The following is an 875,183-nucleotide window of genomic DNA, read 5'->3' as shown; positions in this document are numbered from 1 at the left end:
ACTGCTGCGCTTTACCCCGAAAAAAAGCCAGACAGCCGTCATGGCCCTGCCCAGACCGGAGTCGAGGACGCTTTTGTGGTTATTTTTTGTGTCAGGAGAAGGGGCGCCTTGGGGAAAGGAATAAGAATCAGAAGTTACTGAGGAGTTGTGCAACAGCTACCCTTGTTAGGGGTTAGGTATTCTTCTGTCACTACTGCTGATGATTTCTTCATTAATTTATAGTCAGCTTTCCTGTTGAGGTAGCTTGTGGTACAGAATAAAATAAGTGACACGGCCAGAACAAAAAGTATAAAGTCAGTAAGTGTAAGTGAATTCAGCACCTTAATAAAGAACAGTGCGAGAACCAACAAAATAGCAATCACTAAACTGGCTAGCGCTCCTAAGCTGATAAACAGTATCGGATTCACAAGCTCTTTTATGAAAGTTAGCTCAATTATCAGCCAAAAGGCCCCTACAAAGATTAGCATAACAGAGAGAGTCTTGAGTATACTCTTTTTCTTCTTTCTATCTCTATCATCGACTGATGAGAGAAAAATCGGCAACTCTGATAAGAGGTCTAGAATCCCCATTAATGTTTTTTAGTTTTTCTATTAATTACTACTTACCCCTAACTACTGTATAGCAGGAGTACCTACTCCTACTATCTGCACTATGTGTAGAGTTAATAACTTCCAATCAAATATGTCTCAGTGCACCTGATAATGGCTTTTCAACGACTTTGAGCAGAAATCACCCCATTAACTAAATATAGTAGAATATTTTGAAACTGCCATATTGCCAAGTTGAATCATGAATAATTAATTTTTAACAGAGGGTTCGATTCATTTTAAATGTGGGTTATAGATAGGAAGCCTAATTTATGATTATAATTGTACAATCATAGCTAATGACAGCCTTCAAAAGCTTTCGATTATTCTTGTGAAGGCTGTCATTTTAAAATATTATTATCCGGGTATAGCCGGGTTACCCGGCTATACCCGGATAATAATATCAGAAATCAGCAACTTGTATATTTGAAGTCTGGAAACTAATATGGCTATATATTGGTTTATGAAGGAATTGTATCAGATCATAATATCGTTATGTCGCATTCAAAAATTAAAGCCGCTCCTTTTTGGAGCGGCTTTACTGATGCTATACCTGTTGGCAATACCTTACGGAATCCACTTGATATCCGAAAAGTCCGGCTTGCGCTTCTCCAGGAAGGCGTTGCGGCCTTCTTTGGCTTCTTCCGTCATATAGGCGAGGCGGGTGGCTTCGCCGGCAAATACCTGCTGGCCCACCATACCGTCGTCGGTCAGGTTAAAAGCGAACTTCAGCATTTTGATAGAGGTAGGGGACTTGGCCAGAATTTCCTGCGCCCACTCGTAGGCGGTGTCTTCCAACTCTTCGTGCGGAATGACCGCATTCACCATACCCATATCGTAAGCGTCCTGCGCGGAGTAGTTTCTTCCCAGGAAGAAAATTTCGCGGGCACGCTTCTGGCCCACCATTTTGGCCAGGTAAGCAGAGCCGTAACCACCGTCAAAACTGGTTACGTCGGCATCGGTCTGCTTAAAGATCGCGTGTTCCTTGCTAGCCAGTGTGAGGTCGCATACCACGTGCAGGGAGTGTCCGCCCCCAACGGCCCAGCCTGGCACCACGGCGATTACCACTTTGGGCATAAAGCGGATCAGACGCTGCACTTCCAGTATGTTGAGGCGCGGCATACCTGCCTCGTCCACATAGCCCTGGTGGCCACGCGCGTTCTGGTCGCCACCGCTGCAAAAAGAGTAAACCCCGTCTTTAGTGGACGGGCCTTCTGCTGAGAACAGCACCACACCAATTGAGGTGTCTTCGCGGGCGTCCAGGAACGCTTCGAAAAGCTCCGCCACCGTTTTCGGGCGGAAAGCGTTGCGTACGTTTGGCCTGTTGAAGGCTATACGGGCCACGCCGTTTGATTTTTTGTAGGTAATGTCTTCGTATTCTTTAACTGTTACCCAGTTTGCTTTGCTCATATCTGTATGCTTTTAATGCTGATTGTAATATTGCAGCAAAGATAATAAAACGAAGCAGGATTTGGCAGACCTCTGTGGCCGGCATTTACCCTACGGGGTTGGCTATACCTGATCTTCCCGACAATTTGTCGGGCGCTATACCTTTGGCTTTTTGTTTGCGATTGCCGTAGCTTTAACAGACAGAATTAAAACCACCATAAAATGGCGAAGATAAGATCAACTACTGTAGTAGGAATTTACCACAACGGAGAAGTATGCGTAGGCGCTGACGGGCAGGCCACCATGGACAAGCACGTAGCCAAAAGCAATGTCAAAAAGATCCGGAAACTGCTCGACGGCAAGATCGTGACCGGATTTGCGGGTTCCACTGCCGATGCCTTTACCCTGTTGGAGCGATTTGAGGAGAAACTGAACGCTTATCAGAGCAACATGAAGCGTGCCGCCATTGAATTGGCCAAAGACTGGCGCAAAGACCAGTACCTGCGCAAGCTCGAAGCCATGATGGTGGTAGCCAACAAGGAGGAACTGCTGATCATCTCTGGCACCGGCGATGTGCTGGAACCCGACAACCAGATCGCCGCCATCGGTTCGGGCAGTATGTTCGCCCACGCAGCTGCCCTTGCCCTTAAAAAGCACGCCCCGCATCTGACAGCAGAAGAAATGGTTCGCGAAAGCCTCAACATAGCAGCCGACATCTGCATCTATACCAACCACAATCTGGTGATCGAAAAGCCAAAACAGTAAACAGTTAACAGGAAGCAGTTATCATTAATCAGTTTCTCGAAGGGACAGGTCTCGACCTGTCCGAATCGTGCAAAGGTTTGTTAACAGGTATACCGGGTCTGCCCCCTTCCAAGGGGGACTTTCTGACGCTGCCAATTGATTGGTTTAAGCATTGTTGAATCGTTGATAGTCTGTACCCTTAAAATTTCAATTTAGAGAAGGTGCCCCTTGGAAGGGGGTGAGAGGATGATAATGGTGCACCGATTTATACCTGTTGAAATTCAAAACGAGTCGATTATAAACTTTATAGCACCGATCAACGAATAACGATAAACGATTAACGAAATATGTCTTAACTTGCCACCACCCAGCTAAATGGGATCATTTGCTGGCTTTATGCAACAACTATGAACGTATCAGAATTTCTTAAAAAACACTACAAGCACTTCAATGCGGCCTCTGTGATAGACGCTGCCGAAGGATATAAGACACACCTCAACAACGGAGGCAAAATGCTCGTGACGCTGGCTGGCGCTATGTCAACCGCCGAGATGGGCATCATCCTGGCAGAGATGATCCGCCAGGATAAGATCCATGCTATTTCGTGCACGGGTGCCAATCTGGAAGAGGACATCTTCAACCTGGTGGCGCACGATTTTTATGAGCGTGTACCGCATTACCGCGAGCTTTCTGCCGCTGACGAAGAAGAACTGCTGAGCCGTCACCTGAACCGTGTAACCGATACCTGCATACCGGAAGAAGAGGCCATGCGTCGTTTGGAGCACACGGTACTCAAGTATTGGGAGAAAGCAGACAAAGCGGGCGAAGCTTACTTCCCGCACGAGTTCTTCTACCAGATCCTGTTGTCCGGCGACCTGGAGCAGTACTACCAGATCGACCCGAAGAACAGCTGGATGCTGGAGGCTGCCAAAAAGAATTTGCCAATCATCTGCCCGGGCTGGGAAGACTCTACCTTGGGCAACATCTATGCGGGCCACGTGATCAGCGGCGACATCAAAAATGTGCATACCGTGAAAACAGGTATACAGTACATGATGGAGCTGGCTGAGTGGTATACCAACACAGCTAAGGATGACTCTACCATTGGTTTCTTCCAGATTGGTGGGGGTATAGCCGGTGACTTCCCAATCTGTGTGGTGCCCATGCTGCACCAGGATTTGCAGCGCGACGGTGTTCCGCTTTGGGGTTACTTCGCCCAGATCTCTGACTCTACGACCAGCTACGGTTCTTACTCCGGCGCAGTGCCAAACGAGAAGATCACCTGGGGCAAGCTCGGCAAAGACACACCGAAGTACATGATCGAGTCAGACGCCACCATCGTAGCGCCGCTTATTTTCGCGCTGGTACTGGATATGTAGTTTTAGATGCTAGATATTAGATGTTAGACACAAGATTTTTCTTGTGATGTGATAAACAAGAAGCCCGCTGCGAAAGTAGCGGGCTTCTTCGTTAATCGTTGTTCGTTGTTCGGAGGTATAGAGGTTATGATCCCTGAGCTGCTCCGGATTTGCAATCCGCATCTCTGTCCGTAGCTGCTGCCTTCACTGCTGCGGATTGCAAATCCGCTGGTAAGATACTTTCGGATTGCAAATCCGAAAGAGCAGAGCAAATGGGAGTTGCAAATCCGCAGCAGCAGATGGAGCAGATGAATCGGACATTGCTCCATCTGCTATTCCTATTCAGTTATGGTAGAGCCGTTGCATGGACAGGTCGCGACCTGTCCCTACGAACACCAATATCTGTTTACTGATAACTGCTTACTGCTTACTGTTAAAGCTGTTTACTGATAATGGCATTCGCCCTGAACACCCCATCGGCAGCCTGCTCTATCTTGCCTTTCAGCTTCGGGTTGTAATTAGGGTGAGCGGATAGAAAAGTGCGTATGGTTTCAGCAGCGGTCGGTGTCTGGTAGTAACCGAAAGTGGACTGCAGCCAGTTGGTCGGGAAGAAGATGTCGCCGGTCAGTTGAATCTCCTCTACCAGTTCAAGACTTTCCCGCAGGTATTTCTCTGACGTAGCGGCACGTATCGGATGGTGCAGATACGTCAAAGCGGCTGCTACCCAGGCTTCTTTATCCCGGTTGTTTTGATCTTTGAGCGAAGCAAAAAAGGCGTCGCGTACCTGCTCGTCGCCTGACAAAGCCGGCATCATAAATTGCAGTCGTTTCCGGCGGTCCGGGTTTTTGATCCGGCTCAGTTGCTGCTTCAGTATACCTTCGGAGTCCTTGTAGTCGCGCACGGCCAGTGACAGGGCCAGCGAGGTATAGTCGTCTTCGTTGAGGGTCACGCCGGCAGGGGCCTTCTGTGTTTGCCATACCTGGTACAAACGGTTTTGCGCATCCGGCGTCATCGCAATACTTTGGTAGGTCTTGAACAACAGCTTTTTGGCATTGCCAGACTTCTGCTTTTCCATGGCTTCCCAAAGATTCTTCTCCAGGGCTGGAGCTGTCTCAGCTCTACGGGCCGGTGTGCTGAACTTCCAGAAAGTGTCGCTCAGATAACCTGTCAGCAGTTTCAAATTCAGCTCATCCTGTTCGTTGCCTGATTCAAGCAGCGCAAATGGCAGCAGCAACTCAGGAGTTACCTCCTTCCCGTTGAGCATGTTTTCGTACAGGTTGATATAAGCGGAGGCTCGCCTCACAGGATCTTCCATTTTGCTTATGTGGTCTAAGCTGCGCATGTCGATCGGGAACACGCCGTAGCCCTGACCGGAGGAGTTGAACAGCACATACAGCGGCGCTCTTTTCCCAATGGCATCCGTCAGCTCTACCGATCCTTTATCCATGTTCACGGTCATTTCCTCTGTGCGGTCGGCATAGCCCAGCGTCACCTCAAACAGTTGCGGCCAAAGGCGATGAGATCCGTCTTCGCCTTTCTGTGAAATGGTGAAAGCGCTGATTTTTCCGTCTTCGATCGTTTGTTTGTATTCAAAAACGGGCCTGCCCGGTTCATTCACCCATACCTGGTTCCAGGCTTGTAGGTCGGCCGGTGTGCGGGCATCCAGAATCTCGATGAGCTCAGGCCAGGTGGCGTTGCCGTAAGCGTACTTTTTCAAGTATACCTGCAGCCCTTCCTGAAAGGCTTTTTCGCCCATCAGGCGTTCCAACTGCCGCATCATAATCGGGGCTTTATGGTAAATGATGTGCCCATAAAGTGTTCCGGCATCCTGCAGATTGTCCAGGTTCTGGCGTATCGGATTGGCCCCTGCCGTCCGGTCTACGCTGTAAGCCGCCGGAAAGTGGTCGATCAGGAACTTGAGGTCATAGTTGCTGTCTTTCACGGTGGTTTTTGAGATCTTGTCAGCCATAAAGTTGGCAAAGACCTCTTTCATCCAGACGTCGTTGAACCAACGCATGGTCACCAGGTCGCCGAACCACATATGCGCCGTCTCGTGGGCGATCAGGTTAGAGCGGGCCACCAGCTGGTCTTTGGTAGCGCCTTCGTCCAGGAAGAGGGTAGAGGCTTTATAATCGATCGCGCCCACATGTTCCATGCCACCGTACTGGAAGTCAGGTATAGCCACAAAATCAAATTTCTTAAAAGGGTAGGGGATGCGGGTATAGTCCTCCATAAAGGCGAGGGCATCGCGGTGGATACTGAAAATCGGCTCGATACTCTTCAGTTTGTCCTGGTCTGTTTCGCGGTGGTAAAAGTGCATGGTCCGGCCCCCATCCGTGTTAGTTACCTGGCTGAAATCTCCAGCCATAAAGGAGAAAAGGTAAGTAGGAATGGTATCTGAGGGTTGGTAATGATAGGTCTTGGTATTACCGGCCCATACTGAGTCCTGCAAAGGGGCATTGGCCAGTGCTTTCCAGTGCTGTGGCAGCGTTAGGGACAGTTTGTAGACCGCTTTAATATCAGGCTGGTCGAAACACGGGAACACGGTACGGGCACGATCGGGCACCAGCAAGGTATAGAGGAAATCCTCGTTTCGGTTAAGGGACAGATTACCGGCCGTGAAGTCGATTTGCACCTGGTCCTGTCCTGTGGTGAGGTGCTCCGGCGCAATGACGATATGTTCGTTTTCAAACACCACCGGTATGACTTTGCCATTTACCTTCACCCCTTTGATAGACTCCCGCTGCTCTTTGAAATCAATCTGGAGCGGCTGTGATTTGTCGAGCAACTCAAAAGAGATAACCTCAGATGCAGGTATAGGAGCGTCTTTTCCAGCAGGTAGTTCCAATTTTATATCATACTGCACCTGGCGCAGGGTTTGGTTTCTGTATTCCGCCAGCTGTCGCGATACGCCTGTTTCAATAGGTAAGGTATAAGAAGCGCTAGTCGCAGGTCCTTTGCCACAAGCGCCCAGCAGGGTTAGTGATAAAGCCAGGGCAGCGGCTTTTAGGATATGGTTGTGTTTGTGCATGATCGTGTGTAGGGTGTGTATGTAAAGATAAGATGAATGGGGGAAATACGGTAATTTACCCTGTGACAGTTATTCGATTTTAAAGAGGGACCTTATACCTGGAGTTGCCTAATTTCCCCTGCTCACTTCAGCTTGTCTGAATCTTCTCGAGAGCCCCTACCCCCAGGATTTACAGGATTAAAGGATTAACAGGATTTCCGTATACGAATAACTACCCTTGCCCCTCCGAGGAGGGGAGTTCTCATAAACGATTGTCATCCCCCTGCCCCCTTCTAAGGGGGACTTTTCGGCCATTGTCGGTTCTAATGTAAAAACCCTGTAGCACATAAACTGCCACGCATTGCAAGAGTAACTTGCACGCCTGCTAGGAAACAAAACGCACTTGCCATGTGCACTTAACGACGCTCCACTGTTGGGGGTAGGGGCCCTCGACAAAGAGCGGTCAGCGAGTAGGGTAGGGGTCCTCTATTTGGAGCGTCTTGATTTTTTTGCCTACTGGGGGTAGGGCCCCTCGATTTTTTTATCAAGAAAAAATGTAGGGCCTGCCCGGCTAGGGCAAGCTATGAAACAGCTCAGGTTGCTGTAACTTCAAAGTCTCCTCTACGCCAGGTATAGAGTATAGGTATAGGTATAGGTATAGGTATAGGTATAGCCAAACCTGCTACAAAAAAACCAAGAGCCGCGAAACTCGTGGCTCTTGGTCTAAACAAACAAGCAATCATAAACATTAAAGCCTATGCCGGGGTCATTGACTTTTCCCGATCCCAGTGGCGGTGTTTTTTAATAGCGGCAATAAACTTATTGGCAAAATCGCTGGCGTCCGCATCGCTGCCAGCCGTCACAATTCCGCTGTGTGACACCACGTTTCCGGAGTTTTGGTCAGCGAAATTAATGCCTAGTACAAATGCCCGTTCAAGCAGGTTAATACCATAACCGGAGGTGGCAATCGCCTTCGCGTGTTTAAAGGCCTCACTTATAAAGTGAAGTGCGTCACCTAGCTGCATCATCGTGCGGATACTCTTTTCACCGTCAGGTATATACACGGCGTCATACATGATCGAGGCGGTTGTCACATGGCTGCTATCCACTTCCAGTTCCTGTCCGGTGCTGGACATACGCTTGCCCAGGAATTTGGAGATGATCTTGACGTGTGCGCCTTCTGCCTCCAGGGCTTCCTTCACTTGCATTACTTCGTTGTACTCAAACCCTTCTTCGATCAGGATCGCCACTTTTCTCGATTTAGCCGTTTCGATCTTGTTCTTCTCCATGCTCACAGCAGGAGATTCCTTAACCGATTTGCCTTTCTTCATTTGTTGGGAAGCTGCATTTGCTTCGTAGTTGCCGGTAGATTCTGAATCTGCGCCAATCGGCACCTCAACGCCGATGCCTACAGCCACCAGCGCAGCAAACTGTGGATCTACCCGATGAAAATTGGCCAGCTGTCGTCTGCGCACTTCTTTAGAAGCTACTTTTCCCAACTCAAACTGGGCCGCAGCCACCAAGTGGTCTTTCTCCGTTTCGGTCAGTGAGTTCCAGAACAGGGTAGCCTGGCTGTAGTGGTCGTTGAAGCTTTCGCTTCGGGCACGTATCTTGTGGCCTTCCACTTTCTCCATGTGATGCACATAGCCGCCCATATGTTCTGGCGCCATCATCGGGCAGCCGTTCCCCAGCGAGTTAGGCCAGTAATTTGTCTTGCCTTTGTTGATGGTCTGCCGCATAAAGCCGTCCCGCTGATGGTTGTGTACCGGGCAAACAGGCCGGTTGACCGGTATTTCGGAGAAGTTAGTGCTGTTGAAGCGGTTCAGTTGCGTATCCAAGTAAGAAAACAGGCGGCCCTGCAACAGTGGGTCGTTTGTTACATCTATACCTGGCACCAGGTTGCCCGGGTGAAAAGCCACCTGCTCTGTCTCTGCAAAAAAGTTGTCCGGGTTTCGGTTGAGCACCATCTTTCCCACTGGTGTCAGCGGAACGAGTTCTTCCGGAATGAGTTTAGTAGCGTCCAGGAGGTCAAAATCGAACATGAATTCATCTTCTTCCTCTACCAGTTGCACGGCAAGCTCAAACTCAGGATATTCTCCCATCTCTATTGCTTCCCATAAGTCGCGTCGTAGCCAATCAGGGTCTTTGCCGGCCATTTTCTGCGCTTCGTCCCATACCATAGAGTGGGTGCCCAGCATCGGACGCCAATGGAATTTAACAAAACGAGACTTCCCTGCTTCGTTTATAAACCGGAAGGTATGCACGCCAAAGCCCTGCATCATACGGAAACTGCGTGGAATGGCCCTGTCGGAAAGTACCCACATCAGCATATGGGTGGTTTCTGGCATTAAGGAGGCAAAATCCCAGAAAGTGTCGTGTGCAGCAGAGGCCTGCGGCATTTCATTGTCAGGGTCCGGTTTAATGGCGTGCACCAGGTCAGGGAACTTGATGCCATCCTGAATAAAGAACGGAGGCATGTTATTGCCTACCAGGTCGTAGTTGCCTTCTTCGGTATAGAATTTAGTGGCAAACCCGCGAACGTCGCGCACCGTGTCAGCCGAACCACGCGAACCAACCACGGTAGAGAAGCGCACAAAGACCGGCGTCTTAATGCTGGGGTCACTCAGGAATTTGGCTTTGGTATACTTTGCCATGGACTCATACGGCTGAAAATAACCATGTGCCCCGGCCCCACGTGCATGCACGGCACGTTCTGGCATACGCTCATGGTCGAAGTGTGTCATTTTCTCCCGGAAGTGGAAATCTTCCAGCAGCGTAGGCCCCCGCGAACCGGCTTTGAGGGAGTCGTCGGTGTGGTTGATGCGTATTCCCTGATCAGTCGTCATATATTGCCCGTGGCCGTTTTCTCGAAAGTCTTCTAACTGTTGGTTTTTACTGTTTTCATCCACTTTAATGGGCATACCCTGCTTGTTGTCTTTTTCTTCCATGTTTCTATTGGTTATAGCTTGTTAGAGGTAAGTAATGTTATGGCTCATGGCGGTGAAGCATCGGGGACTGATCAGATGCCTGCCTTTATAGGGTAAATAATTATACCTCAACCAATACGGGTTATAAAAATGCGGGGTTGGAAAAATTTGACTTTACGTAATTAAAATTATGTTTTGCTTAGAGGCTATTTTAAAGTTAGAAGGTATAAGTGCCATGCCCAGGTCTTGAGAATAATCTCCTTTGCAGCCTAATGAAGAAATCAAAAAGCCTCTTAGAGAATAGTTTTGTAAGCGTGGCATTTGTCTGTCAGGAAATATGACAAGCGAAAAGTTTCGACACAAAGCTTTAACCCCGTTTTGGAGGAAGGCAAAATTCAAGCACCTATCAGGGAAGCTTGTTTAAGAAAATAACTGGTGAGCGTAGCAGGCAAACCGTGATGTCGGCAGATCTGGCACTGGTTTATTTTGCCTTTGTTGACCCGGCTGTGCCAGTACATCAGACAGTGAGTTCTTTGCGCCCAAACCTGTACTCGTCTTCTTTGAGATAGAAATCGCCGCACTTCTGCAGGATGGTCAGGTTGTCCAGATTGATCTCCCAGTTAAAGTTGTAGCTGAACAGAAACGTGAGCACCGGGCCGAGCACATCCGGACTGGTATCGCCAAGCGCCAGCGAAATGTGAGGCAGCCACATGTTGGGGTTGTAGTACACGCCCATTTCGCTGCTCATTTCGGAAATGTCGCGATGCAGGCGGGTATGAAGTTGGTTAAGGGGAGGCGTGCGCAGCACAGGTATGTAGATCACCGGTTTCTCGCCCGGAAAAATGCCTAGGCCAGTAGTGCGGATCGTAAAAGGCTCAGTTTCGCGGCTGGTCTGCTCCAGGTATTCCTGCAGTTCCTCCATATCCGGAATCTCGGCTGTCAGGAGCGTCAGATGCGGGTAGGGGGTGAGCTTGACCTCGCTGAGGCCAAATTTCCTGTCCAGGTGCTCGGTCAGCTCAGTCACACGATCAGAATGGGATTGGTCTAGCAGGGAGGTAACCGCGATCATAAAAAGAATAGTTTTAGTGCCGCTTTCAATTCATACATATACGACTTCTTAACAAGCATAGCACTATACAACGAAGCGCTGCGCATAATGTTAACCTTCAGGATCGTCGTTTGTCACAGATAGGATTGGTCTTCGCCATTCAGGGTTCAATTATCTATCTGTTTACGTATGGCGTCTGCTTTTGTCTGTAACGGAACGGGCTGTTTGGGGTGCCTGAATATTTTAAAATAAGTACCTTTGTGCATCAGCTTTTCGATTCGCCATGATTTCTATCAATAACCTCAGTTTCCACTTCGGCAGCCGCCCCATGTACGAGGATGCCAACCTGCACATCAAGCCAAAGGACAAGATCGGCCTCATTGGCCTGAACGGTACCGGTAAGTCTACGCTGCTGCGCATTATCGTGGGCGAGTATAAGCCGGACGGTGGCAGCATTCAGATGAGCAAGGAAACCACCATCGGTTTCCTGAATCAGGATCTGCTCAGTTACGAAACGCACGAGAGTATTCTGTCGGTGGCCATGCAGGCCTTTGGCGAGGCGATCAGTCTGCAGAAGGAGATTGACAGGGTGCTGGTGGAGTTTGAGAACAACTTCCATGACAACCTGGTCGATCAACTGGCCGCCTTGCAGGAACGCTTCGAAGCGTTGGGAGGCTATACCATGCAGGCCGAAGCCGAGGCCATACTCGAGGGCCTGGGCTTCACGACGGAGGAGCTGCAAAAGCCGCTGGCTTCTTTCTCGGGAGGCTGGCGCATGCGGGTCATGCTGGCCAAGATCCTGTTGCAGAAGCCCTCGTTGCTGCTGCTGGACGAACCAACCAACCACCTGGACCTGCCTTCCATCAAGTGGCTCGAGACGTACCTGGAGCGCTTTGAAGGTGCGGTTGTCATCGTATCGCACGACAGGGAGTTTCTGGATAAAACCACCAACATCACCGTGGAGGTATCGGGTGCCAAGCTGAACCTATACCCAGGCAACTACAGCTTTTATATAGAAGAGAAAGCGATGCGCAACGAGATACAGAAAGGCGCATTTGAAAACCAGCAGGCCCAGATCCGGCAGACAGAGCGCTTTATTGAGCGCTTCAAGGCCAAGGCAACAAAGGCCAAACAGGCACAGAGCCGCATGAAGCAGCTCGAGCGCATGGACCGCATCGAAGACGTGGCTCCGGATGCCGCCAAGGTAAATTTCAGTTTCCGGTTTAACGTGCAGCCAGGCCGCCATATTCTGCGCCTCGAGCACATGAGCAAGAGCTTCGGCGACAAGATCATCTTCCGGGATACCAATGTGCACGTAGAGCGTGGCGATAAGATCGCCCTGATCGGTGCCAACGGCAAAGGTAAATCTACCTTATTGCGCATCATTGCCGGTACAGAGCCGATTCAGGGCAAGCGGGAACTGGGCCACAACGTGATCATGTCGTTTTATGCCCAGCACCAGTTGGAAGCCCTGAACGTGGAAAACGAGATGCTGCAGGAACTGCAACAGGCCGGCTCGGGTAAATCGGAAGTCGAACTGCGTACCTTGCTGGGCTCTTTCCTGTTCACGGGCGATGCTGTGTTCAAGAAAATCAAAGTGTTGTCGGGAGGGGAGAAGAGCCGTGTGGCCCTGGCCAAAACGCTGATCTCGGAGGCGAACTTCCTGATGCTCGACGAACCGACCAACCACCTCGACATGCAGTCGGTCAACATCCTGATCCAGGCGTTGGAGCAGTACGAAGGTACCTTCATCATCATCTCGCACGACCGCTACTTTGTGGAAAATGTGGCCACCAAGATCTGGTACATTGAAGACTTCCAGCTGAAAGAGTACCCGGGCACTTACCATGAGTATGAGGCTTTCCAGGAGAAGCGTGAGAAGGAAATGAAAAAAGACGCTGCCGCGCCGGTAGCCAAAAAAGAGGAGCCGAAACCGAAACGCGACAACAGCGAATACAACGCCCTGAACAATCAACTGAAGCAGGTAAAACGCCAACTGGGCGAGGTGGAGAAGAAAGTGCAGCAACTGGAGCAGGAGCTAGGCCAATACGAGACCCAACTGGCCGACCCCAAGGTATACGGCAATCCCAACCTGCTGCAGGAGACTTCCCAGAAATTCGAAGCTGTGCAGAAAGAACTCGATGCCACCAACCTGAAATGGGAGAGCCTGATGCTGGAAGTGGAAGAACTGGAAGAAAAGCTGGGGAGTTAGGGAAGTTAGAAAGTTTGGAAGTTTGGAAGTTGGGGAGTTTGAGAGTTTTAGTTTTAAGGGCTTGCAATTCCCACCATTTAACGAAGTTATGGATAAGTAATATTCTACAAAACCGCGATTGAACTTCGTGTTTGCCTGGCCGTAATGAGGATAGCATTATGCCAATGGAAACTATTTCTATTACAAGCAAACGACATGGAGACAGACAAGTGGATCGAACAGATAGGGCAACAGAGCAAGAAAGCGTTTTTTAAATACAACCTGTCCCATCAGCATTTTGAGGTGTTGACAGACGCTGTAGCCGCTATCTGGGAAACTGCTTTAGACCAAATCCGGCAACACCCCGAAATATTGCTCGACCCGCTCGCAGCCGAGGAGCGGGATGCACTGGACCGGCACGCGAAGCAAGTGTTGGCCGGCACCCCGGTGGAAACAACCTTCCGGATGGAAATAGGCGGAAAAACGAAGTTTGTCTGTTGCGATGTCTACCCGATCAGAAACGAAGGAGGAGCCGTGGTGGCGGTCGCTGGCGTAATAGAGGACATTACCCAGCAAAGGCGCTATCAGGACTACCTCACCGAGTTTGCCCAACGCAAAGACAGCATGCTGGAGATGGTGTCGCATGACCTGAGTGGTCCGCTGGCCATCGTCCGGAGCGTGGCCGGGCTGTTGCGGGAGGAGGTACAGAACAGCACAAAGCAAGAAGTGGCGAAGTTTACCGGCATCATAGAAGATGCCTGCAGCAACTGCACCAACCTGATCAATGACCTGCTGAGCGAAGAGCACCTGCGTTCGCCGCAGGTATACGTCAATAAAACACGGGTTGATCTGGTGGAGGCGGTCCGCAAGATCACAGAGCCCTACCAGCAAGGCCTGCTCGTCAGTCAGCAAATTGAACTGGATCTGCCACCCGAACCACTGGTGATGGAACTGGACCAGGTCAAGTTTTCACAGATACTCATCAACCTGATTTCCAATTCCATCAAGTTCACTCACTCGGATGGGCGTATTCAAATCTCGGTCCGGAGGGAAGGCGACGAAATGCTGCTGGAGCACCGCGATAACGGCATTGGGATACCGGAACACTTGCTGCCCCATGTGTTCGACAGGTATACGGCGGCAGGCAGACAAGGCCTGAAAGGGGAACAGTCGCGTGGGTTGGGACTTTCGATCGTGCGCAACCTGGTAGAGCTGCAGGGCGGCACCATCCGGGTGGAAAGTCGCGAGCAGGGCGGTACAGTTTTCTTCCTGCGCCTTCCCCTGCATGGTTAAGCCCCGACTGCCCTAATCCCGATCCCGGGGGCAGGTCCTGGCAATAAGGTCCAGGCTGTCTTCATCCAAAGGTTTGTGCAGAAAGCCGTTTACCAGAGGGTATGTTTCGGATTTGCTTTTGTCACACTCCGCTATAGAGGAAGTCAGGATGTAGATGCAGGTTTTGTTTTGTAACTTCTCTTCGTACATGCTCAGCATATCCAGAAAATCCCAACCACTCTTCGTTGGCATGTTCAGGTCCAGCAGGATCACCTCGGGCATGTTGGAATAGTGGAGTTGCAGCAAGCTGGCAAACGCATCGTCAGCAGTCATAAAAGTATGGATCTCTTGCGCATAATCAACTGACTCAAGTATAAGGGAAGTGAGGTATAAGCTGATCTCATCGTCATCAATTATGAATACTTTTCTTATCATGGAGCGCGCTCTCAAAATGTATGGTAAAGGTGGTGCCCGTCCCTAACTTGCTTTCCACTTCTATTTTTCCACCTATTGCTTCCACCTGCATCTTCACCAGGTATAGGCCAATGCCTTTTCCATCCTGCCCCTGATGGAAGCGCTGGTAGAGCTGGAATAGTTTAGATCCCACAGACTCCAGGTCCATCCCGCTGCCATTGTCCCTTATTTGCAGGGTGATGCCATTATCTGTTCTTACGCTTATGATCTCTAAGAGTAGGCTATGCTTTGAAGATTTATATTTGATGGCGTTGGAAACCAGGTTATGCAGGATACTGTAGACGTAGGCTTTGTTTGCCCACAGCCTGGCCGTCGGTTGTAAGTCGACGCTTACCTGCGCCCCGGACTCCTCGAGCAGATGCTGCATGCTTTGCAATACTTCTGCCGTCACATCGGCCAGTGCCACCTGCTCGCGTACGTCGTCTTCATTCGAAGTCCTGACTGCCAGTATCTTGTTCAGGTCGCCTATCACGTCGTCGAGTCTGCGGGCTGACTTTTCGAGGTTTTGCAGGCCCATATCAAAGCGGTTGCTGTGGCGGTCGAGCTTTTGCAGCATGGTAGACAGGCCCACCAGGTTTGCCACCGGCGCCCGCAGGTTGTGCGACACAATGTAGTTGAACTGCTGCAGGTCCTGGTTTTGCAGGTATAGGTGCTTGGTTGCCTTTAGGAGGTGCTCCTGGTCCAGCTTGCGTTTGGTGATGTCAGTATGGATGTAGACATGCTTGATGATCTCGCCACTGTCGTTGCGGACCGGCGTGATGGAGAGATCGGCCCAGAGGCGTTCGCCGCATTTGCGGAGGCTCAGGAACTCGCGCTGCACTGGTATGCCCTGTGCTAACTGCTCTCTGATGGCCCGGATTACTTCGGGGTTGGTGCCAGGCGCTGTCAGGATCTCGCTCGGTTTGCGCCCTTTGATCTCCTGCAGGGTATACCCCGTTACGGTTGTAAAAGCTTCGTTCACCCATTCGATGTGGCTGTCGCGGTCGGTGATGATCACCCCGTTGTTGGTTTTGCTGGCCACCAGCGAGAGCTTGCGCAACTCTTCCTGTGCCGCTACCTGCGCCGTGATATTGGAGAACGAAACAGTGACGCCGCCGTCGAATGGGGAGACCGTAAACCGGAGAATAACTTCCATTTCGCAAATCTCCTCTTCAAACACGGTTGATTTTCCGGTTGCGGCTACTTCGTGGCACTTCTGGTAAAAAAGACTGCCTACCAGCCAGGGATACTCTTCCCAGATGCAGCGCTGCATCAGATCATCTATCTCGCGGTTGAGGAAACGGGCGAAAACGGAGTTGCCGAAGCTGTAGCGCCACTGACTGTCCAGGGCAAAGAAGGCTTCTGTTATGCTTTCCAGGATGTTGTGCAGCTGCTGGGCTTGCGCCTTCACCAGGTTGTTGGCGGCTTTTTCGCTGGTGGTGTCTTTGGCAATGCACTGCACCGCACGCACTTTGCCATCGAGGATAACGGGCACCACCGTCACCTGCAGGTCGCGCTCTTCGCCCTGCTTTTTCAGAATCCGGGTGTGGAATGTGCTGGACTTGCCTTGCAGGGCTTCAGAGAACACCTGCAGGCACTCCTGCCGGTAGGGAGGCAGCACATAGTCTACAAACAGGCGGTTCCCATTCTCTTCGGGTGTGTAGCCTGTCATTTCAAACAAGGCATTGTTGCAGGACTCCACTTCTCCGGTGGTGCTCAGGGTTACCACCAGGTCAGGATTATCAAAATAGAGGGCTTTGTAATAAGCCCGGCTCTCCCGCTGCAGCCGGATAACCTCCATCTTTGCCGTGATGTCGCGGGAATTGGTGACAATACCCCGCACCGCCGGATTGTCGAGCATGTTGGTGGCAACGCAGCTAAGCCAGTGCCAGGAGCCGTTGTGTGCCTTGTAACGGAAAGGAGGGAGGGAAATTTGCTTCTCGCCGCCGCCCACGAGCTGCCGCAGCGCCCCAACCGTGATGCCCAGGTCTTCTTCGTGGACCAGTGCCATCACGTTAGTGCCCAACAAGGCACCCTGCGGATGCCCCAGCAACGTTGTAATCGAATCGCTCGCATATAAATAGGTACCCTCCTGGTCAATTACCGTAATCATCTCGGACCCATGGCGGACAATGGAACTGTAAAATGCCGGCGTCAACTCCAGGACAGGCAAACGCTGTAAACTTTCACTCATACAAAAGCAAATGCTAAAACCACTCTGAATGTAATTGGAAAAAATCAATATCAGTTCATTCGTTATAAATTTTGCGCAACATTATTGTTATTCTATAAAATTGGCTGTTTTATATCCTAAAAGATATTCGGAGCCTGAAAAGTAGGTGGCGTAACACGGAAAAAAGAGCTTCTTTAAAATTTGTTGTAAATAGGACTAATCAAATTATTTTTGGTGTATACCTGTTTCGGTAACTAGCAGGCTGCTTCGGCCGGGCACTGCGTCGGCCAGGAGCAGCCTCTGCCCCCGAAAAGGCTACAGGGCAGCCAGGCAGTTGGGCAGGCAGTGTGCGGAGGAGGGTTGTTTCCAAAATATTCAAGTTCCGTGTTATTGTTTTGCTATTCGTTTGTGTAACTTGTTTCTGAAAACAAATTTGCGGCATGCCCTATACCCTTTTGCGCCCCCGTCAGGCCCTGAACAAGGCCTACCTCCGACTGAAAACATCCCGCTCCGACATGGAGCAGTTCAAGGCCGCCTTGCGCACCCTGCTCGACAGCCTGAACCCCAACGAGACCGAGGAACACGCCAAGAACCATTTGCGCGATTTTCTGAAGGCGGCTTTTTATGGCAACCACGGCATCAACACCAAAGGCAAGACCGACCTGGTGATCCATACCGGCAACAGCACCAAGAGCAACGCCGGCGTGCTGCTGGAGGTGAAGCGGCCCACCAACAAGGCCGACATGCCCACCCCCGACAACCTCAACCACAAGGCCATGCACGAGCTGCTGCTCTACTACCTGCGCGAGCGGGTGCAGCACCACAATCACGACCTGCGCCACCTCATCGTGACGAGCGTGCACGAGTGGTTTGTGTTCGACGCCCTGGAGTTCGATCGCCTGTTTTACCGCAACACCCAGCTCCGCAAAGACTTCACCGACTGGAGCGAGGGCCGCAAGGCGAGCAGCAGCACCGACTTTTTCTACAAGGAGATTGCCTCACCAGCCATCGCCAGCCTGGCGGAAGGGATCAGCTATACCTATTTTAACCTGAAGGAGTACGAGAAGCCGCTGCGCAACCGCGACCTGAAGGACGACGTGAAGCTGCTGCAACTCTACAAGCTGTTCTCGCCGCCCCACTTGCTCAAGGAAAGCTTCGCCAACGACGCCAACTCCCTCGACCGCAACTTTTACCTGGAGCTGCTGCACATCATCGGCCTGGAGGAAGTGAAGGAGGGAGGCCGCAAGCTGATACAGCGCAAGGCCAAACCCAGCGCCGGTTCGCTGCTGGAGGCGGCCTACCAGAAGCTGCGCTCCGAAGACCTGGTAGCGGGGCTCGACAATCCCTATGCCTTTGGCAACACCCGCGACGAGCAGCTCTTTAACGTGGCGCTGGAGCTCTGCATCACCTGGATAAACCGCGTGCTCTTCCTTAAACTGCTGGAGGCACAACTCATCAGCTACCACCAGGGCGACAGAAGGTATGCCTTTATGAGCACGGAGCACCTGCGCGAGTTCGACGACCTGAATGAGCTGTTCTTTGATGTGCTGGCCGAGCGGCCCCAGCACCGCACCGCCAACGTGCGTCACAAGTTCGCCCACATCCCATACCTGAACTCGTCGCTGTTCGAGACCACGGCGCTGGAGAAACGCACGCTGCGCATCTCCAACCTCAAAGACCGCAGCATGCTCACGGTATACCCGCAAACCGTGCTGCGCAACCAGCAGGGACAATCGCTGGGCAAGGGACAGGCCGAACTGCCCACACTGGAGTATTTGCTGCGCTTTCTGGGCAGCTACGACTTCGGGGCCGAGGGCAAGGAGGCGATTCAGGAAGAGAACAAAACCCTGATCACGGCATCGGTGCTGGGCCTGATCTTCGAGAAAATAAATGGCTATCGCGATGGCTCTTTCTATACCCCCGGCTTTATCACGATGTACATGAGCCGCGAGGCCATACGCCGTGCCGTGGTGCAGCGTTTTGCGGACAGGTATAGCGAGGTATTTGGTTCGAATCCAAATGGAATCACATTTGAAGCGCTCCAACTTTTCACTTCCAGGGCAACCAGTTTGGAGCAGATAAAAGCATATAACGACCTCATCAACAGCCTGCGCATCTGCGACCCGGCGGTGGGCTCGGGGCACTACCTGGTGAGTGCGCTAAACGAACTCATCGTGATAAAAGCGGAACTGCGCATTTTGCTGAACCGGCAAGGCAAGCCGCTGCACTTTGGCAGCATCGAGGTGCAGAACGACGAACTGATCGTGACCGACACGCACGGCGAACTCTTCAGCTATACGGTGCACCAACAGCCCGACGGCAGCCGCACCATCAACCCGCAGGTGCAGGAACTCCAGGAAACCCTATTCCACGAAAAGCAGACCATCATCGAGAACTGCCTGTTCGGGGTGGACATCAACTCAAACTCCGTCAAGATCTGCCGCCTGCGCCTCTGGATCGAACTGCTCAAGAATGCGTACTATTGTCAGAATCTTCTCGAGGGCCCCTACCCCCAGGATTTACAGGATTCTAAGATTAACAGGATTTCCGCAGAGAGTAATTCTAAAAAATTCTCTAATCCAGATTTGTCCAGCCCGGTGTGCTACGCAGATGTGCCAGGTATGCGCGACGGTTTTGGGGGCGGGAACGGGCAGGGCAGGTATAGCGAGCTCCAGACGCTGCCCAACATCGACATCAACATCAAGCAGGGCAACTCGCTGCTGAGCCGTTACCCGCTGTCGGCGGATTTGCACGAGGCTTTTGGTCGCAAGGGGCACAGCCTGCCTGCTTACCGACAGGCGGTGGCCGAGTACAAGCACACCAACTCCAAGGAAATCAAAAAGCAACTGGTGCATTTCCTGGAGGAGATCAAGCAGGGCTTCCGGACCACGCTGGCCAACAACGACCCGCTGCGGGAACGCATGGCCCGGCTGCGCGGACAGATCAGCGTGATGCAGGACCCGGACCTGTTCGGGGCGGCCAAGGTGGACAAGGCCAAACTCGCCAAACTGAAAAAGGAGCTGCAGAAACTCGAAACGGAGCGCGAGCAGATCGAGACGAACAAGGTATACGAGGGCGCTTTTGAGTGGCGTTTCGAGTTTCCGGAAGTGCTCGACGAGGAGGGCAATTACCTGGGCTTCGATGTGGTGATCGGGAACCCGCCGTATATTTCAAGTAAAGGATTTGACAAATCTTTTATTAAGTATCTCAATTTAAATTATGAGACAGCAGAATATCAATTAGATCTATATGTTGCCTTTTTTGAAACTGCAATTAATCTGCTAAAAGACTTTGGTAATATTTCATTTATTACCCCAAATTCATGGCTTAAAAACTTAATGTTTTCAAAATGCAGAAACTTTATTCTTAAGAAAATTCAGATCAATACTCTAATTCCGAACTTAGACAATATTTTTGAAGAGGCTTCAGTTGATACTTTGGTAATAGTTGGTACTAGAAATAAGGACTGTGGTAATATAAGTATAGGGGAGTTCAAAAGTGAAAAATATACCTCTAAACACACTGTCAATCAATGCCGATTTGTTGAAAGTGACTCTCAAATTATGAATGTAGAAGTATCTGATGCTTTAGATTCAACTTTCCAAAAAATCAGGAAATCATCTATCCCGCTTGAAAAAATTGCTGAAATAACTAGAGGTGTAAATTCATACGATAAGTATGCAGGTCATACTCAAGAGCAGATAAAGAATAAGGTTTTTCATGCTGATTTTAAAAAAGATGACTCATTTGTTCCAGAGTTAAAAGGCAAACATGTTTTTCCATACATTTATAAGTGGGATAGGAAAACTTATATCAGTTACGGTAATTGGTTAGCAGCACCTCGTGATATTAAGTTCTTTCAAGGCGAAAGGTTATTAATGCGGCAAGTGTTAGGGAAAACACTTTTTACAACAGTTATAGAAGAAGATTTTATAATTGATCAAAGTGTCTTCATCGCTAAAATTAAAGATGATTATGCTGATGAGTTTGAAGCAAAATATCTACAAGGTCTACTTGGTTCAAAATTTATGTTCTTCTACTTTACTCATTCTAGTAATGAGTTTGATGCTTTATTCCCTAAAATTAAAATTGGTGAATTCAGACTACTCCCCATCGCCCAAGCCGACGAAGAAACGAAAGCAGGTATACGGGATTTGGTAGAGCGGGTGTTGGCGGCGAAGCAGGCCGATGCGGGGGCGGATACGTCGGCGCTGGAAGCCGAGATCGATCTGCAGGTATACCGCCTTTACGACCTCACCTTCGACGAAGTGCTGCTCGTGGAGCCGGGGTTTGCCCTGTCGCGCGAAGCCTACGAAATGCCGGAAGCCGCCAAGGTATAGCAAGCCCTCGTAGGGGCAGGTCGCGACCTCTCCCTACGAGGAAAAGGGGGACAGTAAAAACATCAGATTTAGATATGAGAAACTTAGCGCTATTGCCAATCGAAAAGTCAGTCCAGGACGAAATCAGGACTTCGCGGGACAAACTGCTGGCCTACGCAGGTATAAAAGTCGATATACTGGCGCTGGAAAACGACATCCTGCGTGTGCGGGTAGCACAGACCTCCCTCATAAACAACTATCTGCTCAGCCAGTCGCAGCTGGTCAGCAGGGCAGGATCTTTATTGGCGCCGCTAAATGGCAGGTATAGAATCCATTATGTTACCCTCTCTTACAAACCCAATTTCGGGGAGATCGACCACCAGTGGATAGCGGAGCGCAAAAAGGCATACAAGCTTTCCCGCAACGACCTGAGTAAGCAGCTAGGTATAGCCGACGAGGCAATAAGAGGTTTGCTTACCGGCGTCACTCCCCTCACGCAACAGCAGCAAGCAGCCTTCTTTTATTATTTCATGACCTACGAGCTAAACCGCGATTTTCGGGAGCTTGAAATTTTAGAAAGCAGTCTCTAAAAACCCGCTCTCCCGGATTTGTAACATCGCACGCTCTCGCTCTTTCGGACATCCCGCTCCCTCGCTCTTTCGGATTTGCAATCCGAAAGCATTGTCCCACTTTTCCTGCTCTTTCGGATTTGCAATCCGAAAGCATCCCCACTCTTCCCGCTCTTTCGGATTTGCAATCCGAAAGCATGCTATCAGCGGATTTGCAATCCGCCAAGCTACATGTAGCAGCTGCCTTTGAAAGTGCGGATTACAAATCCGCCAGTAAGCAATTTTCGGATTGCAAATCCGAAAGAGCGAGTTGGTACTTTCGGATTGCAAATCCGAAAGAGCATGGAGGGCATGGAGGCAAGTGAGCAAAAGCACGGAGTCGGGACAAGTTTTCTGATTGCAGAGCCGGAAGAGCTACTGGAAGTGCAGGAAGGTATAACAGCCGCTGAAAGGCAGCAGCAAACCACGCGGCGTCTACCAGACCCTCGAGCATCTAACCGATAAGCCAATGCTATACCTGCTGCAACCAACGGGAGAAACTACGCAGGTTATATGCCTGCAGAGCGGGCTTTTTCAGCCTGTTCGTTGGCCTTCTGGCGTGTTTTCTGTGCCTTTTTTTCCATGTTAAGCGATTTTTTGGCCTGTTTCACGGCATTGGCTGCATCCCGGTCGCGGCGTTTGGCTTCGTTGTAGCGGTCCTGCGCCACTTTCAGCTCCTGTTTGGCGGCCTTCAGTTCGCTTTTGGTGATCTCTCTTTGCGCACTGTGATACTGGTATACCGAGTCGCCATACTGGATTCGGCGCTCGTTCTGGAATTGTCGGGTGGCCTCTTCCTGCTGGGTCAGGACCTGTGCGTTTCCCTGCTCTGCGTATAGCACTACTACAAGCGCTATACCTGCATATGTGTATATAGTTTTCATACTCCCATATACGTAGCGCCCTGTGTTATGGGTGTGTAAGTAAAAGTATTTCAGTGACTTACGAATGATCTGGGAGATTTGCGCAGTCCTGCAGCAAGTGGGTTGATCCGGGGCCTGGCCGCCATCCTGGTCTAGGCTGCGCTGCGCGAAGACCAGGGCATACAAAACCTTGAAAAGCAAAGCCCGGCAGGCAACTCAAAAAAGGGGATTTGTGGCCCGCTGCCGCAGCAAAAGGGTGACGAAAACAGGAGGGGAGCACTGCTGTAAAAATAGCCCGAAAATATTTGAACCTTCTATATAACTGCCCGTATATATAGCCAAATTCACATAGCTCATTTTGTGAAACTCAAAGCAGTCCCGAAGGTGAACGGTCGGGGCTGCTTTTTTTATGCCGTGGGTTTACTCCTCCAGCCAGGCCAGCGCCTCCCGGTGATTGGTGAACGAGCGCAGTTCGTAAGAGATCAGGCCCGAACGCTGCAGTACCTCGATGTTTTCCTGGGCTTTGACCTCCCGGTCTTTGGAGGCAGGCTGAATGCGGGCCAGTTTGATCAGCCTGGTTTTAGAAAGCTGCGCTGCCAGTTCCATGCTCATCGCTCTGTTTTCCTCATCATTTATCTCAATATTCGTATGGCTGGCGTCCAGTAACAGTTTGCGCACATCATAGTTTCTGATCGTATCCACCATGATGTTGAGGTTGTGTTTTATTTCAGAGAGGTGCATGCTTTGCAAATCCGGATACCTTACCTGCAGAATATCGGTAGCAGGGTTATACTCAAGTTTGAGGACACTGTTTTGCAAAAGAATCATGTCTGGTAATGCTATGGGTAATGTAATTGAAATGAAGCCCAATTTATAAACCTTTTTAGAAGGTGGCAATAGCTGGCAGCAGTAATTTAAATCTAAAAACGATTTTTTTAGTGATTTTATATCTTGATTTTGTGCAATTTTAACATTTAAGTTTTGTTTATATCCTCGGAAACAGTGATTTATGTAACAAGGCCTGATAAACAGAGTACTTAACTTATAAGAGGTATAGGCGGAAACGACGCTTACCAGTCACGAAGGCTTGACACTGTTTTATTAATAATGCACAAATGGTAATATACAATACTGATTATATCAAAATCTTATACCACGAGCAGCATAAAATGGTGGAGACAGTTTGGCTGGGATTTGCAGGCAGCAAAGACTACCGGGCTGCGCTGGACCAGTATATTGACGTGCTGCAAACCCACGAGGTGCGGCGCTGGCTCGGAGACCAAAGGCAGGCGCGGGTGGTGCGCCCGGTAGACCAGCAGTGGACGGTGCGCACCTGGGCACCGGTGTTTGTGACGCTGATCGGCGGCATAAAGAAGATGGCCCGCGTGAAGTCAAAGGACGTAGCAGCCCTGATCAGCTCGGACAACATGCGCCACGACATAGACTTTTCCAAGCTGCCACTCGAGTTCAGAGATTTTGAAGATTATGACAAAGCCAAAGCCTGGCTGTTGGAATGATCCGGTTTTCATGCGTAGCTTTACGCCGCACGCCCACCCTAAACTTTCTAACTTCCAAACTTTCTAACTCAAATGCGTCCTTACATACTAGCCGAATCAAACTGGAAAGCCTTGAAATTGCAGCGTGTCGAGGTGGCCATACTGCCCTGGGGCGCTACCGAGGCGCACAACTACCACCTGCCCTACGGCACCGACAACTACGAAGCCGAGTCAGTGGCCGCCGAGGCTGCCCGACTGGCCTGGGAGGGAGGCGCAAAAGTGACGGTGCTGCCCGTCATCCCTTTTGGCGTGAACACGGGCCAGGCCGACATCACCCTCGACATCAACCTGAACCCCAGCACGCAGCTGGCCATTCTGCGCGACATTGTGGAGGTGCTCAACCGCCAGGGGATCCACAAGCTGCTGGTGCTCAACAGCCACGGCGGCAACGATTTCAAGCCCATGCTGCGGGAGCTTGGCCTGAAATTCCCGGATATGTTCCTGCTCACCTGCAACTGGTTTCTGGCCGCTGACCGCAAACTGTTTTTCGACAGCCCCGGCGACCATGCCGACGAAATGGAGACCAGCATCATGCAACACCTGCGGCCGGACCTGGTGCTGCCGCTCAGTGAGGCAGGGGAGGGCCAGGAGCGTAAGTCGCGCCTGACAGGTATACGCGAAGGCTGGGCCTGGTCTGAGCGCCTCTGGTCGCAAGTAACCGACGACACCGGCATCGGCAACCCGGCCGCCGCCACGCCCGCCAAAGGCAAAGCCTTCTTCGAAGCCACCACCCGCAACATCGCCCAACTACTCACAGAACTGGCAGCTGTAGACCCCAAGGACAGGTATGGAAGTTTTAGAAGTTAGAAAGTTAGAAAGTTGTGAGTGCGGATTTGTAATCCTTTTTGCAAAGGCGGTTGTTACTGGCAGGCAGGCGGATTGCAAATCCGCATAATAGATGGTTCCGGATTGCAAATCCGCAACAGCAACATAAGATCTATACCAATAGTAGTAGCAGAAACAGGAGCAGAAACAGCAACAGAACCGCAGCAGAACTGTGTGAGTGCGAATTTGTAATCTTTTAGCAAAGGCGGTTGTTACTGGCAGGCAGGCGGATTGCAAATCCGCATAGTAGATAGTTCCGGGTTGCAAATCCGAAACAGCTGAAGAACAGCAACGACAATAACTACTGCTCTTTCGAATTTGCAACCTATAGCTTGTAGCTCTTTCGGATTTGCAATCCGAAAGTTACTTACCAGCGGATTTGCAATCCGCAATAGCAAAGGCCGCAGCGTCACACAGTGCACACCATTCCCCAACTCCCAAACTCCCAAACTTTCTAACTCTCTAACTCCCCAACTTTCTAACTTCCAAACTTTCTAACTTTCTAACTTCCCAACTTTCTCTACTTCGCTGCTATTTGCTGGAGGGCGTCGCGCATTTCGGTGAGGAGCACTTCTTGTTTTGTCGGGGCGGGTGGCGTGGTCGGGGCGGCGGCTTTTTTGCGCATCATCCGGTTCATGCCTTTCACGATCAGGAAGATAATAAAGGCCAGGATAATGAAGTTGATGAGGACCGTGATGAAGTTACCCCAGGCAAATACCGCCCCCAATTTACGGGCCTCCTCCAGCGCCAGGCCCTCCGGCACGGCTTCCGAGAGCGGCACGTAAAGGTTCGAAAAGTCCATGTCGCCAATGGCCTTGCCCACCAGCGGCATGATCAGGTCGTTCACCACTGAGTTAACCAGGCCGCTGAATGCCGCTCCGATGATAATACCAATGGCCAGGTCCATCACATTGCCGCGCATGGCGAACTCCTTGAATTCTTTGATCATACCCATAGTTTCGTGTTTATGTATTTGAAATTGATTGAGATAGCTCGAAAGCGTTCTGCCTGACAAGGCAGGCTAAAACCAACCCACAAATTGCGGGGCTGCATCAGTTAGATATGTAAATATATTCATTTGTTGGTATTGTGCAAAATTTACAGGGGGCAACCAGGTATAGCCGGCCAAAAAAAAGCCTGCCTCTCACCCGGTGGAAGGGAACAGAGGCAGGCCTATGGTGATGTGAAGGGTGTAGCTTCGCTTAATTTCGCAAGGCGTAGAACTTATCCAGGTCAATGGTCTCGATCCGGATGTTCTTGTAAGCAGCCGTAGACTTAAACTCTTCGATGATCTCGAGCACGTCATCATCAATGTTGACAGATCGAGAGGCGTCTATCACCACCGTGGAGTTGGGCGCTACGTGGTCCAGGGTCAGCATGATGCTGGCCTTGTTCAGGAAGGTCACCTCCTCCGACAGCGTGAGCTCGACCTTCTCGCCTTCGTAGTGCGCCTCCTCGGCAACAAAGAACGGCGTTTTGTAATTGTCGCGCAGAATCACGAAAACAGACACGGCACCCCCGATCATGATACCCGTGATGAGGTCGGTGAGCATAACGGCCACAATGGTAACAAAGAAAGGCACGAACTGGCGCTTGCCGGCCTTCCACATGCGGCGGAAAAGCGAGATAGAGGTAAGCTTGTAACCCACCACAAACAGCACTGCCGAAAGCGAAGCCAGCGGGATCATGTTCAGGATTCTAGGTATAGCCATCACACAGATCAGCATCACCACACCGTGCGTGATAGTGGACAGCGGCGTGCGGCCACCAGACGACACGTTAGCCGAGGTGCGCACGATCACCGCCGTTACCGGCAAGCCGCCAATAAAGCCCGACACGATGTTGCCTATACCTTGCGCCTTTAGCTCGCGGTTGGTAGACGACTTGCGTTTGTAAGGGTCCAGCTTGTCGCCCGCCTCGGTGCTCAGCAGCGATTCCAGTGAGGCAATGAATGCGATACTCAGAGCCACGGTATACAGCTCCGGATTGGTGATCTGCGAGAAATCCGGGAAGGTGAAGAACGAGAAGAACTCGCCCAGGCTACCGGCGGCAGGAAGCTGCACCAGTCGGCCACCCGATAGCGCCAACTCCGGAAAATAGGCAATGAAAAGCTGGTTGATGCCGATACTGGCCACCACGGCGATCAGGGCCGATGGGACAAATCGGAAGAAGGTATAACGCTTGAGAGCGGGCTGGTCCCATGCGAAAATGATGATCAGCGACAGCACCGTGATGATCGTGGCGCCCAGGCTGATATAGTCGAATATGCCCAGTATGTCCTGGAACAGGTTGGTGCCGAAGCCGTCTTCCATGCTGCCGAACAGCGCCTTGCCCGAGTAACCGAATGCATGCGGAATCTGGTTGATGATCAGGATCAGGCCGATGGATGCCAGTATACCTTTGATCATGGACGATGGGAAGAAGTAGGCGATGGTACCCGCCCGCAGGAAGCCCAGTATGATCTGGAATATACCTGCTATAATGGTGGCAACCATCACCGCCTGGAACGAACCCAGCGACTCGATGGCCATCAGCACCACCAATGCCACGCTCGCAGCAGGGCCACTCACATTCACTTTTGCGCCACTCAGCATACCGACCACAATGCCGCCCACTATACCGGCAATGATGCCGGAGAAAAGCGGAGCACCCGAGGCCAGCGATATGCCCAGGCAAAGCGGCAGGGCAATCAGGAATACGACCAGGCCAGCCGGCAGGTCTGTCTTGACATGCGAAAAGAAGCCGTCGTTAATTTTTTGATGATGGGGTAAATTGTCTTGATCCATAAATCGGTTAAATCAATAAAACTGTTTTTTGTCGAAAGTTCTGGTTAAGCCATTGCCCAAAAGCCATGGGGGACTTCCCTAATAGCCCGGGTTCTGCTTGACAGCGTCAAACTTGAAATCGGAGGTAAAGTGGAAGTTGATGGTCGGGTAAGACTCCTGCGCCGAGCGCAGCACCCACGACGTATCCGCGAAGAACACCGGGTTATCGTCTTTGTCATAGGCGATGTGGCTTCCTTTGATGGCGATGAATCGAGCCAGCAGCGGCTTGTCGTCGGAGGTGATCCAGCAGGCCTTGTGGTAGTTAAGGTGGTACAGGTCGCAGGTGGCGCCATACTCCTGCAGCAAACGGAACTTGATCACGTCGAACTGCAGCTCGCCTACCGTCCCGATGATTTTGCGGCTACCCGGCTGCTGCACAAAAAGCTGTGCCACGCCTTCGTCCGTAAGCTGCCGTATACCTTTTTCGAGCTGCTTCGTCTTGAAAGGGTCTTTGTTCACCACTTCCTTGAAGATCTCCGGGGAGAAGCTCGGAATGCCTTTGTACTGCAGCACTTCGCCCTCCGTGAGGGTATCACCGATCTTGAACGAGCCTGTGTCGTACAGACCCACCACATCACCCGGCCAGGCCTCTTCCAGCAGGCTCTTTTCGTTGGCCATAAAACTGGTCGGGCTGGAGAAGCGGATGCGCTTGTCGAGTCGGGTATGGTAGTAGAGCTTGTTGCGCTCAAACTTACCGGAGCAGATGCGGCAAAAAGCGATGCGGTCGCGGTGGTTCGGGTCGAGGTTGGCGTGTATCTTAAAGATGAAGCCGGTGAAGGCATTCTCCTCTGGTCGTACGACCCGCTGCGATGCAGCCACTGCCTGCGGCGATGGGGCGATTTTCACAAAGGTGTCGAGTAGTTCGCCTACCCCGAAATTGTAAATCGCGCTGCCGAAGAACACAGGGGCCAGGTAGCCTTCCTTATACAGGTCGAGGTCAAAGTTTTCGTAGAACTCATCCAGGAAGCCGGCATCTGAGCGGAGCGTGTCGGCAGACTTTTCTCCGATGATCTCGTCCAGTTCCGGTCCGTTGATGTCCTCAATGGCGATCACATCTTTGGATATCTGCTGCTTGTTGGCCGTGAAAAGGCGGAGCTGCTTGTCGTAGAGGTTGTACACGCCTTTGAAGGAACTGCCCATGCCAATCGGCCAGCTGAGCGGGCGCACATGGATGTTGAGTTCGCGCTCCAGTTCGTCCAGCAGCTCGTAAGGGTCGCGCCCTTCGCGGTCCATCTTGTTGATGTAGATGATCACTGGCGTGTTGCGCATGCGGCATACCTGCATCAGGTTGCGGGTTTGCTCCTCGACACCTTTCACGCAGTCCACCACCAGGATCACGCTGTCCACAGCCGAGAGGGTGCGGTAGGTATCCTCGGCAAAGTCCTTGTGGCCGGGTGTGTCCAGGATGTTGATCTTGTGACCGGCATAATCGAAGCCCATCACCGAGGTAGCCACGGAGATGCCACGCTGCTTCTCTATTTCGAGGAAGTCGGAGGTGGCGGATTTGGTGATTTTGTTGCTCTTGACGGCTCCGGCCGTATTGATAGCTCCGCCGAACAGCAGCAGTTTCTCGGTGAGGGTTGTCTTGCCGGCATCGGGGTGACTGATAATAGCAAAGGTCCGTCTGCGCAGGATTTCTTCTGAAACCATGAATGTTGATTATACCTGATCCAAAACAGCCAGGTGATTGAATGAATAAATATAGCAGCTAAAGGTACTTGCCCTTGGGTATAAGGGTGGTAACTCAGGGGGGAGTAGGCGTACTTTGGGTAAGTAAGTGACTCATAACAGGGTGCAAAAGTACGAAACCACGTTTCTAATTCCAAATAGGTATAGCGTCAACGGGGCTATTAGCGCGAGACGGCCCGTCCCGTTGCCCGACTGCGAAGCATAGGTTCCCGTATGTAGCTAAAGTTACAATCAATAGTTACAATCAACAATCAGAGAAGCATGGACGAATTTATGGAAGCAGCGCTGGCAGAAGCCAGAAAGGGATATGCCGAAGGAGGCATTCCGATAGGCTCGGTACTGGTGCACCAGGGCAAGATCATTGGCAGAGGCCACAACCGAAGGGTGCAGGAGGGCAGTGTGATCCTGCACGGGGAAATGAGTGCCCTGGAGAACGCTGGCCGACAACTGGCCTCAGTCTACAGGGAATGCACGATCTATACCACCCTCTCACCCTGTTCCATGTGCTCCGGCACGATACTGCTTTACGGTATACCCAGGGTCGTCATCGGGGAAAACAAGACGTTTATGGGGGAAGAAGCCTGGCTCCGGTCCAAAGGGGTAGCGGTGGAGGTCGTAGACAGTGCTGCCTGCCACCAGCTGATGCAGGAGTTCATCCAACGCAAGCCCGACTTGTGGAACGAGGATATTGGCGTTTAACAAACAGGGCTCTCGCATACACAGAGAGACATCCCTTAAAAGGTAGGTCTCTGTCGTGGTTACTCAAGGTCTAAACTTTATTTTTATTGGCCTTTAAACAACACAAACGATAATCGCACGTTATATGAAAATATTGGTAAAAAATTGATTTAATGTAAGTTCATAACGCGTGGGTATCATCTCAATTCAACACGACCCCAGTACCAGGCTGCTGCTCACCAAATGGTTGCGGGCTGTGGGGAGTCACGAGTACAGAGAATCTATCCTAAGCTTTTACAAATCCCTGTCTGAAAATAAAATTCTTTTCTGGGTAGTCGATATAACCCGCCTGAGTTGTCCGAATATGCTCGACCAAAAGTGGACAACTGAGCTGTTGGGGCCCGGTATCTGCAAAACGCAGCTTCAGAAGATCGCCTTTGTATTACCCGACGATCTATTTCTGGAACTGGTAACTGAGAAAATGGTGGAAGAAGTGCTGAGGCTGTGCGAGGGGCAAGTAGAGATTGGTTATTTCAGGGATTATGAGCAAGCTTTTAACTGGCTGCATGTCTACCTCAATACCGACCACATGTCTCAGGAAACCATTTGTTTTGATGAAGGCGAAAAGCAAATAACACCGTGACCTTAAAATAAATGGCTTATAAAAAGGAGCATTTATTTTAGCGAACGTAGCCATTTTATCTGTATAATGCTATTCCTTATGGGTAAGTGAAATTTATACTGATTGATAATTGTATAATTTTAAAATAAGTTTGAACTTTTGGGTTTGAGGGAATGTATGGACTTTAGACATAAAATGCGCCCATTACCTTAATCAAATTCCTATGAAAGATTTCGAGCGAATTAAAAATGCTTTGAACCACAGCAACATCCTTGTTTTAAAGAACGAAGAAAAGAAAGTTGAATGCTCCTTTATCAAGGAAGGACTGGTCTACGACAATTTTGAGATTGAAAACCGGGCACTCGCGTCAGCGCTTCAGGAGAAGAGCACCAATGGCATAGTGGAAGGATTCAATTTTGAGCGCCTTAAAAATACATACGATTGGTTTACCCTCCATGTAAAGTCAAGAATGGTGCTGGAGGCATTGAAATAAGGTATACAGCGCAAAGGTACAAAGCCCCCTTTGTCAGGCAGTCCGCTGTCGGCAAAGGGGGTTTTTGTTTTCTGTCCCAACTAGAAGGGTGTAGTGCTGGCTTGTGCCATTTACACCGCTGTGCCCACAACGGCCAGGGTGAGCTATCGGATAGCTCCTATTGCTTAAAATGGCAGGTATACGTGCCTGCCATTCCGTTGAGCTTAAACGAAAAGGGCTCCCACCGTAGTAGAAGCCCTTTGAATTTTAATAGCTGATGAGTTTAGTTGATCACCTCCTCGTTGCTGCCGCACTTTAGCATGCTGCTGCCATAGTAAGGGTTACGGATCTCAGGCTTGGTGCTTACCCAGTAGGCGCCCTGGTTGTTATTCACCATCGGGCAGTGCTGGTAGTATACTTTCTGGTCTGTTGCGCCAAACGCTTTGGTGAGGGCGAAAACGGCCTCTGACAAATCTTCTAGATTGTTACGCTGCTCCGCCAGGTCATTGGTACCTGCAATTTTGGCGGCGCTGTTTCTTATTCTGTCCACCTGCTGCTCGGCAAATGTCTTCTGCTCTGCTTCGAGGGTGGCAACCGGCATGGCATTGGCTGAGGTAAGCACAACATCGGCAGCCTCTTTAGCAGCGGTCGCGTCAGATTCTACCAATGCGTCTTTCAGGGTGATGTACTCCTCCAGTAGCTGGGACAGATTGCGTTTCATGGGTTCTGCCACAGCGTCGAACCTTGGAGTTTCTACCACAGTGGTGCCGGTAGTGGGCATATTGTCGCCATGTGCCATACCATCGTGGTGCTCGTGGTCATGCGCTTCAGTCGTTTCGGTCGTCTTCTGGCTCTCAGAGCATGACGCAAAAACGAACATCGCCATAAAGGCTGCTAATACGGTTGTTTTTTTCATGAATTTTAAATTGTTAATTCTAATTGCTTGTCATTCTATTCTCCTGCATGCGGCTGGCCTAAGCTTCGCCAGCGGACAATTACCAGACCAATACGTCAAAGTTAAGCATTTTGGCAAAATAGCTCCAGTCTGGACGGAAACGATGCAAAGATAAGGTATGCCGTTCGATGATCTTTTATAGGATTACGCATTTGATTTACATATTTTCAAGCACCAAACAGGTATACGGCAAGGTATAGCTGATCTCTTAAAAGCGAACTTAAATGGACTTGCACGAGCATTACGGCAACTTGTTTAAACGATCTGCCAATGAAATACTGGCAGGTAATTACCTACTCGACGATCAGCTGGATTCGGATGCAGACGACAGGAGGGGCCTCACATTGCTGTTCAGGCCGGACGAAGCAGTGAGGAGTAACATGCAGGATTTCCTGACAGAGCTGCGGGCCAATGAACCCGCACAGTATTACTACCCGGACTCCGATATGCATGTCACTGTGCTGTCGCTTGTTTCGTGCTACAGCGGTTTTGGCTTGGGGCAGATCGCGGTGCAGGACTATGTGGAGATCATTGAGGAATGCTTGCTGGAAGCAGGAGGTATAGAAATGCATTTCCGGGGTATAACCGCTTCTCCTGCAGCGGTCATGGTGCAGGGTTTTCCTGCAAATGGGACATTGCATCAACTGCGGGACCGGCTTCGGAAAAGCTTTCGGGACTCGGTTTTACAGCACAGCATGGACAGCCGCTATACCTTGTGTACGGCCCACGCCACCGTGGCGCGCTTCCGGAAACCTTTGCGGCAGCCAACAGAGTTTGTCGACATACTGGAAAAGTATCGGCAGCACGATTTTGGCAAGTGCAGGGTGGGAGACCTGGAGCTAGTCTACAATGATTGGTACCAGCGTGCTAACTTTGTGCAGAAATTACATACCTTCCGTTTGGGTTGAAGCAGCCACCAGGAGCCTGTATACCTTACGAAGTGCGGGACTAAAAAAGAAAGTAAAGCTTGAAATATGGTGAAGATCTATCATAACAAAATGTGCAGCAAAAGCCGCCAGACGCTGGAATTGCTGCAGCAAAAAGGAGTGGAGGTAGAGGTGGTGGAGTACCTCAAAGACACGCCCACCGAAGAGGAACTGCGCGATGTGCTCACGAAACTGAACATGAAGCCAGATCAGTTGCTTCGCAAAGGGGAGAAGGTATACAAAGAAAATTTCGCCGGGCAAACGCACACCGATCCGGAGTGGATCAGGATTATGGTGGCGCATCCGATCCTGATTGAGCGCCCCATCGTCGTGCATGGCAACAAAGCCGCCATCGGCCGTCCTCCCGAGCAGGTGCTCTCGATTCTTTAAGGTATAGGTATAGGTATAGGTATAGGTATAGGGGCTGTTCCTATACCTGTGCCATTAGAATGGATAGCCAATGGCGATGTTCAGGACCATGCTATTCTCCCCGGTGAAACCGAACTTAAAGTCGCTCAGCACGTTCCGTTCGCCTTCCGGCAGATAAGGTACCCGCACAGGTATGCCAAAGTCGAAGCGGATCACGAAGAACTCCACGTCCACACGCAGGCCGAAACCGGTTCCCACAGCCAGTTCCTGGAGCAGATTGCCCGCCTCAAACTTAGGCTTTTCCAGTTCTCCTGTGTCTGTATAGGTTTCTTCCAGCAGCCAGATGTTACCTGCGTCCAGAAAAAGCGCCCCTCTGAAAAACCCGAATATTGGAAAACGGTACTCAACATTGGCTTCCAGCTTGATATCCCCGGTCTGGTCGAAGAAGGCAAAGGCCTGGTTGGACACATTGTAAGTGCCCGGCCCTATGCTGCGTGCCCGGAAGGCCCGTATGCTGTTGGGGCCGCCAATAGAGAACTGTTTCACATAAGGCAAGGTGGTTGAGTTTCCGTACGGGAAGCCAACCCCGGCAATCAGGCGTGTGGCCAGCTGGCTCTTCTCCGAGAAGTTAAGGTAGTACCTGAAATCATTATCAATGCGGGTGTACTGCGAGTAGGGCTGCCCGATAATGGTCCGTGCCGGTACGGGTGGTTCCGCGTCATCATCCCTTTTATCCGAACCCAGCAGCGACTGCAGGGCGTTCACTGTGTTCCCGGATACATCAAGGGTTGCCTGACTGAAAAACTGGTGTTTCTTCCTTTCCAGCGACAGCATGCTGTAGGTGAACTGGTAGATGGAACCGATGATAAACTGCTCTTCGAAGCTTCGGCGCAGGAACGTGTTTTCGCGCAACAGTTCCTCAAAAGCCTCTGTCTGGCTCCCAAGCCGAACATACTGCAAGTTGATCGGGGTAAGGTCGTGGGTGACGGTCTGCTTCGGGCGCCAGTTGTAGGCATAGGAAGCATTCATTGAGTTCATCTGGAAAAACTGCACCCGGTTCAGGTAATTGTATCCCAGGCTGATGCGGGTTTTAGGCACAAAGGCCGAGCGCAGGTTGGGCAGGTTAAAAGGGGAGACCAGGCGCGGGAAAGTCAATGTAGCTTGCGCCCCCAGTTCGTAGGAGTTCAGGCCAGCGGGATTCTCTTCCTCGCTTTCGCCCTCAGTTGTCGAGCGCCTGCCCCCCACCTGGTTTTCGAAGCGGCCCGTCAGGTCGAGTGTCAGCATTTCGGAGCCTTTGAAGGCGTTGCGGTTGCGGAAAGAGACCGTGACCCCCGGACCGGCCAGGTTATTGGACTTGCTCACCATTTGCGCCTCTGCCCGTAGTGATTTCTTAAGTGCCGGCGTCATATAAATAAACGCATCAAGCGTCTGGGGCCGCAGCGTGTCCTGCTCGTACTGCAGGTTCACAAACTTGTAGGCGCTCAGGCCCGAGAGCCGGTTCACGGTGAGCAGGTGGTTGCGACGACTGTAGAGGCTGTCCCGCATAATGAACATGCCTTTCACGACATGCCGCGCACGCACATAATTTTCGTTCGGTATGTAATTATACGCCTCAAAGCGTAGCGTGTCGCTCACCGATAAGCTGTCGTTCAGTGTGAAGTTGGCATTGATGAAGATGTCATCGATCTTGTAGGGTTTGAGAGCGTGGATTGGTATGTCCTGCTTGAGCCGCAGCAGCACATCCACTTGTCGGTTGCCGATGGTGGAATCGGCGCTGAAGATGAGCATGTCCGGACTGAAATAATAATAGCCCCTGTTTTTAAGCACCTGGTCAATTCGGGCACGCTCCGCGATCATCTTCTCCAGGTCGTAAGGGTCGCCGGCTTTGATGACAGAGTTGGGCTGCGTGGCCCGGAGCTCGGCATGCACGGGCAGCGAATCGTTTAAGGTATACTCGATCTTGCGGATACGGTAAGGCTCTGTTACGGTGGCAGTCCATTGGATGGTAGCCATCTTTTTTTTGATGGTGGTGTCGCTCTGCACGTTGTTTTTGTAATAGCCCCGGTTATGGAGTCGGGCATGCATCACCTCGTTTATGCTGCTGGTGTCCACTTCCGATAACAGCACAGGCGGTTCCCCCAGCTTGTTCTGGATCCAGTTTTTCAGGCCTTTTTCTTTTTCTGTGTAGAAGGCGTTGTAAATCCAGAGCTTTGGTCGCATGCCCAGGATCGAGGCGTTGGGCTGTGGCTGCACTGTGGCGCTGAGCTCCGTTTGCAGCAACTTTCCTCTTTTGCTGCTATCGTTTTTGTCGTCTACTTTCACGCTGTAGCCCGCAAATAACGCATCCCCGTCCGGGACGGTTTTTGTGCTGCTGCAGGCCTGCAGCAGGCAGCAGAACAAAGCGATGGGCACATACAAGGTATAGCGTAGAACTGATGTCATGGTATTGCTTTTAATCTTGTTGTTTGATTTCCTGTACTTCTTCCGCTGCCTCAATTTCCTGTTTGCGTTTCTCCTTCTCGCTGAGTTTGGCAGCCTGCACCAATCGGCGCTCTGCCTTACGGGCCTCGCGGCGCTCCAGGTTACGGAACAGGTCAGAGAAGTTGTCGTAGTCGCGCACAAAGATCAGGGCCAGGCCGGTAGCACGCACATCCCCTTCCAGAAAGCCCTCATATTGGTTACGCTGGAAGCCACGAACACGCAGTCGGCCATCGGTGGTGATGGAGTACTCTACCGAAACATCGCCACCAAAACCGCTCATGTTCTGCTGCGACTCCCGCTGGCCTTCCAGCCCAATGTCGGTGCCCACGCGCACGGTCAGCCGGTCGTTAAGAAATTGCTGGCGCATGGCTACGTTCAGGTCGGTGCGGCCCTCGGCGGAACCTGAAGAATAGTCTTCGTAAGAGCTCACGCCCAATTCAAGGCCCAGGCCACCGGCATAGCGGTTGGTGAGCTGGTTCAGCTGGTCCGACATCACCTGGCTCAATGAATTTCGGGCGGTTGCCCCCAGGCCACCGCCTGTGCTGGCCAGTGGGTCAGGGGCCAGGAAGCGGTTCAGTACCAGCAGGGCAAAAACCTGCTTGCTGAGTTCATTTTCGTCCTGGCGCAGGGCAACCAGTCGGCTCTCGACATCGCCGTCCAGTGCGCCGCGTCGCTGCTCTTCCAACTGTATGTCAAAGCCGATCGCGGGCTTGAGCATCTCGCCGGAGATGTTCACAAATACCTCAAAAGGTAGCTGGGTGCGGTAGCGGCTCATGGCCGCCTGTTCCATGTTTCCGGTCTGGGATTCCACCAGTTCCAAAGGAGCCGCCTGCACATTGTAAATTGCCGCTATCTGGATGTCGGCCATCATCGGGTCACCTGTCCAGGCAATGTAGCTTCCCTTGCCAATAGACAGTTCACGAGAAACCAGGTCGTAAAAATCCATGCTATACCTGCCCTCTGTTATTTCGTAACGACCGCTCATGTTCATTTGTCCGCTTGGTGTGATGCCGATGTAAAGGGGTGAGGCATTGCCACGCACCACCAGGTTGTCGCCGGTGGTGGGGTCGATAACGATGGTGATCGTGGTGGCGTCGGTTACGGTGATCTGGGCTTCCACGTTGGCACCTACAAAACCCGTGGTGGTTTCTACTACCTCGTTGTCGGCCAATACAGCATCCAGAGAATCAGAAAGCGATACAAACTCCACCACGCCCTCCCGCTCCGCTGCAGCCACCTCATCAGCCGGTATCACGGTCGTGAACGTGGAATTGTCCAGCACCCTGACCCGTACGTCTATGGTAGGCTCCATCATGCTTCCGGTGATGTCGGCATCGGCGGCTATCAATACGGTGCCATAAAACAGGTCATTGTCGAGCGCTGTGGAGTTCATGGCCAGGAAGCGGTCTGTGTTCGCTTTTAGTGCAAAGGTGTAGTCGATATAGTTTTGCGTCAGGATGTCGCCGTTCAACTCGAGGTTGTTGCCCAAGGAGTCGGTCAGCGTGAAGTTTTGCATGCTAATGCCTCGCTCAGTGAACTCGAGCCGCTCGTCCTGGAGCGTAAATACCGAGTTCAGCATGGTGAGGTTGAACTGTGCCTGGTTGAAGGCAAGGCTTCCGCGGACGTTGGGTTGCTCCAGTGTGCCCGTAATGCGAAGTTTGCCATTGGCATTGCCGGCCAGGTCGTCCACCATACCTTGAGTGAAGCCACCCAGCGATGCCATGTTGAGGTTGGAAATGTTGGCGTCCAGGTTGAGCAGGCTGGCATTGGGTTGCGCTTCGTAAAAGCCGTTGACGAGCACCTGGTTGCCATTTCCGGTAAGGCTCAGGTCGAGGTTGTATCGGTTGCCTCCAGCACTGTTAGCCTTTAGGGCGATGTTTCCAACCGAGATACCGGTATAGGCCAGGTTGGTTACGGTGAGGTCGGAGGTAAAGGCCGGGGAACCAGCCATCAGGTTGGTCAGGGTGGCCGTACCGTCGATGACGCCTGTGAGCACGCTGTCCTGCTGTTGGAACGACTCCATGATATACCCGATCTCGAAATTTCCGAACTCGACCTGCAGGGGTGCTGTGGCTCGCACCGGTCCGGTACTGTTGAGCAACAGGTAACTTCCGTTGCGCTCCAACCGGATGTTGTTGGCATAGAGTAAATTGCTGTCGAATTGGAGGTAGTTGTCCTGTGGTACGGTCCACGGCTGACCGTTGATGACAAGCTGCTCAGGATTGAACGAGAAGCGGTAACCTTTGCCCAGGCTGTTGAGCAGACCACCGACCACAAAGCGTTCTGTGCTGTCGTTTTCGAGCATGGCTAGCCGCATGGTCATATCGTTGTCGCGGGCGGCACCATCCAGGCTCACGTTTCTGAGTTGCAAAGAGGATGACTTGATCTCGCGAACGGCCAGTTTATAGCCCAACTGCTGCCTGTCACCGCGCACACGCAGCCCGAGGTCGCTCAGGTTGTAACCCGTATAGGTCAGCTGGCTCAGTTTAGCGTCCATATTAAAGGCCTGAGTCTGTTGGTTATAGGAAGCCGTGATAGGACCTTGCACCTGCATGCGCTCCAGGCCGGGCACAAAGGAAGCGATGATGTCGGGGCGGCGGACCTGCAGTTTTACATTAAAGTCCCCCAGGTTAAGATTGGCCGGGTAAGGCGGATCAGGGTGCAGGTCGAAATAGTTGGAGAAGTGCTTTTGAAGAGCGGTGGGGAGTGTCGCCAGATCGTTGGCAAAGCGCATGTTAGCGGCCAGTACACCCGAGTTCAGTATCACCTCTGTCCCTTTGACCTGCTGGTTGAGCGTCAGCTGCAAAGAATCGACAGGGTAGGAGACCTGCTGATGACGCACAAACACTTTCTCTCCTTCCAGCGTGCCGCTCATATCGCTCATGTCCTTGCCGGTAAATTTTCCTCGCAGGTGCCCGCGCAGGCCCAGCTCATCCTCATATAGGTTCAGGGCTTTCAGGTCAACCCCTTTCAGGTCCATATCGAAGGTATAGACGCCCCGGTTGGAGTCACGCAGGTTAAAGTCACCTTTCAGGTCAAAGTTCAGGTTTTCGTCGCGGGACTGTGCCGCCACCCGGTATAGGTTTCGGTCAATGTTGGCGTCCACCACCACATTGTTGTAGGTATAGTTGTTGTAACTGGCTTCCCGGATGCGGGCCTTTACATTGGCTCGCATGGTCTCCGGCGTGAGGCCGGTTCCATTGGCGGTGGCTTCAAATGCTACTTTGCCTATGCCATAGTCTTCTGTAAAGAGTTGCCCCAAGTCAAACCCGTTGGTTTTGACCGTGGCCTTGAAAGGCTCGGCACCTGCCGGCGCTTGCCCCATGTCCACCACGGCGTTGATGTTGCCGAAGGAGCTGCTAATGTCGGCGCGGGCATCAAAATTGGTCAGGCTGCCCTTGTAATTTCCCGTCATGCGCAGCTTGTTGGGAATGCGGATTTCGGGAGGCAGCGTGCCGGGAGGGGAGAGCGCCAGAATATCGGTTCGGGTGGTAACCAGTTGGTTGATGTCCAGGTCCAGGTATAGCCGGTCAGGATCCTGGGCGTTGCGCACCGTGCCGCTCACATCCACCGCCGTGCCCTGCAATCCTGCTACCTGCAGTCGCGGTATATTCAGGTTGTCCATTCTGCCCCGTGCCCGTCCATCGAGGCGCAGGGTGGACGAGGCTATCTTCTTGAACGATGGGTTTTTGGCCAGATCCGGAGCGAAATAAAGCACGTCCTGCATACCAATGCGGCTGTTGTCGATGTCAAGCTCCAGACGCACGGCGTCCAGGTTATCGGTCAGGTCGCTCCAAGAGGTATAGCGCATGGCCAAGTCCTTGCGGATGTGGCTGTGGCCGGTCTTCAGGTCGAGGTCTGCGAGGCGGGCGTGGGTGGAGTCGAGGGTGATGGCTGCCTGGAAATTGTTTACCCGGAAACCGCTCTGTTCTTCCAGTTTGAGCTGATTGAGTTGCATGCCCATGCGGTTCAGGCTATACCTTATATCCTCAGCATCTATTTCAATATTACTAAACTTGAGGTGGTTATAGTCCATGCCGCTGGCAAGGCGAGGGGCGTCCGCATTGTCCATGCCAGCTTGCAAACCACTCACATTGAGCTTCCCAAGAGTGAGGACCCACTTCACTTCCTGGCCCTGTGTTTTCTCTACCGACTCATCGAGCTTGCGAACTGTTTCGGCCGGATTCACGGCCAGCGAGTCGGTCGGTTTGTATTTCTCCTGCACGTACAAAACTTTGGAGTTGTGCAGGTCGAAGCTCTTCAAATCTATCCGGGCATTGGGCAAATCAATATCCTCCGCCTCCAGTTCCGATTTGCCGAGTTGCAGCTCAATCCGCTGGTTGGCCGGTATGCTTTTAAAGCTCAGGTTAAAATTCTCCAGCGCGACTCCGTTCAAGCCAAAGTCAAACGTGATGGGTTCAGATTCCGATTCGGGTGGCAGCTTGGTCTGTACGTACTGGATGCCGGTGTTTTGCAGCTCAATTCGGTCGAGCCGGTAAATCTCCTTCTCCAGGTTGAGCTCTTCCATGGTAGTGAGCAGCTTGCCGACGCGCCCCCGGATGAGGTTGCCGCCGAGTTCATCCCGAAAGTTGACATACACATTCTCCAGATTGATCACCCCCAGGCTGATGTTCATAGCCGCCGTATCAGCCGGTTGGGCAGTGATGGTGTCAGTGGCAAAAGCCTCGGCCAGGAAATCGAAATTGGAAGAGCTGTCGGGCCGGATGTGCAGGTTGAGCGTGGCCTGTTGCAGATCGATCTTGCTGATGTTTACCTCACCGCTTATCAAGGACCAGATCCGGATGTCCAAACCTAAGCGGTCGCTGTACCAGAGCGTGTCTTGCTGTTGGTCCTCCAGGTATACCTGCTTTAAAACGACGGTATTGCGCCAGTCTGTCGTAAAGCCCCCTATTTCCACTTTCGTGTCCAGCATGCCGGATAGGTAGGATGCACCCTTTTGGGCGGCAAAGTGCTGCACTTTAGGGAATTGCAGGGCTACAATGACAATCAACAGGATTCCCACTACAATGGCCAGGAACCATAGCACTATTTTGGCAGTGACTTTTCCGATATGTTTGGCTGATGCGATATGAGTACGGATAAGAGTACGGTTTTAACTGTAAAGGCTCTACGGAAGATTACGGACAAGGATAGGATTTGTTGAATTTAGATTGGAACATCCGGGTAGCTGCCTTTAGCCAAGTGGCGATACAAAGGTCAGGTTTCTGAAGGTATGAATAGTTTGGTTCCCGGTTTTCTGGTTGAACGGTTGTTGTAATTAGCTAAAGGCCAAACAACTACTCGTTACAGGAGTATGAATAAGGTATAGCTTCTTATGATAGTGTATGGCTGCAACCCCTATACCTCCCGGTTTTCAGGATATGCTCCAATTTGGCCTGGTGGAGGCCTTGCTCGGACGTAGGTCACGTCGTTTCTTTATGGGTGCCGAGATACCGGATGGTGTTTTCGCCTACAAATCACGACACGAGCCGATGCCGCTTTCCGAACTGGAGAAAATGCTGGTGGTCACGGCCTGTGCCGGCAATACCGGCTGGCACAACATGATCCACAGGGCGCAGCGCTATGCCCCACACTTGTCTAACTACGCCGCAGCCGCTGGCGGACGAACCTTTCCCTCTGCCGCCGGCTTCCATACCTCCATGACTTTCTTTACGGATGATGAAGGCGTGTATGTGCTGGATAACCGGGATGCGCCAGCCGCCGCTGACAGGGCAGCCGATGGCTCACTTGATTTGGACGCGGTAGTGCAGGCCATGCAGCGCCACGTCCGTAAACTGCAGGAGGGGCGGCTGAAACTGCCTGCCGAAGTGCCATACGTGGAGGCGCACAACACCTGGGTGACCAACCAGCCGGGCACGCTGCTGGTGATACCGGTGGCCGATTTGGCGCAGCATGTGCTGCTTGCGCTGTGCTACATGCTGCAGAATGGCCTGGTGCTGACTGATGACATCAATCGGCGGGCCATACCTGGCATAGAGCGTTTCCAGGGTATAGTGGATGTTACCAATACCTGGCCGATCACATTTGTGGAACAACTATCGCTGGCGGAAGTGTCCGTGGAGCTTTCTACTTCCTGTTTTGCGGGTGCCTTAATGTTGCAGGCCATGGGGCTCGGCGGCTGGATGTACGATGGCATCGACCCCTTCAGTGTGCTGGGGGCGAGTGACGCAGCTGGCGTGGAGGGACTGGGTTTTCGCTATGACAAAGATGACCGCTGGCCATACCCTAACCCAACCGGATTAGAAGGCGTGATGGAGGCCTATTGCCCACCGCACTACCCGAACATGCGGGCTGCAGTGGACGCCGTGTGTGATCGTAAGTTTGGGCAAGGAGGACCGTTCCATCCAGAGACTCCGGGCCCCTGGCAGGACTCGGCGAAAGTGAGGGGAGCAGCACAGGTGCACGATGAAGCGTTTCGGGAGTGTGTGGCCTTGCAGGCGCAGTATGTGTTGGATACCTTCGGTAAGTTCCCCGGCACGGTACCCTCTATCTTTATCATTACCTACCTGCAGGCCCATCACCTGGACCTTGATTTCTACGATAAGTTTTACAAGCCCGGCGCCTACCTGCACACCCATGCCGCGCATATGGCGCAATGGCACCCCAACTCAAATAAGAGGCAAGTAAAATAACACGGATCAGGCTGTCATGGCATTATACCTGTTGTACACGCCCATCAACTCGCCGGAGGCCAACACATGCGGACCCATAACCCGGAGGAGTCCCTGTTTGCCAGTACCTTCTTTTATCCCAAGCATGACATCCAGTGCATATACCTTAAAGAAGTAGTGGTGCGTGCCCTCTGGCGGGCAAGGGCCGCCATAATGCAGCTTGCCGAAATCATTGGTGCCCTGCACGCCCGGCACAGCGCCTTCTTCCACCATATTGGTAGGAGTAACGTTCCAAACCAGCCAGTGCGTCCAGATGCCACGCGGGGCGTCAGGGTCTTCTACAATGATGACAAGGCTTTCTGTATACTTGGGCAGGTTTCTGATTTCCATCGGTGGACTGATGTTTTCCCCGTCGCAGGTATAGCGAGTGGGAATGCGCTCTCCCTGTTGAAAGGCGGGGCTGGTCAGGTATAGTTTTCCGTGTGTTCTAGCGTCCATATCACTGAGTTTTTATGTAATTATGGCTGGAAATCAGGAGCCATCAGTTGTAAGAAGAAAGGCCTTAAATTATGCCCAGAGAGGGAGAATTTACACCAATGAATTTAATTTTAATTGGTTAAAGGATATTTTAACTATAATAACTGCAATTATTGACTTAAGGTTAACTGCTTTAGTTAAAAAAAAAGGGCGTTCACTAATTAAATATTTCCTTTAAGTGCAGTGGAGGCTTCCTCTGCAAGGTATGGAGTGCGAAAGCATGAGTACCGCAAACAAAAGCGCCTGCAGGTTAATGGGCTGCAGGCGCTTGAGACAAAAAAATAAATAAAATAAAACCAGGGCTTAACTGATGCTTATACCTGTCGGGCCGTGCTTAGCTGCAGGTAGCTCACCAAATCATCTATTGAATAAACAGGTATTTCATCGGGAATCACCACATTATACCTTTTCTCAACGGCCAGTATGATGTCCACGACATCCACGATATCCATTCCATTTTCCCAAAGACCTTTGGGACCGGAAAGTTTGTGGGGGGCGATTGCTTTTAACCTGCTTATAAGATGGATTACCTCTTTGTACAGGGTAGTTCTATGGTCTGCCATATGCTTAAAAAATAAAGGATAGTATTGAATCGTGCGTCCTCCCAGTGCTCCTCCTCCTGCACTGAGCGGCAGGAGGAGCGGGGGACTATAGCAAATGTTTAGTGCGCAAACTCATGCGCCATCTTTTTCTCTTCGAGCACCTTGGTTTCGTGCTCCAACTCTTCCAGCGACTTCTCTTCCAGTTCGATGACTGTCTTCTTGTCCATGCCCAGCTTGGCCAGGATGCGGTCGAAGCCGTAGTAGATGATCGGCACCACGATAAGGGTCAGAAACATGGAAGAACTCAGACCACCGATCAGGGCCCAGGCCAGGCCGTTCTTGGTGGCGGCCACAGAGCCCCCCGCCAAGGCGATCGGCAACATACCAATCACCATCGCCAGGGTCGTCATCAGGATCGGACGGAAACGGATCCGTACTGCTTCGGTCAGGGCCTCTTTCACTTCCACGCCTTCGTCTTTGAGTTTGTTCGTGAAGTCCACCACCATAATAGCGTTTTTGGCTACCAGGCCGATCATCATGATGATACCCAGGATCGAGAAGATGCTCAGGGACTGCGAAGCCAGCGCGAGGGCCAGCAAGGCACCGATGATCGCCAGCGGTATAGAGAACAGCACCACCAGCGGATACACGTAGGAGTCGTAGAGGGCCACCATGATCAGGTATACGAAGATGATGGAGGCCAGCAAGGCGATCCCCAGCGTTCCGAAGCCTTCACTCTGGTTTTTCATGTCGCCCCCAAACTCGTAGCTAACCCCCTTTGGAGCCGAAACTGCTGCCAGTTTTTCCTGTATCTCGGCACCAATGGAGCCGGAAGGACGACCGATGACCTGCGAGTTCACGTTCACGGAAGTCACGCGGTTATAGCGCTCCAGCTGCGACGGGCCCGTGGACTGCCGGATGTCGGCGAACTGCCCCAGTCGCACCAGCTGCCCTTTGTTGTTCACGAAAGAAAGGTTGGCGATGTCGGTCACGCTGCGGCGGTCGAATTCGTCGAGGCGGATGTTGATGTCGTAGTCTTCGGTGCCGGAGCGGAAGGTCACATCGGAGTTGCCGCTGAAGGCCAACTGCATGCTGGCACCCACGTTCTCCAACGACAGGCCAACATTGGCCATCTTGTCGCGGTCCACCACGACCTCAATCTCCGGGTTACCGCCTTCTACCGACATAACCACGTCAGCAGTACCTGGCACATCTTCCACCACCCGCATTACCTGCTGCGAAAAAGCCATTACGCTGTCCAGGTTTGAGCCTGAAATAATGAGCTGGATAGGGGCCTGTGAGCTGCCCACCAGGCCTACCGGCACCGGTGTTACCTCCACGTTCGGCAGCTTGCTTTCAATGTCGGCCTTGGCCTGACGGCTGAACTGCTCGGTGCTGAACATACGCTGCTTCACATCGACCAGCGACACCGACACATCAGCTTTGTAGGCCGTGTTCTGGCCCTGCTGCGACGAAGAAGTAGTGCCTACTGTCGTGAACACTTTCTTCACTTCCGGGAAAGACTCCAGGTAAGCTTCTACCTGGCGCGTGGCAAAGTTGGTTTGCTCCACGGTGGAGTTTTTGGGCAACTCCAGCTGCAGGCTCACCTCGCCGCGGTCGCCGGTAGGTATGAAGGCCGACCCGATAAAGCCGAGCGGCACCAGGGCAAACGAAGCAACCAGCAAGACAAAGGTCACACCCAAGGTGATGAACTTATGGTTAAAGGCCCATTTCAGCGTAGCGGTGAAGCCCTCGATGATACGGTCCAGGAAGCGTTCGAATGCCAGGATAAAGCGTCCGAAAATATTCTGATCAGATAGGTGTTCCAAGCGGGAGAAACGGCTGGCTAACAGCGGAATCAGTGTAAAGGCAACAAACAGCGAGATCATGGTGGAGACAGCCACCACCACGGCAAACTGGCGCAGGATGTCGGATACCAGACCCGAAGAAAGCGCAATAGGTATAAACACGACCACAATCACGAGCGTGATCGAGGTTACCGTCGACATGATCTCCCGGATACCGTCGTAGGCGGCCTGAGCAGGCTTTTTGCCCATCTCCATGTGGCGGTGAATGTTCTCGATCACCACAATGGCATCGTCCACCAAAATACCCACCACAAGCGAGAGTGCCAGCAGCGACATCAGGTTAAGGGAGTAGCCAAACAGGTACATGAAAATGAAAGTCGCCACCAAAGATGCAGGTATAGAGATCATCACGATCACGGCGTTTCGGAACGAGTGCAGGAAAAGCAACATCACCACGGCCACAAGTATCACCGCGATCATCAGGTCGTGGAGTACCGAATCGGCTGCCTCCAAGGTAAAGTCAGAGGAGTCGTTGGCGATATTGAAGTTCAAGCCTACATCGGCATAGCTCTTCTCCAGGTCAGCCAAAGCTTCCTTCGTCAGGCGGCTTACCTCCACGGCGTTGGCGTCCGACTGTTTCTGGATGGTGATACCCACCGATGGGTTGCTATTCACGCGGGTCAGTACCTCGATATCTTTCTGGGTGTCCTGTACTTCGGCCACATCAGCCAGGCGCACAATGCCGTTCACATCTTCCCGGATGATCAGGCCACGGAGCTGGTCCAGTGACTGGAACTTTCCGGCCAGGCGAATTTGTGTCTGTCCGCTTTCCTGCTTGATCTTTCCGGTAGGGAAGTCGAGGTTGGAGTTGCGGATTTTCTGCTGAATCTGAAGTATGGAAAGGTTATAGGCCTCCAGTTTGTTGGCATCAATGTTCACTTTGATCTCCCTTTCCTGGCCACCCAGAATCTTGATGGCAGCCATACCAGGTATGCGGGACAATTCCGGCTTGATCTTCTTGTCGATCAGGTCATAAAACTCGGTCGGCGACATGTTGGCCGTGGCCCCCATCTTGATGATCGGCAGGTCGTCGAAGTCAAACTTGTTGAGCGTCGGTGCCTGGGCATCGTCCGGAAGTCTGGCCAGAATGGTGTTGATTTTTCGCTGCGCGTCCTGCAAGCTTAAGTCAACGTTTGTGCCCTGGTTGAGCTCCACCACGATGATCGAAAAGCTTTCCAGGGAGGTGCTGCGCATCGTTTTCACGTTCTCGAGTGCCGACAGGGATTCTTCGATCTCCTTCGTCACCGAGTTCTCTACCTCGTTAGGGGAGGCGCCCGGATAGATGGTGGAGATGGTCAGCACCGGCGGGTTGAACTTCGGGAGAAGCTCGTAGTTAAGTGCCTGATAGCTCACAACACCCAGCAAAGTGAGGACCGTGAAGACCACCACCACCAGGGTGGAGCGCTGTATGGATATTTTGGTTATGTTCATTTCTAAATGTTCTTGAGAAAGAAGTAAATGCTATGTGAGAGCTCTTCTAAATATTGCTTAATGCTGCTTCGGATTTGCAATCCGCCTGCTTGTAGTTGTAGCCTTTGCACTTTCGGATTGCAAATCCGCGGATACAAACTTTCGGATTGCAAATCCGCGGATACAAACTTTCGGATTGCAAATCCGCGGATACAAACTTTCGGATTGCAAATCCGAAAGAGCACATTTCAATCAGCTTACAGTTTACTTCAGCACCGTCACTTTCATGCCTTCGCGCAGGTTGATCTGGCCGCTGCGAACCACCTGTTCGCCTGGTTGCACACCCTCCAGAATCTCTACCTTGTCCTGCGTTACCACGCCTACACGTACCTGGCGCTGGTTTGCAACACCGTTTTTCACCACGTACACAAGCGGGTTCTGGATGCTGCCCACGAGTGCCTCGCGCGGAAGCAGCATGGCATCCCGCTGATCGGCAATGTCGAAGGATGCCGTGCCGTACATACCGGCGCGCAAGTTGTTGTTGGCGGCGTTTTTCACTTCCACTTCCACATCAAATTTTAGCGTTGGGTCGGCCTGCGCGGCGATGGCCGTCACGGTGCCCTCGTATTCCTGCCCTGCGCCGGCGTCGGCTTTCACCTTTACCTTGTCTCCTTTGCTGATCAGGAGCACTTCGCTTTCAGAGGCTTTAACTTGCAGCTTCAGCTTGTCCACATTCACGATGTCGTACAGCTTCGTGCCAGGGTTCAGGAAAGAGCCCACTTCTACAAAGATCTCGTTTATCTCGCCACTGATAGGGGCGGTGATGCGTGTTTTGGCCAGGCGCTGACGGGCCGCTACTAATTGGCCTTCCGTGGCTTTGGCGTTCAGGCGGGCATCCTCCAGTTGGCGCTTGGTGATGGCATCGCCTGCAGCCAGATTCTCGAAACGCTCCAGGTCACGCTTGGCTTTCTGGGCATTGGTCTGGGCGGTAGCCAGGTCAGCGGCCATGGTGTTGCTCTCCACTTGCGCCAGCAGCTCGCCTGCTCTCACTTTGTCGCCTTTGCGCTTCAGCACACTCTTGATTTGGCCCTGTGTTTCAGAAAGAAGGGTCAGGCGCTGGATCGGGGCAAAGTTTCCCTGAGCCGTGAAGGACTTGTCGAGTTTGGCCGAAGCCACTTCCGTAATAGTCACAGGTATAGCCTCGCTTCTGATGGAAGCCACGGCGGCATTGGCGGCCATTTGCTCCTTGTTGCTCATCAGTTTAAAGCCTATAGCGCCCAGAATTGCAAGAACGGCGATGATATAAATCAGCTTTTTCATTTTGTGTTTTTTGGTGCTTATTTAGTTAATGTGTTTAGGTCGCCGGTAGCTTTCAGGTAGCCAAGTTGGGCCAGCTGATACTTCAGCATTTCTTTGTTCAGATTGGTTTTGGCTTCCCGCAGGCTTACCTCTGCCTCCAGCAGGTCGGTGAGCGGCGAGATGCCTTCCTTATAGAGGTCGTTGGTGGTGTCGTATACCTCCTGGGCCAAGGCCACATTGCCTTGTTGTGCCGCAATGGATGCCGAACTGTTCTGTAGCTGACTGATCGAATTCTCAAGCGCCACTTCCAGATTCTTGGTCAGTTTCTGGCGATCCGCCTCCAGCGATTTCAAGGTATATTCGGTCTGCTTGATCTGCGAGTGCTTGCGCATGCCGTCGAAAATCGGGACGTTGAGTTGCAGACCAATGATTCCTGTGCTGAACCATGGCTGACTGGTATCGAAGAAGTTGAACTCCTTGCGCATGGCATTGTACTGGTAGGTGCCTGTGGCGGCCAGGGTAGGGTAGTAGCCTGCCTTGATGTTTTGCATTTGAAGATCTGTGAGCTCGGCCTGTTTGTTCAGAAGCTCCAGTTGGGTCTGTCCCTGTATCAGGTCTTTGCTGCTGTTGAATGCCGCTGCGCCGGTGTCCAGGGTGATGCTTGCATCTGTCAAGGCGATGCCTTCCTCCAGTGGCATGCCCATGAAGAACTTCAGGACATTCATCTGCTGATCAAGTGCGCTGGTTAGGGTTTGCAGCTGGGTCTCCAGGTTGGTCTTGTTCACCTTGATGCGGTTCACATCCACTTTGCGGGCCAGGTCGTTGTCGTACTGCAACTGCAGGATCTTAGCCAACTGATTCAATCGGGTCAGGTTGGCGTTGATGATCTCGAACTGCTCTTTCGTCTGCAGGATCTGGAAATAAGAAGAACTCACGTTATAAATTACCTCTTCCTCCGTCATGGTTTTGCGCAGACGGTAAAGGTCCTCGCTGCTCCTGGCTGCTTTCAAGCCAACGAAGTACGACTGGTTGAAAAGCAATTGTGACAGCTGTATACCTGCCGAAGCATTGTATTTGGTGCCGAACTGCACCGGGATCATCTCATCCGGCTTTCCCTCGAACACGTTGGGGATCACCTGTACCGGTATGGCCGGAAACATATTGAGATTAGCAAAGCCATTTACCTGCGGCAGGCCGTTGCTCTTAGCCTCTTTTACCATGTATTTGGCGCTCAACTGATCATAAGAAGCCTTTTGCATGTCTTCATTATGCTCCAGGGCATACGTGATGGCCTGCTGCATACTCAGCGTCCGTACATCAGGCTTTTGCTGCGCAACGGTTGGCTTCACAAAAAGCAAGGCCATCCCTACGATTAAATATTTGATTCTCACGTTAGTTGTTTATTATGTTTTGATGTAAATAGTTAGTTCTGAAAATAGAGAACTATTGGCATAAAAAATTTTAGGATCTGGTTTTCTCCCATTCCTCTATCATGCGGGGCAACTCGCCTTTCATGTAATCCAGGAAACTGATGAAATCATTGAGTTTTTGGTCGTACATCGGGTTTTCACGCTTCCGCACTTCAAGCACTTTCTTGAGCAGACAATTCAGCACGCTCAAGTCTTCCATCTTTTTGGCGAAATGGTCGCGCCAGTTAGACGATCGGATTCGGAAATAGCGCTTGCGGTCACCCGAAAAAGTGGTGTACTCAATATGGCCTGTGTTCAGGAGCATGTTCAGGGCATTGCTGGTGGCACTCTTGCTGATGTTCAGGGTTTCGCTGATTTCGTCAAACGAGAGTTCAGGAGTGTTAGACACCAGTAAAAGGCCCATCACCCGGGCCACGGCTGGCTGAAAGCCATTGTTCTCGTGATAAATGCCAATTTCCTCAATCAGTTGTCGCTGTTTTTCGCTAAGAGCCATGTTGATCTGCCTTGTTTAAGTAGCTAACGATACAAAGGTAAGAGTTAGTTTCATTGGTTCATAATTTACAGAACTAATTTTTTGCTATGCAGTCTATTCTTTCCCCATAATTTATTCCAGTACCCGGCGCAGGTAGTTAATTTGGCCCAGATGGTAGTTGAGGTGGCCATGCAGGTGCATCAGGAAGAAGCCGGTGCTCATGTCGTGGCCAAGGATCGGCTGCGGATAAAGTTCCTGCAACCCCTCTTCTGGCAGCTGCTGCAAGGTATGGGAAACTACTGCCTGCACTTCCCTGATGCGTTTCAGAAGTTCTGTTACGGGAATACCTTTCTGGCTGAATTCTGCTTCCCGGTCTCGTCTGTATCCTGTATTTCCGAGGATGGCGCCGATGTAGGTGTTCAGGTTACCGACCAGGTGCAGGCACAGGTTACCCGCGGAGTTACTGATCTGGCCGGTTGTTTTCCAAAGATTTTCTTCGTGCTGAAACGCACGGATCTCCTCGGTAAGTTTGTTTAAATCCCGTTCAAATAGCGAGGTAAGTTCTTTAGTCATAGGCATTCCATTTAAGGTATAAAATTTAGTGCAAAGCCAAAGGTATAAGCTTGCCTGATACCTGAGAAACCAATACGTGAAAAAAGCACTGTGGGGGAATAGCTCCCATTTGCATGGCCTTCCATCGAAATAAATTGGCCTTAGAAACCAACGTGCAAAACGTAATATCGGGTATACGCCGGAACCCACCGCAAAATGAACTGGAACCAAGGGGTTAAAAGCCTTGCTATGTCGAAAAGACTAAGGTGACAGGTATAGCTTGGACCGGTTGTCTGGCAACTTGGCTGGAGACCCTTTTTAACTGGATAAGATCCCTGAAATATTTATGAAGATTGGACTAACGGTGCTGTTATTCAGTCGTTTATATAATGTGATGCTGTGGCTGCATTGGCCATCGGTGAGGTATAGACAACAATTTAAGCGTTTAAAAAATGGCAGAATTAAGAAGTTTGGAAGACCTGCTGAAGCATGAGATCAACGAGCTCTGCAAAGTGGAGGATGAACTGATAGAGGCAATGCCTAACATGGTGGAGATGGCGGGTGACCAGATACTCAAAATGGCATTGGAAAATCACCTCGAGCAGACCAAGGTGCAGCGGCTCAGACTGGACCAGGTATGCCAACTGTTGCCCAATGAGGTGAAGGAGGATAGGAGCATGTCGCCGATCAAAGGTATGCTAAAGCTCACGCAGGAGTTGTTGGCCGTCGACGCGACGCAGGAGGCCATTGACGCTGGACTGATTGCTGCTTCCCAGAAAATTGAACATTACGAAATCTCAGCCTATGGCACAGCTGCCCACTATGCCGAGCGCCTTGGCCACCTGGAAGTGGCGAACCTGCTCCGGCAAACATTGGACGAGGAAAAAATGGCTGATATCAAGCTCAATGAGATCGCCAAAAATTCAGTTAACCTGAAAGCCATGCAACCCGATGTGGAGCAGATGCAAGGTTAATACCTACTATAAAGGGCAAATTTGAACCCGCTGCCCCTCCTGAACTTAATTCGGGAGGGGCAGCGGGTTGATGTAACTTTCTTAATCCATACGGCCCGTTAACCGGATGATCATCCCTTCATCGCCGCTCAGGCTGACCTGGTCGTGTACGGTAACGCCTTCCCGCTCAGGCAAAGTGTCTACCTCGATGGTGCCTTCGAAGGGCAAATGTTCCGGAGAGAAGTGACAGGCTTTGTGACTCAGGTTGAGGAGTATCAAAAAGCGCTGGTCGGAGGTATAGCGCATGTAGGCCAGCACAGCTCCCGACGACAACACCGGACGGTAGTCGCCGACATGCAGCGCCGGTTCCTGTTGCCGCAGTTTGATCAGCTTTTTGTGGAGCGCCAGCATGGAATAAGGGTCATCCTGCTGTGCCTCTACATTTACACGTCGGTAATTTTCAGGGAGCCGCAGCCAGGGCTTGGCGTTGCTGAATCCGGCATTTTCGCTATTGTCCCATTGCATGGGGGTACGTTGCGGGTCTCGGCTCAGGTTCAGACCGGGCATGTTGAGTCCCTGAGGGTCTTGAATCTCTTCTTCCGGTATGGGTACATCGCGCATTCCGATCTCATCGCCGTAGTAAATGGTTGGGGTGCCGCGCAGTGTGAGCAGCAACATGGCCGCGACTTTGGCCTGATCGTGGCCCACACGCCCGGTAATGCGCGGCTGGTCGTGGTTGCCCAGCACCCAGTTGGGCCAACCTCCTTCGGGCAAGGCCCCTTCATACTGGTCGATGTTGGAGGAGATCTCACGGGCATCCCAGCCAATCGATAACAGCAGGAAATTAAAGGGAAGGTGCGCCCCGTTCTTGTCGGTGCCATAGTAGGTCATGAGCTTGTGGATGGGCAGGTATATCTCCCCGATCATCATGCGTTCCTCATATTCGTCGAGCACTTTGCGCATCATGTGCACAATGTCGTGCACTTCAGGCTGATCTGTGGAGTAGGCGGGTATCAGTTTCTCGAAAGTGGACTGATGCTCCTGGTAGTCGGGGTTGATGGGGTTGTCGCGGAATTGGTCATCCTTAATCATATGCCACATCACGTCTACCCGGAAACCATCCACGCCTTTATCCAGCCAGAAGCGCATCACATCCATCATGGCCTGCTGCACCTCCGGGTTGCGCCAGTTCAGGTCGGGTTGTTCTTTCAGGAAGGCATGGTAATAGTATTGCTGCGTGGTTTCATCCCATTCCCAGGCACTACCACCAAACACGCTGAGCCAGTTGTTGGGCACCGAGCCGTCCTCCTTTCCATCCTTCCATATATACCAGTCACGTTTGGGGTTGTCGCGCGACGACCTGGATTCTTTGAACCAGGGATGCTCGTTGGAGGTATGGTTGGGCACGAGGTCCAGGATCAGCTTCATGCCCCGATCATGCACGGCGCTGAGCAGTTCGTCAAAATCGTCCATAGTGCCAAAAAGCGGATGGATGTCGCAGTAGTCAGAGATGTCATACCCGAAGTCAGCCATAGGGGAGGAGAAGATAGGCGAAACCCAGATAGCGGTGATGCCGAGCGATTGGATGTGGTCGAGCCGCTGGATGATGCCTTGCAGGTCGCCTACGCCGTCTCCATTACTGTCCTGGTATGAACGTGGGTAAATCTGGTAAATAATGCCTTCCTGCCACCATAGGTATTTGTTCTGTCCTTCTTTCATTGTTTTCGCTTAAGCTGGTTTGTTCATAAGCTGCCAGGCGCAGCCGGTGCTAAATCTGAATGGCTTAATGTACGGGATAAAACCGGTGTGGATATAGAAAGCGACTAACTACTACACCCGGCGTGCGTTATAAATATTTGATAGTAAGTTGATTAAAATGGACCAAACCGTCGTTTCCTATTTCTCCGAATTTGGCATCATTCTGATGATCGTGTGCCTGATGGCCCTGGTGTTTTATATCTGGAGTGTTGTGTGGGCCTATCAGGATGCCCGGCGCCGGGGAAAATCCGGTCTGCTGGTCGCCCTGATGGTGCTGTTGATGGTATGGCCGGTGGGCCTGCTGCTCTGGCTGGCTTTGCGGCCTCAGGTTGCACAAGAGCAGGCTTAACCCGCTTTCAGATCCAACAGACGATATCCTCGTATTCCTTGTGGCGTTTCACATATGTCTCCACGACAGGGCAGGAAGGTATGATACGGCAACTGATAGAGCGTGCGTGTTCCAGACCGGTTTTCACCAGTTTATCGGCCACTCCTTTTCCACGGTGGCTTTTTGGCACAAAGGTGTGGTCAAAGTCCATGTGACCTTCCTCGGTAAAGGTATAGGTGAGCTCGGCCTCCTCCTCGCCTATAATGGCGTAGAATCGAAGTTCCTTTTCGTCGTGTAGTATTTTCATAGGGATTAGGTATAGCAACTGAGCTAGGTATACGAGAGTCGGGTAGCGGTGATTGTGTCTCAATTACCTCAAAATCAGGTATAGAGGAGCGCTTATCAGCAACAGTTACATACAAAATGCAATATTTAACGTAATTTGCCAATTCGAATCAACTGTGCAGCCTGCTGTTTCCTTTAGGCTGAAAATGTCTTTTCTTAATTAAACCATAACTAAACTATGCCGCAACCAACACCAATGCTGCAGACTCGCCGCCGGACCATGCGCGGGTTCTCGCTTTTCATTCTCCTGTTCCTGGTTTCCTTCCTGGTCAATGCACAGACAATCACGTCGCCGGACAAAAACCTGTCGATGAAGTTTGAGCTGGCCGCCGATGGTGTGCCAACCTACCAGCTGACCTACAAAAAGAAGCCAGTGATCAAGCCAAGCAAAATGGGCTTTGAGATGAAAAACGTGCCGTCGATGATGAACGGCTTTACCGTAGCCAAAACGGAACAGAACACCGTGAACGATACCTGGGAGCCGGTTTGGGGTGAGCAGAAAACCATCCGCAACAATTACAATGAGTTGCTGGTGACGCTTAACCAGAAGGAGCACAAGGATCGCCACATCCGTATCCGTTTCCGTTTGTTCAACGACGGGCTTGGCTTCCGCTACGAGTTCCCGCAGCAGGAGGAGCTCAAATATTTTATCATCAAAGAGGAGCACACCGAGTTCAACCTGACCGGTGATCACAAGATCTTCTGGATCCCAGGTGACTACGATACCAATGAGTATGCCTATACCACTTCGCAAATCTCCCAGATCCCGGGCCTGATGGAGAAGGCCACCATCGACGTGCATGCCCAGCACCCGATCAAGGCGCTTTCTGTGCAGACGCCTTCCATGATGAAATCAGCTGATGGACTTTACATCAACATTCACGAGGCGGCCTTGCTCAACTACCCGGCCATGCACCTGAACGTGGATCCAAAGACCTTCAGGTTCAGCTCGCACCTGACGCCAGATGCCATAGGCAACAAAGGCTACTTGCAGACTAATGCGCACACTCCCTGGAGAACCATCGTAGTGAGCGATAAAGCGACAGACATCCTAGCCTCCAGGCTGATCCTGAACCTGAATGAGCCAACAGCTTATGAAGACGTGTCCTGGATCAAGCCGGTGAAGTATATCGGCATCTGGTGGGAGTACTTCGTGGCTGGCAAAAGCTCCTGGGCTTACGGCAAGGAGACGAATGTGAAACTTACCGATGACCATACGAAACTGACACCGAACGGCCGCCATGGTGCCACCACCGAGAACGCCAAAAAGCACATTGATTTCGCTGCCGAGCATGGTTTTGACGCTGTGCTGATTGAAGGCTGGAATGTGGGATGGGAAGACTGGTTCGGAAACTGGAAAGAGGAAGTGTTCGACTTCGTGACTCCGTACCCTGATTTTAATGTGAAGGAGCTGCAGCAGTATGCGGCGTCGAAAGGCGTGCGCGTGATGATGCACCACGAAACTTCCGGTGCGGCCACAAACTACGAGCGCAGACTGCAGGACGCATTTCAGTTTATGCAGGATAACGGATACAACTCTGTGAAGACCGGTTATGTAGGCAAGATCATCCCGCGCGGTGAGCACCACGACGGGCAGTGGATGGTGAACCACTACAATCACGTAGCCAGAACAGCGGCCAAGTATAAGATCACGATCAACAGCCACGAGGCAGTACGCCCGACTGGTTTGCACCGCACCTTCCCGAACTGGCTGGCGCAGGAGTCGGCCCGCGGAACTGAGTTTGAGGCAATGGGTGGCCTTGCCCCGGAGCATGCGACTATTCTGCCGTTTACCCGCCTGATGGGTGGTCCGATGGACTATACCCCGGGCATTTTTCAGACGGACCTGTCGTACTACCATGGGGGTGAGCAGCGCGTGAACACTACTTTGGTAAAACAGCTTGCCTACTACGTGACTATGTACAGTCCACTGCAGATGGCTGCTGACATACCTGATAACTATACCCGTTTTCCAGACGCCTTCCAATTCATAAAAGACGTAGCCGTAGACTGGGATGATACCTGGGTACTGGAAGCAGAGCCAGGCGATTTTGTAACGATTGCCCGCAAAGCGAAAGGCAAGAACGAATGGTATGTAGGCGGTATCACGGATGAGAACACACGATCGGCTACCATCCGTTTCGATTACCTGCCAAAGGGCAAAGACTATATTGCCACGATCTATGCCGATGCAAAAGACGCCAGCTGGAACAAAAACCCACAGAAGTATACTGTGAGCAAAGTACGCGTGAACTCGAAAAGCGTGCTCAAGCAGCACCTGGCCTCAGGCGGCGGTGTGGCTGTCAGCGTGAAGGAGGGAAGCAAGCAGGAGCTGAAAGATTTGAAAAAGCTCTAAATCAAGCTAGTTGGATAAAGATAAAAAGCGCTGTACACCTTTGTACGGCGCTTTTTTTATGCCTCACGATTTGTAACAGTATCGCGACAAGTTAGCGGGCTACTCAACCGCTGCCAATGATCAGGGAGCGGCGGTCGTGAAAAAACAAAGCCATTCAGTGAAGATCCTGAATGGCTTTAATGTGATACACTTATTTTGAATACTTATCAGAGCAAGGTCAGTTTTTTGATAACGGTGCCTCGATCAGTTTGGACCTGCAGCAGGTATAGGCCTGCAGTTGCATTTGGCAGAGCTATTTCCACAACTTCAGGCCGCGGACTGCCTAGTGTTGCTTTGTGCTGCAGCCTGCCTAGTGCGTCAAACACCTCGATGGCCTGCACCTCAAAATCGGTGTGGCGCAGGCTCACGGTGAAGCGGCCGGTGGTTGGGTTGGGGTATACAGTGATGGCCTCGTCTAGGCTAAGCTCTTCCACCACGAAGTCGGTTGTACTGATGGCCATGCCCCCATAGCCCGTGATTTTCACCTTGCCGGTGGCGGCACTTCGTGGTACGCGCACTTTATACCTGTCTGCTGATGTCTCAAGCACCAGTGCCGGCTGTCCGTTAAATTCTATTCTGTCCTGCTGGCCCATCACGCCGAAATTAACCCCGCTGATTTCCACCACGGTACCTACCGCCCCTTTGGCAGGCTGCATAGCGCTGAACTTGGGCCCCGGAATAACCTGGAACGCTGTAGCGCTACTTGCCTTGCCGCCGGGCGTCTCTAGTGTGAGAAACGCTGTTTCGGCCTGTTCAGGTACTTTGACCAGCAGCTGGGTTGGGCTTGCCTCCAGCACCTGCGCCTGGGATAATCCGAAGTATACCTTGTTCCGGCTTTTGTCCGGGGCGAAGTGCTCTCCGATGATGCCGATCGTGGCACCTACGATGTCAGTGTACTTGCTAAGGTTGCTAATGGTGGGCTGGTTCCAAACCACATAGGAGGAGGTGCTCACAGTTTCGCCCCCCTTCGTGCTGATGGTAAAAGCGCCCGTCACAGCTCCGGCAGGTACCTCAATGGTCAGGGAACTGGCTGACATGCTGATGATCCTGCATGCTGCAGCGCCAAGTTTTATACTCTGGAACATCTCAGGTTGCAGGTGATCACCTGTAATCGTTACAGTCTGGCCCACTTTGCCTTCCACCGGACTAAAACTCGAGATGACAGGTGGCTGGTATACCTGGAATGACGCTGTGGAGGTGGCAGCTCCGTCTGGGGTGACTACCTTCAGCTTGCCGCTCGAGGCACCCACCGGTACCAACACTTTCAGCTCTGTGGCGGTGGCGTTCACAACAGTAACCAGCCTACCGTCGAGGTATACCTTGTTCCGGGAGGCATCAGCTGCAAACCGCTCACCCGTGATCGTGATCTCTGCGCCATACCTGCCGGCGTTTGGTGCAAAGCTTTCAATACCCGGCGTTGCCAGCACATCCTCCAAATGTAAGCGCACGACCTCGTTGATCACCGGAGGCATATTGTAAATGCGGTTGATGGTGATGTTGGTGCGGATAGGGGAGTTGAAGTCGAAGAAGATGTCGGCAAAGTTTTCCACGGCGGTCTTCTCCGGAAGGTCGGCCTTGGGCTTAATGCTGAACTGGATGTAGCCGTGGCTGCCCGGTTCGTTTGTGGTGGAGTAGGGCAGCATGATGTTATCAAAAGTCCAGGTGAGGACCGGACGGCCTTTGCCGCTTACTTCAAATCTGGCCTTATGCGAGGACGAGCCCACTTGCAGCGTGGAGAGGTCGAGGTGCTCAGAAAGAGTATCGACCACCACCACACGATAGGCCACATCGGTGCCCGTGTTCTGGAAGCGGATCTTGTACTTGAGCGCCGTGTTTGTCGGCGTATAGTGTTGGTCAGTCCTCCCTACCGGGGTCACCAGTTTGTCGTTGGGGTCGTAGGAGTCGATAATGGGCAGACACTCTTCCGCTACCTCGGCCTCTTCATCGTCGGTCGGCATCAGGGTCACCTTGCCCGTGCTCGGGGCAGAGTTGGCCGTCGTGCCAGGGCAGCCTTCGATCGTCACGCTCACCAAGGTGTTGTCGCCGTTGCCCTCAGGCTGGCCTGCTTCTATTCGCCAGGTATAGCCCATGGAGGGTACCCAAAAGACCATGCTGTCGCCGGCGGCAAGCCGGAATTGCTCTACAGAGGCGAGCTCGCCGTTGGCGTACTTGCGGTACAGCTCGGAGGTCTCCATGTCTGCGGTGCCGGTGTTGCGCAGCACAAAGCGGATCATGCCTGTCTCAGGGTGGCAACGGCCGGTGATGGAGACGGTGGGAGTGGGCTTGACAGGCATATTGTTGGAGGGCGTAATCCAAGCGCGTGTGCAGACTGTTCGGCCACGCACCGACTCGTCGCCACAAGTAACGATGTCCTGAACGGTAATGGTACCGGATTGACCTCCTGCCAGATCACCAACTGCGAATTCATAGGTGCCGTCAGCAAGGCGGGTATAGGGTTTATCAGCCGAGAGCAGTTCTACCTCTTTAGGCAGCTTCAGGTACACTTTGGCATTTGGGGCAGTGGCGAAACCAGTATTGCTATACCTTACTTTTGTCGTGCTATCGAAACAGCGGCGCCGGCGCGTGGAAGAGACGCTGACCTGAAGGTGAGGGGAGAGGGTGACGCGGTTGCCAAAGTCAGCCACTACTTTTTGATTGCTATTTGTATCAAATTTGACAGTTGGTACAATACCATTAGGTGGACAAAGCTGTTTGATATCCCTGCCTAAACCTTGTTCAGGTAAAAGTTGTTTTACAGTGTAATCGCCTGCCCCAATTATGAGGTTATAATTGCCAGATTGATCGGTTTTAGTGTAATATGGACCCGGTGTCACCATCACCACAATTCCTTCCAAACCTTGCTCATCAATTTCTTTTTTACAATTACTATTTGTGTCATAGAAAACAGTTCCAGTGATACGATTAGTTGGCGTAAGGGAAGTGCTATGATAGAAGCGAATAGTATTGAAAAAATGATAGTCATCTTTTAAAGTGGCTCTGATAGTTGCCCCATCCGGGGTAACACTTAATTCTGTCCGAACGGTTGTGCCTGTATAAGCACGACTACCTTGCACGGTACTTAAGATCTTACCACTTTTATCATACTTTCTTATGGTAAGTCTATCAGCGACATAAATAGCGCCCATAGCATCTACAGCTAAGGACGAAGGTGCTTCCCAAGGTAAAGGGTCAGTGTCACGTGCATTGAATTGTAAAAGCAATCTTCCTGTTTGGTCGTATTTTTTTACACTGTGCCCTTGTATAAGATAGAAATTGCCGTCATAGCCCAACGTTATATCTATAATATAATTTGATGCATCAACTAGTTCTACATTGAGTAAAACATCTGAAATGAGGGTGCCTTGTTTATTAAACTTCAAGAATCGTTTGCCATCCGTGAGGAACATGTGATCTGACTGATCAAAAAATAGCCTTTTAGGAGAAAAGTTGTGCTCTACATTTGATGGTAAGGTTGTTATACTTGAGATATACTTGCCGATAGAGGAATACTTGTGAACAATCCCACGTTCAAGATTAGCCAAGACATGAACAAAACCTTGGTTATCAATCGTGATGTCTTCAATGATTGTTGAATTCTTTAGATCGCTCGGGACTTCGAAGCTTTCTCTCCAAATCCCATGATAGTTAAATAACTGCACCCAGTGTAATGTAGTATCATTTTGCGTCGTTGTTTGATTTGCAGTATAAAAGTTACCACTGGCGTCGAATGTAACCCTGGATTTGTTTAAGTCTAGATAAGTCGCATTGTCTGCATAATGCTTTCCGTATGAGAGGAGCCAGAAAAATGATGAATCAAATTTCTGTAATCTATTATTTCGGGTGCTACTATCTATTTCCAAGAGGTAAAAGTATCCTTCTTGATCAATGTTTAGGCGAATCTTTGAAGTATTGATGTCCCATACTCCTCTGCTAAACAAAGTCTCAAGTAGTTGACCATCACTTGCATACTTGTTTGTATACAATGGCCCAAACGAAATAAAAATGTTGCCCTCAGGATCGATTGCTACATCATTTAAGTCATTTAGATCAATAGATAGATCGGTAGTGCCATTAGGCAACAATCGCTGAAAGCGATGCTTTTCAATTATATTGATCTTGTTATCGGAATCGATTTTAATTTGAGTGGGCAAATTAAGAGTGCCGTGCCCGTCTCCTGATCCTCCTATTATCTGTAGAAATTTGCCATCTTTATTGAACTTCTGTATCCGGTAATTGTATGTATCAGCAACGTAAACGTTTCCTTGTGAGTCTAGGGCAATATCTCGAGGTGAATCAAAGTTTCCTGGCTGTTGACCTTTCCCACCGAAAGACAATACTAACTCACCTTGGAGGGTATATTTATAGACTTTATGATCATCTCTCACAAGGTAAAAGTGACCTTCGTTATCTAGCGCAATTGAATGACCAGCAAATTCATGGTCTATGAAAATTTCGCGAACATGCAGTTCCGAAAGATTGGCTATATCTTTAAAATAAATTTTGATACTGAATTTGTCAACCACATAAATATCCCCATTATCTGCCACGCTGAAATCATGTGGATTGCTAAGCGTTTGTCCCATAATATTACTAAGGGCATAGGAGTGTTCTTGCGCAACTACTTTTGAGAAGAGAAAGAAAATAAAGCAAATAAGTAAAATTGTTCTCATAGGCTGAAATTGACGGAATAATGGAAGGGTAAATATAATATTATAGTATAATTATTTTCCTATATGCCAGCCAATTAACCCAGTTTTTACTTAAAAACAGCCTGTGTTATACCTGGGTGAATTAACTTTGCAGTTTGCCAGACGTTATAACACCCAATCATCTAGAACTTTAAATGTCCCATACCTATACCGGCAAAGTGATGTGGTCGCACCTGGATGCGAACATGCACATGCGCCACTCTGCCTATGCCGACTTCGCGGCGCAGGCCCGAATTGAAGCCCTGGAAGAACTTGGGTTGGATCTGAAGACGTTTCAGCGGCTACACATTGGCCCGATCTTATTCAGAGAGGAAACCATGTACCTGCGGGAGGTAGGTATAAATGAGGAGATCACCATTAAAACAATGCTGACCGCCAGCCGGAAGGATGGTTCCCGGTGGGCATTGCAACACGAACTTTACAAGGCTAATGGCGTGAAAGCCGCAGTCATCAAAGTAGAGGGTGCCTGGATCGACACCCTGAAACGAAAACTGGCCACGCTGCCCGAAGAGCTGGCACAGCATTTTATGGAACTGCCACGCAGCGCCGATTTTGCAGAACTCTAGGGTAAAAAGCTATATCCATACCTGTGTGACCTCAAGTAAAGGTATAGCTTGTGTCAGGATTTGTCAGCTGATTCATCCATTTTAGCCTTTGCCTCCATACACCACAGCAGTTCCTGTATAAAGTGATCGGCCCGTTTGTCGGTCGCCTCTTTGTCAGCAGGATCGCCTTCTTCGTCGTAGTTGTCCTGCACCTTCGGTAACGGAAACATGGCGGGCACTGTCCAGGCGCGAATTTTCCAAAGCGAGAACTGAAGCGAGGTAATTACCTGTGAACCGCCAAAGGCACCCCCGGACACTGTAGAAATGGCAACGGGTTTGCGATGCCACTCCTCGTACAAAAAGTCCACTACATTCTTCAAGCTGGCCGGGTAGCCGCCGTTGTATTCCGGTGTCACAATGATAACACCATCAGCCTGAATGATTCTGTCTCTGAAATCCTTCATTTTGTCGGTTGGCTCGTGCTGTCGGCTAAAGCGTTCGTTAAAAACCGGAAAGTCGTATTCCTTCAGGTCCAGTATTTCGACTGAGGCCAGCTGATGCGACTCAATGTACTTTTGGAGGTAAAGCACCACCCGGTGACTTTTACGCCCGGTGCGGACGCTGGAGGAAATGATGGCAATGTGGGGCATGGCGTTTGTTGACAGTTGAATAAGTAGCTTATACCTGATTTTATACCCAATGGGTTTACGATTTCAATTCTTCCAGCAAGTCCTGCAGGTCCAGCCGGTGGGTATACAGCTCGATGGAGCCGTCTGCTTTCTGTGGCCATTCGGACCGGGGCTTGTCCCAATACAGCTCCACGCCGTTTCCATCCGGGTCAGACAGGTATAGCGCCTCCGAAACCCCATGGTCAGACGCCCCGTCGAGGCGGTACTCCGCATCCATAAGACGTTTCAGGATAGCAGCCAGGTCTTTGCGGGTCGGATAGAGGATGGCCGTATGAAACAGGCCCGTGCTGTGTGGCGGTGGCGGTGAGCCGCCTTTGCTGTACCAGGTATTCAGCCCGATATGATGGTGATAACCACCTGCCGAAATAAAAGCGGCGTCTTCCCCATACATCGTGATCAGCTCAAAGCCCAGCAGGTCACAATAGAACTTCATGGCCCGGTCGAGGTTGGCCACTTTTAGGTGCACGTGCCCAATGCGGGTTTGGGCAGGTATGGTATAGTTGCTTTGTGTCATATAGCCTTGTACGTGTTTTTAAAGTTAGTCAATCCTGTTTCAAAGAGCCATCGCTCCTGGCCAGCTCCAGCAACACCTGGTAATAGGGCTTACGCAGCATTTTTGCTTTCAGCCAGGCATAAAAACTCATGGCCTGTATGTCGGTTTGCTCAAACGTCTCAAATTCCAGCGTGCTTTCTACCTGGTTAAAAAAGGCAGGACTCTCTACGGCAAAAGGTTGATCGACCATGTGCTTGATCAACTGCAGGTATTGCCGTACATTTCGGTAGGCAGGTTCCTGCAGCAGGTCCCGGAAGGTACGCTCGAAGGCGCGTATCTTGTTCAGCACCAGGTCTTCATTTCCCAGTTCATACTGTAAGATCAGCTCGCCCATGTTTTTCTTCAGTACCCATTCCCGCCCCATTTTGGACTCCAGCCACTTATCCGATCGCTTTATGCTAAGCAACACGCGGTTCGCCTTGGAGAAGGAACCCTGTGCGAAGTAGTTGAAGCTCAACCCCAGCTGCGCCGTCAGTTGGTCTTTGGTGCTAAGGGTTATGCTGGTTTTATAAAGCAGTTTCTCCATCAGGGCGATGGCCTCATCGTTGCAGCGAAGGAACACCAGGTTGGCCACCATCAGAAATATATAGCGCGGGTAAAAGGTGGCGTAGTGACTTTTGCCTTCTTTACTCAAATCATCGTGCAACTGAGCCAGGTACCGGATAGACTCCCCGAATTTCTTGTTCCGGTAAAACACGTGCGCAATCATGTAGAGCAGACTCAGTTTGTAGTACTGATGTGCTTTTATGAAACCGTATTTCTGCTCTGTTTCGTGGTACTGACTGAGCACGTAGGGCTCGAAAGTGAGGAAGTCTTTGCGTGCCAGCACAGCACTGCGGGCAATGGACATGAGTTTATACAGCAGGGAAGGTCGCTTGCTCACGGCCTCGGTCAGGTTGTAGGTTTGCAGCACCTCCTGTATGATCTTGTCAAAGTTCAGGTCGCGGCCCTGCCGGCGCACAGCCCGTAGGCGCTGGTTAATCAGGCTGTTGGCGATGTTGGCCCGCTCGTCTTCATCGGCTGCCTGCTTGTTCTGGTTGCGCTTGCGGATAATCTCTTCCAGGTCATCGGCAAATTCGTTGTCAGCTTTTTCAATCTGCAAATTGTAGATCGTGTTCAGCAGGTCAAACTGCTCATTGGCCACAGCCAGTTTTTCAGCTTTAAGCAGGTAGGTCCAGGCCAGCCGGTCCACCCGTGCGTCGAACAGGTAGCGGGCCAGAGAGAACAAACCCATGATGGACGCCGCGGCCGTACTGTCCTCTTCCATGCGTTTGAGCAGGATGAAATCGGTCAGGTGCCGAGCCAGCCGTTTGCGCAGCGCATAATAGGCGACCGGATTTGGGGCTTCGGGGTACAGGCGCTTGATCAGCTGCTCGGGGGAATGGTGCCTGGGTTGTTGCAGCAACTGAAAAAGCTCCAGGTCTTTGCGATGTTTCTTCTTTTTCTGGCGCTGGATAAAAGCGGCTAACTCCTTGCGGTCATCCTCCGAGAGCGTCTCCAAAATGGTTTTTAAATCGTCCATACCTGCTTTTAGGCTTTTCTACTATTTATCTCTGGAGGATGACACATTTGTAAGGTCTGATATTTAATATGTAAATATCTTTAAATCAAATATATAAACAAAAAACCGATGGTTTTAAAAAGTCCTTAAATTTGATTTGCTGGCTTTCTTTCAGCTGCATGTGCTGCTACCTTTACCTCATCCTTATCAAAGGTTTATAAACATTTACAATTTAAAAGAAAAAGCCATGAAAAAGATTTTAATCACCTTAATCGCCTGCACATTTTGTCTGATTAGCCAGGCACAAGACATGCTCATCAAAAGAAACGGCGACGAGCTGGAAGTGAAGGTACTCGAGATCAACCTGGACGAGATTCGGTACAAGCTGTTCAACAACCTGGAGGGGCCTACTATTTCGGTTGCCAAAAGCGATGTGTTTATGATCAAGTATGAGAATGGTACCAAGGTAACCCTGAACGATGTGGTGCGACCAGCCACCCAGCAGCCGGCCCAACCAACCAGAACGGGATATCCGCAGGAGAATCTGAAACTTGGCGGTCCACGTCTGGGCTTCACGGTGCTTAGCCAAAAATACCGTGACCATATCAAAAGCGATTACGATACCGACATCAGTGCCTTTATGACGCAGTTTGGCTGGCAGTTTGAAACGCGGGTTTTCACCTTGGACAATGGTACCTCAGGTTTGTTTGAGTTTGTGCCCTTGATTGGCGGTTTGGAGCAGGGTAAGTTTTTGCCAAGCCTGAGTGCGCTTGTAGGTATAAGAGGGGCTAAGGGGCTTGAGTTTGGCATTGGCCCGAACGTCTCGCTTGGGGGGGCTGGATTGGTAATGGCCGTTGGTACCAATTTCCAAAGCCAGGGCGTGAACTTTCCGGTCAATTTTGCCGTGGCTCCCTCCAAAGACGGCGCACGCTTTAGTTTGCTCTTCGGCTTCAACTCGCGCAAGTACTAAGCTGATTCGACCAGTTGTTTAGCAGTTTTTACTATCTAAAAGTTACCGACTATGCCTAAATATTGCACCATCTTATTACTGGTTCTGGTACACTACCATGTGCTTGCCCAAGACCGCATCATTAAAATCTCTGGAGAGGAATTGAGAGCACGTGTGCTGGAAATAGGCTTGTCAGATATTCAGTACCGACACCCGGACTCATTACAGGGTGTGATCCGGCGGATACCGAAAACAGAAGTGTTTATGGTGCAGTTCGAAAACGGGACAAAGGAGGTTTTTGAATCGCACTTGCCCAGCATTCAGGTCTATGATCAGCGCAGCCTTAAACCTGACTATCTGTATAACCTCGGAAAAGAAGATGCGCTCAAATATTATAGCGGAAACGGGGCTATGTGGGGCTCTGCTGCGAGTTCAATGGTTATGTTTCCGTTGGGGCTTGCCGGAAGTGTTGCGATTGCGGCCACACCACCCAAGGTAGATGCCAGATGGGTGTCAGATGTAAATCTTATCGGCAATCCGGATTATGAGAAAGGGTATCGGGAGCAGGCGCATCGCAGAAAGAAAGGAAAAGCCCTGGCAGGGGTGGGCATAGGTGTAGGGATACAGCTTTCATTGATCATGTTACTTGTTGCATCGGCCTATTAGCCACAATCCTACCAGGACTGGGCCATGCAGTTAATCTGGACGATCAGATGAGTTGCATGGCCCAGGTGTTACGGGTAGCCATATACATCGTCCCAATTCCAGCCGTCCTCTTCCAGCAAATGTGCCAGAATTCTTCTTCTTTTGTGGAGGTGGGCATTGGTATTGAATTCTTCTATGGATTCCTGGCTCAGGGGTATGCCTTCCTGTTCAAGCAGAGTCCAATCAGGTTGTGCTGGCATGTCACTTGTGTTTATTTTTTTATCCTGTTTCAGTACCTCCAGGTAAAAATCCATGGATTTCTGTAGTAACGCTATGTCTTTTTTATCGGGCATGGCGGACTTATCCACAGCAACACTCAGCATACTGATGGCCTCGTCCAGTATGGCCAGGCTAACGATGATTGATTTCTTTAGTTCGCTGTTATGGAAGTAGTGAATAATGGGGTATACCTTGTGATTTTCGCAATGCTCGATTAGCATGTCTGCAATGTCAGCATCGTTTTTGAGCAGTCTGTCAAAGTTCTGTCCATTCCACCCGTTAGCCAGTATCTGCTGGGGAGTGTTGCCCAGGCAGTTGATAAACACGCTCAGTTTTACCTGCAGAATGACAGCAGAGAGTACGGGCATGATATAGGTGATGGAGATAGTGATGAAGGCAAGTCCGCTGAAAGCGAGCAGGTTGGTCGTGATATCCCAGAATGTACTGCCAGCCTTAAAGTCTCCATTACCCAGCGTAGACAAGGTATAGCCCGAAAAATACAACTTCTCCCAAGCGGTTGCCGGTACATTGGTGGTACTGTCGAGCACGGATCGCGGGTCGGTCAGCAACAGCAAAAATGCCCCGATCCACATACCCATCACCCAGGTCAGAATGATGGTCACCATGTTGATGTAGCCCGCATGGTCAAGCAATGGAGAACTGCCTTTATTCTTTGCGACCTTCAGCACAAGGTGCCAAATCTTTTCAGAGATAAAATGGGTAATCCTGCCAGCCCCCTGATATGACAGGGTGGTGGTAATCAAATCCTTTAGTATCACCAAAATTAGGAGAACGCCTGCTATACCGTAGAGTATGTTCATAAATCAGTTGGCTGTTTTCATCAATCCAGCACAAAGTAGCTAAGCGCCATCTGCCCGGACTGAATTTTTAGTCATTTTTATGAAGTATACCTTTCATCTGGGCGATTTCCTCCTTCTGGGTTTTGATGATTTCCTCAGCCAGCTTTTTCAATTCCGGGTCTTTGATGTCGGCTTCCTGACTGGTTAATATGGCAGAGGAATGATGCGGGATCATCGCTTTTATATACTCATCGTCTCCAATAAATGTCTGCGTTCTCAGCAACAACAGCACGATGACAAATACAGCTGCACTCAATGCTCCGATCAAGGCATTCAGCTTCTTGTTTTTATACATGTGCGACATCAAGAAAAGCATCAGCAAAGCCATGGGAGAGACCATCAGCAGCGTCATGTACACCCGTGTCAGGCTTAGGTATACGTGGTCAAGCCGATCAACATTCAGGAACATGACTGTGTACATAATGACAAAGGAGGCACCAAGCATAAGGGCGAATTTCTTGTAGTTGTTTTCTTTCATCTGAACTGTTTTATTGGTTTATATCGATTACTGTTTAGGCTCCAGCTGCCTCATCATCTGCTGCAGACAGCCTTGTTCCATGCCGCCTTTTCTCATCTGTTGCATCATGTTTCCCATGAGCGCCCGGTTTGCCAGCATCATCCGGGTCATGTTGCTGCAGGCAGCTGAATCCGTTTCGCATAGCTGCATCATTTGTTTCATCTGGGCCTGCATTTGTTGGTGCATACCAGCCATACCGCTTGTGTCGCCTACCATGCCGCCGCCTTGCATCATACCGCGTTGGCCCATCATCCCTTCACCCATGTTACGCTCCCGCATCACGGCCATCAGTTCGTTGCGCATCTCTTCATTTTCCAGGATGGTGTTGTAGACTTTTTGCCGTTCATTTTCGTTTTGCAGCATACCCTGCGCGTCGTCAGATTGTTGGCATCCTAACAAAGCCAGCGGAAGGAAAAAAGTGAGTAAATAGAATTGCTTTTTCATAGGAGTGGGTTTATTATGAATAAATACTGTTTAGACCTACATAATCCATTACCTGAGCTGCCGACGTAACAACTGTGCATTTATAGCCACGATCACCGTGCTCAGGCTCATCAATTCCACATTAACTGCCGGTGACAGTTAACCGTACTGTTTCGAGGTTAATTCTGGTATTAGGGCACTATTTTTTCAAGTTTGGCTTAACCATCGTCATTCATAGTTTCATATGCTAAGGTTAAACTTTATAGCTGTTTTAGAGCCATTGATTCGAACACTGTATTGGTTACTCGCTTCTGAATAAGTTAGTTTTACAGATATCTTATTCTGTTTTACATATTTATTAGAAAGGTTGTCATCTATTGTAAGCTTGAGTGCTTGGTGCTGTGTATCCAGTGCCCTATCTTTATACCTGAAATGTTGTTAAATTAATCTATCTCTTTATGAATCATAATATTACCAAACTGGCCTCGGTACTTTTCCTTTGCGCCACCCTCACCTACTGTAATCAGCCAGAACAAGAGCAGGAGCAGGAAACGCCCGTGGCGCAGGACGCCCACGAAGGCCATAGCATGAAAACTAGCGAAGGCGCGACCATTATCGGTGCCCAGGCAGAGGCCGACACTTTGAAAGGCAGCCTGAAGGCGGAGGCCCATGGCATGATCGGCGACGCACACCTCACCATCGCTTACCATTCGCCTGCGGTGCGCGGACGCATGATCTGGGGCGGCTTGGTGGCTTATAACCAGGTATGGGTAACGGGTGCGCACTCGGCTACCAGCCTGACTACAGATAAGGACATCACTGTTGGGGGTAAGGAGCTGCCTGCCGGTAAGTACGCGCTATTCACTATACCTGGCGAGAAGGAGTGGACCATCATCCTCAACAAGAACTGGGAGCAGCACCTGGCCGATGACTACGCAGAGGCTGATGACGTGCTGCGTTTTACGGTGCAGCCTGAGATTGCCCCTGTAAAGCAGGAAAGACTGCGCTACGAGATCGTTTCGGGTGATGGCGCTACCGGTAACATTCAGATTACCTGGGATATGCTGAAAGTGTCTCTGCCGGTTGCGCAGTAATAACGGCTATACCTACACGGTATATATGCAAAAAAGGACAGGCTTATACCTGTCCTTTTTTGTTTTTAGAAAAGCCGCACTTATCAGTGTCTTTTGGCTAGCGTGGCGAAATTTTCCAGAGCTCCCCGTTCGAGGCATCGGTAACCAGGTATAGCGCCCCGTCGGGTCCCTGCCGTACATCGCGTATGCGCTCTTTGCGGTCGCCGAGCAAGTGCTCTTCGCCGGTTACACGGTTGTTCTCAATTCTGAGACGCACCAGTACCTGCGAGCGCAGCCCTCCCACAAACAGGTTGCCTTTCCACTCCGGAAAAGCGCTGCCTGTGTAGAACTGAGCGCCCGAAGGGGCTATCACCGGATCCCAATAGTAAACCGGGTCCACGTATCCTTCTTTGGTTGTGACTGAGTTCGGTACGGGTTCGCCGGAGTATTCCTCACCGAACGTTACCAGCGGCCAGCCATAGTTTTTTCCATTTTCGATCAGGTTGAGTTCGTCGCCGCCCTGCGGTCCCATCTCCACGATCCATAGCCTGCCATTGCTGTCGAATGCGGCTGATTGTACGTTGCGATGACCGACTGTCCAGATCTCTGGTAGTGCTTTGCTATCATTTACAAATGGGTTGTCTTTCGGAACAGAACCATCCGGGGCGATGCGGATGATCTTGCCCATGTGGCTGTCCATGTGCTGGGCCTGCGGACGGATCTGCTTGTCGGAGCGCTCTCCCAAGGTAATGTATAGCAAGCCATCCGGGCCGAAAGCCAGGCGTGATCCGTAGTGCATGGTGCCGTTGAAAGCCGGTTTGGCCTGAAAAATGACCTGCACATTCTCGACCCGCGTGCGGTCTTCCGACAATACGCCGCGTGCCACACTGGTCGCGTTACCTCCCTGGCGAGGCTCAGAGTAGCTCCAGTAAATCATGCGGTCTGAACTGAAATTTGGGCCAAGGGCTACGTCCAGCAAGCCACCCTGCCCACGGGCGTCTACTTTCGGTATACCTGAAATCGGGTTGCCGATTTGTCCGGTGGCGGAGACAATGCGCATGTTGCCAGGCTTTTCGGTGATCAGCAAGTCGCCGTTTGGTAATGGCTCTACGGCCCAGGGCTTGTTGAGGCCTTTGGTGAGCACCTGCACATTAAATTGTGTTTCAGAAGTGATGGCACAGGCGCGTGTCTGGCCTTCGAAAGTAGGTTGCTGCTCCGGGGAGTTTGCTGGTCCCATGTCTATGGGTTTACAGTCCTCCTGTGTGGCCACAGGCTTTTGCGTGTCATCCTCTTCCCTGGTGACTGCCTCGTTGTTGCAGGACGCAGCTATGGTGGTAAAGAAGACAGCTGATAAAGTAAATAGTCTGGAGATCTTCATGCTTTATTTTGTTTTGGATGGAACTCACTGTCAAGGTATAATCCTGATTTTACTGTATTGTATTGGATAAAGTTCAAAACGGTGACTATGGCCGGCGAGTCTGTCAGGTTGCAGACGTGGTAATTAAACTGACTCGGTAATAACTTTAAAAAAAGCTTGTTGTGCTAAAAATTAAAAAGCCGTCCCAATGAGTAGACGGCTTTCAGGTATAAAATGAAGGAGCAGACGGTGCAAAGTTCTCACGACTCAAGGGCTCTTTTCTTGAGCAGGATAAACTCCTCTTCCGTAATTGAGCCTCTGTCGCGCAGGTCCTCAAGACGCTCTATCGTGTTGATAGAGTCTTCCACTGATTTTGGCCTGTTTTCATGGATTGAGTGATCCGTGTCAGTAGAGTCCGCGGCAGTTAGGTCCGTAATGTTTCTGGCGGAGGTGGCATCTGCGGCGTTAGAGGTATAAAACCTTTCCTCGCTGTAGGTATCGTCATGGTAGAAGTCCTCGGTGATAGGGTGTGCGGCATTGTCTGGTTGATGCTTTAAAGCGTCCTCGAATTCCGACTTGTAATCCGATGCGTCGTGTGTGCTGTCGTAACGTGCGCTTCTGAAGTTCTCGCGCACAGCGTATTCGTAGTCGGCAGGTATAGCCCCACCGCCATACACCGGATAGTGCTTGATGGAGGCGGCATCGATCGTGGACACAAACACATTCTTGCCTTCGCGATCCAGGGCAGCAGCCCCAATGGGAATCAGTATGAAGGTATCCTCGTCACCGTCAAAATAGCGGCGCTCGGCCACGATCGAAAGATAGCGTACCTTTAGGGCATCCAGGTCCACGATCAGGTCTTTCACATCTCCCAGTTTCTCGCCATCGGCACCCACTACGCGCCAGCCGGTCACGTTGGTGTTGTCTTTGGATACCTGGTAGTCTTTCAACTCGCTCAGCGGGGCCAGGCGTTCGAATCGTTGTTCATCTGTGTTCATAGCTTTTTTAATTAGGTATGATAATTCCTGTTCGGGTGGCAGGTGTCGTAGCAGTTCCTATCGATTGCTCTTTCGGCGTCAGGGGCAAATAGGCCTGTTCATTTTTAAGGGCAAACTCATAGACTACCCAACCCAGCAGCGCCACAATTACCAATAGGAGTAACCAGGGCCACACCGGTTTCTTTTTTCGTTCAATATTGATCTCAGCCATTTTTTCTGATCGTTGAATCTGGTTTTATTTTTTGCTCACCACGACCGGATAAAAGGCCGCGTGGTGTTGGTAATACGCTCATAATGAGATGAATGTTGATAGGAGAGAGGAGATCGGAAAAAGGACTGTTTCTTATCTGCGGGTGCATCGTATACAGATGTAAAACGTGTCACAGCTTGCTTATGGAAACAATACGACTCTCGCACTTAAACTCCTCTTTCAGGATAGAAGGAAAGCCAGCCAGGAAAAGCTTAGAGCTGGATAAGGCGCTGGTTCTGAAGCCAACGCAGCCAAATGCTGACGTCAAGCTAAAGATCGTGGTGTATGATGAGAAAGACATACCCATCTACAGCAACCGACTGGTGCCTGACCAGCAACATGCCGACACGTGGGTGCGCATCAACGAACGGTTTGTTTTCTATGACCACCTGACGGTGCGTGTAAAAGCAGAGCCTGCTGACAGCGCCTTTGAAGCGGAAGTGATATTCCGGTGACTAGCATGTAAGGAAGTATAATATTTATACGGGCGGTAAGTGTTGCAATATACCGGCTTCTTATACCTTTGTCAGGTGAATAAACTTACAAGATACCTGTTGCTGCTATTCGCCAGTGTGCTTGCTCTCCCAGGCTGGCAGGCGGATGATCGTGCGGCGGTATTTTGCGCCGTAGAGCAGGCGGTGGCAGAGGAGCATACACAGGCTAGTCTTTCGGCTGGTGAGTCGATAAAGTCCCCGAGCCTGACCCGAGCCGAGGAGCAGATCAGTTTATTCCAACATTTACCGGGACCTTCGTCGAAAAACGACTCGAAGGGGGCTGGTTTTCTGTCGTTCACGGCAGAACTGCAGTTGCAGCGCGCTATTACGCAGTATATCGCCAGCGCTGTCAATCTGAACCGAAGCCTCTCAGGCAGCGACATTATTTTCCCTTTCCATTATTTCTGGTAATCCATCTTCCTTTCAGGTATAGGCGGGCTGTCCCGCACACTTAAAAAAACATGCAGGTATACCGACGGGCTGTAGCGCGTTGCGGTATGCACTGGTGTTTTATGTTTCTGGTATTTAAAAAAGATTTAAGAAGATGGATTTACAGACAATCATCATTGGTGTACTGGCACTGGCTGTGTTTATCGTGCCGGTTTATTTAATTCAGAGAAAACAGAAAAAGCAAAGTAACATGGTGCTGGATAGGATGCTCTCGTTTTGCGAGGAAAGGCAGATGCAGCTGACCAAACTAGATTTCTGGAATGAGGTTTTTGCGATCGGTATAGACGAAGCCGTTGGAAAGGTGGTGTACTTCAACATGCAGGATGTTGTTGCGCGACAGGTTATCGTAGACCTGGCTGATGTTAAATGCTGCGAGTTGGTAAAGGACAGCCGAAAGGTGAACGGTGACCTGATCATCGACCAGATTGTGTTGCGCTTTCATTTTACAGGACCAAAAAGACAGTCGCAGGAACTGGAATTTTATAACCGGGAGCAGAATATGATGCTGAGCAACGAACTTCATTTTGCAAACAAATGGATGGGAATCGTTAACAGTGCCCTTGCCACCCTGCCACAAATAGCCAAGGTATAAAGTGGCATAAATGATAAAAGCCCGTCGTTATTGACGGGCTTTTTTTGTGTAAGTATTTCAGGTCCACCCACAAAATCGGGTTTTGCTAATGAAGTTACTGCTTTAAATGTGAACTTACCCGTGGTATCAACAGCAGTTCTTTTTGCCGTCCGTCTATGTATCGCACGCCACTTGGTGTCAATACAGCCTGTTCTTCCAGCATGACCCGAATTTCTTTATTGTTCCACTCCGGTAGGGTTACTTTTGCGTTTAGCTCGATGGCGTAGGCCGTGTTGTGGCGCAGTTGGTAATCGCCAGTGCCAGGCACGCCCTGCTGCATATCCCACATACCGATGGCAGGACCTGCACCGTGGCCGTGGTACCCAATGGGGTGCGAGTAAATACTTGCTGTTATCTTCTCTTTCTGTGCCTGTGCCAATGCCTCTTTTAACACCTGGTTGCCGGTTTTGCCTTCTTTAAATTTCGAGGTCAGGATGTCCTGCAGTCGGTTACCTGTGGCTAGTGCATTTTTGAGGTGTGCAGGTGCTGCTGACTCACCGGGCTTCAGCACGTAGGCCAGCTGCTGCACATCGGTGTTCAGGCCCAAATAGGTAATGCCCAGATCGACATGCACCAAATCGCCTGGTAAGATCACTTCCACTCCGGGTTTCTGCGAAAAGGAGCGTTGCGAATCACCGGTTCCGGGGTTGGCACGCTGCACATCTACTGTGGGATGAAACCAAGCATCCAGCTTCAGGTCAGCAATGCGCTCACGATACCACCACATCACATCTTCGGTGGTGGTGACACCGGGTTGAATCACTGCCTCTGAAAAGCCCTCTGCTATAATGCTGTGCCCCATACGGCTGATCTGCTCATATACCTCTAACTCTCTGTTGGTTCTGGTCTGCAGCCAATCCACGGCAAGGCGCTCTGCCGATACTATAGCTTTCCTATGCGCTGCGGGCAGGTAGTGCATCAGGCTGTCGTATTCGGCTTTTGTGAGTCCATCGGCATGGGCGAAGGTGGGTGAGTAGTTTAAGCCAATTTTCTTAGGGTTTCGTTCTGCTATTAATTGCACCAGGCGTTTCCACTGGTTGGGCTCCTGCTCTGGCGTCCAGGCACCCTTCATTAGGTTGCCAATACCGTAGCGAGCTACAGCCAGTTTTTCAATTCCTTTATCCGCTCCTTTGTCATGAAAAAGCATGATCGTACGACGCCGTGCTGCCAGCCAGGTAGCAGGTAACATGGTTTTAGCAACGGGATCTTCGTTATACTCGCGGGCAACAATCACCCACATATCAATCCCTTCACGGCGCATCAGCGAGGGGAGGAGATTTTCCAGCCTATCCTGTAACAGGGCGTCTTCCACAGCGGCTCTTTCGCGGAGGGGTAGGATAGCAGGTATTTGTTGTGAGAAAGCATACTCAGTTGTGAGCAGAGGCAGCAATAGCAGGAGTATAAGCTTTTTCATGCGTTTTGGTCAGGTGCTTATCTTCATAAAGATAGAAATATAGCAAAAATGCGCCGGTGATAGAATGTATCAGTAAAGCTAATTACAATGCCTGCGCCAACCAGCAATGCAGTTAGCAAAACAACCATAGTTTCAAATGTATCTTATTTCACATACTGCTCCTGCTCGGTTTTCCTTAATAAGCCCAAACCATGAAGCGTTTGCAGCAGGCTGTCGATTTGCTGGAGGCGCTGGGTTTGCTGGGTTTTGGCGGTGGGCTTGAACTGGTGTAGCAGTTCGTGGGCTGTGGCGGGGCGCTCGTGCTATTGCAGGGCGCGTTGCACAGCCTGCGCCTGTTCTGACAGTAATGAAGTCTGTAACAGCAGGGGTAGGGGTGTGGGGCATGTTTGTTTTCTCTGGTAATTATGGTTTTGCAGATGCAGTTTAGGAAAAATTGGGGAGAAAATATAGAGAAAAGGCTATTTAATGTGACCCCTCGTAGGGACAGGTCGCGACCTGTCCGAATCGTTCCCAAACAATCACCCAAATCTCCTGACCGAATCGTGCACAGAAATCACCTGTACCGTGTCCTGTCTATTCAAGTATTAGGGGTGTATGCCTTCATTTTGTATCCATCTCAACAATTTAAGCTTGAAGTGGTATTAGTTAACTAGAACAAATTTAAACTGCTATGAAAAAAACTGTCAAAAATTGCTTGTTTGGGCTTTTGTGCCTTAACCTGGCAACAATTATAACCGGGTGCAACGACAACGATGATCTTCTCGAGGAGGACAAACCAACTGCCATCGGGCTTGCTTATACCCAGGCTGCCAACCGAAACCTGGATACTGTTTACAACGACTTAGTAAATGCACTAAGCGGTAATAGTGCCATCGGGATTGTGGCGGAGGTAAACCATCAGCAAAATGCAGCGAATGCTGGCCTTGAGCTGAACCCCACGCGTGTGGTCCTCTTCGGAAACCCTGCCTTGGGCACGCCGCTTATGCAAGCTAACCAGCAAGCAGGTCTCGACCTGCCTCAGAACATACTGCTCTATCAAAACGTACGGGGCGATGTGTATGCTACCTTTAACACAGTGCAGTACTTAGCATCTCGCCATGGGGTAGACACCGTGTCTACATTACCCAAAATAAGCACAGCCCTCACCAACCTGACTGAAACAGCTACCGGAAGCAGCATACAAATGCCCGAGAATGAAACAGTAGCACTAAATGAAGGCGTGATAAGTATAGAGAGCGTAAACTCGTTTGCAGATAGCTATAGCAAACTGCGAGCTTCCATAGAGGCCAATTCCAATCTAAAGCTTGTTGCAGAACTCGATCATCAACAAAATGCGCAGTCTGTTGGTATGGCACTCAGGCCTACTAAACTTATAGTGTTTGGCAACCCTAATTTGGGCACACCCTTAATGAAAGCCGAGCAGACCATTGGCATTGATCTCCCACAGAAGATGCTGGTTTATGAGGACAAAGACGGGAAGGTGTATATTGCCTACAACGACCCGCAGTATCTGGCAGAGCGGCACGGCATTTCAGGGGAAACCGAAACTCTGGTTAAAATAAGCACTGCCCTGAGCAAACTGGCTACAGAAGCTGCTCAATAAGGTTATACTGGCTAAGGTTTAGGCAGTGTGTATGCTTTAGACAGTATAAGCATATTATTCTAAGTTTTTTCAGCGATATTTTTTTTAAATCTTTTACCTGATTTAAGTTCGATAAGTCGAGGGAAATGAAAATAATCAGGCTTCCTGTAAAAAGAGGAGAGGAGAAGTTTCGCTGAAATTGAAGTTAAGTTAACGCCGCTTACCTCTTCTGAAATAGTCATGTCGCATTTAATCAGCCATATGACTTTTACATTAGTGAAATAGCAGATCTACCTAAACACACGTTCCAGCACATCGCCTACAAAATAAGCCAGGGAAGCAGCCAGTCCACCCAATAGCAGTGTTTCGGCTATACCTGCCAGAATGTTACGCTCCGTCACAATGCTTTTGAGACTGCCCACAATGGTCAAAGCTATACCTGTGAGTATGCTAGAGTAGAGAAATAGATCGGCACCGGCTATACCTGAATCGAGACCGGCGAAAATGTAGGCCAACAAAGGGATAGAACCCACCAGGATAAAACTGATGAAGGTAACAGAAGCCGTTTTGATAGGGGTTTTGTCGTCCTTGGTCATTTGCAGCTCCTCCTTCATCATGGTATCCACCCATACGTCCTTATCGGCTGTGATCACCTCGACCACCTGGTTCAGCAAATCACCCTGAAAGCCTTTTGCTGCGTAGATCTCGCGTATTTCGTCTTTCTCTATTTCACCCAAGTTCTCGACCTCCCAGTATTCGCGGGCCCTGTGGCGATCGAAATTGTCGCGCTGCGCTTTAGTAGAAAAAAAGTTGCCCACCGACATCGAGAAGCCATCGGCGATAAGATTAGCCAGACCAAGTATGATGACCACGGCTATACCCAGACTGGCGCCCTCAGCCCCTGCCACCACCGCAAAAGTGGTAATCGCACCGTCTATACCTCCATACACGAACTCGGAAATGTACTCTTTCTTAAAGAAAAGGATTTTGTCTTCCGATTGAACTTCGTGGTGCTGCATCGTACGAGGAGTTTAGGTATAAACTGTACTCAAGTTACAGGAAAAAAAGAAAGATTAGAAAGTTTGGGAGTTTAAGTGTTTAGGAGTTAGAAAGTTGACATGTACCGACGTTACACCATAACGTCGTAGGGGCCGAAGCATTTTTGTTTCATTGTAGGGACAGGTCGCGATCTGCCCGAATCGTGCATTCGCGGCATGTATGCTTTTATGTCACTATTTCACTATATCGCTCGAACGTTAGTATTATTTAACCTATTCCGTTGATCTAGCTAATCTATAGATATAGTCTCCTTTGCCAGTTTGGACTCTAAGCGCTGTTCATGTTTATTTGCCCCCTTTTTAAAAGGGTAAAACTGCTGATCCAGAAATGACTTCGGATAAGTTTCCACTTCCTTAAATCCCAATTCGATATCACGTCCGTCTTCGGGTACATAGGCGGTGCCAAACAGGTAATCCCAAAGGCTCAGGCTAATGCCGTAGTTTGCGCCATAGCGGTGCGGCATGTCTTTAGCATGGTGCCATATGTGCATTTGCGGGTTATTGAACAGGAAGCGAAACGGCCCTAGTGGGAGGTGCAGGTTGGAGTGATTGAAATGGCCAATAGCCGTTGCAAAGATATGCACCAAAAAGAAGTCCTGAATGCCGAAGCCGATCATGGCTAATGGAATATACTCCAGGGTGCGGTAAACCACTGTTTCGCCCCAATGGAAGCGCAAATGCGCGGCAAAACCCATCTGCTGCACGGAGTGGTGCACTTTGTGGAAGCGCCATAAAAATTCGAAACGGTGCAACAAACGGTGTACATTCCACTGAATGAAATCACGCAAAACGAATAGCGTGAGCAATTGCGCCCATACAGGCCATTGCTGCACCTCGAAAGCGACCAGGTTCTGCACGCCGAATAATTGCAGGAAATCGTTGAAAGCCTCTACGCCAATGTTGGAAATTGCGTTGAAACCAACCAAGGAAAACAGGAAAAAATTAAAGAACATGTAAAAGCCGTCAAGCCAGAAATCCTGCCTGATCCTGTCCTGGTCTTTACGCCACGGCAGTAGCATCTCCAATAGCCAGAAAAACAGCGACAAGCCAAGCAGCCAGTAAAAATAATTACCCCAGTTGGGGTGCAGCATTTCCTGCGACAGGTAATTCCAGTAGTCCGAAAAGGAATTCGTGAATATGTTCCAGTATTTTTCCATTGATAATATCTGGCTGCTTAAAACTTAATGTAGCCCCAGCCTTCGTCTTGTTTCATGATGATTTCACCGATAGCCATTGGCACTGTAGTTACGCCGGGCAGCAGTTGATTTTTCTCGACTTTTTGCATGCGCATGGTATTCTCGCAGGCTACGAAAACCACGCCTTTCTCTTGCAAAGCTTTGATAGACGCACGCTGCGTGGTCTTGTCTGTTACTAACAGATTTAGCGATTTGCCGTGCACCACTACTTCGATCTGCGCATCGGGCCAACCCCTTTTGATATTGTTGAGCTGACGCATCAGGCCGCTATGCCGTGCCGTATCACCTTCTGCCATATCGTACACAATGCGTCGTGGCGTACTTTGTTCAGCCTGGTTAGCCCCTTTTGGTTTAGACTGCTTTTGGGCAAAGGCAGTCGGAAAGACCATTACCACTAATAGGAGAGCAAATAACAGTTTCAGTTTCATAGCAAATAAGTTAAATAGATTTTAAATCATAATTAAGGTATACGTCTGAGCTCTTTGGCCCAAGTCTATCAAACTTTTCATCAACTTGCAGACATCAGCATGATAAGAATAAGCTGGCCTATGGGATATAGGCCAGCTTATTCAATTGGGTTACTTCACCATGCCCTGCAGGAAATCGCGCACTTCTTTGGTATCGTATTCAGCCATACCTTCCTGTTTGGCCACTATTTTCCCTTCCGGTGAAATAATGAAAGTAGTAGGGATGGCAGTGCTGTAGAACTCCTGTGGAAATTGGCTGGCCGGCATATATACCGGGAAGGTATAGCCTTTCTTGTCGATAAACTTCTTTACCTTATCCATACCGCCTTCGTCCACTGATAACATAACAAAGGCTATTTTATCAGAGCCAACTTTGTCGTAAAGTTTCTGGATGTTGGGCATTTCGGCAATACACGGCGGACACCAGGTAGCCCAGATGTTCAGAAAGATCACTTTGCCTTTCAGACTTTCAAAGGCAACAGTCTTGCCTTTGAGGTCCACCATTTTGAATCCGGCTCCTACCATGGACGCAGAGGAGGCAACTCCTTCAGATTCTACCGTTTCAGTGTAATTGGCTTCAGAGATAGTGGTAGGCACATCCGCCTTTTTTAATCCTGTTGCCAGCAGTATGCGCTGTACTTGCCCGATGGCTTCAGTGTGTAAGCCGGTCAGGTATAGGATACCGAAGATGGCCAGCATAACCGCCCAGCCAGGGATGCTCTTGATCGAAAACTTATTTTTTTCCATGATGTAATTTCTAATATTAATTGATTACTCCGAGTAATTTTAAATGAATGATGACTGAGGTTGGCTCTTATTCCACACAAGCTTAAAGCTCAACAGTGGAATAGCCTTGGTCCTGCAGATCGAACATGTAGGTCAAACCATTCGGGACTACTTCTACACCAGCTACCAACGAACTGGCGTTTATGTTAAACTGCTTCAGCGACATACCGCAAACTTTGTAAGTTATACCTGCAACATTGCCTTTTTCAATCTGCTGGGCCATGTCGCTTTCTTTCACAAAAGCCTCCACAGATTTTCCGCAAGCCATTACGACAAAGCTAGCACGGTTATAATGACTTTCCTTCGTAATGGTCTCGGCTGTATGCACAGCGGCTTTCAAGTGATTTGGCTGACTGATCAGCACGGCGTATTTTTTCCCGTTAGTGTCTGCTACAGTTCCTGTTGTGGCAGTGCTGTTTGCAACCGTCGTGCCGCCAGCACAGGAGCCAAGGAAGGCCAACAACCCAAATGCCAATACGGTAACATAGGTTCCTTTTGATGTATTCTTGATACTTGGTTTCATTTGATTTTTAAGTGAAAGTAACTGGTCTAATCCGTAGTAGATCGCACCGTTTACGATGAAAAATAATAGCAGGCCAATCAACGCTATGTTCTTGAACAAAGGCCCGTTTCCGGCAGCATTGCCTACCTGTACCGTCAGGGTAATCGGAATCAGGATAGCGAGCAACAGAGCGGCCGCCACCCTGGTTTTTATTCCGGCAAGCAGCATGAAGCCACCAACCAATAAACCCACACCCGACAGGATAATCAAGGCTTCCGCTGGAGCGATCCAGGTGGCCAGTTGTGCGAAAGGAGCCTCTTGAAGGCGAGCTGCGGCACCAGCCGTTTGAAACAGGTGGTTGAAGCCTGCCATGATGAAGATCAGGCTACCCAAAACGCGCAGCAAAAGGAATGATAGTTTATTCAAAGAGTCATGTTCCATGATTGAGATTATCTTCTTAAAATAATAGACGCAGCAGCATGGTATCTACCGCATGCTTTGACATAATGAATAAGACACAGCAGTAAGACAGGTATAGCTTGTGCTTATACCTGGTATTAATTGGCTGTGCGTGTGCTGTATTCAGTACTTTAAGATAATCTCGGTGGATCGGGGTCAGCTCCCAGGTGAGGGTCCTGGTGCTTGTCTTGAACAGAAGTGATCAACGGCTGACCGGCACCAGATTTGAAAAGTGTTTTAGACTGTATGTCGGCTATAACAGCGTAGAGCTGCTGGCCGCAGTCAATTGTGACATTGGCAGCACTCTTCTGCTCAGAATGTGTCTGGTGTTTCAGACATTTTTTGGCACAGGGACTTTTACGTTTCTGATAATTGTCAGCCACTTTCAGCTCATTCTTTATGGCACAGGCTAACCCGCTCACAGACTTACTCGGTTGAGTCAGCGTGAAAAGGAATAGCAATGTGCTTAAAAAAAGGAGCAGATAGTGCTTCATATACTTATTTTGCCAGCTGGTTTAGTCAACCAGCTCTCACGTAAATTTACCTATTTAAGATCTTGATGCCAAGTTTGTTCCGCATTCCTGACTGTGCCACAGGAGCTTTTTAGTACAGCACATGCGTATTTCCGATAAAACGCCGGCACCAATTGTCAGGATAGCCGTTCCCAACAGTACAAATTCCACGCCAAAGAAGTCACTAAACACCCCAGCTGCCACAGCACCGGCCACATAACCAAAGTCGCGCCAAAATCTGAAAATGCCCAGACTTTGAGGCCTTTGCGTTGGGTGCGTGTTTTCAGCTACAACCGATATAAAATTAGGATATACCAAAGCTGTGCCCGCACCAAGTAGGGCGAGGGCAGAGACAATAATAGGGGAGGAGTCTGCAAAGAACAAAAGCCCGATAGCCATACCCTGAACGATCATACCTAAACTTAGTAATTGCTTCTTACAAAGCACATCGCCTAACTTACCTGTAACCAATTGCCCCAGTCCCCATACCGCAGGGTAAACACCTGCCAGTAAACCTGTTTCTGAAAGCGAATAACCCTTCGATAATAAGAGCACAGGCAATAAACCCCAAAAAATGCCATCGTTCAGGTTATTTACAAAACCGTTCAACGTGACAGAGCCTAAGTTGCCATGACGCCAGGTTGTGTCTTTCCAGATATTTTGAAGTAACGGAATGTTGGTTTTGGCAGCTTCTGCTTTCACATGAGAATGCGTGTCCCGGATAAAGAACACAGTAAGCATCAAGCCAATAATTGAGAATGCAATACCAGGAGTAAACGCATAGGCTACTACGCCAGTTGTAGAGGCAATATAACCAGCCAAAAAAGACATGAGGCCAACGGCCAGATATCCGGCAAACTCATTGATGCCCATAGCCAGGCCTCGGTTCTTCTCACCTACCAGGTCAATTTTCATGACCACCGTAGCAGACCAGGCAAGTCCTTGGTTAAGGCCAAGCAAAAGGTTCGCAAAGATCACCCACCACCAGTTGTTGGCATACAACAACAGCCAAGGTACCGGTAAGGCAAAAAGCCAACCAAGCGTTAAAAGTTGCTTGCGGGTATACTTTGTGGCCAGCCTGCCCATCATGAGGTTGGCAAATGACTTTGCCAGTCCGAAAGCCACAATAAATGTTAGCATGGCTGTGTTACCTTTGATGCTAAAAACAGTTTCAGCAAATTCCGGTATCACAGAACGCTCCAGTCCAACCATGGCGCCCACAAAACCATTGATCAGTACCAACAGCCAGAATTGTGTGGCGTTTTCTCTTAATCCTAGCTGAGTTGTATTGGTGTCAGTCATCACTGTTTGGTTTTACCTTTCGAGTAGCTAAATCTAACCCGTTACTATAAAAACAGAACCGATGGTCAATTTAATGGCCATCGGTTCCAGGTGTGTTTTACTATAGATTAATGAGGCAGTTTGTCTTTGATCGCTCCATAAAGGTAAGTACCTGCTAAGGCTCCTCCGATGGCTACCGCTATGGCCCAATACCCATATCCTAAGTTTACGGCCATTGGTCCCGGACAAGCTCCAGTCAGTGCCCAGCCTAAACCGAAAATCGTACCGCCAATGATGTAACGCGGAACAGACATTTCTTTTGGCGTGAAGATAATCGGGTTACCCTGATAATCTTTCATGTTATACTTCTTGATCAGGTAAGTAGCAATAGCACCAAGTACAACAGCTGTTCCGATGATGCCATACATATGGAAGGCCTGGAAGCGGAACATCTCCTGAATTCGGTACCAGGAAATGGCCTCCGACTTACTCATCACGATGCCAAACAAGATGCCAGCTAATATAAATTTTAATCCTTTCACGTTATAATTGCTATGTGGTGATAGTTAGTTTTAGTTATTCCGACCCATCAAAGAATAAATGGAAGCAGCAGGTGCGTCATGATCAGTCCTCCGATAAAGAAGCCGATTACAGCAATAAGGGAAGGTAACTGTAGGTTTGAAAGTCCACTAATAGCATGACCGGAAGTACAGCCACCAGCATAGCGGGATCCAAAACCAATCATTAAGCCACCGATCAGCATAATCAAAAACCCTTTTGCACTAAACAGAGCCCCCATACTGAATATCTCGTCAGGCTGCAGGCCACCAGGAGCAGACACGCCGATCTGCTGCAGATCCTGAATGGTTGCCTGTGATATTTGCACAGCCTCACCGTTGGTCAGAAACTCAGATGAGATCCATCCACCTAAAATTGCACCCACTACAAAAAGCAGGTTCCAGGTTTGTGAGCGCCAGTCGAAATCGAAGAACTTTACGTTTTTTCCGGCACCACAGGCTGCGCATATCACACGCAGGTTAGATGAAAATCCGAACGATTTTCCGAAGAACAGGAGGATCACCATTACAACTGCAATCAAAATTCCTGATGTGTACCAAGGCCATGGTTGGCTAAGTAATTCTAACATTTTCCTTAATCTAAATTATGTGTTTCTTATTGAGCGAAGGATAAACTGTGCTGATAGCGTTCTGTTTATAATTGGATTATTATTGTCCTTAATTATCTAGGCCAGGCACCTACACCACCTGCCAGGTTATGGCATTTAATGCCATTATCAGAAAGTAGCTGACAAGCAGAACCGCTGCGGTTGCCACTTCGGCAAAACACGAAATATTCTTTGTCTTTATCAAGATTTCCTAACGCTGCCTGAAACTGACCAGATAGGTAATCCAGGTTTTTAGCTCCTGGTATTGAGCCTGAATCAAACTCGCCTGCAGTTCTTACATCCAGTAACGCAGCATTAGTTGCTTTCTCGAATTCTGCTTTAAATGTCTTTCCGTCCAGATCATTATAGTTCTTCGGAGCGGATTTAAAAATATTGAACATGGCTTTCTATTTCTTTAAGTTTCAAACCGATTATAATACAAAGGTACAGGTATAGCACCTTCGGTTCAGTGACTTTGGTCACGTAACACAACTTTATAAAAATTGAGGCCAGCTTTTTATTGGCTGGCCCCGATTAATCTGATCAAAAGACCGGTTTATTTCAAAGTGGATGGGCACACAAAGGCTGTTCTCGGCACATCGGTTTCTGTAATAGCCTTGAAGCCGCCTTCTACATTGATCACGTTGTCAAAACCTCGTGCCTTCAGAATAGAGGCTGCGATCATGGAGCGATAACCGCCCGCGCAGTGGATATACATGTCCTCTTCTTTGGGCAACTCAGCCAGGTGGTCATTCAGGTAGTCAAGAGAGGCGTGCTGTGCCGTCTCCACATGTTCAGCCTGGAACTCACCGTCCTTGCGCACATCTACCACTTTTATGCTGTTGTCTTTCGCGTAATCGGCTGCAAATTCAGCGGCTGAGATCGACTTGATAGTGTCAACTTCTTTGCCAGCTGCTTTCCATGCTTCCAGGCCACCCTGCAGGTACCCAAGCGCATAGTCATAGCCAACACGTGCCAGGCGGGTAACCACTTCTTCTTCGCGTCCCTGGTCTGCAATAAACAGGATTGGCTGCTGAATATCCGGTATAAGGGCACCGATCCAGGGGGCAAAATTGCCATCTATCCCAATATTGATGGAGTTCGGTATAAAACCTGCGGCAAAGGTCTCTGGTTTGCGCGTGTCCAGTACCAAAGCACCTGTTTCGTTCACGGCTGCCTCAAAGGCCTCCGGCGATAGCGCCTGTTGTCCTTGTGTCAGCACGTCTTCTATGCTGGAGTAGCCTTCCTTGTTCATCTTCACGTTAAGCGGGAAGTAGCTTGGAGGCGGTGCTAGACCATCGGTCACCTCTTTGATAAACTCCTCTACTGTCATGTCGGCACGCAGGGCATAGTTTGTTGCCTTCTGGTTGCCAAGTGTGTCGGATGTTTCTTTGCTCATGTTCTTGCCACAAGCCGATCCTGCACCGTGCGCCGGGTAAACGATCACATCGTCAGCCAAAGGCATGATCTTGTTGCGTAGCGAGTTGTAAAGGTTCTCGGCCAGCTGCTCCTGTGTCAGTTCAGACTTAGCTGCCAGGTCAGGACGACCAACATCACCAATAAACAGAGTATCGCCTGAAAAGATCGCGTAATCCTTGCCTTGCTCGTCTTTCAGCAGGTAAGTAGTTGACTCCATGGTATGGCCCGGAGTGTGTAGCACCTTAATTGTCAGGTCGCCCACTTTCAGTTCGTCACCATCTTTTGCTACGTAAGCTTCAAATGTGGTTTGGGCGTTTGGCCCAAAAACGATCTTAGCACCTGTTGCTTTCGCCAGGTCCACGTGGCCCGATACGAAGTCTGCGTGGAAGTGCGTCTCCAGCACATACTTTATTTTAGCATTGTCTTTGTTCGCCTTGTCCAGGTATGGCTTGATTTCACGGAGTGGATCTATGATAGCCACTTCGCCCTTGCTTTCGATGTAGTAAGCGCCCTGTGCCAGACAACCGGTATAGATTTGTTCTACTTTCATGATTTTAGATTATCAGTGTGCATTGTCAGGATCAACTGGTGATCCATGACAGTGCAAATATCAAAATATTATTGGCTCCAATCAGTGACTTAGGTCACCCATTGCAGATTAAGAGAAGAAAATCTCCTTAACGATTATATAAATACCCATCACAAGCACGAACCAGCCAAAAGAAGTCTTTAGTTTATCAGCATGTATTTTTGTTGACAGGAAAGAGCCTATAAAAATACCAGCAATAGAGATGGAGGAGAAAATTGCCAGGAACATCCAATCGATTTCATAATTGTAGATATCACCAATAAAACCGAGTAGCGATTTAGCTGCGATGATTAGTAGCGATGTACCCACTGCCATTTTCATATCGAGCTTACTGAACAGCACCAAGGCCGGAATAATCAGGAAGCCACCGCCGGCACCTACCAAGCCTGTCAGCGTGCCCACGACCAAACCTTCGGCCAAAATGCCACCATAGTTGAACTTTGGTTTCGGGTGTTTTTCGGCTGGATCTGTGTGTTCTACATCTATAGCCGTATCGATGTTCTCGTCTACCGGATCAACTGCTTCAACAGGTGTTTTCTTTTTTCTGATCATGCTGATGGAAGCGAACACCATCAGGCCGGCAAATAGCAGCATCAGCATAACGCCTTTCGTTACCAGTAAGTCTCCTACCGTGAAGAGGTTATCAGGTATAGCCGGTACGATATAGCGTCGGGTGGCATACACTGCTATAATCGAGGGGATACCGAAAACAATGGCTGTTTTCATGCTTACCAGCCCTTTGGTGTAAAACTTATAGCTACCAAATAGACTGGTAAGCCCCACAATAAACAAAGAATAGGCGGTAGAGATAACAGGGCTAAGGCCCAACAGGTATACCAGAACGGGTACCGTCAGGATAGAACCGCCACCACCTATCAGGCCAAGCGAGAGCCCTATAACGAGAGCAGCAATATAACCGAATATTTCTATCATATAGTTTATGTTTTATTTAACACAAAGGTATAGTACGACGCACTGTGCTACAGTGACAATTATCACAGAAGTTAGAAAGTTAGAAAGTTAGAAAGTTAGAAAGTTGGGAAGTTTGGAAGTTAGAAAGTTGAGGGGGTTAAAAGTAGGGATGGGGCTTTGAATTGATAAAACCATCCACTTTAAGAGGTGGTTGATCTGTTCAAAACTTCTAAACTTTCCAACTTCCAAACTTCTAAACTAAATCAAGGTCATGCACTTCGATGTAATTTCGATGCAGTGTAATGGCACCAGTTTGTTCGAGCTTTTTGAGGAGGCGGGAGATCACTTCGCGGGAGCTGTTAAGCTCGTCGGCGATATGTTGATGCGATAACCGGACTTCTTTTCCGCTCACCTGCACATGGCGCTTCAGATAAAAAAGCAGGCGGTCGTCCAGTCCTTTGAAGGCAACGCTGTCCAGGGTCTGCAATAACTCCTCGAAGCGTTGACGGTAAGATGCGATTACAAAGTTGTGCCAGCTTTTGTACTTTGCCAGCCATTGCTCTGATAAATGCGAAGGGATGAGTATGACTTCGGAAGGCACCACGGCTTTGGCCATGATTTGGCTTTGTTCGTCGCGGGCGGTGCACATCATGGAAAGGGCACAGGCATGGCCCGGCTCCAGGTAATACATCAGAAACTCATTGCCCTCCTCGTCTTCACGGTATACCTTCAGCAGGCCATTGAGCAGGAGCACAGAGGAGCGAATGTACTGCCCGGTGCGCATCACCTCATCTCCTTCTTCCACCAATTTGATGGTACTGTTCGCCAGTATCTCGTCGAGTAGGGTCTGCTCAAACTGGGGGAATTTTTTCAGGATATCATCTTTCTGCGGTATTTCCATGGTTTAGTATACGTGTCGTAAGGGTTTGAATAGGTCTTTTAGGTATAGCAAGTATAAAGCAAAAAACCAGTGCAGGCACCATAAGAACCTGCACTGGTAATGAATTAAATTAGAAGTAGCTTATTTAAAGTCGTTGACGGCTTCGCTTAAGTCAAGTACTTTAGTGTCTGGCAAGGCTGCCTCCACAATGCTGCTACCTGCTGCAGAACGATATCCGCCAGCACAATGCACCACCACTGGTTTATCTGTAGGAATCTCCTTGGCACGCTCACGCAGTTCCGGAAGCGGGATGTTAATAGCACTTTCGAAGAATTTACCACCCTTTACCTCTGAAGCATTGCGGATGTCTACGATGGTGTACTGTTCCTGATTTTCCTTGAATTCGGCTACGTCTATCACAGGAGACTTTTCTTCAGCAGCCTCTGTCTGCACAAACGCACCTTCAATCAGTAGCTCATAGCCAATTTTAGAGGCTTTTCTGATCAATTCATCCAGTTCTTCTTCCGATTCAGCAATTAGATAATAGCGTTCGTTAGGCCCTACAATACTTCCGAGCCACGTTTCGAATTTGCCACCGTTCTGGATATTGATCGCGCCTTCCAGGTGTCCTTTTTTGAAGACCTTCTCGCTTCGGGCATCCACAATCACGGCACCACTACCCGGCTTATAGTTCTTTTCCAGTTTTTTCACACCCTCCAAACTTGGCTGATAGGAGGGAGCGCCTTGTTTGTTCAGTCCCACATCGTAGCCGAAGTATTTAGGTATAAATGGTTGGTCTTCCGTCAGTACTTTCACGAACTGATCCTCGCTCATTTCCTGCAGGGCGTAATTGCTTTTCTTTTCAGCGCCGATGGTACTGCTGCTCGCTTCGCTCAAGCCTTTGCCGCAAAGTGTACCGGCTCCGTGCGCAGGGTATACCAGCACATCATCATCCAGCTTCATCAATTTCTCACGGGTGCTGTGGTACATCTGGCGGGCCAGCTCTTCGCGTTTGGCCGTTACATTGCCGGCACTTTCGCGCAGGTCAGGGCGACCAACGTCACCAATAAACAGGGTATCTCCGGTAAATACGGCTTTGTCTTTGCCTTCATGCTCCAACACAATGCTGATGCCGTCAGGCGAGTGACCTGGGGTATGAATAGATTTCAGTTTCACATCACCAATCTGTAGCACAGCCCCTTCGTCGAAAGACTCATGCGGATACTCAGCCCCCACCATGCTATGCGCATAAATAGTGGCCCCGGTTTTTTTATGGATCTCGAGATGTGAGCTCACAAAGTCAGCGTGCGGGTGTGTTTCGATGACCCCCACAATTTTGGCCTTATTCTTCTCTGCGAAATCATAATAAGGTTGTAGGTCGCGAGCAGGATCTACCAGTACCATTTCGCCAGTGTTTTCACTTAAAATGGCATAAGCATAATGTGCCAATCCTTTGTCTTCAAACTGTTCTATCTTCATGGGTTATGGTTTTTAATTTTTCGGAATTACTGATTTTACTACAAAGTTAAGGTATACGTAAGCCCCGTACAGTGATGTAAGTCACATAGCGTTCATTGCGGTTAATTTGTTCTTCATTATACCTTAAAAAGTAATCTGTGTCACAAAATTCAGGTGATGAAAATTGGTATTGTAGTACCTATCCTTCAGCGGAATGCCCGTACCTGGAGACTCCCTGCCGATGTAGAGCAAGCGAAAGCTGAGTCCATCCAGAACAGGCTTTGCAGGACTGTATTTCAAGTCAGCGACCCAGCCCCAGTATGAAACGGCTCCATACTTGTTATACCTGTAATCGGTTGGCTCTGGCAACCAGGACCTGGCCAAAGCAAGTTCAGACGAAAAATTGCCAGACCAGTGCTTGTGGGCTTTGGCTACCAGCAGGTCAGCTTTGCCCACGCCTTCCATTCGGCCTCTCGATAAAGTAGCGAAAAACTGCTCACGTCCCCATTCCCTCGGGAACAGGAAACGCCCGTCTCCGTCAATGTGCAGATAGTTAAGCGAGAGGTTCAGATTGTTTAGCTCATAGGCCAGCATACCGCCAGCCAGCCATTGCCGCTGTTCTGGAAAATATACGTGTTGGGTTTTGGGGTTTCCGCCATCACCCACCTGGAACTGGTACAGACCCTCCACACCTAACTTAACCTGAGGGGCTACTGCCACTACCGCCTTGCCATAGCTGTTATTGGAGACATTTTCAATCCAGTAGTTCCATGCCTCAGCCTTGAGGCGCTTATTTGGATGCAGCTCCAAGCCAGCCACAGCCACACCTTTGGTACTCGTATGGTGTGGGTAATCGGATGGGTTGCCAAATTCATCCACACCTGGTGAGAAAATGCCGATCGTCTCATCAGCCTTAAACCATTCCACAGTACTTCTTGGGGAGAAATGGTCGAACCATGCGAACGTGATCTGGCCTTTTTCCTGGAAAGGTATCTGCACCTTTATACCTTGAAATGAATAAGGCTTCATACGCGTGTCTTGGGGGTTCATCAGCGGAGAGGTAAAACTAAAACGTCCTACCTTCGCCCGAAGATGTTTAGCGTTATAGGCCAGGTATATCTCATCCAGACGATCCAGATCAGCCTTATTGTGCGGGTCTTCGATATCAAAAAGCTCAAGTTCAAATTTAGGGTGCTTTTCGGCGATAAAGTCCCGTTCCCAAATATCCGATGAAAACAGGTTGTAAGTGAACAAGCCCGCGAACCCAAAGCGGAACCCATACAAGGAAGCCGTCTTATACCCGATTTCCGCCCCAATGGCATTGGCATAATTGTCTGATAGGGTACGGTGATTGAAAGTGGCCATAAAATGGTTCCGGATATGACCATTCACTTCCCCTTTGGTGAAAAGCTCTTTTACACTGTTAATTTGAATTGTATCGGCTTCTTGTTCGGTCCCATGCCCTTGATCAGTGGTATGATGGTCCTGACCGGCAGCACTGTTCCACCCTAACGTACACAGCAAAGCGATTGGCAGCACAAGTTTCATTTGCATAATGTCGGAATTTTAAAATCTGTTAGCAGGATAGATATCCTAAAGAGTATTCTTGATTATGCAAAGGTGGAGGAATCGAAAGGCGTATTCAGTGACAATGGTTACATAAGCCTGAATCTGTAGGTCAGATCAGCAGAATGCTATAAGCATGATAATTATAGGCAGGTAATGGGAGGAATGGGGTTTAAACTTTTTGCAATAATTTTATTGTCGCGAGAGACAATGGATGTCAACAATTCCGTTACATTTGCACTTGACTTCTTAATTTCGATACCGCTGCTGTGAAACGATTCCTGTTGCTTTTGCTAATCTGCCTTACCTGCTTTAACCTGGCGGGCGGGTATGCTATTGCGGCAACTATCATGTCCGAATCACCAGTATCGACAGACGTGCTGCCAGAGCATTCGCGCCAGCATATACTTAAAAAAGCCTCTTTTGAACTACAGGCCTTCCAGGTAAACAAAGAAACGGAGGAAGAGGAAGACACCGTTCAGTCAATTTTGTTTACTGCCGCCAACAAAGGTCTGTTTTATGACTTTGTGCCTGAATTTGAGATCGTTAATAAGCATTTTCTGGTGCATTATGGTGCTGCCATCAAAGGCAGGTTCCCGGCCATATACCTGCTCAAAGACTCCTTCTTACTATAATACCACGCCTTACTGGTTGGCTGCACTCCCACTTATGCAGCAACCACTCTATACCCTATACTTGGGTCTATAGAGCAGCACCATCCAATTATTTTATTTTTAACTAGTACCCTTTGCATTTGCCTTGGGGCTGGTTCTGTGTTTTTCCTAAAACACCGTGATCGCTATTTCGCAAAAAATCTTATCCACCAATTAATTAGTTACATCATGAAAATCATGAAGACACTCCTCATGTTTATGGGGTTGTGTGCCCTATTGTGGCATTCAAGCTGTACTTCCTCAAAAGGAGAAGAAAATGAGGAAGCCAATATTAAGTTCCTGGTGACCAGCCCTGTGAAGATGGACACGACCATTTCAGTAGATTACGTCAGCCAGATACACGCCATTCGCCACATCGAGCTAAGAACCCAGGAAAGAGGTTATCTGCAAAAGATTTTTGTGGACGAGGGGCAGTTTGTGAAAGCCGGCCAGCTGTTGTTTCAAATTATGCCCAAGCTGTATGAGGCTGAGCGCCAAAGGGCGCAGGCAGAAGCCAATTTCGCACAAATTGAGTATCTCAATACAAAAAAACTAGCCGACGGCAATATCGTGTCCCCCAATGAGTTGGCAATGGCCAAGGCCAAGTGGGATAAAGCCAAGGCTGAAGTGACACTGGCACAGGTTCACCTGCAGTTTACCGAGATCAGAGCCCCTTTTGATGGCATCATAGACCGCTTCCATGTAAGGCAGGGAAGCCTGGTAGAAGAGGGAGAATTGCTGTCACATCTTTCGGATAACAGTAAAATGTGGGTTTACTACAATGTTCCGGAAGCGGAATACCTGGATTATCAAAGCAAGGCCAAAACCCAGGACGCAGTAAAAGTTAGCCTGCTAATGGCGAACAACAAGCTGTTTGGCTACCCGGGGGTAGTCGAGACCATTCAGGCAGATTTCAATAACGAGACGGGCAACATCGCTTTCAGGGCGACCTTCCCTAACCCGGATGGATTGCTGCGACATGGGTCCACGGGTAACATCCGGATGGAAATTCCCCTTCAGAACGCACTGCTTATACCTCAGAAGGCCACTTTTGAGGTTCTGGACAAAAAGTTTGTCTATGTGGTGGATAAAGACAATGTGCTGCGCTCGAGAGAAATAACAGTAGCTGCTGAAATCCCTCACATTTATGTGGTGCAAAAGGGGCTGGCTGAAAACGACAAGATTCTGCTGGAGGGGCTGCGGCTGGTTCGCGAAAACGAAAAAATACAATACCAATTCTTAGCGCCTAACTCTGTTATAGCGCATCTAGACTTGTATGCAGAATAATTAGGCGTCCTTAAAAGCACAACACATGTTCAGTAAATTCATACATAGACCTGTATTTGCAATCGTCCTGTCGGTCATGATTGTTTTTGTGGGTACGCTCGCCATCAAGAAACTCCCCATCTCCCAGTTCCCGGATATTGCACCTACTACGGTTAACATTTTCATCGCTTATCCGGGGGCCAGCGCAGATGTGTTGGTGAACTCTACTCTCATTACCCTTGAGCAGGCCATTAATGGAGTGGAAGGGATGCGGTACATAGCATCTGATGCTACCAGTGCCGGAGAGGCCACCCTTCGAATCATTTTCGAACCGGGTACCGACCCCAACGATGCTGTTGTTCGGGTAAAAACCAGGGTAGACCAGGTGATGCCCCTTCTGCCGGAACTGGTACAGCGGGAGGGAGTGGTGATCACGCCGGTCCAGCCCAGTATGTTGATGTACGTCAACCTCTACTCCAAGCATGAAAGCATGGACGAGAAGTTTCTTTTCAATTATGCCACCGTGAAGATGATTCCGGAAATCCAGCGGATCAATGGGGTGGCACGGGCACAGATATTAGGCAGCCGAAGGTATGCCATGCGGATCTGGCTGAACCCTGACCGCATGCGGGCTTACAGCATCTCGGTAGAGGAAGTTATGAAGGCACTAGACGAGCAGAGCATTATCGGCCGCCCCGGCAGGCTGGGTCAAAGCTCCGGTATAGCGGCCCAGTCGCTGGAGTATGTGCTTACTTACAAAGGCAGGTATAACAAACCGGAAGAGTACGAGGGTGTAATTGTACGGGCCAATGCCGAAGGGGAGAGTATTCACCTCAAAGACATTGCCACGGTTGAGTTAGGAAGCGAATTCTTTGACATTTATTCCAACCTGGATGGTCATCCATCGGCAGCGATCGTGCTGAAGCAGAACTATGGCAGCAACGCCAGCGATGTGATAGCTGAAGTGAAAGCCCAGCTTGAGGAGATGAAACCTTATTTCCCGCCTGGAATGGACTACAAGATCAGCTATGACGTGTCCCAGTTCCTGGATGCCTCTATTGAGCAGGTGATCCATACCTTGCGCGATGCCTTTATATTGGTAGCCATCGTGGTGTTCATCTTCCTGGGCGATTGGCGCTCTACGCTTATTCCAATCCTGGCTGTGCCGGTGTCCTTGATCGGGGCATTTTTCGTGATTCAGTTCTTTGGGCTTTCCATCAACTTAGTCACGCTTTTTGCCCTTGTGCTGGCTATTGGGATTGTGGTGGACGATGCCATTGTAGTGGTGGAGGCTGTCCATGCCAAATTGGAGGAAGAGCCCCATCTGTCGCCTTACCATGCTGTCAAAAAGGTGCTTGGGGAAATCAGCGGTGCTATTATCGCCATCACAGCCGTTATGGTGTCAGTATTCCTCCCCATTTCGTTCATGTCTGGCCCTGTGGGTACGTTTTACCGGCAGTTCTCCATCACAATGGCCAGTTCAATTGTCATTTCGGCCTTGGTGGCCCTTACGCTGACACCGGTACTCTGCGCCATGCTCTTGAAAAACCAACATGGGGCTGAAAAAAAGAAAAATCTGCTCACAAGGGCACTAGATCGCTTTAACCGTGGATTTGAGAAATTGACCGGCCAATACGTTGGATTGCTGAAGTCGATCGTCAGCAGAAAGTGGTTAACATTCGGAATCCTGTTGGCCTTTGGTGCCGGTATATTTTATGAGAATCAAATCCTTCCTTCCGGATTTATACCGAACGAAGACCAGGGGACTATCTACGCCATCATCCAGACACCGCCCGGATCTACGCTGGAGAAAACCAATCAGGTATCGCAGCATCTCCAGAAGATCTGTGAGGAGATAGACGGGGTAGAGTCGGTGTCCTCTTTGGCAGGATACGAGATCATGACTGAAGGGCGGGGCTCCAATGCGGGTACCTGCCTAATCAACCTGAAGCCATGGTCAGAGCGCCACCATACCGTAAAGGAGATCATGGAAGAGCTGGAGGAGAAATCGAAAGGCCTAGGAGCCGTAGTAGAGTTCTTCGAGCCCCCAGCCATACCCGGCTTTGGTTCTTCGGGTGGTTTTTCGATGCGTTTGCTGGACAAGAACTCTGAAACGGACTACCATGCGTTTGACAAGGCAAACCAGGAATTCATAGATAATCTGAGCAAACGAAAAGAGCTCACTGGCCTGTTTACGTTTTTCGCAGCCAATTATCCGCAGTACGAGTTGGAGATTGACAACAAATTGGCCATGCAAAAAGGAGTATCCATCGGAAGCGCTATGGAAAACCTCAACATTCTGATTGGCAGTACCTACGAGCAGGGCTTCATTAAATTTAATCAGTTTTTCAAAGTCTATGTACAGGCTGACCCACAGTTCAGACGCCTCCCATCTGATTTGCTGAAGCTTTACGCAAGAAATGACCATGGCGAGATGGTGCCTTATTCTGCCTTTATGAAGCTGAAGAAGACACAAGGGCCAAACGAAGTGATGCGCTTTAACCTCTACAATTCAGCCGCTATCCAGGGGCTTCCGGCTAAGGGGTACACTACGGCTGATGCCATTCAGGCGGTGCAGGAAGTTGCCAGTCAGACTTTGCCGAAGGGGTATACTATTGCCTGGGAAGGCCTCTCGTATGACGAGGCCGGCAGAGGAAACGAGGCACTTTATGTCTTTCTGATCGTGGTGGTGTTTGTATATTTTGTGTTGGCGGCACAGTACGAGAGTTTTATTATTCCGCTGGCGGTGGTGCTTTCGCTTCCGGTCGGGGTGTTTGGCTCGTTCATGGTGCTTCAGCTGATGGGGCTGGAAAACAACATCTACGCGCAGATCGGGCTTATCATGCTCATCGGACTGCTCGGCAAGAATGCAGTGCTTATTGTGGAGTTCGCCGTGCAGAAGCGGCAGGAAGGAGCCTCTATATTTGATGCCGCCATAGAGGGTGCGCGGGTACGTTTCCGCCCGATTTTGATGACCTCTTTTGCCTTCATTGCCGGCCTGGTCCCTTTGATTGCTGCAACCGGTGCAGGAGCTATCGGCAACCGGACTATCGGTGCTTCTGCGTTGGGCGGCATGCTGTTCGGTACTGTGTTCGGGGTTATCATCGTTCCCGGGCTCTACTACATATTCGCCCACCTGGCCGATGGCCGTCACCTGATTCAAAATGAAGAGGAAGTTCCTTTAACCGAAGACTATGTTCATCATGCTTAGAAGTATAATATACAAAGGTATAGGTATAGCCTGCCTGTCGTTAACCCTGACGGGCTGCGTCACACCGTCGTTGGTTGAAAAAACTGAGAATAAAGCGGTGCCAGCGAGTTACAATAACTCACTCGATGCCACCAATTCCGGAACGATCAAGTGGAAGGCCTATTTTGCAGATCCACAACTAGCCGCCCTGATTGATACTGCGCTGCAGCATAACCAGGAGCTGCATATTACTTTGCAGGAAATCGATATTTCCAGAAACGAGGTAAGAGCCAGAAAAGGGGAGTACCTGCCATCTGTTGCCCTGCGGGCAGGTACCGGAGTTGACAAGGTAGCCAGGTATACCAACATAGGCGCAATGGAGGCGACCACTGAGATCAGACCGGAGAAAGCAATGCCGGAGCCGCTTTCGGATTTCTTGGTTGGGGCCTTTGCCACCTGGGAGGTGGATGTGTGGCATAAGCTGCGCCATGCGAAACAGGCTGCGGTTTACAGATACCTGGCTTCTGTGGAAGGCCGAAATTTTATGGTCACCAATCTAATCGCAGAAATAGCCGACGCCTACTATGAGTTGCTGGCACTCGACAGCCAACTGGCTATCCTAAAGCAGAACATAGAGCTGCAGCACAATGCATTAAAGATTGTAAAAATACAGAAGGAGGCTACCCGGGTGACCGAGCTGGCTGTTCGCCGGTTTGAAGCGCAATTACTCCACACGCAGGGCCTTCAATTCGACATTCAGCAGAAGATCACGGAGACCGAGAACAGGATCAACTTCCTGGTGGGGCAGTACCCGCAGCCAATTCAGCGGAGCACAGAACCCTTTGAGGCGATGGTGCCAGAAACTATACAGGCAGGCATACCAGCGCAACTTTTGGCTAACCGCCCGGATATAAAGCAGGCTGAACTGGCGTTGGCCGCCGCCAAACTTGATACAAAGGTAGCTAAAGCCATGTTCTACCCCTCTTTGGGTATTTCCGCAGGTATAGGGTACCAGGCTTTCAATCCAAGCTTTTTACTCAAGCCTGAGTCCATGCTGTACACGCTGGCCGGTGATCTGGCGGCCCCCTTAATTAATAAAAATGCGATAAAAGCCAACTACAACAGTGCCAACGCAAAACAGATACAAGCTATTTACCACTACGAACGTACTGTTTTAAGTGCTTACATAGAAGTTTTGAATCAGTTGGCGAGAATAGATAATCTGGATAAAAGCTATGACTTGAAATCCAGGGAGGTAGAGGCGCTCACCCACTCCATTGCTATATCGAAAGACCTATTTGCGTCGGCTCGGGCCGATTACATGGAAGTCCTTTTAACTCAACGTGAGGCCCTGGAAACTAAGTTTGAGCTTATCGAAACTAAAAAAAATCAAATGAGTGCGCTGGTGAAAGTATACCGGGCGTTAGGCGGCGGATGGAATTAAGAACATGCCGGTTTAAGCGACCATATATAAAGTGCCCTTTTTTAAATGGAGCCCTGTATGAAAACTTTGTCATACAGGGCTCTTCATAACCTACAATTGAATTTTACGCTTCGTGCGTGTTAACTGTAAATCGAAAAGCGGTTTGTAAACCCTGGATTTGAAAAGGATATGATCAGTTACAACAGCAAACGTTTCAATTGCGTTATAACACTCAAAACACCAGGCAGTTGTGGCGGAAAGGATAATGCCTTTATTTTTAACTTCCTGTCTTGAAGCTAGCCTTTTGGGGAATTTTACAATTTAAACTCTGTATTAATGAATATGAACTGTGTTTTATGCTGTAGCTACTCTTTTCGCCACAGTGAGCGTCAGTTTATTTCACGTATACCTGATGTGTAACAGGGGTGTTAATGGCGTGGTGCAAGTAGCTGGCGCCACATCGTACTCAAGGCATTCCTCATCCGTTCAGGTTTGAATTTCACATTGCCTTACGGAAAGTAAGGCAATTGCATAATAGTGTATTCTTTATCCCACAAACGTTGCGCAGTATGCTTCCGCTTCTGTTTTCAGTGATTCGCAAACGAATGGATTTACTCTTGCTGGTGATGGCATCAGTAACCACACAGGTTGTTTATGCACAGCTTATACCTGCCCCGCGTGTTCAATCAGTTGAAACACACTCTCTTCAAAGCGAGCCGATTATTACCGGCAGAGCAACAGGGGTCGATACCATCAGGCTGAAATTATCGCCTGTGGCCAAAGGAGCAGCTGTATTGGTGGCGGGCGCGGGTGTCTGGACGGCCACCTTTGCCCTGGCGGATGAGCCGCTGCAGCAGTTTACCCAAAGCCATCGCACTACTTTTGCTGATCAGATTGCCTACGTGGTGCAACCGCTCGGGCGACAGGGCTATCTAATGCCTGCCGCTGGCCTCGCTTTTGCGGGAGGTTTGGCATGGCAAGATACAAAACTTCAGAAAGCAGGTCTCGTCGCTATGGCGAGCATCCTGATCAGTTCGGGAGTGACGAGCACGTTAAAAAAGCAGTTTCACCGATATAGGCCAAATATCACCACCGAAAACCACATATTTAATGGGGCAGCCCAAACATCCAGCAATACCTCCCTGCCTTCTGCCCATACCACCACTGCTTTCGCTGTGGCGACTACAGTGGCCTCGGTGTATGGAGACGAGAACAAATACGTGCCGCCCATCGCCTATGGGGTTGCCACTCTGGTTGGCTTGTCCCGCATAAACGATAACGCCCATTGGGCCACAGATGTGATGGCCGGTGCATTGGTAGGCTACCTATCAGCTAAAGGAACCCTATACCTGTATGAGGTGGCGAATCAGAAACTCAATATCAGGAAACATCGGCTACAGGTGAACCCACAGCTGGGTCTGAGATCTGGGGGCGTTAATGCCACACTGGTCTTTTAATGCTAACAATCTGAGTTTAGTCTGGACTTGAGGGCTTCGTGCTTGCAGGTATAGCTAGACCAGTTTAGGTAACGGTGATGAGGGAGATAACTTTTGGGGCGAAAGCAGAAGGGGGCTTTTTTAGCTGAAGGCAGGACAATTCCAGTTAAAGCCAACGAGTAAAATTCGGATTGCCTTCCAAAGTGGCCGTCATGGCTATAGCTTGATTGCAGCTTATTGCTCCTTTGCTGACTTTATCAACCCATACAACACCGGACTGAAAAATCGTAGGTTCTCCAGAACACAGGTCAGGCTGTAAAATTTCTCCGGATCAATTTCAGGGCTTTCAGCCAGGGCGGTGACGATGCGGTGCAGTGCCGCTTCGTATTTACTGTCAAATTCTTCTTCTGTCATGGTCAGGCAATATAGGAAATTATTTAGTTTATGAGTTTTGTTCTTAAAATTAAAGCTCATACGTGCATCATGGCTATATTTCAGTTTCACATCACCTATCATAAGCACAGCTCCATCGTCATAAGGCTCGTGCGGATATTCACCGCCGATTATACTATACGCATAAATAGTTAGTCTACTAATAAACTTACTTTCATTGGTTCTGGAGATTATTTTATAATTCTAAGGAAGCGCTTTAAAAGGTTCAATTCATAAATGATGCAAAGATGAAGTATGTGTAAAGCTACCACAGTGGTGTTTGACACATAGGGAGGTAAGTCGTTATTGATTGATTTTTTTCCGGATTGGCACACGATGGTTAAAAAGAATACGTTGCTCCCGCTTTGATGAAGAATGGGGTGCCGGGGGTAAAGTGTATCTCTGTTACAGGATTTGCCTCTGTTTTTAGTCTAGATTCAGTCTCAAACTGTGCCTCCTTCCAATCGCTGTTGAGTAGGTTCTCGGCAGTTATTTTCAACTCCAGTTTTTTCAGCTGGTAGCTCACCACGGCATCTACAAGAAAGTACCCATCTGCGGTGAGGCTATAGTCTTCATTTGCAGGGCGGTTTTGTAGGAAACGATAACGAGTGCTTGCATTAAACCCTGTTTTATTGCGGAAGGTCAGCCCTCCGGAACTGGTAAGCAGTGGTGCCAGTGGTATATAGTTTTTCCCATCTATTTCTTCCCTCGCCCTCGGCCGCGCCAAACTGACATCTGCATCTGCAAACAGATAATGGCACACCTGGTAACGGGCCGAGGCGTCAAGACCAAAACGTCTCGTTTTCCCGGAAGGCTCTACAATGCCTTCATCTCCTACGTACACTAATTCCTGATCCAGGTCGAGCGCCCACAGTGCCATGTGAAGGATCAGGCCGGGACTTGGTTTCATGATAAACCCTAAATCTGTCCCGTAGGCCGCCGGTAAAATCCGATCTTTGTCAGCCATTACCGAAACCCTGGTGTCGTTGGAGTGAAAACCCATGCCGGCACTGGCATAAAAGCGTAGGGTCGGAGAGTAGGTATAATATAAATTGAGTTTGGGGCTAAGTCTGTTCTTTGCCGCAACCTGTCTTTTAAAGACAGAGTCTGTTGGTAGCTGATTCACATAATCGAAAAGAAACTGGTCAAAACGAAGCGCGGTGTTGACAATCAAACGCGAGGTTAACTCCAGTGTTTCGCTGATATAGGCGGAGGCGTTTGTTTCTGCTATGAGACCTTTATGTACCTCACGGAGGGTGACCCTTCTGCCGCGGGTTCGGGAAAGCTCCGAGCCCTGCACCAGATCGTGTCGTAGGGCCAGACCCAGTTCACTTCGGAGTGGAAATCTGAAAAACTGGCTTTCTTTGCTATAGGAGCCTTTGTAACCAAGAACGTGTCTGTTTTCACGCTGCCTGATTTGATCACCGTTCAGGCTATCATTCAGGAAAAATGTGAAGTTGGAGTAGAGTTCAAAGTCATAGTTAAGGACGTATACCTGGTTATACAGTACTGCATTGTTTGGAAGTACGCTCATTAGGCTGGTGTTCACACTTTGGCGCGATGTGTTTCCCCCTTCCGTATCATCGATGGCACCAAAACGGCTGATGAGACCGTCAGCAATGGCGCGTTCGGGTATCTGGCCGGACGCATCCCAGCCGCTGCGGAAGGCTGCCAGTGAAACCGACAAAACTTTGTTTGCGCCCACTTTGCCATTGTAGCTCCCAAATAAGTTGATGCGGTTAAAATTTTGAGGGGATTCAAAGTAGCCGTTCGAGAACATGTACTCCGTTGCCAAGTAGGCATTCTGTTGTTTTTGGCGTGCAGTGTCGCTCAGTAAATTGAACATGCCCACAGCCCTGTAAGTGTCAAAGCGGCCTGCTTCAAGTTTCAAAACGCTTTTCCTCAGGACCGAACGGGTAGTAAAATCGGCATAGCCGGCAGTCGTAAAGTTTCCTTGTTTTGCCTCATAGGGGCCTTTGCCAAAATCGACCTGTTCAATTGTCTCCGGTATGAGGAAATGCAAGTCGGAGTACCCCTGCCCATGTGCATGAGAAACCATGTTCACGGGCACACCATCTACCGACAAACCGACGTCGGTGCCATGGTCAATATCGAATCCTCTCAAAAAAATCTGCTCGGCTTTGCCGCCGCCGGCATGTTGTGCAATGAATAGACCCGGTATAATGCGCAAGACTTCTTGTGAGTTTTGCGTTGGCCTAAGGCTTATATCCAAGGAGCTGATGATATTGAGAGCGGTCTCCTTTTTGCTGGTTACGCTAACCTCAGAAAGACTGAACTCACCCGACTCTAAGTAGGTGCTTACCGAGCTGGTCTCAGTGTTCTTTACCATCACAGTTTGTATAGTTGATTTGAAGCCTAGGTAAGAAACCTGCATCGTATACTGCCCCTCTACCAGATCTTTGAAGGAGTACATGCCAAAGACATCAGTGGTAGTGCCTATGTCCACATTGGTAAGTATGACAGTGGCGCCGGCTAGCGGAGCGCTGTCCTCCTTACTGAACACCCCTCCGTTTATGCTGCCATTGTGGGCCATTGAATAAGTCGCCGAGAAGGCGAGAAGCAAGAATGTGAGCAAACATTTTATTGTCCCAGTGCTAAAGGCATCGCTACCTCCCAGTTGCGTTATAAAGATGAAATTATCAGGTTTCATAGTTTTAGACAAACAAGCATACAGAAGTACCTGACACTGTGAGGCCAGTCAAATTAAACACATAGTAGTCCTTTTAAACAGGAATTGTAGGAGTATTCAAAGTTTTTAGCAGTCGAAATCTCAAGCGTTTGGTTTTAATAAAACACAGACAGGCTGTGGAACTGGAACGGACACCTAGCTTACTGAACCTGCTTTACAAACCTGCTATAGTAGCTGCTAACATTTTACGGCCTTCCTCACCGACTTCGTTATTCTGAAAAGGATCAATTGTAAAAGACCTTTGCAGCAGTTTCTGACCAGTTACACGATCTCCCAATTTGTAAGACACTAAACCGGTTAAACAAAGTAGGCTGGCATCCTGGCGATCTGTATGACTGGCTTTCTTTAGAAATTTATCTGCCTGCCTGTAGTCTCGCTTTTTATAGTAGATGGTGGCTAATGTTTTGCACACGTCAATATTGTTTGGTCGCCTCTTATACTCTTTCCAGGCATACTTCATCGCCTGATCAAGGTCTCCATCCAACTCTAAGTAAATGTTTGCCAACTCCAAGTCTACGATGTGCCCTGCTTCCTCGTCTTCCTTCAAGCCGTCGAGCAATTCCTTTCTGCTGTTAGCTGCTTTTTTTGGTTGCCCCGTCAGCTTATACAGCCCCGCAAGTTCTTGGTGAAAAGTAAACTCGGGGATAACTTTGGCAGCTCTGTCAAACAGCTTGATCGCATCCTGATGGTTTTTCTTTTTTGCTTCCAATCTGGCTAAACCCCCCAATGCGAAGGCATAGTCCGGGTATTCATACAAAACTTGTCGGTATTCCATTTCGGCCTGTTGCAGGTCTCCGTTTTGCTCATGCAGCTTTCCCAAAGTTACCCGTGTCCAAGCTGTTTGCTCAAGGCCAGGATAACCGGCATCTGCCGCCATTCGCATGGCTACAATGGCACCCGGCGTATCTCCATATATTTCACGGAGGTAGGAAACCCGTGCGTAAGATTGCAGGTCCGGACGAATACTCACCATCTTATCAGCCAGTTCTACAGCCTTTTCATAATGACCGAGTTCTACATTGGCATCACACAACACCCCATAAACGGCTGCTCTGCGACTGTTCATCTCCAAGGCCCTTTCACCTGTTCTGAGGGCCTCTTCAAATTGGTGCAAAGAAAGTTGTATGATCGATTTGGCGACAGTTGCCTCGTAGCGCAATGCTTCGTCCGTGTTTTTCTTAGACAAAACTTCATTTACCAGTTTAAGCGCTGCCGGATAGTAATAGGGGTGCTCGCCAGTTACGCGTGCCTCCTGCATGTAGGCCAAAGCTAAGAACAGCTTACTTTGCATATCGCCCGGGTTTTGTCGCAGTTTGTACTGTAAACCCTCTATGGCCATTTTGGTGTTAACCCATTCGCTCGTGGTAGAGATGGGGCCAGTTCTTTCCAACAGTGGCGGAATGGGGTCTTGCTTCTCGCGGTTATAAAAGAAAGTGGTAACGGCAGCAGCAAGGAGAACAAGGAAAGCGATCGTGTAAATGTTTTCTCTTTTCATATAGTTTGCTTTTATCCTTAATAGAAAAAAGCAGGCCAAGCGCACAGCTTGGCCTGACTTCATTATTTAGACACTACAATTTTTACTGTTTGCTTTTTGCCATCACTATCCTGCATGGTAGCGAAGTAAACCCCTTTGTCGAGTTTGCTTACATCTACCTTTACTTCATGCACACCAGCCTGTTGCCGTTTGTTCTCGATTACAGCGCCAACCTGCCGGCCGGCCATGTCAAAAATCCGCATTGATACAGTGGCGTCGTTTATAAGGTGATAGCGGATAGTCGTAGATTTCGAGGCGGGATTAGGGTAGGTGTCGATTTCCTTCATTAGGATGGAGGGAGGCGCCATGTTGAGTCCCATATTCATGCCTTGGATATTTTGGGATTCAGGCATGCCGTTTTCACCGCAGTCACACTGGGCACCGTCTTCAAACCCATTCCAAGGCTGTGCTATATAAGGGAAGCCTTCCAGAAATGGTTTGTCATTCTTTTCAACTCCGGTGGTAAAGGTGAGGGTATTTACAAGCTGAGGGGTTACCGGATTAGGCGAGCCTACAGTATAGTCGTCATACCAGAGGCCTATGGCTGCCAGTACTGCACCACCTACTGCCTGCAGCTCAATGCGTGTTACATCATCTTCCAACCGTCGTCCGTTCGGAAAGCCATCCATATTAGGTATGAACTGCCATTCGGTGCTTGTGTTGTAGCGTGGATCCGTGAGACCCAGCACCGCAGCTTGAATAAGCCCCAGACTGCTGAAGTCAGGTGAGTCACGCGGGGTAGTCGGGGTGGACACATTAACGCGAAGCATGTCGCCAAAAGTCGGGAGGAAGTTATTCACAAAAGGTTTGCCCTTAGCCAGCGGATTTCCATTTTTTCCTGTGGCTAATTGGTAAGGAGGGAGGTTAGGCACTCCAGTCATGAAGATGGGCAAAATGTCCACAGAGCGCGGGGCATTGGCTCTTAACAGGTAATTTCCGAACAGTTTCGAGTCCAAGGCTGTGTTTTTCACAGCTGCACTTCCTCGGAGGGGGAAGAGTCCGTTTTTGCCGTTGCGGAAGTCAAACTTTTGAAGGGAGTTGGTTTGTATTCGAAGTTGTGATAAGCCCGGCACTGCACCTCCAAATTGGGAGTCATCCATGTATAGGGCCAGTTCCGGGTTAGTGAAGTATTTTTCAAACTCCTTATCTTCATCATAAGGTGTTTTAGAGTTCCATTCATCTTTACGGCCAATCGGAATGATTACCTCGTTTGTTAATGGCATACCGAGCCGCGACACCTGTACCATGGGGCCCATGTGTTTTACCAGACCATTTGATTCTCTTACGCTAATTTTAGGACGACTCGCCGAAGCCCATATGCCGAGCACAAAATCGGAATCTAGTATACTCTTTGCCATGTCCGGATGCTTCCCATCTTTCTGCAGAAGGGAGATAGGAATGTTCAGGGCCAAGGTATGTACGTTTTTACATTTTAGCCCATCCACGGCGTTGCCTGGACGCAGATTGCCCAAATCAAAGATGGCACCCAAGTCTGCAAAGAACGGATCATCCACTGCGCCAACAAAGGCTATTTCGCCCGTGGGGGCTCTTTCTATGCCCTTAAGCAGCAATTCCTGATGGTAATTTGTGTTTAGGCCAACACCACTTTGAATAATTCGGGGACCAGCATTGTAGGCAGGTACGGCTCCTTTTGCAATCACCGTACTGAATGACTTGCCCCCATTGGTACTCTTGGAAAGTGTGTAGGTCTGTTTGAGGTTTTGTTTACCCAGCCTGGCGTAGAAAAAAGTACTAGGGTCTTCATTTACAGTCTTAAACTTGAAGCGGTACATAATGTCGTCCCCTTGGGTAGCCGCATTATTCTTGATGTGAATGTCGTAGGCAATATCGTCGCTAAAAAAATAGTAGTTTGGTCCCCCATGAGGCAACTGAAAAGGAATATAATTGGCAATGATCACCAATTTGCTTGGGTCATGGGGATTCCTGAAAGCATATAGATCAGTGTTGTCTGCTTGGGGGTCATTGGCGATAATGGGGGCCTCGCGGTGACTGGAGGATTCGAGATAATTTGTTTGTGAACCTACCGCTGCCAGTGCGGCAACAGTGAGTACAGTTAGCCATAATTTATGGCTATTCCACGTAAAAACCTTCATAATTGAATTTTGAATTTAAGATGAAAAAAAATTAAAAAAATTTCACAGAAGGGTTGCTGCGGATTTATAAGTTGCTTAAGATTAACTTATTAGTTGTTTTGGGTTATACTTTGATATACGAGCCAGCTTTACCATTGGACTTCTATGATTTTAAAAAAAACAAAAATTAATTCAATTTTAGTTTGGCTTTCAAAATCACCAGATTTTGCCTTATATAATTGTTATTAGTAGCATTCACCAAGTGCAGTGAAAAGTAACGAGCTTAGGAGGAGTAAGACAGCATTGAGTAGGCGCACAACGACCTAGCTATCCAGGGAGCGTAGACCGTCTAAACTTAAAGCAACATAATGCAGGCGACATTTACCATATTTTAAAAAATTAGCACTATATATTCAGTGCAAAATACTCAACCCATCTGCTCTAATTTCGTTTAGCTCTGTGAACCTTCGTGACAATGATTTGGAAAGGTTTATTACTTCGACTCTTTATATTTATATGAATAAAATCTACTCGCTCGTCTGTTTGGGGCAAACGAGACTTATACCATTTATAATACTTTTTTTTGTAGCGGCATTTTCAGGGCCTAGCATTTCAGCCTCCCCAAGTACTCCTGCCATATTAGCTTCTGCACCCACCGGAATGCAAGCACGTCCATCGTTAGTAGGGGCCGTTACAGTGGAGTGGAACGCGGTATCGGGGGCTACCCAATACATTGTGGAGCACTCATTGTTGCCAGACAAAAACTTTACCCAGCTGGCGACCGTGCCGGTTACAGCAGGCAAAACCATTTACAGCTACCGCGCCACGGGTCTGGGCTATGCCGAAACCTACTATTACCGCGTAAAGGCAAAATCAAGTTCGGGTGACTCGCCCTACAGCACGACCGTTAGCGCAACAACGCATACACAGAGCAAAGTATTCAGCATCATGCCGCTCGGCGACTCCAACACACATGGCACAAAATCTGGCGATAGCAGACCCGATTCTGAGCGGATCGCTTATCGCAAGCAACTCTATGACCTGCTAACTGGCATTAAGGCAAAATTCAGCTTTGTAGGCAGCGAAAAGTCAGGCGGTGCATTTTTGGCAAACGACCAGAATGCCGGCTTCCCGGCCGCACGTACAATGGATATACTTAGCTTGCTCAAAACGAGCAGTTACCGCAATCAGTCCAACGAACTGGTGTCTCGTGGCTCAGGCACCTACCTGGACAAATTCAATCCGGATGTCGTGCTGCTGCACCTGGGTACCAATGGCGGCTTGTATGGCGTGACTGATGATGCCCAGGCCATTGCCGAGATGGAAGGTATACTGGATGAAGTGGACGCTTATGAAGAGAGAGCAAATAAAGAAGTAACCGTTATCCTTGGCCTGATCATTAATCGCATCCCACAAAACGCGGGTGATGACTCTCCGGGCTATACAAGTCGCTTTAATGACAAAGTCAAAGCGATGGCCGAAAACAGAATCAAGTCGAAAAGCGACCGGGTCGTGGTGGTGGACATGGAAAACGCTGCCGGGATTATCTATAAGTTTGCCAGCAACGGAGGCGACATGGACGATTACCTGCACCCGGCGGTCTCTGGTTACCAAAAGATGGCCAATACTTGGTTCAATGCCTTGAAACCACTGTTGGAACCCATTGCAGCCGATACAAAAGCCCCGGAAACGACCATCACCTCCAAACCGGCAGCTATCTCTAACAGCAAGTCCGCCACATTCGAGTTTGCCAGCAACGAGGCAAAAGTGTATTTTGAGATGAGTCTGAACGGTGCCCCTTACGCCACCACCTCGACCCCGGTAACGCTGAGTAATTTGGCTGATGGGACCTATACCGTATCTGTGCGGGCATTGGACGCCGCCGGAAACAAGGACGCTACTCCGGCCACCTATACCTGGACCATCATCACCACGCCGCCAACTGCACCCGTTTTCAGTGCTGTCACCGAAGACCGTGGCCCCGAAGACGATGACCAGATCACCTCTGACAATACCATTAGACTGCTAGGAAAGGCGCAAGCCGGTATGGACGTAACTGTAAGCGAAGCCTCCAAGGGTATACTGGGCACGACCAAAGCCAATAGCACAGGCGACTGGGTATACAATTATGAAGGCACTGCCCTGGCTTCGGGTACCTATCGTTTCACAGCCACCGCTAAAGACATAGCCGGCAATGTGAGCGAGGTGAGCAAAACATTTACAGTCACCATTGACCTAACCAAACCGGATGTGGCTCTGACCACCCAGGCTAAAACTCCGGTAAGGGATGCCTTCCAGGTGCAGTTAATGTTCACCGAGGAAGTATACGGTTTGGCTGCGGCAGACTTAAGCGTGACCAATGCCTCGCTGAGTAACTTCACAGCCGTTGACAAAAGCACCTATACCCTTACCCTGACCCCTCCGAACGGGGTGCAAGGAACGGCCAGTATTTTACTGGCCGCCGGCAAAGTGACTGACTTGGCAGGGAATGCCAACACAGCCTCTACCAAACTGGAAATAGCCTATGACCTGAAACGCCCGAAAGTGGCCATCAGCTCTGAAGCTCCCCAACTTGTGAAAGCGCCATTTACGGTGCAGTTTGATTTTGATGAGGACGTGTCCGGTTTTTCAGCTGCTGACATCACCCTCACAAATGCCAATGTGAGTAATTTTAGTACGGTGAGCGGTTCGGTCTATACCGTCCGGATCAACCCAACTGCAGACGGAGAAGTAAGCGTGAGCCTGGCGGCGGATAAGGCCCTGGATGCCGCCGGCAACGGAAACGAAGCATCGGCTGTGCTGAAACGCATCTACGATGTGCAGCCGCCAACAGCCACCTTGAGTACCTCATCCGGAAACCTGGGTAATTCAGCTTTCACAGTAACGGTCGAGTTCAGCGAGCCAATCACAGGACTTGCAGTGCCGTCTTTTACGGTTTCCAACGGACGTGCTACCGATCTGAAAAAGACAGGTAACACCAGTTATACCGTGCTGATATCACCGGATAAGGACGGAGAAGTGACTGTATTGCTTAAAGCAGATCAGGTGCAGGATTTGGCAGAAAACGGCAATTTGGCATCCAATGTGCTCAAACGTGATTTCGATGCCACTCCGCCAACGGTGACCCTCAGCACAGAGGCTCCCGATCTGACAAATGCGCCATTCAACGTTAACTTCCGGTTCAGTGAGGATGTAGAAGGGTTTGAGTTAGCCGACGTCAGCCTGACGAACGCAACGGCCGGTAATTTCAAGCAAATCAGCAAGGCGGAGTACACCGCTTTAATCACCCCCGCCAAAGACGGCGAGGTGACCGTTAAGGTAGCCGCCGGCAAAGCGCAGGACGCAGCCACCAACCCGAACACGGCCTCCAACACCATCAATCTAACCTACGACGCGACTGCCCCGACCGGGTATGCAGTCCGTTTCGACACGGAACAAGTGGATTTTATTAACCAGAAAGATATCGCCGTTTCAGTCACAGATGCGGAGGTTGGAGCCACTTATTTCTATTCTATATCCAGCGACAAAGGGGGGAATAAGGTAACGGGCACTGCCACTGCCAAGGCCGTATCGTTTAAGCTTTCTGGTATAGATGTCTCCGGATTGAATGATGGAATGCTGACGGTCACTTTCTACCAGGTGGATGCAGCCGGTAACCAAGGTGATGAGGTGAAGGCGAAAGTAGAAAAAATCACCAAGAACATCATGGCTGTGCGTACGCCTGAGCAGATCAGCGTTCCTTTCAAAACGCCTTACGAAAATTTGCCGCTACCCAAGCAGGTGGAGGTGACATACACCAACGGGGAAAAAGAGAACATCGCGGTTAACTGGCAACAGGGCAATTACAAAGGAGCAGTAGCCGGAAGCTATACCTTGACCGGAACACTTGTGCTCCAGCCTAACACGACGAACCAGGATAATCGCAAGGCTACCATCACGGTAGTGGTAGAGCCTAACCGAGCGCCTACTGCCCTACAACTAAGCACTACATCCTTTAAGCCGGATGCCAAGCCCGATGAAACGATCGGTATGTTCAGTACCACCGACCCGGATGACGATACCCATACCTATACCTTGGCAAACGGACAGGGCGACCAGCACAACAGCCTATTCCTGATCGAGGGTGACAAGCTATACCTGAAATCGAACAAAGGGCTATCCGGCATCCGCAGTTTTAACATCCGGGTGCGCAGTACAGACCCTTATCAGAATAGCATCGAGCAGACTTTCGTGCTGACCAAAAAACCATACCAGCCGGAAACTAAGATCAAACTCGTGAACGCATTCTCACCCGACAACGATGGCATCAACGATACCTGGGTGGTGCCGGAACTCAAGTTTTATGATGAGATCAGCATTCAGGTGTTCGACCGGGCAGGCGTGAGGCTGTTCCATACCACCAACCCCGAGGAAGGCTGGGATGGCAGAGGGCAGAACGGTGAGGTGAAGCCGGGAAATTATTTCTACATCATTGAGGTGAAGGATATTAACCTGGTGCAGAAGGGTGTATTAACCGTACTTAAGTAAGATTACATGAACAAGCTTATATTAATAGCATTTTTATTTCTGTTGGCATTCGGAGGGCAGGCGCAGAGCAGGAAATACGTGAGCAACTTTTCAGCATACCAGCACTTCTACAACCCTTCGCTGACAGGCCACGAAGGTTCCATACTGAAAACATTCTACCGAAACCAATGGACGGGCTTTGAAGATGCGCCCAAAACGCTTTTCTTCTCCGGTGAGATCGATGCGGCTGACCTGAGCAAGACCACTGACCGGACGAGCCATTACCACTTCCGGAACTCGGCAAAAGGCTATCAGGGTGCCCGCCACGCTTTTGGCTTTGTTGCTTTGCAAGACCGCTTCGGGCCTACCCATGAAACGCAGCTTGCATTCAACTATGGCACTGGCATCCGACTTTCGGAATCGCTCAGTCTGCGATGGGGCGCTGCCATTACGTACAACAACTTCCGTTTGGATGGCAACAGTCTGGTGGTAGACAACACGAGCGACCCACGCTACCAGCATGTCATGGGGCAGTATAACAGCATGAGCAAACTCGACCTGAACCTGGGCTTTGCACTCACTGGCGGTAACTATTTTTTGGGATATGCCATGCAGGATATCACCAAAGGTCACTTTATGACGACGGGCGATGCTTACATGAAAGATGTCTATACCCGTAAGCATCTGGTGCAGGCAGGTTTCCGGACAGACCTATCCGATCAGTTCGGGCTTGTGACCAGTGCGCTCTACCAGTACGATGAGCAGATAGAGAGTACCCTGGAAGGGCAGGCCAAAGTCGTATACCAGGATATGCTTTGGGCAGGAGGTGGCTACCGCAACAACCAGGCGTTTCATCTGGCAGCTGGCCTGAATTACAAAAAACTGCGCTTAAGCTACGCCTATGAAAGCCCAATACAGGAAGCCCGCTCCATCAACAGGCCGACCAATGAAATCGGATTGGCCTATACCTTGAAAGCTGTAAATCCGGAACGCAGCGATAGGAGTACGGTTACGTTTTGGTAAGCTATTGGGATAAAATTAGCTTAAGTGCGCGATCATCCCTATCGGGATTCTAATCTCAAACTGGGCTCCCTGGTTTGGCGCAGCCTCAACTTGCATGCTACCCTGTAGGTTGTCAACGAGATGCTTTACCAATTGAAGTCCCATGCCATACCCTAGTTCGCCTTTCGTTCCGGTTGTGCTCGAGGCTCTCCCTCCTGTAATAGCCGCAATCTGGTGTTCCGTTAAACCAATGCCCGTATCTTTTACCCGGATATATAAAATCCGGTGATTTTGAGACAAGGTGAGATCCAGGTAAACGGACACATCACCCAAAGGAGGTGTGAATTTAAGTGCGTTCGAGATGAGGTTACCCGTAATCTGCATGAGCTTGTTCTTGGAAAAGCTGATGAAACAAAGCTCCTCGTTGACGCTCACGTCAAAACAAATGCCTTTTTCGGTCGCCTGGGGCTGATAGAGTTGCTCCAGCTTTTCCTTGAGCGTACCCAATGTAAGGCACTCGTTCAAGGCAGTGGATTGCGAACTTACTTCGCCAGTTCCCATGATCTCATCAGCCAAAGCAAGTAGTGAGGAACCGCTTTTGGAAATGAGCTGGCTTAAACGAAGCACCTCGTCCAGGGAATTTTTGCCGTTTTTTCTGATAAGCATATCCGCCAGCCCGACAATGCCACCAATAGGTCCCCGGATGTCGTGGGCCACTCTTTGGTTGATGGCTTTTACCTCAGACAGTTCACGGCGAAGCGCCTGAAGGTGTTTTTGGGTAGTCAAACGCTTTATGATTTCGCCGGCAATGGTCTTCAGTACTGCAATTTTCTCGGATGTGAGGTCTTTTTCGATCGTATCCAGCACACAAAGCGTTCCGATGCTGTTGCCTTTTGGAGTTTTCAGGGGGATACCGAAATAGTACCGGAAATGGGGCGCGTCTTTTATTCCTCCAAAATCCTTGAAGCGTTCGTCGGCTGCCAGGTTCTTCACCTCAAAGTGCTCCGGCTCCAAAATCGTGTACTGGCACACCGTGTTCTCGCGAGGCACCTGTCCTGTTGCAAAGCCGTGGCCCGATACGATCCACTCCGTATACATGTCAATCAGGTTGAGGAGGCAAACCTCGGTCCCAGCCACTGTGGCAGCCAATCGCACCAGGTCTTCAAAATCATCCTCGAGGCTGCTGTAGTCTAAATCAAACTCAAGCAGCTCCATGACACGCGCTTCCTCATTTCTGTGAAATTGGAGATGGGAAGGCCTCGGGTTATCTATCAGATCAGTATGCATGCAACCTTAAATTAACAGGGATGGAAGAATCGTGCGCTATTGGTAAATTAATCTTTTAGGCAAATATCACTTTTCTTCCGTTACATGCAAATGACCTTTCTCGTTTTTTTATGATTTTATTTAGATTATGAACTTCTCACCATGTCTAAAACCTCGGTGGGCGAACTTTTAGAAGATACTTCGTCAAAATCTCCCCGCAAAGCCTTGAGGGCATAACGTTCATCGTCAATCTCACGGCGGCTGCGGATGCCGAGCGCCCGCATGAGGGGCAGAGGAGGGCACCAGCCCTGTATACCTTGCTGCAACAGGAATGACGTCGCAAGGCCAGGCAGAATGAACCAACGCTTGTTCACGAAAGCTCCCAACAATGTGCCGGACAAGGCCAAGGTGGACGCGTTTACCTCCAATGTCCGTTCGAAACTCCATTCCTGGTCCAACTCCCGCAGTCGTTCCGAGATCTCTTCCTTGCTTCTGCCTTTGTAACGGCCTATACTCTGTTTGATGGCATCGTCAGCCCGCTGTGCCAGGTTACAGGGAGTGCTTTCACCTGCCGGTCCCTGTGCTTCCTGTTCTTTGTTGTTCATATTCCTGTCAAATTACATCCGTATAACCCTATACGCATCAGACCGAATATTTAGTTAAGGTATTTGCATAGAGCATCGCCTCAAAGATTTGAAGGACATCGGGCAGGGGAGAATTAACACGATCATGGTAGCTTGCTAAGCCTGATTTGGCTTTGCATCCCATTCTACAGCTTTGCCTGCAGTTCCGGTCATACAGAAAGTATCGAGCAGTAACACCCGGCAATGTCGCAATTCTATAAACCATGATCCGAAAAATGTAAACCTTGCCTATCGATTCTTTGTTACCTTTGCAAAAGAAACCGTATCTTCGGCTGTAAGTACATACCTGAATTTGAAACTGATTCGCACCATATTGTCCCTGGCGCTTGCATGGCTGGTTGTTTTCTCCTCGCTGGGGATGACGATCACGCAGCACCTTTGTGCGGGCGAGGTGATGTCGACGGCTTTTTTCTCACACAGCGCTGCCTGCGAAATGGAGAAACAGCGGGAGAGTCTGCCGGACTGCCACAAACCAGCCATGGCCGATGACTGCTGTCAGGACCAGACTATTGTGCTCGAACTGGAGGATGAGCAGCAACTGATTCCCACTTTCAAGCTGTCCGTTCCGGATATGACTTTTATTGCTGTTTTCGCAGCGGTATGGACTTCCCTTTTTGAACTTTACCAGCCGGCCTATACCCATGTGCCGGACTATGCACCGCCCTCGCTGGCGCAGGATATCCCTGTACTGGTGCAATCCTTCCTGCTATAAACCAGCTTTTTCGATGATGCCCGACCCCTGAGGTCAGGTATAGCTATTGGCTTTCCCAGACAGGAAACGCCATTTCTTCTTGCATTCAATCGAACAAAGCATGTTAAATAACATTATAAAATTCTTTTTGGAACAGAAGCTGGTGACAACCCTGCTGCTGCTCCTGATCGTGGCCTGGGGTGTGATGGTAGCGCCTTTCAACTGGAACGTGACTTTCCTTCCCCGCGATCCTGTTCCGGTAGACGCCATACCTGACATTGGCGAAAACCAGCAGATCATCTTTACCGAGTGGATGGGCCGCTCTCCGCAGGACGTGGAGGACCAGATTACCTATCCGCTTACCACTTCGCTTCTGGGTATGCCGGGCGTGAAGACCATTCGCTCTACCTCTATGTTCGGCTTCTCGAGTATCTATGTCATTTTTGAGGATGACGTGGAGTACTACTGGAGCCGCTCGCGCATACTCGAGAAACTAAACTCGCTGCCAGCGGACCTGCTACCTGCCGAGACCACTCCAAAACTGGGACCCGACGCCACTGCATTGGGGCAGGTATACTGGTATACCCTGGAGGGACGCGACGAAGAAGGCAAACCCGCCGGGGGCTGGGACGTGCACGAGTTGCGCAGTATTCAGGATTTCTATGTGAAATATGCCTTGGCCGGTGCGCAGGGTGTAGCCGAAGTGGCATCCGTCGGTGGATATATCAAGGAGTATCAGGTAGACCTGGACCCGGTGGCCATGAAAGCCAACAACGTCTCGATGATGGAGGTGATGAATGCGCTCAAAAACAGCAACCAGGATGTAGGGGCCAGCACCGTCGAGATAAACCAAATCGAGTACCTGGTGCGCGGTCTGGGCTATGTGAAGGATATCAGCGACATTGAGGACGCTACCGTGCGGGTAGCCAACAACGTGCCGATCCGCATCCGTGACATCGGGCGGGTGAACATCGGTCCGGCTGACCGGTCCATGCTAGGCATACTCGACAAGAGCGGCGCCGAGGCTGTAGGCGGTGTGGTAATTGCACGCTATGGCGATAATCCGCTGGCCGTCATCAACAATGTAAAAGCCAAACTGGACGACATCGCTGCCGGTTTGCCTTCCAAGAAACTGGCTGATGGGCGTATTTCCAAAGTTACCGTGGTGCCCTTCTATGACCGCACGCAGCTCATCAACGAGACGCTGGGTACGCTCAACACTGCCATTATCCTCCAGATCCTGATCACCATCATCGTGATCATCGTGATGGTATACAACCTGCGGGCTTCGTTACTCATTTCAGCGCTGCTGCCACTGGCTGTGCTGATGACATTTATCCTGATGAAATACTTTGGGGTGGACGCAAACATTGTGGCCCTTTCAGGTATAGCTATCGCCATTGGTACCATGGTCGATCTGGGCATTATCCTCAATGAGAACATTCTGCGACACATGGACGAGGCACCTCCAGGCCAATCGCTGGTGAAAACTGTCTATAATGCCACCACGGAAGTAGCCACCGCCATCCTGACGGCCGTTTCCACGACCATCGTTTCGTTCCTTCCGGTATTCACGCTGGAAGCGGCGGAAGGGAAGCTATTTGGTCCGTTAGCCTATACCAAGACCTTTGCACTGGTGGCCTCACTGATCTTCACTATCCTGATCATGCCAGCATTTGCGCATACTATTTTCGGATTGAGGTCGCGCAATGTGGCGTGGAGTAAGATCCTGAACTGGGCGTTGGTTGGCTTGGGTATCGTGGCCTTGTTCATTGTGCCGCTGGCAGGTATAACCTTAATCCTGATCGCGGCGAACAACCTGCTCAGCTATTACCAACCGGAACGCTTCGGGCGCCATCACAGCCTGATCATGGTAGGTATAGCCGTACTTGCCGTGTCGTGGCTGCTGGCGACCGAGTGGGTGCCGTTGGGTGTGTCCGTCAGTTATTTTGTCAACTTCCTTTTCATCCTGCTGATCATCGGATTGGTCTTGGGCGCTTTCTCGTTCTTCATTCATGTATACCCGCGTGTGTTGGGCTGGTGTCTGGCTAACAAAGGGACTTTCCTACTCATCCCTGCTTTCATTATGCTGTTGGGCCTAAATATTTGGATTGGCTTTAACGGCGTGTTCGGCTGGGTGGCCAACGGTTTCGATAAAGTAGGGATCAATGTGCGTACCTCATCTCCGTGGAGTGGACTGGTGCATACCTTTCCGGGTATGGGCAAGGAGTTCATGCCCTCGCTGGACGAAGGGGCATTCCTGCTGATGCCAACCTCTATGCCGCACACGGGGGTAGAGGCAAACAAGCGCTACTTGCAACAACTCGATATGCTGATCACGGCCATACCTGAGGTGGAAATGGTAGTAGGCAAAGCAGGCCGTGCCGAAACAGCGCTGGACCCGGCCCCAATGTCGATGTACGAGAATGTGATTCAATATAAATCAGAGTACATCACAGATGAGAACGGGTACAAGGTGCGCTTTAAAGTAGATGACGATGGCAATTTTGTCCGCGACGGAAAGGGCAATCTGATCGAAGACAAGCGTGGTGAGTACTTTCGCCAATGGCGAGACCACATCCGCACACCGGACGATATCTGGAATGAGATCGTGGCAGTGGCCGATCTGCCTGGAGTAACATCCGCTCCGAAGCTGCAACCAATCGAAACCCGACTCGTGATGCTGCAAACCGGTATGCGCGCGCCCATGGGCGTGAAGGTATACGGACCGGATTTGCAGACGATCGAGAACTTCAGCATGCAGCTGGAGCGTCTGCTCAAAGAGGTGCCTTCGGTTAAACCAGAGGCTGTATACGCAGACCGTTCGTTGGGTAAGCCTTATATGGAGATTGACCTGGACCGCCAGGCGATGGGCCGTTACGGTCTTAACGTGGCCAATGTGCAGGAGTATATCGAAGTGGCGATGGGAGGGATGGCGCTGACCACCACGGTAGAGGGACGTGAGCGCTACTCCATCCGTGCCCGCTATGCCCGCGAGTACCGCAACGATCCGGAATCGGTTAACCGTATTATGATCGCTACGTCCAGCGGCGCTCAGATTCCACTGGCGTCCATTGCAAACGTTGAGTTCCGCCCGGGGCCGATGATGATTCGAGGAGAGGACTCTTTCCTGACCGGCTATGTGCTGCTCGACAAGCAGGAGGGATTTGCCGAAGTATCGGTGGTGGAGGATGCACAGCGTTACCTGCAGGAGATGATCGCTTCCGGCGAACTGGTGGTGCCGGCAGGGGTGAGCTACAAGTTTTCCGGTAACTACGAGAATCAGGTTCGTGCTGAGGAGCGACTGGCGTTCATTGTGCCGCTCAGCTTACTGATCATCTTCCTGATTCTGTATTTCCAGTTCAGGTCGGTGAGTACGTCCCTTTTCATTTTCACATCCATCGCCATGGCTTTTGCCGGAGGCTTTATGATGCTGTGGCTGTACAGTCAGGGCTGGTTCATGAACTTCTCTTTCGGGGAGACGAACATGCGGGAGCTTTTTCAGATGCGCAGCTTCAACCTGAGTGTGGCGGTATGGGTGGGCTTTATCGCCCTGTTCGGTATCGCCACCGATGATGGCGTTGTCATGGGCACGTATCTGAAACAAAGCTTTGAGCAAAACAACCCGAAGTCCAGGGCGGAAGTGCGGGCAGCTGTGATGGAGGCAGGTATACGCCGCGTGCGCCCCTGCCTGATGACCACCGCCACCACCTTGCTGGCACTGTTGCCGGTGCTCACCTCTTCTGGTCGTGGCTCCGACATCATGATCCCGATGGCTATACCTTCGTTTGGGGGTATGTTTGTTGCCCTGATCACCTTGCTGATCGTGCCGGTGCTGTATAGTTGGCGCGAAGAACTCAAATTCAAAAAAGAATCCGTATGAAAAAGATACTGGTCATCATAATATTCGTGCTGGGGGCGATGCCCCTGGCGCAGGCACAAACGCTGGAAGCACATCTGGTGGAGGCCGGGGAGAACAGCCCGGTATTGAAGGCGCGCTATGCGGAATACCAGGCGGCATTGCAGCGTGCACCGCAGGTAGGGGCACTGCCAGATCCGGAGGCTTCCTTCAATTTTTTCCTGCGTCCAATGGAGCGTTTCATGGGCAACCAGGTAGGCGAAGTGTCGGTTATGCAGATGTTCCCCTGGTTCGGTTCGCAGCAGGCGGCCCGGGACGAGGCAAACTACATGGCGCAAATGAAATTCGCTGCCTTTATAGAAGCGAAGATCAACCTATACCATCAGGTACGCACCATCTGGTATCAGCTATACCTGAACGACCAGGAGTCGATTCTGATGGAGAAGGAGCTGGAGATCATGAAAACACTCGAACGACTGGCGCTGGCAAAGTATAAGACGGCTCCCGTGGGTGGTACATCTGGTGCAGCCACTACAAGCCGCGGTACGACAGGCGGTGCCACTAGCGCTGCAGGCACTGCCGGAAGCGGTAGTTCAGGTATGGCCGGCATGGGTGGATCAGGTGGAGGCACGACAAGCAGCGCTGGCGGTGTGCCATCAGGTGGTGGCGGTATGTCAAGCATGGGGAGCACCGGCGGCACTACCATGGTCGATGTGATGCTCATTCGTTTGCAGGTAAAGGAGCTTGAAAACCAGGTACAGATTCACCACGAGGCTCGCCGGCCGCTTCAGTTTGCTTTTAACCAGTTGCTGCGCCGTCGACCAACTATAACGGTCATCTCAGCAGACACCCTTTTGCCCGCACCGCTACCGGCCACCCTGTCCCTGATCGAGGATTCGATACGCAGCAACCACCCGATGCTCAAAATGTACGAGTGGGATGAGAAGGCCCGGGAGTCGCAAATACGGATGGCGCAGCTGATGGGGAGGCCGATGTTCGGTGTCGGGTTGAATTACATGGTGTTTAAACCACGCACCGACGAAGCGACCCAGATGACGATGGGGGGTGAAAACATGGTGATGCCAATGGTAACCCTGACACTGCCGATCTACCGGAAAAAATACAGTGCAGCCAGGAAAGAAGCGGAGTTACTGCAACAGGCAGCGACCTATCAGAAGGAAGCAACAGAGCGGGAATTGTTCACGGAGCTGGAAACCCTGCTTTATGACTATCAAAGTGCGGTTAGTAGGATCAATCTGCTCAAGGATCAGGTTACCCTGACAGAACAGACCATTCGCCTGCTCACGACAAACTATTCAGTGACGGGCACAGGTATAGAAGAGATTATCCGTCAGCGACAGGCACTGCTTAGCTACAGGCAACAGCAATTGCAGGCCATCACGAACCAGCATATTGCGGTGTCCGCCATCAACAGAATGATGCAGGGCGATAACTAGAGACGCAAGTACCAAGATGTTAGGCACTGGGCGCAGGAGAGTAACCTGGCAAGTCTGAACTAACTCAGCACACAAATAGACTCAGAATTCAAAAAATATGAACGCTAGAAATAAAAAAATCGGAACCTATCTACTCGTGGCCTTGGGCGGTTTGCTGCTGGGCTGGCTGCTGTTTGGCGGACGGAGTTCGGAACCGGAGCATGAGCATACCGAGGAAGTAGCGGGCGCTACAGAGTATACCTGTTCCATGCACCCGCAGATCAGGCAGGACGGACCCGGTAAATGCCCGCTTTGTGGTATGGACCTGATTCCGGTGCGCAATGGTGGGAGCAATGACAAAACGAACCCCTATGTGCTGGAAATGACGCCGGAGGCCATCGCACTATCCAACATCCAGACCACAAAGATGGAGACGGTGAACCCCGAAAATGAATTATCGTTGTCAGGGCGGGTGGCATTGAATGAACAGCAGGTATCTTCTATCACAGCCAAGTTTCCGGGTCGTATTGAGCGGCTCTATGTGAACTTCACGGGTCAGGAAGTGCGCCGGGGGGAGCGACTGGCGTCGCTCTACTCACCGGAACTGATCACGGCGCAACGCGAACTGCAGGAGGCTGCCCGCGCAAAAAGTCTGATGCCGGAACTGTATGAGGCTGCCCGCTCCAAACTGAAGCTTTGGAAGCTGACTGACGCGCAGATCCGGCGAATTGAGAATGCCAAGGACATCATCACGCAGTTCGACATTTATGCCGATGCCGCCGGTGTGGTGACAGAGCGTCTGGTCAATACCGGCGACTATGTGGCGACAGGCACCGCGCTGTTTGAAGTGGCTAATTTATCTTCTGTGTGGGTGGTGCTGGACGCGTATGAGGCTGACCTGGCCTGGATCAAGCAAGGCGGCAATATCACCTTCACGGTACCCGGCATACCAGGCAAGGAGTTCACCGCCAAGGTAGCCTTTATTACCCCGGTGCTCGATCCTACGACACGTGCCATTGAGGTGCGGGCGGAAGTACAGAATCCGGGCAACCAGTTGAAGCCGGGCATGTTTGCGGACGCACGCATCAGGACATCGACAGGTGCAAAAGAAAAGTCGCTGTCGGTGCCAAGTAGTGCTGTACTCTGGACTGGCAAGCGCTCGGTCGTTTATGTGAAAGTGGATGGGCAGGATATGCCGGCTTTTGAGATGCGCGAGGTGACACTGGGGCCCCGCATGGGCGATCGGTATGTGATAGCGTCCGGTTTGCAGGATGGCGAGGAAGTGGTAACCAACGGCGTTTTTGCCGTGGATGGCGCCGCTCAGTTACGGGGTAATTACAGTATGATGTCCATGCCGCCGGCAGGAGGTCCAAAAGCCCCGGAAACTTTCCAGAAACAACTCACCGAGGTCATTAACCAATACTATGCCTTAAAGAATGCATTGGTGGCATCGGATGTGCCGAAAGCCCGTCAGGCGGCAGGAACCTTTGCTCTGAAACTGGGCGAAGTTGACATGGGCGCTCTCGATGGAAAGCTGCATGACCAATGGATGGCGCTGCTGCCAACACTGAAGTCCAATGCCGAGGCTATTCAGAAAAGCCGTGATCTGGAAAAACAAAGGGCTGCTTTCTCACCTTTGTCTGACCATGTGATCGAGGCTGTGAAGGTATTCGGGATTCAGCAGGAGGTAGCCTACATACAGTCGTGCCCTATGGCATTGGGCGATAAAGGGGCATACTGGTTGAGTGAGTTGGAGGATATCCAAAATCCTTATTTCGGGCAGGCCATGCTAACATGCGGCGAAACCGAGGAGACCTATAGAAGGGGGCAGCGCACTGGTGCCGCTGATGCTGCAACCCCAGCAAGAGCGCCTCAAGGACATCAGCATTGATCTGATCTCGTTAAGAAGTTTGGTCATACCTGATTTCCTGTACCTCCACTTCGTCTTCTAAGCGGCCTAATTTGAGGAGCAGTTTTTCTCCGACTTTGGCACCCGTCACGGCCTGGGCAATAGGAGCTACAAATGCAATCAGGCCTTGCGTGACGTCGGCTTCGTCTACGCCCACGATGGTAAACTGCCGGATGGTGCCAGGTTGGCTGCCACGAATGGTGCGTAGCCTGACTGTTGCCCCAAAACGGACTTCGTCGGTGGTTTGCTCTTGTGGGTCAATGACTTTTGCGCTGGCTATTCTTCCGTTTAATGCGTTTAGCTTACCGTTAAGGATAGTGAGTTGGCGGGTGCGGTCCGCATCGTTTTCGCGGTTGGCTTCTACGGCGCTGCGTTCTGTCTCCAGTGCTTCCAGCTCGGCCCGAAGCTTTTCTAGGCCCTGCGGACGTACATAGTTGGGAACGCCAGCAGGCAGGGCGGCCCGGGGCGGAATGATGGGCGCTTCGCCTGCGTCGTCTTCTTTAACAAATGCTCTGCTCATGCCCCGTTATACAGCAAGGGAGCGACGGATGTTTCCGTCGCTCCCTTTTTGCTTGGTGCAGGTATAAGCCTGTTGCTATACCTGATGGCGGTACTTTATCTACATTTGCCTCATTGGAAGTCTTGCGTCTTTATCGTTGAACCTAAACCTACATCGGCATTTGCAGAACATAGGTTTTACCATCCGGTACTGTCAACTTATATCCTCTAATCCAGGGGTTGTAGAGGCGGAGGGTTTTGTAATTTATACCTTGCTCCAATGCGAAAGCCGGCAGATCCGTGATTGTTTTGTTCACGGTGAGAGGTTTGCTGGTGAGCGGCTTATACCCATGTTCTTCGGGCAGATCGAAGCCGTATTTTTTTGGATTGCCCAGTATTTCTTTCAAAGCCAGAATGCGGAACATGTAGCGCGAGGTCTCATCGTTCAGGTATAGGTCGTAGTAATCAGAAACGCCCTGCTGTTTCATGGCACGGTCTATACCGCCCATTCCGCGATTATAGGACGCGGCGGCGTTAGTCCAGGTTCCGAACTTGGATTTAGCGGTTTTCAGGTACCGGCAGGCTGCCAGGGTCGATTTTTGAATATGGTAGCGTTCGTCTACTTCGCTGTTTACAATCATGCCGTAGCCGCGGGCTGTGTCGGGCATCAACTGCCAGAAACCGGACGCGCCGGCAGGCGAAGTAACATGACTTAACAGACTTTCGGCCAGCGCCAGGTATACAAAATCTTCCGGAATGTTGTTCTCCTGGAGCATTTGCTTGATTTCTGGAACGTAGCGCTGCATGCGTTTGAGGGCCATCAGGGTGCTGGTGTGCAGGTAGGCATTCGCCAGCAATTCACGGTCTAGGCGCTCTGCTACATCGGGCACATGCAAGGGCACAGGCTCACCAGCAAAGGTAATGGCATCGGGCAGGGCAGGGGAGCTGAACATTTGCCTGTTTGACTCAAACACTTTGCCGTTGCGCTCATTCGGTGTCGCGCTTAGTTTCAGGGTGTTCTCACTGCTTAACTGTAAAATCAGTAGCGGTGCTACCAGTATCCATCCGTACTTCAAAAATTGCTGTCCCATAACGTGCTCCTTTCTTTTACCTGTCTTTATAACCGGAAAGTTGTAAGATAATTGTTCTTCAAGATAAGGAAAAATGCCATAAGGTTCCAGAGCGCCATGGTGTTGTATAGCGCAGGCAGTGAAATAAATGACTGAAAGCAGGTTGAGAGCAGAAAATGTAAAATATATGTTTTTTACTATTCAGAGGCCATCTTAGGTATAAACGTCCGCTACTTCCCCAATAGAAAGATCAGTGCCTGTGGCAGGCGTTTTGCCCAGGCGGCTTCGTTATGCTGTGCCTGCTTGTCGTGTACCCAAAGGTAGTCTTTGCCTTCGCGGTAGCCCTTCTGCTGCAAGGCTGTCAGCATATCGTCTATACCTGGTTGCAGACGGGCTTCTAGGTCAATGCCTCCATTATCAATGTACAACTTAAGCTTCTTCTTGCTGCCGCTATAGGCCTGTACATCCTTAACATAATCGATGTGCATGATCTTGAAAGCCGGGGACATGCAGATCGCCTTGCTGAATACGCCCGGGTATTCCCAAGCCAGCATAAACGCCATGATGCCGCCTGCTGATGACCCGCCGGTAAGGGTATGCTTAGGGCCGGTTTTCGTACGGTAATGCTGGTCTATCAGCGGCTTGACGGTATGCACTACAAACTCCATGTAAGCACTGCCCTTTTCTCCAGGCACATACTCTTGCATGCGATCCGCTGTGTTATTTATACCTACTATAATAGTAGGTTCCATTTTACCGTTTCTGATGAGGCTGTCTGCTGTTTCGTCAATGCGCCAGTCCACACCGAAAGAGCTGGTGGCCGGGTCGAACACGTTTTGGCCGTCGTGCATGTACAACACCGGATAGCGCCTGTTGCCCTTCTCATAACCCGGCGGAAGCCAGACCACTACATCGCGGCTTTTCAAACTGTCAGCAGTCAGGTTGTGGTGGTAAACAACCTGACCGGTTATGCCTCCTGTTATTTGCTTCTTTGAATCTCTAGAGAGCCAGTATTTTAACTCATGACGTACCAGGGTATCCCGGCTTACTTGCAGGTTGAAATTCGGTAAAGGCTGGCCCTGTTCGTTGGCTGCCTCTCTTTCCCAGGAACCCAGCGTGAATTTATAGGCGATTGACTTTTCTTTCAGGTACAGCTGCTTGCGCCAGGTGTGTTCACCGGTATACTCCATTGCCACTTTGGACGGGTTCCAGTTGCCGAGTTCCGGCGTGCTGCCGGTCAGGTATACGCTGGCGTCCTGCGGGAGAGTAGGCGCATAAACGGAGAATATGACTTTAGTACTGTCAGGTTGATGCACCGCAAGAGACAGGTATGGCTGCGACAGGAGGCAAAGGAAAATCAACAAAAAGAATCTCATAGGTATAGGATATGCTGCAGGTAAAGATACAGGATTTGTCAGAGACACCGGACATCAACAGTGATGCGTTTGTGCGCGTCGAATTCCTGGGTGCTTACCAGGTAGTAGCTGAACGCATTGATGGCGCTTTTGTGCAGCGCCCTGTAGACAGGGTCACTTGGCTGACAGCAGATCTGGATGTAATTTATTCCTTCCTTGTAAAGCTGAAGCGATACCTCCGGCAAAGTGTTGACGTTGCTGGAGGTCAGGTTGAAAACAGTCACTGTTTTGAGGATTGAGCCGACCACTGGAACATATTTGTTGATGCGGATGAGCCGACTGCCAAGCAACATGCCGCCACTTAAAACCGGGTTGACTGATTTCACCCTAAGTTGGTAGAACTTGTGCGTTTTCCAAAGCCCGAGTCCGCTTTCGGTGGTTTCGTAATAATCTGTAAGCTTGTCATGGCTGGAGAGGAGGTCTACTTTAAACCGCGTGTCATCAATGTTATTCGAATCGACCCTAATCGTTTTGGCAGTAGGAAAAGAAAGGTATAGGAACTCGTAAAGATGGGTATTCCTGTAGGACCTGGACAGCAGTTGGAGCGTGGGCAGGTTGTTTATCTTCGTAGTGGTGAACTGCGGGGCGAGTTTCTGAGGGTTGAAGAATTGATTGGTAACATGTTGTGTGATAGTCTTGCCTATTCCCAGGTTCCGGAACGCAGGGTTTACAAGCACATCGAATCCAAAACCGGCACGATGCAGGTTTCCTTCCAGGCAAAGGGGCACTTCCGCCCCAATTCCGCAGGCTACTGGTTTTGTGCCCTCCTGCAGTACCACGTAGGCCGCATGCTTTTCAAAGGTTTCAGCCCGGCTGAGAAAGTGCGGTCGCGACATTTCCATCTTTATCAGAAACCCCTGTGCTGTCATCCGCTCCAATTCCAGTAAGTCTCTTTCGTAGGCGGGACTAAAAGGAACTATCTGGAAGGTATCTTTCTTTTTGGTGACCATGCTCTCTGGCTATCCCTTTATATTTCGATGTATTTTTTTGGTTTCTACCTGCATTTTTCAATTCAGATGTTCCGTCGTTTGGTTCAATTGTCTGTAAGAAAATTAAATGTCGTGAAGAATTGCTAAGTGCTTTTATCATACTGGCAGGACCCTCCACCTGCTCTGCCCAATGCTTTCTCGCTCACATGTTTTCTGTTTGTTGAGAAAGAGGGTGGCTCTAGTTCGTTGCTATTGTTGGTAATTTATGAACTGAGGGAATCGTACAACCGACTATAGAATTTTAAGGCTACCTGCTACCCAAAATCGGTCACTGATATTTTCTTTTCATCCTGATACAGGAATACAGGCTGGCAATTTGAATGTTCTTCTTGTCAAGAGTCAGTCTTCCCCACAATAAAAGCTATGCCAATAACCCAACGCTTGACATTTCCCGAGATTACATCCTATTCCAAACGGCAGTAAACAGATACTAAGATGTACGAAATATTATGTGATTAAGGCAATAAATACTTTGGTTTTATTGAGTTATTAATTTGGGTATTAGTTGCATGTGATCATGCTGGACAGGTTGTGTTACCTCCCGTTATCTGAAGGAAACCTGTGAATTGTCGAAGTCTAAAAGAAAAAAGGCTCTTTCCATGGAAAGAGCCTTCGAATTGAACTGTATGTAAAATCTTATGGTACTGTCGATACAATCAATCCTTGGATTACCTGCAACAAACCTGACGGGTATACACCAATATAAACCAGCAGCAGCGCCAGAATAGTTAATGTCCCGACACTGGCTAAATAGATGGATGGCCGTAGTTTGCCACGCGGCTGCACTTCGGTGTCGGCTTCCGGCTGCTGGAACATGATGGCTACCAGCCGGATGTAGTAAAACAGGCCTACGACACTATTGAGCGCCAACATAACTACTAAAAGCCAGAGCTGCGTATTCACCCCTGCCGCCAGGATGTAGAACTTACCGACAAAGCCGGCCGTGAGCGGTATACCTGCCAGCGAAAGCAGCATTGCCGTGAAGACCGCCGCCGTCCAGGGTCTGCGCCAAAGCAGGGCGCGGTAATCCTCCAATTGCTCGGCGTCTCGCTCCTTGTCCGACAGCATGGCCACGACGCCAAAGGCCCCGACGGTGGTAATGAAATAGGCCACCAGGTAAAAGGTCACCGCTTCTACGCCCATCTGGTTGCCCGCCAAAAAAGCCACCAGTAAGTAACCTAAGTGGGCAATGGAAGAATAGGCGAGTATGCGTTTCACATTGCGCTGCAACAATGCCAGCAGGTTTCCGGCGAGCATGGATGCAATGGCCACGATGGTGAAAATGAGCACAAGTGTCGGGTAGCGGAAACCATCGACTTCCATGAAAAAGCGAATTAGTACACCCAGTACACCGCCTTTCGAAACGGTGGCAATAAAAGCCGTGACCGGAGCCGGAGCGCCTTCATACACATCCGGTGCCCACATATGAAAGGGCACCACACTTAGCTTAAAGCCAATGCCGACAATCATCAGACCGAAGCCTGTGAGCATAAGCAGCGGTAGTTCCGTAAAGCCCGACATGGCCGCGGCTATACCTGCAAATTCCATGGTGCCGGTGCTGGCGTATACTAGGGCCATCCCGAAGAGCAAAAAAGCAGAGGAAAAGGCGGCCAGAATCAAGTACTTTATACCTGCTTCGTCAGAGCGCTCCCGTGTGCGCAGGTAGGCGATAAGGGCATAAAGCGACACGGTGAGTATTTCCAGGCCCAGGAATAGGGAAGCGAAATGCTTGCTGATGACCAATACGCATGCCCCGATGGTGGCTAACAGGAGCAGGATGTAATACTCTTCCTTGCGTTCTTCCCTTTGCTCGAAGTAGGCATAGGACAACATACTGATGAGTAAAGCAGTGAGCAAAATCATGCCGATGTAAAACACGCCAAAACCATCTATGACCAGCAGCGGCTCGATGGTATAGCGGCCAACATCGCGAAGATCGAACAGCGAGGCAAAAGCAGCCAGAAATGAGACAGCCGTAATCACATACATAATTTTATGGTTGCGTCCCACCGCTATCACCAGCATAGACACCAGCACCGCAACGGTGAGGATGAGCAGCGGCATGAGGTGTTGGAAATCAGTCAGGGTCATGGCGTATCAATTTGAAGATTTAGTGATTTGGAGATTTGAAGATGGCTTGGTTTCTTCCGGGTTTTTCGTGCCAGTTCTCTTTATATAGATGGTTTTCTTTGCAGGTACATCAACGCGAGCAACGGGCACCTGTTCTTGGGCAGGCTTAGTGTAAGCCTGTAATTGCTCCTGTATACTCGGGCGTGCCGTGTCGAGAATGGGTTGCGGGTACAGGCCGAGCCACAAAATCATTGCCACCATAGGTATAGCAATAAGCATTTCGCGGGCGTTCAGGTCAGGTAGTGCTTGCTCCATGCGGTTGGCTTCGAAGAAGATTTTCTGCATGATGCGCAGCGAATAGATGGTCGCCATGACTAATCCGATGGTCGCAAAAACCGTCAGCCAGTTATTGGCCTGCCACGAGCCAACCAAAGTCAGGAACTCTGCGATGAAATTGCCAAGTCCGGGCAGGCCAAGCGAGGCCATGACGAAGATGAGTGCGATAACGCCCATCTTGGGAGCCGTGGACCAGAAGCCGCCCATTAGCCGGATGTCGCGGGTATGCAGGCGCTCGTACAAAAATCCGGCGATGATGAAGAGAGCGCCCGTGCTCAACCCGTGCGTGATCATCTGCATGACAACGCCCTGCAATGCCCACTCATTAAAGGAAAAAACACCCAGTATCACAAATCCCATGTGGCTCACACTGGTATAGGCCACCAGTCGCTTCAGGTCGGTTTGCGAGAAGGCCAGAATCGCTCCATAGATAATGCCGATAACACCGAGCAGCATGGCCCAAGGCGCGAACTCTACGGTGGCCGTCGGGAAGAGTGGCAGCACGAAACGAAGCAAGCCATACGCCCCAGTCTTGAGCAGCAGTCCCGCCAGGATCACGCTGCCTGCGGTCGGTGCTTCGGAGTGGGCGTCGGGTAGCCACGAGTGGAACGGCACGACGGGTAATTTTACCAAGAAAGCCACCAGGAAACCGAACATGAGCAAGCGTGCCGCCTCAGGTGCCAAGGTTGTGTTGAGCAGTTCGAAATAGCTGAAGGTATAAACGCCTGTTTGGTTGCCATGGATGAAGTAAAGCCCGAGGATGGCCAGCAGCATGAGCAGGCCAGAAGCCTGTGTGAATAGGAAGAATTTATAGGCGGCGTAACGGCGGTTTTCGTGTCCCCAAATGCCGATGAGAAAGTACATTGGAATGAGCATGATTTCCCAAAAAAAATAAAAAAGGAAGAGGTCCATGGTCAGGAACACACCCGTAATGCCAGCCAGCACCCATAGCAAATTAAAGTGGAAGAAAGCGACTTTGGTGTGAATCTCCCGCCACGAGATAAGCACCGCCAGCAAACCCAGAAAAAAGGTGAGCAGTAGCATGAGCAGACTCAATCCGTCCAGCGCCAGACTGAAGCGGATTCCCCATTGCGGCACCCATGGCTGGGAGAACTGTATCAGCCACGCCGAACCTAAAACAGGTATAGGGTTGCTCAGCCACAGGTATAGCGTCATCCCAAAAACGGCCATTACCGAACCCAGCGCCACCCAGCGGGGAAGGGCACGATTCACTTTTCCGGAAATCCAGGCCAGCACGCCGCCAGCCATCAGTATCACAATCAGCCAGACCAGTATCATAGCAGTAGACTTATGGTTAGAATCATAATCGCCCCGACGACCACGCCCATCACATAGTTGCGCATCACGCCGGTCTGGGTAGTGGAAAATAACCGGTGCAGCCCTTGCGTCACATTGGCAAGGAAGGTATAGAAGCCGTCGATAAAGTCGTTTTTATTTACCTTGGACAGGTAGACATAAGGACGCACAAAAAGCACGTCATACAGTTGGTCGAAGCCCCAACCCGAGTGCCAGAAACGGTGTATCGCCATGGCCAGTTCGGAACGGTGAATGCTCTCGATGAGCTCCGGTTTTTTGTAGTAGAAGAGATAAGCGATGAAAATACCGACCAGCGAAACCACTGCCGCCAGCAACTGTAACATCCATTCGTACTGATTGAAGTCCGGCACGACACTTACAGCCGGCAGGATAGGGGTGAGGAAGTCCGAGAACAGCACCACATGACCGAAATTGTGCGGCAATTCAATGAAACCACCTGCAAAGGAGAGAATGCCCAGGATTATCAGCGGCACTGTGATCGCCCAGGTCGGTTTGTGGCCCACGTGGGTTTTCTCTTTGCCATAAAAGGTGAGGAAGACCATCCGGAAGGTATAGATGGAAGTGATAAAAGCGCCGAGCAAACCAGCCAGGTATAGCCAGATGTTTCCGTTCTCACCTGCCAGCTGCAGCCACAGAATCTGGTCCTTACTATAGAAGCCAGCCGATACCAGCGGGAAGGCCGCGAGTGAGGCTGCGCCAATCAGGAAGGTATAGAACACGATGGGTAGTTTTTTACTCAGACCACCCATATTGCGCATGTCCTGTTCGTGGTGCAGTGCCAGAATAATCGCCCCGGCGCAAAGGAAGAGCAGCGCCTTGAAGAAGCCATGAATCATGAAGTGGAACACTCCCGCCGACCAGGCCCCCACACCCAAAGCCAGGAACATATAGCCCACCTGACTGATGGTGGAGTAGGCGAGCACCCGTTTGATATCGTATTGTGTGAGCGCCGCAAAACCTGCGACGAGCAAGGTAACAGCGCCAATCACCGCCACTGCCGTCATGGCCGCAGGAGCCAGTTCAAACACCACGTGCATGCGGGCAATCAGGTATACGCCGGCCGTTACCATGGTGGCCGCGTGTATCAGCGCACTCACCGGCGTCGGACCTGCCATCGCGTCGGGTAGCCAGGTCTGCAGTGGCAACTGACCGGACTTGCCAACCGCACCGCCTAATAGTAAGAAAGCAATAATAACAGCCGTTTCAGAACCTATTGTCCACGTCTGTACCGCTTCCGTGGAAATACTTTGGATATGGAGTGTGCCGAATTGCTGGAATAGCATGAACAAACCGATGGCCATGGCCGTGTCGCCGACGCGGGTGATGATAAAGGCCTTTCGGGCGGCATACCCGTTGGCGGGTTCCTTGTACCAGAAACCGATGAGGAGGTAGGAGCAGAGGCCCACGCCCTCCCAACCAAGGTATAGCAACAGCAGATTATCGGCCATCACGAGCATGAGCATAGAGCCAACAAAGAGGTTCATGCAAGCGAAGAAGCGGGCGTAGTCTTTGTCTTCAGCCATGTACTCGGTGGAGTAAATGTGAATCAGAAAACCCACGAAAGTGATGACGAAAATGAAGACCATCGAGAGCGCATCGAGGTGAAAAGCGATGGAGGGACTGAAGCCCGCCACATCAAACCACTGCCAGACTTCCTGCCGAATAAAGGCCGGCCTGGAAGAAAGATACTCTATACCTAAAACTAGCGTGATAGCAGCTGAAATGCCGACACTTCCGACCCCGATGGTTGAGACCAGCCCACGCGCAATGCGGTTGCCGAAGATCACCAGCAAGAGGGCACCGGCAAAGGGCAGGGCGGGGATTAACCAAAGTAATTCTCCCATAGTCTTATCCTTTCATAAAGTTTGCTGCGTCGCTGTTGAGCGTCTTCAGCTGGTGATAAATCTGCAGTATCAGGGCCAGACCAACCGACACCTCGGCGGCGGCCATTGTGAGGATGAAGATGAACATGATCTGTCCGTCCGGCTGTGCCCAGTGACTGCCCGCCACAATAAAGGCCAGTCCGGCGGCATTCAGCATAATCTCCACTGAAATGAGCATGAAAATGATGTTGCGGCGAATCAGCACACTGATGAGTCCCAGCATGAACAACATGCCAGCCAGCAGCAAGCCATATTCCATTGGTATAGTCGTCATAGCACGGCGCTCCTTTCTTTTTGCGGTTCCTTTTCCTGCAGGAAGCGGTGGATGACTTTTTTCTTCTGTCTACCCAAGTGATAGGCACCTACTATACCTGCCATCAGGAGGATACCAGACAGTTGCACACCCAACACATAGGGTCCGTACAGCGCCAGCCCGACAGCCCGTGCGTCGACGTAGCCACCAGTCGCTGGAGTAGCAGGCATTTCGGCGATGACCAACAGGTATACCAGTTCAGCCAGCAAGACAAAAGAGAGCAGGGCAGGACCGACCCAAAGTTTCGGTTGAAGCCAGGCCTTTTCCTGTTCCACATCTTCGCGGGTGAGGCTCAGCATCATGATGACAAATATGATGAGCACCACGATGGCCCCGGCGTAGACAATAACTTCGAGGGCAGCCATAAAGGGAGCGCCCATGGTCAGAAACACCACCGCGACGGCCAGAAAAGAGACCACCAAATAGAGCAGGGCATGAATCATGTTGTAGCGCGTGATGACCATGATGGTGGCCAACACAGCGACGGCTGCAGCTATATAAAATGTAAGTTCCATAGGCTAGGGGAGTAAACTTTTGATGTCAACTGGAGGGGATTCGTTCTCGGCTTCGCCCTTGCCTTTTCCGCCGATGGCCAAGCCTGCTACCTTGTAGTAGTTGTAGCCATGGTACTTGCCTTGTCCGTTGATAAGCAGGTCCTCTTTCTCATACACGAGGTTCTGTCGGTTGTACTCGCCCATCTCAAAATCAGGTATGAGTTGGATGGCGTAAGTCGGGCAGGCGTCTTCGCAAAATCCACAAAAAATGCAGCGCGAAAAATTGATGCGGAAGAACTCAGGATAACGACGGCCAGTCGGGTCTTCGGTGGCCTGCAGCGCAATGCAATCCACGGGGCAGGCGGCGGCACAGAGGTTACAGGCCACACAGCGCTCGCCCCCGTCAAGGTCTCGCGACAACACAATGCGGCCCCGCCAACGCGTCGGGAGAATGGCCTTTTGCTCTGGATATTGAATGGTTTCCCGCTTGTGAAACGCATGCAGAAACGTAAGCCACATACTGCGCAATAAACTAAACATAAGTGCTCCTTTCGTTTATCGTTGTTATTGTCATCATCATTCGCTGTTTCGGATTTGCAATCCGGAACCTATGTATTTGCGGATTTGTAATCCGCTTTTGTGTTAGTATCTAAAGCTGTTGCATGGCGGAATTACCCCATCCCAACCTTCCCCTAAAAACAGGGGAAGGAGCTTGTTCACGATTGTCATCCTCCTGCCCCTCCCAGATCTAGTCCGGGATCTTCGACTTCAAAGGGGGACTTCTCTGCACGAGTATTCCCCTCTTGGGAGGGGCAAGGGTGGGTTAATCATTCCCGAAATTCCCCTCCTGTTTTTAGGAGGGGGTTAGGGGGAGGTATAACCATCATTCAGCCACAACAAAACCCCTGCCGTCACAACCAGATTCAACAGGGTCAGCGGCAGCAGATACTTCCAGCCGTACTCCATCAATTGATCATACCTAGGCCTTGGCATGGAGGCACGCAGGAGAATAAAAATCATCAGGAAGAAAGCTGTTTTGAGAATGAACCACACGATGGGCGGCAGGAAATCCGGGCCGAGCCAGCCACCGAAAAACAGGACTACCATCATACAAGAAATCAGAGTGATGCCCATGTATTCGCCAATGAAGAACATGCCGAATTTCATGCCGGAGTACTCCGAGTGGAAACCGGCTACCAGTTCACTTTCCGCTTCCGGCACGTCAAAAGGCAGGCGGTGCGTTTCGGCTATACCTGCAATGAAGAAGATGATAAAGCCGATGAATTGCGGAATGAAGAACCACAAGCCTCGTTGTGCTTCCACTATCTCACTCAAGCTAAAAGAGCCTGACATCAGTACCACACCCATCAGCGAGAGTCCCATAAAAACTTCGTAGGAAATCATCTGCGCAGCGCCCCGCATGGCACCCAGCAAACTGTACTTGTTATTGGAAGCCCAGCCACCCAAAATAATGCTGTAAGCACCCATCGAAGACATGGCCAGAAAGAACAATAAACCGATGTTGAGGTCGGCCACCACAATCCCAGGCGCAAAGGGAATTACAACAAAGGACATGAGCACTGTAACTACCACAATGGCTGGTGCCAGGATGAAGACCGGCTTATCTGCGAAAGGCGGAATCCAGTCCTGCTTGAAGAACAGTTTGATGGAGTCGGCGGCCACAATCAGCAAGCCGAAAGGGCCAGCGCGGTTCGGCCCATACCTGTCCTGAAAAAGGGCCAGACCGCGTCGCTCGACCCAGATAAGCAGGGCAGCCACATTGAGCATGACGAAGAGCACGCCACCGATAATCAGTAAGTAGTTTGGGGTTGCTGTTTCCATTTTAGTTCTCGGTTTAGTGTGGCCCATGCAGGCAATTCGGCATAAGGTTTACCCGGCAATCCGGCGGGCATACCTGCGGTGCCGCTACGGATAATCGGACTTATTTTCACGGGCAGTTGGTATACCTGCCCTTCAATGGTAAAGCTCAGGCTTTGGCCTTCCTGCAGTTTCATCTGGATGGCATCTTCTTCGTTGAGCAGCACATAAGGCTCCGGTGCCCGCTCCACGATGGGCGGGGAGTGCATACTCAGTTCTTCTGAACCGAAGATGTGATGAAGCGGCAGCATGTAAAGGTGGCCTTCCAGCGGCTGGAATTTCTGCGGCACCGTCTGGGTATAGGGTGCGGTATGGCTGGTGTTCGGTTTGATCAATCGTAAACCCGGGTCGCCGCCTTTGAGGTTTCCGCCTATTTCCTGTTGGTACTTGTTGGTGGCCTGCGCCGAGTTCCAGCCCGGAGCCCAGAAAAACGGGATCATGGAGGAAGGCGGCTGGCCGCGGTAGCCTTCCATGGTATAGGAGAGCGGTGCGTCGGGGTCAACGGGCGGTTTAGGCTCGCTTACATTGATGTTGGCCAGCATAGCGGTGCGGCCACTGAAACGGTGCGGTGCCCGCGGAATCTTCTGTCCGGCAATACGGAAATCAGTGCCTGGCGCTACGGCGTCAACACCTTTAAACTCCGGCATTTCTTTCACCATGGCCTGAAGCACGTCGTCAAACCCATGCCAGTGGCTGATACTGTCGTGTGCCAGTAAGGTACCCAACTCACCCAGCCAGCGCCAGCTCTCCTGCAGGTCTTCGCCAGTCGGGTATACCTGAAAGAAGCGTTGCGCCCGGCCTTCGTTGTTTATAAGCGTGCCATCGGCTTCAGCGAAGGTACCAGCGGCGAGTAAGATGTCGGCTTCTTCGGTGGTGGCGTTGTGCAGGTGGTCCAGCACCATAATGTTTTTGGCGGTCTTCAGGAAATTGGTCACCATACCTGCTCTAGCCCGACGGTAGAGGTCGTTCTCCAGGATAATGACTGTATCGGCATAGCCATTGAGCACCGCTTCGAACGCTGACTCCAGTTTGTGGCCACCCAGCATGGCAAGTCCCATGCTGTTGCATTCCGGCAGGGTGAGCACTATACCCGCTTCTTTCTTTTTAGCTACCAGTGCATTGGCAATATTGGCAGAGGCCATCAACACCCGTTCGTTACCGCAATGTGTTCCGGAAATCACCAATGGTTTTTTCGCAGCCATCAGTGCGTCTGCAATCAGTTGTGCTAGCTGAATTTCATCTTCGTTCAGCCCCTGCACTTCCGGGAAATCAGCATGGATAAAATTAGCTACTGCAAATCCCAGACGGGCAATGGCGTCCGATGAATCATGGTAGGTATGGGTGGCGATTTCATCAAGTTTAGTGTCGTGGATGGTGGCGATGAAAAGCGGACCCATTTCGTCCTGCAGTAACTCCCGCACCGCAGCGTCCTGCCAAACCGGTATGTTGGCTTTCGAGATATGTTCCAGGGCGGGTTGCTTGCGTACGGATTGCCGCACGGCCAAAGCCAGCATGGGGGCGGTGTTGATCAGGTCTTCACCCAAGATAAATATGGCATCGGCCTGCTCCACTTCTCTTAGTGATGGTGTTCGGGCTGCGCCTTCTTTCAGAATTTTCAGTGCCAGGTCCACCAAGTCGTGCTCGGTGTCGGATACGCCGTGATGGAAGTTGTCATCGCCGACCAAAGTTTTCAGCATGAAATTCGACTCCAGCGAAGCTCGAGGCGAACCTATTCCTATCACGCTGCCGGTTCGGAAAGCCGCGGCGGCGGCCTGTAGCGCGGTAAGTTTGTCAGTTGCTTCAGGCAGTTGCGCACGCACCAGCGGCTTGCGGATGCGGCCGACGTGGTTCACGTGCTCGTAGCCGAAGCGGCCGCGGTCGCAGAGGAAGTAGCCGTTCACTTCGCCGTTATACCTGTTGGTGATGTTGCGCAAAGTGCCATAGCGTTCGCCTGCCGAAATGTTGCAACCTAAGCTGCAGTGGTGGCAAACGGAAGGGGCCATGGTCAGGTCCCATTTGCGTGTATAGTGCTGTTTCAGGGTTTTATCGGTGAACACACCGGTCGGGCACACTTCCACTAGGTTGCCACTGAACTCGCTCTCCAGCACGCCGTCCTCGTGGCGACCAAAATACAGGTGGTTGTGGGCGGCGAACACGTCGAGGTCTTTCCCGCCGGCATAGTCTTTATAGTAACGCACGCAGCGGTAGCACTGTATGCAGCGGTTCATTTCGTGGTTGATGAACGGCCCGAGGTACTGGTTGATATAGGTGCGTTTGTCGAAGCGGTAGTTGCGGTAGTTGTGGCCCGTCATAACGGTCATGTCCTGCAGGTGACAGGAGCCACCTTCGTCGCACACGGCGCAGTCGTGGGGGTGATTGGTCATGAGCCAGCCAATCACATGCGCCCGAAACTCCTTGGCTTCCATGTCGGCGATGGAAAGGCGCATGCCGTCGCGCACCTGTTCCATACAGGACATGAAAAGCTTGCCCTTGGTGTCGTTTTCGTCCTTGTATACCTTCACGGCGCACTGCCGACATGCACCGATGGAGCCCATGGCAGGGTGCCAGCAAAAGTAGGGGAGGTCCTTGCCGAGGGTGAGGCAGGCTTCCAGCAGGTTTTTGCCAGCCGGTACTTCGTAAGATTTGTCGTCTATATAGATGGTTGCCATACTTTTGCTTTGCTCCAGGGACAGTGGTGTTCGTGAATGTGTCGTTCAAAATCCTCTCTGAAGTATTTCAGAGCGCTCTGCAAGGGTTCCATGGCGCCGGGGGCAAGGGCACAGAATGTGTTACCGGGGCCGAGGTATTTGGTATGAAAGTCGAGTGTGAGGAGGTGTTCAGGTTTGCCTTCACCCCGGTCTAAGGCCAGCAGGATTTTCTCCACCCAAGGCAGGCCTTCGCGGCAAGGTGTACAGAAGCCGCAGGACTCCTGCGCAAAAAAGTGCTGCAGGTTGTGCACGAAACCCACCGGGCAAGTCTGGTCGTCGAGAATAATCATCGTGCCCGTACCCATTCGACTGCCAGCCGCCTGAATGGAGGTATAATCCATAGGCACATCCATATGCTCTTCTACCAGAAAATCCGTGGAAGCACCACCCGGCAAAAGTCCTTTGAAGAGGTAGCCGTCCTGCATGCCGCCGCCGTGCTCTTCAATCAGTTCGCGGATAGTCGTGCCCATCGGCAATTCCCAGCAACCAGGCATTTTTACACGACCGCTGATGCCGTAGAGCTTGGTGCCTGCGTCCTGGGTTTTGCTCAGGCCTTTGAACCACTCCGCTCCGTTGTTGATGATGTGCGGCAGACAGCAAAGCGTTTCCACGTTGTTTACGATAGTTGGTTTGCCAAACAGTCCGCTTACCTGCGGGAAAGGCGGTTTGGCGCGTGGGTTCGCCCGCTTGCCTTCGAGGGCATTGAGCAGAGCCGTTTCTTCGCCACACATATACCGTCCCACGCCGGTATGCAGGTGCATGTCCAGACTGAAGCCTGAACCCAGAATATTCTCACCCAGATATCCCGCTTCGTAAGCTTCGTCGAGTGCCTTGATGATTTCCCGTGCCGCCACCTTGTAAGCCCAGCGCATGAAGATGTAGGAAATACTCGCGTCGATGGCATAGGCCGCCACAATCATTCCTTCTATTAACTGGTGCGGATTGCCTTCCAGCAGCACGCGGTCCTTGAAGGTGCCGGGCTCCATCTCGTCGGCGTTTGCCACGAGGTATTTCGGCTTGGCCGCTTCAGGTCCCATCGGCACGAAGCTCCATTTCAGGCCGGTATTGAAGCCCGCTCCGCCACGGCCCCGCAGGTCGGAGGCTTTGACCAGATTCTGCACGTCGGCAGGGGGCATCTCTTTCAGGATTTTGCGCACGGACTGGTAGCCGCCCACTTTCTCGTATTCTTTGAGGGAGAGCGGTGCGCGTCCGGGGACAATGTGTTGGGTCAGGGGCTTCTCCATGGGTATGCCCGCTTGGGTTTTAGGTATACTTTTCCAGAATCTCGTCCAGTTGTTCCACCGTCAAGTCACGGTACAGGTCGTTGTCAATCATAAGGGCCGGGGCACGGTCGCAGGTGCCGAGGCAGCAATTTGGGAGCAAGGTAAAGCGGCCATCTTCGGAGGTCTGGCCGTATTGGATGTTGAGTTTTTCGTAAAGTCGGTCGCGTATACTCTCGTAGCCCATCACCCAGCAACTGATGCTGTCGCACACCAGAATCACATGCCGCCCCACGGGTCTGCGGAAGATCAGGTTGTAGAAAGTGGCCACACTATCCAACTCCGCCGGCGACATGCCCACATAGTCCGCCACATCTTTCAGGCTTTCATCCGATACCCAACCATGGCTGTTCTGCACGATTTTCAGCGCTTCGATGCACGCATTCTTCGGCGATGGCACCAAGCTGATTTCATGGTCGATCTTGTGTTTTTCTTCGGTAGTGAGCATTTTGCTTGAATGGTTTAATTGTTTATTGTCTGAATCAGGATTTACAGGATTTTAAGATTTTCAGGATTTACTCATACCCCATAATTAATATTAAGAATCCTGTTAATCCCTTAATCCTGTAAATCCTGATTGAGACAAATATTTCTTTCACGATTCGGACAGGTCGCGGCCTGTCCCTATAGGTATAAATTTTTAACTCCTAAACTCTCAAACTCCACAACTCCTAAACTCCAATCACCTATCAATATCCGCCAGTACATAATCCATGGCGCCCAGTATGGAAAGCAAATCCGCTACAGTATAGCCGCGGGTGATGTAGGGGAGCATTTGCATGTGCGGGAACGAAGGAGTGCGGATGCGTACCCGGTAAGGGGAAGTGTTCCCATCACAGGTCAAATAGTAGCCGTTGGCTCCTTTGGTCGCTTCGATGCAGCTCATGGCCTCACCCGGCGGTATGACCGGTCCCCAGGTTACGCCCAGAAAGTGCGTTATCAAGGTCTCGATATCGTGCATGGTGTTTTGCTTGATGGGCGGCGTAGTGATAGGGTGATCGGACTTGTAAGGACCGGACGGCATGTTCTTCACGCATTGCTCGATGATGCGCAGACTTTGGCGCATTTCAGCTACCCGCACCACGGCCCGGTCGTAGCAGTCGCCGTTGGAGGCGGTAGGCACTTCAAAGTCAAACATTTCGTATCCGGAATAGGGGCGCATTTTGCGGAAGTCCCACTCGAAGCCACAGGCACGCAGGTTGGGTCCGGTGACGCCCCATTCAATGGCTTCGTCTTTGGTGAAAATGCCGATGCCGACAGTGCGGGCTTTGAAGAGACTGTTCTTCATCACCATCCCATCGTATTCTTTCAGACGTTTCGGGAAGTAATCGATGAAGCGCTGCACCAGTTGCTCCCAGCCTTTGGGGAGGTCCTGCGCCACGCCACCAATGCGGAACCAATTTGGGTGCATACGGCCCCCGCAGATACCTTCGATGATGTCGAATATCTTTTCGCGGTCGGTGAACATGTAGAACACTGGCGAGAGCTGGCCCACATCCTGCGCAAAAGTACCGTACCATACCAGGTGACTGGCAATGCGGAATAACTCGCACAACATCACCCGGATATACTTGACCCGCTCCGGCACCTCAATACCAGCCAGTTTCTCCACGGCCTGCAGATAGGCAAGGTTATTCATTACGCCGCCCAGGTAATCTACGCGGTCGGTATAGGGGATGTAGGTATGCCACGACTGCCGCTCGCCCATTTTCTCGGCCCCGCGGTGGTGGAAGCCTATGTCAGGTATAGCGTCTACGATGTCTTCGCCGTCGAGCTGCAGGATAATGCGCAGCACGCCGTGCGTACCGGGGTGCTGCGGACCGATGTTGAGAAACATGAAGTCACTGTCGTCGCTTTGTCGTGCCAATCCCCATTCTTCGGGCTTGAACTGCAGAGCCGATTGCTCAAGGTCCATCTTATCGTCATAGAGTTGGAAAGGTCCCATCTCTGTGGCGCGCGCCGGGTGCTCTTTGCGAAGCGGGTGGCCTACCCAGGTGCGCGGCATGAGGATGCGGGATAGATGCGGGTGGCCTTCGAAGCGGATACCGAACATGTCGTATACTTCGCGTTCGTACCAATTGGCGTTCTGCCAGAGCCCGCTAATGCTGGGAGCTTTCGGGAAATCTTCCCGGAGGCCGGCTTTCAGTCTGATAAAGGAATTGCGCTCAAAAGAGAAGAGGTGGTAGATGAGCGTGAAGCTGTAAGGTATATGGCCGTTCTCAGGCTTGCGGGTGCGTTCATCAATGGCTGTCAGGTCAAAGAGGAGAGGGAAGGGCTGCGGCAGGTCGTGCTTCAGGAATTTCAGCACTTCCGGCACATGGTCCACCGGGAGCCAGAGGGTGAGGATATCATCCTTGGTGGTCTGGGGCTTGAACGTGTCATCGCCATACCGCGACCGGAGTTGCTCCAGTATGCCGCTGTTGTTATTCATGGTAGGAGGCCATTTGAATGTTGTTGAAATATGTTAACTCATGTACTCTCTTTCTTTTTATGCTAAGTTGATTTGTCTATACCTATACCTATACCTATACCTCTAGCTATACCTTACTGGCGTAGCAACAGCAATCGCGAATTGCTACTTAACTTCTTTCATAGTTTCGCCTGTGCGGCGGGCACTCACTTTTTTCCTTGATGAAAAAAGTAAGCAAAAAAATCAAGACGCTTTTAAACTCGCTGAACGCTCAAACACAAAACCGTCGGCTGTGCACCGGGCTGACGTCGTCTGCTTCGTTGCCACCTTGTGAGTTACTCTTTCATTGCGTGCCAGTAGTGTGTAACTTTCACTACAGGGCTTATACTTTAACCCTTAGCAGTCCCAGATTCCCCGCCTTAGACAAGTCGAAGATCCCGGACTTGTGTCGGGAGAGGGGTTAGGGGTAGTTGGACCCGGCATCTGTGAAAATCCTGTTAATCCTAAAATCCTGTAAATCCTGATTCAGACTAATTCACAATCCTTAACTCTCAAACTCCTAAACTCCCCAACTCCTAAACTCCATCATATTTCATCCGGCGACCTGAACTCATTCATTTGACTCCAGCGCTCTCTTTTACGTTCTTTCACTTCTATTTTTTCTGGTCGGATCACACCTTGTTCGCCGATTGTCCAGCTTAATGGCCTGCGTTCCTGGCCTACCCGTTCTGCCAGCAACATCAAGCCTTCCATGAAAGCGTCGGGTCGGGGCGGGCAACCGGGAACGTACACGTCTACGGGCAGGAATTTGTCGACACCCTGCACTACGCTGTAGATGTCATACATGCCGCCGGAATTGGCGCAGGATCCCATCGAGATCACCCATTTGGGCTCCATCATCTGCTCATGCAGGCGCTTAATAATGGGGGCCATTTTGATGAAAACCGTGCCCGCGATGATCATGACATCGGCCTCACGGGGAGTGCCCCGGATCACTTCCGCCCCGAAACGTGCCACGTCATACTTGGGGGTCATGCTGGTGGCCATTTCCACAAAGCAGCAGCTTAAACCGAAGTGAAAAGGCCACATAGAGTTCTTGCGGCCCCAGGCAATCAGATCCTGCAGTGTGGTGAGCATGATGCTCTGCTGCACAGTCTCTTCGTAGGAACTGGTACCTGTAACGGCATTGGCCGGCTCATCCGGTTTGCTTAACCACCATTTCATGGGCGTAGATCGTTATTTGTCATACTTTATGAAGCTTCCTCTGACACCTAATTTCAGTTCAAGCTTGGCTGCTGTATTAAGCGTTTATAGGCCGCCAGTATTTTTTTGCCATCCGGTCCAAAGTCCAGTGCGCCGTTTCGCCACTCGTAAATCAGCACCACGACGAGCATGGCGATGAAGATCAACACACCGAAATAGCCGTACCAGCCTAACTCAGGAAAAGCGATGGCCCAGGAAAAAATAAAGATGGTCTCTACGTCGAAAATCACAAACATCATAGCCACCATATAGAACTGAGAAGAGAAACGAATACGGGCACCGCCTGCGCTTACTATACCGCCTTCATAAGGCTCACCAACAGCACGGCCATGGCCACGTTGCCCTAACACATAGGAAAGGCCTAGGATAAGTAGCACAAGGCTAAGCACAATGGCTCCGTACACGACCAAGGGCCATAGTAAAGTTGTTGTTTCGGCTGTTTCCTGCATTGTTTCTCCTAATTGAATGATATCCGGGCTGCCTATTCGTGGTGCCCAGTTATATAGTGTTCGAGGTCTTCAATGATGCATTTCTGCTCCTCGATCATGTACTTTACAATGTCCCCGATGGAAACCAATCCAACCAGTTGCTGATTCTCAAAGACAGGTAAATGGCGGATATACTTTTGTGTCATCAGGGCCATGCATTGCTCCATCGTTGTGTCTGGTGAAACGACAAGCGGATGCTCACTCATGATTTCCTGTACCAGCGTGTCGCGCGAGGCTTTTCCCTTCAAAATCACCTTGCGGGCATAATCCCGCTCTGTGAACATACCGGCAAACTTACCCTGATCCATTACAATCAGCGCTCCCACGTTTTGCTCCACCATGGTTTCCAAAGCCTTGAAAACGGTACTGGTGGGTTCGATGGCAATAACTTTATTGCCCTTCTTTTGGAGAATATGCCTGACTGTTCCCATAAAACCTCCTGTAATGATTGAAATATATACTTGAATGTTAGGATGTTATACGGAAGTAGTTGAAAATGGTCAATGTATTGTTAAAAAATTACTTTAAAATATTACAAATTTATAAAATCACAAGAGCGATGGAGATAATAAGGACGATGTTACGGGTCATATTAAGAACTACCATAGAATGTATACCTGACTATTTGTATCTATTTATAAACCAAGGGTATACGCCAACGTTTAAATTTGTAAGCTCGGCATTACGACTTCGGTGGCGCAGTGCTTTGCCTTAATGCGATTAGCTATGGAACCGTTTATCAAATTGTTCAAAGACATCAGCTACAAAGACCTGAGTATAGTCGGAGGCAAGAATGCCTCGCTCGGAGAAATGTACAACCAGCTGAACCCGGAAGGTATACTGGTACCTGATGGCTATGCCACCACTTCTGCCGCCTACTGGCATTTACTGGAACAGAATAATCTGAAAGATCAATTAACCAACGTTCTGGGAGGTTTGGATACCCACGATTTCCATAACCTCGCTGAGGTAGGCCGGCAGGCGCGTGAGTTAATTTTGAATGCGCGTTTCCCGGAAGACGTTCGTCAGGAAATAGAGAAGGGCTATACCTATCTGAGGTCAAAGTACGGAGAAGAAATTTCGCTGGCTGTGCGCAGTAGTGCCACCGCCGAGGATCTGCCTACAGCCAGCTTTGCCGGACAACTGGAAACCTATCTGAATGTAAGTGGGCTCCAAAACCTCTACAAGGCTTGCCACCATAGCTATGCCTCGCTGTTCACGGACCGAGCCATCAAGTACCGGGTTGACAATGCGTTTGAGCACATGCAGGTGGCGCTTTCGGTGGGGGTACAAACAATGGTGCGTGCCGATAAAGCCTGCTCCGGTGTGATGTTCACACTCGACCCTGATACCGGTTTTGAAAATGCCATCGTGATCTCTGCTTCCTGGGGCTTGGGTGAGAATATAGTGCAGGGTGCCGTTAACACCGATGAGTTTGTGGTCTTTAAACCCATGCTGGACAAAGCAAAGCAACCCATTATTTCGCGCAAGCTCGGCAGCAAGGCCAAAACCATGGTATACGCCGAGCCTTCTGAAGGTGAACTTCAAAGCCCAACGGACGCCATCCTGAATTTGGACACTCCCCTGGAACAGCAGGAGCAATTTGTGCTGATGGACGGGGAGGTGGTGCAGCTGGCCAGGTGGGGCAAACGCATTGAGGAACACTACAAACAGTCCATGGACATCGAGTGGGCCAAAGATGGTATTTCGGGCGACCTTTTTATTGTGCAGGCCCGACCCGAAACGGTGCAAAGCCAACATAAGCATGCAGCCTGCTTTACGGAGTATACCTTGAAGGAGAGTGGCAAAGTGCTTTGCTCAGGTATAGGGTTGAGTAATCGGATAGTATCAGGTATAGCACGGATTCTGCACTCCCCCCAAGAGATCGATAAACTGCAGGAAGGTGAGGTGCTGGTCACCCGCAAAACCGACCCCGACTGGGATCCCATCCTTAAAAAGGCGAGTGCCATTATTACCGAGCAGGGCGGACGTACCAGCCATGCTGCTATTGTGGCGCGTGAAGTGGGCGCTGTGGCCGTGCTGGGTACCGACAATGCCACCAAAACAATACAGGACGGCCAGGAGGTTACCGTATCGACGGCGGGAGGGGAAACAGGTTATGTATATGAAGGCAAGCTCGAGTGGGAAGAAAAAAAGACGGATATGAGCAAGCTCGGCAAACCAAAGACAAAGGCCATGCTCATACTAGGTGACCCGGAACAGGCGTTCAAATATTCCTTTCTGCCAAACGATGGCGTAGGATTGATGCGCATGGAGTTCATTATCAACAATTCCATCCAGATCCATCCAATGGCGCTCAAGCATTTTGAAAAGGTAGAGAATGAGGAAGCGCGTGAGAAGATCGATCAACTGACGCACCACTATCCCAACAAGGAAGACTACTTCGTAGATAAACTGGCCGAAGCGACAGCCATTGTCGCAGCGGCTTTTTACCCAAAGGATGTGATCGTGCGCATGAGTGATTTCAAGTCTAACGAATATGCCAATTTGGTGGGGGGACATCAGTTTGAGCCAGAGGAGGCTAACCCGATGATCGGGCTGCGGGGCGCGTCGCGTTACTATCACGAGCTATACCAACAAGGCTTCGAACTGGAGTGCCGGGCTATGAAAAAGGTGCGGGAGGAAATGGGGCTTTCCAATGTGAAGCTCATGATTCCGTTTTGCCGCACGGTAGCAGAAGGCGAAAAAGTGATCGGCCTGATGGCAGACTATGGCTTAAAACGTGGTGATAATGGCTTGGAGGTTTATATGATGGTAGAAATACCAAGCAATGCCTTGCTGGCCGAAGAGTTCGCCGCGCATTTCGACGGCTTTTCCATCGGCTCTAACGACCTCACCCAGCTCACGCTAGGCGCCGACCGCGACTCTGGTCTGCTAAGCGACATCTTCTCGCCCTTCGACCATGCCGTGCAGCAACTGATCGTGATGACGTTGGAGAAAGCCAAAAAGACCGGCACTAAAGTAGGACTTTGTGGCCAGGCGCCGAGCGACTATCCGGAGTTCGCCGCTTTTTTGGTGAAACACGGCATTGACAGTATTTCCTTTAACCCGGATGCTTTTTTTAAGGGACTGGAGAATATGCTAGAAGCAGAAAAGTCTTCTTCAGTAACCACATGACCAAAGGCCATAAGGCAAAAGATCAACGATGGAATGCAGGTATAGCAAAGCAACAGGCACTCGATAAAACGCCTGAATAGGTTTATCCATAGCGTGAGCAAATTCATTTTTCAAAAGGCATTATTTCGATACACCCACAGGTATAGCAGACGCTCTCAGGTTTGTGTTCGAAATGCTTCAGCCAAAAGCGCTTCTACCTGAATGCCGTTCGATGCATGCGGTATGGTGTTGCAGGTAACGACCTGCGCGGCACCTGCCTCTAGCAATGCTTTGTAAGCACCCTCGGCAAACACGGCGTGCACGCCTATGCATACCGGCGCGACTGGTGTGAGTTGTTTCAGGTGCAGCACAGTCTCGATCATGGTGCGGGCCGTGGAGATGATGTCATCAATGAGCACGGGGGTATGCGCTTGGTAGTTGGCCAATTCCGGTAAGGATACCTGCACTTCTCGGTCGCCAAGGCGTTTTTTGGCAAGTACCAGATAAGGTGCATTTGCCAGTCCGGCCACCTCCGATACCCATTGCAGGCTCTCTTCGTCCGGACCAATCAGTATAGGTTTGGGAATGTTCGCCTTTACCCAACTAGCCACAGTGGGGGCGGCATGCAGGGCAAGGGCGGGAATAGGGTATAGCTCGTGCATATGGTGATAGCGGTGCAGGTGCGGGTCGATGGTATAAAGGCTGTCTACGGTGTCGGAAAGTAACCCGGCAAAATAACGGGATGTCACGCCCTCTCCGGGCTGGAATTGTTTGTCCTGACGCATATACGCGAGGTAGGGCGCTACCAGGCTCACCGCGTTGGCTCCCAAATCTTTCACGGTTTTGGCCATAAAATAGAGCGGTAACAGTTTTTGGTCCGGCTGGTGCAGCGTGCAGACCAGCACGACACTTTTAACCTGCACATCCGATAAAATACGCACATAACTCTCGCCATCCGGAAATCTTCTGATCACCGCTTCGCCTGTCTCGGCGTGTAGCTGGGCCGTAAGCGATTGGGCAAACGCCTCATTTCCAGGAAGGGCAAATACGATGGTTTTCATGGAGCGACTAATTCTACAATGTGACCGGCGCTATGGAGGTATGTCAAAGAGTAGCTCAATTCACCCTGCGACTCGGAGTAAATGGTGAAGAGAGAATCTCCTTTTTTAACCTGTTTCCCAACGGGTGCTTTGAAATAAATACCCGCCCCGGGAGACTTCGGAGCACCCGCAAGTTTGGCAACTTTGGCGAGCTTACGGTTGTCTACTGCCCTAACCACGCCGTTTGATAAAGCGATAACATCGTGCTGCAATTTAGCAGGTGATGGCTCCCGGAAACCGCCCTGGGCTGCGCAGATACGGTAAAATTTTTCCAGTGCCTGTCCACTTTCCAGGATCTGCAACGCCCGCTCCACGCCTGTACCTTTGGTCAGCATATCAGCTTTCTCGAGCATGAGCCCTGCCAGTTGCACCGACCTGATTTTCAGGTCTGCCGGTGCGTTCTGCTCGTTCCGCAGTACGGCCAGTACATCCATGGCTTCCAATGCCGGACCTATACCTCGCCCGACTGGCTGCGTGCCATCCGTTATCAGCACCTCCACTTCCATACCTATGGCCAGCCCAACTGCCCTGAAGTAGTATTCCAGCAGAAAGGCTTCTTCCTTGGATCGAACTTTGGCCGTTTGGCCCACCGGGATGTCAATGACTGTATGAGTAGAACCGGCTGCTGCTTTTTTAGAAAGAACTGATGCGATCATCTGGCCCGCACTGTCCACGTCGAGCGCCTTTTCAACCGAGATGATGATGTCGTCCACCGGGCTCAACTTCACAGCACCGCCCCAAGCCATACACCCCCCTTCTTTTTTCACTACTTCCTTTATCTGGTCCAATGTGAGGTCTACGGGCGTCATGGTCTCGATCACGTCGGCGGTGCCGGCGGGGGAAGTGATGGCTCTGGAGGAGGTCTTGGGTATGATCAGGCCGGCTGCTGACACAATGGGCACCACAATAGGAGTCGTGCGGTTGCCCGGCAAGCCGCCCACACAGTGCTTGTCCATGATGAGGGGCTCTTCCCATGTCAGCGTGGAGCCCGATTCGATCATGGCCTTTGTGAGGTAGATCACTTCGTCCAGTCCGAGGTTATCCCCGGAGCAGACCGTTACAAACGCGGCAATCTCGATCTTAGAGTATAAATTTTGGGTGATGTCGGAGATAATGCGCTGGATGGCCGCCTCATTGAATTTCCGGCCAAACATTTTGGCGCGTACCTCGCTGAAAGATAGGATATGCTGGACATGCGAGACGGTGATCATGTCGCCTTCCCTGGCCTGAAGGTTTTTGAAACCCTCTTCAGAGAGCACTGCTTCTCCGTCCTCGATCAGCTCAGATGTAATGACGTTCAGGGTGGCGATGATGCTATGTGCCCCGTGCTGGACTGAAACTCTGGTGTTGGCCGTAAAACCCTCGGAGCGGCAGACCGGTGAGTCGGACCTCATGAAAATGATATTCTCTGTATGGGTATCAATTCCCAATCTTCTTAGGCGCAATATGTTGCTGTTCGCCTCTTCCATTTCAAAGTCCGCATAAACTATCCACTTCAGTCAGTGCGCTGAGCAATCTGCTGTCGCGTACACCGGCTTTGCGAAGTATGCTCTCATTATCCAGCAACTCTTTGCACATCACTATTTTCTGATCGAGCAGTCTTTGTTTTTCAGACTGGGTGAGCGACGTCAGGCAGGTAATCGGGTATAGGTGAAAGGAGTCGACCATATCCTTCAGGCCGCTTTTAGAAGGGAAATCCCAACCTATCAAGCGCATGTTCATGCAGGCGGCGTAGCGTTTGGCGTCGTCCGTGAAACGGGTATTCGTTACCAGCCATACCTCATGGAAGCGGATTTCAAATTCTTTTTCCGATGGCCATACCTTCTCTACATCCTTGAAGCGGGATTGTATATACATCGGGATTTTTACATCGGACTTGTTGCGGTGCAGGTTGTGGTATTTGCATTCGATCATGGAGCGATGCCCGTCTTTGGCCGCAATGACGTCAATTTCGTGACGTACGCAGTGGCCATCCACCATCACGCCGATTTCGGTGGCATAGCCTTGGGCTTTAAGCAATTCGGCAACAAACTTCTCGAACGGGAAACCGGAAGGGCCCAGCTGCATAATCCCCTGTTTCAGGCTATACTTGGCTGCGGTTTTTTTAGAGAGTTTCTTGAGGATGCTGAAAGCTTTTTTGTAAATTTTTTTGGTTGAGATGCCCTCGTACAGCAGCGGCTCGAGTTGGCGTAATACATCCTGAACCAGCTGATCATCAGCTCCCGACTTGAGCAGGGACATTCGCAGTTTGCCGACCGAGAAACGCACTTTCTCACCGGAAGCCTTTGTCACGATCAGGTCGTCGATGGGTTGAGCCATAGTAGGTATAGCGGTTTTGTGCGATGAGATCTTTGTATGTACGGCTTCATCACCTACAGGTATGGCAAACAGCTGCCAAACATCAACCCGCTATACCTGGCCGGGTTTACAGTTCAGAAATACGGGACCAGATCTCGTAGATCTTGTTGCCTGTGCTGCTCTGACCGCGATGGTGCCAATTCCCGTCTTTCACTTCGTACTGGAAAGAAAGCGACTGGCCCACCCGATTTTTGTCACGGGAGAAGAACTCGATGTTTTCAGTGTACTTGCCGTCCTGCGAGGTATAGGTACCGCCGCCTGTGCCGGAGAACTCCCCTGTTTCAGAGTTGAAGGCGATCCACTGGAAGCGGGAGCCGGACAGCACTTTCAGGGTTTTGCGCGGGCCAGGCCGCATGCTGCTCATCTGACCGTCACGCTCACGTCCGGTTATGCGCCAGGTGCCTGCCAGAGGGGAGGAGCTGTTGCGTTCGTCTATCCGTTGCCAGGTGTCCGTTATGCCGTTCTTGTCCATCGTCCATTGGTCGTTTTGCAGCTTGAAATCGGCTGACGATGTTTTGCCTACCTGTGTGGAGTCCAGGGTGTTGAATTCATATTTGGCCTCAAATTTTCCGTTGGACGCGGTAAAGGTGCCGCCAGTCGTGCCCAAAAACTCCTTATTTTGCTGATTGAACCGGGCAATGGTGAAAAATCCGTCCTGCACCAACATGATCACCTCATTTCCTTGCCCGTCTGTGGTGCGCCAGGCACCCTCCAGTTCAGTGGCCTGTTGTGCTTTGTTTTGAGCGGCAGGGGTGATCTGCGTCGAAGCAGTTGCATTGGCACCAGCGGTTTCCGGCCGTTCAGATTGTGCTATGGGTGCAGGCCCGGCACAGCCGATTAGAAAAAGGAGTGCCACCGAAGCGGTCGATTTGTTTTTCAGTAGTTTTATCATTTGTCAAGAGGTATAGTGTTGGCATAAAAAAGCCGCTCCTACAAGGTATAAGCGGCTTAGGTCACAATGTTATTTTATCTTAACGGGAATTTCCAGGTGCTCCCAGCGCAGCAGAATGCCGTTTCGCGCCACGGAGTAAGTCAATCGCTCCTGCTTGGTGGCTGATTTGCGAGGCTTTACCTGCACACGCAAGGCATCGCGGCGCTCGTCATACTCGGTTCCCCACTGGCCCACTGCTTTGTTAAAGATCACTGTCCAATGGTCTTCACCCGGTATGGTATAAATGCTGTACTTGCCTTTGGCCAGGTGGTGGCCCTCTATGGTCACGTCTTTGCTAAACTCGATGATAGTAGCTTCGTTGGCACCTGCCCGCCATACCTTGCCATAAGGCACCAGCTCACCCCAGACTTTCCTGTTTTTGACGGCCGGACTGCTGTAGTCTATTGTTACAGTCGTTTCACCAATTTTGCCAGTGGCAACAGCAGGTGGACTAGGACGGTTTGATTTGTTGTTGTTTTGGGCCCAGCTGATGGCCGGCATAAGCAGAAAGGCCACTAACAAGGTGTATGTGAAATAGTTAGCTATTTTCATAAAAGCTGGATTTGTAAAGTAAGTAAACAGGGTTTGGTCAGGCTAAGATATAGAATAATCAGCAATTATACGTATCAATTCAACCACAGTACAATTTCTATAATGCTTAGCGTTTGTCTTCAGTATAGACTGGTATTTCTTTATAAGGTTTAACGAGTGGAGTTGATAAATTATGATAAACAGCTCGATTTAAAAGCCTATTATACGAACTGAAAAGCAAGCCTACCTGTTTTTGTATTACTTTTTAACATTAGCTTGACCAAGCAGCTATGAGTTACAACCTCCTCTTAACACCCCAGTGGCAGACTAACAACGCCCTAGTGGGAAAAGCCATTGGGTTGGCTATTTCTATTACCATAGTGCTTTTGTTGAGCGCATTTGCTATACCTGTCGAGAAAGAGGAAGAGTTGGTGCTGCGAACTGAAAAATTGGCTTTTACGCCTAAGGAGTTTTACATAGCGGATATAATAGACGAGCGTGCTGATAAGAAGGCGGTGGCTTATCTGTTGCCAGTTGGGGTAGTGGGCTCCAAATCTACACCGGTTGATTTTGCAGGCGGTGGACTTTCCGCTATCCAAAAGTTTACGCGACATAGCTTGGCTTACAATACGGCGCTCAGACCAGTGGTTATCCGCTTGAAAGAATTTCATGTAAAAGAGAAGGCCGGTGCAGCGGGGCGTGTCACAGGCGAAGTGTCCGTGGTGATGGCGTTTGAACTCCAGCGCGACGACGAACCGGTGCCGTTGTTGCAATACAAGGGCGGTGCCCGGTACGACCGGCCCGCCGGTAAAAATGAAGTGACAGAACCGGCCATCCGTAAGTCACTTGTCGAGGCGTTGCGCTACTTTAATACCTGGATGGACCGTGAGGCCGCGACCAATGAAAAACTGGCCCAAGGTATAAAAGTAACCTTCACGGACTATATTGGTAGCGCTGATCAGGACACAGTTTTTTATACTTTACGGCGGCCGTTAAACTGGAGGGATTTCAAAGCACCTCCCTCCAAAACCAGCCGTTTCGCTGCCACGGTTTTCCCGAGTTTCGCTTATGCCGGGGAGAGCAAAGTGGAGGACGGGATCATACACCTGAACCTAACGATGAAGGTGTATATTCTCAAAAGCTCGTCCTGGGTAAAGGAGGATTTCAAAGATGCCTACGGCCTGAACCACGAGCAGCGACATTTTGATATCGTGAAGCTGGTAGCCGAGCGTTTCAAGCAGAAGATCAAGCCAGAGATGTTGTCGGTGGAGGATTACAACAGCATTATCCAATACCAGTTTATTGAGTCCTACCGCGAAATGAACCGACTGCAGGATCAGTATGACACCGAAACCCGCCACGGCCTGGACAAAGCAGCGCAAGAACGCTGGAACCAGCAGCTCGACAAAGAACTGAAATCATTCGATTTAAAGTAAGCCAGAGCCGGCACCGAATTATAAGTCCGATTAACTCCCAAACTCTCAAACTTTCTAACTCCTAAACTCCTCTACTTTCTAACTCCCAAACTTTCTAACTTTCTAACTTTTTTGCTTCCTGCACATAAAAGTTAGAGTCAATTTTGAGGGTAGTGCCCGCCTTCACTTTTTTGAGCACTTTCCAGTCCGTGCCCGGCTCCAGCCAGGTTGCTTTGCCGTTCAGGTATACCTTAACCGGCATTTCAAAATCAGCCACCACATTCGTCCAGCGATAGGATAGGTTTTTCTTGTCCTGCCGGTACTCCAACACCGGAATGCGGGTGTCGCGTAGGTACTGGTCAAAGAAGCGGGTCAGGTCCCTGCCAGTGTGCTCGGCTAGGTAGCCCTCGATCTGCTGTGTAGTCACGGTCTGGTGATAGAAGTCCTTGTTGAGGCCACGCAGTATGCCGCGGAATTTCTCGTCATCGTTCACGATCTGGCGCAAGGTATGGAGCATGTTGGCACCTTTGTTATACATGTCGCCTGAGCCGCTGTGGTTCACATCATAATAGCCGATAATCGGGCGGTCGTTGCGGATGGTCTTGCGCTTGCCGATGGTGTATTCATTGCCTGCCAGTGTGCCATAGTGGTAGTCCAGAAACAAGGATTCTGAATAGGCGGTGAAACTTTCATGGATCCACATGTCGGCCACATCCTTGTAGGTGATGTTATTGGCAAACCACTCATGTCCTGTTTCGTGGATGATGATGAAGTCAAATTTAAGGCCCCAGCCAGTGCCGCTCAGGTCACGTCCACGGTAGCCATTCTGGTAACCGTTGCCATAGGTGACAGAGCTCTGGTGCTCCATGCCCAAGTAGGGTACCTCTACGAGCTTATAACTGTCTTCATAGAAAGGGTAGGGGCCGAACCAATGTTCCAGCGCCTGCATGGTGCGGGGCACGTCCTTAAAATGCGCTTTGGCTTTCTCCAGCTTATCGCGTAGCACCCAATAGTCACAGTCCAGCATACCTTTCTCGCCCTGGTACTTCTCCCCGAAGTGCACATAGTCGCCTATGTTGATGTTCACGCCGTAGTTGTTGATCGGGTTGGACACAAACCAGTGAAAAGTGCTTGTGCCATCCTTGTTCTCCTCTACTTTGCGCTGGCGCCCGTTCGAGACATTGGTCAGGCCTTTGGGCACGGCCACGCTGATGAGCATGCTGTCCGGCTCGTCGTACATGTGATCTTTGCAGGGCCACCACAGACTGGCGCCGTCACCCTGGTTCGAACTCGCCACAAAAGGATTGCCACGCTCGTCACGCTTCCAGGTGATGCCCCCGCTCCAGGGCGGATTTACGCTGATCTGCGGTTTGCCGCCATAGTATACCTCCAGTTTGTTCAACGCTCCTGTTTTCTGCGGTACTTCCAGTTTTACGAAGTAAGCGTTGCCATCTTGGGTAACTTGTAGTTGCTTGCCGTTCTGCACGACTTTTTTCATTTGCATAGGAGGCTGCAAATCAAGCTGCATGACCTGGTAAGGCTCCAATACTTTGTACTGAATGGTGTTCATGCCCTTGATGGTGCTGTCTGCCGGATTTACCTGGATGTTAAGGTGGTAATAGCTCAGGTCCCACCAGGCCCGCTCCGGAGTTATGGAGCCACGTAGCGTGTCCTGCCGGGTGAAGGTGGGAGCTTGCTGGGCCTGCGTTTCGAATGCGCCCAGCATAAGCAAGGCGAGGGCTGCCGTCAGGATCGTGTTTTTATTTCGAGAGGATGGTTTCATGATGGAGTGGTGTGCTGTTACGTATCAAAATGAAAGGTAGGGGAAGCAAAACATAAAGACAAGGTATAACCTTCTCCAATTCAAGATAGAAGGCAAATCGGATAATGCCATAAGTCAGCTATTACCTATACCTATCCGGAGAAAAAGCGTCCGTCATCACAGATTCTTTCCTGTTCAGTAACTGCTCCGTCAGCACCTTGCCAGTAGCCGGCGCCAGACTGATCCCCATCATGCTGTGGCCTGTTCCAAAGAGTACGTTTTCCCAGCGCTGGGTATACCCAATGTAAGGGAGACCATCGGGGGAGCAGGGGCGAAGGCCGCTCCACACATCTTCCTGTTTCGGGAAAGGACAATCGAAGTTGGTATAGTAACGGGAAATGGCGGCGTGTATACCTTTGACTCTGTTCATGTTGATGGATGAATTGGCCGGCGTGATTTCCATTGTACCGCCGAAGCGCACTTTGTCGCCGTATGGTGTCACGGCCACCCGTTCTTCGGTGAGAATGGTCGGGCGTTGGATGGCGGGGAGATTGTCTGCCACAAAACTATAGCCTTTTCCGCCCAGCATGGGCAGGTTGATTTTCAGCTTTCGTGCCACCTCGCCTGACCAGGACCCGGCACACACCATCACATGATCAGCAGCAAAATCACCTTGGTCCGTTATGACAGTCGTTATCTTTTTGCCTGAAGCAGCGAAGTCGAGTATCTGGACATGGGACTTCATCTGAACGCCTTTATCTATGAGGTGGCGCAGCAGAAAACCGGAAAGCGCCGCCGGGTTCAGGTGCGCATCTCCCGGGAATAGCACGCCACCCAGCACATCCAGTTCCAGGTTTGGCTCCAGCGCCTGTACCTCTTTCAGGGAAAGAATCTCCGCTTCCAGGCCATGTTGTCTGGCTACGTGCACAAACTCCTTTTCTTCCAGTTCACCTGCCGCTGTTTTATAAAGCATGAGCAGTCCCTTTTCCTCCAAACCAATTTCAGGGTGCTGTTCGGCTATGCCCAGGTATAGGCTTTTGCTAAGCAGGTTCAGGTTTTTGAGGTAAGGGATGCTGTGTGCCACGTGTTTGGGGGTAGCAGCTTTGTAAAACAACATACACCATTGCAGCAACCTTCGGTCTAGCCTGGGGTGGATGTAGAAAGGGCTTGTGGAGGACATCATCCACCGCAAACCTTTGCCGATGATACCAGGGGATGCCAGCGGAATGATGTGGCTGGGCACCAGCATACCTGCATTGCCCAGGGTACAGTTGTCCTTCAGGTCGCCCTTGTCCAGTATGGTAACTTCAAAACCCGCTTCGGTGAGGTAGTAGGCGGTAAACAAACCGATGATGCCGCCTCCTATGATGGTAACGCTACTCATATCAGATCACTTGAAATCCATGTACGTAAGGGTCCTCGTCATCCAGGAAAATAGTATTCAGGCCCGTGACCATTGCCCAGCCTTCTATACCGGGCAGTATAGCCGGTTTGCCTGCCACGGTGGTCTCTCCCTCGATCGTTCCTTTGAAAACAGACCCTATATAACTCTCATGTATAAATTCCTGCCCTGGTTTGAGTTGTCCCTTCGCATACCACTGCGCCATTCGGGCGGAGGTGCCAGTGCCGCAGGGAGAGCGGTCGATCGCCTTGTCGCCATAGAAGACGGCATTGCGGGCCGTGGATGTTTGGTGCAATGTGTCGCCTGCCCATAGGATGTGGGAAAGGCCTGTGATCGTCGGATTTTCCGGATGCACGAAGGTATAGCGCTCGTTCATCTGCTGGCGAATCTCACGGCTCCACGCTATGAGTTTGTCAGTTGTGTAGGCCTGCAAACCCGGAAAGTGTTCCTGCGGATCGATGATGGCGTAGAAGTTGCCGCCGTAGGCTACATCCACTCTCAGCTCACCCAGTTCCGGGCACATTATATGGAGGTTCTCCGCTTCCAGGTAGGAGGCAACATTGGTCAGTTTCACGGTCTTTATTTTTTTGCCTTCCTGGGTATAGCGCACCTTCACCAATCCGGCTGGTGTTTCCAGGCGCAGTTGGCCGGGTGTTTTGGGAGTTATCAGGCCTTCTTCCAGGGCAATGGTCACGGTGCCGATGGTGCCGTGTCCGCACATGGGCAGGCAGCCGCTGGTTTCGATGTAGAGGATTGCCATGTCGTTTTCCGGGTCATGAGGCGGATACAGGATGCTGCCGGACATCATATCGTGGCCACGGGGCTCGAACATGAGGCCACGCCTGATCCAGTCGTACTCACGCAGGAAATGCTGCCTTTTTTCGCTCATGTTACGGCCTTGCAAAATAGGCCCCCCACCGGCTACCAACCGGACCGGGTTGCCGCAGGTATGGGCGTCGATGCAAAAGAATGTTTTTCGTGCCATGTGTCAGAGGCTATCCTTTGATAATTGTCCGTTGATGGTGCGCCACATACCCAGCGGGTTTTCATCCTTGAGTTCCTCCGGTAACAGTTCCTGCGGGGCCGACTGAAAGGTGACAGGCCTGGCGAAGCGCTTGATGGCGTAGGTGCCCACGGAGGTGGAGCGGCTGTCAGTGGTAGCCGGGAAAGGGCCGCCGTGCGTCATGGCGTGCGACACCTCCACCCCGGTCGGAACACCCGAGAATAGCAGTCTCCCGCATTTTTCCCTGATGAGATCGACCAGTTCCGAGGAGGCCTGCAGTTCGTGGCTGGTGCCCCAGAGGGTGCAGGTTAGTTGCCCTTGCAGTTTTTTGGCCACCTGCTGCAGTTCGGTTACCTCCTCGTAGGTTACCACCAGGGCATATGGCCCGAAGATCTCCTCCTGCAGCGCCGGGTTTTGCAGCCATTGCTGTAACGTGGTTTTGGCCAGCGCAGCACCGCCGGAAAGGATGTCTTCAGCGGGAGACAAGATCAGATCCACTCCTTCCTGAGCGTGCAGCCCTTTCAGGTGGTGGTAGTAATTGCGACAGATCGTTTCATGGAGCATTTTCTCGGCTGGCGTGTCCCGCAGTTTTTGAGCGAATGTCTCCAGGAAAGCCGGAGTCGCTTCGGCGGCAGGGTAGAAGATAAGCCCGGGACAAGTGCAGAACTGGCCCACGCCCAGTAACACTGATTGCGCTGCCTGTGCTGCCAGTTGCTCCCCATTACCCACGGCCTTCTCCGGAAGCACAAAGATCGGGTTCACACTGCCCATTTCGGCATAGACAGGTATAGGCGCCACACGTCGGCAGGCCAGGTCGAAGAGCGCTTTGCCGCCTTGGTAGGATCCCGTAAAAGCCACTGCGCGGGCCTGCGGATGCTCCACTAACTGCTTCCCGACTTCCTTGCCGCCACGCACATGCTGGAATATTCCTTCCGGCAGTTCACATTCCTGCAAGGCGCTTTTAATGGCAGCGTACACCAATTGCGAAGTCTGCGGATGCGCCGGATGTTCTTTGTAGACCACCGGACAGCCAGCCGCCAGGGCCGAAGCCGTGTCGCCGCCAGCCGTTGAGAAAGCCAACGGGAAGTTGCTCGCCCCGAAAACGACCACCGGACCCAAAGGTATAAGCATGCGGCGAAGGTCTGGACGAGGTATAGGTGTGCGGTCTGGCAGGGCCGTGTCGATCGTCGCTTCCAACCAGGTGCCTTCTTCTACGAGCGATGCAAAGAGCCGAAGTTGGTTCACGGTTCTGCCCCGTTCGCCTGTGAGGCGTGTCAGGGGCAGGTGCGATTCGCGGTGCGCTGTCTGCAGCAATTCATCGCCCAGGTTGTCTATTTCATCGGCGATGGTGCGCAGCAAATGGGCTCTGGCGGTAGCGGGGAGTTTCTTATACCTGGCAAAGGCCTGTTCGGCCTTCGCGAAAATATCATCGTAGGGCATGTTCGTTTTCGTTTAAAGTGGGTAATGTAGGCCTGTTGCGTATACCTTCGTCCAAAATAGCCAGTATGCGTTCTCTCTCTTCGCCGATCAGCGGTAACCGCGGCGGACGCATGTGCTCTGTGCCCAGACCCACTTGCTGTTCTGCCAACTTGATATACTGCACCAGCTTCGGGTGAATGTCCAGTTCCAGCAGGGGCAGAAACCAACGGTAGATCTCCAAGGCTTCTTGTATACGTCCCGCCTGCACAAGTTTGTAAATGGCCACCGTCTCTTTCGGGAAGGCGCACACCAACCCGGCCACCCAGCCATGTGCCCCCATCAGCAAGCTCTCCATCGCCAGCGTATCCACGCCACAAAGCACCTTGATCCGGTCGCTGTAGCGACTGATCATGCGGGTAACGTTAGAGACGTCCCGGGTCGATTCTTTCACGGCCTGTATGTTTTCATGCACGAGCAGTTCGTCGAACATGGCCAGCGTCACCTGTGTCTTGTAGTCTACGGGGTTGTTGTAGATCATGATGGGCAGTGACGTGCTGTCGGCTACGGCCCGGAAGTAAGCCACTACCTCGCGGTGGTCGGCAGCGTAGCGCATAGGAGGGAGCAACATGAGGCCCTTCGCACCCATGGCCTCGGCTTCGCGGGCACGGTTGATAGCTTCGTGCGTGGCGCCTTCTGCAATGTTGAGGATGACCGGCACTTTGCCAGCCACATGGGCAATGGTACGCTCCGTCAGTTCCTGTTTTTCCGCAGTTGTCAGCACACTGGATTCGCCCAGTGTTCCACCCAGGATAATGCCTTCCACTTCGGCTTCCAGTTGCGCATCCACGTTGCGCATAAAAGTCCTGTAATCAATTGCCCCATCCGCCTGAAACTTGGTCGTGAGGGCTGGGTATACGCCATGCCAGTTCATAAGCTTTTTTTATCAAATGTAGCTTATCAGTAGCTGCCCTTCTTCCACAGGATTAATGAATAGTGATACAATATTGATCTAAATGCAGAGTATTTGTTAAAAAATCATTAATATGGTATTACAATGAAGGTTATTCCATTCAAGATACCCAAATCCAGTCGCGAGTTTGTCCGCTTTCAGGAGGACAAGCAGGCATATTTTTATGACAAGCTGCACCAGCACCCCGAGATCCAGCTAAGCTGCCTGTTGGAAGGCGAGGGCAAACTGATCGTGGGCGACTACCTGGGACGTTTCCAACCCGGCGAGCTATACCTGCTGGGCCGTAATGTGCCCCATGTTTTCCGGAGCGACCAGGTATACTATGCGCCGGAAAACCAGTTAAACAGCCATTCCATGCTCGTATTTTTCGATACCGAGGCGGTAGGCCATGCGTTCTGGGAAACAGAGGAAATGCAGGAAGCCAGGCGGTTTCTTGACACACTTAATGGCTGCTATCGCTTGAAGGGAATCGCTAAGGAGTCGCTCATACGGGAGGTGCAGCAGCTGAAGGGTAGGAATGGATTGGACAAAGTGCTGGGAGGCCTCCAGATTCTGAACATGCTGATGCAGGAGGCAACGTTGGAAAGGCTGAACCTGGACGACCGCGTGCAGGACCTTTCGGAGCGCGAGGGAAGACGGATGGACAGGGTGCTGCAGTTTTTGGTGCAGCAAAGTCAACGGGCTATACCTTTGGAGGAAGCTGCCGCTGTGGCGAGTCTGAGCAAGGAGGCCTTTTGCCGATTCTTCAAAGAGAGGACCCGCAAGACTTTCACCGCTTTTCTGAATGAGATGCGCATCAGTAATGCCTGCCAGTTGCTGTTAAAAGAGGAGACCTCGGTTGCGAGTGTGGCCTATGAAGTGGGCTTCTCCAATTTGTCGCACTTCAACCGCGTGTTCAAAAATGTGACAGGCGTTTCGCCCAGGGCGTACCGCAAGGGTGGGTAGTGTCAGGTGTTGTACAGGTATAGGCAGAAAGACAAAGCGCCTCCCATAATTGGGAGGCGCTTTGCTTGATGTTGCGTTATATATGACCAGACTAAGCTAGCTTTACATTTACCGCATTTAGTCCTTTTTTGCCTTCTTTTACTTCGAATGTTACTTCGTCGTTCTCTCTGATCTCATCGATCAAACCAGTTACGTGTACGAAATACTCTTCGTTTGTTTCGTTGTCTTTGATAAAACCGAAACCTTTGGTTTCATTAAAGAATTTTACTTTTCCGTTACTCATGATATGTTGTTGTTATTTCCTTTAGACACATCAGAACGTAAGAACGTTCCTAATTGGTTACAACTTTTTGCAGAAATTTTAAAATAGTTGTCTCACACGCAAATATTCCCACAAATGGTGTTACCCATAAATCTGGTTTAGCAGGCCAGCCAGACGGACACCTGCCTGCAGGATGCGCTGTTCTACGGTGCTGAAGTTGTCATAGCTGTAGCGGTAACCCAGCTTGCCATCTTGCGGAATGTTGTATACCTGCTCGCGGTAGGTTATCGACTCATAGGCCCAGTCGCGCACCTTGGTTGACTGCCACTGTTTTACCTGGTTTTTATCTGGCGTACCAACAAACTGCGCCAGTTCCGTAAAGCTGATGTTCTTGCCGTCGATCATGTCGCTGTCCCAAACGCGGTGCAGGTTCGAGTTCTGGCCAAACCACTGCAGTTTCACAGCGTTACCGCCCATGTCGCCTTCTTTGCCCACGTGCAATGGCTGGTGCAGGTCACCTACCAGGTGTACCAGATATTTCAGGTATTCCTGATGCTGCTTGTCGCTGAGGTTGTTGCTTTTCAGCATGTTTACCAGTTCCTCAATCTTCATAATGATGTCGCCATTCGGATTTTTCTCGGTCTGCTCGTAGGTCTTACCACCAGGTATAGTCACCCAATGCCAGTCGTGCGTGTGGTTATAGGCCGTGTCAGATTTGATGTCGTCCATCCAAACCGATACCTCCGCCAGGGAGTTGTCCTTGAGGACTTTCTCAATTTTCTTCTTGGCTTTTCTGCTCAGGTGTTGTTCGGCGATCAGGCCCACGGCGCGGTGGCCGTTCTGTCCCCAGGCAAAGGCTTGTCCTATCATAAAAGGGAGAAACAGCAGGACGCAAATTATTTTTTTCATGGAAAATAAGTATTGGAAGATTTGATGCTGCAAAACAAACTGTTTTTTGCTTAATTGTATTACCAAAAAGTAAATTCTTTCAGAGAATGCCTTTTGAAGAAATTTAGTTCAGCCTCAACCCGGCATGCAGTAGCTGCGCTGCTGTGCATGCTTTGCGCTTACCCCATGCTTTTAGAGCTTATCATGAGAATAATTTTAACAGGCTTATTGATGATGGCAGTGCTGTTGAAGGCGGAAGGGCAGGAGCGCAAACGTGCGCGGGAGTACGGCATACACATCGGTGTGCTGCAGCCAGGAGCAAACAATGCCATAACCGATGTGCAAGGAGTACGGATAGGCCATACGACCTTGGTACAGGGCAAGCAGATCCGTACAGGCGTGACCGCCATCCTGCCGCATGAGGGCAATGTTTTCCAGCAGAAAGTGCCGGCTGCGGTGTACGTGGGCAATGGCTTCGGTAAACTGGCGGGCAGCACGCAGGTCCAGGAACTCGGTCACCTCGAAACTCCCATCATACTTACCAATACCCTGGGGGTGGGCACAGCCATGAACGCCGTGGTAGGCTATACCTTGCAGTTACCCGGCAACGAGCAGGTGCAGTCCGTCAACGCGGTGGTGGGTGAGACAAACGACGGTTACCTGAATGACATACGGGGGCGCTATGTTACGGAATCGCATGTGCTGGAGGCCATTCGACAGGCGAAGACCGGCCCGGTGGCAGAGGGCAACGTTGGAGCAGGCACTGGCACAGTCTGTTTTGGTTTTAAGGGAGGTATAGGCACCGCATCCCGAAAACTCCCAGCCAGTTTGGGTGGCTATACCATCGGCGTGTTGGTGCAGAGCAATTTTGGTGGTGTCCTGCAGGTTAATGGTGTACCGGTTGGTGAGGAGCTCAGGCAATTCTCTTTTAGCAAGCATGTACTGGAAAGTGCCGACGGCTCCTGCATGATGGTGGTGGCAACGGACGCGCCTGTGGATGCCCGCAACCTGGAGCGTATAGCCAAACGGGCCTTGATGGGACTGGCCAAAACAGGCGGGATCGCATCCAACGGCAGTGGCGATTATGTCATTGCTTTCTCCACGCACGAGGGTTTGCGTATACCTTATACATCTGCAGAGAAAACACAGACGGTTACGCTGCTGCGCAACGATGAACTATCACCGCTTTTTATGGCCACCATCGAGGCGACGGAGGAGGCGATCATCAATTCCCTATTTAAAGCGGAAACCATGGAGGGCAGGGAGCAGCATGTTACAGAAGCCCTTCCCCTGAACAGTGTCCTTAAGATTATGAAGAAACACCATGCAATCAAACGATAAACTTTTTGCCTACAACCTCGGAGAAATTGTGCCTTTGGATCAGGCCTTCCTCCATATCAGTGACCTGTCCGTGCAGCGTGGCTATGGGATTTTCGACTTTGTGAAGGTGCATGGCAACACCCTGCTCTTCCTGGAGGATTACCTGGACCGGCTTTTTGAGTCAGGTCGGCTGATGGAACTGGAAGTGCCCCTTTCAAGAGAAGAACTTAAGTCCATCATTTTCAAACTCACCGAGAAGAATGCCCTTGAGGTATCTGGCATGAAAATCATTATGACGGGCGGTTACTCCGAAGACAGTTTTACTCCGGCTATACCTAATCTGCTTATCACGCAACAAGCCCTCCATTTGCCTGGGCAGCAGAAAGTCGAAAAAGGCATCAAGATCATCACCCATGACTATGTGCGGGAGTTCCCTGCCGCCAAAACCATTAACTACTCCATGGGCATCCGGCTGATCGGCAAGATTAAATCCAATGGGGCAGAGGAGGTACTGTATTACCGCAACGGGGTGGTGTCGGAGTTCCCGCGCTGCAATTTCTTCATCGTCCGGCAAGACAACACCGTGGTTACCCCCGCTGAAAATGTACTGAAAGGCATCACCCGGAAAAATGTGCTGGAACTGGCCGGGCGCAGGTATAACGTAGAGCAGGCCGCAATCACCTTAGAGGATATCGCCCAGGCCAAAGAAGCCTTCCTGACCAGCACCACCAAACGCATATTGCCCATTGTACAAGTAGATGACCAGGTGATTGGAACAGGCAAACCCGGAGAGGTGACACTTCAACTGCTACAGGATCTGGTGGCGCTGGAAGAGCAGTACGTGGCTAGCCAAGTACAGTAGCGATACCCTAGGCGCTATATCTTTACCACCACTACAGGGCAAGACCTGCTGTTTTTATCGGCAGTAAAATTGGAATAGCAATAAGCTTCATAAAGTTTGGTTTAGGGCAGACTGTCATTATCTGCCATATACCCTAGTTGGACGTGATTTAGTTAAACCAGCGCCCTTTTTTCTTCGCTTTTTCCTGCTGTCGCTTTCGTTTCTCAGCATTTTTTTGCTGCCGACCCCGTTTGCTTTGGTTTTTCCAATCTTTGTAGCTTTTGGTCACACCCTGAAACAGGCGATCGAATAGGTTTTCCGGCTTCGGTGGCTCCTCCCGGAATGATTCACAGTCAAGTACATTAAGCAAATTCGGTGATAAGGGGGCAAACCGACTGCTACGGAAACCGGCGTACTCCCTGTCTTTGGCCACGCGGCTCATAAACTCTCCCCAAACAGGCAGTGCCGTCCGGGAGCCCTGGCCTTCCGTCAGTGTGCGGAATCGGACCTTCGGACTTTCGGCACCTACCCAAACGCCTGTCACGAGGTGCGGGGTAATGCCGATAAACCAACCGTCTGCATGATCCTGCGTGGTGCCCGTTTTGCCTGCTATGTCCATGCGCAGGCCATACTCAGAACGCAGCTTAGCGGCGCTGCCTTCTTCTACCACGCCCTGCAGCAGATGCAGCATGATAGCCGCATTTTCACGCGAAAGCACCCGACGGGCGTAATTCCCCTCACGGTGCTGACGGATGACAAGGCCGTTCCGGTCTTCGATGCGGGCCACATACACGGGAGCTGCCCTGAGACCACCATTCGCAAAGGTCGCATAGGCGCTCACCATTTCAAAAAGGGAAAGATCGGCGGTGCCGAGAGCCAAGGAAGGCACTTTTGGCAGGTCCTGCTCTATACCTATGCGCTTGGCCAAAGCCACGGTACGGTCCACGCCAGCCTCCATGATCATATGGGCCGAGATCGTATTGACAGAGTGCGCCAATGCACCGCGCATGGTATACTCGCCACCATACTGCTCGTTGGCGTTCCGGGGCGACCAATTGTCGTATTCCGGATAAACGGCCTGTTCGTTTGCAAAGTAGGAGCAAGGGGCTAGTCCCTTTTCGAGTGCAGCCGCATATACAAACGGTTTAAAAGTGGAGCCCACCTGTCGTCGGGAACGCACATGGTCATATTTGAAGGCATGATGGTCAATGCCGCCCACCCAGGCCCGCACGTACCCGGTGGCTGGCTCCATGGCCAGCAGTCCGGTGTTGAGGAAGCGCTGATAATAGGCCAGCGAGTCCAATGGGCTCATGGTTCGGTTGGTGTTGCCGCTCCAGCTGAATACACTCATCTGAATTGGTTTTCGAAACGACTCTGCCGCCTCGGCGTCGGTGGCACCGGCAGCCTTTAACTTTTTGAAGCGGTCTGAACGGTGCATGGCGTGCTCGATGACGGTGGCGTCTCTTCCCCAGGGTGTACGGCCTCTCCAATGCGTGTCAAACTGTTTTTGCAGCAGCGCCATCTTCTTCCTGACGGCCTGCTCGGCATGGCGCTGCATGCGGGAGTCGATGGTGGTGTAAATTTTCAGCCCGTCGGTATAGAGGTTGTAGGGTTGCCCGTTCTTTTTGCGCTGACTGGCAGCCCAGGTGACCAGTTCCTGGCGCAGCTGCTCCCGAAAGTAGGGCGCCATGCCATCGTTATGCGTCGTATACCTGTAGTTGAGCACCAGCGGTGTCTGCCGGAGGGAATCAGCCTGGTTGGGCGTGAGGTAATTGTACTTGGCCATCTGTGCCAGCACCACGTTACGGCGCTGCAGTGCCCGTTCCGGGTTCAGACGCGGATTGTAGGTCGTGGTGGCTTTCAGCATACCGATCAGCACGGCGGCCTCTTGGGTCTTGAGTGAATCGGCTGTCGTGTTAAAGAAGCGGCGAGAGGCACGCTCTATGCCATAGAGGTTTCCGCCCATCGGAACTGTGTTCAGGTATAGCTCCAGCAGTTCCTGTTTGGAATAGAGTCCTTCGAGTTTTCGCGCAATGATGATCTCACGCATTTTGTTGACGGGCATGTCCCATAGCCTCCTGCCTTTGCGCGGAAAGAGGTTTTTGGCTAGCTGCTGACTCAAAGTACTTCCCCCACCCGAGCTTTCCTGCTGCAGCAGCAGCGACTTGAAAAACACGCGGAGCATACTGCGCATGTCAATGCCGGCGTGGTCGTAGAAGCGGGCGTCTTCTGTCGCGATCAGGGCCTGGATGGCAACAGGTGCTATCTCATCGTAGCCAATATTGGTGCGGTCCTGAATGTAATAGCGCCCCAGCAGCACCTGGTCGGCAGAGTATACCTCGGAAGCGGTATTGTTCTGGATGGCTTTCAGTTCATTCCGGGAGGGCATGTCGCCTCCCACCAAGCCGGTGTATACCACCAGATAAAAAAAAGTGAAAGCCAGGAGCAGTAGCAGCATCCCTTTGAGGGCGAATCTGAAGATGCCCCGAAAATCTGATAACTGGGGGTTTTTCCAGTTTATCCGGCGGAAACGCTGCCATTTCTGCTGCCAGTAGGAGGCAGAAAACTTGGGTTTCTGGCTTAGGTAAAAAAGATGGAACTGCGTACCTAAAAATCTTAGGATGGGTAGTACAATGCCGTAAAAGATAAACTTGATGAACTTCAAAAGCATTCGCTTCATAAGGGTGATACTATTTTTTTGCTGCCTGGCGCATCGCGACCGCAAAAGCGATCAATAACCAAGCCATATCAGGGGGACTATACGAAATCAGTCTTATTGCGGCGAAATCCGGGGAAAAAACCTTTTGCCACACCGCAGCAGGTATAACGCATGGTAGCGCAAGATCATTTCAGCAGCCTTATTATTCCAGTTTATTCTGCCTTGAATACCGCAGATCAGAATACTTTCCTTCTGAATTCCTTTTGAAGTTTATTTCGTTGCCTGGCTTGCCTCAACTTGCTTGGCAGGTATGGAAGCCATGAAACGTAAAAACGGGAAGGCCCTTTGTCGGTCAACGACAAAGGGCCTTCCTATTCATTGCCCGAAAAGGATTCCAGTTAAGCAGATTCTTCCATCAGCCATTCTGTAGCCTCTTCCTCCGATAAAAAGTACCGGGTATCATAGGGCAGATTCGCTTCTCTCAACTTACAGCCGATCACCTCACTGCTCATCTGCTGCAGCGAGTCTGCAGAAGTCACGACGGCCAGTTTTCTGAGCTTTGTTCTTGGTAAGAGTTGCAGAGACTTTGACACGAGCCAGCCCTGATCCTCGAGTGTGAGTATACCCAGGCGCTGGTTGTTCAGGAGCACCCGCTCCAGCTTGTGCTCAATAAGTGCACGGGCGGCCTTCAGCATGCCAAACCTGTATTGCCTGCTAATCGGGGGCTTCTTCCAAATGATGCGCATGAGGTTTTCGGCTTGGCTGAGCGAGATGAAAACAAAGTCGGTGCCTAAGTGAAAGTTGTCAGGCAAAGCAGAAGCGGCGTAGATGACCTGTGGATTTTCGTCCAAGTGCTGAGCGCGCTGTTGAGCCCTTTTGTTGAGGATATCCTGATTGAGCAATTTCAGGTTGAAGTTGAGCGGAATCGTGATTCTGCCTTCATCAAACAGCCTGGCTGGATACCCATCCAACAGCCACGCTTTGGCTTTCTCCGTGTCGTGAAAGAGGCCGATGTCATAGGGTAACGTAGAGGTTTTGTTCATCACCTGCTGCATGGTTTCAGGTTGGGAGCCGGAAGCCGAGAAAACCCTGGCGCTTTTTCTGATGGAGGATTTTGAGAGGGCATTCTTCAAGAAGTTTGCCGTCCATTCCTGGTCTATCTCTGAGATGGACACCAAGGCCGTTAGGTCTATCAGCACGAGCTTGGCCCGGAGAAAGGCTATGCTTCGCGCAATCATTCGTACCGCTTGCCGGTATTCTTCGCTACGCATGGGTTGATGCCATTGAGCACAGAGGAGCTTAACCGCCGGGCTGAAGCAAATAGACAACGTGTCCGAATCTGCAGTGTTTAATAAAGTTGGTTGGTTGGTTTTAAGTTTGTCAGTTAGTGGTGCTTCTAAAGTTTTGTTGTTCATACATTTAATTGAGTAGAAAACTTGTTTTCACAGGTGTTGCCGGTAAAATGTATCAATGCCAGGACATGTAACCTCTTCCTGTATAGTATAAATTACCGGCGCCCTTATAGTCAATCGGGTAAATGCGTATGTATAATTTTAAGCTTAATTATAAATGCTTTGGTACTTTAACTAAATTGTAAGTGTATGAGTTCATGTGATTTATGATGTGATTCCGGCTGCAACGCGCCATTTGCTTAAGAATTTTCATTCACCCATCGTGTACCTCCATTCGTCCTGTAAAATGATCTATTCGTCCTAAAACGCAAAATTGAATTTGCATGCAAATATTTTTGGTAGGCTATACCTGCACGAGCTTTTACCCTTGGCGTCACCTACAGGACTTGGGGACTATAAGCGAAAAATCAAAACCGACATATAACGAAACGGGTAATTCGGTGGTGATCGGGGCTGGTCTAGTGAGCGCGACCCGTTGGAAGTGCGCAGTGAATTCAAATGCCGGGTAACAGTCGGCGCATTAAGGAAAAACAGGGCAGGTAGTGACAGGTATAGGTATAAAAAAAACGCCTCTCAAGCAGTAGCTTGGGAGGCGTTTCCTTTGATAAAACTCAGATTACCAAATTCTGATTCTGTCCTCTGGCTTCTTGTAAAGCTTGTCACCTGGCTTCACATTAAAAGCTTTGTACCAGGCATCCATGTTCACCGGGGCACCGATGGTGCGGTACATTCCAGGGGAGTGCGTGTCTGTCAGGATCAACTGTGCGGCTGTCTCAGGCAGAATGTTTGTTCTCCATACCTGTGCCCAAGCCAGGAAGAATCGCTGATCCGGGGTGAAGCCGTCAATCTTCTTGTTGGACTTGCCTTGCTTGGTCATCTTGAAGGCCTCATAAGCGGCGCTCAAGCCACCCAGGTCACCGATGTTCTCGCCAAGCGTCAGCTTGCCGTTTACATGGATGGTATCCAGCACGGTGTAATCGTTGTACTGTGCTACCAGCTGGTCAGCTTTTGCCTGGAAACGGGTACGGTCTTCTGTTGTCCACCAGTTGCGCAGGTTACCGTCTTTGTCGTACTGGCTGCCTGAGTCATCAAAACCGTGGGAGATCTCATGACCGATCACAGCGCCAATACCACCGTAGTTTACTGCATCATCCGCGTTCGGGTCGAAGAACGGGAACTGCAGGATACCTGCCGGGAATACGATCTCGTTCATTACCGGGCTATAGTAGGCGTTCACAGTCGGAGGCGTCATACCCCACTTGGTTCTGTCAACCGGCTTGCCCAACTGGCTCACCATGTCGTTGTAGCCCCACTGCCCGGCATTGCGCACGTTCTGGAAGAAAGAATCACGGCTGATCGCCAGCCCTTCGTAGGTCTTCCATTTCTCCGGGTAACCTACCTTTGGACGGAAAGTATGGAGTTTGGCCAGGGCTTTCTCCTTTGTTTCGGCGCTCATCCAGTCCAGTCCTTTGATGCGGATTTCGTAGGCTTTGATCAGGTTGGCGATCATCTCGTCCATTTTGGCCTTCGCTTCCGGCTTAAAGTGTTTCTCCACATAAAGCTGTCCAAGTAGTTCACCTATAGTGCCATCTGTTAGTTGTGACATGCGCTGCCAGCGTGGCGTCTGTACCTTCTGGCCAGACAGTGTTTGCGTGAAGGCAAAGTTAGCGTTCACAAAGTCACTGCTCAGGTATGGCGCTGCTGATTTCAGCACGTTGAACTGCAGGTAGGTCTGCCAGTCAGCCACCGGGGTAACATTTAGCAGGCCATTAAGCTCCGTGAAGAATTTCGGGTTGTTAACCAGGATGGTGTCCTGGCCGGAGACTTTCATTTTTGTCATCAGCGACTTCCAATCCATGTTCGGAGTGGTCTTACTGAATTCAGCTACCGCAAATTTGTTGTACGTTTTGTGCGGATCACGCATTTCCACGCGGGCCATCTGGGCCTCGGCCATTTTCTTTTCCAGGTTGAAAATGGTTTCAGCGTTTTTCTGGGCGGTGGCCTGGTCAACACCGGTCAGGGTGAAGAGGGTCGTGATGTAGCTTTTGTACGCCTCCTGAATCTTGGTGCTGCGTGCGTCGTTTTTCAGGTAATAGTCGCGGTCAGGCAGGGTAGTACCACCCTGGCTCAGTTGTGGCACCATGTTCTCCACGTTTTTGCGATCCTGCCCTACATAGAAACCAAACATCGGGGAGCCTATGCCGGAAGTACGCATATAGGCCACTTCATTCAGCACGCCACTAGCATCCTTAATAGCTTTGATACGCTCCAGATCAGCCTTGATCGGCGTGTAACCTGCTTTTTCGATCGCGGCACTGTCCATGGCGGCGGCGTAGAAATCGCCCACACGTTTCTCAATGGAGCCTGCTGCCGCGTTTGACTTGGCAGCCGTTTCGTTCAGGATGGTTCTTACGGCGATAATGTTAAAGTCGCGCAGCTCATTAAAGCTTCCCCAACGGGTTTCTTTGGCCGGAACCGGGTTGTTACGCAGCCATACCCCGTTGGCATAGGTATAGAAGTCGTTGCCTGGCTTCACGTTCATGTCCATGTTGGACTTGTCAATGAATTTGGACTGCTTGGTCGCTTTGCCGCCATACTGGGCCGATGCCTCGACTGCGTAGAAAGTAGCCGCTCCGAAAAGCAGCAACCTCAGGCGGTTTTTCCAAACAGACTGTACTTTCACGGTCTGTGAAATCAAGGTAGTGTCTTTTGTTTTTTTCATGTTAGGTTGAATGTGTTTTAATGTTCAATAAACTTCTGTGTGAACAGCAATTTTTTGAATGCCCTAAAATAAGGCTTAATAGCGAAAACAGTACGGATTATTTTTTTGTAACAACCTTAGGACAGGTTTACGCAGCCCCTATAACACAACATGGTTGCATATAGTTTGACACCAATAAAACTATATGCAAATTCTTGCATCCATGTATGGCTGCGATGTTCTGTTTCCTGCCTGTCAACTTTGCCGGAACAGAGCGGTATAATTTAGTATGAAGCATTATCTCTTCTTTACCTTCAGTATCATCTTAATGTGTATTTTTACCGGCTTTGGGTCTTCGGGACAGGTATACCAAGACACCTTTCGGCAGGCGAAACGCGGCAGCACGATCGGCTATACCTTGGAGCATCCGCTGCATACCGTTCAAGGTATAAGCTCAGAGGTGAGCAGCCAGCTCACGCTATCGCAGGATGGCAGGAAAATATCAAAAGTCGAGGTGAGGGTGCCTGTCCGCTCTTTTGACAGCGGCAACCGTCGCCGGGATCGGGATATGCTGAAAGTAACGGAGGCAGAACGCTATCCGGAGGTGACATTCATCAGCTCACAAATCACGGAGCAGGATGGGGCCCTGGCCGTCACCGGACGTCTTACTTTCCACGGTATCACCAGGGAAATACAGCTTATTGCGCAGACACAATGGCAGGGGGAGAGTTTGCTTGTAACCGGAGAATTCGACATCAGCCTGGAGGCCTACCAAATCAAGCGACCTTCCATCCTGACCATGAAGGTGAAGGACATGCTGCAGGTCCGCTTTCGGATGGTGTACTGATTCCTTTGCAGGTATAGACCGACACTTAACGATGGACTTGCCTGCTCATGAGCAGCCTGGGGCTGTTGTCGAGGTAGTAGTCCGGGATGATTTCCTGCACACCGAAGCCTAGCCGGTTGTAAATGTTGATGCCCGCGGCATTGTCGGGGTGCACGGTCAGGTATAGTGTGGTAACCCCCTGCGACTCCATCTGCGCCAGACTGGCGGCCATTAGCTTTTCGCCAATGCGCCTGCCCCGGTGTGTGGGCAACACCCCCAACGAAAGTAACCAGCCCCGCGACTTCAGTTGGTCGAAATGCGCAAGTATGTAGCCCACCGCTACTCCCTCCGTTTCGGCTACGAGCAGGTAGTCGCCCGAGATGTCGTAGAACTGTCGCAATACAAACAGCGGATAGCTATCTGCCCCAAACAACAGCTGGTCGATTTTCTTGATAGGCCGAAGGTCGGAAAGCTCTGCTTTCCGAATGGTGATCATGGTGCAACAGGTTGGTTGTGTAGGCAGGTATACGGCTAAGACTTTCCTCGAAGCAGGTTAATGCTGATCGTGGCCATGTCGGAATCCGGGAACCTTCGAAAGGCCCCTTTGTCAGGGTATAGCCCTGCTTCGGATGCTACTTTATGAAATACTTCTACCTCTACTATATACTGGTCTGAGAATCCGTGTGTTGCGTCGTAAGCTGTGGCGGCGGTTTTACCCAAATGGCTTGCTGCCAGGGTAGGGGGGATGGTATGCAGTTCCATGGTCAGTAGACCGAACTTATCCACATAGGGTGTCCATTTTTTGAGGTGTTCCAGCAGGTTGTCTTCCACCTCGTTGTTGCTGATACGCTTGCCCCGGAAAGCGAAAGCCCCGGTCGAGTTGCTCACTCTGCCCGGTGTGCGATCTGCCGGTCGCTCCCAAATGCGGTTATGGTCAAGGAAGGTGCGCACGTTCAAGAGCTCTTTCAGGTCAATGTTGTAGTTCTCCTGCAGGTCCTGCGCCAGCAAGTCTGGCCGTCCGATATCGCCCCAGATCACTTTGGCCCAGATATCGGCTTTGATCAGGTTAGCCCGTGTAACCTTGAGGGCCGCCTGATTGTAGTCGGCGCCTACCAGGAAGAGCGGGTACTGGTCCAGCACCTTGCCACGCGCCGTCTGCCGCTCAATTACGTCGAACATATGCTGCAAGAACGCCCCATTGCCGCAACCCATGTCCAGTATACCTTTCGGCTGCTCTTCGATGGGCCGGTTGAACAGTTCGATGATGATCTCGTCGATCACGTTGAAATAGGTGGCATGCGCGCCGCCGCTCCCCCATACATTCATCTCGCGGTCTACGTGCAGCTCAGGTGCGCCTTCGGGTTTGTCCCACAGCACGTTAGGGTTTCCGAACAGCAGATCATCCAGGTGCCGGAAAGTCGGGATGTAGGATACCGTCACGCCATAGGCACTGCCCCGCTTGGCAAAAAAGACGCCTTCTTCTGTGTACTCATACTGGTCATTCACTTTGCGGAACCATCCCAGGTGCGCAAACAGGTCGAGTATTTTGCGGAAGTCCTCGTGGTTCTCATGGAATTCCTCCGGGCTGAAGCGGCTCTCCATAAAGTATTTGTGAAACATGCCGTTCATTCCCAGCAGAACAATGGCCGGCCCCATCAACAGTCCCTCTATATGCGCCAGCACCTGCTTTTGTACCTCACACTCAGTTGGCTCAGTGGACAAAGTCAGGCCGTAGCTGTTCTTATACCTGTCGGCCACTGTTGCCCATACCTGGTAGGGCTCCTTCTCAAATTTGCGTGGGTGGTATTTGCCGGAGAGTTGCATCAGCTTCACGACATCCTCATATAGCGGCACCAATGGAAATGCGATTTCGCCCCGGGGCGTCACGCTGAAGCTGATTTTGTCAGTGGCATTGTCCAGGTGCTGCTCCAACCAGCCTTGCGAGCAGAGTACACGCAGGGCAACGTTCAGGTAACCATCATTAGCCTCAAAAGCACTAACCAGCTCCAGCAGCGATACTTCTTTATTTTCAAGCAGGTAGGTGAGCACTCCTTTTTGATGCAGTGCAAAAGCAGTCGGGGCTGTCACGATGCCATCGAGGTGGCGGAAAATTGTTTCACGGAGTTCAGCTTTATTTCTCATACCATGATTATATGTTCTGGGTGACGTTTCAGTTCAATTCAAAATTTACACAAAGCGGCGGCAGCTTAGCCTGATCAGCAGGATCGCTCTGTCATATTCCAAGGTATAAAATTCCGACCAATTGCCAGCGGAAACCTTGCCCATGTGTGCTGATCGGAGGAACGCAGCAATTGAACCCGTCAGGTACAGGACCAGCATGATGTGGCTTTAAAACAGTTCGGGTTTCTCACAGGTAGGTTTGCTCAGATGGGGAGGTGGGCAGACAGTAGCCTTGGGATAGCACTTTTTTGACTTCTATCCATACTATTCTGGCATGTTCTTACCCTGCTTTAGTAGTACCTGCGTATATAGGCTTATTAATGAGTTACTTATGTGGGCTGAATTTCATTGACCAGCAACGGGAAGGCGATCAGGTTGCCCAAGTTGTTTTCTAATGTCGGGTGAGGGTTGCCTGTATAAAACACAACAATACCGTAGCCGCGTGATGATCCGAACTATTTATCCATCTTATAATTGAAGCATATGAAAAGAAATTTTTTACTCCTTCTCTGCCTGCTTTCCTTCCACGTACTCCTGGCCCAGGACCTCAACATTACCGGTACGGTGACAGATGCCGCCACCGGCGATCCGTTGATTGGCGCCAGTGTTATGGTGAAGGGAACGACAAGAGGCACGCAGACCGACGCTACGGGCAGTTTTTCCATCAGTGCACCGGCCAATGCAACGCTCGTCGTCAATTACCTGGGCTATAAACGCCAGGAGTTCCCGGTCAATAACCAGACTAGTATGAGATTACAGCTTACGGCCGGTTCTGAGCAACTGCAAGAGGTGGTGGTCACGGGTTACGGTACTCAGCAGAAGCGCGACGTAACGGGCTCTATCAGCTCGGTAAAGAGCGAGGAGTTTGAAAAACAGGCCTCCCAAAACCCAGTCAGTTCGCTGCAAGGCAAGGTGGCCGGCGTAAACATCACCAACTCCGGACAGCCAGGTGCCTCCCCATCGGTGCGTATACGCGGTGCCGGATCGGTACTGGGCAAGGTTGAGCCGATCTACGTGGTGGACGGCACGATCGTGAACGACCTGACATTCCTTAATCCGAATGACATCGAATCGATGGAGGTGCTCAAAGATGCCTCCAGTGCCTCGATTTATGGCGTTCGGGCTGCCAACGGTGTCATTTTGGTTACCACCAAAAGGGGCCAGGAAGGTAAACCCGTCATCAATTACAATGGCTTTGTCGGAGTTAAACGTGCTACCAATGTGCTCGAGATGGCCAACGCCCAGGAATATGCCACCCTGATCAACGAAAAGCTAGGTACGGAGACTGTCGATCCCAACCAGCCATCCACGGACTGGTACGACCAGATTCTCAGGACTGCCACCATACATAACCACCACGTATCGGTATCGGGTGGCAGTGAGCGTCTGAGCTACAGCTTCAGTGGAGGCTATCTCAACGAAGAGGGCATCATTCAGGATAACGTGTTCGAACGCATAACAGCCCGTTTGCAGACAGACGCCCAACTGACCGATAACATCAAGGTAGGTTACAATGCCATTTTTTCGGATTACGAATCGGATGACGTTCCGGGCAGCGTGTTGCTGAACGCTTTCGTTGCACCGCCAATCCTGCGACCTTTCCGGCCGGACGGCAGCTACGGCGATCCGGCGGATATTGGATTGGGAAACTTCTCTAATCCTCAGGCATCTCTGGACCGTTTCAACCAGATATCCAACGGGCAGCGTTTGGTTGGTAATACCTTTGGTGAAGTCAAATTCCTCAACGATCTGCTGTTCCGTACGAGTTTGAGCCTGGAGTATGGCATCAATGAGTTCCGTAATTACCAGGCGCAGGACTCGCTAACAACGGTGCAGTTTTCCCCTCGCAGCCGCCTTACAAAGTCCCGCGCCAAAGAAAACCAATGGCTCTGGGAGAATACCCTGACCTACACCAAAACGTTTGGGGATCATGACGTAACCGCCTTGCTGGGAACCTCGGCCCAGGAAATAAAGAGTGAGACACTATCGGGGTCTGCCAGTGACGTACCGTTCGATTCGGATGCCACGCTATTCCTGAACCTCGGCGACCCTGAAACTTTCGGAATCTCCAATACAGGCGATCTGGAGCGCTATAATTCTTACTTCGGCCGCATCAACTACAGTTTCAAGCAACGCTACCTGCTGACCGCTACACTCCGGCGCGATGCCTCCTCTAAATTCCCGCGTGACACCCGTTGGGATAATTTCCCGTCGATTGGCCTGGGCTGGGTGGTGACGGAAGAACCTTTTATGCAAGACCAGACATTTGTGGATTTCCTGAAACTGCGTGCCAGCTACGGCAAGTTAGGTAATGCAGGTATACCGACAGGTATAGCCGACCTCACCGCGACCATCGATCCACGCTATACAGCTTTTTTCGGTGTGCCTCCTATACCTTATGTGGGTGGTAGTATCGTGCGGGCTGTTCCCAACACCCTGCTTTGGGAGGTTGTGAACGAGACCAATATCGGCGTCGAACTGCACTTCCTGGAAAGCCGCCTGACGTTGGAAGCTGACTGGTACAATAAAGAAACCCAGGACGCTATTTTCGACGTGCCCAACCTCGGTACTGGAGGTTTGAGCAGCCCGTTTGTGCGCGGTAACTTTGCTGACTTCAGAAACAGAGGCTTAGAGATTGTAGCCAACTGGAGCGATAACATGTCCGCTGATTTCAGCTACAACATAGGGGCTAACGTTTCTTTCAATCGCAATGAAGTGACAGGGCTGTCAGCCGGCGATACAGACCAACCAGGCGGTTCGCTGCCAATAGGCGGCTATTTTACCAATGTTTCGCGCATCGGCAGTCCGATCGGTTCCTATTATGGTTTTGAGGTAGACGGTATATTCCAAAACGAGCAGGAGGTGGCCAATTCATCGCAGCCTTCCGCCAAGCCAGGCGACTTCCGCTACCGCGACATGAACGGAGATGGCGTGATAGACAACCGCGACAAGGTGATACTCGGCAATCCGAACCCAGGTATGTTCTATGGCATCAACACGAGTTTCAACTTCAGGAGCTTCGACTTTTTGCTGGACATACAGGGCGTGGCCGATGTGGACGTATACAATGCCAACAAAGGCATCCGGGTGGGTAACGAGAACTATACCAAAGAATTCTTCGACAACCGCTGGAGCGGGCCGGGTACTTCCAACTCGTATCCGTCCGCGGATGTGAGCAGGGCCAACCTCGAGCCAAACAGCTGGTTCGTGGAGGACGGAAGCTATATCCGGATCCGAAACGTGCAGTTTGGCTATACCCTGCAAAGCGATTTAGTGAACAGACTTAAAATGCAGCGGGTGCGCTTCTATGTGAATGCCCAAAACCCTGTCACGTGGTTCAGTTACAACGGTTTCACGCCAGAGATTGGTGGTGCTCCCAACGCGGCAGGTATAGACCTGAACGTGTACCCGCTGTCGGCTACTTACAACTTAGGCGTGAACGTAAACTTCTAACCCTGAAAGAACATGAAAACGATAAAGAATAATTACATCTATAAAGCCGTGTTCTCTGGATGTTTGCTGGCTGTTAGCTTTTTACCTGCCTGCAAAGAAGACTTTCTGGACGTAGACCCACAGGGACAGGCACGCAGCGAGGACTTTTTTCAGACACAGGAGCATGCCCTGCAAGCTGTGAATGCGATATACGGCAACTTGCGCGAATACAAGATAGCTGCCTTCCCGCACCTGGTGCTCACGCACGTGACCTCGGACAACGCAGAAAAAGGCAGTGATCCGGGTGATGCCGGCTTTGTGAACGACTACGATAATTTCACATTCACCTCTACGCAGTTTTTCCTGGCCGACTATTGGAATGGGCATTACCAGGGTATAAACCTGGCCAATCAGGCCCTTTTTAATATCCCCAATATCTCTATGGATCAGAACTTGCAGCAGCGTTTGCTGGCTGAGGCGAAGTTCCTCAGGGCGCATCATTACTTCACGCTGGTGCGTGCCTACGGCGATGTGCCTTTGCTGACCCAGCCTCCGCAGACGGCAGAGGAGATCAACCCGGTCAGGACGCCGAAGCAGGAGGTATACCAGCAAATCATAAAAGACCTCACCGAAGCTGCCGCTGTACTGCCACCGAGCTACAATGCGATGAATGTCGGACGGGCCACCCGGGGCGCTGCCTTGACCTTACTGGCCAAGGTGCAGCTGTACCAACGCAACTGGTCAGAGGTGTTGCGGCTCACCAACGAAGTGAGGGGACTCGGCTATAGCCTGACACCAGACTTCTACCAGGTATTCCGCATAGCTGGGGAAAATAACAGCGAGTCCATTTTTGAGGTACAGGCCGTGACTTTGCCGGGTAACTGTGGCGCCTCCAATTCGCAGTGGGCGGAGGTACAGGGCGTGCGCGGCCAGTTTGGCTGGGGCTTTGCCATACCGACCGAAGATCTGGTAAATGCCTTTGAGCCCAACGACAAGCGCATGGAGGCGACTGTGCTGTTCCGGGGGGAAGTAACGCCGGAAGGAGAGCAGATCAACCCCAATGCACCCAACCCGCGCTATAACCAGAAGGCCTATGTGCCGGGCTTTGTCAGCCGGGATTGTGGCTACGGCAAAGACCAGAACATTCGCTTGCTTCGGTTTGCAGAAGTACTATTGATGCAGGCCGAAGCAGCCAACGAACTTGGCCAGACTGACGATGCGCTTGCCGCTGTAAACCTCGTGCGAAACAGGGCAGGACTTGCCAACCTGACAGTGAGAGACCAGACGGCCCTGCGTAACGCCATCTGGAAGGAGCGTCGTTTGGAGCTTGCCCTGGAGAGCGGTGACCGCTTTTTCGACCTAGTGCGCCAGGGCAGGGCTGCCCAAGTGCTGCAGGCACAGGGCAAGCAGTTCCGCGAAGGGGTGAATGAGGTCTTCCCGATCCCACAAAACCAGATCGACCTCAGCGGCGGCACACTCACGCAAAACCCTGGCTATTAAGCAAAGTTTGATGTCCGAGTCTGGCTTACCCAATGGTGAGCCAGGCTTCGGCTTTGTTTTACCATACCTTACTTCAGATGATCCGACACGGGCTGCTATACCTATACCTGGTCTTACTTTGTGCCTCCATCGGTTGTAAAGATAAACCGGAGGAGCAGCAGGCGCCAGATCCGGACAAACCGGAGGAACCTGCTGTAGCCAGCACCACGGCCGATAAAGCTCTGTTGGACAAAGTGCAGGAAGCTACCTTCCGTTACTTTTGGGACTATGCCCACCCGGCATCCGGAATGGCGCGGGAGCGAACAGGCTCCGGCGATCTGGTAACCAGCGGGGGGAGCGGCTTCGGTATGCAGGCTTTGGTGGTGGGAGTGGAAAGGGGCTGGATCAGCCGTCAGCAAGCCTTGGAGCGCCTGCATAAGATTACAGACTACCTGGCGAAAGCCGATCGTTTTCATGGGGCCTGGCCGCATTGGATGAACGGAAACACCGGGGCGGTTATACCTTTCAGCGCCAAAGACAACGGCGGCGACCTGGTCGAGACTTCCTTTCTGATAAACGGCTTGCTGGTGGCCCGTGCCTATTTCAACGGCTCTGATGTCCAGGAGGAAGCACTTCGCAATAAGATCACCAAACTTTGGGAGGAAGTAGAATGGGACTGGTACGCCTCACGGGGCGATGGCCTTTTGTACTGGCATTGGAGTCCGAACTTTGGGTGGGAGATGAACATGCCCATTCACGGCTGGAACGAAGCCCTGATCACGTACATTTTAGCGCTTGCTTCGCCTACCCATGCCATAGCACCTCCGGTATACCAGCGCACCTGGGTAAACCGGAAGAGCGGAACCTACGAAGGCTACAGGTTGGAGATGGGGCCGGGGTATGGTGGTCCGTTGTTCTTTGCCCACTACTCTTTTCTGAGCCTCGACCCCAAACAGATGGAGGACCAGCTGACCAATTATTGGCTGCATAACCTGAAGCACACGCTCATCAACCGGGGCTGGAGCCTCTACAGTGCCCCCAAATCCTATGGCTACTCGTCAGGCAACTGGGGGCTCACCGCCTCCGACGATCCGGGTGGCTACCTGGCTCATGAGCCCCTGAATGACAACGGTACCATTGCCCCAACGGCTGCTCTGTCATCCTTTCCCTATACCCCATTTTACAGCATGCAGGCGCTGCGCAATTTCAACGGCATGCAACAACTCTGGGGAGCCTATGGCTTCAAGGATGCCTATAACAAATCGCGCAACTGGTTTGCGAGCGACCACCTGGCCATTGATCAGGGACCAATCGTGATCATGGTGGAGAACTACCGGAGTGGCCTGCTCTGGAGTCTGTTTACCGGCCTGCCCGAAGTACAGGCTGGATTAGCTAAAGCAGGTATACGCAAACCGGTGTATGAGTCGGGTTTCCCACTGGCTATACCTGACGTGCGATCGGGTGTGGTGGATTTGCTCAAGCATCCAGACAAGGACGCTTACCTGGTGGGGGTAGGTATAAAAGCGGGAGGCAGTTATACGCTTACACTGGAGACCACGGCTGGCAGCGTAGTTGAAACGATCTGGGATAATAAAAGCAAAACGGAGGGCCTGCACGAAGTGGCATTCGGAAAGGCTATACCTGTCGGGGCCTACAATTTGCGCCTCAAAGGCGGCGGCATTGATAAAGAACTCGCAGTATACCTGCGCTAGACTAAATACAGCCTATGAAACAGCATGACGCACCACTTCTGAAAATCCGGCAGATGAGTTGGGCAATCCCTTTCCTGTCGCTGCTACTCTTTAGTTGCCAGCAGACCACCGGAACTTCCGAAACCGTGGAAACCACAGCACCTCCCGACACGGTTGCTGTGCAGGCCGGCCAGCTCAGCGACGAAGCCCTATTGGATACTCTCCAGCGCCAGACCTTTCGGTATTTTTGGGAGGGTGCCGAGCCTACTTCTGGCATGGCGCGGGAGCGTTATCATGAAGACGGGGAGTACCCGCAGAAAGACAGAAACGTGGTGACCACCGGCGCGACCGGATTCGGGGTGATGGCCATTTTGGTAGGTATAGAGCGTGAGTTCATCACCCGCGAAGAAGGATTTAAAAGGTTAAAGCAAATTGCTGACTACCTCGAAAAAGCAGACCGTTTCCATGGGGCGTGGCCGCACTGGCTGCAGGGCGAGACGGGCAAAGTAAAGCCTTTCAGTCAGATGGATGATGGGGGCGATCTGGTAGAGACAGCTTTTCTGGTGCAGGGGCTTCTGACGGTGCGCCAGTACTTTGTTAATGGCAATGAACAGGAGAAGGCGCTGGCCGCACAGATAACCAAGCTCTGGGAGGGCGTGGACTGGAACTGGTACCGCAACAAGCAGAATGCTCTGTTCTGGCATTGGTCTCCGAAGTATGGCTGGAAGATGAACTTCCCGGTGCGTGGCTATAACGAGTGCCTGATTATGTATGTGCTGGCCGCTTCCTCACCCACGCATGGTGTGCCTGCCGAGGTATACCATGAGGGTTGGGCACGCAACGGTGACATCCGGGCCAATGTCGAGCTATACGGACACAAGATCGTACTCGATCACCAAGGCGAGAAGGGGAGTGTGGGGCCGCTATTCTGGGCACACTATTCCTACCTCGGCCTTGACCCGCGCGGCCTTCAGGACAGGTATGCCGACTACTGGGAGCACAACCGCAACCACACGCTCATTCACTACGACTATGCACTGGAAAACCCCAAAGGCTTTAAGGGCTATGGCGAAAACTCCTGGGGCATGACATCGAGCTACTCGCCCAAAGGCTATGCCGGCCATAGTCCTACCCGAGACTTAGGGGTGATTACGCCGACGGCGGCGCTCTCTTCTTTTCCCTATACCCCTGACGAATCCATGAAAGTAGCCCGTTACCTCTATGGCGACCTGCAGAAGAAAGTGATCGGAGAATTTGGCCCTTATGATGCTTACAGCGAAACAGAGGACTGGTTCCCGAAACGCTACCTCGGCATAGACCAGGGACCGATTGTGGTAATGGTGGAGAACCACCGCAGCGGCTTGCTCTGGGATTTGTTTATGAGTGCGCCCGAAGTTCAGAATGGCTTGAGGAAGCTTGGGTTTGAAAGTCCGCATTTGAAGTGATGTAGGGGGCTGAAGTTGTGCTCAGGGCTTTAAGTTCTGTCGAATACTATGCCCTTGAGGGGATTATAGGGGTGTGAGTTGGGTGCTAACAAGTCAACCATTGGCTAATTTGAAATACCCGCACATGAATATACACCCCTCTGCGCTCCCCTCAAAGGGAGAATTTGCCAGTAATTAATAACCCTGCCTCGGATAAGGGGCAGAGAGCTCATAAGTTGAAGTGATTTATCAATGAAATGAACACGATGTCAAACTTTTACAACGAAAGAATAAAGTATAACATGAAGTGCCGGTTGTGCACGTTTTTACTGAGTGCAGCTTTCATGTTAGCAGGTATAGGCCAGATTACCATGGCACAAACGGGGCAGTCCCCCAAGCCGAGCACCTACTGCAATCCGCTCAATGTGGACTATACCTACATGATCTACAACGCCCACAACGACCTGTCGTACCGCTCTGGCGCCGACCCGGCCGTGGTGCAGTTCCGGGGGGAGTATTACATGTTCGTAACCCGCTCCATGGGCTACTGGCACTCCACCGACCTCAACAACTGGACTTTCATTCATCCGGAGAAGTGGTACTTCCAGGGCACCAACGCCCCGGCTGCGCACAACTACAAAGACTCGGTGCTGTACGTGGCCGGCGACCCTTCGGGCTCTATGAGCGTTCTCTATACCGACAACCCCAAGAAAGGCGATTGGAAAGCCGTGCCGGGTATACTTAACAACCTGCAGGACCCGGCCCTGTTTATCGATGATGACGATAAAGCCTACCTGTACTGGGGTTCTTCCAACCTGTATCCGATTCGGGCGAAGACATTGGACCCGAGCAAGCGTTTCCGGCCTTCCGAAAAAACCTGGGAGCTTTTTAAACTCGATGGCAGCAAACACGGCTGGGAACGCTTCGGGGAGAACCACGCCGACACGGCCCGAGGCTATATGGAAGGCCCCTGGATGACCAAGCACAACGGCAAATATTACCTGCAGTATGCGGCGCCTGGCACAGAGTTCAATGTGTATGCCGATGGCGTTTATACCAGCAATAATCCGCTTGGGCCTTTTACCTATGCACCCAACAACCCGATCTCCTACAAGCCAGGTGGTTTCGCCAATGGGGCCGGGCATGGCAGCACGGTAATCGGACCGAAAGGGCGCTACTGGCACTTTGCCTCTGCCTCAGTGTCTGTCAACGTGAACTGGGAACGGCGCCTGAACATGTTCCCGACCTATTTCGACAAGGACGGGTTGATGTGGGTGGATACCTACTTCGGGGATTATCCTTATTACGCACCGGCCATACCTGGCAAAATGGGCAAGTTCACCGGCTGGATGCTGCTCTCGTACAATAAACCCGTGGAGGTGTCGTCGGCTCAGGAAAAATTCGGGGCGGAGAACATCGTCGATGAGAACATCCGAAGCTTTTGGCTAGCAGCCCGAAACGATGATCAGCAGTGGATCGAAATCGATCTGGAGAAGCCGGGTCAGGTATACGCCATTCAGGTAAACTACCACGATTACCAGTCGGACATGTACGGCAAGATTCCGGGCCTCTACCATCGCTATACCGTTGAAGGCTCTGCGGACGGTCAAAACTGGAAAATGCTGGTTGACAAAAAAGGCAACAAGCGCGATGTGCCCAACGACTATGTGGAGCTGGCTACGCCGCAGATAGTTCGGTATATCCGTTTCAGGAGTCTGCACGCGCCCACGCCGCACCTGGCCATTTCAGGCTTGCGGGTATTTGGAAAGGGCGGGGGCAAAGCGCCTTCTAACGTTCGAAACTTAAAGGTAGTCCGTCAGAAAGACCGCCGCGACGTGCAGCTCAACTGGGCTGCCCAGCCTGGTGCACAGGGTTATAACGTTCTGTGGGGGATAGCGCCTGACAAACTCTACAGCTCTTGGATGGTCTACGGCAAGAACGAACACTATATGCGCAGCCTCACCGTGGATCAAGGCTACTATTTCGCCATTGAGGCCTTCAACGAAAACGGTGTTTCGAAGCGCACCAAACCGGTAAAAGTAGACTAAATGAATCTGAAGGCCCCATACCGACTTTTATACCTCTTGCTGCTGTTAGCAGGTATAGCTTGCTCCACTACAGAGCAGCCGTCATCAGCAGCAGCGCAGAACCAGCAGACGCCCGATCAGGTTCAACGGTCTAAAACACTGCCACCGTTTTGGGACGAAATTCGGGCTTTCAAGCAACAGGACGCTGCCCAGATGCCACCCCGGCAGGCTATCCTATTTGTGGGGAGCTCGTCCATCAGAATGTGGGATAACCTGCAGGAGATGTTCCCGGATAAGCAAGTTATCAATCGCGGATTTGGCGGCTCCAATTTACTTGACCTGCAGTACTACCTGGCCGATATCGTGTTTCCCTATGACCCCAGGCAGATCGTGATCTACTCCGGCGAAAACGATATCGCCTCCGACACCGTCAGCGCCCAGGATGTGCTGCAACGCTTTGAGGAGGTGTTTACTTCTATCCGGCAAAAATTGCCTGAAGTGCCTGTCACCTTTGTGTCTATTAAACCAAGTCCAAGCCGACGAAAATACATGCCGGTCATGGAAGAAGCCAATGCGCTCATTCGAAGCTACCTGCAAGCAAAACCGAACACCAGCTACGTGGACGTATACCAGCCCATGCTCATACAAAACGGGAAACCGCGACCAGACATTTTTATAGCCGACAGCCTGCACATGAACCAGAACGGCTACCGGATCTGGCAAAAAGCAATCGAACCTTATCTCACCAACAACAAACGATAGCCATTATGAAAAAAACATCTACCATATTTTTACTGCTCCTCTGCATGGGATGTGCCCAGACGGCCTCGACCTCCCAAGAGCCAGCTGCTTCAGAATCTGCTGCCCAAACCACCATGCCGGCCACGAGTGTTCCTGCCCGTTCCTCCGATCCGGAGATGGACAGGTTTATCACGGACCTGATGGCCAAGATGTCGCTGGACGAGAAGATCGGGCAGTTAAACCTCGTGTCGGTGGGCTTTGACGTGACTGGCCCGATTGTGAGTGAGAATGTGGACGAAAATATCAAGCGAGGCAATGTGGGCGGCGTGTTCAACACCTATACCCCAATTGCGGTACGCAAACTGCAAGAGTTGGCTGTGAATAGCTCGCGGCACAAGATTCCGCTCATTTTCGGCTACGACGTCATCCACGGCCACCGTACCATTTTCCCGATACCTTTAGGACTTTCCGCCAGCTGGGACTTGCAAGCCATTGAGCGCAGCGCCCGTATTGCCGCCGAAGAGGCCACTGCCGACGGTTTGAACTGGGTATTCTCCCCGATGGTGGACATTGCCCGCGATGCGCGCTGGGGGCGTATAGCGGAAGGGGCCGGTGAAGATCCCTTTCTGGGCTCCCGCATTGCCGAGGCCATGGTACAAGGTTATCAGCTTGATAACATGAAAGACCCTAACACCGTGATGGCCTGCGTGAAGCATTTTGCCCTGTACGGAGCCGCCGAGGCCGGACGGGACTATGGCACCGTGGACATGAGTATGCAGCGCATGTTCAACGAGTTCATGCCTCCTTACAAAGCGGCACTGGACGCAGGAGCCGGTAGCGTGATGACGTCCTTCAATGAAATAAACGGCGTGCCGGCCACTGGCAACCGTTGGCTTATGACGGAGCTGCTGCGTGAGCAGTGGGGCTTCGATGGTTTTGTGGTGACTGACTACACTGCCATCAACGAAATGATCGCCCATGGCGTGGGCAATGAATCGGAAGTGGCTGCGCTGGCGCTTAAAGCCGGGGTGGACATGGACATGGTGGGTGAGCTTTTCCTGAAGGAACTCAAAGCCAATGTGGAGCGCGGCACTGTTACCGAAGAAGAGATCAACACCGCCTGCCGCCGTGTGCTGGAGGCCAAGTATAAGCTGGGTTTGTTTGAGGATCCGTTCCGCTACATCAACGAAGAGCGCGGCAAGACGGCCATGCTGACAAAAGAGCACCGCGAAGCTGCCCGCGAGATTGCCCGCAAGAGTATGGTATTACTTAAGAATGATAAAAACACGCTGCCGCTCAAGTCATCTGGTTCTATCGCGCTAATCGGTCCGTTGGCCCGCAACCAGCGCGACCTGATCGGCAACTGGAGCGGGGCAGGCGACTGGAAACAGGCCGTATCGGTAGAACAAGGTATACGCAACGTAATGGGCAATAAAGTGAAGATCAATTACGCCAAGGGAGCCAATCTGACTGATGATGCCCAGATGATTCGCCGATTGAACGCGCATGGCGGTGAACTGGAACTCGACAAGCGCTCCTCTGAAGCCATGATCAAAGAGGCCGTGCAGGCGGCCCGCAACTCCGATGTGATCGTGGCCGTGGTGGGCGAGTCGCAGGGGATGAGCGGGGAAGCGGCCAGCCGTGCCGACATCGGATTGCCGGGTCAGCAATTGGTTTTGCTCAAAGCCCTGAAGCAAACCGGAAAGCCACTGGTGATTGTGCTCATGAACGGCCGTCCGTTGACGCTGCCATGGGAGCACGAGAATGCCAACGCCATACTCGAGACCTGGTTCGCCGGAACCGAGGCGGGCAATGCCATCGCCGATGTGCTGTTCGGCAGCTACAACCCATCCGGCAAACTCACGGTTACTTTCCCGCGCCATGTAGGGCAGGTGCCTATTTTCTATAATGCCAAAAACACCGGTCGGCCCTTCAACGGCGAAGAGCTCAACAAATATACCTCCCGCTACATGGATGTACCTAACGAACCGCTATACCCTTTCGGTCATGGGCTGAGCTATACCTCCTTTACTTACTCCAAACCCAAATTAAGCAAGGCTTCCATGACAGCCGGTGAGTCTCTGGAGGTGAGCGTGGAGGTGCGCAACACAGGCAATTACGACGGAGAGGAAGTGGTACAGCTCTACGTCCAGGATGTGGTCGGCTCCATTACCCGTCCGGTAAAAGAACTCAAAGGGTTTCAGAAGATCATGCTCAAGAAAGGGGAGAGCCGAACAGTTACATTCAAGTTAACCGCAGACGACCTAAAATTCTACAACAACCAGATGGAATATGTGTATGAGCCCGGTGAGTTTAAGGTATATGTGGGCACCAGCAGCAGTGAGTTGCAGGAGGCCGGTTTTCGGTTGAACTAGCGCTACCTACTTAACCATAAAACTAATGGCGATGGAAAGGATAAGAAACAAAACTGCTTGGTATGGCACGCTGGGCCTAATGGTGTGTCTGGTGCTGGTGGCTGTGGCTGTTTTCAGCTTTCAGGCAAAACAGAAACCAAGACAGCAGCCCCTTAACGTCATCTTCATTCTGAGTGATGATCACCGGTATGACTTTATGGGTTTCATGAACAAAGTGCCGGGGCTGCAAACCCCGCACATGGACCGTATGGCCCGGGAAGGGGCGCATCTACAGAACGCCTTTGTGACCACTTCTCTCTGTTCGCCCAGCCGGGCCTCCATCCTCACGGGGCAGTACGCCCATACCCATACCATCGTCGATAACAATGCCCCCTTACCCGAAGGGCTGACTTTCTTTCCGCAGTACCTCCAAAAGCAGGGATACCAGACCGGCTTTTTCGGGAAGTGGCACATGGGCAACGTGGACGATATGCCGCAGCCCGGCTTCGACCAGTGGGTCAGTTTTAAGGGACAGGGTGTTTACTACGATCCGGTCTTCAACATCAACGGCAAATCGGTGCAGCAAGCCAAGGGCAGCTATACCACTGATCTGCTTACCGACTATACCTTGGAGTGGCTCAGCAAGCGGGATAAAAAGAAACCTTTCTTTGCCTACCTCTCCCATAAAGGCGTGCATGCCGAGTTCCAACCTGCCAGACGACACGAAGGCAAGTACAAAAACATGCCCATCATCAGTCCGCCCTCCATGTACCTGACCGCCACTGACTCCAGCAAGGTATACGGCCAGAGGCAGGAACCCACGGGGCCGGTCAATACCCGCGATATACCGGAGTGGGTACGCCGGCAGCGCTGGAGCTGGCATGGGGTAGACGGCATGTATGACGGCGACATCAAGTTCGATGACTTTTACCGGCGGTACAACGAAACGCTGATGAGCGTGGACGAAAGCATAGGCCGTGTGCTGGACTGGCTTAAAAAGGAGGGACTCGACAAAAACACCGTTGTCATTTACATGGGTGACAATGGCTTTATGTTCGGGGAGCACGGCCTCATCGACAAACGCCACATGTACGAGCCCTCTATCCGGGTGCCTCTGTTGGTGCGCGGTCCGGCGGTAATCAAACCGGGTACTAAAGTGCCGCAGATGGTCATGAACATCGACATTGCGCCTACTATTATGGAAATGGCCGGTTTGCCGACTCCCGAAAACATGCAGGGCAAATCGTTTCTGCCGATACTGAAAGGGCAGCCTATACCTGACTGGCGCGACAAGGTGTATTATGAATACTATTGGGAATGGGCCTTCCCGCAGACGCCCACCATATTCGGGGCACGCACCGATCAGTATAAGTACATTTTCAACCATGGCGTGTGGGACATCAACGAACTTTACGACATCAAGGCAGACCCCGAGGAAATGAACAACCTCATCCGGGACCCGAAATACCAGGACGTGGCGATGCAACTGAAAAAAGATATGTGGAACTGGCTGGAGGCCACCGGAGGAATGCAAATCCCGCTTAAGGGCACCGACAGCAAACGCATTGACCATCTATACAGAGGCACCTATTGAGCATGCAAAAGTACCTGATCACCCTTTTTATAGGTATGATTTTCTTTTATGCGTGTCAGCAAAAAAAGGAAGACAATGCGCATGAAACTGCCGCGGCTATACCTGACGCTTCCTGCCATGGCAATATCCCCACCCGACCATCCGGAAAAGGCCCTGCGCAAAGGTATGCTGCGGCAGCGGATGTCTCGCACAAGAACATGGTGTGGATTGAAGGAGGCGAGTTTTGGATGGGCGCAGCCGATCGCGAAGGTCGGCCGGACGAATACCCGCAGCATCAGGTAAAGGTAAACGGTTTCTGGATGGACGCTACCGAAGTAACCAATGCCCAGTTCGCCGCCTTTGTGGAAGCGACCGGCTATGTGACGACCGCGGAGCGCGCACCGGACTGGGAAGAACTGCGGAAGCAGGTGCCGCCTGGTACGCCCAAGCCCCATGATAGTTTGCTGGTGGCCGCTTCGCTGGTTTTTGTAGTCCCGGCTCAACCTGTCTCCCTGCATAACGTGTCACGGTGGTGGTCCTGGCGGAAGGGTGCCAATTGGCGTCAGCCACAGGGACCGGGAAGCAGCATTGCAGGCAAAGAAAATCATCCGGTCGTGCAGGTGTCGTGGGAGGATGCGGCCGCTTATGCCCGATGGGCAGGCAAGCGGTTGCCAACCGAAGCAGAGTGGGAATATGCCGCACGGGGTGGCCAGCAACGTGAGCCCCACCCCTGGGGCGATGAGGATGTGGAGCAAGGCAAACCCAAAGCCAATACCTGGCAGGGAGAATTTCCGGTTAACGATATCGGCTGGGACAGGTATAGCGGGCTGGCACCCGTCAGGTCTTTCGCTCCCAATGCCTTTGGCTTATATGATATGGCCGGAAACGTTTGGGAGTGGTGCGCTGACAGGTATGGGCCTTATCCCCAATCACCGCTTGCAGGCAGTAGCCAGGCACAACCCTCGATGCAGCGACAGGTAGAGGAGCGGGTGCTAAGAGGAGGGTCCTATTTGTGCCACGCTTCTTACTGCAAAGGATACCGGGTAACGGCCCGCATGCATGCCTTTCCTGATACCAGCCTGGAGCATACCGGCTTTCGCTGTGCAACTTCTGAATGAAATTCAGCTAAACTACTCACAGTGATTAGTTAGGTCTCGACCGGCTAAATCGGATAGAATGACATCCTTGTTTAGCCTAATTTATAAATACTACCTACCTGCTGAGCATCTATAGCGAAAAGCTTATTTTAAAAATTACTATAATAAATAGAATAAAAATCAGCTTACTTTCGTAAAAAGTTCTGAATCAAGGCTTAATCATACTTCAACCTAAAATTCAGCACATGATGAAATCCGTTTTTTATGAAAATCTTATAAAATATGGGGCTTGGCTGCTGTTGCTGTCCATCTGGTCTTGCAGTCAGCAAGCCACTCCGACTGCTTCGGACACCGGCACAGCAACTGCCGAGACGAGCAACCCCGCCGTGGAGAACTCTTATCAGATACCGGTGGATTACTACACCCTCGACAATGGCCTGAAAGTCGTGCTCTCACCTGACAAGACAGCCCCATTGGTGACGGTAGCCGTGTACTATAACATCGGTTTTCGAATAGAGCCAAAGGACCGCACGGGTTTTGCACACCTGTTTGAGCACATGATGTTTCAGGGCTCCGAGAATCTGGGCAAGATGGAGTTCATACAGTTGGTACAGAAGAACGGTGGCATCCTGAACGGCAGTACCCGCTTCGACTTCACCAACTATTTTGAGATCGTGCCGGCGCACAAGCTGGAGACCATGCTCTGGGCGGAGGCTGACCGCATGAAAGGACTCAATATCACGCAGGAGAACCTGACCAACCAGCAGGGGGTGGTGAAAAATGAGGTGAAGGTGAATGTGCTCAACCAGCCCTACGGTGGTTTCCCTTGGCTGGACATGCCGCAGTACGCCAACAAAAACTGGTACAACGCCCACAACTTCTATGGCGACCTGGAGGATTTGGACGCTGCCAGCCTCGAGGATGTAAAGTCTTTCTTTGACACTTTTTACTCGCCCAACAATGCGGTGGTGGTCGTGGTCGGCGACTTTGAATCGGAGCAGGCGAAGGCCTGGATGCAGCAGTACTTTGGCAGCATACCGTCCGGCAACTTGCCCGAACCCGCTAACCTGACCGAGCCGCGCCAGGAAAAGGAGCAGCGCTTCACCAAAGACGATAAGCTGGCTACCCGTCCGGCGCTGGCCTTCGCCTACCATATGCCCGAGCGCAACTCCCCCGAGTACTATGCCATGGGCCTGCTGGATCAGATTCTGCTGCAGGGCAATGACAGTCGTTTGTACCAGGCGCTGGTGCAGGAGCGGGGCTACACCGGGTCTGTGGATGGGGGGATCAACGCTTTCCTGGGGAACATGTTCAACTATAACGGCCCCATGCTCTGGATGGGCAGCCTGATCCATGATAAGGACGTGGCAGCTGATTCAATTGTAAACGTGCTGGATATGGAAATACAGAAGCTGCAGCAGGAAGGTATAAGCCAGGAGCTCATGGAACTGGCCATCGTTAAAATGCGCTCGTCACTTTACGATCAGCTGAGCCAGATGTCCGGTTTCGGGAGGGCCGACCTGCTGGCATCTTTCGCTCTTTTCGACAACGACCCGGCTCGTATCAACCAACTCGAGGCTGAGTTCAGGAAAGTGACCCCGGAATTGCTTCAAAAGACGATCAGGGAGTACCTACGCCCAACGAACCGTACTGTTTTACTTGTAAACCCACAGGCAAAAAGCTAATCTGTTATGAACAAAAAGATATTTAAACTAGCACTTGGCGTGTTGCTGACCCTACAGGCCGGTATAGCCACTGCCCAAAAGCAAGCCCCCCCATCAGGAGGAGACCCAAAGGATTTTAAATTGCCAGCCAAGCAGCAGTTCGATTTGCCAAATGGCCTGACCGCCACCATGGTGCCTTACGGGGAAGTGCCCAAAGTAACGGTGAGCATGGTTGTGGAGGTAGGCAACGTGCACGAAACCGAAAATCAGAACGGGCTGGCCGATATGGTGGGCAACCTGCTGCAGGAAGGCACCGCTACCCGCAATGCCCGCCAGTTGGCGGAGGAGGTGGCCAGACTGGGCGGGTCGCTCTATGTCAGTGTTGGCCCCAACCAAACCTGGATTTCGGGTTCCGTGCTGTCGGAGTATGGCCCGGAGCTGATCGGGATTATGGCCGACCTGGTGAAGAACCCGGCCTTTCCGGAGTCGGAGCTGGCCCGGGTGAAAAATGACTTCAAGCGTCAGATGAACCTGCAGCGGCAACAGCCTGGTGCTCAGGCGCAGGAGAAGTACAGAGCGGTGCTATACCCGAATCATCCGTATGGCCGGAAATTGCCGACCGATGCCGAGATCGATCAGTATACGCTGGAGCAGTTGCGTGACTTTTACCAGAAGCAGTTCGGGGCCGACCGCACCAACGTATACGTCGCCGGTAAGTTTGATGCTGGTGCCATGAAAGAAGCCATTTCGTCTACGTTGCGCGATTGGAACAAAGGGCCGGAACCTCAAATACCGGTAGCCAAACCTGTTACCAAAGGTGACATGATCGTGGTGGACCGACCGGGGGCACCGCAGTCTACCATTGTGTTCGGCTTGCCGGTGGTAGACCCTTCGCATCCGGATTATATGGCGCTGCGTGTCACGAACTCGCTGCTGGGTGGTTCCTTCGGTTCCCGCATTACCCGCAACATCCGCGAGGACAAAGGCTATACCTACTCCCCATACAGTTCGCTCGCTGCCCGCTATAAGGTAGGGGATTGGGCACAGGTGGCCGACGTAACCACGGAGCATACCGGTAACTCGTTGCGGGAGATCGTGCGCGAGATCAGTCGGCTGGGAAAAGAGGCGCCAACCGCCGAGGAATTGGAAGGCATCAAGAACTATGAAGCAGGTTTGTTTGTGCTGCGGAATTCTTCTCCGAATGGCATTATTTCACAGCTAAGCTTCCTGGATCTGCACGGCCTGCCCGAGAGCTTCCTCACCAATCAGGTGCAGCACATCCATGCCATCACCCCGCAGCAGGTACAGCAAACTACCCAGAAATATATCCGTCCCAAAGACATGACCTTGGTCGTTGTAGGTGACCGTAAGCAAATCGATTCACAATTAAAGAAGTTTCAGTCAGAGCTGATGAAAAACCCGCTTTAGAAATTAAAGTTTATAAGCGTTATATAATAATCAGAAACAGCCGTCCTCGTGTAGGGCGGCTGTTTCTGTGTGTGCATTGGAAAGGGCAAAAAAAAGAACAGGCCCTTCGTAAAGGACCTGTTCTTCTATTGAAAAGATTAATTCTAACAATAAACTTTTCAACTTTTAGCCATCCTTTTATACGGCGCTGGCTGGCAACAGGTTATGAATTGTTAGAAAATAATTGATTTTTTTTCATCTTCTTAAGTGCTGAGAGTTGTATAAGGAACATCGCCCATGGGATTGCGTTAAAAAAAACAGTCCTGCGAGCCCCAAAGCGGTGTTAGAGCTTAATTTATTGCATAACACTATATGCTTATATACTGTTATTCGTATCTTAATCGTTAACTTGTTCGTTAATACGGGGCAGCTGAACATTTATCCAGTTCAATGGTGAAGGCTTGAAAACCTTATACCTGTTTCCGCAGTAATGCCCAATGCTTATAATACTATAACGCATGCTCCAAAAAAAGTCGATTAGCGGTACCCTCTTCCTATGGCTAGGCCTTGTCCTCGTTCTGTCCGGCTGTTATACAAAACAAAATGCCGACGAGGCGCAAGAGCCGCAAGAAACCACTTCCCCTCCAAGCGGCCCACAGGTAAGAGGCCCTGTCAGTACAACCCAAAACAGCACTCCCTCCCTTGTCAACGTAGACGTATACCTGGAGATCTCGAACGGGATGAAGGGATTCATGCCTGCCTCGGTTGCCGGCAAAGAGGCGACTGCCTTTCAGAGTCGCCTGAACAAGCTGATTTCGGAGGTGCAGGATGGCCGCTACGTGGATCAAAAAGCCTTTTACCTGGCTAAGGAGGACGCAAAAGGAAAGCCAGTGCTCGACAGCGTTTCCTACAGCACCATGAAAAGCTACATTGTGAGTGGTATTCAGGACGACGTGCGCGGTACGCCGCTGCCGGACATGCTGCGTGCCGCCTTGCAACAATCCATCGATCACGGCTCAGTCAGCGTGATCATCTCAGACTTTATACACGGTCCCAGCGATCAGGGGCAGTTTTTGTCCCTGGATTCGGACATCCGCAGTGCGTTGCGTGAGGCGGAACGGCAGGGGCTGGTGGTTGCCGTACTAGGCGACGTCTCCGCTTTCCATGGAACCTACCACCCGGCAGTGAAAAAGCCGGAAGTGCGCAGGACACTGAAAGGGGAACAAATTCCGTTCTATACCTGGGTGATCGGCAAACAGCCGGAAGTGCAGGTGGTCATCAACAAGGTATTCCGGGATTTGCCGAAGCAGCAGGCCTATTTTGGTTTCGAATACAACGCGATACCTTATTCGGCCCTACTCAAAACCGGAAGTTTCAAGCCGGCCGGAATCGTTTACTGCAGCAGCCGCAACGCCGATCCCTGCACCGCTGTCAATCTGCAGCCACAGGCAAAAGAGCCGGTGGAATTCACGGTGGGGCTGGACCTGAGTGCATTGCCAGCCAGCCTGCAGCGCATGGACTTCCTGAAGCAGCACCTCAAAGTGCTCGGAAACGGCTGCCGGGCGTCTTTGGCAAATCTGACGTTGGCTGACGAAGGTATAAAAGCCACACCGGAGCTTTCCGGCTATACCCACTTTGTGCGGGTGCGGGTGCCACAGCTCACAGCTAACACGGGTTCTGTCTACATTCAGTTGCCGCACGTATACCCAGCCTGGATCAAGTCGTGGTCAACCGAGAACGACAACAACCCGATAGCGGAGCCTGGCAGAACCTACCAGTTGACGAAAATCATGGATGGCGTGCAGGCCCTGTACCGCGACCAGAGCGACAATATTTTTAACGTAACCGTGCAATTCAATAAAGCAGACTAACCCTTATGATCCAAAACTTCTTCTCAGGGCTGTATGAGCTCTTTCTGGGCCGTCCTATACCTGCCAACTTCACCAACGACTACCGCGAAGTGGTTTTCCCCAACACCGGACTTCAGCTTTTCATCATCACCCTGGCCATTGTGCTCATCTATTATTATGTACTGAACCGCATGTTGAGCACCGGGCTGTACAAAACACAGCACTGGGTAATGTTTCTGTTGCTGAATGCGGTGATCGCTTTTATCATCCCCATTGTGCAGGTGAGCAGCAACGGTATCGAGACTCACTCCTATACCTACATGTTTGCTTTCGTGAACACGATTTACAGTCTGATTCTTTTCTTTCTTTTCTCTATTCTACTCAAAAGGGGCTCTGTGCAGGCATGGACAACCCCGATGAAGTGGCCCAATAAAAAATAATTATGGCAAAGCTTTTTGTATTCGGAATTGGTGGCACGGGCTCCCGTGTTATCCGCTCCCTGGTGATGTTGATGGCAGCCGGTGTTAAGGTTGAGAACTGTGATAAGATAGTGCCGATCATTATCGACCCGGACACGCAGAACGGCGACATGAACCGCACCGTGGAACTGCTCAAAACCTACAAGCATCTACACGACTCGCTGGGTCGCCGCGAAGACGGCTTCTTCCATACCGATATCAGTACGCTCTCCAGCATAGCCGGAGACGGAAATGCCAAGATTCGTGATAGTTTTGTGTATGACTTCGGGGGGATCAACAAACCCTTCAAAGACCATGTGGGCTACAACCAGCTCGACGTAGACAGCCAGGCCATGATCGATCTCCTTTTTACGCCGGAGAACCTGAACAATAGCCTGGATGTGGGCTTCCGTGGTAGTCCCAACGTGGGGAGCGTGGTGCTCAACGAGATCATTGATTCCCCGGAAATGCGTTTTTTTGCCTCGAACTTCCAGGCAGGCGATCGTATCTTCTTTGTGAGTTCGATCTTCGGAGGAACAGGCGCAGCTGGTTTCCCGCTTCTGCTCAAAAACTTCAAGGATTCACGCACTAGCCTGCCTAACGCAGCCAGCCTGAACACAGCACTAACTGGTGCGATGGTGGTGCTGCCATACTTCTCGCTGGAGCAACCAGCGGCAGGAGTAGAGGCCGACTTCATCGATTCGAACACTTTTACTACCAAGGCGAAAGACGCGCTGTCCTATTACCAGCACCACCTCAACGGGGTGAATGCCGTGTACTACATGGGTGATGCGCCGGACAAACCGATGGAGAATAACCCGGGCCGCGCCAGCCAGAAGAACGATGCGCACCTGGTGGAACTTCTGAGTGCCTTGGCTATCGTAGACTTTATGGACTACTCCGACAATGAACTGGAGGGGAATGAGGTATTCCATGAGTACGGTTTGCGAGAGGATGTGAGCAACGTGCAGTTCTCGCACCTCGACAGCGAAACCCGTGACCGTATCGCTACGCAGCTCATCCGTTTCCATTATTTTGAACGCTACTATACCCAGCACCTGCCAGACGATACCCAGGCGGCATATGCCAAGAGCGTGGACCTGGGCAGCGCCGTGCGCAACGATCCGGCTTTTAAGGAGCTGAATAAGTTTCTGACGAACCCGGATTTTGGTTATCAGGCCTGGCTGCGTGAACTGGGCCGTAAGGAAAGAACATTCGCAGCGCTCGACCTGAATGAGACAGACTTCAACCGCATGGTGTCTGACAAGCAGATCGAGACAGGTTTCCTGAACAAAGGAATACACCAGGGTTCTTTTGTAAAGGAACTCAACCGTGCATCCGAATCCATCTCCGACCGAGACGCTTTCAAGGCCACCATCAAAGCCTTCGAGGCTGCCACCGACAGGCTGGTGGAGGAGAAGCTGAAATACAGTTAGGATCAGGATTTATACTGATAATAGCACTCGCTCGCGTCCCGCGAGTATGCGTTATCGGGTGGCGTTACGCCACTTGTACCAATAGGTACAAACCAAGCGGCCGGAGTCCGCAAAATTGCTCACACTCGCGGGACGCGAGCGAGGGCTGGTAGCCATACTCTACAACATTCTTTAACAAAACAAACATGCCGAAAGTACTTCGACTTCATAAAACCGGATCAAACGTGGAGGGCTGGGCCAAGACCAGCCAGATCACCAGCACCGAGATCAAAGATATCACCGATGGCTCAGGAGGGAGGGCGCTTAAGATAAACGCATCCATACCGACGCCTTTCGCCCGTATGCACCTCTTCGAAACCGCCTTCGACTTTGTAAAACGTGGCGTGGGTGGCTCAGGCACGAACACGATCTACCACAAGTTTGTGACGCATTTCTGGGATTTGTGGGAGCTGCTTTATAACCACCAGAGCTATGCCCAGGCTGGTAACAAGATCGTTATTCGCCGCTGGAACAAGCACCAGCAGTTGGGGGCCATGCAGTCCAATCCGAACACCAATCTGCTGGGCCGGACGCTGGAGCTGTTCATGAACGACAGCCGATTCCAAGGTATAGAGGATATCTTCCTGATTTTCTTTGAGTCAACCGACCCCCGTGGAGAGCGACAGTTGCAGCTGATCGGCGGAACTTCGCCTTTGACTTTTCTTTTTGTGGCGCCCAATGTGCGGCCTTTAGGCATCAACCGGGCGCAGAACATCGGCACTTACTTCGATCATAACTATGTGTCGCTGGAGGACCGGGAGCGTGATTTCAAGGAGTACGTGCACAAACTGTTCGTTTCCAACCCTGCCATGATCCAAGCTTTTCCGGCGGTGTACAATGCGCTGGACGAAAACCTGCTACGCAACATCAACATGGCGGGGGCTGTGGGACAAGGCGCCATTGCCTCAGAATACCTGCAGTTAGTAGATTTCCAGCAAAACCCAGTCCATGTGGGCCATATCAATTTCTTGGTGAAAAAGGACCAGACCGCCGTGACAAGCAGCGACCTATTCATTCGTCCGACCCATACCGGTTTTGCAGGTGAACGTCCGATCGTGCTCAAGCCGGACCTGCGACTGGCCCCGAACATCAAGTATGTCAACAACCTGGCCTGGCCGGTGAATACGGTAGTTGGTTATGCGGATGAGAAACCACTGGAGAACCGTTCGCTGCCGGGCGTTGGTTTTAACTACCCATACCTGACCATCAACGACCTGCTGCAGGAAACGCTGGTGCAGGTGCCTTACGAAGTGAACACCGATCGCTTCTACAGTGGCACGGTGGTCTACCAGCCAGGCGTGACGGAGAAATACTTCAACTACCTGCTGCCGATCACGAACCTGTATTTTGATTTCTTCACAGCGCAGGACCTGGCCAATCACCTGACTTTCCATATCGATGTGAACCATGTTAGGGTGACGCTGCGCGTGCCCACCGAGAAAGGCGATGTGGTATACGAACGCAGCTATTACGACAATCCGCTCAATTCCAAAGACGCGCACGGTAACGTGATTCCGGAGAAAGGGCACATCCTCAAATCCAGGATCGGACTGGGCGTGTTCCCGTTCTTCAAGTTCACGGACGCGGCACAGTACAACGACTTCTATAAAGTGATGCTGGTGGACGAGGACATCGACCCGCTGCTGGTGAACCGCAACCATTCGCTTAGTTTCTTTGCGGGCGGCAAACAGTTGGAGGCAGGAGCCGGCATCATTTCCGCCACGGCGCACAAACGCACCAAGAAGAGCAACAGCAGCGCGGGCAGTACTTACTATGAGGTACGCGGCACGCATTTCGACTTTGCCGAATTCACCCACGCCGGCGTTGACTTCACGGGCAAGGCGCTTATCGTACCGAAGTTCCAGGAACTGCAACAAGGTATACACAACTTTACCTTTGCCGTCGACTTCGGTACATCCAATACGCACATTGCCTATACCTCCGGTCCGAACCAGGCGCCGCGTGAGTTCAATATCACGGCTAACGACCAGCAACTGGTCATGCTCAACAAGCCGTCCGACGATCCGGCCCTGACCGACTACCAGCGCTTCCATAAGCGCGGCTTCGGCCGTTTGTTCGCTGTGGAGACTTTGCTCAAGCGTGAGTTTATACCTTTGCTCATCGGGTCAGGCGACTCCCTTTACAATTTCCCGACGCGCACGGCTACCTGCGAGTCCATCGACTTCGAAAACCAGATCACCAACCTGTTTGGGAACATCAACATTGGTTTCTCCATTAACACAGAGGGGACGCACCAGGACCAGTACAGACAGACCTATCATACCGATCTGAAGTGGAGCGAAACGCTGACTAATACTGGTAAGCGTCGCATAGAGGCTTTCTTTACCGAGATCATGCTGCTTATCCGCAACAAGGTCGCCTTGAACAACGGCAACATTGCCAGCACCAAGATCGTGTGGTTTGCGCCCTTGAGCTTCGATGAGTATTCACGCAACATGTTCCAGAATGTGTGGGACACGGTGTACAACAACGTCTTTAAGAATAACAGGACCACGGTTTGCATTACTGAGTCGGTAGCGCCGTTTTACTTCCTGTCCAGAACGGGAGCCGTGGTGCCGAGCCAGGATGAGAACCTGATCAACGTAGATATCGGAGGCGGCACGACGGACGTGCTGTTGTTCACCAACCGAAAGCCTTCGCACAGCTCATCTTTCCGCTTCGCCGGCAACGATTTGTGGGGTGATGGTTTTGCAACCGTGAAGACCAGCAAGGACAACGGCCTGCTGCAGTACGGTGTGGATCATGTGCTGCGTATACCTTTGACAGAGGAAGGCCGCGAGTACCGCAAGTTCCTGGAGACGGCCCTGGATAACCCGGATTTCAACTCTGCCGACATCAGCAGCTTGCTGTTCAATTACGACAAGGAGTTGAACTACAGCCAGCAGTTATTGCAGGCCCGCCAGTTGCGACTCATGTTCTACCTGCACTTCGGTTCGCTCATGTACCACCTGGCGCAGCTCGTGCAGCAGCTGGATGTGAAAGTGCCAAGGTATATCTCCTTCAGTGGCCGCGGTAGCTTGTACATCAAGCTCCTGAGCGCAGGGAATAATCTGTCGAATGTGGAGCGCTACGCCAAAGCCATTTTCCATAAAGTGACGGGGCAGGAGCCACCGGCTAATTTCAAACTGGTGCTGGTAGACAATCCGAAGCAGGTGACGGCCAATGGCGGTGCCATGGCGTTGGAAGGCACCGACCTCAACGACCTGACCAACATTCCGATCATGCGCCCGACGGGGTCTGCTAAAATGGACGAGGCACTCACGCCGGTAACTAAAACCCAAATCACGGGCGAGTTGCGCCAGGAGGTGATGGACAATGTAATGGCTTGCCTGGAGTTACTGCTAGACGACCCGGACGTGTCGCCGCTGATGCGCTCGATGGGAGTGGAAGTAGACCCGATGAAGGTACTGGAGTTCATGCGCATGAACCTGCAGGACAGCTATACCATGATTCTGGAGGATACCGTGCGTGGCCTGACGGACCGCGAGCAGTTGCACGAGACCATGTTCTTCATGCCACTCAAACAGTCGCTCTACCTCTTGTCGAAAGAACTCTATCGTCAGCAGTCCCAGGTGAGTGCTATTTCATAATTTTAGTGTTAACGCTATACCTGCCCCGGCCACCACGTTCAACAGGAAGTGGTGGTCAGGCTTTTTAAAAGTGAATCATCTACTTCTCAAACCAACATTGAAAATTAACAGCACTGCTATATGAATACAATTTCCATTATCATCAGCCTGATCGCCTTAGTGGGTGCCGGTTTCGCATTTCTGAGAGCCAGTACTTCTCACCGGATGCTTGGCAAACGGATCGAGCAGCTGAAAGAGAAAAATACTTTATTGGAGCAAAGGCTCAGGAGGCTGGAAGGGGGCAACAGCAGGAGCAAACGACCGACAGACGAAACCAGTGAGTCTGGTCGCAGAAACAAACCGCGTCAGGAAGAGCAGGAACAGACACGTGAACCGCGCCAAAGGCAGCGCGACCGCCAGCCCCGCGAGAATCAACCGCAGGAAAGGCAGCCACGGGAAAATCAGCCGAAAGAGCGACAGCAGGATAGAAAATCTCAGCGTGAGGATGAAACGCAACCCGGCGAGCCTCGCCGCAAGAAAGAAAACAGAAGACGCAACGAACCGATGGACAGAAAAAGAAACGATGAAACCGGCCAATCTGAGCAACAGCGGCCTGCGTCAAAACCCGTTAACCTGGAAATAGTAGGAGGTGACCTGTTGGAAGAGCTGGAACAGGCAGCCTCTGGCCAGCAAACGACCACCGCTAACCAGGTTACGCAGCCTGAGCCCGAACATTCCGGTAAAAAATACGCGATCATTCCGGAGGACGGTGTCATCCGCCAGCACCAGCTCCAACAGCAGCCTGACTCCGACAGCTACATCGAAGTGGACGCCCCAACAGAAGGCAGCAACAGAACACGCTACCGCTTCAACCTGTCCGGCAACCACGCTTTTGTGATCTCACAGGGTATAGACCGGCTGGAAAATGCCTTTGCTTTCGAAAAACCATCCAACCGCATGGTGAGCCAGGTGGTGTTGCAAGGCGACGGCGTATTGTCTCGTGTGGGCAACGGCTGGAAAATAGAAGAGAAAGCACGGATCGATTTCAGATAACACACACATTCGCTATACCTAGGAGAGCACTTTTGCCCCTTGGTAGCAACACATTCACATGGAAGGTATATTTATTTTCGAGGCGATTCTCATCCTGGGCATCCTGGGCTACCAACTGTTTGTCTACAGGGGCACCCGCAGCAGGATCAGAAACATAGCGGAGCTTTTTCCTTCCGAAGACCGGCTTTCCCTCCGGGAGCATGTGCTGGAACAGCCGGAGGCGAAAACTATACCTGGCAAAAGCCCGGAAAATCTCAGGCTGGCCCTGCTCAACGGACAGCCATTCCGGGAGTACATGCCCTCCAATCCAGTGGTGAAGCGCATTGTTGCGGTAGAGGGTGATACCCTGCAGGTAGAGGCAAAGGGCGGACCTGTGCCCAGGTATACCCTCTCTTTGGAGAAGTTTGACAGGCTACTGAGTGCCGGCAATCTGCATCCGGTTTCCGGTGATCCTGAGGCGCTCGTCACTACGGCATCGTCAGGCGGCAAAGGCACGGGTACCACCGATCTGATAGAGGTACAGCAGCCTTCCGAGACTTTCAGCAAGATCATCAAAAGCACCAACCAGTACCTGCGGTGTAATAAGGGAGCGGCCGCTGACTTTAACATTCTGAAGGACGTGGCCGAGCGCTATTCCGAGGCGATGGACAATGAAGTACAGTCGACTATTGCCACCCCTTTGTATGTGGGCTTGTTGGGGACTTTTTCGGGGGTGATCATTGGTTTGTCCAGCCTGGTTTTTACCGGACTTGTGACAGCTGAAGTTCCCGAAGAAGGTATAGCCGTGGGTTCCTCTTTTATCACAGATCAGAATATTCCGAGCTTTCTTTTCGGTGTGCTCATTGCCATGACGGGTAGCTTCTTCGGCTTGTTGCTCACCCTGCTTGGCAATCATCACCTCAAGAACGCCCGCAGCACCCGCGATAGGTATCAAAACGATTACTATACCTTCCTGCAGACCAATCTGCTGCCCAAACTAAACTCCGACATGGCCGCCAGCCTGGGTAACCTCAAGTCTGTGCTCGATTCGTTCAACAAGGATTTCCTAGACAAGGTGCTTGGCTTCCGGCCCATTGTGGAGTCACTCTCTGAGAATATCCGCACGCAGAAGGAGTTCATTCACAAACTGGATGAGATCGGCTTCACGCAAATGGCCAACGCCAACTTGCAGGTGTTTGATAAGCTGAAGGAAAGCGAACAGTTGTTTCAGAATTTTATACAATACCAGGTGGCCCTCAACGAATCGGTGCAGAAGGGTGGCGAACTGACGCATAATATTGAACAGGTGCTGAGCAGGCTCACGGGCTTGCAGGAGGGCTTCGATCAGGTACCGGGTTATTTGCAAAAGCACGACGAATCCATTCAGCGGCAGGTTGAGTTTTTTGGTCGCCATGAGCAGGACCTCAACAATATTGCCGCACGGGTGGAGCAGTATTTCGATAAGGCGGCCCTAAAGCTGACCGACCTAATGGAGGCCAGGCTGCAACACCAGGAACGTGACGCCCAAAACGCCTACGAAAAATGGCAGGAACACTTCAGAAGGCTAAACGAGGACAATGTATACGATCGCATACTCGACTACATGCGCCCGTTCGAGAACCTGCAGGAGGAACAGAAAAAACTGAACAGCAACCAGCAGCAGCTCACCGGTGAGATCAGGCAGACGAACGAGCGTCTGTTGCAAAAATTAGAGGCCGATGCCCAGGTACAGCAGCAACTGCTGCGTCAGTTGCACATCCTGAACGTCAATGTGATGAAAGCCGCTGAACCTGGTCCTCTGCGGGCCGCTTTAGGAAAGTTGTTCGGCACCAGCCAAAATAACAAGAGGTAGGCGCCATGAGCAAGGAAAGCAGAGACTTTTTCTGGCCCAGCTACGTCGACCTGATGACAGTGCTTTTTCTGGTGATGCTGGTGCTGTTTGTGCTGAGCTTCAAAATGTTCCAGGACAAGGCAATGGAAAACCAGCACACCCTGGCAAGGCTGGAGGTAGAGCTGGAAGAAAAGAAAAAGCTGGACGAGATAAAATCGGCTTTGAGTCGCTTAGATGACCGGTACTTTCAATACAACGAGCAGCACAAGCGGCACGAATTGCTGGTCGATGTACTATTTGAGCAGAGCCGCGCCGAGATACCGCAGCGGGCATTGGCACCGCTCCGCCGGGCCGGCGAGAACCTGAGCCAAGTCATTAACTCCATTGACGATAAAGAGGTGAAATACCTCATTGTGATAGACGGGCGGGCTGCCAGTTACCCCAAAGGCGATCCACGCAACATCACCGAGCGGGAATATGCCCTGGAGCTGAGCTATAAACGGGCGGTTGCGCTCATGAAATTCTGGCAACGATCCGGTATCAAATTCCCGAAAGACCAGATAGAACTGGTGGCTGCGGGCAGCGGCTTTGAGGGTGCCGGCAGAACAGGCGACATCCGGGATCGCCGCTTCGTGATCCAGATCCTCCCGAAAGTGGGCACGCTAGGCGATTAATCCCAAAAACAGGACCTGGCGGTATGGGCTATACCTTATAGGGACAGGCCTTATGGTGTACGTCGCTTTATACCTCGGGTGGGCGGTGCCGTCAGCGGATCTTCGGGCCAATGGTGCTTCGGGTATCGGCCCCTCAAGTCTTTACGCACTTCAAAATAGCCGTTGCTCCAGAAACTGCGCAGGTCTCGTGTCACCTGCACGGGGCGCGAAGCCGGGGAGAGCAGATGAATGAGCAAAGGTACTTTGCCGCCGCCAATGCGGGGAGTGTCCAGCAGTCCGAATACCTCCTGCAACCTGACGGCCAATACCGGAGACGAAGGGTCACTGTAGTCCAGGGCAATGCGGGAGCCACTCGGCACCTCCAGGTGTGTCGGGGCAAGTCGGTTCATCTCCTGCTGTTGCTCCCAGGAAAGCGTGGCGAGCAGTATCTGATTTAAATCCAAGCGGGCTACCTGCTCCATTGTGCGCAGTCCGGACAAATGAGGCAATAACCATTCCGCTATACCTTCAGCCAACACCTCATCCGACACATCCGGCCAATTCCCAGGCTGCAGTTGGTGTAAAAAGGCGAAGCGCTGCCGGGTGCGCCTGGCCTCGTCTGACCAGGGCAAGCGGTCTATCCCTTTGTCCTGCAATGCTTGCAGCAAAGCCGCTGCCATTTGTTCTGGGTCCGGATTACTGATGGCTTTTTCTTCCAGTACCAAGGCGCCGAGCCGAATGATTCGGCGAGCCACTACCCGCTCACTTGCGCTATCCCAGCGAACTTCCTTTAACTCCTCCAATTGATCATGAAAATGCTGCAGCAAATCCTCCTTTCCAAGGGGCGCTGCCAAAAGGATGCGCGGATGTGCTCCGGAGTCGAGGTGGGCGATGCCGTAATAATCTGCCTCGCCAAACAACTCGGTCGGAAGGCTGGCACGCTGGCCTGTCACCAGTCTTACCCGACCAGAAGTTTCACGCTGGGCGATTCTGTCAGGATAGGCCAATGCCGTTAACAGCCCTGCATCTTCGGGTCGGATGGATGATTTTGGTTCGCGCAGTCGCTGGCGCAAATGCTGGGCTTGGTCCTGCACGCGTCTTAGGGCATTTTCGTCTCTAGAGAAGCCAGGTGTATGGGGCCGTTTACCAGCCAGCAATTCCAGGCGCAGCATCAGGTCTGGCATAGGGGCTCCCGCCGGCACCTGCATGGATTTGATAATGTCGCGTTCTGCCAGCAGGGCCGCCAGGGCACATGCGCTGTCCGTCATTCCAAGTTCGCGGCCTCTTATAACCAGATGCCCCAGCCGTGGTGTCAAACCCATGTTTGCAATGGCTTTGCCATGTGGGGTAGCATTACCTGCTCTGTCCAGGGCATTCAGTCGAAGCAAAAGCTCACGTGCCAGCGAAATGGCTGCTGCAGGCGGGGAATCGAGCCACTGCAGGGTGTTGGTGTCTTTTATACCCCAAATGGCAAGTTCCAGGGCAAGTCCCGAAAGGTCGGCCTCGCAAATTTCAGGATCCTGCCGCACGGGCAACTGCAACTGATCCGCTGTAGACCAGAGGCGGTAACAAACACCGGGGCCCAGACGACCGGCACGACCCCGGCGCTGATCTGCCGCCGCTTTGGAGACAGGTATAGTAACGAGGGTAGTAAGGCCGGTGCGGGGAATAAAGCGTGGAACCCGGGCAAAGCCACCGTCCACCACAATTTTCACACCTTCAATGGTTAAGCTGGTTTCGGCTATGCTGGTGGCCAGCACAATTTTGCGCCTTCCGGCAGGGGCAGGTTGTATGGCGGCCATTTGTTTGGAAAGCGGCAGATCGCCGTGCAGCAGGTGCAGGTCCGTGGCAGGAGGGAGTCTGTCTTCCAGTTGTTGGGCCACCCGGCGCATTTCGCCCATTCCGGGCAAGAATACCAGTACATCGCCTTCGGTCTCTTCTAACAGTGTTTTTCGAATGGTCTTAGGAACCATAGAGGTCAGTCTTTCGGCTGGTCTATTTCCAGCCGCGGCCATTTCGGCAGGAGAGAGGTAATGCGTCTCTACAGGGTACAGCCGGCCCTCGCTGCGAATGACCGGTGCCTGCAGCCAGTTGCCTATACCTGTGGCATCCAGTGTGGCGCTCATAATGAGCAGGCGCAAATCAGGACGTAGCACGGCCTGCGCATCCAATGCCAGCGCCAGGCCCAGGTCAGCCTGGAGACTACGCTCATGAAATTCATCGAAAATGACGGCGGCTATACCTTCCAGGGCGGGATCTTCCTGCAGCATGCGGGTCAGGATACCTTCCGTCACCACTTCCACCCGGGTTTTGGAGGAAACCACATGCTCCATGCGCACCCAATACCCTACCGTTTGCCCCAATGGCTCACCTAACAGATCGGCCATGCGCTGTGCCGCTGCCCGTGTGGCCAGTCGGCGTGGCTCCAGTACCAGTATTTTGCCATCCTGCCGCCAGTCGGCCTGTAGTAATGCCAAGGGTACCAGCGTGGTTTTGCCGGCACCGGGAGGCGCTTCCAGCACAGCACGCGAATGGCAAGCAAGCGTTTCCAGCAAGTGTGGAATCACTTCTTTAACCGGCAGGTCAGGTAAGTGGGAAAGTAGGGCAGCATCAGGCATAACACTGCAATTTCAGAAATCTTTCTGAAATATCCGGTTTTGCAAGCAAGGTCAGGGGAAATCTGGCACTGCTGCTGGCCAGGGCTGCGCAGAGGCTATACCTGTTAGCAAAAGACCGGTCTAATCACTTACTTGGTCGAAGAAACGCACTTTCAGGCTACCGGGGACTAACTTCAAGCCTTTGGGTATACCTTGGTGCGACTCCTTCATGTGTTGCTTATACCACTCTTTGTAGCTGGTTTCATCTGTCCAGGTTGTCATCACCCAGAACTCGTTTCCGTTTTCCTGCGGCGTGAAAACTTTCATACCCAGAAAACCCTTCTCACTGTCGACCATGTGGGGTCGTTTCACAAATGCTTCCTTTACGTCGGCTGCCATGTCGTTGGCAACCTCAAACATGCTCATTGCTATGTACATAGTCGGTTTATTCTTTTTTGAAATACAGCCTGAAGGTTGTGCCTTGGCCTACCTTGCTGTCCACTTTGATTTCTCCGCCCGAGTTGTCGATGATGCGCTTCACGATGTAAAGTCCCATACCGGTACCGTCCACGTGGGAGTGAAAACGTTTGAAAAGCGTAAACAGCTTGCCTTGCTGCTCTTCGTTCATTCCCAGGCCATTGTCCTGAACAGTTAGCACCAGGCTTTTTCCATCCCAACTGCTTTTGATTTGCACCTCGGGTTGCTTGTCCGGTGAGCTGTATTTGATCGCATTGCTAACGAGGTTGTACAGAATGCTGTACATATTCTTCCGGGAGAAATTGATGGCCGGTGCCTCGCTGAAATCTGTCTTGATCACCGCATGTTTCTTCGTGGCCTCTTCCTTCAGACTCAGGTATACCGTTTGGTAAAGTTCCTCCAGGCTCAACGGTTCGGCATCACCGTCCACATCGCGCTGCACCTTGGCAATATCAGTCAGGTCTCTGATCACGTTCTTGAACCGGGCAATGGAGTCCTTAATCATGACAAACAGGGGCTCGGTCGGTTCGCCAGGCAATGGTCCGGCCATTGCGATCTGCTCTTCCAGCAGCAGCATCAATCCCTCAATGTTGGCGATAGGTGACTTTAGATCGTGGGAAGCGGTATACACGAAGGTATCCAGGTCCTCAATCACCCGCAACAGGTGTGCATTGGTATCCTGAAGCTCTTCCTGAGCCTGTTTCAAGTCTGTCAGGTCGATAAAAGAGCCGATTACCCGGTAGGGCATCTGGTACTCGTTGTACTGGATGTAGGCTCTGTTGGAGACATAAATGTAATCACCTCCTTTTTCCCTGATCCTGTATTCGCCCGACCACTGTTCCTTTCGCTCGTTAATCGCTTTGTTGATGCTCTTCACGATCGTGTCCCGGTCTTCGGGGTGCAGTTTATCAAACCAGCTGTTGGCGCCGCCGATCATTTCCTGCTCTTCGTAGCCGAGCACCTTGTGCAGACTGTCGCTCCACCAAATGTCGTTCGATGCCAGGTTCCAGTCCCACACCACGTCGTTGGTTGCCATCGAAACAAGCCGGAAACGCTCATCGCTCTCCGCCAGTTCTCTGGTACGGTCCGCTACGATTTTCTCCAGTTCGTTATTCAGTTTCAGCAGGTTTTCCTCTGCTATTTTCAAATCTTCAAAAGCCTGCAGAACCCGGTCCTCACTGTTTTTCTTGTCGGTGATATCTGCCATCGTGACTGTCAGACCATCGCCCATTTTGACGGCCACAATCTCATACCAGGCTTTGCTGCCATTCAGCTCCAGATAATGCTCTGCGTGTAGCGATTTGTCGGACTCCACCACCGCCACAAACTTTTTGAACAGCCCGCTTTTGTATAGAATCGGCAGGGTAGAGAGCACGCTGGTAGTGGTCAGGTTTGCGCTCGATTTGCCCAGCATGGACTCGGCTTGCTTGTTGAGCAGGGTCCAGTTGAAGTCTTTGATCTGCATATTCTCGTCGCGCACAGCCTTGAAAGCCATGATGCTGCTCAGCGAGCTGTTCAGCACCCCGTTTACGACACTACTAAGCGTCCGCAGCGTTGTGACATCCACAAAGCTGATTACAACGCCATCCTTGTTTCCATCACGCTTGAGGTAAGGGATAATGCGCATCAGGAAATAGCGTCCTTCCGTGGTTTCTACCTCGTGCTCTACCTCATTGGAGGTGTTGTTGACATACTGTATATCCTCAACCAGGCGGGAGTATTTCAGGCTGTGGGACAAATGATAAACCGGCCTGCCGATGTCGCCTCCGATAATGTTCACGATGCTTTCGATGGAAGGCGTGTACTTCCGGATATACAGGTTGTGATCCACAAACAGCTGCCCGATGTTGGAGCTTCTGAAGTAGTTGTCCAGGTCTTCGTTGAGTTCCTGCAATTCCTTTATCTTGAGTTGGTGCTCAGAATTGACCGTGTGCAGCTCTTCGTTGAGCGACTGCATTTCCTCGTTGGAGCTTTGCAACTCCTCATTACTGGACATGAGCTCTTCGTTGCTCGACTGCAGTTCTTCATTGGCCGTGCTCAGGTCCTGTACGGTCATCTGCAGGTTGTCCCGGGTTTCTTTCAACTCCATTTCCAGAGCCGTGAGCTGCTGATAATAGTCAGAGTCGGAAACCAGGGAGAGTTCCGAAATTTTTGGAGTCTGGTGCACCTCGGCCATCTCCTGCAGTAGCACCAGAATAATTTTCGGCTGTCCCTTCTCGATGGTGACAGGACGGATGGAGACATTGACCATCTTCTCTTTTTTGCCGAATTTTACGGCTACCTGCCGTGCGATTACATTGCGGTTGTTCTTCAGGGCTTTGCGAATGCCCACGCTCAGTGTCACGGCAAGCTCTTCCGGCACCATCTTGATAAGGTTGAAGTGCAGGCGCTTGTCCGGGAACTTCAGAAAACGGTTGATGTCTCCTATGCCATGCAAAAGCTGGTAAGAGGCGTCGACATAGAGGGCCGTCACCTTAAAATCCTCTGCGAGTGCATCCATGAATGCCTCGTTGTAGCGATTGAGCTGGGTGGTTTTGTACTGTGAAGCCTGGCTTGGCTGTATCTCCGTCACATATTCCTTTATACCATAGGATTGCTGCGTACCGGTCCGGTCTTTTATTTTCCGGAACAGTTTCCACTTGCGGTCTTCTTCTGCGAAATACTCTTTTAAATTGCCAATGTGCTCGCTCGGGCCCAGAAGGAGGAAGCCATCTTTGTTGAGGGCGTAAGGGAAAAGAGAAAGCACTTTGTTCTGCAGGGCCGGGTTGAGGTAGATCAGCATGTTGCGGCAGGTGATCAGGTCGATCTTGCTGAATGGCGGATCTTTCTGGAGGTCATGCTGCGCAAAGATCACCATCTTGCGAATTTGATCGCTTACCTCATATTTGTTGCCTTTCTTTTGGAAGAAGCGCTCTAAACGACTTTGCGACACATTTTTTGAGATAGATGGATTATACGTGCCTTTGGAAGCCTGCTGCAGGGCGCGCTGATCAATGTCGGTGGCAAAGAGTTTAACGTTAGGCTCAATTCCGAGTTCGTGGTATACCTCACAGAAAAGGATGGCGAGTGAATACACCTCCTCGCCGGTACTGCAGGCGGCCACCCATACCTTAACAGGTTCATTTGCCTTTTTACTCTGGATGATTTCAGGTATAACCCTGTCCTTCAGTAATTCAAATACCTCCTGATCGCGAAAAAAGCTTGTCACGTTGATGAAAAACTCCTGGCACAGCTGTTTGATTTCAGCCGGATTGTCATGCAAATAGTGCAGGTAAGCCTCCATGCTTTCCAACTTCAGGTGCTGCATGCGTTTATGCACCCGCCGGTTGATGGTGGCCATCTTGTAATTGGTGAAATCCATTTGCGTATGGCTGCACACGAGTTCCAGGATTTCCTGCAACACAGCCTCCTCATCCGTTTCAGCACTTGACCGGCCATTTTCGATGATGGACTTGAGTAGGGGCATGCGGCGAGTATGCTCTATGATCTCTTTGGACATTTTGTCGGCAGTCAGCACAAAGTCCACGTCCCCGGTATCGATTGCGCTGCGGGGCATACCGTCAAATTTCGCTGATTCCGGATCTTGTACCACCACCAGACCGCCTGCCTGCTTTATGGCTTTCACGCCTTTGCTCCCATCGGTGCCGGTACCCGACAGCACGATGCCAATGGCATATTTTCCCCTGTCGATAGCCAATGACTCAAAGAAAACATCGACGGCAAAGTTTGGCTCCCGACTGCGCGGCTTTTCTGTGAGGCGCAAGCGTCCGTGCTGCAGGGTAAGTTGCTTGCCACTAGGCAGCACATACACGCAGTTGGGCCGCGTAAACATGTTGTCCTCCGCCTCCTGCACCTGCATGCGGGTATGCTTGGACAAAAGCTCGGCCATCAGGCTTTTGTGGTCGGGTGAGAGGTGTTGTATAATGACAAAAGCGAAGCTGGAGTTGCTTGGAAAGTGGTCAAAAAGCTTATGGATAGCTTCCAGGCCACCTGCCGAAGCACCAATGCCTACCAGGTAATGATCTGCCGGCCTTGGCGTTACCTTGCTGCGGTTTGTCTTCGGAAGTTGCTGCGACATGCTGTTGATTCAGGGATAATAGGGTAGTAGACTTAGAACTTCTCGCGGATGATTTTTCCCATCACAGCGTTTTGCAGTGTTTCTGCCGCCGCCACTTCCTCTTCCAGCCACGGAATAGAGGTGAATTTCACCGTTTCCTGGTATAAGGCAAAAGAGTTTCTTGGATGGTACTTCTTTCCGTCAGGTTCTAACTGAATCGCCTGGTCAGGGTTGCCACCCCAGTTTACGGTTTGCAGCGTCTCTTCCCGGAAACCCAGTATAAACTCGCCCTGCTCCGTGTTGAGAGGGATGGCAATCAGTCCGCTGGCTTCGTTCTTATAGTCTTTACTGTTTGGGTAGAGGTGCGGCAAATGGTGGGTATAGAATATTTGTTCTGTACTGTTACGTCGAAGCCAGGATACAAGTTCTTTCACCTTCTGAATAGGGGGCGTATTGCCCATCGTTTTGATCTCCCCATCGTAGCTCACGGCCGCGCCTGTCAGCGACAGGAGTTCCTGCAAGTTTGTCTCGCCGTGAAACAAGCCATCCACAAACGAATTGCTGTTATACAACTGCTCCAACAGGGTGGCGTGTTTGGACCGGAGCGTGAGTTGCAGGCTGATCACGTTTTCTCTCTCCTTTGCCGCAAGTTGGCTGGATATAATGGAAGACAGCAGCTCCATCGCATTCCGCTCTTCGAAGTCCGGGTTCTTGGCCGTTTTATGGTGGCACGAGATGATTCCCCAAAGTTTGTTTTCGATGATTATGGGCAGCGACATAGAGGCCATGATGCCCATGTTGGCCATATACTCCAGGTGCACGCCTGCCACGCTGCGCAAATTACAGTCCGATAGGTCCGTGAACCGCTGTGTCAATGGATTAATTACAGGCAACAGGCGAACCGGTGTGTAGTCGCGTGTCGGGATCAGGCGGTAAGGACTCTTGAAGTAAAGCTCGCGGGCCTGCTTGGGGATGTCGGATGCCGGAAAGCGCAGCCCCATGAAATCACTCATGTCGTCTTCTTTGGCCTGCCCGATCACGGTGCCATTCCACTGCTTGTCAAACTGATAAATGAGCACCTTGTCGAAATCAGTGAATCGCTTGATTTCCTCCGCCGCCACCCGGGCAATTGATTCGACGGATTCGGTTTGCTTGAGTCGGGAGGTGGCGTACTTTATCTGCTGGAAAAACTCCGTGATCGTATGGCTTTGGTAATTGGCTCCTTCTTCCAGTTCTATCAGCAGGTAGGCTGGTTCAGTGTGTATGAGTGCCGTGAATTGTTTCTCTTCCCCACTTGTGTGGAAGCTGAGGGTAAAGGGTATTTTCTCCCCCTGGTTACGGAGTTCTAGTTTGGCAAGCAGCTCTTCATACTGCGCTTCGTTGACATATTCCGCCAGAGGCTTTTCAAGAAATTCCTCGGCCGGAATACCCAGGTGATCCGCCGCATTTTCGCTTATCTGCCGGATGCGCAGTTCACTGTCCAGCACGAGGAGCATGCCGTGGGGTTGGGTCAAATTGATCAGGTGAAGCGGTATGCTTCCGCAGAAATCAGAGTCATAGTTTTTATCGACCCCGATTCCGTTGTTATTCGTGAGATTATTCATAGTCATACAGCCTCAGCCCGGGCTAGATCCTTTTACATGTTACAGTTGATAGCCAATTTGATTATGCTACTCTGTACAGAAAGACGTCAGGCTGCCACGTCTAGACCCATACCGTGCACAAGAAAAATGAGGCTCCCCCATAGAAGGGGCAATTAAGCTGTAATTTAACCAAATTTGGATTAAAAACAGTCCAAAAACGAAAAGGTTACATGTTTTGATCTAAACCGCATTGCCGGCTTTCTGTTCTGGCTGAAATGCTATCAGACTACAGTAGCGCCTTACGGGCGGATTTTTGGATCGTTAGACGGCACCATTGTGACTTTGATCGGATGGTACACTTGCGCCGCCTTGATTTCCTGCGGGATGTAGCCAGTTGCGCTGATGAGAAGAGCGTGGTTTTCCGGCACCAGTTCCAATCGGAAATTGCCTGCCGCATTGGTCCTGGTGGACTGGTCAGTTCCCTTCCACTGCACCATTGCGTCGGCTATACCTGTTCCGTTGGCCGAAACGATCTGACCAAGTAAATACCGATTTGCCACAGCCTGTGCATCAGGCCTATTGCGTGTGGCAACGGGAGGGGCAGGTATATCCAGCACCAGAGCGGAATCGATGGTCCTGGCCAGCAACTCTTCAGGGGTGGGAGGGAGAATCCCGCCCGGGTAAGCGGCCCGCTTCTCCTCAGTGACAGAGCGGGTATAGTGATAGAACAACAGCAGTCCCAGTGAGACGAACATCATGAGCACAGCCGTTGCCACGCGCCAGTCCCCGAGGCCATGCAGGGCCCTTGGCCTACGCCTGTTTTTTCGGAGCCTGGTCCGGATGCGCTGTAGAATCCTGTTCTTGGCCTGCTGCGTACGGTTTCGGTCAGCCAGCGCCATGCCACTGAGTATGTCTTCACAGAGTTCGCAATCCATCAGGTGTCGCTCCAGCTCATTGCTCAGGGCGGAGGAGAGTATACCTTCCTCGTACTGCCGGAGCGTTTCGGTGGAGGGGTGCTGGTCGAGTCCCCAGTGGCTGTTTGCTATTTTATCGCTGCGCATGATGTTTCTCCATATAGTTTTTCAGGTTACGGCGGCCATTCTGAATATAGCTTTTCACTTGCGCCATGTCACAGCCTGTCAGTTCAACGATGTCTTTGTAGCTCTTCTGCTGCAGGTAAAACAGTTCCAGGCAGGTGCGCTGCTCCGGCGACAGCGCGATCAGGCCCCGCTCCAGCGCCTGGATTTCGAGTTCTTGCTGCTCGGCGCTGCTTGGTTGCAGATCGGTGCCAGGTTCTATACCTGGTGCTGCTACGTGGCGCGCCTCCAACTTGCCTCTTTGGCTTTGTGCACGCAATAGCTGGAGGCAATGGTTTTTGGTGAGCGTATGCAGCCAGGGTTTGAAGTTGGCGACCTCATGCTTTTTGAGGGCTGTTACCAACTGCTCAAAAACCTGCATGGTGGCGTCCTTGCTCTCGTCCTCGTCCTGGAGGTATTTCATGCAGACCAGGTATACCATATCGGTGTGCCGCTCAAAGAGTTTTCCGATCACGTCCAGATCGCCCGATCGCCGATACTGCTGTACCAGCTCCAGGTCATCCGGCGGGCGATCTTTGGAGAAGAACTTTAGAAACATAGGGGCTATAACTGGTGCTACGGTAAATTTTTTGCTGTCACGCTTCGTTCGAATTAAGGCGAGAATTCATCACCTGCATGGCACGAACAAAACCATGGCTGGCACTAAAGAAAATAAAAAATTTTAAATATATCAGCGATTAATTCCGGCAACCAGTTTGCGGTCTTCATCAGTAAGTTTTACCAGGGCAAATTTCCGGGTGTCGGTGATCTTGAGTTCGTCCAAGGCGTCCACCAGGTTTTTATAGCGCGAGGTTTCCATCGCTTTCATCAACACCACCATATTCCGGTTGGCCTTCACCCGATCCGATAGCAGCACCTGGCGTATACCCGTGGCGGAGAAATCAGTTTCTACCACTTCCGGCTCGTCACCCGGAAAGCCGAAGTAATAGTATATTCGGTTTTTTTCACCCAGTATTACGGTCATCGCGTTTTTACCGGCTATGGGCGTGTCCACTCCCTGGTTGGCCGGCATGTTGATTTCCATCGTTTGTGGTTTCGCAAAAGTGGTGGTCAGCATGAAAAAGGTGAGCAGCAAAAAGGCCAGGTCTACCATCGGGGTCATGTCCAGGTGGATGCCTGTTTTGGATGCGCTTCTTTTACCGCCCTTAGCGCCTGTCTGTTTTTTCTGAATCTGTGCCATGTTGTTTTTCCTTTCCGATTGTGTCGTCTTAACGCTGGGCAGTCTTTCCGCCCTTGTTATTCAGTAGATGAAAAGACGATCTGATTTCCATAAGAGACTGGTGATTTTATTTTGAAAAGATGCGCTACATTTACTGACGGTGCACTGCACCCGACTTCAACGTTAATTGTCAAACCTCATGATCCAACGCCAGGTATACCGTATGCCCAAAGCGGGTTCGATTCAGGACCTGGGCTTACAAACAGAAGAATTGGAAGCGCCCCAAGCAGATGAAATATGCGTCGAAGTGAAGGCAATCGGACTCAACTTTGCTGATATCTTTGCCATGCAGGGGCTATACAGTGCGACCCCCAAGGGCTCTTTTATACCTGGTCTGGAGTATGCCGGCGTCATTACGGCGGTAGGAGAGGGAGTTAGCAATTGGAAAGTAGGCAACCGTGTGATGGGTGTTACAAAATTTGGCGGTTATGCGTCGCATCTCAACAGCCACCACCGTTACGTGATTGCACTGCCCGAATCCTGGAGCTTTGAGGAAGGGGCGGGCTTTCTGGTACAGGGACTCACGGCCTATTACGCACTCGTCGAACTGGGAAATCTTCAACGCGGAATGACGGTACTGATTCACAGCGCCGCTGGGGGCGTAGGTATACTGGCCAACCGCATCTGCAAAAAATTCGATGCCTATACCATTGGCACAGTCGGGCAGCCAAACAAAGTGAATTTTCTGATGAAGGAAGAGGCCTACGATGAGGTGATCCTGCGTGATAAGTATTTTGCTCACAAACTGAACAGGGCTTTGGGGGACAGACCCCTCCGGCTGATCATGGAATGCATTGGGGGCAAGATTCTGGCTCAAGGCTGGAAAGCCATGGCCCCGATGGGACGCATGGTTGTATATGGCAATGCCAGTTTTACCAGTCATGGCAGCCGGCCCAATTACCTCCGGTTAGTCTGGAAATTTCTGCTTCGCCCGAAGATAGACCCGCTGCACTTGCCAACAGAGAACAAGTCGCTGATGGGCTTCAACCTGATACACCTCTACGAGCAAACCAACCTGATGCACCAGTTATTGGATGGTCTGCAAGCCCTTCAACTCAAGCCGCAGCACATCGGCCATGTGTTTGCTTTTAAACAAATGCACGAGGCCATTCACCTCTTTCAGCAGGGCAAAACCATAGGGAAGGTTGTGGTCCGGGTCAGAGAGTAAGGGGCTAAATAAAACAGGTTAAGAATTAATATTGCCGATCACGGTAAGCTGCTCCAGAGTTGGTTCTTGGCTACCGCCGATTGGCTCCAGCGTGACGGCAAAGGCCTGGGCTGCTGTGATGTTCTTCATTTGCTGCAGGGCATAGGCAGGAGATGCAGCATCGATCATGCCGGCGTCGATGGGCTTGCCGTCAGCCAGGGCCCACAACTGGTATTGTTTGCCTGTTGGCGGTTTCGGAAGTGCCACCTGGTCCACGTATACCTGCGCCTGCTGCTTGTTCCAATACACCACCATGCGGGCATCCGGACTCTCTTCCACGCCCTGCAACTGTACCGCCTGGAAATCCGGGTTTCGGAGAACGGCCAGCACCTCTTCCTGGTTTTGAAGTTGAAGTGAAGTCTTCTGGAAATTCTGGGCCAGTTGTAGCTCTGATGCGACCACACCGGCCAGCCTTTCCTCGGCGTGTTGCCATTTGTTATAGAAATGAAAACTCATGACACCGGACAAGAGAAACAGCACGATACTCGCAGCCATCATCCATTTGTAGGCAGATGTTTTTTCCGAATTTTCAGGGTATAGCGTTCGCACATTGTCCGCTGCTATACCTGCAGGCGTACCTAAATCTGTTGCCTGCTCCGGGCTTTGAAACTGTTGTAAGATGCGGTCTTTCAGTTCAGGGCGGGGTTTTACCGCATATAAGTTGGCATAGCCCTCCATGGCCTCGCACGCCTCATCCAGGGCCATGCGGATATCCGGCGAATCTGCCGCCCGGCGTTCCACATCCTCACGCTCAGTAGGGGTGAGGCCACCCGCAGCATAGAGCTCCAGGATGCCTGATGCTATGTATTCTTCGTTATGCACGACCTTTAAAAAATTTAGATAACATTTTTACAGCGCTGCGTGCCCTGGTTTTCACAGTCCCCAAGGGGATATTATAGGCATCTGCGATCTCACTTTGAGACAGCCCTTCAAAATACATTAAATCAATTACTTGTTTCTGGTCAGGAGTGAGATTATCTATCATATCACGTACGCCTATATGCTCCGGTTTAAAATCTTCTGAAGAAAGTCCGGAACGAATATTTGCCGAGAAATCCTCTGTTTTATTACTTACGCGGTGCTGTTTCGACCGGATTGCGTCGATGGCCTGATTTCTGCAAATATTTAGCATCCAGGTAAAAAGTCTGCCTTTGTCGGGGTCGTATTTGTCAAAGGAGTTCCATATTTTGACTAAGGCATCCTGTAGCACGTCTTCTGCTGTCTCTTCAATCTTCACGATCTGCAACACGATACCATAGAGGGTCGCGCTGTACATATCGTACAGCGTGGACATCGCTGAGTTGTCACGATCACGCAGTCGTGCTATCAGCTCTTCTTCACTGAGTTTTGGTCTAAGGTATTTGTCCGCCAATTATTCCGCATTTATGACCTGTACTGCCACAGATCGGCTGTTAAAGATAGTAAAAAATTAATACAACATGTTGTACGTAGCTAACAAAGAAAAAGAGCTACCAGGGGCAGCTCTTTTTCAATATAGGGTGATATGGGAATTTCTGGAAGAACAGGTAAAGGGTTAAAAGGTTTATTCAAAGAGTGAAACTATCTGTGCAACCTGCTCTTTTGTCAGCGGTTCATCAAAGGCTCCGGTGGCTATCTCGGCGGAGTAACCTGCCCCAACCGTCTTCACATCGTTGATACCTCCTTGTGCCACATTGTCCTCGCCTGCATAAACGGGCTGTGCACCTGCCGGTACATTACTGTTCGCGCCTGCGCCTACTATCCAGCCGGCGTTGTTGCGCATGCGACGGATGTGTGCCGCGTGGCGGGCCTCTACCGAGTGAATCTGCAGGGCAGCTGTCAGGACAGCATCGTTGCTGATCAGGTTACCGGCCTGGCCTTTGTAGGCACGCACGCCGGTATCTTCGAAGGCCTGCGCCAGTGTCAGGAAGGTTTGGTAGTTGGTGTTCCAGTCGGCGAAGTTCTTGCCGAAGTTGAAGGTCGGTTCGCTGATCGGCGTGCCGTTCAGGCTTTGGATGGTGGCTATCAACAGCTTCACGTGCTCTGCTTCATGCACCTGTATTTTCTGGATGGCCGTTCTGGCGGCTCCAGCCGGTATAAGGCCGTTGGCAGCTAGTCCCTGGGTATAAAAATTACGCTCCAGGTACTCCAGCTTCAGGGCAAAGTTTAGTACTTCCAGTATGGTGCTGTTGCTCTGACCGTAGGCTTTCTGAAAAACCGAGCCAAGGGCAAGCGGTATAGCAGCCAGAGCCGCTTTCTTACCTACGCTACTCATGTATTTGAAGGCATTGCGACGGGAGTCAAGCTTATTGTATACTTCCGGATCGACTTTTTCTATATCTTCTATTATTCTGAAAATGTTCATAGCGCGTCTTATTTAGGTAAGTTGTTTGCTGTAATTTTTGTCTTGATAAACGGAGCCGCCGCAGCGAGCACATCGGCTGGTGCCATAGCTGGGTCCAGGCCTTTTTCGTTGGCTGAGTCGGAGAAGGTTCCGTTTGAGATCAGGTCGCGGATGACAGCAGCATGGCGTGCCTCCACCGATACGATCTTACCGGCGAGCGTCAGGAAGCCGGCGTTTTCGAGCAGTTTGCCGGCGCCATTGTAGGCGGCAACACCCAGGTCTTCGAAGGTACGGGCTGTGGTGAGGATACTGTTTTTATCATTGAAGTTGATCGCGCTGAAATTCACTTCCAGGTTTGGAATAGCCGAAGTACCCAGCGCTGCTTTCAGGAAATCACGGTGAATGCCTTCATGGCCTTTTATATCCTGCATGATCTGTTGCTCAGCTTGGCTGAACATGCTGAGCGATTTGGCGACAACCTCAGCGTAGAAAGCCGCTTCCAACTGTTCCAGCGCATAGGCATAGTTCAAAATACCCGTGTCACCCGACCCCAGGTCAACTGCCATCGGATCTGTCGGAGAATCATCGTCATCGTCACAGGATGTGGCAAAGAGCAGGGTTGTCACAGCTGCGGTAGCACCGGCATAGCGCATGAACATACGGCGCTGCATCGGCACTGCCAGCGATTTGGTTAGGCTGTCCTCTTTCGCCGTAGGCTTATCTTGTAGGTTTTCCATAGTATTTATTTTTATTTAAAATGAAAAAGAAACTGCTACAGGAGAAGCTTTCAGCCTGTAGTGTTGCAAGACCTACGACGCGGACTATTGCACTGGATTTAGGGAACTGTAAAAAATTGTATGATTTTTTTAAAAATCGTGTTGGCCTTACTGATACAAGGGAGACTCCAAACGAAAAGCCCACTCAGAAAGTGGGCTTGCCAAGGTAACTCCATGCAGTGGTGACCTAATTAGGAGGGGTGTCTTTTTTTTCGTTCACTGAATTCTCAAAATCATTTTTGATCTCTTTTGAGGCGTCTTTAAACTCCCGTATGCCGCGTCCCAGGCCTTTTGCCAGCTCCGGTATCTTCTTGGCCCCGAAAAGCAGAATAACTGCCAATAGTATCAACACTACCTCCGTGCCGCCCAAACCTCCTATAAATAATAATATACCTGTCGTTTCCATAATTCTCGTGATTAGTTAAACATATTAACGAGCGCCAGGTCAGATCGGATTTAAGAGAGTGAATCAAATGGGTGACTATACCTTCTTAGCTGACACCTCAGTAGCCATACCTCAGAAAGTCACAAGCATCTTCATCGCAAAGCAAACCGCGTAGTTCCGGGTCCCGGAGCACCTCGCTGTAGTCCATCCATTTGCGGCCGACTCTGATCTTGCGGTATACCAGCCGGATGCCGTGGCTATAGTCGACGTACAAGTTGATGTGTCCGGTATAGAGTGGCTGTATCGGTTTGCCGCTGGGGAGGTGCCAGCCGTAAATGGCTACCCGGTTAGGTCTTGGGTCACGGGACACTTTGCTGCTAATCACCACATCTTTTTTATGACCGGCGATTAGTCCTTTACGGCCCTGACGCTGTGCCTCTACCAGCAGGTGATGCGCATAGAATGTCGGAGTGCTGTCGCGGTGGGCTGTTAAGGGTTGTGGGGCCAGCTTTACGCTAGCGTGCCTATAAATGTCGTCTATAATTTTACGGGTTGGCAAAAAACAATGCAGGCTGTCTGCTACCTGTTGGGCAGCCATAGGGGTGAGAGGTACACGGGCCCAGTCTTTCCGGTGACCCACGCTCAGGTAGTCAGGACTCACATAAATGGTGGCTTTGATTGTTTTGCCGGAAGGACTCGCCGCTGTGACAGGTATAGCCACGAATTTTTTCAGGAAGGGGGGCATGTTGCCGCGCAGCATCTCCTTCACTGCCAATGCGTCACGCTGCTGCCAGTCATAACTTACTGCTTGCCTGTAAAATTCTGAGCCGGAGAGGGCATTGGCGGGTCGCGCAGGTATAGCCAGTTGCCTGAAACCAGTACACGATGCGCAGAGCGCCAAAACAAGGTATAGCGTTGCCTGGAGAACAAGGGATCTTAAATCAGGCAGGGGGCAACTGTTTACCTTTTTCATGAACAAGAGACTATATGGGTTCATTTAGACATCAAGTTGAATAGCTTTGGCTAAATCTAATCAATTTGCTTTGTTTAAGGTAAGTTGAAATTGAACTTGAAAACAAGGGATTAAATTTACAGCCAGAATACCATATATTCGCATCTGTATTTTTAGATACTTCGCCCGTCTTCCTGCCACTATAAAACACTGAAAGAAATCCGGTACTTTATTTATCATCCTTAAAGATCTGAAATGAAACGGTTATTTTATCTGCTCTGCCTGGGAGTAAGTTTGACAAGCTGCGTAGGCACCAAGAAATATGCGACTTATGTCGATGGAAAGCTGAAGACAGTGGCTCAGACGACAGAACAGCAAGACTGGCTGCTGGTGCAGGCTCCGGCTTCCGCTCCCCAGTCTAGCAATTTCATCCAGCTGGAGTCGTCGTTCATACCGGCTATTGTATACTGGGGCTGGAACTCGACCATTGCCTGTGAGGTAAACCCGCACGCCACGGCTGAGTTTGTTAAGCGCGGCATTTACCAGGCGGCCCAAAACCTGGATGTAAAGCAAAGGCTCGGCGGCAGGCAACTGGTGATCGAGCTGGAGAAGGTGCCCGGTCAGTTCAGGTATGAGAATAAGGGAAGCACGATTTTCCTGGTTTTTGCGCATGTCACAACCGGTGAGGAGCTCATCACTCCCAGGCCAACCGATTTGCTGGTCAGGTATAAGCTTATCGAAAATGGGGAGGTAATTGCCTCAGGACAGAGCGTGAATAGCAACCAGGAGCAGCCTTTGCGGAATATGTGGAAGTCAACCAAAAAGTTTACCTGGATGCACCTGGAGCTACTCGAGCGCGAAGCCGTGCGGATGGGAGCCGAGTCGCTGATCGATATTGTAAAGCAGCTGGAAGTCTGATTTTTTTGATGGTGATATGAACCGCTAGACACCGTTTCAGCAAGTAGATTCAACAGCATAAGCGTAAATAATGGTAACCAGGGGCAGGGCATCTGGTTTCCAAAGCCTGAACAAAGGGGCTATTGCAACGTTTACTTATTATAAATCAACTACTTAAAAATATCACTTATGAAAAAATTAAGCGTTTTCTTTTTCTCGGCCTTGCTGCTGTTTGGCTGTAACACAAATGAACAAGCCACTGATACCTCAGAAATAGAGGATACCGAAATGATGGCTGCCGACGACACCATGAACACAGACGACACCACGATGGATGGACCTAAGGATATTGTAGCGCTTGCTTCAGAGACTCCTTCGCTTTCTACGCTGGTGCAGGCCTTGCAGGCAGCCGACCTGGTTGGCGCATTGCAGGGCGCAGGTCCTTATACTGTTTTTGCACCAACCAACGAAGCCTTTGCTGCGTTGCCAGCCGGTACATTAGACAACCTGCTCAAGCCTGAAAACAAACAACAGCTCGCTGATATCCTGAAGTATCATGTCGTGGAGGGCAACGTAAAATCAACTGACCTGTCGAACGGCATGTCGGCTAAAACCCTGAACGGTGCCGACCTGAAAGTAATGCTCGATGGTAGCAGCGTGAAGATAAACGATGCTAATGTGACCATGCCGGATGTGGAAGCCTCCAACGGTGTGGTGCATGTGATTGATAAAGTCATGATGCCGCCTTCAGGTAGGTAAGAACAAACTCCATAAATAAAAACGGGTAGGCGCTTTTTAAAAGTGTCTGCCCGTTTTATTGGGGGTGGTTATGAGTTTTTACTCTATCAATAAACTCAATAAGATAACAATGATTGTACGCAGTCTGTATTTCGCATATTCAATTAGATTTTAACGATCATTATAATATCAGACTGGGGTAAAAATTATTAATATTTAGACGTTAAACTTTACGCCACACTCATATCACCCCACTTGCTATACCTGGCCTCCGCTTGCTCCATCACTTCATCCAGTATCTCCTGCAGTTCCGAATTCACTTTAAAGCGCAGCACCTTTTTTACGGCTAGTTGCAGTTGGGCTTTGGTGTCGTCTTTTTTGTACCAGTCGGGTTGCTGGGCGCTTTTCTTTACTTCGACCAGTATCTTTTGCACCAGTTCCTTTATCAGGTCGAAGTCCTGCACGGCGTTGGGGTGATTGGCCAGAATTTCATAGAAGGCTTCTTCCTCGTCGGTGAGGCCGAGCTGGTTCCTGCGCTGGTCTTCTTCCTGCATCTGTTTGGCCACTTCACGCAGCTTTTCCATGGCCACCAGGCTATCAAAAAAGTGGTTGTGGTAATCGGCCAGGATTTTCTCTACTGCCTCTTTCAGCTTGCGCGACTTTGCCAGGTTTTTAAAAGAGAGCACTTTTATCTCATCGTTCAGGATTTGGCGGATTAGCTCCAGCTTCAGTTCGTTACCGGTTTTCTGGGCTTTGGCGGTGGCCAGGAAATCGTCGTTGATGATGGAGATATCGAAGCGCTCGATGCCGGCCATCTGGAACACGTCTACTACGTCTTCGCTCTCGATAGAGCGGTGGATGAGGTCCTTAACCTGCGTGGCTGCTTTCCTGATGTTGCGGTCAGGGTTTTTTAGTTTGCGAAGGGCCGCACCTACGTGCTGCAGGTAGATAATAACCGCTGCCAACTCGTTTATACTTTCGTGGCTTTTGATGATCGGGGCGAGGCTGCTGAGAATCTTCTCGTTCAGCATAAAAGCCTTGCAAAGCTCATCATCCGACACAAAGTGGTTGGTAGTCTGGCTTACCATCTTAATCTTTTCAGGTCCGGTTAAGGCAAGCCAAGGGCTATAGTTTATGCCGTCCGGCAACGAATCTTGCAGCAGCACTATTACTTCCTGTGTAAGCGAGAAAGCCTCCTCTATATCAAATGCTACTTTGCCCTGGCCTCCGGAGGTGGTGTATTTGTTGGTGGCGTCGCGGAGCCTGTCGCCTATGCCGATATAGTCCACGATCAGGCCGCTGGGCTTGTCGCGGAACACGGTGGCTACGCGGTTGACGGCTTGTATCAGGTTATGGCCGCTCATTACCTTGTCTACATACAGTGTGTGCATGGCGGGGTTGTCGAACCCAGTCAGCCACATGTCGCGCACGATCACGAGTTTTAGCGGGTCGTCGGGGTCTTTGAAGCGGCTTTTAATGGCCTCCATCTGCTCTTTGGTGCGCACGTGCGGGTTCCAGGCGATGGGGTCTTTGGCGATGTTGGTGGTCATGATCACGGCTACCTCGGGGCAGCCTTCCAGCGCGGTGAGGGCATCGTAGAGCTTCACGCAGTTGCGACGGCTCATGCACACGATCATGGCCTTGCCGCTCAGGCTGGCATTGCGGTTGGTATAGTGCTGCAGCATGTCTTTGGCGATGGCCTCCACACGCGCGGCAGAACCGGCTGCGTCTTCCATGGCAGCCCAGAGTATCTTATTCTTGTCACTGTCTTCCAGACCGCCGATTATTTCTTCGGCTTCTTCCTCTAGTTGTTCGTTGCCTAAATGCAGTTTGGCCAGGCGCGGCTCGTAGTAGATCGGCACCACGGCTTTGTCTTCGGTGGCTTGCCGGATGTCGTAGGTATGGATGATCTCTCCGAACACGGCCTCGGTGTCGGCGTCTTTGCTGTCTACGGGGGTGCCGGTGAAGCCAATGAAGCTGGCCTGCGGCAGGGCGCGGCGCAGGTTGTTGGCAAAGCCCTGTATCAGGCCGTACTGGGTGCGGTGGCACTCGTCGGCAATCACAATAATGTTGTCGCGGGTGCTCAGGACGGGGTGCTCCAGCTCGCGGCCATTGGCGTTATCCTTCAAGTTAAATTTCTGCACGGTGCTAAACACCACGCCGCCGCCTTCTCCGCTCAGCAGGCTGCGCAGCTCGTCGGTGGTGTTGGCTATGCGCACGTCGCCTACCAGGTCTTTGGCTGCCACGAAATCGTCGAAGAGCTGGCGGTTGAGGTCGAAGCGGTCTACCTGCACCACAATGGTGGGGTTCTTGAGCTCGGGCAGCTGGCGCAAAATGCCGGTGTAAATGGCCATGGTTATGCTTTTGCCCGAGCGGGTGGTGTGCCATACCACGCCAATGCGCCCGTCGCCGTAAGGGCGCACGCTCTTCAGGGTTTGCTGCAGGGCGTATTGTATCCCGAAAAACTGGTGGTACTTGGCGCCTTTCTTTATCAGTTGGCCTTTGTCTGGCTCATGGAAGATGAAGTAGCGCACGTATTGCAGGAGGCGCTCTGGCACGAGCAGGCCTTTGATTAGGGTTTCCAGCGCGAAGCCGTTGTTTACCACCTCGCGTCCGTCTGTGCTTTTCCAGGCGGCAAACCACTCCAGGCCGCTGCTGTACATGCCGTGCAGGGTGGTCTGGCCATCGCTTACCACGGTCAGGGCGTTGTACTCGAACACCTGCGGAATATCCAGGGTATAGTGCTGCACCTGGTTGTAGGCGGCCTCTACGGTGGCGTCCTGGCTGAACAGGTTTTTGAATTCGAAGAGCACCAGCGGCAGGCCGTTCACGAAAATGATGAGGTCGGGGATGCGCTTGCTTTTGCCGATGATGGTGAACTGGTTAACGACCTGGAATTCGTTCTTCGAAATGTCGTCGTAGGCGATGGGGTAGAAGTGGCCGAAGTGGGGCTTGCCGTTTTCGACTTTACAGATTAAAATCTGTGGACTTAGTTTATCATAAACCCATTCCCCAAATAGCAGGTCTCTGAAATTGTTTTAAATAATATAAAGCGCCAGAAGCTAAATCAAATGAGTCTTTAATATTTGTAAGCCCTCCCCCTATGCTATTAATCTCAGTAATACTATCTCTGATGTCTGTAAATAAATCAGTTGGGTTGATCTCAGATCCAATAGAGTTAATTACTCCTTGATCATGTGACAATTTTTCCCACCAAAACCTTAAGCTTTCCTTATTTATTGAAGATGTTTCAATTAGGTTATTTGCTGCTCCTGTAGATAATCGTAGAAGTAGGATTGCTCTACAAATTAAAGGGAAAGGATCTTTTTTATTATTATCAGAATTTAAGTTGTCTTTTTTCGCTTCAATAAAAATTAAGGCATCTTCAGGATTTGATCTTCTTAATAAGAAGTTAAATAAAGTTTGTTCAGTATCTTCACCTAATCGATTAAAAATTGACTCAACGTATTTAGCATAATTAGGTCCAACTGGTTTTGCCCCTTTACTCTTTCTGTAAATTCCTTCTAATGCAATTCTCAATAAATGTTGATCAAGATGCAAGAAACCACTTGAAGGGGAAGGCTCAAGTAATTCCCAAACTTCTGTTAACTTAGTAAGTAAATTTCCAATATCAATTTGTGCAGTTAAGTAATGAGGTCTGTAGCTCATTTCATTTCTAATAAATTGATCTCTTTTCAGATGTAAATCTACGCTCCATCTTTTTAGCCATTTATTTATAACTGAGTTGGCATATTTACTATTTGTTGAAACCCCAGATTCTCTGATCCAATTATCTAAACTTCTATTTTTTACTTTTACTAAATCGAATAAAATATTTTTTTTCGTTGATAAACCTGCCCAAGCTTCCATCCCACTATTTACTAGTGAATGAGTAGTAAATCCTCCAAATAAACTGGCACTCTTGTGCGTGTCAAACCAGATATGCTTTTTATTGAAAACACCTACTCCTTCAAATGCCATTAGTGACATTGCTGATCTTAATTCTGCATAATATGCGAAATGAATTGAGCTAGCAATATCACCGTTAATAAGGCTTTCTATACTTCTAGACAGGTAATTCCATCCATCGGTGCAATGAACTAAAACTGATGAAGCTATATATTCTTCAATCTGATTTTTCTTAAGAGAAGCAACAGTAGCACTGTCCATTCTTAGTGCTGTATCTTTTAAATAAAAGTTTCTCTGGCCTATTAGAGATTCCTTGGGTATATGCTTTTTAATTACTCGCTCAAAACCTTGTTTAATAGCTATACCAGAGCTATCTCTCATAATGTCCTCAATTGCCATATCCTAACCCCTTAATAATAAAATTAGCATTTGAAGAAACTCTTGTAATATTTGAGTCTTTTAGAAGTCTTAATAATTCTGATCTAATTTCTTTATATCCACTACTACCTTTATAAATCATTTGCTTCTGCTTTGTAATTCTATCAAGGCCTGGTGTAGAAGCTGTTCGCCAGTCAAATTTTATAAGCTCTGAAGTTAATTCTTCTAAATAGTCTAACAACTTGGTATTTTTTCTAAAAATTTTCAGAGCGCTTTTTAAGTCAACTTCATCAATGCGATCTTCTTTAATCTCATCAGGACTCTGTATGTTATTTAATTCAAGTTTGTCACTTTCAACATAAAACATATCGTTGATAATGTGTAAGAAACCTCTAACACCTTGATCTGTTGAAATGAGACTTAGCTTGCTTGCGTATGCAGGATCTAGTTTTTGAACTTCTTCCTTAAATAGTTCACCCTGCGGGGATGTATAATAAGCTCTAAGATCTTCAGCCCATTCTGCTTTACTATTTTTGATAGCTGTAATCATATACTCCCAGGCCAAGATTAAGAATGCAGCCTGTTGAGTTCTATTCCATACTAACAAACTTCCATCTTTTAATTGGGAACCAAAAAGACCACCTAATCCCTTAGATGAAGAGCTTTTGATAAAAGTTGCTATTAAACTTCTTATAAAAGCCGACTGTGTAATAGTAGGCAGTACTGACCCAGACCCCTTTTCATACTTCTCACCAAGCATGTTAATTCTATCTTTCCAAGGGCTTGTTTCAAATGACCATAAAACCTCAACTAATTCTTGAGCTCGTGTCTCTTTATAAACAAATGCACCATCAGGAGATCTCTCAAGCCAATCTTGTACTCTTAATATTGGATACAAATCAAAAGCTAAACTAGCGTTTATCTTCTTAGGCTTTATATTTATCGTATAAAATAAATATGCTTGCCAAGAAATATCTAAATCGTAGAATGCTACAACTGGTAGTTCAAAATCTCCGTTTAGTTTTTCATCTTTATTAAAAGCCCATAATCTATGCTGACCGTCAATAATTTCTATTGGTGGAACTTCAGGTATCCATTCTTTTTCACTTGTTCCCTCTGGTAGTACAAGTTTAATTTGGCCATTAGAGTCTTCAAGCTTAATAATATCTGTTTCCTTTATAGTGACACCTCCTCTAACTGTTTCTGGAGCAATAATATTAGCAATGATTGCTGTTGGCAACCAACCAGGCATTTTGAGATCAGAAAATTCATTTGAATTTCTTTTTGCATCAGATAAGTCAGACCAAGGAAATCCACCAAATACATATTGTCTAATTTTATCAGAACGTTCAGGATCATGTTTACGCTGAACTCCTATCTCTGCATTCCTTTTTTCATTGGCCTTACGGGGATAGACTTTGGACAACTTCTTTAGAGTGTTGGCACTAATACTGAATATGTAAAAATGGGGCTGTGGTTTCTTCCTAAGACTCCCAAATTGTACGTTATCCCAATCTTCTAGCCATTGCTTAACTCTGATTGCTGAAATTGATGTTGATTCTGTCATTTATAATTAGCTTAACTAAAGATAAATTATTAAAAGATTTATCTTTGAAATCATCGAATACTGTAGGTTCCTATAATTCTGTATTTGTGAACACAAATTCACTTGTGTGACCTCTCTTTGAGTTTAACCCTCCAATCAAACTTGCCCTATTTAATAGTATCTTTTTGTCCCCTTTATCAAAAATCTCTTCAATTGTTTTATGAGCAGCGTTAGTTAAGATATAAAAGGCTCCTTTAGTTTTAATTACATCAATTAGATTACTCAATCTCATTTGATCTTCTAATGAAAAGATTTTTTCATTGTATTTGATAAACCCATTATTATTATGAGAAACTGTGTAGGGTGGATCAAGAAAGACTAAATCATTCCTTTTAATATTATCTTCTATACTATAAAAGTCGCATTGCTCTAAGTGAGCTTTTTTAAGAATATATTGAGCACGGAGTAGATTTTGTTCATCAATAAAATCTTTCTTTCTAAACCCGTAAGGGACATTATATTTTCCTTTCAGATTTACACGATAAATTCCGTTATAGGAAGTTTGGTTTAAGTATATAAACTGAGCAGCTCTTTCAATTTTGGAGTCAAAAGCCGTATTTCTAATTATATAATAATCTTCCTCTGTATTATTAAAAGTTTTCAGTTTATTGATTATATCAGAAGCATGATCCCTTACCGCTTTATATGTTTCGATTAAATCTTCATTTAGATCAGATAAGTAAGATTGTTTTTTAGGTAATAGGTAAAAAAAAGTCGCACCTCCCCCTAAAAAAGACTCGTGGTAATTACCATAGTTAGATGCTTTTATTTTGCTTAAGTACTTAATTAACCAGGACTTACCACCTGCCCATCTTAAAAATGGTTTTCCTGTATCTGCATCTATATTAGTTAGCTCTCTCACGTTTATTTAATTGACCTAATACATTCATAGATCTTAAAATACTTTCTATTCATGGTATTATTAATATGAATGGGCAATATATAAAGGAATTAATTTATTTCAGTTAAATATATATGATACTCATTATGCAACGTCCTTCCAGAAGCCTTCGGTGTCGGAGTAGCTGCTACCTATGTTGCGCCAAGTATGGTAGGTGTCGGCAATGCGGGCCACGTCGGCATCTTCGAACACGCGCAGGCGGCGGCTGGCCATGGTTCCCAGTTTGCGGGCATCAATAAAAAGTATCTCGTTTTTGCGCTCGCGGTGTTCGCCGTCGCGGCCGTCGCGGTTCTTGCTCAAAATAAAGATACAGGCGGGTATGCCGGTGGTCAGGAACAGCTTGTCGGGCATCTGTACAATGCAGTCTACCATGCCTTGCTGTATCATGTGCTCGCGCACGTTCTTTTCGCCGGCGCTTCCAGTGGTCATGGCGCCGTTGGCCATCCCACGCCTGCCGTGCCACGCTCGCTCAGGTGGTGCCACAGCGTCTGGAACCACATGTAGTTGGCATTGCCGGGTGTGGTAAAGGTGTCTTTAGAACCGAATAATCTCGGGTCGTTGTCGGGAAGCAGTTCAGGGTGCCAGTTCGAGATATTGAACGGCGGGTTCATGAGGGCGTAATCAGCCTTTAGGTCCGAGAAGCGATCCTGCAGCAGCGAGTCGCCCAATTTTACGTCGAAGGAGAGGTTGCGCAACAGCAGGTTCATTTTGCAAAGGCGCAGCGTGCCTTCGTAGCGCTCCTGCCCGTAAATGGAGATGTCATTTTTGTCGCCGCCGTGCGCCTGCAAAAACTTGAGGCTCTGCACAAACATACCACCCGAACCGCAGGCCAGGTCCATGATGCGACCTTTGAGCGGTTCCAGCATTTCCACGAGCAACCGCACCACCGAGCCTGGCGTAAAGAACTGCCCCGCACCGGAGCCTTCGGCCATGGCAAACTTGCCGATGTAGTACTCATACACGCGGCCGTAAATGTCGGACTCGGGGTTGTTGATCTCGGAGAACTTCTCTTTGGAGAACAGGTTGATAAGCCCGGCCACCTGCGTAGGGGAGAGCTGGCTTTTCACGAAGATCGGCTCCAGCACGCCTTTATAGTCAGGGTTGCGCTTGGCCAGCAGCTCATCGAGCAGTACAAAGGCCTGGTCTACCTTTACTTTTATGTCGTCCTGCTCAGCGTTTTCACGCAGGTACTCCCATGTAGCCTCGCGGGGCAAGCGGTACACGTTCTTTACCTGGTACTCCAGTTCGTCTTCGAGCACCTCGGCCTGTTGGTGGGCCTCTATGTTATAGTAATCGCTTTCGGGGTTGGCAAAGTCCTGCTGTATTTCCTGCTTGCGCAGTTCGTAGCGCTCGGAGAGGTGCTTTACAAACAGCAGCGAGAGCACGTAGTCTTTGTACTGGTTCTCGGCTACAGCGCCACGCAGCTCGTTGGCGGCATTCCAGAGTTCGTTTTCAAAATCTATATCCGCCTTTGCTTTGGCGGTGGGGGTATTGGTAGTGGCCATGTATTCTTGTACTCGGTGCTGAAACAAAGGCTCAAGGTAATGAAAAACATAGAATGTTAAGACGATTATATAGTTTTTTTTAAATGTTCAAGGTGGGTGGGTAAACGCAGTCAATTATAGCTACCTGCATAAAAGAGTTCTTTATGCAATGGCACCTATTCAGTAATGCTTACCCGCCTTATACCTGAGTTAACTGCATTTCAGGTATGGTGATTATACATCCATGGTTTTGGCAACGACAATGACGCGCTACTACTGCCTATCACTGCTTATCCAGTCAACGGCTTCGCGGTAAGTCATGAAACTCTGTATTTCAATGTTGGGGCTGAGTTGCTCTATGGTTTGGCTGGCAAGCTTCATAAAGGTCGCTACACTTTGCTCGTCGGAACAGATTCGGGCTAATTTTCTCAGGGTGGTGGGAGCCAATGGCATAAATTGCTGCATGGCAGCTTTCATCTCTTCGAGCGGTACTTCGCCCAGGTGGTTTGTGTTCTGTATCCAGTAGCGGATGTGGTTTTCACGCAAGAATCCTATAAAAATTTCCGCAGCTTCCCGATACTCCTGTCTGTCCGGTGACCTTGTCCACATGGAGTACATCAGGTGCGCCCTTTCATCAACGATCAGGTATAGGTAGTCGTTGCAGAATTCAGGCATCTCTTCCGTATGTGAATTGTGGTCAATCATGTGGTTGTGAACTTGTACCTGCTATACCGAAACACCCTAAATGTAGCAGCGGGATGTAAGCAGGAGGTGGCCAATCAGGCACAAAGCAGTGCGTGTGCTTTAATGTATACGCAAAAATTAGTGTAATTATTATAAATAATTACACTTTATCCTGTGTTTTGGGCAAAGGGAATGGAAATGGGGGTTAGAAGTCAGTCTATACCTGAGCGAATACGGTGGTGTTCACGAAAGAAAGGCACTTGAAACAGCGAATATTTTCGGGCTAATCGATATCAAAATGCTCTTTCAGCAGTCCTTTCAATTTTTCGCGGGTAAGGGGTTTGTTCAGAAAGCCATGGGTGGGCAGGTCGCCAAGCCGGTTGATGTCCCGTGGGTGCATGGAGGTAGTCAGCATGATGATTTTGATGGAGTTCTTTTCGATATCCAATTCATTGAAGGCTTCCAGGAAATCAAAGCCGCTCATAACCGGCATGTTCACATCCAGCAGAATCAGGTTCGGGCAGCGGCCGGCATGGTACTGCTCCTGTAGCAGGTTAATACCTTCGTGGCCGTTCAGGGCCACCAAAACTTCTTCCAGGCAGCCTGTGTCTCTCAGCAATTTTTTATTGACGAAGTTGGTGGTCTGGTCGTCATCTATCAATAGCGCTGATGTCAAAATCTTCATTTACTACTCGGTTAAGTTATTTTGTTTTTATTAAGGCAGCGGGCTATCGCTTAAACCATACGCTGAAGGTTGACCCTTTCCCCAGGCAGCTTTCCACCTGCAGGTGCCCACCGGCGTTCTCCACCATTTTCTTAATCATATAAAGGCCAATGCCAGTGCCTTCCACGTGGTCGTGAAAGCGCCGGAACATGGTAAAGAGATACTCCTGGTTACGTTCCGAAATTCCCAGTCCGTTATCCGTTACGCTCAGCACATGGTATTCAGGTGTGAGGTAGCAAGCCACTTTTACCTGTAGCACGCGATCAGGCGAGCGGTATTTAATGGCATTGCTGAGAAGGTTCTGGATAACACTGCGCAGGTTTTTCTCAGCAAAACGGATATTATGGCAGGAGGCCACTTCGAGCTCGAGTAAGCCGCCGGCTTCTTTTAGCATAGGCTCCAGGTCCAGGCGTACTTCCTGCACCATTTCAGGCAGGCTGACCAGGGTTGTGGCGAGATCGCTCTCCTGCTGCAGTTTCACGACGTCTGTCAGGTTGGTGATCGTCTTTTTAAAGCGTTCCACCGAACTCTTCATCAGTTCCATGATCTGCTGTACTTCTGTATGGTCTGTTCGCTCTCCGGATAACTCCAGGTATAGCAACTCCAAAAGGCCTTCGATGTTTGAAATAGGAGACTTTAAATCGTGTGAAGCCGTGTAAATAAAGTTATCCAAATCGTTGTTGATCTGTGTCAACTGGTCGTTTTTGGATTTTAATTCTTCCTCTTGTTTTTTTCGGGCCGTTACATCGCGGGTCACGGCCAGTTGTGCGGTGCCATTGGAGCCAGGCAGCATAACCGCGTGGGTTTCCATGCAACGGCGCGTCCCTTTCAATCCAATAATATCAAATTCCCAGCTCAGGCGTTCTCCTTGACAAACGCGGCGGAGGTTTTCTTTCCAAACTGAGCGATGTTCAGGGGCAATAATATCTAAAATAGAGGCATTCCCAAGCAGTTCGTCATCTCCCTCAATCATGGCCAATCCGTAGGTGTTCATGAACAGGAGAGTGCCATCTTCAGAAACGATCTTGATGCTCTCTGGCGTCGTTTCGATAATGGCCTGCAGTCTAAGTTCGCTTTCCTCTACTTTTTTGCGGGCTAGTACCTGCTCCGTTACATCGTGGGCTACATAGAAAACACCGGTTGGGTATTTGCTGGTTGCTGCTTCGAAGTAGGGCTGGCATACGACATTATAGTAGCGTAGCTTTTCCTGGCCCTCCGCTAAAAACATAGTCGGAAATTCGGTGGCGGAGAAGGTCTCCCCTGTTTTGCGCACCTCGTCCAGTATTTCAGCAAAGCCTTGGCTCTTAGCCTCCGGCACTACCTCAAAATAAGGCTTGCCAATAATGTCGGCCGTTCGGCTCCAGTTCTTGAGTATCTGCTCGTTAGCAAGCTCCACGATGTTCTCTGGCCCGCTGAGTATGGTTATACCGACGGGAGCCTGCATAAGCAACTCGTAGGTCTTGTTGATTTTTTTATTTGAGCTTCTTTTCTTGGCTACAATCTGATCCGTGACTTCATGTGATGCGTGTATGATATACAGGAGATCACCATTTTTGTCTAAAACGGGCTTGCTGGATGAGGACCAGTAGCGTTCATCAAAACCGCCATGGGCGTTGGGTACATCATACCGCACGATTGGCATCTGGTCCGGGGTCTTGTGGTGGACGACATGCTGCAACGACACCATCAGGCTGGACGGACCAGTGGCTGAGTTTATCTCCGGGTTGTCGGGGTAGGCATCGAACACACTCTTGCCCACGATATCCTCCCGCTCTCTGCCTGTGTTTTCAAGCAGTTCGTCACTGATGGCAAGCACAGTGAAGAGGGGCAGGTTTGGAGAGATGAGGAGATAGCAACCAGGCATGCCGTTAAATGCTGCTTCAAAGTCAATTTCCAGTGCCGATTTCGTCTCAAACATGTCGATGTGTATTAGAAAAAGATAAAAAATTGACCAATGTGCTGATTTTAGCCCATCTGCAACAATACGGAAAAGGGTTTAGTCTGTTCCTCAAATTTGCACTGTTTAGCAGCATTAAAAATTGAAATTAGGAATTATAATGTTAATCTCACTCCCTATACCTGTAATGAACTGAAATTTACTCAAAAACCTGTCTGTTTTTGTTCGCGGCTTGTGTTAACAATTAACTAGGATTGGATGCTAATTGGCACAATTGGTAATCGCTTGCAACAAACCCGCTTGTAAACAGGTTCACCCAAATGGCAGGAAGCGCACCGGAACAGGCTGAAAATTAGGACGCAACACAACCCGGCGAGCAGCATTGCCGCTGGATTTACCTACTTAAAGGCATACATGGTAAGCTTACAGAGCGCTTTCACTAAAAAAGACGGGCTAGGGCATACCTAGTCTGATAATGAATGGCCTGATTTCGTATAAGTAAGGTATAGCAGAAAGCAAAGCGAGGCGAGGGTTAAGCCGCTCGCAGTGAGCTTTCAGGTTTTATAATCAATGAATCAATTTTGATTTACTCAAAATTCCTATCCAAACAGGATACCTGCCTTGACCGCACTTATAGCACGTCCACACCAGCGTGACGTGCTCAACTACGCATTCTCCCACCACATCAAGTTTATTACTGAAGTCATCTATGACGCCATGCCATGTCAGTTAATTTGATCTCATAGCAAATCTTGACTTGCGCATCCCTTTACTTCTTTTCGTCTAAAAACTATGTCTATGAAAAAATATTTATGGTTTCTGTTCTGCATTGCTTCTCTTTCGTTTATGTCCTGTAATGAGGACGAGGTATTTCCAGGTTCTCCCAACAATCCCGTCAAACCAAATCCGCCTGGTCCAAATAACCCTGCTGTACCTGACACGACAAAACCAGTCATTCAAATCTCCTCCCCAAATTCCAATGCTGATTTGATGGTGATTGACAGGCTGAAAGTGTATGCTAACATATCGGACAATACTGGACTGGAGAGCGTGAGGTTATTTTTGGTTGATCCAGATGGCACCCGGAAGGAGATGGAGGGGCTAGCGCATCTTCGATCCCTTAATAAAGCAGTAAATACGATCGTGCAATTTTACATGCATTTGCCTACAATTGCTGAGGTAGGCACTTATACTATAGTCATCCAAGCAGAGGACACGAAGCAGAACATCGCAAAAGACTCCATAAGATTTAACGTATATGCACCTGACTTTGCTAAACCTGAATTTGCTGAGGTCTTTTTTCGGAATAGCTTTATAAGTGCATTGGCTGATTGGGAAGAAAATTTCCTGACTCCAAACAGTTTCAGCTCAGGATTTTATTATGTGATGGATCGCGACAATGACAACAACATACTGAAAGCTGAGTGGGAAAAGTTTGTGTTGGATTTCAATCTGAAAAACCGTGACTGGACTACATGGGACACAGATGGTGATGGAAGCCTTTCGGCAGCTGAATTTAAAAACGGGCTAAGCAACTCTCGCCTGTTCCATGAACTGGATACAAACAAAAATGACCTGATCAGTGCAGAGGAATTGGCCGAAGGATTGTTTAGTCGCTGGGATAATAACAGGGACGGTAAATTAACCAGATCAGAATATCACCAAAGGCTGTCTACCTATTTTTATTTTTAGTTAAGGGTGATCATAGCCTTAAACTATACTATAAGGTGCCAAATCTTTAAAATACAATATCATAAGGTACAACCTGTCTAAACCACCTCAAATAGTAAGAGGCGGTTTTTTGTGAGGGCAAACAGTCGGGTTTTTGAAAAACTATTCATTCTATAAAAAATCAGACATTATAGATTTTGGCTATGTTGTGATAGATAATTCGAATCGATTTAATTTGTATTAAGTCATTTGATCCGGTATATTTATAAAAATTAGATAAAATATATAAATTAAATCCAAATCATTTAAACTGACTATGGAACATAAGAAAGACAGACATGTAGCCCCCAATACCCCTGTGTGGGATACCAACGAGTCCAGGAGGTGCCCATTTATGGGAGGTGCCGTTCATTTTACGGCTGGTAGCGGACGGTCCAACCGTGACTGGTGGCCAGATATGCTGAACCTGAAGATACTGCATCAGCACTCCTCCAAATCGGACCCTATGGGAGAAGGTTTTGATTACGCAGCGGAGTTCAAGAGCCTCGATCTAAATGCCGTGAAGCAGGACCTTTTTGACCTGATGACGGATTCTCAGGATTGGTGGCCGGCAGACTACGGACACTATGGCCCGCTTTTTATCCGGATGGCCTGGCACAGCGCGGGTACCTACCGTATTGCGGATGGGCGCGGGGGAGCCAACTCCGGATCTCAGCGTTTTGCCCCTCTTAACAGCTGGCCCGATAATGCCAACCTGGACAAGGCGCGTCTGCTGCTTTGGCCGATCAAACAAAAGTATGGCAGAAAGATCTCCTGGGCTGACCTGATGATTTTGGCGGGAAACTGCGCCTTGGAGTCAATGGGTCTGAAAACCTTTGGCTTTGGCGGCGGCAGAAAGGACGTATGGGAGCCGGAGGACGATATCTACTGGGGTTCGGAAGGAGAGTGGCTTGGGAATAAGGAACGCCATGCAGGCGGGGTACTGGAAAATCCGTTGGCTGCTTCGCACATGGGGCTTATCTATGTGAACCCGGAAGGTCCGAACGGTAACCCTGATCCCTTAGCAGCTGCGCACGACATCCGGGAAACTTTTGGCCGCATGGCCATGAATGATTATGAAACCGTTGCCCTAATTGCAGGTGGCCATACCTTTGGAAAAACGCATGGTGCCGGCGACCCGCGTGAGTTTGTGGGCGTAGAGCCTGCCGGAGCCGACATTGCCGAAATGGGCCTTGGCTGGAAAAACACGATGGGCAAGGGGCATTCTGAGCATACCATTACCAGTGGCCTGGAAGGTGCCTGGACGACTACCCCAACCAAGTGGAGCAATAACTTCTTCGAGAACCTGTTTGGGTTCGAATGGGAGCTTACCAAAAGCCCGGCGGGTGCACACCAGTGGAAGCCAAAAGGCGATGCAGGCGCAGGTACCGTACCAGACGCCCACGACCCGGCCAAAAGGCATGCCCCCTTTATGTTGACCACGGATATCGCCTTGCGCGAGGATCCATCCTATGGAAAGATCTCCAGACAATTTCTGGAGAACCCGGATGAATTTGCGGAGGCGTTTGCCCTGGCCTGGTATAAACTGACACACCGTGACATGGGCCCTATCACGCGCTACCTGGGGCCTGAAGTACCTGCCGAAGAACTGATCTGGCAGGACCCGATTCCGGCGGCTACCCACGAACTGATCAACGACCAGGATATTAGTGACTTGAAAAGCAAGATAGTGGAGTCCGGCCTTACTGTTTCGCAAATGGTTTCTACTGCCTGGGCCTCAGCTTCTACTTACCGCGATTCTGACAAGCGGGGAGGTGCAAATGGCGGCCGTATCCGTTTGGAGCCGCAAAGGAATTGGGAAGTGAACAACCCCGTTGAGTTGCAAAAGGTACTTCAGGTATATGAGAATATTCAGGCGGACTTCAACAAGGCGCAGCAAAACGGCAAGCAGGTATCCATGGCCGACCTGATCATATTGGGTGGCTGTGCCGGTATTGAAAAGGCAGCCAGCAAGGCGGGCCAGCAGGTAACTGTGCCGTTCGCGCCAGGCCGTACCGACGCTTCTCAGGAGCAGACAGATTGGGACGCATTCGCAGTGCTGGAGCCTAATGCGGACGGGTTCCGTAACTATCACAGAAACCGGGACAACATCTCGGCATCAGCGGAGGAAATGCTCATTGACAAGGCCCAGTTGATGTCGCTTACTGCCCCTGAGTTAACTGTGCTATTAGGCGGTATGCGTGTGCTGAACACCAACTATGATCAATCCAGCCGCGGTGTATTCACCGATCAGCCTGAAGCACTGACGAACGAATTTTTTGTGAACCTGCTCGACATGGGCACTACCTGGAAAGCGACTTCGGATGCACAGAATGAATTTGAAGGGCGTGACCGCAGAACCGGAGAAGTGAAATGGACAGGCAGCAGGGTCGACCTGATCATCGGTTCGAACTCAGAGCTTCGGGCCATTGCGGAAGTGTATGCCTGCTCAGATTCACAGGAGCGCTTCGTAAAAGACTTCATCAAAGCCTGGGATAAGGTAATGAACCTGGACCGTTTCGATTTGAAGTAAAATGCCATGCGCATGCTGCGGTTTCAGCGCCACTGCATGAGCTTGATTTTCAATTTAAGTTTACCGCTTATCCGGATATATTCAAAAGAGCTGCTCTATCTTAGATGGAGCAGCTCTTTTTTATAAACTAAAAACCGAACCTGAAACAGTTACGACCTGATAGAACGCGCCGTTTTATTGAACTGTGTGCAGTTGTTCCCTGTGAAGTCTGTCATGACACGCTGTTCCTTGTTTTATGATTTAATCATGTGATGTTCTTAAAATCAGGGAGAAGTACCAGTAAGTCTTTTACTTCCAAATTTAGTGGATAGGGTAGCGGTTGATGTAATTTTCATACAATGCAGGTATAATCAGCAGTTTATTATCTAAATTGTAATAGCAACACCGCAAAGGTTGCCTCTGGTCTTAAGGGGGTGTGCAGGTTGCAATATTTCTAACTTAGGACTACCCCATTAAATTTACGATGAAACCTACAGATTTTAAGTTTGACCTATTCTTCGAGATGTCGCCGGATCTGTTGTGCATAGCAGGGTATGACGGTTATTTCAAAAAGATCAATGCAGCTGTGTCAGACTTGTTGGGCTACACGATGGAGGAGTTGTATGCGCGACCGATCAATGAATTTATTCACCCTGATGACAAAGAAATAACATCAGCTGTAAGAAACGAATTGGTCAAAGCCAAACCGCTCAATAATTTTGAGAACCGATATATTACAAAGGCTGGAGAAACAGTGTGGCTGTCCTGGACCTCATTGCCAGTGGAAAGCGAGGGAGTCATATTTGCCATTGCCAAGAACATAACGCACAAAAAGAAGCTAGAAGCGGAGAGGAATATACTTTTGGCAAATCTCACCAAAATCAATCAGGATCTGAAGCAATTAAACTACACCACCTCTCATGATCTAAGGTCGCCTGTCAATAACCTGCTTTCTCTCTTTAAACTCATTGATGTCTCTAAAATAGAAGATCAGAAAACAATTCAACTGATCAATTACCTCAAGCAAACAGGGGATAAACTAAAGCAAACGCTCAATAATTATGTAGATATTTTAACCGAAAAGCACGATATAAACGCTAACCTAGAAGAAGTAAGCTTATCAGCGTGCTTAGATGAAGTATTGGTTTCCATCAGCGCACTGATCAAAACATCTAAAACGACGATACACACCGATTTTTCAAAAGCGCATACCCTTGCCTTTAACAAGGTAAATCTGGAAAGCGTGCTGTTAAATTTAATCACAAACTCCATCAAGTACGCACGCCCTAGTTGTCCTCCTGACATCTCTGTCAGATCAGAAGTCGATGAATGGGGTACTTCTCTTGTCTACACAGACAACGGCCAAGGATTTGATCTGGAAAAGGTAAAGGACAAGATTTTTGGTTTAAATCAAAAGTTTCATAGCCATTCGGATAGTAAAGGAATAGGCCTTTATCTGGTTCATAACCATGTTACAAGTGCTGGTGGTAAGATTCAGGTAGAAAGTAAGGTCAACGAAGGCACCACATTTACCATTACGCTTCCTAGAAAAACCAATTCAGAAAGACGGGATAGCTGATAAAGCCAGTGCCCGGTCTGGTGGGTGATTAGTAGAGAAGAAGCTGTTGTCTGATGTTGACCAGCAAATTAGGGGAGACAATATTTAATTACATAAAATCAAAAAACGGGCTCAGATCGCTATCTGAGCCCGTTTTCGTTTTTTTGTAGTCCGTAGGGGAATCGAACCCCTGTTGCCAGAATGAAAATCTGGAGTCCTAACCCCTAGACGAACGGACCATTCTGTCGTATTGTGTTGCAAATATAGCGGGTCGCTTTTATTTTGCAAAACCTGAGGTAGGTTTTTAAGCAAAAAAATGAGGTGGTAGTTGTAACTGGCTCATTTTGAATTCAAAAAAATAGCATTAGACTTGATGCGCAGATGGTCTTATCCTCAAAGTGTATATTATGGTAGCTTCCTTCCCCGGTTTAGTGCCGATTGCGTATATGCTAGCGAAACAACCCAACAAATAGATGAGTGTAGTAGTGCATGCCAGCAGCCCGTCGGGGTATGTGGCCCAGATAAAAATGGAAGAACAGTCCTTTACAATTGACGAATCAGGTATAGACGAAGGTATAAAAACGGGCCCCGACCCGGACGATTACATCCTAAGTGCATTGGGAGCCTGCACCGTGATTACGCTGCATATGTACGCCCGACGAAAAAAATGGGAGTTGGAAAGGGCTGAAGTCAGTTTGCACATGGAGTCTTTGGCCAGTGGCACAAACCCTGGTGTAAGCAGTAACAATGGAAACGGAAAGCAGATCGTGAAAACGCTCCGTTTGTCGGGTAAACTCAGTCCGGAGCAAATAAAAAGGCTGGAGGACATTTCTTCACGATGCCCGGTGCAACGCACCCTGGAGTCAGGTATAGCGATACGGACTGTATTGGAGAAAGACAGCGCAACGGATTAGTGGAGCAAGGCTGATTCCAGTTCGAAGTACTCTTCCAAACTGTGATCTCCAACAGCAGGCGCAATACAATCATCCTTAGAAACGGCCAGCATGTAGGCGATTTTATCGTACAGGCTCCTGCTCATCAGTCGGACAAATGGGAGCAGCGGCTCAACGAGTTCAAACGGAATTTCTGATATCCGGCCACTGTAGCCGACGGCCTCACAGGCTATGTGGATCAACTCGCGTCGGGAGTAAGTTAATTTTCCCCCGAGCGGCAGCGTTTGGTTTGCCTGCCCAATACAGGATACGGCAACTTTGGCGACATCCCCTTCATAGATCGGGTTTACTGTTTTGTCACCTTTCCCGAAAAAGCCCACCCGTCCTTTGCGGGCCATGTATACAAGCTCATCCAAGGCAGAAAAGAGGGCAACAGGCTGCAGTATGGTATAGGATATTCCGCTGCTGCGCAAGGCATTTTCAAAGTCGTTGTGTGCCTTGAAATAGGCTAGGCTAGCATACCTGTCAGCACCATAGACGGAGATGTAAATAAACTGCGACACGCCTGCCTTTTGGGCTTCACCAAGCAGGTTCAGGTTTGCTTTGTAATCAATATCCAGAAAGGAACCGTGACTCTGACTGCGAAGACTTGTGTTTTTGCCGATAGCCGAAATGACCACCTTCACACCGGCGCAGCAACCTGCCAAAGATTCTCGCTTTGTGGCGTCTGCCAGCACAAGTTCTTCCGGATCAGGGAACAGTGCCTGTGCTTTCTTGAGATTGCGTGCCAGCACGCGCACATCATAGCCCTGCAGTTTAAGCTCCCGGAAGATATACTTCCCCAATTGCCCGGTGGCACCGGCCAGTAGAATTTTTTTCATAGTGTAGGTTTTGTATGGTTCGGCGAGCTTGAATATACGTTGTAACTTTTTGATTTGCAATCTTTTAAGGTATAATTTAAACCCTCTATACCTGTAAAAACATGCTTTGGTTAAAAATTCCTATCTTCGTCTATCAAATTAAAACCTGTAACTGGCCATACCTTGTTTGTTTGTGCCGGTATCATAGCACATGATTATGTCTCCTAATAAAATCTATGCTGCCCTGCTTGCTACTAGTTTAGCATGGGGTATGGCTGCCTGTGTTCCGATCGAGCAACAAGGACAGACAACATCAGGTCAGCGTACACAGCAGTCGATCCGTTACGAAGATTACGTTTATGACCCTAGCATAAGGTCTGTGCAGTGCTATCGTGCTACGGGTGGCCCTGAAGCCGTGCTGGAGCCGGCTGTCATATCGCTTGGGCAGGAACAGCCCATTTTGCTCGAGTTTGACAGGCTGAACGCCGGCCCGCAGCGCCTGGTAGCCAAGCTGGTCTACTGCAATGCCGACTGGACACCCTCCGGTCTGAATGAGCAACAGTACCTCAACGATTTTAATGAGTTTTTTGTAACTGATGTCCAGAACTCCATCAGTACGCGCGTACCTTATGTGCACTATCGCTTCCGGGTACCCCGTGTAAAGCTAAGCGGCAATTATGTGTTGCAGGTAAGTGAGGAGGGGGGCGGCCTTCTGCTGACACGCCGTTTCTTGGTGTACCAGAACCTGGTGGCTGTAACCGCAAAACTGGGCGCACCCATGGGACCAAACGGGAAGGAGGCCCGTCAACCGATTGAGTTCAATGTATTCTATAAAGACTATGCGTTGGTAAACCCGTCGCAGGAAGTGCGGGCCGTCATGCGCCAAAACCATCGTTGGGACAATGCCAAGGTATACCCGAGACCTACCTTCGTGCGGGATGACCAGCGTCGCCTGGAGTATGTGTTCTTTGAGGCAAGTGAGCATTTCAAGGGGCTGAGTGAGTTCCGCCCCTTTGACACGCGCAGCATTCGTTACAAAGGTATAGGCGTAGACCAGATCAACCTGGAAGCTTCGCCCGTTCACGTTCTGCTGCAGGCTGACCGCAGCCGTGATGGCCTGGCCTATAGCCAGGACCCGGATGTGAACGGAAAACAGCTCTATGGCAACCGGGAGTATGGTAACTCCATTGTGAATGCCGATTATACCTGGGTGGATTTTGAGCTGAGAACAGGAGAGGTGCAGAACGGAAGTGTTTATATTCTGGGAGGCCTTACAGACTGGCAGCTAAATGAGGAATCACGTATGCGCTACGATCAGGAGCAGCAAGCCTATTCCGGGCGTTTGTTGCTGAAGCAAGGCTATTACAACTATTACTATGCCCTTAAACAGAACAACAGCAATACCCTTGACGTCAGTTATTTCGAGGGCAGCCATTTTGCTACCGGCAATACTTATGATATTCTCATCTACTATCGCCCACCGGGGTCGCGTGCTGACTTGCTTATTGGCTATGAGGAATTGTCCTTTAACAGAAGATAGCGACCAGTTGACAGGAAACACATAGGCAGATGGATGTAAGAAACGCTTATAACGCCTGGGCTGAGCAGTATGACACGAACAAGAACCGTACCCGTGATCTGGAAGGTATAGCTCTGCGTAAGGTGTTGGCTGGGGTAGCCTTTGATAGTTGCCTGGAAATTGGTTGTGGGACGGGTAAGAACACTATGTGGCTGCTGGATAAAGCCCGGTATGTCGCAGCGGTAGACTTATCGGAAGGTATGCTGGCGAAAGCAAAGGCCAAGGTTAATAATAATCGTGTAGACTTTATCCAGGCTGACATTACCCGGGACTGGCAATTTACGGATACACGTTTCGACTTGGTAACCTTTAGCCTGGTGCTGGAGCATATCAGTGATCTGGGCCATGTTTTTGCTCAGGCGGCCAACGTGCTAAGGCCAGGTGGTTATGTGTATGTGGGGGAGTTGCATCCGTTCAAGCAGTACGCAGGTACCAAAGCCCGTTTTGACACGTCCGAGGGGCGCCAGGAGGTGCCTTGCTATACTCATCATGTTTCCGATTTTGTGCAGGCTGCCAACCAAAGCGGGTTCTCGCTGCAAGGTATAGAAGAGTTCTTTGACGAAGCGGACCGTACAACCTTACTGCGTATTCTTAGCCTGCTTTTGCAGAAAAACTAGCACCTCAACTTGTTAATGATAATTTGTACAGTCAGGGTTAAATCAGCATCCATTCAGGTCTAATTCCTGATTATTGAGGTCAATTTGTTTGGTGCATTCCCCACAGGTATAGGCATAAAAAAAAGCGCCAGCGATAACACCGGCGCTTTTAACATATGGGAATGTATTTATACGTTAAATCGGAAGTGCATGATATCTCCGTCCTGCACCACGTAGTCTTTTCCTTCTACCGCCATTTTACCGGCTTCCTTTATCTTGGCTTCCGTTTTGTACTCCTGGTAGTCCTTCAACTTAATTACCTCGGCACGGATAAAGCCCTTCTCGAAGTCAGAGTGGATCACACCCGCAGCAGCCGGAGCTTTCCAGCCTTTTCCGATCGTCCAGGCACGCACTTCCTTCACACCCGCGGTGAAGTAAGTGATCAGGTCCAACAGCTCGTAAGACGCACGGATTAGTTTGTTCAGCCCAGACTCTTTCAGTCCATACTCAGATAGGAACATTTCCTTCTCCTCTGGGTCGGTTAGTTCTGCGATCTGTGCTTCGATGGAGGCTGAGATTAATACCACCTGCGCATTCTCGTTTTTTACGTGCTCGGCCAGTGCGTTGGAATACTCGTTGCCATCGTTCATGGAGTTTTCGTCCACGTTGGCTGCGTAGATTACCGGCTTGTCAGTGAGCAGGTTTAGTTCGCTCACAGTCTCTTTGTCATCTTCTGTAGCCTCCAGGCTGCGGGCATTGAGGCCCTGCTCCAGGTGGTTCTTATATTTTTCCAGACTAGCCAGTTCTTTCTTGGCTTTTGCGTCGCCTGCTTTAGCCGATCGCTGTACCTTGATCATCATCTTTTCGATGGACTCCAGGTCTTTCAGCTGCAGTTCCGTGTCAATTATTTCCTTGTCGGAGATAGGATCGACCTTACCGGCTACGTGTACAATGTTAGGGTCTTCGAAGCAGCGCACAACATGGATGATGGCATCTACCTCACGAATATTCGCCAGGAATTTGTTGCCAAGCCCTTCGCCTTTGCTGGCTCCTTTCACGAGTCCGGCGATGTCTACAAACTCGATCACGGTAGGCAGTACACGTTGCGGGTTCACCAGTTCTTCCAGAATCTGCAAGCGCTCATCGGGCACCGTAATCACACCCACGTTGGGCTCGATGGTGCAGAAAGGGTAGTTGGCAGATTCTGCCTTGGCATTAGAAATAGCGTTGAACAAAGTAGACTTGCCTACATTGGGCAGTCCTACGATTCCGCATCTTAGTCCCATTAATTCTTATCGTTTAATATCAGGGCGCAAAGATACAAATTTTCGGGGAGTTTCAGAGGAGGGGAGAGGCATAAAAAAAGCCCATGGTTTCCCATGAGCCTCTCTATAGCTAAACTAAAAAAAACAAGTACTTATTCCCACTTCAGTTCTTCGTCAAAAGAAACTTCAGCCTCGGCAACAGCCACAGGAAGTTCGCTGGACACTGTCGGGTTTTCGAGTGAGGCGAGGGCCTCTTCCGTCAAAAGTTCTGATTTAACGTGATCGATTGTGCCCTGCAGCGCTTCCATAAACTTCACGAAATCCTCTTTGTAAAGGAAGATCTTATGCTTCTCGTACGAGAACTCATCATCCTTGAACTTGCGCTTACTTTCTGTGATAGTCACATAAAAGTCGTTAGAGCGAGTTGACTTCACATCAAAGAAATACGTTCTCTTCCCGGCTCTTACTCTTTGGGAATAAATTTCTGCTTTTTCGTTGTTCTCTTCCACCGTTTATAAGACGTTAAATTCAACTTTCTAAGCCTAAAAGTAACATATTGTTCTGATATATAAAAATTTTTGAATTTAAAATTTAGCAATTAAATAGGCTATTGATAATAAATTATATATTTGCGATGAACCAAATATAGTATATCATGAATATCTATTCACTTATACTAGTATTTCTGCTTTCTTTTCCTGCTGGCCGCACCCTTTACTCCGCTGACGGAAAGGCTTCCTTTTATGCGGATCGGATGCATGGCAGTCGCACCGCAAGTGGTGAGCGCTACAACAAAAACCAGCTCACTGCAGCCCATGCTTCCCTGCCATTCGATACTTACGTGCAGGTCACCAACACCCGTAACGGTAAGTCGGTTGTGGTGCGCATCAACGACCGCATGGCCCATAGCCGACACCGGGTTATTGATATTTCGAAGGCGGCTGCCCAGCAGATTGACCTGATTCGGGCAGGTATAGCGCCGGTGCAGGTACAGGAGTTGCCTGGCAGCGGACAACCTGAAATGGCTACCATCGTTTCTGAGATAATGCCAACCGGAAAAAAACCGAAACTGAGTTTATGAAAAAGCCCCTCACACTTGCCGACGTTCAGAAATTCGAGAACATGGAGTTTCTGGCAAAGCAATTGGTGGAGGGCTTTATCACAGGTTTGCACCAATCACCTTACCATGGCTTCTCGGTAGAGTTTTCGGAACACCGGCTTTATAACAGTGGCGAAAGCACCCGTCACATCGACTGGAAGGTATACGCCCGCACCGATAAGCTGTTTGTGAAGCGTTTTGAAGAGGAAACCAACCTGCGCTGTCATATGCTGCTGGATGTGTCGCCTTCCATGTATTATCCGGTAGAGAACAAAGGTAAAATCACGTTCAGCATACTCTGTGCAGCGGCGCTGGCCACCTTGCTCCGGAAGCAGCGTGACGCGGTAGGGCTGGTGACCTTCGCCCAAGCCATCAGGCAGCAAACGCCTGTTCGCTCCACTGCCTCCCATCTCCATACCTTATTACTGCTACTCCAAAAGCAACTGGAAGAAACTCCTGTCCGGGAAGAAACCAATGTGCCGGAGGTGATCCACCAGATCGCACAGCAGATTCCGAAGCGCTCCCTTGTTGTGATCTTCAGCGACATGTTAGGCCGGCATGAGGACAGTGATGCCATCTTCGCGGCTTTGCAACACCTGAAACACCAGAAGCACGAGGTGCTCATCTTCCATGTGATGGATCGCAAAACTGAGGAGGAGTTTGATTTCGCAGAGCGCCCCTATGTGTTTGTGGATGTAGAAACGGGTCAGGAGCTAAAGTTGCAACCTTCACAGGTAAAGGAGCATTATCGCAGCGCTATAGCCAACTACAAACGTGAGTTGGAGCTGAAGTGCGGTCAGTACAAGATCGATTTTGTGCCGGTCGATATCAGTGAGCCATTCGACAAGGTGCTGTACAGTTACCTGGTGAAAAGGGCGAAAGTACGGTAGCTATACCTATTTTCTAGTTAAGCAGGTGCATTATTCAAAGACTGCCATAGGTACTTGCAGGCAATCGTTCGGTATGGCCGCCACTTCTCTGAAATTTCCAGCATCCTCACTCGTAAAGCTTTGCCTGTTTCCTCCAGTCCATACTGCCGCTTCATGGCATTTTGTATGCCCAGGTCATCCAATGGCATCACATCCGGTCTTTCCAGCGCAAACATGAGTAGCATTTCCACGGTCCAGCGTCCCACACCTTTAATCTGGGTCAGGTGTTGGATTAGGGCTTCATCTTCCATGGCGTCTATAATCGAGTGCTCCAGATTTCCTGCATGAGCAAATGCGGCAACATTCCGGATGTAGCCAATTTTCTGAAAGGAAAGTCCCGCCCCACGTAGCGTTTCATCGGATGAGTCTAACACGAGGTGGGGGTTCGGATACTGGTCAGGGTATAACTCCCTAAACCGCCCAAAAATAGTGGCAGCGGCCTTGGTGCTGAGTTGTTGTGAGACGATCGCACTCAAAAGTTTGAAGTACACGTCCTCCGACCTTGAGGATTCCAAAGGCTTTCCCCTGCTGATAACCTCCAAGATAACCGGATCATTGGAGAAAACAGCCATTACTTCGGGACTTGGGTAACTGGGCGAATTATTAATCGTCATCTTCAAAGCCTTCAGGTATAAGTTTAGGTATAGCCAGTGTCTATATCGCCACGTGTGTCTTATTCAGTTTGTGTAGTACTTGCAGGACATGTTGTAGCATGTCGTCGCTTACATCGAGGTGTGTGACAAAGCGCACCATTTGCGGTCCGAAACTGGAAGCACGTATACTGTTTTCTGCCAGTGCCGCTACAAAATCGACATCCTTATACCTGTCATTCAACTTAAAGATGACAATATTGGTCTGCACAGGCAGCACATACTCCACATAGTCAGCCTGGATCAGCATTGATTCTATTTCCTTGGCTTTGCGGTGGTCCTCGGCCAGGCGTTCAATGTTGTTTTCCAGGGCATAAATGCCAGCTGCGGCCAGGTAACCGCCCTGGCGTATTCCGCCTCCCAAAACCTTGCGGATGCGGCGTGATTTTTTGACAAATTCCTTTTTGCCCAGTAGCAGAGAGCCCACCGGCGCACCCAGTCCTTTGGAAAGGCAGATGGAGATGCTGTCGAAATAATTGCCATATGCCACCGCGTCTTCGCCTGAGGCTACCAGGGCGTTGAAAACCCGTGCACCATCCAGATGCAGCGCTATACCCTGGCGCTTGCAGACCTCTGAGATGGCCGCTATCTCCTCCAAGGTATAGAAGGCCCCTCCGCCTTTGTTGCAGGTGTTCTCCAGCGCTACCAGGCGGGTAGGAGGGTAGTGTATGTTATCCGGTCGTATATGGGCCTCCACCTGCGCAGGCGTCATTTTACCACGTTCCCCGTGCACCAGTGCCACCGAGGCACCGGAATTGAACATGATGCCGCCTCCCTCATACTGGTAAATGTGCGCCGTCACATCGCAGATTACCTCCGTCATCGGTTCGGTGTGGGCTTTGATGGCGATCTGGTTGGTCATGGTGCCGGAAGGGCAGAAGAGGCCGGCCTCCATGCCAAACATGGCGGCTGCTTTCTGTTCAAGGGCATTTATGGTCGGGTCTTCCTCATATACATCGTCGCCTACCTGGGCGGCAAACATGGCCTGTAGCATGCCGGGCGTAGGCTTGGTCACGGTATCTGAACGGAGATCGGTTATGTTCATATCGAATTTGATTCTAGAAATACTTTACTTTGTAAAAATAATAACTTACTTTTGCCCTTCAAATTTAAATTTTGCAACGATGGGAGTTACTAGACTTAAAAGAAAAGACCGTAAGAATAAGGCAAGAGCAAACAACAAGGTTGCCAGAATTAAGCAATTGCTTTTGACGCCTGTTATTAAGAACGTTGACATGGACGAGCTGCGTGCTCAGTTCGGTGAAGCGCCAAAGAACAAAGTAGAAGAAACTTCTGCTGAGTAGTCCTTTTACGGCAAAGTAAAACCATCTGCCTGCCAACGCTGTGTAAGCTTCGGTTGGCGGGTTTTCCAAAGATTTCAAAGTGTGCTTGCACCAGCAGGCACGCTTTTTTTATGCCCTTTTGCCTAACTCAATCACTTGCAGGTCACGCACTTGCCCTTGCTCAATGGCAAATCGGACCATGGTCCGCACCTTGTGAAAGCCGTGCTTGCCCGCTGCACCCGGGTTAATGTGCAGCAGGTTGCCCAGACTTTTGTCGGGCATGATTTTAAGAATGTGCGAATGGCCTGTTATGTAAAGCTGGGGCGGATTGGAACGTATTTCATGGCGAACATCGGGGTGGTATTTTACCGGATAGCCGCCGATGTGCGTCATCATCACATCCAGTCCTTCCACTTCAAAACGAAGCACTTTCGGGTATAGCTGCCGGATGTCCTGGCCGTCTATGTTGCCGAAGACACCCCGCAGCGGGGCCACCGCACGGAGTTGCTCTGCTACCCGGGCAGTCCCAAAATCACCTGCATGCCAGATCTCATCGCGGTCGCTGAGGTAACGCAGGATCTGTTCGTCCAGGTAATCGTGGGTATCAGAGAGGAGGCCGATCTTCATGCTATACCTTCCAGGTTTCAGGCGATTTTCGCCATTCCGCCAGTGTTGGCATGGCTGATTCAGGTATATAGCCATTTTGCATAGCAGCTTCAGTCAAAGCCTGGTAATCGCTCAGGCAGTGCAAAGGAATTTCTGCCTCCTTAAAATTCTCTTCTGCCAGCGAAAAACCATAGGTGAATATAGCAGCCATACCAATGACATTGCCACCCGCCGAACGCACAGCTTCAGCAGCCTTTAGCGAACTGCCCCCCGTCGAGATCAGATCCTCTACCATCACCACTTTCTGGCCCGCTACCAGCTTGCCCTCGATCTGGTTAGCCATCCCGTGGCTCTTAGGTTGCGGACGCACATATAAGAATGGCATCTCCAACAGGTCGGCAACCAACACGCCCTGCGCTATACCTGCCGTTGCCACACCGGCAATAGCTTCTGCTTCCGGAAAATTTTCCTTCACCAGTTCGGCCAGCTGCTGTTTGATGTAGCTGCGTATATAGGGGAAGGAAAGTGTCACGCGGTTATCGCAATAAATAGGCGAATTCCATCCGGAGCTCCACTTAAAGGGCTGTTCCGGTCTTAGTTTCACGGCCTCTGTCTCGAGCAGGAAAGAGGCTACCTGATATGCTATCGTCTGATTATCCATGGACGAATTTAATAAATATTTCCCCTTTTTATGCCCCTATGATTTCTTTGGAGTGAAATATTGATTGATTTGTGTAAATTTCAAGCCTGTTAACCATGCACCATACCCCATGAACGTTTTTATTAACGATATTCCGCTTATCCTCAAAAAGTCGAACGAGAAGATACACCGCCATCATTACGACCTGGTGCTGGACGCCGATGACCACTTCTCTTCCAAGGACCTGATAGGTGACGTATTGATCAAACGGGTGGATACCCTGCTGATAGACAGGATAGTGCGCCTGATGGAGGTGAAAAAGCTAAAGAAGCTACGCTCCCTTACACTGGTCACAAACAAAAAGAAGCAGCTGATCGAACATCTGAAAGATCAGTTCAAAATAGTGAAAGCGGCCGGTGGGTTGGTGCTGAAAGAGGGCAAGATTCTGATGATCTACCGCCTGGGTGTGTGGGACCTGCCTAAAGGAAAGCTGAACAAACGCGAAAAAACACTGGACGGTGCCCTGCGTGAAGTAGAAGAGGAGTGCAACATTAAAGTGGAGTCGCTCGAGAAACTGCCTAAAACCTGGCATTCCTATGCTTACAAAGGCAAAAAGATCCTGAAGAAAACCAGTTGGTTCCTGATGAACTGCACCGATGACAGCCTGATGAAGCCGCAAGCGGAGGAGTTTATTGAGGAGGTGCGCTGGATGACACCCGAGGAGGCGATGGAAGTGTTACCCAAAGCCTATACCTCTATTGCCTTTATTGTGCGGGAATATCTGCAATCTTTGAAATCGGGAAAGGTATAAACTCATCCACATTGCCACCGAAGCGGTGGATTTCACGGATAATGGTGGAACTGATGGCAGCCAGTGCAGGCGATGTGATCAGGAAAACCGTTTCCAGCTCCTTGTTGATGTGACGGTTTGCCTGTGCGATGGTATTTTCATACTCGAAGTCGGTGGTATTGCGCAAGCCCCTGAGCAGAAAATTGGCCCCCACCTCATGGGCAAACTCCGCTGTGAGGCCTTTGTAAGACTGCACCGAAATATTGTGCTGATCCTTGAAAATCTCCTCGATAATCTCCACCATTTTCTCCACGGGTATGTAGCGGTTCTTGACACTATTATTGCCGATTGCGATTACAATCTCATCGAACATACGAGTACCTCGAAGCACCACATCCAGGTGTCCGTTAGTGAAAGGATCAAAAGACCCCGGGAAAATGGCGATTTTCTTCATGTAACTTTTTAAAGTTTAATTGCTAAATGGTTTATTCGTTAACCAAGGAACTGCTGTTCGTGCAGCACTATTTACTGGAACAACAATTTAACAATCAACAATTTAACAATTAGTTTTATTCACAAAAATGCAGGCTGTAGAGTTCGAAGTAGCGGTGTTCAAACATGTCGTCGAACTTGTAGCTGTACCCCACATCTGCAGGGCGCTTGCCGAACCGAACCTGGCGAATATATTTTTTTAATGTGTTGAAGAGACTGGAGTCATGTGTGATGTCGCCCCAAACGGTTATTGTCTCCTGTTCCGGGTTCATTTTCTGTTCCTGCATCACAAAAATGACGAAGTAAATGAAGTCCTCGGGGCTCAGGTAATGGAACACATTGCAGAATTGCAGGCCATTTTCGTCAACAACCAATATGGTGTCGTAATTACGTTCCACGAACAGCTGCATACTACGGCCATCTTTGCGGTCATTCTGATGCAGCGCACTGCGAATAAGAGAGCTGGTATGGTGCACAAACTGAACGCTACGCTCCGGAAACAGGCTTTGTGCCATGCGGTAGACCACACCATCTACGGCAAAAATGTTGACTACTTCAGGGCCACAGGCGCGGTTGTACAGGATGACGTGCTGCTTTGGGTCCAGGTCGCTGTGCAGTTGCAGATAATCCTCCTGGTGGGCCGGATCGAAGAGCGTTTCGGGCACGAGCGTGAAATACTGGTTGCTAACACTAATGCGCACGTTTAGCCAGCGTTGCTCCTGCAAAACAGGGCTATGTGCGGCAATCAGGTTTAGCTGCTCGGCCACCTGCAGCGGGGTGAATACCGTGATGAGCTCATAATCTTCCAGCACCACAAACTTATTGCGCTCCACATCGACCACGGCAAAACGAACAGCCTTCGCGCTGATGGCTATATATAGATTGCAATTGCCTGCCTGCGAAAGTTGAAAGGCCTCATCCTTAATTTGGTGAGACAGCCGAAAATGTGTGTTGATGGTATCCAAAGTTAAGTGCGCTCAGTATGGCTAGATTATGCTATGCAAGTATAATAAAAATATGGCAATAGGGCAGCAAGGGCGGCATCAGTTAAGGAAATGATGCGGCATGCCGAAAAGGTCATCCATCGAAAAAAGATAATGCAGGATGCGATGTTTGTCGGCTAGCGGAATTTTACGGATCTCCTCCAGACTTAAAAAAGACACTTCCTCAATCAGTTGATGTTCGGCAGCGGCTTCCGGGTCTGAGCCGGTGTTCAACTCACCACTTACGACTTCCAATTCAAAAAACAGCTCCACGGCCTGCAGTGGATCTTCCCGGAACTCATTCACGAAAAGAAATCGCTTTACTTTCGTTTGAAGACCCGTCTCTTCGAGCACTTCACGGAGCAGGCAGGCTTCGATGGTCTCACCAAACTGTAGCCCGCCCCCGGGAGGAGCCCAGAAAGCCTGGTTCTTTACAGTTGCCTGATGACGGACCAGTAATAATTTATTATCCTGCAGACAAATGCCACAGACGCGCACTCTCACCTGGTGGGCATAGGCGGCAGTGTTAGGGTTTAGCATATTCATGTTTGCGATAGCGGGGTATAGGTGGTAAATTTACAAAATGATTCAGACGTTTAACCCCGATTTCCGGGCTGATATAAAAGAAAAACTGGAACGCCAGGAGTTTATGAAGCTGATGGGCTTCCAGGTAACCAAAATTGAGGTTGGTAGAGTAGAGGGGGAATTGGTGCTGGAGCAACGGCACCGACAACACAAGGGCTTTGCCCATGGCGGCGTAATCGCTACACTGGCAGACATTGTGGCTGGATTTGCAGCGGTTAGTCTAGTGCCTAAAGACCACCATGTGGTGACGGCCGAGATTAAAGTATCCTATTTTCACCCTGGGGTAGGCGATAAGCTCCTGGCCAAGGGTTTTGTGCTGAAGCAGGGCCGAAAACTGAATTTCTGCGAAGCAGAGGTATACGTGGTAACCAAAGGCAAGGAACCCCTGCTCATAGCCAAAGCCAGTACCTCCATGGCTACTATCACCCCGGAAGACCTGAAGCGAGTTTAAGATTTAGCGAGTTTATGAGTTTGAGATTGATAAAAATGATCTCTATTATAATTTAGTTTATCACTCCTAAACTCCATTTTAACTCCCTAACTCTTGAACTCTTTTAACACATTAATTCCTAAACTCAATTTATGCGTCCAGTAGAGGCACTTAGAACAAGTTTTCCGTTTGAGCCTACACAGGATCAGGCGCGGCTCTTTGCCAAACTTGACGAATTTATACAGAACAAAGGAGAGGACAAGTCGGTGTTTCTGCTGAAAGGCTACGCTGGTACCGGTAAAACAACCGTAGTGACCTCCCTGGTAAAGATTTTGAAAACATTCGGGTATAAGTATGTGCTGTTAGCCCCAACAGGCCGCGCTGCAAAGGTGATGGCTTCTTACAGTGGCAGAACAGCCTTCACGATACATAAGAAAATATACAGGCAGACCGCCAACCCTTATTCAGAAGGACTTTCCTTTACCAGACAACCTAATAAGGCAGAGAATACCTTTTTTATTGTGGATGAGGCCTCGATGATCTCTGATGACAGTGGCTTTGGACAGAACGGCCTGCTGCAGGACCTGCTCAGCTACGTGTTCGATAATAAGAGCAACAAACTGCTGCTGATTGGGGACACGGCACAGCTGCCACCGGTCAACCAGGTGATGAGTCCGTCTCTGAACGCAGACTACCTGAAACACAATTTCCGTTGCCAGGTGCAAGAGTTGGAGTTGCGGCAGGTGATGCGCCAGGCAGAGGCATCGGGCATCCTGATGAATGCGACCCAATTGCGAAACCAGTTACAGAACGCCACTCCGGAGGTCAAGCTGCACACCAAAGGCTGGCGCGATATTTACCGCATGACGGGCGAAAAACTGGAGGATGGTTTGCGCTACGCCTATGACAAGTTCGGTGTGGAGAATTCCATTGTAATCTGTCGGTCCAACAAAACCGCCAACCTGTATAACCAGCACATCAGGCGCCAGATCTTCTTTTCGGAGGATGAGATTGGTGTAGGGGATTACCTGATGATCGTGCGAAATAACTACTTCTGGTTGCCGAAAGACTCCAATATCGGTTTTATGGCAAACGGAGACTTTGTAGAGATCACCAAGATCATCCGGTACGAGGATATGTACGGATTCCGGTTTGCAGATGTGCGCGTGCGTTTCGTGGATTATCCCGATGAGGAGGAACTGGAGGTCAAGATCATGCTGGACACGCTATATACCGATGCCCCTGCGTTGCCAGCCGATCAGAACAAGAAACTTTATGAAGAGGTGCTGCAGGACCACATGGACATTAAAACCAAGAAGGACCGGGCTAAAAAGCTCAAGGAAAATCCATACCTTAATGCCCTACAAGTGAAGTTCGCCTATGCACTTACCTGCCATAAGGCACAGGGTGGCCAGTGGAAAGCGGTCTTCGTGGACCAAGGTTTCCTGAAAGATGATATGGTGAATGAGGAGTTCGCCCGCTGGCTCTATACGGCATTAACCCGATCGTCTGAAGAGCTATACCTGCTGAACTTTAGCAAGCAGCTTTTGGTTGACTGATATATCCATTTGATACCTTTGCAGATCGAAAACTTAACAGCAGATGTACCGTAACAGCATTATCTAACCCATTATACCCATGAAGCAAATAATCCTATCATTCGCAATGGCAGCCCTGGTAGCCAGTGGTGCCATCGCACAGCAAGGCCCAGCCAAACCAGCCGCTGCGCCGCAAGCGCAGGCTAAAGCAGGAGCAGCCATCACGTTTGACGCCACGGAGCATAACTTTGGAGATATCGCACAGGGCGATGTGGTGGAGCATACCTTTACGTTTACCAACACAGGTACGCAGCCGCTCATCATCGATCGGGTGGATGTGACCTGTGGCTGTACGACACGAGCCTGGACAAAGGAACCCGTGATGCCGGGCAAGACGGGTTTTGTGACTGCAAAGTATAACAGCACCGGTAGAATGGGCCAGCAGAAGAAAGCAATTACGATCCATTCGAATGCTACTAACGGTGCTTCCTATGTGTACATTGTCACGAACATAAAAGAGAAACCATCCTCAACTGCCAAGACGCAGTAAGCGGTACTACATACCTATCACAAAAAAGCCCTCTTTCAGGAGGGCTTTTTTGATGCATTAAAATATTTGCTGCTACAGCGACTTAAGTATGGCATAAAATAGCGCAGCCCATCCTACGATCAGGGAGAGGCCTCCAATCGGGGTGATGGCGCCAAGCCAGGTAATGCCGGTCATGCACAAGGTATAGAGGGAGCCTGAGAAGATGAGGATACCAATGAAAAAGGCCCAGGCCGCTACCTGAAGCGCTGGATGCTCTACCCGAAACAACAAAAGTCCGACGGCCAGCAATGCCAGGGTATGGTACATCTGGTATTTCACGGCTGTCTCAAAGGTGTCGACACGGTTAGTGGCTTGCAGCATGGGAGCCAGAGCATGGGCTCCGAATGCTCCGATCATTACGCTCAGGGCTCCAAAGGCAGTGGCTATTAGTAAGATGGTTTTTTGCGTCACGGTCAGTTACGTTATGATTCAGGCAGCAATTTACTTTATTTATTTTGCCGCCTCTAATTCCTGGTATAAGTTTGGGTAATCGGAGATCAGGCCATCCACCCCCATGTTTTTCAGCCGCTTCATCTCTTCCAGCTCGTTAATGGTCCAGGGTATAAGTTTTATACCGCGGGTATGGCATTGCGTAACTAGTTTTTTTGTCACCAATTTGTAGTAAGGGCTATAGATATTAGGTACAAAGCCCAATATTTCCAGATTTTTTTCAAACCCTTTTCTGTTTTCCACCAACAAGGAAGTTTTCACCTGCGGATATTTTTCATGCAACACTTGCAGGGTACGCACATCGAAGGACTGAATGATGACCCAATCTACAATTCCTTTCTCCTGAATCACGCCCATCAGCAATTCCACGAACTCGGTGGGATTGGGGTGCAGTTTGCCGTCTCCAGAGGGCTTTGACTTGGTTTCGATGTTGTAGTATACCTGCGGCAAACCATGCTGTTGGAGGTAAGTCTGCACAGTATCGATTAGTTCGGAGAGCAGCGGTTTGTAGGTATTGATTTTTTCCTGCTGCGGAAACTTGTCGTAATACTTTGACCCGGCATCGAATGATCGGATGGTTTCATACTCCAACTGGTATAGCGCATATTTCTTGTTGTCAGATGCTGCTATTTCCCTGCCATCAGGCAAGAGATCATGCTCCGGATTTATGTAAGGGTCGTGCGACAGCAGCACTTGCCGGTCTTTCGAAATATGCGTGTCCATCTCCAGCGTGGTCACGCCCAACTGAAGGGCTTTGAGCATACCCGGGATGGTGTTCTCGGGCATGAGGCCACGTGCGCCCCGATGCCCTTCCAGGTCGAAGGGAGGCAACTCCTGGTTGGTAGTATTAGTTTTAATGTAACCTTGATTCGACATGGAGCAGGACATGGTTAAACACAGGAGCAGTAACGATGTTGAGAATGTTAAACGTAGCATCAGGCATGTTTTGAAAGCAAATCAGGCAGGAAAAGTTAATTTCTACCTAAAATGAGGTTATGAAACTATTACACTTTTCCTGCCTGATAACACGTTCGAAGTCGTGTATGGTTTAGCCTCGCCCTTTGCGGGGGTTACTCTTCATCGCCTTCCAGTGCTTCGATCACTTGCTCTTCAAATTCCTCCTGACTGTCGTACTGGCTAAACTCAAGCGACTTACCTTTGTGCTTCAGCTCATTGATCACATCCAGTGCCACGATCAAGGGCTCCATTTCTCTACCGCTCAGGCTCGCATCCCAGTCAGGACCAAGCAGCAGTTGATCACCGTACATGCCTACGCACCAGTTCTCGAGGAACTCTACCAGTGAGATAGACTCAGGCTTATAATCTTTCCAGTCATCCTCTGCGCAAGCTTGGGCGCCCGCCGCGTCAGACCAGAACAGGATCACCTCCGCATCCTCAAACTCGGCCGAGCTGGAGGTCGCCCAGGTTTCATCGTGTGTCAGTCCCCAAACCGCGTTGGTATCCACTACCTGCTGGATAAATTTTCTATAATTGGCCTCCATGTTGCCGGTGGTGTTCTCTTCCATGTTCTTGATTCTTTTAGTGGAATAATTGCGTTAGGTTTCTAGTTGTTGTAGTTGCGTGAGCCGAATATACCGCTCCCAACCCGAATGAGCGTACTTCCTTCTGCCAGGGCCAGTTCCCAGTCGGATGTCATGCCCATGGATATTTCGCAGAAGTCTGCATTGGCAAAGAAAAAGGTTTCTTTGAGTTTATCAAAATAACCGCGCAAGGTACGGAACTCATTCCGGAGTTTTTCCTCCTCGTCGGTGTTTGTTGCAATGCCCATGACACCGGTTATCCGAATAAAGTGCATGTTGCGGTATTCTTCCGATTGCAGCAGGTTTACCGCGTCCTGGTATGTCATGCCATACTTGGTTTCTTCGTCGGCAATGTCAAATTGCAGCATGCAATTAACCGGCGTCGTACGATTAAACTGCTCGGCTCTCTTGTTGATTTCAATTAAGAGTTTCAGGCTGTCAACTGACTGAATGGTGTCGATAAACTGTGCGATCTGTTTTACTTTGTTGGTTTGCAGATGACCGATCAGGTGCCAGGCTATGTCGTGGGGCAGTTGATCGCGCTTCTCCAGCAGCTCCTGTACCTTGTTTTCCCCGAATATACGGTGACCGGCATTATAAGCCTCCATGATCATTTCGGGAGAGTGGGTCTTCGAAACCGCTACCAGTCGGCAGGGCGTGTTTCGGAGCTTCTCATCAAAATAAAGGATATTATCAGCAATAGCAGCCATGGTTTTGTATCGTGTAGTGTCAATAATTTCAAGAGTTTCAGCTGACCGAGACTAACTCGAAACGCCAAAACGCACTTACTCTTAAACTTTACTCAGTCTTCCAGCACGTTGGTGAGGAACGTGTTTTTGAGAAGCATCCAGCAGACCAGCAGCAGCAGTGCCCACTTCAGGTATACCTGGTAATAATCGCGGGCATCGCGAAAGCGTTTCTCGGTAATTTCCGTTTTCTCGTACTTGTCGATACTCTGGAAAATATCCTGTAGCCCGTCCCGGGTGTTTGCCCTGAAAAAGCGGCCCTCACCGGTTGAGGCAATGTCCCGCAGGCTTTTTTCGTCTAACTGTGTTTCTACCAACAAGGTTTTGCCGTTGGCGTCTACATCATATGGCACGAGTCCGTCTTTCCCTATACCTATGGTATACAGTTTAATTTGATGCGCAAAGGCGAGTCTTGCAGCCATAATGGGATCGAGGCTGCCAGCCGTATTCTCCCCGTCGCTTATCAGAATGGCCACTTTGCTTTTGGCGGCAGAGTCGCGCATCCGGTTGATGGCTACGGCCAAAGCACTGCCAATGGCGGTTCCGTCATTGGGGATCATGCCGTATTGGATGGAGTGGATGTTCTCGCGTAGCAACTGGTAATCTGTTGTGAGGGGGGCCAGGGAGTAAGCATCACCGGCAAACACAACGAGACCTATACGGTCAGCCACCCGCCCGTCTATAAAATTGATGGCCACCTCCTTGGCGGCCTCCAGCCGGCTCGGCTTGATATCTTGCAGCGCCATAGAGCCAGACACATCCAGCACCAGCACAATGTCTATACCTTCGGCCGTTTGTTCCACCTGCTCGTTTATTTGCTGTGGCCGAGCCAGGGCAACCAAAACCAACATGGTGAAAACGATGAAGAGCGAGTCAGGTATAAAACGCAGCAGACTGGTCCATTGCCAAGACATGCTGCCCTCGAACATGGCCATGTCCAGTTTGTTGCGCGACTTATACCTGAGCAGGCCTTTCACTATAAACAGGATCGGGATAACAGGCAGGGCATAGAGCACAAGCGGATATACCCAGTCAAAGGAACGCAGGGTACCGTAGCTGAACCACTCCAGGCTGAGCCAATCCAACATGTTATCGCTGATTCTTAGCATTTCGGGTCAGTTCGCGTTGTGTTTTATAGCGGCCTCTTGCAAAACGTCGCAGCATGCCCAGGGCCTGGTTGGTTTCCGTGTCGGGCTCCGCCACCACATTGCCGTAAATGGCTTTGTCACAGAAGCGCAGTGCGAGGTTAACCTGCTCATCGTCATCGTAGAATTCCACAATCTCTTTGGTCGTGAAAGAGTTGATGGCGCTTCTTTCCAGTTTGGTCAGATAGTTCTTCCAGAGCGCAACGGCTTTTTCCATGCTGCTGGCAGAGCCGGATTTCACGAAGCGGTCCACGTGGGAATTGTAGCGGGAGTTGAAGTACAGGTGGTCTTTGCGCAGCCGGTATAGCTGGTATTTGGTTTTGATAGCCTGTCCGAAAACGAGCCAGATCAAAGCCAGTACAAAGATCGCTGTCAGCACCCATAGCAGGATGATCGGCCAATCGAATCGCTCAGGTATAGGGATGAGCTCGGTCTGAGTCTTCAGGGACAGCGGATCCTGCACGTAGGGAACCATCTGTTGCAAAATGACCTGTTGCGGAGGAGCGAATACCTGTAAGGTATCCTGACCGTGCAGCGCTATGACCGGCAGCACCAGACGTTGCAAAGGCATAGTCTCGAAAGTGCGAAGGGTATAGACAGCACTGTCGGTACTGATGCCGGCTTTGGTGCGGGTTGGGTAGAAACTTTGGCGCACCAACTCAAACGGACTAAAATCGAAGGAGGAGTCTGGCAGGATCACTTCCTGGGTGGCCGGGTGCCGGTGCACCAAGGTATAGCGCAGCAGTTCTCCTATCCGGATGGTGTCGCTACTGAAGCGGCCAACCGGCGGCATTACCTGCTGAGCCCAGGTTGATAGGGTAAACAGGTATAGCAGTATAAGCAGAAAGACCTTACGCACTTTTCTTTGTTGTTCTGTTTCTGATCCTGAACAGGTTTACCAGCTGCGGCACATAGTCTTCGTTGGTCTGAATGGCCAGGTAATTGGCCTGGTACTTTTGGCAAATCCGGATGATCTTGTCCTGGTTCTGTTTGTATTGGGAGAAATACTGCTGCTGAAATGCGGCACCGGAGGTGTTCAGCCACACCGTCTTGCCTGTTTCCTTGTCGACCACCGGCACAATGCCCATGCCCGGTATGCTGCGTTCGCGCATATCTACCAACTGAAGCACGATGAGGTCGTGACGCTTGGCCAGCATAGCCAATTCCTTTTCGTAACTCACGTCAATAAAGTCGGAGATGAGCAGGATGATGCTGCGGCGCTTGACAATATCGAGTGTAAGCTTTATACCGGCCGACAGGCTGGTCTTCACCGACTTGGGCTTGAGCTCATGCAAGGCCTTTATGATAGTATAAGCCTGCTCTATACCTTTGGCCGGCCGTATGTATTTTTCTTTCTGATCGCTGATGCAAATGATGCCGATCTGGCTTTGCTGTCGGGCGGCGGCCAACGCCAGCACGCCGCAAATCTCTTTGCCTACCTCCAGCTTCTGCTGTTTGCCGGTACCGATTGTCTGGGAAGCACTCACATCGAGCATCAGAAATACGGATTGCTCTTTTTCCTCGCGGTAGGTTTTTACAAAGGTGCCGTGGCCTTTGGCCGAAACGTTCCAGTCGATGCTGCGCACGTCGTCCCCGTACTGGTAGGAGCGCACGTCGTCAAATTCCAGCCCCGAACCTTTAAAGACGGAATGGAAATCGCCCTGCATCTGCGTGTTGATAGCCTTCCGGATGCGTATCTCATACTTTCGTAGCTTCTGAACAAGCTCTTTCATAACCTAGTGCCGTGGCCTCAGATTTTAAAATTAGGACATATTCCCGTAAATTACATCCGTGAAAAGATATTTCTGCATACTTTCTTTGGCTTTGCTCTTCGGTTGCCAGCAACAGAACCCTCAAAAGCCTGACAACCTGATTCCTGAAGATAAGATGGTTCAGATTCTGGCGGATATACACATCCTGGAAGCCCAAATAGAAACCCGCATCGTTTACCCCGACACGGCCCTGATGGTGTTCAACAAAGAGCAATTGCGCCTGCTTGAGAAACACGGCGTCGAAGAAAAGGATTTCAGGGCAACCTACAAGTTCTACCTCGAGAACATTCAGCAAATGGATAAGCTGTATGATATAATTCTGGACACCCTGAGCGTGCGCGAAGCCAAGGTGCGAGCCACCGACACGCTTTCCACCAGTCCAGCGCCTGTTACCCCAAACTCTAGTGGGGAGGGAGAGCTAATGATGGGGCACTAGGCTGCTTTACATCAGCTTGCTGCCATTGGGTACTTTGCCGGCAGGCTGCGCCAGCACAATATCCCCGTTTTCGTCTGCAAAGCCTGTTACCAGTACTTCTGATATGTATTTTCCTATCTGCTTTTTGCCCAGGTTGGTCACACAAAGTATCTGTCTGCCTGTGAGCTCTTCTTTAGTGTAGTGTTTCGTGATCTGGGCGCTGGATTTCTTCAGACCCAAAGGCCCCAGGTCAACTACCAATTTATAAGCTGGTTTCCTGGCCTCCGGGAAGTCCGTGGCTTCTACTATGGTGCCAACCCGTATATCGGTTTGCTCAAAATGCTGCCAGGTAATGGTATCCATGGTTTCTGATGGTGCGTGCATAGTCATGTCTGATTAGGGTGCACTAAGGTAACAATTCTCTTTTAAATCCTCTCGCATGTAGGTCTCTGCTTCACCAATATACCTCCTGGTTATACCCTGCCGTGGGGTCTGGGCCTGTATCCGGTAACATTAGGTTTTCAGCAGCGTATCCAAAGCAACTGGCTTTTATCCTGTTGGTCAGGGTATAGGTACAAGCCCGCTAACCCCTTGCAAATAAAAACTATGAAAAATGAATCAGGAGTAACAATGCCCGTTTGGATTGAGGACATTGCCATGCCCACTACCAACCCCATGCACGAGAATGTAAAGTGTGATGTATGTATAGTAGGGGCAGGCCTCGCAGGTATGACCACAGCCTATTTGCTTGCTAAAGAAGGAAAAGATGTTGTGGTGGTAGAGGCCAAGGAAATTGGAGGAGGGGAGACTAGCCGCACCACCGCCCATCTGTCGAATGCCTTGGACGAAGGGTTCAATGAGCTCATTCGGTTATTTGGTGTAGACGGTGCCCGGCTCGCGGCCCAGAGCCACGGACAGGCGATCGATAAGATCGAGGAAATTATAAATCAGGAGAAAATAAACTGTGACTTCTCACGGGTGGATGGCTACCTGTTCGCCACAGACAACAAGGAGCAGGATCGGTTAATGCAAGAGTTGGAAGCCCTGCAGAAGATCGGCTGGCTGGATGTGGTGTTGCGCAAAAAAGCCCCGTTGAATACGCTGACGCACCTGCCTTGCCTCCACTTCCCAAACCAGGCGCAATTCCATGTCATGAAATACCTGCAGGGCCTCGCCAGTGCTTTTTTGAGTGCAGGCGGCAGAATTTTCACGCACACCAAAATCAACCGGTTCGAAACCGGGCCTATTGTGACGGTTGTATCCGAACCCGGACACGCGGTGATGGCTAACCACCTGGTTGTGGCAACCAACACGCCCATCAACGACATGGTGACGATGCACACCAAGCAGGCACCTTACCGCACTTACGCGATTGGCGCCACCGTGCGTCGGGGCGATGTGCCGGATGCCTTGTATTGGGATATGCAGGACCCTTACCATTATGTGCGTTTGCTCAAAGGTAAGGCAACAGACAACGAAGAAGCGGGACTGGACTTGCTGATCGTGGGGGGAGAGGACCACAAAACCGGACAAGGAGATGACCTTAGTCTGCGGTTTGACAACCTGGAGCGATGGATGAACAAGCACTTCCCGATGGCCAAGGATGTCGTTTACCGCTGGTCAGGCCAGGTGCTGGAGCCTGTGGACGGACTGGGCTTTATTGGCCGAAACCCGGGTGATTCTGATAATGTCTACATTGCCACTGGCGATTCAGGCCACGGTATGACGCACAGTACCATAGCCGGTATGCTCATCACAGACCTGATGATGGGAAGAACTAACCCTTGGGAAAAGCTGTACGACCCTGCCAGGGTTAGTTTGAAGTCGGCAGGAGAGTTTTTGAAAGAGAACCTGAATGTGGCTGCGCAATTCAAGGATTATGTGACGCCAGGAGATGTAGAAGACCCCATGCAGGTACTGCCAGGCACCGGGCGTGTTATGCGCAAAGGTATGACGAAGGTAGCGGTATACTGCGATCAGAACGGGGTGCGCCATCAGTGCTCCGCCGTGTGTTCGCACTTGGGCTGCGTGGTGCATTGGAACGATGTCGAAAGCTCCTGGGACTGCCCATGCCACGGCTCCCGTTTCGATCCGTTTGGCAAGGTGATTACAGGCCCGGCATTAAAAGACCTGGGGCCGGCGGAATAGCCTGATCATCCTGACTTACAGCAAACACCCCCTGTTATACCTAAGGTATAGCAGGGGGTGTTTGGTTATTTGTAGGCTTCCAGTGCCGCCAGCCGTTGCGTGATAGTGTCGGCCCATTCGGTCTGCACGTCGGTGTCGAGGCCGTGGCGGGAGATCTTGTCAAACTGTTCCTGCTCTGCTTTCCATTCTTTGAAGGCCGCGCCAACCAATGTGTTGAGCTGTGTTTTCATGAGCTCGCAGGAGTTTCCGATTCCCCTTAGTTTCTTCCGTAACTGGCGGGCATGTACCTCCGTCAAGTCAAAATGCAGCTGCTCATGTGCCAATAGCCTTTCAGAGTGCTTGTTTTTAGACCAGGACTCGCCCGGAAGAAAAACGCATTTTACCTCGTAGTAAAACTTGTTGTCTTTGCATCGGGCATCCACGGCCAGGTTAGCGGCTGTCAGGGCATGATGCGGGTTGCCGTCTTCGGGCGAAGCCTGAAAATCTTCCCAATTCAGTTTCCTGGTTTCTGACCACGCAATGCGATCCTTACTGTAAGCAGAAGTGGGTACAGGTATAGAAGAGGCGATAGGGGATAACCCTGCCGCAGTTGGAGCGGGCATAAGAAGCCCCAGCAACAAGCTAAGGAGTAGAGTTAGGCTAAACATCGGCTAAAAGTTTAAAAGTCTCTAACCCGGGAACACAGACCTTTTAAAATAGGTGCCCGATTTGCATTATTTTATTTGTCAAGTTGATGGCTTAGCATTTTGAAGCGCCAAAATAGTAATATAGCTGCAACAGAGAGACCCACCAAAAGACCGGTCCAAACTCCGTTCACCCCAAAACCAGCTTTAAAGCAAAGGAAATATCCTACCGGCAAACCAATTACCCAATAGGCCACCAGCGAGATCAGGCTCGGTATGCGAACATCCTCCAGGCCGCGCAAAGCGCCAAGCCCAACCACCTGCACGCCATCCGATATCTGGAATAATGCTGCAATAATCATCAGCATAGACGCCATTTCAATCACGGCCGGGTCATCAATGTAGAGGGAAGGTATAAAATTTTTGCCAGCAATCATAAGGATACCACTGGCGATCATGAAAATAACCCCCATCGCAAAGCTGCTGTTGCCGGCCATGCGCATTGCCCGGAAGTTTCGCAGGCCCTTCTGGTTGCCTACCCGAATGGTGGCGGCTGCCGCAATACCGCTGGCCATCATATACGTAACCGATGCCACATTAATGGCGATCTGGTGCGCTGCCAGCTCACGCGCTCCCAACCAGCCGATCATGATGGCCGAAAAACTGAATGCACCCATCTCAAAGACCATCTGACCGGAAATGGGAAGCCCCAGCTTAAAGATATGGTACATGTGGATAAGGGAAAGATGCCTAATAGTGAGGAATCTGTGGAAGGCTGCGAATCGTTTCGCATACAGCACATAGGCACCCATCATCAGCGCCATGATAATGCGGGAGATCAGTGTTGCCCAGCCTGCGCCCACCAGTCCCATCGGTTCGAATCCCAGTTTACCGAAGATCAGGATATAGTTGAGCAACACGTTGAGGGCATTGGCTACAATGGAGATGTACATAGCCTGCTTGGTGAGCGATAAGCCTTCGGCAAATTGCCGGAAAGCCTGGAAAACCATGAGCGGCACCATGGACAGGAAAAGAATATTGATATAAGGTATAGCCTGTCGGACAACTTCTTCCGGCTGATCCAGGAAGGTGATGTAGGGTGACAGGAAATAACCGGCAATGAAGAGGAATACCCCCAGCAGTAGATTAGAGAAAAGACCGTTGAGCAGCAGCAGCGAAATGCGGGTGTAATTCCGCCTGCCGTCTGCGGCGGCAATCAACGGGGTTATGCTGTACGATACGCCCAGACCAAACACCAGCGTAATGGTGAAAATACTGTTTCCCAGCGATGCAGCGGCCAACGGGATCGTGCCGATCTGCCCCACCATCAGACTGTCGAACACGCTCACCATGATATGGCCCAACTGGCTTAAAACAACGGGATAGGCCAATAGGAAATTCTTGCGAAAATGCTCTCTGTATTCTTCTGATCTCATGCCGGCGGTTTAGGGAAAGGCTCGCAAAATTAGCCTTTTTTACTTTAACCTATACCTCCGGTGTAAATTATACCTGATAGGCAGGTATAGCAGTTAAGATTTAATTTGAACCTTGGTTTGTCCCGTTCATCGCAAAAGTCCTACTGTTGCCAATCTTTGCGCCATAGTTTGCTCCGGATTCCTTTGGCAGGAATGGGAAGCAAGAGAAGGGCAGTGGTGATCAAAACGGTTTTTATTTTCACGGCTATGTTGGTTGGGTTACAAAGGTTTAGGAAGCATCCAGGACAATATCAGCGAAATATTCATTCTTGTCTTGATAGACCGTATCCACTTTAAAACCGCAAAGCAGGGCCATTTCTTCTACCTGATTCAAAGTGAATTTATGTGAATTCTCAGTGTGGATCGCCTCCCAAGCTTCAAACTTATAACGTTCCCCACTTGACTTCAGGTATACCTCTTGCGCTTCTTCACTTACCAAGTAGCTTTTCATAGCGCCTGCCTGAGGGTCGTAAAGTGCGAAGTGACGGAACTGATCCACTTTAAAGTCACCACCCAACTCCCGGTTGATACGGTGCAGCAGGTTAAGGTTGAAGGCAGCCGTTATACCGGCTGCGTCGTCATAGGCCTTCAAAATTGTATCAGGGTTTTTGCGAAGGTCTACGCCTAGCAGCAATTTATCGCCGGGGTCGAGGCACTGTCTGATGCGTTGCAGGAAAACAATGCCTTCCTCCGGCTCGAAATTGCCAATATTGGAGCCCAGGAACAGAACAACCTTAGGACCTGTTTTGTGATGATGCAGCCACTCCAAGGCCTGAATGTACTCACCCACGACAGCCTGCACCTGCAATCCTGGAATTTCTTCCTGTAAACTTCCGGTCAGTTGCACCATGGCGTCGCCCGAAATGTCGATCGGAATGTAATCGAAATCTTTGCTTCGCTGAGTCAGTTCCCGCAGCAGCAATTTGGTCTTGAGCGCATCGCCAGCGCCCAGGTCCACTAAATGGAAGAATCCTTCCGCTGCAAAATGGGATGCCATGGCTTGTCTGTGCGTATTGAGCACCTCAAACTCGGCACGGGTCAGGTAGTACTCCGGCAGTTCCATGATTTGCTGGAAAAGCCTGCTGCCTTTGGCATCGTAGAAATAGCGTGACGGCAATTTTTTTTGCGCGAGCGAAAGTCCGGTGGCCACATCGTGGGCAAAGGCAGCGGTGTCGCGGCTACCGTCATCTTTCCGGCTTAGGTCTATCAGGGAGTGTTGTGTCAAATCTTGAAGCATAGTTTCTTATTGGGCCAGTCGAATACCGGTGTATTGCCAGCGCTTGTCAGGGTGAAAAAAATTACGGTAGGTGGTGCGGATGTGGCTTTGCGGCGTGGCGCAGGAACCGCCACGCAGTACCATTTGATTAATCATGAATTTTCCATTGTACTCTCCCAGCGCTCCCGGGGCAGTGGAAAAGCCTGGATACGGATGATAGGCGCTGTATGTCCATTCCCAGGTGTCGCCATAAAGTTGCTGCATACCGGTAGATGAGTCGGCAGCATCAGGCTCCAGCCTGCCCGATTCCTGGAAATTGCCATTAGATGGCGGGTATACCTGCGACGCCGCTTCCCACTCAAACTCGGTAAGCAAGCGTTTGCCTGCCCAATTGGCGTAGGCCTGAGCCTCATAAAAACTTATATGGGTGACAGGTTGGTTCAGGTCGATTTTTTTGAGCCCCTGCATGGTATAGTGTAGCCATTCGCCGTCCTGTTCCATCCAATAGAGCGGCGACTTCAGTTCCGTTGATCGTACCAGGGCAAGGCCCTCATCCAGCCAGAATCTGAAATCACGGTAGCCCCCGTCCTGCACAAAATTTAAGTATTCACCATTTGTCACCAGGCGATTCATTACCTGAAAGTCAGACAGCAGCACGTCGTGCACTCCTAATTCATTATCGAAACAAAAATCATTGCCCTGGTAGCCGATCGTGTACACGCCGCCCGGAATATCCAGGAAAGTGGCTTCAGGTATAGCTGTGATGTTGTCGGCCGTTCCCTGCTGCTTCTGGTAGGCTGGTAATAAAGGATTGGTGCTGAGGATGTACTTGATGTCGGTGATCAATAGCTCCTGGTGCTGCTGTTCGTGCTGCAGGCCAAGTTCCAGCACAGGCATCAATTCAACGATCGTGGCTTCATTGGCCGTCTGGAGCAACTGTTTCAAATGCTCGTTCACGTGCTTCCGGTAGGTATAGACATCGCGAAGCGGCGGTCTGGTAAGGGTGCTTCGCTCGGCACGCTGTACCCTGTTGCCCACCGAGTTGTAATAAGAATTGAACAGGAAACTGTAACTGGGGTGAAAGACTTTATATCCTTTGAGATGGGGAAGAAGGACAAATTGCTCAAAAAACCAGGTCGTATGTGCCATATGCCACTTGGGAGGGCTCACGTCCACCATCGGCTGCACTACCGTGTCTTCAGGTTCCAAGGGAGCACAAATGGTTTCGGTCTGTGTCCGGATTTGCTCAAAACGCTTGAGGAGCTGTTGCGTGGTGGAATCGGTAAGGGTTTGCATATCGGAAGGTTTTATGGCCTAAGGTCAGGAAATAGACGCCATGACAGTCACCAATCATGTCGCCTTATGACAGGTATACAATAGCATTCATACTAGATTATACCTGCCGGAATTGTCGTATTAACTCTATTTGTACGTATTTTGTTTTCTGAAAGTCTTATATCCAAACCCTAACTATTTTCCAGTAGATGTCCCTGCAACTATCCATCACGCCGCATTTGCTTCAGTTTAAGTTTGATGCGCGCACCTCCCGAGGTGCCATGGCCACGCACCGGGTTTACTACCTCACGTTATTCGATACAGCTAATCCAGGTATAGCAGGGGTGGGAGAGTGCGCACCATTGCCGGGCCTGAGCCTGGACGCCACTCCAGACTTGGAACCTAAGCTCAAGGTTTTGCAGGAATGGATAAACCATAGCGAAGTATCAGCCGACCTGCTCCAGGACTATCTGGTAAGCGATGCCTTGCGTGAGTGGCCCGCTTTGCGGTTTGGACTCGAAACTGCGCTGCTAGATCTTAAAAATGGAGGCCGTAAGCGAATTTACGATAATGCCTTCAGTAGGGGCAAACAAGGTATACCGATCAATGGATTGGTCTGGATGGGGAATAAAGCATTTATGCAGGAGCAGATACACCAGAAGCTAACCCAAGGCTATACCTGTCTGAAGCTGAAAATTGGCAGTCTGGATTTTGCTACGGAGCTCGAAATTCTGAAGCAGATCCGGGAGGTGGCCAGTGCTGTTGATTTAACCATTCGGGTGGACGCAAACGGTGCCTTTTCGCCAGAAGAAGCTTTCCGGAAACTGGAGCGACTGGCACGCTATGACATTCACTCCATTGAGCAGCCTATTCGGCAGGGGCAGCTGGAGCAAATGCAGCAACTCTGTGCCTATACCCCAATTCCGATCGCTTTGGACGAAGAATTGATCGGTGTACAGGACGCTGAGCAGCAAGTAGCGTTACTGGACTTTGTCAAGCCACAATATATTATATTGAAGCCCACACTGGTAGGAGGTATGCAGGCTAGTGCTGCCTGGATTGATCTGGCAGAAACACGTAAGATCGGTTGGTGGATGACCTCTGCCCTGGAGTCAAACATTGGGCTAAATGCAATTAGCCAGTTTACAGCCAATTACCCGGTCAGTTTGCCGCAGGGCCTTGGAACAGGACAACTCTATCACAACAACATCGAATCGCCTTTGCAAATCCAGGCCGGTACCCTTTGGCATACCGCTGGAGAATGGGCTAGTCTGCCGCAGGGGTAATCTTGCTTGTCAGAAAACAGAAAAGGCCTGCAATGCTGCAGGCCTTTTCTGTTTTAAACCAATACTTGGTTAGTGCATTCCTCTGTAACCACCAGGGCGGCGCTCCATGTTTTCCTGCGGCGACTGGGCACCGGCAAAACTACGGATGTTATAGGAGAAGGTCAGCATAAAGAATCGCTGTAAAACGGTTGACTGCACGTCCTCTACATACGACTCAGTGATGTTCCGGCGAATACTTACATTTTGCTTCAGTAAGTCATTCACGCTCAAGCTAACCTCGCCTTGCTTGTTCTTGAACAGCTTCTTGCCAAGGCTCATGTTCCACAGCAAGTAACTGTTGTCAACACCAGAAGATAAGCCGGAGTTGTACTGGTGGTTCAGCTCGGTGCGGTATACCAGGTCTTTCCAGAGTATCCAATTATAACGCAGGTTCGTGTTCTGGTTGAAGAAGTTGTTGTTCTGGTTTGTTTGCAGCGTATTGGATACAATGTTGTAGCTGGAGAAAGTGGAAACCGTGAAATCAATCTTCTCGCTGATGTTGCTGCTGATGTTAAAGCCTGCACCCAGGTTCGTGTTGTTTGAGTAATTCACCTGCTCGTCTATCATACCCGGTATTCTCGAGTGCCCGATAGAGCCATTCAGGTTAAAATTGGAGCTGATGAAGTTTAACGGACGACCGAAATTGAAAAACGAACGCACATTCCAGTAGCCGTCCATGTTCACCGGGCGGCTCAGTCGGGCACCCGGGCGCAATTCATAGCTATTGGCCACGTCTTCTGGCACCGAAGTAGTGTATACGGCATTGGCAATATAATTCTGAGTCATGGTACCGAACATGCCGATGAAAAATACGTGGTTGTTCTCAGCATTGAAGTTACGGTAGCGGATGTTCACCCTGTTCTGATAATCCTGGTCCAGCTCATCGTTACCGATGCGCGCCTGCAGCGGGTTGGAGATGTCCAGCACTTCCTGCAACTGCTCCACAGATGGTGCATTAGTGGCGGTTCTGTAGTTAAAGGTAAGGTTCTGCGAGTTCGAAAACTTATACTCGTACTCCGCCGAAGGCAGGACATTGGAGAAGTTGCGGCGCAGCGGGTAGTTCACCGGGAATTCATTATTGCTACTCAGGGTAGCGTATTGGTAATTGGTCGTAAGCTGTAGCCTGGTTTTGTCTTTTCTGTACTGATAGCTGGGGCCAATGCTTTGAGTCAGGTAGTCACTCTTAAACGTGCTGCTCAAAGGGGTGTTCAAGCTGGAGTACGACCCGGAAGTCTCTTCATAGTCAAATGTTCTTTTGTCGGAATCGCGCAGCTGGTTGCTGATCGTGTATTCCAACTGCAGGCGTGAGTTTTCGCCCGCACGCTGCGAATAATTCGCACTTCCTGACCAGTTTACATTCGTCCTGTCTAGTCGGATATACTGGTTCCTTAAAATGCTCTTGTCTGGGTTCTCGAAGTTATCGGTGTCTTCCAACTGGTAACCATCGCCTTCCACGTTGCTTACGCGGGTACTGAAATTGGTTGTCAAGATTCTGCCGGAACTGCCGAAGCGGTGCGAATAGAGAATGTTGTTGTTAAAATTGAGTGTGGCGTTGTCTGAGGTTGATCTGTTCAGAGACTCGGACAGCGTGCCGCTTTGGTCAAAGGTCCTGGCCTGGCGCTCGGTCAAGGAGTTGTCCTGCTGAATGGTCAGGCTAGGGGTGACTAATAAGCGATTGTTCTGATTGATGTTGTATTGCAGGCGGAAGTTGAGGCGGTGCGCATCTTCCAGGTCGTTGTTTTGGCTATTCTCTATGTACTGCAGACCAGCGTCATTCGATACGAAGTCGCGGAAACGGTACTGGTTGTTCAGGATGTCGCGGTTAGAGTAGTTGTAGTTGCCGCTCACTTCTATCTTCTTTCCCCACATGTCCTGGTAGTTTATACCAAAGTTGTTGGTGTTGATGATGCCGTTTGGCTGTCCGCCGCCCCAACCGCCTCTGCGCCCACGCATGCCGCCGCCAGGCGTTTCGCCTACCGAGAAATCGAACATGTTAATGTTGTTGGTTAAGCCGGTAACCGTTATACGGCGGCTGTTGTTGAAATAATTGATCGCAGCGCCCAGCATATACCTGTCGTCGGTGCCGTAACCAGCCGATATTTTGCCGGTATAGCCCTGTCGGCGTTCTTTCTTGGTGATAAAGTTTATGGTTTTGAGGCGGTTGCCGTCTTCAAAGCCACTGAAAGCCGCCTGATCGCTTTGGGCGTCAAATATCTGCACGTTCTCGATCATGTCGGAGGAGATATTGCGCATAGCCGAACTCACGTCATCACCGGTAAAGCGTTTGCCGTCGATCATAACCTGGCGCACTTCCTCACCCTGTGCCTGAATGCGGCCATCCTGTATCTGGACGCCCGGCATTTTGGTTACGAGGTCTTCGGCGCTGGCGTCTGGGGTTGTTTTAAAAGCTTTGGCATTCAGTTGGGTGGTATCGCCCTTCTGTTCGCCCAAAGGAACTCTCCCGATCACCTGCACCTCACTGAGCCTGGTGTTTTGCTCCTGTAGTGACAGTACGCCCAGATTTACCAAGCCCTGCTGCACCTGCACCGGGCGCGTCAGCATGTCGAAACCCAGAAAGTGGACTTCCAGGGTATAGCTGCCGGGCTGCACACGCTCGAAACGGAAAGTGCCTTGGACATCTGTTGTGACGCTCAGCACGGCTTCCGAAGCGGCTCGCTTTAATACCACGCTGGCACCCGGGAGGCCGCTCTTATCGCTGGCGCTCTGTATAGTGCCGGTTACAGCCTGCGCGTATACCTGTGATACACTGATCAATAAGATCAGGAAAGAGAATAATTTTCTCATTGGAAAGTTTTTGGTAGTTTTTTTTAATCTGATAAAACAAGGCATTATGCAAGATTAGTAGCTGCGACGGCATGGGTAATGCTTTTTCGCCACAGGTATAATCCGGTGCATTTAGGCTGTTAGAATAAAGCAGGAAGGGGAAGGTTTAACACCCCCTCAAAATTATTTTTGAAGGGGGAGGGGAGGGGAAAAACTACAAGTCCTTAGGGACTCGAAAGCAGGTGGGGTATACCCGTGCTTATTGATGAATTCTGCCAGTGGAAATCGGTTTAAATGGGCTAGCGGAGATATTTCTTTCGCAACAAGGCCGCAACTTTCACAAGGCCGGTGGTCGCTTTTTCTTCAAATAAGTGCAGATTCTGTTTCGGGCGGATATAGGGCAGTTTGGGGTCTACCACTAAAACGGGGGCTTCGGCAGGCACAAGGTCCACCAGTCCGGCTGCAGGGTATACGACAAGCGAAGTGCCTGCCACCACAAAAATGTCAGCCTGAAGTGTCTCCTCCATGGCTTGCTCCATCAGGGGCACAGGCTCACCAAACCAGACGATATTGGGGCGTAGTTGGGAGCCTCGTTCGCATTTGTCACCTAGCTTTAGCTCCCAGCCTTCCAGCGGGTAAACCAGTCTCGGGTCTAGTGTGCTGCGGCTTTCAAAGAGTTTGCCATGCAAGTGTATGACATTAGAGGAGCCAGCCCGCTCGTGCAGATCGTCCACATTTTGCGTGACGATGCGCACGTCAAAATCTTCCTCCAGCTCTGCCAGTGTGAGGTGACCTGCATTGGGTTTTACGCTGAAGGCATTTTTGCGTCGCTGGTTATAGAAATCGAGTACCAGCTCCGGGTTTTTGCGCCATCCCTGCGGCGAAGCCACTTCCATGACGTCATGCCCTTCCCAAAGCCCGTCGGAATCCCGGAAGGTGGCAATGCCGCTCTCAGCACTTATACCTGCTCCTGTCAGAACGACCAATCTCTTTTTTGCCATACCTGTAATTTCGCTATACTTTGCCTGATGGCAATTTTACTGTGAAATATTGAGTTAGGTTAGCTTATACCTAAACTGGAGTAACTTATACCTTTAAATATAAAAACCGCCCCCTGATCGGGGCGGTTTTTATAGCAGATTATTTTTTCTTGGGAGCTGCGGCCTTTTTAGCGGCTGGCTTTTTGGCGGCGGGTTTCTTCGCTGCAGGTTTCTTTGCAGCTGGCTTCTTCTCAGCCGTGGCGGCCTCTGTTTTCTTTTTAAAGCCCCCTCGGCCTTTCTTTTCTGGCGTCTGTTCCGCCAGGTCCAGACACTCCTGGAGGGTTAACTCAGCAGGCTCTTTGCCTTTCGGGATCTTCACGTTCTTTTTGCCCGCCACAATGTAAGGGCCATACCTGCCGTTGAGCACCTGCACATCCGGATTCTCCGGGAAGGACTTGATGAGTTTCTCGGCGTCGGCTTTTCGTTTCGCCTCGATCAGTGCAATGGCTTCTTCGGCCGTCACGTAGAGCGGGTCCATGGTTTTAGGCAGCGAATAAAATTTGCTGCTGTGGCTGATGTATGGCCCAAAGCGACCTATGGCAGCTTTCATCTCCTTGTCTTCATATACCCCCACAATGCGTGGCAGTTTGAAGAGTTCCAAGGCATCCTCCAGCGTCAGGCTTTCCAGGAACTGTCCTTTGCGCAAGCTGGCGTATACCGGTTTTTCACCCGTTTCCGTGTTTTCTTCTCCAAGCTGCACATAAGGACCGAAACGCCCTAGTTTGGCGATAATTTTTTGACCCGATACCGGATCTATACCTATTTCACGAGCCCCTGATACGTCGGCCCGGTTAATGCTTTCGCTGTTTTCTATGCGTTGGTGGAATTTCTCGTAAAACTTCTCGAGCATTTGTTCCCATTCCTGCTGACCATGCGCGATCTCATCAAACTCAGCCTCCACGCGGGCAGTGAAGGAATAATCGATCACGTTCGGGAAGTGCTCCACCAGAAAGTCATTCACCACCATGGCGGTGTCGGTCGGGAAAAGCTTGTTCTTCTCTGCACCGGTTATCTCCGATTTGGTCTGCGTCGTGATATCGTCTTTTTTCAACGTCAGAACCTGGAATTTACGCTCTTTTCCTTCACGGCTGTCTTTTTCCACATAGCCACGCTTTTGTATCGTGGAGATGGTTGGAGCATAAGTAGATGGACGTCCTATACCCAACTCCTCTAGTTTCTTTACCAAGCTGGCCTCTGTATACCTGGGAGCCGGGCGTGAATAGCGCTGCGTAGCCTGCATTTGGCGTAAAGCCAATGTCTGTCCGATGCTGAGTGGGGGCAACATGCCTTTTACATCCTCATCCTGCGTGTCTTCGTCATCCTTCGACTCAATGTACACCTTCAGGAAACCTTCAAACTTGATCACCTCCCCGGTTGCGGTCAGTTTTTCCGGTTGGTTGGATATGTCTATGGTCGCGGTTGTTTTTTCGATTTCGGCATCAGCCATCTGTGATGCGATGGCACGCTTCCAAATCAACTCATATAATCTTTGCTCATTGCGGTCGCTGCTGGCCACCAGCTGCGAGAAGTCGGTTGGGCGAATGGCTTCGTGCGCTTCCTGTGCTCCGGATGACTTTGTTTTGAAACGGCGGGTTTTCACAAACTTTTCTCCGAATGAGTTTGTGATCGCATGGGTTGCACCCTGTATTGCCTCATCAGACAAGTTAAGGGAGTCGGTACGCATGTAGGAAATCTTTCCGGCTTCGTACAGTCTTTGTGCAACCGTCATGGTTTGTGCTACCGAGAAATAGAGCTTGCGGCTGGCTTCCTGTTGCAAGGTAGAAGTTGTGAACGGTGGCGCAGGGCTTCGCTTAAGCGGCTTGGTCTCCAGGTTGCCAATGGTATAGCTCACCCCAATGCAGCGTTGCAGAAAAGCTTGTGCCTCCTCTTCGCTCTTAAATTTTGTCGGCAGCTCGGCATCCAGGGTTTTGCCCTGAACATCAAATTGAGCCGTTATCCGAAAAGCCGCCTCCGCCTGAAAACGCTCGATCTCCCGCTCGCGCTCCACCACCAGACGCACTGCCACGGACTGAACACGTCCAGCCGAAAGACCGGTCTTTATTTTCTTCCATAGCACTGGCGATAGCTCAAACCCAACCAAACGGTCGAGCACCCGGCGAGCCTGTTGGGCGTTCACCAGGTCCATGTCGATACCACGCGGAGAGCTGATGGCATTCATGATGGCGTTCTTGGTTATCTCCCGGAACACAATGCGGCGAGTCTTGGCTTCGGTCAGATTCAGCGCCTCGGTCAAATGCCAAGAAATTGCCTCCCCCTCGCGGTCGTCGTCCGATGCGAGCCAAACGGTTTCCGCCTCCTTCGCTAGTTTCTTGAGCTGGGACACCACCTCCTTTTTGTCGCTGGAGATGACGTATGTCGGTTTAAACTTATTCTTGATGTCAATGGCATTATTGTCCTTAGGCAGGTCCCGCACATGGCCGAAACTGGATTTCACCACAAAATCTTTCCCCAGGTACCCCTCAATTGTTTTGGCCTTGGCAGGTGACTCGACTATGACTAAGTTTTTTATCATTCTATAGTTTTAGAGGCAATTCATTTCAATTTTGCCCAAAGTTCAATTTTTTTTTCAAACAAATACAACCTGAAATTGATAACATAGGTTTAACATGCCATCATCAGTTTGAATTAAAGGTTGATTTCTATACCTTAACTTACCTATACGGAGCTATTTTTTATTTATATGCAAAGATTATTAGTCATCTGCCGGCACGCTGAGTCCAATGATCCTTTTCCACTGCAGCCTGACTTTGAGCGGGAGCTTACCAAAAACGGCATTCAGCAGGCCCGCATGACAGGCCAATGGATGCGGGAGCACTACCAAAGAATAGACACGCTGTTAGCCAGCCCCGCACCCCGTGCCAGCACCACCGCGAAACTTTTGGCGTCAAAGCTATATTTCGATGAACAAAATATAATTTACGAGCCTGAACTTTATAATGCCCGAGAAAGTACCTTGGCTAATGTACTGAGCAAGCTTCCCCCTGAAGTCACCCGGATTTTGCTGGTTGGCCATAACCCAGGTATAACGGGACTCGCACGCACCCTCACAGATCAACACATTGGTTACCTGGAGCCCGCCGCAGCCATCGCCATCACAATGGACCTGCCATCCTGGCAAGACATACACCTACATTCAGGAAAACTAATGCAGCAATTTAGCGGATCGTGATTAACTAACCGTCATCTTAAATTATTTTGCTAATAAAAATTTTGATAGCTTTATCCTCCAATCAGGGTATATCATTCTTATCTATTGCTGAATCTGCATGAAAACTAAAATAGTCGCTGTCATCAATCAGAAAGGCGGCACTGGCAAAACAACCACGACTATCAACCTGGGGAGCGCGCTCAGTAAACAGGGACATAAGGTGTTACTTCTGGATCTGGACCCACAGAGTAACCTTTCCTATTCACTGGCTGTTTCATCACCCGACCAAACACTGGCGGAGGCTTTTGTTGGTGCTAAATCCCTGAAGGAAATCTTGGTTGAAAAAGATGGGCTTTGGGTGGCTCCCGGCTCCAATGAGCTCGTCGATGTAGAGATTTCTCTGGTGACGCAGCCGGAGCGAGAATCCTTCCTGAAATCCATGCTCTCGCAAGTCAAAGGGTTTGATTATGTGCTGATTGACTGTCCGCCCTCGCTTTCTGTCCTGACGTTGAATGCCCTTACCGCAGCCCATGAGGTGCTTATACCTTTGCAGATGGAAGTACTGACACTGCAGGGGCTCGACCAGATCATGAACACGATTGAAAAGGTGAAAAAGGCCTTCAACCCGAAACTAAAGATAAAAGGGATCGTAGTGGTCATGTTTGATGTGCGCCGCAAGCTAAGCCTGGAGGTACTCGATTACCTGCGGGAGAACGTGCAGGAAAAAATATTCGATAGCCACATCCGGCTGAATGTTAAACTGGCAGAGGCGCCCTCATTTGGCAAAAGCATTCTGGATTATGACAGCACCTCCAACGGTGCAAAAGACTATAAGGCGCTGGCCGCCGAATTTAGCCTGGCATGATCTGACCAGTTTAGTGATACTTTGACCTAATTTGACTAAATTGCAGTAATATTCAAGTGAAATCTTAAACCTGGAAGCCCTATTTAGAAAGCTTTAAGACTTCGCTACCGATACCAAACCCAATCTACCATAACATATGGCCTTAGGTAAAAATTTGAAGCTGAGCAAAGACAAGCTCATTAGTGACGCAGAATCCAGCCAAACAGAAAAGCCATCTTCTTCCAACGCGAAGACGAAGCCAAAGCTCGACGCGCCAGCTACTACTGTAGTGGAGGAAAAGGAGCCCAAAGCTGCCAAACGGTCTGCTGAAGCCACTGCGACGGAGGCTGTAGCTGCCAAAAGCATGGACGCTCCAAGTTCTGTGCCGATTAAAAGCGGCCCTAATGGCAAACTCAGCCGCAAACAAGTGCTGCCATCCAGTCCGGAGTATATCAGTGAACAACTCAACAAGGTGCTTTATGCCCTTGACGCCTTTAAGAAGGGGGATATCTCTGTTCGACTGACCAAACAAAACGAAGACATATTTGCCGAGATAGCGGAAGCCTACAACTCGATGGTGGAGATGATCGGCGGTGTAGGGGGCGAGGTATCCCGTATCTCGAAAGTAGCCGGAGTGGAGGGTAACCTGAAAGCACGAGCTTCAGCGGAAAACGCTTCTGGTTTCTGGAAGGATATGATCAACAATATCAACGGTCTGGTAGATTCCATTGCGGTTCCGGTATTAGAAGTAGGCAAGGTACTGAAGAACATCTCGCGTGGTAACCTAGACGAAACATTCCAGATTCCGGTATCGGGCGACTTTAAAATCATGGCCGAAACCATCAACCGCACCATCGATAACCTGAACCTGTTTGCGGGGGAGGTAACCCGTGTGGCGCTCGAGGTGGGTACCGAAGGTAAACTGGGTGGTCAGGCATCGGTGCCGAATGTGGCCGGTGTATGGAAAGACCTGACCGACAACGTGAACACGATGGCCAGCAACCTGACCTCACAGGTACGGGACATCTCGAATGTAGCGACTGCGGTGGCGAAAGGTAATCTGGCCCAGAAAGTATCAGTGGATGTGCGTGGTGAGTTTGCCCAGCTGAAGGACAACATGAACCAGATGGTGGACTCGCTCAACATCTTTGCTGATGAGGTAACACGCGTGGCACGTGAAGTAGGTACGGAAGGACGCCTCGGTGGCCAGGCCAAGGTACCGAATGTGGGTGGGGTTTGGAAGGATCTGACCGACAACGTGAACACGATGGCCAGTAACCTTACCTCGCAAATGCGTGACATCGCCAATGTATCCACGGCGGTTGCAAAAGGAGACCTGACGCAGAAGATTACAGTGAATGTGCGCGGCGAGATGGCCGAGCTGAAGGATATCATCAACCAGATGGTGGATTCGCTCAATATCTTTGCCGGAGAAGTGACTCGTGTGGCGCGTGAGGTGGGCACTGAGGGTAAACTCGGCGGACAGGCTGCTGTTCCAAATGTAGAGGGAACCTGGAAAGAACTGACCGACAATGTAAACCTGATGGCAGGCAACCTGACCCTGCAGGTACGTGACATTGCTGAAGTAGCCACTGCCGTGGCGAAAGGTGACCTGACCCAGAAAGTGTCTGTGGACGTGAAAGGCGAGCTGGGCGAGCTGAAGGATATTTTGAATGAAATGGTGGACCGACTGAATGTGTTTGGCGCGGAAGTAACCCGTGTAGCACGTGAGGTGGGAACCGAAGGTATACTGGGCGGACAGGCCAACGTGCCAAACGTGGCCGGCATCTGGAAAGAACTGACCGACAACGTGAACTACATGGCCTCCAACCTGACCTCTCAGGTACGTGACATCGCCAATGTAGCGACCGCGGTGGCTAAGGGTGACCTGAGCCAGAAGATCACGGTGAATGTGAAAGGGGAGCTCGCCGATCTGAAGGAGAACCTGAACCAGATGGTGGACTCACTCAACATCTTTGCTGACGAGGTAACCCGCGTGGCGCGTGAAGTGGGAACGGAAGGACGCCTCGGTGGCCAGGCCAAGGTACCGAATGTGGGTGGGGTTTGGAAAGACCTGACTGACAACGTGAACACGATGGCCAGCAATTTGACGCTGCAGGTACGTGACATTGCCAATGTGGCGACTGCCGTGGCTAAGGGCGACCTGGCTCAGAAAGTGTCTGTGGACGTGAAAGGGGAGCTGGGCGAATTGAAGGAAAACATCAACCGCATGGTGGACTCGCTCAACATCTTCGCCGGTGAGGTAACCCGTGTGGCGCTTGAGGTGGGTACCGAGGGTAAACTGGGCGGCCAGGCCAACGTGCCAAACGTAGCCGGTGTATGGAAGGACCTGACCGACAACGTGAACACGATGGCCTCTAACCTGACAACCCAGGTAAGAGGTATAGCCAAAGTAGCCACTGCGGTAGCAAAAGGCGACTTGAGCCAGAAAATTACGGTAGAGGCAAGAGGTGAGATATTGGATCTGAAGGAGAACCTGAACCAAATGGTGGATTCTCTTAACATATTTGGTGATGAAGTTACCCGCGTTGCGCGTGAAGTAGGTACCGAGGGTAAACTGGGCGGCCAGGCCAACGTGCCAAACGTAGGCGGCACTTGGAAGGACCTGACCGACAACGTGAACTACATGGCCTCCAACCTGACCTCTCAGGTACGCGACATCGCCAAAGTGGCGACTGCTGTGGCTAAAGGTGACCTGAGCCAGAAAATTACTGTGGAAGCTCGCGGGGAAATCCTGGACCTGAAAGAGAACCTGAACCAGATGGTGGATTCTCTTAACATCTTTGCCGACGAAGTAACCCGTGTGGCGCGTGAAGTGGGCACGGAAGGACGCCTCGGCGGCCAGGCCAATGTGCCTAAGGTACGAGGCACCTGGAAGGAACTGACTGACAATGTGAACACAATGGCTTCCAACCTGACCCTTCAGGTACGCGACATTGCCAAAGTGGCGACCGCAGTGGCCAAGGGTGACCTGACGCAGAAGGTGTCTGTGGACGTGAAAGGGGAGCTCGGCGAACTGAAGGAAAACATCAACCGCATGGTGGACTCGCTCAACATCTTCGCCGGTGAGGTAACCCGCGTGGCGCTTGAGGTGGGTACCGAGGGTAAGCTGGGCGGCCAGGCCAATGTGCCGAACGTAGGCGGAACCTGGAAAGACCTGACTGACAATGTGAACACCATGGCTTCCAACCTGACAACTCAGGTAAGAGGTATAGTAAGAGTAGTAACGGCTGTGTCGAAAGGAGACCTGACCCAGAAACTGACCCTTGAAGCTAGAGGCGAGGTGGCAGAACTTGCTGATACAATCAACACAATGGTGGTGGACCTGAACCGCCTGGCTGGTGAGGTTAGCCGCGTGGCAAGAGTAGCCGGTGTGGAAGGAAAACTAACCGAGCGTGCTACACTGCAAGGTGTAGGAGGGAGCTGGAAAGAACTGGTAGACACGCTTAATGATCTATTAGAGTCCATTGTGACGCCCGTATTGGAAGTATCACGCGTGGTGCGTGCTATCTCGGAAGGCGATTTGACCCAAAAAGTTGAGGCCCATACAGCCGGTGATATCCTGGATATGGCTAACGCCCTGAATCTTGCTGTTGACAACCTGAATGCCCTGCTGGGAGAAATCAATGACTCCTCCCTTGTAGTGGGAAGCTCTTCCGAAGAAATGGCAGGCAAAGGGCTGGAGATGAACCGCGTAACACTCGATGTGGCGCTTGCCATGCAGCAAATGGCGGAAGGTGCACAGAACCAAGCCCTCAAAACAGATCAAGCCTTTAAACTGATAGAAGAAATCATGAAAACCACGAAAGACACGGCTAACCGGGCTGAAGTGGTGAACAAATCAGCCTTGCTAGGTGAGGAAACTTCCCAGTTGGGTCTGAAAACAGTAGCGGAGGTGGTGAAAAACATGGAAGAAATTTCCAGCTCAGCATCCCTGACCTCTAAAACGATTGAAGTATTGAGCGCCCGTTCGCAAGAGATTTCCAAGTCACTTGGCGTGATTACCGACATTGCAGCACAAACCAATTTGCTTGCCCTGAATGCTGCCATTGAGGCGGCCCGTGCAGGTGAGGCAGGACGCGGCTTTGCGGTAGTAGCCGAAGAGATCCGTAAACTGGCCGAGGGCTCCCGCAAGTCGGCAAGTGAAATTGCCACCCTGGTAGAAGACGTGAAGAAAGACACGGCATCTGCAGCAACGGCGATTTCGACCATGGAAGGACGAGTATTGAAAGGGAAGAATGCGACATTCGAAGCGTCCGGCGCCTTCAAGAACATTGCAGCCTCCAGCGGTGAAACCCTACGTACCGCTCAGGACATCCTGACAGCAACGGAGGTACAGAAGTCATCAATCGGAGATGTGGTGAAATACGTGGAAGAAGTAGTAGCCATCGCAGAGCAGACTGCCTCCGGAACACAGCAGGTGGCAAGCACGGCCAAGCAACTTTCCACTTCCATGCAAGAGTTGACTTCGTCTTCTCAGAACCTGAACGATATTGCGGCAGACCTGCAAATCAGTATTTCGGCCTTCAAGCTGGTGGATGGCAACCTGGTGTTTAACCAAAGTCACAATGCACGACGCCTGACAGCTGTGCCCAGCAGAGGCAAGCAACCAAAACAAATTACAGGTAATGCACGCATGGCGACCAATACAGGAGGAAGAACCAAAAACAGTGAGGATATCACGAAATAACCGTTTCCAAACTGATGAAGGATCAAACCATAAACAAAGAACAGGTAAAATCTGAATCCGCTACTTCGACGCCACCCTCTAATCCGAAGGAGGCAAACAAGCAAGAGACCGTGGCAAAACCTGCTGCGGTCAATACAGAGACTATCCACCTGATTGTATTTAAATTGGGAACAGAGGAGTATGGCATTAAGATAGACCAGGTAAAGGAAGTAACCGTTACACCCAGTGTAACGCGGATGCCCCGCACCCCAGACTTTATTAAAGGAGTAGCCAACATTCGGGGTGATATTATCGCCATCATGGATCTGGAAAGCCGTTTCGGGATAAGTCCGGCGCCCCTGTCCAACGACTCGAATCCTGCAATCACTTATACCTTGGTGGTAGAAGCCAAGGAGTACAGCATAGGGGTTATTGTAAGGGAAGTACCGCAATCACTGAATATGCCGATGACCAAAATAGACAAGACACCCTCTTTTCTGCAGGACATCAACATTCAAGAAAATTACATTGAAGGCATTGCCAAGGTGAATAACCGCCTGATCATTGTACTGGATATGTTTAAGATCCTGACCCAGGATGAAATCAGGGAGCTTAAAAATTAATAATTGCATTCAATCAAACTGAAGTTATACCTTAAAGTATGAAGAGAATACTGATTGTAGATGACTCATTCTACATGCGCACCATGCTCAAAAACATGCTCACAGATGCAGGTTATGAGGTGGTCGGCGAAGCCCCAAATGGTCAGTCGGCACTTGAGCTGGCCAAAGAAACAAAACCTGATTTGATTACCCTGGACGTCATACTCCCGGACAACACCGGTCTGGATGTGCTGAAAGGCATTAAAGCAGAGCAACCTGACATGAAGGTGGTGATTGTGAGTGCTGTTGGCCAGGAAGTAATTGTAAACGAAGCCCTGGAGTATGGTGCCCTTTCCTATATTGTGAAACCATTTTCAGAAGAGAAGGTGCTGGAGGTTGTGAAGAAGGCGCTAGGGGAGTAAGGTCCTCTTGATCGGTTAAAGTACGGCAGAAGTTTAAGCTGGCAAGGAGGTGTACTTTGATAAAGCAGGATAAAGCGCTTCGGGTGTTGGTAGCGGAGAATTCAAGTTTTTCGAGGTTGGTGCTGGAGGACATACTCAGTAAGGAATCTGACCTGAAGGTAAACTGCCTGGCAGGGAATGGGGAGCACATGCTGCAGCAAATTTGTCAAAATGAGGTGGATGTGGTGATTGCCGCAGCAGATCTCCGGCAAAATAAGCGGCTTTATGCTTTTAAACGCATATTCAGTGAGTGTCCTACTCCTATCCTAATGCTGATAGAAAAAGAACAACTCACGCTGGAGATTCTGAAAGAGGCCATCGAACTGGGGGTATACAGCATTGTTTTGAAGCCTGGTCCAACAGCCAGACCCAATTTCAGGAGCATTTCGGAAGAGATCCTTAAAAAAGTGCGGGCGGTACGTGAATCGGAGTACTGGGATTCAGCTAAAAGACTTCAAATGCTGTCAGAGGATGTGAACCTGTTCACCCCTAATAGAGTGGCCCTGAAAAACTCCACTGCTGACACGATCATTGTAATTGGCGCCTCAACAGGGGGAGCACAAGCTGTTGAAATGATTGTCAGGCGACTTGACCCCGCATTGCAGGCCAGCGTTTTGATAGCCATCCATATGCCGCCAAAGTTTACGCACAGCTATTCCAGAAGACTGAAGGAAGTAACATCTTTGCTGGTGATCGAAGGGCGAACCGGACTCATCCCTAAACCTGGGAAGATAATTGTTGCGCCAGGCGGACGAAACATGATCGTGCATTCTGTCATGGGCAATGCCGCCAGCCTGAAGATCGGGTTTTCAGAGGAAACGCTACCGGCATACGACACGCCATCAGTAGACTTATTGATGCAAACAGTTGCCAAAAGCGGCGTCAACCGTGTAATAGGTGTTATCCTGACAGGTATGGGAAAAGATGGTTCTAAAGGTGCGGAAGCTATCATGAACCGGCCCGGAGGGCACGTGATTGCCCAGAACGAAGAGTCTTCGGTTATTTTTGGAATGGCCAAATCCGCAATTGAAAGCGGGAACACGCATAAGGTGCTGCACCTGAATCATATAGTAGACTATTTGAACAGCTATGTGGCAGCGCAACAGCAGGTCAGTGAAACTGACGATAATACATGAAATCTAGAGAGCAGGAGTATAAAGAAATATTTGTAGCAGAAGCGCTGGAGTATTATGATGCCCTAAACAGGCTCATCAGCGAACTGGAGAAGCGCCCGCAGGACGACCAAGTCCTGGCGGAGATATTCCGCATGCTACATAATCTGAAGGCCAATGCCAAGGCCATCGGTTACCTGCAAATCTCTGATGTGTCGCACAAGCTGGAAACAGCCTTTGGCCTTATACGCAACAAAGAGCTGAGTTTTAGTGATGAAGTGGTGGGGGTGCTTTTTGACGGCATAGACCTGTTGGGTGAGCTTATCAAGAGCATCGATTCAGACAAACAGGTGGAGCCGGATCCGGTCCTGCTCCGTAACCTGGATGTAATTGTTGACAGTCTGTCTGATAGCACCGTTGAGCTGGCTAAGGTTCAAAAGTTCAGCAGCTCCCGAAACCTGACGCTGTCTGACCTGATCTATATTCAGATCAAGAAACTAGATCACCTCATGAACCTTGTAGGAGAGCTGATCATTGACCGTGACCGTATCCTATCTTTAAGCAGGGAGCTCGACAATGATGAACTGAAATCGGTGAGTTCGCATCTGTATCGCATCACGGAAGACTTGCAGTACAGTGTAATGGATGCCAGACTGGTTAGTATAGGTACCTTGTTCAATAAATTTCCGCGGGTGGTGCGCGACATTACCGCAGCCGAGAAAAAAGAAGTAGACTTGGAGCTGTCCGGCCAGGATATACAGATCGACAGAAACATCCTCCAGATCATGACCGATTCGCTGCTTCACTTAGTCCGAAATGCCATTACACATGGTATAGAAAGACCGGCGGATAGAACTAAGGCAGGCAAACCGAAAACCGGGCACCTCAGGTTGTCTGCCCGCAGCGACCGTGAGAGTGTAATCATCAGCCTTGTAGACGATGGCAAAGGCATTGACCTGGAACAGGTGAGGAGAGCGGCCGTAAAGCAGCAGCTGGTGCCGGCTGATGTTGTGGAGGAGTTGCCGGAGTCAGAGGTTTTCTCCTTCCTGTTCGAGCCCGGTTTTTCCCTGGCCAAAGAGGTGACGGAGTTTTCTGGCAGGGGAGTCGGATTAGATGTGGTGAAGAATGCTATTGACTCAATTGGCGGTCGCATTCGTATAGACTCAAAAAAAGGAAAAGGCACCACATTCACGCTGCAATTACCAACCTCAATTGCCGTTAAAGGAGCATTGCTGTTTGAGATTGACAGTATTTTTTACGCCATACCGCTGATTCATACCGACTCAGTAATAGCGCTCGACAAAGATGAACTGCACGAAGTAGGTGAAGTGCTCATTGCTGATATAAAAGGGGAGACCGTGACGGTGGTATACCTGCACGAGCTTTTGAATGTGGAAGAGCCTCTGATGAGGCTTGGAGATAAGACAAGATTACAAGGCCAGGTACAGAATATCATTATCGTTTCGTACAACAACCGTAAGCTTGGCCTGATCGTGGACAAATTGTACAGGCAGCAGGACATAGTGGTGAAACCACTGAGCAAGCCGCTGGATAGTATTGACCTCTATGGCGGTGTGACGCTATTGGGTACTGGCAAAGTATGTCTGGTACTCGATGTGCCCGCTATAACCAGATATTTTGTGAACAGAAAATAGGGCAGGGGCGATGAATAACAAAACCAATAACACGACTACCATGATGGATCCTCATGTAACGGAGTTAGAAAAAGACATCATCAAAGAAATATTGAATATAGGTCTTGCACGGGCTGCTGACTCATTCGCCGCCATCGCCAAGGACAAAGTGCTGCTCAAAGTGCCGGATGTGCAATTGCTGGAGGTGAAGGATCTGCTGTCGCTCGTAGCCAAATACGAGGACACGCATATCATCATCCAGTCGGATATCAAAGGGGACTTTAATGGGTCTACTTTAATGCTATTCTCTGAAGACCATGTTGCCCTGCTGTCGGAGGTGTGTCTGAGCATGCTGGATGTGCGCAAGGGGGAGTTGAGTGTCATGCAGGAGTCGCTTCTTCTTGAAATAAGCAATATCATTACCGGAGCATTGGTTACGCAACTTGCCAACATACTTAAAAGCAATATCTACGGTTCGCCCCCTAAAGCTCCCAAAAGCCATATTGCCACTTCATTAAAAGATATTTTGGTGCAACATCCATTATTCCAGCCACTTGTCTTTACGGTTATTACCAAGTTTCAACATAACTCAAAGGATGTTGAGCTCCCTTTGCTCTTATTTTTCGATACCACTACGCTGCTGAAAATCCTGGATATCATCAGGTCCTTTAATTATGATAAAAACAATATGTTCGAAAACACTTGAAGAGCACGATGATAAGGTATAGCCTATGCAGGGCAGTACATTTAGCCTTTAGCTGCTTATCCCTAAAGTTTTATTTCAGTCCATCATTCCAATGCAGGCCTCGAGCCTGCATTATTTTTTTGGTAACACCTAAGGGATCGGAACACGCTGTTACAGTTGCTAAAAGAAACATTACGTACGCAAGTAAATAGCTTCCGACCAAGGTATACTTACCGAACATAGTTTGATTATAGCGTTAGTTTTCGTTTTTTTGCTTTTTTATTATACTGTAAACACAAATTCCATTGATGAACGCCTTAGGAAGACACATTTTAGTTGAATTTTACGATTGCTCTCCTGAATTGATGAACGATGTGATGCACATCGAAAACAGCATGGTTGCTGCTGCCGAGACAGCAGGAGCCACTGTCATCAACAGTACATTCCATCACTTTTCGCCCTACGGTGTATCTGGAGTGGTGGTGATTCAGGAAAGCCACCTGGCTATACATACCTGGCCGGAGTATGGCTATGCAGCCGTAGACCTTTTCACCTGTGGCGACTCAGTTGATCCATGGGTTTCGTACAGATACCTGAAAGAGGCGTTTGAGGCTGGACATGGTTCTGCCATGGAGTGCCGTCGCGGGCAGCTGGACCTTTTGAAACGCAAGGATTTCAACCTGGAGTCAATGCGTGATGTGTCTCCTAAGCCAGTAGAAGTGGCGGGTACCATTACACGCGATGTGTGGTTTACTGAGCGTGATGAGAATATAGCCCTGTCGTTAAAGCACTCTGGTAATCAACTATACAAGAAAGACTCTGATTATCAGCGGGTGGAAGTATATGAGACATTGGCCTATGGCAACATGCTGACCCTGGATGGCATGGTGATGTGCACACAGAAAGATGAGTATGTGTACCATGAGATGATTACCCATGTGCCGATGTTCAGTAACCGCAAGGCTAAGCGTGCACTTGTAATTGGCGGCGGCGATGGCGGTACGGTTCGCGAACTGTTGCGCCATGAGCAACTGGAGGAAGTAACATTGGTTGAAATCGACGAACTGGTAATTGAAGCCTGTAAACTGCACTTACCGGAAACAGCCGTTGCATTTGATAACCCTCGTTTGAACCTCCTGGTGGAAGACGGAATCAAGTACATTAAAGAGTGTGCTGATGCGCACTATGACTTGATTATCGTGGATTCAGCCGATCCGGTTGGTCCGGGAGAAGGCCTGTTCACGGCTGAGTTTTACAAAGAGGTATACCGTTGTCTGACAAATGATGGTGTGATGATCACGCAGAGTGAGTCGCCACGCTTCAACAGTGCGGTTTTTGTTGAAATTTACGACACCTATAAGCAAATATTCGGCAAGGAGAAAGTACATTGCTACCTGGCTGCTATCCCTACTTACCCTACAGGGACCTGGAGTTTCTCTTATTCATCCAAGGGTAATGCGCACCCATTGCAGTTTGATGCGGAAGCCGCTGCTGCGTTCTCACAGAGCCAGGGACTTAAATATTACAACGAAGGTATACATACAGCTGCGTTTGCTTTGCCAAACTTTGTGAAAGAGCTGCTCAACTCAAACCCAAACAACGTGACCGATGAATACTCCGCAGAGCCAACCAACTAACAGCAAGGAGCAAAAAATCGCCAACTTTGACCCGAATGGCGTTGGCGATATAAACGGGGGCCTGTTCGGTCTGCCGTTTACGGTAGAGGAATCGGAAGTGGTGCTTATACCTGTTCCATGGGAAGTAACGGTGTCTTATAGTGCGGGTACGGCAGCCGGACCAGAGGCAATCATGGACGCCTCTCCTCAGCTCGACCTTTTTGAACCGGCCATTAAGAATGCTTGGAAACTAGGTATAGCCATGGAGGATATATCGCAAGAATGGGCAGCTGTAAGTGACAACCTGCGTCAAAAAGCAGAGAACTACATCAATTGGCTGGAAGAGGGAAGTCCTGAGGCGGATAAGAGTGAATTTGAAAACTTACCGGCTGAGGTCACCCAAAAAGGGGAGGAGCTGCTGAACTGGTTAAAAGAGAGAGCCCTTACCCATCTGGATAAAGGTAAATTGGTAGGCGTGGTAGGAGGAGACCATAGTACACCGCTCGGGTTAATGCATGCACTTGCTGAACGTCACGAAGAATATGGAATACTGCAGGTGGATGCCCATGCCGACCTGCGTGATGCATATGAAGGCTTCAAGTACTCTCACGCTTCCATCATGTACAATGCCCTACAGTTGCCCCAAGTGAAAAAACTGGTACAGGTAGGTATACGGGACATTTGCCAGGCAGAGGCAGAGCTGGCGGACCAGTCCAATGGCCGTGTGACCATCTTCTACGACAGTGTGCTGAAGGAGAATATGTATGAAGGGGACAGCTGGAAGAAAGAGTGTAAGAAAATCATCGCCCAACTGCCGCAGAAGGTATACATCAGCTTCGATATAGATGGTCTGGATCCTAAACTGTGTCCTGCCACTGGTACACCTGTACCCGGAGGACTCGAGTTTGAGGAAGCCATATACCTGATCAAGGCACTTGTAAAATCCGGCCGCGAAATCATCGGGTTTGACTTATGCGAAGTGGCACCAGGCGATAGTGAGTGGAACGGAAACGTAGGTGCCCGTCTGCTCTATAAGCTGTGCAATTGGATGGCTGTGTCTCAAAAGCGATTGGAAATACAGTAAGTTACCTTTTTCAGTTAATACCGTATAGCGTGGTATGAATAATAAACTATCACTATATATTATCTGATTGAAATGGGACTGATCGTAAAAATTCTACTCACTGGTGTAGCAGTTTTGCTGGCCGCCTACATTTTGCCTGGTGTGCAAATCGCCGGGTTCGGTTCGGCCCTAATATTGGCTGTCGTGCTGGCCCTCTTGAATGCTGTCGTTCGGCCGATACTGGTTATTTTGACTATACCTGTCACAGTCATCACATTAGGCCTGTTTCTGCTAGTCATCAATGCACTGATTATACTGCTGGCAGATTTCCTGGTGCCGGGTTTCCAGGTGGACGGCTTTTTGTGGGCACTCATATTTAGTTTAGTTCTTTCCTTAATCGAAGCTGTGCTGGATATGATTTTCTAGTGAGATAGACTAAGAATTCAAAAGGCCCGGGAACTGCTTGTTCCCGGGCCTTTTCTTTTGATAATTTTATAGGTAAGACTTTTTGTTATCTGCCAGACATCCAGGCTTCGCAGGCGTCAGCGCATTCACGACAGGCATCGGCGCATTTCTGGCAATGCTCATGTTTGTGTTTGCGACATTCTTCTTCGCACTGACGGCAAATCTCAATGCATTCCTTCATCACATGCTTGGCATGGGCAGAGTCCCGCGCAACAAAACGGGCCGTAATCATGCAGATATCGGAACAGTCCCGGTCCAGCATGATGCAACGTGCCATCATTTTCACGTCATCTTCCTGTAAACATGCCGTTGCACAAGTCTCGCAGGCGGTAATACATTTAATCAATACGTGCTCAAGGTCGTTCGTTCTTTCAGACTTCATAGTTTGTTATCTTATAGGTTCATGATGTTGTATTGGTACGGGACTCCATGCTGTTTGTTTATGGCAGGAATAACGCAAGTCCCTCAGGAACTCAAAAGATGATATTTATGGTTAACTTTGGAATTGAACCCACCAATTTTTTCGGGCAATATTCAGGTAGTAAGACAGTATGAGTACAGGTATACGAGAAGCACGCGAGGCACTTAAACTATATTTCGGGTATGAACAGTTCAGGCCCATGCAAGAGCAGATCATCTCCAATGTTTTAGGTGGTCAGGATGTTCTGGTTCTAATGCCAACAGGAGGTGGTAAGTCTGTGTGCTACCAAGTGCCTGCCGTTGTGATGCCTGGTCTGTGTGTGGTGGTGTCGCCGCTGATTGCCCTCATGAAAGACCAGGTGGAGGCCCTGCTTGTCAATGGTATACCTGCCGCCTATCTGAATAGCTCGCAATCAGGAGAAGAACAGTACGACATTGAAAACAAATGTCTGAACGGAGCTATTAAACTGCTTTATGTATCGCCGGAAAAGCTACTTTCAGCAGGTTTCTTCTCATTCCTGAAACGACTCCAGGTTTCTCTTTTCGCCGTGGATGAGGCACACTGTATATCTGCCTGGGGACATGATTTCCGTCCGGAGTACACACAATTGCGTGCCCTAAAGCAGCAGTTCCCCGCTATACCTGTGGTGGCGCTGACCGCCACTGCGGATAAACTCACGCAGAAAGACATTCAGGAACAATTGCAACTCAATCAGCCTGAAGTCTTTGTTGCCTCCTTCGACCGTCCCAACATCAACCTGATGGTGCAGTCTGGCCAGAACCGCTTACACAAGATAACGGAGTTCCTGGGGCGCCATCATGGACAGCCCGGAATCATATACTGCCTGAGTAGGAAAGCCACCGAAAGCCTTGCTAAAAAGCTGAAGGAAAACGGGTATAACGCTACTTTTTATCACGCAGGCATGAACGCGCAGCTACGTGCCAAGGCGCAGGAGGCATTTTTGCGCGACGATGTTCAGATTGTTTGCGCCACGATCGCGTTCGGTATGGGGATTGACAAATCGAATGTGCGCTGGGTGATCCATTATAATCTTCCTAAAAACATCGAAGGTTATTACCAGGAGATAGGTCGTGCCGGGCGTGATGGCGCTAAATCAGACGCTCTGCTTTTCTATAGTTTTGCCGATGTGATCAATATGCGCAACATGCTCTCTGAAAACGACAAAGCGCAGACAGAGCTGCAATTGGTTAAATTAGAGCGCATGCAACAATTTGCAGAGGCAACGTTTTGCCGTCGGCGCATCTTGTTGCAGTACTTTGGCGAGACCATGCCTAAAGATTGCGGTAATTGTGACATCTGTCGTAATCCACCTACCAGCTTTGATGGCACGCTGCTGGTTCAAAAAGCGCTTTCTGCCATTGCACGCACACAAGAGCGGGTTAACATGAGTTTGCTGGTAGATGTATTGCGAGGATCACGCAACAGTCAGGTGCTTTCATCTGGTTACGACCGGATCAAAACCTATGGGGCAGGTCGCGATATCGGAACGCTTGACTGGCACCGTTACCTGCATCAGATGCTGAACGCAGGTTTGATTGAACTCGCTTACGATCAGAACTATACCTTGAAGCTGACAGACCAGAGCCGACAGGTTTTGTTTGAGGGCAGAAAAATTGAGTTAGTGAAGTTCGAGGAAGTGAAGCAGCAGGATGAGCCTCGCATCAAGGAAAAACCGAAACGGGAGATTATACGCGACGCTCTGTTCGAGCGCCTGAGAGCCCTGCGGAAGCGGTTGGCTGACGAATTGAATGTGCCGCCGTACGTTGTCTTTACAGACAGCACACTGCAGGAAATGGCCGCTGAAAAACCTACCAACAAGATCGCGATGTTGTCGATAAGTGGGGTGGGAGCTCAGAAATTTGAACGGTACGGGCACGACTTTATCAGTGAGATTATTGCCTTCATGACGGAGGAACAGGCCAAAGGCAGTGCCATCAAAGGAGCAACGCATTTGGTAACCTGGGAGGCCTACAAACAAGGGTATAGCCCCGAAGAGATTGCACAGCAGCGTAAACTCAACCCGATCACCATTTACTCTCATCTGGCTACGTTGTTAGAACAGGGGTATGCTATACCTGTAAAGGATTTTGTAAGCAAAAGAGAGTATGATTCGATTGTGGAAGCTATAGAGAAGCTGGGTCGGGATGCCAAACTGAAAGAACTCTTCGAGTACCTGGATGAGCGCTACGAATATTTTAAAATCAGGCTATCGCTGGCTATGTACAAAAAGCAATATGCCTGGTAGAAGCCTTTTGACTTCACAAAAGCATAAAAACAAAGAAGGCCACTAATTTTTAGTGGCCTTCTTTGTTAAGAAATTATGTGCTTACTCTACAGAGGCAATTGGGTCTGGCCAGCTGTCCTTATCACCGTTCACGATACCCTGAGCAAATACCTCACCTCGTAAAAGCAGAATACCGGCCACGTGGGGCGAAGCGTAAGATGTTCCGGCAGATCCACTGCCGATACCACCGCCGATTCTGGTTGTAGTGATGTTTACGCCGGGTGCAGTGAAATCCACAGGGGCGCCATAGTTAGAGCTAGACCAGAACTGATGGTAGCGGTCCATGGCAGATACTGTATACACGCCAGGAGCGTCCACGCGGGCCGGTGAGTTCATCGAGCAATCAACGGCACTGTTGCCAGATGCTATGGCAAAGAATATACCTTTGCTGGCTGCGGTCATAACAGCATTATCCAGAGTGCTGGACACACCGCTACCCAGGCTCATGTTCACAACGTCACCAGGCTTACCGGTATTCGTCACATAGTTCACGGCACTGATGGCCCGTGAAACAGTGCCGTAGCCTGTGTTATCGAAAACGCGCAATGCTACGATTGATGCATTGGCAGCCACACCGATCATACCGGTGCCATTGTTTTTAGCAGCAATTACACCAGCTACCTGCGTTCCATGTCCGTAGCCATCCTCAACCGATTCGTCTCCGTAAATAAGTGATCTACTGCGCGATAAATCAACATTGAGGTCCGGATGGTCCGTGTCTACTCCTGAGTCAATCACGTAAACTGTTTTGCCAGTACCGTCACCGAACCCGTTCATAGCAATGTGCCAAGGCAGGTTTTCGCCTACAAGCGGCGTTATTTTAGTGTAACTAGCCGGTAGAGGCTCTTCTGGAGCAGGTGCAGTGGGTACTTCCGGCTCTTGCGGTTGCTCTATTACCGGTTCCTCTACCGGAGCGGGTTCAATAGGGGCTGGTTCTACAGGAGCTGGTTCTGTAGGAGTTTTGCCTTTGCCATTTGGTTTACTCCCTCCCGTAGTGGATCCATCTTTTTTACCTCCGCCATTGGAACCGCTTTCAGTTGGAGTTGGCTTGGCAAGCGCAATAATTCTGTCCTGCTCAACATACGCGATTTCCGGATCTTGGCGAAGTTTATCAAGTTGCTGTTGCGTCAAGCGGGCGGCGAATCCGTTTACAGCACCTTCATAATTTTGCTCAATAGCTGAGCGTTCAATGCCCGCAGAAGTAATCATGCGCTCACGGAGTGTATTGGTGGCACCACGGCTAGCTAGATTGAGAGCATTTACACCAGTAGCCCGCAAACTGGCACTGTTCTTAAACACTACAATGTACTGACCAGGAATGGCCTGGCCATGTTGAGTGTCAATCAGTGAAACCGAATTTTGAAATTGTTCTTGCATAAAAGCTTCTTTCTGGCAACCAGTAAGCGCAAAAACTGATGAGAAGGCAATTCCCGATAATGCCTTCAATAGTGTAGAAGTTTTCATCAATAATTTAAGTTTGGTTAGAAGATAATAAAATATAAAAAATCAACTTTTTGTATAAATTATCGCAACAGCAATGTTTTTCAAAAAGTTTAAATTCTAATAAAATTGTAGTTAGGTAATTTTTATTAGATAATTAAGTGTAAAAAATGGAAAATTCAATAGCAGAAATAGTGCTAAATGAATTCAACATGTTTTCCCGGAAGGCTAGTAAAATCGTCTGTTTAGTAGAGTTTTGCCATATTTATACTTAAGTGTCCTAATTGTTTCGATAAATATAAATGGATTTAACATGCAATTGCAACAAAATATATATTTATTTTTTAATGTAAATATATTAAGATTGAAATCATAAATTAAAAATACTGAATATTGATTTTTAATTGCATTATAAAGATGCTATACAGGAAATAAGATTTATGATGAATTGCATTTAAAATAATTTACTAACTAAATTAGTAATTAGCGTATACATTTAGTAAATTTACAAGAGCAAACTGTGTAGCATGTTTGCACTGTTTATCCGGACTTAAAGTTGTTCCAATGGAAAAGGTGACATCAAATATCAGACACTTGCGCAAGAGCGCGGGTTTTACCCAAGCGCAGCTGGCTGAGAAATTAGATATTAAAAGATCGTTAGTAGGAGCTTATGAAGAGGGAAGGGCGGAGCCTAAGCTGAGTACGCTTGTGAATGTGGCCAAGCTCTTCGATGTATCACTTGATGAACTGATCACAGCGGACTTATCCAATCCGCTTTACAAACCTACTGCAAATGCTAGTGGCGGCGGGAAGTTACGTGTACTGGCTATTACAGTAGACCAGGATGAGCGGGAAAATATTGAACTTGTGCCACACAAGGCAAGCGCAGGATACCTGAATGGCTATGCGGACCCTGAGTTTATTGAAGAATTGCCTCGGTTTAAGCTGCCTACCCTTGGCACTGGCGGCACCTACAGGGCATTTGAAATAAGCGGTGACTCCATGCTGCCCATTGCTTCAGGCACTGTTATAGTCGGTAGGTTTGTGGATGATTGGAGCTCGGTTAAAGACGGAACACCTTGTATTGTAGTAAGCGAGAAAGAAGGTGTCGTCTTCAAGCGAGTCTATAATAAACTGAAAGAGGCATCAAGTCTGCGGCTTCATTCCGATAACCCTGTTTACTCCCCATATGAGGTGCATATGGAGGACGTGCTGGAAATCTGGGAAGCCAAGTCTTATATCAGCTCTACTTTCCCGATCGCTGACCTCTCGCTCGACAAGCTCTCATCTATTGTGCTAGACCTGCAGAAGGAAATGCAAAAGCTCAAAAAGGCTTAAAAGGTCTGCTTTAAAAATGTATTTTAGATCATCCTGCTCAATTTTGGGCAGGATGTTTTGTTTTATGCTATTCAGGCAGCATTTGCTAACAAGAAACATACTTCTGCGTACTTGTTAGCAGAAATATATTTGCCTTTATCATTCAATGGCAGGAACTATATAACAGCGCTTCATGATAAAACTAATTACCGCCTCCGAAAGGCATCAGGCTAACGTGGGAGATTGGCTTAAATCGCACTACCTGTTTTCTTTTGCCGATCATTACGATCCATCCAACATGGAATTTGGTCCGCTGCGCGTGTTTAACGATGACTATATATCCCCGAAAGCGGGTTTTCCAGCGCATCCCCACACGGAGATTGAGATCGTGACTATTGTATTGTCAGGTGAGCTTACGCATAAGGACAATATCGGAAACCAGGCGACTATTTCGCCGGGCCAGGTACAGCGCATGACCGCCGGAACTGGCATGACACATTCGGAAAGTAATGAGACAGATGAGGAAGTACACTTATTGCAACTTTGGTTCGTGCCCAACCAACGTAATTTGGCGCCGTCTTACGAGTTGATGCAGGTAGACTTTCTGAGTACTAAAAATAAACTAACACCCTTGGTAACGGGCCAGAAAGTGCTGGAAGATGTTGTTTTCCTGAACTCTAATTCCACAGTATACTATGGTAGTGTAGACCAGGGGGAGGAAATCAACTTCAGGACTTTTAAAATCCGGAAGACCCTGCTTTATCTTTTAAGCGGCAGCTTGTTGGTCAACAATGTAGAGGCCGACATCCACGACCAGGTAAGGCTTGATGACCAGGAATTGGTAACCATACGTGGCACTTCCTCGGCTACTTTCATATTAGTTGATGTGCCTGCCTTAGAAGTTAACTATTAAGTATCAAAAAGGGGAGCCGGTTATAGCCGTTCCCCTTTTAAGTGTTTAATTTAATGGGATAGCATCAAACTTTCTTATTGCTATACCTAATGACCAGGTCACCCTAGCTTGTTTTCATCATGACCAGGTATGGCTTGAGCCTCTTGCAGCAGGCTTTCATCTATTGTCTTGCTTGTTTTGGCCCCTAGCTCCTTCAGTATCTCCACTCGCCTTATAAGGTTGCCTTTTCCTTCCGTTAATTTGTTCATGGCTGTGTTGTAAGCTCCTTGGCTACTTTCCAGATGCCGTCCAATAGTTTTAAGGTCGTCGACAAAGCCAACGAATTTATCATACAGCTTGCCGCTCTCTTCCGCGATTCTGAGTACATTCCGCTTCTGGTCCTCCTGCCGCCATACGCCAGCTACCGTCCTAAGGGTTGCCAATAGGGTAGAGGTCGTAACCAGCACGATGTTTTTATCGAAGGCGTCTGTAAAAATATTCTGGTCATGTTGAAGTGCCAGGTTGAAGGCCGGCTCAATGGGGATATACATCAACACAAAATCCGGCGAGTTGATGCCGCTAAGCCGATGGTAGTTTTTACGGCCCAGGTCAGTGTAATGGGTGCGAATAGAGCCAATGTGACTCCGCAGGTAAGCCTCCATCTGTGTATCGTCTTCGCAGCTGCAATAAGCTTCATAAGCTACCAACGAGAGCTTGGAGTCAATTACCAGGTGTTTGCTGTCAGGTAGGCGCACAATCACATCCGGACGGTATACCTTGTTTTCGTCATTCTGCCGAACTTCTTCGCGTTCATAATGCACCCCTTTCCGCAATCCTGACTTTTCGAGCAGGCTCTCCAACAGGTACTCGCCCCAGTTACCCTGCGTTTTGCTCTCGCCTTTAAGGGCTTTGGTCAAATTCAGCGCATCCTGGCTCATTTGCTGATTCAGCGAGGCCAGCTGGGTAATTTGCTCTTTAAGGGATATACTTTCCTTGAGCGTTTTCTCGTAAGTCTGGTCTACTTTAGTCTCAAACTCTTTAATGCGCTCTTTGAGCGGTGACAGGATGCGTTCCAGATTCTCAGATGAGGCCTTGTTGAAGTGCTCGGCATTGGTCATGAGCACTTGGTTGGAGATACTCTGGAACTGCTGAAGGAATTTCTCACGGAGTTGCTCAAGTTCCTTTCCTTGCTCCTGCATTCTGCTTCGGAGATGATCGTAGTCCGTCTCTACTTTTGTCAGCGCATTTGTCAAATCCAATGTTTCAGTTTGAGCGTCACGCAACTGCCGCTTAAGGGTTTCGGCTTCTTCTGATTTGATTCTAGCCTGTCCCTCTAACACGCCCTGGGCAACAGCCGCCTGGTTAGCATTTTGCTGCAAAGTGTTGAGCTTGCCTCTGAATACCAAAAACGCGACTACCAAACCACCCAGAAAGCCCGCTATACCTATGATAATCTCCATATGGTAAAGGTAAAGTTTTTTAGCATTCTTAACTATCTGCTAACTAAATTAGTTTTATATGCCATTACTGAGACTCAATACATTACTGTGTCAATTACCTGTGACCTTCCCACTCCGCATAAAACTGGTCCAGGAACTCTTCCATATAAACGTGTCGGGCAGCCGCTATACTACGCGCTGTTTCGGTGTGTAGCCGGTCTTTGAGCAATAACAGCTTTTCATAAAAATGATTGATGGTAGGTGCTGTGCTATTTTTGTATTCTTCGAAAGAAGCATGCTGAACCGGACTTATCTGCGGGTTGTAGAGCTCCCGGTTTTTGTGCCCGCCATAGGCAAAGGTGCGCGCTATACCAATGGCTCCAATAGCGTCCAGCCGGTCGGCGTCCTGCACAATGCAACCTTCCAGCGTTGGCATAGCCGAGGAAGTGCCGGCCCCTTTAAAAGATAAATCACTGACTATTTTACAAACATGTACAATGGTCTGTTCTTCCACGTTAAGTTTTTGAAGCCACGCCCGAACCATCCGGGGCCCAACCGATTCATCTCCATTATGAAACTTATGATCGCCGATGTCGTGCAGCAAAGCGGCAAGTTCTACAACGAAACGGTCTGCTTTTACCTCTTTGTCGGCAATGTGCAAAGCATTTTTCCAGACGCGATAGATATGCCACCAGTCGTGTCCTGAGCCTTCGCCCGACATCAGCTCTTTCACATAGGTTGCTGTGGCTTGTATAATTTCATTTGGTTGTTGCATGGCCGTTTTGTTGGTTTTGTCCAAAGCTGCTAAATATATGGCAATGCCGCAACGATTCCCTTTAGCGGTTGCACACCTTTTGATGTTGGGCTGCGAGTTAATGCGCTGCGGCATTGAACGAAGCTGCTCCTATTTCAAAGGAATTAATTGTGTAAAAACGCTACACCTTATTGTAGGAGGTATGCCGTGATAAGAACCTGTTTTACAACTTGCCCGATTTTTATAGCTAACCCGGCTTGGCTACCTTTGCTTCAATACACCAAAATACACCTTCAACTTGAATAAATATTTAAGAAATTTTTTAGGCGCTATACCATTTCTGCTCTGCCTCGTGCTGCTATCTATACCTGCGCAAGGGCAAATCCTTAACATAGAGCGCTCCAGGGTAGAGCGCGACACAGGAGAGTACCTGACCGGAAAAGCCGGGCTTAATTTCTCAATGTTCAACCGTAATGCAGGTCGTAACAATCCCAACAATTTCCTGCAACTGACCTTCAACGGCGATCTGGCTTATATCTCGGACAAGCACAGCTACCTGCTGCTCAATTATTATAACTACCTCGTGGTAAATTATGATACCAAAGAACAGCGAAATACGATTGCCAGCAACGGCTATTCGCATTTCCGCGTTAATTTGATGCGGCAACGGAAGCTTTCTTATGAGGTGTTTGCGCAATTCCAGGCTGACATGGCCCGTGGGTTAGAGCGCCGTGTATTGACTGGAGGAGGGCTACGCTATAAGGTATACCATAGTGAAAAGACCAGTATTTTTGCAGGCACTGGCTTCATGCACGAGCATGAAAGCTGGAAAGATCCGGAGCAGGAAGGGGTATCCCGAATTTCGAATCTGCCCAAATCCACCAATTACATCAGCCTGCGAGCTAAATTATCCGAACAGGTGGAAACAAATAACATAGCCTATTTTCAGACTGGGTATGACCCTGACATTAGCCGCATGCGAAACAGGGTGAGCGGAGAGTTGGGAATAAATGTACGCCTGTGGAGCCGCCTTTCGATGAAGACCAATTTCAGCTGTACTTACGAAGACCGACCAATAGTGCCAGTGACCCGATTTATCTATGCTATCACCAATGGGCTTCAGGTTGAGTTTTAGCAACAATAATCATCTGCCAATCAGTGATTTCCTCAATATAAGCGCTCTGTGCCTCACCCTTAATATCAAATTTTTTTAATATTATTTTCTCATCGTCAAACAAACTCTCTCTTTTTGGCGTATGCTGCGGCATAGGCTACATGTAATTCAGGGTTGAAAAGTGTTAGATTTTCTGACTCGTTGTTTGCTCGGCCGAAAGCTCTCTTGTTTATATTTTGATGATAGCAAGTTAACCCTTTGTTAAAAGGGGCTATACCTGTACGGGTAAAGGAGTCCTATTAAACTCATTCCCCAAATCAGGCTTGTTTAACTATGCACTGAATTATTCTTGTACATTTTATTTAAATGGAAAAATCTTCTAAAATCTACATCGCCGGGCACAGGGGCATGGTTGGCTCTGCCATATATCGTAAACTGAAGGCCGATGGCTTTGAAAACATCATTACCCGCACATCGTCTGAACTCGACTTACGCAACCAACAGGCTGTTCTCGATTTTTTTGCTGAGGAGCTACCAGACTATGTATACCTGGCTGCTGCTAAAGTAGGGGGCATACAGGCCAACAATACCTATCGGGCCGAGTTCTTGTTCGATAATCTGATGATAGAGGCGAACATTATTCACGCTGCCCATCTGAACAATGTAAAAAAGCTACTCTTCCTGGGTTCTTCTTGCATTTACCCTAAAATGGCTCCGCAGCCTCTTAAAGAGGAGTATCTGCTTACAGGTGAGTTAGAACCGACAAATGAGCCTTATGCCATCGCCAAAATCACGGGCATCAAACTATGTGAATCTTACCGCGACCAGTACGGCAGCAACTTTATCAGCGTGATGCCTACTAACTTGTATGGCTACAATGATAATTACGATCTGAACAACTCGCATGTGTTGCCGGCACTTATTCGCAAAATACATGAGGCAAAAGACAACAACGCGGCCACTGTTACCGTATGGGGCACAGGGAATCCGAAACGCGAGTTCCTATTTGCTGACGACTTGGCTGCCGCTTGCGTATACCTGATGGAGCAGTACGACGGCAGGGAATTGGTGAACATTGGAACCGGCGAAGACATTTCCATTAAAGAACTGGCGTTGCTGATTAAAGACGTGATTGGGTTTGAGGGCGAACTTGAATTTGACACTTCGAAGCCGGACGGGACGCCCCGCAAGCTAATGGACGTGTCGAAATTGCATAGCCTGGGTTTCCGCCACAAAATTGAATTGCGTGAAGGTATAGCACTGGCCTATGCCGACTTCAAAGAAAAATACGTGACAGCATAACAAAATATAAATGACCCGCATAAAATCGCGAGGTCAGCCTACAGATATTCAAAACAAAAAAGATCATTATAATTTAGAGATACAAAATGAAGACAGCCCTTATCACTGGAGTTACCGGACAAGATGGTGCATATTTAGCTGAATTACTGCTAAGCAAAGGATATAAAGTGCATGGTGTGAAACGTCGTAGCTCGATGTTTAACACAGAGCGTATCGACCACCTCTACCAGGATCCGCATGAAAAGAACATCAACTTCAAGCTTCACTACGGTGACCTGACGGATTCTACTAACCTGATCCGCATTATCCAGGAAACCCAGCCTGACGAGATTTACAACCTGGCTGCGATGAGCCACGTGAAAGTTAGCTTTGACACGCCAGAATATACTGCCAACGCTGACGGACTCGGTACACTGCGTATCCTGGAAGCCATCCGCATCCTGGGGCTGACTAAAAAGACCAAAGTATACCAGGCATCCACATCAGAGCTGTACGGCCTGGTGCAGGCTGTTCCTCAAACGGAAACCACCCCATTCTATCCACGCTCTCCTTATGCGGTAGCTAAGCTATATGCTTACTGGATTACGGTGAACTACCGCGAGGCTTATGGCATGTTTGCCTGCAACGGCATTCTGTTCAACCACGAATCGCCGCTGCGTGGTGAGACTTTCGTAACCCGTAAGATTACCCGTGCCGCCGCCCGTATTGCCATGGGGCTGCAGGATAGCCTGTACCTTGGTAACATGGATGCCAAGCGTGACTGGGGACATGCCAAGGATTACGTAGAGGCGATGTGGCGCATCCTGCAGCAGGATACACCAGAAGACTTCGTGATCGCGACTGGCGTTACCACCACCGTGCGTGATTTTGTGAAGATGTCTTTTGCCGAAGTGGGCATTGAAATTGAGTTTAAAGGCGAAGGTATAGACGAGAAAGGCTATGTAGCCGCCTGCAACAACCCTGAATATCAGATCGAAATTGGAAAAGAAGTAGTATGTGTTGACCCGAATTACTTCCGTCCAACTGAAGTGGAGTTGTTGATCGGTGACGCAACCAAGTCGAAAGAGAAGCTGGGTTGGGTTCCTAAGTATGACCTGCCGGCTCTGGTGAAGGACATGATGCAAAACGATATTGAGCTGTTCAAGCGCGACACTTACCTGATGGAAGGTGGACACCGCATTCTGAACTACCACGAGTAAGATCAACAAAAGTTTTATACCTTAAAAGGTATAGCCAAAAGGCAGCTTCAAGAAATTGGAGCTGCCTTTTCAGTTAATAGCGTTACACCGCCTTACGGTAGGGACAGGCCGCGACCGGTCCGATTTGGTCACAGGTATAGGTATAGGTATAGGTATAGGTATAGGTATAGGTATAGGTATAGGTATAGGTATAGGTATAGGTATAGGTATAGGTATAGGTATAGGTATAGGTATAGGTATAGGTATAGGTATAGGTAGGAGGGGGCTGTAAACGCAAAAAGCCCTTGATTTCTCAAGAGCTTTTAAGCGGTCTGGACGGGACTCGAACCCGCGACCTCCGCCGTGACAGGGCGGCATTCTAACCAACTGAACTACCAGACCAATAATTTAAATAAGAGCCATTTGCTTCTAAGCACTAAACCGCAGTTTAATTTCTGCGGTCTGGACGGGACTCGAACCCGCGACCTCCGCCGTGACAGGGCGGCATTCTAACCAACTGAACTACCAGACCAAAATTCTTGCAATAGAAGAGCCGATTGCTCTCGGATAATAAACCGCAGGGTTTAAACTGCGGTCTGGACGGGACTCGAACCCGCGACCTCCGCCGTGACAGGGCGGCATTCTAACCAACTGAACTACCAGACCAAAAGTTTTCCTTAACGCTATCCGTTAAAGTGACACAAATGTAGAGGGTAATTTTTGATTGTGCAAGAGTAGCCTAATATTTTGACGCTATATTTTTGGTGCAAATTTGTAACTTGCTCAAAACCAAATATTCTATTTTAATAATAAAGGATAATTTTTTCAGTTTAGCTGCAGCATATCCGGAAACTGTTAAATTTGTAGCTGAATTAGCGACTAGATAATATGCTTTTGGACTTTGAACAACCTATAGCTGCCCTGGAAGGCAAACTGCTCGAAATGAAAAAACTGGCTACTGAAAGCCAGGTAGATGTTTCGGAGGCAGTTAAAGCGCTTGAAGAAAAAATCAAGACGCTCAAGAAAGAAACCTATGCCAACCTCACCCGCTGGCAGCGAGTACAGCTTTCGCGCCATCCAGACAGACCCTATACCTTAGATTATATTGCCGGCATCACCGACAAGTTTGTGGAGCTGCACGGCGACCGCACGGTGAGCGATGATAAAGCCATGGTGGGCGGTTTCGGTGAAGTAGAGGGCCGTAGCGTGATGTTCATCGGGCAGCAAAAAGGTCGAAACACCAAGCAGCGCCAAATGCGCAACTTTGGTATGGCCAATCCGGAAGGTTACCGAAAGGCGCTACGCCTGATGAAAATGGCTGAGAAGTTTAACAGGCCAATCGTTACGTTTATAGATACACCGGGCGCATTCCCTGGTCTTGAGGCGGAGGAGCGTGGACAGGGCGAGGCCATCGCCCGAAATCTGAAGGAAATGTTCATGCTGAAGGTGCCTGTCATTTGTATCATTATCGGTGAAGGTGCTTCTGGCGGAGCTTTGGGTATAGCTATTGGCGACCGCGTGATGATGCTTGAGAACACCTGGTATTCTGTTATCTCACCGGAGTCGTGCTCGTCCATTTTATGGCGTAGCTGGAATTACAAAGAGCAGGCGGCCGAAGCTCTGAAGCTTACAGCCACTGATATGTTGCAAAACAAGTTGATCGATGGCATTATCAAAGAGCCGCTTGGAGGTGCTCACACCGAACCGGAGCGTATGATGCGCATGCTCAAGAAGGAAATCATCAAAATGCTGGACGAACTGGAAGGGGTTGCATCGGAAGACCGTATTATGCAGCGCATCGAAAAGTTCTCTGCGATGGGAGTAGTGCTGGAAGATTAACGCTTTCAGAGAATATAGTCATCAATCACACCCAGGCATTAATTTTAGCGGTGTTGTGATTTAAATGAACTGCTAATATTCTATCCGGTTGTAAGCCGGTTTAGAGTTCAACTATTATACCTTCAAAATTAAAAGAGGTGGCAAGGCTGATAGGCTTTGCCACCTCTTTTTGTTTTAATATCTTTAAGCAATAGGTTGAAATAACATGATGTAATCCGGTTTGCAACTAGTTTGCGGATTACATTAGCCTCATTCTCTCATTCACAAAATAGAATCATGAAATTACACGTAATCGATACAGGCTTTTTCAAATTGGATGGGGGTGCCATGTTTGGCGTGGTGCCTAAAACGCTTTGGCAACGTACCAATCCGGCAGATGAGAACAATTTGTGTACCTGGGCCATGCGCTGTCTGCTCATCGAAGACGGTGACCGCCTGATCCTGATCGATAACGGCATAGGCGATAAGCAGGACGCCAGGTTTTTCAGCCACTATTACCTGCACGGCGAAGCCACCCTGGCAAAATCCCTGCATGCAGCAGGCTTTTCCCATGCCGATGTGACGGATGTTTTTCTGACGCACTTGCACTTTGACCATTGCGGAGGCGGTGTAAGATACAAAAACAGTGAAGGCGCTTTGGACTTGGTGTTCCCAAATGCCACTTACTGGTCCAATGCTGACCATTGGAAGTGGGCCACTGAGCCAAACGCCCGCGAGAAAGCCTCTTTTCTGAAGGAGAACATAATGCCCATGCAGCAAAGCGGACACCTGAAATTTATCGATCCGAACCAACCTTCTCCTTTTCCGCAGTTCGACATTTTCTATGCCGATGGCCATACGGATAAAATGATGGTGCCAATTATACCTTATAAGGACCGCAAAGTAGCTTTCATGGCAGACCTGCTTCCGTCTACTGGTCATATTCCATTGCCTTATGTGATGGGATACGACACCCGGCCACTGCTCACACTGGATGAAAAAGCCCGTTTCCTGCAAACCGCTGCAGATGAGAATTATGTGCTATACCTGGAGCACGACTCCGTAAGTGAATGCTGCACCGTGCAACACACAGAGAAAGGCATTCGTTTAGAAAATTCATTCTCACTAAGCGAATTGTAGCATTATGCAGGTTGGGCTGGCGTTGTCGGGGGGAGCTGCCAGAGGTATAGCCCATCTGGGGGTTCTCAAGGCATTTGATGAATTAGGCATTAAACCGAGTATCATCTCCGGGGTCAGCTCAGGAGCCATAGCCGGTGTATTTTACGCGGCAGGCTATTCTCCAGACGATATCCTGAAGCTCATCAAGGAATTGAAAATCTTCAGTATTGTCCGACTGGCTATCGGACAGATCGGTATCCTGCACCTGGAAGCCGTAGAGAAACTCTTCTGCAAATACCTGGGGGAGGCCGCTACATTTGAGGATTTACAAGTTCCGGTGGTTGTGAGCGCCACTGAAATGAACGAGGGGGTGACAGCATACTTCTCGAGTGGCGATCTAATTAAGCCTTTACTCGCCTCCTGCGCCGTACCGATTTTGTACCGACCCATTGCCTATAAAGGGATGCTTCTAAACGATGGAGGTTTGCTGAATAACATGCCGTTGGACCCACTCGAGGGAAATTGCGATTTCAAAATCGGCGTACATACCAACCCCGTTAATCACCAGGCCCGCATTACTTCCCTGCGCAGTATGATTGAGCGCACCGCCCATCTGGCCATCAATAACAACGTGATGTTGCGCATGCATAAATGCGACTTTTTCATTGAACCTCCAGAGCTGAAATATTTCCGGTTGATGAGCTTCAGTAAAGCAGATGAGATGTTTGATATTGGCTACCGCTATACCTTAAGTCTAAAAGACCAATTGCTGGGTAAATTAATGTTAGAGGACAACTAATCGCTTTTTTGTATTTAAAGTATTGGTAAATTATCTGTAGCAACCTTGTTTAGCCAGTTTTTTATTCGTAAAATTCAATCAGTTAATCTGTAATTTCGTATATATCAATATTCTTATAAATAATCTTTGTTATGCCAAAGTCTTTACTTGCCCTATTGCTATTGGTCAGCCTTACAATACATTTTTCAGCCTATTCGCAGGAAAACGAGAGTTCGCTTATACGGGCAAAGATAAAACACGGCTCCGTCATGATAGGGGGAAGCATTAATGGAAGCTATTTGCTAACCTCTAGTGAGCTCAATAGCGCCGGCAATCAGGTTGACAGCAGAGTAATCAATGCCGCTTTGAGAGGTAAGAATGGTTATTTTGTAAGGGAGGACCTGGTCGTAGGCCTCGATTTGAGTGTACTGCATCGAAGCTCAAAAGTAACTTCAATTACTGATGCTCCGAGTGAAGCCAAACGAGAGACCTTTGTGATGGCAGGACCTTTTGCCAGGTATTATTTGCTGAATGGGGTTTTTGGAGAATTGAGCATGCTGGCCGGCCTGCAGAATTTCAATGACGTGAACGCAAAATATAAAGCCATAGGCGGGTCTCTGGGCGTCGGCTATGCTTATTTTATTAACGAAAAATTTTCATTGGAGCCGGTATTGTCATTCCGTTACTTCCAAAAAGTGGATCGTAATGATCGGAGTTACCGAGAACTGGGCCCTATGCTCGGCTTTGGTTTACAGGTATACCTTTTAAGAAAGCGCTCCCACATTATAAAGCAAGGCTTGTAAGCAATTCCCATTTTAATTTTTATATAGTATATTTGACATGCTAATCCGAAAACTCTTATCGAGTTTGTGGATTAGCATTTTTTATAACCAACTATATGTTTGCAAAAGCACTCTCCAAACTTTTATTCAAAGTATCGGGCTGGAAACTCAATGGCAACCTCAGCCCTGAGCTTCGTCGCTGCGTGATGGTCGCCGCTCCGCATACCAGCAACTGGGATTTTATTTATGCCAGAGCCGCTTTCTACATTATGGATGCCCCGATCCGGTTCACTATTAAAAAAGAGTTCATGAAGTTCCCGTTCGGGGGACTGCTAAAATCCATGGGGGCATTGCCAATTGACCGGTCTAAGAACACCCGGATGGTGGATGCCATGATTCGTATTTTCAAGGAAACCCCCGGCGATATGTGCGTATTGGTCACCCCGGAAGGTACTCGCAAGTACCAACCACGCTGGCGTATGGGTTTCTACCACGTAGCCCTCGGTGCCGGAGTTCCGATCGTTCTTGGATACGTCGATTACTCTAAAAAGGAAGCAGGCATAGGGCCCGCCATTTACCCATCCGGTGACATCGAAGCTGATCTGGATAAAATAATGGCGTTCTATCGCACCAAACAAGCCAAATACCCTGAGCAAGGGGTAAGGTAGAACCTATTGCTATACCTAATCAAGAGCACAATGAACATTGAAGCACTACGGGAGATTTGCCTGGGACTGCCCGGGGTAGCCGAGGATGTAAAATGGGGAGCAGATTTATGTTTTCTGGTAGGGGCGAAAATGTTCTGTGTCACAGGACTTGAAGGAGAGCCTGGTGTCTCCTTCAAAGTGGGGGAAGACGAGTTTGAAGAACTGTCTGCTTCGCATGCTATTATACCTGCGCCTTACATGGCTCGAAATAAATGGGTACAGGTAAAAGCCTGGGACCGGTTAACAAGACACGAGTGGGAAAGTTATGTTAAGCAGTCTTATGAACTGGTGAAAGCAAAACTTCCGAAACGGATCCAGAAAGAAATAGAAGCCAGCCAGGTATAGGGATTATCTTCTTTATCTAAAACCATCCATATTAAAACAGAGACGCCGCTGAATAGTCAGCGGCGTCTCTGTTTTAGCTAATTTTATAATACTTTAGGCAATTTGACGTAGATCCACAGGTATAACCCTCGATATACCTGCTTCGATCATGGTAATGCCGTACATCACATCCGTAGACGCCATGGTGCGCTTGTTATGCGTTACCACAATGAATTGCGACTCGTTGGAGAATGTGCGGATGATGTTGTTGAACTTGTCAATGTTCGCATCATCCAATGGAGCGTCCACCTCATCGAATATACAGAACGGAGCTGGCTTGAGCAGGTAGATGGCGAATAGGAGCGAGATAGCTGTTAGCGTTTTCTCTCCACCCGACAGCTGGTTAATAGTTAACGGACGCTTGCCTTTGGGCTGTGCCATAATCTCTATACGCGAGTCAAGTGGGTTTTTCGGGTCTGTAAGCACCAGATCGCAATTATCTTCCTCGGTAAACAAACTGCGGAACACCCGGATGAAATTATGCTTTATCTCATTGAACGAAGCCAGAAACTTCTCTTTAGCTACCGTATCAATCTCATTAATGGTGTCAATCAGCGCGTTTTTGGCGTTCACTAGGTCATCCCGTTGCTCTGTGATAAACTTATTGCGCTCCTCAATTTCCACGTAAGCCTCGGCCGCCATGGCATTTACCGGTCCCATCTTGTCCAAAACAGATTTTACGTCTGCAATGCTCTTACTCAGCTCATCGTTGCTGAGTTGGAAAAGCCCCTCATGCTCCATTTCAGGTATAGGCTGCTCCAAATCATCTGTCGCAATGTTAAACTCTGCGGCAAGGCGCTCTTGTACCGACACCAGCTTAATGCGTGTGTCATTGATGGCTTGCTGCATGCGCATAAGGAGCTCATCTGAGTTTTGGCGTTTGCGTTGCAATTCACGAATGGTCTTGTCTTTTTCATCCAGATCACCACGCAGGCTAAAGTATTTCTTCTCCACCGCATCCAGCTCATAGCCAAACTCACGGCGTGCCTCCACCATTGTCTCAACCAGCGCTTCGTTTTCTTCGATGAAATCTGTCGCCTGCAGGGTTTCTTCTTCCGATTTTGCCAGTTCCTGACGCAGCCCGGTTATACGCTCCTGATTGGTTTCCACCGTTTTCTGCTTATAGCTTATTTCCTGCTGTAAGCTCCCAAAGCGGTTTTTGAGCTGATGAAACTGGATGTTTTCCTGGTTATACATACCAGATATAACCGTGATCTGTTCCTGTTGCTGATTAATCTGGGAGTTAAGCACTGATAGCCGTTCTTCCAGCACCTTCAGCTCCTGCATATCTTCTTCGGCCTGAGGCGATACCTGCTTACTTTGGATATAAAGGTCATCGAGGCGCTGCTGCAATTCCTGTTGTTTCTGGTCGAAGTTCTTGCGGTTTTGCTGATGCTGCTCATTTTTTATCCGGACAGTCAGCAGATCCTGCTGCAGCTTGGCCACTTCCTTCTCCAAAACCTTAATGGCCTCTTTCTGAGATTCACCTTTGTAGTTTAACAGGATCTGTTGCTGTGCGTTCAGGCGGCTCTGTGTCAGGTCTACCTGGTGCTGAAGCTGCTCGATTTCTTCCGCCAGTTTGTCCAGGTTCTGCTTGCGGCCCAGTCGGCTGCCATCAAACAAACCAACAGAACCCCCCGAAAGGCTGAGTGGCTTTTTGATAGCTGAACCGTCTTTTAAGATAATCGTGCGGTAATCCTCAGCAGAGAAGTCGTCTTCTGAAGCATCACTGATGTATACATTGCGCAGCATGTACTTCAGGAGGCTACTGTATTTTTTGTCGGCAGAAACCACCTCGAAAGCAGCTTTTAAAGTGCCGTCGCTGAAGGTTGCGGTTGGCTCTAGTTCCTCAATTTCGGAGAGGATAATGAAGTTAGCCCTGCCCTTATTATGTTGTTTCAGCAAGGCAATCGCATCCACCGCATCCTGCAGCTCTTCCACCACAAAGAAGTTCATGTAGGGCTCGAGGTAGCTTTCGATAAGCGACTTATAATCAGGCTCGCACATGATGATGTCGGAGAGGAGGGGCGCTGGCTTTTTCCAGTCTTCCGACTGAGCCAGGTATTTGATCGCCTCCGGAAAACCCTCCATATTTTCAACCAATGACTTGGTAAGGTTGTACTGGTTCTGGCGGGCGTCGAGCGTTCTGTTCAAATCTACCAACTGCTCTTTCAGTCCTTCCATATCAACCTCGGTTTTCTCGATGCTCTGAAGCAGCGATTCTTCCTTAGCTTGCAAGCCTACCAGCAGGGTTGTCTTTTCTTCCAGTTCGGCCTGCACTTCCTGCAGTTGCTCTTGTAGGATAGCACCATCTTCCTCGGCATTGAGTTGTTGCTGACGAAGTTGTTCGAGGTCCTGCGTTAGGTTCTGAATCTGTACCTGGCCGATTTCCAGAGACTTGTTAAGCTGAAAAACGGCATGTTGCTTGGTGCGCTGTTCCTGGCTTAGTTCCTGCAAATCTTCCTGCAGGCTCAGTTTTTGTTCGTTGGCCTCCTGCAACTGCTCCTTCAAAGCATTCACCTGCTCTTCTGCACCGGCAAAGCCATCCTGAACTTCCAGCAATTCATCGCGGAGCGACACAATGCTATCCTGGGTATGCTCCAAGTTGGCTGTGTCCTGACTGATCTGCTGGCGAAGCTGCGTCATGCGTTCTTTCAGAAAGTTGCTGCGCTCAGATTTCAGTTTGATATCGTTTTCAAATTGGCGCAACCTGGCGGTCTGCACCTGCATGGTCTTTTGCATTTCGGACAGCTGCTCCTGGGTCTGGTTCAACTCGGATTTCTGGTCAGCAATGGCATCTTCGGCTTCTGTTACAGCCAATACATAGCTTTCCTTCAGACTCGTTTCCTGCTGCACGTCCTGCTCCAGTCGTTCCAAGGTAAGCTGGTATTGGGTAATATTACGCCTAGAATACTCAAGGCTGAATTTTTTATAGTCATCCTTTAACTGAAAATACTTGATCGCCTGTTTTGCCTGGCGCTCCAGCGTCTTCATGTTTTTCCCGATCTCGAACAGCACATCTTCCACACGCTCCAGGTCGGCGTCGGTCTCCTCCAGTTTTTTCAGGGTTTGTTTTTTGCGTACCCGGAATTTGGATATACCTGCCGCTTCCTCAAACAGCAATCGGCGCGAGTTCTCCTTATCGTTCAGGATCTCATCCACCATTTTAAGCTCGATGATCGCATAACTATCCGAGCCTATACCTGTGTCCAGGAAAAGTTCATTAATGTCCTTGAGGCGGCAGGTAACGCCATTCAGCATGTACTCGCTGTCGCCGTTGCGGTAATATTTCCGGGTTACCGTTACCTGAGAGTATTCCGTGGGCAGAATGCCCTTGTTGTTGTCAAAGGTAATGGACACCTCTGCCATTTGGACAGGTTTTCGAGTTTTGGAGCCGTTGAAGATCACGTTCTCCATTTTATCGGATCGCAGATTTCGTGTTTTCTGCTCTCCTAACACCCAGCGTATGGCATCCACAATGTTGGACTTGCCGCAACCGTTGGGCCCAACTATACCGGTGATACCTTCATCAAAATTGATGACGACACGGTCGCCAAAGCTCTTGAATCCCTTAATTTCTAATCTTGATACTTGCATTCGCGTCAGCGGAATCTATTCAAACCAAACTCAAAAATAAGACTAATTTGTTTACCAAAGCGAACCTAAGCAGTATAAATATGCGGGAAGCATGAGGGCAGAATAGTTTATTTATGCTATATTTGATAAGACACTGAGCGCATGGAAGATCTAAAACTAATACTCTATATACTGGCCATCGTAGCCTATTTCATCTATACGGCTTGGCGCAAAGCGTTTAAGACGCAAGACGACGATGGCAGGCCAGCAGCACCCCAGGAGCGTCCAGAGCACGAACGTCCCATGCAAAGGCCAGTATCTAACCCCCAGCCACAGCCACGACAGCAGCAAAGGCCTACTGCGCCCGCTACTTCCTTCGAAGACATTCTGCGCGAAATGCAGACCAAAATGGAGCGGGTAAATGATCAAAACAGAGCACCTGTAGAGAACCCAAAGCCTGTGCTACAGCCTACCATGAAGCCAGTTGCAAAAGAGCGGGTACCCATGCGGGCCCTGTCGCTGGAAAACCCTGAACAAGCTAAACTGTACAAACAGGAAAGGAGGGAGCGACTCGCCGCCGCTGATGCTATTTATGAAGCCAAGAAGCTGGAAAGAAAAGTGATACCCAATGTGTATGGTGAATTGTTGCAAAATCCGCAGTCTGCCCGCCAGGCGTTTATTATGTCTGAGATTTTCAACCGAAAGCAGTACTAATTGTCTAGGCTATACCTATAGATACTGGGTTAGGGCATAAGCTAGAATGTTAGCACCCATCTGCAGGGCTTCTTGCCGCTTGTTTTCAGGGTCATTGTGTACCTCGGTGTCTTCCCAGCCGTTTCCTAAGTCTGTCTCGTAGCTGTAAAAACAAACCAATCTTCCTTTGTGAATGATCCCGAATCCCTGAGGCGGTTTATTGTCGTGCTCATGGATCTTAGGGAGTCCGTTTTTGAAGGTATACTTTTGGCGATAGATCGGATGGTCAAACGGTAACTCCACCAATTCGTATTCCGGGAAAACTTTTTTCATTTCCTTCCGGATGTATTGGTCAAGCCCATAGTTGTCATCAATATGCAGAAAGCCACCGCTGATCAGATAATTGCGCAGGTTTTGAGCTTCCGCATCCGAAAACACCACATTGCCATGGCCAGTCATATGTACGAAGGGATAACTGAAAAGCTCCGGGCTGCCAACCTCTACTACCGCTTCCTCTGGCGCAATGTTCATGTTCAGGTTCTGGTTACAAAACCGAATCAGGTTCGGAAGGGAGGTCTTGTTAGCGTACCAGTCTCCTCCGCCACTGTATTTCAGTTTTGCGATTTTAAAACTATACTTCTGCTGCGCCTGTGATGTGCCACTAATCAGAATTATAAGTGTTATTAGAAGGAGGGCTCTTTTCATATTTAATTACAGTAAGGCAATTATAGCGGGGCATAGATATCATGCAATACCTGCAGGGTATGGCAAGCGACAAGGGCTGCCGTCTCTGTTCGAAGGCGGCTCTGGCCTAGTGTCACGGGCTTTATACCTAATGCGTATGCAGCCGCAATCTCTTTTTGAGAGAAGTCACCCTCCGGACCAATCAGAATACAATGCTGTCTGTCGTGCTTATAGTATTCCCTTATCGATTTTGTTGCATCATCTTCTAAATGAGCTATGAATGTGTCTTGGGGAATACAAGTCTGGATGAATCTTTCGAATGGTGTCAGTTCATTCAGAAGCGGTAGAAAACCCTTCTGAGATTGTTTCATAGCGCTGACAGCAATTTTCTCTATGCGATCCAGCCGCAACTGCTTGCGTTCAGAATGTTCGCACTCCAAAAAGGTAATCGCACTAACACCTATCTCTACGGCTTTCTCAACAAACCACTCTATGCGATCCATGTTTTTAGTCGGGGCCACAGCAATGTGCACATAGTAGGGGAGTTTGCCATAGTCTGTCTGCTTGTCTATTACCTGCAGCTTGCATTTCTTTTGATGGGCGTCCTGTATGATGGCCGTATACCGGCATCCACGTCCATCAACCAGGTATACCGTATCCCCGAGCTGTAGCCGCAATACGCGGGTGCAATGCTTTGACTCGTCTTCTGTTAAGGTATAGAAATCTTCGCTTATGTCGGGTGTGTAGAATAAATGCACGATTAATCTATATAATGAGGTTAATTAGAAGCTTTCTTACTAGGTATACGAAACTAGGCATTTTTTACTCAAGCAAACAGGTATAGCGCAAAAAAAGCCTTCCTGTTTTGGCAGGAAGGCTTTGTGTATTTAGAATCTGAATGGCTAGTCAATGGAGACTTCTACCTGTGGCGCACCGGCAAGTATATCTTCACTGGCGAAATCAGCGTATTTGCCGAAGTTTTTCACAAACTTAGAAGCCAGGTCTGTGGCTTTGGCATCATACTCCTCTTTGTTCGCCCAAGTGTTGCGCGGATTCAGGATCTCATCTGGAACGTTCGGGCAGGAGTTTGGCATTTCTACCCCAAAGATAGGGTGCTTGGTGAACTGCACATCATCCAGGTCGCCGCTAAGAGCAGCCGTGATCATGGCACGGGTATAAGGCAACTTCATGCGAGAGCCTACACCGTAAGGACCACCTGTCCAACCAGTGTTCACCAGCCATACATTCACGTTGTTCTCGGTCATTTTCTGGCCCAGCATCTCCGCATACTTAGTTGGGTGCAGCGGTAAGAACGCAGCACCGAAGCAGGCAGAGAAGGTAGTCTGTGGCTCCGTTACCCCTACTTCAGTTCCGGCCACCTTGGCGGTATACCCTGAGATGAAGTGGTACATAGCCTGGCTCGTATTCAGACGAGAAATTGGAGGCAATACACCAAAGGCGTCAGCTGTCAGGAAGAAAATGTTCTTCGGGATGTCAGCTCTGGATGGCTCTACTGCGTTATCGATATGGTTGATCGGGTATGCTGTACGTGTATTCTCCGTTACCGATTTGTTGGAATAGTCAACTGTGCGGGTACCTTCCAGGAAACGGGTGTTCTCCACAATTGCGCCAAAGCGGATTGCATCCCAAATCTGAGGTTCTTTTTCATGGGTCAGGTCTATCACCTTGGCATAACAGCCGCCTTCAAAATTGAAAACGCCGTCTTCTGTCCAGCCGTGCTCGTCGTCGCCAATCAGGCCCCGGTTCGGGTCCGCTGACAAAGTAGTTTTACCTGTGCCCGACAAACCGAAGAAAATGGCGGTGTCACCATCCTGGCCCACATTGGCGGAGCAGTGCATGGAAAGCGTATTTTTCTCCTCAGGCAAAATGTAATTCAACACGCCGAAGATACCTTTTTTCATTTCACCGGCATAGCCTGTTCCACCGATCAGGATAATGTTGCGTGTGAAGTTGATGATGGCGAAGTTAGATTGGCGGGTGCCGTCCACTTCCGGGTCAGCTTCGAATTCGGGCGCGCAGATGATTGTGAACTCAGGGTTGTGGTCTTTAAGCTCTTCTGCGGTTAAACGCAGAAACATGTTGTTGCAGAATAGGTTATGCCATGCCTGTGTGTTGACGATACGCAGATTCAGACGATATTCAGGGTGCGCGCCAGCATAGGCATCCCGTACATAAAGTCTGCGGTCCTTCAGAAAATCGGTCATCTTGTTATACAAGTTATCGAATTTCTCAGGGTCAAAGGCAATATTGATGTCTCCCCACCAAACCGTGTTTTCGGTTTTGGCGTCCTTCACCACAAAGCGGTCTTTAGGAGAACGGCCTGTAAATTTACCTGTGTCGCACATCAGGGCACCATTGTCTGTCAGGACTCCTTCGCCATTTTTGATAGCCTCTTCCACCAGCTCGGCAGGTGTAAGGTTCCAGAGTATTTCCTTTGCTTCAGTTATGCCTAGGCTTTCCAGACCTGATGTACCTGATTTAATACCAGATTCTTTCATTTGAAAATAAAGGGTTTAAAAGTGAACTGTTTGTTTCACAACTGTGGTACAAAAATATAAAATATTAGATATTAATATATGATTAAGTTCCATTTATAAAATGAAGGCCTTTGTTAGCGCATCAGGGTCGAAAAATTTGCCTATCTGCGTATAATCAGATATATTTACCCTGTTTGTACGCTCAATTTATCTAAACAATCAACCAACTAAACCCTATGTCTTACAAAGAACACACGCTAACTGACCAGGTAAGCGAACAAAATGCTCCGATCGGAGCTGACCCTTCCGGTCCTGAAATGTTCGGGCATCCGCAAGGACTCTTTTACCTGTTCTTCGCTGAACTTTGGGAGCGCTTCAGTTTTTATGGAATGCGGGCCCTGCTGGTTCTATACATGGTCAACAACCTGTTTGAATCGTTTACAAATCGGGACGAGATAGCTTTCGGTATCTACGCAGCCTATGGCGCCTTAGTTTATGCTACTCCTGTAATTGGCGGTATGATTGCCGATAAATTTCTGGGATATCGCAAGTCCATTATGCTAGGTGCCGTTTTAATGGCGCTTGGTCACTTTGCACTGGCAGTGGAACATCCTGTTTTCTTTTACGGGTCTTTGGCTCTTTTGATTGTAGGCAATGGTTTCTTCAAGCCAAATATTTCGACGCTGGTAGGTACGCTGTACAAGCAGGGAGACAAGCGTCGTGACGCGGGTTTCACTATTTTCTATATGGGCATCAACATTGGCGCTATGCTGGCACCGCTTGTTTGTGGCTGGTTAGGCGTTAACTACGGCTGGCACTATGGTTTTGGAGCAGCTGGCGTAGGTATGTTATTAGGCCTGATCATGTTCTGGCAGGGAAGCCGTAGCGGTGTTTTCGGTGACAGAGGATTGCCTCCAAACCCAACTGCTATCAAAGAAAAAGTTGCAGGCATCACAAAAGAGTGGTGGGTAAACATCCTGTCTATTTTGTCGCTTCCATTCCTGGGTTTAATGCTTTTCAATGGTACGCTAACACTGCCTGTCTTTGGCGAAACAAACTTTGATGGCTCACTGATAGACTATGTGATGTATTATGCATTGCTTCCGATCATCGCGATCATTTTGATCATGAACCTAATCAAGGTTGACAAAATAGAGCGTGAGCGCCTGATTGTGGTAATCCTCCTCACATTCTTTATCACGGTTTTCTGGTCCTTCTTTGAGCAGGCAGGTTCTTCGCTGACGCTTTTTGCAGAGCGTAACGTTAACCTTACCTTCATGAATGCGGCGCAGACCAACTCTATCAACCCATTCTTTATTGTGCTTTTTGCCTTGCCTTTCTCAGCTATGTGGCTGTTCTTCTCCAGAATGAAGATGAACCCATTCACACCTGTGAAGTTTGCATTAGGTATAGCGCAGTTGGGTCTTGGCTTCCTTGTTTTTGCGTGGAGTGCAAACTTTGCAGACGCTGATGGCAGAGTATCTATTTGGTTCCTGATTCTGGGCTATATGCTGATCACTACGGGCGAACTATTCATCTCTCCGGTTGGCTTGTCCAAAGTGACAGAGCTTTCACCTAAGAAGATTGTGGCCTTTATCATGGGTATCTGGTTCCTTTCTTCTTCATTTGCGCACCATATTGCCGGTATCATTGCCAAGCTGACATCTGTTAGCGGCGGTGAGGGAGAAGCCGCCTCAGGTATGGATTCACTGCTTGTGTACACTGGCGTGTTTGAGCAAATTGCCTATGTAGCCTTCGGGTTCGCAGTGCTTGCCTTACTTCTGACACCACTTATGCGCAAGTGGTCTCACGGCATTCACTAGTCAACTCAATATCAATTTGTAAAAGGCCAGCGCTATCTCAGCGCTGGCCTTTTGTGTTTATAATACTATTTGTATTTTTGCTGGCAAATTAGCTAAGCCTTTATCTATTAGCATAAAATACACACCTTGTTACTGTAAGTCAAACGCCCCAACTTCGTATTATACTATTCTTATATGAAAACTAAACTTAAGCAGCCACTGGCATTTGTGTTGGCATGCTCATTCTTCTTGCTTTCCTGCGAGTCATCCACCGTAAGCCACACTGACTTACCCCCAGAGCCTGATACAAGTGTGCGTTACATCATTAAAAAAGGGGAGCAGTCAACTCAAAGTACTTTCAAGATGATCGCTACTTCTAAAATCCGTTTTGAAGCCGTATTTGATCAGTCAGCGATCTATACGTCAACGCTGCCTGCCAATCAGGCCGATATCAATAAACTATACGGTGCTTCAGACTGCGGCACAGCACACCATACTAATAGTGCCCGGTTTGGTTGGAGGTGGTATAACGGGCGGTTGGAGATACATGGCTATACCTACTTCAACAGCAAGCGTAACACAGCCTATATCACTTCTGTCAAGTTAGGGGAGCCGAGTACCTACGAGTTAACCTTTGAGGATAATCAATATAGATTTGCCGTAAACGGAGAGAGTATAGTGTTACCAAGATCCTGTGCAGGTATAACAGAGGGCTACCAGCTATACCCTTATTTTGGCGGGAACGAACTTGCCCCACACAACATCACCATTTCAATTAAAGAGTTGCCTTAAGGCTACGATCTTTTCAAAACCAGTCAGGTATGAAACACAAAGCCCCGGACCATACGGCCCGGGGCTTTGCTATTGGAATCTATGGGAGTCGATTACATCATGCCGCCCATACCACCCATGCCGCCTGGCATGCCGGCTGGAGCAGCACCTTCCTCAGATGGCTCTTCTGATACGACACACTCAGTAGTAAGCAACAGGCCTGCGATAGAAGCAGCGTTCTCCAGAGCAAGGCGCGTTACCTTGGTTGGGTCGATGATACCGGCCGCAAACATGTTCTCGTATTTGTTGTCACGAGCATTGTAGCCATAATCAGCTTTGCCTTCGCGAACTGCCTGTACCACTACAGAACCTTCGCCACCAGCGTTAGAAACGATTGTGCGAAGAGGTGCCTCCAGTGCTGTCTTAATGATGCTCACACCAGTCTGCTCATCAGCATTGTATACATCGATGTTATTAAGGGCATCCAGCGCACGGATCAGGGCAACGCCACCACCAGCTACGATACCTTCTTCAACAGCAGCTCTTGTAGCGTGCAAAGCGTCATCTACGCGGTCTTTCTTCTCTTTCATCTCCACTTCCGTAGAAGCACCGATGTAAAGGATAGCCACACCACCAGAAAGCTTCGCAAGACGCTCCTGCAGTTTTTCTTTGTCATAATCAGATGTAGTGGACTCCATCTGAGATTTGATCTGGTTCACACGCGCTACGATGTCATCTTTCTGACCAGCACCGTTCACGATCGTGGTGTTGTCTTTGTCAATGATCACTTTCTCAGCCTGACCCAGGTAGTCAAGCGTAGCATTCTCCAGTTTGTAACCGCGCTCTTCAGAGATCACAGTACCACCAGTCAGAATGGCGATGTCTTCCAGCATGGCTTTTCTACGGTCACCGAAACCAGGCGCCTTCACAGCAGCGATCTTCAAGGAACCACGCAGTTTGTTAACCACAAGCGTTGCAAGTGCTTCGCCGTCCACATCTTCAGAAACAATTACAAGGCCTTTGCCAGTCTGAACAACCTGCTCCAACACCGGAAGCAATTCCTTCATCGTAGAAACTTTCTTGTCGTAGATCAGGATGTAAGGGTTGTCAAACTCTGCTTCCATCTTCTCTGGGTTGGTCACAAAGTAAGGGGAGAGGTAACCACGGTCAAACTGCATACCTTCTACAGTCTTCACTTCAGTTTCTGTACCTTTTGCCTCTTCCACAGTGATTACACCGTCTTTACCAACTTTGTCCATCGCGTCAGCGATCATCTTACCGATTTCGGCGTCGTTGTTGGCAGAGATTGTACCTACCTGAGAGATCTCAGAAGAATTCTCGATTTTCTTAGACTGCGAACGCAGGTTTTCAACTACAGCGTGAACCGCCTTGTCGATACCACGCTTCAGGTCCATTGGGTTAGCACCGGCTGCTACGTTCTTGATACCGGCTGTGTAGATTGCCTGCGCCAATACAGTGGCAGTTGTAGTACCGTCACCTGCCTGGTCAGCAGTTTTGGAAGCTACTTCCTTTACCAATTGCGCACCCATGTTCTCGATAGGGTCTTTCAGTTCGATTTCTTTCGCTACCGAAACACCGTCTTTAGTGATAGTTGGGGCACCGAATTTTTTATCGATGATGACGTTACGACCTTTAGGGCCCAACGTTACTTTTACAGCATTTGCCAGTTTGTCAACGCCAGACTTAATTTTGTGACGAGCGTCGGCATCAAATGTGATGTTCTTAGCCATAGTTATATTGCTTTGATTTTAGTTAAATGGAAATGATTAAAGGATAGCCAGAATATCAGACTCGCGCATGATCAGGTAGTCATTGCCATCGATTGAGATTTCTGTTCCTGCGTACTTGCCATACAACACCTGGTCACCTACTGTAACCTGTGGCTTCATCAGGGCACCCTGCTCTGACACTTTGCCTTCACCTACTGCCACGACTTCGCCGCGCTGTGGTTTCTCTTTAGCAGTGTCCGGGATGATGATACCAGACTTCGTTTTTTCTTCTGCTGCAGCAGGAGCTACGATCACTCTGTCTGCTAATGGTTTAATGCTGATTGACATAGTTTGTTATGTTTTAGTTTTTGTGGTTAATGATTTAACGTTGAAACCATACTGCTTCTATCACTTCTTGTGCCAAGCCTTAAAAACTGCCAAATCAAGCCAATTTTACAGTTTTTAAATTGCTTTACTGACAAACATGTCAGGGTGTGTCAGAGAGCAACCGGCATTTCCTTAAAATGTGACAGCGCCCTGAGTATAAAATAAAAAAGCCGACCCAAAAGGCCGGCTTTCATTGTTTTAAATTATCCTTAGTTGGCAGTGTCTGTCATGACAGGAATATCACCGGCATCAGGTATAGACATATCTTCTTCGGCTTCAGCGCCTGGCAGGGCAGCAGGGGCTGCTGGCATACCTGACTGGCGAGCACGCTCTTCGTTCACGCTGCGGTTCATCATCGAGGAATCATTTGTCGTGTCGATCATCATGTGCGTACCGAGCGTCAAGACAACCAGGGCGATTGCAAAACCCCAGGTCAGTTTTTCCAATAGGTCACCAGTACGCTTCACACCCATCAACTGGCTGGCACCACCACCGCCAAACTGGCTGGATAGTCCACCTCCTTTAGGGTTTTGGGCCAGTACGACTAAGATTAGCAGTACGCAAATGAATACAATGATGCTGATTAGGGCGATGTACATATTAGGTTATGTTTTGTAATTTCTCTATCTGTTCGGCAAAGTAAGACTTTTTTTCCGGATATTTCAAAATTAGCTGTTCATAAATTTTAAGGGCTTTTTTAGGCTTGCCCTGTTTAAGGAAGATATTAGCCAGGCTCTCAGAAGCCATCCCTTTCTTAATCTTAGAACTCTTTAAGGACAAATCCTCCTGTGGCTCAGGTTTTAGTTTTAAATTAGCCATCGTTTTCAGGCGTGGATTAAGCTTCAGGAACTGATCAATAATGTCCAGTTGGTTGCTTAATACATGATCGGTTGGCTGAATGGCTTTTTCAAGCTCGTGGGTTTTGCTGTATTCTAAAATCAACTCAGGATGGAAGCTCTGGGGGCGCTGGCGGGTATAGTCATCCTTCAGCTGCAGCACTTCTCCCATTCGGCTTGAACCCATCCAATAGCCCAGTGCATCTTCGGCGTATAGCCTGTCGATTTCGTCGGTCGAGTAATTGATCACAGCATCTTCCGGGGGGGCAGCAGGTTGGGTTATCTCTTCCTCCTCCTCAAATATCTCAATCTCTTCTTTTGGAGACTCTGCTATACCTGCTGGACTTTCTTCCAAAACGTCCATTGTTAATTCTTCTTCAGGTATAGCGACTAATTCTTTCGGCTCTGCCTCATTGATCTCGGTAAGGGCTTCTGCAGCCTCCTGGAAATGATCCGGAGATTCCTGGTCAGGCTCGTCTGTAAGTTCCTCCTGTGGTTGGTTGCGGGTGCTCAGTAAGTCAGTGGAAGAAGTGCTTATGCTGTTGAATGTGAAGAGCAAAGCCAGTTCAGAGTCAAGTTGCTCTTCAACGGTTTCCTGCTCCTCTGTGGCTTCTAATTCAGGTATAGGATCTACCTCAATGGGGATTGCTGACGGGTAAACTTCATCCAGGTTTTCTGCAGTCAGGTTTTCTTCTGCCAACGGCTCTGATGTGACAGACTCAACAGCTGTGGCCTCAATTTCTGCAGCCTCCGTTGTTGCAACAATATCAACATCTGCTTCTATACCTGTGGCAACTTCCTCTTCCTCAATTTCAGGTTCAGGAATGGTATAAATCAATCTTTTGAGCAACTGTCTGTCTGTGGCGTAGGAAGACGCCCGACGCAAACGCTGGGTAGAAAGCATGCTGCCCTTGTCATAAGCTGATTTTGCCAGCAACAAGTGTGCTGTCTGGCAATACGGGAAGGTAGCCGCCACTCTTTCCAGCTCTTCGGTCTGCTGGTCAGAGATGTTGGATACCTGTTGTATCAGTTTAAGAAAGGCTGATTTGTTCATGTAATGGTTAAGTGTGACTATAATTGAAGACTACCAGTTCGCAACCGTCTTGTTGAAGACATCCGCCACCAGTCGCTCCGTCATTTGTTCGATCGAGGCCTGCGGAATGCGTGTAATGTCAACGTCCTGCGGGAACTCCTGCGTAATGGTAAACTGCTGATCAAAATCCTGTTCTGGGTCCTTCGTATTGGTAAATCGGATTTGAACACCCAATGTTAAACGGTTCAGGGTAGCCTGGTCAATGTTTCCTTCGCGCTGAACTGCATTAGGTGTTAGGGTAAAACTAATAATCTGTCCTTCTAATTGCAAATCGCCGTCGCGTTGCAGCACGGTCAGGTTGGTATTGCGCTGGTAATAGTTCTTGAAGTTGTTGGTTACCACCTGTGTCAGGTTAGAGGGGCCTTCACCGGAACTGTTCACAAAATTCTGGATGGAGATGGTTTTGATGTCCGGAGAAATGGAGGTGCCTGTGAAAGAGTAAACGCCACAGGAAGTGCAGCATACGGCTAGCATAACCACCAGGGCCAGGGCGAATGCGCGTGCATTAGTTCTCAATGTCATACTGCTTTAGTTTGCGGTAAAGAGTTCTTTCGGATATGCCCAGGTCATTAGCGGCATACTTTCTTTTGTTGTTATGCTTTTTGAGCGCCTTCAGGATCATTTCCTTCTCCTTGGTCTCAAGCGACAGACTCTCTTCCTCAGTTTCATGGGTGATGTCTTCTACTTTTTCCTCATATTCATCATGCGAGGACTGCTTAACCGGAAGATAGAAAGGCTCAGGCTGCTCTGCTTGCTTGTAGGAGCGAACATGGCTGACCTGTTGGTCTATATTTTCAAACAGATGCCCGTGCTCTTTGAGAAGCTCATGGTCATTAGGCTGATGCGTAATTAGCTCAAAAACCAGTTTCTTCAGTTCGGACACATCGCGACGCATGTCAAACAGAACCTTGTATAGTAGGTCGCGCTCTGAAAAAGACTGCTCTGCCCCAGCTTCTTTTGTCAGTACCGCCGGAAGTTGGCTGCCTGCTTGCTCCTTTGGTAGATAGTGCCGGAGTTTGGCAGAATCAATCTCCCGGTCATACTCGAGCACAGATATCTGCTCCACTATGTTCTTAAGCTGCCGAATGTTGCCGGGGAATCTGAACTTCAGCAGCTCCTGAACTGCCTCGGGTGTCAGGGTAATCGGTTTGACTCTATACTTTTCAGCAAAGTCAGAAGCGAATTTACGGAAAAGCAGGTATATATCATCCCCCCGTTCGCGAAGCGAGGGCACTGAGATGGGCACTGTGCTGAGGCGGTAGTAGAGATCCTCCCTGAAACGGCCTTTCTCAACGGCATTCATCAGGTTGACATTGGTGGCGGCAACCACCCGTACGTCAGTTTTCTGTACCTTGGACGACCCTACTTTGATAAATTCGCCGTTCTCTAGAACACGCAGGAGGCGTGCCTGCGTACCCAATGGCATCTCACCAATCTCGTCAAGGAAAATGGTGCCGCCGTCTGTTACTTCAAAATAACCTTTGCGGGTGTCGGTTGCTCCGGTAAATGATCCTTTTTCGTGTCCGAAAAGCTCAGAGTCGATGGTGCCCTCCGGTATAGCTCCACAGTTAATGGCAATAAACTGACCATGCTTGCGCGGACTCAGTTGGTGGATGATCTTGGAAAATGATTCCTTTCCGCTACCACTTTCACCAGTAATCAACACCGTCATTTCGGTAGGTGCCACCTGCGCCGCCACCTGGATGGCATAGTTCAGGAGGGGAGAGTTACCGATAATGCCGAAGCGCTGTTTTATGCTTTGTATGTCTATGTTGAGCATGTAAAAGATTTGAAGATTAGAAGATTTGGAAATTTATAAATGAGGGGATGTGAAGATTTTCATTTTCAAATCATCACATTTCCAAATCTCCAAATCTAATTAACAGCTTCTCCGAAGAGCGTTCCTACTGAGCAATCATTTACGAATACGTTCACGTAATCACCCTTTTTATAATGTTTCTTAGGGAAGATCACGACTTTGTTCTGGTCATTGCGCCCGCTCAGGAAGTCGGCGGACTTCTTAGAGAAGTTCTCTACCAGCACTCTGTGCATCCTGCCGATATCCAGCTTGTTTCTGTTCAGTGAACATTCTCGCTGCTTCTCGATTATTTCAGCCAGACGACGCTTTTTAACTTCCAATGGAATATCATCTTCCAGTTTGCGGGCCGCAAGTGTACCGGGGCGCTCAGAATAGAAGAACATATAGGAATAGTCATACTGTACATATTCCATCAACGACAGCGTATCCTGATGCTCTTCCTCGGTCTCAGAGCAGAAACCAGCGATCATATCAGAAGATATGCCGCATTCTTCACCTAATATAGCGCGAATGGCATCCACTCTGTTGAGGTACCAGGCCCGGTCATAAGTACGGTTCATCAGTTCCAGCACGCGGGAGTTACCGCTTTGGGCCGGAAGATGTATATACTTGCAGATGTTGTCATACTTCTTCATGGTATACAACACTTCGTCCGTAATATCTTTTGGATGAGAGGTAGAGAAACGCACACGCAAATCAGGACTAAGCTGGGCTACTAGCTCCAGCAACTGGGCAAAGTTTACTTTCTCCGTGCCATCTTCAGATTCCCATTTGTAGGAATCCACATTCTGACCTAGCAGCGTTACTTCTTTAAAACCTTGTGCCACCAACCCCTCTGCTTCGCGCACGATAGAGTGGGCATCCCGACTGCGTTCGCGGCCACGGGTAAATGGCACTACGCAAAAGGAACACATATTGTCGCAACCACGCATAATGGAGATAAAAGCACTTACCCCGTTGCTGTTCAAACGAATAGGGTTAATGTCGGCGTAGGTTTCTTCGCGCGACAGCAGTACGTTCACAGCTTTTTGCCCCCCGTCCACTTCGTTGATCAGGTTAGGCAGGTCACGGTAGGCGTCTGGACCAACCACCAGGTCCACGATCTTTTCCTCTTCCAGCAAAGATTTTTTAAGTCGCTCCGCCATGCAACCGAGCACACCTATTACCATCGAGGGCTTTTTGCGCTTGTAATAATTGATCTGACCTAAACGGTTGCGAACAGTAGTTTCAGCCTTCTCACGGATAGAGCAAGTGTTAAGGAATACCACATCAGCATGCTCGATGTTAGAAGTGGTATCAAAGCCCTGCTCATGCATAATAGACGAAACGATCTCACTGTCAGAGAAATTCATCTGGCAACCGTAGCTCTCGATGTAAAGCTTACGTGTTTTGCCCGTGTTGGTCTCAACTGACACTTTAGTGTCGCATGATGCAGCGGCTGTAGCCTGCTCGGGTGTGCGGTTATCTATAAAATCTAAATCTATAATCGGATCCATGCTTCAAAATCTCTTTCCTGGTGCAAATATACTATAATCCCTTTTATAAACGTGACAGAATGGCAGAGGAATTCATCAATTTTGGGATGGTCATGTATTATTACTGAGGCTATATATGTTAGAGGCGGGTTTATTATTTCAAACCAAGCACTTGCAGGATTGCGCGTGCCTTTAGCAAGCATTCTTCATATTCCTTCTCAGGTATAGCCTCATAAGTAATGGCACTCCCCACCATAAAGGAGAGGTAGCCAGTTGTTGCGTTGTACTGCAGGCTTCTGATCACAACATTCAGATCGAAGTCCTGGTTTGGTTTGATATACCCAAATGCGCCCGAGTAAAGCCCTCTTTTCGTTGCTTCGAGCTCTTCTATAATTTCCATTGACCTGATTTTGGGCGCACCGGTCATGCTACCCATCGGGAACGTTCCTTTCAGGGCGTCTACTATGTCACACTCCGGACGTAATTGCCCACTGATAGTCGAAATCATCTGGGATACTTGTCTGAAACCGTATATGCCAAACATTTCCTCCACCTGAATGGTGCCGGTCGTGCAGGAACGGCGCAGGTCGTTGCGTACCAGGTCCACGATCATCATATTCTCGGCCAGCTCCTTCTCGTCGTGCCGAAGTTGCTGCTGCAGTTGCAGGTCTTCTGCTGGTGTTGCTCCTCTTCGAATGGTCCCTTTAATTGGTTGTGAGATTAATTTACGGTCCTCCTTTTTGAGATAGCGCTCGGGTGAAGCACACAGCAGGTAACGGTCATGATACTTGAGGTAACCGGAGAAAGGAGTAGGGGAAACAGCATTTAAAGCCAAGTATAGCGGCAAGGGAGATAGAGTTACCTGCTCTGCATAGAACTCCATGCAATAATTCAGCTCATAAACATCTCCCTCCAGAATATGCTGCCGTACCCGCTCCACATGCCGGATATAGTCTTCGCGGCTGACGCGTTGCTGCAACTGGATTTCAGGTATAGCCAATGGTTCAGAGGCAGCAGTATTAAGAATTTGCTGTATGGTTTCCGCTATGTTGTCCTCCTGACTGTATACCCTGATTTCTTCCTGCTCAAAGTACAGGTATAGCTCAGGCTCAAAGAAAAACAGCGAGGGGAAGCCCACGTGGTCCGGGTTATCGCTTGTGAGTTTTTCTATCTGGTTCTTGAGGTCGTAAGCCAGGAAGCCGCACCACAGAGTCTGTTGCCTGTCAAGATTCTCCTGCAGGCTTTCGAATGCGTTGTCCTGATCTATTGGCAAGGCTGCGCCAGACGAGACGGCCAGTAGCTCATCGAAGCCATGGTATGGGTAGGGGATGTCGTTGGAGGTATAACTGGCCATGAGTGGTAACTCGTTGGCCCAGGCAAGAGCCCGCTGACGAAAATCCGTCAGGCTAACAGGTAAATTTTCTGCTTTAAGAGTTAAATTATAAGACATTGAGTTTCAAAAGTCAAAGAGTTTGAAGTGCCAGCTTGGCCTTGCCGTCTATACTGTTTTTGTAAGCATGTCCTTTGTATGAAAGGGCTTTCATAAAATAATGTCGGGCCAGCTCAATCTGATGCGCCTGCTGGTACAGATATCCTAGTTGGAGTGCGGCGTTGGGCGCGAAATACAGGGTGGAGTTCTCGCAAGCAAGTATAGCCTGTTCGTAGTGCTGCTTGGCTTGTGTAGGCTCATCTAACCCATGCCAGATACGTGCCTTTCTGTAATAATACTCCGCTATAACCTCCTGCTCCATGCGGTTGTTCAATTTCATCTGCTGCAATACTGCCAGCGCTTCCCGATAATATCCGCCATCCGATTGAAGACGGGCCAGTAGTAAATGGCGATTAGGCTCGATTTGCTGTTCAGTGTAACGTTGGGCATAGGAATCTTCTTCTACGACTGACTTACCCACTTGCCTGATCAGGTTGCGGTGATAGATCGCTTGCTGCTGTTGCTGGTTTAGCCAACTGGCCAGGTATAGCTTATAATGTGCAGCTTTGATGTAATGCGCTCCTTTATGTTGCTGCAGAAAGACTTTGTTTTCCCGGATGGAGTTCTCAAAGTCCCCTTTGTACAGGTACAGGTCGGCTGCCATGTGGTGCAGATAGGGAAAGCTTATGTAGGCGTTACCAGTGGGGCGTCGCTTATCAAGGGTATGCGCTAAATCACTCTGTTTGTTTTTTTTGAGTATATGCAAGGCCACAAAGCTGAAAAGCAAATTGTCAGGTTTTTCGGTTGCCAAGGTGTACACCATGGTGGCTGCGTCTTGTTGTCTATCTTGGTCTACCAGGTGTAGGATCAAGCCATACATGAGTTTAGCTTCTTCCTGAAATGGGTTTTCGCGGCTAGAGGCGGTATGCAGGTTGGCCATACCTGTTTTGATGTCGCCTTTCATCCCGATGATGTTCAGGAAAAACTTATAAGAATCGGGGACAGAGCCGATCAATACCTGCAGGGCACCCAGTGACTTTTTATTGGGAAGGAAATTAGGGTAGCGCCGCGCATTAGAAAGGTACTGCAGATAAGCCTGACGCAAGTCCCAGGCAGCGGCAAGTTTTTGATCTTGCAAGAGTTTGCTCAACGCAACCTGCAGCCTTATCTCAGCCAAGGCAAAATCTGACCAGGCGGAGCGCTCTTCACTGGAAGCCAGTTGTTCGAGACGGTTTTCCTGAGCTTTCAGCAATGCTCCAAACCTCTTCGGGTTTTGCTCTACGGCAAGGGTCAGGAAGTCCTGTTGATTCTCCACCAACATGGCCGCCGCATTGGTTGGGTTAGCCTGCAACTCCTGCCGGATGATAGTCCGGCCATTGGAAATCCGGAGTTTAATGGTCTCACTGTAAGCTCGGCTTACCGTCTGGTTAAATACCGAAGTAGCAGCGACTGGAGAGGAGAGAAGCAGACACAAAAAAAAAGGATGGGCTATAGCCATCCTTTTATATGTAGAAATCAAGCGAAAAACGCTGAAGATCATCTCATTTAGAATACACGCTGCTCTACACCAGCCATGATACGGCCACAGTGCTCACAAACGATTACTTTTTTCTGAGCCGCAATGTCAGCCTGGCGCTGAGGAGGAACAGTATTGAAGCAACCACCGCAGGCATCACGCTTCACGGTAACAACAGCAAGGCCGTTGCGAACGTTTTTGCGGATACGGGAATAGGCGCTTAGAAGACGGTCCTCAATCTGGCCGGCTGCCGCATCGCGCTCCTTCTCCAGCTTGTTTTCTTCTTCTTCGCTCTCAGCAACAATCTGATCCAGTTCATGCTTTTTGTTATCGAGGTCTTTACGACGCTCTTCCAGGCGGTGCTTCGTACCTTCGATCTCAGTGATCTTCTGCTCGATCTGGTAATGCGCCTCCTTTATTTTCTTTTCAGCAATCTGGATTTCCAGTTTCTGAAGTTCGATTTCCTTCGTGATTGCATCGTACTCGCGGTTGTTGCGAACGTTCCCCTGCTGGTCTTCGTATTTTCTGATCAGGCCTTCTGCGTCTTTGATGGACTGCTTGCGCTGGGCGATAGAGTCGTTCAAGGATGCAACCTCGTCATCAAACTTTCGAACCCTTACCTCATAGCCCTCAATCTCATCTTCCAGGTCCTGAACCTCCTCAGGGAGGTCGCCTCTTACGCGTCTAATTTCATCAAGCTGCGAATCGATGTTCTGAAGCTTTAGCAATGCTTCCAATTTGCTGGCTACCGTACTTTCCATGTAGTTAATTAGGTGTATCTGATAGGGTTTGTGTTTACTTCCGATAAATAGACTGCAAAATTAGCAAAGTTTTTGGAAATTGTATCATAAAAAATCCCCTTTGTGAATACCTCGCTTTCATAGTGCCCGATATCGGCAATCAAAAGGCGGTTCTCGGCGTCAAAAAACTCGTGGTATTTCACATCTGCCGTCACATAGGCATCAGCCCCATTCCTCAGTGCATCTTTGATCAAGAAACTGCCTGAGCCGCCGCAAACTGCCACACGCCGGATAGTTTTATCACCCACAGGGGTATAGCGCACTACTGACAATTCCATTTTCTCTTTCAGGTAAGCCAGAAAAGCAGCTTCATTCATTGGCTCGTGGAGCTCACCAATCATGCCGATGCCCACTTCCTGGTTTGAGTTTTCCAGCAGGGTCAGGTAATGCGCCACTTCTTCGTAAGGGTGTGCCTGAAGGAGCGCCTGCATGATCTTGTGCTGTTTAAATGCCGGGAAAATGACCTCTATCCGGTTCTCCTCTACCTGCTCAGCCTTGCCAGGCACCCCTATGGTGGGATCGGCATTTTGCGAGGGTAGGAAGCGGCCCTTGCCCTGTACCTGGAAGCTACAGTCACTGTATTCACCAATTTGCCCGGCACCCGCTTTGTGTATGGCGCTGAGTACTTCCTCCGTGTTCTGGACGGGCACAAAAAAGACAAGCTGCATTAAGGTATGAGGCTTAGAAGACAACATCTTAACGTTTGTCAGCTGAAGCTTTTCTGCAATCCTGGCATTCACCCCGTTGTGCACACTGTCGAGGTTGGTATGGCTGGCATAAATGGCGATATTGTGCCGGATGGCCTTGATGATCGTGCGTTCCACATAGCTTCGGCCCGTAAGGCTTTTGAGACCCTTGAAGATAACGGGATGGTGCGCCACCACCAGGTTGCAGCCTTTGGCGATGGCCTCGTCGATCACCGCCTCTGTACAATCCAACGTCAGGAGCACGCCGGATACTTCAGCACTGGCATCCCCTGTCTGAAGCCCTGAATTGTCGTAGCTTTCCTGGTAAGGTATAGGCGCGTAGTCTTCCAGTACTTTAATAATTTCGGCTATCGTATTTTTCTCTCTCATGCTGCTTATCCTATACTGTTACTGCCCCAAAATAGTAAGTAAAGCCCAGCCATGAAAATTTACAGCACAGTTAACTGCAGATAGCCGGTGTCCGGGTGTCGCTTCAGCTCCTTGCCATTGAAAAAGAAAGCCGTATAGGTATAGTCCGTATAGCATTTGCCTCTGCTGATGGTATAAGCGATATCGAGCGTATCGGTGTTGGAACTGTTCAGGTGGAGTAGCAAGCGCACACGGGACTTGGTGTAGATGACAGGATAGGTTTCGAACACGATATTTCCAATGGCCTCGTCCCTGCCGGTGAACAGGTAACTAAAGGGCTCGTTTTCAAGCGACAGATGAAGGGAGTCAGGGTGTAGCCCATTTTCAGCCACTGCGAAGGCATTGTTGCCGGCCGAATCAACCAGGTAGAAGGCGACCGGTGCCGGCGGCTCGGGGCGCAGGGTAGCGCAGGGACTGCAGCCCGAGGCATAGAGCAGCAGGGTGAGCAACAGCAGGTATAGTATTCTGTTTGTATTCATGCAAAGTAGTAAGGCGCGGATTAGACTGAGAACTAAATATAGAACTTTTACTCTATATAAAACAAGCACCTGCAAAGTGCTCTTCCCATAATTCCCTACCTTTGTAGGTATAAAGATTGACTATGCGTTATTTCCGACTGCTGCTTTGGCCATTATCCTTGCTTTATGGCGGTGTTATGCAGCTTCGTAATATGTTGTATGACAGAGGGGTTCTAGACTCGAAGCGGTATGCCATACCTGTAATCGCAGTTGGTAATCTTACAGTTGGAGGCACTGGTAAAACACCACATGTGGAGTACCTGCTGCGCCTGTTGCAGACACGCCAGGTCGCCGTGTTGAGCAGAGGCTATAAGCGCAAAAGCAAGGGATTCGTTTTAGCCGATCACAAAGCGTCGGCAGCGTCGCTAGGGGATGAGCCTTTTCAATATCACCGTGACTTCCCGGGGGTGACAGTGGCTGTAAGCGAGAGCAGAGTGGAAGGTATAGACAAACTGCAAAGGCTGCGGCCCGACCTGGATGCGGTTGTTTTGGATGACGCCATGCAGCACCGTCCCGTGCAGCCCTCGCTCATGATCATGCTGACAGACTTCAACCGACCATTTTATAAGGACCATGTTCTACCGGCCGGATTGCTGCGTGAACCCAGAAGCGGCGCTAAAAGAGCGGACATCATCATGGTGAGTAAGTGCCCATCCAACCTGTCTGCTAAAAACAGAAGCGACATTGAGGGGCGCATACGTCGGTATAGCCAACCAGGTATACCTGTTTTTTTCACTGGCTTTAGGTATGGCAGACCTGTAGCGATTGGAAATGCCGGCCAGATCTCTAATAAAATCATCCTTCTGACAGGTATAGCCAATGATCGTCCTTTGGTCAATTACCTGGAAGAGCAACGCTATACCATTGTCAAACACTTGTCATTTGCAGACCATTATGCTTATACAAGCGAGGATTTAAACCGGATACAGCAATTGCTGCAGGCAGAGCAGAAGGGCAATGTGAGTATAGTTACGACGCGAAAGGACGCTGTAAAACTGACTGATTCATCCTTGAGGGAGATAGCGCTCCGACTGCCATTGTTTTACATCCCCATAGAGGTGGAGTTTATGGATGGAGAGGCAGACTTTAAGAGCTTGATAGAGCAGCATCTGGCATCTTTTGACAGCAATAACACCGCCGATCATTAAAATCCCCGTATTTATACCTTATACTTTGGCCCGGCACGTATACGGGTTGCGTGAAAATCACTAATTTTGGATTGTGAAAAGTAAGCTCTTAGCAGGAATATTACTCCTTTTGATCGTATTAGCCGGCCACCAGGCTGTCGCTCAGATTATTGATGACACAACCAAGGTCTTATACAGTCCGAAGACTACGCTCCAATTGTTTGAAAACGACGTATTGGAAGGGCGCTACTTGCAGCAGCGCATCGATACCAGCGTGCAGAACATACACAACGAGCGTTTCTGGTATCACGACACGGCTTATTTCCAGCATTTAGGGAATATTGGCACAGCAGCCAAACCGATTCTGTTCCGCATGCCCGACAAAATCGGCGCCAGACTTGGCAAGCAAGCTTTCTCCCGCTATGCCTACAAACCTGACCTGATCAACTATTATGATACCCGTTCGCCTTACTCGCATATCTATTACATACAGGGACAGCGCGGTGAGCAGGTGTTTGAAGGAACCCATGCCCGCAACATTACGCCCCGTTGGAACGCAGGTATAGCTTACCAAATCCTTTCCGGCAACAGACAGATCGGTGTATCCAGCCTCCGTGGGGATGGCTACCTGAGCAGTCAGGCTGTGAAGGCCTTTACGCATTACCGTTCCGAAAATGGCAACTACCATCTTTTTGCCAACTTTACACACTTTAACCACGAACAGATTGAGTTTGGCGGCATACAAGCAAGTGTCGGAGAGACGCAGGACGATCTATTTGGGTATCAGAATGAATTGACGTTTCTGAACCAGGCGGCCACACGCGAGTTCCGGAACAATTATCACTTGCTGCATATTTATAAACTAGCTGGTGAGAACCTCAAGTTGTTTCACTCCTTCGATTGGGCGCGCCAGCGCAACTTGTTTCAGGATGATGCTATACCACGGCAGGCCGATTCCCTTAGCTCACTTATCTTCTATCCTCAAACGGTCTACCATCCCAACCTGACGGATGACCGCACCAATTACAGGGAATACCAGAACGTGGCCGGCCTGACAGGTAATAACAAACTCTCCTTTTACAAGGCTTACATCAAGCATCGAAGCTCTAAGCTGGACTACCGGGTGCTGTATTTGAATCTGCAGGATACCACAAGCAGCAACATCCTGTATTCCGAAAAAGTTAACCAACTCTTTGTTGGGGGGGAGTTGCGGCTGATGTATGGACCCGCATTGGTCTCAGTGAACGGCGAGTTCCAAATGGCAAATGATTACAATGTGAGCGCAAGGGCCAAACTGGGGCCGCTGCAGTTCAGCGTGGCCCGGGTTCTACGATCGCCTTCACTGATAGAGCAGCGCATGGAAAGCAATCATTTCCAGTGGAATAACAATTTCAATAATTCGGTGACAGACAGATTGGATGCAACCTTTGCAGGTAAGCTAGGCGAGCGCCAGTATGTTCGCCTCACGGGGCACTATAACAACATCAAGCGTCATATTTTCTTTAACGAGCAGGCCCTGCCACAGCAGCTGACAGGCAACCAAAGGCTATTCGGGGCTGAGTTGCAGCACCGTATACGTTTCGGTGTTATTAATTTCGAAAATTTCGTGGCGTATACCAATACGGATGAAGCAGAGACCCTCCGTATACCTGAGTGGCTGTTCGATTCTAAATTGTATTTCGAAGGTGCCTTGTTTAAAAGGGCGTTGATCGGGCAATTCGGAGTACAGGTATACACACCTACTGCGTACAGGGCAGATGCCTATATGCCGGTTACGCAGCAGTTTTACCTGCAGAATGGTTTCGAAATTCGTACCTACCCTGTGACGGATGTTTTCATCAATGCCGATATCAAAAGTCTGAACGTGTTCCTGAAGATGTCCAACATCGCCACTGGCCTGACAGCCCCGGGCTATTTTACAACCCCCTTCTATCCAGGCATGCGCACGAGCTTCGTGTTTGGCATCAAGTGGATGTTCTTTGATTAAGCTATAAGTAATCACTTTGATTTACCCTTGTCATAAAGGGTTTTACCTATCATCTATTGTTATGTCTTCTCAGCCGACCAAAACTATACTTCGTCTCCATCTGCCGACAGACCCCCGTTGGGTGAATATTGCCGAAAAAAATATAGAGGAGATTTTGGTGGATCATGCCTACTGCGAGCAGAAAGCAGCCACGTCCGGTATATCGTTGATCGTAAAGTACCCGGACAAGACACGCTTGGTAGAGGAGATGACAGACCTGGTGGCGGAGGAGTGGAGCCACTTTGAGCGCGTAATGGCCGAGTTGAAAAAGCGCGGCTATGGCTTGGGCCGTAACCGACCGGATGAGTATGTAGTAGAACTGACCAAACATATCCGTAAAGGCGGTCTGCGGGAACGCCAACTGATGGATCACCTGTTGGTGAATGCCCTGATCGAAGCGCGCAGTTGTGAGCGCTTTAAACTCCTTTGGAAAAACATTCAGGACGAGGATTTACAGAAATTCTATTATGAATTGATGGTATCGGAGGCCGGGCACTACGTGAGTTTCGTGAAACTGGCCAAAGAGTACATGCCGACTGAGGTGGTTGATGCCCGCCTGCAAGAACTCCTCGAAATCGAAGCGGATATCATCCGCAACTTAGAACCCCGCCCGGACAGAATGCACTAATGCAGGAAACAGTTTTCAGTTATCAGAAAACATTGTGAAAGCTATTAGGTAACTGATTATTGTAAACTGTTCACTTAAATCACGTTTTCTGTTTTTTCTTTTTGGCGGCTGGGAAGAGGATGTTGTTGAGGATGAGTCTATACCCTGGCGAATTGGGGTGGAGGGCCAGGTCAGTAGGGTCTTCGCCCACCAGGTGCTGGTAGTCTTCCGGATCGTGACCGCTGTAGAATGTCCAGGTGCCACGAGCAAAAGTGCCGTGCATATACCTAATTTCGCCCATCTCCTTGTTCTCACCCATCACCACCACTTCTGGTTTCACCAATCCTTTTCGGAATGCAGTTGTCTGCCCCATGAAGCCCTTTATGGTTTTGGCGTGGTTCTGCGTCAGCATGGTTGGAATCGGATCCCACTTGGCTGAAAAAGTGAAAAGCTGGAAGAAGTCATTGGCCTCTGTCAGACCGCGCTCTTGTGGCTGCATGTCGATGTTGGAGTACTCGTATTCCAGTGGATTGCGCACCAGCGAGAAATCCTTGAAGGCAAATGTCTTGCTGTAATCTAGTTTGCTTTGGGCATTAGGATCGGAACCGTCGCCGTCATACATCGCCTCAATAAAGTCCAGCCCCTCGGCAGCCAGCGCAATGTCGTAGGTATCGGTTGCGGAGCACATGGCAAAAAGGAAACCGCCGCCAGCGCAAAAATCGCGGATTGTCCGTACCACAGCCCCCTTCAGTTCCGATACTTTTTTAAACCCCAAAGCTTTGGCCGAAGCCTCTGCCTCGCGCTGTTGCTCCTGGTACCAGGGGTAGTGTCGGTAGCTCGAGTAAAACTTGCCATACTGGCCTGTAAAGTCCTCGTGGTGAAGGTGCAACCAATCATATTTGGGCAAGTCGCCCCGCATGATCTCCTCGTCATATACCATATCATAAGGAATTTCAGCGTAAGTCAATACCAGGGTTACGGCATCGTCCCAGGGCATTTTGGACTTGGGGGTATAGACCGCGATCTTGGGTACTTTCTCCAGCTTCATCACATCCATGTTTGCTTCCGGATTGCTGATCTGTGTGAGGATGGAATTATACTGCGCGTCGGAGATTACGGTATAGCTGATGCCCCTGACCACCAGCTCATTCTCTAGCTGTGGCGCATGCTGAAAGGCGAAACTGCCTCCCCTGTAGTTAAGCAGCCAGTCTACCGTCACTTTGTTTGTGAGTACCCAATATGCAGCGCCATAAGATTTCAAATGGTCTTTTTGAGACTCATCCATAGGTATAAGCACAGTGGACGCCAGGGCCTGACAGGCAAGCAACAGTCCGGCAATCAGTAGAGATATAGAGCGAATGAGCATTTTCACAACGTAGGTATGGTAACAAATGTATTGAAATTGGTTCTTTTTTCAGATATTGGGGTTAAATTAGTATCCAGTCGCACTCCATTATACTTAACGTAGGGTAGAGCGTTGCACATACAAAATACTTCTAAACTATGAGTCTGCTCGAAAATATACGCGAAAGCATACGCGCCATTAAAAGCAACCTGCTGCGAACAATCCTAACCGGCTTGATTATCTCTATCGGCATCATGTCACTAGTAGGTATACTAACGGCAGTCGACGGCATCAAGCATTCACTCGACCAGACTTTTTCGAGCTTAGGTGCCAACTCCTTCGATATTCGCAAAAAAAGCAATAATGGCAGGGGCAATAACCAGAGCAGAACAGACAAGGTATATCCCGACATCACTTACGAGCAGGCGATCAAGTACAAAGAGTTGATGGAGAAAAATTCGAGGGTCAGCCTCTCTGCCAATATAGCGGGAGCAACGGTTGTGAAAAGCGCCACCGACAAAACCAACCCCAACATCACCATCGCAGCCGGAGACGAATTTTATATACCCAATCAAAATCTGAACCTGGCGCGTGGCCGTGGCTTTTCCTCCTATGAACTGGAGTTCGGGACCAACGTAGCAGTGATCGGAAAAGAGATATCGGACAAACTGTTCCCTAAAACCGACCCGATAGGAGAGTATGTGTCCTTCTTGGGTCGTCGCTTTAAAATTGTGGGTGAACTCGAAAAGAGAGGCAGCAGCATGGGAGGCAGCGGGGCAGACCGCATGATCCTGATCCCGCTCGAAACAGGTCGCCAGATTCCGAGAGCAGGTAATTCCTCACTCACTTACAACATTAAAACCTCGATCTCCAAGCCTGATGAACTGACTTACGTCATGGGAGAGGCAACGGGTGTCATGCGCAATGTGCGACAGGATCAGTTGGGGCAGGAAGAGTCTTTCGAAATAAAGCGTAGCGATTCCCTGATCCAAAGTCTGAACGAGATATCGGGCTACCTGAAAGTAGGGGGTTTCGTGATTGGTTTCATCACGCTGCTTGGAGCTTCTGTCGGACTGATGAACATCATGATGGTGTCGGTGAATGAGCGTACACGCGAGATTGGGGTGCGCAAAGCCATGGGGGCCACTTCGCTTCAAATTCGACAGCAGTTTCTGATTGAGGCTATCGTGATTTGCATATTGGGTGGTATGGTCGGAATATTCCTGGGTATAATGATGGGGAATGGCATTGCCTCTCTCATCGGCGAAGGAGGCTTCATCGTTCCCTGGATTTGGGTGATGGTAGGACTGACCATATGCGTGATCGTAGGGGTCCTGTCGGGTTACTATCCGGCGCACCGCGCATCCAAACTGGACCCGATCGAAGCGCTACGATATGAGTAGCAGAAAAAACTGGCAGAAATAAAAAAGGCGGGATATCAACCCGCCTTTCTGTTTTTATACTTGATCAGTTACTTTTTCTTCGCAGCTGAATCCTTGGTTTTAGATGCTTCTTTTTCTTCACCGTAAGCAGCATTCAGGCCTTCAAGAACTTCACCGGTTATATCGAGCGTAGAATCTCCGTATAGGATGGCGCTCTGGCCTCTTGAGTAAGTCAGCACCATTTTATAGCCTCTTTCCTGACTGAGTTTCTGAAGATAGGCCTCTACGCGGTCGTAGATCTTCTTCATTTCCTCTGCCTCTTCGTTTGCCAGTTGGCTGCCCGTTGTCTGGCTTTGCTGCTGCAACTGCTGTTGGCGCTGGGCTAGCTTCTTCTCCGTGGAGGCACGTTGCTCCATGCTCATGTTACCACCTGTGCGCTGGTAGTTCTGCACCTCTTTCTCGAAAGCAGATGCTTTGGCCTGCAGATCTTTCTCAGCTTTTTCTGTCTTGGACTGGAAGCGTGTGCGTGCGTCCTTAAAGTACTCATACTTACTTAGCAAGGAGTCAGAGTTGATATACACGATATCAGCATTAGCAGCAACTGCAAGAGAATCAGAAGCGGCAGCCGATGTAGTGGCTGTACCAGTGGTCTGAGTTTTCTGATCGGTGTTGCAGGCGGTTACAAGGGCTGCTGCTGCTACTCCCAATACAATTTTAGATAATTTCACAATGGTTGGTTTTAAGCTTTATGGATTGATTCAGGTTGAAAATATAAGGCAAATTTTTTAAAAATTCAGAATTTTTAATGTTTCAAAACCTCCGCAAAGCTCTCTTCTGCCTGCATTAGTCCTTGCTCGTTGATGCCCGTTAAGCGCACATGCTTCGTCTCGTTGACCAACACCGGGTCATACTTGGCAACGACCCGCACATAATTTTCAGTGAACCCTTCCATCAACCCGTCTTTCACGTCGTCTTCAAAAAGCACGGTGAATTCACGGCCAATGTTCTGCTCATAGAAATAGCGCTTTTTCTTCTCTGAGAGGATGCGCAGCATGTCGGCACGGCGGTTGCGGTCTTTTATACTTACTTTGCCTGGCAACTCTGGGGCCGAGGTGTTTTCGCGCTCCGAATAAGGGAACACGTGCAGGTAACTCACATCCAGGTCGTTGATGAAGTTGTAAGTCTCCAGGAAATCCTCCTCAGTCTCACCCGGGAAACCCACGATCACGTCTACGCCAATGCAGCAGTGCGGCATCAACGACTTAATGGTACTTACACGGTCGGCGTACAGCTCGCGCAAGTAGCGGCGGCGCATGAGCTTGAGTATTTTGTTGGAGCCTGACTGCAGCGGCACATGGAAGTGTGGCATAAACCGCTTGCTCTGGCTTACAAACTCAATGATCTCGTCTTTGAGCAGGTTCGGCTCGATGGAGGAAATTCGGAAACGGTCTATACCTTCTACCTGATCCAATGCCTGCACCAGTTCATAAAAGGTTTCTACCCGTTCGCCGTTCTGCAGGCCAAAGTCGCCCGTATTCACACCGGTCAGCACGATCTCCTTTACGCCCGACTCCACAATCTCATGCGCTGAGCGCACCACATTGGCGATGGTATCGGAGCGACTGTTGCCACGTGCCAGGGGAATAGTGCAGAAGGTGCACGAATAGTCGCAGCCGTCCTGTACCTTGAGGAAGGTGCGGGTTCGGTCTCCGAAAGAATAGGAGTTATGGAAAGTGTTGGCCTCGCTGATGGCGCTGGCGTATACCTGTGGTTGTGCCTTCTTCTCAAAGGTTTCCAGGATATCCACCAACTGAAACTTCTCGGCAGCACCCAACACTGCGTCAACACCCGGTATATCGCTGATCTCCTTTGGCTTGAGCTGCGCATAGCAGCCTACGATGGTAATGAAAGCGTTTGGGGAGTGCTTCAGCGCCTCTTTCACGATCTTGCGACATTTTTTATCGGCGTTGTCGGTGACAGAGCAAGTATTGATGACGTATATGTCGGGTTTGTCAGTGAACTCCACTTTCTCGAAGCCACGCTCCTGGAAGATTCTTCCGATGGTGCTGGTTTCAGAGTAGTTGAGTTTACAACCTAATGTATAGAATGCTACCTTTTTCATAATCAGGGGGCAAAGATACTAATTTTAGTTGTGAATGGGAGCATGTGCGCCTGCTATGCGTATTGTAACCTCACTTATGTCCATGAAATTTACTTTCGCACAAAGTCTTCAAACGAGGATTGCATGTAGGCCTTCCCATACTCCAGTTGTTGTTTTGTAAGCCCTTTGCCTCGTAAAATAGGTTTTTGGGAAACGTTGTCGAAAGAGAACACCGTGCCGGGCGTAATAAATCCAAATCCATCATTGAACACATAAAACGCAAATGGGTAGTCTGTTGGCGCCAGTAAGTTACGGCCCCACTTAAAGTCCCGGTAAGGCAGACTTAACTGATAGAGCAGGGTAGTGGCAATATCGGTTTGGCTGGCTAGCTCCTTTACCTGCTTTCCTTTTGCCGATAAGGCACCGCCCGCCAATACGAAAGGTATGCGGAACTTCGTGCTCAGGTGGTTCGGGTCTTCATAGGGCAGAGGATGTCCGTGGTCAGCTACCAGCACGATAAGCGTAGAATCCCACCAGGGTTGCTGACGGGCTTCTTCCATAAATCGGCCTAATGCCCAGTCGGTATAATAAACCGAGTTCCTGAACTTGTCGGTCACGCTCGTTCCTGGAAATTTGGCAGGTATAGGCGTCTCAAAAGGCTCGTGGCTGCTCAAGGTATAGACCGTCGTGAAGAAAGGTTCGTTGGCTTCCTTCAGGTCTTGCAGCACCCGGTCAAACAAGACGTGATCATGCGCACCCCACTTCGAGTTGTAGCTCTCTTCAGGGAAATCATACTTATCTATCAGCCGGTCGTAGCCACCATTCTGCAAATAAGAGCGGATGTTGGCAAATTCTAACTCACCGCCATAATAAAACCCAGTACTATAGCCTGCCTGTTTGAATACCTGGCTCAGGTGCGGCAATTGCTCAGTTTTTTTTGGGTTTTTGATGATGGAAGTCGTCGTTTGCACCGGATAACCACTCAGCAAAGCCACCATACCTTTCTCGCTTCGGTCGCCGCTGGCATACATTTTCATGAAGCTCATGCCTTCCGCAGCTATGCGGTCCAGGTTGGGGGTTACGCCTTGCTCGCCACCCAGATGCCCGATAAACTTAGCCGTGTAACTTTCCAGGATGATAAAAAGCACATTAGGGCGCTCTACTTGAAGGATGCGTTCTGCGGAGTCGCCGGCGCTTTGGTAGAGTCGGCTGACCAGTGCCTCAGCCTCGTCTATCTCCATGTACTGGTATGGGTTTCGGGCTTCCTGGTTATACTTGAGCATGGTGTTCATCAGGTTCCAGGGCATATTCAGGCCAGCGTGGTTGGCATAGGGGTTCTCCGAGAAGTAAACCACGCTCTGGTTAATCGGTATCTGTTGCCAGCCTCCCCGCATTGGCAAAATCAGCACGGCGGCAAAAGTCAAGGCTATACCTGCATAAGTCACTTTAGAGAAATTGAGGTGGTAATTCTGGTAATCGAAGGTATAGCGGAATAGCAGTGCAAACACCAGACTGGTACCCAGGGCGATCACAACCAGCAAAAGCACCGGGGCGGATGCGGCGGATGCGGCCATTTCGCCGGGCGTGTTCAGGTATAGCAGAGGAGTCGAGTCCAATCGGAAGCCCCAGAAGGTGTAGAGCTCTAGGTCCACGGCCATCAGCACCGACAATAAAGCCAGCGTGGTATAGGTATAGTAACGGATAAAACGGCGCACACGCAGCCCTGGAAAAAGCGTGGTTGCCAATATCGCCAGGAATGGGATGGCACTTACATAGCCGCTGAAGGACAAATCAAGGCGAAGGCCTTTGCTGAAAATGGTATACAGGTCTTCTGTAGAAAGCTGTTGGGTGCGACTACTGTGGTATAGCAGAAAAATAGCCCGGGCAGCTAAAAAGTAGAGTACCCAAAACAAAAAGTATAAGGGCTGATATAGTAAGCTTCGTTTCACGGCTGCAAATATACTAGATAAGGTGCGCTCCTCTTAACAATGGATGATTTAAGATGATTCACCTGAATTTTATTGTTAACTCATCTTTTGATTACCCCTCTAGTTTTTAAGGGGTGTTTTAGAATTTTGATAAAATTATTTCGAAACACCCTTTAAATTTTATACCCTGTTTTGTTAAATGTATTATATTTGTCTATACCTTTGGTAAAATTTAAGACCCTAACCTTTAACCCATGGCAATTCTTCGATTTAAGGCGCTCGAACTGGTAAGTCAGCGCAAACCGGCAGAGGTAGCGCTGCCATCGCTCAAAATTTCTGAGTATTTTGGCGAGAACGTATTCGGCTTTTCAGCATTGCGAGCCACGATGTCCTCTGAAAATTTCAAGCGACTCGGTCGCACGATAGAGGCTGGCGAAAAAGTGGACCGCGATCTGGCCGATGCCGTGGCGGCGGCCATGAAGACATGGGCTATGAGCAAAGGCGCGACGCACTATACGCACTGGTTCCAGCCACTTACCGGTTCTACAGCCGAAAAGCATGACTCTTTCTTTGACCTGACCGGTGACGGCGACGCGATCGAGAGTTTCAAAGGTAGCGCCCTGGTGCAACAGGAGCCCGATGCTTCATCTTTCCCAAGCGGCGGTATTCGCAACACTTTTGAGGCCCGCGGTTATAGCGCATGGGATCCTTCTTCCCCCGCTTTCCTGATCGAGAATGCCGGTACACGTACCCTTTGTATCCCAACCATATTTGTTTCCTATACCGGCGAGGCGCTGGATTACAAGACTCCACTGTTAAAATCACTTCACTTGCTGAACCAGGCGGCTGTACCGGTATGCCAGTATTTCGACAAGGAAGTAGTAAAAGTCAACACAACATTAGGTATAGAGCAGGAATACTTCCTAGTAGACCGAGCACTTTACGAGGCCCGCCCTGACCTGATGATGACCGGCCGTACCTTGTTTGGGCATGCGCCGGCCAAAGGCCAGCAGCTCGAAGACCATTATTTCGGTTCTATCCCAAGCCGTGTGCACTCCTTTATGGTCGACTTCGAGAAGTCATCCTTAAAACTGGGTATCCCGTTGAGAACACGCCACAACGAAGTGGCCCCCAACCAGTTTGAGTGCGCCCCGACTTTTGAGGACGCCAACCTGGCCGTTGACCACAACCAATTGTTGATGGACATTATGGACCGTGTGGCAGAGCGCCATGGATTTAAAGTGTTGCTTCATGAGAAACCTTATAAAGGTGTAAACGGCAGTGGGAAGCACAACAACTGGGCGATGAGCACCAACACCGGTGTGAACCTGCTTGCCCCTGGCAAGCGGCCGAAGGAAAACCTCCAGTTCCTGACTTTCTTCATCAACACCATCATGGCAGTGCATAAGCACGCCGACCTGTTGCGCGCCAGTATCGCATCAGCCAGCAACGACCACCGTCTGGGTGCCAACGAAGCGCCGCCAGCCATCATGTCCGTATTCGTGGGCCAGCAGCTAACGGCTGTTTTGGAAGAACTGGAGCGTACGGCCAAAGTTCCGATGGAAAAAGGCGACAACATGTACCTGAAGTTAGGTATAGACAAAATCCCGGAAATCCTCCGCGACAACACCGACCGTAACAGAACTTCCCCATTTGCTTTCACGGGCAATAAGTTCGAGTTCCGGGCAGTGGGTTCGTCTGCCAACAGCTCTTCTTCCATGACAGTGCTCAACACCATCGTGGCTGACCAACTGATGGAGTTCCGCCAGTCAGTGGATGAGCTAATTGAAAAGAAGGACATGAAAAAGGAACTGGCCATCATCCAAGTGTTGCGCGAATACGTGGCCGCTTCCAAAGCGATCCGATTTGAAGGCAACGGTTACTCTAAGGAGTGGGAGGACGAGGCTGCTGAGCGAGGCTTGTCCAACATCAAGTCTACGCCACTTGCCCTAGACGTGTATGAGCGTGAAGAGGTAAAAGCCCTTTATACCCGCCATGGCATCTTCTCAGAAGTGGAGCTTTGTGCCCGCCACGAGATTTTACTGGAGGAATACATCAAGAAGATTCAGATTGAGTCACGCGTAATGGGTGACCTGGCCATGAACCACGTAATCCCGACGGCTATCGCCTACCAGAACAAGTTGATTCAGAACATCCGTGGTTTGAAGGATCTTGGGCTGGAGGATGAGTACACGCAGACAACAATAGAGTCCATCAAGCGAATCTCCAGCCATATCAAGAACATCCAGGTCAATGTGGTGGAAATGATTCAGTCGCGAAAGGTTGCCAACAAGATAGAAAATGTGCGGGAACGCGCCATTTTCTACAATGAGAAGGTATTGGGCTTCTTCGAGCCAATCCGTACAAGTGTCGACAAGCTCGAGCTGATGGTGGACGATGAAGACTGGCCGCTGGTAAAATACCGCGAGCTGATGTTCAGACGCTAATCCGGATTCAGGTATAGCAAAAGAGCACCCAAATCGGGTGCTCTTTTTATTTAATGTCGGTTCCTCACCCAGCCAATAACTTCCCCGGATACTTTCGCCAAAATGATCGGCAAAAGTACTATAACCAACCCAGCAGCGATGACCGGCCGCAGCCCCAACCTGAATATAAGCCGTCGAACGATCTTATCACGAAGTTCATGCAACATGAATCTGCTGGCCTGTGTCATGGGTTTGCCTTTAAGCACTTCCAGCACCTCGCGCCAATTGCCGCGCTCCAGCTGTCGCCTGAGGAAGCCCAACACGGTGTCTTTGGTGATCAGGATGACATCGTTTGCCTGTTCCTGGCGTAGTCGCCCCCATTTCAGTACGGCGCGCAACTTCTCGTCTGCATTTCTGGGTATAAAGGCTGGCATGTGTATCATGGCACTTGGTTTTGTTAATTATTCAGGAGGTCCGAGACAAAACGTTTCCTCTTTGTGTCTTCTACGTCAATGGTGGACGCTTCACAGTATAAGGTAGCTATAAATTCCATACCAAGGTATAGGGAAGTACGGCGGAACGGTTCTTCGAAACCCAACGGAAGCGCATCATCTGCGCCGACAGCCAACAGGAAGGTCTGTTTCCCCTTTAGTTGGCGGCCGGTGTCCTTTTGGACTGTCACAATATCGGTGAACCTGTCAAAAAACGTTTTCATCAATCCGCTCATAGCATACCAATAGACAGGCGTTGCAAATACGATCCTGTCGTGCAGGAGCATCAAGTCCACTACTTCCAGAAAATTATCCTCCGTTGGGTACAGGCCATCGTATCGGTAGGGGCTGACGCTATAATCGAGCAGATCAATCAGGGTAACCGAATCAGCATCAAACAGTGCGTTCACGAGTTTGGCTGTATCGCTTGATTTCCGGGCGCTTGCCAGTATGATCAGGGCTTTGGTTGGCATGATTACAAATTTTATTTTAAGGTATACCTGCTGCTCAACAAATTTGGCTGACTTATCACACTTTAGAATAATGGTGCTAAATTTACGGGAATTGCCTGTTGAACAAAGCAGGCCAAACATTAGTTAAGAGAACGAAGCATCAGCTTACGCCTTTATATGAACAAGAACTATTGCCCTAGCCTCACGGAGTACAAACGTAGAGAAACCATTGTGGTGAACATTGGCGATGTGCCGATGGGAGGGAACCACCCGATTCGCGTGCAGTCGATGACCACCGTGGATACCATGGACACCCTGGGTTCTGTGGAACAGTGCATCCGCATGATAGAGGCCGGTTGCGAGTATATCCGCATTACGGCGCCCAGCATGAAGGAGGCGGAAAACCTGCGCCATATTCGGGAAGAGTTGCGAAGACGGGGCTATAACACGCCATTGGTAGCCGACATCCATTTCACGCCCAACGCCGCCGAAGTGGCTGCCCGCATTGTAGAGAAGGTTCGTGTCAACCCAGGCAACTATGCTGATAAGAAAAAGTTTGAGGTAATCGAATACAATGACATAACCTACCAGGCTGAACTGGACCGTATACGCAAACGCTTTGTACCATTGGTGCACATTTGCAAGGAATACGGCACAGCTATGCGCATCGGAACCAACCACGGTTCGTTGTCAGACCGTATTTTGAGTCGATATGGCGATACACCGCTCGGGATGGTAGAAAGTGCTCTGGAGTTCCTGCGCATCTGCGAAGAGGAGCAGTATTACAATATTGTTATATCCATGAAAGCCTCCAACACGCAGGTAATGGTGCAGGCTTATCGGTTGCTGGTGCAGAAACTAGACGAAGAAGGTTTGAAGCCTTACCCCTTGCACCTGGGCGTAACAGAAGCGGGAGAGGCTGAAGACGGCCGCATAAAATCGGCGGTAGGTATAGGCACTCTGTTGGAAGACGGACTGGGAGATACCGTGCGTGTTTCGCTGACGGAAGCACCGGAGGCAGAAGCTCCGGTAGCGAAGGCCCTGATAGACCGCTACACGCACCGTGCTGCAAAAGCACAGCCCATTCAGCCGATTTGTAAGGTGCCCATAGATCCCTTCCAGTACCATCGCCGCGAAACTTTGGAAATTGAGAATGTGGGGGGAACCAATGTGCCGCGTGTGGTGGCTGACCTCAGCCGCCTGACAGACATACAGTATGCTGACCTTAAGAGCGTGGGGCACTTGTATTCAATGCTGCTCGACAAGTTCAACATGAATGACTTGGGTGCTGACTTCATTTACACCGGCGATCATCCAATTTCGTTTATGCTGCCCAATGGCCTGAAGGAGATTGTGAACTACGTGCCCTGGCAGCTGGCCGAAGACCAGGAAAATCGCCACCCGCTTTTGACATCTCGCCAATATCTGGAAGCGGTTGCGCTTCATCCGAAGCTTAACTTCATCGAGACGAGCCTAGCCGATTTAACTCCTGAGCTGATCGAGCGTCTGAAAGCGGATCATACGGCAGTGCTGATGCTGCAGACAAATAATGAGCACGCCATGCCGGAGCTGCGCAAGTGTTTCTTTCGTTTGATGAATAATGGGGTAAAAACTCCCTGCATCGTTAAACGGTCTTATGGTCAACTCACGGCAGATGAGGTACAGCTTTACGCCTCCACGGATGTAGGCGGCCTGTTAATAGATGGCTTGGGTGATGGTATCATGCTAGGTACTGAACTTTTGCCGGAACAGGAAAAAGGGGCGTGGTTGTACGCAATAGACAAACTCAACAACTTAAGCTTTGGAATACTGCAGGCGGCCCGTACCCGCATGAGCAAAACTGAGTATATCAGTTGCCCGAGCTGTGGCCGTACTTTGTTCGATTTACAGGAAACCACCGCCATGATCCGCAAACGCACGGATCATTTGAAGGGTGTGAAAATCGGTATTATGGGCTGCATTGTAAACGGTCCAGGCGAAATGGCAGATGCAGATTACGGCTATGTTGGAGTGGGAAAGGATAAGATAGCCCTATACCGCGGTCAAACAGTTGTGAAGAAATCGGTGCCGGCTGACAAAGCGGTGGATGAGTTGATTGAGTTGATCCGGGAGGATGAGAAGTGGATTGAACCAATGAGATTGGCGGAATAGGAGCCAAGTCAGCTATTCCGATGCAATCTTATGGTTTACTATGATGTTAATACAAAACAGAAACTTACTTTGTCTGTAGGTGACTGTTGCTTAGATAAAAAACATGCCCATGAAAGGATTATTTGATTTAAAAGAAGTCGCCACGTATTTCTTCCGCAAGAAAGACCCAAATCGTAAGACAAATTTTAACCTCCGTGCCATGCACACCATCAACAAGATTTCGATCCTGATGTTTTTGGCAGCCATGGTTTACTTTGTTATCAAGCATTGGTAATTCATTTGGATGAATATTGAGGACTTTCGGGCATATTGCCTGAGCAAACCTGCCACATCCGAAGCGCTGCCCTTTGATGAGGATACCTTGGTCTTTAAGGTTTGCGGAAAAATGTTCGCTCTTTGCAGCATTTCAAATTTTGCTAAAGGTATAGCCCTTAAATGTGACCCGGAAAAGGCTATTGCCCTGCGTGAACAGTACACACACGTGCTGCCCGGTTATCACATGAATAAATTACACTGGAACACAGTTTTGCCCGAAGCCGGACTGTCTGACTCGCTTCTGCAACAATGGATAGACGACTCCTATACCTTAGTGCTCGCCAAGCTGCCTAAGGCGATAAGGCTTCAAGCAGGTCTTTAAATATAATGTCCGTTGTGAGCAAATAACCTCTCCATAGCTTCACTTTTTATTTAAGTGAATCCAAGAAAATGTCGGAGCCTGAAAAATTTTTAAATAAAATTTTTCAGGCTCTACCTCATCAAAATTAGTGCAATCCTGCATATAAACGCATTCTGTTGGCAAGCATACCTGCATGTTGATGCGGTTTCATTGGAAAAAATGCAAAATGCAGCTTTAAAGTCTTGTAAAACGGGAATAGTCTAAGCTCATCATAGGAGAACGGAGCAACATATATTAAATTATATATGTATATTAAGTTTATTTTTCGCCCAAAATACTACGTCTCACTATGCAATTAGAACGCCAATTATGCATGATTGCCATTCGCAACGAATGGCAGAAAGCTAGTCTGAACATCATCCTAACAAACAGTTTATTGATTAATGGTTACGAAGAGTTTTTCAAAAAGAATGACTTGACGGCACAACAGTACAATATCCTGCGAATCCTCCGAGACCAATTCCCCAAACCTATTTCTACATCCGTGCTGCGAAACTACATGCTCGACAAAATGTCGGACACCTCCCGGCTCGTCAGTCGCTTGAAAACGAAAGGTCTGGTCGATGTAGATCGTAATTCAAGCGACAAACGACTGGTCAATATTCTTGTATCAGATAAAGGCCTTAAACTGTTGGGTCTTATTGATCTGGAGTTATACAAACTAGATAATTTAATGCAGGGACTCTCAGAGGAAGAGGCGGTTCAGTTAAGCAACCTGCTCGAGAAAGCCCGAATGTCTATTAAAACGGCCGATGCCCGATTGATCAAAGAAATTCAAGAGGTATAACAACAGAGGCGGCTCTCACGAGGCCGCCTCTTCTTTTTAGTGGAAATGAAATCAGTTTCTACTGATCAGTAGATTTCTGAATATTCAGTTTGGCAGGTATAGTTTCTGCGGCATCGGCAAAGGGCGAGAGAATAAGGTCGGCATCTGTTTCTTTTAAACGGGCCGCGTCAACTGAGCGGTGGGCGGTGACAGCGATAATGCCTTGGTAGCCGCTGGCTTTCAAATACCTGATCAGCGCAATGTTAGCCCGAACATCCCCGAGACTGCTAATAACGAACCGGGTTGTGTTCAGCGGGAGCCGGGCAGGCATTTCAGGGTCTTCCACATCACCATACAATGCTGCTATACCTTGCTGCTGCCAAAACCTAACCTGCTGCGGATCGAAATCGACGCCGATCATTTTTATGTTCTCCCTCTGCAGCGTCAATGCAATATTGCCACCGTAACGACCCAAACCAAAAAGCACGACATCCACTTGTGCCGGGATAGCCTCGTCGCCATGCTCTTCCCGGAAAGGGACACGCCGCTCGAACACATGCAAAAAGGGAGCCACCAGATCGTACAGTTGATGGGAGTAGAGGATCATATAGGTAGATAGGCCAATGGTAATGAGACCTACCAACGTAATAAGCCCTACAGAACTTTCCTGAATATGCCCCATGCTTAGCCCCATGGCTGCGAAAATCAAAGAAAACTCACTGATTTGAGCAACGGTTAGCCCAGCCAGAAAACTAGTTCGCTTGCGGTAACCCATCACCCCCATGATGGCTACTACTATCAGAGGGTTTCCTACCAGTACAAAAACTGAAAAAATGAGTGAGGGTCCAATTTGCTCTCCCAGCAGGCTCAAATTCAGCTGCGAACCCAGGTTGATGAAAAAAAAGAGCAGCAGAAAGTCACGCAGGCTCACCAGGCGACCACTAATTATCTCTCGGTAGGGGGTAGATGCTAGTGACACACCCGCCAGAAATGCGCCGACCTCACGGCTGAAATCCAGGTAATCGCATGCTGATGCCACTGCCACCGCCCAGGAGATAGAAAACAAGACCAGAAGTTCCTGAGAGTGAGCAAGAAAATTGACGAGACGAGGCAGAATGAAGCGCATCAACAAGCCAATGACGGCCACGATGGCACTGCCTGTGAGCAAAACCTGTAAGATACTCACCATAGGAAAAGAACCTGCCTTGGCATCCAGCGCAGACAAAACGATCATCAGCAACACGACCACGATGTCCTGCACAATCAGGAAGCCGATGGCGATCTGGCCATGCAAAGAATCGATTTCGTTCTTGTCGGAAAGTAGTTTGACGATGATAATGGTACTGGAGAAGGTAAGGGCAATGGCAATGTAGAGAGAGGTAACGTGGTCATACCCTAGCGCAATACCAAGGATATAACCCAGGACAGATGTGAAAACAACCTGACCCAGGCCTGTCATCAGGGCGATTGCGCCGGTGGAGCGTATGAGTTTTAGATCCAGTTTGAGCCCTACCACAAAAAGCAACAGCGCTATACCCAGGTCGGCCAGTAAATGCACCATTTGGGAGGAGGAGACCAAGTTAAGCGCAGAAGGCCCGACTAAAATACCGAGGGCAATAAACATGACAATGAGGGGCTGACGAAGCAGCAGCCCAATACCCCCTAAGATGGCAGCGATGGCCAGTATAATGGACAGCTCAAAAAAAGGATTGTTGAGAACATGATCCATCGGGGTATTATTGATTGGGAAGGATTAGTATGGGTACTTTGGGCTGGGCCGCCAGATCGTCTGCAATGTTTTGGGAAAAGAAATCCTCCCAAATGCTTCGTCGGTCGGGAAACAACACGATTAAATCGGTACGTTTCTGTGCCATATGATCTTTCAGTCCAGCCAGCGTATCCGTTTCAGCCATCGAACTGATGGAGTGAGGAAATTCCAGTAAATATTGCCAGTTGGCTGTGTCGGTGCATATTTCTGTAATATTGTGGATTTGCCTTCCGTCCTGTGTCATAATCAAGAAATGCAGCGTGGCGTTATAACTGCTAGCCAGTCGTTCCAGAACTTTGACGCCTGGCCTATAGGACTGTGCCTTATGCTGCAGCAAAATGGTAACACGTTTAAACCCATCAAAGACAAAAAAAGAAGGTATAATGAGCAGCGGCACCGTCGTCAATCTCATCAGTTCCTGTGTGCTACTGCCCAGCAGAATTTTTCGTAGGCTGGTGCTACCCCGACTACCCATCACCACCAGGTCAATTTTCTCTCTGTATATCACCTCCAGCATAGATTCGGCAAACGGAGTGGGAACCACCACTGTTTTATAGTGGATCTCCCCGTGTCGCATATTCAGAATATCGAGCAAATGTTGACATTCTTCCCGCAGCTTCTCGAGGTTTTTTTGTTCTTCTTCCCGGTATAGCGATTGGAATAAATTTTCTGGGGAGTTGGCTGGCACTGGAGGTTTGGCCATGGCATGCACAAAGATAACCTGGCTACCGAAGCGCTGCGCTAGCCGCATGGCGACCAAAGTGGCATTGTAGCCATCCATGGAAAAGTCGGTGGGAGCAAGTATACGGAGCATACAGGTATAGCTTATAATAGCTATACGGCAACAGACACGATTATTGTTGACCCATATAAACCAAAAGCCGCCAGGTTGGGGACCCGAGCGGCTTTCAGAAAAGTTAGTGGTAAGATGGAAATACTTATACCACCACGTTGATGATTTTGTTAGGGACTATAATAATTTTCTTTGGTGCTTTTCCTTCAAAAAATTTCGTTACCTGTTCATCGGCCAATACAGTCTTTTCCATGTCATCTCGTGCTGCGTCTGTAGCAAAGGTCAGCTTAGCGCGTACCTTACCGTTTACCGAGACAGGATAGTCAAATGTATTCTCCACCAGGAACTTTTCATCCCAGGCCGGAAAGGGTGCGAAGGTAATGCTTTCACTGTGACCTAGCTTTTCCCAAAGCTCTTCCGCTATATGCGGTGCATAGGGTGCCAACGCGATGGTCAATGGCTCAAGAATAGCACGCTTACTGGTTTTCAGCGCTGTTAACTCATTTACGCAGATCATAAAAGTAGACACCGAGGTATTGAACGAAAAGCGCTCGATGTCTTCCTCTACCTTTTTGATGGTCTTATGCAATGTTTTCAGTTCTGCTGCTGTTGGCGCCTCGTCGGTCACGGCAAAATGACCGTCACTGCTATGGAAGAGATTCCAGAAGCGCTTCAGGAATTTTGTCACACCGTCCATGCCGTTCGTGTTCCAGGGTTTGAACTGCTCCAAAGGGCCAAGGAACATTTCGTACATGCGCAGTGTATCCGCACCGTTACGCTCTACCAGTATATCCGGGTTCACTACGTTGTACTTAGACTTCGACATCTTTTCGATCTCTACACCGCAGGTATACTTGCCATCTTCCAGAATAAATTCCGCCTTGGCGTTCTCCGGTCTCCAGGCTTTGAAAGCTTCCAGGTCCAGTTCGTCGTTCTCCACGATGTTTACATCCACATGCAGCGGAGTAGTGTCATAATCTTTGCGCAGGCCATAGGAAACATAGGTATTAGTATCCTTCACACGGTATACAAAGTTGGATCGCCCTTGGATCATACCCTGGTTGATGAGTTTTTTGAACGGCTCTTGCTCCACCACCAACTCCAAGTCGAACATAAACTTGTTCCAGAAGCGGGAGTAGAGGAGGTGACCGGTGGCGTGCTCAGCACCTCCCATGTAGAGGTCCACATTGCGCCAGTACGCCACCTTATCTTTATCGGCGAAGGCCTGATTGTTTTGCGGATCCATGTAGCGGTACCAGTACCAGCTTGAGCCGGCCCAACCAGGCATGGTGCTCAGTTCGTACTCATATTGCCCCTGATACTTCCAATCCACTGCACGCCCTAAAGGCGGCTCACCTGTCTCAGTTGGCAGGTAGGCGTCTATCTTGGGTAACTCCAGTGGCAGCTCGCTTTCGTTGAGCAGGTGTGGTATACCGTCTTTGAAGTAAACAGGAACCGGCTCGCCCCAATAACGCTGGCGGCTGAAAACGGCGTCGCGCATACGGTACTGCGTGCGGCCTTTGCCAACCCCTAGTTCTTCGGCCTTGGCTATACCTGCTTTTATCGCGTCTTTCACTTCCAGGCCGTTCAGGAAGCCGGAGTTGATGATTTTGCCTTCTTTTCCGGCATAAGCCTCTTCTTCCAGATTACCGCCCGCCACTACTTCTTTTATAGGCAAGTTAAAGTGCTTGGCGAAAGCATAGTCACGGGAGTCATGTCCCGGAACAGCCATGACAGCGCCTGTGCCGTAACCCGCCAGCACATAGTCAGCTATCCAGATCGGCACACGCTCTTCAGAAAGCGGATTGACAGCGTAGGCCCCTGTAAAGACACCGCTTACGGTTTTCACATCAGTCATGCGCTCACGCTCCGAACGGTTTTTAGCCACGTTTACGTAAGCTTCCACCTCTGCACGTTGCTCGTCTGTTGTAATTTGTGCAACCAACTCATGTTCGGGGGCCAGTACAACAAAGGAAGCTCCGAATATGGTATCAATGCGGGTGGTGAAGACCTTAATCTTCTCAGATGCAGCACCTTCCACGGCAAAGTCAAGTTCGGCACCGACCGATTTGCCAATCCAGTTGCGCTGCATTTCCTTCACTGGCTCAGGCCAGTCAATGGTGTCGAGTCCCTGCAAAAGGCGTTCGGCATAAGCCGTGATGCGCATCATCCACTGGCGCATGAGTTTGCGCTCAACCGGGTAACCGCCACGCTCAGACTGTCCGTCTTTTACTTCGTCGTTGGCCAATACGGTACCCAGGGCAGGACACCAGTTTACCACGGCATCCGCCACATAAGTCAGTCTGTAGTGGAGGAGGACTTGGGCTTTCTCCTGCTCGTTCATGGCTTTCCAGTCTTCAGCAGTAAAAGCAGGCGTGTCTTCGTCGCAGGCAGCGTTGATTTTTGCATTGCCGTTAGTCTCAAAGGCTGCGATTAGCTTGTCAATGGGCTCGGCCTTATCGGTTGTGTAATTATAATAGCTGTTAAACAGCTGCATAAAGATCCACTGTGTCCACTTGTAATAGCCAGGGTCAGAGGTTCGCACTTCGCGCTCCCATTCGTAGGAGAAGCCAATATTCTTCAGCTGCTCGATGTAGCGGGCAATGTTCTGCTCGGTCGTGATAGCCGGATGCTGCCCCGTCTGAATGGCGTATTGCTCGGCTGGCAGACCAAATGCGTCAAAACCCATGGGGTGCAGCACATTAAACCCTTTAGAGCGTTTGTAGCGGCTCACGATATCAGAGGCGATATAGCCGAGTGGGTGTCCTACGTGCAGACCCGCACCAGAAGGGTAGGGGAACATGTCCAACACATAATACTTTGGCTTATCGGTGCTTTCGGTCGCTTTAAACGTCTGGTTTTCTTCCCAGTAACGCTGCCACTTCTTCTCAATCTGATTGAAATTATACTCTGACATGGTTTCTCGTGTATTCGCTTGCTCTAAATCAAGCTGCTAAGATACTTGATAATTGTTAAATGGTTAAATGGTTGTAGGGTTAAATTGCTACATGGTAAACGGTTGTTGGTTAGCTTTTAAATTTCAGGTGAAGGAGTATCATACGCTATACCGCTTGACATCAGTAACATGTTTTCCTTCTCACGTGTAGCTCCTGCAGCGCATAGTTCAACAATTAACAATTTAACCATTTAACAATTAGTGTCTACCTTTGTAAGCTGAAGCAACACAGAAACAAGATGGAAAAATATGACCTGCTGGATGTTCCGCACCTGATTTATGTGATGGACCCGATGTGCTCCTGGTGCTATGGCTTTGCGCCGGTATTGCACCGTCTTAAAAAAGAACAGGAAGGCAAACTCAATTTCAAACTGGTGCTGGGTGGTTTGCGTCCGGGTACAACTGAACCAATGGATGAGCAGATGAAAGCAGCTGTGCAGCAGCATTGGCAGGAAGTTGAAAAAGCGACAGGCCAGGCGTTCGATTTCGGATTCTTTGAGCGAGAAAGTTTTGTTTACGATACCGAGCCCGCTTGCCGTGCTGTTGTGACCATGCGCTACCTGCAGGCAGACAAGGAACTGGAAATGGCCGAAGAGGTACAACGCGCTTTTTATGCCCGCAACAATGACGTAACCAAAGCGGCGGTATTGGCTGAGATCGCCTTTAAACTAGGTATAGAGGAGGACGCCTTTCTGGAGAAATTCAACTCAGATGAAATGAAGGAGAAGACGAAGCAGGACTTCCAGATCGCCCGTCATCTGCAGGCCGATGCCTTTCCCAGCGTATACCTGCTTACCGGGCACCATGTTAACTTGCTTAGTCGTGGCTATCGTTTGTACGATGCACTAAAGGCCAGATTGGAAGAGGCCCTGAAAGGCAGTCAACCGTCATAAAGCCACTTTTAAAAAAACAGCCAATACAAATTGTTGGCTGTTTTTTTTATACCTGCCTGGCAGATTACGTACAAATCAAGGTCTGATCTATACCTTAATCATCAAGACTTGAAAACCGCAGTCTGCCATGTCACCAAAAGGCAACTTCCACTTAACCAGCTGGTTTTAGGTGCCGCTATCCGTCGGCCTATTTTTAAACTGATACAGGCAGATTACCCTGACTTTACAGACGAGTCTTATGTAGCGGTTGGAAACCTGAATGTATATCGCAAGAAATACTTAGAGCAACTCCTGGAAAAGGAAATGGGCGAGATCACGGTGCTGGAAAAGGAGGTGCTCGACAGTATTCAGGAAAACGAGCTGCTGTCCACCAACATAGAGTCGGACATACTGGAGAACCTGCCCCTGGGTGACCGAATGGCCGACCGGATTGCCTCATTTGGTGGCAGCTGGATCTTTATAATGGCTTTTTTTGGCTTTATCCTGCTTTGGGTGCTAGTAAACGTATACTTGCTGGCCACCCTCCCCTTCGACCCCTATCCCTTCATCCTGCTCAACCTGATTCTGTCTTGTTTAGCGGCTATACAGGCGCCCATCATCATGATGAGCCAAAACCGTAAAGAGGCAAAAGACCGGCAGCGATCCGAGTATGATTATAAAGTAAACCTAAAGGCAGAACTGGAAATCAGGTTACTGCACGAAAAGATCGACCACCTGATCGTTCACCAAAACCAGCGCCTGCTTGAAATACAACAGATACAGGTCGATTTGATGGAGGATATTCTGAATCATTCCAGAAAGTAAGTGAAGCGCGCAAGTGCTATACCTGCTTCGAAAGCAACGTAACTAAAGGATTCTTTCCATCCCAAAGTCCATTACTCTCTTTAGGTATGAAGCGGGCAAAGAGTTCTTCGCTGTACCACTTCTCGGCGCGGGTTCGTTTAATGACTTCCTGATGCAAATTTCCCCGATAGGCATAGGCTTTCATAGCATCCATAGACTCCCATACACTGAAAGTGGCCTGCCGTATCAAGGGTAATTCCCCTAACCCGATCGAGCAGATCAAGCCCTGAGCCGTATCCAATGCTTTGCTTACTTGGGGGGTAAAACGCCAAAACTGCGGCAAGGCTTTCCAGTTAATGGATGCGCGGGTGAGCACAGCCACAGGTCCAACGTAGGGCGTTTCAGATAGTTGCGGGGTGAAGGGCTGTTTGCCATCCCAAAGCCCATGTGCCTGGGTAGGGAGCAACTTAACGGTCCAGATCTCATAGGTATGCAGGCGATATTCGAGCATGAGTTCCGAACGCTCCAGAAATTCATCGGCCGCTTCTTCGCTCTCCCAGGTACACAGCAGGCCATACCTTCTAAAATTAGGCTGTATGCTAAACCCTTTGCCTTTGCCGCTACCCAGTAATTTATAAAATAGTAGACCTGGCACCTGGTCGTGTGCGGCACCTTTTGTCCCCATCTGAGCCAGTCCCCAGCGGATATGCCCTTTCCGGAAACCAAAAAGCGTCAGGGTGGTCAGTTGGTCAGTACGGGGTTTAGTAGTTTGCAAAGTATTGATATGTAAAAGGTGCTACTGCTTGGGCAATTTACGAAACGCTCCTTGCAAAAACACCTGCCAAACCCAATTGTTTGGCAGGTGTTCAGGTTTATTTTGTGATGCCGTATACCTACAAATTGATTTTCTTATTCTCGCCCGGATCGTAGCTTTCGCCAGTCAGACTGGCTTTCACGAATCCGATCAACTGTGTTACAGCACTGTTTGGAGAGTCCCAATATTCGGCTTTATCTATGTCTACTTTTATAAGCCCAATGTTCGGATCATCTTTCCCCCCCGGGAACCAAGCCTTAAGGACAGGCGACCACAATTCATCTATTTTGGCTTTGTCCTTGGAGAGGGTAGCTCTTCCGGATACCGATACATACATGTTGTCAGAAGGCTTGGAGTAGCTCAGGTTCACATGCGAATCGTGTTTGATCTCGTGGGATTTGCCCGACTCGTAACCTGTGAAGAACCAAATCACGCCATCTTCTCCTAGTTTCTGGGTGCTCATCGGGCGGCTTCTCAGACTTCCATCGTCATCAACCGTGGTCATCATCGTGAAGTCTATGTCCTCTATCAGCTCAATCAGTTTTTGCAGATTCTCTTTTCGTTCGTTATTCATAGTGATATGTTGTAAATTGGATTTGTAATTGAGTACGGGCGCTTCAGCCAAAGAGTTTGTCAGCCCATACCTGATCGAAGTTAGAACCATTCCATCAGCAAGATGTTTGGACGAATACGCAAATAACCCGAATCAATTTGAACTACCTGGCCCATACCTTTCTATCAGGCAACGACGAAGAGCTTCTGATTGGCAATTTTATAGCAGATGCCGTGAAGGGGAAACAGGCTGAACGTTACGCACCGGGTATAGCCCGTGGCATAAAGCTGCACCGCCTGATTGATACCTACACGGATACGCACCCGGTGGTGGCGGAAACGAAAGCCCGACTGCGGCCGCTCTACAGAAAATATGCGCCCGTGGTAGCTGACTTGTACTTCGACCATTTTCTGGCTAGCCGTTTTGATGAGTTTTCGAGTGAGCCGCTGGCAGAATATACCAACCGTGTCTATACCTTGATCAGCGGGCATTTTGATGTGCTGCCTGAGCGTGTGCAGTATTTCTTTCCTTACATGATGAAGCAGAATTGGCTGCTATCGTACGCCGAGGTTTCAGGTATAGGGCAGGCCCTGGGAGGACTCAGCAGAAGGACTAGCTTTGAATCGGGGATGGATACGGCAGGAGAGGAGCTACTCAACAATTACAGCATGTATAATCGCGATTTTTCCATTTTCTTCCCGGAGCTGATGGCCTATGTAGACGAAACTATTCTATTACTTGACTGACAGGTATAGCGTAATAAAACAGAAAAGGAGCCGCTATACCTGCGGCTCCTTTTCTGTTTTATAAAAATGTGATGCTTAATGGTGGTGTACGCCGCCTTCGCCGTGAACGTGGCCATGGTCAAGCTCTTCGGCCGTAGCTTCGCGCACTTTCTCTACTTTGCCTTTGAAGAAAAGCTCTTTGCCAGCCAGTGGATGATTGAAGTCCATCAGCACAGTATTCTCTCTCAGTTCTGCCACACGGCCCTGGAGTTGGTTGCCTTCGCTGTCAGACATTGGGATAAAATTGCCCACTTCCAGCATGTTCTCAGGTATACCGCCTTCTACTTCAAATACGCTCATCGGCAGTTCTACCACAGCGTTCTGGTCAAAATCGCCGTATCCAGCCTCAGATGCCAGCTTAAAGTCGAATTCGTCGCCAGCGCTCTTTCCATCCAGGTTCTCTTCAAACTGCTCCGGAAGGCCGCTCATGCCATAGATGAACACCATCGGATTTTCTTCATTCGCTATTTCTACGAGGGTTTGCTCACTGTTTTCGTTTTGGATACGAAGCTCATAAGAGAGCGTCACCACTCTGTTTTTCTCGATTTTCATGTTAATTTTTTTGTTTTGATAGCAGAAAGGTAGAAAGATAAACCGGAGAAGCATAACCCGACCGGCATTTTTTCCAGTACCCTCTGTCTGTTTAAAATTAGAAATTTATACCTATACCTACGTTAGGGCAGGCTCTCCGTTAACTCCCAGGCACTTTTATAGGCGCCGATGCTTTCCACGTAAGTCAGCAACTCTGCGAAAAATGGATTCAGGGAAAGCGTGGCACTGTCGCCAACGATGATCAGTTTGCGGCGGGCACGGGTCATGGCCACATTCATGCGCCTCACATCAGCCAGAAATCCGATTTCGCCCCGCTCATTGCTGCGCACCAGGCTCATACAGATGATATCGCGCTCCTGCCCCTGAAAACTATCTACCGTGCCGATGGAAAGTTGCCTTTTACGGAACAGTTCCTGGAGGCGCGGGGTATGCTCCACTTTGTCCTGCAGGTAGTTGATCTGTGCCCGGTAGGGGGCAATTACGCCGATCTTCAACGGAGCCACTTCATCATCTTCGTCATAGTCCTGCAGTAACCTTGACAGGTGGTTGATCAGCAGGTCGGCCTCCTCCGGGTTAGCGGAACTCAAACTGTCAGGGATTTCGGTTTCGTTGTAGCCACAGCCTGCCGTATCGATAAACTCCACGGCCATGCCCGGTGCGAACAGGCTGCTATACCCATGCAGGTCGCTGCTGTGTACGCTTTCGTGCGCCACCAGCTCGCCACCGTAGAACTGCCCGTTCGAGAACTCCATGATATGATGGTGCATACGGTACTGCGTTTTCAGCATAACCGAAACCTCCGGCTGCCGCTCAATGCACTTTTCAAACAAGGTCGTACTCAAGCCGCCTTTGTCAGCCTCCAGCGACTTGATGGTAGGAGGCAGCTGGCAATGGTCACCGGCCAGCACCACCCGATTGGCCCGGCTTATCGGAATCCAGCAGGCCGGCTCCAGTGCCTGGGCAGCTTCGTCAATGAATACGGTATCATATTTCAGGTGGCGGATGGCTTTGTTGGCGGCTCCCACCAGAGTACAGGTTATCACCTGCACATGGTCCAGCAAATCATCGGTGATGTAATGCTCCACATTATCAGCTTCTTCCAACAAACGATGGCTTTCCGATTTGTATAACTGTCGCTGCGCCCGCTCCTGATGTCCGAACTTGCGCTTGAACTGGAAGGCCATTCGCTTGTACTCCTCTGCGGTTTTCCGAAGGTTTTTCAGGTCTTTGTAAGCGCGGTGCGCCATTACCTGGGCATCAAGCGTGTGTTCCAGCAGCACATCCGAAACCCGCGAAGGGTTGCCAATCCGGATCACGTTTATACCTTCGTTAGCCAGTTTCTCGGTCAGCAGGTCAACCGCCGTGTTGGAAGGGGCCGTAACAAGCAGTCGCTTCTGGGTTTTGAGGGTATGAAGGATGGCCTGCACCAGGGTAGTGGTTTTACCGGTTCCCGGAGGGCCATGTATGATGGCGACATCGTTTGCCTGCGAGATCTTCCGAACCGCCTCGTTCTGCGACCCGTTCAGTTCCTGAATCTCCTCCATCGGTGCATTGGTAAAGGAGGCCGATTTCACGCCCAGCATAATATCGCGCAGTTCAGCCAAACGACTGCCTTGCGCTTCCTGCACCTTTTTCAGGGCAATCTCCATTTCGCGGTAGCTGATCTCATCAAAAGTAAGCTCAACACCCAAGCGGCCATTGTCTATCCAATCAGGCAGATCTTCCTTGTTGGTGGCAAACAGTACTTTGTTACGCTTTACACTGAGCACAACGCCGCTGAGGTTGGTGCGCTCACCACTGTTGGAGCCGCTGTTGGTAAAGAGGGAAGCTGTTTTGCCGGGTTGGAAAAGGTGCAGCTGGTCACGGTCTGAGGTGCGCTCCAGTTCGAGCACTACCTTGTTGCCAAAACCGATTTCCTCTTTGGAGATCACTACCGGATACCAGCACAGGCCCATAGCCTTGCGCTCGGTGATGCTGCTTTTGAGCGCCTTCAGCTTGTATTGCTGCCGGTCTTCTTCCTGTTCTATTTTAAGCAGTTCCTGTACCTGCTTCAGTTCTTTGAATATATCGATCATTCGTTGTCCAAAAAGAAAGGCTGGTTTTAAGCGCCAGCCTTTGAAATCGCTTTTGTTATAAACATCATACCTCCGTTAGAGGCATCGTTTCATAACAAAAATTGTGCTTTAATTAATTCCAGCCTATACCTAAACAAATCCGCTATTACGCTAACCCTTGTCTGGTTGGTATATAAGCAGCAGCTCTAGAGCCTTACGCTTTCTTGCGTTTTTTGGTAGCAGGTTTTCTGCTCAAGCGAATCTGCAGGAACACGGCGTAGAGGAAAAGCACAAAAGCCAATACACTCATCACGGCAATCACGCGGTCCTTTCCGTAGCGCACCTCGTCTGTTCCTTTGAGTTGCTCCTGTAAGTCCAGAATCACGCGTTCCCGTTTTTTAGCCTGACTCTGCAAAGTGCTGATCTGGCCCTGTAAGTCAGCTATCTGACTGTTGATCAGGCGCTCATCCTGCTGTATCTGTTTGCCGGCACGCTGATTCTCTACTGTGCTTTGGGCAATTTTGCGCACGCTGGCTTCCTTCACGGCCGCTATCAGTTCAGAGTCCTTTCGGATGATTTCCTTCAACGTATCGATGATGTTGAGCAGGTCTTTTTTGGACTGCTTGCCCCAGAAATTGCTGTTCTGTTGGCTGTAGTATTGGTATTCGAGTATGAGCTGCTCACGATCGCTCATCAGTCGGGTTAATTTGTCATCCTGAGGCGGAGTTTGCGATTGTTCCTGTGCCTGAGTCCCCACAAACCAAAGGCAGCAAAAGAACATTGCCAGTAGTTTCTTCTTCATCATAAAAAGAGTTGCTATACTTTTAACACGCAAATATGGGCATCCTTATTGGAATAGGCGCAATTTATTTTCGAGCCGGTTTGTAAAAAAAGAGGATGAGAACGGGCAATAGCAGCAGGTCGGCCGCTACCGCAAAGAGCAAGGTCAGGCTCACAAACACCCCTACATAAAAGGTCCCGTCAAACGAGGACAGCACAAGGGTCAGGAAGCCGGCAACCAGTATGCAGGAGGTAATAATAATGGCTTGCCCGGCTGATATGATCGTCCGTTTGATGGCATATGGCAACGACTTACCCTGTTGCAATTCCAGCTTTAGTTTACCTAGGAAATGGATGGTGTCGTCGACGGCGATGCCAAAAGCGATGGTGAAGATGATCGAGACAGAAACGGTCATGTTGATTCCCAGGAAGCCCATGATGCCCCCGATCATCAGCAACGGAATGATATTCGGAACAAGAGAAATGGCGACCATGCGCAACGAACGGAAGATGATCCCAACCAACAGGGCTACGACCAGAAAGGCGATGAGCAAGCCCTGCATCATGTTGCTAACTACATACTCATTGTTCTTGTCGAGCATGACGGCGCTGCCTGTAAGCCGGGTTTGCAAAAGCGCGGGATTGATGTATTGGTCAATGAACAACTCCAGTGAGTCATTGAGTTCGGCGGCTCTCACGCTCCCCACATCCGTCATTTTGCCCGCCAACCGTCCTTCCTGTTGGTCATTCGTCACCACCGACCGTAGTTCACTCCGTTTGTTGAACGTGTCTAACCGCCGTTTCACTTGTTGCATACCTAGCGGACTTTCCGGCAAGGTATAGTAATTGTTCAGGCCGCCGTTCAGCGCCCGGTTGATGGTGCGCACCACCGTTGCCGGGGAAGTGATGAAGTTCAGGCCATAATCCTGGTAAAGGTATGTCTCGATCTTATTGACTTCCTGTAGCACTTCCAGGTCATTCATGGTTTTACCGGGCCCGGCGATCAGGTGCAACTCAAAAGGACGGACGCCTGAGAACTTGTCTTCAAAGTACTGAAAATCCTTGATCACCGGGTCATCGTCCCCCAGGTCTTCGAGCAAAGTGGTATCTACCCGTATCAGGCTGATGCCCATCATGGATACCAGCACAATGGCCATACTGGCATAAAGAATCGGTTTGGGCTTGCGCAAGACAAACCCATAGAGGCGGCGCAACAGGAGGGGCCAGGAAATGTCAATTCGCCGGGCACGTTGTGGGTTGGGTCTCTTGATCAGAAGCAGGATAGCCGGGAGCACTGTAAAAGCCAGGATAAACGCCAGGAAAATCGATATAGCCGTGAATACTCCAAACTCCCGGATCGGCACAATGGAAGTGGTCAGGAGGGTCAGGAAACCCACGGAGGTTGTCAGGGAGGTCAGCAAGGTGGCCAGGCCTACTTCCCGTAGCGTGGTTCGCAGCGCCTGTATCTTGGTGGCGCCCTGGCCAATCTCGGTGATGTAGCGCGACATAATGTGGATGACGTCTGACATACCCACCACAAACATAATGGTCGGCAGCAGCACCGTCATGATATCGATCGGTTTATCGAACAGGCCCATCACCCCGAGACTCCAGACAACAGACAACAGCACCACCACCAAAGGTACAAGCACACCCCAGGCTGTACGGAAGGCAACCCAGAGAAACACAATGACCAGCACAATGGACGCTGACATGAACACGGCCAGTTCGATCTTCATTTTTTCGATGAAAACAGCCTGTGCCAGGGCTTTGCCAGCCACGTGGTTTCGACTCAGTTTAAGGTGCTCCAACTGTTGATACATGGCCGCAATCAGCGTATCGCTGGCTCCTTTGCTCAGGTCGTCGCTGGTTTGCACAAACAGCGAAACGGCCGTGGCGTCTTCCGAAAAGAGCGTTCCGACCAATTCTCGGCTACTGTAGATCATGGCCGAATCCAAGGTATAACGCTCGGGTTCGGACACATGCAGGTAGGGAATCTCGAAATAACCAAACTGCTCCACGATCGGGCTTTTGACCGTGGTAGGAGAGAGTACCGATTCCACGTGCGGTTGGCGTTGCATAAATCGTGTCAGGCTGTCGACCCGGGTCAGGAAATCCTGGTCAAATATGCTGGAGCCATTGTCGAGCCCGATGAGCAGGTAGTCGTTGTCGTTTCCAAACTTATCGCGGTAGCTCAGGTAGTAGGCCAGGTCCGGATCACCCTTGGGAAAGAAATTATCGAAGTTATAATCGAATCGTAGGCGAGATGCGAAAAAAATACTCAGCGCCGTGAGAATGCCGATAACGGCAAGGACAAGAAAACTGCTGGATCTGTGGCTCAAGGGTTTAATAAAATGATAACAGTCATTTCAGACTTTTGATACTTCTTGTATATTTACTCACACAACAGCATACGGACATTTTCTGTTTTAACAATATTAAAACCTACCGAATGAAAAAAATTGTATTGGCATTGGCACTGTCAGGATTTGCTGGTGCAGGTATAGCCACACCAGCCCTGGCCTGCGAAGGCGGTAAATGCACCATGGAGCACACCGACAAAAATGGAAAAACCAAGAAAGGAAAAAAAGCCGCTGCAAAGGATGAAAGCTGCCACATGACGGCTACTGCAGGCACGACTTCTGAAGCGGGTAAAACTCCCGTAAAATCTTGCTGCGCTAAACCAGAGGCTTCCAAAGCTGAATCTGGAAAAGAGACAAAAAACCAGCGCTAACCTGCTCAAGATACGAAATAGCCGGTATCGGCTGCAAATGCAGTGAGTACCGGCTTTTTGTATACCTATACCTTAAGTGATGCTTGCTACTGTTCCTATACCTTATTTCAGTAGGCTTACCCTGAATTTTCTGCCTTTGATCTTTCCGGTTGCGAGGGCCTCTACGATTTGGTTTGCCTGGCTGGCAGGGATCGCCACAAAACTGGCCTTGTCCTGCACCTCTATACGCCCGATCTGATCTGCCTTTAATCCTGCGGCTGCAATAAGCGCCCCCACAATGTCACGCGGGCTCAGTTTGTCTTTACGGCCGGCGTTGATGTGCAAGGTGGTAAAAGCTTCTGTCACCTCCGGCTTAGCCTCGCTTGCTCGTGTGGCCAGCGCATCTGCAGACAACCATTCGTCCATACGCACCAAACCCCATTCTCTGAGTACTTTCTCGTCCCGCTGCGTCGCCATGGTATATACCACGCCGCTTCGGCCGGCTCTGCCGGTTCGCCCGCTTCGGTGCAGGTATGCTGCTTCATCGTCGGGCAACTCATAATGTATAATTGTATGAAGGGCTGCGATGTCCAATCCACGTGCTGCCAGATCGGTGGCTGCTAATACCTGGGTGGTTCCGTTTCGGAACAACGTCATCACCTTATCGCGGTCCTGCTGCTCCATACCGCCATGCAAAGCCCGCGCTCCGAATCCGTGATTGGCGAGCATGGCAGCCACATCGTCGGAAGCACCCCGTGTATTGCAAAACACAACTGTACCGGCTGGGTCTATACCTTGCAGCAGGTGGATGAGGGCTTGCTGCTTTTCTGGCTGGGTTACTTTTATACCTATCAGCTTCACCTGATCAGGTATAGCGTGTGGTGACACTTGCACAAACTGCGGATTTTTTAACGAATCGCTGATCAGCTGTTTAACCGGGTCGGGCATGGTGGCCGAGAAAAGTACGGATTGCCGTTTGGCAGGCAAAGCTTGCATTATCTGATCAATCTCATCCGCAAAACCCATCTCCAGCAGTTTGTCCGCCTCATCCAGTACCAGTTGCTTTACGCCACTCAGATCCAGAGTTTGGCGGTAGAGGTGGTCTGTGAGGCGGCCCGGTGTGCCAACCAGTACCTGTGGCGGGAAAGCCAATGAAGCTCGTTCCTGCGAGAAGGAATGCCCTCCATAAAATGCGCTGATTTTTAAATTGTTGACCTGTTGTGCCAGTTGCTTTAGTTCATGCCGTACCTGCACGGCCAATTCGCGGGTCGGTACCAATATAAGCGCCTGCACATATTGCTTGTCTGTGTCAATTTGCTGCAAAAGTGGCAATCCGTAGGCCGCCGTCTTCCCGCTGCCTGTCTCTGCCTGACCGGCTACGTCCTGCCCCTTTAGCAATAGTGGTATAGCGGCCTGTTGTATAAGCGTAGGCGTATGGAAACTCATCTCATCCAGACGTTGTACCAGGGCGGGAGAGAGGTTGAAATCAGCGAAAGTTGACATAAAAAAGCGTGTGTGAATTGCAAAGGTACGGATTTTAACACCGGTTTACTTCAAATCATTCCTACTCAACCAAGCCCTTTACATTCAACCTGTAGTCTTATACCTATTGTGTCTAGTTGCCTGATACTAAAATATACCCTTTCAGTTATTTTGGAAGTAAGAAGACTATGGGCAAAGATTTAAAGTTTGTAAAGCGATTAACTTTTTGGCTTTTATTTCTGGTTTTGCTGGTTTTTGTATTGGTAGAGGCTCGGGAGTTTCTATACCCATTGGTAATTGCGCTGTTATTTTCCTATCTGCTATACCCGATCGTAAAGCGGATGGAGAACTGGGGTGTTCCCCGGATACTGGCCAATATTGTGACGATCGTCATGACGGTGGCACTTTTTGCCGGGCTGTTGATCCTCCTCTACAAACAACTCTCTGTTTTTTTAACTGATTTCCCCGACCTAAAAGATAAGGCATTATTGAATATTGATCGCTTGCAAGTCATGATCGATCAGAAGCTGGGCGATAACAATCATGCCAATGAACGTTGGTTGCGCATGCAGGTCAGTAATTTTTTTGACCTCATTGGCTCTGCCATTGCCGAGGTTTTATTGGCCACAACCAGCACTCTTACCAAATTAGCCCTGATACCGGTTTACATGTTCCTGATGCTATATTATCGCAATAAATTTGAAGCCTTCATTCTGAGGGCCGTGTCGCCTTACCGAAAAGAAAAGACGAAGGCAATTATTGATGAGTTATCGCAGGTAACCATTCGCTATATGGGAGGGGTGGTAATCGTGATACTGATACTATGCTTTATTAACTCGATAGGGCTGCTACTGATAGGCGTTGAGTACGCCATTCTTCTGGGAGTTATTTCTGCCTTTATTAACTTTATACCTTATTTTGGAACACTCATTGGAGGGGCAATCCCTCTATTTTATACCTTAATTGTGCAGGGTGATCCCCAGAAAACGCTTGCTGTTCTTTTATTCTTCCTGGTGGTGCAGTTCACAGAGAACAATATTCTGACACCCAACATTACGGGCAGTCGTGTGAACATCAATCCTATGTTTACTATATTGAGTATTATCGTGGGTGGCATGATTTGGGGTTTGCCCGGCATGTTTGTGGCCGTGCCTTTGCTGGGCATGTTCAAGATTTATTGCGACTTCAACGAGCGAATGAATTCATATTCCTACCTGTTGGGCACGGAAGGCACTGAAGAACATGCCTTGACTCTCGACAAAATCCTGCACTTTTTTAGAATAAAAAAATAGTGATGTACAGATAACGACAGCCTTCAGGTATGGCTTGTTATTTAAGAGGTAGCTACTGCAGGACTTTCGGATACTTGCCTCTTAATTGAAGTGATGATCTTGACGGTTTGAATATCCAAGTTGTGTTTATAGCTACCCCATAAAACAATGTTCTGATAGGCAGGTTACTTTACTGAATAGATTGTATCAAAGAAGGTAAAATGCATGGCATAATTTATGTTGGGCAGTTTGCAACTGTTTGGCACTTCGTGGCGTCTTCCAGTTTGAAAGAGTTTTTCATCGTTTCCTGTTTTTTCACTCATTTAGAGTTTAGTCAAGGTTTGTCTTCTACCATTTTCACCTCATTTTTCAGGCGCCGTATTGCGCAACCTGTGTTAAACCTGCTACGGCAAGGCATGACACCGCACAAACTGGCTGTTACGGTTGCGCTTGGATCTGTAGTTGGGGTGTTACCGGCTCTGGGCATCACAACGATAGTGGGCACGGCACTTGCTGCCCGCTTCCGTCTGAATATTGCCGCTACGGTATTGGTGAGCTACCTGGTGCAACCGCTCCAATTACTGCTTATTATACCTTTTGTCAAGGCAGGCATTTCTATGTTCGGACTCGATGAGCTGAAATTCTCGCTCGATGAAATGATCGCCATGTTCAAACTGGACTGGCTTGCTGCCCTCAACAAACTATGGTTGGCAAACCTGGCGGCTGTTTCGGCATGGGCTCTGCTGGCTATACCTGCAGGTATAGGTCTGTATTTCATCCTGTTGCCTTTATTCCAAAGATTTTTACCCCAACCGCAGCCACTTGTAGTTGCGACGCCACTCACAGGTATAACAGAACCTGAGGCACTGCCATAAGGTACACTTTCCGGTATTAAAAAAATAGCCAGCTCCTTTCGGGGCTGGCTATTCTGTTTTAAGGCAAAACGGGCTTAAGCATTTTCCAGTATTTGGAACAGTTCATCCAGTTTCGGCGTCAGGATGATCTCTGTACGGCGATTTTTCTGCCGCGCTTCCTTTGTCTTGGCGTTGTCCAGGGGCACGTAAAGGCTGCGTCCGGATGGCGTCACACGCTCTGACTGTACACCTGATTGCGTCAGGATTCGGGTAATTTCCGTAGCGCGAAGCACGCTCAGGTCCCAATTGTCCTGCATGCCTACCGTACCGCGAGCGATCGGCACATCGTCTGTGTGGCCTTCCACTACCACGTTCACATCCTGCTGTTCTTTCAGCACGGTGGCCAGCTTCTTCAGAGCTTCTACACCTTTCGGGTCTACTTTTGTGGAGCCTGAGTTAAACAGTAGCTGCTCTGCCAGCGACACGTATACCTTGCCATTTCGGATATTCACGGTCAGGTCTTTGTCATTGAAGCCCAGCAAGGCGTTGCTCACTTTGGCGCGAAGTGCATTTACGGCCTTGTCTTTGTCGTCCAGGATGCGCTGCAATTCAGCCAGGCGCTGCTCGCGGGCTTTCAGGTCGGCGTTGAGTTTATCAATCTGCGACTTGCTCATGTTCAGGGTTTCTCCCAGGGCTTTGCCTTCTTTCAAGGCTTGCTGCAAACTTTGCTGGTACTCGGCTTTCTGTTTTTCGAGTTCAGCGCGTTCCTGCTCTAGTTTGGCTTTTTCATTTTCCAGGGCTGCCTTCTGCTGCTCCAGCGTCGATTTCTCCTGCTCCAGGCCAGACTTGTCTATTTCAAGCGCATTTTTCCGGGCCATCAAATCATCATATTTCTTTTTGGAAACCACGCAGGAGGAAAGCGAAAGACTTCCGACAAGTAGCAGGGCGGAGACTTTGTAAATATTCTTCTTCATATCAATAAAATAAGGTTGGTAAAAGGGTGTTTGTGGGGCAATCTGCTTTTCTAATTTGACTGCTGGGTATCGTTCTTAAAGATTCCCATCGGATCAGGCATCCGGGCCATTAAATCAGCCAGAAAATTATAGTCCAAGGTTAGCATATCAATATCACGGCTCTGATGCAGATAATCCCAGGCTTCGTCGTATTTCTTTTGATGGTATTTTACCTTCGACAGGTTGAATAGGGCATAAGCATTAGTCGCGTCTGCCGCAACAGATTGCTCCAGGTAAGAGAAGGCCTGCTTCAGGTGCTTCTTCTTTTTAGAGGAATCATACAGGTTGAGGTAAGCTGATGCTGCGTCAGCCAGCAAAAGGGAGTTCTTCGGCTGGTATTTCAACGCCCGCTCATACATCCCAATCGCCTCTGTGGCGTTGCCCTTGCCTTGCTCTACCAGACCGAAAGCCCAATAAGTGTTGGCATTGTCCGGGTTCAGGAGCCAGGCCAGATTGAAGCGGTATACGGCCGTGTCGGTCTGCCCTTCGTTAAAATACTCCCAACCCCGTTCCATGAAAAAGTTGCTGGCCTCAGTTCGGCTGGTGAAGTTCTTGTCGCAGCTGGTTAGGAATTTTTCGTCGGCTTTCTGCTGCGCTTCGGTCTTTGGCTGTTTGCCAAACATCGGCAACACCTTAGGGTGAGGGGTAGGGGCCTGGGCAAACAAAGCAGAAGCGCTCAACAAAATGATGGCGGCTGCCAGTGCTAATCTATTCATGCGGTGTAGTTCAGATGATGTTATGGTTTGTATTGAAATCTAAAAATACACTACAAGGCATTAATTAACAAGTGTAGGGCCGGGCTATCGCTGGTATTTCCCGGCCGGGTCTTGTTGTTTTTTCAGTAAGGCGGCTATGAATCCAGCATCAACCAGGCTTTGGTCTTTGCTCAGGCTCTTGTGCAGGTACTCCCACGCCTTGCCATATTCCTGAAGATAATAACTGTTGATGGCGAGCTTGTAGTAAACAGCTGCCTGTTCGGGTGCGAACCTGATGGCTTTCTCGAGCAGTTTCCTGCTTTGCAACAGGTCCTCGGGGTTGCTTTCTGCATAGAAACGACCCAGGTGACTGGTGGCGACATCGGTAAGCAATCTGGGATTATGCTGATCTTTCTCAAGTGCCTTGTAAAGTATGAAAAGCGCTTTGTCAAACTCTTTCTGCTGGCCGTATACCAGGCCATAGCCCCAATACACATCGTTGTTGGTGCTGTCCATGAGCCAGGCGCGGCCAAACAGGAAATTGGCAGAGTCGAGTTTCTCTTCGTTGAAATTTCGCTTGGCTTCCATGGCGTAATAGGCCGAGGCGGCCTGCCGGCTTTTAAAGCGCTTGATATTCTTATACAAAAATTTTTTGTGCTGTTGCCTTTCCTGAACCGTATTAGGATTTTTAACCGGCACCACATCGGCCAGCGTGTATTCAGGTATGGGGTTCTGTTTGTTTTCAGTAATGGCATTCTGCGAGCTACAGGCACCAAGGCCTATGGTTGCTGCTATACCGGCTGCGATAATCCAGCGTTGCATGTATTATTTTAAATTGGTTAGGCTATTAACGCACAACTACCCCCAATAGTGCCTTACCTGTTTATTCCTTAAAACTCAAGATGGCTGCATAACCTAATTTCAGAATTTCTAAATATTCACGACAAGAGACGTATTAAAAGCGACATATTTCGTATATTTGTAAAAAGATACGTATGGGACGAGCCTTAAAGATAGACGAAAGCATCCATTATGGGTTGATTGACGACAGAGATGTGTTTATGCTGATCAGCACGGTACGCGAAGGTATAAAGTATACCTTGTTTCAGAGCATCGCCGACAAGAGCCCTTTCAGTACCAGCGAGTGGTCTTCCTACCTGCACCTGTCTGAGCGCACGTTCCAAAGGTATAGAAAAGAGCAGCGCAAGTTCGATCCCCTTCACTCTGAGAAAATCCTGGAAATTACACTGGTCTACAACAAGGGCATAGCGGTGTTTGGCGACAAGGATAATTTTGATGCCTGGCTGGAAGCAAAGAACATCGCATTGGGAGGTATACGCCCTAAGGAATTGCTGGACAGTACGTTTGGCATCGGCCTGATGCGCGACGAACTGACCCGCATCGAACACGGCGTGCTGGCATGATCGTATACCGCCTCAGCAAAGGTACATACCGGAACGACCTGTCAGGGAAAGGCGCCGAATTGGCGGGGGGACGCTGGAACAGCAAAGGCACTGCCATGCTGTACACCAGCGAATCCATTGCGCTCTGCGCCGTAGAGGTGGCCGTGCACATGCCCCTGGGTATCATACCCAAAGACTATCACCTGGTGCAGATTGAGATACCGGACGATATTCCTCGGCAGGAAATAAGGGAGGCGGACCTGCCTGATACTTGGAAGTCTTTCCCCCATGCCAATGTGACGCAAGAGATGGGAGACAAGTTCGTGACTCAAGGCGATTACCTGGTGCTGAAAGTACCCTCGGCTACCGTGCAAGGCACTTTTAACTTCCTTGTCAATCCGAGGCATCCAGATTTCAGCAAGATAAGACTGTTGGCTACTGGCCCATTTGAGTTTGACAAGCGGTTGTTCATTAAATAAGGCACAAGCACTTTTCAGTTAAGCTCATAGGAAATTCCCATTTCAGCAATCGTGCAATTCCAACCTAACGAATCGGTTATCTTAAGCCGCAATGCATCCAGTGCCTGTGCCTCCCCGTGATTCAAGAATACCTGCTGCGGGGCTTCCTTAAAATGGCCAAGCCACCACAGCAGTTCAGCCTGGTCGGCGTGCGCAGAGAGGGAGGATATCTGGCGTATATCGGCTTTTACCTGGTAGTAATCTCCTTGCATCTTAATCTCTGTAGCGCCACTTGCAAGCAGATTTCCCCGTGTTCCCGGCGCCTGATACCCTACCAGCAAAATGGTACTCGTTTCATCATCCAGCAACCGTTTCAGGTAATAGAGCACACGTCCTCCGGTCACCATGCCACTCCCGGCAATCACGATCTTTGGACCCCTGTTATCAAGCACGCGCAGGGACTGCTGAAATTCCCGGATCACATGCACGTTGTGCATCATAGTGCGGCACTCCGAATCCGTCAGGCTGTGCCAATTGCGGTGATGCAGGTATAGCTCTGTCACGTCTATCCCCATGGGAGTATCGAGGTAAACAGGTATAGCCGGTATGCTTCGATCTTCACGCAAGGTGTTGAGCAGCAGCAGTAATTCCTGGGCACGCTCCACCGCAAAGCTAGGTATTACAAGCGTGCCACCTTTCTCATAAGTATGGTTCACCACTTCCTGCAACTCGTCGTAGGGCGACATCTGCTCATGCAACCGATCCCCGTAAGTTGATTCCAGCACCAGATAGTCTGCCTCTTTTATGAATTTGGGCGGGTCCATGAGCAGGGGCTTACGCCGGCCAATATCACCTGAGAAAACAATTTTACGGCCCTTGCATTGCAGTTCAACAAAAACGGAACCCAGAATATGACCGCTCTTACGGAAGCAGAATTTAAAATCCTCATTGATGATCACCCACTGCTCGTCCTCGTGCGTTTCGAACAGCGGCATGGTCAGGTCAACATCGTCGGAGGTATAGAGTGGCTTGGCAGGGTGGTGTCGCGAGTAGCCCTGGCGGTTTGCTTCGGATGCGTCTTCCTCCTGAATCTTGGCACTGTCGCGCAATATAATCTCGGTTACGTCGCGGGTAGGGGCTGTGGCATAGATGGGCCCTGTATACCCGTCCTTGGCCAACACCGGCAGGTAGCCACAATGGTCCAGGTGTCCGTGGGTGAGTATAATGGCGTCCAGTTGCGTGACATCCAGCGGCAACTCCTGCCAGTTGAGCAAGCGCAATTGCTTGATTCCCTGGAAGAGCCCGCAGTCGATCAGGACCTGATGCTGATCGTTTTTGAGCAATATTTTAGAGCCGGTTACGGTGCCTGCTCCGCCCAGAAACGTGAGCGAGATCGGGGAAGGGTCCTGAAGCATGTCATCCTGATTTGTATGGAGCGCAAAGCATTTTGTCAGTTGTACGGATTATTGACAACGATCTCTTGATGAAGCACATACCTAGGCCTATTTACTTAGCAGAGCTATACCTGCAGCAAGGCCAAGTGTGTTAATTTGGCGGTATAATATTTTGCGGCGCTGTGCGAAAAGGAGCTTTTCGGCTATCTTAGCCCCATGAAACCATTTATTACTCTGATATGCTGCCTGTTTGTCCAAGTACAGGCTTTCGCCCAGGCAGACACGTTGCAGCGTGTTATAACAGGCAGGTATAACAGTGCTTCGCAACAGGAGAAGCCCTATGTTATCCTTATATCGGCTGACGGCTTCCGGTACGATTACGCAGATAAGTACCAGGCCAAAAAACTAATCGCGCTGCGTGAGCAAGGCGTGCAGGCCGAATCGATGCTTCCGGCGTTTCCATCCAAAACCTTCCCGAACCATTACTCGATCGTAACGGGTCTTTATCCAGCCAGCCATGGCCTGATCAATAATTATTTCTACGACCCGAAGCGTCAGGAGTATTATACCGTGCGCGATCGCAGCAAAGTGGAGGATGGCAGCTGGTATGGCGGCACACCGCTCTGGGTGCTGGCCGAGCAGCAGCAGATGTTGTCAGCCAGCTTTTTCTGGGTAGGCTCCGAGGCGCCTATTCAGGGAGTATTGCCTACCTACCATTACCAGTACAGTGAGGTAATTCCGGTAGAAAGCCGCATCAAAACAGTAGTGGACTGGCTAAACCTGCCTGAAGAGCGCCGCCCGCACCTGATCACCATTTACTTACCGGCAGTAGACCACGCCGGACACCGCTACGGGCCTGAAGCACCCGAAACCCGACAGGCTGTGCTGGAGCTGGACGAACAGATCCGGCAGCTGACAGAGGCGGTAGCAACAACAGGCCTGCCGGTGAACTATGTGTTTTTATCGGACCACGGCATGCTCCACATTGACACAGAAAACACGTTGTCACTTCCTGCGGCTATCGACACATCCAAGTTTATCGTTTCGAGCGGAGATGTAATGGTGGAGCTGCACGCAAAAGATAAAAGCGCTATCAGAAGCACTTATAAGCAGCTAAAGAAAGACGCAGAAGATTACAAGGTATACCGCAAGCGAAACATGCCCAGGTACCTGCACTATGGCCGGAAGGATGATAAGTACTGCCGCATAGGCGACATACTCTTGCTGGCGGATGCCCCCAAAGTATTTCACTTCTCTGCGCGCAAGCCATCACCGGGCACACATGGCTACGATGCGACAGAAGTAAAGGAAATGCACGCCACCTTCTATGCCTGGGGCCCGGCTTTCAGGAAAGGACGCAAAATTCCATCATTCGAAAGTGTGGACGTGTATCCGGTTATCGCCGAGATTCTGGGTCTCCGGTATGGCCACAAAATAGACGGCAGCAGAAAATTGGTGAAAGAGGTACTCTAGCAAAAATCTCCTTAACACAATTGTAGCCCGCGAGTTAAGGGTATAATTAAGATTTATACCTAGCCAGTAGATTATTTTTCAGCACTGTAATCGGAAAGCAGGCCTTCGTAAATCCAGTTAGCCAGGGCCTGCCTGTTGTCTGAGATCACAAAGCGGCGCTGGTCCTTGTCGTTGCGGATGTTGCCGAGCTCAATAAATACGGTTGGCGGATGGGTATATTTGACCACATACAAGCTGCTACGCTGCGATACATTGCCGGAATAATCGCGGTTAGGCTGATAGCGCTTGTATTTATTCGTAAAGGTCTGGTGGATATTCTTGGCCAGTTGCTCCCCGTCTTTGCTGTTTTCGTGATGGTAAAAAAACACGTCGATGTTCTGGCTTTCGCTGCGGCTGTCTACATGGATGGCTAGCATACGCTGGTAAGCCCCTTTATGCTTGAGGTATAAACCATTGACAGCGTTCGTGCGCTGGCGTAGCCGGGCGCTGTGGTTTAGTGGTATCTTCTGCTTTGGATAGGTTACTTCATCACGGTCCATTTTCAGGACACCTTCGTCGCGAATACCGTCATCTGGGTCTTGAATGATCATGTAAACCGTTGCGCCATGCTCCATCAGTACACGGGCCAGCCGGATGGTCACATCGTAAGCGTACTCATCTTCGGCCAGGTCGTTGCTGCCATACTTACCAACCGCCCCAGGGTCAGGGCCGCCGTGTCCTGAACTCAGATAATAGACCGCCCCTTTTAACTTATCATCCTTAACTTCCACACGAGAGTATTTATCGCCGAACAAGGGTATATCGAGCACTCGCGAAGTTGACTTGGCCGGTGAACTTGCAGCTGTTTCTTTCGCAATAGCAGGAGAGGGGCCAGTAGTGGCTGGCGCTGCTGAGCTGCTGGCTTTAGTTAGTTCGGGTAAGGTATATTCCTTGCCAGCAATAAGGCCGTTGTCCTTGCCAAACCGCTCTTTGTTAAGCTCCATAAATTTGCTCAGGTGCTCCGAAGGATTGAGTCCGTGACGGCGCAGCAAGGTATAGACACCATCGCCTGGCAAAGCCACTACCTGCAGATTGGCGCTTTGCCCGAAGGTATAGATTGAGATAAGTAAGAAGAGAAAAGTCAGTATGGATGTACGCAAGGCTAAAAGTTTTACCGGCATATGTTAAAACCCGATATTACGAAAAATGAGTGAAGGTTAAAAGTTAATTACCTGTTGATGATAGTATCTAAGCAAGACTATATTCAGAAATAATATTTTTTTAAAGTAATGTATGAGACCGTAGCTTTGTATCCCCGTGGCTGTCGGAAATGACGAATCTTTTCATAAACAAAATTTGGTAAAAGGTGATTTTCCTGACCAGATCAGGAAAGGGTAGGTTTGCCAGGCAAAATAGCGGAGTTTAAATGTGCGAAAGAGACGAAATCATCATATAAAATGCTCCGACCAGTGCACCAGCACCCAATACGCCTACCCCGGTTCCTTTAAGTACTGTTATTCTTTTGCGTTTTTTTGCCTCCGCGGTATAACCTGCCATGTAGCTTGGGTTTTGTGCCAGGTACTGGTCTGGTATATCCTTATCCTTGACCTTTGCAGGAAGAGCAGCCAGTGCAATGGGGACTGCAAGCGTAATACCGGCGGTTAGTATACCCAAAGTAGTACCTAAAGCCGATGCAGTGAAAACAGCCGGCCGTTTAAAATATAGCCTGGCATTCTGTTTTCCCAAGGCATGCAGGATGGAGTCAGCGTGTTGGCTATCAATAAATTCCGCTAATACTTCCACAGGGACTTCCGAATCAGAGACAGTATCTACCACAACAGCAAATTCAGTTATTGGCAGTAAAGGTTCTGCTATAGAAACTATCCGGCTAGCATAATTTGAGTGTGAAATGTAATCCTGCCCGAGCAAATTCCCGGCATGACACCACACCAGGCAAATAAGTATAAGTCTCTTCATACTTCCTTATTTATAGATTTTGTCATCTAAAGTACTAAAAATTTGATGAGCGTAGACAATTGAGTTTCATAAAAGGCAATGAATTTAGGCTTTGGGTGTGCGTATTAAACCAAGTATGAAGTTGCATACGCAATTAAATATTTACCTTAGACCCGGAAACCTCATCGATAATAAGTTTTGCTATCGCGCACAAATACCCCGATACGGACAGTATTGGCAAACCTCCAGATCTTTGGTTTTACGGAAAGGTTCCTCCGGATCCAGCAGGCGGTTCACGAATTTGGAGAACAAACCTTCGGAAACAGGTATAAAGTCATCCTCAAACGGGAAGTTAGCCGATAGCACTCCCGCATCCAGGTTTCGGAAAGATAGAATGCCTGACTTCGCTACGATGCTTTGCGGTGATACATGCCGGGCGTTGCGGAGTATGTTTTGCGGAGCCTGCTGCAAGTTGCGCTGCAGGATGTACTGATAGAGCCACAGTTGGCGGGCTTTGTCGTATTTGGGGTCGGTAGTGAAGTGCAGCGCCACATCGTCGGGCTTCACCGTTACCTGTGCCCGTTCCACTTTGCCGGTCTTGTAGTCGATCACCCGCAGCTCGTTGCCTTTCAGGTCGATGCGGTCGGCTTTTCCGGCTACTTTCACAGGTATAAGCTCGTCACCCACCCGCACCTGCAGCGTGGCTTCCAGCTGCTCTTCCAGTCGCAGCACATAGAGCGGCAGTTCGTCCTTCGACTCCAACAGGCTCTCCAGGTACTTCTCCAGCACCTGCACCGCCACTTTGTAAAGCAGGTAATTCATGCCGCGCTCGGGTGTGGCACCGCGGGTTACTTTCCTGAACTCCGACTCCACCTTGTCGCTTAGCTGCGCCAGCATTAGCCTGACGTGTTGCTGCTCAATCGGCTGCCCGTTCTGCTCAAATGGCCGGAAAAAATCCTCGAGTACCTGGTGCACAATGGTGCCAAACTGGTCGGCCCCGAGCTGCTCTTCCACTTCGTCCATTTCCCGTATTTTGGCGATCCGGCTGAAGTAATACTGCAGCGAACAATTGATATACATGTTGAGATGAGAAGGGTATAGGCCGCGTTGGAGTTCTTTCCTGAGCTGCTCCTGCGTCTGTGAGTCCTTCTGTATCACGATGTCCTCATCATATTTCCGGGTCTGCTGCTGCTCGACGGCGGCGGTCAGGTCACGGAACTTTATACCTGGGTTTCGGAAGGCGAGGTCGTTCTGCAGCTGCAGAATAAAGCGGCTCTTTTCACCGGAGCCATAGGTATCGGAAGGCAGCACATACAATAGGTTCACGCGCTTGGCCCGCTGCAACAACCGGTAGAAATTATAGGCCATGGCGCCTTCGGTTTCGGCATAGGTTGGCAGCCCAAACTGTTTCAGCACATCGTAAGGCATCAGCGACTCGTGTCGCTTGGGAGCCGGCAAGGTATTCTCGTTCACCGACAGAATGATCAGGTTCTCAAAATCGAGCGCACGGGTCTCGAGCATACCCATGATCTGCACATCCGAAATAGGCTCCCCGCTGAAAGGGAGGCGCTGCGAACCGATCAGCTCATTGAGGAACTTCCGGAAACTGCGTACCGAAATCTTCTGCTCCCGACAATCGAATATGGTGTCGAGGCGCTTGACGATGGTATAGAAAATGTAGAGGTACTCTGTCTCGATGGTATTGGGCTGGTGGCTGTATACCTCCCGCAGCAGGTCGATCAGCTTATACAGGGAGGCAATGATGTCGTCGCAATCGCGCCAGCTTGTAAACAGCGTTTCGAAGAGCGGCTGGTGGCCGCCCATTTTCAGCAGGTCGTTTGCCGTGATGAGCACCCGGTTGTCCTGCACGATCAGGTCGAGCACCCGTTGTATAAAACCGTGGTGTTTTTCCTGCTCCGGCTGCTCGCTCAGGTATAGCTCATACCTTCGGATGAAGGGGTGCGTGAGCAGTTTGGTCACGGTGAGGTGATGGTACTGGTATACCTTGTAACCGGACTCCTGCAACTGTGTCACCCCCGTCAGGTGCACATCGAATAGCAGGTCGATGAGGTTGTAAAGCGGCGTACCCTTGAAGCTCAAACCCATGGTTACGTTGTAGTTGGGCACCTCGTCGGGTATAGAATGCAGCACCGGCAGGAGCAGGGTCTCGTCAGGCAGAATGATGGCCACCTGCGCATGCTTGTCCTGCTGGCGAATCTCCTGCAGCAGTTGTCCCGCCAGTTTGCCTTGCATACTTGCATTGGCCACCCCGATCACGTTGATTTCCTTCTCATCAGTCAGCAGCAGATTCTGCTGCCACCGCCATTCTTCCAGTTTCCAGGTGCTCTTATACTTTCGCAAAAAGCTACCCGCCCGGTTCGGCGTGCCTTCGTCCATGTAAAAATCATCCGAGTCGAACAGCACTTCGGCTTTGTTGTGCTTTAGCAATGTTCTGATGATTTTTTCCTCGGAGTTGGTCAATGCATTCAGACCAATGAAAATGTACTGCGCACAGCCTGGGTCTTTGGCTATACCTTCGATGCCCTCGGCCACCTTCCGAAAGGCCATTCCGGTATAGGCCTGCTTGTTTTCCAACAGGCGTTTTTTCAGGTTATGGTAAGTTTTTTCGATGTTGTCCCACAGGCTGAAGTACTTTTTCATGGTAGGAGAGAGCTCCGTACCCAGGTGCTTCGGGTCCCAACGCTCCAACGCCTTGGCCTCGCTAAGGTACTCAAACAGCTTACTTGTGTCCACCAGGTTCTGGTCTATCCGGCTGAAGTCGTCCAGCAGGGTGCCGCCCCAGGTCACAAACTGGTCGAAGTCCAGCGTTGGGTCCTGTTCCCGCATCAGGTCATACAGTTCCAGTTGCAGGTTAATAGGCTCCAGCACATCCGTCTTGGCCAGGCGGGTAATAAAATCCTCCATACCAGATACCTCCGGCGACCAGATGGGCTCCGGGGCCGCCTGCGCCAGCGCATTCTTAAAGAAGAAACTCGCACGACGCGACGGCAGGATAATGCACAACTCGCTGATATTCTCCTTATACTTCTCGTAAACGTATTTGGCTGTTAGCTCAAGAAAGGTCTGCACAGGGGTAATGTTGAATGGGTGATTGAGTGAATAGAGGAATTGTTAATTGCTAATTGTTAAATTGTTGGGTGCATGATTCGAAAAGGTCGCGACCTGTCCCTATAGAATATCAAGTTTTAACTCTCTAACTCCTAAACTTTCTAACTTTTAAACTTTCTAACTTAAAACGTTTCCCTTCTCATCTAGCGGCAGAAAGGGGTTGTAGGCGATTTCCCACAGGTTTTCGTCCGGGTCGGCGATGTAGCTGCTGTAACCGCCCCAGAATACTTTTTCAGGTTGCTTCAGAATGGTAACGCCTTTTTCCTGGAGGCGAGCCACCAGCTCATCCACTTCTTTTTCAGAGCGAACATTATAGGCCAGCGAGAAACCACGGAAGCCTTTGCCCTCAGCATCCACACCCGCGTCATCAGCCAGCGACTCCTGCGGGAAAAGGGCCAGCTGTAACCCGTTAAGCTGAAAAAACACAATGCGCTCGTTGCTGCTCTCCAATGGGTGCCACCCAAAGATGTTCTGGTAAAAATCTTTCGAGCGCTGCAGATTTTTGACGCCTAAAGTGATCAAGGTAATGCGTTGTTCCATGCTGGTATCTATTGTGTCCCTTCTGAGGAAGTGGAGCCGATAATTAAAATTGAAATTAAAATAAACTGAACGATGACAGGAATATGCAACAAACATCACCGGGCTTGTTCATAAGCTGCTTTCAACCAGCCAATCAATTCCGGATTAACGTCTTCCAAGCTCTCCAGCCTAACCCTGTGCGAGCACATGGCATTGAAGCTCCCGGATTTTTCCAGACGACCGACAGGCTCTGTTCCTTTCAGATTTATACCTACATCCAGACGGGTCTTCGTGGAGGGCTGAAAAAGGGCGAACTGCTTTTTTACTCTGACACTGACATAGGCGTTTTTAGGCGCCAACTCGACGTCTTCGCCAAACTGCTTTAGTTCCGTCACTAATTTATCATAGAGCGGTTTCAGATTCTCTTTCCCCTGGTACTGCTTCTCAATTAACTGCTCTGGGCTTTCTGCCGAGCCGGCATCAGTTCCTTTGAACTTGAGGGCGATCAAGTTGGCAAATCCGTGTGTAAAATTGTGCTCCGTTTTCAGGAATTTAAGGATGTCGCTGTGTTTCTGAATGCCCGAATCAGCCACGATCTGTTTCCATTCCTCCATCGATTTGCCTGTGTTCTTCTGTAGGTTATCGATCATGGTCTGTGCTGCCTGGTCCATGGTGTTTTTTTTATGAGGTTAAAACAATTAACAATACGCTATCAAAACCTGATTTTTAGATAAAAAGTACTTCATCAATTCTTAAAATCCTAAACTCCCAAAATCTTAAACTCTTTAAAGCGCCAGTCCCATCTGAAGGCTTTTGCCTCCATACTGCCATTCCAGAATCTCCTCTGTATCAAAATAATAAAGCACGCATTTTACCTTTTCGTAACCCAATTGCTTGAAGCGGAGCGCATACAGATCAAGTTTGTTGCGGTGCTCGGGTTGTGGAGGCGGCAATTTGAATTCGATCAAAACAACCCCTTCTCCATCGAATACGACCCGGTCTGGTTTGTAAAGATAGGCGCGGGCGTCGAGCAGTTCCTTTTCGTGTTCCACGACCACTTCCTCCGAAAACAAATGCTGCAGCTTAGGATGTCTCACCACCTCCTGCAGGCGCTCCCGAAGAGCGGGCTTCTCCCGTTCACTAATAATACCCTGGTATACCATCTGTCGCAAAACATGGTCGAGTTGCGGTGCCGTAATGATGCGTGCGAGGGCATAATGCAGCTTTTTGTTGAGGGTACGCTGTATGGTCTGCGTCTCAAAGTCAAACACGTTATTGGCATGCTGTTTCAGTTGCAGTCGCTTTGACCAGTCAGTGGAGTCCAGGTGACGCAAGGTATAGGTATGCTCCGTGTCCACTTGCTCGTGGTGCTGCCTTTCTGTGCCTTTGTGCAGTTGGTAACAGAACTGCCCCGGCTGCCACATTTCCTTATGCACCAGGAAGCGATAGAGCAGTTGACTCACATTCTTGGCAGTGCCCTCCAGTGCCCGAAGCGACTTCTTCTCATCCTGGAGTTCCTTGCCGTTGCCGATCAGGTATAGCCGGTCAATAGGGCGGGTGAGGGCCACATAGAGCATGTTCAGGTTTTCGATAAAGGTCTTTTCAATCTCAGTGCTGTACTGCCCCGCCAAAACTGTTGTCTCCAGTTTCGAACTTATGTTAACTGCCACACTCCGCAGCTTACCCGTCACGGTGACCTCTTCCGGCAAACGGCTCCACATCAAGGCACGTGTCTGCGGCTCGGTGCTCCAGTCGGCAAACGGTATAATAACAATTGGGTAAGCGAGGCCTTTGGATTTGTGGATGCTCGTGATCGTGATGGCGTTGCGGTCTTTGGGCGTGTTAATGCTCAAGCGCTCTTTCTGCACCTCCCAGTAAGCCAGGAAATTGTTCAGGTTGTTACTATTTTTGAGGCTATACTCCAGTACCAGGTCGAGGAATCGGAACAGGTACTCGCACTCATTATTATGCCCCAGCAGGTTGAAGATTCGGATCAGCTGTTCAGTCAGTTCATAAATGGAAAGGTTGCCGGTTTCCCGCTCCTTCACATCAAATCCCATCACGCGTAACTGATCAAAAAATGCCTGTGGGTCGGGTTCCCGGGCAATCGCTGCAATGGTCTGGGTCATTTCTGTATCCGGAATCTCTTCCATCGCCACGGCACAAACCAGGTATAGCGCCTCCGATTTAGCCAGCGTATCGTTGGGGCGATTAAATACCTTGAACAAGGCAATGACCAGATTGATCACCTCAGCAAATTGCAGCGAAAGCGAGTCCTGCGAGATGATGTCATACCGACGTTCTTTCAGGAAGTTGGCGATTTGCTTACTCCTAACATTGGTACGGCAGAGTATCGCCATGTCCTTCAGGGTATAGCCATCGGCCAAGCCCTGCTGTACCAGTTGCAACACCATATTCAGCGTACTTTCCTCGTAACTGAGCACTTTTTCGTGGGCATATTCCTCATATAACTCCCCCGACCGGGCACAAGTGTTCAGATCATACTTGAAATTGGTATCGTCAGGGTGAGTGAACAGGATCTGCACGTGTCCGCCGCTTTTGTCGCCATCCGGCACCCGCTGCACAAAGTTTTCGTCGTAGATGGAAGCGAACATGCTATATGCCGCATGCTCCTTGCTGATATAAGTAAACAGTTGGTTGTTGAATCCAATGATCTCTGCGCGGCTTCGGTAGTTTGTTTGCAGATCGTCCGGTTGAAGGGCATGGTCAACTGACTCGTAGCGTTCTCGAATCAGGTGTCCATGGCGGCGGTTCTCATAGAGTAACCTGGTATTCTGTTTGTAAAGGTGAAGAATTTGTTCCATCTCACCTCCGCGCCATCGGTATATAGCCTGCTTCGCATCGCCCACCACCATGCTAAAATGACTGGAAGCCAGCGCATTGTCTACCAATGGCAATAGATTGTTCCACTGCAGCACCGAGGTATCCTGAAACTCATCGATGAGGATATGGTTGTACTTCTCGCCCAGTCGCTCATAGATAAAGGGTACCGGCTCCTGCAACACAATATCGATAATACGCTTGTTAAACTCGGAAATGTGTACCGTGTTCCTATCCAGCTTGATTTCCTGCAGGCATTTTTCCAGTTCATTCAAAACCGACACCTTATAGAGGTGCGGTACCACCGAAGCAATTAGTGTAAAAGTGCTGGCAAACTGTTCCTTTATACCTTCGATGTTATAATAAAGCTCCCGCAGCAACATGCTGACGCCATCAATCTGGCTCTTTGTATGCGAAGAAGCCTTGCCGGCATACCACTTGTCATCTTCCACGGTCTGCCGGGCATAGTTGTTACCATAAGTAAGGTCAGCTTCGCGGGCAAACTTATTGAAGTAGCCCCAGAGTCCCCGGTTGCCCTGGTAAAAATCGGAAGGGGAGAGGCCTGCGTTTTCTACAGCTACCAGGGCTTTGCTGGCTTCTTCCTGCAGTGCCGCCGCTATACCTTCCTGTAGCTCTTTTAGCTGTTTTCGTATACCTTTAAAGTCCTCCAGTGTGAGCGATTGTATATCAGTCACGGCTTCGTATACCTGTTCGTTTAGCAAATTTTTGGCAAATTCGGCCAGGTCGTCCGGCAGCGTGTTCCAGCTCCGTCCTTCCCGGGCTTTCTCCAGGGCATATTGCTCCAGTGTCTCCGAAAGGAGGTCGTCCTTGCTGTTGGTCACTTTGTCGAGCAATAACTGCACGGCGGTACTGACAAGCGTTTGCGAATCGAGGTCTACTTCGAAGTTGTAAGGAATGTTCAGCTCCCGAGTAAAGGCCTGCACGATCTTATTGACGAAGCTGTCGATGGTGCTAACCGAAAAATCGCTGTAGTTATAAAGTATCTGGGTAAACAGTCTGCCAGCCCTTTCACGAATGGCCTCTCTATCGAACGGCTCCTCCGGATATTCTCCCTGAAGTTCGGTGGTGATAAAATCCAGCAATTGCTCACTTTTGGCCCTCAATCTGTCACTCAGGTTAGGGTCATTAAAATTCCGTAGATCACCCAATATACGCTCCTTCATTTCGGCGGCCGCATCATTGGTGAAAGTAATGGCTAGGATAGAGCGGTAATAATCAGGGTTGGGGGTATGCAGGGCCAGCTTCAGATATTCCTTGGTCAGGTTGTAGGTTTTGCCAGAACCGGCAGAGGAGGAGAGTATCTTGAATGTAGACGGCATAGCTTGAATCCTGTGTTATCAGAATTTTAAAGATACATCAGCCGGTCGGCTAAAGCCAATAGCAACCAACAAAAAATAGCGACAGGAGCTATAACACCCTGGGCGGTAGCCTTAAAATTCAAAAAGCTCCTTCCGTGTCAGCCGGAAGGAGCTTTTGCCTTTCTACGATGTGGATAAAGGCTAGGCGTATGCTAACTGCCCCTTTTTGACTTCCTTTTCCTTCGTTACATGATCATTCACACACACATTGCGCATAATACGAGCCATAGAGATAGAATAATCCGTGATAATACAGTTCTGTTGCTCTGTGCTGATTAAGGCCTTTCCGCCGCCTAAAGTCAGTTTATTGAGCTCAATTACTTCATCAAAATTCTGGCGCAGCATCTTCAGGGCTTTAAACGAAGGCTCGTTGTAGAACATCGGGATGACCTGGCACACAGCGAAACTACCCTTGGCCCGTTCCTTTGCTATCATATTGCAGAGCGACGCAGCGTTCATTTTGTCCAGATCAGAAATGATGACGAAAAACACCTTTTTATGGTCATTATTGTCAGCCTTCAGTACCGCGTTACTCTGCAGGAGGTTTCTCGAAACCTTGGTCCCTTTCATGAAGGTTTCGTCCTTGAGTATCTTGTTGTGGATTTTAAATGCCAGCGCACCCGAAGCGATCAGATTGAAGTCTTTGCCTTTGGTTGAGATTTTGGAGAAGTGTAACATAGTTAGAAAGGAATTAAAGGGTTAAGAATATTTATTCAGTGTTTAATGACAACAATGTTCACAGGACACAATTGATCCTGATACTGTTTTCAAGCTAAGGTGGAGTGGTGGTGCTGGTGGCGCTAATGCAACAGAAAATTTTCTTTACCTGGTTGCTCCTATATACAGGATTTACCAAATATGTCCGTATCAATCCTATTCCTGTTCTAAACTACGGCCTTTAAATAGGATAAACCAATGATAAATTTTAAAATCAGCAAACAGCCAGAAATCAGATGTAAATGTTCTCTTCTTACGTGTGAAGAATGGCCTTGTTTCTTATTTCAATATTTATTTGAATTATTTTTCTGCAAAATAAAAATTATTTTTAAAATTATCTAACGCAGAAACACTTTCTTAAAACAATTTTATAACAGAATAATACTGAGGTATTTGTGCAATCCTGTCTGCTTAATAATAGTTTGCGATTAATCTGCAAGTCTCGAATATTCTCCGTACCTTTGCAGCCGATTTGGAATCAGTCTGATTTAGGTATAACTGGATACTCCGCTTTTGGCATAACCTGGTTGATTTTAGTTTCGTTTCGGACTTTTCTTTCGTAGAAGAAGGGTGTTAAGGACAGGCTGCCTCCAAGTGATGTAATAAAAAGTTATAATTAACAGAATGAACAAAATCAGATTTGACGAACTTCCGCTGTCTGCGGAAGTCCAGCGTGCTATCGCTGACATGGGCTTTGAAGAAGCCTCTCCCATCCAAACAGAAGCAATCCCGGTTGTATTAGAAGGACGAGACATTATAGGCCAGGCCCAGACGGGAACCGGTAAAACCGCGGCTTTTGGTATACCTACCATCGAGAGCATCGATGAAAACGATCGCAGTGTGCAGGCGCTAATTCTTTGCCCGACACGCGAACTTGCTATTCAGGTAGCCGGAGAAATCCAGAAACTTATTAAGTATAAGCCGGGCATCAGCATTGTGCCTATTTTCGGTGGACAAGCCTACGACCGTCAGCTTCGCGCCCTTAAGCAGGGTGTGCAGATCGTGATCGGTACGCCGGGCCGTGTGATGGACCACATCGAGCGCGGAACGCTGAAGCTGGACAAGATCAAGAAGATCATCCTGGACGAGGCGGACGAAATGCTCGACATGGGCTTCCGTGACGACATTGAGTTCGTGCTGAGCAAAATGCCGGAAGAGCGCCAGACCATTTTCTTCTCGGCCACTATGTCGAAGCCGATCATGGACCTGACCAAGCGTTACCAGAAGGATCCTGTGATCGTGAAAGTGGTGCACAAGGAACTGACCGTAACCAACATCGATCAGGTATACTTCGAGGTGCGTAACAGCATGAAGCAGGAAGTGCTTTCCCGTATCCTGGACATGCACAACATGAAGTCGGTTATCATCTTCTGCAATACCAAGCGTATGGTGGACGAACTGGTGACCAATCTGCAGGCACGTGGCTATTTCGCTGACGCGCTTCACGGTGACCTGAACCAGAACCAGCGTTCTAACGTGATGGGCAAGTTCCGTAACGGCACACTGGAGATACTGGTAGCTACTGACGTGGCTGCTCGTGGTCTGGACGTTGACAATGTTGAGGCAGTATTCAACTACGACCTGCCACAGGACGAAGAGTCTTATGTACACCGTATCGGTCGTACAGGCCGTGCCGGTAAGTCTGGCCGTGCTTTCTCTTTCGTGTCTGGTCGTTCGGACATGTACAAGTTGAAGGATATCATGCGCTATACCAAGGCCAATATCCAGCTGCAGCAGGTACCTACTTACGAAGACGTAAACGAACTGCGCACCAGCGCATACCTTGAGAAGGTGCGTGAAGTACTTGAAAAGGGCAACCTGAGCAAGCACATTACCAAAATCGAGAGCCTGGTAAACGAAGAGTATACCTCACTTGAGATCGCCGCTGCTCTTTTGAAAATGACTTTGAAAGAAGCCAAAACAAAAGAAGCGGGCAAAGAAGCCGAAAAAGGTCTTGGTGGACCGAAGGCTGGTTTCGACCGTCTTTTCATCACCATCGGTAAAAAAGACCGTGTACACCCGAAAGACCTGATCGACCTGCTGAGCCAGAACGCCGATATTCCTGCCTCTAAAGTAGGTGACATCGACCTGTATGACAAGTTCAGCTTCGTGGAGGTGCCTAGTGAGTACACAGCGGATATCCTGCAGAAAGTTGGCCGCATTGAGGTTGACGGACGCACGGTGATCGTGGAGAAATCGCAGAAGAAAGAAGGCGGAGCCGGTGGTGGCCGGGAAGACTTCGGTTTCAGTGATCGCGGTGCTGATCGTGGCGGCGACCGTGGTGGCAAACGCTTCGGCGGTGGCGACCGTGGCGGTTACGGCGACCGTGACCGTGGTCCACGCAAAGAAGGTGGCGGATACGGAGGCGGCGGAAGCCGTTTCGGTGGCCGTGGCGACCGCGATTCGTTCAGAGGAGGCGACCGTCGCAGCAGCGGTGGCGACCGTGGCGGTTTCCGCAAAAAAAGATTCTAAGTAACTGAACCTGCCTGCGGGCAGCACGTATAAATAGATATACAAAGCTTGAAGAATTCAAACCCTTCAACTTGTTAGAAAAGGCCGACTTGAAACGTCGGCCTTTTTGTTTTAAGAATTTTCAAAATCCTGCAACCAGCCTGTACCTATCTCCGTTAAAGAAGATATCATAAAAAGGTTGGAAGATTATTCTACTGTTTTACGCAGTTAGAACTGATAAGCCTGACATCAGACGGATGTCAGGCTTATTATTTTTTATACCTGTTATACCTAAAAACTTCATACAAAGTCACAAAAAAAGGAGCCGAAGCTCCTCTTTGTTACTATGACCTGATCGGTTCCTTAACCATTGTCACGCGCATTGTCGCGAAGCGAGCGAATGTGGTCGTGCGCATTCTTTACATCGCGGTACTGCTGCTCTACGATAGGCTTCAGGTCACCTGGCAGGTTTTTCTCCATCGCCTCCTCATACGCTTTCACGGCATAGTCTTCTCCACGCTCACACTCCTCCAGTATTCTTTTTCTATCCTTAGAAGAAAGAGCAGCCTTGATGTCGATCCAGGCACGGTGCAACGAACCCTCGATTGAACTTGACTCATCATCTGTCTTCCCCATCTTATGCAATTGGTCCTGCAACTCAGTGATCATGCTGTCGCGCTGCACGGCGTATTTTCTGAAGAGGTCTTTCAGATCCTGATCTTCTACGTCTTCGGCGGCGGTCTTGTAGCCTTTTACACCATCCTTGCAACGTTCAATCAAATGGTGCACAGTTGAATAAACTTCTTTATTAATTTCCATAGTGATATTTTTTTAGTTTTTGTATGCTGATGTACTGCAATACATTACTTTTTGTTACCATCTATGGATATATGGCTATGCTAGGATATGGAAGCAGCGATCGCTTTACCGGCCAGATAGCCCGTGGTCCAGGCTGCCTGGAAATTAAATCCACCGGTTATACCGTCAATGTCCAGCACCTCACCGGCAAAATAAAGCCCAGAGTGCAGGCGGCTCTCCATAGTTTTCATGTTCACCTGGCTCAGGTCCACTCCGCCACACGTCACAAACTCCTCCTTAAAAGTCGTCTTGCCGTCTACCTCTACAGGCATGCGCAACAAAGCTTCGACAAGCTTATTCGTGCTTTTGGCCGTCAGTTCAGACCAGATCACGTCCTGATTCACTTCGGCTATACCTGTGAGTGCTTTCCAAAGCCGCTGCGGTAAGCCAAAAAGCGGATTGGTGACCACTACTTTCTTTGGGTGTGCCTTGCGGAACTGCTGCAGCTGCTCACGCAGACTTTCCTCGGTTTGATCGGATACCCAACTGATCAGGGCCGTGAAGCGATAGTTGCGCTCATGGAAAAGCCGTGCCCCCCAAGCCGACAGCTTCAGCACTGCCGGTCCGCTGTAGCCCCAGTGCGTGATAAGCAGCGGGCCTTCATATTCCAGTTTCTGTCCTGCTATGCGCACCCGGGCACGCGGCACCGAGATTCCCTGTAACTCCTTGAGCGGGGAGGCCGGTTCATTAAAGGTAAAAAGCGAGGGCACGGGTTCCTGTATGGGATGCCCCAGCGCTCGCAGCCAGTCGTAGTTCTGGGTTTTGGGATTGCCGCCCGTGCAGACCAACAAGCGGTCCGCATGCAGTTCTTTGCCGCCAGTCAGGTATAGCATGAAGCCAGTTTCGCCCTCTTCACCTTGCTGTGGCTCGATGCGCTCCACGGCCACTCCAGTCTTGATCTGAATTCCATTACGGTTTACCTCCCGTTGCAGGCAATCGATAATAGTTTGGGAATTATCTGTTATGGGGAACATGCGACCGTCGGCTTCGGCTTTTAAGTTCACGCCTCGCGACTCAAACCAATCGATGGTTTCTTTGGCCCCAAAGGTTTTGAAAGCTTCTTTCAGTTGCTTGGCACCACGTGGGTAGTGCTGCGCAAACACACTGGGTACAAAACAGTTGTGCGTCACATTGCAACGTCCGCCGCCTGATACCCGCACCTTGGAAAGCAGCTTGTTCGTCTTCTCCAAGAGGATTACCTGAGCTCCCGCATTGGCCTGCGCACAAGCGATCGCACCAAAGAAACCAGCCGCACCGCCTCCTATAACTACTATATTCATGATTGATAATTGTTCATTGTTGATTGTTTGCTCTAAGAATGAATAACCATTAGCAATCAACAACCAGCAATTTTTCATCAAAGATACTAAAAGAAAGCCATGGGGTTGGGGTGGGAGAATACATAAGACAGGTCATCCTTCAATTTCTGGCTGCTAATAAGCTTAAACTTTGTTTCCTCCATGTCAGCAAATTCTGGCGGCTCTAGTCCAAGGGCTCGTGTTGCTTCTCGGTAAAAGTCCCTCCGGCTGGGGTGCCCGTCCGCGCAGGCGTTGTATACCTCTCCCCATTTTTCCTGCTCTACAATCCGCTGCAAAATATTAAGGCAATCATCGAGGTGAATCAGATTGACCGGGGCATCGCCGTTGGGCAGGTTCTGCTTGCCGGCCATGAAGCGGCCCGGCTGTCGGCTGCCACCCACCAGTCCGCCAAAGCGCACTACAGTGCATACCCAATCCTCGCTATCCCGAAACATGTTCTCTGCCAACAGCAGGGCATTTGTCGGATCTCGCTCCTCTGTATAGAACACATCCTCTTCGGATACCGCCCGATTGAGGTCTTGGTAAACAGAAGTGGAGGAGACAAACAAAACCCTGCTGACTGGAGATGCACGCAGGAAAGTCAGCAACAGACGCATTTGCTGTAAGTAGCTTTCACCACCATCCGAACGGAGCTTCGGAGGGATATTCAGAATCAGCACTTCAGCCAGCAGGAAATCGCGCAGCGCTTGCTGGTTCTCACTAGCGTTAGCTAGGTCAATCAGGTAAGGATCTATGCCCTCCTGGCGTAAATTATCCAGCTTTTCGGGTGTGGTTGTAGAGCCTTTTACACGGTAACCCAACTGTGCAAAACGCCTGGCGAGCGGGAGACCCAGCCAGCCGCAACCCATGACACTGATAGCTGCTTTTTCTTTCATATTATCACTTTGTTTAAGGCATAAAAACCATTAAGCCACAGGTTTGAAATCAGCGTGCTCTATAGAAGGTTAAGATTGTATCCACCAGCAGCGGCAAAGCAAAAACCAAAACGAAAACCACGATAAGGGCAACAATACGGACGTGCCGTTGTTTGCCTTGCAGGTTCCTGACCAGCAGGTATCCCAGCCCGAAACCGATTAGAGCCAATACTGCCGTTATCAGGACCATCAGCATGAGGTCATTGGCCAGGCCCCGTGCCATTAGCCAGGCACTTAGCATGGGAAGGAAGAGGATTAGCTGATCAATGCGTTTGTCTGTCATGGGAGAGGGGCTATACCTGCATGTACCTGTTTTGGGAATTTTCGTTATCATCGGCTATACCCGGGCCTAAATTTACGGGACATTTCGCATAAAAATGAAGTATAACGTCATCTTAATCGGATCGGGTTTCGGCTCGCTGACAGCCGCCGCCCTGCTAGCTAAACGGGGGATGAAGGTGTGCGTGCTGGAGCAGGCAAAGTATCCGGGTGGATGCGCCTCATCCTACAAGCGCAAAGGCTATTGGTTTGAGACAGGTGCCACCACACTGGTTGGGTTGGACGAGCACATGCCGCTGCATTATCTGCTCAAGGAAACAGGTATACAGGTGCCGTTTCGAAGGCTGGAAACGCCCATGCAGGTCCACTTGCCCGATGGCCAGCTAGTGACCCGTTTCCAAAAGCTGGACGAATGGATAGGGGAGGCGGAACGCGTCTTCGGGAAAGGCAGGCAGCGGGATTTCTGGGAGCATTGCTTTAAAATCAGCCAGGAGGTATGGCGCACATCACTAGAGCAGCGCAGTTTTCCGTTTTCAAACCCGAAGGATGTATGGCAGGGGGTGCAGCATACACGGCCACGCCAATTGCGATTGCTTCCCGGAGCCTTCAGGACCATGGAAGATTTGCTGCGCAGGTATGGCCTGCTGGAGAACAGGCTTTTCGTCGGTTTTGTAAACGAACAACTGCTCATCACCGCCCAAAACCACATGGAGGAGGTCAATGAGCTTTTTGGCGCTACGGCACTGTGCTATACCTTGTATGGCAACTATTACGTGGATGGTGGCCTTATTCGGCTGGCCCGCGCCATCGAACAATATCTGACGAGCAAGGGATCAAGCATCCGTTACCGTCATGCGGTAAAATCGGTCAATGCAACTGCCGAAGGCTACGACGTGACAACGGGGGCGGGTACCTTCCAATGCCGTTTCGTCATCAGTGGCATACCGCTGAACAATACCCATGAGCTGTTTCGGGATGAGCATCTGAAGTCAAAACTGCGTCGCTATACCTTGCCGTCCGAAAAGTTGAATGGAGCCTTTACGATGGGTTTTGTGATTAAAAACAGATTCCGGCAAAGTGTTCTCCATCACCAGGTGCATGTGCCCGAGGGACTCCCGATAATTGGAAGTAAAAGTTTTTTCGTCAGCTTCAGTCATCCAAACGATACCGAAAGAGCGCCGAGTGGTCATACCGTAGTAGCAGTCAGTACGCACGTATCGGACCCTGAACACAGTGTGATTTATGATAAGAAACCGCTGGTAGAAGCCATACTAGCCCTAATGGAAAAGGAGAAACTGCTGCAGCGGGAAGACATCCTATACCTGGATTCGGCCACGCCAGGCGCCTGGATCTTCTGGACACAAAGGGCTTTTGGCATGGTGGGCGGCTATCCGCAATACAGACACATTAAACCCTGGCAGATGAAAGACGCTCGGCTCGACCACAAGGGAGCCTATATCTGCGGCGATACCGTGTACCCCGGCCAAGGCATTGTGGGGACTTGCCTCAGTGGGATTATAGCAGTACACAAACTGCTGCAGGATCATTTCTAAATTGAAATATATCACCAAAGTTCGAAGCGGCAGACCTCAATCACGAATGCTGATTTAGCTGTTGAAACATCAGTTATATGGTTATAACGGACTTCTGTAGGCCAGTTCAAGGATAATATATTTACTTATGAAAATATAATAATCTGATAATGTAAACCTGAGGGAAGATTGCCATATTTACCGCTTCAAACAAACTAAAAAAATTATGTTCAAACAATTTCACCGCCTTCTCTCTCTGTCATTACTGGGATGGATGCTGGTATCCTGTTCGCAGGAGGATTTCACACCCAAGTCCAGTGAGCAGGATCTGGGCAGGATCGATTCTATTGCGAACGCCACCGCCACAAAGGACGACAACAGGGCGATGGGCAACCCGAGCGGGGCGAACACCAGCTATTCCAACTACCTCATCGACAAGCCGCAGTACTCAATGTCCTACAACTCCTACCGGGGCACCCCGAACTGGGTGAGCTGGCATTTGAGCAGCGCCTGGCTTGGCAGCACCCCGCGCCAGGACGACTTCAGGGCAGACAACTCACTGCCGAGCGCATTTTACAAAGTGCAGACCACGGACTATACGGGCAGTGGCTTTGACCGTGGGCACAATGCCCCATCAGCGGACCGCACCCTTACGGTGACAGATAATTCCGCCACTTTCCTGATGTCGAACATGATTCCGCAGGCACCCACCAATAACCAGCAAACCTGGGCCAATTTGGAAAATTATTGCCGCACACTGGTCAGCCAGGGCAATGAGCTTTACATCATCATGGGGCAGTATGGCAAAGGCGGTACCGGTAGCAATGGCTACAAAGAAACATTAGCAAGTGGCAAAATTACCGTGCCTAACCGTATCTGGAAAGTGATTGTAGTGCTGCCTGTAGGCACCAGCGACGTGAGCCGTGTGACGACAAGCACCCGCGTAATTGCCATCGACACGCCAAACTCTACCAGCATCAGCACCAGCTGGGGAACATACCGCACCACCGTTGACGCCATCGAAGCCAAAACCGGTTACAATATTCTCTCTAACGTGCCGGCCTCCATTCAGGACGTAATTGAGGCGCGTATAGACAACGGCCCTACTTCTTAAGGTATAGGTATAGCCTTCCTGATAAAAAAAAATCCCCGGCCAATGTGGCCGGGGATTTTTTTTATCAGGTTTCAACCAGCATCGTTTTGAGACCTGTAATCTCACCGGCTGGGGTTCGGCCTAGTATGAGTGCCAGAATCTGGGTTTCACCGATGCGGTATACCTTGACGTCCTGCAAAAGTTCCCGAAGCTTTTTCTGCAATTCCTCGAATCGTTTGGCCTGTTGCATGCCGGCTTCGCCTTGCTCGGGTCTGGCATGGGTCATGTTCCGGAAAAAATACGCCAGCTCCACAACCTCCACGGGATAGTCGGCCGGCATGGCAGCCATTTTCAGCACCGTTTCTTTGTTCAGCGCTTCGTTCTTGAAATTCTCTTCGTGAAAAAATTCAAAGGGAGCATCCGTTTCGCTCATCATAAGCAGGCCGTTGGTCGCCTCCTTCAGTTCAGTTTCAATCTGTTTCAGGTCCATAGTTTAGTTGCTTTTGCAAAAGAATGCTTCTTTTACTCCATTTGTCAGATCAGGTTCTTATATTTAGGTTAGACAGTGCGATGCTATTATACGTTAGCAAACCAAAACAAACAAGATAAAATTATGAAGGCAGAACCCATGCTGAAAGAAGGCGCTTTGAAAGGCAAAACGATCATCGTAACGGGGGGCGGCACTGGCCTTGGACGCTCCATGGTAAAATATTTTCTGGAGCTCGGAGCCAATGCTGTCATCTGCAGCCGCAAACAGGAGGTGCTGGAGCAGGCCGCACAGGAACTCATGCAGGAAACAGGCGGAGAGGTGCTTCCGGTGGTCTGCGATGTGCGCAAATACAACGAGATCGAAGCCATGCTGCAGGCCACGCTCGACAAATTCGGCAGGGTGGATGTGTTGGTCAACAACGCAGCCGGTAATTTTGTGAGTCCAACAGAGCGCCTAAGCCACAAAGCCTTCGACGTAATCACCGACATTGTGCTGAAAGGAAGCTACAACTGCACGCTGGCGTTGGGCAAGCATTGGATCGGGCAGAAGCAGGAGGGAACCATCCTCAACATCGTGACTACCTACGCCTGGACCGGATCCGGCTATGTAGTGCCATCCGCCTGCGCCAAAGCGGGCGTTCTGGCCATGACCCGCTCCCTGGCCTCAGAATGGGCGAAATACGGCATCCGTTCTAATGCCATTGCACCAGGTCCTTTCCCCACAGAAGGTGCCTGGACGAGACTCTTCCCGAAACAACTGGCAGATAAACTGGATCCGGTAAAGCGTATACCTGTCGGACGATTTGGTGAGCACCAGGAACTGGCCAACCTGGCGGCCTACCTGGTGTCAGACTACGCCGCGTTCGTGAACGGTGAAGTTGTAACGATAGATGGCGGCGAGTGGCTCTACGGTGCCGGTGAGTTCAATGCCTTCGACCAAATACCGCAGGAAATGTGGGATGCCATGGAGAAGCAAATGAGAGGGAAGCAGAGTTAGTGAGTTTAGGAGTTTGAGAGTTAAGGAGTTAGAGAGTTTGGAAATTCGTTGAACAGTAGAATTTTGCACGGAATAACTTCCTTTTATTAATAGTCTGCTTTCCGCAAAGAAAAAATCCCCGGACTGTGCACTCAGTGCTGCCCGGGGATTTTTCTTTGCAGTGCATGCCTTGTTATCGGCTCGGGCTTTTATGCAAACCGCTTTTCAATTTCACTGTCAGCATTACAATCGCTGGTCTGATAAATCTATAGGTAAGTATTCCAATAAGTGCCAGTAAGAATATGAAAACAGTGGGCAATATTGCTCCAAAGGTATAAGTCATGCCAGTTATAAATTCTAAGATAAACTCAGCGTAAAATATGGGAATAATTAAGCTGAGCACTAATATGATGTAAGGAATGTTGTCTAAAAAGGCGCTGTATCCATTTGTGAATGAAGTTGCTATCAAAACCCCTAAGCCCAAACCTGTTACAAAAAGTCTTAAAGCCTGTATTTGTAGGTTGCGCGTTTGCTGTCCCTGTGAAGATTGTTTGCCAATCCTCTTTTCCGATATACCTACAAGAAACCATGTAAGAACAGGAAGTGACAATCCGCTCCACCAATTGGAGATTGCAGGCAGGTTTTGTTGTTGCAGAATATGATGACTGGCGATACCACCATGATAATGCTCCCAAATAAGTAAGGAGAGAACTAAAACAGTTACAATACCTGTAAAAAGGACTTTGGAATTTGACCTGTTTTGTCCTCGAGCGATCTCTTTATTCATTATCATTCTCCATCCAATGATTGTCTGCTTGGCCTATAACGGCTGGGCTAAAGCACGCCTTGGTATGTTTTAGGTTGTGTTGGGCCAGGCAATTTTATTTCAACAGTGCTTCTATTTCGAGTTCAAGATTTGGGAGTTCCCGGATTACAATAGCCCATATAATATCTTCAGATACGGTATCATAGCCGTGAATTATTCTATTTCTAGTGTCTACAATTCTGCGGGCATGTGTTATCTGTATGTCAGGCTCAACTTTCAATATTCTGTGGATAGCTTCACCAATTATTTCCAGATTACGCTCAACTGCCCTTATTGTCTTTAGGTCTTTTTGGAAGAGTAGAAAATTCTTCTCGGCGGGTAAAAACTGATTTATTTCAGAAATTGCTTTTTTGATGTCAGCCAGCCAAATGCGGATTTAACTTTCCATAAACAAGTATCTTCGTCTGATCAATCTCCTGTTTGAGAAACGGATTCATGATTGCTTTCTGCTCTAGAAGGTCGATCTCCCTTTGGAATATTTGTTCTAATTGAAATTTTAATGCAAAGTAATGGTCAGAGTATTCTATGGGATCTTCAGAAGCAATGTCCACAACTAGATCAATATCACTGTCAGGCTTAAATCTATCCGTTGTTACAGAGCCAAATGCAAACAAAGAGCGAACACTATGTTCATCACACAGATTTTCGATTTGCTGTATATGATCTCTGATAGCTTTCATGGTGTCACAATTTACGCTTATTTTATTATACTGTTGATATTGATTTTTGTCTCGCCCAACGGACTGGTGTAGACGATGTGTAAGGCGTAGCCGAGCATAAAGTATACACGTGGTTGGCAGATGTTATTTTAGAAACCAATTTGAAAGTAGTAAAAGTCCTTTATGTAGTTTCCGTCAATGTTCTTGCGGAAATAAATCTTTTTTTCTTTCCTATCAATAATTGCCTCTTGAGCGATAAAGTCATTATCAATTACAGGAGTAGTTAAAAATTTTATTGTGTCTCCTTCAAGCTTGTACTTCCCTTCAAACCTTTCCTCACCAAACATCCAGTTAGAGAATATGATGTATTTTCCATTTTCATAGAGCGCTATGTCTATTCTGCTTCTGTCATCCAGGAAAGCGGCGTCCAATATTTTTCCACCTTCAAACATTCCATTTCTATTCCCAAAAGTGAGAAAGTAGCAAAATGCTACAGCGCAAGTGATTAAAATTGTAGACTTTTTTGGGAGATGCTTTGTTTTTGCTGAAGCTATAACAACTTTGAATATGTATACTATGCTTCCAACCAATGTCGCGAATAAAGCAAGGTCTACAAATATTTCATAAAGAGTGATGAAGTCAAATGCTACCACAATGTAGAGAGCATATGAAATACTTAGAATGAGCAAAAGCAACTTTGAATCCTTCTCTATACTTTGGGTATTATTCATCTTTTAATTAGAAATTGCTGCCAACGGCTTGTACATAAGGCGAGCAAGGTATAGCCGAAGCTTGGCTTATGTGCTGGGTTAGCCAAAGAGATTCTACTGTACAGCTTCCTGTTTATTTATCTGCCGAAATTTTAGAAATGTTGCTATAGTTCCAGCTGCTGCAAATGCCATGAATATTTTATTCACGATTCCTCCCGGCTCTGCATAAAGTAGCTCAAAGTAATTCGAGTTACTGCTTATGATTATTTCTACTGTTATGCTGAACAAGGCCAATGCAGAGAAATAAAACAGAGCCCCATAAAACACCTTTTCTTTTCTTCTTTCATCCTTAACTGCTACATACCTTATTGTCATGCCGACCATAAGTAGAGCGAAGGGTATTCCAATCATTTGCCCACCATGCCCATAAGCTGTCCAGATATACCCGAAGCGAAGACAGTAAAGGACTGATAATATTGTCAGTATTGATAAAGTGAGTCCTTTCATTCTATAACATTCATTTTGGCTAACGTTTAGTACAGGCTGCGAGCGAGGCGTAGCTGCGTATGGAGCCTGTGCCATGTTGTAGCAAGTTTTATTCAATTACTTTTCCAATAAATGGGAGCACCATTCCTAACAGAAGTGGCAGAACATAGACAACTTTATCAAGAAAATTAACATCTCTCATGTCCTCTGCGTCATAGCCAGATAGCCATACATAAGTAGGCTCAACTTTGTATATACTTTTATACAGCTTTCTAAGAAGTCCATATGAAAGCACATAGATGAAAGGGCCAAACAAAAAGTCAGCTGCATTCCCTCTTGCCATACCTGTACTTTCACTTCTGATTAAGAATCCAACAATGCCAATTGTCAAGGCTGCGACACCCATAACTAGTAATGTCCTATCACTTCTTAACCTTTTATCTATTCCTGCCAAAGCTATAATTACTGTTAGGGCAAGACCAACATTAGCAATTATTGAGGGGCTAATATTCATTAATTCAAATTTACTACAACGGTTTGTACATAAAACGAGCAAGGCGTAGCCGAAGCATGGTTTATGTGCTGGGTTAGCGTATGCAGTTTTACAGTTTTTTCAGTTTAATTAGAGAATACTCTCTCTTTAGAAGCTTTTTGTACTCTGTAGAATCAATCCATGCATATTTCACGTCTGATTCTCCATACTTCCATTCTTTATTCTTTGGAATGAAGTCATTATGCTCTCCAAACTCGCCACCAGAAAATTTCAAATATAGCTTTAGCTCTTCAACTAATTCACTCTCCAAATCTTCCGTTGTCCAATCAAAAGGATCAAAAGTAGAACCTAATTCAAAGGAGAGTACTTCGTAATATTTTATAAAGTCGAGGTCTCCTTTAAGAAATTCAGAAGTAATTCTCCTGAGGGTTAGAATAGATTCTTTCCTATCATCCATTTCGTGAATTCGTAATTACCTGTTGACGCTAACGTACTTGGCCATAAGGCGGCGTAGCTGGCTTATGGGTGTGGTTAGCCACAGGTTTTCTTCAAATTTTGTACACTACCTTGAGAGATGAATTGATTCTGTCTTTTAGCATTTCTATCAGTTCAGGCTCAAGGTACTCGTATTCATCTTCTATATGAAGTACTTCTAGGGGAGGTAATTCCAATTGCCTGTTGGTTCCTGCAATTCTTGCCCCCTGTCCTTGTTCCATAACATAAATGATGTCAGCCCAGAGTACGTCCTTTTCTTTTATTTGCCTTTCACTCTTTGGGCTAAGCCCGACTGACCTGATGTTAAAGCGCATGTCATTTTTAAAGATGTACTCTGCTGTTCTGCTTCTTCTCTTGTTTCGTCCACAAACTACCAGTATGTTCGGTTTTTCAGTCACAAAGGCTATTTTTCTTATGTTTTTATAAATTAACTTAGGGCTAACGGTTTGTACATAAGGTGAGCGAGGCTTAGCCAAGCTTGGCTTATGTGCTGGGTTAACTGATGTTATTCTTCGTTCTCCCAGAAATCCTTAATCTCTGGTATTTTGGCAGATGTTTTAATCATAATCCCACTTGCAACTACTCCCATTCCAAATCCACAGCTATAATTGTAATCTTCTGCTTCGTGATTGATGGTAACTTTTTGCTTGTGAAATGTGAATGTCAATCTACAATCAGATGTAGGTATTTCAGGCTCATCATAGGTATAGACGGCCTTATTGTCAACATAATCCAAAGTGTCCACAAAGGAACCAGAATTGTAGCTTGGATAGCCTTTATTGTAGTAGAAGCTAATTGCTAATCGGTTGTTGCCAATAAGTTTCACATGAACTTCACCGTAGTTAGCTCTTTCTCCATTCTTAAGCTTTTTACCTTGCAAAGTATATGAACCTGTTGGGTTAACATAGTTATTCTGGCCGTAAGACAAGACTGTCACAAGAATTAAGGCAAGGCCTAAAAAGCATTTCTTTTTATTCATAATTCTTATAACAGTTAACGGACTTGGCCATAAGGCGGCGTAGCTGGCTTATGGGTGTGGTTAGCCAATGTATTATTTCTCGATAATGCTTCTATTGATTTTGCCCAATAATGGTTGGATGTCTTTTAGGTTTTCTGGCCAATTATCTTCCCATGGGTATACCCCACTTACAGTTGGATAAACACACTGCAACACAGGGAAATCATTGCTTTCATAAAACCTGCTTGCCTGCCCAAAGTATTCATCATAGTTTTTCGCTTCTACGTCTAGCATTAGGCACTCAAAATCATCTAATATATCAGAGTAAAACTGTCCACCCTTGAATATTTTGCCTTCTTTGATGTCAAAGGCAATATTATTGATCAGTATATGGGCTAATTCTCTTTTTAGCCCAATCATTATGATTTCTGGATGCTGATAATTGTGAAACAGCCCTACTGAATAAGAAAAGCTAGGACCTTTTTCATCTTCTAAAACATGAATAACATGTAGTCCATGCTCTTTAATGTCAGAAAGTTGTTTTTCATACCCTGTCTTTTCTTTATTCATCTTTTCTATGATTACATATGCTGGCTAACTATCTGATAGCAGGACTACCTACTCCTACTATCTGCACTATGTGTGGAGTTTGGATACTACCTTTTTATGGGCTTTAAAACCAGAGGAGCCTTTCATTTCCATCACTTCCATAGCGCAACACTAATATACTTCATTTCTACAGATTGTCAAGCGGGCTCACGATTTTATCCAAGGCGTAGGTGGTAACGTGTGTGTAGATCTCGGTAGTTTTGCTGGAGCGGTGCCCCAGAAGCGTCTGGATGTAGCGCAGGTCAGTGCCCTGCTCCAGTAAATGGGTGGCAAAGGAGTGCCTGAGCGTATGGGGCGTGGCGTTGGTCTTCACCCCCGCCTTTTTGCGGCAGGCCTGGAACACATTGCGCAGGCTGTCTGCCGTGTACTGCCCGCCAAACTGCCCCTCAAAAAGCCACTCCTTCGGCCTGTGCTCCCTGTAATAGAGCCGAAGGTTCTCCAGCAGCCTCTGCGAGAGCACGGTGGTGCGGTCCTTTTTCCCCTTGCCGCCCCTGATCAGCAGCAGGTTACGGTCCGATTTCACGTCGGTGAGCCGCAGGTTGATCACCTCGCCGATCCGAAGCCCGCCCGCGTAGAGCAGCTGCAGCATGCAGCGGTGCTTGAGGTTGTCGGTGGCCTCCAGAATCCGCTTCACCTCCTCCTTGCTGAGCACGGTGGGCAGCCTATCGGGTTTCTCCGGGCGCTCCACATTGTTGAGCTGCACCTCGTGGCGCCCCAATACCCGCTGGAAGTAGAACTTGACAGCGTTAATGCTCTGGTTGATGAAAGAGCAGGAGTAGGCCCCTGCCTGCACCATCTGCCGGTGGTACTGGTTGATGTCCTCCTCGGTGAAGAGGTTGATTTGCCCCAGCCCCCTGTCTTTGTGGCTGTTGAGAAAGCGCAGCAGCAGAGAATGGTAGGTGCGGATCGTGTTCATGGAGTAGTTGAGCAGGTAGAGCTTCTCCAGGTAGTCCATCGGGCAGGGGATGTAGTCCGCCCCCTTCACGTAGGTCTGCTCCCAGAGCCTGCGCAGCAGCACAATATCGCGCACCACCAGCTCCTGGCTCAGCCATAGCCAGCCAATGCCCTCCAGTTCCTCGGCCAGGGCCTGTATGTGCTGTCCGCCTTCGGGTATGGCAAAACACTTTTGCTCCAGCTGCCAGGTGGCCAGCCTGCTGTGGCGCAGGGTCTCGTATACCTTCTGGCTGTGGCGGAAGGTGATGCCGACCACCGTCTTGTTTTCCCCCACCAGCATGGGCTGGAGCTTCACCACCGGCAAATCCGGCAGCTTTTGGAGGGGCTCGCCCTGCTGGCCACCAGCCAAAACAGCCACCAGCTTGCCAGGCTTCAGCCTTTTGGGCCGGTAGAGGTAGCGCGTGTTCACCTGAGCCAGCCCCTGAAAGTGCGCGAAGGTCATTTCCATGCTCTGCGGGCGGTGGTGCATCACAAAGCACCTATAGGTCTTGCTGTACTTGATCCAGTTGGCCTCCCTTAGCCGCTTCACTATAAAAGGGTTGGGCTTGTGCCATAGGCGGATGTATTTAGCGCCCTCATGCTCCAGAGCGTTGAGGTAGATAACTGGCTGATTGGACGGGAATTGCATGGTGCTTGAAATTAACAACCGCAATTAACCACATAAATCCAAGCCAGTCGTAAAATACCCGGGTAAGTCCGGCTATACCCGGCTTACCCGGGTATAGCCGGATAAAGGCGAATAGAACATGCAAGAGAGAACATGCAAGAGAGAACATGTGAAAACTGCAGCGTGAAGCTGACGGGCAGAATCGATAAGCGGTTCTGCGGCGACCAGTGCCGCTCGGTAGCCAAAAACAGCCGAAAGGCACAGAACGCGGGCGAGCGCCTGATGAAGGAAATCAACAACAAGCTGCGCCATAACCGCTTTGTGCTGCAGCGCCACAGCCCCGAGGGCAAGACCACCCTGCGGCGGGAAGTGCTCCAGGCGGCCGGCTTCGACTTCCGCCACTTCACCCACCTCTACCGCACCAAACAGGGCAACACCTATTACTTCTGCTATGACTACGGGTACCTGCTGCTGCCCGACGAGAAGGTGCTCATCGTCAACTGGCAACCTTACATGGAGCAGAGCTAGGTATAAGGACACCCGCACGCCAATATAGCGCCAACAAAAAGCCCCGTCTGATCGACCAGACGGGGCTTCCTGCAATAGGGGAGAAACAGTACTTAGTTTACAACCTCAGCTGCCTCCTTTTCTTTCTTTTTGGCGGCTTTTCTGGCGGCCTTCTCAGCTTTGCGCTTTTCTTTATCAGAAAGCTGCGTTGCCTCTGCCGGAATTTCGGATTTGCGACGAGCGTCAACCTGCGGCAGACCCGACGTATTGTCATTTACCAGTGTCATCTCTTTCACCAAATGACCGGCACCGGCAAATTTGTCTACAATAAACAGCATGTAGCGCACGTCCACCGAAATGTTGCGTACCTGGTCCGGGTTATAGGTCAGGTCGCTCATGGTGCCTTCCCAGTTACGGTCGAAGTTCGTGCCAATCAGTTGGCCATTGGCATTGATCACCGGAGAACCAGAGTTACCGCCAGTGGTATGGTTCGAGGCGATGAAGGCGACAGGCAGCTGTCCGTTTACGCCGTAAGGGCCGTAATCTTTGTTGTCATACAGTTCCTGCAGGCGGGCAGGTATAGCATAGTCTTCCGCAGCACCGGAGGCGGCTTTCTCTATAATGCCTTCCAGCGTGGTATAGTACTTGTATTTCACGCCGTCCACCGGCTCATAAGGCTCCACTTTGCCGTAAGCCACACGTAGCGTAGAGTTGGCATCCGGGTAGAACTTACGATCTGCCTGCATCTCACGCAAACCGGCTACATACGTTCTGTAAAGCAGGTTCAGGTTATCGTTTACCTTGGTGTAGGTAGGCAGAATATTGGTGCGGTAGTGGTCGTTGATGCTACTGGCCAGTTGGAAGCCCGCATCATTTTTCAGCGGGTTGCCTTGACCGGCCCTTGTATCTGCAATAGCCTGGCGAACGCCTTTCTCCGATGTGAACAGCGATTTGCCGTATACCTCCTCGGCATATTTACTGAAATCACCCTTGTACTTCTGGCGAACAGTTTTAAAAGCCTCCGGATGCATATTCGGGTCTATCCCTTCGTAATACATGCTCATCAGAGCGGCAAACACTTTCTTGTCGGTAGGAGCGTGGTAGTCTTTATAGAAACCAGGTATGCCGCGCTCCAGACGATCCAGCTGTGCATTGATTTCCTGTTGCGGTGCCTTGGCCTCAAGCAGTTCGTTCAGTTTGATATACTCATTGGCATACCTGACGAGCTCCACGCCCCAGGCAGCTTCCAGTATGTAATCACGGGAAATAGTGATGCCTTCCAGCGCCTTGTAGTTGTTGGCAAACTCGGTAATCAGGTTACCATAGGTCTGTTTGCGGCTGGCATCCGCATTGGCCCACTGTGTAAACTGCTGCTCGAGTTCCTGCTTGCGGGCAATCGTGTTGGCTTTGCGCAGGCCACGGTTCTCACCGATCCACTTTTTCCAGGCATTGGCCACGCTGGCATATTTGGCGGCGTACTGTATGCGCACCGCGTCGGAGGCTTTCATGTCTTTATCCAGAATCGCCAGTTTGGTATCGCGGATCTTGATCTTTGCCGGGTTCGATACTTCGTAGATTTCCTCAATTGCATGCGAGGTCAGGTACTCGTTGGTACGGCCCGGGAAACCGAACACCATGGTGAAGTCGTTCTCCTGCACACCACTCAGCGAGATGGGCAGGTGATGCTTTGGCTTGTAGGGTTTGTTGTTGGGCGAGTAGTCGGCTGGCTTGTTGTCCTCTCCTGCATAGATGCGGAAGATGGAGAAGTCACCGGTATGGCGTGGCCACATCCAGTTGTCGGTATCGCCACCGAACTTACCGATTGAGGACGGAGGTGCACCCACCATGCGGATATCGCGGAAGGTTTCCGTTACATACATGTAGTATTCGTTGCCATAGAAGAACGGGCGAATCACGGCATCATAATGCGTGCCGGCAGTAGCCTGCTGGCGCACTTTGCTGATGTTTTGCTGCACCATTTTTTCGCGCTCGGCCTCGGAGACATTTGCCGGTATACCTGCCAGAATCTGCTGTGTCACGTCTTCCATGCGAACGATGAAAGTAGCGGTCAGGCCCGGATTCGGAAGCTCCTGTTCACGGGTCATGGCCCAAAAGCCCTCTGTCAGGTAATCCTTCTCCACGGTGCTGTGGTTCTGGATCTGGCCGTAGCCGCAATGGTGGTTGGTAAGCAAAAGACCTTCCGAGGAAATCATCTCGCCGGTGCAGAAACCGCCAAACGAAACGATGGCGTCTTTGAGGCTGGACTGGTTGATGCTGTAAATGTCTTCGGCAGAGAGTCTCATGCCTTTTTTCTGCATTTCCGATTCGTTGAGCTGCTTGAGAAGCATAGGCAGCCACATACCCTCGTCAGGTCGGGCCGTGCTTATACCTAAACTCAGGCAGGCAGCAGCAAAAAATGCTACGATGCGTTTGCTGATCATGTTAGATTTATTTTGTGTTGGTTTTGAAAGCCGAAGATACAGAATAAAGAGGAATTAGGAATTGAACCGGCCTCACCAATTAATATAGAACCAGAACAGGAACCACTAAAACAAAAGGCTGTTGCAAGATTTGCAACAGCCTTTCGCTTATTTCCCCTGATAACATCAAGTACACGCACAGAGTCTTTTACAGGGAATGCCTGAGAGTCTATAGATGAAATTCTTAATTCTTAATTCTTAATTCTTAATTCTTTAAAGCGTTCCCATGGTGGGTTCAAAGTTTTTGCTGCTTTCCCAGGCCTTGAAGTTTGAGATCTCTTTCTGGAAGGAGTCGATGAACCAGGCCATCAGGCTGATATCGTCCAGGAATCCGATCACGGGTATAAAGTCAGGTATAATATCCAGCGGCGTGACCAGGTATAGCAGCACCGCCACGCCAATCAGCATGGACTTTTTGGAAACATCCCGGTAAGACCCGTTAACATAGGACCTCACCAGGCGAATGAACGTCTGCATAACCTCCTTTACCTGCTCAAACCCGCTTTTGCCGCTGTCTACATCCACCAGCTTGCCATAGGCGGTCGTCAGCAGCATGCCCAGCTTCACCGGCTTGGACATCAGTCCTCCAGCTTTCCCCAAAAATTTCTTAAAAATCGTGTGCTGCGATAACTGCAGTCCCTTATTTATCAAATCTTGAATCATGGTTTCGGATTTTCGTTTGGACCTTATACGGTGTCGGTTCTGATTAGGTATAGGGGAAAGGAACCGTCTGTAGCCATCCATCCATGTCAATAAAAATAATTATGGGCCGATGCTTGGCTGAATGATTTTTTCTACTTTAAATTGGTGTACCTTTAACAGCTAATTGTACAACATTCTTCCAGGCATTTTGCAGATTTTATGAAAGCGTCGCTCTACGTGCTGGTATCGCTGCTCATGGCGGCGACTGCTGTTTATTTTGGTTCCTACCTGCTGCCGGTGTCTTACGAAGTCAGTCGTTCGGTTACGGTGCAGGCAAAGGCAGAACAGGTATATCCGCTCATCAGCAACCCTACCGAGTGGGAGAGGTGGAATGCCTGGAACAAGTCCTATGACCCGTCCATGATCCGGTTGTATGGAGGCCCCATGGCAGGCAAAGGGGCATCGCAGGAGTGGCACGGCGATAGAGTAGGCACCGTGAGAATGCAGTTCACAGAAAGCACGCCACCTTCGCTGCTGAATTATAAGCTGTATACAAAAGGCACAGCCCACATCACCAACGGAGTCTTCAGCCTGGAACCTGTCACGGAAGGAACACGCATAGTATGGCAACAGGAGACAACCCTGGACGATTCTACGCTGGGCAGGTATAAGGGCTTCTTCAAAAAGCTTAAAACAGAGCAGGAAACCGAACAAAGTTTACTGGCCCTGAAGTCGCTGGTTGAAAACAAAAGCGGCTCCCTCACCAAAAATTAATGGTTACAAAAGCCCGATCGTAGTTTATGATAGGAAGCATTTAAAAGCAAGGCCCTGGCTATACCTTAGCCAGGGCCTTGCTTTTTTAAAACGAGATCGCTAATTATAGCAATTCATTAGCCAGGTTCGCCAGTTCGGAGCGTTCCCCTTTGAGCAAAGTGATGTGTGCGTATAAAGGGTGGTTCCGGGCCCTGTCAATCAGGTACGAAAGGCCATTACTCTGCGAGTCCAGATAGGGTGTATCGATCTGGTAGATATCACCCGTAAACACAATCTTAGTATTCTCGCCGGCCCTTGATATAATGGTCTTCACTTCGTGCGGAGTCAGGTTCTGCGCCTCATCCACGATGAAGTAGATATTGGAAAGGCTGCGCCCGCGAATGTAGGCCAGCGGTGTAATCACCAACTTCTCCAGATCTACCAATTCCCGGATCTTCTGATACTCCTTGCTGTTCTCGGCATACTGGTTTTGGATGTACTTGAGGTTATCCCATAGCGGCTCCATATAAGGGTTCAGCTTCGATTTGATATCGCCAGGCAAATAGCCAATATCTTTATTGCTGAGCGGCACAATAGGCCTTGCCAGGTATATTTGCTTGTAATCGCGGCGCTGCTCCAACGCACTGGCCAGGGCCAGCAAGGTCTTGCCAGTTCCTGCCACCCCCTGTATGCTGACTAGCTTGATCTTTGGGTTGAGCAGGGCATGCATGGCAAAGGTCTGCTCGGCATTGCGCGGCTTCACGCCAAAGGCACTCTGCTTGTCAACCCGCTCAAACTGATTCTCAGAGGGATTGTAGTAAGAGAGGATCGAGTTTTTAAAGCTTTTGAGCACATAGAAGTGATTGTCGGGCGGTGTTTCCTTGGTCACTTTGCCACTTTCGCATATGCCTTGCTCATACAAGTCGTTGATGACGTTGGGTGCCACATCCTCCAGCGTATCGCTACCGGTATAAAGGCCGGCCACGTCCTGAATCTTGCCTGTCTCGTAGTCTTCGGCCGTCAGGTTGAGAGAACGGGCTTTCAGGCGTAGGTTGATGTCCTTGGTGACCAGCACCACCTTGCTTTTGGGGAAATCCTGCTGCATGTGCAGGGCTGAGTTGAGGATATGGTGGTCGTTCTTATCCCCGAAAATCTTGGTGGCGTCGAGTTTGGCGCTGCCATTCATCATGACCTTGAACTTGCCTTTGGTCTTGCCGTTGAGCGGAATCCACTCCTGCAGCATGTGTTCTGAGGAGAGCTTGTCGATGAAACGGATAAATTCACGCGCCTCAAAGTTCTTGATGTCGTTGCCTTTCTTGAAGTTATCGAGCTCCTCAAGCACCGTGATCGGGATGGCAACATCGTGCTCCTGAAAGTTTTGCACCGCACTGTGATCGTAGAGAATGACGGAGGTATCGAGTACGAAAATCTTCTTGGTTTTGGCTTCGGCAGTTTTGGTGTTATCTGCTGCAGTGGCTCTTACTTTGCTGGCTGTGCGGGACAGTTTCTCAGACGTCGCCTCCTTGGGTTTCTGGGTTTGCTTGGGCATAAGGGTAGGGCTAAAGGGTGAACTTACTCTTATTTACGAAAAGCCCTGCGCTTTGGTCTATATCCAAAACACTATATTGGAATCCACGAACAAATCCTGTTATAGCGGCTTAGCAAAGCAAAATATAGAGGCCTGATTTAGAAAACCTTACAAACCAAATTTAGTAAAACTAAATATTTAGTTTAAAAAATAAAATTTTTATATTTGAACAGGAAGCCCACCTTAACTTCATGCTCAACCCTATGCGTAGCAGTTACGTCTTATTTTTCATCTTGCTCATTTTAATGCCTTTTATGGCAACAGCAGAGCCTGTCAGGAAGAAGCTGCAATGGCCGTTTAAGCCCAATCGTTACGACAAGGCAAACCGCCAGCATGGCATGTGGAAGCTATACCTGAGCGACAACACCACACTGTTGCGCAAAGGCAGGTATAGGCACGGGCAGGAGAGAGGAAAGTGGCGCTATTATTATTCGGACGGCACAATAAGAAAGATTGAGTACCATAAGCCAGGCAGCAAGGAATTTCTGGTTAAAATTTTCCACGACAATGGCCAACTGGAAAAACAGGGAATGGCTAAAGTAGTGGAAACGGCGCGGGACATCCACTATTTCTGGTTTGGGACCTGGCAGGTATACAACCGGCAAGGACAGTTCAGCCACTCCGAATACTATGAAAAAGGAAATGAAATAACTTTGGACTTGGTTGGCAGAAAAAACTTGCAGCCCGACTAACTCAAGGTATAGTAAGCTTCTTTTTCTTTATCGTGGAGTCGCAGGTAGCCATGTATCACCAGCTTGACCAGCAAGCGGTAGGCCCGTCGTTCAGAGAGGTTCGCTATTTTCGTGTACTGCCGCAGCGTAACACGCCGGTTCAGGGCCAGGTAATCCAACACAGCCTGTTCATGCCGATCCAAAGGTATAGGCTCAAATTCTGGCTCCTCTGCCTGCATTGCTTTATTCACCATCTTACTGGTTTGCACGCTGGTGTCTTTCACGCGCACATAGCCGCGCCAATCGCCCTCTTTTACCTTGGCAAAGTGCGGTTTGTGGCTGCTCTCCGGTACAGTCACTTTCAGGATAGTGTGCCCATCCACCTCGACTTCCTCATACGCCAGCTTTAAGGGCGGATCACAGTAAAAACCGGCGGCCAGTTCCAAAGTATGTTTCTCTTCTTCGGGGTCTATACCTACCAGCCTCCCGTCGTCCTTTACGCCAATAAGAACGGTACCACCCCGGGTGTTTGCGAAGGAAACCAGCGTGCGGGCTATTTTGTCAGGTTGGGTGACACGCTGTTTAAAATCTACCTGGTCGTTTTCACCCTGCCAGATCAGGTGCTGTAGGTCATCCATAGGTGAGGGTTTTTGCAATGGGAGGAGACGGCTATACCTTAAACGAAAGCATGGTCTCCGGTTTATGGATACTGCCACAAGTATTTAAAATGTAGAAGGCATAAAAAAAGCGAGCCACAGGGGCCCGCTTTTCTTTACGTAATATTTTATTAGAAAGGCAGGTCGTTGTCTGCGTCGCTGCTATAGAAAGACGGAGCGGCTGATTCCTGAGCCGGGGCACCAGCAGGAGCGCCAAATCCGCCGTTGGCCGCAGCACCTTCTATACGCCAGGCCTGCAGGTTCGTGAAATACATGGTCTGACCGTTCTTGGTGAAAGGCTTGCCGGTCAGGTTGAAGGTTACTTTGATCTCATCACCTTGCTTGTACTGCTCTATCAGGCTGCACTTATCCTGCGTGAGCTGGAACTTGCAGTGCTGCGTGTACTGCCCGTCAGGAATCTCCAGTACGAACTCACGCTTTCTGAACTTTTCACTTACTTGCTGCTCCTCAAACACTTCGTACAGCTTTCCTTGAATATCAAACGACATAAAATAAACTTTTGAATGAATACATTGATCTAATTACAAATATACAAAATCTTTGCCTTCATGCGGACAGAATTGCGGTCGGTCCCATATTTTTTCGCCTGATTTTGCCTCTTCCTGAACAGGGCTGCCAAAATGGGCGTAGGAGGCTAAAAAACCAACCAATACCATACCATGCCTGACTTTTCAATCGCCATACACGGAGGTGCCGGCACCATTACCCCGGCATCTATGACACCTGAACTCGAAAAAGCTTACAAGGGCGCATTGGCAAAAGCCCTGGACAAAGGCTATCGTGTGCTTGCTGACGGCGGAACAGCCCTGGACGCCGTTGAAATAGCCGTGGCAGAACTAGAGGATTCGCATTTGTTCAATGCCGGAAGAGGATCTGTGTTCACCAAAGAAGGAAAGCATGAGATGGATGCGGCCATCATGTGCGGAAAGACACTCGAGGCAGGCGCTGTCGCCGGCGTGCGCAGTATCCGGAATCCGGTTACGCTGACCCGGGCGATCATGGAGCACTCTGACCATGTGTTCATGAGCGGGTATGGCGCCGAGGAATTTGCCCGCAAGCACGGCATCGCCTTTGAGCCGGAGGAGTATTTCTATGACTCGCACCGCTATAAACAGTGGCGTGATGTGCGCGATACCGATGTGTTCATGCTCGACCACACCGAAGAAAGGAAATTTGGCACAGTGGGAGCTGTCGCCCGGGACGAAGCAGGTAATCTGGCAGCGGCTACCTCAACCGGCGGCATGACCAACAAAAACTTCAATCGAATAGGGGACACCCCGATCATTGGCTCTGGCACCTATGCCAACAACAAGACCTGCGCCATTTCCTGTACCGGACATGGGGAGTATTTCATCCGGGCGGTGGTGGCCTATGACGTATCCTGTCTGATGGAATACAAGGGCTATACCTTGCAACAGGCCTGCAACCTGGTTGTGAAGGAAAAACTGGTGAAGTTCGGCGGAGAAGGCGGCCTGATTGCTGTTGATGCGGCCGGAAACCTGGCCTTGCCATTTAACTCAGAAGGTATGTACCGTGGTAGCCGCACCAGTAACGGCGATGCGAAGGTGGCTATTTACAAAGGCTAACTGCGGTCTTCTGACTGAAGCTCTTTCTTTTCGAGCAGTTCCATGCTTTTGAAAAACACCCGTGAATTGATATTGAATACATTGCCTTTGGCCAGAACGTGCATCATCATGCCGGCTATTGCCACTGGTTTGCCCGGTTCGATGTCATTTATATTGGTATAGTCCACGCCGTGCCCATCTACTATCACAACCAGGTTTGAGCCAATGGTCTCGATCATGTGGCCTTGGGTGATGAGTACCCCGGTGTCTTCGCCCAGGCCTATACCTACGGTTTTGGGATGCGTTACCACGGCTTCCATGAGCCTCCCGAAACGCCCCCGGATCACGAAGTGCGAATCGATGATGACACCGGAAATCAACCCAAATCCCTGGCCGATTTTAACAGAGCCGCGCAGCAGGGCCTCTGTCGAACTGCCTCCTTTGATCATGATCTCAGACATGGCCATGGCACCGGCGCTTGTTCCGGCCACCACAAACTCCTCGTTCCAATAGCGGTGCTTCACGATTTCAAGAAATTCCGTATTGCCAAAAATCCTGGTCAGCCGGGACTGGTCCCCCCCGCTGAACATCACGCCGTCAGCCTTTTTGATACGCTCTAAATACTCAGGTTTCAAGGCGTCTTCCTCTTCCCGGATGTGCATCAGGTGAACGTTGTCACAACCCAAAATGGCAAATGCGCTTTCATAGCGCTCCCCGACCTCCTCAGGTATAAGCGAAGCCGTGGTGATCACTTCAATAACAGGGGCTTTGGCGGGAATCTCGCTCAGGAAACGCTTCAGAATACCCAGCTCAAAAAAATCAAGGTAATACTTTTTCTTTGTCCTTGGGTTTGGGTACGAACCCTTGTCTTCATTTCCGCCAATTGCAATAAGCTTTCCTTTAGGTATTTCCACGTTTTTGCTGCTTTACTCTGGTAATGTATTGAATGCGCAATGAAATTATTTTAGGTATACTGCTCTAACAGACTACCCAACTAAGAGTACCAAAATTTTACGAATTCGTTACGCCATCCCGGCATTTATTAATAACCTGGTTTGCCACCAGTCCGATTCAAAAGCCCGTTCTCGTAAAGTTACAGATATAATTATATAGTAATAGTCATATACACGAAGCAATCCAATTTTGCAAATATAGACTTTGCCTAATAATAATTATATTTTCTAACCTATGAAAAAACATACCGTATAGTAAGTCCACAAGCAATTGTAATTAATAATCGACGCTAAACCTTTCCAAGCTATGAAACTAAACAACCTGAACGACTTATTTATCCACGAACTCAAGGACATCTATAATGCCGAAAAGCAAATCACAAAGGCGCTGCCTAAAATGATGAAGGAGGCTTCTTCGCCGCAGCTGAAAAAAGCGTTTGAGATGCACCTGGCTGAGACTGAAACTCAGATTGAGCGACTGGAGAAAGTCTTCGAATTAATGGGCAAGAAAGCCTCTGGCGAAAAATGCAAGGCGATGGAAGGAATCATCAAGGAAGCGCAGGACATGATGTCCGAAAACGCTGACTCTGATGTGATGGACGCCGCCCTGATTGCCTCAGCACAACGCGTGGAGCACTACGAAATAGCAGGATACGGTACGCTATGTACCTATGCCAAGCAGTTGGGCCACACAGAGGTGCTGAACCTGTTGCACAAAACGCTGGAGGAAGAAAAAGCCACTGACCTAAAGCTGACCGATATTGCCGAAAGTAAAATCAATATCAAAGCTGAACACAAGCAGAAGTAACACGCTAAAACATACCGAAAAAAATCTGTCCTTTCCCCAAGCTACCCAAGCTGGCCAGAAGGAGACAGATTTTTTTCGTTTCAGCCAAAAAACAAAGCCCCGCTTGATGGCGGGGCTTTTTGTTTTTAAGGCAGGGGTAATCTATTTCAGCAGGGCATCCAGTGTGTTGGTTGACACAGCATGGTAGTTAGGTTTTGCCCTTACATAAATCTCCTGTGCCTTTTTCTTGCCCGTAGGCGTGGTGATTAGTGCTTTATAGAGGGGCACCAGGAACTTGCGACGGCCCACACTGGTCAGGAACTTGTCGAGTGCTTTGTCAGCCGCTGTATAGTTGTTGCGGATGGTATGGATAAACCACGCGGCCAAAACCTCCGAATTGCCAGAGTTGGAAAACCCAAACGCCTTATCCAGTTCCGCCATCTGCTGCTGCGACATTTGCTCCGGAAGCAAGCGGATGAAATGCAGCCATTCGTGACTGGACCAGTCTTTTGTTTGAAGCTGATTGGCTGGCTTACCGCTTTTCCAGGAATTAAATGCTGCTGCTACCTGTGCAAATCGGCTTGAAGTCGGTTTTTTGTGGTCGTCAGGCAAGCCGGGCGTATACACCCAGCCTTCAATATTGATCTGCTCGGCCAATTGCTCATCCCCCTTAATCAGCTCTGTTCTGAGGAAATCCAGGAAAAGGTCGGTATTGGTGCTCTTGAAAGCGAAGGTCTGGAAGTACTTGTTGAGGAACTGGTCAAAACGTTCCCGTCCGACGGCACGCTCTATGTTTTGCAGGAAGAAATTGCCTTTCTCGTAGGCGATATCCGTCAAACCTTCGTCCGGGTCACGGCCTTCCAGGTCCAGCTTCAGGCGAGTATCGTCGCTATTGCTTCCCAGTTCTTCCAGGGTATGCTCGAGGTCCTGATACCCGAGTACGTTGAGCATGTCTGCATAGTCTTTGCCATAAATTTCCTCCATGATGCGGCGTTCAAAGTAAACCGTGAAGCCCTCATTAAGCCAGAAATCATCCCAGGTGCCGTTGGTTACCAGGTTGCCGCTCCAGCTGTGTGCCAGCTCATGGGCAATCAGGCTGGTCAGGGAGCGGTCTTTGGCCAACACGGTAGGCGTTACGAAGGTCAGACGTGGGTTTTCCATGCCACCAAAAGGGAAGGAGGGAGGCAGTACCAGCAAATCGTACCGATCCCAACGGTATTTGCCGTAAAGCTTTTCGGCTGCCACCAGCATTTTATCCATTTCAGCAAACTCGTAAACGGCTGCGTCTATCGTGGCAGGCTCAGCGTAGATACCGGTTTGGCTGCCGATTGGCTTAAACACCATATCCCCCACAGACAAGGCCATCAGATAAGAAGGGATAGCCTGACGCATTTCGAAGGTATAGGATCCGGTGTTGTTCTTCTGCTGTGGATTTTCAGCACTCATCACGGCCATGAGCTCTTTTGGCACTTGCACTTTGGCGCTGTAGGTGATGCGTATACCTGGGCTGTCCTGTATCGGAATCCAGGTACGGGCCAAAATGGCCTGCGACTGCGTGAATAGGAAAGGGTGCTTCTTGCCGGCCGTCTGCTGCGGATTGAGCCATTGCAAAGCATCAGCGTTGGCGGTTGTGCTGTACTGAATGGTTACATAATCAGTTTCTGGCTTAATATCGACAATAAGTGGTTTACCCAGAAATTTCTTTTCGTCGCCAAGCCTAAAAGTGGTGGGTGTTTGCTCCTTCCCCAGGTATACCTGCTCAATGTTTAGTCCTCGGGTATCGAAAATGATCTGGTTTCCTTTTGCCAGGTTCTCGATCTGATAAGATGCCTTGCCACTGATGACTTTCTTATCGAAGTCGACAGCTATATCCAGATCCAGGTGGCGGGCCACGGCCTCAGCGGGTTTGGCGTAGCTGTGCACGTCGGATGGTGCCTGGGCTATACCTAGTTGTTCGGTTGTCATAGTTTCTTCGGTGCTTGTGGTTTGAGTACTGCAGGCGGCCAGTTGCAGGCATCCTGCCAATCCTAGGCCAAGTAAATAAGTACGGTATGGGTTCATAGTCTTTATATAATGGTGTTGTAAGATACATGATTTGACCTAAAGAATAAAAAACCCTTTGCCGCAACGCCTTATTCCGTATTATATATATGTCATGTTATGCAGGGCCATATCACTTATATGGGCCTCTACGTCGGAAATATATACCTGAAACTATCTTTTAAAAGAGGGCCATGCCAGGCTATCATAACATTTTGGTCGAGATTGAAGTACATAAAGCAAATTCAAAGACTAACGGCAACCTGCTGCATTAAAATAGCACAATTTTAAGTAAGGCAAGAATTTATCCTGCACCAAAGACAGGAGACTTCCCCTGACAGCAGCGTTGCTCTAAAACCCATAAAAATGAACCCTTCAAGATTAACAGAACTAAAGCGATACAGCCTCGCCCTGCTGTGCTCCGTGTTGGTTGCTTCCTGTAATGGGAGCAGCGATGGCAAGGAAGAAAGTTCAGGTGTGAAAGACCTGCTTGGCATGTCAACGCTCACGCAGACCAGCACCGATAGTATCTTTATCAAAAACTACATCGAAAAAGAAGCTCAGTTTAAAGAGCATGCTGATTTGATCTACCTGTTTTACGGCGACCGGGACTATAACCTGGCTTGGTTTAAAGACACTGATCTGGTGCCGCAGTCTGAGAAACTGCTCACTACGCTCACCCAGGCATCTAAAGAAGGACTTGACCCGAAAGAATATAAGGTAGTGGACATTAATGAGATGATTGCCCGCTATGAGGGGCTAGGTCGTAAGGACTCCGCTCGTCTTGAATTGCAGCAGCAGATTGACGTGGCGCTTACGGCCACTTATTTCAACTATGCCTCTGACTTTTACCGCGGGCGGTTAAACCCAGGTAATGTCAAGAAGGTGCAGTGGGGCGTGCGTAACAACAAGATCAAACTGCACAAAGCCTTGCAAACCATTCTGAAAGAACGAGAAAGCACTTACCCCTACTATGAGTTTGAAGCCCTGCACAAAGGGTATATCGATTTGCGCGATGCATTGCAGAAGTACCGTGAATTAGAACAGAAAGGCGGTTGGGCAAAAGTTGAGCTAGGAAACAGAAAGTCATTGCAAAAGGGTGACACTGCAGCGGCCGTTGTCGCACTCCGCAAACGTCTGAACCCCACTGCGCAAATAGACGCCAACAATCCCAAAATGCGCCTCTTCGATGAGAGACTGGAAGCGGAAGTAAAACAATTCCAGCGACTGCACGGGCTCGATGAAGATGGAAAAATAGGCGGCAACACCCTGAAAACCATGAACGTGCCAGTGGAGGACCGCATACAGCAAATCATGATGAACATGGAACGCTGGCGCTGGATACCGAAGCGACTGGTGCCTAAGAACCTTGACCAAAAGTACATTTGGGTGAATATCCCGGAGTACAAGCTCTACATTTACGAAGATCCGTCCAATAGTCCGGAAGCAGAGCGGGCTTATAAAAAGACCATGGAAATGAATGTGATCGTGGGTAAGACAATGCACTCTACTCCAATCTTCAGCGACAAAATGGAATATGTGGTGCTTGCACCTTACTGGAACGTTCCCAACAGTATTGTGGAGAAGGAAATAGCCCCGGCCATGCTGCGCAATCCAGGCTATCTGGAGAGGCAGAATATGGAGATCGTGACAAAAGAACGCAACCCCAAACCCATTTCGGCCAGCTCCATCGACTGGGGGTCTGTGACAGAAAAGAACTTCCCTTACATGGTGCGCCAGCGTCCGGGTTCTAAAAATGCCCTTGGCCATGTTAAATTCCTTTTCCCCAATGAGCACGCCGTATACCTGCACGACACTCCTACAGATCAACTTTTCAGCCAGACACAACGAGGCTTCAGCCATGGTTGCGTTCGCCTTCAGCGGCCGCTTGATTTGGCTAAATATGTGCTGAAGGACATGCCCGAATGGACCGAAAGCAGAATTCAGTCAACGATTAACGGAGGGGAAGAAGAATGGATCACCTTGCCTAAAAAGCTACAGGTATACCTGGTGTACTTTACCAGTTGGGTCGATGAAGACGGCAACGTCCACTTCCGTGAGGATATTTACGGACACGACAAAAAGCTAGAGCAGGAATTGTTTAGCTAACCAATTCTAGCAGCATGTATCACCCTAACATTATAGCTGTGAAAAACCTATGGCTTGTTTTGTGCCTTGCCGCCGTTTATATAGTGACAGGCTGTGATGGTAGTAAACAGGATGATTCCAATGAAAAGGCCGGGGATGTCCTGAAGCAACAGGAGGCTGTGCAGGATACGACTTTGCAGAAAGTGGAAGAAATTTCCATTCGGGCAATAGGAGGGGAGGACACCGCCCGCATGGCATTTGACCAGGATACCTTGGAGGTAAAGGCCGGTTCGTTGGTTCGGCTAGAACTGATTAACGAAGGTACAGACCCGAAAATGATCTTGAACATCGTTTTTATTAGGCCGGGGCTTTATCAAATGGCAGCAGAGCAAGGCAGCAGTGCCGGAGCTTCGGGCAATTACCTTCCCGATAGCGCTATCATGCTGGCGGCTTCCCCGCTGGCATTGCCTGGCCAAACGGTCAGTATGGAGTTTACAGCTCCCCTTGAGCCCGGAGATTATGATTTTGTCAGCACTTATCCTGGCGACCACCAAAAGTTGAGGGGAAAGCTGATCGTGAAATAAAGAGATACAACAAGGCCCCTGCCATAACGGGGGCCTTGTTGCTTTATGTATGTAAGAAAATGCGCTAACTGACTTCTAAGTCACAACCCAGCTGCTTGTCAGCAACTGTTGAAACTCCACTCTGAGAACCATTAGCAGGCAGAGTCAGTAAAAACAACATGTCACAATCAACCTATTTTGCCTTCTGCCATGAGCAAACTCTTTAGCAGACTCAAACTGGTGCTCCAGTTTATCTATACCAGTATTGGCTTCTTTCCGACCCTCATTTCGCTGCTGTTCTTTGGTTTGGCAGTGCTCATGATCTATTTTGAAACAAGAGGGATCAGCAATTACCTCAAAGATGACCTGCCATTTTTCATCATTACGCACGGCGAAACGGCAAACATGATCCTGAGCACAATTGCCTCGGGCATTTTCTCCCTGATTGTATTCAGCTTCACCATGGTAATGCTGGTGCTCAACCAGGCTAGCTCCAACTTTTCGCCCAGGGTTATACCTGGCCTCATTTCCTCCAAGTCTAACCAAAAAGTACTGGGTCTATACCTGGGCACACTGATTTACACATTGGTGGTGATGGTTAACGTTCGATCGGAACATTACGATGCCGATCTGCCGGGCCTGGCCGTTTTCCTGGCGATGTGCTTTACGATTCTCTGCCTGGCATTTTTCGTGTATTTTATACATTCTATCTCCGCTTCCATACAGATCGACAATATACTTGAGGGCATTTACAACACAACACTGGCAAAGCTGCACAAAGAGATTGAATTGGATGAAGGGGCAAAGTTGCCAGCGATATTCGAGACAGGAAACTGGCTTGATCTGGAAAGCAGGCACACAGGTTACCTGCAGCATGTAGACCGCAAATCTGTCATTAGTTTATGCCAGCAACACAACGTCGTGCTTGAGTTTCTGCAACCGCTTGGGAATTTTGTCATCAAAGGGCTGCCCTTTGCCCGTGTCACCAACACGCTGAAAGACAAAGATTCCTTTTGTGAAAATCTGGATGTTCTCCTCCACTATTACCAGGAAGAGCTAGCCGAGATCAATTATCTGTACGGCTTCAAGCAGATTACCGAAAGTGCCGTTAAGGCACTTAGCCCAAGCGTGAACGACCCCGGTACAGCCATCAAAGCGATCGACTACCTCACAGATCTGTTCATTGTGCGCATGGGACTCACCGATGAGAAAATTTACCATGACGATGAGGGCACTTTGCGTTTGCGACTGGATGAAGTGAGCTTCGAGGAACTGATGGGTGCTTGCCTGGGCCCCCTCAGAGTCTATGGCAAAGAAGACCCTGTTATTTTGCTCCGCCTGCTGAACCTCTTCCAAAGTCTTTGCTATGGAGTGGCAAAACATCCGAAGTACAAGGACATCCTTTACAACGAGGCCAGTCATATCCTGCAGGATGCCAATGCAACCATTAAGAATCCGGGAGATCGGGGTAAACTCAATGCGATGGCAAAGGCCCTGAACACCACAGATGCCCTGCCGCGCAAGCTTGCATTGCTGACACCCTGAGTTGGGTTACTGGCTTAAAAAGACTATTTTTGCCGAAATAGCAATTTCCTTTCTTATGATTTTCAAAACCCTGAAAAGGTCACTGGGCAGTGTGCTGAACATTGTAAACGAGACCGACGAAGAGGGCACGATCCGTGAGATTTATGATAAGATTCCGGTAAGGGGCAACAACACCTGGATGCTGATCTGCTCTGCCATACTGGCGTCTATAGGCCTTGACACCGGCTCCGGTGCCGTTATCATCGGGGCCATGCTTGTCTCGCCCCTGATGTCCCCTATACTGGGGGTGGGCCTTTCGGTTGGCATTAACGACCGGGAAATGCTCATTGCATCCGTCAAAAACCTGGGGATCGCAGCATTGGCTGGCCTCTCCGTGAGTACGCTCTACTTCATGCTAACACCGCTCGGCGAACCAACCAATGAGATCTTGGCCCGCACTAAACCCACGCTGCTGGATGTGATGGTGGCGTTCTTTGGTGGAGTGGCTGGCATTGTTTCCATTTCGCGCACCGACAAATCCAATGCTATACCTGGGGTGGCTATTGCAACGGCCCTGATGCCGCCGCTCTGCACAGCTGGCTATGGCCTTGCAAGGGGCCGTTTCGACTTTTTCTTCGGTGGCTTTTACCTGTTCTTTATCAATGCCGTTTTCATCAGCCTGGCTACCTTCCTCATCGTTAAGTACCTGAAATTTGACATCAAACACTACCTGGACAAGGCTACCGAACTAAAAGTGGCCCGCATCATGGCTGTGGTGTTGTTCATTGTTGTGTCTCCAAGCATCTATTTCCTTTACAATATCTACCAGAGCGTTCAGACGAAGAAGAAGATAGAGCAACTGATCGTGCGTGACTTTGCCAGCCGGGACAATGAAATCATCAAATGGGAAGTAACAGAGACAGACTCCCTGAATACCATTAAGATATACAGTGTAGGCAGCCCCGTTCCCGACACCATGATAACTTATTACAACACACTCCTCACCGACAACTCACTCTCCAAGCACCGGGTGAAGTTGGTGCAGCTGGATGTGTCGGCTGAAGACGTTCGCCGCATGGCTTCGGACATTACAAATAACCTGACCAAGGATTTCCTGAAAACGATCGAGATACAGAAACTCCATAGCGAGCGGGCCGACAGCCTTCTCAAACTCGCCAGTGCCTACACGCCCGTGAGCGCCAGCAGGGAGCTAAAGCTTATTTTCCCGGAAATCAACAAGGTAGAAATAGGGGAGATGGTGTCGGTCGCGGAAGGAAAAACCCGCCTCGACACAGTCATGCTGGTGATGATTGACTGGAAAAAGCAGGAGCAGGTGACAGTCAAAGGAAAGAATCCCGTTGCACCAGGTATAGATGCTGAAATGGTCCGGGCGTATGAGACCAGAATCAGAAATTACATGTCCAACCGTTTCAAACGCGACTCTGTGCGGGTGAGCTCCACAATTTGATCTGAATTAATCGTATATTGATACGTAAAGCCCAATTACCTAGCACCGCTATATGCCAGTCACAGATAAAGATCCACTGAAAAAAAAGCTCCATACCATCATCTTTGAAGCTGAAACCCCGGCGGGTAAAGCCTTTGACGTCATCCTGCTTTTGCTCATTGTGGCGAGTGTGGTCGTCGTGTCCCTGGAAAGTGTCGTGGCATTCAGGAGAGACTACCTTCTAATTTTTCAGATACTGGAGTGGACTTTTACGATCCTCTTTACAATTGAGTTCATGCTGAGGTTGTACAGTTCATCGCGGCCATTAAACTATATTTTCTCCTTCTTCGGCATAATCGATTTTCTGGCCATTATCCCGACATACCTCAGTTTGTTTGTGGTTGGGTCGCAATATCTGCTTGTTATTCGTGTTTTCCGTCTGTTGCGCATAGCGCGTGTGTTTCGGTTGACCCGCTTTGTGAACGAGGGCCATGTGCTTTCGAAAGCGCTACGGGCCAGCTTAACCAAGATCACCGTTTTTTTGGGAGTAGTGGTGATGATGGTTATTGTGGTCGGCGCTCTCATGTATGTGGTGGAAGGACGGGCCAGCGGCTATACCAGCATACCTAAAGGCATTTACTGGGCCATCGTGACAATCACAACCGTAGGATTTGGAGACATTACCCCTGTCACGCCATTGGGGCAGTTTCTGGCCAGTTGTCTGATGATTACCGGATATGGTATCATAGCGGTGCCAACAGGTATAGTTTCAGTGGAACTAGCGAACGCAGAGCGGCTTAGCACTTCGACCCGTGTGTGCCCTAATTGTCACACCGAAGGTCATGCTGCCAAGGCCAATTTCTGCGACAACTGCGGTTTTGAACTGCACAAAATAGATGAATTGGTTTAATGGTAACCCGTCATCAGTCTATGATATAACGGGGTATGTTCATAGGCAACCTGGTGAGTAACTCGTAATTAAGCTGGGTGCTTAGTTCTGCGAACGAGGCTACTGTAATACTTTCTTTTCCTTGATTGCCAAGTAGCACGACTTCGTCTTTCAAAGCCACGTCCGGAATACCGGTCACATCGACCATGAGCACATTCATGTTCACAATACCTACCACAGGCGCTCTGTGCTCCCGTATCAGCACTTCGCCCTGGTTACTGAGCGCCCGGCTATATCCCCAGGCGTAACCAACCGGCACGGCTGCGGTCTTCATGTCAAACGTTGCCTGGTAACTGGTGCCATACCCGATAAATTCGCCGGCTTTTACCAGCTTCAGACTCATGATGTGACTCTTCCAGTTGATGATTCTTTTGAGGGGATCGGTACGGTCTGTGCTGAGGCCCATGTACCGGTAGTAAATCTCGGGACTTGACCAAAAACCGTATTGCATGATACCTACCCGCACCATGTCCAGGTGGGTTTCGGGGTAGGCCATAACCGCGGCTGAACAGGCGCTGTGCAGTTGCCGGGCAACAATGCCTTTCGTTTTGAGCAGATCCACGGCTTCGTTGTATCGGGCGATCTGCCCGGCTACCCGGTCATGGTTTTCCTGGCTTTCGGCCCCTGCAAAGTGCGTGCATATACCTGCCACTTCGAATAAAGCCTGATTGGCCAGGATAAAGTCGGCAGCCCTTTCCAGTTCATCCCCGCCCAAGCCAATCCTGTTCATGCCAGTTTCAATGTCAAGATGAACGCGGGCTGGTTTCTGCAGCTTTCTGGCTGCTACGGCAGCGCTTTCTAGCTTTTCAGTAGAGAACACATAAAACTCAATATCATGCGCAACAGCCCACTCCAGCTCCGAGTCATCAATGAAGCCCATGATCATAATCGTTGCAGAATTCGGCAAAACCTGTTGGATACGAAAGGCCTCATCAGCGCTGAACACCGAAAAGTGGTCCAAGCCGCAAGCATGCGCTATCCCTACAAATTCTTCGATCCCGTGGCCATAGGCATTGCCTTTCACAACCGAAGAAAGGCGCACGTCCGGTGCCAGCTGCTCTTTAATAAAACTGATGTTATGTTGTAAGGCTGACTTACTTATCTCTATATAGGAACTGTGGAACATAGCACTTAAGTGTTCAGGATGCGCTGAGCGATTCGATAATAAAAGGAACTTCCCGTTGCTATTAGTTCATCCGGAAAATCGTAATCGGCATGGTGCAGTTGTGGTTGCGCAAGGCCAGCGCCCAAACCGAAAAGTGCACCCGTGTAGGCCTGCGTGAAATGCCCGAAATCTTCAGACCACCTCATCGGATTGACGGCCCGTTGCACATCCAGTCCAAGTTCTGCTGCCGCCTCTGCAATCACCTCTACGGCAGTCTGGGCATTTACGGTGGCAGGAAACTCCTCTACGAACTCGAAACTGTACTTCAAGCCGTGCTTAACCGCTACAGAATTAACCGCTTCCAAGGCAAGTGATTTGAGCAGCGCAAGGTCCTGCTGCTCAAAAGCGCGAAGCGTTGCCATAACAGTCGCAAAACCCGGATTAGTGCCATATGCAATTTCCCCCAGCCGGGCATGTACCACGGTCAGCAGCGCCAGATCCTGAAATTGGCTTTGGTCTTTCACCAGTGCGTTCAGCGCCAGAATCAGTTCGCTCATAGCTTCCCCTGGGTTAAGACCGTTCTCTGGTTCTGCCGCATGCGACTCCTTGCCTGTCAGGTATACCTGGAGGCCAACCGAAGCCGCTGCAAAGGTATGGCTACGTAGCAATACCTGATTCATTGGCAGTCCTGGCATGTTATGCAGGGCAAACACATAATCTGGCTTCAACTCCCTGAATATTTCGTCCTGAAGCACTGCCCGTGCGCCGGCGCCCGTCTCCTCCGCGGGTTGAAACAACAGAATGACCTGACCGGTTGGTAACGGATCATAATGCAGTAAACTTGCCAGCCCCATCAGGATGGCCATATGTCCGTCATGCCCGCATTTGTGACTTATACCTGCTTGGGTAGAGCGGTAGGGAATATCGTTTATTTCAGTAATAGGCAATGCATCCAGTTCAGCCCGGAATAGGAGGGTAGGCCCACCAGAGGCTAGCCCACTAAAAATGACAGCGATGCCTGTTCCCCCAAGACCTGAGAGAACTTTCACTGGATTGTAGCGCTTTACAAACTGCCGGATGGTATGGCTGGTATTGGTTTCCTGTCCGGAAAGTTCAGGGTAGCGGTGCAAGTGCTGCCGAAACGACTCGATATCCTGCAGATCGCGAATGGCCATTGTAGAATCAGAAAGTGGCATAAACGTAATAAAGAAGTCTTCTTCCAAGGTACTCATATCTAACCAGCTGACCAAGATTAAATGCAAAAAGCCCGTAACGCTATGCCGGTTAAGGCCATGCGCTACGGGCTTATAAATTTGGTCCAGTACAGCTATTCAGTCGCGATTTCGGCCCTGATCTGCTCCACTACCATCATCATCACCCTACACACTTCCTCCACTATGGTCTGAACCTCAGCCAGATTGCTCTGTTGCTTTGCATGACTTTCGACGAAACGTACCTTTTCTTTCAACGAATCGATCTTCATGGTGTCAATCGTCGATTTGATTTTATGTGCCAATGCACTGACTGTAGTCCAATTTTCGCTTCGGGCAGCTTCCTGCATGTTTTGAATCGATTCAGGGATGGTGTCCACAAAAAGCTGTCGCGCACGGTTCAGGAATGCCGGATTGTTGTGCGACATCTTGCTGATGATTTCCATGCTGTACAAGGGTGCATGCACCAATTCAGGCTCAGGTGCAGGAACCGGGTTTTCAATTGGCTGGTTCACATAATGCATTGCCTTGTCAGGCAGCAATGCGGCGATTTTATTGAATAAAACCCCCTCATCAAAAGGCTTGGACAGGTAATCGTTCATGCCTGCCTGTAGGTATTTCTCAGCATCCCCTTTCAAGGCGTTGGCCGTAAGCGCTATGATCGGAATTGAGGCCTTTCTGGAATCCTGCAAATCCCTTATCTGGAGCGTGGCGTCAATTCCGCTCAGCAGAGGCATCTGAATATCCATCAACACGATGTCATAGTCATTTTCCTGCATCATGTGCACGGCATCCACTCCGTTGAGGGCAACGTCCAGACTAAAGCCCCAGTCTTCCATGATAGACTGGGCCAGGAAAACATTCACCTCGTTATCTTCGGCAAGCAGCACGCGAACTGATCCCAGGCTCTTGAAGTCTGTCACAACATTCTCCTTGGCCGGCAGTTCCTTTTCGCTGCTCTTCGGGTAAGTCAGCATGAATTTGAAAGTACTTCCGCCAGCTTCGTTGTTCTCCACCCAAATATCACCACCTTGTCGTTCGACCAGGTTCTTGCATATACTCAGCCCCAAGCCAGTTCCGCCATACTTTCTGGTCGTGCTGGAGTAAGCCTGCGTAAAGCCTTCAAAAATAACCTCATGCTTGCATTCAGGTACGCCTATACCTGTATCTGCCACCGAGAACTCAATGGTGAGCGTGGAGGCTGTTTCTTCCAACGTACGGGCACTCAATGTGACACTGCCCTCTTCCGTGAATTTTACCGCGTTGTTGAGCAGGTTCAGCAGTACTTGGTTCAGACGGTAAGGGTCACCTTGCAGCAGGGTGTGCTCCAATTTGAGTTCTCCCAGCTGAAGGGCTATTTCTTTCTCCTCTGCTTTGTATCTCTGCACCTGGAAAGCTGCGTGCACAACATCCACTACATTAAAAGGTATGGACTCCAGCTCCATCTTGCCTGCCTCGATCTTGGCAACATCGAGGATATCGTTTATCACCACAAGCAGGTTATCAGCAGACTGATTGATAATCTTCAGAAAGTTTTGCTGCGGCTCTTCCAGACGCGTTTTGGCAAGCAGACCTGCCATCCCCAGTATACCATTGAGTGGCGTTCTGATCTCGTGGCTCATGTTGGCCAGGAAATTTTCCTTTACACGGGCTGATTCTTCTGCGGCTTCCTTGGCTTTCTTCAACTCCCGCTCCGTTTGTATCCGGTCGGTAATGTCCTGTGCAATGCAAATCACATAGCCCTCTTGTCCCTCCTCACTTACCCGGTAGTTCTGATAAAAGAGGTAGCGCTCTTCTTTGGCTTTGTTAAGAATACAAAGAATGCCGTCCACCACGGCCATGGTTTCAATTTGACGCAGGTATTCAGGAAAGTGTGGACGATGCAGCAGCGGGAAAAACTGCATGAGTACTTTGCCTACCACTTCTTCTTCCTGATAACCGAGCGTGTTCAGCAGGTATGGGTTGACAGTCAGAATACGTCCCTGCATATCGTGTGTGCAGATATAAGCCTGACTATAGTTGATCAGGTCGCGGTATTTCTTTTCACTGTTCTTAAGGGCTTCCTCAGCCAGCCTGCGATCGGTGATATTGCGGGACGATGACTGGAATTTCAGCACCTCGCCTTCAGCACTCAAAATCGGCCTGATACTGGTTTCTACCCATACATAAGTGCCATTTTTGTGGCGCTTACGATGCTGCACGACAGAATTGCTCTTTTCATGGAATGCCTTCTGATGCCCCGTCTTATAGACCATTTGCAGATCATCCGGATGATGGAATTCGTAGGGAGACCTGCCGATCAGTTCGTCCGGTGTATAGCCCAATAGATCTTCTGATGCCTTAGACACATATAGGTATGTTGCGTCAAGCTCATGAAGACAGATCAGGTCACGTGAATTTTCAGAAAGCAAGCGGTGTAGTTCTTCGCTTTCCTCCAGGCGCTTACTGGCGTTATACTGTTCGGTAATGTTGGTAGAAATCCCCAGCACGTGCACTTCACCGTTATGCGTGAGCAGAGGCTTCTTGATCGAACTGAACCACTCCACCTGACCAGAAGGAGATGTGAATTTATCCAGCACTCTTTCTTCCTGGCCCGTTTCGATTACACGCTTGTCCACCTTACTGTAGTGCTCGAGCTCCTGCGGCAAGAGGTGAAACTCACCCACATGGCGATCCACAATTTCTTCGGGCGTGAGGCCGAAGAGGGCAGCACACTCCTGGTTGGCAAGTTTAAAGTTGCCCTTGCCATCTTTTACATAGATCAGTGTGGGGCTGGTATCGAGTACCAGGCGTATAAAGTCATTTTTCTCCTTGAGTTCCTGCGCTGATATTCGCTCAAGGGTAATATCCCGGATGATCGTCAGAACCTGATCGTCGTCATATTTAACAATCCTGCCCTCAAAACTCCGTCTACCGTCAGGTGTATCAAGTTCATACTCTAATGTATCTATCTGTTCGGTAAGCAACACCTCATTCACTGACTCATACACTTCCTGGTTCAGTGGGCTGGGCAGCAGATCGAAAACCGATTTTCCTATAATTTCCTCGGCCGGATAATTTGATTTTTTAACCTCTTTGTAATGCACCTCTTTGTATATACCATCCTTGTCAATGATAAACATCAGGTCAGGTATAGCATCCAGTATAGCCCTTATGCGGGACTCTCTTTGGTTGATTACCTGTTGTGCATTGTGCAGTTCTGTAATGTTCAGCCCGTGGCCGATAATAAGCTTGACTTCGCCCTGAGGATCGAGTACAGGGTTAAGTTTGCGGATATGATAAGAGGGATTGCCTTGTTTGTCGATCAGTTGCTCTTCAAACTCAACCTTCTTCTTTTCCTCCATGACCGTCAGCAGGCTTTGCTCACGGGACTTCACTCTGGAAAAGGGCACATTGCGATGAATACAGTATTCTTCGTTGGTTTTACCGATTATCCATTCCCGGACGCTGGGGTCGACCACTGCAGCCGGGTTAACAAAAATGTATCGCAGGTTACTGTCGTAGACAGCCACGTCGGAGGGCAAATGATTCAGAATGGCTTCATAAAATTCCTTCTGAGCGACTAACTCTTCTACCCGCTGCTCTGCCTTTAAGCGGGCTTTTCGTTCCCGGTCGAGTTCCTGCTGCAGTTCTAATATATTGTTGGTTACTTCCATTTTTGGGCTAAAAATCCTTCACATAATACCGTCACAGCCAAAAGTGGACGTGTATGCAAACATAAACACCTATTGATTCAAAATCATTACAATCGCCTCCGTAATTCCCGCCTCTGTGTTACCTCTTAACAATTAGCTTTAACCAGGGATGCCCCTGCTACTTCACTGTCAGTTCGCGACTCTGAATCATCCGGTAAATCGTTGACTTGCCAATGCCCAGCTTGTCTGCCACTAACAGCACATTGCTATCATACCTGTTCAGGAATCGCTGAATAATATCAGTCGTGTAGGCTTTGAGGGTACGCTCTTCTGCCAGAAAGTCTTTTTCGGTGTGGCTGGCCGTGAAGTTGATGTCATAGTCCTGAATAGCTTCTTCATCAGAAAGAACGACAGCCAGTTCAACCAGTGCTTTCAATTCCCGCACATTGCCCGGGAAAGAGTAGGAGAGTAGTTTCTCCTGGGCTGATGGGGCCAGGTGTTTCTTGCCCATCCCGTTTTCCTTGGCAAAGGCATCAATAAAATACTTGGCCAGTACCAATATGTCGCTGCCTCGGTCGCGCAAGGGTGGGAGCTGTATCGGAAGCCCCAGCAGGCGATAGTACAGGTCTTCCCGGAATCTGCCTTTTTTAACCTCATCGGCAAGGTTTTTATGGGTGGCCACGATTATCCGCACGTCCACCGGAACCACGGCATTTCCGCCTACCCGCGTGATTTCCTTCTCCTGCAGTACCCGGAGCAATTTGGCCTGCAGGCTGATATCCAGTTCGCCAATTTCGTCCAGAAAGATAGTGCCTTTGCTGGCTTCCTCAAATTTCCCCAAGCGTCTGGCTACAGCACCGGTAAAAGCACCTTTTTCGTGACCAAAAAGCTCACTTTCAATTAACTCACGGGGTATGGCCGCGACATTGACAGCTACATAAGGTGCTTTTTTGCGGGTACTGTTATAGTGTATCGCTTTGCCAACCAACTCTTTACCGGTACCGGTTTCGCCGTGAATAGAAACCGTGATATTGGTCTGAGCAGCTTTTGCCATCAGGTTGAACACCATTTTGATGGCCTTGCTATTGCCGATTATGACGTTGTTAAAATCATATTTCTGGCCGATCTCTTCCTTTAACTGGTCAATCTCTTCGCGAAGGGACACGTTCTCACGTATCTTGTTGATCGTGTTCCAGAGTCGCTCGGGTGTATCCTCATCTTTTACAATGTAGTCGTAGGCACCCAGCTTGAGAAGATCAACGGCGGTTGCGACATCCTCCTGCCCCGAAATCACCACCACCTGCACATCCGGATTTTGCTCCTTGATTCTTTTGAGTACTTCTGACCCGTTTTTATCCGGCAGCGAATAGTCGAGCGTGACTACATTCGGCCGCTGGTACATATTGGTCAGGCAGTCGTTGGCAGAGTGAAATTTTTTGATTTCGTAATCAGGGTTCAACGATAAGTGGTACTCCAGCAGTTCACTGTACCATACATCGTCATCCAGGATAAAAATTTTAAAAGGACCGTTTGTCATCTAGCTGTTGCGCGTAATTAGGAAAAGGTCAAATATAACAGTAAAGTTATATTTCCTAAACAGATTTCGTGTGATATTTGGTTTAATACCGCTAGATTGTCTTCAAATTCATTAAATATTCCATACTGCTAATAAAAGTTTAGCGGTAAGCATTCTGGGTTCAGTCTCTATTTTAACTTTGAGCCGCAAATTTTAATATCACTTCTAAAATTACATACAACATGCAAGGAAGCAGTTTCACACAGGAAACCAGAAATTTGTCTTTATCAGCTCAAGACATACTTGGGGCACAATATGATAAGTTAGTCCTGTTGCTACCCGAATTGCTGGTTGCGGTGGTGTTGCTGCTCCTATTTATCTTTGTGGCAGGCAAGCTGAGCCTGCTTGTGCAAAACAAATTGGGAAAGAGAGTGGACGATCCGCTTTTGGTCAGTTTTGTCTCGAATGTTACCCGTTGGGGCCTCATTTTGGTCGGCTTCATGTTGATGCTGCAAATCGTCGGACTAACAGGTATAGCAGGGGGGCTACTGGCAGGCGCTGGGCTTTCAGCGTTTGTGGTCGGTTTTGCGCTCAAAGATATCGCCGAAAACTTTTTGGCAGGCATCATTCTGGCATTTAACAGACCGTTCAGGGTAGAAGATACCGTGCAGGTACGCGACTTCATCGGTAAGATACTCGCCCTGAACTTACGAAGCACGCAGATGAAGACCTTTGATGGCAAGGATATCTATATCCCTAACTCCATTTTGCTGAAAGAGGTCGTGACAAACTATACCCGTGATGGCCTGCTCCGCATTGAGTTTTTGATAAAAATTGACTATCAACATGATTTCGAGACCGTTGCCGCAATAATCGTCAAGAACGTCGAACAGTTAGAGGGCGTGTTGAAAGAAGACAAGCCAGCCGTTGTCATAGAGGAGTTTACAAACTCGGGCATGTCTTTGCGGGTGCTTTTCTGGGTACAGTCTTTCGATTACAAATTGAGCACCATGCAGCTAAAAAGCAAGGCAATGGATGCCATCAAAAAGTCGTTATGGAGCAACGGGATTTCGCTTTCTGCCAAATGAAAACGCTTTTAAGGTAAAGTGTTATGGTTACATATCCGTGTTAATCACTTCGTACTTTGCCCTTACGAACATAAACACACCATAGGATAGGAGACCAAGCGCCAACGCCCCCAATAAATAAGAGCCGTATGCGTTCTCTTCGAGAAACTGAAATGCCTGTGAACTACTTCCTGCCTTTTGAAAGTTGGAATTAAGCGCGGCTTGCAACAGCAGATAGCCTATAATAAGCCACACAAATCCGCGGGCTATATACCCAATCTTGCCAGCCCGAACCAGAGTATCTCTCATCTCAGGTTTTATACGGGAGGCCTGCAGTTTTTTCATATACATATCGGAATAGGCACGGTAAAACTGATAGATTCCTACGGCCATCGTGCCAATGGCTACAGCACCTAGTAACCACTGGCCGAAGGGCTGTGCCAGCAGTTCACGGGCCAGGGTTTGACGTGAATCTGAGGAGCCGCTGCTACTGTTGCCCATAACCAATTGCGCTGCCGTAAAAGCCAATGCTCCATACACTAAACCGCTAAAGGCATAGCCAATGCGGCGACCGATTCCTTTCGCGTCAGTACCTTTGTCTTCTGTATCCGCAATGGCCTGTATGAAACGCCAAAGGGTATAGCAGAGCATACCTAGAGCGACTATACCTAATAGCACTTTACCATAAGGCTGCTCCATAATAAATCGGAAAACACCTGTTTTGCCCGCACTTTGCTCGGAGCGACCACCTATTTCGAAGGCAGCCATAAAGGCCAAAGTACCTACTAGACAATAAACTATACCTTTGGCGATCAAACCGATTCGGGCAAATGTTTTTACCCAACCTGGCTTCGTAGAAGGTATATTGGAAGTAACTGCAGATAGATCCATAGGTAGAGATTTTATATCTCCCATACACGCAAAATCATCAGTAAAGTTATAGCGGCTACATACTTTTGAATCGCTTGTGAGCCTCTTCCTCCAGATATGCACGGTGGTCTGGGTGAGCGATTTCTATCAAGGCTTTGGCCCGTTGGCGCAGGTTCTTGCCATAAAGGTAAGCCACCCCATATTCGGTTACCACATAATGCACATGCGCGCGCGTCGTCACGACTCCCGCTCCCTGGTTGATGTAGGGCACAATTCGTGAGACGCCCTTTGCCGTGGCAGACGGCAGTGCAATGATGGGCTTGCCCCCTTTGGAAAGCGCCGCTCCCCGGATAAAATCCATTTGCCCGCCGATGCCCGAGAACTGGTAAGTACCAATCGAGTCTGAAACCACCTGACCTGTCAGGTCGAGCTCGATGGCGCTGTTGATAGCCGTGACTTTCGGATTGGATCGTATCACGGTTACGTCATTTACATAATCGGAGCTTAGCATTGTAATGAGGGGGTTGTCGTCCACAAAGTCGTAGAGTTGCCGGTTGCCTACAATAAAACCCGTGGCGATGCGCCCCGGATGCTTTTTCTTAAACTCATTGGTGATAATGCCTTGCTCTACAAGCGGTAGAATTCCGTTCGAGAACATCTCTGTATGGATGCCCAGACCTTTGTGGCTGCTCAGGCACTGGAGCGTGGCGTCCGGTATGCCGCCTATGCCCATCTGCAGGGTGGCACCGTCCTCCACCAGCTCTGCGATGTAGCGCCCGATAGTTTCTTCGGTGGAGGTGATGCGTTTGCTGTAATCCACTTCCGGCAAGGCTTCGTTAACCTCCACCAAGGCGTCGAAGCGGCGGGAATGGATGAGTGCGTCGCCATGGGTGCGGGGCATTTGGTGGTTAACCTGTGCAATGACATGCTTGGCACTGATTACGGCCTGCCGGGCAATGTCTACCGAAACGCCCAGGGAGCAGAACCCATGGCGGTCGGGAGGAGAGACGTGCACGATCGCTACATCCAGTGGCATGATACCGGATCGGAACAGATTGGGAATCTCACTCAGGAAGATCGGTACATAATCACCGCGACCACTGTTGACTGCTTCTCTAACATTGGCCGAAACAAAAAGCGAATTGATGTAAAAGGCTTTGCTGCAGCGCTCTTCAGCGCAGGGCATGTCCCCGAAGGTAGAAATACTGACCAACTCCACATCTCGGAGCTCGTCTGAGCGATCAGCCAGCTTATTCAATAAATACTGCGGTGTGGCGGCGCTCCCGTGTATAAATACTCGATCACCGGACTTGATGACAGACAAAGCTTCCTCTGCAGAGGTATAATTGATGTGGACAGTATTCATGCAAATAGCGGTTAAAGTACAATGGAAATGTATAGCTAAGAGATACGGTTTCAGAAAACGACAGTTCCTTAAATGAATCGGTTAGAAGGATTGCACAAAAATATTTCCAAAAGAATATATAAATTTGACGACAAGCAATGATATTTGCTATACTGCATGGTTGAACCCGATTTCCTAATTGACCTATGAGAACTTTTACCAAAATTCTACGCTTCGCCTGCGTATTCCTGTTACTTATACCTGCCCTACTTTCATCCTGCGTGGCTACATCGGGTATAGACCAAACCAGTTCTATCTCGTCGCCCGAAAAGTCACTCAGCACCCAAAAAACCTACAATTGGTACCAGGCCGTACCTGTTGCGCCCGCTGCTTTTGAAAATGGCTACAGCAGCAGCCTACACCAACATCTGCTGAAGGCCATAGAGGTGGAGTTTGAAAAGAAGGGGTACAGTAAAACCTCCCTGAACCCTGACCTGCTGGTGGCTTACGACGTAAGCGTGTCTGTGCCAGAGTCGAAGGACAAACCAGAACTGTACGGTAATGGCTTTGGGTATAGCTATGCGTATATGGCGGGCTATCGCTACGATTATGGCAATGCCCAAATGCCCGGCTACCGTATGGTAGACCTCTTTAAGGAAGGCACCCTGATCGTGGATGTGATTGACCCGAAAAGCAAGCAACTGCTGTGGCGTGGCTGGACGGAAGGGGCAGTCAGCAATTTCAATGCGGGCTATGGGAAGGTCGAAGCTTTGGTCAAAGCCATCATACAGCGTCTGCCGGCAGCATCAAACCGGTAGTAACACCGGCTAACAATGCTGGATATACCTGATGCAAGCTTCCATGCCTAATCGGCCCGAACAAAGTTATTGAAGCGCATCACATCGGCGGGTTTTCCCACCACATAAATCACATCGCCCCGCTTCAGCTTTGTTTTGGCGTTTATATCCAGCAGGGTTTCCCCGTCCCGCTTAATGGCCACTATGGTGATGGCGAACTTGTTACGCACATCCGATTCAATCAATGGTTTATTCACCAGCGTGTCGTTCTTGGTGAATATGCGTAAGCTGGCGACTTCCAGATCGGGCAGGTCTATGCTAATATTGCCGGGGGTGTTTTTACGGCCTGTCAGGCTGCGCAGCATCTCATAGTTATCGGCTCTGATACTGTTTGTGAAAGCAGCTATTTCGTCGCGGGGCATCAGGTATTTTGAAAGGACTCTGGTAAATATCTCGATGGAAGTCTCAAATTCCTCGGGTATCACCTCGTCGGCCCCAATTCGAAAATTCTCTTCCATCTCTTGCACGAAGCGGGTGCGCACGATGACGTGAACTTTCTCGCTCACCTCCCTGATACTCGAAATGATGCGCCTCGTCGCCTCAGGATCAGAGATGGCGACCACCACCACCCGGGCCTTGTGTATGCTCACATGCGAGAGAATGACACCGTGCACGGCGTCGCCATACAGAATAGGCTCGCCACGAAGCCGCTCTTCTTTCACGGTGACAGCGTTCAGTTCCACAATCACATAGGGTATATTTGCGTGCCGGGCCGCCTTGGCCACATTGCGGCCATTGATGCCATACCCAATGATCACGATGTGGTCTTCCAGGTGATACAGTTCGTTGTTTTGATCTACCTCGGCCTGTGTATTGACAGGCAGATCCTGACCAGGGGAAAGTCTTAAACTGATACTATTGGCAATAACATGGAAATACTCTATCACAAAAGGAGTTATAGCCATTGTAAGCAACGACACAGATAGGAAATACTGGTATACCTCCACAGTGAGCAGGCCACTGTTTATACCTGTTTTGGAGAGGATGAACGCAAACTCACCTACCTGGAACAGCGAGAGACCGACCAGCAGGGAAGTCCGCAAAGGGTATTGCAGCAGGCGTGCAGCCATGACGGCGATTATACCCTTCAGGACAAAGGTACAGACCGTGAAAAGCAGTACAATGAGCAAATGCTGCAGCATGAAACTGAAGTCAAGGAGCATCCCGATCGAGACAAAAAAGAAGCTGGTGAAAATCTCACGGAAGGGTAGGATGTTACTCGTAGCCTGGTGGCTGTACTCCGATTCAGATATGATAAGGCCAGCCATGAAAGCGCCCAATGCCAGAGAAAGGCCCAAACTTTGGGTTAGCCAGGCCACGGCAAAGCAAATCATGACAATGCTCAGTATAAACAGTTCCTTGCTCTTAGTGCGGGCCACCACAAAAAGTAGCTTTGGTACCAGATAGCGGGCACTGATCAAAACAAAAACGATCACAAAAGCACCTTTCAGCACCATTAGTAACAACTCCACTGCTATATTCTCTTTACCACCGGCCATCAGTGGGGCCACCAGCATCATGGGCACCACGATGATATCCTGAAAGATCAGGATACCCAACACCACTTTGCCGTGCGGACTGTTAATCTCTCCCTGATCCTGCAGCAGTTTCAGCACAATGGCCGTGCTGCTCAGTGCAAATAGAAAACCGACGAAAAAAGCTTCTGCGGGACGAAAATCGAACATCATGAGCAACAAGCCCACCAGCATAATCGTGACACCCACTTGCGTAGCCCCTCCGAGCAGGACTGTGCGCTTGATCAGGGCCAGGTTACGAAGCGAAAACTCCATGCCGATAATAAATAGCAACATAATCACACCGATCTCAGCCAGGATCTCAATGTCGTGCACCGCTGTAATAAGGCTTAGGCCATAAGGACCGGCGATAATGCCGGTTATCAAAAAACCTAGAATGGTAGGCAGCCGGAACCGCTGGAAAAGCAGGATCACCACTACGGCCAATCCCAGAATGATGACAACGTCAGACAGTAAGGGTATTTCCATGCGTTTTATTTTGAACCGGGTTCTTCTTATTCGTGATTTGAGGTGAACAAGTTGAATTGCCTGGCAATATAGTCAAGTCCTGAAGAGGATTTAAACAAAGCGCCAAGTATTCAGCTCGAACACGAAAATTCGAAAGAAGATGCTTTTTATATTTGAGCCGGACTAAATTTATACCTTATCTTTAAGTTTCCTAACAGAAGACAAGACGCCTATACCTTATGAAACAGTATTTAGACTTGATGCAGCACATCCTCGACAAAGGGGTGAAGAAAGAAGACAGAACCGGGACAGGCACTTTGAGTGTTTTTGGCTATCAGATGCGCTTTGACCTGGCGGAGGGCTTCCCACTGGTTACGACCAAAAAGGTGCATCTGAAGTCTATTATACATGAGTTGCTGTGGTTCCTGAAAGGCGACACCAATATTGCATACCTCAAGGAAAACGGCGTCACCATTTGGGATGAGTGGGCCGATGAGAACGGAAACCTGGGGCCGGTATACGGGTCGCAGTGGCGCAGCTGGCCAACGCCGGACGGCCGCCACATCGACCAGATGACGCAAGTGGTAAATCAACTCAAGCACAACCCGGACTCACGCAGGATTATAGTGAGTGCCTGGAACGTGGCCGAGATCGAACACATGAAACTGCCGCCTTGCCATGCCTTTTACCAATTCTATGTAGCCGAAGGCAAGCTGAGCTGCCAGCTCTACCAGCGTTCTGCCGATGTATTTCTGGGGGTACCCTTCAACATCGCTTCCTATGCCTTGCTGGTGCTCATGATGGCCCAGGTAACCGGACTGGAGCCAGGCGAGTTCATCTGGACTGGAGGCGACACGCACTTATACCTCAATCACCTGGAACAAGCACAGCTGCAGCTCTCGCGTGAGCCATACCCATTGCCTACCATGCGAATAAACCCGGAAGTGCATGATATCTTTGACTTTAAGTACGAAGACTTCAAGCTAGAAAACTATGTATCACACCCCGGTATAAAAGCACCGGTAGCGGTATAACTGTTATAGAGAAAACCCTCGGTTAGGGCAGGGAAGGACCTTCCTCATATAGCAGGCGTCGACCTTCCAGGCTGCTCTGCATGGCCAGTTCAATCACTCGGATGGTATGGCGGGCCTGTTCGGGCTTCACAACTAATTCTTCCTGGCCCATGATCGCGTTGTACACATTTTGGTAAAATCCCCTATAGTCGCCCGCCTCGCTTTCGATTGTACCGGTTATTTGCAAGTCCTTATATTCTGTACTGACCCTCCCCCAGATTTCTGCGGGTTCAACACCCCAATCTACCGTACTGGCAGGGGATAAGCCGCTTTTCAGGGCTGCTTCCTGCACGTCGAGTCCATACTTTACAAAAGACCCCTGTTCCCCCGAAAGTATAAAGCGTGGACCGGGCTGCTTCACCAGCATACCTGCCTTCAATATCACTTTCAGTCCATTCTTGTAAGAGAGCGTCACATCAAAATTATCGACGATCTGGCTGCCGGTACGCTGAATCCTTAAATCAGCCCACACTTCGTGAGGCGGGCCGAACAGGTATAGGGCCTGATCAATCAGATGGGACCCCAGGTCGTAGAGTAAACTGGTGCCAGGTGTAGCTTCTTCTTTCCATGTATCTGCCTTGGGCGCTTGGCGAAACCGGTCGAAGTGGGCCTCGTACTCAACCAATCGGCCCAGCATATTGCTCTTGAGCACTTTCTGAACAGTTCTGAAATCACTGTCCCAGCGGCGGTTATGGTAAACTGTCAGTAGCTTGTTTTGGCTTTTGGCCAGTGCCATCAGTTCTGAAGCTTCAGCCGATGTCACGGTAAAAGGTTTTTCGACTATCACATGCTTTCCGGCCATCAATGCTGCTTTCGCCAGACTAAAGTGGGTGGAGTTGGTGGTGGCTACGACAACCAGATCAATTGTGTCGTCTTGGAGTATACACTGGTCATCTGGCACCACTTCTGCCTGCGGATACCGCTCCTGAGCCAATGCCACGCTCTCTGGTCGGCCGGCCCTGATCTTCCTGAGCTGCAGCCCCTCAACTGCTGTGATAATTGGGGCGTGAAAAACTCTGCCTGCCATTCCAAACCCTAAAAGCCCGACGTTGAGTATAGTTCGCATAAGTTAATGAGTTACAAATTTAGGTATCTACTACAATTAGCAATTATACCAAGGTATACCTTTTGCCTGTAAAATCTGCCGTCCCATAATCAAATTCAACTGAATCGAAGCCCGAAAATCCAGCGGGACCACGATATGATTTAACTGAAGGGGCGTATAAACTAATAGAGGAGGTAAGACATGGAATTGACGTTGAAGATCAGGCTACTATTATTGGCATTGTATGAATTCAAGTATAACGGAAAACTCTACGAACTGGGTGAACTGTTTTCCAAGAGTGGTGTTAAAATCAGCCGGATTGAGATTGAGGAGATCGCCAGAACCCTGAGCGAGGATGGGCTGCTCAAAACCATTACAGTAAAGGAGACTATATACGGTCAGATTTCAGTGGATGGTGTGGAGTTTCTGGAAGAAAACAAATTTTTTAGTGGCAGCAGCTATCTTCCAAAGGATCGCATCAAACCACTGGAACGTGAAATTTTGCGGAACAAGCTGAATGAGTTGTACACCGCAGTGCTACAAACTGAATTAGCTAGCGAGGTGCCTTCGGAGGTGCTGGAAAGGGAAGTGGAAGAACTGAAAGCATTATTAAACCTTTTGGGCAGGCACAGTTGGTTACAGATCCTGAAGGGTAAATTTTTGGAGATCGCCGCAGAGAAGCTTCCTCATACAGAGCTAAGTGAATTGCTGCAGGATTTCGAGCTAAGTTCTGGCAAAGGGGGCGATGTATCAAATAAGTCAACTAATTGAATCAGCAGAAAGTCAGATTCTTGAAGTTTAAAATCCTAGGCGCGCCTTGAGCTGATTTAAAAATTGATGATCAACGTGTAAAGCGCTATTGCCGAGGCTAAGTACGCTTCTTATACCTGTCACATTTGACCCAAATACGACCGATGCAAATAACAGCTCATCAGGCTTAGCCTGGACTTGCTGCACAGCAAATTCCTGCTCATGGCACCAATTCAGAATTTTTCGACGCAGAATACCGTTTACACATCCTGTTTCCAGATGGGGGGTATACAACACACCTTCCCGAAGCCAGAAAAGATTGGAGGAACTCAACTCTGACATATAACCTTCTACATTCAATAACAGCATGTCATCAAACCCCTTGGCTTGCTTCTCCATACTTGCCAGGACATAAAACGGCGCATGAGGCCCCTTAAAGTGGGAGAAGGGCGAGTAACTGATTCGGACTGTCTCGCAAATTCCGATGCGTACCCCTGCGTCGGGTGCGGGGTGATGAACTTCAGCCGTGGCCAACCATTCCGCATCGCGCGTTTGCGGCGTATAGAGTCCTTCACCGGCCCGCCATACCTTGAGCTTGATACGACCTCGTCTGGTCGCGTTGCGCTGCTTGGCTAGCCGCAACAGGTTGTCTTCCAGTTCCTCATCCCAAAAGTAGTCAGGTAAACTAATTTTCATAGCGAGGGCAGCTTCCCGCATACGAGTTTTATGCTCATTCCAGAAACGCAATCGGCCATCTACCACCATGATAGTCTCAAAGAAACTATCGTTGTACTGAAAGGCACGATTATGAAGCGGTATCCTAAGATCTTGTGCCGGTAGAAACTGATTATTGTAGAGAAGCAAGATAGTGTAATGGTTAGCGTGAGAACGAGTTTAGAAACATGGCCAATTCATCGGGTAAAGCGTATTGGCGGGCAAGGAACATTCGTATCCCGCCAATACGCTTTACCCCACGTGTACATGACTGCCTTTGAAAATAATATATTGACGCAGGCCTTCATCGGATCAAAGCGAATTTTTTCCCTGGCATTGCTTTCACAACTCCTTTAAACTCCAAAGCCAAAAGCACGGAAGCAAGTTGATTTACTGGCACTTGCGCCTTCCAACCTAAATTATCCATTTGCTCTTCACCGGACTGGATCAGCACCTGCAGCACCTGCATTTCTTCGGGTGTGAAATCGGCTGGGTCAAGAGCAGGTATAGCCTTTGCTCTTTTTACTGCCAGACTGTCTTCAATATCCCAGTTCAACAACTCAATCAGGTCCTGTGTAGCGGTTAGAACGGCGGCCTTGTGTGACTTGATCAGCCAATTGGTGCCTTCCGACATGGGGGAGTTGATGTTGCCAGGCACGGCCATGACTTCTTTGTCATAGCTGTGGGCTATATCAGCAGTGATGAGGGTGCCGCTTTTGAAAGCCGCCTCTATGACAATGGTGCAGTCGGACATACCGGCAATTATCCGGTTACGGGCCGGGAAGCGGGGTGCGTCAGGTTTGGTACCAAAGGTATTTTCGGTGAGTACACCGCCTTGCTCAAGCATTTTCTCAGCATATTTCTTATGCACGCCGGGGTAAATGATGTCGGGTCCGGAGGCCATCACGCCAATTGTTGGGAGCCCTGCCTGCAAAGCGGCGCGGTGTGCCGCAATGTCGATCCCGTAAGCCAGTCCGCTGACAACCATTACACCATAAGGCTTAAGTTCTTCTATTATCCGCTCTGTGACAGCCTGGCCATAACTCGTTGGCTTGCGGGTACCTACAATGCTGATAATGCGGTGATGGTTTAAGTTGGCGTTCCCCCTGTAATAAAGAAGTGGTGGTGCATCAGGCAACTGTTTGAGCCGGTTCGGGTACTTGGAAGAGGTATAGAACAGGAGCTCCACCTGTTTATCCGAGGCCTTTTTCAAGACTTCGTCCGCTTCAAGCAAGGCTTGCCGGCCATTATCCCGTATGCTCTTGGCCACCTTCTCGCCTACACCTGGCACTTTCATCAGTTTAGGCACCGGAGCATGTAACACGGCTTTGGCGGAGCCGCAATAGCTCACCAGCACCTTCGTCAGCTGATCGCCGACGTAAGGCAGAAAGGAGAGGGCTACTTCAAATTGGGCTTCATGTGACATGCACCAACGTACGCAAGCTTAGCTTTTGGTGTTCAGCTGTTCCTTTATTCCAACCAGGAAAGAGCGCACCTTTTCCAGTGAGTTGATGATCTCGATCTTATCCTTGGTCTGAACCGATTTGTTCTTCAGAACTTCCTTGGCACCTTGTATCGTAAAGCCGCGTTCTTTCACCAGGTGGTATACCGAACGCAGTTCCTCAATGTCCTTGGTAGTGTACTGGCGGTTGCCCTTCTTGTTTTTCTTCGGCTTTAGTTGGTCAAACTCGGTCTCCCAAAAGCGGATCAGGGAGGGAGCAACGTCAAAAATGGCCGCTACTTCCCCAATGGTGTAATATTGTTTTTCGATTTCTTTTTCTTTGTAAGGCATAGTTTCAGTTTCAAGGTATAGCGCTACAGCACTAATTTTCGGGTATAGCACGCAGAATTACGGCTAAAATTGCTACTTTTGCCCTTATGCAGACACGCGAAAGCATAACCCGAAAGGGCTGTTTCTGTCAGGCAAAAATTCTATATTTTTTGTTATTAAACAACAAGTATAGCACATTGTATCTAAAGGCTTAATAATCATAGATGAACTCAGCTGAGATTAGACAAAAGTTTCTCGATTTCTTCGCGCAGCGGCAGCACCAGATTGTGCCGTCAGCCCCATTGGTGGTAAAAGATGACCCTACCTTGATGTTTATCAACTCCGGTATGGCACCCTTTAAGGATTACTTTTTGGGCAACAAACCAGCCCCGTCCAAACGCATTGCCGACACCCAGAAATGTCTGCGCGTGTCGGGTAAGCACAATGACCTGGAGGAAGTAGGCTACGACACCTACCACCACACCATGTTCGAAATGCTGGGCAACTGGTCATTCGGCGACTATTTCAAAAAAGAGGCTTTGGCTTGGTCCTGGGAGCTCTTGACAGAGGTATACCAACTGCCGAAAGACAGGCTGTATGTGTCAGTCTTTCAAGGCGATGATTCGGAGAACCTGCCGATGGACCAGGAGGCGTTTGACATCTGGAAATCTATGATTGCAGAAGACCGCATACTCATGGGCAACAAGAAGGATAACTTCTGGGAGATGGGCGATACCGGTCCCTGCGGTCCGTGCTCTGAGATACATGTGGACCTGCGCACCGAAGAGGAACGAGCGCAGGTAGACGGCAAGACACTCGTGAATGCTGACCATCCACAAGTAGTCGAGATTTGGAACAACGTATTCATGGAGTTCAACCGTCTGGCGGATGGCTCGCTGGTAAAACTGCCTGCGCAGCACGTGGATACAGGTATGGGCTTCGAGCGTTTGTGCATGGCCATTCAAGGCAAGCGTTCCAACTACGATACAGACGTGTTCCAGCCGCTGATCCAGTTCATCGCCAAAGAAGCCGACGTGACTTACGGCGAGAACGAGAAAGTAGATATTGCCATCCGGGTGATGGCCGACCACATCCGGGCCATTGCCTTTGCGATTTCGGACGGGCAGCTACCATCCAATAACAAGGCGGGCTACGTGATCCGACGCATTCTGCGCCGTGCGGTCAGGTATAGCTTTACCTTCCTGGACTTCAAAAAACCTTTCCTTTATAAACTGGCAGCCGTACTGGCCGACCAGATGGAAAATGTATTCCCTGAATTGAAGGCACAGCTGAGCTTTGTGCAGCGTGTCATCGAGGAGGAGGAAAATGCCTTTTTACGCACTTTGGAGAATGGTCTGAAGCGATTGGATGCATTAGAAGCCAGATTTAAAGAGAACAACAATACCATAGACGGTAAAACTGCCTTTGAACTGTACGACACCTTTGGTTTCCCACTTGATTTGACCGCCCTGATTGCCCGTGACAAAGGCTTGAAGGTAGACGAAGCTGGTTTTGCAGTAGAAATGGAGCAGCAAAAGAACCGCTCCCGCAACGCCTCCGCTTCGGAGCAGAGCGACTGGGTAATCGTGCAGCCAGACGTGGAGACAGAGTTTTTGGGTTACGAACACGATGTGGCAGATTCGCATATAGTGCGCTACCGTCAGGTTAAGACCAAGAACAAGAGCGAGTATCATATTGTGCTGAACCGCACCCCGTTCTATGCCGAGAGCGGTGGACAGGTAGGCGACACGGGTTACCTGATCTCAGATTCTGAACAAATCGAGGTGCTGGACACCAAGAAAGAGAACGATCTGATCCTGCACATCACTTCTAAGTTGCCGCAGCATGTGGAGGCTCCGTTCAGAAGTGAAGTGGATTTTGAGCGCCGCAACCTGATCCGTAAAAACCACTCTGCTACGCACTTACTGCATGCCGCTTTACGTAAAGTTTTAGGTGAGCACGTGCAGCAGAAAGGCTCCTTGGTAAATGAAAAAGTGCTCCGATTCGACTTCTCTCATTTCTCTAAAGTAACAGAAGAGCAACTGCGCGAGGTAGAAACGATCGTGAATCAGCGTGTGCGCCAGGCTATACCTTTAGAAGAGCAGCGCAACATCCCGATTGCCGAGGCAAAGGCAATGGGTGCCATGGCATTGTTCGGAGAGAAGTACGGCGAATTTGTGCGCGTGATTGCTTTTGACCGTGATCACTCAGTAGAACTTTGCGGCGGTATACACGTGCACAATACAGGTGAGATCGGTTATTTCAAGATTATTTCGGAAAGCTCTGTAGCCGCTGGCGTGCGTCGTATTGAGGCCACTACAGCAGCGTCGGCTGAGGAGTACATGCAGCAGCAGCTAAACGAGCTGAATGCCGTACGCGAAGTATTGGGTACGCATAGCAACATATCGGGTGCTGTTCAAAAGCTACAGGAGGACAATAAAGCCCTGCAGAAACAGCTCGAGCAATTTGAACTGAAGCAACTCACCAGCTTGAAAGAAAGCCTGGTGCAAAAAGCTCAGTCCATCGACGGAGTGAATTTCGTGGCTGAGAAAGTGGATGTGAGCACGGCAGATTATCTGAAGAAACTGGCTTTCGACATGCGTCAGGCTCTGGATAACTTGGTGTTGGTACTAGCCGCTGAAATCGACGGAAAGCCACAGATTGCAGTAATGCTCTCGGATAACCTGGTGTCGGACCGCAAGCTGAACGCCAGCCAGATAGTGCGTGAGCTCGCCAAGGAAATCAAAGGCGGTGGCGGCGGACAACCGTTCTATGCCACAGCAGGTGGTAAGGAGCTTGCTGGCTTGGTGGCTATACCTGCAAAGGCGCAAGAATTAGTAAAAACCCTGTTGTAGAAGAAAGCAGCCAATCTGTTAGATCGAGACAGTATCAAAGAACCTTACATAATACAGCTTTCCAAATAAGAGACAATGGATAAAGCAATAAGAGACAAATACCAGGCAATTATCGGTTTGGAAGTTCACGCCCAGCTGCTGACAGAAAGCAAGGCCTATTCGTCAGACTCTACGGAGTATGGCGTAATGCCGAACACCAATTTGAGCGTGATTACATTGGGACACCCAGGCACCTTGCCACGCATTAACAAGCGTGTGGTCGAGATGGCCGTGAAAATGGGTCTGGCTACGAACTGCGAAATCAGACGCTACAACATCTACGCCCGCAAGAACTATTTCTACCCGGACCTTCCGAAAGGCTATCAGATTACTCAGGACAAAACGCCCATCTGTACAGCGGGTTATCTGGATGTGAAAGATGCCGAGGGCAATGACAAGCGCATTGGAATCACGCGTATTCACATGGAGGAAGACGCCGGTAAATCCATGCACTTGGCTGGCGAAACTGAAACACTCATAGACCTGAACCGCGCCGGGGTACCGTTGATCGAGATCGTGTCGGAACCGGATATCCGCGACTCGGAAGAGGCATATAACTACCTGACCGAGATTCGCCGTTTGGTGCGCTACCTGGAGATTTGCGATGGCAACATGGAGGAAGGCTCACTGCGATGCGATGCCAACATTTCGGTGATGCTGAAAGACTCGCCACTATGGGGAACCAAGGTGGAGGTAAAGAACATGAACTCGTTCCGTAACGTACAGCGTGCCATTGAGCACGAGATCGAGCGGCAGATCATGGTGATAGAGAAAGGCGGTAAGATCGATTCGGAAACCCGCAACTTCGACGCGAACACCGGAACAACCACGGCTATGCGTTCCAAGGAAACACTGAACGACTACCGTTACTTCCCGGAGCCAGACCTGCCACCGTTGGTAATTGAGCAGGAGTGGCTGGAGCGCATTAAGGAAACCATGCCAAGCTTGCCACAGGAGCTTTACAAGCGCTTTACACAAGAGTTCGGTCTGTCGGAATATGACGCCGGTGTACTGACAGACACCAAAGAGATCGCGCTTTACTATGACGAACTTTGTAAGTATACCAAAAACTACAAAGGTGCCGCCAACTGGGTAACGGGTCCGGTGAAGTCATACCTGAATGAACTGCAGCTGCATATCAAAGACTTCCCACTGCAGCCACACGCCATTGCTGAGATCATTGCGCTGGTAGACGAAAACAAAGTGAGCCACTCGGTAGCTGCTAAAAAGATTTTTCCGTACATGCTCGAGAATCCAGGTATACCGGCACATCAGGTTGCTGAAGAACAGAATCTGTTACAAGAATCTGATTCGGATTCACTTAAAGCTATTGTTGCTGAAGTTTTGGCTGCCAATCCGCACAAAGTGGAGGAATACAAGGCTGGTAAAAAATCGCTGGTTGGGATGTTCATGGGCGAGATCATGAAGAAGACCAAGGGCAAAGCCGACCCGAAAGTTGCTAACCAGCTACTGCAGGAAGGACTTAAATAGATGTTAGATTTTAGACGTTAGATACTAGACTTTTGATAAAAAATTTGGATGTTGCAGTCTGATATCTAAAGCCTAGTATCTAATATCTGTACTAAACTACACACATGATGAAGCTTAAAAAGTATGTAGTACTGGCTTCGGCAGCCGCTATGATGGCTAGTTGCCAAGGCAATAAAACGGCTACTAATGGCAGTGCCTATACCATAGAAGGTAAGTTGCAGAACGCCACGCCGGGCCAGATCTATCTGTTCGAGCTTGGTGAGCAGCAATTCATTGCACGCGACACGGCAAATATTGGACAAGACGGCAGCTTCCTGTTTGAAGGCACGGTAAAAGAACCTACATTTTACAGGTTGGGACTTGACCAGCAGAATGGCATGATGCTCGTGCTTGAAAACAAGGCCATTAAGGTAGAAGCCGACGCCAGCGACTTAAATGGCACAGCCAAGATCGAAGGCTCCAAAGACTCCGAGTTGTTCCAGCAACTGAATAAAATGGTGAATGATTCGCGACAGAAAGAAGCGGAACTAAGCCAGAAGTATAATCAGGCCATGACCGAAGGCAAAACAGAGGAGGCAGAAGGATATCGCATGCAGTACATGGCCATGCAAAAAGACCTGAAGAAATTCCTGGCTGAGCATCCGGGCTCTGTCGTGTCAGCTTTTGGAACACTCAACCTGATCAACCCGCAGTCTGATTTTGCTTTTGCAGACAGCATGGCGACACTGTATTCCGAGAAAATTCCGGATTCAAAATACACAGCCATGCTGAACAAGCGCCTGGAATCTATGCGCACGACCGCCATTGGATCTGTTGCACCTGACTTTTCGCTTCCATCCCCGGAAGGCGGAAGTATCGCTTTGTCCTCCCTTCGTGGTAAGTATGTGCTCATCGATTTCTGGGCCAGTTGGTGTGGACCATGCCGCAAAGAGAACCCGAACGTGGTGCGTATGTATAACAAGTACAAGGACAAAGGCTTCGAAATTTTCGGTGTGTCCTTGGACCAGTCACGCGAAAAATGGCTTAAGGCTATTGCGGACGACAAACTCACCTGGCCACATGTATCCGATCTGAAAGGATGGGAGAGCAGCGCCGCTCAGCTTTACCAGGTAGATGCCATTCCGCAAACTATCCTGTTAGATAAAGATGGTAAAATCATCGCCAAAAATTTGAGAGGAGAGGAGTTGGAATCAAAAATTGCCTCGCTCTTGAAATAAACTACAAGTATACACCAAAAGCAAAAGCCCTTCTGTAATGGAAGGGCTTTTGCTTTTAATAACGGTATGTAATGACTATAGAGCTCAAATAAAACTTCTTATTACTTGAATACCTGCTGCAGTGCTCCCCATAACAGTTTTTTCTGCTCCTGATCTCCGTCCAGCACCGCCAGTGACTGTGAGAAAACCACTGGCACACCGGCTAACAGCACCGGATTATACAGGGTGAACTTCTCGTGGGGTAGGTCTGTGTCGATGCGGCTGGCAAAGCTGAGGATATAGTTCGTCTGCATGCTGTTGCGCAGCGCTTCGAACTTGGCAATGGCACCCGACACGTTATTCACGAAAGCAACATCGCTGGGTCCAAACCCAATGGCCGCCAGAATCTTGGTCAGGAACTGCGATTGCGGCAATGCCCTAAATGCAGCGTCTGGCAGCGTGACCAGCACAACCAGGCCTTTTCGGTTCTCACCGATGATGTCAAACGCCTTTTGTGGAGGTGTTACTTCTACTTTCGGCAGTTTAGGTATAGCCGCAACCGGCGCAGCTGGTGGCACGGTGGCAGGTAAAGCCGCTACATTAGATTTTGGAGCCTGCACATCTGCCTGCACAGGTATAGCCTGTTGAGAAACAGCAGCTGTCGGCACAGTTTCGGGAGCATGTACAACCGGCACCATCTGGTCGCCATCGATCAGGTAGAGCGTTTCGGGCATAAAATGCCTGAGAAATTCCGCGTTCAATTGCTCTGGTGTTAGTGCCGCCATTTATATAGGTATAATTACTCCTGATCTTCTTTCAGATCAAAGATAGACTTCAGTTCGTTGGCTTCACTGGGCTTCATACGACCGGCCAATACCAGTCGCAGCTGACGACGACGCAAGGCACCATCATACAGTCTGATTTCTTCCTCGGTTTCAGGTATAGCCTCTGGCACGTCAATCGCTTTTCCGGACTGGTCTACCGCCACAAACGTGAAGAACGCCTGGTTTGACATCACTTTCTTGCCGGTCGGAATATCTTCTGCAAACACCACGATATGCACCTCCATGGAAGAGGAAAAGGCGCGCGTCACTTTGGCTTCCAGGGTTACTACGTTGCCCAACTTGATGCTTTCGGCAAATGATACGTTGTCCACCGAGGCCGTTACCACAATACGGTTGGAGTGTTTTTGTGCGGCAATGGCCGACACGATGTCCATCCAGTGCATCATCTTACCGCCCATCAGGTTGTGCAGGGTGTTGGTGTCGTTTGGCAGCACCAACTCCGTCATGATCACGTATGATTCGCTTACTTTTTTCTGTTTACGCATGTTAGTTTAATAAATTCCATCGCAAAGATAGGGCACGGAGGGCCAAACAAAAAACCACCCTCCGATTAAGCTTATGTTACTATCCTTGAAAAGGAGGCGAGTCCCAGCCAGACTTGCCCAATAAGGGCACAAACTTGAAGCTGGAGAACTCCTCTTGCGTGAACTCGTTTTCACCGGTGCGGGTGATTCGTAGCATTTTCTGGCTCGACTCACCGCCAACCGGTATCACCAAAATACCGCCAATGTTTAGTTGGCTCACCAGGGTCTTAGGTATACCAGGCGCACCGGCCGTCACAATAATTTTGTCGTAAGGCGCATGGGCAGGCAGGCCTTGCGAACCATCCCCGTGGAAGGTATGCGGAAACAGCCCGTAGGTTTTGAAGAACTTCACGGCTTTTTCATACAGCGCCTTGTTATATTCGATGGTGTATACGCTTGGGGTGATCTGTAGCAGGACGCAACACTGGTAACCGGAACCGGTTCCTATTTCCAGCACTTTATCGGTTGGTTTCAACTTTAGCAATTCCGTTTGAAAAGCCACCGTATAAGGCTGCGAAATGGTTTGCCCTTCGCCAATCGGAAAAGCTTTGTCCTGGTAAGCCTGCTCCAGAAAGGCTTTTTCAAAGAAAAAATGCCGGGGAACCGCTTCGATGGCCGCCAACACCCGCTCATCACGTATCCCTTTGTCTCTCAATTGTTTGACCAAGCCGCGGCGCATACCTTTGTGCTTATACAAGTCTGTCTGCATTTCCCTTTGAGTCTGTAATAGTGTAAAAACAAGCATTTGGCCAATTCAGATAAGGAATTGGGCTATACCTTATCTGAATTCAGCCAGAAGTTGGACTATGCGAAAATAAGCATACCTGCCCACAGTTACCTAACCGATTCGCAATTTAATATCAGGCCAACGCGTATTTAAGTAGTCCGACCGTGCTTTTGAGTTAAATCATGGTTAATTTTGAATTCAGAAAACAACACGAGTCGCTATGTTTACAGGTATAATAGAGGCCATGGGCCAGGTGCAGAACATTCAAACGGAAGGCACCAACAAGCATTTCACGCTGTCGGCCCCCTTTACACACGAACTGCAGATCGACCAAAGTGTCGCGCATAACGGTGTCTGCCTGACGGTAGTCAACATCACGGAGAGCGGCTATACAGTGACGGCTATTGATGAAACGCTTCAGAAAACTAACCTGAGCAGCCTGCAGATTGGCGATAAAGTGAACCTGGAGCGCTGCATGAGCGCGATTGGCCGCTTTGACGGGCACATCGTACAGGGCCACGTAGACCAAGTTGCTACCTGCGAGTCTGTAGAAGACCAAAACGGCAGCTGGGTTTTCACGTTCCGCTACGATCCCAATTTAGGGAATGTGACGGTTGAGAAGGGTTCTGTAACGGTCAATGGCATCAGCCTGACGGTGGTCAATTCCAAGGAGGACCGATTTTCTGTGGCGATCATCCCTTATACTTTCGAGCATACCAATCTGCATCAGGTGAAGGCCGGCTCCACCGTCAACCTGGAGTTTGATATTATCGGGAAATACGTAGCGCGGTTGTTGGGGAGAAGTTAATTTTGAAGGTGTGAATGAGTGAATGAGTGATTGAGTGAGTGAAGGAGTGAGCGAATGAGTGAATGAGTGAATCCTGTAAATCATGGGGGTAGGACCCTCAAGAAGATTCAGACATCATTCAACCACAATCCGGTGATAAGTCACACCGTAGCCACCCCAAACACCCAATCCGCCGATGATATTGGAGCGTGTCGTGTTGGGTGAACCGATGGGACTGCCGTTGTTGTTGCGTTCGTTCTCTAGCGTTAACCAGAAGCGGTAATGAGCCAGATCAATGGAGGCCCATCGCACCACTATCGTATCGCCTCTCCCGAAATAGCTATAGGTATCCAAGTCCACCTCTTGCCCGCGCGGTTCGCCACGGTCTAAGGGGTAAGTCAGATTCTGAACGCCGTTGATCAGCTCGTCATTGAAAACAGAAGCAAAATAGCCCGGATAAAACGGTTCGCTGTTCCGTTTTGTGAAGTAGCGCACACTGTTGCCCAGTGTGTCCGGGTCGCGGTAACGATAATAGAGCGTGAACAGGCTATCCTTTGCCGGGTCGGGGTGCGGTTCCAGAAAGAGCCCTTCTAAGGGATTTAAGTTTGGGATGGTGGTCGATGAGGTCAAAACCCGTCCTTCGTGGCTGATCCGCAACTGGTAGCTTTTGCCAATTTCGCCCAGCAATTCCTCTGAGGTATACACGTAGAAAATAAAATCGCTGCCACTAGCCAGACGTTCCTCTGGTATGCCGTACTGTTCCGAAACCACGCGCCGGAGCTGGGGCCAAAAAGCAGCGACAGGTACCTCTTTCAAGGTATAGCTTTTCCCGGCATGCGAAACCACTACCTGCGCCCCATGCACAAAACTGGCTTCGATATCGGCCGGAGTGGCCCCTGCAAACACAGGCACACTGCGGGTAAGCACCACCACCGGCGGCGCTCCCTGTTCGATGTGCCCTTCCACCACCAGTTGCTCCTGACCGGCAGGTATAGCAATGGTCAGGTTCTCTTCGCAGGCAAGGAAGAAAGGAATAAGAATCAGCAGAAAGAAATTTGTAGAACGCATAGCCTTACCATTTAAAATTCCAGGTGACAGACGGCAATGGGAACGGGATTAGAGACACCTTTTTGGCCTGTACCCTGGTCTCCGTGCTATAAGGTGCGCCTTCGCTGTCTATGTAATACAAAAAGGGATTGCGCCGGCCGTACACGTTGTAGATAGCGAAAGTCCAGCTCGACTGCAAACGTTTCAGGGCTTTCCCCTCCAAGGTGGCCGAAAGGTCGAGTCGGTGGAAAGGCTGCATCCGGAAACTGTTCCGCTCCCCGTACTGGTAGTTCACAGTGCCTTCTATGAGATAGCGGCGCTGCGGCATGGTGGTGGCCTGCCCTGTGCCATAGACAAAACTGCCTCCAAATGTCCAGCGGGAATTATACGTGTAAGTGGCCACTACCGACACATCATGCCGCCGGTCGAAGCGTGCGGGGAAAGTACGACCCTGGTTGATATTCGGAAATGTGCGGTCGGTCCACGACAAGGTATAGCCGAGCCAGCCCTGCAGGTTGCCGTAGTTCTTGCGCAGGAAAAGCTCTGCCCCATAAGACTCACCGCTGCCCCGCACAAACTCATACTCCAGATCGCGGTTAGAAGGCCCTGCCACATACCCTTCGCGGTACTCCAGCTGATTTTCCATGGTCTTGTAGTATACCTCAACGGAGCCTTCGTACATGTTCTGTTTAAAATTCCGGAAATACCCCATGGCGTATTGCGAGGCCCGCTGCGGCTCCACAATGGCAGAACTCGGCACCCACACATCCAGCGGCAACGTGGTAAAAGCGTTGGAGACCAAATGAAGGTACTGCGCCGAACGGGTATAACTGGCCTTGACGGAGGAGACCGCACTCAAGGTATAGCGCAGCGAAATACGGGGCTCCAGCGCCATAAAGGACTTCACGCGCTCTCCGGCGGTATATTCAACCGAGTCGATGGGCCGTTCGTTCTGATCGAATGAATAGAAAGTAAAAGGCCCCATCTGCACAAAATAGCTCCCCCGTATACCTGCACTAAGCAGCAGCCGGTCGGTCACGTTCCAGTCGTCTGACAGGTATAGCGCCGCTTCATGGGCGGTTTTGGCAAGGATTCGGTCAGTGGAGAATACGTCATCTTCGGCAGTTTCGGCGCTTCCGGTGCGGGGGCGCAGGGTGTGATGGGTATAGTGCAGCCCGTATTCAAACTGGTGACGCACAGAAGGGGTGTACACAAAATCAGTTCGAAAGGAATAGTCCCGCACCCCTGTCTCGACGGCTGTCTTTATCCCCCCAAAATCCCAGTCGAAGCTGAAATCATAGTCACTCACTATACCTGACACATCGACCACATGCTTATCCGTGAAACGGTGATGCCAGCGGGCAGTGGCTGCTGCGTTGCCCCACTGAAAATCGGCCACAAACCGACCGGAGGAGAGTATAAGCGAGCCTACGTCCTTGCCATAATAGCCGCTCAGGTATAGGCGGTCTTTGGGAGACAAGGTATAGGAGAGCTTTCCGTTGAAATCGTAGAAATAGTAGGGCACACCGCCCTGCTCAGTGTTGCGCAGAAAGGGGTCGAACAATACATCCACATATGTGCGGCGGGCTGAAAAAATAAAAGCAGCCTTGTCTTTTAGCAGCGGGCCCTGCACTGTCAATCGGGAGGCAATCAGGCCTATGCCGCCCTCGGCTTGCAGGCTGTCGGTGTTTCCCTCGCGCAGCTCCACGTCCAGCACCGACGATAGGCGACCGCCATACCTGGCCGGCATGTTTCCTTTGATAAGCGTGGCATTGCGGATGGCATCACTGTTGAAGACAGAGAAGAAATTGAGCAAATGCCCGGGATTGTACACCACCGCCTGATCGAGTTGCACCAGGTTTTGGTCGGCCCCGCCTCCGCGCACATAAAAACCCGTATTGCCCTCGCCGCCCGACTGCACCCCCGGCAAGAGTTGTACGGTTTTCAAGATATCCGTCTCGCCAAACAAAACGGGCAAGGTTTTCACCGATTCCATCGGGATGTCAAGTTCCCCCATCGTGGCGGTTTGGGTGATGGGCTTGAGTCGCGTCCCGATCACCTCCACCTCGCTGGTGCTGTACGTGGCAGGTATAAGTTTCAGGTCCAGTGTTTTGTTTTGGAAAAGCCGCAAGGTTAGCTCCTGGTTCTCGTAGCCAATATAGCGAATCAGCAAGGTATAAGTTCCCGCAGGGGCACGCAGGCTATACCTGCCATCGGCCTCCGAAACGGCGCCTATTGAGGGGCGTTCTTTTAGACTGATGGACGCGCCTGCCAAGGGCTCAGCGGTTTTAGCGTCCAGCACCCGGCCGCGCAATTCAAAGCCGTCCTGTGCCCATGCAGGCAGCAAGGGCAAAAGCAAAAGTGGCAAAAGGAGGTATAAGAGGTGTCGTAAACGCAAATCCAGTAATCGGCTGTTCTTACAATACGTCAGAAACAGCAGATTATGCCAAAGGTTTGTGATGAAAGCGGGTATATTTTCGTAGCCATAGCCGATAGCCCACTACCGCTAGCATGGCGGTTCCTGTTCCAACCAGTGCCCCCCCGATGATATCACCCGGATAGTGCACGCCTAGGTATATCCGGCTATAGGACACCACCACGGCCCACATCACCAGAAAAATTTTGAAAAACAGGTAGCGGTCGGAGAGAATCAGGTTAAAGAAAACCGCCAGGGCAAAGCCCGTGGAGGCGTGGGAGGAGAGGAAGCCGAACTTGCCCCCGCAACCCCGCACCAGGTTTACCATGGCCGAAAGCTCCGGATCGTGGCAAGGACGCAGGCGGGCAAAATAAGGTTTAAAGACACCCGAGGCCACATAGTCGGCCAGCCCTATACCTGCCACGGCCATCAGCAGCATCGGGATACTCTGCATTTTATAGCGCCAAATGATGTAGCTAACCAAAAGGAGATAAAACGGAATCCAAAAGTACTTATTGGAAACCATGACCATGACCGTGTCCCAGAACGGGCTTTGCTGCTCGTTCAGAAACAGGAACAGCTCCTGATCCAGCTTCTCCAATTGGTTTAGCATAGTTACTTAATGTGGATCCAGTCGATGTCTTTCTTGAGGTAACTCAGGGTCATTTCCTCGGGTCCGCCCGGTTCCGGCTTGTGGTTGTATACCCAGGAGGCATGCTGCGGCAGACTCATTAGGATAGACTCGATGCGCCCGTTTGTGGCAAGTCCGAATTTGGTGCCGCGGTCGTACACAAGATTAAATTCCACGTAGCGGCCACGTCGTATCAGTTGCCATTGTTTCTCGCGCTCCCCATATGGCAGGTCACGATTTCGGTTGATGATCCTCGTATAAAAAGGGGCAAAAGCATAGGCCACGTCGCGCACGAAAGCGAAACGATGTTCCATACTGATCTCATTGGTTGCCATCAGTCGGTCGAAGAAAATACCGCCTACGCCGCGCGTCTCCTGCCGGTGCTCATTGTAGAAATAGTCATCAGCCCACTTCTTGAACTCTTGGTAATAGGAGGGATGGTGCTTGTCGCACACCGCTTTCATGGCCTCATGAAACTCTTGCGCCTGTTGCACATTCACGTATATAGGTGTCAGGTCAATGCCCCCACCAAACCAGGCCGTGCCGTCGCCCGCTTCGAAATAGCGCACGTTCATATGCGTGATCGGCACCATCGGGCTATGCGGGTGCATCACCACCGAAACACCCGTAGCAAAGAACTTTGGATCGGGCATTTGCAGCATTTTCAGGAACTGGGGAGAAAGCTCCCCTTGAACTGCCGAGAAGTTGACGCCGCCTTTTTCGAGCACATGGCCGTTTTCGATGATACGGGATATGCCGCCGCCACCCTGCTCGTGCTGCCATTCATCCTTTTGGAAGGCAGCGCCGCCATCGCAGTTTTCAAGGTCACGTACCAGATCCTGCTGGAACTGGCGCATAAAAGCTTCAACTTCTTCTCTGAACATTCTTTTTAGATAAAAGACATTAGACATAAGGCACAAGACTTAGAACATGGAAGTCGCAGAACAGATGAAGCATCTAAATCTAAAACTTGTGTCGGATGTCCAGTGTCGTGTGTCCCTCTAAAGGAACTGCAAAATTACCAAATAAAGCCCGCTCTAACCAGCTTCAGATAGAATTTTAGAAAAAGGGCATTTTTTCTTAACTTCGGCCAATCACAAGACTTAACGTATGTCAAAAGAACTGATGGAGGCCTTTCGGGTAGATACAACCATTCTGAAAAAGGCCTACCGCCTCATGATAACTGCCAAAACCATGGCAGACACCTACGAAGAAAATAAAACTATTTGCAGTAAGTATGTTCACAGCACCTCCAGAGGTCATGAGGCCATACAATTAGCTGCGGCTTTCCAGCTAAAGCCATACGATTATGCTGCACTCTACTACCGCGATGACTCCATGTTATTGGGGATAGGTATGCAGCCTTATGAACTTATGCTGCAGCTCATGGCAAAAGCTGACGACCCTTTCTCGGGTGGACGTACCTACTATGGGCACCCATCACTGCGCCGCGAAGGCTTCCCGACCATCCCTCACCAAAGCTCTGCAACCGGCATGCAGGCGATACCTGCCACAGGTATGGCACATGCCATTTCGTATTTTGAATCGCAGGGCATCATGCGTGGCGAGGAAAAGCCAGTGGTGCTTTGTTCGCTTGGCGATGGCTCTGTAACCGAAGGCGAAGTGGCCGAGGCTTTCCAAATGGCTGTGCTCAAGAATCTGCCGATTGTATACCTCGTGCAGGATAATGATTGGGGAATATCAGCCACAGGCAAGGAAATGCGCGCCATGGACGCCTACGACTATGCGGCCGGCTTCAAAGGAATGGAACGTATCCGGGTAAACGGCGCTGATTTTGCCGAGTCACATGAAGGCATGCGCATTGCCTTTGAATATGTACGGGAGGTTCGTAAGCCTATTCTGGTACATGCCAAGTGTCCTTTGCTGGGCCATCACACCTCCGGCGTACGCCGTGAGTGGTACCGTGGCGGAAACCTGCAGGAGCACAGTGTAAACGACCCAATCCCAAAATTGCGTGAGGCTTTGCTGGACGCTGAAGTTAGCTCCGAAGAAATACAATGGTTGGAGAATGAGGCTCAGAAAGTGGTTGCCGAAGACTACCAGCGTGCATTGAACGCTCCTGTTCCTGATCCCAGCACTTTCGACCAGCATGAGTTTGCGCCGACACCTATAACAGAAGAAAAAGGCGAACGCAGCCCAGCCGGTGCTGACAAAGCCATTATGGTAGATGCCGCACTGCATGCCGTAGACGATATCCTGCGCACCTACCCGGAGGCCTTGTTCTACGGTCAGGACGTAGGAGGAGAGCTGGGAGGTGTATTCCGTGAGGCGGCTTTGCTGGCCAAGAAATACGGTGACAGCCGCGTGTTCAACACTCCTATTCAGGAAGCTTACATTGTGGGATCTACCGCCGGTATGTCAGCAGTAGGTGCCAAAGCCATTGTCGAGATCCAATTCGCCGACTACATCTGGCCTGGCATGAACCAACTGGTGGAAGAGCTTTCGAAGAGCTGTTACCTCTCGATGGGCAAGTTTCCGGTGCAGTCACTCATCCGAGTACCGATAGGTGCCTATGGCGGTGGCGGACCTTACCACTCCGGCAGCATTGAGTCTACATTGCTGACCATACGCGGAATTAAGGTCGTATACCCAAGCAATGCCGCCGATATGAAAGGACTGATGAAAGCAGCCTTTTTGGACCCGAATCCGGTTGTCATGCTCGAGCACAAAGGATTGTATTGGTCTAAAGTGGCTGGCACAGAAGACGCTAAAACAGTTGAGCCGGACGAGAACTACATCCTGCCGCTGGGCAAAGCCCATGTGGTGCAACACGCCAGCGACGAGGAGATCCGGATGGGCAACAGTATGACCGTGATTACCTATGGCATGGGTGTATACTGGGCCAAGACGGCCTCTAAACAGTTCAAGGGTAGTGTGGAGATCCTCGACCTTCGCACACTCAACCCACTGGACTTTGAGGCGGTGGTTGCCTCTGTGCGCCGCCATGGCAAAGCACTGGTGCTGACAGAGGAACCACTCATGAACTCCTTTGCCGAATCATTGGCCGGTCGTATTTCGAAAGAATGCTTCCAGCAACTGGACGCTCCGGTCTATACCCTGGGGGCCGCTAACCTGCCGGCCATACCTTTGAATGTTGAACTGGAAAAGATGATGCTGCCGAACCCCGAGAAAGTCGCTGCGGCGATGGAGGAGTTACTGAATTACTAAGCATCGGCAGAAGTATTTATAAACAGAAAGCCCCGCCGGTTAATCGGTGGGGCTTTCTGTTTATAAATAATCATAATACTCAGAATTTCATGTCGGTCTTCACTAACACAAAATTTTAGGGTTGGATGAATCTGAACAATTCAGGCCGACCCATCATTTTATTTTATTAGTTCTGGTTTAGAAAGGATAGCCTATACCTATGTTCAGGTTTGTTCGCCTGTCTGCCTGGTTTACCTGCTTGAAGATATCAGAAAAGCGGAAATCACGGATTACGAACTTATTGCCATTTGCGTCGCCTGCCGGATTGTATACCTGGGTGGCCAGGTCGAAACGCAATATCACAACTGAGAAATCAAGGCGGAGACCAAAGCCGGTTCCAACCGCAAACTCCTTGTAGAAACGGTTAAACTCAAAATGCGAGCCCGGACGATTGTCCGGTTTGAGGAGCCACACGTTACCGGCATCCACAAAGAATGCCCCATTAAAGAAACTGAACATGTTGAAACGGTACTCCGCACTGGCTTCCAATAGCACCTCGCCGGGCTGCTCTGGCAAGTCAGCAAGTTCTGTATCCTCATTTAGAACTCTGGTAGGATAGGAGCCCGGACCCAAACGGCGGGCTGTCCAGGCGCGTACGCTGGAAGCGCCCCCAGCAAAAAAGTACTTATCGTAAGGCAGTGCATTGGAGCCGAACAGCGGGCTGCCCACGCCTGCATTGAAACGGTACACAAAGAAGCGTCGGTCACCTAAAGGGATGTAGCGCCTGTAATCCGGATTGAGTCTGGCATACTGGAACTTTCTCAGGCTGCCTACATCCGGCATAATGCCGAGCTTGCTAGTCAGTCCGCCCACCTCTACCAAAGTGCGCAGGTAGCGTGCGTTGCGAGTCTGGGCAAAGTCATTGGTGTTGTAGGTAAAGCTGAAACCAACAAACGAGATAAATCCGCTCCGAAAACTTTCTCTGAAAGAACGGCTGCCGGAGCTTAAATTTGTCAGTGTGGAGTCAAATGCAGGGTCTATGCGTCCAACCTGGATGATGTTGACGTTCACAGGTGAAAACACATACTGAATGGTAGGCGTTTGCAGCGGTCGCGGATACTTATACCAGATATAGTCCAAAGAGGCTTCGTAAATAGAGCGCTGAAACTCTGACCGGTCAACGTTGGTATAGCCGCTGTAGACTCTGGTTCTGGGGTTATAATCCTGCAGAATGCTTTTCCCTCCGAAAGGAAGAATAAACACCGGGAAGGTGAGGGCTGCATCACCGCCAAACTCACGAATCATGACCGTTTGCGATGGATCCGATATATTGATCTGTCCTTCCAGGCCACCGCGAATCCCGAATTCAAGGTTTTCTGCCCCGCCGAACACATTGCGTACCTTCAACCGGATACTTGAGAAAGGTCCTGGCCGCCGCTCTGTGAAATTCATGCCCAGTTCAGTCGTTGCCTGGTATTTCTTGGAAGGCATCGCATTGATAAACGCGTTCAGCTGATTCCTTGCCAACGAATCCGTGGGGTCGGTTACTTTGTTGTAGCTTATATTACTGAACTGGAACACATCCATCTCAGCCAACCGCCGCTGGGTAAGCGTGGTCCGGAACTGACTGTACCGCTGACCAGGGTATACCGATACCTTCTTGTCTAGTATTTTGGAAGAATAGTTATGCTCGTAGGCCAGATAGTTGACATGGTTATACGCCAGGGTATCGCGCGACAGCCCAAAACGGTCGGCGTCGGTCTTGAAATAAACGTTGCGGATGGTATAGGCCTTGTGCGTGTTGCCATCCTCCGGGTTCTGGATCACGGTCCGCAACCGTACCGTGTTGCCTCCAAAACTGGTGTCCGGCTCAAAAATGATGTAGGCCCGGGCAAAGTCATAGTACCCGTTGTGCCGGATCATGTCATACAGACGGTCACGCTCCTCGCTGATGGCCTGCTCGTCGTATACCTCGCCCAGTTTCAGCAGGGACCGGTCTTCATAGCGTTTCACTACGGCCAAAAGCGTATCGTCCGGTATATGGTAATCGAAGCTGCTATACCTGTAGGGCGCATTCTCTGTGATGTTGATCGTGATGTATACCTTCTTTCCTTTTTCGAGCTTCTCATAACCGGCCAGATGGTTAAAGTAACCCTTGGTGTTCATGTACACGTCCACCTGATCCATGGTGCGCTCCATTAGCAAAGAGTCGTATATGGCGGGCGGCTCCCCGATCTGCATCAGCAGGTTGCCTTTTTCCTTGCGGTCGCGCTGGCGGGCAATGCGGCGATCAAACCGGTCCTGAATACGGCGCACTTTGGCAGAGTCTCCCCCGGCTTCACTTATTTTTTCTGAACGGGTGGTTCGCAGCTTCAAAATACGCTCGTCGATGCGGGCGGGACTGTAAAACTTTTTGCCGAAATTATAAATGGCCAGGTAAGGGGTGGAGCCAAGGAACACGCGGTTAGGCTGCTGCTGGTATACCGCCTCTATATCTGTCTGGCTCACATTCGAGATGCCTTTTGGCTCTATGCCGAGCAGAAGCTGTTCATTCTTTCCCAGGTTCTTGGTAGGAACACAGGCGTTGAAACTAATAATTGTAATTACCAGTCCGAATATGTAACATCGTGTTCTCAAACGATTCTCAGCTGTATGTTGTCGAAAGCAATCCTAAAGTACGTTAACTCGCTGCAAGTAAAAAAATACCGCAACCAACACCAAGCCTTTGTCGTGGAGGGCGCAAAAAGTGTGCTCGAGCTGCTACAGTCAAATTTTGAGCTGCAGCATCTTTTCCTCACAGAGGATTTTCTGCGAGAGCACGGCAACAAGCTAGGCAAAGGTATACGATATGAACTGGTAACGGAACAGGAATTGACAAAAGCAGGTACTTTTTCGAGTAATAATGCCGGTTTGGCCGTGGCCCGTATACCTGAATTACGCTATCTGAAATTTCAGCCCACTGATTTTGCTATTGCCCTCGATGATATACGTGACCCCGGCAACCTGGGCACCATCATCCGCATAGCGGACTGGTATGGCATCAGCACAATTGTCTGCTCCGAGACTTGCGCTGATTTCTATAACCCCAAAACCATTGCGGCTACTATGGGTTCTTTCACGCGTGTGAAGGCCTACTACCTGGACCTGGCGACCTGGCTAACCGAGCTGCCCGAGGCAACACCCGTCTATGGCGCTTCATTGGATGGCGATAACCTGCACCGCATGCAGCTTCTGCCGAAGGGAGTTGTCGTGATGGGGAACGAGGCCAATGGGATACGCCCCAGTGTGGAAGCGCATGTAAACCGGCTGATCAAAATCCCGGCATTCGGGAAAGCGGAGTCTTTGAACGTAGCCACGGCGACGGCCATTATCATCGACAATTTTATGCGCAACGCCTCGCTGTAAAACAACAAAAGCCCCGGCTGGAGCTTCTGTTGCAAACATTATAATCACCTAAATTAACAGCTTAGTTGAAGAGACGGAAACCGAAGCTGATCACATTGGCGTCTGGTCCGCGGTTGTCTTTGAACAAATCGTTCATGTTGTATTTCACGAACAGGTCCAGGTTGCCGTAGCCGATCACTCCAGTCAGGCCATACTGGAAGTCTGAGAGGTTGTAACTGCTGCGCACTTTCTCTTTCTGTGTCTTACCGCCATCTTCAAACTTCAACTTGGAATGAGCCCCCAGGCGGTAGCCGGCAAAAGGACCCGCTCCAATTTTGAATCCTTCCTTGCCGTTCTGGCGCTTAAACTTGAGCATGGGCATAAGCGGCACGTTCACAGATGAATGCGTTAGCTTCGATTTGTCGTAGCTCGTCTCCAATTCTCTGCGGAAAAAAGTCACTTCGTTAACATCCTCCTCAATCAGGTAATTCTTGTCGAACATATAGTTGTTGAAGGCGAACTCCAAACCTGATACCAGGTAGAAAGGGCTTTTACGGCCTCCAATCTGTGAGTTGAGGTGCCAGTTCAGCCCTACGTAGCGCGAACCCAGCGGCTTCAGGTCAGGTACCTGACTGTTATCGGTGTTCACGAAGCTGTTAATACCCAGATCGACATCAAAATTAAATTTCGTGGCTTTGTAATGCTCTTCCTTGTGCTTGGTGCGGATACTGTCCCGCTGCGCCTTGTCGGGCACGTTCACATCCACACGGGTGTTGCCATTCTCCTCTTCAATCTCCACATCGATTTTGAAGTTCTTATTGATCCGGATCTCATGTTTCTCCTTCTTAACTTTTCCATCCTGACCGGTTTCCTGCACCGTAATGGTCACGTTCTCGGGGTTTTTGGCGTCACGGCCAAACGATACGGTTGTTTCTTTCGATTTAAGGTCTTTGTTGGCGTTATCCATTTTATCAACCTGATCTACATATTTATTGAGCACCCGCATGAGAGAATCCAGGCTATAGTTTTCAAAAGCTTTCAGCTGCTCAATGTTTTGCAGGTATAGGACCATTTTAGCGCCGTTTGCCATTTTCACGACAATAGTGTCCTGCTGTCCGAAGCGCTCGCCGATGGTTTGACCGCCTTTGGCAGACACACCGGTGGCTGCAGCCATCATGATGGCCGTTAAGAGAAGTAGTATTCGTTTCATGGTTTTAAGAGGTTAGAGATTAATGACTTTTGATATTTTTTGTTTTCCGATCTGTGTCTCAAGTGCAATTTTGTCGGCATTGATACCGAGTTCCGAAAGCTCGACCCGCTCACCGTTGGAGAGGTTGCGCACCTGCTTAAAGAGGTTTTTGGCCAGTTTCTGCTTCTTTTCGAAGCCCGAAAGTTCATCGTAGTCCTCTACCTGCTGCACGGCCACGGCACGCTTGATTATAATTTCGACTGGCTGCGCGTTCATGTCGACGGTGTTGGAGGCAAAGCTAGCCGGTACGGTTTCTCCTGTGTTATAGTAATCGCCCTTTTCCGGGGTTACAAGTATAGCGGCTTTCTCGACCTGAGCTACCCGTTGCGTTGGAGCGGTGGAGCTGCTGGCACCGGATTTTGACCTGCTTATGTTCCCTGCTGCCTGAGGTGTGACTTTCGCAATGTTCGCTTCAGGTATAGCGGATGATTTTTTAGGCACAGATGCAACCGGGTTTGAAGTGTGTTGTTCGATAGGTGATTCTGCCGTAACAGATTCTGTTGCCTTGGCTATACCTGCGTTTGGAATTGGCTCGGTAATCTGCAAAGGCTGTTCAGCTACCTGGCCATTGTTACGGGCCATGCCATCCACCGCCACGGTGCCGCGCTGCACGTTGTAGAACACGATGCCCACCGACAGCACCAGCGCAATGGCCGCAGCGACAGAGTAGGAGAGCCACATGAAGCTTTTGGGCTTCCGCTCCTCTAGGTTAGTGCCTGGCATCTCTGTTTCCATTCGGTCCTGCAGCCGGTTCCAAAGGTCGGCGGGCGGCGTAGGTGCCGATGGGCCCAAACGTTCCTTAAATAGCTTGTCTATGTCTTCTGGTCTCATAAGTACCTCCTTTTTCTATTAGCTGGCGATTGCTTCCTGACCGGAAAGTCTTCGTTGCAACATGGCGCGGGCCTTGCTCAGTTGCGATTTTGAAGTTCCTTCCGTGATGTTCAGCATATCGGCAATTTCTTTGTGCGAATATCCCTCTATTGCATACAGGTTAAAAACTGCCCTGTAGCCGGCAGGCAAAGTGCGCAACAACTCAAGTAACTCACCTTCGGCCAACTCGTGGTCGGCTCCCATGCTGCCGGCCACTTGTACGTGGTCGTCTTCGATGGATAGGTATAGCGACTCTTTTTTTCTCAAGAAACCAAGTGCTTCGTTGACCATGATGCGTCTTACCCAACCCTCGAAACTGCCCTTGCCCTCAAACCGGTCTATGTTTTGGTATACCTTCATAAATCCGTTCAGCAAGGCCTCTTCGGCGTCCATCTGGTTTTTGAGGTAACGCAGGCACACCCCGTACATAGGCGATGCGAAACGCTCGTAAAGGCATTTCTGCGCTTTACTCTCGGCCTTCCGGCATCCTGCTATTAACTCTTGTTCCGTCACGTTGGGTAAAATTTTATCAAATATGTCGCTTTCTGGCTTTTGTCCTGAGCTGTTGTGCTGCTCTTTACCCCATAGATGTAAATACACCACCTGGAGGTTGCCTAAGCAGGTATAAATTTCTCATATTTTTTTTAGAGTTTGATTTCGTTTGCTACAAAATACTGGCTATCAACCAGAATTGCAGGATCTTAAAATGTAAAAAGCTGTCTCCCGGCTAACCGCTGTTAAAGCGTTTGACTGGAAGACAGCCTAATGTGGGCTGAAAAAGCACACAATTGACAGCAAGCTTAACCGTATAAACTCTGATGCGCCTAACTGGCTAAGGCAACCGCATGCCCCACAAACTTTTCTTCTGGCAGCGCTTCAAAAGATACATAGCGCCGGAACAGGATCCATGTTTCTTTCCTTAAGATATAAGGGCTGAACCCACAATTTTTACAGCCTTTTAAAGACGGAATATTGTGAACCTCTACAAATGTGATGACATATCTTGCCCCATTTTGATATGCCTGATCAGCTATCTGGCACATGGCCTCAGGCATGACGCGTTTCCCCCTAAAAGCGTGATGCATGAATGCTCCTTCCAATAAAGCTTCGTTCTGTTTTAAGTCAGGGAATATATTTCCAAAGTAACGCTTTATCTTTTTGTTATCCTGCGGTTTCAGCACCCATTGCATATAGCAAGGGGTGCCATCCTCAGTTACTGCCACATAGCATCTTTTCAAATCTGAATTCACCAGATTGCGTTGCACTTCCACGATCTTTACTTCCTTTTCTGTTAAGCCCTCAGTACAGAGTAAAAATTTTGTATCCTGCTCTTCTAATGGGCGAACCTGTATGTCGATATTCGCCTTCGGGCTCGCAAATGGTTTGCTCATATCCCTCCTTAAACCTACAGATTGCTTACTAGAGTAAATGCGCTTTCGTAGTGTGTTCCATAATGTCATGGCATGACCTTTTAAGAGAAGATTCACACCCTTTTTCGCTTTGCTGACTAAAGTACCGATACCTGTTTTCATAAGTATATTATTTATTTAAAACAGAAAATATTTAATTTATACTTGATAGTTTAGTATGAATACGGTATATATCAGCGTTTGTATATTTTTAGTTTTATATTCTATAGAAAAAGTATAAATAATGTAGCTCTAATGGTGTCCTGTTGTGGTGTAAGCTGAAGTAAAATAGACATACCTAACCTATTAATGAAATGGGGTTATTGGGTTTGCTAAATTCAGGAATGGAGAAGAAAACTTCGTCACGCACTGTCTTATCCGGATCGCCTGGTTTCGGATGCAGGCGTTGGTAGGTATAGATGGGCTTAGTGTATTGTTGTTAAAAACTGAGTGTAAAGGAAATTGGGGAATAGTTCGGTACAGAAAAGTCTAAAAAAATACAGCGCTGGCTCTACGGGAGAACCAGCGCTGTTATTTTTTGAAAGGATTAATTATTAATTAAACTTTCAACTTTTAGCCATGCTTTTATACGTGGCAGTCACGCTGTTAGGTTACAAATCTTTGTAAATAATCAAATAAATTTTCAAAATGTGCCTCAGGAGGCTCGTTTGGCCACTAAAATGGGTTCTATGACCGTCCAAACATTATCAGCCAGAATGCGCTGCCCTTCGATTGTAGGGTGTATACCATCGCCCTGATTCAATGCCTGGTCACCAGCCACGCCTTCCAGAAGGAAAGGTATGAGCGCCACATTTTTATCTTTTGCCAGTCGGGTGTATACCTGCTCAAACTCTTTTGTAAAGCGCTGCCCCATGCTTGGCGGCATTTGCATACCTGCCAGTATGATCTCCGCCTCCGGATTCTGTTCAAGCACTTTGTCTATGATCATGCCGAGGTTGTCGTAAGTGGATGCCGGATCAATCCCCCGCAGGCCATCATTAGCGCCCAGTTCCAGCACAAACACATCAATCGGCTGTTTCAGAAGCCAATCAATGCGGCTACGTCCACCGGCAGAAGTTTCCCCGCTCAAACCCGCGTTCACGGCTTTATAAGGCAAGCCCAGCGAGTCGATTCGCTCCTGTATAAGGGCCGGAAAGGCTTGGTCAGGCTCCAGCCCATATCCGGCGGTGAGGCTGTTCCCGAAAAACACGATGGTCTTGATACGTTCGTTTTTTGGGGCTGCCACCTTCGAGGTAGTGTCAGTTTGTACTTGCTGTTCCACTGCCACCTGCTCGGTGGTGCCTCCCTGCTCGCAACCCGAAAGGGTCAGAAGCAGGGCGATACTAAAGCAGATAAATTTTTGCTTATTGTTCATGTAGCTTTTTTTTTGCTAAATTTAGTTCTATCAATCTTAAAACCTATAACGCCCGCCAGAAGTTATTAGGTTCGGGATACACAGCAAGTAGCGCTATACCTGAAAAAAGTTGATAGCTATTTTACCGTTCTTTAACCACAACCCTCGTGTCTACTATACTAGAAATCAATAACCTAAAGAAAACCTATAACAGCGGCGACCGTCATCTGACGGTACTCGAAGGAATCAACTTTACGCTGCAGGCCGGCGATACCTGTGCGATTGTAGGGCCATCAGGAAGCGGCAAAACCACTTTGCTGGGACTTTGCGCCGGACTAGACCGGGCCAGCAGCGGCTCTGTCATCCTCAATGGCGTGCGCCTGGACAACCTGAGCGAAGACGCCCGCGCACAGGTGCGCAACCAATATGTGGGCTTCATTTTCCAGAACTTCCAGCTTATTCCTACCCTCACTGCCCTCGAAAACGTGATGGTGCCCCTGGAACTGCGCGGTGAGCGAAATGTAAAGCGGGAGGCGATGGATTTGCTGGCCCGCGTGGGGCTGGCCGACCGGCACGATCATTACCCAACACAGTTGTCAGGTGGAGAGCAACAGCGTGTTTCGCTGGCAAGGGCTTTCTCAAACCGACCAACTATTTTGTTTGCAGATGAGCCTACAGGCAACCTGGACGAGGAAACTGGCGACAAAGTGGAAAGTCTTTTGTTTGAGCTCAACCGGGAAGCCGGCACAACATTGGTCCTTGTAACGCATGACCTGGAACTGGCCGAGAAGACCCAGCGGATTATCCGCATTAAAGGCGGCCACGTAGTTTCTGATACTGGGGCACCTGAGGCAACTCACCAACCGTATGGCTCCAACATATCCTAAGGTATAAGCAACAAGATCATAAAGACTTACTTCACTAAACATCAAGTATACCTTGTCTGACACCAAGCCAAATCCGGATAAACCGCAACTGAATATACCCTGGCTGCTTAAGATGGCATGGCGGGATACCCGCCGTAGCCGGGGCAGACTGGCGCTGTTCCTTTCGTCCATTGTGCTGGGTATAGCCGCGCTGGTGGCCATCAATTCGTTCCGGGACAGTCTGCAGTTAGCCATCGACGAAAAAGCCAGAACCCTGATCGGGGCTGATCTGGTAATGGGCATGAACAAAGAGCCTGACTCGCTTTCCATGGCCATTATCGACTCTGTGGGCACGCTGGGCAAGCGCTCAGACGAAAACCGTATGATGTCGATGGTGTACTTTGTGAACAGCAACGAAACCCGACTGGTACAGGTGCGGGCGCTGGGAGGTGAATTCCCATACTTTGGGGCCATCGAGACCAAGCCTAAAGAAGCCAGCCGAAGTTTCAGGGAAGACAGACGTGCGCTGGTAGACCATAACCTGATGTTGCAGTACGAAGCAGAGGTAGGAGATTCGATACGGGTTGGCGCTTTGACATTTGCCATAGAAGGAGCGCTGCATCGCATACCCGGGCAAACGGCCATGACCGCCGCCGTTGCCCCTGTGGTGTACATTCCACGACAATACCTGCCAGAAACCGGCCTTATCCAGCGTGGTAGCCGGGTATCTTACTATTATTATTACGATCTCGACGAAGCCGTGCAACCCGACACGCTGGGCAAAAAACTGGACCCTCGCTTAGAAGAATATGGCATGTTCTACGACACCGTGGAAACACGAAAAGCGAGCATGGGTCGCTCTTACGACGAGTTGGCCCGTTTTCTGGCGCTCGTAGGCTTTGTGGCTTTGCTATTGGGCTGCGTGGGTGTAGCGAGTGCGGTGCATGTATACATGCGCGACAAGCTGGCAACCATCGGTATCCTGCGCTGTTTGGGCATGAGCGGCAAACAGGCCTTTTTGGTATACCTGTTTCAGGTGATGGGCATGGGGCTGTTGGGAGGTATCGCCGGCGCTGCGCTAGGCAGTGTGGTACAACTGGTACTGCCTGAGCTGTTCAAAACCTTCCTGCCAGTTACAGTAGACGCTTATTTCTCAGCAACGGCCGCTACGCAAGGCGTATTGTTAGGTGTTATCGTGTCGGTCTTGTTTGCCCTCCTGCCGCTCTTGAGCATACGGCAGGTGTCACCGCTAATCACGCTTCGGGCCACGTTCGAGCACCTCACTAACCAGAAAGATTTGCTTCGGTGGGCGGTATACGGCTTGTTGCTTGGCTTTATAGTCGTTTTCTCACGCTGGCAATTGGGCACATGGTGGCAGGCGTTTTATTTCACGGGCGGCGTTATCGCCGCTTTCCTGGTACTGGCCTTGCTAGCCAAAGGCCTTTCTTGGACCGTCAAACGCTTTTTCCCAACCCACTGGGGCTATGTTTGGCGACAAGGACTCGCTAACCTCTATCGCCCCAATAACCAGACCTTACTGCTGATGGTATCCATCGGTTTGGGCACGGCTTTGATTGGCACGTTGTTTATGGTGCAACGTACCTTGCTGAGTGAGGTCTCGCTTTCCGGCACCAAGAACCAACCAAATCTGGTGCTCTTCGACATACAGAATTCACAGCGCGACCAAGTAGGCGAGCTAACCAAACAGGAGGGACTCCCGATCCTGTACTTCGACCCGATCGTCACAGTGCGGCTGGAACAGATCAATAACTTGACATTAGCCGATGTACGCAAGGATACCACCCTGGAAATCAAGCCCTGGAACTTCACAAGAGAGTACCGGGTAACATACCGCGACCAACTAAGCGATTCAGAAAAAACGGAAGAAGGCACCTGGATTAAGAATCAGTACAGCGGCAGTGGCAGGGTACCCGTGTCGTTGGAGCAGCGTTATGCGGAGCGTATCAAAGTGAAAGTCGGGGATTCGCTGCTTTACAATGTGCAGGGAGCTACTATGCCTGCCCGTGTGGCGCACATTCGCCGCGTGGACTGGAATCGGGTACAGACTAATTTCCAGGTAGTGTTCCCCGAAGGCGTGTTGGAGGAGGCACCTCAGTTCCATGTGCTGATGACTCGCAGCGACAACGAGCAACAGGCGGCGCAATTCCAGCGCAAAGTGGTAGAAAACTTCCCGAACGTATCGGCCATCGGACTCGACCTTATTTTACGCACCCTGGAGGAAGTAGTCGGCCAGATTTCTTTTGTAATTCAGTTTATGGCGCTGTTCAGTATTTTCACAGGTTTGCTGGTGTTGGTAGGCTCGGTTAATGTAAGCAAATTCCAAAGAGTGCAGGAAAGTGTGCTCTTGCGAACACTCGGTGCCAATAAAAAGCAAATACTAGGTATAACACTGATGGAGTACGCCATGTTGGGTATATTGGCCGCGGCTGTGGGCTGTGTAATCGCATTTGGAGCCGCCTGGGCTCTGGCAGTGTTCAGTTTTGAGATGGAGTTTGTGCCGGTACTCTGGCCTTTGTTGGTTATCTTCGTAGTGGTTACCCTGCTCACCGTGGCAGTGGGCTTGCTTAACAGCCGTGGCGTGCTGAACAGGCCACCGCTGGAAGTGCTGAGAAGAGAAGCGTAGAAGTTAAAGAGTTGTGGAGTTAAAAAGTTGAGGAGTTTGAGAGTTTTTAAATTGGGGAGAAGGGGAATTTAAAGTTATTAGAGCAATAGTTACTGATTTCTGAATCCGAATTGCCAGGAAACAAAAAAGGGATCTCTTGAAAGATCCCTTTTTCTAAAGATTGCATAGACAACAAATGCCATCTGCAAACTTTGATTATATTGGTTTATACGCCCGGCTTTCGAGGAGGTTGCAGCCCCTTTAAAAATTTCTGAAAAATTATTAATAGGTGCTGGAAGCCAGCATCACGAGCGTGCAATGGTGTAAGGTTTCTATACCTGCATCTTCAGCCATTTGCTCCAATTCGCGGTTTTCGGTACCCGGATTAAATATAATGCGCTTGGGCTGCAGCGCGATAATATAGTCATACCAGGAAGGCTGCTTTTGCGGTCCCACATAAAGTGTTACCGTATCTATACCTTCTACTTTCTGTGATTTATCGGTGATGATGGACTGCCCGCCTACTTCGCCTTTGCGAATGCCTACTGGCACTACGTCATGGCCATGCTGTTGCAAGCGGTGAATGGCCTTGTAGGCAAAGCGGGAAGGATTATCGGTAGCACCCAGAACAAGTGTCTTTTTCATGATTCAGATTTTTTGATCTCTCTATTTAACCGCTATACGCACCGAAACGTTACAGGGCAATCAGGTATAAAACCAATCCAATGCAGTTGATTATACCTGTCGCAACACCTTGGCAGCAATTTTCTCGGCGCACCGCTCGCCATCCATTGCCGCCGATACGATACCACCCGCATAACCAGCACCCTCTGCGCAAGGGTATAGGTTTCTGATCTGCACATGCTCCAGTGTCTCCCGGTCACGGGGTATACGCACCGGGGAGGAGGTCCTGCTTTCCACGCCGATAATCTGGGCATCGTTACTTAGATAGCCCCGCATTTTATTGCCGAAAGCCTTAAAACCTTCCCGTAAACGATAAGCCATGGCGGGCGAAAACAGTTTATTCATATCCACAGGCGTTAGCCCCGGCTGGTAGGAAGTCTCGAGTAAAGCACCACCGGTTTTCTGACGGGTGAAGTCGAGGAGGAGTTGGGCAGGGGCTTTCTGGGTGCCACCGGCCATTTCGCAGGCTTTGCGCTCCAGCTCTTCCTGCATGCGCAGTCCGGCCAACGGACCGTATTTGTCAAGCTCCATGTCTTCCAACTCAATCGCGACCACTATACCTGAGTTGGCAAATTTAGAGTCACGGCGGCTTGGGGACATACCGTTTACCACCACTTCGCCGGGAGCAGTGGCCGAAGGCACGATAAAGCCGCCCGGGCACATACAAAAAGAGAAAATGCCGCGCTGCTTGTTATCATACACCGTTTGGTGCACCAACGCATAGGAGGAGGCCGGCAGCCAGCAACCGCGATCCTCACACTTGTACTGAATACTGTCGATCAGGCGCTGCTGGTGCTCTACCCGTACGCCCATTGCAAAGGGCTTCGCTTCTATAGTTATACCTGATTGGTGCAGTAACTCGAAGATGTCGCGGGCACTGTGGCCGGTAGCCAGAATCACAGCCTCACCAATGTATTCCTGACCATCCTGTGTCAGGACGCCTTTCATCTCGTCATTCTCCAGGATAAAATCGGTGACACGTTTGTCAAACAATACCTCGCCACCGGCAGCTTCTATACTCTCCCGGATGGCAGTGATGATACGGGGCAGTTTGTTGGTGCCTATGTGCGGATGAGCGTCGAACAAAATGTCGCGGGTAGCGCCATGCTGCACGAAAATTTCCAGTATACGCTGCAGATCACCACGCTTTTTGGACCGGGTATACAGTTTGCCGTCGGAGTAGGTACCAGCGCCGCCTTCCCCGAAACAGTAGTTCGAATCCGGGTTCACAATATGCTCTTTGTTGATAGCAGCCAGGTCACGGCGACGGGCACGCACATCTTTACCACGCTCTAATACAATCGGCTTCAGTCCCAATTCAATGCAGCGGAGGGCCGCAAACAATCCGGCAGGGCCAGCGCCTACAATAATAACTTTCTTGGCATTGCTTACATCAGTGTAATTATACCTGGCTGATAGGATATCGGCAGGAGGAGTGTCCAGGTATAGATCAGCTCGCACACGAAGCAAGACCTGTCGGCCACGCGCATCGATAGACCGCTTAATACGATGGATATGCTTCACATTTTCCGGCTTGAGCCCGGCACTTTTAATAAGCTCCGACTCCAGCAGCTCGTCATTGTACGCCACCTCCGGCGACAACACCACTTCAACTTCTTTCTTCTTCATTTACAGTTAGTAAGGTAGTTATCCTTAAAGTTAATTTTGAATGTGTGATTGAGTGAATGAGTGAATAAATCGTGTTAAAGTATCATGAGAGGCAACGATCCAACAAAATCACTAAACATTTTTTACACTCAAAATTAATAATCACTCATTCGTTAATTCCTAAATATCCCCATTCAGCACTTTTTCAACCCAGCCTTTGCCCCAGTTTTCGAGTTCATCTTCGGTCCAGAGTTCAGGGTAGAAAATACGTTTCTGGAATTTTGGAGGCAGATATTTTTGCCAGTTTGTTCCGCCCGTGGCTGCGATCACTTCCGGGTCACGCTGCAGGTAGCGTACCGCTGATTTGTAATGCATCAAAGGCCAGTTCACGTTCACGTTGCTGTCCAATTCGCGCATTTGCCGGGTCAGCCTCGCATTCTGCTGATCTGCTTCTGGTAAACGCTTGTAGGCAGACCAAACGTTCATGTGCTCGTACTGCCGGGCAAAATGAATGAGTTGCTGTGTGTACTTTTCCTCAAAACGAAGTAATGTCAGAGTCTTAGATCCTGATGAAACCTCGGTAGCACCTTCCTTCCAGTAAATGCAATCCATCAATTCCTCATGCGTGCTTTGCAGGCCAAGAGCCTTGCGTTTCTCTTTGTCAGTAAGGTTGCGCAGTTCGGTAGAGGCAATCTCAATCATGCGGTACTGCACCGACTGAAAACCACTGGCTGGCATCAGCGCCATACGGAACTGTAGGAACTGCTTCGGATCCATGCCATCCACCATGACATCAAAAGAGTCGATCAAGTTCTCGAAGTAGCGGTTGATGCGCTTTAAGCGTTTGTAGAGCATTTCACCTGTAAGTTCTTTGTCTTCACCTATCTGTCGGTACTCTTCCAGGCAAAGCTTAAAGTATAGCTCCGTTATCTGGTGGTACATGATAAAGATTTTCTCATCCGGAATACTGGTACGAGGGTTCTGCAGACTCAGCAGCGTATCAAGGTGGATATAATCCCAGTAGTTCAGGTAGTCTGTGTAATAAAGCCCCTCCAGGTAAGCTGCCAAATCCTGACCGAGCGGCACATACTTTTCCTCCAGCCTTCTGAGCTGTTCGAGTACTTCGGGCTTAAATGCTTGATGCTCCATATTTCCAGATGGTTGTTTAGGTACGACGCTAAAATCGGCACAAAGTAAGTAAAACTATCTTTTAGAAGCGTGCTGTCGCTTTATTAATTGTTGCTTTACATGCTCATAACAAAGTGCAGCGTCAAATACTTCCACACCGTTCACGCATCCATTTAGATGTACCATCATCTACCCAAATGAATTACCCCGAGGCATGGCTTTGCAAAAGGCCCAACTAAAATCGCCTTTTATTTGATGGACACAATGCCAATATTGATAGAGCAAAAACCAAGGTTGGTATAAATAACAACAATATACTGACCAAAAAATGTTATAATTAGCCTAAATTGTTAAATTTGGGTTTTACGATATTTACCCGATTCCTCTTAAATGGCAGAAAAAAGCAGTGTCTTTGATATGATCGGCCCAATCATGATCGGCCCATCCAGTTCTCATACAGCAGGTGTGGTGCGGATTGCACGAGCGGCAATCCGGGTTCTGGGCGCCGCGCCTGATGAGGCCGTCATCACCTTCTACAATTCCTTTGCACAAACTTATGAGGGCCACGGTTCCGATAGAGCGATAGTAGCCGGCCTGCTGGATTTCAAAACAGACGACAAACGCATAAAAGAGGCTTTTGACCACGCCAAAGAACGTGGCCTGAAATATACCTTCCGTTCGGTTGGCAATGCCTCGACCATGCATCCCAACACCATCAAGCTGAACCTGAAAGCCGGCGACCGCGCGGTAGAGGTAATAGGGCAGAGCCGTGGAGGTGGGGTGATCAGGATCGTGGAGGTAGACGGTTTCAATGCTAACTTCTCTGCCAATCTGCATACCCTGATCATTGATGCAGGCGATGTAAAAGGCAGTATCGCCTTTATCGCCACCGTAATCGCGCACGACGATTGCAACATTGCGACAATGAACGTTTCCAGAAAAGGCAAAAACGAAATGGCACGGCAGTTCATCGAGATGGACTCAGGTATAAAACCCATCACACTGGAGTATCTCAAGCAGTTGAGCTGGGTAAAGCATGTGATCTATATCCCCAATATTGATCTTTAAGAAACGAACTATGAAAAAAATGTCTAACAAAGTATTGTTGCTTGCCCTGGGACTGACGATCGGCGGGTATAGTACCTCGCTGGCGCAGCAGCAGGGTGCAGGAAGCGACGGTATCTGGTCACTGGAAGAGGCAGTTAATTATGCCAAGACCAATAACCTGAACGTGCGGCAGAGCAGCCTGAACCGTGAACTCGAACAAGCAGACCTGAATCAATCAAGGGCATCGCGGTTACCGAGCATCAATGCCAATGGAAACTATAGCTTCAACACGGGTTCTTTCCAGGATCCGGTGACCTTCAGCTTGCTGACACAGAACGCCCGTACGTCGAATGTTTCCATAAACGCTACGCTACCGCTTTTTGCAGGCTTCCAACAGGTGAACCAAATCAAGCAGAACAGCCTGAATCTGGAGGCAAGCGAACAAGATTACCTTTCTGCGCAAAATGACATAACTGTCCAAATAGTGACGGCTTATCTGAACATTCTGTTTGCCAATGAGCAAATGAACGTTTCGGATCTGCAGCGTAACCTCACCAGGGAGCAGCTAAAGCGTACCAATATTTTGTTCAATGCAGGCAGTGTGGCCGAAAATGCTGTACTAGATATTGAATCACAGTTGGCTACGGATGAGTTGAACTATATTACGGCACAGAATCAGCGTGATATCTCCAGGTTAACGCTCATGCAGCTGCTCAATATACCTACGTCAGAAGATTTTCAGATTGAGATACCAAAGATACCTGAGCCAGATGAGAACCCGGTTATAGTAGATGGCAGCCAGGTATACGACGTGGCATTGCAAACATTGCCGGCTATTCGCGCAACTGATTTAAGGTTGCGCAGCGCTGAAAGAGGTATAGACCTGGCCAGGGGAGCTTACTACCCACGTTTAAGTCTTTTTGCTGGGGCCGGAAGCCGCTATGCGAGCACCAGTCGCAAACTGGTAGCCTTGGAGCAGGTTAATGTGGGTCGTGTGCCGCAGGTGGTTTATTACGACGCTGCCGGTTCCGAATCTGATATAATCTACTTTGATCAATTCAGTACCAGACGAATTGATGAGCATTATGGCATGTTCAGTCAGTGGGACGATAACCTCAATACTCAGTTTGGCCTTTCGCTTCAAATTCCTATCCTGAACAGTTTACAGGTACGCACCAATGTGCAGCGCGCCAAGCTGCAACACCAAAATGCAAAACTGAATGCTGATATCGCCCGCAATAATCTTCGCCAGACGATAGAGCAGGCCTATGTAGATGCCATCGCCGCACAGCGCCGCTATGCAGCATCGCTCCAGCAGGTCAACGCTTCTGAGAAGAACTTCCGTAACGCAGAACTAAGACTTCAAAACGGCGTCATCAACTCAGTGGATTTCAATATCATAGCGAATACTTACCGTTCCGCTCAGTCCAGCTTGATACAGGCTAAATACGACTATACCTTTAAACTTAAAATACTGGATTTCTACCAAGGCAAAGACCTTTCTTTCTAACATAAAATTATGGCTGCAAAAAAATCGAATAAGCTTATCTATACCCTGATAGGCGCATTAGTACTCATTTTGGTAGGCGTGCTCGTTGCTAAAAAAGCCGGGTGGATCGGCCAGGACGAAGGTACCGAAGTAGTTCTGTCTGATGTCAAACGAACCCAAATCATCGAAAAAGTAAGCGCCTCCGGCAAAGTACAGCCGGAAACAGAGATCAAGATCAGCCCCGACGTATCGGGCGAGATCATCGAGCTGACCGTGCAGGAAGGCGACTCTGTGGTGAAAGGCCAGTTGCTGGTTCGTATCCGCCCTGACAATTACCAATCTTTTGTAGACATGCAGCAGGCTGGCGTTAACCAGGCGCGTGCCAATCTGGCGCAGTCCCGAGCCCGACTGGCGCAGTCCAAGGCCAATTTCGTGCAGGTGGAGCAGAATTTTAAACGCAACAAAGCCCTTTTCGACCAAAAGGTGATATCAGAGGCCGAGTACCAGCAGATAAAGTCAAGCTACGAAGCCGGAAAGCAGGAAATTGAATCGTTGGTGCAAAGTGTGCGCGCCGCTGAGTTCAGTGTGCAGAATGCATTGGCCTCCCTTAAGGACGCCCGCGAGAACCTGAACAAAACCACCATTTACGCTCCGGTAAGCGGCACGGTATCCAAGTTAAATGTAGAGCAGGGTGAGCGCGTGGTGGGAACCTCCCAAATGGCCGGTACCGAGATCATGCGCATTGCCAACCTCAATAACATGGAGGTTCGTGTGAATGTGAACGAGAATGATATCGTGCGTGTGGCCCTCGGCGACTCTGTAATCGTAGAAGTGGATTCTTATACCAGCAAGGACGAGAAGTTCAAAGGTGTGGTGACTTCAATTGCCAACACGGCCAAGGACGCCGCTTCTTTGGAGGCTGTCACCGAATTCGAAGTACGCATCCGTTTGCTGAACGAATCTTACAGCCACCTGGCAAACAAAAACACGCGGCCATTCCGACCAGGCATGACCGCTTCTGTTGACATCATCACAGATCGAAAAAACAATGTTTTATCCGTACCTTTGTCCGCAGTGACAACCCGCTCTAACAAGCCAGAATCAACTGAAGGCGACAATGGCACTGACGAGCAAGCTGAAGAGGCGGCACAGCCTGTTGTTGCAGGCCCGGTTGAAGAGGTGGTTTTTGTGTATGACGCCAACAACACTGTAAAAACCGTGAAAGTAAAAACCGGCATCAGCGACTTTGACAACATTGAGATTCTGAGTGGTCTGGAGGAAGGTCAGAAAGTTGTTTCGGGTCCGTTCAGAGCGGTTTCTAAAACATTGAAAGACGGAGCGAAAGTGGCTGTGAAAGACGAAAAGTCACTGAATAAATCAGCGCTTGCTGACGCTAATGGTGATAAATAAAATAAATCCGACTTGGAAAAAATTGCAGTAATAGGAGGGGGCAGCTGGGCTTCGGCGCTGGTTAAGATACTTTCAGAGAACAAATCGCAGGTATACTGGTGGATGCGCAACGAAAACGATGTGCAGCACCTCAACAATTACCGCCACAACCCACGCTACCTGAGTGGCGTGACCTACGACCTGAACTACGTAAAGCCATCCTCAGACTTGCAGGCTGTGGTGGCCGTCGCAGATTGGGTGATTCTGGCTGTTCCGGCAGCCTTTGTGCAAGAGGCTATTCACGGGTTAGCTGCTGATGCGCTAAAGGACAAGGTTTTGATCTCTGCCATTAAAGGTATGATTCCGAAGGAAAACATCCTGATTACCGAGTACCTTGAAAAGCACTACAACGTTCCTAACAGTCATCAGTTGGTGGTTGCCGGTCCTTGCCATGCGGAAGAGGTGGCCATGGAAAAGCAGTCTTACCTGACCATTGGCTCGCACGACCTGCCCACCGCAGAGCGCTTCTGCAAATTGCTGCGCAACCGTTATGTAAATGCCAATCCACTCGACGATCTGGATGGCATAGAATATTGTGCCGTAATCAAGAACATCATTGCGCTGGCATGCGGTATAGCCCGTGGCCTGAACTACGGCGATAACTTCCAGGCTGTGTTGGTGTCCAACGCCATGCAGGAAATCGAGCGCTTCCTGCATGCTGCCATGCCAATCCAGCGTGATCTCAATGGCTCTGCCTACCTGGGCGACTTGCTGGTGACAGCTTATTCCCAGTTCAGCCGTAACCGTACATTCGGAAACATGATCGGACACGGCTATACCGTGAAATCAGCCCAGATCGAGATGAACATGGTGGCCGAGGGATATTATGCTGTGCAGAGTATTTATGCACTCAACAAAACGCTACAGGTTGACATGCCTATTACCACGGCGGTATACCTGATTTTGTACGAGCGGATTTCGCCAGCAGTGGAATTCGAGATATTGAAAGATAAATTAAAATAGCGCATACCTTATTTTTAATGCGAAAGGCATGCCGACAGGTATGCCTTTCGCGTTTTAGCAGGTAAACTCCCACATGAGGACCGCTGATGTAGCATGAAGCAACACTTTCAACAGATTGATCTACTAAAAGGCCTGGCCATTATCGCTGTCATCCTGCTACATTCGTTAAGCAAGCAGGAGTTGATAGAGAGCTTTGCCGTGTTTCATATCTGGCAGGCTGTTCCGTTGTTTATGGTGATCATGGGCTTTAACCTTGGCTTGTCCTACAGCGGCAAAACGCTTCAGTTCCGGCACCTCTATACCTTACATTATTTCCAGAAGAAAGCCATACGCATCATATTCCCGCTTTTGCTTCTGTATGTTATTGCTATCGGAGCGGGTCATGTATGGCAGCAACTGTATGGGGAGGAGATCTTTACCCTGGGCTGGGAAAACTTCATTGGTGTGCTACCCGTCTCCGGCAAAGGCAACTATTTCATCACCCTGCTTTTGCAATCCATCCTGCTGCTTCCCCTGATCGGCTATACCTTCCACCGCAAGCCTTATCTCACCATTGCGACGCTTATAGCGTTAGAAATTGCTTTTTTGATCATATCTTTCCAGTTCGCTTATTTCGACGAGAACCGTTACTTATACGACGCCGCTTTCTTTCGTTATTTGTCTGCCATTGCCCTGGGTATGTGGCTTGCCAGGCTGGCTTCAGGAGAACAACCCCGTGTCAAGTGGTTCGTGATCTTATCAGGACTGGCAAGTGCTTTGTACTTGTACATACATCAATACCAGGGTGTGTCTTTACCTTACATCCGGCCCGAATGGCAAGCACAGTTAGTTCTTACTTTTCCTTACGCAACCTTACTCATCTACCTTGCCATTCTGCTGTTCCCACAGCGGTCAGATAATCAACTGTTTGTCACCATGGCACAAATTGGGAAGGCATCGTATCATATCTTTCTGGTGCAGGTCCTTTACTTTGGTTTGATGCCAGAAGGACCTTCCGCATTGGCAAACCTTGCTTTTTGTCTCGCTGCAGGTTATGCATTCTTTTTGGTGGAATCCTGGTTTTCCGAAAAAATCACCTCCTGATTATAGTATCTTTTCAACATTTCCATTATTTTAAGCTATGCTTATCAAAGTTACCTGTGCTATCATTGAACAGTTCGGACGTGTGCTCATCACGCAGCGCAGCGAAACCATGACCCAGGCACTTTTGTGGGAGTTTCCGGGCGGAAAAATTGAAGAAGGCGAAACCGAAACAGAATGTCTGACCAGAGAAATTACAGAAGAGCTGAACCTGATTGTCACACCTACTCAGCGCCTGACACCTGTACAGCAACAGTACCCAACATACACTATTGAACTCATCCCTTACATTTGCCAGTATAACAGAGGCACTATTCAGCTGGCTGAGCATAAAACCTATCATTGGGTAACACTTGCCGACCTGAACGATTATGCCTGGTGCCCGGCAGATCTTCCTATCGTAAAGGAGTATCTTTCGTTGCAGTTAACGGTCTGAGAAAATAAGGTTTAATCGGAGATCTTACTCTCATCAACTCATTACCGGCCACACCCTTTGTTTTTCCTTCCGCCGATTTAGCCGTACCTTTAAGGTATGGAATTACCAATTTCTTTTGTTGAGCGCATGAAAACACAACTGGGATCAGCTTATGCCCAGTTTGAAACCGCGTTGCAACAGCCTGCTCCTGTCAGTATTCGCCTGAACCTTCGCAAGTTGGGCCAACAGCCACAACTACCGTCTGTGCCCTGGACTGACACTGGTTATTACCTGCCTGAAAGGCCGCTTTTTACACTCGATCCACTGCTGCACGCCGGGGCCTACTATGTACAGGAGGCCAGTTCCATGTTTCTAGAGCAAGCAATACGACAGACGGTAAACCTCGATCAACCACTTCGGGTATTGGACCTATGCGGTGCTCCTGGTGGCAAATCCACCCACATTGCCAGCCTGCTATCCGAGGACAGCATGCTGGTGGCAAACGAAGTGATCAGGAGCAGAGCAACCATTTTGGCTGAAAATGTGACGAAATGGGGCAGTGGCAATGTGCTGGTCACCAACAACGACCCACGTGACTTTGGCAAGTTGCCGGATTTTTTTGATGTGATGGTGGTAGACGCCCCTTGCAGCGGTGAGGGCATGTTCCGGAAGGACCTACAGGCCAGGCAGGAGTGGTCAGAAGAAAATGTAAAACTGTGCGCCCAGCGACAGCAGCGCATCCTGATGGATGTATGGGAAGCCCTGAAACCCGGCGGCATTCTTATTTACAGCACCTGTACCTGGAACGAGGCAGAAAACGAAAGCAACATGGCTTGGCTGGCCGAACAGGAAAACGCCACCAGTCTGTCACTGCGCCTGGACCCGGCCTGGGGAGTAGAAGCGTCAGAACTAAACGGTATGAAAGGCTATCGCTTTTATCCGCACCAAGTGCAAGGCGAGGGCTTTTTCCTGGCTGTGATACGCAAGGAAGGTATAGCCGAAGCACTTGTGCACGGCTCAGGCAAAAAGAAGAAACATAAACTGACTCCCGCCGGCAAAAAGGAGCAGGCGTTGGTCGCCGACTGGCTAATTGAGCCGGATCGATTTGAATGGCTGCAGCATGGCGAAGTGATTTCGGCTATACCTGCTACCATTTTTGAATACGCTGATCAGGTATACCAGAAGCTGTATGTAGTGTACGCAGGTATAGAAGTGGCAGAAGCGAAAGGCAAAAAACTGAAACCGCTGCATGCCCTAGCCTTGTCGCCCTACCTCAATAAAGCTGTTTTCAGAACAGAGGAACTGGACTTGGAATCGGCGCTGCGCTACCTTCGCAAAGAGGACATCAGCCTCGAAGGCAGCGGCAACGACTGGGTATTGCTGCAGTATAAAGGTTTACCACTTGGTTGGGCCAAGCAAATAGGCAACCGAATGAATAATTATTACCCCAAAGAGTGGCGCATCCGGATGGAGTTACCGCAAACATTAGAGGAAGAACTCTTCTCACTGGGGCAGTATTTATAGCAATTTATACTCAAAGAAAAGGCAGGTGCTTGTGAAGCGCCTGCCTTTTTTGTATTCGTTTATACCTATACCTTACTCGACAAACAATACCAGACCTTTCAGGTATTCTCCTTCCGGATGGAAGATCGAAATAGGGTGGTCTGCAGGCTGGGAGAGGTGGTGCATGATCTTGATGTTTCGCCCCGCCTCAATGGCAGCCGCCATCACCGTGTTGTTGAACAGATATTTGTCCACTACCTGTGAGCAGGAGAACGTAAACAGAATTCCTCCTGGCTTAATGCGCTTCATGGCTTCGGCATTAAGTCGCTTATAACCCATCAGAGCATTGTGGCGTACTTTTTGGCTCTTGGCAAAAGCAGGCGGGTCCAATATGATCACATCGTAGCGGTCTTCTTTGCCTTTCAGAAAATCGAAGGTATCGACGGCAAAGGCTTCGTGTCTGCCTGGTGCCTGGCTCAATTCTCCGTTCTTAATGGTCAGCTCAATGGCTTTTTTCGACACATCCACAGAGTGCACCTCACTGGCACCAGCGTTCAGCGCGTATACCGAAAAGCCACCAGTATAGCAAAACGTGTTCAGCACCGACTTGTCTTTCACATAACGGGCCAGCAAGTCGCGGTTTTCGCGCTGATCGATAAAAAAGCCTGTTTTCTGGCCGCTTTCCCAATCCACGAAAAACTGGTTTTCATACTCCGTCACCACCACGCCACCGTTCGATTCGCCAAACAGATAGCCGTTCACAGCCTGCACCGGCGATTTTGCCGGAAGCGACTCAGCACTCTTGTCATAGACGGCCCGAAGTCGGCTGCCATAGATTTCCTGTAACGCTTTTGCAATATGCTCCCTGATCAAATACATGCCGACAGAGTGCGTCTGTACCACGGCAGTATCTTTGTACACATCCACAATCAGGCCCGGCACACCGTCACCTTCTGCATAAACCAACCGGTAAACATCGGTATGCGGATTTTCGGTAAGGCCTAGGCGGCTACGATAGTCATAGGCCTGCTGCACTTTGCTTTTCCAGAAGGTATAGTCCGGCTCGGTTTGCACAAACGAGAACACTCTGACTGCAATGGAACCGGGCGCCCAGTGTCCCATCCCCAGAAATTCGCGCTGGCTGGAGTAAACCTCCACCGTGTCGCCCTCTTCCGGCTCTGGACCTTCCAATTTTTTAATGGCTCCCGAGAAAACCCAGGGATGAAAACGCTTCAGCGAATGCTCTTTGCCTTTCGCTAGGTATAATTTGGTAAATGACATCAGATGAAATTGCTATAATAATAACCGCAAAGGTAGGGTTATACCTGCAAAAGACCACTACGCAGGAATATCAGTTCCCTATTGCAATCAAAATAAAAAGGAGACTATATCTATACCAGTTGCTGGAGGTACTGATACAGCTTCTGAATCGGTAGGCCGACCACATTGAAATAGGATCCTTCTATCTTCTCAATCCCGATCATTCCGATCCACTCCTGGATTCCGTATGCACCGGCTTTATCGTATGGTTTGTAATGCTGAATGTAGAAGTTTATTTCTTCGTCGCTCAGCTCTTTGAAGTATACCTTGGTTGTATCATGAAAAACCGTCCTGCCCTCTTGGGTCAGCAGACAAACACCTGTAATCACCTCATGCGAAGTGCCCGACAAAGCCCGAAGCATGTCAAAGGCTTCTGTCGCATGGGCCGGTTTGTTCAGAATCCTGTCACCGAGGCAAACGATGGTGTCAGCCGTGATCAAAACCTCGTCTTTCAGGTCATCGGTATAAGCGTTCGCTTTATGGGAGGCCAGGTATTCGGCCACTTCCTCGCGTTGCATATGCGCTGGAAAGTCCTCATTCACCTCCTTGACACGTACTTCGAATTTGAGCCCGAGACCTGCTAAGAGTTCTTTTCGACGCGGTGAATTAGAGGCAAGCAGAATCGGCCGTGAGAAATTCATTTTCTTTAATTGAGCTGAATAAAAATCCGCAGATAACTTTCGGATAGAAAAAAGTTGACTTCTGGGGCATGATGGCCCCGCTGTGACATACCCGTTTTACCTGTTCCATGGATACATCGTTAGTAATAAGCGCTAAACGTGCTTTTCCGGAGTCTACCTGGCTGACACAGGCCGTAAAATTGCGCACATAGCTCAGGCCTGGATAGTCGCGTTGCGCTTCCCGGTCAATGCCCAGCACCTTCTCGAAAATAAAATAATGCATCACGGTCAGGTCCAGGGCTTTTACCTCTTGGGGCACTGGCCAGTCAATGAGTGGATGAATTTCTGGTTTGAGTCTCAGTTTATAGGCATTGCCGGACAGGTATAGCCCGAATGCCCAATTCTTGCCCACGATCACCTCGTTGAGTTCGTACACATCTTCCTTCGGCGTAACGACAAAATACTCCCGTAGCTTCTCCAGGAACTCCTCATCTGTCAGACTGATCTGCTGCAATACACGATGGGTTGGCAAAATGCGCAAATCATCGGCCTCGGTGTTGGTCAGGTACATCAGGTGGTAGTTGTACGCCTCCATACCTGTGTGGCCTGGATTCTGTGCCATACGTTTTTTTCGGTATTCTAGTGACCCCTCGTAACGGTGATGCCCATCAGCCAGCAACACTTGCTGGTCCTGCAGCTTATCAATAAAAAGTCTGATCACGTCATGGTCATGGATTACAGCCAGCACATCTCTTACACCCTGATAATCCTCCGTCTCATAGAGCGGCGACTGAATAGCCTCATCCATGTAGCGTTCCAACTCAAATTCAGAATCAGTGTACAGGCCATGGGTCGGGCTGGTGTTCAGCAGTGTTTTTTCAAGCAGTTCGATGCGGTCGTTTACAGCGCTCGGTATCGTGTTCTCGTGGCGGAGCAATACGCCTTCGTGCCAGTCATAGGCCTTTATGTGGCAGATAAATCCTTTGCGACAGAACTCCTTGTCGCTTCCGGTTAGCCTGAAGTACTGGTAGTACACATAAATGCCAGGCAGCGGATCATGCGCCAGTATACCTTCCGACTTCCATTCCTGCAGCGTATGCGCAGCATGATCAGCCGGGTCATCACCCAAAGGTACCGAGAGATGTATACTGTTGAATTTATTCTGGTAAAGTGCTTCCCGTTGCTTTGCTGACACTACATCAAAAAGCGGAGAGGTCAGGCTTTCAATTGCCTGATCCATTTCTTGGTTGTAGCGCCAGGCTTTGAAGGGTAGTATTTCTGCCATCTGTTATTACAAATATTAAGGTAGTTTGTGCTAGGGAGCAAGGCGTTTACGGCTCCAGTTTCCGCCTTCCAGTTCGAAGAGGATACGGTCGTGCAAACGGTTAGGGCGGCCTTGCCAGAACTCGATTCGCTCCGCCTTCAGCACATAGCCGCCCCAGTGCTGGGGACGGGGCACGACCTGCAGGCTTGCAAAATCATTCTGGTACTTCTGGTCAGCCAACTCAAGTTCTTCTCTGCTATCGATTACCTTGCTTTGCGGAGAAGCCCATGCCCCTACCTGGCTTCCCCGGGGACGGCTATGAAAATAAGTGTCCGAAACCTCATCAGCCACCTTGTTTATGCTGCCTTCTATACGCACCTGGCGCTCCAGCTCGGCCCAGAAGAAAGTAAGGGAACCGTAAGGGCGCTGGGCTAGCTCTTGTCCCTTGCGGCTTTCATAGTTTGTGAAGAACACAAACCCGTCAGCGGAAACCTCTTTTAGGAGAACCACCCGAGCTGACGGACGGCAGTCGGCAGACACCGTGGAGAGGACAAGGGCGGTTGGCTCCAGCACCTGCGCCACGATGGCCTCATTTAGCCATACCTTAAACTGATCCAGCGGGTCAAGCGACACAGAATCCTCCGTTAGCGCCTGCCGGGAATAGTTGATCCGGATAGAGGCAATGTCATGTTGAAGCGACATAGTTGAGATAATGGTTTGCCCAAAATTATAAAATAATCCGCTGCGGATAAATTTTAATTGATACTGTAATAAATTATAATAAATTTATAAAATTAGAAATTAGGTTTACATTGCAATTCAGTAAAGGGCTCCTAAATCGGGCTGAAATTTGCGAATGAAAGGAGGCTTTTGCCCGTTTTGATACCATATTGCATGGTTTGCGTAAGAAGGTATAAAACGGATGGTGCATGGCGTAAATAAGAAATTATCGCCCATAAGACACTTAAAAGCTGAATAACCAATGGACCAAGATAGCTTAAACAAGCCTCAAAACGGGAGCATACTGATATCAGAGCCCTACTTAGGAGACCCAAATTTCGAAAGAACCGTTGTGCTCATTTGCAGCCACAGCGAGGATGAGGGAACCTTCGGGCTGGTCCTGAACCGTATCTCCAATTTGAAGCTATCCGATGTGATTGATCTATATGAAGATACGTTTGAGGCTGAATTAGGTATAGGAGGCCCGGTACAGTACAACACCCTGCACTATGTGCATCGCCTGCCGCAATTGCCACAGGCGGTGAAGCTTGGTGAAAACCTTTATTGGGGTGGGGAGTTCGAAATGCTGCGAACCATGATAACGTCTGGTATCATCTCGACAGATGATATCAGGTTTTTCCTGGGTTATTCTGGCTGGACGCCAGGGCAATTGCAGGAGGAAATCGACAAAAATGTTTGGATAGTGAACAACAATGCTACAAATAAATTATTTAATTTAGAGGTAGATACCCTTTGGCGTAACATTTTGCGGCAAATGGGAGGGAAATACAAGGTACTTTCGAACTACCCCGTGGATCCCCGACTAAACTAACGCTTCTAAACGTGGAAAAACCTGAAGTCATGACAACTGAAAACCAGCACACCGACCCAACCGGAGCAGAGCCTAACAAAACCCAACAGCAGGGCGAGGCCCAAGCGAGCCAGCAAGAGGCGGAGTCTCCGATGAATATTTTGGAAAAGCGCCTTGCCGAGATCAACGAAAAAAACCAAAGCGGGCAGCAACCATTGGAAGAGGGTGTGCCAAAAGAAGAACAGCCAGAGATTCAACCAGACCTGAAGTCAGGCCCGGAAGCAGCGCAAACGGAGGAAATAACCGAAACCTTTGCCGACGCAAACCTGCCCGCAGGAGAAGCTACACAAGAAACTAGGGCAGATGAGCTTACTTCCGATCAGAATGCAACCTCAGCCCAGCAATCCACAGCCGAGGTAACTGCCAAAGCTGACACCGCTCCAAATGCTGCAGCAGCGCACGATGACCACCACGACGAAGAAGAGCTCGAAGAGGATGATCATCACTTAGATTATGACCAACTTTCAATAGATGAACTGCGCCATCACCTTACCCTCTTGCTTAAAAACCCGGAGGCACGCAGAAAGTACAAAAAGATTATGGAGGTACATCGGCACTATGAGCAGAAGTACAACCAGGAAAAAACGGAGGCGCTTGACCGATTCAAACAGGAGGGGGGTACAGAGGAAGACTTTGATTACCACGCTCCGATGGAGCATACGGAGATGGAGCAGTTGTATGCCGCTTACCGTGATGCACGCTATCAGGAGCGACAGCAGAGCGAGGAGCAGCGCCATCGCAACCTGGATCGCAAAAAGGAATTGCTGCAAAGGCTGCGTGAGCTTGTGGAGTCTGCCGAAACCAAGAACAGCAGCGACGAGCTGAAAAAACTCCAGTCGGAATGGAAGACAATTGGTCCTGTTCCGCCAGGAGAAGCGCAGGAACTTTGGGATTCGTACCATGCCCTGCTGGATATCTTCTACAATAATCGCAGTATGTTCTTCGAGCTGAAAGAACTGGACCGAAGGCGCAATCTGGATGCCAAACTTCAACTTATTGAGCGTGCCGAGGCACTGCAGCATGAGCCTACCATCAACAAAGCCTTGGCTGAACTGCGCCACTTGCATGAAGAGTGGAAAAACATTGGTCCTGTACCGAATGACCAGCGTGATGCTATTTGGGAGCGTTTTATTCAGGCTTCTGAAAAGGTACACGAGCATCGCCGCTCCTACATGGAAGAGCGTAAAACAGCGGAGTTGGCTAATCTGGAAAAGAAAAGGGCCTTACTGGACCGTTTGCAGGAGTTTCAGAACTTTAACACTGACCGCATCAACGAGTGGCGTGACAAAACGGACGAGATCCAAAAACTAAAAGAGGAGTGGGATAGCGCTGGATTAGTACCGAAAGAGTATGCTGAGGAAGTCAATAAAACTTTCTGGGCTAATTATAAGAGCTTTTTTCAGCACAAAAATCAATTCTTTAAAGGACTTGACGAGCAAAAACTCCAAAATCTGCGTCTTAAAACAGAACTATGTGAGGAGGCCGAAAACCTGAAGGACAGCTCGGACTGGAACGCCACAAAGGAAAAAATGATCCAGCTTCAGAAGAAGTGGAAAACAATCGGCCGCGTGCCCGATAAGCATTCTGATAAAGTATGGCAACGCTTCCGTGCCGCTTGCAACGAGTTCTTTGATAGAAAGCAGGCTTCAGAGCAGCAGAAAGGCGCTGAGATGGAGAAACTCTCCGCAGAAAAGCTTGCCCTTTGCGACCGTGTAACCGAAGAGCTTGCCCACCCTAACACCACTACGTCGCTGGAAGATTACAACAGCATCGTACAGGAATGGGGACAACTGGATGCCGGCAACAAGCGTGTAAGCGCAAAGGTAGAAGAGAAATTCCTGGCCCTGATGGAGCGCTACCTGGAAAGGGTACCAAACCTGTCTTACGATGACCGTACTTCCATGTTAGTGAAGTTGCAGGTAGACCGACTCAAGAGCAGTCCGGAAGCCTCGCATAAGTTGCAGCAACGTGAGCAAACAGTGAGACGTGAGATTTCGCAATTGCAGAACGATATTCAGACCCTGCGCACGAACCTGGAGTTTTTCGCCCGTTCCAAGAACGCTGACAAGCTTCGGGAGGAGTATGAAGGACGCATAGACGACGCACAAAAAAGAATAGATGTCCTGCAGCGGCAGCTGGCCGCCTTCAGGAGCTAAAAAAATTCTATCTGATTCTCAAAACCTTATCTGATTCTGAGAAAAAATCCTGCAGGGTCTATTTGCATATTAAAATCTATATTATACCTTTGCAACGCTTTAGAACGATAGGGCAACACAAATAAAGAGTACGCCTCCTTAGCTCAGCTGGTAGAGCAACTGACTTGTAATCAGTAGGTCGCTGGTTCGATCCCGGCAGGGGGCTCATCTTTATTGTCTCATTTTATTGCCTCCTTAGCTCAGCTGGTAGAGCAACTGACTTGTAATCAGTAGGTCGCTGGTTCGATCCCGGCAGGGGGCTCAAAATGACTTAAAGCCTTCAGAGAAATCTGAAGGCTTTTTTTGTGCCCTCTAACAGCGTTTCTCCTCCAAAATCAGGCAGCATGTACCTGCTGCAACCAAACCACTATGGTTTTTCAAGTTTTATGACTTATTTTGAAGCTTCACCCAAGCCAAGCATCGCATCAATGCAACTGATAGAAGTAACCACTCCTGAACTGGCAGAAGAGTTTCTGAAATTACAGATCAGCTTATATAAGAAAGACCCTAATTACATCCGTCCGCTGGACAAAGACATAAACCAGGTTTTCGACCCCAAAAAGAATAAACTGCTGCGAGATGGGGAAGTCATCCGCTGGATCCTGCGTACCGAGCAGGGGAAGACGATTGGCCGCGTTGCTGCTTTCATAAATAACAAAACAGCGAAATCTTTTGAGCAACCAACAGGGGGTATGGGCTTTTTTGATTGCATAGATGATCAGGATGCTGCCAATATGCTTTTTGATGCCTGCCGCAACTGGTTGCAGGAGCGAGGCATGGAGGCCATGGACGGTCCTGTCAATTTCGGTGAACGTGATAAATGGTGGGGACTACTGGTAGAGGGCTTTCATGCGCCAACCTACTGCATGAACTACAACTTCCCTTACTACCAGGCCCTGTTCGAAAATTATGGCTTTCAGCTATACTTTAAACAATTTGTTTATTATCGCACGGTAAATGACCCGCTACCGCCAGAGTACCATGAGAAAGCCCAACGCATAAGAAATGATTCTGACTACCATTTCGAGCATCTGGACAAGAACAACCTATACAAGTATGCCGAAGACTTCAGGACGATCTACAACAAAGGGTGGGTAAAGCACGAAGGCGTGAAGGCAATGGGAGAAGCTCAAGCCAAGTCGATCATGAAGGCGCTCAAGCCGATTTTGGACGAGAAGATCATATGGTTTACTTATTACAAAGGCGAACCCGCCGGTTTCTTTATTGCTATACCTGAACTGAATCAACTTTTTAAGCATGTGAACGGCAAGCTGGATTTGTGGGGTAAAATAAAGTTCGCCTATCACCGCTGGAGAGGTGCCTGCAAGACGATGTATGGCATCGTGTTCGGCATCATACCGGAGTGCCAGGGCAAAGGCGTGGAAGCAGCCATGGTTGTGGCGGCTTCGAAAGTGGTGCAGGGCAACCCGAGTATACCTTACGAAGACCTTCAAATGAACTGGATAGGCGATTTCAATCCGAAAATGATGAAGGTGGTGGAACAGGTGGGGAGCCGTATTTTCAAGACATACATTACCTACCGTTTTTTGTTTGACAGGACAAAGGAATTCAAAAGGGCCCCTATTATCAAGTAGGGCGATAAGATGGATTCGCTGACGCAGATAGTTTTGGGAGCCGCCGTAGGGGAGGCTGTGGCAGGTAAAAAACTTGGCAACAAGGCCCTGCTTTGGGGAGCGATAGCGGGTACTATACCGGACCTTGACGTGCTGGCCAACCCTTTGCTCGACATGGTTGAGCAGCTGAGTTTTCACCGCTCTATCACGCATTCCTTCCTTTTCGCCCTACTAGTTTCACCCCTGCTAGGCGGGGTGCTTTGGCGCTTTAACCAGAAAGAAGACGCTACCTTCCGGGACTGGAGCCTACTTTTTTTTCTGGGCTTCACCACCCATGCCATTTTGGATAGCTTTACTACCTGGGGTACACAGCTTCTATGGCCTTTCACAAATTATGGCGTAGCCTTCTACAATATATTTGTGATTGACCCACTCTATACCTTACCATTCCTGATTTGTGTCGTGGCTGTTGCTTTTTATGACAGAAGGAGCAGAGAAAGGAAAATATGGAATCGTGTGGGGTTAATCATCAGTTCGCTATATCTTGCATTCTCCTTTGCGGCACAAGCCTATGCCAAAACCGCATTCGAGCAGGGCATGAAGCAGCAAGATATAGCCTATCGCTCCCACATCGTAAAAGCCACACCACTCAACACGCTGCTCTGGTCGATCACAGCAGAGACTGAGGAAGGATTTTATACCGGCTTTTACTCTATTCTCGATCCAGATAAAAACATCCCCTTCAACTTTGAACCCCATCAGGCGCACCTATTGGAACCGTACAGAGGGGATCAGAAACTGGAGCGATTGCTGGACATCACCAAAGGGTATTACGTGGTAGAGAAGGCAGATCGTGGGTACTATATCAATGACCTGCGCTTCGGTCAGTTTGATGGCTGGCGAGAAGGAAAGGGCCACTATGTGTTTGTGTACCATATGTGGACTTCTGATGAAGGCACACTTCAGTTCGAAGAGATCAACAATCGCCCTAAAATAGACAGCGCATACCTTCAGTCATACCTTAACCGGATACTAGGAGGTAAATAACCCAAAAAGGTGCCTTGGTTGGCACCTTTCCTGATTTATGTCTAAGTTTTTCTATAGCGATTCGTAGTGCGCAAGCGCTTTGAGCCAGCCTGCCTCAGTCGAAACATCCAATCTGTTTTTCACTAAAAATGCCTGCATGTCCGACTCTTTATCAGAAAGCACTTTCATTAAGTTTCTGCGATTCAGAGCTACTCGTTGCATAGCCTTGTTTTTGTCTATAATGTAGTAAAACCGCTCTTCTGAAAACTCTTGGTAGTTTCTTCCTGCCGTGTAAGCTCCTTTGTAATCCGGCTTAATCAGTTTTTTCTGCGGCAGCATCAACAGTTGCACCTGGTCGCTGTCATAAAGCTTCACAAAAAACAAATGAAGCAGCTTGGGATCGTCCGTCTTTACATCCTTTGGCCTCGTGAATTCATAGGTCTTCAGCCCCAGACTGTCATTTAAAGTGAAATTCGATACATACTCCGCATTCAAAATCATTTCTGTACCATCCGACTTCCGGTAAAGAAAGTTATTTTCATACAGGTTGTATTTCAATTCCACATTGGCATAGGTATGATCATTATGCAGGTTCAGAACAGCTTTACCCCAGGACGAGAGGAAGTAGGGATTGCCCTTAATACCCTCATAAGGCCTGTCGAATGTTCGCACCAAGCCATTCACATTGTCGGCACCGAGCTGGTTTAAGTTATCCTGACCAGCGGTGCCCGTAGGCAGGGATGTGTTTTGCTGCGCCCATACGGAATGCACCATTAAAGCAAAGGTTATAAGCAGCGCTAACTTTTTCATGATGGAAATAGATATAAATTAAATATGGTGAACCCGACCAGGTATAGGGTTCCTGAAAGCAATATCAAACATAAACACCAGATTAGTATATACGATATTTAGTCGGCAATACCTGCCTATTTTTTAGTAACATCCCTTAAATTAGCCTTACTATAAAACGGAAAAAATATGATGCAGGAAAGATGGCTATTAACCGGTAAAAAAGCAGTGGTAACGGGTGGCTCCAAAGGTATAGGGGCAGCCACTGTCGAGGAGTTTATAGCGCTAGGGGCCGAGGTGTTGGCGGTAGCCCGAAAAGAAGCGGATTTAAAACAACTGCAGGATCAGTATCCCGCGCGATTGCAGGTGCTGGCAGCCGATGTAAGCACACCGGAAGGCCGAGCATCATTGGTGAATAAAGTAGAAACTGAATGGGGGAAGTTGGATATTCTGGTCAACAATGTCGGTACGAATATCCGAAAATCTACTACCGCCTATACCTTAGAGGAGTATGATTTTGTGATGGATACCAACCTCCGGTCGGCTTTTGAGTTAAGCAGGCGTCTGCAGCCATTGCTGCAGCAATCCGGTCAAGGAAACATCATAAACGTGACATCGGTAGCCGGAATGACCCATGTGCGTACGGGGGCTATCTATGGCATGACTAAAGCAGCCCTAGTACAGCTGACTCGCAACCTGGCGGCGGAGTGGGCGGGTGATGGGATTCGTGTCAATGCAGTGGCTCCCTGGTACATCAGCACACCATTGGCCCAGACTGTGCTTCAAAACGAGGTATATTATCAGGAAGTGATCAGCAGAACGCCTATGCGAGCCATAGGCAAACCGGAGGATGTATCCGCTGCGATAGCCTTTCTGTGTATGCCGGCAGCGGCCTATATCACAGGCCAAACGCTGGCAGTAGATGGCGGATTCACAATCAATGGATTCCAGCCGGCATAAATCGATAAAATGTGGCAAAAAGGCGCAAAAGGCCGGTAAACTATAGTCCCAAACACTGGTTTTTTAAAGCAAAATATCCTACTTTTGTATGATAAGGCTGCAAGAGCGCGCTATATATTTTCAGCGCTCTTCCTAACCCAAAATGCATGGCAACTACCCGACTGCTTACACTCTTCAGCATTGCTCTGCTGCTACTCTTATTTTCTTCCTGCAAACCGCTTTGTCCCATCAGTTCCTGCCAGGTACGCATGGTACATCGGCATGGTGGCGAAGAAGAGTTCAGGGGCATGCCTTTTTATAAAAAGCAAAACCCCAAAATAGGGGAGAGCCTTCCTAAGCAAACAGGAGAGGTCCGCAAAAGGACTAATGACAAAAGCTCACGCAAAAACTAGTATAACAGGCTGTTAGCCAATTTGTATAACCAACCACAAACTATTATTTAGACCTTGAACATGAACGAAGGCGAACGAATAATACCGATCAACATTGAAGACGAGATGCGCGGTGCATACATCGACTACTCAATGTCTGTTATCATTTCCAGAGCCTTACCTGATGTGCGAGACGGCCTGAAACCAGTACACCGACGTGTACTGTACGGTATGTCCGAACTGGGGGTATCTTATAACAAAGCCTATAAAAAGTCTGCCAGGATCGTAGGAGAGGTGCTGGGCAAGTATCACCCGCACGGCGACTCCTCAGTGTACGAGACGATGGTGCGTATGGCCCAGGAATGGTCGTTGCGCTACCCGCTTGTAGACGGCCAGGGAAACTATGGCTCTATTGACGGTGACTCACCGGCCGCCATGCGTTACACGGAGGCGCGCCTCAAACGTATAGCCGACGAATTGCTGGCTGACCTAGAGAAGAACACGGTTGACTTTGTGCCTAACTTCGACGACTCCCTCAAAGAGCCATCGGTAATGCCAGCCAAGTTCCCCAATTTGCTGGTTAATGGTACGTCCGGTATCGCTGTAGGTATGGCGACCAACATGGCGCCTCACAACCTGACAGAAGTGATCAACGGTACGATCGCTTACATCGACAACCGCGAAATCACGATCGCGGAATTGATGCAATACATCACGGCACCGGATTTCCCGACGGGTGGCATCATTTATGGCTACGATGGCGTGAAAGCTGCCTTTGAAACCGGCCGTGGCAGGGTTTTGATGCGTGGCCGTGCTATTTTTGAGACAACATCAACAGGAAAAGAGCAGATCATAGTAACGGAAATCCCTTACATGGTTAACAAAGCTTCCCTGATTGAAAAGACAGCTGCGCTCATCAATGAGAAGAAAATAGAAGGTATAGCCGATCTTCGCGACGAGTCTGACCGGGACGGTTTGCGCATTGTGTATGACTTGAAGCGCGACGCTATACCTAACGTAGTACTCAACAACTTATACAAGTATACCCAGCTTCAGTCTTCTTTTGGCGTGAACAATGTGGCCCTGGTAAAAGGCCGCCCGATGACGCTGAACCTGAAAGACCTGATCCATCATTTCGTGGATCACAGACATGAGGTTGTTATTCGCAGAACGCAGTACGAACTGGACGAAGCGAGGAAACGAGCCCACATTCTGGAAGGCTTACTCATTGCCTTGGATAACCTGGATGAAGTGATTAACCTGATTCGCTCTTCCCGTGACCCGGAGATCGCCCGCAATGGCTTGATGGAGCGCTTCGCCCTGACGGAGATTCAAGCCCGCGCTATCCTGGACATGCGTTTGCAGCGTCTTACTGGTCTGGAACGCGATAAAATTCAGGCGGAGTATGCTGAGATCATGAAATTGATCGATTACCTGAACTCAGTGCTCAACGACGAAGCACTGCGCATGCAGATAATCAAAGACGAGCTGAACGAAATAAAGGAGCGCTATGGTGACGGACGCCGCACCAGCATAGAGGCTTCTACTGGAGATATTTCTTACGAGGACATGATCCCGGAAGAAAATATGGTGATCACGATTTCGCACGAGGGCTATATCAAGCGTACCTCCCTGAGCGAATACCGTAGCCAGAGCCGTGGGGGAGTAGGATCCCGTGGAGTTGCCGCTTCCAAAGAAAGCGACTTTACCGAACACCTGTTTATCTCCAGTACGCACCACCACATGCTGTTCTTCACTGAGTTCGGCCGAGTATTCTGGATGAAGGTATACGAGATTCCGGAAGGAGGGAAGACCACCAAAGGACGTGCGATCCAAAACCTGATCAATATAGAGAAGGAAGATAAGGTGCGCACCGTAATTAACGTGCGTGATCTTAAGAACCAGGATTTCGTACTCAACCACAACCTGGTATTCTGTACGGAGCAAGGTACTATTAAGAAAACCGTATTGGAAGCTTATTCGCGTCCACGCACCAACGGCATCAATGCCATCACCATTAATGAAGGCGACCGCCTGTTGGATGTGCAGCTGACAACTGGAAACAGTGAGATTATCATCGCGCTGGAATCTGGCAGAGCAATCCGCTTCAACGAAAGTCAGGTAAGACCAATGGGCAGAAACGCCGCTGGTGTGCGCGGCGTAACACTGGCCGGACCTGAAGATAAGGTAGTTGGTATGGTTTGTGTAGAAAATGAAAGCAAAGAACTCCTGGTTGTTTCTGAAAACGGGTTCGGTAAACGTTCATTGCTGGATGAGTACCGAATAACGAACCGTGGTGGCAAGGGCGTAAAGACCCTCAATGTTACCGAGAAAACCGGTAAGTTAGTGGCTATCAAAGGTGTGGAAGACACCGATGATCTGATGATTATTAATCGTTCAGGTATTACAATCAGGCTTCGTGTTTCTGAAATTCGTGTGATTGGCCGCGCTACGCAGGGCGTACGTCTGATAAAGCTAAACGAAGGCGATCAGATTTCGTCAGTTGCAAAAATTGAAATGGAGAACGAGGATGAGGCGACAGAAGCCCTAATGGAACAGTCGGAACTGAAACCGGAGGATTCGTTGCAACCTGATAATCAGATTGATCCAGAAACAACTGAAGAAGTATAATTTTACAAAAGGGAATTTTATTTCATTTATTTAACGTTTAACAACAAACAAAAACCAATCTCTGAAAAGTATGAAAAAAATACTTATGACAGCCTTAGCGGCAGCTAGCGTTCAGGTTGCTGTAGCTCAGAACTCAGCAGTGAACAGCGCTGTTCTTAACCATAAGAACGGCACGCTGGACAAAGCTTTGGCAGACATTAACAAGGCTACCGAGCACAAGAAAACACAGGACAAAGCTAAAACATGGTTCTATCATGGCGTAATCAACCAGGACTTGATCGGTCACCCGATCTATGGCAAGGTTGCGACAGAGAAGACTCCGGAAGTTGTATTGCAGTCGTTTAACAAAACAATTGAGCTTGACGGAAAAGACGGTCAGTTTGGCAAGCAGGTGCCTGAGCGCCTAGAAATGCTTTATGGCCAAATATTAAACCAGGCTGTAGAATTTCATAACAACCAGGATTGGGATAATGCTATTGCTAAATATGATCTGGCTTCTAGTGTAAACCCAACTGATACAACAGCTATCTTGTATGCCGCCTATGCATCTACTGCGAAGCAAGATTACTCTAAGGCTGCTGGTTATTATGATAAATTGATCAGTGTTGGCCATGCTACTGAAGACGTATTCAAAGCTAAAATCCAGTTGCTGCAGGCTGCTGAAGCCAGCGACGACAAAGTGATGGCTTCTATTGCGGAAGGTCTTAAAAAGCACCCGAACAGTGTATACCTGATGCAAGAGGAATTGCGCTATTACCTCAAGAATGACCGTGCTGAAGAAGCAATGGATAAACTTGACAAAGCCATACAAGCTGACCCTAAAAACGCTAGCCTATACGCCGTAAGAGGTAACTTGCAGGAACGTAAGGGCAACTTGGATGAGGCTTACAAGAACTATCAGAAAGCTGTTGAAATGGATCCGAACAACTTCGATGGTTTCTTTAACCTTGGCGTTCTGGAGTATAACAAAGGCAGCGAGTTCAACAACAAAGCCGCTAAAATGGACTATGCAACTTACAAGAAGCAGGGTGCCAAATTAGAGGCCCAGGCTAAGAAGCATTATGAGGCGTCATTGCCATACTTTGAGAAAGCCCTTGAAATTCAGCCAGAAGACCAGGCAACATTGGCTAACCTGCAGCGTGTTTATACACGCCTAAAGCGTACTGCTGACGCAGAGCGTGTAGGTAAAAAGCTCAAGAACTAATACAATCCAGTATTAAAAATACAAGAAAGGGAGGTTAAATTTAGCCTCCCTTTCTTGTTGCCAAATTTACTACTTAACATAATATAAATTATAAGACTAATTATATACGAGAATAATTCTCTATAATAAGTGTCACTAATAATATACTTTATGTTAAATAAGATTTTAGAAAGATAGGAAGCGCCAGCTTAGAGTTCATTGCTTGCAGTGAATTCTTTATTCAAGTCACTTTAACGATTGACCAAAAGAACAGTCACAAGATTTGGTAAACAATAAGGGCATGACTGTTGGTATAGCCATGCCCCTGTCTCAAAAAGCGCTTAATAGATTATTCTAAAATACACTCACCTGACGCGATCGGCCATCGTTTTGCTGTACGTATAGTTGCTCAGTTTTAGGCTCGTTGTTCAGCATGGCGTAATCATCGTCACCTCCTCGGGCCCAGCCCACTATTGCCAGAGCAATGCTCGTTGCCAAGGCAATCAAAAGCGCTGGCCACCAGCCATCAACCTTGAAATTGCGGACCAGCTTGTCGACAATCTTGATCATAAGTGTCGTTACGATTAACCCGATGATTGCCTCTAAAAGGAAAAATGACACCAGGTTAAGTACACCGCGTATAATCCAGCCAAGCGTGGCATTAAACAGTCCAATCAGGAAGGCAACCCACAAAGCAGTCAGAAAACTCTTCACATGCACTTGTGGCAAAGCATAAGCGAGCAGCACAATCACGCCGGCACTTACCAGCAAATTGAGTATAAAATCCATAGTTCGTCAGATTTATAATGAAAGATTGCCTCCTATACGAACTCCACAGAATTTAGATAGGAAGTGAATGTCATTCGAACTCAACAGTTCGACCATTACTGCTTTAAGTAACTGTTTTTTAATTTGTTCCGATAAGCGTCCTCGAATTTTTTGACTTTGGGACGGGCAACGGATACTACATAAGGATCGTCCGGATTGCGACGGTAATAGTCTTGGTGGTAGTCTTCGGCTATCCAAAATTTGTTTAGAGGCTCCAGCTGTGTCACGATTTTACGACGGAATGTTCCGGCTTCTTCCAGTTGGCGTATATAGGCACGAGCCAATTTCTGCTGTTCCGAATCATGGTAATAAATGGCCGATCGATACTGCTTGCCTACATCAGGCCCCTGTCGGTTAAGAGTGGTTGGGTCATGTGTTGCAAAAAACACTTCTAACAGTTCCCTATAAGATATTTCAGCAGGATTGTACAGTATTTGCACCGCCTCCGCATGCCCTGTTCTGCCATAACTCACTTGCTGGTAGGTCGGATTTTCTTCTTTGCCTCCAGTATAGCCAGAAACTACCCGGTCCACTCCTTTCAGCCGTTCAAAATATGCCTCGGTGCACCAAAAACAGCCACCGGCAAACGTTGCTTTTTTCAAGCCGGTCGTATCAGCGGTACTTCCGTACGAAAATGAGCTTTCCTCCAACTGGGTACGTTCTGTTCCTGACTCTGTGCAAGCCCAGATTAACAACAACAAAGGGAGAAACATGTAGGTAATTCTTCTATCCATCACAAATAAGCCTTTACATTGGCTACGCTAAAAAGTAGGCTTAGTTTACGAGCCCGTGTTTTTTATCCGAAATCACTTTATTGACATCCCAAGCCACCCTTTCCTGAAAAGATCGCCGACGCACTTTGCACCCAATTTTAGGGCAAACGCTGCAAGAAACTTCCACGCAGGGATCTGTGTGGATGAATAGTTCGATGTCCGGATCAATACGTTCCCGGATCAGCGAACCAACGGCTTCTACTTCCTCATGAGCCTGCAACACCGTCAGGTACCAGGGCACAGTTAGGTGACAATCGATGTGCAGGGTATTGCCATACTTGATAACACGCAGGTTATGAATGTCAATCCAATTCTCACGCCGGCTTTCGTTGAGCACATGCACTAACCGCTTAAGGAGTTCATAGTCCGCCTCATCCATGATACCGGCAAGCGATGCGCGCAGTATACGGTAGCCCGTGAAGCAGATGAATGTACCAAAGATTATTGCCACAACACTGTCCAGCCATACCATACCTGTTAGGTAAATCAGTAGCAGACCAACCAGTATACCTGCCGTAGAGTAGGCATCTGTTTTGAGGTGCTTCCCTCCTGCTACCAAAACCAGCGAATTAGACCTGTTGCCACGCTGTTCGGTGAAGTGCCCGACTATGTAGTTGACCACTCCGGCTGCTGCGATTAAATAGATACCTGTATTCAGTCTCGAAAGGTGCTGCGGCTCAAATAAGTTGTAAAAAGACTTGAAAATAATGGCTCCTCCAGCCACCAGGATCAAGGACCCTTCCAACGTAGCCGCCACGAACTCGATTTTACCGTGACCATAAGGGTGATTGAGGTCTTTAGGTCTTGCAGATAGAATAAGACTGTATAAGGAGAAGCCGCCGGCCACCACATTGATGATGGATTCTAGCGCGTCGGTAAGAATAGAATTGGAATTAGTGAGATAGTAAGCAGTGAACTTCGCGATCAAAAGCAGAACACCTACCAGCACCACAATGATTTGAAGCCGGAGGTTTTCGCTTTGTCTTTGCAGATTCCTTTTCATCAAGTTTGTGGAAACTCACTATTTTCAGAAGCTAGCAACTTCAAGAAAATGTTTTTTTAGCCATGTAAGCAGCAAGATACGCTTTTACAGAATGGCTGACTAGACTGAGCCAGTTTGATTTGATAAATTTAAAGAAAAAACCTGGGGTAGATTAGCCGGTTAAGACAACGTGTCGGCCAGATCAAGCCAATTGGGATTCATGGATTCTACCAGACGCGAAGCTTCCTCCAAGCTGCCTGACTTGATCTGCTGTTCGCGCACGCGTGCAAGCTCTTCCAGGTCGTAGTGCTCATAATATACTAGTTTTGGCTTATCCACTGGCTCAGCGCCAGACTGAATGTGCTGCTGCAGATTAGCCGAGACACCAATACTCAAGTCAGATTTTAGTTGGTTGCCTAGTATATAGACAAAAAAATGGCCTTGTGGAGAATGCATAAATCAGATCATTAAGTATTGATTATACGCACTCACTCCGGTGCCGTTGGAATTAATGTTCAGTAATTTCAAGGTACCATTGCGATGGCATCTAAAATGTTTCCAGCCAACCCCTGGCGTCATCCGAAGACATAAAAGTTTTGATGGCTATACCTGTCGTCAGATCTACAGTATTGTCAATCTCGAGCTGTGTGAAAAATTCATGCGAGTACACCCATCCAAAGTATTGCAAGCCAGCGTCTTTCAAGGCCGGAAACCAAACCCGGTTCATCCAACGGGTGTCTCCGGAGTGCCCGGTCACCTTGGAGTTATCATTCAATATTTTAAAAGCAGACAACTCCGTTACAGCCTTCACTATGTATCGGCAGCCCTTCTGAGCCTTAGTTGTATCCAGCCAGCCGGTCCAATCCGCCACCAGTAACTTGTTATTTTCTTCCCACTTCAGTTGGAGGAAATCTTCCTTTACTAATATTTCTTTATTAGGATTCTGTAATGTTAACATCTCATTCTACTCTAAACCAACCTTTGTATTTTTTACAACAATAGGGTTACTCAAGTTGCGTGTTCCACTTGCATCATTGAACTATCCTAATAATACATTTTTAAGTTGAATTAATCACCTCTAGAATTGTTCTAGATGGGTAATCAATGAGCCTTTCAACTTTAGCCCTAGCAATATAAATGATAATTTATAAAAACTCTTACTGCACCCTCTCCTATTTGTCTGCCGATCATACCATTCTGTTGAAATGGCTTCGGCAACCAACTTTTAAAATTCTTCTGGAAATTTATGATGTAGGAATTGACCTGGCTATGAATTATCGCGTAACCAATTGGATTGCGGATAATAGCATCGGAATACACTTCGATGTTTCGATGCAGCGTGCGCTCGCTGAATTATGTGCCAGGCGGCTAGCCAAAACAGATATCAGCCGTTTTGCAAGGGTTGTTCCGCCAGATGTGTTTCAGGAACTTGTTTCTCACAAAATGATTCATATGGTTAGCCAGCTATGCCATCACACGATCGCATTTGAATTATTTACTGAGCTCGAAGATGCCCAAAAATGGGCGGTAGCCCAGGACAGGACTCAAGCTTATGCCTGATTGTGAGGTTATTGCCTTAAATGATAAAGCTGTTACATAGTATAGTTGAAAATGCCACTAGGACCTAAATTGATAGAGAAACTCAACAAACTGTATGCGCCTGACAGCCGCATTGACCAGCATTATAATGGAAAAGAACTCACCTTCATCACCAACGATTTAGGCGAGCCTGTCACACTTTTTATTGGAAAACGGCTGGAGGATGGCGCTATTGCAGGAGAAAGGTATGTGCGCAAAATCATACGCGACGCCAAAAGCAACCGCATATTGCGTAGCCACTGGGACTTGAAAGGAAAAGTAACCCGCAGCAGTTAAAATTACTGAAGTCAGAGCTCCTGCATATCGAAGTCTTTGCCGCGACCATACTGCAACAGGTCATGCAGCAGAAAAGTATCTAGCGTATTCAGGTCTTTCACCAGGTAAGCTCCCTCCTGTGGCATGTCCATTACCTGAAACTCAAACTTCTCTCCGTAGTTCTGCAACATATACTTCTTTCCTTTTCTCAGGTTGTCAAACGATATCGCCATGCGCTCTTTCTATATTTCCGGTTCAGGCAGCAAGTATAGGCAGCCTTTTGATCAATTCTAAAGGATTACGATAATTTATAGAGGCAGGTATACATTCCTTTCTGTATGGAAGTGGTGAATTATACCTTGCAAGGGGAATAAGGCTATCTTTGTATAAAAATTTACAGAATCGTGCTGGAGATAGTTTTTGAAGATGAGCGTTATGTAGCGATCAACAAGCCCAATGGGCTATTGGTACATCGCACCCGCATTGCCGAAGAGAAGAAAGAGTTTGCGCTTCAGATGCTGCGCGACCAATTGGGTTGTCAGGTATACGCCGCCCACCGCCTGGACCGCGGCACATCCGGTGTATTGCTATTCGCTAAAAGTCCGGAGGCTACCGGGCCTCTGGTCAAAGCTTTTGAGGAAAGGGAAGTGACTAAAACCTACTTGGCCATCGTGCGGGGCTATACCTTAGAGGAGGACACGATCGATAACCCCATACGTCCGGACAAAGACCATAAGCACAAAGCCCCGCAAGATGCCATCACTCGCTATACCCGGTTAGCTACCATCGAACTGCCCATACCTGTCGGGCGTTACAGCACAGCTCGTTACTCCCTAGTACAGGTGCAACCTGAGACCGGGCGTATGCACCAGATTCGAAAGCATTTTGCGCACATCAGGCACTACATTGTCGGAGATAAGCGGCACGGCGACTGGCGGCATAATCAGATGTTCCTGGAAAAACTTGAAAGCCCCTATTTGTTGCTGCATGCCGCCCAACTGGACTTTACGCACCCGTATACCGGAGAAGCGATGTCCATAAAAGCACCAATGCCACAAAATATGCACCGACTTTGTCTTGAATTTGGTTGGGAGAATGTTTTAAAGAAAGCAGGTATAGCGACGGTAATTGCTTGCGATTAAGTTTGATTAAGCATACGTTTCACCATTTCGACCTGCAGTTGGGCGACGAAGGTATTGCGTGAGTCAGAGTTAAGGGCTGTGAGCAGGTAAGCCATCGGAGACAGTCGCCAGTCCTGCACCACTTCGCCGTTGCGGGACCTATACACTACCTTGAAATTTTCCTGCAGTGGCATGTGCATACAGGAACACACCTCAGTCGCTCTTTTAACGGCAATACGCAAATCCTGCAGGCTGCTGCATCCATGTTGCTCCAGTATCTCACTGGCATAACGCGTCAGGTTACGATCGGCGAGGCTATCTGTAAAGTTTTCAATCGGGTTATGGGTGGCGATGTGTTCAATGGTCATTAACATGGCTAATCTGGCTTATTTGATAATCTTAAACATTTGCGGTCTTTTGTTGGTGTAGGTCACGCAACTGCTGCATCAGGTGCAACTCTTCATCAGTCAGATGAACAGGGAGTTGCACTTCTATTTTTACGTACAAATCGCCATGCTGGTCAGGCTTACCATACAAGGGCATTCCCTTGCCACGCAGCCTTAAAGTTTTACCGTTCTGTGTACCTGCCGGAATTTTCAGCTTCAGTTTGCCTGACAGCGTATTCACCTGCACTTCACCACCCAGTATGGCGGTATACATATCCAGATTAAGCTTTGTATGCAGGTCATCGCCTTGTCGCTCTATGCCGGGGAAAGGCTGTACCTGTACCCTGATGTATAAATCTCCCGGTGTTCCCCCTCCCATGGCTGGACCGCCCTTGCCTTTTATCCGTAGCACCTGGGCATCCGCCACACCGGGTTTGGTGGTGATGCGCAATTGCTGGTTGTTTACATTTAACAGCCGGGAGGTGCCGCTGTAGGCTTCCTGTAATGTAATAGCCATTTCAGCCTCATAATCCTGCCCTCTGGGCGCTCTGCCTCTCCCTCTGAAATCGCCGCCCTGCTGAGCAAAACCACCGCCAAAGAACTGCTCAAAGAAGTCTGAAAAGCCGCTCCCCCCGAACTTATCGCTGGCATCGCCCTCGTAGTAAGTCCCCCCGAAACCGCCGCCTGGCTGTTGCCCTCTGAACGGGCCACCGCCCTGCTGTTGGAAATGACGCCAGTTCGCGCCTAGCTCATCGTACTGCTTGCGCTTCTGCTCATCTCCGAGCACTTCATAGGATTCGCTTATATCTTTGAATTTTTCCTCCGCAGCCTTATCCCCTTTTGTTTTATCAGGATGGTATTTCTTGGCAAGTGCCCGGTATGCCTTTTTGATATCGGCCTGCGAAGCAGACTTCTCTACACCCAGAATTTTGTAGTAGTCCTTGTATTCCATGCAGATGATTTTTTACTTCTGAAAAGGTATAAAGCACTGGTGCTTTACAGGTATAAAACGCAATACCACGGTACTAGTTGACAGCCAACACATAAAAAAGAAGCACTGCCATGCAGCAGTGCTTCTTGATGAATGGCAATACTTCTGTTGTATTAGATCGTGTCTGTCACTACCAGCAATGCGTAAATGATACCCGGAATGATACCCAGCAGCCATAGGATAATACTGATCCAAAAGGAGGTGCCAATACCGTCGTGCAGGAATACGGCCAATGGGGGAATCAGGATAGCTAGGATAATTTCTACGATGTTGGCACCGCCTCCGCGACGGTCCTGCTTCATCACTTCACGAACTTCTTTCTTAAACGCTTTCTTTTCAGCTTTAGTCATAGAACTGATGCGTTCCTTGGCCATTGCCATCGCTTCGGCCTCCGTGATCGCTACTTCCTCGGTAGCTGCCGGTGCAATTGGTGCGAGTTTGGGTGCAGGAGATGTTACTGCCGGTGCTGCCACGCTTGCCTCCAATACGGGTTCTGCGCTGTTCTCTGCCGCAGCTTTTTTGTCAGCTGCCGCCATGGCCACATCCGACAGGTTAATTTCAGGAGCCACTTCTTTTTCAGGAGCGGACTTCTTATTGTAATCGTGGTAGGGAGCCTGTTTGTTTGCTGCAAATTCGTAGTATTTAGCTGAACTACAGGCAAACATCATTTGTGCTGCAACCAGCACAAGCACAAGGTTGAGTAAACTTTTAATCTTCATAGTTTTATAAATTTAAAATATTAAATATTCACCGTAAGCGGAACACACCGCTTCAACTACTGCTACATGAAGATCGCCATTGTCTGATTATATGCAGAAGTCTTCATATATAAATAACAGTACTTATAAATGCTGTATTTTGTTCTTCTTATTCGCCTTCAAGTCCAAAATCAGAAAGCGCTCATCGGTTTTCCTGCAGCAATTCCTCCACCGTGTTGGTGAGCAATCTCTGGAGCGACGCCCACTTGTCCGATTCCTGGATTGGGAACCTTTGGTTTACTTCGAGCTCTATACCTATGTATTGGTCACCCGTGAATTTGCGCCTCAGGTAGCTTGGCAATCCATCGGCAATACCCAGGTAGGGGTAGTTAAAGCGAATAACTAAATCCTTGTCGTTTTGCTGCAACTTTTTTTTCCATTGCCTGCACAAAGCCTGTTCATGCTTTCGCTTCGGATCGTAGAGCAGCCCGATGTCGGCTTTGCGTTCTTCCCCATCAAGCACGGGCGTGAAGCTATGCACAGCAATATGCAAAACCCGCCGGCCAGCCGATACAAAATCCTGTATCATATGCTCTACCTTCTCTCTGTAAGGGAAGTAGTGCACTTGCAATAAACGCTCTCTGTCCTTTTCAGGAAGCACGCAACTAAACTCAGATAACAACTTAGGATGGCCAACGGAGCGGTTCAGTTCGACCAGTAAGCGGGTGGTTTCGGAGTGAAAGTGGACATCCGCGACGGATTTCATCTTGTCAAACAGTTCCAACGCGCCAATGTCGTACCCCCGATGCGTCTGTAGCGTATCTTCCTGACCTTTAAACAGGGCTTCATAGGATACAGGCACTTTGTTTCCGCCGTGTTCACAAGTCAATAACAGTCTCAACATGGTTTTTCAGGTATAAAAACATCGCCCTGCTGCAAACAACGGGCAAGTCCGGCATAAACATTTTTGATAGCTGCTTCCGAAGGATTCTCCCCCAAAGCATCCAAGATTCGTTTGGCAAGGCATCCGCGTGACAGGATGACGTTGAGAGCATAAGCGACGTCGGGCTGATCTTCCAGCTCCAGGGTCTCCTGCACCAAGTGCTTCCATAGCTCACCCACGGTACAATTCTCGAGGCACTCAAAGCCAAAGCATCTGTTGAATTCCTGATCGGTGATGATGGTCTCCTGGCCACTGCGGATCACCCGCAAAAGCAAATCTGATAGTTTATGCTCGTCCCATTTTTTCAACTCCTCAATGTTCACCCAGCGTTCAGAGGCCAGCGCCTGCATAACCGCAACTACCGCCTGCAGCACTGCCAAGTCTGCCAGCGGACTCTCCTGAATGTCTATGAGGCGAATCTCAATGGCATTTCGGTCGAAGCGGGCGATGGCACCCCGTGAGTTCAGGAATTCCTCCTGCAGCACACCTTCCGCGTCGTAAGGCGCGACAGCGCTATACATTTTCTGAAGGATCTGCTTTTCGTAATCCTGCTTGGTAAACACCGCCTCTGGCACAACCTTGCCGGCTATAGCCGGGATCTTGTGCTGGTTATGGCGGTATACCTCCAGCCTTGTATCCAGAAGTCCGGAGACTTTGCCGTCGAGTATAGGTGAAGAAGCCGCCAATGCGGGAATGAGAGGCAGCACCATCCGGATAGCGGCATGAAGTTTCCCAAATTCCTCGTCGTTGCCGAAAGGCAGGTTAAGGTGCGTGCTTTGCAGGTTGGCCCAGCCGTGACCCCGGCAATCGAAAATGCGATTGTAGGCTTCGTAAACTACGTTATGTTCATGCAGCCACAGCCTGGTTTCCTCATGAGGGTTCATGAGTGGATGAGCGCCTGTTGGCAAGAGCATGGCATTGTGCTTTTCGAGCAGCTGGTTGATATGCCGCACGTGTTGCTGAAAGGAGTGCTCCAATCCCAGCAAAGAAGAGGCCGGCTCCTGCGTTTTTAGCTCTATTACATGCAGCACCAGCTCGTTGGACCAGGCTATTTCTCCGAATTCTACATCTGATACATAGGCACCTACTTCATCGTAGATCAGTTTATCTGAGATAGGCTTTACCCGAAGCGTGTCCCTGTCCACGATCATATATTCCATTTCCACGCCGTAGGCCTCGAACAAGTGCAGTGTTTTGGCGGCGCTACCCATCGGTTCTAACGTTTTTGTTGTCATCTATGCGTTTTTTTATGGATTTAAGGATTGAGAGGTATAGTTCTTTTTTCAGGATCTGGTCTTCACAACCGGCGTCTATACTTGGGTTATCGTTCACTTCAATCACGTAGGCCTTTCCATCAATCTCCTTAATATCCACCCCATACAGGCCACCACCAATCAGGTTCGCCGCCTTGATAGCGGTATGCAACACAGCGAAAGGCACCTCTTCAAAAGGCACTGTTTCCGCATCACCCTCCGTGTCATTCTTCTTTTTGCCCTCCCAGTTATAAATCTGCCAATGCCCTTTTGCCATGTAGTATTTACAGGCATAAAGGGGCTGCTTGTCTAAAATACCGATGCGCCAGTCGAAGTCAGTTGGCGTGAACTCCTGCCCGATGATCAACTCAGAGTCTGCCAGCATTTCGTCCAGTTCCCTTTGGAGGCTTTCCTTGTCCTTTGCTTTCACCACTCCCTGCGAGAAGGAGCTGTCTGGTTTTTTGAGCACACAAGGTATACCCAGCTCAGCCTCTACCTGATTCCGGTTATCCTTGTGGATGATCATCGTCTTAGGTATAGGCACCCTCGCCTTGGTAAGCAGCTCGGCCAGGTATACCTTGTTCGTGCAACGAAGTATAGACACCGGATCATCTATCACGACCAGCCCGTCCGCATAGGCCTTACGTGCAAACCTATAGGTATGGTGGTTGACGGAAGTCGTTTCTCGAATAAAAAGAGCGTCGAACTCCGCTAGCCTACGGTAGTCGTCCTTGGTGATCAGCTCGGCGTAAAAACCAAGGGATTCGGCGGCGTCCATGAAATGCTGCAATGCCTTTTTATCGGATGGCGGCTCCTTCTCATCCGGATCAACCAGGATGGCCAGGTCGTAAATCTTGTTGCGCCCAATGCGTGCCCCAGAAAACCGGTGGCGTGCAAAATAGGATTTGGCAAACCGCATCAGGTAGCGCCAATGGTGCTCGGGCACATCGTTTATAGGTATAGCGGATATGCTCTGTAGTACCCACTCATCCTTGAAAACAAACTGAGCCCGTAACAAGGGGGCCTGAAACAGGTCATGCAAGTGTTTGCAAAGCTTCTCATACTTCTTGGCTACGTTCTGACCGAAGTAGATACTCAAGGTAAAGGACTTGGACCGCAGCCCGCCCAGTGTTTTCTGTATCAGGTCGTTCAGCTCCACGGTGATGGCCCGTACGATGGTCGGGCTTTTCAGGTCCTGCATGGTGGTTACGCTCGGAATGGGCTTGTGTCCACGGGCTTCTGCCAGCAGCGACACATAGTAACCGGCGCTCTGGTATTTGTAAGAGCGGCATAGGTTGAATATGCGCGCATTTTTTATATCGGTATAGGCTGTATCGGTGAGATAGGACTGTACATCCACCACCTCTACATCTTCTATCGCCACATCCCAGTCCTTGGGGTAGTCCACTACTACTATCTTTCGCATTATTTAATCTTCGATCGGTTGAGTATCGGCCGGCTGAATGGCCAGTAGGTTGGCATCATAAGTGGCCATTCCGAGCATGATGGAATTGAGCAGGTGTGATGCCTTCACCTCATAATAATTGTTCTTGAAAAAAGGGTTTTCCTGGTAAGGATCGGCCACTACAATGTGTTTCTGATCTTCGGCAAAACCACAGAGCACCACAAAGTGCCCCATCGGGTAGCCGCGCACGTCATCGTATACCGAGTTGCCTTCGGCGTCTCCAAACTCCCGGGCGCTCTGGTACAGGTAGGTGGCGCTAAGGCCGGTGAGCAGGGGGATTCCCTGGTCGAAATATTCCTTCAGCAAGCCTTTTGTCAAGTCTGTACAGCGCAGTTCGCCGCCCAGCCTCAGAAATTCGATGTAGGCTTGTGTCGCCCGGATGAATTTACTTCCTTTCTTTACCTCCAGTTGCTGCTCCAGTTTATCGATGATCTCGTCGTTGCTCAGGCTGAACCAGGTCGGATCGAAGATGTGCAGGTTATAGGTGTAGATGCGAGCCCTGTAACCACGGTTTAGGGCATGGCAGGCCAGCAAAGCTTCCAGTGTTCCGCCTTCATCCAGAGAGGGCACCTCTTTGATCACCTCCCCCAAAGGGATAGAATCTTTGAAATACCTGTACACCGCATGCAGACTCGTTGGCCCACAGGTGGAATCATCTGGCTGCGTATGTATTTTGATCGGGATCACGGCTTGCTCGTTTTGTTGAACACATTTAGTGTGCCTGTTATACGCTGCCAATCATATAAGTTTTTGGTATTCTATAAAGAATAATTTAACCCAAATTAACGTTAGGGCACAGACTTTGCAGGCAGCAATACGATACTTACTAGGTTTATATCCATTATTACTAGTATATTAGTAGGGAGAACATTTTCAAGAATATGAATTGGGCCTATAGAATTAATAAGCGGGATCAGGTAGCTTTTGCGTTGGGGGCTGTTTTTTCGATTATCGTACTGGCGAACTGGTTTGCCAGCTATAGTATCGGGAAGGTGAGCAATCAGTTTAAATCGGTATACCAGGACAGGCTGATTCCATCGCTTGACATTTCGGAGGTTTTGGAGCGCTATTACCAAAATCGTATGCACCTGGAAGAGCATATTCTCTCCGGTAGCGATTCACAACATGACAGTCTCCAGCAACTAGTGCAAAAGAATACGCAGGAAATCGACTCCCTGATACACAAATTTGAGCGGACCTATCTGATTGAGCGTGAAAGTGCCGAGCTTGCACAGTATAAACTGCAATTTGCGTCGCTCGTGAAAGTACAGGAGGAGATTCTAACCCTGAGCAGTACAGGAAATAAAGCCAGGGCACAACTCCTTTACAAATCGGAAGGTCAGGAGGCGTTTCTTAATTTGCTGAAGCCTTTACATACACTCATCCGTTTGCAAGGCGAAGTTGGGCAGGAACTTTATGAGTCTGCTGAGCGGCAGGTCAAAACATTAAAAGTGCTTTCTTACCTGATTATTGGGCTTTCAGTGTTCATAGCGTTGTTGGTTGCCACCCTGCTGCAGGCTACCCGCAAACTACGCCACATCAAGCCGCAGAACTATCATATGAATTAAGAGCAGGACTGACTGAATTTTAAAACATCAATTCATCCAGCATTAATAGAAAGATAAGCCCTTCCGATCATGTCAAAAGGGCTTTTCTAGTAATATCTTATTTAACCAGATCCTGCAATGCTTTTTCGGCCCGTTCAAAATTGAAATCGGCCAGGGCTTTGTTCATAAGTGCGGCAATTTCCTGGTTACACAAGTTGCCTATACTTCCCTCATGGGTATGCGCCACCGTTTCAGGTATAGCAAAGGTGTCTTGCTCTATGCTCTCCCCTACTTTCTTGTAGGCATCCCGGAATGGCAATCCTGCCAGCACTTCGGCATTAACGGCATCCACACTGAAGGCATACTTATACTTTTCCTCCTCCATAATCTTGTCACGCACTTGTAGTTGTGGCAGCATGTAAGCCATCATCTGCAAGCATTCTATCAATTCCGTGAAGGCCGGGAATAGCGACTCTTTCAGCAACTGTAGTTCGCGGTGGTAGCCCGATGGCAGGTTGATGAGCAGCATGGATATTTCGGTGGGCAGTGCCTGCAGCTTGTTGCACTTGCCGCGCATAATTTCGAACACATCCGGGTTCTTTTTATGTGGCATGATGCTGGAGCCGGTAGTCAGGTTATCCGGGAGGCTCACAAAAGCAAAATTCTGACTCATGTACAGGCACAGGTCCATGGCCATCCGCGCCAATGTTGCCGCTACTGAGGCAAGGGCTGTACTCACCACCCGTTCTGTCTTGCCACGGCCCATCTGAGCATACACCACATTGTAATTCATGGTCTCAAAACCCAGCAATTCGGTCGTCATTTTGCGGTTGAGCGGGAAAGATGAACCGTAACCAGCGGCAGAGCCCAAGGGATTTTTGTCCGTTATTTTATAAGCGGCCTGCAGCCCCAACACATCATCGAGCAGACTCTCGGCATAAGCCCCAAACCAAAGTCCGAAAGAAGATGGCATGGCTACCTGAAGATGAGTATAGCCGGGCAACAGCTTATCCTGGTGCCGCTCGCTCTGCTGCTGCAGTACATCGAACAAAGCCTTCACCTCCATTACAATCTGCTGCAGTTCGTGGCGCAGGTATAGCTTGAGGTCTACCAGCACCTGGTCGTTGCGGGAACGGCCGCTGTGTATTTTCTTGCCCGCTTCACCCAATCTTTTGGTTAACTCCAGTTCCACCTGGGAGTGAATGTCTTCTACGCCCGGCTCAATGGCAAACGCACCGGCTACAATGCTTCGGTAGATATTTTTCATCTCATGCTGCAGTGCATCGAGATCGGTTTTATCCAACAGACCCACTTGCGCCAACATGCGCGTATGCGCCAGCGAACCCAGCACATCAAAAGCGGCCAGCTGCATGTCGAATTCCGGATCGCGGCCTACGGTAAATTGCTCTATCTCCTTTTTGACGTTGGTATTCTTCTGCCAGAGTTTCATGAGTTAGGATTGAGTGAGTGAATGAGTGATTGAGTGAATGTATTTAGTATCTGATTGCGTTGCCACTTGCTGTTTATTGCGCAAGACGCCGAGCTAGTGTTAACTTTCTTGGGGCCTTTGGCCTGGTTGATTCTTTACTTAAGCAGCTTCTTGTGTTGCAAGTTTGCTATACATGTATTTGCTTCTGACGAAGCAGTGTAGTCGGAGACTACACATTATGGGTAAGCACGGGAATAATTCCCGCGCTAGTAAGCTAGTACCGCTAGTCAGGATTCGGGTTCGATTCCCGCTCCTGATACCTCTATCTTAGCACCTGCTCTAGTATCTCAATGAACAAGGCAATACCTTCCTCTATCTCCTTCAAGTAAATATACTCATCCGCCATATGCGAGCGAGCCGAATCGCCGGGGCCGAGCTTGAGGGAAGGTATAGGAAGCAGTGCCTGGTCCGATGTGGTGGGCGAACCATAAGTACTGCGACCCAACTTAATGCCAGCCTGCACCAGCGGATGTTCCATAGGTATAGACGAAGGCTTCAGACGCATGGAACGGGGCGTTACTTCAGCTTTTACATGCTGCCGGATTACCTCCAGCACCTCGTCCATCGTATAGGCATCGGTCAGGCGCACGTCCACCGTAAACTGGCACTTGTCCGGCACGACGTTGTGCTGCGTGCCCGCCTGCACCATCGTCACCGACATTTTTACGGGGCCAAGGTGCTCCGACTCTTTCGGGAATCTGTAGGTCTCAAACCATTGCATATCCGGCAGTGCTTCGTAGATGGCGTTCAGTCCCTCTTCGCGGGCTGCGTGTCCGGATCGGCCTTTGGCTACACAGTCCAGCACCAGAAGGCCTTTCTCTGCAACAGCCAGCTGCATAAGTGTAGGTTCCCCTACAATGGCTGCTTCCAGTTCGCCCAGCACCGGCAGTATCAGTTCAAGTCCGTTTCTGCCCGAGATTTCTTCTTCTGCCGTCGCGGCATATACAAAATTATACCGTAGGCCCGGTTGTTCATAAAAGTACAGAAAGGTAGCCAACAGCGCTACCAGGCAGCCGCCGGCATCATTGCTGCCCAGGCCATAAAGTTTACCATTTTCAAGGGTCGCAGCAAAGGGGTCACGGGTATAGCTGGAGTTGGGTTTCACGGTGTCGTGGTGCGAGTTAAGCAACAGCGTTGGCAATGCCGGGTTATAAAATTTGTTGAACGCCCACACATTGTTCAGCTTCCGGTGTACCTTCACTCCTTTGGCTTCCATTAATGCAGCGATCACATCAGCCGTTTTGTCTTCTTCTCTACTAAAGGAAGGTATAGCGATGAGCTGCTTTAGCAAATCCAGCGCCAATAGGTATAGCTGCGATCTATCCATGGTGCCATACTAGCGTGGTTCCTGAAAAACTCCCTCCACCGATAAGTTCCGGCAGTGCTTCGGCCTCCCCGATCAGTACGGCCTTTACGCCCTGCTCCAATGCTGCGAAGGCGTTGTCCAGCTTGGGCACCATACCGTCTTTTACCACACCTGTTGCCTTTAAATGTTGATAGGTATGCTCATCAATATGCGGAATTACCGAATCGTCCTCTGCTGCATTGGCCAGTACCCCTCTTTTCTCGAAGCAGTAGACCAACTTGACAGTATAAAATGGAGCCAAAGCTGTGGCCAGCACTGATGCAATAGTATCGGCATTGGTGTTGAGTAAACTCCCTTTTCCATCGTGGGTGAGCGGCGCGAACACCGGAGTGAGCCCCGCCTGCAGCAGAGCTTGTATGGCTGTGGCGTTAATCGTTTCTGGGCCTCCCACATCTCCTGCAAAACCGTAGTCGATTGCCTTAACCGGACGCTTGGTGGCAGGTATGGCATTGGCGTCAGCACCGGTCATTCCAATGGCGTTGCAGCCCAGCGCCTGCAGTTGAGCTACTACGTTTTTGTTAATAAGACCCGCGTATACCATCGTGACAACCCGCAATGTTTCAGCGTCGGTCAGGCGGCGGCCTTCTACATACTGAGGCGCTATACCTAGCTGTAGCCCAATAGTAGAAGCAATTTTGCCGCCACCATGCACCAGTAGTTTTGGTCCGGGCAGTGCTGCGAAATCAATCAAAAAACGCTGCAGCCGCTCCGGGTTATCCAAAACATTTCCGCCTATTTTAATGATGTACATTTTTTATTGAGTGAATGAGTGAATGAGCGATTGAATGAATGAATTAGTAAGTTACTAAATGGCTGATCTTTGAAGTAGCCAGCGTAAAGCTTTGAGTCATGAAAGAGTTGACAGAACCATTTCGCAAAAGATTAAAACCACTCATTCGCTCAATCACAAGATCACTCAATTATTCCCTTCCAGCATACGCTTCAATACCGCCTGTGCTGCATAAAGGCGGTTGTTGGCTTGCTCAATTACCAGTGAGTTCGGGCCGTCCAGCACCTCATGGCTCAGTTCGAGTCCGCGACGAACCGGCAGGCAATGCATTACCTTCGCATTATTAGTTAAGGCCAGTTTCTCATTGGTGATCATCCAACCTTCGCCGTCTGTCAGCACCTGTCCGTAATTCTCGTAGCTCGACCAGTTCTTGACATATACAAAATCGGCTCCCTCCAATGCTTCATTCTGGTTGTGCAACACCTGTGCGCCTTGGGTAAACTCCTCTGACAGGTCATAACCTTCCGGATTGGCGATCACAAGTTCTACATCCGCTTGCTGCATCCACTCGGCAAATGAGTTGGCCACACATTGAGGGATGGGCTTGATATGCGGTGCCCAGCTCAGCACAACCTTGGGTTTTTTACCGGATACCTTCTGCTCTTTAATCGTTACCAGGTCGGCCAGGCTCTGCAGCGGGTGCCGGGTTGCCGATTCCAGACTCACTACCGGCACCTTGGCGTATTGAATGAATTTGTTGAGCAGGTCTTCGCTGTAGTCCTCTTCTCTGTCCTGCAGTTTCGGGAAAGAGCGCAGCCCTATAATATCACAGTACTGTCCCATTACGGCGGCGGCTTCTTTGATGTGCTCTACCGTGGTGCCGTTCATGATCACGCCTTCCTGCGTTTCAAGTGCCCAGCCTTCTTTGTCCAGGTTCATCACCATCACGTTCATGCCCAGGTTCATACCTGCTTTCTGGGTGCTCAGGCGGGTACGCAGACTAGGATTCAGGAAGATCAGGCCGAGGGTTTTGTCCTGGCCCAGCGATTTGTGTGCATACGGCGATTGCTTTAGTTGCAATACCTCATCCACCAGGGCCGCTACGTCCTGCACATCGTGTACGGAAGTGAAATGCTTCATGATGCGAGTACTTTTTTAGAGAGAATAGAGGAAAATGCTTTCAGGAACTGGTCTGCTTCCGATTTGCTTACAGTCAGAGATGGCAACAGGCGCAGGGTGTTCTTGTTGGATGAACTGCCGGTGAAAATGCAGTACTCGTTCAACAGTTCTTTGCGGATAGCGGCGCATGGCTCATATAGCTCTATGCCAATCATAAGCCCTTGTCCGCGCACTTCTTTCACGCCTGGCATACCTTGCAGTTTCTCTTTCAGGTAGTGGCCCATGATAGTGGCATTTTCCAGCAACTCCTCGTTTTCGATGACCTCCAGCACGGCCAGTGAAGCCGCGCAAGCCAGATAGTTACCGCCAAAAGTAGTGCCCAGCATACCATGACGCGCATCGATCTCAGGACTGATCAGCACGCCGCCTACCGGAAAACCATTGCCCATCCCCTTCGCTACTGTGATCAGATCCGGCTTGATACCTGCATGTTGGTGCGCGAAAAATTTACCTGAACGTCCGTAACCCGACTGAACCTCATCCAAAATCAACAGTGCTCCTACACGTTTACAACCAGCTTCCAACGCTTTCAGAAAATCCGGCTCCGGAATGTTTACCCCGCCAACGCCCTGTATACCTTCCACGATCACAGCTGCCAACTCCTGTCCATATTCCTGCAAGGCCTTTTCAAAAGCAGGCGCATCATTGAAGGGCAGGAAAATTATATTCTCCGTTTCGTTGATAGGCGCGATTATAGCCGTGTCGTCGGTTGCCGCCACGGCAGCGGAGGTACGGCCATGGAAAGAGCTTTTGAAAGTGATGACCTTTTTGCGTCCTGTCTGAAAAGAGGCCAGTTTTAGCGCATTCTCATTCGCCTCGGCACCGGAGTTGCACAAAAACAGACTGTAGTCCGGATAGCCGCTGAGTTGACCGAGCTTTTCGGCCAGTTCCTGCTGCATAGGCATTTGCACAGCATTGGAGTAGAATCCGATGTCGTATAGCTGGCGCGCTATGCGTTTTACATAATGTGGATGGGAATGACCGATGGAGATAACAGCGTGGCCGCCGTACAGGTCGAGGTATTTTCTGCCTTCCTTATCCCAAACGGACAGGCCGGCGGCTCTAACTGGCTCAATATCGAAGAGCGGGTAAACGTCGAAGAGGTTCATGGCTATATAATTAGATATAGGAGGTTAGGAAATAGATGTAGAAAAGGGTTCTAGGGTATGCAAGCATTGTTGATTGTTAATTGTTTACTGATTACTGTTAACTGTTAAAACGCTGTGGCTTTCAATTTCAAACCGGTTGTCTCTTCCAACCCGAAGACTAGGTTCATGTTCTGTACTGCTTGTCCGGCAGCGCCTTTCAGCAGGTTGTCGATTAGGCTGGTGATGACGAGCATGCTGCCGTGTTTCTGCAGGTATAGCACGCATTTGTTGGTGTTCACCACTTGTTTCAAGTCTGGATTCTGATCTGAAATAATCGTAAATGGATGCCCACCATAATAGCTCTTATACAGTGCCTGCGCTTCTTCCAGCGAAAGCCCCGATTGGAGGTAGGCGGTAATGAAAATGCCTCGGGCAAACGGTCCGCGGTAAGGTATAAAATGAATATCCGACTGGCCTTCTGGTTGCAGGTATAGCAGACTGCGTTTTATCTCACGCAGGTGCTGATGCTCCATCACTTTATAAGTCGAAACATTCTCTGTTCTCCAACTGAAATGCGAGGTCGCACTCAGACTTTGACCCGCGCCGGTAGAACCGGTGATGCCGCTTACATGAACATCAGAAGTCAGCAAACTTTGTTTAGCCAGCGGCAGCAAAGCCAGCTGTATACCTGTGGCGAAACAGCCCGGGTTGGCAATGTATTGCGCCTGCTGTATCTGCTCGCGCTGCAACTCCGGCAATCCATACACAAAGCTTCTGCCACTGGCATCCACTGTGTCGCCTGACGTACCTTCGTGCCAGCGGAAATCCTGACTCAGATCAATGATCTTTGTCTCAGTTGGAACTTCATTTTCTGCCAGAAACTTGGCGGCCTCCCCGTGTCCGGCACAAAGGAAAAGCACATCAACTGGTATGGCAGCATCAGCGCAAAAAGCCAGCTCGGTTTCGCCTAGCAAATCGGGGTGCGCGGCGTAAACCGGCTTGCCTGCCTGGCTGCGGCTCTGCACGAAAGCAAGCTCTACGTTGGGGTGAAGCAACAGTAAACGCAGCAGTTCGCCTCCGGCATACCCTGCTCCTCCTACTATACCTGCTTTTATACTTGCTGCCATTATAGCTCCGTGTTGTTGATCTTGTGGTACATCATGGCCTGGTTGCCGAAGATCTTCGAGAAGCCTTTCACATCCTCACCAGACCAGGCATTGTTCATCTCGCCGTAGCTGCCAAACTTCGACGACATCAGGTCATGCTCTGATTCAATCCCTTCTACCTGGAAGCGGTAGGGCGCCAGCAGCACATGTACCTTGCCGGTCACGTTCTCCTGCGTTTCCTGCAGGAAGGTCTCGATGTTGCGCATGGTCGGGTCGATGAACTGCCCTTCGTGCAGCCAGTTGCCATACCAGGTAGCCAACTGGTCTTTCCAGTAAAGCTGCCACTTGGTGAGCACGTGTTTCTCCAGGGTATGGTGCGCCTTGATGATCACCATCGGAGCGGCCGCCTCAAAACCAACCCGGCCCTTGATGCCGATGATCGTATCGCCCACGTGGATGTCGCGGCCAATAGCGAAAGGCCCCGCTATACCTTGCAGCGCCTGAATGGCCGCCACCGGACTGTCGTATACCTGGTCGTTTATACCTGTCAGCTCCCCTTTCTCGAAATGCAAGGTCACACGCTCCGGCTGCTCTTTGGTAAGTTGGGTCGGGTAAGCGGATTCCGGCAATGGCAGGTGCGAAGTCAGTGTTTCTTTGCCGCCAACCGAAGTGCCCCAGATCCCTTTGTTGATGGAATACTGCGCCTTCACGAAGTCGTACTCCACGCCGTGCTGCTTCAGGTATTCGATCTCCTCTTCGCGGGAAAGCTTGTTGTCACGGATTGGTGTGATGATCTGGATATCCGGAATCATTACATGGAAGATCATGTCGAAGCGCACCTGGTCGTTGCCGGCTCCTGTGCTGCCATGCGCTACGTAATCGGCACCCAGGGCCTTGGCGTGGCGGGCAATGGCCATCGCCTGCGTCACGCGTTCCGCACTTACCGACAGCGGATAGGTGTTGTTCTTCAGCACGTTCCCGAAGATCAGGTACTTGATGCAGCTCTGGTAGTAATACTCAGTCTCGTCGAGGTTGGTGTGCTGCGCTACGCCCAGGTCGTAGGCGCGCTGCTCGGTCTGCTGCAACTCTTCGTCCGAAAAACCGCCGGTGTTCACCAGCACCGAGTGCACTTCAAGCCCCATTTCTGCCTTGAGGTACTTCACACAATAAGAGGTATCCAGGCCGCCGCTGAAGGCTAAAACAACTTTCTTCTTCATGATATTTTAAATGCTTGTCGGGTTACTGTGTTGATTTCCGTGGCTTTGCGCGAAGGTGCCATAACCCGCAGGTATAGCCTCTTCTATCGGCGTGAGAATTTGGAGCTGCTCCCGCGCAATGGGCTTCTGCTCCCGCGCCGGGTCATAGAGCATGGCCGTGCAGAGGCAGTTACTGCGGTCCTTCATCATCAGAATATCGTAGTTCACGCAGCTTTTGCAACCGCTCCAAAACGCGTCGTCGTCCGTCAGCTCCGAATACGTAACCGGACGGTAGCCCAGGTCGGAGTTGATCTTCATCACGGCCAGGCCAGTCGTCAATCCGAAGATCTTGGCATCCGGGTACTTGCTGCGCGACAGCTGGAATATCTCCTGCTTGATGAGCTTGGCCAGGCCGCTTTTGCGCAGCTCCGGCGACACAATCAAACCGGAGTTGGCCACGTACTTGCCGTGGCTCCAGGTTTCGATGTAGCAGAAACCGGCCCACACGCCATTCACGTCCAGCGCGATCACCGCCTTGCCTTCCAGCATTTTCTGGGCAATGTACTCGGGTGTGCGTTTAGCTATACCTGTGCCACGGGCTTTGGCCGAAGACTCCATCTCGTCGCAGATCTGCTCGGCATAGGAGGTGTGTTGCGCACTGGCAACTGTAATGATAAAGGGAGATTGATTGCTCATTCTGGAAAATATATACCCGGGCCCTGCTTGCGCAAAGCGAATTTTTACAATTGAAAAATATAGGAATACAACAGCTGCAGGCGATACGTTACCGTAGTTCCTTGATCAGGTGCTTATTCAGAAAAATATAAAGGGGAAGAATGACCACTGCGTAGGCGGTCGGGAAGCATGTCGGCCTAGGGCCTGTAGCGGACCACGGCGTTAATAGCCCTCAAAACTATCCTGGCAGACAGGATAGAAAAAGACGCACCCTTCAGCGAAAGGTGATTTACCATCACAGATGATAAAGTCGGCTTTTTTTTCATTTTCAACTATGCGTTCTAAAAAAGTTTAAGGCTTTTGCCTACTTACAAAACAAAGGTTTGCAATTATTATCGATTTAAACAAGTCTTGGTTTTATTTTATGATAAAAATAATAAAACCCATTAAAATGTTACAACATCAAGTGATATATATATGTAATTGGGTGACACTCAACTAAATTAATTTCGAATCAGTTTTGAGCTTCATTTTTCTGCCCATCATCAAAATCATCATTCAGCCCAGGCTGGGTGATGGCGAATCCTGCAGCTTTGTTTAACTTGCGTCTCCATAACAACCGGCCCGGCCGGACAGCTATACCCAGTTTATACCTGCATGAAGAATTTTTCACTAAGTGTCATCATCGGCATCCTGTTCTCGGCCATTGGCACGGCTTCTCTCTTTCTCACACGCGAAGCCCTAACGGCGGCGATCTGGCTTAGCTTTGGCAACGGCTTGATCCTGTCGAACCTGCGGTTCAAAAAAGTGGATGAAGCAGGTAATGTGGTGGTACCTCCTGTTCCAAAAGTAAGGCTATACGTTGGCTTGGGGCTTATCGTCATGGCGGTGTTGCTCTTGTTGTTTCAGGTATACCTGGATATGAGCCAGCAGTAAGCAGTAGCTTAAATCCGGCTCTGCAGCACCATTTCCACGTTCACATATTTGGAATCGCGCTTTAGTTTCATGCGCACCTTGCGGCCGGGCTTAGTGTCGAACAACTCCAGCACTTCTTCCAAGGCCAGTTCTTTGCAATCACGCCCGTTGATGTTGAGCAGCTGATCGCCGGGCATCAGGCCGCTGAGTTTGGCTGGGGAGTCTTCGATGACATGGGACACGATATAGAAATTGGCGCCTGGCAACGGCGTACTGATCTCCAGGCCTGTCATGTTGTAGTAGAACGGTTCGCGGTATTTCTTGTTGGGCACCAGGATCAGGCGTTGGTGCGGATAATCAAATATGGCTGTAAAGCGCTTCAGAATATCGGAGCCGAGGTTGCCGTTTCGGTTAGCCAGGTTGATCGCCGCCTTGATCGATTCTTCATCCGGATACGAAGCCGGCAAATCCTGGATCTCATACCTGCCCAGCATAAAGCTATTGATACGGCCTATTTTGCCGTTGATGTCCCCGCTCAGTCCCCTGCCCAGGTAGGCTTCCATTACTTTCGGGGGCAGCTGCAGCCGATCATCGGTTGGCAGGTATAGCGACACCGAGTGACTGGCCCCCGTGTCGATCACCAGCTTCACTTTTATGGAATCGCCGTTGTGCTGCTTTACGCCAGCCTCCACATAGGCCTTTGTGTTCTCAATCTGCAACGGGTATACCTCGCCCCGCTTCGGTACTTTCAGTTCAATGTCGGGTCGGTAGAGCGTCAGGGTTTTGGAGCTGTAATTGATCTTCACGATAAAATTCCGGAAAATGTCGTAGCCGATGATGCCGTGCACCGACATCCCCATACGGGTAGACAGGTTAAAGACATCCTCCATGAGCACGTATACCTGGTGGTTGTCTCCCCGAATGCCCGGCAATTGCATGGTATTACCGCTCGAATAAAGCGCATGAATTTCGGAGCCTACACCCAATCCCTGTATGGTAATTTTATCTGCCTGGTTGAGGCTAAGCGAATCGGAGTAGTGCAGGCGCGTGATCAGCGTGTTTTTCACGCCGGAGTCTAGTATGAAGTTGAGGGGCTGCGAATCGTTAATCTGAACCGGTATGATGACCAGGTTGTGAACCAGCTTGAAAGGAATGGTGATTTTCTTGCGCTTGGAGGTGAAATATACCGAGTCTTTTGCCACAAGCTGCCCTATAGCTTCATTGGAAACAAAGCAGAAAATAAGAATAAGGGATAGAAGTGTGGAAGTCCTTGCCATGGCGTATGCTACATAAGACTCAGATAATCAGCCTTATATTATATACGCAACTTTGCAGACAAGATAGGTGGAATACCGCAATTAATTGATTAAATCCTATGTAGACATCAACTAATGTACTTATATCTGGAAATAGAGGCTGTGTTAGCGCGTGGGCTTTTTGGGCCGTGACGCTGGCAGGGACGAAAGCCGCTGCCCCTTGTCACGCCCAAAAAAGATGTGCTTCGGACTGCCTATCACCTGTGATCCGTATATGCCGGAATGCCCCGAGAAAATGTAAGCCGTTACGCAGGCCAGTGCCATGTAAACACTACTCTCTGCCCCAAACAACTCGATGGCCATGATGGTACAAGTAAGCGGCGTATTGGTGGCACCTGCAAAAACCGCCACAAAGCCCATACCTGCCAGCAGGGCCATTGGCAAAGGGACGGCCTGCGACAACGCATTTCCCAAGGTGGCCCCAGTGAAGAATAACGGCGTCACCTCCCCTCCTTTAAATCCAGCCCCCAAGGTGAAGGAAGTAAACAGGATCTTGACCACACTATCGTATACCGGCAACGGATCGGAAAAAGCAGCTAGGATTGTCGGTACGCCCAAACCCACATACTTGGTGGTGCCGATGGCAAACACGACTCCCGCTAGCACCACACCACCAACCACAGGCCGCAGGGGTGCATAGGAAATATAGCGCTGAAAGATGTTGCCCCACAACAAAGTTGCCTTGGAAAATACCATACCTGCCAGACCGAAAACAACACCGGCCAGCAGGGCTGAAACAAAGCCGGTAACCGAGAGCTCCGGCACAAAAGGGATCGCATAAACGGTGTGGCTCACTCCCCAGAGGTGGTGACAGGTATAGTCCGCGATGACGGCCGCCAGGAAGCTCGGCAGCAGCGATTCATAGCGGATGCGCCCGACCACAAACACCTCCAATCCGAAAATAGCCCCTGCCAGCGGCGTACCAAACAACGAGGCAAACCCCGCGCTTATACCTGCCGTGATCAGCAGTTTGCGATCACGGGGTCGCAGGCGAAACACTTTTGTGAACTGATCGGCAATGGTACCGCCCATCTGCACGGCGGTGCCCTCCCGTCCGGCGGAGCCTCCGAAAAGGTGCGTTACCAATGTGCCAAACAAGACGAGCGGAGCCATCCGGAAAGGGATACGCTCCCGCGGGGTATGAATTTCTTCGAGCAGCAGGTTGTTGCCTTTCACCGATCTTCCGCCATAGTAATGGTATAGCAAGCCAATTACAAGCCCGCCCAATGGCAACAGGGCAATGATCCAGGTGTTTTCTTCGCGGTAGTTCGTCACCCAGTCGAGCGAAACCAGGAAAAAGGCGGAGGCCGAGCCGACCAGCAAACCAATCAAGATACAGATCAGGAGCCACTTGAAAGTATAAAGCAAGGCAGCACCCTGTTCGCCAGTGGCCAGCACGAGTCGGAGAATCGCTTTGAAAACAGCAGTTGGGTTAGATGGTCTTGACATAAGGTATAGGGATAACTGTCCTGGCGTACAGGAAAACCTGCACACACGCGGTAGGAGTTATCAGCCGGAGCAGCTTACCGGCGGTTCAGGGCAAACCCCATTGCCATCTGCTGCAAATATAGGAATTAGTGTCTGTTTAAGGCAAACCGACAAGGCACAAATAGGTAAACTGTCCACCAGACTTGCACATTGTTTATACCCGCAGCATACCGCGAAAAGCACGGCCAGCATAGTAAGACTGTGCTCCGTTGTGATAGAGGAAGACATGGCCAAAGCGACGATCACAAAAAAGCGCCCCACCGAGTTTCCTGATGTCGGCAGGTGTCTGCACCCAGCTCGATGTTTTCGTATCGAACTCCCCCATCTGCTGCAGCTCACGGTATTGAACTTCGGTTAACAGCTCAATGCCCATAGCGGCGGCCATGTCTACCGCATTGTTTTCCGGTCTGTGCTCTTTCCTGGACTCCAGCCCTTCGCGATCGTAACAAATGCTTCTGCGGCCCTTCGGACTTTCCGCTGCGCAGTCCACGAAAATAAATTCGCCAGTAGTCTCGTCATACCCGACAACATCCGGTTCGCCGCCTGTCATTTCCATTTCTTGTAGCGACCACATTTTGGCAGGGTTCGCTTCCAGCTTTGGTTGTACGTTAGTCCATGCTATACCTGCGTGGCGATTTGTGTTTTTATCGAAGCGGGTTTTTAGGTTGTTGAGTAGTTCTTGGTGTTGTGATGGTGGCAATTCTTTTTCAAGTCTCATAATGAAATAGTGTTGTCATATATTTTAAAAAATATTCGAATTGAATTTATGCCAATTGGGTAGAGTAGTCATTAAGTATAATCAAGAACGGCTTGTACAGGCTGTGAACGAGGCGAAGCCGAGTATAGAGCCTGTGCCTTGTTAGCACCTGTAATTCTTATTTTTGATTCTGGTAGTATTCCCTATTCCCTAATAATTGAGCAAGCTCCTGCACCCAAAAGGTATTAGTTCTAAGCGCTTTATTGTCTGCTGCTTCCATAGCCTTGTTCAATTCTTCGTACTGGCTATCTGTGAAGTCTGCGTCAAGAAAGGCGTCTTCGCCATTTACTCTAATTACTTCTTCAACAAATATTTTGTATAGAGTTAGAAACTGAAATAACTCTTTAACTGAAGAGTTCATGAATGTTGGCTCGAAGTCTTCTTCATGGTTCAAAGTCACGACTTGGCATTCATTCTGAAGGTCTATGCAAACAGGGTCACCAACACCGTCAGAGCCTATACTTAGATAGTATTTATGACTATCCTCTCCCGTCTCAAAGGTGTCAAAGATGCTACTTAATTCCTTTTCTGAGTCACCAGCAAATGATAAGAATGGTGCAGCAGATGTTGGTAGTCCGACACTTGATAGAAAGTCTGCTGTTTCTTCATTCAACCCTTTACCAGATAGGTCATGTATACTAAATTTAAATAGCTTTTCAGACTCCCAATCTTTTATCAGCTCTTTATAATCCATTGCTTAGTGGTTAAGGGAAAGCACTACTTCTACATTGCTACAAACTTTCTATGATAAGGTATATACCCGCCAAAATGAAAATTATGGAGCTTGAAAGAATTTTAATGTTACCTCCAAACCCAACCCCTTTAGAATGTAAATCTGTAATTGCTTTATATAATACAACAACACCAATCAGGAGCAAGGCTGAACCAATTAGAATTTTTACTGTCCCGTTCATTTATAATATTTGTTACCGCCAACGTGCTAGTGCAGCTAATGGGCGAAGCATAGCTGAGCATAAGTGCTGCACCTTGTTACATGCTTTTATTTTTCCTTTATTTTGATAGTTCTGATTGATTTAAGGAATGAGTCATTGTTTTGTGGTGTAAGGTTTCTACCAGAAATCTGTAGCATAAGCTTACCCATATTCCCAAATCCCAAACTATCGAAGTATACTCCAGTCAGTCCGTGCCCAGCTACTTTAGGTTCTACTATTTTAGCCTTATAACCGTCAATCGCTTCAAAGGAATTTTTCCATTTTCTGTACTTCTCCCTGTCAGACTCTTCTATTTTCTCCTTGTCAAGGAACACCATTCCTGTTGTGTCAATTTCCCTTTCCAAAAACCATGAAAGCATGCTGCTTGGGTACATTCTTATACTTGGCTCTTCCAATGAATTTGAATAAGGTCCATAATCAAAGCGGACGGTATCTCCGTCACCTGTAACTATTTCTCTGACGTAGGAATCAATTCCTTGCACTTCATTCACTTTCCAATCTGCTGGCAGGTCAATGGAGAAAGGTCCAAAATTCTGTCGCTCCATTCTAATGCTATCTTTGGCTGCACATGAGCTTAGTATAACAAATAGAATAGAAAATTTTTTCATACTTATAATTGCATGTAACGTTAGTCCAGATGGTGTCTCGTTGGAGGCTCGCTGTGCTCGGCAAGGTTCCTCCAATGGCATCTGGACGGTGTTGGTCGAGGGTGTTTTCCCTTTTTCTGTCCGGGTTAATGCGAACTTTCTCTTTTTATTTTTTTAGGGAAAGCACCCTGCATGGTTGGGTTATTTTCTCCTTTTAAAAATCAACTTCTAAGTGGTGCTTTAGCCGGAGGAAATACTGTTGATGCTCCGTATCGGCAATGTTTCCGAAGGCGTCAGGCTCCGGGCTGGCCACAATCGGTAGAAAGACTAATCAATCATGGGCCTCCCTGTTGACGCAACCGGCTGGCAGAGAGCCTCCTGTGCCGAAGTTGAATGCTTGACTTTGTCATTTCTCAAGTATAACTTCGCCCCACCAAAGTCTTGCCTGGACGCCCCCGTCCGAAAGCCGAGGCTTTCTCCCGGCTTCGCCGAGGCAAGACTTCAGGCCAAAATTCCATTTATGCCTTTGGCTCTCTGCCAGCCGGTTGCTGAGACTTTTGGCCTTTGATGCCGCCCAGCCCTTGGAAGCCTGAAAATCGCACCACTTTTAAATCTGAAAATAATCCCAATCACGGCCAACTATCTGCTAGCAGGAGTACCTACTCCTACTGTCTGCACTATGTGTGGAGCGAAATCACGTTATTCAACGAACCGCAACACACACAATATACACTTAAGCTAATATACAGCAATTTTCCATTTAATCTCGCTTATACCTTCCTTTTTATAGGCTATTTCTAAAACCTGTTAGCTATCAATCCTTGAAGTGATTCTAAGGGCTAAAATCCTCAAAATAACACCCTCTATCAAATAGTAATATCTTAACAAAACCAAGCCTTACCCAGCACAATTTAAAGACAGGTACAAGGTATAACCACTCCCACCATTTTGCACAAAAACTACAAGCTACATCAAGCACTATCCACTTAAAAACCTACTTTTCTGACTAAAACCAGGCAATTCTGCAAAAATTTGAGTATATTCAAAAATACCCATACTTAAAACCCGATCACAAACTTATACTATTCTAACACATGCACATTCTTGACCTTTCTATTTTCGTCCTCTACATGCTGGCTATGCTGGGGGTTGGTTTTTACTTTCTCAAAAAGAACCAGGGCGCAGACGATTACTATGTAGGCGGACGAAATATGAGTAGCGGGCACATTGGCCTCTCAGTGGTAGCCACAGATGTGGGCGGCGGCTTTTCCATCGGGTTGGGTGGTCTCGGCTTCGTGATGGGCCTTTCGGGTGCCTGGATGCTGTTCACCGGTTTGCTCGGTGCCTGGCTGGCGGCGGTGTTTCTCATACCTAAGGTCAAGCGCAATCCGGCTTTCGACAAGTTTCTCACCTTTCCGCAAATCTTCGGACATTACTTCAACGCCCGGGTGGCGCTGCTGGCTGGTATTATTTCCGCCATTGGCTATACCGGCTTCACCAGTTCCCAGATTCTGGCCGGCGCCAAACTTGCCAGCGGCACCTTCATCGACCTCGACCTTAACACGGCCCTGCTCATCATGGGCATCATTGCGGTGGTCTATACCGTAATGGGCGGCCTCAAAGCCGTTATCTATACCGACACCATCCAGTGGGCCATCCTGATGGGCGGACTTATCTTCATCGGTATACCTGTGTCCTTTTTGGCAGTCGGGGGCGGCGTAGAGCATATCGGCATTGCCAAGCTGACGGATTTTGCCTGGGTATCGGCGCAGTCCGGCCGCAGCATGGAGGCCATCCGTACGACCCTGCCATCCGAATTCCTGACGCTCACCAACATCACCTGGCAGCAGATCGTGAACTGGGCGATCACTATCATCCCGATCTGGTTTGTCGGCATGACGCTCTACCAGCGCATATATGCCTGCCGGGATGAGAAAACGGCTAAACGCGCCTGGTACCTGGCCGGTTTGTTCGAATGGCCGGTTATGGCCTTTATGGGGGTGAGCTTGGGTATACTGGCCCGCGTGGCGGCCGAGCAAGGCATGTTCGATGCCCTGGGCGCAGGCGGTGTGGTGGACCCCGAAACCGGATTGCCTATGCTGTTGCGCTCGGTGCTGCCCGTGGGTCTGATGGGGCTTATGCTCTCGGCCTACTTCTCGGCGATTCTCTCCACAGCCGACAGCTGCCTGATGGCTTCTTCGGGCAATATCGTGACAGACGTGATCGGGCACTTCACCAAATCAGATCCGGATTCGCCCCACATGCTGCGCCTTTCGCAACTGATCACGCTGCTGGTCGGTGCCCTGGCACTTGCTTTAGCTACCACCATGACCAACGTGCTCGATCTTATGCTCTATTCCTACGCCTTTATGGTATCTGGTTTGTTTGTGCCGATCATCGGGGCGCTGTTCTGGAAACGACGCAGCAACGTGGCCGCTTTCTGGTCCATGCTCGTTGGCGGCTTTACCACCATCCTGCTACAGACAACCATGAATGCCGATAAATTCGTAGAAATGCCGTTATTGGGGATTCATTTCAGGCTTCCTTACGGCCTCGACCCTAATTTATTCGGCTTAACCGCCGCATTGGTACTTTACATTACGTTAACTATACTATACCCCAATAAAACTAAGAAAGAGAAATGGCAGACAACAACTCCGTCCAATACGAAATCCATACCCCAACCAATCACCAGCAACTAAACCGCGATGAGGTGCTCGACTTCCTGTTTCACCACCTGGACCAGTACGGCGATGCCCGACAAGATATTGCCAAATGCATGGACTATGCCTTGTCAACGGCAGAAGGCAAGGGCGGCTCGGTACTGGTGGCCCGAGAAAATGGCCAGGTCGTAGGAGCGCTTATTCTGAACAATACCGGCATGAGCGGGTATATACCGGAGAACATTCTGGTATACGTGGCTGTGCATGGCAGTCAGCGTGGTAAGGGTGTCGGTAAAAAGCTCGTGCAGCTGGCTACCGAAAATACCTCTGGCAGCATTGCCCTGCACGTGGAGCCCGACAACCCGGCCCGCCACTTGTACGAGAAGATGGGCTTCACCAACAAATATTTGGAATACAGACTAATGCGATAAGGTATGGCAGTATTAAAACTGTGCCGCAAAAAACTCAGACACAACTACAACCACCTCGACCAGGTGTTCCGCGAGAAAGGGATCGACTGGGGCATCGTAACCAAATTGCTTTGCGGCGAAGAGACCTTCCTGAAAGAAGTGCTGGACCTCGGCGTCAAAGAAATCCATGACTCCCGGGTCACCAACCTGATCGCGATCAAGAACATGGCGCCTGACGTGCAGACGGTCTACATAAAGCCTGCACCAAAACAGAGTATACCGGATATTATCAAATACGCCGATGTAAGCTTTCAGACAGAGCTCGATATCATCCGGCTTTTGTCGGAAGAGGCCGTTCGGCAAAACAGGCTGCACAAGATCATCATCATGATCGAAATGGGTGACCTGCGTGAGGGCGTGATGGGCGAAGACCTGGTGGATTTCTATGAGCAGGTATTCAAACTGCCGGGCATATCGGTGATCGGGCTGGGCGCTAATTTTAATTGTTTGCACGGCGTGATGCCCACTCAGGACAAACTCATCCAGTTGAGTCTTTACAAGCAGATCATCGACGCGAAATTCAACATCGAAATTCCGTGGGTATCAGGTGGCACCTCCGTGACTATCCCGCTGCTTTTCAACCACCAGATGCCCAAGGGCATCAACCACTTCCGGATTGGCGAGGCCTTGTTCTTCGGCTTAAACCTTTTCACCGGCGAGACTTTTGAAGGCATGCACGATGATGTGTTTGAGTTGTCGGCGGAGATTATTGAGCTGAACGAAAAGCCCATGATCCCGACCGGTATGCTGGCCGAAAACCCGAGCGGCGAAAGCTTCGAGATTGATGAGAGCCTCTACGGCAAGACCTCGCACCGCGCCATTCTGGATGTAGGCCTGCTCGACATCAACCCAAAATACCTGATATCAAAAGACGAAAGCCTGCATGTGATCGGGGCCAGCTCCGATATGCTGGTGGTAGAACTCGGTGAGAATGAGCTGAATTACAAAGTGGGCGATGTGCTGCGCTTCAACCTGAGGTATATGGGAGCGCTCAGCATCATGAACTCCAGGTATATTGCCAAGGAGATTGTGGAGTAAAAGATGCTAGATGTTAGATATTAGATGTTAGATTTTAGATACAGGACGTAAGACTTAGGACACAGGACTTTTTAACTGACGATACATAAGTTTTTTCAAGCCTTTTTATTTGTTCCTGGCGCGAATCTCCGGATTCGTGTCTTAGAACAATATCGAGTCTGTGACTCGATTGGGCCGCAGGGCCAGTTATACTGTGCTCCTATTGTGGAATGCTAATACCGGAGAACTGCTTTGTTGGACTCTGCAAGCCTGTCGCGTCACAGACTCGGCTTTATTCAAAGTCACGGGCATGCTTCCCTCACCAGAACATAACATGATCGTCAGTAATATCCTATCCCTTTCAAATTCTTGCTTCTTGTGTCTTACGTCTAATATCTAACATCTAGCATCTAATGTCTAAAATCTAATATCTAAACTGTAAAGTATCTGTCCAAACTTTTAAGCTGCCGGCACGTCTAAAGGATAAATCGATATATCGCTATTATCTGTTTTTTCTTTGGCAGCAAAACCTTCTTTACTCCGCACTATCGTTTACTCCTTCCAGGGTTTTGAGCAGGTGCAGGTTCGTAGTGGCACCCTCACCCTAGTGGTGATGCTGCTGGCCCTTACCTGGCTCAACACCCCTTGGGGAGCAACCTACGTCCATACCTGGAATACACCGCTTACCATCGCTTTAGGCGGCTTGGCGATCTCCAAACCTTTGTTTTTCTGGATCAACCAAGTCCTGATGGCGGTGTTTTTCTTTGTGCTCGGGCTAGAGCTGAAACGCATGTTTCGGGTTGGGGAGCTGGCCACTTTCCGGGATGCGGCTTTCCCGGTAGCAGCCGCCCTTGGAGGGATGGTGGTACCCGCTGGACTATACCTATACCTGAACCCGGGCGATACGCAGCTTGGGTGGATCATACCGATGGCAACCGATGTGGCTGCCATATTGGCCCTGGTCACGCTGGCTGGCAACCTGTCCCTTTCGCTTCGTGTGTTTCTTTCCTCCGTGGCCATCTTACAAACTATCGTCGCCTTGCTGCTTAGCATTGTATTAGTCAGTGTTATCGGCAACCTGCTGATGCTCTCCGTCGCCACCGGTATATTCGGTTTTCTGATCGTATTGCGGGCCCTTCGCAGCCGCAGCATGTGGTTCTACCTGCTGTTGGGCTTGGTTATGCTGGGCGCTTTTCTGCTCGCCGGAATAAATGGAACGATAGCCGGGGTATTGTTTGCCATGGTGATACCGGTGCATTCGCGGGTACCCGAAGCGGAGTTTATAGCTACTGCAGATACAGTCATGGGGCAACTGCATGCCCTGCACATGGTCAAGAAGCCAGAACCCGGTGAAGAAATGGAGGAAGACTACCAGGCAGCCGTGCATACCCTGCAAGCCAACTGCAACAAAGCCCTCTCTCCGCTTCGCAAATTGCAGCACCGTCTGTTGCCTTGGGCGGGCTATCTCGCACTGCCATTGTTTGCGCTTGCGCAGGCACCTTTCGCCTACAACAACTTTGAGTGGCGGGACTTGCTTGGCACCCAGTCAATCGGAATTTTCCTGGCGCTCGTAGTGGGCAAGCCGATTGGCATGCTGCTTTTCTCCTGGCTCTCCACTTTAGTTAGGTTTGCTCCTAAACCACTCAACCTCAGTTGGACACAAATCACGGGTGCAGCGCTGCTAACAGGTATGGGTTTCATGATGTCGCTTTTCGTGGGCCAGATGCTTGTGGTTGACGAAGGGCAATGGGTTTTAGTGAAGATCAGTATATACCTGGCTTCAGCAGTGGCCGGACTAACGGGTGTTCTGCTGCTCTCCTTAACCGGAAAAACTAAAGAGCATCTAAACAATAACGGCTGACAAATTACCATGTCAGCCGTTATTGTTTAGGTATACCTAACTCCGTTAATCTTCGCTTAGCAGGGCATCCAAAAAGCCAATCGCTTCATTCGACTTCTTGTACACGATCATAGGGATGTCATTGTTATGGCGCAGGATTTTCTCTGTCACGCTGCCCAGCACGAATAGTGCCGCGGCCGATTTCCCTTTGGCTCCGATCACCAGCATGTCGGCCTGCTCCCGCTTCGCTTCTACTACAATCAGTTCGCCCATATCGTCGTCGTTCCCCTGCTTCACCAACTTCAGATTGGCGCGGTCGCCCAGTTCCGGGAAACGGGCCACTACCTGTTCAAATTTATCGCGGGCGAAGCCTTGCATACGCTCATCAAAGTCCTCGTAGCGCATACCCAGCGTAATATAGCCGGTCGGTACCTGGTAGATGTGCAGGCAGGTAATCTGTACTTCCGGCCTGGTGAGCGCAGAGTGCAGGATGCGGTCCAGGGCCATCAGAGAGTACTCCGAAAAGTCGACACTCACCACAATGTGGTTGAGAACCGGATGGGCGTTTTCCGGCACGAAAAGCACGCTCATTCGGCCGGTTCGCAAAATTTTGTGGGCGAGGACTCCGCTGCCACGCAGGCGCAGTTTGCGGCCTACCAGCACCATGTCTATCTGCTTGATTTTAGACCAGTGCAGCAACTCCTTCAGGGGCGTTCCCTCTACCACCTGCACCGCCATCTGGGTCCGGTGATCAGGGCCGAAGTATTGTCTTACCTTATCCTCCAGGGCCACCTTCAGCCTTTCATCGGCAGGTATAACATTTGGCATGTCCTCCAGCACCTCAGTAGGTATTTCAAGGCTTTTTTCGGCGTGTATGAAGTACACTTTCTCTATTTCGGAAATGGAGCAGAGGAAGGCCGTGTAGCGGATCAGGGTATCGTCCATTTCAGACAGATCGAGCCCCACCATAATACGTTTCAGCGTGTTCATGATGATGTTGGTTTATATAGATTATCGTAAGCCTTTCGCTGGGGCAAACCCTGGTCTGCCTCCACTCTAATATAGTCCTGACGTAACATAAAATGCGCAGAAAGGTACTTAATGTAATTAGCTACGAAAAAACCAGGGATACATTTACAAACGAAGCATTTTTGATGTTTTTAGCCATACTCGCAGGCCTTTTATTCGCTTTTGCTGCGCCTTTCCTATACCGATGGCTGGGCAGATGGGTCTATGTACCGATGGCGCTACTGCCCTTTTGCATTTTCCTGTACCTGCTCTCGCTTGCGCCTGCCGTGCTGGCTGGCAGCCCGCTGGGAGAAGTACAAAAGTGGGCACCCTCGCTCGGTATCAACCTGCACTTCTACCTCGACGGGCTTAGTCTGCTGTTTGCACTGCTCATTACCGGCTTCGGCACCCTGATTATGGTATACGCCGGCGGTTACTTAAAGGGCAACTCCCTGCTGGGACGTTTTTACCTGTACCTGACCCTTTTCATGACAGCCATGCTGGGTCTAGTGCTGTCGGGCAACCTTATCTCGCTGTTTATATTCTGGGAGCTCACCAGTATCAGTTCTTATCTGCTGATCGGGTTTGGGCATGAGCAGGAGAGCTCCCGCAACTCGGCCTTGCAGGCTTTGCTGGTCACAGGACTTGGCGGACTCGCGCTCATGGCCGGCCTGATCCTGGTAGGGATGGCCGGCGAGACCTATACCTTAAGTGAGCTGCTGACCCGTGGCGATATGGTTACATCGCATGCGCTATACCTACCGGCACTGGTGCTGGTGCTATTGGGGGCATTTACCAAATCGGCGCAGTTTCCGTTTCACTTCTGGTTGCCCAATGCCATGGCAGCGCCCACGCCTGTGAGTGCCTACCTGCACTCGGCGACCATGGTGAAAGCCGGCGTATACCTGCTGGCCAGGCTCACCCCCGTCATGGGCGGAACAGAAGTCTGGCAGTACACGCTGATGATCGTGGGAGGCATTACAACCTTATTGGGAGCCTGGCTTGCCCTGCAGCACTCTGACCTCAAAGCCATACTGGCCTATACCACCATCAGCGCACTCGGCCTGCTGGTCACCATGACCGGCATCGGCACCGCTCCTGCCCTAGAGGCCATGCTCGTATTTCTGCTGGCGCATGCCCTCTACAAAGGCACCCTTTTTCTGGTGGCTGGCAACGTAGACCATGCCACCGGCACCCGTGACATCAAACAACTATACGGATTGGCCCGCTCTATACGCCCTACTGCGATAGCTGCCCTGCTGGCCGGTTTTTCCATGGCGGGGGTGCTTCCCTTTTTCGGGTTTATTGGCAAAGAGCTCGTTTATGAAGCCGTGTTGGAAGAAAGTCCCTTGCGCTGGATGCTCTTCGCCGTCAGTTTTTTTTCGGGGATGGTATTTGTGGCTGTCGCTTTGCTGATCGGCTTCAGAATTTTCTGGGGTCGCAGCCAGTTGAGCACCCCGCTGCAGCATCCGGATAAGGCTTTACTATACCTGCCCCCTGTTGTGCTATCGCTGGTCGGTTTGTTATTTGGTCTGTTGCCTGGTCTGTTGGCTACGCCTATCCTGCGGAGGGCCGCCCAGGCTATGCTGGGAGAAGAACAAGTGTTCGAGCTGGCCCTCTGGCATGGATTTAACCTGGTACTCGGGCTTAGCCTGCTCACCATCGCGCTGGGCTATGTCGTTTACCGCTTCTCGGGCAGCCTGCAAAGTCACGCCAACCGCTTTGAGCGGCTATACCTGTTTGGACCGGACAAGCTGTACCAACATGCCGTGAAAGGGCTTATAACAGGAGCCACCAAGATCACAGCCACCATACAGAACGGTTATCTGCGCAACTACATCGTCACGATTGTTATTACCCATATTCTGCTTCTGGCGCTCTCGCTCTGGAAGGATGGTCCTGCATTGGAAATGAGTTACAGGCTAGAGCAGTTGAGCGATATACGCCTGTATGAACTGGTGCTTATCCTGTTGGTGATACCGGCGCTCATTTTCCTTTTCCAGTCGCGCTCGCGCCTCACCTCTATTGCCATCATGGGTATAATCGGATACTCCATCGCCTTGTTCTATATCCTCTTCGGAGCTCCGGACGTGGCGGCCACCCAACTGCTTATCGAGACACTGACCGTGGTTATCTTCGTGCTCATTCTGCACAAACTGCCCGCCTTCCAATACCTGACGCACGCCCGGGAACGCTACAAATATGTACTGGTTTCGATAGCCTTTGGAGCAGCCATGACCTATATTATCCTGCTGGTGAAACAATATCCCCTCGATTCGCCCCTGAAGGCGTATTACGGAGAGAACAGCTATTTGCTGGGGCAAGGCCGAAACATTGTGAATGTGATTCTGGTGGATTTCAGGGCGCTCGATACCTTGGGTGAAATTGTGGTACTGGCTGTAGCGGCCGTCGGCATTGTGGCCATGCTCAAACTACGCATGCAGAAAGGAGGGAAACCATGAAAACGCTTATACTATCCGTTGCCATCAAGTTGCTTATACCTGTGTTTATTGTCTTTTCGCTCTATACCCTTTTCAGGGGGCACAATCACCCGGGGGGCGGATTTATCGGGGGCCTGATCGGCGCGATTGCCTTTGTGTTCCATACCATGACGCACGGCCCTCAGCAAACCGTGGATACCTTCCTGAAAGTGAACCTGTATGGGTACCCCCGGCAGCCTAACCAAAGCCGATCGCTCTACCTCATGCGCATGATGCGCGTCAATGTGTGGCGCCGCAGAAGGAAGGCACGACAGCCAAATCTGAACGAAAAAATGATTCGCCTGGAGCCGATCTACATCATTGCGACCGGTTTACTGCTGGCAGCTTCGAGTGGGGTGGTGGGGCTGATGTTCGGCCATCCTTATATGCATGCCTTCTGGGCGGACTTTTACATCCCCATCTTGGGTAAGCCGGGAACCCCTATCCTGTTCGATATCGGGGTATACCTGCTGGTAATCGGGGTAGTGCTCAAAATAACCTTTGTCATGTCTGAAGAATAAACCCACATGGAAGTTATACTCCCTTTTCTGATAGGTATTCTGTTTACATCAAGTCTATACCTGATCCTTCACCGCCATTTTTTCAAGCTGATACTCGGGCTTATTCTGTTCGGTCTGGCCACTAACCTGTTTCTTTTCGTGATCGGGCGACTGACCCGGGGCGGTTCAGCCATCATACCCAAAACTGAAGATATGGCAGTCGAGCCTTTTGCAGATCCTGTGCCGCAAGCCCTGCTCCTCACGGCCATTGTCATCGGTTTTGGCATCCAGGCCTTCTCCATCGTGCTCATCAAACGGGTATACCAATCGTTCGGAACCAACGACCTGGATGACATGAACACCACCGATCAGATAGAGGAAAAAGAATAAAGCGCCCCCATGAACCACCTGCTACTCTTGTTGCCCTTGCTTATTCCGCTATATGGGGCCATATTATGCTTATTTTTCTGGAGATTGGTCCGCGTGCAGCAGTACATTGGCGTTGCCGTTCAGATGGGGTTGCTGGCCTCTAACTTCATGCTGTTACTCTATGTCAACCAAACGGGCATTATCACGACGCAGCTGGGCAGCTGGCCGGCACCCTTTGGCATTACGCTGGTGGCAGACTTGTTCAGTTCCCTGATGGTACTGGTGAGTGCGGTTGTGGGCATGGCGATCTACCTTTTTTCGATCAAGGGGCTCGACAAAGCTCGGCAAACCTTCGGCTACTACCCGGTACTACTGATTTTGCAAATGGGAGTGGCCGGTGCCTGTCTCACAGGTGACCTTTTCAATCTGTTTGTTTGGTTTGAGGTTTTGTTGATCTGCAGTTTTGTGCTGATTGCCCTGGGAGGAAGCAAACCGCAGTTGGAGGGCGCCATCAAGTATGTCACCATTAACTTTCTGGCCTCCGGTTTTCTGTTGACAGGTATAGGCGTGGTCTATGGCATTGTGGGAACGCTTAACCTGGCCGAGCTGGCCGTTCTGGTACGGACCCCTGTGGCGCATCCAGCCCTGATCACCATGGCAGGAATGTTTTTCCTGATCGCATTCGGCATCAAGTCGGCCATTTTCCCTATGTTTTTCTGGCTACCTGCCTCCTATCATACCCCTCCCATTGCCGTATCTGCTTTTATCGCCGGCTTGCTCACCAAGGTAGGTATGTACGCGCTCATTCGCCTGTTTACGCTCGTTTTTGTACTGGACCAGGAGCTGACGATTCCGCTTTTCACCGTCCTGGCAGGCTTCACGATGGTGATCGGCGTATTGGGCGCAGCATCCCAGAATGATTTCCGGAAAATCCTCTCCTTCCATATTGTGAGCCAGATCGGGTACATGCTCATGGGGCTGGCCTTGTTTACGCCGCTGGCGCTGGCCGGCAGCATCTATTTCATCATCCACAACATCCTGGTGAAAACAAACCTTTTTCTGATAAGCGGGGTGGTGGCGCACCGGCGTGGTTCCTTTGCGCTGAAAAAACTAGGCAGCGTATACCTGCAGCACCCGGTGTTGTCATTGCTGTTTTTCATTTCTGCCTTCTCACTGGCAGGTATACCGCCGTTCTCGGGTTTCTGGGGGAAATTCATGCTGGCCAAGGCCGGTTTTGAGATTGACAGTTTTGCCATTGTCTTTACCTCCCTGGCTGTGAGTCTGATCACGATTTTCTCGATGACCAAAATCTGGAACGAGGTTTTCTGGAAAAGGAAACCGGACACAGATCCGATGCTGGATGTTATGTCGGAAGCGGATCAGCGGGTGAACAGGTTTTTGCATGTGCCGGTTATTTTCCTGGTCGTCTTCATCTTATTTATCGGCTTATATGCCGAACCCGTGATCACGATGGCGCAACTGGCGGCAGAGCAACTCCTCAACAGCGAATTGTACATCAACGCCGTATTGAAAAGATAACATGAAAACATTTTTCGTCCATTTGCTCATTGCCCTGATCAGTAGCTATGTTTATTTTAAATATGGCGACCCGATCTTCCCCTACAATGCCATCTGGGCAGTTGTCGTCTGGTCGGCTATCATGGTCGTGCTCTGGCTGACCACGCCCTTGTACCATAAGTCGTATTTCCGGAAGCTGCCCAAAGCGATTGCCTTTGTCGCGTATTTTCTGAAAGAACTGGTGGTGGCCAACCTGAAAGTAGCCTACGATATCCTGACACCACACTACCGGCTGCAGCCCACAGTGGTGGCCTTGCCGCTATCCGTGACAACCGATTTCGAGATAACGGTTTTGGCCGGCATCATTACACTCACACCAGGCACGCTGAGCATAGACGTCAGTAGCGACAAGAAAATACTTTACGTGCACTCGCTATACCTGAAACACAACGATGCAGAACAGCTCAAGCAAAGCCTGAAGCAAGGTTTTGAACGACGTTTAATGGAACTGACAGCATGAGCATCTTCTCTTTCACCTTGATTTTTGCCATGGCAGCGCTAAGTATCTGCCTGGTGATGACGGCCATCCGCTTTGCCATTGGCCCTACCCTGCCTGACCGCATCACGGCCTTTGATTTGTTTGTGGCCAACGTGATCGGCATCGTTGCCATCTATACCGAGCTCACCGGCAACGTGGATTTTATCGATGTGGCCATCATTCTGTCACTGTTCGGCTTTCTGGGCTCTATATCCTTTGCTTATTACCTCATGAAATCTACCCGTTGATATGCTAGAGAACGTCAATTTCCTGCTAATCAGAGAGATTATCAGCTCCGTGTTCATCATCATCGGCGTTATGTTCATGCTTATCGCCACCATCGGGCTGCTGCGTTTCCCGGACTTTTACATCCGCATGTCAGCCATTACCAAAGGGGCTACGCTGGGCCTGGGCCTTATTCTGACAGGTATGGGAATTTACTTCAATGAGCCGGATATGTTCCTGAAGGTAGCCCTGATTATCAGTTTTACGTTCATCACCTCCCCGGTGGCCGCGCATGTGATCGGAAGGACAGCCGTGCGGAATAAAATTCCTTTTTGGCCTAAAACCAACCTGGATGAATTCAAGGGCTACCTCCGAAAAGACCACATGACGCGAAATCATCAAAAGGAAGAGAAAGAACAGAAGCCCTAGTGGTGCGATTTGTGCAGGAATGGCCGGACAGACTCCGCATAGGTATCGAAAGCCTCGATGGTGGTGAGTAGGTGGTCTGGGTAGGTGAGCGAAGTAAGTTTGCCTCCAAAGACGCAGCCGGTATCAATATTGATCGTGTTGTTTTTCCAGCGGGGCTCATAGACCGGCGTATGTCCGTATACTACTACGGCCATACCGGAATAGTCAGCGGCCCAGTCCAGGCGAACGGGTAAGCCCCTTGCATCAAGCTCGCCGGTGGTGGGGCCATACAGGCAGAGGTCGCGCACCGATTTACTATGCCTACCGTGCAGACGCTCTTCCAACCCAGCATGAGCCACCACCAGCCGTCCGTCGTCCAGAATAATGTGGTGTGGCAAATGGGCAAGGAACTCTCTTACCCGATCATGAAATGCTTTGTCGTAGTTTTCCAATTGGGCAACTGTTAGCTCGAGCCCGTGCCTGACCTGTACGTTGCGCCCCAGTAGCTTGCGGTACAGCTTGTCGTCGTGATTTCCGCTTACGCAAAGCGCCACATCCTGCTCTACCATGTCCATCACCAGGCGCAGCACCTCCGGCGAATTTGGGCCCCGATCCACTAAATCACCGACAAACACCGCCATGCATCCCTTTGGCGGCAACACGTTATACCTGCCGTTTAGGGTGTCGTCGTCCACCTGGTAGCCCAGTTTAAGCAACAGCGCCAGCAGTTCGTCAAAGCACCCATGCACATCTCCAATAATATGGAAATGGCCATGTAGCTCCTTTAGAATCAGGTTACCGCTTTTATCTGGTTCGTGTGTCATTTTCGTTCTGATCAGGTAGGTTTGTATTGCCTCTGTCTTAATAATAACTTAAAAAATTGCACCGGGTTAGATTTGGGCAGATATTTTTTGTTAAAGTTTCTGTACAATTATAACTGCTTTTGCTTGAGCGTCGCCATTTAAGTCCTTAATTTTAAACTTCTAAAAACTCTCGCTGCCAAGAGCGTATAGTCCCTCAATGCTTAATTTAAAAAAAACCAAAATACCCTTACTGTGGTTGCGCCGGCATACCTCTACCCGGGAGTTCATCCTAATTTCGAGTGTGCTTGTAGGCCTTACGGCCGGGCTGGCTGCCGTCGTCCTGAAAACATTGGTGCATTATCTCCAGCAGTTGCTGGCCTACGGAAACCGCTTGCTGGAGCAGCCCTACTGGTTGGTGGTGTTTCCACTGGTAGGCATTCTGGTAGTGGTTTTTCTGGTACGTGTCCTGTTCCAAGGGCAGTTGGGAAGAGGCACTGCCAGTATTCTGCACGCCATCTCGCAGAAGTCGAGTATGGTGGAGGCGCACAAGATGTACTCGCACGTGCTCACAAGCGGGATTACGGCCGGCTTTGGTGGCTCGGCCGGACTTGAGTCGCCGATTGTGGTGACAGGCTCTGCGATCGGATCAAACTTTGGGCGCGAATATCACCTGAACTATCGCGACAGGACACTGCTGCTGGCCTGCGGCGCGGCGGCAGGTATAGCGGCGGTCTTCAATGCCCCTATCGCCGGTGTGCTGTTCGCCATCGAAGTGCTGCTGACCGATATCAGCATCTCGGCTTTCATTCCGCTTATCATTTCTGCCGTGGTAGGTGCGCTGTGCTCTCGGATCATTCTGCGGGAAGAACTGCTTTTCTTTACAGACCAGCTCACTACTTTTGCCGCTTCGCACGTTCCTTTTTACGTCATGCTGGGCATTCTCACCGGTTTGATGTCGGTTTACTACAGCCGCATGGCCTGGCGCATAGAAGCCTTGTTTGAGCCTTACCAGAATCAACCCTACCGCCGCGCTATGATTGGCGGTGTATTGCTGGGCCTGCTGATCATGCTTTTCCCGCCTTTGTTTGGAGAGGGCTACGGCGCTGTTAAATCGCTGGAGAGCGGCCATGCCGAGTCCCTTTTGCGTGACAGCTGGCTCTCTTTTTTCGGGACCAATGAATGGCTGGTAATTGGTTTTGTGGGTATGCTCGCACTCGTTAAAGTAGCTGCCACCACGTTCACGATTGCGGGCGGCGGCAACGGTGGAAACTTTGCCCCATCCATGTTTGTGGGGGCGCACGTTGGTTTCTTTTTTTCGCGATTAGTCAACATGCTGCAATTCAGCAAAATTCCGGAGAGTAGCTTTACGGTGGTTGGTATGGCCGGTATACTGAGTGGCGTAATGCATGCACCGCTCACGGCTGTTTTTCTCATCGCTGAAATATCGGGTGGCTATACCCTGATGATCCCGCTCATGATTGTATCGGCCACCGCCTACGCATTGGTAAAATACTTCGAGCCTTTCTCGCTTGACACCAAGAAGCTGGCCCAGAAAGGCGAGTTGCTTACAGCCAACAAAGACAGAACCGTTCTGCGCATCATGCAGATTCGCCATCTGGTAGAAAATGATTTTCACCCGGTAAAACCTGAAGCCACCTTGCGCGAACTGGTGGATGTGATTGCCCACTCCCGTCGCAACCTGTACCCGGTGGTAGATGAGCAGCGAAAACTTAAAGGCATCATTCTGCTGGAAGATGTGCGGGAGATTATGTTCAAACAGGAAAAATACGATGTGGTATTGGCCAGCCAGCTGATGGTGAAACCACCGGATGTGGTCCGCTATACCGATACCATGGCCGACGTCATGAAGAAATTTGACGAGACCGGCACCTGGAATCTGCCGGTACTTAAAGGCGAAAAGTATCTCGGTTTCGTTTCTAAATCCAGCATCTTCACCAAATACAGAAAGCTCCTGATCAAAACAACGGAAAATTGAGTTCTGAGTCGCGAGTTCTGAGTCTCGAGTTCTGATTAACAACTATGGAAGAATCGACTGCTCAAATCCACAACCAGGGCAAATTTTAACCTGTTTATAACTCTATAAACCCTTCAACCCAAGACTCAGAACTCGAGACTCAGAACTCATGACTTTAAATTAACGATTTGGATCCTGCAGGTTGGCACCGATGCCTTCTATACCTGCTGCGCTTCTAAAACCGCTCACCAGGCAGTCTTTCCAGTAATTAAGCACGGAGCGGCTACGGGCACGAACAACATTGATCTCACCAGGGCGCAGTTCTTTTCCCTCTTTTGGGTTGTCAGATGTGATCACAATTTTATTGGCTATTTTCGAGAGCACCTTCTTGCCAAACGATTGCCGTTTGTCCTCGTCTTTGGTCAGCACATCCACTTTAAAGTCAGTGTAGCGCACGTTCAGGTTTCCGGTCGCTTTGTTACGGTGCAGCACTATCTTAAAGTCGCTCTTTTGCAGCTTGCCTTCCTTTATGCTGATGAACGTGGTCGGCTCCAGGATGGGGTTGAGCGTAGCCGGATTGGCCGGGCCTGCTGTACCATGTATAGTATGATAACCGTTGGGGTCCAGTAGGTCGAGTCGAATCTTAAAGGCTACTGGCGCAACTCCATTAATACTGGTTTTGGCGTCAATAACTGCCGGGGTTTTGGCTGACATGCGCTTCTTATCATTAGAGATATTGGTTATCGTGGCATACAGGTTATTAAAAGTGATTACGCCGGTTTCGACGGCTTGCGGAGCTAGTTCTTCGTAGCGAATGTGCATGCCTTTCACCTCAATTTTCTGAAGATTGAGTCCTGTCTGCAGGTCCTGTACCATGTCATGCGGCAGTGGTTTATTTCCTTTGGGAGAAAAATGCTTTCGGTCCATGTAGGTGCTCAACGAGGGGTTCATGATGACCACATGGCTTGCGGCCAGGTTGTTATACCTGGAATGTGCTCTATAATCTACGCCACTGGCATTGATCTCGGGAACCTTCAGATTTAGGGTAGACACGGCCATTCCTCTGCGACGAGCCAATTCCGCGTTTTTAAGCAGTGGCACTAGCTGCAAGTTGCCAATATTTAAAGTGCCATCCGCTGTGTTAGCATTAAGGCCTGAGGCCTGCAAGCGGTAGGTGCCGTCTGGTAAAAGAAATTCCGCCTTGCCTGCTTCCAATGCCATGTTGCTGGCATAATAGGCTCTGCTTTCATCAAGAAAAGAAGTGCTGTCAAGCCGCATTTGGCTGACCTTAATCGTAAAGTCTTCCAGAGCGATCATGTCCTCTTTGGCATCTTTTCCCTTCCGTACTTTCAGCGTGCCATCCACTATTTCAATGCGGTCAATCTGAAGATCCTTTGCTATACCTTGCAGGGACTCATGCAAAGACTGTTGCTGCCTGGCTGTGTCCTGACGCATTTGAGTGATTACCAGGATCGGATTTAAAATCTCAAGTTTACTAACGTCGAGCGGCTTGCCACGCACGATACCCAGAAAGTTAACGCCGGAAATCACGAGGGAGCGCGTCTTGAGATCCAGCAAGGTGCGGGGTGCTTCCTCCTGTTCCGCAGTGTCTGATTTACCGGCCTTTGTTCTGTCTTGCCAGGCATCAAAATCAGGTATGATATGAAGGCTATCAACTGAGATACGGCCTCCGAACAGCGATGTATCCAAGCCGTGCAGGCGCAATGTATACAGTCCTTTGGTCTGCTGATGCACCGAAGTCTCCAGCTTTTCCTGCAGCCAGGGGTTGAAGAAATGGGATATGAAGACTGCCGCGATAAGGAACAAGGAAAAAACGGAAAGCAGGAGCCATACCCACCATTTCTGAAAAAGCGATTTGATTTCCACAGTTGGATTTAAATTTAAGGTTCATACGGCACTGAGCCTGCAGCGTTTGTAGCAGATTCCATTTATATAGTTTCGAAAGTTTGCAGCCTTAAAAAATAAACTTTAATATTGAACAAACGTTCATTCAATATACATGAGTAGATTTCAGGAGAAAAGAGAACAGAGTATCCATACGCTGACAGAAGTTGCTCTGCGCCTGTTTGCAGAGCAAGGCTATGAGGGCACTTCCATACGCACAATCGCCTCAGAAGCAGGCATGTCACTGGGCTTGCTCTACAATTATTTCAAAAGCAAAGACGAATTGCTCGAGGCGATATTTAAGCGTGGCGTGCAAGACATACACGATTCCTTCAGACAACAGCCGGATGGGGAATCGTCTGGCTCAGGTATAGAACGGCACATCAGGCAGACCGTGAAACTGCTCAAGGAGAAAAAGGATTTTTGGAAACTGCTGCACGGTATCCGTATGCAGTCGGCCGTCGTACGGCAGCTAATGGCAGACATGAACGAGCAAACAGCTTATATCGAAAGTCAGATCAAACAAAACCTGATTGCAGCCGGAATCCCTTTCCCTGACTTGGAGGCTAAACTGCTTTTCGCATCCATCGACGGCATGGCCCATCACTTTCTGCTGCATGAGAATTACCCGATCGATGATGTGGCCACGTTACTAATCATGAAGTACAAAAAGTGATTGTTGAATTTTTAGGCAAAATATATGAACTCTCCCAAATGGCTTGACCGAATTTTATACCCTTTTGCGCACCACACAATGCAGCTGCCAGATGGGCAAATGCACTACGTGGACGAAGGGCAAGGCGACCCGATTGTGTTTGTACACGGCACGCCTACCTGGTCGTTTGTTTGGCGGCAACAAATTAAACCGCTCAGTCGCAGCTACCGCTGCATTGCCCCCGACCATTTGGGCTTTGGACTGTCCGACAAACCAGCCGACTTTTCATATACTCCCGAAGCACACGCCCAAAATCTCGAACAACTGATCGGGCACCTGAATCTGAAAAACATAACCTTAGTCGTGCATGACTATGGCGGCCCGATCGGGTTGAGCTATGCCCTGAATCACCCTGAGAACGTGAAGCGCCTCGTTATCCTCAATACCTGGATGTGGTCGTTAGAGGATGAGCAGCAGATCATGAAAATCAGTGGTTTTCTGAATGGTATAGTGGGCCGGTTCCTATACCTGCGGCTGGGATTTTCTCCTCGTTTTTTACTTCCCAAAGGCTATCACGAGAAACGGCACCTTAGCAAAGACGTGCATCAGCATTATCTGCGGCCACTCAACAATAGTCGCAACAGACTCGGTACATGGCACTTCGCGAAAAACCTGAAGGAGTCCGGCCCTTGGTTTGCACAGCTTTGGAATCAGCGCGAGAGAATCAGTGCTATACCTAAACTAATCCTTTGGGGAGAGAAAGACAGTTTACTCCCTTTGCACCTGCTTGACAGGTGGGAACAGGCTTTTCCGGATGCAACAGTGCGCAGGTATAAGGCGGGGCATTTTGTGCAGGAAGAGAAAGGAGGCGAAGTAGCAGAAGCCATTAAAAATTTTATATAAAGATTTCTCTATATAATTTACAGTAATAGTAATCTTTTTCATAATTTTAAAGTCAAATTAAAACTATGAAAAAGATTATCTCTTCTATATGTTTATGCGCCTTGGCACTCTTATCTTTTTCATGCGATGAGACAGATGCAGCGTCAACTGTTGTGCCGAACGTAGAGGCGACCATGGAAAGGAAATTTAAATACCTGGAGACAACTGTAGACGAGAAGATAACTTATACCTTGGGCTTATCTGAAATGCACCTGCTCTCGGACGATGACAAGGTAGAGATTATGTTTGCCCCGACTCGCCCGGCCGGCAAAGATGCCCTGGTCTTCAAGATCAAGAAATCGGATTTTGCCAACGGTTACATCGGAACTTACCAGATCAGGTCGATTTTGAACGGTAAATCCGGTAAATCGGACCTCACCTATTATCACTACTACAACAAAACCGGCAGCACTGCCTTGTTCAGCACAGGCAACAGCATGGAAGGAAACATAGTGATAAAAACCTATGATGCTGCCACCGGACTGGCCAGCGGCAGCTTCGAGGTTAACATAAAAAACGTACTTGACCCAGCTTCCAACGAGATCAACCCTATCAAGCCTCGCAAATGCGATATAGTTCTAACGGGCGAATTCAATAATCTGAAACTGAACAGACAGAACTGATTAACAGACTACTTCTTGTGTCGCTCTTGCAGCACAGCGACTACATCAGCCAGTTCGAGGCCAGTGGCAGCCAGTAGTACCAGCAAGTGATAAAGCAAATCAGCAGCCTCCCCCTTCATGGTGTCGGTTTTGCCGGCTACGGCATCAATCACAGTTTCCACGGCTTCCTCCCCTACTTTCTGGGCTATTTTGTTTATGCCTTTGTCGAACAGGAAATTGGTATAGGAGGTCTCCTCTGGTTTGGCTTTACGCTCCTGTATCACCTCCTCCAGCCGGGCAATGAACTGAATGGCTGCCAGGCGTTTCAGGGCGGGGTCCTCTCCAAAGCAACTGATATCGCCGGTGTGGCAGGTGGGGCCATTGGGATTTACCTTGATCAGCAGCGAGTCGTTATCGCAGTCCTCCGCGATACTGACTACCTCGAGGGTGTTACCGGATGTTTCCCCTTTGGTCCAGAGGCGGTTTTTGGAGCGTGAGAAGAACGTTACCATGCCCTCCGCCACTGTTTTCCTGTATGCCTCCTCGTTCATGTAGCCCAACATCAGCACCTGGCTTGTTTGCGCATCCTGTATGACAGCTGGCACCAGCCCATCCATTTTATCGAAATCGAGATTCACGGTATTTTGAATTTAGAGAGTTAGAGTTTGGGGAGTTGAATTAAACACGAACATCCACACCATGCTTTTTCAGGAAGTGCTTCAGGTCCGGTATATCCAGTTCGCGGAAGTGGAACAGGCTGGCTGCCAGCGCTGCGTCAGCGTGCGCATCTTGGAAAACGTCTGCAAAGTGCTCTTTACTGCCAGCACCGCCGGAGGCGATCACGGGCACCGAAACGGCCTCGGAAACAGCACGGGTGATGTCCTGCGCAAATCCCCCTTTGGTCCCGTCGTTGTTCATGCTGGTCAGCAGTATCTCGCCTGCACCCAGGGCTACAACCTGCCGGGCCCAGTCCACGGTGGCATGCTCGGTCTCTACTGTGCCGGCACGGGCGTATACCTTCCAGCCGGTGGCCTCGGTGTACTTGGTGTCGATGGCCACGGTCACGCACTGGCTGCCGAAACGTCGCGCCAGGTCTTCCACCAACTGCGGATTGCGTATAGCAGCCGAATTGATGGACACTTTATCGGCCCCTGCCTGCAACAGCACTTCCACATCGGCCACCGTACTGATACCGCCTCCGACTGTGAAAGGTATATCGATATGACGGGCAATGTCGCGCACAAGCTCCGCAAAAGTCTTGCGTTCCTCGTTGGTTGCCGTAATATCCAGGAATACCAGTTCGTCAGCTCCCTGCTCAGCATACCACTTGGCCAGCTCGACCGGGTCGCCTGCGTCGCGGATATTCTCGAAACGTATCCCTTTCACGGTACGGCCGTCCTTGATGTCCAGGCAAGGTATAATGCGTTTGGTTAACATAAAAATCGCTCTAAGTCTTTTAACGAGATGGTCCCTTCATAAATGGCTTTGCCAATAATGGCACCTTCCACCCCTATTTCCTGCAGTTCTTCCAGGTCTTGTACGGTAGTCACGCCGCCACTGGCAATAATTCCGGCCGCGGGCTGGGTCAGCTTCAGGTGACGGTAGGTGTTCAGGGATGGTCCCTGTAGTTTACCATCCTTGCTCACATCGGTACAAATGAACAGACGCGCCCCGGTTTGCACATACCCGGAAATAAAATCCTGCAGTGGGTACTTGCTCTCTTCGGTCCAGGCGCTGATGGCGATGTTCGCCCCTTTGAAGTCAGCCCCGATGATGATTTTGTCGGCACCGTACTTAAACAACCATTCCTTGACCGTTTCGGGTTCGCGCACGGCAATACTGCCCGCCGTGATCTGCGCTGCTCCTGCGTCAAAGGCCTGTTGCACCGCTTCGTCCGATTGCAGGCCACCGCCAAAGTCAATGGTCAGTCCGGTGTTGGCGGCGATGCTTTCCAGTACGTTCAGGTTCACGGGTTTACGGGCGCGGGCACCGTCCAGGTCTACCAGGTGCAGGCGCTTGATGCCATGCGACTCAAATCGTTTGGCGACCTCGAGTGGGTTGCTGTCATAAGTGGTTTGCCGGGCGAAATCGCCTTCGGTGAGGCGCACGCACTGGCCTCCGATAATGTCTATGGCTGGGATGATTTCCATCATATGTCTAAGAAATTTTTGAGTATCTGTGCACCGGCAGGTCCGCTTTTCTCGGGGTGAAACTGCGCGGCGTAAAAGTTCTTGTACTGTAAAGCAGCCGAAAAGGGCTCGGGATAAGACGTCTGGGCGATGGTATAATCCGACAAGGGAACATAGAAACTGTGCACGTAGTACACGTAATCTCCCTCGGCTATACCTTGGAACAAGGGCGACTGAAGCTGCTCCAATTGATTCCAGCCCATGTGTGGCACCTTCAATTCTGTCTGGAAGCGCTTCACCGGCAGCGGGATGATGCCCAGCAAATCGGTATCGCCTTCTTCGGAGTGCTGACAAAGGAGCTGCATACCCAAACAGACACCAAAGAACGGTTGCTGCAGTGTTGGCAGCAGCTTGTCCAGGTTGCGGGCCTTCAGTTGGGCCATGGCCGATGAGGCCTCGCCAACTCCCGGAAAAATTACCTTATCCGCCGCCTTGATGGTTTCAAAGTCGCAACTCAGGGTAGCCTGTACACCCAACCGCTCCAGTGCAAACAGCACCGACTGCACATTGCCGGCTTTGTAATCAACTATTACGAGATTCATTTTATAGACGCAAGATTATAGACGTTAGACACAAGACTCAATTTTAGAACAAAGCAATACAACAAAAAAAGCCTGACTCTGTTCGGAGTCAGGCTTTTGGAATATATGCTTTTTAAACTACTGGCAAATCCATAGGCAGACGGCTCCGAAACTTTTGCTTCGTGCATGATGATGGTGCAGATGTGCCATTGTGCCTTTCATGGTGACAAAGATAAACGATTCATTCTGTAATGCACAGTTTATACCTTAAAAAATCAGGTCAGGTTATACCTTACAGTAACGTTCCGCTCAAAATACTGGCTGCAATGGTAAAGTACATGATCAGGCCGGTGACATCAACCAGCGTGGCCACAAACGGAGCCGATGACGTGGCGGGGTCCATCCCTAACCGGCGGAGCAGAAATGGGATCATGGAGCCGGTTAAGGTACCCCAGAGCACGATGCCGATCAGAGACAATCCGACGGTAGCCCCGATCAGGCTGGCATACTCCCCATAGTCGTAGAAACCAGCCTGCTGCCAAACCATGATTCTCAGAAAGCCAAACCCACCCAGGATAATACCCAGCAGCAAACCGGACAGTACCTCCTTGCGCATGACATACCACCAGTCCCGTAGCCCCAACTCACTGATGGCCATAGCCCGGACAATAAGTGTCGCCGCCTGAGAACCCGAGTTGCCGCCACTGGAAATGATGAGCGGTATAAACAAAGCCAGCACCACAGCCTGCGCCAATTCCTCCTCAAAATAGCCCATGGCAGAGGCCGTAAGCATTTCGCCCATAAAAAGAATAATAAGCACACTGGCTCTTTTGCGCACCAGTGTGAGCAGCGGCGTATCGGTATAAGATAGTTCCAAGGCCTCCAGACCACCAAACTTCTGTATATCCTCGGTGTCCCGTTTCTCAATCTCATCAATGATGTCGTCAAAGGTCACGATCCCCACCAGCACACCGCTTTCTGAAACAACGGGCATGACCGCCCGGTCGTATTTGTCAAACAGCTCGATGGCCTCGTCCCGACTCATGGTGGTGGTCAGGCTCACAAACTGGTAGTCCATCAAAGATTCTACCTTGTCCTCCTCCTCTGCCATCAGCAGCCTCCCTATCCGGATGTCGTCTACGAGGTGGTTGTTCTTATCAACAACATACAAATGGTTGAGCGTTTCAGCTTTCTTTCCATATTTTTTGATGTGGTCGAGCGCCTGCCGAACGGTCCAGCCTTTTTTAGCCTGTATATAATAAGGAGTCATCAGGCGAGCGATGCTTTTTTCCGGATAGCCCAGCAGATTCAGGGCAATGCTTTTCTCTTCCGGGGAGAGCAGGTTGATGGATTCCTTGATAAGCAGGTCGGGAAAATTCTCGAAAATCTCCGTGCGGTCATCCGGCGCCATGTTCTCGAGCATTTCGGCGGTATCAACAGAGCCCAGCTTCTTTAGCAGATCTTCCTGTTTGGTGTAGTTGAAATAGGTAAACACTTCGGCCTTGAGTTCTCCTGGCAAAAGCAGAAAAGCCAGTATGCGCTCCTTTTCGTTCAGTCCGCTGATCACATCGGCAATATCTCCGGGGTGACTGTTACTCAGGTCCTTCAGGTTCAGTTCTTCTATGGTAGCCGCCATCATGTCAGGTTAGTTTGAAAGTAGTTACGTAAGTCAGCCAGATAATTTGTGTGGTTTATAGGTAACATAAGTAAGATTGGTCACCTCTCTTACGGGAAAGCCAATTATGTAAATAACCGCATATCGAAAAAGCCTGCCTCTGGTCAAGAGACAGGCTTTTAGGTATACTGACCTTAAGGAATATCAGAGACTTATACATTAAAACCGCTCTCTTAATTCAAAGGCTTGGCGCATGCGTTTGATCAGGCGCTCCGACTCTTTGAAATTCACGGTCTGCTGTCCGTCTGAGAATGCTTCTTCCGGCTTCTGGTGTGTTTCATAGATCACGCCATCGGCTCCGGCCATCACCGCAGCCAGCGACATAGGCTCTACATGGTCACGCAGGCCAATACCATGCGACGGGTCCACGATAACCGGCAGGTGGGTTTTGGCCTTGAGTACGGGTATGGCATTTAGGTCCAGCACATTGCGATAGGCAGTTTCGTATGAACGGATACCGCGTTCACAAAGCATGATCTTTTCGTTTCCGTTGGAGAAGATATACTCCGCCGCCTGCAACAGCTCCTCAATCGTGCCGGATATACCTCGTTTCAGCAGCACAGGTTTCTGCGCCTCGCCCAATGCATCGAGCAGGTTGAAATTCTGGCTGTTACGGGCACCTACCTGGAAAACATCCACAAAATCCAACATGTCCTCGATCTGCGATACCTGCATGACCTCTGTGATGATTTTGATACCATTCTCCCGGCAGATCTGGTGGAACATGCGCAAGCCCTCCAAACCCAGTCCACGGAATGCATAAGGTGAGCTACGCGGTTTGAACACCCCGCCCCGCATGATTTTCACGTTGTTCTCTTTAAGATGCTGCACAACGAGCTCTATCTGCTTTTCGTTTTCGATAGAGCACGGACCAGCCATGATACTGAAAGTGCCCTCGCCGATCTGTACGCCATCACCCAAATCGATCAGGGTTGGGTTTACCTTCCACTTGCGCGAAATCAGCTTATATTCATCTGATACGCGGTGGATGTCGGCCACTCCCGGCAATTGGCCCAGCGTCCGGATATCAAAATCCTTCTTGCCGATGCCTACGATGTAGTGCCCCTCCTGCGTCTGTACCTCGTTCGCTTTAAAACCCACACTTTTAACCTGCTGCAGAATATTCTCTTTCACAGTGGCAGGTATACCTTGTTGCAATTGTATGATCATGCGTTTTGTTTCTTTCTGATGCTTTGAATAAAAGTGCTGATGTTTTCAGCTAAATCGCCCGCTTTACCAAGTGCTTTGATAAAGGCGCTGCCGATAATGGCGCCGCTTGCGTGGCTACAGGCCTGCGTGAAAGTCTCGCAGTCGTGAATTCCAAAGCCGATAATGCCCGGATTCTTCAAGGCCATACCTGCCACACGTTGGAAATACGCTGTATTGGCAACTCCCTTGTTGCCGGTACTGCCTGTCACCGAAGCCGATGACACCATATAGATGAAGCCGTTGGAATGCTCGTCTATTTCACGGATGCGCTGCTCCGGTGTCTGAGGAGTTACCAGGAATATATTGCTCAAACCATTGACCTCGAACAGCGGTTTGTATTCCCGCACATAATCCGAGAGCGGCAGATCCGGGAGGATGATCCCATCTATCCCTATCTCACTGGCCTTCTTCAGGAAACGCTCCACCCCATATTGCATGACAGGGTTGAGATAGCCCATGAGCACCAGCGGGATCTGCGTATGCTGCCGGATGTCTTTCAATTGCTCAAACAATTTAGGAATCGTCATGCCATTGCGTATAGCCACCTCACTGCTCTGCTGTATGGTGGGGCCGTCTGCCAGCGGATCGGAGAAAGGCATGCCCACCTCGATCAGGTCCACGCCGTTTTTCTCCAACTCCAGTATGATGGGCACCGTATCTTCCAGGCTAGGGTAGCCGGCTGTGAAGTACACCGAGAGTAGTCCTGTCTGCTGCTGCCCGAACAGGTTTTGAATTCTATTTGCCATCGAGTTGGAATCTGTCTAAGTAGGTTGTCAAATCTTTATCGCCACGACCAGAAAGGTTTACCACCACTACATCATCCGGCTTCGCTCCTATGTTGCCGAGTGCGGCCAAGGCGTGGGCCGTTTCCAGGGCAGGTATAATGCCTTCCAGGCGGGTGAGTTCCAGTACGGCCTGCAGGGCTTCTTCGTCGGTGATGCTTTCGAAAATGGCCCGGCCGGATTGGTGCAGGTGCGCGTGCAAAGGCCCAACACCCGGGTAGTCGAGTCCGGCGGAAATAGAGTAAGGCTCCGTCACCTGTCCATCTTCTGTCTGCATGAGCAAGGTACGGCTACCGTGGATGATCCCCTCGCGGCCAAGCACCGAGGTGGCGGCAGACTCACCGGAGTCTATACCTAAGCCCGCGGCTTCTACGGCAACGAGTTTCACCTCCGGGGTATTCAGAAAATGATAGAAGGCACCGGCGGCGTTGCTGCCACCGCCTACGCAGGCCACCACATAGTCCGGGTTCTCGCGGCCGGTTTTCTCCAGCAGCTGTGCCTTTATCTCTTCCGATATAACCGCCTGGAAACGCGTTACCATGTCTGGGTATGGATGTGGCCCCACCACCGAGCCAATGATGTAATAGGTGTCTTCCGGGTTGTTGATCCAGTCGCGGATGGCCTCATTGGTGGCGTCTTTGAGGGTGCGGCTACCACTGATGGCCGGCACTACGGTAGCACCTAACATTTTCATTCTGGCAACATTAGGTGCCTGTCGTTCAATGTCTACTTCGCCCATGTACACAATACACTCCAGGTTCATAAGTGCACAAACTGTAGCTGTGGCCACGCCATGCTGACCCGCTCCCGTCTCTGCAATAATGCGCGTCTTGCCCAGGCGCTTTGCCAGCAGCACCTGCCCCACCGTGTTGTTTATCTTATGAGCGCCGGTATGGTTCAGGTCCTCCCGCTTCAGGTAGATATTGGTGTTATACTTTTCGGAAAGGCGTTTTGCAAAGTAGAGTGGCGTTGGCCGCCCCACATAGTCCCGTAGCAAGGCCTGCAATTCTTCCTGAAAATCTGGCTCTGCCATGATTTTCAGGTAATTCTGGCGAAGTTCCTCCACGTTTGGGTATAGCATTTCGGGGACATAGGCCCCACCGAATCTGCCATAAAACCCGTTATCGTCAACGTTGTAATTCATTTTTGTTCCTTTATGTCATTTCGAATACAATGAGTGTCTGATACTATCAAATCCAGATCTCTCCAAACCTCGAGATGACAGTTTATTCAATTCTTTTCTTTCATCAATTTGATCAGTTCTTTGACCTTCTCCACATCCTTTAATCCCGGCTCTAGTTCAAAACCGCTGTTTACATCTATAGCGTGGGGTTTGGGACGAAGCTTCTCAAACTCTTTGCTTTGCAGGTTCTCCAGGCTCAGGCCGCCGCTCAGGAAATAAGGTACATCTGATAAGTAGCCTTTCAGTATTTCCCAATCGAAGGCAGTGCCATTGCCGCCATAGTTGTTGCCGCGCGTGTCGAACAGAAAAAAGTCGCAATACCTTTCGTAAAGCAGTGTGTTTTCAAAGGCAAAATGATCGTCCACTGAAAAGGCTTTGATAATGGTCATACCCGCTTCTTTCAGATCACGACACTGGCCAGGCGTTTCGCGGCCGTGAAGCTGAATCAGGTCAAGCTTATATGCCTGAACAGTTTCTAGGATAACCTCAGTGCTTTCATTTACAAACACTCCAACCTTTTGTATACCTGCAGGTATTTCAGCAAGCATTTCCGGGCGAATGTGCCCCTCGCAATAGCGCTTAGAGCCCTCATAAAAGATAAAACCCATGTAATCTGGCTGCAGCGCCGCCAACTGCAGGATATTCGCTGGCTCCCGCATACCACAAACTTTCAGTTTCATATATTGTTGTGCTTCGAAATAATGAATAACCACGCTGGAAGAAAGGAACCCGAGCTTAATATGAAACCGTTTGGCTTTTCTGCTCCTGTAATTGACGCAGCTCGCGAATAAACTCCGTGGCAGCACGCTCCGGTCGGCCATCCTCCATAAAACTCTCACCAATCAAAAAGCCGTTATACCCGGCTTCCTGCAACTCCAACAGTGTTTGCGGATGGCGCAGTCCACTTTCCGATACCTTGGTTATCCCTTCGGGTATATGCCTGGCCAAGTCGAAGGACAGGGCCACATCCGTTTGGAAAGTCTGCAGGTTGCGGTTGTTGACGCCCACGACGGTCACGTCTTCGCAGAGCGTCTGCTGCAGTTCTTCCAGGTTGTGCACTTCGAGGAGCACTTCCAGCCCGAACGAACGAGCGAATGCAGCCAGCTGCTTCAGCCTACCCGGTTCGAGGGCGGCGGCAATCAGCAGAATAGCGTCAGCACCGATGGACTTGGCCTCCACGATCTGGTATTCGTCTACCATAAAGTCTTTGCGCAGAATCGGGCAGTAGTTGTACTTGCGGGCTGTCATCAGGTCTTCGTTCTTCCCCCCGAAAAAGTGCCCGTCCGTGAGGATTGAGAGTGCCGAAGCGCCCGCCTGCATGTAACCAATCGAGGTGCGCTCTACCGACACATACGGGTTAATATCGCCCTTGGAAGGAGATTTCCGTTTGATCTCCGCAATGATGCCGCTCTTGTCCGGCCGCAGCAGGTAGCGCTCCAGCGACAGGCAAGGCGTATCAAAGTACAGGCTTTTTTCAAGCAGCTTAACCGGATAAAGGGCTTTGCGCTCTGCTACTTCTTTGTATTTATGGGCAATGATTTCGTCGAGTATCGTCATGGTCTTTATATTTTGCGTTAAGTAGGCTTTATATTGTTTAAGCTTTTACCAGCTTTTCATCTTGTATCAACTTGTTAAATAAGGTATAAGCTCTCCCGGATTGAAGCGTTTCTTTCGCCATTTGCACCGCCTCAGGTATAGCCACCTCAGGACGGGCGCAGTTAATGGCCATGCCTGCGTTGGCAGACACTACCTCGGTCTGCGCCTGCGTGCCTTTGCCCTGGAGTACCCGCACAAAAATCTCGGCGGAATCGGCTATACCTTCGCCACCCTTAATTTGTTCATGCCGCAATTGGGAAAGGCCCAGATCGGCAGCATCCAAGAGTTGCTCGCTGCTATCGGCAATCACTTTGAAGGGACTGGTAAGCGAGATTTCATCGTAACCGTCCAGGGTATGGAGTATGCTATACCTGACATCGGGTTGTTGCTGGTAGAGGTAGCCATACATACGGGCCAGTTCCAGGCTGAACACTCCAACCAGCTGCTTTTTCGGGAAAGCGGGATTCACCATCGGACCGAGCATGTTAAAAAACGTTTTCACGCCCAGGTCTTTGCGGATAGGCGCCACACTTTTCATGGCCGGGTGAAACAGCGGGGCGTGCAGAAAGCAAATGTTATACTGTTCCATGCTCCGTTCCAGCTTGCTGCTGTCTGTGGTAAACCGGATCCCCAGCGCCTCCAGCACATTGGAAGAGCCACAGGAAGAAGACACACCATAGTTGCCGTGTTTAGCGACAGGTATACCGTTGGCCGCTACGACAAAGGAAGATAGGGTCGAGATGTTAAAGGTATCCTTGCCGTCGCCTCCCGTGCCGCAAAGGTCAATCGGGTCGAAGGCTTGCAGGTCAACCCGCTGGCATTGGTCGAGCAGGGCATTCCGGAAGCCTTCCAGCTCCTCAACCGTGATGCTGCGCATCATGTATACCGTCAGGAAACTGGAAATCTGGCTCAGGTTATACCTGCCCGCCGTAATGTTGACCAGCACTTCCCGCGCCTGTTCACGGCTTAATGTTTTATGTTCAAATAAGTGATTCAGTATTTCTTTCATGGTTCAGATCTTAAATTCAGATAATAGCAGGTATACCTGGGAATTTTAAACAGTCGGAGAGTCTAAAATCTATTGTCTCTTCTCCAGCATCTAATTTTTCAGCCAGTTTTCCAGCATTTCCCTGCCATACTCGGTGAGCACAGACTCCGGGTGAAACTGCACCCCGCGCACATCAAACTCCCGATGCCGCAATGCCATGATGTTGCCCTTGTCGTCTACTGCGGTCGGCACCAGGCAATCGGGTAAATGTTGCTCCACCAACCAGGAGTGGTAGCGGCCTGTGCTGAACTGTTGCGGCAGGTTATGGAAGAGCGGCTCTTCTGAGCAGGTTACGCGAACAGGGGTGGCCACGCCGTGCCATACCTCCTTGCTGTTGAGTAGTTTGCCCCCGTATACCTCTCCTATTGCCTGATGACCGAGGCACACCCCAAAGAGACTTTTCTCAGCACCAAATTCCTGGATAATGGTTTTCAGCAAACCGGCTTCATCCGGTATACCTGGTCCGGGCGAAAGCAGGATCTTCCTGAACCGCGACACCTCTTCCAGGCTTGTTTTGTCGTTGCGCCGAATCGTTACCTCTGCCTGCAGCTCCTGCAGCAGGTGCACCAAATTGTAGGTGAACGAATCGTAATTGTCTATTACCAGTACTTCCATGTTAGTTGATCTCCTGTGCTAAAGTGAGGGCTTTTCGTAGCGCCATAAGTTTGTTGTCGACTTCCTGCAGCTCACTCTCCGGGTCAGAGGCCGCTACTATACCTGCCCCAGCCTGGTAGTACAGTTTGTAGTCCTTGCTCAGAAAGGAGCGGATCATGATGGCGCTGTTGAAGTTCCCGTTGAAGTCCATAAAACCAATGCAGCCACCGTAAAAGGCGCGGTTCGTTGTTTCGTAACGGTCAATCAGCTGCATGGCTTTGTATTTGGGAGCACCCGACAAAGTGCCTGCCGGAAAAGTGCTGGCCACCATCTGTAGCGAATCCTCCTGTCGGTGCAAAGTGCCTGATACTTTGGATACCAGGTGGATGACGTGCGAGTAAAACTGTATCTCCCGGAAAGTCTCCACCTTCACACTGTGGCCGTTCCGACTCAGGTCATTTCGGGCCAGGTCTACCAGCATGACGTGCTCAGCGTTCTCTTTCGGGTCGGCCAGGAGCTTCTCGGCCAAGGCCGCATCGGCAGCGTCGTCGCCGGTTCTACGGAAAGTGCCCGCAATCGGAAAAATGCTTGCCTTCTTGTCCTTTATGACCAGCTGTGCCTCCGGTGAAGAGCCAAAAATCTTAAAGCTGCCATAATCGAAATAGAACAGGTAGGGCGATGGGTTTACGGAACGCAGGGCACGGTACACATTAAACTCATCCCCCTGAAAAGCCTGATCAAAACGTCGGGAGAGCACAAGCTGGAACACATCGCCCCTGAAACAGTGCTCCTTCGCCCGCTTAATATTCTGCAGAAAACCCTCGCGATTGATGTTGTAGGACTCTTCTCCTGTCGTCCTGAAGGTATAGCTCGGAATGTTGCGGCTGTTGAGCAGAGCCTCCAACTGCGCTATACCATTGTCTGCCTCTGCTTGATAGGTATGTGAAAAAATATAGGCTTCGTTGGTGAAATGGTTGATCGCGATGACATAGCGGTACACGGCATAGTACAGATCCGGGATTCGCAGCCTGTCGGGGCGCAAGGTCAACTCCATGTCCTCGTAATATCGCACAGCATCGTAGTTCATGTAACCAAACAAACCATTGCTGATAAAGTTGAACCTGTTTTCCTCTGTTTCGAAGCGACCTGCAAAACCGGAAAGCAAAGCAGGCACATCAGACTCCTTGGTGATGGGTGTGTTCACGGTGCTTCCATCCGGCAACACTTCTGTCAGTTTCTCGTCCTCCAGCTTGATACTGGCCATCGGGCTGCAGCAGATGTACGAAAAGCTGTTCTCGGCCCCATGGTAGTCAGAGCTCTCCAACAGGATGCTGTTCGGGTACCGGTCACGCAGTTTCAGGTATACACTCACCGGAGTGAGCGTGTCAGCCAAAAGGGCCTTAAAGGTGGTGTTGATTTTATACTTGTTCATCGCTTCGTGCTGGATTAAAAACAAAAAAGCCTGCCATTCAAGTGAACAGCAGGCTTTTATACCTTTGGTTGTGTGCTATATCTTAGTTTTTCTTCAAATATATAGCAAGGCTGTTCACGGTACTTTGCGTAACGTGCCACCACCATGCTGTATGAAGATTCTGAATCATATAATCAATTTTGTCGCCGGCCAAGTGTTGAAGCAGCCTTGCACCACAAATGTAAACGCTATTTTGACAATTACAAAAGAATCACTCAATTATTAGAATGTTAAGTGGAGCCACCACTGTGGTTAAAAATGGAGTCTTCACTTTCGGAACGGACATTTATTTTATTATTTGGGAATAAAGGACGCAATATTTCCATTTTTGGGAATAGGTGTTACAACCTTAAAATAGGCCTTTTACAAGAAACATCCTCAAACTCACGTTTCTGCAAACAAATCCGATCAGCCTTTACATTAGGTTTAATATTTGCTCAAGTAAATCGGAATGGCATTCGAGAATTCTCCTCCGCCTTGATTAAGTTTTAATTCTTGTGGTTCGTTCTCGCCAAGCTAAAAAATATGTACGTTACTACTTCAGATATTTGCGATAGTGTGGAAACTATGAAATTAGTCAGGAATGAAATTTTACACCGCGAAAGCAACATTTTGATTGAATTCAATCATGCGGATGGTTGGATTTATGTAAACTGGCGAGGCTATCAGAGTTATGATAGTGTTGTGGCAGGCTGTGAAAAAATTCTGGACTTGTTGTTAGATACCGGATGCACCAAGGTGCTGAACGATAACACCAATGTGGAGGGCATTTGGTCAGGCGCATCCCGGTGGGTGGGTTCAGATTGGATGCCACGCATGCAGGCCGCCGGGCTGGAGTGTTTCGCCTGGGTATATTCCCAGAGCGCATTCAGCAGGCTTTCGGCAGAAAAAGCATTAAACAATACGGAAGATCTTAGTTTTATTAAAACTTTTGAAGACATAGAGGCAGCGAGTGACTGGTTGCGCGCCTGCTGAAACGACCAACCGCTTCATCAACCAGATAAAAAGGCTGGCTGTTATCTTACAGCCAGCCCTTTTTATGCCTCTTGCAATCCAATCTGTTAGAGCGTTCCCTTTGTGCTAGGTATAGAATTGTCCGCTGGGTTGCGCTTGACGGCCATCTGAATCGCTTTGGCGAATGCCTTGAAAATTGCCTCGATCTTGTGGTGCTCGTTCTGACCCTCCGCTTTTATATTCAGGTTGCTTTTAGAAGTGTCGCTGAAGGACTTGAAAAAATGGAAGAACATTTCGGTGGGCATGTCCCCTACTTTTTCACGCTTGAACTCCGCGTCCCATACCGCCCAAGGCCTGCCACTGAAATCGATGGCCACTTGTGCCAGCACATCGTCCATAGGCAGTAGGAAACCGTAGCGCATAATACCTTTCTTATCGCCCAAAGCAGCCAGGAAGGCCTCTCCCAACGCTAATCCGGTGTCTTCTATGGTGTGGTGCTCGTCTATGTGCAGGTCGCCTTTCACTTGGATGTTCAGATCCAGTTTCCCGTGCTTGGCCAGTTGCTCCAGCATGTGATCGAAAAAGCCCAGGCCGGTGTGGATGTTCATCTGGCCAGTGCCGTCGAGGTTCAGGTCGATGGCAATCTCTGTCTCAGAAGTCTGGCGGCGAATGCTGGCGCGTCGTGGGGGTAACTTCAGGAAGGTATAGATCTCGTCCCAGTCGCTGGTGCTCAGGGCGGCATCTGCCACTACGTCGTCTCCTATGAAAATGGACTTTGCGCCCAGGTTCTTAGCCAGTTGTACATCCGTCTGTCTATCACCGATTACATAGGAGTTGGCCAGGTCGTACTCGCCCGTCAGGTATTTCTTCATCATGCCTATACCTGGTTTACGGGTTTCCAGACCTTCGTGCTCAAAGCTCCGGTCGATCAGGATGTCGGCAAACTCGATGCCTTCCCCTTTCAAGATCTCCAGCATTTTGTTCTGATAAGGCCAGAAGGTATGCTCTGGATAAGAGTCTGTTCCCAGCCCGTCCTGGTTGGTCACGAGCACCAACTCATAATTGTGCTCCTTGTAAATCTTGTACAGGTTGCGGATCACCTTCGGCACGAACTCAAATTTCTCAAAAGAGTCAACCTGATAATCTGACTTAGGCTCCACCAGAATGGTGCCGTCGCGGTCTATAAATAATGCTTTTTTCATGAAAGAAAGATATTAGATACTAGATTTTAGACGATAGATTCAATTTTTATAGCGTCTATGAACTGATTTCAAGCATCTATTGTCAAAAATCTAAATTTTAAAATCACTTATTGCCTGAAACAGCTGCTGGTTCTCCTCCACCGTTCCGATGGAAATTCGCAGGCAGCCTTCGCAACCCGGCAGGCTGGAGCGGTTACGCACCACAATGCCCTTATCGAGCAGATAAGCATACAGGCCGTTGGCGTCCTTTACTTTCACCAACAGGAAGTTCGCGTCCGATGGATATACCTTCTCTACTACCTTCAATGTTGGCAGCGCCTGTATCAGCATTTCACGCTCCTGCACAATCTCTTCGATCATGTAAGTCAACTCTTCTGTGTGCTGCAAAGCCTGGAGCGCAAGTTGCTGGGTAGCCTCGTTGATGTTGTAGGGCGGTTTTATCTTGTCGAGTAACGCAACAATCTCTTCTGAGGCAAAAGCCATTCCCAGCCGCAAGCCGGCCATGCCCCAGGCTTTGGAAAAAGTCTGCAGCACCACCAGGTTCGGATACTCCTCCAATCGAGTGGTCCAGCTTGGGCTGTCCGCAAAATCAATATAAGCCTCATCGAGCACCACCAACCCATCAAAATTGTCCAGGATGGTTTCTATACTTTCCGGGTCGATGGTGTTGCCGGTTGGGTTATTAGGTGAGCAGATGAAAAGGAGTTTGGTCGTGTCTTTCACTTGTTTGAGCACTTCCAGCACGGGTATCTGAAAATCAGCTGTCAACTGCACGGCTTCTAGTTCGACTTCGTTCAAGTTGGCCGACACTTCATACATGCCATACGTTGGCGGCAGGTGCAGCATGCTGTCCTGCCCCGGCCGGCAAACCATCCGAAACAACAGGTCTATGGCCTCGTCGCTGCCATTGCCCAGGAAAATCTGTGTTGGCTTCACTCCTTTTATACCTGCGATCAACTCCTTCAGCTTTTTCTGATGCGGATCCGGGTAACGGTTGTAATTTTCGCCGGCAAGGCTGCCTAGGTTATTCTCATTGGCATCTATAAAGACACTTGCCACACCTTTGAACTCGTCCCGCGCCGATGAATAGGGTTTCATCCTGAGCACATTCGGACGCACTATACTTTCCAGGTTAAACATTTCGGACCTCCTTTAATCTGATACTCACTGCATTTTTGTGGGCTTCCAAGCCTTCGGCCTCCGCCATCACTTCTATCGTGTTGCCGATGTTCTGTAAACCTTCGGGGGTGATGTGCTGGAAAGTGATCTTCTTGACAAAACTGTCCAGCGACACACCACTATATGCGCGGGCATAGCCATTGGTAGGCAAGGTATGGTTGGTGCCGGAGGCATAGTCCCCGGCCGACTCCGGGCTATAGTTGCCCAGGAAAACTGACCCGGCATTGGTGATCTTATCCAGCAGCTCCTCAAACCCATTAACGGCCAAAATAAGGTGCTCGGGGGCATACAGGTTAGAAAACCGGAGCATCTCCTCGACGTCCTGCAACAGTATACCTAAACTATTGTTTAACGCCCTGGCGGCAAACTCCTTACGCGGCAATGCCTCCAGTTGTTCTTGCAGCTCGTCTTCCACCTGGCGCAGCAAGTCAGCCGAGTTGGTCAGCAGCACTACCTGTGAGTCAGCGCCGTGTTCTGCCTGAGAAAGCAGGTCGGCAGCCACGAAAGCCGGGTTGGCCGACTCATCCGCTATTACCAGTACTTCGGAGGGACCAGCTGGCAGGTCGATCGCCACGCCTGTTTTGCTGAGCATCTGCTTCGCTACAGTAACATACTGGTTGCCCGGGCCAAAGATCTTGTTTACAGCCGGCACACTCTCCGTACCGAAAGCCATTGCCGCGATGGCCTGTGCCCCGCCCGCTTTCACGAGCTTCTCTATACCTAACAGCGAGGCTGTGTAGCGTATAGCCGGGTGGATGGAGCCATCCTTGGCAGGCGGTGTGCACAGGATAATTTCCGGGCAGCCAGCCAATCGTGCCGGAATGCCCAGCATAAGCAAGGTAGAAAACAACGGAGCTGTACCACCCGGTATGTAGAGCCCTACTTTATCGATAGCCACACTTTTGCGCCAGCAGGTTACGCCGGGCATCGTCTCCACCCGACTACTCTGCTCTGCCTGTTGTGCATGAAATTTCTCTATATTATTGAAGGCTTGCTGAATAGCACTTTTCAGCTCATCCGATAGTTCAGCCGCTGCACTGGCCATTTCTTCTGCAGAGGACAGCAAACCAGTCAGTCGCACGCCATCGTATTTCTCAGTCAGGTCAAGGAGGGCCTTGTCCCCACTCTCCTGCACGAGCCCAAATGTCTGCGCTATACCCGCTTCCAGGTCTCCGAAATTCTGTGTCGGTCTTTTGGTCAGTTCCGGCCATTCTGCTTTAGCCGGATTTGTTATCCTGCGCATCATACAATCATCTTTTCTATAGGCACCACCAATATACCCTGCGCTCCGGCCTCCTTCAGCTTCTCGATAATTTCCCAGAAATCATCCTCGTTCACAACGGAGTGCAACGAACTCCAGCCTTCTTCTGCCAGCGGCAAAATGGTAGGCGATTTTATACCTGGTAACAAGTCCGTGATGATATCCACTTTATCGGTTGGGGCATTCAGCAAAATATACTTCGCTTTTTGGGCCCTCTGCACCGCGTGGATCCGGAACAACAACTTATCCAGTATAGCCTGTTTCTCCGCGTTCAGCCCGCCATTGGCAATCAGAACCGCCTGTGATTGAAACACACGCTCCACCTCTTTGAGCCCATTGCTGATGAGTGTGCTGCCTGAACTCACAATATCGCAGATGGCATCGGCCAAACCTATGCTGGGAGCAATCTCTACCGAACCGCTGATCGTGTGAATGTGCGCCTGCACGCCCCTTTCGTTCAGGTAAGCCTGCAACAGGTTAGGGTAGGAAGTCGCGATATTTTTACCCTGCAGGTCCGTTATATCCTGATACTCATCGGACTTCGGAACTGCCAGTGACAAGCGGCACTTTGAAAAACCCAGCTGCTCGACGGCAAGCGCCTGCATACCTTCCTCTACCAGCACATTTTCCCCGACGATACCGATATCGGCCACCCCGTCGGCCACATAACCTGGTATATCATCGTCGCGCAGGTACAGGATTTCGAGCGGAAAATTGGTGGATTCGGTTTTAAGTTTAAGAGAGCTGGTAATGAAGGAGATACCGCACTCCCGGATAAGCTTTAGCGAGTCTTCACTCAGCCTGCCGGATTTCTGAATTGCTAAACGTAGCATAGATGTTTTTTATGGATTAAATAGGTATAAAAACGAATGACCTTGCTGCAAGCAAAGTATACGAAGGGTATGAAAACCCTATGGGGGGCTATATAGTGCTGTTCTTCCTCTTACGAGGAATGATGGAAATGATGGTGCGCAGCAGAACCACAGGCAACAGGCGCTGCCGTGAAAGTGGAAAGGATGATATGTAGCGTGGTTTTGCTCATACTGCTGCTGCAAAGGTACCAGGGTTTTTGGTTTATACAAAAATCACCAGCGAATGTTTTGCTACCTGAGCATAATTTGTAACCCTAAAAAGAGAAAGGCACTCGTCAGTTAGAGCGAGTGCCTTCCAATTTCAGGGTATAAATCCCTTTACCTCATAATTTACTTTTTCAGCAACATTTTGATGGTCTGCATTTTAGTGCCTGCCGCCAGTTTGGCAAAGTACACCCCTTCAGCCAGGTTACGGCCATCCAGTTCGAACTCGTATACCTTGCCGGCTTCTGCTGTACCAGCCGACATTTTTTTCACAAGAGCGCCTCTGATGTCGTACACTTCCAGCACATAGCGCTGTTCGGTATCGAATGCAAAACGGATGGTGGTTCTGTCAGCAAAGGCGTTCGGATAGTTATCGAAGCGGGCCGAAGAGAGTTCTTCGAGTCCACCGGCGATCTCCAGCTTTTTGCCTCCCGGCGTAGATGCCACCACCTTGTTCTCATGAATCACAATAGAACCGCCGCCCAGAATAGTCTGGTCACCTAGGTCAGCGTTTTCGAGTGTGCCTCTGGCATTATCGTATACCACATTGCCACCATTCCAGATCTTGATTCTGAACTTGTCGTATCCACCACCGCCATTTACATGACCGTCTGTCACAATTACCATGAAATCATAGGTTCCGGCCTGACCTGCAATGGTACCCGTGCCTTTGTAAGTTGCCTTAGGACCTGATATCACCAGCGAGCCTGCATTGTGGGCGGAGCTTTTGAAGCTTACATTACCCGCCTGGAACTGGAACTCAGTGTTACCCTCTACTTCGTTTTTGCCTTTTCTGTATTTAGCCACAAATCCGAAATTGGCTTTGCCGGTAACATCCGACCCTTCCAATGCGCCTGCAGGTGAATTGATCCAGCCACCGCCAGTTATAAAACCACCTTCTGGGTCGTAGATTGGCAGGTAAACCACCGGTGAAACAGAACATCCGGCTCCTGCCTCAGCGGTCACGGCATAAACATTAACCGCCAACCTACCCAGTGCAAACCTGGCAATACCGTTAGCGTCACTCTCGGCAGTGCCTTTTACCACACCGTCGAATAGAAGCTTTACAGTAACTCCTGGGACATTTACATTGCCATCTTTAACAGAAACTGTAATAACGACATCTTCATTGATACTTCTTGGGTTGCTGGCATTGCTGGCGTCCAGCGTTAAGCCATTGATCGTTAAAGTGCCGTTTATGTAGGTCACACTATAGTTGCTCAGCTTAGCAGATTCCGTGCATACCGGTCTGACCACTGTGCCGGCTATGATGTAGGTTGTCACGAGTTGTTCGCCATTCACAGTACCGCTAACCTGACAGTTATACCCAGCTACTGGATCTACCTGACCACAGTACTTGCTCATGCTCGGCGCCGTAATCGTAAGTGGCGCTGGGGTGATGTTCGCTGTTGTATTGGCGGTAAGGGATGTCAGGCTATAGTTAGGATTCGTGATGGAGACATTGGCACTCACTACCTTTCCTGAACCCACATTTTTGGTGTCGAAGTTGGCGTTGCTCACGATTATAACCACCACATCGTTGGCAACCAAATCAGTAGCCGGAATACTACCTGTGGCAGAGGCCGCCGTGGTACCGTCGTATACCTTGTTCGTTGCCGCTATACCTGCAGTGACTGGCTTAGGAGTAATAGAGGCAGTTGCATTTGCCACCTCACCCAGCGAGTAGTTGCCCTTGTCGGCACCCGCCAGCGTCACCGTGGCCGTAACAGTTCTTGGTCCGGCGCCCACCTGGTCGAAAGCTGCGTTTGTAACAGCTGCGGTTACGTTGTCACCCTCGATCACACCAGTTAACGTGGCTGTTGTGCCAGGCGCTGCCGTAGCGCCATCGTATACCTTACCGCTATTAGCCAGTGTAGCGCTAACTGCTTTTGGAGCGATAATCAGGGTACCGGTAGCATTGTCAGCAGCATAGTTGCTGTTGTTGATACTGGCCACTACCCCATACGAACCGGCTGACTTTGGCAAAGCGGTGCTGCCCGCGTAGGTTACGTTCACAGCAAGGTTTTCCGGGTTTGTAGTAACTGTCGCACCCTGAGCAGAACCATTGTATACCTTAGACAAGCCAGTCAGCACAATCGTGGCAGGTGCTTGCAGGATGGTAAGCGTACCCTCCGTTTTATTTACCTCGTAGTTGCTTAATTTCCCGTCAGGGTCCAGCAACGAAACGTTGATGGCATACTCTCCTACATTGGATGCAGCCGTTGCTGTGGTTGAGTAAGAAGCTGAAATATTATCCTCATTCTTCACGCCTGTTAACTCACCGTCCAGTACCGGATTCGCAATTCCGTATACCCTGGATTTGTTGTTGGCCATAGCCGTTAAAGCAGCTTTTGTAACCGTCAGCGTTCCATTGGTAGCTAAAACCTCATAGTTGCTAAGCGCTTCGCCTTCCAGTGTCGGCACGATCGGATAAGTCCCTATTGCGCTGCCCTTTGTGGCGGACGTAGTATAAGAAGCCGTGATAGCATCCCTGTTCACGATTCCGGTTACCGTACCATTGAATGCAGGATCATCATCGCCGTATGCTCTGTTCGCATTGTTTGCAGTAACAGCAAGGCTCGCTTTCGTTATGTCAAACGCAGCTGTGTTATAGGTGATCGCATAGTTGGACAGCTCTCCCTGTGGTTGCAGCGCAGCACTGATGGCATAGGAACCTACTGACTCTCCCGCTGCTCGTGTGAAGCTTGCTGTAATTCCATCGGTTGGTACAAATCCACTCATTGAGCCCGTTAAAGCAGGATCTTGGGTACCATATACCTTCGTGTTGGCTACAGGCGTTACGGAGGCTGGCTTCGCTGAGATATCAGCCAGGGTAGTACCCACGCCCGATAAGCTATAGTTGTTTTTGTCAGCGCCATCCAATACAGCACCTACTAATGTTACTGTTTTGCCTGTCGTTGCATTTTTATTGGCAAATGTGGCCGTTCCACCTATGAGTTCCACATCATCCTGCTCAATTACTCCTTCCAGGGATCTACCAGTAACAATGGCCGCATTGGTACCATCGTATACCTTGTTTGCGGCTGTGAAGGCTCCCGTAATTTCTTTGGCCGTGATATTCGCTGTTGTGCTTGCGGTGGAGGAAGTTAGGCTGTAGTTAGGATTCGTGATGGAGACATTGGCGGTTACTGCTTTGCCAGTACCTACGTTTTTGGTGTCAAAGCTAGCGTTGCTCACCGTTACAGCCACCTCATCGCCGGTAACCAGATCAGCAGCCGGAACACTGCCCGTGGCAGATGCTGCCGGAGTGCCATCGTATACCTTGTTAATAGCAGCAATAGAAGCCGTCAACGATTTTGGCGAAATATTGAATTTAACGCCATCCACAAAGTTGAGTGCGTAGTTACTGCTCAATGACAAGGTACCCAGGGTAATGTTGTATTCTCTAACAGTGCTGCCGGATTCTCTGGAAAGTGCGCCTGAGAAGGTGTCATTTCCAACCAGGTCTGAATGGGTATAAGTCAAAACTGGATCAGCACTGCCGTATACCTTGCCTTGTCCAGCATTTGGCGTAACTGCAATGGCTTTCGGTGTTATGGCCAAACCAGCATTTCCTGCCATTGTCAGACTATAATTACTACCCAGGCTTAAGTTACCCAGCGTGATGGCATAGTTGCCCACGTTTTCGCCTGCATCACGACCCAATGCACCCGAGAAGGCATCACCTCCGATGACAGAACCCGCTGTAATTGCATAGGTGAGCGCAGGATCTCCCTGACCATACGTCTTACTCTTGGCGTCAGCCATGATCTCGACGCTGCGCTGGCCAATCACGAAATCAGCACCCGTATAAGTAAGCGCATAGTTGGATGTGGCAGTCAGTGTGCCTTTTGTAAGGCCATAGCTTCCTACATTTTCTCCTGCTACTCTGGTTAAGGCTCCTGTTAAGTGAGCATTATCCAACAGGCTACCCGAAGCGATCTGGTAGGTATAAACGGCAGGGTCACTTTCCCCATATACCTTGGATTGCCCTGCATTGGCCATTACCGTTATGGGTCTGGCAGTGATTGTCAGTGTTCCATTTTGAGGGGTAACAGTATAGTTGTTGAGCGTGGCTCCTGTTACAGTTGGCACAATACTATAGTCGCCTACAGCAGAACTGGCATTTGCGTCAGAAGAGGCAGAAACGCTGAAAGATTCACCTGATACGGCTCCGCTCACCACCGCGGCAGTAAATGCAGGGTTTTCGTTACCATAGATTTTACTGGCGTTGTTGGCTTGGATTACCAGGGCAGCTTTCGCGACAGTTAAAGTCCCGCTCCGCTGCTCAGCAGTATAGTTTTCGTTGTCCAATGAGGCTACATACAGGTAGTTCCCGGCATTTAGCACGTTGGCAGCAGGCACATTTACGCCGCCCATTGTATATGCTACCGTAACGCCGCTCAGGTTGGCTGGGTTTGTGGTTACATGGATCGCTTTGGCCGTACCGTCATAGGTATGAGAAAGCCCACTGGCAGTGAGTGTTGCAGTAGCTTTATGGATCAGGAGCACGCCGGTTGTTTCGGCGGGTAAGTAATTGTTATTTCCTGTAAATGAAGCGGTAACGGCATAAGTACCTGCATTGGTAGGCGCCTCTACCGGATTGCCGTCTTTCGAATAGGTTACATTGGCATTCCCAATTGTAACTCCTCCTATACCTGTCACGGTTGCGCTGCTGACAAGTCTGGGAGAACCGTTAAAGGTATAAGGCCCACCCACATTCAATGATACCGTTGGTGTCGCCTTCGATACATTAATGCTAACAGAAGCCTGGGCCATATTATAGTTATTGGTTTCGGCAGCTGTTACAGTTAGTGTCTGGTTCTCGCCTGCGTTCAGTACAGTACCTGCCTCGGGTGAATAGCTTAAGCTGCCGCCACCGGTTGTCAAGATTGCGTTAAGCTGTGTCGCCGAAAGCGCCGTGCCGTAGGTGATGGCAGAAGGATTGCTCCAGGTAATCGCCTGATTGGCTTTGCTAATAACTAAAGTTCCTGTGATGTCGGTGGCCTGATAATTTGCATTGGTTAAACTGGCCTTAACATCGTATCGACCGGCATGGACTGGAGCAGACGTGGAATAAGTACTTTCGCCAGCATTTTCAACTTTATAACTTATAGCAACCCCATTTAAACCTGATGGAGAAGTGGTCACTGTAGCAGATTTCGCTGTAGCATCAAAAGTGTGCGTTAAATTATTCAGTACTAGGGTAGCTGGTTCCTTACTGACAATAAAGCTTCTAGCTACTTCTGGTGCTGCATTGTAACTGTTGTTTCCAGCCTGATTAGCCTTAACCGTAACGGTACCTGCGCCAGTTATGGTAAGGAGATTGTTCGCTCCCAAAGAGGCTGGACCTTCAACCGAAAATACTACCGGAAGACCAGAAGAGGCAGTTGCTGTAAGAGTAAATGGCTGGTCCCCGAATACTTTGTTTTCTAGACTAGAGAAAGTAATTGCTTGAGAGGCTTTGCTTATGTTCACACTAGGCTGGCCATTAGATGGAGCAACAGTTGTATTGTTACAGTTAATCGTAGTACCAGCGGTACCGTTCCAGAAAGCAGAAGTCCCCGCTAAAGCTAAGTTTGCTTTTGCTACAATAGAAAACTTTATACTACTCCCATTATTCGTCAGTCTGTCATTATTGCCATCAGCATTGATCTGAATTGTTTTTTCCCCTGTAGTTGTATTGGTCGTAACTGCAGATGTCCAATTAATGTTATTATCTGTGACAGAGTTATTAATATAATCAAAACCTGTTGGTATTAACACCTTAATACATGCCAATTTATCACCCTGTGAAGTTCCTGTTAATGTCGCAGTAAAATTAAGAGTTGTCTCTTCACCTACCGTAACATTGGTTGGTGACATGGTTAGTGTCCAAGTAATAGCATCTGTAAAAAATGTTTTGGCAATGGCCTGACTCTGCTTACCTTCAACGGTCACTTCAAAATGAACACCTAAATGGCGGTCTTCTATGGGGTATTTAATTGTCCACTTTCCATCTGCATCAACTTTAATGTTATGAAAATCATGCTGATGCTCTAAATGGTAAGCAGGTGTTTCCTCAAAGTGTATGTCTACATACTGATCTTGTGTCCAGCCATAGCCACTGATAATCGCTGTATCACCAGGCTGATAATCATCCTTATCGGAAATAACGGTAGGTGCGTAGGTGTTAAAAGCGCTAACACCCACAAAGGAGAGCGAAGCTATTAAGGTAACCACATACAGCAGTCTCCACTTCGCAATGTGTTCTAGTAAAATTTTACCATTCATAAAAAGTTAATAAAGGGTTTAGGGTTATTGCATTAATTTTATTTTAAGTAGACAATCCTATCATTTATGCCCATCACCTGTCATACAATTGCTCAATTATCAATTTAAATAACACAATAAAATGAGCACACCACCTCCAAATCAACTTTGCGATTAAACCTGAGACAGAATGCTCTTACAGCAGACAACAATAAGATAAGTGTAAATAATTAATACATTTATACAAATGTACTGTAAAAAAGGTTTACACTCATCAAATATTTTTTTTGATTTTTTTATAATAATGATCTTGTTGATGTGATTCATTGAAGTTGTGTTATAATACAGTGCCTCCGTAAAATATGAATACCGGTAAGTCCTCAGATATGCTTAGTACTTGATTCTTCTAATTTTAATGCAGTTATCATTATCTTTGGACCTAATCAAAGGCCTTATGGCTAGCTCTGGCATAATTTTTTCAGTAGCTATCTCGAAATAATAAAAGTGCCACACTCGTATAATCAAACATGAAAAAGTATCTGCTCTGTCTATCATTCATAATATTCTACTTCAGTTACTGCCATGATGCCTCCGCACAGCTTAAATTGCCGCAGGCCAGCCCGGCGGCTATGGTCAAGCAGACAATCGGGCTGACTGATATAACCATCCGATACCACGCGCCGGGCGTGAAAGGTCGTAAAGTGTTTGGCTCACTTGTTCCCTACGGACAGTTGTGGCGTGCCGGTGCGAATGAGGCCACCCTGATCACCTTTCAGGATGACCTATACCTGAACCACGAGCGTGTGCCAGCCGGTACCTATTCTTTTTTTATTATTCCAGAAAGTGACTCAGAATGGCACATCGTTCTCAACAAAGACACGACACTTTGGGGTTTGGAGGGGTATAGCGAACTAAATGATGTGGCATATTTGCGTGTAACGCCTACGACAGTGCCTTTACAGGAAACACTTCAGTTTGCATTCAGCGACATTGGCACAAACACCGGTACGCTTAACCTTACCTGGGAAAACACGCAATTATCTGTCAGGATCGAGACTGAGATCGAGAAAAAGGCGCTGGCCAATATAAACAAAGCCTTGACCGAAGCCGCACCCGATGATTGGTACATCTGGGCGCAAGCTGCCAACTATATGATCCCGAAAAAAGAGCATCACCAAAAAGCGTTAGAGTGGATCAACAAGTCCATCGCCATCAAGGAAAACTTCTTTAACAATTGGGTGAAGGCCCGCCTGTATGCGCAGAATCGGGAATACCAGGTGGCAGCTAACCTCACCTCCAAGGCCATGCAACTGGGCAACAAAGAGCCAGAGGCTTACCAGACCTATGCCAAGGAAATAGAGAGTGCCTACAACGATTGGAAAAAGAGAAGAAATTAGTTTTTCAGGATTAAACAGCAGCGGGGCCGGCCAATGATTTTGACCGGCCCCGCTGCTTGTCGGGTGTTTCTAGAACTTTGCTATAAACCGTAAGTTCAGGCGCCGTCCGGTCAGAAAGTTAGGTATAGCATAGGTGAGTCCATTGACATCACTCACGTAGTTATAAGATATTCTGTTTTTGGCATCGATAATGTTCAACACCTCTAATCCGATCCATAAACTTTCGAGCGACACTTTGTTTCTGGCCGTTATTTCGTCTCCCATGGCAATCAGCTTCGAAAAACCGATATCAACCCGCTTGTAGGACTTTCCAGAAAATGAGTTCCGAAATTCCGGTCTGCCCGGAGGTCCGAACGGCAGTCCACTGCCATAGACCATGTTGAGGTACATGCGGATGGTGGGGTTGTCAGGTAAATGGTCCTGAAAGTAAACGCCCAGGTTGAGGAGTTGGTCTGTGGGACGACTCATGTAGCCACGAGGCGTTTTGCCCAAAATCTCACCGGATTCATTGTATACCAATGTGGAGTCGCCTAGCAGATCTTCTTTGGTCGTGAGCAAGCCCAGGCTTAGCCAGGACTCCGCTCCTTTTATAAACTCACCGTTTACCCGCACATCAAATCCGGCGGCATAAGCCTTGGCATTGTTTTGCGCATAATAGCGAAGCCGCACATTGTCCAGGTCATAGGGGATCACGTTGGTCATGTGCTTATAATAGACCTCCGTGGTCAGCTTGAAATCCCGGTCCCAGGCATTGAACAGGTAGTCGCTACCTATCACAGCATGCACAGAACGCTGGGCCTTCAGCTTCGGATTGAGTTCGCCCTGAACATTGCGTAGCTCCCTGTAAAAGGGCGGCTGGTAATAAAGTCCGAGGGCAGCTTTAAAAGACAGGTTTGGATTTTGACGCGTGATAAAAGAATACTGCACACGCGGTGTTATGGTCAGTTCATTGTTATAGTCCCAGTAACTGGCTCGCAGTCCGTAGGTGATCGTCTTTAACGAATCCAGTTCATAGGTGTGCTGGAGGTAGGTATTGTAGCGCTGCGAATTCAGGTTAAGCTCAGAATTGATAAAATAAGCAGGTCGCACAAAATCGGAGGAGTCCACGAAGCCATATTCATACAAACGGTCTTTGATCTGCTCCAAACTAACCTTGGCTCCGGCCAACACGGTACTGCGGGAGCTTAGTTGCCAGGTGTTGCGTGACTCTACTGCCAGCACCAGGGCTTTCAGCGCATTACGGGCATGGTCGAACTGACTGCCAAGTCCCCTTTCGCGCAAACACTCTCCCATGTCATTGCGACCAAGCGTGTTCACGTCGCACAACCTGTAAGCGGCTTCAATATCCCGGAATTCACGCTCCAGGGAGCGTACCCCTGATAAGATAAACTCTGTGAGCAGTTGATCCGATACACGGTGCGAGAGATTTGCCCCGACCTGGTAGGTATCGTATTCCATGTTTTCCTGCCCCTCGTAGCCTACCAACAACCGCAAAGGTGCCTGACGGGTGCCGAATGTTGTGCTACGGGTCTCAGGCTTCACCATGAAATTGTTACGGGCATAGCTTCCCAGTATACCTAAGGTCGTTTGCTCAGGCTCATTACCCAGGTCGAAGCTGATATAAGCTTGCCCATCGCTGAAGTTGGGCCGGTACTGACCATCCACTTGCAACCCCTGTAGCATGTACTGTGCATTTTTGTGACGCAACCCCAGCAGGTATGATACTTTTTTGTTTTTAGAGGTTTCCTCCAGGTGAAGAGAACCTCCTGTGAGGCTACCGGTGACGGAGCCGGCAAATGAAGTGGGACGCTTATACTGAATGTTGAGAACGGAAGAGAGTTTGTCACCATATTTGGGTTGCCAGCCGCCAGACGAGAACTCCACACTGCTCACTAAGTCGGGGTTGACAAAGCTGAGCCCCTCCTGCTGTGCCGCTGTGATCAGAAAAGGACGGTAAATCTCAATACCATTCACGTACACCAGGTTTTCGTCGTAGTTGCCGCCGCGCACAGCGTAAGTAGACGAAAGTTCGTTGTTGCTCGTAACGCCTGGAAGCGTGGCCAGGATCATATTAAAATCACCGAAGGCAGAAGGCAACGTTTTGGTCAGAGTTGGGTCAAGGCGGGTAACGCTTACCTGCTCACGGGTGTCGTTTTCGTTTTTGCCGCGCACATTCACCTGCCGCAACTGTTGTGGATCAGTCTCCAACACAAAGTCAACACGCAATTCCTGGCCGGTCTGAAGACGTATGCTTTTCTCCTGTACCTTGAAGCCCAGGTAGCGTACCACCAATACCAGCTCTTCGTTGGCCGGAAGCTGCAGTCTATACCTGCCCTGGGCGTCTGTCTGTACACCTAAGGGACTGCCCTGCACCCCAACCGTTGCCATTTCAAGTGGCTGGCGGCTGTTGTCCAGCACCGTGCCCGCCACTAGGCCTTGTTGCGCTAAAACACCTGATGGCAGCAATGCAAGCAGCCACACCGTTAGATATTTTAGCATAAGATCAATGTTATATTAGGCTTGGTTCTTCAAATTAGCAATGGTCTGGAGCGGATCAGTCGAGTTGAACACAAAACTTCCGGCCACCAACGCGTCGGCACCTTTCTCTAAAAGTAAAGGCGCATTTTGCTGATTCACGCCGCCATCAATCTCGATTAATGCCTGCGAGTTGCGGGAAATGATCAGATTCTTGAGGGCCTCAATTTTGCGATAGGTATTCTCGATAAACTTCTGTCCGCCAAAGCCTGGGTTAACCGACATGATACACACCAGATCTACGTCTGCGATCACATCGTCGAGCAATTGCACGGAAGTATGGGGATTGAGGGCTATACCTGCTTTGGCACCAGTCGCTTTAATTTGTTGGATGGTACGGTGCAGGTGGTTGCAAGCTTCGTAATGCACCGTAATGATTTCAGCACCTGCCTCCCGGAACTGCTCGATATACAACTCCGGCTCCACGATCATCAGGTGCACATCAAGCGGCTTTTTGGCATGGCGCTGAATGGCCTGCAGTACAGGAAAACCGAAAGAAATGTTGGGCACAAAACGACCGTCCATGATGTCGATGTGTAGCCAGTCAGCCTGGCTTGCATTAAGCATTTCTACTTCTGATTGCAAATTGGCAAAATCGGAGGCAAGTACTGAAGGGGCAATAATTGGTTTCATGAAACAAATATAGAGATTAAGATAGAATATGGCGCAGCAATTTGCTCATGCTGATCATAGTTTGATGAATCGTAGCGTTACGTTTTGGCTGTCTGAACTAATCTGGCACAGGTATACACCTCTTTTTAATCGGCCAGGCTTCAAACTAAGGGTATGCGTTTTTTGGTGAGCAGGCAGGCCTTGCTTTAGCAGCAGTTTGCCGGTCGTATCATAGACATGCGCCACGGCGCTTTCCTTTTGCCAGCTCTCCCCCATGGTGATAACCAGCTCCCGGTCCGTCATCGGATTGGTGATGGTAATGCCATCCTGGAAGTGCTTGGGTATAGAAGTAACATTCCGCGCATAGCTTGGCACACCGTACCCGATCGTAAAATTGGGATTGGCCGCATGACTACCCAGTTGCCTGACACGTTCAAGCAACTGCATATTGGTCAGGTCAGCGTTTGCCTGCCATAAACAGGCCACCATACCTGCCATGATCGGGCCTGAAAAAGAAGTCCCGCTGGATCGTGACAAGCGCCCTGATGACGACACAACGTATACCTGCTGTCCCATTGCTACAACGTCCGGTTTGACACGCTTATCGGCCGTAGGGCCATAAGAACTGAAACTGGCATGGTTTGCAAGCGAATCGACGGCTCCTACCGTCAAAACAGAGTCAGCATCAGCTGGAGCTGAAATATATCGCCAGGGCTTGTTTCCTTCGTTGCCGGCACTTACCACCACCAGCATACCGGTGGCAGCGGCATAGTCGGCGGCGCGCGTCACAATGGTGGTGTTTCCGTTAAGATCCGGATAGGTATAGCTGGTTGATGGCGGATCAAAAGCGGTATAGCCCAGCGAAGAGTTGATAATGTCGGCACCGGCACTGTCAGCATACTCGGCAGCCAGCAGCCAGTTCACTTCTTCTATGTTATGCTCGGTAGCAGCATCCTCTGTCCCGAAAAGAAGGTAATCAGCTTTGTATGCGGTACCGATCATTAAGCCTGGTTCATAGGCAGCCATTGTGGACAGCACCGCTGTTCCGTGTGCATTGTTGGCATACACCTGCGGGGATTTCTTCACAAAGTCGAAAGTAGCCTTAACCTGACCGTTTTGAAAAAGGTGGGCAAAAGCGGAAACAGAATTAACGCCCGGGAAGCCGGCATCAAAAACAGCAATAGCCATTCCTTCGCCCCGAAACCCTTCGTCGTGGAGGGCAGGCACTCCCAACATGTTGGCCTGGTGAAAGGCAGATCCATAAAGCTTGGCTTCCACATAAGTAGATGCCAGCGTCATGCTGTCAATAGAGAGTGTACCGCTTTTTCCAGCAGGATTAGCTAACCTGTTAAGTGATCGGGAAGATCGCACAAAAGGCAGCGTTTGCAGCTCGGCGAGTTTTTCAGTAGAGCACTGCACGACGGCAGCATTAAACCAACGGGAGGTATAGAGTAGCGTTACCCCCGTCTTTTTGAGGTCGGCTACATAAGCGGGGTTAACAGGAAAGTCGCGTGGCGTAACCGGAATGTGCTGCCTGCTGCGGCGTGCTAAAGCCTTGGGAGAAAGGTACTGCTCCGGAGAATTAATGGAATAAGGAGATTGGGCTTTATCGGTGAAGTAAACCAAGTGCTTCTGCTCCTCTGTGCTGCTGCCGGCCTGCCCTTTCGCAACAGGTATAATCAGCAGAAAACATATGGAGAAGAGCAAAAACCGCATGATCTTAAAGTTTACCGTGTTCTACGAGGACTTCGTGGCGTTCGTGACCGGACTGCTTGAAGTTTTCATCATCAACCGGGCAATCCTTGATTTCTGAACCTGCACAATACACGGCTCTGTTAAAAAGACGGTACACAAGGCCTATACCTTCGGCATACACTTCTTTGCGATTATCCAGCTGCACGTTGTCAAAGGGAGTACCCTGCGTAACTGTTACTGTTTTTGCGAAAGACTGCCCATCTATTTCAAAAGTTTCCCCTACTTCACCGTAGGTATAGGATTCTTTACCGTTATTGACAACACGACTATTGAAGGCATCTCCCTCCCATTTCAATCCTGCCTTCACCGGGAAAACAAGCTTCACGTATTTTGTGTTGTCTTTTGTCAGGAGTACTTTAGAAGTCGACTTGATGACTGTCATAACCGAGTCATCTACCCAGGGCCTGTTACTATTCGCCCTTACAGATCGCACTATTTTATGGACAAGCTGATTGGTCTGGTCATAGAAGCTGGTGTCTACGCGCTCACGCAACTGAAACCGGTTTATCTCGCTTACATTGCGTGTAATTTTGATATCCGTTACATCGTATATCCGGTAGTTCCCTACCTCCAACGGATAATAGTCGAAGCCCATTGCAGTTGGGTCTGGGTCTTTATACTTGTTCTCGCAAGCAGCCAAGAAGCCTGCCAGCACGACCAAAAGCAACAGCACTTTTCTCATTATTGCAGCACGTTCAGGTTATAATCTGAATTATAGTTTGACTCGATCCAGCCACCACCCACTACGTCGTTGCCTTCGTAGAAAACTGCTGCCTGACCTGGGGCTATCGCATGAACACCACTCAGGAAATGAACTTTCATTTTGTCACCCTCCTGCTCCACAATGGCCTCGGTGCCCGCATCATTGTAGCGTACCTTCGTGATGGTAGGTATAGGCTGACCAATCAGATTCTCATATTTCACCATGTTGAGCTTTCCTACGGTCATGGCGTTTTTGGCCAAATCTTCGTAGTTGCCCAACACTACACGGTTGCTGTCTTTCTCGATGCGGGTCACATAAGCCGGGAAACCGAGTGCTATACCTAAGCCCTTGCGTTGGCCAATGGTATAAAACGGATAGCCTTCATGATTTCCAACCACAGTTCCGTCTTCGAGCACAAACTCTCCGCCCGCTACCTGCTCCTCCAAACCTTCTACCCTGCGCTTCAGGAAGCCACGGTAATCGTTGTCCGGAATAAAGCAGATTTCATAAGACTCCGGCTTATTCACCAGTTCGGTAAAGCCACGGTCTAATGCCATCTGGCGAATCTCCGTTTTGCGCAAACTTCCCAACGGGAAAATCGTGCGGCTGAGGCTTTCCTGTGAAATACCCCAAAGTGCATACGACTGGTCTTTGTTTTCATCCAGGCCTTTGGAGATCACATACCGGCCGTTTTCTTCCCGGATGTTGGCATAGTGACCCGTGGCAATAAAATCACAACCCAACTGGTCGGCGCGACGAAGCAAGGCGTCCCACTTAATATGGGTATTGCACAGCACACAGGGGTTAGGCGTGCGTCCGGCTATGTACTCATCCGTAAAGTGGTTGATCACAAAGTCACCGAACTCTTCGCGTATGTCTATAATGTAATGCGGGAAGCCGAGCTGTACGGCAATGTTTCGGGCGTCGTTAATCGAATCAAGGCTGCAGCAACCAGTTTCTTTCTTGCTGGCGCCACTGGATGCATAGTCCCATGTTTTCATGGTCATGCCCACCACTTCGTATCCCTGCTCATGCAGCATAACGGCTGCCACCGAACTGTCGATGCCGCCGCTCATGGCTACTAAAACCCTTCCTAACTTACTCATCTATTTTGTAAAATGAAATGCGATTCTCTATAAATTTACTACAAAGATAGTAACATCGTACCACTAATAAAGATTCAGCGACCCAAATATTGAGGCGTTCAGGTATAGCCATACTACAAGCTATTGGTCGTGCGTTTAAAAAAAAGCTTAAAAAATATGGCATCGTACCCATTTTGGGGCTTACTTTGGAAATCAAAACAACAAATCGAACCGCTGGGTTTTATTTAAACATAGATCGCTATGGGCTTACGTACCTCCGTGATAGTAAACGGGATAAACAATTTGAGTGACGCACGCTACTGTGCAGGCATGGGTGTTGACATTATCAGCTTTAACCTGAAGCTGGACGACAAGGAGCGTATGCCCGCCGACACCTTGAAAGAAATCGTTGGCTGGGTGTCGGGCGTGAAGCTGGCCGGTGAGTTTGAACGCGCCAAACCCGATATCATTAACCAGTATGCCGAAGACTTTGGTCTGGACTTCATCCAACTGGATACGCCATATCTGATTGATGAGATCGAAGAAATTAACAGACCGGTAATCCAGAAAGTGTTCATCAACAAAGACACGGTGGAGAGCGAGCTATTGGAGATGATGGAACTCTACAGCCCTTCGGTGGACAGTTTCCTTATCTACTCCACTGATTTCAACGACATCGACGAAACCAATATTAAATTTCTTAAAAACCTGGCGAAAAGGTTCCCGGTGTACTTGGGCTTTGGCGTTCACCGCCACAACATCAGTGATATCCTCAAAGAGATCAAACCGACAGGTATAGGCCTGCTTGGAGGTCACGAGATCAAGCCTGGCCTAAAGGATTTTGACGAATTGCAGGAGATTTTCGAGGAGATCGAGGAAAACTAGACAAGTTTAGGAGTTTGGAAGTTAGAAAGTTTAGGAGTTAGAAAGTTACCCCCCTTTTAATGAAACACCTATACTTCAGATGAAGTAAGCTTTGAGAGGCTCGTTTACTTATAAAAAAAGCAGTACGGCCCGCTACACTCAGGTATAGCGGGCCGTACTGCTTTTGCTAGGTATAAACGGAATTTCGCAGCTATACCTTGAATTGTAGGTATTTGATGGTGATGCCCTCTTCGAGATAGCGTTTCTCATACGTGGTAAATATCCCCATAGTGTGCTCCTGCAAATCTGACTGATAAAGATCAGCAGTTGAGAGTAGTTCCTTTGGCTGTCGTTCTTGCAACACCTCCAGGGTATACTCAAACAACATTTGGTTATCTGTTTTGAGATGCACGATCCCTCCTGGCTTCAGTATCTTAGCGTATAAGTCCAGAAAGCGCGGTGAGGTCAGGCGGCGCTTGATGTCACGGTCTCTGGGCCTTGGGTCTGGAAAAGTTACCCAAATCTCGTCCACTTCGCCTTCGGCAAAGTTGTCTTCCAGGTTCTCAATAAAAGTGCGCAGGAAACCTACATTGTGCAAATCCTCTTCCTGGGCCATGGTGCTTCCTTTCCAGATGCGGGCCCCCTTGATATCAAGGCCAATGTAATTCTTATCTGGAAACAGACGTGCCATACCTACGGTATATTCGCCGCGCCCACAGCCAATTTCCAACACAAGTGGATTGCCGTTCTCAAAAAACTCCTGTCGCCACTTCCCTTTTAACTGGCCGTATAGCTCATCTCCGGGTTCAACTACATTCTCACGCTCAGCTATAGCGGCAAACTTTTCTAATTTAGATCTTCCCATTATTTATAATTCGTCAATCTCTGCGACCACAAAGGTACTACCTCCAATAAAAATAACCTCATCTGCCGCCGCATTTCCCCTTGCAGCCTCAATTGCTTCTGCTACAGTGGCGTATGCCTCACCCATTAGACCGACAGATGTCGCTTTTTCGAGAAGTTCAGCAACAGGCAAAGCCCTCGGAATCTGTGCCTGACAGAAATAATAGCGGTACTGCTTTGGCAACAGACGCAAAATGGTGGTCACATCTTTATCATTCACAGCTCCGAAAACCATATGTACCTGCTTGGGATCCAAGGCTTCTAACTGTGAAATAATCTGTTTAATTCCATCCACGTTATGGCCAGTGTCACATATTGTTAAAGGATTTTCGCTTATTACTTGCCAACGGCCTTTCAAGCCCGTCAGCGTTTTAGCGTGGGCTATACCTTCTCTGATGGCTTCTTCAGGTATAGCATAGCCACGCTCCTGTAACAAGAGCAACGTTTGTAAAACGCCCGGTAGGTTATACTGCTGATACACGCCCGCTAAGTCCGTTTCCAAAGAATCGAGCCACAATATCCCATCTTTATAGGCATCGAAAACTTGCTTCTGGAGAGTTCTATCCAGCAAATTGACCTGTATATGGTCTGTTGCAAAGTAGATCGAAGATTCCTCCATGGCCGCCTTCTGCTCAAAAACGTGCACTATTTCGGGCTGTTTCGTACTGACCACCACGGGAGTATGCGATTTGATTATACCTGCCTTTTCGCCTGCAATCTGTTCCAGGGTATCTCCTAATAGGTTCTGATGGTCATACCCGATGTTTGTGATCAGGGATACTTCTGGCTGAATAATATTGGTGGAGTCAAGCCTACCACCCAGGCCAACTTCTATCACGGCAACATCTACCTGCTCATCGGCAAAATACTTGAAAGCGAGAGCCACCGTCATCTCAAAGAAAGAGGGCTGTACCTGCTCAAACAGCTGTTTGTTGTCTTCAACAAATTGAATGAGGTAATTCTGCGGTAGTTCAGCGCCGTTGATGCGCACACGTTCTGTAAAGGACTTGAGGTGCGGTGAGGTATAAAGCCCGGTTTTGTAACCGGCTCGCTGTAGCACGGCGGCTATCATGTGCGAACTGCTTCCTTTGCCGTTTGTGCCGGCTACATGCACCGTTTTGAACCTGTGATGCGGCTGCCCCAACGCATCGCTCAAGGCGATAATGTTGTCTAGGCTCTTCTTAAAAGCAAGATTGCCGATGCGTTGAAACATCGGCAATTGCTGGTATAAATAATCAAGGCACTCCTGATAGGTCATGAAACCAAAATAATTAGCGTGATCTGATCACAAATGTTACTGTACCGGTGGCCCCGGTCGAGCTTCTGCCACCACCCGTTCTGCTAAAGGTCGTTCTCTGCAATTGGTCCCGGTACCATTTCTCTACATGAGGTGATACGGTACTCTCCAGACGCTCCACCGCAATCAGGTTACCATCGGCATCAATCCGGATCCGGAACTTCACAAAGCCGGTCTCATTGTCATAAGGGTCGCGCTTCGGCGATACGTCATAGCGCCAGCCAGCCATATCCAGGCCGTCTCCGCCACCGCCGCCACCGGGCTTACCCATCATGGCTTTGGCATCCAAAGAACCTGCCGGATCGCCTTTGTCGCCTACTTTGTTTGCGTCGTTGCCGTTGTTATTTCCGGTTGCCTCGTTGGAAGTTCCACTTTTGCCTGTGCCTGTGCTCTCGGTTGGTTTGCCAGGGTATAGCGAGCGCGGCTTCTCAGGTTCCGGCTTTTTTACTTCCTCCTTGGGTTGCTCCACAGGCTTTTTCACTTCCTCCTTAGGTTGCGGCTTTGGCTGAGGTTTCACCTCTTCCTTCACCGTGACAGGAGCATCAGCTGTTGTAGTAACTACTTTAGGCGTCTCTACCGGGGTGGGCGGTGTGGCAGCCGCCACTGGCTTAGGCTCAGGCTGCGGATCGGGCTGTGTCGGCGCAGGCTTACTGTCCTGCACGTTCTTCGATTCGTTGGGAGTAGCTTTCGACTGCACATCACCGCTCCCTACGGCATCCATGCCAAAGTTCAGCTCTATACCCAACTCCTCCTCCGGATTGCCCGGGGCTCCATTCCATGCCAGCAGGTAGAATAGAAGCAACAAGATGATCGCATGCAGGGTAATGCTGATACCCGCCGCAATTTTCTTGTTTTTCTCTTCTTCCTTTGTTAGTGCTATCTCCATTTCCGTTCTTTATTTCTCAGCCGGCACAGTGGCCAACGTGACTTTAGCATTCAGGCTTGAAGCAATGCTGGCAACATTTACCAGGTACTCCACCGGAACACTCTTGTCAACATGCAATACCACCACTCCTTCTTCAGTCCCTTGCAAAAGTGCTGCCAACTGTGGCTCCAGGTCAGTCAAGGATATCTCTTTCTCATTCAAGTAATACTTTAAGTCAGGTGTAATGGTCACGCTGATCTTTTGCATCACGATGTTGGATGACTTGCTAGTAGGTAAGCTCACCGGCAAACCGGTAGGCGTTACAAAGCTGGAGGTGAGCATGAAAAATATAAGCAACAGGAAGATGATGTCGGTCATAGACGACATGCTGAACTCGGGGTTGATCCTGTTTTTTGAGCGTAAGTTCATGCTTAAAGTTGTGGTTCTTGTAACAGATCAATAAACTCGATGGAGGAGTATTCCATGGCATGTACGATGTTGTCGATCTTCGATACCAGGTAGTTATACCCTACATAGGCTGGCAGACCAATCATCAGACCTGTAGCCGTTGTTACCATGGCCTGGTAAATACCGGCAGAAAGCAATTGTGGGCTAACTGATCCCTCTGCCTGCGCAATCGCGATAAAGGCCTGGATCATACCCGTTACAGTTCCAAGGAAACCCAGCATAGGCGCAGCACCTGCAATTGTTGCTAGAGCAGCCAGATTGCGTTCCAGCTTGCTGATCTCGATCTTACCTACGTTCTCGATGGAAGTCTCAATGTTTTTTAGCGGGTTACCAATACGGCTTACTCCCTTGCCCAGCATTCTGGATACCGGTGTGTTGGTCTGGGCGCACAGCATACGGGCACCGTTGATATCTCCTGCCAGTACCATACTTTTAATGCGGTCGCTGAAACCATCCGGGTTTTTGGCTGCTTTCTTCAAGGTCAGATAACGCTCAAAGAAAATGTAAACAGCAGCCAGTGATAATAGCGCCAAAGGAATCATAGCCCAGCCGCCTGCCATGGCAAGGTCAAGCAAAGAAACAGAGCTATCGGCCGCTTCAGCACCCTCAGCAAGAGCAACAGTCGTGTCAGCTGGGGTAGTTGTAATTTGTAAGAAAAGAGATGTCATGTTAATTATTATAAACCCAAATTGTTTCTCCGAATGATTGTCTGTAGGTATCCATAGCGGCCTGCGCCTCTTCTGCCGTTGCAAAATCAGCAACAGCTACCTTGAACAGTCTGTTGCCGCGTCCTGGTTCCAGCACTTTGGCCTCGTGCCCCTTCTCAGCTATTTCCTGTCGGCTGAATTCCGCATTGTGCATGCGGGCGTACCCTCCTGTAATGATGTAAAAGCGTCCATCCTTACCACTTATCGTCGTGCTAGGCTGCTCAACTTCCACGGCAGCACCTTGCTCATCAGCTTTAGCTATAACGCTTTCATCTGCTGCATATTGAGTCGCCTCTATTGAAGTTTCTGTCAAGCCTGAGCCTTCCGCAAGGCTAACTGCGTTGTCCTCCATTTCCAAACTCTCCTCTGCTGAAGCAAATTGATCTGCTGGCATTTGAGTAGTCACAGATGCAGATGCGTTTTCCTCGGCGGCCTGGCGCTCCGCACCAAACAAAGAGGTTGGACTCAAACTACTGATGGTATAGTCTGTCTGCAATGAAAGCATGTACAAACCTGCTCCTACCAATCCAGTTAGGGCCAGTCCGGCTGCAACATTATAAGCACGTCTCAGACGGCTACGCAATGGCTGTTTCACAGGTGCAGGTTCAGCCTTGCGCTCTTTGAGCAGTGTGCGCAGCACAGCAGGCTCTTCGGCGCGAATCGGTCTTGCCACAATCTCAGGCAATCCGAAGCTGGATTCAAGCAGGTTTTCAGACTCTTTGTATTCGAACTCTAACCGGCGTTCCGCATTGTATCGGAAAACACCAATGTCAGCCAGTTCAAATCGGTTTTCGCCATTTAAACGCGTGCGCGCACTGTGCACAAACGCCACCACCATTTGCTTTGCCTCCTCTTTGGAAATATTGTTGGCATAAGCGATCGTGCTGATGAGCAGCCCATCGTTCAAAACCAGCTTTTCGTTGAAAGCGATCTTTTTGGATGGCGGCACCAGCATGTGTTTCACCGGATTGATACTGGCCGGAACGTACCGCGTGATCAGTCCCCCAAATTCGGGAATGATCACACAGTCGTGATTAAAGAGCAGGTTCTTGATGTGCTTCTCTACCATAGGCACTTAGAATGAATAAGAGACTCCCCCTATCAGATTTATACTTTTGTTCGGGTAATTTACAAACCTTTCATACTTCTGACCAAACAAATTGTTTACCATCAGGAAAGTCGTGAACCTGTTGGAGAATCTGTAGTCTGCCTTCAGGTTCAGATCCATGATCGTATCTGTCTCCTTTAGCTCAGAAGTACCGTCCGGACGGTTAATGCGCCCGAAAGAACTCCCAATATAGTAAAGTTCTGAATTAAACAGAATCTTATCGTAGAAGTTGTAGGTGGCAAAAACACTCGCCATCAGCTCCGGGCGGTGAAATGCCTGCTCTAAGCTGGCTGTGCTATACTTGTTATAATCAGCCTTTAAACCTATGCGAACCTCGTCAGAATAATTAAACACGGCCTCTGCATAAACATTAAAAACATTTGTCACGCCATCATCATACACCAGGTCAAACTTGGTAGAGTCACTGGCGGAGTTGTTATAGAAGTACATGTTGCGGAAATTCTGGTAGGCAACACGTCCTGTCAGGTGCACATAATTGGCAATATTGGCCTGCATGCCGCCATATACTTCCAATCCTTTGTTCTGGTCAGCTACCCGCACGTTCGGAGCCAGGAAAGGATTCTCTTCTGTTAAGGTATATAAAGTAACCCTTTGCAAATCACCCCCTATACCTGCGTAAATCAATAGGTTATCTTTTATCGGCTCCAATCCTACACGTACCGTAGGGTAGACATTGAACTTACGGGCATCGTTTACAGTGTCGCCCGTGTGCGCGATGTTAGCGCCAACGGAGATGCGCAGCGCATTCAGCTGACGCTCATACTGGGGATGAATTTTGAACAAGCTGCGGCTAACCGAAGCAGAGTCTTTGTGCGACACCAGGGACAGATCAGCATCCACCTTAATGCCCGAAACATCGTCAATGCCATACTCACTGTTCAGCTTGAAAGCAATGTTCGTTTCACGCATGTCGTACCGGTCGTTGAGGTAATTCACGTTCATGCCGGCTTTATACAGGAAAGGAGCCCCTGAGGTGTGGTTGTGCATGTAGCCTTCGGCATTTACACGGTTAAACACCTGGCTGATGGTGTCTTTGTCGACTGGTAATTCCCTAACCGGATTATACCCGTAGAAATGATACTTGTCGCGTCCATACCCCAGCTTCCCGCCAATGGTTAGGCCCTGCATATAGGCTTCCCCGTTCAGGTTGATGGCAGAGTTGGTAACGGCAGAGTTGCCCTTGTCCACGGGACCTCTGGCCGATGTTATATGGCTGACGTCTGCACCATAGGAAGCCACATTACTACGCTTGTTATGGAAATATCCTTTCAGGTATAGCGTAGCATAGTTCCCGAGTCCGGCTTTCAGGTAGTTGCCATAGAGCTTGGTGAGTTCATCCTGCTTGATGGTGAGCACCTTCATTTGCAAATCAACGCTCTGGTCAGCCAGCCGGTAGTCGCTAAAGCGGTAACGCACGTTACGGTCGCCGGGCTCAGGCGGTGCCACGGCAAATTTCTGATAGTTTCGGGAAGCTCGCGGCAGTTCAATCTTGCGGTCCTTTTCTACCACCACTTCCGCGTCCTGCAGCTTAGCGCCCTCGCCCCAGCCTGTGGTTTGAGCGGCTGCGTTATTCATAAAGCTATACCCTACACAAAGTACGATTGCGAGCGAGGCTTTCTTAAATTTATTCTTCATGATGATGTTTCTCTTCAGCGTAATCAGTTGAATTACTTTCTTCCTGCTCCCTTCAGGGTGTCTGCCGGGTTACTGTTCTCACCGCCCATAGCGGCCAGTTTCTGCTTCGCCTCTGCCACAATCTCAGCCTCCGGGGAGTTTTCGATGATGGAGTTGAGCGTGGCACGCGCCTGGAACATTTCGTTCTGGGCCGCATAGTTATCGGCAATTACCAGGAAGGACTTACCCAACCAGTAGTCGTAGCTTGAGAATTTGTTGTTGAACTCGTAAGCTGCGTCTACAGACTCTTTGTATTTCTTCTGCTTGAACAGGATCTCAGCCACCAGGTACTGCGCTTCTGCACCGTTTTCGTCAGCCGCAGCCGCCGATGCCTCGCGTAACTCCTTCAAGGCCTGCTCCATGTTTCCTTCGGCATAAGTGGACTTCGCCTTATACAACAGGGCTGTGTTATAAGCATGCAAGGCGGCATTGCCCTGGCTGATCAATTCGTTGGCGATGCGCTTGGAAGAGGTATGATCATTGGTCAGGAAGTGGCTCTTCATCAAGCCTATGAGGGCAGTCTGCTGCTCACGGCGGTTGCTGGCCAGATCACGCAGACGGCTGTAATACTTGATGGCTTCCTTGTAGTTCTTCTGATCAAATTCCACATCGGCCACTTTCTGGATGGCACGGTTCACATAATCCGTTTTATTTTCGGCTACCACTTCTTTCATCCGCTCCAAACCAACTTTCAGGTTATTCACCCGCAGGTATGAGTCAGCCAGGAAATAACGGGCATCGCTCGCAAACGGACTCTTGGTATAAGTCTTCAGGTATGACTCCAGTTTCGCAATGGCCTGCTCGTATTTCTCGTTGAAGTACAATGTTTTAGACGCTTCGAACTCAATGCTTTCCAGCGCATTGCTTTCTGGATTGGCAGCCTTGAACTTGGCGGCATAGGCGTCAAACTCGTCGCTGCGGTTTTGAGTCGCCAACACTTCCTGCAAGCTGTAGAGCGAACCGCTGGCAGAGCGTGAGTTCGGGAATTCGTCCAGCACACGCTTGTAATCCTGTGCTGCCTCGGCATGCTTGCCCAGGTTGGCATAGGCTATACCTCGTTTCTCCAACGCGTTAGGCACCAGCTTGCTTTGCGGTTTGTTCTGTATCAGACTGGTGAAGCCAGCCACTGCCGGCTGGTAGTTGCCCGATTCAAAATCGATCAGGGCTCGCTGGTATAGGGCCGCCTCGGCGTAGCGGGAACTTGGGTACTGGCTAACAACCGTTTGAAGATTTTGCTTCGCTCCTTCTTTGTTGCCGCTCAGGCTTTGCACCAGACCTTTCTGGAAATAAACGTAGTCTTTGTCAGCTGAATTGGAAGCGAGTACTTTGTCGTAAACTCCCAATGCCTGGCTATACTGCTTGTTCACATAATGCAGGTCCGCCAGTCGGATCATGGCATCGTAGTGGTTCGGGTCTTTGGGAGTGGTGCCATCCACGTAGGCTTTGAAATGTGGCATGGCCTTGTCATACTCCTTGCTGTTGTAGTAAGCATAGCCTATACCGTAGCGCGACTTCATGTAATACTCAGACTTGCTGGCCTCGCTGTTCCGGAAAACGGCCGCATAACTATTGATGGCATCCACATAACGCTGCCCCATGGAGTAAGCCTCTCCTTTCACGAAGTGGCTTGCCGCCGTGATCTCTTTATCATAGGGGTACTGCAAAGACTTATCGAGCATGGATACCGCTGTCGGGAATTTACCCTCATTGAACAGGTTTACGCCATGGTGATAGGTCACGCGCTGGTAAGTCTGCAGGATGCGGTAGCTCTTGGTAGGCATACTCTCTATATGGCGTATGGCTTCCGGGTAATTGTTGGAGTTGAAATAGGCTTCGCTCAGCAGGTTATCTGCCTCAGCACTCAGCTCTGAATTCGGGAAATCCTTGTTGAATGTCTGCAGCGAGTTCAGTACTTCACGGAAATTGCCCAGTTCGTAACTCACCTGTGCATATTTGAGGGTAGCACCTTCTGTGATTTGCTTATCGTGATCGCTTTTGCGGGCCTGGTCAAAAGCCGTTAACGCAAACTGCTTGTTGTCTTCGCGCAGGTAACTTAACCCAAGGTAGTAGGCTGCATTCTGTCCCAACGCGTCTTTTTTCAACGCCACTTCTTTAAAGTTGGCGATCGCGTTTTTGTAGTTTCCGTTCTTGTAATCCGTGTAGGCGATTTTATACTGTACCACGGGCTCTAGTTTGCGCTTGCCCTGTGCATACTGGCTGAAATATTTTTCCGCTGCCTTGTAATCACCGCGCTGATAGTAGGCATCCCCCACAAGCAGGGCAATTTCGTCACTCTGCTGTACCTGCGGCTTTTTGGCAAGGGCCGCTTCACCATAGCGTATCACCTCAAACACATCCTGCTCCTTATAGAGGATTTCAGTGATCATATAAGGTACGATCTGAGCATAAGCCTCGTTCTTCTCAGCGATCAGCAGGTCGGCCTTGGCAGAGGCGTAGTCCCCTTCGCGGTAAGCAATGTAGCCGGCATAGTAGTTGGAGGCGAAAGCAAAGCGATGCTCCTCCTCCCGGAAACCAGTTGTTTTATTCTTATCAAACCAGATTTTGGCGTTCTTGAAGTCTTTATTGGCAAAATAGGAATAGCCCAGCTTGAACTCCAACTCTTTCTGCTGCTTGATGCTCAGCAGGTGTATTGGCGCCTTCTCCAACAATTCCACCGCCTTTTTATAGTCCTTGTTCTCAAAATAGAACAGGCCCAGTTCGTAGTTAGCCAGCGTCGTTTTGGGGTGGGCAGGGAACTTGCGTGCAAAGTTGAGAATCAGCTGCTCGGCATCCGGGTGCAATAGGTATAAGCCGCTCAGGGCATAGTAATACTGGGCGTCGGCTGTCTTGGCATCATCCCCGATCAGGTTGATATACTTACGAAAGGCTTCCTGCGCCGCACCATACTTGGCACGGTCGAACAGCTCCACTCCTTCGTGGTAATACTTATCCTTTGCGGTAAAAACCTGCGTGTGTTGCGCCGCGACCACATGGCTTCCACCAGCCAGTACAGATGCAAGCGCTACTTTATAGGCTATCTTCATATTTATCAGTTATGCCCCTACCGGAGCCAATCGTGTGTCTTAATCAAAGGTACTAATGCACGCAGCGCTGTTCGGCGCCGCAGGCAAGTTGCCTCAGCCAAAGTTAAATAAAAATTGACAGCCCAACGAACTGCAGGCAAGAAACCTCTTACCCCGTCAGGCTAAATTTAGGTGTACCCCCTATACAATGCGGTAGCCATAGCAAATATTGTACTGAATGCGAGAAATCAATCTTAATGAAATGTTAAAGTTCTGGGCACCGGATGCAGAATCTTGAAAACCAATTCCTTGAGAATATCCGATTCGCCCATATCGCCGCCGGTTATACCTTTCACCTGCAGGTCAGCAACTCTGATGTGATGTAGAATATCGGCTACCCGGCCCAAAGGAAAAACACGAAGCGCCTGCATGTACTCCTTCACCAGAAAACCCCGGTTGCCGAGGTTCTTCCTTACCCCTGACTCCGACTTGTCGCTTGACTGGTGCAGGCACAGCAGCTTCGTAAAAAAGGAGAATAGCAGGCTGAGGTTAGGTATAAGCGGGTTGTTTTTGGGGTTGGCTTCAAAGTAGAGAATGATTCGGTTCGCCTTCAAAGCATCCTGCGCGATCAGGGCCGACTGCAATTCGAAGATGTTATATTCCTTGCTGATGCCCACGTTCTCCTGCACTACCCGTTCATCAATCATCTGCCCGGGCTTCAGGTTAATGAGCAGCTTGTCGATCTCGTTTGCCTGACGCGACAAGTCCGCACCTATGAACTCACTCAGCAGCAGCACGGCCTTCGGACTTATCTGCAAACCCTTCGACTTAACATAATTATTAATCCAGGCAGGAATCTGGTTATCGTACAGCTTCTTGGTGGTGAGCAGCACGGCGTGCTTCTGCATGGCTTTGCCCAGTGACTTGCGTCCATCCAGGGACTTGTGCTTGTGGCAAAAAACAAGAATGGTGGATGGAAGCGGGTGTTGCAGGTAAGCTTCCAGTTGCTTCATTCCCTCCTCTTTCTCCAGATCCAAAATACTCTGCGCCTCTTTCACGATCACCACCTGGCGCTCCGACATCATCGGGAATCGTTTGGCCTGCAGCAGCACCGTGGCCACATCCACATCCTTCCCATACACCACCACCTGGTTAAAGCCTTTTTCGTGCTCTTGCAGGGTATTGGCCTCTATGTAGTCAGAAATCAGGTCGATATAATAAGGCTCCTCGCCCTGCAAAAAATAGACAGGCGCAAAGTGACGCTTGTGGAGCTGCTCTAAAATGCCTTCGGGTGTGTGGGACATACTGGAAAATGGCTATAGGTTGTAAGGAACAGGTATAGCCGGCTAGCTTCCTCCTGCCCTCCTACAAATTTAAGGTATAGCGGTCAAAATAAAATAGGAAAATGAGAGATTAGTCGGGCAAAAGTGCGGATAAATCGGGTCGCTATACCTGCTCCCTGAATTTATACCTGGCTTTTTGTTCGGTACCTTTCAGAGATTGCGTAAATTTATAAAGTGAACGAGTACTTGCTTTTTGTCGACACCGAAACTTCCGGCCTGCCCAAAGACTGGAACCTACCCTATTCTGCTCCTGATAACTGGCCGCACATCGTGCAGGTAGCGTGGGAGGTATACACCTGGGACGGTCAACAGGTCAAGGCTGAGAACTTCTACATCGCCGCATCAGACTACGAAATACATCCTGTCTCGCAGCGGATTCATGGCATCAGCCAAGATTTCCTTCAAAATAAAGGACTGGCACGAGGCACTGTGATGCAGTGTCTTCATGATGATCTGCTTTACTACAAGCCCTTGGTTGTCGGTCATTTCATGCAATTGGATTATCATATGCTGGGGCTGGGCTTTTACAGGGCCGGACTCGACAATCCCTTGCTGGAGCTTCCGGCCTTCTGCACCATGTTGGCGACTTCCCATTTCATTAGGGAATCACGGCAGCGGCACATGCGGCTGGGCGAACTGTACATGCGCCTGTTTCAGGAGCCACTCCAGGACGAGCATGACGCCTCAGTGGACGCCAACGCAACGGCCAGGTGCTTTTTCGAACTTTGGCGCAAAGGCGATATCAACGAGCAGACGATCGTGCTGCAGCAGCAGCCTATACCTGAAATGGCCCTCAGAGCCAAGCCCGGAACCAGGCAAAGCAAGTTGCTCTACATGGCCGGCGGCTTGTTGGGTATCCTGCTCATTTACTTAATCTTATCATTGGTTATATGAACGAAAAGTTTGAGTTTCTTAAAACTGTAACACCCTTCAACCTGCTTCCGGATGAAGTGCTGCAGGGTGTGTCTGATTTGCTCCAGGAGGTACACCACACCAAGGAGTCAATCATATACCTGCAGGATTCCTCCAAAATGCGAAGCGTCGATATTATTGTGGCGGGAGAATACGAGCTTTTCTTTTACGACAGCGAACAAAACAAACGGCTTCCTGACCACCGCAAGAGCGGTTACTGCTACGGTGGCTCTTCTATCCTGCTGAACCGGAAACGCTCTATCCGAACTGTCATCGCCAAAAAAGGAACGGTGGTTTACTCCTTGCACCGAAAGGAATTCATCGCCCTTTGCCAGGCTTACGAAGGCTTCTTTCATTTCTTTACAGCGGAGTATGGGCGACGCATGCTCGACGAAGAGTACGCTCACTTCGTAAGGCCCTCCAACACGGCTACCGAAAACTACATAGCGGCAGACCAGCTATACTCCCGCAAGCTGGAAACCATCGAGCCGCGAGACATCGTTGCCTGTACGGGCGATACCCCCATCTTCGAAGCAGCCAAAACCATGGTGTGGCATAAGATCAGCTGCCTTTTTATACAAAACCAGCATGCCCAGATAACCGGGTACGTAACAGACCTGACCCTGCGCAACAACGTGGTGGCCCGGCAGGTGGATGTTACCCGTCCGGTACGGGAAATAATGGATCAGCCGATCATATCCATCAGCGATCAGGCTTTTGTGTATGAGGCTATCCTACTGATGTTCCAGACAAGAGCACGCTATCTGCTTATCGCCAACAGCAAAGGGTATAGCGGTTTCATCAGCCGGAACAAACTGCTCAGCAGTCTGGCACAGTCCCCGTTTATGTTCATACAATCCGTTAAACTGGCCCGCTCCGTGCAGGAACTGCGGCAGAAATGGCAGAAAGTACCTTCTATCGTCTATCAGTTACTCGACCGAGGCGTTAAGTCCGAGATTGTCAACCAGGTGATTACCACCGTGGCTGATACAATTGCCGTGACCGTAATTGAAGGTGTTATTGAAGAGATGGGACCACCACCGGCTAAATTCGTTTTTATGGTGCTGGGCAGCGAAGGACGCAAAGAGCAAACCCTCAAAACAGACCAGGACAACGCCATCATTTACGAAGACAAGGCAAACGAACAACGTGAGATGGTCCGGGAGTATTTCCTGCAATTCGCCAGCACCGTGTCAGAGCGATTGGATACCATTGGCTTTAGTTTCTGCGAAGGGGGGTTCATGGCTAAAAACTCCAAGTGGACCCACTCCCTCTCCCACTGGAAACGCAATTACCGCACCTGGATGGAAGAATCGGACCCGGAGGCCGTTTTGAAAGTAGCCACCTTCTTCGATTGCCGCTACCTGTTTGGCGAGGAGGCTATTATGGATGAGTTGAAGGTCTTCCTGCACGAGGAACTGGAGAATCCCCACCACAGGTTTTTGCACCATATGGCCCAGAATGCCCTGCAATACGAACCTCCGCTTACCTTCTTTAAAAACATCAAGACCTTCAGCAAAGGCAGCCAGCAAGTGTTCAACCTAAAAAAGACCATGACGCCTATCGTGGATCTGGTGCGTGCCTACGCGCTTCGCAACCGTATTTTCAAAACCAACACCGGAGAACGACTGCAAGCCCTTACAGCAATGGGTGTGTTTACGGAAAAAGAGCAGCAGGAATTGCTGCAGGGCTATTATTACCTGATGGGTATGCGGCTAAAAAAACAGGCCATCCAGATTATCGATGATAAGGCAGAACCCGATAACTTCATTGACCCGAAGACACTGACAAAGATTGAGCAAGTCACACTCAAAGAGATTTTCAAGGTAATCAGTGACTTCCAGACTAAGATCAGGGTGGGGTTTATGAATACGCTGTACTAATGCCCGCTTTAAGGTACAGCTACCTTTACTATGCTCATTGTGTAAATCAATTACCCTAAAACCAACTGCATGCATCCACTTCTACGCACAGGCATACGCGCATTTACCCTTTTATCGCTTCTCTCGTTGGCTATACCTGTCTTCGGTCAGCAAACTAACCCGGTCTATGTAGACAAACAAGGGGTGCTCCGTTGGCAAAAGGGCAATGCAGAGGCAAACTTTTTTGGGGTGAACTATACCGTGCCGTTTGCCTATGGCTATCGCTCTCACAAAGCGCTTGGCTTGGATGTAGAGAAAGCCATCGATCAGGATGTGTACCACATGGCCCGGCTGGGCTTCAATGCTTTCCGGGTGCACGTTTGGGATACGGAGATCAGTGACTCGCTGGGCAATCTGCTTCAAAATGAACACCTGCGACTCTTTGATTACCTGGTGCATCAACTCAAACAGCGCAACATCAAGATCCTGATTACACCCATCGCGTTTTGGGGCCCGGGCTATCCGGAACCTGATATTGATACAGGAAGCTTTTCAAGCAAGTATGGCAAGCAGAAGGCCGTGACCGAAGAAGCAGCCTTGAAAGCGCAGGAGCGATACTTGGAGCAGTTTCTTAAGCACGTAAATCCCTATACCAAGCTCACTTACCAAGACGACCCGGATGTGATTGCGGCTGAGGTGAACAATGAACCTCACCATACTGGCCCCAAAGAGCGGGCAACGGAATATATCAACCGCATGGTCAGTGTGATGAGGGCAACAGGCTGGACCAAACCCATTTTCTACAACATCAGCGAATCCCCTGCCTATGCCGACGCCGTGGCCAAAGCGAACGTTGACGGCGTCAGTTTTCAGTGGTACCCCACCGGCCTTGTAGCCAATCGCACCCTCCAGGGCAATTTCCTGCCGCATGTCGATAAATACCAAATTCCATTCGATACTATTCCGCAATTTGCTGGCAAAGCCCGCATGGTATATGAATTCGACGCAGGCGATATAGCCCAGCCCATTATGTACCCCGCCATGGCACGCAGTTTCCGGGAAGCAGGCTTTCAGTGGGCTACCCAGTTCGCCTACGACCCGATGGCCACCGCCTATGCCAACACCGAATACCAGACGCATTATGTAAACTTAGCCTATACACCCTCCAAAGCCATTAGCCTACTGATCGCCTCCAAAGCTTTTCACAAGCTTCCCCGCCTCAAGCAGTTTGACGCGTACCCGGCTGATAGTGTATTTGACGTTTTCAGACTAAGCTACCAGGAGCAACTCAGTGAAATGAACACGCCTGCGGAGTTCTACTACTCTAACAACACACGCACAAAACCAGTCAATGCGTCAAAGTTGAGGCATATCGCCGGGGTGGGTACTTCCCAGCTGGTACAGTACACGGGTCTTGGCGCTTATTTTCTGGATAAACTAGAAAACGGCGTATGGCGACTCGAGGTGATGCCCGATGCCATACCTGTAAGCGATCCCTTTGCCAAAGCCTCGTCCCGAAAAGAAGTTACACGCATACAGTGGAGGTCACATGCTATGCAAATCGTTCTGTCCGACCTGGGCCAAAGCTTTGCGGTGGATGCGCTCAACGAAGGCAACAGGTATAGCACCAAGTCAAAAGGCGGGAGTTTCCAAATAGAGCCCGGCACCTACCTGCTCACCAAAAACGGAAGCAAGCGAAAAGACCCCAAAGGCAGCCTGGCCCACCTACAGCTTTCAGAGTTTGTGGCACCACAGCCTCATAGCTCCGATCCATACGTAACACATGAACCTATACCTGAAGTATCAGCAGGCAAACCCTTTGTATTGAAGGCATTGGTGACAGATATAACTCCTCAGGGCAAAGTCACTCTTTTGATGAACAACCTGTCTGGTATCTGGAAAACCATTGAGATGAAACCGCTGGATGTCTATACCTATCAAACTGAGGTGCCCGCTGACATCCTTACGCCAGGATTGGTAAACTACCGGATCATGGTGCAGAAAGGCCAGGATGATTACATCACCTTCCCGGGAAACCACAAAGGCAACCCACATGCCTGGGACTACTACCAGGACAACAAATGGCAACTGTATGTGGCCGCTGAGAACAGTGCACTTGAGATTTTCAATGCTGGCAAGGACCGCAACCTGATGGTATACCCTAACCTGTGGCGCAGCGATGAACGGCAGCTGATCACTGCCGAAAAACCTGGCCAACTTATTCTGAAACTAAGCAACAAAGACCTGAACATGAACGAACATGTTCTGGGCTGGCAACACTATTTTGCTGACAAGCTAGAAGGCCGCAGATCCGAACTGGCCGAATTTCAAAAACTGGTGCTACGAGCAAGGACTGACAGCAAAGAGCCAATACAGGTGAAGGTCACATTGATAAGTACCGAGGCCACGGCCTATGGCGCTAGCATCACATTGCACAACACCATGCAAGAGATGGCAATCCCACTGAGTGCTCTTAAGCCAGATAAGTTTATGCTGCTACCCAGGCCATACCCGGGCTTCCACCCCTTCTGGTTTCAAGCGGCAGGTATAGGGAGTTTTCGCCTAAGCCAAATTGAGAAAATCGAGGTATCACTCGGTCAAGGTATAGCACCGGAACATTATGACAAACCTTACAGTTTTGAAATAGAATCGATCTGGCTGAGCAAGTAGAATCATACTAATGCGCATACAGTCCCTCTATTCTGCCAACTCTTTTTTATATTTGCCCTGAACAGACGATTTAAGGCTTACATGAACCTGATAGAAGAATTAAGATGGAGAGGCATGCTCCATGATTTCATGCCTGGCACAGAAGAACAACTGGCCTCCGGTATGACAACCGGCTACATCGGTTTCGACCCGACCGCGTCATCCCTTCACATCGGCAACCTGGCCACCATCATGCTGCTGGTGCACCTGCAGCGTGCCGGCCATAAGCCAGTTGCCCTGGTGGGCGGTGCCACCGGTATGATCGGTGACCCATCCGGTAAGTCAGCCGAGCGAAACCTGCTGGATGAGAACACCCTTCTGGCTAACCAGGCAGGTATACGCAAACAACTGGAGAAGTTCCTGGACTTCAACAGCGGCGAAAACTCGGCCGAAATCGTGAACAATTACGATTGGTTTAAAGAGTTCAGCTTCCTGGGTTTCCTGCGGGAGGTAGGCAAACACCTCACCGTAAATTACATGATGGCCAAAGACTCGGTTAAGAAGCGTATCAGCGCCGACGAGGAGGGCGATCGCGCCGAAGGACTTTCCTTTACAGAGTTTTCATACCAGCTGATCCAGGGCTACGATTTTTATCATTTGTATAAGCACAACAACGTGCGACTGCAAATGGGTGCATCTGACCAGTGGGGTAATATCACGACCGGGACTGAACTGATTCGTCGCATAGATGGAGGCAAAGCCTTCGCGTTGGTGGGCAAACTGGTAACGAAGTCGGATGGCACTAAATTCGGCAAGTCTGAAGGTGGCAACGTGTGGCTCGACCCTGCTTTTACGTCACCCTACAAATTCTACCAGTTCTGGCTCAACCTATCCGACGAAGAGGCAGAGAAGCTGATCAAAGTGTATACATTGCTTCCTAAGGAAGAAATTGAAAGCCTGACAGAAGAGCACAAACAAGCCCCACATTTGCGCGTGCTGCAGAAAGCCCTGGCTAAGGATGTTACAATTCGGGTACACTCCGAAGAAGATTATATGGCTGCGGTAGATGCCTCTGAAATTTTATTTGGAAAAGGCGATTTAGAGACGCTAAAAGGGCTTCGGGAGGATATTTTGCTATCTGTTTTCGAGGGCGTACCACAAATAGAAGTATCGCGTCAAAACTACGAAACTGCCGCTACTGTGAGCGATCTGCTTTCTGAAGTGACAGGAGGCCAAATATTCGAATCGAAAGGCGAGGCAAAGCGCATGATTAAGAATGGCGGCGTGAGCATTAACCGCCAAAAGGTTTCGGGAACGGAAGACCAGGTAAACTTTGAGTTGTTGCAGCAAAAGTACCTGGTTGTGCAGAAGGGCAAGAAAAACTACTTCCTGGTTTCAGTTAACTAACTACAAACCAGTTTATTACAAACAAAAAAGGTGGTCTTTTCAGACCACCTTTTTTGTTATGCTTACTTAAAAAGCTTATTATTTCTTCTCAGTAGTGCTGTTTTTCATGTCCTGAACTTCCTTACGGATGTCCTGAGCCATGTTTTTCAGATCTTGCATACCTTTACGTACACGAGTACCGGCAGCTGCGTTGTTCTTATCGTAGAATTTCTCGAAGTCAGACTCCAACGACATAACCAGATCCTTGAGTTTGCTAAAGTTGTTGTTCATTACAGGTGTTTATTATAGTGAAACATTTGTTTTTACTGCTCTAATATACACAATAAATGATAACATGCAAAGATTAGCAAACTTTAATATATGCCTTTACAGCAAATTAAGCGGATACCGTCGACTTAGAGTATAGACCTTTATCTAGCTTTTGTGCAATCTTCTCGAAAGCCTCAATTGTCTCTTTCACGTCGTCCAGCGAGTGCACGGCAGTCGGTATAAGGCGCAGCATGATCACATCTTTAGGAACCACCGGGTAAACCACGATAGAGCAGAAGATATTGTAGTTCTCACGCAGGTCCAGCGTTAACTGGGTAGCATCCGGAATCTGGCCGTTCAGGAACACTGGTGTTACCGGTGATTCCGTTGTACCGATATTGAAGCCTTTTTCGCGAAGTCCTGTTTGCAGGGCATTCACCACTTCCCATAATTTGTCTTTCAACTCAGGGTTTGTGCGCAGCAACTCCAGACGTTTGATAGCGCCTACAGTGAGTGGCATGGGTAGTGACTTGGCAAAAATCTGTGAACGCATGTTGTAGCGCAGATACTCTACCACTTGTTCATCAGCCGCCACGAAAGCTCCGATGCTGGCCATAGACTTGGCAAAGGTTGAGAAATACACGTCGATGCCATCCTGACATTCCAGGTGCTCGCCTGTACCAGCGCCTGTAGCACCCATGGTACCGAAACCGTGTGCATCGTCCACTAGTAGTCTGAACTGGAATTTCTCTTTCAGATCTACAACTTCCTTTAGTTTGCCTAAGTTACCAGACATACCAAACACACCTTCGGTAATCACCAGGATAGCACCGCCAGTATTGTCAGTCCAGCGCGTAGCACGCTCCAGTTGTTTCTCCAGGCTAGCCATATCGTTGTGCGCATACACAAAACGCTTGCCCTGGTGCAGACGCACACCATCAATAATACAGGCATGTGACTCAGCGTCGTATACAATCACGTCGTGGCGGTCTACCAAGGCATCAATGATCGATACCACACCCTGATAACCGAAGTTCAGCAATAACGCGTCAGGCTTCTTAACGAAGTCAGCCAGGTCAGCCTCCAGTTTTTCATGCATGTTTGAGTTGCCAGACATAATACGGGCACCCATTGGGTAGGCCATGCCCCACTCTGCAGCGGCATCAGCGTCAGCTTTACGTACTTCAGGGTGGTTCGCCAGGCCCAGGTAGTTGTTAAGGCTCCAGGTAAGTACTTCCTTGCCCCTGAACTTCATGCGCGGAGCGATCTCCCCTTCAAGCTTTGGAAACGTAAAATAGCCATGCGCATAATGTGAGTGGCTGCCTAACGGACCTCTGTTGGTCAACAACTTTTCAAATAAATCCACCTTGTGTTTAATTAAGTTTCGGGATAATTTAAGGTACTGATATAGTTAGTTGTGCTATATATCCAGTTCTAAGTATAATGCCAGCAAATTTATGATTTTATAGATTCATAAACAATTTCTAATACTATCCCCTTCCCTTTTTCGGCTACTCATTTTTAAGTTTGCCTACAATGCTGTTTCTTTGAAGAAAATAAAGCTTTGCTGCTGCATGAGAAAAATCAACAAGATACTAATAGCCAACCGAGGCGAAATAGCGCTGCGTGTTATGCGATCGGCCAAAGAAATGGGTATCAGCACGGTAGCCATTTACAGTGAGGCAGACCGTAACGCCCTGCACGTACGTTATGCCGACGAGGCTGTTTGCGTAGGCGGACCCAAGTCTAATGAGTCATACCTGCGTGGCGATGTTATTATAGACGTGTGCAAGCGTCTGCAGGTTGACGCCATACACCCAGGCTACGGTTTCCTGTCTGAAAATGCAAGCTTTGCCCGACAGGTGAAAGAAGCCGGTTTGATCTTCATAGCTCCCTCCCCTGAGGCAATTGAGCTAATGGGCAGCAAACTGGCCGCCAAAGCCGCTGTTGCCAAGTATAACATCCCGATGGTGCCAGGCACCGAAGAAGCTATCACGGATGTAGAGGAGGCCAAAGTAATCGCTTCTGAAGTTGGCTTCCCGATCCTGATAAAAGCCAGTGCAGGCGGGGGCGGTAAAGGTATGCGCGTGGTTGAAAACGTGGATGTGTTCGAGGAGCAGATGAAGCTAGCCGTAAGCGAGGCTACTTCTGCCTTTGGCGATGGTTCCGTCTTTATTGAGAAATACATTGGCTCTCCACGCCACATTGAGATACAGGTACTGGGCGATACGCATGGTAACATCGTGCATTTGTTCGAGCGTGAGTGCTCCATCCAGCGTCGTCACCAGAAGGTAATTGAGGAAGCCCCTTCGGCCGTACTTACACCTGGCTTGAGAGAGGAAATGGGACGCTGTGCCGTAGACGTGGCCAAGGCTTGCGACTATGTAGGTGCCGGTACTGTAGAATTTCTGGTTGACGAAAACCTGAATTTCTACTTCCTGGAAATGAATACCCGTCTGCAGGTTGAACACCCGGTAACGGAACAGATCACTGGACTGGACCTGGTGAAGGAGCAGATTCAGGTTGCAGAAGGCAAACCGCTGAGCTTCCGTCAGGAGGATCTGCAGATTACCGGTCACGCCCTTGAGCTGCGTGTATACGCCGAAGATCCGGCTAACAACTTCCTGCCTGACATTGGCCGTCTCGAAACTTACATCCGGCCGCAAGGATTGGGCGTCCGTGTAGACGATGGTTTTGAGCAAGGTATGGATATACCGATTTACTACGACCCGATGATCGCCAAACTGGTGACTTTTGGCAAAGACCGCCAGGAAGCCATCGAAAAAATGATTCGTGCCATCGACGAGTATAAGATCACAGGTATAGAGACCACCCTCCCGTTTGGCAGGTTTGTGCTCCAACACGAGGCTTTCGTTTCTGGTATCTTTGACACCAAGTTCATTGAGCTCTACTTCAACCCTAGTGTGTTGGAGCCTAAGGCGACCGAAGATTCAGAAGAAATTGCGGCCGTGCTTGCAGCCATGTTGCTGACAAAAAACAAACCTAAGGTTAGCACGACAACCGAAAGCAACCAGTCTGGTGGCATGGGGTCGAACTGGCGCAAGAACAGAGTAAAATAGGTATAGCAGCATACAAAAAAGGGGAGCCGTTTTCAGAACGGCTCCCCTTTTCATTTATATTGGTTTAGATCAAATCGAAAAGATTTCTGACACCTACTTTTTTGGCTGCCGTGAAACCCTCGCCATAGGTTACACCGATTGCATGCCCAAACTCCTTTCCCCTGGACTCGATAAAGCCCAGAAACTCTGGCGAAGAAATGTAGGTGTTGGGTGAGTTATCATCCGGATTGTAAAACTGAGTACGGAAAGCGCGAATGGTTTCCATTTTCTTTTCCCAGTAAGGCGTCACATCCATTACAAAATCAGGTGTGATATAGCGGTCCTGGATGAAGTTATACATAGCATTTGGTCGCCAGGCTGCCTGCTCCAATCCATCGTCCCCCAGTGTCTTGATCATTTTAAGACCTGCCAGGAAACAGGCCTCCAAAACAACGGCCGCTCCTCTTCCATGATCCGGATGACGGTCATGCAAGGCGTTCATTAGCACGATCTCAGGCTGATACTGGCGAACTTTACGGACAATCTGTAATTGGTGCTCTTTGTCGTTGGCAAAAAAACCGTCTGCAAAGCCCAGGTTATCGCGTACCGATAAGCCCATGATGTTCGCCGCCTCCTCGGCCTCTGCCACCCGTTCAGCTGGCGTTCCTCTTGTACCGAGCTCACCACGGGTAAGGTCTACTACCCCAGCTTTCTTTCCAGCAGCAATATGTGCTATAAGGGTTCCGGCACAACCCAACTCTACGTCATCGGGGTGTGCGGCAAAGGCAAGTATGTCTAATTTCATTGATGGTTTCTGAGTTACTTGATACGGAGAGATCGTCCTACTTTCAGGGTAGTACGGGTACTGATGCCATTCAGTTTGGTAATCTGAGTGACCGGCACGCCATAGCGCTTGGCTATACCTGAAAGCGTATCTCCGCTGCGCACTTTGTGGTATGAGGCCTTGCGCGAGCCGCTGGTAGAGCTGCCTTTTGCTCTGTTATAGTAGTTGAACAGCGCCGATGTGATGACAAAACTCTGTCCTTTCAGAAGGTAATCCGGAAAGTCGTACATTAACTCAGGATCCAGCGGGTTGCCTTGGTAGCGTACCTCATAATGCAGGTGTGGACCTGAGCTACGGCCTGTGCTGCCACCCAAACCAATCACCTCTCCGGCTTTCACAAACTGACCGGTCTGGGCGATGGTTTTGCTCATGTGGCCATACAACGTTTCAAGGCCGTTATAGTGCCGCAACACAATGTAGTTACCATAGCCACCGCCATCCCATTTGTTGATACGAACAACTCCATCAAACGCGGCATATATAGAATCTCCCGTATCCAGATCAATGTCGGTACCGTAGTGCCACCTGTATCCCCTATGACCGAAATGACTAGTGACAGGCGTTTTCTCAAGTGGCATTTTATAGTCGCGCTTCACCCGTGGATCATATAGCGTGATATCAACCGTATCTTTTAGTTGGCGCCCGTCCAAACGATACGGATTGATGTTCCGCGTATCCCAAATCGCATAATAGCCTGCAATTTTAATCCAGGATGAGTCAATGAGCACTTCCTCCGAGACCTCCACAATGTGCTGCTCCCCCATGTCCAGATCCGAAGTATCTTCACTGACAATAGAAAGTTCTTTTTTGGGATTGAAAAAGATAGACTTCCCCGCATCCGACTCTTCGTCCGGGAATTCCTCGTACTTGATCAGGATCGTGGTATCAGGGCGTACGTAATCGATCTTTGGGGACTTTACCTTGAAAAGATCTTTTACTTTACCCTGTGCAGCGGCACTGCCTGCCCCGAAAAGGAGCAAGACAAATAATAGTAAAGATGAAACGGGTGCTTTAAACTGTGGCATTAGAATCTTTATTGGGCGAAACTGCAGACTCGGTTTTAATCTCGCAATCACAACTACAGCAGCGCCATTTTATTGTAGGACAAACCGGCAAAAAGCACAAAAACTCTAAATCCGGGCATTGTCTCACGCATTTTTTAGTGCAAATCCTGAGCAGCCATGTAGCGTTCTGCATCAAGCGCAGCCATACAACCAGAACCAGCAGCGGTCACCGCCTGACGATAGGTAAAGTCCTGTACATCGCCACAGGCAAAGACGCCGTCAATGTTTGTTTTGCTGGTGCCTGGTATGGTGCGAATGTAACCATTCTCGTCCAGGTTCAGGTATTCAGCAAATATATCTGAGTTTGGTTTGTGGCCAATCGCCACAAAGAAACCCTTCACCGGAATCTCACGAAGTTCATCTGTGAGAACGTTTCGCACGCGCACGGCTTCTACCACGTCATCCCCAAGAATGTCATCGGTCACCGAGTTCCAGAGTATTTCAATATTCTTCGTTTTCTTCACACGCTCCTGCATGATGGTGGAGGCACGCATCTCGTCACGGCGAATAATCATGTATACCTTGTTACAGATATTGGAAAGGTAGGTCGCTTCTTCAGCAGCCGTGTCACCGGCTCCTACTATGGCCACATCCTGACCTCTATAGAAAAACCCGTCACAAACGGCACAGGCGCTCACGCCGTTTCCATTCAATCTTGCCTCCGATTCCATACCTAACCACTTGGCAGAGGCACCCGTCGAGATAATCACGGTATGGGCCTCAATCACTTTCTGGTCGTCAATCGTTACTTTGTGCGGCTGTGAAGAGAAATCCACGGCGGTGGCTATGCCATACCTAACGTCGGTGCCGAAACGTTCTGCCTGACGTTTAAAGTCCTCCATCATCTGTGGCCCGTTGATCCCATCCGGGTAACCTGGATAGTTCTCTACGTCATTGGTGATGGTAAGCTGGCCTCCGGGCTGAAGACCTTGATATAAAACGGGATTGAGTCCGGCTCTTGACGCATAGATGGCAGCTGTATAGCCAGCTGGTCCTGAACCGATAATAAGACACTTAACTTTTTCTATTTCCATGGGTGTTCGAAACAAAAACGAAATTTGGTTGCAAGTATACAAAATTTCTGATCCTCTGCCAGCATACTGCTCGTGTTAATTCCATGCAAGTGGATGTACCAACACAAAAAAGCCCCGACCACAAGGCCAGGGCTTCTCCAGATAATTTTGGTTAACTTAACCTAAATAAGGCTTCAATGCTTTACTTCGGGAGGTATGGCGCAGTCTTCTGATCGCCTTCTCCTTGATCTGACGCACACGCTCACGTGTCAGGTTGAACTTCTCACCGATCTCCTCCAGAGTCAGGGAATGCTCGCCGTTCAAACCAAAGTAAAGGGTGATAACATCTGCCTCGCGCTTGGTAAGCGTAGAAAGTGCACGTTGTACCTCCTTGCGAAGTGAGTCATTCATCAGACCAGTATCCGGAGACTCTTCGTCTTCGTTTTCCAGCACGTCTAGCAGACGGTTTTCCTCGCCTTGCACAAACGGGGCATCCACTGACACATGGCGACCTGAGATTTTAAGCGTATCCACCACTTCGGCAGTCGTCAGTTCCAGTACCTCTGCAATTTCCTCAGGCGAAGGCTCACGCTCAAATTTCTGCTCCAGTTCAGAGAAAGATTTAGAGATCTTGTTCAGGGAACCTACACGGTTTAGAGGCAAGCGCACAATACGCGACTGCTCCGCCAAAGCCTGTAAGATTGACTGACGGATCCACCAAACGGCGTAAGAGATGAATTTGAAACCACGTGTTTCGTCAAAACGCTTGGCTGCTTTAATCAGACCCAGGTTACCTTCATTGATCAGGTCGCCCAGGGAAAGTCCCTGGTTCTGGTACTGCTTAGCTACCGATACAACGAAACGCAGGTTAGCTTTTGTCAATTTCTCAAGCGCAAACTGATCTCCCTCTTTGATTCTCTGTGCCAGCGACACTTCCTCATCCGGTGTAAGCAAATCAACTTTACCAATCTCCTGCAGGTATTTGTCAAGCGACTGGCTTTCGCGGTTGGTGATCTGTTTGCTTATCTTGAGTTGTCTCATCAGAGTATATTATATATGCAAAAATGTAAAAATCTTAATTCCGGGCTCGGACAGGTAACATCAGAAAATCGCGCAAAGTTCTTACATTTTAGGAATAAAATCAAGAACGCGCATCGTAAATAGAAAAACATAATACTCCTGACACCACTCCGCCTTAAACGGATCGGGCATCAGGAGTATGTATGGTCAGGATTAATTTTGTTCGGCAGCGCCTGGCTTCGGCAGAATCGCCTTGCGGGAAAGCTTGAACTTACCTGTCTTTTTATCTACATCGATGAGTTTAACTTTCACTTCTTCGCCGATCTCCAACACACCGTCCATTGTCTCTAAGCGCTCATGCTTGATCTCAGAGATATGCAACAGTCCGTCTTTACCTGGCATGAACTCCACGAAAGCACCGTATGGCTGAATTGACTTCACAACGCCGATGTAAACCTCACCTACTTCAGGCTGCGCTACTATACCTTTGATTTTGCTGATAGCACTGCTCATGGAGTCCTGGTCGCTTGCAAAGATGTTTACGTGGCCCTTTTCGTTCTTCTCCTCGATGATGATGGTAGCGCCAGTGTCCTTCTGGATCTGCTGGATCACTTTACCACCTGGTCCGATTACGGCACCGATGAACTCCTTGTCGATCACCATGTTGAATGATCTCGGCGTATGCGGCTTGTAATCTACATTAGGAGCAGCAATTGTCTTGTTCATCTCGCCCAGGATATGCAGACGACCTTCTCTTGCCTGGGCTAGTGCCTGGCTCAATACGTCGTGCGACAAACCTTGTACCTTGATGTCCATCTGGCAGGCTGTGATACCTTTGCTGGTACCCGCTACTTTGAAGTCCATATCACCCAGATGGTCTTCGTCGCCCAGGATGTCAGAAAGAACGGCGAACTTGCCAGTGCTTTCGTCTGTGATCAGACCCATGGCTATACCTGAAACGGCGTCCTTCACAGGTACACCAGCGTCCATCAGGGCCAGCGAGCCGGCACATACGGTAGCCATAGAAGACGAACCGTTTGACTCCAGAATATCAGAAACGATACGGATAGTGTACGGGTTCTCAGCATCCGGCGGAAGAACTTTCTTCAAGGCCCTCAAGGCCAGGTTACCATGACCAATCTCACGACGTCCAGGACCTCTGTTTGGCTTCACTTCGCCTGTAGAGAAAGCTGGGAAGTTATAGTGCAGCAGGAACTTGTTGTAACCAGATACCATCGCACTGTCGATCATCTGCTCGTCCAGTTTGGTACCCAGGGTTACCGTAGTCAGTGACTGTGTTTCACCACGGGTAAACACTGCAGAACCGTGCGTAGCCGGCAGATAATTCACTTCAGACCAGATGGAGCGAATCTCGTTCAATTGACGGCCATCCAAACGCACACGATCGTTCAGGATCATGTTACGAACAGCGTCTTTCTCCACATCATGGTAGTAAGTTTTGATCAGGGTCATGTCGTAACCATGCTCCTCGCCCAGTGACTCCACGAATTCGTTCAATACAGCGGCGAAGCCTTCCTTGCGCTCAGACTTGTTCGCTCTGCCTCTTTTGGCAACTTCTAAAGCCTTGTCGTAAGTGGCAGCGTATACCTTCTGACGAAGTTCGTCATCGTGCGTTTCGTGTGAGTACTCGCGCTTCTGCAGTTTGCCTACCATTTCGGCAAGCTCCATCTGCGCCTGGCACTGTACTTTGATGGCTTCGTGTGCGAAAGCAATTGCTTCCAGCATTTCCTCTTCAGACACCTCGTTCATTTCGCCTTCCACCATGGCAACACTGTCGATGGAGCCACCCACGATCATGTCGATGTCTGCGTTACGCAGGTCAGACACTTTCGGGTTGATTACAAACTGACCGTCGATGCGGGCCACACGAACCTCAGAAATAGGTCCGTTGAAAGGAATGTCAGATACAGCCAGGGCTGCAGAGGCTGCCAGAGCGGCCAGCGCATCCGGCATGATCTCAGCGTCGGCAGAGATCATATGTATAGTCATTTGCGTTTCGGCATGATAGTCTCCCGGGAACATTGGTCGCAGGATACGGTCAACCAGACGCGAAATAAGGATTTCGTAGTCAGAAAGTCTGGCCTCTCTCTTCAGGAAACCTCCAGGAATCTTGCCAGAAGAGGCAAATTTCTCCTGATAGTCTACAGAAAGTGGCAAAAAGTCAACCCCTTCACGGGCTTCTTTATTGGAAACAACGGCTGCCAGTAGCATGGTGGTACCCATTTTCACTACGACAGAACCGTCAGCCTGCTTGGCTAGTTTACCAGTTTCGATGGTGATCTCCCGGCCATCCGGAAGAAAGATTGTTTTGGTTATTGCGTTATAGGACATCGTCAATTTTTTTTCGTGCATCTAAAAAACAGGGCTGCCGTTTGCTGCCGCTGTCAGGTACTGGCAAGGGGAAGGGAGTAAAGGAATGGTACTGAAAAAATTAGGGAATCCCTGTAAGAAATTCCCTAATTCTTTAATATAAGCTTATTTTCTGATACCAAGCTCGCTGATGATCGCTCTGTATCGCTCAATGTCGTTTTTCATCAGGTAGTTAAGAAGTCTTCTTCTTTTACCTACCAGCTTCAGAAGACCTAGACGGGTACCGTAGTCTTTCTTGTGAATTTTGAGGTGCTCAGTCAAGTCAGCAATGCGTGTAGTGAACAACGCGATCTGGCCTTCGGAAGAACCTGTGTCAGTCTTAGACTTGCTAATGCTGTGCTTTTCAAAAATTTCTTGTTTCGCTTCAGTAGTTAATTTCATTGCGTATAAAAAATATCAATCTGTTATGTTCAGTGGATAGTTCCCCGTATAAGGCGCAAAGTTATACAAATTATCTATATTAAAAAATAAAATGCACACTCTTCTTTAGCTGCCCCGTTATAATTTGTTTCTCCTTAGTCTTGTCATGAGCTTTCGCCAGAAATCTACCTCCAGCAAGCTGGAATCGTTACGTGCCTGATACAGGAAAAACAAACCGATCGGGAACAGGATGGCATTGGCCCCCCACATACCCACGCTTACCGGTATAAGTCCTTCCCTTGCCCACTTCTCCCCTAGTATGCCTAGCACGTACATGATGATGAAGAAGATAATGGAGATGATCACAGGCACGCCCAGTCCGCCTTTTTTTATAATGGCACCCAGCGGAGCCCCGATCAGAAACATGATGATAATAGCCGCAGACTGGGTATACTTCCGCCATATTTCGATCTCGTAATTGTTGGCGTCACGAGCCAGTGTGTTGACACGCTCCAGGTAACCGGAGGTAAAGCTTTTCACATTGCGGGCCTTCGTTGAGGCTACCAGCAGGACATCGACATTAAGCGGTGCCAGTTCCTTTTCTTTCTCCAGCACCTTTTCATTGAACTTTATCCCGTTTTTCACATCGCCCGTGTCCGCTTTGAAATACATGTAAAAAGGATCCACGTTGGGCGCATACATGGCTGTTTCCCGGGCCTTGTAACGGCGAAGCGAATCCGTGACAGAATTCAGCTGATCGATGTCTTTCATCATTTTGTTGTCCGAAAACAACTCTTCGCGCGTTCTGTCCAAATTAAAGGAGGATAAGCTAAATATGATCTTGCTGGCGTCGAACTTCTCCCGCACAAACTGTTCTGAGGAGTTCCGGAAGCCACCATTGTTTTGGTCAACATAGGTTTGCCCCCTGAATAACTCCAACACCAGGTAATTGTCATCATGCTCTGTGTACATGCGACCAGAGTCTGCGAGGATCACCGTGGTATTGTTACCGCCTTTCGAGTGGTCATAGATCATGATGTCGCGCAGCGACTTTCCGTCGTTCAGCTTTTCATTGATCTTGATGCTATACCCAGGCAATCCATTGTAAAAGGCCCCTTCCTTGAAGTTCATGGACGGTTTCTTCTGTCTGATATCCCAGAGCAGGCTATAAGCCTTCAAATTGGCCTTTGGCACAACGTAATTGTTGAAAAAGAAAGCCCCGATAGCAAGGGAGACAACCAGGAAGGAAACAGGGCGCAGAATGCGGGGCAGCGCTATACCTGAAGTCTTGATGGCGGTTAGTTCATGGTGCTCCCCCAGCGTGCCGAAGGTCATCAAGGCGGAAAGAAGCACGGCGAGTGGCAACGCAATGGGCGCCATGTTGATGCTGAAATAAAACAATAGTTCCGCAAAAACCTCAGAGCCCAGGTCTTTTCCTACCAGCTCGTCCAGGTACTTAAGCATATACTGTGTAAGCAGTATAAACTCCACTACGGCAAAGGTTAGCAAAAAAGGCCCGGCAAATGACCGGATGATAAGCTTATCTAGTTTCTTCATGTGAGCCTGCTGGCGTGAGGGCGATACAGGTGCCCGAATGTTTTAAAGTTTAACACCAGGCATCCAATAATCGTGCAAAGATAAGCACTAGCCCCGGAAGACGCATTACCCTCCTACTATTTCCCGCAGCTTTTGCATCAAATGCTCCCATAGCTCTGAGAGCTCCTCCAGATCATCCTCCTCAGAGTAGTCTGACACCTTGAGATACTGTTCCTGCGTGAGCTCGCTCGTCTCGATGGAAAAGTCTACGTAGGACGGATCGGAGGAATGGGTTTTGTCGTCGTTGAGGAACAGGAAGCGAACAGAGCGGTTAGTCCGGTGACTGGTCATTTCAGCAAAATGGCTGCGTCCATCCCATGCAAAATTGAAGATCTTGTCTTCGTCCACCAGCACATCGTCGCAAAACCACTGGGCAAGCCCGCTGGGCGTACTCAGATAAGGGTATAGCAGCTTGGCAGAGGCGTTGACCGGGTACTCACATACAAATTTAGTCTTTGTAGCTTTCATTATCGGGTATCGTAAGTGACTGAGTAAGTATAGTATTAATTTCTCATTGGCTAAATATACAGAAAATAAAATATTTTTTTATGCATCAATAGTTGCTTTTTTAAAAACTTACCCCTTATATTTGCACCACAATTCGGCGGGGTAGCTCAGATGGTTAGAGCGCAGGATTCATAACCCTGAGGTCGGCAGTTCGATTCTGCTCCCCGCTACAAAGCCCTGGATAACTTCCAGGGCTTTTTTGTTTACACACTTCACCGGTATAGTCATCCGCCCGCCTCTCTATACCTCTTACCATTATTAAAGCCTGTATTTTAACCTGCATGCCCTTCAGCCTGCCGTGCTTTCGAAGCTGCCTTATCCCATCCCTTGCATTTGCATCCTCCACACAGACGAAACCTCTAAGCAAAGCCTAAAACTTCCTCCAGGCTATTCCGGATCATGGGTACTGGAATCTTTAGACATGAGTCAGGCTATCCTGAACAAGCAGTCAGAGAGACCGTAATTCGGTGTCCTATGCAAAAGCCTCTTCAACTTTCTCCAACCTATGGCCTTCCAGTGCTGTCTTAGCTATTGCCAACTGGTTACTGATGGTGATGCTTCTGCAAGCATCACGTGTTCTTACTAAGCAACTACCGATCGTAAGTACAAAATAGGCCTAAAACGCAAAAAGGGCCTGACTTGCGTCAGGCCCTTTTCTGTAATATATGTGAAGTAAATTACTTTACTTTCTCAACGATGCTTTTGAAAGCTTCCGGGTGATTCATCGCCAGGTCAGCAAGTACTTTGCGGTTCAGGTCGATGTTAGCCTTCTTAAGGGCGCCCATTAACTGTGAGTAAGACATGCCATGCTCACGTGCACCTGCGTTGATACGCTGGATCCAAAGGGCGCGGAAATCTCTCTTTTTCGCTTTTCTGTCGCGGTAAGCATAAAGCAAACCTTTTTCAATTGCGTTTTTCGCAACTGTCCAGACATTCTTGCGACGGCCAAAGTAACCTTTGGCCATTTTCATCATTTTTTTTCTTCTGTGTCGTGCTGCAACGACGTTTACCGATCTAGGCATTTCTTGTAAAGTTTTAGCGGCTGGTGATCATCGTGATCTTTCATAAACCAGACACCGGGTTCGTACTAATAAATTTAACCTTCTAATTCAATGAATTAGATTTGAAGCATTAACTTCACTCTGTCCATATCAGCAGTGCTAACAAGGCCAGTGTGTGTCAAATTGCGCTTCTGCTTCGTCGTCTTCTTGGTCAGGATGTGGCTTTTGTAAGCGTGCTTACGCTTAATTTTGCCAGTACCTGTCAAAGAAAAACGCTTCTTTGCACCAGATTTAGTTTTAACTTTTGGCATGTGTATATAATTAATTAAACAAATTACTTTTTAGCAGGAGGAGCCACTTTCGGAGAAAGGATCAGGAACATTCTTTTTCCTTCCAACTTAGGCAACTGCTCTACTTTGGCGATGTCCTCAAGCGCCTGAGCGAATTTCAGAAGCAGGATTTCCCCTCTTTCCTTGAACACGATTGTTCTTCCGACAAAGTGCACATACGACTTTATCTTAAAACCGCTCTCCAGGAAAGCCTTGGCGTGCTTCAGCTTGAACTCAAAATCGTGATCATCTGTGTTAGGGCCGAAACGGATCTCCTTGATTACCACTTTCTGAGCCTTGGCCTTCATCTCACGGGTTTTCTTCTTCTGCTCGTACTTGAATTTCGAGTAGTCGATAATACGGCATACCGGTGGATTAGCAGTCGGCGAAATCTCAACAAGATCAAGATTCTGCTCGTTCGCTATTTTCTGAGCATCTCTTGTCGAGAATACCCCCTGCTCTACATTGTCACCAACTAACCTGACTTCTCTGGCAGTTATTTTATCATTGACTTTGTATGGCTCCTCCACTTTTCCGCGTGGGATGTAGCGCTTGTTTGGCGTAGCTATGGTTTTACCTCCTTAAATTTAGTTTCTACAATCAGGGTGCGAATATCGCAATTTTTATATCAAGAAAAAAATATCTTTTCTTAATTGTTGATCATCTCGGCAACTTTCGACTTGAATGAAGCAATGAATTCATCTACTGTCATCGTGCCCAAATCGCCTTCTCCGTGTCGGCGTACAGACACAGCACCGTTCTCCTGCTCCTTCTCTCCAACGATCAGCATGTAAGGCACTTTGCCTACTTCCGCATCGCGTATTTTACGTCCGATCTTCTCGTCTCGGTTGTCCACAAAACCGCGGATATCTTCTTGTTGCAAGCGGTCGTATACCTGCTGCGCAAAATCCTGATATTTTTCAGAGATCGGCAGGATGGCAAACTGCTCCGGGCTCAGCCAAAGCGGGAAATTACCGCCGCAATGCTCAATCAGTACCGCCACAAAACGCTCCAGTGAGCCAAATGGCGCACGGTGGATCATAACAGGACGATGCTTGGCATTATCAGCACCGATATACTCCAGCTGGAAGCGTTCCGGTAACTGGTAATCTACCTGAATAGTTCCCAGCTGCCACTTACGGCCTAAGGCATCCCGTACCATAAAGTCGAGTTTAGGTCCGTAAAACGCAGCCTCTCCCAGTTCGGTTACAGTGCGCAGGCCTTTCTCTTCGGCAGCCTCGATGATCGCGCTCTCCGCTTTTTCCCAGGCCTCGTCACCGCCAATGTACTTCTGCTTGTTATCCGGGTCGCGGAGGGAGATCTGCGCCGTGAAGTCTTCAAAGCCCAAGGCATTGAACACATAAAGCACCAGATCAATTACTTTTTTGAACTCCTCTTTCACCTGGTCCGGGCGGCAGAAGATGTGCGCATCATCTTGCGTAAAGCCACGCACACGGGTCAAACCGTGCAACTCACCGCTTTGTTCGTAACGGTAAACTGTACCAAACTCAGCAAGACGCACCGGCAGCTCCTTATAAGAGCGTGGACGTGTTTTATAGATCTCGCAGTGATGCGGACAGTTCATCGGCTTCAGGAAAAACTCCTCCCCCTCGTTTGGCGTCTTGATCGGCTGGAAAGAATCTGCACCATACTTCTCGTAATGACCAGAAGTAATATAAAGTTCTTTGCTACCGATATGCGGCGTTACCACAGGCTGATAGCCTGCCTTAACCTGCGCCTTCCGCATGAACTGCTCTAAACGCTCACGCAGCAGTGTGCCCTTTGGCAGCCAGAGCGGCAGGCCCATACCTACTTTATCGGAGAAGGCGAATAGTTCCAGTTCCTTGCCCAGTTTGCGGTGGTCACGCTTCTTGGCCTCTTCCAGACGCTCCAGGTGTTCCGTCAGTTCTTTCTGTTTCGGGAAAGTAACGCCGTAGATACGGGTGAGCTGCTTGTTATTGTCGTCACCGCGCCAATAGGCACCTGCCACGTTCATCACCTTAACAGCCTTAATAAAACCAGTGTTCGGAATATGTGGTCCGCGGCAAAGGTCAACAAAGTTACCCTGGGTATAGAATGTGATGGTACCGTCTTCCAGATCTTTGATCAGATCTAGTTTATACTCATCTCCTTTCTGTGTGAAGTATTCAATGGCCTCAGCCTTGGAAACCTCGCGGCGCTGAAACTCATTTTTATTACGGGCCAGCTCCAGCATTTTTTGCTCTACTTTGGCGAAGTCTTCCTGTGAGAAGGTCTTATCACCTAAGTCCACATCGTAATAGAAACCGTTCTCTACCGGTGGGCCAATGCCGAACTTCACGCCAGGGTATAGCGCTTCGAGGGCTTCTGCCAGCAAGTGGGCGGAAGAGTGCCAGAAAGCATTTTTCCCTAATTCATCATTCCAGGTGAGCAGCTGTATACTCGCGTCTTCCTCTATAGGACGTGAAAGATCCCATACGGTATCGTTCACCTTAACGGCCAGCACATTGCGGGCCAGGCCCTCACTGATACTGGATGCGATCTGAAGGCCTGTTACCCCTTTTGAATACTGGCGCACAGAACCGTCTGGCAGTGTGATGTTGATCATGTTTTTTTCTTAGGTATGCGTTAAAAACCCGAACGTCGCACAGCCATGCTATCCAACTGGGGTCTGGGTCGTTCTAATCTATACTTCAATCGTGCTATGCTCTGCTGTGCATAGGTATGTTTCGGTTCGATGGCTACCATCCGCTCGTAAGTCCGCAGCGCTGCCAGGTTCTCACCTAGCCGTTCATAAGCACTGGCCGTCACGGACAGGTATTTCAGCCTGATACCATACGTCTTCTTTGCCTGCTCCAGGTGTTGCAAGGCGGCCTCGTAGTTACCTTGTCCATGCTCTAAAAGGCCCATTTGGAAATGCGCTCCTTGCAATGTATCAGCCAATGAAAGCGCCTTACTGAAACTAAGTTGTGCGCTGTCCTTGCGCTGAGCGTCCAGTTGCAACAGGCCTTGGTAGTACCAGCGCAAAGGGTCTTGCGGAGCCAACCTGCCGACTTTCTGCAGATGCTGCTCTGCCAGTATCATATCACGGCGTGACAGGTACAGACCGGCTAACTCGCGATGAGGCTCCATAAAATCCGGGCGCTGTGCCAGGGCCTGCTTGTAATTGTAAACCGCTCTCGCTGTGTCTCCCATCTCTGACAGAATACGCCCGTTATAATAGAAGGCAAATTCATTTTCTGGTGAAAGCTCAAGTGCCTGCCGCACATACCGCCTGGCCTGCGCATAATTTCGCTTTTGCAGGTATAGCTCTGACAGCAACACATAAAGCGAAGCACTTTGGAAAGAGTTTCGCTCGGCCCTAAGCGCCAAAGGGAGGGCTTCCTCGTGCCTGCCCATCAGGTATAGCACCTGTGCTTTTACAAAGTAGTTGGAAGGATCGTGCTTTGAAAGGCTGATAGCCAGATTGACATCTTCCAGAGCTGCTTCCAGTTCCCCTTTATGCAACAAAACCATCGCACGCCTTGCGAATAGGCTCCCATCCTTTTTAGAGCGTTCGATTGCCTTGTTCAGACTTACCAGCTGCTTTCCCGGGTCATCGTTTTGCACGACTTCCAGATTCACCATTTGTTCTCTGCTGCTTTCCTCGGGACTGCAGCTCGAAAAGCCCAGCGCCAAAACGATCAACCCACACCAGCATGCTCGGGACTTCATGATTTATCTATTCCTATACCTGATAAGGGCGCTAAATTATAGATAATTTGCCTAATAACCGATAACTATACCTGTTATAGTTAAGCTAAAAAGCGAGGGGCCTGCTCCTATACGGTAGCAGGCCCCTCGCTTGCGCTGTCGATCAACTTACTTGTGTTGGTCTTGCAGCATGATTTTGCAGCGCCTGCTAAGCTCAAGTTCCTCCTTCGTCTGAAGGTCGAGATTGAGTGTAAGCGCCTGCTGCAAAGTAGACGCACATCCAGCTTTATCCTTCATTTCCTGGTAAATGCAGGCAAGGTCATAGTAGTATTGCAAATTACTAGGGTTATGCAGAATGGCCATCTCCATGGCATGCACGGCATCCTGATTGGTTACTTTATCATTTACACCGCCAAACATCATTTTCAACGCGGTGACCTCAGCGAAATTCAGATTGGCCATTTTAAAATACCAACGGCCAAGTAAGTGCCAGGCATCTGCATGACGGTTGTCATAAAAGAGTGCTTTGTCGAGGTACGATTTTATTTGATTGGTTAGTGCTAATCTTTGTTTTGGGCCGGATATGATAGCTGAGGAAGCCAGTGAAAGCGCCATAGCATAATTAGAACGGGTATTTGTAGTATCTAGCTGATAGGCGCGCATAGCGTATAGCTTAGCTGTGTTGAAATGCTCCATTTTGCGGCTGTCATCTGCAAACCGTTCTCCCATGCGGCAATGCAATAAACTGGCTTGGCAAAGCGCCTCGAAATTGTCCGCGTCAGCGGTGATGATCTGCTCATAGACCGCAAGCGCTTCTGTTTCCTTAAATTGGATTTGAAGTTCGTAGGCCTTTTTCAGCAGCACGTCATGCCCGGAGTTTCCTGCTGCCTCACAAGGAGGCAGCAGGAAACCGAACAAAATAAGAAAGGGTAAAACGTTTAGAAGTACTCGCATAGTCTAGGTTAAGCAAGCATAATGTATTGCTTTTAAACGACATATGCAAAAAAGGACTTCAATTAAAACAAATCCAACTGCTTCTTTTTCTTCAAGGCCTCCTTTGCACTGGTGTCATCCGATAACTCTTCTACGGTTTCCAGGTCGCCAAGTTGAGCCCCACTCACCTTAGCCGCTTCATCTGCCAGTTCCTTTAATTCGGATGGCAGTGTCACGGGTTCCCGCTTGGTGGCAACTTTCTTAGCCTTAGGTTTTTCTTCCTGCTCAACTTGCTCCTGTCTTGGTATTTTGACCTCGAAAATCTTGAAGTAGCTTAGTTTATTGCCCATGGCTTTCCAACCCTTCACATCGATGAATTCACTCAGTAGCAATTTCTCCGTTTCCTTTTCACCTCGCAGCGAACGCTTGAAGGAAATGGTAGCCATCGGCACAGTATGCGTCGATACAGCCTCCAGTCTGGAATTCTTGGTCTCCGCAATAAAGCTGAATTTCTTGCCTACCGTAGAAGTCTCGATTTTGAAACGCTTCACGTAATAGGTTTTGTTCTCGCCTTCGTAATATATAGCGGATACTACCAACTCTGGATCGAACTTCTGCAGCACCTTGATTTTCTCAACGGTGTAGTGGTTGGCCAGATCGAAGGTGGTTTGCTCATAAGTACCATCCTCGTATACCACCAAGATGGTATCGTCGGTGTTGAATGAGCCCAGGTAACGGCCGCGCCCCTCCGTATTCAGACGCCCAATCACTTCATCGTAGAAGATCTCGCGCCCACCCAGCGTTGATTCGCCCAGACTTTTCTGCACGACTTTCTTCACAGGATACTTTGTCACGATGTTACCGTTTGATCCTTTGCCCTTTATCATCAGCTCAGCAAAGTCATAGTCGAAGGCCTTGATACGGGCCGATGCCTGCGGAGAAAGCGTAATATTAACTACCTCCGACTCTGAATTCGGATTAGCGGTGAGGTAATGTACCTTAGAGCCTTTGTTTCCTTTGGTCAGATCGTACTCTTTGTCTCGGGTAATGGATTTTACAGAGAATCGCTTCGCAAAGGATACCCCCGTCTTGCCGTCTACATAGATCATATTGTAGACCATGTGCTCGTCGTTCTTGTTATAAACGCCGGCCATAATAATGTCTTTGCCTACAAATGTCTTATCAGCCACCTTGGTGACGGTGAACTTACCGTCCTTGCGGAAAACGATGATGTCGTCCATATCAGAGCAGTCGCACACAAATTCGTCTTTGCGCAGACCTGTCCCGATAAAGCCGTCCTTGGCATTCATGTAAAGCTTCTGGTTGGCGATCGCAACTTTCTGTGCAGTAATCACATCAAAAGTCTTCACCTGAGTTTTTCGATCGCGTCCCTGACCATACTTCTTCAACAAACCCTCGAAGTAAGCAATGGCGTAACGGATCAGGTTGGCCAGGTGCTCATCTACTTCGGCCATCTCCTCTTCCAGCTTTTTGATGTATTCATCAGCCTTGAAGGAGTCGAATTTGGAGATACGCTTTATCTTGATTTCCGTCAGTCGGATGATATCGTCCTGCGTTACCTCACGGCGAAGTAATTTTTTAAAAGGATCCAAACCTTTATCGATCGCTTCGAGCACAGCCTCCCACGTTTCGCACTCCTCGATGTCGCGGTAAATACGGTTTTCGATAAAGATCTTTTCCAGAGAAGAGTAATGCCACTTGTCTTCCAACTCACCTTTGCGGATCTCGAGCTCGCGCTTGAGCAAGTCCACTGTCTTAAAAGTGGAAATACGCAACAACTCATCCACACTCAGGAAGTGCGGCTTGTCATCGATGATCACACAGGTGTTTGGCGAGATAGACACTTCACAGTCCGTGAAGGCGTAGAGTGCGTCCATTGTCAGGTCAGGCGATACGCCCGGAGGCAGCTGCACTTGTATCTCCACATCGGCAGCCGTGTTGTCGACCACCTTTTTGATTTTGATCTTATTGTTTTCGCTCGCCTTAACGATTGACTCCATCAGGCCGGTGGTCGTGATGCCATACGGCACGTCACGGATGATCAGCATGGTTTTGTCTACTTTCTCGATGGTAGCACGTACACGGATTTTTCCGCCACGCATACCTGAGTTGTAGTTCGTAACATCTACCATACCCCCATTCGGGAAGTCAGGCAGCAGAGTGGTCTTGCGGCCTTTCAGCACCTCAATCGAGCCTTTGATGAGCTCTTTGAAGTTGTGCGGCATGATCTTGGTCGAGAGACCAACGGCTATACCTTCCACGCCCTGCGTCAACAGCAACGGGAACTTAACAGGAAGCGTAACCGGCTCGTTCTTACGGCCATCGTAGCTTAGCTGCCAAAGCGTGGTCTGCGGATTGAACACCACATCCAGTGCAAACTTAGACAGGCGCGCTTCGATGTATCGCGGTGCAGCCGCGCTATCGCCTGTGCGCACATCGCCCCAGTTACCTTGCGTCTCAATCAATAGATCTTTCTGACCGATGTTCACCATAGCGTCGCCAATGGAGGCGTCGCCGTGCGGGTGGTACTGCATGGTTTGACCGATGACGTTGGCTACTTTGTTGAAGCGACCATCGTCCATTTCCTTCATAGCATGCAGAATGCGGCGCTGTACTGGCTTCAAACCATCTTCTATGGCAGGCACGGCACGTTCTAGTATCACATAAGAAGCATAGTCAAGGAACCAGTTTTCGTACAGTCCGGATACCGGCGTCACGTTATGGATCACTTCTTCGTCACCGTCTGTAAATGCAACCTCAAGCTCGTCTTCTCTTTCTATACCTTCGTTATTCAGTTCGTCGTTATGCATATACTTCTTCCACTATGTCTTTCTCAAACTTCAGGTTCTCAATAATGAATTGCTGGCGCTCCGGCGTGTTTTTGCCCATGTAGTAGCTCAGCATTTTCTGTATGGTTGTATCCTTCTGCAGGAACACCGGCTTCAACTTGATGTTGTCCCCGATAAACTTACCGAACTCGTCCGGCGAAATCTCACCAAGCCCCTTGAATCGGGTAATCTCGGGACGCTTGCCCAATTTCTCGATGGCCGCTTGCTTTTCGGTTTCGTTGTAGCAATAAATCGTTTCCTTCTTGTTGCGCACCCTGAAAAGCGGGGTTTCCAAAATGTATACATGACCATTCTTAACAAGATCAGGGAAGAACTGTAGGAAGAAGGTCAGGAGCAGCAGACGGATGTGCATGCCGTCCACGTCGGCGTCTGTGGCGATCACTACGCGGTTGTAGCGCAGACCTTCCAAGCCTTCCTCGATGTTTAGCGCGTGCTGCAACAGGTTGAACTCCTCGTTTTCATACACCACTTTCTTTTTAAGCCCAAAGCAGTTCAGCGGTTTCCCTCTCAAACTGAAAACAGCCTCCGTGTCCACGTTGCGGGATTTGGTGATAGAACCACTCGCTGAGTCACCCTCGGTAATAAATAGAGTAGAAAGCAGGGAATTCTCATGCTTGTCCTCATTGAAATGCAGGCGGCAGTCGCGTAGCTTGCGGTTGTGCAGGTTGGCTTTCTTGGCGCGCTGGTTGGCCAGTTTCTTCACGCCGGCCATATCCTTACGCTCCCGCTCACTTTGCTCGATTCGCTTCTTCAGGGCCTCAGCCGTCGTCGGGTTCTTGTGCAGGTAGTTGTCCAGCGCCTCCTTCACAAACTCATTGATATAAGCCCGCACCGCCGGACCATCAGGCCCCATTTCAATGGAACCCAGCTTGGTCTTTGTCTGCGATTCGAACACAGGCTCCTGCACTCGCAGGGATATAGCCCCCACGATGGAGCCCCGTATATCAGCAGCATCGTAGTCTTTTTTGTAGAAGTCACGCACAGTCTTCACAATCGCCTCCCGGAACGCCGCCAGGTGGGTACCACCCATGGTTGTGTACTGCCCGTTCACAAACGAATAGTACTCCTCGCCATAATCGTTACCATGTGTTACCGCCAGTTCTATATCATTGCCTTTGAGGTGAATGATCGGGTAGCGCATGCTCTCTTCGTCGGCCTTGTTGCGCAAAAGATCGAGAAGGCCGTTCTCTGAGTAGAATTTCTTCCCGTTGAAGTTAATTGTTAGACCGGCATTCAGGTATACATAGTTCCATATCTGGTTTTCCAGATAGTCCGGGTTGAACTGGTAGTTCTTGAAAATGGTATCGTCGGGTGTAAAAACGGTGAGCGTACCATTACGCTGCGATGTGGCTTCCAGGGCCATATCGTTCGTAAGCACACCGCGCTCAAACTCGGCAACCTTCATCTGCCCGTCGCGCACGGACTGTATGCGGAAGTGGCTCGAAAGGGCGTTCACTGCCTTGGTACCTACCCCATTAAGGCCTACCGACTTCTGAAAGGCCTTACTGTCGTACTTGCCACCCGTGTTGATTTTACTCACACAGTCAATTACCTTGCCCAGCGGAATACCGCGGCCATAATCACGCACCTGTACCTTATGGTCTGATATTTTGATGTCGATGGTTTTGCCAAAGCCCATCACGTGCTCGTCAATGGAGTTGTCAATTACCTCTTTCACCAAAATGTAAATTCCATCATCGGCCGAAGAGCCGTCTCCCAGTTTGCCGATGTACATACCGGGGCGTAGCCTGATGTGTTCGCGGGGCTCCAGCGAGCGAATGCTGTCTTCGTTGTAATTATGCTCTAACTCTGCCATTCTGTAAGCGTAAGTGTATTTGATTTATTGGAATCACTCGGAAATATAGAAAAATAAAAGAAATCAGGCGCTACAAATAGTTCCGGCACCTGACTGATTCGGCTAGCAACAACGACTATTGCTAATATTTTTAGTCAACAAATATAGCTAATTTAGTTGAATTCTTCAACCACTTCTATACAACCAATCCATATTGCTTACAGTTCACTTAAATGAGAGAAAAACCAAGGCCATAAATGGCTAATATTTTTAGCATAAAAATATTTAGATTTACCTATACTTGCGCACTACATTTGCTTAATTGATTGCGGGTAGCGCGACCGTATACCTTAACTTCATTACACCCTATGGAAATTAAATTACCCCGGTACTTTAAGTATGTCATTATCTTGCTGGGTCTCTTTCTGGCGATCTGGGTATTGCAGAGTTTTAAATCGATCCTGATGCCTTTGGTGTTTGCCTTGCTTTTCGCCTTGCTCCTCTTGCCCCTTACCCGCGACCTGGAGAAGCTTCGATTTCCTAGAGCATTGGCTATTCTGACCTGTATCGTGCTGGTGGTGATCGTGCTGGGGCTCGTCATCTGGTTCTTGTCCTTGCAGGTAATGAGCCTGACCTCCGAGCTGGACACCATCGGTAAAAACTTTGATGCCTTGCTGATGAAAGTGCAGGAATACCTTTACCATAACTTTGGGATACAGCCAGCCAACAAGAGCGAACTGTTCCGCAACCTGGTGGGTGGCCTGCAAGAACTCTCTACTACTTTTGTCGGCAGCACAATCTCCCTGACAACCGGTGCGCTCACCATGATCACCATCGTACCCATCTTTGTGTTCTGTTTCCTCTATTACCGCGACCACCTCGAACAGTTTATGTTTAAGTTTGTTTCGAAGGAGCGTCGCAGTAGCCTTAACCATACCATCGACAATATACAGGTAGTGGCGCAGAGCTATATCTCAGGCCTGATGATTGTGATCGTGATTGTGGCCCTGCTCAACTCAGCCGGCTTGCTATTACTGGGTGTAAAGTATGCCATCTTCTTTGGCGTGTTCGCCTCTATCCTGACCATTATACCTTATATCGGTATTCTGATCGGGGCCATGCTTCCGGCGCTGTTTACGCTGGCCACCACGGGTCATCTGGTCGATGCGGTGTTGGTCGTACTGGTGTTTATGTTCGTGCAGTTTCTGGAGGGCAATTTCATTACGCCATATGTCATTGGCTCTAAAGTCAGCATCAACCCTTTTGCTGCCATTGTGGCTTTGCTTATTGGAGGTGAGATATGGGGAGCGGCTGGCATGATCATCTCTATACCGATGATTGCGATCTTGAAAGTATTGTTCGACGCTTACGAACCGTTGCGGCCCTTTGGCTTTTTGCTGGCCGATATTGATGAAGTGAAAGATAAAAAATCGGGCCGTTTCCGGAGGATGTTTGATAAGCTGCGTGAGAGGGCCAGAAAAGAACGTTACGAGGACGACCGGGAAGCGGAGCAGTAAGGCTGCCTTGCTAAATCTATTCGCACAAGGTATGGCAACGGCGCGATTTGAAACGTATTGCTAAGAATATTGGTTTACAGGATAACCCTTTGGAACAGACCAAAGACAGCTTACCGAAAGCCTTAAAAGAGAACCAGCTTGTACGCCATCATAGACATTGAGACGACGGGTAGCCAGCCCACCCAGGATAAGATCACTGAGATTGCCATCTTCATTCACGATGGCAAGGAGGTAGTTGACAAGTATAGCACCCTGATCAATCCGCAACGCCCTATACCTTATTACATCTCCCAGCTAACCGGCATTACTGACGACATGGTGCAGGACGCGCCTAAGTTCTACGAGGTAGCCAAGGAGATCGTACAGTTTACAGAGGGTATGGTGTTTGTGGCCCACAACGTGCGCTTCGATTATTCCTTCATCAAAAAAGAGTTCGCTGATCTGGGCTTCACCTTTCAGCGCAAGACACTCTGCACGGTGCGTCTCAGCCGTTCCCTTATACCTGGCCTGCCTTCCTATTCCCTTGGTAAGCTTTGCAAGAGCATCGACATTCCGCTGCAGATGCGCCATCGCGCTATTGGCGATGCCGAAGCCACGGCCAAGCTTTTTGACAAGCTCATCAAAATCAACCGTCCGGTTATAGACGGTAGTCACCATGTGGCCGATCCCGCCGAACAGCTTAAAAACGAGATAAAGGCGTCGCTCCTGCCTCCTGCCATCAGCAAGGAACAGGTAGATGCTTTGGCTACGGTACCGGGTGTATATTACTTTTACAACGAGGCAGGCGAGGTGATTTATGTAGGCAAGAGCATCAACATAAAGAAGCGCATTATCCAGCACTTCAACATCGACTACAAAAGCCGCAAATCCATTGAGTTCAAAAACCAGATTGCCGATATCACTTATGAGGTGATGGGGAATGAACTAGTGGCTCTTCTTTTTGAATCGGCTGAAATAAAGCGGATAAAGCCACATTACAACCGTCAACAGCGGCGCAGCGTGTTCAATACCGGCATTTTCACCTACGAAGACGATAAAGGGTATAAGCGCCTGACATTCGGCAGCGTGAACAAGGCCGATGATGTCAACATGACCCCGATCATCGCGCTTTCAAACCAATTCAAGGCTAAAGGCTTTCTGTTTCACAAGGTGTCTAAGTATAACCTCTGTCAAAAGCTATGCGACCTGTATAAAACGCCGGGGGCCTGTTTCGACTACCAGGTGCACATTTGTAAAGGAGCCTGCATTGGTGAGGAGAGTCCTGAGGAGTACAATGCCCGCGTAGATGCCGCTATCAAGTCGTTTACCTATGAACATAACAGCTTCGTGATCGTAGGCAAAGGGCGTGAGTTGGGCGAGAAATCGATCGTGGTGGTGGAGCACGGCACCTATCTTGGCTTTGGCTTTGTGGACGAGTATTTCTCAGCCAGTTCCCTGGACGATTTCAAATCGGAAATCCAACGATACAACGACAACAAGGATGTGCAACAGATCATACGCGGGTACATGCGCGGCAAGCACAAAGACAAGGTGCTGGTATTCGAATAAGCCCTCAGGTAAGGTACACATTCACTTTTCTGCAGCTCCCGTCATCTATTTTCGGTTTAGAACATATTTATACTTAATTTCAAATCGAAATAAAACTTAAACATTCATGGAAAAACGTTTCAGATCAGGGGTATTGTTCGGCGATGAAGTAACAGAGCTGTTCAAGTATGCCAATGAGAATAACTTTGCACTGCCAGCCGTTAACGTGATTGGCACTAACTCTATCAACGCCGTGCTGGAAGCAGCAAAGGCGCTCAACTCACCTGTTATCATTCAGTTCTCGCACGGCGGTGCTACATTCTTTGCGGGCAAAGGCCTTGAGAACGACAACCAGAAAGCCGCCATTGCCGGCGCTGTATCCGGTGCGCAGCACGTGCACCTGATGGCGGAAGCCTATGGCGTACCGGTTGTGCTGCACACCGACCACGCTGCGAAGAAACTCTTGCCTTGGATCGACGGGCTACTGGACGCCGGTGAGAAATATTACGAGCAGCATGGCAAGCCACTTTACAGCTCGCATATGCTCGACCTTTCAGAGGAAGAGATCAAGGAAAACATTGAAACCTGCGCCAGCTACCTGAAGCGTATGAACGCGATCGGCATGACCGTTGAGATCGAACTTGGTGTGACGGGTGGCGAAGAAGACGGCGTGGACAACACCGGCGTGGACAGCTCCAGACTTTATACCCAACCTGATGAAGTGGCTTATGCCTACGAAGAACTGAAAAAGGTAAGCGACCGATTTACAATCGCAGCGGCTTTCGGTAACGTGCATGGTGTATACAAGCCGGGCAATGTAGAGTTGCGCCCTGAGATCCTGAAAAACTCACAGGACTTCATCAAAGAGAAATTCGGAACAGGCGATAACCCGGTGAATTTCGTATTCCACGGTGGCTCCGGTTCTGAGAAAGCTAAGATCACAGAGGCAATTGGTTACGGTGCCATCAAAATGAACATCGACACCGATATGCAGTGGGCCTTCTGGGACGGTGTGAAGAACTACTACGAATCGAAGAAGGAATACCTGCAAGGCCAGCTCGGCAATCCGGATGGCGCTGACTCTCCGAACAAAAAATACTACGACCCGCGTGTATGGCTACGCAAAGGCGAAGAAAACTTCATCGCCAGACTGAAAGAGGCGTTTGAAGATCTGAACTGCGTGAATCGCAATGCTTAATCAGAATTAGCATAAGATGAAAAGGGTGAGGCTAAAGCTTCACCCTTTTTTATTTGTTTGAATCTCAATAAAGGGGCCCTACCCCATGAACTCACAGGATACAAAGATTGACAGGATTCCTGTGCACGATTGTTAGCACCCTTGCCGCATTTAAGAGAGGATACAAAATTACTGCTACATCAGCGATAGCAAATCTATCACTTATGCTCCATCAACCACTGGTATATCTCCTCTGTATCCTCTTTGCGGCAAAGCTCTGAGCCCGGCGTCATGGTCGCAGCGGTGCCGGCGGCCACCCCGTAGCGCACGACCTCTTCCATCGACTTGCCCTGCGTCAGGCCTAGTACAATGCCAGCTACCATACTATCCCCTGCTCCAACAGCGCTCTTTTGCTTCACGGTTGGCGGCACGATGTACTGTATACCTGACTCCTTAGAGGCGAGCATGGCTCCCCGTGGACCAAGTGACACCACCAGCACCTTGCACTTGCCTTCGTTTATTACCTGCATGGCAAACGCTTCCTGCTCCAGTGCCGAGATGTGCTCTTTGCCAGCCAGCTTTGCTAACTCTCCTAAATTCGGCTTAATCAGGTATAGCCCCTCCCCCGCGGCTTTTACCAAAGCGTCGCCGGAAGTATCAACGATCAACTTGAAATGGCGCTTGTGAGCGATTACTGCCATCCGATAGTAAAAGTCATCGGGTACGCCAGGGGCCAGGCTTCCACTGGCTACGACGAATTCGGGGACTTGCTCCAATTTCTCCAGCTTGTCCAGCACCTGTTGCCATTCAGACTCTTCGATTTGCGGACCGGGCATGCCGAAACGAAACTGATCACCTGTGCTATCCTCCATTACCATCAGGTTTTCGCGGGTCCAGCTTTTGGTTTTTCCTGACCAGTATTCCACGCCCTCCTCCTGTAGCAAGTCGCAAAGTTTCTCTCCGGCCGGTCCGCCGGAAAGCAGCCAGGCGCAGGAGTCGCCGCCCAGCTTGCGAATGGCTCTGGAAACGTTAATACCTCCTCCACCCGCTTCGAACACAGGCTCGCCACAGCGCAGTTTCTTCTCGGGCAGCACCCGCTTCACATGGGTACTTTTGTCTAAGGCGGGATTGATCGTGATGGTTATAATCTTGTGCATGTTTTTTTAGATTTGGCGGAAAGCTTCCTGCGCAGGTATAAGTATAGGTATAGGTATAGGGAGTTCAGCGTTGAATGTCAAACTCCTTTTGGTCTCCTGTCCGGAAGTTATGGATCTCGCCGCGCACGCCGATCTTCACTTCTTTCGACCAGCCCTTATCAAAAGTGATTACCATTTTCTCTGTTGTCAGATTCAGTTTTATCCAGTGTCCCCTGTAGCGGAGTTGAATATTCAGACAGGGCATTTCATCCGGGAGCACGGGGTTTAGCCAAAGCACATCATCGCGTATTTCAAGGCCGGTATAGGCACGTTGCACCAAATCCACGGTACCGGCCATGGCTCCGAGGTGTATCCCTTCTGCTGTTGTGCCTCCCTGTATATCTTCCAGGTCACTCATCAGAGCCGTTTCAAAGTTAACCCAGGAGCGTTTACGGTCAGAACGGGCCAATACCCAGGCATGCACGATCTTACTCAGGGTAGAGCCGTGCGAAGTCCGCTGTTCGTAATAAGCAATGTTTTCGGGTATACATTCGGGCTCAAAATCGTAGTTAAGCTGCTTAAAAACTGATAGCAGCTCTTCCGATGAAAAAAGGTAGAACAGCATCAGCACGTCTGCCTGTTTGCTGGCTTTGTACCTGTTCACGTTGTCGCCTTCACTCTCTAGAATGCGGTCGAGGCGCATGGTCTCTCCATACCTGGCTCTATACTTCTCCCAGCCAAATTCCAGTAATTGGTCGTAACCGTCGAACTGCGCTATAATTTTGGTGTCTTCCAGGAAGGGCACATACATCCGCTTCGTGATGTCCTCCCAACGCGATAGGTCATCCGGGCCGATGTGCAGCTTGGTAAGCAACTCTACGAATCTGGAGTCGTCCACAATCTCTTTCAGTTCGAGTGCTTTTGTTATCACCCAAACGGCAAGCACATTGGTATAGGCATTGTTGTTCAGCCCTACCTCCGAAGAGTCAGGGTACTCAGTGTGATACTCATCGGGCCCCACCACATGCAGAATTTCATAGCGACCCATCTCATGGTTCAACGTGGCGATGGTGGACCAGAACTGGGCAATGTCCAGCATAAGCTCGGCTCCGTGGTAACTGAGGAAATCCATGTCTTCGGTGGCCTGGTAGTAGTGCCACACATTATAGGCTATGGCCGAACTGATATGCCGCTGTAGGTAAGTATTGTCGGGCAGCCAGCGTCCTGACTTTGGATTAAGGTGGATGACCTGGCTTTCTTCTCTCCCATTACTGCCGCTTTGCCAAGGAAACATGGCTCCCCTGTATCCTGCCTCTTTTGCTGCACTTCTGGCCTCGTTTAACCGGCGGTAGCGATACATCAGCAACTCCCTGGTGATGGCAGGAAGGTGCATGTTGAGGAAAGGAAAAATAAATAGCTCATCCCAAAAGATATGCCCTCTGTAAGCCTCCCCATGCCAGCCTCGCGCCGGAACGCCTACGTCAAGGTCTACGGTATGCCCGGATACGGTTTGCAGCAAATGGAAAATGTGGAGCCGCAGTACGGACTGCGTTTTGCTGAGACAGGCCGTGTCGAGGTCGCAACGGTTCCAGAGGCGCTGCCAGGCCCGTTTGTGCTCTTCCAGGGATTCTTCAAACATACCCTGTCTACCGATATTTATACAGGCATCGAGTAAGGGTTCGGAGGTGGCCCAGTCGCGGGAGGTATAAATCAGTACGCTTTTCTCGAGTCGTAGCGGCTGTCCCGCTAAAGCTTGTAATGTGTACTGGTGCTCCACATAACCCTGTTCAATTTTAGTCAACGGAATCATACCACTGGTTTGGCCATCGAGGAATACCTGCGTGCGGGCGACCTGTGCCATGCGGATTTTTGATTGAACAGTCTGCACTACCAGATACATGGTTTCTTCGTTGTGCTGTCCCTGTTCTAAATTCTGGAGGTGCTGACTTGCCAAAGCGTGATAACGGGCTACACCACTGTTTATCACGCGTCCGTCCAGTGCGGCCCTCAGTTCTATCTCGCCAGACCAGTTGATAGGGGTCAGTTCCCATTCCAGCACTGCCAGGTGGGCATTGGCCATACTGACGAGGCGGCGCGTGTTGAGCATGGATTCGCGGCCTTTTCCGTCGCGAAAGTGCACAGACCGAAGCAGCAAACCATGTTTCATATCTAGTTCCTGCCGGAAATCCAGCAATTCCACCTTGCTCAAGTGGAACCAGTCCTCGCCCGCATGCCGGAATGAAACCGGCAGCCAGTTAGGCCAGTTAACAAGGTCTTCATTCTCGATTTGCTTGCGAGCCACTTCGGAGGTCAGGCGGTTGTAACCTCCCGCTATATATGTCCCCGGGTAGTTGATGTCCGCTTCGGCCTTCGCTTCCTCAAACGCCCCCCGGGTCGCCACATAGCCATTCCCAAGCGTGCAGAGTGCCTCACGCAGGGTTTGCTCCTTGGGTATCCATTGGTCAAAGATGATACTCCATTCAACCATTATTTTGTTTCTTGATGGTAGCGGTGAGGTCTTCCAGAAAAACTCGCACTTCCTCCACACTTTCCAATTGGTAGGTGGCAGCCGTTTTGTCGTCGTGCTCCCCTACCAGTATACCGATTCCATGCCCCTGCAGTGCTGCGAAAGCATCTTCGTCGGTAATGTCATCCCCGATGTAGAGCGGAATGTACTGACTGTCGTTCAGGCCCAACTCTTCCATCAACCACAACACGGCCTTGCCTTTGTGCCAATCCAAGTTCGGCTTCAGTTCATAAATCTTTTTGCCGTGGCCTATCTTCAACGCCGGCATAGCGTCCAGCACTTCGTTCACAGCATTTCGCACATTCTCTACCTGCTCGTCGGGCACGTTGCGAAAGTGCACCGCAATCGCATAGCGCTTGCGCTCTACCTGACTGCCTGCTACGTGTCGGAGTTTTTCCTGCAAAATGATTTCGGCCTTGTCCAGGGCAGGAAGCGCCGCTTTGGCTCCACCCGGCTCCGATGCCATACCATCCGGACCTGAAATGTCGAAGCCGTGGGAGCCAGCGAAGTAAAGGTTATCGAGTTTTACCAGCTGTTCTACATTCTGACGGTCTCGTCCGCTTACAACGGCCACTTTTGTGACAGAGGCCAGATCCTGCAAAGCAGCCCGCATGTAATCAGACAGGACAGCCATTTCGGGACGCTTTACAATGGGGGTCAGGCAGCCATCATAATCAAGGAAGACGGCGGGTGTTTTGCCTTGTAACTGGGTTTTGAGTTCGTGGAGCTTCTCGAGGGCCGAGGGCAGTTCGTGGGCCTCGTGTTTCTGTATCATCATGTCAATTTTGGGTGTCGATAATGGGGGTTTATACTTTAGGAAATTCTTGAATAACAAGGTCGGCCCCGTTTGACTTCAAGCCTTCGGCGTCGTGGTGGCGATCTATACCTACTACCAGTCCAAAGCCGCCGGCTTTACCGGCCTGCACGCCTTTTCGGGCATCTTCAAACACGGCAGCCTCTTGTGGCGCTATATCTAGCCGGCGGGCAGCTTCCAGAAAAATATCGGGTGCCGGTTTGCCTTTCAGTCCGAGTGCAGCCGACTGCAGTCCATCCACATGCTCTTCGAACAGTCGCTCTATACCTGCAACATGCAGCACATCCACGCAATTTTTACTGGCTGAAATCACGGCGGTGCGCATACCTTGCTGCTTCTGCTGCTTGAGCCAGGCAATTGTGTCCTCGTACACATCCACGCCATTTTGTTTGAGCAACTCCTGAAGGTACATATTTTTCAGATTTCCCAGCCCTCCTACCGTTTCATCTTCTTCCTCATCTTCCGGAGTGCCGTCAGGCAAACTGATACCTCTAGACTTCAGAAAATTCCGCACACCGTCGTATCGTGGAATACCATCTATATACTCCCGGTAATCCGTCTCAATATCCAGCGGCTCGTAGCGTTTGCCTTCTTTTTCACCCCGTTGCTTAAGGTAGGCATCGAACATGCGTTTCCAGGCCTGGGCATGCAAGCGTGCTGTTTGCGTGACCACACCATCCAGGTCCAGAATCAGAGCCTTGATATGTTTTTCGCTAAGTAGTTGGCTGAGGGTACTCATGCTAAGAAATGTTTAGGTTAAACTATAGTGTATGCCCTGCGCTATACCTGTTGGTTTTCGATCGCAACGTACCTGTTGTTTTCGCAAATAACTGAACCGCCGTTTCCAATCTAAAGGTATAGGATTTCAACATCAGGGAATGCCTTCCGTTCGCTCTTCAGGAGATACGTCGGGACCCTGTTCCGGTCTGGTGGATGGGCTTTCGCCTCCGGTGATGTATTCCGTGTGGGCCGGGGGAGTGCGTTTGCCATCGTCCTCACGAAGAATTTTCGCTTTAGGGTTAGTTTTCGGGCTAGGTTGATTTTTTTCGTGCTTCATCATCAATTTTTATCTTAACATTCCGGTTTATCTTCATACGAAACAAAGGCCTTCCGGAATAAAACAATCTGATTAAAGGCTACGCATCACATACCTGAAATGATACTGCGCTTCCTGTAGCTTACAAAAAGCTGTATATTTAGACCTGAAAAGCACCATATTTAGGATGAACTGATAACCTGGCGGGCACTTTAAGAGTAGTTTCTGCCATAACCACCTCTACAGAATATAACATGCTACACAACGACAATCCGACTGCAGCCAAAGCCTGGAAGAAACTGGAAGAACACGCAAAACAGCTAAAGTCGCAGCACCTGCGAGATTTGTTTAAGGCTGATCCGCAACGGTTCCAGAAATTCTCTTTTGAAGTGGATGGAACCCTGTACGATTTCTCAAAAAACCGCATAACGGAAGAGACGATAAAGCTGCTGACCGAATTGGCGGAGGAAATGCAGGTGCCTGCTGCTATCGACAGCATGGTGCGCGGCGAACGGATCAATGCCACTGAAGGCCGCGCCGTGCTTCATACAGCCTTGCGTAATTTTACCGATGAAGCGTTGATCGTGGAGGGTGAGGATGTGCTGAAAGAAGTGCATGACGTGCAGCGCCAGATGAAGGACTTTTGCGATCGGCTTCACAGCGGCGAATGGACCGGCTATACTGGTAAAAAAGTGAAGCATGTGGTGAACATAGGTATAGGCGGTTCGCATCTGGGTCCGCAGATGGTGACCGAGGCACTCAAAAAATATCAGAAGCCGGACATTGAGGTGCACTTTATCTCTAACGTGGACGGAACCGATGCGGCCGAGGTGCTGCGCAAGGTCGACCCGGAGACGACGCTTTTCATTATCGCCTCTAAAACATTCACCACCAAGGAGACCATTGCCAATGCCCACACAGCCCGCAGGTGGTTTTTGGAAACAGCTCGGGACGAAGCGCATGTCAGCAAGCATTTTGTGGCGCTCTCCACTAACACGGAGGCAGTTTCAAAATTCGGTATCGCACCCGAGAACACCTTCCACTTCTGGGATTGGGTGGGCGGCCGATTCTCACTTTGGTCGGCTATCGGTTTATCGGTTGCCTGTGCCCTGGGGTACGAGCGGTTTGAGGAGTTGCTGCGTGGTGCCGAAGCCATGGACAAACACCTGAAGACCGCCCCAATGCACCAGAACATTCCGGTGCTGATGGCCCTGCTGAGCGTGTGGTATACGAACTTCTTTGGGGCACAGTCGCATGCTGTGCTGCCCTACGACCAGTACCTGCGCCTGTTACCGGATTACCTCCAGCAATTGCAGATGGAAAGCAACGGCAAGTCGGCCATGCGCAACGGCAAGTTCGTAGACTACGAGACGCAGCCTGTGATCTGGGGAGCCGCCGGCACCAACGGGCAGCACTCTTTTTTCCAGCTGATTCACCAGGGAACCATGCTGATACCTTCCGATTTCCTGGCTCCTGTAAACAGCCAAAACCCGATTGGTGAACATCACCCGATGCTGCTCTCTAACTTTTTCGCCCAGACAGAAGCCCTCATGAAGGGAAAGACCGAAGCAGAGGTGCGGGAAGAGTTGGAGAAGAAAGGTATGAGCGGTGTGGAATTGGAGCAGTTGGTGCCCCATAAGGTGTTCGAAGGAAACAAACCCTCCACATCCATCATGTTTGACCTGCTAACGCCTTATGCGCTCGGCAGCCTGATCGCCATGTATGAGCACAAGGTATTCGTACAGGGTGTGATCTGGAACGTGTATAGCTTCGACCAATGGGGTGTGGAACTGGGCAAACAGCTGGCCGGCACCATTGAGGAGGAACTTTTGCATGATAAAGAAGCAGACCACGACAGCTCCACGGCAGGCCTGATTCAGTACTACCGACAAAAAAGAAAATAGCGCAAACCTTATGGAGCGGCTACGTTAAAGGAACGTATTCGCTCCATATGCAACTATTTTACTACAGAAACATACTCATACTGGCGCTTACCATTTTGCTGGGCAGTTGCGCTGATAATGATTTTTACCAGAAAGACGCGTTGGTGCAGCCGGGAGAACTAGACGTAGCCCCGGCTGGCCCCGACAGCGTTTGGGTAATCACGGGCCGCCACTATGAGCGCAACTGGTTCCACCGTCTGTTCTGGGGCCGGCACAACCGCGACATCTGGACTACACCCGTCAAATTGCCTGTCTTTAACCTGTCTCGTGTCAACGGAGGCATGGAGGTTGTTAAAAAGGGTGGCGGGTTTCAGACTAGCAGCTTTCACCTCCAAGACAGCCTGGGCCGTTTATACGCATTCCGCTCCATCGATAAGGACCCCGTGCTGGTGTTAGCCAAGTTCTGGCGGCCCACTTTCGTTACCAACATTCTCCGCGACCAAACTTCTTCTGCCAACCCCTATGGCGCAGTAGTTGTGCCGGTGCTAGCCGAAGCCGCCGGGGTTTTCCATACCTCGCCCAAACTGTATTATGTGCCTGCCCATGACACATCGTTTGGGGAGTACGCCTCATCCGTGCAAGGGAAGGTATACATGCTCGAGGAAAAATTCGAAGAACTGGCTGACACCCTGCCCATGTTTGGGAACTTATCCGGCTTTGAGGACTCGGATGATGCGCTACGCAAACGCTACGAATACAATACCCATCACTTCAACCAACATTCCTTTGCCCGTGCCCGTCTGCTGGACATACTCATCGGTGACTGGGACCGCCACAAAGGACAATGGGACTGGGCGGTATACAAGGATGGGGCCGAGACAAGGTATGAGCCAATACCCAAGGACCGCGATCAGGTATTCCTGAAAATGAACGATGGTGCCATACCATTTTTGGCGACCAGCAAACTAATGGCCCGCAAGTTCAATACCTTCGGACCTAAGGTTAAAGATGTGAAGGCACTGATGATCAATGCCAGGTTCATAGACGAGCGCCTGCTCCACGAGCTCACCCGGGAGGACTGGCAGAAAATAGCAAAGGAATTACAAAGCAACCTTACAGACGCTGTGATTGAAAGGGCTGTCCGGAGTTTGCCCAAAACAGTCTATACCTTGGTAGGTGCCGACATGACGCAAAACCTGAAAAGACGCCGTGACCAGTTGCCTGAAGTGGCTGAAAAAATGTATGAGATTCTGGCTAAGGAAATTACTATAGCCGGCACAGACCAGGAAGATATATTTCAGGTGCGTCGACTGGATGACAAGCGCACCGAAGTGACTCTGACTCGACCTGCCAGCGGTGCTATACCTGAGAGGTTACTTTACCGGCGAATATTCCTGACCAGTGAAACAGAAGAAATCACTTTGCATGGCCTGAACGGAGACGATGTATTCCTACTGGAGGGCGAAGTGGGAGAAGGCTTACTGGTAAAGGTATACGGCGGATTGGGATCCGATGAGATCATCGATAGATCGTCTGTGAAAGGTTGGCGCAGGTATACCCACATTTATGACACCGAGCGCGGCAACGACATTGAGTTCGGAAAGGCAAAGGACTACACTACCCGTGACGTGCGCGTGCACGCCTATGATCGGGAAGGAAACTGATTTAAGTTAGAAAGTTTGGAAGTTAGAAAGTTTGGAAGTTTTGTGCTTGAATAGCTCGTTATTGCCAACTTTCTAACTTCCACTCTTTCTAAATTTAATGCTTACTAACTTTTCATGCTTTTCTCCAGCATTTTCAATACAAATTCCTCCATACCTGTCATGTGCTTGACTTTAGACTGAGAGGCGTCGTGTTTCTTGAGGTAAGTCAGGAGTTTATCTTCCCGGAACAGGTTGACTACTTCGGGGTGGATATAATATTTACTGCAGACTGTAGGTGTGTTGCCTAAGCCATGGGCAACCATTTTTACCGCCTCTTTGATACTTTTTTCCTTTTCCAGTTCTGGGTTTTCATCGATCACGCTTTCCAGGCACTGCACCATGCGCACCGTACCGCCCCAGGTCCTGAAATCTTTGGCCGTGAAGTCGTGAGCAGTAGCTTCGCGTAGGTAGTCGTTTACGTCGCCAGACTCCAGTGTTTGCCGGTCTCCGTCTTCATCGTAGTACTGGAACAGATCGTAGCCCGGTATGTCTTTGCATTTTTTGACCAACTGCGCCAATCGCCTGTCTTTCAGGTCGATCTTCTGCTCTACCCCTTTCTTACCAACAAATGAAAAGGTGACGGTGCTGCCATTGAAGGTCACGTGCCGGTCGCGCAGCGTGGTAAGGCCGTAGGATTTGTTTGATTTGGCATAGTGCCGGTTGCCGATCCGGATGAGCGCATTATCCATAATCGATAAAACCAAGGCCGTGACTTTGCGCTTGTCCAGTTTGCGCGACTGAATGTCTTTGCTGATCTTCTCACGCAGGTCGGGCAGCGACTTGCCAAAGGAGATCATACGCCCGAATTTGGTCAGGTTGCGGGCATGCTGCCACTCCGTATGGTATAGGTACTGCTTGCGCCCCTTCTGATCGCGGCCTGTTGCCTGCAAATGTCCTCGGGCTGTACTGGCAATCCATACATCAGACCAGGCCGGGGGAATCACCAGATTCTTAATGCGCTCGAGCGTCTTTTCATCGGTCACTTTCTCGCCTTTGCTGTTGAGGTAATAGAAACCTGTTCCGGCTTTTTTGCGGGTGATCCCAGGCTTTTCGTCGGTGGTATAGCGCAACCCTGCCCATTGAGCTGAGAGGGCTGGATCTTTATGTAGATTGTGTATTTCTTCTTTGGTCATCTGTTAGGGCTTTAAGCACCTTCTGCTCCTAATACTTTACTTGCTTTCAAAAGTTGTAGGCAAGGCAGGTATGTACTGGCATCTGGTTATACCTGTTCAACAATTACGGCTATATTTGTTCCCGATAAAAAGACAAAAATGACCATACACAAACAGATCTCTTACCTCTACGCCTTTTTTGGCGTTTTTCTGCTGGCTTGTGGCGCCGTGGCTGTAGACATCGCCGGTGAACAGGCCCAAACAGCTCTTATCACAGGTATAGCCGGAGGTTTGCTGGCATTGGTGGCCGGGCACTTTCTGAACCAGCGCAAGCGCTGGGGCTATCTGCTCGGCACTAGCGAGGCCGCACTCCTCACCGTGCTGCTAGGATGGCGTGCAGGGACTTATTTTATCAGGCTTCTGGACATGGTGCAACAGCCCCAGGAGGCAAACACAACCCATACCGCTGGCATGGCCTTTCTGCTCACAACGGCCATGCTCGTGGTGGCGCTGCTGACGCTGGCAGTGTCCGTTATGTTCGCTAAACAGGTGTTTGCCGAGACAAAATAGGTATTCGTCTATATTTTGCTGCAGCATTAAACCTTTAGGTGTTATATTGGTCCTAACACAAGACCAATATAACACCTAAAACAATTTAACATGCTACAGAAAATCGGTTTGAGTATAGTGCTTACGGCTAGCGTGGTCAGTGCTGCCGAGGCACAGACAAAACTCGTGGAGAAGGTAACCAAGAAAAGCGATGAGCTGGTTATACCTTACGAAAAATACAAACTGGCCAATGGCCTAACCCTGATCGTGCACGAGGATCACTCCGATCCGGTAGTGCATGTGGACGTTACCTATCACGTGGGATCTGCCCGCGAAGAAGTCGGCAAGTCCGGATTCGCCCACTTCTTTGAGCACATGATGTTCCAGGGCTCCGACAACGTAGCCGACGAAGAGCATTTCAAGATCGTGTCGGATGCCGGTGGCACCCTGAACGGCACTACAAATCGCGACCGTACCAACTATTTCGAGACGGTGCCAAGCAACCAACTGGAAACCGCCCTTTGGCTGGAAGCTGACCGCATGGGCTTTTTGCTAGACGCCGTTACTCAGAAAAAATTTGAGGTGCAGCGCGAGACCGTAAAGAACGAACGGGGCCAGAACTACGACAACCGCCCTTATGGTCTGGTGTATGAGAAAACTTCGCAGCACCTATACCCACACGGCCACCCATATTCCTGGACAACGATCGGTTATATCGAAGACCTGAATCGTGTAAATGTAAACGACCTGAAAAACTTCTTCCTGCGCTGGTATGGCCCTAACAATGCGACCATCACCGTAGGTGGAGATGTCAATCCGTCTGAAGTGGTCAAATTGGTAGAGAAATACTTTGGGTCTATACCTGTCGGACCAGCCGTAGAAGACATGAAGCCCGTGGTAGCTACCTTGAACAAAGACCGCTACATTTCCTATGAGGACAACGTGCGCTTCCCAATGCTGCGCATGACCTTCCCGGTGCCTGAGGCAGGTCACCAGGACGAGCACGCACTGGACATATTAGCTGAGATTCTCGGTCAGGGTAAAAACTCCATCTTCTACAAAAACTTCGTGAAAGAGCAGAAGGCGCTTCAGGCTTCGGCATCTAACTCCACCTCAGAACTGGCGGGTGAGTTCGGCATCACGGTGATGACCTACCCGAACAACAACCTGGCACAGATGGAAGAATTGCTGCGCAAGTCGATCGCAGAGTTCGAAACACGCGGCGTTACCGATGAAGATCTGCAGCGCTTCAAAGCCTCTGCCGAGTCGAGCCTGATCAACAGAATGGCGAGCGTGAGTGGTAAAGTATCGCAACTGGCCGCTTACGAAACTTTCCGCAACAACCCTAACTACCTACAAGAGGAGATTAAGCGTATCAACGCGGTTTCCAAAGCTGACGTGATGCGTGTGTACAACCATTACATCAAAGGCAAAAGCGCCGTTATCCTGAGTGTGGTGCCAAAGGGCAAGTCTGATATGATTGCGAAAGCAGACAACTACACAGTAGACACCAACACCTCTATAGCACAGCCACAGGACTACAGCGGTCTTAGCTATACCAAGGCAGTAGACTCCTTCGACCGCAGCAAGCGCCCTGTAGCCGGCCAGGCCAAAGCCGTGAGCGTTCCGAATTTCTATACCTCGAAATTCAAAAACGGCATGAAGGTAATCGGCACCAAGTCGGACGAGATACCGACGGTTACGCTGCAACTGACGATCCCGGGTGGCCATCGTTTGCTGGCCAATACACCAGGCAAAGCAGGCATTGCGTCGCTTACAGCGTCCTTGCTTAACGAGGATACCGAAAACTACACTTCGGAGGCATTCACCAGCGAGCTGGACAAACTGGGCAGTTCAATCCGCGTCGGCTCTGGCACTGAAGACACATACATAACGGTGCAGTCCCTGAAGAAGAACCTCGACAAGACCCTGGTGCTGCTCGAAGAGCGCCTGTTCCGTCCGAAATTTGCACAGGATGATTTTGAGCGTCTGAAGAAGCAGCAATTGGAAGGTATAGCCAACCAGTCGACACAGCCAACGGCTATTGCCAGCAGCGTGTACAACAAACTGCTGTATGGCGAGAACCACATCATGGCTATACCTACTTCCGGCACGACCGAATCGGTAAGCAGCATTACCCTGGAGGATGTAAAGCAGTTCTATGCCGCTAACTACACCCCGACAGGAGCTGAGCTGGTGATAGTGGGCGATATCAACGAGAAGGAAATTCTCGGTAAGATGGACTTCCTGAAAAAATGGAATAAGAAAAGCGTAGCTATACCTGCCGACGTGAAAGCACCTACCATTGCGGCCACCAAGATCTACTTTGTGGACAAGCCAGACGCTGCGCAGTCAGAGATCAGAATTGGCTACGTAGCCCTACCATACGACGCGACCGGTGAGTACTACAGAACATCACTGATGAACTTTGTGCTGGGCGGCGCCTTCAACAGCCGCATCAACCTGAACCTGCGCGAAGACAAAGGCTATACCTACGGTGCCCGCTCCGGCTTCGGCGGCAGTCGCTTCGCTGGTCCCTACACGGCTTCAGCCGGTGTGCGTGCCGATGCCACGGCTGCGTCCGTGGTCGAGTTCATGAAAGAAATCAACGATTTCAGAACCAAAGGCATCACGCAGGAGGAACTTCAGTTCATGAAAAACTCCATCGGTCAGTCTGACGCCCGCCAGTACGAAACGCCTGGTCAAAAGGCCAACTTCCTGGGTCGCATCCTGCGTTACGACCTGAAGAAGGACTATGTAGGCAAGCAGACGCAAATCCTCAACAACATCACGAAGCAGGAGATCGATGCGCTGGCAGCCAAACACCTGCCGACCGACAAAATGCACATTGTGGTGGTTGGCGATAAAAAAACCGTATTGCCAGAACTACAGAAACTGAGTTACGAGGTAGTGGAACTAGATACGAACGGCAACTCCGTTGGTACCTCCTCCGTAAAATAGACCATACTACACTTGAAAAAAAGCCCCTGAATTTCAGGGGCTTTTTTATTGCCAATTTTCATTAGCGGTATACCTGCCCATGAACTATCAACTATGGCTGCATTTATGCGTAAGGGCATACTAAAATTTACTTTATCTAGTTTATAAGCCGGTTACAAGGTATTTAATGAGAGCGTTACAACGTACCCGGCGCTATTAAACACATTATTAATTTTGCACAATTTATGAAGTACATCCACACAACAGCACCTTGGTTATTAGTCCTCATCAGTGTATTTGCGTTTAGCAGCTGCAAGGACAACGAAGGCGTTATTTTCTCGACACAGGACGACATCAAGCTGGGCCAAAAGGTAGCGCAGCAGGTAGACTCAACCTACAGAGCGAAAGGACAACTGCTGGAGCGGAACAGCAGTAAAGCTAACGTTCAGAAAGCCTATACCCATCTCGATCGCATTGTGAACCGTGTGCTGAACTCGGGTGAGGTGAAGTATAAGAATGAATTTCCCTGGACAGTCAAAATAATCGATGACCGCGAAACGCTGAATGCCTTTGCTTCTCCGGGCGGACAAATATATGTTTTTACTGGTTTGATCAAATTCCTGGATGACGAAGACCACTTTGCCGGCGTGCTGGCACACGAGATCGCCCACGCCGACAAACGACACAGCATACAGCAGCTGCAGCGTGACTACGGTATAGCCATTTTGCTATCGGTGGCTTTGGGAAATAACCCGGGCGCCCTGCAGCAAATAGCAGCACAGCTTGCCGGTACGCTGGCAGGTTTGCGCTTCAGCCGCACCGCCGAAACCGAAGCTGACAACGCATCCGTTCTATACCTGAGCGGCACCAAGCACTACGCCTGCGACGGGGCTGCCGGCTTTTTCGTAAAGCTGAACGCACAGGCACAGGGCAGCAATCCGCCAGAGTTCCTGAGCACGCACCCTAACCCTGATAATCGCATTGAGAACATCCAGCAGCAGGCGCGAGACAAAGGCTGCTCTACCGCTTCGGCACCTGACACTGATTTTAATGAATTGAAGAAAAGCCTTAACCTGTAAACAGAAATGCCTGCCAACCGGCAGGCATTTCTGTTTACACCCCCTTATACTATGAAAAAGATAAAGAACGTGACTGGCAAAGCTATGCTGAAAGCGGAAAAGACGTTTGACACGCTTGCCTTCCAACTGCGCCGAAAGCTCAACTTGTTTGGGCCCTTGCACATTATGGCCTACCGAAGTTATGGCACCCCTACCCGACTCTATGTAAAAGGCCGTGTGCTGGTCGATAAAGGTATAGCGGTGTCAGAAAAGGATGACAGACTGTGGGATAACTTGCTCAACATGTACAAACGCTTCAATAGCCGTGAGATACCGGGCGCCCGGGTAGAGCTGTGCCTCGAAAACCAGAAACATGAAATCACGACCGATGAGGAAGGTTATTTTGTGCTGAACCTGGCCCCGGAGAAGCCGATCGAACTGGACGACATCTGGCACACCATCGACATTGAGTTAACTGATTCGCCGGTGCCATCTGAGGGCGAAGTAAAAACCAAGGCATACGTGCTGGTGCCGCCACCAGACGCCGAGTACGGCATTATAAGCGATATCGACGACACCATTGTGCGCACGGGTGCTACTAATTTGTTGCTGACTGGCCGAAATGTGCTGCTCAACAATGCGCATACCCGTATACCTTTCCACGGGGTTTCCTCCTTCTACAAGTCGCTGCAACTAGGCCGTAATGGCAAGCGTAACAACCCGTTTTTCTATGTATCCAGCAGCCCCTGGAATACTTACGATCTGCTCTACCATTTCCTGGAACTGAACGAGATCCCACAGGGGCCACTCCTGCTCCGTGACTTTGGGCTGGACGAGAACAAGCTCGGCTCATCGGACCACATGAGTCACAAGTTCAAAGAAATTGAGAATATTCTGATCACCTATCCGACACTAAACTTTATCCTGATCGGCGACAGCGGTCAGCAAGACGCCGAAATTTATGCGGAAGTTGTACGTAAGTACCCGGGCAGGGTCTTGGCCATTTACATACGCGACGTGAACATTGAGAAGCACACCCGGAAGGTGGTTACTATTTTCGATGAGTTTAAGGAATCAGGAGAAGTGGAGATGGTGCTGGTAAAGGAAACACTGGAAGCAGCTGAACATGCGGCCCAATGCGGCTACATATACACCGAGGAACTGCCCGAAATCGCCAAAGAAACCCAGTTGGACGAAGCCGGAGATGAGGGAGTTTAGTAGTTTGAGAATTTAGGAGTTAGAGAAGTCAGAGTTAAAAATATGAATCATAAACTCCCTGTTTTATACCTATTCATCAATTCTCCCTCAAACTCCCCAAATTCTCAAACTTAACTTGAATGATCTGCTATTATTTTCCAGCCTTCGGGGAAGCGTTTGAGGATGATAGAGAAATGCCCCTGCAGGTCGCCTAACTTGGTATCGCGCTGTAAATGCCATTTGCCAACGACCAGCATGGTTTCAGAAGAGAGCGGGCGCATTTCTTTCAGGTCGAAGCTCAGTTTGCCCATGGCCGACGGGTCGGGGTAGCTTTTGCGGTAATTATCGAGCGTTGGCTGCCAACCGTAGGTCAGGCCGCTTTTGCCGACAAAAAGCAGCGAGTCCGATTTCCAGTAGTCCTGCATAAAGCAGTCCAGGTTGCCTTGGCTCCAGCAAGCGGACTGCGCCTCCAGCACTGCTCGAATTTCGGCCTTTGCCGTTTCCACATCCTGCGTTGTGTTGCTCTTTCGCTCCCCGTGGTGCACGTTGGCCTGCTGGCACGCAGCCAGGTTCATAAAGAGTGCGATGGCCATTAAGCCTAGCTGTTTAGTTCTGATCATGGTCTTTCTCCGGAAGTATGGTTTTGATGTAGTTGGTCCCACCGAGTCTGCCCATGGCCCGGGCGATGCGCGCACGGCGACCCAGCACATAAGCCGAGGGCCTGGCAGCAGAAAAGCGTATAGGGTTTGGCAACACAGACGCCAGAAGTGCTGCCTGTTGGCGGCCTACCGCAGCAGCCGGCTTCTTGAAATACTTTTGACAGGCTGCCTCTACGCCAAACACACCATCTCCCATCTCCGCAATATTCAGGTACACCTCCAGAATTCGTTCTTTGCCCCAGATTACCTCAATCAGGAACGTAAAGTAGGCTTCTACCGCCTTGCGCAAATAGCTGCGCCCATGCCACAGAAAAACATTCTTGGCCACCTGCTGACTAATTGTGCTGCCCCCTCTTATGTTAGTGCCCTTTTGGTTGCGCTTAAAGGCATCCGCTATCGCATTGTAATCGAAGCCGCCGTGCTGCAGAAAAAGCTGGTCTTCTGACGCGACTACCGCCAGCGGTAATTGGTCCGACATCTCTTTCAAAGACACAAACTTATAGTGAATAGTTGGGTCTTCTTTGTCTGCCATACCTGCCTCTGCGCGGCGCAGCACCATGTGCAGCGTGACTGGCGGTGCCACCCAACGGTATACCAACACCCACAGCACACTCAGCAAAAAGAGGCTCAACAGAAGTTTGATTGTGATAAGCCTGAACTCTCTAAAGCCCAGCCGTTTCTTTTTCATCAGATTTGTATCAAAACAGGAGCGCAAAGCTACGCCTTTTGGATTATATTTCAAGTACTGTGCGGGCTGGCTTAACACAGGCGCCTGCCTACCCGTAATCACAGTAAACAGCGGTAAAACGTGATCAAAAATGTGTGCTGCACATACAAAAACCGCACTTACCTGTTATACATTTAAAGCTGAAGGCCATGCAAAAGTATCTGCCCCTTTTTCCGTTGAATGTGGTGGTGTTTCCTGGGGAGAAACTGAATCTGCACATATTTGAACCGCGCTACAAACAGTTAATTCAGGACTGTATAGATAATGGCAGCACGTTTGGCATACCGACCTATATCAACAATGGAGTAGGTATGTATGGCACCGAGATCAAGATCCTGAACGTGGAGAAAAAGTATGAGTCTGGAGAGTTGGACATTCGCACACAGGGCATGGGTATATTTAAAATCAATGCGTTTGACAGAACCGCACCCGGCAAATTATACGCTGGCGGAAACGTAGAAGAGGTCGATAACCTGGAGGATGAGGACATTGTGGTCAAGTTGCAGATCAAGGAAAAGCTCCGGGAACTCTATACGGCACTTGGCATCAGCAAAATATTCCTGGATCTGCCCGAGGATTTCAAGTCTTATGATGTAGCGCACCACCTTGGCCTGAATACAGAGCAGGAATATACCTTGCTTCAATGCCACAGCGAAGCTATCCGCCAGGACATGATCTTGCAGCATCTCAACCAGGTACTGCCTATCGTGGCTGAAACAGAGCGATTGAAGGAGCGTGTGAAACTCAACGGGCACTTCAAAAACCTGACGCCGCCTAACTTTTAAACTATCCGCATGCTGGCCTATTTTCTGATCATCTCCACTGTCCTTTTCACCGTTTTTGTGCTATTCAGCTATTGGCAGGAGCGCAAGTACCGTAACAAGCCGTATTATAAACTGTCTGATGTGGGCTGGCGCCAATGCGTGCCAAAACCCGAAGCACAGCTCGTGCACAGCATCGCTTTTTTGGGTGATGTGGGCTATGTGGCCACTGACGGTAGCGACCCTGTTTTGAAACTTCTGCAAGAGTGGCAGCACAGTGCTGGCTACAACGGCACGGTGCTGTTTCTGGGTGACAACCTATACCCTGTCGGGTTGCCGGCAGAAACCCATCGCCACCATGCGGCGGCTATCAGCCGACTGGATTATTTACTAGGTATAATTAACCCCTTTGAAGGCCGGAAAATATTCCTGAGCGGAAACCACGACTGGAATAAGGGCCGTAAAAAAGGGCTGGAGTATGTGCTGCGTCAGGAAAAACACGTAGTAGAGGCTTTGCAGGACGAAGACAGCTACCTGCCCCGCAACGGATGCCCTGGCCCCGACACGATACAACTTGCTGAGGGGATGCTGCTGCTTGTCATCAATACCCAGTGGTGGGTACAGCGGGGTGAAAAGCCCATGGGCCGTCAAGAAGGGTGCCCTTATGATGATATTGAGGATTTCTTCCTGCGACTGAACAAGATTCTGCGCCATAACAGGCATCAGCGCATCGTGGTTGCCGCTCATCACCCGCTATACAGCAATGCGCTGCATGGTGGCAAGTTTACTATCAAGCAACATATTTTCCCGCTTACAGCTGCCCACAAACGTATTTACATCCCTTTGCCCATCTTTGGCTCTATTTATCCGTTTTACCGGCAGCTGTTTGGTGCCTATGAGGATATGTCGCACCGCAAATACCGCAAAATGCGAAAACGCCTGCTTCGTATCTTTCACCAATACAGCAATATCGTTTACGTAGCCGGCCACGACCATAACCTGCAACATTTCGAGGTGCGGGATAACCATTACATCGTGAGTGGGTCGGGGAGCAAAACCTCCTTCGTGAAAAAAGGCGGCAAGGCCACCTTTACACTGGAGCAGCGCGGATTCTTTGTTCTTAACTACTATAGTACCGGCGAACTTTGGATAGAAGCCGCGGTCGCCAATGAGAACGAGACATCCCCCAAGCCGGGCGCTGTCGTGTTCCGAAAAGAACTTCACCCTGTCCTAAAACCCATAGAGCAGGTATAGGCATACCAGCTAGCTTTCCTCCTCAGGTATAGGCAGTATGACTTTAAGGCTTTTAGGGTGCATGGTCACTTTGATCTCGTTGCCCAATTCAGCCGGCTCTCCATCCACGTGCATGACTTCCCTGTCCACGTTGTAGATGGTAGCCCGGCGGCAACTGATCCGACGGGTATAAATGGAACTGTCGATGTTGTCGGTATACATCTTGTATAGGATACTCAACCCGGCTGCTTTAGGGAAAGGCTCGATCAGGCATATTTCGAAGCGCCCATCGTTCAGCACACCATTGGGGTTAATGGCTGCATTGCTCCCAAATGCATTGGCATTGGCGATGGTTACCATAAAGGCATCTCCCTCGAAATTCTCGGTATCTGTCTCTATCCGGTAAAATTTCGGCTCATAGTTCAGGTATTCCTGCAGCGCGATCCAGGCATAGGAGCCTGGTCCGCGTCTATCCCCTTCACAAAACCGTTGCACCACCAGCGCGTTAAACCCCAGGTCGCTTAAGTGAATGGAGGGGTGTCCGTTCAGGTCAATGGTGTCGATATTGCGAATCACATGGTTATGAATAAGCTGAAGCGCTTCTTCGGTATCCTGGGGTATGTTCAGATCTTTAGACAGGCCATTGCCGGATCCAAGCGGAATAATACCCAGGGGTGTTTTGGTTCCGATGAGCAGTGCCCCGACCAGGCTGACTGTCCCATCACCGCCCACGGCGAACACGGCATCGAAACGTTCCTCTTCCAGCAGGGCTTTTATCTTTCCCTGATCCTGCTCTCCAGTTGTCTTGTACAACTTGTGGTTCAGCTGATGCGCTTCACAGATAGCCTTTATCTCTTCTACCAGTTCCTCCTTCTCAATATCACCAGCAATAGGGTTGATGACAAATAGCAGGTTCTGAATTTTGTTTTCTTCTTGCATTGGTTTGCTAATGCTATACCTGGTATGCGATGAATGATAATTGTGGCTACTGCATCAATCCTGATGGTAGACCATTGGGGTATTCCTGTTGGATGGCACGCTCAATTTCCGCCACACGGTTGCCCGGGTTAGGGTGAGTCTGTGTAAACTCAGGTCCCCTGGCCCCGCCGCTTGCCTCCTCTAATATACGCATTACTTCAATCATCGCCCGCGGATCGTAGCCTGACTTTCCTGTTAGGCGCACGGCCAGTCTATCCGATTCCAGTTCATCTTCCCTGCCATAGCGCATGTTCATGAGTTTGCCAATCATAGCGGCCGCAATCGCCCCAGTCTGCGTAGCCGGATTGTCAGGATCGTAAGTAGCAATGGCGGCAGCGCCTGTCAGTCCCTGCGTGAGTTTGGCTTTGGCGAGTTGTTGGGCGGAGTGCCTTCCTACCACGTGCCCTATCTCATGGCCCAGCACACCGGCCAGTTGCCCTTCTGTGCTGAGTCTGCGTAACAGGCCGGCTGTTATAAAAATCTGTCCCCCCGGAAGCGCAAATGCGTTAACCGTCTGCTCATCTGCCAACAGGTGGAAATCAAACTGATAGGGAGTATCGCCTACGTTGGTGTTACCGACTATGCGCTGTCCCACCTCTTTCACTTTGGCAACCGCCTGCTCATCCGAATGCAGGCCACCATACTGCGATGCCATCTTTGGAGCCGCCTGAAGACCAAGGGCTATCTCTTGCTCCACCGTCATGTCGACATGTTGCATCTCACCCGTAAATTCATTTTCCTGCCTGTTACACCAGTAGGTAACCAGTGAAACCGCCGCAATCAGAAGTGCGACGATAAACTTCATTATTCCTCTCATTTTTTCACTTATTAAACTCTATCATAGTATGGTAGCTTCCAGCAAAGGACTTGGCGTGCATCACAACCAAATTGAACGGGCGTAACGACAGATGCACTGCATCAACATATACTTTTATGGGCACAAAAAGTATATGGTAATAGTAGGAAAATACTGAATGTGAGGGGGAGAAAACCGATTAAATCAAAAAATAGCTATCCTATTCTATAGTATTCCCGTAATACTCAAAAATTCGCTATTAAAGCGGCTTAATTTAAATCGAAAACTATGAATATGAAACGTACATTCGGTGCCATTCTAACCATACTAGGTATAGTGGGCATCATCTGGGGAGCATATGCATTTGTAATGGGAGGAGACGGAGCTTCCATTGGGCAGTATACCGCAATCGTACCTTTTGTGGTTGGCCTTATCTTCTTCTTTGCAGGCATAAACTTGGTCAAAACCACCAAAGACCAAACCTGATAGTATTTTTAAAATAAACTAAAAACGCCACTCTGAGCAATACAGAGTGGCGTTTTCAATTCTAGCTATCAAAGCCTGACAGGCCTTTAAACATTTCAGGCTCCTAGCTGCTGGCGCATGTCCATTTCAAGAGCGAATGCTTCCACAGCGAGTTCAGCATTTAAATAAGCGGAGGTATACTTTTTATCGGCAGTGTGAATGTACAGAACCGTATTGTCTTTAATCAGGTCAATCACATCACCGGAAATTTCACGCGGCACTGCCGGGCATCCCAGGCTTCTGCCAAGGCGACCATACTGCTTTACAAAAGCGTCGCTCACGTAATCGGCTCCGTGCAGTACAATGGCACGTTCCATGGCATTTGAGTTGTACTTCTCATCTTTTCCCGACAAACGTAGCGACAGGCCATGCTTGCCATAATATGTATGATCGGTCACATAAAAACCCATACTGCTCATGTTAGAGTTTGGCTCATTCGAGAACATCTCGGCCTTCACGTTGCCTGTGTTACGCCCATGTGCCACCAGCGTGTTATAAAGTACTTTCCCAGACTTGATGTCGATGATCCACATCCGCTTCACGTTGCTGGGTTTCGTAAAATCAACCACTGTCATCACCGGTTTATCGGCTGAGGCCACCCCCTGTTGTCTGAAATTCTGGTAGCCGGTATAGGCTCGCTCAAAAACACTGAAAGACAGTCCTGCATTTTTAAGGCCTGCCTTCTGATAAACGCCCTGTACATGCTCCTGATATGCCTCTTTTTTCTCTGCAAAAGAAAGCAAAGCCAGCGAACTGGAATTGAGCGTAGGCTCGGAAGAGGAGATTACAGTAGGACTCGAAACATCATTGTGAGCACCACCTGGCGTGGCTACTAACATGAAACTCAAGGCAAATGAGGTAATAGCGGCTCTTATCATAGGGTCTTTATTCTTTCGGGTTTTACGCAATTACAGTATCAACAGGGCCAGGCTCTAAAATTGTTCCCGAAGGCACCCTCAGGCACAACAATAAACGAAACAGGCCGCTCTTGCCCTTTCATATGTAAACGTTTTTCGGCTCACAGTTTAGTGCATCCTACCCGGCATATTTTAGAAATTTGGCAGCCGATGCTTACAAATAACCGAAATCACTTGTAACACACAAGCCTAAGCTGCAATTTTGAAGTAAGATCGCAATTATGAAAAAGACCCTCCTCCTATTGACACTGCTCCCTTTGGTTTGGGCCTGCTCTGAGCCAACCCGTATAACTGGCTTCGACAGCAACAAGTGGCAACAAGACAAAAAAGGATGTCAAAACAACCGTCAGCAGTTAGTACCTGAGTTCGAAAGTATCCGGCGGGAACTTTACGGACGAACTGAGGGAGAAATAAAAGACATATTGGGTAAACCGGATGCGGAGCAACTCATGAGCAGAGGGCAGCGTCTTTTCATTTATTACTTAGAGCCAGGCGCACAATGCCAACAGCGTAACAAACTTTCTGACGCTAACCGTGCTGAGGTGCGGTTCAATGCACTTAACAAGGTAAGCGAAATCACCTACCTGAGACCGATAACGATTAAATAAAAAATGCCCGGTATATGAACCGGGCATTTTTTATTTGATCGTTATCGTTGTATCCACTATTCTTCGGCTTCCTTCCCACTTAAAAAATGGATATGTTGCCTGCCTTCCAACTCCAGGTAGTGCTTCAATTGCTGCTCTGTCAGGATATTAGTCATCACTTTGTCGAGCGCAATGTGGATTTCCCTGAATTTCAGCTGTAGCTGCAAAGGACGCCGTACAAATACTCAGCTTCAGCCATATACTGGTAACGGTTCTGGTTAAGCTTCTCCAGTTGCCGAACCTGCTCATCAGTAAGCTGCAACTCACGCTGCATCTCCAGCATAGCCATCTGCGGACCTGTCAGTTCGACCAGCAACACTTGCTTATCCAGCATGTCATCCACTTGCCTTAGTTTTTGTGCCTGTGCTATGCCAGCACTAAGAATTAGCAATAATATGAAGGGTAGTAATTTTCTCATCCTATAAAAAATTTCAAACAATATAAAGGTATCATTTGCCTCTATATGAACGAATATGCCAAGTCTAAGTTATTGTATTGAACACATATTTTTTATATTTTTCCAATAGCATATAAATAAAGCTATTTTTTAATAAATATAAACATTCATAAAATAATTAAAACTATAAAAACAATCTTCTCTCATTTAGATACAATCTGCAACTATGCCACTTCGTAACAGTATATATAGGCATTAATCGATAAATAGTATTTTAAACAGTATCTCCGTCGCCAGCCGAAGGCCGATACCTCCATTCAAAGTGATAGACCATGAAGACGAAATATTATAACCCGAGCACGCTGGAAGTGAATTTCGCGAAGGCTTTTAAAGACCTCACACAACAACTAGAAGAGAGGTTAGACGCTGGCAAAGTTGTCGATATTACATCCATACACGACGCAGATAACCCCATGGTGATCTATAAACTTAAAGACAATGAAGGAGACTTGCATGAAGTAGTTATACAAATCATACAGCGACCAGACGGATTGGTCAGCTAACCACCTATAAAAGAGACGGCCCTGGAAAATTCCAAGGCCGTCTCTTTTATAAGTGCTATGTATTTGAATTACCTGACTCAAGGGCTTCCGGGCACTTTATGATCGCGACGCTTAAACCACTGCATGGCGATAAAAGAAACCATGAAACCGGATATGACACCTTCGACCATCAATACCATGAAGATGACGACTCCTGGGGTTATAGCCATGTTCTCGCCAAAGAACTGCTCTCCGGCCAACACATCCAGCAACGAATCGTCAAAAGCCTTGATATAAACAACCATGAAAACTGCAAAGATCACGGTTGCCAGCACGGCCGTTATAATGCCGGTGCCAAGGCCATGAAAGTAGCCAATCTCTCCGTTCTTGCTGATCTTATAAGCCCTAATGGCCAAAGTGACGCCAATGGCCATAATCAGGCCGTTCAGAAATCTCAGTTCAATAATCTGCTCCAGCCCTATCAGCTTCATGAGCAGGAAATATCCAATAAGTCCAAATGCCGTGAACAGGCCGTACTTCAGGCCAACTTTTTCCATAGGGGTGCGTGGGTATCTTTAACGAATGATTTTGTGAAGAACGGTTTCCATTATATTCTTTCCGGCATGGCATGATCCGCACGCTTAAACCATTGCATGGCTACAAATGCGATTATAAAACCCGGCACAGAGCCATAAATGATGGTCAAAACAAAAAGCGACAGCACTGATAGACTCACCGGAAAAACAGAACTGGACTGCAGACTTGCCAGATACGCCGGATCAAGCACCGTCACGTATACCCCCAGGAAGAGCGCCAGTATGGAGGAAGATACGACGCCGGTCGTTGCCCCTATGGCCAGGCCCTGGAAATAATTGATGGTTCCGCCTCGGGCACGCTTGAAGCTGGAGATGGCAATGGCTATACCTATAATAAGGAACACCGCGCTTAGGAAAGAAAGCTCCACTCTGTTTTGAAGATTGAGCAGACGCATCACCAGAAAATAAAGAATGTGTGCTATACCTACGAAAATGCCATATTTAATAGAAACCTTTTGATAAGTGATTCTTGAAAGTGCCATATGTGTGATTTTTATTTAATCAAATGTTTAAAATGAACAGATTGGCAGCACGAATGGTTATAAAAAGAATTGGCTGACCCGCTTCGTAACGAAAGAGCAAGTGCCATCTGCCTTATATTATTAAATCAATATACTAAAGAAGCTAGGGTGGTGTTGTGATTTGAAGCATAATTTTTTCGTGTTGCGAACAGAAGCCATTCATTTAAAAGGAATTAACAACCTCTTTCTCTTACCCTAGCCAGCTGGTTTACAGCAATTTGAAAAAAAGACGGTTTTTATTTCGTACTTTTGCACCACAGTCATTTTAAATACTCATTTTAAGCTATCTATGATTAGTACCAGCAATGTAAGCCTGTCATACGGCAAGCGTACTCTGTTTGAAGACGTAACAATCAAGTTCTTGCCTGGCAACTGCTACGGCCTGATTGGAGCCAACGGCGCCGGCAAGTCTACTTTCCTGAAAATACTCTCCGGTGAGATTGACCCTAACACTGGCACTGTGGATATTCCGGCTAATGCCCGCCTGGCGGTACTGAAGCAGAACCACTTTGAGTATGATGAATTCCCGGTTTTACAGACGGTGATCATGGGCCACAAGCGCCTGTTCGACATCATGCAGGAAAAAGATGCCATCTATGCCAAAGCCGATTTTACGGAGGCGGATGGCGAGCGTGCGGCCGAGCTGGAGGGCGAATTTGCCGATCTGGAAGGCTGGAACGCCGAATACGAGGCAGCGGAATTGCTAAGCGGCCTTGGCATTACCGAAAGCCTGCACTATGCGCAGATGAGAGACCTGAGCGGTAGCGAGAAGGTACGTGTGCTTCTTGCACAAGCGCTTTTTGGTAACCCAGATATTCTGCTACTGGACGAACCTACCAACCACTTGGATGCGGAGTCTATTATGTGGCTGGAGAATTTCCTTGACAATTTTCAGAACACAGTCATTGTGGTATCACACGACCGCCACTTCCTGGACGCGGTGTGTACGCACGTGGCCGATATCGACTTTGGCAAAATCAAAATGTTTGCCGGTAACTATGGTTTCTGGTACCAGTCAAGCCAGCTGGCTTTGAAACAGCGTTCTGATGCCAATAAGAAAACGGAAGACAAGCGTAAGGAACTGGAAGAATTTATCCGTCGCTTTAGTGCGAACGCCTCTAAATCCAAGCAGGCGACATCGCGTGCCAAGCTACTCGAAAAACTGACGGTGGAAGATATTCAGCCTTCTTCCAGAAAATACCCTTACATAGCCTTCAAGCCAGAGCGCGAAGCTGGCAACCAGATCCTGAACGTTGAGAACCTGAGCAAGTCTGTGGACGGACAGCCGATCTTCACCAATATCTCCTTTATGGTTGACAAAGGTGACAAGATAGCCGTAATTGGCCGCAATGACCTGGCCGCTTCTTCCTTCTTTAAGATTTTGTTCGACGAGGAGCAGGCGGACAGCGGTGAGTTCAAGTGGGGTACCACCATCACTTCTTCTTTCTTCCCGAAAGACAACCAGGAGTTCTTTGATACAGACCTGAACCTGGTGGATTGGCTGCGCCAGTATTCTGTGGAGAAAGACGAAAGCTTTATTCGTGGTTTCCTGGGCCGTATGCTTTTCTCTGGCGAAGAGTCGCTGAAGAAAGCCAATGTGCTGTCGGGTGGTGAGAAAGTGCGCTGCATGTTCTCGCGCATGATGTTGCAGTCTGGCAACGTGCTGGTGTTCGATGAGCCAACCAATCACCTGGATCTGGAATCGATCACCGCGCTTAACAACTCTTTGCGCGATTTCGATGGCACCATCCTGTTCTCGTCTCATGACTTACAGTTCGTTGATACTATCGCCAATCGCATCATTGAGTTAACACCAGGCGGTATCATCGACAAGCGTATGGGTTACGAAGAGTACCTGTCAGACGACACGATCAGAGAACTGCGCAAGAAGATGTATGCCACTGCCATGGTGTAGTGCAGCTCGCTGCCTTAACCTGTAAATAACCTAACTATGCCGCAGTTTTTGCAACTACGTTGGTTTTTGGGTGCTTTATTACTGTTTGCAGTATACAGCACCACTGCCCTGGCCCAGACGGAGCCGGATACGGTGCGCCGCAAAAAGGAACTGCCTACAGGTCCTGTGGTGGAGCCAAGGCAACAAAACCGTCCACCTGTTGTGCAGCCACAGGATGAGGTTATTCTTCCGCAAGTTGTAAAACCAGCGCAGGAGGCGCCCAAAGCACTGCTGGACCGCATGTTTTGGGGTGGCAGTTTTGGTTTGCAGTTGGGCACATTTACCAACATCTCGCTGCTGCCGGTATTGGGGTATAGGGCTACAGAAACCTTTTGGATGGGAGTTGGCGTCGTTTACCATTACCAAAGCCACCGTGGCCTGAGTCTACACAATTATGGCGGTCGGGTGTTTGCGCAGCAACAGGTCTTCAACAATTTTCTGATCCATGCAGATTACGAACAGTTAAGTGTGGAATATATGGCTCCTAACCAGAGCGCTGGTGTATATGAAAAACGCAGGGTGTCTAAAGGTATACCGATGGCCGGGCTAGGTTACCGGCAGCGCATTGGCGCATATGGAGCCGCCGATCTATTGTTGCTTTACAACTTCGACGATTCTTTTCCCTCCCCTTACTCCAATCCGGTTATAAGAGCGGGGTTCAGTATACCTTTCAGGCGATAACCTGCTGTGATTTCTGAGACATAAAAAAAGGCTGCAAACAAGTTTGCAGCCTTTTTCTGTTATGAGTAAAGTTTCTATCAACCCCGTATGAGTCGTAGCAATACTACGATCACGGCGATCACCAATAGAATGTGAATCAGTCCACCAACGGCGTCAGGAAACCCTAGGAATCCGATTAGCCAGAAAATCACAAGCACAACGGCTATGATATACAATAAATTTCCCATAGTTTTAATGTTTTTGTTTATCCAAAATTTATTAAGTTATCCTATCTAACGTAGTTTCGCTATATAGGTTAAGCTCTCCGAATAAGTCGCAGCAAAACGGCGATTACGGCTAGTACTAATAATACGTGAATAATCCCACCAACGGCGTCAGGAAACCCTAGGAATCCGATTAGCCAGAAAATCACAAGCACAACGGCTATGATATACAATAAATTTCCCATAGTTTTTTCAGTTATTAAATCTCCTAATTATCGGCATGCTTTCAGGGCCTTCTGCCCTTGCTGGCTGTGCCTATCGGTTTATACCCGACTTTGCATTTTTTTGTTTTAAGCTTTTTACGCTTCCTATACTTTAAAAGATTTATATAAACACATTTATTTGTATATCAATCAACGCCTTTTTTTTAAACCTGCTCTGAATATTGGTGAAATACAACACTTACCTCTCTAAAAACCAACATTATAACATTCTCATCGCTAACCAAAATTTAACAGAGTAAACGATATACAAATTTTATATATTTAACTGCACGTAGAATTCCTTTTTCAAAATATATGCTTTTTAAAATTGAAGTCTTCCAAGACCAACATATTTAAATCCTAGATTAAACTGAATTCTATTAGTTTTGTAAGGTATTTTGAACCATACAAACATGTACCTATGAAGAAAGTAGCAGTTATCGGTTCGGGCACCATGGGCAATGGTATAGCCCACGTTTTTGCTCAGAATGGTTTTCCAGTTTCTCTGATCGATATCTCAGAAGAGGCACTCAATAAGGCCCTCGCCACCATTTCCAAAAACCTGGACCGCATTATAGCCAAAGGCAATCTGACAGAAGAGCAGAAAGAAAAAACACTGAATCACATCACTACCCATACCAGTTTAAAGGAGGGCGTAAAGGATGCGGACCTGGTAGTAGAGGCTGCCACAGAAAATGTGGACCTGAAGCTGAAAATTTTCAAAGACCTGGACGCTTTTTCGAAGCCAGAGGCCATTTTGACCAGCAACACCTCCTCTATATCCATTACTAAGATCGCTTCAGTGACTAATCGTCCGGACAAAGTGATCGGCATGCACTTCATGAATCCTGTGCCAGTGATGAAACTGGTCGAGATCATCCGTGGATACTCCACTTCTGATGAGGTGACGAGTCAGGTTATGGACATATCGCTTCAACTGGGCAAAGTACCTACCGAGTGCAATGACTATCCTGGCTTTGTGGCTAACCGCATCCTGATGCCCATGATCAATGAGGCGATCTATTCGCTTTACGAAGGCGTGGCAGGTGTGGAAGAAATAGACACGATCATGAAGCTAGGTATGGCACACCCCATGGGACCGCTACAGTTAGCTGATTTTATCGGTCTTGATGTTTGCCTTTCTATCCTGCATGTGCTGCATGATGGCTTTGGCAATCCGAAATACGCCCCATGCCCGCTGTTGGTGAATATGGTACAGGCTGGTCACAAAGGCGTAAAATCAGGTCAGGGCTTCTACTCCTGGACGCACGGCAGCAAAGAACTGGTAGTGGCAGATCGTTTTAAGAAAAAGCAACACTTTCAGTAATCAATTAGCAGTAAACAGTTATCAGTTAGTGGTAATTGAATAAACAGAAAGCCCCGACTCCTGTAAGTCGGGGCTTTCTGTTTGGACAGAGATCAGGTATAGAACAACCTGATTTGCTTACTGCTTATTGATAACTGCTTACTGCTTACTGTCTAAACTGCTACTGCATTTTCACGCAGCGCGTCGTTTAGGGAAGTCTTCAGGTCAGTGCTTTCCTTACGCTGCCCGATGATAAGGGCACAAGGCACCTGGAAATCGCCAGCCGGGAACTTCTTGGTATAGGAACCAGGTATAACCACGGCACGTGGTGGCACATAGCCTTTGTACTCCACAGGCTCCGCTCCTGTCACATCGATGATTTTTGAACTTCCTGTAATTGTTACGCCAGCACCGATCACGGCCTCCTTGCCGATACGGCAGCCTTCCACCAATATACTTCTGGAACCGATAAACGCGCCGTCCTCAACGATGACAGGTGCCGCTTGTACAGGCTCCAACACACCGCCTAAACCAACACCGCCACTCAGGTGTACGTTTTTGCCAACCTGTGCACAACTACCCACTGTAGCCCAAGTGTCCACCATCGTTCCTTCGTCCACATAGGCACCGATGTTCACATAAGAAGGCATCATGATTACCCCTTTGGCCAGGAAGGCACCATAACGCGCCACTGCGTGCGGTACCACACGCACACCTAGTTGCGCGTAGTTGGTTTTCAAGGCGATTTTGTCATGAAACTCGAACGGACCAACCTCAATGGTTTTCATGGCCTGCATCGGGAAGTATAGCAGTACTGCCTTCTTCACCCACTCATTCACCTTCCAATTATCGCCCACCGGCTCGGCTACACGCAATCGGCCTTTGTCCAGTTCCTCGATGACAGCCCGCACTGCGTCTACCGTGGACTGATCTTTTAAAAGCTCCCGGTTATTCCAGGCAGTCTCTATTATTTGCTCCAGATTCATCTAAATTGTAGTTTGATAAAATTAATGCGCAAAAGTATTAAATTTAGGCGATGTCTGAAAAGAGAATCCTCCTGGCTTCGCTGCTAAAACCGATAAACGACACCCGTATGTACGAAAAACTAGGGGTGTCGCTCAGCAAAATACCCGGCGCGGCCATTCATATTTGCGGCTATACAGGGCCTATACCTTCTCATGCACCCGGCAATATCTCCTTCCACCCGATTTTCGAGTTCAAAAGAATGAGCTTGGGGAGGTTGGAGGCCCAGCGCAAATTTTACAACCTACTGGTTCAGCTAAAGCCTGAACTCCTCATTGTTACAACCCATGAACTTCTATTGGTTAGCCTTTTCTACAAACAAAAGTATGGCTGCCAATTGGTTTACGACATTCAGGAAAACTACAGCCTGAACCTAAGAGCACAGCATAATTACCCCTGGCTGGCCAAACAACTGCTAGCATTGGCTGTGCGCTCGACAGAAAGACTAACTACCCCTGCTATTGCTCATTTTCTGCTGGCAGAAAGAAGTTATGCGGAGGAACTGCCTTTCCTGGGCAATCGCTATACCTGCGTGGAGAACAAGTATAAGGAAAAAACTAACCAAGCCACACCGGCAATACCTGTCGCTATACCTACAATGGGTCCGCTATACCTGCTTTACAGCGGCACAATCGCAGAAGAGTACGGTTTATGGGAGGCTATTCGCCTGGCAGAAGAATTTCACAAAATCAACTCAGGTACCCGGCTGACCATAATAGGTTATTGCGCCAATGCACATACCCTGGCCGCATTGAAAGATGCTATAAAAGGCAAGGGCTACATTCAGTTGATCGGCGGAGACAGCTTGGTGCCACACGAGGAAATCTTGAAGGAGATCGCAAAAAGTCATGTCGGCTTACTGCCCTACCGGCCGAACCAAAGCACCTTCCGCTGTATACCTACCAAACTCTACGAATACATGGCGCACGGCCTGCCGGTGCTTATCCAGCAAAACCCTTTGTGGCATGCGATAGTAGAGGGAAACGGCGCTGGTTTATCCATTGACTTTATGAGTGCAAATGCTCCAGAGCTTTTGGAAAAGCTATACCTGACCTCCTTTTATACCGAAGGAATACCACAGGATATTTACTGGCACACCGAGGAGGATAAACTACTCCAGGTCATAAACAAGCTGCTGCGTTAAAATATAGCCATCGTAAAAATATTTTTAGACGAATCTAAATTCGGTAATTATCAGTATATTTGTAAAGCTAAACTCATTACTATGCGAAATTCTAAAATAGCCGGCGTAGGTCATTATGTGCCTGAGCGCGTTATCACAAACAAAGACCTTGAGAAACTGATGGATACCTCTGATGAGTGGATCAGAGAGCGGACAGGTATACAGGAACGTCGCTACTTCCAGGAAGGAGTAGACACCACCTCTAATATGGGAGCAAAGGCCTCCCTCAAGGCACTGGAAATGGCCGGACTAAAACCTGAGGATGTAGACATGATCGTGTTTGCAACACTCAGCCCTGACTATGTTTTCCCTGGCTCTGGCGTATTGATGCAGCGAGAGATGGGCCTTAAAGAGATTCCTGCGCTGGATGTGCGCAACCAATGCTCCGGCTTTGTATATGCCTTATCGGTAGCTGACCAGTTCATTAAAACGGGCATGTATAATACGATACTGGTGGTAGGTTCTGAGATCCACTCCAACGGTCTTGACTTCTCTACCCGTGGACGTAATGTGTCGGTGATCTTCGGTGACGGTGCGGGCGCCGTGGTGCTCACCCCTTCTGAGAGCAAGGACAAAGGCATATTATCGACGCACCTGCATGCCGACGGCGAGTTTGCCGAAGAACTGGCTGTGATCGACCCGGGCAGCACGAAGAAAGACCGCCTCACGCATGAGATGATCGAAGAAGGAACAGTCTACCCTTACATGAATGGTAACCAGGTGTTCAAGCATGCCGTGACCCGTTTCCCGGAAGTGATTGAAGAGGCACTTGAAAAGAACGGCTACAAACCGTCTGACATTGACATGCTTATACCTCACCAGGCTAACTTGCGCATTACGTCTTACATTCAGCAAAAGATGGGTTTACCTGCCGATAAAGTGATGAGCAATATTCAAAAATACGGCAACACAACGGCTGCCTCTGTGCCAATCGCATTGAGCGAAGCCGTACAGGAAGGACGCATCAAAGAGGGAGACCTGGTATGCATGGCCGCCTTCGGCTCCGGCTTTACCTGGGCCTCTGCGCTTATTAGATGGTAATTACAAATTGTGAGTGAGCGATTGAGTGAATGAGTGATTGTATACTCTAAAAAATTCATTCACTCAACCGCTCACTCACGCATTCAAAATTTGAAAAAGTGCACAGCTTTACTGAAGAAAACTACATCAAGGCGATATACAAGCTTTCGGCCAATGGCACCCAGGAGGTGAACACTAATGCCATTGCGGAGGCGCTCGACACCAAGGCTGCCTCTGTGACGGATATGCTCCGCAAACTGAGCAGCAAAGGTATAGCCGATTACGTGAAGTACCGGGGCGTGACCCTGACTGAAAGCGGGGAGCGTGTGGCCCTGCAGATCATCCGCAAGCACCGCCTATGGGAAGTGTTTTTGGTCGAGAAGCTCAAGTTCAACTGGGATGAGGTGCATGATGTGGCTGAGGAACTGGAGCACATCAACTCTGACCTGCTGATTAGGCGCCTCGACGAGTTCCTGGGTTACCCTAAGTTCGACCCGCACGGCGACCCCATCCCTTCTGAAGACGGCGAGATCAACATAAAGCAACAAAAGCTGCTGGCCGATATGGAACTGAGCACTTCAGGCACTGTAGTGGGTGTGAACGACTCTCAGCCACTCTTCCTGCAGTACCTAGACAAGATGGGGATATACCTGGGCGCCAAGATTAAAGTAATCGATAAAATACCATACGACAACTCACTGGAGATCAACATAGAAAATAAAAAGAATCTAGTTGTATCGAGTGAAGTATCCCGTAATATTTTCTTATCCGCTTAACATGAGACCTTCCCTCCTTTTACTGCTATGCTTATTGCATGTACTGCTTTTGCTTGGCTCCTGCACCCAAACCGAAACCAAAGGCGAAGTGCCCCAGGGCCAGCGTATGAAGATCGTCACGACCACCGGCATACTCCGCGACGCTGTGGCCAACATCGTGGGCGACGCAGCGGATGTGGAGTCTATTATGGGCAGTGGCGTGGACCCTCACCTCTACAAAGCCACCCAAGGCGACCTGAACAAGCTGACTGGTGCTGATGTGATTATTTACAATGGTTTGCACCTGGAGGGCAAGATGGGTGAGATACTGGAGAAACTGAGTCGACAGAAAACCGTGATCGCTGCCGGTGAAGGGATACCCACTACGGATTTGCGTAGTTCCGACCAGTTTCAGGGCAGCTATGACCCGCACCTTTGGTTTGATGTGTCGCTTTGGATGCAGGTTGTTATCCACCTGAGCAGCGAACTACAGAAAAAAGACCCTCAAAATACCGCTTTATACCAGCAACAGACCTCGGCATATCTGCGGGAGTTGTCTCAACTGCATAATGAAGTCAAGGCTGAGATTGCCTCTATACCGGACGACCAGCGCATTCTCATTACCGCGCATGACGCCTTCGGTTATTTCGGCGACGCTTACACTATACAGGTACGCGGCCTTCAGGGGATTTCTACCGTATCGGAGTTCGGTTTGCAGGATGTGTCATCGCTGGTGAAGTTTATAGTCGACCATAAGATCAAGGCTGTGTTTGTGGAATCATCGGTATCACCCAAAGCGATCGAGGCGGTGGTAGAAGGCTCCCGGCAACGCGGTCACCAGGTACAGATTGGCGGCACGCTATACTCTGATGCTCTGGGTGCTGACGGTACACCCGAAGGCACTTACATAGGTATGGTGCGCTACAATGTCCGCACAATTGTATCTTCCTTAAAGTAAGCCCCTAATAGCATGATACTTCAAGTAGAGAATCCAGTAGTAGAAGTACACGACCTCACCGTTAGTTACGATCGTAAGCCGGTGCTTTGGGGTATAGACCTTACCCTGCCTGCCGGTGCGCTGGTAGGTGTGATCGGTCCGAACGGGGCCGGCAAGTCCACGCTGATCAAGGCGATGATGGATCTGCTGGCATCCAGCAGTGGTTACGTGCGCATCTTCGACCAGCCCCTGAAACAGGTATACAACCGCATCAGCTATGTGCCGCAACGTGAGTCCGTGGACTGGGATTTCCCGGCCTCCGTATTCGATGTGGTTCTGATGGGAAGGTATGGCAAGCTGGGGCTATTCAAACGTCCCCGCAAAGCCGACAAGGACGCGGCCATGGAGGCGCTGGAGAAAGTAGGCATGCAAAGCTACGCAGATCGACAGATCTCACAGCTGTCCGGTGGGCAGCAGCAACGGGTGTTTCTGGCCAGGGCATTGGCGCAAAATGCGGATATTTATTTTATGGATGAACCTTTCGCCGGGGTTGACATCGCAACGGAAACGGCGATCATTCAACTCCTGCGCCAAATGCGCGACGAAGGCAAAACCGTGATCGTGGTGCACCATGATTTACAATCCGCTTCCGAATATTTTGACTGGGTGGTGCTGCTCAACATGCGCCTGGTGGCCTCTGGTCCTACCGAGAAAGTACTGACCCAGGAACTTCTGGAGCAAACCTACGGCGGCAAGCTCACCCTGCTTTCCAATGTAGGCGACCTGCTCCGCAAACAGGAATTCCCAGCAAGGGAGAAGCTATAAATAGTTAAATTGTTGAGGGCTAAATTGTTGACTCGCCATAACGTAACAAATTCAGATATCAAGCAGGGCCTGGTCGCGACCTGACCGAATCAGGCTTTAACAACCAACAATGCAACTATTGAACCTACAACCATTTAGCCATAAAGCCATTTAGCCACCAAAAAGAATGAAGGAGTTCTTCGAGTTTTTTTCGTTTGCAGATGCCAACATACGTTACGTCACGTTGGGCTCGGTGCTGCTGGCCAGTAGTTCGGCGGTGGTGGGTTGCTTTACGCTGCTTCGGAAACGTGCCCTTGTGGGTGATGCGGTAGCGCACGCCGTGCTGCCGGGGGTTTGCCTTGCTTTTATCCTCTCCGGCACCAAGAACCCGTTTATTCTGCTTATCGGAGCCTTTGTAACTGGTTGGCTGTCGCTGGTAGCCATTGATTTTATCACCTCCCGTTCACGCATCAAGGAAGACACCGCAATCGGGCTGGTACTTTCGGTGTTCTTTGGCATTGGCATTTTGCTGCTCACCTCTATTCAGCACTCCGGCAATGCCGCCCAAAGCGGACTGGATAAATTCCTGTTTGGCAAGGCCGCTTCACTGGTTGGCGAAGACCTGATTACCTTTAGCGTGGTGGCGGTGCTGTTATTGATAGCAGTCATCCTTTACTACAAAGAACTCACTTTGCTATGCTTTGACCAGGCCTATGCCCGTACGATCGGCTTCCCGGTTCGCGGACTGGAACTACTGCTGACGACTCTCACGGTGTTTGCCGTGGTGGTAGGTATACAGGCTGTGGGAGTTGTGTTAATGGCCGCCATGCTGATCACGCCTGCCGCTGCCGCCCGTTTCTGGACCGAGAACCTCAAAGTGATGCTGGTACTAGCCGCCTTCATGGGAGCTTTCTCAGGTATAGCCGGGGCTTTTGTGTCTTATACCGCGCCTGCCATGCCAACCGGCCCTTGGATCGTGCTCATCGTTTCGATGATCGCTATTTTATCGTTTGCATTGGCGCCCAGACGTGGCTGGATTGCTCGCATCCTGCGGCAGCGACGCAACAAGACCCGCATTCTGGAAGAAAACCTGCTCAAACTGCTGTTTCAGCTGGGCGAACTCCGACAGGATTACGAGGCATCCCGAAGTCTGGATGATCTTCTGGAACGGCGCAGCATTCCTCCTAAGCAGGCACTGCGTGGTCTGCAAAAACTAAAGCGACAAGGTTATCTGAAAAAGGAAAACCAGCGCTGGCTGCTGACCACAGAAGGCGAAAAGCGGGGCCGCCGGGTTGTGCGTCTGCATCGCCTCTGGGAGCTATACCTGACCCAGTACCTGAATCTGGCTTCCGACCACGTGCACGAAGACGCAGAAACCATCGAGCACATTATCACCCCGGAGCTGGAGCAAAAGCTACTGGAAGAACTTAACTACCCGGACTTGGACCCGCACAGCGCCAGAATTCCTTAATCGAGTTCTGAGTCCCGAGTTCTGAGTCTCGAGTGTTAGGGAGTTTGAGAGTTTAGGAGTTAGAAAGGTGAAATTAATGCATTTGGACAGGTCGCGACCTGTCCAAATCATGCACAAATAATTTACGATCAACGATTAACTAACAACAATTAACTAATAATAAGTGAACGCCTTCTGGATTATACTGACTGGTTCTTTGGTAGCGACTTGCTGCAGTTTGCTGGGGTGCTACCTCATCCTGCGCCGGATGGCGATGGTAGGCGACGCCATATCCCATGCCGTGCTGCCGGGTATTGTAATTGCCTTTCTGCTGACTGGCTCACGCGATTCGGTTCCGATGCTGATTGGGGCTGGTCTGCTGGGCGTGCTCACGACTTTCCTGATCGAGTTCTTTCACCGCTACGCCCGTGTGCAGGCCGATGCCGCCATCGGCGTTACCTTTACCTGGCTATTTGCCATCGGCATTATCCTGATCTCGGTGTTTGCCGGGCAGGTGGATCTGGACCAGGAATGTGTGCTGTATGGAGAGATTGCCTACGTGCCGCTGGACCTTTGGATTACATCGGGTGGTCTTAGCATGGGGCCGCGTACCGTATGGACCCTGAGTGTCGTGACCCTGTTGATCGCGTTTTTCATCATCATTGGTTACAAAGAGCTTTTCCTGACCACCTTTGATCCGGCTTTTGCGGCAGCTATCGGCATTTCCACTTCGCTTTGGTACTACCTGCTCATGACCGCTGTTTCCTTGACGACAGTAGCCTCTTTCGAATCGGTAGGGGCTATTTTGGTGGTGGCCTTCCTGGTTGCCCCACCAGCCACGGCTTACCTGCTCACCGATAACTTTAAGGCTATGCTGGTGATCTCTGTCATTGTCGGTATCCTCTCCTCTATCGTAGGTTACTACCTGGCCGTATGGATGGACGGCTCTATAGCGGGAGCCATTGCTACCGTAACAGGTATAGCGTTTACGCTGGCATTCCTTTTCTCTCCGACCAGAGGTATACTGCTCCGCCAGAAACGGGTGCAGGGCGTCAGCCATTAACCCCCACGGCCACTTGGTTACCAGCAGGTATAAATATCCAGTCAAATTGAATGTAGAGAATTAAATATTCATCTAGCATGTTCTCTTACCGAGAGCCTATTCCTTATGAGAAAGAAAACCTATCTATTGCCGCTGCTTGCACTGGTGTTCGTGCTGTCAGCCTTTACCTTTGTAAAGCCTTCACCGGAGAAAACGGCTGCCCCGCAGATCAATTGGCTGACCATGGAAGAGGCAGCCGCTAAAATAAAGAAGCAACCCCGCAAGGTAGTGATCGATGTCTACACAGACTGGTGCGGCTGGTGCAAGAAAATGGACAAGTCTACCTTCTCCGACCCGGCCGTGGTGGCTTACATCAATAAAAACTACTATGCCGTGAAACTCGACGCGGAGGGTAAAAAGCCCATCACTCTTAATGGCCATACCTACACTTTCAAGCCCGAGTACAAAGCGCACGAACTGGCCATTGCCCTATTGCAGGGGCAGATGAGTTACCCAACTACGGTATACCTGGACGAGAAATTCAATATGCTCACCCCAGTGCCCGGCTACCTCGACGCCAAAACGCTCCATAAGATCCTGACATATTTTGGCGATAATCACCACAAAAACATGACCTGGCAGGAGTTTGAGAAAAAGAAATGAGAAATAGCAGGAGTCCTTCTACACCGGAATCATGAAAGTGCAGACCGCTACATAAATCGACTTGACGCACTCCTCATTAACCGCTATTCCTTACCTTTGCGAAAGCAATTTCCTATACCTTGATCAATCCACATTTACATACCGATACGATTGTCGCCGTAGCGACTGCATCCGGCACGGGCGCCATTGCCGTCATCCGTTTGTCAGGTCCTGAAGCGATCACACTCACCAATAGCGTCTTCAAAGGGAAAGATTTGTCCCTACAGGCCAGCCATACCATCCATTTTGGTACCATCCGGGACGAAGGCAAGATCGTCGATGAAGTGCTGGTTTCCTTATTTGTGGCGCCCCACTCCTATACCAAAGAGAACGTGGTGGAGATTTCCTGCCATGGCTCCGACTTCATCGTGCAGCAGATCGTAAAACTGCTCCTTAAAAAAGGGGCTCGGTTGGCTAATGCCGGGGAATTTACGAAACGTGCCTTCCTGAACGGACAGTTTGACCTGGCCCAAGCCGAGGCCGTTGCCGACCTGATCGCCTCTGACTCGGCCCTCTCCCATGAGGTGGCCATGAAGCAGATGCGCGGTGGTTTCTCACAGGAGATTAAACGCCTGCGGGCCGAGCTGGTGCATTTTGCTTCTATGATCGAGCTGGAGCTGGATTTTGGCGAAGAGGACGTGGAGTTTGCAGACCGTGACCAGCTGCGTTCCCTTATCCTGAACATACAGCAGATCATCCGAGAGCTGCTCAAATCGTTTGAGCTTGGCAACGTGATTAAGAACGGCGTTCCGACTGTCATCGTGGGCAAACCCAATGCAGGCAAGTCCACCCTGCTTAACAAGCTGCTCAACGAGGAGAAAGCCATTGTATCGGATGTACCAGGTACGACCCGCGACTTCATCGAGGACGAGATCAACATGGGTGGCGTGACTTTCCGCTTCATCGACACGGCCGGCCTGCGCGAAACCACCGACAAGGTAGAGGCGATCGGCGTGGAGCGCACCATGCAGAAACTGAGCCAGTCCTCGCTCATTATCTACCTGTTTGACATCACCGACACGACACCAGAAGAACTTCAATCAGAGTTGGAGGTGCTCAATCCGAAGAAGCTGCCTTTCCTGCCGGTTGCCAATAAAATTGACCAGGCCACACCTGAAAAGTTAGCCTCTTTTGCAGGTATAGACGGACTCGTACAGATCTCGGCGGCAGAAGGCGCGCACATGGAGGACCTGAAACAGGCACTGGTAGACAAAGTAAACCTGGGTAAGCTTAATACCCAGCAACAAACTATCGTGACCAACCTACGCCACGTCGACAGCCTGAACAAAACCTACGAAGCGTTGGATGACGTGCTGAACGGAGTTGCTTTAGGTATGAGCGGCGATCTGGTAGCGGCGGATATTCGTCGCGCACTTTACAGCCTAGGGGAAATTACAGGAGAGATCACCACAGACGATCTGTTGGATAACATTTTTACGAAGTTCTGCATCGGAAAGTAACCTATATCCTCTTTTTAAAACCAGTTAAGGTCGGTTATAGAAAACTAAGGAGCTCCTCCCATTTTTAGGACCTGTCAAAAGTAGAGAATTCGGGTTCTACTATGTTATATTCTACCCACTCTTCTGGCGTCTTGTCTCCCAATGAGCTATGGGGCCTGCCTTTCGTCATAAAAATCTGCGCTACTGCCTGCTCGTCTAAGGTATTAGCCGCGAGTCCGTAAACGGTTTCGGTTGGTATGGCAACTAACTTCCCTCCTGCCAATAGTCGCCCTGCCCTTTTAAAATTTTTGCCGGTTACAGCCATCAATTAGTTACTTATGCAATGTTCCATTATAAATGATGTCGCAAAAATAACGCCCCTGATATATAAATTTTTATTTATATTATTACTACAAACTATAAACAAATCTTATGAATAGATTTCATTTGAAGGAATTAACCCAAAAATGAATAGGGATTTTGTCCGGTAAAAAGCTTGAAATTCTGTACCATTTGCCTGGGGTCACTATAAGGATTAGATTATCTAGTTTTATGACACAGAATGGGGTTTACACGTATGATTATATATACAGTTTACATTACTACAGCTCCAAAACTGTTATTAATCATTAAAATAGGTACTGCTTTAGAGTACCAAACGCCTTCTGGAGCTTCAACTGTAAGTTATCACCCTACCTCTACGTTGGAGTGGAGACCTTCGCTTAAAATCCCACTCTCAGGTATAGGCGTCCGAAACATCACATAGACAAGCATGTGTAAATAGCTAGCAAACGCTATACCAGCCAACTGAACGGAAAGTCAATTTCAACACATTAAAAACCATTTTTTTAACATTTATTATTCGGTAACACAGCAAGTTCTGTGTTCGACAGACCAATTGCATTGGTCCTGTTTTTACATGATTTATTCCGAACCCTAAAATTTTAAGATTATGAAGCTATTTAAAAATTATTGGCTGGTCGTCAGTTTGCTGCTCAGCCTGGTATTTGTAGTAAGCAGTTGTGACGACGATGACGACGGGGGCATAGACCTGCCTGACAATGAAGTGCGCTTCGATAATATCGCGTTGACCGGAGCAGCCGAAGTTCAAAACCCACCCGTAACCACGACTGGCAGCGGCGAACTGGACGCTGTCTATAATATGGACACTAAAAGGCTGACGTATGTCGTGACCTGGGCACTTGGAAACTCAAGCGACAGAACCGTCGGCATGCACTTCCATGGCCCTGCTTCCACGACTGCAAACGCTCCGGTTGTCATAGGGCTCCCCCTGACCGGTAGCTCCGGCTACGACCCAGGAACGAGCAGTGCTGGTAGTTCCGGTACAGTCTCAGGTCAGACCCGCCAGCTTACCCAGCAGGAGGAAGACGATCTGTTGAATGGGTTATGGTACCTGAACATTCACAGCACCACTTACCCGGATGGTGAGCTCAGAGGACAAGTGGAGTAACCTAGCACCGACAGGTACATTTACAAAAGCCGCACAGTTTGACTTGTGCGGCTTTTGTGTGCAGGCAACTTCTGACTCATGTCTTTATAGGCGGCTGAGAGGCTCTTTCTCCGCGATCGAATCAGGCAGGGTTCCCTCCTGCTCCAGGTATGGTGCCAAGAGCGGGGCCATGCCGCGCAATACCTGAACCGGCAGCGAGGAAGTGAAATGGAAATCGTCCGACTCACGACCGGGCACAAAGGCGGTGAGCGTACCAAAGTGATGCTCCCCCAGAAAGAAAACGAAAGTAGCGGTGCGGTTGACGGAGCGGGAAGCCAGGCGCTGCCCTCTTTTGCTCAGCGTCACGATGCGGTTATCGCCGGTACCGGTTTTACCTCCCAACCGGATGGTCTGGCCTACCATGCCAGGTATACCGCCCTGCAATCGGCGGGCAGTTCCGGTCTCCACGACCTCGAGCAGGTTTTCGCGCAGTATGGCGGCGACTTCTGGTGCCAGTACCTGCTCTCCTGCCGCCTCTTGCCATCTCATGCCGGTTTCGTAAGGGGTTTGGGCCGCAAATTGCAGTTCCTCTACCCGTAGCGTCCGTTGCCGAACGCCATCGTTCAGGATAATTCCCATCAGTTCCGCCAGTGCCTCAGGCCTGTCTCCGGAAGAACCCAATGCAGTCGCCAGCGAAGGAACCAATTGCTCGAACGGGTAGCCCAGCCGTTGCCAGCGCTGCTGCAGATCATCGAAAGCGTCAAGCTCCAACATGGTCCGAATGCGGGAGTCACGGGCGCTCTTGTGACGGGATCGAAAGAGCCATTTATATACCTCCTGCCGTGTATCCTTACTGGCAGCCACTACTTGCGGCCAGGTAGCTTCCGGATGCTGCTGCAGATACTGCAACGTCCAGAGCTCCAATGGATGAACGCGCGAAATATAACCCTGATCGTTCAAGTCAAACGCCTCGGGACCAAACTGGTGGTATAACTCCATGATGCGTTTATCTTTCAATTTCTTTTCCCAGGGCACACGCTGCCGCACTAATTTCCCAAAGCTTACCGAATCTGTTTCAGGATAAAAGAAACGATGCACTGTAGCGAACCGGACTGAGTTGAGGCGCATGCTCTTTACCAAGGTTTCAAAGCGCTCCGCTTCTGTCTTCCCTTTATACTTATGCCAGAAACGGAGCATATAGGTCTGCCCTTCCCGGTCGGCAAAGCGGGTCAGGTACTCCCGGCGGCGCGGGTCGTAGTCGTTTCCGACCAGGGTGGCGGTGCCGCCAGTGCGCTGCTGTATGCTATACCTGACCAGGTCACGCGTTATCCGGATAAAGGGCAGGTTGATGGACTTCAGAAAGGCTTCCCGCACGGTCGGGCTGCGCCCATTGTCGGTGTTGCTGAAATTGTGGAAGGTATGCATGCCACCACCCGTAAAAAACATCTCATGCGGACTGGCCGAGTAGCGTCTCTCAAGCGATGCCTGGAGCGTAGCCGGCAGACTTTTATCCCGGGCGTGCAGCAGGTACTGCAGTACCCAGCGGCTCAGGTTGTCCTGTGATTTGGCCAACTCTTTGCGCAGATCCGGTGCAGCCAGCCCGGTATACCTGTCATGTAGCTCGGCGATCACCTCAAGGTAGGTGACCAGTATGCGCAGTTTGGCGGTAGAGCCCAATTCGAGTTTGCTGCCCGCATTCAGGTCGAAAGGCTGGTCGGTGTTGTCGGTCTGTACACGCACCAAGTTCCCAAGTGGCGTGCGCTCATACAGCGTAAAGCTGTAGCGAACTTGCTCCGTACGGTCTGGCGACAGCAGGCGCTCTCCAAACAGCCCCGCACTTTTGGCGAATTCTGGCTCATTTAGCCGGGTCAGGTAATCGCTTACCTGTTGCTGCAACTCATACTCCAGGCTGGTAGTGGCGGCCAGGTCCATTCGGTCAAGGTCATAAAGTGACTTGCCCAGCAATCCGGATAAATGGGTACGCACCATGTGCGAACCCTTGTCTGTCTCCACAGCCACGGCAACCGGGTGCGTGCTGAAGTCGCGGTACACCACTTCCTCAGCCAGTGCCGCATCGCGCAGCCTGCCGCTAATGTGCGCATTGGCAGCCAGCAGACGCAGGTAGCTCGCTGTCAGCTCGCTCAGCGCTGCATGGCCCCTCGGGCTGAGGTAGTAGGCAGGCCTGCGCTGGGCAATCAACATCGAAAGCACCTGCCGGAGTGCCAGCCCCTGTGCCTGCAGGGTATCGCCTTCGGAAACGGGCATACTCAACAGCCTGTTCACCTGCTCAAAATCGGCCCCGAACCATACCCACAGGCCATCGCCTAGTCCATGCACTTCGCCGTAGGCTGGCGCACCATAGAGCGGCAGGGTGTTGAAATAGGTCAGCACGAGGTTTTGTCTGGCAGGCAATGTTTCCGGTCCCGTCTGGTAAGCCCGTACGCTGGCAGATGCCATTTGGCGCAGCTTTGCCTTCGGACTGGCTGTTATACCCTGGGAGGAGTGGCGGTACTTTTCGATCTGGGTGGCTAATGTGCTGGCTCCCATCGTTTCATAATCTAACCCGGCTCGGCTGGCCGCCATGTGCAGGCCTGCTTTTGAAAAGCGCAACCAGTCAATGGCGGGGTTCATAAAAGGTTTGTCCGGTGAGAGCAGTTCCCGGTTCTCGATAAATAACAAAGTCTGTGTGATCAGCGAGGGTACGGCTTCATAACTGGCGTACACCCGGCGAGGGTACCTGAATTGGTAAACAGGGTTGCCACTCCTATCCACAATGTGCAGACCGGCCTGCGTCTTTTCCGGGTACGGGGCAAAATACCCACGAGAGGTATAGTCGATCAGGGCTTGGGAGAACCTGGTCTGGTGTGCGACTTCCATCCCACGGGCCTGTGCCCGGTCCACAAGTTTGGGCAAGTGAGCGTATCCAAGTCTTTTATCGAAAGGGCCATGCGCCGGGAAAACGATCGCGTCGCTCGGTCCAACGTCAACCTGATACGTTAGGGTACTGGCGTAGTGCGCTATTTCACGCGCCTGTAAACGAGAAGTTCGGGCTTCATATAACACGGCAGCGATGACAACTCCTAATACAATGAGCAGCACTCCAAAGAGCATCCATTTGAGGATGGTCCCACGCTTTCTCTCCTTCCTGGCCGTGTGAGTGGGACGGTAATTGCTGACTACCATCTCCGAATTTATAAGGTGCTAAAAAAGATAAACTGGTAGTATTATGTACGTTTAAAGCAACCCAAAAGGGTATTCAAATAACTGTTTCTTAACAATATATATAAATATTAAGCATATAGGCCGCCCTTGTCAGCGAGTTGCCTGACAAAGACGGCCTATTTTACCATGCAATGCGACTGATGGATCAGGCAGAGTTGCGCTCCGCGTTGATGATGCCAAATGAGCAGCGTACGACCAGTTTCTCAAACACTTGTTTATCCTGCTGTGCCTCGCCCTGCTCCTCTACACGCCTGATCCGGGCCAAAGCATATTGCTGGATGGTGATCAGCGGCAACTCGATGCGCTGCCGCAGCTGAATCGAAAGCTCATCCATGGGTTTGTCCGCCATCAGCGTGTCGGCCCCAGCCAGCAGGAGCACGTACTTCCGGGTGCGCTCAAACTCCTCGTAAATTTGCTGCCAAAGCGGGCCGTACGTCGGGTGTTCTGCCAAATAGGCCGTTACCGGGAAAAAGCACTTCTTCATGGCCATCTCACAGTTATCGAGCAAGGTTTTGAAAAACAGCGAGTTTTTGTAGAGCTGTTGTAGCCGTGGCCATTCCCCTGCTGCATGCAAGGCCTCCAGGGCTTTGCCCACGCCGTAATAACCCGGCAGATTTTGCTTCAGCTGGCTCCAGGCCCCCACGTAGGGCACTGCCCGCAGATCATCCAGGTTTAATTTGCCAGCCTTTCGCTTAGAGGGGCGACTGCCAATATTGGCCTCACCATAATAGCGCAGTGGGCTCACGAAAGTCAGGTAATCCAGAAAAACCGGGTTGTTCTTCAACTCCGAATAGGCCTCGAAACTGACTTCCGCCAGTTCCTGCAACAGCCGGTCATCGTCCGGGGCCAGGGTAGGTTTTTGGCGGTCGAACAGGCTGCTGCTGATGCCCGCATACAGGAGCTGCTCCAGATTAAAGCGGGCCGCATCCACCGAACCGAAATTAGAACTAACCGTTTGGCCCTGTATAGTCAGTTGAATCTCTTTGTTGGCGATGTTATTCCCCATGGAGGCGTAGAACTGCTGTGTTTTGCCACCGCCACGGGCCGGCGGTCCTCCCCTTCCGTCGAAGAAGATTACCTCCACGCCATACTCCCGGCTGACCTGTGTTAGGGCCTCCTTGGCTTTGTAGATACTCCAGTTCGCCATCAGGTAGCCGCCGTCCTTGGTGCCGTCCGAAAAGCCGAGCATGATGGATTGGGTATCGCCACGCCGTTGCAAGTGCGAACGGTATACCTCATTTTCATAGAGTTGGCGCATCACAGTCGCTGCCTGCCGCAGGTCGGTGATGGTTTCGAAGAGCGGCACGATGTCAACGGTGAGCGCCTCGGGTTGCCAGCCTCCCAATCGGAACAAGGTATAGACCTCCAGCACATTCAGGGCACTGGTGCAGTGGCTGATAATGTAGCGGTGGCATCCCTCCTCCCCGTTGCGCTCCTGTATCGTCCGGATAGCGGCTACCGTCTCCAGCGTGTCTTGTAGCAGTTCATCGTCCCCAAATAGCGCCTGGTTTTCAAGGCTTCCGACTGTACCCAGCAAGGCGTCGATTTTCTCCTGCTCCGTAATTTGAGTATAGTTTTTGGGCAGGACATCGGTGCGTTGCGATAGCTCCTCAAACAGCTGATCATGTACCGAGGAGTCCTGCCGGATATCAAGGGAGGCGAAGAAAAGACCGAACAACTCCACGCTGGTGATCAGGGCTTCCACCTGGCCCAGGAACAAACTGTTGTGCTCTTCCTGTAGCAGTCTGCTGATTTCGCGCAGCGACTGAAGGATATCCTCCTGTCTGAGGTCGAGGGTATGGCCAGGCACAAAAAGGTTATTGTAGAGCTTTGTCTCCAGGTCCCGCAGTAAATCCTCCACTCCCTTAAAAGTAAGGCGGCGCTTCAACCGGCGCACATCGGCATAATAGGCTCTGATAACAGCGATGCGCAAGGCATCCGCCACCTGCAAGGTAGTATCCGCTTTCACGAAAGGGTTGCCGTCGCGGTCGCCGCCGGGCCAAAAACCCATCCGGATCAGCCTGGAGCCCTGTTTTGCAACATCAGGGAATTGTGCGTTCAGGTAAGAGACTATGCCACTGGCGGCACGGTAAAACACATTCTCCAGAAACCAGATCAGGCTGATGGCCTCTTCGTAAGGCGTAGGTTTCTCTTTTTTGAAAAACGGGGTTTTGCCCAGCTGCCGCAGGTAGGAATGTGCCTGTGAAGTATTGTCAGACGCCAGCGCTTGCGACAGGTCGTTGATGATTCCCAGCACGTTGCTTGGGTAAAACTGGGTGGGGTGCGCTGTCAGTACCATGCGCACCGCAAAGTCCTGGAGTTTTGCTGCCAGCTTTTCCTGCGCTTGCTCCTGCTGTACCGCAATGCTGAGCTGGTTCAGAGTGCCCACGCCCTGCATGTCATGCGTGTCACGGAAGGCGGCTTCTTCCAGCGCATCAAAAAGCACCACCTGCCGCTCAGCATATTGTATGAAACGAAACAGCAGGTCATGTTGCTCTTGCTCCGTGCGGTAAGTAGTATATTGTGTAAAAAAACTCTGGACGATCTCCTGTGGGCTTTGGCCACGCTGATACCCATCCTCGCAATGCAGCACCAGCAGCGAAAGCAGCACACCCGTTTTCTCGACCCGATGAAAGGGCAGCGAAGAGAACAGGCTGTTATACATTTCATAGCGCGTACCCACCAGGGTAGAGAAGGTTTCGAGGCTAGGGTTGGCTCGCGAGGCGATGTGTGTGGTCATAGGCTTGGGTGAAAGGACAAAACTTATCTCAAGATAATGAAAGATTTGGCATTTCGAATAATTTGACTCTGGCTTAATGCTATCAACATAGAAGGTATAAACAAACTCCGGACACCAGGCAGCTTGCTTGAGCGGGTTTTAGCATGTGGTATAAGATCTTAGCAGTGCGCTTACCGCCAGAGCTTAGGGTCTTAGCTTAAATCGTGAGATGGGCCATGAGCCAGAAGAAGGCTATCTGGCTTTTTCCTGTTTCAAGGTATGGAATGAAGGTCTGTCGGCGTATGAAAATCCAACTAGCGCTTTCAACCTTACTACAAGTCCACAAACTTCGAGACGATCCTTTCCACACATTTGGTCATCAGGCTGGTGGCAACCCCATCGAACAGAGACTGGCCCATGTGGTGGAATACCGACCTTTGCATATCCCGCTCCTCCGCTACATACCCTTCCCTGAATTTGCCCAGTGTGGAGGGGTTGTTGGTCTTCACGATCAGGGCGTTTACCAACCGGGTGCCCACCTTGAGCAGCAGGCCGGGATTGTCCGGATCGTCTTTGCTCAGGAGCTGAATCTTCAGGTTGCTATAGGGGAAATGCACCTGCCCCGTGGAGGTGGTGGCCGTCGACTCGATCGAGAAAGTCGCTTTTCCAACCTGTCCGCTCCTGATCCGGATGAAGAGCATGTTTTCAAACAAAGGGTTTAGTACTGTTAAGTCCATCGGGTCCAGCGTGCCCTCGTAGGTATAGCGGTCTTCCGGATGATCCATCTCAAAGGTATAGCGCCCCTGCAGGATGCTGGCCCCCATTAGCCGGGCCTTCACGTTGGCGGTTATGATGTTGTCCTGGCGGATAAGGGCCGTGTCGTTCGTGACGTTAAACAACTCCATGTAAACGTCTTCCAGCCGAAACACAGCAGGTTCACTGGCCTGAACAGCGATAACCGCATGCTCCAGGCTCTTTTTGTTGACCACCACCGTATCCAGTTTGATGTATAGGTCGGCCCCACGAAGCATCTGCTGCAAAGTCGGAGGCCTGCGCCCCGGATCAAGGCCGATGCTGTTGTCGCGGGAGACCTCCAACCGCGGATTGCGAATCAGCATTTTCTGCGCGATCAGGTCCTGGTTGTTGAACAGGTTCCGCAGGTTTGCATTTATTAACTCCAGGCTGGGTACCTCCAGTTCAGTCCGGTTGCGGGCATAGCCAGACTCATCGGCCTGATCCTCCTTGCTGAAAAGCGGCCGCAGATGAAGGCTGTCGAGGTGTAGCGAATGGCGCTGCATGGAGGCCCTGATCTCCTTTATCTCCAACGCATACAGGCTGTCGGGCATCTGGTAGGTATAGCCTTGTATCAACACCTCGATGTCGTCCACGTCAAAAATATCCAGCGGGTCGTTTTTCTCCAGCGACACCAACCGGAGCTCATCTATACCGAGCGCTACGTGTGCCAGTGCATGACTGCTACGAATTGTGTCGTTTCGGAGTATCTCGAAGTCGAAGGAACCGTCTGTCACATCCAGTCGCCCTACCCGCAAGGTCGAGATCAGTTCCTCCACACGCTCCCTAGTGCCGTTGCTGGAGGCCGTGTCCTGCTCGGCCAGCGCCATGCTCTGATTCGCAGGTACATCGTGGTCCTGCAGAATGGTCACCTTAGGGCCGGCAAGCAATAGCCTGTCCAGGTGATATTGCCCCGTGGCGTAGGCGTGTATCAGGTTAAAGCCCGAAATGCGCGATCTTCTGGCGGTAATATCGATCAGGTTGTGGCTGGCCAGTTCCGGTCTGTTTTCTTTGAGGCGCTCGTTCACCCCTCTGTCGGCATTTACCAACAAGGTGCGGGCCACCAGTTCCTGCTGCCTGCTGGAGTAGTGCAGGCTATCCAGCCGGATGGTATACAGGCTGTCGGTGGAACGGTAGGTATAGTCTGTTGCCACCAAGTTCAATTCCTGCATCGGGAGCGTGTCGTTCAGGTTTTTAAAACTGGTGGGCGTCAGCTCAAATCCAGTGATGGTGGCGGTGGCGTGTTCCAGCTGATGGGTGCGCATGACGGGCCTTAGTTTTTCGCTGAAGGTAAAGGAGCCGTCTTCGAGCCGGATGGTGTTCACCGAAATCAGCTCCATCCTTTCGAAAAGCGCCTTACCTGCCTCCCGCTGACCTGCGCCAGACTCCGTCACCTCCCGGTCGAGCAATATGGCCACATCCGGTTGTTGGAGCACAAGCCGGTCCGCCTGCAGCCGCCCCGTGTTGAGGGCCCGGATTAAATCCAGCCCGGTTATCTGCAGCGAATGGGCCGAGAGGTCGATGAGTTTGCGACTGGCGTTATTGCGAAGCTTCTGCTGGTTGTTAGCCCGTAAACTCGAGTTCACATCCAGCGACTTGGCCAGGAACTCCTGCTGCCGGGTGGAGTAGCGGAGTCCGCCCAAAGTGAAGGTATAGGTATTGTCGGGCATCCGGTAACGGTAGTTCCGGGCCGTTACCACGAGGTCCTGCAGCGGGAGAACCTGATCCGGGCCGAAGACGAAAGCGGAGTCCAGTTCGAGACCGATGGCCACCAACGAGGCATGCTCCAGCTGCTGCAGGCGCTGTATGTTTCTGTTTTTGCTGTGCTGCGTGAGGGCGGCATCGCGTATGCGGATCTCCCCTACTTCCAAACTGCTGACTATAGCTGATACCTGCCGGTATAGCGCCTGCAGGTCGGGGCCTTCTTCTGACTTCGGCACGCGCTGGTCGGTGCGCACATCGATCACGGGCTGCTCCGCGGCTATGCTGCCGATCGTGAGTCTGGACGACCGGATGGCCTCCAGCAGCTCCATTTCCTGAAATCTCAATTGCGGCAACTGGATGTCGTAGTGCGTATGCTTCGCCAGGTTCTGACTTTTCAACGCATCGTTTTTGTCCCAGTCGCCAGACAGGTGCAGAGCCTTTGCTTCCAGGCTTTTGTCGCGGGTGGACAGCTGCATGCCGGCTGTCTGCAAGGTATAGGGACTGCTGACCGGGTTGTAGGTATAGCGGCCTGTGCTGATGCTGACTGCTTCCGCAAAAACTTTTTCGCTGGGTGCAAAGAGCGTGAGAGAGTCGAGTTGCACCGCTTGCAGGTATAGGTTTGCGTTGGCCAGCCGGTGGATGGTATCCACCGCAAGGCCATGTTGCAGGTAAGAGAAATCACCATTCCGCAGGCGCAGTTCCTGTATACCGAGCGCACGCAGGTAAGGCGAGAGTTGGGTATAGCGGTCCTTCAGACTGGGGCTTTCTGTGGTTTCGGGTACGTTCAGGTTTTCGTGCAGTTGCAGGGTGCCGCGCTCCAACAGCAACTGGTCGAGTTGCAAGTCCTTTGTTTCCCAAGCCGAGGCTACATCCAGTCCCTGTAGGGCGAGCAGTGGCGCGCTGAACTCGTAAAGGGTGCGATGGGCCTGGTCTTTGGGAAGTGCCGCATTGGCCTGCAGGTTTGGTTGCACGGCAATGTGCTGCGCTTTCAGTTCCTGCTGCCCCGAAGCGTAGGTAAAGCGCCCGACCCGAATGGTATACACACTGTCGGGTGTACGGTAGGTATAGCGCCGGATGGCGAGGTCAAGGGCATCCGCCTGAAACACCTGGCTGATCGCCTCCTGCGTCTGCAGGTCCAGTTGCAGACCCTCTACCTGCAGCGACAGTTGCAGGATATCGTGCTGCGGCCTCCCCTGCTCCCCCAGCAGCTGGTAACGGTAGCTGGCATCCTGCAGGTCGAGCTCCCGTATGCGCAGCGCTTCCAAGCCGCCACCCCCTTTAGAGCCCTGACGGCTTTTCTTCGTGACAGCCGCATCGTGCCAGTGCGTGATCTCGGGTTTTTCAGCCACGACTTTGCCCACCGTCAGGCGGTTGTTGAAGAGGAGTGCCCGGAGGTTGATGCCGGTGATTTCGAGTTTCGGGCTTTGCAGCTCCAAAAGGCTTGGACTGGCCTGCCCCTTCTCCTTTTGCTGGTGGTGCAAGGCGGTATCCGGGTATAGATGCACGCCCTGCAGGGTGACGCCCCAGTTGCTGAAGCTCAGATCCAGTTCGTCGAAGTCGAGTTGGTATAGCCCATCGGTTTGCTGGGCCACCTGCTTTTTGAGATAGCGCTCTGCCAAAGGCTCGGCAAAAAAGAAGAGGACCAGCAGCGCCAACAACAGCAAACCAGCCAGGCTCACAAGCACAATGCTTGCAATTTTCAAGGCTTTCTGGCCCTTGCCGGGCGTAGCTGGTTCTGACATAAATCGTCGCGGTTCGTGGAAAAGGTGAAAGGTATAAAAGGATGCCGGTGCCTTGTTTTACGGGAGGAAGGGGTTTGAGATGTTTTTTGGGTGGGAGGTGTGGTGGGGTTGAAGTAGGATATGGTTATTAGAGAGGGAAGTTAAAGTGAGTTTGGGAGGGTAATAATTGGAACAAAACAGAAAGTAGAGGCTTTATTTATTAAATAAAATATTACATTTACTATATATAATAATGTAAAGAACATCATTACTTTCCAAGAAAAAACATAGAGCACTCTTTTCTATTTGTAAATTCTCAAAATGAAAACTGACTTAAATACTCTTAAACTATACCTAAAAAAATTTACCAAATTAAGACAAGGCGTCACGAAATACGGTAAGGCTCCACACAAGCCAGCCCTTCTGTTAACTTTTATTGAGCAGTTTGAAAAAGCTGAAATCAATGACAATAAAGTTTTCATTTCACCTGAGTTAGTGGCTCTGTTTAAAGAAACATTTGCGCTGCTAGTAAGAACCGCTCATACATCTGACTTCTCTTTACCTTTTTATCATTTAGCCACTGAAGGTTTTTGGACTGTAAAGACTAAGCTTGGATCTCCATTAAATGTTCACATTAAAAGCATCCACACACTTAATGAAGTAGTAGATTACGGATACTTTGCTGATGACCTTTATGCTCTGCTCATTATTACAGAAAGCCGTAACATACTTAAAACAGCTCTTTTAGATCATTACTTCCCCGACACAAAATCAGAATATCTTAAAACTAGACAAGGGGGCTACATTCAAAACCTTCAAAACTATTTACTGAACGAGAGCACCGAAGCCTATACCCTAACCCTAAACGATTCAGACGAAGAGGAGCAATTTATTCGTGGAGGTATGTTCAAAAAACTAGTACCTCAAGTGTATAACCATACTTGCTGTATCACAGGAATGCGCCTTGTCTCCAACCATGGATTTTCTATGATTGATGCATGCCATATCGTTCCATTTAGTTTGAGTAAGGATGATAAAATCAATAATGGATTGGCACTTTGCCCTAACTTGCACCGGGCTTTTGACCGGGGTCTTATTTCAATAGATAGAGATTTAAAAGTATTGGTTTCTGATGCTATCGCAGAAGATCTTTCAAACAACTATGCCCTTCAACATTTAAATGGAAAGAGCATAATTTTGCCTTTTGGTACAAAGCATTATCCTAATGGCTCAAACATAGCTTGGCATCGGGAGCACGTGTTTAAACAGTAGCTAGTAGATATAAAATAGCTACTTTTAACACTCACACTCTAATAAGCATATAATGCTGCCGAACTACTAGATGAGACTACCAAAAGTCAACTATTCACTACAAGCTTTAAAATTTATATGGGTCTAGTTTTGAACTATAAATGAGCTAGATCCTGTCTATAATAGCTCTGATTCTACTTACTTCCTTTTGTTTATCTAGATATTCTGAATAGGAATCTAATGAATCCTTAATCAGATCGTCATAGTATATTATTCTGCCATTAATCAATTTTAACAACTCAAGTGATTCATTATAGTCTTCATCATTGAACCGCTTCCCTAAGACAAAGATAATTTCTATGGGTGGATCACCCTGCCCTGCCACATTAATACATTTCTTTAGAGCGCTCCGATACTTCTTACCTTGATTGTATAATTTGGTAGGGCTAATAGGGTAAGATGGCAAATAACGTTTCAATTCTACTATTATATGTTTGCCTGCACTTGTTCGATATTTTATATCCATTCTTCCCGCTTTCTCTTCTGCAGTCAATCCAGCATTTACCTTACCAAATTCAGCATCTACATTCTTCTCAAGAATTGCATTACCAGAAGTTGCTCTTTCCCATGAAGGATTCAATAACCAAAGATTATCAAACAGGTATAACTGAAGTAATTTCTCTTTATTATTGTCATCAAGTTGTTCTTGAAACTTATGAATTACATCCACCCGCTGATAAGCAATGTCATAGTAAAGGTTAGCTTCTATATCACTCAAATCAGTAAAAATCGAAGCTAATTTAATGTCTTGGGGATTTTTTATTTTTTCAAGCTCATGAAGGCTATCCCTTAATTTCAACTTCTCAAAAGCTAAAATCCCTTGCTTATACAGTTCTCTCTTCTTTTCTTTTTCTTCTTGAGGTGTAAAATGCAATGTCTCTATAGCTGAGAATAGTTTCAATGCATGATTTTTTCTTGATTCAGTTCTCAAAGAAGAGAACCACTCCGTTAGTACTGGATTAAAAGCATCAGCCTTTTGAACAGCTGTTGCTATTGCTACCTCATTTCTTAAATTAGTCCATACCCCTTGAATTTGCTTTAAGAGTTTATAAATGTGTGACTCTAAAACTTGATACCTAGGATCTTCTTCATCAATTTTTTGTCTACTGCTTGTAGCTATATCGTCTTTATCGCTATCATCAAGGAAATCCGCATGCAATTCACCAATTAAATATGTAGCATAAATACCACCTTCATTAAAGGACTCAAGGATATCTTCTTGTGCCATTTTGCCACGACAGATAATGCTAATTTTATTATTATTTATATTATCTTGATCCAAGTCACTTGGTTTTTCTACAGCGCCAATCCAACCTGAAATTTTGTATGGTGTACCGTCTACATCACCATTTAAACGATTAATTCTTTCAAAATTGAACCACTTAGAATAGTCTATTAGATTATCTCCAACAGTCCAAAGGAATTGAACCTTTGACATGTAGTCACGGTCCTTGAATGTGATTGCCTCTTCATTGATAAAGACTTGAAAGTCTTTATCATCTATTACTGTAAACCTTCTTGCAAGCCTTTTCTTAAGAAAGTTATGTGTGTGACTTATATTCTTTTTAAGATCTGTAATAATAAGTCTTGTACCACAGTCTATATCAAATTCACTTTCTTCAACATTGGAAGGAATGTAAACACCTGTCTCATTTTTACCAATTTGTTTAACAATGTCATTCCGATTCATTATTAAACCATTTTTTTCTGTTAACCCTGAGTTAGGATTTTTACGAATGGAATGAACTTCAATATTGTTGGCTATTGAAAACAGTGATAATTTACCGATACCCTTCCGTCCCATAACCTTTCTTTTCAAACTATGAGATAGTTCCTCGGAGTTTTCCCTTCTTTGATACCCGACATATAAAAACTTTGCGTTAATATCATTCAAAGTCATCCCATGCCCATTATCCTTTATTATAATAGAGTTCTCTGTTAAGGTAATATCAACCCTTGTCGCGTCTGCATCATAAGCATTGGCAACAACTTCAGAAAGCACTGCAGGAATGTTACTATATAAATTTATGCCCAAATGATTAAGAACATTTAGACTCATTCTCATTTGATACTTTGGAGAAATAGCTTTAGTCATCTTATAATTGGCTTAGATGGTATTTTATAGTCCTTGCAATAAAGCTCCCAAGTAACACAGGAACGGCATTGCCAATGTGCCTACTTAATAATCCAATTGATATTTTCTTGTTAGGATTAATCAATTCGTAGTTGTCAGGGAACGATTGAATTATAGCTGCTTCTCTTAAAGAAATAGCCCTATTTTGTTCTGGATGTCCAAATCTGCCATTACCTAGCCCTATACATTGAGTAGTAAGTGTTGGAGCAACATCCTCCCATGTCATTCTTCCGTAGAAGCTGCCGTAGGTCTTTCCAGTTGCCCTATTATGACATTCAAGTCTTAGTTCTTCTGGCCAATTTGTCCACCCACCCCCATATGGGGTGGCTTCAATCCTTTTCTTATTTAATGGAGATAAGCTTCTAGATCGATGTAAGCTATCTTTAGCACAGACTTCACCATCAGAAATCTCAGGAAGATGTCCAATAGCTTTTTTAAGTGAAACGAAATTACCATCATTATGAGTAGGAGGTAGAAACTCAACTTTGCCATGCAAAGATGCTATAAGAATTAGTCTGTTTCTGTTTTGTGGGACACCGTATTCTTTAGCATTAAGTACCTTATAAGTTACTTGATAACCACTAATTTCCAACACTTTAACAAAGTCATTAAATACCTTACCTGAATCAAATTTCAATAAATTCGGCACATTCTCCATTGAAATTATATCTGGCTTTATTTCGCTGATAAATCTACCGAAAGAATATAGCAACTTCCATTTATCATTAAGTGTACTTTTATTGTTAAGAGTGGAGAATGCTTGGCAAGGAGCGCAACCAATTAAGACCTTTAATTTACTATCTCCAAATAACTCATTTACTTCACTTGAATGAGTCACTGTTAAGTCTCTCTGAAGAAATTTTGAATTATTGTTTTTTTCGTAAGCAAATCTACATTCACCATCAAAGTCAATACCAGCTACTACGTTAAACCCTTCTTTAACAAAGCCATGAGTAAGTCCGCCAATTCCACAGAATAAATCAACTACTTTTGGTAAGGTATTCATAGTGTTGATTGCTACGTTTTTAATTAGTTAAATATTTCGGATTATACGCAAATAAAAGCCTAATTAAACAATATATATATATTTTAAAAGGAGTTTTTTGCAAGTACCTGAACAATTGGATACTTTTTAATTTTACTATACCTTTAGTTTACATTCATATAAAACCGTCAATAGAATTTTGCACCTCATCGACAAACTCGCCTGGATCGAAATCCGGGACGGCAAAATACTGAGCACCCGCAGCAAGGGCAGAACCAAATACTATTTCCCCGGCGGGAAACGGGAACTGGGCGAGAGCGACTTTGAGGCGCTGTCGCGGGAAATAAACGAGGAGCTAAGCGTTTCCCTGATCGAGGACAGCACCCGATTTCTAGGTATATTTCAGGCGCAGGCCGACAGCCATCCGGATGGGGTGCAGGTGCAGATGACCTGCTATACCGGCGCCTACACGGGCACGATCGCTGCCGACAGCGAAATAGAAGAAGTAGTGTGGCTGACCTATCAGGACAGAGCCGCCGTGTCGCCCGTCGACCAGATCATTTTCGATTGGCTGAAAGAAAAGCAGCTTATTCGGTAACCTAGCTTAATTTCGAACATCCCATACAATTGCGGTACGCTGCAGGAGAAGAAGCAACTGTACAACGCACTCCGGTAGACAGCTAGCATGACCAATAGCTATACCTGCCTGGGTACCTGGCCACACAAAGGCCAACAGCTTTTCATTATGCCTGTCCACAAGAGCGGTCGGATCACTTCATCCTGCACTACCATGCAAAAGCCAGCGCAGTCCTAATGCATTTCCAACTACCTGACTTCTAACCAGAAGGAGAATTAACTCCGAAACTTTGTTCCTTATTATTATCCGTTAAGGAACGTTCTAAAAAAATAATCGCCTCCCCTAGCCCCCTTCAAATGCGCTCCTGCACTATTTCAAGCGCATTTTCAACATCTCCAATATTTTCACAACCTATATTAAAACATTTCTATAAATTAATGCGTTTATTTGTCTATTCTTAAATCATTCACGCATAAATACTTAAAAAGAAATATGCTTATGAAAACAACTCTACTCTGTATTTTTCTCTCGTTGGCGTTTTTCCTGAACGGGATGGCCCAAAACGCGCCCAAGCGGGAATTCCGCGGGGCCTGGATCACGACCTATGCCAACATCGATTGGCCCAACCGTACCCAGACACCAGCCCAGCAACAAGCCGCACTCATTTCTATTCTGGACCACCACAAGGCCACCGGCATCAACGCGGTGTTTTTGCAGGTGCGCAGCCAGTGCGATGCCCTATACCCCAGCCAACTCGAGCCCTGGTCTGCCGACCTGACCGGCCTGCAGGGGAGAGCACCAAGCACACCCTGGGACCCGATGGCTTTTGCGATTGAGGAGTGCCGCAAGCGCGGGATGGAATTCCATGCCTGGATCAATCCCTACCGTGCCATCGCCAACTATAACAATATCAACACCTTCGACCCGAGCCATGTGGCCCGTCGCAAGCCGGAGTGGTTGCTGGCGGCAGGTAACCAGCGCATCCTCAACCCTGCCCTGCAGGAGGTGCGTAATTATGTAACCTCAGTGATCGAAGACATCGTGACGCGCTACGATGTAGACGGCATTCACTTCGACGACTATTTCTACCCGAATGCGGCCTTCAACGACGATGACAGCTACCTGGCCGACCCAAGAGGCATCGCGGACCGTGGCGACTGGAGAAGGGATAATGTGAACATGCTCGTGCAACAGGTGAGCGAAAGCATCAAGGCGGCGAAGCCCTGGGTGAAGTTTGGCATTTCCCCTTCCGGCATTTACCGCAACAGCACCAACCCGGCTATTGGCTCCAATACCAGTGGCCTGCAGCACTACGTTACGCTTTATGCCGATTCCCGCAAATGGCTGCAGGAAGGCTGGATCGATTACCTGGCCCCGCAGGTATACTGGTACATCGGGCAACCTGGCGCCAATTACGGCGTGCTCATCCCCTGGTGGAACAACAACTCCTATGGCCGCCACATCTACGTTGGCATGGCCGGCTACAAAGTAAACGATCCGGCACAAGGTACACACTGGGCGAATCCTTCTCAGATTCCGAACCAAGTGCGCATGAACCGCAACGCCGCGCACAGCAACATCTATGGCCAAGCCATTTACAACACCAGCAGCATGCGCAGTGCTACCAAACTGGGTTTCCGCGACTCGCTGCGTTACGATTTCTACAGCAAGCCTGCCCTGCTGCCCAGCATGCCCTGGCGTGACCATGTGGCCCCTACAGCCCCGACAGATCTGATCGCACAGCGCCACAGCAACGACTCGGTGGTCATTACCTGGACCCAGCCTGCCGATACTGGCGATGAATTTGACAAGGTGAGGCAGTTTGCCGTTTACCGCTCCCTGAGTCCGATGATCAATCCGGAAAATACGGATAACCTGCTGGCCATCACCAACACCGCCACCGGCAGGTATACCGACAAGGCCCTGGCTTCGGACGCGCCGTACTATTACTTTGTGACAGCGCTGGACCGCTTCCATAACGAGAGTGCGCCTTCTAATGTGAGCGACTACCAGGCACCGATCATAGCCGGTGTGAGCAACCAGGAAATTTCGCTGGACGCTGCCAACTGCGTCGCTACCCTGCCTGACTATACCGCCATGCTGACTGTGAGCGACGACGTTTCCTTCCCTGATCAGATCACACTCACGCAGTCACCGGCAGCCGGTACGGAGATCAGCGGCACAGGTAACATGCAGATCACCTTTACCGCAACAGATGCCTCCGGCAAGTCCAGCTCCAGCAGCATGACACTCACCAAGAAAGATGTTACAGCACCGGTTATCCTGGTTCAGGATATTACACGCACGCTCCTAAATGGCATTGTGAACATTTCCGTTGCTGACATTGACCTGGGTACCTGGGACAACTGCGGTCTGGATGTAAGTGCATTGCAGCTCTCCCAGAGCAGCTTTGACTGCAGCAACATCGGTGAAAACAGGATAACCCTGACCGCCCGTGACCTGAGCGGAAACGAAGCTTCGGCAACAGCGGTGGTAACGATAAATGGTATGGTGCCACAGGCTGCCATCAGCCTCAGTAGAACCGACAACACCTATACCGGACTGCCTGACAATACCCTTGCCCTGGGTTACGGTGCCCAAATAGTGACACTCACGGCCACAAACGCCACTGCTGACAACAAGAACACGACTTATACCTGGTCGCCAGTTGCCGGACTGAGCTCGACCACGGGTGCTGTAACCGAGTTCGCACCGCAGGAAGCTGGCACTTATACCTTTGTAGTAGAGGCGACTAATGCTTATGGCTGTACTTCTACTGCCACCGTTACGGTAGAGGTGATCGATGTGCGCTGCGGCGAGAACAACGCGAAAGTGCTTGTATGTCACAAAACCGGAAGCGCTACGAATCCGGGTAACGGCATCTGTGTAGCGCCCGAGGCCGTGGCAGCACACCTGAGCAAAGGCGGAACGCTGGGCGGCTGTGCTCCTACCACAGTGGCCAGCACAGGCCCTGTCCTGAGCGCCTACCCGAACCCATTCAATGACAAGACATCAGTGCAGTTTACGCTCAGTCAGGATGAAGGAAACGTACTGCTGGAGGTATACGACCTGAACGGCAATCGCATAGCACGTCTATTTGAAGGCAGCGCAAACGCCGACAGTACCCATACTTTTACGCTGGACGGCAGCACCCTGCGGAACAACGTGTACATAGTGCGCCTGGTAACGGCCGCTGAAGTGAAGACTTTCCGCCTGATGAAAAGCAGGTAAACTTAGTAGTTTGTTTAGGTTGAAAACACCTGTCGGGAAATCGGCAGGTGTTTTTTTGTGCGTCTTGGTATGAAACCATATCTATACCCAGGAACGATCATATCTCAAAAAATACGAATCAATTAAAGATAGTTTTGCCTCTTAAAGCTGCTTCGCGCCCACACATCCCGTACCTTTGTGGTATGCTGCAAGCGCTGAGACAATTTATACGGAGCACCGACTTTGTAAAGGCACTCGTGATCACGTTTGGGGCCGCCGCGCCTGTGCTGCTGGGACTGTGGCTCGGGCAGGTGACCTACTTTCTGAGCATGGCCATCGGGGTAGTGCTGGCCTCGGGAAGCGACGTGCCGGGCAGCCAAAAGCATAAAACCGTAGGTATACTGGTTTCGGCGGCCATTGCCATGCTGGCCAGTATGGCCATTGGCCTGGCCTCGGGCAGTCTATACCTGCTGCTTCCGGTACTGGCGGTGCTGGTGTTCGCCATTTCCTTTGTTTCTGTGTATGGTTTCCGGGCCTCGCTGGTTTCTTTTGCCGGACTGATGGCCATTGTGCTGAGTTTTGTGCGGGTGCATACCGGTGTCGATATTTTGATACATGGTCTGCTGATCGGCACGGGCGGTCTGTGGGCGCTGCTGCTCTCGCTTCTCTTCCATCGGCTGCTGCAAAGACGGCAGACCGAAAACCTTTTGATCGACTGTCTGCAACAGACGGCCCGTTACCTAAAGCTGCGCGGTAAGCTGGCGATGGAGCGCCAGGACGCGGAGGCCCTGCAGAATGAACTCTACAACCTGCAAGTAAAGCTGAACGAAATACACGAGGCCTTGCGCGAGGTGCTCCTGAGCGAAAGGCAAAACCTCGGCACCTCCAATTACCACCGCCGGCAACTCCTGATCTTTATCGAGCTGATCGACATACTGGAGCTGTCGCTTGCCAACCCGGCTAATTATGAGCGGGCAAAGGAGTTGTTCCAGGACGCCGACAGGGTGTTGCAACCCTTCATCCAACTGGTTTTTGAGCTGTCGGATAAGTTAGGTGCCCTGGCCGAAAGTATGCAGCTGGGCACTGCCCTTTCAGCGGGCAAAGACCTGGAGCCCTTGCTGGAGAAGTGCTACGACAGGATCCGACAGTATGTGGAGGAACTGAAGCTGCCACAGGCGCGGGAAGGTGCGCTGCTGCTCCACAACCTGCTGGATTATGAAGAGAAGCAACTGGAAAAGATACAGGCCATCGAACGGGTATACCAGGACCTTGAAGAACAACAAAGCATTGGTTTGCAAAGTAGGGAAAGCCAGCGGTTTATCACGCAGCAGGATTACGATGCCCATACCTTAAAAGAGAACTTCACGCCCGAATCGCCTATTTTCAAGCATGCCGCCCGCGTGACCATTGCCATGCTGCTGGGCTATGGGCTGGGCATCCTGTTCCCTATACAGAACGCTTACTGGATATTGCTTACGATTGTGGTGATCATGCGGCCCGGCTATACCCTAACCAAGGAGCGCGCAAAGCACCGACTTTATGGCACCCTGATTGGTGCCGCCGTGGCTGCTGTTGTGGTGCTTTCGGTGCGGAACGTTTACCTGTATGGCGCGCTGGCCATGGTGTCGCTGGTCCTTTCCTTTGCCTTTATTCAGAAAAACTACCGTACTTCCTCTGTCTTCGTGACCACCGGCGTGATCTTTATTTATGCCCTCATCACCCCGAATGCCTTCGACGTGATTCAGTACCGGGTGATCGATACTTTGACGGGAGCCGCCATTGCCATGGGTGCTATCTACTTTTTGTGGCCATCGTGGGAGTCGCTGACTATAAAGGGCCATATCGTGAAAGCCCTGAGCGCCAACCGCAACTACCTGGCCGAGATTGACCGCTACAACCAGCACAAAACGCCCAACACCACCGCCTACAAGCTCGCCCGAAAAGAGGCTTTCCTGCAGATGGGCAACCTGAACGCGGCTTTCCAGCGGATGAGTCAGGAGCCGAAATCGAGACAGCAGCACCCGATGCGAATCTACAAGATCGTTGGCCTGAACCATACCTTTTTGGCGGCTGCGGCGGCGCTAGGCACCTTTATCCGGGACAACAATGCCGAGGCCGCCTCGGAGCACTTCGACCTGATCATCAAATCGATAGACGCCAACCTGGCGCAGGCCCTGCAAACGCTGCAACAGGATGCACAGGCAGAAGAAGTGACCAGAGAGGAACTGGTGGAGGCGTATGGGCAACTGGAGGGCAGGTATAGCGAGCTCGTAGCTATTCGTACTCGCCAGCTGGACGGTGCAACGTATAAGCCCATTGAGCCCGGCTTTCTGAAAAACCTGAAGGAGGCCCGCTTGATCTCGGATCAATTGAAGTGGCTGCACACCATATCCGGCAACCTGAAGCAGGCAGTGAAGGAACTGGCGTAATTTCCTGAAGGGAACTGGCAGGGTATAACGGCTTTAAACCGTAACTTGCATCCGGAAACCTATGTGACATACACCATGACCAAACAAGCCCACTACACCCCCATGGCTCGCCAATTATTCGGCCAGTACCTGGACAGTGCCATAGACCTGGACATGCTCATCGGGCGGCTGCAGGAGATGGAGCTGCAACTGATGGCCGACGAAGAGGTGGATGAGGAGGAGGAAGGAGTTAACAACAAGCGGCTTTGGTTCCGCTTCTTCGCCGGGGACGATATGAAGATCTCGATCACAGAAATAGCGGAGGAACTGCGCAATCCCTCCCACCCCAACGCCATGATTCTGCTGCGTGGCATTGCCTTCGGGTTGGCGGAAGATGAACTGGAGGTGCACTATTCTTAGCGAAAAACCGTATCTTTCGATACACTTAATCCCTATACCTATGGCAAAGTCACAAGACGCAAAAAAGGATGTAAAGAAAAAGCCAGCCAAAACTCCAAAGGAAAAGCAGGCGGCTAAACTCGACAAGAAAAAGAAAAGCTACGACTAGATGTAACGGCCCTGCCCCTGTGGCAGGTATAGCCCACATAGCAACATGAAAAGCAGCAGGCCATTGCGGTCTGCTGCTTTTTTAGATTCTGGGTATTTAGTTAACTGACTGAAAAGGATATCACTGATAGCAAAGGCCTTCCCGGTTGTTTCTTCGTTGCTGCCCTGATCATACAGATCGGCTGTGTTGAAGAAATTTATACCCTTGTCGAAGGCGCTGTGGAGCAAGTTTGCATTGTCCTGATGGCTTATTCCCAGCGACATACACCCAAAGCCAATCTCACTTACCGTTAAGTCAGATTTTCCCAACTGTATTTAATTCATCTTATTTTTGATATATTCGTCTTCGCTATACCTTCAGGATTACTCTCCGGCAGTAAAAAATGTTGGCTGGCAAAACCTATACCTTGCTATAACACACCTATACCTAACACAAACAACATCATGAGCCAACTAACCATCAGCAGCCTGCAGGAACTGGAAGCTTACCAGGGAAAAGAACTAGGCATTTCGGACTACCATACCATCACCCAGGAGCAGATCAGTAAATTTGCCGAGGCCACCCTGGACTACCAATGGATTCACCTGGACGAAGAGCGGACAAAAACCGAAACACCCTTTGGGTCCACCATCGCCCACGGCTACCTGACCGTGTCGCTGTTGCCTTACCTCTGGGGACAGATCGTTACCATCGGCAACGTAAAAATGCAGGTGAATTACGAGATCGAAAGCTTGCGTTTCAACCAGGCCGTGACTGTCAACAGCCGCGTTCGCCTGCACGCCAAAATGCTCACTGTCAAAAACCTCCGGGGCATCGCCAAAACGCAGATCGAGGTGACTTTAGAAATCGAAAACAGCAAAAAACCGGCCTATACCGGCATCGTGACTTTTTTGTATCACTTTAATTAAGTTAGAAAGTTTTAAAAGTATAAGTTAGAAAGTTAATGGCTAAACCTATGTTAACTTTCTAACTTCTAAACTTTCTAACTCCTAAACTGAAAAGCTCGTCTCGTTGATACCCAGTTTGTTTTTGGAGTGGAGCTCTACGGGGAAGCCCCAGAGGTATCGGATGTGCTTAAGGGTTTCTTTGGCGCTTTTGGTGTCGAGTTTGCGGTCTTTCTGAATGTAGTGGGTCAGGTATAACTTGCTGGTCTGGTGCAGGTCCACTTTGGTGACCTGTATGTTGGGAATGTGGGCGGAGCGGTCATATTGGTTGCTCAGGTTTTCGCGTACTCTGCGGTAGCCCCGTTCATTATGGATTGCCCCGATCTCGAATTCCGACTCCTGCTCGTTATCGATGATCGTGAAGAGTTTCATATCCCGGATGACCTTCGGCGAAAGGTATTGCAGGATAAAACTGTCGTCCCGGAAATTCTCCATGATATATTGCACCTGCTCCAGCCAGTCCTTACCGATCAGGTTAGGGAACCAAGCCTTGTCTTCGTCAGTCGGCTCCAGGCAAATGCGTTTGATATCCATGAAAATGTTAAAGCCCAAGGTATAGGGATTGAGGCCAGAGTAGAATTTGCTGTTGTATTCCGGCTGGTACAGCACACTGCTGTGGCTCTTGATAAATTCCAGCATGAAGCCGTCGTTGAGGTAGCCTTCCTCAAACATCTTGTTGATGATATGGTAGTGCACAAACGTGGCAAAACCCTCGTTCATGACCTTGGTGGCGCTCTGCGGATAAAAATACTGCGATACCTTCCGCACAATCCGAATGATCTCGCGCTTCCACTGCGGCAAAGTAGGCGCGTACTTCTCCAGAAAGTATAGGATGTTCTCCTCCGGCTCCTTCGGAAACTTGTGTTCCTCGGACGCGTTGGTGGCGTCGGGCAGATCAACCGCTTTAGGCAGAGTTTTCCAGAGCTCGTTGTAGTTCTCGTGCCGGATGGCCGATAGCTTTTTGAGCCGCTCGTTTTCCTCCCGGGCTGACATCTTAGAGGGCTTTTTATACTTGTCCACGCCGTGGTTCATGAGGGCATGCGCCGCGTCGAGCACCCGCTCCACTTCATCCGCCCCGAATTCCTCTTCACACTTCAGAATATACTCCCGCGCAAACGCCATGTAATCGACAATAGAGTCGGCCGAGGTCCAGTCCAGGAACATGTAGTTGTTGGCAAAGAAGGCATTGTGGCCCTGGCAGGCGTGGGCGATCACCAGCAGCATCATGCAGGTAGAGTTATTCTCCATGTTATAGCTGATACAAGGGTTGGAGTTGATCACCAGCTCGTAGGAAAGGCCCATGCGCCCCTTGGTATAGTTGTTCTGGTTGAGCACGAAGTCCTTGCCAAACTTCCAGTGCGGGTAAGATGTGGGCAGACCAGTCAGTGCATAAGCGTCCAGCATTTGTTCAGAGGTCACGATTTCGATCTGATTCGGGTATACCTTCAGCTTCAGGTACTCCTGCCCTATCCGGCTGATTACCTCATCTGCCGCCTCCAGCGTTTCGTAATCCCAGTTCGGGTCACAAAACATCGCCCGGTATTTCTCTTTGTCTGTCATGGCTGGTAATGTTATGTCAGAATCAGGAATTACAGGATTTTTGGATTCACAGGATTAACTACCAGAATATTTTAAAAACCCTTGAATTCTAATGTTGCACGTTCTGAATCTTGTGAAACCTTTACCCTTAGCTATACCTGTCTTTAATGCTCGCCTGCTTTTAATTCGCTGTTTCGGATTTGCAATCCGGAACCAGTTACTATGCGGATTTGTAATCCGCTTTTCTTCCAAATGCTACTGACTTTGCTAAGCGAATTGCAAATCCGCGGGTAGTAGACTTTCGGATTGCAAATCCGAAAGAGCTATGCTTTGATTTATGTTTCGATCTAAGCCTTTATATCTATTATCTAACATCTAACATCTAAAATCTAACATCTAATATCTAACTACTAATTTCACTCCTCTTCTTGAACAAGCCCTGGAACACGGGCCAGATCTCATGTACCTCGTATACCTGCCGGATCGAGAAGCTGTCGTCGTTGCTGATCCGGTTATAGGCTTGCCACAGGTCGCTTTCGCTGGCTTTGTTACTGATCTCGAGATAGGCCATGTATTGAATAGACGGCAGGATATTTTCCAGCAGGTGCTGCTTGCATTCGGTGGCATCCTGCTTGGACCACACATCACCGTCCGACGCCTGACAGCAGTACACGTTCCAGCTCTCGTCGTAGCGTGTGCGCATGATCTGCTCCATCAATTTGAGCGACGGCGCTACCACCGTGCCACCACTTTCGCGGGAATTAAAGAACTCATCCTCATTCACTTCCTTGGCTTCGGTATGATGCCGGATAAAAACCAATTCCACATTTTTGTATTGCCTGGTCAGGAAGATGTAGAGCAATGTGAAGAAGCGTTTGGCGATGTCCTTTTCGTGCTGCCCCATCGAAGCCGACACGTCCATGATGCAGAACATAACAGCCGACGTTATAGGTATAGGTACCCGCTCAAAGTTGTTGTAGCGCAGGTCAATGTCTTCAAAAAAGGGCAATGTAGCGGCCTGTCGTTTCGCCTTCTCGATCTCATCTGCCAGTGCTGCCTTTGTTTCGGGATCGGTTGCAAGCGCCAACTGCTCCTCCAGGCCAAGCACTTTTTTGTCGAGTACCCCCTTGAGCGCCAACCGACGACCCAGCGATTGCTGGTAGCTGGTCTTGATGTTGAGGCGGGAAGGCACACTGTCTTTGGTATAGCCGGCACGCCGCATCTCAAAGTTCTCTGTGCTCTCCATCTGTTTCTTCACCAGGTTTGGCAATTCCAGGTCGTCGAAGAAGTACTTCAGAAATTCCTCGCGTGAGAGCACCACCGTGAAGTCATCCTCTGTTACTTCGGGGGAGTTGGAGCCTTTGCCACGACCGCTTCCGGCACCACCGCCTTTGGGTTTCGGGATACGGTCGCCTTCGCTATACTTGTCGTTGCCAGGCCGGACGATCTGCTTCTTGCCGCTCTTGGGATCGTGGTGAAAGCTGGGCTCTTCGAGTCCGCGTACAGGCACTTTCACGCTGCCACCCGTGCTGCTGTCCTTGATGCTCTCCTGACTGATAATGTCAGGTATAGCCTTCCGGATCTGGTTCTCAACCCGTTTCAGAAACTTCTGCCGGTTACCAGTAGATTTCCCCTTGTCATTCTTCCGTCTATCTACAATGTGACTCATGTTTTATTGAGTGAATGAGTGATTGAGTGAATGAGTGAATATTCAATCTTGAATGAGCGGGTGAATGAATTCCTAATGGATAAAATATTCACTCAATCACTCATTCAAAACTCACTCATTCGCAACTACGCCATCGTTTTTCTGACCCGCATAAACCAGTCTACCAGGATGCGGATCTGCTTGTCGGTGTAGCCGCGGTCGCGCATGCGACGGGTGAAGTCGCGGTGCTTCTTCTCGTCTTCCTCGTTCGACTTCACGTTAAAGGACACCACTGGCAGCAGGTCTTCGGTGTTGGTGAAGATCTTCTTCTCGATCACCGATTTTATCTTCTCGTAAGAATCCCAGCGTGGACTCTTACCGCCGTGGTTGGCCTTGTGGCGCAGGAAGAAGTTGGTCACCTCCGAACGGAAATCTTTCGGATTGGCTATACCTGCCGGCTTTTCGATTTTTTCTAATTCATCGTTCAGAATGCCTCTATCGAATATCTCGCCTGAATCCGGGTCGCGGTAATCGTTGTTTTGGATCCAATGGTCAGCATACACCACATACTTCTCGAAGATGTTCTGACCGTAGGAACTGTAGGATTCGATGTAGGCCTTCTGTATCTCATCGGAGATGAACTCGGCATACTTGCTGGCCAGCACTGACTTGATCAGGTGCAGGTACTTGGTTTCTGTTTCGGGTGGCAGCATCATCTTCACTACTTCCTGCTCCAACACATAAAGCAAATGCACCGGGTTCGCAGCTATCTCCTCACTGTCGAAATTGAATACTTTAGAGAGGATCTTGAAGGCGAATCGGGTGGATATACCCTGCATCCCTTCGTTGATGCCGGCATCGTCGCGGTACTCTTGTATGGACTTGGCATTGGGATCGGTTTCGCGCAGTGTCTCGCCGTTGTATACTCTCATTTTGGAGTATATGCTGGAATTCTCCGGCTCCTTAAGGCGCGACATCACCGAAAACTCAGCCAGCAGCTCAATGGTTTTCGGGGCGCAAGGCGCTTCTTTCAGGGAGCTTTCCCGGATGAGCTTTTCATAGATTTTGATCTCCTCGCTCACACGCAGGCAGTAAGGCACCTGCACTTTGTAGATACGGTCCAGAAAGGCTTCGTTCTTTTTGTCGTTGAGGAATTTGGCCCACTCTGACTCGTTGGAGTGCGCCAGGATGATACCGTCGAAAGGTATAGCGCCGATCGGCTCGGTGCCTTTGTAGTTCTTTTCCTGCGTGGCAGTCAGCAGTGGATTCAGCACCTTAATCGGAGCCTTGAACATCTCTACAAACTCCAGCAAACCCTGGTTGGCCAGGCAAAGACCACCGGTATAAGAGTAAGCGTCCGGATCACTCTGCTGGTAATCAGCGAGTTTGCGGATGTCCACCTTGCCCACCAGCGTCGAGATATCCTGATTGTTCTCGTCGCCCGGCTCAGTTTTGGAAATGGCGATCTGCTCCTGTATGGAAGGGAATAACCGAATTACTTTAAAACGGTTGACGTCGCCGTCGAACTCGCGCAACCGCTTGGAAGCCCAGGGACTCATGCAGCCTGGCACGTAGCGGGAAGGGATATGGTACTCCTCTTCCAACTCCTCGGTGTAGTCGGCAAACAGTCCCAGCGGGCTTTCGAATACGGGACTGATCTGATCGCCGGCCTTGAGCACATAGATCGGGTGCTGCTGCATCAGGTGTTTGAGTTTTTCGGCTAGTGAACTCTTGCCGCCCCCTACTGGACCCATCAGGTATAGGATCTGTTTCTTCTCCTCAAGGCCCTGCGCCGAGTGGCGGAAGTAGGACACGATCTGCTCGATGGTGCTTTCCATCCCGTAGAAATCGCGGAAGGCGGGATAGATCTTGATCTTTTTGTTGGAGAAAATTCTGCTTAGTTTCGGATCTTGGCGCGTGTCCAGTATTTCAGGCTCACCGATGGCGTCCAGAATCCGTTCAGCCGGCTTGGCATATACCTTAGGGTCCTTCTTGCACTCTTCGAGATAGGCAGCTACTGTCATCTCGTTTAAGGAGGCACTGTAATTGGTCTTTATCTTCTCTAAAATGTTCATAGGGTGTGTCTTTATAACATAGTCAGAATCATTTTATACCTTGGAGCAATAAGCAGTGGCGCTATATGGATGGGTCCCCGGTTATTGCTTCACAGCTGATCTTGTCATAGCAATGTTTTTGTTTGAAATTAGCTTCAGTGGTTTCTGCCAGTACAATCGGTGGGCTGTTTTGCGGTGCCATACCTGTGCACAGGCTAAGGGCTGGAAATGCGTACACGTACACATGAAGCAGGGCGCTGCTTTCCGGTGGCCCGTATCAGGGTGATGAAGGGGGCAAAAGTCTACAAAAAACCAGCTCCCTGTGCCCTATGTTATTAATACGTAAAAATCTAAAATACGCCAGTCTGAAAATCGATAAGCTGATGTTTATCAGGTTTTCAATTATGGTCTTTCCACTGAAACAGTTATCGGGATTTTTAAATTCAAAATTGATTATATTTTATAACATAATATATATACGTGCTTTCGCTGAAAAATATGGTCTATACCTGAATTTCTTAGACGCAACACGAAAAAGCCGCATTTGGCTGAAAAAATAAACCGTACATTTCATCTAATAAAAGACAACTGACACTAATGAAAAACGAGGATTTGGAACAATGGGATGAGGACAGGTATAAGGAGCTGAACACCTATTTCAAGGTGAAAATACAGGGCATGATCAACGCAGACCCCTACATTCAGGAGCTCATAAAACAGGAAAACGGATTGCAGCTGCAAGACCTGATAGACCGTATGTCGGAGCGCGACCAGTTGCTGTGGACGGAGTTCATTCGCCTAGACAGGATCAAGCTGCACATCGACATGCAGAATCATCTGGAAGGGCGCGGCACCCCCTATAGTCCGCAACGAGGGTTCGGTGGCGTAAGCAACGATTCGGGTAATGAGGACTTGCCCTGGTAAAAGTTGGGCCTGTCTGCTGCCATACCTTTTGGCCGGATGCAGACAGGGAAGGAAAAGATACTGGAAAAAGATAGGGATAGCGGCAGTGTGGCCGAAACTTTTTGTCGGATCGTCGTTTATACACTAGTCAGATCACGCGGCGGATTAAAACATTGTTAATTTACCATATATAGGTGCATTGCATTTCATTTTAATTACATTTTTACATAATTTCGCTTCGTTAAGAGACAAATCACGGACATATAAAACATATAAGCATGTCAGACCACGCTGAAATAATTTTAGAGGGCAAATCCTACAAATTCCCGATTGTTGTAGGTACCGAGGATGAAAAAGCAATTGATATTTCTGCTTTGCGCGCAGAGTCAGGTTACATCACCCTGGACTCAGGTTATAAAAATACAGGTGCCACCACCAGTGCCATCACTTTCCTGGACGGTGAAAAAGGCATTTTGAGCTACAGAGGGTATCCAATAGAGCAGTTGGCCGAGAAATCCAACTTCATTGAAGTGGCTTACCTGCTAATCTACGGTGCGCTGCCTACAAAGCAGGAACTGGAGGATTTCAGCAACAAGATCAAAATGCATACGCTCGTAAACGAGGATATGCGCAAAATCCTGGACGGCTTCCCGTCTGCTGCTCACCCAATGGGCATCCTTTCTGCCATGATCAGCTCGCTTACTGCTTTTTATCCGGAGTCGCTTAATCCGAACCAGTCAAAAGAAGAGATGGATCTGTCTATCATTCGACTGATGGCTAAAATTTCAACAATTGCTGCCTGGTCTTACAAGAACTCTGTTGGTCACCCGGTTAACTACCCGAAGAACAAGCTGGACTATTGCTCCAACTTCCTGCATATGATGTTCGCCTTCCCTACGGAGGATTACGAGATCAACCCGGTTGTAGTGGATGCGATCAACAAACTGCTTATTCTGCATGCTGACCACGAGCAGAACTGCTCTACCTCTACAGTACGTTTGGTAGGTTCTGCCAACGCCAGCCTGTACTCTTCTGTTTCTGCCGGTATCAGTGCCTTGTGGGGTCCACTGCACGGTGGTGCCAACCAGGCCGTGATTGAAATGCTGGAGCAGATCAAAGCGGACGGCGGCGACTCTAAGAAATTCATCGCAAAGGCAAAAGACAAGAACGATCCTTTCCGTCTGATGGGCTTCGGTCACCGTGTTTACAAAAACTTCGACCCACGCGCTACCATCATCAAGAAAACTGCGGATGATGTTTTGACAGCACTTGGCATCAACGATCCAATCCTTAACATTGCGAAAGAATTGGAAGAAGCTGCCTTGACGGATTCTTATTTCGTGGAGCGCAAGCTATACCCGAACGTAGACTTCTACTCTGGTATCATCTACCGTGCACTGGGTATACCGACCGACATGTTCACCGTGATGTTTGCCCTTGGCCGTCTGCCAGGTTGGATTGCGCAGTGGAAAGAGATGCGTGAGCAGAAAGAGCCGATCGGCCGTCCACGTCAGGTATACATCGGTGAGACTGAGCGTAACTACGTAGACATCGAGAACAGATAGTCTGATTTACTTAGAAACAAAACGGCCCGTTGCTGAAAAGTAGCGGGCCGTTTTGTTTCTTGAATGTTTTAAGCTAATTGAGACATATATCGAAGAACAAAGAAAACCAGTACTACTAGCCATGTCATCAAATGAAACACGATGATGTCATTTCGAGCGCAACGAGGAATCTGGAAGATTGCGGAAATCCAAAAAGAATTCAGATTTCTCACTAAGTTCGAAATGACAATCTTTTGCTAATAATTGGTAGTGATGATCCTACAGCACCCGCATTTCGATGCGGCGGTTCTGGCTTCGGTTTTCTTCGGATGTATTTGGTCTGACGGGCTTGCTCTCGCCATGTCCAATGTGCGTGATGCGATCTTTTGGTACCCCGTTGCTGCGCAGGTAATCTGCCACAGATTTGGCGCGGCGCTCTGAAAGTACTTTGTTATCCTGGTCGGAGCCTACGTCATCGGTGTGGCCTGAAATCTCGATTTTGACACCAATGTTCTGGCGCATGAAGGTGATCAATTTGTCGAGTTCAGTTTTAGACTTCCGCTCCAGCTTGTACTGCCCCGTGTCGAAAAACAGGTTGCTGAGCACGATGTTGGCGCCCGACTTGATCGGCTTCAGGTATACGTCCAATGCCACCGGGCTCAGGGTCTTTTGGGAGATGTAGTCAAAGCTAAGACTGTTCAGCAGAAAGTTAGGGGCGGAAACATATAAGGCGTATTGCTTGCCTTCTGACAACACAATGGTGTACTCCCCGGAAATCTTATCGGAATGAACCTGCTGCACCAGCGAATCGGAAGACACATCATACAGCTGCACGACGGCACCGAGCGGTTTTTTAGTATCCGCATGGAACACACGGCCTTGCGCATAAGTGCTGTTTACCTTGCTTCGCCAGCCTTCCGGAACGTCAAACTCATAAAGCTGAATCGTGAACACACCGGATTCCGTCATTTCCTGACGGGAATAATAGCCTTTTTTGTTGTCAGCGGTGATAAACATGGAACCTTCGTCCGCATGTGTGTTGAGCGGGTAGCCCATGTTCTGAGGAATGGTCCACTTTTGTCCCGGTCCCTGGCTGGTCTTGAACACATCCAGTCCGCCCATGCCCAGGTGGCCATCACTCACGAAATACAAGGTGCTGCCACTCACGTGCACAAAGGGTGCCATGTCACGGCCTTTGGAGTTGACCGGCTCGCCCATGTTTTCTGGTTTTTGCCAGGAGCCATCCTCTTTCAGGTAAGTTACCCAGATGTCTTCTTTACCGATGCCGCCACCGCGTGTCGATGTGAAGTATAAAGTGCGTCCGTCAGCAGAAAGGCTGGGCTGCGAGTCCCATGCTTTGGAGTTTACCATAGGGCCCATGTTCTTGGGCTTGCTCCACTCATTGCCGGTTCTGAAGGAGATGTACAGGTCGCAGTCTCCCTGGCTGTCGGAGCGATTACAGGAGGTAAATACCAGGGTTTTACCATCCCCAGAAATTGTGGCCGCTCCCTCGTTGGCAGGCGTATTGATGATCGCAGAAATAGAAGTAGGTTTGCCCCAGGAGCTGTTCTGCTTCTGGCTCACGTAAATATTCTCGTCCTGGTCAGGTCTGTTGCCGGTCCTGGCTGTAAAGATCAGGTTTCGCTGATCTGCCGTGGTGGAGGGGAAATACTGCAATTCGAAACTATTCACGTCAGAGGGCAAGCGTACCGGGTCAAAGTCCACGGGTTTTAGCATGGCCGCAGCCGCTAAGTCAGCCGACTGAATTTGCTGGCGGGCATAGTCCATCATTTTGGCATTACGGGGCTTGCCTTTCAGAAACAGTTCGAAATTCTTTTTGGACTGCTCATAATCCCCTCTTTCAAAATGGAGGTCAGCCAGGTCGAAATAGCTATTGACAAGGGAGGGGCTATAAGGCTTTAGTGCCAGGCCCTTCTGCAGGTTTTCAAATACTTCCGGCTTATTGCCCATCGCCCGATGCAGGGAGGCAATTTTGAGGTAGGCATCGGCATATTTAGGGTCACGCTCCACGGCCTCGGCCAGGTATACCAATGCTTTGTTGAAATCACGGCCCTGGGCTGCTTCCTCTGCTTTATAGTATAAAGTAACTGCCTTTCTGGAGTTGGTACTTGACTTCCCTGTTTGAGCAAAACTATAAGAGGCGGTGCTCAAAACTAACAGAAGAGAAAGAAGCAGATGCTTGACCATAGCGGTGTTACGGGATATCCATGTATTTATGTGTCTGAAGCGACACACGCCACTGGGGGTTATTTTTTACATATTCGACAATGAGCGGCATAAGTTGCCCGGCCTTGCTCCACTCCGGCTGCAGGTATAGTTTGCAGTTTGTTCCTACCCTGGCAGCATGCTCCTCAGCCCATGCGAAATCCGATTTGTTAAATATAATGACTTTTAGCTCATCTGCAAAAGGATAGACAGATACGTCAGGTGCTTTGAATTTTTTAGGCGACAGACATACCCAGTCCCATTGGCCGCTAATGGGGTAAGCACCAGAGGTTTCTATCATTGTTCTGATGCCCTGCTCCTGCAATTGCTCTGTCAGTGGATTCAGATTGTAAAGCAAAGGCTCGCCCCCGGTAACAACTACGGTTTTGCCCGGAAACACTTTGGCTGTTTCCACAATTTCACCCACAGGCGTAAGCGGGTGCAACTCAGCGTCCCAGCTTTCCTTCACATCACACCAGTGGCAACCCACATCGCAGCCCCCCAATCTTATAAAATAAGCGGCCGTTCCGGTATTTCCACCCTCTCCCTGGATAGTGTAAAAAGCCTCCATCAGTGGTAACTCGCTGCCATCTTTGGGCACCGTATGAATAGAGGCAGTCTTGTATGCTTTCGTTGATTCCAAATCTGTATTCCTTCAGCTATACCTTTCTATAGGTATACGCCATGCGATTAATCGGCCATTGCTATACCTTTACAGGTATAAGCCACACCTAACTTGCAAAGTTAGTTAAAAAAGCAACAAGGTATACAGGGTGTTCCGTTCCGAATGACAATATAGGTCCACTACCTTAAGGATTTCCATGATTGTATGCTGAACAGAATGCTGGATGAAAACATTATGCATGAGCTAAATCCAGCAAATACTCAAATCCTGAGAGTTGATATGCACACAAATTAAAATGAGTAGGGTCGTGCAAAGACTTACCCTACCCACTAATAAAATCCTGGAAATCCTAAAATCCTGGGAATCCTGATTCTGACTGATTAGGCATACACCTCGTTTCTGGCAGCCCTTAAGGTATTTTTAAGCAGCATCGCAATGGTCAGCGGACCAACACCGCCCGGAACTGGCGTGATGTAGCTACACTTCGGTGCCACGTTGTCAAAGTCCACGTCGCCGCGCAGTCGGTAACCCGATTTGCGGGTTGCATCTGGTACGCGGGTCGTGCCCACGTCGATTACCACCGCGCCTTCTTTCACCATGTCGGCAGTAATAAGCCCGGGAATCCCAACGGCTGCAATAATAATATCGGCCTGACGGGTATAGTAAGCTAGATCGATGGTGTTGCGGTGGCATAGCGTGACGGTGGCGTTGCCTGGGTAGGCAGCTTTGGCCATCAGAATGCTCATGGGAGAACCTACTATGTTACTGCGCCCGATTACTACGCAGTGCTTGCCATTGGTTTCGATATTGTAGCGCTCAATCAGCTGCAGTATCCCGTATGGCGTGGCAGGCAGAAATGAGGACAGACCAGCCACCATGCGGCCCACGTTTGCCGGATGGAAACCATCCACGTCTTTCTTCGGATCCACAGCCTCCAGCACCTTTTGGGTATTAATATGCTTTGGAAGCGGTAATTGCACGATAAATCCATCCACTTCCTTGCTCTCGTTCAGTTCCTGAATTTTGTTGAGCAATTCTTCTTCGGTCACATCGTCTTCGTAGCGAACAAGCGTCGAGCCAAATCCCACTTTTTCGCAGGCCAGCACCTTATTGTTCACGTATGTTACAGAGCCGCCGTCATTGCCTACCAATATAGCTGCCAGGTGAGGCACTTTGCCTCCATTTGCTTTGATTTCGGCAACTTCAGCAGCGATCTCTTGCTGAATGGCTTCAGATGTTTTTTTACCGTCGAGCAGGGTCATTTCGAATTATGAGTTAATAGTTATGAGTTCTGAATTTTCTTGACACAAAACTTTTTGAATTAGGACAAACCGAGATGTTTAGGATACCAAAGTTTTTTGTGCAAGCAATAAAAGCGACAAGCCCCAACGCGCAGGGGCACGTCGGGGCTTGTTATTAGTCGAGTTTGAGCACGGCTAAGAAGGCTTCTTGCGGGATTTCCACATTTCCTACCTGGCGCATGCGTTTCTTTCCTTTCTTCTGTTTTTCGAGGAGCTTGCGTTTACGGGAGATGTCACCGCCGTAGCACTTGGCCAGTACGTTTTTCCGCATAGCCTTTACCGTTTCGCGGGCGATGATCTTCTGACCGATGGCCGCCTGAATGGCGATCTCGAACATCTGACGCGGCAACAGCTCACGTAGCTTCTCGCACAGGCGCTTGCCCCACTCGTAGGCCTTGTCACGGTGCACGATCGCAGACAGGGCATCGACAGGTTCAGCATTAAGCATCACGTCTAGCTTCACCATGTTCGACTGACGGAAACCGATCAGTTCGTAGTCAAGCGAAGCATAGCCGCGGGAAATGGTCTTCAGTTTATCGAAAAAGTCGAATACGATCTCGGCCAGTGGCATTTCGAAGGAAAGTTCTACACGGTCGCTGGTCAGGTACGTCTGGTTTTTCAGAATACCCCGCTTTTCCATACACAGCGTGATGATCGGGCCGACAAACTCAGACTTTGAAATGATTTGCGCCTTTATAAACGGCTCTTCGATATGGTCGATATAATTTGGCTCCGGCATTTCGGAAGGAGCGCTTACTTTCAGTAACTGGCCTTTTGTAGTATGAACGTGGAACTGCACTGACGGAACCGTTGTGATCACCGTCATGTCGAATTCACGCTCCAGTCGCTCCTGCACGATCTCCATGTGCAGCATACCCAGGAAGCCGCAACGGAAACCAAAGCCAAGGGCAGCTGATGTCTCCGGCTCCCAAACAAGTGAAGCATCATTCAACTGCAGCTTCTCCATGGAATTGCGAAGTTCTTCGTACTCACTCGTCTCAACCGGGTATATACCGGCGAATACCATCGGTTTCACATCCTCAAAGCCTTGAATACCTACCGCCGGACGATCCACATGGGTGATCGTATCACCTACCTTTACTTCTTTTGCATTCTTTATACCTGAGATGAGGTAGCCCACATTACCAGCAGCCATCTCTGTGCGAGGCTCCTGGTTTAGCTTGAGCACCCCGATTTCATCAGCCTCGTAGGTCTTGCCGGTGTTGATGAACTTCACCTTCTCCCCTTTTTTCAGGGTACCGTTGTAGATTCTGAAGTATACCTCTATACCTCTGTAAGAATTAAAAACGGAGTCAAAGATCAAAGCCTGCAGCGGAGCGGCAGGGTCGCCTTTTGGGGCAGGCACACGGTCACAGATAGCGTTTAGAATTTCTTCTATACCTATACCTGCCTTACCCGATGCATGAATAATGTCCTCTTTGTCGCAGCCGATCAGGTCGATGATCTGGTCAGAAACCTCTTCTGGCATGGCGTGCGGCAGGTCAATCTTGTTGAGAACCGGGATGATCTCCAGGTCAGAGCCGATGGCCAGGTATAGGTTCGAGATAGTCTGCGCTTCTATACCCTGAGAGGAGTCCACGATCAGCAAAGCACCCTCACAGGCAGCGATGGAGCGCGAAACTTCGTAAGAAAAGTCTACGTGGCCAGGCGTGTCGATCAGGTTAAGCACGTAGTCCTCACCCTTATAACGATAATTCATCTGGATAGCGTGGCTCTTGATGGTGATGCCGCGCTCACGCTCCAGGTCCATGTTATCTAATAGTTGGTTTTGCATCTCACGCTCCGCCACTGTCGATGTAAATTCCAGCAGACGGTCAGCCAGGGTACTCTTCCCATGGTCGATGTGGGCAATGATGCAGAAATTGCGAATGTTCTTCATAAATATCTATACGAAAAACAAAGTTAAGAAGAATGTGGCTTTGTTGCTGCTCTCAGCCGATAAAATACAGGATAAATTGTCTGAATTAGGATTTATAGGATTAGAAGTTTGCCCTCAAAGCTTTCTCTATGTACAAATCATAGTATCTTCTAGACTTAGGATTGTTTTGGTTGTAATGAAGCAAATGCTATTCCCACAGGGCTCACAGGAACTGTGCAGGCTGTGAAGTCGTTGGAGCAGGCTGTTTACTGCAAAAGCTCAAGAAACACCTATTATATTTAATATAATTTACCCCTAAAGGCAATCCTGTCAATCCTTTAATCCTGTAAATCCTGATCAAAATTGACTATATTCGCATCAAATTTGAAAAAATCCTTGTTAGTAAATTATGCAACTTACTAAAGTAGAACCATATAAGCCGGTCAACCATATCCGTATCGTAACGGCTGCATCCCTGTTCGACGGGCACGATGCCTCCATCAACATCATGCGCCGCATCATTCAGGCGTCCGGGGCCGAGGTGATCCACCTGGGTCACAACCGCTCGGTGCAGGAGATCGTGGATTGCGCCGTGCAGGAAGATGCGCAGGCCATTGCCATTACCTCTTACCAGGGCGGGCATCTTGAGTATTTCAAATATATGTTTGACCTGCTTAACGAGCGCGGGTGCGGCCATATCCGCATTTTCGGCGGCGGCGGCGGCGTTATCCTTCCGACTGAGATCGAGGAACTGCACGAATATGGCATTTCCCGCATCTACTCTCCTGACGATGGCCGCGCCATGGGTTTGCAAGGTATGATCAACGACATGCTGGAGAAGTGTGACTTCCCGACAGGTAAGGACCTGAATGGCGAAGCAATGCACCTGCGTGACAAGGATCCGAAGGCCATTGCTCGCCTGATCTCCGCAGCGGAAAACTACCCGGAAGAAGCCCGCAGCATCCTGAACGAGGTAAGAGAGCAGGCGAAAGAAGTGAAAACGCCTGTGTTAGGTATAACTGGTACAGGCGGTGCCGGAAAGTCGTCGTTGGTAGATGAGTTGGTACGTCGTTTCCTGATAGACTTCCCTAAAAAGAAGATCGCCATTATTTCGGTAGACCCATCCAAACGCAAAACCGGTGGTGCCTTATTAGGTGACCGAATTCGTATGAACTCAATCTCTAACGAAAGAGTGTATATGCGCTCGTTGGCAACCCGCCAAAGCAACCTGGCCCTGAGCAAGTATGTGCAGGACGCCGTGGATATTGTGAAGGCTGCCGATTTCGACATGATCATCCTGGAAACCTCAGGTATAGGCCAGTCTGACACGGAGATTATTGAGCACTCGGATATGAGCTTGTATGTGATGACGCCCGAGTACGGCGCCGCCACGCAGCTTGAAAAGATCGATATGCTCGACTTTGCCGACGTAATTGCCCTCAACAAATTTGATAAGCGCGGTGCCCTCGACGCCCTGCGTGACGTGAAAAAACAATACAAGCGTAACCACCAGCTCTGGGACGTGAACGACGACGAGATACCGGTTTTCGGTACCATCGCTTCGCAGTTCAACGATCCAGGCATGAACCAGCTCTACCGTGCCGTGATGGCCAAGCTGTCGGAGAAAACAGGTATAGAATTCGACTCTAACCTGCAGACTTCAAAGGAAATGTCAGAGAAGGTATTTATCATCCCTCCTGCCCGCACCCGCTACCTGTCCGAGATATCCGAAACCATCCGTAACTACGATAAGTGGACGAAGGACCAGGCGGAAGTTGCCCAGAAACTCTATGGCATCAAGAAGTCGATTGAGGCGGTGCAAGGTATAGAGGTAGAGGACAAGGACCGTCTGGTAAAACAACTCGAGCAGGCTTATGCCGAGGTGGAACTGAGCCTGGACGGGCAGAATAAGAAGATTTTGGAGAACTGGAAAGAGAAGGTTCAGGCCTACAAGAATGAGTTCTATATCTTTAAGGTACGCGACAAAGAACTGAAGATCAAAACACATACGGAGTCTCTATCGCACCTGCAAATACCGAAGGTTTCTACGCCGCGCTACGAGGCGTGGGGTGATCTGCTGAAGTGGAACCTGCAGGAGAACGTGCCGGGTGAGTTCCCTTACACAGCGGGTGTGTTCCCGTTCAAGCGCGAAGGCGAAGACCCAACCCGTATGTTTGCCGGTGAAGGCGGACCGGAGCGTACGAACCGTCGCTTCCATTACGTAAGTTTAGGCATGCCAGCCAAGCGCCTGTCTACGGCCTTTGACTCGGTAACCCTTTACGGCGAAGACCCGGATTTCAGACCGGACATTTACGGTAAGATCGGTAACTCCGGCGTGAGCATTTGCTGCCTGGACGATGCCAAAAAGCTTTACTCCGGCTTTAATCTGGCCGACCCGATGACTTCAGTTTCCATGACCATCAACGGTCCTGCTGCGATCCTGACTGGCTTCTTTATGAATGCCGCCATCGACCAGCAGTGCGAGCTTTATATTAAAGAGAATGGACTGGAAGAGGAGATCAACCAGAAGATTGACGCTATTTATAAAGAGAAAGGTATAGCACGTCCGCAATACCAGGGCGAATTGCCGAAAGGCAACGACGGCCTAGGCTTGATGCTACTCGGCGTGACCGGTGACCAGGTGTTGCCGGCGGAGGTATACGAGCCGATCAAAACCCGCACATTGGCTGCAGTGCGCGGTACCGTGCAGGCCGACATCCTCAAAGAAGATCAGGCGCAGAATACCTGTATCTTCTCCACAGAGTTTTCGCTGCGTCTGATGGGTGATGTGCAAGCCTACTTCATCGACAAGAACGTGCGTAATTTCTATTCGGTGTCTATTTCGGGTTACCACATTGCCGAGGCAGGTGCCAACCCGATCTCGCAGCTGGCCTTCACTCTGGCCAATGGATTTACGTTTGTGGAGTATTACGTGAGCCGCGGCATGGACATCAATAAGTTTGCACCGAATTTAAGCTTCTTCTTCTCCAATGGCATCGATCCGGAGTATGCCGTGATCGGTCGTGTGGCCCGCAGAATTTGGGCAAAAGCGATGAAGCACAAGTATGGTGCAGATGCCCGTTCGCAGATGCTGAAGTACCACATCCAGACGTCCGGCCGCTCACTGCACGCGCAGGAGATCGACTTCAACGACATCCGCACCACGCTGCAGGCACTCTATGCCATTTACGACAACTGTAACTCGCTGCACACCAACGCTTACGATGAGGCCATCACGACCCCAACCGAGGCATCTGTACGTCGCGCCATGGCGATTCAGCTGATCATCAACCGTGAGCTGGGTCTTGCCAAAAACGAGAATCCGCTGCAGGGCTCCTTCATTATTGAGGAATTGACCGATCTGGTGGAAGAAGCTGTACTGACTGAGTTCGACCGCATCACAGAACGCGGTGGCGTATTGGGTGCTATGGAAACTATGTACCAGCGCGGCAAGATTCAGGAAGAAAGTCTCTACTATGAGACGCTGAAGCACACCGGCGAGTATCCGATCATTGGGGTGAACACTTTCCTTTCTTCAACCGGCTCCCCTACTGTGTTGCCGACAGAGGTTATCCGTGCCACGGAAGAAGAGAAGCAGTACCAGATCTCAATGCTGCAAGGACTTCATGAGCGCAATGCCGATCAATCACAGGAAATGCTGAAGCGCATACAGCAGGTGGCGATCAACAACGGGAACATTTTTGAGGAAATGATGGAAACCGTGAAATTCTGCTCACTGGGCCAGATCACCAATGCCCTGTTTGAGGTAGGCGGACAGTACCGTCGCAATATGTAAGCATAAGTAAAATACGCCGGAACCATCCAGCGTTATTAAAAGCAAAGGCCGGGCAAATGTCCGGCCTTTGCTTTTATACCACTTGACAATCAATTACTTCACAACATAATCAGGTATAGCAAGGTATAAGGCAACATAAAATGATGGAGTTTATGAAGACTAAGAAGAAAGACGATTTTCCCTTTATGCTGATTGGCTCTGCTCTGGTGTTCCTGGGTTTAGCAGCCTACGTATACCTGAGCACCAAAATCGATGAAGAAGAAATAGATTTTGACCTGTGGGATGAAGATATCAGCGACTATGCCTGATGGGACGCAGGTATAAATCATTACAGAAACACAAAAGCCAGTTCGCTATACCTTGGCAGGAAGCGAACTGGCTTTTGCTGTTTTTAGAAGTTAAAACCAGACAGCAAAATTGCCGGATGCCTCCAGTAGGAAAGTCACTTTCTTAGTTTCCATATCAGTTTAGAACATAGTTATTACTGATTTGACTGGGTGCAGCCTTTTTTGGAAAATACAGCTCTTGGAAGCTCTTATTTCTACCCTGCTCCACACGTCTGAAAATTTTATCAGGAGTAATCTGCCCCAGCGATTCGAATCCGCAGGCCTCCATCACTTCAATGGTGGATTTGATCGTATTGCCATGGAAATTGGCCACACGAACGCGCTTATCAGCCACATGAAGCCCTTTGTATAGGTTCTGATCCTGGGTGGCTATACCTACCGGGCAACGTCCCGAGTCACACTGCAATGCCTGAATGCAGCCGAGGGCGAACATCATGCCCCGCGCACTGTAGCAGATATCGGCTCCCAGCGAGATCGCCTTGATAATATCTACCCCTGTGATAATCTTACCTGCGGCAATCAACTTGATCTCGTCACGCAGCCCATACTTTTGCAGCATGTTCTGCACGAAGGCAAGCGAGTCGTAAAGCGGCATACCCAGGCTGTCGGTAAACTCGAGCGGCGCCGCGCCGGTACCTCCCTCTGCCCCATCAATCGTGATAAAGTCAGGAAAGATCTGATTGTGTTTCATCTCCTGACAAAGGCGCTCAAACTCCTGCTTATTGCCAATACAAAGTTTTATACCTATTGGCTTTCCTTCTGACAGCACACGCAGTTTGTCGATGAAGAGCAGCAAGGTGAACTGATCGCTGAAGGCGGAGTGCGCAGGCGGCGAAGCTACCGTGGTATAAGGCTCGACTTTGCGTATGGCCGCAATCTCCGGAGTGTTTTTGGCAGCCGGCAATATACCTCCGTGCCCCGGCTTGGCCCCCTGCGAGAGCTTAATCTCCACCATTTTGATGTTCGGGTGCGCTACCTGCTGCTGAAACAGATTTTCAGAGAAATGGCCATCTTTGTCGCGGCAACCAAAATACCCAGTACCAACCTGCCAGATCAGGTCGCCCCCGCCTGCTATATGAAACGGACTGACGCCCCCCTCACCCGTGTTGTGCGCAAAACCACCCAACTTTGCTCCTGCGCTCAGGGCTGTCACGGCAGTTTTGCTCAGCGAGCCATAGCTCATGGCCGAGATGTTGTAGATGCTGGCACTGTAAGGTTGCCGGCAACGGCTGCTGCCCACCGTCACCCGCAGGTCCTTCTGCTGCACATGCACCGGGAACATGGTATGGGCGATCCACTCAAAACCCGGCTCCTGGCTGTTGGCCTGCATCCCGAAAGGCACCGTTTCGCGCACGTTCTTGGCACGCTGGTACACTATGGAGCGCTGTCGCCGGCTAAAAGGCTTGCCATCGAGGTCGGACTCAAAGAAGTACTGCCGCAGCTCCGGGCGAATGCTCTCAAAGAAATAGCGCAGATAGCCTACCAGCGGGTAGTTGCGGAGAATGGAATGCTTGTCTTGCCGGATGTTGCGCAGGTATAGCAGGTGCAGGGGCACGATAAGCGCCAGCAGCCACAGGTAGGGTCGCTCAAACACCGAGAAGAACATGGTAATCAAATAAGCTGCAAAAAAGGCATAGCCCATAGACTGCCTCACACTGACCTTACTTGCCATAATGAATTATCAATGATAAGAAATATGTGAAATTAGAATTGTTACGCCATTATCGGAGTGGCCACCTAAACGATGAGCGCCAGGGCAAACAGCCCCGGCCTACTTGTTGAAGGCTTTGGGAGAGGTAAAGAAATGCAGGCAATACCCATTCAGCTGATCACAAAGTGCCAGGTGGTGGGACGCCGAAATCAGCCCTGCAAAGGGAGATGCCAGCAACAATGATTTAGTATGACCAAATGGTCTCATGCCGTTAGATTTGACAATGCAAAGGTATGCGAAAGAATTTGACAAAACCCAATATTAAGAGCTATAATAATTCTGACGCAGCCTCCGGAAACAGCGGTTCTACTACCTGAAAATTACTGCAGAGAGTCCCTCTATACCTGATCAGGAAACAATGGTCAGCCAGTATGACTTTTGACATAACCTTCACCGTTATATAGCGTTTTATAAAGCAAGTTTAACCCTTCAGGCTACCACATCATGATGCGCATAACTACTATTTCATCTTTACTTCTACTCGGCACTACATTCGGCTATCTTGTAAAGGGATGGCTGACGCCCCATGAGCTCGAAATTGACCTCAAAGAAGAGGATATCCACTTGTATCTTTAAACCTGCGACTGTTTACCTATTAGCAGAAAGGCGGACCAGGCAGTCTGCTTTTTTCTTTTAAACCAAGCCGCATTTAGGTTAATCCCCCCCGAAGCCGTACTTTTATACGATCAATCAATATATAATCCACTACATGACACTACAGGAAAAAATAAGCTATATTATTGGCCGCGATATGGCTGCCAACCTGAAGAAGCAAGGTATAGAAATTGAGGCCGAATCTTTTGTTAAAGGTCTGAAAGAAGTGATTGCAGGACAGCCCTCTTCGCTGTCGCAGCAAGACGTGCAGGAAGCCATGATGGCGTTGCAGCAGGAAATGCAGCAAAAGCAAGGTGCCAAGGGTTCCGAAAACCAGCAGGCTGGCGAGGCGTTCCTGGCAGAGAACAAAAACAAGGATGGCGTAAAGACATTGCCTAGCGGCCTACAATACCAGGTGCTGCAGGAAGGATCAGGCAAGTCACCTTCTGCTTCCGATAAAGTAACGACACACTATCACGGCACTTTGATTGACGGCACCGTGTTCGACTCAAGCTATGAGCGCGGCCAGCCAGCCACTTTCCCGGTGAACGGCGTAATAGCTGGCTGGACAGAGGCATTGCAGTTGATGAAAGAAGGTGCTAAGTGGAGACTCTTTATACCTGCCAACCTGGCCTATGGTTCACAGGGTGCCGGCGATGCGATCGGTCCAAACTCCGCCCTCATTTTTGATGTGGAACTGATCTCGGTTCATTAAAATAAAAAAATCCGGTATGGGAGGCTCAGCCATTCCATACCGGATTTTTATACCTATACCTTCAGTTTAAGCTCCTGCGTTTTTAAGGTCGGTCAGGGTCATTTCCTGCAACCAGCGGCGGCTCTCCTCCTTGAAGAGGAAATGGTTGATGATCATAAAATTATCCCCATCCATCAGCTCATCCCCGTCAATCTCGCTCACCAGGCTGTTGTAGGCGAACACTGGCATGATCACGGCTATAAACACACTTTTGCGAACAGCCCGTAGCACCTCCGGGAATATGTATTTAAAAACCCATTGCTGATCATCTTTCTCGATGGAAACACGGTTTTGCAGATCAAGAATCCATTTCTGAGGCCTGTAAGTGAACACCATGTCCATGATGTGAGCATAACCCTGACGGAGCTCGACCGAACTCACTGTCCCCTCCCATTTTATATAAAGTGTTTCTTCCTCTTTATCGTATTTGAGCGATAACCTTTCGTGCAGGACATTCCTGTTACGATCACCTACCGAAAAATGCTTACCGAAAGCATGGGCGCCCATTAAATTATCTGTAAACATAAAATCTTTAGGTTATTGTCATCAAAAGATCAGACCTCCTACACCAATTAGGGCAATTTTCGCATTGCGCTACAGCAATTGATGTAATCGTTATAAACAAAGGTGTAATATTTATAACATAAAAACAATAAATAGTTAAATATTTTATTGGTATCATATTAAATTTAATTCTAACTGTCTTTCAGACAATCATCTAACTGCTATATTTGCTAGTGAAGCGATTTGTAGCTATACCTGTTGCAACAAGGCTATATAGAACAAAACAGGCCGGAAGCCGTTTTAAAGTCATTTAATGCATCCATCAAAAAAATCTATAGTTGTATGGCAAACCCCCAACACGAAGGCAAGAAATTCCTGGACAGTGTGCACCAGTTCTTCGACCACGCAGCCAGCTTTTCAAGGCTCGACCCAGGTATACTGGCACAGATCAAGACCTGTAACAGTGTCTACAAAGTATCTTTCCCCGTCGAAGTCGACGGGAGAGTTGAGGTATATGAAGGTATAAGAGTCCAGCATAGCCACCACAAGCTTCCTTCTAAAGGCGGAATCCGATTCAGCATGCAGGTTGACGAGGATGAAGTGAAGGCGCTCGCCACGCTTATGACGTTCAAGTGCGCGGTGGTTGATGTTCCATTTGGGGGAGCCAAAGGCGGCGTGAAGATAAATCCCAGAACCAGTTCTGTGAAAACCCTCGAGAAAGTGACAAGGCGCTATGCAGCTGAGTTGATCAAAAAAAACCTGATCGGACCCGGTATGGATGTACCAGCACCTGACTACGGAACAGGCAGCCGCGAAATGGCCTGGATCGCCGACACATACCAGGCACTCAAGTATGGCGAAACCAATGCCCTGGGTTGCGTAACGGGCAAACCAGTTGGTCAGGGCGGTATAAGAGGGCGTGCCGAAGCAACAGGTTTAGGTGTGTTCTATGGTATTAGAGAAGCCCTCGGAGATGCAGACCTGATGCGAAAGACAGGCATCAGCGGCAATACCATGGAAGGTAAAAGAATTATCGTACAGGGGCTGGGCAACGTCGGCTACAACGCCGCTTATTTCTGCCAGCAGGATGGTGCCATCATCATCGGTATAGCAGAGCGCGAAGGAGGTATATACAACTCCGACGGTATTGATGTGGAAGCTGCCTTTAAACATCGCAGCGAGACAGGTTCGATCCTGAACTTCAGCAACGCCAAAAACTTTGAGAATTCTCTGGAACTGCTCGAAGAAGATTGCGATATTTTGATCCCGGCAGCCCTGGAAAACCAGATCCATGCAGGCAATGCGGGCCGGATCAAAGCCAAAATCATAGCTGAGGGTGCCAATGGTCCTGTTACCCGGGATGCCGAAAAGGTATTGCTGAGTAATGACGTCATCATCATTCCGGACCTTTACATCAATGCGGGTGGTGTTACTGTATCTTACTTTGAGTGGCTCAAAAACCTATCGAATGTCCGGTTTGGGCGTATGGGAAAACGTGCCGAAGAAGCCAGCCACCGCCGGTTGGTAAATGCCATAGAAAGCTCCTCGGGCAAAAGCCTGACAACGCATGAGCGCAGCCTCCTGATACAGGGCGCAGACGAGATCAGTCTGGTGCGCTCTGGCCTGGAAGACACCATGATTAATGCCTACCATGAAATAAGGGGGGTGATGAACAGAAAGAACATTGAGGATATGCGTGCAGCCGCTTTCCTCACCGCGATCGAAAAGATAGGCGTGAGCTACGAAGCGCTGGGAATTTTTCCTTGATCAATTAGCTTGGAGAACAAAGACATGGAAGTCAGGATTTTGCAGCAAGAGCGAAACCCTGACTTCTTTGCGTATAGGCAAGCCAGTCATGGGCCTCCACGGCATCCGTGAAGTAGTTCAGCTGGATAAACCCATGGATAGGCAGCAGGCTAGGCGCGACATAGTTATTAACCAAGGCGTTGAAGTGCTCTTCTGAAAAAATAACAGCTGCAAAGATGTTCGTTTGAATACAGTCCAGCACCTGCGGACAGAACTCCCAGTTGAGCCACAGTTCCTGTTCCTGATCAAACGGGCCAATCAGGGAAATATCGACGCAGTAAAAACGAATTTCAGGATGGGCTTTCACGAACTGAAGCCCCTGCCAATACACGTTTTTAAACTGTTCTAAACTAGGCCTGTCTTTCCATTTAATTGAAAGCACCTCCGATTGACTGGAATAGGTGATATAGGCATAAGGGGTATCGCATACCACCATATAGCAAAGCGCTTGGTTTTTAATTTAATATCCGAAATTTAAAACATAATTTCTGATCCAACAAATCCGGATACTCTCAAAAAAAATAAAAACCGTGCAATTTTACCATCTTTTTAAATTGCACTCATTAAACAGTATTTTAAATTACCAGATATACCTCCCATAAAAATTAATGATATTATATAATATACTCTCTTTATGAACCGTATTATAGGATATCGCTGCTAGCTCTACAATTTAACTACTATATGAGAAATAACTCTTCGCTTGTCATGGCTGCTGTTGTGTTGGGCATCAGTTTGTTGCTGTGCATGCTACTTTTCGTCACGTTCTGGCATAAGCGTGCGACGCAGAACCAAACGATTACGGTGACAGGTTCGGCCAAACGAGAGATCACATCAGACTTTGGCATTCTGCGTGGAAACATTCAGGCGAGTGCGCCGTCTGCAGAGGCGGCCTACCAAAGCCTACAGCGCCAGCGCCCGTTGGTGGTCGCCTACCTTCAAAAGCAGGGGTTCAAAGAGGAGAACATCAGCCTGACCACGATCAACCTCAACCCGATTTACGAACTGAGCAGCCAAGGTTATCAGACCAATAACATCGCACGCTACCAAGCAAACCAGATGATTGAGGTGCGCTCCAACGATGTGAACAGAATCAGGGAGGTGTCATTGGCTATAACAGAACTGGTAAGCCAGGGCGTGGACTTTTCGGTTATGCCGCCGGAGTACTACTATTCGGGGTTGGCTGACTTAAAAATCGAGATCCAGGCAGACGCGGCCCGTGACGCCCTGAACAGGGCACAGAAAATTGCTGAAGCTACAGGAAGCGAATTAGGCCCTATTACCAATGCCCGCATGGGTGTGCTGCAGATTACGCCAGTGAATTCCAACATGGTGTCTGATTACGGAATAAATGACGTAAGTTCTATTGAAAAGGAAATCACCGCCGTGGTCAATGCTTCGTTCCGGCTCGATTGATCAACCGATCTTCAAAAACACTAGAGGCGACTTCCGTACAGAAACCGCCTCTTGTGTTTTCAAGGTATAAGTTGGATTTTAAGTACCGGCCTGATGCAGCCATTTGTCATAGATTTTCTGCTGCACTGCCGTAGGGTTTGGCACCTTCTCGAAACGGTATCGTACGTTATTATCCTGCATAATAGGCACCTCTAAACTTAATAAACGGCCATCGCGGCTCACGGTAACCGATAGTTTATCTCCTATGCTTCGGCCGCTGATGAAAGGCTTAATATCCCCTTCCACCCGGTAGCCGTCTATGGCAATAAGTTCATCGTTTACGTTCAGGCCACCTTCCCAGGCACTGCTACCACGTGACACAACTTTGATCATCATTTTGCCGTTTTCCGAAGCGGTGGTTGCACCCCAGTTGATGTTTAGTACACCCTCATTCTGATCAACGAGGCGGAGGCCGGCTGCTTCGAAGTAACTGTTATAGTCAGGCGATTTGGTGCCGTTCACGTAGTCGTTGAAGAAACCGTCCAGCTTTTTGCCGGCAAAGCGTTCCAGCGCCTCTTTAAATTCCTGCTCCGTAAAGCCTCGATTCAACTTTTTGTAATAGCGATCATACATGTAGCGCATCACATCATCCAGGCTCTTTTCTCCTTTGGTTGCTTTCATGATCTCCATATTCAGCAATTGTCCCAGCACACCGCCTTTGGTATAGTAGGAAACCTCTGCGTTGTTGGAGTTCTCATTGCGGCGGTAATACTTGATCCAAGCATCGAAGCTGGACTCGCTCACGGTTTGCACCTGGTTGCCCGGCGTGTTCTCCACGGCACTTATGCTGCCCGCCACTACGTCCAGGTAGCGGCTTGGGCTCATCAAACCGGCCCGTTGGGTGATTAGGTCATCGTAATAACTTGTAATACCTTCCGATACCCAAAGCAGGCGGGTGTAGTTTTCTTTATCGTAATCGAACGGACCAAGTGGGGCAGGTCGCAGCCGCTTCACGTTCCATAGGTGAAAGTACTCATGCGCTACCAATCCCATAAAACCGGTATAGCCCTGCTCCGAGCTATAGTTCCAGCGGCTGGTCTGCAACGTGGTGGAGTTCAGGTGCTCCAGTCCTCCGCCGCCTTTGTGCAGGTTGTGCACAATGAACACATAGCGATCAACGGGTAACTCCCCCATCAGGCTGATGCATTCCTCGGTTACCTTCTTCATATCGGCTAGCAATTGTTCAGGCTGGTAATTGGCTTCACCGTACATGGCTACCTCATGCGGTACGCCTCCAGCCTCAAAGGTCAGCACTTCCTGGTTGCCGATTTCCAGCGGGGAGTCTGCCAGAATATCGTAGTTGGCGAAGGTATAGGTATAGCCCCCGGTGTTTTTTAGGCCGGTAGAAACTTTCTTCCACTCCTTGAAAGGCTGCACCACCAGCGAACCGCTTTCTTTTTGATAGCCCTCCGGGTACATAAACACACTGGTGCCGTTCACATAGCCATGCGATGCATCCAGAAAGCTGGTGCGCACGCTCATCTCAAATGCGTATACCTTGTACTTCACCCGCACAGCGTCCGCTTTGTTACTGTACACACGCCAGGTGTTTTTATTGATTTTCTCGGAGCGTAAGGCTTTGCCTGATTTGTCGGTAGCAGCGAAGCCTTCCACGTTTTTGGCAAATTCACGCACCAGGTAAGAACCCGGGGCCCAGACAGGCATTTTGTAGTCGATGTAGTTCTTGCGGGCGCCAGAAAGTTCTACTTCTACCTCAAAATAGTGTGTATGAGGTGCAGGCATGGCCAGCGTATACCTTAGGTCGGCTGCCAGAGTTGCGAAGGTATTCCAGAAAAAGAAACAGAGTGTGAGAAAGAGTAAGGGTTTGATTTGCCTTGGTTGAAGCATGCGATTATTTAGAATTTAGTTAAAGCAAAGGCATTTTACAACAAAAACCGTGCTTTTCAAAATCCCACCGCTGTTCGTGGCTTCCCACCTGCGACGCTCAGACGTAATTTGGATGTTTGCCCTCTAACCAGGAAGCTGCTTCCTCCAACTGGTAGAACGTATTGATGATAATAAAGGAATTGTAACTCTTCAGCCCCAATAGCCCGGACTCATCCACCATGTTGGCATAACAACGCTCATCCATCACTACCGCCACATAGTTTTTCATACCCAAGTGAATCATAATCTGTGGAAAAAGCTGCACCTGCACCCAGGTTTCATCTGCCTCACTCAACTTGCCTATTTCCCTCAGGTCCAGTAGCCACTTTTTGATTTGGTGTTCCCTGGCATATTGTAACGCTTTCGTTAACCCCGCTCTGAACTCCTCCGAATGCAGTGATTTTTTACAGCGGAGCAGTAACTGCTCTTCTGAATGCTGTACCATAAACGATTCGGATTTGTAGATTTCCATTCTGGAATACATGCTAATTGAATTACATAAATATACATAATATTATAATATATAACACTATTATACCAAAATAATTTCCAATTAAGTTAATTATCGACAGATAGTTTTAATTCTCTGATGAAGCGTTTGAAATTCTATGCAAAAGGCCCATAATTCGAAGCCAAAGTTTTTTCTGTTACGACATCCTCACTGCATTGTGGTGGTCAAAGCCAATCTTGGCACGATATTCTCATACTTGGTGTTATAACTCAAACCCTACAAGCTATGAAAAAGATATTTCTGCTGGTGGCAGCCCCACTCCTTTTATTGTTTCTACTGATTACCTTAAAGCCGGATCATATGGCAGGCAGTTCGACAGAGCCAGCGCCGGTGCATTTTGCCATTCATCATCAGGAGCCTAAAACAGACGGTGGAAATCAAACCTTTTCTAAGGCCAAAAGATCAAGCCATACGGAAGATAAGGCATGGTATGCGGCCCCAAAAGGACTGCCCTCCGATGAACTGATAGACTATGCCGTTTCGCTGATTGGCACCCCCTATGTATATGGTGGCACCAGCAGCAACGGCTTTGATTGCTCAGGATTCACTTCGCACGTTTTTGAAGAATATGGGGTACCCATTACCCGATCTTCTTCTACCCAGTCGCAAGATGGTGTAGCGGTTGACCGGGAAGACGCCCGACCAGGTGATCTCGTGATTTTTACGGGTACGAACTTGAATGTACGCGAGCCGGGCCATGTGGGTATTGTTATTTCAGAGCCGGGCGATACGATTTCGTTCGTACACTCTTCCTCAAACGGTGGCGTTAAAATCAGCCAGGTGGAAGGCACTCGCTACAATGACCGCCTACTGGGCATTAGGCGAGTGTTGTAATCATCCAGCCAAGTTCAAACATATCCGACAGTATTTTACGTAAGACGCATTAGGTAGCCGGGCAGGTAACTTTATACCTGTTCGGTTCTGTTGCTTTTAAAAAGTAGACACATGATGCATCCTTACATTATCAATACCATCAATGCAACTGTCCTTGTGGTAGCGGGGTTGGCGGGTTATTTCCTGCTTCCCTCCAGGCCAGTCATCGCTTTGCTTGCGCCGGCTTTTGGTGTGCTGCTGCTGGCCTGCACCTATCATTTGCGCAGGCATAACCGCTTTGTTTTTCATACCGTAACGGCTCTCACGCTATTGGCTGGGTTCGCACTTATTCTGCGCATCAATCCGGACACTTTTGAGTGGGATAGCAAGCATATTCTGGTGCTGGTTATGGGGGCCAGTTGTTTTCTGGCGGTACTCGCGTATGTGGCGTCTTTCCTGCGGGAGCGGAGATTGGGCAATAACACGATTTACAAAGAAGATCTCTGATGAGGCAAAAAGAAAAAGCGCTTGATGTAACCCGTCAAGTTACATCAAGCGCTTTAGAATCCTTCAAATCTTAACAAGCGGCACCCTGTTTTGCAGCAGCACCATCATTCAAGACCAAAGGTAATATTTACTGCGCAAGCAGTAGATACTCACTGCTTACTAAGCCAGCTCACCGTTGTTAAGGTGAACACTATTACCAAGGCTTACTAAGACGACTGATGGATTAGACATAGCACCTCCTTTCTCTTTAGTCCGACATGAACCCCGAACCTTATGCCAGCACTTGAGTTGGCGTCCGGAACTGAGCTGTAGCACTCGCTACTTTACTGATATTATAAAGATAAATGAACGCAGATAAGTTCACAAGGTTTGGCACTTATTTTTAGCCTCTATTCTGCATAAATGTTAGGGTAGTGCATCCCGTTGCCATGTTTAGGCACGTTAATTGATATAAATCACTCATTATAAACCATTTGGAATCCTGAATCAATTGCACTTAATTTTATCACATACTGAGAAGGCGCAAAACCGAATATCTTCAGACTACTCATCACGTGAAAAAAATCGACCCTAAGTGGATTTCAGTTGAAAAATGAATTATTTTGTCTATATTTCGTTACTAATCTTACAAAACAACCAACGAATCATGAAAAAGCACCTCTTAACCCTAGTGGTACTCATGCTGTTCTCTTCTGTAGCCTGGGCCCAAAAGATGTCTCCGGTAGGCACCTGGACAAATGAAGAAGGCAAAGCCCGATTTGAGATCTACCAGTCAGGCGACAAAATGTACGGCAAGATTGTGCAGCTAAAGGAGCCCCTGCGTAACGGAAAACCTAAACTGGATGACAATAACCCTGATAAGAAGATGCGAAACCGTCCTTTGCAGGGTTTGGTGTTTATGAAGGATTTCAAATACGACGGCGACAACAAGTGGGACGATGGTACCATTTATGATCCGGAAAGTGGCAAGACATACTCATGCTATATGAAGATGACTGGCAAAGACAAGATGGAGGTGAAGGGCTATATTGGTATCTCACTGATCGGCAGAACTCAGAATTGGACGCGTGTAGACTAATCAGACATAGCTTCCAAAAAGGAAAGGTTGGCATCGCTGCCAACCTTTCCTTTTTTCAACCCTTTACATCCTATCAAACTGATTTACTGCGCAAAAGGTTTTTATAAATATAACAGAAGCAAAGGCTATACCTATTCAGATGTCAGGCAAGCTATACCTGTGCATCAACCAGTCGGACTTAAGTCAGTCAGAACTTAGCCAATTCCCCAGCTGAATAGACCAAGCATTTCCTGTTCTTAAAACACTTGCAACACCTTATATTCCTTATCCCGAAACACGAAAGTGTCGCCTGATGTTTTTCCGGCCATGGCCTTGTAGAGCGGTGACATGCCGGATATAGCGTAGAACGAATCGCCGTCCACTTTGATTTCACCGAGGCTTACACCTATAAAGTAGTTCTGAAGTTCGGTCATCACAACTGCTCCGAGCGAAACGTCTTTGTTTTCCTTGGTTGCATTAACCCGTTTCAGCAGCCCCATGGTCGTGATGAGCTCATCCAGTTGCCTGGCGTACATGTCGCGTTGAATCTGACAGGCTTCTCTGAACGACTCGAATTTATCTTCGATGGCGCCATGGTGCTCGTTGGCACTTTCCTGCGCCTCATCCATCGCTTCTTTCGCCGCCTGAATCTGCACGTTCAGCATTTTAGTTGATTGCTGCAGTAGTTTTTTCTTTAGTTCAAGTTCTTGTGTCAACATAATGATGTAGGCATATAGTGTTTAGCTTCCAGCTTTAAAGCAGTGTTTTCGCATTTTTACACTTAACTGAAGTGCCCTCTGTTTGTTTAAAGGATGGTTGTCCAGAAGCCGTATAACGAATTTGACTCTTGAATGTTTAACCGGAACATTACAAAATTTTTCCTGATATCACGCAATTTATTCTGATTTAATGTAACTTAAGAGGCCATGCCAAGTTAATTTACATAATTCCATTTAGCCTGGTTATCACGATAAATATTTCTTCTAAATCGATCGGCGGATGAAACAGCGTATATTCCTCACTTTATGCTTTATGCTGTTGCTCTTCTGCAAGCAGGCATTGGCCACGCACATCGTTGGTGGTGAATTCGGCCTCGAGCACCGATCAGGCTATACCTACCGGATTACGCTGAATGTGTATTTTGATGATGTGAACGGTAACCCAGGAGCCATAGACCCCGAGGCCAGGATACGGATATTCGACAAACAGACGAACACCTCCAAAATCGACGAGATAAGTTTGCCGCTGCGGAGCAACACGTTTGTAAACTATACCGACATTGCCTGCACTGTAGGAGAATTACGCACCCGAAAACTGGTTTACTGGCTGGATGTCGTGCTGGCCCCGAATGTATTCAACAACCCGATGGGCTACTACATGGTTTGGGAACGCTGCTGTCGCAACCGTATCATCAACAACATTGTAAATCCTCAGAGTGCTGGTCAAACTTTTTACATGGAATTCCCGCCTGTTGTCCAGGGAAACACTCCGTTCGTAAATTCATCCCCTGTGCTTTTCCCTCCCCTCAGCGACTATGCCTGCGCCAACGAGCTTTTCTACTATGACTTTAGCGGAACAGACGTTGATGGGGACTCCCTTGTATATGACATGGTCACTCCGATCAATGGCTTCAGTACTGCTGACCCCTTCAACGCGGCGCCTACTCCAAGACCAGGCCCCTACCCTGAGATTGTGTGGCAGCCAGGGTATAGCCGCAGCAACCAGATACAAGGCTCTCCTCCCATTTCAATTGACCCACAGACAGGTAGGCTGACTGTGAAACCAGCCAGCAAGGGATTGTTTGTTTTTGGCGTGCGCGCACAGGAATTTCGGAAAGGCGTGAAAATAGGTGAAGTGCGGCGCGATTTCCAGCTACTCGTAAAAGACTGCCCCCGTAACGATAGTCCGAAGGTTTTGGCCCGTGCCGCAGGCCAGACAGGCTTTTATAAAAGTGGCGACGTGATACGCATCCGCCCAACGGATGCCCGCTGCCTTAACGTTGTGTTTACGGACCCGGACCCCAACTCCAGGATAACACTGTATGCCCGTCCCGTAAATTTCAGCGACAGCAACTATACCTTCAGCGGAACCACAACAGGCGTGATTAATACTGCTACTTCGGGTGATTCTCTCAAAGCTACCTTGTGTTTCAACGAGTGCTTCGACACAGAGGGGAAGGTATACAAGCTTAACCTGATCGTAAAGGACAATGGCTGTAGTTTACCGCGCCAGGACACGCTGCAGGTCAGTTTTATCATCGACCCTATACCCAACGAGCCTCCTTCTGTTAACCTCTCAAAACCTGACCGGGTGTTTACTGTCATGGAAGGCGATCTGATCGACTTTAATGTGCTCGGTTTCGATCCCGACAACGATGAGGTCACGATTTCAGCGACTGGCAAAAATTTCGACATCAATTCCGTCCCTATTCAGTTTCAGAGCCGTTCAGGTATAGGACAGGTGAGTTCGCCCTTTTCCTGGTTGATAGACTGCAATGCGTTGGGCATAACCTCCTACCTGATCGAGTTCACCGCCACGTCCAATTTCTGCGGCGAGCCAATAACCAGAACCGAACTGATAGAAGTGCGCACGGACTACCCGAACCGCGTGCCTGTTTTGACCACCAATAAAGAAACGCTTTTTTTTGAGGTTGACCTGAACGAGCCTTTCGAGGCTTTGTTCAATGGCACTGACCTGGATCTGCACAAGCTGAGCATGGCTGCCACCGGCCAGGGTTTCAGCCTGGCCTCATTAGGTATGACCTTTACTTCCACAGGCGGCAATGGCACGGCAGAGGGAAAATTCAATTGGGTGGCTAACTGCGACGCTTTCCGGCAAGGCGTTGTACGGGTGGACTTTGTGCTCAAAGAAGATGCCTGCGCCCCTTCTCCTGATCAAATACTGACAATGGAGTTTAAGGTGCGGGTGCCCGACTTCAAAACCTTCACGCCGCCCAACATCTTCACGCCCAACGGCGACGGGCTGAATGATTTCTTTGAAATACCGGGTCTGCCGGCCGATGTTTGCACCAGTACCTTCCAGCATATCAGGATTTACAACAGATGGGGCAAAGAAGTATTCGCCAGCAATGACAACACCTTTAGGTGGGACGGCAAGAACGTGAACGACGGGGTATATTTTTACGTGATAGACTTCGGCTCGGACAAATACAAAGGTTCTGTTACGCTGGTACGCTAGCACCCATCAGGCCATGAACAAAATCACCAGGTATAGGAAGAGCCAGAGCAAACCGATGAAGTGCCAGTAGGTACGCAGCATCGAGAGCTGAAGACGGCGGTACGGGTCACGAATAAAGATCAGGCTCCGAACCCCGTCATTGGCCATATGGGCCGTTTTGAACAGCAAAAAGGCCAGAAAGATCATACCGCCCAGCAAGTGCAGCAGATGCAAGGCCGAGATCAGGTATAAGTAACTGCCTGAAGCTTTGCCGGTGAAGTAGGCCCCCGAAGCAGCAATTTCGCGCCAGCCAAGCACCTGCGCCCCAATAAAAGCCACACCCAGCACAAAGGTAATGCTTAAGTATCGCGTCATTTTATGGAGTTTGTCCTTTTTGTAGATCCGGGGTACCTTGTTGATGGCATAGCTGCTGAAAAGCAAAAGCAAGGTACTGACACTGAAAAATTTGGGGATTGAGAACTGCTCATTTCCGAAACCGCCTGTGCGGGCAAAAGCCACCACCAGAATAAAGAAAAGGACTCCTATACCGATCATGCTTAGGTAGAGCAACATACGGATAGGGTGCATGCGCTCTATTTTGCCAAAGGCCGACCCCTGGCGTGAGTCTACTTTATTCTTTCTATCCTGATTCATGTCAAGCTTTCTTCAGGAGCCCCGCCTGCTTTCTATGTCGCGGACAACCTTTTTTAAATCAGATTGAGGGTAATTTTTCTATATCTGTATACCCTTTCGGCGGATTTATAGTTTTGCAAATGCGTCATAAATTGCCTCTCCATTCTGCTTAATTTCTTGTGCGCCATAATTATGAATCCGACACTACTGCTCCACTGCTTCCTAGGCTTCTTACAACACCTGTTATTTGCCAAAAAGGTGGCCATCGCTCTACCTTTCTACTCATTTTTGCGTTAGCAGGAGTATATCCTTTAGCGTGCCTCATCATGATCAAACGTTTACTGCCAGTCCTTCTTCTATTGCTTGCAACATGGGCTGCCCGGGCACAACAAAACCGCATACCTTATACCTCCAATAATACCATACTCATATCAATGGAGGGCGAAAAAGGGACCTATGACTTTTCGTCGGGGAAAATGCTGGTGCGCTACAACGAAAATACCAAAAAACTGGAATGCCTGCTCCCCCTCTCCAACCTGCTGCCGGCCAACGACTCCACTCCCATCGCCATGGTGCAGGAGGTGTTTTTCGCTTCCCGCTACCCCGATATTTATTTGGAGATTGAGGCACCGGTGGAGAAGATTAATGCGGGTACTCGCGCACGCCAGACAATCAACAGCCGTATATTCATAAACATACAAGGTATAAACAGGGAAATGGTCAGGCCGGTCACCTTCACACCGGACAGGAACATGATCACGTTCAGCAGCAGCTTTGAGATTAGGCTGCAGGACATGCGACTGATAGTGCCTGCCAGGTATACCACCATGCTCACAGGGCGCATCTTGTTTACCATACACAACGCCCGATGGGCTGACCTCCGATCCCGATAAACAGAACCTATAACATGCATCACCTGACGGCTGACTACAGCCTGCAATCCCATCATTCCGCAATCGGCCTCAGGTTGCGTACAGTTACGCTTGCCTGCTTGTTGCTGCTAGTGTCAGTACCCGTAAGCCTCGCGCAGAAAGTGGGCCTGGTACTGAGCGGGGGCGGCGCCAAAGGGATAGCCCATGTGGGTGTACTCAAGGCGCTAGAAGAAAACGACATCCCCATCGATTACATCGTGGGCACCTCCATGGGCGGTATTGTGGGGGCACTCTACGCAGCCGGCTACTCCCCTTCTGAAATCGAATACCTGGTCAGCACCGAGGCCTTCCAGGCCTGGGCCACCGGAAAGCCGGAGCAGAACTATACCTACAATTTCGCCTCACCCGAACCCAACCCCTCGCTACTAAAACTCCACATTTCCGTAGACACGGCCCTGCAGGCCAGGCTGACGTCTAACCTGGTCAACGATGCCTCGCTAAACTTTGCACTGGCACAGTTGCTGTCGCAGCCGGCCGCACGGGCCAATTATGACTTCGATAAGCTGATGGTACCCTACCGCTGCATCGCCGCCGATATATTTACGCAGCAACAAGTGATTTTACGGAGAGGCCAGCTGGCCGATGCGGTGCGGGCCACCTTGACAGTGCCATTGTTCTTCAAGCCGATCCGGATAGAGAATCGCCTGCTGTTTGACGGAGGTTTGTACAACAATTTTCCGGTGGATGTGGCCCGAAAGGATTTCAAGCCGGACATAATCATTGGTGTGAACGTCTCCTCAAAAATCTACAGTGAGTACCCTTATGGGAAGGACGATTTTGACCTCGCCCATACCCTGCTCTATGCCATGATGTCCAACTCTGACTCCACAGCGCTCAACGCCAAAGACATTTACCTGCAGCCGGATCTGGGCAGCCTCACCTCGCTCGATTTCAAAAATGTGGAAGAATTGTTTGCTGCCGGTTATGCGGAGGCCAGCGCCAAGATGGAGCAAATCAAACGGAAGATAGGGCGGAGAGTCAACCCGGCAGAACTTGCCAGCAAACGGGACCGGTTCAGGAGCGGTTTTGAGCCCCATACCTTCCGAAACATCAGGATACAAGGCGTGAAGGAGAACCAGAAAGCTTTCATTGAAAAGTTTTTCCGGGGCACGGAAGGCGCCGACAGCTATACCATGCAACAGGTCAAAACAGGCTATTACCGGTTAGCGGCCATCGAAAATTTCAGCAACCTGTACCCGACGATGCGATACGACCAGATTGCCCGGCACTACGACCTGCTGCTGGATGTCAAAAAGGATACCGGCCTGAAACTGGCCTTGGGTGGCGTGCTAGCTTCCCGACCAGTTGATAATATTTATGCAAGTCTGGCGTACAGCCTGTTGGGTAGCCAACTCTATACCTTTGCAGGAAGCTTCCAGACAGGACGTTTTTACCAGGCAGCCCAGCTAAGGACCCGGGTCGATGTGCCAGCCAGTACCCCCTACTATGTGGAGCCCTCGTTTACTTACAACAACTGGAACTTCCTGTCGACAAGTGGTTTTTTGCTGGAGCGCAACAAAATGCCTTTTATTGAGCAGTCAGACCGGAGCTATGCGCTCGACCTTGGCTTTACCAATACCTACAAAGGCAAACTGGTGATCAGCACGGCATTCACGCAGAATATAGACCGCTACAGCAACCGCCTCGACATCCTCAGCTCCGATACGCTGGACCGAACCGATCTGGAAGCTTTCACTGTGGCCGGCATATTCAGGAGAGGGAGCCTTAACCGAAAACAGTACGCTTCCTCAGGTCGCCTGTTCACGGCATCGGCACGCTTTGTGAGCGCCACCGAAAGCTACTCCCCGGGCTCTACCGCGACCAATCCCGAGAAAAAATCCACCGAGCATGAGTGGTTCTATGGACGGCTACTCTTCGAGGATTACTTTGGCGAGGGCAAGCATAAGTTTGGGTATCGGCTCGAGGGGGTTCTCTCTACCCAACCGTTTTTCAGCAATTACCGCTCTACCCTCACTTCTGCGCCGGCCTTTCATCCCCTCTCCGACAGCAAAACGCTCTTCCTGGACCGCTTTCGGGCGCATCAGTTCGTGGCGGGCGGATTGCAGTACGTATACCTACTCTCTCCAAGGCTGGAGTTCCGGACAGAGGGCTATGTGTTCCAGCCTTACAAACCGATCCTGCAGAACGATAACCAACGCGCCTACTATGGCGATACTTTCGGCGGAACGGGTCTGGCCGCCACAGCGGCTGTGGTATACCAGGGGATACTCGGGCCAGTAGCCCTGAACCTCAATTACTATAACGACGAGTCCAAAAACTGGGGCGTGCTGTTTCACCTGGGCTTTCTCTTGTTCCAGAACCGGGCGCTGGAATAAGTTTGTCCCTAATATTTAACGGTTTAGGCGTAGCAGCCTGCATTTTGTCTGAGGGAATAGCCTTGGCTTTTCAACTCACGCATTAATGTCTATATTTGACCAAACAAAATAATCTCACTGCATGAAAAATCTGTTTGTACTGCTGCTTGCAGCTGCCACACTATGTGGTTGTTCCCAAGCCACAACCGTTGCCGAAGACCAGGAAGTGACTGCAGGCGCTGCCGCTGATCATACCTATGGCACTGCCTTCACGGAAGAAAACGTGCTGTCTGCTTCCCAACTGCAGGAAGCGGTGGCCGGACAAGACTCTATACAGGCTACTGTGACAGCAGAGGTGGTACAGAGTTGCCAATCCAAGGGTTGCTGGATGGATGTGAAACTCCAGGACGGCAGCACCATGAAAGTGACCTTCCGCGACTATGGTTTCTTCCTGCCAGTAGAGGATTTGTCTGGTAGAAAGGTGGTTTTCACGGGTACAGCCAAGCATGAAGTGATTTCAGTGGATGACCAGCGCCATTTTGCCGAGGATGCCGGCAAAACGGCTGATGAGGTACAGGCCATTACGCAACCTAAAGAAGAGCTTCGTTTCGTAGCCGACGGCGTGATTTTGAAGTAACCTCCATTAACCCACGTTCCAGAAGGGCCGCTCTCTCAGAGCGGCCTTCTTTTTTATACCTGACAGCCAAAACGTTAACTAAGGCCTGGCTTGAAAATCCTATACCTGAGCTGATAATTCGGCCTAATCACCTATTATCCACTTGGCAGCATGGCCTGCATTTGATATTTTTACAGAAGTAAAACCACATACCCCATGGCATTAGCAAAAGACCCTGCTGCTGAGATTCAGGAGCTCACCCAACGTATAAACTACCTTAACTACCAATACTACCAGAACAGCATCTCCGAAGTTACCGACTACGAGTTTGACAAGATGCTGGAGAGGCTGCAACAGCTCGAGCAGGCGTACCCGGAACTGCGCCAGCCTAGCTCCCCTACCCTTCGGGTGGGTGGCACCGTAACCAAGAGCTTCAAGACAGTACACCATAAGTACCCGATGCTCTCGCTGAGCAATACCTACTCTGAGGAAGACCTACGCGAGTTCGACAAGCGGGTGCGTAAAGTGGTGGGCGACGAGGTGGAGTATGTATGTGAGCAGAAGTTCGACGGCGTGGCCATCAGCCTGACCTATGAGAACGGCTATTTTGTGCAGGGTGCTACCCGCGGCGACGGTACACGCGGCGACGATATCACGGCCAACGTGCGTACCATCCACGATGTGCCGTTGCAGGTACACGGCAGCGGCTTCCCTGATCAGTTTGAGGTACGCGGCGAAGTGTTTCTGCCGTTGCAGGTATTTGAAAATCTGAATGCCGAACGTGAGGAATCGGGCGAACAGCTACTGGCTAATCCCCGCAATGCCGCCTCAGGTACCCTCAAGCAACAGGATTCTGCCATTGTGGCCAGCCGTAAGCTGGGTTGTTTCTCTTATGGCTTTATGAGCTCCCCCAACCCATTCGACACGCATTCCGAAAGTCTGCAGGCTATTCAGAAATGGGGCTTCAAAGTATCGGACACCTGGCGCAAATGTACTTCTATTGACAAGGTGCTGGAGTACATCAACGAATGGGAAACCAAACGCCAGGAACTACCAATAGCTACCGATGGTGTGGTGGTGAAGGTGAACAGCTATGCGCTGCAGGAAGAGCTAGGCTATACCGCTAAAAGTCCGCGCTGGGCCATCGCCTACAAGTACCCGGCCATGAGCGCGATGAGCCGCCTGCTCGACATACAGTACCAGATCGGTCGCACAGGGGCCGTGACGCCGGTTGCCTTAATGGAACCTGTGCTGTTGGCAGGTACGGTCGTGAAGCGTGCCTCCGTGCACAATGCCAACGAGATCCAGCGTCTGGACCTGCGCCTTGGCGACACGGTGTTTGTGGAGAAAGGCGGTGAGATCATCCCAAAGATCACCGGGGTGGATTTGAGTAAACGTCTCGCTGATAGCCAGCCAATCGTATACCCTACGCACTGTCCGGCCTGCCGTACGCCATTGGTTAGAGCCGAAGGCGAGGCTAATTTCTATTGCCCGAACGAGGAAGGCTGCGCCCCGCAGATTCAGGCCAAACTGGAGCACTTTATCTCCCGCAAAGCCATGAACATCGACGAGCTTGGCCCCAAAACGATCGAGCAACTCTACAAAGCAAACCTGGTGCATAATGCAGCCGACCTGTACGACCTGAAATTTGAGCATTTGGTTAATCTGGATCGCATGGGCGAAAAGTCAGCCAACAACATCCTGCAGAGTCTGGAAAAGTCGAAGCAGACGCCTTTTGACCGGGTGCTGTTTGCGCTGGGCATACGCTATGTGGGCAGCACGGTAGCCAAGAAGCTCGCCGAGTACTTCCCCGATATCGAAGCGCTGCGCAGTGCTATTTACGAAGAGCTGATCGCAGTCAATGAGATTGGAGACCGTATTGCGCAGTCGCTGCTGCAGTACTTTGCCAGACCCGAGCATTTGGAAATAATTAAGCGCCTGAAGGTTGCCGGTTTGAAGTTTAAATCCGAAAATACCGCTCCTGAGATGGAAAGCGATACTTTAGCAGGCAAGACCTTCGTTATTTCGGGCGTGTTCGAGAGTGTGAGCCGCGACGAGCTACAGCGCATCATAATTAGCCACGGAGGCAAAGTAGTCAGTTCGATTTCGGGCAAGCTGTCCTACCTGGTGGCAGGCGACAAAATGGGGCCGTCCAAACTGGAAAAGGCCACCAAACTCGGCATCAGCATCCTCTCAGAAGATGAGTTTCTGAAAATGGTCGGCGCTTAGTATAAATCGCTTTAGACTATACCTGCAAAAAGAAGCGCCGGGCTGCATTCAGTCCGGCGCTTCTTCAATTAACAAACAAAAACAAACAATATAAACCTTAACAATTACAGTTAACACAAAGCGTGAGCCCGATCAGCTGGTTTATACCCGGCCTTAGGACTTACACTGCAAATGGAGTATATTCTGATCACATAAAAAAATGAATTAGACGAACAGCTCAAAACACTATACCAACAACCACCTGAGCCCGCTCGCGCATTTGTCAGGCAAAAAGCTCTTTTCATAGTGCAGATTACGGGCTTTGTATAGAGTCTTTCTGCCTATACCTGCTATACCTGTTTTTTTGCTTAACTTTAGGTAGATAAAAAGGTATCCTGATTTGCTGCCATCCTACATACATTCTGACAGTTTGAACACATTTGCCCTACCTGAGTTTTCTATGAAGAAGCGGTATAAATTGGCCATACACGTTGCGGCCTGGGCATTATTCGGTGCCTGGATATTTTATGTGCAGTACCAACGCGGCCTCACACTCAACAAGGCCATCGATTCCTTGGTGGGCCTGAGCTTTGCCATCATGATTTTTTACCTTAACTGGTATGTGCTCATTCCCCGCTACCTGGCCCGTAACCGCATCCTGTCCTACATTGCCATGGTGCTGCTCACACTCACAGCGGTTGCGCTTATTCGTTCCCCCCTCGACTTTTATGTATTCCGGGAGTTTAACCCGGGCATGAAAGTACTGTATTCCTACGACCGTATCCTCAACTATCTGCTGGCAGGCCTGATTGTCGTATTCATCAGCTCTGCGCTGAAAGTGACCGGTAATTACATCCGAAACGAACGGCGCAACAAAGAGCTCGAAAACCAGAAGCTGATGGCGGAACTCAACTTCCTGAAGTCACAGGTAAATCCGCATTTTCTCTTTAACACGCTCAACAACATCTACTCTTTGGCTTACAAGCAGTCCCCCGAAACGCCGGACGCTATTATGAAACTGTCGCTGCTCATGCGCTACATGCTCTACGAAAGCAACGACACGCTGGTGAGCCTGGAGAAAGAGGTAGACCACATACGCAACTTCATCGACCTGCAGAAACTACGCCTGCGCGAGCAGACCAGCATCAGGCTGAACGTGGACGGCGAACTGGCCGGAAAGCAGATTGCGCCCATGCTGTTGATGACCTTGGTGGAGAATGCCTTTAAGCATGGCCTGGTAAGCCGCAATGAGGTGGGCATTACCCTGAACTTGCTGGTGCAGGATGATGGGCTGCAGTTTACGACGGTAAACAACACCAGCAGCCACAAAAAGCGGGAGTTTGGAGGCATTGGGTTGCAAAACCTGAAGCAGCGCCTTACCTTGTTGTACCCGAACCGACATGAGCTGCACTTTGAGGAAAAAGCCGATACCTTCTATGCTTCGCTCAAGCTATACTTCCACACAAAAAGATAAAACTATGACGATCCGCTGCCTTGCCGTAGACGATGAGCCCCTGGCCCTCGACATCATTGAGAGCTATGTGAGCAAACTGCCGTTTCTTAAGCTGGTGAAAACCTGTTCGAGCGCGACCGAAGCCATGCAGGTACTGCAGGAAGAACAGATCGACCTCATGTTCCTCGACATCGAAATGCCCGAGCTGACAGGTATACAGTTTCTGAACATTCTCAAGCACCAGCCGCTCATTATTTTCACCACCGCCTACCCAGACTATGCCTTGGAGGGTTTTAATCAGGATGCCGTGGACTACCTGCTCAAGCCTATACCTTACGACCGTTTCCTCAAGGCCGTAACCAAAGCCCAAGAGCGGCTGCAGCGCAACGGCAAAGCCCAGGAAGCCCCAGCCGCACCAGCTGCTGCGTTACCCGCCGAGCACGACTTCATGTTTGTGAAGGCCGATTACAAGACCTTGCGGGTAGACTTCAAAGACATTCTCTGGATCGAAGGACTTAAAGATTATATCATCATCCAGACCAAAGACCAGAAGATTATCACGCTGCTCTCGATGAACAAGGCGATGGAAAAACTGCCAGAAACAAAGTTCATGCGCGTGCACCGCTCCTTCATTGTCGCCCTGCAAAAAATCGACAGCATTGAGAAGAGCCGTATCCGAATCGGTAATAAAGAGATCCCGATTGGTGAGGTATACAAAGAGCAATTCCTGCATTGGGTAGAGGAAAACAATATACAGTAGGCTTTTTTTCGTTGATCGTTGTTCGTTGATTGTGAAAAGCAGGTAGTATCAGATGTTAAAATTTTGTTGAGCTCAGTTAGGGATTTCAGGTATATACGTCTACGGGATTCACGAACAACGCATAACAATTAAAGATCAACGAATTGCTCGTTCCTGTTTGGAGAATCCGTTGGATAATTCGAACTTCGTGCTCTAGAAAAAACAGCGCATGATACAAGATAAATTAAGAGGAACAGGTGTTGCCTTGGTTACGCCTTTTACCAGCAGCCTGGACGTAGACTACGATGGGCTGCGCCAGTTACTTGACTTTACCATAGGTGGTGGTGTGGAATACCTGGTGGTGAACGGCACCACAGGTGAATCGGTAACGACTACTGCGGCTGAAAAAGCCGAAATATTGGCCTTCGTTAAAAAGCACGTGAATGGACGTGTACCCCTGGTCTACGGACTGGGTGGTAACAACACGCAACATGTGCTGGAGACGATCGAAAAAACAGACCTGGAATGTATAACCGCCGTGCTTTCGGTGAGCCCTTACTATAATAAACCATCGCAGCAAGGCATCTACCAGCACTACGTACAGGTGGCCAACGCATGCCCGGTGCCGGTTATACTATACAACGTGCCGGGTCGAACAGGCAGCAACATCGCGCCGGAAACCACAGTACGACTGGCTGCGCATGACAACATCATAGGTATAAAGGAAGCTTCCGGCAACCTAGAGCAATGCATGCACATTGCCAAGCACAAGCCAGCCGACTTTATGTTGATTAGCGGCGACGACATGCTTACCCTTCCCATGATCTCCTTTGGTGCTGTAGGGGTAATTTCGGTGCTTGCCAATGCTTTCCCTGAGAAATTCAGCCACATGATCCGTTTGGGGTTAGAGTACAAATTCAAAGAAGCCGCTGACCTGCTTTACGAATTCGTGGACATCAACCCGATGATGTATGAAGAGGGCAACCCCGTAGGCGTGAAAGCCTTGCTGGAGCGCTTCAGCGTATGTTCACCTGCTGTGCGTTTGCCGTTGGTAGAAGCCTCAGCCGGCCTCAAGGACAGGTTATTTAGCCTCCTTTAGGTATAGCTGTTTTAATAATTAAGATGTGTAAGAAAGGCTGGTGTAAACCGGCCTTTCTATTTTAAGGGCTTCCGAAAAAATATTTTGCTATATTAGCCTTCTTCTATCGAATTAGCCTTACTACAATGCGTTACCCGCTGTTTATTTTCTGTATGCTGACTCTGGTGGCCTGTAATTCCAAGCCTAACAAAGCCATTGAAAACAAGACGGATCACACGCAAATAACAGATACAGACGCCCAGTCGGCCGAAAACACCGATACGATTACCCAACCTGCCGAAGATGAATTACAACACTTTGCCATTGACACAACTGATCTGGCACCAGAACCCAAGACAGCGGTTAAGCTTTTGACGGAAGGCCGCTTTCACAAGCGTGAGGTATGGCAAGGAGTAGAAAAAAAGCAATGGCTGGGACTGGTTTTCGAGGACAGCACTTTTCGGTTGCGCCCTGTCCGTATTCAGGTACAGCCTTTCTTTGATCCCGTTAACGATAAAGGCAAACAAGTAATGTCGGGACGTGAAGTAAGCAGCGAATTTCCGAACACACTGCTGCTTATCGCAGGTATAGACCAGCTCAAAGCCGGCCCCGTGGACACGGTAGGCTATCCGGATCAAGCAATTTTACCCAATACGGCTATCAATCTCAAGTATAAAGGAAAAACCTATACCTTGGAGGCCAGAGGTGACAGCATAAAAGACGAAAGTTCCGCCTCCTACTCCATCCGAAACTATAGCTGGAAAATAAGCGGCACAAAGCAAGGAAGAAAAATTAGCCAGGTGCTGGCCACTGACGAGGATTTTGAGAGCGCCATCTATGTGCTGCTCTGGGCCGGCGACCTCGACCACGACGGTATACCTGATCTGCTGACCGATCTTTCCAGCCATTATAACACCTCACAAGTAACGCTTTTCCTTTCCTCCAAAGCTGATAAGGGCAAACTCTACAAAAAAGTCGCTTCTTTTAAGACCGAAGCCTACCCTGCTCCTGTAGTCAAAGATATTTCTAAGGCTCCGGCATTGTAGCACCCACACCTATACCTTTAGATCGTTATTAGGAAAGCACTGCCAGGCAGTTCCCCGATAATACGGTTGAGGAGCAACCGATAGACGATGACCAGACCGCCATAACGGAGGATTATGATCATCTGAGAAAGGCACAAAAAAATGCAGCCAAGGATCTTAGCTGCATGAAAGGTAATGGTTCACGTTAATCAGAAGTTGCCTAGTTCTCAGTGAGCAGACGTTGGGATTCCACCTCCCGCTTAATGTTTTCCAGTCCATCCTCAAACTCTTCGCCCAGGGTGCTATCGAGCAGCAAGCCCGAAAATTTACGGAGTGGATGGTCGCCCATGTATTTTTCGAAGTGCCAGGTAAGTAGAGTGCCTTCCGCTGTTTCAAGGAGCGTAAATGTACTGTGGGCCTTTTCTTCCCCTTCAAACTCCAGATTGGTGACTAGCCTTTTGTGTGGCTCAGCCGACACGATCGTGACCACGCCCGGCTTTATACCGCTTCGCTGACTGACCCAACTATGTTTGGTTCCTATGCCATGGGGCTGACTAGCCTGCATCACTGCGCGGGCAGGTTCGTGGTGATGTCCGGGTAACCAGTTGGGCCAGTTACGGATATCACTGATTTGCTCATAGGCAGCCTCAGCAGGTGCCTGAATGAGTATGTCACGCTGTATATAAATGTGCCTGGGCAAGCTGATGGAAATTATAGCCAAGATGGCTACCAACGTGATCGCTCCCAGAATTAATGACTTTAGAGGATTCATAGAAGTCTAGGCAAAAGTAAATTTGTTTCAATAAAAATAATTTTAATCCTATTTAAAAGATTCTTAAAATATGAAAAAAACCACAGCTGTGACGCTGTGGCCTTTCTCAGATGGAAATTCAATACTAATGTATAGTAGCTTATACGGCAAAATCCAAATAAGTATACAACTCCCAAAGGATTTGCCTTCTAAACTCTTCAGTACCTGTTTTTAGAACCATAATGATCGTCTCCGAAATCCCGGAATTCATCAACATTACCGTAGGCTCCATCGTGACGGTAGCCATGGTTACCGCGACTATCGAAGTTGCGATACAAATCGCCCTCCTCAGGATTATCATAGTTTGGATTATAGCCAGTACTGTAACGGTAGCGGGTACGGCCGAAACTGTCAGGGTTGTAGAACTGCGGGTTTCCCCAGCTTATACGGTCCAGGTCGTTTTCGGGGCCGTGTGGCAGGCCGTAGTCATCGTGGCGCGGCACACCGGTGTAGTTAGTGGTATCGTAAATCGTGTTGTAGTAGTCTTCCCGCATCCCCTGGTCACCGCCCCGTCGGCCATACGCCTGGCCGTGCTGCGCCCGGTAACGCTGCCCCAAACCGCTTTCTTCATTTGCCCTGGACTGTCCGTGTCTTTCAAAATGCCTTTCCTGGTGGTGTGGATGCTCCCGCTCATATTGTCGGCTATAGTCGCCGTAGTTCTGCTCTCTGTTATCTCTCATCGTTTTAATATTAGGTATAAAACAGTCGGTATACTGGTTCCTGCTGTCAGTCAGATCTGTTGTTAGTATTAGCGTTAATGACGGTTATGGCGATCTTCGAAGCGGCGTTCTCGTCGGTTCTGGTTCCAGCTGCCCATGTTGCTGTAACTGGTGTCTTCCCCAAAGTGGTCGCGCCCCTCGGTGTGCGTACGTCCTGCAAAACCTCCGCTGTAGTCGTTGTCATACGCTGGGTTACCCATCTCGTAGCGACGGTAGGATTCGTAATCGCCGATGGCTGAATGCCCTCTGAAGGCTTGCTCATCATGGTCGCGACTACGGTCTATATCATGGCCAAAGCGCTCATTGTATGAAGTTGGACGCACCCGGGAACTGCCTGGTCGGCGCAGGTCCTCGTAGTCGCGGTTGTCGTAGTTCGCATCTGGGTCATAGTGGCGGCCAGAGTTATAGCTATCATCAGGTATGTAACTCATGCCATAAGGGTTGTGGCTGCTGCCAGAGTCACGCGAGGCAAAATCACGGCCGCTGTACTGTGCTCCTCCGGGCTGAAAGCGCCCCTGCCTTGTCCCATACCCATGGTCAGTATTTGTGTTGAAGGAACGAGAATCATAGTAATCGTCTTCTTGCGCACCATACCCTCTATTGAAGTGGGAGTCAACGGTATAATTGCCACGGTCAGAATTTTCGCCATGGTGGTGGCCATGTGCCCAGCGTGGTTCCAGATCACGGTAGTTGCGATTTTCCTCTCTGTTGTTTCTCATAGCATCAAAGTTTTAAAATGAACATGCTTACCAGTTGTATTTACGGGCACGCCCTCGCTTTGGGTTAATTCCGGAGGTGTAAACTCCAATCTTGAATACCCGTTTATAAAGGAGAGAATAACGCAAGAAACAACTTTAACTATGGAAAGGAATAACTGGCGAGACAGACCGCAGCAACGGGATGACCGCAGCATAAACTGGGACAGAGACGAATCGCATTACCGCGGGGCCTACCGTTTGGACACGGACAGTGGCCACCGCCACGAGACCACTTACGATGGCTTCAACAGAGGCAACCAGGGCCATCACGGACAGGCGCAGCAAGGAGGTGACTATGTGTACCGCCGGAGCCGCAACCTGCAGGACAACGACAACTATACAGACCACCAATTCAGACATAGCTACGACGACAACCGTGGCAGAGGCAATTTCGAGGGCCGCGATGGCGCATACAGGCACGACAGCCCGCCGCGCTACGAAAGCGAACGCAGGCAGGCAGCTGAGCGCACCTATTACGACAGAAACAGAAGAAGTAATTTCGAGGCCAACTATGGACCGGACAGGTATAGACACCGTCCGGGCGAAAACTATGGCAACATGGCTGGCTCACTGAGCTATGGCTACGATGGCGACTCAATTTCCGACCCAGACTACAACAGGCCTTATAACCCAATGACTGGAGAAATGCGCAGCTACCGTGACAACTATAGGAACCGCCCCCAACGCTATGGCCCGCCAGACCGCACAGGCTCTAACCCGGACTACGACCGATATTAGGAATCATAAAATAGAATTAAATCAAATTACACATTTAAACCAAGCAGACAGATGAACACAGATAAGAATAAAGACCAAAACAAAGATTTGATAAATAAAGGCAACAAGGTGCCAAACATCCACCCCACTGCTCAGAAAAAGGAAGGGGACGATAAGTTCCGTTCAGATGAGGACGATCAGGCCGGACGCAGCATAGGCAATGAGCCACGCACTGGCGGTCGACAGGGCGGCAAAAGCGTAGAAGATGGCGGCCAGGACATTGGTAGCAGCGCCGGCAGTCGGTAACGAACCATCTATGATACAAAATGCCTGCGGGGGCACCTGTTGTTAACAAGTGCCCCCGCAGGCGTTTTGCAAATCCGGCAAGCAATGCTATACCGTTGTCAGTATGCTGTTATTGTAGCTCTTCCTGCTCCATATACTCCCACATTGCGTCCTCATTTGCACCGGTTCTGGCGGCGTAAATCAACATCGTCGTATAGACGGCAATCAATAGGAAACTAAGCGGAATAGAGAATACAAACGAAATAACAAGGGTTTTTACCGGGTCAGGCTTCGTGTCCATTTTAGTAGAGGCGTACCAAAAGAAACAGATGTTGAAAATTCCGGCAAGAGCAACAAAGTTGATAATATCTAACATCGGCTAAAAGTTAAATGTTTTATGGTAATAACCAATTAGTATGCCACTCCTGTAAAATCATTACAATCTGGCTTTCCAACTGGCTTTCTCCTACCCTTGAATGTTTGGCAGCGCATTAAGGTACTTAATGCATTATCCTGAACAGCATAATGCAATTTAGAAGGCTTGCTGCTATTTCACAAGCTTCTGCCTCAAAATTTTAATAAAAATTTAACACTTAAGCCGAAAACAGCCTAAATGCATTCTTTTTAAGCTTTTTTTAAGAACTTCACATTTTCAACGCCAATTGCGCTGGCATAAATGTATAGTAGCATAGTTCAATTCTCCGAAACTCTTCTTTCGCTTACACCTGACAATCAATTGCTTAGATTCATCACTTCTCTAAAAAAACCCAAAAGTACATGAACCGGGATCAGCGCATAGCTTACATGGGGCTACGGCTACCATAGCCGGAAACGATGGCTCCGATATACCTCGAGCCAGTGCTGTGAGATCTGACTTCTATGGCTATCAATTGCTGTTTACATCATATCCTCCTGCAATCCCCAACCAAGCCCTGCGCCTGAACGTTACAAACTGACTATGGCAATAGAAGCACAAGCACCCAAAGACCCGCGCGAGGCCATTTTGCAGCTGGCCCGTCAGCTTTTTTTTGAGAAAGGCTACAGTAAAGTGCTCATGGCAGACCTGGCGCGTCAGCTCGGCATGAGCAAGAAGACCCTATACCTGTATTTTGACGGAAAGGAAGATTTGCTAAAAGCTGTCATCAAAGAGTACCTTGCCGAGGGTCGCCAAGAGATAGAGCGCATTCTGAGCGATTCCCAATTGCAATTCCAGGAAAAGGCGAGCCGCTATTTCAGCTATGTCGGCAGCCGGCTGCTGGCCGTGAACAGACAGCTGATGGACGATATCCGTAAACACGCGCCGGGTAGCTGGCAGCTTCTCCACGACTACAGGATAGAAGCAGCGTTTATGCGCTTCAACGCCCTCTTGCAGGAAGGTATGGAGAAAGGCTATGTGCGTCAGGATATCAATCGGTCACTTGCTGTTATTCTATACGCCAGCGCACTGGAAACCATCTTCAATCCGGACTATACCCGGCAGCTGCCCGGTCAACTGACAGAGGCTATACCTGATAATGCGTCGGAGGTATTCGATGGCCTGGTGCGTATTATCTTTGAAGGGGTGCTCGCTAAAAAGTAACCCTGGCTTGCCAGAGATAGCCTGGCCGCAGTTGCGCTTTCACGAACATAAGTTAAATCCAACTCAAATCCTCCTTGCTTATACCTTTCTTCCTGATTAGTGAACACATACATTGCGATTTTGTACCCTTACTCAGTTTTAACTAAATTACAATAACTATATATCTATTGACGCGTACTTAAAAAATACAATATACACGTATCTCAAAAACAGCAGCATTTGAGAAAGCAGACAAAGAAGAAGAGGTTGTGTAAGTAATTGCAAGCAAACTCCTGATAAGGTTTAACCCTGCGATTGGCCCCTCCTCTGCATGTTTAACTTTTTTAAGAGGCATCGATATGGAAATAACCAACCACACTCATCGCAACCAGCACGCCACAATTGTACAGGGACTTGTAAATGAACAGGCATTTGCCGCCATCCGGCAGGCGCTGTCCACCGCTCTTCCCCTCCAAGACCAACAGCTTTGGATTGACTGTTCGCACGTGGACCGCGTTCACCTGACCAACAGCAGCATATGCTCCTTTGTGAGCGAACTCCTACAGATCAGAAAACAGAACGTGAAAGTGGTGCTTTATGGCATGAACGCCACCACAGAGCGCCTGTTCCGCTTACTCCAACTTGACACGCTCTTTGATAAGGCCCGCACGCTGGAGGAGCTGCAGGCAGCGGCCAAAGCACAGCCGATAGCCGCATAACCCAGCAGGTATAAGCATTAATAACAAAGGGCAGCCCGATCTATTTCGGTGCTGTCCTTTGTTATTAATGCTTCTGGTTCGTTTACTGCTCGATTGTTTTGAACACCATATGGGTCAGAAAGTCCTCCAGCTCGTTCCGGTTGTCGTCATGAATATCCGTCAGCGAGGGCAGGTGCAGTGCAAAGAACTTTTGGTAATGCGCACTTTCGGCCACAGTGGAAACCAGGGAGGCCGGGTACTTGTAGTCCGGGTTGATCTCCAGCACAATGTCGGCAATGCGCTTGCACAGCCGCTTGTAGCTTAAGAAGAAGCCTTCCTTGTTATTGGCGTCTACCTCTTTGGTCAGGTAGGCTTTGGCCGATTCAGCCACCACAATGCGCTGCAGCGTCACTTCGTCGATGTGCTCAAAGTCCATGTCGTTCTCGATCCTGCCTGACAGGATGCTGATGGCGATGCGAAGCCGGGCCTCTGCCGATGCAATGTTGTTGGTCGCGAAAACGAGTCGGTACTCCAGCCAGTTCCAGTACCAGGAGATCAGGTATGAGAGCAGCATGTGCTTACTCTCAAAATACCTGTAAATGGTCGCCTCCGTGCTGCCGATCCGTTCAGCCAGTTTTTTAAAGGTGAAGGCCTCCAGTCCCAGTTCGTCTATCAGCAGGATACCATGCTTGATGATGTCACGTCCCTTGCCCGAAGCTTCCGGGTCTTTGAGGTATACCTTCTCCTCTACTCTAATCTTAATATTTGCCAGCAAGTTCTTCATGCAAAGCTTCCGTCATATTCTCAACGTCGTCATAGAACGTTACTACGCCGGTTTCCACGTCGTACATACCGCCTACAATCCCAATCTCACCTTTTTCAATCATCTCCCGAAGGATCGGACTGTTCTTTTTGATTTCGCCAACCGTCCACACAACGTTGGTCTCGGCTACTTTTTCCACGAAGTCTGGATTCTTGGAGCTTCTCTCACCATCATAGCTCACGGCATTCACAGCTGGCTCAATTTTGTGCAGCAGTGTACTCAGGTTGCCCATCTCCACATGGTCGCAGGCCCCTTTTATGGCGCCGCACTTGCTATGGCCCAACACCACGACCAGTTTGGAACCAGCTACTTTGCAGGCAAACTCCATGCTGCCCAGTATGTCCTCGTTCACGATGTTGCCGGCAATGCGGGCACTGAAAATATCACCCAACCCCTGGTCGAAGACCAACTCGGCTGAAGTGCGGGAGTCGATGCAGCTCAGCACAATCGCGAATGGAAACTGGCCTTCGGAGGTCTCGTTGACCTGCTGCAGCAGGTTGCGGTTCACTTTTAGGTTGCTTACAAAGCGCTTGTTTCCTTCCAATAGAATTTCTTTTGCGCGCTGCGGGGTTAGTTCGGCCTGTGTTTCTTTGTTTTGTGTTCTCATGGTTCTCATATTTTTAATCTGGTTGATAATACTTTTATAGTTATTGGGCGGCAACCCAATGAAATAAGCTAATTCGGGTTTAGAACTTCATGCCCTCGTATTCCAGCTTTTCATCCTCAGCTGTTTCTTTTATGCTTAGCTTGATGTTGTTGCTGCGGGCCGTGTTTTTGTAGTCCTCAATGAGTTCTCGCACGTCGGGGTCCACCACAGCCGATCGCGACATGTCGATCTCGAGCTCGGCGTTGGCTGGTATTTTCCGGAGCGTTTGCATGATATTGCCTTTGTTCAGGAAGGTCACCTCCTCGGCCAGCACCATCCGGTACTTCTCTTTGCCTGCGGGCGTTTTTTCTGTTAGCATGGTGTGCGACACATGGTAGCTGTTTTTCAGGATAAAGAAGATTCCCACCACCATACCGATGCCTATACCTGTGAGCAGGTCTGTGAAGACGATGGCCAGCACGGTTACCACAAAAGGCAGAAACTGGTTCCAGCCACCACGGTACATGCTCTTGAACAGAGCTGGTTTGGCCAGCTTATACCCTACCACGATCAGGATGGCGGCCAGTGAAGCCAGCGGAATCATATTGAGCAGGCCAGGTATAGCGATAACGCTGCCTAGGATGAGCACTCCATGAATAAGGGCGGAGAGTTTGGTGCGGCCACCGGACTGTATGTTGGCAGAGCTGCGCACAATCACCTGCGTTACCGGTAAGCCGCCCAGCAGCCCAGACACGATGTTACCCACCCCTTGGGCCTTCAACTCCCTGTTAGCCGGGCTGATGCGCTTGTAGGGGTCGAGTTTATCGGTTGCTTCCAAGCACAGCAGGGTCTCCAGACTAGCCACAATGGCAAGCGTACCCGCTAGGAACAGCACCTCGTAGGTCAGCACACGGCTAAAATCAGGCGCGGTGAACTGCTGGAAGAAACCGCCCAAGCTGTCAGCCACTGGCAATTCCACCAGATGATTGGCGCTCAAGGCCATTTCGGGGTAAACGTTTAGGAAAAGCAGGTTGAGCACGATGCCCAGGATCACCACCACCAGCGGCCCCTGTATGATCTGGAAAATTTTCCCCTTCTTGGATAGTATCTGCTCCCAAAAGATCAGGATGGCAAGCGACAGCCCACTGATGATGACAGCGGCGGGCGAGACATACCGGATCGCATCAAAAAGAAGCGAGAATGTGGTCTTTCCGTCCGGCTCCATGAAGTGCAGGCTCCCCTCATAGCTTTCGTCGTACCCGAAGGCATGGGGAATCTGCTTTAGGATAATAATCACCCCTATACCTGACAGCATGCCTTTGATAACCGACGACGGGAAATAATACCCAATGCTGCCCGCTTTCAGGAAGCCCAACGCCAGTTGGAAGGCCCCCGCCAGCACCACGGCAGACAGGAACACCTCATAGCTGCCCAGGCCCTCGATGGCATGCAGCACAATGACGGCCAGCCCTGCCGCCGGGCCGCTTACCCCCAGCTGCGAGCCGCTGATGAGCGTTACGACGATACCACCGACAAAGCCGGCGATGATGCCGGAGAAAAGAGGAGCGCCAGACGCCATCGCAATACCCAGGCAGAGCGGCACTGCCACCAGAAACACGACAATGCCTGCCGGCAGATCATTCTTAATTTCTTTAAAACTAACCATAGCTTACCTCAGTTTACCAATAGCTTTAAACCATAAAACAATAGCATTACTATAATATCACAAAGCAAAGCACTATTTTGTTTAAAAGCCACTAAATTTTAATGAATTTCATTCCTGCTGTGGGCGCCCTGGCCTCTTCCTAAGGCACAGACTAGACTAGACAAGACAGGTATAGCCGTGCGCGTTTCGGGGGGGGGGTACCTACAGGGCACTTGCCGTATACCTATCAGCCGTCGCCCCGGCACCTTTGTAAGCTTGCAGGAACAAGGCCAGTTTGTCCATCGTTTTGCTCAGCTCCTGTATTTCGGGCAGGTATACGATACGGAAGTGGTCCGGCTGCTGCCAGTTAAAACCGCTGCCCTGCACCAGCAGCACATGCTGTTCCCGCAGGAAATCCAACACAAAAGCCTGATCATCTAGTATGTTATACCGCTTCACATCAATTTTAGGAAATAGATAAAAGGCGCCTTTGGGTTTCACGCAGGAGATGCCAGGTATAGCGATGAGCTTGTCGTAGCAAATGTCGCGTTGCTGCCGCAGCCTGCCTGTAGGCGACACCAGGTCCTGTATGTGCTGGGAGCCCTCCAGCGCTGCCTGTATTCCGAACTGCGCCGGCACGTTGCTGCATACCCGCAGACTGGCCATCGTGTTGAGCCCCTCAAGGTAGCTTTTAGCCTTGGCCTTGTTGCCGCTCACCAGCATCCAGCCCGCCCGAAAGCCGGCCGCCAGGTAGTTTTTGGACAGACCGCTAAAGGTCACTGTGAGCACCTCCTCCGAAAACGTGGCCGTGGAGCGGTATTCCACCTCATCGTACAGGATCTTGTCATAGATCTCATCTGAGAACAGCACCAGGCTATGCTCCGCCGCCAGTTCTACCAACTTCTGCAACAGCTCTGGCGCGTATACCGCACCCGTCGGGTTATTGGGGTTGATGATGACAATACCCTTGGTACGGCTTGTGATCTTACTTTTAATGTCCTCCAGGTCAGGATTCCAGTCTGATTGCTCGTCGCAGCGGTAATGCACAGCCCTGCCCCCCGAAAAGCGCACGGCCGCCGTCCAGAGTGGGTAATCCGGGGAAGGCACCAGCACCTCGTCGCCGGTATTGAGCAAACCCTGCACGGCATGCAGAATGAGCTCACTTACGCCGTTGCCAATAGAAATGTCATCCGTATGGATGCCAGCTATACCTTTGGCGGTATAATAATCTCTAAGGGCCTCGCGGGCAGACAGCAGTCCTTTATGGTCGGAGTAACCCTGCGCATGCCATAGGTTATCCATAATACTCCGGGTTACTTCCTCCGGCGCATCAAATCCAAAAGGGGCCGGGTTGCCGATGTTCAGTTTGGTGATGCGGTGGCCCGCCAACTCCAGTTCTTTTGCCTTCTCGTATAGGGGGCCGCACAGTTCGTAATGAACCGCATCGAGCCGTGTGCTGCGCTGTATCATGCTTTGTATAATTTCCTCAAATGTAAGCTTTTATCCCGCACAAAGAACTACTATGCCAGCACCCATGCCGATAATCATTGTAAGTCGTTTTGGCCTGCTAATAGACTTCGGGTACCATTCGCTTGGAGTGTTGATAACCACACAAATTACCCTAAATTTATACTTAACATAAGCATATAAAAAACACTGACAACAAGTTATTTAAACAAAAAAAAGATACAATAAGTCAGCTTGCCCAAATGCTGTGCCCTCAGCAGTTTGTCGGCTTTTGCGATGGACACATCGCCTGCGAAAAAACAGTCCTGTTGATGGGTTCCCATTTGGCCTGTGCCCCCCAATCAGACTTCTTTAAAGGCGAACGAACATTTCCCGAAGAAAACTAAAAACTAAAATTTTTAGTATATATTGCCAAATATATTAGCAAACTCTATATTTGAGGCGTGTGTCGCGAAAGAGACCAAAACAGACAGCACTATGGAAAAAACACATACCCTACACGCCTTGCCATGCAACCTCGAACTGTTGCCCATGCCCTTGCCCGAGCTGCTGGAATTGCCCATCAGCCAATGCTATGTCGCTGCGGGATTCCCCTCCCCAGCCGATGATTACCTGGAGGACAAGATCAATCTGCAGCAGGTACTCATCAACAACCCCACTGCTACTTACCTGGTGCGGGTGCGGGGCGAGTCCATGCGCGATGCCCGCCTGCACGACGGGGATATCCTGGTGGTAGACCGCTCCCTGAAACCCAGTCACGGGCACATCATCATCGGAGTGGTAGATGGCGAGTTCACAGTAAAGCGCCTCCTCAAAAAAGGTTCGCGCATGTTCCTGCAGCCAGCCAACGACGCCTACCCGCCGATGGAGATTACCGAGGAAATGGATTTCAAACCCTGGGGCGTGGTGGTGTGGTCGCTTCATAAAGTAGACAGCCGCCATGACTAGCCTCTTCGCCCTCGTGGACTGCAACAACTTTTACGCCTCCTGCGAGCGGGTCTTCGATCCGAAACTTGAGGGACAACCCATCGTGGTGCTCTCCAACAACGACGGCTGCATCATCGCCCGGTCCAACGAAGCCAAGGCGCTGGGTATACAGATGGGCGAACCAGCATTTAAAGCAAAAGATGCGATAGAACGCCATAACATACACGTTTTCAGCAGCAACTACACCTTGTATGGCGACATGTCGGCCCGGGTCATGCAGACGCTGGGGCAGTTCACGCCTAACCTGGAGGTATACTCCATCGACGAAGCTTTCCTGGATTTGGGAAACTTCTACGGGCGCGACCTGAACCAATACGCCGGGGAGCTGCGCCATACCGTGAAGACCTGGACAGGTATACCGGTCTCGGTAGGTGTGGCGCCGACCAAGACGCTGGCCAAGCTGGCCAACCGGCTCTCCAAGAAATCGAAAAAGGCGGATGGCGTATTGGTACTCACGGACGAACGGCACACCGAAGAGGCATTGCGGCGCACGGAGGTAGGCGATGTGTGGGGCATTGGCCGCCGTTACGCTAAGAAGCTGGCCGCTTTTGGCATACATACCGCGCTGGACCTGCGCAACGCCCCCGATGCTTTCGTGAAAAAGCACATGACGGTAGTGGGGCTGCGCACCGTTCGGGAGCTGCGCGGCGAACCTTGCCTGGACCTGGAAATGGTTGCTGTGAACAAGCAGAACATCTGCACCTCCCGCTCCTTTGGCGCTGCCGTTTCGTCGCTGTCGCAGTTACAGGAGGCCACAGCCAACTATACCTCGCGCTGTGCGGCCAAGCTGCGCCGTCAGCGTAGCTGCGCAGGGGCTATCACGGTTTTCCTGCAGACCAATCCCTTCCGGGAAACCGACCCACAGTATTTCAACAGCAAAACCATGGCGCTTCCTACGGCCACCAACAGCACGCTGGAGCTGGTACAGTACGCTAGTTTGGCCCTGCAGGCGCTCTACCGGCCCGGCTACCGCTATAAGAAGAGTGGTGTGATCGTGTCGGAGCTGCGGCCACAGAACCAGGTACAGACCTCCCTGCTCGACACCGTGGACCGCGACAAGCACCAGCGTCTCATGCAGGCACTCGACAAGCTCAACAGCGCCTGGGGCCGCGACAAGGTAACCTGCGCCGCACAGGGCACCACCCGCCCCTGGCAGCTTAAGTGCGAAAAAAAATCGCCTTGCTATACCACGCAGCTGGAGGAATTGCTGTGCATTGGAGTGGGGTGAAATTCAAAACAAACACACAATGAAAGCAAAGGAATTTTTGAAAGGCCGGGGCGCACAGTATAATCCCGCCAACCCCTACCTGAAACAAGCATACGTCGCCGAGCACGTCGAAGGCCTGGACGAAGCGATGCTGTCCAACTCTAAAACCGAGTTCTTTGCCGAACATCCGAAAAAAATCGTGAATAAAGTGGAGAGCCCGGACCTGGGCCTAACCTACTCCATGAACCCCTACCAGGGCTGCGAACACGGCTGTGTGTACTGCTATGCCCGCAACACGCACCAATACTGGGGCTACGGTGCCGGGCTGGACTTTGAGCGCAAGATTATCGTGAAGGAGAATGCCCCGGAAGTACTGGCCAGGCAGTTGGAGAACCAGAACTGGCAGGTGATGCCCATTATGCTGGCCGGCAACACCGACTGCTACCAGCCGATCGAAGCGAAAAAGAAACTCACCCGGCGTATGCTGGAAGTGCTGCTGCAGTACCGCCACCCGGTCAGTATCATCACCAAAAATGCGCTCATCCTCCGCGATATCGACCTGCTGCAGCAGCTCAACAAGCTGGACCTGGTGCATGTGAACATCAGCATTACTACCCTGGACGAAAAGCTACGCCAGAAACTGGAACCCCGCACCGCCACCGGTGCCCGGCGCATGCAAGTGGTTCGGGAATTGGCCGCTGCCGGTATACCTGTCAATGTGATGGTCGCCCCCATCATTCCCGGCCTCAACGACTCTGAAATACCGGCCATCATCAAAGGTGCAGCCGAGGCGGGTGCCAGCAGCGCCGCCTATACCATCGTGCGGCTTAATGGCAGCATCGGCCCCATCTTCGAAGACTGGATAAGGGGGGCTTTCCCGGACCGCGCCGACAAGGTATTGAGCCAGATCGCGGACTGCCACGGCGGGCAGCTAAACGACAGCCGCTTTGGCACCCGCATGCGGGGTGAGGGCAAGTTTGCGGATGCCATCAATAAACTCTTCAAAATGAGTCGCAACAGGTATATGGCAGGTCGCAGCATGAAACCGTACAACCATAACCACTTCTGCACCAGAGCAGGGAAGCAGCTTGGCTTCTTCTGATCATTTAACCTATACCTGTTCAGGCATAAACGGGAAGCAGGACAGAACGAGCGTATGCAGCTAAGGTATGGCAGGCCAGGTTTAATGCCAGGTTGCGAATCACGCTGATAAACGCTATCATTGGTGGACACAACCATGGAGGCAGCAGTCAGGTATACGGCAACAGCACCACCTGCTATTTCATGACAATTACTCCCTTTGCATGGAAAAACAAGGAAAAGACATCATCGTAACCAGTTGGGCCGAGGTACAGTCGGCCCTGTTCGACCACAGCTGGAACGACAATATCAAGCGCTTCCGGTCCTCTTATGCTTACCGAGGTTCCTGGAGTAAACAGTACGATCTGAGCACCAGCCTGACCCGCCTCGGCAGCCGTTACCACGAGTTGGAGCCGCACATTCTCCGCAATTTCAAAAAGTATGCCCACAGCAATGCGGCTCCGGGCAATTCGCTTTGGAACTGGCTGGCTGTTGCCCAGCACCATGGCTTGCCAACCCGCCTGCTCGACTGGACTTACTCTCCTTACGTGGCCCTGCACTTTGCCACCCAAAACCTGTCTAGCTACAACGAAGACGGTGCTATCTGGTGCGTGGATTACGTGAAGGCAAACGAATTCCTGCCGACTACACTCAAATCCGCTATCCGGGAGGAAGGCTCCAATGTGTTCACCCCAGACATGCTGCAGCCCGTTTGCTCCTCGCTGAAGGAACTGGCGCAACTACAGGCAGAAGAGTTTGTGGTTTTTCTGGAGCCCCCTTCTCTCGACGCCCGCATTGTGCATCAGTATGCCCTCTTCTCGCTCATGTCAACGGCACAGGCCAATATGAGCGCCTGGCTGGAAAGACACCCGGAGCTTTATTTCCGGGTGATCATACCTGCCGAACTGAAATGGGAGATCCGGGATAAGTTAGATCAGGCCAACATCACGGAGCGTGTGCTGTTTCCAGGTCTGCAAGGCCTGAGCCAATGGCTGAAAAGGCATTATACGCACGAGTAGAAAATTAAAATTTTTATTAAAAAATGGGTTCAGAACGCTGCTTCCTCACGAAATATCCATACTTTGAGTAACAGTTTCCTGAATATTCTACACCTGACAGATGAGCCCTTTTTTACTACCGACACTCAAGACCACCAACGGCCTTGCACATAACCACTTACCCTACTATCACTTAAACAAACAGCTGAAGTATGCGACTGGCGTCATCGCTGCAGCCCTGTTGCTGAGCACTACTTCCTGCACGCAGGACAAAGAAGTACACTCTGCTACCATACCCGTTAGCACAGAAAGGTATGAACAGGCAGTTGTTAAAGACAGCGTTTCCCCTCTCCCTGCGGATACCGTTGCGGCCAATGTTGCTTCAGCCCCGGCATCTGCCACGCCAGCCGACGAATACCCAGGCCCAGCACCGCTGCCGGGCGCCATATTGCCCCATAAACGCATATTGGCCTATTATGGCAATCCACTCTCCAAGCGCATGGGTATACTGGGAGAATTCCCGGCCGAGGAAATGCTGAATCGACTGGATGAAGAGGTAGCCAACTGGACCAAAGCCGATTCGCTTATACCTGTACAGCCTGCCTTGCATGCCATTGTGGTGACCGCCCAGGGGCACCCGGGGCGGGGCGCCAAATACCGCCTGCGCATGACCGACAAGATGATTGAAGATGTGCTGGCAATGGCCAAACAACGGGATGCAATCGTATTTCTGGATGTGCAGGTAGGCCGCAGTACCCTGCCGGAAGAACTGCCCCGCCTGACCCAATTCCTGAAGCTGCCAAACGTGCACTTGGGTATAGATGCAGAGTTTGCCATGAAAGAAAACGGGATTCCGGGCAGAAGTATAGGGAGCTTTGACGCCAAAGACATCAATTACGCTACCGAAATGCTAGCCGACATCACCAAAGAGCATAATCTGCCGCCTAAGTTACTCATTGTGCACCGCTTCACGCAGCGCATGATCACCAACCATCAGGAGATAAAACTGCGGCCAGAGGTACAAGTGGTCATGCACATGGACGGTTGGGGATCGCCGGCTCTCAAAAAGGACACCTACCGCCGCTTTATTGCCAAGGAGCCCGTGCAGTATACAGGCTTCAAGGTGTTTTACAAGAACGACACGCGCAACAATTCGCGCCTGATGACGCCCGAAGAAATCCTTACACTAACCCCAAAACCGCTTTACATCCAGTATCAGTAAGCAAAAAGCATGGCCTGCACGACAATTGCGCAGGCTATGCTTTTAAGCTTGCCCTTCTGTTTACCACCCCGATCGGTTATGGATTGCGCAGTGGCGGTGCAGCGGCTCAGGGTTCTTCTCTGCCCTGAACTAAATTTCCGTCATTTGAATTGCTTTGCTTTCCATATCTGAAAAAAATCCCGAAATTATCAGCCTAGACTACGCAGAGAAAAAAATAGAAATAATCGGGAACAGAAATGAGTAGAGAGGCCCGAAATTTGCGTTACAGGTATAAGATATTTTCCATCGCAGCAGTTTTAAAGCCAGAAGGGCCTTAGGCGCCAGAAACCACAAAAGCCAGGAATCATGACGCAATTGTTCAAGCTCTCCAATCTGACTACGTTTTTAGTTCGGTTCATTCAGATCATCATCGTGTTCCCGATGGCGGTCCTTATCAGTTTTTACCTCCCGCCCATCAGTTTCATCGACTATGAGCTGAACTTCCTGCTGTGCGTTATACTCGCTGCTATCGTTTCGGTAGTGGTCACCACTATCAGTCAGAAACTCATCCTGCTGTTGTTTGTGGGTATCATGGGGGCCATGTTCTTCAACAGCACCTTCGACGACTATACGGTAGAGAACCTCTACTCTGACTACAACGCCATGCTGGTGAACATGACCAGCAACTCCAGCAAGGTATCTTATTTCAAGCCAGTGAAAGGCACTTACTTCCAGGAGCGCCGCGTAAAAAGCGCCATGCAGCCGACACACCCTGCCGTGCGCTCCTTTGCCGTCGAGAACTCCACCCGCTTTTTTCATGACGAATACTACCGCAAGTATGGTAAGATCGTACGCTACTTCTCGCTCTTCAAGCATGTGCGAAACAACTGGCGCTACGTCAACGACCCCCTGGGGCTGGACTACTACTCCCCTCCCACCGAGAGCATCAAACTGCTGGCTGGCGACTGCGACGATTATGCCATCCTGATCGCCTCCTCCATCATGTCTATTGGGGGTGAGGCCCGCATTGTGATTTCCCCTAACCATATGTATGCGGAAGTGAAAATGGGCACGGTGGAAGATCTGGACAAGGTAAGTTATGCCGTGCGCTCGCTTTTCCCGGATGAAGTAACAGGCGGCAAGATCCACTTCCATGAAACCAACGGAGAGCTTTGGATCAATTTTGACTATACGGCCGGTTACCCGGGTGGACCGTTTCTGGAGCCGGAGCTTTACAGTGTGATCAACTTCACCAGTTCATGATCGGGTATTATACCTGAATCGTTCATCTAATTTTTAAGATATATCGTACAAATGCAGCAGCCGCTTGATTAGCGGCTGTTTATTTTATATACTTATCCTCACAGAATAAAACGAAAGAAAAATATGCCCAAAATCCTGATTATAGATGACGAGCGGGCCATCCGCAGCACCCTGAAGGAGATATTGGAGTTTGAGAATTACAACGTAGACGAGGCGGAAGACGGGCAGAAAGGACTGCAGCAGCTTGGCAAGACCAAGTATGACGTGGTGCTCTGCGACATCAAGATGCCCGGTATGGATGGGATCGAAGTGCTCGAAAAAGCCATGGAACTGTCGCCCGACACCCCGTTCATCATGATATCGGCGCATGGCACCATCGACACGGCCGTGGAAGCGACCAAAAAAGGTGCATATGACTTCCTGCAGAAGCCACCGGATCTGAACCGCTTGCTGGTATCGGTGCGCAATGCACTGGACAAGTCCAGCCTGGTGACCGAAACCAAGATCCTCAAGAAGAAGATTTCGAAGACTTATGAAATGGTGGGTACTTCCGAAGCGCTGGGCCGCGTGAAGCAGGCCATTGAAAAGGTAGCGCCGACTGATGCTCGCGTGCTGATCACCGGGCCCAACGGCTCAGGCAAGGAACTGGTGGCCCGTGCCATACACGAGCACAGCAATCGCGCCAACGGCCCGCTGATAGAAGTAAACTGCGCGGCTATACCTAGCGAACTGATCGAGAGTGAGCTGTTCGGGCACGAAAAGGGTTCATTTACCTCTGCCGTGAAGCAGCGAATCGGTAAGTTTGAGCAGGCCAATGGCGGCACGCTTTTCCTGGACGAAGTAGGCGACATGAGCCTATCGGCACAAGCTAAAGTGCTGCGTGCCCTGCAAGAGCACAAGATTACCCGTGTGGGTGGTGACAAAGACATACAGGTAGATGTGCGCGTACTGGCCGCTACTAACAAGAACCTGTTGGAGGAGATCGAAGCCAAGACTTTCCGGGAGGACTTGTATCACCGCTTGGGCGTCATCCTGATCCATGTGCCGCCACTGAATGAGCGCCGCGAAGATATACCAGACCTGGTGCAGAAATTCCTGCAGGACATCGCCAACGACTACGGCAACAAACCCAAGTCCATTACGAACGATGCGCTGGAGTACCTCAAAACACTGGACTGGCGGGGCAATGTGCGGGAACTGCGAAACGTGGTGGAACGCCTGGTGATCATGAGTGGCCAGGAGATAACCATGGAAGACGCCAAAGCCTATGCCCGACCAGTATAGCCGCATTAACTGATCTTAACGCTTAACTGATACTCACCTTTGCAAAACGCCCCGGCCAATGGCCGAGGCGTTTTGCTTTATACCTATGCAGCCGCTGCTAGCGTTCCTTTCTTTTGCAGGCAGCAGGACTTATACTTTTCCCCACTGCCACATGGGCAGGGCTCATTCCGGCCCAGGCGCTTGCCATACGGGTTGAGCAGGCTCCTGAAATTGAGGCGGAAGCGGCGTTTGGGGTTCTGCTTGAATATTTTGGTTAGCATCTCATAGAGGCGCGGATGTTTCTCGGCCAGCTGATCTGGCTTCTCGAAGAAATACTCTGTCACCACAGCAAAGAACTCTGCCTCACTGGTGGCGCCATACGAGTTGATATCAGACTTCCCTTTTTCGATCTGACTGATTTTGCGGTACATGAGTTCTTCCCAGGGGCGCACCAGTTCATCGGGCAGGTAGGCTTTCGGCACACCATCTATCTCGCCATCGGCCTGGTCGAGCATGTGGGCGAATTCGTGTATACCTACGTTCTTGCGGTCGGCCATGTCATTGAAACCCTGTTCCAGTGCTGGCTTGGAGAGTGTCACGTAGTGGTCGTTCTGAAAAGGGTTCACCCGGCCCAATACCTCCGAAACAGCTTCGTTCTCGGGATCCTTAAACCGTTTGATACTCCCCGGAAACACGAGCACCTCGCCCAGGTTATGGTACTCCCAGTCCTTAAACCCGAAAATAGGGATGATGGCACTCGCCCCAACCAGCACTTTGGTTGTGTCGTCGACTTCGGTCTGTATACCTGTAATGCGCTTCTCTGACACGAAAAGCAACAGTTTTCGCTCAAAGCGCTGCTGATCTTCCTCCTTCAAGGTATGGTAAAAGCCAACACGGTCCTGTAGGATCTTACGCCACTCCACCGGAAAGCCGTCTTTCAGAATTTGCTGGCGCCTGCGCTCTTTGCGGGTGGCCCATCTGTAAAAAAGCAGGACCATGCCTGCTACTATCGCTATGAAAAATATATAACCCATGGGGACGTATAACGCAAGAGTGAGAACAAGGATGTCAGGCGATCAACAAATTGCAGCCCCGGATATCGGAGTTGTCGAAGCGGCCGAGCACCTCAAAGCTACCGTTTTCTTTTATTCTACCAATGTCCTTGGTCTCGATGAAGGCGCAGGAGTCCACATTGGCCAGGTCAACCACGTTGATGCCTCCGGAGCGCATGTCGGGCCGGATGTCGAAGGGATCATTCAGATCGCGGAGCAGTATCTGCATGGTATAGCCAGGTTTGAAAATACCATTGCCCTGCGAATAGGCCTGCGAGAGCAGTTCCGTCATCCCATACTCAGAGTGGATCGCCTTTACCCCAAACCCGTTTTTAAGGCAGGTATGCAACTCTTCCCGAATCATCTCGCGGCGGCGGCCTTTCATACCGCCCGTCTCCATGATTGTCACATGGCTGAAGTCTTCTCTGCCCTGTAGTTCGTCGGCCCAGTCCAGCAAGGCATAAGATACCCCGATAAGCAGAATTTTCTTGCCTTTTTGCTGCACATCTTTGACTGTATGCAGCAGCTGCTCATGGTTACGGAGGTAAAAGCCCTCCTCCTGCTGCCCCGACTGTTTCACAAAATGATCAACCATGGCCACCAGCGACGAACCGCCCTGCTCCAGGTAAGAGGGCAGCAGCGCCAGCACCACAAAGTCAGTCAGTGGGCCGTAGAAAGCCTCAAAAATCCGTTGAGAAATTTGCTTATACCCATCCAGACTTGACACCAGGTGGCGGCTACGTGCTGTTTGGGTGGTACCGCTGCTATAAAAGATCACCTCGGGCTCAAAGTCTCCGGTCTTCACATCATGTGTCTTGAAAAACTCGATCGGGAGAAAAGGAATTGCCTCCAGACAGTTGATATGCTTGGGGTCTACGCCAAGATGCCGCAGGTAGGCTCTGTACATGGCGTTATACCGAGCCTGGTAATGGAACAATTCAAGAGCAATAGCCTCGAAGTCAAAAGGCTGAGAACCGTGCAGTTGGCTTAAGTGTCGGGCTTTGAAGTTCATCCAAATTATTTATAACAATTCCTGTATCTGATCGTTTGATTTAGTAAATTTAGCTTCATTTTCTGAGATCCTACATGAGATACATGCTAAAGTATAGTATAGCCTGCCTCTTTCTGCTGTTGGCCCTAAGCTCCTGCCGTAAAGAACCCGTTTATGATGTCGTACCAGAGATAGAATTCAGGCGGGTGGAGCAATACTTGTTTGAATCCAACAACGTGAAGCGCGACTCGCTGGTGCTGGTGATTGGCTTCAAGGATGGCGATGGCAACCTGGGTTTATCCGGTGACCGGGAATCGCAGGACTTGCAGGCTCCTTTTAACGAAGGCTCCATTTACTACGACAACTTCCATACGGTGATGTATGTGAAGGTGCCAGACCCTAACAGCGCAACTGGCTCTCGGTTTATACCTTACCCTTTCCCTATACCTGGCTTCCAGTTCTCAGGGCGCTTTGGCCGGCTTTCTGCCGATGAGCGTCCGGAACCGCTTGAGGGAGAAATCAAGTATAGCATCAATGAAATCAACTCTGCCGAATTTCCGCTGCTACGACCGGGCACCGTCATTAAATTTGACATTTACATTTATGACCGCACCACTCCGGTCCCTAACAGAAGCAACATCGTGACGACAGACGAGATCGTTCTGTTCCAACCAAACTAACGTTTTGCTTATAAAATGAAAAGGCCCTGCATGATTTGCAGGGCCTTTTCATTTTATAGCCACTGATTTCTTAGTAAATCACAGGGTAAGCCTTTGGGTCAGACTCGTGCATAATTTCATACACAGTCTCGAACACATCCTCCGGGTTCGGCTTGGAGAAATAGTCGCCATCGGAAGAGTAAGGCGGACGGTGTGCCTGCGCAGACAGACATTGCGGTTTGGAATCGAGGTAGCGCCATGCGCCCTGCTCATCCACCACCTGCTGCATCATAAAGGCAGTAGCGCCTCCCGGCACGTCTTCATCAGCGAACAATACACGATTCGTCTTACGGATAGAATCAGTGATCATGTGCTCCAGGTCAAACGGCAACAAGGACTGTACGTCAATCACTTCGGCTGAAATACCAAACTCCTCTAGCTGGCGGGCAGCCTCCAGCACGATGCGGCACATAGAACCGTACGTTACGATGGTGATATCAGAGCCTTGCTTCAAAATTTCCGGCTTGCCCAACGGCACCGTAAATGTATCGAGGTTGCTAGGTATACGCTCCTTCAGGCGATAACCGTTTAGACACTCGATCACCAAAGCTGGTTCATCAGCCTGAAGCAGGGTGTTGTAAAATCCTGCTGCCTGCGTCATGTCGCGTGGCACGAGCACATGCATACCTCTTATGCTGTTCAGGATCATGCCGATCGGAGAACCGGAGTGCCAGATACCTTCCAGACGGTGACCACGTGTACGCACGATAAGCGGCGCTTTCTGTCCGCCCTTTGTGCGATACTGCAGGCAGGCCACATCGTCAGACAGAATCTGGATGGCATACAGTAAATAGTCGAGGTACTGAATTTCGGTGATCGGACGCAGACCGCGCAGAGCAGCTCCTATACCTTGCCCGATAATGGTGCACTCGCGTATACCTGTATCGGTTACACGTATCTCACCGTGTTTCTCCTGCAGACCAGCGAAAGCCTGATTCACATCCCCTATTCGACCTACGTCCTCCCCAATGGCGAACACGCGCGGATCGCGGGAAAGAATGGAATCGAAACAAGCCTGCAGTACCTCACGGCCGTCAACCAAGGGAGCATCTTCCGCAAACTCAGCCTTTACTTCCTCTACCTGCAGTGCCGACTCATCGGATTGGCTATACAGGTAAGAGTTAAAACGGTCCGAGTTTTCGCCGAGTGTCTGCTCCAACCAGCCAATCAACTCACGCTTGGCCTGGTTATTCTCGTCACGCACGTAGCGCAATGCCTTGCGCACCGCTCTCACCGCATCGCTGCGGATTGGAGTAACTGTTTTGCGCAGTTCCTCTGTGATAGTGGCAATTTCTGTGATATGCTCGCTGGCAGTCGCCAGGTTGTTCAAGAGCGTCAGCGCTACTTCGTGGTCTTCATTAATGCCTTCGGCAAATGCGTTCCAGGCAGCACTACGGGCTTGGCGAACGGCTTCTTTGGCCTCTGACTCAATCTGATCCAATTGCTCTGTGCTGGCAACTCCAACGCTCAGCATCCATTCGCGCATTTTCAGGAGACAGTCGTAATCTGCTTCCCAAGCCAGGCGGTCTTTTGACTTGTAGCGTTCGTGCGATCCGGAGGTAGAGTGGCCTTGCGGCTGCGTGAGTTCCTCCACGTGCACCAGCACCGGTACGTGTTCCTCGCGGCATACCTTTACGGCAGCCTCGTAAGCTTCGCAAAGCGCCAGGTAGTCCCAGCCCTTCACTTTAAATATCTCATAACCTTGCTCCTCGCGACTGTTGCGCTGGAAACCGGCCAGTATTTCAGAAATGCTTCCTTTCGTGGTCTGGTACTCGGCTGGCACTGAAATACCGTAACCATCGTCCCAAACCGACACCAGCATAGGCACCTGCAACACCCCAGCCGCGTTAATGGCCTCAAAGAACATACCTTCGGAAGTCGAGGCATTACCAATTGTTCCGAACGCCACCTCGTTCCCATTCACCGAAAACTGCTTCATGTCCTGCAGGTCCGGGTTCTGGCGATACAGCTTAGAAGCGTAAGCCAGGCCCACAAGTCGTGGCATCTGGGAGGCAGTTGGGGAGATATCGGAGCTGGAGTTCTTGGACTCGGTCAGGTTTTTCCATTTTCCTTCATCATCCAAAAGGCGGGTACCGAAGTGTCCGTTCATGGCACGACCAGCTGTGGAAGGCTCTGCCTCTACATCGGTGTGCGCATAAAGCTGTGCAAAGTATTGCTGGAGCGTCAGTTCACCGATGGCGAACATAAAGGTCTGGTCGCGATAGTAGCCGGATCGGAAATCACCGTTCTGAAAGAACTTGGCCATCGCCAGCTGGGCTACTTCCTTTCCGTCACCAAAGATACCGAACTTGGCTTTGCCCATGAACACCTCCTTGCGGCCGGCAAGGCTCGCATGCCGACTTTCCCACGCAATGCGGTAGTCGTTGAGTATTTCCTGGGTGCTTAGTCGTTGAGTTATAGATGCTTCAGCAGTTTGCATGTCTTCTCTGTAAAAGCTTTTTAGTAAATTTTACCATCAAAAGTACATAAGATTAGCCTAAAATCAAACCTGTAAACGCCAGAGGGCGCACAGGGGCATAGTTATTGTTGCTATTTATTTGCAAAAAGATTTTATATCTTTGTTTGCTTTGCATAATAGAAAATAAACGAAGCGGCATTAATAAATTCCTGAACATGAACAAAAAATTTTACTTCCTGACAGCGATTTGCCTGTTTTTGGCAGGCTTCAGCGCCCAGGCACAGGGCCAACTCAAATTCGAAAAAGAAACACACGACTTTGGTACCATTGCCGAGGGGGTGCAGGCTTCTTATGAGTTTGTTGTAAAGAACGTGGGTGACAAGCCTCTGGTTATCTCCCATGTGCAGCCGTCTTGCGGATGTACCACACCGGATTGGACGAAGGACCCGATTATGCCAGGCAAAACAGGCGTGATCAAAGCGATGTACAATAGTACAGGCCGCCCGGGACCGTTCCATAAGTCCATTTCCATCACCTCAAATGCTGCTACGCCGCATGCCGTGATCTTCATCAAAGGTGAGGTTGGGCCACAAGATTTAAAAACAAGTTACACGCCGGAACAAAAAGCAAACTCACCGCGTTTGGCTGTTGGAACTACTTCGCACAGCTTCGGAAAACTTGAAAAAGGGCAAAAAGCCGTAGCGAAGTTTACCATCAAAAACACGGGTCGGCAGGACCTGGTGGTGCAGGGCGTGAAGGCAAACTGCAATTGCGTGACCTATAAAGTTTCGCAGCCTTCGTTAAAACCCGGACAGCAGGCAACTTTGGAACTAACCTACGTTCCCTCAATGTTAAAGGAGCAAAACGAGGTAGTAACCATTGTTTCGAATGATATTGTAATGCCAGATCTCAAGCTGACGCTGAAGGCTACTGTAGTAGAGAGTCTGGCTCAAAAAAATATGTTAAGGGAAGGCAACCAGCCGACACCTTTCAGATAGTTTTTTTCATAGTTTTATTTTGTACTAATGGCAGTGATTTTATCACTGCCTTTTTTCATTCTATACCTTTCCGTTTAAGTTCTCCCCCCTACAGGCATACACCTTTGCTCCTGCTTTAGGAAGCCGCGCCTGAAATCATAGCTGGGGTATTTACCCCAGCCCCTCCCCCGCCAAGCGACTTGCAATCAAACACCTACAAAAGTTTAAACATTGTGAATGCAGCTTTGGCAATAGCCCTTTTATTTCAAGATAGATATGGTATATTTGCGCAGCTTTTCCAATATCTAATACTATAAGAAAGAACGACATGATTATTGGTGTTCCAAAGGAAATCAAGAATAACGAGAACCGTGTAGGCTTAACCCCTGCAGGTGTTATCGAACTCGTGCGCAATGGCCACAAAGTTTATGTACAGGCTACTGCCGGTGAAGGCAGCGGTTTCATGGACGAAGATTATACCACAGCCGGTGCTTCCATCCTTCCTAGCATTGAGGAAGTATACGGTATCGCAGAGATGATCATCAAAGTGAAAGAGCCGATTGAGTCGGAGTACAGCCTGATCAAAGAAGATCAGTTGCTTTTCACTTATTTCCACTTTGCTTCTTATGAGCCGCTGACGCACGCCATGATTAAGCAAAAGGCGGTTTGCCTTGCCTACGAAACCGTAGAGCGTGCCGACAGAAGCCTTCCGCTCCTGGTGCCCATGTCAGAAGTGGCTGGCCGTATGTCAATTCAGGAAGGTGCCAAGTATCTGGAGAAGCCACTGAAAGGCCGTGGTATTCTACTGGGCGGCGTACCGGGTGTGCGTCCTGCCAAGGTGATGATCCTGGGCGGTGGTGTGGTAGGTACCAACGCAGCCAAAATGGCGGCAGGTATGGGTGCCGACGTGACGATCCTGGACACGAACCTGGCCCGTCTGCGTTACCTGGACGATATCATGCCAGCCAACGTGAACACCTTTATGTCAAACGAATACAACATCCGCGAACTTCTTCCAACGCACGACCTGATCATTGGTGCCGTGTTGATCCCTGGCGCTAAGGCTCCTCACCTGATCACACGCGACATGTTGAAAGAAATGCGTCCGGGCACCGTGGTGGTAGACGTAGCCGTTGACCAGGGTGGCTGCATCGAGACCTGCAAGCCGACTACGCACGAAAACCCAACTTACATCATCGATGATGTGGTGCATTACTGCGTAGCCAACATGCCAGGTGCCGTGCCTTATACTTCGACGCTGGCGCTTAACAACGCAACGTTGCCTTATGCGATCCAGCTGGCTAACAAAGGCTGGAAAAAGGCTTGTGCCGACAGCAACGAGCTAAAGCTTGGCTTGAACATCGTGCAGGGTAAAGTGGTATACAAAGGTGTGGCTGAAGCCTTCAACCTGGACTATACTGAAGTTGATTCTGTGCTATAATTTAAGCTAACACCGTTCATACTAAAGCGCCTTCCTGACCAATTCAGGAAGGCGCTTTTATTTTAATTGCGGTAATCAGCAACGTTTTAGGTATCTTTGCCCACCAATTGGACAGGCAGCTGCACAGCTGGTTATTTTCATATTTGCCTGGTCTTGTTTAGGGGCTGCAGGCTTACAAAATTTTCATAAACTCGATGTTCGACGGTAGTCTCAGGCTCCTCCTTCGCCGGCTGGGCCTTGTTTTCCTGTTTTATACCTTACTACGGGCAATCTTCCTGCTATTCAATTATGGTTCCTTTGCCGATGCCTCTTCCGGTCAAATAGTACTGGCTTTTGTGCACGGGCTCCGGTTCGATGCAGCGGCAGTAGTGATCGTTAACGCGTTGTTTATCCTGCTTTCGCTTTTCCCACACGGCCAGGTGCAGCATCGCACGTATCAGCGCGTACTCCATTGGGTGTTCGTGCTCTCCAATGCCCCTTTCATCGCCCTGGCGCTAGTCGATGTAGAGTTCTTTAAATTCATTGGCCGACGGTCAGGCAACGAGATTTTCACGATTACAGGCGATATCGTGAACCAGCTGGGTCAGTTGGCGAGTTATTACTGGTACATGGGTCTGGGATTTATGGCGCTGGTCGTGGTATTGGCCCGGCTTTTCCCGAAAGCTCCGGCTATACCTGTCGGTACTTCCAAAACATGGCAACGTTATCTGCGCCTAATAGGTATGGCCGCATTTGTCGTGCTGGGTATACGGGGCGGCGTGCAGTTAAAACCCCTACGCCCCGCGCATGCCTTTGTATATGGGCATACGTCACTTGGTCACCTGACACTTAACACGCCTTTTACTTTCATCAAAAGCATTGGCAAGACCAAGCTCGAAGAGAAACATTATTTTGACTCCGATAAGGAATTGCTGGCAGCTCTTCCGTTCGGCCCTGAAGTAAAAGCACAAGCGGATGGCAAGCCAATACGTGAGAACGTGATGCTGATCATACTGGAGAGCTTTGGGTCAGAGTATGTCGGGGCTCTGAACAACGGCGAGGGCTATACCCCTTTCCTGGATTCCCTGTCTGCCGAAGGCCTGCTTTTCCGGAACAATTATGCCAATGGCCGTAAGTCCATCGAAGCGCTTCCTTCCATCATCTCCGGACTGCCCTCACTCATGCAGGAACCTTACATCACTTCTCCCTATCAGTCGAGTACAGTTTATAGCCTTGGTCATATTTTAAGTCAGGCAGGCTATACCTCTGCTTTTTTCCATGGGGCAATAAATGGCAGCATGGGGTTCGACCATTATACGCAAATGGCAGGTATAGCGCGTTACTATGGCCTGGATGAGTATCCTACTGAACACAGGGATCGCGACTATGATGGCACTTGGGGCATTTTTGATGAACCTTACCTGCAGTACGTCATCCGCGAGCTTAATAGCTTTCAGCAGCCGTTCTTTGGATCAGTATTTACTCTGAGCTCGCATCAGCCCTATGCTATACCTGCCAAGTACAAAGGAAGATTCCCGAAAGGAGAAACGGAGATACACGAATCGATTGGATATGCGGATCATGCTTTGCGGGAGTTTTTCAAAACGGCATCGCAACAGCCCTGGTACAACAACACCCTGTTTGTGGTGGTATCAGACCATACCCAGAAGAGCGTTCGCCCGGAGTATCAGCATGAGGCGGGCTACTACCGGGTACCCCTGCTTCTTTTTCATCCGGGCAAAAAGCTGGAAGCCGATGTAAATAAAGTGACGCAGCACGCCGACATTTTACCCACGCTGGTGGATTACCTTAAGCTCCCTTCTGGCAGGCTCCTGCCTTTTGGGCAATCTGTGTTGGATAGTTCCAAGCCAGGGCATGCACTCTTCTACAATGGCGCTTCTTACTTCATGGTGCAGCAAGAAGGGATGACCGAGCTAACAGCCGATGACCAGGTGCATTACCATAGCTTTAATGGCGAAACCCCGGATTATACCCAACGAGGGCAGCAACTCAAAGCCTACGTGCAGTATTTCCAAAATAAGTTAGTGGCTAACGATCTGTACCACTGGGCTAACAGCAAAAAGTAGCGGTATAGCCATTATAAAGAGGCATCACTGAAAGCCGGTATACCTGGCAGGGGCTGAAACTGGCGTGTCTCGAAATTAACTTCCCAGCAATAATGCTCCAGTCCGTTGGTGATGGCTACGTACCGCGCCTGCAGTACCTGGTTGTAAACTGATACCTGCCTGACGACTTCCTGCGTAATCGGCACATGTGCGGCCTTGCACTCTACCAGGAGATAGGGCTTGCCCTGCTGATCATACACACACATATCGGTGCGTTTCTGCAACTTGTTATAGGTCGTGCCCCGTTCTATGCTGATAAGGCTTTTGGGATACTGGAGTGAACCGATCAGGTAGTGCACGAAATGCTGGCGAACCCACTCCTCCGGCGTAAGCAGCACATATTTTCGGCGGAGCGCGTCAAAAATCATGACATTAGCGTCAGAATGCTTAATTTTGTATTCAAACGACGGTAGATTCAGCGTTTCCATGCCGCAATTTACCATTTTTCAGCCTCCGCCCCAGCAACCCTATCTGCCAAGGCGGCTTTTTTATATCTATTTACTTATATTTATATCATGAAAACCAAAGAGGAAATTGTAGGCGATTGGCTACCAAGGTATACAGGGGTGCCCCTGGACGAATTCGGAGAGTATATACTGCTCACCAACTTCATTAACTATGTGCGCATGTTCGCCGACAGGTTTGGCGTAGAGATCAGGGGTCTGGACAAGCCTATGCAAACCGCTACGGCCAACAACATCACCATCATTAACTTTGGCATGGGCAGTGCCATGGCGGCCACCGTCATGGACCTGTTGTCAGCCATCAAACCAAAAGCGGCCCTTTTCCTGGGCAAGTGCGGCGGTCTGAAGCGCAAGACGGCCATTGGTGACCTGATCCTGCCGATTGCGGCCATACGTGGCGAAGGTACATCCGATGACTACCTGCCACCAGAAATCCCGGCTCTGCCTTCTTTCCGTTTACAGCGTGCCGTTTCGTCCATGATCAAAAAGCATGAGATGGACTACTGGACCGGTACGGTGTACACCACCAACCGCCGCGTGTGGGAGCACGACGAAGACTTTAAGGAGTACCTGCGCCAGATCCGTGCCATGGGCATTGATATGGAGACCGCCACAATCTTCACCGTAGGCTTTATCAACGAGATTCCGCATGGCGCCTTGCTGCTGGTGTCGGATAACCCGATGATACCGGAAGGTGTGAAAACATCGGAGAGCGACAAGCTGGTGACCACCAATTATGTAGAGAAACACCTTAGTATAGGTATAGACTCCCTGATAGAGCTCATCAACTCCGGTGAATCAGTGAAACACATGCGTTTTGAATAAGCACCATTCATGAAGAAAACCCTACGCACGTTTGCAGCCGCAGCCCTGTTGGGCGCATCACTCTTGAGCGGTTGCAGTTCTAGCACTACCGGCAGCGAATCGGTTGATTTGATTGTGTACAACGGCAACGTGTATACCGTCAATGAGAATTTCGACCAGGCCGAAGCTTTTGCCGTGAAAGACGGCAAGATCGTAGCGGTTGGCACCACGGCCGAGCTGCGTGCCAAGTACAAGGCCACCGAAGAACTGGATGCCGAAGGCAAGACCATTTACCCGGGCCTTATTGACGGACACGCCCACTTTTACCGCTATGGCCTGGCCTTGCAATCGGCTGACCTGACGGGCACTGCCTCCTTTAAAGAAGTGGTGCAGAAAGTGGTGGACCAGCATAAGCTATACCCAAATGCCGACTGGGTTACAGGCCGTGGCTGGGATCAGAACGATTGGGCGGTAAAGGAATTCCCTACGAAGGACACCCTGGACCTGCTCTTCCCAGACACTCCGGTTATCATCACCCGCATTGATGGTCACGCCGCACTGGCTAACCAGAAGGCGCTGGACATGGCCAGTGTAACTCCTGCCACCAAAATGGTAGGCGGACTGGTGGAAGTGGAAAAAGGTCGCATGACCGGCATCCTGATCGACAATGCTGTGGACATGGTGACCTCCAAAATACCGGAAGCCGACGAACAGGAGCAGCGACAGGCTTTGCAGAACGCGCAAAAGAACTGCTTTGCCGTGGGCCTTACCTCCGTGGCAGATGCAGGACTGGACAAGGCCACCATTGACTTGATGGACGCCATGCACAAAAGTGGGGAACTGCAAATGCGCGTGTACGCGATGCTTAACCCGGGTCAGGCAAACCAGGACTATTACTTTAAGAACGGCCCTTATAAGACGGATTTCCTGAATGTGCGCTCCTTCAAGGTATACTCCGACGGTGCGCTGGGCTCACGTGGCGCCAATCTGCTCAAGCCTTATAGCGACCGCAAGGGGCATTACGGATTCCTGCTGGCTACCGAAAAAGAGTTTCGCGACATCGCTGCCTTACTAAACCAGCACGGCTTTCAGATGAACACACACGCGATCGGCGACTCGGCCAACCGCCTGCTGCTGGACATCTACGGCGAAGTGCTGGGAGGCAAAAACGACAAACGCTGGCGTATTGAGCACTCCCAGATTGTGAATCCTGCGGATATGAACAAGTATGGCAGGTATAGCGTGCTTCCATCGGTACAGCCCACACATGCCACTTCGGATATGTACTGGGCTGGCGACCGCCTGGGGAAAGAACGAATAGCACATGCCTACCCTTTCAAGCAGCTGCTGGACCAGAACGGCTACATGCCTTTGGGCAGCGACTTCCCGGTAGAGGACATTAACCCCGTATATGGGTTCCATGCGGCAGTAGCCCGTCAGGATGGCAAAAACTGGCCTGAGGGTGGTTTCCAGATGGAGAATGCCCTGAGCCGTGAAGAGGCCATGCGTGGTATGACGATCTGGGCAGCGAAGGCCGCTTTCGAGGAAAAAGAAAAGGGTAGCATTGCGCCAGGTAAATTCGCAGACTTCGTAATCGTAGACCGCGACCTCATGACCATTGCCCCGGACCAGATGCGCGGCCTACAGGTTTTGCGCACTTACGTGAACGGGAAGCAGGTTTACAGAAAACAGTAATCAGTAAACAGCGATCTGTTCTACACAAAAACGGCGGCCTGATGGGGCCGCCGTTTTTGTGTAGAACAATTTGTGAAGTTATCGGAGCACCGCCTCTGTTTCCCCTTGCGGTTGCAGCGACTTATTGCCTTTTATCAAAGAGAGGAAGATCAACCCCAAACCAAAGAAAAGGATAAGTGCCAGTATACTGTAGCGCATCGAGCCGGTTGCCTGCGCAATGGCCCCATAGGCCAGCGTGCCCAGCATGATGGAAATTTTCTCGGTCACGTCATAAAAGCTGAAGTAAGAAGCATGGTCCTGTGTCGTAGCCGGAATCAACTTGGAGTAAGTAGAGCGTGACAGCGACTGTATACCTCCCATCACGGAACCCACTACAGCAGCAAGTATGTAAAACTCCATGGCGGTGGTGGTGAAATATGCCGCCACACAAATACCAATCCAGACGATAACCGCAATGATCAGCGCCCGGATATTTCCATACCTGGCAGAGAGCGCTGCGAAGCCATAGGCCCCGGCAATGGCTACCAACTGTATGATCAAGATGGTGATAATCAGCGCTTCACTTGGGAGCTTCAGTTCTTCAATCCCGAAGATAGTGGCCACGTACATGACCGTCTGTACCCCCATGTTGAAGAAAAAGTAAGCCAACAGGTAACGTTTGAGCAGCGGCAGTCCCTTTACCTGGGCCAGCACCTTTTTGAGTTCTTTCACACCATTGAGTATCCAACTGCCTTGAGGGTTACGTTGGTAGACATTGGATGGCAAATGATAGAAGGTATACTGGGCAAACCCGAACCACCAGATTCCGGTGGTCAGAAAAGCTATACGTGGTGGCAAACTGGTGTTATCGGCAGCAATACCAAACCAGCCCGGTTGCAGAATCATGGCTAGGTTGAAGATCAAAAGAAGCACACTGCCTACATAACCCAAAGCAAATCCACGGGCACTCAGACGGTCATATTGGTCTTCGGTCGCAATTTCGGGCAGGTAGGAGTTATAGAACACAATACTACCCGTAAACCCTATGGAGGCCAGCATAAACATGACAATCGATATGGAAAAGGTCTCCCTTGTAAAGAAGAAAAGGCTGGCACAGGAAATAGAACCCACGTAGCAGAATAGCTGCATGAACAGTTTTTTTCGCCCGCTATAATCAGCAATAGCCGTCAGAAAGGGGTTCATGATAACAATAAGCAGGAACGATCCGGAAACCGCATAAGAGAACAAGACCGAGCTCTGCAATTCTACACCGAAGAAACTGACTAGGGTTGATGCCGTTTCGGGGTGTTTGGATACCGCACTGTAGTAGATAGGAAAAATAGTGGAAATAATGACCAGTGAGTACACGGAATTAGCCCAGTCATACACGCACCAGGCCCTAGTAATGGTAGGGTCGTTTTTTAGCATAGCTGAAATATAGCAAAAATCTAATCCGCCGGATCATAAAACTCCGAAGAATTTGTTTTGTAAAGCTAGCTGCCCTATTTCTCAATCAACTATGTAGTTGTAAAAAGTGCTGGCACCAGCAACTACCTCCCCAGTGGCCTGTCCCTAGTGCAGTCAGCTTCTTTACTTCAACCGAGTGTCAATACCGTTTTCTTTTCTGGTCAGGATCTGTAAAATGAGATCCCACAAATGCTCGTAAGGCACAATTTCTATTTCCGCGTAGGCATCGCCGGGTGCCGGGGTAGCGATCAGTCTCCTGTAAAGATTCTCCCCTTTTCTACGGGACTGTTCGGCGTCATACCCTTCGGTGAAGGCCAATATCAGGAGTTTCAGGAACAATTTGCTGCGGAGGCTGAATACATCTTTCAGGTGGGTCGAGATGTATTTTTTGAGGCTTTCGATGCGGTAGAGAAGCGCCTCCGAATCTCCTTTTTCCAGTAGGTATATATACTGCAGGGTCAGAATGGCCACGTTAAAGCCAAGTTTGTCTTTGCTATACTCCGGCAAAGATAACAGGTAGGGGTTTTTTGCCTCATTGCCGGTGAGGGTTGCCTGTGGGTAGATCAGCCTGAAATACGACAGGTACAGCATCCATCGCTCCCGGGCGGTAGTCGGAACCGAACTGAATGAAAAGTTATCGAAGACCTGTTGCAACAGTATGTTGCCGAGCTCATACTGCTTCGCATGTACCGCCAACAAGAAATAGTTTTCCATGTAGGCAAACCAGTTCAGGGACGAGGTATTGTATAAACTTAGATTCTTTTCTGCATATTGCAGTCCATTGCTAAAGTCCTTGGCTCGGAGGTGCGCATAAACCAGTATGTAGTTATTGTACATCAAATCAAAGCGATGTGAATTCACTTTGTTATTGTCCACTAGTTTTAAAGAGTTTACCGTTATGCTAATGATCTCTTTGAAATTACCTTCCAGCTCATGGTACCAGATGAAGGTTTTGTAATACGCATCGAAAGCACTGAACGTACCCGAACTTAGCCAAAGGTCCTCCAACTGTCTGATGATCTCGGGAAGTTCTGGCAGAAACTCCTTTCGCGTTTTGATCGACTTGCGCAGTTGCACCGTTACGTGCTGAAAAATGGAAACGGCTTCGCGTTCCTTTATAAAGCGCTCCAGCGCATGCCGAAGCTCTTTCTGTACTGTTAGGAATTTCTTGGAGGACCCAAGTTCTGAATAACTGAGGTTTAGCAATTCCAGTGCATTTACTTCCAGGTCCGTGAAATCCAACTCACGGGCAATTACCAGTGCTTTGTTGGCGACACTTGTCACCAAACCAAACTCATACTGGAGCCGGAGTACGTTGGCCTGATAAAGCAGATTGTTGCATTCGAGCTCTTTTTTCCGGACATCGTTGAGGCCTGACTTGTCGGGGTCTACAAAATTCAGGTTGCCATAAAGTCTGTTTTTGACTCTATGTTTCAGCATTTTATACCTAACATCGTCAGGACCGGAGTTGTAGAGATCAGCAGCGGCATCTGCATCATTCTTATAAGCCCCCTCCTCCAGGTTTTTAAGAAAGAGCTCCTCTTTACAATAGAGCTTCAAGTCTTTGGCCGATGCGTATGCATAACCTGTTACGCTTGACACGATCTTTGATAGTTTGGTCAGCTCTTTCATAAGAAAAACATAAGTGCAACAAGGTCAGGCTAATTTCATTTAGTTTAATTTCGGATTAGCTTAACTTAGCACCGGTTTTAGTAAATAAAACACTTGGCTACTTTCAAATATAAGTAGGAAAATGTTACTTTTTCTTAAATCCGCTGGTAATTAATTCAAATTACTGCTGTCATACTCAAATAAAACAACTTTCTATTTGTAAAAACAAATCAAAGCCTTAATAAATATAAGTTACTTTTAGGTATGAATATTCCTTTATTAGTTGAAAGACTTGTTTCATCTTTGTCTTAACAAAACAACACTCTAAAGCACTAAAGACATGACATCTATCATCATCGCCATCATCCTGAATCTATTGCTCGGAACAACTACAGAAGAGAAAAAAGACGTAGACACGAACACGACTACTACTTCGACTGACGCAGACACAAAGACGAACAAAAAGTCCGGTGATACTTTCTCAACTATGGGTGGCACTGGCAACTGGACTAATGTTGACAAATAGTCACCCCCTTTTGAATTGGGCATAATCTCAATTTTCCTATCTTGCCTTTGCTATTATGGAAGTACAAGGCCAGAAAATTGAATGAAGAAGCTCAAAGCTGCAATCCCACTCCTATTTTTATTACTTAGTTTTTGTAATCAGCCGGAACGGCAGCCCGATGAAATAAGAATTCGTTTGGCTGCCGACATCAGCAGTCTCAACCCTGTTAGCTACAGTGAGTTAGAGGCGCTGCAGATTATAAACTTGCTATACAACAGCCTTTTAACGACTGATCTGGCCGACAATACGCTGAAGCCGGGTTTGGCCTCCTCAATGCCGCAGGTGGAGCGTAACGATTCGCTGACGCTTTTCACCTATCAGATTCGGGAGGAAGCTGAATGGGCCAATGGTAGCCCTGTTACAGGGGCCGATGTAGCTTTCACGCTCAAGGTGTTGAAGGCTCCTTTTATCAATAATGAAAATTTAAGTCCGCAAGTTGAGTTTATCCGGGACATTGTACTGAATAAGTCCAACCCCAGGCAATTCACAGTGGTGTGTACCGGGTATACACCTGAAATGGAACTGCTCACAGGTGATTTTTTCATACTTCCAGCCTATCTGCTCGACCCGGAGGGTTTGTTTGCAGGTATAGCACTTCCCTCGTTGGCAGATAGCAGTATAGTGCTTCGCAACAAGGGCCGTATACAGTCCCTTGCAGATCGTCTGAATCGGATGGGCTCGCCTGGAAGTACAGAATTGCTGAGCGGCAGTGCTGGCTATACCTTGGAGCGCTGGGCAAAAGGCCAATATGTGACAGTGAAGCGGAAAGATAACTGGTGGGGCAACACCACAGGAGCAGACGGTCGCCACCTGGCTGCCAACCCTGCCCGAATCAGCTTTCAGGTAATCCCAGAAAACACCACCGCGTTGCTGGCGCTTAAAAACCGGCAACTGGATGTGCTGGATAATATTCCGGTTACAGAATTTGTGCAACTCAACCAAGACAAGGTATTTTTAAAGGACTATGAGCTGTTTTCCCCTCAGGGCTTTAGTCTTGTGTATGCCGGACTCAATACACGAACTCCCAAGCTAAAGGACAAGCGCACCCGACAGGCCATTGCCCATCTGCTGGATGTCGAAAACCTTATCAAGGCCACGCAGCAATCCTATGCGACCCCGACTGTGGGGCCTATACCTCCCAGCGTGAAGAAATTCTACCACCAAAACCTTGCTCCCTATACCTTCAGTGAGCAAAAGGCGATGGCACTGTTAAAATCTGCTGGCTGGATAAAGGAGCAGAATGGTTGGTTCCGCCAACTAAACGGGAAAAAAGAGCAACTCACGCTGGAAATCATTTACATCGCAGGCAACACAGTGTATGAGCAGTCTGCCCTTATCTTCCAACAGCATGCAGCCAAAGCAGGTATACCTGTAACAGTGCAGGCCTTGGAAAGCAACTACTTCAACCAAAAGATCAATGGCCGCGATTTCGATATGTTTTTCCGGGGCATATCAGGCAACCCTTTCGTGTTCAACTTCAAACCTTTGTTCCATAGCACCTATGCTGGCCCGGGGGGCTTTAACACCACCGGTTTCGGCACTCCGGAAAGCGACGCGTTACTGGATGCCATCAACACAGCAGAGACCGAAGCAGATAAAGCCCGCCTGTTGAAAAAATTGCAGGCAATATTGCACGAGGAAGCTGCTTTTGTATCACTCTATTACCGCAAGGAAAAACTGGCTATTCATCGCCGTTTCTCAAACACCAAAGTGTCTGGTCTTTCCCCTTATTATGATGTCAGTTCTTTTATGCTGAAAAAGTAGGAAACGATGGGGCCTTATCTGCTGAAACGGTTATTGCTGGTTATACCTGCGCTCTGGCTGATTGCCTCGCTGGTGTTTCTCCTCAGCAAGCTCATGCCGGGCACTTATGGCAGCCAGCAGCTGCAGCAGTCCGATGCAGGCTACTACAGCAAAGGTGATCCGGAGAGCCGGGAGAAAGCCTTTCGCCAGTACCTCCGGAAAACCGGCCAGGACTTGCCGCTCTTTTATTTCAGCGTCACTTCCCTGCCCGAGCCTGATACACTTCACTTGATCTACCCTGAAACAGAACGCCTTTTCCTGAAACGAATGGCCTGGCTCTACGGCGACTGGACATTAGTATCTGCTTTCTATTCGAGCTTGCAACAATTGGAAGGTTCGCTTACCGCTACCGAGCGAAAAAGTATCCAGCCACACATGCATGCCTTGTACCAGCATACCCGCTCTGAACAATTGAGTAGCGCGGTCGATTCAATCGCTTCTACCTTAGCGGCTTCAACTGATCCACTCCGCCGATTACAAGCCTCCACCCATACCTTGTTAGACACTCGTGAAGAGTATGCATATGTGCTGCCCGATTTCCGTTGGCATGGCCCAGACAATCAATACCACCATTGGATGCGCCATCTCTTCGAAGGCGAGCTTGGTACTTCCTACCGGGATGGACGTCCGGTCGTGGCCTTACTGGTGGAGGCCATCGGCAATACCTGGTGGCTTATGTTTATCAGCATGGGACTGGCTACTTTGATTTCGTTAGAACTTGCCATGCTTATGGTCAGACGCCATGGCCGCATCTGGCGACGGTCGGTTTTGCCTGCTTTGTTTTTCCTGGATAGTATTCCGCTTTTCGTTCTGGCCATGCTTCTGCTGGTCCTGCTGGCAAGCCCGGCTTTTCTGCAGCTTTTTCCGGTGTATGGCATGGGCTACTACACAGAGGTAAGCCTTTCCTGGCTGCAGGCCATGAACCAATGGCTCCTTTTTATGGCCCTCCCGATGGTTTGTTTGGTGCTGGCCAACCTGCCCTACCTTACCAACCAGTTTTACCATGCCCTGGCAGGTACGGCCAGCCAGGATTATACCCGCACAGCCCGGGCCAAGGGACTTTCGGAAAGCGGCGTGATCCGCCGGCACATGTTGCGCAACGCCCTGCTTCCCATCATCACTTTGCTATCCGATTTTCTACCTGCCCTGGTGGCAGGCGCCGTTATCATCGAAACCATCTTCGCTATACCTGGCATCGGACGTCTGCTCATCGACTCGGTAATGGCCCGCGACTATCCGGTAATGGTGGGGATCGTGGTGCTGGTGGCGCTTTTTAAACTGCTGGCGCACTTGCTATCCGATCTGCTCTATGCCCTGGCAGACCCGCGCATACGACATACTGCCGCATGAGAAGACTTATGGAAACCATAGGGACACTCTTTAAGGCGAAACTGGCTTTCAGGTTGGCTTTGCTATACCTGAGCGTACTGGTGCTGCTGGTGGTTGCGCTCCCCTGGCTTCCGCTGCCCTTCCTGCCCAATGAGCTTGATCTGAGCAAAGTCTTTGCCCCTCCCTTCCATTGGGAGCACTATGCAGCAAACCGCCCATTCCATTGGCTGGGAACGGATGCCCTGGGGCGGGATGTGCTGGTGAATATCGTCTACGGAGCCCGGACAGCGCTTATGATTAGTTTGCCGGTCATGCTTCTGGCGACAGGTCTGGGTCTTTTCATGGGATCATCTGCCGGACTTTTCGGCAACCATAAGTTACGCATAAGCAATGCCAGGTTACTCCTGCTGCTCCCCTCCCTAGTGGCTATGGCGTACTATACCTTGTATGTCCCGTTTCAACTGGCGCTGCTCAAAGCCGATATGAGTGCCTACATACTTCCGACCATACTGGCCTTTGCTATACCTGGCGTGTTGCTGTTTATCGGGGCACCCATGCTGATGAGATGGGACAGCCTCAAAAAGACCACTCCTTTTCCCTTCGATCACATCGTGTTGCGACTGATCGAAACCCTGACCAGTATACCTAAACTTATATTCATCCTGGTGCTGGCGGCTTTCGCTCCCCCTTCCCTCCTGCTGCTCTCGGCGCTGCTTGTGCTGACTTTCTGGACAGGTCCCGCCAGGCTGGCCAGGGGAGAGATGCTGCGCATAAAGGAATTGCCCTATTTTGAGGCTGCCATCAGCAGTGGGGTGACGCAGTGGCAACTTATATGGCGACACGCCATGCCCAACCTGCTGGCGCCCGTGGCGGTGTCCTTTGTGTTCGGCCTGGCTGCCCTGCTCATGATCGAGTCTACGCTCTCTTTCCTGAATATAGGTGTTTCTACGGAACTGGTGAGTTGGGGCAGGATGATCTCCGGAATACGCGCCAACACGGCTGCCTGGTGGCTGGTGGCCTTTCCGGGAGCTTTTTTATCCCTTACCGTACTGGCTTTGCAGACCTGCAGCTATTACCTGCTGCAGGCTTCCCAGGAAAAAAGGTAAACCCATTTGTTACTTTTTCATAATTTTTGTCTCCCGATCAGAGCCAAACCTCTACGTACATCCCGCATATACCCCTAAACTTTGCATACGCCGCGTTCCGGATAAATAAAATACCATGTATTACACGCAAGACACAAGTTATGTGCTATGCAAATATTCCTCTTTTATACAGCCGAAACTGTGTAGTATTGCCTTATAACAAAACCCTAACCCTACGTCACATGGACATCTATGAAAACTCAGCAGTAATAACCGGCTTGGAGAGCGGTTGCTGCGCCGTATCAACAACCTTTGCGCCTCCCAGAAACGGTCATCAGGAGGAAGATTCGATGGAGTACGCCACCATCGACGGGGAAGTCGTTACCTGCATAGCTGGCGCAAGTGCGCTCGAAAAAGGCGCAGGCATCATGATCGGAGATTATTTCGTGGGTATTCTGGAAAGCTTGTCCGGGCTGAGCAGCAAACCTTTTCTGAGGTATTGACCCCTTCCCAAATACAGAATAGAATAGTTTAGTAATAATAAATAGTGTTGGTTGTTTGTGTTTAGATTAGGCATTTGCCCTGCAGTAAGCTGCGGGGCATTTGTTTTTAAACCGAAACAGGCGCTGTCTTCCGGAATGGAAAGCAGCGCCTGTTTCGGTTTATTTTATCAATCGGTAATTTGTTATACCCATCTTTTGCGTTCGCTGAAGTGGTTGCAGCCGAACATAGCTCCGGTGATCATCTCAAACTGTCTCGGCTTTTTGTCCTCTGGCCCCTCATGGATCAGGGGGAGCACGTAAGATGGCTCCAAGGCATGCTGCCCGGTGAGCTCATCGCATACGCCGAATTCTTTTGTTTGCATCTGAATTTTGTTTGGGTCTTGTTCCCAGTGATTACAATTATTGCAAGTCGCTTCCATAGTCTTCAAGTTTTGAAATTCAACATTGATTTCTATTAGCTTTTACTTTATCTACCCCTTCACTGGTTTCATTAATCCGGTGTTACCAAACAATTTAGAATTATGCTAAACAAGCTATCGATAAAACTGCATTATTATAAAAGCAGCTCCCTGACCGGCGGCGGCCACTGCAGCAAGGCGCATGACAGGTGTAGCGCAGGCGAAAACTAAGAGGTCTGCTGTTTCAAAATGGCATCTATCTGCCTCAACTCCTGGTCCGAGAAACGGGTGTTCGCCAGGCTTTGCAGCGAGTCGGCTAACTGCGCCACAGAGCTTGCCCCGATCAGCACCGAACTAATCCGTTCATCCTTCAACAGCCAGGCCAGCGCCATTTGGGCCAGTGACTGCCCCCTGCCTTGCGCCAACTGGTTAAGCTCCTGAATTTGGGCTATTCGCTCGTCTGTAACGGCATCCCGCTGCAGGTTTCCGTGCGACTTGGCAGCGCGCGAGTCGGTAGGTATACCCTGCAGGTACTTGTCAGTCAGGAGGCCCTGCGCCAGTGGTGAGAATGGGATACAGCCTACCCCCTCCTGCTCCAGCAGATCCAGCAGGCCGTCTTCTACCCAGCGCTCCAGCATTGAGTATTTAGGCTGGTGAATCAGGCAGGGTGTCCCGAGTCTGCGGAGTATCTCAAAAGCCTGGGCGGCTTCCTCGGGTTTATAGTTTGAAATCCCCACGTAAAGGGCCTTTCCCTGCCGCACTACCAGATCAAGCGTCGCCATGGTTTCCTCAAGCGGTGTGTCCGGGTCGGGGCGGTGGTGGTAAAATATATCCACGTAGTCGAGGCCCATGCGGTTCAGGCTTTGGTCCAGACTTGAAACCAGGTACTTTTTGGAACCCCAATCTCCGTAAGGACCTTCCCACATTTTGTAGCCTGCCTTGGTCGAAATGATCAGCTCATCCCTGTACCCCTGAAAATCCTCTTTCAAAATCTTTCCGAAATTTTCCTCGGCAGCTCCCGGCGGCGGCCCGTAGTTGTTGGCCAGGTCAAAATGGGTGATGCCGGCATCGAAGGCATAGCGCAGCATTTCGCGTGCATTCGCCAGCGTATCGACATGTCCGAAGTTATGCCAGAGCCCCAGTGAAAGAGCCGGTAGTTTCAATCCGCTGGTACCGCAGCGGCGGTACTCCATCGAGGTATAGCGTGCCGGATTGGGCGAATAGGTCATGGTTCTATTTCAAATTATAAAGATGGAAAATTACAAGGCTGGCTTTCAATACCCATTGTGTAAGCGAACCAGTTATCGGGATATGCGTTTCCTTCTAATGCATATCGTGGAACCACGAAATGCTCCTGCTTTACAAAGATACGCGCCATACCGGACTGTTTCGCCTGATTTGAAATATCTAGGAGATTAATGCGGTCCCGTTCAATTTCTGTCAGGAAGGGTGCCACACACTTTTGTAGGCCATTTGCATGCTACTATCATACCAGCGACTTATACACGTTATGCAGTATGCATGCAGTTCTACTATACTTTACATCAGTCCGGACAATATCTTTGTGTTGCCCCCCAGGATGCCCGCAGCATCTGCCTGCAGCCAGTTCTGCAGTAGCGTGGCATAGACATTCCTAAAGTCAATTTGATACATCAGGTCGCCCTGGTCCAGGTTTTGTAGATCGGGTGCCTCATTGTACATACCGGCTTTTTTCAGTCCGCCCCCGATTAAGAACAGGTTGTTGGCCGTGCCGTGGTCGGTGCCGCCGCTGGCGTTTTGTGCTACCCGCCTGCCAAACTCAGAGAAAACCATGATCATGGTATTGTCAAATTCCCGATGCTGCTTCAGGTCCTGCACAAAGCTGTATACACCTACCGATAGCTCTTCCAATAGTCGTCCCTGCTGCAGTTCCTGCCGCACATGCGTATCGAAACCGCCCAGAGAGGCATAATATACCCGTGACTCCACACCAGAGGAAATCAACTCGGCAATAGTTTTCAAATGATTGGCAAATTCCCCTTTGGGGTACGACTGTCTGGAACGGTATACCTTCGTCTTCTCTTGTAGGTAACGTGCCGACTGCTGCGTTTCGATCAGGGTTTTGTAAAGGTAATCTACCTGGTGGTGGTCGTGCGCTTCCTGATGCTGTCCGGCTGCTTTGCGAAGGAAATCCTGATTGGAAGCCTGGTAAAAGCGCTGCACATCCTGCACGGCAATTCCCATACGCTGCTCCCCTTTCAGGGCCAGACTCAGCATATCATCCACCTCGATGGCGGAATGGGCGGCAGCCCCGCCAGGTATAGAATCGAGGTAACGGCCTAACCAGCCAGTATGCAGGTACTCGTCGGAGGCGCTGGCCGATTGCCAGATGTCCATGGAACGGAAGTGCGAGCGGTCCGGGTCTGGGTAGCCTACGCTGTTGAGCACCGCCACATGGCCTTGCTCGTAAAGCAGGCGTAGCTTTTCCATGGCAGGGTTCAGCCCCAGCCCACTATCCAGCGTGAGCACCTTTTTGGCAGGTATAGCCAAGCCCGGACGCGCCTTATAGTACAGGTCATCTAGGTATGGCACAACGGTGTTGAGGCCGTCGTTGCCCCCGCTGAGCTGGATCACCACCAGCCTTTTGCCGTTGGATCCCGGCATCAGCGGCATCCCGTGCTTATCGAGTCCGTGCAAAAAATTAGGCACCAGCAGCATACCCGATGCCAGCGCCGATAACCTGATAAAATCTCTTCTTGATGTGGTCGCCATGGCGTTGATTTTTCTTATGAAAGGCCTAACATAACTGGTACTCGGGTAAGGACAGCATATACTGCGCGATCTGATGAATTTTCTCTGTTCGGGAAGCAGTAGCAGGTATACCCTGCTCGATGAGCTGCTTCGTTTCCGGTTTAAGTGGCACCTGGAGGAGTAATTGGCTGATGCTACTTACCAGCGCATCGTCACTCACCTTCTCCAGTCTTTTTTCTAAGCCTACAATGCTGGCTTTGGCCCGAGCGATGCGTAGCCCGTCTTTGCGCCCATTCGTCGGCTTCGAGGGTTCACTGTCATCATCGGGTTTCAGGTATACCGCTAGCGCCGCGTCCTGCAGCAGCGCAGGCCCTATACGCAGACGATAGGCCAGCGTGGAACTGTCGATCCAGTTACGGCCACCGGGCCAGCCGCCGACATTGGGCGGTTGCAGCAGTTCCTGCCCCAGCGCCCGCTGCAACACATACGGACTGCGGGAGTCGGCATAGGCTACGGCAAACTGACGCTGCAAACCCACCAGCAACTCTACCGGCGATTTAATTTTGGCACCGGCTAGAGCAGGCTCATAAAACCACTTGGCCGTGAACATGCGCTCCAGCAAACCCGAAATGTCATACCCCGATTTGTAAAACCAGGCGCTGAGCTTGGCTATACGTGGTGTATCCGGCAAATCACTTACAAAATAGGTATAAAGCTTCTGGGTGATGAAGGTAGCCGTCTGCGGATTTTGCACCACCAATTTCAGGATATCCTCGCCAGTGAAATTTCCGGTATGCCCCATAAAAGTTTTAGGCCCGGCGTCGTGCTGGCGCTCCCTGAACACAAACTCACCTTTGGCATTGTAACCCCAACCGGTAAAGGCGCGGGCCGCCTCCTTAATATCCTGTTCGGTGTAGTAGCCGCGGCCCAACGTGAACAGTTCGAGCACTTCCCGGGCAAAGTTCTCGTTGGGGCTCCGCTTGCGGTTTTGTTGGTTGTTGAGAAACTGTAGCATACCTGGGTCTTTGGATATGGCCAGCAGTAGATCTGGGAACTTACCTAGCGCATGCTGCCGCAGGGTGTTGTTTTGGAGTTGCATCAGGCCGGGCTCCCGCAGGCGGCAGGCAAAATGCCCGTGCCAGAACAGGGTCATTTTTTCGCGCAACTGCTCCCGTGCCGTGACCATTTGGTTCAGCCAGGTATAGTTGAGCTGTTCGATGGACTGCCTGCGTTCCCGCTGTTGCTTTAGTCGTGCGTTGGCGTCCAGCATGCTGTTCTGCCCTTCCTCTAGCGGTCTGTAGGCGGGTTGAAGCAATGGTTGCTGGTGCTGTGCATCGCGCAGCATTTGCCGGACTGCTTGTTTAATGCTGCCAGGTGCATTTTCTTGGCGGTAGGTTGGCCCGAAACCAGCACGCCAGTACAGGTGCTGCAGTTTGCGGTCTAATGCTCTTTGCTCCATGAGTTTACCGATTTTCGGTTAGAGCTATACCTGTGAAAAAGGTTTAATGTCGCGGAAATGAAAAATTGCCTCACCTAATGTCAATAGCGGAATAGATTCAGATAGCCGTGCCTGGATAGGCCAAGGGTTAAAAAAATAAGCTGATCCCACCTTTGTATAATGAGAATAATGACCAGCTGTCAACTAAAGCATGGGCTAAAAACAGTGCGTATAGATTTTTTCTACTCAGGTAGTACCCACTTCCAAATACTAGGGCAGCCACCATAATGCCCAGCACACCGGTTATACCTTGAAAACTATGAGAAAACCCGAAATAAAGAGCTGTCAGCAAAACGATTACATGTTGGTGGTACTTGAAATTGTTGAATACTCTTTCCAGAAAGTAGAAGGTAAAGCCACGATAGAAGATTTCTTCTGCGATAGCCGCACTTATCATTGCTTTCCACCAGTAATCTAAGACAAATTCTGAATTTCCCTTCAACGGACCATAGGCAGAAACATCCACCTGGTGGTCTAGTAAGCGCTCCATGATGGGATTAAAAATGTTACTGACTCCTACCACTATAGTCAGCGCAATAGCTGCCCCCCACAGAAGGGTTTCTTTCCATCTGAGTTGACCTAAACCTATCGGCTTCAGGTCTTTATAAAAGTAAAGTATATAAATGATAATTATAAAGGCAATCGCAGGTACTTTCCAAGGGAATGGTATGGGCTTGAAGTAGGAAATCGCTATCAGTATTAAAAAAATAGAGAAATCCACCCATAAAGGTGATTTATCTTTTTTTGATAATTTGCATGTTAGCTTATAGGATTGGTCAGGAATTATCCAAGATAGAAATCCTATTAAATTTTACAAATTTTGCACGGATAATTGTTGCACTTGTATAGTGATGAGGAGTAAAAATAGGTATGGAAACCTGATGGGTGTATGTTTCACTTTATTCAATCATGATTGTGGTATCTTATTTTCTTTGAATTCACAGATAGTGCTTTCACGATCAATCTCGCTCAAATTGTTGACGGCACAAAAGACATATTCTCCAACGTTAAGTCTGGGGGCCATGCCTTTTACCAAGTCAGATAAATTTGTTTTTCCAGCCATCTAATGCCTTTACCGTCTAGTATTCATACACGCGGATAATCTCCCCATTGCCCTTCCCATTAACACTTCTCACAAAAGCATTGACTGCTTTCTTCATAGGTACGGGGTTGTGTCCCGGGAAATAAGCCTTGTACTTGTCATAGGCATCTTCCACCATGCCCAGCGATACCGCATTTACCCGAATGCCCTTTTCAATTTCTAATGCCACTGCCTTAACGAAACTGTGAATTGCACCATTTACCATCGCCGCGCTTGTCGTTTTGGCCACAGGGTCGTCTGCTAATATTCCGGTTGAGAGCGTGATCGAGCCGCCTTCGGTTAAATAGTCTTTCCCAATCCGAACCAGGTTTACCTGCCCCATCAATTTACTTCTCAGCCCGATATAATAATCGTCTTCAGTAAGATCATTAAAGTCGGCCCATTTAGCTTCGCCTGCAATACAGATAATAGCGTCAACTTTTTTCAGGGCTTTCAATCCTTTTTCGATGGAGTCAGCGTCGGCTATATCAATGTTAATGTCTCCACTACTCCTGCCTGCCACAATCACTTCGTTCTCGTTTTGGAAGTGTTCCGCTACGGGCTTTCCAATTGTTCCTTTTCCTCCTATAATTAATATTCTCATAATCGTTGTCGTTTACTGCTAATGGTCAGAGTATGAACAAAAGCGGATTTTATTTTTCAATATTTTATTTCCTAATATACTGATTAAAACAAAAAACCGGTTTAAGTCAGCCCCAAACCGCTATAGCTCACACACAAAATGGGTGCTTTGAGTTACTTTCTACTTATTCGCCAGCCGATTAATATCATCTCCTTCCAGAAGTTTTAAGTCCTGAGGATGACCAATCAGATTAACCATGGCTTTGCCGATGTTTATGGTTGTGGTTACCGATTTCATTTTCTTTAAAAAAGGAAAAATAGGTCGGGTAAGGATATACATTGAATTGTAGAGGGTTGTTTTTGATTTAACGCCACGTTCGGGCAGAATCACTCCCGGCCGAAATGCATAGGCATCCTTAAAACCTTTGTTGAAAATCATATTTTCGGTTTTACCTTTTACCCGCGCCCACATGGTGCTGCTTTTTTCGGTGCTGTCTGTACCTGCCCCCGAGACATAAGTAAAAAACATGTTGGGGTTGGCCTTGTAAACGGCATCAACCAGTGCTTCCGTAACGGAATATGTTAGCTTATAATAGGTTTCGTTGCTTATACCTGCAGAAGATACCCCCATGCAATGAAAACAAGCATCAAAACCCTCAAAGTCATTCTGAATAGAGCTAAAATCTGTGAAATCGCTGTGAAGAATCTCCTTCATTTTAGGGTGATCAATGTCTATTGGAGACCGGTTGATCAAAAGCACTTGCTCTATCCGGATATCGTCCAGGCATTCTAATAAAACGCCTTTGCCTACCATTCCGGTGGCACCTGTAAGAATTACTTTCATACCTTTTGATAAAGCTGTGTCAGCCATATTTAGCTAGCTGATAAAGGCGTCAAACTATTTGTGATGCATGATTAATTGTTTGTGATAAGCGTCAATACGGGCATGGGCCGTTCCATCTATCAGTAAAATAACAATCATCATGGCTATAGTAGTGATACTGATGGCCCGCCAGGTTGGCGTATTGATAAAGATGATGATCAAGGCTGCCGCAATAATTATGAGAGGCACAATCTTGAAAACGATGGTTTTGTACTCGTTTAACGTGCTTTCTGCACGCACAATTTCGGAGGCTACAAAAGCCGACGCATCTGTATTATAAGCTTTCTCAAACTGCGTTATTCTTGATTTGTTGGTGAAAAATAAGCCAAGCCCTATGGTTAGGAGTAAAACACCTGCAACCAAAGTGGGTATGATGTAGGCCCTTGCTATGTCGGTTTTTCCCAATTGCCAGAACCCAAGGCTTCCTGCCATAAACGCCAGTCCGAAAAGAATGAAAAAGGGCGTAGAAAAAAGTTCGGCTTTAGCCCAGTCTGTTGCTGCTTTTAAAATATCCATGTTGTTAAGTTTTTAAAAGGTTCATTTAAACTGTTTCAATGGCATGCTGCTTCACCTGGAGTGTTATACCTGTTACTTTTTCTGATAAAGTCCACAGTTCAACTGCAACAGGTTTATCCTTGGCATGTGGCTCTAACTTGCATTCGCCAACAGGGCCTGTCCAATAATTTCTTCCGGTAGGGCCATAGAAGGCGGTTTGGACTAGGTTGGGCTCTGTGGCGCACATCAACATAGGATAAGCGCCTTTTTCCGCTGACTGTACCAATGGCGATATTTTTATCAGCTGCCAAACGAAACGTGTCATCAGACTGCCGCTGGTTTTGATCAGAGAAGTAGAAGAAGCGCCGGGGTGACAAGCATATACTTTTACATTCGTGTTGCCAGCCTCCATCAACCTGTCCTGCAGCTCATAAACAGTCATTATCTGCGCCAATTTACTCTGGCTATAGGCATCGTTTCCGGTGTAGTCCCTGTCCCAGTTCATATCGTCAAACTTGATGGTTTTCAGGCCCATTTTATAGCCTTCACTGCCCACCACTACAATCCGCCCCATGGACTTTTCAATCAATGGAAAGAGCAGGCCTTGAAGCGTGAAGTGGCCGTAGTGGTTCACGCCAAGCTGGCTTTCAAAGCCATCAACGGTAAGTTTCTGCTTTGGCACCTGGGCAATGGCAGCATTGCAAATCAGTGCATCAATATGCGTCACTTTTTCAAGCACCTCGGCTGCAGCTTTTTTTACAGAAGCCTGTTCTGCCAGATCCATCCGGATAAATGAAACATCGATGCCATCACCGAGTTCTTTTCTGTAAGTCGCCATCACCTCTTCTGATTTGCCGGTATTGCGGTTTAACATCACCACTTTTGCGCCCCTGGATAGCAGTATCCGCGCTGCCTCATAACCCGTGCCGCTTGTGGTGCCTGTAATCACGTAGGTTTTGCCTTGTAAGCTTTTTATTCTATCGGGTGTCCACCCTTGCTTTCCAAATGTATTTTGATTCATCTTTTTAATTTTAATTGTTACTAAATGTTATTCCTGGTGTTATGGCCTGGGTTTATTTTATACCCTGCCACCATGGGGTAAATACCTGGCTGCTATCATTAAGCAGCACTAATTCACCAATCATGGGTGTGGCAAGTGGCAGGTTGGCTTCTGCTGCATACTTAAAGGCCATTTCCAAAGGCTCGTACCAAGGGTGTCCTCCCAAATCGAACTTGCCGGAGTGTACAGGTAATATGCGTTTGGCATTCAAGTCTTGGGCAGCCTGCACCAGTTCTTCGGGTAGTGTATGTATCTGGTGCCAGGCTACATTGTATTGGCCATTTTCTAGAATGGCTAAGTCGAAGCCCCCAAACTTTTTCCCGATGGTCTCGAAATGTGAATCGTAACCGCTATCACCGCCAAGGAAGATTTTCCTTGAAGCTGTTTCCACCACGAAGGATGTCCACAGTGTTTGGTCGCGCTTTAACCCACGGCCCGAGAAGTGGCGTGCCGGTGTAAGGTGTATGTTCATGTTGCCGCTGATGGCTACCGTTTCCCACCAGTCTTTTTCGATGATCCTGTTTGCCGGAAAGCCCCAGTGCTCCAGGTGAGCGCCTACACCCAACCCGCAAATCACCATACCCACTTTATCTTTCAGGCCTTTCATAGTCTCATAATCAAGGTGGTCGTAATGGTCGTGGGTGATGAGCAGGATATCCACAGCCGGCAGGTCTTCGAGCTTATACACATCGGTGCCATCGAATGCCTTCGTGGTCCAACTTACCGGGGAGGCATAACCGCTTAGCACAGGGTCAACCAAAATTTTCTTGCTATCTACTTGTAACAGGTAAGAAGAGTGCCCAAACCATACCAGTACATCTTCGGCAGGCAAGTTTTGCAGGTCGGTTTTTACCACAGGAATAGTATGGTCGGGCTTTACATCCTGCTTCTTCCCGAATAAATAATCGTACATCACACCCGCATAGCTATACCCCTCCGACACCGTGGTTGTGGGGCTCAGGTTTTGAAACCTGCCATCGCGGAAATTAGGTGATTGTTTGATGCGTTCGAGGCGCTGCCCCGTAGGTTTTTTTCCAAATTGTGGTAGCTGCATATAGATACATCCTGTTGTTGTGATCAGTATAATAAGGCTCAGTAGGGCAATATCTGCCCGCATGAACCCTTTTTGGGTTCTTGTCATGTGATAATATTCTGTGCAAAGGCGGTCTGAATGATGTTCTAGAACATCCGTTCTACCACCGTACGCTGCTAATTCAGGTTGCGGTATTCGGAGGGGCTATAACCGGTTTGCGCTTTAAATAATTTGCTGAAGTGCTGCGGGTATCCGAAGCCCAGTTCGTAGGCTATCTCGCTAACCGAGCGTGTAGAACCAAGCAACAGGTTTTTGGCCTGGTCTACCAGGTATAAGTGTATGTGCTCCTTGGCGCTTTTACCGGTTTCGGCTTTTAACAAATCGCTTAAGTAATAGCCCGACATATGTAGGGCCTCACCACATTGCTGCACGGTGGGCAAGCCTTTTTCTGTCAGTTCCGGCGAAGCGAAGTAGGTTTTGAGGTATTGTTCAAACCGCACCAGGTAATCTTTATTCAGGTTGCTGCGGGTATAGAACTGCCGGTCGTAATACCGCTTGCTGTATTTTAAAATGCTTTCGAGATTGTGCACAATCAGCTCCTGCGAATGCTTGTCCATGTTCTGGCCGATCTCGGTACTGATGTTATTCACCAGCTCCTGCAACATCTTCTTTTCCTTTTCGGCTACGTGCAGGGCCTCGTTTATGTCGTAGTCAAAAAAGGAGTAGTCGGATATGGAGCGGCCCAGCGATGAGTGCCTTAACAGGTCAGGGTGAAAGAGGATCGTCCAGCCACCGGCCCCCGGCGGTGTGGCCAGGTGGTCGCTGTCGAAGGCAAGCACCTGCCCCGGGGCGGTAAACACCAGGGTGCCATCCTGGAAATCGTAGGCATTGCGACCATAGAAAAACTTTCCTGTTCCGGAGGTTTTAAAACCAATGATATACAGGTTGAGCAGGAAGCGGTCACTGGGTGCTTCTATGTTAGTGGGTACGTCTTCGGCATGGATAACGGCTATGAGTGGGTGCTGCGGCCCCGCCAGCCCCAACAGGCGGTACATGTCGCGAACGGAAGATATGGTGGTGACTGGCTGCATAATGGTATCCTTTATAGTGCTAATTTCTTATTACAAAGATCTTACTTCTAACGCTAGTAATTGAATACGTTTTCCAGAATCCTGTATACATTTTAAGGATTAGCGACTGGCTTACACTTACTTGAAGGGTATACTCAACTGCTTAAACCAAAACAGCCCATCCTATGGGACGGGCTGTTTTGGTTTATACTATAACCTACACTATGATACCGGTATAAAAAACTACTGTCATGCCTGTGCAGAATAATTAGCAGTTAGAAGCATAGATAAATGGCTTGCAAGGGTTATGCGTATTGGCTGTTCGTTATTGCAAGCGTTACCTCTACGTTATTTTTCAGCGCGTTGGAATAGGGGCAAACCTGGTGTGCTCTCTCAGCAAGTGTTTGCGCTTGTTCGGCGCTTACATCCGGTATGTTTATCTCTAGCGCTACACCAAGGCCAAATCTGCCCTCTCCCAATGCTCCTAACGATACTTTTGCCGTAACTGCCGTTTCGCCGGTTTTTACTTTTAGCTGTTTGATCACAAGGTTCAAGGCACTGTCGAAACAGGCTGCGTAGCCTGCCGCGAAAATCTGCTCTGGGTTTGTAAAGTCGTCGTTAGCACCACCAAGTGCCTTTGGCATTCTAACTTCTAAATCTAACACTCCGTTATCGGATTTTACCTGGCCATTTCTTCCGCCTGTTGCCGTTGCTGCGGCCATGTACATTGCTTGCATTTCGTTGAGTTTATTATTTTGATTGTGTGTAATTATATTGTGTGCAATATTTATATTTAAAATGATAGCGTACTTCTCTAAATGTTTAGTACGCTTTAGATTTCGATCCTATTGATGCCTACTGGCTTTGTTGCACTAATTGTAAACCAATAACAGAAGAGCCTTAATGATTTATTTTTTATTATTAAAGGCAAAAAGTTTATTCGTGATGGTGCGTATTGCGTCTACTTCTTCTTTAGTGATATTCATTTCATCAAACATTTGTGATGGGATACACGCCGCTTTGTCCTTAAGTCTCAACCCCTTTTCAGTCAGGCTGATCTCTACTACACGCTCATCTACTGTGCTTCTTTTTCTGGTAAGCAGTTCTTTGGCCTCCATGCGCTTCAGCAAGGGCGTTAAAGTGCCGCTATCCAGGAAAAGCTTCTCTCCAATCTGGTTTACCGTTTGGGTGTCATGCTCCCACAGCACTAACAGCACCAGATACTGCGGATAGGTAACGTCCAATTCGCTTAAGTGCTTGCCGTATAGTTGCGTTATCTCTCTGGATAAGGCATAAATAGGAAAGCATATTTGGTTCTTCAGCTTGAGTACTTCCATGGGTATCTGGGGCAATTGCTTATGCAAAGGTATGAATCATATTTTGCAAAACAATATTGTGTGCAATATAATTTAGATTTTTACTTCGAATCATCGCCAGTCAGGGTCAACATGACGGGTATGGAAATCAGGAATGACTTATTGCTAAGGGAGTAAAGCAAAAGGGACAGATCGTAATCTGCCCCTTTTTTAGTTATTTATACCTATAACGGCTTTATCACCAGTTATACATACCAGATTAAGGATTGGTAGACCATAAAGAGGCGCTTTTTAGCATCGCTCTCTTAGGCAGCTTTAAACCGGCAACAATCAATTCGGCAAAATCTTCTGGCTGCAACACGCTGTCTTCCGAATCGCGGGAAGCAATGCCCAGCTCTATAGACATATCAGAGGCAATGGTGCTCGGTGTCAGCGTGGTAACCCTGATGTTTTGCTTACGGACCTCTTTCATCAACGACTCTGACATACCGATTACTGCAAATTTAGAGGCAGAATAAGCTGAGGTTGATGCGTTTCCGGTTAAACCAGCCGTGGAGGCTACATTGATAATGTCGCCTGACTTTTGGGTTAACAGGTGTGGCAAAACTTCTTTCGTTACATAGTACATACCCAGGAGGTTGGTCTGAATGATTTGGGTCCACTGGCTAACCGGCATCTCCTCTAAGGTTCCGAATGCTGCAATGCCTGCGTTATTCACCAATATATCCACCGACCCGAATGTGTCGATAATCGTTTTGATGCCGGCCTTTACTTCCTCATAATTGCCCACATCAAACACAGCGTAAATTGCTTTTACCCCATAAGCGCTTAACTCGGCTACAGTTGCCTGCAACACCGCTTCATTTCTGCCTGTTATGGCAACGTCAATTCCTTCTTTCGCAAATGCTATGGCGGTAGCCTTGCCTAATCCTCTGCTTCCGCCCGTTATGATCGCTTTTCTGTTTTTCAAGTTTTCCATTTCTAAAAACTATTTTTTACTGTCGTATTAGATGAGGCAAAGAACTGCATTTTAAAAGCGGAAAGAGTTGAAGAAGTTCAACTCTTCCCGCTTTTATGCTTAACTATTCTTGATCTTACTCAAAAACTCATGCCGTATACCCAGATAACTCGCGATTTGCTTATCGGTGAGTTTAGCGGCAATATGCGGGTAGGTTTGCACGAAATGGGAATAACGCTCTTTTGCAGTATAACTATGGCTTTGAATGACACGCCTATGGTAAGACACCAGTGCTTTCTGGAAGATGACGCGAAAGAGTTTATCTACAGCAGGGAAGGCTTCATATAGCTTCAGTTTGTCCTGCCTGTTAATGACAAGCACTGTACTGTCTACCAACGCTTGCATGTTTAAATCTGCAGGGGTTTGGTTCATGAAACTGTCTATATCCATCAGCCACCACTCCTCAGCCGCAAAGTATAGGGTGTTTTCCTTTCCGTTTTCATTTAAGTTGAAAACCCTGAAGCAACCTTCCACCACAAAGCCTTCAAATTTGCACAACTCGCCTTGCCGCAGCAGAAACTCATTCTTCCTGACAACCTTAGGGTGAAAGCAGGCGCAAAATGCTTCGAGTTCGTGATCTGAAAATTTTACGTTCCGCTGAATATAGCGCTTCAATAAGTCGATCTTCACTGCGTATGTTATCTGTTCGCTTTTTTAGTAGTTTTCCCTCTTTTTACCACTTAGCATATTTCTTGTTCTATAATTGGCTTATCCATACAAGAAATAAATAGCTGCACTTGTTTGCGATTATAGGTTAAGTCAAGGGTCTCGGGTATGAAATGTAAGCTATTTCGGAATTGTCTACCGAGGCAAAGTTTGCTACGAACCCTGAACTTACAGATAGTTCTGTCCGCCCTATGTGTTATACCCATCGTTGTGTGCCGTTTTTAGAGTGGTAGTTACTTCAAAAAAAAAGTCTAAGATAATACGTTGAAAGTATCCGTTTTAAGGATAGTATATTTCCCCATATTTCCCATTAGCATAATCTTCATATGCTAGCACAACACCTTCTTGGCTGTTCATTACAAAAGGACCTTGTGATACCATAGGCTCTCCGTATGTTTCTCCACCAAATAGCAGAATATCCAGCGTCTCGTCAGATAAGTTTTCTATCTCAATTACTCCGGCTTCCTTGTCAAAGGCAATTAATTCACCTGCTCTAAAACTTTCAGCATTGATTATTGCCGAAGCCGTTGGCAAAACGGCCGCAACTTCTAATTTTTGCGAAAAGTCTATGCTAATTTTTTTTCCTGAGTTTAGCACAACATGAAATAAGAACTGCTTGGTGTAGGTGGGTATTTTGGATGTCAATTCTTGATAACTCCCCACAATAACCCGAACAACACCTGCCTCTTCCGCAAGTTGTTTTTCGGGAACCTCCTCCGCATGTACAGGCAGGTACTCCGGTTTTTCTGCTTTTATTTTTGAAGGCAGGTTAATCCAAAACTGAAAGGCATACATTTCCTTTTGGTTGGAATCACCACTAGCCTTTGACCGCTCGTCATGAACAATCCCGTTGCCTGAATTCATCCATTGCACACCACCAGAACTTACTATGGCATGATTCCCTAAACTGTCAAAGTGATCAATCTGGCCCGTGATGGCGTACGTTAACGTAGCAATGCCCCGATGTGGATGAGGGCCTGTGCCCCCAGATTCGCTACTATTTATCTTCATGGGCCCCGCCTGATCCAGGAGGATAAATGGCCCAACAGCTTGCGTATAACCGTTAGGCAAAAAGCGACTGATGGGTGTGCCACCTACCGAACTACTTTGTGCTGTATTTGAAAAGCTAATTTTCTTTTGCATGATTAGAAGGCTTATTTTTCTTCGGTTGTACCATCGGCATATTTCGCAAACCGTCCTTTCGCCCGATCAAAAACTTGTTCAGTTGCAGGCCATGGCCACCCGCCAAATTGAGTTTTCCGGTATTCTGCAAATCCCTGGTTTAATTCCTCTTCGGTATTCATTACAAAGGGACCACGGCTCGCTATGGGCTCATTGATAGGTTTCCCTTGGAGTATGAGGAGATCAGCTTCTTTATCGCCATTGGTAATGTGCAAACGCTGGCCTGGCTTCACTTTTACAAGATGGTTTACTGCAATTTTTTCACCTTCTACATCAATTGAGTTCCCACTGTAAAAGTATAGCGTATTGCGCACCTGCTCGTTTGCTGGTGCAGGAAGTATCCATTGGGCATTGGCTTCCATTTTTACACTAAAAATGGCTACCCCATGATCAGGGTTGGCCGCCCAGGAGTCTGGTGTTGGTTGTGGTGCCAGGTTAGATTTATAGCTACCTGCGTAAACCTCAAGGGTTGTTTTCTTCCCTTTGTCATCAATTTCATCAATTTTTGGAATGCTCTCTTTCCATAGCATTTTATAATGAGGCTCTACCAGTTTGCTCTTACTGGGCAGGTTTATCCAGATTTGAAAAATCTCCAGTGTATTGGGCTTATCCGAGTGAAGGAGCGGAAACATTTCGGAGTGCTGAATTCCTTTTCCTGCTGTCATCCATTGTAGATCGCCTGCACCAAACCTCCCTGCCCCCCCAAGAGAGTCAGTGTGGTCTACAAAACCTTGCTTTCCAATCGTTATTGTTTCAAAACCTCTGTGCGGATGATATGGAAACCCGGGTATGGTTTTGCCATGATACATGTTATAACCATTCTGCCCGGCAAAGTCATGCCCTATGTTTCTGCCTGCTAACTCAGATTGCTCTACCCCCATTTTCTCGTTTCCTTTTGGGTAGTGATCAAGATGATGCACAGCCAACAAAAAGGGATCCTCAGTTTGCCAAGGTAGTTGCAGCGCTTCAATTGCTAATATTTTGCCTTTCATACGTTTCAGTTTAAGATTACCATTTCTAAGACCTGCCTATATGATTGGAACAATGTATAGCCTTCCAATTGCTGCGAACAAAGCGAGCAACATCAAAACCAGGTTTGTTACGGTCTTGCTTTTTTCTTTTCGCTGATAGTGAATTTGCATAGCCCCGACCATAGTCATGGCAAGTCCTATTGCAGCTAAAGGGGTTAATATGGGAAGGACACCAATGGCCATTGGCAGGATGATGCCTATAGCTCCTAACACCTCTACAAAGCCTATTAACTTAATGCTGACGCCAGTATATTGGTCTATCCAGTCTCCTAATTTTTCACTTAGCTCTTGTTTGGGTTTACTGAGCTTCATTGCTCCGGCCATGAAAAACATAAGCGCTAACAAACCTTGGACTATCCACAGTACTACATTCATTCTTTCTGATCTTAATCGTTTAAAATTTAATTACGATACAAAGATCAGGGAGCAAGAATGGCTATACATTAATGTAGATTAAGAAAACGGATAAACTATTTCTGAGATTTCAGGCGCTGGCTTTTAGCGGCACTCAGTGCTTCAGGGGTAATCCCTAGGTAGGAGGCGATCATGTACTGAGGTACTCTTTGTACAATGGTAGGGTAAGTTGAAATAAAGTGTTCGTAGCGATCAATTGCGGATGCGCTCATAAGCATAATAATCCTGCTTTGCAGCACCCTGATCCGCTTTATGAATTTCTTTTGGTCGAAATCTAACTCGGTGTTTTTTTCAATTTGGATAACTACTGAATCTTCTAAGGCATCAATATATAAATCACATGGTTCATCTCCCGAAGCATAGTCGGTAACTATCCAACCCTCAGGCCCGAACATAAAAATGTGCTCTTTCCCATTTTCATCAATGGTATAGCTTCGGAGTAAACCAGACTCTACAATATAAGCTTTGCTATATAAGTCACCCTTTATTTGCAGGACCTGCTTCTTTTTTACATTGATTTTATTCATCTGCTATTTGACCCAAAGTTTGATTCTCTGATGTAGTGGCACCGTACTGGTGCCATAATGTGGGAAGGCGTAGCCGAACCTAAATTATGCACTTTGTTGGCAGTAGAGTTTCTGCTCAAAGTATTTGGTCCAGATTCTTTCTTTTTTCAGGATAAAAGCAGTTCCCAATCCGAATATTGTAGCAGTTGCAATTCCAACCATTGCAAAGAAAGGCTTATCTGGAATTCGCACACTTAACTCTGATGCAAATGCTGCATAGAGACCCAGAACCGAATAGTACATAAACCAAACATGAACGGCTTTATACTTTCTTGGCAAATTCCTTAAAAACAAGGGTGCCATTCCCAATACCAAAGTTAGGGAGCTAACAATAGCCATTATATGAAACACCCCAAATCTTCCAGTCAGGTTATAGATACCCAGTGCAGAACCACAAATTAAAACCATGGCAAAAACATAAACATAGCCCGCCCTTTTATGCTGCACTGTACCCTTATTAGCAGCTAAGGCAAATGCACCAGCTAGCATAGCTAATAAGGCAGTAGCCAAGTGAAACCAGCCTAAATTGGAATTTACAAAGCCATACATCTTCGATTAGTTTTAGTTATTTCCTATTTTAAAACTCTACTAGATAATTGAAATTTTGTGTTTCTATACATTAGCTTTGCTGCCAACGATTGGTAAATGCATAGCCCGCTGCGTAGCAAGGGATTTGTATATATAGTGTTAGAAGGGTGTTTTTCTTTTAGTATTCCTGAATGAGCACGTTTGTTGGAATATTCAAGGTCTTATGCAGATTCCTTATCATTTCGAGTGTGAGTTTCCTTTTTCTGTTCAACACTTCACTTACCCTACTCTTGAACCCCAGCACTTCGGCTAAGTCTTTCTGCTTTATTCCAAGCTGCTCCATTCTGAACTTTACTGCTTCTATCGGGTCTGGTGCCTCAATCAGGAAATGCTCCTTTTCGTAGGAGTCAATCAGGAAAGAAAGTACCTCCAGTTCATCGCCCTCTTGGGTGTCCGGTTCTGCGTCAAATATCTCCTCCAGCCTTTGCAGGGCCAATTGGTAATCTTCTTCTGTTTTTATCAGCTTAATATTCATTTCTTTTTCTTTAAATTTTAGTAGCGTCAACCTTGTCGTATTCAGCATGTGTTCCGATGAACCGTATCCAGACAACTCCATACTTGTAGTTGATTCGGACGATTAACCTATAGTTGTTCCCCTTTATGTTGAAGACCATTCTGTTATCCTCCAGTATACTAGCTGATGGGTAGTCTTTCTTAATGTCGTTCGGGGACTTCCAGTCAGCCTGCTCTGCCTCGCTATACCAAGCTTTTAGCTGCTGCTCACTATCGGCATGCTTTTCCCAAAAATCCCGCAGTGTCCGTTTTGCTATTACTCTCACTTCTTTATTTTAGAACTCAAATATAAAGAAAAAAGTTACCGTTATGGTAACTTAAAGATGAAATTTTGTTCTAAATCTCTTCTAACGGTTAGTACAGGCTGCGGGCGAGGCATAGCCGAGAATGGAGCTTGTGCCGTGTTAGGAGAGTTTATTTTTCTTCTTTTATGAATACCAATTCCCTTTGTGACTTCGGGTCTTCCTTTTTCCAGGGATAGTATCGCAGGACTACATTATCTTTTTCACTACTTATCCTAAAGCTTATCTCTTGATTCAGATTTTCTTCAGGTTTTAGTTTCAATTCGTAGTAGTCCCAGTCAATGTACTCCCATCTACCTTTAGCATACTGAGACAACTCAGGTAAATAATCCATTTGGTACGTGCTGTCAGCTTTGAGAACCATCTTAATTTGTCTTTCTCCCTTTAAGCTATACTCCCCGTAAATCAATCCTCTGGTTTTATTGTGATGCTCGAAGCTCGAAAACAGGTATAATACAGGTATACACAAAGACAGGACGCCAAAAATAAACCTACTCTTCCTGCTACTATACTTGTTTGAAAAGATAGTCGCAATGAGACCTATGCCAATGACTGGAAAGACAATAAAGAGAAATAGAGAAACAAACCCTTCCATTTTATATAATTCTAATCACTTCTAACTACTGTGTAAACGTCACCGTGACGTTTATCTGCCATATATGCGAAGGTAGTTTTGTCTAAGTCAGCTTATTTTTTTGAGCTTTCGTGCAACGTTTCTACCTCTTTGTATATGGTTAAGCTAATATAGCCCATTTTCATAGATTATCAAGCGGACTCGTGATTTTGTCCAGCGCATAGCTTGTCACATGGGTGTATATTTCCGTGGTTTTGCTGCTTCTATGCCCGAGCAATGTCTGGATGTACCTTAGATCAGTGCCTTGCTCCAGCAGATGAGTCGCAAATGAGTGACGCAGCGTATGCGGGGTAGCTTTGGTCCGCACGCCCGCTTTCTCCTTAGCCGCCCTGAAAACGTTGCGTAAGCTCTCCACCGTATACTGCCCGCCATGCTGCCCCTCAAACAACCATATCTTAGGGCGATAAGCCTTGTAATATTCCCGCAGGCTTTCAAGCAACTTCTGCGATAGCAGTGTTGTGCGGTCTTTCTTGCCCTTGCCCCCGCGTATGAGCAGCATATTCCTACCCGACTGCACATCGGTGATTTTCAGATTGATCACCTCCCCAATGCGCAAACCGCCCGCGTAGAGCAGTTGCAGCATGCAGCGGTGCTTTAGGTTATCGGTTGCCTGCAGTATCCGCTTTACCTCTTCTTTGCTGAGTACGGCCGGTAGCCTGGAGGGCTTCTCAGGTCGCTCTACCTGGCTGAGATCGAGCGTGTGTCGACCCAGCACCCTGTGGAAGTAGAACTTTATGGCATTGATTGACTGATTAATGAGCGAGAAAGAGTATTTCTGGCTTTGCACCATCTGACGGTGGTACTCGTTTATTTCCCCCGTGCCAAAACCATTGATGGCCTCCAGACCCTTGTCACGGTGACCATTAAAAAATCGCAGCAGCAGGCTGTGGTAGGTGCGGATAGTGTTCAGGGAATAATTGAGCAGGTACAGCTTCTCCAGGTAGGGTAGCGGACAGGTGATGTAATCCGTATCCTTCAGGTAGGTCTGTTCCCAGAGCCTGCGCAGTATACTCATGTCCCGGATATGCATAGTGGCCGCGAGCCACACCTGCGCTGTTCCTGCACCTCGTCGAGCAGTTGGTGTAGGTTTTTGGCGTCGGTGCCCACGGCAAAGCACCTCGGCTCGGGCAGCCACTGGCAGCAGGAACTGCACTTCAGGGTTTTGTATATCAGCTCGTTAAAGGGAAAAGAGATTTGGATAATCGTCTTCCCTTCGTGCTCCAGCGGCTGCAGGCGTATGATGGGGAGCTCAGGCAGCTTGGCCAGCGGCTCGGACTGCAGGTTGCCCGAAGTAACTACCGCGCCCATAGCTGGCCGAAGCCGTTTGGGTCTGTTGAGGTAGCGCACATCCACCAACGCCACTCCCTGAAAGTGCCTGTGCAGCAACTCAATTGCCTCCGGTGTTTTGTGCGTCACGTAGCACTTGTAGGTTTTGCTGTACTTAGCTACATCGCTGTCTTTCAACAGCTTGGTAATTCGGTGATCAGGCTTGTACCATAGGCGCATAAACTGTTTTCCTTCATGCTCCAGCGTGTTCAGGTATAAGACTGGCGATGTGCTGTAAGTTTGCTGCATAGCTAATGTATTAGAGGCCTGAAATTAAACCCTATGCAGCACGTATCCGTGTTATTACTCGAGTATACCCGGATATACTCGAGTAATAACACGAATAATGAAGCAAACAGTAAGACATTGCCCCACCTGCGAGGATGAGATTATAGGCAGAACAGACAAACGTTTCTGTTCAGACCAATGCCGGTTCCTGTTCAACAACGCAAAAAAAAGGGAAGACAAAGGTGAACGACTCATACAGAAAATAAACGCCATACTCAGAAAAAACAGAAGCCTGCTTAAGCAGGCCAGCCCCGAAGGCAAAACAACCCTTAGGCGCGAGTTGCTGCAGCTGGCTGGTTTCGACTTTCGCCACTTCACCCACCTCTACCGCACCAAACAGGGCAATACCTATCACTTTTGCTACGATTATGGCTATCTGCAACTTGAGGACGGAAAGGTGCTCATTGTGAGCTGGCAACCTTATATGGAGAAGGGATAAGGTATAAAAACAGAAAAGTATAAAGACAAAAAAGCCTGTCAGTTTTACACTAACAGGCTTTTTTGGGTTATGCAGCAGAGAGCAAGGGATTCGAACCCTTGATACCCTTTTGGGGTATACACACTTTCCAGGCGTGCTCCTTCGACCACTCGGACAGCTCTCTTTTTGAGAGTGCAAATATACGCCAATATCTGGCACTATCGCAAATTTTTGGCCGGCTATACCTCAAATATATTCTCCAAAGCTATTTCGTGATCTCACCGCGCAGGTTAAGGCGCAGCAACTCTTTGGTTTGCGATGCAGGTAGGTCAAGCCCCAATACAAACATCAGTTTGGTAATAGCCGCCTCCGTGGTAATGTCGTCGCCGCCGATTACGCCCATGTTGAGCAGGTATTTACTGGTTTCGTAGCGTCCCTGGTCCACACGCCCCTCATCGCACTGCGATACGTTCAGGATATAGATCCCGCGGGCAATGGCATTTTCGAGCAGCTCGAGCAACCAGCCAGCCGTCGGCGCATTTCCGGCCCCAAAGGTTTCCAGCACCACGCCACGCAAGTCCGGTGCCTCCAGCACACTCCGCATCACCTGCGGCGTTATACCCGGGAACAGCTTCAGGATGGCTACCCGGTCATCCAACTGCTGATGCACGTGCAGCGTTTTTTCGGGGTGCGGCAGGATGGCGCTCTCATAAAAATCGATGCTGATGCCGGCCTTGGCCAGCAAGGGGTAATTCTCCGACTTAAAGGCGTTGAAATGCCGACTCTCCACCTTTTTGGCCCTATTGCCACGAATAAGCAAGTTATGGAAGTAAATGCAAACCTCCGGCACCACGCTTTTTCCGTTCACTTTGGTGGCTGCCAACTGTAGCGCCGTGATCAGGTTAGCGCGGGCATCGGTGCGTGTCCGGCCAATCGGCACCTGTGCACCGGTAAAAATCACTGGTTTTTCAAGGTTTTCGAGCAGGTAACTCAGGGCCGATGCGCTGTAGGCCATGGTATCGGTGCCGTGCAGCACGACAAAGCCGTCGTAATCGGCGTAGTTGTCACGGATCAGGTTGGCCAGCATGAGCCAGTCGCTGAGCGCCACGTTTGAGGAGTCGATGGCAGGCTCGATGCTCAGCACCGTGAGCATGTACTTAAAGTTGCTGAGCTCCGGCACCTTCTCCAGTATCTGGCTAAAGTTGAATGGTATCAGGTGATGCTTTTCGTCATACACCATCCCCACCGTGCCTCCGGTATAAATGATCAGAATGGACGCCTCCGGGAATGCGGGCGCCGCTGTGTCTATTTGAGTTTTGATGACAGCCATCTTTATAATGCAAACAGGTTTAAGGCATTGTTAGTGGTCTTTTCGGCTACCTCTTCCACGGGTATCTGCAGGAGTTCTGCCACACGCCGGGCTACCAGCGGCAGGTATACGGGCTCGTTGCGTTTACCTCGGTGCGGCACAGGGGCCAGGTAGGGGCAGTCGGTTTCGAGCACGAGGTCATCCAGCGCCACATGCGGCAGCACTTGGTCCAGACCGCCATTCTTGAACGTCGCCACGCCGCCTATTCCCATCAGAAAGCCCAGCTCCTTCACCTTGGCAGCCTGCGCTGCCGTGCCCGAAAAGCAATGGAATATCCCGGTCAGGCTGCCATCTTGTGCAGCGGCTATGATCTCATACGTTTCGTCGAACGAGTCGCGGGTATGCAGCACGATCGGCAACTGGTGCTTTTTAGCCAACTCCACCTGCACCCGTAGCGCCTCCTGCTGTTGCGGCAGGAAGGTCTTGTCCCAGTACAGGTCGATGCCGCATTCCCCCACTGCCGCGAATTTGCGTTTGCCCAGCCACTCCTCCACCAGGTATAGCTCCTTCTCAAAATCCTTGTCCACGGAAGTTGGGTGCAGTCCCATCATGGCAATACACTGCGCCGGGTGTTTCGCCTCGGTTTCCAGCATGCTATCAATGGAGGTATGATCGATGTTGGGCATGTAGATCTTCTCTACCCCCTCCCCCAATGCCCGCGCCAGCGCCTCGTCGCGGTCCTGGTCAAACTTATCTGAATATATATGTGCGTGTGAATCAACTAAAGTCATCATCGTTTTTTTCAATCAAATTACTCCTGTCCGTACAAAGGTCCGAAGTTATGGCTAAGGCTGCAAGAAAGAGAGAAGTTTGAGAGTTTGGAAGTTTGGAAGTTAGAAAGTTGGGAAGTTGAGGAGTTTGGGAGTTGGGAGTTGAGGAGTTTGGGAGGTAATCTTGTTGGGACAGGTTGCGACCTGTCTGAGTCGTGCATAAGTAATCAAGTAATGAATTCCATGCTTTGGTATACTGTTTCTGTATAGGGTTTTAACCCAAAAAAAGCGGGTTAATTCCGTTGCATAGACTACCTTGGTGAGCGGACAGGTCACGACCTGTCCCTACAGAACTTTTAACTTCCCAACTTTCTAACTCTCTAACTCCCAAACTCCTAATACCTCCTCCCCTTCCACATTAGTTTGGTAGGTAGGAAAAAGTAGATAATCAGGATAATGGAGGAGACGAGCAGGTATAGCTCGAAGATCAGGTATAACCACCAGGGGGCCGTTCGGTTTAGGCGCTTGAGGCAGGTGTGCAGGTATAGGCTTTGCAGCAGCAGTTTGGCCAGAAAAATGCCTCCGGCTATACCGGTCGGGGCCTGAAAAAAGAACGGCACCAGCACCGGGTAATAGGCCGAATGCAACACGAAAATGGCAAACATATAAACCGGCAGGTATACCGACCCGCGCATCCAGCGTTTGCGCTGCTGCAGCAGTTCCCCAAAAGAAGCAGTGGGTGCCGAAAGCGCCAGCACGCTAGGCTCGTAGATGTTCCGGAACTTGTAACCCTGCTTAAGTACCTGATTGAAAATGGCGATGTCTTCTGTCACCGAAAATTTAATATTCTCAAAACCTCCCGCATCCTCGTAAGCTTGCCGGGTAAGCAGCATGTTGTTGCCCATGGTCGTGACAGGCATGTTCAGGTCGCTGAACACCTGCATGAGCCCGAGCGAGTAAAGCCAATCCAGGCTCTGCAGGCGGGCAAAAAGGCTACGGCCTTTCACGGTGGTCAGGCCAGTTACAACACCTACCTTTTGATCCAGGGCCGACAGCATGGCCTTCACCCAGGTAGGCGGCACTTCGATGTCGGCATCCGTGAACAGGAAAATGTCGGTTGTGGCTTGCCGCGCCAGTTGTGCCAGCACATTAGCTTTGCCTTTGGCCAGCCCTATCGTGTCGGTGATAGGGACACAGGTATAGCCGGGCCTGCCTTTAGCGAATTCCTCCACCAGTGCACGGGTACGGTCTGTAGAGCCGTCGTCGCCGACCAGCACTTCGATCTTATCATGCGGGTAGTCCAGCGCGGCGATGGCCTGCAGGCAGTTCAGGATATGGTGTTCCTCGTTGCGAGCGGCAATAAGGATGCTGATGCGGGGGTAATAGGTGAGTTGGCGGGTATAACGCTTCCGGTTGAAAAGCAACAGGTATAGCAACGTCAGAAAGACGAGAAAATACAGCACAAAGTAGGCCACCGATACCATCATAAGGTCTGAAAGGTATAGCCTTGTGCGGTAAAATGTTCTAAAAATCGGGGAAGGGCGTACCTCATGTTTCGCTGCGCTTTCAGGCTGTCGTGAAATACGATGATGCTGCCGCTTTGGGTACACCGGATAGACTCCCGCAGGCATTTCTCCGGCAACAGGCTATTGTCATAATCATTGGTGAGCACATCCCACATCACCAGTTCATAATCGGGCCGCAACGCCGTGGCCTGCCTGGAGGTAATGCGCCCATAAGGCGGACGGAAAAGCTTATGATGGGCAGTTGAGGGATCCAGTTTTTCCAGTTCCTGCTGGCATAACTGCACGTCGCTGAGGTAGCGGGGCAGCGAGGTTTCCCAGCCGCGCAGGTGGTGCTGCGTGTGATTGGCCAGGCGATGCCCTTGCGCCAGTACTTGCTCCGCCACGTCCCGATGCTTCACCAGGTTTTCGCCTACGGCAAAAAAGGTGGCTTTTGCGCCATAAGTTGCTAGTTGCTCCAGTACACAGGGGGTTACCTCCGGAATCGGCCCATCGTCAAAGGTCAGGTATAGGGTCTTATCCGGTCCTTCCTTCAGCCAGGTATAGCCGGTCATCAGTTTCCAGAGCAGTTGGGGCGTTTTGTAGAGGCGAAACAATGTCGTTGTTCGTTAATCGTTGATCGTTTCCTGACTGATGAATGTTTTATTGCCAACTTATAAATTGAGAATCCAAAAACTGATTCAAGTAATCTTGAAAGCAAAGGGCTCTCTATTTAAACTGACTTCTATACAACGTGACGATGGACCCTGAGTGCTTTTCTTAGAATCTGACGATCTACATCTAATTATGAACCTCAACTAAGGCACAAATTTCCCCACGAACAACGAATAACGAACAACAATCAACCTACTTGAATCTGCACGACAACAGCGTAATGTCGTCGCCGAAAGAAGCGTCTTCGTTGTAGAGGTTGATGGCGTTGAGCAGTTGCAGGTGCAGCATTTTGGAACTCAGAAAGCGGTTTTTCTGCAGGAAGTCGATCGTTCCTTCAATGCCGAACTCCGACTCGTCTACGTCGAACACCTCCGTCAAGCCATCGGTATAGCACAGCAGCACGGCATTTTCGGGTACGTTGATTTTGCCCACATTCATAAAAGGCAGCACATCGAATACGCCCAGCATGGTGCAGCCATCGTTGAGCAGGTCGTGTGTGTTGTTTTCGTAGAGCAGCACCGGGGCATTGTGGCCGGCGTTTACATAACTCAACTCGCGGGTACTGCGGTTGAAAATGGCCAGGAAAGTCGTGATGAATTTCTCGGCGATGGCATTGCGGTAGATCAGGTGGTTGAGTTCCGACACTACGGTATTCAGGTCGGCGGTCTGACGCAAAATGGTGCGCAAGCCTGCCTGGAAGTTTGACATCAGCAGCGAGGCTGGCACACCCTTGCCCGACACATCGGCCACGCAGAAAAGAAACTGGTCCTTGTCTATCTCAATGAAGTCGTAGTAGTCGCCGCCGATGGAAGAATGCGGTATATAGCTGGCATGGATGGCAACGTCTTTGTCGTTGGGCAACGACTTAGGGAACAGCATGGACTGCACTTCGCGGGCAATCTCAATCTCTTTCCGGATAGACTCCTGCGCCAGTCGCTGTCGTGCCATGCGGTGGTTCTCGATGGCCACCAGCATGATATTACTCACCGTCTGCACAAAGTTGAGCGCTTCGATGTTGGTATAGTACGGCTGAATTTTCCCGATCATCACGAAGGCAAGCACTTTGCCGTTGTGCAAAATCGGGATCACGATTTCGAAAGCCCGCCATTTCTTGTCCACGCTCAGTTTCGAAATACGGGTGATTTCCTTCAACTCCAGAATGGCGTCGGGCAGGTTTAGCTTGGCGGCGTCGAGGTCGGTTCCAAAGCTCACTTTGCAGTCCCACTTCTCGTCGTGCACAAACAGGGCCAGGCGGTTAATCTGCAACTGAGCCAGCAGCGTGAAGCGGTAGATTTTGTAAAGCGCTTCCTCTGGCAGGTTATCGTTAATGGCCTGCGTAATCTCCAGCAGAGCCGACAGCTCCAGCTTTTTCAGGTTCAGTTCCTGCTGAACATTAGGTGTGATTATTTCAGGCATTCTGTTTCATAGGTTATAGGGCTTTGCCTACTGTGCTCGCTTGTGGGGCCAGTAGGCACCCGGCATCACAACAGCGCCAGGTATACATCGTGTAAATTTACAAAAAAACTACTGCAATCTTTTCCCTTCTACCAAAAACCTGCTCTTTAATCCGTATTCGCCGCAGTTACAGCATGGCAACCCGCCGCGTCACAAATTGTTCAAACAAAATTAAACTGACCCATGTGCGAACGGAAATCCAGACACTTGTAAATGCGATGCTTAGATAGAATTGTGCACCACCAGACCCGCTTTGGTCGCCAGATAGAAATAGTCCTGGCATTGCTGCCCGAACGTTTTCTCGTCGAAGGCATGCTCTGTATCAGGGTCCGGATAGAGGATTTTGATGTAGCCTTTGGCGATCAGGTCGCGCAGGGCGGCGCAGAGTTCCTCGTCGGTGAGGGCACTGGTGCTTTTCAGGTCGGGGTACGACGTTACGAAGTAGAGTTCGTCGAGTAGGGTAAATTCGTTTTCAGTCATGGTTTCGGATGGTTCGGCCTTTCCAGTTATACCGGCCCGTAAGGCCTTTTATAGCGGTATATAGTACGTAAGGAATGTAAACTAGCTGCAGTGGAAGCATATAAATAAGTAAATTGCGCTGCCGCATGAAAGTTAGCATACGGTCTAAAAACAAGAAATCTATCGTAAACTTGGCAGCATACGTCAGCCCGAAACCCCACAGCGGCAGCCCGCCAAAGAGCACGGCAGGTATAGCCAGAAACAGCAGCAGGTTCACGGCAAACACACTAAGGGCCACCAGTTTCACGTCCCAGTTCTGGTAACTCCGCCACTTGCTTGCCCAGCGCACCCGCTGCGCAACGAAACTTTTCACGGTCTTTTGGGCAGCGGTATAGACAATGGCCTGCTCATGCTTCAGAAAAGCGATGCGCTCCGGGTATAGCCGGCTGGCTTTGTGCAGCAAAAACTCATCGTCGCCGCTGGCTATCCCTTCGTTCCCCTCAAATCCGCCGACTTCCTCGAACAGCTGCCGGGTATAGGCCAGGTTGGCCCCGTTGCACATGTTGGGTTGCTGGAGCCCGATCGATGCCCCCCCTACCCCGATCAGTGAGGCAAACTCCACCAGTTGCATGCGCTCGAGCCAGGTAGGAGTATGATGAAAAGCCACAGGCCCGGAAATAAAGACTGCCTGGGTAGTGGTATAGGTATAGGCAAAGAGCCTGAGCCAGTCGGGCTGCACGCGGCAGTCGCCGTCGGTAAAGACCAGCAACTCGCCATTGGCTTGGGCTATCCCTTGCTTGATGGCCGCTTTTTTGCCTGTGTCTGCCTCCGATAGCTGCAGCAACCGCAGATTCAAGTTTGAGTCAGGTATAAACCTTTCGATGAATAAGGCTGAGTCATCATCCGAATGATCGTCTATCACCAACACTTCAAACAGTTCGGCCGGATAGTTCTGCTCCTCCAGGTCACGCAGCAAATTCAGTATATGTTGCGCCTCATTCCGGACAGGTATAAGCACGGAGAGTTTTGTGCCAGGTATAAAGCCGGCAGGTATAGCAAGTATAGGCAGGCGCTGCCAGGCCACGAAACAGCGCAGGATGATCCAGCCATAAACGAGCAGCGAGAGCAGGAGCAGCAGTGTGAACATCAGGCGGCCCCTCCCCTTTTCCCCAATTTCAGGCGCAGCACAAAAACCAACCCGACGGCGCTCGGCACCACAATATTGAGCAGCCACAGACTCAGGCTGGCACTCAGCACCTGCAGGCGTTCCTGCCCCAGCAGCCCGAACACGTACATGGCCGACAGTTCCCGTACCCCCAGGTCGGAGAGCAGCGACACCGAAGGCACCACCGACTTCAGAAAAAAGGCAGTCGACACACCACTGATATACTCTACCGGACTTAGTCGCACCTCAAACAGAACGAGCAGCAAAACGAACTGCAACAGGAAAACAAAGTAACGCAACAGCGAGAGCATCAGCACCTTGTTCATTTCTGCAAAGGTATAGCTGCTCATGATGGCCACATATTTAGCCAGTTTCCGCACGGGCCTTACGGCCGCCACCAATGCCACCATAGCGCGGGCATTAAAGAGCAGCAAGAGCAAAGCCACATTGAGGACAAGCAGCAAAAAGAAAATACTCATACAGATACCCGGATAGTCGCGCCAGTAAAGTAGCAGCGCAAAGTAAACCAGGCCTAAAGTACCGACCAGCACTGTGGCCACCAGCTGACAAAACCTGCCGATGAACACCGCACCTATCCCCTCCAGTCGTGCTTTGCTTTTGAGCTCGAGCACACGGCCGGCATAGTCGCCCAGTCGGTTGGGGGTGATAAAGCCGAGCGTAAGCCCGACCATAACGGCGCGGAATGCCCGTAGGTAGGAGATGCGTTCCAGCTTTTGCCCCAGGATTTTCCACTTCCAGGCTTCTACCCCCCAGTTGGCAGGTATAAGCAGAGCACTCAGCACCAGCAGAAAGGTATAGTCGCTTTGGCGGGCGGCCCGCAGTATACCTCGCCACGAAAGCAGGGTGTCGGGCGCCGTAAAAACGGCCAGGTAGAGGAAGTAAAGGGTGAGCAGCACCACGACAATTTTGCCGGTGACTAAAAGGAACCTTCTGTTGCGGGTGATGTTCAAGATAATGTTTTAAATTGCGCCTCTTATGGTTTACTCTTCCGCACTTCCCCCTAATAAACTGATTCTTGGCATTGACCCAGGCACACAAGTCATGGGCTATGGCCTGATAGAGGTGACGGGCTCCAAGGTAAAGGTAGTGCAGTACGGCGTCATTCACCTGAAAAGCTACAGCAACCACGCCATCAAGTTAAAGAAAATTTTTGACCGCATGATACAGCTCATCGACGAATACCTGCCCGACGAGCTGGCCATCGAGTCGCCCTTCTTTGGCGTGAATGTGCAGAGTATGCTCAAACTGGGTCGCGCACAAGGAGTTGCCATTGCCGCGGCCCTTTCCCGTGACATCCCCTACGTGGAGTACGCCCCCAAAAAAGTAAAGCAGTCGGTTACCGGAAACGGCAACGCCTCCAAAGAGCAGGTGGCCAGCATGCTGGTGCAGATCCTCAAAATTCAGCCCGACCCGAAAATGTTCGACGCCACCGACGCCCTGTCCGTCGCCCTATGCCACCACTACCAGAAAGGCAACAACGCCAAGCAAGGCGGCAAATCCTGGAAGAGCTTCGTTACTGACAATCCGGAGAGGCTTATGTAAAGTTAGAAAGTTTGGAAGTTTAGAAGTTAGAAAGTTTGAAATAAGACATTGCTGATGCTCTTTCGTATTTGTAATCCGAAAGTCTATACCCAGCGGATTTGCAATCCGCTTATGAAAGGCCGTGGCTACCAGCAGGCAAGCGAATTACAAATACTAAACAGCAACAGTTTAGGAGTAAGAAAGTTGGGAAGTTAGAAACTCAAACAGTCCTTCGTCCTTTGTAAGCAAAAAATATCGTGCTCCGTAATTTGCCTTCTAACTTCCAAACTTTCTAACTTTCTAACTTCTAAACTTCATTATCTTCCGTATGTAGTCTAAAACCTATGTACTGGTAGCCTGTTGTGTTTTTTTATCGTAGTTTGCACCGGCGTACCAGTTTTCACCGCAGTTAAATGGATCCAAGCAATCATCAGTCTGGCCCTAAATATGTCCTCTCCCGCAGAATGGACCGGATATTTATGGAACTGGCCAGCATTTATGCCTTTGTTGCCCGCTTTTTCAGGGAGGTGTTTGTGCCGCCCTACGAATTCCGTGAAATCATCAGGCAATGTTACGAGGTGGGTGTTCGCTCACTTCCGCTCATCTCCCTTACCGGTTTTATCATCGGTATTGTGTTTACGAACCAGTCGCGTCCCTCGCTGGCCGACCTGGGCGCGACAGCCCTGTTGCCTGCCCTTATCTCGGTGGCCATCGTGCGTGCCATGGCACCGCTGGTAACCGCCCTGATCGCTTCTGGCCGGGTGGGCTCAGGTATAGGCGCCGAGCTGGGCTCCATGCGGGTAACCGAACAGATCGACGCCATGGAGGTTTCGGCCACCAACCCGTTTAACTTTCTGGTCGTGACCCGCGTGCTGGCCACTACCCTCATGATCCCGGCCCTGACCATGTATACCACTTTTGTGGCGCTGATGGGTGGTTTTGTGAATGTAAGCCAGAACGAGCTCACTAGCCTCACGACCTTCTTCACGCAGGTTTTTGATGCCATTACCTTCCTAGATATCATTTCGTCTTCCGTTAAGTCCGTCATTTTCGGTTTTACAATCGGGATGGTGGGTTGCTATAAAGGGTATAACTCTTCGAAAGGCACAGAGGGCGTGGGCAAGGCGGCCAACTCGGCTGTAGTAACGGCTATGTTCCTGATCTTTATAGAAGAGCTGCTGATCCTGCAGGTGGTAAACGCCCTACGCGGCATCTAAATCAAGGTATAGCATGAAAACCCTAAACCCTAAAATAGACAAAAGCAGCAAGGTCATCGCCATTGAGGGGCTCAAAAAGGCTTTCGATGATTTCGAAGTACTCAAGGGCGTGGACCTGGAATTGTACCAGGGCGAGAACCTGGTGGTGCTCGGTCGTTCCGGCACTGGCAAATCGGTTCTTATCAAAATTATCGCCGGCCTGCTGCGACCTGACGAGGGCATGATCAATGTGCTGGGTCAGGAAGTAGACAGACTCACGCCGAAAGAGCTCGACCGACTAAGGCTGAAAATAGGCTTCTCGTTCCAGAACAGCGCCCTTTATGACAGTATGACGGTGTACGAGAACCTGGAATTCCCGCTGGTGCGGCACATGAAGGAACTGGGCAAAGCCGACCGCGACCGGAGCATAGAAGAAGTGCTAGAGGCAGTGGGCCTTTCGCAGAGCATCAACCAGATGCCATCGGAACTTTCGGGCGGGCAGCGCAAGCGGATCGGGATAGCACGCACCCTGATCCTGAGGCCCGAGATCATGCTCTATGATGAGCCAACCGCCGGCCTCGACCCGATTACGAGCATGGACATCAATAACCTGATAAACGAAGTACAACGTAGATTCAATACATCATCCATCATCATTACGCACGACCTCACCTGTGCCCGTGCTGTTGGCGACCGTGTGGTTATGCTCCTCGATGGGCAGTTTCAGCGGCAGGGCACTTTCGACGAAGTGTTCGCCACGACAGATGAGCGTGTGAAAGCGTTTTACAATTACAACTTTATAGACTAAATGAGCGCAGCAGATAATAAACGTTCCGTCATTGTCGGAATTTTCGTATTCCTGGCCATCGTGATCCTGGTGGCAGGTATTTTCACTTTGGCAGGCCAGCAGAAGCGGTTTATCCGAACCCTGGAGGTAAAAGCCGTGTTCGACGACGTAGCAGGACTTAAAACCGGTAACAACGTCTGGTTTTCGGGTGTAAAGATCGGAACCATCAAGGCCATCAACCTGTATGGCGACTCGCAGGTGGAAGTGGTGATGAACATTGAGGAGCGCGTGCAGGAATATATCCGCAAGGATGCCGTAGCACGCATCAGTTCTGAGAGCTTCATCGGCAACAAAAACATTGTGATAGACGGCGGAACGCAGCAGGCCGCACCTATCCAAACCGGTGACCGACTACAGGCCCAGAATCCGCTTAACACCGACGATCTGATGGAAACCCTGCAGAAAAACAACAAGAACCTGGTGGCCATCACCAGCGATTTTAAAGAACTGAGTGGCAAGCTGGTACAAGGCGAAGGCACAGTGGGCGCCATCCTGACAGACACGACCCTGGCCAACGATTTCCGTAACATGGTAGCCAACCTGCAGCGTACCTCGCAAAGCACCGTCAATGCTTCCCGTGCGCTGTCCTCTTTCACCAACAAACTCAACGCACCCGGCGGACTGGCCAACCAACTGGTTACCGACAAGCAGGTATTCCAGCAACTCAAATCGTCTGTGGCGCAGCTGGAAGAGGCTACGACCTCAGCTTCTGAGATGACCGATAACCTGCGTAACGCCAGTAATAAATTAACCAACAGCAACAGTGCAGTGGGTGTGTTATTGAATGACCAGCAATTCGCCCGTCAGCTGCAAAGCACCATGAAGAACCTGGAGACAGGCAGCGAAAAACTTGACCAGAACATGGAGGCCCTTCAAAATAACTTCCTGCTGAGAGGATTTTTCAGACGCCAGGAAAAGGAAGAAGCCAAGCAAAAGGAGCAGTTACAAAAGCAAGATACCTTAAAACAGCAGCAGCCTGATACGGTACAGCAGATCAAAAATTAAAATTAAAGCTGCTCCAATTTACCGTTTGACGTAGAAATTGGAGCAGCTCTGAGACCTTAAAACAGAAAGGGGCGAATCTCATGAGATTCGCCCCTTTCTGTTTGGGCTATTCATGCTAAGGCTATACCTTAGGCAGTTTCATATGCTTGACGGATCTTGTCGGCTACCTCCTCAAACTCCTCCTTGCTGTACTGCTGCTTGTTGGCGAAATTCATATCGCCCATCTTATTCAGCGGAATCAGGTGTACGTGCGCATGCGGCACTTCCAGCCCTACGACCGCTACCCCAATGCGTTTGCAAGGTATAGCTTTTTCTACGGCGGCGGCCACCTTCTTGGCGAAAGCCATCAAGCCCAGGTATAGCTCGTCATCCAGGTCTAACAGGTAGTCGATCTGCTGTTTCGGAATGACCAGCGTATGGCCTTTGGTAGTCGGGAATACGTCCAGGAAGGCCAGGTAACGATCATCCTCAGCTATTTTGTAAGCAGGGATCTCGCCTTTTACAATTTTAGTGAAGATGGTTGGCTCCATAATTTTAGCGGCTGATTTCTAGTACCTCAAACTCGATCTTACCTGCTGGTACGGTAATTTCGGCGATATCGCCGACCGATTTACCCAAAAGACCTTTCCCTATTGGTGATTTAACAGAGATTTTACCGGATGCCAGGTCCGCTTCTTCTTCCGCTACCAACAGGTAGTCCATCACCATGTTGTTCTTCAGGTTCTTGATCTTCACCTTGGAGAGGATCAGTGCCTTGCTGGTGTCCAGGTGTGTCTCATCGACGAGACGGGCGTTGCCTACCACTTCCTCCAGTTTGGCGATCTTGAGTTCCAGGTGGCCCTGGGCATCTTTGGCGGCGTCGTATTCGGCGTTCTCGCTCAGGTCGCCCTTGTCGCGTGCTTCGGCCAGTTGGCGGGCCACTTCAGCGCGGCCTTTTGTTTTGAGCTCTGCCAGTTCGTCTTTCAGTTTTTGCAAACCTTCTGCAGTATAATAAGAAATGTTGCTCATAGTGTTGTCTTCACGTTTTAAAACACAAAAACAAAAAGAACGGCTATGTTTTACATAACCGTTCTTTTTGCCAAATATGTTGATGATTAATGTTTTCTTCTTCAGCCCGGCCCCTTCTGCGTCGCCAGGCGGTCTGGGTAAGTTGCAGACTCTCGGGCTTCCCCCGTTTGCGCTGCACAGAGACAAATATACAAATTTATTTTAATACCAAATTTCCGCTGGCACATAAAAATTCACTCGAAAATGGCCTCTCTTAAAGTCTCTATAGCGGATATACGTAAATTCGGACAGGCGGGGCAGCACAGAGGCAGCAATTCTACTTATTGCCAGTCAGCTTCGCACAGCCGGGCTATCTTCTCGACCAGCACCTCGTTTATTTTCACGTAAGACTCATGCGTCCAGCCGGCTATGTGCGGTGTGAGCACCACATTGTCGGCATTGGCCAGAAACTCAAAAGTTTGCTTCTGGAGCTCGGTGAGGGTATGGAGTTTTTCATTTTCCAGCACATCCAGGGCTGCGCCCTTCAACCTGCCTGACTGCAGGCTGCTCACCAAAGCGGTCTGATCCACCACCTCGCCACGAGAGGTGTTCATGAACCAGATGGGTCTGCGGAAGCCCTGGAAAAACTCCTCGTTCGCAAAAGCCCAGTTTTCAGGTATATAAGGTATATGCAGGCTCACGATATCTGCCTCTGCCTGCAGTTCACCGAGCGACACGTTTTCAGCTGGAGCGGATATTTTTTCGGGCATATAGCGATCGTAGGCCAGTATGCGACAGCCAAAGCCACCCAGTACCCGGGCAAAGCTTTGCCCCATGTGGCCGTAACCTATAATACCGACTGTTTTGCCATTGATTTCCTCCCCCCTGTTTTCTTCGCGAAGCCATACCTGGCCACGTACCTGGCGGTCGCCACGGGTGATGTTGCGCATGAGGCTGAGCAGCATACCGAGCGCATGCTCGCCCACTGCCTGTCGGTTGCCTTCGTTGGCACCCAGCAAAGCGATACCTTTCGCTTCCAGCGCCTCCGCGTCAATATTGTCCAGCCCCGCTCCTGCCCTTGCCACAAATTTCAGCTTATCAGCCAGTTTGATGGTGTCGGCTGTTATCCGCATTTTGCTCCGCACGATCAGCCCGTCAAATCCAACCAGCGCCTCGCATACCTCTACCGGCTTGATGTCTGGCCGGTACTCATAGGCTATACCTATACTTTCCAGCATCGGAAAAAGACTGGGGTGCACTTCGTCGATAATCAATAGGCGGGTTGCGGACATGGATGCAGTATTTAGAAAGAAACTATTGCGCAAAATTATGAAATCGGAATTGTATACCTATACCTCTAAACGAAACTGAGCCCGTGGTTATGCATTCCCTTGGGCTCAGTGCTAGAATAAGGAGTAATTATTATTACAGTTCGTAAAGCATATGCGCTACCCCAAAGTAGATGGCGAGGCCCAGCAGGTCATTGGCCGTCGTGATGAACGGACCAGCCGCCACAGCCGGGTTTACACCCATTTTGTCGAGTACCATCGGGGTAAGGGTACCCATGAGCGAGGCCAGCATCACGACCGAGAACAAAGCCACCGACACAACCAGCGACAACTTGAAGTCCTGCCGGAACAGGTAAGTGAAACCGAATACCAGCGATGAGATAATAAGGGCATTCAGGAAAGCCACCATGATGAGCTTTAGAAGACGCTGGGCAAAGTTCTCAAAGATCACGGCGTTGGAGGAAAGGGTCTGGATGATGATAGACGAGGACTGTATACCTACATTGCCACCGGTTGCCGTGATTAGCGGCACAAACAGCGCCAGGGCTGGTAGCAAGGCAATATCCGCCTCAAAAAATCCCATAAACTGCGCGGCCAGTAAACCACCCACCATGCCAATCACCAGCCAGGGTATACGGGAGCGCGAGATCCGGAAAACGCTGTCGTCCTCCTCCACATTCTCCGAGATACCCGTCATGAGCTGGCGGCTAAGTTCAGCCTGCTCCTGCATTACGTCAATCACGTCGTCGATGGTGATCCGACCCAGCAACCTGCCTTGTATGTTCACGACAGGTATGGCCTCCAGGTCATATTTCTGCATCACGCTCACCACCTCATTCTCGTCCCGGAAAGACTCAATCGAGATCACATCCGGGTTATAGATGTCTTTCACCAGCTTGTCGTCCTTGGAGAGCAGCAGGGCCTTCACACTTACTCGTCCCACCAGGATATCGCGGTTATCCACCACATACACGGTATAGATCTTCTCCACATCCTCGGCCTGCCGGCGAATCTCTTCAATGCATTGCCGCACCCGCCAGTTAATGTTTACTTTGATAAGCTCCTTGGCCATCAGACCGCCGGCGCAGTCCTCCTCATAGTGCAGCAGGTCCAGGATGTCATCGGCCTTCTCCTCGTTTTCGATCAGCGCTATTATCTCTTCGCGACGCTGTACATTCTGCTCGTTCAGAATATCCACCGCGTCATCCGAATCCATCAGGTTGACATAGCGGGCTACCTCCTCGCTTGTGAAGTATTGCAGGAAATCGGTGCGTATGTCGTAGTCCAGGTCGCTGAGGATTTCTGAGCCTACCTCCGGCGGAAGCAGGTCCAGCACATACTTCGACTCGTTGGCGTCCAGCTCGTACAGCACGGTAGTGATGTCAGCCGGGTACATATCGGCCATCGTCTCCAGTATGAATGCCTTGTCGTCGCGTGCTATCGCTTCTTCAACCTGGTCTATGTACTCGCGTGTGATCTCTACCTGCATGGTATTACTTGTTCTGCTCGATGAGCTGGGTCAATGCTATAAAATCCTCTACCGACAGCTGCTCCGCTCTTTTGTCGAAGACAGGCAACGCCGTTACTTCTGGCGGCAGGTTGAATGTCTTGAGGCAGTTACGCAGCGTCTTGCGCCTGGTTCCAAAACTGTTCTTCACCACAGAGAAAAACAGCTTCTCGTCGCAAGGCAGGCTTTGGCGGTCGTTGCGCACGACACTGATCACGCCGGACTTTACTTTGGGTGGCGGATGGAACACATTTTCATGCACCGTGAACTTATACTCAATGGTATAGAAGGCCTGTAGCAGCACACTCAGAATACCGTAGGCTTTACTTCCGGGAGGCGAAGCCAGACGCTCGGCCACTTCCTTCTGGATCATGCACACCACCTCCGGCACCACATCACGATGCTCCAGCACCTTAAAGAAAATTTGGCTGGAGATGTTGTAAGGGAAATTTCCGATGATGGCGAACTTACCCGGGAACAGCGTGCTCAGGTCTGTCTTTAGAAAGTCCGCTGAGATAATGCGGTCGCCTAGCTGCGGAAAATGCTGCTGCAGGTAGGCAATGGACTCACGGTCTATGTCCAGCACCGTGGTCCTGTATTCCTTGTGCTCAAGCATATACTGCGTGAGCACGCCCATACCTGGGCCAATCTCCAGCACATCCTCCACCCCCTGGGGCAAAGTGAGTTGCTCCACGATCTTGCGGGCGATGTTCTGGTCGACCAGGAAGTGCTGGCCCAGGTGCTTCTTCGGACTTACTTTGCTCACTTGCTATGCGTTATGCCTCCGGCTTGTTAAGACAAATTTGCCGGAAACCCGTTATACCTTATTTATATGCGATACCAGGACTGGCTATACCTGGCTCAGGCTTTTTCGCATTACACTATATACTTACTATATTGCGCACTCAAAGATACGAATGACAAATGCCAACACAACTCAAATACAATACATCGGTAGGTAAAAATACAGACGTAGCCCTGATTGTGCGGGCTGACCAGGCCGCTTCGCTCTCGGAACTGAGCGCTGAGGAGGCCGCCTATGTGAAACGCCAGCTGGAGGCCGAGGCCAAAATCGTTACGCTGAACCGCTATACCCAGCGTTTGTACCTGGTCGTATACGCCGAAGCCAAAACCGAGAACGCCGGGAAAGAGGCACTGCGCCAGGCTGGCTATACCTTGCTCAAGCAACTCAAAGCCGACAAAGTGGAGGAACTCGCCATTCAGGACCTCACCAAGTCAGACGCCAGTCCCTACCTGGCCGAGGGCCTATACCTGAGCAACTACCAGTTTCAGAAATACAAAACCAAAAACAACAAGCCTAGTTCGCTGCAGACTATCGTACTCACCGACGAAGACCTGTCGGAGTTTGACGTAATGGAGCTGCAGAACGTGCTCGACGCCGTGACTGTTACCCGCGACCTGGTAAACGAACCGAACAGTCACCAGTCTGCCACGCAGTTCAGTGAGCAACTGGTCGAGCTGGGCAAAGAAGCCGGCTTCACGACACAGGTATTCGACGAGTTGCAGATTCAGTCGCTGAAAATGGGCGGTTTGCTTGCCGTGAACCAGGGCAGCGAAGAACCGCCTACCTTTAATATACTGGAGTGGAAGCCGGGAGGCGCCACGAACGCCAAACCTTATATATTGGTTGGCAAAGGCGTGGTATACGATACCGGCGGACTCAGCCTGAAGCCAACGCCGCAGTCCATGGACTATATGAAGTCCGACATGGCTGGCGCTGCCGCTGTAACCGGCGTTATGTATGCCCTTGCGAAAAACAACATACAGCTGCACGTGATCGCACTCATACCTGCCACCGACAACCGTCCGGGCGGTAAGGCCTATGCGCCAGGCGACGTGCTCACCATGCACAACGGCATGACCGTGGAAGTGTTGAACACGGATGCCGAAGGACGCCTGATCCTGGCCGATGCCCTGAGCTTTGCGCAAAAGTATAAGCCCGAACTCGTGATCGACATGGCCACGTTGACGGGGGCAGCTGCCCGAGCCATCGGCAAAGAGGGCCTAGTGGCCATGAGCAATGCCGGTGACGAGGTGATGGGCGCTCTCAAAAGAGCTGGTGAAAACGAGCACGAGCGCATTGTGGAGTTTCCGCTTTGGGACGAGTACAAGAAACACATCGAGTCGGACATCGCCGACATAAAAAACCTGGGCGGTGCCGAGGCGGGTGCTATTTCAGCAGGTGTCTTCCTGGAGTATTTCACCGATTACCCTTGGGTGCATTTTGACATTGCCGGCACGGCCTACCTGCTCGGCGAGGACTCTTACCGTGGCAAACTGGCTACAGGTTCGGGCGTGCGCCTGGTTTACAACTACCTTAGCTCTTTGGCTAACTAAGAAAAAATGGACAACAGATACAAAGCGAAAATAGGCATTAGCATAGGCGACACCAATGGCATTGGCCCGGAGGTGATCGTTAAAACCCTTTCGGACCAGCGCATACTCAACTTCTGCACACCGGTCATCTACGGTTCCGCCGACGTGATCAACAAAGTGCGCAAGGCGCTGAGTGCCGAGCATTTCCATTACCAGCAGGTAGGATCGGCGCAAGCCCTTCTGCCGAAGAAGGTAAACCTGATCAACTGTTGGGAAGAAGACATTGCCGTGGAGCCGGGAACTCCCAAACCGGAATCCGGCAAAGCCTCGCTCGACTCGCTGCTGGCCGCCGCCCGTGACCTGAAGGCCGGCCTGCTGGATGGCATCGTAACAGCGCCAATTGATAAGGATAACATCCAGTCCGAGGAATTTAAGTTCCCGGGCCATACCGAGTTCCTGACCTCCTACTTCGACGCGGCCGACAGCCTGATGCTGCTCGTAAGCGACGACCTGCGCGTGGCTACCGTGACAGGCCATATACCGATCAAGGAGGTGGCCAGCAAGCTCAGTTTCGACTTGCTCATCCGCAAGATCACCATTCTGCAAGAGTCACTTCGCCAGGACTTTGGAATTTTGAAACCACGCATTGCGGTGCTGGGCCTTAACCCCCACGCTGGTGAAAAAGGGCTGTTGGGTACCGAAGAGGTCGAGATTATTCGCCCAGCCGTCATGCATCTGAAAGATAAAGGGCATCTGGTGTTCGGCCCCTACCCTGCCGACGGCTTCTTCGGCATGCGCATGTACAAGCAGTTTGACGCAGTGCTGAGCATGTACCACGATCAGGGACTTATACCTTTCAAGACACTGGCCATGGAAAGCGGCGTAAATTACACAGCCGGCCTTTCAGTCGTACGGACCTCTCCTGATCATGGCACGGCCTACGACATAGCCGGGAAGCACATCGCCGATGAAACCTCTTTCAGAGAAGCGTTGTTTCTGGCCTGCGACATCATAAAAAAGCGTCAGGCCGAACAAAAGCCTGTTCTTAAATAGGACAGCTATTTTATTTGTCAAAATAATGTTCTAATTTTGCGTCTTGCAATAAAAACACGGTAGTGAAAAAGCTAAGAGACTACGAAATCGGTATTGCCAAACTCAGCAACAAGAAGCATGCATACGAGTTTGAGATGGACGATTCATTCTTTGCTTTGTTTGAGCAGGAGATCATACTGGGGGGAAAGCTACTGGCAAAGGTAGAACTTGATAAGAACGAGTCGCTGCTGACGTTGCACTTTGACATAAAAGGACATGTGCGCCTCACCTGCGACCGCAGCCTGGAAGAGTTTGACCAGCCAGTGGATGTGGAGGAGACGCTCCGTATTAAATACGGACCTGAAAACATGGAGCTGGATGAGGATTTGTGGCAGATCACGCCCGAGACGCAGACGCTTAACATAGCACAGCACCTGTATGATTACATAGGTCTGTCGCTGCCGATGAAAAAGCTGCATCCCCGTTTTGTGGAGGAGCAGGACGAAGAAGATGAGCAGGATATCCTGATCTACTCCTCGAAAAACAGCGGCGTAAGCGACGGGGACGACGACAGCGATGACGATGAGGACATCGATCCACGCTGGGACGCACTCAAGAACCTGAACTAACAAGCAGTAGAATTAAAAATTATAAAATAACAGCAAGTAAATTTTTAACTGAAAAATGGCACATCCTAAACGCAAGATTTCGAAGACCAGAAGAGATAAGAGAAGAACTCATTACAAACTTTCTGAGAAAGCTATTGCTATCTGCCCAACTACAGACACGCCTCACCTATTCCACCATGCATATGTGGTAGAAGGCGATCTGTACCACAAAGGCAAATTGGCTATCAAAAATTATACAACTAACGCTCAGTAAGCTTAGCCTGTACTCCGTTTCAGTTCCGTATAATTTAACTTCATCCAGTACATGAGGATCGCCCTGGACGCTATGGGCGGCGACTATGCACCTGAAGCAAATGTGAAAGGTGCTATGTTAGCCGCAGAGCAGCTCGATAAAGATTATGAAATCCTGCTGATTGGCAAGGAGGAAGTAATTAATCCGCTGCTGAAAGAATATGGTTACACTGGTTCTGGTATCAAAGTGGTAAACGCCACCCAGGTGATTGAGATGGGAGAACACCCCACCAAAGCACTCACCCAGAAACCTGACTCCAGTATTGCAGTAGGCTATGGTATGCTGAAAGCCGGGAAAGCACATGCTTTCTGCAGCGCAGGCAACACCGGTGCCATGCTGGTGGGAGCCATGTTCAGCGTTAAAGCCGTAGAAGGTATCCTGCGCCCCGCCATCGGTGGCCTGGTTCCTAAACTCAACGGTGGATTTGGCATCATGCTTGACGTGGGCGCCAACGCCGACTGCAAGCCCGAAGTACTGGAGCAATTCGGCGAAATCGGATCCATCTACGCCAAATACGTGCTGGATATCGATAAGCCAAAAGTAGGTTTGATGAACCTGGGCGAAGAGGAAGGCAAAGGCACTGTGAACACTCAGGCTGCCCACCAACGCCTCAAGGTAAATCCAAACATCAATTTCATAGGCAACATCGAAGGACGCGACATGTTCAACGACAAGGCCGATGTGATTGTGTGCGATGGCTATACCGGGAACATCATCCTCAAAATGGCCGAGTCCATCTACGATATACTCAACGAGAAGAACATGCACGATAATTTCTTCGACAAGTTCAACTATGAGGCCGTAGGCGGCAGTCCTATTCTGGGCATCAACGGCAATGCCGTTATTGGCCATGGCGTATCCAGCCCCCTGGCTGTTTGCAACATGGTACTGCAGGCTCAGAAGATGGTGGCTTCTAACTTATCGGAGCGATTCAAGAAGAATATCAGCGCCTAGTGCGCAGGCCCTTAGGGCAAACATTACGCTTGGCACATACTGCTTCAGTTACTCTTTTTAAGGTACTGACAGTTTGTGCCAAGTTTTTTGTTATATTGCCGTCTTAAACTTCCAACACTAAGACCTTTTCACAATGAGTAAAATTACTGCCGCTATTACTGGTGTGGCCGGCTACGTTCCCGATTACGTTCTTACTAACAAGGAACTTGAAACGATGGTGGAGACCAACGATGAGTGGATTCTCTCCCGTACTGGTATCAAAGAAAGGCGCATCTTAAAAGGCGAAGGAAAAGGAACCTCACATATCGCTGTGCCGGCAGTGCTGGATCTCCTGGAAAAGACTAACACGAAGCCGGAGGAAGTTGAGCTATTGATTTGCGCCACTACAACTCCAGATATGGTTTTCCCGGCTACGGCCAACCTGATCACTGCTGAAATTGGCGCAGTCAATGCATTTGGTTACGACCTGCAGGCAGCTTGCTCAGGCTTCCTGTTCGCACTTGCCACCGCATCCAAATTCATAGAGTCAGGTCAGTACAAAAAAGTAGTAGTAGTGGGGGCCGACAAAATGTCTTCTATCATAGACTATACTGACCGAACTACCTGCATCATTTTCGGTGACGGAGGTGGAGCTGTGATGTTGGAGCCAAACACGGAAGGATTTGGTGTAATGGACTCTGTGTTAAAATCTGACGGTACGGGTGCGCAATATCTGCACATGAAAGCAGGCGGTAGCCGCAAACCAGCTACCATGGACACCATTCTGGCGCGTGAGCACTACGCTTACCAGGAAGGTCAGCAAGTGTTCAAATTTGCCGTGAAGGGCATGGCTGATGTATCGGCAGAAGTAATGGAGCGTAACAACCTAACCTCAGAGGATGTGGCCTGGCTAGTGCCTCACCAGGCAAATAAGCGCATCATCGACGCGACAGCTAACCGTATGGGCGTAGGCAGCGACAAGGTAATGCTCAACATCGAGAAATACGGCAACACCACCAGCGGCACGATTCCACTGTGCCTGTGGGAGTATGAGAAACAACTCAAAAAAGGTGACAACGTTATTTTGGCTGCTTTCGGTGGTGGCTTCACCTGGGGGGCCATTTACGTGAAGTGGGCTTACGATCCGCAATAGGTATACCTATATAAACAGAAAAAGCGGCTTCGAGCCGCTTTTTCTGTTTATATAGGTCTTAACCTATTAATATACATCAGCCCGTACAGACAGCCTTTTTTCGATCTGCGTCAGCAAACCCTGGAATTTATCGGATAGTTTCTCGATATCCTTCATCCCTTGATGGGCCTGATCGATGCTCCCGCTTCTGTATAGGCTGAAAAGCCTCTGTGCATTGGCCATCAACTCATTATGCGTCTTGTGCAAACTAAAGAGTTCGGGCTCCTGGGCATACTTCACTCTTCCCACCTTCGAAAACCATTGATTGATTGGTCCGGCCTCTGAGAAGAACGCGGTATCTAACACCCCTCCATATAGCACAGAGCGTACCTTGGACTTAAACAGTATATGTTTAATCCGGACTTGCTGAAAATCGACCTGTGCTGAATTCATCCTCTTTAACTTCCCTCCTGTCTCTATTATGCTTTACTCTGCTGAGCTCAATTGCTCTAATTTCTGCTTCAGGGCAAACTTGTCTGACACATCATAGCCAAACACCAGTATTCCGACAATCTGATCTTGCTCATCGTAATGTGCCTGGTAGATAAATGTGACGTGCTTATCCTCCAGTATACCTTCCGCATTGGCTATTTTTACCGTGATGTCTTCCGCCAGGAAACTTTCTCCGGTGTTGTATACCTTGTCGAGCAAATCCACGAAACCCTGTTCGGCCACCTCTGGCAAAGCTTCCGCCACAGTCCTGCCAATCAGATCCAGATGAGGGAACAGCGCCTGATACTTCTCGTTTATAAGTTCGTAGCGGTGCTGAGGACCTTTCAGGATACAAAAGAAGGCCGGTGCCTGCATGAACAGCCGCTCAATCGTGAGGCGCTCATTCTCGGCTTTGCGGTAAGCAAGCTGCACCTGATCCGAGAGTTCCGACATTTGCTCATTCGAAGCCAACAGCTCTTCCACCATATTCTTCATGTCGTGGATGTCGTTGCAACTTCCGATCCACATTATGATTTTGCCGGCTTCATCCTGCATGGGCAGATAGCGGTTGAGGAACCAACGATAGTCACCGTCCTTGTCTCGAATGCGGATCTCCAGTTGACAGGCCTCCCCGTTATGCAGGGCTTGTTGCCATAAGGTTTCCGCAGCGATCAAATCGTCAGGGTGTATCGCTTCTTTCCATCTGCCCTGCATCAGTTGCTGCACCGGTATACCAGTGTAGTTTTCCCACTGCTTGCTAAAATAGTTGGATTCTCCATCCACGTTATTCGCGTCGATCAGCTGCGGCATGGAGTCGGCCATGAACCTGAACTTATGCTCACTCTCTTGCAAGGCTCGCTTAGCATTCTCCCTTTCGGTCACGTCTTTGGTTTCCTGAATCACGTAGAGCACTTCTCCCTGGGCGTCCATTACCGGCGTGTGCGATGCTTCCCAGAAGCGGACATCATATCCTGTTCCGTCTGGCCGTGCGATATCATAGCGAAGTACATCCAGCCACTCCTTCTTTTTGGTCTGTATTGCTTTTTCTATGGAGATGCGAACGGGGTTGTCCTCGTATGATACAGTGGGCTCCGGAAAGGCTTCGAGAAGAAAATGTTTACCCAAAAGGTCTTCTCTGCTACGCATGGTTGTCTCAAGATAGACATTGGATGCCCCAAGAATTTTCATGTCTGGTGAAATTAGCACCAAGGCTTCCGGAACATGTTCAAATACCTGCTTAAAATCCATAAATGCATGCTTTAATTCAAAAAAAACTCCCCGGCATAGGAGCACCGGGAACTACAACTAACTCCCTTACGGAAAAACTGGCGAAGGAAGTTTATCTAGCTTTAATTTTAACAACATGCAAGTTATGCATTAAATCGCACATTACGCCAAAAATCCGCCACATTCGGTATTCAGAACGTTTATCCGGAGGCTTCCACCCAAAACGATTACTCTTTTTTTGACCACTTTTTCATCAGATTAGCTAACTTTGTTTGCAAGACAGCGATTTGCGCTATACTTTTATCGTTTGAATTTAATATTAAGCGTAACCACACCATATTATGGCAACCACAGCTGACATCAGAAACGGTCTGTGCATGGAATACAACAACGACCTCTATGTTGTTATTGAATTCCAGCATGTTAAACCAGGCAAAGGACCGGCTTTCGTTAGAACGAAACTCCGCAACATCAAAACAGGAAAAGTAATCGACAATACCTTCTCAGCTGGTCACAAGATTACGACCGCGCGCGTGGAGCAGCGTCCGCATCAGTTTATATACAAAGATGACATGGGGTATAACTTCATGGATATGAATACTTTTGAGCAGGTTGCTTTGGATGAGAAGATGGTACCTTTTGCCGACCTGATGAAAGAGGGACAGGAAGTAACAATCCTTTTCCATGCGGAAACGGAAACCCCGCTTACCTGCGAGATCCCTCCTTTTGTGGAGCTTACGATTACTTATACCGAGCCAGGTTTGAAAGGCGACACAGCCACTAACGCTTCTAAACCGGCTATCGTAGAGACGGGCGCGACCATACAGGTGCCTCTTTTTATCGGGCAGGACGAAAAAATAAAAGTAGATACACGTACTTATTCTTACGCAGAGAGAGTAAAATAACTATATGAAAGCCAAAGAAATCCAGGACCTTATTGACTTTATCGCCAAATCCGGCTTGAATAAAGTAAACATCGAGACAGAGGAGTTTAAGATCTCCGTAAAACGTGATCCGGACCAGCAGGTAACCTACGTTAAAGAGGCTGCCTCTGCCCCAGCGATGCACGCTGCAGCGCCGGCCCCGGCCGCTGCACCACAACCGGCACCTGCTGCTCCTGCCGCTCCGGCACCAGCACCTGCCAGCGACGACAGCAAGTACATTGCCATCAAAGCGCCTATGATCGGTACGTTCTACCGCTCTTCCAGCCCAGACAAACCATCATTTGTCAATGTGGGTGATGAGGTGAAAAAGGGCCAGGTGATCTGTATCATCGAGGCAATGAAACTCTTCAATGAGATTGAGTCTGAGGTGTCAGGCAAGATCGTGAAGGTACTGGTAGACAACGCCACGCCTGTTGAGTACGATCAGCCACTGTTCCTGGTAGATCCTAGCTAATTCATTTCAATTTGAAAGTTTGAAAATGAGAAAATTTGAAGATGGAGATGGCTTAGGTGATCTCCATTTTCATGTATAATTTTCAAATCTCCAAATCTTCAAATCTCCAAATCTGTACCTATGTTTAAGAAAATACTAATCGCCAACAGAGGCGAGATTGCCCTGCGCATCATCCGTACCTGTAAGGAGATGGGCATTAAAACGGTAGCCGTATACTCTACTGCCGACAAAGAAAGCCTACATGTGCGCTTCGCTGACGAGGCCGTTTGCATAGGCCCGCCTCCAAGTGCCCAGTCTTACCTGAACATGCCAAACCTGATCTCGGCTGCCGAGATCACCAACGCCGATGCGATCCACCCGGGTTACGGGTTCCTTTCCGAGAACGCTGAGTTCTCCCGTATCTGCGCCGAGCACAACATCAAGTTTATCGGTGCCACACCAGAGATGATCAATGCCATGGGCGATAAAGCCTCTGCCAAAGATACCATGAAGAAAGCCGGTGTACCGACTATTCCTGGATCTGACGGTTTGCTTAAATCTTTGGAAGAAGGTATAAAACTGGCTAAAAAGATCAAGTATCCGGTGATCATCAAGGCTACTGCCGGTGGTGGTGGCCGCGGTATGCGTATCATCAAGCACGAAGACGAGTTCGAGAAAGCCTGGAACGATGCCCGTACCGAATCGAAGGCCGCTTTTGGCAACGACGGTCTATACCTGGAGAAATTCATCGAGGAGCCACGTCACATCGAGATCCAACTCATCGGTGACCAGCACGGACAAGTGGCACACCTGTCGGAGCGTGACTGTTCAATCCAGCGTCGCCATCAGAAACTGGTGGAGGAAACCCCTTCCCCGTTCATTACCGACGACCTGCGCGACCGCATGGGCAAGGCTGCTATCAAAGGTGCCAAGGCCATCAACTACGAAGGCGTGGGTACGATTGAGTTCCTAGTGGACAAGCACCGCGAGTTCTACTTCATGGAGATGAACACCCGTATCCAGGTAGAGCACCCTATTACCGAGGAAGTAATTGATTACGACCTGATCAAAGAGCAGATCAAGGTAGCAGCTGGTGAGAAGATTACAGGAAAGAACTACTACCCGAAGATGCACGCCATTGAGTGCCGCATCAACGCCGAGGATCCAAAGAACAACTTCCGCCCTTCGCCAGGCAAAATCACCAACCTGCACGTGCCGGGTGGCCACGGGGTTCGTGTAGACTCTCACGTATACTCTGGCTATACCATCCCGTCGAACTACGACTCTATGATCGCCAAGCTGATTGTGAGCGCACAGACCCGTGAGGAGGCCTTGGTGAAGATGAAGCGTGCTTTGAGCGAATTTGTGATCGAAGGTATAAAGACAACTGTACCATTCCACCTGAAACTGATGGATGATCCAGGCTTCAAGGAAGGCAACTTCACAACGGCCTACCTGGATAACTTTGATTTTAACGCTTTGTAGTCTCGTTTTCGCGAAAGCTATACCTTAACAAAAAGACCGGTCTCTAGAGGCCGGTCTTTTTGTTTTCATGCGACACCCCAAGTCAAATATTCATGATTTAAATTATAAGTCTTTCCTATTATCTTAGTTGTGATTTTAAGATGAAGGCATGAAACTAAGTAGAATCCGTGCTGTACTTTGCTCCCTGCTCGCCCTGCAGCTTAGCAGCTGTGTAACTTTGCTCACTCTGGAAACCGTGCAACCGCCCGCCGTGCAGGTAACGCATAATCAGTGGAAAATCCTGGTAGTGAACAGGTACGATGCCAGCCAGGCTTCAAACAAAAACGAGCGTGTAATTGAGGTTTTCCGGGATGGTGCCAACCAGGCTGCCGGCGGTGCCATGGGCGCAGTCTACAACGACTCTACCTTCGTGCTGATTAATCCGGACTCGGCCATTGTGCTTCCCTCCTCTGCCACTGCGCAACTAGGCCAAGAGGAAGTCCGCCGACTGTTTGCCAAGTATAGCCCCCACCTGATTCTGACACTAGATCAATTCGATGCCCGGATGAAGAAGCAGGTGGACACTTACGAGGACGAGGAAGGTTCCCGCACCAAGATTGCCAATTACAACCTGCTTGTCAGGACGAGCTGGACACTCTATGACAGTACCGGCACTGTTATTGACCAAGCTGATTTAATGCACGATGACTTCTACGACTCCCGTACAGCAATTAGTGGCCTGCTGGCTATCGGGCCTGCCATCGCAAAAGCCGGGCCTGCTATCAACAGACTCGCTGTCGAAGCCGGGTATAGCTATTGGGACCGACTATACCCGAAGCCCATGTTATTGGTTCGCCAGGTACACAGTACACAGGCTCTGTCGGAATCCGCTGCTTACATCCACACCAACCGCTGGCAGCAGGCGATCGACCTCTTGCTTCCGATGGCACAGGATGCCAGGTATAAGCATCGCAAAAAAGCAGCCCATAACCTGGCGGTAGCTTATGAAGGGGCTGGCAATTACGAACAGGCAATCTATTGGGCCATGCAGGCAGCGGGCCAGGGTGACAAATGCTCTGCTTTGCTGCTGGAAGCGTGGGAAGAGGCAGGCATCTTTAAGTGATAGCACACGGTCCATACCTGTCAGAAGGGCGTCTATACCTATCAGCAGGGTCAGTAGACTAAAACCAGCTAACCTGAAAAGCAAAAGCCCGACTTGAGAAGCCGGGCTTTTTATATTTTCTGACAGCTTGACTTAGGACGTAGCGGCTTGTTGCTCCTCCTCGATCATCTGTGTCAATTCATTATACCATCCTTCCCCGTACTTCCGTATTAGGGGCTCTTTCAGGAATTGGTAAACCTTCACGCCCAGGTCTGCCCCGAAATTGCAGGCCGCGGCACAAATGCTCCAACGGTCATAGTTCAGTGCCTCGAAGTCGTCGTATTTAGTGATGCGAATCGGGTATAGGTGACAGGAGATCGGTTTTTTCCAACTTATCTTACCGTCGTAATAGGCCTGTTCAATCGCACATTTGAGTATACCTTTCTCATCATAAAGGGCGTAGGCACACTCCCGGTTTTCAATGGTTGGGGTAGAGTAGTCTCCTTCAAAATCCTGAATGTACAGCCCTTGTTCTTCCACGGCCAGCTTACCGGCACCCGTCATATAGGGTTTAATCTGCTCGTAGCTCTCCTGCAGAATCACCAGCTCGTCTTCCTCCAGGGGAGCACCCAGGTCCCCTTCTACGCAGCAGGCGCCTTTGCACTTCTCAAGATTGCAGACAAAGAAATTATCACGGATGTCATCGCTGATGACGGTATTCTGAAGAACGATCATGTAGGTAAAGAAAAAGACATGTACTGGCAGGCGCTATACCTGTCAGCATGAACTAGAGACAAAGTTACGGAGAAATTAGTTTAGATTACCGCTTCGGCCCTCTTGACCCGGCGGCGAGCAAAATGTTGTGCACACTTTCACGCTTCGTGAAATCTATGGCAACCCGGCCCTCGTAGTCACGAAGCCCCGGATCGGCACCGGCACTGAGCAGGGCCACGATCACCTCATTTCCGCCATCCAGCTCACAAGCCAGCATCAGGGGAGTCTTGCCTTCCAGGTTCTGGATGTTGGGATTAGCCCCTCCCTGCAGCAGCCTGTTCATCTCCATCAAGTGCGTACCGTTAGCGAAACGCACGGCGTAAAACAGTGGCGTGTTGCCCAGATTATCCACAATGTTCGGATCGGCTCTGAACTTGAAAAGGGTATCCAGTAAGCGGGCTTGCTCTATCTCGAAAAGCTCCGTATTGATGCGCGCTCCCGACATGGCATAATGCAGGGCCGTTTTGCCGTCCTGATCAGTGGCATTCACATCGGCTCCTTTGCGCAGCAGTTCACTGGCGACCTGAAGTCGCACATCTGGTTTATAGATCACGCCATAGTCTTCGAGCAGCAGCGGAATAAAGATGCCGTGCATAAGCGGGGTGCGCAGTCTGAAATCGAAGTCATAGCCATTCGGAACAGCCAGTGTGTTCACGTTCGCCCCGTTGGACAAAGAACGCTTCACAATATCGGGGTTTCGCTCTATAGCTGCCAACACCAGTTTCTGGTCTGCCGTCTGGCTCAGGTACTTGAGTTGTTCGAAGGCATTGGCGCTTCCTTTGGCAATAGCCTGGTGGTAAAGTTCACGGGCTTTCTCCGGCTCGGGCTCTCCCAGGTTGCCTTCTTCGTAAAGCAGGCCCAAGGTATAGAGCGCTTCTTTTGAACCGGCTGCCACACCACGCTCGAGCCAGTATTTAGCCTTTTCGGTATTTGCTTCCACTCCCTCTCCAGTCAGGTAAAGGTTAGCCAACGAGGTATAAGCCACCACGTCGTGCCTGTTGGCGGCACGCTGAATGTAGTTAAAGGCATATTCTTTATCCTGCATTTCGCCATAACCGGTATAGTACATGCTCCCCAGAATCCTGTTGCAGAAAGCATCGCCAGCCACGGCCATCTCTCTAATCTCCACGGCAGCACTGCGCATCAGTTGCGTGAAGCGTTTTTTATCCTCTTCATTACGCAGTGTCATCATTTCGGCTAGCCCGAGGTTACCCAACAGGTTGTTGCCTTCCAGTGCCAATTCAAAAAGTGCCCTGGCGGAATCAGGATTTGCCGCATAGACCGTCTCAGGGTTGCGAAGACGAAGCGAGTCTGAAAGCGCATCAGAGTCTTTCAATTCGCCATATTGGTGCATGCGTCCCATAAAATAATAGGCAGCGGCTTCCTCCCGGGCAGCGGCCTGACGAAACTTTTCATAGGCTTCCTTGTACTGCAGGCCCATATAAAGATCCACGGCTTCCTGCATTTCCGGGGTGCGCCATACCTGCCTGGCGGTGCGATAAACTTCTAAAGTTTCCTGTTTTGTTGCTTTAGAATTAATGGAAGTATCTGTTCGGACGCTCTGCTTGGCAGGCACACTGCCATAATGTTGGTTTGTACCGGTCAGGGCCATCGCAAGATGGCTGGCAGGTAACAGCAGCAGTATCAAAAACAGTCTCTTCATGGTAGGTATAAGGGTCATGGAAATTCAAATATTCCTGTTAGGCTCTATACAGCGCCTGCTTCTAACGCGTCAATTTTTTACAAAGATATAGATTATAGGCCTTTTATCTAAGCACGCAGGGCTTCTAGCCATACCTTAGGTATAGCCCATCATGCATCGCAAACGGGGTGCCAAATCTGTCGCATTCTAACTAAGAAACCAAGTGGCTTCGCATCTGGTTCTGTAAATGTGCCGAGGGCATTCCTAAAACGGATTAGTATTTGTAAATTGCATGGATTATTAAAGACGCACGCGGAAGAGACGAAATGGATTATATTAGTTTACTGAACGAGTCGCAACGCAAGGCCGTGCTCCACACCGAGGGGCCTGCCATGATCATAGCGGGTGCCGGCTCAGGCAAAACACGAGTACTTACTTACCGGATCGCCCACCTGATCAGCCTGGGGATTGATCCGTTCAACATACTGGCCCTGACCTTTACCAACAAGGCGGCCAAAGAGATGCGCCACCGTATCGAAAAAGTAATCGGGAACGAGGCCAAGAACATCTGGATGGGTACTTTCCACTCGGTGTTTTCGCGCATACTCCGTGCGGAGGCCGATAAAATTGGCTATCCGAAAAGCTTCACGATTTACGATACAGACGACTCCAAGACACTCATTCGCACCATCGTGAAAGAGATGAACCTAGATGACAAACTCTACAAGCCGAATGTCGTGCTGGGCCGCATTTCATCAGCCAAGAACAAACTGATCTCGCACAAGCAGTACCTCAACGACCCGGTAATACAGGCCGATGACGAGGCCGCCATGCGCCCCAAGATCGGCAAGATTTATGAACAGTATGCGAACCGCTGCTTCAAGGCGGGCGCGATGGACTTTGACGACCTGCTGTTCCAGACCAACGTCCTGTTCCGCGACCATCCGGATGCGCTCAACAAGTACCAGCACATCTTTAAATTTGTGATGGTGGACGAGTACCAGGACACAAACTACTCCCAGTACCTGATCACGCGCAAACTCGCCGCCCAGAACCGCAACATTGTGGTGGTTGGTGACGATGCGCAGTCCATTTACGCCTTCCGGGGCGCCGATATCCAGAATATCCTCAACTTTGAGCGTGACTACCCAGAACTGGAGGTGTTTAAGTTGGAGCAGAATTACCGCTCCACCAAGAACATCGTGAATGCGGCTAATTCGGTGATCAGGAACAACTCGGCCCAGCTCAAGAAGGATGTATACACCGACAACGAGCAGGGACCACTGATCGAGGTGATCAAAGCCAATTCGGACAACGAGGAAGGCAAATTGGTGGCCACGACCATTTTCGAAGAGAAGATGAACAACCACCTCTCTTACGACGATTTTGCCATCCTGTACCGCACCAATGCACAGTCCAGAGCCATGGAAGAGGCCCTGCGCCGCATGAATATAAGGTATAAAATTGTGGGCGGCCTGTCGTTCTACCAGCGTAAAGAGATCAAGGACCTGATCGCTTATCTGCGTTTGGTGGTGAACCCGAATGACGAGCAGGCGCTGCGCCGCGTGATCAACTACCCGAAACGAGGTATAGGCGAGACGACCGAGCAGAAGATTTTTGTAACGGCTGACGAAACCAACCACAGCGTGTGGGAAGTGATACAGAACGCCGGTCAGTTTTTGGGTAACCGGGTGGGCACCGCTATCGAGAACTTCTCGATTATGATCAAGGATTTTGCCCGTATAGCCGATAACTCCGATGCCTTTGAAGTAGCCAAGCATGTAGCCAAGCATTCAGGTATAGTCGATGACCTGTACCAAGACAAAACCGTGGAGGGCCTCGCCCGCTACGAGAACATACAGGAATTGCTCAATGGTATAAAGGAGTATGTGGACGACCCGGAGAAGGAGGACAAAAGCCTATCGGCTTTCTTGCAGGACATCGCCCTGATTACCGACGCCGATACCAAGGCGGACATGGACGGCGAGTACGTCACGCTCATGACCATTCACTCGGCCAAGGGTTTGGAGTTCAAGAACGTATTTATTGTGGGTATGGAAGAGAACCTCTTCCCGAGCCAGATGATGCTTAACTCCCGCGCCGACCTGGAAGAAGAGAGACGCCTTTTCTATGTAGCCATCACCCGTGCCGAAAAAAAGCTATACCTGACCTACGCCACCAGCCGTTACCAGTGGGGCAACCTGCGCTCCTGTGAGAAGAGCCGGTTCCTCGACGAGATTGACCCGAAGTACCTCAACTTTAAATATGGCGAGCAGAACACGGCCACCGGGGGCAACGTGTTCGACCGCGTGCTGCAACGCAAGAGTAGCATCAGCAGCCTGGTAACGCCACCGCCGCGCAAGCAGGCGGCCACAGCCTATACCGCTCCTGCCGATTTTCAGCCAAGCGATACCTCCAATTTGGCAGCAGGCATGAAGGTAGAGCACCCTAAATTCGGATTTGGCGTAGTAGCCCGTATGGATACGCAAGGCAACAGCACCAAAGCGATCATCAACTTCGATGAAGTGGGTGAAAAAACGCTCCTGCTCAGCTTTGCCAAGCTGCGTATACATGAGTAATTACGAATTAGGGGTTAAGAATTAGCAATGGACCTATCTGTCTCCATTTACAACTATAATTTTTAATTCGTGATATTTAATTCGTAATTCGTAATTCTTAATTCGTAATCGATAATAATGGAAGCAAGTACCACCTTTAAGCAAGACCTGTTGCTGCGCGAATACGGCAGAAACGTACAGGATCTTGTGAACCACATACTGAGTATTGATGACAAAGCAGAGCGTACACGCCTGTCTTACCTGTTGGTCAATCTGATGGCCAAGCTCAACCCGCAGCTTCGCGACACCCAGGACTTTCAGCAGAAACTCTGGAACCACCTGTTCGTCATGTCAGGCTCTAAACTGGATGTGGATGCGCCATACAAACTGAGCGCGATGGAGTACCTCAACGACAAGCCGCAGCCCATGGAATACCCGCTTAACACGCCAAGGTATAAGCACTATGGCAAAAACGTGGAGTTACTGATTCAGCGTGCGACAGAGTTAGAAGATGACAAGGAACGCGAAGCGGCTACTATCTCTATCGGGAAACTGATGAAGACGCTGTACCGATCTTACAACAAAGACAGCATAACAGACGACGTGATCCTGAGCGATATCCAGCAGATCTCCAAAGGCAAGCTGAACCTGGACCTTGGCTACATCGAGAGCAATAACCTGTTTGAGTCCGTGGGTGGCAGAAGCCAGCAGGACAGCGGCAGCAATCGTCCGCAGCAACAGCAGAACCGTGGCGGCGACAACCGGGGCCGCAAAAACCCCAGAACTACATCCAACCAAAGAAATAAATAGTAATAAATGGCTTCATTTGAAGTAATTGGCGGCAACAAGCTGCGCGGTGAGATCATTCCGCAGGGTGCCAAGAACGAGGCACTGCAGATACTTTGTGCCGTCCTGCTGACCCCCGTAAAAGTTACCATTTCCAATATCCCCGATATTCGGGATGTGAACAAACTCATCGAGCTGCTGCGTGAGCTCGGCGTTGCCATCGAGCGCATTGCTCCAGATACCTATACCTTCCAGGCTGATAATATTGACCTGGATTTTCTGGAGACGGATCGTTTCGTGGAGCTTGGCCGCGCCATCAGGGGTTCTGTGATGATCGTTGGTCCGATGCTGGCCCGTTTCGGCAAGGCCAAAATGCCGAAGCCGGGTGGCGACAAAATTGGTCGCCGCCGCCTGGATACGCACTTTATCGGTTTCGAAAAGCTGGGAGCAAAGTTTGAGTACAACTCAGAGGAGAGCTTCTATACCGTTACGGCCGACCGCATGAAAGGAGCCTACATGCTCCTGGACGAGGCCTCCGTAACAGGTACGGCTAACATCCTGATGGCCGCAGTGCTGGCAGAAGGCACGACCACGATTTATAACGCTGCCTGTGAACCCTATGTGCAGCAGCTTTGCCGCATGCTCAACCGTATGGGCGCCAAAATTAGCGGCATCGGCTCTAACCTGCTGGTGATTGAAGGTGTGGAGCAGTTGGGAGGTACGGATCACCGCATGCTGCCCGATATGATCGAGATCGGCTCTTTCATCGGTCTGGCCGCCATGACGGGTTCTGAGATCACCATCAAAGACTGCCAGATTCCTGAGCTTGGCCTTATACCGGACACGTTCCAGCGACTGGGCATTAAGATGGAATTCAGAGGCGATGATATCTTTATACCTGCGCAAGACCTTTATGAGGTAGACACCTATATCGACGGCAGCATCCTGAACATATCGGACCATACCTGGCCGGGCCTGACGCCTGACTTGCTGAGTGTGGCGCTCGTGGTAGCTACCCAAGCAAAAGGTACTGTTCTCATTCACCAGAAAATGTTTGAGAGCCGTCTGTTCTTCGTGGACAAACTCATTGATATGGGCGCGCAGATCATCCTCTGCGACCCGCACCGCGCCACTGTGATCGGACAGAACAACCAGATCCCGCTTCGCGGTATCCGCATGGCCTCCCCTGACATCCGTGCCGGTGTAGCCCTGTTGATAGCCGCGCTTTCAGCCGAAGGCACCAGCATCATCGACAACGTAGAGCAGATCGACCGTGGTTACCAGAACATCGATGGCCGCCTGAATGCACTCGGAGCACAGATCAGAAGAATTTAATGTTAGATTCTAGATGCTAGATATTAGACTCAGGAAATTGTTTTTTTAAGATCTCATCTTTGGCATCTTACACCTGATAAATCAAAAAGAGCACCTACTGAGGGTGCTCTTTTTGATTTATTGACTCAGAAGATTGTAAGGTATACCTGCAACAGCATGCTAATCTTGCTGCGCTTCTTCTTTACCCTCTCCCCTTCTGCTGCCTCTGTACAGTTCGTATTTCAGCAGGCGGCAATCGATGGCTCCGTTGTAGAGGGGCGTACGGCGGGATGCCCGCAGACCGATGTTCTTGGCGGCATCCAGATTACCCGTTAATACAAAGGCGTCGAATCCCTGGTAGTTGTTTTTAAGGGCATCCCCAATTTGCTTGTAAAGTTGGTTAATGTCATCAGACAGAATGCGCTCGTTGTAGGGTGGGTTCATCACCACTACTCCCTGCTCCGCTGTGGCTTTCGTCTCGAAAAAGTCAGCCAGTCCGATTTTGATCACATGACCCAGTCCGGCATTCTCGATGTTCTTTCGGGCAGCCAGCACATAATCCGGGTCAATGTCGTACCCAATGATCTCAGCCTGCGGCTCACGCTTCTCTTTTATCTCTGCCGTTTTCCATACCATCTCAAAAAGCTCCTTGTTATAGTCTTTCCAGCTTTCAAAGGCAAAAGGGTCGCGCCGGAATATACCTGGTGCAATGTTCTGGGCCATCAGGGCAGCCTCGATCAGAAATGTGCCGGAACCGGCCATCGGATCAACAAAAGTCGATTTCTTATCCCAGCCTGTCAGGGCAATGATTCCGGCGGCCAGCACTTCGTTGAGCGGGGCAACGTTGGTCAGCAACCGGTAACCGCGGCGGTGCAGTGAGTCCCCGGAGGAGTCTAGCGACAACGTGACCATGTTTTCGTGCATATGCAGGTTAATGCGCACGTCCGGACGTACCCGATCCACGGAAGGGCGCTCACCGGTGGCTTTCCGGAACTGGTCCACGATGGCGTCTTTGGTAAGCTGCGCCACAAAAAGCGAATGCTCAAAGGTAGAGTGGCTCACCACAGCGTCAATGGCGAACGTCTGGGACAGGTCCATTACCTCGGCCCAGTTGGTTTTCTGTACCTGTTCATACAGGTCTTTCTCATCACGGGCTTTGAAATTGCGGATGGGCTTGAGAATACGGATGGCGGTACGGCACCACAGGTTAGCCTCGTACATCTGACGCAGTGTTCCGGAGAAACTTACGGCACGGTTGCCTACTTTAATATACTCCATGTCCAGGGCGCGAAGCTCTTCAGCCAGCACCTCTTCCAGTCCGCTGAGCGTGGTAGCAACCATGTTGAAATTGCCGCTCGGTTTTTGTTTTGCCATTGTAATTCGTTAATGCTTCCACAAAGATAAGGAAATGAGAAGTGAGTTCTGATTAAAATAAAACTCGGGACTCAGAGCCCAAGACACAGAACTTAAGGTTTTACTCTTCACTAATTAACCTTATTTTTGCTGTAAATACCCACTTATGAAATTTGAGACCGACTTTTCCCTTAAACCCTACAATACCTTTGGCATAGATGTGAAAGCCAGGCACTTTGCGCGTTTTGACAGTGTGCAGGAGTTGCAGGAGCTGTTGCAGAGACCAGAAGTGAAGGATGAGCCGAAACTTATCCTGGGGGGCGGCAGCAATGTGCTGTTCACCAAAAACTTTGAGGGGATTGTGTTGCTCAACGGCATTAAGGGAATAGCGGTATTACGCCAGGACAATGCGTTTGCCTACGTAAAAGCTGGCGGCGGTGAGGTATGGCATGATCTGGTACAGTTCTGCCTGGAGCATAACCTGGGCGGCGTTGAGAACCTCTCGCTTATACCTGGAACCGTGGGTGCTGCCCCCCTCCAAAACATCGGGGCCTATGGGACTGAACTAAAGGATGTATTTGTGGAACTGGAAGCCGTGCACCTGGAAACGGGCAGCATCCATACCTTCGATAAAAACGCCTGTCAGTTCGGTTACCGCGAAAGTGTGTTCAAGCATGCGGCAAAAGACCAGTTCATTGTCACATCCGTCACACTCCAACTGCACAAGCAGCATCAGCTCAACACTGCCTATGGTGCCATTAAAACCACACTGGAAGAAATGCGGGTGCAGCAGCCCACTATACAGGATGTGAGCGCCGCCGTGTGCCATATCCGTCGCAGCAAACTCCCGGACCCAACCCAGATCGGGAATGCGGGCAGCTTCTTCAAAAACCCCGAAATACCGGTACTGCTGTTTGATGTGCTCAAAGAAAAGCACCCGGATATGCCTGCCTACCCAGTATCGGAGGACAGGGTCAAAATACCGGCCGGTTGGCTGATTGAGCAATGCGGTTGGAAAGGCAAAGAGATCGGGAACTACGGCGTGCACAAAAACCAGGCGCTGGTGCTGGTGAACTATGGTGGTGCTGAAGGTGAAAAATTGTTGCAACTGGCCTACGATATTATTGATTCAGTACAGGAAAAGTTTGGAATCATACTGCAACCAGAGGTGAATATTCTGTAGACAAAATTTTTGACAACCTCTCCTAAATTTTAGCGAAAAAGCAGGAACTAAATTAGCGTTAAAGCGATATACAAGGGTATAATTTTCTAAATATATATACCCTTATGAACATACTTAAAATAAGCTTTCTCCTTCTGATGGCTGTGTTCTCGCTTACCCTATCAGCCTGCGAAAAAGATAAAGATACCGAACCTACCAAGACCGATTTAATTGTTGCGCATGAGTGGAAAGGTGATCGGGTTACGGTTAATGGCTTCGACGTTTCAGACAGACCTGAAATCAAAAGCATGCTGCTGGACATAAAAAGCACTACCCTGACACTTCGCCGAGACGGCACTTACACGGCAGTGTATACCCAAAATGGCGTCCCTCAAAACACCACGGGTACCTGGACTTTCAAGGAAAACGAAACCATTCTTTATTTTGACCTGCTGGGCGATCTGCAAATCATTTCCCTTACGGGCAGCAACATGAGCCTGTTTAAAACCGTGACCCAAGGTAATACCACATATGATGCAGAGGTGCACTTTGTAAAATAAGGACTGGCTGGTACAATCCCTATACCTGCATATTAACCTTCCAAAAGAGACCCGCCACCGATTAGCTACAGCAGCTAACGGTGGCGGGTCTGTTTTTTTTCAAATAAACATATATATCATATTCACATTTATTACAGATGTCCGTATATGCAATAATTCAATATATTTTTTAACTAATTTAATTTATCATGTATACACAACGATTCTATGGTTTTCTGTTAACTTTTGTGTTCATTGTATTACTCACTGGTTGTGATAAAGACAAAGAAGAAAGCTCTCCAACAAAAAGCGACCTGTTAACGGCTGGCACCTGGACAGGTGTATCCATGTTCCGAAATGGAGAAGACGTTACCCAGCTCCTCATCGAAAAGGAAAATTACGATATCAAAAAGCAACTGTGGAAATACGAGAAGGATGGTAAATATGCAAGCACCTATGAGCGGAAAGCCTTGCTGGGAACCTGGGAGTTTGTAGATAATGAACAGCACATACTCCACGATAAGAATCAAACGGACGAATTAAGCGTCCGAATTACAAAACTTACAGACAAAGCACTAATCTTGGAGTATACTTATCGCGAGAAATTGTACGAAGAGCGATACGCCAAATAAATGACAGTTACCTGAATAGGGATTTTATATCGCTACAACAACGAAAAGACTGCACAGCAGTATGATGTAGTAACAGATAAAAGCTGTGAGAACCCATCCCGATGGCCTCTCACAGCTTTTCCGGCAGAACCTTTAACAGCAAACCACATGAAAACACAACGAATTATTCCTTTTCTCTTCGCCGCCTTGCTTTTGGTTTTTACAAGCTGCGACAAAGACGATGAAGACAAGGAGCCCTCTAGGAGCGACCTCCTGACCACTGGCCTCTGGACCGGCAGTAGCGTTTATATACAGGGGCAGGACATCTCACAGCTTCTCCGCGACTCTGCTAATTTCGATGTACGCCAGCTCAGCACCCGCTTCGACAAGAACGGAGAATACCGGGAAACCTTTGGCCGCACGATTGTCGGCACTTGGGAATTCGTGAACAATGAGCAGGAAATCCTTTTCGACAAAGGCACTAACCAGGCCTACACCGTCAAAATAAACAAACTCAACGCCACCGAATTGTATTATGAGCAGGAAATCGATGGTTTGCCTTTTGAGTTCAGGTTTTCACATTAAGTCAATGCCAGCATAAAACCCGCCCCAAACGGGTATCTTTTTATGCTGGCATTTCCTTTATTTCAACACCGCCAGGGTAGCACCATCACCTCCCCTTTCCTCGGCTTCGCTGCTCAGGCTAGCCACTTCCCGTACGGAGTATAAGTAGTCGCGCACTACCTGGCGCAGAACACCGTTTCCACGGCCATGGATGATCTTGATCTCCGGCATACCCAGCATAATCGCCTCGTCGGTAAAGTTCATCACTTTGGTCAGGGCTTCTTCGGCATACTCCCCCCTTATATCCAGTGTAGCGGTAAAGTCCGCCATACGCTGTGTGATGTTCATCCCGCGGGTATAGCCTTCTGTGGCTTCGGCTTTTTTCTGCTTGGCCGTCTGCGCCTCAGCCCGCTCCAGGTTGTCCACCTTCACGATTGTTTTCAGCCCGCCAAAGAGTACCTCTGCCGTTTTGCCTTTGATACCCACAATCTGGCCTACTGAATCCTGCCCGATCAACGACACGCTATCACCCGGTTTCAGCGGTCCTCCATTGCTGGCTACCCGTCTGTGAGCTGGGCGCGGCTCTTCTTTGCGCACAACTTCCGTCGCAAAGGTCTCCAGATCGCGCCGGGCAGCTTTGGTCTGCTCCTTCTCGGCCTGGCTCTGCTTGATCTGCTGTATCGTCGACTCGATTTTTTGGTTTGCGTCTTTCAACAACAGCTTGGCTTTGCCTTTGGCTTCGCGCATCACATCCTGCTTACTCTCCTCCAGGAAGTTTTTCAAGTCGTTATACTCCTTCACATTGCGCTTCAGCTTCAGTTCCAGGGTTGTGGCTTCGCGCAGTTTCTTTTCCAGTTCCTGCTTCTCTGTCTCCAACTCCTCCAGTAACCGGTCGTAGCGTATTTTGTCCTTGCCCACCAGGCTGCTGGCTTTGTCCACGATGTGCTTCGGCAGACCGATCTTACGGGCAATCTCAATGGCGAAGGACGAGCCCGGTTTTCCGATTTCCAGCTGGTAGAGTGGCTGCAGGTGCTTATGATCGTAGCGCATGGCCCCGTTCACAATACCTGGCGTGCGCTCTGCAAAGTTCTTCAGGTTGGTGTAGTGCGTCGTGATCACGCCAAACACCTTGCTGTCGTTTAGGTTCTGGAGCACGGCCTCGGCAATGGCACCACCCAGCACGGGTTCTGTGCCTGTACCAAACTCATCAATCAGCACCAGGCTTTTGTTATCGGCCACCGTCACAAATTTCTTCATGTTGGTGAGGTGCGAACTATAGGTACTCAGGTCGTTCTCGATAGACTGCTCATCCCCGATGTCGATAAAGATATCGTGGAAGATGCCCGCCTCCGACCCATCGGCCACAGGTATAAGCATACCGGTTTGCAGCATGTACTGCACAAGTCCTACAGTTTTCAAACTCACGGATTTACCACCAGCGTTTGGCCCTGATATAAGCAAAATCCGCTGATCGCGGGTAAGTTCCAAATCCATAGGCACTGTTGGCTTGCCCAATTGTTTGTGTGACAGGTATAGCAGCGGGTGGATGGCTTGTTTCCAGGCAATATGCGGATACTTATGCAGCTTCGGCATGGTGGCCTCCACCCGTCGGGCAAAGGCTGCTTTGGCCCGGATAAAGTCCAGCAAACCCAGATACTGATAGGCCCTACGCAACTCAGGTATAAAGTTACGCAGCGTGTTGGTCAACCCGATCAGGATACGGATAAGCTCCCGGTGATAGGCATTATCCAGGTCTTTGATGTCGTTGTTGAGTTCGAAGATGGATTCCGGCTCAATGTATACTGTCTGGCCTGTGTTCGACTCATCATGTATCAGCCCTTTGACGCGGCGCTTGTGCTCGGCAGTAACAGGTATAACCAGACGCCCGCCACGAATGGTTGGCTCGGCATCTCCTGGTGTCCAGCCCTCGTTCTTGGCATGCCGCATGATCGAGCTGATCGTCTTGCGCAGGATTGCCTGCTGGGAAATCAGGTCTCGCTTCAAACGCTGCAACTCAGGCGTGGCATCGTCGCGCACGGCACCAGCATCGTCCACCACTTTGTCGAGGGCGGCGATCAAAGAACGCTCCACGATGATGTTGGCACCCAGCGCCTTCAGCGCCTCGTAAGTACCTTCCTCGGCATTGGAAATAAATTGTAGGGAGTCGCGGATGGTGCGCAGCGACATCTTGATCTCGAAGAAAGCCTGCACATCGAGGTAGGTGCCCTCAATGGCTGCTCTGTCCAGATAAGCCGTGGCGTCGAAGTAGTGCTGCAGTGGAATCTCGGCATCGGACTCCAGCAGCTGCTTAAACTCGTTGGTTTGTTGTAAAAGTCGCTGAACCAGGTCTTGCCGGTTCAGAAAAGTCATGCGGTTTACAAAATGGCGTCCCAGCGGACTCAGGCAAAGCTCTAGCAGCATTTCGCGTACCTGTGCAAACCCGATTTTTATTTCAAGATTCTCTGGATAGATCAATTGTTATCTCTTAATTTAAGGCAAATTTAGCATTTTATAACAAGTAAAACCTGTGGTTTAGTTCTGAGTCTCGAGTTTTGAGTTATGAGTTTTTTTCACACATTTCAACTCGTTACTCATAACTTTCTAACTTCTAACCATTCTAACTTCCAAACTCCCATGATACTCGATAAACTGGCCAACGCCAACCGCTATACCTGCCTGCACCCGCTTTTCGAACAGGCCTTTGATTTTCTGCGTGAAGCTGACCTGACGGCACTTCCGATCGGACAGAAAGCCATCGTCGGTCAGGATCTCTTTGCCATCATCTCGGAAGGCACCGGTATACCGGAGCAGGACGCCAAGTTGGAGGTGCACCGTAAATACATCGACATACAGTATGTTATCTCCGGCACCGATCACATGGGCTGGAAGGACCTGGCGCAATGCAGCCCACCTAACGATCCGTACAACGAGGAACGGGACGCAGCTTTTTTTCCGGATAAAACAAGAAACTGGTTTGATGTGCCGGCCGGCTCATTCACGATCTTCTACCCCGATGATGCCCACGCCGCCATGATTACCCAGGAGCATGTACGCAAAGTAGTTTTGAAAATTGCAGTGCAGTAACTGGTATGCTTAAACAAGCCTTCAATATCAGGAACGCCGACCCATCCGAATTCGAGGCAATCGGTAAACTGCTGGTGAGTGTCTACTCCCAACTGGACGGCTTTCCAAAGGAAACAGAGCAACCTGCCTACTATAACAGGCTATATAATATCGGTGAGTTTACACACTATCCGGGGACGGAACTGCTGGTAGCGACTCATGCAGAGGGTGACATAGTGGGTGTAGTGGTTTACTTTAGCAACATGCAATACTATGGCTCTGGCGGCACTGCCACGCAGGAGAAAGATGCAGCCGGCTTCAGGTTGCTGGCTGTTGCTCCTTCTGCAAGAGGACAAGGTATAGGCAAACTTCTGACAAACGAGTGTATCCGGAAAGCGCGTGAAAGCGGGCTTTCCCAAGTGATTATCCATAGCATCAAGGCCATGCAGACGGCTTGGAAAATGTATGAAAGCATGGGGTTTAAACGCTCTGAAGACCTGGACTTCATGCAGAGCGAGCTCCCTGTGTTTGGCCTCAGGCTGCTGCTTGACCGTCACGCGGATTTTCAACAAGCCTAGCCCCTACTTTATACCTACTTCTATGAACATCCAATTAATAAGAACAGATTCTACTCATGCTGATTTCGTGGAACTTGTGCGCTACCTTGACGCGGATTTGGCCGAACGGGACGGCGAAGAGCACTCATTTTATGCCCAGTTCAACAAGATTGACATGATCAGGCATGTAGTGGTGGCCTATGCAGGAGAGAAACCGGTAGGTTGCGGAGCTATCAAAGCGTATGATTTACAAACAGTCGAAGTAAAACGGATGTATGTTTCCCCTGAAAGCAGAGGCACAGGCGTTGCCACTTCAGTGCTCTCGGAATTGGAAAAATGGGCCAAGGAACTGGCCTATCAAAGGTGCATCCTCGAAACCGGAAAAAAGCAGCCAGAGGCGATCGGGCTTTATCAGAAGCATGGCTACAGCGTGATTCCCAATTACGGGCAATATGCTGGCGTGGAAAACAGCCTGTGCTTTGAAAAGCTTATACCTTAACCCTACAGTTTATTGCCATGCGGAGGAACTGACTCCTTGGTTTTTATCTTGCTTCTTATCGCGTTAGTTTGAGTAAATCGCGCACCAGCCTGGACTCCGGACGCAGCAACGGAAATTTATGCAGTTCATCCAAAAAATCTGTTAGGAGATGCGGGTTATCCGCCATATTGGAAAAATAAGCGATCAGCACTTCACAGTCAGGTATACGGATAACCAGGTTGCTGAAACCGCTGGTGTTGCCGGTATGGTACATTTCTAGCCCTCCATCCCTGCGCTTTGCAAAGAACCAACCCATGCCGTAAAACCCGTTTGGATAACCTGACAGCGGAAAAGAAGCGTCGTCCAGCTTAGGTGCCCTACCTGCCTTGTTCAGCGCCCGGTAACCGTGCAGGTAATCACTTACGGAGGTATAGATACAACCATCGCCTTTGGTTGCGGTACAGATTCCCTGGTCTGAGTTTATGATTTGTCCTAAGGCATTTCTGGCATAACCCATGGCCCGGTTAGGTATAAGTTTCCCGTGTTCATAGAGGGTAGTGTTATGCATGCCCAGCGGCTCAAAAATTTGCTGCCCTAGAAAATCGGCATAGGCCATACCTGACACCTTTTCGACTACCAGTGCCAACAGCACATACCCTGTGTTGCTATACCTATATCGGGCTCCCGGCGAAAAATAAGTAGCTGTTTGGGCAGCGGCTATGGCCAAAACTTCCTGATCGCCTATTTGCCAATCCGTTTGCTCTTCCACAAACGCTTCGTAGTCCAGCAGTCCGGAGGTATGGGTGAGCAGATACCGTAAGGTGATCTTTGCGCCCACCGGGGCAAACTCTGGAAAGAAGCCCAGCAAGTTATCCTCATACGCGAGAAGCCCTCGCCGCTCCAGCGACTGAATCGCCATGGCCGTGAACTGCTTGCTCACCGAAGCCAGCCTGAAATTTGTATGAGGCGTAATCGGCTCACCGGTGGACAGATCGGCTATACCTATCCCTTGGGCATACAGCACTTCCCCCTGTAGCGCCACCAGCACCGCTGCACCGGGCCCGGTACGGCTATAGTTCGACTGCAGGTGTGCATCCAGGGCTTCATGCAACAGGTTCATCATGCGCGAAGGTATACAATCAGGTTAAACTATCGGATGGCGTGGGAAGGTACAGCATGGTGATTTCCGACCTCAGTGGTCTTGTGTCTTGTGTCCGTTTAAAATTTCTCCTCCACACCCAGCCCAAACAAAGCATAGTCGTACTTCACCGGGTCCAACGGGTCGAAAACTCTGAGGTGATCGGTCAGTTCTTCGGCGGTCTGCCAGTCCATGCCTTTGCGGGTGATGAGGCCCAGGCGGCGAGCGACACGCTCCACGTGCACATCGCAGGGACAAACCAGATCGGCAGGCTTTATGGTATGCCACAAGCCAAAGTCCACGCCCCCGTCGGCTGGTCGCACCATCCAGCGCAGGTACATATTCAGCCGCTTACAGGCCGATTTTCGAGCCGGTGTGGCGATGTGCTTGCGGGTGCGGTGCGGGGCGTCCTCCAAGCTAAAGACGAGGTCGTGGAAATATGTCAGCCGATCTTTTTGCGACTTTATTTCATGCTGCTCACCCGTGAATGCCGTCTCCAGGCTCTCGTGCTGCTGGTAATACCACCTGAAAAAATGCAACAGGTATAGCAGATCGGTGTCGTTGAAAGTACGGTGCTTAAAACCCAGGAAGCGCGTAAGGTCCTGCTCCTGGTGATGCAGAACGAAATCATACGGCGCGTTATCCATCAGATCCATCAGTTTCAGGCAATTGTTGATGATGGTTTTGCGCTGCCCCCAGGCCAGGATAGAAGCAAAGAATCCACTGATCTCAATGTCCTGCTTTTTGGTGAAACGGTGCGGGATTGAAACCGGGTCATTGGGTATAAAGTCCGGCCGGTTATACTGGGCTACCCGGTTGTCCAACAAGGCTTTGATCGCAGCAATATCCTGTTTCATAGGGTGGGATCGTTTAATGGGTAATGGCAAGTTAAGAAATATTGCCCTCCTCTGGGAACCTGAACAGACATAAAAAGAAAAAGCCTGGGCTACGTGCCCAGGCTTCCCCTGTATGCTGATGCCTATACCTGATTAGGGCATATAAGACAGTTCTACTCTGAATTTCTGATCAACGGCACCCAACTTCTGGCAAGCCTTTTTAGAAAGGCGAACTACCACTTTGTCGTTGGCGCCCGTATCTGGCAGTTTGCCAATTACGCGCACGTATACTACCTGGTCGTTCATCGTGTTCTTTACTTGCATGATCGTGCCAACCGGGGCCGATTTGTGCAGGGCCAGGTACTTGTTCGTATCGGCCTTCGGATCGATCATCTCAGCCATACCGCTTTCCATGATCTTCTTGGCGCCAGAAACATCATCCACTTCTACCTCCACTTTCACTCCACGGTCTGCAGCCGGGGCTGGCGTTGGTGCGGAGGGTGTTAAAACAACATGCGTATTGTTAGGGGTTGTACCGCCCAGTGTTGTCGTGTTTGATGCGACGGCAGTCTCTGTCTCTTTTGGCTTGGCTATCTCATCATCCGATTCGGCTACGTAGATCGGCTTCTTGGATGAAGCTTCAAAACCTTTGCCTACGATCAGGGCAGCTCCCACACTGATGTTGTTGTCTGGCAGGTTGTTCCAACGTTTGATGTCCTCTACTTTCACGCCGTGCATGCGGGATATCGCGTACAGCGTTTGCATAGGCTCCACCGTATGGATTTTCTCTCCTTTGTTATTCACCGTGAACGTACGGTTACTGGCAGCAGCGGCTGCGGCTGTCGTTCCGGTTGCCGGAATGGTGGCAGGCGCTTTGGTGGCTGATGCTGTGTTATGTGCGGGTGCCTTGCGGGGAATCAGCACGATTTGCCCTATGTTAATCGTCGTCTCCACGGCGGGGTTGGAATCCACGATCTGGGCTACGGACACGTTATACTTCCTGGAAAGCGCATACAGCGTCTCCTTTGGCTCCACTCTGTGCTGGAGGTATAGCTTGCCGTTTTTACGCTCTACGCCAACAGAATCGCGCAGCACCGATGTATCAAAGGCTGAGGCGGAAAATGGGAGCAGTAGGGCAGATAAAATGCTGATGAATAGAATTCGGATCATAGCTCAAGTAGTAACTATAAAATTAAGAGAATATGCCTTCAAAGATATTTGGTTCTGGACGAAGTATAAACTTCGCATAAAGATAAAAAAAGTATCTGAACCAACGCCATTTAATCCTCCGGCAAGTAACTCATTTAAGTGCAAAAAACCATTTAAATCAAAAACAGCCAGAAAATTATCTAACTTATTTTTTTCATTGGCCACGTAGTAACTGATGACCAGACCGTTGTCGGTTTCGGCATACTCCACCGCCTTTATCGGCTCACAGTCAAGCTGCTGCGCCAAGAAATCGCGCACCTGCTCAAAGTATTCCTCCCCTTCCCGGTACAAAATCGGGTACCCTACCTGGCTGTAACGCTCCCGGCTATAGGCCTCCACCCGGTCAGCTGCCATTTTTTGACTGATGCCTTTTTGCAGCACTTCCCCGGTCCGCAGGTCCAGCAGCTGTAGCGGCTCTTCCGGCAAAGCGGCGTCGTGGGCCAGCAGCCCTGTGTCTTCTATTCCGTAGAAGGTCAGCCCGGGCCGGTGCCACTGTTCCTCTCCTGTGTTGGCCGACAGCGTGCGTATACCTTTGTGCTGGCCCAGTTTGCGGTCGCCGTAGCCGTGCAGGTAGACCATGCCCTGCCGCGCATCCTCTAACCCAAGCCACCAGGTATGCTTTTCCGCCAGTTCCAGCTTCAGAAGGGTATGGCTCTGGCAGTCCAGGGTATAGAAATAGGCCAGCAGCAAATCGCTGTCACGCACCTCCAGCGCCAGCCGACCGGCGGACGTGTCGATGCGGATACGCCACACGGGCGCTCCGAAATCGTATTTAAATAGGAAAGAAAGAATAAGCTGGAATATTTTTAGTATCTTATATTCAATTGGCAAGTAACGAGCCCAAATGTATGAAATCTAACGCAAAACTCTGGCAGTGGCAGCTGCTCTTCCTGTTGCTGGCTGGCCTGCTTCTCCCCTCCGACACCCTGGCGCAGGAGAAAAAAAAGCAAAAGGTGTTTATCATGGAGATCGGGGACAACATAGACCCACGCACCAACCGCTACACCCAACTGGCGCTGGACGAGGCGACTCGCGTGGAGGCTGACCACATCCTGCTCAAGCTCAACACCTTTGGCGGAGCGCTGAACGATGCTGATGCCATTCGTTTGCGCCTGCTGGAATACCCCAAGCCTGTTTATGTGTTCATAGACAAAAACGCCGCCTCTGCCGGAGCCCTCATTTCCATCGCCTGCGACAGCATATACATGGCACCCGGGGCTAACATCGGGGCGGCCACCGTGGTAGGTGCCGATGGTGAGGCTGCGCCGGGTAAGTATCAGAGTTACATGCGCTCCATCATGCGCTCCACTGCCGAGGCCAACGGGCGCAACCCCTACCTGGCAGAGGCCATGGTCGAGGCCAGCGTAGACAGCACGCTCTCAGCCGGTCAGGTACTGACGCTCACTACTTCCGAGGCTATCAAACATGGTTACTGCGAAGGACAGGCAAACAACATCGAAGAGGTACTGCAAAAACTCAACCTGCAGGACGCCGAAATCATTCGCTATGAGTTGAGCTCCACGAACAAGGTCATTGCCTTTTTCCTGAACCCCGTCATCAGCGGCATTCTGATTCTCGTTATCATCGGGGGACTGTGGTTTGAGCTGCAGACGCCTGGTGTGGGATTCCCGCTTATGGCGGCTATCGTGGCCGGTGTGCTATACCTGACGCCCTACTACCTAAACGGGCTCGCAGAGCATTGGGAGATCCTGCTCTTCGTAGCGGGTATTGTGCTCATTGGCTTGGAGGTCTTCGTTGTGCCAGGCTTCGGGGTGACAGGTATAAGCGGCATTGTACTTGTCTTCCTCTCCCTGCTCCTGATCATGGTCAACAACCAGGCCTTCGACTTCACCTTTGTGCCTTCCGATCAGCTGATGGAAAGCCTGATATCTGTCTTGCTGGGTATGATTGGGGCTGTCGTGATCGTGGCCATGACCTGGAACCGGGTGCTGGGCAGTCGTGCTATGCAACGGGTCGTCCTCAGCAACACCTTCCACAGCAACGAAGGTTACCAGTCCGCTAAATCCGCTGAGCACCTTATCGGCAAAACAGGTATAGCCCATACCCCCATGAACCCTTCCGGCCGCGTGATGATCGACGACAACCTCTACGACGCCCAGGCCCGCGACGGCTTCATCGAGAAAGGCGACACAGTACAGGTAATCGACCAGAGCACGTTTGCGCTACGAGTGAAGAAAATTGTCACAAGTTAGAGAGTTAGAAAGTTAGAGAGTTTGGAAGTTAGAAAGTTAGAAAGTTTAGGAATGGGCGATGCAACGATTTGGCATCATACTGGGTCGTGTAGATATACTATACACTAAAACTTATACCTGATGAAGCACTTTCTACCTTACTCCCTACTTTTGGCCACTCTCCTGCTTTTTGGCTGCAAAGCTGAAGTTTGCAAAGACCTGTCTATTGTAGAATCAACCGCTACACTCACCTGGTCCGGGGATTACGCGGCAGATGGATGTGGTTACAGGATTGAAATAGACGAACAGATTTATAAACCTGGAAACGAGCAAGATATAGCCGAGTCATTCAAATCTTCCGAACCCATACCGGTCGATGTGAAATTTATTTTACAGGGGAGAAAAGATATACAGTGCGGTATGCTCCCTGCCTCGCAGTCCGTGCAGTTCATCCAAATTATATCCATCAAAAAAATATAGATACCCTACAACGTTCATTGCTAACCTTAACTTAAAAACAGATCCCTATGAAATGTAAACTTGTACTGCTAGCCATAATTGGCTTTTCTGCCTTCTTTTTCACATCCTGCCAGGACACCATGCAACAAGACTCTGAAACTGCGGAAGCAACCCTTGTCTGGTCGGGTGAATATATGGTGGACGGCTGTGGCTTTGAAGTGATCATCAACGACAAAAAGTATAAACCGGAGAACGAAGACGACATCGACGAATCGTTCAAGGTAGAGGGCCAGATGCCGGTCATCATCGAATTTGTTCGTTTAGGTGAGCAGATAGACCGCCGCTGTGGTCTGTCTACCCAGAGCAGAGCGATGGACGGAATACGGGTTGTCTCCGTCAAAAAGAAATAAAATAATGCCGCTATTGATGTAAATTTGTCCGGCTTGCCTCCTTCTGGCAAGCTTTATCTTAACGCCCCGCCCTATGGAAATTCTTGGCATCATACCTGCCCGCTACGCTTCTACCCGCTTCCCCGGAAAGCCCCTTACTGTTATAAACGGTAAAACTATGATACAGCGGGTGTACGAACAAGCTTCCAGTTCTTCTCTAACTGAAGTAGTTGTGGCCACTGACGATCAGCGTATTCTGGACCATGTCGTGTCATTTGGCGGAAAGGCCGTCATGACAGCGGAACATCACCAGAGCGGCACCGACCGCTGCTTCGAGGCTTACCAATTGCATGGCCAGTCCTTCAACTACGTCATCAACATACAGGGCGACGAGCCTTTCATCCGGCCGGAGCAGATTGACCTGGTAGCCTCCTGCTTCCGGAACCTGCAAACGCAACTCGCCACACTCATCAAGAAAATCGAAACGGCGGAGGAATTGTTTAACGTGAACGCCCCAAAGGTGGTGGTTAACCGGGCTGGCGAAGCGCTTTACTTTAGCCGCCAACCTATACCTTACTGCCGCAATGTGCCCAACGATATCTGGCACAAGCAGCATACCTACTACAAGCACATCGGCATCTACGGTTACCGCACCGATATCCTGGAGCAGATCACCCAATTGCCGCCATCAGGCCTGGAACTGGCCGAATCGCTGGAGCAGCTGCGCTGGCTCGAAAATGGCTTCCACATTGCTACTGCCATAACCGAGTTTGAAACCATCGGCATCGACACACCGGAGGATCTGGAAAAAGTGAGGGAGTTGGGGAGTTAGAAAGTTAAAAAGTTTAGGAGTTAGAAAGTTGGGGAGTTTTGGCAATATATACTCCATTGCCTTTACAATTTTATAACAACATAATAATCAATCACAATATACCAACCGAATAAGGTATTACATTAAGTGAAAAACTATACTTTGCAGCGCTTTGTAAAACTGAATCTGTACTTCTTCGGGATGTATGGGCTGCTGACTGCTGCCTGGTATGGTTTGAGTGGAAGGTTTGGGGAGGACGCCGGAACAGCCATCCAGGAGATTCTATCCAATGCGGCCATCTTTTCGCTTATGTTCACAACGGCACTTTTGGTTTGGTACCGCAGGACGGAGCTCCGTATACCTGTCAAGACGATTTCGCAAAGTGGGCTGGAGGACAAACTAGAGACATTGGGCTATGAGCGTATACCTGCCCCAAACAAGGGTGCAGCGCAGGTATACAAACCACGCCCGCCCAAAGCACCCGTTCTGGCTGGCAAGATCTTCGTCCTTAAATCCACCAAATTCTACCATGTTCGGGGACCGTTAAGGAAGTTAGAAAGTTTAGAAGTTTAAAAGTTAGAAAGTCAAAATGCTTACTATCACTTCCAAACTTTCTAACTAAAATCACCCTCCCGCTTTCTTTGCTTTATACCCAGCGGCTTGCAGGACTTGCATGACCTTATCGCGGAAGTCGCCCTGTATCAGTATTTCACCGTCTTTGGCTGAGCCGCCCACCCCGCACTTGTTCTTGAGCATTTTGCCCAGTTCTTTCAAGTCTTCGTCAGAACCGACAAAGCCGGCTACCAGTGTCACCTGCTTACCGCCCCGCGACTTTTTATCGAGCATGACTTTCAGGTTCTGCTGCTGAGGCGGTAATGTATCGGCTTCATGCTCCTGCTCATAATCGTAGTTGAAGTCTGAGTTAGTGGAATACACTACCCCCTGTCTTCCTTTTTTATTCTTATCACTCATAATGCTTTTTTGTATCTATCAACTTATACGCAAGGCGCCACCACATGCAGCGACTGCGGCAGCATGCCCACAATAAACTCAGAGGCCTTACCAATAAACTCTCCGTCGGCATGGTACATGATATGATGGTCTGTGATCACCTCCACTTTCTCTGCCTTAAAATATTCGGCGCTGTCGGCTCCGGCTGGTTTTTTGGCCAGCATGGAGTAACTCAGGTTTAGGGCTTTGAGCATATCCAGTTGCCGTACCAGGCAAACATCGAGCAAGCCATCGCGGATATTGGCCATCGGCGCAATGTAGGCATTGTTGCCATACTGGGCGGCATTGGCAAAGGCCATGACAAACATATCCGTATCGATCGTTTTGCCGTTGATAGTCGCCTTAATGGGCAGGTGACGGTAGTTGCGCACTTCTTTCAGGATCAGCTCTACATAAGTCTTGAGCCCGCGGCGCTTGCTGCCCGCAAACACAGAGCTGATGTACGCATCGAAACCTATACCTGCCGTCGTGAAAAAGGGGTGGCCGTTGATGTTGCCGCTGTCAATTTTGGAACGATGGCCCTGATTAATGAAACGGATCGCCCCATCCACGCTGAGCGGCACCTGCAGGTGTCGGGCCAGTCCGTTGCCTGAGCCCCTTGGAATGATTCCCAGCGCCGTTTCAGTGCGCAGCAGGCCTCGTGCTACCTCATTTACGGTACCATCGCCCCCAACTGCCACCACTACTGCGCAGCCACCTTCAGCAGCCTGCTTTGCCAACTCTGTGGCATGGCCTGCATAGTCGGTATACACAATGTCGTGGCCATACTTGTCGTGGTCGAGGTGCAGCTTGATGCGGGCGGCAACGTCTACCCTGCTTTTAGGCCCTGACGTAGGATTGATGATAAACCGAATATGGGGGTGTTTTGTCATATCAAAGACTTTACGCAAAAATAGCCCTTTCCGGGATAGAATAAAAAAAGCCCGGCGACAAGGGCCGGGCTTTTGTGCGTGGATGCTATACCTAGCTCTATTTAAGATGGAAGGTCAGCACAGGAATGTTGGAATGGTTCACCAGATCTTCGGCGATACTGCCGCTCAGCAGGTGCGACAGGCCGGTGCGACCGTGCGTGGCCATCATCACCAGGTCGGCTTTCATCTCCTCCGCAAAGTGCAGAATGCCATCTTCTTCTATCGTATCGTTGTATACATTGATGGTAAAGTTCTGCAACCCGTAGCGCTCAGCGGCTGTCTGCATACGCAGCCGCAGCGTGTTCGTTGACTCAAACGCCCCCGGCGTATTGATGTAAACTAGGTGAAGTTTGGCGCCAAACACATGCTGGAAATATTTAAACTTCTCTACCGCCGAGCCGATCTCCCGCTTAAAATCAGAAGCCAGCACAATATTGCGGATATTAAAATGAGGCATGCGCCCTTTCACCGTCAAGACCGGGCACGCTGCTGTGCGCACCACCTTCTCTGTGTTAGAACCTATCAGAAACTCATCCATACCGCTGGAGCCCTTGGAACCCATCACCACCAGGTCTACCTTGTCATCACTGATCACACGTTTGATCTTTCGGATCACATTGTCGGTATCCACTTCCTGCACCACTTCCACTCCCTGATGCGCGATGGTCCGTTCCAACTCCGCCATACGGTACCGGGTGTTCTCCAGCAGCTTCATCATGTATACCTGCTCCATGCCATTGCCACCTACCAGGTCACCGGTAGCACTGAAGGAATACGAAGAAGGCATCTCAACAACGTGCAGCAGTTTGATGGCGGCACCCGTCTTCTGCGCGATGGCTACGGCTACTTCAAAAGCGTTTCTGGCCTGGTCAGAAAAGTCGGTGGGAACAAGTATTCTTCTCATAAGTTCTGTTGTGGTTTGTACAATGGTTGATTCCTGCTATTAAATTACGGCTATGCTACCCTAATCGATATGGCAATTAGCATTTTACACAAAATATAGTAGAAATCTTTTATATACGCCAATAAATACAAAAGCCCGCCAAAAAGGCGGGCTTTTGCAAAATAAGGTATAGAAGCTAAGATTAGCCAATTTTGGCGATCAGGTCGGCGGCTCTGTTAGAGTAGCCAGCTTCGTTGTCGTACCAGCCTACCACTTTCACAAGTGTTTCGTTGGCCGATGTCATATCTGCGTCGAAGATGCAAGAGTGCGTGTTGCCGATAATATCGATAGAAACGATCGGATCCTCCGTGTACTCCAGAATGCCTTTCATTTCGCCTTCAGCAGCCTTCTTCATCGCAGCGTTGATTTCCTCCTTCGTCGCTGGTTTCTTCAATACAACGGTTAAGTCAGTTAAAGAACCGTCCGGAATAGGAACGCGCATTGCTACGCCATCCAGTTTGCCCTTCAGGTGTGGAAGTACCAGACCAACGGCCTTGGCAGCACCAGTAGAAGTAGGCACGATAGAGTAAGCAGCGGCACGGGCTCTGCGCAGATCGCTGTGAGGCGCATCCTGCAGGTTCTGATCAGCTGTGTAAGCATGAACTGTGGTGATATAACCTTTCTCGATACCGAAAGCGTCGTCCAGCACCTTCGCCATTGGCGCAAGGCAGTTAGTCGTGCACGAAGCGTTAGAAACGATGGTCTCTTCGCCGTTCAGGATCTCTTCGTTCACACCCAGTACCACAGTTGGGATGTTGCCTTTGGCAGGCGCAGAGATAACCACTTTGCGGGCACCTGCTTCCAGGTGACCACCAGCACCCTGCTCGTCAACGAAACGGCCAGTAGACTCCAGCACCACGTCAACGCCCAGTTTGCCCCAAGGCAAGTTCTTCGGCTCACGCTCAGCAGTGATCTGGATTTCTCTTCCATTTACGATAATACCGTTGTCAGAGGCTTCCACTGTACCATTAAAACGGCCATGCACTGAGTCATACTTCAACAGGTGCGCCAGCGTTTTTGTGTTGGTCAGGTCGTTGATAGCCACTACCTCTACGTTGTCCTTCTCCAGAAGGGCCTTAAAAGTAAGTCTGCCGATACGGCCAAAACCGTTAATTGCAACTTTAATTTTAGACATGGTATTTGGGATTGATTTGTTTAAATTTTTGATGGTGCGAAGTTACGATTCCGATTAAGGAAAACCAATATTTTTTTCTAAGCTGATTCTTAGTTAATTACGTAAAACAAGGCTAAAAACATAAAAAAACATTTGCCTTGTAAGAGCTTTGCCGTATATTTGCACCACAATACGACAGAATGGTCCGTTCGTCTAGGGGTTAGGACTCCAGATTTTCATTCTGGCAACAGGGGTTCGATTCCCCTACGGACTACTAAAAAAGGCCTTCAGACAACACTTAAGGCCTTTTTTATTTTGCTTGTGACAAGCACCAGAGCAAGCTGGACAATACCACCCCACTAAGATTTTATTTCCTTCACAAACTCCAGAAACACCTTTTTATGGCGTTCCAGATCCATGTCCGGCGATAAAGCTACACGGGCAATGTAATCTTTGTCGGCTTCTTTGGTTGTACCCTGTGTGGATGTTGCTGGTATGGTCCAGTAACAGCCCTTCAACTGTCCGTAGCTCACGCAATATTTACTTTCCTGAGGTATTTCATTGATCATCATATGGATCAGCTTATTATTCAGCGCTCTTTTATAAGTCTCTCTTTCCTCTTCCGTATTTCCTTTAGTAGGCAAATCCAGGGAGAACACAGAAGGGGTAAACCCTTCATTTGCCAATTCTTCTGAAACGAAATTGATCTTCGCCTCTGGTAGAGTTTCCTTAATAAAGTTTACAAACGCACGCGTGTTCTTATAAGCAGCTTCAATCCTTTCGTTCATGGAAGGCAGTTGCTTAGCCAGTATTTCGGTTTGAAGCGCTGTAGCCTCGTTGTCGCAAAGTATAAGGTGCTTTTCTATTTTTTGCAGCAAGTCTTCCGCTTTTGTGTTTGCCACACAATAACCTGCGGTGCTTTTGCCTCCACTTGGGAATTTAGAACCACTAACATAAGCTATGGCCCTGATGGCTGAGAAAACCCCGTCTTTGCTCAAAAATTGCACATTAGGGCAAAAGGTTTGATCTAAGATAAATACTGGGTCAATAGCAGTTCCTCCTGTTGCAGTTTTACGCTCTTTGCTTAAAACCTCCTTTAGTTTTAAAAGGTCCGGAACCTCTACTCTTGGGTTTGTAGGTATTTCAGCGATTATGTACGGAACAGCATCCTGGCTGGCTATATTCGCCAGCACTGCCTCAATACTTTGCACCATGTCATTGTCACCGTCAACTGGCAGGTCCATGACTTCAACATTATCCAAGCAAGCAGCTACTCGCCTAGCCTGGTCGTTGGTTCCGCCATAGCAATTCGGAGGAACAACAAACTTGATGGCCTTCCCTTTGTGGTTTTCCAGGGCATCGTGCACCAAGCCCATCATAATCGCATACTGAATAGATAACCCTGAGGAACCAAGCAGTGCATTTGTATTGGTAGCGGTAACCTCTTTTATGGTATCTAAGACAAGTGCTTTGTTTGCTTCGAAATCACTTTTCTCCGTATCAGATGAAGATTCTCCTATCAGCTGCTGCAAGGCAACAAAACAATTGGCTGGGGTCATGGCGATTGTCTCTCTCCTTCTTACATGCTGAATCTCTGAAATGTATGACTCATTCTGTTCCCCGTTAACCAGTAATATACTACCCAAATCAGGATGAATACTGATGTAGAAATCAATGTGTGGGGTAAGATTTAGATGACCAATTGCATCATCTTGTGTCACAAAAACGGTGCTGCCGTTAAACTCAGTAATACCCTCTACATTCTCAACCTGCTTTAGGTCGAATTTATACCCGTAAACGCTTTTAATAACTTCAGCATCAAAGGCATCCGGTAACTCACCAGTATATAAAATCTGGGTGTGTTTATCGTCTAAAAGGTTTTTTCTTAGAACTGCTAAAATCGGAACTGTTCTGGATGAAAAACTGATCACACCTTCCGGTTTTAGATTATTTAACCTGGCTATTGCCCATTCTAAAACCGAAGATAAGGGATGACCAAGCCTAATATAGTCGTAGGCAGTGGGAAGCTCGCTTAATGCTGCTGTATCAGAATTATTATTGCTGAATAATTTCTCAAACTGCTCCAGAAACTGGGTTTTGGCTAAACTCTCGTCATAAATATCCAGCCGGTGGGTTGTTAGCTTCAGCCAATCCGCTGGTATGTTATTCAAAATATCTTTTATATAGTTGAGCAATTTATCTTCTTTCATGTTCTATAGCTTGATAAAAGCTTAAAGATACAAAATAGTATAAAATAACATTTCAGGCTTGGCTTTAACGTGATAGGCAGGTTGCTCATTTTCTGAGCTTATTCATCCTAGCAAACTTATTTGATGGAGGAACTGTAGACTATTTAGAAATCTATAGAGACAAGCCTAGTCTTTGCTTTCAGAGCTTTTGTCATCATTCTTGGATGAATTTTGCTTAGCTTTTTTTGCCGCAAGTTTAAGAGACTCCTGATGTGCCTTCCTTTCCTTGAACTCCTTTTGGCGCTGCTTTTTTTGTTGGTCGTTTGCTCTTGTACTCATTATTAATGGACACTTAATTAGCTAACCTAATCATTTTTTCGCAAATACTTCCCAAAGTATTATCAGGCTTTCATGTGTATGATTTTAGACCTACCCTGGTTTAGTTCAGCAACGTTACGATCTATCGTGCTGAGGCGGTGGTAAGCGGCACCTGCAAAACCCCGCCAACCGGAACAGTAAACTGCCCTTGCTTCTTTCCGCTGGCCGTAAGTTTGATTTCTTCGGCGCTTAGCGAGTTGATCGTCAGCACCTCTCCTTTCATGGCAAGCCTGAGATCCTGCGGTTCAGTTAAAGTCAGGGTGAAGCCGGCCACCTGTATGCTTCGGCAGCCGAAAAGCACAAACTCCTCGCCGCGCGCCAGCACATGGTCTGCCTGTATGCTTGTATTTTTAGAGGTATACTTCCCTGCGAACAACTGCCAATCGCCCAGCTCCTTTTCGGTTGCCTCAATGCGGTTAGAGAAGCCTTGGTAAGGGCGCAACACTGTCAGGAATGTATGCTTTTTGGCGGGTTTGGTATGGTACACAATCCTGTTTTTACCGTTATTGCCGCCTAGGGTGGTACGCTCAACAGGCTCCAGTTGCAGGATGTCGAGGCCGGTGGCGTCTCCGAAGTTGGCCCGGGCCAGAGCAGGCGCATCCTCAAGGGAATAATTGCCTTGCCACACCTGCTGGTAGCGGTGTTCAGTCGGGCTCTGGAAAATGTCTTTCACGATCCAGAAATCATCTTTCAGAAAAATCACCTTGCGAGTATAGCTGATCTGCTGCTTGTCGTAGCCGTTGTGCGTACCGATGAACAGGTCATGTGTTTCTGTTGGTTGCCACACCTGCACTGTTGCTTTTGGCAGCACGGCAAACTTACCGAAACCGCTGCCCCCGGAGTTGCCTGCATATTGCTGTCCCTGCGAAATGGAATCTGCCAGCGCCACGTTTTTCACCCACGAGTTTTTGAACAGCTCCAGATCCGGCAGCGAGTAACGCACCTGGTAATTAGGCAGCAAAGGCACTCCAAACGCGTAAGCCTGAACCCCTAGAATATCTCCGTGCTGATGATCCGGTTTCTGCTTGGATACTCCCGTTGAGATGATCATGTACATGTCGTTCGGGTTCCAGCCTTCGCGCATTACGTAGTAGCCGGTTTCGGGCAGCGTTATAGAAGTAAAGGCCGGTTTTTGGCGCTCGATTTGCTGAAGTGCCTGCAGCTGCTCCCGCGAGGTTAGCCAGTAATACGTACTGCTGATGGCATCTGAGGCAAAGTAGCCGTACGCAGGATCTTTGAACACCAAATACCCGAGCAACATAGCTTCTCCTATCTCGTTTTGCGTTGCCCAGGGCTCGTCGGTATCGTCCTGTAGCACCGGAGCGTTTTTGTTCGGAAAAGCGATGGCTGACAAAGCGGTAAACATCCGTTGCAGGCTTTCAGACCAGGCGGCATCTACGGGCATGTTATTTCGCTGCGCCAGCTGGTATACCATAAAGTAATTGTCGATGTCGCCGATGTGGTAGTGCACGGTGCGCTCAAACTGAAAGCCGTCCGGGTTGATTTCCTTGGTCAGGTGCTCGCCGAGTAGTTTCATCGCGTGCGCATACCATACCTTAGACTCCTCCACCTCCGGAAAAAGCATGGCAATCATGGCCAATGCCGTCATGCCCTTGGTTTGGTGGTTGCCATACTTAAACTGCTGGTTATCGCGGTACAGAAAAGCGGCGTGGTGCAGAAAAGTACGTATCAGCAGCAATTGCTCTTCGTCGGAGTAGTGCTCGGAGGCCAAGAAAGCGTGGTGCGCAAAGAGCCAGTTGAGCATGCGGTTCCCGCCCCGGAACGCCTCGTAGGTGCCGTTTCCGTCTTCCAGCGTCTCCACTTTGCCCGCATTAAACGCCGTGTTTAGCGAGGCCACCTGCTCCGTGAAATAGTTGATATACTTTTCGTTGCCAGAGATGAAATGACTAAGCGCCATGTCCGGTGCTTTGTGCTGGCGCGATAAATGCCGCACAGCATACGCATTTACGTCTTCGCCTTTCTGGTTTTTGAAAGGCAACTTCCAAACAGTTTTCGCCGGGTACAGGTCCATGTGCGAAGCGGCATTTACCGGATGGGCCGCCACCTTCTCGGGGAAGCGGGCCAGGTAATCGCTTAGCCGCTCATCAAAATGCTGCCAGTTAAAATAATACCGCTCGGCCGCCTTCTGCCGGAAGTATGCCGCCAGTTGCTGCACCGCCTGTTCGCGGTTTTTCTTTCCACCTTTTTGGTGCAGCTGCAGCGCCTGTGCCAGCGTCGGGTCCGTTGCTCCTTGCAAAACCTTAAACAGCTCCTGTTCCGTCAGCACCTTGTCTGCCGGCACTTTAGGTGCAGCCGCTGCCGCTGTAAAAGCAGTTAGCAAGCAAAGTATAAAAAAAGTACATTTTATACCTGATCGAGAGAAATCTGAAAAGCTATACATACTCAATTTCAGTTTTATATTTTGGAAATGAAGCGTCTGATTCGCTACTATAAATTAACCGGCAACTCGCCGCGCAAGCCATACCAATGCGTGCCCTGCCAGCGCACCTTTTTGCCGTCCAAAATAACTTCAGAAGGCCCTGCCGATACTGGCCCTTTTGACAACAGCAGCACGCGCTCCTCACCGGAAGCAAGGCGCAACCCAACTGCCATACCTGTGGCAGATTTTACCAGCAGCTCTACTGCCGCCACCTGGCTTGCCGTACTACGTTTGGCATGCGGTTCCACCACTGACACAAAAGTATAATGCTTTGCCTGTGGCACCCGAAGCAGCAACCCCGGCTCATGGCGCAGGTTCTGGTCTGGGTCCGTTGCACCAATCTGAGTAAATAGCACTTGCGTTTTGTCTGTAGCTGCAGTTGTCAGGGTATAGAATTGCTCCTTGTTTTGCCACGTGATTTGTGCGGCTCCCTTGCCGGGTTTTGCCTCGGCTTGCAGCAGCAGGTGCTCATAGCCATGATCCTTGCCCAGAGTAGTTCCTACAATTTCTTTCCGCTCGAAGTTTGTGGTTGTTAATGCTCCTAAATAATAGTAGGGCAAATCATACTGGTGCTCAGTATCCGAGGCAAGGTCAAACACATCGAGCAGCACAGGCTCTTGCAGCTGCGCATCCTGGATAAGGGCTACGTAGCGACTCATCTTCACGCCCGGAACGGCATCGGTTGTGGTGGCGGCAGAGACCTGAACGGCTGGGTTCTCGCTGTTAAAGTATAAACCCTGTGGTGCCGACGTTTCGGAGCGCCTGATGTCACCGCCAAAGTGTGATTGCCCATCGACCACGACTGTATTATGCGCCACCGTTTGGTGCGCCCAAGTTTTGTTTTCAGCTAGGTAGCGGCCGCCGTTCTTCTCCAGGACGTTCACAAAACGTACCGCGCCATAATCCTGCAGCACCTCCTGCCCCTTGTCGTAAAGCAAGATAGAAAGCTTGTCGTAATGCCCGTGGCTGAGGCCATGCGCGCTGTACTTGAACACGGCACAGGTATGGTCCGGCTCAGCGACGCTTCGCAAAATACCGATGCCCCCATCATTTCCCTGCGCACCGTCGCGTACTGCCATCGAGCGCCAGTTAAAAGGCACAGCTTCTCCTTTGCTTAGGGCAGCGGCAACCGCAACACCTTCCGCCGTCAGGATGACGCGCTGCTGCATGTTGGCAATGCTCAACAGCTCGCGCTGGCCTGTGTAGCCATACACCAAATCCACGGCATATACCAGTTCATCGGTTGTCAGGTTCTCTCCTTTGATGGCATCGTTTAGAGGGAAAAAATCGCCGTTATAAGTGAGTTGCAGGGTTGTTTGCACGGCCTTCACCAGTACGCTGTCGCGGTAGGCAAAGGGGTTATACTTGGGTTGGTGCTGCGCAATGGCCTTGCCGAACAGCACGAAGGGCATCATGGCGTAGCGCTGGTAATAAGGCCCTTCGGTATAGTAACCATCCGGAGAGAAAAGCTGATCGAGCTGCGCAAAAAATCCACCTTTGCCGTCTTTGCCTAACCCGTACAACGACTTCTCCACCAACTCCTGATCGCCCAGCACATAGCCCGTCATGCCTACTGCGGCTACTGTCCAGGTACCGTGGTTATGTATGCGGTTAAAAGAATAGGCCGATTCCTCGGACAAGAATTTCGTCATCGGGTAGAAAAGCTGCTTGTTCAGCGTGTTCCGATCCTCGGGGCTCAACCAGGTATAAATGCAATCGTAAGCCTGGATGGTGTGCACCAGCCACACGCAATCATTGAGGCTTTGCCAGAAAAGCTTGCCGGGTGTTTTGGAGGTAGCCTCCGGGTGCAGCGGCAAAATCGGGTAAATTTTAGCGTAAGCCAGCAGCATGTCCCGGATGAAGCGGGCGTAGCGTTCGTCTTTGGTCACCTGGTACACCACGCCCGCCGCCTGCATGGTTTTGTAGTTTTTCTGGTGCTGTTTGTGGGTATGCCCGCCGGCGGGGTCGCGCGGAAAAGGTACGTCCATTTTCGCCTTGAGCGCTTTGTCAGCCTCTTTTTTCAGTTGGGCATACGATTGGTCCAGCAAGGGGTAGCTGCCCAGGCTTTCCTTTATCTGCCGCGCGCCCTGCTCCGTCAGCAACAGCGACGGATGAGCCGTTTTGACTTTAGATGACTGCTGCGCCAGCCCCTGCTGCCACAGTAGCAAACAGCAAATCCAGAAAACCTTCAGGCTATACCTAGCTTTCATAATGGCTTGGGTAAGAAAATGGATCTATACTTATACTGGTCTCGAAACTGCCTTTAAAGCGCAGGCCGCAGCCACTCCGGGCCAACAGCGTCGAGGCTAACAGGCAGTTCCCGATCCGGCGCACCTTTCACTTTCCAAATGCCGTTCTTGCCTTTCACAAAGGTTTGCTTGTTTCTGGTGAAACCCTCTACTGGGGTGGGCACACCAATGGTATACTTGTTTTCGCGGAAGGTAATGCCGGGCAAGGGGTTTTCCATTTCGTACACCACCTTGCCAATGGGGTTGTAATAAGTGTTGTCGGCGATAAGAGTGCGCTCCGGTTGCTGCGTTTGCTTTGCTCTGCTGCCCACGCCCAATTGCCAGGGGCTGCAAAACACAAACGTATTGTCTTTGATCGTGACATCGCGCACCTGGTGGTAGCCGTTCAGCGGAGAATTTATAATACCGTTCATCACCACCAGACTGGACTTGTTCTCGCTGCCGTTCAGTTCCTGCAGAAAGTTGCCGTATACCTGGTGGCCCTGATTGATCACGCGTATCCCGCCGGTGCCCTTCACTCTGTTCCCAATAAACACATTGTCGCGGACGATGTTGTTGTTGCCGTGGCGCAGCACCACAGACCCCTGCGACTCGTAAAACACATTCTGTTGAATCACATTTTCGGCTGATTTGATAGAAATGATCTCTGCCTCACCATCGCAACGGTAAAAGTAATTTTGCTCCACAACCGTCTGGGAGCGGTGCATCGAGTGGTCCGAAGTACCGATACGGATCGTTTCGCCACCGTTTTTGCCCAGCGCGGGTCGATGTCCGAAATAGTTGTGGTCAATGCGGTGCTTGTTCTCAAGGCTGGCCGAGTCACTGAGCCATACCACGAGCGTGGTGCCCTCGCTTTTCTTGCCCTCCAGCATGTTGTGATCGAAGCGGTTGTACTTGCCGTAGATGTTCACCCACTTCTCGTCTGCGCCCACATTGCTGTAATCCTGAATCACGCAGTTGGTGACGCGGCAGTTGTTGGCTACTGTTTTAGAGTCTTTTCGGAAGGAAATCACCGTGTTAGAAGGCGCCATCCCATTTTTAAAATGCAGGCCGTTTACCTCCAAATGCTCCCCGGCTATCCGGATTTCGCTTTGGCCGCTCAGGATCACTTTTCCTTTTTCCTGGGCGAGGAGCACAATAGGCGCTTCGGGTTTGCCATACCCCTCAAACAGGATGGACACGTTTTCCCATTGCCCGTTGGCCATCACCAGCGTGTCGCCGGGCTTGGCCTTGGCAATGGCTGCTTTCAACTCTGTCTGGTTTTTCACGAGGGTACTAGTGGCGCGGGGTGTCCAGGCACTGCTCCCAAGTCCGATGAGCAGGAAAAGGCAAATGAGGATACGGTACTTTGTCATAGGGTATGCTATGAATGTTAAATGCGGTGAAAATGGTGTTTGAATAACCCACCCCTACCCCTCCCAAGAGGGGAATTCTGTAGGTAGTTTAATAAGTATTACACATAAAAAGCACCGGTTAACCTGTAGCCTATACTTGCTAGGCAAGTAAGCAGACTGGCTAACCGGTGCGGGTAAGAAAACTTTGGCTATCAGTTAAAAAGAATCTGTCATGTCCACGGCGCCAATGCCTGTCAGAACTTTATCCGTAATGGAGATCCAGTCGATGTTTACTTCAATTGGCACGTTCTGCTGGCTATCTATCAGGAAGTTCATGCGGGCATAGCTGTCAGTAGCAATTTTGGCATCTGTGACTGCCGGACCCAGATCTTTGAGGCGCACGGCGATCAGTGCCCATTGCTTACCGTCTTCCCCAAACACTTCTTTATACTTTTCAGGGCTCAGGTTTTTCAGTCTCAGGTAATAGCTATCCGAGTTGGTCAGGTATAGCCTGATGGTAGGCGTGGTGTTGTTCACGTTTAGCCAGAAGTGCAGCACAGGCTGGCCGCTGGCGTTGTTGGCAAACATCGTTTTCCAGGAGTTGTTTGCCTGCTTGTCGAAACGGATATAGGTGATGGAGCTACCGCCTGCGTCGCCTTTCGAGTCGAACATGTTGGCGTGATAGTAAGCGTTTCCTGCCGGGAAGGCTGGCTGCTCAACCGTACCGTTGATGGCACTGCTGAGGGTGTTTGCCGATTTACCTACCGTTACAGCCGCCAAACTTCTGTCCTCGAAATCGAAGTAAGTCTCAACGTTGCTGGCAATGTAGGCTACCGGGCGCTCCAACACTTGCTGCTCGCCATTGTTGGTGTATTGCAGTTTCAGGCTGGTTTTGGCAGTTGTGCCGCCTGGTGCCACAAAAGAGAGGGAAACTGCCTGCTTATCCGTAATGGTAGCCTCGGTTGCTCCTACAAAAACTTTTTCGACCATATTCAGGTTCTGCCCTTCCAGAGTATATGTTTTCCCTTTTATAAGGAGCGGTACCCAATTGCTTACCCGTGGCGATGGTGTGATGATTTGCACGCCAGACTTAACGGCGACTTTCTCGCTACCCACCGGCGTGAAGTAAGAATAGGAAATATCTACCACCTGATCATTAGGGAAAAGCGGCACAAGCACCGCAATGGAGGCAGCACGCTGGTAAATGATGGTGGCTGCCTTTTCGCCGAAAAACACTTTGTCGATTACATTGAGCTTGGATCCGCCTAGCACCACTACATTGTTAGCGAGGAGTTCATCCTTTATCTCAGACAACTCCGGCTGCACGGCCGGCACCGGATAGTTAATCTGCAACGTGGCTTCCGAAATACCTTCTTTCTTTGCTGCTGTCAGTACTCTTACCTTGCCGCTCTTTGCCTGCGGCGCAACCTGCAACACCAGCTCGTTGCTGTTTATGCGTCTGTAGATGGGGCTTAACACACCGCCAATATACACGCTGTCCACAAAGTTCAGGTTCTCGCCATACACGGTTACAAGTTCCTTAACGTCTGCCGCTTCCGGCTTAAAAGAAGTAATAATGGGGTTCACCCCACGTATCTCTTCCAAAGTTTGATCCACTTCCTCATCATAGCACGAGGTCATGAGCACCAGTACCATCAAGAACTGGAGTAACCTATAATTCGATAGCTGTAACATGCTGTTTATTCATTTTATGTAACGATACATTTTCTAATAGGGCATTGCTTCCTCAGCCACTAGTACCCGATATTCTGCGTAACCCGGGGGTTCACGTCCAACTCAAACTGCGGAATAGGCAACACGAGCTGCCAATCTGTGATTGGTCCGGTGGAGAAGAATCCCTGACTGGGGTTGTTATAGTATGGCTCTGTCTGGAAGTGTGCGTTCATGATCGATTTGGCCAGGCCAAGGCGCAGCAGATCGAACCAGCGCTGGTTCTCAAACGCGAACTCCAGGCGCCGCTCTTTTGCCAGGGCAAGTACAAAGTCGTAATAATTACCGGCATTGGTAGTGGAATAGGGTTCGCTGCCGGGTTTTGCACGTCTGTGTACCTGGTTAAGGTATCCGATGGCCTCGCCGGTTGGGGCTCCGCTTTTCTCGTTAATGGCTTCGGCCAGCAACAGCAACACATCGGAATAACGCAGAATAGGCCAGTCATTTTCGGCATCGAACGCTACCGCAAATTTGGAAAGGTACTTCGTTACATAGTTGAGGTTGGTCACCTTCCCTCCTTTGCCAACCCAGCTTTGCGCCATAGAGGCTTCTTTTCTGGCCAGGTCGCCTTCATTCAGAAAAGCGTTGGTAATGCTCTCGGTGGGATAGTTGTACTCCTCGCCGTCTCCGGTCACAACATAGTTTTCGCTGTTGTCGGGCCCGAACAGGTTGGCGAACGGAGAGCCCAGCCCTACGTTGCCCGAGGTATAGCGCACCGCAAACAAAATCTCGCTGTTATACTCATTGCTAATGCTGAACACCGAAGCATAGGTATTCTGCAGGTTGTATTTACCCACTATCTCGCGCAGCAGGCCCTCAGCTTTCTGTGCGTCTCCAGAGCCTTTGGCCGTCAGGAGCGCTTTGGCCCACAATGCCTGCGCCGCCCATTTGCTTACGCGTCCTTTGGCCACATTTGTTTGCAGCATGCCGGTAGCCTTCTCCAGGTCTTCAAGTAAGAATTTGTATACCTCTGCCTCTGTGCTGCGCTGGTAGTTCTTCCCGACAGCCTCTACCCCTGTCATGGAGTGGTCTGTGATAAAAACGCCGCCCCACAACCTAACAAGGTTGAAATAGGCCAATGCTCTTAAAAAACGTGCCTCTCCCTCGTACTGCCCTCGCAGCACCGGGTCAGTCACGACCTCGATGTGGTCCAGCACATCGTTGGAGAGTGCAATGGTGCGGTAGGCCGCGCGCCAATAGCTCTCAACATACTCGTTAAGGGGGTTCACCACAAACCGGTCCAGGTCACGCACGGTTATGTGTCTTGCAACACTGGCACTCGGAGTTATGGTGGTGTTATCGGAACGGATTTCAGTAAGCGTCCACTCATCCTCCATCATACCGTGCAGGCTGTTGTAGGTGGCAATGAGCGCCTGGTTCACATCTTGTGCGTTCTTGTAAAAGCCGCCCTCTTCTACCTCAGAGATGGGGCGAAGGTCGAGCTTGTCTTCGCAGGAGGAGATAAAGCAGGTGGCCGCTACCAATGACAGGCTGATACCTGTGTGCTTTAATATCGTATGGATAGTTCTCATTTCTATAGCAACTTAAAATTTCACATCAACACCCATGGTCACTGTGCGCTGTATCGGGTACGCTCCACGCTGATAGCCCACAATAAGCGGTGACTGGTACACGCCACTCGTCATTTGCGCTTCCGGGTTAAGGCCCGTGTATTCATCAGCCATCAGGTATAGCAGGTTGTAACCAGAGACATATACTCTAATCGTCTCCAGCTTTACCCGGGAGGCCAGCGATTTGGGCAGGGTATACCCCAGCACGGCGCTGCGCAGGGCAGTGTAAGAGGCGTCATGCACCAGGTAGTCTGTGTGTACCCAGTCCCGGCCATTTTTCTCACGGGGCTTCGACGCGGCATAGTCTGGGCTGAACCAACGGCCATCCGTGTAATCGTAGTGCAGGTAGCGCGACTCCGTATAGAAACCGTCTCCACTGAATACTTCAGCTCCCTGAGACCCTTCAATCACCACGCTTAGATCAAAGCCCTTGAAGTTTATTCTGTTAGTCAGGCCCCAGGTATAGTCAGGGAACGGGCTTCCCACCGCCGTGCGGTCGTTTGCGTCGATCACGCCGTCGCCGTTGATATCGGCCACCCGTATACCTCCAGGGGCATCCTCAGCAGAGTGCGGGTTGGCATTGATCTCTTCCTGGTTCTGCCACACACCGATTTTTTTGTAGCCGAAAAACTGCACCATCTCCTGCCCTACCTTAGAAAGGTACTGCTCCCCTCGCTCACCAGTGTTGATGAACTGCTGGGCACCTCCCAGCGAAAGCAGCCTGTTACGGTTTGCAGAGACGTTGGCCCCAACTTGCCAGCTAAACTCAGGTTTGTTAAAGGCATAAGCACTCAGCGACAGTTCCAGGCCCTTGTTCTCAATGCGGCCAATGTTGTTCCAGAAATTGCGATAGCCTGAGATGGCGGTGATGTTTTGCTGATAGAGCAAATCCTGTGTTACAGAGTAGTAATAGTCAGCGGTGAGTGACAGTCGGTTTGAAAATAAGCCCAAATCAAGACCATAATCAAACTCAAGGGTTTTTTCCCAGGTGATGGCGCTATTGGAGATTGTCTCGTTGATCTGCCCAAGGCCTTGTGCGACACTGCCTATACCGTCGCCAAAAACATAGTTGGCGCCAGCCAGCGTGTTCACATTCACGTAGTTGGCGATGTTGTTGTTGCCTGTCAGGCCTACACTGGCGCGCAGTTTAAATTGGTTGACAACGCCCAGGTACTCGGCCCAGAATGCTTCATTGGCAACGTTCCAACCGGCCGATGCCGACGGAAACGAACCATACTTTCTGCTGTCGCCAAACCTGGAGGAGCCATCTGTTCTCATCGCAACAGAGAGGAGGTACTTGTCATCGTAGGCATAATTAACACGCCCGAGGTAGGAGATCAGGGCATCCTCTTCCTTTAAGGTATAGGAGTTTGCCAGGTTAAGCGTGGTGGCCGCATTCACGGTTGGCACGTAATCGGTAGGCTGCTGCGAGCCCTCTATTGAGGTGTGCTTGTAATCGGTGTATTGGTAGGTATAGCCAGCCAGTGCATTGATCGTATGCTGGCCTTTTGCCCACTTGTAATCCAGCGTGTTTTCACTCAGAAGGTCTTTGGTGAGCAATGTGTTATTGGAGGAAAGGCGGAGGCCGGCTTCATCGGCTTGCGAACTACGCCATCTGTCGTAGTCTCTGTACTTAATGTAGGTACCAAATGTCGTTTTGAAGCGTAGGTTCTTCACAATGTCCCACTGCAGATTTGAGTTGGCAACCAGGCGGTAATCGTACTGTTGGCGCGATTCATTTTCCATGCGCGAAACAGGGTTATTATTGCCAGTTCCCCAGATGTTGGAGTTTGTAACAGACTGCTGGTTTCCCTCGGCATCCATGTAGGTCAGCACAATATTCCTGTAGTGCCTGCCGTGCGCATACTCCCCTAGGGCATAGCCTGTGGCAGCAGAGGTATAGGCGTTGTGCCTGACCGGCGACCAGGTATGGGTACGGGTGAAATCTGCGTAAGGCACCGAAGACCTTTGGGTACGCGTATAGGTGGGCTTGATATCAAGTCCAATCTTGATCTTCTTGGTTAATTTGGCGTTTATTTTGGCAGAGAGGTTAAATCGGTCCAGACTGTTATCCTTCAGTATGCCCTCATCATCCACGTATTGCCCCGATATGAAGTAGTTCACGTTTCCGCTTCCGCCAGCTACGTTCAGCAGGTAACTTTTCATGGTTGTCAGGTCGCGGGTAGCTTCGTCCTGCCAGTCGGTTATACCTGAGTTATCGGCGATCAGGCGCATCATCTTCTCCCTTGCCGTAAAGTTCAGTACCTTGGCCTCCCTCCCTGCGCGTGCGGCGGCAGCATTCTCAATCAGTTGGTTCTCGCGGAGCAGCATGTCGGTATACGCATAGGCATCCATCACATCCTCTTTCTTATAGAATGACTTCACACCGAATGAGGACTGGAAATCGTAGCGTGGCTCATTTGCCTTACCCTCCTTTGTTGTCACCAGAATTACCCCATTGGCTCCCCGCGAACCGTAAATTGCGGTTGAACTCGCATCCTTCAGCACCTCGATCGAAGCTATGCTGGCAGCGTTTATAAACTCCAGGCCGTCGTTTGTAGGATAACCGTCCACCACCACAAGCGGAGCGCTTCCGGCACTGATCGAGCTGACGCCCCGTATACTCACTTCAGGCGCCTGGCCGACTTCAGACGTAATATTCTGAACCCTTACACCCGCAATCTGGCCTTGTATAGCCTGGTCAATGCGTGAGACAGGGATCTGCTCCAGGTTCTTGTTCTCCAGTCGGGAGATAGAGCCCGTCAGGTGCGATTTCTTCTGTTCGCCGTAACCGACCACCACAACTTCGCTTAGCTGCTTGGTGTCGGGCTTCAGCGACACATTCAGTTGCTTCTTCCCTTCCAGAGGCACCACCATTTCCTCGAAACCTATATACCTGAAAACCAAAACACTGCCTGCTTCGGCTTTTACCTCGAAACTGCCATCAGCTCCGGAAGCCGTCCCGACAGTTGTACCTTGCACTATTATCGTCACACCTGGCAGGGGCTCTCCCACATCATTGGTAACTTTTCCGGTAACAGTGCCGGCCGCCTTATTATTCTGCACGGCCTGTGAGTAGCCGGTAGCGCAATACAACAGCAACACAGCGTACAGAAGCATGTATTTCAACAAATTTCTGCTTTGTGGCTTTGCGGGTAAAGCATTTTGCATAATTTTAATGGTTTAAGGTGATAAGTTAGAAAAGGGATTTTTGGTATACCTTTAATTGGTCAACCAATATAATTAAATTTTAATCATATATTCTATTTTTATAAGGCTTTTTTAGTAAAAAACTTTCAGCCTGTAACAGAAACCTTCAATCAAGCTAAATTACTGATATATTGGGCACTAGAAACTGGAACGCTTCGATTGGTTTCTTCTGATAAGATGAATCAGGCTACCCCATTGCGAATACGTTTGATGGCGTCCAAGGCCGCTTTTGTAGTTTGCTCGATAGCACCGTAGTTGGACTTATCCGCCATCAGTTTTGATCCTGCCCCAACGCAGCTTACCCCTGCTTTAAACCAGGGCGCAAGGTTTTCCTCCTCCAGGGACACGCCACCGGTAGGCATGATCTTAGTCCAGGGGCAGGGGCCCTTAATTGCCGATACAAAACCTGGGCTTATACTTTCGCCCGGAAAAAGCTTCACAATCTCAGCGCCCAACTCTTCAGCGGCCGCTATTTCGGTAAGCGTTTGGCAGCCAGGCAACCACAACACCTTGCGGCGGTTACATACCTTGGCGATATCCTCGCGAAGCACTGGCGTCACAATAAACTCAGCACCGAGCTGCATGTACAAAGCGGCCGTGCCTGCGTCGGTAACGGAGCCAATGCCCAATATGAGTTCGGGCAACTCAACCCGCGCAAATTTCACCAGGGCGGCAAACACCTCGTGCGCAAACTCTCCCCTGTTGGTAAACTCCACAACCCGGGCTCCACCTCTGTAGCAACTGCACAGGATTTGCTTGGCTACCTCAAAATCGGCTTCGTAAAAAAGCGGGATCAAACCTGTTGCCTCCATGGCTAAGGCTACTTCAATTCTTGTGCGTCTAGACATTCGATATTGTTTTAACGGGATACACGTGCGGCAACGGAGCCACCCTCTAACAGCTTGGCCACATCGGCCACTTTCACTAGGTTGGCGTCTCCTTCTATGCTATGCTTCAGCGCAGATGCGGCTACAGCAAATTCCAGGGCATACTGCAAGTCATCCGAATGTTTGATCAGGCCATAAATAAGACCGGCCATAAAGGAATCTCCTCCGCCTACGCGGTCAATGATCGGGTTCAGGTCGTAAGTCTGGGATACAAGTGACTCATCATGCTGGAGCATCAAGGCGGCCCAGGTATTGTGGCTGGCATTTACGGTGCGGCGCAGGGTAGTGACTGCGGTTTTGATGTTGGGAAACTTTTGCACCAGGAGCTGCAGCACCGCCTCGTTATAGGCTGGGTCATCTATATCATACCCCTCCGCTTTTATGCCGAAATAGTGCCACACATCATCAGGGTTAGCAAGCACCACATCGGTTCGGGCCAATAATTCTGTCATGATTTCCTCCGGCGAATCGGTATACTGCCATAGTTTGCTGCGGTAGTTCAGGTCACAGGAAATCTGCAAGCCGAGCTTTTTAGCCATCTTGACACCCTCCAGGCAAACTGCCGCCGCACTTTGTGAGACAGCCGGCGAAATGCCCGACCAATGAAACCACTCGTGCCCGGCAAGATGCGCTTCCCAGTCTATCATGCCCAGCGTCAGTTCAGCAAAGGAAGAGTGAGACCGGTCGTAGATGACTTTGCTGGAGCGGAAACCAGCCCCGCTTTCCAGAAAGTATAAGCCGAGCCGGTCTCCGCCTGTGTAAACTCCCTGCGTTACCACCCCATACCTGCGAAGTTCCTGCCACACGCACTCACCTAAATCGTTGGCAGGCACACGGGTAATAAACGAGGCAGGAACGCCGAAAGTAGCCAGTGAAATGGCCACGTTGGCTTCTGCCCCCCCATAACAGGCGTTAAACTGCCTGGCTTGCCCAAACATCTGGTGCCCCGGGGTAGACAAGCGCATCATGACCTCTCCAAAACAGGCTACTTTTTTCATAAGGCTTCGTGTTAATTATAAGCAGAAAACAACAGTGTTCAGGTCGCTGTGGGTGCCCATAACATGAACACCTCCAGTTACTTCAACAACTTTTGCCTCTAAACCTATCATCTTTTTATTAAAACAGTCTGATAATTGTGCTTTACCTATTTTATATACCCAAGGCCTGCCCACCACCTACTTGTATGGTCTCAGCGGTAATAAATGAGGCATCTTTGCTAGCCAAGAAAGAAACAACAGAAGCTACTTCTTCAGGCTTGCCCAGTCTTCCCAGCATAATATTATCTTTCCAGGAAGCGAATACTTCAGGCTTGGTGGATTTGATCTGGGCGTGGAATGGTGTATCGATTGTACCAGGGGATACCGCATTTACTCTGATGCCGTATTCAGCTAGATCTTTCGCCAGTGCTCTGGTGATGGCATGAACCCCGGCTTTGGAGGTGCCATAGATTCCCGCTCCAGGTCCGCCGGCATTCCATCCTGCGTTTGACGTGTAATTGATGATAGAAGCGTTTTCTCCTTTTTTGAGGTATGGGATAGCAGCTCTTGAAGTAAAGAACACTGAATCAAGGTTTAGCGCCATCACTTTTCTGTAGAATTCAGTCGTCATCTCTTCAAATCTTGCTCTACCTCCTAGGCCTCCGGCATTATTTACCAAAACATCGATTCTGCCATAGTTTTCGCCGATTCTATTAAAATTGCCGTTCACCTCATCCTCATTGGTAACATCAAAACCATAATACTCTGCTCTGATACCTTCTTTTCGAAGCTCTTCCACCTTTTCAGCTCCCGCATTATCGTCGATACCGTTTAAGATCACCGTAAAATTATCTTTACCTAATCTTTTTGCTACCTCAAACCCAATACCTCCAGTGGCACCTGTTACAACTGCTACTCTATTTTCTGATTGATTTTCCATAATCCTTTATGATTTAATTAGGATTGTTATAAATTATTTGATAAAAACTAATTCAATACAGTTTCTTGTTTTGCTTTCACCGTGATGGGCTTAATCTCGCCGCTAAGTACCCAAACAGCAAGCATGGCAAGCGGCACCAGAATTGCGCCCAGTACGAAGAAAGGAACATAAGAATCTACTGTAATCACGGGCACCAGCCATGTGGTAATAAGAGTACCCACAATGGCAGCCGTACCACTGACGCCAGCCAAGGAGCCAACAGATTTTCCTGAGAAGAAGTCGCTGGGTAATGTTTGGATATTACCAATAGCTATCTGAAACCCAAACAGGATAACAGCAATCAGCAACACAGCTATTAGCGGCGTAGCTGCAAATGCGGTCAAGATCAAAGCAGGCAGCATGATGGCTCCACCAAGGGAGATGATTATTTTGCGGGTTCGGTTGACACTCCAACCTTTTTTAAGCCAGAAGCCAGCCAGCCAGCCCCCGAAAAGGCTTCCGATGGCTGCCCCTACATAAGGCACCCAAGCGAACAGGCCTATCTGCTTCACGTCAAAGCCAAATCGGTCAGCTAAGTAAATCGGAAGCCACGACACGAACAGCCACCACACAGGGTCGATGAAAAAGCGAGTCGCGATTACAGCCCAGCTTTGTCTGTAGCGCAGCATTTCAAACCAGCCTGGCGCATAGTCTTCCACGGGCTCCGAAGCCAAAAAGGAGGATTTTTGTCCTGATAAGATATATTGCCTTTCTTCGTCTGTTAGCCAAGGGTGCTTGCCTGGAGATGCTTTGTAGAGGATAATCCACGGAATAACCCAAATGATGCCTAAGGCAGCAATGACTAAAAATGTGGTGCGCCAACCGATGGCTACATAAAGCAAAGCAATGATGGGCGCCGACACCACAGCCCCGATGGATGCACCGGAATTGAAGATACCCTGCGCAAAAGCCCGCTCCCGGATCGGGAACCACTCGGCGTTGCTTTTGGTGGCACCGGGCCAGTTGCCCGCCTCGCCAAAGCCCAGCGTGAACCGGAAAATACCGAAGGATGTAACCGATTTGGCAACCGCATGCAGGGCAATGGAAGCCGACCAGATTACAATGGATAGCACGAATCCAGCCCTTGTGCCCAGGCTGTCGAAAATCTTACCGAAAGCAGACTGGCCCACGGCGTACGCCACCATGAAAAAGGATAAGATGAGGGCATAGTCATCCTTGCCAAGGTTTAGCTCTTCTGCAATACTGGGCCACATCACGGCCAGGGCATTGCGGTCGATGTAATTGATTACCGTGGCTAAGCCCACCATGCTCACGATAACCCACCTGAGTCCTTTTACTTTCATGTTGTAAGTGTTTCAGGTTTAAAGAAATCCTCGCGAATCGGGCTGAAAACATCGATCAAGACACCTGCCTCCTGGCATACGGCGCCATGCCATACATGCGGCGGAATGTAAAAACCATCTCCTGAGCGTAGTACTTTCTTCTGGCCGTCTATCTCCACCTCGAAAGCGCCGCTCACCACGTAAGTTGCCTGGGCATGAAAATGCTCATGCACGGCACCAACGCTTCCTACCTCGAACTGCACTTTTGCCATCAGAATCGTTCCGTCGTAACCCATCAGCTGACGTTTTACACCAGGGGCTACTTCTTCCCAAGCCAACGTTTCACCGAACAAGTACTCTTCACTTTGCTTTTGCATATCTTTTATTTTTTTAGTTTGAAATAGTGATAAGGTCCTACCCAGTTCAGTTTGCCTGACTGCGTTTTTATGTTATGCTTAGATTTAGCTGCGGGGTTAGTAGCCAACGTAAAGGCACGCAAATCGCCGTTCACGGTCTCTATCCAGATGATTTTAGCGCCGTCCTGCTCCTGCAGGCGCAGCGACTTGATCTGGCTGCTGGCCTGGGTGGTGTACTCGTCTTTGGCGTTAAACTCGCCGTGCGGCTCCAGCACCGACACAAAAACCGTTTGGCCGGCATTGCCTTTTTTGCGGAGCATCAACCCGGGCTCGTTACGAAGGTTAAAGTTAGGGTCGTTGGCACCAATGCGCGTGAACAGCATTTCGGCGTTCTCACTGCCAATGGTGGAGTAAGTATAAAACCTGTTGCCGTTGAGCCAGGTAACCTGTGCCGTACCTGCAGGCAGCTTGCCTTGCGCCACCTGCCACAGGTGCTCGTAGCCATTCTTCTGCCCCACCGCCTTCAGTTGTGAGCTGTTGCTTTGCACCTCAAAGTTGGTGTTGATCAGCTGCCCCTGGTAATATAAAGGCAGGTCATACTGCTGCTGCGAATCTTTTGCGTTTACCTCAAACACATCAAGTATAATCGGCTGGTCAAAGGCTTCATCGCGGAGCATGGCCATGGTGCGGATAAAGTTCACGCCTGGGTATACTTCCTTTATCTCCGCTGACATCACCTGCACATCCTTGTTAGAGACATCGAAAAAGCGCGATGTCGGGAATGACTTCATACCCAGGTCATAGTCGCCTTTGAAGTGGCTCTGCTCGTTTACCAGCACCGTGTTATGCGATACTGTTTGCTTGGCCCAGGTCTTGTTTTCCGGTAGGTAGTGCCCGCCATACTTGGCTTCCACATTCAGGTAGCGCGCCGCGCCGTAGTCTTGTATAATCTCGTTTCCGTTGTCGTAAAACAGCCAGGTCAGTTTGTCGAAGTGGCCGTGGCCCATACCCTGTGCGCTATACTTCATCACCAGGGCCTCGTCTTTGTCCTGAATGCCGGAGCGGAGCACACCCACAGCACCTTCGTTGCCCTTAGCGCCATCGCGCAGTTCCATTGAAGTAAAGTTGAAAGGCTGCGCCTCCTTGTTATCCAGCGCTTTTGCCACCTGCACGCCTTCCGCAGAAAGGATCACCTCGCCCTGCTTCTCGGCAATAGAAAGTAAACGCTTGTCCTGGGTGTGGGCATAGGCGATGTTGGTTCCGTACACTAGTTCTACCGACCGCAGGTCTTTCTCTTTCAGGGCATCGTTGAACGGGAAAAACTTCATATCATAAGTCAACTGTAGGGCCGTATTAATGGCTTTTAGCAGAATATTGTCGCGGTAGCTGAAGATCTTGCGCTGCGGCTCGTTGTTGGCAATCGCCTGCGCAAAAACCACAAAAGGCATCAAAGCATAGCGTTGATAGTAAGGACCTTCGGTATAGTATCCGTCCGGTGAGAACAGTTGGTCGAGCTGCGCTATAAATCCGCCCGTCCCTTTCTCATCCAGTCCGTATAGCGACTGCTGCACCAGCTTCTTATCGTTAAGCACATAGCCCGTCATACCTACAGCAGCAACTGCCCAGGTACCGTGGTTATGGATTTTGTTGAACGTTTCGGCAGATTCTTCGGAAAGGAAGCGGGCAGCCGGGTAGAAAAGATTTTTCTCTATGTTTTGAATCTCCTGCTGGCTCAAGTGTCCTTTCACGGCATCATAGGCTTGGATAGTATAAACCAGCCACACGCAATCATTCAGGCTTTGCCAGAAAAGCTTGCCCGGCGACTGCTCTTTGCGCTCCGGGTGCAGGCCCAGCGTCGGGTAAAGCTTTGCGTAGGCGTTGAGCATGTTCTTCACATACTGCAGGTACTTGTCTTCGCCGGTTACCTGGAACAAGATACCGGCCTGGTGCATGGCCTTGTAGTTGCGTTTGTGCTGCTCGTGCGTAAACCCGCCACCGGCATCCTTGGGCACAGGCACGTTTATACCAGCCCTCATGAGCGCATCGGTGCCCTGCTTAGTCTCCTGAAAACTGGAAGTAAGCAAGGGGGCATTGCCAAGCGTGGCCTTAATGGCAGCTACTCCGTCTGGTGTAAGTATAAGTCTAGGATATTGCTGTGCTTGTTGTGCGTGAGCGGGTGAGGCATGAACCATCAGTGCCAGCGCCAGCAAAACGGTGAAAAAGGTGCGTAACGAGTGTATCATGTACTATAAGTTGTTTCCGTTGGGGTTCAGTTTTCCGTCGCTCCAGAGGGCACCAAGCGGTTTGCCGTCGCTGCCTTTGCCCAATAATTTTGAGCCTGACCTGAGTTGAAAATTGCCTTGTCCGGGTTGGGTATATTCTGGTTGCGCTGTGTACATGTGCTTGCCAGTTACATTGCCATAAAAGGAGTCAATTTTGCCGGACTGGTAGAGATTAGAGTAGTCGATGCGGTTATGCGACCAGCGTGGGCTCTCGAAGAAAACCGCCCGGCCACCTTGCCCGCTGTTGCTAAAAATGCTGTTAGTGATTTCGGCCCATTGCACGCCCACCAGGCGCAGTACCGAGCCAAGTTCTGTGTTATTCACTTTATTGAAGGTGCAATGGTCCACTTTCAGGTATGGGCCGGCCGTACTTTCGTCGTTGCCGCCGCGGTATAAATCCAGGGCGCTCCCCATTACACCGTTAAAAAGGCAGTTCTCTAGTATAACATACTCTGCGTTATACTTGCCTTTGTCATCACGTTCGGCCGACAGGTTGATCGCTATACCTGAAATATCCTCGAAGCTGGAATTGGTGAAGGAAACTGTATCGGCAAAGGTGCTCTGGTAGGCTTTAAAAGCGCCTGCACCGGACTCGTTGAAACCGTAGAATGCACAGTTATTTACAAACAGATTGTAGTGCTGGATCATCGGTTTGGTGCTTGTCCGGATGGCCTGGTCGGCTACACCTCCGTCAGAATACCCGTTGAAGGCAATCCCCTCCATTTTTACTGTGCCGCCCTTTGCAATCGCGAGCAGCGCCTGTCCTTTGTCGTTGTAGCTCATCTGGATGACAGGCTTTGTCGCGAGGCCGGACTTGGCACGCAACGTTATGCCGTGCGGCAACTCTATCGTTTTGCTGATGTTGTACTCCCCTACTTCCTGCAATTCGATAACCGCTCCTTCTGTTGCGTTTTGTATAGCCTGCTCCAGCGCTCCTTTTTCTCGTGTAACCTTTGTTATAGAAGCCGCTGCTGCGTTTGCGATTTCGGGCTTGTACCAGCTTACGCCGGTTGTGTTGGCGTCAGCTGGAAGCTTAGGAGAGAGAGTCCCATTGGCAGAAGCCCACAAACCTTCTGCTGTTTTCTGTAGCTGAAGATTTGAATGCTCAAATCCGTCTACTTTGAAGCCTTTCGCGGTACCGATTACTTTATTGTTCTGGAAGGAAACCCCGCTGATGTCATCCAGGGCGGTGTATGGGGCCTGCGCAGTGGGCGTATAGAAGATATTGTGCTGCACCTTTACGTTCTGCGGTGTGGCAGTGCGCTCGCTGTCGCTACCCACACCGAACTTTACATGGGCGCAATTCATAAAGGCATTGTCTTTTATCACAACATCCTTAACCTGGTGATAGCGGTTAATAGGCGAATCTGGCACTCCGTTCATCACACCGAGCGCAGCAAAAAAGCGGTCGCCTTGCAAATCCTGAAAATAGTTGTTCTGGATCGTGTGGCCCGCATTTATTACCCGAATACCGCCGGTGTTCTTGCGGTTGTTGCCGATAAAGTAGTTACCCTCTACTAAGTTATTGTTGCCGTGACGCAGCGCTAGTACGCCTTCCGACTCATAGAAGGTATTGTTACGAATGATGTTCTCCCCGGATTTGACGGAGATAATCTCCACTTCCCCGTTGCAGCGGTTGAAAAAGTTATTCTCTACTAGGGTGTTGCTGGACGTGAGCGATAAAGTGGAGGTACCGATTCGCATGGTTTCGCCGCCGTTGGAGCCGAGGCGAGGCCGCTCCCCGAAGTAGTTATGATCGATACGGTGGTGGTTCTGCTGGCTTTCCTTGCTGTTGAGCTGAACGACCAAAGTAACGCCACTGTTGAGTTTGTTGTTCAGGTAAGTGTGGTCTACGCGATTGTTCCGGCCGTACAAGTCAATCCAGGTGTCACTTTTAAACCGGTCTGGCTGGTTATACCCGTCTATCACACATTCCGTTACCCGGCAGTTATAGGCCAGGTTGTCTTTGTCTTTTCTAAAAGCGATAACCGCATCGTCTGGTGTATAGCCATTCACAAACACCAGCCCCGACACCACCAGGTACTCCCCTGCAATCTTCAGACTGGACTTACCCTCTAACTTAACGGCACCCGGATATTGAGCCATGAGCACAATGGGTTTATCCGCTGTTCCTTTTCCTTCAAACACCAGGCGGGCGTCTCGCCAAACGCCTGCAGCCATACGCAGCGTATCACCGGGTTGCGCACGGGCTATAGCCGCAGCAAATGCTGATTGCTCCACAACCATGCTTGCTGTTGGCGTGGAGGTATGGGTTTTAGTAAACGTACTGCAACCAAATACCATAAAGGCAGCAAGGCTCAGAAAAAAGGGGTAGTTTTTCTTCATAACTGCTTGAAGTAATCGTTTCTTTATTTTAAACCTTCTATGGATTCGGTTAGCCTCTTTTAATATGCTGTTAAGGTATCGCTGCGATGGTGAAGGCAGAAGTGAAACTCATTCAACATCTAACCAAAGCAACTTAGCAGGTCGTTTCCCTAAGAGATTACTAAGCTAAGGAAATTTTGGTAAACTTTAAACTGGTTAACCAATTTAATTTTCAAAGGTCCTTTCTTGCGTTTATTTTGCCATCTAGGTACAGCAAGGCTCTCAGTAAGTAGTAGCGCTATACCTGGGTGTGATTAGCTTTTAAAATTTACGACATCTTTCAGGTGGGTGCTCATGGCAGCTTCTGCCTTATCGGGGTCTTGTATGCGAATGTATTCCAGAATGTCCATATGCTCTTCCAGTGCTCCATAGGGTCTGCCTCCGCCACAAACATTCTGTTGGGTAAAGTGTGTTAGGATATCGGGTGTCACGATGAGCATTAAGGATTTGAGCACACTGTTTTTGCTTGCCTCCGCTATACGGATATGGAACATCAGATCTTCTTCGATACCTTGCTTGCCATTTTTAACCTTTGTCCGGTAGGCTTCCAGCGCTCTTTCCAAGTCGGCAAGATCTTCCTCAGTCCTGCGCATGGCCGCTAGCCGTACGGTTTGCTTTTCAAGAATCAAACGTGTTTCAATCAAAGAGTGGAAGTCGTGCCCCTCTACCATCAACACATCCGTAATCAACCCCTCCAAAGCTGTAATACCCAGGCCTGCGACAACGGTTCCGCTTTGCGGCAATGTCTTGACAATACCGTAAAACTCGAGCTTACGGATAGCGTCCCGCACATAGCTTCTTCCCACACCCAACTTCTCACACAATTGGCGCTCAGGCGGCAGTTTGTCTCCAGGCTTCAGCTGTCCGGAAGAAATAAGTTCCTTTATTTGCTTAATGATCTTATCAGCAGGTTTCTCAACTACTATCTCCTTAAAATTACTTAATACTTCCATAGCCTTTCTATATCTAATAATTTACAAACCTGTAATTGGTTAACCAATTATACAGATAATATGTTACCGTTACAACTATTTCCGTTTAATTTTTTTGAAATAAATGTTTCACGACCAAGCTGAGGGTAACCTGGGGCCTGTTCAATGGCCATAAAACCGATGATTGGGTAGGCTGGTGATTGGTTTTCATTTGAAGATTTCTCTCAAAACACGCATCTCCGAACAGCCCACCACCCCCATGTTCTCACCTGATCCTGAATCAGTCCTGCCTATCTCTCAGGGCATAAATATAAGCCATGCTTTTTGTTCTGTTTTATAGCTATCTTTGGTGACAGCTGTAAAAGATGAAACAAGAATTAAGAAATGCATTTGGCAGAGTTTTCCTGACTATTGAGGTCATGCCGACCGACAGGTGGGTCTATGTCAATTGGATGGGATACCTTACTCCGGATAATATTCGGACCGGGGCAGAAGCTTACATCAAAGTTTTGCAGGAGCAGGGCTATACCTGCGTCCTTAACAATACTCGCCTTATTGTAGGATCCTGGGATCACTCTATGGATTGGGTAATTCAGGACTGGGCTCCGCGTGCAGCCAAGAGCGGATTAAAACGCCTGGCCATGATCAGCACGCCGGAGACCTTCGGGGAGGCTTCGGCATCCCGGTTTTACACTGACCTAACGGCATTTCAGACACAGCTTTTCGATGACAAGTCCAAAGCAGAGCAATGGCTCCGACAGTATTCATTAGTTAATCACTGATTAAATCTTATAATCCGATGAGTGTACTAAAAAGAAATAACGTGACGGTGAAAGGCAAGGGCCAGCAACCAATGCTGTTTGCCCATGGCTACGGCTGTGACCAAAACATGTGGCGTTTCATTACGCCAGGCTTCGAAGAAGACTATCAGATCATACTTTTTGACCACATCGGCTTCGGTAACTCCGACACTTCCTCCTATTCCAAAGAAAACTACTCTTCCTTGAAGGACTATGCCGCAGATATACTGGAAATATGCCAGGAACTGGAGCTGAAGGACGTGATTTTTGTGGGTCATTCGGTCAGTGCCATCATTGGCATGCTGGCAGCCATCATGGAACCGGAGCGCTTCTCTAAACTGGTGCTTATTTGTCCCTCCCCGAGTTTTATCAACGATGGCGACTACGTTGGGGGCTTTACCAGGGAGGCTATCGAAGGCCTGCTGGAATCGCTGGAAAGCGATTACCTGGGTTGGTCTAATACCATTGCCCCTGTTATCATGGGGAACCTTGACCGGCCTGAGCTAAGCCAGGAGCTGGCAGGTAGTTTCTGCACGAGTCACAAAGGTATAGCGAGAGACTTTGCCCACCTAACTTTCCTGTCTGACCATCGCAAGGATTTGCCTTTGGTGAAGACCGATACACTGATATTGCAATGTTCCGACGACGCAATCGCTCCTTTACTCGTAGGAGAATATAACCATCAGCAAATACAGGGAAGTAAGCTGGTGGTGCTTGAAGCAACCGGGCATTGCCCAAACCTGAGTGCTCCTGCAGAAACGATTGCAGCGATGAAAGGCTTTTTGTAAACAAAAATGCACTTCGGGTGCTGGGAGGTAGTTTGAGAAGGCTATCTAGAATTTAAACGAGCAATAGCGTGTTTGAGAAAAAAGAAATAGCACCTTCCACTACTAAAAAGGAGCTTCAGAAGGCAAACGGAGACATTTTTTTAGAAATAAGAAGAATGTCTGACAACTCCTTTATAGCCACCAACTGGATTGGGTTACAGTCCTTAGAGACAGTGATGATGGGTAGCACTCAGATCTTGACTATGCTCCGGGAAAGGCCTTGCAAAGGCTTCCTGCATGGCAACCACGAACTGATTGGACCTTGGGAGATAGCCGTAAACTGGCTTGTTCAGAAGTGGATGCCGCAGGCCAAGGCAGGTGGTATACGTTACTATGCCTATGTGCAGGGGCCGGGCATTTATGGGCAGCGTTCATTCGATGCATTCTATGAACTTGTCAAAAATGAATTTGAGGTAAAAGTCTTCACCGAAGAGGAAGACGCCAAGGAATGGCTTCAAGAAAAATCGCTTTAACATCTACCCTTTAAACCCTTCCCGGTTTACCCCACATACCTAATCAAAACCCTATAAATTCCCCGTTACATTCTTTCAGCAACAGTTTCAAGTATGTAAGCAATATGGCGTGAAAGTCTGCCTCTAGGTATAAGCACTTCATAAAAGCTACAATGCCCACAAGCTTAAAGAAAACCTGAATTTATACCTTCACTAGTGCAGAGAATTCGATATTTCCTGTTTCACGATCGAAAAAAGCTGAACATAGTCCCAACTGACCTAGACTCACCTGCTCCCTGATATACTGGTTTTGATCCATTATTCTTCTCTTAGATTCTGCCAGATTCCATAAAGTGATCTCGTCAACTAATTTATTGAGGTTTTCTTTTACTAGCTGTTCCGGACTGATCGCTCTAGAAGCAAGTGCAGGACCCAGCAAAGGATACAGGTAAGATTCTTTACCAGCTAGATAACACTCCAAAGCCTCGCTGATAAAAGAGTTTCCGGAGTTCCCCATCAGAAGGATCAACCTGGCACCTTGCTTCCGACAGGCGATTTCGGTACTATAAATCAAAAAATCGCTCATCAGGTTACCTGCAGCACGCAGCGGTATCAAATCCCCGATGCCTGTGTTCAGAAGCATGTTCAAGGGTTCACGCATGTCTATAGAATTGACAACTGCGGCCAATGGGGCTTCTTTTATGAAATCCATCAGCTCTTTGTTTCTCAACCTCCTCGACACCAGGTTACCGTCCACATAGCGCTGGTTGCCATCCTTAAGGTAATCCAGGATATCCTGCGGTGTGGCTAGCACATTAGTTACCTCCGTATTCACATCCATTACCTCCTCCTGGTTTTTGGCTGCATAACTTTCGCGCAGGCCTGTCATAATCACCTCAATATCGTTTTCCCGAGCGAAGGTATCTTGGAAGTCGTGCAGTATCTCAATTACATCAGGCTCGATGTAGGTGGCAAACGTAGCGTCGATGATAATCTGGGAGTTTTTAGGCAGATTCCATAAGGTGGATTTTATGGCCGGTTTGTTCAGAAACGACACCTCATTTGACAGCTCCAGCCTATAGACCTTTCCTTTTGGGGTGCTCGTGCTTTCGATGTAAAACGGATTATAGAAATTACCTCTGAGCAAGAAAAAGATGCTGACAGCGGTACCTATCATGACACCGATGAGCACATCTGTAACCAAAATAGACAGGGTTGTCACAACAAATGGAAGAAACTGCGGCCATCCCTTTAAGTACATGCTCTTGAAAATGGTAACAGAGGCTAACTTATAGCCAACCACCAACAGAAGCACCGCCAGCGATGCCAAGGGAATCAGGTTAATCACTGAACTGAGAAACAGAACACTTACCAGCAGCAGGGTGCCGTGTATGATTGTGGAGAGCTTTGTTTCTGCCCCTGTCTCAATATTGACAGAGCTTCTCACAATTACTGAAGTGATCGGAATTCCCCCCACCAGGCCTGCCAGTGTATTGCCTATACCTTGCGCCACCAACTCCCGGTTAGGAGGGCTTCGTCGCTTATGCGGGTCCAGGTTGTCTGCTGCCTCAATAGCCAGCAGCGATGCAATCGAGGCGATCAATGCGATGGTAAAGGCATATGTCCATACCTGAATGTTGCCAATCGCTGTAAAGTCAGGGAAAGTAACAAATGACGCAAACCCTTCAATTTTCGGGATGTTCACCAGGTGGATACCATCCAGATATAAGGAAGGTATAACATACTTAAAGAACTGATTCAGGATAACGCCTAAGATCACCACCACCAGAAATGGCGGAACAAGCTTCAGCTTACGCATAAAAGTCTTATCCCAAAAAACCAGCACGCCCATTGATATTAGAGAAAGCGTGATCGCTCCGGGGGCCATGGACTTGAAGATAAAGGTCACTTTCTGCTGGGCTCCAGTAAAGAAGTTTTGAGAATAATCCATCATCCGACTTTTACCCAACTCTACTCCCATCGCATAGGGAATTTGCGAGATGATCAGGATAAGCCCTATCGCGGCCAGCAGTCCTTTGATGATACTGGTTGGCAGATAATCCGCTATCAATCCTGCTTTCATCAGGCCGAGTGCTAACTGTATCAAACCACCAAGCACCAGGGCCAGGAGAAAGATCTCAAATCTTTCCAGATTTTGAATAGCCACCAGTACAACAGCCGTCAAGCTGGCGGCCGGGCCGCTCACGCTGACATCGGACTGACTAATAGCACCAATTACAATTCCTCCGATGATTCCTGATATAAGCCCTGAAATGAGAGGTGCACCGCTGGCCAATGCAATGCCCAGACAGAGGGGAAGTGCCACCAGAAATACAACTATACCTGCGGGAATATCTTTACCTGGCTTGCTAAAAATAGACCGCTTCAAGTTCTCTACATTCGACTTACCGACAACACTGCTGATATTATCCTCTATATTCAAAATATGCGCTTTGAGGTTATTTGCTTCTTTAAAGGTAAAAGTTCCACTTTTATTCTTGCAAATATAGCTATATAACCATACAGCTTACGTAGCTTGCTTCTGGTGTCTAGGTATAAACTTGACAGCAAGGGTCCTATGTTCGAAAACACTTAAAACTACCCCTGTGTCACCAGGAACGCCACGTAAGCGAGGTATATCACCAGAAATACGATACCCTCGGCTCTGGATAGTTGCCTGCCTCTTCCTGTAAAAATGAAGATAAAAAGCAACATGCCCGCCGCTATGTTAATGGCAATGTCGATAAATGCGTTAGCGCTGATCTGAAGCGGGGTTACAATAGCAGACACACCCAGTATAAGGAAAATGTTGAAGATGTTTGACCCGACTACATTGCCAATGGCGATGTCTACCTTCTTCTTGCGGACTGCGACAATGGAGGTAGCCAACTCGGGCAGCGAAGTACCAATAGAAACAACCGTCAGGGCAATGAGCCTTTCGGACAAACCAAATGCCTGCGCCAAACTGACTGCACTGGTCACGATCAAACGGCCGCCTAAGACCAGCCCTACAAGGCCTAAAGTTATGAATAACCCGGCTTTCAGGTAGGTATAGGGCTTTGTTTCCTCTTCGTCTGCGGGGTTATTTTGGGCGATCTTCAGGTTATAGACCAGGAAAATGGTGAAGAACAGCAACAGGATCATGCCATCGGTTCTGGATATATAATCTGCCGCAGCATTGTCAAACAGCATGTCATTTGCTACCACCAATACCGCTATGGCAGCCAGCAGACTCAATGGAATTTCGAGCCAGGTGGTGTTAGTCTTGACAGAGAGAGGATAAATGATGGCTGACACGCCCAGAATCGCCAGCACATTGAAAATGTTACTGCCCAGTACATTGCCGAGCACCATCTCCGTGCTTCCTTCAAGTGCGGCAAACACGTTCACAACCAACTCAGGAGCTGATGTACCAAAGGCCACAATCGTTAACCCGATCACGATATTGGGTATACCCATTTTGGCAGCTAAGCTCGAAGCAGCGTCCACCAATTTGTCAGCCCCAAGAATGAGCAAAACAAACCCAGCAAGAAGAATTATAACATCTAACATTTTTGATTCAACATAAAACTGAACTTGATTTAACAGCCAAAACCTATCTCACCTGCCTTGCAACTGAATGTAAGCTGGTTTAGCAGCCATCGGTAAGGTATTGGCAGCAAAATTAGACGGTATTTAAGTATTTCTCTTTCGATTGGCAATTTAAATATGTTCAGAATGAGAGTTTAACTCATCATAAGGACGCCTTCACGCAATATACCTTTCGAACGCAAACAATTAATTTAAAAATGTCGTGAAACAAGGAGGCTGCAGCAGACAGCTTGCAGGCGTTATACCTTAATTCACCGACTGCCATGAAAGAACACATCAAAGGGTACGCATATGGGGAGGCCGGATTGGAACATTCTCCCGTTACCAAGCAGGACCTAGAACTGCTTAAGAAAACTCTGCTGTGGAGCGACGACGACAACCGCTTTCTCAAGATGGCGGGCGATGTGCTGCAGGACCAGACCGACGCTGTGCTGGACCTGTGGTACAACTACGTAGGTAGCAACGAGCATCTGGTCTATTATTTCGGGGAGAACGGCAAGCCGAACGAGCACTACCTCTCTGCCGTCAGGGTCAGGTTTAAGCAATGGATACTGGACCTATGCCACCGCCCCTACGATCAGGCCTGGCTGGACTACCAACATGAAATTGCCAAACGCCACCATTCCACCAAGAAAAACCAGACCGATCAGGTCCAGGCTGTACCGATCGTGCACTTCCGGTACATCGTGGCCTTCATTTACCCCATCACGGTCACCATCAAAGACTTCCTGAAAAAGAAAGGACACTCCCAGGAGGACGTGGAGGGAATGTACAATGCCTGGTTTAAAGCCGTCACACTAACAGCCCTGCTTTGGTGTCATCCATTTGTGCATCAGGGTGAGTTCTAAGATTAGCATCCAATGCCCATGTCACCATCTGTTAATACCCTTCTGCTTATCTCATTACTGGCTTTCCCCATTCTCAATCAGGGCAACCGCCCTGTTCAAAAAGATCCTTTCGAGGAAAAGCGGGAGCATATGGTCAGGCGCCAGATCGAAGCCCGGGGCGTGTCTGACCTGGCTGTATTGAAAGCGATGCGCACCGTCAGGAGGCATTTGTTTGTCCCCCCGGAAGTCGCTTCTAAAGCCTACGCCGACCACGCCTTGCCGATCGGCCTCGGACAGACGATCTCACAACCGTATATGGTCGCCTACATGACAGAGGTGATCAGGCCTACTGCTCAAATGAAGGTGTTGGAAATAGGAACGGGCTCTGGATACCAGGCAGCCGTGCTGGCAGAAATTGTGAGGGAAGTCTATACCATCGAAATCGTGCCTGAGCACGGAGTCGCCGCCGCCGCCCGATTGAAAAAGCTTGGCTATGAACAGGTGCAGGTGAAGATAGGAGACGGCTACCAGGGCTGGGAGGAACACGCTCCATACGATGCCATTGTGGTGACAGCCGGCGCTGAAACGATACCGCCTCCCCTGCTGGAGCAGCTTAAGGAAGGCGGCAGGATGGTGATACCGGTGGGCCCTGCCTACAGGACGCAAACCCTGAAATTGATTGAAAAGAAGAAAGGGAAGCTTATCACCAAGAACCTCATGCCGGTGATTTTTGTGCCTTTCACCAGGAGCGGCAAAAACTAGGTATAGCCGGCCCGGCCCTACTGACTTTTAAGCCTGGGTCAGCATTTCTGGCGCCATCGCCGGTGCCGGATCAACTGGCGCTAGCTGCTTGATGACACGTGCCGGGTTGCCTACGGCAATGCAGTTGTCAGGTATGTCTTTCACCACCACAGACCCGGCCCCAATGCGGACGTTGTTACCGATCCGGACCTCACCGATGATGCATACATTAGAGCCGAGTTCGACGTTGTTGCCGATCACCGGAGAACCGGTATAGCTGCCGTCCTCACGCCTGATGTTACCAATGGTGGTCGAGTGCCGGAAAAAGCAGTTCTCCCCAATCACGGCACAGCCATTTACCACGAGCGCCTGCCCGTGCCCCAGAAAGAATCCCTTGCCGACCGTGGTCCAATGCGGCAATTCAATGCCCATGAACCACTCAACCAGTATTTTATAGAAGGCCAGGTAAGGCAGCCAGATGATTCGGAAGAACTTATTGATGGATGCCGGTCGGCCCAGGCGGAAAAGCACCATGACGAGCCTGCCCTTGAGGTTTTGTTTGTTCGCATCCCAATCCTGGAACACATAAGATAAAAACATACGCAGAGACTTTATTCAGATTCAGCATACGCTATATAGCCTGCTCTCGTTGTGTCCGACTGCATGCTATACCTGATAATTTGGGTAATATTCGCGACAAGGCCCTATACTGCTTCACTTTATCGCCGTACGCTAGAAGAGTACTGTTCCAATTTTCAAAACAAACTTAAAGCTTATGGCGATCAAACTTAAACCATTGCACGATCAGGTGATCGTGATGACAGGCGCTTCCAGCGGTATTGGGCTGGCAACGGCTTTCGCAGCTGCTGCAAAAGGAGCCCGACTGGTACTCGCGGCCCGCAATGAAAAGGCACTGCAGGACATCGCACAGGAAATAAACGAGAACGGCGGCCAGGCTATACCTGTGCGGGCGGATGTGGGCAGGCAACAGGATGTGCAGCGAATAGCCGATGTGGCCCTCTCCCATTTCGGCGGCTTCGACACCTGGGTGAACGATGCCGGCGTGTCGGTCTACGGCCGACTGCTGGAGGTGAGCGACGATGACAACCGCCGCCTCTTCGACACCAACTTCTGGGGACTGGTATACGGTTCGCAAATGGCGGCCATGCACCTGCGCAACCGGGGCGGCGCGATCATCAACATTGGCAGTGTTCTCTCCGATGTGGCTATACCAATGCAGGGCATGTACAGTGCCAGCAAGCATGCCGTAAAGGGCTTTACCGATGCCTTACGCATTGAGTTGGAGGAAGAGAAGGCACCCGTATCGGTCACGCTGATCAAACCATCGTCCATTAACACGCCTTATCCCGAGCACGCCAAAAATTACACAGCACACAAACTCACACTCCCACCGCCTGTCTACGAGCCTGAAGAAGTGGCCCAGGCTATTCTGTATGCAGCCACGCACGAGAAACGTGACATCACGGTTGGCGGAGGCGGCAAATTCATGAGTATCACCAACCGCCTGGCACCGGGGCTGATGGACCTGTCTAGCGAAGAGCTGATGACCGATCAGCAGTTACGCGACGAACCAGCACGGCAACGGGAAGGTACCTTGTATCAACCGGGCGAGGGCGGCCGCATACATGGCCACATTAAAGATACCATGTCGACCAGTCTGTATACCCGGGCTGTAACTCACCCGGTCATCACTGGAGCCGTTGTGGCGGCAGCGGGGGCTGCAGCTATTGCGCTCATGGGCAAAGGCCGCAAAAAGCAAAACAAGCAGCCAAGCGATTCGCCTACAGCAGTTGAGGTCGTGGAAATTGTGGAGGAAGTCTATATTGTGCCGCCTCCACAGCAACCTTTATAAGCTGATGAATGAGCAGGTGCAGGAATCCATGGTTTCTGCACCTGCTTGTTTAGGAGGTATAGCTGGACGAATCACATCGCTTCAAAATAAAACTTGAATTAATTCAAAATAAAACACTAAACGCCTACCCTTTCATCAGACTTAAACATTTTCCTGAATCATAGTAAACGCCTTAAAACCAGCCCATAACTACACATTAACTGAACTATGGTGCGATTTCTATCAGTTCTATAATTATAATTTTAAAATCACTATATCAAAAAACTACCAAATCACGTTGAATCATTCCCTGACCTTACCTGTTACACCAATAATATTCAGGGAGTTACAGCTCAGGGGGGCAGCAGGAACATTTAAACTAATTTAACATGTTCCGCTACTAATTGATGTATAGCCACAGGTATTGATATTATATTTGCAGGCATTTTATGCCGTAATAGCCTACTTTTACAAAGTTTATGTTTGAAACGCTTCTTTATACCTTCCTTTTGAGCATTTCCCCGTTTGGGGAGGCGCGTGCAGGTATACCTTACGCTATCCTGAACAACGTCCATTTCATCGTGGCCTTTTTGATCGGTACAGTGGCCAATACCCTGGTGTTCCCGATATTCATGTGGCTGATCGATACCTTTAGCCGTAAGTTCTGGCCCTTCAAGGTATATAAGAAAGGGGTGGTTTTTCTGTCGAAGCGGGCCAAGAAACTGGCCGGTGACAACGTGCAGAAGCATGGTTTCTGGGGGTTAATGGTATTCGTGATGATCCCGTTGCCTGGCACCGGTGCCTACATGGGTACGATTGCGGCCAATATCTTCAAGATCGAGCGCAAGAAGGCTTTCCTGGCCATTAGCCTGGGGGTGATCATCTCATCAGTGTTCATGGCGCTTGCCACCTACCTGGGTCACATGGGTATAGCACAGCTGTCTTTAAATTAATCGATTTCCGGTCAACTTTCCGGAGTCCACATAACCAATCGGCCTGTTTGCAAAGGTATAGCCTGGCAGATAGGCCGCTTTTTTTATATCTAAACATCCTGCCTACAGCCTCTGTTATTCTTTAGCAATCATTACGATATAGTATATTGCAGGCACCCTATTTAAGCTCATCCATGCCTTTAAAAAGAATCTTTTTTTACACTTTCCTGGTCCTTTTCGTCCTGGTGTCAGTAGCTGGCTGCAGCTTTATGTCTCTTTCGCCCCAGTTTGGCAGTGAGGCCAAGGGCAACCGACTGGAAACTATCCGGCAATCGCCCAACTATGGTGATGGGGTGTTTCATAATCCCGTGGAGACCAACATGGATATAGGGTTTAAGGGCTATGTGAAAATGATCAACTCCAGATTATTCGGGAGGTCGGATGACCTGCGCCCGGACTGGTCTATACCTGTGCTGCCGGTCGATCCCCGTCAATTCGATACCGCCCAGGACTCCGCTACCGTACTGACCTGGTTCGGACATTCTGCCTTCCTGATCGAGCTAGACGGGAAGCGCATTCTGGTAGACCCCATGCTCGGAAAAGTGGCCTCTCCTGTCAGCTTTCTGGGCCCGACCAGGTTCAACGACAAGCTCCCGATCTCCATCGAGGACCTGCCCAAGATCGACGCCATCCTGATCTCCCACGACCATTATGACCACCTCGACTTCAGTTCCATCAAAAAACTGGCAGCCAAGACCGGGCACTTTTATGTGTCCCTTGGGGTGGGTGCCCACCTGGAGCGCTGGGGCGTGCCTGCCAGCAAAATCACCGAGCTGGACTGGTGGCAGGAAGCGCATTTGGAAGGTATAAAATTTGTCGCGACGCCAGCCCGGCACTTCTCCGGCCGTGGCTTTTCAGACAGAATGAAGACGCTCTGGGCTTCCTGGGTGATTCAAGGCAAGCACGAAAGCATCTTTTTCAGCGGCGACACCGGCTACTTTGATGGCTTCAAGGAAATCGGCCGGAAGTATGGTCCCTTCGACATTACCCTGATGGAGTGCGGACAGTACAACGAGCTCTGGCCCAACATCCACATGATGCCAGAGGAAACTGTGCAGGCGCATCTCGACCTGAATGGCAAACTGCTCATGCCGATCCATTGGGGTGCCTTCGCGCTGGCCATGCACAGCTGGACCGACCCGATAGAGCGGGCCAGCCAGAAAGCGAAGGAACTGGGTGTCCCCATGACTACCCCGCGCATAGGCGAACCGATCATCCTGCACCGGCAGATTCCGCAAAGCCAATGGTGGACCCAGCGGCCCTAGCCAAAACACAGAAGCCCGAATCGCAGTAACACCTGTATAAGCGGCTATTGGGCATGCCCACTTTGCACCGGCAAAGAGCGCCATGCACTTAGTCCCAAACAGTTGATGAAAGGGATAAGGTTTTGTGAAAAAAAGAGAAGACAACCATTCGGCATCCAAACCCAGGCGGTTATTTGACTGCATTGCCTGGCAAGGCCATCATTTTCCGCTGGAGGACATGCTGGCCACGAAGGAGAACGACCAATGGAAAAGGTATAGCACCTCGGAAGTACAACGCCTGGTTGACCGCATCAGCGGCGCCTTGCTGCAACTGGGCTTCTCCAGGGGCGACGGCACTGTGGAGGGTCGCGACAAGATTGCCATCCTGAGCCAGAACTGCCCGGAGTGGATGCTGGTCGACATGGCCATTCAGCAAATCGGTGCCATCTCCGTGCCCATCTACCCGACCATCAACCCCGACGAACTTCGATTTATTCTACAGGATGCCAGCGTGAGAATGGTGTTTGCAGGCAATGAATCGCTCTACCACAAAATTGACGGCATGCGCCGGGAGTTGCCCGCGCTGCAAGCCATCTATACTTTCAGACACACGGCTGATGCCCCACACTGGGCGGAATTATTGACCGATCTAAATCCCGAATTGGAGCAACAGCTAAACCGAAACCGGGAAACAGTGCAGGAGTACGATGTCGCCACGATCCTG

Annotated in this window: 753 protein-coding genes, 9 tRNA genes, 1 pseudogene and 1 riboswitch (1 of these 764 only partly in view); of the genes and pseudogenes, 310 read left to right on the top strand and 453 right to left on the bottom strand. The window is 49.6% G+C overall.

Annotated elements, in window-relative coordinates:
• Positions 1 to 134: 134 nt before the first annotated feature.
• Positions 135 to 569, bottom strand: coding sequence for a hypothetical protein (locus H9Q13_RS05020; RefSeq protein WP_191182619.1), 435 nt, complete (start codon positions 567 to 569; stop codon positions 135 to 137).
• Positions 570 to 1,154: 585 nt separating this feature from the next.
• The gene (locus H9Q13_RS05015; RefSeq protein ID WP_191182618.1) at positions 1,155 to 1,997 is read right to left on the bottom strand and encodes a 1,4-dihydroxy-2-naphthoyl-CoA synthase; all 843 of its coding nucleotides are present in this window, start codon (positions 1,995 to 1,997) and stop codon (positions 1,155 to 1,157) included.
• Positions 1,998 to 2,198: 201 nt separating this feature from the next.
• Between H9Q13_RS05015 and hslV the strand changes: the two genes are divergently transcribed.
• On the top strand, positions 2,199 to 2,741 hold the full coding sequence (gene hslV / locus H9Q13_RS05010) for an ATP-dependent protease subunit HslV (protein WP_191182617.1): 543 nt from the start codon (positions 2,199 to 2,201) through the stop codon (positions 2,739 to 2,741).
• Between the two features lie 386 nt (positions 2,742 to 3,127).
• Complete coding sequence (locus H9Q13_RS05005) at positions 3,128 to 4,099, top strand: deoxyhypusine synthase family protein (RefSeq protein ID WP_191182616.1); 972 nt, start codon at positions 3,128 to 3,130, stop codon at positions 4,097 to 4,099.
• Between the two features lie 412 nt (positions 4,100 to 4,511).
• Here H9Q13_RS05005 and H9Q13_RS05000 read toward each other — a convergent pair whose 3' ends face one another.
• The 4 genes from H9Q13_RS05000 to H9Q13_RS04985 form a co-directional block, all read right to left on the bottom strand.
• The gene (locus H9Q13_RS05000) at positions 4,512 to 7,109 is read right to left on the bottom strand and encodes a M1 family metallopeptidase (RefSeq protein WP_191182615.1); all 2,598 of its coding nucleotides are present in this window, start codon (positions 7,107 to 7,109) and stop codon (positions 4,512 to 4,514) included.
• A 572-nt stretch (positions 7,110 to 7,681) separates the two neighbouring features.
• Positions 7,682 to 7,819 carry a hypothetical protein gene (locus tag H9Q13_RS04995; RefSeq protein WP_191182614.1) on the bottom strand — a complete coding sequence of 46 codons (138 nt, stop codon included), beginning with the start codon at positions 7,817 to 7,819 and terminating at the stop codon, positions 7,682 to 7,684.
• A gap of 24 nt (positions 7,820 to 7,843) precedes the next feature.
• Positions 7,844 to 10,036: a catalase gene (locus H9Q13_RS04990; protein WP_191182613.1), complete on the bottom strand. Its 2,193-nt coding sequence runs from the start codon at positions 10,034 to 10,036 to the stop codon at positions 7,844 to 7,846.
• Positions 10,037 to 10,532: 496 nt separating this feature from the next.
• The gene (locus H9Q13_RS04985) at positions 10,533 to 11,084 is read right to left on the bottom strand and encodes a 2'-5' RNA ligase family protein (protein WP_191182612.1); all 552 of its coding nucleotides are present in this window, start codon (positions 11,082 to 11,084) and stop codon (positions 10,533 to 10,535) included.
• Positions 11,085 to 11,346: 262 nt separating this feature from the next.
• Between H9Q13_RS04985 and abc-f the strand changes: the two genes are divergently transcribed.
• Positions 11,347 to 13,275: a ribosomal protection-like ABC-F family protein gene (abc-f, locus tag H9Q13_RS04980; RefSeq protein WP_191182611.1), complete on the top strand. Its 1,929-nt coding sequence runs from the start codon at positions 11,347 to 11,349 to the stop codon at positions 13,273 to 13,275.
• A gap of 195 nt (positions 13,276 to 13,470) precedes the next feature.
• The gene (locus H9Q13_RS04975) at positions 13,471 to 14,547 is read left to right on the top strand and encodes a sensor histidine kinase (RefSeq protein ID WP_191182610.1); all 1,077 of its coding nucleotides are present in this window, start codon (positions 13,471 to 13,473) and stop codon (positions 14,545 to 14,547) included.
• A 12-nt stretch (positions 14,548 to 14,559) separates the two neighbouring features.
• Here H9Q13_RS04975 and H9Q13_RS04970 read toward each other — a convergent pair whose 3' ends face one another.
• Together H9Q13_RS04970 and H9Q13_RS04965 are read right to left on the bottom strand one after the other, a co-directional pair.
• On the bottom strand, positions 14,560 to 14,961 hold the full coding sequence (locus H9Q13_RS04970) for a response regulator (protein WP_191182609.1): 402 nt from the start codon (positions 14,959 to 14,961) through the stop codon (positions 14,560 to 14,562).
• Positions 14,936 to 17,173, bottom strand: coding sequence for a PAS domain-containing sensor histidine kinase (locus tag H9Q13_RS04965; RefSeq protein WP_191182608.1), 2,238 nt, complete (start codon positions 17,171 to 17,173; stop codon positions 14,936 to 14,938). The genes H9Q13_RS04970 and H9Q13_RS04965 overlap by 26 nt, the downstream gene beginning before the upstream one ends.
• Positions 17,174 to 17,592: 419 nt before the next feature.
• Between H9Q13_RS04965 and H9Q13_RS04960 the strand changes: the two genes are divergently transcribed.
• The 3 genes from H9Q13_RS04960 (at position 17,593) to H9Q13_RS04950 (ending at position 22,544) form a co-directional block, all read left to right on the top strand.
• A complete protein-coding gene (locus H9Q13_RS04960) occupies positions 17,593 to 21,492 on the top strand; it encodes a DUF7149 domain-containing protein (protein WP_191182607.1) in 3,900 nt (1,299 codons plus the stop codon).
• 74 nt (positions 21,493 to 21,566) lie between these two features.
• The gene (locus H9Q13_RS04955; RefSeq protein WP_191182606.1) at positions 21,567 to 22,061 is read left to right on the top strand and encodes a hypothetical protein; all 495 of its coding nucleotides are present in this window, start codon (positions 21,567 to 21,569) and stop codon (positions 22,059 to 22,061) included.
• 225 nt (positions 22,062 to 22,286) lie between these two features.
• A complete protein-coding gene (locus tag H9Q13_RS04950; RefSeq protein WP_191182605.1) occupies positions 22,287 to 22,544 on the top strand; it encodes a hypothetical protein in 258 nt (85 codons plus the stop codon).
• A 44-nt stretch (positions 22,545 to 22,588) separates the two neighbouring features.
• On the opposite strand, the gene H9Q13_RS04945 is transcribed toward H9Q13_RS04950, so the two are convergent.
• Positions 22,589 to 22,960, bottom strand: a complete 372-nt coding sequence (locus H9Q13_RS04945) for a hypothetical protein (RefSeq protein WP_191182604.1) — start codon at positions 22,958 to 22,960, stop codon at positions 22,589 to 22,591.
• Positions 22,961 to 23,359: 399 nt separating this feature from the next.
• Positions 23,360 to 23,767: a hypothetical protein gene (locus H9Q13_RS04940; protein ID WP_191182603.1), complete on the bottom strand. Its 408-nt coding sequence runs from the start codon at positions 23,765 to 23,767 to the stop codon at positions 23,360 to 23,362.
• Between the two features lie 287 nt (positions 23,768 to 24,054).
• Between H9Q13_RS04940 and H9Q13_RS04935 the strand changes: the two genes are divergently transcribed.
• Entirely contained in the window at positions 24,055 to 24,456 is a 402-nt protein-coding gene (locus H9Q13_RS04935) for a hypothetical protein (protein ID WP_191182602.1), read from the top strand.
• A gap of 72 nt (positions 24,457 to 24,528) precedes the next feature.
• Positions 24,529 to 25,302 (top strand): creatininase family protein, encoded by a 774-nt coding sequence (locus H9Q13_RS04930; protein WP_191182601.1) that lies wholly within the window; start codon positions 24,529 to 24,531, stop codon positions 25,300 to 25,302.
• A 538-nt stretch (positions 25,303 to 25,840) separates the two neighbouring features.
• Here H9Q13_RS04930 and mscL read toward each other — a convergent pair.
• From mscL to H9Q13_RS04915, 3 genes are all read right to left on the bottom strand, one after another.
• Complete coding sequence (gene mscL, locus H9Q13_RS04925) at positions 25,841 to 26,269, bottom strand: large conductance mechanosensitive channel protein MscL (RefSeq protein WP_191182600.1); 429 nt, start codon at positions 26,267 to 26,269, stop codon at positions 25,841 to 25,843.
• Positions 26,270 to 26,522: 253 nt separating this feature from the next.
• On the bottom strand, positions 26,523 to 28,106 hold the full coding sequence (locus H9Q13_RS04920) for a SulP family inorganic anion transporter (RefSeq protein WP_191182599.1): 1,584 nt from the start codon (positions 28,104 to 28,106) through the stop codon (positions 26,523 to 26,525).
• Positions 28,107 to 28,184: 78 nt separating this feature from the next.
• Positions 28,185 to 29,795 (bottom strand): peptide chain release factor 3, encoded by a 1,611-nt coding sequence (locus H9Q13_RS04915; RefSeq protein WP_191182598.1) that lies wholly within the window; start codon positions 29,793 to 29,795, stop codon positions 28,185 to 28,187.
• Between the two features lie 300 nt (positions 29,796 to 30,095).
• On the opposite strand from H9Q13_RS04915, the gene H9Q13_RS04910 reads away from it, so the two are divergent.
• The 3 genes from H9Q13_RS04910 to H9Q13_RS04900 all read left to right on the top strand — a co-directional run bounded on the left by H9Q13_RS04910 (position 30,096) and on the right by H9Q13_RS04900 (position 31,627).
• Complete coding sequence (locus H9Q13_RS04910) at positions 30,096 to 30,533, top strand: nucleoside deaminase (RefSeq protein WP_191182597.1); 438 nt, start codon at positions 30,096 to 30,098, stop codon at positions 30,531 to 30,533.
• Positions 30,534 to 30,702: 169 nt separating this feature from the next.
• Entirely contained in the window at positions 30,703 to 31,155 is a 453-nt protein-coding gene (locus tag H9Q13_RS04905) for a hypothetical protein (RefSeq protein WP_191182596.1), read from the top strand.
• Positions 31,156 to 31,357: 202 nt separating this feature from the next.
• The gene (locus H9Q13_RS04900; RefSeq protein WP_191182595.1) at positions 31,358 to 31,627 is read left to right on the top strand and encodes a hypothetical protein; all 270 of its coding nucleotides are present in this window, start codon (positions 31,358 to 31,360) and stop codon (positions 31,625 to 31,627) included.
• Between the two features lie 262 nt (positions 31,628 to 31,889).
• Here the strand turns inward: H9Q13_RS04900 and H9Q13_RS04895 are convergent, their stop codons facing one another.
• Positions 31,890 to 32,522, bottom strand: a complete 633-nt coding sequence (locus tag H9Q13_RS04895; RefSeq protein ID WP_191182594.1) for a DUF3347 domain-containing protein — start codon at positions 32,520 to 32,522, stop codon at positions 31,890 to 31,892.
• Between the two features lie 263 nt (positions 32,523 to 32,785).
• On the opposite strand from H9Q13_RS04895, the gene H9Q13_RS04890 reads away from it, so the two are divergent.
• Positions 32,786 to 33,469, top strand: a complete 684-nt coding sequence (locus H9Q13_RS04890; protein WP_191182593.1) for a 2'-5' RNA ligase family protein — start codon at positions 32,786 to 32,788, stop codon at positions 33,467 to 33,469.
• Positions 33,470 to 33,535: 66 nt separating this feature from the next.
• Positions 33,536 to 33,877 carry an arsenate reductase (glutaredoxin) gene (gene arsC, locus H9Q13_RS04885; protein WP_191182592.1) on the top strand — a complete coding sequence of 114 codons (342 nt, stop codon included), beginning with the start codon at positions 33,536 to 33,538 and terminating at the stop codon, positions 33,875 to 33,877.
• A gap of 54 nt (positions 33,878 to 33,931) precedes the next feature.
• On the opposite strand, the gene tamL (H9Q13_RS04880) is transcribed toward arsC, so the two are convergent.
• Positions 33,932 to 36,298 carry a translocation and assembly module lipoprotein TamL gene (gene tamL / locus H9Q13_RS04880; protein ID WP_191182591.1) on the bottom strand — a complete coding sequence of 789 codons (2,367 nt, stop codon included), beginning with the start codon at positions 36,296 to 36,298 and terminating at the stop codon, positions 33,932 to 33,934.
• A gap of 10 nt (positions 36,299 to 36,308) precedes the next feature.
• Complete coding sequence (locus H9Q13_RS18170) at positions 36,309 to 41,384, bottom strand: translocation/assembly module TamB domain-containing protein (protein ID WP_191182590.1); 5,076 nt, start codon at positions 41,382 to 41,384, stop codon at positions 36,309 to 36,311.
• A 298-nt stretch (positions 41,385 to 41,682) separates the two neighbouring features.
• On the opposite strand from H9Q13_RS18170, the gene H9Q13_RS04870 reads away from it, so the two are divergent.
• Positions 41,683 to 42,990 (top strand): hypothetical protein, encoded by a 1,308-nt coding sequence (locus H9Q13_RS04870; RefSeq protein WP_191182589.1) that lies wholly within the window; start codon positions 41,683 to 41,685, stop codon positions 42,988 to 42,990.
• 6 nt (positions 42,991 to 42,996) lie between these two features.
• Here the strand turns inward: H9Q13_RS04870 and H9Q13_RS04865 are convergent, their stop codons facing one another.
• The 7 genes from H9Q13_RS04865 to H9Q13_RS04835 form a co-directional block, all read right to left on the bottom strand.
• The gene (locus H9Q13_RS04865; RefSeq protein WP_191182588.1) at positions 42,997 to 43,467 is read right to left on the bottom strand and encodes a YbhB/YbcL family Raf kinase inhibitor-like protein; all 471 of its coding nucleotides are present in this window, start codon (positions 43,465 to 43,467) and stop codon (positions 42,997 to 42,999) included.
• A gap of 353 nt (positions 43,468 to 43,820) precedes the next feature.
• Positions 43,821 to 44,069, bottom strand: coding sequence for an acyl carrier protein (locus H9Q13_RS04860; protein ID WP_191182587.1), 249 nt, complete (start codon positions 44,067 to 44,069; stop codon positions 43,821 to 43,823).
• A 98-nt stretch (positions 44,070 to 44,167) separates the two neighbouring features.
• Complete coding sequence (locus H9Q13_RS04855) at positions 44,168 to 47,347, bottom strand: efflux RND transporter permease subunit (RefSeq protein WP_191182586.1); 3,180 nt, start codon at positions 47,345 to 47,347, stop codon at positions 44,168 to 44,170.
• Between the two features lie 243 nt (positions 47,348 to 47,590).
• Entirely contained in the window at positions 47,591 to 48,646 is a 1,056-nt protein-coding gene (locus H9Q13_RS04850; RefSeq protein ID WP_191182585.1) for an efflux RND transporter periplasmic adaptor subunit, read from the bottom strand.
• 17 nt (positions 48,647 to 48,663) lie between these two features.
• Positions 48,664 to 50,016: a TolC family protein gene (locus H9Q13_RS04845; RefSeq protein ID WP_317173870.1), complete on the bottom strand. Its 1,353-nt coding sequence runs from the start codon at positions 50,014 to 50,016 to the stop codon at positions 48,664 to 48,666.
• A 70-nt stretch (positions 50,017 to 50,086) separates the two neighbouring features.
• On the bottom strand, positions 50,087 to 50,548 hold the full coding sequence (locus H9Q13_RS04840) for a GbsR/MarR family transcriptional regulator (protein ID WP_191182584.1): 462 nt from the start codon (positions 50,546 to 50,548) through the stop codon (positions 50,087 to 50,089).
• Positions 50,549 to 50,659: 111 nt separating this feature from the next.
• Complete coding sequence (locus tag H9Q13_RS04835; RefSeq protein ID WP_191182583.1) at positions 50,660 to 51,100, bottom strand: DinB family protein; 441 nt, start codon at positions 51,098 to 51,100, stop codon at positions 50,660 to 50,662.
• 431 nt (positions 51,101 to 51,531) lie between these two features.
• Here H9Q13_RS04835 and H9Q13_RS04830 point away from each other — a divergent pair, with 431 nt between their 5' ends.
• Positions 51,532 to 52,053, top strand: a complete 522-nt coding sequence (locus tag H9Q13_RS04830) for a YciE/YciF ferroxidase family protein (RefSeq protein ID WP_191182582.1) — start codon at positions 51,532 to 51,534, stop codon at positions 52,051 to 52,053.
• An 81-nt stretch (positions 52,054 to 52,134) separates the two neighbouring features.
• Here H9Q13_RS04830 and H9Q13_RS04825 read toward each other — a convergent pair whose 3' ends face one another.
• Positions 52,135 to 53,751: an alpha-amylase family glycosyl hydrolase gene (locus tag H9Q13_RS04825; protein ID WP_191182581.1), complete on the bottom strand. Its 1,617-nt coding sequence runs from the start codon at positions 53,749 to 53,751 to the stop codon at positions 52,135 to 52,137.
• Positions 53,752 to 53,908: 157 nt separating this feature from the next.
• On the opposite strand from H9Q13_RS04825, the gene H9Q13_RS04820 reads away from it, so the two are divergent.
• Positions 53,909 to 54,139 (top strand): hypothetical protein, encoded by a 231-nt coding sequence (locus tag H9Q13_RS04820; RefSeq protein WP_191182580.1) that lies wholly within the window; start codon positions 53,909 to 53,911, stop codon positions 54,137 to 54,139.
• 7 nt (positions 54,140 to 54,146) lie between these two features.
• On the opposite strand, the gene H9Q13_RS04815 is transcribed toward H9Q13_RS04820, so the two are convergent.
• The gene (locus tag H9Q13_RS04815; protein ID WP_191182579.1) at positions 54,147 to 54,425 is read right to left on the bottom strand and encodes a GNAT family N-acetyltransferase; all 279 of its coding nucleotides are present in this window, start codon (positions 54,423 to 54,425) and stop codon (positions 54,147 to 54,149) included.
• A 216-nt stretch (positions 54,426 to 54,641) separates the two neighbouring features.
• Here H9Q13_RS04815 and H9Q13_RS04810 point away from each other — a divergent pair, with 216 nt between their 5' ends.
• The gene (locus tag H9Q13_RS04810; RefSeq protein WP_394367972.1) at positions 54,642 to 56,819 is read left to right on the top strand and encodes a glycoside hydrolase family 97 protein; all 2,178 of its coding nucleotides are present in this window, start codon (positions 54,642 to 54,644) and stop codon (positions 56,817 to 56,819) included.
• A gap of 206 nt (positions 56,820 to 57,025) precedes the next feature.
• Here H9Q13_RS04810 and H9Q13_RS18165 read toward each other — a convergent pair whose 3' ends face one another.
• Both H9Q13_RS18165 and H9Q13_RS18235 read right to left on the bottom strand, forming a co-directional pair.
• The gene (locus tag H9Q13_RS18165; protein ID WP_317173869.1) at positions 57,026 to 59,503 is read right to left on the bottom strand and encodes a DUF7619 domain-containing protein; all 2,478 of its coding nucleotides are present in this window, start codon (positions 59,501 to 59,503) and stop codon (positions 57,026 to 57,028) included.
• A gap of 1,581 nt (positions 59,504 to 61,084) precedes the next feature.
• Positions 61,085 to 61,441: pseudogene (locus H9Q13_RS18235) on the bottom strand (hypothetical protein); the annotation flags it as partial.
• A 260-nt stretch (positions 61,442 to 61,701) separates the two neighbouring features.
• Between H9Q13_RS18235 and H9Q13_RS04800 the strand changes: the two are divergent.
• Entirely contained in the window at positions 61,702 to 62,133 is a 432-nt protein-coding gene (locus H9Q13_RS04800; RefSeq protein ID WP_191182577.1) for an acyl-CoA thioesterase, read from the top strand.
• A gap of 53 nt (positions 62,134 to 62,186) precedes the next feature.
• Here the strand turns inward: H9Q13_RS04800 and H9Q13_RS04795 are convergent, their stop codons facing one another.
• Genes H9Q13_RS04795 through H9Q13_RS04785 form a run of 3 tightly spaced genes read right to left on the bottom strand, consistent with a single transcriptional unit; the run spans position 62,187 to position 64,876 of the window.
• Positions 62,187 to 62,762, bottom strand: a complete 576-nt coding sequence (locus H9Q13_RS04795) for an NADPH-dependent FMN reductase (protein WP_191182576.1) — start codon at positions 62,760 to 62,762, stop codon at positions 62,187 to 62,189.
• A gap of 55 nt (positions 62,763 to 62,817) precedes the next feature.
• On the bottom strand, positions 62,818 to 63,315 hold the full coding sequence (locus tag H9Q13_RS04790) for a VOC family protein (protein ID WP_191182575.1): 498 nt from the start codon (positions 63,313 to 63,315) through the stop codon (positions 62,818 to 62,820).
• A 28-nt stretch (positions 63,316 to 63,343) separates the two neighbouring features.
• A complete protein-coding gene (locus tag H9Q13_RS04785; RefSeq protein ID WP_191182574.1) occupies positions 63,344 to 64,876 on the bottom strand; it encodes a hypothetical protein in 1,533 nt (510 codons plus the stop codon).
• Between the two features lie 226 nt (positions 64,877 to 65,102).
• Here H9Q13_RS04785 and H9Q13_RS04780 point away from each other — a divergent pair, with 226 nt between their 5' ends.
• Together H9Q13_RS04780 and H9Q13_RS04775 are read left to right on the top strand one after the other, a co-directional pair.
• Positions 65,103 to 65,825 carry a hypothetical protein gene (locus H9Q13_RS04780; RefSeq protein WP_191182573.1) on the top strand — a complete coding sequence of 241 codons (723 nt, stop codon included), beginning with the start codon at positions 65,103 to 65,105 and terminating at the stop codon, positions 65,823 to 65,825.
• Positions 65,826 to 65,876: 51 nt separating this feature from the next.
• Positions 65,877 to 66,470 carry a hypothetical protein gene (locus H9Q13_RS04775; protein ID WP_191182572.1) on the top strand — a complete coding sequence of 198 codons (594 nt, stop codon included), beginning with the start codon at positions 65,877 to 65,879 and terminating at the stop codon, positions 66,468 to 66,470.
• A gap of 68 nt (positions 66,471 to 66,538) precedes the next feature.
• Here H9Q13_RS04775 and H9Q13_RS04770 read toward each other — a convergent pair whose 3' ends face one another.
• From H9Q13_RS04770 to H9Q13_RS04760, 3 genes are all read right to left on the bottom strand, one after another.
• Positions 66,539 to 67,549 (bottom strand): potassium channel family protein, encoded by a 1,011-nt coding sequence (locus H9Q13_RS04770; RefSeq protein WP_191182571.1) that lies wholly within the window; start codon positions 67,547 to 67,549, stop codon positions 66,539 to 66,541.
• 67 nt (positions 67,550 to 67,616) lie between these two features.
• Positions 67,617 to 68,066 (bottom strand): DUF305 domain-containing protein, encoded by a 450-nt coding sequence (locus H9Q13_RS04765; protein ID WP_191182570.1) that lies wholly within the window; start codon positions 68,064 to 68,066, stop codon positions 67,617 to 67,619.
• 27 nt (positions 68,067 to 68,093) lie between these two features.
• Positions 68,094 to 68,549 carry a hypothetical protein gene (locus tag H9Q13_RS04760; RefSeq protein WP_191182569.1) on the bottom strand — a complete coding sequence of 152 codons (456 nt, stop codon included), beginning with the start codon at positions 68,547 to 68,549 and terminating at the stop codon, positions 68,094 to 68,096.
• A 437-nt stretch (positions 68,550 to 68,986) separates the two neighbouring features.
• On the opposite strand from H9Q13_RS04760, the gene H9Q13_RS04755 reads away from it, so the two are divergent.
• Entirely contained in the window at positions 68,987 to 69,622 is a 636-nt protein-coding gene (locus tag H9Q13_RS04755; RefSeq protein ID WP_191182568.1) for a DUF2911 domain-containing protein, read from the top strand.
• Positions 69,623 to 69,719: 97 nt separating this feature from the next.
• On the opposite strand, the gene H9Q13_RS04750 is transcribed toward H9Q13_RS04755, so the two are convergent.
• The 3 genes from H9Q13_RS04750 to H9Q13_RS04740 form a co-directional block, all read right to left on the bottom strand.
• Entirely contained in the window at positions 69,720 to 70,979 is a 1,260-nt protein-coding gene (locus tag H9Q13_RS04750) for a PQQ-dependent sugar dehydrogenase (protein ID WP_191182567.1), read from the bottom strand.
• A gap of 239 nt (positions 70,980 to 71,218) precedes the next feature.
• On the bottom strand, positions 71,219 to 71,956 hold the full coding sequence (locus H9Q13_RS04745) for a PRC-barrel domain-containing protein (RefSeq protein ID WP_191182566.1): 738 nt from the start codon (positions 71,954 to 71,956) through the stop codon (positions 71,219 to 71,221).
• Positions 71,957 to 71,963: 7 nt separating this feature from the next.
• A complete protein-coding gene (locus H9Q13_RS04740) occupies positions 71,964 to 72,167 on the bottom strand; it encodes a hypothetical protein (RefSeq protein ID WP_191182565.1) in 204 nt (67 codons plus the stop codon).
• A 182-nt stretch (positions 72,168 to 72,349) separates the two neighbouring features.
• Here H9Q13_RS04740 and H9Q13_RS04735 point away from each other — a divergent pair, with 182 nt between their 5' ends.
• The 3 genes from H9Q13_RS04735 to H9Q13_RS04725 all read left to right on the top strand — a co-directional run bounded on the left by H9Q13_RS04735 (position 72,350) and on the right by H9Q13_RS04725 (position 73,742).
• Positions 72,350 to 72,661 (top strand): hypothetical protein, encoded by a 312-nt coding sequence (locus H9Q13_RS04735; RefSeq protein ID WP_191182564.1) that lies wholly within the window; start codon positions 72,350 to 72,352, stop codon positions 72,659 to 72,661.
• 75 nt (positions 72,662 to 72,736) lie between these two features.
• Complete coding sequence (locus tag H9Q13_RS04730) at positions 72,737 to 73,111, top strand: hypothetical protein (protein ID WP_191182563.1); 375 nt, start codon at positions 72,737 to 72,739, stop codon at positions 73,109 to 73,111.
• 133 nt (positions 73,112 to 73,244) lie between these two features.
• Entirely contained in the window at positions 73,245 to 73,742 is a 498-nt protein-coding gene (locus H9Q13_RS04725) for a preprotein translocase subunit YajC (protein WP_191182562.1), read from the top strand.
• 94 nt (positions 73,743 to 73,836) lie between these two features.
• Here H9Q13_RS04725 and H9Q13_RS04720 read toward each other — a convergent pair whose 3' ends face one another.
• Positions 73,837 to 75,195 carry a M24 family metallopeptidase gene (locus tag H9Q13_RS04720; RefSeq protein WP_191182561.1) on the bottom strand — a complete coding sequence of 453 codons (1,359 nt, stop codon included), beginning with the start codon at positions 75,193 to 75,195 and terminating at the stop codon, positions 73,837 to 73,839.
• A 670-nt stretch (positions 75,196 to 75,865) separates the two neighbouring features.
• Between H9Q13_RS04720 and H9Q13_RS04715 the strand changes: the two genes are divergently transcribed.
• On the top strand, positions 75,866 to 76,798 hold the full coding sequence (locus H9Q13_RS04715) for a DUF302 domain-containing protein (RefSeq protein ID WP_191182560.1): 933 nt from the start codon (positions 75,866 to 75,868) through the stop codon (positions 76,796 to 76,798).
• Between the two features lie 269 nt (positions 76,799 to 77,067).
• Here H9Q13_RS04715 and H9Q13_RS04710 read toward each other — a convergent pair whose 3' ends face one another.
• From H9Q13_RS04710 to H9Q13_RS04640, 15 genes are all read right to left on the bottom strand, one after another.
• Positions 77,068 to 77,796 carry a VIT1/CCC1 transporter family protein gene (locus H9Q13_RS04710; RefSeq protein WP_191182559.1) on the bottom strand — a complete coding sequence of 243 codons (729 nt, stop codon included), beginning with the start codon at positions 77,794 to 77,796 and terminating at the stop codon, positions 77,068 to 77,070.
• A gap of 269 nt (positions 77,797 to 78,065) precedes the next feature.
• Positions 78,066 to 78,992 (bottom strand): sterol desaturase family protein, encoded by a 927-nt coding sequence (locus H9Q13_RS04705; RefSeq protein WP_191182558.1) that lies wholly within the window; start codon positions 78,990 to 78,992, stop codon positions 78,066 to 78,068.
• A 17-nt stretch (positions 78,993 to 79,009) separates the two neighbouring features.
• On the bottom strand, positions 79,010 to 79,459 hold the full coding sequence (locus H9Q13_RS04700) for a DsrE family protein (protein WP_191182557.1): 450 nt from the start codon (positions 79,457 to 79,459) through the stop codon (positions 79,010 to 79,012).
• 150 nt (positions 79,460 to 79,609) lie between these two features.
• A complete protein-coding gene (locus H9Q13_RS04695; RefSeq protein WP_191182556.1) occupies positions 79,610 to 80,245 on the bottom strand; it encodes a TlpA disulfide reductase family protein in 636 nt (211 codons plus the stop codon).
• An 82-nt stretch (positions 80,246 to 80,327) separates the two neighbouring features.
• Complete coding sequence (locus H9Q13_RS04690) at positions 80,328 to 81,212, bottom strand: DoxX family membrane protein (RefSeq protein ID WP_224744058.1); 885 nt, start codon at positions 81,210 to 81,212, stop codon at positions 80,328 to 80,330.
• 164 nt (positions 81,213 to 81,376) lie between these two features.
• A complete protein-coding gene (locus H9Q13_RS04685) occupies positions 81,377 to 81,739 on the bottom strand; it encodes a hypothetical protein (RefSeq protein WP_191182554.1) in 363 nt (120 codons plus the stop codon).
• Positions 81,740 to 81,793: 54 nt separating this feature from the next.
• Positions 81,794 to 83,059 (bottom strand): MFS transporter, encoded by a 1,266-nt coding sequence (locus H9Q13_RS04680; protein WP_191182553.1) that lies wholly within the window; start codon positions 83,057 to 83,059, stop codon positions 81,794 to 81,796.
• Between the two features lie 107 nt (positions 83,060 to 83,166).
• Positions 83,167 to 83,580: a YeeE/YedE family protein gene (locus H9Q13_RS04675; RefSeq protein ID WP_191182552.1), complete on the bottom strand. Its 414-nt coding sequence runs from the start codon at positions 83,578 to 83,580 to the stop codon at positions 83,167 to 83,169.
• A 47-nt stretch (positions 83,581 to 83,627) separates the two neighbouring features.
• Complete coding sequence (locus H9Q13_RS04670; RefSeq protein WP_191182551.1) at positions 83,628 to 84,185, bottom strand: YeeE/YedE family protein; 558 nt, start codon at positions 84,183 to 84,185, stop codon at positions 83,628 to 83,630.
• Between the two features lie 92 nt (positions 84,186 to 84,277).
• On the bottom strand, positions 84,278 to 84,604 hold the full coding sequence (locus H9Q13_RS04665) for a rhodanese-like domain-containing protein (protein ID WP_191182550.1): 327 nt from the start codon (positions 84,602 to 84,604) through the stop codon (positions 84,278 to 84,280).
• 155 nt (positions 84,605 to 84,759) lie between these two features.
• Entirely contained in the window at positions 84,760 to 86,172 is a 1,413-nt protein-coding gene (locus tag H9Q13_RS04660; protein ID WP_191182549.1) for an MBL fold metallo-hydrolase, read from the bottom strand.
• A gap of 108 nt (positions 86,173 to 86,280) precedes the next feature.
• Positions 86,281 to 87,144 (bottom strand): sulfite exporter TauE/SafE family protein, encoded by an 864-nt coding sequence (locus H9Q13_RS04655; RefSeq protein WP_191182548.1) that lies wholly within the window; start codon positions 87,142 to 87,144, stop codon positions 86,281 to 86,283.
• 232 nt (positions 87,145 to 87,376) lie between these two features.
• Positions 87,377 to 88,024: a Crp/Fnr family transcriptional regulator gene (locus tag H9Q13_RS04650; RefSeq protein WP_191182547.1), complete on the bottom strand. Its 648-nt coding sequence runs from the start codon at positions 88,022 to 88,024 to the stop codon at positions 87,377 to 87,379.
• 120 nt (positions 88,025 to 88,144) lie between these two features.
• Positions 88,145 to 89,482, bottom strand: a complete 1,338-nt coding sequence (locus tag H9Q13_RS04645) for a rhodanese-like domain-containing protein (RefSeq protein ID WP_191182546.1) — start codon at positions 89,480 to 89,482, stop codon at positions 88,145 to 88,147.
• 123 nt (positions 89,483 to 89,605) lie between these two features.
• The gene (locus tag H9Q13_RS04640; RefSeq protein WP_224744057.1) at positions 89,606 to 91,015 is read right to left on the bottom strand and encodes an OprD family outer membrane porin; all 1,410 of its coding nucleotides are present in this window, start codon (positions 91,013 to 91,015) and stop codon (positions 89,606 to 89,608) included.
• A 281-nt stretch (positions 91,016 to 91,296) separates the two neighbouring features.
• Between H9Q13_RS04640 and H9Q13_RS04635 the strand changes: the two genes are divergently transcribed.
• The 5 genes from H9Q13_RS04635 to H9Q13_RS04615 all read left to right on the top strand — a co-directional run bounded on the left by H9Q13_RS04635 (position 91,297) and on the right by H9Q13_RS04615 (position 99,016).
• Positions 91,297 to 91,662, top strand: coding sequence for a hypothetical protein (locus H9Q13_RS04635; RefSeq protein ID WP_224744056.1), 366 nt, complete (start codon positions 91,297 to 91,299; stop codon positions 91,660 to 91,662).
• 216 nt (positions 91,663 to 91,878) lie between these two features.
• Positions 91,879 to 92,967 (top strand): efflux RND transporter periplasmic adaptor subunit, encoded by a 1,089-nt coding sequence (locus H9Q13_RS04630; RefSeq protein WP_191182544.1) that lies wholly within the window; start codon positions 91,879 to 91,881, stop codon positions 92,965 to 92,967.
• A gap of 25 nt (positions 92,968 to 92,992) precedes the next feature.
• On the top strand, positions 92,993 to 96,157 hold the full coding sequence (locus tag H9Q13_RS04625; protein WP_191182543.1) for an efflux RND transporter permease subunit: 3,165 nt from the start codon (positions 92,993 to 92,995) through the stop codon (positions 96,155 to 96,157).
• Complete coding sequence (locus tag H9Q13_RS04620) at positions 96,150 to 97,580, top strand: TolC family protein (RefSeq protein WP_191182690.1); 1,431 nt, start codon at positions 96,150 to 96,152, stop codon at positions 97,578 to 97,580. The genes H9Q13_RS04625 and H9Q13_RS04620 overlap by 8 nt, the downstream gene beginning before the upstream one ends.
• 584 nt (positions 97,581 to 98,164) lie before the next feature.
• The gene (locus H9Q13_RS04615; RefSeq protein WP_191182542.1) at positions 98,165 to 99,016 is read left to right on the top strand and encodes a phosphatase PAP2 family protein; all 852 of its coding nucleotides are present in this window, start codon (positions 98,165 to 98,167) and stop codon (positions 99,014 to 99,016) included.
• A 213-nt stretch (positions 99,017 to 99,229) separates the two neighbouring features.
• On the opposite strand, the gene H9Q13_RS04610 is transcribed toward H9Q13_RS04615, so the two are convergent.
• From H9Q13_RS04610 to H9Q13_RS04595, 4 genes are all read right to left on the bottom strand, one after another.
• Complete coding sequence (locus tag H9Q13_RS04610) at positions 99,230 to 99,409, bottom strand: hypothetical protein (RefSeq protein WP_191182541.1); 180 nt, start codon at positions 99,407 to 99,409, stop codon at positions 99,230 to 99,232.
• A gap of 358 nt (positions 99,410 to 99,767) precedes the next feature.
• Positions 99,768 to 102,023: a TonB-dependent receptor gene (locus H9Q13_RS04605; RefSeq protein WP_224744055.1), complete on the bottom strand. Its 2,256-nt coding sequence runs from the start codon at positions 102,021 to 102,023 to the stop codon at positions 99,768 to 99,770.
• 268 nt (positions 102,024 to 102,291) lie between these two features.
• Complete coding sequence (locus H9Q13_RS04600; RefSeq protein WP_191182539.1) at positions 102,292 to 103,632, bottom strand: tetratricopeptide repeat protein; 1,341 nt, start codon at positions 103,630 to 103,632, stop codon at positions 102,292 to 102,294.
• Positions 103,633 to 103,694: 62 nt separating this feature from the next.
• Positions 103,695 to 105,785, bottom strand: a complete 2,091-nt coding sequence (locus tag H9Q13_RS04595) for a T9SS type A sorting domain-containing protein (protein WP_191182538.1) — start codon at positions 105,783 to 105,785, stop codon at positions 103,695 to 103,697.
• 639 nt (positions 105,786 to 106,424) lie between these two features.
• Between H9Q13_RS04595 and H9Q13_RS04590 the strand changes: the two genes are divergently transcribed.
• Both H9Q13_RS04590 and H9Q13_RS04585 read left to right on the top strand, forming a co-directional pair.
• Positions 106,425 to 110,291 carry an Ig-like domain-containing protein gene (locus H9Q13_RS04590; RefSeq protein ID WP_224744054.1) on the top strand — a complete coding sequence of 1,289 codons (3,867 nt, stop codon included), beginning with the start codon at positions 106,425 to 106,427 and terminating at the stop codon, positions 110,289 to 110,291.
• Positions 110,292 to 110,297: 6 nt separating this feature from the next.
• Positions 110,298 to 111,293: a PorP/SprF family type IX secretion system membrane protein gene (locus tag H9Q13_RS04585; RefSeq protein WP_191182536.1), complete on the top strand. Its 996-nt coding sequence runs from the start codon at positions 110,298 to 110,300 to the stop codon at positions 111,291 to 111,293.
• Positions 111,294 to 111,308: 15 nt separating this feature from the next.
• Here the strand turns inward: H9Q13_RS04585 and H9Q13_RS04580 are convergent, their stop codons facing one another.
• A complete protein-coding gene (locus tag H9Q13_RS04580; protein WP_191182535.1) occupies positions 111,309 to 112,559 on the bottom strand; it encodes a GAF domain-containing sensor histidine kinase in 1,251 nt (416 codons plus the stop codon).
• Positions 112,560 to 112,684: 125 nt separating this feature from the next.
• Positions 112,685 to 113,143 (bottom strand): DUF2892 domain-containing protein, encoded by a 459-nt coding sequence (locus H9Q13_RS04575; protein ID WP_191182534.1) that lies wholly within the window; start codon positions 113,141 to 113,143, stop codon positions 112,685 to 112,687.
• 331 nt (positions 113,144 to 113,474) lie between these two features.
• Between H9Q13_RS04575 and H9Q13_RS04570 the strand changes: the two genes are divergently transcribed.
• From H9Q13_RS04570 to H9Q13_RS04555, 4 genes are all read left to right on the top strand, one after another.
• Positions 113,475 to 113,894: an HYC_CC_PP family protein gene (locus H9Q13_RS04570; protein WP_191182533.1), complete on the top strand. Its 420-nt coding sequence runs from the start codon at positions 113,475 to 113,477 to the stop codon at positions 113,892 to 113,894.
• A 100-nt stretch (positions 113,895 to 113,994) separates the two neighbouring features.
• Positions 113,995 to 117,756 (top strand): efflux RND transporter permease subunit, encoded by a 3,762-nt coding sequence (locus H9Q13_RS04565; RefSeq protein WP_191182532.1) that lies wholly within the window; start codon positions 113,995 to 113,997, stop codon positions 117,754 to 117,756.
• Positions 117,753 to 119,189 (top strand): TolC family protein, encoded by a 1,437-nt coding sequence (locus tag H9Q13_RS04560; RefSeq protein WP_191182531.1) that lies wholly within the window; start codon positions 117,753 to 117,755, stop codon positions 119,187 to 119,189. Before H9Q13_RS04565 ends, H9Q13_RS04560 begins: the two co-directional genes overlap by 4 nt.
• A gap of 97 nt (positions 119,190 to 119,286) precedes the next feature.
• On the top strand, positions 119,287 to 121,059 hold the full coding sequence (locus H9Q13_RS04555; RefSeq protein ID WP_191182530.1) for an efflux RND transporter periplasmic adaptor subunit: 1,773 nt from the start codon (positions 119,287 to 119,289) through the stop codon (positions 121,057 to 121,059).
• 10 nt (positions 121,060 to 121,069) lie between these two features.
• On the opposite strand, the gene H9Q13_RS04550 is transcribed toward H9Q13_RS04555, so the two are convergent.
• The 18 genes from H9Q13_RS04550 to H9Q13_RS04465 all read right to left on the bottom strand — a co-directional run bounded on the left by H9Q13_RS04550 (position 121,070) and on the right by H9Q13_RS04465 (position 141,941).
• Entirely contained in the window at positions 121,070 to 121,597 is a 528-nt protein-coding gene (locus tag H9Q13_RS04550; RefSeq protein ID WP_191182529.1) for a GreA/GreB family elongation factor, read from the bottom strand.
• Positions 121,598 to 121,745: 148 nt separating this feature from the next.
• A complete protein-coding gene (locus tag H9Q13_RS04545; RefSeq protein ID WP_191182528.1) occupies positions 121,746 to 122,666 on the bottom strand; it encodes a lytic transglycosylase domain-containing protein in 921 nt (306 codons plus the stop codon).
• A 209-nt stretch (positions 122,667 to 122,875) separates the two neighbouring features.
• Positions 122,876 to 124,021 (bottom strand): alpha/beta hydrolase-fold protein, encoded by a 1,146-nt coding sequence (locus H9Q13_RS04540; RefSeq protein ID WP_191182527.1) that lies wholly within the window; start codon positions 124,019 to 124,021, stop codon positions 122,876 to 122,878.
• 38 nt (positions 124,022 to 124,059) lie between these two features.
• On the bottom strand, positions 124,060 to 125,010 hold the full coding sequence (locus H9Q13_RS04535) for a GNAT family N-acetyltransferase (RefSeq protein WP_191182526.1): 951 nt from the start codon (positions 125,008 to 125,010) through the stop codon (positions 124,060 to 124,062).
• A gap of 675 nt (positions 125,011 to 125,685) precedes the next feature.
• Positions 125,686 to 127,140: an NADH-quinone oxidoreductase subunit N gene (locus tag H9Q13_RS04530; protein WP_191182525.1), complete on the bottom strand. Its 1,455-nt coding sequence runs from the start codon at positions 127,138 to 127,140 to the stop codon at positions 125,686 to 125,688.
• Positions 127,141 to 127,146: 6 nt separating this feature from the next.
• Complete coding sequence (nuoM, locus tag H9Q13_RS04525) at positions 127,147 to 128,754, bottom strand: NADH-quinone oxidoreductase subunit M (RefSeq protein ID WP_224744053.1); 1,608 nt, start codon at positions 128,752 to 128,754, stop codon at positions 127,147 to 127,149.
• Positions 128,751 to 130,637, bottom strand: coding sequence for an NADH-quinone oxidoreductase subunit L (nuoL, locus tag H9Q13_RS04520; protein WP_191182524.1), 1,887 nt, complete (start codon positions 130,635 to 130,637; stop codon positions 128,751 to 128,753). The genes nuoM and nuoL overlap by 4 nt, the downstream gene beginning before the upstream one ends.
• Before the next feature lie 4 nt (positions 130,638 to 130,641).
• Positions 130,642 to 130,950 (bottom strand): NADH-quinone oxidoreductase subunit NuoK, encoded by a 309-nt coding sequence (gene nuoK, locus H9Q13_RS04515; RefSeq protein ID WP_191182523.1) that lies wholly within the window; start codon positions 130,948 to 130,950, stop codon positions 130,642 to 130,644.
• Complete coding sequence (nuoJ, locus tag H9Q13_RS04510; RefSeq protein ID WP_191182522.1) at positions 130,947 to 131,504, bottom strand: NADH-quinone oxidoreductase subunit J; 558 nt, start codon at positions 131,502 to 131,504, stop codon at positions 130,947 to 130,949. The genes nuoK and nuoJ overlap by 4 nt, the downstream gene beginning before the upstream one ends.
• A gap of 3 nt (positions 131,505 to 131,507) precedes the next feature.
• Positions 131,508 to 132,023 (bottom strand): NADH-quinone oxidoreductase subunit NuoI, encoded by a 516-nt coding sequence (gene nuoI / locus H9Q13_RS04505; RefSeq protein ID WP_191182521.1) that lies wholly within the window; start codon positions 132,021 to 132,023, stop codon positions 131,508 to 131,510.
• 324 nt (positions 132,024 to 132,347) lie between these two features.
• Complete coding sequence (nuoH, locus tag H9Q13_RS04500; RefSeq protein ID WP_191182520.1) at positions 132,348 to 133,325, bottom strand: NADH-quinone oxidoreductase subunit NuoH; 978 nt, start codon at positions 133,323 to 133,325, stop codon at positions 132,348 to 132,350.
• Positions 133,295 to 136,030: an NADH-quinone oxidoreductase subunit NuoG gene (gene nuoG, locus H9Q13_RS04495; protein WP_191182519.1), complete on the bottom strand. Its 2,736-nt coding sequence runs from the start codon at positions 136,028 to 136,030 to the stop codon at positions 133,295 to 133,297. The genes nuoH and nuoG overlap by 31 nt, the downstream gene beginning before the upstream one ends.
• Positions 136,012 to 137,313 (bottom strand): NADH-quinone oxidoreductase subunit NuoF, encoded by a 1,302-nt coding sequence (gene nuoF / locus H9Q13_RS04490; protein ID WP_191182518.1) that lies wholly within the window; start codon positions 137,311 to 137,313, stop codon positions 136,012 to 136,014. Before nuoF ends, nuoG begins: the two co-directional genes overlap by 19 nt.
• A 19-nt stretch (positions 137,314 to 137,332) precedes the next feature.
• A complete protein-coding gene (nuoE, locus tag H9Q13_RS04485; RefSeq protein ID WP_191182517.1) occupies positions 137,333 to 137,797 on the bottom strand; it encodes an NADH-quinone oxidoreductase subunit NuoE in 465 nt (154 codons plus the stop codon).
• Between the two features lie 234 nt (positions 137,798 to 138,031).
• Positions 138,032 to 139,780 carry an NADH-quinone oxidoreductase subunit C/D gene (gene nuoC, locus H9Q13_RS04480; RefSeq protein ID WP_191182516.1) on the bottom strand — a complete coding sequence of 583 codons (1,749 nt, stop codon included), beginning with the start codon at positions 139,778 to 139,780 and terminating at the stop codon, positions 138,032 to 138,034.
• Positions 139,781 to 140,344: 564 nt separating this feature from the next.
• Positions 140,345 to 140,983, bottom strand: coding sequence for an NADH-quinone oxidoreductase subunit B (locus tag H9Q13_RS04475; protein WP_191182515.1), 639 nt, complete (start codon positions 140,981 to 140,983; stop codon positions 140,345 to 140,347).
• Between the two features lie 53 nt (positions 140,984 to 141,036).
• Positions 141,037 to 141,471, bottom strand: a complete 435-nt coding sequence (locus tag H9Q13_RS04470; protein ID WP_191182514.1) for an NADH-quinone oxidoreductase subunit A — start codon at positions 141,469 to 141,471, stop codon at positions 141,037 to 141,039.
• 32 nt (positions 141,472 to 141,503) lie between these two features.
• A complete protein-coding gene (locus tag H9Q13_RS04465) occupies positions 141,504 to 141,941 on the bottom strand; it encodes a CBS domain-containing protein (RefSeq protein ID WP_191182513.1) in 438 nt (145 codons plus the stop codon).
• A gap of 295 nt (positions 141,942 to 142,236) precedes the next feature.
• On the opposite strand from H9Q13_RS04465, the gene ppsA reads away from it, so the two are divergent.
• Positions 142,237 to 144,648, top strand: a complete 2,412-nt coding sequence (gene ppsA / locus H9Q13_RS04460; RefSeq protein WP_191182512.1) for a phosphoenolpyruvate synthase — start codon at positions 142,237 to 142,239, stop codon at positions 144,646 to 144,648.
• Between the two features lie 155 nt (positions 144,649 to 144,803).
• Here the strand turns inward: ppsA and H9Q13_RS04455 are convergent, their stop codons facing one another.
• The 5 genes from H9Q13_RS04455 to H9Q13_RS04435 form a co-directional block, all read right to left on the bottom strand.
• Entirely contained in the window at positions 144,804 to 145,688 is an 885-nt protein-coding gene (locus tag H9Q13_RS04455) for a ribose-phosphate pyrophosphokinase (protein ID WP_191182511.1), read from the bottom strand.
• Entirely contained in the window at positions 145,685 to 147,196 is a 1,512-nt protein-coding gene (locus H9Q13_RS04450; RefSeq protein ID WP_191182510.1) for a thymidine phosphorylase family protein, read from the bottom strand. The genes H9Q13_RS04455 and H9Q13_RS04450 overlap by 4 nt, the downstream gene beginning before the upstream one ends.
• A gap of 1 nt (position 147,197) precedes the next feature.
• The gene (locus H9Q13_RS04445) at positions 147,198 to 148,046 is read right to left on the bottom strand and encodes a restriction endonuclease (RefSeq protein WP_191182509.1); all 849 of its coding nucleotides are present in this window, start codon (positions 148,044 to 148,046) and stop codon (positions 147,198 to 147,200) included.
• A 106-nt stretch (positions 148,047 to 148,152) separates the two neighbouring features.
• Positions 148,153 to 148,977, bottom strand: a complete 825-nt coding sequence (locus tag H9Q13_RS04440) for a membrane or secreted protein (RefSeq protein ID WP_191182508.1) — start codon at positions 148,975 to 148,977, stop codon at positions 148,153 to 148,155.
• A gap of 69 nt (positions 148,978 to 149,046) precedes the next feature.
• Entirely contained in the window at positions 149,047 to 149,568 is a 522-nt protein-coding gene (locus H9Q13_RS04435) for a DUF2911 domain-containing protein (protein WP_191182507.1), read from the bottom strand.
• Between the two features lie 269 nt (positions 149,569 to 149,837).
• Here H9Q13_RS04435 and H9Q13_RS04430 point away from each other — a divergent pair, with 269 nt between their 5' ends.
• Complete coding sequence (locus H9Q13_RS04430) at positions 149,838 to 150,983, top strand: hypothetical protein (RefSeq protein ID WP_224744052.1); 1,146 nt, start codon at positions 149,838 to 149,840, stop codon at positions 150,981 to 150,983.
• Between the two features lie 94 nt (positions 150,984 to 151,077).
• On the opposite strand, the gene H9Q13_RS04425 is transcribed toward H9Q13_RS04430, so the two are convergent.
• The 5 genes from H9Q13_RS04425 to H9Q13_RS04405 form a co-directional block, all read right to left on the bottom strand.
• Positions 151,078 to 152,745, bottom strand: a complete 1,668-nt coding sequence (locus H9Q13_RS04425) for a M1 family metallopeptidase (protein WP_394367971.1) — start codon at positions 152,743 to 152,745, stop codon at positions 151,078 to 151,080.
• A 121-nt stretch (positions 152,746 to 152,866) separates the two neighbouring features.
• The gene (locus tag H9Q13_RS04420; protein ID WP_191182506.1) at positions 152,867 to 154,108 is read right to left on the bottom strand and encodes an NAD(P)/FAD-dependent oxidoreductase; all 1,242 of its coding nucleotides are present in this window, start codon (positions 154,106 to 154,108) and stop codon (positions 152,867 to 152,869) included.
• A gap of 1 nt (position 154,109) precedes the next feature.
• Positions 154,110 to 155,111, bottom strand: coding sequence for a 4-hydroxyproline epimerase (locus tag H9Q13_RS04415; protein ID WP_191182505.1), 1,002 nt, complete (start codon positions 155,109 to 155,111; stop codon positions 154,110 to 154,112).
• Positions 155,112 to 155,114: 3 nt separating this feature from the next.
• A complete protein-coding gene (locus H9Q13_RS04410; RefSeq protein WP_191182504.1) occupies positions 155,115 to 156,569 on the bottom strand; it encodes an aldehyde dehydrogenase (NADP(+)) in 1,455 nt (484 codons plus the stop codon).
• The gene (locus H9Q13_RS04405; RefSeq protein ID WP_191182503.1) at positions 156,556 to 157,479 is read right to left on the bottom strand and encodes a dihydrodipicolinate synthase family protein; all 924 of its coding nucleotides are present in this window, start codon (positions 157,477 to 157,479) and stop codon (positions 156,556 to 156,558) included. The genes H9Q13_RS04410 and H9Q13_RS04405 overlap by 14 nt, the downstream gene beginning before the upstream one ends.
• 123 nt (positions 157,480 to 157,602) lie before the next feature.
• Between H9Q13_RS04405 and H9Q13_RS04400 the strand changes: the two genes are divergently transcribed.
• Positions 157,603 to 158,463, top strand: a complete 861-nt coding sequence (locus H9Q13_RS04400; RefSeq protein WP_191182502.1) for a helix-turn-helix domain-containing protein — start codon at positions 157,603 to 157,605, stop codon at positions 158,461 to 158,463.
• Between the two features lie 91 nt (positions 158,464 to 158,554).
• On the opposite strand, the gene H9Q13_RS04395 is transcribed toward H9Q13_RS04400, so the two are convergent.
• Entirely contained in the window at positions 158,555 to 158,746 is a 192-nt protein-coding gene (locus tag H9Q13_RS04395; RefSeq protein ID WP_191182501.1) for a cold-shock protein, read from the bottom strand.
• 120 nt (positions 158,747 to 158,866) lie between these two features.
• Positions 158,867 to 159,634 (bottom strand): S1/P1 nuclease, encoded by a 768-nt coding sequence (locus H9Q13_RS04390; protein WP_191182500.1) that lies wholly within the window; start codon positions 159,632 to 159,634, stop codon positions 158,867 to 158,869.
• Positions 159,635 to 159,817: 183 nt separating this feature from the next.
• Between H9Q13_RS04390 and H9Q13_RS04385 the strand changes: the two genes are divergently transcribed.
• Together H9Q13_RS04385 and H9Q13_RS04380 are read left to right on the top strand one after the other, a co-directional pair.
• On the top strand, positions 159,818 to 160,954 hold the full coding sequence (locus tag H9Q13_RS04385; protein WP_191182499.1) for a DmpA family aminopeptidase: 1,137 nt from the start codon (positions 159,818 to 159,820) through the stop codon (positions 160,952 to 160,954).
• A complete protein-coding gene (locus H9Q13_RS04380; RefSeq protein ID WP_191182498.1) occupies positions 160,938 to 161,795 on the top strand; it encodes an aminotransferase class IV in 858 nt (285 codons plus the stop codon). The genes H9Q13_RS04385 and H9Q13_RS04380 overlap by 17 nt, the downstream gene beginning before the upstream one ends.
• 148 nt (positions 161,796 to 161,943) lie before the next feature.
• On the opposite strand, the gene H9Q13_RS04375 is transcribed toward H9Q13_RS04380, so the two are convergent.
• The 3 genes from H9Q13_RS04375 to H9Q13_RS04365 form a co-directional block, all read right to left on the bottom strand.
• Positions 161,944 to 164,454: a penicillin-binding protein 1A gene (locus H9Q13_RS04375; protein WP_191182497.1), complete on the bottom strand. Its 2,511-nt coding sequence runs from the start codon at positions 164,452 to 164,454 to the stop codon at positions 161,944 to 161,946.
• A 377-nt stretch (positions 164,455 to 164,831) separates the two neighbouring features.
• Positions 164,832 to 165,704 carry a hypothetical protein gene (locus tag H9Q13_RS04370; RefSeq protein ID WP_191182496.1) on the bottom strand — a complete coding sequence of 291 codons (873 nt, stop codon included), beginning with the start codon at positions 165,702 to 165,704 and terminating at the stop codon, positions 164,832 to 164,834.
• A 757-nt stretch (positions 165,705 to 166,461) separates the two neighbouring features.
• Complete coding sequence (locus tag H9Q13_RS04365) at positions 166,462 to 168,567, bottom strand: M13 family metallopeptidase (RefSeq protein ID WP_394367970.1); 2,106 nt, start codon at positions 168,565 to 168,567, stop codon at positions 166,462 to 166,464.
• A 268-nt stretch (positions 168,568 to 168,835) separates the two neighbouring features.
• Between H9Q13_RS04365 and H9Q13_RS04360 the strand changes: the two genes are divergently transcribed.
• Positions 168,836 to 169,393 carry a YceI family protein gene (locus tag H9Q13_RS04360; RefSeq protein ID WP_191182495.1) on the top strand — a complete coding sequence of 186 codons (558 nt, stop codon included), beginning with the start codon at positions 168,836 to 168,838 and terminating at the stop codon, positions 169,391 to 169,393.
• A gap of 25 nt (positions 169,394 to 169,418) precedes the next feature.
• On the opposite strand, the gene H9Q13_RS04355 is transcribed toward H9Q13_RS04360, so the two are convergent.
• Genes H9Q13_RS04355 through H9Q13_RS04345 form a run of 3 tightly spaced genes read right to left on the bottom strand, consistent with a single transcriptional unit; the run spans position 169,419 to position 171,712 of the window.
• Positions 169,419 to 169,868 carry a GNAT family N-acetyltransferase gene (locus tag H9Q13_RS04355; RefSeq protein ID WP_191182494.1) on the bottom strand — a complete coding sequence of 150 codons (450 nt, stop codon included), beginning with the start codon at positions 169,866 to 169,868 and terminating at the stop codon, positions 169,419 to 169,421.
• A 35-nt stretch (positions 169,869 to 169,903) separates the two neighbouring features.
• Complete coding sequence (locus H9Q13_RS04350) at positions 169,904 to 171,514, bottom strand: class I SAM-dependent methyltransferase (RefSeq protein ID WP_191182493.1); 1,611 nt, start codon at positions 171,512 to 171,514, stop codon at positions 169,904 to 169,906.
• A gap of 45 nt (positions 171,515 to 171,559) precedes the next feature.
• Entirely contained in the window at positions 171,560 to 171,712 is a 153-nt protein-coding gene (locus tag H9Q13_RS04345; RefSeq protein ID WP_191182492.1) for a hypothetical protein, read from the bottom strand.
• A gap of 324 nt (positions 171,713 to 172,036) precedes the next feature.
• Between H9Q13_RS04345 and H9Q13_RS04340 the strand changes: the two genes are divergently transcribed.
• From H9Q13_RS04340 to H9Q13_RS04255, 18 genes are all read left to right on the top strand, one after another.
• On the top strand, positions 172,037 to 175,006 hold the full coding sequence (locus H9Q13_RS04340) for a SusC/RagA family TonB-linked outer membrane protein (RefSeq protein WP_191182491.1): 2,970 nt from the start codon (positions 172,037 to 172,039) through the stop codon (positions 175,004 to 175,006).
• Between the two features lie 12 nt (positions 175,007 to 175,018).
• On the top strand, positions 175,019 to 176,485 hold the full coding sequence (locus H9Q13_RS04335; protein ID WP_191182490.1) for a RagB/SusD family nutrient uptake outer membrane protein: 1,467 nt from the start codon (positions 175,019 to 175,021) through the stop codon (positions 176,483 to 176,485).
• Positions 176,486 to 176,562: 77 nt separating this feature from the next.
• Positions 176,563 to 178,176 carry a glucoamylase family protein gene (locus H9Q13_RS04330; RefSeq protein WP_191182489.1) on the top strand — a complete coding sequence of 538 codons (1,614 nt, stop codon included), beginning with the start codon at positions 176,563 to 176,565 and terminating at the stop codon, positions 178,174 to 178,176.
• Between the two features lie 14 nt (positions 178,177 to 178,190).
• Positions 178,191 to 179,600, top strand: a complete 1,410-nt coding sequence (locus H9Q13_RS04325; RefSeq protein WP_224744051.1) for a glucoamylase family protein — start codon at positions 178,191 to 178,193, stop codon at positions 179,598 to 179,600.
• Between the two features lie 245 nt (positions 179,601 to 179,845).
• Complete coding sequence (locus H9Q13_RS04320) at positions 179,846 to 181,627, top strand: family 43 glycosylhydrolase (protein WP_224744050.1); 1,782 nt, start codon at positions 179,846 to 179,848, stop codon at positions 181,625 to 181,627.
• The gene (locus H9Q13_RS04315; protein WP_191182488.1) at positions 181,628 to 182,368 is read left to right on the top strand and encodes an SGNH/GDSL hydrolase family protein; all 741 of its coding nucleotides are present in this window, start codon (positions 181,628 to 181,630) and stop codon (positions 182,366 to 182,368) included.
• A 5-nt stretch (positions 182,369 to 182,373) separates the two neighbouring features.
• Positions 182,374 to 184,722, top strand: a complete 2,349-nt coding sequence (gene bglX, locus H9Q13_RS04310; protein ID WP_224744049.1) for a beta-glucosidase BglX — start codon at positions 182,374 to 182,376, stop codon at positions 184,720 to 184,722.
• A gap of 31 nt (positions 184,723 to 184,753) precedes the next feature.
• Positions 184,754 to 186,295, top strand: a complete 1,542-nt coding sequence (locus H9Q13_RS04305; RefSeq protein ID WP_191182487.1) for a sulfatase family protein — start codon at positions 184,754 to 184,756, stop codon at positions 186,293 to 186,295.
• Positions 186,296 to 186,297: 2 nt separating this feature from the next.
• The gene (locus tag H9Q13_RS04300; protein ID WP_224744048.1) at positions 186,298 to 187,392 is read left to right on the top strand and encodes a formylglycine-generating enzyme family protein; all 1,095 of its coding nucleotides are present in this window, start codon (positions 186,298 to 186,300) and stop codon (positions 187,390 to 187,392) included.
• Positions 187,393 to 187,616: 224 nt separating this feature from the next.
• Positions 187,617 to 189,056: a M16 family metallopeptidase gene (locus H9Q13_RS04295; RefSeq protein ID WP_191182486.1), complete on the top strand. Its 1,440-nt coding sequence runs from the start codon at positions 187,617 to 187,619 to the stop codon at positions 189,054 to 189,056.
• A 6-nt stretch (positions 189,057 to 189,062) separates the two neighbouring features.
• Positions 189,063 to 190,463 (top strand): M16 family metallopeptidase, encoded by a 1,401-nt coding sequence (locus H9Q13_RS04290; protein WP_191182485.1) that lies wholly within the window; start codon positions 189,063 to 189,065, stop codon positions 190,461 to 190,463.
• A gap of 497 nt (positions 190,464 to 190,960) precedes the next feature.
• Positions 190,961 to 192,313 (top strand): hypothetical protein, encoded by a 1,353-nt coding sequence (locus tag H9Q13_RS04285; RefSeq protein ID WP_191182484.1) that lies wholly within the window; start codon positions 190,961 to 190,963, stop codon positions 192,311 to 192,313.
• Positions 192,314 to 192,318: 5 nt separating this feature from the next.
• Positions 192,319 to 192,732: a hypothetical protein gene (locus H9Q13_RS04280; RefSeq protein ID WP_191182483.1), complete on the top strand. Its 414-nt coding sequence runs from the start codon at positions 192,319 to 192,321 to the stop codon at positions 192,730 to 192,732.
• A gap of 2 nt (positions 192,733 to 192,734) precedes the next feature.
• On the top strand, positions 192,735 to 194,186 hold the full coding sequence (locus H9Q13_RS04275) for a hypothetical protein (protein ID WP_191182482.1): 1,452 nt from the start codon (positions 192,735 to 192,737) through the stop codon (positions 194,184 to 194,186).
• Positions 194,187 to 194,371: 185 nt separating this feature from the next.
• Positions 194,372 to 197,836, top strand: coding sequence for an acetate and sugar kinases/Hsc70/actin family protein (locus tag H9Q13_RS04270; RefSeq protein ID WP_191182481.1), 3,465 nt, complete (start codon positions 194,372 to 194,374; stop codon positions 197,834 to 197,836).
• A 120-nt stretch (positions 197,837 to 197,956) separates the two neighbouring features.
• A complete protein-coding gene (locus tag H9Q13_RS04265) occupies positions 197,957 to 198,868 on the top strand; it encodes a hypothetical protein (RefSeq protein WP_191182480.1) in 912 nt (303 codons plus the stop codon).
• Between the two features lie 58 nt (positions 198,869 to 198,926).
• Positions 198,927 to 200,699, top strand: a complete 1,773-nt coding sequence (locus tag H9Q13_RS04260; protein WP_191182479.1) for a hypothetical protein — start codon at positions 198,927 to 198,929, stop codon at positions 200,697 to 200,699.
• Between the two features lie 5 nt (positions 200,700 to 200,704).
• Positions 200,705 to 201,352 (top strand): OmpA family protein, encoded by a 648-nt coding sequence (locus H9Q13_RS04255; RefSeq protein ID WP_191182478.1) that lies wholly within the window; start codon positions 200,705 to 200,707, stop codon positions 201,350 to 201,352.
• Between the two features lie 50 nt (positions 201,353 to 201,402).
• On the opposite strand, the gene hrpB is transcribed toward H9Q13_RS04255, so the two are convergent.
• The 7 genes from hrpB to H9Q13_RS04220 all read right to left on the bottom strand — a co-directional run bounded on the left by hrpB (position 201,403) and on the right by H9Q13_RS04220 (position 212,322).
• Positions 201,403 to 203,949 carry an ATP-dependent helicase HrpB gene (hrpB, locus tag H9Q13_RS04250; RefSeq protein WP_191182477.1) on the bottom strand — a complete coding sequence of 849 codons (2,547 nt, stop codon included), beginning with the start codon at positions 203,947 to 203,949 and terminating at the stop codon, positions 201,403 to 201,405.
• A 120-nt stretch (positions 203,950 to 204,069) separates the two neighbouring features.
• Positions 204,070 to 204,366, bottom strand: a complete 297-nt coding sequence (locus H9Q13_RS04245; RefSeq protein ID WP_191182476.1) for an antibiotic biosynthesis monooxygenase family protein — start codon at positions 204,364 to 204,366, stop codon at positions 204,070 to 204,072.
• A 7-nt stretch (positions 204,367 to 204,373) separates the two neighbouring features.
• Entirely contained in the window at positions 204,374 to 208,483 is a 4,110-nt protein-coding gene (locus tag H9Q13_RS04240; protein WP_191182475.1) for a chemotaxis protein CheB, read from the bottom strand.
• Between the two features lie 32 nt (positions 208,484 to 208,515).
• A complete protein-coding gene (locus H9Q13_RS04235) occupies positions 208,516 to 210,066 on the bottom strand; it encodes a GAF domain-containing protein (protein ID WP_224744047.1) in 1,551 nt (516 codons plus the stop codon).
• A 278-nt stretch (positions 210,067 to 210,344) separates the two neighbouring features.
• Positions 210,345 to 211,106 (bottom strand): carboxypeptidase regulatory-like domain-containing protein, encoded by a 762-nt coding sequence (locus H9Q13_RS04230; RefSeq protein WP_191182473.1) that lies wholly within the window; start codon positions 211,104 to 211,106, stop codon positions 210,345 to 210,347.
• Positions 211,093 to 211,680, bottom strand: a complete 588-nt coding sequence (locus tag H9Q13_RS04225; protein WP_191182472.1) for an RNA polymerase sigma factor — start codon at positions 211,678 to 211,680, stop codon at positions 211,093 to 211,095. The genes H9Q13_RS04230 and H9Q13_RS04225 overlap by 14 nt, the downstream gene beginning before the upstream one ends.
• A gap of 132 nt (positions 211,681 to 211,812) precedes the next feature.
• Positions 211,813 to 212,322: an ExbD/TolR family protein gene (locus H9Q13_RS04220; RefSeq protein ID WP_191182471.1), complete on the bottom strand. Its 510-nt coding sequence runs from the start codon at positions 212,320 to 212,322 to the stop codon at positions 211,813 to 211,815.
• 178 nt (positions 212,323 to 212,500) lie between these two features.
• Between H9Q13_RS04220 and H9Q13_RS04215 the strand changes: the two genes are divergently transcribed.
• Positions 212,501 to 213,529, top strand: coding sequence for an alcohol dehydrogenase catalytic domain-containing protein (locus H9Q13_RS04215; protein ID WP_191182470.1), 1,029 nt, complete (start codon positions 212,501 to 212,503; stop codon positions 213,527 to 213,529).
• 18 nt (positions 213,530 to 213,547) lie between these two features.
• Here the strand turns inward: H9Q13_RS04215 and H9Q13_RS04210 are convergent, their stop codons facing one another.
• The 6 genes from H9Q13_RS04210 to H9Q13_RS04185 all read right to left on the bottom strand — a co-directional run bounded on the left by H9Q13_RS04210 (position 213,548) and on the right by H9Q13_RS04185 (position 218,025).
• Complete coding sequence (locus H9Q13_RS04210; RefSeq protein WP_191182469.1) at positions 213,548 to 214,390, bottom strand: anti-sigma factor; 843 nt, start codon at positions 214,388 to 214,390, stop codon at positions 213,548 to 213,550.
• Complete coding sequence (locus H9Q13_RS04205) at positions 214,383 to 214,940, bottom strand: RNA polymerase sigma factor (protein WP_224744046.1); 558 nt, start codon at positions 214,938 to 214,940, stop codon at positions 214,383 to 214,385. The genes H9Q13_RS04210 and H9Q13_RS04205 overlap by 8 nt, the downstream gene beginning before the upstream one ends.
• 171 nt (positions 214,941 to 215,111) lie before the next feature.
• Entirely contained in the window at positions 215,112 to 215,912 is an 801-nt protein-coding gene (locus H9Q13_RS04200; protein WP_191182468.1) for a ferritin-like domain-containing protein, read from the bottom strand.
• Positions 215,913 to 215,920: 8 nt separating this feature from the next.
• Positions 215,921 to 216,562, bottom strand: a complete 642-nt coding sequence (locus H9Q13_RS04195) for a ferritin-like domain-containing protein (protein WP_191182681.1) — start codon at positions 216,560 to 216,562, stop codon at positions 215,921 to 215,923.
• Between the two features lie 292 nt (positions 216,563 to 216,854).
• Positions 216,855 to 217,073 (bottom strand): Sec-independent protein translocase subunit TatA/TatB, encoded by a 219-nt coding sequence (locus tag H9Q13_RS04190; RefSeq protein ID WP_191182467.1) that lies wholly within the window; start codon positions 217,071 to 217,073, stop codon positions 216,855 to 216,857.
• 97 nt (positions 217,074 to 217,170) lie between these two features.
• The gene (locus H9Q13_RS04185) at positions 217,171 to 218,025 is read right to left on the bottom strand and encodes a hypothetical protein (protein WP_191182466.1); all 855 of its coding nucleotides are present in this window, start codon (positions 218,023 to 218,025) and stop codon (positions 217,171 to 217,173) included.
• 234 nt (positions 218,026 to 218,259) lie between these two features.
• On the opposite strand from H9Q13_RS04185, the gene H9Q13_RS04180 reads away from it, so the two are divergent.
• Positions 218,260 to 218,922, top strand: coding sequence for a hypothetical protein (locus tag H9Q13_RS04180; RefSeq protein ID WP_191182465.1), 663 nt, complete (start codon positions 218,260 to 218,262; stop codon positions 218,920 to 218,922).
• 168 nt (positions 218,923 to 219,090) lie between these two features.
• Positions 219,091 to 219,660 (top strand): fasciclin domain-containing protein, encoded by a 570-nt coding sequence (locus tag H9Q13_RS04175; RefSeq protein WP_394367969.1) that lies wholly within the window; start codon positions 219,091 to 219,093, stop codon positions 219,658 to 219,660.
• A 209-nt stretch (positions 219,661 to 219,869) separates the two neighbouring features.
• Here the strand turns inward: H9Q13_RS04175 and H9Q13_RS04170 are convergent, their stop codons facing one another.
• From H9Q13_RS04170 to H9Q13_RS04135, 9 genes are all read right to left on the bottom strand, one after another.
• Positions 219,870 to 222,614, bottom strand: coding sequence for a type I restriction endonuclease subunit R (locus H9Q13_RS04170; protein WP_317173873.1), 2,745 nt, complete (start codon positions 222,612 to 222,614; stop codon positions 219,870 to 219,872).
• Positions 222,615 to 222,636: 22 nt separating this feature from the next.
• Positions 222,637 to 223,947 (bottom strand): hypothetical protein, encoded by a 1,311-nt coding sequence (locus H9Q13_RS04165; protein ID WP_191182464.1) that lies wholly within the window; start codon positions 223,945 to 223,947, stop codon positions 222,637 to 222,639.
• Entirely contained in the window at positions 223,937 to 225,493 is a 1,557-nt protein-coding gene (locus H9Q13_RS04160; protein ID WP_191182463.1) for a DGQHR domain-containing protein, read from the bottom strand. Before H9Q13_RS04160 ends, H9Q13_RS04165 begins: the two co-directional genes overlap by 11 nt.
• A gap of 70 nt (positions 225,494 to 225,563) precedes the next feature.
• Positions 225,564 to 226,394 (bottom strand): DNA adenine methylase, encoded by an 831-nt coding sequence (locus H9Q13_RS04155; RefSeq protein ID WP_317173867.1) that lies wholly within the window; start codon positions 226,392 to 226,394, stop codon positions 225,564 to 225,566.
• A gap of 123 nt (positions 226,395 to 226,517) precedes the next feature.
• Complete coding sequence (locus H9Q13_RS18125; protein ID WP_262892265.1) at positions 226,518 to 226,862, bottom strand: SAM-dependent methyltransferase; 345 nt, start codon at positions 226,860 to 226,862, stop codon at positions 226,518 to 226,520.
• Positions 226,859 to 227,965, bottom strand: a complete 1,107-nt coding sequence (locus H9Q13_RS04150) for a type I restriction-modification system subunit M (RefSeq protein WP_262892264.1) — start codon at positions 227,963 to 227,965, stop codon at positions 226,859 to 226,861. Before H9Q13_RS04150 ends, H9Q13_RS18125 begins: the two co-directional genes overlap by 4 nt.
• Before the next feature lie 225 nt (positions 227,966 to 228,190).
• Positions 228,191 to 228,622 (bottom strand): hypothetical protein, encoded by a 432-nt coding sequence (locus H9Q13_RS04145; RefSeq protein WP_191182462.1) that lies wholly within the window; start codon positions 228,620 to 228,622, stop codon positions 228,191 to 228,193.
• Positions 228,623 to 228,884: 262 nt separating this feature from the next.
• Positions 228,885 to 229,286 carry a response regulator gene (locus tag H9Q13_RS04140; RefSeq protein ID WP_224744045.1) on the bottom strand — a complete coding sequence of 134 codons (402 nt, stop codon included), beginning with the start codon at positions 229,284 to 229,286 and terminating at the stop codon, positions 228,885 to 228,887.
• Positions 229,287 to 229,329: 43 nt separating this feature from the next.
• Positions 229,330 to 231,243 (bottom strand): PAS domain-containing sensor histidine kinase, encoded by a 1,914-nt coding sequence (locus tag H9Q13_RS04135; RefSeq protein WP_191182461.1) that lies wholly within the window; start codon positions 231,241 to 231,243, stop codon positions 229,330 to 229,332.
• Positions 231,244 to 232,020: 777 nt separating this feature from the next.
• On the opposite strand from H9Q13_RS04135, the gene H9Q13_RS04130 reads away from it, so the two are divergent.
• The 3 genes from H9Q13_RS04130 to H9Q13_RS04120 all read left to right on the top strand — a co-directional run bounded on the left by H9Q13_RS04130 (position 232,021) and on the right by H9Q13_RS04120 (position 237,023).
• Positions 232,021 to 232,914, top strand: coding sequence for an EF-hand domain-containing protein (locus H9Q13_RS04130; RefSeq protein WP_191182460.1), 894 nt, complete (start codon positions 232,021 to 232,023; stop codon positions 232,912 to 232,914).
• A 295-nt stretch (positions 232,915 to 233,209) separates the two neighbouring features.
• Positions 233,210 to 235,465 (top strand): catalase/peroxidase HPI, encoded by a 2,256-nt coding sequence (gene katG / locus H9Q13_RS04125; protein WP_191182459.1) that lies wholly within the window; start codon positions 233,210 to 233,212, stop codon positions 235,463 to 235,465.
• 463 nt (positions 235,466 to 235,928) lie between these two features.
• A complete protein-coding gene (locus H9Q13_RS04120; RefSeq protein WP_191182458.1) occupies positions 235,929 to 237,023 on the top strand; it encodes a PAS domain-containing sensor histidine kinase in 1,095 nt (364 codons plus the stop codon).
• A gap of 146 nt (positions 237,024 to 237,169) precedes the next feature.
• Here H9Q13_RS04120 and H9Q13_RS04115 read toward each other — a convergent pair.
• Positions 237,170 to 237,241, bottom strand: a tRNA-Glu gene (locus H9Q13_RS04115).
• 234 nt (positions 237,242 to 237,475) lie between these two features.
• On the opposite strand from H9Q13_RS04115, the gene H9Q13_RS04110 reads away from it, so the two are divergent.
• The gene (locus H9Q13_RS04110) at positions 237,476 to 237,916 is read left to right on the top strand and encodes an OsmC family protein (protein WP_191182457.1); all 441 of its coding nucleotides are present in this window, start codon (positions 237,476 to 237,478) and stop codon (positions 237,914 to 237,916) included.
• Here H9Q13_RS04110 and H9Q13_RS04105 read toward each other — a convergent pair.
• Positions 237,913 to 238,776, bottom strand: a complete 864-nt coding sequence (locus tag H9Q13_RS04105) for an SDR family oxidoreductase (protein WP_191182456.1) — start codon at positions 238,774 to 238,776, stop codon at positions 237,913 to 237,915. The two genes, H9Q13_RS04110 and H9Q13_RS04105, sit on opposite strands and share 4 nt — an antisense overlap.
• 196 nt (positions 238,777 to 238,972) lie before the next feature.
• Here H9Q13_RS04105 and H9Q13_RS04100 point away from each other — a divergent pair, with 196 nt between their 5' ends.
• The gene (locus tag H9Q13_RS04100) at positions 238,973 to 240,295 is read left to right on the top strand and encodes a type IX secretion system plug protein (RefSeq protein ID WP_191182455.1); all 1,323 of its coding nucleotides are present in this window, start codon (positions 238,973 to 238,975) and stop codon (positions 240,293 to 240,295) included.
• 29 nt (positions 240,296 to 240,324) lie between these two features.
• A complete protein-coding gene (locus H9Q13_RS04095; protein ID WP_191182454.1) occupies positions 240,325 to 240,951 on the top strand; it encodes a class I SAM-dependent methyltransferase in 627 nt (208 codons plus the stop codon).
• A 167-nt stretch (positions 240,952 to 241,118) separates the two neighbouring features.
• Here the strand turns inward: H9Q13_RS04095 and ychF are convergent, their stop codons facing one another.
• Positions 241,119 to 242,216: a redox-regulated ATPase YchF gene (gene ychF / locus H9Q13_RS04090; protein WP_191182453.1), complete on the bottom strand. Its 1,098-nt coding sequence runs from the start codon at positions 242,214 to 242,216 to the stop codon at positions 241,119 to 241,121.
• A gap of 131 nt (positions 242,217 to 242,347) precedes the next feature.
• A complete protein-coding gene (locus tag H9Q13_RS04085) occupies positions 242,348 to 242,704 on the bottom strand; it encodes a DUF3276 family protein (RefSeq protein ID WP_191182452.1) in 357 nt (118 codons plus the stop codon).
• Between the two features lie 146 nt (positions 242,705 to 242,850).
• Here H9Q13_RS04085 and H9Q13_RS04080 point away from each other — a divergent pair, with 146 nt between their 5' ends.
• On the top strand, positions 242,851 to 243,276 hold the full coding sequence (locus tag H9Q13_RS04080; protein ID WP_191182451.1) for a septal ring lytic transglycosylase RlpA family protein: 426 nt from the start codon (positions 242,851 to 242,853) through the stop codon (positions 243,274 to 243,276).
• A complete protein-coding gene (locus H9Q13_RS04075) occupies positions 243,273 to 244,184 on the top strand; it encodes a DUF58 domain-containing protein (protein WP_191182450.1) in 912 nt (303 codons plus the stop codon). Before H9Q13_RS04080 ends, H9Q13_RS04075 begins: the two co-directional genes overlap by 4 nt.
• 17 nt (positions 244,185 to 244,201) lie before the next feature.
• Here H9Q13_RS04075 and H9Q13_RS04070 read toward each other — a convergent pair whose 3' ends face one another.
• Both H9Q13_RS04070 and H9Q13_RS04065 read right to left on the bottom strand, forming a co-directional pair.
• Entirely contained in the window at positions 244,202 to 244,837 is a 636-nt protein-coding gene (locus tag H9Q13_RS04070; RefSeq protein WP_191182449.1) for a DNA-3-methyladenine glycosylase family protein, read from the bottom strand.
• Positions 244,838 to 244,877: 40 nt separating this feature from the next.
• The gene (locus H9Q13_RS04065; protein ID WP_191182448.1) at positions 244,878 to 245,918 is read right to left on the bottom strand and encodes a threonine aldolase family protein; all 1,041 of its coding nucleotides are present in this window, start codon (positions 245,916 to 245,918) and stop codon (positions 244,878 to 244,880) included.
• Positions 245,919 to 245,997: 79 nt separating this feature from the next.
• Here H9Q13_RS04065 and H9Q13_RS04060 point away from each other — a divergent pair, with 79 nt between their 5' ends.
• On the top strand, positions 245,998 to 246,177 hold the full coding sequence (locus tag H9Q13_RS04060) for a hypothetical protein (RefSeq protein WP_191182447.1): 180 nt from the start codon (positions 245,998 to 246,000) through the stop codon (positions 246,175 to 246,177).
• A 108-nt stretch (positions 246,178 to 246,285) separates the two neighbouring features.
• On the opposite strand, the gene H9Q13_RS04055 is transcribed toward H9Q13_RS04060, so the two are convergent.
• Both H9Q13_RS04055 and pyrE read right to left on the bottom strand, forming a co-directional pair.
• Positions 246,286 to 246,783, bottom strand: a complete 498-nt coding sequence (locus tag H9Q13_RS04055; RefSeq protein ID WP_191182446.1) for a metallophosphoesterase family protein — start codon at positions 246,781 to 246,783, stop codon at positions 246,286 to 246,288.
• Position 246,784: 1 nt separating this feature from the next.
• Positions 246,785 to 247,423, bottom strand: coding sequence for an orotate phosphoribosyltransferase (pyrE, locus tag H9Q13_RS04050; RefSeq protein ID WP_224744044.1), 639 nt, complete (start codon positions 247,421 to 247,423; stop codon positions 246,785 to 246,787).
• 109 nt (positions 247,424 to 247,532) lie between these two features.
• On the opposite strand from pyrE, the gene H9Q13_RS04045 reads away from it, so the two are divergent.
• Positions 247,533 to 248,213 (top strand): NUDIX hydrolase, encoded by a 681-nt coding sequence (locus H9Q13_RS04045; RefSeq protein ID WP_191182445.1) that lies wholly within the window; start codon positions 247,533 to 247,535, stop codon positions 248,211 to 248,213.
• Here the strand turns inward: H9Q13_RS04045 and coaD are convergent.
• The 3 genes from coaD to H9Q13_RS04030 all read right to left on the bottom strand — a co-directional run bounded on the left by coaD (position 248,167) and on the right by H9Q13_RS04030 (position 250,213).
• Complete coding sequence (gene coaD, locus H9Q13_RS04040) at positions 248,167 to 248,646, bottom strand: pantetheine-phosphate adenylyltransferase (RefSeq protein WP_191182444.1); 480 nt, start codon at positions 248,644 to 248,646, stop codon at positions 248,167 to 248,169. The genes H9Q13_RS04045 and coaD overlap by 47 nt on opposite strands.
• 115 nt (positions 248,647 to 248,761) lie before the next feature.
• On the bottom strand, positions 248,762 to 249,649 hold the full coding sequence (locus H9Q13_RS04035; protein WP_191182443.1) for a DUF3822 family protein: 888 nt from the start codon (positions 249,647 to 249,649) through the stop codon (positions 248,762 to 248,764).
• 78 nt (positions 249,650 to 249,727) lie between these two features.
• Positions 249,728 to 250,213 (bottom strand): NUDIX domain-containing protein, encoded by a 486-nt coding sequence (locus tag H9Q13_RS04030; RefSeq protein ID WP_191182442.1) that lies wholly within the window; start codon positions 250,211 to 250,213, stop codon positions 249,728 to 249,730.
• Positions 250,214 to 250,250: 37 nt separating this feature from the next.
• Here H9Q13_RS04030 and H9Q13_RS04025 point away from each other — a divergent pair, with 37 nt between their 5' ends.
• From H9Q13_RS04025 to H9Q13_RS04015, 3 genes are all read left to right on the top strand, one after another.
• Positions 250,251 to 250,703 carry a PaaI family thioesterase gene (locus H9Q13_RS04025; RefSeq protein ID WP_191182441.1) on the top strand — a complete coding sequence of 151 codons (453 nt, stop codon included), beginning with the start codon at positions 250,251 to 250,253 and terminating at the stop codon, positions 250,701 to 250,703.
• A 131-nt stretch (positions 250,704 to 250,834) separates the two neighbouring features.
• Positions 250,835 to 252,241, top strand: a complete 1,407-nt coding sequence (locus H9Q13_RS04020; RefSeq protein ID WP_191182440.1) for an ATP-dependent DNA helicase — start codon at positions 250,835 to 250,837, stop codon at positions 252,239 to 252,241.
• Positions 252,242 to 252,320: 79 nt separating this feature from the next.
• Entirely contained in the window at positions 252,321 to 252,770 is a 450-nt protein-coding gene (locus H9Q13_RS04015) for a DUF1573 domain-containing protein (RefSeq protein WP_191182439.1), read from the top strand.
• A 72-nt stretch (positions 252,771 to 252,842) separates the two neighbouring features.
• On the opposite strand, the gene H9Q13_RS04010 is transcribed toward H9Q13_RS04015, so the two are convergent.
• The 7 genes from H9Q13_RS04010 to H9Q13_RS03980 all read right to left on the bottom strand — a co-directional run bounded on the left by H9Q13_RS04010 (position 252,843) and on the right by H9Q13_RS03980 (position 258,424).
• Positions 252,843 to 253,166: a DUF423 domain-containing protein gene (locus H9Q13_RS04010; protein WP_191182675.1), complete on the bottom strand. Its 324-nt coding sequence runs from the start codon at positions 253,164 to 253,166 to the stop codon at positions 252,843 to 252,845.
• Positions 253,167 to 253,259: 93 nt separating this feature from the next.
• On the bottom strand, positions 253,260 to 254,135 hold the full coding sequence (locus tag H9Q13_RS04005; protein WP_191182438.1) for a glycerophosphodiester phosphodiesterase family protein: 876 nt from the start codon (positions 254,133 to 254,135) through the stop codon (positions 253,260 to 253,262).
• 194 nt (positions 254,136 to 254,329) lie between these two features.
• Positions 254,330 to 254,785: a DUF2750 domain-containing protein gene (locus H9Q13_RS04000; RefSeq protein WP_191182437.1), complete on the bottom strand. Its 456-nt coding sequence runs from the start codon at positions 254,783 to 254,785 to the stop codon at positions 254,330 to 254,332.
• A gap of 38 nt (positions 254,786 to 254,823) precedes the next feature.
• A complete protein-coding gene (locus tag H9Q13_RS03995; RefSeq protein WP_191182436.1) occupies positions 254,824 to 255,510 on the bottom strand; it encodes a YggS family pyridoxal phosphate-dependent enzyme in 687 nt (228 codons plus the stop codon).
• Between the two features lie 92 nt (positions 255,511 to 255,602).
• On the bottom strand, positions 255,603 to 256,655 hold the full coding sequence (locus tag H9Q13_RS03990) for a vWA domain-containing protein (RefSeq protein ID WP_191182435.1): 1,053 nt from the start codon (positions 256,653 to 256,655) through the stop codon (positions 255,603 to 255,605).
• Entirely contained in the window at positions 256,636 to 257,550 is a 915-nt protein-coding gene (locus H9Q13_RS03985) for a hypothetical protein (protein ID WP_191182434.1), read from the bottom strand. Before H9Q13_RS03985 ends, H9Q13_RS03990 begins: the two co-directional genes overlap by 20 nt.
• Positions 257,543 to 258,424: a DUF58 domain-containing protein gene (locus H9Q13_RS03980; RefSeq protein WP_191182433.1), complete on the bottom strand. Its 882-nt coding sequence runs from the start codon at positions 258,422 to 258,424 to the stop codon at positions 257,543 to 257,545. Before H9Q13_RS03980 ends, H9Q13_RS03985 begins: the two co-directional genes overlap by 8 nt.
• 58 nt (positions 258,425 to 258,482) lie before the next feature.
• Here H9Q13_RS03980 and H9Q13_RS03975 point away from each other — a divergent pair, with 58 nt between their 5' ends.
• Positions 258,483 to 258,899, top strand: coding sequence for a DUF4296 domain-containing protein (locus tag H9Q13_RS03975; RefSeq protein WP_317173866.1), 417 nt, complete (start codon positions 258,483 to 258,485; stop codon positions 258,897 to 258,899).
• 6 nt (positions 258,900 to 258,905) lie between these two features.
• On the opposite strand, the gene H9Q13_RS03970 is transcribed toward H9Q13_RS03975, so the two are convergent.
• A complete protein-coding gene (locus tag H9Q13_RS03970; RefSeq protein WP_224744043.1) occupies positions 258,906 to 259,262 on the bottom strand; it encodes a tRNA-binding protein in 357 nt (118 codons plus the stop codon).
• 222 nt (positions 259,263 to 259,484) lie between these two features.
• Between H9Q13_RS03970 and H9Q13_RS03965 the strand changes: the two genes are divergently transcribed.
• Positions 259,485 to 261,026 (top strand): FAD-dependent oxidoreductase, encoded by a 1,542-nt coding sequence (locus tag H9Q13_RS03965; protein ID WP_191182432.1) that lies wholly within the window; start codon positions 259,485 to 259,487, stop codon positions 261,024 to 261,026.
• Positions 261,027 to 261,091: 65 nt separating this feature from the next.
• On the opposite strand, the gene H9Q13_RS03960 is transcribed toward H9Q13_RS03965, so the two are convergent.
• The 4 genes from H9Q13_RS03960 to egtB all read right to left on the bottom strand — a co-directional run bounded on the left by H9Q13_RS03960 (position 261,092) and on the right by egtB (position 265,636).
• The gene (locus tag H9Q13_RS03960) at positions 261,092 to 261,673 is read right to left on the bottom strand and encodes a DUF922 domain-containing protein (protein WP_191182431.1); all 582 of its coding nucleotides are present in this window, start codon (positions 261,671 to 261,673) and stop codon (positions 261,092 to 261,094) included.
• 71 nt (positions 261,674 to 261,744) lie between these two features.
• The gene (locus tag H9Q13_RS03955) at positions 261,745 to 263,085 is read right to left on the bottom strand and encodes an MATE family efflux transporter (RefSeq protein ID WP_191182430.1); all 1,341 of its coding nucleotides are present in this window, start codon (positions 263,083 to 263,085) and stop codon (positions 261,745 to 261,747) included.
• 268 nt (positions 263,086 to 263,353) lie between these two features.
• Complete coding sequence (egtD, locus tag H9Q13_RS03950) at positions 263,354 to 264,361, bottom strand: L-histidine N(alpha)-methyltransferase (RefSeq protein WP_191182429.1); 1,008 nt, start codon at positions 264,359 to 264,361, stop codon at positions 263,354 to 263,356.
• A gap of 6 nt (positions 264,362 to 264,367) precedes the next feature.
• Positions 264,368 to 265,636, bottom strand: coding sequence for an ergothioneine biosynthesis protein EgtB (gene egtB / locus H9Q13_RS03945; protein WP_191182428.1), 1,269 nt, complete (start codon positions 265,634 to 265,636; stop codon positions 264,368 to 264,370).
• 188 nt (positions 265,637 to 265,824) lie between these two features.
• Here egtB and H9Q13_RS03940 point away from each other — a divergent pair, with 188 nt between their 5' ends.
• Complete coding sequence (locus H9Q13_RS03940) at positions 265,825 to 266,901, top strand: o-succinylbenzoate synthase (protein WP_191182427.1); 1,077 nt, start codon at positions 265,825 to 265,827, stop codon at positions 266,899 to 266,901.
• Positions 266,902 to 266,970: 69 nt separating this feature from the next.
• On the opposite strand, the gene H9Q13_RS03935 is transcribed toward H9Q13_RS03940, so the two are convergent.
• The 3 genes from H9Q13_RS03935 to topA all read right to left on the bottom strand — a co-directional run bounded on the left by H9Q13_RS03935 (position 266,971) and on the right by topA (position 273,297).
• The gene (locus H9Q13_RS03935) at positions 266,971 to 269,745 is read right to left on the bottom strand and encodes a TonB-dependent receptor (RefSeq protein WP_191182426.1); all 2,775 of its coding nucleotides are present in this window, start codon (positions 269,743 to 269,745) and stop codon (positions 266,971 to 266,973) included.
• Between the two features lie 278 nt (positions 269,746 to 270,023).
• Entirely contained in the window at positions 270,024 to 270,725 is a 702-nt protein-coding gene (locus H9Q13_RS03930) for an SIR2 family NAD-dependent protein deacylase (protein ID WP_191182425.1), read from the bottom strand.
• 139 nt (positions 270,726 to 270,864) lie between these two features.
• Positions 270,865 to 273,297 carry a type I DNA topoisomerase gene (topA, locus tag H9Q13_RS03925; RefSeq protein ID WP_191182424.1) on the bottom strand — a complete coding sequence of 811 codons (2,433 nt, stop codon included), beginning with the start codon at positions 273,295 to 273,297 and terminating at the stop codon, positions 270,865 to 270,867.
• A 168-nt stretch (positions 273,298 to 273,465) separates the two neighbouring features.
• Here topA and H9Q13_RS03920 point away from each other — a divergent pair, with 168 nt between their 5' ends.
• The 11 genes from H9Q13_RS03920 to H9Q13_RS03870 all read left to right on the top strand — a co-directional run bounded on the left by H9Q13_RS03920 (position 273,466) and on the right by H9Q13_RS03870 (position 287,066).
• The gene (locus H9Q13_RS03920; RefSeq protein ID WP_191182423.1) at positions 273,466 to 273,954 is read left to right on the top strand and encodes a SixA phosphatase family protein; all 489 of its coding nucleotides are present in this window, start codon (positions 273,466 to 273,468) and stop codon (positions 273,952 to 273,954) included.
• Between the two features lie 97 nt (positions 273,955 to 274,051).
• Positions 274,052 to 274,798: a ParA family protein gene (locus H9Q13_RS03915; protein ID WP_191182422.1), complete on the top strand. Its 747-nt coding sequence runs from the start codon at positions 274,052 to 274,054 to the stop codon at positions 274,796 to 274,798.
• A gap of 136 nt (positions 274,799 to 274,934) precedes the next feature.
• Complete coding sequence (locus H9Q13_RS03910; protein WP_191182421.1) at positions 274,935 to 279,488, top strand: HAMP domain-containing protein; 4,554 nt, start codon at positions 274,935 to 274,937, stop codon at positions 279,486 to 279,488.
• A gap of 14 nt (positions 279,489 to 279,502) precedes the next feature.
• Positions 279,503 to 280,090 (top strand): chemotaxis protein CheW, encoded by a 588-nt coding sequence (locus H9Q13_RS03905; RefSeq protein WP_191182420.1) that lies wholly within the window; start codon positions 279,503 to 279,505, stop codon positions 280,088 to 280,090.
• 38 nt (positions 280,091 to 280,128) lie between these two features.
• Positions 280,129 to 280,491 carry a response regulator gene (locus tag H9Q13_RS03900; RefSeq protein ID WP_191182419.1) on the top strand — a complete coding sequence of 121 codons (363 nt, stop codon included), beginning with the start codon at positions 280,129 to 280,131 and terminating at the stop codon, positions 280,489 to 280,491.
• Positions 280,492 to 280,547: 56 nt separating this feature from the next.
• Complete coding sequence (locus tag H9Q13_RS03895; protein ID WP_191182418.1) at positions 280,548 to 281,666, top strand: chemotaxis protein CheB; 1,119 nt, start codon at positions 280,548 to 280,550, stop codon at positions 281,664 to 281,666.
• Complete coding sequence (locus H9Q13_RS03890; RefSeq protein WP_191182417.1) at positions 281,663 to 283,297, top strand: chemotaxis protein CheA; 1,635 nt, start codon at positions 281,663 to 281,665, stop codon at positions 283,295 to 283,297. Before H9Q13_RS03895 ends, H9Q13_RS03890 begins: the two co-directional genes overlap by 4 nt.
• Positions 283,298 to 283,307: 10 nt before the next feature.
• Positions 283,308 to 283,982: a chemotaxis protein CheC gene (locus H9Q13_RS03885; protein WP_224744042.1), complete on the top strand. Its 675-nt coding sequence runs from the start codon at positions 283,308 to 283,310 to the stop codon at positions 283,980 to 283,982.
• A gap of 287 nt (positions 283,983 to 284,269) precedes the next feature.
• Positions 284,270 to 285,598, top strand: coding sequence for a polyamine aminopropyltransferase (gene speE / locus H9Q13_RS03880; RefSeq protein ID WP_191182416.1), 1,329 nt, complete (start codon positions 284,270 to 284,272; stop codon positions 285,596 to 285,598).
• Positions 285,570 to 286,661, top strand: coding sequence for an agmatinase family protein (locus H9Q13_RS03875; protein WP_191182415.1), 1,092 nt, complete (start codon positions 285,570 to 285,572; stop codon positions 286,659 to 286,661). The genes speE and H9Q13_RS03875 overlap by 29 nt, the downstream gene beginning before the upstream one ends.
• A 72-nt stretch (positions 286,662 to 286,733) precedes the next feature.
• Positions 286,734 to 287,066: a phage holin family protein gene (locus tag H9Q13_RS03870; protein ID WP_191182414.1), complete on the top strand. Its 333-nt coding sequence runs from the start codon at positions 286,734 to 286,736 to the stop codon at positions 287,064 to 287,066.
• Positions 287,067 to 287,151: 85 nt separating this feature from the next.
• On the opposite strand, the gene H9Q13_RS03865 is transcribed toward H9Q13_RS03870, so the two are convergent.
• Positions 287,152 to 287,385, bottom strand: a complete 234-nt coding sequence (locus H9Q13_RS03865) for a four-helix bundle copper-binding protein (RefSeq protein WP_317173872.1) — start codon at positions 287,383 to 287,385, stop codon at positions 287,152 to 287,154.
• A 271-nt stretch (positions 287,386 to 287,656) separates the two neighbouring features.
• Between H9Q13_RS03865 and recQ the strand changes: the two genes are divergently transcribed.
• Positions 287,657 to 289,792, top strand: a complete 2,136-nt coding sequence (gene recQ / locus H9Q13_RS03860) for a DNA helicase RecQ (RefSeq protein ID WP_191182412.1) — start codon at positions 287,657 to 287,659, stop codon at positions 289,790 to 289,792.
• An 81-nt stretch (positions 289,793 to 289,873) separates the two neighbouring features.
• On the opposite strand, the gene H9Q13_RS03855 is transcribed toward recQ, so the two are convergent.
• Positions 289,874 to 291,208 (bottom strand): S8 family serine peptidase, encoded by a 1,335-nt coding sequence (locus tag H9Q13_RS03855; protein ID WP_191182411.1) that lies wholly within the window; start codon positions 291,206 to 291,208, stop codon positions 289,874 to 289,876.
• Between the two features lie 627 nt (positions 291,209 to 291,835).
• Between H9Q13_RS03855 and H9Q13_RS03850 the strand changes: the two genes are divergently transcribed.
• A complete protein-coding gene (locus H9Q13_RS03850) occupies positions 291,836 to 292,609 on the top strand; it encodes an XRE family transcriptional regulator (RefSeq protein ID WP_191182410.1) in 774 nt (257 codons plus the stop codon).
• 172 nt (positions 292,610 to 292,781) lie between these two features.
• A complete protein-coding gene (locus H9Q13_RS03845) occupies positions 292,782 to 293,501 on the top strand; it encodes a pirin family protein (RefSeq protein WP_191182409.1) in 720 nt (239 codons plus the stop codon).
• Between the two features lie 98 nt (positions 293,502 to 293,599).
• Here the strand turns inward: H9Q13_RS03845 and rmuC are convergent, their stop codons facing one another.
• Together rmuC and H9Q13_RS03835 are read right to left on the bottom strand one after the other, a co-directional pair.
• Entirely contained in the window at positions 293,600 to 294,940 is a 1,341-nt protein-coding gene (gene rmuC / locus H9Q13_RS03840) for a DNA recombination protein RmuC (protein WP_191182408.1), read from the bottom strand.
• 94 nt (positions 294,941 to 295,034) lie between these two features.
• Complete coding sequence (locus H9Q13_RS03835; protein WP_224744041.1) at positions 295,035 to 295,718, bottom strand: HD domain-containing protein; 684 nt, start codon at positions 295,716 to 295,718, stop codon at positions 295,035 to 295,037.
• A gap of 253 nt (positions 295,719 to 295,971) precedes the next feature.
• Here H9Q13_RS03835 and H9Q13_RS03830 point away from each other — a divergent pair, with 253 nt between their 5' ends.
• Positions 295,972 to 296,808 carry a DUF481 domain-containing protein gene (locus H9Q13_RS03830; protein WP_191182407.1) on the top strand — a complete coding sequence of 279 codons (837 nt, stop codon included), beginning with the start codon at positions 295,972 to 295,974 and terminating at the stop codon, positions 296,806 to 296,808.
• Here the strand turns inward: H9Q13_RS03830 and H9Q13_RS03825 are convergent.
• Positions 296,780 to 296,941 carry a hypothetical protein gene (locus tag H9Q13_RS03825; protein WP_191182406.1) on the bottom strand — a complete coding sequence of 54 codons (162 nt, stop codon included), beginning with the start codon at positions 296,939 to 296,941 and terminating at the stop codon, positions 296,780 to 296,782. The two genes, H9Q13_RS03830 and H9Q13_RS03825, sit on opposite strands and share 29 nt — an antisense overlap.
• A gap of 212 nt (positions 296,942 to 297,153) precedes the next feature.
• On the opposite strand from H9Q13_RS03825, the gene fcl reads away from it, so the two are divergent.
• The gene (gene fcl, locus H9Q13_RS03820; protein WP_191182405.1) at positions 297,154 to 298,089 is read left to right on the top strand and encodes a GDP-L-fucose synthase; all 936 of its coding nucleotides are present in this window, start codon (positions 297,154 to 297,156) and stop codon (positions 298,087 to 298,089) included.
• An 86-nt stretch (positions 298,090 to 298,175) separates the two neighbouring features.
• Positions 298,176 to 299,288 carry a GDP-mannose 4,6-dehydratase gene (gene gmd, locus H9Q13_RS03815; RefSeq protein WP_191182404.1) on the top strand — a complete coding sequence of 371 codons (1,113 nt, stop codon included), beginning with the start codon at positions 298,176 to 298,178 and terminating at the stop codon, positions 299,286 to 299,288.
• A gap of 82 nt (positions 299,289 to 299,370) precedes the next feature.
• Here the strand turns inward: gmd and H9Q13_RS03810 are convergent, their stop codons facing one another.
• From H9Q13_RS03810 to H9Q13_RS03795, 4 genes are all read right to left on the bottom strand, one after another.
• A complete protein-coding gene (locus tag H9Q13_RS03810; protein WP_191182403.1) occupies positions 299,371 to 299,565 on the bottom strand; it encodes a hypothetical protein in 195 nt (64 codons plus the stop codon).
• Between the two features lie 30 nt (positions 299,566 to 299,595).
• Positions 299,596 to 299,669 (bottom strand) — tRNA-Asp (locus tag H9Q13_RS03805).
• Between the two features lie 56 nt (positions 299,670 to 299,725).
• Positions 299,726 to 299,799: transfer RNA gene (locus tag H9Q13_RS03800), tRNA-Asp, on the bottom strand.
• A 60-nt stretch (positions 299,800 to 299,859) separates the two neighbouring features.
• Positions 299,860 to 299,933 (bottom strand) — tRNA-Asp (locus tag H9Q13_RS03795).
• A gap of 222 nt (positions 299,934 to 300,155) precedes the next feature.
• Between H9Q13_RS03795 and H9Q13_RS03790 the strand changes: the two genes are divergently transcribed.
• The 6 genes from H9Q13_RS03790 to H9Q13_RS03765 all read left to right on the top strand — a co-directional run bounded on the left by H9Q13_RS03790 (position 300,156) and on the right by H9Q13_RS03765 (position 304,816).
• On the top strand, positions 300,156 to 301,106 hold the full coding sequence (locus H9Q13_RS03790) for an acetyl-CoA carboxylase carboxyltransferase subunit alpha (RefSeq protein WP_191182402.1): 951 nt from the start codon (positions 300,156 to 300,158) through the stop codon (positions 301,104 to 301,106).
• Positions 301,107 to 301,382: 276 nt separating this feature from the next.
• A complete protein-coding gene (locus H9Q13_RS03785) occupies positions 301,383 to 302,225 on the top strand; it encodes an MBL fold metallo-hydrolase (RefSeq protein WP_191182401.1) in 843 nt (280 codons plus the stop codon).
• A gap of 4 nt (positions 302,226 to 302,229) precedes the next feature.
• Complete coding sequence (locus H9Q13_RS03780; protein WP_191182400.1) at positions 302,230 to 303,003, top strand: patatin-like phospholipase family protein; 774 nt, start codon at positions 302,230 to 302,232, stop codon at positions 303,001 to 303,003.
• 131 nt (positions 303,004 to 303,134) lie between these two features.
• Complete coding sequence (locus tag H9Q13_RS03775; RefSeq protein ID WP_191182399.1) at positions 303,135 to 303,785, top strand: autotransporter outer membrane beta-barrel domain-containing protein; 651 nt, start codon at positions 303,135 to 303,137, stop codon at positions 303,783 to 303,785.
• Between the two features lie 95 nt (positions 303,786 to 303,880).
• Entirely contained in the window at positions 303,881 to 304,432 is a 552-nt protein-coding gene (locus H9Q13_RS03770) for a 1-acyl-sn-glycerol-3-phosphate acyltransferase (protein ID WP_191182398.1), read from the top strand.
• Between the two features lie 30 nt (positions 304,433 to 304,462).
• Complete coding sequence (locus H9Q13_RS03765; protein WP_191182397.1) at positions 304,463 to 304,816, top strand: MmcQ/YjbR family DNA-binding protein; 354 nt, start codon at positions 304,463 to 304,465, stop codon at positions 304,814 to 304,816.
• A gap of 93 nt (positions 304,817 to 304,909) precedes the next feature.
• Here H9Q13_RS03765 and smc read toward each other — a convergent pair whose 3' ends face one another.
• Positions 304,910 to 308,452, bottom strand: coding sequence for a chromosome segregation protein SMC (gene smc / locus H9Q13_RS03760; RefSeq protein WP_191182396.1), 3,543 nt, complete (start codon positions 308,450 to 308,452; stop codon positions 304,910 to 304,912).
• A gap of 141 nt (positions 308,453 to 308,593) precedes the next feature.
• Between smc and H9Q13_RS03755 the strand changes: the two genes are divergently transcribed.
• Positions 308,594 to 309,145 (top strand): hypothetical protein, encoded by a 552-nt coding sequence (locus tag H9Q13_RS03755; protein ID WP_191182395.1) that lies wholly within the window; start codon positions 308,594 to 308,596, stop codon positions 309,143 to 309,145.
• 15 nt (positions 309,146 to 309,160) lie between these two features.
• On the opposite strand, the gene H9Q13_RS03750 is transcribed toward H9Q13_RS03755, so the two are convergent.
• The 3 genes from H9Q13_RS03750 to pckA form a co-directional block, all read right to left on the bottom strand.
• Positions 309,161 to 309,829, bottom strand: coding sequence for a DUF4159 domain-containing protein (locus H9Q13_RS03750; RefSeq protein ID WP_191182394.1), 669 nt, complete (start codon positions 309,827 to 309,829; stop codon positions 309,161 to 309,163).
• Between the two features lie 20 nt (positions 309,830 to 309,849).
• Positions 309,850 to 310,566, bottom strand: coding sequence for a 16S rRNA (uracil(1498)-N(3))-methyltransferase (locus H9Q13_RS03745; RefSeq protein WP_191182393.1), 717 nt, complete (start codon positions 310,564 to 310,566; stop codon positions 309,850 to 309,852).
• 144 nt (positions 310,567 to 310,710) lie between these two features.
• Positions 310,711 to 312,327 carry a phosphoenolpyruvate carboxykinase (ATP) gene (gene pckA / locus H9Q13_RS03740; RefSeq protein ID WP_191182392.1) on the bottom strand — a complete coding sequence of 539 codons (1,617 nt, stop codon included), beginning with the start codon at positions 312,325 to 312,327 and terminating at the stop codon, positions 310,711 to 310,713.
• 215 nt (positions 312,328 to 312,542) lie between these two features.
• Between pckA and H9Q13_RS03735 the strand changes: the two genes are divergently transcribed.
• Both H9Q13_RS03735 and H9Q13_RS03730 read left to right on the top strand, forming a co-directional pair.
• Positions 312,543 to 314,129 (top strand): peptide MFS transporter, encoded by a 1,587-nt coding sequence (locus H9Q13_RS03735; protein WP_191182391.1) that lies wholly within the window; start codon positions 312,543 to 312,545, stop codon positions 314,127 to 314,129.
• Between the two features lie 174 nt (positions 314,130 to 314,303).
• Positions 314,304 to 314,900 (top strand): hypothetical protein, encoded by a 597-nt coding sequence (locus tag H9Q13_RS03730; RefSeq protein WP_191182390.1) that lies wholly within the window; start codon positions 314,304 to 314,306, stop codon positions 314,898 to 314,900.
• A gap of 92 nt (positions 314,901 to 314,992) precedes the next feature.
• Here the strand turns inward: H9Q13_RS03730 and groL are convergent, their stop codons facing one another.
• From groL to H9Q13_RS03670, 12 genes are all read right to left on the bottom strand, one after another.
• Entirely contained in the window at positions 314,993 to 316,630 is a 1,638-nt protein-coding gene (groL, locus tag H9Q13_RS03725; protein WP_191182389.1) for a chaperonin GroEL, read from the bottom strand.
• Positions 316,631 to 316,666: 36 nt separating this feature from the next.
• Positions 316,667 to 316,957, bottom strand: coding sequence for a co-chaperone GroES (groES, locus tag H9Q13_RS03720; protein WP_224744040.1), 291 nt, complete (start codon positions 316,955 to 316,957; stop codon positions 316,667 to 316,669).
• 248 nt (positions 316,958 to 317,205) lie between these two features.
• A complete protein-coding gene (gene secG, locus H9Q13_RS03715; RefSeq protein ID WP_191182388.1) occupies positions 317,206 to 317,595 on the bottom strand; it encodes a preprotein translocase subunit SecG in 390 nt (129 codons plus the stop codon).
• Between the two features lies 1 nt (position 317,596).
• Positions 317,597 to 318,886, bottom strand: coding sequence for a hypothetical protein (locus tag H9Q13_RS03710; protein ID WP_191182387.1), 1,290 nt, complete (start codon positions 318,884 to 318,886; stop codon positions 317,597 to 317,599).
• Positions 318,887 to 318,916: 30 nt separating this feature from the next.
• Entirely contained in the window at positions 318,917 to 319,447 is a 531-nt protein-coding gene (locus tag H9Q13_RS03705; protein ID WP_191182386.1) for an LptE family protein, read from the bottom strand.
• A complete protein-coding gene (locus H9Q13_RS03700; RefSeq protein WP_191182385.1) occupies positions 319,431 to 320,705 on the bottom strand; it encodes a sigma-54 interaction domain-containing protein in 1,275 nt (424 codons plus the stop codon). Before H9Q13_RS03700 ends, H9Q13_RS03705 begins: the two co-directional genes overlap by 17 nt.
• 95 nt (positions 320,706 to 320,800) lie before the next feature.
• Complete coding sequence (gene miaB / locus H9Q13_RS03695) at positions 320,801 to 322,240, bottom strand: tRNA (N6-isopentenyl adenosine(37)-C2)-methylthiotransferase MiaB (protein WP_191182384.1); 1,440 nt, start codon at positions 322,238 to 322,240, stop codon at positions 320,801 to 320,803.
• Between the two features lie 133 nt (positions 322,241 to 322,373).
• Positions 322,374 to 323,669 carry an anthranilate synthase component I family protein gene (locus H9Q13_RS03690; protein ID WP_191182383.1) on the bottom strand — a complete coding sequence of 432 codons (1,296 nt, stop codon included), beginning with the start codon at positions 323,667 to 323,669 and terminating at the stop codon, positions 322,374 to 322,376.
• 13 nt (positions 323,670 to 323,682) lie between these two features.
• Positions 323,683 to 325,122: a tetratricopeptide repeat protein gene (locus H9Q13_RS03685; protein ID WP_224744039.1), complete on the bottom strand. Its 1,440-nt coding sequence runs from the start codon at positions 325,120 to 325,122 to the stop codon at positions 323,683 to 323,685.
• A 71-nt stretch (positions 325,123 to 325,193) separates the two neighbouring features.
• Entirely contained in the window at positions 325,194 to 325,925 is a 732-nt protein-coding gene (locus tag H9Q13_RS03680) for a zinc ribbon domain-containing protein (protein WP_191182381.1), read from the bottom strand.
• 8 nt (positions 325,926 to 325,933) lie between these two features.
• The gene (locus H9Q13_RS03675; protein WP_191182380.1) at positions 325,934 to 327,040 is read right to left on the bottom strand and encodes a Nif3-like dinuclear metal center hexameric protein; all 1,107 of its coding nucleotides are present in this window, start codon (positions 327,038 to 327,040) and stop codon (positions 325,934 to 325,936) included.
• 59 nt (positions 327,041 to 327,099) lie between these two features.
• Positions 327,100 to 327,558, bottom strand: coding sequence for a hypothetical protein (locus tag H9Q13_RS03670; RefSeq protein ID WP_191182379.1), 459 nt, complete (start codon positions 327,556 to 327,558; stop codon positions 327,100 to 327,102).
• Positions 327,559 to 327,680: 122 nt separating this feature from the next.
• Here H9Q13_RS03670 and lpxK point away from each other — a divergent pair, with 122 nt between their 5' ends.
• The 3 genes from lpxK to miaE all read left to right on the top strand — a co-directional run bounded on the left by lpxK (position 327,681) and on the right by miaE (position 331,378).
• A complete protein-coding gene (lpxK, locus tag H9Q13_RS03665) occupies positions 327,681 to 328,745 on the top strand; it encodes a tetraacyldisaccharide 4'-kinase (RefSeq protein ID WP_191182378.1) in 1,065 nt (354 codons plus the stop codon).
• A gap of 109 nt (positions 328,746 to 328,854) precedes the next feature.
• Entirely contained in the window at positions 328,855 to 330,711 is a 1,857-nt protein-coding gene (locus H9Q13_RS03660; protein ID WP_191182377.1) for a putative porin, read from the top strand.
• 61 nt (positions 330,712 to 330,772) lie between these two features.
• Positions 330,773 to 331,378 (top strand): tRNA-(ms[2]io[6]A)-hydroxylase, encoded by a 606-nt coding sequence (gene miaE / locus H9Q13_RS03655; protein WP_191182376.1) that lies wholly within the window; start codon positions 330,773 to 330,775, stop codon positions 331,376 to 331,378.
• Positions 331,379 to 331,457: 79 nt separating this feature from the next.
• On the opposite strand, the gene H9Q13_RS03650 is transcribed toward miaE, so the two are convergent.
• The gene (locus H9Q13_RS03650) at positions 331,458 to 332,723 is read right to left on the bottom strand and encodes an asparagine synthetase B (protein WP_191182669.1); all 1,266 of its coding nucleotides are present in this window, start codon (positions 332,721 to 332,723) and stop codon (positions 331,458 to 331,460) included.
• Positions 332,724 to 332,860: 137 nt separating this feature from the next.
• Here H9Q13_RS03650 and H9Q13_RS03645 point away from each other — a divergent pair, with 137 nt between their 5' ends.
• A complete protein-coding gene (locus H9Q13_RS03645) occupies positions 332,861 to 334,105 on the top strand; it encodes an ABC transporter permease (protein ID WP_191182375.1) in 1,245 nt (414 codons plus the stop codon).
• A 68-nt stretch (positions 334,106 to 334,173) separates the two neighbouring features.
• Here the strand turns inward: H9Q13_RS03645 and H9Q13_RS03640 are convergent, their stop codons facing one another.
• From H9Q13_RS03640 to H9Q13_RS03630, 3 genes are all read right to left on the bottom strand, one after another.
• Complete coding sequence (locus tag H9Q13_RS03640) at positions 334,174 to 334,812, bottom strand: OmpH family outer membrane protein (RefSeq protein WP_317173865.1); 639 nt, start codon at positions 334,810 to 334,812, stop codon at positions 334,174 to 334,176.
• 74 nt (positions 334,813 to 334,886) lie between these two features.
• A complete protein-coding gene (gene mtaB, locus H9Q13_RS03635; RefSeq protein ID WP_191182374.1) occupies positions 334,887 to 336,206 on the bottom strand; it encodes a tRNA (N(6)-L-threonylcarbamoyladenosine(37)-C(2))-methylthiotransferase MtaB in 1,320 nt (439 codons plus the stop codon).
• A gap of 89 nt (positions 336,207 to 336,295) precedes the next feature.
• Positions 336,296 to 338,098 carry an LTA synthase family protein gene (locus H9Q13_RS03630; protein WP_191182373.1) on the bottom strand — a complete coding sequence of 601 codons (1,803 nt, stop codon included), beginning with the start codon at positions 338,096 to 338,098 and terminating at the stop codon, positions 336,296 to 336,298.
• Between the two features lie 269 nt (positions 338,099 to 338,367).
• Between H9Q13_RS03630 and H9Q13_RS03625 the strand changes: the two genes are divergently transcribed.
• On the top strand, positions 338,368 to 340,560 hold the full coding sequence (locus H9Q13_RS03625) for a glutamine synthetase III family protein (RefSeq protein WP_191182372.1): 2,193 nt from the start codon (positions 338,368 to 338,370) through the stop codon (positions 340,558 to 340,560).
• Between the two features lie 50 nt (positions 340,561 to 340,610).
• Here H9Q13_RS03625 and H9Q13_RS03620 read toward each other — a convergent pair whose 3' ends face one another.
• Complete coding sequence (locus H9Q13_RS03620) at positions 340,611 to 340,982, bottom strand: hypothetical protein (protein ID WP_191182371.1); 372 nt, start codon at positions 340,980 to 340,982, stop codon at positions 340,611 to 340,613.
• A 14-nt stretch (positions 340,983 to 340,996) separates the two neighbouring features.
• Positions 340,997 to 341,503 (bottom strand): flavodoxin family protein, encoded by a 507-nt coding sequence (locus H9Q13_RS03615; protein ID WP_191182370.1) that lies wholly within the window; start codon positions 341,501 to 341,503, stop codon positions 340,997 to 340,999.
• A gap of 156 nt (positions 341,504 to 341,659) precedes the next feature.
• Between H9Q13_RS03615 and ispG the strand changes: the two genes are divergently transcribed.
• From ispG to H9Q13_RS03595, 4 genes are all read left to right on the top strand, one after another.
• Entirely contained in the window at positions 341,660 to 343,633 is a 1,974-nt protein-coding gene (gene ispG / locus H9Q13_RS03610; protein WP_191182369.1) for a (E)-4-hydroxy-3-methylbut-2-enyl-diphosphate synthase, read from the top strand.
• A gap of 109 nt (positions 343,634 to 343,742) precedes the next feature.
• Positions 343,743 to 343,907, top strand: coding sequence for a DUF6728 family protein (locus tag H9Q13_RS03605; protein ID WP_191182368.1), 165 nt, complete (start codon positions 343,743 to 343,745; stop codon positions 343,905 to 343,907).
• A 9-nt stretch (positions 343,908 to 343,916) separates the two neighbouring features.
• Complete coding sequence (locus H9Q13_RS03600) at positions 343,917 to 344,270, top strand: MmcQ/YjbR family DNA-binding protein (protein ID WP_191182367.1); 354 nt, start codon at positions 343,917 to 343,919, stop codon at positions 344,268 to 344,270.
• Positions 344,271 to 344,598: 328 nt separating this feature from the next.
• Entirely contained in the window at positions 344,599 to 345,096 is a 498-nt protein-coding gene (locus tag H9Q13_RS03595; protein ID WP_191182366.1) for a MarR family winged helix-turn-helix transcriptional regulator, read from the top strand.
• Positions 345,097 to 345,154: 58 nt separating this feature from the next.
• Here H9Q13_RS03595 and H9Q13_RS03590 read toward each other — a convergent pair whose 3' ends face one another.
• The 3 genes from H9Q13_RS03590 to leuS form a co-directional block, all read right to left on the bottom strand.
• Positions 345,155 to 346,804 carry a cation:proton antiporter gene (locus H9Q13_RS03590; RefSeq protein WP_191182365.1) on the bottom strand — a complete coding sequence of 550 codons (1,650 nt, stop codon included), beginning with the start codon at positions 346,802 to 346,804 and terminating at the stop codon, positions 345,155 to 345,157.
• 7 nt (positions 346,805 to 346,811) lie between these two features.
• Positions 346,812 to 347,657 (bottom strand): universal stress protein, encoded by an 846-nt coding sequence (locus tag H9Q13_RS03585; protein WP_191182364.1) that lies wholly within the window; start codon positions 347,655 to 347,657, stop codon positions 346,812 to 346,814.
• Positions 347,658 to 347,781: 124 nt separating this feature from the next.
• The gene (gene leuS, locus H9Q13_RS03580) at positions 347,782 to 350,553 is read right to left on the bottom strand and encodes a leucine--tRNA ligase (RefSeq protein WP_191182363.1); all 2,772 of its coding nucleotides are present in this window, start codon (positions 350,551 to 350,553) and stop codon (positions 347,782 to 347,784) included.
• A gap of 278 nt (positions 350,554 to 350,831) precedes the next feature.
• On the opposite strand from leuS, the gene H9Q13_RS03575 reads away from it, so the two are divergent.
• Together H9Q13_RS03575 and H9Q13_RS03570 are read left to right on the top strand one after the other, a co-directional pair.
• Complete coding sequence (locus H9Q13_RS03575) at positions 350,832 to 351,485, top strand: DsbA family protein (protein ID WP_191182362.1); 654 nt, start codon at positions 350,832 to 350,834, stop codon at positions 351,483 to 351,485.
• A 108-nt stretch (positions 351,486 to 351,593) separates the two neighbouring features.
• On the top strand, positions 351,594 to 352,289 hold the full coding sequence (locus H9Q13_RS03570; protein ID WP_191182361.1) for a DUF1003 domain-containing protein: 696 nt from the start codon (positions 351,594 to 351,596) through the stop codon (positions 352,287 to 352,289).
• Positions 352,290 to 352,305: 16 nt separating this feature from the next.
• On the opposite strand, the gene H9Q13_RS03565 is transcribed toward H9Q13_RS03570, so the two are convergent.
• Positions 352,306 to 353,043 (bottom strand): spheroidene monooxygenase, encoded by a 738-nt coding sequence (locus tag H9Q13_RS03565; protein WP_191182360.1) that lies wholly within the window; start codon positions 353,041 to 353,043, stop codon positions 352,306 to 352,308.
• 118 nt (positions 353,044 to 353,161) lie between these two features.
• Positions 353,162 to 353,656 (bottom strand): pyridoxamine 5'-phosphate oxidase family protein, encoded by a 495-nt coding sequence (locus H9Q13_RS03560; protein ID WP_191182359.1) that lies wholly within the window; start codon positions 353,654 to 353,656, stop codon positions 353,162 to 353,164.
• Between the two features lie 137 nt (positions 353,657 to 353,793).
• Between H9Q13_RS03560 and H9Q13_RS03555 the strand changes: the two genes are divergently transcribed.
• Positions 353,794 to 354,381 (top strand): acyl carrier protein phosphodiesterase, encoded by a 588-nt coding sequence (locus tag H9Q13_RS03555; protein ID WP_191182358.1) that lies wholly within the window; start codon positions 353,794 to 353,796, stop codon positions 354,379 to 354,381.
• 75 nt (positions 354,382 to 354,456) lie between these two features.
• Here H9Q13_RS03555 and H9Q13_RS03550 read toward each other — a convergent pair whose 3' ends face one another.
• The 4 genes from H9Q13_RS03550 to H9Q13_RS03535 form a co-directional block, all read right to left on the bottom strand.
• Complete coding sequence (locus tag H9Q13_RS03550; protein ID WP_191182357.1) at positions 354,457 to 354,972, bottom strand: FKBP-type peptidyl-prolyl cis-trans isomerase; 516 nt, start codon at positions 354,970 to 354,972, stop codon at positions 354,457 to 354,459.
• A gap of 122 nt (positions 354,973 to 355,094) precedes the next feature.
• Positions 355,095 to 357,047: an AAA domain-containing protein gene (locus H9Q13_RS03545; RefSeq protein ID WP_191182356.1), complete on the bottom strand. Its 1,953-nt coding sequence runs from the start codon at positions 357,045 to 357,047 to the stop codon at positions 355,095 to 355,097.
• Between the two features lie 193 nt (positions 357,048 to 357,240).
• Complete coding sequence (locus tag H9Q13_RS03540; protein ID WP_191182355.1) at positions 357,241 to 357,831, bottom strand: hypothetical protein; 591 nt, start codon at positions 357,829 to 357,831, stop codon at positions 357,241 to 357,243.
• Positions 357,832 to 357,892: 61 nt separating this feature from the next.
• Positions 357,893 to 360,148 carry an efflux RND transporter permease subunit gene (locus H9Q13_RS03535; protein ID WP_191182354.1) on the bottom strand — a complete coding sequence of 752 codons (2,256 nt, stop codon included), beginning with the start codon at positions 360,146 to 360,148 and terminating at the stop codon, positions 357,893 to 357,895.
• A 110-nt stretch (positions 360,149 to 360,258) separates the two neighbouring features.
• Here H9Q13_RS03535 and H9Q13_RS03530 point away from each other — a divergent pair, with 110 nt between their 5' ends.
• The gene (locus H9Q13_RS03530; protein WP_191182353.1) at positions 360,259 to 360,540 is read left to right on the top strand and encodes a hypothetical protein; all 282 of its coding nucleotides are present in this window, start codon (positions 360,259 to 360,261) and stop codon (positions 360,538 to 360,540) included.
• A 102-nt stretch (positions 360,541 to 360,642) separates the two neighbouring features.
• Here the strand turns inward: H9Q13_RS03530 and H9Q13_RS03525 are convergent, their stop codons facing one another.
• On the bottom strand, positions 360,643 to 362,022 hold the full coding sequence (locus H9Q13_RS03525) for a DEAD/DEAH box helicase (RefSeq protein ID WP_191182352.1): 1,380 nt from the start codon (positions 362,020 to 362,022) through the stop codon (positions 360,643 to 360,645).
• Positions 362,023 to 362,189: 167 nt separating this feature from the next.
• Between H9Q13_RS03525 and H9Q13_RS03520 the strand changes: the two genes are divergently transcribed.
• Positions 362,190 to 363,293 carry an AI-2E family transporter gene (locus H9Q13_RS03520; protein WP_191182351.1) on the top strand — a complete coding sequence of 368 codons (1,104 nt, stop codon included), beginning with the start codon at positions 362,190 to 362,192 and terminating at the stop codon, positions 363,291 to 363,293.
• Positions 363,294 to 363,613: 320 nt separating this feature from the next.
• Positions 363,614 to 364,147, top strand: a complete 534-nt coding sequence (locus H9Q13_RS03515; protein ID WP_191182350.1) for a DUF2062 domain-containing protein — start codon at positions 363,614 to 363,616, stop codon at positions 364,145 to 364,147.
• Positions 364,148 to 364,221: 74 nt separating this feature from the next.
• Here H9Q13_RS03515 and H9Q13_RS03510 read toward each other — a convergent pair whose 3' ends face one another.
• From H9Q13_RS03510 to H9Q13_RS03500, 3 genes are all read right to left on the bottom strand, one after another.
• A complete protein-coding gene (locus H9Q13_RS03510; protein WP_191182349.1) occupies positions 364,222 to 365,100 on the bottom strand; it encodes an OmpA/MotB family protein in 879 nt (292 codons plus the stop codon).
• 50 nt (positions 365,101 to 365,150) lie between these two features.
• Positions 365,151 to 365,855 (bottom strand): tetratricopeptide repeat protein, encoded by a 705-nt coding sequence (locus tag H9Q13_RS03505; RefSeq protein WP_191182348.1) that lies wholly within the window; start codon positions 365,853 to 365,855, stop codon positions 365,151 to 365,153.
• 84 nt (positions 365,856 to 365,939) lie between these two features.
• Positions 365,940 to 366,656 carry a tetratricopeptide repeat protein gene (locus H9Q13_RS03500; RefSeq protein ID WP_191182347.1) on the bottom strand — a complete coding sequence of 239 codons (717 nt, stop codon included), beginning with the start codon at positions 366,654 to 366,656 and terminating at the stop codon, positions 365,940 to 365,942.
• Between the two features lie 173 nt (positions 366,657 to 366,829).
• Here H9Q13_RS03500 and parS point away from each other — a divergent pair, with 173 nt between their 5' ends.
• Together parS and H9Q13_RS03490 are read left to right on the top strand one after the other, a co-directional pair.
• Complete coding sequence (parS, locus tag H9Q13_RS03495) at positions 366,830 to 367,258, top strand: type II RES/Xre toxin-antitoxin system antitoxin (protein ID WP_191182346.1); 429 nt, start codon at positions 366,830 to 366,832, stop codon at positions 367,256 to 367,258.
• On the top strand, positions 367,255 to 367,716 hold the full coding sequence (locus H9Q13_RS03490; protein ID WP_191182345.1) for an RES family NAD+ phosphorylase: 462 nt from the start codon (positions 367,255 to 367,257) through the stop codon (positions 367,714 to 367,716). Before parS ends, H9Q13_RS03490 begins: the two co-directional genes overlap by 4 nt.
• A 14-nt stretch (positions 367,717 to 367,730) precedes the next feature.
• On the opposite strand, the gene H9Q13_RS03485 is transcribed toward H9Q13_RS03490, so the two are convergent.
• Positions 367,731 to 369,110 carry an MBL fold metallo-hydrolase RNA specificity domain-containing protein gene (locus H9Q13_RS03485; protein WP_191182344.1) on the bottom strand — a complete coding sequence of 460 codons (1,380 nt, stop codon included), beginning with the start codon at positions 369,108 to 369,110 and terminating at the stop codon, positions 367,731 to 367,733.
• Between the two features lie 195 nt (positions 369,111 to 369,305).
• On the opposite strand from H9Q13_RS03485, the gene H9Q13_RS03480 reads away from it, so the two are divergent.
• A complete protein-coding gene (locus H9Q13_RS03480) occupies positions 369,306 to 370,562 on the top strand; it encodes an alkaline phosphatase family protein (protein ID WP_191182343.1) in 1,257 nt (418 codons plus the stop codon).
• Between the two features lie 71 nt (positions 370,563 to 370,633).
• On the opposite strand, the gene H9Q13_RS03475 is transcribed toward H9Q13_RS03480, so the two are convergent.
• The 7 genes from H9Q13_RS03475 to H9Q13_RS03445 form a co-directional block, all read right to left on the bottom strand.
• The gene (locus tag H9Q13_RS03475) at positions 370,634 to 371,545 is read right to left on the bottom strand and encodes an N-acetylmuramoyl-L-alanine amidase family protein (RefSeq protein WP_394367976.1); all 912 of its coding nucleotides are present in this window, start codon (positions 371,543 to 371,545) and stop codon (positions 370,634 to 370,636) included.
• A gap of 418 nt (positions 371,546 to 371,963) precedes the next feature.
• Positions 371,964 to 372,518, bottom strand: a complete 555-nt coding sequence (locus tag H9Q13_RS03470) for a hypothetical protein (protein WP_191182341.1) — start codon at positions 372,516 to 372,518, stop codon at positions 371,964 to 371,966.
• Between the two features lie 180 nt (positions 372,519 to 372,698).
• On the bottom strand, positions 372,699 to 375,587 hold the full coding sequence (locus H9Q13_RS18160) for a PD-(D/E)XK nuclease family protein (RefSeq protein ID WP_191182340.1): 2,889 nt from the start codon (positions 375,585 to 375,587) through the stop codon (positions 372,699 to 372,701).
• A 156-nt stretch (positions 375,588 to 375,743) separates the two neighbouring features.
• Positions 375,744 to 376,166 carry a VOC family protein gene (locus H9Q13_RS03460; protein WP_191182339.1) on the bottom strand — a complete coding sequence of 141 codons (423 nt, stop codon included), beginning with the start codon at positions 376,164 to 376,166 and terminating at the stop codon, positions 375,744 to 375,746.
• 95 nt (positions 376,167 to 376,261) lie between these two features.
• Positions 376,262 to 376,816, bottom strand: a complete 555-nt coding sequence (locus H9Q13_RS03455) for a DUF5655 domain-containing protein (RefSeq protein WP_191182338.1) — start codon at positions 376,814 to 376,816, stop codon at positions 376,262 to 376,264.
• Between the two features lie 114 nt (positions 376,817 to 376,930).
• The gene (locus H9Q13_RS03450; RefSeq protein ID WP_191182337.1) at positions 376,931 to 380,326 is read right to left on the bottom strand and encodes a UvrD-helicase domain-containing protein; all 3,396 of its coding nucleotides are present in this window, start codon (positions 380,324 to 380,326) and stop codon (positions 376,931 to 376,933) included.
• A 180-nt stretch (positions 380,327 to 380,506) separates the two neighbouring features.
• Positions 380,507 to 381,043: a hypothetical protein gene (locus H9Q13_RS03445; protein ID WP_191182336.1), complete on the bottom strand. Its 537-nt coding sequence runs from the start codon at positions 381,041 to 381,043 to the stop codon at positions 380,507 to 380,509.
• 663 nt (positions 381,044 to 381,706) lie between these two features.
• Here H9Q13_RS03445 and H9Q13_RS03440 point away from each other — a divergent pair.
• Positions 381,707 to 383,554: a DEAD/DEAH box helicase gene (locus tag H9Q13_RS03440; protein WP_191182335.1), complete on the top strand. Its 1,848-nt coding sequence runs from the start codon at positions 381,707 to 381,709 to the stop codon at positions 383,552 to 383,554.
• 342 nt (positions 383,555 to 383,896) lie between these two features.
• Here H9Q13_RS03440 and H9Q13_RS03435 read toward each other — a convergent pair whose 3' ends face one another.
• The 4 genes from H9Q13_RS03435 to H9Q13_RS03420 form a co-directional block, all read right to left on the bottom strand.
• Positions 383,897 to 384,352, bottom strand: a complete 456-nt coding sequence (locus tag H9Q13_RS03435; protein ID WP_191182334.1) for a ferritin-like domain-containing protein — start codon at positions 384,350 to 384,352, stop codon at positions 383,897 to 383,899.
• Positions 384,353 to 384,432: 80 nt separating this feature from the next.
• The gene (locus tag H9Q13_RS03430) at positions 384,433 to 385,671 is read right to left on the bottom strand and encodes a BaiN/RdsA family NAD(P)/FAD-dependent oxidoreductase (RefSeq protein WP_191182333.1); all 1,239 of its coding nucleotides are present in this window, start codon (positions 385,669 to 385,671) and stop codon (positions 384,433 to 384,435) included.
• Positions 385,672 to 385,757: 86 nt separating this feature from the next.
• Positions 385,758 to 386,585: an SDR family oxidoreductase gene (locus tag H9Q13_RS03425; protein ID WP_191182332.1), complete on the bottom strand. Its 828-nt coding sequence runs from the start codon at positions 386,583 to 386,585 to the stop codon at positions 385,758 to 385,760.
• A gap of 49 nt (positions 386,586 to 386,634) precedes the next feature.
• Positions 386,635 to 386,907, bottom strand: coding sequence for a hypothetical protein (locus H9Q13_RS03420; RefSeq protein WP_191182331.1), 273 nt, complete (start codon positions 386,905 to 386,907; stop codon positions 386,635 to 386,637).
• A gap of 94 nt (positions 386,908 to 387,001) precedes the next feature.
• Between H9Q13_RS03420 and H9Q13_RS03415 the strand changes: the two genes are divergently transcribed.
• Positions 387,002 to 388,456, top strand: a complete 1,455-nt coding sequence (locus H9Q13_RS03415; RefSeq protein ID WP_191182330.1) for a phytoene desaturase family protein — start codon at positions 387,002 to 387,004, stop codon at positions 388,454 to 388,456.
• 205 nt (positions 388,457 to 388,661) lie between these two features.
• Entirely contained in the window at positions 388,662 to 389,549 is an 888-nt protein-coding gene (locus tag H9Q13_RS03410) for a DNA/RNA non-specific endonuclease (RefSeq protein ID WP_191182329.1), read from the top strand.
• Between the two features lie 64 nt (positions 389,550 to 389,613).
• Here H9Q13_RS03410 and H9Q13_RS03405 read toward each other — a convergent pair whose 3' ends face one another.
• Complete coding sequence (locus tag H9Q13_RS03405; protein ID WP_191182328.1) at positions 389,614 to 390,018, bottom strand: nuclease A inhibitor family protein; 405 nt, start codon at positions 390,016 to 390,018, stop codon at positions 389,614 to 389,616.
• Between the two features lie 123 nt (positions 390,019 to 390,141).
• Here H9Q13_RS03405 and H9Q13_RS03400 point away from each other — a divergent pair, with 123 nt between their 5' ends.
• A complete protein-coding gene (locus H9Q13_RS03400; protein ID WP_224744038.1) occupies positions 390,142 to 391,014 on the top strand; it encodes an SDR family oxidoreductase in 873 nt (290 codons plus the stop codon).
• 172 nt (positions 391,015 to 391,186) lie between these two features.
• On the opposite strand, the gene H9Q13_RS03395 is transcribed toward H9Q13_RS03400, so the two are convergent.
• The 11 genes from H9Q13_RS03395 to H9Q13_RS03345 all read right to left on the bottom strand — a co-directional run bounded on the left by H9Q13_RS03395 (position 391,187) and on the right by H9Q13_RS03345 (position 397,811).
• On the bottom strand, positions 391,187 to 391,780 hold the full coding sequence (locus H9Q13_RS03395; RefSeq protein WP_191182327.1) for a hypothetical protein: 594 nt from the start codon (positions 391,778 to 391,780) through the stop codon (positions 391,187 to 391,189).
• Positions 391,781 to 391,874: 94 nt separating this feature from the next.
• Positions 391,875 to 392,162 (bottom strand): HepT-like ribonuclease domain-containing protein, encoded by a 288-nt coding sequence (locus H9Q13_RS03390; protein ID WP_317173871.1) that lies wholly within the window; start codon positions 392,160 to 392,162, stop codon positions 391,875 to 391,877.
• A gap of 13 nt (positions 392,163 to 392,175) precedes the next feature.
• On the bottom strand, positions 392,176 to 392,499 hold the full coding sequence (locus tag H9Q13_RS03385) for a nucleotidyltransferase family protein (protein WP_191182326.1): 324 nt from the start codon (positions 392,497 to 392,499) through the stop codon (positions 392,176 to 392,178).
• Positions 392,500 to 392,627: 128 nt separating this feature from the next.
• The gene (locus tag H9Q13_RS03380) at positions 392,628 to 393,209 is read right to left on the bottom strand and encodes a hypothetical protein (RefSeq protein WP_191182325.1); all 582 of its coding nucleotides are present in this window, start codon (positions 393,207 to 393,209) and stop codon (positions 392,628 to 392,630) included.
• A 93-nt stretch (positions 393,210 to 393,302) separates the two neighbouring features.
• A complete protein-coding gene (locus H9Q13_RS03375) occupies positions 393,303 to 393,695 on the bottom strand; it encodes a hypothetical protein (RefSeq protein ID WP_191182324.1) in 393 nt (130 codons plus the stop codon).
• Positions 393,696 to 393,783: 88 nt separating this feature from the next.
• A complete protein-coding gene (locus tag H9Q13_RS03370) occupies positions 393,784 to 394,188 on the bottom strand; it encodes a hypothetical protein (protein ID WP_191182323.1) in 405 nt (134 codons plus the stop codon).
• An 88-nt stretch (positions 394,189 to 394,276) separates the two neighbouring features.
• A complete protein-coding gene (locus H9Q13_RS03365; RefSeq protein WP_191182322.1) occupies positions 394,277 to 394,624 on the bottom strand; it encodes a hypothetical protein in 348 nt (115 codons plus the stop codon).
• 91 nt (positions 394,625 to 394,715) lie between these two features.
• Entirely contained in the window at positions 394,716 to 395,138 is a 423-nt protein-coding gene (locus H9Q13_RS03360; protein WP_224744037.1) for a protein-tyrosine-phosphatase, read from the bottom strand.
• Positions 395,139 to 395,167: 29 nt separating this feature from the next.
• On the bottom strand, positions 395,168 to 395,641 hold the full coding sequence (locus H9Q13_RS03355; RefSeq protein ID WP_191182321.1) for a hypothetical protein: 474 nt from the start codon (positions 395,639 to 395,641) through the stop codon (positions 395,168 to 395,170).
• A gap of 72 nt (positions 395,642 to 395,713) precedes the next feature.
• The gene (locus H9Q13_RS03350; RefSeq protein WP_191182320.1) at positions 395,714 to 396,190 is read right to left on the bottom strand and encodes a DUF4262 domain-containing protein; all 477 of its coding nucleotides are present in this window, start codon (positions 396,188 to 396,190) and stop codon (positions 395,714 to 395,716) included.
• A gap of 166 nt (positions 396,191 to 396,356) precedes the next feature.
• On the bottom strand, positions 396,357 to 397,811 hold the full coding sequence (locus H9Q13_RS03345; RefSeq protein WP_191182319.1) for a tyrosine-type recombinase/integrase: 1,455 nt from the start codon (positions 397,809 to 397,811) through the stop codon (positions 396,357 to 396,359).
• A gap of 132 nt (positions 397,812 to 397,943) precedes the next feature.
• Between H9Q13_RS03345 and H9Q13_RS03340 the strand changes: the two genes are divergently transcribed.
• Positions 397,944 to 398,318 carry a hypothetical protein gene (locus H9Q13_RS03340; protein WP_191182318.1) on the top strand — a complete coding sequence of 125 codons (375 nt, stop codon included), beginning with the start codon at positions 397,944 to 397,946 and terminating at the stop codon, positions 398,316 to 398,318.
• A 92-nt stretch (positions 398,319 to 398,410) separates the two neighbouring features.
• Here the strand turns inward: H9Q13_RS03340 and H9Q13_RS03335 are convergent, their stop codons facing one another.
• Together H9Q13_RS03335 and H9Q13_RS03330 are read right to left on the bottom strand one after the other, a co-directional pair.
• Positions 398,411 to 400,738, bottom strand: coding sequence for a S46 family peptidase (locus H9Q13_RS03335; RefSeq protein WP_191182317.1), 2,328 nt, complete (start codon positions 400,736 to 400,738; stop codon positions 398,411 to 398,413).
• A gap of 252 nt (positions 400,739 to 400,990) precedes the next feature.
• Entirely contained in the window at positions 400,991 to 401,440 is a 450-nt protein-coding gene (locus H9Q13_RS03330) for a YkvA family protein (protein ID WP_191182316.1), read from the bottom strand.
• A 198-nt stretch (positions 401,441 to 401,638) separates the two neighbouring features.
• On the opposite strand from H9Q13_RS03330, the gene H9Q13_RS03325 reads away from it, so the two are divergent.
• Positions 401,639 to 402,193, top strand: a complete 555-nt coding sequence (locus H9Q13_RS03325; RefSeq protein ID WP_191182315.1) for an SRPBCC family protein — start codon at positions 401,639 to 401,641, stop codon at positions 402,191 to 402,193.
• A 103-nt stretch (positions 402,194 to 402,296) separates the two neighbouring features.
• Here the strand turns inward: H9Q13_RS03325 and H9Q13_RS03320 are convergent, their stop codons facing one another.
• Positions 402,297 to 403,721 (bottom strand): PhoH family protein, encoded by a 1,425-nt coding sequence (locus H9Q13_RS03320; protein WP_224744036.1) that lies wholly within the window; start codon positions 403,719 to 403,721, stop codon positions 402,297 to 402,299.
• 293 nt (positions 403,722 to 404,014) lie between these two features.
• Between H9Q13_RS03320 and H9Q13_RS03315 the strand changes: the two genes are divergently transcribed.
• Positions 404,015 to 404,452 carry a toxin-antitoxin system YwqK family antitoxin gene (locus H9Q13_RS03315; protein WP_224744035.1) on the top strand — a complete coding sequence of 146 codons (438 nt, stop codon included), beginning with the start codon at positions 404,015 to 404,017 and terminating at the stop codon, positions 404,450 to 404,452.
• Here the strand turns inward: H9Q13_RS03315 and H9Q13_RS03310 are convergent.
• Together H9Q13_RS03310 and H9Q13_RS03305 are read right to left on the bottom strand one after the other, a co-directional pair.
• On the bottom strand, positions 404,449 to 405,069 hold the full coding sequence (locus tag H9Q13_RS03310; protein WP_191182314.1) for an AlbA family DNA-binding domain-containing protein: 621 nt from the start codon (positions 405,067 to 405,069) through the stop codon (positions 404,449 to 404,451). The genes H9Q13_RS03315 and H9Q13_RS03310 overlap by 4 nt on opposite strands.
• A gap of 149 nt (positions 405,070 to 405,218) precedes the next feature.
• Positions 405,219 to 405,596 (bottom strand): DUF3127 domain-containing protein, encoded by a 378-nt coding sequence (locus H9Q13_RS03305; protein ID WP_191182313.1) that lies wholly within the window; start codon positions 405,594 to 405,596, stop codon positions 405,219 to 405,221.
• Positions 405,597 to 405,767: 171 nt separating this feature from the next.
• Between H9Q13_RS03305 and H9Q13_RS03300 the strand changes: the two genes are divergently transcribed.
• The gene (locus H9Q13_RS03300) at positions 405,768 to 406,694 is read left to right on the top strand and encodes an isoaspartyl peptidase/L-asparaginase family protein (RefSeq protein WP_191182312.1); all 927 of its coding nucleotides are present in this window, start codon (positions 405,768 to 405,770) and stop codon (positions 406,692 to 406,694) included.
• Here the strand turns inward: H9Q13_RS03300 and H9Q13_RS03295 are convergent.
• Entirely contained in the window at positions 406,691 to 407,587 is an 897-nt protein-coding gene (locus H9Q13_RS03295) for a cyanophycinase (RefSeq protein WP_191182311.1), read from the bottom strand. The genes H9Q13_RS03300 and H9Q13_RS03295 overlap by 4 nt on opposite strands.
• Positions 407,588 to 407,933: 346 nt before the next feature.
• Between H9Q13_RS03295 and H9Q13_RS03290 the strand changes: the two genes are divergently transcribed.
• The gene (locus H9Q13_RS03290; RefSeq protein ID WP_191182310.1) at positions 407,934 to 408,434 is read left to right on the top strand and encodes a YciE/YciF ferroxidase family protein; all 501 of its coding nucleotides are present in this window, start codon (positions 407,934 to 407,936) and stop codon (positions 408,432 to 408,434) included.
• 141 nt (positions 408,435 to 408,575) lie between these two features.
• Here H9Q13_RS03290 and H9Q13_RS03285 read toward each other — a convergent pair whose 3' ends face one another.
• Entirely contained in the window at positions 408,576 to 410,474 is a 1,899-nt protein-coding gene (locus H9Q13_RS03285; RefSeq protein WP_224744034.1) for a M1 family metallopeptidase, read from the bottom strand.
• A gap of 345 nt (positions 410,475 to 410,819) precedes the next feature.
• Between H9Q13_RS03285 and H9Q13_RS03280 the strand changes: the two genes are divergently transcribed.
• From H9Q13_RS03280 to H9Q13_RS03260, 5 genes are all read left to right on the top strand, one after another.
• Entirely contained in the window at positions 410,820 to 412,562 is a 1,743-nt protein-coding gene (locus H9Q13_RS03280; protein ID WP_191182309.1) for a L,D-transpeptidase family protein, read from the top strand.
• 38 nt (positions 412,563 to 412,600) lie between these two features.
• Positions 412,601 to 413,125 (top strand): plastocyanin/azurin family copper-binding protein, encoded by a 525-nt coding sequence (locus H9Q13_RS03275; protein WP_317173863.1) that lies wholly within the window; start codon positions 412,601 to 412,603, stop codon positions 413,123 to 413,125.
• A 189-nt stretch (positions 413,126 to 413,314) separates the two neighbouring features.
• Positions 413,315 to 414,649 (top strand): DUF2254 domain-containing protein, encoded by a 1,335-nt coding sequence (locus H9Q13_RS03270; protein WP_191182307.1) that lies wholly within the window; start codon positions 413,315 to 413,317, stop codon positions 414,647 to 414,649.
• Positions 414,650 to 414,704: 55 nt separating this feature from the next.
• Positions 414,705 to 416,096 carry a TIGR00341 family protein gene (locus H9Q13_RS03265; protein ID WP_191182306.1) on the top strand — a complete coding sequence of 464 codons (1,392 nt, stop codon included), beginning with the start codon at positions 414,705 to 414,707 and terminating at the stop codon, positions 416,094 to 416,096.
• Between the two features lie 52 nt (positions 416,097 to 416,148).
• Positions 416,149 to 416,985, top strand: coding sequence for an ion transporter (locus H9Q13_RS03260; protein WP_191182305.1), 837 nt, complete (start codon positions 416,149 to 416,151; stop codon positions 416,983 to 416,985).
• 13 nt (positions 416,986 to 416,998) lie between these two features.
• Here H9Q13_RS03260 and alr read toward each other — a convergent pair whose 3' ends face one another.
• The 4 genes from alr to H9Q13_RS03240 form a co-directional block, all read right to left on the bottom strand.
• Positions 416,999 to 418,150, bottom strand: coding sequence for an alanine racemase (gene alr, locus H9Q13_RS03255; RefSeq protein WP_191182304.1), 1,152 nt, complete (start codon positions 418,148 to 418,150; stop codon positions 416,999 to 417,001).
• A 5-nt stretch (positions 418,151 to 418,155) separates the two neighbouring features.
• Positions 418,156 to 419,361 carry an amidohydrolase gene (locus tag H9Q13_RS03250; protein ID WP_224744033.1) on the bottom strand — a complete coding sequence of 402 codons (1,206 nt, stop codon included), beginning with the start codon at positions 419,359 to 419,361 and terminating at the stop codon, positions 418,156 to 418,158.
• A gap of 95 nt (positions 419,362 to 419,456) precedes the next feature.
• Complete coding sequence (locus H9Q13_RS03245; protein WP_191182303.1) at positions 419,457 to 422,996, bottom strand: PAS domain S-box protein; 3,540 nt, start codon at positions 422,994 to 422,996, stop codon at positions 419,457 to 419,459.
• A 157-nt stretch (positions 422,997 to 423,153) separates the two neighbouring features.
• Positions 423,154 to 424,512: a sigma-54-dependent transcriptional regulator gene (locus H9Q13_RS03240; protein ID WP_191182302.1), complete on the bottom strand. Its 1,359-nt coding sequence runs from the start codon at positions 424,510 to 424,512 to the stop codon at positions 423,154 to 423,156.
• A 221-nt stretch (positions 424,513 to 424,733) separates the two neighbouring features.
• Between H9Q13_RS03240 and H9Q13_RS03235 the strand changes: the two genes are divergently transcribed.
• Entirely contained in the window at positions 424,734 to 425,579 is an 846-nt protein-coding gene (locus tag H9Q13_RS03235; protein ID WP_191182301.1) for a mechanosensitive ion channel family protein, read from the top strand.
• A gap of 27 nt (positions 425,580 to 425,606) precedes the next feature.
• On the opposite strand, the gene H9Q13_RS03230 is transcribed toward H9Q13_RS03235, so the two are convergent.
• Both H9Q13_RS03230 and H9Q13_RS03225 read right to left on the bottom strand, forming a co-directional pair.
• The gene (locus H9Q13_RS03230) at positions 425,607 to 426,449 is read right to left on the bottom strand and encodes a DUF1206 domain-containing protein (protein WP_191182300.1); all 843 of its coding nucleotides are present in this window, start codon (positions 426,447 to 426,449) and stop codon (positions 425,607 to 425,609) included.
• 55 nt (positions 426,450 to 426,504) lie between these two features.
• Positions 426,505 to 427,794, bottom strand: coding sequence for an acetyl-CoA hydrolase/transferase family protein (locus tag H9Q13_RS03225; protein WP_191182299.1), 1,290 nt, complete (start codon positions 427,792 to 427,794; stop codon positions 426,505 to 426,507).
• A gap of 185 nt (positions 427,795 to 427,979) precedes the next feature.
• Between H9Q13_RS03225 and H9Q13_RS03220 the strand changes: the two genes are divergently transcribed.
• The gene (locus tag H9Q13_RS03220; RefSeq protein ID WP_191182298.1) at positions 427,980 to 428,591 is read left to right on the top strand and encodes a DUF4136 domain-containing protein; all 612 of its coding nucleotides are present in this window, start codon (positions 427,980 to 427,982) and stop codon (positions 428,589 to 428,591) included.
• 47 nt (positions 428,592 to 428,638) lie between these two features.
• Here H9Q13_RS03220 and H9Q13_RS03215 read toward each other — a convergent pair whose 3' ends face one another.
• The gene (locus tag H9Q13_RS03215) at positions 428,639 to 430,633 is read right to left on the bottom strand and encodes a cation:proton antiporter domain-containing protein (protein ID WP_191182297.1); all 1,995 of its coding nucleotides are present in this window, start codon (positions 430,631 to 430,633) and stop codon (positions 428,639 to 428,641) included.
• A 218-nt stretch (positions 430,634 to 430,851) separates the two neighbouring features.
• Here H9Q13_RS03215 and H9Q13_RS03210 point away from each other — a divergent pair, with 218 nt between their 5' ends.
• Positions 430,852 to 431,646 (top strand): thymidylate synthase, encoded by a 795-nt coding sequence (locus H9Q13_RS03210; protein WP_191182296.1) that lies wholly within the window; start codon positions 430,852 to 430,854, stop codon positions 431,644 to 431,646.
• A gap of 22 nt (positions 431,647 to 431,668) precedes the next feature.
• Here H9Q13_RS03210 and H9Q13_RS03205 read toward each other — a convergent pair whose 3' ends face one another.
• Positions 431,669 to 432,751, bottom strand: coding sequence for a Gfo/Idh/MocA family oxidoreductase (locus H9Q13_RS03205; RefSeq protein ID WP_191182295.1), 1,083 nt, complete (start codon positions 432,749 to 432,751; stop codon positions 431,669 to 431,671).
• 180 nt (positions 432,752 to 432,931) lie between these two features.
• Between H9Q13_RS03205 and H9Q13_RS03200 the strand changes: the two genes are divergently transcribed.
• On the top strand, positions 432,932 to 433,501 hold the full coding sequence (locus tag H9Q13_RS03200; RefSeq protein ID WP_191182294.1) for a hypothetical protein: 570 nt from the start codon (positions 432,932 to 432,934) through the stop codon (positions 433,499 to 433,501).
• A 27-nt stretch (positions 433,502 to 433,528) separates the two neighbouring features.
• Here H9Q13_RS03200 and H9Q13_RS03195 read toward each other — a convergent pair whose 3' ends face one another.
• The 3 genes from H9Q13_RS03195 to H9Q13_RS03185 all read right to left on the bottom strand — a co-directional run bounded on the left by H9Q13_RS03195 (position 433,529) and on the right by H9Q13_RS03185 (position 435,986).
• Positions 433,529 to 434,344: an aminotransferase class IV gene (locus H9Q13_RS03195; RefSeq protein ID WP_191182293.1), complete on the bottom strand. Its 816-nt coding sequence runs from the start codon at positions 434,342 to 434,344 to the stop codon at positions 433,529 to 433,531.
• A gap of 154 nt (positions 434,345 to 434,498) precedes the next feature.
• A complete protein-coding gene (gene dprA / locus H9Q13_RS03190) occupies positions 434,499 to 435,620 on the bottom strand; it encodes a DNA-processing protein DprA (protein ID WP_191182292.1) in 1,122 nt (373 codons plus the stop codon).
• A gap of 18 nt (positions 435,621 to 435,638) precedes the next feature.
• Positions 435,639 to 435,986 carry a MerR family transcriptional regulator gene (locus H9Q13_RS03185; RefSeq protein ID WP_191182291.1) on the bottom strand — a complete coding sequence of 116 codons (348 nt, stop codon included), beginning with the start codon at positions 435,984 to 435,986 and terminating at the stop codon, positions 435,639 to 435,641.
• A 203-nt stretch (positions 435,987 to 436,189) separates the two neighbouring features.
• Between H9Q13_RS03185 and alaS the strand changes: the two genes are divergently transcribed.
• From alaS to H9Q13_RS03170, 3 genes are all read left to right on the top strand, one after another.
• The gene (gene alaS / locus H9Q13_RS03180; protein ID WP_191182290.1) at positions 436,190 to 438,820 is read left to right on the top strand and encodes an alanine--tRNA ligase; all 2,631 of its coding nucleotides are present in this window, start codon (positions 436,190 to 436,192) and stop codon (positions 438,818 to 438,820) included.
• A gap of 75 nt (positions 438,821 to 438,895) precedes the next feature.
• Entirely contained in the window at positions 438,896 to 440,350 is a 1,455-nt protein-coding gene (gene gatB, locus H9Q13_RS03175; RefSeq protein WP_191182289.1) for an Asp-tRNA(Asn)/Glu-tRNA(Gln) amidotransferase subunit GatB, read from the top strand.
• A gap of 104 nt (positions 440,351 to 440,454) precedes the next feature.
• Entirely contained in the window at positions 440,455 to 441,567 is a 1,113-nt protein-coding gene (locus H9Q13_RS03170; RefSeq protein ID WP_224744032.1) for a TlpA disulfide reductase family protein, read from the top strand.
• Between the two features lie 101 nt (positions 441,568 to 441,668).
• Here the strand turns inward: H9Q13_RS03170 and H9Q13_RS03165 are convergent, their stop codons facing one another.
• The 3 genes from H9Q13_RS03165 to H9Q13_RS03155 all read right to left on the bottom strand — a co-directional run bounded on the left by H9Q13_RS03165 (position 441,669) and on the right by H9Q13_RS03155 (position 443,624).
• A complete protein-coding gene (locus tag H9Q13_RS03165; protein WP_191182288.1) occupies positions 441,669 to 442,331 on the bottom strand; it encodes a hypothetical protein in 663 nt (220 codons plus the stop codon).
• A 14-nt stretch (positions 442,332 to 442,345) separates the two neighbouring features.
• Positions 442,346 to 442,876 carry an acyl-CoA thioesterase gene (locus H9Q13_RS03160; RefSeq protein WP_191182287.1) on the bottom strand — a complete coding sequence of 177 codons (531 nt, stop codon included), beginning with the start codon at positions 442,874 to 442,876 and terminating at the stop codon, positions 442,346 to 442,348.
• A gap of 79 nt (positions 442,877 to 442,955) precedes the next feature.
• On the bottom strand, positions 442,956 to 443,624 hold the full coding sequence (locus H9Q13_RS03155) for a protein-L-isoaspartate(D-aspartate) O-methyltransferase (RefSeq protein WP_191182286.1): 669 nt from the start codon (positions 443,622 to 443,624) through the stop codon (positions 442,956 to 442,958).
• A 238-nt stretch (positions 443,625 to 443,862) separates the two neighbouring features.
• Here H9Q13_RS03155 and H9Q13_RS03150 point away from each other — a divergent pair, with 238 nt between their 5' ends.
• Positions 443,863 to 444,450: a riboflavin synthase gene (locus H9Q13_RS03150; protein ID WP_191182285.1), complete on the top strand. Its 588-nt coding sequence runs from the start codon at positions 443,863 to 443,865 to the stop codon at positions 444,448 to 444,450.
• 114 nt (positions 444,451 to 444,564) lie between these two features.
• Here H9Q13_RS03150 and H9Q13_RS03145 read toward each other — a convergent pair whose 3' ends face one another.
• The 4 genes from H9Q13_RS03145 to hemF form a co-directional block, all read right to left on the bottom strand.
• Positions 444,565 to 445,497: a DUF4249 family protein gene (locus H9Q13_RS03145; protein ID WP_191182284.1), complete on the bottom strand. Its 933-nt coding sequence runs from the start codon at positions 445,495 to 445,497 to the stop codon at positions 444,565 to 444,567.
• A 4-nt stretch (positions 445,498 to 445,501) separates the two neighbouring features.
• Entirely contained in the window at positions 445,502 to 447,844 is a 2,343-nt protein-coding gene (locus tag H9Q13_RS03140; RefSeq protein ID WP_224744031.1) for a TonB-dependent receptor, read from the bottom strand.
• 73 nt (positions 447,845 to 447,917) lie between these two features.
• Positions 447,918 to 448,505 (bottom strand): phosphatase PAP2 family protein, encoded by a 588-nt coding sequence (locus H9Q13_RS03135; RefSeq protein ID WP_191182282.1) that lies wholly within the window; start codon positions 448,503 to 448,505, stop codon positions 447,918 to 447,920.
• 2 nt (positions 448,506 to 448,507) lie between these two features.
• A complete protein-coding gene (hemF, locus tag H9Q13_RS03130) occupies positions 448,508 to 449,407 on the bottom strand; it encodes an oxygen-dependent coproporphyrinogen oxidase (RefSeq protein ID WP_191182281.1) in 900 nt (299 codons plus the stop codon).
• A 226-nt stretch (positions 449,408 to 449,633) separates the two neighbouring features.
• On the opposite strand from hemF, the gene H9Q13_RS03125 reads away from it, so the two are divergent.
• Positions 449,634 to 451,712 (top strand): alpha-ketoacid dehydrogenase subunit alpha/beta, encoded by a 2,079-nt coding sequence (locus H9Q13_RS03125; RefSeq protein ID WP_191182280.1) that lies wholly within the window; start codon positions 449,634 to 449,636, stop codon positions 451,710 to 451,712.
• A gap of 177 nt (positions 451,713 to 451,889) precedes the next feature.
• Here the strand turns inward: H9Q13_RS03125 and tamL (H9Q13_RS03120) are convergent, their stop codons facing one another.
• Complete coding sequence (gene tamL, locus H9Q13_RS03120; protein WP_191182279.1) at positions 451,890 to 454,328, bottom strand: translocation and assembly module lipoprotein TamL; 2,439 nt, start codon at positions 454,326 to 454,328, stop codon at positions 451,890 to 451,892.
• Between the two features lie 15 nt (positions 454,329 to 454,343).
• On the opposite strand from tamL (H9Q13_RS03120), the gene H9Q13_RS03115 reads away from it, so the two are divergent.
• Complete coding sequence (locus tag H9Q13_RS03115; protein WP_191182278.1) at positions 454,344 to 455,096, top strand: TrmH family RNA methyltransferase; 753 nt, start codon at positions 454,344 to 454,346, stop codon at positions 455,094 to 455,096.
• A 61-nt stretch (positions 455,097 to 455,157) separates the two neighbouring features.
• On the opposite strand, the gene H9Q13_RS03110 is transcribed toward H9Q13_RS03115, so the two are convergent.
• The 5 genes from H9Q13_RS03110 to H9Q13_RS03090 all read right to left on the bottom strand — a co-directional run bounded on the left by H9Q13_RS03110 (position 455,158) and on the right by H9Q13_RS03090 (position 459,978).
• Positions 455,158 to 456,285, bottom strand: coding sequence for an outer membrane beta-barrel protein (locus tag H9Q13_RS03110; RefSeq protein ID WP_191182277.1), 1,128 nt, complete (start codon positions 456,283 to 456,285; stop codon positions 455,158 to 455,160).
• A 12-nt stretch (positions 456,286 to 456,297) separates the two neighbouring features.
• Entirely contained in the window at positions 456,298 to 457,155 is an 858-nt protein-coding gene (locus H9Q13_RS03105; protein ID WP_191182276.1) for a hypothetical protein, read from the bottom strand.
• An 18-nt stretch (positions 457,156 to 457,173) separates the two neighbouring features.
• Positions 457,174 to 457,707, bottom strand: coding sequence for an RNA polymerase sigma factor (locus tag H9Q13_RS03100; protein ID WP_191182275.1), 534 nt, complete (start codon positions 457,705 to 457,707; stop codon positions 457,174 to 457,176).
• A gap of 311 nt (positions 457,708 to 458,018) precedes the next feature.
• Positions 458,019 to 458,726 carry a GNAT family N-acetyltransferase gene (locus H9Q13_RS03095; protein ID WP_191182274.1) on the bottom strand — a complete coding sequence of 236 codons (708 nt, stop codon included), beginning with the start codon at positions 458,724 to 458,726 and terminating at the stop codon, positions 458,019 to 458,021.
• Between the two features lie 532 nt (positions 458,727 to 459,258).
• Complete coding sequence (locus tag H9Q13_RS03090; RefSeq protein ID WP_191182273.1) at positions 459,259 to 459,978, bottom strand: arylesterase; 720 nt, start codon at positions 459,976 to 459,978, stop codon at positions 459,259 to 459,261.
• A gap of 146 nt (positions 459,979 to 460,124) precedes the next feature.
• On the opposite strand from H9Q13_RS03090, the gene H9Q13_RS03085 reads away from it, so the two are divergent.
• Positions 460,125 to 460,844: an ABC transporter ATP-binding protein gene (locus H9Q13_RS03085; RefSeq protein WP_191182272.1), complete on the top strand. Its 720-nt coding sequence runs from the start codon at positions 460,125 to 460,127 to the stop codon at positions 460,842 to 460,844.
• 112 nt (positions 460,845 to 460,956) lie between these two features.
• The gene (locus H9Q13_RS03080) at positions 460,957 to 463,467 is read left to right on the top strand and encodes an ABC transporter permease (protein ID WP_224744080.1); all 2,511 of its coding nucleotides are present in this window, start codon (positions 460,957 to 460,959) and stop codon (positions 463,465 to 463,467) included.
• Positions 463,468 to 463,728: 261 nt separating this feature from the next.
• On the opposite strand, the gene H9Q13_RS03075 is transcribed toward H9Q13_RS03080, so the two are convergent.
• The 3 genes from H9Q13_RS03075 to H9Q13_RS03065 all read right to left on the bottom strand — a co-directional run bounded on the left by H9Q13_RS03075 (position 463,729) and on the right by H9Q13_RS03065 (position 466,887).
• Positions 463,729 to 464,091: a CoA-binding protein gene (locus H9Q13_RS03075; protein WP_191182270.1), complete on the bottom strand. Its 363-nt coding sequence runs from the start codon at positions 464,089 to 464,091 to the stop codon at positions 463,729 to 463,731.
• Positions 464,092 to 464,181: 90 nt separating this feature from the next.
• The gene (locus H9Q13_RS03070; protein WP_191182269.1) at positions 464,182 to 465,759 is read right to left on the bottom strand and encodes an NAD(P)/FAD-dependent oxidoreductase; all 1,578 of its coding nucleotides are present in this window, start codon (positions 465,757 to 465,759) and stop codon (positions 464,182 to 464,184) included.
• Between the two features lie 159 nt (positions 465,760 to 465,918).
• The gene (locus H9Q13_RS03065; protein WP_191182268.1) at positions 465,919 to 466,887 is read right to left on the bottom strand and encodes a tryptophan 2,3-dioxygenase family protein; all 969 of its coding nucleotides are present in this window, start codon (positions 466,885 to 466,887) and stop codon (positions 465,919 to 465,921) included.
• A gap of 369 nt (positions 466,888 to 467,256) precedes the next feature.
• Between H9Q13_RS03065 and sdaAB the strand changes: the two genes are divergently transcribed.
• The 7 genes from sdaAB to H9Q13_RS03030 all read left to right on the top strand — a co-directional run bounded on the left by sdaAB (position 467,257) and on the right by H9Q13_RS03030 (position 474,833).
• A complete protein-coding gene (gene sdaAB, locus H9Q13_RS03060; RefSeq protein ID WP_191182267.1) occupies positions 467,257 to 467,934 on the top strand; it encodes an L-serine ammonia-lyase, iron-sulfur-dependent subunit beta in 678 nt (225 codons plus the stop codon).
• 10 nt (positions 467,935 to 467,944) lie between these two features.
• Positions 467,945 to 469,423 carry a TolC family protein gene (locus H9Q13_RS03055; RefSeq protein WP_191182266.1) on the top strand — a complete coding sequence of 493 codons (1,479 nt, stop codon included), beginning with the start codon at positions 467,945 to 467,947 and terminating at the stop codon, positions 469,421 to 469,423.
• A 9-nt stretch (positions 469,424 to 469,432) separates the two neighbouring features.
• Positions 469,433 to 470,812 carry an efflux RND transporter periplasmic adaptor subunit gene (locus H9Q13_RS03050; protein WP_191182265.1) on the top strand — a complete coding sequence of 460 codons (1,380 nt, stop codon included), beginning with the start codon at positions 469,433 to 469,435 and terminating at the stop codon, positions 470,810 to 470,812.
• A gap of 12 nt (positions 470,813 to 470,824) precedes the next feature.
• Positions 470,825 to 471,814 carry an NAD(P)H-dependent glycerol-3-phosphate dehydrogenase gene (locus H9Q13_RS03045; RefSeq protein WP_191182264.1) on the top strand — a complete coding sequence of 330 codons (990 nt, stop codon included), beginning with the start codon at positions 470,825 to 470,827 and terminating at the stop codon, positions 471,812 to 471,814.
• 93 nt (positions 471,815 to 471,907) lie between these two features.
• Positions 471,908 to 472,897 (top strand): acyltransferase family protein, encoded by a 990-nt coding sequence (locus H9Q13_RS03040; protein WP_191182263.1) that lies wholly within the window; start codon positions 471,908 to 471,910, stop codon positions 472,895 to 472,897.
• A 37-nt stretch (positions 472,898 to 472,934) separates the two neighbouring features.
• Positions 472,935 to 473,330 (top strand): (deoxy)nucleoside triphosphate pyrophosphohydrolase, encoded by a 396-nt coding sequence (locus tag H9Q13_RS03035; protein WP_191182262.1) that lies wholly within the window; start codon positions 472,935 to 472,937, stop codon positions 473,328 to 473,330.
• Positions 473,331 to 473,426: 96 nt separating this feature from the next.
• Positions 473,427 to 474,833, top strand: coding sequence for a methyltransferase RsmF C-terminal domain-like protein (locus H9Q13_RS03030; RefSeq protein WP_191182261.1), 1,407 nt, complete (start codon positions 473,427 to 473,429; stop codon positions 474,831 to 474,833).
• Positions 474,834 to 474,905: 72 nt separating this feature from the next.
• Here H9Q13_RS03030 and H9Q13_RS03025 read toward each other — a convergent pair whose 3' ends face one another.
• The 4 genes from H9Q13_RS03025 to pdxH form a co-directional block, all read right to left on the bottom strand.
• Positions 474,906 to 476,093: a class I SAM-dependent rRNA methyltransferase gene (locus H9Q13_RS03025; RefSeq protein WP_191182260.1), complete on the bottom strand. Its 1,188-nt coding sequence runs from the start codon at positions 476,091 to 476,093 to the stop codon at positions 474,906 to 474,908.
• 110 nt (positions 476,094 to 476,203) lie between these two features.
• Entirely contained in the window at positions 476,204 to 476,773 is a 570-nt protein-coding gene (locus H9Q13_RS03020; RefSeq protein ID WP_191182259.1) for a Maf-like protein, read from the bottom strand.
• The gene (locus tag H9Q13_RS03015; protein ID WP_191182258.1) at positions 476,739 to 478,037 is read right to left on the bottom strand and encodes a DUF1015 domain-containing protein; all 1,299 of its coding nucleotides are present in this window, start codon (positions 478,035 to 478,037) and stop codon (positions 476,739 to 476,741) included. The genes H9Q13_RS03020 and H9Q13_RS03015 overlap by 35 nt, the downstream gene beginning before the upstream one ends.
• Before the next feature lie 30 nt (positions 478,038 to 478,067).
• Entirely contained in the window at positions 478,068 to 478,718 is a 651-nt protein-coding gene (gene pdxH, locus H9Q13_RS03010) for a pyridoxamine 5'-phosphate oxidase (protein ID WP_191182257.1), read from the bottom strand.
• 280 nt (positions 478,719 to 478,998) lie between these two features.
• Here pdxH and H9Q13_RS03005 point away from each other — a divergent pair, with 280 nt between their 5' ends.
• The 6 genes from H9Q13_RS03005 (at position 478,999) to H9Q13_RS02980 (ending at position 484,423) form a co-directional block, all read left to right on the top strand.
• Positions 478,999 to 479,568 carry a YqgE/AlgH family protein gene (locus H9Q13_RS03005; RefSeq protein WP_191182256.1) on the top strand — a complete coding sequence of 190 codons (570 nt, stop codon included), beginning with the start codon at positions 478,999 to 479,001 and terminating at the stop codon, positions 479,566 to 479,568.
• A 29-nt stretch (positions 479,569 to 479,597) separates the two neighbouring features.
• Positions 479,598 to 481,763 carry a DUF349 domain-containing protein gene (locus H9Q13_RS03000; protein WP_191182255.1) on the top strand — a complete coding sequence of 722 codons (2,166 nt, stop codon included), beginning with the start codon at positions 479,598 to 479,600 and terminating at the stop codon, positions 481,761 to 481,763.
• Between the two features lie 132 nt (positions 481,764 to 481,895).
• A tRNA-Thr gene (locus H9Q13_RS02995) sits at positions 481,896 to 481,968 on the top strand.
• Positions 481,969 to 481,991: 23 nt separating this feature from the next.
• Positions 481,992 to 482,064: transfer RNA gene (locus tag H9Q13_RS02990), tRNA-Thr, on the top strand.
• Positions 482,065 to 482,230: 166 nt separating this feature from the next.
• Positions 482,231 to 483,397 carry a hypothetical protein gene (locus H9Q13_RS02985; RefSeq protein ID WP_191182254.1) on the top strand — a complete coding sequence of 389 codons (1,167 nt, stop codon included), beginning with the start codon at positions 482,231 to 482,233 and terminating at the stop codon, positions 483,395 to 483,397.
• A gap of 9 nt (positions 483,398 to 483,406) precedes the next feature.
• The gene (locus H9Q13_RS02980) at positions 483,407 to 484,423 is read left to right on the top strand and encodes a metal-dependent hydrolase (protein WP_191182253.1); all 1,017 of its coding nucleotides are present in this window, start codon (positions 483,407 to 483,409) and stop codon (positions 484,421 to 484,423) included.
• Between the two features lie 51 nt (positions 484,424 to 484,474).
• Here the strand turns inward: H9Q13_RS02980 and H9Q13_RS02975 are convergent, their stop codons facing one another.
• Positions 484,475 to 485,212 carry a hypothetical protein gene (locus H9Q13_RS02975; RefSeq protein WP_191182252.1) on the bottom strand — a complete coding sequence of 246 codons (738 nt, stop codon included), beginning with the start codon at positions 485,210 to 485,212 and terminating at the stop codon, positions 484,475 to 484,477.
• 168 nt (positions 485,213 to 485,380) lie between these two features.
• Here H9Q13_RS02975 and H9Q13_RS02970 point away from each other — a divergent pair, with 168 nt between their 5' ends.
• The 4 genes from H9Q13_RS02970 to H9Q13_RS02955 all read left to right on the top strand — a co-directional run bounded on the left by H9Q13_RS02970 (position 485,381) and on the right by H9Q13_RS02955 (position 490,357).
• Entirely contained in the window at positions 485,381 to 486,151 is a 771-nt protein-coding gene (locus H9Q13_RS02970; protein WP_191182251.1) for an SDR family oxidoreductase, read from the top strand.
• Between the two features lie 146 nt (positions 486,152 to 486,297).
• Positions 486,298 to 486,543: a hypothetical protein gene (locus H9Q13_RS02965; RefSeq protein WP_191182250.1), complete on the top strand. Its 246-nt coding sequence runs from the start codon at positions 486,298 to 486,300 to the stop codon at positions 486,541 to 486,543.
• Positions 486,544 to 486,603: 60 nt separating this feature from the next.
• On the top strand, positions 486,604 to 489,153 hold the full coding sequence (gene gyrA / locus H9Q13_RS02960; protein WP_191182249.1) for a DNA gyrase subunit A: 2,550 nt from the start codon (positions 486,604 to 486,606) through the stop codon (positions 489,151 to 489,153).
• 70 nt (positions 489,154 to 489,223) lie between these two features.
• Positions 489,224 to 490,357: a tetratricopeptide repeat protein gene (locus H9Q13_RS02955; protein WP_191182248.1), complete on the top strand. Its 1,134-nt coding sequence runs from the start codon at positions 489,224 to 489,226 to the stop codon at positions 490,355 to 490,357.
• Positions 490,358 to 490,690: 333 nt separating this feature from the next.
• Here H9Q13_RS02955 and H9Q13_RS02950 read toward each other — a convergent pair whose 3' ends face one another.
• From H9Q13_RS02950 to H9Q13_RS02930, 5 genes are all read right to left on the bottom strand, one after another.
• Complete coding sequence (locus H9Q13_RS02950; RefSeq protein ID WP_191182247.1) at positions 490,691 to 491,125, bottom strand: phage holin family protein; 435 nt, start codon at positions 491,123 to 491,125, stop codon at positions 490,691 to 490,693.
• A 95-nt stretch (positions 491,126 to 491,220) separates the two neighbouring features.
• On the bottom strand, positions 491,221 to 491,898 hold the full coding sequence (gene msrA, locus H9Q13_RS02945) for a peptide-methionine (S)-S-oxide reductase MsrA (RefSeq protein ID WP_191182246.1): 678 nt from the start codon (positions 491,896 to 491,898) through the stop codon (positions 491,221 to 491,223).
• Between the two features lie 40 nt (positions 491,899 to 491,938).
• Complete coding sequence (locus H9Q13_RS02940) at positions 491,939 to 492,940, bottom strand: cation diffusion facilitator family transporter (RefSeq protein WP_191182245.1); 1,002 nt, start codon at positions 492,938 to 492,940, stop codon at positions 491,939 to 491,941.
• Positions 492,941 to 493,099: 159 nt separating this feature from the next.
• Positions 493,100 to 493,375 carry a GIY-YIG nuclease family protein gene (locus H9Q13_RS02935; protein WP_191182244.1) on the bottom strand — a complete coding sequence of 92 codons (276 nt, stop codon included), beginning with the start codon at positions 493,373 to 493,375 and terminating at the stop codon, positions 493,100 to 493,102.
• A gap of 91 nt (positions 493,376 to 493,466) precedes the next feature.
• On the bottom strand, positions 493,467 to 493,877 hold the full coding sequence (locus H9Q13_RS02930; RefSeq protein WP_191182243.1) for a hypothetical protein: 411 nt from the start codon (positions 493,875 to 493,877) through the stop codon (positions 493,467 to 493,469).
• A gap of 179 nt (positions 493,878 to 494,056) precedes the next feature.
• Here H9Q13_RS02930 and H9Q13_RS02925 point away from each other — a divergent pair, with 179 nt between their 5' ends.
• Together H9Q13_RS02925 and H9Q13_RS02920 are read left to right on the top strand one after the other, a co-directional pair.
• Positions 494,057 to 494,479: a hypothetical protein gene (locus tag H9Q13_RS02925; RefSeq protein WP_191182242.1), complete on the top strand. Its 423-nt coding sequence runs from the start codon at positions 494,057 to 494,059 to the stop codon at positions 494,477 to 494,479.
• Positions 494,480 to 494,530: 51 nt separating this feature from the next.
• Positions 494,531 to 494,794, top strand: a complete 264-nt coding sequence (locus H9Q13_RS02920) for a hypothetical protein (RefSeq protein WP_191182241.1) — start codon at positions 494,531 to 494,533, stop codon at positions 494,792 to 494,794.
• 11 nt (positions 494,795 to 494,805) lie between these two features.
• On the opposite strand, the gene H9Q13_RS02915 is transcribed toward H9Q13_RS02920, so the two are convergent.
• Positions 494,806 to 495,006, bottom strand: a complete 201-nt coding sequence (locus H9Q13_RS02915; protein ID WP_191182240.1) for a hypothetical protein — start codon at positions 495,004 to 495,006, stop codon at positions 494,806 to 494,808.
• Positions 495,007 to 495,177: 171 nt separating this feature from the next.
• On the opposite strand from H9Q13_RS02915, the gene H9Q13_RS02910 reads away from it, so the two are divergent.
• The gene (locus H9Q13_RS02910; RefSeq protein WP_191182239.1) at positions 495,178 to 495,915 is read left to right on the top strand and encodes a pseudouridine synthase; all 738 of its coding nucleotides are present in this window, start codon (positions 495,178 to 495,180) and stop codon (positions 495,913 to 495,915) included.
• Here H9Q13_RS02910 and H9Q13_RS02905 read toward each other — a convergent pair.
• The 7 genes from H9Q13_RS02905 to H9Q13_RS02875 form a co-directional block, all read right to left on the bottom strand.
• Complete coding sequence (locus H9Q13_RS02905; RefSeq protein ID WP_191182238.1) at positions 495,912 to 496,262, bottom strand: hypothetical protein; 351 nt, start codon at positions 496,260 to 496,262, stop codon at positions 495,912 to 495,914. The two genes, H9Q13_RS02910 and H9Q13_RS02905, sit on opposite strands and share 4 nt — an antisense overlap.
• A gap of 31 nt (positions 496,263 to 496,293) precedes the next feature.
• Complete coding sequence (locus H9Q13_RS02900; protein WP_191182237.1) at positions 496,294 to 497,232, bottom strand: DnaJ C-terminal domain-containing protein; 939 nt, start codon at positions 497,230 to 497,232, stop codon at positions 496,294 to 496,296.
• 152 nt (positions 497,233 to 497,384) lie between these two features.
• Positions 497,385 to 497,990 carry a YqaE/Pmp3 family membrane protein gene (locus tag H9Q13_RS18120; RefSeq protein ID WP_262892260.1) on the bottom strand — a complete coding sequence of 202 codons (606 nt, stop codon included), beginning with the start codon at positions 497,988 to 497,990 and terminating at the stop codon, positions 497,385 to 497,387.
• A gap of 181 nt (positions 497,991 to 498,171) precedes the next feature.
• Positions 498,172 to 498,873, bottom strand: a complete 702-nt coding sequence (locus H9Q13_RS02890) for an N-formylglutamate amidohydrolase (RefSeq protein WP_191182236.1) — start codon at positions 498,871 to 498,873, stop codon at positions 498,172 to 498,174.
• The gene (locus tag H9Q13_RS02885; protein ID WP_224744030.1) at positions 498,867 to 500,147 is read right to left on the bottom strand and encodes a carboxylate-amine ligase; all 1,281 of its coding nucleotides are present in this window, start codon (positions 500,145 to 500,147) and stop codon (positions 498,867 to 498,869) included. The genes H9Q13_RS02890 and H9Q13_RS02885 overlap by 7 nt, the downstream gene beginning before the upstream one ends.
• Positions 500,116 to 501,591 (bottom strand): RimK family protein, encoded by a 1,476-nt coding sequence (locus H9Q13_RS02880; RefSeq protein WP_191182235.1) that lies wholly within the window; start codon positions 501,589 to 501,591, stop codon positions 500,116 to 500,118. Before H9Q13_RS02880 ends, H9Q13_RS02885 begins: the two co-directional genes overlap by 32 nt.
• Positions 501,592 to 501,594: 3 nt before the next feature.
• Positions 501,595 to 502,317, bottom strand: a complete 723-nt coding sequence (locus H9Q13_RS02875) for a peptidase-C39 like family protein (protein WP_191182234.1) — start codon at positions 502,315 to 502,317, stop codon at positions 501,595 to 501,597.
• A gap of 194 nt (positions 502,318 to 502,511) precedes the next feature.
• On the opposite strand from H9Q13_RS02875, the gene H9Q13_RS02870 reads away from it, so the two are divergent.
• Positions 502,512 to 503,198 carry an MCP four helix bundle domain-containing protein gene (locus tag H9Q13_RS02870; protein ID WP_191182233.1) on the top strand — a complete coding sequence of 229 codons (687 nt, stop codon included), beginning with the start codon at positions 502,512 to 502,514 and terminating at the stop codon, positions 503,196 to 503,198.
• A 97-nt stretch (positions 503,199 to 503,295) separates the two neighbouring features.
• Here H9Q13_RS02870 and argH read toward each other — a convergent pair whose 3' ends face one another.
• The 8 genes from argH to H9Q13_RS02830 all read right to left on the bottom strand — a co-directional run bounded on the left by argH (position 503,296) and on the right by H9Q13_RS02830 (position 512,027).
• Positions 503,296 to 504,627, bottom strand: a complete 1,332-nt coding sequence (gene argH / locus H9Q13_RS02865; RefSeq protein WP_191182232.1) for an argininosuccinate lyase — start codon at positions 504,625 to 504,627, stop codon at positions 503,296 to 503,298.
• A 301-nt stretch (positions 504,628 to 504,928) separates the two neighbouring features.
• Positions 504,929 to 505,993, bottom strand: coding sequence for a M20 family metallo-hydrolase (locus H9Q13_RS02860; protein ID WP_191182231.1), 1,065 nt, complete (start codon positions 505,991 to 505,993; stop codon positions 504,929 to 504,931).
• Positions 505,986 to 506,783, bottom strand: coding sequence for an acetylglutamate kinase (gene argB / locus H9Q13_RS02855; RefSeq protein ID WP_191182230.1), 798 nt, complete (start codon positions 506,781 to 506,783; stop codon positions 505,986 to 505,988). Before argB ends, H9Q13_RS02860 begins: the two co-directional genes overlap by 8 nt.
• A gap of 165 nt (positions 506,784 to 506,948) precedes the next feature.
• Positions 506,949 to 507,902, bottom strand: coding sequence for an N-acetylornithine carbamoyltransferase (locus H9Q13_RS02850; protein WP_191182229.1), 954 nt, complete (start codon positions 507,900 to 507,902; stop codon positions 506,949 to 506,951).
• A complete protein-coding gene (locus H9Q13_RS02845) occupies positions 507,899 to 509,050 on the bottom strand; it encodes an aspartate aminotransferase family protein (protein WP_191182228.1) in 1,152 nt (383 codons plus the stop codon). Before H9Q13_RS02845 ends, H9Q13_RS02850 begins: the two co-directional genes overlap by 4 nt.
• A 104-nt stretch (positions 509,051 to 509,154) precedes the next feature.
• Positions 509,155 to 510,156, bottom strand: coding sequence for an N-acetyl-gamma-glutamyl-phosphate reductase (gene argC, locus H9Q13_RS02840; RefSeq protein WP_191182227.1), 1,002 nt, complete (start codon positions 510,154 to 510,156; stop codon positions 509,155 to 509,157).
• Positions 510,156 to 511,352 (bottom strand): argininosuccinate synthase, encoded by a 1,197-nt coding sequence (locus H9Q13_RS02835; protein ID WP_191182226.1) that lies wholly within the window; start codon positions 511,350 to 511,352, stop codon positions 510,156 to 510,158. The genes argC and H9Q13_RS02835 overlap by 1 nt, the downstream gene beginning before the upstream one ends.
• Before the next feature lie 6 nt (positions 511,353 to 511,358).
• Positions 511,359 to 512,027 (bottom strand): GNAT family N-acetyltransferase, encoded by a 669-nt coding sequence (locus tag H9Q13_RS02830; RefSeq protein ID WP_191182225.1) that lies wholly within the window; start codon positions 512,025 to 512,027, stop codon positions 511,359 to 511,361.
• 636 nt (positions 512,028 to 512,663) lie between these two features.
• Between H9Q13_RS02830 and H9Q13_RS02825 the strand changes: the two genes are divergently transcribed.
• On the top strand, positions 512,664 to 512,942 hold the full coding sequence (locus H9Q13_RS02825) for a hypothetical protein (protein ID WP_191182224.1): 279 nt from the start codon (positions 512,664 to 512,666) through the stop codon (positions 512,940 to 512,942).
• 8 nt (positions 512,943 to 512,950) lie between these two features.
• On the opposite strand, the gene H9Q13_RS02820 is transcribed toward H9Q13_RS02825, so the two are convergent.
• From H9Q13_RS02820 to H9Q13_RS02800, 5 genes are all read right to left on the bottom strand, one after another.
• Positions 512,951 to 514,123, bottom strand: coding sequence for an aspartyl protease family protein (locus tag H9Q13_RS02820; protein ID WP_317173862.1), 1,173 nt, complete (start codon positions 514,121 to 514,123; stop codon positions 512,951 to 512,953).
• 219 nt (positions 514,124 to 514,342) lie between these two features.
• On the bottom strand, positions 514,343 to 515,686 hold the full coding sequence (locus tag H9Q13_RS02815; protein WP_191182222.1) for a voltage-gated chloride channel family protein: 1,344 nt from the start codon (positions 515,684 to 515,686) through the stop codon (positions 514,343 to 514,345).
• 44 nt (positions 515,687 to 515,730) lie between these two features.
• Positions 515,731 to 515,800, bottom strand: a riboswitch (Fluoride riboswitch).
• A gap of 79 nt (positions 515,801 to 515,879) precedes the next feature.
• The gene (locus H9Q13_RS02810; protein ID WP_191182221.1) at positions 515,880 to 516,443 is read right to left on the bottom strand and encodes a DUF4256 domain-containing protein; all 564 of its coding nucleotides are present in this window, start codon (positions 516,441 to 516,443) and stop codon (positions 515,880 to 515,882) included.
• Between the two features lie 157 nt (positions 516,444 to 516,600).
• Positions 516,601 to 517,176 carry an SUKH-4 family immunity protein gene (locus H9Q13_RS02805; protein ID WP_191182220.1) on the bottom strand — a complete coding sequence of 192 codons (576 nt, stop codon included), beginning with the start codon at positions 517,174 to 517,176 and terminating at the stop codon, positions 516,601 to 516,603.
• Between the two features lie 306 nt (positions 517,177 to 517,482).
• Positions 517,483 to 517,980, bottom strand: a complete 498-nt coding sequence (locus H9Q13_RS02800) for a hypothetical protein (RefSeq protein ID WP_191182219.1) — start codon at positions 517,978 to 517,980, stop codon at positions 517,483 to 517,485.
• 1,136 nt (positions 517,981 to 519,116) lie between these two features.
• Here H9Q13_RS02800 and H9Q13_RS02795 point away from each other — a divergent pair.
• From H9Q13_RS02795 to H9Q13_RS02780, 4 genes are all read left to right on the top strand, one after another.
• Positions 519,117 to 520,724: a sodium:solute symporter family protein gene (locus tag H9Q13_RS02795; protein ID WP_191182218.1), complete on the top strand. Its 1,608-nt coding sequence runs from the start codon at positions 519,117 to 519,119 to the stop codon at positions 520,722 to 520,724.
• Entirely contained in the window at positions 520,664 to 521,116 is a 453-nt protein-coding gene (locus tag H9Q13_RS02790) for a GNAT family N-acetyltransferase (RefSeq protein WP_191182217.1), read from the top strand. The genes H9Q13_RS02795 and H9Q13_RS02790 overlap by 61 nt, the downstream gene beginning before the upstream one ends.
• A gap of 3 nt (positions 521,117 to 521,119) precedes the next feature.
• The gene (locus H9Q13_RS02785) at positions 521,120 to 522,193 is read left to right on the top strand and encodes an alanine racemase (RefSeq protein WP_191182216.1); all 1,074 of its coding nucleotides are present in this window, start codon (positions 521,120 to 521,122) and stop codon (positions 522,191 to 522,193) included.
• Between the two features lie 496 nt (positions 522,194 to 522,689).
• The gene (locus tag H9Q13_RS02780; protein ID WP_224744028.1) at positions 522,690 to 524,033 is read left to right on the top strand and encodes a Na+/H+ antiporter NhaA; all 1,344 of its coding nucleotides are present in this window, start codon (positions 522,690 to 522,692) and stop codon (positions 524,031 to 524,033) included.
• Positions 524,034 to 524,078: 45 nt separating this feature from the next.
• Here the strand turns inward: H9Q13_RS02780 and H9Q13_RS02775 are convergent, their stop codons facing one another.
• Positions 524,079 to 525,002: a universal stress protein gene (locus H9Q13_RS02775; RefSeq protein ID WP_191182215.1), complete on the bottom strand. Its 924-nt coding sequence runs from the start codon at positions 525,000 to 525,002 to the stop codon at positions 524,079 to 524,081.
• 164 nt (positions 525,003 to 525,166) lie between these two features.
• Here H9Q13_RS02775 and H9Q13_RS02770 point away from each other — a divergent pair, with 164 nt between their 5' ends.
• The 7 genes from H9Q13_RS02770 to mnhG are packed head-to-tail and all read left to right on the top strand — an operon-like array spanning position 525,167 to position 531,079.
• Positions 525,167 to 527,482, top strand: a complete 2,316-nt coding sequence (locus H9Q13_RS02770) for a putative monovalent cation/H+ antiporter subunit A (protein WP_191182214.1) — start codon at positions 525,167 to 525,169, stop codon at positions 527,480 to 527,482.
• On the top strand, positions 527,479 to 528,021 hold the full coding sequence (locus H9Q13_RS02765; protein ID WP_191182213.1) for an MnhB domain-containing protein: 543 nt from the start codon (positions 527,479 to 527,481) through the stop codon (positions 528,019 to 528,021). The genes H9Q13_RS02770 and H9Q13_RS02765 overlap by 4 nt, the downstream gene beginning before the upstream one ends.
• A gap of 6 nt (positions 528,022 to 528,027) precedes the next feature.
• Positions 528,028 to 528,390 (top strand): Na+/H+ antiporter subunit C, encoded by a 363-nt coding sequence (locus tag H9Q13_RS02760; RefSeq protein WP_191182212.1) that lies wholly within the window; start codon positions 528,028 to 528,030, stop codon positions 528,388 to 528,390.
• Positions 528,391 to 528,399: 9 nt separating this feature from the next.
• Positions 528,400 to 529,908: a proton-conducting transporter transmembrane domain-containing protein gene (locus H9Q13_RS02755; RefSeq protein ID WP_191182211.1), complete on the top strand. Its 1,509-nt coding sequence runs from the start codon at positions 528,400 to 528,402 to the stop codon at positions 529,906 to 529,908.
• A gap of 1 nt (position 529,909) precedes the next feature.
• On the top strand, positions 529,910 to 530,407 hold the full coding sequence (locus H9Q13_RS02750) for a Na+/H+ antiporter subunit E (RefSeq protein WP_191182210.1): 498 nt from the start codon (positions 529,910 to 529,912) through the stop codon (positions 530,405 to 530,407).
• Positions 530,404 to 530,673: a monovalent cation/H+ antiporter complex subunit F gene (locus tag H9Q13_RS02745; RefSeq protein WP_191182209.1), complete on the top strand. Its 270-nt coding sequence runs from the start codon at positions 530,404 to 530,406 to the stop codon at positions 530,671 to 530,673. Before H9Q13_RS02750 ends, H9Q13_RS02745 begins: the two co-directional genes overlap by 4 nt.
• A gap of 1 nt (position 530,674) precedes the next feature.
• Entirely contained in the window at positions 530,675 to 531,079 is a 405-nt protein-coding gene (gene mnhG, locus H9Q13_RS02740; protein WP_191182208.1) for a monovalent cation/H(+) antiporter subunit G, read from the top strand.
• On the opposite strand, the gene H9Q13_RS02735 is transcribed toward mnhG, so the two are convergent.
• A complete protein-coding gene (locus tag H9Q13_RS02735) occupies positions 531,076 to 531,882 on the bottom strand; it encodes a metallophosphoesterase (protein ID WP_191182207.1) in 807 nt (268 codons plus the stop codon). The two genes, mnhG and H9Q13_RS02735, sit on opposite strands and share 4 nt — an antisense overlap.
• A gap of 196 nt (positions 531,883 to 532,078) precedes the next feature.
• Here H9Q13_RS02735 and H9Q13_RS02730 point away from each other — a divergent pair, with 196 nt between their 5' ends.
• The gene (locus tag H9Q13_RS02730; protein WP_191182206.1) at positions 532,079 to 533,857 is read left to right on the top strand and encodes a chloride channel protein; all 1,779 of its coding nucleotides are present in this window, start codon (positions 532,079 to 532,081) and stop codon (positions 533,855 to 533,857) included.
• A gap of 159 nt (positions 533,858 to 534,016) precedes the next feature.
• Here the strand turns inward: H9Q13_RS02730 and H9Q13_RS02725 are convergent, their stop codons facing one another.
• Positions 534,017 to 535,723, bottom strand: coding sequence for a hypothetical protein (locus H9Q13_RS02725; RefSeq protein ID WP_191182205.1), 1,707 nt, complete (start codon positions 535,721 to 535,723; stop codon positions 534,017 to 534,019).
• Between the two features lie 133 nt (positions 535,724 to 535,856).
• Here H9Q13_RS02725 and H9Q13_RS02720 point away from each other — a divergent pair, with 133 nt between their 5' ends.
• The 3 genes from H9Q13_RS02720 to H9Q13_RS02710 all read left to right on the top strand — a co-directional run bounded on the left by H9Q13_RS02720 (position 535,857) and on the right by H9Q13_RS02710 (position 537,961).
• On the top strand, positions 535,857 to 536,417 hold the full coding sequence (locus H9Q13_RS02720) for a TetR/AcrR family transcriptional regulator (protein ID WP_191182204.1): 561 nt from the start codon (positions 535,857 to 535,859) through the stop codon (positions 536,415 to 536,417).
• Positions 536,418 to 536,441: 24 nt separating this feature from the next.
• The gene (locus H9Q13_RS02715) at positions 536,442 to 537,299 is read left to right on the top strand and encodes an alpha/beta fold hydrolase (RefSeq protein ID WP_191182203.1); all 858 of its coding nucleotides are present in this window, start codon (positions 536,442 to 536,444) and stop codon (positions 537,297 to 537,299) included.
• A 65-nt stretch (positions 537,300 to 537,364) separates the two neighbouring features.
• Entirely contained in the window at positions 537,365 to 537,961 is a 597-nt protein-coding gene (locus H9Q13_RS02710; RefSeq protein ID WP_191182202.1) for a hypothetical protein, read from the top strand.
• A gap of 8 nt (positions 537,962 to 537,969) precedes the next feature.
• Here H9Q13_RS02710 and hisIE read toward each other — a convergent pair whose 3' ends face one another.
• From hisIE to H9Q13_RS02645, 13 genes are all read right to left on the bottom strand, one after another.
• The gene (hisIE, locus tag H9Q13_RS02705; RefSeq protein ID WP_191182201.1) at positions 537,970 to 538,578 is read right to left on the bottom strand and encodes a bifunctional phosphoribosyl-AMP cyclohydrolase/phosphoribosyl-ATP diphosphatase HisIE; all 609 of its coding nucleotides are present in this window, start codon (positions 538,576 to 538,578) and stop codon (positions 537,970 to 537,972) included.
• Positions 538,579 to 538,618: 40 nt separating this feature from the next.
• Complete coding sequence (gene hisF, locus H9Q13_RS02700; protein ID WP_191182200.1) at positions 538,619 to 539,377, bottom strand: imidazole glycerol phosphate synthase subunit HisF; 759 nt, start codon at positions 539,375 to 539,377, stop codon at positions 538,619 to 538,621.
• Positions 539,371 to 540,093 carry a 1-(5-phosphoribosyl)-5-[(5-phosphoribosylamino)methylideneamino]imidazole-4-carboxamide isomerase gene (hisA, locus tag H9Q13_RS02695; RefSeq protein ID WP_191182199.1) on the bottom strand — a complete coding sequence of 241 codons (723 nt, stop codon included), beginning with the start codon at positions 540,091 to 540,093 and terminating at the stop codon, positions 539,371 to 539,373. Before hisA ends, hisF begins: the two co-directional genes overlap by 7 nt.
• A complete protein-coding gene (gene hisH / locus H9Q13_RS02690; protein ID WP_191182198.1) occupies positions 540,090 to 540,671 on the bottom strand; it encodes an imidazole glycerol phosphate synthase subunit HisH in 582 nt (193 codons plus the stop codon). Before hisH ends, hisA begins: the two co-directional genes overlap by 4 nt.
• Positions 540,672 to 540,942: 271 nt before the next feature.
• Entirely contained in the window at positions 540,943 to 542,289 is a 1,347-nt protein-coding gene (mgtE, locus tag H9Q13_RS02685) for a magnesium transporter (protein ID WP_224744026.1), read from the bottom strand.
• 195 nt (positions 542,290 to 542,484) lie between these two features.
• Positions 542,485 to 543,495, bottom strand: a complete 1,011-nt coding sequence (locus H9Q13_RS02680; protein ID WP_191182197.1) for a bifunctional 3-deoxy-7-phosphoheptulonate synthase/chorismate mutase — start codon at positions 543,493 to 543,495, stop codon at positions 542,485 to 542,487.
• Positions 543,492 to 544,280, bottom strand: a complete 789-nt coding sequence (gene trpA / locus H9Q13_RS02675; RefSeq protein ID WP_191182196.1) for a tryptophan synthase subunit alpha — start codon at positions 544,278 to 544,280, stop codon at positions 543,492 to 543,494. The genes H9Q13_RS02680 and trpA overlap by 4 nt, the downstream gene beginning before the upstream one ends.
• The gene (trpB, locus tag H9Q13_RS02670; protein WP_191182195.1) at positions 544,270 to 545,460 is read right to left on the bottom strand and encodes a tryptophan synthase subunit beta; all 1,191 of its coding nucleotides are present in this window, start codon (positions 545,458 to 545,460) and stop codon (positions 544,270 to 544,272) included. The genes trpA and trpB overlap by 11 nt, the downstream gene beginning before the upstream one ends.
• 86 nt (positions 545,461 to 545,546) lie before the next feature.
• The gene (locus H9Q13_RS02665; RefSeq protein WP_224744025.1) at positions 545,547 to 546,179 is read right to left on the bottom strand and encodes a phosphoribosylanthranilate isomerase; all 633 of its coding nucleotides are present in this window, start codon (positions 546,177 to 546,179) and stop codon (positions 545,547 to 545,549) included.
• 55 nt (positions 546,180 to 546,234) lie between these two features.
• The gene (trpC, locus tag H9Q13_RS02660; RefSeq protein ID WP_191182194.1) at positions 546,235 to 547,056 is read right to left on the bottom strand and encodes an indole-3-glycerol phosphate synthase TrpC; all 822 of its coding nucleotides are present in this window, start codon (positions 547,054 to 547,056) and stop codon (positions 546,235 to 546,237) included.
• 37 nt (positions 547,057 to 547,093) lie between these two features.
• A complete protein-coding gene (gene trpD / locus H9Q13_RS02655; protein WP_191182193.1) occupies positions 547,094 to 548,104 on the bottom strand; it encodes an anthranilate phosphoribosyltransferase in 1,011 nt (336 codons plus the stop codon).
• A gap of 90 nt (positions 548,105 to 548,194) precedes the next feature.
• Positions 548,195 to 548,758, bottom strand: coding sequence for an anthranilate synthase component II (locus H9Q13_RS02650; protein ID WP_191182192.1), 564 nt, complete (start codon positions 548,756 to 548,758; stop codon positions 548,195 to 548,197).
• 1 nt (position 548,759) lies between these two features.
• Entirely contained in the window at positions 548,760 to 550,169 is a 1,410-nt protein-coding gene (locus H9Q13_RS02645; protein ID WP_191182191.1) for an anthranilate synthase component I family protein, read from the bottom strand.
• Positions 550,170 to 550,733: 564 nt separating this feature from the next.
• On the opposite strand from H9Q13_RS02645, the gene H9Q13_RS02640 reads away from it, so the two are divergent.
• Entirely contained in the window at positions 550,734 to 551,183 is a 450-nt protein-coding gene (locus tag H9Q13_RS02640) for a hypothetical protein (RefSeq protein ID WP_224744024.1), read from the top strand.
• Positions 551,184 to 551,269: 86 nt separating this feature from the next.
• Here the strand turns inward: H9Q13_RS02640 and hisB are convergent, their stop codons facing one another.
• The 5 genes from hisB to H9Q13_RS02615 all read right to left on the bottom strand — a co-directional run bounded on the left by hisB (position 551,270) and on the right by H9Q13_RS02615 (position 561,745).
• Entirely contained in the window at positions 551,270 to 552,364 is a 1,095-nt protein-coding gene (gene hisB, locus H9Q13_RS02635) for a bifunctional histidinol-phosphatase/imidazoleglycerol-phosphate dehydratase HisB (protein WP_191182190.1), read from the bottom strand.
• A 90-nt stretch (positions 552,365 to 552,454) separates the two neighbouring features.
• A complete protein-coding gene (gene hisC, locus H9Q13_RS02630) occupies positions 552,455 to 553,504 on the bottom strand; it encodes a histidinol-phosphate transaminase (protein WP_191182189.1) in 1,050 nt (349 codons plus the stop codon).
• A complete protein-coding gene (gene hisD / locus H9Q13_RS02625; protein WP_191182653.1) occupies positions 553,497 to 554,786 on the bottom strand; it encodes a histidinol dehydrogenase in 1,290 nt (429 codons plus the stop codon). The genes hisC and hisD overlap by 8 nt, the downstream gene beginning before the upstream one ends.
• On the bottom strand, positions 554,786 to 555,637 hold the full coding sequence (gene hisG / locus H9Q13_RS02620) for an ATP phosphoribosyltransferase (RefSeq protein WP_191182188.1): 852 nt from the start codon (positions 555,635 to 555,637) through the stop codon (positions 554,786 to 554,788). The genes hisD and hisG overlap by 1 nt, the downstream gene beginning before the upstream one ends.
• A 369-nt stretch (positions 555,638 to 556,006) precedes the next feature.
• Positions 556,007 to 561,745 carry an MBG domain-containing protein gene (locus tag H9Q13_RS02615; RefSeq protein ID WP_224744077.1) on the bottom strand — a complete coding sequence of 1,913 codons (5,739 nt, stop codon included), beginning with the start codon at positions 561,743 to 561,745 and terminating at the stop codon, positions 556,007 to 556,009.
• 914 nt (positions 561,746 to 562,659) lie between these two features.
• Between H9Q13_RS02615 and H9Q13_RS02610 the strand changes: the two genes are divergently transcribed.
• The gene (locus H9Q13_RS02610; RefSeq protein ID WP_191182186.1) at positions 562,660 to 563,529 is read left to right on the top strand and encodes a DUF2911 domain-containing protein; all 870 of its coding nucleotides are present in this window, start codon (positions 562,660 to 562,662) and stop codon (positions 563,527 to 563,529) included.
• Positions 563,530 to 563,598: 69 nt separating this feature from the next.
• Here the strand turns inward: H9Q13_RS02610 and H9Q13_RS02605 are convergent, their stop codons facing one another.
• Genes H9Q13_RS02605 through mnmA form a run of 5 tightly spaced genes read right to left on the bottom strand, consistent with a single transcriptional unit; the run spans position 563,599 to position 570,240 of the window.
• A complete protein-coding gene (locus tag H9Q13_RS02605; protein WP_191182185.1) occupies positions 563,599 to 566,028 on the bottom strand; it encodes a TonB-dependent receptor in 2,430 nt (809 codons plus the stop codon).
• Positions 566,029 to 566,043: 15 nt separating this feature from the next.
• Positions 566,044 to 566,697, bottom strand: a complete 654-nt coding sequence (rpe, locus tag H9Q13_RS02600; RefSeq protein ID WP_191182184.1) for a ribulose-phosphate 3-epimerase — start codon at positions 566,695 to 566,697, stop codon at positions 566,044 to 566,046.
• A 54-nt stretch (positions 566,698 to 566,751) separates the two neighbouring features.
• Positions 566,752 to 568,392, bottom strand: coding sequence for a S8 family serine peptidase (locus H9Q13_RS02595; RefSeq protein WP_191182183.1), 1,641 nt, complete (start codon positions 568,390 to 568,392; stop codon positions 566,752 to 566,754).
• A 4-nt stretch (positions 568,393 to 568,396) separates the two neighbouring features.
• The gene (locus H9Q13_RS02590) at positions 568,397 to 569,113 is read right to left on the bottom strand and encodes a hypothetical protein (protein ID WP_191182182.1); all 717 of its coding nucleotides are present in this window, start codon (positions 569,111 to 569,113) and stop codon (positions 568,397 to 568,399) included.
• Positions 569,113 to 570,240 (bottom strand): tRNA 2-thiouridine(34) synthase MnmA, encoded by a 1,128-nt coding sequence (gene mnmA, locus H9Q13_RS02585; RefSeq protein WP_191182181.1) that lies wholly within the window; start codon positions 570,238 to 570,240, stop codon positions 569,113 to 569,115. The genes H9Q13_RS02590 and mnmA overlap by 1 nt, the downstream gene beginning before the upstream one ends.
• Before the next feature lie 240 nt (positions 570,241 to 570,480).
• Between mnmA and trpF the strand changes: the two genes are divergently transcribed.
• Positions 570,481 to 571,104: a phosphoribosylanthranilate isomerase gene (gene trpF, locus H9Q13_RS02580; RefSeq protein ID WP_191182180.1), complete on the top strand. Its 624-nt coding sequence runs from the start codon at positions 570,481 to 570,483 to the stop codon at positions 571,102 to 571,104.
• Between the two features lie 190 nt (positions 571,105 to 571,294).
• Here the strand turns inward: trpF and trmB are convergent, their stop codons facing one another.
• The 9 genes from trmB to holA all read right to left on the bottom strand — a co-directional run bounded on the left by trmB (position 571,295) and on the right by holA (position 582,453).
• Positions 571,295 to 571,948, bottom strand: a complete 654-nt coding sequence (trmB, locus tag H9Q13_RS02575) for a tRNA (guanosine(46)-N7)-methyltransferase TrmB (RefSeq protein WP_191182179.1) — start codon at positions 571,946 to 571,948, stop codon at positions 571,295 to 571,297.
• Between the two features lie 3 nt (positions 571,949 to 571,951).
• A complete protein-coding gene (locus tag H9Q13_RS02570) occupies positions 571,952 to 573,199 on the bottom strand; it encodes a bifunctional folylpolyglutamate synthase/dihydrofolate synthase (protein WP_224744023.1) in 1,248 nt (415 codons plus the stop codon).
• Between the two features lie 58 nt (positions 573,200 to 573,257).
• The gene (locus H9Q13_RS02565) at positions 573,258 to 574,169 is read right to left on the bottom strand and encodes a hypothetical protein (protein ID WP_191182177.1); all 912 of its coding nucleotides are present in this window, start codon (positions 574,167 to 574,169) and stop codon (positions 573,258 to 573,260) included.
• Positions 574,170 to 574,178: 9 nt separating this feature from the next.
• Positions 574,179 to 574,577: an ExbD/TolR family protein gene (locus tag H9Q13_RS02560; protein ID WP_191182176.1), complete on the bottom strand. Its 399-nt coding sequence runs from the start codon at positions 574,575 to 574,577 to the stop codon at positions 574,179 to 574,181.
• A 2-nt stretch (positions 574,578 to 574,579) separates the two neighbouring features.
• The gene (locus H9Q13_RS02555; RefSeq protein ID WP_224744022.1) at positions 574,580 to 575,284 is read right to left on the bottom strand and encodes a MotA/TolQ/ExbB proton channel family protein; all 705 of its coding nucleotides are present in this window, start codon (positions 575,282 to 575,284) and stop codon (positions 574,580 to 574,582) included.
• Between the two features lies 1 nt (position 575,285).
• Positions 575,286 to 576,392, bottom strand: a complete 1,107-nt coding sequence (locus H9Q13_RS02550) for an HU domain-containing protein (RefSeq protein ID WP_191182175.1) — start codon at positions 576,390 to 576,392, stop codon at positions 575,286 to 575,288.
• A gap of 6 nt (positions 576,393 to 576,398) precedes the next feature.
• Entirely contained in the window at positions 576,399 to 578,087 is a 1,689-nt protein-coding gene (locus H9Q13_RS02545; protein ID WP_191182174.1) for a TonB-dependent receptor, read from the bottom strand.
• A 32-nt stretch (positions 578,088 to 578,119) separates the two neighbouring features.
• A complete protein-coding gene (locus H9Q13_RS02540) occupies positions 578,120 to 581,170 on the bottom strand; it encodes a tetratricopeptide repeat protein (protein WP_191182173.1) in 3,051 nt (1,016 codons plus the stop codon).
• 233 nt (positions 581,171 to 581,403) lie between these two features.
• Entirely contained in the window at positions 581,404 to 582,453 is a 1,050-nt protein-coding gene (holA, locus tag H9Q13_RS02535) for a DNA polymerase III subunit delta (RefSeq protein WP_191182172.1), read from the bottom strand.
• Between the two features lie 213 nt (positions 582,454 to 582,666).
• Here holA and H9Q13_RS02530 point away from each other — a divergent pair, with 213 nt between their 5' ends.
• The 4 genes from H9Q13_RS02530 to tyrS all read left to right on the top strand — a co-directional run bounded on the left by H9Q13_RS02530 (position 582,667) and on the right by tyrS (position 589,322).
• The gene (locus H9Q13_RS02530; RefSeq protein ID WP_191182171.1) at positions 582,667 to 583,386 is read left to right on the top strand and encodes a 3'-5' exonuclease; all 720 of its coding nucleotides are present in this window, start codon (positions 582,667 to 582,669) and stop codon (positions 583,384 to 583,386) included.
• On the top strand, positions 583,383 to 585,287 hold the full coding sequence (locus H9Q13_RS02525) for a DUF294 nucleotidyltransferase-like domain-containing protein (RefSeq protein ID WP_191182170.1): 1,905 nt from the start codon (positions 583,383 to 583,385) through the stop codon (positions 585,285 to 585,287). The genes H9Q13_RS02530 and H9Q13_RS02525 overlap by 4 nt, the downstream gene beginning before the upstream one ends.
• A 69-nt stretch (positions 585,288 to 585,356) precedes the next feature.
• Entirely contained in the window at positions 585,357 to 587,936 is a 2,580-nt protein-coding gene (locus H9Q13_RS02520) for a cellulase family glycosylhydrolase (RefSeq protein ID WP_191182169.1), read from the top strand.
• A gap of 81 nt (positions 587,937 to 588,017) precedes the next feature.
• Complete coding sequence (tyrS, locus tag H9Q13_RS02515) at positions 588,018 to 589,322, top strand: tyrosine--tRNA ligase (protein WP_191182168.1); 1,305 nt, start codon at positions 588,018 to 588,020, stop codon at positions 589,320 to 589,322.
• Positions 589,323 to 589,400: 78 nt separating this feature from the next.
• Here tyrS and H9Q13_RS02510 read toward each other — a convergent pair whose 3' ends face one another.
• Together H9Q13_RS02510 and H9Q13_RS02505 are read right to left on the bottom strand one after the other, a co-directional pair.
• On the bottom strand, positions 589,401 to 589,592 hold the full coding sequence (locus H9Q13_RS02510; protein WP_191182167.1) for a histone H1: 192 nt from the start codon (positions 589,590 to 589,592) through the stop codon (positions 589,401 to 589,403).
• A gap of 106 nt (positions 589,593 to 589,698) precedes the next feature.
• Positions 589,699 to 590,937, bottom strand: coding sequence for an aminotransferase class I/II-fold pyridoxal phosphate-dependent enzyme (locus tag H9Q13_RS02505; protein WP_191182166.1), 1,239 nt, complete (start codon positions 590,935 to 590,937; stop codon positions 589,699 to 589,701).
• A 208-nt stretch (positions 590,938 to 591,145) separates the two neighbouring features.
• Here H9Q13_RS02505 and accC (H9Q13_RS02500) point away from each other — a divergent pair, with 208 nt between their 5' ends.
• The gene (gene accC / locus H9Q13_RS02500; protein ID WP_191182165.1) at positions 591,146 to 592,651 is read left to right on the top strand and encodes an acetyl-CoA carboxylase biotin carboxylase subunit; all 1,506 of its coding nucleotides are present in this window, start codon (positions 591,146 to 591,148) and stop codon (positions 592,649 to 592,651) included.
• A gap of 64 nt (positions 592,652 to 592,715) precedes the next feature.
• Here the strand turns inward: accC (H9Q13_RS02500) and bshB1 are convergent, their stop codons facing one another.
• From bshB1 to H9Q13_RS02460, 8 genes are all read right to left on the bottom strand, one after another.
• Positions 592,716 to 593,435: a bacillithiol biosynthesis deacetylase BshB1 gene (gene bshB1 / locus H9Q13_RS02495; protein WP_191182164.1), complete on the bottom strand. Its 720-nt coding sequence runs from the start codon at positions 593,433 to 593,435 to the stop codon at positions 592,716 to 592,718.
• Positions 593,436 to 593,449: 14 nt separating this feature from the next.
• A complete protein-coding gene (locus H9Q13_RS02490) occupies positions 593,450 to 594,499 on the bottom strand; it encodes a M23 family metallopeptidase (protein WP_224744021.1) in 1,050 nt (349 codons plus the stop codon).
• A 134-nt stretch (positions 594,500 to 594,633) separates the two neighbouring features.
• Positions 594,634 to 595,572 carry a thioredoxin-disulfide reductase gene (gene trxB / locus H9Q13_RS02485; RefSeq protein ID WP_191182163.1) on the bottom strand — a complete coding sequence of 313 codons (939 nt, stop codon included), beginning with the start codon at positions 595,570 to 595,572 and terminating at the stop codon, positions 594,634 to 594,636.
• A gap of 156 nt (positions 595,573 to 595,728) precedes the next feature.
• On the bottom strand, positions 595,729 to 596,592 hold the full coding sequence (locus tag H9Q13_RS02480; RefSeq protein ID WP_007656436.1) for a sigma-70 family RNA polymerase sigma factor: 864 nt from the start codon (positions 596,590 to 596,592) through the stop codon (positions 595,729 to 595,731).
• 192 nt (positions 596,593 to 596,784) lie between these two features.
• Positions 596,785 to 598,923: a polyribonucleotide nucleotidyltransferase gene (gene pnp / locus H9Q13_RS02475; protein ID WP_191182162.1), complete on the bottom strand. Its 2,139-nt coding sequence runs from the start codon at positions 598,921 to 598,923 to the stop codon at positions 596,785 to 596,787.
• A 144-nt stretch (positions 598,924 to 599,067) separates the two neighbouring features.
• Positions 599,068 to 599,343 carry a 30S ribosomal protein S15 gene (gene rpsO / locus H9Q13_RS02470; protein ID WP_191182161.1) on the bottom strand — a complete coding sequence of 92 codons (276 nt, stop codon included), beginning with the start codon at positions 599,341 to 599,343 and terminating at the stop codon, positions 599,068 to 599,070.
• A gap of 117 nt (positions 599,344 to 599,460) precedes the next feature.
• On the bottom strand, positions 599,461 to 600,879 hold the full coding sequence (locus H9Q13_RS02465; RefSeq protein ID WP_191182160.1) for an LptF/LptG family permease: 1,419 nt from the start codon (positions 600,877 to 600,879) through the stop codon (positions 599,461 to 599,463).
• 105 nt (positions 600,880 to 600,984) lie between these two features.
• Positions 600,985 to 601,386 carry an START-like domain-containing protein gene (locus tag H9Q13_RS02460; RefSeq protein ID WP_191182159.1) on the bottom strand — a complete coding sequence of 134 codons (402 nt, stop codon included), beginning with the start codon at positions 601,384 to 601,386 and terminating at the stop codon, positions 600,985 to 600,987.
• A gap of 135 nt (positions 601,387 to 601,521) precedes the next feature.
• Between H9Q13_RS02460 and H9Q13_RS02455 the strand changes: the two genes are divergently transcribed.
• Positions 601,522 to 601,595: transfer RNA gene (locus H9Q13_RS02455), tRNA-Met, on the top strand.
• 507 nt (positions 601,596 to 602,102) lie between these two features.
• Here the strand turns inward: H9Q13_RS02455 and rplT are convergent.
• The 8 genes from rplT to H9Q13_RS02415 form a co-directional block, all read right to left on the bottom strand.
• Positions 602,103 to 602,447, bottom strand: a complete 345-nt coding sequence (gene rplT, locus H9Q13_RS02450; protein WP_191182158.1) for a 50S ribosomal protein L20 — start codon at positions 602,445 to 602,447, stop codon at positions 602,103 to 602,105.
• 95 nt (positions 602,448 to 602,542) lie between these two features.
• The gene (gene rpmI / locus H9Q13_RS02445) at positions 602,543 to 602,737 is read right to left on the bottom strand and encodes a 50S ribosomal protein L35 (protein ID WP_076666337.1); all 195 of its coding nucleotides are present in this window, start codon (positions 602,735 to 602,737) and stop codon (positions 602,543 to 602,545) included.
• Between the two features lie 23 nt (positions 602,738 to 602,760).
• Positions 602,761 to 603,285 (bottom strand): translation initiation factor IF-3, encoded by a 525-nt coding sequence (gene infC / locus H9Q13_RS02440; protein WP_191182157.1) that lies wholly within the window; start codon positions 603,283 to 603,285, stop codon positions 602,761 to 602,763.
• A 119-nt stretch (positions 603,286 to 603,404) separates the two neighbouring features.
• Positions 603,405 to 605,342 carry a threonine--tRNA ligase gene (gene thrS / locus H9Q13_RS02435; protein ID WP_191182156.1) on the bottom strand — a complete coding sequence of 646 codons (1,938 nt, stop codon included), beginning with the start codon at positions 605,340 to 605,342 and terminating at the stop codon, positions 603,405 to 603,407.
• Positions 605,343 to 605,362: 20 nt separating this feature from the next.
• Complete coding sequence (locus tag H9Q13_RS02430; RefSeq protein WP_191182155.1) at positions 605,363 to 606,448, bottom strand: tetratricopeptide repeat protein; 1,086 nt, start codon at positions 606,446 to 606,448, stop codon at positions 605,363 to 605,365.
• 147 nt (positions 606,449 to 606,595) lie between these two features.
• Positions 606,596 to 607,345, bottom strand: a complete 750-nt coding sequence (locus H9Q13_RS02425) for a hypothetical protein (RefSeq protein WP_224744020.1) — start codon at positions 607,343 to 607,345, stop codon at positions 606,596 to 606,598.
• A 98-nt stretch (positions 607,346 to 607,443) separates the two neighbouring features.
• On the bottom strand, positions 607,444 to 610,191 hold the full coding sequence (locus H9Q13_RS02420; protein WP_191182154.1) for a DNA gyrase/topoisomerase IV subunit A: 2,748 nt from the start codon (positions 610,189 to 610,191) through the stop codon (positions 607,444 to 607,446).
• On the bottom strand, positions 610,184 to 612,046 hold the full coding sequence (locus H9Q13_RS02415; RefSeq protein ID WP_191182153.1) for a DNA topoisomerase IV subunit B: 1,863 nt from the start codon (positions 612,044 to 612,046) through the stop codon (positions 610,184 to 610,186). The genes H9Q13_RS02420 and H9Q13_RS02415 overlap by 8 nt, the downstream gene beginning before the upstream one ends.
• A gap of 347 nt (positions 612,047 to 612,393) precedes the next feature.
• Between H9Q13_RS02415 and H9Q13_RS02410 the strand changes: the two genes are divergently transcribed.
• From H9Q13_RS02410 to fbaA, 3 genes are all read left to right on the top strand, one after another.
• The gene (locus tag H9Q13_RS02410; RefSeq protein ID WP_191182152.1) at positions 612,394 to 613,542 is read left to right on the top strand and encodes an AI-2E family transporter; all 1,149 of its coding nucleotides are present in this window, start codon (positions 612,394 to 612,396) and stop codon (positions 613,540 to 613,542) included.
• 138 nt (positions 613,543 to 613,680) lie between these two features.
• Positions 613,681 to 615,090 (top strand): exonuclease domain-containing protein, encoded by a 1,410-nt coding sequence (locus H9Q13_RS02405; protein ID WP_191182151.1) that lies wholly within the window; start codon positions 613,681 to 613,683, stop codon positions 615,088 to 615,090.
• 106 nt (positions 615,091 to 615,196) lie between these two features.
• A complete protein-coding gene (gene fbaA / locus H9Q13_RS02400) occupies positions 615,197 to 616,267 on the top strand; it encodes a class II fructose-bisphosphate aldolase (RefSeq protein WP_191182150.1) in 1,071 nt (356 codons plus the stop codon).
• A gap of 197 nt (positions 616,268 to 616,464) precedes the next feature.
• Here fbaA and H9Q13_RS02395 read toward each other — a convergent pair whose 3' ends face one another.
• The 4 genes from H9Q13_RS02395 to H9Q13_RS02380 all read right to left on the bottom strand — a co-directional run bounded on the left by H9Q13_RS02395 (position 616,465) and on the right by H9Q13_RS02380 (position 621,462).
• Complete coding sequence (locus tag H9Q13_RS02395) at positions 616,465 to 617,403, bottom strand: 1-phosphofructokinase family hexose kinase (RefSeq protein ID WP_191182149.1); 939 nt, start codon at positions 617,401 to 617,403, stop codon at positions 616,465 to 616,467.
• A gap of 64 nt (positions 617,404 to 617,467) precedes the next feature.
• Positions 617,468 to 619,870, bottom strand: coding sequence for a glycoside hydrolase family 65 protein (locus H9Q13_RS02390; RefSeq protein ID WP_191182148.1), 2,403 nt, complete (start codon positions 619,868 to 619,870; stop codon positions 617,468 to 617,470).
• Entirely contained in the window at positions 619,863 to 620,687 is an 825-nt protein-coding gene (gene otsB, locus H9Q13_RS02385) for a trehalose-phosphatase (protein WP_191182147.1), read from the bottom strand. Before otsB ends, H9Q13_RS02390 begins: the two co-directional genes overlap by 8 nt.
• 28 nt (positions 620,688 to 620,715) lie before the next feature.
• The gene (locus H9Q13_RS02380; RefSeq protein WP_191182146.1) at positions 620,716 to 621,462 is read right to left on the bottom strand and encodes a beta-phosphoglucomutase family hydrolase; all 747 of its coding nucleotides are present in this window, start codon (positions 621,460 to 621,462) and stop codon (positions 620,716 to 620,718) included.
• A 551-nt stretch (positions 621,463 to 622,013) separates the two neighbouring features.
• On the opposite strand from H9Q13_RS02380, the gene pgi reads away from it, so the two are divergent.
• Positions 622,014 to 623,663 carry a glucose-6-phosphate isomerase gene (gene pgi / locus H9Q13_RS02375; protein ID WP_191182145.1) on the top strand — a complete coding sequence of 550 codons (1,650 nt, stop codon included), beginning with the start codon at positions 622,014 to 622,016 and terminating at the stop codon, positions 623,661 to 623,663.
• Between the two features lie 47 nt (positions 623,664 to 623,710).
• Positions 623,711 to 625,306 (top strand): hypothetical protein, encoded by a 1,596-nt coding sequence (locus H9Q13_RS02370; RefSeq protein WP_191182144.1) that lies wholly within the window; start codon positions 623,711 to 623,713, stop codon positions 625,304 to 625,306.
• Positions 625,307 to 625,410: 104 nt separating this feature from the next.
• Here the strand turns inward: H9Q13_RS02370 and H9Q13_RS02365 are convergent, their stop codons facing one another.
• Positions 625,411 to 626,478: a DNA topoisomerase IB gene (locus H9Q13_RS02365; protein ID WP_191182143.1), complete on the bottom strand. Its 1,068-nt coding sequence runs from the start codon at positions 626,476 to 626,478 to the stop codon at positions 625,411 to 625,413.
• 138 nt (positions 626,479 to 626,616) lie between these two features.
• Between H9Q13_RS02365 and H9Q13_RS02360 the strand changes: the two genes are divergently transcribed.
• The 4 genes from H9Q13_RS02360 (at position 626,617) to H9Q13_RS02345 (ending at position 632,222) form a co-directional block, all read left to right on the top strand.
• Positions 626,617 to 627,027 carry a hypothetical protein gene (locus tag H9Q13_RS02360; protein WP_191182142.1) on the top strand — a complete coding sequence of 137 codons (411 nt, stop codon included), beginning with the start codon at positions 626,617 to 626,619 and terminating at the stop codon, positions 627,025 to 627,027.
• A 90-nt stretch (positions 627,028 to 627,117) separates the two neighbouring features.
• Entirely contained in the window at positions 627,118 to 629,967 is a 2,850-nt protein-coding gene (locus H9Q13_RS02355; RefSeq protein ID WP_191182141.1) for a M16 family metallopeptidase, read from the top strand.
• Between the two features lie 224 nt (positions 629,968 to 630,191).
• The gene (locus tag H9Q13_RS02350; RefSeq protein WP_191182140.1) at positions 630,192 to 631,025 is read left to right on the top strand and encodes a M48 family metalloprotease; all 834 of its coding nucleotides are present in this window, start codon (positions 630,192 to 630,194) and stop codon (positions 631,023 to 631,025) included.
• A gap of 51 nt (positions 631,026 to 631,076) precedes the next feature.
• On the top strand, positions 631,077 to 632,222 hold the full coding sequence (locus tag H9Q13_RS02345; RefSeq protein WP_191182139.1) for an App1 family protein: 1,146 nt from the start codon (positions 631,077 to 631,079) through the stop codon (positions 632,220 to 632,222).
• Between the two features lie 110 nt (positions 632,223 to 632,332).
• Here H9Q13_RS02345 and H9Q13_RS02340 read toward each other — a convergent pair whose 3' ends face one another.
• Both H9Q13_RS02340 and mtgA read right to left on the bottom strand, forming a co-directional pair.
• Positions 632,333 to 632,821: a YybH family protein gene (locus tag H9Q13_RS02340; RefSeq protein ID WP_191182138.1), complete on the bottom strand. Its 489-nt coding sequence runs from the start codon at positions 632,819 to 632,821 to the stop codon at positions 632,333 to 632,335.
• Positions 632,808 to 633,548 (bottom strand): monofunctional biosynthetic peptidoglycan transglycosylase, encoded by a 741-nt coding sequence (mtgA, locus tag H9Q13_RS02335; protein WP_191182137.1) that lies wholly within the window; start codon positions 633,546 to 633,548, stop codon positions 632,808 to 632,810. Before mtgA ends, H9Q13_RS02340 begins: the two co-directional genes overlap by 14 nt.
• 188 nt (positions 633,549 to 633,736) lie before the next feature.
• Here mtgA and H9Q13_RS02330 point away from each other — a divergent pair, with 188 nt between their 5' ends.
• Both H9Q13_RS02330 and H9Q13_RS02325 read left to right on the top strand, forming a co-directional pair.
• The gene (locus H9Q13_RS02330; RefSeq protein ID WP_191182136.1) at positions 633,737 to 634,372 is read left to right on the top strand and encodes an LON peptidase substrate-binding domain-containing protein; all 636 of its coding nucleotides are present in this window, start codon (positions 633,737 to 633,739) and stop codon (positions 634,370 to 634,372) included.
• A 9-nt stretch (positions 634,373 to 634,381) separates the two neighbouring features.
• On the top strand, positions 634,382 to 635,602 hold the full coding sequence (locus H9Q13_RS02325; RefSeq protein WP_191182135.1) for a metallophosphoesterase: 1,221 nt from the start codon (positions 634,382 to 634,384) through the stop codon (positions 635,600 to 635,602).
• Between the two features lie 9 nt (positions 635,603 to 635,611).
• Here the strand turns inward: H9Q13_RS02325 and H9Q13_RS02320 are convergent, their stop codons facing one another.
• Both H9Q13_RS02320 and H9Q13_RS02315 read right to left on the bottom strand, forming a co-directional pair.
• The gene (locus tag H9Q13_RS02320; protein WP_191182134.1) at positions 635,612 to 636,520 is read right to left on the bottom strand and encodes a diacylglycerol/lipid kinase family protein; all 909 of its coding nucleotides are present in this window, start codon (positions 636,518 to 636,520) and stop codon (positions 635,612 to 635,614) included.
• 46 nt (positions 636,521 to 636,566) lie between these two features.
• Entirely contained in the window at positions 636,567 to 637,364 is a 798-nt protein-coding gene (locus H9Q13_RS02315) for a M48 family metalloprotease (protein ID WP_224744019.1), read from the bottom strand.
• A 285-nt stretch (positions 637,365 to 637,649) separates the two neighbouring features.
• Here H9Q13_RS02315 and H9Q13_RS02310 point away from each other — a divergent pair, with 285 nt between their 5' ends.
• Positions 637,650 to 637,841, top strand: a complete 192-nt coding sequence (locus tag H9Q13_RS02310; RefSeq protein WP_224744018.1) for a hypothetical protein — start codon at positions 637,650 to 637,652, stop codon at positions 637,839 to 637,841.
• A gap of 95 nt (positions 637,842 to 637,936) precedes the next feature.
• Here H9Q13_RS02310 and H9Q13_RS02305 read toward each other — a convergent pair whose 3' ends face one another.
• Complete coding sequence (locus H9Q13_RS02305; protein WP_224744074.1) at positions 637,937 to 638,719, bottom strand: murein L,D-transpeptidase catalytic domain family protein; 783 nt, start codon at positions 638,717 to 638,719, stop codon at positions 637,937 to 637,939.
• Positions 638,720 to 639,018: 299 nt separating this feature from the next.
• Here H9Q13_RS02305 and H9Q13_RS02300 point away from each other — a divergent pair, with 299 nt between their 5' ends.
• On the top strand, positions 639,019 to 639,405 hold the full coding sequence (locus H9Q13_RS02300; RefSeq protein WP_191182130.1) for a hypothetical protein: 387 nt from the start codon (positions 639,019 to 639,021) through the stop codon (positions 639,403 to 639,405).
• A 56-nt stretch (positions 639,406 to 639,461) separates the two neighbouring features.
• Here the strand turns inward: H9Q13_RS02300 and H9Q13_RS02295 are convergent, their stop codons facing one another.
• The gene (locus H9Q13_RS02295) at positions 639,462 to 639,611 is read right to left on the bottom strand and encodes a hypothetical protein (protein WP_191182129.1); all 150 of its coding nucleotides are present in this window, start codon (positions 639,609 to 639,611) and stop codon (positions 639,462 to 639,464) included.
• Entirely contained in the window at positions 639,596 to 639,778 is a 183-nt protein-coding gene (locus H9Q13_RS02290; RefSeq protein WP_191182128.1) for a hypothetical protein, read from the bottom strand. Before H9Q13_RS02290 ends, H9Q13_RS02295 begins: the two co-directional genes overlap by 16 nt.
• A 395-nt stretch (positions 639,779 to 640,173) precedes the next feature.
• On the opposite strand from H9Q13_RS02290, the gene H9Q13_RS02285 reads away from it, so the two are divergent.
• Positions 640,174 to 640,404, top strand: a complete 231-nt coding sequence (locus H9Q13_RS02285) for a hypothetical protein (RefSeq protein ID WP_191182127.1) — start codon at positions 640,174 to 640,176, stop codon at positions 640,402 to 640,404.
• 77 nt (positions 640,405 to 640,481) lie between these two features.
• On the opposite strand, the gene H9Q13_RS02280 is transcribed toward H9Q13_RS02285, so the two are convergent.
• Entirely contained in the window at positions 640,482 to 640,940 is a 459-nt protein-coding gene (locus H9Q13_RS02280; protein WP_191182126.1) for a DUF4199 domain-containing protein, read from the bottom strand.
• A gap of 50 nt (positions 640,941 to 640,990) precedes the next feature.
• Entirely contained in the window at positions 640,991 to 641,461 is a 471-nt protein-coding gene (locus H9Q13_RS02275) for a DUF4199 domain-containing protein (protein ID WP_191182125.1), read from the bottom strand.
• Positions 641,462 to 641,789: 328 nt separating this feature from the next.
• On the opposite strand from H9Q13_RS02275, the gene H9Q13_RS02270 reads away from it, so the two are divergent.
• Together H9Q13_RS02270 and H9Q13_RS02265 are read left to right on the top strand one after the other, a co-directional pair.
• Positions 641,790 to 643,415, top strand: a complete 1,626-nt coding sequence (locus tag H9Q13_RS02270; RefSeq protein ID WP_191182124.1) for an ABC-F family ATP-binding cassette domain-containing protein — start codon at positions 641,790 to 641,792, stop codon at positions 643,413 to 643,415.
• A 36-nt stretch (positions 643,416 to 643,451) separates the two neighbouring features.
• Positions 643,452 to 644,135 (top strand): hypothetical protein, encoded by a 684-nt coding sequence (locus H9Q13_RS02265; protein ID WP_224744017.1) that lies wholly within the window; start codon positions 643,452 to 643,454, stop codon positions 644,133 to 644,135.
• 77 nt (positions 644,136 to 644,212) lie between these two features.
• Here the strand turns inward: H9Q13_RS02265 and H9Q13_RS02260 are convergent, their stop codons facing one another.
• Both H9Q13_RS02260 and H9Q13_RS02255 read right to left on the bottom strand, forming a co-directional pair.
• Complete coding sequence (locus H9Q13_RS02260; protein ID WP_007660460.1) at positions 644,213 to 644,362, bottom strand: lmo0937 family membrane protein; 150 nt, start codon at positions 644,360 to 644,362, stop codon at positions 644,213 to 644,215.
• 68 nt (positions 644,363 to 644,430) lie between these two features.
• Positions 644,431 to 644,583 carry a lmo0937 family membrane protein gene (locus H9Q13_RS02255; protein ID WP_018478120.1) on the bottom strand — a complete coding sequence of 51 codons (153 nt, stop codon included), beginning with the start codon at positions 644,581 to 644,583 and terminating at the stop codon, positions 644,431 to 644,433.
• A gap of 439 nt (positions 644,584 to 645,022) precedes the next feature.
• Here H9Q13_RS02255 and H9Q13_RS02250 point away from each other — a divergent pair, with 439 nt between their 5' ends.
• A complete protein-coding gene (locus tag H9Q13_RS02250; RefSeq protein WP_191182123.1) occupies positions 645,023 to 645,928 on the top strand; it encodes a 3-hydroxyacyl-CoA dehydrogenase family protein in 906 nt (301 codons plus the stop codon).
• Between the two features lie 152 nt (positions 645,929 to 646,080).
• Here the strand turns inward: H9Q13_RS02250 and H9Q13_RS02245 are convergent, their stop codons facing one another.
• Positions 646,081 to 646,893 (bottom strand): 2,3,4,5-tetrahydropyridine-2,6-dicarboxylate N-succinyltransferase, encoded by an 813-nt coding sequence (locus H9Q13_RS02245; RefSeq protein WP_191182122.1) that lies wholly within the window; start codon positions 646,891 to 646,893, stop codon positions 646,081 to 646,083.
• A gap of 50 nt (positions 646,894 to 646,943) precedes the next feature.
• Between H9Q13_RS02245 and H9Q13_RS02240 the strand changes: the two genes are divergently transcribed.
• The 9 genes from H9Q13_RS02240 to mnmE all read left to right on the top strand — a co-directional run bounded on the left by H9Q13_RS02240 (position 646,944) and on the right by mnmE (position 656,283).
• Positions 646,944 to 648,074: a glycosyltransferase gene (locus tag H9Q13_RS02240; RefSeq protein ID WP_191182121.1), complete on the top strand. Its 1,131-nt coding sequence runs from the start codon at positions 646,944 to 646,946 to the stop codon at positions 648,072 to 648,074.
• An 81-nt stretch (positions 648,075 to 648,155) separates the two neighbouring features.
• The gene (locus tag H9Q13_RS02235; protein ID WP_191182120.1) at positions 648,156 to 649,154 is read left to right on the top strand and encodes a 3-oxoacyl-ACP synthase III family protein; all 999 of its coding nucleotides are present in this window, start codon (positions 648,156 to 648,158) and stop codon (positions 649,152 to 649,154) included.
• Between the two features lie 98 nt (positions 649,155 to 649,252).
• Complete coding sequence (locus tag H9Q13_RS02230; RefSeq protein ID WP_191182119.1) at positions 649,253 to 649,909, top strand: metal-dependent transcriptional regulator; 657 nt, start codon at positions 649,253 to 649,255, stop codon at positions 649,907 to 649,909.
• Position 649,910: 1 nt separating this feature from the next.
• Positions 649,911 to 650,846 (top strand): metal ABC transporter solute-binding protein, Zn/Mn family, encoded by a 936-nt coding sequence (locus H9Q13_RS02225; RefSeq protein WP_191182118.1) that lies wholly within the window; start codon positions 649,911 to 649,913, stop codon positions 650,844 to 650,846.
• Between the two features lie 12 nt (positions 650,847 to 650,858).
• Positions 650,859 to 651,650 carry a metal ABC transporter ATP-binding protein gene (locus H9Q13_RS02220; RefSeq protein WP_191182117.1) on the top strand — a complete coding sequence of 264 codons (792 nt, stop codon included), beginning with the start codon at positions 650,859 to 650,861 and terminating at the stop codon, positions 651,648 to 651,650.
• 166 nt (positions 651,651 to 651,816) lie between these two features.
• Positions 651,817 to 653,100 (top strand): metal ABC transporter permease, encoded by a 1,284-nt coding sequence (locus tag H9Q13_RS02215; protein WP_191182116.1) that lies wholly within the window; start codon positions 651,817 to 651,819, stop codon positions 653,098 to 653,100.
• A gap of 163 nt (positions 653,101 to 653,263) precedes the next feature.
• The gene (locus H9Q13_RS02210) at positions 653,264 to 654,142 is read left to right on the top strand and encodes a metal ABC transporter permease (RefSeq protein WP_191182115.1); all 879 of its coding nucleotides are present in this window, start codon (positions 653,264 to 653,266) and stop codon (positions 654,140 to 654,142) included.
• A gap of 105 nt (positions 654,143 to 654,247) precedes the next feature.
• Positions 654,248 to 654,784, top strand: coding sequence for a thioredoxin family protein (locus H9Q13_RS02205; protein WP_191182114.1), 537 nt, complete (start codon positions 654,248 to 654,250; stop codon positions 654,782 to 654,784).
• Between the two features lie 107 nt (positions 654,785 to 654,891).
• Entirely contained in the window at positions 654,892 to 656,283 is a 1,392-nt protein-coding gene (gene mnmE, locus H9Q13_RS02200; protein WP_191182648.1) for a tRNA uridine-5-carboxymethylaminomethyl(34) synthesis GTPase MnmE, read from the top strand.
• Positions 656,284 to 656,347: 64 nt separating this feature from the next.
• Here mnmE and H9Q13_RS02195 read toward each other — a convergent pair whose 3' ends face one another.
• Positions 656,348 to 656,587 (bottom strand): L-threonylcarbamoyladenylate synthase, encoded by a 240-nt coding sequence (locus tag H9Q13_RS02195; protein WP_191182113.1) that lies wholly within the window; start codon positions 656,585 to 656,587, stop codon positions 656,348 to 656,350.
• A 627-nt stretch (positions 656,588 to 657,214) separates the two neighbouring features.
• Between H9Q13_RS02195 and H9Q13_RS02190 the strand changes: the two genes are divergently transcribed.
• Complete coding sequence (locus tag H9Q13_RS02190; RefSeq protein WP_191182112.1) at positions 657,215 to 657,733, top strand: CHRD domain-containing protein; 519 nt, start codon at positions 657,215 to 657,217, stop codon at positions 657,731 to 657,733.
• A gap of 84 nt (positions 657,734 to 657,817) precedes the next feature.
• Here the strand turns inward: H9Q13_RS02190 and H9Q13_RS02185 are convergent, their stop codons facing one another.
• The 3 genes from H9Q13_RS02185 to H9Q13_RS02175 all read right to left on the bottom strand — a co-directional run bounded on the left by H9Q13_RS02185 (position 657,818) and on the right by H9Q13_RS02175 (position 667,891).
• Positions 657,818 to 660,895: a transglycosylase domain-containing protein gene (locus tag H9Q13_RS02185; RefSeq protein ID WP_224744015.1), complete on the bottom strand. Its 3,078-nt coding sequence runs from the start codon at positions 660,893 to 660,895 to the stop codon at positions 657,818 to 657,820.
• Positions 660,896 to 661,079: 184 nt separating this feature from the next.
• Entirely contained in the window at positions 661,080 to 663,674 is a 2,595-nt protein-coding gene (locus H9Q13_RS02180; RefSeq protein ID WP_191182111.1) for a phosphoenolpyruvate carboxylase, read from the bottom strand.
• Between the two features lie 311 nt (positions 663,675 to 663,985).
• Complete coding sequence (locus H9Q13_RS02175) at positions 663,986 to 667,891, bottom strand: hypothetical protein (protein WP_191182110.1); 3,906 nt, start codon at positions 667,889 to 667,891, stop codon at positions 663,986 to 663,988.
• A 300-nt stretch (positions 667,892 to 668,191) separates the two neighbouring features.
• Between H9Q13_RS02175 and H9Q13_RS02170 the strand changes: the two genes are divergently transcribed.
• Entirely contained in the window at positions 668,192 to 669,142 is a 951-nt protein-coding gene (locus tag H9Q13_RS02170; protein ID WP_191182109.1) for an HNH endonuclease, read from the top strand.
• Positions 669,143 to 669,287: 145 nt separating this feature from the next.
• On the opposite strand, the gene H9Q13_RS02165 is transcribed toward H9Q13_RS02170, so the two are convergent.
• Both H9Q13_RS02165 and H9Q13_RS02160 read right to left on the bottom strand, forming a co-directional pair.
• Positions 669,288 to 671,276 (bottom strand): BbrUII/HgiDII family restriction enzyme, encoded by a 1,989-nt coding sequence (locus H9Q13_RS02165; protein ID WP_191182108.1) that lies wholly within the window; start codon positions 671,274 to 671,276, stop codon positions 669,288 to 669,290.
• Position 671,277: 1 nt separating this feature from the next.
• On the bottom strand, positions 671,278 to 672,321 hold the full coding sequence (locus H9Q13_RS02160; RefSeq protein ID WP_191182107.1) for a DNA cytosine methyltransferase: 1,044 nt from the start codon (positions 672,319 to 672,321) through the stop codon (positions 671,278 to 671,280).
• 178 nt (positions 672,322 to 672,499) lie between these two features.
• Between H9Q13_RS02160 and H9Q13_RS02155 the strand changes: the two genes are divergently transcribed.
• From H9Q13_RS02155 to H9Q13_RS02140, 4 genes are all read left to right on the top strand, one after another.
• Positions 672,500 to 672,898, top strand: a complete 399-nt coding sequence (locus tag H9Q13_RS02155; protein WP_191182106.1) for an NUDIX hydrolase — start codon at positions 672,500 to 672,502, stop codon at positions 672,896 to 672,898.
• Between the two features lie 477 nt (positions 672,899 to 673,375).
• A complete protein-coding gene (locus H9Q13_RS02150) occupies positions 673,376 to 676,108 on the top strand; it encodes a family 10 glycosylhydrolase (protein WP_191182105.1) in 2,733 nt (910 codons plus the stop codon).
• Positions 676,109 to 676,290: 182 nt separating this feature from the next.
• A complete protein-coding gene (locus H9Q13_RS02145; protein WP_191182104.1) occupies positions 676,291 to 678,516 on the top strand; it encodes an FUSC family protein in 2,226 nt (741 codons plus the stop codon).
• Between the two features lie 75 nt (positions 678,517 to 678,591).
• The gene (locus tag H9Q13_RS02140) at positions 678,592 to 678,915 is read left to right on the top strand and encodes a hypothetical protein (protein WP_191182103.1); all 324 of its coding nucleotides are present in this window, start codon (positions 678,592 to 678,594) and stop codon (positions 678,913 to 678,915) included.
• 144 nt (positions 678,916 to 679,059) lie between these two features.
• Here H9Q13_RS02140 and H9Q13_RS02135 read toward each other — a convergent pair whose 3' ends face one another.
• Positions 679,060 to 679,371 carry an aldo/keto reductase gene (locus tag H9Q13_RS02135; RefSeq protein ID WP_224744014.1) on the bottom strand — a complete coding sequence of 104 codons (312 nt, stop codon included), beginning with the start codon at positions 679,369 to 679,371 and terminating at the stop codon, positions 679,060 to 679,062.
• Between the two features lie 135 nt (positions 679,372 to 679,506).
• On the opposite strand from H9Q13_RS02135, the gene H9Q13_RS02130 reads away from it, so the two are divergent.
• Entirely contained in the window at positions 679,507 to 679,971 is a 465-nt protein-coding gene (locus H9Q13_RS02130) for a MaoC family dehydratase (protein WP_191182102.1), read from the top strand.
• A gap of 81 nt (positions 679,972 to 680,052) precedes the next feature.
• On the opposite strand, the gene H9Q13_RS02125 is transcribed toward H9Q13_RS02130, so the two are convergent.
• The 3 genes from H9Q13_RS02125 to H9Q13_RS02115 form a co-directional block, all read right to left on the bottom strand.
• Positions 680,053 to 681,567 carry a SpoVR family protein gene (locus H9Q13_RS02125; protein ID WP_191182101.1) on the bottom strand — a complete coding sequence of 505 codons (1,515 nt, stop codon included), beginning with the start codon at positions 681,565 to 681,567 and terminating at the stop codon, positions 680,053 to 680,055.
• A gap of 382 nt (positions 681,568 to 681,949) precedes the next feature.
• A complete protein-coding gene (locus H9Q13_RS02120) occupies positions 681,950 to 683,215 on the bottom strand; it encodes a YeaH/YhbH family protein (protein ID WP_191182100.1) in 1,266 nt (421 codons plus the stop codon).
• A gap of 125 nt (positions 683,216 to 683,340) precedes the next feature.
• The gene (locus H9Q13_RS02115) at positions 683,341 to 685,269 is read right to left on the bottom strand and encodes a PrkA family serine protein kinase (protein WP_191182099.1); all 1,929 of its coding nucleotides are present in this window, start codon (positions 685,267 to 685,269) and stop codon (positions 683,341 to 683,343) included.
• A 576-nt stretch (positions 685,270 to 685,845) separates the two neighbouring features.
• Between H9Q13_RS02115 and H9Q13_RS02110 the strand changes: the two genes are divergently transcribed.
• Together H9Q13_RS02110 and H9Q13_RS02105 are read left to right on the top strand one after the other, a co-directional pair.
• Positions 685,846 to 686,172, top strand: a complete 327-nt coding sequence (locus H9Q13_RS02110) for a hypothetical protein (protein WP_191182098.1) — start codon at positions 685,846 to 685,848, stop codon at positions 686,170 to 686,172.
• A gap of 257 nt (positions 686,173 to 686,429) precedes the next feature.
• A complete protein-coding gene (locus H9Q13_RS02105) occupies positions 686,430 to 687,716 on the top strand; it encodes a citrate synthase (protein WP_191182097.1) in 1,287 nt (428 codons plus the stop codon).
• A gap of 258 nt (positions 687,717 to 687,974) precedes the next feature.
• On the opposite strand, the gene H9Q13_RS02100 is transcribed toward H9Q13_RS02105, so the two are convergent.
• The 4 genes from H9Q13_RS02100 to lepA all read right to left on the bottom strand — a co-directional run bounded on the left by H9Q13_RS02100 (position 687,975) and on the right by lepA (position 693,747).
• Positions 687,975 to 689,903, bottom strand: a complete 1,929-nt coding sequence (locus tag H9Q13_RS02100) for an OmpA family protein (protein ID WP_191182096.1) — start codon at positions 689,901 to 689,903, stop codon at positions 687,975 to 687,977.
• A 7-nt stretch (positions 689,904 to 689,910) separates the two neighbouring features.
• Positions 689,911 to 690,564 carry a 7-carboxy-7-deazaguanine synthase QueE gene (locus H9Q13_RS02095; RefSeq protein WP_191182095.1) on the bottom strand — a complete coding sequence of 218 codons (654 nt, stop codon included), beginning with the start codon at positions 690,562 to 690,564 and terminating at the stop codon, positions 689,911 to 689,913.
• A 362-nt stretch (positions 690,565 to 690,926) separates the two neighbouring features.
• Positions 690,927 to 691,808 carry a bifunctional 5,10-methylenetetrahydrofolate dehydrogenase/5,10-methenyltetrahydrofolate cyclohydrolase gene (locus H9Q13_RS02090; RefSeq protein ID WP_191182094.1) on the bottom strand — a complete coding sequence of 294 codons (882 nt, stop codon included), beginning with the start codon at positions 691,806 to 691,808 and terminating at the stop codon, positions 690,927 to 690,929.
• Between the two features lie 154 nt (positions 691,809 to 691,962).
• Positions 691,963 to 693,747, bottom strand: a complete 1,785-nt coding sequence (lepA, locus tag H9Q13_RS02085; RefSeq protein ID WP_191182093.1) for a translation elongation factor 4 — start codon at positions 693,745 to 693,747, stop codon at positions 691,963 to 691,965.
• Positions 693,748 to 694,135: 388 nt separating this feature from the next.
• On the opposite strand from lepA, the gene H9Q13_RS02080 reads away from it, so the two are divergent.
• Both H9Q13_RS02080 and H9Q13_RS02075 read left to right on the top strand, forming a co-directional pair.
• Positions 694,136 to 697,522, top strand: a complete 3,387-nt coding sequence (locus H9Q13_RS02080) for a methylmalonyl-CoA mutase family protein (RefSeq protein WP_191182092.1) — start codon at positions 694,136 to 694,138, stop codon at positions 697,520 to 697,522.
• Positions 697,523 to 697,674: 152 nt separating this feature from the next.
• Positions 697,675 to 697,830: a hypothetical protein gene (locus H9Q13_RS02075; RefSeq protein WP_191182091.1), complete on the top strand. Its 156-nt coding sequence runs from the start codon at positions 697,675 to 697,677 to the stop codon at positions 697,828 to 697,830.
• A gap of 154 nt (positions 697,831 to 697,984) precedes the next feature.
• On the opposite strand, the gene H9Q13_RS02070 is transcribed toward H9Q13_RS02075, so the two are convergent.
• Positions 697,985 to 699,541 carry an FMN-binding glutamate synthase family protein gene (locus tag H9Q13_RS02070; RefSeq protein WP_224744013.1) on the bottom strand — a complete coding sequence of 519 codons (1,557 nt, stop codon included), beginning with the start codon at positions 699,539 to 699,541 and terminating at the stop codon, positions 697,985 to 697,987.
• A gap of 748 nt (positions 699,542 to 700,289) precedes the next feature.
• Between H9Q13_RS02070 and H9Q13_RS02065 the strand changes: the two genes are divergently transcribed.
• On the top strand, positions 700,290 to 700,889 hold the full coding sequence (locus H9Q13_RS02065; protein WP_191182090.1) for an FKBP-type peptidyl-prolyl cis-trans isomerase: 600 nt from the start codon (positions 700,290 to 700,292) through the stop codon (positions 700,887 to 700,889).
• 66 nt (positions 700,890 to 700,955) lie between these two features.
• On the opposite strand, the gene H9Q13_RS02060 is transcribed toward H9Q13_RS02065, so the two are convergent.
• Positions 700,956 to 701,453: a hypothetical protein gene (locus H9Q13_RS02060; RefSeq protein WP_191182089.1), complete on the bottom strand. Its 498-nt coding sequence runs from the start codon at positions 701,451 to 701,453 to the stop codon at positions 700,956 to 700,958.
• A 321-nt stretch (positions 701,454 to 701,774) separates the two neighbouring features.
• Here H9Q13_RS02060 and H9Q13_RS02055 point away from each other — a divergent pair, with 321 nt between their 5' ends.
• Positions 701,775 to 703,199, top strand: a complete 1,425-nt coding sequence (locus H9Q13_RS02055) for a Glu/Leu/Phe/Val family dehydrogenase (RefSeq protein ID WP_191182088.1) — start codon at positions 701,775 to 701,777, stop codon at positions 703,197 to 703,199.
• Between the two features lie 31 nt (positions 703,200 to 703,230).
• Here the strand turns inward: H9Q13_RS02055 and H9Q13_RS02050 are convergent, their stop codons facing one another.
• Positions 703,231 to 703,674: a hypothetical protein gene (locus H9Q13_RS02050; RefSeq protein ID WP_191182087.1), complete on the bottom strand. Its 444-nt coding sequence runs from the start codon at positions 703,672 to 703,674 to the stop codon at positions 703,231 to 703,233.
• A gap of 248 nt (positions 703,675 to 703,922) precedes the next feature.
• Here H9Q13_RS02050 and H9Q13_RS02045 point away from each other — a divergent pair, with 248 nt between their 5' ends.
• Complete coding sequence (locus H9Q13_RS02045; protein ID WP_191182086.1) at positions 703,923 to 704,654, top strand: SIMPL domain-containing protein; 732 nt, start codon at positions 703,923 to 703,925, stop codon at positions 704,652 to 704,654.
• 78 nt (positions 704,655 to 704,732) lie between these two features.
• Here the strand turns inward: H9Q13_RS02045 and H9Q13_RS02040 are convergent, their stop codons facing one another.
• Together H9Q13_RS02040 and H9Q13_RS02035 are read right to left on the bottom strand one after the other, a co-directional pair.
• The gene (locus H9Q13_RS02040) at positions 704,733 to 706,541 is read right to left on the bottom strand and encodes a M61 family metallopeptidase (RefSeq protein ID WP_191182085.1); all 1,809 of its coding nucleotides are present in this window, start codon (positions 706,539 to 706,541) and stop codon (positions 704,733 to 704,735) included.
• Between the two features lie 97 nt (positions 706,542 to 706,638).
• A complete protein-coding gene (locus tag H9Q13_RS02035) occupies positions 706,639 to 707,052 on the bottom strand; it encodes a hypothetical protein (RefSeq protein WP_191182084.1) in 414 nt (137 codons plus the stop codon).
• A gap of 264 nt (positions 707,053 to 707,316) precedes the next feature.
• Here H9Q13_RS02035 and H9Q13_RS02030 point away from each other — a divergent pair, with 264 nt between their 5' ends.
• The 3 genes from H9Q13_RS02030 to H9Q13_RS02020 all read left to right on the top strand — a co-directional run bounded on the left by H9Q13_RS02030 (position 707,317) and on the right by H9Q13_RS02020 (position 709,489).
• Positions 707,317 to 707,925, top strand: a complete 609-nt coding sequence (locus tag H9Q13_RS02030; protein ID WP_191182083.1) for a C40 family peptidase — start codon at positions 707,317 to 707,319, stop codon at positions 707,923 to 707,925.
• Positions 707,926 to 708,036: 111 nt separating this feature from the next.
• Positions 708,037 to 708,411 carry a hypothetical protein gene (locus H9Q13_RS02025; protein ID WP_191182082.1) on the top strand — a complete coding sequence of 125 codons (375 nt, stop codon included), beginning with the start codon at positions 708,037 to 708,039 and terminating at the stop codon, positions 708,409 to 708,411.
• Between the two features lie 646 nt (positions 708,412 to 709,057).
• Positions 709,058 to 709,489, top strand: a complete 432-nt coding sequence (locus H9Q13_RS02020) for a DUF2147 domain-containing protein (RefSeq protein WP_224744012.1) — start codon at positions 709,058 to 709,060, stop codon at positions 709,487 to 709,489.
• A 236-nt stretch (positions 709,490 to 709,725) separates the two neighbouring features.
• Here H9Q13_RS02020 and H9Q13_RS02015 read toward each other — a convergent pair whose 3' ends face one another.
• Positions 709,726 to 710,187: a hypothetical protein gene (locus H9Q13_RS02015; protein WP_224744011.1), complete on the bottom strand. Its 462-nt coding sequence runs from the start codon at positions 710,185 to 710,187 to the stop codon at positions 709,726 to 709,728.
• 280 nt (positions 710,188 to 710,467) lie between these two features.
• Here H9Q13_RS02015 and H9Q13_RS02010 point away from each other — a divergent pair, with 280 nt between their 5' ends.
• Positions 710,468 to 712,666, top strand: a complete 2,199-nt coding sequence (locus tag H9Q13_RS02010) for a gliding motility-associated C-terminal domain-containing protein (RefSeq protein WP_191182081.1) — start codon at positions 710,468 to 710,470, stop codon at positions 712,664 to 712,666.
• A 6-nt stretch (positions 712,667 to 712,672) separates the two neighbouring features.
• Here H9Q13_RS02010 and H9Q13_RS02005 read toward each other — a convergent pair whose 3' ends face one another.
• A complete protein-coding gene (locus H9Q13_RS02005; RefSeq protein ID WP_191182080.1) occupies positions 712,673 to 713,299 on the bottom strand; it encodes a cytochrome c oxidase subunit 3 in 627 nt (208 codons plus the stop codon).
• Between the two features lie 305 nt (positions 713,300 to 713,604).
• On the opposite strand from H9Q13_RS02005, the gene H9Q13_RS02000 reads away from it, so the two are divergent.
• The 8 genes from H9Q13_RS02000 (at position 713,605) to H9Q13_RS01965 (ending at position 723,665) form a co-directional block, all read left to right on the top strand.
• Entirely contained in the window at positions 713,605 to 714,171 is a 567-nt protein-coding gene (locus H9Q13_RS02000) for a hypothetical protein (RefSeq protein WP_191182079.1), read from the top strand.
• A 14-nt stretch (positions 714,172 to 714,185) separates the two neighbouring features.
• Entirely contained in the window at positions 714,186 to 716,546 is a 2,361-nt protein-coding gene (locus H9Q13_RS01995) for a patatin-like phospholipase family protein (RefSeq protein ID WP_191182078.1), read from the top strand.
• A 121-nt stretch (positions 716,547 to 716,667) separates the two neighbouring features.
• A complete protein-coding gene (locus tag H9Q13_RS01990; protein ID WP_191182077.1) occupies positions 716,668 to 717,162 on the top strand; it encodes a DUF4920 domain-containing protein in 495 nt (164 codons plus the stop codon).
• A 195-nt stretch (positions 717,163 to 717,357) separates the two neighbouring features.
• Complete coding sequence (ligA, locus tag H9Q13_RS01985; protein WP_191182076.1) at positions 717,358 to 719,370, top strand: NAD-dependent DNA ligase LigA; 2,013 nt, start codon at positions 717,358 to 717,360, stop codon at positions 719,368 to 719,370.
• Between the two features lie 439 nt (positions 719,371 to 719,809).
• Complete coding sequence (locus H9Q13_RS01980) at positions 719,810 to 720,823, top strand: sensor histidine kinase (protein WP_224744010.1); 1,014 nt, start codon at positions 719,810 to 719,812, stop codon at positions 720,821 to 720,823.
• 4 nt (positions 720,824 to 720,827) lie between these two features.
• Positions 720,828 to 721,562 carry a LytR/AlgR family response regulator transcription factor gene (locus H9Q13_RS01975; protein WP_191182074.1) on the top strand — a complete coding sequence of 245 codons (735 nt, stop codon included), beginning with the start codon at positions 720,828 to 720,830 and terminating at the stop codon, positions 721,560 to 721,562.
• A 208-nt stretch (positions 721,563 to 721,770) separates the two neighbouring features.
• Entirely contained in the window at positions 721,771 to 722,640 is an 870-nt protein-coding gene (gene dapA / locus H9Q13_RS01970; protein WP_191182073.1) for a 4-hydroxy-tetrahydrodipicolinate synthase, read from the top strand.
• 125 nt (positions 722,641 to 722,765) lie between these two features.
• Entirely contained in the window at positions 722,766 to 723,665 is a 900-nt protein-coding gene (locus H9Q13_RS01965) for a hypothetical protein (protein ID WP_191182072.1), read from the top strand.
• Positions 723,666 to 723,864: 199 nt separating this feature from the next.
• Here the strand turns inward: H9Q13_RS01965 and H9Q13_RS01960 are convergent, their stop codons facing one another.
• From H9Q13_RS01960 to H9Q13_RS01950, 3 genes are all read right to left on the bottom strand, one after another.
• Complete coding sequence (locus H9Q13_RS01960; protein WP_191182071.1) at positions 723,865 to 724,416, bottom strand: SRPBCC family protein; 552 nt, start codon at positions 724,414 to 724,416, stop codon at positions 723,865 to 723,867.
• Positions 724,417 to 724,613: 197 nt separating this feature from the next.
• Positions 724,614 to 725,135, bottom strand: a complete 522-nt coding sequence (locus H9Q13_RS01955; RefSeq protein ID WP_191182070.1) for a hypothetical protein — start codon at positions 725,133 to 725,135, stop codon at positions 724,614 to 724,616.
• 74 nt (positions 725,136 to 725,209) lie between these two features.
• A complete protein-coding gene (locus H9Q13_RS01950; protein ID WP_191182069.1) occupies positions 725,210 to 725,893 on the bottom strand; it encodes a hypothetical protein in 684 nt (227 codons plus the stop codon).
• Positions 725,894 to 726,034: 141 nt separating this feature from the next.
• On the opposite strand from H9Q13_RS01950, the gene H9Q13_RS01945 reads away from it, so the two are divergent.
• Both H9Q13_RS01945 and H9Q13_RS01940 read left to right on the top strand, forming a co-directional pair.
• Positions 726,035 to 726,670 carry a hypothetical protein gene (locus tag H9Q13_RS01945; protein WP_191182068.1) on the top strand — a complete coding sequence of 212 codons (636 nt, stop codon included), beginning with the start codon at positions 726,035 to 726,037 and terminating at the stop codon, positions 726,668 to 726,670.
• A gap of 51 nt (positions 726,671 to 726,721) precedes the next feature.
• Complete coding sequence (locus H9Q13_RS01940) at positions 726,722 to 726,955, top strand: hypothetical protein (RefSeq protein WP_191182067.1); 234 nt, start codon at positions 726,722 to 726,724, stop codon at positions 726,953 to 726,955.
• A 109-nt stretch (positions 726,956 to 727,064) separates the two neighbouring features.
• Here the strand turns inward: H9Q13_RS01940 and H9Q13_RS01935 are convergent, their stop codons facing one another.
• Positions 727,065 to 727,310: a hypothetical protein gene (locus tag H9Q13_RS01935; protein WP_191182066.1), complete on the bottom strand. Its 246-nt coding sequence runs from the start codon at positions 727,308 to 727,310 to the stop codon at positions 727,065 to 727,067.
• A 582-nt stretch (positions 727,311 to 727,892) separates the two neighbouring features.
• Here H9Q13_RS01935 and H9Q13_RS01930 point away from each other — a divergent pair.
• Positions 727,893 to 728,513 (top strand): TetR/AcrR family transcriptional regulator, encoded by a 621-nt coding sequence (locus H9Q13_RS01930; protein WP_191182065.1) that lies wholly within the window; start codon positions 727,893 to 727,895, stop codon positions 728,511 to 728,513.
• Between the two features lie 338 nt (positions 728,514 to 728,851).
• Positions 728,852 to 729,211 (top strand): STAS domain-containing protein, encoded by a 360-nt coding sequence (locus tag H9Q13_RS01925; protein WP_191182064.1) that lies wholly within the window; start codon positions 728,852 to 728,854, stop codon positions 729,209 to 729,211.
• A gap of 82 nt (positions 729,212 to 729,293) precedes the next feature.
• On the opposite strand, the gene H9Q13_RS01920 is transcribed toward H9Q13_RS01925, so the two are convergent.
• The 4 genes from H9Q13_RS01920 to H9Q13_RS01905 all read right to left on the bottom strand — a co-directional run bounded on the left by H9Q13_RS01920 (position 729,294) and on the right by H9Q13_RS01905 (position 733,714).
• Positions 729,294 to 729,974: a TetR/AcrR family transcriptional regulator gene (locus H9Q13_RS01920; RefSeq protein ID WP_191182063.1), complete on the bottom strand. Its 681-nt coding sequence runs from the start codon at positions 729,972 to 729,974 to the stop codon at positions 729,294 to 729,296.
• Positions 729,949 to 730,620 carry a carbonic anhydrase family protein gene (locus H9Q13_RS01915; protein ID WP_191182062.1) on the bottom strand — a complete coding sequence of 224 codons (672 nt, stop codon included), beginning with the start codon at positions 730,618 to 730,620 and terminating at the stop codon, positions 729,949 to 729,951. Before H9Q13_RS01915 ends, H9Q13_RS01920 begins: the two co-directional genes overlap by 26 nt.
• A 79-nt stretch (positions 730,621 to 730,699) precedes the next feature.
• Entirely contained in the window at positions 730,700 to 732,265 is a 1,566-nt protein-coding gene (locus tag H9Q13_RS01910; RefSeq protein ID WP_191182061.1) for a SulP family inorganic anion transporter, read from the bottom strand.
• A 201-nt stretch (positions 732,266 to 732,466) separates the two neighbouring features.
• Positions 732,467 to 733,714, bottom strand: a complete 1,248-nt coding sequence (locus H9Q13_RS01905) for a pyridoxal phosphate-dependent aminotransferase (protein WP_191182060.1) — start codon at positions 733,712 to 733,714, stop codon at positions 732,467 to 732,469.
• Positions 733,715 to 734,188: 474 nt separating this feature from the next.
• Between H9Q13_RS01905 and H9Q13_RS01900 the strand changes: the two genes are divergently transcribed.
• The 7 genes from H9Q13_RS01900 to H9Q13_RS01870 all read left to right on the top strand — a co-directional run bounded on the left by H9Q13_RS01900 (position 734,189) and on the right by H9Q13_RS01870 (position 741,731).
• Positions 734,189 to 734,659, top strand: coding sequence for a LexA family protein (locus H9Q13_RS01900; RefSeq protein ID WP_191182059.1), 471 nt, complete (start codon positions 734,189 to 734,191; stop codon positions 734,657 to 734,659).
• Positions 734,652 to 735,926 (top strand): Y-family DNA polymerase, encoded by a 1,275-nt coding sequence (locus H9Q13_RS01895; protein WP_191182058.1) that lies wholly within the window; start codon positions 734,652 to 734,654, stop codon positions 735,924 to 735,926. Before H9Q13_RS01900 ends, H9Q13_RS01895 begins: the two co-directional genes overlap by 8 nt.
• 19 nt (positions 735,927 to 735,945) lie before the next feature.
• A complete protein-coding gene (locus tag H9Q13_RS01890) occupies positions 735,946 to 737,007 on the top strand; it encodes a PA0069 family radical SAM protein (RefSeq protein WP_191182057.1) in 1,062 nt (353 codons plus the stop codon).
• 202 nt (positions 737,008 to 737,209) lie between these two features.
• Positions 737,210 to 738,004, top strand: coding sequence for an FRG domain-containing protein (locus tag H9Q13_RS01885; RefSeq protein WP_191182056.1), 795 nt, complete (start codon positions 737,210 to 737,212; stop codon positions 738,002 to 738,004).
• A 100-nt stretch (positions 738,005 to 738,104) separates the two neighbouring features.
• On the top strand, positions 738,105 to 739,205 hold the full coding sequence (locus H9Q13_RS01880; protein WP_191182055.1) for a hypothetical protein: 1,101 nt from the start codon (positions 738,105 to 738,107) through the stop codon (positions 739,203 to 739,205).
• Positions 739,206 to 739,550: 345 nt separating this feature from the next.
• The gene (locus tag H9Q13_RS01875; protein ID WP_191182054.1) at positions 739,551 to 740,447 is read left to right on the top strand and encodes a transglutaminase domain-containing protein; all 897 of its coding nucleotides are present in this window, start codon (positions 739,551 to 739,553) and stop codon (positions 740,445 to 740,447) included.
• Between the two features lie 123 nt (positions 740,448 to 740,570).
• Positions 740,571 to 741,731 (top strand): sigma-54-dependent transcriptional regulator, encoded by a 1,161-nt coding sequence (locus tag H9Q13_RS01870; RefSeq protein WP_191182053.1) that lies wholly within the window; start codon positions 740,571 to 740,573, stop codon positions 741,729 to 741,731.
• An 83-nt stretch (positions 741,732 to 741,814) separates the two neighbouring features.
• Here H9Q13_RS01870 and H9Q13_RS01865 read toward each other — a convergent pair whose 3' ends face one another.
• Both H9Q13_RS01865 and H9Q13_RS01860 read right to left on the bottom strand, forming a co-directional pair.
• Positions 741,815 to 742,708 carry a zinc-dependent peptidase gene (locus H9Q13_RS01865; protein WP_224744009.1) on the bottom strand — a complete coding sequence of 298 codons (894 nt, stop codon included), beginning with the start codon at positions 742,706 to 742,708 and terminating at the stop codon, positions 741,815 to 741,817.
• A gap of 70 nt (positions 742,709 to 742,778) precedes the next feature.
• A complete protein-coding gene (locus tag H9Q13_RS01860; RefSeq protein WP_191182051.1) occupies positions 742,779 to 743,774 on the bottom strand; it encodes an acyl-CoA synthetase family protein in 996 nt (331 codons plus the stop codon).
• Positions 743,775 to 743,848: 74 nt separating this feature from the next.
• On the opposite strand from H9Q13_RS01860, the gene H9Q13_RS01855 reads away from it, so the two are divergent.
• Positions 743,849 to 744,433: a hypothetical protein gene (locus H9Q13_RS01855; protein WP_191182050.1), complete on the top strand. Its 585-nt coding sequence runs from the start codon at positions 743,849 to 743,851 to the stop codon at positions 744,431 to 744,433.
• Positions 744,434 to 744,503: 70 nt separating this feature from the next.
• Here H9Q13_RS01855 and H9Q13_RS01850 read toward each other — a convergent pair whose 3' ends face one another.
• A complete protein-coding gene (locus tag H9Q13_RS01850) occupies positions 744,504 to 746,912 on the bottom strand; it encodes a thiamine pyrophosphate-dependent enzyme (protein ID WP_191182049.1) in 2,409 nt (802 codons plus the stop codon).
• Between the two features lie 194 nt (positions 746,913 to 747,106).
• Between H9Q13_RS01850 and H9Q13_RS01845 the strand changes: the two genes are divergently transcribed.
• The 3 genes from H9Q13_RS01845 to H9Q13_RS01835 all read left to right on the top strand — a co-directional run bounded on the left by H9Q13_RS01845 (position 747,107) and on the right by H9Q13_RS01835 (position 751,375).
• Positions 747,107 to 747,889 (top strand): DUF1573 domain-containing protein, encoded by a 783-nt coding sequence (locus H9Q13_RS01845; protein WP_191182048.1) that lies wholly within the window; start codon positions 747,107 to 747,109, stop codon positions 747,887 to 747,889.
• Between the two features lie 307 nt (positions 747,890 to 748,196).
• A complete protein-coding gene (gene ald, locus H9Q13_RS01840) occupies positions 748,197 to 749,309 on the top strand; it encodes an alanine dehydrogenase (protein ID WP_191182047.1) in 1,113 nt (370 codons plus the stop codon).
• Positions 749,310 to 749,503: 194 nt separating this feature from the next.
• On the top strand, positions 749,504 to 751,375 hold the full coding sequence (locus H9Q13_RS01835; RefSeq protein ID WP_191182046.1) for an LTA synthase family protein: 1,872 nt from the start codon (positions 749,504 to 749,506) through the stop codon (positions 751,373 to 751,375).
• Positions 751,376 to 751,386: 11 nt separating this feature from the next.
• Here the strand turns inward: H9Q13_RS01835 and H9Q13_RS01830 are convergent, their stop codons facing one another.
• On the bottom strand, positions 751,387 to 751,842 hold the full coding sequence (locus H9Q13_RS01830) for a type I restriction enzyme HsdR N-terminal domain-containing protein (protein ID WP_191182045.1): 456 nt from the start codon (positions 751,840 to 751,842) through the stop codon (positions 751,387 to 751,389).
• A gap of 87 nt (positions 751,843 to 751,929) precedes the next feature.
• Here H9Q13_RS01830 and H9Q13_RS01825 point away from each other — a divergent pair, with 87 nt between their 5' ends.
• Positions 751,930 to 752,703, top strand: coding sequence for an AMP nucleosidase (locus H9Q13_RS01825; RefSeq protein WP_191182044.1), 774 nt, complete (start codon positions 751,930 to 751,932; stop codon positions 752,701 to 752,703).
• A gap of 9 nt (positions 752,704 to 752,712) precedes the next feature.
• Complete coding sequence (locus H9Q13_RS01820) at positions 752,713 to 754,377, top strand: amidohydrolase (RefSeq protein WP_191182043.1); 1,665 nt, start codon at positions 752,713 to 752,715, stop codon at positions 754,375 to 754,377.
• A gap of 78 nt (positions 754,378 to 754,455) precedes the next feature.
• On the opposite strand, the gene H9Q13_RS01815 is transcribed toward H9Q13_RS01820, so the two are convergent.
• Both H9Q13_RS01815 and H9Q13_RS01810 read right to left on the bottom strand, forming a co-directional pair.
• Positions 754,456 to 755,784: an MFS transporter gene (locus tag H9Q13_RS01815; RefSeq protein WP_191182042.1), complete on the bottom strand. Its 1,329-nt coding sequence runs from the start codon at positions 755,782 to 755,784 to the stop codon at positions 754,456 to 754,458.
• A 162-nt stretch (positions 755,785 to 755,946) separates the two neighbouring features.
• Positions 755,947 to 757,455 carry a hypothetical protein gene (locus H9Q13_RS01810; RefSeq protein ID WP_191182041.1) on the bottom strand — a complete coding sequence of 503 codons (1,509 nt, stop codon included), beginning with the start codon at positions 757,453 to 757,455 and terminating at the stop codon, positions 755,947 to 755,949.
• Between the two features lie 319 nt (positions 757,456 to 757,774).
• Between H9Q13_RS01810 and H9Q13_RS01805 the strand changes: the two genes are divergently transcribed.
• The 5 genes from H9Q13_RS01805 to H9Q13_RS01785 all read left to right on the top strand — a co-directional run bounded on the left by H9Q13_RS01805 (position 757,775) and on the right by H9Q13_RS01785 (position 762,719).
• On the top strand, positions 757,775 to 757,960 hold the full coding sequence (locus tag H9Q13_RS01805; RefSeq protein ID WP_191182040.1) for a hypothetical protein: 186 nt from the start codon (positions 757,775 to 757,777) through the stop codon (positions 757,958 to 757,960).
• Between the two features lie 81 nt (positions 757,961 to 758,041).
• Complete coding sequence (locus H9Q13_RS01800; RefSeq protein WP_224744008.1) at positions 758,042 to 759,763, top strand: ABC transporter substrate-binding protein; 1,722 nt, start codon at positions 758,042 to 758,044, stop codon at positions 759,761 to 759,763.
• 6 nt (positions 759,764 to 759,769) lie between these two features.
• Positions 759,770 to 761,152 (top strand): ABC transporter permease, encoded by a 1,383-nt coding sequence (locus H9Q13_RS01795; RefSeq protein ID WP_191182039.1) that lies wholly within the window; start codon positions 759,770 to 759,772, stop codon positions 761,150 to 761,152.
• Positions 761,149 to 762,237 carry an ABC transporter permease gene (locus tag H9Q13_RS01790; RefSeq protein ID WP_191182038.1) on the top strand — a complete coding sequence of 363 codons (1,089 nt, stop codon included), beginning with the start codon at positions 761,149 to 761,151 and terminating at the stop codon, positions 762,235 to 762,237. The genes H9Q13_RS01795 and H9Q13_RS01790 overlap by 4 nt, the downstream gene beginning before the upstream one ends.
• Before the next feature lie 221 nt (positions 762,238 to 762,458).
• A complete protein-coding gene (locus tag H9Q13_RS01785; RefSeq protein ID WP_191182037.1) occupies positions 762,459 to 762,719 on the top strand; it encodes a hypothetical protein in 261 nt (86 codons plus the stop codon).
• Between the two features lie 182 nt (positions 762,720 to 762,901).
• Here H9Q13_RS01785 and H9Q13_RS01780 read toward each other — a convergent pair whose 3' ends face one another.
• From H9Q13_RS01780 to H9Q13_RS17950, 26 genes are all read right to left on the bottom strand, one after another.
• The gene (locus H9Q13_RS01780) at positions 762,902 to 763,081 is read right to left on the bottom strand and encodes a hypothetical protein (RefSeq protein ID WP_224744007.1); all 180 of its coding nucleotides are present in this window, start codon (positions 763,079 to 763,081) and stop codon (positions 762,902 to 762,904) included.
• Between the two features lie 263 nt (positions 763,082 to 763,344).
• Positions 763,345 to 764,346, bottom strand: coding sequence for an L-glyceraldehyde 3-phosphate reductase (gene mgrA, locus H9Q13_RS01775; protein WP_191182035.1), 1,002 nt, complete (start codon positions 764,344 to 764,346; stop codon positions 763,345 to 763,347).
• Positions 764,347 to 764,656: 310 nt separating this feature from the next.
• A complete protein-coding gene (locus tag H9Q13_RS01770; RefSeq protein ID WP_191182034.1) occupies positions 764,657 to 765,868 on the bottom strand; it encodes a DUF1501 domain-containing protein in 1,212 nt (403 codons plus the stop codon).
• A gap of 25 nt (positions 765,869 to 765,893) precedes the next feature.
• Positions 765,894 to 767,306, bottom strand: a complete 1,413-nt coding sequence (locus tag H9Q13_RS01765) for a DUF1800 domain-containing protein (protein WP_191182033.1) — start codon at positions 767,304 to 767,306, stop codon at positions 765,894 to 765,896.
• A 127-nt stretch (positions 767,307 to 767,433) separates the two neighbouring features.
• The gene (locus tag H9Q13_RS18155) at positions 767,434 to 768,066 is read right to left on the bottom strand and encodes a CPBP family intramembrane glutamic endopeptidase (RefSeq protein WP_191182032.1); all 633 of its coding nucleotides are present in this window, start codon (positions 768,064 to 768,066) and stop codon (positions 767,434 to 767,436) included.
• Positions 768,067 to 768,252: 186 nt separating this feature from the next.
• Complete coding sequence (locus H9Q13_RS01755; protein WP_191182031.1) at positions 768,253 to 768,408, bottom strand: ACT domain-containing protein; 156 nt, start codon at positions 768,406 to 768,408, stop codon at positions 768,253 to 768,255.
• A gap of 16 nt (positions 768,409 to 768,424) precedes the next feature.
• On the bottom strand, positions 768,425 to 769,030 hold the full coding sequence (locus H9Q13_RS01750) for a short chain dehydrogenase (RefSeq protein WP_191182030.1): 606 nt from the start codon (positions 769,028 to 769,030) through the stop codon (positions 768,425 to 768,427).
• 159 nt (positions 769,031 to 769,189) lie between these two features.
• Positions 769,190 to 769,879 (bottom strand): NAD-dependent epimerase/dehydratase family protein, encoded by a 690-nt coding sequence (locus H9Q13_RS01745; RefSeq protein ID WP_224744006.1) that lies wholly within the window; start codon positions 769,877 to 769,879, stop codon positions 769,190 to 769,192.
• A gap of 27 nt (positions 769,880 to 769,906) precedes the next feature.
• Complete coding sequence (locus tag H9Q13_RS01740) at positions 769,907 to 770,407, bottom strand: hypothetical protein (protein WP_191182029.1); 501 nt, start codon at positions 770,405 to 770,407, stop codon at positions 769,907 to 769,909.
• Between the two features lie 25 nt (positions 770,408 to 770,432).
• Positions 770,433 to 771,407: an SDR family oxidoreductase gene (locus H9Q13_RS01735; RefSeq protein WP_191182028.1), complete on the bottom strand. Its 975-nt coding sequence runs from the start codon at positions 771,405 to 771,407 to the stop codon at positions 770,433 to 770,435.
• A 52-nt stretch (positions 771,408 to 771,459) separates the two neighbouring features.
• Positions 771,460 to 772,500 (bottom strand): MBL fold metallo-hydrolase, encoded by a 1,041-nt coding sequence (locus tag H9Q13_RS01730; protein ID WP_224744005.1) that lies wholly within the window; start codon positions 772,498 to 772,500, stop codon positions 771,460 to 771,462.
• 155 nt (positions 772,501 to 772,655) lie between these two features.
• Positions 772,656 to 773,570 carry an AraC family transcriptional regulator gene (locus tag H9Q13_RS01725; RefSeq protein WP_191182026.1) on the bottom strand — a complete coding sequence of 305 codons (915 nt, stop codon included), beginning with the start codon at positions 773,568 to 773,570 and terminating at the stop codon, positions 772,656 to 772,658.
• A 284-nt stretch (positions 773,571 to 773,854) separates the two neighbouring features.
• Positions 773,855 to 774,286: an organic hydroperoxide resistance protein gene (locus tag H9Q13_RS01720; protein ID WP_191182025.1), complete on the bottom strand. Its 432-nt coding sequence runs from the start codon at positions 774,284 to 774,286 to the stop codon at positions 773,855 to 773,857.
• 171 nt (positions 774,287 to 774,457) lie between these two features.
• On the bottom strand, positions 774,458 to 774,886 hold the full coding sequence (locus tag H9Q13_RS01715) for a MarR family winged helix-turn-helix transcriptional regulator (protein WP_191182024.1): 429 nt from the start codon (positions 774,884 to 774,886) through the stop codon (positions 774,458 to 774,460).
• A 238-nt stretch (positions 774,887 to 775,124) separates the two neighbouring features.
• Positions 775,125 to 775,844 (bottom strand): 3-ketoacyl-ACP reductase, encoded by a 720-nt coding sequence (locus tag H9Q13_RS01710; RefSeq protein WP_191182023.1) that lies wholly within the window; start codon positions 775,842 to 775,844, stop codon positions 775,125 to 775,127.
• 99 nt (positions 775,845 to 775,943) lie between these two features.
• Positions 775,944 to 776,513 carry a Crp/Fnr family transcriptional regulator gene (locus H9Q13_RS01705; protein WP_191182022.1) on the bottom strand — a complete coding sequence of 190 codons (570 nt, stop codon included), beginning with the start codon at positions 776,511 to 776,513 and terminating at the stop codon, positions 775,944 to 775,946.
• 315 nt (positions 776,514 to 776,828) lie between these two features.
• Positions 776,829 to 777,692, bottom strand: coding sequence for a pirin family protein (locus H9Q13_RS01700; RefSeq protein WP_191182021.1), 864 nt, complete (start codon positions 777,690 to 777,692; stop codon positions 776,829 to 776,831).
• An 11-nt stretch (positions 777,693 to 777,703) separates the two neighbouring features.
• The gene (locus H9Q13_RS01695) at positions 777,704 to 778,723 is read right to left on the bottom strand and encodes a pirin family protein (protein ID WP_191182020.1); all 1,020 of its coding nucleotides are present in this window, start codon (positions 778,721 to 778,723) and stop codon (positions 777,704 to 777,706) included.
• A gap of 36 nt (positions 778,724 to 778,759) precedes the next feature.
• Complete coding sequence (locus H9Q13_RS01690) at positions 778,760 to 779,137, bottom strand: DoxX family protein (RefSeq protein WP_191182019.1); 378 nt, start codon at positions 779,135 to 779,137, stop codon at positions 778,760 to 778,762.
• A gap of 95 nt (positions 779,138 to 779,232) precedes the next feature.
• Positions 779,233 to 779,703 carry a Crp/Fnr family transcriptional regulator gene (locus H9Q13_RS01685; RefSeq protein ID WP_191182018.1) on the bottom strand — a complete coding sequence of 157 codons (471 nt, stop codon included), beginning with the start codon at positions 779,701 to 779,703 and terminating at the stop codon, positions 779,233 to 779,235.
• A gap of 84 nt (positions 779,704 to 779,787) precedes the next feature.
• Positions 779,788 to 780,291 carry a DUF2306 domain-containing protein gene (locus tag H9Q13_RS01680; protein ID WP_191182017.1) on the bottom strand — a complete coding sequence of 168 codons (504 nt, stop codon included), beginning with the start codon at positions 780,289 to 780,291 and terminating at the stop codon, positions 779,788 to 779,790.
• A gap of 157 nt (positions 780,292 to 780,448) precedes the next feature.
• Positions 780,449 to 780,805, bottom strand: a complete 357-nt coding sequence (locus tag H9Q13_RS01675; RefSeq protein ID WP_191182016.1) for a helix-turn-helix domain-containing protein — start codon at positions 780,803 to 780,805, stop codon at positions 780,449 to 780,451.
• 10 nt (positions 780,806 to 780,815) lie between these two features.
• Complete coding sequence (locus H9Q13_RS01670) at positions 780,816 to 781,109, bottom strand: type II toxin-antitoxin system HigB family toxin (protein ID WP_191182015.1); 294 nt, start codon at positions 781,107 to 781,109, stop codon at positions 780,816 to 780,818.
• A gap of 148 nt (positions 781,110 to 781,257) precedes the next feature.
• The gene (locus H9Q13_RS17960) at positions 781,258 to 781,740 is read right to left on the bottom strand and encodes a hypothetical protein (RefSeq protein WP_224744004.1); all 483 of its coding nucleotides are present in this window, start codon (positions 781,738 to 781,740) and stop codon (positions 781,258 to 781,260) included.
• A gap of 160 nt (positions 781,741 to 781,900) precedes the next feature.
• Positions 781,901 to 782,794 carry a tyrosine-type recombinase/integrase gene (locus H9Q13_RS17955; RefSeq protein WP_224744003.1) on the bottom strand — a complete coding sequence of 298 codons (894 nt, stop codon included), beginning with the start codon at positions 782,792 to 782,794 and terminating at the stop codon, positions 781,901 to 781,903.
• A complete protein-coding gene (locus H9Q13_RS17950) occupies positions 782,791 to 783,354 on the bottom strand; it encodes a hypothetical protein (protein ID WP_224744002.1) in 564 nt (187 codons plus the stop codon). Before H9Q13_RS17950 ends, H9Q13_RS17955 begins: the two co-directional genes overlap by 4 nt.
• Before the next feature lie 97 nt (positions 783,355 to 783,451).
• Here H9Q13_RS17950 and H9Q13_RS01655 point away from each other — a divergent pair, with 97 nt between their 5' ends.
• Positions 783,452 to 783,832, top strand: coding sequence for a DUF2116 family Zn-ribbon domain-containing protein (locus tag H9Q13_RS01655; protein ID WP_191182013.1), 381 nt, complete (start codon positions 783,452 to 783,454; stop codon positions 783,830 to 783,832).
• A 75-nt stretch (positions 783,833 to 783,907) separates the two neighbouring features.
• Here the strand turns inward: H9Q13_RS01655 and H9Q13_RS01650 are convergent.
• The 9 genes from H9Q13_RS01650 to H9Q13_RS01610 all read right to left on the bottom strand — a co-directional run bounded on the left by H9Q13_RS01650 (position 783,908) and on the right by H9Q13_RS01610 (position 792,117).
• Positions 783,908 to 783,995: transfer RNA gene (locus H9Q13_RS01650), tRNA-Ser, on the bottom strand.
• Between the two features lie 81 nt (positions 783,996 to 784,076).
• Positions 784,077 to 785,141 (bottom strand): asparaginase, encoded by a 1,065-nt coding sequence (locus H9Q13_RS01645; RefSeq protein ID WP_191182012.1) that lies wholly within the window; start codon positions 785,139 to 785,141, stop codon positions 784,077 to 784,079.
• Positions 785,142 to 785,143: 2 nt separating this feature from the next.
• Positions 785,144 to 785,911, bottom strand: a complete 768-nt coding sequence (locus tag H9Q13_RS01640) for a TatD family hydrolase (protein ID WP_191182641.1) — start codon at positions 785,909 to 785,911, stop codon at positions 785,144 to 785,146.
• Positions 785,912 to 786,285: 374 nt separating this feature from the next.
• Complete coding sequence (locus H9Q13_RS01635; RefSeq protein WP_191182011.1) at positions 786,286 to 787,377, bottom strand: glycosyltransferase; 1,092 nt, start codon at positions 787,375 to 787,377, stop codon at positions 786,286 to 786,288.
• Positions 787,374 to 788,009: a polysaccharide deacetylase family protein gene (locus H9Q13_RS01630; protein WP_191182010.1), complete on the bottom strand. Its 636-nt coding sequence runs from the start codon at positions 788,007 to 788,009 to the stop codon at positions 787,374 to 787,376. Before H9Q13_RS01630 ends, H9Q13_RS01635 begins: the two co-directional genes overlap by 4 nt.
• 250 nt (positions 788,010 to 788,259) lie before the next feature.
• The gene (locus tag H9Q13_RS01625; protein ID WP_191182009.1) at positions 788,260 to 789,483 is read right to left on the bottom strand and encodes a PP2C family protein-serine/threonine phosphatase; all 1,224 of its coding nucleotides are present in this window, start codon (positions 789,481 to 789,483) and stop codon (positions 788,260 to 788,262) included.
• Between the two features lie 261 nt (positions 789,484 to 789,744).
• Positions 789,745 to 790,002 carry a hypothetical protein gene (locus tag H9Q13_RS01620; protein ID WP_191182008.1) on the bottom strand — a complete coding sequence of 86 codons (258 nt, stop codon included), beginning with the start codon at positions 790,000 to 790,002 and terminating at the stop codon, positions 789,745 to 789,747.
• Complete coding sequence (locus H9Q13_RS01615; protein ID WP_191182007.1) at positions 789,995 to 791,128, bottom strand: glycosyltransferase family 2 protein; 1,134 nt, start codon at positions 791,126 to 791,128, stop codon at positions 789,995 to 789,997. The genes H9Q13_RS01620 and H9Q13_RS01615 overlap by 8 nt, the downstream gene beginning before the upstream one ends.
• Complete coding sequence (locus H9Q13_RS01610; protein ID WP_191182006.1) at positions 791,128 to 792,117, bottom strand: lysylphosphatidylglycerol synthase domain-containing protein; 990 nt, start codon at positions 792,115 to 792,117, stop codon at positions 791,128 to 791,130. The genes H9Q13_RS01615 and H9Q13_RS01610 overlap by 1 nt, the downstream gene beginning before the upstream one ends.
• Before the next feature lie 25 nt (positions 792,118 to 792,142).
• Between H9Q13_RS01610 and ruvC the strand changes: the two genes are divergently transcribed.
• The 4 genes from ruvC to H9Q13_RS01590 all read left to right on the top strand — a co-directional run bounded on the left by ruvC (position 792,143) and on the right by H9Q13_RS01590 (position 795,736).
• Entirely contained in the window at positions 792,143 to 792,709 is a 567-nt protein-coding gene (gene ruvC / locus H9Q13_RS01605; RefSeq protein WP_191182005.1) for a crossover junction endodeoxyribonuclease RuvC, read from the top strand.
• A gap of 443 nt (positions 792,710 to 793,152) precedes the next feature.
• Entirely contained in the window at positions 793,153 to 793,905 is a 753-nt protein-coding gene (locus tag H9Q13_RS01600; RefSeq protein ID WP_394367975.1) for an MlaE family ABC transporter permease, read from the top strand.
• Between the two features lie 13 nt (positions 793,906 to 793,918).
• Positions 793,919 to 794,692 carry an ABC transporter ATP-binding protein gene (locus H9Q13_RS01595; protein WP_191182003.1) on the top strand — a complete coding sequence of 258 codons (774 nt, stop codon included), beginning with the start codon at positions 793,919 to 793,921 and terminating at the stop codon, positions 794,690 to 794,692.
• Complete coding sequence (locus H9Q13_RS01590; RefSeq protein WP_191182002.1) at positions 794,693 to 795,736, top strand: MlaD family protein; 1,044 nt, start codon at positions 794,693 to 794,695, stop codon at positions 795,734 to 795,736.
• Positions 795,737 to 795,864: 128 nt separating this feature from the next.
• On the opposite strand, the gene H9Q13_RS01585 is transcribed toward H9Q13_RS01590, so the two are convergent.
• The 5 genes from H9Q13_RS01585 to rsmA form a co-directional block, all read right to left on the bottom strand.
• Entirely contained in the window at positions 795,865 to 796,266 is a 402-nt protein-coding gene (locus H9Q13_RS01585; RefSeq protein WP_191182001.1) for an HIT family protein, read from the bottom strand.
• Positions 796,267 to 796,270: 4 nt separating this feature from the next.
• Positions 796,271 to 796,744, bottom strand: a complete 474-nt coding sequence (gene greA, locus H9Q13_RS01580) for a transcription elongation factor GreA (RefSeq protein ID WP_191182000.1) — start codon at positions 796,742 to 796,744, stop codon at positions 796,271 to 796,273.
• Between the two features lie 320 nt (positions 796,745 to 797,064).
• On the bottom strand, positions 797,065 to 798,015 hold the full coding sequence (locus H9Q13_RS01575; protein WP_191181999.1) for an NAD(P)-dependent oxidoreductase: 951 nt from the start codon (positions 798,013 to 798,015) through the stop codon (positions 797,065 to 797,067).
• A 133-nt stretch (positions 798,016 to 798,148) separates the two neighbouring features.
• On the bottom strand, positions 798,149 to 799,501 hold the full coding sequence (gene mgtE / locus H9Q13_RS01570) for a magnesium transporter (RefSeq protein ID WP_191181998.1): 1,353 nt from the start codon (positions 799,499 to 799,501) through the stop codon (positions 798,149 to 798,151).
• A gap of 4 nt (positions 799,502 to 799,505) precedes the next feature.
• Complete coding sequence (rsmA, locus tag H9Q13_RS01565) at positions 799,506 to 800,285, bottom strand: 16S rRNA (adenine(1518)-N(6)/adenine(1519)-N(6))-dimethyltransferase RsmA (RefSeq protein ID WP_191181997.1); 780 nt, start codon at positions 800,283 to 800,285, stop codon at positions 799,506 to 799,508.
• Positions 800,286 to 800,443: 158 nt separating this feature from the next.
• Between rsmA and H9Q13_RS01560 the strand changes: the two genes are divergently transcribed.
• The 6 genes from H9Q13_RS01560 to H9Q13_RS01535 all read left to right on the top strand — a co-directional run bounded on the left by H9Q13_RS01560 (position 800,444) and on the right by H9Q13_RS01535 (position 805,895).
• On the top strand, positions 800,444 to 801,877 hold the full coding sequence (locus H9Q13_RS01560) for a leucyl aminopeptidase family protein (RefSeq protein WP_224744001.1): 1,434 nt from the start codon (positions 800,444 to 800,446) through the stop codon (positions 801,875 to 801,877).
• A 6-nt stretch (positions 801,878 to 801,883) separates the two neighbouring features.
• On the top strand, positions 801,884 to 802,909 hold the full coding sequence (gene pdxA / locus H9Q13_RS01555; protein WP_191181996.1) for a 4-hydroxythreonine-4-phosphate dehydrogenase PdxA: 1,026 nt from the start codon (positions 801,884 to 801,886) through the stop codon (positions 802,907 to 802,909).
• Between the two features lie 62 nt (positions 802,910 to 802,971).
• Positions 802,972 to 803,517: a YceD family protein gene (locus H9Q13_RS01550; protein ID WP_191181995.1), complete on the top strand. Its 546-nt coding sequence runs from the start codon at positions 802,972 to 802,974 to the stop codon at positions 803,515 to 803,517.
• A gap of 55 nt (positions 803,518 to 803,572) precedes the next feature.
• Complete coding sequence (gene rpmF / locus H9Q13_RS01545) at positions 803,573 to 803,770, top strand: 50S ribosomal protein L32 (protein WP_163913685.1); 198 nt, start codon at positions 803,573 to 803,575, stop codon at positions 803,768 to 803,770.
• A 51-nt stretch (positions 803,771 to 803,821) separates the two neighbouring features.
• Complete coding sequence (gene plsX, locus H9Q13_RS01540) at positions 803,822 to 804,763, top strand: phosphate acyltransferase PlsX (RefSeq protein ID WP_191181994.1); 942 nt, start codon at positions 803,822 to 803,824, stop codon at positions 804,761 to 804,763.
• Positions 804,764 to 804,896: 133 nt separating this feature from the next.
• Positions 804,897 to 805,895, top strand: coding sequence for a beta-ketoacyl-ACP synthase III (locus H9Q13_RS01535; protein ID WP_191181993.1), 999 nt, complete (start codon positions 804,897 to 804,899; stop codon positions 805,893 to 805,895).
• A 66-nt stretch (positions 805,896 to 805,961) separates the two neighbouring features.
• Here H9Q13_RS01535 and H9Q13_RS01530 read toward each other — a convergent pair whose 3' ends face one another.
• Together H9Q13_RS01530 and H9Q13_RS01525 are read right to left on the bottom strand one after the other, a co-directional pair.
• Positions 805,962 to 806,327: a histidine kinase gene (locus H9Q13_RS01530; protein ID WP_191181992.1), complete on the bottom strand. Its 366-nt coding sequence runs from the start codon at positions 806,325 to 806,327 to the stop codon at positions 805,962 to 805,964.
• 33 nt (positions 806,328 to 806,360) lie between these two features.
• A complete protein-coding gene (locus H9Q13_RS01525) occupies positions 806,361 to 807,614 on the bottom strand; it encodes a PAS domain-containing protein (RefSeq protein WP_191181991.1) in 1,254 nt (417 codons plus the stop codon).
• Between the two features lie 320 nt (positions 807,615 to 807,934).
• On the opposite strand from H9Q13_RS01525, the gene efp reads away from it, so the two are divergent.
• From efp to H9Q13_RS01505, 4 genes are all read left to right on the top strand, one after another.
• The gene (gene efp / locus H9Q13_RS01520; RefSeq protein WP_191181990.1) at positions 807,935 to 808,498 is read left to right on the top strand and encodes an elongation factor P; all 564 of its coding nucleotides are present in this window, start codon (positions 807,935 to 807,937) and stop codon (positions 808,496 to 808,498) included.
• A gap of 4 nt (positions 808,499 to 808,502) precedes the next feature.
• A complete protein-coding gene (gene accB / locus H9Q13_RS01515; RefSeq protein ID WP_191181989.1) occupies positions 808,503 to 808,991 on the top strand; it encodes an acetyl-CoA carboxylase biotin carboxyl carrier protein in 489 nt (162 codons plus the stop codon).
• Between the two features lie 120 nt (positions 808,992 to 809,111).
• Positions 809,112 to 810,455 carry an acetyl-CoA carboxylase biotin carboxylase subunit gene (gene accC, locus H9Q13_RS01510; RefSeq protein WP_191181988.1) on the top strand — a complete coding sequence of 448 codons (1,344 nt, stop codon included), beginning with the start codon at positions 809,112 to 809,114 and terminating at the stop codon, positions 810,453 to 810,455.
• 148 nt (positions 810,456 to 810,603) lie between these two features.
• Positions 810,604 to 811,557 carry a DUF6340 family protein gene (locus H9Q13_RS01505; RefSeq protein WP_191181987.1) on the top strand — a complete coding sequence of 318 codons (954 nt, stop codon included), beginning with the start codon at positions 810,604 to 810,606 and terminating at the stop codon, positions 811,555 to 811,557.
• A 132-nt stretch (positions 811,558 to 811,689) separates the two neighbouring features.
• Here H9Q13_RS01505 and H9Q13_RS01500 read toward each other — a convergent pair whose 3' ends face one another.
• On the bottom strand, positions 811,690 to 812,271 hold the full coding sequence (locus tag H9Q13_RS01500; RefSeq protein WP_191181986.1) for a DUF3109 family protein: 582 nt from the start codon (positions 812,269 to 812,271) through the stop codon (positions 811,690 to 811,692).
• An 85-nt stretch (positions 812,272 to 812,356) separates the two neighbouring features.
• Positions 812,357 to 813,973: an ankyrin repeat domain-containing protein gene (locus H9Q13_RS01495; RefSeq protein WP_191181985.1), complete on the bottom strand. Its 1,617-nt coding sequence runs from the start codon at positions 813,971 to 813,973 to the stop codon at positions 812,357 to 812,359.
• 305 nt (positions 813,974 to 814,278) lie between these two features.
• On the opposite strand from H9Q13_RS01495, the gene H9Q13_RS01490 reads away from it, so the two are divergent.
• The 3 genes from H9Q13_RS01490 to murA all read left to right on the top strand — a co-directional run bounded on the left by H9Q13_RS01490 (position 814,279) and on the right by murA (position 818,631).
• Positions 814,279 to 816,531 carry an ATP-dependent helicase gene (locus H9Q13_RS01490; protein WP_191181984.1) on the top strand — a complete coding sequence of 751 codons (2,253 nt, stop codon included), beginning with the start codon at positions 814,279 to 814,281 and terminating at the stop codon, positions 816,529 to 816,531.
• 117 nt (positions 816,532 to 816,648) lie between these two features.
• On the top strand, positions 816,649 to 817,320 hold the full coding sequence (locus H9Q13_RS01485) for a DUF4290 domain-containing protein (RefSeq protein ID WP_191181983.1): 672 nt from the start codon (positions 816,649 to 816,651) through the stop codon (positions 817,318 to 817,320).
• A 6-nt stretch (positions 817,321 to 817,326) separates the two neighbouring features.
• Positions 817,327 to 818,631, top strand: a complete 1,305-nt coding sequence (gene murA, locus H9Q13_RS01480) for a UDP-N-acetylglucosamine 1-carboxyvinyltransferase (protein WP_191181982.1) — start codon at positions 817,327 to 817,329, stop codon at positions 818,629 to 818,631.
• Positions 818,632 to 818,790: 159 nt separating this feature from the next.
• On the opposite strand, the gene H9Q13_RS01475 is transcribed toward murA, so the two are convergent.
• A complete protein-coding gene (locus tag H9Q13_RS01475; protein WP_191181981.1) occupies positions 818,791 to 819,984 on the bottom strand; it encodes a THUMP domain-containing class I SAM-dependent RNA methyltransferase in 1,194 nt (397 codons plus the stop codon).
• Between the two features lie 145 nt (positions 819,985 to 820,129).
• On the opposite strand from H9Q13_RS01475, the gene murB reads away from it, so the two are divergent.
• From murB to H9Q13_RS01455, 4 genes are all read left to right on the top strand, one after another.
• Positions 820,130 to 821,146, top strand: coding sequence for a UDP-N-acetylmuramate dehydrogenase (gene murB, locus H9Q13_RS01470; RefSeq protein WP_191181980.1), 1,017 nt, complete (start codon positions 820,130 to 820,132; stop codon positions 821,144 to 821,146).
• A gap of 104 nt (positions 821,147 to 821,250) precedes the next feature.
• Entirely contained in the window at positions 821,251 to 821,685 is a 435-nt protein-coding gene (locus tag H9Q13_RS01465) for a lipocalin family protein (RefSeq protein ID WP_191181979.1), read from the top strand.
• Positions 821,686 to 821,873: 188 nt separating this feature from the next.
• Positions 821,874 to 822,296, top strand: a complete 423-nt coding sequence (locus H9Q13_RS01460) for a hypothetical protein (protein WP_191181978.1) — start codon at positions 821,874 to 821,876, stop codon at positions 822,294 to 822,296.
• A gap of 147 nt (positions 822,297 to 822,443) precedes the next feature.
• Positions 822,444 to 822,860 (top strand): hypothetical protein, encoded by a 417-nt coding sequence (locus H9Q13_RS01455; RefSeq protein ID WP_191181977.1) that lies wholly within the window; start codon positions 822,444 to 822,446, stop codon positions 822,858 to 822,860.
• Positions 822,861 to 822,917: 57 nt separating this feature from the next.
• Here H9Q13_RS01455 and H9Q13_RS01450 read toward each other — a convergent pair whose 3' ends face one another.
• Complete coding sequence (locus tag H9Q13_RS01450; protein ID WP_191181976.1) at positions 822,918 to 825,314, bottom strand: endonuclease MutS2; 2,397 nt, start codon at positions 825,312 to 825,314, stop codon at positions 822,918 to 822,920.
• 159 nt (positions 825,315 to 825,473) lie between these two features.
• Between H9Q13_RS01450 and H9Q13_RS01445 the strand changes: the two genes are divergently transcribed.
• The 3 genes from H9Q13_RS01445 to H9Q13_RS01435 are packed head-to-tail and all read left to right on the top strand — an operon-like array spanning position 825,474 to position 826,958.
• Entirely contained in the window at positions 825,474 to 825,923 is a 450-nt protein-coding gene (locus H9Q13_RS01445) for a YhcH/YjgK/YiaL family protein (RefSeq protein WP_191181975.1), read from the top strand.
• A gap of 5 nt (positions 825,924 to 825,928) precedes the next feature.
• Positions 825,929 to 826,480: a GNAT family N-acetyltransferase gene (locus H9Q13_RS01440; RefSeq protein ID WP_191181974.1), complete on the top strand. Its 552-nt coding sequence runs from the start codon at positions 825,929 to 825,931 to the stop codon at positions 826,478 to 826,480.
• Between the two features lie 22 nt (positions 826,481 to 826,502).
• Positions 826,503 to 826,958 carry a GNAT family N-acetyltransferase gene (locus H9Q13_RS01435; protein ID WP_191181973.1) on the top strand — a complete coding sequence of 152 codons (456 nt, stop codon included), beginning with the start codon at positions 826,503 to 826,505 and terminating at the stop codon, positions 826,956 to 826,958.
• Between the two features lie 55 nt (positions 826,959 to 827,013).
• On the opposite strand, the gene H9Q13_RS01430 is transcribed toward H9Q13_RS01435, so the two are convergent.
• From H9Q13_RS01430 to H9Q13_RS01415, 4 genes are all read right to left on the bottom strand, one after another.
• Positions 827,014 to 828,060: a serine hydrolase domain-containing protein gene (locus H9Q13_RS01430; protein WP_224744000.1), complete on the bottom strand. Its 1,047-nt coding sequence runs from the start codon at positions 828,058 to 828,060 to the stop codon at positions 827,014 to 827,016.
• Between the two features lie 95 nt (positions 828,061 to 828,155).
• Positions 828,156 to 828,932, bottom strand: a complete 777-nt coding sequence (locus H9Q13_RS01425; protein ID WP_191181972.1) for a TIGR02757 family protein — start codon at positions 828,930 to 828,932, stop codon at positions 828,156 to 828,158.
• A 132-nt stretch (positions 828,933 to 829,064) separates the two neighbouring features.
• Positions 829,065 to 830,081: a septal ring lytic transglycosylase RlpA family protein gene (locus tag H9Q13_RS01420; protein ID WP_224743999.1), complete on the bottom strand. Its 1,017-nt coding sequence runs from the start codon at positions 830,079 to 830,081 to the stop codon at positions 829,065 to 829,067.
• 3 nt (positions 830,082 to 830,084) lie between these two features.
• Entirely contained in the window at positions 830,085 to 830,951 is an 867-nt protein-coding gene (locus H9Q13_RS01415) for a DUF4905 domain-containing protein (RefSeq protein ID WP_224743998.1), read from the bottom strand.
• A gap of 17 nt (positions 830,952 to 830,968) precedes the next feature.
• On the opposite strand from H9Q13_RS01415, the gene H9Q13_RS01410 reads away from it, so the two are divergent.
• The 5 genes from H9Q13_RS01410 (at position 830,969) to H9Q13_RS01390 (ending at position 834,544) form a co-directional block, all read left to right on the top strand.
• The gene (locus H9Q13_RS01410) at positions 830,969 to 832,333 is read left to right on the top strand and encodes an NfeD family protein (protein ID WP_191181971.1); all 1,365 of its coding nucleotides are present in this window, start codon (positions 830,969 to 830,971) and stop codon (positions 832,331 to 832,333) included.
• A gap of 120 nt (positions 832,334 to 832,453) precedes the next feature.
• Complete coding sequence (locus H9Q13_RS01405; RefSeq protein ID WP_191181970.1) at positions 832,454 to 832,792, top strand: hypothetical protein; 339 nt, start codon at positions 832,454 to 832,456, stop codon at positions 832,790 to 832,792.
• Between the two features lie 47 nt (positions 832,793 to 832,839).
• The gene (locus H9Q13_RS01400) at positions 832,840 to 833,181 is read left to right on the top strand and encodes a hypothetical protein (RefSeq protein ID WP_191181969.1); all 342 of its coding nucleotides are present in this window, start codon (positions 832,840 to 832,842) and stop codon (positions 833,179 to 833,181) included.
• A 73-nt stretch (positions 833,182 to 833,254) separates the two neighbouring features.
• Positions 833,255 to 833,992 carry a 3-deoxy-manno-octulosonate cytidylyltransferase gene (gene kdsB, locus H9Q13_RS01395; RefSeq protein WP_191181968.1) on the top strand — a complete coding sequence of 246 codons (738 nt, stop codon included), beginning with the start codon at positions 833,255 to 833,257 and terminating at the stop codon, positions 833,990 to 833,992.
• A gap of 126 nt (positions 833,993 to 834,118) precedes the next feature.
• Positions 834,119 to 834,544 (top strand): hypothetical protein, encoded by a 426-nt coding sequence (locus tag H9Q13_RS01390; RefSeq protein WP_191181967.1) that lies wholly within the window; start codon positions 834,119 to 834,121, stop codon positions 834,542 to 834,544.
• A gap of 51 nt (positions 834,545 to 834,595) precedes the next feature.
• On the opposite strand, the gene H9Q13_RS01385 is transcribed toward H9Q13_RS01390, so the two are convergent.
• From H9Q13_RS01385 to gap, 4 genes are all read right to left on the bottom strand, one after another.
• A complete protein-coding gene (locus H9Q13_RS01385) occupies positions 834,596 to 834,943 on the bottom strand; it encodes a translation initiation factor (RefSeq protein ID WP_191181966.1) in 348 nt (115 codons plus the stop codon).
• Between the two features lie 23 nt (positions 834,944 to 834,966).
• A complete protein-coding gene (locus tag H9Q13_RS01380; RefSeq protein ID WP_191181965.1) occupies positions 834,967 to 835,854 on the bottom strand; it encodes a diacylglycerol/lipid kinase family protein in 888 nt (295 codons plus the stop codon).
• Between the two features lie 97 nt (positions 835,855 to 835,951).
• A complete protein-coding gene (locus tag H9Q13_RS01375) occupies positions 835,952 to 836,797 on the bottom strand; it encodes a universal stress protein (protein WP_191181964.1) in 846 nt (281 codons plus the stop codon).
• A 181-nt stretch (positions 836,798 to 836,978) separates the two neighbouring features.
• Entirely contained in the window at positions 836,979 to 837,971 is a 993-nt protein-coding gene (gap, locus tag H9Q13_RS01370; protein ID WP_191181963.1) for a type I glyceraldehyde-3-phosphate dehydrogenase, read from the bottom strand.
• A gap of 181 nt (positions 837,972 to 838,152) precedes the next feature.
• Between gap and H9Q13_RS01365 the strand changes: the two genes are divergently transcribed.
• A tRNA-Glu gene (locus tag H9Q13_RS01365) sits at positions 838,153 to 838,224 on the top strand.
• Between the two features lie 85 nt (positions 838,225 to 838,309).
• Here the strand turns inward: H9Q13_RS01365 and H9Q13_RS01360 are convergent.
• From H9Q13_RS01360 to H9Q13_RS01290, 16 genes are all read right to left on the bottom strand, one after another.
• Entirely contained in the window at positions 838,310 to 840,160 is a 1,851-nt protein-coding gene (locus H9Q13_RS01360; RefSeq protein WP_191181962.1) for a PLP-dependent aminotransferase family protein, read from the bottom strand.
• A 165-nt stretch (positions 840,161 to 840,325) separates the two neighbouring features.
• Positions 840,326 to 840,478, bottom strand: a complete 153-nt coding sequence (locus tag H9Q13_RS17945) for a hypothetical protein (protein ID WP_224743997.1) — start codon at positions 840,476 to 840,478, stop codon at positions 840,326 to 840,328.
• A 121-nt stretch (positions 840,479 to 840,599) separates the two neighbouring features.
• Positions 840,600 to 842,858 carry a heparinase II/III family protein gene (locus H9Q13_RS01355; protein WP_191181961.1) on the bottom strand — a complete coding sequence of 753 codons (2,259 nt, stop codon included), beginning with the start codon at positions 842,856 to 842,858 and terminating at the stop codon, positions 840,600 to 840,602.
• A gap of 107 nt (positions 842,859 to 842,965) precedes the next feature.
• Positions 842,966 to 845,167, bottom strand: coding sequence for a heparinase II/III domain-containing protein (locus H9Q13_RS01350; protein ID WP_191181960.1), 2,202 nt, complete (start codon positions 845,165 to 845,167; stop codon positions 842,966 to 842,968).
• A 53-nt stretch (positions 845,168 to 845,220) separates the two neighbouring features.
• The gene (locus H9Q13_RS01345; protein ID WP_191181959.1) at positions 845,221 to 846,561 is read right to left on the bottom strand and encodes a polysaccharide lyase 6 family protein; all 1,341 of its coding nucleotides are present in this window, start codon (positions 846,559 to 846,561) and stop codon (positions 845,221 to 845,223) included.
• 195 nt (positions 846,562 to 846,756) lie between these two features.
• Positions 846,757 to 848,235, bottom strand: a complete 1,479-nt coding sequence (locus H9Q13_RS01340) for an IPT/TIG domain-containing protein (protein ID WP_191181958.1) — start codon at positions 848,233 to 848,235, stop codon at positions 846,757 to 846,759.
• A 59-nt stretch (positions 848,236 to 848,294) separates the two neighbouring features.
• A complete protein-coding gene (locus H9Q13_RS01335; RefSeq protein WP_191181957.1) occupies positions 848,295 to 849,803 on the bottom strand; it encodes a RagB/SusD family nutrient uptake outer membrane protein in 1,509 nt (502 codons plus the stop codon).
• 12 nt (positions 849,804 to 849,815) lie between these two features.
• On the bottom strand, positions 849,816 to 852,962 hold the full coding sequence (locus tag H9Q13_RS01330) for a SusC/RagA family TonB-linked outer membrane protein (RefSeq protein WP_224744066.1): 3,147 nt from the start codon (positions 852,960 to 852,962) through the stop codon (positions 849,816 to 849,818).
• A 272-nt stretch (positions 852,963 to 853,234) separates the two neighbouring features.
• Complete coding sequence (locus H9Q13_RS01325; RefSeq protein WP_191181955.1) at positions 853,235 to 853,900, bottom strand: bifunctional 4-hydroxy-2-oxoglutarate aldolase/2-dehydro-3-deoxy-phosphogluconate aldolase; 666 nt, start codon at positions 853,898 to 853,900, stop codon at positions 853,235 to 853,237.
• 11 nt (positions 853,901 to 853,911) lie between these two features.
• Positions 853,912 to 854,937: a sugar kinase gene (locus tag H9Q13_RS01320; RefSeq protein ID WP_191181954.1), complete on the bottom strand. Its 1,026-nt coding sequence runs from the start codon at positions 854,935 to 854,937 to the stop codon at positions 853,912 to 853,914.
• A gap of 151 nt (positions 854,938 to 855,088) precedes the next feature.
• Entirely contained in the window at positions 855,089 to 855,856 is a 768-nt protein-coding gene (locus H9Q13_RS01315; RefSeq protein ID WP_191181953.1) for an SDR family NAD(P)-dependent oxidoreductase, read from the bottom strand.
• Positions 855,857 to 855,903: 47 nt separating this feature from the next.
• Positions 855,904 to 857,199, bottom strand: coding sequence for an MFS transporter (locus H9Q13_RS01310; protein ID WP_191181952.1), 1,296 nt, complete (start codon positions 857,197 to 857,199; stop codon positions 855,904 to 855,906).
• Positions 857,196 to 857,555 carry a cupin domain-containing protein gene (locus H9Q13_RS01305; RefSeq protein WP_191181951.1) on the bottom strand — a complete coding sequence of 120 codons (360 nt, stop codon included), beginning with the start codon at positions 857,553 to 857,555 and terminating at the stop codon, positions 857,196 to 857,198. The genes H9Q13_RS01310 and H9Q13_RS01305 overlap by 4 nt, the downstream gene beginning before the upstream one ends.
• A gap of 5 nt (positions 857,556 to 857,560) precedes the next feature.
• Positions 857,561 to 859,777, bottom strand: a complete 2,217-nt coding sequence (locus H9Q13_RS01300; protein ID WP_191181950.1) for a heparinase II/III domain-containing protein — start codon at positions 859,775 to 859,777, stop codon at positions 857,561 to 857,563.
• A gap of 3 nt (positions 859,778 to 859,780) precedes the next feature.
• The gene (locus H9Q13_RS01295) at positions 859,781 to 862,162 is read right to left on the bottom strand and encodes a polysaccharide lyase 6 family protein (RefSeq protein WP_191181949.1); all 2,382 of its coding nucleotides are present in this window, start codon (positions 862,160 to 862,162) and stop codon (positions 859,781 to 859,783) included.
• Positions 862,163 to 862,455: 293 nt separating this feature from the next.
• Positions 862,456 to 863,154, bottom strand: coding sequence for a FadR/GntR family transcriptional regulator (locus H9Q13_RS01290; RefSeq protein WP_191181948.1), 699 nt, complete (start codon positions 863,152 to 863,154; stop codon positions 862,456 to 862,458).
• A 344-nt stretch (positions 863,155 to 863,498) separates the two neighbouring features.
• Here H9Q13_RS01290 and H9Q13_RS01285 point away from each other — a divergent pair, with 344 nt between their 5' ends.
• The 3 genes from H9Q13_RS01285 (at position 863,499) to H9Q13_RS01275 (ending at position 865,233) form a co-directional block, all read left to right on the top strand.
• Complete coding sequence (locus H9Q13_RS01285; RefSeq protein ID WP_191181947.1) at positions 863,499 to 863,915, top strand: STAS/SEC14 domain-containing protein; 417 nt, start codon at positions 863,499 to 863,501, stop codon at positions 863,913 to 863,915.
• A 17-nt stretch (positions 863,916 to 863,932) separates the two neighbouring features.
• Positions 863,933 to 864,721 carry an alpha/beta fold hydrolase gene (locus H9Q13_RS01280; RefSeq protein ID WP_191181946.1) on the top strand — a complete coding sequence of 263 codons (789 nt, stop codon included), beginning with the start codon at positions 863,933 to 863,935 and terminating at the stop codon, positions 864,719 to 864,721.
• 68 nt (positions 864,722 to 864,789) lie between these two features.
• Positions 864,790 to 865,233 (top strand): hypothetical protein, encoded by a 444-nt coding sequence (locus H9Q13_RS01275; RefSeq protein ID WP_191181945.1) that lies wholly within the window; start codon positions 864,790 to 864,792, stop codon positions 865,231 to 865,233.
• A 181-nt stretch (positions 865,234 to 865,414) separates the two neighbouring features.
• Here H9Q13_RS01275 and H9Q13_RS01270 read toward each other — a convergent pair whose 3' ends face one another.
• Positions 865,415 to 867,655: a bifunctional SulP family inorganic anion transporter/carbonic anhydrase gene (locus H9Q13_RS01270; protein ID WP_224743996.1), complete on the bottom strand. Its 2,241-nt coding sequence runs from the start codon at positions 867,653 to 867,655 to the stop codon at positions 865,415 to 865,417.
• Positions 867,656 to 867,810: 155 nt separating this feature from the next.
• Positions 867,811 to 868,764 (bottom strand): calcium/sodium antiporter, encoded by a 954-nt coding sequence (locus H9Q13_RS01265; RefSeq protein WP_191181944.1) that lies wholly within the window; start codon positions 868,762 to 868,764, stop codon positions 867,811 to 867,813.
• A gap of 302 nt (positions 868,765 to 869,066) precedes the next feature.
• Between H9Q13_RS01265 and H9Q13_RS01260 the strand changes: the two genes are divergently transcribed.
• A complete protein-coding gene (locus H9Q13_RS01260) occupies positions 869,067 to 869,651 on the top strand; it encodes a protoglobin domain-containing protein (protein ID WP_191181943.1) in 585 nt (194 codons plus the stop codon).
• Positions 869,652 to 869,669: 18 nt separating this feature from the next.
• Complete coding sequence (locus tag H9Q13_RS01255) at positions 869,670 to 870,392, top strand: protein-L-isoaspartate(D-aspartate) O-methyltransferase (protein WP_191181942.1); 723 nt, start codon at positions 869,670 to 869,672, stop codon at positions 870,390 to 870,392.
• A gap of 27 nt (positions 870,393 to 870,419) precedes the next feature.
• Here H9Q13_RS01255 and H9Q13_RS01250 read toward each other — a convergent pair whose 3' ends face one another.
• Positions 870,420 to 870,971 carry a serine acetyltransferase gene (locus H9Q13_RS01250; RefSeq protein WP_191181941.1) on the bottom strand — a complete coding sequence of 184 codons (552 nt, stop codon included), beginning with the start codon at positions 870,969 to 870,971 and terminating at the stop codon, positions 870,420 to 870,422.
• A gap of 175 nt (positions 870,972 to 871,146) precedes the next feature.
• Here H9Q13_RS01250 and H9Q13_RS01245 point away from each other — a divergent pair, with 175 nt between their 5' ends.
• From H9Q13_RS01245 to H9Q13_RS01230, 4 genes are all read left to right on the top strand, one after another.
• Positions 871,147 to 872,244, top strand: coding sequence for an SDR family oxidoreductase (locus tag H9Q13_RS01245; RefSeq protein ID WP_191181940.1), 1,098 nt, complete (start codon positions 871,147 to 871,149; stop codon positions 872,242 to 872,244).
• A 458-nt stretch (positions 872,245 to 872,702) separates the two neighbouring features.
• Positions 872,703 to 873,176, top strand: coding sequence for a COG2426 family protein (locus H9Q13_RS01240; RefSeq protein ID WP_191181939.1), 474 nt, complete (start codon positions 872,703 to 872,705; stop codon positions 873,174 to 873,176).
• Positions 873,177 to 873,424: 248 nt separating this feature from the next.
• Entirely contained in the window at positions 873,425 to 874,480 is a 1,056-nt protein-coding gene (locus H9Q13_RS01235) for an MBL fold metallo-hydrolase (protein WP_224743995.1), read from the top strand.
• Between the two features lie 124 nt (positions 874,481 to 874,604).
• Positions 874,605 to 875,183, top strand: partial view of an AMP-dependent synthetase/ligase gene (locus H9Q13_RS01230; protein WP_317173861.1) — the start only. It continues 1,236 nt past the right edge of the window; 579 of the gene's 1,815 nt are visible here — the first part of the coding sequence; it begins with the start codon at positions 874,605 to 874,607; its stop codon lies beyond the right edge, outside the window.

It is taken from the genome of Pontibacter aquaedesilientis, from assembly GCF_014773225.1.
Classification (GTDB): Bacteria; Bacteroidota; Bacteroidia; order Cytophagales; family Hymenobacteraceae; genus Pontibacter; species Pontibacter aquaedesilientis.
This window is presented reverse-complemented; position numbering and strand designations above follow the sequence as displayed.

Coding starts and splice junctions, on each gene's coding strand:
- H9Q13_RS05020 (WP_191182619.1), bottom strand. CDS start 569: ATGGGGATTCTAGACCTCTTATCAGAGTTGCCGATTTTTCTCTCATCA.
- H9Q13_RS05015 (WP_191182618.1), bottom strand. CDS start 1,997: ATGAGCAAAGCAAACTGGGTAACAGTTAAAGAATACGAAGACATTACC.
- hslV (WP_191182617.1), top strand. CDS start 2,199: ATGGCGAAGATAAGATCAACTACTGTAGTAGGAATTTACCACAACGGA.
- H9Q13_RS05005 (WP_191182616.1), top strand. CDS start 3,128: ATGAACGTATCAGAATTTCTTAAAAAACACTACAAGCACTTCAATGCG.
- H9Q13_RS05000 (WP_191182615.1), bottom strand. CDS start 7,109: ATGCACAAACACAACCATATCCTAAAAGCCGCTGCCCTGGCTTTATCA.
- H9Q13_RS04990 (WP_191182613.1), bottom strand. CDS start 10,036: ATGGAAGAAAAAGACAACAAGCAGGGTATGCCCATTAAAGTGGATGAA.
- H9Q13_RS04985 (WP_191182612.1), bottom strand. CDS start 11,084: ATGATCGCGGTTACCTCCCTGCTAGACCAATCCCATTCTGATCGTGTG.
- abc-f (WP_191182611.1), top strand. CDS start 11,347: ATGATTTCTATCAATAACCTCAGTTTCCACTTCGGCAGCCGCCCCATG.
- H9Q13_RS04975 (WP_191182610.1), top strand. CDS start 13,471: ATGGAGACAGACAAGTGGATCGAACAGATAGGGCAACAGAGCAAGAAA.
- H9Q13_RS04970 (WP_191182609.1), bottom strand. CDS start 14,961: ATGATAAGAAAAGTATTCATAATTGATGACGATGAGATCAGCTTATAC.
- H9Q13_RS04965 (WP_191182608.1), bottom strand. CDS start 17,173: ATGAGTGAAAGTTTACAGCGTTTGCCTGTCCTGGAGTTGACGCCGGCA.
- H9Q13_RS04960 (WP_191182607.1), top strand. CDS start 17,593: ATGCCCTATACCCTTTTGCGCCCCCGTCAGGCCCTGAACAAGGCCTAC.
- H9Q13_RS04955 (WP_191182606.1), top strand. CDS start 21,567: ATGAGAAACTTAGCGCTATTGCCAATCGAAAAGTCAGTCCAGGACGAA.
- H9Q13_RS04945 (WP_191182604.1), bottom strand. CDS start 22,960: ATGAAAACTATATACACATATGCAGGTATAGCGCTTGTAGTAGTGCTA.
- H9Q13_RS04940 (WP_191182603.1), bottom strand. CDS start 23,767: ATGATTCTTTTGCAAAACAGTGTCCTCAAACTTGAGTATAACCCTGCT.
- H9Q13_RS04935 (WP_191182602.1), top strand. CDS start 24,055: ATGGTAATATACAATACTGATTATATCAAAATCTTATACCACGAGCAG.
- H9Q13_RS04930 (WP_191182601.1), top strand. CDS start 24,529: ATGCGTCCTTACATACTAGCCGAATCAAACTGGAAAGCCTTGAAATTG.
- mscL (WP_191182600.1), bottom strand. CDS start 26,269: ATGATCAAAGAATTCAAGGAGTTCGCCATGCGCGGCAATGTGATGGAC.
- H9Q13_RS04920 (WP_191182599.1), bottom strand. CDS start 28,106: ATGGATCAAGACAATTTACCCCATCATCAAAAAATTAACGACGGCTTC.
- H9Q13_RS04915 (WP_191182598.1), bottom strand. CDS start 29,795: ATGGTTTCAGAAGAAATCCTGCGCAGACGGACCTTTGCTATTATCAGT.
- H9Q13_RS04910 (WP_191182597.1), top strand. CDS start 30,096: ATGGACGAATTTATGGAAGCAGCGCTGGCAGAAGCCAGAAAGGGATAT.
- H9Q13_RS04900 (WP_191182595.1), top strand. CDS start 31,358: ATGAAAGATTTCGAGCGAATTAAAAATGCTTTGAACCACAGCAACATC.
- H9Q13_RS04895 (WP_191182594.1), bottom strand. CDS start 32,522: ATGAAAAAAACAACCGTATTAGCAGCCTTTATGGCGATGTTCGTTTTT.
- H9Q13_RS04890 (WP_191182593.1), top strand. CDS start 32,786: ATGGACTTGCACGAGCATTACGGCAACTTGTTTAAACGATCTGCCAAT.
- arsC (WP_191182592.1), top strand. CDS start 33,536: ATGGTGAAGATCTATCATAACAAAATGTGCAGCAAAAGCCGCCAGACG.
- tamL (WP_191182591.1), bottom strand. CDS start 36,298: ATGACATCAGTTCTACGCTATACCTTGTATGTGCCCATCGCTTTGTTC.
- H9Q13_RS04870 (WP_191182589.1), top strand. CDS start 41,683: ATGGCTGCAACCCCTATACCTCCCGGTTTTCAGGATATGCTCCAATTT.
- H9Q13_RS04865 (WP_191182588.1), bottom strand. CDS start 43,467: ATGGACGCTAGAACACACGGAAAACTATACCTGACCAGCCCCGCCTTT.
- H9Q13_RS04860 (WP_191182587.1), bottom strand. CDS start 44,069: ATGGCAGACCATAGAACTACCCTGTACAAAGAGGTAATCCATCTTATA.
- H9Q13_RS04855 (WP_191182586.1), bottom strand. CDS start 47,347: ATGAACATAACCAAAATATCCATACAGCGCTCCACCCTGGTGGTGGTG.
- H9Q13_RS04850 (WP_191182585.1), bottom strand. CDS start 48,646: ATGAAAAAGCTGATTTATATCATCGCCGTTCTTGCAATTCTGGGCGCT.
- H9Q13_RS04840 (WP_191182584.1), bottom strand. CDS start 50,548: ATGGCTCTTAGCGAAAAACAGCGACAACTGATTGAGGAAATTGGCATT.
- H9Q13_RS04835 (WP_191182583.1), bottom strand. CDS start 51,100: ATGACTAAAGAACTTACCTCGCTATTTGAACGGGATTTAAACAAACTT.
- H9Q13_RS04830 (WP_191182582.1), top strand. CDS start 51,532: ATGGCAGAATTAAGAAGTTTGGAAGACCTGCTGAAGCATGAGATCAAC.
- H9Q13_RS04825 (WP_191182581.1), bottom strand. CDS start 53,751: ATGAAAGAAGGACAGAACAAATACCTATGGTGGCAGGAAGGCATTATT.
- H9Q13_RS04820 (WP_191182580.1), top strand. CDS start 53,909: ATGGACCAAACCGTCGTTTCCTATTTCTCCGAATTTGGCATCATTCTG.
- H9Q13_RS04815 (WP_191182579.1), bottom strand. CDS start 54,425: ATGAAAATACTACACGACGAAAAGGAACTTCGATTCTACGCCATTATA.
- H9Q13_RS04810 (WP_394367972.1), top strand. CDS start 54,642: ATGCCGCAACCAACACCAATGCTGCAGACTCGCCGCCGGACCATGCGC.
- H9Q13_RS04800 (WP_191182577.1), top strand. CDS start 61,702: ATGTCCCATACCTATACCGGCAAAGTGATGTGGTCGCACCTGGATGCG.
- H9Q13_RS04795 (WP_191182576.1), bottom strand. CDS start 62,762: ATGCCCCACATTGCCATCATTTCCTCCAGCGTCCGCACCGGGCGTAAA.
- H9Q13_RS04790 (WP_191182575.1), bottom strand. CDS start 63,315: ATGACACAAAGCAACTATACCATACCTGCCCAAACCCGCATTGGGCAC.
- H9Q13_RS04785 (WP_191182574.1), bottom strand. CDS start 64,876: ATGGACGATTTAAAAACCATTTTGGAGACGCTCTCGGAGGATGACCGC.
- H9Q13_RS04780 (WP_191182573.1), top strand. CDS start 65,103: ATGAAAAAGATTTTAATCACCTTAATCGCCTGCACATTTTGTCTGATT.
- H9Q13_RS04775 (WP_191182572.1), top strand. CDS start 65,877: ATGCCTAAATATTGCACCATCTTATTACTGGTTCTGGTACACTACCAT.
- H9Q13_RS04770 (WP_191182571.1), bottom strand. CDS start 67,549: ATGAACATACTCTACGGTATAGCAGGCGTTCTCCTAATTTTGGTGATA.
- H9Q13_RS04765 (WP_191182570.1), bottom strand. CDS start 68,066: ATGAAAGAAAACAACTACAAGAAATTCGCCCTTATGCTTGGTGCCTCC.
- H9Q13_RS04760 (WP_191182569.1), bottom strand. CDS start 68,549: ATGAAAAAGCAATTCTATTTACTCACTTTTTTCCTTCCGCTGGCTTTG.
- H9Q13_RS04755 (WP_191182568.1), top strand. CDS start 68,987: ATGAATCATAATATTACCAAACTGGCCTCGGTACTTTTCCTTTGCGCC.
- H9Q13_RS04750 (WP_191182567.1), bottom strand. CDS start 70,979: ATGAAGATCTCCAGACTATTTACTTTATCAGCTGTCTTCTTTACCACC.
- H9Q13_RS04745 (WP_191182566.1), bottom strand. CDS start 71,956: ATGAACACAGATGAACAACGATTCGAACGCCTGGCCCCGCTGAGCGAG.
- H9Q13_RS04740 (WP_191182565.1), bottom strand. CDS start 72,167: ATGGCTGAGATCAATATTGAACGAAAAAAGAAACCGGTGTGGCCCTGG.
- H9Q13_RS04735 (WP_191182564.1), top strand. CDS start 72,350: ATGGAAACAATACGACTCTCGCACTTAAACTCCTCTTTCAGGATAGAA.
- H9Q13_RS04725 (WP_191182562.1), top strand. CDS start 73,245: ATGGATTTACAGACAATCATCATTGGTGTACTGGCACTGGCTGTGTTT.
- H9Q13_RS04720 (WP_191182561.1), bottom strand. CDS start 75,195: ATGAAAAAGCTTATACTCCTGCTATTGCTGCCTCTGCTCACAACTGAG.
- H9Q13_RS04715 (WP_191182560.1), top strand. CDS start 75,866: ATGAAAAAAACTGTCAAAAATTGCTTGTTTGGGCTTTTGTGCCTTAAC.
- H9Q13_RS04710 (WP_191182559.1), bottom strand. CDS start 77,796: ATGCAGCACCACGAAGTTCAATCGGAAGACAAAATCCTTTTCTTTAAG.
- H9Q13_RS04705 (WP_191182558.1), bottom strand. CDS start 78,992: ATGGAAAAATACTGGAACATATTCACGAATTCCTTTTCGGACTACTGG.
- H9Q13_RS04700 (WP_191182557.1), bottom strand. CDS start 79,459: ATGAAACTGAAACTGTTATTTGCTCTCCTATTAGTGGTAATGGTCTTT.
- H9Q13_RS04695 (WP_191182556.1), bottom strand. CDS start 80,245: ATGGAAAAAAATAAGTTTTCGATCAAGAGCATCCCTGGCTGGGCGGTT.
- H9Q13_RS04685 (WP_191182554.1), bottom strand. CDS start 81,739: ATGAAGCACTATCTGCTCCTTTTTTTAAGCACATTGCTATTCCTTTTC.
- H9Q13_RS04680 (WP_191182553.1), bottom strand. CDS start 83,059: ATGACTGACACCAATACAACTCAGCTAGGATTAAGAGAAAACGCCACA.
- H9Q13_RS04670 (WP_191182551.1), bottom strand. CDS start 84,185: ATGTTAGAATTACTTAGCCAACCATGGCCTTGGTACACATCAGGAATT.
- H9Q13_RS04665 (WP_191182550.1), bottom strand. CDS start 84,604: ATGTTCAATATTTTTAAATCCGCTCCGAAGAACTATAATGATCTGGAC.
- H9Q13_RS04660 (WP_191182549.1), bottom strand. CDS start 86,172: ATGAAAGTAGAACAAATCTATACCGGTTGTCTGGCACAGGGCGCTTAC.
- H9Q13_RS04655 (WP_191182548.1), bottom strand. CDS start 87,144: ATGATAGAAATATTCGGTTATATTGCTGCTCTCGTTATAGGGCTCTCG.
- H9Q13_RS04650 (WP_191182547.1), bottom strand. CDS start 88,024: ATGGAAATACCGCAGAAAGATGATATCCTGAAAAAATTCCCCCAGTTT.
- H9Q13_RS04645 (WP_191182546.1), bottom strand. CDS start 89,482: ATGAAGATAGAACAGTTTGAAGACAAAGGATTGGCACATTATGCTTAT.
- H9Q13_RS04640 (WP_224744057.1), bottom strand. CDS start 91,015: ATGCAAATGAAACTTGTGCTGCCAATCGCTTTGCTGTGTACGTTAGGG.
- H9Q13_RS04630 (WP_191182544.1), top strand. CDS start 91,879: ATGAAGACACTCCTCATGTTTATGGGGTTGTGTGCCCTATTGTGGCAT.
- H9Q13_RS04625 (WP_191182543.1), top strand. CDS start 92,993: ATGTTCAGTAAATTCATACATAGACCTGTATTTGCAATCGTCCTGTCG.
- H9Q13_RS04620 (WP_191182690.1), top strand. CDS start 96,150: ATGCTTAGAAGTATAATATACAAAGGTATAGGTATAGCCTGCCTGTCG.
- H9Q13_RS04615 (WP_191182542.1), top strand. CDS start 98,165: ATGGATTTACTCTTGCTGGTGATGGCATCAGTAACCACACAGGTTGTT.
- H9Q13_RS04610 (WP_191182541.1), bottom strand. CDS start 99,409: ATGACAGAAGAAGAATTTGACAGTAAATACGAAGCGGCACTGCACCGC.
- H9Q13_RS04600 (WP_191182539.1), bottom strand. CDS start 103,632: ATGAAAAGAGAAAACATTTACACGATCGCTTTCCTTGTTCTCCTTGCT.
- H9Q13_RS04595 (WP_191182538.1), bottom strand. CDS start 105,785: ATGAAGGTTTTTACGTGGAATAGCCATAAATTATGGCTAACTGTACTC.
- H9Q13_RS04590 (WP_224744054.1), top strand. CDS start 106,425: ATGCAAGCACGTCCATCGTTAGTAGGGGCCGTTACAGTGGAGTGGAAC.
- H9Q13_RS04585 (WP_191182536.1), top strand. CDS start 110,298: ATGAACAAGCTTATATTAATAGCATTTTTATTTCTGTTGGCATTCGGA.
- H9Q13_RS04580 (WP_191182535.1), bottom strand. CDS start 112,559: ATGCATACTGATCTGATAGATAACCCGAGGCCTTCCCATCTCCAATTT.
- H9Q13_RS04575 (WP_191182534.1), bottom strand. CDS start 113,143: ATGAACAACAAAGAACAGGAAGCACAGGGACCGGCAGGTGAAAGCACT.
- H9Q13_RS04565 (WP_191182532.1), top strand. CDS start 113,995: ATGTTAAATAACATTATAAAATTCTTTTTGGAACAGAAGCTGGTGACA.
- H9Q13_RS04560 (WP_191182531.1), top strand. CDS start 117,753: ATGAAAAAGATACTGGTCATCATAATATTCGTGCTGGGGGCGATGCCC.
- H9Q13_RS04555 (WP_191182530.1), top strand. CDS start 119,287: ATGAACGCTAGAAATAAAAAAATCGGAACCTATCTACTCGTGGCCTTG.
- H9Q13_RS04550 (WP_191182529.1), bottom strand. CDS start 121,597: ATGAGCAGAGCATTTGTTAAAGAAGACGACGCAGGCGAAGCGCCCATC.
- H9Q13_RS04545 (WP_191182528.1), bottom strand. CDS start 122,666: ATGGGACAGCAATTTTTGAAGTACGGATGGATACTGGTAGCACCGCTA.
- H9Q13_RS04540 (WP_191182527.1), bottom strand. CDS start 124,021: ATGAGATTCTTTTTGTTGATTTTCCTTTGCCTCCTGTCGCAGCCATAC.
- H9Q13_RS04535 (WP_191182526.1), bottom strand. CDS start 125,010: ATGGTCACCAAAAAGAAAGATACCTTCCAGATAGTTCCTTTTAGTCCC.
- H9Q13_RS04530 (WP_191182525.1), bottom strand. CDS start 127,140: ATGACCCTGACTGATTTCCAACACCTCATGCCGCTGCTCATCCTCACC.
- nuoM (WP_224744053.1), bottom strand. CDS start 128,754: ATGATACTGGTCTGGCTGATTGTGATACTGATGGCTGGCGGCGTGCTG.
- nuoL (WP_191182524.1), bottom strand. CDS start 130,637: ATGGGAGAATTACTTTGGTTAATCCCCGCCCTGCCCTTTGCCGGTGCC.
- nuoK (WP_191182523.1), bottom strand. CDS start 130,950: ATGACGACTATACCAATGGAATATGGCTTGCTGCTGGCTGGCATGTTG.
- nuoJ (WP_191182522.1), bottom strand. CDS start 131,504: ATGGAACTTACATTTTATATAGCTGCAGCCGTCGCTGTGTTGGCCACC.
- nuoI (WP_191182521.1), bottom strand. CDS start 132,023: ATGTTTAGTTTATTGCGCAGTATGTGGCTTACGTTTCTGCATGCGTTT.
- nuoH (WP_191182520.1), bottom strand. CDS start 133,325: ATGGAAACAGCAACCCCAAACTACTTACTGATTATCGGTGGCGTGCTC.
- nuoG (WP_191182519.1), bottom strand. CDS start 136,030: ATGGCAACCATCTATATAGACGACAAATCTTACGAAGTACCGGCTGGC.
- nuoF (WP_191182518.1), bottom strand. CDS start 137,313: ATGGAGAAGCCCCTGACCCAACACATTGTCCCCGGACGCGCACCGCTC.
- nuoE (WP_191182517.1), bottom strand. CDS start 137,797: ATGCTCACTACCGAAGAAAAACACAAGATCGACCATGAAATCAGCTTG.
- nuoC (WP_191182516.1), bottom strand. CDS start 139,780: ATGAATAACAACAGCGGCATACTGGAGCAACTCCGGTCGCGGTATGGC.
- H9Q13_RS04475 (WP_191182515.1), bottom strand. CDS start 140,983: ATGAAATGGTGGTTAAGCAAACCGGATGAGCCGGCCAATGCCGTTACA.
- H9Q13_RS04470 (WP_191182514.1), bottom strand. CDS start 141,471: ATGCAGGAAACAGCCGAAACAACAACTTTACTATGGCCCTTGGTCGTG.
- H9Q13_RS04465 (WP_191182513.1), bottom strand. CDS start 141,941: ATGGGAACAGTCAGGCATATTCTCCAAAAGAAGGGCAATAAAGTTATT.
- ppsA (WP_191182512.1), top strand. CDS start 142,237: ATGGAACCGTTTATCAAATTGTTCAAAGACATCAGCTACAAAGACCTG.
- H9Q13_RS04455 (WP_191182511.1), bottom strand. CDS start 145,688: ATGAAAACCATCGTATTTGCCCTTCCTGGAAATGAGGCGTTTGCCCAA.
- H9Q13_RS04450 (WP_191182510.1), bottom strand. CDS start 147,196: ATGGAAGAGGCGAACAGCAACATATTGCGCCTAAGAAGATTGGGAATT.
- H9Q13_RS04445 (WP_191182509.1), bottom strand. CDS start 148,046: ATGGCTCAACCCATCGACGACCTGATCGTGACAAAGGCTTCCGGTGAG.
- H9Q13_RS04440 (WP_191182508.1), bottom strand. CDS start 148,977: ATGATAAAACTACTGAAAAACAAATCGACCGCTTCGGTGGCACTCCTT.
- H9Q13_RS04435 (WP_191182507.1), bottom strand. CDS start 149,568: ATGAAAATAGCTAACTATTTCACATACACCTTGTTAGTGGCCTTTCTG.
- H9Q13_RS04430 (WP_224744052.1), top strand. CDS start 149,838: ATGAGTTACAACCTCCTCTTAACACCCCAGTGGCAGACTAACAACGCC.
- H9Q13_RS04425 (WP_394367971.1), bottom strand. CDS start 152,745: ATGAAACCATCCTCTCGAAATAAAAACACGATCCTGACGGCAGCCCTC.
- H9Q13_RS04420 (WP_191182506.1), bottom strand. CDS start 154,108: ATGAGTAGCGTTACCATCATAGGAGGCGGCATCATCGGTTTGTTTACC.
- H9Q13_RS04415 (WP_191182505.1), bottom strand. CDS start 155,111: ATGGCACGAAAAACATTCTTTTGCATCGACGCCCATACCTGCGGCAAC.
- H9Q13_RS04410 (WP_191182504.1), bottom strand. CDS start 156,569: ATGCCCTACGATGATATTTTCGCGAAGGCCGAACAGGCCTTTGCCAGG.
- H9Q13_RS04405 (WP_191182503.1), bottom strand. CDS start 157,479: ATGAACTGGCATGGCGTATACCCAGCCCTCACGACCAAGTTTCAGGCG.
- H9Q13_RS04400 (WP_191182502.1), top strand. CDS start 157,603: ATGAAGGTTATTCCATTCAAGATACCCAAATCCAGTCGCGAGTTTGTC.
- H9Q13_RS04395 (WP_191182501.1), bottom strand. CDS start 158,746: ATGAGTAACGGAAAAGTAAAATTCTTTAATGAAACCAAAGGTTTCGGT.
- H9Q13_RS04390 (WP_191182500.1), bottom strand. CDS start 159,634: ATGAAAAAAATAATTTGCGTCCTGCTGTTTCTCCCTTTTATGATAGGA.
- H9Q13_RS04385 (WP_191182499.1), top strand. CDS start 159,818: ATGAGAATAATTTTAACAGGCTTATTGATGATGGCAGTGCTGTTGAAG.
- H9Q13_RS04380 (WP_191182498.1), top strand. CDS start 160,938: ATGCAATCAAACGATAAACTTTTTGCCTACAACCTCGGAGAAATTGTG.
- H9Q13_RS04375 (WP_191182497.1), bottom strand. CDS start 164,454: ATGAAGCGAATGCTTTTGAAGTTCATCAAGTTTATCTTTTACGGCATT.
- H9Q13_RS04370 (WP_191182496.1), bottom strand. CDS start 165,704: ATGCGTAGCGAAGAATACCGGCAAGCGGTACGAATGATTGCGCGAAGC.
- H9Q13_RS04365 (WP_394367970.1), bottom strand. CDS start 168,567: ATGAAAAAAACAAAAGACACTACCTTGATTTCACAGACCGTGAAAGTA.
- H9Q13_RS04360 (WP_191182495.1), top strand. CDS start 168,836: ATGAAGCATTATCTCTTCTTTACCTTCAGTATCATCTTAATGTGTATT.
- H9Q13_RS04355 (WP_191182494.1), bottom strand. CDS start 169,868: ATGATCACCATTCGGAAAGCAGAGCTTTCCGACCTTCGGCCTATCAAG.
- H9Q13_RS04350 (WP_191182493.1), bottom strand. CDS start 171,514: ATGAGAAATAAAGCTGAACTCCGTGAAACAATTTTCCGCCACCTCGAT.
- H9Q13_RS04345 (WP_191182492.1), bottom strand. CDS start 171,712: ATGCTGGTCCTGTACCTGACGGGTTCAATTGCTGCGTTCCTCCGATCA.
- H9Q13_RS04340 (WP_191182491.1), top strand. CDS start 172,037: ATGAAAAGAAATTTTTTACTCCTTCTCTGCCTGCTTTCCTTCCACGTA.
- H9Q13_RS04335 (WP_191182490.1), top strand. CDS start 175,019: ATGAAAACGATAAAGAATAATTACATCTATAAAGCCGTGTTCTCTGGA.
- H9Q13_RS04330 (WP_191182489.1), top strand. CDS start 176,563: ATGATCCGACACGGGCTGCTATACCTATACCTGGTCTTACTTTGTGCC.
- H9Q13_RS04325 (WP_224744051.1), top strand. CDS start 178,191: ATGAAACAGCATGACGCACCACTTCTGAAAATCCGGCAGATGAGTTGG.
- H9Q13_RS04320 (WP_224744050.1), top strand. CDS start 179,846: ATGTCAAACTTTTACAACGAAAGAATAAAGTATAACATGAAGTGCCGG.
- H9Q13_RS04315 (WP_191182488.1), top strand. CDS start 181,628: ATGAATCTGAAGGCCCCATACCGACTTTTATACCTCTTGCTGCTGTTA.
- bglX (WP_224744049.1), top strand. CDS start 182,374: ATGAAAAAAACATCTACCATATTTTTACTGCTCCTCTGCATGGGATGT.
- H9Q13_RS04305 (WP_191182487.1), top strand. CDS start 184,754: ATGGAAAGGATAAGAAACAAAACTGCTTGGTATGGCACGCTGGGCCTA.
- H9Q13_RS04300 (WP_224744048.1), top strand. CDS start 186,298: ATGCAAAAGTACCTGATCACCCTTTTTATAGGTATGATTTTCTTTTAT.
- H9Q13_RS04295 (WP_191182486.1), top strand. CDS start 187,617: ATGATGAAATCCGTTTTTTATGAAAATCTTATAAAATATGGGGCTTGG.
- H9Q13_RS04290 (WP_191182485.1), top strand. CDS start 189,063: ATGAACAAAAAGATATTTAAACTAGCACTTGGCGTGTTGCTGACCCTA.
- H9Q13_RS04285 (WP_191182484.1), top strand. CDS start 190,961: ATGCTCCAAAAAAAGTCGATTAGCGGTACCCTCTTCCTATGGCTAGGC.
- H9Q13_RS04280 (WP_191182483.1), top strand. CDS start 192,319: ATGATCCAAAACTTCTTCTCAGGGCTGTATGAGCTCTTTCTGGGCCGT.
- H9Q13_RS04275 (WP_191182482.1), top strand. CDS start 192,735: ATGGCAAAGCTTTTTGTATTCGGAATTGGTGGCACGGGCTCCCGTGTT.
- H9Q13_RS04270 (WP_191182481.1), top strand. CDS start 194,372: ATGCCGAAAGTACTTCGACTTCATAAAACCGGATCAAACGTGGAGGGC.
- H9Q13_RS04265 (WP_191182480.1), top strand. CDS start 197,957: ATGAATACAATTTCCATTATCATCAGCCTGATCGCCTTAGTGGGTGCC.
- H9Q13_RS04260 (WP_191182479.1), top strand. CDS start 198,927: ATGGAAGGTATATTTATTTTCGAGGCGATTCTCATCCTGGGCATCCTG.
- H9Q13_RS04255 (WP_191182478.1), top strand. CDS start 200,705: ATGAGCAAGGAAAGCAGAGACTTTTTCTGGCCCAGCTACGTCGACCTG.
- hrpB (WP_191182477.1), bottom strand. CDS start 203,949: ATGCCTGATGCTGCCCTACTTTCCCACTTACCTGACCTGCCGGTTAAA.
- H9Q13_RS04245 (WP_191182476.1), bottom strand. CDS start 204,366: ATGTACATAGCAATGAGCATGTTTGAGGTTGCCAACGACATGGCAGCC.
- H9Q13_RS04240 (WP_191182475.1), bottom strand. CDS start 208,483: ATGTCGCAGCAACTTCCGAAGACAAACCGCAGCAAGGTAACGCCAAGG.
- H9Q13_RS04235 (WP_224744047.1), bottom strand. CDS start 210,066: ATGAATAATCTCACGAATAACAACGGAATCGGGGTCGATAAAAACTAT.
- H9Q13_RS04230 (WP_191182473.1), bottom strand. CDS start 211,106: ATGCGCAGCGATAAAATAGCAAACAGCCACTGGGGACTCGACCAGCAC.
- H9Q13_RS04225 (WP_191182472.1), bottom strand. CDS start 211,680: ATGTTTCTAAAGTTCTTCTCCAAAGATCGCCCGCCGGATGACCTGGAG.
- H9Q13_RS04220 (WP_191182471.1), bottom strand. CDS start 212,322: ATGGCACAGATTCAGAAAAAACAGACAGGCGCTAAGGGCGGTAAAAGA.
- H9Q13_RS04215 (WP_191182470.1), top strand. CDS start 212,501: ATGATCCAACGCCAGGTATACCGTATGCCCAAAGCGGGTTCGATTCAG.
- H9Q13_RS04200 (WP_191182468.1), bottom strand. CDS start 215,912: ATGAACATTTTCAGAATAATAGAAGATATAGAAAAAGTCGATCCGGAA.
- H9Q13_RS04195 (WP_191182681.1), bottom strand. CDS start 216,562: ATGCAGCGCCGTATGTTCATGCGCTATGCCGGTGCTACCGCAGCTGTG.
- H9Q13_RS04190 (WP_191182467.1), bottom strand. CDS start 217,073: ATGGAAACGACAGGTATATTATTATTTATAGGAGGTTTGGGCGGCACG.
- H9Q13_RS04185 (WP_191182466.1), bottom strand. CDS start 218,025: ATGAAAAAGGTAAACAGTTGCCCCCTGCCTGATTTAAGATCCCTTGTT.
- H9Q13_RS04180 (WP_191182465.1), top strand. CDS start 218,260: ATGAAACGGTTATTTTATCTGCTCTGCCTGGGAGTAAGTTTGACAAGC.
- H9Q13_RS04175 (WP_394367969.1), top strand. CDS start 219,091: ATGAAAAAATTAAGCGTTTTCTTTTTCTCGGCCTTGCTGCTGTTTGGC.
- H9Q13_RS04165 (WP_191182464.1), bottom strand. CDS start 223,947: ATGGCAATTGAGGACATTATGAGAGATAGCTCTGGTATAGCTATTAAA.
- H9Q13_RS04160 (WP_191182463.1), bottom strand. CDS start 225,493: ATGACAGAATCAACATCAATTTCAGCAATCAGAGTTAAGCAATGGCTA.
- H9Q13_RS18125 (WP_262892265.1), bottom strand. CDS start 226,862: ATGACCACTGGAAGCGCCGGCGAAAAGAACGTGCGCGAGCACATGATA.
- H9Q13_RS04145 (WP_191182462.1), bottom strand. CDS start 228,622: ATGATTGACCACAATTCACATACGGAAGAGATGCCTGAATTCTGCAAC.
- H9Q13_RS04140 (WP_224744045.1), bottom strand. CDS start 229,286: ATGAAGATTTTGACATCAGCGCTATTGATAGATGACGACCAGACCACC.
- H9Q13_RS04135 (WP_191182461.1), bottom strand. CDS start 231,243: ATGTTTGAGACGAAATCGGCACTGGAAATTGACTTTGAAGCAGCATTT.
- H9Q13_RS04130 (WP_191182460.1), top strand. CDS start 232,021: ATGAAAAAATATTTATGGTTTCTGTTCTGCATTGCTTCTCTTTCGTTT.
- katG (WP_191182459.1), top strand. CDS start 233,210: ATGGAACATAAGAAAGACAGACATGTAGCCCCCAATACCCCTGTGTGG.
- H9Q13_RS04120 (WP_191182458.1), top strand. CDS start 235,929: ATGAAACCTACAGATTTTAAGTTTGACCTATTCTTCGAGATGTCGCCG.
- H9Q13_RS04110 (WP_191182457.1), top strand. CDS start 237,476: ATGAGTGTAGTAGTGCATGCCAGCAGCCCGTCGGGGTATGTGGCCCAG.
- H9Q13_RS04105 (WP_191182456.1), bottom strand. CDS start 238,776: ATGAAAAAAATTCTACTGGCCGGTGCCACCGGGCAATTGGGGAAGTAT.
- H9Q13_RS04100 (WP_191182455.1), top strand. CDS start 238,973: ATGTCTCCTAATAAAATCTATGCTGCCCTGCTTGCTACTAGTTTAGCA.
- H9Q13_RS04095 (WP_191182454.1), top strand. CDS start 240,325: ATGGATGTAAGAAACGCTTATAACGCCTGGGCTGAGCAGTATGACACG.
- ychF (WP_191182453.1), bottom strand. CDS start 242,216: ATGGGACTAAGATGCGGAATCGTAGGACTGCCCAATGTAGGCAAGTCT.
- H9Q13_RS04080 (WP_191182451.1), top strand. CDS start 242,851: ATGAATATCTATTCACTTATACTAGTATTTCTGCTTTCTTTTCCTGCT.
- H9Q13_RS04075 (WP_191182450.1), top strand. CDS start 243,273: ATGAAAAAGCCCCTCACACTTGCCGACGTTCAGAAATTCGAGAACATG.
- H9Q13_RS04070 (WP_191182449.1), bottom strand. CDS start 244,837: ATGACGATTAATAATTCGCCCAGTTACCCAAGTCCCGAAGTAATGGCT.
- H9Q13_RS04065 (WP_191182448.1), bottom strand. CDS start 245,918: ATGAACATAACCGATCTCCGTTCAGATACCGTGACCAAGCCTACGCCC.
- H9Q13_RS04060 (WP_191182447.1), top strand. CDS start 245,998: ATGGGAGTTACTAGACTTAAAAGAAAAGACCGTAAGAATAAGGCAAGA.
- H9Q13_RS04055 (WP_191182446.1), bottom strand. CDS start 246,783: ATGAAGATCGGCCTCCTCTCTGATACCCACGATTACCTGGACGAACAG.
- pyrE (WP_224744044.1), bottom strand. CDS start 247,423: ATGGATAATCAGACGATAGCATATCAGGTAGCCTCTTTCCTGCTCGAG.
- H9Q13_RS04045 (WP_191182445.1), top strand. CDS start 247,533: ATGAACGTTTTTATTAACGATATTCCGCTTATCCTCAAAAAGTCGAAC.
- coaD (WP_191182444.1), bottom strand. CDS start 248,646: ATGAAGAAAATCGCCATTTTCCCGGGGTCTTTTGATCCTTTCACTAAC.
- H9Q13_RS04030 (WP_191182442.1), bottom strand. CDS start 250,213: ATGAATATGCTAAACCCTAACACTGCCGCCTATGCCCACCAGGTGAGA.
- H9Q13_RS04025 (WP_191182441.1), top strand. CDS start 250,251: ATGATTCAGACGTTTAACCCCGATTTCCGGGCTGATATAAAAGAAAAA.
- H9Q13_RS04020 (WP_191182440.1), top strand. CDS start 250,835: ATGCGTCCAGTAGAGGCACTTAGAACAAGTTTTCCGTTTGAGCCTACA.
- H9Q13_RS04015 (WP_191182439.1), top strand. CDS start 252,321: ATGAAGCAAATAATCCTATCATTCGCAATGGCAGCCCTGGTAGCCAGT.
- H9Q13_RS04010 (WP_191182675.1), bottom strand. CDS start 253,166: ATGATCGGAGCATTCGGAGCCCATGCTCTGGCTCCCATGCTGCAAGCC.
- H9Q13_RS04005 (WP_191182438.1), bottom strand. CDS start 254,135: ATGTCGAATCAAGGTTACATTAAAACTAATACTACCAACCAGGAGTTG.
- H9Q13_RS04000 (WP_191182437.1), bottom strand. CDS start 254,785: ATGGAAGAGAACACCACCGGCAACATGGAGGCCAATTATAGAAAATTT.
- H9Q13_RS03995 (WP_191182436.1), bottom strand. CDS start 255,510: ATGGCTGCTATTGCTGATAATATCCTTTATTTTGATGAGAAGCTCCGA.
- H9Q13_RS03990 (WP_191182435.1), bottom strand. CDS start 256,655: ATGCTAAGAATCAGCGATAACATGTTGGATTGGCTCAGCCTGGAGTGG.
- H9Q13_RS03980 (WP_191182433.1), bottom strand. CDS start 258,424: ATGAAAGAGCTTGTTCAGAAGCTACGAAAGTATGAGATACGCATCCGG.
- H9Q13_RS03970 (WP_224744043.1), bottom strand. CDS start 259,262: ATGCACGCACCATCAGAAACCATGGATACCATTACCTGGCAGCATTTT.
- H9Q13_RS03965 (WP_191182432.1), top strand. CDS start 259,485: ATGAAAAATGAATCAGGAGTAACAATGCCCGTTTGGATTGAGGACATT.
- H9Q13_RS03960 (WP_191182431.1), bottom strand. CDS start 261,673: ATGTTTAGCCTAACTCTACTCCTTAGCTTGTTGCTGGGGCTTCTTATG.
- H9Q13_RS03955 (WP_191182430.1), bottom strand. CDS start 263,085: ATGAGATCAGAAGAATACAGAGAGCATTTTCGCAAGAATTTCCTATTG.
- egtD (WP_191182429.1), bottom strand. CDS start 264,361: ATGCTTCAAGATTTGACACAACACTCCCTGATAGACCTAAGCCGGAAA.
- egtB (WP_191182428.1), bottom strand. CDS start 265,636: ATGCAAACCCTTACCGATTCCACCACGCAACAGCTCCTCAAGCGTTTT.
- H9Q13_RS03940 (WP_191182427.1), top strand. CDS start 265,825: ATGTCCCTGCAACTATCCATCACGCCGCATTTGCTTCAGTTTAAGTTT.
- H9Q13_RS03935 (WP_191182426.1), bottom strand. CDS start 269,745: ATGAGAAAATTATTCTCTTTCCTGATCTTATTGATCAGTGTATCACAG.
- H9Q13_RS03930 (WP_191182425.1), bottom strand. CDS start 270,725: ATGGCAAAAAAGAGATTGGTCGTTCTGACAGGAGCAGGTATAAGTGCT.
- topA (WP_191182424.1), bottom strand. CDS start 273,297: ATGATAAAAAACTTAGTCATAGTCGAGTCACCTGCCAAGGCCAAAACA.
- H9Q13_RS03920 (WP_191182423.1), top strand. CDS start 273,466: ATGCAAAGATTATTAGTCATCTGCCGGCACGCTGAGTCCAATGATCCT.
- H9Q13_RS03915 (WP_191182422.1), top strand. CDS start 274,052: ATGAAAACTAAAATAGTCGCTGTCATCAATCAGAAAGGCGGCACTGGC.
- H9Q13_RS03910 (WP_191182421.1), top strand. CDS start 274,935: ATGGCCTTAGGTAAAAATTTGAAGCTGAGCAAAGACAAGCTCATTAGT.
- H9Q13_RS03905 (WP_191182420.1), top strand. CDS start 279,503: ATGAAGGATCAAACCATAAACAAAGAACAGGTAAAATCTGAATCCGCT.
- H9Q13_RS03900 (WP_191182419.1), top strand. CDS start 280,129: ATGAAGAGAATACTGATTGTAGATGACTCATTCTACATGCGCACCATG.
- H9Q13_RS03890 (WP_191182417.1), top strand. CDS start 281,663: ATGAAATCTAGAGAGCAGGAGTATAAAGAAATATTTGTAGCAGAAGCG.
- H9Q13_RS03885 (WP_224744042.1), top strand. CDS start 283,308: ATGAATAACAAAACCAATAACACGACTACCATGATGGATCCTCATGTA.
- speE (WP_191182416.1), top strand. CDS start 284,270: ATGAACGCCTTAGGAAGACACATTTTAGTTGAATTTTACGATTGCTCT.
- H9Q13_RS03875 (WP_191182415.1), top strand. CDS start 285,570: ATGAATACTCCGCAGAGCCAACCAACTAACAGCAAGGAGCAAAAAATC.
- H9Q13_RS03870 (WP_191182414.1), top strand. CDS start 286,734: ATGGGACTGATCGTAAAAATTCTACTCACTGGTGTAGCAGTTTTGCTG.
- H9Q13_RS03865 (WP_317173872.1), bottom strand. CDS start 287,385: ATGATGGCACGTTGCATCATGCTGGACCGGGACTGTTCCGATATCTGC.
- recQ (WP_191182412.1), top strand. CDS start 287,657: ATGAGTACAGGTATACGAGAAGCACGCGAGGCACTTAAACTATATTTC.
- H9Q13_RS03855 (WP_191182411.1), bottom strand. CDS start 291,208: ATGCAAGAACAATTTCAAAATTCGGTTTCACTGATTGACACTCAACAT.
- H9Q13_RS03850 (WP_191182410.1), top strand. CDS start 291,836: ATGGAAAAGGTGACATCAAATATCAGACACTTGCGCAAGAGCGCGGGT.
- H9Q13_RS03845 (WP_191182409.1), top strand. CDS start 292,782: ATGATAAAACTAATTACCGCCTCCGAAAGGCATCAGGCTAACGTGGGA.
- rmuC (WP_191182408.1), bottom strand. CDS start 294,940: ATGGAGATTATCATAGGTATAGCGGGCTTTCTGGGTGGTTTGGTAGTC.
- H9Q13_RS03825 (WP_191182406.1), bottom strand. CDS start 296,941: ATGCCGCAGCATACGCCAAAAAGAGAGAGTTTGTTTGACGATGAGAAA.
- fcl (WP_191182405.1), top strand. CDS start 297,154: ATGGAAAAATCTTCTAAAATCTACATCGCCGGGCACAGGGGCATGGTT.
- gmd (WP_191182404.1), top strand. CDS start 298,176: ATGAAGACAGCCCTTATCACTGGAGTTACCGGACAAGATGGTGCATAT.
- H9Q13_RS03790 (WP_191182402.1), top strand. CDS start 300,156: ATGCTTTTGGACTTTGAACAACCTATAGCTGCCCTGGAAGGCAAACTG.
- H9Q13_RS03785 (WP_191182401.1), top strand. CDS start 301,383: ATGAAATTACACGTAATCGATACAGGCTTTTTCAAATTGGATGGGGGT.
- H9Q13_RS03780 (WP_191182400.1), top strand. CDS start 302,230: ATGCAGGTTGGGCTGGCGTTGTCGGGGGGAGCTGCCAGAGGTATAGCC.
- H9Q13_RS03775 (WP_191182399.1), top strand. CDS start 303,135: ATGCCAAAGTCTTTACTTGCCCTATTGCTATTGGTCAGCCTTACAATA.
- H9Q13_RS03770 (WP_191182398.1), top strand. CDS start 303,881: ATGTTTGCAAAAGCACTCTCCAAACTTTTATTCAAAGTATCGGGCTGG.
- H9Q13_RS03765 (WP_191182397.1), top strand. CDS start 304,463: ATGAACATTGAAGCACTACGGGAGATTTGCCTGGGACTGCCCGGGGTA.
- smc (WP_191182396.1), bottom strand. CDS start 308,452: ATGCAAGTATCAAGATTAGAAATTAAGGGATTCAAGAGCTTTGGCGAC.
- H9Q13_RS03755 (WP_191182395.1), top strand. CDS start 308,594: ATGGAAGATCTAAAACTAATACTCTATATACTGGCCATCGTAGCCTAT.
- H9Q13_RS03750 (WP_191182394.1), bottom strand. CDS start 309,829: ATGAAAAGAGCCCTCCTTCTAATAACACTTATAATTCTGATTAGTGGC.
- pckA (WP_191182392.1), bottom strand. CDS start 312,327: ATGAAAGAATCTGGTATTAAATCAGGTACATCAGGTCTGGAAAGCCTA.
- H9Q13_RS03735 (WP_191182391.1), top strand. CDS start 312,543: ATGTCTTACAAAGAACACACGCTAACTGACCAGGTAAGCGAACAAAAT.
- H9Q13_RS03730 (WP_191182390.1), top strand. CDS start 314,304: ATGAAAACTAAACTTAAGCAGCCACTGGCATTTGTGTTGGCATGCTCA.
- groL (WP_191182389.1), bottom strand. CDS start 316,630: ATGGCTAAGAACATCACATTTGATGCCGACGCTCGTCACAAAATTAAG.
- groES (WP_224744040.1), bottom strand. CDS start 316,957: ATGTCAATCAGCATTAAACCATTAGCAGACAGAGTGATCGTAGCTCCT.
- secG (WP_191182388.1), bottom strand. CDS start 317,595: ATGTACATCGCCCTAATCAGCATCATTGTATTCATTTGCGTACTGCTA.
- H9Q13_RS03710 (WP_191182387.1), bottom strand. CDS start 318,886: ATGAACAAATCAGCCTTTCTTAAACTGATACAACAGGTATCCAACATC.
- H9Q13_RS03705 (WP_191182386.1), bottom strand. CDS start 319,447: ATGACATTGAGAACTAATGCACGCGCATTCGCCCTGGCCCTGGTGGTT.
- H9Q13_RS03700 (WP_191182385.1), bottom strand. CDS start 320,705: ATGCTCAACATAGACATACAAAGCATAAAACAGCGCTTCGGCATTATC.
- miaB (WP_191182384.1), bottom strand. CDS start 322,240: ATGGATCCGATTATAGATTTAGATTTTATAGATAACCGCACACCCGAG.
- H9Q13_RS03690 (WP_191182383.1), bottom strand. CDS start 323,669: ATGTCTTATAATTTAACTCTTAAAGCAGAAAATTTACCTGTTAGCCTG.
- H9Q13_RS03680 (WP_191182381.1), bottom strand. CDS start 325,925: ATGGAAAGTACGGTAGCCAGCAAATTGGAAGCATTGCTAAAGCTTCAG.
- H9Q13_RS03675 (WP_191182380.1), bottom strand. CDS start 327,040: ATGAGAGAGAAAAATACGATAGCCGAAATTATTAAAGTACTGGAAGAC.
- H9Q13_RS03670 (WP_191182379.1), bottom strand. CDS start 327,558: ATGAATACAAACAGAATACTATACCTGCTGTTGCTCACCCTGCTGCTC.
- lpxK (WP_191182378.1), top strand. CDS start 327,681: ATGCGTTATTTCCGACTGCTGCTTTGGCCATTATCCTTGCTTTATGGC.
- miaE (WP_191182376.1), top strand. CDS start 330,773: ATGTCTTCTCAGCCGACCAAAACTATACTTCGTCTCCATCTGCCGACA.
- H9Q13_RS03650 (WP_191182669.1), bottom strand. CDS start 332,723: ATGCTCATTCGCTCTATATCTCTACTGATTGCCGGACTGTTGCTTGCC.
- H9Q13_RS03645 (WP_191182375.1), top strand. CDS start 332,861: ATGAGTCTGCTCGAAAATATACGCGAAAGCATACGCGCCATTAAAAGC.
- mtaB (WP_191182374.1), bottom strand. CDS start 336,206: ATGAAAAAGGTAGCATTCTATACATTAGGTTGTAAACTCAACTACTCT.
- H9Q13_RS03625 (WP_191182372.1), top strand. CDS start 338,368: ATGGCAATTCTTCGATTTAAGGCGCTCGAACTGGTAAGTCAGCGCAAA.
- H9Q13_RS03620 (WP_191182371.1), bottom strand. CDS start 340,982: ATGATACACATGCCAGCCTTTATACCCAGAAATGCAGACGAGAAGTTG.
- H9Q13_RS03615 (WP_191182370.1), bottom strand. CDS start 341,503: ATGCCAACCAAAGCCCTGATCATACTGGCAAGCGCCCGGAAATCAAGC.
- ispG (WP_191182369.1), top strand. CDS start 341,660: ATGAACAAGAACTATTGCCCTAGCCTCACGGAGTACAAACGTAGAGAA.
- H9Q13_RS03605 (WP_191182368.1), top strand. CDS start 343,743: ATGAAAGGATTATTTGATTTAAAAGAAGTCGCCACGTATTTCTTCCGC.
- H9Q13_RS03600 (WP_191182367.1), top strand. CDS start 343,917: ATGAATATTGAGGACTTTCGGGCATATTGCCTGAGCAAACCTGCCACA.
- H9Q13_RS03595 (WP_191182366.1), top strand. CDS start 344,599: ATGCAATTAGAACGCCAATTATGCATGATTGCCATTCGCAACGAATGG.
- H9Q13_RS03590 (WP_191182365.1), bottom strand. CDS start 346,804: ATGGATCATGTTCTCAACAATCCTTTTTTTGAGCTGTCCATTATACTG.
- H9Q13_RS03585 (WP_191182364.1), bottom strand. CDS start 347,657: ATGCTCCGTATACTTGCTCCCACCGACTTTTCCATGGATGGCTACAAT.
- leuS (WP_191182363.1), bottom strand. CDS start 350,553: ATGTCAGAGTATAATTTCAATCAGATTGAGAAGAAGTGGCAGCGTTAC.
- H9Q13_RS03575 (WP_191182362.1), top strand. CDS start 350,832: ATGGAAAAATATGACCTGCTGGATGTTCCGCACCTGATTTATGTGATG.
- H9Q13_RS03560 (WP_191182359.1), bottom strand. CDS start 353,656: ATGAATAACGAACGAAAAGAGAATCTGCAAAAACTGATTGAGCTGATA.
- H9Q13_RS03550 (WP_191182357.1), bottom strand. CDS start 354,972: ATGAAAATCGAGAAAAACAGAGTGGTGACGCTCTCTTATGAGCTTCGT.
- H9Q13_RS03545 (WP_191182356.1), bottom strand. CDS start 357,047: ATGATCGATATATTCAAAGAACTGAAGCAGGTACAGGAACTGCTTAAA.
- H9Q13_RS03540 (WP_191182355.1), bottom strand. CDS start 357,831: ATGATGAAGAAGAAACTACTGGCAATGTTCTTTTGCTGCCTTTGGTTT.
- H9Q13_RS03530 (WP_191182353.1), top strand. CDS start 360,259: ATGAAAAAAATTGTATTGGCATTGGCACTGTCAGGATTTGCTGGTGCA.
- H9Q13_RS03525 (WP_191182352.1), bottom strand. CDS start 362,022: ATGTCAACTTTCGCTGATTTCAACCTCTCTCCCGCCCTGGTACAACGT.
- H9Q13_RS03520 (WP_191182351.1), top strand. CDS start 362,190: ATGGGCAAAGATTTAAAGTTTGTAAAGCGATTAACTTTTTGGCTTTTA.
- H9Q13_RS03510 (WP_191182349.1), bottom strand. CDS start 365,100: ATGAAGAAGAATATTTACAAAGTCTCCGCCCTGCTACTTGTCGGAAGT.
- H9Q13_RS03505 (WP_191182348.1), bottom strand. CDS start 365,855: ATGAATAGATTAGCACTGGCAGCCGCCATCATTTTGTTGAGCGCTTCT.
- H9Q13_RS03500 (WP_191182347.1), bottom strand. CDS start 366,656: ATGCAACGCTGGATTATCGCAGCCGGTATAGCAGCAACCATAGGCCTT.
- parS (WP_191182346.1), top strand. CDS start 366,830: ATGGGACGAGCCTTAAAGATAGACGAAAGCATCCATTATGGGTTGATT.
- H9Q13_RS03490 (WP_191182345.1), top strand. CDS start 367,255: ATGATCGTATACCGCCTCAGCAAAGGTACATACCGGAACGACCTGTCA.
- H9Q13_RS03485 (WP_191182344.1), bottom strand. CDS start 369,110: ATGCTTCAGGACCCTTCCCCGATCTCGCTCACGTTTCTGGGCGGAGCA.
- H9Q13_RS03480 (WP_191182343.1), top strand. CDS start 369,306: ATGAAACCATTTATTACTCTGATATGCTGCCTGTTTGTCCAAGTACAG.
- H9Q13_RS03475 (WP_394367976.1), bottom strand. CDS start 371,545: ATGGAGCTTAACAAAGAGCGGTTTGGCAAGGACAACGGCCTTATTGCT.
- H9Q13_RS03470 (WP_191182341.1), bottom strand. CDS start 372,518: ATGAAGAGACTTATACTTATTTGCCTGGTGTGGTGTCATGCCGGGAAT.
- H9Q13_RS03460 (WP_191182339.1), bottom strand. CDS start 376,166: ATGGAACAACGCATTACCTTGATCACTTTAGGCGTCAAAAATCTGCAG.
- H9Q13_RS03455 (WP_191182338.1), bottom strand. CDS start 376,816: ATGGACCAGGCAGCACAGACCATGATCGATAACCTACAGAAGAACACA.
- H9Q13_RS03450 (WP_191182337.1), bottom strand. CDS start 380,326: ATGCCGTCTACATTCAAGATACTCTCCTCCTCTGCCGGTTCTGGCAAA.
- H9Q13_RS03445 (WP_191182336.1), bottom strand. CDS start 381,043: ATGTTACACTTCTCCAAAATCTCAACCAAAGGCAAAGACTTCAATCTG.
- H9Q13_RS03440 (WP_191182335.1), top strand. CDS start 381,707: ATGAACAAAATCAGATTTGACGAACTTCCGCTGTCTGCGGAAGTCCAG.
- H9Q13_RS03435 (WP_191182334.1), bottom strand. CDS start 384,352: ATGGAAATTAATAAAGAAGTTTATTCAACTGTGCACCATTTGATTGAA.
- H9Q13_RS03430 (WP_191182333.1), bottom strand. CDS start 385,671: ATGAATATAGTAGTTATAGGAGGCGGTGCGGCTGGTTTCTTTGGTGCG.
- H9Q13_RS03425 (WP_191182332.1), bottom strand. CDS start 386,585: ATGAAAGAAAAAGCAGCTATCAGTGTCATGGGTTGCGGCTGGCTGGGT.
- H9Q13_RS03420 (WP_191182331.1), bottom strand. CDS start 386,907: ATGACAGACAAACGCATTGATCAGCTAATCCTCTTCCTTCCCATGCTA.
- H9Q13_RS03415 (WP_191182330.1), top strand. CDS start 387,002: ATGAAGTATAACGTCATCTTAATCGGATCGGGTTTCGGCTCGCTGACA.
- H9Q13_RS03410 (WP_191182329.1), top strand. CDS start 388,662: ATGTTCAAACAATTTCACCGCCTTCTCTCTCTGTCATTACTGGGATGG.
- H9Q13_RS03405 (WP_191182328.1), bottom strand. CDS start 390,018: ATGGACCTGAAACAGATTGAAACTGAACTGAAGGAGGCGACCAACGGC.
- H9Q13_RS03400 (WP_224744038.1), top strand. CDS start 390,142: ATGAAGGCAGAACCCATGCTGAAAGAAGGCGCTTTGAAAGGCAAAACG.
- H9Q13_RS03395 (WP_191182327.1), bottom strand. CDS start 391,780: ATGAATAAAGAGATCGCTCGAGGACAAAACAGGTCAAATTCCAAAGTC.
- H9Q13_RS03385 (WP_191182326.1), bottom strand. CDS start 392,499: ATGAAAGCTATCAGAGATCATATACAGCAAATCGAAAATCTGTGTGAT.
- H9Q13_RS03380 (WP_191182325.1), bottom strand. CDS start 393,209: ATGAATAATACCCAAAGTATAGAGAAGGATTCAAAGTTGCTTTTGCTC.
- H9Q13_RS03375 (WP_191182324.1), bottom strand. CDS start 393,695: ATGAAAGGACTCACTTTATCAATACTGACAATATTATCAGTCCTTTAC.
- H9Q13_RS03370 (WP_191182323.1), bottom strand. CDS start 394,188: ATGAATATTAGCCCCTCAATAATTGCTAATGTTGGTCTTGCCCTAACA.
- H9Q13_RS03365 (WP_191182322.1), bottom strand. CDS start 394,624: ATGGATGATAGGAAAGAATCTATTCTAACCCTCAGGAGAATTACTTCT.
- H9Q13_RS03355 (WP_191182321.1), bottom strand. CDS start 395,641: ATGAATAAAAAGAAATGCTTTTTAGGCCTTGCCTTAATTCTTGTGACA.
- H9Q13_RS03350 (WP_191182320.1), bottom strand. CDS start 396,190: ATGAATAAAGAAAAGACAGGGTATGAAAAACAACTTTCTGACATTAAA.
- H9Q13_RS03345 (WP_191182319.1), bottom strand. CDS start 397,811: ATGCAATTCCCGTCCAATCAGCCAGTTATCTACCTCAACGCTCTGGAG.
- H9Q13_RS03340 (WP_191182318.1), top strand. CDS start 397,944: ATGCAAGAGAGAACATGTGAAAACTGCAGCGTGAAGCTGACGGGCAGA.
- H9Q13_RS03335 (WP_191182317.1), bottom strand. CDS start 400,738: ATGATCAGCAAACGCATCGTAGCATTTTTTGCTGCTGCCTGCCTGAGT.
- H9Q13_RS03330 (WP_191182316.1), bottom strand. CDS start 401,440: ATGATTCAAGATTTGATAAATAAGGGACTGCAGTTATCGCAGCACACG.
- H9Q13_RS03325 (WP_191182315.1), top strand. CDS start 401,639: ATGAAAGCGTCGCTCTACGTGCTGGTATCGCTGCTCATGGCGGCGACT.
- H9Q13_RS03320 (WP_224744036.1), bottom strand. CDS start 403,721: ATGCCCAAGCAAACCCAGAAACCCAAGGAGGCGACGTCTGAGAAACTG.
- H9Q13_RS03315 (WP_224744035.1), top strand. CDS start 404,015: ATGGCAACAGCAGAGCCTGTCAGGAAGAAGCTGCAATGGCCGTTTAAG.
- H9Q13_RS03310 (WP_191182314.1), bottom strand. CDS start 405,069: ATGGATGACCTACAGCACCTGATCTGGCAGGGTGAAAACGACCAGGTA.
- H9Q13_RS03305 (WP_191182313.1), bottom strand. CDS start 405,596: ATGTCGTTTGATATTCAAGGAAAGCTGTACGAAGTGTTTGAGGAGCAG.
- H9Q13_RS03300 (WP_191182312.1), top strand. CDS start 405,768: ATGCCTGACTTTTCAATCGCCATACACGGAGGTGCCGGCACCATTACC.
- H9Q13_RS03290 (WP_191182310.1), top strand. CDS start 407,934: ATGAAACTAAACAACCTGAACGACTTATTTATCCACGAACTCAAGGAC.
- H9Q13_RS03285 (WP_224744034.1), bottom strand. CDS start 410,474: ATGAACCCATACCGTACTTATTTACTTGGCCTAGGATTGGCAGGATGC.
- H9Q13_RS03280 (WP_191182309.1), top strand. CDS start 410,820: ATGAACCCTTCAAGATTAACAGAACTAAAGCGATACAGCCTCGCCCTG.
- H9Q13_RS03270 (WP_191182307.1), top strand. CDS start 413,315: ATGAGCAAACTCTTTAGCAGACTCAAACTGGTGCTCCAGTTTATCTAT.
- H9Q13_RS03265 (WP_191182306.1), top strand. CDS start 414,705: ATGATTTTCAAAACCCTGAAAAGGTCACTGGGCAGTGTGCTGAACATT.
- H9Q13_RS03260 (WP_191182305.1), top strand. CDS start 416,149: ATGCCAGTCACAGATAAAGATCCACTGAAAAAAAAGCTCCATACCATC.
- alr (WP_191182304.1), bottom strand. CDS start 418,150: ATGTTCCACAGTTCCTATATAGAGATAAGTAAGTCAGCCTTACAACAT.
- H9Q13_RS03250 (WP_224744033.1), bottom strand. CDS start 419,361: ATGAGTACCTTGGAAGAAGACTTCTTTATTACGTTTATGCCACTTTCT.
- H9Q13_RS03245 (WP_191182303.1), bottom strand. CDS start 422,996: ATGGAAGTAACCAACAATATATTAGAACTGCAGCAGGAACTCGACCGG.
- H9Q13_RS03240 (WP_191182302.1), bottom strand. CDS start 424,512: ATGACAAACGGTCCTTTTAAAATTTTTATCCTGGATGACGATGTATGG.
- H9Q13_RS03235 (WP_191182301.1), top strand. CDS start 424,734: ATGCAAGGAAGCAGTTTCACACAGGAAACCAGAAATTTGTCTTTATCA.
- H9Q13_RS03230 (WP_191182300.1), bottom strand. CDS start 426,449: ATGGATCTATCTGCAGTTACTTCCAATATACCTTCTACGAAGCCAGGT.
- H9Q13_RS03225 (WP_191182299.1), bottom strand. CDS start 427,794: ATGAATACTGTCCACATCAATTATACCTCTGCAGAGGAAGCTTTGTCT.
- H9Q13_RS03220 (WP_191182298.1), top strand. CDS start 427,980: ATGAGAACTTTTACCAAAATTCTACGCTTCGCCTGCGTATTCCTGTTA.
- H9Q13_RS03215 (WP_191182297.1), bottom strand. CDS start 430,633: ATGGAAATACCCTTACTGTCTGACGTTGTCATCATTCTGGGATTGGCC.
- H9Q13_RS03210 (WP_191182296.1), top strand. CDS start 430,852: ATGAAACAGTATTTAGACTTGATGCAGCACATCCTCGACAAAGGGGTG.
- H9Q13_RS03205 (WP_191182295.1), bottom strand. CDS start 432,751: ATGCGAACTATACTCAACGTCGGGCTTTTAGGGTTTGGAATGGCAGGC.
- H9Q13_RS03200 (WP_191182294.1), top strand. CDS start 432,932: ATGGAATTGACGTTGAAGATCAGGCTACTATTATTGGCATTGTATGAA.
- dprA (WP_191182292.1), bottom strand. CDS start 435,620: ATGTCACATGAAGCCCAATTTGAAGTAGCCCTCTCCTTTCTGCCTTAC.
- H9Q13_RS03185 (WP_191182291.1), bottom strand. CDS start 435,986: ATGCCTTACAAAGAAAAAGAAATCGAAAAACAATATTACACCATTGGG.
- alaS (WP_191182290.1), top strand. CDS start 436,190: ATGAACTCAGCTGAGATTAGACAAAAGTTTCTCGATTTCTTCGCGCAG.
- gatB (WP_191182289.1), top strand. CDS start 438,896: ATGGATAAAGCAATAAGAGACAAATACCAGGCAATTATCGGTTTGGAA.
- H9Q13_RS03170 (WP_224744032.1), top strand. CDS start 440,455: ATGATGAAGCTTAAAAAGTATGTAGTACTGGCTTCGGCAGCCGCTATG.
- H9Q13_RS03165 (WP_191182288.1), bottom strand. CDS start 442,331: ATGGCGGCACTAACACCAGAGCAATTGAACGCGGAATTTCTCAGGCAT.
- H9Q13_RS03160 (WP_191182287.1), bottom strand. CDS start 442,876: ATGCGTAAACAGAAAAAAGTAAGCGAATCATACGTGATCATGACGGAG.
- H9Q13_RS03155 (WP_191182286.1), bottom strand. CDS start 443,624: ATGCAGACAGACTTGTATAAGCACAAAGGTATGCGCCGCGGCTTGGTC.
- H9Q13_RS03150 (WP_191182285.1), top strand. CDS start 443,863: ATGTTTACAGGTATAATAGAGGCCATGGGCCAGGTGCAGAACATTCAA.
- H9Q13_RS03145 (WP_191182284.1), bottom strand. CDS start 445,497: ATGCGTTCTACAAATTTCTTTCTGCTGATTCTTATTCCTTTCTTCCTT.
- H9Q13_RS03135 (WP_191182282.1), bottom strand. CDS start 448,505: ATGCTAAACCAATTGGAGAAGCTGGATCAGGAGCTGTTCCTGTTTCTG.
- hemF (WP_191182281.1), bottom strand. CDS start 449,407: ATGTTCAGAGAAGAAGTTGAAGCTTTTATGCGCCAGTTCCAGCAGGAT.
- H9Q13_RS03125 (WP_191182280.1), top strand. CDS start 449,634: ATGTCAAAAGAACTGATGGAGGCCTTTCGGGTAGATACAACCATTCTG.
- H9Q13_RS03115 (WP_191182278.1), top strand. CDS start 454,344: ATGTTGTCGAAAGCAATCCTAAAGTACGTTAACTCGCTGCAAGTAAAA.
- H9Q13_RS03110 (WP_191182277.1), bottom strand. CDS start 456,285: ATGAAACGAATACTACTTCTCTTAACGGCCATCATGATGGCTGCAGCC.
- H9Q13_RS03105 (WP_191182276.1), bottom strand. CDS start 457,155: ATGAGACCAGAAGACATAGACAAGCTATTTAAGGAACGTTTGGGCCCA.
- H9Q13_RS03095 (WP_191182274.1), bottom strand. CDS start 458,726: ATGAAAACAGGTATCGGTACTTTAGTCAGCAAAGCGAAAAAGGGTGTG.
- H9Q13_RS03090 (WP_191182273.1), bottom strand. CDS start 459,978: ATGAACAATAAGCAAAAATTTATCTGCTTTAGTATCGCCCTGCTTCTG.
- H9Q13_RS03080 (WP_224744080.1), top strand. CDS start 460,957: ATGGCATGGCGGGATACCCGCCGTAGCCGGGGCAGACTGGCGCTGTTC.
- H9Q13_RS03075 (WP_191182270.1), bottom strand. CDS start 464,091: ATGAAAAAGACACTTGTTCTGGGTGCTACCGATAATCCTTCCCGCTTT.
- H9Q13_RS03070 (WP_191182269.1), bottom strand. CDS start 465,759: ATGAAGAAGAAAGAAGTTGAAGTGGTGTTGTCGCCGGAGGTGGCGTAC.
- H9Q13_RS03065 (WP_191182268.1), bottom strand. CDS start 466,887: ATGGAGCATCAAGCATTTAAGCCCGAAGTACTCGAACAGCTCAGAAGG.
- sdaAB (WP_191182267.1), top strand. CDS start 467,257: ATGGCAGAAAAAAGCAGTGTCTTTGATATGATCGGCCCAATCATGATC.
- H9Q13_RS03055 (WP_191182266.1), top strand. CDS start 467,945: ATGAAAAAAATGTCTAACAAAGTATTGTTGCTTGCCCTGGGACTGACG.
- H9Q13_RS03050 (WP_191182265.1), top strand. CDS start 469,433: ATGGCTGCAAAAAAATCGAATAAGCTTATCTATACCCTGATAGGCGCA.
- H9Q13_RS03040 (WP_191182263.1), top strand. CDS start 471,908: ATGAAGCAACACTTTCAACAGATTGATCTACTAAAAGGCCTGGCCATT.
- H9Q13_RS03035 (WP_191182262.1), top strand. CDS start 472,935: ATGCTTATCAAAGTTACCTGTGCTATCATTGAACAGTTCGGACGTGTG.
- H9Q13_RS03030 (WP_191182261.1), top strand. CDS start 473,427: ATGGAATTACCAATTTCTTTTGTTGAGCGCATGAAAACACAACTGGGA.
- H9Q13_RS03025 (WP_191182260.1), bottom strand. CDS start 476,093: ATGTCATTTACCAAATTATACCTAGCGAAAGGCAAAGAGCATTCGCTG.
- H9Q13_RS03020 (WP_191182259.1), bottom strand. CDS start 476,773: ATGAATTTCTCACGGCCGATTCTGCTTGCCTCTAATTCACCGCGTCGA.
- H9Q13_RS03015 (WP_191182258.1), bottom strand. CDS start 478,037: ATGGCAGAAATACTACCCTTCAAAGCCTGGCGCTACAACCAAGAAATG.
- pdxH (WP_191182257.1), bottom strand. CDS start 478,718: ATGTCGCTTCAACATGACATTGCCTCTATCCGGATCAACTATTCCCGG.
- H9Q13_RS03005 (WP_191182256.1), top strand. CDS start 478,999: ATGGACCAAGATAGCTTAAACAAGCCTCAAAACGGGAGCATACTGATA.
- H9Q13_RS03000 (WP_191182255.1), top strand. CDS start 479,598: ATGACAACTGAAAACCAGCACACCGACCCAACCGGAGCAGAGCCTAAC.
- H9Q13_RS02985 (WP_191182254.1), top strand. CDS start 482,231: ATGCAACTGATAGAAGTAACCACTCCTGAACTGGCAGAAGAGTTTCTG.
- H9Q13_RS02980 (WP_191182253.1), top strand. CDS start 483,407: ATGGATTCGCTGACGCAGATAGTTTTGGGAGCCGCCGTAGGGGAGGCT.
- H9Q13_RS02975 (WP_191182252.1), bottom strand. CDS start 485,212: ATGAAAAAGTTAGCGCTGCTTATAACCTTTGCTTTAATGGTGCATTCC.
- H9Q13_RS02970 (WP_191182251.1), top strand. CDS start 485,381: ATGATGCAGGAAAGATGGCTATTAACCGGTAAAAAAGCAGTGGTAACG.
- H9Q13_RS02965 (WP_191182250.1), top strand. CDS start 486,298: ATGGCAACTACCCGACTGCTTACACTCTTCAGCATTGCTCTGCTGCTA.
- gyrA (WP_191182249.1), top strand. CDS start 486,604: ATGAACGAAGGCGAACGAATAATACCGATCAACATTGAAGACGAGATG.
- H9Q13_RS02955 (WP_191182248.1), top strand. CDS start 489,224: ATGAAAAAAATACTTATGACAGCCTTAGCGGCAGCTAGCGTTCAGGTT.
- H9Q13_RS02950 (WP_191182247.1), bottom strand. CDS start 491,125: ATGGATTTTATACTCAATTTGCTGGTAAGTGCCGGCGTGATTGTGCTG.
- msrA (WP_191182246.1), bottom strand. CDS start 491,898: ATGGATAGAAGAATTACCTACATGTTTCTCCCTTTGTTGTTGTTAATC.
- H9Q13_RS02940 (WP_191182245.1), bottom strand. CDS start 492,940: ATGAAAAGGAATCTGCAAAGACAAAGCGAAAACCTCCGGCTTCAAATC.
- H9Q13_RS02935 (WP_191182244.1), bottom strand. CDS start 493,375: ATGCATTCTCCACAAGGCCATTTTTTTGTCTATATACTAGGCAACCAA.
- H9Q13_RS02930 (WP_191182243.1), bottom strand. CDS start 493,877: ATGTTAACATTACAGAATCCTAATAAAGAAATATTAGTAAAGGAAGAT.
- H9Q13_RS02925 (WP_191182242.1), top strand. CDS start 494,057: ATGATAATTTATAAAAACTCTTACTGCACCCTCTCCTATTTGTCTGCC.
- H9Q13_RS02920 (WP_191182241.1), top strand. CDS start 494,531: ATGCCACTAGGACCTAAATTGATAGAGAAACTCAACAAACTGTATGCG.
- H9Q13_RS02915 (WP_191182240.1), bottom strand. CDS start 495,006: ATGGCGATATCGTTTGACAACCTGAGAAAAGGAAAGAAGTATATGTTG.
- H9Q13_RS02905 (WP_191182238.1), bottom strand. CDS start 496,262: ATGACCATTGAACACATCGCCACCCATAACCCGATTGAAAACTTTACA.
- H9Q13_RS02900 (WP_191182237.1), bottom strand. CDS start 497,232: ATGGAATACAAGGACTACTACAAAATTCTGGGTGTAGAGAAGTCTGCT.
- H9Q13_RS18120 (WP_262892260.1), bottom strand. CDS start 497,990: ATGAAGATTAAAAGTTTACTCAACCTTGTGCTTGTGCTGGTTGCAGCA.
- H9Q13_RS02890 (WP_191182236.1), bottom strand. CDS start 498,873: ATGTTGAGACTGTTATTGACTTGTGAACACGGCGGAAACAAAGTGCCT.
- H9Q13_RS02885 (WP_224744030.1), bottom strand. CDS start 500,147: ATGACAACAAAAACGTTAGAACCGATGGGTAGCGCCGCCAAAACACTG.
- H9Q13_RS02880 (WP_191182235.1), bottom strand. CDS start 501,591: ATGCGAAAGATAGTAGTAGTGGACTACCCCAAGGACTGGGATGTGGCG.
- H9Q13_RS02870 (WP_191182233.1), top strand. CDS start 502,512: ATGAATTGGGCCTATAGAATTAATAAGCGGGATCAGGTAGCTTTTGCG.
- argH (WP_191182232.1), bottom strand. CDS start 504,627: ATGAAACTCTGGCAGAAGAATACCAACGTCAAAAAGGAGATAGAGCAA.
- H9Q13_RS02860 (WP_191182231.1), bottom strand. CDS start 505,993: ATGGATAGATCGCAGCTATACCTATTGGCGCTGGATTTGCTAAAGCAG.
- argB (WP_191182230.1), bottom strand. CDS start 506,783: ATGTACATCATTAAAATAGGCGGAAATGTTTTGGATAACCCGGAGCGG.
- H9Q13_RS02850 (WP_191182229.1), bottom strand. CDS start 507,902: ATGAAGCATTTCACTTCCGTACACGATGTGCAGGACGTAGCGGCCCTG.
- H9Q13_RS02845 (WP_191182228.1), bottom strand. CDS start 509,050: ATGAACCTCTTCGACGTTTACCCGCTCTTCGATATTGAGCCAGTTAGA.
- argC (WP_191182227.1), bottom strand. CDS start 510,156: ATGGCAGCAAGTATAAAAGCAGGTATAGTAGGAGGAGCAGGGTATGCC.
- H9Q13_RS02835 (WP_191182226.1), bottom strand. CDS start 511,352: ATGAAGAAGAAAGTTGTTTTAGCCTTCAGCGGCGGCCTGGATACCTCT.
- H9Q13_RS02830 (WP_191182225.1), bottom strand. CDS start 512,027: ATGAGCAATCAATCTCCCTTTATCATTACAGTTGCCAGTGCGCAACAC.
- H9Q13_RS02825 (WP_191182224.1), top strand. CDS start 512,664: ATGAAGAATTTTTCACTAAGTGTCATCATCGGCATCCTGTTCTCGGCC.
- H9Q13_RS02815 (WP_191182222.1), bottom strand. CDS start 515,686: ATGTCAAGACCATCTAACCCAACTGCTGTTTTCAAAGCGATTCTCCGA.
- H9Q13_RS02810 (WP_191182221.1), bottom strand. CDS start 516,443: ATGAGACTTGAAAAAGAATTGCCACCATCACAACACCAAGAACTACTC.
- H9Q13_RS02805 (WP_191182220.1), bottom strand. CDS start 517,176: ATGGATTATAAAGAGCTGATAAAAGATTGGGAGTCTGAAAAGCTATTT.
- H9Q13_RS02800 (WP_191182219.1), bottom strand. CDS start 517,980: ATGGAGCGACAGAATTTTGGACCTTTCTCCATTGACCTGCCAGCAGAT.
- H9Q13_RS02795 (WP_191182218.1), top strand. CDS start 519,117: ATGCACATTCTTGACCTTTCTATTTTCGTCCTCTACATGCTGGCTATG.
- H9Q13_RS02790 (WP_191182217.1), top strand. CDS start 520,664: ATGGCAGACAACAACTCCGTCCAATACGAAATCCATACCCCAACCAAT.
- H9Q13_RS02785 (WP_191182216.1), top strand. CDS start 521,120: ATGGCAGTATTAAAACTGTGCCGCAAAAAACTCAGACACAACTACAAC.
- H9Q13_RS02775 (WP_191182215.1), bottom strand. CDS start 525,002: ATGAACACGCTGAAACGTATTATGGTGGGGCTCGATCTGTCTGAAATG.
- H9Q13_RS02770 (WP_191182214.1), top strand. CDS start 525,167: ATGTTTTTAGCCATACTCGCAGGCCTTTTATTCGCTTTTGCTGCGCCT.
- H9Q13_RS02765 (WP_191182213.1), top strand. CDS start 527,479: ATGAAAACGCTTATACTATCCGTTGCCATCAAGTTGCTTATACCTGTG.
- H9Q13_RS02760 (WP_191182212.1), top strand. CDS start 528,028: ATGGAAGTTATACTCCCTTTTCTGATAGGTATTCTGTTTACATCAAGT.
- H9Q13_RS02755 (WP_191182211.1), top strand. CDS start 528,400: ATGAACCACCTGCTACTCTTGTTGCCCTTGCTTATTCCGCTATATGGG.
- H9Q13_RS02750 (WP_191182210.1), top strand. CDS start 529,910: ATGAAAACATTTTTCGTCCATTTGCTCATTGCCCTGATCAGTAGCTAT.
- H9Q13_RS02745 (WP_191182209.1), top strand. CDS start 530,404: ATGAGCATCTTCTCTTTCACCTTGATTTTTGCCATGGCAGCGCTAAGT.
- mnhG (WP_191182208.1), top strand. CDS start 530,675: ATGCTAGAGAACGTCAATTTCCTGCTAATCAGAGAGATTATCAGCTCC.
- H9Q13_RS02735 (WP_191182207.1), bottom strand. CDS start 531,882: ATGACACACGAACCAGATAAAAGCGGTAACCTGATTCTAAAGGAGCTA.
- H9Q13_RS02730 (WP_191182206.1), top strand. CDS start 532,079: ATGCTTAATTTAAAAAAAACCAAAATACCCTTACTGTGGTTGCGCCGG.
- H9Q13_RS02720 (WP_191182204.1), top strand. CDS start 535,857: ATGAGTAGATTTCAGGAGAAAAGAGAACAGAGTATCCATACGCTGACA.
- H9Q13_RS02715 (WP_191182203.1), top strand. CDS start 536,442: ATGAACTCTCCCAAATGGCTTGACCGAATTTTATACCCTTTTGCGCAC.
- H9Q13_RS02710 (WP_191182202.1), top strand. CDS start 537,365: ATGAAAAAGATTATCTCTTCTATATGTTTATGCGCCTTGGCACTCTTA.
- hisF (WP_191182200.1), bottom strand. CDS start 539,377: ATGTTAACCAAACGCATTATACCTTGCCTGGACATCAAGGACGGCCGT.
- hisA (WP_191182199.1), bottom strand. CDS start 540,093: ATGATGGAAATCATCCCAGCCATAGACATTATCGGAGGCCAGTGCGTG.
- hisH (WP_191182198.1), bottom strand. CDS start 540,671: ATGAATCTCGTAATAGTTGATTACAAAGCCGGCAATGTGCAGTCGGTG.
- mgtE (WP_224744026.1), bottom strand. CDS start 542,289: ATGATGGCGGCTACCATAGAAGAACTGAACCTGAAGGACCTGAGTAAC.
- H9Q13_RS02680 (WP_191182197.1), bottom strand. CDS start 543,495: ATGATCATACAATTGCAACAAGGTATACCTGCCACTGTGAAAGAGAAT.
- trpA (WP_191182196.1), bottom strand. CDS start 544,280: ATGGCAAATAGAATTCAAAACCTGTTCGGGCAGCAGCAGACAGGACTA.
- trpB (WP_191182195.1), bottom strand. CDS start 545,460: ATGAATTACAACGTTGACGATAACGGGTTTTATGGCAGATTCGGTGGG.
- H9Q13_RS02665 (WP_224744025.1), bottom strand. CDS start 546,179: ATGAAACTGAAAGTTTGTGGTATGCGGGAGCCAGCGAATATCCTGCAG.
- trpC (WP_191182194.1), bottom strand. CDS start 547,056: ATGACGATACTCGACGAAATCATTGCCCATAAATACAAAGAAGTAGCA.
- trpD (WP_191182193.1), bottom strand. CDS start 548,104: ATGAAAGAAATACTGAATCACTTATTTGAACATAAAACATTAAGCCGT.
- H9Q13_RS02650 (WP_191182192.1), bottom strand. CDS start 548,758: ATGGAAGTACTGGTAATAGACAATTACGATTCGTTCACCTACAATTTG.
- H9Q13_RS02645 (WP_191182191.1), bottom strand. CDS start 550,169: ATGAACAAGTATAAAATCAACACCACCTTTAAGGCCCTTTTGGCTGAC.
- H9Q13_RS02640 (WP_224744024.1), top strand. CDS start 550,734: ATGTACGTTACTACTTCAGATATTTGCGATAGTGTGGAAACTATGAAA.
- hisB (WP_191182190.1), bottom strand. CDS start 552,364: ATGAAAAAAGCATTATTTATAGACCGCGACGGCACCATTCTGGTGGAG.
- hisC (WP_191182189.1), bottom strand. CDS start 553,504: ATGTTTAACCTGGAAAGTATAGTGCGTCCGAATGTGCTCAGGATGAAA.
- hisD (WP_191182653.1), bottom strand. CDS start 554,786: ATGCGCAGGATAACAAATCCGGCTAAAGCAGAATGGCCGGAACTGACC.
- hisG (WP_191182188.1), bottom strand. CDS start 555,637: ATGCTACGTTTAGCAATTCAGAAATCCGGCAGGCTGAGTGAAGACTCG.
- H9Q13_RS02615 (WP_224744077.1), bottom strand. CDS start 561,745: ATGTCACCAACCAATGTTACGGTAGGTGAAGAGACAACTCTTAATTTT.
- H9Q13_RS02610 (WP_191182186.1), top strand. CDS start 562,660: ATGAAAAAGTATCTGCTCTGTCTATCATTCATAATATTCTACTTCAGT.
- H9Q13_RS02605 (WP_191182185.1), bottom strand. CDS start 566,028: ATGCTAAAATATCTAACGGTGTGGCTGCTTGCATTGCTGCCATCAGGT.
- rpe (WP_191182184.1), bottom strand. CDS start 566,697: ATGAAACCAATTATTGCCCCTTCAGTACTTGCCTCCGATTTTGCCAAT.
- H9Q13_RS02595 (WP_191182183.1), bottom strand. CDS start 568,392: ATGCGGTTTTTGCTCTTCTCCATATGTTTTCTGCTGATTATACCTGTT.
- H9Q13_RS02590 (WP_191182182.1), bottom strand. CDS start 569,113: ATGAGAAAAGTGCTGTTGCTTTTGGTCGTGCTGGCAGGCTTCTTGGCT.
- mnmA (WP_191182181.1), bottom strand. CDS start 570,240: ATGAGTAAGTTAGGAAGGGTTTTAGTAGCCATGAGCGGCGGCATCGAC.
- trpF (WP_191182180.1), top strand. CDS start 570,481: ATGGGCTTACGTACCTCCGTGATAGTAAACGGGATAAACAATTTGAGT.
- trmB (WP_191182179.1), bottom strand. CDS start 571,948: ATGGGAAGATCTAAATTAGAAAAGTTTGCCGCTATAGCTGAGCGTGAG.
- H9Q13_RS02570 (WP_224744023.1), bottom strand. CDS start 573,199: ATGTTTCAACGCATCGGCAATCTTGCTTTTAAGAAGAGCCTAGACAAC.
- H9Q13_RS02565 (WP_191182177.1), bottom strand. CDS start 574,169: ATGGAGATAGCACTAACAAAGGAAGAAGAGAAAAACAAGAAAATTGCG.
- H9Q13_RS02560 (WP_191182176.1), bottom strand. CDS start 574,577: ATGAACTTACGCTCAAAAAACAGGATCAACCCCGAGTTCAGCATGTCG.
- H9Q13_RS02555 (WP_224744022.1), bottom strand. CDS start 575,284: ATGACATCTCTTTTCTTACAAATTACAACTACCCCAGCTGACACGACT.
- H9Q13_RS02550 (WP_191182175.1), bottom strand. CDS start 576,392: ATGGTAGAGAAGCACATCAAGAACCTGCTCTTTAATCACGACTGTGTG.
- H9Q13_RS02545 (WP_191182174.1), bottom strand. CDS start 578,087: ATGAAGAATAAATTTAAGAAAGCCTCGCTCGCAATCGTACTTTGTGTA.
- H9Q13_RS02540 (WP_191182173.1), bottom strand. CDS start 581,170: ATGAAGATAGCCTATAAAGTAGCGCTTGCATCTGTACTGGCTGGTGGA.
- holA (WP_191182172.1), bottom strand. CDS start 582,453: ATGTCCCACACACCCGAAGGCATTTTAGAGCAGCTCCACAAGCGTCAC.
- H9Q13_RS02525 (WP_191182170.1), top strand. CDS start 583,383: ATGAACGAAAAGTTTGAGTTTCTTAAAACTGTAACACCCTTCAACCTG.
- H9Q13_RS02520 (WP_191182169.1), top strand. CDS start 585,357: ATGCATCCACTTCTACGCACAGGCATACGCGCATTTACCCTTTTATCG.
- tyrS (WP_191182168.1), top strand. CDS start 588,018: ATGAACCTGATAGAAGAATTAAGATGGAGAGGCATGCTCCATGATTTC.
- H9Q13_RS02510 (WP_191182167.1), bottom strand. CDS start 589,592: ATGAACAACAACTTTAGCAAACTCAAGGATCTGGTTATGTCGTTGGAG.
- accC (WP_191182165.1), top strand. CDS start 591,146: ATGAGAAAAATCAACAAGATACTAATAGCCAACCGAGGCGAAATAGCG.
- bshB1 (WP_191182164.1), bottom strand. CDS start 593,435: ATGAAATTAGACATACTTGCCTTTGCCGCACACCCCGATGACGTAGAG.
- H9Q13_RS02490 (WP_224744021.1), bottom strand. CDS start 594,499: ATGCCACAGTTTAAAGCACCCGTTTCATCTTTACTATTATTTGTCTTG.
- trxB (WP_191182163.1), bottom strand. CDS start 595,572: ATGGAAATAGAAAAAGTTAAGTGTCTTATTATCGGTTCAGGACCAGCT.
- H9Q13_RS02480 (WP_007656436.1), bottom strand. CDS start 596,592: ATGAGACAACTCAAGATAAGCAAACAGATCACCAACCGCGAAAGCCAG.
- pnp (WP_191182162.1), bottom strand. CDS start 598,923: ATGTCCTATAACGCAATAACCAAAACAATCTTTCTTCCGGATGGCCGG.
- rpsO (WP_191182161.1), bottom strand. CDS start 599,343: ATGAAATTAACTACTGAAGCGAAACAAGAAATTTTTGAAAAGCACAGC.
- H9Q13_RS02465 (WP_191182160.1), bottom strand. CDS start 600,879: ATGAAGAAACTAGATAAGCTTATCATCCGGTCATTTGCCGGGCCTTTT.
- H9Q13_RS02460 (WP_191182159.1), bottom strand. CDS start 601,386: ATGAAAGCTACAAAGACTAAATTTGTATGTGAGTACCCGGTCAACGCC.
- rplT (WP_191182158.1), bottom strand. CDS start 602,447: ATGCCTAGATCGGTAAACGTCGTTGCAGCACGACACAGAAGAAAAAAA.
- rpmI (WP_076666337.1), bottom strand. CDS start 602,737: ATGCCAAAAGTTAAAACTAAATCTGGTGCAAAGAAGCGTTTTTCTTTG.
- thrS (WP_191182156.1), bottom strand. CDS start 605,342: ATGATCAACATCACACTGCCAGACGGTTCTGTGCGCCAGTATTCAAAA.
- H9Q13_RS02430 (WP_191182155.1), bottom strand. CDS start 606,448: ATGAAGTCCCGAGCATGCTGGTGTGGGTTGATCGTTTTGGCGCTGGGC.
- H9Q13_RS02420 (WP_191182154.1), bottom strand. CDS start 610,191: ATGCATAACGACGAACTGAATAACGAAGGTATAGAAAGAGAAGACGAG.
- H9Q13_RS02415 (WP_191182153.1), bottom strand. CDS start 612,046: ATGGCAGAGTTAGAGCATAATTACAACGAAGACAGCATTCGCTCGCTG.
- H9Q13_RS02410 (WP_191182152.1), top strand. CDS start 612,394: ATGGAAATTAAATTACCCCGGTACTTTAAGTATGTCATTATCTTGCTG.
- fbaA (WP_191182150.1), top strand. CDS start 615,197: ATGGAAAAACGTTTCAGATCAGGGGTATTGTTCGGCGATGAAGTAACA.
- H9Q13_RS02395 (WP_191182149.1), bottom strand. CDS start 617,403: ATGCACAAGATTATAACCATCACGATCAATCCCGCCTTAGACAAAAGT.
- H9Q13_RS02390 (WP_191182148.1), bottom strand. CDS start 619,870: ATGGTTGAATGGAGTATCATCTTTGACCAATGGATACCCAAGGAGCAA.
- otsB (WP_191182147.1), bottom strand. CDS start 620,687: ATGATGATACAGAAACACGAGGCCCACGAACTGCCCTCGGCCCTCGAG.
- H9Q13_RS02380 (WP_191182146.1), bottom strand. CDS start 621,462: ATGAGTACCCTCAGCCAACTACTTAGCGAAAAACATATCAAGGCTCTG.
- pgi (WP_191182145.1), top strand. CDS start 622,014: ATGCTACACAACGACAATCCGACTGCAGCCAAAGCCTGGAAGAAACTG.
- H9Q13_RS02370 (WP_191182144.1), top strand. CDS start 623,711: ATGCAACTATTTTACTACAGAAACATACTCATACTGGCGCTTACCATT.
- H9Q13_RS02365 (WP_191182143.1), bottom strand. CDS start 626,478: ATGACCAAAGAAGAAATACACAATCTACATAAAGATCCAGCCCTCTCA.
- H9Q13_RS02360 (WP_191182142.1), top strand. CDS start 626,617: ATGACCATACACAAACAGATCTCTTACCTCTACGCCTTTTTTGGCGTT.
- H9Q13_RS02355 (WP_191182141.1), top strand. CDS start 627,118: ATGCTACAGAAAATCGGTTTGAGTATAGTGCTTACGGCTAGCGTGGTC.
- H9Q13_RS02350 (WP_191182140.1), top strand. CDS start 630,192: ATGAAGTACATCCACACAACAGCACCTTGGTTATTAGTCCTCATCAGT.
- H9Q13_RS02345 (WP_191182139.1), top strand. CDS start 631,077: ATGAAAAAGATAAAGAACGTGACTGGCAAAGCTATGCTGAAAGCGGAA.
- H9Q13_RS02340 (WP_191182138.1), bottom strand. CDS start 632,821: ATGATCAGAACTAAACAGCTAGGCTTAATGGCCATCGCACTCTTTATG.
- mtgA (WP_191182137.1), bottom strand. CDS start 633,548: ATGAAAAAGAAACGGCTGGGCTTTAGAGAGTTCAGGCTTATCACAATC.
- H9Q13_RS02330 (WP_191182136.1), top strand. CDS start 633,737: ATGCAAAAGTATCTGCCCCTTTTTCCGTTGAATGTGGTGGTGTTTCCT.
- H9Q13_RS02325 (WP_191182135.1), top strand. CDS start 634,382: ATGCTGGCCTATTTTCTGATCATCTCCACTGTCCTTTTCACCGTTTTT.
- H9Q13_RS02320 (WP_191182134.1), bottom strand. CDS start 636,520: ATGCAAGAAGAAAACAAAATTCAGAACCTGCTATTTGTCATCAACCCT.
- H9Q13_RS02315 (WP_224744019.1), bottom strand. CDS start 637,364: ATGAAGTTTATCGTCGCACTTCTGATTGCGGCGGTTTCACTGGTTACC.
- H9Q13_RS02310 (WP_224744018.1), top strand. CDS start 637,650: ATGAAACGTACATTCGGTGCCATTCTAACCATACTAGGTATAGTGGGC.
- H9Q13_RS02305 (WP_224744074.1), bottom strand. CDS start 638,719: ATGTTAGTAGCCACGCCAGGTGGTGCTCACAATGATGTTTCGAGTCCT.
- H9Q13_RS02300 (WP_191182130.1), top strand. CDS start 639,019: ATGAAAAAGACCCTCCTCCTATTGACACTGCTCCCTTTGGTTTGGGCC.
- H9Q13_RS02290 (WP_191182128.1), bottom strand. CDS start 639,778: ATGCTGGATAAGCAAGTGTTGCTGGTCGAACTGACAGGTCCGCAGATG.
- H9Q13_RS02285 (WP_191182127.1), top strand. CDS start 640,174: ATGAAGACGAAATATTATAACCCGAGCACGCTGGAAGTGAATTTCGCG.
- H9Q13_RS02280 (WP_191182126.1), bottom strand. CDS start 640,940: ATGGAAAAAGTTGGCCTGAAGTACGGCCTGTTCACGGCATTTGGACTT.
- H9Q13_RS02275 (WP_191182125.1), bottom strand. CDS start 641,461: ATGGCACTTTCAAGAATCACTTATCAAAAGGTTTCTATTAAATATGGC.
- H9Q13_RS02270 (WP_191182124.1), top strand. CDS start 641,790: ATGATTAGTACCAGCAATGTAAGCCTGTCATACGGCAAGCGTACTCTG.
- H9Q13_RS02265 (WP_224744017.1), top strand. CDS start 643,452: ATGCCGCAGTTTTTGCAACTACGTTGGTTTTTGGGTGCTTTATTACTG.
- H9Q13_RS02260 (WP_007660460.1), bottom strand. CDS start 644,362: ATGGGAAATTTATTGTATATCATAGCCGTTGTGCTTGTGATTTTCTGG.
- H9Q13_RS02255 (WP_018478120.1), bottom strand. CDS start 644,583: ATGGGAAATTTATTGTATATCATAGCCGTTGTGCTTGTGATTTTCTGG.
- H9Q13_RS02250 (WP_191182123.1), top strand. CDS start 645,023: ATGAAGAAAGTAGCAGTTATCGGTTCGGGCACCATGGGCAATGGTATA.
- H9Q13_RS02245 (WP_191182122.1), bottom strand. CDS start 646,893: ATGAATCTGGAGCAAATAATAGAGACTGCCTGGAATAACCGGGAGCTT.
- H9Q13_RS02240 (WP_191182121.1), top strand. CDS start 646,944: ATGTCTGAAAAGAGAATCCTCCTGGCTTCGCTGCTAAAACCGATAAAC.
- H9Q13_RS02235 (WP_191182120.1), top strand. CDS start 648,156: ATGCGAAATTCTAAAATAGCCGGCGTAGGTCATTATGTGCCTGAGCGC.
- H9Q13_RS02225 (WP_191182118.1), top strand. CDS start 649,911: ATGAGACCTTCCCTCCTTTTACTGCTATGCTTATTGCATGTACTGCTT.
- H9Q13_RS02220 (WP_191182117.1), top strand. CDS start 650,859: ATGATACTTCAAGTAGAGAATCCAGTAGTAGAAGTACACGACCTCACC.
- H9Q13_RS02215 (WP_191182116.1), top strand. CDS start 651,817: ATGAAGGAGTTCTTCGAGTTTTTTTCGTTTGCAGATGCCAACATACGT.
- H9Q13_RS02205 (WP_191182114.1), top strand. CDS start 654,248: ATGAGAAAGAAAACCTATCTATTGCCGCTGCTTGCACTGGTGTTCGTG.
- H9Q13_RS02195 (WP_191182113.1), bottom strand. CDS start 656,587: ATGGCTGTAACCGGCAAAAATTTTAAAAGGGCAGGGCGACTATTGGCA.
- H9Q13_RS02190 (WP_191182112.1), top strand. CDS start 657,215: ATGAAGCTATTTAAAAATTATTGGCTGGTCGTCAGTTTGCTGCTCAGC.
- H9Q13_RS02185 (WP_224744015.1), bottom strand. CDS start 660,895: ATGGTAGTCAGCAATTACCGTCCCACTCACACGGCCAGGAAGGAGAGA.
- H9Q13_RS02180 (WP_191182111.1), bottom strand. CDS start 663,674: ATGACCACACACATCGCCTCGCGAGCCAACCCTAGCCTCGAAACCTTC.
- H9Q13_RS02175 (WP_191182110.1), bottom strand. CDS start 667,891: ATGTCAGAACCAGCTACGCCCGGCAAGGGCCAGAAAGCCTTGAAAATT.
- H9Q13_RS02170 (WP_191182109.1), top strand. CDS start 668,192: ATGAAAACTGACTTAAATACTCTTAAACTATACCTAAAAAAATTTACC.
- H9Q13_RS02165 (WP_191182108.1), bottom strand. CDS start 671,276: ATGACTAAAGCTATTTCTCCAAAGTATCAAATGAGAATGAGTCTAAAT.
- H9Q13_RS02160 (WP_191182107.1), bottom strand. CDS start 672,321: ATGAATACCTTACCAAAAGTAGTTGATTTATTCTGTGGAATTGGCGGA.
- H9Q13_RS02150 (WP_191182105.1), top strand. CDS start 673,376: ATGAAAACAACTCTACTCTGTATTTTTCTCTCGTTGGCGTTTTTCCTG.
- H9Q13_RS02145 (WP_191182104.1), top strand. CDS start 676,291: ATGCTGCAAGCGCTGAGACAATTTATACGGAGCACCGACTTTGTAAAG.
- H9Q13_RS02140 (WP_191182103.1), top strand. CDS start 678,592: ATGACCAAACAAGCCCACTACACCCCCATGGCTCGCCAATTATTCGGC.
- H9Q13_RS02130 (WP_191182102.1), top strand. CDS start 679,507: ATGAGCCAACTAACCATCAGCAGCCTGCAGGAACTGGAAGCTTACCAG.
- H9Q13_RS02125 (WP_191182101.1), bottom strand. CDS start 681,567: ATGACAGACAAAGAGAAATACCGGGCGATGTTTTGTGACCCGAACTGG.
- H9Q13_RS02120 (WP_191182100.1), bottom strand. CDS start 683,215: ATGAGTCACATTGTAGATAGACGGAAGAATGACAAGGGGAAATCTACT.
- H9Q13_RS02115 (WP_191182099.1), bottom strand. CDS start 685,269: ATGAACATTTTAGAGAAGATAAAGACCAATTACAGTGCCTCCTTAAAC.
- H9Q13_RS02110 (WP_191182098.1), top strand. CDS start 685,846: ATGAAAAACGAGGATTTGGAACAATGGGATGAGGACAGGTATAAGGAG.
- H9Q13_RS02105 (WP_191182097.1), top strand. CDS start 686,430: ATGTCAGACCACGCTGAAATAATTTTAGAGGGCAAATCCTACAAATTC.
- H9Q13_RS02100 (WP_191182096.1), bottom strand. CDS start 689,903: ATGGTCAAGCATCTGCTTCTTTCTCTTCTGTTAGTTTTGAGCACCGCC.
- H9Q13_RS02090 (WP_191182094.1), bottom strand. CDS start 691,808: ATGACCCTGCTCGACGGTAAAAAAACATCTGAAGCCATTCAGCAAGAG.
- lepA (WP_191182093.1), bottom strand. CDS start 693,747: ATGAAGAACATTCGCAATTTCTGCATCATTGCCCACATCGACCATGGG.
- H9Q13_RS02080 (WP_191182092.1), top strand. CDS start 694,136: ATGCAACTTACTAAAGTAGAACCATATAAGCCGGTCAACCATATCCGT.
- H9Q13_RS02075 (WP_191182091.1), top strand. CDS start 697,675: ATGAAGACTAAGAAGAAAGACGATTTTCCCTTTATGCTGATTGGCTCT.
- H9Q13_RS02070 (WP_224744013.1), bottom strand. CDS start 699,541: ATGGCAAGTAAGGTCAGTGTGAGGCAGTCTATGGGCTATGCCTTTTTT.
- H9Q13_RS02065 (WP_191182090.1), top strand. CDS start 700,290: ATGACACTACAGGAAAAAATAAGCTATATTATTGGCCGCGATATGGCT.
- H9Q13_RS02060 (WP_191182089.1), bottom strand. CDS start 701,453: ATGTTTACAGATAATTTAATGGGCGCCCATGCTTTCGGTAAGCATTTT.
- H9Q13_RS02055 (WP_191182088.1), top strand. CDS start 701,775: ATGGCAAACCCCCAACACGAAGGCAAGAAATTCCTGGACAGTGTGCAC.
- H9Q13_RS02050 (WP_191182087.1), bottom strand. CDS start 703,674: ATGGTGGTATGCGATACCCCTTATGCCTATATCACCTATTCCAGTCAA.
- H9Q13_RS02045 (WP_191182086.1), top strand. CDS start 703,923: ATGAGAAATAACTCTTCGCTTGTCATGGCTGCTGTTGTGTTGGGCATC.
- H9Q13_RS02040 (WP_191182085.1), bottom strand. CDS start 706,541: ATGCTTCAACCAAGGCAAATCAAACCCTTACTCTTTCTCACACTCTGT.
- H9Q13_RS02035 (WP_191182084.1), bottom strand. CDS start 707,052: ATGGAAATCTACAAATCCGAATCGTTTATGGTACAGCATTCAGAAGAG.
- H9Q13_RS02030 (WP_191182083.1), top strand. CDS start 707,317: ATGAAAAAGATATTTCTGCTGGTGGCAGCCCCACTCCTTTTATTGTTT.
- H9Q13_RS02025 (WP_191182082.1), top strand. CDS start 708,037: ATGATGCATCCTTACATTATCAATACCATCAATGCAACTGTCCTTGTG.
- H9Q13_RS02020 (WP_224744012.1), top strand. CDS start 709,058: ATGAAAAAGCACCTCTTAACCCTAGTGGTACTCATGCTGTTCTCTTCT.
- H9Q13_RS02015 (WP_224744011.1), bottom strand. CDS start 710,187: ATGTTGACACAAGAACTTGAACTAAAGAAAAAACTACTGCAGCAATCA.
- H9Q13_RS02010 (WP_191182081.1), top strand. CDS start 710,468: ATGAAACAGCGTATATTCCTCACTTTATGCTTTATGCTGTTGCTCTTC.
- H9Q13_RS02005 (WP_191182080.1), bottom strand. CDS start 713,299: ATGAATCAGGATAGAAAGAATAAAGTAGACTCACGCCAGGGGTCGGCC.
- H9Q13_RS02000 (WP_191182079.1), top strand. CDS start 713,605: ATGATCAAACGTTTACTGCCAGTCCTTCTTCTATTGCTTGCAACATGG.
- H9Q13_RS01995 (WP_191182078.1), top strand. CDS start 714,186: ATGCATCACCTGACGGCTGACTACAGCCTGCAATCCCATCATTCCGCA.
- H9Q13_RS01990 (WP_191182077.1), top strand. CDS start 716,668: ATGAAAAATCTGTTTGTACTGCTGCTTGCAGCTGCCACACTATGTGGT.
- ligA (WP_191182076.1), top strand. CDS start 717,358: ATGGCATTAGCAAAAGACCCTGCTGCTGAGATTCAGGAGCTCACCCAA.
- H9Q13_RS01980 (WP_224744010.1), top strand. CDS start 719,810: ATGAAGAAGCGGTATAAATTGGCCATACACGTTGCGGCCTGGGCATTA.
- H9Q13_RS01975 (WP_191182074.1), top strand. CDS start 720,828: ATGACGATCCGCTGCCTTGCCGTAGACGATGAGCCCCTGGCCCTCGAC.
- dapA (WP_191182073.1), top strand. CDS start 721,771: ATGATACAAGATAAATTAAGAGGAACAGGTGTTGCCTTGGTTACGCCT.
- H9Q13_RS01965 (WP_191182072.1), top strand. CDS start 722,766: ATGCGTTACCCGCTGTTTATTTTCTGTATGCTGACTCTGGTGGCCTGT.
- H9Q13_RS01960 (WP_191182071.1), bottom strand. CDS start 724,416: ATGAATCCTCTAAAGTCATTAATTCTGGGAGCGATCACGTTGGTAGCC.
- H9Q13_RS01955 (WP_191182070.1), bottom strand. CDS start 725,135: ATGAGAGATAACAGAGAGCAGAACTACGGCGACTATAGCCGACAATAT.
- H9Q13_RS01950 (WP_191182069.1), bottom strand. CDS start 725,893: ATGAGAAACAACAGAGAGGAAAATCGCAACTACCGTGATCTGGAACCA.
- H9Q13_RS01945 (WP_191182068.1), top strand. CDS start 726,035: ATGGAAAGGAATAACTGGCGAGACAGACCGCAGCAACGGGATGACCGC.
- H9Q13_RS01940 (WP_191182067.1), top strand. CDS start 726,722: ATGAACACAGATAAGAATAAAGACCAAAACAAAGATTTGATAAATAAA.
- H9Q13_RS01935 (WP_191182066.1), bottom strand. CDS start 727,310: ATGTTAGATATTATCAACTTTGTTGCTCTTGCCGGAATTTTCAACATC.
- H9Q13_RS01930 (WP_191182065.1), top strand. CDS start 727,893: ATGGCAATAGAAGCACAAGCACCCAAAGACCCGCGCGAGGCCATTTTG.
- H9Q13_RS01925 (WP_191182064.1), top strand. CDS start 728,852: ATGGAAATAACCAACCACACTCATCGCAACCAGCACGCCACAATTGTA.
- H9Q13_RS01920 (WP_191182063.1), bottom strand. CDS start 729,974: ATGAAGAACTTGCTGGCAAATATTAAGATTAGAGTAGAGGAGAAGGTA.
- H9Q13_RS01915 (WP_191182062.1), bottom strand. CDS start 730,620: ATGAGAACACAAAACAAAGAAACACAGGCCGAACTAACCCCGCAGCGC.
- H9Q13_RS01910 (WP_191182061.1), bottom strand. CDS start 732,265: ATGGTTAGTTTTAAAGAAATTAAGAATGATCTGCCGGCAGGCATTGTC.
- H9Q13_RS01905 (WP_191182060.1), bottom strand. CDS start 733,714: ATGATACAGCGCAGCACACGGCTCGATGCGGTTCATTACGAACTGTGC.
- H9Q13_RS01900 (WP_191182059.1), top strand. CDS start 734,189: ATGGAAAAAACACATACCCTACACGCCTTGCCATGCAACCTCGAACTG.
- H9Q13_RS01895 (WP_191182058.1), top strand. CDS start 734,652: ATGACTAGCCTCTTCGCCCTCGTGGACTGCAACAACTTTTACGCCTCC.
- H9Q13_RS01890 (WP_191182057.1), top strand. CDS start 735,946: ATGAAAGCAAAGGAATTTTTGAAAGGCCGGGGCGCACAGTATAATCCC.
- H9Q13_RS01885 (WP_191182056.1), top strand. CDS start 737,210: ATGGAAAAACAAGGAAAAGACATCATCGTAACCAGTTGGGCCGAGGTA.
- H9Q13_RS01880 (WP_191182055.1), top strand. CDS start 738,105: ATGAGCCCTTTTTTACTACCGACACTCAAGACCACCAACGGCCTTGCA.
- H9Q13_RS01875 (WP_191182054.1), top strand. CDS start 739,551: ATGACGCAATTGTTCAAGCTCTCCAATCTGACTACGTTTTTAGTTCGG.
- H9Q13_RS01870 (WP_191182053.1), top strand. CDS start 740,571: ATGCCCAAAATCCTGATTATAGATGACGAGCGGGCCATCCGCAGCACC.
- H9Q13_RS01865 (WP_224744009.1), bottom strand. CDS start 742,708: ATGGTCCTGCTTTTTTACAGATGGGCCACCCGCAAAGAGCGCAGGCGC.
- H9Q13_RS01860 (WP_191182051.1), bottom strand. CDS start 743,774: ATGAACTTCAAAGCCCGACACTTAAGCCAACTGCACGGTTCTCAGCCT.
- H9Q13_RS01855 (WP_191182050.1), top strand. CDS start 743,849: ATGAGATACATGCTAAAGTATAGTATAGCCTGCCTCTTTCTGCTGTTG.
- H9Q13_RS01850 (WP_191182049.1), bottom strand. CDS start 746,912: ATGCAAACTGCTGAAGCATCTATAACTCAACGACTAAGCACCCAGGAA.
- H9Q13_RS01845 (WP_191182048.1), top strand. CDS start 747,107: ATGAACAAAAAATTTTACTTCCTGACAGCGATTTGCCTGTTTTTGGCA.
- ald (WP_191182047.1), top strand. CDS start 748,197: ATGATTATTGGTGTTCCAAAGGAAATCAAGAATAACGAGAACCGTGTA.
- H9Q13_RS01835 (WP_191182046.1), top strand. CDS start 749,504: ATGTTCGACGGTAGTCTCAGGCTCCTCCTTCGCCGGCTGGGCCTTGTT.
- H9Q13_RS01830 (WP_191182045.1), bottom strand. CDS start 751,842: ATGGAAACGCTGAATCTACCGTCGTTTGAATACAAAATTAAGCATTCT.
- H9Q13_RS01825 (WP_191182044.1), top strand. CDS start 751,930: ATGAAAACCAAAGAGGAAATTGTAGGCGATTGGCTACCAAGGTATACA.
- H9Q13_RS01820 (WP_191182043.1), top strand. CDS start 752,713: ATGAAGAAAACCCTACGCACGTTTGCAGCCGCAGCCCTGTTGGGCGCA.
- H9Q13_RS01815 (WP_191182042.1), bottom strand. CDS start 755,784: ATGCTAAAAAACGACCCTACCATTACTAGGGCCTGGTGCGTGTATGAC.
- H9Q13_RS01810 (WP_191182041.1), bottom strand. CDS start 757,455: ATGAAAGAGCTGACCAAACTATCAAAGATCGTGTCAAGCGTAACAGGT.
- H9Q13_RS01805 (WP_191182040.1), top strand. CDS start 757,775: ATGACATCTATCATCATCGCCATCATCCTGAATCTATTGCTCGGAACA.
- H9Q13_RS01800 (WP_224744008.1), top strand. CDS start 758,042: ATGAAGAAGCTCAAAGCTGCAATCCCACTCCTATTTTTATTACTTAGT.
- H9Q13_RS01795 (WP_191182039.1), top strand. CDS start 759,770: ATGGGGCCTTATCTGCTGAAACGGTTATTGCTGGTTATACCTGCGCTC.
- H9Q13_RS01790 (WP_191182038.1), top strand. CDS start 761,149: ATGAGAAGACTTATGGAAACCATAGGGACACTCTTTAAGGCGAAACTG.
- H9Q13_RS01785 (WP_191182037.1), top strand. CDS start 762,459: ATGGACATCTATGAAAACTCAGCAGTAATAACCGGCTTGGAGAGCGGT.
- H9Q13_RS01780 (WP_224744007.1), bottom strand. CDS start 763,081: ATGCAAACAAAAGAATTCGGCGTATGCGATGAGCTCACCGGGCAGCAT.
- mgrA (WP_191182035.1), bottom strand. CDS start 764,346: ATGACCTATTCGCCCAATCCGGCACGCTATACCTCGATGGAGTACCGC.
- H9Q13_RS01770 (WP_191182034.1), bottom strand. CDS start 765,868: ATGGCGACCACATCAAGAAGAGATTTTATCAGGTTATCGGCGCTGGCA.
- H9Q13_RS01765 (WP_191182033.1), bottom strand. CDS start 767,306: ATGGAGCAAAGAGCATTAGACCGCAAACTGCAGCACCTGTACTGGCGT.
- H9Q13_RS01755 (WP_191182031.1), bottom strand. CDS start 768,408: ATGGCTGGAAAAACAAATTTATCTGACTTGGTAAAAGGCATGGCCCCC.
- H9Q13_RS01750 (WP_191182030.1), bottom strand. CDS start 769,030: ATGAGAATATTAATTATAGGAGGAAAAGGAACAATTGGAAAGCCCGTA.
- H9Q13_RS01745 (WP_224744006.1), bottom strand. CDS start 769,879: ATGGCTGACACAGCTTTATCAAAAGGTATGAAAGTAATTCTTACAGGT.
- H9Q13_RS01740 (WP_191182029.1), bottom strand. CDS start 770,407: ATGGATATTTTAAAAGCAGCAACAGACTGGGCTAAAGCCGAACTTTTT.
- H9Q13_RS01735 (WP_191182028.1), bottom strand. CDS start 771,407: ATGAATCAAAATACATTTGGAAAGCAAGGGTGGACACCCGATAGAATA.
- H9Q13_RS01730 (WP_224744005.1), bottom strand. CDS start 772,500: ATGCAGCTACCACAATTTGGAAAAAAACCTACGGGGCAGCGCCTCGAA.
- H9Q13_RS01725 (WP_191182026.1), bottom strand. CDS start 773,570: ATGCAGCCAGTCACCACCATATCTTCCGTTCGCGACATGTACCGCCTG.
- H9Q13_RS01720 (WP_191182025.1), bottom strand. CDS start 774,286: ATGCAAGCAATGTACATGGCCGCAGCAACGGCAACAGGCGGAAGAAAT.
- H9Q13_RS01715 (WP_191182024.1), bottom strand. CDS start 774,886: ATGGAAGTACTCAAGCTGAAGAACCAAATATGCTTTCCTATTTATGCC.
- H9Q13_RS01710 (WP_191182023.1), bottom strand. CDS start 775,844: ATGGAAAACTTGAAAAACAGAAAAGCGATCATAACGGGCGGAAGCAGA.
- H9Q13_RS01700 (WP_191182021.1), bottom strand. CDS start 777,692: ATGCAAAAGAAAATTAGCTTTTCAAATACAGCACAAAGTAGTTCGGTA.
- H9Q13_RS01695 (WP_191182020.1), bottom strand. CDS start 778,723: ATGAAAGGCAAAATATTAGCAATTGAAGCGCTGCAACTACCTTGGCAA.
- H9Q13_RS01690 (WP_191182019.1), bottom strand. CDS start 779,137: ATGAATGTAGTACTGTGGATAGTCCAAGGTTTGTTAGCGCTTATGTTT.
- H9Q13_RS01685 (WP_191182018.1), bottom strand. CDS start 779,703: ATGAATAAAATCAATGTAAAAAAGAAGCAGGTCCTGCAAATAAAGGGT.
- H9Q13_RS01680 (WP_191182017.1), bottom strand. CDS start 780,291: ATGTATGGCTTTGTAAATTCCAATTTAGGCTGGTTTCACTTGGCTACT.
- H9Q13_RS01675 (WP_191182016.1), bottom strand. CDS start 780,805: ATGAATATTAAGCTGATAAAAACAGAAGAAGATTACCAATTGGCCCTG.
- H9Q13_RS17960 (WP_224744004.1), bottom strand. CDS start 781,740: ATGGAAGGGTTTGTTTCTCTATTTCTCTTTATTGTCTTTCCAGTCATT.
- H9Q13_RS17955 (WP_224744003.1), bottom strand. CDS start 782,794: ATGAGTATACTGCGCAGGCTCTGGGAACAGACCTACCTGAAGGATACG.
- H9Q13_RS17950 (WP_224744002.1), bottom strand. CDS start 783,354: ATGCAGCAAACTTACAGCACATCGCCAGTCTTATACCTGAACACGCTG.
- H9Q13_RS01655 (WP_191182013.1), top strand. CDS start 783,452: ATGAAGCAAACAGTAAGACATTGCCCCACCTGCGAGGATGAGATTATA.
- H9Q13_RS01645 (WP_191182012.1), bottom strand. CDS start 785,141: ATGGCTGTCATCAAAACTCAAATAGACACAGCGGCGCCCGCATTCCCG.
- H9Q13_RS01640 (WP_191182641.1), bottom strand. CDS start 785,911: ATGACTTTAGTTGATTCACACGCACATATATATTCAGATAAGTTTGAC.
- H9Q13_RS01635 (WP_191182011.1), bottom strand. CDS start 787,377: ATGATGGTATCGGTGGCCTACTTTGTGCTGTATTTTCTCGTCTTTCTG.
- H9Q13_RS01625 (WP_191182009.1), bottom strand. CDS start 789,483: ATGCCTGAAATAATCACACCTAATGTTCAGCAGGAACTGAACCTGAAA.
- H9Q13_RS01620 (WP_191182008.1), bottom strand. CDS start 790,002: ATGACTGAAAACGAATTTACCCTACTCGACGAACTCTACTTCGTAACG.
- H9Q13_RS01615 (WP_191182007.1), bottom strand. CDS start 791,128: ATGTTCACACTGCTGCTCCTGCTCTCGCTGCTCGTTTATGGCTGGATC.
- ruvC (WP_191182005.1), top strand. CDS start 792,143: ATGGTTTACTCTTCCGCACTTCCCCCTAATAAACTGATTCTTGGCATT.
- H9Q13_RS01600 (WP_394367975.1), top strand. CDS start 793,153: ATGGACCGGATATTTATGGAACTGGCCAGCATTTATGCCTTTGTTGCC.
- H9Q13_RS01595 (WP_191182003.1), top strand. CDS start 793,919: ATGAAAACCCTAAACCCTAAAATAGACAAAAGCAGCAAGGTCATCGCC.
- H9Q13_RS01590 (WP_191182002.1), top strand. CDS start 794,693: ATGAGCGCAGCAGATAATAAACGTTCCGTCATTGTCGGAATTTTCGTA.
- H9Q13_RS01585 (WP_191182001.1), bottom strand. CDS start 796,266: ATGGAGCCAACCATCTTCACTAAAATTGTAAAAGGCGAGATCCCTGCT.
- greA (WP_191182000.1), bottom strand. CDS start 796,744: ATGAGCAACATTTCTTATTATACTGCAGAAGGTTTGCAAAAACTGAAA.
- H9Q13_RS01575 (WP_191181999.1), bottom strand. CDS start 798,015: ATGTCCGCAACCCGCCTATTGATTATCGACGAAGTGCACCCCAGTCTT.
- mgtE (WP_191181998.1), bottom strand. CDS start 799,501: ATGCAGGTAGAGATCACACGCGAGTACATAGACCAGGTTGAAGAAGCG.
- H9Q13_RS01560 (WP_224744001.1), top strand. CDS start 800,444: ATGCCAACACAACTCAAATACAATACATCGGTAGGTAAAAATACAGAC.
- pdxA (WP_191181996.1), top strand. CDS start 801,884: ATGGACAACAGATACAAAGCGAAAATAGGCATTAGCATAGGCGACACC.
- rpmF (WP_163913685.1), top strand. CDS start 803,573: ATGGCACATCCTAAACGCAAGATTTCGAAGACCAGAAGAGATAAGAGA.
- plsX (WP_191181994.1), top strand. CDS start 803,822: ATGAGGATCGCCCTGGACGCTATGGGCGGCGACTATGCACCTGAAGCA.
- H9Q13_RS01535 (WP_191181993.1), top strand. CDS start 804,897: ATGAGTAAAATTACTGCCGCTATTACTGGTGTGGCCGGCTACGTTCCC.
- H9Q13_RS01530 (WP_191181992.1), bottom strand. CDS start 806,327: ATGAATTCAGCACAGGTCGATTTTCAGCAAGTCCGGATTAAACATATA.
- H9Q13_RS01525 (WP_191181991.1), bottom strand. CDS start 807,614: ATGGATTTTAAGCAGGTATTTGAACATGTTCCGGAAGCCTTGGTGCTA.
- efp (WP_191181990.1), top strand. CDS start 807,935: ATGGCAACCACAGCTGACATCAGAAACGGTCTGTGCATGGAATACAAC.
- accB (WP_191181989.1), top strand. CDS start 808,503: ATGAAAGCCAAAGAAATCCAGGACCTTATTGACTTTATCGCCAAATCC.
- accC (WP_191181988.1), top strand. CDS start 809,112: ATGTTTAAGAAAATACTAATCGCCAACAGAGGCGAGATTGCCCTGCGC.
- H9Q13_RS01505 (WP_191181987.1), top strand. CDS start 810,604: ATGAAACTAAGTAGAATCCGTGCTGTACTTTGCTCCCTGCTCGCCCTG.
- H9Q13_RS01500 (WP_191181986.1), bottom strand. CDS start 812,271: ATGATCGTTCTTCAGAATACCGTCATCAGCGATGACATCCGTGATAAT.
- H9Q13_RS01495 (WP_191181985.1), bottom strand. CDS start 813,973: ATGAAGAGACTGTTTTTGATACTGCTGCTGTTACCTGCCAGCCATCTT.
- H9Q13_RS01490 (WP_191181984.1), top strand. CDS start 814,279: ATGGATTATATTAGTTTACTGAACGAGTCGCAACGCAAGGCCGTGCTC.
- H9Q13_RS01485 (WP_191181983.1), top strand. CDS start 816,649: ATGGAAGCAAGTACCACCTTTAAGCAAGACCTGTTGCTGCGCGAATAC.
- murA (WP_191181982.1), top strand. CDS start 817,327: ATGGCTTCATTTGAAGTAATTGGCGGCAACAAGCTGCGCGGTGAGATC.
- H9Q13_RS01475 (WP_191181981.1), bottom strand. CDS start 819,984: ATGGCAAAACAAAAACCGAGCGGCAATTTCAACATGGTTGCTACCACG.
- murB (WP_191181980.1), top strand. CDS start 820,130: ATGAAATTTGAGACCGACTTTTCCCTTAAACCCTACAATACCTTTGGC.
- H9Q13_RS01465 (WP_191181979.1), top strand. CDS start 821,251: ATGAACATACTTAAAATAAGCTTTCTCCTTCTGATGGCTGTGTTCTCG.
- H9Q13_RS01460 (WP_191181978.1), top strand. CDS start 821,874: ATGTATACACAACGATTCTATGGTTTTCTGTTAACTTTTGTGTTCATT.
- H9Q13_RS01455 (WP_191181977.1), top strand. CDS start 822,444: ATGAAAACACAACGAATTATTCCTTTTCTCTTCGCCGCCTTGCTTTTG.
- H9Q13_RS01445 (WP_191181975.1), top strand. CDS start 825,474: ATGATACTCGATAAACTGGCCAACGCCAACCGCTATACCTGCCTGCAC.
- H9Q13_RS01440 (WP_191181974.1), top strand. CDS start 825,929: ATGCTTAAACAAGCCTTCAATATCAGGAACGCCGACCCATCCGAATTC.
- H9Q13_RS01435 (WP_191181973.1), top strand. CDS start 826,503: ATGAACATCCAATTAATAAGAACAGATTCTACTCATGCTGATTTCGTG.
- H9Q13_RS01430 (WP_224744000.1), bottom strand. CDS start 828,060: ATGATGAACCTGTTGCATGAAGCCCTGGATGCACACCTGCAGTCGAAC.
- H9Q13_RS01425 (WP_191181972.1), bottom strand. CDS start 828,932: ATGAAACAGGATATTGCTGCGATCAAAGCCTTGTTGGACAACCGGGTA.
- H9Q13_RS01420 (WP_224743999.1), bottom strand. CDS start 830,081: ATGATCCGAATTCTATTCATCAGCATTTTATCTGCCCTACTGCTCCCA.
- H9Q13_RS01410 (WP_191181971.1), top strand. CDS start 830,969: ATGAAATCTAACGCAAAACTCTGGCAGTGGCAGCTGCTCTTCCTGTTG.
- H9Q13_RS01405 (WP_191181970.1), top strand. CDS start 832,454: ATGAAGCACTTTCTACCTTACTCCCTACTTTTGGCCACTCTCCTGCTT.
- H9Q13_RS01400 (WP_191181969.1), top strand. CDS start 832,840: ATGAAATGTAAACTTGTACTGCTAGCCATAATTGGCTTTTCTGCCTTC.
- kdsB (WP_191181968.1), top strand. CDS start 833,255: ATGGAAATTCTTGGCATCATACCTGCCCGCTACGCTTCTACCCGCTTC.
- H9Q13_RS01385 (WP_191181966.1), bottom strand. CDS start 834,943: ATGAGTGATAAGAATAAAAAAGGAAGACAGGGGGTAGTGTATTCCACT.
- H9Q13_RS01380 (WP_191181965.1), bottom strand. CDS start 835,854: ATGACAAAACACCCCCATATTCGGTTTATCATCAATCCTACGTCAGGG.
- H9Q13_RS01375 (WP_191181964.1), bottom strand. CDS start 836,797: ATGAGAAGAATACTTGTTCCCACCGACTTTTCTGACCAGGCCAGAAAC.
- gap (WP_191181963.1), bottom strand. CDS start 837,971: ATGTCTAAAATTAAAGTTGCAATTAACGGTTTTGGCCGTATCGGCAGA.
- H9Q13_RS01360 (WP_191181962.1), bottom strand. CDS start 840,160: ATGAAAGAAGATAAATTGCTCAACTATATAAAAGATATTTTGAATAAC.
- H9Q13_RS17945 (WP_224743997.1), bottom strand. CDS start 840,478: ATGAGTACAAGAGCAAACGACCAACAAAAAAAGCAGCGCCAAAAGGAG.
- H9Q13_RS01350 (WP_191181960.1), bottom strand. CDS start 845,167: ATGAAAGCTAGGTATAGCCTGAAGGTTTTCTGGATTTGCTGTTTGCTA.
- H9Q13_RS01345 (WP_191181959.1), bottom strand. CDS start 846,561: ATGACAAAGTACCGTATCCTCATTTGCCTTTTCCTGCTCATCGGACTT.
- H9Q13_RS01340 (WP_191181958.1), bottom strand. CDS start 848,235: ATGTTACAGCTATCGAATTATAGGTTACTCCAGTTCTTGATGGTACTG.
- H9Q13_RS01335 (WP_191181957.1), bottom strand. CDS start 849,803: ATGAGAACTATCCATACGATATTAAAGCACACAGGTATCAGCCTGTCA.
- H9Q13_RS01330 (WP_224744066.1), bottom strand. CDS start 852,962: ATGCTTCTGTACGCTGTGTTGCTGTTGTATTGCGCTACCGGCTACTCA.
- H9Q13_RS01325 (WP_191181955.1), bottom strand. CDS start 853,900: ATGTCTAGACGCACAAGAATTGAAGTAGCCTTAGCCATGGAGGCAACA.
- H9Q13_RS01320 (WP_191181954.1), bottom strand. CDS start 854,937: ATGAAAAAAGTAGCCTGTTTTGGAGAGGTCATGATGCGCTTGTCTACC.
- H9Q13_RS01315 (WP_191181953.1), bottom strand. CDS start 855,856: ATGGAAAATCAATCAGAAAATAGAGTAGCAGTTGTAACAGGTGCCACT.
- H9Q13_RS01310 (WP_191181952.1), bottom strand. CDS start 857,199: ATGAAAGTAAAAGGACTCAGGTGGGTTATCGTGAGCATGGTGGGCTTA.
- H9Q13_RS01305 (WP_191181951.1), bottom strand. CDS start 857,555: ATGCAAAAGCAAAGTGAAGAGTACTTGTTCGGTGAAACGTTGGCTTGG.
- H9Q13_RS01300 (WP_191181950.1), bottom strand. CDS start 859,777: ATGATACACTCGTTACGCACCTTTTTCACCGTTTTGCTGGCGCTGGCA.
- H9Q13_RS01295 (WP_191181949.1), bottom strand. CDS start 862,162: ATGAAGAAAAACTACCCCTTTTTTCTGAGCCTTGCTGCCTTTATGGTA.
- H9Q13_RS01290 (WP_191181948.1), bottom strand. CDS start 863,154: ATGGAAGTATTAAGTAATTTTAAGGAGATAGTAGTTGAGAAACCTGCT.
- H9Q13_RS01285 (WP_191181947.1), top strand. CDS start 863,499: ATGAAACAAGAATTAAGAAATGCATTTGGCAGAGTTTTCCTGACTATT.
- H9Q13_RS01280 (WP_191181946.1), top strand. CDS start 863,933: ATGAGTGTACTAAAAAGAAATAACGTGACGGTGAAAGGCAAGGGCCAG.
- H9Q13_RS01265 (WP_191181944.1), bottom strand. CDS start 868,764: ATGTTAGATGTTATAATTCTTCTTGCTGGGTTTGTTTTGCTCATTCTT.
- H9Q13_RS01260 (WP_191181943.1), top strand. CDS start 869,067: ATGAAAGAACACATCAAAGGGTACGCATATGGGGAGGCCGGATTGGAA.
- H9Q13_RS01255 (WP_191181942.1), top strand. CDS start 869,670: ATGTCACCATCTGTTAATACCCTTCTGCTTATCTCATTACTGGCTTTC.
- H9Q13_RS01250 (WP_191181941.1), bottom strand. CDS start 870,971: ATGTTTTTATCTTATGTGTTCCAGGATTGGGATGCGAACAAACAAAAC.
- H9Q13_RS01245 (WP_191181940.1), top strand. CDS start 871,147: ATGGCGATCAAACTTAAACCATTGCACGATCAGGTGATCGTGATGACA.
- H9Q13_RS01240 (WP_191181939.1), top strand. CDS start 872,703: ATGTTTGAAACGCTTCTTTATACCTTCCTTTTGAGCATTTCCCCGTTT.
- H9Q13_RS01235 (WP_224743995.1), top strand. CDS start 873,425: ATGTCTCTTTCGCCCCAGTTTGGCAGTGAGGCCAAGGGCAACCGACTG.